The sequence below is a fragment of the Providencia sp. JUb39 genome, from assembly GCF_012272845.1.
Lineage (GTDB): Bacteria > Pseudomonadota > Gammaproteobacteria > Enterobacterales > Enterobacteriaceae > Providencia > Providencia lanzhouensis.
Genome location: NZ_JAAWXD020000001.1, coordinates 230687 through 1153432 on the forward strand (window position 1 = coordinate 230687; position 922746 = coordinate 1153432).

At 43.2% G+C, this 922746-nt stretch carries 800 protein-coding genes, 15 tRNA genes, 9 rRNA genes, 1 other RNA gene, 1 pseudogene, 1 riboswitch and 2 other annotated features; of the genes and pseudogenes, 466 read left to right on the top strand and 360 right to left on the bottom strand.

Features of this window, described 5'->3' with window-relative positions; all coding sequences use genetic code 11:
• The first annotated feature begins 24 nt into the window (after positions 1–24).
• Positions 25–702: a hydrolase gene (locus HFU86_RS01005; protein WP_132497197.1), complete on the top strand. Its 678-nt coding sequence runs from the start codon at positions 25–27 to the stop codon at positions 700–702.
• Between the two features lie 261 nt (positions 703–963).
• The gene (locus HFU86_RS01010) at positions 964–1509 is read left to right on the top strand and encodes a toxin-antitoxin system YwqK family antitoxin (protein ID WP_132497196.1); all 546 of its coding nucleotides are present in this window, start codon (positions 964–966) and stop codon (positions 1507–1509) included.
• 79 nt (positions 1510–1588) lie between these two features.
• On the opposite strand, the gene trpS is transcribed toward HFU86_RS01010, so the two are convergent.
• From trpS to pilM, 11 genes are all read right to left on the bottom strand, one after another.
• On the bottom strand, positions 1589–2632 hold the full coding sequence (gene trpS / locus HFU86_RS01015; RefSeq protein ID WP_132497195.1) for a tryptophan--tRNA ligase: 1044 nt from the start codon (positions 2630–2632) through the stop codon (positions 1589–1591).
• 80 nt (positions 2633–2712) lie between these two features.
• Complete coding sequence (locus HFU86_RS01020; RefSeq protein ID WP_036950119.1) at positions 2713–3399, bottom strand: phosphoglycolate phosphatase; 687 nt, start codon at positions 3397–3399, stop codon at positions 2713–2715.
• Positions 3396–4070 (bottom strand): ribulose-phosphate 3-epimerase, encoded by a 675-nt coding sequence (gene rpe / locus HFU86_RS01025; protein WP_108479679.1) that lies wholly within the window; start codon positions 4068–4070, stop codon positions 3396–3398. Before rpe ends, HFU86_RS01020 begins: the two co-directional genes overlap by 4 nt.
• A 36-nt stretch (positions 4071–4106) precedes the next feature.
• Positions 4107–4943: an adenine-specific DNA-methyltransferase gene (gene dam, locus HFU86_RS01030; RefSeq protein WP_187128545.1), complete on the bottom strand. Its 837-nt coding sequence runs from the start codon at positions 4941–4943 to the stop codon at positions 4107–4109.
• Positions 4944–5026: 83 nt separating this feature from the next.
• Positions 5027–5956, bottom strand: a complete 930-nt coding sequence (locus HFU86_RS01035; RefSeq protein ID WP_187128546.1) for an SPOR domain-containing protein — start codon at positions 5954–5956, stop codon at positions 5027–5029.
• A gap of 284 nt (positions 5957–6240) precedes the next feature.
• Complete coding sequence (gene aroB, locus HFU86_RS01040) at positions 6241–7329, bottom strand: 3-dehydroquinate synthase (protein WP_132497192.1); 1089 nt, start codon at positions 7327–7329, stop codon at positions 6241–6243.
• Between the two features lie 40 nt (positions 7330–7369).
• On the bottom strand, positions 7370–7891 hold the full coding sequence (aroK, locus tag HFU86_RS01045; protein ID WP_036950109.1) for a shikimate kinase AroK: 522 nt from the start codon (positions 7889–7891) through the stop codon (positions 7370–7372).
• 505 nt (positions 7892–8396) lie between these two features.
• A complete protein-coding gene (locus HFU86_RS01050; RefSeq protein ID WP_187128547.1) occupies positions 8397–9440 on the bottom strand; it encodes a secretin N-terminal domain-containing protein in 1044 nt (347 codons plus the stop codon).
• Positions 9427–9969: a hypothetical protein gene (locus tag HFU86_RS01055; RefSeq protein WP_187128548.1), complete on the bottom strand. Its 543-nt coding sequence runs from the start codon at positions 9967–9969 to the stop codon at positions 9427–9429. The genes HFU86_RS01050 and HFU86_RS01055 overlap by 14 nt, the downstream gene beginning before the upstream one ends.
• Positions 9962–10501 carry a PilN domain-containing protein gene (locus tag HFU86_RS01060; protein ID WP_108479675.1) on the bottom strand — a complete coding sequence of 180 codons (540 nt, stop codon included), beginning with the start codon at positions 10499–10501 and terminating at the stop codon, positions 9962–9964. Before HFU86_RS01060 ends, HFU86_RS01055 begins: the two co-directional genes overlap by 8 nt.
• Before the next feature lies 1 nt (position 10502).
• Entirely contained in the window at positions 10503–11348 is an 846-nt protein-coding gene (gene pilM / locus HFU86_RS01065; protein WP_187128549.1) for a pilus assembly protein PilM, read from the bottom strand.
• A 116-nt stretch (positions 11349–11464) separates the two neighbouring features.
• Here pilM and mrcA point away from each other — a divergent pair, with 116 nt between their 5' ends.
• Positions 11465–14005 carry a peptidoglycan glycosyltransferase/peptidoglycan DD-transpeptidase MrcA gene (mrcA, locus tag HFU86_RS01070; protein ID WP_187128550.1) on the top strand — a complete coding sequence of 847 codons (2541 nt, stop codon included), beginning with the start codon at positions 11465–11467 and terminating at the stop codon, positions 14003–14005.
• A gap of 95 nt (positions 14006–14100) precedes the next feature.
• On the opposite strand, the gene nudE is transcribed toward mrcA, so the two are convergent.
• Positions 14101–14655: an ADP compounds hydrolase NudE gene (gene nudE, locus HFU86_RS01075; RefSeq protein WP_132497187.1), complete on the bottom strand. Its 555-nt coding sequence runs from the start codon at positions 14653–14655 to the stop codon at positions 14101–14103.
• A 277-nt stretch (positions 14656–14932) separates the two neighbouring features.
• Here nudE and HFU86_RS01080 point away from each other — a divergent pair, with 277 nt between their 5' ends.
• From HFU86_RS01080 to pckA, 4 genes are all read left to right on the top strand, one after another.
• The gene (locus tag HFU86_RS01080; RefSeq protein ID WP_132497186.1) at positions 14933–17032 is read left to right on the top strand and encodes an IgaA/UmoB family intracellular growth attenuator; all 2100 of its coding nucleotides are present in this window, start codon (positions 14933–14935) and stop codon (positions 17030–17032) included.
• A 67-nt stretch (positions 17033–17099) separates the two neighbouring features.
• The gene (gene hslR / locus HFU86_RS01085; RefSeq protein ID WP_036950093.1) at positions 17100–17540 is read left to right on the top strand and encodes a ribosome-associated heat shock protein Hsp15; all 441 of its coding nucleotides are present in this window, start codon (positions 17100–17102) and stop codon (positions 17538–17540) included.
• 28 nt (positions 17541–17568) lie between these two features.
• A complete protein-coding gene (hslO, locus tag HFU86_RS01090; protein ID WP_154602145.1) occupies positions 17569–18441 on the top strand; it encodes an Hsp33 family molecular chaperone HslO in 873 nt (290 codons plus the stop codon).
• Positions 18442–18644: 203 nt separating this feature from the next.
• A complete protein-coding gene (pckA, locus tag HFU86_RS01095) occupies positions 18645–20264 on the top strand; it encodes a phosphoenolpyruvate carboxykinase (ATP) (protein WP_036950089.1) in 1620 nt (539 codons plus the stop codon).
• Positions 20265–20365: 101 nt separating this feature from the next.
• Here pckA and HFU86_RS01100 read toward each other — a convergent pair whose 3' ends face one another.
• Positions 20366–21064 carry a pirin family protein gene (locus tag HFU86_RS01100; protein ID WP_132497183.1) on the bottom strand — a complete coding sequence of 233 codons (699 nt, stop codon included), beginning with the start codon at positions 21062–21064 and terminating at the stop codon, positions 20366–20368.
• 483 nt (positions 21065–21547) lie between these two features.
• Positions 21548–22744 (bottom strand): aminoacetone oxidase family FAD-binding enzyme, encoded by a 1197-nt coding sequence (locus tag HFU86_RS01105; RefSeq protein ID WP_187128551.1) that lies wholly within the window; start codon positions 22742–22744, stop codon positions 21548–21550.
• A 378-nt stretch (positions 22745–23122) separates the two neighbouring features.
• On the opposite strand from HFU86_RS01105, the gene pitA reads away from it, so the two are divergent.
• Complete coding sequence (gene pitA, locus HFU86_RS01110) at positions 23123–24610, top strand: inorganic phosphate transporter PitA (RefSeq protein ID WP_036950148.1); 1488 nt, start codon at positions 23123–23125, stop codon at positions 24608–24610.
• Positions 24611–24730: 120 nt separating this feature from the next.
• On the opposite strand, the gene uspB is transcribed toward pitA, so the two are convergent.
• Positions 24731–25066 carry a universal stress protein UspB gene (uspB, locus tag HFU86_RS01115; RefSeq protein WP_036950083.1) on the bottom strand — a complete coding sequence of 112 codons (336 nt, stop codon included), beginning with the start codon at positions 25064–25066 and terminating at the stop codon, positions 24731–24733.
• Positions 25067–25499: 433 nt separating this feature from the next.
• Between uspB and uspA the strand changes: the two genes are divergently transcribed.
• Entirely contained in the window at positions 25500–25934 is a 435-nt protein-coding gene (uspA, locus tag HFU86_RS01120) for a universal stress protein UspA (protein WP_036950081.1), read from the top strand.
• 268 nt (positions 25935–26202) lie between these two features.
• On the top strand, positions 26203–27537 hold the full coding sequence (gdhA, locus tag HFU86_RS01125) for an NADP-specific glutamate dehydrogenase (protein ID WP_132497181.1): 1335 nt from the start codon (positions 26203–26205) through the stop codon (positions 27535–27537).
• A gap of 85 nt (positions 27538–27622) precedes the next feature.
• On the opposite strand, the gene rsmJ is transcribed toward gdhA, so the two are convergent.
• Together rsmJ and prlC are read right to left on the bottom strand one after the other, a co-directional pair.
• Positions 27623–28393 carry a 16S rRNA (guanine(1516)-N(2))-methyltransferase RsmJ gene (rsmJ, locus tag HFU86_RS01130; protein WP_132497180.1) on the bottom strand — a complete coding sequence of 257 codons (771 nt, stop codon included), beginning with the start codon at positions 28391–28393 and terminating at the stop codon, positions 27623–27625.
• Positions 28386–30428: an oligopeptidase A gene (prlC, locus tag HFU86_RS01135; RefSeq protein WP_187128552.1), complete on the bottom strand. Its 2043-nt coding sequence runs from the start codon at positions 30426–30428 to the stop codon at positions 28386–28388. The genes rsmJ and prlC overlap by 8 nt, the downstream gene beginning before the upstream one ends.
• Positions 30429–30711: 283 nt before the next feature.
• On the opposite strand from prlC, the gene HFU86_RS01140 reads away from it, so the two are divergent.
• Both HFU86_RS01140 and rhuM read left to right on the top strand, forming a co-directional pair.
• Positions 30712–30806, top strand: a tRNA-Sec gene (locus HFU86_RS01140).
• Between the two features lie 76 nt (positions 30807–30882).
• The gene (gene rhuM, locus HFU86_RS20275; RefSeq protein ID WP_222717637.1) at positions 30883–31092 is read left to right on the top strand and encodes a RhuM family protein; all 210 of its coding nucleotides are present in this window, start codon (positions 30883–30885) and stop codon (positions 31090–31092) included.
• On the opposite strand, the gene HFU86_RS01150 is transcribed toward rhuM, so the two are convergent.
• The 6 genes from HFU86_RS01150 to HFU86_RS01175 all read right to left on the bottom strand — a co-directional run bounded on the left by HFU86_RS01150 (position 31089) and on the right by HFU86_RS01175 (position 37583).
• A complete protein-coding gene (locus HFU86_RS01150) occupies positions 31089–31451 on the bottom strand; it encodes a YibL family ribosome-associated protein (RefSeq protein ID WP_132497203.1) in 363 nt (120 codons plus the stop codon). The two genes, rhuM and HFU86_RS01150, sit on opposite strands and share 4 nt — an antisense overlap.
• A gap of 181 nt (positions 31452–31632) precedes the next feature.
• Entirely contained in the window at positions 31633–32337 is a 705-nt protein-coding gene (locus HFU86_RS01155) for a fimbrial biogenesis chaperone (protein WP_165906967.1), read from the bottom strand.
• 2 nt (positions 32338–32339) lie between these two features.
• The gene (locus HFU86_RS01160; RefSeq protein WP_036950069.1) at positions 32340–33698 is read right to left on the bottom strand and encodes a fimbrial protein; all 1359 of its coding nucleotides are present in this window, start codon (positions 33696–33698) and stop codon (positions 32340–32342) included.
• A 15-nt stretch (positions 33699–33713) separates the two neighbouring features.
• On the bottom strand, positions 33714–36269 hold the full coding sequence (locus HFU86_RS01165) for a fimbria/pilus outer membrane usher protein (protein ID WP_187128553.1): 2556 nt from the start codon (positions 36267–36269) through the stop codon (positions 33714–33716).
• A 14-nt stretch (positions 36270–36283) separates the two neighbouring features.
• Entirely contained in the window at positions 36284–36997 is a 714-nt protein-coding gene (locus HFU86_RS01170) for a fimbrial biogenesis chaperone (protein WP_132497177.1), read from the bottom strand.
• A 58-nt stretch (positions 36998–37055) separates the two neighbouring features.
• Positions 37056–37583 carry a fimbrial protein gene (locus tag HFU86_RS01175; protein ID WP_036950066.1) on the bottom strand — a complete coding sequence of 176 codons (528 nt, stop codon included), beginning with the start codon at positions 37581–37583 and terminating at the stop codon, positions 37056–37058.
• A 1191-nt stretch (positions 37584–38774) separates the two neighbouring features.
• On the opposite strand from HFU86_RS01175, the gene HFU86_RS01180 reads away from it, so the two are divergent.
• On the top strand, positions 38775–39098 hold the full coding sequence (locus tag HFU86_RS01180; RefSeq protein WP_187128554.1) for a hypothetical protein: 324 nt from the start codon (positions 38775–38777) through the stop codon (positions 39096–39098).
• 143 nt (positions 39099–39241) lie between these two features.
• Here the strand turns inward: HFU86_RS01180 and HFU86_RS01185 are convergent, their stop codons facing one another.
• The 10 genes from HFU86_RS01185 to HFU86_RS01230 all read right to left on the bottom strand — a co-directional run bounded on the left by HFU86_RS01185 (position 39242) and on the right by HFU86_RS01230 (position 48709).
• A complete protein-coding gene (locus HFU86_RS01185; protein ID WP_187128555.1) occupies positions 39242–40357 on the bottom strand; it encodes a hypothetical protein in 1116 nt (371 codons plus the stop codon).
• 18 nt (positions 40358–40375) lie between these two features.
• Positions 40376–43120 (bottom strand): fimbria/pilus outer membrane usher protein, encoded by a 2745-nt coding sequence (locus tag HFU86_RS01190; protein ID WP_187128556.1) that lies wholly within the window; start codon positions 43118–43120, stop codon positions 40376–40378.
• Between the two features lie 81 nt (positions 43121–43201).
• Entirely contained in the window at positions 43202–44008 is an 807-nt protein-coding gene (locus tag HFU86_RS01195) for a fimbrial biogenesis chaperone (RefSeq protein ID WP_187128557.1), read from the bottom strand.
• Positions 43995–44762, bottom strand: a complete 768-nt coding sequence (locus HFU86_RS01200) for a fimbrial biogenesis chaperone (protein ID WP_255425917.1) — start codon at positions 44760–44762, stop codon at positions 43995–43997. The genes HFU86_RS01195 and HFU86_RS01200 overlap by 14 nt, the downstream gene beginning before the upstream one ends.
• A gap of 13 nt (positions 44763–44775) precedes the next feature.
• Positions 44776–45354, bottom strand: a complete 579-nt coding sequence (locus HFU86_RS20035) for a fimbrial-like protein (RefSeq protein ID WP_187128559.1) — start codon at positions 45352–45354, stop codon at positions 44776–44778.
• A gap of 21 nt (positions 45355–45375) precedes the next feature.
• Positions 45376–45957: a fimbrial-like protein gene (locus HFU86_RS20040; RefSeq protein ID WP_187128560.1), complete on the bottom strand. Its 582-nt coding sequence runs from the start codon at positions 45955–45957 to the stop codon at positions 45376–45378.
• Between the two features lie 22 nt (positions 45958–45979).
• On the bottom strand, positions 45980–46471 hold the full coding sequence (locus HFU86_RS01215) for a fimbrial protein (protein ID WP_255425918.1): 492 nt from the start codon (positions 46469–46471) through the stop codon (positions 45980–45982).
• A 43-nt stretch (positions 46472–46514) separates the two neighbouring features.
• Complete coding sequence (locus tag HFU86_RS01220; RefSeq protein ID WP_187128562.1) at positions 46515–47240, bottom strand: fimbrial biogenesis chaperone; 726 nt, start codon at positions 47238–47240, stop codon at positions 46515–46517.
• 84 nt (positions 47241–47324) lie between these two features.
• Positions 47325–47867: a type 1 fimbrial protein gene (locus tag HFU86_RS01225; protein WP_132496812.1), complete on the bottom strand. Its 543-nt coding sequence runs from the start codon at positions 47865–47867 to the stop codon at positions 47325–47327.
• A gap of 380 nt (positions 47868–48247) precedes the next feature.
• Positions 48248–48709, bottom strand: a complete 462-nt coding sequence (locus HFU86_RS01230; RefSeq protein WP_230082482.1) for a helix-turn-helix domain-containing protein — start codon at positions 48707–48709, stop codon at positions 48248–48250.
• Positions 48710–49326: 617 nt separating this feature from the next.
• On the opposite strand from HFU86_RS01230, the gene HFU86_RS01235 reads away from it, so the two are divergent.
• On the top strand, positions 49327–49866 hold the full coding sequence (locus HFU86_RS01235; protein ID WP_036950360.1) for a DUF2058 domain-containing protein: 540 nt from the start codon (positions 49327–49329) through the stop codon (positions 49864–49866).
• Between the two features lie 4 nt (positions 49867–49870).
• Here the strand turns inward: HFU86_RS01235 and HFU86_RS01240 are convergent, their stop codons facing one another.
• On the bottom strand, positions 49871–50569 hold the full coding sequence (locus HFU86_RS01240) for an RluA family pseudouridine synthase (RefSeq protein ID WP_187128563.1): 699 nt from the start codon (positions 50567–50569) through the stop codon (positions 49871–49873).
• A 159-nt stretch (positions 50570–50728) separates the two neighbouring features.
• On the opposite strand from HFU86_RS01240, the gene HFU86_RS01245 reads away from it, so the two are divergent.
• The 7 genes from HFU86_RS01245 (at position 50729) to HFU86_RS01275 (ending at position 58719) form a co-directional block, all read left to right on the top strand.
• The gene (locus tag HFU86_RS01245; RefSeq protein WP_181477794.1) at positions 50729–51211 is read left to right on the top strand and encodes a cold-shock protein; all 483 of its coding nucleotides are present in this window, start codon (positions 50729–50731) and stop codon (positions 51209–51211) included.
• A 732-nt stretch (positions 51212–51943) separates the two neighbouring features.
• On the top strand, positions 51944–52264 hold the full coding sequence (locus tag HFU86_RS01250) for a helix-turn-helix domain-containing protein (RefSeq protein ID WP_187128564.1): 321 nt from the start codon (positions 51944–51946) through the stop codon (positions 52262–52264).
• A gap of 163 nt (positions 52265–52427) precedes the next feature.
• On the top strand, positions 52428–53036 hold the full coding sequence (gene ecpA, locus HFU86_RS01255; protein WP_108478643.1) for a common pilus major fimbrillin subunit EcpA: 609 nt from the start codon (positions 52428–52430) through the stop codon (positions 53034–53036).
• Positions 53037–53131: 95 nt separating this feature from the next.
• Positions 53132–53815: a hypothetical protein gene (locus HFU86_RS01260; protein WP_132496815.1), complete on the top strand. Its 684-nt coding sequence runs from the start codon at positions 53132–53134 to the stop codon at positions 53813–53815.
• Positions 53816–53834: 19 nt separating this feature from the next.
• Positions 53835–56330, top strand: a complete 2496-nt coding sequence (locus tag HFU86_RS01265; protein ID WP_187128565.1) for a TcfC E-set like domain-containing protein — start codon at positions 53835–53837, stop codon at positions 56328–56330.
• Between the two features lie 25 nt (positions 56331–56355).
• Complete coding sequence (locus HFU86_RS01270) at positions 56356–57972, top strand: fimbrial protein (protein ID WP_108478645.1); 1617 nt, start codon at positions 56356–56358, stop codon at positions 57970–57972.
• A gap of 69 nt (positions 57973–58041) precedes the next feature.
• Entirely contained in the window at positions 58042–58719 is a 678-nt protein-coding gene (locus HFU86_RS01275; protein WP_187128566.1) for a fimbrial protein, read from the top strand.
• Between the two features lie 6 nt (positions 58720–58725).
• Here HFU86_RS01275 and HFU86_RS01280 read toward each other — a convergent pair whose 3' ends face one another.
• The 7 genes from HFU86_RS01280 to HFU86_RS01310 form a co-directional block, all read right to left on the bottom strand.
• A complete protein-coding gene (locus HFU86_RS01280; protein WP_187128567.1) occupies positions 58726–59262 on the bottom strand; it encodes a fimbrial protein in 537 nt (178 codons plus the stop codon).
• A gap of 13 nt (positions 59263–59275) precedes the next feature.
• Positions 59276–59824 (bottom strand): fimbrial protein, encoded by a 549-nt coding sequence (locus HFU86_RS01285; protein ID WP_132496818.1) that lies wholly within the window; start codon positions 59822–59824, stop codon positions 59276–59278.
• An 11-nt stretch (positions 59825–59835) separates the two neighbouring features.
• Positions 59836–60366, bottom strand: coding sequence for a spore coat protein U domain-containing protein (locus HFU86_RS01290; RefSeq protein ID WP_187128568.1), 531 nt, complete (start codon positions 60364–60366; stop codon positions 59836–59838).
• A gap of 11 nt (positions 60367–60377) precedes the next feature.
• Entirely contained in the window at positions 60378–61388 is a 1011-nt protein-coding gene (locus HFU86_RS01295; protein ID WP_187128569.1) for a fimbrial protein, read from the bottom strand.
• 10 nt (positions 61389–61398) lie between these two features.
• Positions 61399–62067, bottom strand: a complete 669-nt coding sequence (locus HFU86_RS01300; protein ID WP_108478649.1) for a fimbrial chaperone — start codon at positions 62065–62067, stop codon at positions 61399–61401.
• Entirely contained in the window at positions 62060–64435 is a 2376-nt protein-coding gene (gene pefC / locus HFU86_RS01305; RefSeq protein ID WP_187128570.1) for a PefC/AfrB family outer membrane usher protein, read from the bottom strand. Before pefC ends, HFU86_RS01300 begins: the two co-directional genes overlap by 8 nt.
• Positions 64436–64501: 66 nt before the next feature.
• Positions 64502–65020 (bottom strand): fimbrial protein, encoded by a 519-nt coding sequence (locus HFU86_RS01310; protein WP_036950387.1) that lies wholly within the window; start codon positions 65018–65020, stop codon positions 64502–64504.
• A 425-nt stretch (positions 65021–65445) separates the two neighbouring features.
• Between HFU86_RS01310 and HFU86_RS01315 the strand changes: the two genes are divergently transcribed.
• Entirely contained in the window at positions 65446–66351 is a 906-nt protein-coding gene (locus HFU86_RS01315) for a winged helix-turn-helix domain-containing protein (protein ID WP_187128571.1), read from the top strand.
• Positions 66352–66356: 5 nt separating this feature from the next.
• Complete coding sequence (locus tag HFU86_RS01320) at positions 66357–66818, top strand: hypothetical protein (RefSeq protein WP_036950393.1); 462 nt, start codon at positions 66357–66359, stop codon at positions 66816–66818.
• A 58-nt stretch (positions 66819–66876) separates the two neighbouring features.
• Here HFU86_RS01320 and HFU86_RS01325 read toward each other — a convergent pair whose 3' ends face one another.
• Positions 66877–67209, bottom strand: a complete 333-nt coding sequence (locus HFU86_RS01325; protein WP_051422597.1) for a helix-turn-helix domain-containing protein — start codon at positions 67207–67209, stop codon at positions 66877–66879.
• Positions 67210–67900: 691 nt separating this feature from the next.
• Between HFU86_RS01325 and dmsA the strand changes: the two genes are divergently transcribed.
• From dmsA to dmsD, 4 genes are all read left to right on the top strand, one after another.
• Positions 67901–70345 carry a dimethylsulfoxide reductase subunit A gene (gene dmsA, locus HFU86_RS01330; protein ID WP_132496823.1) on the top strand — a complete coding sequence of 815 codons (2445 nt, stop codon included), beginning with the start codon at positions 67901–67903 and terminating at the stop codon, positions 70343–70345.
• Positions 70346–70356: 11 nt separating this feature from the next.
• The gene (locus HFU86_RS01335; RefSeq protein WP_036950397.1) at positions 70357–70974 is read left to right on the top strand and encodes a DMSO/selenate family reductase complex B subunit; all 618 of its coding nucleotides are present in this window, start codon (positions 70357–70359) and stop codon (positions 70972–70974) included.
• Between the two features lies 1 nt (position 70975).
• Positions 70976–71833, top strand: coding sequence for a DmsC/YnfH family molybdoenzyme membrane anchor subunit (locus HFU86_RS01340; RefSeq protein WP_187128572.1), 858 nt, complete (start codon positions 70976–70978; stop codon positions 71831–71833).
• A gap of 108 nt (positions 71834–71941) precedes the next feature.
• Positions 71942–72556 carry a Tat proofreading chaperone DmsD gene (gene dmsD, locus HFU86_RS01345; protein WP_132496825.1) on the top strand — a complete coding sequence of 205 codons (615 nt, stop codon included), beginning with the start codon at positions 71942–71944 and terminating at the stop codon, positions 72554–72556.
• Positions 72557–72593: 37 nt separating this feature from the next.
• Here the strand turns inward: dmsD and HFU86_RS01350 are convergent, their stop codons facing one another.
• The 6 genes from HFU86_RS01350 to codB all read right to left on the bottom strand — a co-directional run bounded on the left by HFU86_RS01350 (position 72594) and on the right by codB (position 79059).
• Positions 72594–73202 (bottom strand): sulfite oxidase heme-binding subunit YedZ, encoded by a 609-nt coding sequence (locus HFU86_RS01350; RefSeq protein WP_187128573.1) that lies wholly within the window; start codon positions 73200–73202, stop codon positions 72594–72596.
• The gene (gene msrP, locus HFU86_RS01355) at positions 73202–74209 is read right to left on the bottom strand and encodes a protein-methionine-sulfoxide reductase catalytic subunit MsrP (protein WP_132496827.1); all 1008 of its coding nucleotides are present in this window, start codon (positions 74207–74209) and stop codon (positions 73202–73204) included. The genes HFU86_RS01350 and msrP overlap by 1 nt, the downstream gene beginning before the upstream one ends.
• A gap of 109 nt (positions 74210–74318) precedes the next feature.
• Entirely contained in the window at positions 74319–75680 is a 1362-nt protein-coding gene (locus HFU86_RS01360; RefSeq protein ID WP_187128574.1) for a heavy metal sensor histidine kinase, read from the bottom strand.
• Positions 75677–76348: a heavy metal response regulator transcription factor gene (locus tag HFU86_RS01365; protein ID WP_036949891.1), complete on the bottom strand. Its 672-nt coding sequence runs from the start codon at positions 76346–76348 to the stop codon at positions 75677–75679. Before HFU86_RS01365 ends, HFU86_RS01360 begins: the two co-directional genes overlap by 4 nt.
• 172 nt (positions 76349–76520) lie before the next feature.
• The gene (locus HFU86_RS01370; RefSeq protein ID WP_187128575.1) at positions 76521–77819 is read right to left on the bottom strand and encodes a cytosine deaminase; all 1299 of its coding nucleotides are present in this window, start codon (positions 77817–77819) and stop codon (positions 76521–76523) included.
• Positions 77812–79059 (bottom strand): cytosine permease, encoded by a 1248-nt coding sequence (codB, locus tag HFU86_RS01375; RefSeq protein ID WP_108478658.1) that lies wholly within the window; start codon positions 79057–79059, stop codon positions 77812–77814. The genes HFU86_RS01370 and codB overlap by 8 nt, the downstream gene beginning before the upstream one ends.
• Positions 79060–79859: 800 nt before the next feature.
• Here codB and dcuC (HFU86_RS01380) point away from each other — a divergent pair.
• Together dcuC (HFU86_RS01380) and HFU86_RS01385 are read left to right on the top strand one after the other, a co-directional pair.
• Entirely contained in the window at positions 79860–81134 is a 1275-nt protein-coding gene (dcuC, locus tag HFU86_RS01380; protein ID WP_036949897.1) for a C4-dicarboxylate transporter DcuC, read from the top strand.
• 15 nt (positions 81135–81149) lie between these two features.
• Entirely contained in the window at positions 81150–82415 is a 1266-nt protein-coding gene (locus HFU86_RS01385; RefSeq protein WP_187128576.1) for an amidohydrolase, read from the top strand.
• A gap of 68 nt (positions 82416–82483) precedes the next feature.
• Here HFU86_RS01385 and HFU86_RS01390 read toward each other — a convergent pair whose 3' ends face one another.
• The 13 genes and pseudogenes from HFU86_RS01390 to HFU86_RS01450 form a co-directional block, all read right to left on the bottom strand.
• Positions 82484–83725: a Zn-dependent hydrolase gene (locus HFU86_RS01390; RefSeq protein ID WP_132496830.1), complete on the bottom strand. Its 1242-nt coding sequence runs from the start codon at positions 83723–83725 to the stop codon at positions 82484–82486.
• Positions 83726–84123: 398 nt separating this feature from the next.
• Complete coding sequence (locus tag HFU86_RS01395) at positions 84124–85950, bottom strand: FUSC family protein (RefSeq protein ID WP_187128577.1); 1827 nt, start codon at positions 85948–85950, stop codon at positions 84124–84126.
• Positions 85951–86172: 222 nt separating this feature from the next.
• Positions 86173–86457, bottom strand: a complete 285-nt coding sequence (locus HFU86_RS01400; protein WP_036949907.1) for a helix-turn-helix domain-containing protein — start codon at positions 86455–86457, stop codon at positions 86173–86175.
• A 913-nt stretch (positions 86458–87370) separates the two neighbouring features.
• Positions 87371–95731, bottom strand: coding sequence for an Ig-like domain-containing protein (locus HFU86_RS01405; protein ID WP_187128578.1), 8361 nt, complete (start codon positions 95729–95731; stop codon positions 87371–87373).
• Between the two features lie 328 nt (positions 95732–96059).
• Positions 96060–96485: a YbaY family lipoprotein gene (locus HFU86_RS01410; protein ID WP_132496833.1), complete on the bottom strand. Its 426-nt coding sequence runs from the start codon at positions 96483–96485 to the stop codon at positions 96060–96062.
• Positions 96486–96511: 26 nt separating this feature from the next.
• A complete protein-coding gene (locus tag HFU86_RS01415; RefSeq protein WP_132496834.1) occupies positions 96512–96940 on the bottom strand; it encodes a winged helix-turn-helix domain-containing protein in 429 nt (142 codons plus the stop codon).
• Positions 96941–97276: 336 nt separating this feature from the next.
• The gene (locus tag HFU86_RS01420; protein WP_255425919.1) at positions 97277–97762 is read right to left on the bottom strand and encodes a hypothetical protein; all 486 of its coding nucleotides are present in this window, start codon (positions 97760–97762) and stop codon (positions 97277–97279) included.
• Positions 97752–98432 (bottom strand): hypothetical protein, encoded by a 681-nt coding sequence (locus tag HFU86_RS01425; protein ID WP_187128579.1) that lies wholly within the window; start codon positions 98430–98432, stop codon positions 97752–97754. The genes HFU86_RS01420 and HFU86_RS01425 overlap by 11 nt, the downstream gene beginning before the upstream one ends.
• Entirely contained in the window at positions 98410–98961 is a 552-nt protein-coding gene (locus tag HFU86_RS01430) for a hypothetical protein (protein WP_132496836.1), read from the bottom strand. The genes HFU86_RS01425 and HFU86_RS01430 overlap by 23 nt, the downstream gene beginning before the upstream one ends.
• Positions 98945–99700, bottom strand: coding sequence for a type III secretion system inner membrane ring lipoprotein SctJ (sctJ, locus tag HFU86_RS01435; protein WP_187128580.1), 756 nt, complete (start codon positions 99698–99700; stop codon positions 98945–98947). Before sctJ ends, HFU86_RS01430 begins: the two co-directional genes overlap by 17 nt.
• 3 nt (positions 99701–99703) lie before the next feature.
• Entirely contained in the window at positions 99704–100000 is a 297-nt protein-coding gene (gene sctI, locus HFU86_RS01440; RefSeq protein WP_132496838.1) for a type III secretion system inner rod subunit SctI, read from the bottom strand.
• A gap of 67 nt (positions 100001–100067) precedes the next feature.
• A complete protein-coding gene (locus HFU86_RS01445; protein ID WP_187128581.1) occupies positions 100068–100379 on the bottom strand; it encodes an EscF/YscF/HrpA family type III secretion system needle major subunit in 312 nt (103 codons plus the stop codon).
• Between the two features lie 13 nt (positions 100380–100392).
• A pseudogene (locus HFU86_RS01450) lies at positions 100393–101586 on the bottom strand (PrgH/EprH family type III secretion apparatus protein).
• A 218-nt stretch (positions 101587–101804) separates the two neighbouring features.
• On the opposite strand from HFU86_RS01450, the gene HFU86_RS01455 reads away from it, so the two are divergent.
• The 19 genes from HFU86_RS01455 to HFU86_RS01545 all read left to right on the top strand — a co-directional run bounded on the left by HFU86_RS01455 (position 101805) and on the right by HFU86_RS01545 (position 121949).
• Positions 101805–102620 (top strand): AraC family transcriptional regulator, encoded by an 816-nt coding sequence (locus tag HFU86_RS01455; protein WP_187128582.1) that lies wholly within the window; start codon positions 101805–101807, stop codon positions 102618–102620.
• Complete coding sequence (gene sctC / locus HFU86_RS01460) at positions 102610–104310, top strand: type III secretion system outer membrane ring subunit SctC (RefSeq protein ID WP_132496842.1); 1701 nt, start codon at positions 102610–102612, stop codon at positions 104308–104310. The genes HFU86_RS01455 and sctC overlap by 11 nt, the downstream gene beginning before the upstream one ends.
• Entirely contained in the window at positions 104301–105428 is a 1128-nt protein-coding gene (gene sctW, locus HFU86_RS01465; RefSeq protein ID WP_187128583.1) for a type III secretion system gatekeeper subunit SctW, read from the top strand. The genes sctC and sctW overlap by 10 nt, the downstream gene beginning before the upstream one ends.
• A 23-nt stretch (positions 105429–105451) precedes the next feature.
• Complete coding sequence (locus HFU86_RS01470) at positions 105452–107518, top strand: EscV/YscV/HrcV family type III secretion system export apparatus protein (protein WP_132496844.1); 2067 nt, start codon at positions 105452–105454, stop codon at positions 107516–107518.
• Positions 107519–107529: 11 nt separating this feature from the next.
• Positions 107530–107934, top strand: coding sequence for a type III secretion system protein (locus HFU86_RS01475; RefSeq protein WP_132496845.1), 405 nt, complete (start codon positions 107530–107532; stop codon positions 107932–107934).
• A gap of 6 nt (positions 107935–107940) precedes the next feature.
• Positions 107941–109233 carry a type III secretion system ATPase SctN gene (gene sctN, locus HFU86_RS01480; RefSeq protein ID WP_132496962.1) on the top strand — a complete coding sequence of 431 codons (1293 nt, stop codon included), beginning with the start codon at positions 107941–107943 and terminating at the stop codon, positions 109231–109233.
• Positions 109233–109688, top strand: coding sequence for a hypothetical protein (locus HFU86_RS01485; protein ID WP_187128584.1), 456 nt, complete (start codon positions 109233–109235; stop codon positions 109686–109688). The genes sctN and HFU86_RS01485 overlap by 1 nt, the downstream gene beginning before the upstream one ends.
• Positions 109660–110910: a SpaN/EivJ family type III secretion system needle length determinant gene (locus tag HFU86_RS01490; RefSeq protein WP_187128585.1), complete on the top strand. Its 1251-nt coding sequence runs from the start codon at positions 109660–109662 to the stop codon at positions 110908–110910. The genes HFU86_RS01485 and HFU86_RS01490 overlap by 29 nt, the downstream gene beginning before the upstream one ends.
• Positions 110910–111839, top strand: coding sequence for a FliM/FliN family flagellar motor switch protein (locus tag HFU86_RS01495; protein ID WP_187128586.1), 930 nt, complete (start codon positions 110910–110912; stop codon positions 111837–111839). Before HFU86_RS01490 ends, HFU86_RS01495 begins: the two co-directional genes overlap by 1 nt.
• 2 nt (positions 111840–111841) lie before the next feature.
• The gene (locus HFU86_RS01500) at positions 111842–112507 is read left to right on the top strand and encodes an EscR/YscR/HrcR family type III secretion system export apparatus protein (protein WP_036949952.1); all 666 of its coding nucleotides are present in this window, start codon (positions 111842–111844) and stop codon (positions 112505–112507) included.
• Between the two features lie 16 nt (positions 112508–112523).
• Positions 112524–112796: a type III secretion system export apparatus subunit SctS gene (sctS, locus tag HFU86_RS01505; protein WP_036949954.1), complete on the top strand. Its 273-nt coding sequence runs from the start codon at positions 112524–112526 to the stop codon at positions 112794–112796.
• A complete protein-coding gene (gene sctT, locus HFU86_RS01510; RefSeq protein WP_187128587.1) occupies positions 112793–113587 on the top strand; it encodes a type III secretion system export apparatus subunit SctT in 795 nt (264 codons plus the stop codon). Before sctS ends, sctT begins: the two co-directional genes overlap by 4 nt.
• A 32-nt stretch (positions 113588–113619) precedes the next feature.
• Positions 113620–114693 (top strand): EscU/YscU/HrcU family type III secretion system export apparatus switch protein, encoded by a 1074-nt coding sequence (locus HFU86_RS01515; RefSeq protein ID WP_187128588.1) that lies wholly within the window; start codon positions 113620–113622, stop codon positions 114691–114693.
• A gap of 128 nt (positions 114694–114821) precedes the next feature.
• Complete coding sequence (gene sicA, locus HFU86_RS01520) at positions 114822–115355, top strand: type III secretion system translocator chaperone SicA (RefSeq protein ID WP_132496852.1); 534 nt, start codon at positions 114822–114824, stop codon at positions 115353–115355.
• Positions 115356–115368: 13 nt separating this feature from the next.
• Positions 115369–117513, top strand: a complete 2145-nt coding sequence (sctE, locus tag HFU86_RS01525; RefSeq protein WP_187128589.1) for a type III secretion system translocon subunit SctE — start codon at positions 115369–115371, stop codon at positions 117511–117513.
• Positions 117514–117531: 18 nt separating this feature from the next.
• Entirely contained in the window at positions 117532–118848 is a 1317-nt protein-coding gene (locus HFU86_RS01530; protein WP_187128590.1) for an IpaC/SipC family type III secretion system effector, read from the top strand.
• A 5-nt stretch (positions 118849–118853) separates the two neighbouring features.
• Positions 118854–119963 (top strand): hypothetical protein, encoded by a 1110-nt coding sequence (locus HFU86_RS01535; protein ID WP_132496855.1) that lies wholly within the window; start codon positions 118854–118856, stop codon positions 119961–119963.
• 54 nt (positions 119964–120017) lie between these two features.
• Complete coding sequence (locus HFU86_RS01540; RefSeq protein ID WP_187128591.1) at positions 120018–121679, top strand: hypothetical protein; 1662 nt, start codon at positions 120018–120020, stop codon at positions 121677–121679.
• Between the two features lie 9 nt (positions 121680–121688).
• The gene (locus tag HFU86_RS01545) at positions 121689–121949 is read left to right on the top strand and encodes an acyl carrier protein (protein ID WP_187128592.1); all 261 of its coding nucleotides are present in this window, start codon (positions 121689–121691) and stop codon (positions 121947–121949) included.
• 65 nt (positions 121950–122014) lie between these two features.
• On the opposite strand, the gene HFU86_RS01550 is transcribed toward HFU86_RS01545, so the two are convergent.
• On the bottom strand, positions 122015–122896 hold the full coding sequence (locus tag HFU86_RS01550) for an alpha/beta hydrolase (RefSeq protein ID WP_255425920.1): 882 nt from the start codon (positions 122894–122896) through the stop codon (positions 122015–122017).
• 69 nt (positions 122897–122965) lie between these two features.
• On the bottom strand, positions 122966–125017 hold the full coding sequence (locus HFU86_RS01555; RefSeq protein ID WP_187128594.1) for a TonB-dependent receptor domain-containing protein: 2052 nt from the start codon (positions 125015–125017) through the stop codon (positions 122966–122968).
• A gap of 476 nt (positions 125018–125493) precedes the next feature.
• Here HFU86_RS01555 and emrA (HFU86_RS01560) point away from each other — a divergent pair, with 476 nt between their 5' ends.
• Both emrA (HFU86_RS01560) and HFU86_RS01565 read left to right on the top strand, forming a co-directional pair.
• Positions 125494–126666 (top strand): multidrug efflux MFS transporter periplasmic adaptor subunit EmrA, encoded by a 1173-nt coding sequence (gene emrA / locus HFU86_RS01560; protein WP_132496857.1) that lies wholly within the window; start codon positions 125494–125496, stop codon positions 126664–126666.
• A 4-nt stretch (positions 126667–126670) separates the two neighbouring features.
• Positions 126671–128200, top strand: coding sequence for a DHA2 family efflux MFS transporter permease subunit (locus HFU86_RS01565; protein ID WP_036949968.1), 1530 nt, complete (start codon positions 126671–126673; stop codon positions 128198–128200).
• Positions 128201–128297: 97 nt separating this feature from the next.
• Here the strand turns inward: HFU86_RS01565 and paaY are convergent, their stop codons facing one another.
• The 13 genes from paaY to paaA all read right to left on the bottom strand — a co-directional run bounded on the left by paaY (position 128298) and on the right by paaA (position 139781).
• Complete coding sequence (gene paaY, locus HFU86_RS01570) at positions 128298–128891, bottom strand: phenylacetic acid degradation protein PaaY (protein ID WP_187128595.1); 594 nt, start codon at positions 128889–128891, stop codon at positions 128298–128300.
• A 22-nt stretch (positions 128892–128913) separates the two neighbouring features.
• On the bottom strand, positions 128914–129855 hold the full coding sequence (gene paaX / locus HFU86_RS01575; RefSeq protein WP_036983814.1) for a phenylacetic acid degradation operon negative regulatory protein PaaX: 942 nt from the start codon (positions 129853–129855) through the stop codon (positions 128914–128916).
• Between the two features lie 153 nt (positions 129856–130008).
• Complete coding sequence (gene paaK, locus HFU86_RS01580; RefSeq protein ID WP_132496859.1) at positions 130009–131322, bottom strand: phenylacetate--CoA ligase PaaK; 1314 nt, start codon at positions 131320–131322, stop codon at positions 130009–130011.
• A 69-nt stretch (positions 131323–131391) separates the two neighbouring features.
• Positions 131392–132594 (bottom strand): 3-oxoadipyl-CoA thiolase, encoded by a 1203-nt coding sequence (gene pcaF, locus HFU86_RS01585; protein WP_187128596.1) that lies wholly within the window; start codon positions 132592–132594, stop codon positions 131392–131394.
• Positions 132591–133031 carry a hydroxyphenylacetyl-CoA thioesterase PaaI gene (gene paaI, locus HFU86_RS01590; protein WP_187128597.1) on the bottom strand — a complete coding sequence of 147 codons (441 nt, stop codon included), beginning with the start codon at positions 133029–133031 and terminating at the stop codon, positions 132591–132593. Before paaI ends, pcaF begins: the two co-directional genes overlap by 4 nt.
• On the bottom strand, positions 133028–134596 hold the full coding sequence (locus tag HFU86_RS01595) for a 3-hydroxyacyl-CoA dehydrogenase (protein ID WP_187128598.1): 1569 nt from the start codon (positions 134594–134596) through the stop codon (positions 133028–133030). The genes paaI and HFU86_RS01595 overlap by 4 nt, the downstream gene beginning before the upstream one ends.
• A gap of 2 nt (positions 134597–134598) precedes the next feature.
• Entirely contained in the window at positions 134599–135408 is an 810-nt protein-coding gene (paaG, locus tag HFU86_RS01600; protein WP_187128599.1) for a 2-(1,2-epoxy-1,2-dihydrophenyl)acetyl-CoA isomerase PaaG, read from the bottom strand.
• Positions 135409–135410: 2 nt separating this feature from the next.
• On the bottom strand, positions 135411–136184 hold the full coding sequence (gene paaF, locus HFU86_RS01605; protein WP_187128600.1) for a 2,3-dehydroadipyl-CoA hydratase PaaF: 774 nt from the start codon (positions 136182–136184) through the stop codon (positions 135411–135413).
• Positions 136185–136193: 9 nt separating this feature from the next.
• Positions 136194–137249, bottom strand: coding sequence for a 1,2-phenylacetyl-CoA epoxidase subunit PaaE (gene paaE, locus HFU86_RS01610; protein WP_187128601.1), 1056 nt, complete (start codon positions 137247–137249; stop codon positions 136194–136196).
• A 10-nt stretch (positions 137250–137259) separates the two neighbouring features.
• On the bottom strand, positions 137260–137760 hold the full coding sequence (gene paaD / locus HFU86_RS01615) for a 1,2-phenylacetyl-CoA epoxidase subunit PaaD (protein WP_187128602.1): 501 nt from the start codon (positions 137758–137760) through the stop codon (positions 137260–137262).
• A gap of 5 nt (positions 137761–137765) precedes the next feature.
• Positions 137766–138524, bottom strand: a complete 759-nt coding sequence (gene paaC / locus HFU86_RS01620) for a 1,2-phenylacetyl-CoA epoxidase subunit PaaC (RefSeq protein WP_187128603.1) — start codon at positions 138522–138524, stop codon at positions 137766–137768.
• A gap of 10 nt (positions 138525–138534) precedes the next feature.
• On the bottom strand, positions 138535–138822 hold the full coding sequence (gene paaB / locus HFU86_RS01625) for a 1,2-phenylacetyl-CoA epoxidase subunit PaaB (protein WP_132496868.1): 288 nt from the start codon (positions 138820–138822) through the stop codon (positions 138535–138537).
• Between the two features lie 20 nt (positions 138823–138842).
• Complete coding sequence (paaA, locus tag HFU86_RS01630; protein ID WP_132496869.1) at positions 138843–139781, bottom strand: 1,2-phenylacetyl-CoA epoxidase subunit PaaA; 939 nt, start codon at positions 139779–139781, stop codon at positions 138843–138845.
• Positions 139782–140106: 325 nt separating this feature from the next.
• Here paaA and paaZ point away from each other — a divergent pair, with 325 nt between their 5' ends.
• Positions 140107–142167, top strand: a complete 2061-nt coding sequence (gene paaZ / locus HFU86_RS01635; RefSeq protein ID WP_187128604.1) for a phenylacetic acid degradation bifunctional protein PaaZ — start codon at positions 140107–140109, stop codon at positions 142165–142167.
• A 54-nt stretch (positions 142168–142221) separates the two neighbouring features.
• Here the strand turns inward: paaZ and HFU86_RS01640 are convergent, their stop codons facing one another.
• The gene (locus HFU86_RS01640; protein WP_154602233.1) at positions 142222–142533 is read right to left on the bottom strand and encodes a monooxygenase; all 312 of its coding nucleotides are present in this window, start codon (positions 142531–142533) and stop codon (positions 142222–142224) included.
• A gap of 190 nt (positions 142534–142723) precedes the next feature.
• Between HFU86_RS01640 and HFU86_RS01645 the strand changes: the two genes are divergently transcribed.
• Together HFU86_RS01645 and HFU86_RS01650 are read left to right on the top strand one after the other, a co-directional pair.
• A complete protein-coding gene (locus tag HFU86_RS01645; RefSeq protein WP_187128605.1) occupies positions 142724–144469 on the top strand; it encodes a lipase family alpha/beta hydrolase in 1746 nt (581 codons plus the stop codon).
• Positions 144469–145545, top strand: a complete 1077-nt coding sequence (locus HFU86_RS01650) for a T6SS immunity protein Tli4 family protein (RefSeq protein WP_187128606.1) — start codon at positions 144469–144471, stop codon at positions 145543–145545. Before HFU86_RS01645 ends, HFU86_RS01650 begins: the two co-directional genes overlap by 1 nt.
• 59 nt (positions 145546–145604) lie before the next feature.
• Here HFU86_RS01650 and phrB read toward each other — a convergent pair whose 3' ends face one another.
• The gene (gene phrB / locus HFU86_RS01655) at positions 145605–147038 is read right to left on the bottom strand and encodes a deoxyribodipyrimidine photo-lyase (protein ID WP_187128607.1); all 1434 of its coding nucleotides are present in this window, start codon (positions 147036–147038) and stop codon (positions 145605–145607) included.
• A gap of 26 nt (positions 147039–147064) precedes the next feature.
• Positions 147065–148567, bottom strand: coding sequence for a glycine betaine/L-proline transporter ProP (gene proP / locus HFU86_RS01660; RefSeq protein WP_108478692.1), 1503 nt, complete (start codon positions 148565–148567; stop codon positions 147065–147067).
• A gap of 369 nt (positions 148568–148936) precedes the next feature.
• Here proP and HFU86_RS01665 point away from each other — a divergent pair, with 369 nt between their 5' ends.
• A complete protein-coding gene (locus HFU86_RS01665) occupies positions 148937–149905 on the top strand; it encodes a 3-oxoacyl-ACP synthase III family protein (RefSeq protein WP_132496875.1) in 969 nt (322 codons plus the stop codon).
• Between the two features lie 300 nt (positions 149906–150205).
• Positions 150206–151930, top strand: a complete 1725-nt coding sequence (gene poxB / locus HFU86_RS01670; RefSeq protein WP_036948406.1) for a ubiquinone-dependent pyruvate dehydrogenase — start codon at positions 150206–150208, stop codon at positions 151928–151930.
• 81 nt (positions 151931–152011) lie between these two features.
• On the opposite strand, the gene HFU86_RS01675 is transcribed toward poxB, so the two are convergent.
• A complete protein-coding gene (locus HFU86_RS01675) occupies positions 152012–152929 on the bottom strand; it encodes a DNA-3-methyladenine glycosylase family protein (RefSeq protein ID WP_132496876.1) in 918 nt (305 codons plus the stop codon).
• A gap of 210 nt (positions 152930–153139) precedes the next feature.
• On the opposite strand from HFU86_RS01675, the gene HFU86_RS01680 reads away from it, so the two are divergent.
• Genes HFU86_RS01680 through HFU86_RS01690 form a run of 3 tightly spaced genes read left to right on the top strand, consistent with a single transcriptional unit; the run spans position 153140 to position 154569 of the window.
• Entirely contained in the window at positions 153140–153637 is a 498-nt protein-coding gene (locus tag HFU86_RS01680) for a DUF2569 domain-containing protein (RefSeq protein ID WP_187128608.1), read from the top strand.
• Between the two features lie 28 nt (positions 153638–153665).
• The gene (locus HFU86_RS01685) at positions 153666–154025 is read left to right on the top strand and encodes a DUF488 domain-containing protein (protein ID WP_036948410.1); all 360 of its coding nucleotides are present in this window, start codon (positions 153666–153668) and stop codon (positions 154023–154025) included.
• A 13-nt stretch (positions 154026–154038) separates the two neighbouring features.
• On the top strand, positions 154039–154569 hold the full coding sequence (locus HFU86_RS01690; protein ID WP_132496879.1) for a DUF2569 family protein: 531 nt from the start codon (positions 154039–154041) through the stop codon (positions 154567–154569).
• Between the two features lie 48 nt (positions 154570–154617).
• Here the strand turns inward: HFU86_RS01690 and HFU86_RS01695 are convergent, their stop codons facing one another.
• On the bottom strand, positions 154618–156201 hold the full coding sequence (locus HFU86_RS01695; RefSeq protein WP_187128609.1) for an ATP-binding cassette domain-containing protein: 1584 nt from the start codon (positions 156199–156201) through the stop codon (positions 154618–154620).
• A 347-nt stretch (positions 156202–156548) separates the two neighbouring features.
• Between HFU86_RS01695 and HFU86_RS01700 the strand changes: the two genes are divergently transcribed.
• Together HFU86_RS01700 and HFU86_RS01705 are read left to right on the top strand one after the other, a co-directional pair.
• Positions 156549–156857 carry a helix-turn-helix transcriptional regulator gene (locus tag HFU86_RS01700; RefSeq protein WP_036948418.1) on the top strand — a complete coding sequence of 103 codons (309 nt, stop codon included), beginning with the start codon at positions 156549–156551 and terminating at the stop codon, positions 156855–156857.
• A gap of 45 nt (positions 156858–156902) precedes the next feature.
• The gene (locus HFU86_RS01705; RefSeq protein WP_132496881.1) at positions 156903–157082 is read left to right on the top strand and encodes a serine/threonine-protein kinase HipA; all 180 of its coding nucleotides are present in this window, start codon (positions 156903–156905) and stop codon (positions 157080–157082) included.
• A gap of 95 nt (positions 157083–157177) precedes the next feature.
• On the opposite strand, the gene glpD is transcribed toward HFU86_RS01705, so the two are convergent.
• The 6 genes from glpD to HFU86_RS01735 all read right to left on the bottom strand — a co-directional run bounded on the left by glpD (position 157178) and on the right by HFU86_RS01735 (position 162335).
• Positions 157178–158680, bottom strand: coding sequence for a glycerol-3-phosphate dehydrogenase (gene glpD / locus HFU86_RS01710; RefSeq protein ID WP_132496882.1), 1503 nt, complete (start codon positions 158678–158680; stop codon positions 157178–157180).
• Between the two features lie 258 nt (positions 158681–158938).
• Entirely contained in the window at positions 158939–159697 is a 759-nt protein-coding gene (locus tag HFU86_RS01715; RefSeq protein ID WP_036948423.1) for a DeoR/GlpR family transcriptional regulator, read from the bottom strand.
• A gap of 27 nt (positions 159698–159724) precedes the next feature.
• The gene (gene glpG / locus HFU86_RS01720; protein ID WP_154599868.1) at positions 159725–160570 is read right to left on the bottom strand and encodes a rhomboid family intramembrane serine protease GlpG; all 846 of its coding nucleotides are present in this window, start codon (positions 160568–160570) and stop codon (positions 159725–159727) included.
• A 16-nt stretch (positions 160571–160586) separates the two neighbouring features.
• Positions 160587–160910, bottom strand: coding sequence for a thiosulfate sulfurtransferase GlpE (glpE, locus tag HFU86_RS01725; RefSeq protein WP_036948430.1), 324 nt, complete (start codon positions 160908–160910; stop codon positions 160587–160589).
• A gap of 99 nt (positions 160911–161009) precedes the next feature.
• A complete protein-coding gene (gene nfuA, locus HFU86_RS01730) occupies positions 161010–161588 on the bottom strand; it encodes a Fe-S biogenesis protein NfuA (protein WP_036948432.1) in 579 nt (192 codons plus the stop codon).
• 63 nt (positions 161589–161651) lie between these two features.
• A complete protein-coding gene (locus HFU86_RS01735) occupies positions 161652–162335 on the bottom strand; it encodes a phosphoribosyltransferase family protein (RefSeq protein ID WP_132496884.1) in 684 nt (227 codons plus the stop codon).
• A 56-nt stretch (positions 162336–162391) separates the two neighbouring features.
• Between HFU86_RS01735 and bioH the strand changes: the two genes are divergently transcribed.
• Positions 162392–163165 (top strand): pimeloyl-ACP methyl ester esterase BioH, encoded by a 774-nt coding sequence (bioH, locus tag HFU86_RS01740; RefSeq protein ID WP_187129807.1) that lies wholly within the window; start codon positions 162392–162394, stop codon positions 163163–163165.
• Between the two features lie 39 nt (positions 163166–163204).
• Here the strand turns inward: bioH and HFU86_RS01745 are convergent, their stop codons facing one another.
• The 4 genes from HFU86_RS01745 to HFU86_RS01760 form a co-directional block, all read right to left on the bottom strand.
• Positions 163205–163438: a FeoC-like transcriptional regulator gene (locus HFU86_RS01745; protein ID WP_132496885.1), complete on the bottom strand. Its 234-nt coding sequence runs from the start codon at positions 163436–163438 to the stop codon at positions 163205–163207.
• Between the two features lie 10 nt (positions 163439–163448).
• The gene (gene feoB, locus HFU86_RS01750; RefSeq protein WP_132496886.1) at positions 163449–165767 is read right to left on the bottom strand and encodes a Fe(2+) transporter permease subunit FeoB; all 2319 of its coding nucleotides are present in this window, start codon (positions 165765–165767) and stop codon (positions 163449–163451) included.
• A 54-nt stretch (positions 165768–165821) separates the two neighbouring features.
• The gene (feoA, locus tag HFU86_RS01755) at positions 165822–166052 is read right to left on the bottom strand and encodes a ferrous iron transporter A (RefSeq protein WP_036948447.1); all 231 of its coding nucleotides are present in this window, start codon (positions 166050–166052) and stop codon (positions 165822–165824) included.
• A 448-nt stretch (positions 166053–166500) separates the two neighbouring features.
• A complete protein-coding gene (locus HFU86_RS01760; RefSeq protein WP_187128610.1) occupies positions 166501–168840 on the bottom strand; it encodes a Tex family protein in 2340 nt (779 codons plus the stop codon).
• Positions 168841–169002: 162 nt separating this feature from the next.
• On the opposite strand from HFU86_RS01760, the gene greB reads away from it, so the two are divergent.
• The 14 genes from greB to hemN all read left to right on the top strand — a co-directional run bounded on the left by greB (position 169003) and on the right by hemN (position 183507).
• Positions 169003–169488, top strand: coding sequence for a transcription elongation factor GreB (greB, locus tag HFU86_RS01765; protein WP_036948453.1), 486 nt, complete (start codon positions 169003–169005; stop codon positions 169486–169488).
• Between the two features lie 114 nt (positions 169489–169602).
• Complete coding sequence (ompR, locus tag HFU86_RS01770) at positions 169603–170322, top strand: osmolarity response regulator transcription factor OmpR (RefSeq protein ID WP_036948456.1); 720 nt, start codon at positions 169603–169605, stop codon at positions 170320–170322.
• Positions 170319–171650, top strand: a complete 1332-nt coding sequence (gene envZ, locus HFU86_RS01775; protein ID WP_036948459.1) for a two-component system sensor histidine kinase EnvZ — start codon at positions 170319–170321, stop codon at positions 171648–171650. Before ompR ends, envZ begins: the two co-directional genes overlap by 4 nt.
• A 494-nt stretch (positions 171651–172144) precedes the next feature.
• Complete coding sequence (gene pstS / locus HFU86_RS01780) at positions 172145–173188, top strand: phosphate ABC transporter substrate-binding protein PstS (RefSeq protein ID WP_036948462.1); 1044 nt, start codon at positions 172145–172147, stop codon at positions 173186–173188.
• 111 nt (positions 173189–173299) lie between these two features.
• Positions 173300–174256 (top strand): phosphate ABC transporter permease PstC, encoded by a 957-nt coding sequence (gene pstC, locus HFU86_RS01785; RefSeq protein WP_036948465.1) that lies wholly within the window; start codon positions 173300–173302, stop codon positions 174254–174256.
• 1 nt (position 174257) lies between these two features.
• Entirely contained in the window at positions 174258–175139 is an 882-nt protein-coding gene (pstA, locus tag HFU86_RS01790) for a phosphate ABC transporter permease PstA (protein WP_132496889.1), read from the top strand.
• A gap of 38 nt (positions 175140–175177) precedes the next feature.
• A complete protein-coding gene (gene pstB, locus HFU86_RS01795) occupies positions 175178–175954 on the top strand; it encodes a phosphate ABC transporter ATP-binding protein PstB (RefSeq protein WP_036948470.1) in 777 nt (258 codons plus the stop codon).
• A 13-nt stretch (positions 175955–175967) separates the two neighbouring features.
• Positions 175968–176699 carry a phosphate signaling complex protein PhoU gene (gene phoU, locus HFU86_RS01800; RefSeq protein ID WP_006663093.1) on the top strand — a complete coding sequence of 244 codons (732 nt, stop codon included), beginning with the start codon at positions 175968–175970 and terminating at the stop codon, positions 176697–176699.
• Positions 176700–176940: 241 nt separating this feature from the next.
• A complete protein-coding gene (locus HFU86_RS01805) occupies positions 176941–177780 on the top strand; it encodes an ABC transporter substrate-binding protein (protein ID WP_036948477.1) in 840 nt (279 codons plus the stop codon).
• Between the two features lie 74 nt (positions 177781–177854).
• Entirely contained in the window at positions 177855–178607 is a 753-nt protein-coding gene (locus HFU86_RS01810) for an amino acid ABC transporter permease (RefSeq protein WP_187128611.1), read from the top strand.
• A gap of 1 nt (position 178608) precedes the next feature.
• Positions 178609–179361, top strand: coding sequence for an amino acid ABC transporter permease (locus HFU86_RS01815; protein WP_187128612.1), 753 nt, complete (start codon positions 178609–178611; stop codon positions 179359–179361).
• Between the two features lie 238 nt (positions 179362–179599).
• Positions 179600–180934, top strand: a complete 1335-nt coding sequence (locus tag HFU86_RS01820; RefSeq protein WP_108478703.1) for an NCS2 family permease — start codon at positions 179600–179602, stop codon at positions 180932–180934.
• A 465-nt stretch (positions 180935–181399) separates the two neighbouring features.
• Entirely contained in the window at positions 181400–181918 is a 519-nt protein-coding gene (gene yihI / locus HFU86_RS01825; RefSeq protein ID WP_132496891.1) for a Der GTPase-activating protein YihI, read from the top strand.
• A gap of 215 nt (positions 181919–182133) precedes the next feature.
• Positions 182134–183507, top strand: a complete 1374-nt coding sequence (gene hemN / locus HFU86_RS01830) for an oxygen-independent coproporphyrinogen III oxidase (RefSeq protein ID WP_187128613.1) — start codon at positions 182134–182136, stop codon at positions 183505–183507.
• A 217-nt stretch (positions 183508–183724) separates the two neighbouring features.
• On the opposite strand, the gene ampC is transcribed toward hemN, so the two are convergent.
• Complete coding sequence (ampC, locus tag HFU86_RS01835; RefSeq protein WP_132496893.1) at positions 183725–184867, bottom strand: class C beta-lactamase; 1143 nt, start codon at positions 184865–184867, stop codon at positions 183725–183727.
• 154 nt (positions 184868–185021) lie between these two features.
• On the opposite strand from ampC, the gene HFU86_RS01840 reads away from it, so the two are divergent.
• Positions 185022–185912, top strand: coding sequence for a LysR family transcriptional regulator (locus HFU86_RS01840; RefSeq protein WP_187128614.1), 891 nt, complete (start codon positions 185022–185024; stop codon positions 185910–185912).
• Between the two features lie 83 nt (positions 185913–185995).
• On the opposite strand, the gene HFU86_RS01845 is transcribed toward HFU86_RS01840, so the two are convergent.
• The 23 genes from HFU86_RS01845 to HFU86_RS19735 all read right to left on the bottom strand — a co-directional run bounded on the left by HFU86_RS01845 (position 185996) and on the right by HFU86_RS19735 (position 207509).
• On the bottom strand, positions 185996–186283 hold the full coding sequence (locus tag HFU86_RS01845) for a helix-turn-helix domain-containing protein (RefSeq protein ID WP_132496895.1): 288 nt from the start codon (positions 186281–186283) through the stop codon (positions 185996–185998).
• Between the two features lie 72 nt (positions 186284–186355).
• Positions 186356–186583 (bottom strand): helix-turn-helix domain-containing protein, encoded by a 228-nt coding sequence (locus HFU86_RS01850; protein ID WP_036948503.1) that lies wholly within the window; start codon positions 186581–186583, stop codon positions 186356–186358.
• Between the two features lie 185 nt (positions 186584–186768).
• Positions 186769–187029 (bottom strand): helix-turn-helix domain-containing protein, encoded by a 261-nt coding sequence (locus HFU86_RS01855; RefSeq protein WP_132496964.1) that lies wholly within the window; start codon positions 187027–187029, stop codon positions 186769–186771.
• An 82-nt stretch (positions 187030–187111) separates the two neighbouring features.
• On the bottom strand, positions 187112–188101 hold the full coding sequence (locus HFU86_RS01860) for a fimbrial protein (protein WP_132496897.1): 990 nt from the start codon (positions 188099–188101) through the stop codon (positions 187112–187114).
• 82 nt (positions 188102–188183) lie between these two features.
• Entirely contained in the window at positions 188184–188678 is a 495-nt protein-coding gene (locus tag HFU86_RS01865; RefSeq protein ID WP_187128615.1) for a fimbrial protein, read from the bottom strand.
• A gap of 10 nt (positions 188679–188688) precedes the next feature.
• Positions 188689–189195 (bottom strand): fimbrial protein, encoded by a 507-nt coding sequence (locus HFU86_RS01870; protein WP_132496899.1) that lies wholly within the window; start codon positions 189193–189195, stop codon positions 188689–188691.
• A 9-nt stretch (positions 189196–189204) separates the two neighbouring features.
• Positions 189205–190182, bottom strand: a complete 978-nt coding sequence (locus HFU86_RS01875; protein WP_187128616.1) for a fimbrial protein — start codon at positions 190180–190182, stop codon at positions 189205–189207.
• Between the two features lie 12 nt (positions 190183–190194).
• Positions 190195–192687 (bottom strand): fimbria/pilus outer membrane usher protein, encoded by a 2493-nt coding sequence (locus tag HFU86_RS01880; RefSeq protein WP_187128617.1) that lies wholly within the window; start codon positions 192685–192687, stop codon positions 190195–190197.
• A 24-nt stretch (positions 192688–192711) separates the two neighbouring features.
• Positions 192712–193383: a fimbrial biogenesis chaperone gene (locus tag HFU86_RS01885; protein ID WP_187128618.1), complete on the bottom strand. Its 672-nt coding sequence runs from the start codon at positions 193381–193383 to the stop codon at positions 192712–192714.
• A gap of 59 nt (positions 193384–193442) precedes the next feature.
• Entirely contained in the window at positions 193443–193973 is a 531-nt protein-coding gene (locus HFU86_RS01890) for a fimbrial protein (protein WP_132496903.1), read from the bottom strand.
• Between the two features lie 593 nt (positions 193974–194566).
• Complete coding sequence (locus HFU86_RS01895) at positions 194567–194824, bottom strand: helix-turn-helix domain-containing protein (protein ID WP_243699015.1); 258 nt, start codon at positions 194822–194824, stop codon at positions 194567–194569.
• 94 nt (positions 194825–194918) lie between these two features.
• Entirely contained in the window at positions 194919–195191 is a 273-nt protein-coding gene (locus HFU86_RS01900; RefSeq protein WP_036948525.1) for a helix-turn-helix domain-containing protein, read from the bottom strand.
• Positions 195192–195463: 272 nt separating this feature from the next.
• Positions 195464–195958, bottom strand: a complete 495-nt coding sequence (locus HFU86_RS01905) for a fimbrial protein (protein WP_187128619.1) — start codon at positions 195956–195958, stop codon at positions 195464–195466.
• 9 nt (positions 195959–195967) lie between these two features.
• A complete protein-coding gene (locus HFU86_RS01910) occupies positions 195968–196483 on the bottom strand; it encodes a fimbrial protein (protein WP_187128620.1) in 516 nt (171 codons plus the stop codon).
• Between the two features lie 10 nt (positions 196484–196493).
• The gene (locus tag HFU86_RS19730) at positions 196494–197483 is read right to left on the bottom strand and encodes a fimbrial protein (protein WP_255425923.1); all 990 of its coding nucleotides are present in this window, start codon (positions 197481–197483) and stop codon (positions 196494–196496) included.
• Positions 197484–197509: 26 nt separating this feature from the next.
• The gene (locus HFU86_RS01920) at positions 197510–199999 is read right to left on the bottom strand and encodes a fimbria/pilus outer membrane usher protein (protein WP_187128621.1); all 2490 of its coding nucleotides are present in this window, start codon (positions 199997–199999) and stop codon (positions 197510–197512) included.
• A 24-nt stretch (positions 200000–200023) separates the two neighbouring features.
• Positions 200024–200695: a fimbrial biogenesis chaperone gene (locus HFU86_RS01925; protein ID WP_187128622.1), complete on the bottom strand. Its 672-nt coding sequence runs from the start codon at positions 200693–200695 to the stop codon at positions 200024–200026.
• Between the two features lie 75 nt (positions 200696–200770).
• Positions 200771–201301, bottom strand: a complete 531-nt coding sequence (locus HFU86_RS01930) for a fimbrial protein (protein ID WP_036948536.1) — start codon at positions 201299–201301, stop codon at positions 200771–200773.
• A 469-nt stretch (positions 201302–201770) separates the two neighbouring features.
• Positions 201771–202034, bottom strand: a complete 264-nt coding sequence (locus HFU86_RS01935; RefSeq protein WP_154609485.1) for a helix-turn-helix domain-containing protein — start codon at positions 202032–202034, stop codon at positions 201771–201773.
• 179 nt (positions 202035–202213) lie between these two features.
• Positions 202214–203662, bottom strand: coding sequence for a nitrogen regulation protein NR(I) (glnG, locus tag HFU86_RS01940; RefSeq protein ID WP_132496910.1), 1449 nt, complete (start codon positions 203660–203662; stop codon positions 202214–202216).
• A 9-nt stretch (positions 203663–203671) separates the two neighbouring features.
• Positions 203672–204721 (bottom strand): nitrogen regulation protein NR(II), encoded by a 1050-nt coding sequence (glnL, locus tag HFU86_RS01945; RefSeq protein WP_132496911.1) that lies wholly within the window; start codon positions 204719–204721, stop codon positions 203672–203674.
• Positions 204722–204885: 164 nt separating this feature from the next.
• Positions 204886–206295 carry a glutamate--ammonia ligase gene (glnA, locus tag HFU86_RS01950; protein WP_036948546.1) on the bottom strand — a complete coding sequence of 470 codons (1410 nt, stop codon included), beginning with the start codon at positions 206293–206295 and terminating at the stop codon, positions 204886–204888.
• A 347-nt stretch (positions 206296–206642) separates the two neighbouring features.
• Complete coding sequence (locus HFU86_RS19735; RefSeq protein WP_255425924.1) at positions 206643–207509, bottom strand: PadR family transcriptional regulator; 867 nt, start codon at positions 207507–207509, stop codon at positions 206643–206645.
• A gap of 426 nt (positions 207510–207935) precedes the next feature.
• On the opposite strand from HFU86_RS19735, the gene typA reads away from it, so the two are divergent.
• From typA to fabY, 4 genes are all read left to right on the top strand, one after another.
• Complete coding sequence (gene typA / locus HFU86_RS01960) at positions 207936–209759, top strand: ribosome-dependent GTPase TypA (RefSeq protein ID WP_036948555.1); 1824 nt, start codon at positions 207936–207938, stop codon at positions 209757–209759.
• A gap of 251 nt (positions 209760–210010) precedes the next feature.
• Positions 210011–210625, top strand: coding sequence for a glucose-1-phosphatase (gene yihX / locus HFU86_RS01965; RefSeq protein ID WP_036948558.1), 615 nt, complete (start codon positions 210011–210013; stop codon positions 210623–210625).
• 55 nt (positions 210626–210680) lie between these two features.
• Positions 210681–211118, top strand: a complete 438-nt coding sequence (dtd, locus tag HFU86_RS01970; protein ID WP_132496913.1) for a D-aminoacyl-tRNA deacylase — start codon at positions 210681–210683, stop codon at positions 211116–211118.
• 26 nt (positions 211119–211144) lie between these two features.
• On the top strand, positions 211145–212068 hold the full coding sequence (fabY, locus tag HFU86_RS01975) for a fatty acid biosynthesis protein FabY (protein WP_132496914.1): 924 nt from the start codon (positions 211145–211147) through the stop codon (positions 212066–212068).
• Between the two features lie 95 nt (positions 212069–212163).
• On the opposite strand, the gene HFU86_RS01980 is transcribed toward fabY, so the two are convergent.
• The gene (locus HFU86_RS01980; protein WP_187128623.1) at positions 212164–213957 is read right to left on the bottom strand and encodes an AsmA family protein; all 1794 of its coding nucleotides are present in this window, start codon (positions 213955–213957) and stop codon (positions 212164–212166) included.
• A gap of 125 nt (positions 213958–214082) precedes the next feature.
• The gene (locus HFU86_RS01985; protein ID WP_132496916.1) at positions 214083–215471 is read right to left on the bottom strand and encodes a uracil-xanthine permease family protein; all 1389 of its coding nucleotides are present in this window, start codon (positions 215469–215471) and stop codon (positions 214083–214085) included.
• A 233-nt stretch (positions 215472–215704) separates the two neighbouring features.
• Here HFU86_RS01985 and gltS point away from each other — a divergent pair, with 233 nt between their 5' ends.
• Positions 215705–216919, top strand: coding sequence for a sodium/glutamate symporter (gene gltS / locus HFU86_RS01990; protein ID WP_036948572.1), 1215 nt, complete (start codon positions 215705–215707; stop codon positions 216917–216919).
• Positions 216920–217036: 117 nt separating this feature from the next.
• On the opposite strand, the gene recG is transcribed toward gltS, so the two are convergent.
• Genes recG through gmk form a run of 5 tightly spaced genes read right to left on the bottom strand, consistent with a single transcriptional unit; the run spans position 217037 to position 222976 of the window.
• Positions 217037–219118 (bottom strand): ATP-dependent DNA helicase RecG, encoded by a 2082-nt coding sequence (gene recG / locus HFU86_RS01995; RefSeq protein ID WP_187128624.1) that lies wholly within the window; start codon positions 219116–219118, stop codon positions 217037–217039.
• Positions 219119–219127: 9 nt separating this feature from the next.
• Entirely contained in the window at positions 219128–219841 is a 714-nt protein-coding gene (gene trmH, locus HFU86_RS02000) for a tRNA (guanosine(18)-2'-O)-methyltransferase TrmH (RefSeq protein ID WP_187128625.1), read from the bottom strand.
• Between the two features lie 30 nt (positions 219842–219871).
• A complete protein-coding gene (gene spoT, locus HFU86_RS02005; RefSeq protein WP_132496919.1) occupies positions 219872–222001 on the bottom strand; it encodes a bifunctional GTP diphosphokinase/guanosine-3',5'-bis pyrophosphate 3'-pyrophosphohydrolase in 2130 nt (709 codons plus the stop codon).
• 19 nt (positions 222002–222020) lie between these two features.
• The gene (gene rpoZ / locus HFU86_RS02010) at positions 222021–222296 is read right to left on the bottom strand and encodes a DNA-directed RNA polymerase subunit omega (protein WP_006659598.1); all 276 of its coding nucleotides are present in this window, start codon (positions 222294–222296) and stop codon (positions 222021–222023) included.
• Positions 222297–222352: 56 nt separating this feature from the next.
• Entirely contained in the window at positions 222353–222976 is a 624-nt protein-coding gene (gmk, locus tag HFU86_RS02015) for a guanylate kinase (protein WP_036948585.1), read from the bottom strand.
• Between the two features lie 311 nt (positions 222977–223287).
• Between gmk and ligB the strand changes: the two genes are divergently transcribed.
• A complete protein-coding gene (ligB, locus tag HFU86_RS02020; protein ID WP_187128626.1) occupies positions 223288–225000 on the top strand; it encodes an NAD-dependent DNA ligase LigB in 1713 nt (570 codons plus the stop codon).
• A gap of 38 nt (positions 225001–225038) precedes the next feature.
• On the opposite strand, the gene HFU86_RS02025 is transcribed toward ligB, so the two are convergent.
• Positions 225039–225653, bottom strand: a complete 615-nt coding sequence (locus HFU86_RS02025) for a trimeric intracellular cation channel family protein (protein ID WP_036948588.1) — start codon at positions 225651–225653, stop codon at positions 225039–225041.
• A 123-nt stretch (positions 225654–225776) separates the two neighbouring features.
• Here HFU86_RS02025 and HFU86_RS02030 point away from each other — a divergent pair, with 123 nt between their 5' ends.
• Positions 225777–227105: a DUF3748 domain-containing protein gene (locus HFU86_RS02030; RefSeq protein WP_187128627.1), complete on the top strand. Its 1329-nt coding sequence runs from the start codon at positions 225777–225779 to the stop codon at positions 227103–227105.
• 288 nt (positions 227106–227393) lie between these two features.
• Here the strand turns inward: HFU86_RS02030 and HFU86_RS02035 are convergent, their stop codons facing one another.
• Positions 227394–227780: a YceK/YidQ family lipoprotein gene (locus tag HFU86_RS02035; protein ID WP_321146786.1), complete on the bottom strand. Its 387-nt coding sequence runs from the start codon at positions 227778–227780 to the stop codon at positions 227394–227396.
• 312 nt (positions 227781–228092) lie between these two features.
• Here HFU86_RS02035 and HFU86_RS02040 point away from each other — a divergent pair, with 312 nt between their 5' ends.
• The gene (locus HFU86_RS02040; protein ID WP_187128628.1) at positions 228093–229751 is read left to right on the top strand and encodes a putative transporter; all 1659 of its coding nucleotides are present in this window, start codon (positions 228093–228095) and stop codon (positions 229749–229751) included.
• A 219-nt stretch (positions 229752–229970) separates the two neighbouring features.
• Here the strand turns inward: HFU86_RS02040 and HFU86_RS02045 are convergent, their stop codons facing one another.
• Complete coding sequence (locus tag HFU86_RS02045; RefSeq protein ID WP_187128629.1) at positions 229971–231227, bottom strand: valine--pyruvate transaminase; 1257 nt, start codon at positions 231225–231227, stop codon at positions 229971–229973.
• A gap of 205 nt (positions 231228–231432) precedes the next feature.
• Positions 231433–231996 (bottom strand): DNA-3-methyladenine glycosylase I, encoded by a 564-nt coding sequence (locus HFU86_RS02050; RefSeq protein WP_187128630.1) that lies wholly within the window; start codon positions 231994–231996, stop codon positions 231433–231435.
• Between the two features lie 199 nt (positions 231997–232195).
• On the opposite strand from HFU86_RS02050, the gene glyQ reads away from it, so the two are divergent.
• The 10 genes from glyQ (at position 232196) to HFU86_RS02100 (ending at position 244680) form a co-directional block, all read left to right on the top strand.
• Positions 232196–233104, top strand: a complete 909-nt coding sequence (glyQ, locus tag HFU86_RS02055) for a glycine--tRNA ligase subunit alpha (RefSeq protein ID WP_006659589.1) — start codon at positions 232196–232198, stop codon at positions 233102–233104.
• 9 nt (positions 233105–233113) lie between these two features.
• Positions 233114–235183, top strand: a complete 2070-nt coding sequence (gene glyS / locus HFU86_RS02060) for a glycine--tRNA ligase subunit beta (RefSeq protein ID WP_132496925.1) — start codon at positions 233114–233116, stop codon at positions 235181–235183.
• A 232-nt stretch (positions 235184–235415) separates the two neighbouring features.
• Positions 235416–235492: transfer RNA gene (locus HFU86_RS02065), tRNA-Pro, on the top strand.
• Positions 235493–236177: 685 nt separating this feature from the next.
• Entirely contained in the window at positions 236178–237788 is a 1611-nt protein-coding gene (gene dppA, locus HFU86_RS02070; protein WP_132496926.1) for a dipeptide ABC transporter periplasmic-binding protein DppA, read from the top strand.
• A 176-nt stretch (positions 237789–237964) separates the two neighbouring features.
• Entirely contained in the window at positions 237965–238984 is a 1020-nt protein-coding gene (dppB, locus tag HFU86_RS02075; RefSeq protein WP_036948611.1) for a dipeptide ABC transporter permease DppB, read from the top strand.
• 11 nt (positions 238985–238995) lie between these two features.
• A complete protein-coding gene (gene dppC / locus HFU86_RS02080) occupies positions 238996–239898 on the top strand; it encodes a dipeptide ABC transporter permease DppC (protein WP_036948615.1) in 903 nt (300 codons plus the stop codon).
• Between the two features lie 12 nt (positions 239899–239910).
• Positions 239911–240891, top strand: coding sequence for a dipeptide ABC transporter ATP-binding protein (gene dppD / locus HFU86_RS02085; RefSeq protein ID WP_036948618.1), 981 nt, complete (start codon positions 239911–239913; stop codon positions 240889–240891).
• On the top strand, positions 240888–241898 hold the full coding sequence (dppF, locus tag HFU86_RS02090) for a dipeptide ABC transporter ATP-binding subunit DppF (protein WP_036948621.1): 1011 nt from the start codon (positions 240888–240890) through the stop codon (positions 241896–241898). The genes dppD and dppF overlap by 4 nt, the downstream gene beginning before the upstream one ends.
• Positions 241899–242094: 196 nt before the next feature.
• Positions 242095–242793 carry a HAMP domain-containing protein gene (locus HFU86_RS02095; protein WP_132496929.1) on the top strand — a complete coding sequence of 233 codons (699 nt, stop codon included), beginning with the start codon at positions 242095–242097 and terminating at the stop codon, positions 242791–242793.
• A gap of 354 nt (positions 242794–243147) precedes the next feature.
• Complete coding sequence (locus tag HFU86_RS02100; RefSeq protein ID WP_108478737.1) at positions 243148–244680, top strand: M16 family metallopeptidase; 1533 nt, start codon at positions 243148–243150, stop codon at positions 244678–244680.
• A 221-nt stretch (positions 244681–244901) separates the two neighbouring features.
• Here the strand turns inward: HFU86_RS02100 and HFU86_RS02105 are convergent, their stop codons facing one another.
• Positions 244902–245894: a serine hydrolase domain-containing protein gene (locus HFU86_RS02105; RefSeq protein ID WP_187128631.1), complete on the bottom strand. Its 993-nt coding sequence runs from the start codon at positions 245892–245894 to the stop codon at positions 244902–244904.
• 244 nt (positions 245895–246138) lie between these two features.
• On the opposite strand from HFU86_RS02105, the gene HFU86_RS02110 reads away from it, so the two are divergent.
• On the top strand, positions 246139–247197 hold the full coding sequence (locus HFU86_RS02110) for an NAD(P)H-dependent flavin oxidoreductase (RefSeq protein ID WP_132496931.1): 1059 nt from the start codon (positions 246139–246141) through the stop codon (positions 247195–247197).
• A gap of 45 nt (positions 247198–247242) precedes the next feature.
• Here the strand turns inward: HFU86_RS02110 and yhjD are convergent, their stop codons facing one another.
• Complete coding sequence (yhjD, locus tag HFU86_RS02115; RefSeq protein WP_187128632.1) at positions 247243–248235, bottom strand: inner membrane protein YhjD; 993 nt, start codon at positions 248233–248235, stop codon at positions 247243–247245.
• 175 nt (positions 248236–248410) lie between these two features.
• Positions 248411–248812, bottom strand: a complete 402-nt coding sequence (locus HFU86_RS02120; RefSeq protein WP_036948636.1) for a DUF1090 domain-containing protein — start codon at positions 248810–248812, stop codon at positions 248411–248413.
• Between the two features lie 229 nt (positions 248813–249041).
• Here HFU86_RS02120 and HFU86_RS02125 point away from each other — a divergent pair, with 229 nt between their 5' ends.
• Entirely contained in the window at positions 249042–249884 is an 843-nt protein-coding gene (locus tag HFU86_RS02125; protein WP_187128633.1) for a 23S rRNA (adenine(2030)-N(6))-methyltransferase RlmJ, read from the top strand.
• A gap of 132 nt (positions 249885–250016) precedes the next feature.
• On the top strand, positions 250017–251369 hold the full coding sequence (gene gorA / locus HFU86_RS02130) for a glutathione-disulfide reductase (protein ID WP_187128634.1): 1353 nt from the start codon (positions 250017–250019) through the stop codon (positions 251367–251369).
• An 87-nt stretch (positions 251370–251456) separates the two neighbouring features.
• Here the strand turns inward: gorA and HFU86_RS02135 are convergent, their stop codons facing one another.
• The gene (locus HFU86_RS02135; RefSeq protein WP_132496934.1) at positions 251457–252056 is read right to left on the bottom strand and encodes a glutathione S-transferase family protein; all 600 of its coding nucleotides are present in this window, start codon (positions 252054–252056) and stop codon (positions 251457–251459) included.
• A 51-nt stretch (positions 252057–252107) separates the two neighbouring features.
• Positions 252108–252806 (bottom strand): helix-turn-helix transcriptional regulator, encoded by a 699-nt coding sequence (locus HFU86_RS02140; RefSeq protein ID WP_187128635.1) that lies wholly within the window; start codon positions 252804–252806, stop codon positions 252108–252110.
• Between the two features lie 221 nt (positions 252807–253027).
• On the opposite strand from HFU86_RS02140, the gene HFU86_RS02145 reads away from it, so the two are divergent.
• From HFU86_RS02145 to HFU86_RS02170, 6 genes are read left to right on the top strand one after another with little or no spacing between them, the layout of a single operon-like run.
• Positions 253028–254245 (top strand): ABC transporter substrate-binding protein, encoded by a 1218-nt coding sequence (locus HFU86_RS02145; protein ID WP_187128636.1) that lies wholly within the window; start codon positions 253028–253030, stop codon positions 254243–254245.
• Positions 254246–254293: 48 nt separating this feature from the next.
• Positions 254294–255157 (top strand): carbohydrate ABC transporter permease, encoded by an 864-nt coding sequence (locus HFU86_RS02150; RefSeq protein WP_187128637.1) that lies wholly within the window; start codon positions 254294–254296, stop codon positions 255155–255157.
• A gap of 2 nt (positions 255158–255159) precedes the next feature.
• Positions 255160–255972, top strand: coding sequence for a carbohydrate ABC transporter permease (locus tag HFU86_RS02155; protein ID WP_132496937.1), 813 nt, complete (start codon positions 255160–255162; stop codon positions 255970–255972).
• A gap of 12 nt (positions 255973–255984) precedes the next feature.
• Positions 255985–257025, top strand: a complete 1041-nt coding sequence (locus HFU86_RS02160) for an ABC transporter ATP-binding protein (RefSeq protein WP_132496938.1) — start codon at positions 255985–255987, stop codon at positions 257023–257025.
• Positions 257015–257755, top strand: a complete 741-nt coding sequence (locus HFU86_RS02165) for a ribonuclease Z (protein ID WP_187128638.1) — start codon at positions 257015–257017, stop codon at positions 257753–257755. Before HFU86_RS02160 ends, HFU86_RS02165 begins: the two co-directional genes overlap by 11 nt.
• Entirely contained in the window at positions 257752–258765 is a 1014-nt protein-coding gene (locus HFU86_RS02170; RefSeq protein ID WP_187128639.1) for a LacI family DNA-binding transcriptional regulator, read from the top strand. Before HFU86_RS02165 ends, HFU86_RS02170 begins: the two co-directional genes overlap by 4 nt.
• A 33-nt stretch (positions 258766–258798) precedes the next feature.
• Here HFU86_RS02170 and mobB read toward each other — a convergent pair whose 3' ends face one another.
• Together mobB and mobA are read right to left on the bottom strand one after the other, a co-directional pair.
• Complete coding sequence (gene mobB / locus HFU86_RS02175; RefSeq protein ID WP_187128640.1) at positions 258799–259317, bottom strand: molybdopterin-guanine dinucleotide biosynthesis protein MobB; 519 nt, start codon at positions 259315–259317, stop codon at positions 258799–258801.
• Positions 259314–259907, bottom strand: coding sequence for a molybdenum cofactor guanylyltransferase MobA (mobA, locus tag HFU86_RS02180; RefSeq protein WP_187128641.1), 594 nt, complete (start codon positions 259905–259907; stop codon positions 259314–259316). Before mobA ends, mobB begins: the two co-directional genes overlap by 4 nt.
• A 214-nt stretch (positions 259908–260121) precedes the next feature.
• Between mobA and HFU86_RS02185 the strand changes: the two genes are divergently transcribed.
• The 5 genes from HFU86_RS02185 (at position 260122) to HFU86_RS20280 (ending at position 265762) form a co-directional block, all read left to right on the top strand.
• Positions 260122–260391, top strand: coding sequence for a YihD family protein (locus HFU86_RS02185; RefSeq protein WP_006659561.1), 270 nt, complete (start codon positions 260122–260124; stop codon positions 260389–260391).
• Positions 260392–261393 (top strand): serine/threonine protein kinase, encoded by a 1002-nt coding sequence (locus HFU86_RS02190; protein ID WP_442959157.1) that lies wholly within the window; start codon positions 260392–260394, stop codon positions 261391–261393. It begins immediately after the preceding gene.
• Positions 261394–261426: 33 nt separating this feature from the next.
• Positions 261427–262050, top strand: coding sequence for a thiol:disulfide interchange protein DsbA (gene dsbA, locus HFU86_RS02195; RefSeq protein WP_036948659.1), 624 nt, complete (start codon positions 261427–261429; stop codon positions 262048–262050).
• 329 nt (positions 262051–262379) lie between these two features.
• Positions 262380–265184, top strand: a complete 2805-nt coding sequence (gene polA / locus HFU86_RS02200) for a DNA polymerase I (protein ID WP_187128643.1) — start codon at positions 262380–262382, stop codon at positions 265182–265184.
• A 530-nt stretch (positions 265185–265714) separates the two neighbouring features.
• On the top strand, positions 265715–265762 hold the full coding sequence (locus tag HFU86_RS20280; protein ID WP_438361642.1) for a hypothetical protein: 48 nt from the start codon (positions 265715–265717) through the stop codon (positions 265760–265762).
• A 112-nt stretch (positions 265763–265874) separates the two neighbouring features.
• Here the strand turns inward: HFU86_RS20280 and yihA are convergent, their stop codons facing one another.
• Positions 265875–266495 carry a ribosome biogenesis GTP-binding protein YihA/YsxC gene (yihA, locus tag HFU86_RS02205; protein WP_132496945.1) on the bottom strand — a complete coding sequence of 207 codons (621 nt, stop codon included), beginning with the start codon at positions 266493–266495 and terminating at the stop codon, positions 265875–265877.
• Positions 266496–266762: 267 nt separating this feature from the next.
• Between yihA and ppiA the strand changes: the two genes are divergently transcribed.
• The 3 genes from ppiA (at position 266763) to HFU86_RS02220 (ending at position 269983) form a co-directional block, all read left to right on the top strand.
• Positions 266763–267335, top strand: a complete 573-nt coding sequence (gene ppiA / locus HFU86_RS02210; protein ID WP_108478750.1) for a peptidylprolyl isomerase A — start codon at positions 266763–266765, stop codon at positions 267333–267335.
• Positions 267336–268061: 726 nt separating this feature from the next.
• Entirely contained in the window at positions 268062–268637 is a 576-nt protein-coding gene (locus HFU86_RS02215) for an aminodeoxychorismate synthase component II (protein ID WP_036948669.1), read from the top strand.
• A gap of 131 nt (positions 268638–268768) precedes the next feature.
• Complete coding sequence (locus HFU86_RS02220) at positions 268769–269983, top strand: aspartate aminotransferase family protein (protein WP_187128644.1); 1215 nt, start codon at positions 268769–268771, stop codon at positions 269981–269983.
• A gap of 62 nt (positions 269984–270045) precedes the next feature.
• On the opposite strand, the gene HFU86_RS02225 is transcribed toward HFU86_RS02220, so the two are convergent.
• Together HFU86_RS02225 and crp are read right to left on the bottom strand one after the other, a co-directional pair.
• Complete coding sequence (locus tag HFU86_RS02225) at positions 270046–271416, bottom strand: hypothetical protein (RefSeq protein WP_187128645.1); 1371 nt, start codon at positions 271414–271416, stop codon at positions 270046–270048.
• Positions 271417–271625: 209 nt separating this feature from the next.
• Positions 271626–272258, bottom strand: a complete 633-nt coding sequence (crp, locus tag HFU86_RS02230) for a cAMP-activated global transcriptional regulator CRP (protein ID WP_006813718.1) — start codon at positions 272256–272258, stop codon at positions 271626–271628.
• 323 nt (positions 272259–272581) lie between these two features.
• Between crp and HFU86_RS02235 the strand changes: the two genes are divergently transcribed.
• On the top strand, positions 272582–272986 hold the full coding sequence (locus tag HFU86_RS02235) for an OsmC family protein (RefSeq protein ID WP_036948679.1): 405 nt from the start codon (positions 272582–272584) through the stop codon (positions 272984–272986).
• Between the two features lie 79 nt (positions 272987–273065).
• On the opposite strand, the gene HFU86_RS02240 is transcribed toward HFU86_RS02235, so the two are convergent.
• The 3 genes from HFU86_RS02240 to HFU86_RS02250 are packed head-to-tail and all read right to left on the bottom strand — an operon-like array spanning position 273066 to position 275179.
• Complete coding sequence (locus HFU86_RS02240; RefSeq protein ID WP_132496948.1) at positions 273066–273932, bottom strand: phosphoribulokinase; 867 nt, start codon at positions 273930–273932, stop codon at positions 273066–273068.
• A 48-nt stretch (positions 273933–273980) separates the two neighbouring features.
• Positions 273981–274199: a YheU family protein gene (locus HFU86_RS02245; RefSeq protein WP_108478754.1), complete on the bottom strand. Its 219-nt coding sequence runs from the start codon at positions 274197–274199 to the stop codon at positions 273981–273983.
• The gene (locus tag HFU86_RS02250) at positions 274196–275179 is read right to left on the bottom strand and encodes a hydrolase (RefSeq protein WP_108478755.1); all 984 of its coding nucleotides are present in this window, start codon (positions 275177–275179) and stop codon (positions 274196–274198) included. The genes HFU86_RS02245 and HFU86_RS02250 overlap by 4 nt, the downstream gene beginning before the upstream one ends.
• A 113-nt stretch (positions 275180–275292) precedes the next feature.
• Here HFU86_RS02250 and HFU86_RS02255 point away from each other — a divergent pair, with 113 nt between their 5' ends.
• The gene (locus tag HFU86_RS02255; protein ID WP_132496949.1) at positions 275293–275898 is read left to right on the top strand and encodes a LysE family translocator; all 606 of its coding nucleotides are present in this window, start codon (positions 275293–275295) and stop codon (positions 275896–275898) included.
• 61 nt (positions 275899–275959) lie between these two features.
• On the opposite strand, the gene murP is transcribed toward HFU86_RS02255, so the two are convergent.
• On the bottom strand, positions 275960–277429 hold the full coding sequence (gene murP / locus HFU86_RS02260) for a PTS N-acetylmuramic acid transporter subunit IIBC (protein ID WP_187128646.1): 1470 nt from the start codon (positions 277427–277429) through the stop codon (positions 275960–275962).
• Positions 277430–277456: 27 nt separating this feature from the next.
• Positions 277457–278368 (bottom strand): N-acetylmuramic acid 6-phosphate etherase, encoded by a 912-nt coding sequence (murQ, locus tag HFU86_RS02265; protein ID WP_132496951.1) that lies wholly within the window; start codon positions 278366–278368, stop codon positions 277457–277459.
• Positions 278369–278618: 250 nt separating this feature from the next.
• Between murQ (HFU86_RS02265) and HFU86_RS02270 the strand changes: the two genes are divergently transcribed.
• Both HFU86_RS02270 and adiA read left to right on the top strand, forming a co-directional pair.
• The gene (locus tag HFU86_RS02270) at positions 278619–279479 is read left to right on the top strand and encodes a MurR/RpiR family transcriptional regulator (protein WP_187128647.1); all 861 of its coding nucleotides are present in this window, start codon (positions 278619–278621) and stop codon (positions 279477–279479) included.
• A 96-nt stretch (positions 279480–279575) separates the two neighbouring features.
• Positions 279576–281843, top strand: coding sequence for an arginine decarboxylase (adiA, locus tag HFU86_RS02275; RefSeq protein WP_187128648.1), 2268 nt, complete (start codon positions 279576–279578; stop codon positions 281841–281843).
• 146 nt (positions 281844–281989) lie between these two features.
• Here adiA and HFU86_RS02280 read toward each other — a convergent pair whose 3' ends face one another.
• The 3 genes from HFU86_RS02280 to HFU86_RS02290 all read right to left on the bottom strand — a co-directional run bounded on the left by HFU86_RS02280 (position 281990) and on the right by HFU86_RS02290 (position 286271).
• A complete protein-coding gene (locus HFU86_RS02280) occupies positions 281990–282709 on the bottom strand; it encodes an Lnb N-terminal periplasmic domain-containing protein (RefSeq protein WP_036948703.1) in 720 nt (239 codons plus the stop codon).
• Positions 282710–282716: 7 nt separating this feature from the next.
• Positions 282717–283919, bottom strand: a complete 1203-nt coding sequence (locus HFU86_RS02285; protein ID WP_108478761.1) for a peptidase — start codon at positions 283917–283919, stop codon at positions 282717–282719.
• Positions 283920–284336: 417 nt separating this feature from the next.
• Positions 284337–286271, bottom strand: a complete 1935-nt coding sequence (locus HFU86_RS02290) for an ABC transporter ATP-binding protein (RefSeq protein WP_108478762.1) — start codon at positions 286269–286271, stop codon at positions 284337–284339.
• A gap of 151 nt (positions 286272–286422) precedes the next feature.
• On the opposite strand from HFU86_RS02290, the gene kefG reads away from it, so the two are divergent.
• The 5 genes from kefG to HFU86_RS02315 all read left to right on the top strand — a co-directional run bounded on the left by kefG (position 286423) and on the right by HFU86_RS02315 (position 291284).
• A complete protein-coding gene (kefG, locus tag HFU86_RS02295) occupies positions 286423–286983 on the top strand; it encodes a glutathione-regulated potassium-efflux system ancillary protein KefG (RefSeq protein ID WP_181477889.1) in 561 nt (186 codons plus the stop codon).
• The gene (kefB, locus tag HFU86_RS02300; protein WP_187128649.1) at positions 286976–288784 is read left to right on the top strand and encodes a glutathione-regulated potassium-efflux system protein KefB; all 1809 of its coding nucleotides are present in this window, start codon (positions 286976–286978) and stop codon (positions 288782–288784) included. The genes kefG and kefB overlap by 8 nt, the downstream gene beginning before the upstream one ends.
• Before the next feature lie 9 nt (positions 288785–288793).
• The gene (locus tag HFU86_RS02305; RefSeq protein ID WP_036948717.1) at positions 288794–288997 is read left to right on the top strand and encodes a YheV family putative zinc ribbon protein; all 204 of its coding nucleotides are present in this window, start codon (positions 288794–288796) and stop codon (positions 288995–288997) included.
• An 86-nt stretch (positions 288998–289083) separates the two neighbouring features.
• Complete coding sequence (gene slyD / locus HFU86_RS02310; protein ID WP_187128650.1) at positions 289084–289695, top strand: peptidylprolyl isomerase; 612 nt, start codon at positions 289084–289086, stop codon at positions 289693–289695.
• A 251-nt stretch (positions 289696–289946) separates the two neighbouring features.
• On the top strand, positions 289947–291284 hold the full coding sequence (locus HFU86_RS02315) for an aryl-sulfate sulfotransferase (protein ID WP_187128651.1): 1338 nt from the start codon (positions 289947–289949) through the stop codon (positions 291282–291284).
• Positions 291285–291288: 4 nt separating this feature from the next.
• Here HFU86_RS02315 and HFU86_RS02320 read toward each other — a convergent pair whose 3' ends face one another.
• Positions 291289–291510 carry a SlyX family protein gene (locus HFU86_RS02320; protein ID WP_036948724.1) on the bottom strand — a complete coding sequence of 74 codons (222 nt, stop codon included), beginning with the start codon at positions 291508–291510 and terminating at the stop codon, positions 291289–291291.
• Between the two features lie 233 nt (positions 291511–291743).
• Between HFU86_RS02320 and fkpA the strand changes: the two genes are divergently transcribed.
• The 17 genes from fkpA (at position 291744) to rpoC (ending at position 311839) form a co-directional block, all read left to right on the top strand.
• Complete coding sequence (fkpA, locus tag HFU86_RS02325; RefSeq protein WP_036948748.1) at positions 291744–292487, top strand: FKBP-type peptidyl-prolyl cis-trans isomerase; 744 nt, start codon at positions 291744–291746, stop codon at positions 292485–292487.
• 339 nt (positions 292488–292826) lie between these two features.
• Complete coding sequence (locus HFU86_RS02330) at positions 292827–293531, top strand: helix-turn-helix transcriptional regulator (protein WP_036948726.1); 705 nt, start codon at positions 292827–292829, stop codon at positions 293529–293531.
• Positions 293528–293932, top strand: coding sequence for a sulfurtransferase complex subunit TusD (gene tusD, locus HFU86_RS02335; RefSeq protein ID WP_187128652.1), 405 nt, complete (start codon positions 293528–293530; stop codon positions 293930–293932). Before HFU86_RS02330 ends, tusD begins: the two co-directional genes overlap by 4 nt.
• A 45-nt stretch (positions 293933–293977) precedes the next feature.
• Positions 293978–294337: a sulfurtransferase complex subunit TusC gene (gene tusC, locus HFU86_RS02340; RefSeq protein ID WP_132496959.1), complete on the top strand. Its 360-nt coding sequence runs from the start codon at positions 293978–293980 to the stop codon at positions 294335–294337.
• A gap of 58 nt (positions 294338–294395) precedes the next feature.
• Positions 294396–294683, top strand: coding sequence for a sulfurtransferase complex subunit TusB (tusB, locus tag HFU86_RS02345; RefSeq protein ID WP_036948734.1), 288 nt, complete (start codon positions 294396–294398; stop codon positions 294681–294683).
• A gap of 135 nt (positions 294684–294818) precedes the next feature.
• Positions 294819–295193 carry a 30S ribosomal protein S12 gene (gene rpsL / locus HFU86_RS02350; RefSeq protein WP_004265905.1) on the top strand — a complete coding sequence of 125 codons (375 nt, stop codon included), beginning with the start codon at positions 294819–294821 and terminating at the stop codon, positions 295191–295193.
• Positions 295194–295291: 98 nt separating this feature from the next.
• Positions 295292–295762 carry a 30S ribosomal protein S7 gene (gene rpsG / locus HFU86_RS02355; RefSeq protein ID WP_006813694.1) on the top strand — a complete coding sequence of 157 codons (471 nt, stop codon included), beginning with the start codon at positions 295292–295294 and terminating at the stop codon, positions 295760–295762.
• Positions 295763–295848: 86 nt separating this feature from the next.
• Positions 295849–297975 carry an elongation factor G gene (gene fusA / locus HFU86_RS02360; protein ID WP_036948738.1) on the top strand — a complete coding sequence of 709 codons (2127 nt, stop codon included), beginning with the start codon at positions 295849–295851 and terminating at the stop codon, positions 297973–297975.
• 78 nt (positions 297976–298053) lie between these two features.
• Complete coding sequence (tuf, locus tag HFU86_RS02365; protein ID WP_187128653.1) at positions 298054–299238, top strand: elongation factor Tu; 1185 nt, start codon at positions 298054–298056, stop codon at positions 299236–299238.
• A gap of 388 nt (positions 299239–299626) precedes the next feature.
• On the top strand, positions 299627–300013 hold the full coding sequence (secE, locus tag HFU86_RS02370) for a preprotein translocase subunit SecE (protein ID WP_006657042.1): 387 nt from the start codon (positions 299627–299629) through the stop codon (positions 300011–300013).
• On the top strand, positions 300014–300559 hold the full coding sequence (gene nusG / locus HFU86_RS02375; RefSeq protein ID WP_006657043.1) for a transcription termination/antitermination protein NusG: 546 nt from the start codon (positions 300014–300016) through the stop codon (positions 300557–300559).
• Positions 300560–300726: 167 nt separating this feature from the next.
• On the top strand, positions 300727–301155 hold the full coding sequence (rplK, locus tag HFU86_RS02380) for a 50S ribosomal protein L11 (protein ID WP_006657044.1): 429 nt from the start codon (positions 300727–300729) through the stop codon (positions 301153–301155).
• Between the two features lie 4 nt (positions 301156–301159).
• The gene (rplA, locus tag HFU86_RS02385; RefSeq protein WP_132497207.1) at positions 301160–301861 is read left to right on the top strand and encodes a 50S ribosomal protein L1; all 702 of its coding nucleotides are present in this window, start codon (positions 301160–301162) and stop codon (positions 301859–301861) included.
• Between the two features lie 335 nt (positions 301862–302196).
• A complete protein-coding gene (gene rplJ / locus HFU86_RS02390; RefSeq protein WP_006657046.1) occupies positions 302197–302694 on the top strand; it encodes a 50S ribosomal protein L10 in 498 nt (165 codons plus the stop codon).
• A 60-nt stretch (positions 302695–302754) separates the two neighbouring features.
• Positions 302755–303120, top strand: coding sequence for a 50S ribosomal protein L7/L12 (gene rplL / locus HFU86_RS02395; RefSeq protein WP_006657047.1), 366 nt, complete (start codon positions 302755–302757; stop codon positions 303118–303120).
• A gap of 357 nt (positions 303121–303477) precedes the next feature.
• A complete protein-coding gene (rpoB, locus tag HFU86_RS02400) occupies positions 303478–307506 on the top strand; it encodes a DNA-directed RNA polymerase subunit beta (protein ID WP_036953635.1) in 4029 nt (1342 codons plus the stop codon).
• 109 nt (positions 307507–307615) lie between these two features.
• Entirely contained in the window at positions 307616–311839 is a 4224-nt protein-coding gene (gene rpoC, locus HFU86_RS02405; RefSeq protein WP_036953634.1) for a DNA-directed RNA polymerase subunit beta', read from the top strand.
• A 74-nt stretch (positions 311840–311913) separates the two neighbouring features.
• On the opposite strand, the gene HFU86_RS02410 is transcribed toward rpoC, so the two are convergent.
• Both HFU86_RS02410 and HFU86_RS02415 read right to left on the bottom strand, forming a co-directional pair.
• On the bottom strand, positions 311914–312423 hold the full coding sequence (locus tag HFU86_RS02410; RefSeq protein ID WP_187128654.1) for a pyridoxamine 5'-phosphate oxidase family protein: 510 nt from the start codon (positions 312421–312423) through the stop codon (positions 311914–311916).
• Positions 312424–312501: 78 nt separating this feature from the next.
• A complete protein-coding gene (locus HFU86_RS02415) occupies positions 312502–313224 on the bottom strand; it encodes a class I SAM-dependent methyltransferase (RefSeq protein WP_187128655.1) in 723 nt (240 codons plus the stop codon).
• A gap of 511 nt (positions 313225–313735) precedes the next feature.
• On the opposite strand from HFU86_RS02415, the gene HFU86_RS02420 reads away from it, so the two are divergent.
• Together HFU86_RS02420 and HFU86_RS02425 are read left to right on the top strand one after the other, a co-directional pair.
• Positions 313736–314716, top strand: coding sequence for a VWA domain-containing protein (locus HFU86_RS02420; RefSeq protein WP_432206748.1), 981 nt, complete (start codon positions 313736–313738; stop codon positions 314714–314716).
• A gap of 172 nt (positions 314717–314888) precedes the next feature.
• Positions 314889–315344 carry a hypothetical protein gene (locus HFU86_RS02425; protein WP_187128656.1) on the top strand — a complete coding sequence of 152 codons (456 nt, stop codon included), beginning with the start codon at positions 314889–314891 and terminating at the stop codon, positions 315342–315344.
• A gap of 81 nt (positions 315345–315425) precedes the next feature.
• Here HFU86_RS02425 and dcuC (HFU86_RS02430) read toward each other — a convergent pair whose 3' ends face one another.
• The 14 genes from dcuC (HFU86_RS02430) to HFU86_RS02495 all read right to left on the bottom strand — a co-directional run bounded on the left by dcuC (HFU86_RS02430) (position 315426) and on the right by HFU86_RS02495 (position 329870).
• Positions 315426–316799 carry a C4-dicarboxylate transporter DcuC gene (gene dcuC, locus HFU86_RS02430; protein WP_132497211.1) on the bottom strand — a complete coding sequence of 458 codons (1374 nt, stop codon included), beginning with the start codon at positions 316797–316799 and terminating at the stop codon, positions 315426–315428.
• Positions 316796–318049: a peptidase T gene (pepT, locus tag HFU86_RS02435; protein WP_187128657.1), complete on the bottom strand. Its 1254-nt coding sequence runs from the start codon at positions 318047–318049 to the stop codon at positions 316796–316798. Before pepT ends, dcuC (HFU86_RS02430) begins: the two co-directional genes overlap by 4 nt.
• Positions 318050–318618: 569 nt before the next feature.
• On the bottom strand, positions 318619–319740 hold the full coding sequence (gene thiH / locus HFU86_RS02440) for a 2-iminoacetate synthase ThiH (protein ID WP_187128658.1): 1122 nt from the start codon (positions 319738–319740) through the stop codon (positions 318619–318621).
• Positions 319737–320507, bottom strand: a complete 771-nt coding sequence (locus tag HFU86_RS02445; RefSeq protein WP_036953610.1) for a thiazole synthase — start codon at positions 320505–320507, stop codon at positions 319737–319739. The genes thiH and HFU86_RS02445 overlap by 4 nt, the downstream gene beginning before the upstream one ends.
• A 2-nt stretch (positions 320508–320509) precedes the next feature.
• Positions 320510–320710, bottom strand: a complete 201-nt coding sequence (gene thiS / locus HFU86_RS02450; protein WP_108479688.1) for a sulfur carrier protein ThiS — start codon at positions 320708–320710, stop codon at positions 320510–320512.
• Positions 320698–321456, bottom strand: coding sequence for a HesA/MoeB/ThiF family protein (locus HFU86_RS02455; RefSeq protein ID WP_187128659.1), 759 nt, complete (start codon positions 321454–321456; stop codon positions 320698–320700). The genes thiS and HFU86_RS02455 overlap by 13 nt, the downstream gene beginning before the upstream one ends.
• A complete protein-coding gene (gene thiE / locus HFU86_RS02460) occupies positions 321446–322123 on the bottom strand; it encodes a thiamine phosphate synthase (protein ID WP_132497214.1) in 678 nt (225 codons plus the stop codon). The genes HFU86_RS02455 and thiE overlap by 11 nt, the downstream gene beginning before the upstream one ends.
• On the bottom strand, positions 322107–324074 hold the full coding sequence (thiC, locus tag HFU86_RS02465) for a phosphomethylpyrimidine synthase ThiC (RefSeq protein ID WP_132497215.1): 1968 nt from the start codon (positions 324072–324074) through the stop codon (positions 322107–322109). The genes thiE and thiC overlap by 17 nt, the downstream gene beginning before the upstream one ends.
• 147 nt (positions 324075–324221) lie before the next feature.
• Positions 324222–324334, bottom strand: a riboswitch (TPP riboswitch).
• Positions 324335–324547: 213 nt separating this feature from the next.
• Positions 324548–325225 carry an HAD family hydrolase gene (locus tag HFU86_RS02470; RefSeq protein WP_187128660.1) on the bottom strand — a complete coding sequence of 226 codons (678 nt, stop codon included), beginning with the start codon at positions 325223–325225 and terminating at the stop codon, positions 324548–324550.
• 32 nt (positions 325226–325257) lie between these two features.
• The gene (locus HFU86_RS02475) at positions 325258–326274 is read right to left on the bottom strand and encodes an ABC transporter ATP-binding protein (protein WP_132497217.1); all 1017 of its coding nucleotides are present in this window, start codon (positions 326272–326274) and stop codon (positions 325258–325260) included.
• Positions 326271–327086 (bottom strand): ABC transporter permease, encoded by an 816-nt coding sequence (locus HFU86_RS02480; protein ID WP_132497218.1) that lies wholly within the window; start codon positions 327084–327086, stop codon positions 326271–326273. Before HFU86_RS02480 ends, HFU86_RS02475 begins: the two co-directional genes overlap by 4 nt.
• Complete coding sequence (locus tag HFU86_RS02485; protein ID WP_132497219.1) at positions 327073–327975, bottom strand: ABC transporter permease; 903 nt, start codon at positions 327973–327975, stop codon at positions 327073–327075. The genes HFU86_RS02480 and HFU86_RS02485 overlap by 14 nt, the downstream gene beginning before the upstream one ends.
• Positions 327975–328793: an alkaline phosphatase family protein gene (locus HFU86_RS02490; protein ID WP_036953581.1), complete on the bottom strand. Its 819-nt coding sequence runs from the start codon at positions 328791–328793 to the stop codon at positions 327975–327977. The genes HFU86_RS02485 and HFU86_RS02490 overlap by 1 nt, the downstream gene beginning before the upstream one ends.
• Positions 328794–328817: 24 nt before the next feature.
• Positions 328818–329870 carry an ABC transporter substrate-binding protein gene (locus tag HFU86_RS02495; RefSeq protein ID WP_132497221.1) on the bottom strand — a complete coding sequence of 351 codons (1053 nt, stop codon included), beginning with the start codon at positions 329868–329870 and terminating at the stop codon, positions 328818–328820.
• 226 nt (positions 329871–330096) lie between these two features.
• On the opposite strand from HFU86_RS02495, the gene nudC reads away from it, so the two are divergent.
• The 6 genes from nudC to HFU86_RS02525 all read left to right on the top strand — a co-directional run bounded on the left by nudC (position 330097) and on the right by HFU86_RS02525 (position 334693).
• On the top strand, positions 330097–330885 hold the full coding sequence (gene nudC / locus HFU86_RS02500; RefSeq protein ID WP_036953575.1) for an NAD(+) diphosphatase: 789 nt from the start codon (positions 330097–330099) through the stop codon (positions 330883–330885).
• A gap of 88 nt (positions 330886–330973) precedes the next feature.
• The gene (hemE, locus tag HFU86_RS02505) at positions 330974–332038 is read left to right on the top strand and encodes a uroporphyrinogen decarboxylase (protein ID WP_036953572.1); all 1065 of its coding nucleotides are present in this window, start codon (positions 330974–330976) and stop codon (positions 332036–332038) included.
• Between the two features lie 133 nt (positions 332039–332171).
• Complete coding sequence (gene nfi / locus HFU86_RS02510; protein ID WP_187128661.1) at positions 332172–332843, top strand: deoxyribonuclease V; 672 nt, start codon at positions 332172–332174, stop codon at positions 332841–332843.
• A 74-nt stretch (positions 332844–332917) separates the two neighbouring features.
• Positions 332918–333505 (top strand): YjaG family protein, encoded by a 588-nt coding sequence (locus HFU86_RS02515; RefSeq protein ID WP_036953566.1) that lies wholly within the window; start codon positions 332918–332920, stop codon positions 333503–333505.
• Positions 333506–333704: 199 nt separating this feature from the next.
• Positions 333705–333977 (top strand): HU family DNA-binding protein, encoded by a 273-nt coding sequence (locus HFU86_RS02520; RefSeq protein ID WP_006657071.1) that lies wholly within the window; start codon positions 333705–333707, stop codon positions 333975–333977.
• A gap of 32 nt (positions 333978–334009) precedes the next feature.
• Positions 334010–334693 (top strand): DUF1481 domain-containing protein, encoded by a 684-nt coding sequence (locus HFU86_RS02525; RefSeq protein ID WP_080675654.1) that lies wholly within the window; start codon positions 334010–334012, stop codon positions 334691–334693.
• A 313-nt stretch (positions 334694–335006) separates the two neighbouring features.
• Here HFU86_RS02525 and purD read toward each other — a convergent pair whose 3' ends face one another.
• Positions 335007–336293 (bottom strand): phosphoribosylamine--glycine ligase, encoded by a 1287-nt coding sequence (gene purD, locus HFU86_RS02530; protein ID WP_187128662.1) that lies wholly within the window; start codon positions 336291–336293, stop codon positions 335007–335009.
• Positions 336294–336308: 15 nt separating this feature from the next.
• The gene (gene purH / locus HFU86_RS02535; RefSeq protein WP_036953559.1) at positions 336309–337898 is read right to left on the bottom strand and encodes a bifunctional phosphoribosylaminoimidazolecarboxamide formyltransferase/IMP cyclohydrolase; all 1590 of its coding nucleotides are present in this window, start codon (positions 337896–337898) and stop codon (positions 336309–336311) included.
• 643 nt (positions 337899–338541) lie between these two features.
• Here purH and HFU86_RS02540 point away from each other — a divergent pair.
• From HFU86_RS02540 to aceK, 8 genes are all read left to right on the top strand, one after another.
• Positions 338542–340081: ribosomal RNA gene (locus tag HFU86_RS02540) — 16S ribosomal RNA — on the top strand.
• Positions 340082–340166: 85 nt separating this feature from the next.
• Positions 340167–340242 (top strand) — tRNA-Glu (locus tag HFU86_RS02545).
• 359 nt (positions 340243–340601) lie between these two features.
• Positions 340602–343507 (top strand): 23S ribosomal RNA (locus tag HFU86_RS02550).
• A gap of 139 nt (positions 343508–343646) precedes the next feature.
• Positions 343647–343762, top strand: a 5S ribosomal RNA gene (rrf, locus tag HFU86_RS02555).
• Together the 16S, 23S and 5S rRNA genes with 1 tRNA gene alongside form the textbook arrangement of a ribosomal RNA operon.
• A 464-nt stretch (positions 343763–344226) precedes the next feature.
• Complete coding sequence (gene metA, locus HFU86_RS02560) at positions 344227–345156, top strand: homoserine O-acetyltransferase MetA (RefSeq protein WP_132497074.1); 930 nt, start codon at positions 344227–344229, stop codon at positions 345154–345156.
• A gap of 364 nt (positions 345157–345520) precedes the next feature.
• Entirely contained in the window at positions 345521–347119 is a 1599-nt protein-coding gene (gene aceB, locus HFU86_RS02565; protein ID WP_187128663.1) for a malate synthase A, read from the top strand.
• A 68-nt stretch (positions 347120–347187) separates the two neighbouring features.
• Complete coding sequence (gene aceA / locus HFU86_RS02570; protein WP_187128664.1) at positions 347188–348495, top strand: isocitrate lyase; 1308 nt, start codon at positions 347188–347190, stop codon at positions 348493–348495.
• 108 nt (positions 348496–348603) lie between these two features.
• Complete coding sequence (aceK, locus tag HFU86_RS02575) at positions 348604–350346, top strand: bifunctional isocitrate dehydrogenase kinase/phosphatase (protein ID WP_187128665.1); 1743 nt, start codon at positions 348604–348606, stop codon at positions 350344–350346.
• A gap of 42 nt (positions 350347–350388) precedes the next feature.
• Here the strand turns inward: aceK and HFU86_RS02580 are convergent, their stop codons facing one another.
• Together HFU86_RS02580 and edd are read right to left on the bottom strand one after the other, a co-directional pair.
• On the bottom strand, positions 350389–351027 hold the full coding sequence (locus tag HFU86_RS02580) for a bifunctional 4-hydroxy-2-oxoglutarate aldolase/2-dehydro-3-deoxy-phosphogluconate aldolase (RefSeq protein ID WP_108479271.1): 639 nt from the start codon (positions 351025–351027) through the stop codon (positions 350389–350391).
• A gap of 25 nt (positions 351028–351052) precedes the next feature.
• Entirely contained in the window at positions 351053–352903 is a 1851-nt protein-coding gene (edd, locus tag HFU86_RS02585) for a phosphogluconate dehydratase (RefSeq protein ID WP_132497077.1), read from the bottom strand.
• A 235-nt stretch (positions 352904–353138) separates the two neighbouring features.
• Between edd and HFU86_RS02590 the strand changes: the two genes are divergently transcribed.
• The 3 genes from HFU86_RS02590 to HFU86_RS02600 all read left to right on the top strand — a co-directional run bounded on the left by HFU86_RS02590 (position 353139) and on the right by HFU86_RS02600 (position 355837).
• Positions 353139–353933, top strand: coding sequence for an N-acetylmuramoyl-L-alanine amidase-like domain-containing protein (locus HFU86_RS02590; protein ID WP_187128666.1), 795 nt, complete (start codon positions 353139–353141; stop codon positions 353931–353933).
• A 410-nt stretch (positions 353934–354343) separates the two neighbouring features.
• Positions 354344–354622, top strand: coding sequence for a helix-turn-helix domain-containing protein (locus HFU86_RS02595; RefSeq protein ID WP_036955440.1), 279 nt, complete (start codon positions 354344–354346; stop codon positions 354620–354622).
• 327 nt (positions 354623–354949) lie between these two features.
• Positions 354950–355837 (top strand): N-acetylmuramoyl-L-alanine amidase, encoded by an 888-nt coding sequence (locus HFU86_RS02600; RefSeq protein ID WP_187128667.1) that lies wholly within the window; start codon positions 354950–354952, stop codon positions 355835–355837.
• Positions 355838–355893: 56 nt separating this feature from the next.
• On the opposite strand, the gene iclR is transcribed toward HFU86_RS02600, so the two are convergent.
• Entirely contained in the window at positions 355894–356724 is an 831-nt protein-coding gene (iclR, locus tag HFU86_RS02605) for a glyoxylate bypass operon transcriptional repressor IclR (RefSeq protein ID WP_036955435.1), read from the bottom strand.
• 261 nt (positions 356725–356985) lie between these two features.
• Between iclR and metH the strand changes: the two genes are divergently transcribed.
• From metH to HFU86_RS02625, 4 genes are all read left to right on the top strand, one after another.
• Entirely contained in the window at positions 356986–360669 is a 3684-nt protein-coding gene (gene metH / locus HFU86_RS02610) for a methionine synthase (RefSeq protein WP_187128668.1), read from the top strand.
• 72 nt (positions 360670–360741) lie between these two features.
• On the top strand, positions 360742–361329 hold the full coding sequence (locus HFU86_RS02615; RefSeq protein ID WP_187128669.1) for a hypothetical protein: 588 nt from the start codon (positions 360742–360744) through the stop codon (positions 361327–361329).
• Between the two features lie 195 nt (positions 361330–361524).
• Positions 361525–363081 (top strand): SEL1-like repeat protein, encoded by a 1557-nt coding sequence (locus HFU86_RS02620; RefSeq protein ID WP_187128670.1) that lies wholly within the window; start codon positions 361525–361527, stop codon positions 363079–363081.
• 340 nt (positions 363082–363421) lie between these two features.
• The gene (locus HFU86_RS02625) at positions 363422–363667 is read left to right on the top strand and encodes a hypothetical protein (RefSeq protein ID WP_108479275.1); all 246 of its coding nucleotides are present in this window, start codon (positions 363422–363424) and stop codon (positions 363665–363667) included.
• 73 nt (positions 363668–363740) lie between these two features.
• Here the strand turns inward: HFU86_RS02625 and lysC are convergent, their stop codons facing one another.
• Positions 363741–365108, bottom strand: coding sequence for a lysine-sensitive aspartokinase 3 (lysC, locus tag HFU86_RS02630; protein ID WP_132497081.1), 1368 nt, complete (start codon positions 365106–365108; stop codon positions 363741–363743).
• A 359-nt stretch (positions 365109–365467) separates the two neighbouring features.
• Between lysC and pgi the strand changes: the two genes are divergently transcribed.
• The 3 genes from pgi (at position 365468) to ubiA (ending at position 368852) form a co-directional block, all read left to right on the top strand.
• Entirely contained in the window at positions 365468–367114 is a 1647-nt protein-coding gene (pgi, locus tag HFU86_RS02635; RefSeq protein WP_187128671.1) for a glucose-6-phosphate isomerase, read from the top strand.
• 305 nt (positions 367115–367419) lie between these two features.
• Positions 367420–367923: a chorismate lyase gene (gene ubiC, locus HFU86_RS02640; RefSeq protein WP_132497083.1), complete on the top strand. Its 504-nt coding sequence runs from the start codon at positions 367420–367422 to the stop codon at positions 367921–367923.
• 74 nt (positions 367924–367997) lie between these two features.
• Complete coding sequence (gene ubiA, locus HFU86_RS02645; RefSeq protein ID WP_187128672.1) at positions 367998–368852, top strand: 4-hydroxybenzoate octaprenyltransferase; 855 nt, start codon at positions 367998–368000, stop codon at positions 368850–368852.
• Between the two features lie 78 nt (positions 368853–368930).
• Here ubiA and plsB read toward each other — a convergent pair whose 3' ends face one another.
• Positions 368931–371435 (bottom strand): glycerol-3-phosphate 1-O-acyltransferase PlsB, encoded by a 2505-nt coding sequence (plsB, locus tag HFU86_RS02650; RefSeq protein ID WP_187128673.1) that lies wholly within the window; start codon positions 371433–371435, stop codon positions 368931–368933.
• 124 nt (positions 371436–371559) lie between these two features.
• Here plsB and HFU86_RS02655 point away from each other — a divergent pair, with 124 nt between their 5' ends.
• The gene (locus HFU86_RS02655; protein ID WP_187128674.1) at positions 371560–371934 is read left to right on the top strand and encodes a diacylglycerol kinase; all 375 of its coding nucleotides are present in this window, start codon (positions 371560–371562) and stop codon (positions 371932–371934) included.
• A gap of 137 nt (positions 371935–372071) precedes the next feature.
• Positions 372072–372689 (top strand): transcriptional repressor LexA, encoded by a 618-nt coding sequence (lexA, locus tag HFU86_RS02660; RefSeq protein WP_036955398.1) that lies wholly within the window; start codon positions 372072–372074, stop codon positions 372687–372689.
• Positions 372690–372818: 129 nt separating this feature from the next.
• Here the strand turns inward: lexA and zur are convergent, their stop codons facing one another.
• Positions 372819–373334: a zinc uptake transcriptional repressor Zur gene (zur, locus tag HFU86_RS02665; protein WP_036955395.1), complete on the bottom strand. Its 516-nt coding sequence runs from the start codon at positions 373332–373334 to the stop codon at positions 372819–372821.
• Between the two features lie 966 nt (positions 373335–374300).
• Between zur and HFU86_RS02670 the strand changes: the two genes are divergently transcribed.
• The 7 genes from HFU86_RS02670 (at position 374301) to HFU86_RS02700 (ending at position 380713) form a co-directional block, all read left to right on the top strand.
• Complete coding sequence (locus HFU86_RS02670) at positions 374301–374879, top strand: fimbrial protein (protein WP_036955392.1); 579 nt, start codon at positions 374301–374303, stop codon at positions 374877–374879.
• Between the two features lie 101 nt (positions 374880–374980).
• Entirely contained in the window at positions 374981–377461 is a 2481-nt protein-coding gene (locus HFU86_RS02675; protein WP_255425928.1) for a fimbria/pilus outer membrane usher protein, read from the top strand.
• Between the two features lie 34 nt (positions 377462–377495).
• Positions 377496–378233: a fimbria/pilus periplasmic chaperone gene (locus HFU86_RS02680; protein ID WP_187128675.1), complete on the top strand. Its 738-nt coding sequence runs from the start codon at positions 377496–377498 to the stop codon at positions 378231–378233.
• An 11-nt stretch (positions 378234–378244) separates the two neighbouring features.
• Positions 378245–378736: a fimbrial protein gene (locus HFU86_RS02685; protein ID WP_036955381.1), complete on the top strand. Its 492-nt coding sequence runs from the start codon at positions 378245–378247 to the stop codon at positions 378734–378736.
• 11 nt (positions 378737–378747) lie between these two features.
• Positions 378748–379242 (top strand): fimbrial protein, encoded by a 495-nt coding sequence (locus tag HFU86_RS02690; RefSeq protein WP_132497088.1) that lies wholly within the window; start codon positions 378748–378750, stop codon positions 379240–379242.
• Complete coding sequence (locus tag HFU86_RS02695; protein WP_132497089.1) at positions 379242–379793, top strand: fimbrial protein; 552 nt, start codon at positions 379242–379244, stop codon at positions 379791–379793. The genes HFU86_RS02690 and HFU86_RS02695 overlap by 1 nt, the downstream gene beginning before the upstream one ends.
• A 65-nt stretch (positions 379794–379858) precedes the next feature.
• The gene (locus HFU86_RS02700; protein ID WP_132497090.1) at positions 379859–380713 is read left to right on the top strand and encodes an MrpH family fimbial adhesin; all 855 of its coding nucleotides are present in this window, start codon (positions 379859–379861) and stop codon (positions 380711–380713) included.
• A gap of 147 nt (positions 380714–380860) precedes the next feature.
• On the opposite strand, the gene HFU86_RS02705 is transcribed toward HFU86_RS02700, so the two are convergent.
• From HFU86_RS02705 to HFU86_RS02740, 8 genes are all read right to left on the bottom strand, one after another.
• The gene (locus HFU86_RS02705; protein ID WP_108479285.1) at positions 380861–381337 is read right to left on the bottom strand and encodes a FidL-like protein; all 477 of its coding nucleotides are present in this window, start codon (positions 381335–381337) and stop codon (positions 380861–380863) included.
• Positions 381338–382297, bottom strand: coding sequence for a winged helix-turn-helix domain-containing protein (locus tag HFU86_RS02710; RefSeq protein ID WP_187128676.1), 960 nt, complete (start codon positions 382295–382297; stop codon positions 381338–381340).
• Positions 382298–382749: 452 nt separating this feature from the next.
• Entirely contained in the window at positions 382750–384780 is a 2031-nt protein-coding gene (locus HFU86_RS02715; protein ID WP_132497092.1) for a TonB-dependent receptor plug domain-containing protein, read from the bottom strand.
• Positions 384781–384921: 141 nt separating this feature from the next.
• A complete protein-coding gene (gene modD / locus HFU86_RS02720; RefSeq protein WP_187128677.1) occupies positions 384922–385767 on the bottom strand; it encodes a ModD protein in 846 nt (281 codons plus the stop codon).
• Positions 385764–386582 (bottom strand): class I SAM-dependent methyltransferase, encoded by an 819-nt coding sequence (locus tag HFU86_RS02725; protein ID WP_187128678.1) that lies wholly within the window; start codon positions 386580–386582, stop codon positions 385764–385766. Before HFU86_RS02725 ends, modD begins: the two co-directional genes overlap by 4 nt.
• Positions 386583–386593: 11 nt before the next feature.
• Positions 386594–387361 carry an ABC transporter ATP-binding protein gene (locus HFU86_RS02730; protein WP_108479290.1) on the bottom strand — a complete coding sequence of 256 codons (768 nt, stop codon included), beginning with the start codon at positions 387359–387361 and terminating at the stop codon, positions 386594–386596.
• A complete protein-coding gene (locus tag HFU86_RS02735) occupies positions 387358–388362 on the bottom strand; it encodes a FecCD family ABC transporter permease (protein ID WP_187128679.1) in 1005 nt (334 codons plus the stop codon). The genes HFU86_RS02730 and HFU86_RS02735 overlap by 4 nt, the downstream gene beginning before the upstream one ends.
• Positions 388359–389390, bottom strand: coding sequence for an ABC transporter substrate-binding protein (locus tag HFU86_RS02740; protein WP_187128680.1), 1032 nt, complete (start codon positions 389388–389390; stop codon positions 388359–388361). The genes HFU86_RS02735 and HFU86_RS02740 overlap by 4 nt, the downstream gene beginning before the upstream one ends.
• A gap of 194 nt (positions 389391–389584) precedes the next feature.
• On the opposite strand from HFU86_RS02740, the gene gntR reads away from it, so the two are divergent.
• The 3 genes from gntR (at position 389585) to gntU (ending at position 392693) form a co-directional block, all read left to right on the top strand.
• A complete protein-coding gene (gntR, locus tag HFU86_RS02745; protein WP_187128681.1) occupies positions 389585–390580 on the top strand; it encodes a gluconate operon transcriptional repressor GntR in 996 nt (331 codons plus the stop codon).
• Positions 390581–390795: 215 nt separating this feature from the next.
• Positions 390796–391338, top strand: coding sequence for a gluconokinase (gntK, locus tag HFU86_RS02750; protein ID WP_036955343.1), 543 nt, complete (start codon positions 390796–390798; stop codon positions 391336–391338).
• On the top strand, positions 391335–392693 hold the full coding sequence (gene gntU / locus HFU86_RS02755) for a gluconate transporter (RefSeq protein WP_036955341.1): 1359 nt from the start codon (positions 391335–391337) through the stop codon (positions 392691–392693). Before gntK ends, gntU begins: the two co-directional genes overlap by 4 nt.
• Positions 392694–392784: 91 nt before the next feature.
• Here the strand turns inward: gntU and HFU86_RS02760 are convergent, their stop codons facing one another.
• The 8 genes from HFU86_RS02760 to HFU86_RS02795 form a co-directional block, all read right to left on the bottom strand.
• Positions 392785–394011, bottom strand: a complete 1227-nt coding sequence (locus HFU86_RS02760) for an SGNH/GDSL hydrolase family protein (RefSeq protein WP_187128682.1) — start codon at positions 394009–394011, stop codon at positions 392785–392787.
• The gene (locus HFU86_RS02765) at positions 393962–395146 is read right to left on the bottom strand and encodes an SGNH/GDSL hydrolase family protein (RefSeq protein ID WP_187128683.1); all 1185 of its coding nucleotides are present in this window, start codon (positions 395144–395146) and stop codon (positions 393962–393964) included. The genes HFU86_RS02760 and HFU86_RS02765 overlap by 50 nt, the downstream gene beginning before the upstream one ends.
• On the bottom strand, positions 395133–396551 hold the full coding sequence (locus HFU86_RS02770) for an MBOAT family O-acyltransferase (RefSeq protein ID WP_187128684.1): 1419 nt from the start codon (positions 396549–396551) through the stop codon (positions 395133–395135). The genes HFU86_RS02765 and HFU86_RS02770 overlap by 14 nt, the downstream gene beginning before the upstream one ends.
• Before the next feature lie 358 nt (positions 396552–396909).
• A complete protein-coding gene (locus HFU86_RS02775) occupies positions 396910–397716 on the bottom strand; it encodes a protein bax (RefSeq protein WP_036955332.1) in 807 nt (268 codons plus the stop codon).
• Between the two features lie 471 nt (positions 397717–398187).
• Complete coding sequence (locus tag HFU86_RS02780; RefSeq protein ID WP_187128685.1) at positions 398188–399339, bottom strand: DUF4056 domain-containing protein; 1152 nt, start codon at positions 399337–399339, stop codon at positions 398188–398190.
• Positions 399339–400484 carry a BamA/TamA family outer membrane protein gene (locus tag HFU86_RS02785; protein WP_187128686.1) on the bottom strand — a complete coding sequence of 382 codons (1146 nt, stop codon included), beginning with the start codon at positions 400482–400484 and terminating at the stop codon, positions 399339–399341. The genes HFU86_RS02780 and HFU86_RS02785 overlap by 1 nt, the downstream gene beginning before the upstream one ends.
• Entirely contained in the window at positions 400484–401485 is a 1002-nt protein-coding gene (locus tag HFU86_RS02790; RefSeq protein WP_187128687.1) for a hypothetical protein, read from the bottom strand. The genes HFU86_RS02785 and HFU86_RS02790 overlap by 1 nt, the downstream gene beginning before the upstream one ends.
• 265 nt (positions 401486–401750) lie before the next feature.
• Positions 401751–401933, bottom strand: a complete 183-nt coding sequence (locus HFU86_RS02795) for a hypothetical protein (protein WP_006658236.1) — start codon at positions 401931–401933, stop codon at positions 401751–401753.
• A 263-nt stretch (positions 401934–402196) separates the two neighbouring features.
• Here HFU86_RS02795 and HFU86_RS02800 point away from each other — a divergent pair, with 263 nt between their 5' ends.
• The 6 genes from HFU86_RS02800 (at position 402197) to arnT (ending at position 411141) form a co-directional block, all read left to right on the top strand.
• A complete protein-coding gene (locus HFU86_RS02800; protein ID WP_187128688.1) occupies positions 402197–403645 on the top strand; it encodes a DUF4026 domain-containing protein in 1449 nt (482 codons plus the stop codon).
• Positions 403646–403714: 69 nt separating this feature from the next.
• Positions 403715–404173 (top strand): regulatory protein RecX, encoded by a 459-nt coding sequence (locus HFU86_RS02805; RefSeq protein ID WP_036955318.1) that lies wholly within the window; start codon positions 403715–403717, stop codon positions 404171–404173.
• Positions 404174–404453: 280 nt separating this feature from the next.
• The gene (gene dcuC, locus HFU86_RS02810) at positions 404454–405812 is read left to right on the top strand and encodes an anaerobic C4-dicarboxylate transporter DcuC (protein ID WP_036955315.1); all 1359 of its coding nucleotides are present in this window, start codon (positions 404454–404456) and stop codon (positions 405810–405812) included.
• A gap of 478 nt (positions 405813–406290) precedes the next feature.
• Complete coding sequence (locus tag HFU86_RS02815) at positions 406291–407550, top strand: aromatic amino acid transport family protein (RefSeq protein ID WP_187128689.1); 1260 nt, start codon at positions 406291–406293, stop codon at positions 407548–407550.
• 235 nt (positions 407551–407785) lie between these two features.
• Positions 407786–409060: a bifunctional O-acetylhomoserine aminocarboxypropyltransferase/cysteine synthase gene (locus tag HFU86_RS02820; RefSeq protein ID WP_154599654.1), complete on the top strand. Its 1275-nt coding sequence runs from the start codon at positions 407786–407788 to the stop codon at positions 409058–409060.
• Between the two features lie 434 nt (positions 409061–409494).
• Complete coding sequence (gene arnT, locus HFU86_RS02825) at positions 409495–411141, top strand: lipid IV(A) 4-amino-4-deoxy-L-arabinosyltransferase (RefSeq protein WP_187128690.1); 1647 nt, start codon at positions 409495–409497, stop codon at positions 411139–411141.
• Positions 411142–411241: 100 nt separating this feature from the next.
• On the opposite strand, the gene HFU86_RS02830 is transcribed toward arnT, so the two are convergent.
• The 3 genes from HFU86_RS02830 to HFU86_RS02840 are packed head-to-tail and all read right to left on the bottom strand — an operon-like array spanning position 411242 to position 415657.
• Positions 411242–411448 carry a hypothetical protein gene (locus tag HFU86_RS02830; RefSeq protein WP_132497106.1) on the bottom strand — a complete coding sequence of 69 codons (207 nt, stop codon included), beginning with the start codon at positions 411446–411448 and terminating at the stop codon, positions 411242–411244.
• Positions 411445–414549 carry a MexW/MexI family multidrug efflux RND transporter permease subunit gene (locus tag HFU86_RS02835; RefSeq protein ID WP_187128691.1) on the bottom strand — a complete coding sequence of 1035 codons (3105 nt, stop codon included), beginning with the start codon at positions 414547–414549 and terminating at the stop codon, positions 411445–411447. Before HFU86_RS02835 ends, HFU86_RS02830 begins: the two co-directional genes overlap by 4 nt.
• A gap of 10 nt (positions 414550–414559) precedes the next feature.
• Positions 414560–415657 carry an efflux RND transporter periplasmic adaptor subunit gene (locus HFU86_RS02840; RefSeq protein ID WP_187128692.1) on the bottom strand — a complete coding sequence of 366 codons (1098 nt, stop codon included), beginning with the start codon at positions 415655–415657 and terminating at the stop codon, positions 414560–414562.
• Between the two features lie 101 nt (positions 415658–415758).
• On the opposite strand from HFU86_RS02840, the gene soxR reads away from it, so the two are divergent.
• The 7 genes from soxR to HFU86_RS02875 all read left to right on the top strand — a co-directional run bounded on the left by soxR (position 415759) and on the right by HFU86_RS02875 (position 422473).
• Positions 415759–416241: a redox-sensitive transcriptional activator SoxR gene (gene soxR / locus HFU86_RS02845; protein ID WP_187128693.1), complete on the top strand. Its 483-nt coding sequence runs from the start codon at positions 415759–415761 to the stop codon at positions 416239–416241.
• 194 nt (positions 416242–416435) lie between these two features.
• A complete protein-coding gene (locus tag HFU86_RS02850; protein ID WP_187128694.1) occupies positions 416436–417221 on the top strand; it encodes an SDR family oxidoreductase in 786 nt (261 codons plus the stop codon).
• A 35-nt stretch (positions 417222–417256) separates the two neighbouring features.
• Positions 417257–418504, top strand: coding sequence for a styrene monooxygenase/indole monooxygenase family protein (locus HFU86_RS02855; protein WP_108479303.1), 1248 nt, complete (start codon positions 417257–417259; stop codon positions 418502–418504).
• 11 nt (positions 418505–418515) lie between these two features.
• The gene (locus HFU86_RS02860; protein WP_255425930.1) at positions 418516–419052 is read left to right on the top strand and encodes a flavin reductase family protein; all 537 of its coding nucleotides are present in this window, start codon (positions 418516–418518) and stop codon (positions 419050–419052) included.
• A 14-nt stretch (positions 419053–419066) separates the two neighbouring features.
• The gene (locus HFU86_RS02865; RefSeq protein ID WP_036955285.1) at positions 419067–419849 is read left to right on the top strand and encodes a cyclase family protein; all 783 of its coding nucleotides are present in this window, start codon (positions 419067–419069) and stop codon (positions 419847–419849) included.
• 3 nt (positions 419850–419852) lie between these two features.
• Positions 419853–421466: a phytoene desaturase family protein gene (locus HFU86_RS02870; protein ID WP_187128695.1), complete on the top strand. Its 1614-nt coding sequence runs from the start codon at positions 419853–419855 to the stop codon at positions 421464–421466.
• A 110-nt stretch (positions 421467–421576) separates the two neighbouring features.
• Complete coding sequence (locus HFU86_RS02875; RefSeq protein WP_036955277.1) at positions 421577–422473, top strand: SphA family protein; 897 nt, start codon at positions 421577–421579, stop codon at positions 422471–422473.
• A 176-nt stretch (positions 422474–422649) separates the two neighbouring features.
• Here HFU86_RS02875 and HFU86_RS02880 read toward each other — a convergent pair whose 3' ends face one another.
• Positions 422650–423657, bottom strand: coding sequence for an AraC family transcriptional regulator (locus tag HFU86_RS02880; protein WP_036955273.1), 1008 nt, complete (start codon positions 423655–423657; stop codon positions 422650–422652).
• 716 nt (positions 423658–424373) lie between these two features.
• On the opposite strand from HFU86_RS02880, the gene HFU86_RS02885 reads away from it, so the two are divergent.
• The 13 genes from HFU86_RS02885 (at position 424374) to HFU86_RS02945 (ending at position 439017) form a co-directional block, all read left to right on the top strand.
• The gene (locus HFU86_RS02885) at positions 424374–426572 is read left to right on the top strand and encodes a thiamine pyrophosphate-dependent enzyme (protein WP_036955520.1); all 2199 of its coding nucleotides are present in this window, start codon (positions 424374–424376) and stop codon (positions 426570–426572) included.
• Positions 426573–426580: 8 nt separating this feature from the next.
• Positions 426581–428125 carry an indolepyruvate oxidoreductase subunit beta family protein gene (locus HFU86_RS02890; RefSeq protein WP_243699017.1) on the top strand — a complete coding sequence of 515 codons (1545 nt, stop codon included), beginning with the start codon at positions 426581–426583 and terminating at the stop codon, positions 428123–428125.
• A gap of 10 nt (positions 428126–428135) precedes the next feature.
• Complete coding sequence (locus HFU86_RS02895) at positions 428136–428558, top strand: acyl-CoA thioesterase (RefSeq protein ID WP_108479306.1); 423 nt, start codon at positions 428136–428138, stop codon at positions 428556–428558.
• A gap of 28 nt (positions 428559–428586) precedes the next feature.
• Positions 428587–430902 (top strand): bifunctional salicylyl-CoA 5-hydroxylase/oxidoreductase, encoded by a 2316-nt coding sequence (locus HFU86_RS02900; RefSeq protein WP_132497111.1) that lies wholly within the window; start codon positions 428587–428589, stop codon positions 430900–430902.
• Between the two features lie 28 nt (positions 430903–430930).
• Entirely contained in the window at positions 430931–432058 is a 1128-nt protein-coding gene (locus HFU86_RS02905; RefSeq protein WP_036955260.1) for a cupin domain-containing protein, read from the top strand.
• A 97-nt stretch (positions 432059–432155) separates the two neighbouring features.
• Complete coding sequence (locus tag HFU86_RS02910) at positions 432156–433067, top strand: fumarylacetoacetate hydrolase family protein (protein ID WP_132497113.1); 912 nt, start codon at positions 432156–432158, stop codon at positions 433065–433067.
• Between the two features lie 18 nt (positions 433068–433085).
• On the top strand, positions 433086–434117 hold the full coding sequence (locus tag HFU86_RS02915) for a carbon-nitrogen hydrolase family protein (RefSeq protein ID WP_036955252.1): 1032 nt from the start codon (positions 433086–433088) through the stop codon (positions 434115–434117).
• Positions 434114–434869, top strand: coding sequence for a maleate cis-trans isomerase family protein (locus HFU86_RS02920; RefSeq protein ID WP_282551709.1), 756 nt, complete (start codon positions 434114–434116; stop codon positions 434867–434869). The genes HFU86_RS02915 and HFU86_RS02920 overlap by 4 nt, the downstream gene beginning before the upstream one ends.
• A gap of 85 nt (positions 434870–434954) precedes the next feature.
• Positions 434955–435407, top strand: a complete 453-nt coding sequence (locus HFU86_RS02925; RefSeq protein ID WP_036955244.1) for a MarR family winged helix-turn-helix transcriptional regulator — start codon at positions 434955–434957, stop codon at positions 435405–435407.
• 274 nt (positions 435408–435681) lie between these two features.
• Positions 435682–437328 carry a Na+/H+ antiporter gene (locus HFU86_RS02930; protein WP_108479310.1) on the top strand — a complete coding sequence of 549 codons (1647 nt, stop codon included), beginning with the start codon at positions 435682–435684 and terminating at the stop codon, positions 437326–437328.
• Positions 437329–437573: 245 nt separating this feature from the next.
• Positions 437574–437990 (top strand): YybH family protein, encoded by a 417-nt coding sequence (locus tag HFU86_RS02935; RefSeq protein ID WP_132497116.1) that lies wholly within the window; start codon positions 437574–437576, stop codon positions 437988–437990.
• A 163-nt stretch (positions 437991–438153) separates the two neighbouring features.
• A complete protein-coding gene (locus HFU86_RS02940) occupies positions 438154–438423 on the top strand; it encodes a zinc ribbon domain-containing protein (protein WP_132497117.1) in 270 nt (89 codons plus the stop codon).
• Between the two features lie 36 nt (positions 438424–438459).
• Complete coding sequence (locus HFU86_RS02945) at positions 438460–439017, top strand: class I SAM-dependent methyltransferase (RefSeq protein WP_187128696.1); 558 nt, start codon at positions 438460–438462, stop codon at positions 439015–439017.
• A 46-nt stretch (positions 439018–439063) separates the two neighbouring features.
• Here the strand turns inward: HFU86_RS02945 and HFU86_RS02950 are convergent, their stop codons facing one another.
• Complete coding sequence (locus tag HFU86_RS02950; RefSeq protein WP_187128697.1) at positions 439064–439684, bottom strand: flavin reductase family protein; 621 nt, start codon at positions 439682–439684, stop codon at positions 439064–439066.
• 674 nt (positions 439685–440358) lie between these two features.
• On the opposite strand from HFU86_RS02950, the gene HFU86_RS02955 reads away from it, so the two are divergent.
• From HFU86_RS02955 to HFU86_RS02995, 9 genes are all read left to right on the top strand, one after another.
• Positions 440359–440703: a helix-turn-helix domain-containing protein gene (locus HFU86_RS02955; RefSeq protein ID WP_036955222.1), complete on the top strand. Its 345-nt coding sequence runs from the start codon at positions 440359–440361 to the stop codon at positions 440701–440703.
• Between the two features lie 131 nt (positions 440704–440834).
• The gene (locus HFU86_RS02960; protein WP_132497119.1) at positions 440835–441386 is read left to right on the top strand and encodes a fimbrial protein; all 552 of its coding nucleotides are present in this window, start codon (positions 440835–440837) and stop codon (positions 441384–441386) included.
• A gap of 75 nt (positions 441387–441461) precedes the next feature.
• Positions 441462–442043: a fimbrial protein gene (locus tag HFU86_RS02965; RefSeq protein WP_442959168.1), complete on the top strand. Its 582-nt coding sequence runs from the start codon at positions 441462–441464 to the stop codon at positions 442041–442043.
• Positions 442044–442131: 88 nt separating this feature from the next.
• A complete protein-coding gene (locus tag HFU86_RS02970) occupies positions 442132–444636 on the top strand; it encodes a fimbria/pilus outer membrane usher protein (protein ID WP_187128698.1) in 2505 nt (834 codons plus the stop codon).
• A 93-nt stretch (positions 444637–444729) separates the two neighbouring features.
• The gene (locus HFU86_RS02975; protein WP_432206746.1) at positions 444730–445419 is read left to right on the top strand and encodes a fimbria/pilus periplasmic chaperone; all 690 of its coding nucleotides are present in this window, start codon (positions 444730–444732) and stop codon (positions 445417–445419) included.
• A gap of 31 nt (positions 445420–445450) precedes the next feature.
• On the top strand, positions 445451–445843 hold the full coding sequence (locus HFU86_RS02980; RefSeq protein WP_187128699.1) for a hypothetical protein: 393 nt from the start codon (positions 445451–445453) through the stop codon (positions 445841–445843).
• Positions 445836–446366 carry a fimbrial protein gene (locus HFU86_RS02985; RefSeq protein ID WP_187128700.1) on the top strand — a complete coding sequence of 177 codons (531 nt, stop codon included), beginning with the start codon at positions 445836–445838 and terminating at the stop codon, positions 446364–446366. The genes HFU86_RS02980 and HFU86_RS02985 overlap by 8 nt, the downstream gene beginning before the upstream one ends.
• The gene (locus HFU86_RS02990; RefSeq protein WP_132497124.1) at positions 446366–446899 is read left to right on the top strand and encodes a fimbrial protein; all 534 of its coding nucleotides are present in this window, start codon (positions 446366–446368) and stop codon (positions 446897–446899) included. Before HFU86_RS02985 ends, HFU86_RS02990 begins: the two co-directional genes overlap by 1 nt.
• Before the next feature lie 13 nt (positions 446900–446912).
• The gene (locus HFU86_RS02995) at positions 446913–447977 is read left to right on the top strand and encodes an adhesin (protein WP_187128701.1); all 1065 of its coding nucleotides are present in this window, start codon (positions 446913–446915) and stop codon (positions 447975–447977) included.
• 2 nt (positions 447978–447979) lie between these two features.
• On the opposite strand, the gene HFU86_RS03000 is transcribed toward HFU86_RS02995, so the two are convergent.
• Positions 447980–448753: an AraC family transcriptional regulator gene (locus tag HFU86_RS03000; RefSeq protein ID WP_132497125.1), complete on the bottom strand. Its 774-nt coding sequence runs from the start codon at positions 448751–448753 to the stop codon at positions 447980–447982.
• A gap of 205 nt (positions 448754–448958) precedes the next feature.
• On the opposite strand from HFU86_RS03000, the gene HFU86_RS03005 reads away from it, so the two are divergent.
• The 3 genes from HFU86_RS03005 to HFU86_RS03015 are packed head-to-tail and all read left to right on the top strand — an operon-like array spanning position 448959 to position 452877.
• The gene (locus HFU86_RS03005; RefSeq protein WP_187128702.1) at positions 448959–451370 is read left to right on the top strand and encodes a DMSO/selenate family reductase complex A subunit; all 2412 of its coding nucleotides are present in this window, start codon (positions 448959–448961) and stop codon (positions 451368–451370) included.
• Positions 451367–452005 carry a DMSO/selenate family reductase complex B subunit gene (locus HFU86_RS03010; RefSeq protein WP_187128703.1) on the top strand — a complete coding sequence of 213 codons (639 nt, stop codon included), beginning with the start codon at positions 451367–451369 and terminating at the stop codon, positions 452003–452005. The genes HFU86_RS03005 and HFU86_RS03010 overlap by 4 nt, the downstream gene beginning before the upstream one ends.
• Positions 452002–452877: a dimethyl sulfoxide reductase anchor subunit family protein gene (locus HFU86_RS03015; RefSeq protein ID WP_187128704.1), complete on the top strand. Its 876-nt coding sequence runs from the start codon at positions 452002–452004 to the stop codon at positions 452875–452877. The genes HFU86_RS03010 and HFU86_RS03015 overlap by 4 nt, the downstream gene beginning before the upstream one ends.
• 33 nt (positions 452878–452910) lie before the next feature.
• Here HFU86_RS03015 and HFU86_RS03020 read toward each other — a convergent pair whose 3' ends face one another.
• The 5 genes from HFU86_RS03020 to HFU86_RS03040 are packed head-to-tail and all read right to left on the bottom strand — an operon-like array spanning position 452911 to position 458570.
• Positions 452911–453612: a fimbrial biogenesis chaperone gene (locus HFU86_RS03020; protein WP_187128705.1), complete on the bottom strand. Its 702-nt coding sequence runs from the start codon at positions 453610–453612 to the stop codon at positions 452911–452913.
• A gap of 12 nt (positions 453613–453624) precedes the next feature.
• Positions 453625–454701: a fimbrial protein gene (locus HFU86_RS03025; RefSeq protein ID WP_132497129.1), complete on the bottom strand. Its 1077-nt coding sequence runs from the start codon at positions 454699–454701 to the stop codon at positions 453625–453627.
• An 11-nt stretch (positions 454702–454712) separates the two neighbouring features.
• Positions 454713–457217, bottom strand: coding sequence for a fimbria/pilus outer membrane usher protein (locus HFU86_RS03030; protein WP_187128706.1), 2505 nt, complete (start codon positions 457215–457217; stop codon positions 454713–454715).
• A 14-nt stretch (positions 457218–457231) separates the two neighbouring features.
• Positions 457232–457924: a fimbrial biogenesis chaperone gene (locus HFU86_RS03035; protein WP_132497131.1), complete on the bottom strand. Its 693-nt coding sequence runs from the start codon at positions 457922–457924 to the stop codon at positions 457232–457234.
• A 52-nt stretch (positions 457925–457976) separates the two neighbouring features.
• A complete protein-coding gene (locus tag HFU86_RS03040; RefSeq protein WP_006663314.1) occupies positions 457977–458570 on the bottom strand; it encodes a fimbrial protein in 594 nt (197 codons plus the stop codon).
• Between the two features lie 647 nt (positions 458571–459217).
• Between HFU86_RS03040 and HFU86_RS03045 the strand changes: the two genes are divergently transcribed.
• Complete coding sequence (locus HFU86_RS03045) at positions 459218–459640, top strand: DoxX family protein (protein ID WP_132497171.1); 423 nt, start codon at positions 459218–459220, stop codon at positions 459638–459640.
• Between the two features lie 61 nt (positions 459641–459701).
• Here HFU86_RS03045 and HFU86_RS03050 read toward each other — a convergent pair whose 3' ends face one another.
• From HFU86_RS03050 to HFU86_RS03060, 3 genes are read right to left on the bottom strand one after another with little or no spacing between them, the layout of a single operon-like run.
• Positions 459702–460517, bottom strand: a complete 816-nt coding sequence (locus HFU86_RS03050; protein WP_442959158.1) for a nucleotidyltransferase domain-containing protein — start codon at positions 460515–460517, stop codon at positions 459702–459704.
• 23 nt (positions 460518–460540) lie between these two features.
• The gene (locus tag HFU86_RS03055) at positions 460541–461767 is read right to left on the bottom strand and encodes an RtcB family protein (RefSeq protein WP_132497170.1); all 1227 of its coding nucleotides are present in this window, start codon (positions 461765–461767) and stop codon (positions 460541–460543) included.
• 2 nt (positions 461768–461769) lie between these two features.
• Entirely contained in the window at positions 461770–462888 is a 1119-nt protein-coding gene (locus tag HFU86_RS03060; protein WP_187128707.1) for a slipin family protein, read from the bottom strand.
• 480 nt (positions 462889–463368) lie between these two features.
• On the opposite strand from HFU86_RS03060, the gene rtcR reads away from it, so the two are divergent.
• Both rtcR and rnz read left to right on the top strand, forming a co-directional pair.
• Positions 463369–464949 carry an RNA repair transcriptional activator RtcR gene (gene rtcR / locus HFU86_RS03065; RefSeq protein WP_187128708.1) on the top strand — a complete coding sequence of 527 codons (1581 nt, stop codon included), beginning with the start codon at positions 463369–463371 and terminating at the stop codon, positions 464947–464949.
• Between the two features lie 30 nt (positions 464950–464979).
• The gene (gene rnz, locus HFU86_RS03070; RefSeq protein WP_187129814.1) at positions 464980–465894 is read left to right on the top strand and encodes a ribonuclease Z; all 915 of its coding nucleotides are present in this window, start codon (positions 464980–464982) and stop codon (positions 465892–465894) included.
• Positions 465895–465955: 61 nt separating this feature from the next.
• On the opposite strand, the gene HFU86_RS03075 is transcribed toward rnz, so the two are convergent.
• Positions 465956–466735 carry a DeoR family transcriptional regulator gene (locus tag HFU86_RS03075; protein WP_132497167.1) on the bottom strand — a complete coding sequence of 260 codons (780 nt, stop codon included), beginning with the start codon at positions 466733–466735 and terminating at the stop codon, positions 465956–465958.
• Between the two features lie 46 nt (positions 466736–466781).
• Positions 466782–467450 (bottom strand): deoxyribose-phosphate aldolase, encoded by a 669-nt coding sequence (gene deoC, locus HFU86_RS03080; RefSeq protein WP_036955058.1) that lies wholly within the window; start codon positions 467448–467450, stop codon positions 466782–466784.
• A 183-nt stretch (positions 467451–467633) separates the two neighbouring features.
• Here deoC (HFU86_RS03080) and rbsK point away from each other — a divergent pair, with 183 nt between their 5' ends.
• From rbsK to HFU86_RS03095, 3 genes are all read left to right on the top strand, one after another.
• A complete protein-coding gene (gene rbsK / locus HFU86_RS03085) occupies positions 467634–468554 on the top strand; it encodes a ribokinase (RefSeq protein WP_006663306.1) in 921 nt (306 codons plus the stop codon).
• Between the two features lie 160 nt (positions 468555–468714).
• The gene (gene fucP / locus HFU86_RS03090; RefSeq protein WP_108479327.1) at positions 468715–470022 is read left to right on the top strand and encodes an L-fucose:H+ symporter permease; all 1308 of its coding nucleotides are present in this window, start codon (positions 468715–468717) and stop codon (positions 470020–470022) included.
• Between the two features lie 64 nt (positions 470023–470086).
• On the top strand, positions 470087–471103 hold the full coding sequence (locus HFU86_RS03095; RefSeq protein ID WP_187128709.1) for an aldose 1-epimerase family protein: 1017 nt from the start codon (positions 470087–470089) through the stop codon (positions 471101–471103).
• 44 nt (positions 471104–471147) lie between these two features.
• Here the strand turns inward: HFU86_RS03095 and HFU86_RS03100 are convergent, their stop codons facing one another.
• Entirely contained in the window at positions 471148–471555 is a 408-nt protein-coding gene (locus HFU86_RS03100; protein ID WP_187128710.1) for a DUF2750 domain-containing protein, read from the bottom strand.
• 142 nt (positions 471556–471697) lie between these two features.
• Between HFU86_RS03100 and HFU86_RS03105 the strand changes: the two genes are divergently transcribed.
• From HFU86_RS03105 to HFU86_RS03130, 6 genes are all read left to right on the top strand, one after another.
• The gene (locus tag HFU86_RS03105; protein WP_132497162.1) at positions 471698–472711 is read left to right on the top strand and encodes a mechanosensitive ion channel family protein; all 1014 of its coding nucleotides are present in this window, start codon (positions 471698–471700) and stop codon (positions 472709–472711) included.
• 272 nt (positions 472712–472983) lie between these two features.
• Entirely contained in the window at positions 472984–475143 is a 2160-nt protein-coding gene (locus tag HFU86_RS03110; protein WP_187128711.1) for an ornithine decarboxylase, read from the top strand.
• Between the two features lie 99 nt (positions 475144–475242).
• Positions 475243–476178: a uridine-preferring nucleoside hydrolase UriH gene (gene uriH / locus HFU86_RS03115; protein ID WP_187128712.1), complete on the top strand. Its 936-nt coding sequence runs from the start codon at positions 475243–475245 to the stop codon at positions 476176–476178.
• 16 nt (positions 476179–476194) lie between these two features.
• On the top strand, positions 476195–476668 hold the full coding sequence (locus HFU86_RS03120; RefSeq protein ID WP_187128713.1) for a DUF6882 domain-containing protein: 474 nt from the start codon (positions 476195–476197) through the stop codon (positions 476666–476668).
• 184 nt (positions 476669–476852) lie between these two features.
• Positions 476853–477878 (top strand): tRNA dihydrouridine(20/20a) synthase DusA, encoded by a 1026-nt coding sequence (dusA, locus tag HFU86_RS03125; RefSeq protein WP_132497158.1) that lies wholly within the window; start codon positions 476853–476855, stop codon positions 477876–477878.
• 97 nt (positions 477879–477975) lie between these two features.
• Positions 477976–478149, top strand: a complete 174-nt coding sequence (locus tag HFU86_RS03130; protein ID WP_165906964.1) for a hypothetical protein — start codon at positions 477976–477978, stop codon at positions 478147–478149.
• 105 nt (positions 478150–478254) lie between these two features.
• Here the strand turns inward: HFU86_RS03130 and HFU86_RS03135 are convergent, their stop codons facing one another.
• Positions 478255–479238 (bottom strand): quinone oxidoreductase, encoded by a 984-nt coding sequence (locus tag HFU86_RS03135; protein ID WP_036955043.1) that lies wholly within the window; start codon positions 479236–479238, stop codon positions 478255–478257.
• Positions 479239–479450: 212 nt separating this feature from the next.
• Here HFU86_RS03135 and dnaB point away from each other — a divergent pair, with 212 nt between their 5' ends.
• The 3 genes from dnaB to HFU86_RS03150 all read left to right on the top strand — a co-directional run bounded on the left by dnaB (position 479451) and on the right by HFU86_RS03150 (position 483417).
• Positions 479451–480860, top strand: a complete 1410-nt coding sequence (gene dnaB, locus HFU86_RS03140) for a replicative DNA helicase (RefSeq protein WP_036955040.1) — start codon at positions 479451–479453, stop codon at positions 480858–480860.
• Positions 480861–481073: 213 nt separating this feature from the next.
• Positions 481074–482156 carry an alanine racemase gene (alr, locus tag HFU86_RS03145; RefSeq protein WP_154626147.1) on the top strand — a complete coding sequence of 361 codons (1083 nt, stop codon included), beginning with the start codon at positions 481074–481076 and terminating at the stop codon, positions 482154–482156.
• A 64-nt stretch (positions 482157–482220) separates the two neighbouring features.
• Positions 482221–483417, top strand: a complete 1197-nt coding sequence (locus tag HFU86_RS03150) for an amino acid aminotransferase (protein ID WP_132497156.1) — start codon at positions 482221–482223, stop codon at positions 483415–483417.
• A 103-nt stretch (positions 483418–483520) separates the two neighbouring features.
• Here HFU86_RS03150 and uvrA read toward each other — a convergent pair whose 3' ends face one another.
• Positions 483521–486355 (bottom strand): excinuclease ABC subunit UvrA, encoded by a 2835-nt coding sequence (gene uvrA / locus HFU86_RS03155; RefSeq protein ID WP_132497155.1) that lies wholly within the window; start codon positions 486353–486355, stop codon positions 483521–483523.
• Between the two features lie 343 nt (positions 486356–486698).
• Between uvrA and HFU86_RS03160 the strand changes: the two genes are divergently transcribed.
• From HFU86_RS03160 to ilvN, 4 genes are all read left to right on the top strand, one after another.
• Complete coding sequence (locus HFU86_RS03160; RefSeq protein WP_036955024.1) at positions 486699–487217, top strand: single-stranded DNA-binding protein; 519 nt, start codon at positions 486699–486701, stop codon at positions 487215–487217.
• 249 nt (positions 487218–487466) lie between these two features.
• Entirely contained in the window at positions 487467–487556 is a 90-nt protein-coding gene (gene ivbL / locus HFU86_RS03165) for an ilvB operon leader peptide IvbL (RefSeq protein ID WP_108479355.1), read from the top strand.
• Positions 487557–487660: 104 nt separating this feature from the next.
• Complete coding sequence (gene ilvB / locus HFU86_RS03170) at positions 487661–489358, top strand: acetolactate synthase large subunit (RefSeq protein WP_187128714.1); 1698 nt, start codon at positions 487661–487663, stop codon at positions 489356–489358.
• Positions 489359–489360: 2 nt separating this feature from the next.
• Positions 489361–489645 (top strand): acetolactate synthase small subunit, encoded by a 285-nt coding sequence (gene ilvN / locus HFU86_RS03175; protein WP_132497153.1) that lies wholly within the window; start codon positions 489361–489363, stop codon positions 489643–489645.
• A gap of 45 nt (positions 489646–489690) precedes the next feature.
• On the opposite strand, the gene HFU86_RS03180 is transcribed toward ilvN, so the two are convergent.
• A complete protein-coding gene (locus tag HFU86_RS03180; protein WP_132497172.1) occupies positions 489691–490248 on the bottom strand; it encodes a helix-turn-helix domain-containing protein in 558 nt (185 codons plus the stop codon).
• Between the two features lie 340 nt (positions 490249–490588).
• Here HFU86_RS03180 and HFU86_RS03185 point away from each other — a divergent pair, with 340 nt between their 5' ends.
• Positions 490589–491785 (top strand): MFS transporter, encoded by a 1197-nt coding sequence (locus HFU86_RS03185; RefSeq protein ID WP_108479336.1) that lies wholly within the window; start codon positions 490589–490591, stop codon positions 491783–491785.
• Between the two features lie 68 nt (positions 491786–491853).
• On the opposite strand, the gene HFU86_RS03190 is transcribed toward HFU86_RS03185, so the two are convergent.
• Positions 491854–493539 (bottom strand): ArnT family glycosyltransferase, encoded by a 1686-nt coding sequence (locus HFU86_RS03190; protein WP_187128715.1) that lies wholly within the window; start codon positions 493537–493539, stop codon positions 491854–491856.
• A 552-nt stretch (positions 493540–494091) separates the two neighbouring features.
• Here HFU86_RS03190 and HFU86_RS03195 point away from each other — a divergent pair.
• The 3 genes from HFU86_RS03195 to HFU86_RS03205 all read left to right on the top strand — a co-directional run bounded on the left by HFU86_RS03195 (position 494092) and on the right by HFU86_RS03205 (position 498334).
• Positions 494092–495438: an NCS2 family permease gene (locus HFU86_RS03195; RefSeq protein ID WP_036955005.1), complete on the top strand. Its 1347-nt coding sequence runs from the start codon at positions 494092–494094 to the stop codon at positions 495436–495438.
• A 292-nt stretch (positions 495439–495730) separates the two neighbouring features.
• Positions 495731–497380 carry a Na+/H+ antiporter gene (locus HFU86_RS03200; protein ID WP_036955001.1) on the top strand — a complete coding sequence of 550 codons (1650 nt, stop codon included), beginning with the start codon at positions 495731–495733 and terminating at the stop codon, positions 497378–497380.
• 66 nt (positions 497381–497446) lie between these two features.
• Positions 497447–498334 carry a carboxylate/amino acid/amine transporter gene (locus HFU86_RS03205; protein ID WP_132497151.1) on the top strand — a complete coding sequence of 296 codons (888 nt, stop codon included), beginning with the start codon at positions 497447–497449 and terminating at the stop codon, positions 498332–498334.
• On the opposite strand, the gene metR is transcribed toward HFU86_RS03205, so the two are convergent.
• Positions 498231–499187, bottom strand: a complete 957-nt coding sequence (metR, locus tag HFU86_RS03210; protein WP_036954997.1) for an HTH-type transcriptional regulator MetR — start codon at positions 499185–499187, stop codon at positions 498231–498233. The two genes, HFU86_RS03205 and metR, sit on opposite strands and share 104 nt — an antisense overlap.
• A 108-nt stretch (positions 499188–499295) precedes the next feature.
• Here metR and metE point away from each other — a divergent pair, with 108 nt between their 5' ends.
• Positions 499296–501575, top strand: coding sequence for a 5-methyltetrahydropteroyltriglutamate--homocysteine S-methyltransferase (gene metE / locus HFU86_RS03215; protein WP_187128716.1), 2280 nt, complete (start codon positions 499296–499298; stop codon positions 501573–501575).
• Between the two features lie 64 nt (positions 501576–501639).
• Here the strand turns inward: metE and HFU86_RS03220 are convergent, their stop codons facing one another.
• Entirely contained in the window at positions 501640–502029 is a 390-nt protein-coding gene (locus HFU86_RS03220; protein WP_187128717.1) for a YidB family protein, read from the bottom strand.
• 421 nt (positions 502030–502450) lie between these two features.
• On the opposite strand from HFU86_RS03220, the gene ltnD reads away from it, so the two are divergent.
• The 17 genes from ltnD (at position 502451) to tatC (ending at position 518292) form a co-directional block, all read left to right on the top strand.
• On the top strand, positions 502451–503359 hold the full coding sequence (ltnD, locus tag HFU86_RS03225) for an L-threonate dehydrogenase (protein ID WP_187128718.1): 909 nt from the start codon (positions 502451–502453) through the stop codon (positions 503357–503359).
• The gene (gene otnK, locus HFU86_RS03230; protein ID WP_132497148.1) at positions 503356–504633 is read left to right on the top strand and encodes a 3-oxo-tetronate kinase; all 1278 of its coding nucleotides are present in this window, start codon (positions 503356–503358) and stop codon (positions 504631–504633) included. The genes ltnD and otnK overlap by 4 nt, the downstream gene beginning before the upstream one ends.
• A complete protein-coding gene (gene otnC / locus HFU86_RS03235; protein WP_154638716.1) occupies positions 504626–505267 on the top strand; it encodes a 3-oxo-tetronate 4-phosphate decarboxylase in 642 nt (213 codons plus the stop codon). The genes otnK and otnC overlap by 8 nt, the downstream gene beginning before the upstream one ends.
• Positions 505268–505277: 10 nt before the next feature.
• Complete coding sequence (gene otnI, locus HFU86_RS03240) at positions 505278–506057, top strand: 2-oxo-tetronate isomerase (RefSeq protein WP_132497146.1); 780 nt, start codon at positions 505278–505280, stop codon at positions 506055–506057.
• Positions 506058–506066: 9 nt separating this feature from the next.
• Positions 506067–506834 (top strand): DeoR/GlpR family DNA-binding transcription regulator, encoded by a 768-nt coding sequence (locus tag HFU86_RS03245; protein ID WP_132497145.1) that lies wholly within the window; start codon positions 506067–506069, stop codon positions 506832–506834.
• Between the two features lie 56 nt (positions 506835–506890).
• Complete coding sequence (gene denD / locus HFU86_RS03250) at positions 506891–507850, top strand: D-erythronate dehydrogenase (protein ID WP_187128719.1); 960 nt, start codon at positions 506891–506893, stop codon at positions 507848–507850.
• An 11-nt stretch (positions 507851–507861) separates the two neighbouring features.
• The gene (locus HFU86_RS03255) at positions 507862–509238 is read left to right on the top strand and encodes a GntP family permease (protein WP_036954960.1); all 1377 of its coding nucleotides are present in this window, start codon (positions 507862–507864) and stop codon (positions 509236–509238) included.
• 282 nt (positions 509239–509520) lie between these two features.
• Positions 509521–510276 carry a uridine phosphorylase gene (gene udp / locus HFU86_RS03260; protein WP_006658334.1) on the top strand — a complete coding sequence of 252 codons (756 nt, stop codon included), beginning with the start codon at positions 509521–509523 and terminating at the stop codon, positions 510274–510276.
• A gap of 282 nt (positions 510277–510558) precedes the next feature.
• A complete protein-coding gene (locus tag HFU86_RS03265; protein WP_036954957.1) occupies positions 510559–511341 on the top strand; it encodes a tyrosine-protein phosphatase in 783 nt (260 codons plus the stop codon).
• Positions 511342–511487: 146 nt separating this feature from the next.
• Positions 511488–512018 carry a DedA family protein gene (locus HFU86_RS03270; RefSeq protein ID WP_036954954.1) on the top strand — a complete coding sequence of 177 codons (531 nt, stop codon included), beginning with the start codon at positions 511488–511490 and terminating at the stop codon, positions 512016–512018.
• Positions 512019–512123: 105 nt separating this feature from the next.
• Positions 512124–513479 (top strand): DNA recombination protein RmuC, encoded by a 1356-nt coding sequence (rmuC, locus tag HFU86_RS03275; protein ID WP_187128720.1) that lies wholly within the window; start codon positions 512124–512126, stop codon positions 513477–513479.
• 75 nt (positions 513480–513554) lie between these two features.
• On the top strand, positions 513555–514310 hold the full coding sequence (ubiE, locus tag HFU86_RS03280) for a bifunctional demethylmenaquinone methyltransferase/2-methoxy-6-polyprenyl-1,4-benzoquinol methylase UbiE (protein WP_036954951.1): 756 nt from the start codon (positions 513555–513557) through the stop codon (positions 514308–514310).
• Position 514311: 1 nt separating this feature from the next.
• Positions 514312–514965 carry a ubiquinone biosynthesis accessory factor UbiJ gene (locus tag HFU86_RS03285; protein ID WP_187128721.1) on the top strand — a complete coding sequence of 218 codons (654 nt, stop codon included), beginning with the start codon at positions 514312–514314 and terminating at the stop codon, positions 514963–514965.
• A complete protein-coding gene (gene ubiB, locus HFU86_RS03290) occupies positions 514952–516586 on the top strand; it encodes a ubiquinone biosynthesis regulatory protein kinase UbiB (RefSeq protein ID WP_132497142.1) in 1635 nt (544 codons plus the stop codon). Before HFU86_RS03285 ends, ubiB begins: the two co-directional genes overlap by 14 nt.
• Before the next feature lie 113 nt (positions 516587–516699).
• On the top strand, positions 516700–516987 hold the full coding sequence (tatA, locus tag HFU86_RS03295; protein ID WP_036954943.1) for a twin-arginine translocase TatA/TatE family subunit: 288 nt from the start codon (positions 516700–516702) through the stop codon (positions 516985–516987).
• A 3-nt stretch (positions 516988–516990) separates the two neighbouring features.
• Positions 516991–517527, top strand: a complete 537-nt coding sequence (gene tatB, locus HFU86_RS03300; protein WP_187128722.1) for a Sec-independent protein translocase protein TatB — start codon at positions 516991–516993, stop codon at positions 517525–517527.
• Positions 517528–517530: 3 nt separating this feature from the next.
• A complete protein-coding gene (tatC, locus tag HFU86_RS03305; protein ID WP_036954937.1) occupies positions 517531–518292 on the top strand; it encodes a Sec-independent protein translocase subunit TatC in 762 nt (253 codons plus the stop codon).
• A 90-nt stretch (positions 518293–518382) separates the two neighbouring features.
• Here tatC and rfaH read toward each other — a convergent pair whose 3' ends face one another.
• A complete protein-coding gene (gene rfaH / locus HFU86_RS03310; RefSeq protein WP_132497141.1) occupies positions 518383–518877 on the bottom strand; it encodes a transcription/translation regulatory transformer protein RfaH in 495 nt (164 codons plus the stop codon).
• A gap of 174 nt (positions 518878–519051) precedes the next feature.
• Here rfaH and pepE point away from each other — a divergent pair, with 174 nt between their 5' ends.
• The 3 genes from pepE to fre all read left to right on the top strand — a co-directional run bounded on the left by pepE (position 519052) and on the right by fre (position 522073).
• Complete coding sequence (gene pepE, locus HFU86_RS03315) at positions 519052–519777, top strand: dipeptidase PepE (protein WP_132497140.1); 726 nt, start codon at positions 519052–519054, stop codon at positions 519775–519777.
• A 111-nt stretch (positions 519778–519888) separates the two neighbouring features.
• Positions 519889–521361 (top strand): 4-hydroxy-3-polyprenylbenzoate decarboxylase, encoded by a 1473-nt coding sequence (gene ubiD / locus HFU86_RS03320; RefSeq protein WP_006658346.1) that lies wholly within the window; start codon positions 519889–519891, stop codon positions 521359–521361.
• A gap of 10 nt (positions 521362–521371) precedes the next feature.
• Entirely contained in the window at positions 521372–522073 is a 702-nt protein-coding gene (fre, locus tag HFU86_RS03325; protein WP_132497139.1) for an NAD(P)H-flavin reductase, read from the top strand.
• A gap of 308 nt (positions 522074–522381) precedes the next feature.
• Here fre and fadA read toward each other — a convergent pair whose 3' ends face one another.
• Both fadA and fadB read right to left on the bottom strand, forming a co-directional pair.
• Positions 522382–523548 carry an acetyl-CoA C-acyltransferase FadA gene (gene fadA / locus HFU86_RS03330; protein WP_132497138.1) on the bottom strand — a complete coding sequence of 389 codons (1167 nt, stop codon included), beginning with the start codon at positions 523546–523548 and terminating at the stop codon, positions 522382–522384.
• Positions 523549–523552: 4 nt separating this feature from the next.
• Positions 523553–525745: a fatty acid oxidation complex subunit alpha FadB gene (gene fadB / locus HFU86_RS03335; protein WP_187128723.1), complete on the bottom strand. Its 2193-nt coding sequence runs from the start codon at positions 525743–525745 to the stop codon at positions 523553–523555.
• Between the two features lie 258 nt (positions 525746–526003).
• Here fadB and pepQ point away from each other — a divergent pair, with 258 nt between their 5' ends.
• The 8 genes from pepQ to rrf (HFU86_RS03375) all read left to right on the top strand — a co-directional run bounded on the left by pepQ (position 526004) and on the right by rrf (HFU86_RS03375) (position 535552).
• On the top strand, positions 526004–527338 hold the full coding sequence (pepQ, locus tag HFU86_RS03340; RefSeq protein ID WP_132497136.1) for a Xaa-Pro dipeptidase: 1335 nt from the start codon (positions 526004–526006) through the stop codon (positions 527336–527338).
• Positions 527338–527964 (top strand): IMPACT family protein, encoded by a 627-nt coding sequence (locus HFU86_RS03345; protein ID WP_036954919.1) that lies wholly within the window; start codon positions 527338–527340, stop codon positions 527962–527964. The genes pepQ and HFU86_RS03345 overlap by 1 nt, the downstream gene beginning before the upstream one ends.
• Positions 527965–527979: 15 nt before the next feature.
• Positions 527980–529431: a Trk system potassium transporter TrkH gene (trkH, locus tag HFU86_RS03350; RefSeq protein WP_108479348.1), complete on the top strand. Its 1452-nt coding sequence runs from the start codon at positions 527980–527982 to the stop codon at positions 529429–529431.
• A 48-nt stretch (positions 529432–529479) separates the two neighbouring features.
• The gene (hemG, locus tag HFU86_RS03355; RefSeq protein ID WP_132497135.1) at positions 529480–530004 is read left to right on the top strand and encodes a menaquinone-dependent protoporphyrinogen IX dehydrogenase; all 525 of its coding nucleotides are present in this window, start codon (positions 529480–529482) and stop codon (positions 530002–530004) included.
• A gap of 460 nt (positions 530005–530464) precedes the next feature.
• A 16S ribosomal RNA gene (locus HFU86_RS03360) occupies positions 530465–532004 on the top strand.
• Positions 532005–532089: 85 nt separating this feature from the next.
• Positions 532090–532165: transfer RNA gene (locus HFU86_RS03365), tRNA-Glu, on the top strand.
• 226 nt (positions 532166–532391) lie between these two features.
• Positions 532392–535297 (top strand): 23S ribosomal RNA (locus HFU86_RS03370).
• Positions 535298–535436: 139 nt separating this feature from the next.
• A 5S ribosomal RNA gene (rrf, locus tag HFU86_RS03375) occupies positions 535437–535552 on the top strand.
• Between the two features lie 391 nt (positions 535553–535943).
• Here the strand turns inward: rrf (HFU86_RS03375) and idi are convergent.
• From idi to HFU86_RS03395, 4 genes are all read right to left on the bottom strand, one after another.
• Positions 535944–536465, bottom strand: coding sequence for an isopentenyl-diphosphate Delta-isomerase (idi, locus tag HFU86_RS03380; RefSeq protein ID WP_154599534.1), 522 nt, complete (start codon positions 536463–536465; stop codon positions 535944–535946).
• A 178-nt stretch (positions 536466–536643) separates the two neighbouring features.
• Positions 536644–537282, bottom strand: coding sequence for a two-component system response regulator NarL (gene narL, locus HFU86_RS03385; protein WP_006662852.1), 639 nt, complete (start codon positions 537280–537282; stop codon positions 536644–536646).
• Between the two features lie 54 nt (positions 537283–537336).
• Entirely contained in the window at positions 537337–539115 is a 1779-nt protein-coding gene (gene narX / locus HFU86_RS03390) for a nitrate/nitrite two-component system sensor histidine kinase NarX (RefSeq protein WP_132496106.1), read from the bottom strand.
• 74 nt (positions 539116–539189) lie between these two features.
• Entirely contained in the window at positions 539190–540110 is a 921-nt protein-coding gene (locus HFU86_RS03395) for a DUF808 domain-containing protein (protein WP_132496107.1), read from the bottom strand.
• Between the two features lie 212 nt (positions 540111–540322).
• Here HFU86_RS03395 and HFU86_RS03400 point away from each other — a divergent pair, with 212 nt between their 5' ends.
• The 5 genes from HFU86_RS03400 (at position 540323) to HFU86_RS03420 (ending at position 545894) form a co-directional block, all read left to right on the top strand.
• Positions 540323–541309, top strand: a complete 987-nt coding sequence (locus HFU86_RS03400; protein ID WP_187128724.1) for a glycosyltransferase — start codon at positions 540323–540325, stop codon at positions 541307–541309.
• A gap of 238 nt (positions 541310–541547) precedes the next feature.
• Positions 541548–542294, top strand: coding sequence for a helix-turn-helix transcriptional regulator (locus HFU86_RS03405; RefSeq protein ID WP_132496109.1), 747 nt, complete (start codon positions 541548–541550; stop codon positions 542292–542294).
• 349 nt (positions 542295–542643) lie between these two features.
• Positions 542644–543945 (top strand): NAD(P)/FAD-dependent oxidoreductase, encoded by a 1302-nt coding sequence (locus HFU86_RS03410; protein ID WP_187128725.1) that lies wholly within the window; start codon positions 542644–542646, stop codon positions 543943–543945.
• Positions 543946–544002: 57 nt separating this feature from the next.
• A complete protein-coding gene (locus HFU86_RS03415; RefSeq protein WP_036950178.1) occupies positions 544003–544371 on the top strand; it encodes a cupin domain-containing protein in 369 nt (122 codons plus the stop codon).
• 29 nt (positions 544372–544400) lie between these two features.
• Positions 544401–545894, top strand: coding sequence for an aldehyde dehydrogenase family protein (locus HFU86_RS03420; RefSeq protein WP_132496111.1), 1494 nt, complete (start codon positions 544401–544403; stop codon positions 545892–545894).
• Between the two features lie 63 nt (positions 545895–545957).
• Here the strand turns inward: HFU86_RS03420 and HFU86_RS03425 are convergent, their stop codons facing one another.
• Entirely contained in the window at positions 545958–546626 is a 669-nt protein-coding gene (locus tag HFU86_RS03425; protein ID WP_187129815.1) for a helix-turn-helix transcriptional regulator, read from the bottom strand.
• Positions 546627–547023: 397 nt separating this feature from the next.
• Between HFU86_RS03425 and HFU86_RS03430 the strand changes: the two genes are divergently transcribed.
• From HFU86_RS03430 to HFU86_RS03450, 5 genes are all read left to right on the top strand, one after another.
• Complete coding sequence (locus HFU86_RS03430; protein WP_187128726.1) at positions 547024–548517, top strand: APC family permease; 1494 nt, start codon at positions 547024–547026, stop codon at positions 548515–548517.
• A complete protein-coding gene (locus tag HFU86_RS03435) occupies positions 548492–549097 on the top strand; it encodes a DUF3156 family protein (RefSeq protein WP_243698990.1) in 606 nt (201 codons plus the stop codon). Before HFU86_RS03430 ends, HFU86_RS03435 begins: the two co-directional genes overlap by 26 nt.
• 196 nt (positions 549098–549293) lie before the next feature.
• Positions 549294–550733 (top strand): alkaline phosphatase, encoded by a 1440-nt coding sequence (gene phoA / locus HFU86_RS03440; RefSeq protein ID WP_036950188.1) that lies wholly within the window; start codon positions 549294–549296, stop codon positions 550731–550733.
• Between the two features lie 188 nt (positions 550734–550921).
• Positions 550922–551452 (top strand): GNAT family N-acetyltransferase, encoded by a 531-nt coding sequence (locus tag HFU86_RS03445; RefSeq protein WP_187128727.1) that lies wholly within the window; start codon positions 550922–550924, stop codon positions 551450–551452.
• Between the two features lie 152 nt (positions 551453–551604).
• Positions 551605–551859, top strand: a complete 255-nt coding sequence (locus HFU86_RS03450; RefSeq protein WP_036950193.1) for a DUF1435 family protein — start codon at positions 551605–551607, stop codon at positions 551857–551859.
• 98 nt (positions 551860–551957) lie between these two features.
• Here the strand turns inward: HFU86_RS03450 and HFU86_RS03455 are convergent.
• The 3 genes from HFU86_RS03455 to rsmC all read right to left on the bottom strand — a co-directional run bounded on the left by HFU86_RS03455 (position 551958) and on the right by rsmC (position 553526).
• A tRNA-Leu gene (locus HFU86_RS03455) sits at positions 551958–552043 on the bottom strand.
• Positions 552044–552252: 209 nt separating this feature from the next.
• A tRNA-Leu gene (locus HFU86_RS03460) sits at positions 552253–552338 on the bottom strand.
• Between the two features lie 174 nt (positions 552339–552512).
• Positions 552513–553526 (bottom strand): 16S rRNA (guanine(1207)-N(2))-methyltransferase RsmC, encoded by a 1014-nt coding sequence (rsmC, locus tag HFU86_RS03465; protein WP_187128728.1) that lies wholly within the window; start codon positions 553524–553526, stop codon positions 552513–552515.
• 134 nt (positions 553527–553660) lie between these two features.
• Here rsmC and HFU86_RS03470 point away from each other — a divergent pair, with 134 nt between their 5' ends.
• Positions 553661–554071 (top strand): DNA polymerase III subunit psi, encoded by a 411-nt coding sequence (locus tag HFU86_RS03470; protein WP_036950197.1) that lies wholly within the window; start codon positions 553661–553663, stop codon positions 554069–554071.
• A complete protein-coding gene (rimI, locus tag HFU86_RS03475; protein ID WP_187128729.1) occupies positions 554040–554510 on the top strand; it encodes a ribosomal protein S18-alanine N-acetyltransferase in 471 nt (156 codons plus the stop codon). The genes HFU86_RS03470 and rimI overlap by 32 nt, the downstream gene beginning before the upstream one ends.
• Positions 554511–554602: 92 nt before the next feature.
• On the opposite strand, the gene HFU86_RS03480 is transcribed toward rimI, so the two are convergent.
• Complete coding sequence (locus HFU86_RS03480) at positions 554603–556165, bottom strand: BCCT family transporter (RefSeq protein WP_132496115.1); 1563 nt, start codon at positions 556163–556165, stop codon at positions 554603–554605.
• 292 nt (positions 556166–556457) lie between these two features.
• On the opposite strand from HFU86_RS03480, the gene HFU86_RS03485 reads away from it, so the two are divergent.
• Genes HFU86_RS03485 through HFU86_RS03495 form a run of 3 tightly spaced genes read left to right on the top strand, consistent with a single transcriptional unit; the run spans position 556458 to position 560029 of the window.
• A complete protein-coding gene (locus tag HFU86_RS03485) occupies positions 556458–557585 on the top strand; it encodes an aromatic ring-hydroxylating oxygenase subunit alpha (RefSeq protein WP_132496116.1) in 1128 nt (375 codons plus the stop codon).
• A gap of 24 nt (positions 557586–557609) precedes the next feature.
• Positions 557610–559058, top strand: a complete 1449-nt coding sequence (locus tag HFU86_RS03490) for an NAD-dependent succinate-semialdehyde dehydrogenase (RefSeq protein ID WP_187128730.1) — start codon at positions 557610–557612, stop codon at positions 559056–559058.
• A 17-nt stretch (positions 559059–559075) separates the two neighbouring features.
• A complete protein-coding gene (locus tag HFU86_RS03495; RefSeq protein ID WP_187128731.1) occupies positions 559076–560029 on the top strand; it encodes a PDR/VanB family oxidoreductase in 954 nt (317 codons plus the stop codon).
• A 62-nt stretch (positions 560030–560091) separates the two neighbouring features.
• Here the strand turns inward: HFU86_RS03495 and HFU86_RS03500 are convergent, their stop codons facing one another.
• Together HFU86_RS03500 and HFU86_RS03505 are read right to left on the bottom strand one after the other, a co-directional pair.
• On the bottom strand, positions 560092–560997 hold the full coding sequence (locus HFU86_RS03500) for a helix-turn-helix domain-containing protein (protein ID WP_132496119.1): 906 nt from the start codon (positions 560995–560997) through the stop codon (positions 560092–560094).
• Entirely contained in the window at positions 560997–561941 is a 945-nt protein-coding gene (locus tag HFU86_RS03505) for a LysR substrate-binding domain-containing protein (RefSeq protein ID WP_132496120.1), read from the bottom strand. Before HFU86_RS03505 ends, HFU86_RS03500 begins: the two co-directional genes overlap by 1 nt.
• Before the next feature lie 96 nt (positions 561942–562037).
• On the opposite strand from HFU86_RS03505, the gene HFU86_RS03510 reads away from it, so the two are divergent.
• The 12 genes from HFU86_RS03510 (at position 562038) to deoD (ending at position 574866) form a co-directional block, all read left to right on the top strand.
• Positions 562038–563108 carry a tartrate dehydrogenase gene (locus HFU86_RS03510; RefSeq protein ID WP_187128732.1) on the top strand — a complete coding sequence of 357 codons (1071 nt, stop codon included), beginning with the start codon at positions 562038–562040 and terminating at the stop codon, positions 563106–563108.
• Positions 563109–563293: 185 nt separating this feature from the next.
• On the top strand, positions 563294–564883 hold the full coding sequence (gene prfC / locus HFU86_RS03515; RefSeq protein ID WP_036950211.1) for a peptide chain release factor 3: 1590 nt from the start codon (positions 563294–563296) through the stop codon (positions 564881–564883).
• Positions 564884–565177: 294 nt separating this feature from the next.
• Positions 565178–565321, top strand: a complete 144-nt coding sequence (locus HFU86_RS03520) for a Hok/Gef family protein (RefSeq protein WP_108479205.1) — start codon at positions 565178–565180, stop codon at positions 565319–565321.
• 367 nt (positions 565322–565688) lie between these two features.
• Entirely contained in the window at positions 565689–565832 is a 144-nt protein-coding gene (locus tag HFU86_RS03525) for a Hok/Gef family protein (RefSeq protein ID WP_187128733.1), read from the top strand.
• 266 nt (positions 565833–566098) lie between these two features.
• The gene (locus HFU86_RS03530; RefSeq protein ID WP_132496122.1) at positions 566099–566512 is read left to right on the top strand and encodes a BON domain-containing protein; all 414 of its coding nucleotides are present in this window, start codon (positions 566099–566101) and stop codon (positions 566510–566512) included.
• Between the two features lie 142 nt (positions 566513–566654).
• Positions 566655–567731 (top strand): patatin-like phospholipase family protein, encoded by a 1077-nt coding sequence (locus HFU86_RS03535; RefSeq protein ID WP_132496123.1) that lies wholly within the window; start codon positions 566655–566657, stop codon positions 567729–567731.
• Positions 567724–568509, top strand: a complete 786-nt coding sequence (locus tag HFU86_RS03540) for a TatD family hydrolase (protein ID WP_108479207.1) — start codon at positions 567724–567726, stop codon at positions 568507–568509. Before HFU86_RS03535 ends, HFU86_RS03540 begins: the two co-directional genes overlap by 8 nt.
• A 295-nt stretch (positions 568510–568804) precedes the next feature.
• The gene (locus HFU86_RS03545; RefSeq protein WP_154602796.1) at positions 568805–570100 is read left to right on the top strand and encodes a NupC/NupG family nucleoside CNT transporter; all 1296 of its coding nucleotides are present in this window, start codon (positions 568805–568807) and stop codon (positions 570098–570100) included.
• A 458-nt stretch (positions 570101–570558) separates the two neighbouring features.
• Positions 570559–571338, top strand: coding sequence for a deoxyribose-phosphate aldolase (gene deoC, locus HFU86_RS03550; protein ID WP_132496124.1), 780 nt, complete (start codon positions 570559–570561; stop codon positions 571336–571338).
• Positions 571339–571439: 101 nt separating this feature from the next.
• The gene (gene deoA, locus HFU86_RS03555; protein WP_187128734.1) at positions 571440–572762 is read left to right on the top strand and encodes a thymidine phosphorylase; all 1323 of its coding nucleotides are present in this window, start codon (positions 571440–571442) and stop codon (positions 572760–572762) included.
• Positions 572763–572842: 80 nt separating this feature from the next.
• Positions 572843–574066: a phosphopentomutase gene (deoB, locus tag HFU86_RS03560; RefSeq protein ID WP_132496126.1), complete on the top strand. Its 1224-nt coding sequence runs from the start codon at positions 572843–572845 to the stop codon at positions 574064–574066.
• Positions 574067–574149: 83 nt separating this feature from the next.
• On the top strand, positions 574150–574866 hold the full coding sequence (gene deoD / locus HFU86_RS03565) for a purine-nucleoside phosphorylase (protein ID WP_132496127.1): 717 nt from the start codon (positions 574150–574152) through the stop codon (positions 574864–574866).
• 71 nt (positions 574867–574937) lie between these two features.
• Here deoD and HFU86_RS03570 read toward each other — a convergent pair whose 3' ends face one another.
• Positions 574938–575438: a GNAT family N-acetyltransferase gene (locus HFU86_RS03570; RefSeq protein WP_132496128.1), complete on the bottom strand. Its 501-nt coding sequence runs from the start codon at positions 575436–575438 to the stop codon at positions 574938–574940.
• A gap of 208 nt (positions 575439–575646) precedes the next feature.
• Between HFU86_RS03570 and HFU86_RS03575 the strand changes: the two genes are divergently transcribed.
• Together HFU86_RS03575 and HFU86_RS03580 are read left to right on the top strand one after the other, a co-directional pair.
• Positions 575647–576315 (top strand): hypothetical protein, encoded by a 669-nt coding sequence (locus HFU86_RS03575; RefSeq protein WP_187128735.1) that lies wholly within the window; start codon positions 575647–575649, stop codon positions 576313–576315.
• Positions 576316–576419: 104 nt separating this feature from the next.
• Positions 576420–577679, top strand: a complete 1260-nt coding sequence (locus tag HFU86_RS03580; protein WP_187128736.1) for a hypothetical protein — start codon at positions 576420–576422, stop codon at positions 577677–577679.
• 80 nt (positions 577680–577759) lie between these two features.
• Here the strand turns inward: HFU86_RS03580 and HFU86_RS03585 are convergent, their stop codons facing one another.
• The 5 genes from HFU86_RS03585 to HFU86_RS03605 form a co-directional block, all read right to left on the bottom strand.
• Positions 577760–580549 (bottom strand): M16 family metallopeptidase, encoded by a 2790-nt coding sequence (locus HFU86_RS03585; protein WP_187128737.1) that lies wholly within the window; start codon positions 580547–580549, stop codon positions 577760–577762.
• Complete coding sequence (locus tag HFU86_RS03590) at positions 580539–582245, bottom strand: ABC transporter ATP-binding protein/permease (protein ID WP_132496132.1); 1707 nt, start codon at positions 582243–582245, stop codon at positions 580539–580541. Before HFU86_RS03590 ends, HFU86_RS03585 begins: the two co-directional genes overlap by 11 nt.
• A 47-nt stretch (positions 582246–582292) precedes the next feature.
• The gene (locus tag HFU86_RS03595) at positions 582293–585067 is read right to left on the bottom strand and encodes a secretin and TonB N-terminal domain-containing protein (protein WP_132496133.1); all 2775 of its coding nucleotides are present in this window, start codon (positions 585065–585067) and stop codon (positions 582293–582295) included.
• A 117-nt stretch (positions 585068–585184) separates the two neighbouring features.
• The gene (locus HFU86_RS03600) at positions 585185–586186 is read right to left on the bottom strand and encodes a FecR family protein (protein WP_187128738.1); all 1002 of its coding nucleotides are present in this window, start codon (positions 586184–586186) and stop codon (positions 585185–585187) included.
• Positions 586186–586722, bottom strand: a complete 537-nt coding sequence (locus HFU86_RS03605; protein WP_187128739.1) for an RNA polymerase sigma factor — start codon at positions 586720–586722, stop codon at positions 586186–586188. Before HFU86_RS03605 ends, HFU86_RS03600 begins: the two co-directional genes overlap by 1 nt.
• A gap of 165 nt (positions 586723–586887) precedes the next feature.
• Between HFU86_RS03605 and HFU86_RS03610 the strand changes: the two genes are divergently transcribed.
• The gene (locus HFU86_RS03610; protein ID WP_187128740.1) at positions 586888–587670 is read left to right on the top strand and encodes an energy transducer TonB; all 783 of its coding nucleotides are present in this window, start codon (positions 586888–586890) and stop codon (positions 587668–587670) included.
• 13 nt (positions 587671–587683) lie between these two features.
• Here the strand turns inward: HFU86_RS03610 and HFU86_RS03615 are convergent, their stop codons facing one another.
• On the bottom strand, positions 587684–588445 hold the full coding sequence (locus tag HFU86_RS03615; RefSeq protein WP_187128741.1) for an AhpA/YtjB family protein: 762 nt from the start codon (positions 588443–588445) through the stop codon (positions 587684–587686).
• Positions 588446–588586: 141 nt separating this feature from the next.
• Here HFU86_RS03615 and serB point away from each other — a divergent pair, with 141 nt between their 5' ends.
• The 3 genes from serB to nadR all read left to right on the top strand — a co-directional run bounded on the left by serB (position 588587) and on the right by nadR (position 592595).
• On the top strand, positions 588587–589564 hold the full coding sequence (gene serB, locus HFU86_RS03620) for a phosphoserine phosphatase (RefSeq protein WP_036950248.1): 978 nt from the start codon (positions 588587–588589) through the stop codon (positions 589562–589564).
• Between the two features lie 197 nt (positions 589565–589761).
• Complete coding sequence (gene radA / locus HFU86_RS03625) at positions 589762–591144, top strand: DNA repair protein RadA (RefSeq protein ID WP_132496137.1); 1383 nt, start codon at positions 589762–589764, stop codon at positions 591142–591144.
• 206 nt (positions 591145–591350) lie between these two features.
• A complete protein-coding gene (gene nadR / locus HFU86_RS03630) occupies positions 591351–592595 on the top strand; it encodes a multifunctional transcriptional regulator/nicotinamide-nucleotide adenylyltransferase/ribosylnicotinamide kinase NadR (protein ID WP_036950251.1) in 1245 nt (414 codons plus the stop codon).
• A 44-nt stretch (positions 592596–592639) separates the two neighbouring features.
• Here the strand turns inward: nadR and ettA are convergent, their stop codons facing one another.
• The gene (gene ettA, locus HFU86_RS03635) at positions 592640–594307 is read right to left on the bottom strand and encodes an energy-dependent translational throttle protein EttA (RefSeq protein ID WP_006662825.1); all 1668 of its coding nucleotides are present in this window, start codon (positions 594305–594307) and stop codon (positions 592640–592642) included.
• Positions 594308–594639: 332 nt separating this feature from the next.
• Between ettA and sltY the strand changes: the two genes are divergently transcribed.
• A complete protein-coding gene (gene sltY / locus HFU86_RS03640) occupies positions 594640–596556 on the top strand; it encodes a murein transglycosylase (protein WP_187128742.1) in 1917 nt (638 codons plus the stop codon).
• Positions 596557–596686: 130 nt separating this feature from the next.
• Positions 596687–597004, top strand: a complete 318-nt coding sequence (trpR, locus tag HFU86_RS03645) for a trp operon repressor (RefSeq protein ID WP_132496285.1) — start codon at positions 596687–596689, stop codon at positions 597002–597004.
• 104 nt (positions 597005–597108) lie between these two features.
• On the opposite strand, the gene yjjX is transcribed toward trpR, so the two are convergent.
• Positions 597109–597645, bottom strand: coding sequence for an inosine/xanthosine triphosphatase (yjjX, locus tag HFU86_RS03650; protein WP_006657125.1), 537 nt, complete (start codon positions 597643–597645; stop codon positions 597109–597111).
• 52 nt (positions 597646–597697) lie between these two features.
• Here yjjX and gpmB point away from each other — a divergent pair, with 52 nt between their 5' ends.
• The gene (gene gpmB / locus HFU86_RS03655; RefSeq protein WP_187128743.1) at positions 597698–598345 is read left to right on the top strand and encodes a 2,3-diphosphoglycerate-dependent phosphoglycerate mutase GpmB; all 648 of its coding nucleotides are present in this window, start codon (positions 597698–597700) and stop codon (positions 598343–598345) included.
• Between the two features lie 133 nt (positions 598346–598478).
• Here gpmB and HFU86_RS03660 read toward each other — a convergent pair whose 3' ends face one another.
• Positions 598479–598883, bottom strand: a complete 405-nt coding sequence (locus tag HFU86_RS03660) for a RidA family protein (RefSeq protein WP_108479220.1) — start codon at positions 598881–598883, stop codon at positions 598479–598481.
• Positions 598884–599255: 372 nt separating this feature from the next.
• Here HFU86_RS03660 and HFU86_RS03665 point away from each other — a divergent pair, with 372 nt between their 5' ends.
• Positions 599256–599693, top strand: coding sequence for a GNAT family N-acetyltransferase (locus tag HFU86_RS03665; protein ID WP_132496140.1), 438 nt, complete (start codon positions 599256–599258; stop codon positions 599691–599693).
• A 188-nt stretch (positions 599694–599881) separates the two neighbouring features.
• Here HFU86_RS03665 and robA read toward each other — a convergent pair whose 3' ends face one another.
• Positions 599882–600784 (bottom strand): MDR efflux pump AcrAB transcriptional activator RobA, encoded by a 903-nt coding sequence (gene robA, locus HFU86_RS03670; protein ID WP_132496141.1) that lies wholly within the window; start codon positions 600782–600784, stop codon positions 599882–599884.
• A gap of 182 nt (positions 600785–600966) precedes the next feature.
• Here robA and creA point away from each other — a divergent pair, with 182 nt between their 5' ends.
• A complete protein-coding gene (gene creA / locus HFU86_RS03675; RefSeq protein ID WP_132496142.1) occupies positions 600967–601473 on the top strand; it encodes a protein CreA in 507 nt (168 codons plus the stop codon).
• 161 nt (positions 601474–601634) lie between these two features.
• Here creA and arcA read toward each other — a convergent pair whose 3' ends face one another.
• Positions 601635–602351, bottom strand: a complete 717-nt coding sequence (gene arcA, locus HFU86_RS03680) for a two-component system response regulator ArcA (RefSeq protein WP_004905684.1) — start codon at positions 602349–602351, stop codon at positions 601635–601637.
• Positions 602352–603474: 1123 nt separating this feature from the next.
• On the opposite strand from arcA, the gene thrL reads away from it, so the two are divergent.
• The 4 genes from thrL to thrC all read left to right on the top strand — a co-directional run bounded on the left by thrL (position 603475) and on the right by thrC (position 608319).
• Positions 603475–603543, top strand: a complete 69-nt coding sequence (gene thrL, locus HFU86_RS03685; RefSeq protein ID WP_108479263.1) for a thr operon leader peptide — start codon at positions 603475–603477, stop codon at positions 603541–603543.
• Positions 603482–603603: a sequence feature (Thr leader region), on the top strand. Its footprint overlaps the gene before it by 62 nt.
• Before the next feature lie 24 nt (positions 603604–603627).
• Positions 603628–606087 carry a bifunctional aspartate kinase/homoserine dehydrogenase I gene (gene thrA / locus HFU86_RS03690; RefSeq protein ID WP_187128744.1) on the top strand — a complete coding sequence of 820 codons (2460 nt, stop codon included), beginning with the start codon at positions 603628–603630 and terminating at the stop codon, positions 606085–606087.
• A 3-nt stretch (positions 606088–606090) separates the two neighbouring features.
• Complete coding sequence (gene thrB, locus HFU86_RS03695; protein WP_187128745.1) at positions 606091–607020, top strand: homoserine kinase; 930 nt, start codon at positions 606091–606093, stop codon at positions 607018–607020.
• Between the two features lie 3 nt (positions 607021–607023).
• Entirely contained in the window at positions 607024–608319 is a 1296-nt protein-coding gene (gene thrC, locus HFU86_RS03700) for a threonine synthase (RefSeq protein ID WP_187128746.1), read from the top strand.
• Between the two features lie 70 nt (positions 608320–608389).
• Here thrC and HFU86_RS03705 read toward each other — a convergent pair whose 3' ends face one another.
• From HFU86_RS03705 to yaaA, 4 genes are all read right to left on the bottom strand, one after another.
• Positions 608390–609052 (bottom strand): hypothetical protein, encoded by a 663-nt coding sequence (locus HFU86_RS03705; RefSeq protein WP_255425934.1) that lies wholly within the window; start codon positions 609050–609052, stop codon positions 608390–608392.
• A gap of 58 nt (positions 609053–609110) precedes the next feature.
• Positions 609111–609329, bottom strand: a complete 219-nt coding sequence (locus HFU86_RS03710; RefSeq protein WP_132496147.1) for a hypothetical protein — start codon at positions 609327–609329, stop codon at positions 609111–609113.
• Positions 609330–609553: 224 nt separating this feature from the next.
• A complete protein-coding gene (locus HFU86_RS03715; RefSeq protein WP_132496148.1) occupies positions 609554–610549 on the bottom strand; it encodes an aldo/keto reductase in 996 nt (331 codons plus the stop codon).
• Between the two features lie 207 nt (positions 610550–610756).
• Positions 610757–611533 carry a peroxide stress protein YaaA gene (yaaA, locus tag HFU86_RS03720; RefSeq protein ID WP_187128748.1) on the bottom strand — a complete coding sequence of 259 codons (777 nt, stop codon included), beginning with the start codon at positions 611531–611533 and terminating at the stop codon, positions 610757–610759.
• Between the two features lie 489 nt (positions 611534–612022).
• On the opposite strand from yaaA, the gene tal reads away from it, so the two are divergent.
• A complete protein-coding gene (tal, locus tag HFU86_RS03725; protein ID WP_036950279.1) occupies positions 612023–612976 on the top strand; it encodes a transaldolase in 954 nt (317 codons plus the stop codon).
• Between the two features lie 221 nt (positions 612977–613197).
• The gene (gene mog, locus HFU86_RS03730; RefSeq protein ID WP_132496149.1) at positions 613198–613782 is read left to right on the top strand and encodes a molybdopterin adenylyltransferase; all 585 of its coding nucleotides are present in this window, start codon (positions 613198–613200) and stop codon (positions 613780–613782) included.
• Between the two features lie 108 nt (positions 613783–613890).
• Here mog and satP read toward each other — a convergent pair whose 3' ends face one another.
• Positions 613891–614457, bottom strand: a complete 567-nt coding sequence (gene satP / locus HFU86_RS03735; protein WP_187128749.1) for an acetate uptake transporter — start codon at positions 614455–614457, stop codon at positions 613891–613893.
• Positions 614458–614809: 352 nt separating this feature from the next.
• On the opposite strand from satP, the gene dnaK reads away from it, so the two are divergent.
• Both dnaK and dnaJ read left to right on the top strand, forming a co-directional pair.
• The gene (gene dnaK, locus HFU86_RS03740) at positions 614810–616723 is read left to right on the top strand and encodes a molecular chaperone DnaK (protein ID WP_036950286.1); all 1914 of its coding nucleotides are present in this window, start codon (positions 614810–614812) and stop codon (positions 616721–616723) included.
• A 110-nt stretch (positions 616724–616833) separates the two neighbouring features.
• Entirely contained in the window at positions 616834–617982 is a 1149-nt protein-coding gene (dnaJ, locus tag HFU86_RS03745) for a molecular chaperone DnaJ (RefSeq protein ID WP_132496151.1), read from the top strand.
• A 61-nt stretch (positions 617983–618043) separates the two neighbouring features.
• Here the strand turns inward: dnaJ and HFU86_RS03750 are convergent, their stop codons facing one another.
• Both HFU86_RS03750 and HFU86_RS03755 read right to left on the bottom strand, forming a co-directional pair.
• Positions 618044–619411: an amidohydrolase gene (locus tag HFU86_RS03750; protein ID WP_432206741.1), complete on the bottom strand. Its 1368-nt coding sequence runs from the start codon at positions 619409–619411 to the stop codon at positions 618044–618046.
• 137 nt (positions 619412–619548) lie between these two features.
• A complete protein-coding gene (locus HFU86_RS03755) occupies positions 619549–620397 on the bottom strand; it encodes an EamA family transporter (RefSeq protein WP_187128750.1) in 849 nt (282 codons plus the stop codon).
• Positions 620398–620791: 394 nt separating this feature from the next.
• On the opposite strand from HFU86_RS03755, the gene nhaA reads away from it, so the two are divergent.
• Together nhaA and nhaR are read left to right on the top strand one after the other, a co-directional pair.
• A complete protein-coding gene (gene nhaA, locus HFU86_RS03760; protein ID WP_187128751.1) occupies positions 620792–621979 on the top strand; it encodes a Na+/H+ antiporter NhaA in 1188 nt (395 codons plus the stop codon).
• A gap of 174 nt (positions 621980–622153) precedes the next feature.
• Entirely contained in the window at positions 622154–623077 is a 924-nt protein-coding gene (nhaR, locus tag HFU86_RS03765; protein ID WP_132496153.1) for a transcriptional activator NhaR, read from the top strand.
• A 77-nt stretch (positions 623078–623154) separates the two neighbouring features.
• Here the strand turns inward: nhaR and rpsT are convergent, their stop codons facing one another.
• Positions 623155–623415 (bottom strand): 30S ribosomal protein S20, encoded by a 261-nt coding sequence (rpsT, locus tag HFU86_RS03770; RefSeq protein ID WP_036950300.1) that lies wholly within the window; start codon positions 623413–623415, stop codon positions 623155–623157.
• A 599-nt stretch (positions 623416–624014) separates the two neighbouring features.
• Between rpsT and ribF the strand changes: the two genes are divergently transcribed.
• The 9 genes from ribF to HFU86_RS03815 all read left to right on the top strand — a co-directional run bounded on the left by ribF (position 624015) and on the right by HFU86_RS03815 (position 636888).
• Positions 624015–624953 (top strand): bifunctional riboflavin kinase/FAD synthetase, encoded by a 939-nt coding sequence (gene ribF / locus HFU86_RS03775; RefSeq protein ID WP_132496154.1) that lies wholly within the window; start codon positions 624015–624017, stop codon positions 624951–624953.
• 28 nt (positions 624954–624981) lie between these two features.
• On the top strand, positions 624982–627792 hold the full coding sequence (ileS, locus tag HFU86_RS03780; protein WP_187128752.1) for an isoleucine--tRNA ligase: 2811 nt from the start codon (positions 624982–624984) through the stop codon (positions 627790–627792).
• A complete protein-coding gene (gene lspA, locus HFU86_RS03785) occupies positions 627792–628295 on the top strand; it encodes a signal peptidase II (protein ID WP_132496156.1) in 504 nt (167 codons plus the stop codon). Before ileS ends, lspA begins: the two co-directional genes overlap by 1 nt.
• Positions 628296–628397: 102 nt before the next feature.
• Positions 628398–628868: an FKBP-type peptidyl-prolyl cis-trans isomerase gene (gene fkpB, locus HFU86_RS03790; RefSeq protein WP_036950308.1), complete on the top strand. Its 471-nt coding sequence runs from the start codon at positions 628398–628400 to the stop codon at positions 628866–628868.
• Positions 628849–629802: a 4-hydroxy-3-methylbut-2-enyl diphosphate reductase gene (gene ispH, locus HFU86_RS03795; protein ID WP_132496157.1), complete on the top strand. Its 954-nt coding sequence runs from the start codon at positions 628849–628851 to the stop codon at positions 629800–629802. The genes fkpB and ispH overlap by 20 nt, the downstream gene beginning before the upstream one ends.
• A gap of 221 nt (positions 629803–630023) precedes the next feature.
• A complete protein-coding gene (gene dapB, locus HFU86_RS03800) occupies positions 630024–630845 on the top strand; it encodes a 4-hydroxy-tetrahydrodipicolinate reductase (RefSeq protein ID WP_187128753.1) in 822 nt (273 codons plus the stop codon).
• A gap of 448 nt (positions 630846–631293) precedes the next feature.
• Entirely contained in the window at positions 631294–632457 is a 1164-nt protein-coding gene (carA, locus tag HFU86_RS03805; protein ID WP_154628325.1) for a glutamine-hydrolyzing carbamoyl-phosphate synthase small subunit, read from the top strand.
• A 14-nt stretch (positions 632458–632471) separates the two neighbouring features.
• Complete coding sequence (carB, locus tag HFU86_RS03810; protein ID WP_132496159.1) at positions 632472–635693, top strand: carbamoyl-phosphate synthase large subunit; 3222 nt, start codon at positions 632472–632474, stop codon at positions 635691–635693.
• A gap of 166 nt (positions 635694–635859) precedes the next feature.
• Positions 635860–636888 (top strand): MerR family transcriptional regulator, encoded by a 1029-nt coding sequence (locus tag HFU86_RS03815; RefSeq protein ID WP_187128754.1) that lies wholly within the window; start codon positions 635860–635862, stop codon positions 636886–636888.
• Between the two features lie 83 nt (positions 636889–636971).
• Here HFU86_RS03815 and HFU86_RS03820 read toward each other — a convergent pair whose 3' ends face one another.
• The 3 genes from HFU86_RS03820 to metC form a co-directional block, all read right to left on the bottom strand.
• Positions 636972–637871: a PhzF family phenazine biosynthesis protein gene (locus HFU86_RS03820; RefSeq protein ID WP_187128755.1), complete on the bottom strand. Its 900-nt coding sequence runs from the start codon at positions 637869–637871 to the stop codon at positions 636972–636974.
• Between the two features lie 138 nt (positions 637872–638009).
• Positions 638010–638684, bottom strand: coding sequence for a DedA family protein (locus tag HFU86_RS03825; protein ID WP_036950325.1), 675 nt, complete (start codon positions 638682–638684; stop codon positions 638010–638012).
• A 138-nt stretch (positions 638685–638822) separates the two neighbouring features.
• Positions 638823–640007: a cystathionine beta-lyase gene (metC, locus tag HFU86_RS03830; protein WP_187128756.1), complete on the bottom strand. Its 1185-nt coding sequence runs from the start codon at positions 640005–640007 to the stop codon at positions 638823–638825.
• Between the two features lie 353 nt (positions 640008–640360).
• Between metC and exbB the strand changes: the two genes are divergently transcribed.
• From exbB to yedF, 4 genes are all read left to right on the top strand, one after another.
• On the top strand, positions 640361–641302 hold the full coding sequence (exbB, locus tag HFU86_RS03835; RefSeq protein ID WP_132496163.1) for a tonB-system energizer ExbB: 942 nt from the start codon (positions 640361–640363) through the stop codon (positions 641300–641302).
• A 5-nt stretch (positions 641303–641307) separates the two neighbouring features.
• Positions 641308–641739: a TonB system transport protein ExbD gene (gene exbD, locus HFU86_RS03840; protein ID WP_036950331.1), complete on the top strand. Its 432-nt coding sequence runs from the start codon at positions 641308–641310 to the stop codon at positions 641737–641739.
• A 1360-nt stretch (positions 641740–643099) separates the two neighbouring features.
• On the top strand, positions 643100–644314 hold the full coding sequence (gene yedE, locus HFU86_RS03845; RefSeq protein ID WP_132496164.1) for a selenium metabolism membrane protein YedE/FdhT: 1215 nt from the start codon (positions 643100–643102) through the stop codon (positions 644312–644314).
• On the top strand, positions 644311–644553 hold the full coding sequence (gene yedF, locus HFU86_RS03850) for a sulfurtransferase-like selenium metabolism protein YedF (protein WP_132496165.1): 243 nt from the start codon (positions 644311–644313) through the stop codon (positions 644551–644553). Before yedE ends, yedF begins: the two co-directional genes overlap by 4 nt.
• Positions 644554–645138: 585 nt before the next feature.
• On the opposite strand, the gene HFU86_RS03855 is transcribed toward yedF, so the two are convergent.
• Positions 645139–645648 (bottom strand): GNAT family N-acetyltransferase, encoded by a 510-nt coding sequence (locus HFU86_RS03855; RefSeq protein WP_132496166.1) that lies wholly within the window; start codon positions 645646–645648, stop codon positions 645139–645141.
• 236 nt (positions 645649–645884) lie between these two features.
• On the bottom strand, positions 645885–646790 hold the full coding sequence (rdgC, locus tag HFU86_RS03860) for a recombination-associated protein RdgC (RefSeq protein ID WP_132496167.1): 906 nt from the start codon (positions 646788–646790) through the stop codon (positions 645885–645887).
• A 176-nt stretch (positions 646791–646966) separates the two neighbouring features.
• On the opposite strand from rdgC, the gene mak reads away from it, so the two are divergent.
• Together mak and HFU86_RS03870 are read left to right on the top strand one after the other, a co-directional pair.
• Positions 646967–647872: a fructokinase gene (gene mak / locus HFU86_RS03865; RefSeq protein WP_187128757.1), complete on the top strand. Its 906-nt coding sequence runs from the start codon at positions 646967–646969 to the stop codon at positions 647870–647872.
• A gap of 495 nt (positions 647873–648367) precedes the next feature.
• Complete coding sequence (locus HFU86_RS03870) at positions 648368–650317, top strand: bifunctional 2',3'-cyclic-nucleotide 2'-phosphodiesterase/3'-nucleotidase (RefSeq protein WP_187128758.1); 1950 nt, start codon at positions 648368–648370, stop codon at positions 650315–650317.
• A 287-nt stretch (positions 650318–650604) separates the two neighbouring features.
• On the opposite strand, the gene HFU86_RS03875 is transcribed toward HFU86_RS03870, so the two are convergent.
• From HFU86_RS03875 to sbcD, 4 genes are all read right to left on the bottom strand, one after another.
• Positions 650605–650904, bottom strand: coding sequence for a type 1 fimbrial protein (locus tag HFU86_RS03875; protein ID WP_132496170.1), 300 nt, complete (start codon positions 650902–650904; stop codon positions 650605–650607).
• A gap of 451 nt (positions 650905–651355) precedes the next feature.
• Positions 651356–651955, bottom strand: a complete 600-nt coding sequence (locus tag HFU86_RS03880) for a nitroreductase family protein (protein WP_036953792.1) — start codon at positions 651953–651955, stop codon at positions 651356–651358.
• A gap of 216 nt (positions 651956–652171) precedes the next feature.
• Positions 652172–655855, bottom strand: coding sequence for an AAA family ATPase (locus HFU86_RS03885; RefSeq protein WP_187128759.1), 3684 nt, complete (start codon positions 655853–655855; stop codon positions 652172–652174).
• 2 nt (positions 655856–655857) lie between these two features.
• Positions 655858–657072, bottom strand: a complete 1215-nt coding sequence (sbcD, locus tag HFU86_RS03890) for an exonuclease subunit SbcD (RefSeq protein WP_187128760.1) — start codon at positions 657070–657072, stop codon at positions 655858–655860.
• A 334-nt stretch (positions 657073–657406) separates the two neighbouring features.
• Between sbcD and phoB the strand changes: the two genes are divergently transcribed.
• From phoB to brnQ, 3 genes are all read left to right on the top strand, one after another.
• Positions 657407–658096 carry a phosphate regulon transcriptional regulator PhoB gene (phoB, locus tag HFU86_RS03895; RefSeq protein WP_036953802.1) on the top strand — a complete coding sequence of 230 codons (690 nt, stop codon included), beginning with the start codon at positions 657407–657409 and terminating at the stop codon, positions 658094–658096.
• A 23-nt stretch (positions 658097–658119) separates the two neighbouring features.
• On the top strand, positions 658120–659439 hold the full coding sequence (gene phoR, locus HFU86_RS03900) for a phosphate regulon sensor histidine kinase PhoR (protein WP_187128761.1): 1320 nt from the start codon (positions 658120–658122) through the stop codon (positions 659437–659439).
• 494 nt (positions 659440–659933) lie between these two features.
• Positions 659934–661262 (top strand): branched-chain amino acid transport system II carrier protein, encoded by a 1329-nt coding sequence (brnQ, locus tag HFU86_RS03905; protein ID WP_036953807.1) that lies wholly within the window; start codon positions 659934–659936, stop codon positions 661260–661262.
• A 73-nt stretch (positions 661263–661335) separates the two neighbouring features.
• Here brnQ and ggt read toward each other — a convergent pair whose 3' ends face one another.
• The 3 genes from ggt to HFU86_RS03920 form a co-directional block, all read right to left on the bottom strand.
• Positions 661336–663102 (bottom strand): gamma-glutamyltransferase, encoded by a 1767-nt coding sequence (gene ggt / locus HFU86_RS03910; protein WP_187128762.1) that lies wholly within the window; start codon positions 663100–663102, stop codon positions 661336–661338.
• A gap of 213 nt (positions 663103–663315) precedes the next feature.
• Positions 663316–663918, bottom strand: a complete 603-nt coding sequence (locus tag HFU86_RS03915) for a peroxiredoxin C (RefSeq protein WP_036953813.1) — start codon at positions 663916–663918, stop codon at positions 663316–663318.
• 206 nt (positions 663919–664124) lie between these two features.
• Positions 664125–664736, bottom strand: coding sequence for an acyl carrier protein phosphodiesterase (locus tag HFU86_RS03920; protein ID WP_187128763.1), 612 nt, complete (start codon positions 664734–664736; stop codon positions 664125–664127).
• A gap of 193 nt (positions 664737–664929) precedes the next feature.
• Between HFU86_RS03920 and queA the strand changes: the two genes are divergently transcribed.
• From queA to HFU86_RS04015, 19 genes are all read left to right on the top strand, one after another.
• Positions 664930–666012 carry a tRNA preQ1(34) S-adenosylmethionine ribosyltransferase-isomerase QueA gene (queA, locus tag HFU86_RS03925; protein WP_132496176.1) on the top strand — a complete coding sequence of 361 codons (1083 nt, stop codon included), beginning with the start codon at positions 664930–664932 and terminating at the stop codon, positions 666010–666012.
• A gap of 75 nt (positions 666013–666087) precedes the next feature.
• Complete coding sequence (gene tgt, locus HFU86_RS03930; RefSeq protein ID WP_132496177.1) at positions 666088–667215, top strand: tRNA guanosine(34) transglycosylase Tgt; 1128 nt, start codon at positions 666088–666090, stop codon at positions 667213–667215.
• A gap of 216 nt (positions 667216–667431) precedes the next feature.
• Entirely contained in the window at positions 667432–667764 is a 333-nt protein-coding gene (gene yajC, locus HFU86_RS03935; protein ID WP_006657183.1) for a preprotein translocase subunit YajC, read from the top strand.
• A 27-nt stretch (positions 667765–667791) separates the two neighbouring features.
• Entirely contained in the window at positions 667792–669639 is a 1848-nt protein-coding gene (gene secD / locus HFU86_RS03940; RefSeq protein ID WP_071992161.1) for a protein translocase subunit SecD, read from the top strand.
• A 10-nt stretch (positions 669640–669649) separates the two neighbouring features.
• Complete coding sequence (gene secF / locus HFU86_RS03945) at positions 669650–670618, top strand: protein translocase subunit SecF (protein ID WP_132496178.1); 969 nt, start codon at positions 669650–669652, stop codon at positions 670616–670618.
• A gap of 116 nt (positions 670619–670734) precedes the next feature.
• The gene (gene nrdR, locus HFU86_RS03950; RefSeq protein WP_006662792.1) at positions 670735–671184 is read left to right on the top strand and encodes a transcriptional regulator NrdR; all 450 of its coding nucleotides are present in this window, start codon (positions 670735–670737) and stop codon (positions 671182–671184) included.
• Between the two features lie 5 nt (positions 671185–671189).
• Positions 671190–672305, top strand: a complete 1116-nt coding sequence (ribD, locus tag HFU86_RS03955; RefSeq protein ID WP_187128764.1) for a bifunctional diaminohydroxyphosphoribosylaminopyrimidine deaminase/5-amino-6-(5-phosphoribosylamino)uracil reductase RibD — start codon at positions 671190–671192, stop codon at positions 672303–672305.
• Positions 672306–672407: 102 nt separating this feature from the next.
• Entirely contained in the window at positions 672408–672881 is a 474-nt protein-coding gene (ribH, locus tag HFU86_RS03960; protein WP_036953837.1) for a 6,7-dimethyl-8-ribityllumazine synthase, read from the top strand.
• Positions 672882–672951: 70 nt separating this feature from the next.
• Positions 672952–673368: a transcription antitermination factor NusB gene (gene nusB, locus HFU86_RS03965; protein WP_036953841.1), complete on the top strand. Its 417-nt coding sequence runs from the start codon at positions 672952–672954 to the stop codon at positions 673366–673368.
• Between the two features lie 129 nt (positions 673369–673497).
• Positions 673498–674469: a thiamine-phosphate kinase gene (thiL, locus tag HFU86_RS03970; RefSeq protein WP_036953844.1), complete on the top strand. Its 972-nt coding sequence runs from the start codon at positions 673498–673500 to the stop codon at positions 674467–674469.
• A gap of 10 nt (positions 674470–674479) precedes the next feature.
• Entirely contained in the window at positions 674480–674989 is a 510-nt protein-coding gene (pgpA, locus tag HFU86_RS03975; protein WP_108479247.1) for a phosphatidylglycerophosphatase A, read from the top strand.
• A 760-nt stretch (positions 674990–675749) separates the two neighbouring features.
• On the top strand, positions 675750–676289 hold the full coding sequence (locus HFU86_RS03980; RefSeq protein ID WP_108479248.1) for a fimbrial protein: 540 nt from the start codon (positions 675750–675752) through the stop codon (positions 676287–676289).
• A 64-nt stretch (positions 676290–676353) separates the two neighbouring features.
• Positions 676354–677082: a fimbrial biogenesis chaperone gene (locus tag HFU86_RS03985; RefSeq protein ID WP_187128765.1), complete on the top strand. Its 729-nt coding sequence runs from the start codon at positions 676354–676356 to the stop codon at positions 677080–677082.
• Positions 677063–677629, top strand: coding sequence for a fimbrial protein (locus HFU86_RS03990; protein ID WP_234413564.1), 567 nt, complete (start codon positions 677063–677065; stop codon positions 677627–677629). The genes HFU86_RS03985 and HFU86_RS03990 overlap by 20 nt, the downstream gene beginning before the upstream one ends.
• An 11-nt stretch (positions 677630–677640) precedes the next feature.
• Complete coding sequence (locus HFU86_RS03995; protein WP_222717601.1) at positions 677641–678177, top strand: fimbrial protein; 537 nt, start codon at positions 677641–677643, stop codon at positions 678175–678177.
• A gap of 56 nt (positions 678178–678233) precedes the next feature.
• The gene (locus HFU86_RS04000) at positions 678234–678986 is read left to right on the top strand and encodes a fimbrial biogenesis chaperone (RefSeq protein ID WP_187128766.1); all 753 of its coding nucleotides are present in this window, start codon (positions 678234–678236) and stop codon (positions 678984–678986) included.
• On the top strand, positions 678977–679726 hold the full coding sequence (locus HFU86_RS04005) for a fimbrial biogenesis chaperone (protein ID WP_187128767.1): 750 nt from the start codon (positions 678977–678979) through the stop codon (positions 679724–679726). The genes HFU86_RS04000 and HFU86_RS04005 overlap by 10 nt, the downstream gene beginning before the upstream one ends.
• Positions 679716–682298, top strand: a complete 2583-nt coding sequence (locus HFU86_RS04010) for a fimbria/pilus outer membrane usher protein (protein WP_243698992.1) — start codon at positions 679716–679718, stop codon at positions 682296–682298. Before HFU86_RS04005 ends, HFU86_RS04010 begins: the two co-directional genes overlap by 11 nt.
• A 15-nt stretch (positions 682299–682313) precedes the next feature.
• Positions 682314–683417, top strand: a complete 1104-nt coding sequence (locus HFU86_RS04015; protein ID WP_187128768.1) for a hypothetical protein — start codon at positions 682314–682316, stop codon at positions 683415–683417.
• Between the two features lie 66 nt (positions 683418–683483).
• Here HFU86_RS04015 and dxs read toward each other — a convergent pair whose 3' ends face one another.
• The 3 genes from dxs to xseB all read right to left on the bottom strand — a co-directional run bounded on the left by dxs (position 683484) and on the right by xseB (position 686696).
• Positions 683484–685349, bottom strand: a complete 1866-nt coding sequence (gene dxs / locus HFU86_RS04020) for a 1-deoxy-D-xylulose-5-phosphate synthase (RefSeq protein ID WP_132496185.1) — start codon at positions 685347–685349, stop codon at positions 683484–683486.
• Between the two features lie 174 nt (positions 685350–685523).
• Positions 685524–686441, bottom strand: a complete 918-nt coding sequence (gene ispA / locus HFU86_RS04025; protein ID WP_132496186.1) for a (2E,6E)-farnesyl diphosphate synthase — start codon at positions 686439–686441, stop codon at positions 685524–685526.
• Between the two features lie 3 nt (positions 686442–686444).
• The gene (gene xseB / locus HFU86_RS04030) at positions 686445–686696 is read right to left on the bottom strand and encodes an exodeoxyribonuclease VII small subunit (RefSeq protein ID WP_036953869.1); all 252 of its coding nucleotides are present in this window, start codon (positions 686694–686696) and stop codon (positions 686445–686447) included.
• A gap of 223 nt (positions 686697–686919) precedes the next feature.
• On the opposite strand from xseB, the gene thiI reads away from it, so the two are divergent.
• Entirely contained in the window at positions 686920–688371 is a 1452-nt protein-coding gene (thiI, locus tag HFU86_RS04035) for a tRNA uracil 4-sulfurtransferase ThiI (RefSeq protein ID WP_187128769.1), read from the top strand.
• Between the two features lie 54 nt (positions 688372–688425).
• On the opposite strand, the gene yajL is transcribed toward thiI, so the two are convergent.
• Positions 688426–689019 carry a protein deglycase YajL gene (gene yajL / locus HFU86_RS04040; RefSeq protein ID WP_132496187.1) on the bottom strand — a complete coding sequence of 198 codons (594 nt, stop codon included), beginning with the start codon at positions 689017–689019 and terminating at the stop codon, positions 688426–688428.
• Positions 688982–689893: a 2-dehydropantoate 2-reductase gene (panE, locus tag HFU86_RS04045; protein ID WP_036953879.1), complete on the bottom strand. Its 912-nt coding sequence runs from the start codon at positions 689891–689893 to the stop codon at positions 688982–688984. The genes yajL and panE overlap by 38 nt, the downstream gene beginning before the upstream one ends.
• A 174-nt stretch (positions 689894–690067) precedes the next feature.
• Here panE and HFU86_RS04050 point away from each other — a divergent pair, with 174 nt between their 5' ends.
• Complete coding sequence (locus HFU86_RS04050; protein WP_036953882.1) at positions 690068–690559, top strand: YajQ family cyclic di-GMP-binding protein; 492 nt, start codon at positions 690068–690070, stop codon at positions 690557–690559.
• 76 nt (positions 690560–690635) lie between these two features.
• Here the strand turns inward: HFU86_RS04050 and HFU86_RS04055 are convergent, their stop codons facing one another.
• The 9 genes from HFU86_RS04055 to HFU86_RS04095 all read right to left on the bottom strand — a co-directional run bounded on the left by HFU86_RS04055 (position 690636) and on the right by HFU86_RS04095 (position 701006).
• Complete coding sequence (locus HFU86_RS04055; protein ID WP_187128770.1) at positions 690636–691997, bottom strand: MFS transporter; 1362 nt, start codon at positions 691995–691997, stop codon at positions 690636–690638.
• A gap of 415 nt (positions 691998–692412) precedes the next feature.
• Positions 692413–693300, bottom strand: coding sequence for a heme o synthase (gene cyoE, locus HFU86_RS04060; protein ID WP_036953887.1), 888 nt, complete (start codon positions 693298–693300; stop codon positions 692413–692415).
• 12 nt (positions 693301–693312) lie between these two features.
• The gene (locus HFU86_RS04065; RefSeq protein ID WP_006657209.1) at positions 693313–693645 is read right to left on the bottom strand and encodes a cytochrome o ubiquinol oxidase subunit IV; all 333 of its coding nucleotides are present in this window, start codon (positions 693643–693645) and stop codon (positions 693313–693315) included.
• Positions 693646–694260 (bottom strand): cytochrome o ubiquinol oxidase subunit III, encoded by a 615-nt coding sequence (locus HFU86_RS04070; RefSeq protein ID WP_036953890.1) that lies wholly within the window; start codon positions 694258–694260, stop codon positions 693646–693648.
• Positions 694250–696241, bottom strand: a complete 1992-nt coding sequence (gene cyoB, locus HFU86_RS04075) for a cytochrome o ubiquinol oxidase subunit I (RefSeq protein WP_036953892.1) — start codon at positions 696239–696241, stop codon at positions 694250–694252. The genes HFU86_RS04070 and cyoB overlap by 11 nt, the downstream gene beginning before the upstream one ends.
• 4 nt (positions 696242–696245) lie before the next feature.
• Positions 696246–697238 (bottom strand): cytochrome o ubiquinol oxidase subunit II, encoded by a 993-nt coding sequence (cyoA, locus tag HFU86_RS04080; RefSeq protein ID WP_036953895.1) that lies wholly within the window; start codon positions 697236–697238, stop codon positions 696246–696248.
• Positions 697239–697664: 426 nt separating this feature from the next.
• Entirely contained in the window at positions 697665–698438 is a 774-nt protein-coding gene (locus HFU86_RS04085; RefSeq protein ID WP_132496189.1) for a nucleoside-specific channel-forming Tsx family protein, read from the bottom strand.
• A gap of 277 nt (positions 698439–698715) precedes the next feature.
• On the bottom strand, positions 698716–700242 hold the full coding sequence (ampG, locus tag HFU86_RS04090) for a muropeptide MFS transporter AmpG (RefSeq protein ID WP_132496190.1): 1527 nt from the start codon (positions 700240–700242) through the stop codon (positions 698716–698718).
• Between the two features lie 182 nt (positions 700243–700424).
• Entirely contained in the window at positions 700425–701006 is a 582-nt protein-coding gene (locus tag HFU86_RS04095; RefSeq protein ID WP_187128771.1) for a YajG family lipoprotein, read from the bottom strand.
• Positions 701007–701269: 263 nt separating this feature from the next.
• Here HFU86_RS04095 and bolA point away from each other — a divergent pair, with 263 nt between their 5' ends.
• The 9 genes from bolA (at position 701270) to HFU86_RS04140 (ending at position 712167) form a co-directional block, all read left to right on the top strand.
• The gene (gene bolA, locus HFU86_RS04100) at positions 701270–701608 is read left to right on the top strand and encodes a transcriptional regulator BolA (protein WP_132496192.1); all 339 of its coding nucleotides are present in this window, start codon (positions 701270–701272) and stop codon (positions 701606–701608) included.
• A gap of 339 nt (positions 701609–701947) precedes the next feature.
• A complete protein-coding gene (gene tig / locus HFU86_RS04105; protein WP_036953907.1) occupies positions 701948–703252 on the top strand; it encodes a trigger factor in 1305 nt (434 codons plus the stop codon).
• A gap of 502 nt (positions 703253–703754) precedes the next feature.
• Complete coding sequence (gene clpP / locus HFU86_RS04110) at positions 703755–704375, top strand: ATP-dependent Clp endopeptidase proteolytic subunit ClpP (protein WP_006657219.1); 621 nt, start codon at positions 703755–703757, stop codon at positions 704373–704375.
• Positions 704376–704492: 117 nt separating this feature from the next.
• Entirely contained in the window at positions 704493–705770 is a 1278-nt protein-coding gene (gene clpX / locus HFU86_RS04115) for an ATP-dependent protease ATP-binding subunit ClpX (RefSeq protein ID WP_006657220.1), read from the top strand.
• A 233-nt stretch (positions 705771–706003) separates the two neighbouring features.
• Positions 706004–708433, top strand: coding sequence for an endopeptidase La (lon, locus tag HFU86_RS04120; protein ID WP_132496193.1), 2430 nt, complete (start codon positions 706004–706006; stop codon positions 708431–708433).
• Positions 708434–708671: 238 nt separating this feature from the next.
• Positions 708672–708947 carry a nucleoid-associated protein HU-beta gene (gene hupB / locus HFU86_RS04125; protein ID WP_006662768.1) on the top strand — a complete coding sequence of 92 codons (276 nt, stop codon included), beginning with the start codon at positions 708672–708674 and terminating at the stop codon, positions 708945–708947.
• Between the two features lie 173 nt (positions 708948–709120).
• Entirely contained in the window at positions 709121–710989 is a 1869-nt protein-coding gene (gene ppiD, locus HFU86_RS04130) for a peptidylprolyl isomerase (RefSeq protein WP_036953916.1), read from the top strand.
• 163 nt (positions 710990–711152) lie between these two features.
• Positions 711153–711524, top strand: a complete 372-nt coding sequence (locus HFU86_RS04135; protein ID WP_108479256.1) for a ComEA family DNA-binding protein — start codon at positions 711153–711155, stop codon at positions 711522–711524.
• Between the two features lie 214 nt (positions 711525–711738).
• A complete protein-coding gene (locus tag HFU86_RS04140; protein WP_187128772.1) occupies positions 711739–712167 on the top strand; it encodes an acyl-CoA thioesterase in 429 nt (142 codons plus the stop codon).
• 57 nt (positions 712168–712224) lie between these two features.
• Here HFU86_RS04140 and queC read toward each other — a convergent pair whose 3' ends face one another.
• On the bottom strand, positions 712225–712926 hold the full coding sequence (gene queC, locus HFU86_RS04145; RefSeq protein WP_187128773.1) for a 7-cyano-7-deazaguanine synthase QueC: 702 nt from the start codon (positions 712924–712926) through the stop codon (positions 712225–712227).
• Between the two features lie 229 nt (positions 712927–713155).
• On the opposite strand from queC, the gene HFU86_RS04150 reads away from it, so the two are divergent.
• From HFU86_RS04150 to HFU86_RS04160, 3 genes are all read left to right on the top strand, one after another.
• Complete coding sequence (locus tag HFU86_RS04150) at positions 713156–713617, top strand: Lrp/AsnC family transcriptional regulator (protein ID WP_036953928.1); 462 nt, start codon at positions 713156–713158, stop codon at positions 713615–713617.
• Between the two features lie 84 nt (positions 713618–713701).
• A complete protein-coding gene (locus tag HFU86_RS04155; RefSeq protein WP_187128774.1) occupies positions 713702–715447 on the top strand; it encodes a SmdA family multidrug ABC transporter permease/ATP-binding protein in 1746 nt (581 codons plus the stop codon).
• Positions 715444–717228, top strand: coding sequence for a SmdB family multidrug efflux ABC transporter permease/ATP-binding protein (locus tag HFU86_RS04160; protein ID WP_187128775.1), 1785 nt, complete (start codon positions 715444–715446; stop codon positions 717226–717228). Before HFU86_RS04155 ends, HFU86_RS04160 begins: the two co-directional genes overlap by 4 nt.
• Before the next feature lie 157 nt (positions 717229–717385).
• Here HFU86_RS04160 and tesB read toward each other — a convergent pair whose 3' ends face one another.
• Positions 717386–718252 (bottom strand): acyl-CoA thioesterase II, encoded by an 867-nt coding sequence (tesB, locus tag HFU86_RS04165; RefSeq protein ID WP_187128776.1) that lies wholly within the window; start codon positions 718250–718252, stop codon positions 717386–717388.
• Between the two features lie 238 nt (positions 718253–718490).
• Between tesB and HFU86_RS04170 the strand changes: the two genes are divergently transcribed.
• Positions 718491–718949: a YbaY family lipoprotein gene (locus HFU86_RS04170; protein WP_036953939.1), complete on the top strand. Its 459-nt coding sequence runs from the start codon at positions 718491–718493 to the stop codon at positions 718947–718949.
• Positions 718950–719129: 180 nt separating this feature from the next.
• Positions 719130–719226, top strand: an RNA gene (gene ffs, locus HFU86_RS04175) — signal recognition particle sRNA small type.
• 369 nt (positions 719227–719595) lie between these two features.
• On the opposite strand, the gene HFU86_RS04180 is transcribed toward ffs, so the two are convergent.
• The 4 genes from HFU86_RS04180 to gloB form a co-directional block, all read right to left on the bottom strand.
• Positions 719596–719799 (bottom strand): HHA domain-containing protein, encoded by a 204-nt coding sequence (locus HFU86_RS04180; RefSeq protein WP_004905417.1) that lies wholly within the window; start codon positions 719797–719799, stop codon positions 719596–719598.
• A gap of 72 nt (positions 719800–719871) precedes the next feature.
• Complete coding sequence (gene tomB, locus HFU86_RS04185; protein ID WP_036953942.1) at positions 719872–720240, bottom strand: Hha toxicity modulator TomB; 369 nt, start codon at positions 720238–720240, stop codon at positions 719872–719874.
• Between the two features lie 527 nt (positions 720241–720767).
• Positions 720768–722147 (bottom strand): murein transglycosylase D, encoded by a 1380-nt coding sequence (gene mltD / locus HFU86_RS04190; protein WP_187128777.1) that lies wholly within the window; start codon positions 722145–722147, stop codon positions 720768–720770.
• A gap of 82 nt (positions 722148–722229) precedes the next feature.
• Positions 722230–722982: a hydroxyacylglutathione hydrolase gene (gene gloB, locus HFU86_RS04195; RefSeq protein ID WP_187128778.1), complete on the bottom strand. Its 753-nt coding sequence runs from the start codon at positions 722980–722982 to the stop codon at positions 722230–722232.
• Positions 722983–723016: 34 nt separating this feature from the next.
• Between gloB and HFU86_RS04200 the strand changes: the two genes are divergently transcribed.
• Positions 723017–723742 carry a class I SAM-dependent methyltransferase gene (locus HFU86_RS04200; RefSeq protein ID WP_108479261.1) on the top strand — a complete coding sequence of 242 codons (726 nt, stop codon included), beginning with the start codon at positions 723017–723019 and terminating at the stop codon, positions 723740–723742.
• 12 nt (positions 723743–723754) lie between these two features.
• Here HFU86_RS04200 and rnhA read toward each other — a convergent pair whose 3' ends face one another.
• Complete coding sequence (gene rnhA / locus HFU86_RS04205; RefSeq protein ID WP_036953952.1) at positions 723755–724225, bottom strand: ribonuclease HI; 471 nt, start codon at positions 724223–724225, stop codon at positions 723755–723757.
• A gap of 54 nt (positions 724226–724279) precedes the next feature.
• Here rnhA and dnaQ point away from each other — a divergent pair, with 54 nt between their 5' ends.
• From dnaQ to HFU86_RS04265, 12 genes are all read left to right on the top strand, one after another.
• Complete coding sequence (dnaQ, locus tag HFU86_RS04210; RefSeq protein WP_132496201.1) at positions 724280–725041, top strand: DNA polymerase III subunit epsilon; 762 nt, start codon at positions 724280–724282, stop codon at positions 725039–725041.
• Positions 725042–725163: 122 nt separating this feature from the next.
• A tRNA-Asp gene (locus HFU86_RS04215) sits at positions 725164–725240 on the top strand.
• A 1084-nt stretch (positions 725241–726324) separates the two neighbouring features.
• Positions 726325–726834 (top strand): cell envelope biogenesis protein OmpA, encoded by a 510-nt coding sequence (locus HFU86_RS04220; RefSeq protein ID WP_187128779.1) that lies wholly within the window; start codon positions 726325–726327, stop codon positions 726832–726834.
• A 65-nt stretch (positions 726835–726899) separates the two neighbouring features.
• Positions 726900–734582 (top strand): Ig-like domain-containing protein, encoded by a 7683-nt coding sequence (locus HFU86_RS04225; protein WP_187128780.1) that lies wholly within the window; start codon positions 726900–726902, stop codon positions 734580–734582.
• An 82-nt stretch (positions 734583–734664) separates the two neighbouring features.
• A complete protein-coding gene (locus HFU86_RS04230) occupies positions 734665–735924 on the top strand; it encodes a TolC family protein (protein WP_187128781.1) in 1260 nt (419 codons plus the stop codon).
• A gap of 3 nt (positions 735925–735927) precedes the next feature.
• A complete protein-coding gene (locus tag HFU86_RS04235; protein ID WP_187128782.1) occupies positions 735928–738144 on the top strand; it encodes a type I secretion system permease/ATPase in 2217 nt (738 codons plus the stop codon).
• 1 nt (position 738145) lies between these two features.
• On the top strand, positions 738146–739381 hold the full coding sequence (locus tag HFU86_RS04240) for an HlyD family efflux transporter periplasmic adaptor subunit (protein ID WP_132496204.1): 1236 nt from the start codon (positions 738146–738148) through the stop codon (positions 739379–739381).
• Positions 739382–739862: 481 nt separating this feature from the next.
• The gene (tkt, locus tag HFU86_RS04245) at positions 739863–741857 is read left to right on the top strand and encodes a transketolase (RefSeq protein ID WP_187128783.1); all 1995 of its coding nucleotides are present in this window, start codon (positions 739863–739865) and stop codon (positions 741855–741857) included.
• Between the two features lie 337 nt (positions 741858–742194).
• Entirely contained in the window at positions 742195–743214 is a 1020-nt protein-coding gene (gene epd, locus HFU86_RS04250) for an erythrose-4-phosphate dehydrogenase (RefSeq protein WP_036953966.1), read from the top strand.
• 103 nt (positions 743215–743317) lie between these two features.
• Entirely contained in the window at positions 743318–744481 is a 1164-nt protein-coding gene (gene pgk, locus HFU86_RS04255) for a phosphoglycerate kinase (protein WP_132496206.1), read from the top strand.
• Positions 744482–744541: 60 nt separating this feature from the next.
• Positions 744542–745618, top strand: coding sequence for a class II fructose-bisphosphate aldolase (gene fbaA / locus HFU86_RS04260; RefSeq protein ID WP_132496207.1), 1077 nt, complete (start codon positions 744542–744544; stop codon positions 745616–745618).
• 173 nt (positions 745619–745791) lie between these two features.
• Positions 745792–746070, top strand: coding sequence for a VF530 family DNA-binding protein (locus tag HFU86_RS04265; RefSeq protein WP_132496208.1), 279 nt, complete (start codon positions 745792–745794; stop codon positions 746068–746070).
• A 201-nt stretch (positions 746071–746271) separates the two neighbouring features.
• Here the strand turns inward: HFU86_RS04265 and HFU86_RS04270 are convergent, their stop codons facing one another.
• From HFU86_RS04270 to HFU86_RS04390, 25 genes are all read right to left on the bottom strand, one after another.
• Positions 746272–746529, bottom strand: a complete 258-nt coding sequence (locus HFU86_RS04270; protein ID WP_036953973.1) for a helix-turn-helix domain-containing protein — start codon at positions 746527–746529, stop codon at positions 746272–746274.
• A 33-nt stretch (positions 746530–746562) separates the two neighbouring features.
• Positions 746563–747951: an O-antigen ligase domain-containing protein gene (locus tag HFU86_RS04275; protein WP_132496209.1), complete on the bottom strand. Its 1389-nt coding sequence runs from the start codon at positions 747949–747951 to the stop codon at positions 746563–746565.
• 21 nt (positions 747952–747972) lie between these two features.
• On the bottom strand, positions 747973–749040 hold the full coding sequence (locus HFU86_RS04280) for an adhesin (protein ID WP_132496210.1): 1068 nt from the start codon (positions 749038–749040) through the stop codon (positions 747973–747975).
• Positions 749041–749055: 15 nt separating this feature from the next.
• A complete protein-coding gene (locus HFU86_RS04285) occupies positions 749056–749562 on the bottom strand; it encodes a fimbrial protein (RefSeq protein WP_036953978.1) in 507 nt (168 codons plus the stop codon).
• 10 nt (positions 749563–749572) lie between these two features.
• Positions 749573–750109: a fimbrial protein gene (locus HFU86_RS04290; protein WP_036953980.1), complete on the bottom strand. Its 537-nt coding sequence runs from the start codon at positions 750107–750109 to the stop codon at positions 749573–749575.
• Positions 750102–750467, bottom strand: a complete 366-nt coding sequence (locus tag HFU86_RS04295) for a hypothetical protein (protein ID WP_187128784.1) — start codon at positions 750465–750467, stop codon at positions 750102–750104. The genes HFU86_RS04290 and HFU86_RS04295 overlap by 8 nt, the downstream gene beginning before the upstream one ends.
• A 27-nt stretch (positions 750468–750494) precedes the next feature.
• Complete coding sequence (locus HFU86_RS04300; protein WP_187128785.1) at positions 750495–751223, bottom strand: fimbria/pilus periplasmic chaperone; 729 nt, start codon at positions 751221–751223, stop codon at positions 750495–750497.
• A gap of 12 nt (positions 751224–751235) precedes the next feature.
• The gene (locus HFU86_RS04305; protein WP_132496213.1) at positions 751236–753725 is read right to left on the bottom strand and encodes a fimbria/pilus outer membrane usher protein; all 2490 of its coding nucleotides are present in this window, start codon (positions 753723–753725) and stop codon (positions 751236–751238) included.
• A gap of 36 nt (positions 753726–753761) precedes the next feature.
• Positions 753762–754319 (bottom strand): fimbrial protein, encoded by a 558-nt coding sequence (locus tag HFU86_RS04310; protein ID WP_036953988.1) that lies wholly within the window; start codon positions 754317–754319, stop codon positions 753762–753764.
• Between the two features lie 41 nt (positions 754320–754360).
• Positions 754361–754912, bottom strand: coding sequence for a fimbrial protein (locus tag HFU86_RS04315; protein ID WP_036953990.1), 552 nt, complete (start codon positions 754910–754912; stop codon positions 754361–754363).
• A gap of 357 nt (positions 754913–755269) precedes the next feature.
• Positions 755270–755752, bottom strand: a complete 483-nt coding sequence (locus HFU86_RS04320) for a FidL-like protein (RefSeq protein ID WP_132496214.1) — start codon at positions 755750–755752, stop codon at positions 755270–755272.
• Positions 755742–756560, bottom strand: coding sequence for a winged helix-turn-helix domain-containing protein (locus tag HFU86_RS04325; protein WP_187128786.1), 819 nt, complete (start codon positions 756558–756560; stop codon positions 755742–755744). Before HFU86_RS04325 ends, HFU86_RS04320 begins: the two co-directional genes overlap by 11 nt.
• A gap of 199 nt (positions 756561–756759) precedes the next feature.
• Entirely contained in the window at positions 756760–757278 is a 519-nt protein-coding gene (hpaC, locus tag HFU86_RS04330; RefSeq protein WP_036953999.1) for a 4-hydroxyphenylacetate 3-monooxygenase, reductase component, read from the bottom strand.
• Between the two features lie 19 nt (positions 757279–757297).
• Positions 757298–758860: a 4-hydroxyphenylacetate 3-monooxygenase, oxygenase component gene (gene hpaB / locus HFU86_RS04335; RefSeq protein ID WP_108479482.1), complete on the bottom strand. Its 1563-nt coding sequence runs from the start codon at positions 758858–758860 to the stop codon at positions 757298–757300.
• Between the two features lie 451 nt (positions 758861–759311).
• Positions 759312–760190 (bottom strand): 4-hydroxyphenylacetate catabolism regulatory protein HpaA, encoded by an 879-nt coding sequence (gene hpaA / locus HFU86_RS04340; protein ID WP_187128787.1) that lies wholly within the window; start codon positions 760188–760190, stop codon positions 759312–759314.
• 257 nt (positions 760191–760447) lie between these two features.
• Positions 760448–761818 (bottom strand): 4-hydroxyphenylacetate permease, encoded by a 1371-nt coding sequence (gene hpaX, locus HFU86_RS04345; RefSeq protein WP_036954007.1) that lies wholly within the window; start codon positions 761816–761818, stop codon positions 760448–760450.
• A 154-nt stretch (positions 761819–761972) separates the two neighbouring features.
• Positions 761973–762779, bottom strand: a complete 807-nt coding sequence (gene hpaI / locus HFU86_RS04350) for a 4-hydroxy-2-oxoheptanedioate aldolase (RefSeq protein WP_036954009.1) — start codon at positions 762777–762779, stop codon at positions 761973–761975.
• 10 nt (positions 762780–762789) lie between these two features.
• Complete coding sequence (gene hpaH / locus HFU86_RS04355; RefSeq protein ID WP_132496217.1) at positions 762790–763593, bottom strand: 2-oxo-hept-4-ene-1,7-dioate hydratase; 804 nt, start codon at positions 763591–763593, stop codon at positions 762790–762792.
• Positions 763594–763785: 192 nt separating this feature from the next.
• Positions 763786–765249: an NAD-dependent succinate-semialdehyde dehydrogenase gene (locus tag HFU86_RS04360; protein WP_187128788.1), complete on the bottom strand. Its 1464-nt coding sequence runs from the start codon at positions 765247–765249 to the stop codon at positions 763786–763788.
• Positions 765246–766475, bottom strand: coding sequence for a Bcr/CflA family multidrug efflux MFS transporter (locus HFU86_RS04365; protein WP_187128789.1), 1230 nt, complete (start codon positions 766473–766475; stop codon positions 765246–765248). Before HFU86_RS04365 ends, HFU86_RS04360 begins: the two co-directional genes overlap by 4 nt.
• A 56-nt stretch (positions 766476–766531) precedes the next feature.
• Complete coding sequence (locus HFU86_RS04370) at positions 766532–766915, bottom strand: 5-carboxymethyl-2-hydroxymuconate Delta-isomerase (protein ID WP_036954018.1); 384 nt, start codon at positions 766913–766915, stop codon at positions 766532–766534.
• A 9-nt stretch (positions 766916–766924) separates the two neighbouring features.
• The gene (gene hpaD, locus HFU86_RS04375; protein ID WP_036954019.1) at positions 766925–767806 is read right to left on the bottom strand and encodes a 3,4-dihydroxyphenylacetate 2,3-dioxygenase; all 882 of its coding nucleotides are present in this window, start codon (positions 767804–767806) and stop codon (positions 766925–766927) included.
• 273 nt (positions 767807–768079) lie between these two features.
• Complete coding sequence (gene hpaE, locus HFU86_RS04380; protein ID WP_006657319.1) at positions 768080–769546, bottom strand: 5-carboxymethyl-2-hydroxymuconate semialdehyde dehydrogenase; 1467 nt, start codon at positions 769544–769546, stop codon at positions 768080–768082.
• Positions 769546–770313, bottom strand: a complete 768-nt coding sequence (locus tag HFU86_RS04385; RefSeq protein WP_108479481.1) for a fumarylacetoacetate hydrolase family protein — start codon at positions 770311–770313, stop codon at positions 769546–769548. Before HFU86_RS04385 ends, hpaE begins: the two co-directional genes overlap by 1 nt.
• Positions 770314–770315: 2 nt before the next feature.
• Positions 770316–770945 carry a fumarylacetoacetate hydrolase family protein gene (locus HFU86_RS04390; protein ID WP_036954023.1) on the bottom strand — a complete coding sequence of 210 codons (630 nt, stop codon included), beginning with the start codon at positions 770943–770945 and terminating at the stop codon, positions 770316–770318.
• Positions 770946–771406: 461 nt separating this feature from the next.
• Here HFU86_RS04390 and hpaR point away from each other — a divergent pair, with 461 nt between their 5' ends.
• A complete protein-coding gene (hpaR, locus tag HFU86_RS04395) occupies positions 771407–771853 on the top strand; it encodes a homoprotocatechuate degradation operon regulator HpaR (protein WP_187128790.1) in 447 nt (148 codons plus the stop codon).
• Positions 771854–772002: 149 nt separating this feature from the next.
• On the opposite strand, the gene HFU86_RS04400 is transcribed toward hpaR, so the two are convergent.
• The 3 genes from HFU86_RS04400 to cptA all read right to left on the bottom strand — a co-directional run bounded on the left by HFU86_RS04400 (position 772003) and on the right by cptA (position 776905).
• On the bottom strand, positions 772003–774009 hold the full coding sequence (locus tag HFU86_RS04400; RefSeq protein ID WP_187128791.1) for a BCCT family transporter: 2007 nt from the start codon (positions 774007–774009) through the stop codon (positions 772003–772005).
• Between the two features lie 525 nt (positions 774010–774534).
• The gene (locus HFU86_RS04405; RefSeq protein WP_187128792.1) at positions 774535–774990 is read right to left on the bottom strand and encodes a hypothetical protein; all 456 of its coding nucleotides are present in this window, start codon (positions 774988–774990) and stop codon (positions 774535–774537) included.
• Between the two features lie 205 nt (positions 774991–775195).
• Positions 775196–776905, bottom strand: a complete 1710-nt coding sequence (gene cptA, locus HFU86_RS04410) for a phosphoethanolamine transferase CptA (protein ID WP_132496222.1) — start codon at positions 776903–776905, stop codon at positions 775196–775198.
• 368 nt (positions 776906–777273) lie between these two features.
• On the opposite strand from cptA, the gene HFU86_RS04415 reads away from it, so the two are divergent.
• The 6 genes from HFU86_RS04415 to HFU86_RS04440 all read left to right on the top strand — a co-directional run bounded on the left by HFU86_RS04415 (position 777274) and on the right by HFU86_RS04440 (position 782292).
• Entirely contained in the window at positions 777274–778452 is a 1179-nt protein-coding gene (locus tag HFU86_RS04415) for an ion channel (protein ID WP_132496223.1), read from the top strand.
• Between the two features lie 33 nt (positions 778453–778485).
• Positions 778486–779103 carry a cytochrome c biogenesis heme-transporting ATPase CcmA gene (ccmA, locus tag HFU86_RS04420; RefSeq protein ID WP_132496224.1) on the top strand — a complete coding sequence of 206 codons (618 nt, stop codon included), beginning with the start codon at positions 778486–778488 and terminating at the stop codon, positions 779101–779103.
• Positions 779103–779768 (top strand): heme exporter protein CcmB, encoded by a 666-nt coding sequence (ccmB, locus tag HFU86_RS04425; RefSeq protein WP_036954037.1) that lies wholly within the window; start codon positions 779103–779105, stop codon positions 779766–779768. The genes ccmA and ccmB overlap by 1 nt, the downstream gene beginning before the upstream one ends.
• 41 nt (positions 779769–779809) lie before the next feature.
• Positions 779810–780223, top strand: coding sequence for a thioredoxin family protein (locus HFU86_RS04430; protein ID WP_243698993.1), 414 nt, complete (start codon positions 779810–779812; stop codon positions 780221–780223).
• Complete coding sequence (locus HFU86_RS04435; RefSeq protein WP_132496225.1) at positions 780211–781026, top strand: sulfite exporter TauE/SafE family protein; 816 nt, start codon at positions 780211–780213, stop codon at positions 781024–781026. Before HFU86_RS04430 ends, HFU86_RS04435 begins: the two co-directional genes overlap by 13 nt.
• Positions 781027–781287: 261 nt before the next feature.
• The gene (locus tag HFU86_RS04440) at positions 781288–782292 is read left to right on the top strand and encodes a LacI family DNA-binding transcriptional regulator (RefSeq protein WP_036954043.1); all 1005 of its coding nucleotides are present in this window, start codon (positions 781288–781290) and stop codon (positions 782290–782292) included.
• 58 nt (positions 782293–782350) lie between these two features.
• Here the strand turns inward: HFU86_RS04440 and HFU86_RS04445 are convergent, their stop codons facing one another.
• From HFU86_RS04445 to HFU86_RS04460, 4 genes are all read right to left on the bottom strand, one after another.
• Entirely contained in the window at positions 782351–783322 is a 972-nt protein-coding gene (locus HFU86_RS04445) for an ABC transporter permease (RefSeq protein WP_036954045.1), read from the bottom strand.
• A gap of 10 nt (positions 783323–783332) precedes the next feature.
• Positions 783333–784817: a sugar ABC transporter ATP-binding protein gene (locus HFU86_RS04450; protein WP_132496226.1), complete on the bottom strand. Its 1485-nt coding sequence runs from the start codon at positions 784815–784817 to the stop codon at positions 783333–783335.
• A 174-nt stretch (positions 784818–784991) separates the two neighbouring features.
• On the bottom strand, positions 784992–785852 hold the full coding sequence (locus HFU86_RS04455; protein ID WP_414153954.1) for an ABC transporter substrate-binding protein: 861 nt from the start codon (positions 785850–785852) through the stop codon (positions 784992–784994).
• A gap of 170 nt (positions 785853–786022) precedes the next feature.
• The gene (locus tag HFU86_RS04460; RefSeq protein WP_036954051.1) at positions 786023–787096 is read right to left on the bottom strand and encodes a zinc-binding dehydrogenase; all 1074 of its coding nucleotides are present in this window, start codon (positions 787094–787096) and stop codon (positions 786023–786025) included.
• Between the two features lie 554 nt (positions 787097–787650).
• Between HFU86_RS04460 and HFU86_RS04465 the strand changes: the two genes are divergently transcribed.
• The 10 genes from HFU86_RS04465 to HFU86_RS04510 all read left to right on the top strand — a co-directional run bounded on the left by HFU86_RS04465 (position 787651) and on the right by HFU86_RS04510 (position 796647).
• Positions 787651–788211: a LemA family protein gene (locus tag HFU86_RS04465; protein WP_187128793.1), complete on the top strand. Its 561-nt coding sequence runs from the start codon at positions 787651–787653 to the stop codon at positions 788209–788211.
• A gap of 21 nt (positions 788212–788232) precedes the next feature.
• Positions 788233–789276 carry a hypothetical protein gene (locus HFU86_RS04470; protein WP_187128794.1) on the top strand — a complete coding sequence of 348 codons (1044 nt, stop codon included), beginning with the start codon at positions 788233–788235 and terminating at the stop codon, positions 789274–789276.
• Between the two features lies 1 nt (position 789277).
• A complete protein-coding gene (locus HFU86_RS04475; protein ID WP_187128795.1) occupies positions 789278–789820 on the top strand; it encodes a LemA family protein in 543 nt (180 codons plus the stop codon).
• Positions 789817–790203, top strand: a complete 387-nt coding sequence (locus HFU86_RS20045) for a hypothetical protein (RefSeq protein ID WP_187128796.1) — start codon at positions 789817–789819, stop codon at positions 790201–790203. The genes HFU86_RS04475 and HFU86_RS20045 overlap by 4 nt, the downstream gene beginning before the upstream one ends.
• A gap of 825 nt (positions 790204–791028) precedes the next feature.
• Complete coding sequence (locus HFU86_RS04485) at positions 791029–791655, top strand: fimbrial protein (protein WP_108479469.1); 627 nt, start codon at positions 791029–791031, stop codon at positions 791653–791655.
• Positions 791656–791712: 57 nt separating this feature from the next.
• Positions 791713–792372 (top strand): fimbrial protein, encoded by a 660-nt coding sequence (locus HFU86_RS04490; protein WP_108479468.1) that lies wholly within the window; start codon positions 791713–791715, stop codon positions 792370–792372.
• Between the two features lie 35 nt (positions 792373–792407).
• Positions 792408–793058 carry a hypothetical protein gene (locus tag HFU86_RS04495; RefSeq protein WP_108479467.1) on the top strand — a complete coding sequence of 217 codons (651 nt, stop codon included), beginning with the start codon at positions 792408–792410 and terminating at the stop codon, positions 793056–793058.
• Positions 793059–793098: 40 nt separating this feature from the next.
• Entirely contained in the window at positions 793099–795513 is a 2415-nt protein-coding gene (locus HFU86_RS04500) for a fimbria/pilus outer membrane usher protein (RefSeq protein ID WP_187128797.1), read from the top strand.
• 35 nt (positions 795514–795548) lie between these two features.
• Positions 795549–796235, top strand: coding sequence for a fimbria/pilus chaperone family protein (locus tag HFU86_RS04505; RefSeq protein ID WP_108479465.1), 687 nt, complete (start codon positions 795549–795551; stop codon positions 796233–796235).
• A 70-nt stretch (positions 796236–796305) separates the two neighbouring features.
• On the top strand, positions 796306–796647 hold the full coding sequence (locus HFU86_RS04510; RefSeq protein WP_108479464.1) for a helix-turn-helix domain-containing protein: 342 nt from the start codon (positions 796306–796308) through the stop codon (positions 796645–796647).
• Positions 796648–796768: 121 nt separating this feature from the next.
• Here the strand turns inward: HFU86_RS04510 and HFU86_RS04515 are convergent, their stop codons facing one another.
• From HFU86_RS04515 to HFU86_RS04545, 7 genes are all read right to left on the bottom strand, one after another.
• Positions 796769–797581, bottom strand: coding sequence for a hypothetical protein (locus tag HFU86_RS04515; protein ID WP_132496232.1), 813 nt, complete (start codon positions 797579–797581; stop codon positions 796769–796771).
• A gap of 30 nt (positions 797582–797611) precedes the next feature.
• Positions 797612–798133 carry a hypothetical protein gene (locus tag HFU86_RS04520; RefSeq protein ID WP_132496233.1) on the bottom strand — a complete coding sequence of 174 codons (522 nt, stop codon included), beginning with the start codon at positions 798131–798133 and terminating at the stop codon, positions 797612–797614.
• A 54-nt stretch (positions 798134–798187) separates the two neighbouring features.
• Positions 798188–800815: a fimbria/pilus outer membrane usher protein gene (locus tag HFU86_RS04525; protein ID WP_255425938.1), complete on the bottom strand. Its 2628-nt coding sequence runs from the start codon at positions 800813–800815 to the stop codon at positions 798188–798190.
• Positions 800816–800855: 40 nt separating this feature from the next.
• A complete protein-coding gene (locus HFU86_RS04530) occupies positions 800856–801566 on the bottom strand; it encodes a fimbria/pilus periplasmic chaperone (RefSeq protein WP_187128799.1) in 711 nt (236 codons plus the stop codon).
• A gap of 60 nt (positions 801567–801626) precedes the next feature.
• The gene (locus tag HFU86_RS04535; RefSeq protein ID WP_187128800.1) at positions 801627–802205 is read right to left on the bottom strand and encodes a fimbrial protein; all 579 of its coding nucleotides are present in this window, start codon (positions 802203–802205) and stop codon (positions 801627–801629) included.
• Positions 802206–802297: 92 nt separating this feature from the next.
• Complete coding sequence (locus HFU86_RS04540; RefSeq protein ID WP_132496236.1) at positions 802298–802597, bottom strand: helix-turn-helix domain-containing protein; 300 nt, start codon at positions 802595–802597, stop codon at positions 802298–802300.
• Positions 802598–803113: 516 nt separating this feature from the next.
• Positions 803114–803713, bottom strand: a complete 600-nt coding sequence (locus HFU86_RS04545) for an FMN-dependent NADH-azoreductase (RefSeq protein WP_132496237.1) — start codon at positions 803711–803713, stop codon at positions 803114–803116.
• 103 nt (positions 803714–803816) lie between these two features.
• On the opposite strand from HFU86_RS04545, the gene HFU86_RS04550 reads away from it, so the two are divergent.
• The 7 genes from HFU86_RS04550 (at position 803817) to HFU86_RS20050 (ending at position 810824) form a co-directional block, all read left to right on the top strand.
• Entirely contained in the window at positions 803817–804728 is a 912-nt protein-coding gene (locus HFU86_RS04550; RefSeq protein ID WP_187128801.1) for a LysR family transcriptional regulator, read from the top strand.
• 192 nt (positions 804729–804920) lie between these two features.
• A complete protein-coding gene (locus HFU86_RS04555; protein ID WP_187128802.1) occupies positions 804921–805613 on the top strand; it encodes a carbohydrate-binding family 9-like protein in 693 nt (230 codons plus the stop codon).
• Between the two features lie 187 nt (positions 805614–805800).
• Positions 805801–806721, top strand: a complete 921-nt coding sequence (gene murQ, locus HFU86_RS04560) for an N-acetylmuramic acid 6-phosphate etherase (RefSeq protein ID WP_187128803.1) — start codon at positions 805801–805803, stop codon at positions 806719–806721.
• 53 nt (positions 806722–806774) lie between these two features.
• Entirely contained in the window at positions 806775–808139 is a 1365-nt protein-coding gene (locus tag HFU86_RS04565) for a PTS transporter subunit EIIC (RefSeq protein ID WP_187128804.1), read from the top strand.
• Positions 808140–808154: 15 nt separating this feature from the next.
• Positions 808155–808997: a MurR/RpiR family transcriptional regulator gene (locus tag HFU86_RS04570; protein WP_036954098.1), complete on the top strand. Its 843-nt coding sequence runs from the start codon at positions 808155–808157 to the stop codon at positions 808995–808997.
• A 6-nt stretch (positions 808998–809003) separates the two neighbouring features.
• Positions 809004–809786 carry a sulfite exporter TauE/SafE family protein gene (locus HFU86_RS04575; RefSeq protein WP_187128805.1) on the top strand — a complete coding sequence of 261 codons (783 nt, stop codon included), beginning with the start codon at positions 809004–809006 and terminating at the stop codon, positions 809784–809786.
• Positions 809787–810242: 456 nt separating this feature from the next.
• On the top strand, positions 810243–810824 hold the full coding sequence (locus HFU86_RS20050) for a hypothetical protein (RefSeq protein ID WP_187128806.1): 582 nt from the start codon (positions 810243–810245) through the stop codon (positions 810822–810824).
• Between the two features lie 32 nt (positions 810825–810856).
• On the opposite strand, the gene HFU86_RS04585 is transcribed toward HFU86_RS20050, so the two are convergent.
• The 5 genes from HFU86_RS04585 to fixA form a co-directional block, all read right to left on the bottom strand.
• Positions 810857–812203 (bottom strand): MFS transporter, encoded by a 1347-nt coding sequence (locus tag HFU86_RS04585; RefSeq protein ID WP_279432375.1) that lies wholly within the window; start codon positions 812201–812203, stop codon positions 810857–810859.
• A gap of 72 nt (positions 812204–812275) precedes the next feature.
• The gene (gene fixX / locus HFU86_RS04590; RefSeq protein WP_036954107.1) at positions 812276–812563 is read right to left on the bottom strand and encodes a ferredoxin-like protein FixX; all 288 of its coding nucleotides are present in this window, start codon (positions 812561–812563) and stop codon (positions 812276–812278) included.
• A complete protein-coding gene (gene fixC, locus HFU86_RS04595) occupies positions 812560–813846 on the bottom strand; it encodes an FAD-dependent oxidoreductase FixC (protein WP_036954109.1) in 1287 nt (428 codons plus the stop codon). The genes fixX and fixC overlap by 4 nt, the downstream gene beginning before the upstream one ends.
• A 54-nt stretch (positions 813847–813900) precedes the next feature.
• Positions 813901–814842 carry an FAD-binding protein gene (locus HFU86_RS04600; protein WP_187128807.1) on the bottom strand — a complete coding sequence of 314 codons (942 nt, stop codon included), beginning with the start codon at positions 814840–814842 and terminating at the stop codon, positions 813901–813903.
• An 11-nt stretch (positions 814843–814853) separates the two neighbouring features.
• Positions 814854–815627 carry a putative electron transfer flavoprotein FixA gene (fixA, locus tag HFU86_RS04605; protein ID WP_132496245.1) on the bottom strand — a complete coding sequence of 258 codons (774 nt, stop codon included), beginning with the start codon at positions 815625–815627 and terminating at the stop codon, positions 814854–814856.
• 527 nt (positions 815628–816154) lie between these two features.
• Here fixA and caiT point away from each other — a divergent pair.
• From caiT to caiE, 6 genes are all read left to right on the top strand, one after another.
• Positions 816155–817672, top strand: coding sequence for an L-carnitine/gamma-butyrobetaine antiporter (caiT, locus tag HFU86_RS04610; RefSeq protein ID WP_036954118.1), 1518 nt, complete (start codon positions 816155–816157; stop codon positions 817670–817672).
• A 35-nt stretch (positions 817673–817707) separates the two neighbouring features.
• On the top strand, positions 817708–818850 hold the full coding sequence (caiA, locus tag HFU86_RS04615) for a crotonobetainyl-CoA dehydrogenase (RefSeq protein WP_132496246.1): 1143 nt from the start codon (positions 817708–817710) through the stop codon (positions 818848–818850).
• A gap of 70 nt (positions 818851–818920) precedes the next feature.
• A complete protein-coding gene (gene caiB / locus HFU86_RS04620) occupies positions 818921–820141 on the top strand; it encodes an L-carnitine CoA-transferase (RefSeq protein ID WP_132496247.1) in 1221 nt (406 codons plus the stop codon).
• A 72-nt stretch (positions 820142–820213) separates the two neighbouring features.
• Positions 820214–821773 (top strand): crotonobetaine/carnitine-CoA ligase, encoded by a 1560-nt coding sequence (gene caiC / locus HFU86_RS04625; RefSeq protein ID WP_187128808.1) that lies wholly within the window; start codon positions 820214–820216, stop codon positions 821771–821773.
• A gap of 27 nt (positions 821774–821800) precedes the next feature.
• On the top strand, positions 821801–822586 hold the full coding sequence (gene caiD / locus HFU86_RS04630; RefSeq protein WP_187128809.1) for a crotonobetainyl-CoA hydratase: 786 nt from the start codon (positions 821801–821803) through the stop codon (positions 822584–822586).
• 33 nt (positions 822587–822619) lie between these two features.
• Positions 822620–823213, top strand: coding sequence for a carnitine operon protein CaiE (gene caiE / locus HFU86_RS04635; RefSeq protein ID WP_187128810.1), 594 nt, complete (start codon positions 822620–822622; stop codon positions 823211–823213).
• 100 nt (positions 823214–823313) lie between these two features.
• Here caiE and caiF read toward each other — a convergent pair whose 3' ends face one another.
• From caiF to mutY, 5 genes are all read right to left on the bottom strand, one after another.
• Entirely contained in the window at positions 823314–823706 is a 393-nt protein-coding gene (gene caiF, locus HFU86_RS04640) for a carnitine metabolism transcriptional regulator CaiF (protein ID WP_036954132.1), read from the bottom strand.
• A gap of 375 nt (positions 823707–824081) precedes the next feature.
• Positions 824082–824157 (bottom strand) — tRNA-Phe (locus HFU86_RS04645).
• A 190-nt stretch (positions 824158–824347) separates the two neighbouring features.
• Complete coding sequence (gene mltC / locus HFU86_RS04650; RefSeq protein WP_036954136.1) at positions 824348–825421, bottom strand: membrane-bound lytic murein transglycosylase MltC; 1074 nt, start codon at positions 825419–825421, stop codon at positions 824348–824350.
• 123 nt (positions 825422–825544) lie between these two features.
• The gene (locus HFU86_RS04655) at positions 825545–825814 is read right to left on the bottom strand and encodes an oxidative damage protection protein (protein WP_006657365.1); all 270 of its coding nucleotides are present in this window, start codon (positions 825812–825814) and stop codon (positions 825545–825547) included.
• On the bottom strand, positions 825811–826878 hold the full coding sequence (gene mutY, locus HFU86_RS04660; RefSeq protein WP_132496252.1) for an A/G-specific adenine glycosylase: 1068 nt from the start codon (positions 826876–826878) through the stop codon (positions 825811–825813). The genes HFU86_RS04655 and mutY overlap by 4 nt, the downstream gene beginning before the upstream one ends.
• 237 nt (positions 826879–827115) lie before the next feature.
• On the opposite strand from mutY, the gene trmB reads away from it, so the two are divergent.
• From trmB to HFU86_RS04685, 5 genes are all read left to right on the top strand, one after another.
• On the top strand, positions 827116–827832 hold the full coding sequence (gene trmB / locus HFU86_RS04665; protein WP_108479449.1) for a tRNA (guanosine(46)-N7)-methyltransferase TrmB: 717 nt from the start codon (positions 827116–827118) through the stop codon (positions 827830–827832).
• A 2-nt stretch (positions 827833–827834) separates the two neighbouring features.
• Positions 827835–828164 carry a YggL family protein gene (locus HFU86_RS04670; protein WP_036954142.1) on the top strand — a complete coding sequence of 110 codons (330 nt, stop codon included), beginning with the start codon at positions 827835–827837 and terminating at the stop codon, positions 828162–828164.
• A gap of 36 nt (positions 828165–828200) precedes the next feature.
• Entirely contained in the window at positions 828201–829169 is a 969-nt protein-coding gene (gene glsB, locus HFU86_RS04675; RefSeq protein WP_410431244.1) for a glutaminase B, read from the top strand.
• 42 nt (positions 829170–829211) lie between these two features.
• Positions 829212–829943 (top strand): DUF2884 domain-containing protein, encoded by a 732-nt coding sequence (locus HFU86_RS04680; protein ID WP_108479448.1) that lies wholly within the window; start codon positions 829212–829214, stop codon positions 829941–829943.
• Positions 829944–830179: 236 nt separating this feature from the next.
• Positions 830180–831130, top strand: a complete 951-nt coding sequence (locus HFU86_RS04685; protein WP_036954223.1) for a siderophore ABC transporter substrate-binding protein — start codon at positions 830180–830182, stop codon at positions 831128–831130.
• A gap of 96 nt (positions 831131–831226) precedes the next feature.
• Here the strand turns inward: HFU86_RS04685 and hemW are convergent, their stop codons facing one another.
• From hemW to rsmE, 9 genes are all read right to left on the bottom strand, one after another.
• Positions 831227–832366, bottom strand: a complete 1140-nt coding sequence (gene hemW / locus HFU86_RS04690) for a radical SAM family heme chaperone HemW (protein WP_187128811.1) — start codon at positions 832364–832366, stop codon at positions 831227–831229.
• The gene (gene rdgB, locus HFU86_RS04695) at positions 832359–832952 is read right to left on the bottom strand and encodes an RdgB/HAM1 family non-canonical purine NTP pyrophosphatase (RefSeq protein WP_154628228.1); all 594 of its coding nucleotides are present in this window, start codon (positions 832950–832952) and stop codon (positions 832359–832361) included. Before rdgB ends, hemW begins: the two co-directional genes overlap by 8 nt.
• Positions 832953–832967: 15 nt before the next feature.
• The gene (locus HFU86_RS04700) at positions 832968–833552 is read right to left on the bottom strand and encodes a YggT family protein (RefSeq protein ID WP_187128812.1); all 585 of its coding nucleotides are present in this window, start codon (positions 833550–833552) and stop codon (positions 832968–832970) included.
• A gap of 21 nt (positions 833553–833573) precedes the next feature.
• The gene (gene proC / locus HFU86_RS04705; RefSeq protein WP_187128813.1) at positions 833574–834395 is read right to left on the bottom strand and encodes a pyrroline-5-carboxylate reductase; all 822 of its coding nucleotides are present in this window, start codon (positions 834393–834395) and stop codon (positions 833574–833576) included.
• A gap of 16 nt (positions 834396–834411) precedes the next feature.
• The gene (locus HFU86_RS04710) at positions 834412–835104 is read right to left on the bottom strand and encodes a YggS family pyridoxal phosphate-dependent enzyme (RefSeq protein ID WP_132496258.1); all 693 of its coding nucleotides are present in this window, start codon (positions 835102–835104) and stop codon (positions 834412–834414) included.
• 128 nt (positions 835105–835232) lie between these two features.
• The gene (gene ruvX / locus HFU86_RS04715; RefSeq protein WP_187128815.1) at positions 835233–835652 is read right to left on the bottom strand and encodes a Holliday junction resolvase RuvX; all 420 of its coding nucleotides are present in this window, start codon (positions 835650–835652) and stop codon (positions 835233–835235) included.
• Positions 835652–836215, bottom strand: a complete 564-nt coding sequence (locus HFU86_RS04720) for a YqgE/AlgH family protein (RefSeq protein WP_108479443.1) — start codon at positions 836213–836215, stop codon at positions 835652–835654. Before HFU86_RS04720 ends, ruvX begins: the two co-directional genes overlap by 1 nt.
• 142 nt (positions 836216–836357) lie before the next feature.
• Positions 836358–837305 (bottom strand): glutathione synthase, encoded by a 948-nt coding sequence (gshB, locus tag HFU86_RS04725; protein WP_154604536.1) that lies wholly within the window; start codon positions 837303–837305, stop codon positions 836358–836360.
• 9 nt (positions 837306–837314) lie between these two features.
• The gene (gene rsmE / locus HFU86_RS04730) at positions 837315–838046 is read right to left on the bottom strand and encodes a 16S rRNA (uracil(1498)-N(3))-methyltransferase (protein WP_132496259.1); all 732 of its coding nucleotides are present in this window, start codon (positions 838044–838046) and stop codon (positions 837315–837317) included.
• A gap of 277 nt (positions 838047–838323) precedes the next feature.
• On the opposite strand from rsmE, the gene HFU86_RS04735 reads away from it, so the two are divergent.
• Positions 838324–839001 (top strand): prepilin peptidase, encoded by a 678-nt coding sequence (locus HFU86_RS04735; protein WP_132496260.1) that lies wholly within the window; start codon positions 838324–838326, stop codon positions 838999–839001.
• Here HFU86_RS04735 and HFU86_RS04740 read toward each other — a convergent pair.
• Positions 838994–839638, bottom strand: a complete 645-nt coding sequence (locus HFU86_RS04740; RefSeq protein ID WP_187128816.1) for a DsbA family protein — start codon at positions 839636–839638, stop codon at positions 838994–838996. The genes HFU86_RS04735 and HFU86_RS04740 overlap by 8 nt on opposite strands.
• A 160-nt stretch (positions 839639–839798) precedes the next feature.
• A complete protein-coding gene (locus HFU86_RS04745; protein ID WP_187128817.1) occupies positions 839799–840671 on the bottom strand; it encodes an MBL fold metallo-hydrolase in 873 nt (290 codons plus the stop codon).
• Between the two features lie 140 nt (positions 840672–840811).
• Here HFU86_RS04745 and HFU86_RS04750 point away from each other — a divergent pair, with 140 nt between their 5' ends.
• Positions 840812–841726, top strand: a complete 915-nt coding sequence (locus HFU86_RS04750; RefSeq protein ID WP_187128818.1) for a LysR family transcriptional regulator — start codon at positions 840812–840814, stop codon at positions 841724–841726.
• Here the strand turns inward: HFU86_RS04750 and HFU86_RS04755 are convergent.
• Positions 841706–842641, bottom strand: a complete 936-nt coding sequence (locus HFU86_RS04755; RefSeq protein WP_187128819.1) for a LysR family transcriptional regulator — start codon at positions 842639–842641, stop codon at positions 841706–841708. The two genes, HFU86_RS04750 and HFU86_RS04755, sit on opposite strands and share 21 nt — an antisense overlap.
• A 123-nt stretch (positions 842642–842764) precedes the next feature.
• Here HFU86_RS04755 and lysA point away from each other — a divergent pair, with 123 nt between their 5' ends.
• Positions 842765–844039 (top strand): diaminopimelate decarboxylase, encoded by a 1275-nt coding sequence (gene lysA / locus HFU86_RS04760; protein WP_187128820.1) that lies wholly within the window; start codon positions 842765–842767, stop codon positions 844037–844039.
• 94 nt (positions 844040–844133) lie between these two features.
• Here lysA and fadE read toward each other — a convergent pair whose 3' ends face one another.
• Positions 844134–846599, bottom strand: coding sequence for an acyl-CoA dehydrogenase FadE (gene fadE / locus HFU86_RS04765; RefSeq protein ID WP_187128821.1), 2466 nt, complete (start codon positions 846597–846599; stop codon positions 844134–844136).
• A 340-nt stretch (positions 846600–846939) separates the two neighbouring features.
• Between fadE and lpcA the strand changes: the two genes are divergently transcribed.
• Positions 846940–847518 (top strand): D-sedoheptulose 7-phosphate isomerase, encoded by a 579-nt coding sequence (lpcA, locus tag HFU86_RS04770; protein WP_036954182.1) that lies wholly within the window; start codon positions 846940–846942, stop codon positions 847516–847518.
• Between the two features lie 26 nt (positions 847519–847544).
• Positions 847545–848312, top strand: a complete 768-nt coding sequence (locus HFU86_RS04775) for a class II glutamine amidotransferase (protein ID WP_036954184.1) — start codon at positions 847545–847547, stop codon at positions 848310–848312.
• Here HFU86_RS04775 and HFU86_RS04780 read toward each other — a convergent pair.
• Positions 848283–849020: a L,D-transpeptidase family protein gene (locus HFU86_RS04780; RefSeq protein WP_132496266.1), complete on the bottom strand. Its 738-nt coding sequence runs from the start codon at positions 849018–849020 to the stop codon at positions 848283–848285. The two genes, HFU86_RS04775 and HFU86_RS04780, sit on opposite strands and share 30 nt — an antisense overlap.
• A gap of 415 nt (positions 849021–849435) precedes the next feature.
• Between HFU86_RS04780 and HFU86_RS04785 the strand changes: the two genes are divergently transcribed.
• The 8 genes from HFU86_RS04785 (at position 849436) to nqrM (ending at position 856780) form a co-directional block, all read left to right on the top strand.
• Positions 849436–850779 carry a Na(+)-translocating NADH-quinone reductase subunit A gene (locus HFU86_RS04785; RefSeq protein ID WP_187128822.1) on the top strand — a complete coding sequence of 448 codons (1344 nt, stop codon included), beginning with the start codon at positions 849436–849438 and terminating at the stop codon, positions 850777–850779.
• Between the two features lie 4 nt (positions 850780–850783).
• Entirely contained in the window at positions 850784–852022 is a 1239-nt protein-coding gene (locus HFU86_RS04790) for an NADH:ubiquinone reductase (Na(+)-transporting) subunit B (RefSeq protein WP_036954189.1), read from the top strand.
• Complete coding sequence (locus HFU86_RS04795; protein ID WP_036954191.1) at positions 852015–852809, top strand: Na(+)-translocating NADH-quinone reductase subunit C; 795 nt, start codon at positions 852015–852017, stop codon at positions 852807–852809. The genes HFU86_RS04790 and HFU86_RS04795 overlap by 8 nt, the downstream gene beginning before the upstream one ends.
• The gene (locus HFU86_RS04800) at positions 852802–853431 is read left to right on the top strand and encodes an NADH:ubiquinone reductase (Na(+)-transporting) subunit D (RefSeq protein ID WP_036954193.1); all 630 of its coding nucleotides are present in this window, start codon (positions 852802–852804) and stop codon (positions 853429–853431) included. Before HFU86_RS04795 ends, HFU86_RS04800 begins: the two co-directional genes overlap by 8 nt.
• A gap of 4 nt (positions 853432–853435) precedes the next feature.
• Complete coding sequence (nqrE, locus tag HFU86_RS04805; protein WP_006657396.1) at positions 853436–854032, top strand: NADH:ubiquinone reductase (Na(+)-transporting) subunit E; 597 nt, start codon at positions 853436–853438, stop codon at positions 854030–854032.
• A gap of 15 nt (positions 854033–854047) precedes the next feature.
• Positions 854048–855274 (top strand): NADH:ubiquinone reductase (Na(+)-transporting) subunit F, encoded by a 1227-nt coding sequence (gene nqrF, locus HFU86_RS04810; protein WP_036954195.1) that lies wholly within the window; start codon positions 854048–854050, stop codon positions 855272–855274.
• Positions 855275–855505: 231 nt separating this feature from the next.
• Complete coding sequence (locus HFU86_RS04815; RefSeq protein ID WP_036954198.1) at positions 855506–856537, top strand: FAD:protein FMN transferase; 1032 nt, start codon at positions 855506–855508, stop codon at positions 856535–856537.
• Positions 856538–856552: 15 nt separating this feature from the next.
• Positions 856553–856780: a (Na+)-NQR maturation NqrM gene (gene nqrM / locus HFU86_RS04820; RefSeq protein ID WP_006657399.1), complete on the top strand. Its 228-nt coding sequence runs from the start codon at positions 856553–856555 to the stop codon at positions 856778–856780.
• A gap of 104 nt (positions 856781–856884) precedes the next feature.
• Here nqrM and HFU86_RS04825 read toward each other — a convergent pair whose 3' ends face one another.
• The gene (locus tag HFU86_RS04825) at positions 856885–857250 is read right to left on the bottom strand and encodes a hypothetical protein (protein ID WP_222717602.1); all 366 of its coding nucleotides are present in this window, start codon (positions 857248–857250) and stop codon (positions 856885–856887) included.
• 209 nt (positions 857251–857459) lie between these two features.
• A complete protein-coding gene (locus HFU86_RS04830) occupies positions 857460–858356 on the bottom strand; it encodes a glycerophosphodiester phosphodiesterase family protein (RefSeq protein WP_187128823.1) in 897 nt (298 codons plus the stop codon).
• Positions 858357–858590: 234 nt separating this feature from the next.
• On the opposite strand from HFU86_RS04830, the gene dinB reads away from it, so the two are divergent.
• The gene (gene dinB, locus HFU86_RS04835; RefSeq protein ID WP_132496269.1) at positions 858591–859646 is read left to right on the top strand and encodes a DNA polymerase IV; all 1056 of its coding nucleotides are present in this window, start codon (positions 858591–858593) and stop codon (positions 859644–859646) included.
• An 81-nt stretch (positions 859647–859727) separates the two neighbouring features.
• Here the strand turns inward: dinB and pepD are convergent, their stop codons facing one another.
• Positions 859728–861188, bottom strand: a complete 1461-nt coding sequence (gene pepD, locus HFU86_RS04840) for a beta-Ala-His dipeptidase (RefSeq protein ID WP_132496270.1) — start codon at positions 861186–861188, stop codon at positions 859728–859730.
• A 319-nt stretch (positions 861189–861507) separates the two neighbouring features.
• Here pepD and gpt point away from each other — a divergent pair, with 319 nt between their 5' ends.
• The 18 genes from gpt (at position 861508) to luxS (ending at position 878966) form a co-directional block, all read left to right on the top strand.
• A complete protein-coding gene (gene gpt, locus HFU86_RS04845) occupies positions 861508–861972 on the top strand; it encodes a xanthine phosphoribosyltransferase (RefSeq protein WP_108479429.1) in 465 nt (154 codons plus the stop codon).
• 169 nt (positions 861973–862141) lie between these two features.
• A complete protein-coding gene (frsA, locus tag HFU86_RS04850) occupies positions 862142–863392 on the top strand; it encodes an esterase FrsA (RefSeq protein WP_036954206.1) in 1251 nt (416 codons plus the stop codon).
• A 71-nt stretch (positions 863393–863463) separates the two neighbouring features.
• On the top strand, positions 863464–863865 hold the full coding sequence (gene crl, locus HFU86_RS04855; RefSeq protein WP_036954207.1) for a sigma factor-binding protein Crl: 402 nt from the start codon (positions 863464–863466) through the stop codon (positions 863863–863865).
• A gap of 115 nt (positions 863866–863980) precedes the next feature.
• Positions 863981–865084 (top strand): glutamate 5-kinase, encoded by a 1104-nt coding sequence (gene proB, locus HFU86_RS04860; RefSeq protein WP_036954225.1) that lies wholly within the window; start codon positions 863981–863983, stop codon positions 865082–865084.
• A 2-nt stretch (positions 865085–865086) separates the two neighbouring features.
• Positions 865087–866340, top strand: coding sequence for a glutamate-5-semialdehyde dehydrogenase (gene proA / locus HFU86_RS04865; RefSeq protein ID WP_108479427.1), 1254 nt, complete (start codon positions 865087–865089; stop codon positions 866338–866340).
• A 132-nt stretch (positions 866341–866472) separates the two neighbouring features.
• On the top strand, positions 866473–866970 hold the full coding sequence (gene aroL, locus HFU86_RS04870; protein WP_036954209.1) for a shikimate kinase AroL: 498 nt from the start codon (positions 866473–866475) through the stop codon (positions 866968–866970).
• A 126-nt stretch (positions 866971–867096) separates the two neighbouring features.
• Positions 867097–869244, top strand: a complete 2148-nt coding sequence (gene aas, locus HFU86_RS04875) for a bifunctional acyl-ACP--phospholipid O-acyltransferase/long-chain-fatty-acid--ACP ligase (protein WP_187128824.1) — start codon at positions 867097–867099, stop codon at positions 869242–869244.
• A 1-nt stretch (position 869245) separates the two neighbouring features.
• Positions 869246–870448, top strand: coding sequence for a lysophospholipid transporter LplT (gene lplT, locus HFU86_RS04880; protein WP_187128825.1), 1203 nt, complete (start codon positions 869246–869248; stop codon positions 870446–870448).
• Positions 870449–870462: 14 nt separating this feature from the next.
• Positions 870463–870978, top strand: coding sequence for a nicotinamide-nucleotide amidase (gene pncC, locus HFU86_RS04885; protein WP_165906942.1), 516 nt, complete (start codon positions 870463–870465; stop codon positions 870976–870978).
• Between the two features lie 92 nt (positions 870979–871070).
• Positions 871071–872138, top strand: coding sequence for a recombinase RecA (gene recA, locus HFU86_RS04890; RefSeq protein ID WP_036954212.1), 1068 nt, complete (start codon positions 871071–871073; stop codon positions 872136–872138).
• Positions 872139–872463: 325 nt separating this feature from the next.
• Entirely contained in the window at positions 872464–875091 is a 2628-nt protein-coding gene (gene alaS, locus HFU86_RS04895) for an alanine--tRNA ligase (RefSeq protein WP_187128826.1), read from the top strand.
• 225 nt (positions 875092–875316) lie between these two features.
• Complete coding sequence (gene csrA / locus HFU86_RS04900) at positions 875317–875502, top strand: carbon storage regulator CsrA (protein ID WP_004264815.1); 186 nt, start codon at positions 875317–875319, stop codon at positions 875500–875502.
• Between the two features lie 438 nt (positions 875503–875940).
• Positions 875941–876033 (top strand) — tRNA-Ser (locus HFU86_RS04905).
• A gap of 11 nt (positions 876034–876044) precedes the next feature.
• A tRNA-Arg gene (locus tag HFU86_RS04910) sits at positions 876045–876121 on the top strand.
• A gap of 173 nt (positions 876122–876294) precedes the next feature.
• A tRNA-Arg gene (locus tag HFU86_RS04915) sits at positions 876295–876371 on the top strand.
• Positions 876372–876472: 101 nt separating this feature from the next.
• Positions 876473–876549 (top strand) — tRNA-Arg (locus tag HFU86_RS04920).
• Between the two features lie 185 nt (positions 876550–876734).
• On the top strand, positions 876735–878294 hold the full coding sequence (gene gshA / locus HFU86_RS04925) for a glutamate--cysteine ligase (RefSeq protein WP_187128827.1): 1560 nt from the start codon (positions 876735–876737) through the stop codon (positions 878292–878294).
• A 156-nt stretch (positions 878295–878450) separates the two neighbouring features.
• The gene (gene luxS / locus HFU86_RS04930) at positions 878451–878966 is read left to right on the top strand and encodes an S-ribosylhomocysteine lyase (protein WP_036949818.1); all 516 of its coding nucleotides are present in this window, start codon (positions 878451–878453) and stop codon (positions 878964–878966) included.
• Between the two features lie 85 nt (positions 878967–879051).
• On the opposite strand, the gene HFU86_RS04935 is transcribed toward luxS, so the two are convergent.
• Positions 879052–880338 (bottom strand): CNNM domain-containing protein, encoded by a 1287-nt coding sequence (locus HFU86_RS04935; RefSeq protein WP_132496278.1) that lies wholly within the window; start codon positions 880336–880338, stop codon positions 879052–879054.
• 45 nt (positions 880339–880383) lie between these two features.
• Positions 880384–881175, bottom strand: a complete 792-nt coding sequence (locus HFU86_RS04940; protein ID WP_108479420.1) for a cytochrome C assembly family protein — start codon at positions 881173–881175, stop codon at positions 880384–880386.
• 283 nt (positions 881176–881458) lie between these two features.
• On the opposite strand from HFU86_RS04940, the gene ffh reads away from it, so the two are divergent.
• The 8 genes from ffh (at position 881459) to HFU86_RS04980 (ending at position 889634) form a co-directional block, all read left to right on the top strand.
• A complete protein-coding gene (ffh, locus tag HFU86_RS04945) occupies positions 881459–882820 on the top strand; it encodes a signal recognition particle protein (protein WP_036949826.1) in 1362 nt (453 codons plus the stop codon).
• A gap of 137 nt (positions 882821–882957) precedes the next feature.
• Positions 882958–883206 (top strand): 30S ribosomal protein S16, encoded by a 249-nt coding sequence (gene rpsP / locus HFU86_RS04950; RefSeq protein ID WP_036949828.1) that lies wholly within the window; start codon positions 882958–882960, stop codon positions 883204–883206.
• An 18-nt stretch (positions 883207–883224) separates the two neighbouring features.
• Positions 883225–883773 carry a ribosome maturation factor RimM gene (rimM, locus tag HFU86_RS04955; RefSeq protein ID WP_036949830.1) on the top strand — a complete coding sequence of 183 codons (549 nt, stop codon included), beginning with the start codon at positions 883225–883227 and terminating at the stop codon, positions 883771–883773.
• A 37-nt stretch (positions 883774–883810) separates the two neighbouring features.
• Entirely contained in the window at positions 883811–884575 is a 765-nt protein-coding gene (gene trmD, locus HFU86_RS04960; RefSeq protein ID WP_036949832.1) for a tRNA (guanosine(37)-N1)-methyltransferase TrmD, read from the top strand.
• Between the two features lie 41 nt (positions 884576–884616).
• Positions 884617–884970: a 50S ribosomal protein L19 gene (gene rplS, locus HFU86_RS04965; protein ID WP_036949834.1), complete on the top strand. Its 354-nt coding sequence runs from the start codon at positions 884617–884619 to the stop codon at positions 884968–884970.
• Positions 884971–885548: 578 nt separating this feature from the next.
• Positions 885549–886643, top strand: a complete 1095-nt coding sequence (locus tag HFU86_RS04970; RefSeq protein WP_132496279.1) for a 3-deoxy-7-phosphoheptulonate synthase — start codon at positions 885549–885551, stop codon at positions 886641–886643.
• A gap of 13 nt (positions 886644–886656) precedes the next feature.
• Positions 886657–887778: a bifunctional chorismate mutase/prephenate dehydrogenase gene (tyrA, locus tag HFU86_RS04975; RefSeq protein ID WP_187128828.1), complete on the top strand. Its 1122-nt coding sequence runs from the start codon at positions 886657–886659 to the stop codon at positions 887776–887778.
• 299 nt (positions 887779–888077) lie between these two features.
• On the top strand, positions 888078–889634 hold the full coding sequence (locus tag HFU86_RS04980; protein ID WP_132496281.1) for a methyl-accepting chemotaxis protein: 1557 nt from the start codon (positions 888078–888080) through the stop codon (positions 889632–889634).
• Positions 889635–889701: 67 nt separating this feature from the next.
• Here HFU86_RS04980 and pheA read toward each other — a convergent pair whose 3' ends face one another.
• The 3 genes from pheA to bamD form a co-directional block, all read right to left on the bottom strand.
• A complete protein-coding gene (gene pheA, locus HFU86_RS04985; RefSeq protein WP_036949843.1) occupies positions 889702–890874 on the bottom strand; it encodes a bifunctional chorismate mutase/prephenate dehydratase in 1173 nt (390 codons plus the stop codon).
• A 25-nt stretch (positions 890875–890899) separates the two neighbouring features.
• Positions 890900–891019 (bottom strand) — a sequence feature (Phe leader region).
• 168 nt (positions 891020–891187) lie between these two features.
• Entirely contained in the window at positions 891188–891517 is a 330-nt protein-coding gene (gene raiA, locus HFU86_RS04990; RefSeq protein ID WP_187128829.1) for a ribosome-associated translation inhibitor RaiA, read from the bottom strand.
• Positions 891518–891901: 384 nt separating this feature from the next.
• Entirely contained in the window at positions 891902–892630 is a 729-nt protein-coding gene (gene bamD / locus HFU86_RS04995; RefSeq protein WP_036949850.1) for an outer membrane protein assembly factor BamD, read from the bottom strand.
• Positions 892631–892767: 137 nt separating this feature from the next.
• Between bamD and rluD the strand changes: the two genes are divergently transcribed.
• From rluD to HFU86_RS05040, 9 genes are all read left to right on the top strand, one after another.
• Positions 892768–893745: a 23S rRNA pseudouridine(1911/1915/1917) synthase RluD gene (gene rluD, locus HFU86_RS05000; RefSeq protein WP_036949853.1), complete on the top strand. Its 978-nt coding sequence runs from the start codon at positions 892768–892770 to the stop codon at positions 893743–893745.
• Positions 893745–894479, top strand: coding sequence for a purine nucleoside phosphorylase YfiH (yfiH, locus tag HFU86_RS05005; protein WP_036949856.1), 735 nt, complete (start codon positions 893745–893747; stop codon positions 894477–894479). The genes rluD and yfiH overlap by 1 nt, the downstream gene beginning before the upstream one ends.
• A gap of 125 nt (positions 894480–894604) precedes the next feature.
• A complete protein-coding gene (gene clpB / locus HFU86_RS05010; protein ID WP_036949859.1) occupies positions 894605–897178 on the top strand; it encodes an ATP-dependent chaperone ClpB in 2574 nt (857 codons plus the stop codon).
• A gap of 543 nt (positions 897179–897721) precedes the next feature.
• Positions 897722–899261, top strand: a 16S ribosomal RNA gene (locus HFU86_RS05015).
• Between the two features lie 65 nt (positions 899262–899326).
• Positions 899327–899403 (top strand) — tRNA-Ile (locus HFU86_RS05020).
• A 133-nt stretch (positions 899404–899536) separates the two neighbouring features.
• Positions 899537–899612: transfer RNA gene (locus tag HFU86_RS05025), tRNA-Ala, on the top strand.
• 334 nt (positions 899613–899946) lie between these two features.
• A 23S ribosomal RNA gene (locus HFU86_RS05030) occupies positions 899947–902852 on the top strand.
• 139 nt (positions 902853–902991) lie between these two features.
• Positions 902992–903107 (top strand): 5S ribosomal RNA (gene rrf, locus HFU86_RS05035).
• Between the two features lie 56 nt (positions 903108–903163).
• Positions 903164–903240 (top strand) — tRNA-Asp (locus HFU86_RS05040).
• Between the two features lie 158 nt (positions 903241–903398).
• On the opposite strand, the gene HFU86_RS05045 is transcribed toward HFU86_RS05040, so the two are convergent.
• From HFU86_RS05045 to HFU86_RS05060, 4 genes are all read right to left on the bottom strand, one after another.
• A complete protein-coding gene (locus HFU86_RS05045) occupies positions 903399–903743 on the bottom strand; it encodes a YfiM family lipoprotein (protein WP_187128830.1) in 345 nt (114 codons plus the stop codon).
• An 88-nt stretch (positions 903744–903831) separates the two neighbouring features.
• Entirely contained in the window at positions 903832–905187 is a 1356-nt protein-coding gene (pssA, locus tag HFU86_RS05050; RefSeq protein WP_187128831.1) for a CDP-diacylglycerol--serine O-phosphatidyltransferase, read from the bottom strand.
• 159 nt (positions 905188–905346) lie between these two features.
• Positions 905347–907992, bottom strand: a complete 2646-nt coding sequence (locus HFU86_RS05055) for a bifunctional acetate--CoA ligase family protein/GNAT family N-acetyltransferase (protein WP_132494197.1) — start codon at positions 907990–907992, stop codon at positions 905347–905349.
• 249 nt (positions 907993–908241) lie between these two features.
• Complete coding sequence (locus HFU86_RS05060; protein WP_187128832.1) at positions 908242–908943, bottom strand: tRNA-uridine aminocarboxypropyltransferase; 702 nt, start codon at positions 908941–908943, stop codon at positions 908242–908244.
• Positions 908944–909116: 173 nt separating this feature from the next.
• Here HFU86_RS05060 and HFU86_RS05065 point away from each other — a divergent pair, with 173 nt between their 5' ends.
• Entirely contained in the window at positions 909117–910229 is a 1113-nt protein-coding gene (locus tag HFU86_RS05065) for a tRNA/rRNA methyltransferase (RefSeq protein ID WP_187128833.1), read from the top strand.
• A 79-nt stretch (positions 910230–910308) separates the two neighbouring features.
• On the opposite strand, the gene emrB is transcribed toward HFU86_RS05065, so the two are convergent.
• The 8 genes from emrB to nrdH form a co-directional block, all read right to left on the bottom strand.
• Entirely contained in the window at positions 910309–911847 is a 1539-nt protein-coding gene (gene emrB / locus HFU86_RS05070) for a multidrug efflux MFS transporter permease subunit EmrB (RefSeq protein WP_036947723.1), read from the bottom strand.
• Between the two features lie 18 nt (positions 911848–911865).
• On the bottom strand, positions 911866–913044 hold the full coding sequence (emrA, locus tag HFU86_RS05075; protein WP_036947721.1) for a multidrug efflux MFS transporter periplasmic adaptor subunit EmrA: 1179 nt from the start codon (positions 913042–913044) through the stop codon (positions 911866–911868).
• 223 nt (positions 913045–913267) lie between these two features.
• Complete coding sequence (gene mprA, locus HFU86_RS05080) at positions 913268–913783, bottom strand: transcriptional repressor MprA (protein ID WP_036947719.1); 516 nt, start codon at positions 913781–913783, stop codon at positions 913268–913270.
• Positions 913784–914443: 660 nt separating this feature from the next.
• Positions 914444–915643: an MFS transporter gene (locus HFU86_RS05085; protein ID WP_036947717.1), complete on the bottom strand. Its 1200-nt coding sequence runs from the start codon at positions 915641–915643 to the stop codon at positions 914444–914446.
• 143 nt (positions 915644–915786) lie between these two features.
• A complete protein-coding gene (gene nrdF, locus HFU86_RS05090; protein WP_132494204.1) occupies positions 915787–916758 on the bottom strand; it encodes a class 1b ribonucleoside-diphosphate reductase subunit beta in 972 nt (323 codons plus the stop codon).
• A gap of 13 nt (positions 916759–916771) precedes the next feature.
• Positions 916772–918919, bottom strand: a complete 2148-nt coding sequence (gene nrdE, locus HFU86_RS05095; protein WP_187128834.1) for a class 1b ribonucleoside-diphosphate reductase subunit alpha — start codon at positions 918917–918919, stop codon at positions 916772–916774.
• Positions 918912–919340, bottom strand: coding sequence for a class Ib ribonucleoside-diphosphate reductase assembly flavoprotein NrdI (gene nrdI / locus HFU86_RS05100; protein ID WP_132494208.1), 429 nt, complete (start codon positions 919338–919340; stop codon positions 918912–918914). The genes nrdE and nrdI overlap by 8 nt, the downstream gene beginning before the upstream one ends.
• A gap of 11 nt (positions 919341–919351) precedes the next feature.
• Positions 919352–919579, bottom strand: coding sequence for a glutaredoxin-like protein NrdH (gene nrdH / locus HFU86_RS05105; RefSeq protein ID WP_036947709.1), 228 nt, complete (start codon positions 919577–919579; stop codon positions 919352–919354).
• A 297-nt stretch (positions 919580–919876) separates the two neighbouring features.
• On the opposite strand from nrdH, the gene HFU86_RS05110 reads away from it, so the two are divergent.
• Complete coding sequence (locus HFU86_RS05110) at positions 919877–920335, top strand: methylated-DNA--[protein]-cysteine S-methyltransferase (protein ID WP_006660933.1); 459 nt, start codon at positions 919877–919879, stop codon at positions 920333–920335.
• Positions 920336–920551: 216 nt separating this feature from the next.
• The gene (gene cspE, locus HFU86_RS05115) at positions 920552–920761 is read left to right on the top strand and encodes a transcription antiterminator/RNA stability regulator CspE (RefSeq protein ID WP_006662336.1); all 210 of its coding nucleotides are present in this window, start codon (positions 920552–920554) and stop codon (positions 920759–920761) included.
• A gap of 187 nt (positions 920762–920948) precedes the next feature.
• On the opposite strand, the gene lipA is transcribed toward cspE, so the two are convergent.
• On the bottom strand, positions 920949–921914 hold the full coding sequence (gene lipA / locus HFU86_RS05120; RefSeq protein WP_036947707.1) for a lipoyl synthase: 966 nt from the start codon (positions 921912–921914) through the stop codon (positions 920949–920951).
• 70 nt (positions 921915–921984) lie between these two features.
• Entirely contained in the window at positions 921985–922548 is a 564-nt protein-coding gene (gene lipB / locus HFU86_RS05125) for a lipoyl(octanoyl) transferase LipB (protein WP_230082517.1), read from the bottom strand.
• Between the last annotated feature and the right edge of the window lie 198 nt (positions 922549–922746).

Here is a 922746-nt window from a genome sequence, read left to right on the forward strand (position 1 = left end):
CTTTATCGATTAAGAGGTTCTATTATGAGTAATCCAGCAAACTTCAATGGTCAGCGTCCTGTTATCAACCCAGATGATGCAGTCATGTTATTGATAGACCACCAAAGTGGTTTATTCCAAACGGTTGGTGATATGCCGATGACGGAATTACGTGCTAGAGCTTCTGTTCTAGCAAAAATGGCATCGTTAGCAAAAATGCCTGTCATTACAACCGCCTCTGTACCACAAGGTCCGAATGGCCCATTGATCCCTGAAATCCACCAAAATGCACCACATGCACAATATATTGCTCGCCGTGGCGAAATAAATGCGTGGGATAACCCAGAGTTCGTTGCAGCAGTAAAAGCGACGGGTAAAAAGCAGCTGATTATTGCTGGAACAATTACCAGTGTATGTATGGCATTTCCTGCAATTAGCGCGGTAGCGGATGGTTATCAAGTATTTGTGGTCATTGATGCTTCTGGTACTTATAGCAAGATGGCGCAAGAAATTACATTAGCGCGAGTCGTTCAAGCTGGGATCGTGCCAATGGACACTGCAGCTGTTGCCTCTGAATTACAGAAAACATGGAATCGTGAAGATGCGGCGGAATGGGCTCAAGCGTATACCCAAATTTTCCCTGCTTACCAACTGCTTATTGAGAGCTATATGAAAGCTCAGGATGTTGTCAGTAATAATGAGCAATTAGATTCTAACCGTTAATTTCCTCTGATTTCTTTCAGCCTTTACCCTTGGTAAAGGCTGCTTATTCATACGTTAAGCATTTTGAAAATGGTATGAAAAAGTGAGTCCTCTTGGTGTAGTCGCCGGCCCGGTAAATTGCTATCGGGCATTTTTATGTGACTAAAAGTAAAATGACATCTTTCTTTTCTTCAAAATAAGAGAATTCCTTTTCATTTCTTTGAAGATAAAATGAAATATCATGGCATTCTATGTTTTTTGTATACACATAAAAGGGTTGTTATGAAAACGACTAATATCGCCATGGCATTTTCTGTTGCCTTTATGTTGTCTGGCTGCCTTTCTCAACCAGCACCTCAGTATGACAACAATGGCATCCAGTTAGAAGAGTTTAAAGAGCTAGAAAGCTTGAGAATGCCAGAGCTGAACATTCCTGAAGGGGCGCCAGACGGGGACTATATCGAGCGTTATGGAAATGGTGCCATTCAGTTTAAATCGTGGGTGAAAAACAACTGCTTAGATAAGAGCATCACGGTTTATTATAAAAATGGCCAGCCAAAAATGTTTATTCCTATAAAAAATTGCAAAGTAGATGGCGTCATTAAGTCTTACCATCCTAATGGGAATTTAGATACCGAGATGGGATATAGCAATGACCGACTCAACGGCGATTATAAATCCTATTACGACACGCCAAAGAATAATCTGCATCTTAAAACGAGTTTTGTTAATGGGGTCGCGGAAGGTGTTCTTGAAGAGCGCGGACAGGATGGCGAGCTATTAAAGCAGGGTCTGATTAAAGACGGTAAGTTGTACACCGCGAAGTAAGTGGATTACAGATTAAAATAAAAGCCAATTAACTGTGAGAAAATTAATTGGCTTTTTGCTATTGAATAGCGATGTAAGATTACAGCTGTGGACGTTTTACAAAGCCGATCGCATCGTAAACCTTGTCTAAGGTTTCTTGAGCGCGAGCCGCTGCTTTGGTCGCGCCTTCATCCATAATTTGGTTCAGCAGCGCTTCATTATTGCGGAACTCATGGTAACGAGCTTGTAAGTTAGTCAGCATGTCAGAAACAGCTTCCGCGACCGCGCCTTTCAGATGACCGTACATTTGGCCTTCGAACTCGGCTTCCAGTGTTTTCACGCTTTTTCCTGTCACACCAGCAAGGATATCTAGCAGGTTAGAAACACCCGCTTTGTTTTCAACATCGTAGCAAATACGTGGTGGCTCTTCAGAGTCGGTCATGGCACGCTTGATTTTCTTCACAACGGATTTCGGATCTTCCAACAGCGCAATCACGTTATTGCGGTTGTCATCAGACTTAGACATTTTCTTGGTTGGCTCTTGTAATGCCATCACGCGAGCGCCGCCATCAGTTGGGATAAATGGCTCAGGTACGGTGAAAATATCTCCGTAAATGGCATTGAAGCGCTGAGCAATATCACGGCTCAGTTCAAGGTGCTGTTTCTGGTCAATTCCAACAGGAACTTGGTTAGTTTGGTAAACCAGAATATCGGCAGCCATCAGAACTGGGTAGTCAAACAGACCGGCGTTGATATTTTCTGAGTGGCGAGCAGATTTGTCTTTGAACTGGGTCATGCGGCTCAGTTCACCGAAATAGGTGTAGCAGTTTAGTGCCCAGCTCAGTTGTGCATGTTGTGGCACATGTGACTGAACAAAAATGGTGCTTTTCTTAGGATCAATACCGCAAGCTAAGTAGAGCGCTAATGTATCGAGAGTTCTTTTACGCAGTTCCGTTGGGTCTTGGCGAACGGTAATGGCGTGTTGGTCAACGATACAGTAGATGCAATCATAATCATCTTGCATTTTAACCCACTGACGTAACGCACCCATGTAGTTACCGATGGTTAATTCACCGGAAGGCTGTGCGCCGCTGAATACAATAGGTTTCTGGGTTTGTTTAGATTTCTCAGTGGGTGTGCTCATTTCTTTGTATGTCCTTGTAGTATTTTTATACCCTGTTAAGTTTCGAGCCACACCGTTGGTGACTCGAATTATTGGGAATTTTATTTTGATAAATCAATAACGGAGAGTAGCTCAGAAAAGTGGCTTAACACGTAGTCGGGCTCGGTAATTGCGATTGATTCACCATAGTTGTAGCCGTAGGTTAACCCTACACTTGGGCAGCCTGCATTGTGGGCTGCGATAATATCATTACGGGAATCGCCGACAAAAAGCAATTCTTCTTTGCGTAAACCGAACTGACCCATTGTTAAATAGAGTGGTGCTGGGTGCGGTTTGGTTTTTACCACATCATCGCCACCAAGTACTAATGAAAAGTAGCTATCGATGCCCAGCTTTTCGAGTAATGGCGCCACAAATGGGGTTGGTTTGTTGGTCACAATCGCCATAGGCAAGTTGTGTTTCGCAATAGTTTCGAGGGTCTCTTTGACCTCAGGGAACAGCTGGCTACCGGTATTAACGGTCGTCGCATAATGTTCATCGAAGCGGATACGAGCTTGCTTTTTCAGCTCTGGCGTTACAGTCATTCCCGCCCATTCTAGCGCACGCTCTACGAGCATATCAGCGCCGTTACCTACCCAGATGGAGACACGCTCTTTGCCTGCTGGTGGTAGGTTTAGCTCTTCGAGGGTCTTGTCGATGGCGTCGGCTAAACCGCCGGCGCTGTCAACAAGGGTTCCATCCAAATCAAACGCAATCGCTTTAATACTCTCTAAAACTGCATATGTCATTGAGATACCTTTTTCAATTCTTGGCGCATTTCATCGATGACTTTTTTGTAATCTGGTTGATCAAAAATCGCGGAGCCAGCAACGAAGGTGTCTGCACCTGCTGCGGCAATTTCTGCAATGTTATTGACCTTCACGCCACCATCGACTTCTAAACGAATATCATAACCACTTTCGTCAATCAATTTACGAACTTGGCGCAATTTGTTCAGGGTTTGTGGGATAAAAGATTGACCGCCGAATCCTGGGTTAACAGACATCAGTAGGATCATATCAACTTTATCCATCACATAATCGAGATAGCTAAGTGGGGTCGCAGGGTTAAATACCAGACCCGCAGTACAACCATTCTCTTTGATGAGTTGTAAGGTTCTATCGATGTGCTCGCTGGCTTCTGGGTGGAAACTGATGTGAGTCGCACCCGCTTTAGCGAAATCTGGAATAATGCGATCGACCGGTTTAACCATTAAGTGAACATCAATCGGGGCGGTGATACCGTAATTGCGCAGGGCTTTACAGATTGGTGCACCGAACGTGAGGTTCGGTACATAGTGGTTGTCCATCACGTCGAAATGGACAATGTCTGCGCCCGCAGCAAGAACTTTGGCGGTATCTTCGCCTAAACGTGCAAAGTCAGCAGATAAAATAGATGGGGCAATGAGAAAATCTTTCATAATTGTCTCCGATTATTCGTCGTTATCTGACAGCACCTATGATTTTTTAGATGCTCCCGCTCCCGCATATAAAGCCAAAAGCTCGTTGACTTTGGCACGGTTCAAAATATTTCTACTAATGGTGCGACGCACTTTTACGATATGTAACTGTGCTTGATAATACCACTCTCGAGTCACCGGGGTCTCATGATTTGAGATAAGAACTGGGATCTTGCGCTCAGATGACAACTTATGTGCCAAAAAAGCCAGATTCTGTTGTTCTTGCGCACTAAAGGCGTTGGTGTGATAGGCCGTAAAATTAGCGGTATCAGACAGCGGTGCATAAGGTGGATCGCAGTAGATGACTGAGCCATCCTGCGCATCGAGTAATGTTTTGCTGTAAGACTGCGTCACAAAGGTCGCTTTCTGGGCTTTTTCAGCAAACCACAGTAATTCGTCTCTCGGAAAATAGGGTTTTTTATAGCGCCCGAAAGGCACATTGAATTCACCACTTAGGTTATAGCGGCATAATCCGTTATAACAGTGGCGGTTAAGATACAAAAACAGAATGCTACGTTTAGCAGGGTCATCTGATTGGTTAAATGCTTGGCGCATTAAATAATACTGTTCAGAGGTATTAAATTCAGGTGTGAACAGTTGCTGAGCTTCTTCGATAAAAGCATCAGAGCGATATTTAACCGTGTTGTAGAGGTTGATAAGATCGCTGTTAATATCTGCAAGTACGTACGAATCGTAGTTGGTATTTAAAAATACCGATCCTGCACCAACAAAAGGTTCTATTAAGCAATCTCCTTGTGGAAGATGTTTTTTGATCTCGTCCACAAGCGGGTATTTACCCCCAGCCCATTTTAAAAAAGCGCGTTTTTTTTTCATGCCGTCTTATTATTACAATCGTTTAAGAGCCGCCACTTGGCGGCTCTTTCAGGACAACATTATGCGCCCGGGGAAAAACGTTGTTATTTTTGATCCTGTTTAACTTGTTTCATATTACGCACCCACGGTTTTTTCGCTTGCACTGCGGCAGGTAAGGCTGCAATTGCATTTTTTGCTTCGCTCACTGAGCTGTAATTTCCGTGGATCAATACATACCAAGTTTGGCCATTACGAATGGTTTTATACACTTGATAGTTAGCAAGTTTATTCTCTTTTGCGAAAGCTTCCAGTGTATCTGAACGACTTGCGCTACTTAATTGCAATGTATAGCTTCCAGAGGGTGTTGCAACGGTACTACCACTTTGGCTTGTGCTAGTTGCTGGCTTAGTGGTTGTTTTTGGCTGAGCAGGTTGTTTTTGTTCAACAGGCTTAGTCGCTTTTGGTTGCGTTTTTTCTGGGGTGACAGGTTTAACTGTTGGCTGTTTTTCCACAGGTTTGACTTGTGGTGGTGTCAACGGTGTCACATTTTGTGGTGGCGTCGTGGTGCTTTCAGACGGCAGGTTTTGACCTTGGTTGAGAGCGTCGGCAACATCACCCGGAATTTCAATACGTTCACCAAGACCATTTTGTTGAGTCTGAGTGTCTGCTTGAGTTGGCATTGGGTTAATTTGCTGACCATTTAACTCTTGCGCTTGGCTTGTTTGCGGTTGCGTTGTGGATTGAGTATCTGAGTTGGTCAGTGATGAAGAACCTGATAAATCGATATTACGCTGATTAGCGCTATCATTTTGTAATTTCTCATGTTCTGTTGGTGCTTTTAATGCGGAACTGATTGCGATGATCAACAGAAGCAGCACTAAAACGCCGACACCGATCATGATGTGTTGACGTGATAACGCAATTTTTGGCTTAGCTGCCGCAGCAGGACGCGCACGTCCGGTTGGTCTATCTGATGTATCAGGCCTTAAATCATTCTGTACTTGAGGCTGATTGTCTGGTTTAAATTCGTCCATTTTCCTCTCCCGAAATTAGTTCGCCTGTGTAGAGATGAAATGTCTCTTATCATTACGACCTGTTCACGACTAAGCAATTGCTTCTGCTCACTTTTAAAGAATAGATTGTTTAGCAATTTCATTCCAATTTCAATGAGATTGCGACCACCTTACTTCGTTACTCGTTATAGGTGCTAGGCGTGCGTATAATTTAACGGCTTTAGTTGATATCTGCCAGTAACATTTTAAAACCCCTGAAAATATTCAGGAGCTAATTAATGATTTTTACTTAGTTCAGTAATAATTTATGGCATACAAGCCGAAATAGCGGCAATGACTGTTGAGGCATCCACATCGGAACGCATTTCTGAACTGCCGATAGTGGTTGGAAGGATAAGATGCAATTTGCCTCCCATGACTTTTTTATCTCGCATCATGTGAGGTAAATAGTCATCAGGTTGCATTTTTGCAGGACCAGTAACAGGTAGCTCGGCGCGTTTTAAAAGGGCGATGATGCGTTCTGTTTGTTCTGGGGTAAATTGGCCAATCAGCTCAGCGGTTTTTGCAGCCATCACCATACCAGCAGCAACAGCTTCTCCATGGAGCCATACGCCGTAGCCCATTTCAGCTTCGATAGCATGACCAAAGGTATGCCCTAAATTTAATAGTGCACGTAGCCCGCTGGTTTCTTTTTCATCGGCAGCGACCACTTGCGCTTTCAGTTCGCAACAACGGCGAATGCAGTACGCCATGGCTTGGTTATCTAATGCCATTAAGGCATCGATATTTTTTTCCAACCAGCTAAAAAATTCACCATCAAGAATGATGCCGTATTTAATAACTTCAGCCAGGCCAGAAGAGAGTTCGCGCTTAGGTAAGGTTTTTAAACAATCGAGGTCAATCACGACGGATGCCGGTTGATAAAATGCCCCAATCATATTTTTCCCCAATGGGTGGTTAACGGCGGTTTTTCCACCAACCGAAGAGTCCACTTGGGAGAGTAATGTAGTAGGAACTTGAATAAAGCGTACGCCACGTTGATAGCTAGCTGCTGCAAATCCAGTTAAGTCACCGATTACTCCCCCACCAAGGGCGATGAGGGTCGTGTCACGGTTATGGTGCTTTTCGAGTAATGCCGTAAAAACATCATTCATGATAAATAAAGATTTATACTGTTCGCCATCAGGTAAGACGATGGAATCGACTTTGACACCTGAGGCTTCAAGAACGGCTTGGATCTTATGTAGGTAAAGTGGAGCGAGAGTTTCGTTAGTCACTATCATTGCTCGCTGACCCGCAGTTAGTGGCCAAAATGCATCCTTTCCTTGGTACAAACCAGGTGCAATATTGATTGGATAACTGCGTTCATCCAGAGTAACAGTGACTTTTTCCATCTTGCTTTACCTTGAATTCATGACTTCTGATGTATAAAAATTAGTTTTTTTCTAACATTTCAATGATTTGATTGGCAACAACTTTTGCGCTTTGCTCATCAGTATGAATTGTTATATCCGCTATCTCTTCATACATAGGATTGCGTTCATCGGCTAATTTTTCTAAAACTTCGCGAGCGGGCTCATCCACTTGTAAAAGAGGACGTTTTTTATCGCGTTGTGTGCGGGATAATTGCTTCTCAATGGTGGTTTCGAGATACACGACAACCCCACGAGCGGACAAGCGGTTACGCGTCTCTTTGGATTTAACAGAGCCACCACCTGTCGCTAAGACAATGCCTTGCTTTTCAGTGAGTTCATTGATGACTTTCTCTTCGCGATCGCGAAAGCCTTCTTCACCTTCTAGGTCGAATACCCAACCTACATCTGCGCCAGTGCGTTTTTCAATCTCGTGATCGGAGTCAAAGAACTCCATATTAAGCTGTTGAGCTAACTGACGACCAATAGTGCTTTTTCCGGCTCCCATTGGTCCAACCAGAAAGATATTGCGTTTCTCTGCCATGTTTTTTGGTATTACTACGATTATTCGTTAATGATCACCCGCCCCGCCAATCAAATTAGCGGCGGGACCTAAACTGAAACCTCATAAGTGATGATGTGAGATCAGATAAGAAAATTATCTCAATACATCAACCTGAATTGCAACTATATAAATATGGCACTTAGAAAACAAAGTGCCATATTCTTCGTTGCGGGTTTCTATATATTTGAGCCGTCTACATTACATAATGCACTGTTTAGCGAGCTTATTAACAGGTTGTTTATTCCACTAAATGAATGGAAGCTGTTAATTATAAAGCAAAATTTCTGTAGCTATTTTATAAGCGGCTGATAGTTTGTTCTTTCATCTACCGATAGTTAGAACACTCAATGGATAACCTTGTATGCTAAAACGACCTCAGCGTCAAATTTATCCGGTATGTTTATGGCACAAAAAGTAATAATTTCACGGTACTTTGAGGAATTAAACATTCAACTAATTGAATGTATAGGCGTTATTTTTTACGCTAAATCTTAATAAGTTTTGGCGTAATAAATACCAGTAAAACACGCTTATCAACGTGTTGTGTCTTATTGATAAATAAACTTCCTAATAGTGGGATTTGTGAAAGAAATGGGATACCTGAATCCGTTTTTTCTTGCTTCTGTTGAAAAATGCCACCCAATATTAGGGTGTTATTATTTTTGATAGTCACTGAGGTCGCAATTTCTTGTTTATTGATGGCGAGATGTTGGTTTGGATTGACGGTGAGAGCGGTATCTGGGGAGTTATGGCTGATTTTTAATACCATTTCGACTCTGTCATCCCAGGCAATGGTTGGCGTGACTTCCATACCTAACACCGCATCTTTAAACTGAACATGGCTTTTTTTATCGGAAGTGGTGACATAGGGAATTTCGCTGCCTTGTTGGATGCTGGCGGGCTGTTTATGGGATGCAACCAAACGTGGGCTCGCAATAATTGACAATAAATTTTCTTTTTCTAGGGCGTTAAGCTTCATTTCAAGTAGGCCTTCTCCGAGCCGTAATACATTTAATGCCATCTGTCCTGATTGGCTGCTGTAACGGTTATAGCGGCTATGGTGCCCATCAGTTGCTGACTCACCTAGCATTCCCCACTCTAAACCTAACGCTTGTAAAGCGGTGCGTGAACTGCTGATGATGTGGGCCGTGATTTGTACTTGCTGCTGGGGAATATCTTTTTGGGCAAGCCATGTTTCAATTAATGCCAAGCGTTCTTTGGTGTCCGTAATGATCAAACTGTTGGTGGTGGCATCAAAGTGGGCTATGCCTTTATCGGATAGGAGGCGCATGTCAGGCTCCGTGATCTGTTGATGAACAGTTTGAGCGTCGATAGAGACTAATGGAAAAATTTTTTCAGTGAGAATTATTTCCGGTGCTTTAGGTGGAATGATGGTGTCTAAGAGCTGGGTATCTTCTTCTGTTGGGGATATGGGTTCAAAAGGGTCTCGGGGTGTTTGCGCATACCCGAAGAAAGCGCTGCATAGCATTAACATTAATATGGGAACGAAAAAATTAGTTTTGCTCATTAGGGTGTTCATCCTTGATAAATGTGAGCGATAAATTGGCGGTCAGTTGCTGATTTTTGGTAGTCAAAATGACATCAGAAAATTGCCAATGTTGCTGTGGGAGCGTATGGGTGAGTGATTGCATAAATTCGAGGAGATCCTTAAATTTCCCTTGGATCTCAAGTTGGTACTGAGAATTCAACGGATCCGATGGCTGAAGCTGATTTAAGACAATATTGTAATTCGCAATGAGCTGCTGTAAGTGAAGAACAAAGAAATGAGGATCTAAGGTAATTTCCTCATTAGAAGGGAATGAAGCAAGTTCTTGTTCTAGCCAAACGCGAGTCGGATTTTGGGCGAAAAATTGGCTACTGGTCTGGTTTTGTAGGCGCAAGGCAGAGCTGTTTTGTTGTAAATCTGCCCATTGATTTCGCTTGTCTTGCCAAATAAAGGTATAGCCAGCGGTAATGCCTACCACCAAAATCAACGGTATCGTTAGATATTGCTGCCAAAGGGGGCGATACCAAAAAGCGGCAAAGTGGTTATTCATCAATGACACCTCGATAATCGGCAATAAGGTGTAGTTGGTTAACGGCAGCAACCCGCCGTAACGTGCGCAGTTGCACGTTATCGACCTGAGGTGTCTGGCTAAATTGAGTTAACAGCAAGTTCAGGTCTTGAAAGCGATAACTGAGCGCTTTAATTTCTAAACGACCTTCACGTAGCTGAAAGGTGGATAGCCAGCTTTTAGGTGGCGTGAGATTGGATAGCGACCTTAATAGGTTGAGTAAGGCATGGTTATGTTGTGCATAGGATTGACGCTGATTTTGCTGAAACGTGAATTTTTCTAGCTGTTGTTGCTGCGCTTGTAATTGTGTTTTTAGTTGTTCAATGTGCTGTTGATGTTGCTGCTGAGTAGCAAGGTATAAGTGGGCTTGCGATATATCCTCTAGAAGCAAACTGATTAAATAACCAAAGATAACGATGACAAAAATACAGCTGCTCCACGTCACCATTAAAAAATAGCGTCGCTGGCGAGTGAGCTTATCGGTTCGCCAAGGTAGGAAGTTAACCTGATACATATTAAAGATCCCCATGACGCAGAGCCAGCCCCGCAGCAATCACAAAGTCCCCCAATTGACGGGGTAATTTGATGGGGTATTGATGAAAAGCTTGCAGTAAATCCCATCGATACTCTATGCCTTGAATATCGTGGTCACTAATGCAGTAAATCGGTAATTTTAAGGCTTCAGGATCGTCCGTTAATAAGGATTGAATCTGGTTAATGTGCACTGATTGATTATCTTGAGTCGGATTATCGCTTTGAATATGACTATAACTTGCAGGTTGGCTGATAGGCCCTGACCAAAACCATTCGTTTTGGCGATAGTAAACAAGCCAACATTCGTTAGGCAGCTGAGCATGCCGAGCAAGGTAACGCAGCGCGATGGGAGCAATATCTACAGCCAGCAGGTGATAGCCGCTCTCCAGTAATAAATCTTGCCAGAAGGTAATATCAGATTGGCGTGCGGCATTGAAGTAAACTTGTTGCCCAATGATCCGATAATCTACAGCAAGCTCTTGGGCTTGCATGGGAAAAAGTTGGTCAACTTGCGCTTGTAAATACCAGCTTAGCTCGGGTTGCTGCAAGCTCATTTGGTTGGGAAGTGAGACCTGTTTTTGGAGAGACCTTAGTGAGGGTAATGCGATAGAAACAGAGCAGTTTTTAGGTAATTTCTGACGCCATTGTCGTAAAATATTGCGTAAAATTACGCGGTGTTCATCAAGGGTATGTGGTGCGCTGTCAAAAGGTAGCGCTTGTTGCCAACATTCACATAACGACCAGAGTTTGCGATGTTTTTTTGCAGCAACTAACTGAATGTGGTGCTGAGATAGCTCAATTCCGATGTGCCATTTTGGTGAATACATACATAATATCCTTATCATTAACAATTAAATTACGTTTTCTATTGTGCTGTATAAGCTTTATACTATGCAGCAGTGATATCTAAACCCGCCTGTCAGTTGCATATGGGAATTCTTCGGTGAAGTTCGTAAAATATTTTTTAATTCTGATTTTCTGTTGCATTTTTTTGGGAAGCGCCTCGATTTATGGCATGTACAAATATGTCGAAGGTGAGCTGCCTGATGTCGCAACAATGAAAGACATTCGTCTGCAAACGCCAATGCAGGTATTCAGTGCAGATAATGAACTGATCGCCCAATATGGTGAAAAGCGCCGTATTCCATTGCCATTAACTGACATTCCTCCAATGTTAGTGCATGCCTTTATTGCAACAGAAGATAGCCGCTTCTATGAGCACCACGGTATTGACCCAATTGGTATCTTCCGTGCTGTGACTGTGATGGCTTCATCGGGTCATGCATCGCAAGGGGCGAGTACCATTACTCAGCAGCTGGCGAGAAACTTCTATTTAAGCCCAGAAAAAACCTTGATGCGTAAAGCAAAAGAGGCATTTTTGGCGATTCGTATCGAACAGTTATTTACCAAAGATGAAATTATGGAGCTGTACCTGAATAAAATTTATTTAGGTAACCGTGCTTATGGTGTGGGTGCAGCCGCTTATGTTTATTTTGGTAAAACAGTCAATGAGTTAACACTAAGTGAAATGGCGATGATTGCCGGCTTACCGAAAGCGCCGTCAACATTCAACCCGCTTTACTCTTATGACCGTGCGGTTAACCGCCGTAACGTCGTATTGATGCGGATGTTAGAAGAAAAATACATCACGCAAGATCAGTACGAGCAAGCGAAAAGTGAAAAAATTGTCGCTTCTTATCACGCACCAAAAGTGGATTTTTCTGCGCCTTATTTAGCGGAAATGGCACGCCAAACGATGTATGAAAAATACGGTGAAGATGCCTATACAGATGGTTATAAGGTGTACACCACGGTTGTGCGCAAAGACCAGTTAGCGGCGACCGAAGCCGTACGTAATAATTTGATAGATTACGATATTCGCCATGGTTATCGTGGTCCTGCGGAAGTGTTATGGAGCGGAAGCCAAGCCGCATGGGATAAAGAACAAATCGTTGAGAAACTGAAAAAATTACCAAACTATGGTTCATTGGTTCCAGCCGTTGTCACGTCTGCGAGCAGCAGCGATGCAAAAGTTATGCTGGCGGATGGATCGGACATCCAAATTACGATTTCGGGTGTGCGCTGGGCGCGTAAATTTATTTCAGATACTCAGCAAGGTGGTACGCCATCTGCCGTGAATAAAGTTGTGCAGCCTGGTGAGCAAATTTGGGTTCGTCAGGTTAAAGATAGCTGGTGGTTAGCACAAGTCCCTGATGTGAACGCAGCATTTGTTGCATTGAATCCGAATGATGGGGCGGTGATAGCCCTTGTGGGTGGTTTTGATTTTAATATGAGTGAATTTAACCGCGTGACGCAATCATTGCGCCAAGTGGGCTCAAACATTAAGCCATTTTTGTATACGGCTGCGATGGATAAAGGCTTAACGTTATCGTCATTACTTAATGATGTGCCGATTAGCCGTTGGGATGCAGGGGCTGGTTCCGATTGGCGTCCGAAGAACTCACCACCACGCTATGATGGTCCTATCCGTTTACGTCAAGGTTTAGGTCAGTCGAAAAACGTGGTAATGGTGCGTGCGATGCGCGCCATGGGTGTGGATTATGCCGCAGATTATTTAACGCGTTTTGGTTTCCCGAAAGAGAATATTAACCGTACAGAAGCGTTGGCGCTGGGTGCTCCATCATTTACCCCAATGCAAATGGTACGTGGTTACGCTGTGATGGTGAACGGGGGATACCTTGTTGATCCTTACTATATCTTGAAGATTGAGAATCACAGCGATGAAGTGATTTTTGAAGCGAAACCAAAAATTGCGTGTCCTGAGTGTACAAATATTCCGGTCATTTATGGGGATACGGCGCGTACGATTGCGCTGAGTGATTCTGAAGGCGAAGATGCAACAGAGGAAGTGACTCAATCGAATAATAATGTGGTGGAGCAAGAGCCAACGATGGCACTGTCTACGACCGCAGAACAACAGAGCCCTGAAGACCAATATGCGCCGCATGTTATTAGCACACCGCTGGCGTTTTTAATTCGCGATGCGATGGTGACAAATATTTATGGTGAGCCAGGTTGGTCAGGTACCGGTTGGCGTGCGGGTCGTGATCTGGGCGGTCGTCGTGACATTGGCGGGAAAACAGGAACCACGAATAGCTCGAAAGATGCGTGGTTCTCCGGTTATGGCCCTGATATTGTTGCCTCAGCATGGATTGGCTTTGATGATAACAAGCGCACATTAGGTCGCACCGGAATAAGCGGTGGTGAAGCAGGTGCGAAGAGTGCTCAGCCGATTTGGGATGACTTTATGAAAGCCGCCCTTGACGGCGTTCCGGTGAAAACTATGCAACCACCAAAAGGAATTATTTCAGTCTCTATCGATACCCGTACAGGTAAACTCTCATCCGGTGGACCTTCTCGTAGTGAGTATTTTATCGAAGGAACTGAGCCGAAAGAGCGCGCGGTACAAGAGGTTGGAACGACCATTTCAACGGAAAATGGAGCCAGCCAAGAGCTATTCTAATGAGCTGTTTTGAGCGTAAATAAACTGCACCCCATCGCCGTTTGGCATGGGGTGTAATTATTTAGGGTATTGGATAGATTGAATATCGAGTGGCGTTATTTCGCGTTATTTTTTAAGTAACGTTCCACATAAAACAACGCGCTAATATTGCGGGCTTCATTGAAGTCAGGGTGGTCGAGGAGCTCCATCATACGTGCAATCGGCCATTTGACTTGTTGGAGCGGTTCTGGCTCATCCCCCTCAAGTTTTTCGCTAAATAGGTCGTTAGCTATAAGTATGTTCATCTTGCTGGAAAAGTAAGATGGGGACATGGTGAGTTTTGCCAAAGGGGTAATTTGGCGAGCCCCATAACCGATTTCTTCTTTGAGTTCGCGCTGAGCTGCCTCAAGAGGGGCTTCTCCTGGGTCTACGGCTCCTTTAGGGAAGCCTAGCTCATAGTTTTCGATACCCACGGCGTATTCACGGATCAAAATCAGGTGATCATCAATGATGGGGACGATAAGAACTGCTTCACGCTTTGCGGGGCGCATTCTTTCATAAACACGTTTTTCGCCATTACTAAATTCGAGGTCAACAGATTGGATACTGAATAGTTTAGATTGAGCAACATCTTGAATATTCAGGATTTTTGGTTTTTTTAACTCTGTCATAACGATTTCCGAATCAGGTGAATGGGATCCATGAGGGCAAGCATACATTGTCTTTAACTATGACGCATATCAAAAAAAAATGATAGAGATTATAGGGTGGAGAAAATGCTGTTAGTATAATCTACTTATGAAAATCGCACTGATTAATAAGTAAAACATTTTATTTACAACATATTGTAAAATAAAACAAAAACTGAAAGAGAATAGGAATTGGCTTATATAGTGAATAGCATTACGTTGCTATGCTTTTTGAGTAGACAATTCTGTTGAGAAAAAAATGCTAAACACCGTCATTATACTGGCTCTGATAGTAGCTAGCCTAATTATAATGGTTTCCGTTCTGTTCTTCCGGCGGGGACGGCGTTCTAGTGTCTATCAAATACCCTCTCTAGCAACACCCGCGTTTAAAAAAATGATTGAGTCTGATTTCCAGACTATCACCCAGTATCTTAATCACAGTGCATCTAAAAACCTTCATACGCCTTCCCAAGCTGCATGGCAAATACGAAAAAATGCGACTGTTGCCACCATCTGTAATGCCATTACGCGATTTAATTTGCGTCAAGAGCAAGGGCAGGGTTGGCGTTATTTTATTGATACGATTGAAGTTCAGTTACCTTCTCAGCTAGAACCGTTCTTACAACGACAAAATGCCATGGAAATTGTAGAAACGGATCATCTGCCTTTAATTGTGGCTCTCAATGGTCACTCATTGAAGGAATTTAGCTATGAATGGGAAGTCCCTTCAGAGGAGCCTAGGACTCAACCTGAGGCTGATATCCATGAAGGTGAACCGAACACCATTCAATTGCTGAAGATGCGTAAGGAAAGTAAAGAGGAGCATCGACTCCATAATTCTTCCGGGTGGTTGGGGGCGATTGTGGTGAGTCTCAGTTTTTTTATCGGCTATCTGACGATTGTTTCTATTCCCATTTTTCAAGGATGGGGGCTGACATTAGCTGCGGTGGTTTTTATCCTCGGAATGTTTTTATTATTCCGTTTACGTCTTTTTCCTAGACCCTATCAAGATGTGCAATGTATTTATGGGCAAGCCAAACGCTGGGAATTGTACGGAGAGTTAGATAAAAAATACTCATCCACGATTTCGATAGGGGGCGTGGATCTGCACTATCCCACCTATTGGCTCCCTTACCTAAAATATGAGCTAAACCATCCTACGAATATTGACCTCTATTCGACGGGAGAAGTGCTGCGGTATGGTCGATATCTCTCAGTTCATGAAGAGGAACGCTATTACCCCTATAAACGATTTAAAAAGAATGTGCTGATGTTTTTCAGTGCATTGCTCGTTTTGGCGATGGTGTTTTCTTATCAATCGATTAGCTTGCCAGTAAAATTAGGTTTTGCGTGGATTGAAGGTGCGAAAAAAGTCAGTGTTGTTGACCCTTCAGATTTAACAGCGCGTAAAATTAGAGTTGGGGATACATTATCAGCGAAGGGAATGGGGATGTGTTATCGCCCTCCTAATTTGAATGATGCCAACCAAGCGTTGTTTGTGCCTTTTGATTGTTCGGGTGTGTATTGGAATAATATTAACCTGATTACTGAGCCGCAATCTGAGATTGTGAATCGAGCCATAGATTTATTGAATAGCGTAAAAAATCAATTACATCCAGATAAAGATGCCCCGGGAATTAACCCAAGATTACAGCGTGAAATCATGAAATCGGGAATGAATATTATTTTCGATTTTTCAGAAATCGTATTAAAAACCAACGCGTTGTGTGATCAACAAGATCATTGCATTAAACTCAAAAGCGCATTGTCTAACTTAGGTGGAAGTGTGGATGATTGGCCGGGGTTGGTAAATAAAGCGTCTTCAGGAAAATTAAGTGGTGCGCATGTTTTATTACGTGCAGGAAGTGCTGATGCCTTGGAAAACCTCGTTGAAGACACCACATATGATTTCATCAAGAAAGAACTTGAGAAGGAAGTTCGTAAACTCAATAGCCCACCACCAGGTGGGGTATTGTTGATCAGCGATGAAAACCGCCCGCTGGTAGATATAATGCCAGTAAGTTCACTGAGCGAAATGAACCAAGTTCAGCGATGGTATGAGTTAAAGCGCTTATCTAGCATTCTGATTAATACCCCATTTGATGTTGAAGGGGTTATCACGAACATTTCGACAGATGCCAATGGCACATTGCAAGTGGTGGTTCATGAACGCTTGGATGAAGATGTGTTATCAGAATATGTCTGCCGTTCAATGTTGGTTTTCTTCTTAATCATTTGTACCTTGATAAATGGAACATTAATTATTATTCGAGTTTTGAATAACAAACGGCGTTTGCGTAAAATCACTGAATATTACGATAAATGCTATGAGGCAGATAATCCTTCCGAGTCTAGATAGTATTATCCTTCCCTGACCATGGAGCCTCATTTTGGTTTGGCATTCAAACTAAGTGTGAGGAGGCACCATGAAGCCGTTATCGACAAATCAATCTTCAACAAAGCCATCATCCGCTGAACAAGTTCGCCTTGATAAATGGCTATGGGTTGCACGTTTTTATAAAACACGTTCGATTGCTCGTGAGATGATTGATGGCGGAAAAGTCCATTACAATGGGCAAAGAAGTAAGCCGGGCAAAATTGTTGAACTGGGTGCGATGATAAAAGTGCGTCAAGGAAATGATGAGCGGATTATCGAAGTGCTCGAGATCAGCAATCAACGTAAAGGTGCACCAGAAGCTCAGTTACTCTACCGTGAAACCGTAGAAAGCCTTGAACAACGTGAAAAGATGGCGATGGCACGTAAGATGAATGCACTCACGATGCCACATCCTGACAGACGTCCCGATAAAAAAGAGCGTCGGACTCTGCTAAAATTTAAACACACGAATTCCCATGAATCGTCTTAATAGACTGCCTGAGTAATAGAGAGAAATTATGGCTAAACAAGACCAACTCCACCGTTTCCTGTTCGAACAGCATGCGGTACGTGGAGAAATGATTACTGTCGATGAGACTTTTCATCATATTCTAGAAAATCATGATTACCCAGAAGCCGTCAAAATGCTGCTGGGCGAACTGCTGGTTGCGACCAGCTTACTAACAGCTACCTTAAAATTTGATGGCGATATTACCGTTCAAATCCAAGGTGATGGTCCTGTTAAGTTAGCTGTGATTAACGGTAATAACCTACAACAAATGCGCGGTGTTGCACGTGTTGATGGTCCTGTTGTCGCGGGAAGTACGTTACAGCAAATGATTGGTAACGGGTTCATTGTCATCACAATTACACCAAAACAAGGTGAGCGTTATCAAGGAATTGTGGCGATTGAAGGCAACAGCATTGAAGAGAGTATTGATGCCTATTTCCGCCAATCTGAACAGTTACCAACCCGCCTGTTTATCCGTGTTAGTGAACAAGATGGCAAAGCGATTGCTGGCGGGATGTTGCTGCAAGTTTTACCTGCTGCAGGAGAGACTAGCCACGAGTTTTTTGATCACTTAGTGCAACTGACTGCGACTATCAAAGGCAAAGAGCTCAGCGAATTAGACGTGAAAGAGGTACTTCATCGTCTATATCATGAAGAAGATGTCACGCTGTATGACCCACAATCTGTTGAGTTTCGTTGTACTTGTTCACGTGAACGTTGTGAAGCGTCTTTAGCGACATTAACCCATGAAGATGTTATGGATATTTTGCACAAAGATGGGAAAATTGATATGGAGTGTGAATATTGTGGCTCACACTATGTATTTATTGAATCCGATATCATCGGGTTAAATAATGAGCGAAATCAGCAACTTCACTGATACGATTTAGCAACCTAATTATGTGACAAGGGTGCAATTTTGCACCCTTTTTTTATAATTTTAAAGGATTATAACGTGCTCTAAGTCTCATTATGAATTAAAAAAAATTATACATTTTCAATTCTTTGATAACTATCGCTGTTAATTAGTCGTAAAGATTTATGATCGTCGGCAGAATAGCTATGTTTACCAGGAGCAATATAATGAGCGCTAAAAGCATTACCCTGAAGGATCTCGAAAAGTACGGCATTCATGACGTCGCTGAAGTTGTTTATAACCCAAGTTATGAGCTGTTATTTCAGGAAGAAACCAAGCCAGGTCTTGAAGGTTATGAACGCGGTACCGTCACTACGTTAGGTGCTGTTGCTGTTGATACCGGTATTTTTACAGGACGTTCCCCAAAAGATAAATATATCGTTCGCGATGATGTAACCCGTGATACCGTTTGGTGGGCTGACCAAGGTAAAGGTAAAAACGATAACAAACCAATGAGCCAAGAGGTTTGGAGCAGCCTGAAACACTTAGTGACTGAGCAGCTATCAGGCAAACGTTTGTTTGTTGTGGATGCATTCTGTGGTGCGAACGCAGATACTCGTCTGAAAGTCCGTTTTATCACTGAGGTTGCATGGCAAGCTCACTTCGTGAAAAACATGTTCATTCGTCCATCTGATGAAGAGTTAGTTGGTTTTGAACCAGACTTTATCGTGATGAACGGTGCAAAATGCACTAACCCGAATTGGAAAGAGCAAGGTCTGAACTCAGAAAACTTTGTTGCTTTCAACTTAACTGAGCGTATGCAGTTAATCGGCGGTTCTTGGTACGGCGGCGAAATGAAGAAAGGTATGTTCTCTATGATGAACTACCTGCTGCCATTAAAAGGCATCGCATCAATGCACTGCTCTGCAAACGTTGGTGAAAAAGGCGACGTTGCAATTTTCTTCGGCCTGTCTGGTACAGGTAAAACCACACTGTCTACAGATCCAAAACGTAAGTTAATTGGTGATGATGAGCACGGTTGGGATGATGACGGTGTATTCAACTTCGAAGGCGGTTGCTACGCGAAGACTATCAACCTGTCTAAAGAAGCTGAGCCAGATATCTATGGCGCAATCAAACGTGATGCGTTATTAGAAAACGTCATGGTATTGGCTGACGGTTCCGTTGATTTCAATGACGGTTCTAAAACTGAGAACACGCGTGTTTCTTACCCTATCTATCACATCGAAAACATCGTAAAACCAGTTTCTAAAGCTGGCCATGCGACAAAAGTTATCTTCCTGACGGCAGATGCATTCGGTGTGTTACCACCAGTTTCTCGCTTAACGCCAGAACAAACTCAGTACCACTTCCTGTCTGGTTTCACGGCGAAGTTAGCCGGTACAGAACGTGGTGTGACTGAACCAACTCCAACATTCTCTGCATGTTTCGGCGCAGCATTCTTATCTCTGCACCCAACTCAATACGCGGAAGTGTTAGTGAAGCGTATGGAAGCAGCAGGCGCGAAAGCATACTTAGTCAATACTGGTTGGAACGGTACAGGCAAACGTATCTCTATTAAAGATACGCGTGCAATCATTGATGCAATCTTAAGTGGTGATATCGAAAAAGCGGATACCATCAAGCTGCCAGTGTTTGATTTAGAAGTCCCAACAGCATTACCGGGTGTGGATACCAATATCCTTGACCCACGTAATACTTACGCTGATAAATCTCAGTGGGATGAAAAATCTAAAGACTTAGCGGATCGCTTCGTGAAGAACTTCGATAAGTACACGGATACCCCTGCAGGTGCAGCACTGGTTAAAGCCGGTCCTAAACTGTAATTTCGGGTAGTACAGATAAAAAAAGGGCTCTACAACGATTGAAGATAACATCATCGTGTAGAGCCTTTCCCATTGGTGTTAGCGTTTACTTACCTGAAAAGTTATTCCGCAGCAGGCAAGTCAAAAACTAAAATTTCACTCTCTTCATCAGCTTTAATCGTTAGCTGATTTTCTTGCCAAATGGCTAAACCATCGCTAGCCGTTGCTTTCTGCCCATTAACTTCAATGTTGCCTTTAACGACTTGGATCCACACAACACGTTTTTCTGCGATGTCGTAAGTGCTTTGCTCATTAGCTGGTAATGCCCAGCGCCATAAGGTCATGTCTTGGTTAACTTTTAGCGAGCCATCGCGTGCATCTGGTGATAACACCAATTGCTTACCACTTGTCGAATCAAAGCGTTTTTGCTCGTAACGTGGTTCGATGCCATTTTTATCTGGAATGATCCAGATTTGGTATAAACGCAGCTCTTTTTCATTACTTGGGTTGTATTCAGAGTGACGAACACCCGTTCCCGCGCTCATGATTTGGAATTCACCTGCAGGGATCTGCTCCATATTGCCCATGCTGTCTTTGTGCTCAACGGCACCATCCAGCACGTAGGTCAATATTTCCATGTCTTTATGAGGGTGAGTACCAAACCCTTGTCCCGCAGCGATGTAGTCTTCATTGATGACTCTTAACGCTGAGAAACCCATAAATTTTTCATCGTAATAGTTAGCGAACGAGAAAGTGTGCCAGCTGTCCAGCCAACCGTGGTTTGCGTGTCCACGTTCATTTGCTTGGCGTAAATAGATCATTGAGTCATCTCCTTAAAAGCGGATATCCAATTTTCATTGGGCTCTTGCTTAACTTGTTGATGACAGTTTAGCCAAATTGTAGAAAGAGAAAAGTAGGCGACATTAACCATAGGATCCAAAAAATTTGAATAAGATTTTAGGATATCACCAAGATGATTTTCGGTATGAAATGGCAAGTTTTGGTGGATGAGAATAAGTGCATGAATGGCAAGGTACAGATAAAAAAATAGCCAGCATATGCTGGCTAAAGTAAACACTGGAAGCAATGTGAGCAATGTCGTACCTCCTACAAGAGACTGACTAAGTTAAGTCGCCTGCGGAAGATGTGATAATGATAATAGTTATCACTATCGTTTGTAAAGAGTTATTTTTAACCAATTTTAGATTTATTTAAACTCAATGCTCAACTGCCTGATTTGGTTGAAATTAAATAATATCCATTATTTTTCAATGGATTAAATAATTTCATAAAAGTGTGCGCGATTAAGCTTGATGGGGCAAGTTTTCCGCACAAGCAGAAGCGGAACTCCACGCCCATTGGAAATTGTATCCCCCTAACCAACCCGTCACATCCATCACTTCGCCAATAAAATAAAGTCCGGGAGACTTGAGCGATTCCATGGTTTTGGATGAAATTTCATGGGTATCAACGCCACCAAGAGTCACTTCAGCAGTACGATAACCTTCTGTGCCGTTGGGTTGTACTTGCCAGTTATGTAATAAGTCATCAAGAGCATCAATCTGTGCGTGGGTGAGTTGTTTGAGTGGGCAATCTGGAATCTGTCCAAGTTGTTGTAAGACCTCAATTAAGCGTTTAGGTAACAGTGTCGCTAAGGTATTTTTGAGTGATTGATTAGGGCGCTGTTGTTTCTCATTGGTCAGAAATTCCCCCAATGAAATCTCTGGAAGTAAGTTAATACTCACATACTCGCCGGGTTGCCAGTAATTCGAAATTTGTAAAATTGCCGGACCTGATAGTCCCCTGTGAGTGAACAGGATATTTTCTTTAAATAGCACACCGCTGGCGGATGTGACGGTTGCCGCCACGGAAACCCCAGAAAGGGCTTGCAGTGCTTCAAGTAGAGGTTTGTGTAAGGTAAAAGGAACGAGTGCAGCACGGGTAGGGATGATGCTGTGCCCAAATTGCTCGGCAAGTCGATAGCCAAACGGAGTTGCTCCTAAGCCTGGCATTGAAAGTCCGCCAGTCGCAACCACCAGTAAGCGAGTACTTACTTGATCCCCATTCATCGTGACAACATAGCCGTCATCCGTTTTGTCGACTTGGGTGACTTCACTGCGTAGCTTGATAGTGACATTGGGCTGATCACACTCACTTTTCAGCATATCGACGATATCTTGCGCACTATTATCGCAAAATAGCTGTCCTAGGGTTTTTTCGTGATAAGGAATCTGATATTTGCCAACAAGCTCAATAAAATCCCATTGTGTATAGCGAGCAAGTGCTGACTTACAAAAATGAGGGTTAGTCGAGAGATAGTTATTGTGATCGGCGTACATATTGGTGAAATTACAGCGTCCACCGCCGGACATCAAAATTTTACGCCCCAATTTTTTACCGTTATCCAGTACAAGGGTATTTAAACCACGCTTACCCGCGAGTGAAGCGCAAAATAATCCGGCAGCGCCTGCACCTAAAATAATAACGTCAATATTTCTCACAATTAGGGTTCTCTGTATGCGTTTGATTTTTATCGTAATTACGATTATTTATGCTGCTATTTTACGCGATTTAACGTAGGTTGTAATGCAGCGTATCATCGAAGAATTAATGAAAAGTATGGTAGACGTATTATAATTAGGAAAAATCGCGAAAAAAGACTATTTCCCCCAGATTTTCACAAATTATCATAAAAAAAGTTTCAAAAATTCAGAATAACTTTAATTGTGGTAACTGGATGATATTAAAGGGATAGTTTGTATTTGATGATTTTTTGATTGGTATTTAAATCAAAAAAAGGTCAGATTTCGCTTCCACCGCTAGCGTTTGTCACTGATAATGCGCCGCGTTCATGTCCAACCAATAATGGCTTAACGTCTATGCTACATCTTTTTACAGGTTTAGAATTTTACACAGGTCTATTGTTAGTTCTAGCACTGTTATTTGTGCTGTTCTATGAGGCGATTAACGGATTCCATGATACTGCTAACGCGGTCGCAACGGTGATTTACACCCGAGCAATGCGCGCTCAGTTCGCGGTTGTCATGGCCGGGGTATTTAACTTTTTCGGTGTCTTGCTGGGGGGGCTGAGCGTGGCATATGCCATTGTTCATCTTTTACCAACAGACCTTCTCCTTAACGTGAGCTCTGCTCACGGCCTTGCAATGGTCTTTTCATTGCTACTGGCTGCTATCATCTGGAACCTTGGAACCTGGTATTTAGGTATTCCAGCATCAAGTTCTCATACGCTGATCGGTGCCATTATCGGTGTTGGTTTAACCAATGCGATAGTGACTGATACATCGGTGGTTGATGCGCTGAATATTCCTAAAATGATCAGCATTTTCATGTCCTTAATTCTTTCTCCGGCTATCGGTTTTGTGATTGCAGGGCTGATGATTTTCATGTTACGCCGTTATTGGAGCGGAACGAAAAAACGTCGCCGTATTCACTTAACGCCAGCTGAGCGTGAGAAGAAAGATGGTAAACGCAAACCACCATTTTGGACGCGTACTGCATTGATCCTGTCTGCTGTCGGCGTGAGCTTCTCTCACGGCGCGAATGATGGGCAAAAAGGTATCGGTCTGATTATGCTGGTGTTAATTGGTGTTGCACCAGCAGGCTTCGTCGTTAACATGAATTCAAACGGTTATGATATCGCGAGAACACATGATGCGGTGGTTCATCTGCAACAATACTATGAAACACATAAACCAGCCTTAAACCACGCAATTGAAAATACGCCTATGATGGCGGAGAACAAGCCAGAAGAAGGCGAGTTCCATTGCGACAGTTCACGTACGCCAATTATCTTAAATCAAGCTCAGAAGATGCTCAGCGGCATTCAGAGCTATGATGAGTTAACACCTGACCAGCGCAACCAAACTCGTCGCTTGTTAATGTGTATCTCCGATACTGCGAATGCAGTGGCGAAGCTACCAGAAACTAGCGCGAAAGATGCGAGCTTACTGAAAAAGCTGAGTAATGACCTGCTGTATACTGTTGAGTATGCACCGTTATGGATTATCGTTGCCGTTGCGTTAGCACTGGCACTGGGTACCATGTTCGGTTGGCAGCGTGTTGCGGTGACTATCGGTGAGAAAATCGGTAAGAAAGGTATGACTTACGCACAAGGCGTATCGGCTCAGGTCACTGCGGCGGTATCTATCGGTGTGGCAAGTTATACAGGTATGCCTGTTTCAACAACCCAAGTTCTCTCTTCTGCGGTAGCGGGTACGATGGTAGTTGATGGTGGTGGTGTTCAGAGTAAAACGATTAAGAGCATTGCGCTTGCATGGTTACTGACGCTTCCTGTTTCCATCATTCTGTCTGGCGTACTGTACTGGATTGCGCTGAAGATTATCTAATCAGCAGTAGGGAGCCCAGTTAGGGCTTCCTGCACACTCTAAGCATTCTAAAATAGTGATGATCGGTTTCCGGTCATCACTATTTTTTTGCCTTGAATAAAGGGAATAACAAACGCGAGGTTAATTGGCTATCACCATATAGACCAAACTCACAACGACTAAAATGCTTAATCGGCTGATCAACATAAACTGCTTGCGAATACGTTCACAACGGAATATCACATCAGGATCGTAGTGCTCAAGGTACTGTTTGGTATTGATATAACGGACAAGGCGCAATTGCTTGTTAAGCTGACCGTGAGTCGTGAAAAAGCCATTACCATCAACGGATTGATAAAGTAGAGGATCCGAATCCCTCAGAATAGATAATAAAACGCGAATAGAAGAAAAATAGCGCATCATATTTAAGATGCACAAAATGCAGAGTGCCCAAAATAATGCAATTACACTGAACATAATCCCCTCCTTAGAACGAACCTAAATTGCCCCGTTGTCACTAAAGGAAATACCGCCAAAATATTGCACTAACATCATTTATTTTTATTGTAGGGCATGTCGTTACTTAAACACAATTCATTGCTTAAAAAAAGTGCAGATGGTTCAAATTTTGACTTCAAAAAAGTGGGAGTCATAAACTGTTAATTTACAGATTGTTGATTACACTTACTGGCATTGCGGTAATTCGAATTTTGAACCGATATATATTAATATTGAATGAATGATGTTATTGTTTTATCAAATGTTCTGTCTTTTAATCCTTAAAAATTAATCTGCTAGATGTGATCAAAACGACACTTAGTTATCGCGATTAGCAGGTATAGTATATTCATAAGATATTGGTGAACGTCGTTAACCACCAGTTAAATCAGCATTTGGAAGGAGTTTACTTATGGCTTATAAACATATTCTTGTCGCGGTTGATTTATCACCTGAAAGTAAAGTTTTACTGGATAAAGCAGTTTCTATGGCGAAACCGTACGGAGCCAAAGTCTCTATGATCCATGTTGATGTTAATTACTCGGATCTGTACACCGGCCTTATCGATGTGAATTTAGGTGATATGCAACAACGCATCACTGACGAAACTCGTAATTCACTAAGAGACCTTTCCGCAGGTGCGGGTTATGACATCCAAGAAACCCTTAGCGGTAGTGGTGATTTAGGTCAGGTGTTAGTGGATGCTATCAAAAAATACGATATGGACTTAGTTGTTTGCGGACATCACCAAGATTTCTGGAGCAAGCTGATGTCTTCGGCTCGCCAGTTAATCAATACCGTTCATGTGGATATGCTGATTGTGCCACTGAATGACGAAGAAGAATAATTCTTCACAGATAAATTGAAATATTATTCACTGAAAACGCCTGCTTATGCAGGCGTTTTTTTTGTGACAAAATAATCGTCTGAAGGGAGTGATTGGCAGGTCAAGCAATTTTTTTTTCAAATGAGTAAAAAAAAACCTTGAATTGAGAATATAAACTAATGATATATTCAATAGGCAAACACAAATCGACCTCACATTTCCTAAAAAAAAAGATAAGAAATAGTGAGGCACCTCACAACAATATCCACATTGAAAAAGGAAGACAAAGATGGCTCAAACACTATCTTCATTCTTGGAGTCTGTCCAAAAAAGAGATCCTTCACAGCCTGAATTCCTACAAGCAGTGCGTGAAGTATTCACTTCTCTTTGGCCTTTCATTGAACAAAATTCAAAATATCGCGATCAAGCACTTCTCGAACGCTTCGTTGAGCCAGAAAGAGTGATCCAGTTCCGCGTATGTTGGATGGACGATCAAGGAAAGGTGCAAGTTAACCGCGCATGGCGTGTTCAATTCAGCTCTGCGATTGGTCCATTCAAAGGCGGCATGCGTTTCCACCCATCCGTTAACTTATCCATCCTGAAATTCTTAGGCTTCGAACAAACCCTTAAAAATGCACTCACAACCCTACCAATGGGCGGAGCAAAAGGCGGTTCTGACTTTGATCCTAAAGGAAAAAGCCATGGTGAAGTGATGCGTTTCTGCCAAGCATTAATGACAGAACTTTATCGCCACTTAGGGGCTGATACTGACGTTCCTGCTGGTGATATCGGTGTGGGCGGTCGTGAAGTTGGCTTTATGACTGGGATGATGAAAAAACTGTCTAATGACACCTCTTGCGTTTTCACCGGTAAAGGTTTGTCATTTGGTGGTAGCTTAATTCGTCCAGAAGCAACCGGTTACGGTCTTGTTTACTTCACTGACGCGATGCTCAAACGCCACGGTTTAGGTTTTGAAGGCATGCGAGTGGCTGTTTCAGGTTCGGGTAACGTTGCTCAGTACACCATTGAAAAATGTATGGAATTAGGTGCGAAGGTTATCACTGCATCTGACTCTAGCGGTACTGTAGTCGATGAAGCCGGTTTCACCCCTGAAAAACTTGCACGCTTAGAAGCTATCAAAAACAACTATGGTCGTGTTGAAGAATACGCGAAAGAGTTTGGTTTAACTTACTTAGCGGGTAAACAACCTTGGGGCGTTCCAGTGGATATCGCACTGCCATGTGCAACACAGAACGAACTGGATGTAGACGCGGCTAAAGTGCTGATCCAAAATGGCGTTAAAGCTGTCGCGGAAGGCGCAAATATGCCAACCACTATTCCTGCAACTGAGCTATTCCTTGAAGCAGGCGTTCTATTTGCTCCAGGTAAAGCAGCTAACGCTGGCGGTGTTGCAACTTCCGGTCTGGAAATGGCGCAGAACGCAGCACGCTTAAGCTGGAAAGCAGAAAAAGTGGATACGCGTTTACACCACATCATGTTGGACATTCACCACCACTGTGTTGAATTCGGTGGCGAAGCCAAACAAACCAACTACGTCCAAGGCGCGAACATTGCTGGCTTTGTTAAAGTCGCTGACGCTATGTTTGCACAAGGCGTTGTGTAAGGTTTAACTCAAAACGTAAGCGAAAGGGCGGTCGTACAAGTTTGTCGCTGTGATAAACCGTACAAACGCCCTTCGCCGTTACGTTTTAATCGCTGTGTTTAATACAGGGATAGATATCGAATCGATGGCTTTTGGTTGTGACTGCTGAAGGTGCTTTTTGCCCCGCAAGCGGTTCGGCGTAATCAGGTCGCTTAACCACAACACGGCGTTTTGCCAGCGCAATGGCTGGTGCCAGTAAAGAATCTGCATCATCATCAGCCCCGACCAATGACTGAAACACCCGCATCTCTTTCTTCACTAATGCACTTTTTTGCCGATGTGGGTACATCGGGTCGAGGTAAATCACGTCCGGCGCCTCAGTAATTTCAGCTAATGCCGTAATGCTCGATGCATGGATCAGTGACATTCGTGATTGTAACCATTCCCCAATTTCAGGGTCTTGATAGCCACGTTGTAAACCATCATCAAGCAGTGCAGCCACCACTGGATGACGCTCTAACATCCGCACTTTACAACCTAAAGCTGCCAGTACAAAAGCATCGCGCCCTAAACCGGCTGTCGCATCAATTACATCGGGCAGATACTCTTTTTTGATCCCCACCGCTTTAGCAACCGCTTCACCGCGTCCACCGCCAAATTTACGGCGATGCGCCATCGCACCCGAGACAAAATCCACAAAGATGCCACCTAATTTTGGCTCATCCATTTTGCGTAGTTGCAGGTTTTCAGGGGTTAACACTAACGCCATCAAGGCGTCAGGTGTATGTGTGAGTTGCCATTTTTCAGCAAGTTGATTGAGAGTGCCAACATCGGCACCCTCTTCACAGATTAATTGGATAGCAATATTCTCAGCCATGAATACCGTAGCTCTTCAACATCGCATCTAATTCTGGTTTACGACCACGGAAACGTTCGAACAGTACCATTGGTGCTTCAGAACCCCCGCGACTTAAAATATTGTCGAGGAAGGATTGACCAGTTTGGCGATTAAAAATGCCTTCTTCAGAGAAGCGAGAGAACGCATCAGCAGCCAACACATCCGCCCATAAATAGCTGTAATAACCCGCCGCGTAACCGCCGGCAAAAATGTGGCTAAACGCGTGTGGGAAACGTCCCCATTTTGGTGATGGTACCACGGCAACTTTTTCTTTGATGGCATACAGCGTTGGCATCACTTGCGCGCCTTTTGCTGGGTCATATTCTGCGTGTAAGGTGAAATCAAACAGACCAAACTCAAGCTGGCGCAGTACAAACATCGCAGACTGGTAATTTTTCGCGGCTAACATGCTTTGTAGCATGTCAGCTGGCAAAGGTTCGCCAGTTTCATAGTGACCAGAGATAAACTCAAGGGCTTCAGGTTCCCAGCACCAGTTCTCCATAAATTGGCTTGGTAATTCAACGGCATCCCATGGAACCCCATTGATACCTGCCACATCGGCAACATCAATCTGGGTCAGCATATGGTGTAGACCATGACCAAATTCGTGGAACAGGGTGATGACTTCATCGTGGGTAAATAAAGCAGGCTTATCCCCTAGCGGCTTATTAAAGTTACAAGTTAAATAAGCCACAGGATTTTGCAGCGAACCATCTTTATGCACCATACGACCCACGCAATCATCCATCCATGCACCGCCGCGTTTGTGTTCGCGAGCATATAAATCGAGATAGAAGCTACCGCGTAGGGTATTGGTATCATCATACAGTTCGAAGAAACGGACATCATCGTGCCAAGTTTCAACATCATGGCGTTCTTTAGCCGTTAAACCATAAATACGGTGAACGACTTCAAACAGCCCATTTAATACGCGCTGCTCTGGGAAATAAGGGCGTAATTGCTCATCATTAAGTGAGAATTTATGCTGTTTTTGTTTTTCGCTGTAATAGGCTAAATCCCAAGATTCGAGGGTTTCAACACCATAATTTTCTTTCGCGAATGCGGTCAGTTCTGCGAGTTCTTCTTTACCTTGCTGATGAGCACGGTTAGCCAAATCATTCAGGAAACCTAAAACTTGCTCAGGGGATTCTGCCATTTTGGTGGCGAGGGATTTTTCGGCAAAGTTTTTAAAACCAAGCAGTTGAGCAAGTTCATGGCGTAGCGCCATTAACTCATCGATAAGTTCGCTGTTATCCCATTTACCTGCGTTTGGACCTTGGTCTGAGGCGCGAGTGCTATAGGCATAGCTCATTTCGCGGCGCAGTTCTGCATTATCGGCATAGGTCATGACTGGCAGGTAGCTTGGCATATCTAAAGTCAGTAAATAACCTTCTTCACCTTTAGATTCCGCCATGGCTTTTGCTGCGGCGATGGCGCTTTCTGGCATGCCTGCCAGCTCGCTTTCATCTTTAATGAGTTTTGACCAACCCATTGTGGAATCTAGGACGTTATTACCAAACTTAGAGGCGATCTCCGATAAACGTGCGACGATTTCACCATAACGTTGCTGTTTTTCAGCAGGTAAACCAATACCGGACAGCTCAAAATCACGCAGGGTATTTTCGATAGATTTACGTTGAGCTTGGCTTAATTGATTAAATCCAGCGTCTTCTTTGAGGGATTTATAAGCTTGATACAGTGGCTCATGTTGTCCCATCCATGTACTGAATTCGGACAGTAATGGCAGGCATTGTTCATAAGCTTCACGTAGTTCAGGGCTATTTTTAACAGAATGCAGATGGCTTACTGGGGACCAAACGCGGGAGAGTTTATCGCTCGCTTCTTCTAATGGTTGGCACAGGTTGTCCCAAGTATAGTGGCTGTTGGCCGCCAGAATATTTTCAACGGTTTGGCGATATTCGCCTAAAACATGTTCAACTGCCGGGAAAATATGTGCAGGTTCAATATGTTCAAAACGAGGTAATGAGGAATTGGCTAATAATGAGTTTGTCATAAAAAAACATCCTTGAATGCAGGCTTGCGCTCGGGAGCCAAGGCTTACTGTGCTGACAATGAAAGTGTTGGCGGGGTGATTTTGACATCAGCGCGCCGTATGTAGACATGAATAAGTATATGGGGGCAATTGTACAAACCTCAATATCACATTTGTGCTTTTTGTTATCAGTTTTTGAGAATGGCGTGGCATTATTGGTGTGCATCAATAATTTGAATGGTTGTTCTCACAATACCTTGGAAAATAAATAATTCAGTTTATAATCGAACACCTACCAAATAGAGGAAGATCGTCGTCTCCGGTGAGGCGGCTGGATTTCAAATCCAGTTGGGGCTGCCAGCAGTCCCGGGCAGGTTCGACTCCTGTGATCTTCCGCCACTTTTCTCCCTTCGTATTAATACCATTTTTTGTAGTTTGTCTTAATCTATAAAGACTTGCTCAAAACTCAATCATCCTGAAGTTCCAGATAGTTCGATTAGAGGGAAATGGCCAGGCTTCCAGAGAGGTAGATGACTATAGTTTACTTGCCATTCTTGCGGTCGGTTACCGCGCCCGTTCTGTTCGCGGCACAAAATTTGTCAGAGAACTGCACGCTTTCCAATACAGAAACCGCGCATTTTTCAATCTAGGAAAAACACGATCTAGGACAAATTTTTCTTATTAAAAATCAGTCTTAGAAAAACCGGTCATAGCATCCAACTCCATTTCGCGACCTAATGCTGTCATTGGGTGGACAATAACGAGGCCTCGTACGGATTTCTTCAGTTTGCCCATATCCGCTTGCTCTTTCTTAGTGATAGGGCGCTTGAATGGCATATCCATCAATTTCTGTGCTTCTTTACTTAGCTTCTTGTTACGCGTTTCTTTCAGACGAGCGATTTCAACTTCCAGCGTCGCTTTTTCTTTTTCGAGCTCGGCGTATTTTTCCGCTTGGGTCGACAGTTGCATACTTGCCATTTGGTGACGAATAAGGTCTAAGCGGTCGCTAAGCGTTTTAATTTGTGTTTTTTCAGTTTCTTTCATCATTAATTAACCGTGAATAAATTTCCTGCCGGCAAGTATACATCATTCCGCATAAGAGGGCGAAAGGGGATAGCACCTATTAAGGCTCATCATCAAAATACGGTTATTTGCGATTTATCTATCACTATTTCACTGCTTATTTTTACTCAAAAACCAATTCGAAGCATGGTGAGTTGAATTATCAGCGGACAATTATTTCTTTTTCATAATGATTTTGTTCACCGGAATCATCAATGAGGCTAAACAGTATCTTGTCATTAGTATTATCTTTTTTAATTTCAGTCTGTTGCTCCGAAAAGGGGGGCAATAACATGGTCGGTAGTTGTTCTTCTGTTTTACCCATTTGTAGTTTATTGAACGTAATATAAAAAGGGGTGGGGTTTTTGATAGTTAAGCGTTGGCTTCCTTTATCTAACGTAAATTGGATTTGATCGCTTATTTCACCAATGGTCGCGTTAAGGTTATCAGGTCGGTAAAAGACCTTAATTTGTAGCCTGACTGCGACATTGATAATACTGGCATTGCCTTTTTCATTGTCAGGGGTCGGTGTGATTTCATATAAATTTAGCCAATAAAGTGATTCTCTGTCTGTTGAAGATGGCATAAATTTATTAACTAACCGAATGTATTTTAATTCGTTTTCATTAAGGCGGAAAATAGTAGGAATAGCAATGACAGGAGAGTGACTTGCTTTTTCTGGTGTGCCATCGGGAGCCCCATCATCAACCCAGCTTTGGATAATAACTGGGTATTTACTGGTATTTTTAATGGGCAATGTTGCTTCTCTTTGAGAATGCTTGATGATAACCCGTGAGCCTTCAATCATCATTGCTGCCTGACTATAAGAAGAAAGCAAGATCATTAACGCGAATAAGGTAGATTTCATTGTCATTGAACCTGAATAATCACTTGAACAGTTGCATCAAACTTTCCGGGTTTGACGACTTTACCTGGGATCTTTTCAAGTGAGGCATTGACTGTTTTAGAATACGTCGTCACGCCATTGACTACACCAACAGAAATAGCATCGGTCAGAACAGGGTACCACCCATTAGCCGCTCCTTGACCGGTGTTTGATAAAGACGATAGGTAATTTAAAGCCGTGCCGTTCAGTTGATACAATCTAACCCCGACGCCTGTTGCAATGTTTGGCATGCCATACCCATTTGACAGTAAATGCGTGACTCCGGATCCCGAACTAACGGTTAAGTTTTCTTGAATGGCAGAGGTAATATTTGCTGGGTTAGGTAAAAAACCCATCGCAGTTTGTGTATTTGCGGTTCCGCTGACAAACCCTGAAAGTCCGCTATTTGCAGGGGAGCCGGATTGGCACTGAAATCGAATATTAATAGGCGCGGTGACTTTCACATTATTATCGATCTCATTCTTAGAGATTAATGGGAAAAATACATTTGGTGTCACGTTTTCAACCATACAAGTGGCGGCTCGTCTAACAACGATGTTTTGGTGCAAATTAATGGCTCCGGGCCAATATAGATACCAACCATTATAGTAGTATGCGGAATCTGCATTCTCCGTTACGTTTAAAGAGCATTGCTTACATTTAAATGCCGTATAGGTAGAAGGTTGAGTCCAAGAAACAGTCCCCGTTGTTACGCTTGGCACGGGAACTCCTGAACCATAGTCAATTTTAAATAACTCTATGCTTGAGTCGGAAAAGTTTTTGGCTTTAACCAGAATCCAACCTTGGCTATCTCTATCTAGATTTGTTAGTGGGCGAGATTTCCAATAGCGAGAAAAATACTCCCCTGTATTGACATTCTTAACTCTAATTCCGACACCATTAACGATGGTTGTATAGGTCTGATCGAGCCCTAAAGCAGGGTTAGCTTGATACATGCCAGCATATGCTGAATCACCATTGGTGGCATAGAATTCTTTTAAAAACCCATCTTCATCAGCGGTGCAACGAAATAAAATTTGTTCCGGTTCATAACGTGCAGAACCTGAATCTAAAAAAGAAACATATCCTGTAGCGATTAAAGACCCTAAAGGTTGAAAGTTATTATTATTAATATTAATAACTCTTGGCGTTGTACCCATTGTACCCGATGAATCCGTAGACCCTCCCCAAGCACCAGCCGTTCCCTTTCCAGGTTCGGTATAATATACGCTACCAGAGTTCGTATTTATTGATGTGATTCGATAGCATGTTGCGAATGTATAGGTAGTAAAAGAAGAAAGTAGCAGGGCTAGCAATATTTTTGCAAAAGAAGATGTTGTCATTTTAATCGCCTTTACTTACTCGCAAGTTTCATTTAATAAAATAAGACTCAATGCTTTTTTGTCATCAGGAATGTTGTACGTTACGTGGCAATCGCCTAATTGCTGGGCAACGGATAGAGTGCCATTCAATTGTTCAACTCGAGCGTATATCTGATTTCCTTGTCCTACTAATCCAACGACTTGTTTGTTGGCATCATAAACGTCTGCACCCAGAGGTAATGATATAGATTGAGGTATAGAAATAAGAATAGGATAACCTACGGATGTATTAAACTTCAGTTTTACGTTGGCACCTGCGTAAGGTGCAATTTTTTGGGAGTTTTCAGCTAATGCAACATGATTATCCTCAATTTCTTTACTGTCTAAGCCAACGTTATTGTATTGATAAGGGATGAGAGACGGGATAATTGCATATCCGAACCTATCAATTGAAGCGCCAGAACCATTAATCACTCTAGCCCCTTTAGCGCCTTGCGCTTCAACTAACGCAAATGTGTCGCTAACATACGGACCCATAGTGACTCCTCCACCATGAGCAACGATGGCTCCCCTAGCAGAAAGGCTGCCTTGAGTATAATTTTCACCTTTAGATACACTGCCGGAAATTGTCGCTTCAGGAAATTGTTTCGTTAAATGAATTCCTGAGCTTACATTTCTATTATTCGCATCATAGTCGGCATTCACGCTGTAACTGAGTGTTTGGTCTTCTCCCATAATTCCAGATAGGTTGGCTTGATAGCTGGAATTACTGTCGCTATTTGTACCACCGAGCATCAGCATAGGAGAGTCATAGCTCCCTCCCAGAGGGACTGAAACCGTGAACATCACGATTTTATCGGTTTTTGAATTATCACGTTGATCACTATACGTGTAATTGTCGTTAACATGTCCAACTTTTTGTTGGCTATAAACAATACTGTATCCAATATTTTTATATGTGTTTGAATACCCTAGTTGGAATTGAGTATCGCGTTCACGGTTACCATAATAATTATTGATTGAACCCGATGTAAAAACTTGTCCCCACTCCCCTAAAGATTGGTTGATGTGTAGCACCATTTGGCTTTCTTGTTTATAGGTATTGGAGTTCCAGACTTCATTTTCTGATTTCATTCCTCTCACACCTAAAACATCAGCTAATTCACGAAACCCTTCAGTTGAATATTTATAGCCAGCTAATGTAATAATCGTATTTGTTGTCGACAAAGTACGGCTGTAATTTATGCCAACTCGCGCGCCCTGATGAGTTTCACCATTGATATCAGCATTAGAAAAGGCGGATTGTAGCCCAAAAGCACCAAATTGAGTCGCAAGTACTGTTCCAACAGAAGCCGCATAGTATTTATCTGCTGCACGGATACCACTGCTTAGCGTTAGCATGTTTGTTAAACCATGCTGAAAAGATGCATCAACAAACCGATTATTTATTCGGTTGAAATTCTTCAATTCACCCATCGCGATAGCATAGCGAGTATATCCTGGGCGAACAGACTCAGGTACGGCAGAGAAAGGCACAACAAATGATGTTACCTTGTCATTTGCTTCTTGAACTTCAACAAGCAGGTCGCCTTCATAGCTGGTTGGGTATAAATCTGTGATTTCAAATTGGCCTGGAGATACCGTCGTTTGGTAGATTTCAACGCCATTTTGCTTTACTGAGACGCGAGCGGTTGTTGTGGCGACACCACGGATAACGGGCGCATACCCTTTTTGTGAGTCAGGCAGCATCCGATCATCTGAAATTAGCTGAATGCCTCTAAATGAAAGGCTGCCAAAAATTGAACCAGCGGTAGATATTTCACCGACTAACAATTGCGATTTTAGTGAAACAATAGGACGTTGCAGATAAGTTCTTATCCAATTAAATTTCGTTTTTTTGCCATTATTATTTTCTGTCGATGTGTAATTCATTGATGCTTGTTGGCGAAACTGCCATAAACCTAAATTTATTCCCCCGTTGAAACTGGCAAACGCATAATCAGAGTTGTACCCTTTGGACTTATTTTTGTAATAGTTGGTATCATAATTAGCGAAAAGCATCGCTGTTCCAGCATTTAAGCTACTTTCCGGGACAAATCCTTTAGCATCTTGTTTGATATAAATCTGTGGAATGAGGAGATTTAATCTTAAATTAGAAGAGTCAAAACTCACTTTAGCGTCAGGGATAATGTCTTGAATAAACAAGCATTGGGCGGATTCTGTTTCTATGGAAGCATTGGCTTTTTTGAGCAAAATGCCCATAGACTCTAATTCTTCAGGTGAAAAACATGGAGAGGTGGTATCTGTCTTATCTAACTTGAACTCAACCTCTTTTTTTTCATAGAAGTTACTGTTAACAAAAAGATTGACTAAATATTGCCCTGTTGGGACATAGTTATTCTCACTAAATTTATTAATATCAATATTTTGCCCTCCACCTAGTAACATACTTTGGTCAAAGACAAATGATTGCTCATGATGTTGAGCATTAGCTTTAGAGATAAATAAAACAGCAATAAAGCAATAAGATGCAATCTTGTATTTAAACGATAGGTTTTCTCTCCTTAAATAGTAACAACGTCTGATTGTCATCTTATTTTTATCCACTAATTATATTTATACGTGTATTCGACATTACCACCCAAATCGTTGGTAAATGAGAATATGACTTTGTCTTGCTTTGAATTTATGGTTTTTTCATCTTTAAGCGGCAATTTTTTACTGGCAAATGGCGGGATCATTGTTGGTATTAATTCTATTTTTTCACCTGCTTGACCGAATACTTTTACAGAGTTCAATGATAAAAAATAAGGTGAGTTGTTCTTAACTTCGATACCTGAAGACGTTATGCCTGAAAATGAGATATGTTTCCCTATGTCATCGGCTCCTGAGGAGAGTGATGCTGGACGGTAGAAAATTTTAATACGATGGCGAATTAAAAAAGAAAGTTCATTCTCACTTGAAGCAGCATCGCGAGGAGGAATTTGCACTAAATTTAAATAAAATAGGGATTCCTTATCTTGAGGTAAACTTCCTCCGGTATAAATTAAGTTCGCGTCTCTACCTGTATTTGGCTCAATACGAAATACTGTCGGTTGAACAATGAAAGGGCCATCTGCATCGGCTGGTGTTGAATTCGGATTATCGATATCCGTCCAGATTTGCATGATATAGGGGGTATTGTCGTTATTCTTTAATTTTAATGTTTCTGACTTGGTATCTGACAGATAAACAACACGAGTTTTTAACATCGTGACAGATGCTGATGCGCTTGAAACAAAGGCAGAAATAAAAAGAATAAAAAAAATAAATTTTTTCATTATTTGGCTCTTTTTATAAAAACAATCTCTCTTCTTTTTGAGAAGAGAGATTAGGGGCTTAATTATAAGAAATAGAATATTGAACACTTCCTAACACAGTACCCGCTTCAGCCTGACCTTCAGCATAATAACGAACGGCATAGTCATGAGTTGCCGATTTTTCATTTTGTTTTAATACTAATCCAGCATTAGATTTAGTACCTGTTACATCAAGTGCGGCTTTACTACCAGTTGGTTCAATGAGTTCTAAAGAAACATTAGTTGCCGTACCAGTATTACCAACGCGGTTACTGGATGTAATATTGTTAGCAACAAAAATGGTGTTGATATTTGTATCTGTAGTTGTCGATCCTGTACAGCCACTCACTGCGATGGTAAATGGTGTTTCACCAGCAGTACTACCTGATGATGCTAGGTCTTTCTTTGATACTGTTGGCAATAAAACAACAGGTAACGCGGTGTTTCCATTAATTGTTACAGTACATGTTTCATCAGCAACTTCGCCTTGAAAACGTATTGTATTATTAGAAGCAGCTATTGCATTAGAAGAAACAATACAGGCTGCGATAACTAAATATTTATTCATGATTACATTCTCTCCATTCAAAAATATGTAATTTTTATTTGCTTACAAAAAAGTATTAAATTGATACAAGAAAAACTAATACATTATTTATTAAAGATGCTAAAAGCCATCTCATTAATAAGTTAATGAGAGGTATTTAAAGGAGATGTTTAATTTTTCTTTGTTAGGAAAATAAAGTTATGAGAATGAATTTCATTTCTTTATTATCGTTACCACATTTAAAAATGTATCCCTATAAATACAAGGAAATTTAAATCAAAAAAATATTAACATAACTAATACTCACTTAAAAGGTGTGAAAAACAAATTTAGGGATGTAAATACTTTCAATTTGAAACAATTAAACATATTTTGATACAAAATCTTAAAGCATAAAAATAATTAATGATAAATAAGTGATGCTTATTATTTTGAAAAATCAAAAGGCTAATTAAATAAGTAAAAATGAATCACTCTAAGTTAACTTAGTTAGACTAATTTAAATTTAGGATAAGTAGAAAAACGTATGTAATAAATTTTTTAGTAAAAAATGTTTCCGCCTAAAAATTAAGATAATTCTTAATTCGTTATATAGAAAAGTAATAAAAAGCAATTTTTGATGGTGCATCTAATAAGGTGACTCGCTTTCTATGTACCTTATATTTCTTTTTGAATGTATCTGAATGTTGAGATGAAAATAATTTAAATTGTTGGTGGTGTTATTGTATTTAGTTGTTTTTATTGGAATTATATTCGGTTTTTAATTTTTTATTGATTGGGTTTTCTTGGGGGAGGTAATGATTATTTTTAATATATTAAATACTCGTTTTATTGGTAAAAATATGTCTTAAACATGAAGTTTAATAAGACTTAATACTTTAGTTTTAAAAGTCAGTAAGAGAATTTTAATAGTGATACTGAAGGGTATTAATAGCATCTCATTTAATGTATGACCCTTGATTAAAATTCAATGCTAATATTTAGTATCAGCCAGTTATATTAAAGTAACTAAATTATATTGATTAAACCATTATCACATTAAAAATGAACTAATTAATTTGGTAATGATAAAATAATATGCTAGTTTTGATTTTGTGAGGATAATGTTTAAGTTTATTATTTAATGTTAATTTTATGATGTGATTTTGTTTCTTAATGCTTGGGGTTTTTTAAAATAACATTTTATGGTGAAGAGATACAAAGGACTTCCCAATGAAATATAAAATTATCTACAAAGACCAAATTATTGGGATGAGCGAACTTGAAAAAAGTGACCCGCCAATGGGATTTGTCTTTGGTGAATTAGTACCAACACCGTTTTATAAACCCAATATCAGTACCGTGAGCTGCAAACTGTATTGCAGTGATGCCCATGAAGAGATCCTTTGTAAATCTATCATGATTGAAGATCATTCAGACAAGTTTGGTGAGCAATACATCGAGGTAACGGTTTTAGTCGAGTCAGCAGAAGAGTTCGAGAAATTTTTTAAGCATCATCTAGACGCTTATGAAGAACAATTTATCTCAGAAAAATAGTGGAGAATGAATGTAACCATCTCTTTAGATGCAATTTAAAGAGATGGTTAATTTTTAAAGGGAAGGAAAATAATTTAAGTGATGATCAGCCGCTTTAGTTATTATTTAGAATAATCACTGTTTGACCAGAAAACTCACCTAGGTTATTCCCAATCAATGGTGACGGTGGCGGTGGCAGAAGCGGCGCCAGATTTAAAACCTTCTCCAAGCGCACAGAGGCTAAAACGGTAAGGGACTTGATGTGAACCGACGGTAAGTCCACCTAAATCCACGACATTTCCTGGTTCAGGGTTTGTTCCAGAATTAAAATATATACCATTAGAGGAGCATGCTGAGTAAATTGATTTAATTGATGCTCGTATGGTTGCAGGAGCAACTTCACCGGTGGCATCCATCGTCATTTTTAAGTCATTCGCATAACCTTGAGTGTTTCCCTTAAGTGTTAATTTAGCAGGAGTAACAACGTTATTATCACCGGTACAATTTATGGATAAATTTCCATCCACTACCCCTAAAACATCCTTACGATTCCCACCAGGTGTACCTGAAGTATTGCCTTCCCACTCCCAAACATTCACTTTGCCGAAATCAATCTTAGGTGGTGTAGAAATAGAGCAGGATAACGGAGTTTTTACTGTGATAAATCCTGCTGAAGAAAGGGGGATCCCAGTTTCCATATATAGGCCAGCATAGAAAGCAGGGACACTATACTTCCCTGGCTGTGCATTAGGCCCCACATAAATAGCAACAGTTCCATTAAAAGAGAGGCTTCTTCCTGCCCCCATCGGGTTAGGAAAACTATTATAAGATGTCCCTGTAACACAATATGTAAATGGGGATTTTTGGATCACTGCTCTACCCGTCGCAGTCGTCTTTCCATAAGAATTAAACGTGGCTCCACCATTATCCCCTCCTCCTCCATAAGTATTAGCAGTCGCATCTTTTACAATAAAAAGGATGTCTTCAGCAATCTTTAAGCCTGTATATTTACCATCTGATGATGTATATGTTGTACTTGCACGATTAAAAACAGAATTATCATCTGTACTGCGAATATTAAAGGCAAAACAGCTTTGGTCCATTATAGTTTGGTACCCCCAACCGGTTGCTGAACGATATGTATCATTAACAGCATTGCTCCATACTAAACCACCTCCGATATCATATTCACCAGAAGGCCCGCTAAGAGATAACGCTTGAGGCTGACCTAGCAAAAAGAAACAAATACTCCCAATTAATTTATAAAAATAATATTTCATATTTTATTAATCCTTTTATTACTCAAAGTTTGTCCATTGTGAAAATGGAGATTTTTCTTCATTCGCTAGGTCTTCGAATGTCTGTATTTCTGAAGTCAAGCTAACGGGCTCTTTTGCTGGTAACGCCATTTCTGTTTTACTTTCAGTACCGCAGGTATATGTCACTTGACGGATTGGCATATCCGCAGAGACATCAATATGACGTAAATCGAACTTCACCTGACATTGCTGTGCGGCGGTCTCTCCCCACTTCACCAACAATTCCCCCGTTTCTGGTAACCCAGTGAGGTACACCTGCCCGGCATCCCCCACAATGCTGCTAATGTTGTCAGCGCTGTTATCGGAGGTTAAGGTCGCAATCGCCCCAAAGGGCACATATTTGGCCCCCTGTTTTAAGGTCATTAACACTTGGTAACCAATACGGGTACGGAAACTGGCTTTCACCACAGCACCTTTGGTGGGGTAAACGTTGGTATTGGATTGCGGTAAATCGACATTTTCAGGCAGTGTGCTTGGGTCTAAGCCAATGCTGTTTTTGTTATAGTCGGAAAGATAAGGTGCCACGGCATAGCCTCGCCAATCCGTGACAGCAGAACCGCCATTAACACTGACCCCTTCGGCGCCCGGCGCGCTGATAAGCGCAACTGAATCCCCCATAGAGCGGCTTAATGTCAGCCCTTCGGCGTGCAGTAATGCACCGCCGCTGGCGTTCATATTGATTGACTGGGAATTATTGCTGTAGCTATAACCCGTGCTGATGCTGCCTTTATCGCCTTGGTAGCCCGCATTCAGGTTGGTGTTGGCAATTTGCCCTTTATTTCCCCAGCTTTGTGATGCGCCATAAGACAGCTTGCCATCCAGCATGTTGCCGCTCAGGCCGCTATTATTTTGCGTGCGCCCATTTTGGTCATGGCTCATGGAGTAAGTGGCATAAATGGACTGCAAATCACGGTCTTGGGTAAACACACTGAACGGCACGCTTAAGTTAAAAGAGAGCTGGCGGTTTTCCGGCCAGTGATTGCGGCTGTCTTTCACGCGGTCGATATTGTAGTTCACACCGTAACTGACCCCTTTAAAGCTGTTGCTGTAGCCCATGGATAAACCGGTTAAGGTTCGGCTGCTGCCCCAGTAATCATCGCGGTTAGCGCGAAAATGCAGTGAGCCATACTGTTGCATCTGTTGGCTGAGTTGGGTTTGGAAGCTGCTGCGACGACGTTGCAACGTCCACGGGCTAAGACCCTCTTCAAGGCGATAACCTTGGCTGTTAAATTCGCTGAAATTATAGAAATGCTCGGTGGAGTAACGTAATGCGGTTAAATCCACTGACGTGCCTGTTGCCATTAAGCTTTTTGAGTAACGGATACGGTAAGATTGCCCCGTTTTTCGCTCGCTAGAGCTAGACACAGGGTTGGAATAAGTAAATTTAGCCGATGAGTGAGTGACGTCCGTGGAGACGGCACCGAAATCCCCTAACGAGACCCCGGCTCCCGCACTCAGTGATTGATAATCTTTTGCCAGCAAGGCGCCGCCATACACCGTGACATCGTTATGCAGCCCATAAACAGCGGTACCGAGAATAAAGTCAGAACGACGCGAGCTGGTGGTCAAGTTACCGTTATAACGACCGGAGGCCACTTCGTATTTCCAGCCGCCGGGGCGCAGCATCACGGGTAAGGATGAATAGGGCACCACAAACTGGCGTTCAGCGCCATCGGCTTCGGTGACCGTGACGTCATAATCCCCGGATAACCCCGCTTGCTGGATATCATTGATATAAAAAGGCCCTGGAGCCACATAGGCTTCATACACGATATTGCCATTTTGGCGGATAGTGACGCGGGCATTGCTGTTGGCGACACCACTGATCGCCGGCGCATAGCCGCGTAATTGGCTTGGCAGCATCTGCTCGTTGGAAGTCAGCTGCACGCCCTTAAAAGGCACACCATCAAACACATCGCTGCCCGTGCTGCTTTCACCCACTAACAATGTTGAGCGCAATGCCCGAATATCCCGTGATAGGGTGGTATTGGAAAAGTAGGTTTGGGTGTTGGTCGTGGCCGATTGGTTCTCGCTCCCGCTGTATTCAAAGCGAGAGTGGGTGAGGTTACTGCGCAGACGCCACGGCCCTGCATTGGCACCCAATCGTGCGGACGCAAATACGTTGGTATTTTGATTTTTTTTGCCGTGGTCATAGCGGCTCGTGGTGCGACCGGCGCTGACGTTATAGTTCGCCATGAGTGCCGGAATGCCATCGTCCCATAATGACGGATCCGCATTACGGTTGACTTGAGATTGCATCGCTACTTGCGGCACGCTGATGTTTAATCGCAAGCGTGACAAATCTAATCGGGTTGTCGCTTGTGGGATCAGTGCGCCTAAATCTGAAATAAACTCGCCGTTAGGTAAGTCTTTCAGGACAGGAATTTGCGGCACATTGACCCCAAAGGTGTCGAGTTGCTCAGGGGTTAATTCCGGTGCGATTTCACCGTGGGCATTTTTGATAAAATTAAGCGTGAATTGTCCCACGTCCTGTTGGTTCACAAATACGGAAACGGTGTATTCCCCTTCGGCAACGCCACCGGCTTGTGAGAACGCGGATAAATCCACGTCTGTGTTTTCACCCACCACCCCTAAAAAACTGGGGTCAAAGTAATCTTCGGCCTGTGTTGGCGCGACCGCCAATAGCAATAGACACGCCAGCGGGTGATAACGGAAAAAAGGATTTTTTGGCTGGTGTTCAGCAATTTTATGGGCTTTTTTCATGATCTTCCTTTATCTTGCGAATGCAAGAATCCCCCCGTTGCCAATGCGCATCGGGTGAATGTGTTTATCTGTCGGTTGTGGTTACATTGCTGAGAGTTGGCGTGTTCTCATTGTGTCGGTTCCGCCATCGTCTTCCATGAGCTGCCAATGAATGTCGTTTGCGACATGGCTGGCATCAAGGGGCCACTGCGCCTCCCCAAAGGGAGGGATCATGCGTGAGGAACTTAAATTCAGGGCGTTTTTCCCCACCGACAGTGACGCTAACGTGACATAAAAGGGCGTCGGGTTTTTCAGGGTTAGCGTATTTTTTGTGCGCTGAAATTGCAGCTGTTCGGCGATATTGTCGAGATGATGTTCCGGTAATCCCGCGGGGCGATAAAACAGCTTCAGATTGTTTTGTACCGCCAGGATCATTTGCGCGCCTTCAGCCGCCTCTTTTGACTGGGCGGGGATGGCAGTCAATGATAACTGCGCAATCGACTCTTTATCTTGCGCGAGTAAATGATGCTTTTGAAGAATACGCAATGTGAGCGTTTCGCCCGGTTCGAAGCGCTGTAACGGCGGTAAGGCAATAAATGCCGTCAGGTTTTCATCCACGGTTTCGGTATTCTCGTTCGCCGTTTTGCTTGATGAATTCCCTTCCCACGGCAAGAGGCGCGCCTGTAATAAATACGGTATCGCCGTATTATTGGTGATAGTGTACGTCACCCCGTTTTTGGCATCATGGGGGTAAATCACACGGGTTGAATGCAGTGTCAGCCCATTAATTTGGTCTTGGATGTTATTTGCCAACACAGGTTGGGTAAAAAGTGCCGCCAATAGGGCAACTCCACTCATCAGGCGATACAACACAGGTTTTATCATCTTCAATAACTTAATGTTTTTCATCGCGAATATCTCCTGATTGAATCTTCCCCTGATACGCGGTGCTCATATCCCCATAATCGGTAATCACTCTCCACTCTGCGTGTGTGGCACCGCCGTTGACGGGGTACGTTTGGGTGGAGAAGGGCGCAATCATAGGGCCCAGCTCTCGTACATCAATGGGGTGCTGATCCACACTCAATTGCGCCAACGTGATGTAATACGGCGTTGAGTTACGGACTTCAAGCTGTTGACCTTGCTGGCGAAAAACCAGTTGGCTTGAGGCGGTTTCGACGCTCATGGGGAACCCTTTCGGGCGATAAAACAGCTTGATAACGTTGCGGATCCCCACCGAAACTTGCGCACTGGTCATCTCACCTTCGGGGGCACTCGCTTTTGTGGTGGAAGGGATCGCTAATAAGCTTAAATAAAACACGGATTCTCGGTCTGTCGGCAGCTCCGCGGTACCATTACGTACAATAAGCAGTGTGCTTTGGCTCTCTTTTTCTAAGCGAGACATCGGTGGTGTCACAATAAACGGGGGCGCGGGTTTGTGGGCATTCCCCTCTGGCGTATTGAGGACGTCAGCTTTGATTAAGTAAACCTGCGAACTGCTGTTTTTGATGGCAAGTTTTGTATTTGGATTGGCAGCATCAAAGACGACACGAGTTTGAGCCAAACGCAGCCCGCCTTCTGCGGCAAAGGATAGCGTTGAAAAACTGCTGCATATCAACAAAATAATAAGCGCGCGATAGTCAAAAAAACGATTCGAAAACATGCTGATTACCCAATTAGTCATATACGAAGCTAAACGTGACGGTTGCGATAAGTTCACCGTTCTGTAAATTGTCACTGGCGGTGCAGGTGCCGCAGGCCAGCTCGGCAGTAAAATCAAGCGAGCTGTTTAAGCTTGCGACATCGCTGGTTCCACCCGGTGGCCATGTTTTGATGGTAATGACCTCATTGCCGGATTTGGCCGTATTGTCATTGGCATTGAAAACCTTATTCCCCGTGGTGGATAGCTTAAAGCCATAGCCTTTTGTGGTGCTGGATGCATCGGCATACAGCGGTTCATTGTTATCCGCGGTGAATGTGTTCCCTTTGACCGCAATTCTGGGTGTTAAAAAATAGCCCTGGCACCCTGAGAGGGTTAACGTGAATCCGCTACGTTGCGGACTTTTCAGAATTTCATCGTAGGGCAGTGGTGCGCCATTGTTATACGTGACGGTACTTGGCACCGTCACATCGCAGCTACCGCCATAAAAAAAAGCGGAAAATGAGAGGGTGGTTGAGGCACTGCCTGCCTGTAATTCACTGGCTGGTAATAGCAACCCTACAATCACGCTGAAGAAAGAAAGTTTTCGTATCATTGTTATTAACAGCCTTCAAAATCAGTGATAGATAAAATTAAACGTTAGTGAGGCGGTTAACTCGCCACCTTGTAAGCCATCGGCGGTACAGGTTCCACAACTGACGGTTGCTTTCAGGGGAATTTTTCCATCCAATGTGCTGGCAAAGGTTTTACCCCAGTTTGTGGTGGTGAGTGCCTTAATTTCTTTATCCGTTGCCAGGTTGTCACTTTGATTAAAATTACTGTTACCGTCTGTGGATAATAAAATGCCATAGCCTGTACTGGTGCTGCCGGGACTCACAAACAGCGCTTCACCGGAGGCATTATCGGTATCTCCTTGGATGGTTATCGAGGGGGTTAACCCGTAACCTTTACAGCCCAGAATGGTGAGATCAAAGGTTTCGCTGATATCACTGGTGGTGGTGATATCTTCAGCAGGAATAAGATCCCCGTTACGGATCGAAACCGTCGGGGGGGCGGTAATTTGGCAGCCACCACCGACAATGCTGGCACTGATTTTGGTGGAGGCTGTGGTAGCCGCCATCGCGGATTGCCCCAGACTTGCCCCATACAATGCGGTGGGAATGAACAGGGAATAGAGTGACTTTTTAGTCAGTGTCATGATGATTTCCTATTTTTAGGTCTTACTGAAAAATAAGGTTAAACGTCAATGAGGCTGAGAATTCACCGGGGATGGCTTCCCCATCCACGGGCCCCACTAAACCCACGAGAAAAGTCTCTTCCGTTTGGTGATGGTTCTCTTTGGTCAGTGGTGTTAAGGCAATCTGTTCACCGCGTTTAAAGGCTTTGCTTGTGTCATAAAAATCACTCAGGGAGAGCGGCGTGCCATCACTGAGGCGTAACATAAACCCTGTGCTATTTGGGGTTCCATCCAAGAAAATTGAGCTTTCGTTATAGGGGGTATTTCCCTGTAACGTAATTTTTGGGGTGAGATTTCCCGTTTTATCCACACAGATAAATTGCGCTTTCAAGGGCTTAATTTGATGCGTGGTCACTGCGCCTTGAAAATCGGATGTGCGCATTGGTGTAAATTGCAATGAGTTAGGAATGCGAATTTCGCACCCAACATCATCGGTAATGAGCGCTCTAATCTCGGTATTTTCGGCCAGTGCCATGTGCCATCCGTTAAGTAACACGGCGAAAAAAAACATGCATAATTTATTGAATTTGCGCATGAAACTCGTCCTTTCCGCCATAGTCATTAATGGCTTTCCATTCAACCGAGCCTTGTCGTTGAACATGGGAATAGGTGATGCTGCTAAACGGCGCAATCATGTTATTTCCCTTTTTGGTACTCAGAGAAACGGGCTTATTGGCAATTTTTACGCTGTCTAAGGTGATGTAGTACGGGGACGGATTGGACACTTGAACCCCATTATTTACACTCGAAAATTTCAGTGATTTCATCGCTTGAGGCTGGGTCATGCCTAACTGATTCGGGCGATAAAACAGCTTGATGATGTTTCCCGTCGACACTTGTACGGCACCATCAATATGATTTTGTGGGGTATTCAATCCTTTTTCGCTGGTCGGCATGGCGACGGTACGAAAATAAAAAACAGATTCTTTATCTTGTGGGAGCGCCACATTTTTTTTCATTATGCGGACTTGATTCGTGGAACCAGACTCTAGTCGGAATAACGATGGCGTCACCATAAAGGGAGTCTCACCATTGTCGCCATAGGGGGTTCTCAAAATCTGTGCTTTGACCAAATAAGGCGTAAGTGATTGGCTCGAACTGGTAATTCCCACGCTTTTTCCGGTGGTGTTATCACTTTCTGAAAAGATAATTCGAGTGGTGTCGATAGCGATCCCGGCTATCGATGAACCTGATAGCAATAGCAAGCCACCGCAGATCCCTTGCATAAATCGGTTATTTCGCATTTGTCTATCCTCATAGTTTTCGTGGCAGAATATAGGTAAGACGGAGCCCGCCTTACCTCAATCGACTGAGTTAATTAAATCGAATTAGTCAACGATATAAGCCACTAAGATGGGTGCGCTGTAGGAACCTGCTTCAGGTGCATCTGTTGTCGTTGCCATACCAACTTTGAAGGTGTATTGCGCGTCAGTATTTTCTGCACCAATGTTAAATGCGATTTTTTCGCCATTAGTGACAGTTTTATTCGCTTCGTTTTCAATCATAAAACCAACGGTTTTCGAATCGTCAGAAACAAAGAGGTTACGTTCGTTGTTACCTACTGAAGTAATACCCTGAATGATCAGGTTGCCGTTTTCACCCTTGGTGCAACCGACTAAAGTCACTGGCATCTCAACGGTTGTAGAGGACATTGCATTAACAGCGGCAAAATCTGAATCTGCTTCACCCACAGACGTTTTTAAAACACCCACGTTTAAGACTGATTTACCGCCATTGATGGTGACTTCACAGGTTGTGTTGGTCAGGATCCCTTGCAGAGTCACTTCTGCAGAAGGTGCTGCCATTGCGTTTAAACTTACACAGGAAGCGCCAGCAAATAATGTTGTTAACGCTAATTTTTTAAAAGCCATATTGAAATTCCTTTATATATAAAAAACGAAATAAAACATACTTCAAGAAATCTGTGAAAGTGGTGATATCTTTACCCACATTCACAGTAAAAACAGATGCGCTCATTAAACTAACAGCAAGCGCATCTACAATGATTTTTCACTGATTTAATTTCTTTAATAAAAAAACAATAAATAGCTTTAAATAAAGCTATTTTAGAAGTATTGATTAAAACAAATGGAAAATACCCATATGGAGTGGGTTTTTAAAACTGTTTTTTATAGATTAAAAAACACTAATTTCAATTAATTATTTTTTTAATTGAGAATGAATGATAATAAGCTTTAATTTAAATGATTTTAAATTAAACGCTAATTTAGTGTTATTAATCCACTGTGATTTATTTTGAAATTAGAGCGCCATGTTGCTCAAATAATAAATTAAACTCATCGTAAAGCTCTGGTTCCTTGGCTTCTATGCGTTCAGAAACAAAGAAGAAGAACGATTCTAAAGATACACCCAAATAATGAAGTAAAAGACATAAGGTAGATAAAGTTATTTCACAGATACCATTTTCATAGCGTGAAATTTGTTGTTGGGAAACTCCAATGAGTGAGCCTAATTGTCTACCTGATAATAATTTTTTCCTTCTTAAGCTTGCAATTTCATCTGCGATAGCTTGAGAAAATGATTCTGTAATTCTCTCTATTTTTTTCAAACTCATCATAAACCTTAAATAAGAATCAATTTCAAAACATATTAAATAAAACAAATGCGTAAGCACATATCTGTTTTTATTTTTAAACAAATTAAGAGTAAAAAACAATAGGGTGAAATTTGACAATATTTCCAACCAAAGCATGATTTACACATTATCCTCAATGTGAGTTTGTTAAAATAAATAAATTACAAAAGGTTACGATATCCTTACTCGTAATATGGCTTAATGCGGCTTAATATGGTAGCGATAAATTCTATTATAATTCTTTTTTGTAGGTGATTTTAGATTTATATGTCGTCAAAAATATATTTTCATAGTTACATTTTAAAAAATCAAAGAATATTAATACGTAACAATGAGGAATATAAAAATAACAATAAAATTCAGATGTATAGGCTATGCATCATTCAAGACATGCTTAGTAACAATTATGAATTCAAAAAATGAAATATACAAAATATGTCGAAATGTTATTTCGATTACATTTAATGACATTGAATTTGACTTAAGTTGTTGATGTTTGTGATTCAGATCACTTTAAGATGTATTGAAAATGACACATTCATTTAAGACGCGGGTTTTATTTATGGGGTTGAAACAAATTCAGATTATTGTTGGTCATACCGACATTTTTTGATGGGAATTGATGACATGATGTTTCCATCACTCATCAAGCAAGAATCGCAAAAGTAACCGAAAAGAAATCGAATTTGCAGGTATAATCTCTCCAATTTCATTCAACAGGCTTAGATACCAACATGGCAAAACTCACCTTACAAGAGCAAATGCTCCAAGCAGGACTCGTCACCAGTAAAAAAATGGCGAAGGTACAGCGCACAGCGAAAAAATCACGAGTACAGGCTAGAGAAGCCAGAGAAGCGGTAGAAGAGAATAAAAAAGCACAGCTTGAGCGCGATAAGCAACTGAGCGATCAACAAAAACAAGCGGCACTGACGAAAGAGTATAAAGCTCAGGTGAAGCAGCTGATTGAGATGAACAAAATTGATGTGGCGAAAGGCGATATCAGCTTTAACTTCACAGATAATAACCTCATCAAGCAAGTGACCGTCGACAAAACAACACAAAACCAACTTATTAGCGGCCGTCTCGCTATTGCGCGTTTAGCGACTGACAATCCAGAAATGAGCACTTACGCAATTATTCCTGCGAGTGTGGCGGATAAAATCGCTCAACGTGATGAAAGCAGCATCGTATTAAATAACGCCTTGAGTCAGGAAGAGCAGGATGAAGACGATCCGTACGCAGATTTTAAAATTCCTGACGATTTAATGTGGTAGTTGTTTAGAACGGGCTTTTGCTGTGTGCGTGAATGGGTTTTCCAGTTATCGGATGAATAAAATTCAATTCACTGGCATGCAGCATCAGCCTCGGCGCAGGTTCAATATCTGCAGGCAGTATGCCTCCATACAGATCGCACCCCAAAATAGGATGACCGAAAAGTTGGCTGTGAATGCGCAGCTGATGGGTTCGTCCTGTTTCTGGAATAAATTTCACCCTCGTCAGTGGTAACTTACGTCCATCGTCTAGCTCACGATAAAACCGCTCAATTACCTGATAATTGGAACGTGCCGGTTTACCGTGAGTCACGCAAATCGACATTCGGGGAAACAGAGCCGGATCTTTGGCTATCGGCGCATCTATCACACCATGATCATTTTCCACATGCCCACATAGTAATGCGCTGTAGGCTTTCGTCACGGTTCGCTGGCTAAACTGTCGGCATAACTCTGCATTTATGGCTTTATTGCGAGCCACGACCATGACACCAGAAGTACCAAAATCAAGGCGGTGCACTAGGGTGCATTCAGGGAACAATTGAACGAGCCGGTAATGTACTGAATCGAGATTTTGTGGATTCTTTCCAGAGAGGCTCAGTAGCCCTGAAGGTTTATTGATAATAATAAGGTGCTCATCCTGCTCAATGATTTCAATGTCATCATGGCAAGGGGGCGCAATAAAGGTATCAATAATCGTCGACATCAGGTTATCCAGATAAAAAGTGGCTATGGATAATACCCAATTTTGCGCTATCTGACGATAATGTTATTGGGTGTGTAAAACTAAAGGCATAGTCTGGGCAGGCATTGTGTTTTATACTGCGCGCTGTGAAATTGAGTCAATATAGAGGGTGGTATGGCAATGAACGGAACAATCACAACGTGGTTTGAAGATAAAGGTTTTGGGTTTCTCAAAGATGAAAACGGGGATAACCGTTATTTTCATGTGATTAAAGTTGCCAACCCAGAACTGATTAAAAAAGGGGCGGCGGTTACGTTTGAGCCGACCACAAATAATAAAGGCTTATCCGCCTTTGCGGTTAAAGTGATCCCTGAAAGCAAATATATCTATATTGCTGGCGAGCGCATTAAGCTGACGGCTATCAAATCATTCCGTATCTATTATGAAGATGTTCCTGCAGATACACGTATTGATAAAGAAAATACCGTGTTATCGATTGGTGCACTAATGAACAGTATTAAACCTAAAACGAATATTAAGCCGGGAGCAACTCGAGCGCTGAAAAAGCTAATTATTGAAACCCAGCATGGAACAACATTAACGTTCTCTGAAGATGAGATTGACGTGGATGAAACCATGAAACAGCTTAAAGGTGTTAAATAGCTTTCGACTGAATTAAAAAATCCCCCAATTCCATTGCCTCTCTTTTAGAGGCAATGCTTTTCCAGCACTATCTACGATACCCTTTCCTAAATTTGAATGAAAAATCAACAAACGATCTAAAAAGATAATATTTTTAATAAGCCATCGCTACATATTAAGCAAGATGTATTAATATATGCGCGAATCGCATTCTGATACGTCCAATTTATAGTACCTTTATGGCATACAATCTGGATTGTAAATATTATGATGCGGGTTAGTTGTTGTTAAGTTGATAATCTAAATGAAAATTATTGCGGAATAACGAATTAAGCTGTAGAAATATATTTTTATATTGGTATATTACTCATCTCATGGGTTTTTTATTTTGCAAAAAACAATTTAGCTGTTTCAAATTGTAATTTGTTGTAATAAATGATGTATTTTATCTCGTTTTTATAGAGTTTTACTCCTCCTACGTAAATTTTATTTTAAAAAAATAAAAAATATATTAAATAAATTGAACAAAGCTTTATTTAATATATATCAGTTAGTTAATTCTACTTATCATATTAGGTGTACTCGCACTCGTTGTATCTTAATAAAGCCCGACGATCAATAAATTACTATTTGATAGGTAGTACCTATCAAAATAATCTTGTTCGATCGGTATAAACGTTTTTACTCTTATTTTAATGTATTTATTATTAATGGAAATTAAATAAATTGTTTCTTTATATTGGAGTGTGGTTAATGAAATCTAATATAATTAGTGGTCAGGTGGGAGCTTTTTTAAGAAAATCACGTAAAGAAAAGAACATGACGGGAAAGCAACTGGCGAAATTAATAGGAATCAGCCAGCAACAGATATCAAGATATGAAATGGGAATCACTGCGATTACTTTAGATCAGCTTGATGTTTTTTTAAGTATTCTAGATAAACGATGGGTCGATGTCATTAAATATGTCGAAAAAGATACTGACTCTGAAAAAAGAATGGGTAATAAAGGAAGTGCGAGTAAATATACTTCCTGGGGAAATTACTCAACAAAAACCATCATAAATAACTGCTAATTTTTCCTCTTAAATTAGAAATAAAATAATCAGTTAATTCTGGTTATTTTATTAAGCATATTCTCTGGGAAATTCGATTGTTTTTTATAAAACACACAATGAATGTGTTTTTTATGCTATGCAATTAAATTTTTCTTCATGGATATTAAATAGAGAGAACAACATGTTAAATAAAAAAATGGCATCTGTTTTGCTATCAACAATTATTGCTGCTTCCTTTGCTACAGTTGCTAATGCTGACACTCGTACTGCTCAAGCGACAGCAACATGGCAAGCGACCGCAATTAAAGATACGACAAGTATGCTGGTTGTTACGCCATTAAAAAGCTTAACATTTAACTATGCAGAAGGTCAGAAAAGCTTTAACCAACAAAATGGCGCATTTGATATCGCTATTCAAGGTCAATCAGGTGCAACAGATTTTAAATTAGCATCAAAAATCATTTCTAACACTTTAGCGAGAACAACAGATGATTCTAAATTAACTGTTGGCGTTAAATGGAATGGTGAAGATCTGAATAAAACGACTGACACTGTGTTAATCGATACTTCAAAAGGCTTAACATCAGGTTTAGATAACTTAGCTGCAGATGGTATCTACAATGGTTCAGAGCGTGCAACTGACCGTGGTGAGTTCACCTTCGTTATCGCTAGCGCGGAAGCGGCTGGTGCAGCGACAGACTTCAAAGCACTGACCGACGGTTCATGGGATGGTGATGTTAAAGTTCAGTTCACTGCAACTTGGGATGGTACTTTCACACCAGCTCCTTAATTGATTATTTACGCTTAGTGAATAACTAATTTTCACGATAAAGATACTATAGGGAAATATTATCTTTATCGTTATCTTTTTTAAAATTAATAATTATGAAAAAAATAACACTAGCATTAGCTTTATTATCTATTCTCCCAATAAAAATGAGCTTGGCGGTTAATGTAGGTAATATTACTGAAATCATATCGTCAGATGAAGACTCATTAGCAAAAGAAATTGAAAATACAGTTAATACGGCAAGGCTCGTTAATTTAACTATCGAGAAAATAGACTCGCCACTTGAGAATGGAAAAGTTATTCCCGTTACGGATCCGAACGAAATATTATCAACCCCCGCTAATCTGATTTTGCCGGGGCAAGCAAAAGATGTTTTTAAAATTATTTATCAAGGTCCCAAAGACGATAAAGAACGTTATTACCGATTAAATTGGAAAGATGACCCTATTGGCGAAAGCGGTGTAACAAAAAGTGCAAAATCTGCCTCAGCGACAACGTCAGCGACCATTAGCACCATCTTGGTTGTTGCACCAAGGATTGAAAAATTTAATTACCAATATGCAAACTCTCAAGTTTCCAATATAGGGAATAGTTCATTTCGTGTGGTGGCATCAGGGCCATGTTTACCTGAAAAACAAAAATATAGCGTGGATGGTATTTGTCGTGAACGTTATTACCTCATGCCACATTTAGCTGTGAAACTACAGTTTGTCGATCTTAATAATAAAAAATCTAGCGTAGGTATTTGGCACAAAGGAGATTTCATTGTCGTCAAATAATTAATAACGGACTTTAATCATGCGTAAGAGTGTTATTGCTTTATCAATATTAAGCATTTTTTTTTCAAACACCATTCATGCTAGTGAGATGAAGAGTATTAAAATTGGTGGTTACATTATTCCTCCGGCATTTGTGAGTGCATTGGAAGAAGGAATGTCTGTGCCTGTTTTTCTACGATTAAGTGATGATGCTAAAAAAAACCAAAGCGAAGATAAAATCGCGGATGCAGTTATTGTCATTGACCAAGGTAAAATTAAGTTATCGAGTATTCACCTCATTGACAGTACGCAAGGTCCGCAACTGAATAGTTTGCTAGTTGATAAAATTGAAAATAAACAAGATGCCATTTTTGATGATAACAATGGTATCGTTATCGACAATAATGCAGTGCTGAAATTAAATATTTCGTCATTCAATTTATCATTAGATGTTGATAAAGCTGCATTTACACCGAAAACTCACGCAAGGCATTCTGTATTAGGTGATTCATCCGTTAATTCACTTTCGGCAGTGGCAAACTATGATTTAGGTGTATTCCAAAGTCAGGTAAAAAATGCAAAAAATAGCTCCAGTAGCTATTTCAATTTAGACGCGTTATTTGCCGCAGCAGAGCACCATTTTAATATTAATGCATCGGCTTATAGCATCGGTAAATCCAATGCGAATGTTGAATTATATCGAGCGATGTATGAGCGTGATTTTAATGGATTGCGTGTCGCATTGGGTTTAATGAGTACGTGGAATTTACAATCCATTGCGAGTTTAACTGCGTTGAGCAGCAGCAAAATTTATGCGGTCACTATCGGGAATAACTCCGCGAGTGTGGTCAATAATAAACAGCAGTCACTGACCCCTATTTATGCCTTCTTAAATAGCCCTGGCGAAGTTCGTATTTATCGTCAAGGTAAGCTTCTTAACATCCAAAACTTCCCAATGGGTAACTTTGAGGTAGACACCAGTACACTGCCTTTTGGTATTTATGACGTTACTATCGAAACGGTTGTTGATGGGAAAGTGGTCACCACTCAAAATCAAACCATCAATAAATCCTTAGGGGCAATCGGAGGAAACTTCGACAAACTGAATTGGGAAATGTACGGGGGCTATGTTGATTTCGATAAAAGGAATTATGTCCGTGGCGAAGATCGTCATAGCCAAGCTCCAGAGAAAAGTTATTTAGCGGGCGCGTCATTCGCCTATAACTTCCCCGTGCTGTCGGGGATACGCTTCCAGATGTCAAACTATGGTTTTGATAAATTCCTGGTTCAAGAAACGAGCATTAACGCGTCGATTAATAACTACATTTCGGTTTCTTGGCAGGGCATGCTGGAAAACCACGGCAGCCATCGCAACATTGGGACAATTTCTGTCAGTCTTCCTGAAGGCTATGGTTCCTTTTGGGCATCACGAGAGCGAACGGTGGTCGAAGGAGATTTGCCGCTTTACGATGCGGATAACTATTCCTATGGCGCAACAGTTAACTTCGACAAGATTATTGATAGGGCGGGTTCATTCACGATCAGTAATACCAAAGACCGTCGCGTAGGTAGTGATTCAATTAACTACGAATATGCAAATACGCTGTTTTCTGGACGCTATGGAACAGTTGGACTCAGAGCCGGTGTGCAGCGTTATCACTATGACAATCAAAACAGTACCAACGAAAAATATGTGAATCTGGATTTCTCATTACCGCTGTCTACGTGGTTAAGCACGGGCGTTTCTTCCACGAACGGCAACATGAAAGCCAATATTTATGCCAACAAGAGTTTTGAAAACTCGCCGATCACCAATGCGGGAATTTCAGTCTCTAAGTTGGTGCGTGACAAAGATAATGGCGAATCAGATTTTTCGACGCTGGCTTACGCCTCTTATGACATGAAATATAACTCGGGCACCGTTACGATTAACCGACCGGATGGTGACCGACTGAACGGTAACTTAACCTCTCGCGGATCGGTGGCTTATAGCAACGGCATGATCACACCAAGCGGCAATCAAGGAAAATCAGGGGTAATTATTAATTCTGAGATTCAAGGTGCCGGTAGCATGGTGGCGAAGGTGAATGGGCAAAACTACCCAATCAGCGGAAAAAATACCTTTATTCCATTGTCACCGTATTCAGATTACGACATCCAGTTAATGAATGATGGGAAGTCCAAAGACAGTTTTGACATTGTCTCTGGGCGCAATAAATCCGTCACGCTGTATCCCGGCAATATCGCGTTTTATCAACCTGAGGTTCGTCAGTTGGTCACGGTGTTTGGACGGCTTAAATCACCAGATGGTGAATACATAAAATATGCTTCGATTCGTAACCATATAGGGCGAACAAAAACCGATAAAAATGGGGAGTTCTCCATGGACGTTGATGTGCGCTATCCCGTAATTTCGTTATTGCAAGAAGATGAGAAAACGATCTGCGAAGCCGATTTAAACCTACAAGGCGCACGCGGTGCTTTATGGGTCGGTGAGGTGACCTGTGAGCCTCAAGAAGCATTAGCAAAACGCTAACTCTCAATTTTAAGGTTAATAAAACATGCGAGTATTATCGACATCAGCACTCTGTTTTTCACTGGCGGTACTCACGTCAAATGCATTGGCAGCGACAGCACCATTGCAGGAATACGTCATTGTTGAGAACCAGATTGATAACGAATTTTTTATCGTTGCCAACAGGGTTGACCCTCGCTTTTCTGGATCCAACGTTTTTACTAAATATCAACGAAATAGCCAATTAAGCTTAGGCTATATGGGGTATACCGGTACCCCTTTTAGCTCGACCTATAATATAGGGGATATTTGGCTAGAAAACTCCCCTGTAAACCAACCATTTGTGGGGAACCGTTGTATGACAAACAACCGAAATTGCCCTGCAACATCCTATTGGTCAGCTCAACAACTTCGGGATAATGGTGCATATAAAATTCAGCAAACAGGAACACCCGGAGAATCCGGATACTCTAGACCCATTTTTTCTGAATCATTTTACCGTTGGATTGCAGAATTACCGCCGGGAACCGAATACACGTTTGATTTAAGAACTTGTACGAGTCGAGATGATTATGACCTGAGTAATTCGACCTGTATGACCAGCGGCGGGCGAACCTCGACTCAGCAGCATTATATTCCAACGAATAAAAAGGGAAATATTATCCTGAAGGGAACGGGGGCTTTGCAGGAAGTCTTCGTGGATAGTAACGGCAACCCAACGGTTGGGTTGGGATCAAACTTTTGTACTACGGGAATTGTTGGAAACGTTTCTGGCGTTATTTGTCAGCTCGTTGAATTGGAAACGAAAGGTTCATCGATCAGTGGGTCATTTACCGTCCGTATGTATATCGATCACCAAAAATTGGGTCTGACGGCGGCGCCTAGAGCTGCATTAATCCAATATAAAGGGAGTAACAGTACCCGTTGGACTAACTGGTCATCAACCACCAATATGTCGGAAATATTTAATAACGGCTCGAATTTTATTGAAGTGTTCCTATCGAATACATATTTGAAATCCATTGTTGATGCTTCTCCTAACTCGAGTGTGACCTTGGCGGATAGTGTTTATACGTTTGCTTTTCAATCTCCACTGCCTCAATCAGGGTTCTATGAGTTTACTCCATCGAACTATCTGATTATTAAACCTCGAGATTATGGGATCAGTATTATCCCTGCCGACTTTAACCCGAATCAATCGAAAACCGGGAAAGTGGGTAATGAAGAGCCGCCAATTGAATTTAATTATATTGTGACGACCAGCGGACCAAGGCAGGCAGATTCAATCACCGCCAAAGTGGAAGGTCCAAGCACCACGTTAAAAGGGCAATCGTACTGCTTATTTAGCTCAAATGATGACAAATTCAAAGTGCCATTTTCAGCGTATTTGTCATTTAAAAATCACACGGGAAGCTTAGAGTCTTACCGAGCCAGTTGCGATAGCAATGAAATTTCCCTCAAAAATGCGTTATGGGAAGAGACGCCGTGGGCAAGACCAAATGAAGATTTAGGTTCCTTTTATCGCACCAACTTAGACCTGTTATTCCCAATGAATGAGGCGAATTCTTTCTTTACGTTAGACGGCATTGATTGGCTAGGGACAGTCTCAGCGAGCGGAACGGTGACAGTAAAAGCCATCTGGACAGGGCCCGATATTCAATAAATTAATTCATTTTTTAGGCGACTCATTCAGTATGCAGTTGCCTTTTTCTTCAGCGCTAACAGGTTAATTATGAAACTCAATTCTTTGCTGAAATTCTTATTACTATGCACACTGTTTTCGTTTAATGCTAGCGTTCATGCGCTTTACATTAATTCGGATATCTCTTCGATGGATTCCGATAAAGAATTTTTTTCTAAGCCCTATATTAACGATACGAAAAAGACCAATTTATATAATTTTAGCGCGTATCAAATTGATAAACCGGGCAGCCATGAACAAGGGCGAGCCATTCATAATGGGGAAATTATCTTTACCCCACTGAAGAAAATTTTATTACCAGGAGAGCAGGAATTCTTTAAAATTTTTTATCGCGGAACCGCGGACAACCAAGAACGCTATTACAAAATCATCATTAGTGAAACACCGCTTGAAATGCAAAATGATCATGAGCAACGTAAACAGCCGCTGTTTTACCCAACGGTCAGTTTAGAAACGTACTTCGTCGTGAGGCCCAAACAACCTGATTTTAAATATACGCTCGACCAAAATGCAGGCGTGCTGAAAAATACAGGGAATACCTACTTTAGAGTGCTTTTGCATAACAATTGTGATGCAGAGGATGATACCGAGCCTTACGTCCTTTACTTGCTACCTAATCAAACGTATCAAGATGCACGTTTAACCAAGAAAAGTCGTAAGTACATTGTGATTTTTGATAAATATTACGCCGTGGGTAACTGTGAGTAATCGTTATTATTTGTAGAGCGCACTAATAATAACGCTGCTTTTCATGATACCTTTTTCGACACTTGGTGATTGAGCATATGGCTTGGCAAAAAAGCTAATATCAAATTGGTTATTACCATTAGCACTGAATCGTTGGTTTTTTCCAGATAAATCAATAGGACTCTTATCCATCCAAGATAAATAAATTCCAACACCAGATAAGTTGGTTTTCAACTCACCACCAACACCATTATTAAGAGCCCCTTGAGCACCAGGATAAACTTTAATATCTATGTTATTAGGCTTAAAGCCACTTTTATTGCAATCCACAATAAATTGCGTTTTTACAGCAGGTTGTTTTCCTGCAAGTAAATCGGTTTCATTGATCACATCGAAATCGACAATTTTATTGAAGCCTTTCCCATCATTAATATCGCAAGTGATATTGACGATATCTAGCGAGATGCTCAGAACCGTGTCCGGTAAAATTTCATCGGCAACGGTATGTAGAGGATAGCCACTCATCAGCATGAAAAGAAAGCAGAAGGAAAGTGTTTTATTCATCAATTCGCTCACATTAAAGGTATTTTATTTTGATTGTAATGTGGGTGCTCCCACTGCCTAGAGTCACGCTATTGCTGCCAATGGGTAGTGCAATAGGTTTTACTTTCAGTTTCACTTTCATTAATGAGGCGGTGGGTTTTTTAAGTAAAAGCTCTTTTCCCATTGGTACACCTGCACCAATATTTCCAACTTGGCTATCTTCCCATGCGACTAAATAACCAAGAGTGTTGTTAACAGATCCAATATAGCCAGATGCCCCCATGGTTAAATGAGGGGTAGCGGGTTCAAATAAGAGTGAAACACGTTGTGGAACTATGGTTCCTGAGCAATCTAATGATAGCGTGGTATGCCCCTCTATTTCGCCAGATAAAACAGTTGCGCTATCTAATGCACCAAAAGCAATATTATCGATCGTTGCTGGCAAGCAAGTGGCAATTTTCACACTCATCCTAATTTGCGATGCCAGCTCTTGACCAACCATGGATGACTGTTTGGTGAGTGCTCCATAGCTATTGATATGCGTAAAAATCAATACGCTGATGAGCAAAATAGATTTGCGCATAGTCACCTCAACTAGTTGAATGTTAACTTAATATTTAATGCTGTACTGGCGGCTCCTGGTGAACCCGTCGTACCAAGTAAAACGGGTTTTACGTTAATAGGAATGGATACGTTAGGTGTTGTGGGTTTCGTGACAGGGGCTTTTGCAACGCCATCAACCAAAACGGGAGTATTGATGGGAGCCATTTCAGCGGTCTTCCATGTCAACTGATAACCTATAGTGGTATTTTGTTTGGTCTTCAAAATACTTTTTGTGGAATCAACGCCATCAGCCGAGGTTAATGCCATCGTATAAGATGCTAAAGTCGCATCACAAGTGATTGCAATCGTCATCGGTTTTTCAACCACTTTGCCATTTTTAATGTCACTGACAGATTGCTCGCCAAAGTCGATATCTGCAACTGAAGCGGCACAAGAAGCCTTGACCGTCATCTTAATATTCGAGGTGACTGTCCCGCCTGTTACGTTGGTCGCAAAGCTTGTTGCATTAGCATAAATAGAAAATAACGATACAGTACAAAGGAATAGAGATCTCTTGATCATAAAAAATCCTGTTAGTTTAGTTTTACATTAATGGTCAAGGCGGTATTAGCTGCCCCCACTGCCGTTTGAGTTGTTAACGGAACGGGTTTGACGGTAATTGGGATCGTGAAGCTTGCTGTTGTTGGCTTAGTGTTTGGTGCCATAGCGGCTCCATTGATAACGACGGCACTATTTACAGGTTTAAATGCACTATTACCCCATGTGAATTGATAACCAACGGATGGATTACTTTTCACATTGATAATTCCATTCGCAGCATTGTTGACACCATCTTTTCCTGAAAAACTTAAGGTATAGGCGGGTAGTACCGCATTACAGGTAAACGCGACGTTGATGGTTTTACCGGCAACAGATTTTGCGTTAACTGAACTTGCCGTTTGGTTGCCAAAATCCACATCGTTGACTGAGACCGCACATGATGCGTTATTGACGAGGGTCATCGATGTTGGGGCACTGAACGCAACACTCTCTGTCATTAACGTACGGCTGTTATTACCAATTCGTGAATAGAATTTTCTGGTTAACATGTAAGTAGGGTTTACAACCGTTTTTCCGACAGGGGGTTTTTTCTGTAAGTAAACGGTACCAGAGTCTGTTCCTCCGCCAGCATTGGCTAAATTGGTATAGCCCGTTCCACTGGTTTTGTAGTCTAAAACCAGTATCCAAGCACTGTTACTACAGCTTCCTGTTGATCGAAATCTTAAAATTCCATCAGATGAGTTTTTATCGACGGTTCCACCATTTGGGCAATCATTTGGCGATGCGCCATATTTATCAACAATATAAATAAAGTTTCCGGTTGTATTTCCCGCACCACTTGAAGCGCGTAAGCATTGCCCTGCTAAAGTTAATGGGACACCAGGGGCGCCAAAAGTATAGAGCTGATCGCCAACTTTTTTGTTCGTCACGTCGATTTGTGCTGGAAATGAATATTTGATGGATATATTTCGGCATCTTGCCGCAGAGGCATCTAACGCGAAAAAAAGCATCAATATTCCAAGGTAAAACCCTTTTTTTGCCATGATGATGTCCTTATTGCAGTTCGATCACACGTCGAGCGCCGTAGTCATCAATGGCTTCAACGGTGACTTTACCGGATAACGGGCGCTGTAAATCCATCTCGCTGAAAGGCGGGAATAAGCTAATTGAGCGTTCAACATCCGCGGATAAAGACAGCGGTTTGTTGTTGACGGAAACTTGTGTGAGTGCAAAGTAGTAAGGTGTTGGGTTCTTCAGTGTTGAACCGCTATACGTGATATTTTTTTCTGCATCTTCACGGCTTTCTGCAAGGATTTTAGGGCGATAAATGAGCTTAACTTGCGTATTTAATGCCACAGCAAGGACATTGCCCTCTTCCGCAGAGGCAACTGGCGGGATTTCTTGAACATTCAGCCAAAACAGTGATTCCCTGTCTTTTGGCAGTATGTCATTAATATAAATTAAGCGAACAAGCTGTTTTTCATTGGCTGCGACTTTAAATAAGTTGGGTGCAGGAACAAAGAAAACATCATCCCCTTTGAGGTTATCGATCCAGACCTGCCCACCGTAAGCTTTTTCGCTATTATTCTTAACTTCAACCGCAATATTTTTACGACCTTCATCATAGATAAATCGAGTGCCATTCAGCGTGAATGCGGAATAGGCATTAAAACAGGTTAACAAAAATGGCAAGATAGCGAGTTTGGATATGAGCTTAATCATTGCATTCGATCTCCATGATTTGGTTTTCATTGGGTTCTACCCCATTCATATTTAAGGTGCATACCTCATCATTTGAGGAGGTAATGAAAATGGCATTAGGCTGACTTAATAAATTCAACAGCAAAACACCGCCATTGGAGACAAATCCCACATAGTCGTTATTTTCTGTTCGTGCTGAGCTACCGGCAGACACAAACTCACCGTTTTTCTTTTTCAGTCTTAAAATGTATCGATGTATGGTTGAGTATTTGAACTCGCGATAAACAATGGCTTTATCTGTTGGAACAACGCGTTGTACAGAATCGAGTAACTCAACGTTGTTTGGAACTTCCTCAGTATTGATTTTTAAATTATTTTCAATATAAGGAGAGACACCAATTACGGTATTTCCATGTCTATCCGTAGGCGGTGAATCATTAAAAACAATATTTCCGATATTCTTAATGTTGGCGATGGCGACAGTATCTTGTCGCACATTAGTTAAAAATAAGCCGGTTTGTTGCGTGGCAAGCAAGCTACCGGAGGCATTGATAGAGCCTGTGGTTTGATGTTGGTTTTGGGCAATAGCCACACCTGTATTCACCCAGTCTTGGTTAAATCCAAAGTAAGCAGAGTTTGACCAACTATCACGATCTTTGCTGGTATTCACGCTGTAGTTCACTTTTTCATTAATGTTCCCTGCGATACCAGAGTTAAAACTGGCTTTATTATCACGGTCATAGCTCACCGAGTTCGTCCAAAAATGGTTTTTATCAAATACACTAAACGGAATATTCACACCGACGGAGATGGCATAATTATCACGGTCATGGTCATTTAATTTTTGATAATCAGCAGATACCGAAAAGTCGATACCTTTGAAGGCCGTGTTATAAGTCACGTTAGCACCGATTTCATTGCGGATACGATTACGGTAGGTTTGTACCCATCCCGACAGGCTGATAAAGCTGTTATCAAAATTTTGAGAAATAATGGTTTCATAGCGCTCTTTACGATTACTTCTTTGGTACAGCGCATTTTGGTTAAACTCATTAAAATCAACGTACTCTTTACCTGTATAACGGTAAGTTAAAAGCTGTAAGTTAGTCGTATTCGACAGTGAATTGGCATACTTCAGCATATAACTTATCCCTGATTGCTGAGCATCAGGTGATGTGGGAGTCTGTTTTTGAAAGTGACTGTTGGCCGCGTTCACGTTAAAAGAGACCGCACCAAATTGACCAAACTCTTTACTCAGACCAATTCCAGCACTTTGATAATCACTGTGTAAAATTCCCGCCGTTTGCAACGTAAAATACGTAAATCCATAATCAAGAGCGCCCAAAAGGAATGGGTGGCTTTCACGCTTTCCAGCTAGCTCTCGCTCACCAATGACGAGGTTGTAATCCATTTCATTGGCTCGTAATAATGATGGGAGTGTGGCAACTGGCACATATCTCACGGTTTTGGTTCCATTATCTTCTTCAACAGTAATGGTCAAATCACCATTACTGACGGGTGAAATATCATTTAATTGATATGCTCCCGCAGGAACGACTTGAGAACTAAGAACGTATCCATTTTGTGAAATAGTAATTTTTGCATTCGAACTGACCACACCTGAAATGACAGGGGCGTAACCTCGCATTTCCCATGGGCGCATATTTTTTTCTGAACGTAACGCCATTCCGTAAAACACAAAGTTAGGTAACATCGTCATTGATGTTATTGTTTTACCGGCAATAAAACTTCCCTGTATAGACTTCATGGCAGTTGAAATGGTTGCTTCTGAAGTCTCGGTTCCTGAATCTTTAAGATAACTACTGCGGACGTAGCCTACCCATCGACCAAAATTAGAATATAAATCGAAATCCCCATAAAGTTGGGTATTAGCGGATGTTGTTTTAGAGACATATCCGGAATAGTTAACTTTGATCCCTGGTATTCCATAATCCCATTCTTGTTGATTTTTTGAGTTATCTAAGGCGACTTGTGGAATATTAAAAGTCAAAACCTGTTTTGCATTATCAAAGTCAATTTTAACACCTGGATAATGACCCAAGTTGTAGCAGTTTCTTTCTGCATCGAATTCATTTTCAAATAAGGATAAATTAATAGGTAATGAAAGCTCATTTATCCATGTTGTATTTAAACAAAGATTTTCTCTATCTTTGGTTAATATAATTAATTCTTTTTTTCCCATTGGGTGGCGATTAAAAATCACCTCTACAATATAGTGACCTTCAGGATATTTAACACTGTCATCAAAAATACTTGCTGCTTGAGATTGAACTCCTCCATGTAAGAAGTCCATATTCAAGTTTGCATATACACAAAATGGACTTACCAACAGGGATAATATAAAAGCATTGACTGGTTTTAAACGCATATATCCATCACTATTTGTAAGCGGTAATAAGGGTCAAAGACCCTTAATTTAAAAATATAAAACTAATTATTTATATGCCACTGCATAAGTTGCAGTAGAAATGATGGTACCTTCGGTAACTGTTTGACCTGTTGTTGCCAGCATTCTTGCTTTGAAATTCATATTTCCAATAGCATCTGTTCCATTACCAAAATCAACTGTTTGGCTGTTATAAGTTACATCTTGATTTGGAGTGGTTGAGTTCATTGCGGTTAATTGAATAGAAACACCATTTGCTGTTCCTTTCATATTTGCAAGACCAGAATTAGTAAATCCAGCGCTTTGCCAACCTACTTGACCATTAGTTTTTTTCAAACATTCGTCAGTACGTGGAACTAAACTAAATTCAACGTAGTCACCATTGGTATCTGCTGTTGTCATTTTGCCTAAATCAATTGTAGATTTAACTAATCCACCGACTTCGGTATCAATATCACACGTTGCAGAAGTTACCGCTCCAATAAATTGTACTTCCCCTGTGTTTGCAAATGCAGCGCCACTAAGTAATACGCTGCTACAAATTAAAGGTAATAACATCTTTTTCATTTAATCATCCTCATAAGAGTATTTATATTTAATAATGTGTATTAAGAATCTCTGGATATGCATATCCAAAGATTCAAATTTAAATTTCACCATTTTTAATGTAAGGAACTGTGCAGGCGAAATGATAGGTAATAAAAATCATTTACATCATTAAGAGATGAATGTTTTGGAGCCTGCTCGTTCTGTGATGCAGAATACTCTCACTCCTCAGCTGGATAAACTAAATAAACTACTTAAGTATTTTTATTTATATGGAATTCTAAAAATATCCATTATTAACAATGTGTTGTGGATTCACAGTGCTAAAAAACTCAATAAAACCTTCAAATTTATTTTAGTTTTTTATGATTTATTTCAATTTTCGGTTCACTCGCATGGGTAGTATAGTGTGGCGATGTTTTACTATATTAATAAAGAATGAAATTATGAAATCGAGTATAAAATATATAATTAATGACAAGTTTGAGTTTGACTACACCAATAAGAAAATCACATACATACTTAATGGAGATAAACGTAAAGTCTTAACGCCAGCTGCGAATATTCTTTTATTTTTAATAAAAAACAAGGTAGATGGAGATAATGAAGTTATTTCACAAGATGAGCTATTTAGTGCAGGTTGGGGTGAAAAAAAGAAGTTTGTGACAATCAATACGTTTTATCAAAACATTTTATTGTTACGAAAGGCATTTAGCGAACTCGAAAATAACTTTGAGATAATAAAGAATATTCCTAAAAGAGGATATAGACTTGTTGATGATATACATATTCTTAACTCATCGATAAATAATGTAAATAGTAGTAGGTTTAGACATAAGCACAAAATTGATAGAAAATATGATGGGAAAATAGAAAAAATCCATATCCCTAAAGTGGAAAAAGTAGAAAACCATAAAAACATTAGCATAAATACTCCTCCTAAATATCCCTCTGGGTATATTAAAAAAAAGAATGTGTGGCTCAGTTTCTCAAATCGTGAAGTGAAAAGAACAATCATTATGCTAGTTCTAATTGTGTTGATGACAACAATTTTTTTTAGCTATATCGATTTTCAAAAAAAAAGTAGTAGCTTATCGAATTACACCCATTGTGGAGAAATTAATAGTAAAATAATACTCTGTAATAAGCAGATGGATTTAAATGCGAACTTATCTAAATTTCTCTCAGATGAAATTATTTCAAAGTCATTTGATGATTATCAATATATGTATGTGATAAGACGGAATTTCACTAATAAATTGTCGATCATTTATTGCATCAGAGAGTTAGATTCATTTTCGTTAAAAGATAATGAATGTGTTTCGTATTACATCATGGATTGGGCTGGATAATAAAAATGAAAAAAAGCATCTTGAAAGCTGTTGTTTATACATCAGCAATTATTCTTTCTTCTATTGCGGTATACCAGGTTAATGAGTCAGATGATATTATTTGTCGATCCTCATTTAGGACTATTTCTATTGAAAACAATGTAAAACTTTCTTTGAGTATTTCTTACACATTAGGCGATCATGAAGGGTGGGTGAATTTAAAGGGTAAGTTTAGCCAAAATGGTATTGAGAGTGAGGTAGCAAGAAAGGTTTATATCGATATTATAAAGATTGGCGATAGTCTTAAAATTAAATCTAAGAAAAATATTTTATTGAATTCGGATAATACGGACTCTTCGGAGTTAGAAAAATATTTGTCTCAGTCTTATTTGGACCCCAACCTAGATATGGATATCTTTCTCTATCCTCAGAAAAGTGGTGGGTATGTCTTTTTCACCAATGATATGTATGCTTTTTATTGCAAATGATTAAATATGAGCGTGATAGATAATCTACCCAATAAAAAGATTATCTATCACTACCTCTTTAATCCTGTGTATGTAGTCGTTTAACGATCATGACAAGGTCGTTGAGGAAAGTCTCAATATCCATGTCAAGTTTGCTAATAATTAAAAATAATCTCGGTAATGTGATATTGCTGATCCCTACCTCATACCGTGAAAACTGTTGCTGACTGACACCGACACGGCTAGCGATTTGGCTTCCAGTCAAACCCAGTTCTTTTCTTTTTTTTCTTATATAGTGCCCGATTAAATTGTTTATTTGAGCTTCATTCTCTCCGGCAAAGTAAAAGCTAATATCTTGAATGGGTAATTTATAGGCTTGCGTGCTTTCAAAGGAAAGGTGTTCACTCATCATATGTCCTCTTGCGTGATGGAATCATAATTGTTGTATTTCCACCGAGGGGTGTAAACCAAATTAAAAATCAAATAGTTTTTAGTCTTTTAATCTAGGTTTTTTATGTGGTTAGGGAATTTCTTTATTAAAAAATTAAGTTTTCATATTTTCTTAATTAAAAGCAAAATGAGTATTTTGAAAGAGAAATCGTTTGAAATGATAATAGAAACCAATCTTATTAGTATTATTATTTATTATTAGTGGTATCACAATAATTTGCGCAATATGATGTTTTTTAATCAAGGGTTCTTTTCGCAGGAATATCGATAAAAATAATCAGAAAATAATAAAGCTTTAAGCGTGTTATTTTTGAATAATCATTTGAATATAGACAGTTATATATTATAAATCTCTTTTTTATATATCTCACTATATAACGAGTGGATGAAATAAACCGCGAGTTAAGTTGCAGAAAATAGTTCATTGTGTTGATTATCAATGTATTTATTGATGTAAGACAATCTCTCGAATTCCCCGATTGATATTATTAACTCAATCAAAAACTCTAATTACCTCTAATTATGTGGCTGGCGGTTTTATCGCTAATGGCACACAAACTGCATTTTTTAATTCCATTGTTTTAACGAAAAAAATTTAGCGAAAAAACTTCTTATTATTTTAAGCAATTGCAATTTAAGTGAGCGAGTTATATATGGCCAATATAAAAGAGAAAGCTGCTATTTTTGCTCCTCTTAGCCGTCGCGGCTTTGTGAAAGCGGGCGCCGTGACAGGTTTAGCTGCCGCAGCGGGAGGATTTTCTCTTCCGTTTAGCGCTTCAGCGGAAACAGAGCAAAAAACATCGGCACCATCAGGGAATGAAAAAGTTGTTTGGAGTGCGTGTACAGTTAACTGCGGAAGCCGTTGCCCATTGCGCATGCATGTCGTAGATGGCGAGATCAAATACGTCGAAACCGATAATACGGGTAATGACGTGTATGAAGAGCTGCATCAAGTCCGTGCATGTTTACGTGGCCGCTCTATGCGCCGCCGGGTCTATAACCCTGACCGTCTGCGCTACCCAATGATGCGTGTAGGCAAACGCGGTGAAGGTAAATTTAAGCGAATCAGTTGGGAAGAAGCTTTCGACGCTATTGCCGATAACATGAAGCGCTTAATTAAAGATTATGGTAATGAGTCCATTTACCTGAACTACGGTACAGGTACTCTTGGCGGCACCATGACAAAATCATGGCCACCGGGCGCAACTTTGATTGCTCGTCTCATGAACTGCTGTGGTGGTTATTTAAATCATTATGGCGACTACAGTACCGCACAAATTGCGGCAGGTCTGAATTATACCTTTGGTGGCTGGGCAGACGGTAATAGCCCTTCAGACATCGAAAACTCTAAATTAGTGGTGATGTTTGGTAACAACCCTGGCGAAACGCGTATGAGCGGCGGTGGGGTGACTTACTATGTTGAACAAGCACGCGAAAAATCTAACGCGAAAATGATCATCATCGACCCTCGCTACACCGATACAGGTGCAGGGCGTGAAGATGAATGGATCCCAATTCGTCCGGGTACTGATGCGGCGCTCGTTAACGCTATTGCGTATGTGATGATCAAAGAAGACTTAGTGGATAAGCCATTCTTAGATAAATATTGCGTAGGATACGATGAAACCACCATGCCAGCTGGCGCACCAAAAAATGCGCACTACAAAGCTTATATCCTGGGTGATGGTCCTGACGGTCAAGCGAAAACCCCTGAATGGGCGTCATCCATCACCGGTATTCCGGCAGATCGCATTGTAAAATTAGCCCGTGAAATTGGTACCGCAAAACCTGCGTATATTGTGCAAGGTTGGGGTCCTCAGCGTCGTTCGAATGGTGAGCTGACGTCTCGTGCTATCTCAATGCTGGCGATTTTAACCGGTAACATCGGTATTCATGGTGGTAACACGGGGGCTCGTGAAGGCTCTTACAGTATTCCCTTCGTGCGTATGCCGACCTTAACTAACCCAGTGCAAACCAGCATTTCCATGTTTATGTGGACAGACGCTATCCTGCGTGGTCCTGAAATGACGGCTACCCGTGATGGTGTCCGTGGTAAAGATAAATTGGATGTACCAATTAAAATGGTATGGAACTACGCAGGTAACTGCTTAGTTAACCAACATTCAGAAATCAACCGTACCCACGATATCCTGCAAGACGAATCGAAGTGCGAGATGATTGTAGTGATTGATAACCACATGACCGCCTCTGCAAAATATGCCGATATCTTACTGCCAGACTGCACTGCGTCTGAGCAAATGGATTTCTGTATGGATGCTTCCGCGGGGAATATGTCCTACGTTATTTTTGCTGACCAAGCTATCAAACCCCGTTTTGAAAGCCGCAATATCTATGAAATGACCAGCGAAATTGCCAAACGCATGGGTGTAGGTGAGCAGTTCACTGAAAATCGTACCCAAGAAGAGTGGTTACGTCATTTATACGAACAATCTCGCGCTGCATTACCTGAGCTGCCAACGTTCGAAGAATTCCGTGAGCAAGGTATCTTCAAAAAACGTGATCCTAAAGGTCACCATGTGGCTTACCAAAGTTTCCGTGAAGACCCGATTGCGAATCCATTAACCACGCCATCAGGCAAGATCGAAATCTATTCCGCACAATTAGCGGAGCTGCAAAACTCATGGGAGCTGGAAGAGGGAGATGTTATCCATCCATTGCCAGTCTATTCCGTTGGGTTTGAGCAGTATGGCGACCCATTAATGGAGAAATTCCCATTACAGTTGACGGGCTTCCACTATAAATCACGTACCCACTCAACCTATGGCAACGTGGATGTATTGAAAGCGGCTTGTCCTCAAGAGTTATGGATCAACCCACAAGATGCGGCGAAACGCTCCCTGAAACATGGGGATTTAGTCCGCGTATACAATGACCGAGGCGAAGTGCGTGTCAAAGTCAAAGTCACCCCACGTATTTTACCGGGTGTGGTTGGTTTGGGTGAGGGTGCATGGTATGACCCAGATGGTAACCGTATTGACCATGCGGGCAGCATTAACGTGCTGACCACGCAGCGTCCATCGCCACTGGCGAAAGGAAACCCATCACACTCTAATCTTGTTGAAGTTGTGAAAGCTTAAGGATGCCAGATATGTCAACGCAATATGGTTTTTATATCGATTCAAGTCGTTGCACTGGCTGCAAAACCTGTGAGTTAGCCTGCAAAGACTTTAAAAACTTATCTCCAGAAGTGAATTTCCGTCGTATTTATGAATACGCGGGCGGTGATTGGACTGAGCAAGATGGCGTTTATGGGCAGAATGTTTTCGCCTATTACCTGTCTATTTCGTGTAACCACTGTGATGATCCAGCGTGCGCTAAAGTGTGTCCAAGTGGTGCGATGCACAAACGCGAAGATGGGTTTGTGGTGGTGGATGAAGAGGTCTGTATTGGTTGCCGCTATTGCAGTATGGCATGCCCTTACGGTGCGCCTCAGTTTGACCAAGTCAAAGGTCATATGACCAAGTGTGATGGTTGCTATGAGCGTGTTGCAGAAGGCAAAAAACCAATATGTGTGGAATCTTGCCCATTACGCGCATTGGATATGGCGCCGATTGAAGAGCTACGCGCTAAATATGGCGATTTAGCGGAAATCGCACCGTTACCATCGGCTGAGTATACTCATCCAAATATCGTTTTAAAATTGAATGCCAATAGCAAACCTGTCGGTGATACCACGGGTCATCTGGCTAACCCGGAGGAAGTTTAATATGGGCGCGGGAATTCATGAATGGCCATTGATGTTTTTCACCGTTATTGGTCAAAGTGTTGCGGGTGCATTTATTGTGATGGCAGCGGTTTTGTTAAGTGGAAAACTATCCCCTGAACTTAACCGTAAAGTGCATTACAGCATGTTTGGCTTGTGGGTGTTAATGGGTATTGGTTTCTTATTATCCACGATGCACATGGGCACACCACTGCGTGCATTTAATGCCTTTAATCGCTTAGGGGCTTCTTCACTGAGTAATGAAATTGCCAGTGGTGCAATCTTCTTTGCATTTGGTGGTTTGTATTGGTTGTTGGCAGTGTTAAATAAAATGCCTGTTGCGCTAGGTAAACTGTGGTTAGTGGTGGTGGCTGTTCTTGCGGCTATCTTTGTGGTGGCGACTTCCCGTGTGTACCAAATCCCAACGGTACCAACATGGAATAACAGCTACACCATGATCAACTTTGTGCTAACGGCATTCTTGGGCGGACCTATCTTAGCCGCATTGCTATTGCGTGTCGCTGGGTTTGACCTGCAATGCATTCGTCGTCTCCCTGCATTGAGTGCGATAGCATTATTAGTGAGTGCAGCCGCCGCAATCTCTCAAGGATTTGACTTGGCGAGCATTGAAACCGCGGTACAAAAAGCAACGGATTTAGTGCCTGATTACGGTTTCTTAATGGATATTAAGATTGTTGCCGTAGCGATGGGGCTGGGCTGCTGGATCATGCCGTTAATCGCGAAACGTAATCCATCCGTCATCAACTTGGGTATCGGTACTCTGTTAGTGTTGGCGGGCGAGATTGTTGGACGCGGTGTGTTCTATGGTCTGCATATGACCGTGGGCATGGCAGTTAACTAATCATCACCTCAAAGGCTTAGCAGATGGTTGCTAAGCCTTTCGTTCCCAAGAATTTTTATCAATAATAAGCAAAACAACAAATAACACATGAACAGTGGATTACACACCATGAACGAACTCGCTTTAAATGACGTTTCTGTGACAGCTCGGATCCTTGGTGCGGCATTCTATTATTCCCCTGACCAAGTGCCGGATATTATCGAATTATTGGCATCCGGTGAGTGGGTGGCAGACTGGCATTACGGCTCTGAAGAGCAAAAACAAGGGATTGCCGCAGAGATGGCGACAATGCAACGTGATGATGAAACCCTAGATGAAGCCTATCAACGCCTTTTTATTGGCCCTTATGCGCTTCCTTCTCCACCGTGGGGTTCAGTCTGGCTTGATAAAGAAAATGTGCTGTTTGGCGAGTCTACCTTGCAACTTCGCGAGTGGATGCAAGCCAATCAAATTGATATTCATTTAACCCAAAACGAACCCGAAGACCATTTTGGTTTATTGATGATGATGGTGGCTTGGGTGGCGGAACATCAACCTGAAAATCTTTCTGAATTATTAGGGAAACATATTTTGCCGTGGGGCCTGCTGTATTTAGATAAAATGCAGGAAAAAGGCGATTCTCCCTTTTATGTGGGGCTGAGTAAGTTAGCGCATTTAACGCTGGTGGCTTGGCAGGATTCGATGAATATTGAAGTGGATAAAAAACTGATTTTTTATCGCTGATGAGTCGGTTGGCGATCTTGGGGATCGCCAATTTATCCTAAGGTTTGATCGGCTGTTTTTGTTGGCTCCAAACACGATAAGCAAAAGCAGCGCCCACTAACACTAAGTAAATCATTGGCTCAGGCGTTAGGGTTTTTAATGACAAAGCATAGTGGCAAAGTGCGAGTAATAGTGTTGGGTAAAGCAGCATGTGAATTCTTTTCCACCATACACCTAGGCTCATTCGTATGCGGTTGAACGAACTCACCGCCATCAAAAATAAGCATAGCCAAGCCGTAGCGCCAATCACTAAGTAGATCCGCGAAAAAATCTCCTCAAAAAAGAGTGATAAATTATTGACGCCAATCTCCAATAATAAATAGCTACTCAAATGCAGTAGAGCCCAGAAAAAGCACCATAATCCCAGTAATTTTCGTGTCTGAAACAGCGTGGTAAATCGCAATAATTTAGCGATAACGGGGATCAGTGCGATAACGATGAGCAAACGCAAAGCGGCTATTCCCGTAAAATGTTGGATGTCTTTAGCGGGATCAGCGCCAAGTCGCTGAGTATCAATTAAAAAAATCAGCCATGCCAAAGGAAGCAGAGCAATAAGATGAAAGCCCCCTTTGGTTAATCTCACTAATAGCCTGTTTTCTTGGGGCATTAGAAGTATCTCCGCAAGTCCATTCCCTGATACAAGCTCGCGACTTGGTCTGCGTATCCATTAAAAAGTAACGTAGGCTGTCGGGTTACTTGACCTAAACCCCCCGCACCAATAAAACGCTCGGTCGCTTGCGACCAACGAGGGTGATCAACTTGCGGGTTCACATTGGCAAAAAAACCATATTCACTGGGCGCGGATAGGTTCCATGTGGTATCTGGCATCTGTTCGGTTAGGCGAATTTTGACGATAGACTTAATTCCTTTAAAACCATATTTCCAAGGAACAACCAAGCGGATCGGTGCGCCATTTTGATTGGGTAATGTTTTTCCATATACGCCAGTGGCAAGTAAGGTTAGCGGATTCATGGCTTCATCTAAACGTAGCCCTTCAACATAGGGATAAGGTAAGCCACCGCCGATATAACGGCTTTTTTGTCCTGGCATTTGTTCGGGAGCATAACGAGTTTCAAAGGCGACATATTTGGCTTTGCTGGTGGGCTCCACCAATGCCAATAGTTTGGCTAACGGAAAGCCCACCCAAGGAATAACCATCGACCAAGCTTCGACGCAGCGCATGCGATAAATACGCTCCTCTAGGGGAAACTTGGCGTTGATATCATCTAAATTAAGGGTCAAAGGACGATTCACTTCCCCATCAATGGTGACCGTCCATTCGTCGGTAATGAGGGTATGCGCGTTTTCAGCTGGATCAGATTTTCCTAGCCCAAACTCATAAAAGTTATTATAGCCAGTCACTTTATCTTCAGGTGTCAAGGTTAACGATGACTGAAACTCCTCAGGCTGAATAAATGTCAGTGTTTTTCTTGGCGCTGAGGGCGTTGCTGATGCATCGTCACTTAGCCAAGAAAATAAGCCCGCATTTGCTGTCGCTGCAACGGTTAAACCAGCTGCCCCCACACCTAAGGCTTTGAGTAGCTGCCGGCGCTTCATAAAGAAAATGGATTCATCCGTGATTTGAGAATCGGGGATTTTAGGTAACTTTTTCATTGTGCGCTCCATAGCAAAAAGAGGAATGAAATCAGTTATACCGAATGCGTGATAAAAGTGGCTGACAGTAAGATGACAAATTTGTCATCTTACTTAATTGTAGGAGATTTTAGATTGTAGGAAACGTTAGCGTAATGGTGCTGGTACCTGCTTCGTGTTCAAAACTAACCGAACCGCCATGCAGTTCAACAATCGCTTTGACAATCGCCAGCCCCAACCCAGTTCCCTCCGTGGTTCTGGCATTATCTCCGCGCCAAAAACGGGTGAAAATTTCCTCGCTATTTTGTAGGGAGTTCCCTTGGTTAGTGATGCGGATTTCTCGCTGCTGGGGAAGCTCAATGATCTGGGTGACCACGCGAGTATTTGGGTGAGAGTATTTAATCGCATTAGCGATAACATTCATGAATACACGGCTCAGTAATACCGGATCAGCATCAATCCTGAGAGTTGAAGGCTCACAATAAAGCGTAATCTGTTTCTCTTCTGCATAAGCCGAAAATAGTTCATAAACATCATTCACTAATTCTGATATTGAAAGGTTTTCTCGATTTAACGTAATGTTTTTATTTTCAGCTCGAGCAATAAATAACGTGCTTTGGATCATCTGTGCCAGCTTATCGAGCTCTTCGATATTGCTAATGATGACCTCTTCATATTCGCTCACATTACGGGAGCGTTGGAGTGTAATTTCATTTTGCACTCGTATGGCATTAATGGGCGTTCTTAGCTCATGGGCTAAGTCATCGGCGAACTGGGTTAGTTTAACAAAGTCATGTTTTAGCCGTTGGCGCATGGTATTCATTGATTCGCCCAGCTCTTTTAACTCTTGTGGAAGCTGATCAATATCGATCGGATCATTCAGCGCATGTACGTCCGTTTTGATCGTGATCTGGCTCAGTGATTGAATATCGGAGAGCCCTTTTTTCAGTAACCATAAACTCAGTAATCCCATCAACAGTATTGAGAGGGCAGACACCAGCACGCTTTGGGTTAAATATTGGGTTAATACTCCGCTGCGGTCGACGGAGACTTTACCGAGTACCACATGGAGCTGTCCTAATGGTGAGTTCATGGCGAAATAGACCGCGGAGATGGGAATGTTTTGTGCGGTTTGCCAATGGTTGATGGCATGGATATTGAGCTGCTCAAGGTTCACTAGCCGCAGTGGTTGGGTATCCAGAAGTTCGCTGTTAGTCGCGACGAGTATGTGCCCACTCGCATCAGAAATCTGGATCAAATCTTGGCGCATGTCCATCATGCTTTGGAAATACATCGGTAGCGTTTTGATATCGATGCCACCCGAAATTAATTTAGCGAGTTGCTCCGCGCGGTTCACGAGCAAATTATTGTCTTGTTCAGACAGCTCATTCTTCAGTGAGTGATACAAAACCCATGTCACGACGCCAGCATTAGCGACCATCAGGATGATAAACAGGGAAATAAGTTTAAAGCGTAGCGACTTTTTTTTCATTCTATTGGCCTATTTAAGCGGTATCCCATCCCTCGAATGGTTTCGATAAGCTTAACCTCAAACTCATCATCAATTTTCTTTCTCAATCGACGAATGGCGACATCGATGATATTGGTATCACTGTCAAAATCGATGCCCCAAACTTCACTGGCAATTAAGGTTCTCGGTAAAATTTCATCGCTATGTAGCACGAAAAATAGCAACAGAGAAAATTCTTGGCGGGTTAAGATGATTTTCTTTCCTCCACGTTCAACATCATGGCGGGTCAGATCTATCTTTAAATCTGCAATCGTCATGGTTGTTGAGGTGGGTTGATTCACTTTGAGTTGGTTTTTAACGCGCGCTAATAATTCAGAAAACGAAAATGGTTTCACAAGGTAGTCATTGGCACCGAGCTCTAAACCTTTAATGCGATCATCTACGGCATCCCGCGCGGTGAGGCAAATAACGGGAATACTTTTCGCAGTGCGTAAGATTTTTAAAATATCCCAGCCACTCATACCCGGCAGCATGATATCGAGAATAACCAATTGATAATTGTTTTCTAAAGCAAAGTAGAGTCCATCACGGCCATCATTAGCGACATCCACCAGAAAACCTGCTTCTTCTAAGCCATTTTTAACCCAACCTTGGGTTTTAAGGTGATCTTCAATTAATAGTATTCTCATGGAAACCCAGCAATCGTTCGATTTGACTTAATTCATCTTAAAGAAACTTTTACTGTAAAGAAACAGTCTGGGGTTTAGCAATAAAAATGAGGTAAATGAAGATGTTTCAGAGGAGAGAAACACGGGGAACTCATTGATTGCAGGCTCAATAAGCCCCGTGTTGGGGTAAAACTTAGTTTTCGCTATGTGGCTGGTAGCCGTAACGAATCGTCTCGACATCGTCGAGTTGAATTTGAGTCACGGTTGGCTGCGTAGTGGCAATCACGCGACCATCGCGGATGGAATAGCGTACTGGCACTTGGCGACGCACTGCATCAAAACCGTTTTCAGCAGGCAGGATCAGCAGGCTTGCACGTTTCCCTTCATCGATACCGTAATTTTGCAAATTCAACGTTTTTGCACTGTGCTCAGTGATAAGCTTCAAACCATCATTAATTTGACCATAGCCCATCAATTGGCAAACATGCAGACCCATATGTAGCACTTGCAGCATATTCGCGGTACCCAGTGGGTACCAAGGGTCGAACACATCGTCGTGACCGAAGCAGACATTAATATTGGCGGCGAGCATTTCCTTCACGCGGGTGATCCCACGACGCTTTGGATAGGTATCGAAACGACCTTGTAAGTGAATGTTCACTAACGGGTTGGCGACAAAGTTAATCCCTGACATTTTCAGCAGACGGAATAAACGTGAAGCATATGCCCCGTTGTAAGAGTGCATCGCCGTTGTATGGCTGGCGGTAACGCGTGCGCCCATATTTTCACGATGAGCAAGGGCAGCAACGGTTTCGACAAAACGTGACTGTTCATCATCAATTTCATCACAGTGAACATCAATTAAACGGTCATACTTTTGTGCCAGTGCAAAGGTCTTATGCAGGGATTCCACACCATATTCACGGGTGAATTCAAAGTGCGGGATAGCCCCGACCACATCCGCCCCTAAACGTAGCGCTTCTTCTAATAGCTCTTCGCCGTTTGGATAGGACATGATCCCCTCTTGAGGGAAAGCAACGATCTGCATATCCACCCAAGGCGCCACTTCTTTTTTCACTTCCAGCATGGCTTTCAGTGCCGTTAAAGTGGCATCGGAAACGTCAACGTGGGTACGAACATGTTGGATGCCGTTAGCAATCTGCCATTTTAGAGTTTGCCATGCACGCAGTTTCACATCGTCATGGGTCAGTATTGCTTTGCGTTCTGCCCAGCGTTCAATCCCTTCAAACAGGGTGCCAGACTGGTTCCAATTTGGCTGCCCAGCAGTTTGGGTTGTATCCAAATGGATATGTGGCTCAACAAACGGTGGAATGGCTAAGCCGCCTTCACCATCAAGGCTATTAGCGAGTACTTCACCTGCGGGCTGCGGAACGATAGCTTTAATTTGTTGATTTTCAATATCGATTCGCCACAGACCTTCACGCTCAGGTAAACGGACATTGTGGATATGTTGAATATGTTGATTAAGCACGGGTCATCTCCGAATTAGTGGCGCGTACGCGATTCAATAGTGGATTCAGGATGGCGTAGCAGATAGCGCCGCCAAGCACTGCGTTAACAGGGACAATTCCCGGTAGCCAATGTCCTGCGGCAACACCCGCAGCCACAGCGATTAACGCACTGATATTCACATCGCGCATTTTGCTCATGTCAAAAGTGGCATAGCGATGACGATACATTAAGTAATCCGCAATGATAATGCCACCAATCGGTGGAATGGCTGCGGATAAGAAGGTCAGCCAGCTAACAAAGTTGTTGTACAGCCACAGTGCGCAGAGTGTACCCACTAGGCCGTTGATAATGGATAACGTCTTGCTGGATAAGCCCGTAATGTTGGCGAACCCTAAGCCAGATGCGTATAGCGCGTTGTCGTTGGTTGTCCAAATGTTCAAACCAAGCACGATAATTGCTGGTAAGAGTAATCCTTGCGCGATCATTACGTCGGAGATATCCGCCATGCCTAAGGAAGCAGCGCCCGCCGCACCGAAGATAAACATCAATGAGTTACCCAAGAAGAAGGCCACAATCGCCACCAGTACCGCGATTTTCGGCTTACGCCCGAAGCGCACGAAGTCAGCGGTTAAAGTTCCCGCACTAACAAACGAGCCGACGACCATCGCCAGTGCAAGGTTGAAATCGATTGGTTGTTCCGGTTTAACCATTTGCAGAGCACTTAAACCACCGGCATCAGTGACAGCAAGATATACGGAGTAGCTTCCTAAGATAGCAATGGCAGGAACGGCGACAATGGACAGCACGGTTAACGCGGAGATACCGAAGAACACTGTGACGGTCATCAAAATACCGGAAATACCAATCAGTAAGTTGATATCCCAGCCTGTTGCTTTACCAACGGGAATGGCGAACATGGCAACGCCGACACCGAACCAGCCGACCTGTGTACCGCCAAGTAAGAAAGAAGGGAGCCAAGAGCCGCGAATACCGAAAGAATAACGTGCAAGAAGGTGGGTTGTTAAGCCTGTTTTAGAACCGATAAAACCAAGGAAGGCGGTGTAGACACCAAGAATAAGATTACCAATGAGAACTGCGAGGAAGAAATCGTTGAAACTAAGACCGGTACCGAGAGCGCCTCCGGTCCACATGCTGGCGGAAAAGAACGTTAAACCCAGCATTACAAAGGTTAATGCGAGCCCGCCTTTTCTTGCGGATATGGGTACTGGCTCATGACTATAATTTTTATCACCGGACACAATTGCCTCCTGTAGCTTTCCTCTGGCCAAAAAAATCTGACGAATTCTATAGCCGTAAAAATAAAAAGCAAACGGTTTCGCACATGCTTAAAAAGAATTAATGAATTGTGTTTTTGCTCATTTTTTATTCTAGTCTGTAGCGTAACTGGAAAGGGTGCGAGGCGGTAAACAGCTTGATGGGGTGAGATAAAGTCACGATAAAAACCAGCGGTTAGAACAGCTAATGATACAAACAAAAAACGTAAAATTAAGATAAAAGACTTCCGAATGTGTGGGTATCAATGATTCGTTTTTTTTATTTATATTTATTCAATAAAATATAATGTTTAAACAAATTTTAATATTTTATTTGTTATTATGCATTTAAATTGTTGATTGGAATTTATTACTCCTTTTTTGAGTAAAATATGATTTTAATCTAAATGAGAATCGATATTTGTAAATCTAATTATTTACGTAATTTAATATTTAATTATTTAATGAGTAAAGAGTGAAAAAAGAGTTTCAATATTACCAAAATGATAACAACGTTAATTTTATAGTCATTTTGACGGAATTTAATGTTTCTTGCTGGTTGATCATGATTATGTTTTTAAAGGATATTTTTTAATTTTGAATGATTTTTTTATAGTAAACATCGCGCTGATCACAAAATGAGGGTTAATTTCCAGATAGGGAATTAAAATTGATATCCCTCAATTAAATAAAACAATTAAAGTTCACAATGAATTACCAATTAAAAATTCATTCTTTTCTTTATTTGTTCTATCTATTTCTCCAGGGAATAAAAGAGGTCAGTCATGATAATACAAATTATCGCGGCATTAGTTATCGTTGCTACAATTTATCTTTTAATTAAAAAATATGAAACTCGGATGGTATTAATTGCTGCTGGGCTAGTACTCTGTATTATTAGCCTCGTGCCAATGGATGCCTTAAATGCATTTAGCGAGCGCATGGTTTCGGCTCCGCTGATCCAAGCCATTTGTTCCAGTATGGGTTTTGCCTATGTTATGAAATACACCAAGTGCGATAAACATTTAGTACTGGTGCTATCTCGTGTTCTGACTCGACTGGGTTTTTTCCTGATCCCCGCGGCAGTCGTACTGACTTTCTTTATTAATATCGCGATCCCTTCTGCGGCTGGATGTGCCGCCGCGGTTGGTGCGACATTGATTCCGTTACTGATTGCTGCACGTATTCACCCAGCTATTGCTGGTGGTGCTGTGCTGTGCGGTACGATAGGTTCTATGCTAAGCCCTGGGTTGTCACATAACCCATTTGTGGCGCAGATGTCGAACATGAGTATTGTTGACTTAATTGCTCGCCACGGACCATACAGCTTAGCAGTTGGAGGCATCGCTGCCGTTTCCTTAGCTATCGTTGCTTTAGTGAAAAAAGAGTACAACATGAAAGCGGTTGTCGAAGTGAATGGCACCGCGGGCACAGAACAAAACGCAGCGGCAGAACAGCCAAATTATCTTTACGCGACAGCGCCGTTTATTCCATTAATTCTATTAATTCTGCCATTTATGGATGCGCTGAAAGCGTATCAAATCAGTGTGCCAGCGGCGATGGTCATTGGGGCAATTTATGCGTTAGTTATCACGCGTACTAACCCTTCAACCATTACTAAAGAGTTCTTTAAAGGGATGGGGAATGCCTATGGGGATGTTCTTGGGATCATCATTGCTGCTGCTGTTTTCTCTGCGGGTCTCAAAGCATCTGGCTTAATTGATTCCTTTATTGGTTTTCTGATCCACTCTCCTGAATTTGCACGTTGGGGAGGGACATTGGGCCCATTCTTAATGGGAATTATCACGGGTTCAGGTGATGCGGCCGCGTTTGCTTTCAACGAAACGGTAACACCATTTGCCCAGCAATTTGGTTATGAAATTCCTGATTTGGGGATGGCTTCTGCAATTTCAGGCGCATTGGGTAGAACCATGTCACCGTTAGCAGGTGCGGCTATCGTCTGTGCAGGTTTAGCCAATGTGAACCCGATGGAAATTGTGAAGCGTACTGCGCCTGGCATGATTGTTGGGGTGATCTTCATTGCGCTCATCATGCTTTAATTTTAAGGAGATAACATGTCAAACATTACATTAGAACAACTGACTCAATGGCGTAGTGAATTCCATCAATACCCTGAAATTGGTTGGTCTGAGTTTTTAACCACAGCAAAAATCGTTGAAGAACTGCGTCGTTTAAACTTGGACGTCAAAGTGGGTCCGCAGGTGATCAATCCTGAATATGCCTTTGGACGTCAACAGAAAGTGGTTGATAAAGGTTTAGCGGTGGCGAGAAAGCACCAAGTTGATGAAAATTTGCTGGCTGAAATGCAGGAGCTGACAGGGTGTGTTGCCATTTTCGATAGTGGCAAAGCAGGGCCGACAATCGCACTGCGTTTTGATATTGACTGTGTCGGTGTGACAGAAAGTACTGATGAAACCCATCGTCCAAAAAATGATAATTTTAGCTCTTGTCATCCCGGTGAAATGCATGCGTGTGGTCATGATGGGCATATCGCGATTGGTTTAGCGGTCGCGCATTGGCTAGTGGCAAATAAAGAGAGCTTATCTGGCAAAGTAAAATTGTTATTCCAACCTGCGGAAGAAGGCGTTCGTGGTGCGAGAGCAATGGCAGAAAGTGGTATTGTGGATGATGTGGATTATTTCTTAGGGGCGCACTTAGGGTTCATTGCCAATAGCGGTGAAATTGTGATTAACCCAACCCATTTCCTCTGCACAACAAAACTGGATTTTCGCTTCAAAGGCGCACCATCCCACGCAGGAGCAGAGCCTGAATTGGGACGTAATGCGCTAGCCGGCGCTTGTCATGCCACAACGCAAATGTTGGGAATTTCAAGACACGGTAAAGGAATGTCACGCATTAACGTTGGGGTACTAAATGCCGGTGAAGGGCGAAACGTGACGCCATCTTATGCCCAAATGCAGATAGAAGTCCGCGGCGAAAATGAAGAGATTAACCGCTTTATGAGCGAAAACGCGATTCGCATGGCAGAAGGCTCCGCACACAGCTTCCAGCTAGAAATGGAAAGTGAAGTGATGGGAGAAGCTGTTGATTTAACCAATGACCAAGAGCTGATTGACACCTTGGCAAGTGTGGTAGGGCAACATGGGGAATTAACTGCAGTGGCGACTCGACCGTTTGGTGGTAGCGAAGATGCCACTATTTTGGCAAAACGCGTCCAGCGTCACGGGGGTAAATCTCTGTATTTTGTTGTCGGTGCTGACAGAACCGCAGGGCATCACCAAGCTAATTTTGATTTTGATGAAAAACAGATGTTAACAGCCTATCAGCTGTATACCGGATGTTTGGTGTCATTAATGTAATTTTTTGGTGATAGGAAAAAGCCGCTGAGAGAGCAATCTCCCAGCGGCTTTTCTATTTCGTTAAGGCTTTATTTTGCTAATGAATACAGGGTATCTTTCAATAGATTAGCGGCAATAATGATGTCGTCGAAATCAGTGAATTCATCAGGGTGATGGCTAATTCCATTTTTTGATGGTGTGAAAATCATTGCGGTTGGGAATTTTTGGGCGAGATTCATAGAATCATGACCCGCACCGCTCAACATGGTCATATAACCGATGTTTTGTTCAAGGCAATGTTGTTCAATACACTGACAAATCTCGTTATCTAATTTCACTGGTGCTTCTGCTGAAATTTCACGAATTTGAATCGAAACATCGTTGTCTTGTTCAGATTTTTTAATGGAATTTTTCAAGTGAGTGGCAACGCGAGCAATACTTTCTGGCTCAATGCCGCGAATATCAACCAAGAAGTTCACTTCACCGGGAATAACGTTCATGGAATTTGGATATACATTGAGCTTTCCAATGGTACCGACGGTTCCCCATACAGATTCACGGCAAGCCGCTCGATTCACATCGCTGATAATGGCGGCGCTGGCCACTAATGCATCGTGGCGTTGGTACATTGGGGTGGCGCCGGAGTGATCTGCATGCCCTGTAACCTGAACTTGGAAGCGGGTCGGCGCTGCAATTCCGTTCACAATCCCCACTGATTTTCCTTCAAGTTCAAGGCGCCGACCTTGTTCGATATGCATTTCGATAAAAGCGGAATAATGGTCATCAGCCAATTGGCACTGTTCAATTTCGTGGCTTGGATAACCTAGGCTATCGAGGACATCGAAAAAGCTGCGTCCATCATCATCTCGGTTGAGAGCCCACTTTTCACGATCAACTTTCCCAAGTAAAACTTTGCTGCCAATACAGGAAAAACCAAATCTACTGGATTCTTCCGCCCTGAAAATGACGAGTTCAAGGGAACGGGATAATTGTTGTGGCTCAAATTGCATTAGCGCATAAAATCCTGCCACGACACCAAGTGTACCATCATAAGCACCACCATTAGGAACTGTATCCAAATGAGAGCCGGTGCCAACAGCAGGTAAATCGGGATTTTTTCCCGGTAATCGGCAAAAAATATTCCCTACTGCATCTTGGCGAACAGTAAACCCAGCTTTTTGCATGGTTTCTATCATGTATTGGTGTGCCAATTGGTCTGTGGGTGTATAAGCCAAACGTGTCACACCTTTATTTTCAGGATAAACAGTAAAGGATGCTAATTTTTCAAATAATAATTTCATTTCATTAGTAGAAAATAATTCCCTAGTCATGAAAACCTCTTTCATAAATTGTAATCAGATATATTTAAATGTGTTGGAATAAATAGGATTGAAAATAAAAAGCAGAAAAGTATAAAAATTATTATGAGTACTACTATGCAAATAGAAATGGAGTAAGTCAAACAGAAGTATGAAAAAAAGAAGGTTGCATGATGTTTATCAAATTACTGATATTAAACGAAAATATAACAAATTTTACGTTTGTAACAGATTGAAGTTATTAAGGGTTAATTTAAATATTTTTTAAATTAACCCTCGATTTTTTCATTATTTATTGATGATATTTTGGGGTTCTATAATTTAAGTAAGAGATTTATTTTTTTTAATTAATTTAGAACGGTAATTTATTTTATTGTTTTCAATCTCTCGCTGATTGTTATTTTTTATATTCAATTGTTAGTTTCTAAATAATGCAAGTAGAGATGAACATCATTATACAATTGACGTAATTCAGCACTGTTTTGTTGTCTACGTAATAGTGTTTTCAACAGGCGGTGAATTTTTTCAACATGAGGCTGTGGGTGCTGCAAACGTAAAACGAGTCCTTTTAGGGCTCGATTGTGTGATTCAGAGGTAGAAAACTGTTTATAAACTTGCATCAGATTGAGCCAAATAGCGTGGCGGACAGCAAAAAATTGCATTGTTCTATCAAATGGATAATCACTTTTACGTGCCAATATTAACCCGCTAAATAGGCGATGGCTCATCTGTGATGTTGATGGTTTTTGCCCAGTAATAATCTTATTAAGACCCAATTTAAATTGTTGTTCACTGAGTAAAATAAGGTTTTGGTAACGTTTCTTCGGATTTGTTGGGTAAATCCAATAAAAAGCCCCCATCGCGACTAACGGTCCACAAATAATGGCGATGGCATTACCGAGGCTTTCTGGAAAACTTAAGGTAAAAGGGTAGCTTGGTTGCAGTAAGATCAAAGAGACCATGATGTAATCAAAGGCGATTAAAATCAGTTTTTTGTGGGCAAAAACCAAAATTCCACTGATGATGACGGGCACAATGAATAAGGTCATTTGCCATGATGATGATGCAAATGGCCATAGGCACCAAGTACAAATTAACGCAGCAAGTGCTCCGAAAGATTGTCCCGTGAAGATGTTTTTCATAAACCTAGCGGGGTAATCGAGGGATGCGAACAGAGCGATCATCACCGATAACCCGAGAGTTAAATACGCCAGTGCTTGCCACTGAGTCACTAGCCAGAGTAAGCCTACGGTGGCAATGGCAACGAACGAGCGCGCAAAAGCTTGCCAAGCAGCAATGCGATCATGATGGAGCTTTAGCTTATCTACCCGGTATTTTGCCTTGATAGCTAACCCTTTTGACGCGTAAAACAGTGGGATAAGAAGATTTTTCAATACGCCATTAGGGCATAGGGATAGGATATGTTTCCATTGTAATTCACTCGGTTGTGTTTCCGGGAATGGAAATGCAGCTGTTTCTTTAAACGTATCAAGTTGTAGCAAAATTTGGCTTTGTGCGAGTAGTTGTTGGCGGGCTTTTACGACTTGTTTACGGTGATAACGCCACCCAATACGGTTGGCTTCTAGCTGTTCATCATAGGTGGCCATTTGCTGCCATAAGGTGTCAATGTTCCGTTGTTCAATAGACTCTTTTCTATATAAAGAACGGTGCAAAATTTGGTAAAACTGCTGATCAATTTGTTGTTTGAGCGCGATGATAGAGGCTTGTTCACGTTTGGGGGTAAATAAAAAGTTAAACAAAACTGCGCATAAGACGCCAACTAAAATAGTCCAAAATCGATCCCATGCAACAGAAAAAATATTGTCAGTGGCATGAACACTAAGCATGCTCACCATCACCGCTGAGTAACCTGCCAAAAAAGTACCGTAGGCTACAAAGCCTTTTTGCAGCTGTCCAATACCGCTACATGCACCTAACCATCCCGCTAAACCGATCACAAATAATAATGGGCTGACTAGATGAATTTGAATAAGTGCAATGCCGGCAACGACACCAATAACTGTACCTGCAAAACGCCACCAACTTTTTTCTAATAAGTTTTCACGCCAAGGTTGCGCGGAAGCCCACACAGTCATTGCCGCCCATTGAGGGTGGGTAAGTCCTGCATATTCAGCAATAAATAGCGCGAGAATGGATGAGCAGGCGGTGATCATTGCAAAGCGTAAACGGTCAGAATCAAATCCGACTCGCTGCATTAATGTAGTTGGCTGTGACATGGTTTTTCGCAGATGGGTGAATAAAACTGTGTATAGGTTAGTGCTTGTGGAGAGAAATCGCAAACAGAGGCGGAAAGCGCCTATATTAGTAAAACAGAGCTCGAAGTAAAATAAAAAGTAAAAGCCTTAAAATAGGCTTTTACTTTTTATACAGGGGCATCATATATGGACTTCTTAAATCAAGAAATAGTTGAAATTAATACGGAATGCTAATTACGCTAATTATGCGTAAGATTCAACTGATTCTTGGATTTTATTTTCGTATTTAGTATCTTGATTGTCTTGAAATACATCACAAAATATATCACTAATATTAACATCTAATATTTTTGTTACTCTAGCTAAGCAATCAATATCAATACGATTAACACCTCGTTCATAACGGAATAGTTGTTGTTCACTGATATTACACTCTCGTGCTAATTGAAAAACAGTATAACCTTGAGATTTTCTTAATGACTTGATTTTTTGTCCGACAGCATAAGCGACAGGAAATTTTCTATTCATAAATATTCTCTATTAAATTATATTGTTGAGATAACAATCAATGTGAATTTTCAGATTTTATAAAAGTGACTTAATATAATCTGTGCATTTTAATTTTGGGCTAAATATATAGTGACCCTCAAGTGCCACTCACTGAATGATATACTATCCTTATAATTGTTTTCAATTAGTCCCAAAATGACGTCTCAAATATCTGCATGTTTACGATTATTAATTTTAAATATTTATCTTAATAATTATTTTTTTATTTTCAATGATTTAAATTTAAATCTATGCAATGTTATAACAAATGTAAATTTCATTGTATTGTTTTTGATCAATATAATTTATTGTTAATTTTGATTAATTCAATATATAAAACCAAAAAAAACAGAAAATAAAACATTAACAATACTGGGTTTCTATATTTAATCTCTGTGATTTGGCTTAATTATTTTGGGTTTTAGGTTTATTTCATAAAGACATCAATCTAGGAAGATCGTTATTTGATCAATTTTTTTATGATTTTATGAAATATGTATATTCATGGCATCTTAATAGAAATCAAAATATTTTGATTTCTATTTTATTTTTTTGTTTCTAACGTGATAGTTATTTTAGTATCAAAGATTTGGTGAGTTTGTGAGAGGTTTGTATGATGATTGACATTGAAACTTCGCATTAATCCTTTTAAGTCAAATTGTACTAAATGGTATGCCACTTTAGTAGTAAAGGATTTCCGATTTTAATCTTTATAGTATAAATATTCGTTATACGGCTATCAATAAAGTAATAAAGTTCAGATTATGATTTTTGCATATTTTAAAAAATCTCCAAGATCTTACGTGTATTTGCTTAGTGATTGTAATTTGTTGAACGAGGTAAAGAGGGAGGGTAATAAAAAAACAGGGCGCAAAGCACCCTGTGGAATAAGTTAATAACCAGTCCAAGAAAAATGGGTTTTGAGTTGAGATTGTTGACCTGCAAATTCTAATATTGTAGTGAGGTTTCCCTTACCGTTATGATTCGTATAACATTCATTTTTTATTGCCTTATTACTAATCTGTGAGTATGTATACTCATAAGTATCCAGACCTCTAGTTGGGTTTGCCAGTACTGGATACGCTAGCCTATCTGAGCTAAATGATTCGCTCCCGCTATATTCAGACTTCAATATCTGATGGCTCACCTGAATATTCTCTAATAGCTGTTTTCCTGATAACCCAATCTGTACTTTAGGAAATATAATCGCTTTACGATGGTTGTTGAACAAGGCAGAAGGTGGATTACAACTATTATCGTTATCGACTACGTTGTCTCCTACGACGTAAGCGAAAGTCTTATAGCTAATAGATATGTTTCCGATATCTTTGGGTTCAGTTATAACAATAGGAACATCAACAGCTTGGACTCGGTTTTCAATTTTATGTTGGGACTTACCTATTGCAATAATTTCAACTTTAACTTTTTGGTTCGTTTTCAAGTAGCTTTGCTTTGGCTCATAGGTATTTGAACGCGGACCGCTAGTCACTGATGATGTGGCGCTATCTGTCCCGCCATCTGGTTTTGTTATAACGATTTTGACATCGGAAGGCATATCAAAATCACTTGTTCCTGCGACCGACCAGTTAACTGTTAGGTTATCGTCAGTATAAACAGGGGACCAATAAGCCGAATTAGTTTCTTGGTTGCCATTATTGCCATAAGAGATTGAATTTATAGTAATCAAAGGCTTAGTGTACACCTTGACCTTATAGTCACCGCTACTTTGCTCAAAGTAATCATTGGCTTTTACTGTCATGGTTAAATTGGCTTCGCCTTTGCCTAGGCTTTGAATCGAGCCATTTTTGGCAATATTCACGACATTATTAGCCCCTGAATTCCATTCAATATCTGCTTTAGGTGGGATAGCCACACTGGTTTGTTGTAGGTTAAAAAGATTACGCTGATCCGTGATTTCTTGCTCTTTCTGGTTAAAATTCACATTAAAACGTGCTTTTGCGAGGTTGTAGGTAATATCTTGGCTTTCAGAAACAAACTGATCTGTCTCTTTGGAACGCACGGTCAGTTTTGCTATCCCTGGCTTGACCTGAGTAATTGCACCAGAAACAGAATCTATTTGGGCGATATTGGTATTTTGGCTGACATATTCGAGAGGAATGGTGGTGACATCCGTATTATTGAATGAGGTTTGAATATTGTGAGCTTGGTTATCTGACCAAATTGTGGAAATAGTGTCTGCACTGGTTAATGTCAAGTTTGGTTTGGCTTTTTCAACATCGACCTCATAGCTAGCCGCTGCGGATTTATATATACCATTTCCATCGATACGCGCCCAAATTTTGGTGCGTCCCGCTTTTTTCAGTTTAACTTTCCCTTGCTGGTCAACGGTAGCAATACTGGTGTTATCACTGGACCAAACAGGCTGAGCACCGTTTGGCAACCCTTTAACAACCTGGCCATTATTTACGGCAGAAGAGTAAGTCAGACGCTGTTGCATGTTGTCGAAACGCAGTGTTGGGTTAATGGCGTCGACTTTGATTTCAATCGGGTTAGCAATGGTTTGATTGCCCACTTTTGCCGTGATTTTAGCGGTGCCTTGCTTCGTCGCGGTGGCTGTTGCACTGTAGCGACCATCTTGGTGATTGGTGACTGGACTGATAGTAAAATCCTGAGTAGGGACATTACTTGTAAGATCAACCGTTTCATTCAGTAAGGCGTTGCCAAAATCATCTTGCAATTTAACCGTGAACAAGGTGCTTTCAAGCCCATCTGGACCAATATCAGTTTTAGTGGTCGTAAAGGTAGAGTTAGCGATGTTTACAGTACCGGCAAGGACGTTAACCACACTGGCTTTTTTATCTTCGCTTGCGGAAAGTGCTGCTGTCATCACTAATGCACCTACAGTATGGCTGGTGACCGAAATTTTAGTGTTACCGTTAATATCCGTTATTGATGAGTGTGGGAAAGGTTCTGCTTTACCCTGTAAGTGCCATGAAACATTCACCTGCGGCACTGGGTTATTGAACTTATCCACAATTTTGGCGGTATAAACTACGCCTTGGGCATTACCAGCCTGAATGTTATTGGTGCTGATATCTAAACTAGTGATTACGCTGGTGGCCTTGTCACTGGTCACATTCAACGTTAAGGTTTGCGATAATGCACTGCCGTTGAGATTGGCTGATAATATGGCAGCGCCTGTTTTATCACTGCTCACAACGGCGTGATACACCCCTGCCGATGGCATCGTTACTGGAGCAATTCTTACCTCATTGTTATTGCTACTGATTTGAATAGCAGATATTTGATTGGTTAATAAATTACCAAACTGATCCTTTAATATCAGCTCAACCGTCGCAGATTGGCCCGCCACAATTGTGGCAGGGGTTATATTGAATACTGTTTTACTGGTATCAATCGTACCTTGTGTAAAGGAGATAGTTGGGGCGGTTTTAGTATTTTGCGATGTTAAGTTAACGGTGATATTTGCATAACCCACATCACTACGTTGAACGGTAACTTCGCTGCGTCCATTGGCATCGGTGGTTGTCTGGTTATCCGAAAGCTGGCTACCATTGTTAGCCGTCCAGAATACAGGTATACCCGCGCCGAGTTGGTTACCGTTAGCGTCTTCAAACTGGGCGCTGACCGTGACTTTATTTCCTACAGTTTCAGTGGTTTTTGAAACCTTGATATCACCACGTACCTGTGCGCTTTGTGCGTCAGCAATCACAGTCAGAGGGGCTTTCTGGTTCAGAGTCACACCATCAACCAGGACGGTAATGTCTGTATTACCTGCTTTGGTACTGTGTAACTTCGCACGATAGGTTCCTACAGGTGTTATCTCTGTGAAAGACGGTGAGTTTTCTAAGCCCAAATCAGTTGAGTAATCTAGCGTGATTTTATTCGCCAAGTTACCCAGTCGGTTACCAATATCATCTTTCAGCGTAACGGTAATTTCAGTTTCACCTGTTGCTGCTGTTAATGATGGCGTGCTCAGAGCAACAGTGGAGGCGCTGCTAGAAACGTTCCCTGCTAAGAACTCGATATTTTGAACGGTTTGCTTAGTATTTTGACCTAAAATAGCGGTTACGCTGCCTTTTCCAGCTTGTGCGCTAGTTAAAGTAATTTGGGCAATACCATTATGATCTGTATGGCTAACGGGTTGTGATAGCTCACCAACATCACTACGCCAACCAATCGCAATACCCGCAGGTGCCAGATTATTGGCGGCATCTGTAATAGTTGCTTGTACGGTAATGCGGCTGATGCCATCAGCAGGAACCGTAGCATGACTGGTGATGTTAATATCCTTGATGAGTGCAGTGGCGCTGTCCGCGATTAAACCGAGGCTTTTCTGTTTGGAAATAGCACCATTTTTAGCAGTGATATCAATGGTATCAGCAAGGTTACCACTCACTTTAACTTGGTATTCACCTGTGTTAGTAAGCTCTTTTGCGTCCGTGAATGTAATGGCATTGTTGTTACTATCCCAATCAATTCTTTGCCCTGTAACTGGGTTATTCCATTGGTCACGTAAGGTCAACGTTGCTGTTGCTTGTTCACGGTTATTCGCCACAATAGTTTGTGGTTTAATTTCAAAGAAACTATTTAGTGGGTTTGCATCGCCTGCAATAAATTGAATTTTTTCCTGTGCTTCACGGCGGTTAAGCAGTTGTGCAGTGACCGTCGTTTCTCCTGCGATATAGCCTGATAGTTCAACGGTCACTTGCCCTCGATTATCAGTACGGGTTGTATTTACACTTAGCGTGTTGTTATCACTGAGCCAAGTTACTGGCGTTTCAACTAATGGGTTGTTCAGGTTATCGACGACGGTTGCTGTCAGTAATACTTTTTGGGCTTGTGGTCGAATTTGCACTTGGTTAGCTGATGATGCAATCGTCACTGTCGCGGTTGTATTATCAGCGACCGCTTTTACGGTGCTCGAAATCGGTTGTTGGTTACCGTTCGCTAATACTGCTGCAACCATAATATTGTTGGCAGCTTGGGAGGTAGACAGCGTGGCGTGAACCAATCCATTGATATCTGTTTTAGAGAACGGTGTGATTACGGTGAGTTGGGCACCATTGTTCGTCTGTAATTGAACATCTACACCTTCAACAGGGTTGCCGTAGTTATCTTCCACGAAGACATAAATATCGGTTTTATCCACGCCATTAGCCACAATAGTTGATTTCTTGACGTTTAACGATGTGATTCGAGCTTGGGCTTTATCAGCAACAAAATGAATTTCTTTGGCCATTTTCCCATCGCCATTTGTTGATGCTGTCACGATCACCATTTCAGCTTTTGTGCTGGTAATGGTAGTGGTCGTTTCCCCTTGGGCATTGGTTTTGGTTTTTGCTTGGCTAAATTTCACTTCTGATGCACTTAAGTTAGATAGCCAGTCGGTATCAACATTAGAAATAGGGTTGTTATTCGCATCCACAATTTTTGCTGTATAAGTGACGGTCATTTTGCCATCAGCGAGATACTGATTTTTAACTTCTGGTATGACTGAACTGACTTTCGCCGTCTGTATATTTGCCGTAAATACAACGGTTTTATCAAACGATTTTCCACCGACAGTCACCGTAATTTTTGCATCTCCTGCTTGCTTGCTGGTGATGGTGGTTTTTGCCACACCTTGGTTATCTGTCATCACCTTTTGGTCAGCCAGAGAACCGTTATTGGTTGCAAATTGAACTTCAACATTTGGAACGACGTTGCCATTAGCATCCGTCACGGTGATCGCAATTGGATTGCCTGTTACACCATTCGCAACGGATGTCATTGAGCCAACAATGATATCTGTAGGTTTAATTGTTGCAGTGGTTGAATCCGGTAAAAACGTAAGGCTAATGTCTTGTGATGTTGCGTTAGGTGTTGCCGCCGTGATCAGGACATCACCTGAAACGGTACTGGTGACTTGAGTCGTAGCAAAACCATTGGCATCAGTGATACTGCTGATTTCAGAGAAGCTAACCTCATTGCCATTCTTATTTGATGTCCAATTAACCACGGTATTTGGCAGCGGGTTATTATTGACATCTACAATCTGTGTTTTGACTTCAAATGGCTTATTACCATTGGCAATTTGTGGAACGGTATTGGTTGTCGGTTTCACAACCTGTGGAGTGTTTTTATCTCCAACAAATGAGATAGTCTGTTTAACATCTTTGCCATCTACGGTAATCGTCACGGTAGCATCTCCAGCTTTATCGCTGGAAATAGCGGTTTGTGCGACTCCTTGGCTGTTTGTGGTCACTTTGCTATCAGCTAATGTTCCTTTATCTGTAGCGAATGCGACCTCAACATTTGGAACTGGGTTGCCTTTTGCATCCGTCACAGTAATAGAAATGGTATTTGCCGAGTTGCTGTTCGCGACAGTGCTTGTCTGGGATACATGAATATCATTCGATTGCACCGCAGCTGTTGTGGTATCAGGTAAGAAATCCACTTTTACTTCTTGTGGTGTAGCATTCGGTGCAGTGGCGGTAATGATAATGTCCCCGGCCACGGTACTGGTAATCGTGGTGGTTGCTAGACCATTAGCATCGGTTGTGGTGGTTTGTTGCGTAAACTGAACATCATTGGCGTTTTTATTTGAACTCCAGGTCACGACCGTATTTGGCAGCGGGTTATTATGGGCATCGACTAATTTTGTGGTGATTTCAATCGGTTTTTTACCATCGGCGATTTGCGTTATCTGGCTGACGGTTGGCTTTGCGATTTGTGGTGTTGATTTATCTCCCACAAATTGAACTTTATGTTGGATGTCTTTGCCATCCACTGTGATCGTCACATTCGCTTCACCTGCTTGCGTACTGGTGATCGCAGTTTGTGCAACCCCATTAGCATCCGTTTTTACGAGGGTATTGGCGAGAGTTCCTTTATCCGTTGCGAATTGTACATCGACATTTGGTAATGGGTTGCCAAATTGGTCGGTAATGGTGATAGATACCAGATTGGGTTTTTTCCCGTCAGCAATCGAACCATTTTGAGTAATGTTAATATTTTGCGGTTTCAGCACTGAAGTGGTGGCATCCGGTATAAATGTCAGCGTGACGTCTTGTGGAGAGCCATTTGTTGGTGTTGCCGTGATCGTGACCTCACCAGCTAGTGTGCTGGCGATGAGAGTGGTGGCATAGCCGTTGTTATCCGTTGTGCTGCTCACAGGGGTGAATATCACTTTTTGCGGATCTTTGTTGGAGCTCCAAGTCACCACACTATTAATGATAGGGTTACCATTCGCATCTTTAAGCTGTGTTTTGACTTCAATAGGCGCCTTTCCGTTAGCTAACTGAGGCGTTTGTGTATTGAGCGTGGGCTTTGTGGCTTGAATTGTTGTCGTATCCGCAACAACGGTCACTTTAATTTCAGGGAAGACAGCATTACGGGCCTTGGGAACCAGTATAAAGCTTTCAGGCTTAGTGCCTGCGGTTAACGTCACTTCATATTGTCCGGCTGCTAAGCGGGTAAATGGGCTTATGGCAGTGTATTTGGCTGGTGGTGCTGCTTTTAGCCCTTTAGCTGGCATCGCTCTCTTCACTTTTCGAGTTGTGGCTCGCTCAAGCGTAATTTCTTTAGCTGCGAGATCAATGATATTTCCAGCTTTATCTTTAATGGATAACGACAGCTTTTGGCTGCTTTTACCGTTAGCGATTAAATCAATTCTGCTGGATGAAACGACACTTTTTAGGGTGTGAATCGCTGGTTGAGTAACAGAAACTCGGACAATAGCTTTAGAAGAGGTATTCCCTTTCTTGTCGATGGCAATGGCAGTAATGGCGTAATTGTTCGAATTTTTGATATTTTTATAAGAAGGCAACACAAGGCTGTATTGACCATTTTCATTGAGTATGTGTCCGCCTGCGGCAACCAGTGCTTGAGCATCCCATTTTATGTGACTTAACCCATATTTGCTGGTCACTGTGAAATGTAAAGGGATCTTTTCCCCTGCGTAGCCCGTGATAGAGTCCGTTATGTTTAAGTGGATGACGTCATTTTTTTTATAATCCAGAACGATATGGTTGTTACGACTGACAAAATCATAGCGATTACCCATCAATGAACGAAATGCATTGACGGATTCCGGATCCAAATGTTGCTTCAAGGTTTTGCCAAATTGGTAGTTCAGTTGTAAACCAATTCGCGAATCTTTCTTGCTGGCTTTTCCTTGGCGATGTTCCGCATTGAATGTGATTAATGGAACCGGAGTATAGTTAAGACCGATATTGATGGAATACGGATCACGTTGTAAATTTTTGATGCCGAATAGTGCGACATCATCACCATAATATTGTTCGTAAGTGAGCTTTCCACCAATATGTGGATAGGTAGGTAACCAACCCTCTGCGCGGAGATCCCATCCATTAGATGGTCTAGCTGAATGATCGGTTAATTCTCGGGCATTGCGCCAGCTGCTAAGACGATGGTAGCTGTTACCTGACAATTTTAAGAAGTCACGACGATATTCAACACCTAATCCTAAACGAGAATGACCACGTGAAATATCGTAGTCAAAGAAGGTATTTCCGCCAACCATTTGATTTTCACCATACCAACGTGCCCCAAAGCCGAGGTTGGTTTCAATGCGCTGTTCTTGACGATGAAAACTACCTTGAGTAAAGAATAAACTTTCTTCGTTTTCATAAATTGGCAGCAGCAAATCAATTTGTGAATTTTTTAATGAAAATTTCTTATCCGCAACCAGCTTTATTTGTGAGCTACCAAAATGATTAAACCAATCTTGTAGATAGCTGCTTGCTGTGGTTGTGATTATCTCTTGGGTAAATGCTTTGGTTTTGTCATGATTAGGCTGCTTTGTAAAAAATTGGCCCGCTTTGGAAACAAACTGCGCCAGTTTAATTTCTTCTTCACTCGCTGCTTCTGGTGGAATATAAACAGGTTTTTCGTTTTCCCATTCTAAAGTTGGTAACGGCGACATAGGAATATCTAGCTCATCGCCGACTTTTAGGGTCTCGAAACTTTGAGAAAATGTTCTAAATTGATTAAGCTTACGTAATTGCTCCAAACTTATATTATATTTTTTGGCAATACTCTGAGTTGTTTCTCCCGCTTGTAGTGTATATGGCTGAGTTTCTCTTAAAGTAAGCGTATTTTTTTTTGGTAATAAAAACGTGCGTTGTTGATGGTTTTGCTCTGTAAATGCATTGGCTGCGACAGGTGCAAAAACTGATGCTAAAGGAAAACTAATCTGCGTTGCAATATTTATCCACGCGATAAATGTAACATGATAAGGAATAAAATCCTTAGACTTGCGATTCATTAAGGAACTCCGAGAATAGAGGGTTAATTAAATTTCTTTGATGAGTATTCTAAAAATCCCTGAGTTCTAACTATCCTTAAGGTTTATGCAGTCATTAAAATGAATTGCCAATACTCAACATCATTCGATTTATATTTGAATGAAGTATATTTACTTTTTTGAGATCTATTTTTTGAATAATTTGGAAATTTTCTTCACAGAAAAGCAATTCCAATAAATTCTAGTGATGACTAATTCTCTGTTGTGTCGATTTGTGCATTTAGCAACTTTTTATTATGCGTTAAAGTATTTGAGTGCTGTGATTACTGATATTTTCTAATCTAATAAATCAAATAGAATTTACTTTTAAAGAAATTCTTTCAGATTTAGATTGATTTAATTGAGTGATTTGATTGCTCATCATCAGTAATTCACCTTTTTTTTCAACTCTTACGCTTAATCCGAAATAGTGTCCTTGGGCTAATAGCGATTCCGGTAAATTAATGGAAAAATTAACCGTTCTCGCTGATTTTCTGGTTGTCATAGTATAATCATAATGACTTTTTTCAGAGTAACTGTTTCCGTTTATTGGGGTGACAGAAACGGTAATTAACGCATCACTAGGAATGTCGATAGATTGGCTGTAAATATCACCTTGAATATTAAATGTGTTTCGATTTTTATTTATTGGGTTATTACAAGCAAATAGGAATAAACAACACGCTAAAATAAAAATTGAATGTAAAATAGATTTTGATATAGAAATTCTTGGCATGATTTTTCTTCTTTTATATGAATAATTTATTGATATGAACGATTAAATACTTTCTGAAAAAAACAGCGAACATACGCATACATGTTTTTTCGCTCATTAACTCTTGATAAAATTGGCATTTCTGATTTTTCGCCAGTATACAAGATACCAATTCTGGGCAGTGTCATGATGAGATTTTCATCTAATTCAACTTTCTTAAATGATTGACGTAACTGCCTGACAAGCTTGTAGTAACTACTCTCAGTCACAATAGTTCCGCGCTTTTCCCAAATTTCATGCATGACTTCTCGCTTGCTATTCGTCTTTAATAACAACAGCTTTAAGAGGCAGGATTCATTTTCAGATAAATTCACGGTTCTTTTTCCACGAGATAGCGTTCTCTTCAGAGGGTCATAAACGACTTGACCACATAAAAGCACCATTGGCTCTATTTGATTGTATTCCATGTTATTCATAATATTTCCCACAGATATAGTTCAATATAAAATTAATTATCGACATCGTAATCATCAGTAAAATTATGTTGAATATAAAAAAACAGTAGGGTAATGAGTTGATGAAAAATCAAAGCGTTTTTTTAAATTCGAACAATGTGTTTTGGTGATGTAAATTTAAACTACTATCTGTGAGTGTATATATCAATTTCAAATTTATTTTTTTTATGTTTTTTAAAAAGGAGGGAGTTAAAAAGCTTAGGTTATAAAAAACACACTCTAAGCTTATAAATATTCGTCGGTAAAACGTTAAGTAATGAACTAATCTGATAGTACAAAGTTATTCAATCGTTGGAATTATATAATTGATGAATCTTCATCTTCATCACCATCAAGATTGAAGCTAGTCATATTTTTATTCAATTGTTCAGTGAATGGAGTATTCATTAAACTTATCGACATATAACGTTGAATAGCTTTAGTGAAATCTTTATATAAAGCAGGTTCAGATTCAGATGGAGACTTTAATATTTGAACGATTTGAGTAATGAATGATTCTTTATCATTGCGATTCAAATTTACCATAGTTTTAAACACCAATGCGAAGCGTGTTTTATCACTATCCTGATGTTTAAATTCAGTAATAAAGCTTTGTATTTTAGCGTTTTTATCCTCCGAAATGTGGGGAATGTTTTTTGCTTGGTAGTTTTGTATATCTTTCATGTTGTTACGGGATTTCCAAAGGGTACTCATTTTAGTGTGTAGATCGGATAGACTCGATGGCGTATTGCCATGAGTACGCGAAGCTGACAAAGTATTCAGCAAATTAGAGTCAATTTTCATATTTTCCCCTCCTTGTTTCTTCTTGTTGGAGAGCACGTTCTTGTTGAATTAGCCGTTTTTGTTGAATTAATAGTGCATAAGCTTGTTTGTGTTGTTGCAAAATTAAACAACGGGTCGAAATCGGAAAAATATGCGGTAATATTTTTTCTGCCGCCAGTTTCGGCGAGAATTGTGTAATTTCGTTATTCACTTCTAACGTGATTGAATTATCGGGGCTAGTACATATTTTGGCGCCGTTAGCTCTAGTGCTTATCTTGGTTTGCAATGATGCCGGTATGTGTAATTGAACATGGCGAGCTTCGGATTGTAATTGAGCAAAGTGTTCTACCACAATTTCTTGTAGACGCGCGTCAGTAAACAAACCGATGAGTAATTGAGTTAATTGGCTTTCTGTTTGGCTCACCTGATTTTGGTATTGGGCTTCACTGTCATTGAGGGCACCAATAAAATCATTCAAAAGCTGTGTTAATCCATCTTGATAGCCTTGTTGGTAGGCTATAGTATGAATACTTTTCTCAGACTGTTGAGCTTGTTGAACATGGGCTTTGGCTTTTTGATGTGCCTGTTTAACAACCGACTGGGCATATCTATTGGTGTCTAAAACCGGATACTTAATCAGCACATTTTCAATTAAAGTCTGCTGGATATTAGGTTGTGTGTTCTCTGACATAGCGGCAAGTTTCTTCAATAATATTCCAAGGTAGCAGAGTGGAAGCCGTGTGAGGGATCATCTGCTGTGTGCGGTGGCTAAACATATATTTTGCGCGGGTAGCATAGCCGTGACTAAAGGTGTTTAAACACATCAAAAGCTGCTCAGCGCCTAATGCAAGTAAATGCTGAGGCGTATCGATGGCCTGTGTTATGTCTTGCCATAAAAGGTGGCTAAATTTCTGATGCAATTGTCTATATTGAGATAGCTCTCCCCACCAAGGCAGAGGACCTGGGTACTGAATAACCCCCAAACCCCACGCCACAGAAGGTAATAATGACCAATTTTCGGCAAGTATCTCGGGTAATATCAACGTTTTTTCATCGGGTAAATCTAATTGATATTGCTCAATAAGCTGCAAGTTTTGCAGCTGTTGTAGCGGAACGGGTAGCTGATGATAATGCTCATCAACGAACTCCGAGTGAAAATAATCCCCCGGTGCTAAGAAAATATTTTTTTGGTCAATCAGCAGCTTACTCAATTGGGGCATGGTTTGATTTCTCCACCTCTTCTTCATTTTCATCGCTTTGTTTATTGTTGCGATGGTATAGATACAATCCAAATGCAATTAGCATACCGATTAATGCAGTGATTAAAGCAGAGGCAATCACGGGATTAAATGCTGGTGTTGGACCATTTTTTGTTTGATACAGCAGCGGAGGGCGACTGACTATCACGACAGAAACATTGTCATAGGTGGTTTCGGCAAAGCTATTATTGAGGAATAACTTAATCTTATTCATCATCACTTTTGGGTCTTCATTACCTGAGTAAGTCACGAGACTGGAAACTTTTTGCGCCTGTTTTACGGGACCATTACCTGAGATAGGGTAGCTCACATGGACTCTCGCATTGACCACATTAGGAATGGTTAGTAGAGATTGCTCAAGCCGTTGTTCAATCAAAGATAATAATCGTGTTCGTTCAGCTTGCGGTGAGGCAACCAACGAATCTCCAGGAAAGGCATCAATAATTTCCACCGGATTTTTGGATGGCAGGTTGTATTGACGTAAAAGATCCACCGCAATAACAAAATCGTCAGGTGCTACGCGAATCGAGTCTCCATTTTTAGAATCCTGTTTACGCTTAGCATCAACTCCGTGCTCTTGCAAAATCGCAAGCACTTCGTTGCTTTGGCGCTGGCTTAAATTGCTCAGTAATAACTGGTTATCACAGCCGAGCAGTAAGCCAATAAACCCGATTAATAGGAATTTCTTTAATATATTCATGGTTTATTGTGCTTTTAATACAGTATCAATGGCAGAAACACTTTTATGTGTAAGTGTACTGACCATATTCAAGGCAAGGCTGTAATTACCGACTTGGTTTTGTAATTCCAATAATTTAGCGGAATCGCTAGGGTCAATGGTATTCATTTTCTCCAGAAGATCTGCTTTTTCTTGGCTCACAGAGGTCGTGTACTCAGCAAATAACTGTTTCACTTTATCTTCCAAAGGGATGGTCGCTGGAGTAACAGGTGCCATTTCAGCGATATTTGATAATACTGAAACAGGATTAATAGGTAACATAAGTATCTCCTATAAAAATAGAGCATCAGGATCAGTGATGCTCTGATTTAAATTAAACGTTGCGGGCTCACATGTTACGAATAATGGCTTGTGCCGCATCTTTAAAGGACTTCATTATGTTGCTTTGTAATTGACGTGCCATATTATAGTTACCGCTTAATGCTGTGATTTTACCCAGATTCAGCGGGTTATCGACTTCCAGATTTGGGTTGTCGATCATAGACTTTAATTCATCAGCGATAGTTTTTGTTCTTTCGCTAATACCTGCGGAGCTGCGATACATCATGCCCCATTTATTATCTGTTGCTGTGGTAGATGCTTGTTCTAATGCAGATGCATCCCAATTACCATTTGCATTACTAATGCCTGGAGTTGCCATATTTATTACCTCATTAATTAGGTTGATTTGAGTTAAATAACCAATGATTATTACCTAACAACGTAATACCATTAGAATTGGTGATAAACGATTTTCCAGCCAGTTCATTATTGGCAAGGGAGACGGAAAATTGAATTTTCTTGGTTCCCCACTTTTGACTAAATGAATTGGTGAAGCTAATTAAAGAGAGAGTCTGTTTATCATTTAAACTATCTCTTATAACAAAGATAACGTAGTTACCTTTGGTTATTCTTTGCCATTTCACATTACTTTCAGTCAATCCTAACTCTGCTCTCTTGATGAGTTCCTCAAGAGGAATCTGTACAAGTTGGCTTTGGTTATAACAACTGAAGTAACTAGATAAAATGCGATTAATATTTTTATCATCATTATTCGGTAGTGGGTTTTTCACGACTCGAATGACGGGTTGACAAGGGTTGCTAATGTCAACCTTTAATAAATTGGGTACAGTATCTATTAACTTATCTTCAATTTCTTTTTCAAGAAGGTTTATTTTTTTGATGGTATATTTTTCTTGATAATCTGATTTTAGTAAAACTTGACGGCTCCAGTCTTCATCTCTTTGCGATTTGACGAGAATAAGTATTTCGCCATTTTTATTCTGCGTATAGATAATAGGGTAATAGCTTCCTTTTAATATATTATCTATATTTTTAATCTGTTTTGCAGTGTTATTTTTTGGATTAATTTGGAATTCAACGAATAATATAAAAATAACGACAAATGTTAGTAATAAAACAAAAAGCCATTTTTTATTAAACTTTGGTTTCTGTTTTATGGCAATGGCGCTATTTTCTGTAAGCAATAGTGATTTAGATGGCAATGGATTAGGCTCTTTCTTAGATTAATTCCATTCAGTATTCAATAGCTTAATGACGATTGGAAAGGTGTCAATGAGCAAGATTTCTTGTAGTGTGACAGAGAGGTGACGACTTTTCCCATCTTGTTTAAGATTAATTGCAAAATTATTATTATGTTCGTCATGAGAAACAATAGAAAACTCGCACTGGGTATGTTCGCTAGGAATATAATAGGTTGTGAAACCGTTTTCATCTATTTCAGTTTTGTATTTAGTATATTGCCCAACGACAATAAGATTTTTATCGATGTTAATCATTAGCTCTTGACTATTCATCGAACCACTAATAATTTTCATTATGCAGGTGTGGTATTTTGCTTCTATCATAAGATAATCTCAATTAATAAAAAATAGCGAGTCATATTGACTTCAATGCTCAGTATTTAAATATAAGAACATAATATAGTCAGCTGAATTTATCTTATTCATTCATACCCTGTATTTTTATAGTTAATTCCAAACTATTCCAGAGTATTCATTTGTTTTTTTATATTTAATCAATGAATCTACATCAAGTAAAAATCAATGGATAAGGCCTATTTATAATGTCGAATGAAGATATTGCTAAATTATTGGCGAGTAGAAATAGTTGCTTTTCTTTACAAGACGTACTGGTCTTGTCAATACCAAAAGAAACTATAACCTCAATAGAAAATATAACCACAGTAAAAGCGAAAGCGACGCTTTGTTATAAATCTCGATATACAAATTTAAATATTAAAGTACAAGAACCCGCTATCTTTGTTTGCGGTCTGGATGAATTAACGATTGAAGATAAAACCTTATGGGATATCTATACAATGGAATTATCTGAACTCGTTGAAACGCTGGCTATTATTGATACTGCAATGGGGCAATCCTTTCTTGCAAAAAAAGCCACCAGAGAGAGTGATGAAAACCAACTAGGTGAATTCATTATATTTGACGATGAAATATCAGCACCTGTTTTAATTAAAAACATCGTGATTGATTTGATCATTAAAAAACAGCCGTTATTTGATGATTGGTGTGATGTATTAAGACGCTATGAAGCGTATGGAATGATGCGCTTTTTAATTTCAGCCGCTCAGCAAGACAAAAACGCCAATATTAATCAACTGTGTGCCCGTTACGGCATTTCAGCTTCTTATTTTAGACAACTCTACCGAGAAAACTTTAATAAAACCGCTAAACGCAAAATTATGGGCGTACGTATGGGGGCGGCTATTTTGCAATTAATTGAAAGTGAAAGTTCTATTTTAGATGTTGGGTTAGAAGCAGGTTACTGCTCCGCCTCTCACTTCACGAATGATTTGAAAAAAGAATTGGGATTAACCCCATCAGAAATAAGGCACCTTGGAGCAACGTTATATGAACAGTAAAAAATTAATGGCGGTTTTTATTTCGCTGTTTTTACTGAGTGTAAATATCAATACCGCTCAATCAGAAATGATGATTGCAGAGCCGGTGACGCAAGAAAGAAGTGCAGATACGTTTGTCGCGAATAATATCGCGGTAGGTAAAGTGTTTGATGCTGTAGCAGAACAAATTAATAAGCCAATTATTTTAAGTAAATTGGCATCCCAGAAAAAAGTGACGGGAAATTTTAACCTCGCGAATGCCGATGAAATGTTTAAAGCCTTAACGCGTCGTATCGCGTTAGTCTGGTATGACGATGGTGCAGGTATTTATGTCTATGATAATAGTGAAATGCGTAGTCTGATTATTCCGACTCACAAAGTCAGTAGCCAGCAAGTTCTCAGCTATATTCAACGTAATGGCATCTATGATGCGCGTTTTCCTGTTCGTTCCCAAGGTGGCGACACGATGTTATTTGTGTCCGGACCGCCGCTCTATGTTGAGTTGATTAAAGGTGCCGCGCTGTATCTTGGCGAGCAACGCAAACAAGAAGAAAAAACCAGTGGTAATGTTGCGGTACTCCCGCTGAAGCATGCCTCTGTAAGCGATCGAAGTTACTCATTACGTGGTCAATCGATCACGGTTCCCGGCATGTTATCGGTGATCAGTTCCCTGTTTAAAAATGGGGGCAGTAGCGTTGAAGAAACCCTCGAAATTTTACCTGCAAAGCTCAATACCGATGGGGATGAAATTGATGCCTTGATGGATGCACCCATTGGTGGCGCTCGTTCTGAAAATCGCCAAGTCACCGTCAAACGTGGTGGTGCATCAAATAGTAGCTTTTCTCTGGTTGCCCATCCTGACAGCAACAGCCTGATTGTGAAAGGTAGCCCTGAGCAGATCCGTTACGTCCGTGATTTGGTTAAAACATTAGATAACCGCCGTCGCCAAGTGGAGCTTTCCTTGTGGATTATCGATATCACACGTTCTGAGTTAGATAACTTAGGGGTGAATTGGGAAGTGGGTTCTTTTAATGTAGGCGGCGGCTCGGTTTCTTTTAATCGAAGCACCTTACCTGATAGCAGCAAGTTTTTAGTGCAAATTGATGCGCTAAGCAAAAATGGTAATAGCCAAATTGTCTCGCGCCCGGTGTTACTCACCCAAGAAAACGTTCCTGCGCTGTTTGATAACAACACCAGTTTCTACGCCAAGCTACAAGGTGAACGTACTGCAACCCTCGAATCAGTTACTTACGGCACGATGATCAGCGTCATGCCGCGCATTTCAGCCGGTCAAAGTGTTGAAATGGAAGTGAATATCGAAGACGGTGCAGAGAACCGCGATAGCAGCGGCAAAACGTCCAGCGTTGAAGGGCTTCCGACGGTTAACCGCACCAGCATTAATACCGTGGCACGTATCGCCAAAGACAGTAGTCTGTTAATCGGTGGCTATACCCGCGACCAATATATTGAAAATGAAAGCAAAATCCCTCTTCTTGGTGATATTCCTTGGGTGGGAGGCTTATTCCGTCATAGCTCGACCAATCAACAAAAAATGGTGCGCATCTTTTTAATCCAGCCGCGTTTATTGGATGAAAACGAAGTGTGGGATGGGCGACAATTTTCCGAGAAAACCCGTATTACACAAAAAGATAGCCAACTGCATGGAACTGTACAGTTTCTCCAGCAATACATGAGGGATTCATGGCAATAACCCCACTGAGCTATAGCAATCGCACGCTACTGAGCGCACAAGATAAGAGTCGTACAGCCACGAAAAGCAGTGATGACTCCGATGAAGCTGCGCGCGGTGCGGGGGTGATTGATAGTTCCAGCGAATACGCTTCGATGGCGATGCTGGCTGCGAGCCATGTTCGTCGAGGCGGTTCGAAAAAAGGGCAAGAAGAGGAGTGGATGCGCTTTGCTGAGCGCATCTTAGAAAACAATGCAGACGAAAAAGTGCTGAGAATTGAAGGAATACTCAATCGTCAATTGATGACGCCTCAGCAGTTACGGGCCTTTTTATTGCAGTTTTTCTCTGATCCTAGCGATTTACTGATGGTGCTTGCCGCGCTTATCAACCGTAAAAAACTCAAGCAGGAGCAGATTGATCATTTACAAGAGTTAGAGCGGTTACTGCTAACGGAAGATACCAACCGTACGGCGCAGGCAGGGGCAAACATCGCGCTAATTGCCAAAGCGTTTGCCCAAACTCTGCGTGAAAGTGCTGGGAACTTACGCACCTTATACCGCGAATTTATCGGTTATGACGGTCCTGTGGTCTATTTATATGAACAGTGGGTAGAAGAAATGGAGCTGGCTCAACGCGAAAACATGATGCGTTATCTCGCAAGAGCCTTGGCGTGTGACTTACAAGCACTGCCGCTTGGAGACCTGAATATTAGTGAGTTTGGCAGCTTCTTTACACGAATTGGTCGTCTGCGTGAATTGCAGTCACTAGACCGCACATTTAGTCAGCAATTTCTCCAATCAGGTCTGTTTCGCCAGCAAGCGAGCTTGTCACAAAAACAGTTGTCACAAAGCCTCTTGCCGCAGAGCCAATTGGAGAAGGTGCTAAGCCAATTATTTACCAGTGGGATCCGTAGCCAAGAAAGTTTCAATGACAAGCTTGTGAATTTTATTCAGGAACAATTAAGTGCCATGACCACGGATCTACGCGCCCGCTTTGTTCAGCTTCTAATTATTGCGTTTTCAATTATTCCCGTTGCCATTTTTTACTCATTGGAAGCGCGTGATGAATTACTCGACCAATTAAAAATACAGATGGATCAACTGTTGGCGCAAGAGCAGCGCTTACGTCGACAACCCTAATTTGACAGGAAATACACGATTTCATGAAAAACTTAACCGGATTTTTATTGCAGATCCGTAATCGCCCTGAACTGATGGTGCTAGTCATCATGGTGATGGTTATTGCGATGCTGATTATTCCGTTACCTACCGTCTTGGTCGATTTATTGATCGCACTGAACATTATGATTTCGGTACTGATCTTTATGAGCTCGTTTTATATTACGCGAGTTCTTAATTTCCAATCCTTCCCATCCATTCTACTGATTAGCACGCTGTTTAGATTGGCGCTCTCTATTAGTACCAGCCGACTTATTCTGCTTGAGGCGGATGCTGGCGATATTATCGATACTTTTGGTGAATTCGTTATTCAGGACAACTTAGTGGTAGGAATGGTGGTATTCGCCATCGTGACGATCGTGCAATTTATTGTTATCACCAAAGGTTCAGAACGTATTGCTGAAGTGGCAGCTCGCTTCTCCTTGGATGCGATGCCCGGAAAGCAGATGAGCATCGATGCGGATTTACGCGCTGGGGTTATCGATGAAGCAACCGTAAAAATTAAACGTGGCGAACTGGAAAAAGAGAGCCAATTATTCGGTTCTTTTGACGGTGCGATGAAGTTCATCAAAGGGGATGCCATTGCCGGTATCGTGATTATTTTCGTCAACTTAATCGGCGGAATATCAGTGGGTACGGCTCAGCAAGGTATGGATCTTTCCACGGCATTAAACACCTTCACGTTATTAACTATCGGTGATGGGTTGGTCGCGCAAATTCCTGCGCTGCTTATCTCTATCAGTGCTGGCTTTATTGTGACTCGCGTGGGGGGCAATGATAAAAACTTGGGTGAAAACATTGTTTCTGAACTTTTTGACAATGATTTCACCATCCTGATCACCGCATTTATCGTGCTATTTATGGGTTTTTTACCCGGATTTCCAACGGCCATTTTCTTGTTTCTTGCGGCATTGCTGATGGGGTTATTTGCCACTCGCTATTTTAAAAAGCGTAAAGCACAGCGAAAAGAGCAGCAATTGGGTGAAGAAAATCTGCAAACCGACGCCACTGAAGGGGAAACTCAGCGCGCGAATGATGATTTCGACGATGAGTATATCCCAGAAACCTTACCCGTCATTATCTCGGTTAATCAGCAATATAAGCAGCACCTAGAAGATAATAATTTTCTATCTCGCATGAAAAAAGATGTGTTTATTCGTTATGGATATCGCATTCCCGATATTGCCATTAACTATTCGCCTATCGTGTCAGAAAACAAAATTGTAGTGCTAATAAACGAAGTAAAAGCGGGTGAATACGATGTCTATTTTCATGGTCAACGCTTACTAACGGCGAATGATGAGCTGGAATACCTTGGGATGGAACTCATCAAATATACCGATGAATATGGTTCAGTCAGCACCTGGTTTGACAACCAATACAGCGAAAACGTCGAGCAACTCGGTCTATTAGTGCGCGATGACGTAACGGAAATGATTGATTGCGTCAGTACGTTGCTTTTACGCCACATCAATGAATTCTTCGGGATCCAAGAAACTAAAAATTTACTGGATGATCTTGAAAGAAAGTACCCCGAATTACTGAAAGAATGTTATCGCCACGCCACCGTACAAAAAGTCACGGAAGTTTTTCAACGTTTATTAATGGAAAAAATTTCGGTGCGCAATATGAAGCTAATTATTGAAACCTTAGTGCAATGGGTGCCCAAAGAGAAAGACAGCATGATGCTGGTAGAGCACATTCGCAGCTCAATGGCGCGTTATATCTCATCCCGTTTCTCGGTGGAAGGGCGCCTAAATGTCTTAATGGTGAATGCGGAACTGGAAGACACTATTCGCCAAGGTATTCGCCAATCATCCGGTGGTGTTTATTTGCATTTAGAACCTGAAAAAAGTAATGAGCTTATTCAAGCTGCTGAATTGGCATTAGAAAACAGTTACTTATCTGTTAGGGATGTCAATGTACTGGTACCTGTGGATATCCGCCGGTTTGTGAAAAAAATCTTAGAAGGTCGTTTCCCTGAACTTGAGGTGCTCTCATTTAATGAGGTTTCCGAAATGGTGAAGGTCAACGTTATTAAAACGATATAAGGAGCACATAAATGAAATACCGTTTTGTCGAGAAATTGAATGAATTTTTAAATGCCATGGGGCGCAGTGATTTAGTGAATCCGCAGCTTGATTGCCATTCCAATATTCAACTCGAAATGAGTGATGTACCTGCGATTAATATTGATTTGTCATCCGATGATTTAATTATTTGGTGCAGCTTAATGGAATGTAATTACAGCCGACTCGAAGCATCCCATGCTTCATTATTGAAAAGCATTTTAGAATATGTACCACGTAATTTTCATCCGGGGCAACCTGCACTCAATATTATGGAAAATAACTTGGTGTTATCCGCGGTATTAAAGGAGACTTCATTGAATGACATGCAGTTATTTGCTGATTCTTTTGAAGAATTCTTTGAACGCATTAACGAATTGCGTCTGCAATTATCGTAATTGATGATGAAACTTTTTGACGTTTGCGCACATCCTGTGCGCATTCATGGATGCCTGATTGAAGCTCCATTGAATGGCGTATTTATTGGCGAGATCTGCTTTATTGAGCAGTCATTGGCACAGCCAAAAGTTATCGCCAAAGCGCAAGTAATAGGCTTCAAAGAAGGGCTAACGGTTTTGAGCCTTATTGGTCGCGCTCAGGGCTTCACTCGTGAAGTGGTTATTCGCCCAAGTGGTTACCCGTTTGTATTTCAAATGGGGGAGCATCTTGCTGGGAATATTTTTAATGCTGCTGGGGAATTAGAAGGCGCATTAAGTCAGAAAAATAGCGAAATTACACAGTTAAAAACCAAACTGCAACGCATTGATAATCCTCCAGTGAGTGTGAATAAACGCCGTCCGGTGAATGAACCGATGGTCACAGGAATTCGCGCTATCGATGGATTGCTCACGTGCGGGTTAGGTCAGCGTATCGGTATTTTTGCAGCGGCGGGTAGCGGTAAAACCTCATTAATGAACATGTTAATCAATCACGCTCACGGGGATATTCATATCGTGGCACTGATTGGTGAACGTGGGCGAGAAGTGATTGAGTTTATTGAAGAACTCAAGCAATCCCCCCATGCGGATAAAACCATTTTAGTGTATGCCACCTCCGACAGCCCGCCGATTGAACGCTGTAATGCTGCTTTGTTGGCAACGGCGATGGCGGAATATTTCCGCGATTTAGGAAACCAGGTTTTATTGTATGTCGACTCGATGACCCGTTATGCAAGGGCATTGCGCGATGTGGCACTTGCGGCAGGGGAGCTACCTGCACGTCGTGGTTATCCTGCCTCGGTTTTCGAGCAACTTCCGTTATTACTCGAACGTCCAGGGCGCGTAAAACAGGGTTCTATCACTGCGTTTTACACCGTGTTATTAGAAAGCGAGGAAGAAGCCGACCCTATTGGCGATGAAATTCGCTCTATTTTGGATGGGCACATTTATCTCAGTCATAAACTTGCGGGGCGAGGACATTACCCTGCGATTGATATTTTGCACAGTATTAGCCGTGTTTTTCAGAAGGTGACAACGCCGGAACATCGCCAATTTGCTGTCGATATTCGTGAAAATTTATCTCGCTTAGAGCAGATCAAGCTGTACCTCGAATTAGGGGAATACCAGCGAGGTGAAAGCCAAGAAAATGACCGTGCGTTAGATAAACAGCAGGATATCAATCATTTCTTACAACAAAACATGGATGAGTCAGAGGGCTTTGAGGAGATGTTAGCCCAATTACATCATTTGGCATCCTGATGATTAATCAATTATTAGCGTTGACTGAAAAGCGTCTCGAAAGAGTGCAGTTAGAGCAAAGCAAGCTGAAAAGCGCCATTTTGCAGTTGCAGCAACAACGCCAAGATCTTCACCAACGGATCGCTATATTAACTCTACAAGTTGGGGTGTATGAAAAATCTGAAGAATTAACCCAAATGGATTTTTGGGAACGTCAACGGCAAAAAGCCGTGGTTTTATCAGAAATCGCCCAATGTGAATTTCAGATAGAAAACATAGACGCTGAATTATCTAAGTACCATTTATTGAAGCAGCAAATGACTGAACGGACGTTCATTTTGCGTAATAAGTGCGAGAAATTCCGAAAATATCTCAAGCAACAACGTAGGGCGCAGTGGTTAAAATTAGAGCGCCAGCAACAAAATGAAATCGAGGAGCTGTTTGTTCATGTCGACAATAAAATCACTGCCCAGTGACAATACATTTAATTCCGTAATGGAAGCTAAAAGTTCATCATTTGGTTTTAATCATCAAAAATATAACCAGCAAAAACCGGGTTTTCAAAAGCAGGGTAGTCAGCAGCATTCAGTCAAAAAAGCGGCTCAGGATATTGTTCAAAAAAAACTGACTCAAGTGACTGGTAATAATAAAAAGCCCAAAAAACCAGTAGAAGAGTTGGCAGTACCCGTTCTGTTGAACTTACCGACTCAAATCCAGCATATGCACTCTGGCGGGAAAGTGGCATTTCTCTCTGCGGAATATGGCTCAGATAAAAACAACAGCGAAGCGAACCATTCACTCAGTACACAACCTGATGACTTATTAGGGCAAACGGTGAGTGAAGACGATGCTCCTCAGATTACGTTTAACGCCAATGTTGGGGTGGTATCGATTGGTCAATTGGCTGACACGAAGACCGTTAAAACAAAAACTATAGCACAAAAAGCGGCTCGATTTTTGTCAAATAATCCGACAAGTGTCAAGCAGACCCAATGGATGAGCATCCCATTAGCGCAGCAGACTGAAGTTGTGGATATCGCTGTATTGAAATCACCTCTGCGTGATGGTCAATCAAATTCAGTGAGTGAAGCTCAATCTTCTTTTGAACCTGGCATGCAAATTCAACATGAGGTCAAAGAGCCGAATGTCTCTGCAAGCCATGAAGGCCGCCCTGTGCCAAATGAGCGTCCTGCATCTCAACATTTTCCTGATATGAAAAGCTTCAATATTGAAAAATCAGAAGTCATTCAACCGGATGAAATAGATATTACCAAAAACATTTTAACGCAAGTGCGTGCAGAGATGGGAGAGAAGCCACTGGCGGCGACGCCTCAAATTTCTACTTTTCAAACCTCGGCTTCTCAAACTTCAACACACACACAGCAAGCCTCTTCAATGGTCAGCAAAGTCGCTGAATTGATGGCAGCTTCTGAGGTTGAAAGTTTCCAAACTGCACCTTCTCGCACACTGAGTTACACCTTTAGCCAATGGCAAAACGCACCAACGGTCTCTTTTGCTTTAGCGAGTGCCAACAAAGATCAGGTGGTGGCATCAACGCAAAGCCATGAGGTTCAGCAGGCCTTGCAAGACAACCAGCATTTATGGACAGGCGAACAAAAAATGGTGATCCGACGTGAAGAGCAGGAAGGTCAACAGCGTCAACGGCAGCAACAGCATCAGCAAGACGAGGAGTCCTAATGCTAAATATTCATCGAATTAGCCACCGAGAAAAGCAGGTTAGAGAGTGGCAGCAGCGTTTTCAATGGGACTTAGACATGCATATCCCCAAAGTTGGAGAGCGCTATTTTCAAGTCACTCTACACAGTAAAAAGCAGAAAACTCAAGTGCTGGTGAATGCTGAAGAGTGGTGCCGTCACCGTTGGCCTAAGTTGGCTCATTACGCATGGAATCTTTTAGATACCAAAAGCTTATGCAAAGTTTTTACTTATGAAAATATCGGAAAGGCGTTTTTCTCCGAGCAATTCCGTTGTCATGGCGTCGAGATTATTGATGATGAACAGCTCCTACAACCAAGGTTCACGGTGAAAGAAAAGAAACTTGGCATTGTGCTGTTAGCTGAGCCTATTGAAGGGCTAATCGAGCGTAAGGCGCAAAACGGGATAGCCGAGCAGCTTAAGCTGCAAGCCGACTGGATTTTAGGTTATAGCCATATCAGTAGCAAAATTTTGCAGTCTATCGCGCTTGGCGATGTGCTGCGTATTCAGCAATTGCAATTAGATATGACCGTTGCAGGGCGTGTATTGGCCCATTTTCAAAAACAACAAGAAGGCATTTTTATGATTGAACAGTTAATGACAGCAGATGACGAACAGATAGATTCTGCGGTGGAAGAGGAGTTTGTTGATGAAACTGTTCGTCCTTTTAATTTGCACGACCTCACGGTCAAACTGACCTTTGTATTGGGTCATTCAGACATCAGTGTGGAGGAATTGGATTCACTCCAGCCAGGAGAAGTTTACTCAATTGGTGAAAATAAAGAACGTGAAGTGAAAGTGTATGCAAACAAACAACTGATCGCAGAAGGCGAGCTGACCTATATTGGTGATAGTGACGAATTAGGCTTAGAAATTAAGCGATTGGTAAGCTTAGGCGATAAAAGGTTATAAGCATGCCAACGGTTCCGAATGAAATACCTTTATTAGTCCTTATTGCCTTTTCCACACTGCTACCTTTTATTATTGCAGCGGGAACTTGCTATCTAAAAATCTCGATTGTGCTGATTATGGTGCGCAATGCGATGGGCGTACAACAAGTCCCTTCGACGATGGCACTTAATGGTATTGCCTTATTACTGTCCATTTTTGTGATGATGCCTGTGCTGCAAGATGTGAACAATTACATGCGCCACGAAAGCGTGGATTTTAGCAATGTGGAGTCCATCGACAACTTCGTTGATAACGGGCTAGGGCGTTATAAAGATTACTTAGTGAAATATTCCGATCCTCAATTAGTGAATTTCTTCGAATCTATTCAGCAGGGTAAAACGGAAGCCGAGGTACAAGAAGAGCAAGCGGCACCAACACTATTTTCATTACTGCCAGCCTACGCATTGAGTGAAATTAAATCCGCGTTTGAAATTGGTTTTTATATCTATTTACCGTTTGTGGTTATCGACTTGGTGATCTCAAGCATTCTGTTGGCACTCGGTATGATGATGATGAGTCCCGTGACTATCTCAGTGCCAGTGAAATTGATTCTGTTTGTGGCAATTGATGGATGGTCACTGATTTCGAAAGGGCTGGTGATGCAGTATTTCGAACTCGCACAGCATTGACGTAAGGGAATAGAAAATGGATTCAATCATTTATGTCAGTAATAAAGCGATGTTGTTGATCGTCATATTGTCAGCGATTCCTGTGATTGTGGCGACGGTCGTGGGGTTGTTAGTGGGGCTTTTACAAACCGTGACTCAACTTCAGGAACAGACATTACCTTTTGGTATCAAGCTATTAGCCGTATTTGGTTCCTTGTTTATGATTTCAGGTTGGCTGGCGGATAAAGTGATGAATTACGCTATTGAAGTCATGACCACCGCTTTGCCTGCGATAGGGTTATTTGGATGAACCAGGAGATGCTCTCATTAGCGTCGTCCTTGTATTTTAATTTCCAACAAGGGCTAGTGAAAATTGCATTTGCATGGTTGCGCATTGCCCCTGTGATGTTCTTCCTGCCTTTTTTGAGTAACAAATTACTTAATGGCGGGATCATTAAAAACTGTGTTGTTGCGTATTTGGCGTTAGGGATGTGGCCTTATCTTACTGCCCGCGAAATAAATTGGGATGAAATTAGCCTCAGTGAGGTTTTTATTTACGAGGTCAGTATTGGCATTGTATTGGCGCTGATTTTAGGGCTGCCATTTATGATTGCCAATGTTATCGGCGAGTTGATAGATACCCAGCGGGGAGAAACTATTAGTAGTATTGTAGACCCTGCGAGTGGTACGGAAGCCTCTGAATTGGCGGTATTTATCAGTTATATCGTGTGTATGGTGTTTTTGGCGCAAGGGGGTATGTACCAACTCGCCAACGTATTTGCACAAAGCTATCAATTATTGCCCTTTGCTCATGGGTTTACGTCATTCAATAGTTTACCGTTAGGGGAATGGATAAATAAGGCAGTAGTGAACGGAGTGATATTAACGGCGCCGATTATTGTGACACTCTTTATTTCGGAAGTAGCGCTCGGGTTATACTCCCGTTTTTGTCCACAATTAAATGCATTTTCATTGTCTCTGGCAATTAAGTCGATTATCGCTTTTATTGTGTTTTTACTTTATTTCCAAAATGAAGTTCCAGATATTTTGGTCAATATGATTTCGATATCGCCATTAAAAACTATTTTTTATTCATCTTGATGATTATTGACACGGAATTATGAGACAGTGTTATGGCTGAAAAAACAGAAAAGCCTACCGACAAGAAAATAAAAGACTCTGCCAAAAAAGGACAAAGTTATAAAAGTAAGGACACCATAGCAGCAATTGTTTTAGTCACCGGTGCATTTGTTATTGGCGGAATGTCCAGTTTATATGAATTGGGTGGGTTAATGAAAAAATTATTATTAAACCCACATGATATTCATATCGACAATTTACTTTGGCAATTCTCAAAAATATTTTTGAGCATAGTGGTGCCTATTTTGATTGCCTGTTTTTTATCAGGCACCATTATTTCACTATTACAGAGTCGGTTTAGATTAGCGACCGAGGCAATCAAACTTGATTTTACAAAATTAAACCCAATTGCCGGATTTAAGAAAATATTCTCTTTAAATTCGCTTAAAGAGCTGATTAAAGCCATTTTGTACTTATTGGTTTTTAGTGTTTCCGCTGCCACTTTTTTTGTGGTGTGGCGACATGAAATTTTCATGTTATATCGCACCACGATAAATGGCATGACTACGCAGTGGGTAAGCCTTTGTATTATATTTGTATTTGTCTTTCTTGTAGTGGCACTCATTATTGTTTTGGTGGATGCAATTGCAGAGTTTTTCTTATTTATTAAAAACCTAAAAATGGAAAAACAGGAAGTCAAAAAAGAGTACAAAGATAATGAAGGTGATCCCCATATTAAAAGCGCACGTAAAGGGCTACACCAAGAAATATTATCAGAGGAAGTGAAGTCGAATATTAAAAACTCAACATTCGTTATGGCAAACCCGACACATATTGCCATGTTAATTTATTATGATTCGAATGTCGCACCACTGCCTTTCTTAATGTTAAAAACTCGCGGGGTACAAGCTAAAGCCGTTATTAAATATGCAGAGCAACAGAATGTACCTGTAGTACGAGATATTATTTTGGCTCGCCAAATATGGCGAAATTATAAAAAGAACAGCTTTATTGATGAAAATGGATTGCAGGATGTTATGCAAATAATTACTTGGCTGATCCGTGTTGAATTAGAAAAATTAGGAATAGATGTTGATGAAGCATTGGAAAAGTTAATTTCATCATAAATTAATGGCGCTATGAATTAATTATTCACACATTGAATCGTTTTTTATAAGAAATGGGAAATTTGATTAATTATGATGCAACAGAGCAGTTTGCATCATATATCACGTATTAATAACGAGGTGACTATATGAACCACACTGAAACAAGCAGTACCCAAACTGACAGCACTCAAATCGAAATGGAAGCATTACTCGACGGAATTACCGCAGCACTCATGGATGGGGCAACCTATAAAGATATTCATGGTATTCCACAAACAACGATGGATGGCATTTATGCCTACGCTTATGAATTTTATCAGCAAGGCAAGTTAGAAGAAGCAGAAACCTTTTTCCGATTTTTAAGTATTTACGATTTTTATAACACTGACTATGTCATGGGATTAGCGGCTGTTTATCAATTAACAAAACGTTATGAGAAAGCAACGGAATTATACGCACTCGCCTTTGTTTTGGCGAAAAATGATTACCGACCATTATTCCACGCAGGGCAGTGCAACTTGATGCTGAAGAAAAGCAGTGCGGCAATTCACTGTTTTGAAAGCGTAATTGAAAACAGCCTTGATGCGGATTTACAGAAAAAATCAGAAGCTTATTTGAGTGCTTTGAAGGCAAATATCGAAAAAGCAGAGACATCAGAATTATCGAACTCTAACACCTAGAGAAGGAAACACCATGAGTCAAGTCACCATGCCAGGCGTAAGTCACGCTTCAGGTAATGATCGAATTAATAATATTCACACTTTCTTGCAAGGGAATAACCCTTTGGGGCTAGGTGAGGCGAGCGCAAAAGCGGTATTAGCCTTAGAAGAGGCATGTGGTGAACTGATGTCTTCAGAACAAATGAAACGTCAGCGTTCAGAGCATCTTCCAAAGCTAGTAAAGCCTAAAATGTCGGCAATGAAAATGTCACCTGAAGCTCAGCAAGCGAAAGGATTTAATGCCAACGCGGTACTGATTGAAACATTCTCAACCATCCGCCAGTTATTACATGAAGGTAATATCGGTGAGTTAAATAACCGCTTGCAGTTATTAAATATTGAGTCGGCTGCATTACGCCAAAAAGGTGCGGAGTTATTGGACTCATTTGCTGATTCCACTGACCAGCTGAAAGACACCCATAACAAAATTGCTGAAAAAAAGGCTCAGTTAAAGCCGCTCAATCTTAAATCTAACGATCTAGTTAGCCAGCGCTCGAAAAATGTCTCTTTATTTACAAGTAATGAGCAAAAGCTGACCGAGCTAAGCACTCAGTTAGCAGAAAACAAAACCGCATTAGCTCAATTAGATTCGCTCCCGAAGCCTTATACCGAAGAAGTGTATCAGCGAGAGGTGATGTTGGAAGCGAACATTGCGCAACTTTCGAGTGAAATTGAGCAAGTTACCCAACAGCAAAAAACGTTAGATTCAAGCATTACAGCCTTCGATAGCGAGCTCAGCGTACTCAAAAATGAGATTAACCAGTTAAACGTATCATTAGATTCGTTGCTAGATGATTCTGCCAAGATAGCCGCAATTGCGGATAAAGATCGTCAAAAATTAAATCAATTTATAGAGACTGCACCGCTGCAAACGAATGTTGATGGTGAAAAATGGGAAAATACCATTGCGCTGTTAACCATGCTCACCGCACAGCTCAAAAAAGCGATGAATGAAGATTCAATCCGCAACATGAAAGAGCAAGAAGAGGTGATGATGAAAATCAATGAAGCCTCTCGTAAAGACTCTGATAAAAAAGCCAAAGAAGCGGCTGAAGCAGAACGTAAGGCGGCAGACGCCAATAAAGCTGCATCTTGCGCCAGTAAGATTTTCAGTTATGTGATGCTCGCAGTTTCTGTGATTGCCACGGTTGCTACGTTTGGTGCCGCCGCACCTTTAACGTTGGCCGTTGCCGCGATTGGTATTGCGATGTCTGTCGCGGATATTGTCTTGGAAGAGACCGGACAGGGGAGCTTGATGCAAATGTTGGCGACGGAAATTTCCAGTGTCGTCACGGATATGTTGATTACTTTTGGTGTGCCAGAAGCGGAAGCAAAAAAAATTGGTAGCATCGTGGGAATGGTTCTTGCCGCAGTGGCATTTTTGGCAATTTCACTACTTTCTATGTCTTCATTTGTTAAAAATATCGCAAATACAGTAACTAATGTCACCAAAATGTTGGCGAAGAACGTGGGAACTTTACTGAAAAGTGCCGTGAAAGCGATGCCGAAAAGTTTTACGAATGCGCTGGGCAATATGGCAACGAAAGGCACCAAAATGGGGCAGACCGTTGCAGATAATACGGATGAAATGGTGAAGCTGACAAAATTCACCAAGCTAGCCGATAAATTCGATGATGTTCAAAATTTTGCTAAGGCGGCAGATCAATCTTCGGACTATGTTTCCCTTGGTGGGCAAATGGTGAAAGTGAGTGATACTGCAAAACTCGCGAAAGCCGCTGATAAGCTTGATGACGTAAAAGATATTGGTAAAACAGTAGAAAAAGTAGCTTCTTCAGGAAAAACGCAAAGCGTCAAAATGGCGCGTTTGGAAGTTGGTATGAAAGGAACTGGCGCAGGTCTTTCTGTTGCCAATGCGGCAACTTCAGGTGGGTTACGTCTAGAAGCAGCAGCTCAGATGCGTGATATGAAAGAGATGCTCGCAGGCATGATGCTCAATAATGAAAGTATCCAAATGCTGACGGAGCTCATTAATTCATTAATCAAATCTATGTCTAAAAGCCATGAGCAATTTGAGGAAATGTTCAGCGGCATGATGACCACTCTTCACCAATCAAATAACAATAAAGTCGATATGCTGAAAACGGCTCGTTTCGCTTAAACTTTGGAGAATTTTTATATGACAACTATCGCTCAATCATTAAATTTACCTGCACAGATCCAACAGAATGGCATTGGGTTTTCACTTATGCCTAAAACACAGCCTTCTATGATAAATAATACGCGCCAAGATATTCAGTTGAATGATATTTCTGGTGATTTCTCTGAGAGCGCCATTGATAGACCTGCATTATCTGTACCTGCATCAATAATGACGCCAATACAACTGCAAGCTGCATTATCAAAGTTAGATTCAGTGGAAAAAAATGCGCTATTGAACGATTTATACGGCTTTACTCTAATAACGCCAGAACAAGCGCAACAAGCAGTAGAAAAAGTCTTCGCCGCAGAAAGTAAAACGCTTAATCAGGTGTTGGCTAATAACCAGCAGCTGGATGAAACTGATTACAAACAAATTGCCCTTGCCATTCAAGTGATGATTGGCAGCAGTTTCTTCGATGGGTCATCGAAAAGTTCGGACGTGATTGAGTCGGATAAGAAATCCACCAAATCACTAGAGGGCGCAAAAGCTCAGCAATTTGTTGGCATTATTAGCAGCGATATTATGATGGAACTGATTAAGCTGGTTCGTAAAGTGGTTGCAGAACTGAACATTTCAGATCGTAGAATTAGTGCCGAATTTTTAATGCTCAACGCGAAAATGGTGGAAGCGGCAGCAGAATCGACCATCAAAGAAGGTAAAGAGATGTTCACAGGTGCATTGACGGGGTTCTTTACTGCCTTGGCAATTAGTACAGCTGGCGCAGCTTTCCAAGCGAAATCTCTCCATCAACAGAATCAATCGATTAAAAACAATTTGGTTAAAGCTAACCAAAATGGTTCAGCAGCGGATCGCTTGAATGAGCTGAATGCAAATTCACTGTCTTCGTCTTCAAAAAACAGTTCACTGACACTGAAAAATAAAGAAGGTGTGAATGTGGAACTCGTTGATCAAGCAACGCCAGCACAGCAGGCACTTGCCAACCAGCGTGGCGCAGAAGCTGCGCAACGTACCAATAAACTGGGTCTGTCTGAGCGCGATGAACATGAACGTATCATGAACAAAACCCGCACGAAGATGGGAATTGCTGAGCAAGGTGGGCGCTTATCTGATAACGCAGGGCAAATGGCAACATCCGCGAATCAGGTTAATGTCAAAGCGGAAGAAGCGAATAAAATGACGCAGCAATCCGTTGCAGATGTGGCGCGCAGTGTCTCTGCGGACAAGGATAAGCAAGTGGATAAAAGCCAAGACTTGGTTAAACAAATGAATGAACATTTACGTGAAATCCGTGAAGGTAAATTGCGCACTTTCCAAAGCGTGGTAAGGGGTTAAGCACGATGGAAATCATCACACAGAGACATTTAAACCCGCAGGCACCAGTCAATGGTCCTGCTACCAAGAATCTAGATGCTCAGAACACCGCCTCTGTTATGGGGAAAGAGCTAGTACTAAACCCCTCTTTAGATGTCTACCAACAAGGTCTTCAACTTGCCGCACAATTGGGTTCAGAGGTGATCGAAACGCAATTTCGTGAGAGTGCGGTTTCGGGCAACCTTGATAAAGTCAAAGATCAATATCGCTCCATGATGATGGCGATGAAGCATTCATCTGATAAGTATCAGAGGATTTCCCAACCTGTTGCAGATGGTCGTAGCCATATTCCAGCTGTGGAGAATTTAGTTGGAGAAATTCATGGCAATTACCAAAAAACCTACGGTGAAATAGTTAAAGCTTCGACGGAATATATGCAAGAAGTGAATACTCAGTTAGGTAAAATGAGTGAGCATGTCAGCGCGGGGAAGGATGGAAAAATAAAATTCAAACCCAAAGATTTTCTGATAGCTTTTGATTCAGCAATGTCAAAATATTCAGGAATTTCATATTCTGATTATTCAAGTTTTTACTCGTCTTCTTCATATACGGAGGCAGAATTATTAACTGAATATTGTGAAATGTGGGGTCAAGATCTAGGTAAGAAAAATGAAACGGATGCAAATACCAACGATAAAAATATCATGAGGGAGTACCTTAGAACTTTAGATTCCAGTGAATATGGCATGAAAACCCCTCCTTTATATACAATTCAAGCTAGATCAAATGTGGATGTAGAGTTTAGTTTTTGGGAAAAAAAATTATCTGGGCAAGGGTTTGTTGTTAAAAAAAGTGGCAATGAAATACTTATTTATCCAGATTTCAAACCAATCAGAGAAATTTACTCAAGCATTAAAGGGTCCCCAGTTGATTGGGGTGGTGGGGACATGATGTCTCAGTCATTCCAAAGCCTACAAACCGCTATTGATGCTCAAAAAAATGCGGTTAATAGCAGTGTTTCACGATTATTAGAGACTTTTCGTCAAGATAATAGTCATTTTGAAACGCTAGTTCAGTTATTAATTCAATTAATTAAAGATTTAAATCAAAATAATAATAGCCTGATCAATATGTAATTTAAGTTATTTATCTTATTTAATTTTAATCATAAGCAATTATGAGGAGTTTTTATGCCTAATATAAACTTAACGACTGGAGTTGGACACCCAGCGCAAGCAGTGTTACCTACAAAATTTTTAGCAGGGAATAATGCTATCAGCACACAAATTGCGGCTGTTAACTCAACAGGGAGTCAAATTAATTTTCCTGTGCATTCGGAAACGAATAGTCAGGTTTCGATTGCAGCAGATCGTAATGAATTACACCGAGCTAATCATAGTAAACAAGCCGCAGTTATTCATCAGATGCTAAGCAAAACATTTCCAAAAATATCAGAGGACATGATTTCATCGGCACTCTGCGCGGGGGCGAGTGGTAATTTGATTCAACAAGAGATTAATTATCGCCCAGAGAATAGTTTAATTCTTTTAAGTTTATTAACGCAGAATGAAATTAATCGTGAACCTGGGTTGTTGAAGTCTGCGGCAGATTTAATTAACTCACTCAATACGCAAGAAAATAAATACTCGCAACTTAAAAGCACTTTAAATAATGAAGAATGTGCTTTTGATAAAAAAATGGAATCCGTATTTAAAAGCCTTGGTGATAACAGATGGCAAACTATTTCTGACCGTTTTGTCGAGAAGTATGTGAACCCTGCAATTAAAGATAAGTTAGCGGAAGTTTTTGATAGAGCTGATGTTGAAAGCTGTAATGTGAATGATACCCTCGTGAGCATGCTAGAACATCAAAGCAAGCTGAAAATGGAAGGCTACATTCAAGAATATAAACAGCATGGGAAAACATCTTTTGCGGATAAAGCACTTCAGCTGCATAACGTATTTTTAGAACTAGAAAGCAAAATTGAGCACATTCGTTCAGCTAAATATATGAATAATACAAGTGAATCGGCACATCAAGGGCCTGCATCAAATCCGCAAAATTTTGTGGGGGATGATGTCGATGCTGGGCATCCGCGTCCTGCGTTATCGCCAGCTTTAGCGCCGAATACAGTGAATACTACCAATTATAGAAATGTCGGTAATACTTACAATATCAACCACTACCATAACGGGGCATCCAGCGACAGCACGACAAAAGTGCAAAATAATGTTGGAGAAAGCGTATTGCCACCATCTTTGTCTCAAGGGATAAATACGGTCATCAATACACCTAAAAATGATCCATCAGACTGGACGCCATACAGAGCGCCAGTTCCCGCGCCGAGCACAGTTTTGACAAACGAGATTGACGGGAAGTCAATGAATAAGAACCGCCCTGAGTTAAGAGCGACATCGGAGAATATAAATAGCGTTAGCTCTCAACCTGTGAAGGAAGAGACTACGTTCACGATTGAGTTAGAAAGCCCAGAGGATAAAGAACTGGCTGAGCAACCTCGAAAACATATTACTGATATTCAATGGCTATTGCCAAGAAATACAGGTTTCCAGAATCGCTATATTCGAACTGAGTCAGGCTGGAAATCGAGTAATGGATCAGAAAGTGAAGTTAAGCCCGTCGTTACGACAGTCGGCGGATTAAATCGCAGCCAAGCAGATAAAGAGATTTATCAAGGGTTGCGTACAGCCCCACAAACAGTACCTGCGGAGCAAATGTTGGTAGATTCTATCGCAAAAGCTGATGAGCTTTTCACGGGTACGGAGCGTGGCGCGTTAAGACCAAACCAAGCGGAAGTCGAGCGGTATAACGATAACGCCAAACGTTTTCCATAAGGTAATGACATGACCACACAACAAGATATTGCGCAGCAATGGCTAGAACGCCATCTTCAGCAAATTCGTGAGTATTCAGGTATCAACAAAACCTATTCCATGGATGCAGAGCTGATTGCCGATGTGCATATCGATTCTTTAGAGCTGTTGGAATTGATTGCGGCGATAGAGGAATATACCGAACAGCCATTAAAAGATGAAGTGTGGATGAAGTGGCGACGCTTACAGGATATTGTGGATTACCTCGTTAGCGCCACCATAGACAGTTAAGTTGTCTTGTCAGTTTTCATCAATAACAACTCGGTTTCGTGCTTTAGGGCAGGAAACCGAGTTTTTTATGGCTCAGATGTTGCGATTTCCAACGCTTTCTTGATGGCATCAGGAATGACGCTACCATGAGTTTTGCCCGCAAATAAGGTGAAATCACAAACCCGTTGAGGACTGTTTATGGCTTCACACACTTCACGTGGGGAAATCCAACTTTTGCGCGTTTGATAATTCTGCTTCTGCTCATCGGTTAAACGGCTTAAATCTGGCGTCTCTTCTAACTCACCGAGAGTGATATCTAGCGGTGATGCTTTCGATGGGCGCGTTAACTTATCTAAATTCACCATTTTCCCTTCTCCCCACCACAATGATGGGCTTGCCGCGACAAAATGCTGGAAATCCGCAGGGTGGTCTTGGTATGCCATCAGGGTAAATAAACCGCCAAATGAGTGCCCAAATAAGGTTTCACGCTGGGTATCTATCGGGAACTGCTGCTCAGCCCATGGGCGAATGGTGAAGGTGAGGAACTGGTACAGAGATTCCGCACCGCCCCCGTGTTGGAATGCATTGCCAGCCACTTTCGGCGTGTAGTCGTAAGTGCGCTCTTTCTTTGGAAATGCCTCAGGGCTGGGATAGCCGATACCAATAATAATCGGTAATTTTTCGGGGGAAAATTGCTGAGCAGCCTGATTGACCGCAAGCGGGTACAGACCGTTCCCGTCTAACATAAACAGCACGGGACGTTTTCCTGAAATATGCTGTGGAACGGCGCTGTAGATACGCAGCTCGCGCTGACCATTGCGCATGTCATGATGCTGCACCGTGTATACGTCTGCCACACGCGCATCGAATTCAGGAATATTCGGGTTGGGGCGCGCCCAAGTATTGCTTGCGATACATATACTTGCGATACACATCAAGAGACTCGCTATAAACCGTTTTTTTATCATTGGGATTGCCATCGAACTAAAAAGAATCAGCGGGTAATCAGCGATAAGCATCATACCCGCAATCAGGGATTAGAATGTCACGTTGACATTCGCCCAGTAACGGCGACCATCTTCAACATCCCAGTTACCGCCATTCTCAGCGTCAATCTTAGAGCCTTTCTCGTTGGCAATATTTAACACCGCGAAATTCAGCTTAGTATTTTTCAGTAGCTGATAAGTCGCGCCCACATCCATAGTGGTATAGCCTTTACGGTAACGTGGAACGGAAGAACCGTTACGTTGAGCTGCCCACACTTGCTCACCTTCATAATGCGCTCGGGTGTATAAGTTGAGGTCAGGGCTATATTGCCAATCTAACTTCGCATTCGCTAAGTGTTTCGGCGTTTTATCCAATGGGTAGCCTTTGAGGGATTCGCCACTGGTGAGTTTTTCATCATTACTTTTACGTTCTGAATCGGTGTAAGTGTAGTTCAGGCTAAGGTTCCAATCTTCGGCAAATGGAATACCTGCTGCGATTTCTACCCCTTTAATATTGGCTTCACCGACGTTGTCATAGGTGTACAGGTTTAAGCCTGTCACTGGGTCTTTATCACCGGTGTAGTAGCTGGTGAGCTTATTTTTAAAGTCAGTATTGAAGAACATCAGGCTCGCGTTGAAGCCAGACTCATGGTCATAGGCGATACCAATTTCTTGGTTAAAGCTTTTTTCAGGTTTCAGGTTGTCATTACCGTAAATGATCCCCTTACCTTTTTCTGTCGAGGTTTTGTAGTTCGGGCTGATTTCACGCAGGGTTGGTGCACGGAATGCTTGCGATACCCCACCTTTGATGGTGATTTCATCGGTTAAATGATAAATCGCGTAGCCGCGTGGGTTCCAATGGTCGCCATAGAATTCGTGGTGATCTAAACGAATACCACCGGTTAAAATCAGGTTTTCAGTGGCAGTAAATTCATCTTCTAAGAACAGGGCGTATTGGTCAGCCGTTAAAGACACATTTTCCGTGGTTTTAGCGCCAGTTGCAGAAGTATCTTTCAGTTTGGCATGTTGATACTGAGTACCCGCCGTTAAGATATTATCCGGCAAGAAGGCGGTGACTTTACCATCCACTACCGTGTTAGTAATTTCTGGTACGCGCGCTTCATAAGCGTAATTATACAGCCCCGTTTTTGCGTCTTTGGTTTCGGCTTTAGTCTTACGTTTGGTTTGTTCTTGATAAACACTCACTTCTGTTTGGATAACATCCCAATCGCCTTTGTAGGTCAGCGCCATATGGTTACGGTTATTGTGAGTTTCAGACTTGGTATTATCGCGTTTTACACCATTGAACATGGAGTATTCCGCCAGTGATTTACCCGGTTCCGCATAGCGTTCTTGGGTGGTTCTACCCGCTTCAAATAAGAAGGTTTGATTTTCCATCGGCGTGAAGGTTAATTTCGCGGTCAGGCTTTTATTGTCCTTTTTATCATGACCATCTGGAATTTTGTCTTCTTTACGGTAATCCCCGCCACCGTACAGTTGTAAACCGAGTTTATCTTTGATCAGCGGACCAGACAGATAGAAGTTACCGTCCATGGAATCGCCGCTTTCGCTATTTTCTTGAATAATTGCGCCCGTAGTGACACTACCGTGCCATTCATTGGTCACTTTTTTGGTGATGATGTTAATGACGCCGCCCATGGCATCAGAGCCATACAGGGAGGACATAGGACCACGGATCACCTCGATACGCTCGATAGCTTCAACAGGCGGCATAAAGCCCGCTTCAAAGCCGCCGCTACCATTTGGGCGAGATTCACGGCTATTTTGACGACGACCATCTACCAAAATTAAGGTGTATTCGCCGGATAACCCGCGAATATTAATATCTTGTTTATTGGCGCTTCCGACGACGCTGACACCTTCAACATCTTTGACCGCATCGGCTAAGTCGCGCACAGGTTTGTTTTGTAGCTGCTCGGCGGTAATAACGGTAACACTGGCAGGAGCATCGCGTAATTGCTGGGAATAACCCGATGCCGTAACGATCATTTTGTCTGAATTTTCTTCTGCTGTGGCGCTAAATGAAGCCAACGCTGCGCAAACACCCGCAGCGATTAAAGAGTAGTGATAGTGCGTTTTCATGTTTTTCCCTAGTAAAACTAAATGATAATGATAATCATAATGTTTGCGAATATTAACACCGATACAGATAGAAAATAAATAATTAGCGAGCTATTTTTTGGGCAAAGTTTGATCACGGTTAACATTTTTTGCGAGGGAACTAGAGAGAGTAAAAAGCCGTACACATGGTAGTAAATAGACTAAAAAACGAGAGAATGACTTTTCTGGAGTGAAAGAAATAAATACCAATTATTATTTAACGATTCGCAATTATCTTATTTAGAATGTTTTTTATTATCTTTAAATAATCTCATCTTTTTTTGATTGCATTTGATTTTTCTAATTTAAAAACAAGATTGAAGATTGATTTAAAACAGAAAATAAAAATTAAAATGGATATTTAGTTAATATAAAACAGTTGGCTATTGCATTATCACGGTGAGTTCGTAAAGATAGGTTTATTGCTTAAATAAAGTCTATTTCCCTTGAGAGTTATTATGGAACAACCGACAAATTCAATTGAAGAACATCAAAAAACGAAGCAAGAAAATAAAAGAACACTGTGGATGATCATCGCCACGGTTATTTTTGTTTTGCTGTTTGTCGCCTATGGGGTGTATTGGTTTTTGGTTCTGCGTTTTCAAGAATATACCGATGATGCCTATGTGTCGGGTTTGCAGATCCCTATCGTTGCGCAAACTACCGGAAATGTCACTCAAGTGAACTTTGAGAATACCGACTTGGTGAAAGCAGGTGATGTGCTGGTGGTATTAGATAAAACCAATGCGCAACTGGCTTATGAACAGGCCAAACATGATTTAGCGTCTACGGTGCGCAAAACTAAAGAGTTGTATATCAATGGAGATCAGTACCAAGCCCAAATCCAACAAAATCGAGTTTCGCTTGCACAAGCGCAAAAAGATTATCAGCGCCGTGCCGCATTAGGTCGCAGTGGGACGATTTCAAAAGAGGATTTACAGCACTCTCAAGAAGCGGTGCAACTGGCGCAAGCAGCGCTGGATATTTCGATTCAACAATATAATGCCAACCGCGCGTTGTTGCGTAATACGGCACTGAAAAACCAGCCAGCGGTGCAACAAGCGGCCGATAGCGTGCGCAGTGCGTGGATCAATCTACAGCGGACAGAAATCAAAAGCCCGATGACGGGGTATGTTTCTCGCCGTAATGTGCAAGTGGGTTCCCAAGTCAGCCCGCAAAGCTCGTTAATGGCGATTGTGCCGGTTCAGCCTGTTTGGGTCGATGCTAACTTTAAAGAGACGCAACTTGAAAATGTACGTATCGGTCAGCCAGTCACGATTAACAGTGACTTTTATGGTAGCAATGTAAGTTATAAAGGCACCGTGGTAGGGCTGGATATGGGGACGGGAAGTGCGTTCTCATTGCTACCTGCGCAAAATGCCACGGGGAACTGGATCAAAGTGGTGCAGCGCCTACCCGTTCGTGTGGAGTTAGACCCTGAGCAAGTGGCGAAATACCCGCTGCGTATCGGTTTATCCATGAATGTGACCATCGATATTAAAGACCAAAATGGCCCCGTGTTGTCAGAAGTTCAACGCACTACCCCTGCGTTTGAAAGTGATGTTTTGGTGCTGAAGTTAAACGATGTGGATCAGGTGATCGACACCATTATCAGCGATAACGCGGATTAGTCCCATGGCTGATATTCAACCGCTAAAAGGGGCTAAACTCGTCTGGGCGACTATCGCCCTGTCTCTGGCAACATTTATGCAGGTGTTGGACTCCACGATTGCTAACGTGGCTATCCCGACAATTGCGGGAAATCTTGGGGTGTCTGTCTCTCAAGGGACGTGGGTGATCACCTCGTTTGGGGTATCGAACGCCATCTCTATCGCGATTTCCGGTTTTCTAGCCAAACGGTTTGGGGAAATAAGAGTCTTCCTGTGGGCAACGGCACTGTTTACGCTGTTTTCATTACTGTGTGGATTTTCCGATAGCCTTGGCATGTTGATTTTATTCCGTGTGCTACAAGGGGCAGTTGCTGGGCCTGTTATCCCGCTCTCGCAAAGTCTCATCATGCGGTGTTATCCGCCGAAAATGCAGAATATGGCATTGGCATTTTGGTCGATGACCATTATTTTAGCCCCTGTTTTTGGACCTATTTTTGGCGGCTATATTAGCGATAACTTCCATTGGAGCTGGATCTTCTTTATGAATATCCCTCTTGGGATCTTCGTGATCATTGTTGGCTCGATCATCCTCAAGGGAATGGAATCGACAGTGGTTAAAGTGCCATTCAATGTGATCGGTTTAGCGTTGTTATCTGTCGGTGTTGGCTGCTTGCAGGTATTGCTGGATAAAGGGAAAGAGCTTGGTTGGTTAGCGTCCAATGAGATTGTGATTCTTGCCGTGATTTCCACGATTGCGCTGGTGTTTATGGTTATTTGGGAACTGACCTCCAAAAACCCAATTGTCGAATTATCACTGTTTAAATCCCGCAATTTTACCATCGGGACGATTTCGGTCAGTTTGGCGTATATGGCATATTTTGGGGCGATCGTACTTTTGCCGCAGCTACTGCAAGAAGTGTACGGCTATACCGCAACATGGGCGGGATTAGCGCTCGCGCCAATCGGTCTTTTGCCAGTCTTGTTCTCAGCACCTGTCGCGAAACTCTCTGACTTTTTAGACATTCGCTGGATAGTCACCTTTAGCTTCGTGTTTTATGCCATTTGCTTCTTCTGGCGAGCCTATACGTTTGAGCCATCCATGGGGTTCGATGCCGTTGTCTGGCCGCAGTTGGTGCAGGGGATGGCGGTAGCCTGTTTCTTTATGCCGTTGACCACCTTGACGCTGTCGGGGCTGCCTCCTGAAAAATTAGCCTCGGCTTCCAGCTTGGCGAACTTTTTCCGTACGTTGGCGGGCTCAATTGGAACATCGATCACCACCACACTGTGGAGTGATAGGGAGGCCGTGCATCATAGCCAGCTCACTGAATTTATTACGGATTATAACCCAGAATCCCTCGATATGTACCAAGGGATGGCTGCACATGGCATGACCACGGAGCAAACCTCCGGCTTTATTGCTCAGCAGATCACTAGCCAAGGGCTGATTATCGCGGCGAATGAAATTTTCTGGTTATGTGGCTGGGTGTTTATTGCGTTGATTGTGACGGTGTGGTTTGCGAAGCCGCCGTTTGGCAGCAAAGCCAATAAATCATAAATACGGCGAGTCATTGATGGATAAGTCATTGATGGAAATAAGGGCGCGTGAGTGATTGGCACGCGCTTTTTTATGGCAGGTTTTTACAAAATAGTTTTTACAGTCTGGACTTGGGAACAACATCGTCAAAGGCCAGTTTCGGGCGGTTAGGTTCTTCCTCCGCCAGCGGCGTCACTTCTTGGAACGTATTGAGGCAGCGGGTCACTAAGGTTTGGTAATCCAGTGTCCCCTTGCTTTTCCATTCAATTTCTTGCTCTGACAGGCTACGCAGTACTTTAGCGGGTGTTCCAACAATCAAACTGTTATCGGGGAATTGTGCATCCGCTTTGATAAATGCACAGGCGCCAACAATAGAATTTTCGCCCACTACCGCGCCATCCATCACCACGCTGTTCATGCCTATCAGTGCATTACGTTTAATATGGCAGCCATGCAAAATAGCCCCATGACCGATATGTCCATCTTCTTCAATGATAGTATCGAATTGCGGAAAACCGTGCATCACGCAGTTATCCTGCACATTCGCCCCATCTTTAATAATCAGTCGCCCAAAATCTCCACGTAAACTGGCGTTAGGTCCAATATAAACGCGCTTTCCAATCACCACATCACCAATGATCACGGCGGTAGGGTGAACAAAACTTTCAGGGCTGACTACAGGGGTAATACCGTCAATTTGATAAAATGGCATAAAGGTTCCTTTAGCAAAATGATTATGCGGCTGCTAGCTCCCGAAGAATACCGCCAAAACGTCGATAATAGGCGCTGGAGGGTTGTGGAAGTTCCCCAACGGTGGTTTCGCATAAGCCGGTAACGTACTGGGTGGCGCCTTGGTCGATACGCTGGTAAATATTGGTGCACAAATGGCGCGCAATATGTCCTTCCCACTGTGCTGGGAGCAGCTCATCAGGGAGCAACGGGTCTTTTAATATCACGCGGCGATAAAAGTGGATCAGTAATAGGCGCAGCTGGAAGCACAATTCAGGGGAAATCGCCTGTTCTCCATGCTCTTTTAGTAATAATGCGACTGGGCGGAATAAACTGATAAATTGATGATAATGCTCTGAAATTTCAGGGAGAGACCAGGCATCAAACACCAACTCTTTTAATTTTTTCTCGGAGCGGTTGAAGGGATAATCGGCACGGAAGTAAATCACTTGGTCAGCCGCGTTTAACTCACCAAGTAGGGCGGGAATATCGCTTTGTGTCCGGCTTGGCGCTGCCATCAAGCCGCTATTAAATTGCCCAAACCCGAGCCAACCAAACTCTTTTTTAAGGCGAATTTTTTCATCTTTATCTGCGCTTTCCAGCAGCAGCAAGTCCCATGTTCCATCCCATTCAGGTTGTTCGCTGAGGTAAATCTTGCTTTCCGCTCGACGAAAGCGATTTTGCCCACGCTCTGAAATACGGTAATAGCTACGGCGTCCTATTTTCTCGACATCCAGCCAGTTTTCTTTTTGTAGACGAAATACGGAAGTACGTACAAAGCGGTCGGAAAAACCCATAGGCTCAAGCAATTTGGTCAGGCTACCTAGCCAAACCTCGCCCCCACGGTGGTGCAGGGCATCCCCATATAGGGAGCTAATAAGCGATGTTCCGCTGATAGGTTGGCTCTCGATAGCGTAGTGTATAAATTGGCTGAGTTTGGTTTCCATTATGCTTTTATCCCTAAAATTAATGTATCAGGTACTTGGCAAATCTTAGACAAAAACCAGAAGGTTGTCTTGTTTTCATACCAAAGAGTGTGAGCATTGTGAGGAAACCTGCCGAGAGGCGTATTCATTATGAATACACCTCATTCTCGGGGATTAAATGGCAATTCGTGTATCAATCACTCGTTGGGCTTTGCCTTGTGAGCGGGGGATATCCCCACAGTTGACTATGCTTACGCGGGTGCTGATCCCCACCATGGATTTAATACGGTGTTTGAGGTTGTGGCAGATATTACAGCGTTCATCAAAGGTCAGTTGTTCAGGGTGTTTGAGCTCAACACGAACAGAGAGGTTATCCATGTTGCCTTGGCGACCGATTTCCAGCTGGTAGTGTGGAGATAACTCTTTGAATTGCATAATTTGCTCTTCAATTTGAGACGGGAAAACGTTCACTCCACGGATAATCATCATGTCATCGGAGCGCCCCGTGATTTTTCCGATACTGCGCATCTGGCGGTTTCCACCGGATTTTAGGTGAGTAAGGTCGCGGGTTCGATAGCGGATCACTGGCATGGCTTCTTTTGTAAGGGTAGTGAACACTAACTCACCATGCTCTCCATGACCGAGGGTTTTTAGGCTATTTGGGCAGATAATTTCAGGGTAAAAGTGGTCTTCCCAAATAGTTGGACCGCTTTCGTCGGAGTCTGCACACTCCATGGCAACGCCAGGTCCCATCACTTCAGATAAGCCATAAATATCTAAGGCTTTGATCCCCAAGCGAGTTTCAATTTCAGTTCTGAGGGATTCTGTCCACGGTTCTGCTCCAAAGACACCAATTCTTAGTGAGCACTTACTAGCGTCTCCGCCCATGATTTTCTCAAGTTCGTCGATAATACTAAGGCAGTAAGATGGCGTTACCATGATGATATCGGGCTTAAAATCGACAATCAGCTGCGCTTGTTTCTCGGTTTGACCGCCGGACATGGGAATAACTGCCGCGCCAAGACGCTCAGCACCATAGTGTGCTCCGAGTCCGCCAGTAAATAGCCCGTAACCGTAAGCAACGTGGACTTTATCCCCGCGAGTGGCACCCGCAGAGCGCAGGCTACGAGCGATTAAATCTGCCCAATTATCAATATCTTGTTGGGTATAACCGACAACCGTCGGGCGCCCTGTGGTACCGGAAGAGGCGTGAATACGGATAATTTGATCCATTGGTACGGCAAAAGTATCGAATGGGTAGTTTTCACGTAAATCCTGCTTTGTGGTATAGGGAAATTTTTCGATGTCGCTAAGCTGTTTAAAATCGTCAGGGTGTACGCCCGCGGCATCGAATTTTTTGCGGTACATTGGCACATTTTCGTATGCGTGAGTGAGTGTCCACTTCATTCGTGAGAACTGCAACGCCTCGATCTCATCGCGGGAAGCAAACTCGATCGGGTCGATATTATCGTGTTGTGTCATGCTCATAATTGCCAATCCTTATTATTATTGATACTTGCCTGAGTAGGTGTAGGGGAAGTCAGGCAGTTTTGTTATTCAGACGCGTTCAATAATCATTGCAATACCTTGACCCACACCGATGCACATGGTGCATAACCCGTAGCGACCTTGCTTGCGGTGCAGTTCATTCATGGCGGAAATCACCAAGCGAGACCCGCTCATACCCAGCGGATGCCCTAAGGAGATAGCCCCACCATTGGGGTTAACCTGTGGGGCGTCATCTGGCAGACCTAAGCCCCGTAATACAGCCAGTGCTTGAGCGGCAAAGGCTTCGTTAAGTTCAATCACATCCATTTGTTCGATAGTCAGCCCTGCCATTTTCAACACTTTTTGAGTGGCAGGCAGTGGCCCGATGCCCATTAAACGCGGCTCAACGCCACAGGTGGCAGTAGCAATCACCCGCGCTCGCGGGGTTAACCCTTGTTGCTTGGCAACGGCTTCGGAGGCAATGATTAAGGCGGCGGCGCCATCATTGACTCCAGAAGCATTGCCTGCGGTGACGCTGCCATTTTCACGAAACGGCGTTTTCAGTTTTTGCAGCTGTTCGTGTGTGGTTTCAGGGCGAGGGTGTTCATCTTCCGTCACTTGCTGCTCTGATTTGCGCAATGTCACGGTGACAGGAACAATCTCTTCGGCAAAGATGCCTTTAAGGCGAGCCGCTTCGGTGCGCTGTTGGCTGCGTAGGGCAAAGGCATCTTGGTCTTCGCGGCTGATATTGTAGGTGTGCGCCACGTTTTCGGCGGTTTCTGGCATGGAGTCGGTGGAGAATTGCTGCTCCATTAATGGGTTGATAAACCGCCAGCCAATAGTGGTATCAAAAATTTGCGCTTGGCGAGAAAAGGCAGAATCTTGTTTTCCCATCACGAACGGCGCGCGGCTCATGGATTCCACACCACCGGCAATCATCAATCCCGATTCCCCTGCTTTGATACTGCGAGCGGCAAGAGCTATGGCATCTAAGCCAGAGCCGCACAGGCGATTGATGGTGGTGCCGGAAACTGAAATTGGTAAGCCAGACAGTAGCCCCGCCATTCGCGCGACGTTGCGGTTATCTTCCCCCGCTTGGTTGGCGCAACCGAGAATGATGTCATCGGTCAGGGTCCAGTCCAGTTGTGGGTTACGTGCCATCAATGCTTTAAGCGTGACGGCAGAAAGGTCATCGGGACGCAGTGAGGATAATGCGCCGCCATAGCGACCAATCGGGGTACGAATACCATCGCAAATATAGGCGTCATTCATGAGGCTTCTCCAACTAAACGGTGACCTAAACGGTGGGAACGGCCTTGAAACAGCGCCAGTGGCTTGCCATCTTGGTTGATGATCTCGACTTCATACAGCCCGCTGCGCTTACCTTGGTGCTGCATTTTTGCAGTGGCAGTCAGTACATCCCCTTCAAAACCGGGGCGCAAAAAATCGATAGAGCACATAGAGGCGACGGCGGCATAACCTTGGCTGTTGCAGGCATACGCAAACGCGGTATCTGCCAGACTAAACAACTGCCCGCCGTGGCAGGTTTTATGCCCGTTAAGCATATTGGGCATAACCACCATGGTGAGTTGCGCATAGCCTTCAGCAACATCTTCAATCACCATGCCCATGGCTTTAGCGCAAGTATCATCGCGATACATGGCATGTGCCGCTTGCTGAGCGAGGGTGAGGTTGGGCAGTGAATTCATGACAACGCCTCCAATGAGAGTGATTGAAAACCGGCGGCAAGCTGGCGTAGTAATGGGTTGGGGCGATAACGCGTGTCCCCATAGAAGTCGGTTAAATGTTCAAGGGTATGCAAAATATGCGACCAACCGACTTGGGCGCCCCATGCTAATGGTCCTTTCGGGTAATTCACACCGAAACGCATCGCCAAATCAGTATCTTGGGCGCTTGCGACGCCCTTATTCACAACATCCAAAGCCTCATTACACAACATGGCAACGGTGCGTAGGGTTAACAGCGCAGGGTAGTCCGGCAGCACAATCACTTGCTTGCCGAGGGACTGAAAAAAGGCAATCGCATCTTGGTTTTGCTGGTGGCTATTTTGTACTGCGCAACTGATAGCGATAGTGGTTGCCGCAACGTAGTTGGCGGATAAATCAAATTGCACCACGGGCTTATCAAGCTTTTGCGCAAGAGTGGATGTCATTTCACCATTTGTTAACATAATAACAACTCCGTTAACAACTAGTGAGGGTGACGGGCGCGTTTTTTGTTCAGCTTCTTCGAGGCAGATCCCATTTTGCTGTAAGAGTTGCTTAAGATCAGGAAATATTTGCCAATTTCCATAGGCTTTGATGTCGAGCTGGCGAGGCTGTGTCACGGCAGGCACGACATCAACCCGAGATGCGGGTTTATTATGATCATCATGATTATCGGCGGTGTAATCATAAAACCCGCGACCTGATTTACGTCCTAAGTGTCCTGCTTGTACTAGCGCCAATTGCGCAAATGCAGTTTGGAAACGCGGGTCATAGCCAAATGCTTGAAACATGGATTCTGTCACGGCGTAATTAACATCATGCCCGATTAAATCGGTGAGCTGCAAAGGACCCATGGAAAAGCCTCCAGCATCACGCATGACACTGTCTAATGTGGCGGGGTTGCCCACTTGCTCTTCTAGTGCGCGTAAGGTTTCTGCATAAAAAGGTCTTGCTACACGATTAACAATAAAGCCTGGTGTGGAGCGGCAAATCACCGGAATTTTATTGAATGCCAGTGTCAGGGCTTTTAAGGTTTCAATCACGTTTTCCGCGGTTTCGAGCCCGCGGATCACTTCAACCAGCTTCATTACGGGAGCAGGGTTAAAAAAATGCAATCCGGCCATGCGCTCAGGGTGTTTGAGTACGCTGGCAATCGCCGTGATAGATAATGACGAGGTGTTGCTGGCAAAAATCGTGCTTTCGCGACAAATGCCTTCAAGTTCACTGAAAATAGCTTGCTTAATGGTGAGTTTCTCTGCGACAGCCTCAATCACTAAATCGGCGCCAGCAAGAGCAGCAAGGCTGTCGGCAACATGGAGGCGAGCAAGAGTTTCTTCCGTGCTTTTGGCGTCGGCTTTGCCTTGTTCAACGCGTTTGCGTAAACGGGCGGTGAGTACTGTCAAAGATTGCTGCAACACTTGGGCATTCACGTCAAAAATGTGCACTTGTAGACCTATACTCGCAGCGACTTGCGCAATTCCAATGCCCATAGTACCTGCGCCAATCACAGCGACATTTTGTATTGATGAGCTTAGTGAAGTCTTCATGGTTATTTCCCTTGGAACGTCGGTTCACGTTTATTTAAAAACGCATCGACGCCTTCGCGATAATCTTGGCTGCGCCCGCCTAAGCGCTGTAAATCTCGCTCTAAATTGAGCTGCTCATCAAGGGTATTGATGGCGGCACTGTGAATCGCTTTTTTGATCAGCCCCAACCCATAGGTCGGTTGAGTTGCAAGGTGCTTCGCGAGGTTGTTGACGGTGATGGCGAGTTGGTCATTTTCCGTGACTTGCCAAATCATGCCCCACTGCAATGCTTGTTCTGCGCTGATTTTATCCCCTAGCATCGCCATACCCATGGCACGAGCACGACCGACTAATTGCGGTAAAAACCAGCTTCCCCCGGAGTCAGGCACCAGCCCAAGGCGGCAAAATGATTGAATAAAGCTGGCGCTTTTCGCGGCGATAACGATATCTCCCGTAAGGGCAATCGCCGCACCCGCGCCTGCGGCAACGCCGTTCACGGCACAAATAATCGGTTTGGGTAATGCGACTAAACGGCGGATCAGCGGGTTGTAGTAGGTTTCGACGGAAAAGCCCAGATCAGGGGCTTCGGATCCGACGGCGACATTACGATCGTTAAGATCTTGCCCCGCACAGAATCCACGACCCGCGCCAGTGATCACTAAGCAACGGACGGTTTCATCTTGTTCGGCGATTTTAATAGCTGCGCTCAGCTGGCGATGCATCTCATCGTTAAAGCTATTTAGGCGGTCAGGGCGGTTTAAGGTAATCGTGAGCACCCCATGTTCCAGTGTTGTAAGGATCATTTCTTCAGTGATCACGGTGTCATTTATCATGATTATCGTCCTGTAAATTGGGGGGATCGTTTTTCGAAAAAGGCGGCGATCCCCTCTTGGCGATCGTCAGTACCCGCAAGGCTGACAAAGTATTGGCGCTCCAGTTTTAAGCCTTCGGTCAGGTGAGTTTCTTGGGCGCTCACTAGCGCAGATTTGGCGGCATTCACGGCTAAAGGCGCATGCCCTGCAATGCGTTTGGCAATGGCTTGAGCGCGTTCAAGGGTGAGTGCGTCCACACACACTTCACTGACCAATCCGGCTTGTTGGGCTTGCTCAGCGCTGATGGTTTCTCCGGTAAGTACCATCTGCATTGCAAGGGATTTACCCACGGCACGAATAAGTCGCTGAGTACCGCCCGCTCCGGGGATCAGTCCAAGGGTAATTTCCGGTAGACCAAAGCGAGCGGATTCCCCCGCAATAATGATGTCGCTGGCGAGCAATAACTCGAACCCAGCTCCTAACGCATAGCCATTAGCGGCACAAATAATCGGCTTGCTGATTTGCGCAAAGCGGCGCCAAACTTGTGGACGTTTATCCGTGATAGCGCTGGCAACGGTTTGCTGCTGAAGCTCTTTAAGATCAGCCCCTGCGGCAAAGAAACGCGGATTGCCCGTGATGACGATAGCGCCGATATTGTCGTCGGTTTGCGCATGTTCAAGATGCTTAACCAGTAATTCAAGGCATGGCGTACTCAGTGCGTTGCGCACATCGGGGCGATTAAGCGTCAGTGTTAGAACGCGGTGATGTTGTTGAGATAAAATCCAATTATTTTCCATTGCTCATCCCTACACATCAAAGTCCAATACCACGCCATCCCCTTTTGGCCATGCTTGGCAACTGAGGATATAACCGGCGGCAATTTGGTCAGGTTCGAGACTGTAGTTCACGCCCATTTCAACTTCTCCTGAGCGCAACTTACATTTGCAAGTGGCGCAAACACCGCCTTTACAGGCATAAGGCAGGTCTGCTCCTTGGCGCAGTGCGGCATCGAGGATGCTGTCATCTTGCCCATCCATATTGATATTTAAGGTGCGCCCATCTAATTGAAGGGTGACTTGACGGTTTTCGCTGGTGGCAAGGGTCGGTTTGAATTTCGCGCCAGAGGTATTAAAGCGCTCAGTGTGAACGCGCTCTTGCGCCATACCGTGATGAATTAAGGTTTCTTGAACCTCATCCATCATGGACTCTGGACCACAAATAAAGGCGCGGTTGAATTGGCTAAAATTGAGAAGGGATTTCCCTAAGGCACTAAGTTGTTGCGCATCAATGCGCCCGCTGAGCAACGCGCTCTCTTGAGGCTCTTGGCTAAACAGATACAGCACTTGAAAACGGGTGGCAAAGCGGTTTTTTAAGTCAGCGATGGCTTCTTTGAACATCACTGAGCGGCTATTGCGATTACCGTAAATCAGTACAAAGCGGCTATTTGGCTCGGTTTGCAGCGTAGCTTTGATGATGGATAACAGCGGGGTAATACCCGAACCTGCCGCCACGGCTAAATAGCGCCCTTGTTGCTGGCTATCAGGCTGGTAGCCAAATTGCCCTTGGGGGATCATCACGTCTAAGCTATCCCCAACATTCAGTTGTTGGTTGATAAAGTTAGAAAATCGCCCTTCGTAGATAGCTTTAACGCCAATTTTTAGCCCGTTTTCATCGGGGGCGCTACAAATGGAGTAGCAGCGACGAAGATTTTCGCCATTAATTGCGGCTTTTAGGGTCAAATGTTGACCTGGGCGGTAGCGATATTGCGCTTGCAGCGATTCAGGAATATGAAAGGTGACCGCCACAGCATCGGGTGTGTCACGGTCAATAGCGGCAATACTTAAACGGTGAAAGACAGTCATGAGTGTGCCCTTAAATACATTTAAAGTAATCAAACGGTTCTAAGCATTCATTACAGCGATACAGCGCTTTGCAGGCGGTAGAGCCAAACTCGCTAATTTTTTCCGTCTGTTCGCTGTCACAACGCGGGCAACAAATTGCCCCAGTATGTTCAGGATGCTCACAGGCAACGCCTTGTGGGGGCGCAATGCCAAATTCACGTAAGCGCCGTTTGGCATCTTGGTTCATCCAGTCTGTGGTCCATGCGGGGGTTAATACCACTTCCACATCCACAGGTGAGAAACCGGCGCTATCGAGAACCGTTTTGATTTCATTGATTAAAAATTCAGTGGCAGGGCAGCCTGAATAGGTCGGGGTAAACCCAATTTGCCAGCCTTGCTCGGTCGGCTTCACATGGCGCACCATACCAAGATCAGTAATAGACAGAGCCGGCAATTCAGGGTCAGGGATCTGCTGAAGCTGCTGCCAGATCTGATGAATATCGGGGGATTGAAGTTGCATTCTCTGTTCCATCACTATCACCACTGGCTGTTGGGATAAGCGCGTTGCACAAATTGCAGCTGCGTGAGAATTAAACCGAGGTGCTCGGTATGGCTACCTTGTTTGCCGCCTAATCGATATGCCGCTTGCTCTGGTAGGCTGAGAGTAGCTTCATCAAAGGTTTCATTCACAGTTTGCAGCCAAATATCGCGCAGCGTACGAGGGTCAACGGCAATGCCTGCCTCGCTTAATGACATTTCAATTTCATCAGCATGGAATAATTCACCAGTAAAGCGCCATAAGCGGTTGATAGATTGCTGCAATTTCTGCTGACTCACTGGGGTACCATCCCCTAATCGGATCATCCAGCCACGACTAAAACGTAGATGGTACAAGGCTTCTTTAAGGGATTTTGCGGCAATGGCGGCGAGCTGTGGGTCACGGCTTTGAGTGAGTGCGCTGTACAGAGGCACATGGTAGGCATCGATAAAAAACTGGCGTACGAGGGTATCATTGAAGCCATCATTTGGTTGCTCAACAAGCAGCAAATTGCTGAATTCACGCTCATCGCGCAGATAAGCCAGCTTGTCTTCGTTGTAACCCGCGCCTTTGAGTTCTGCGGCATAGCTGAGGAAATTGCGCGCTTGCCCCAGTAAATCTAAACCGATGTTAGACAGTGCAAGGTCAATTTCGATTTCTGGAGCGTGACCACACCACTCACACAGGCGCTGTGCCAGAATCAGTGGGGTGTCTCCGAGGCGTAACACATAATGCTGGAGCTGCTGTTTTTCGGTCATTTCAAGCTCCTTACATGTTTTTGATGCCATCAGGGATGGTGTAAAAGGTTGGATGGCGGTAAACCTTGCTGTCCGCGGGGTCAAAAAATTGATCTTTTTCATCAGGTTGAGACGCAACCAAATGGGTGGCTTTGACGACCCAAATGGAGCAACCTTCGCTACGGCGAGTGTAAGCATCGCGAGCATTTTCCAGCGCCATTTGGTCATCGGCGGCGTGCAAACTTCCCACATGGCGATGGGCTAAACCTTGTTTACTGCGAACAAACACTTCATACAGTGGCCAATCTTGATTGTTCATCGTCTTTTCCTTCTTGGTGGCTAAGCCGCAGATTTAATGGCTTTTTGTTTTTGACTGTGAGCCATTGCGCCTTCGCGCACCCAAGCTCCTTCTTCCCAACCTTTACGTTTCGCATCAAGGCGTTCTTGGTTGCAGATCCCTTGCCCTTTAATCACTTGGTAGAACTCTTCCCAATCAATCTCACCAAAACGGTAGTGACCTAGTGCATCATCCCAGTGCAGATCAGGATCGGGGATGGTCATGCCAAGGGCTTCCACCTGCGGCACGGTGTTATCCACAAATTTCTGGCGCAGCTCGTCATTACTGAATCGCTTGATTTTCCAGGCCATACTTTGGGCGCTATGAGGGGAGTCAGAATCATTCGGACCAAACATCATTAATACTGGCCACCAAAAGCGGTTGATAGAGTCTTGCAGCATGGCTTTTTGCTCGTCCGTACCTTCAGCCAATGCCATAACAGCTTCATAACCTTGGCGTTGATGAAAACTCTCCTCTTTGCAGATTTTCACCATCGCACGGGCGTAAGGTCCGTAAGAAGCGCGACATAGCGCCACTTGGTTAACTATTGCTGCGCCATCAACCAGCCAGCCAATCACGCCCACATCTGCCCAGTTGAGCGTCGGATAGTTGAAAATGGAGGAGTATTTCATCTTTTCGTCGAGCATTTTTTGGTAGATATCTTGGCGAGTACATCCCAACGTTTCTGCGGCGCTATAGAGGTACAAACCGTGTCCTGCTTCATCTTGAATTTTTGCCAGCAGAACAGCCTTACGGCGTAGGGTTGGGGCGCGACTGAGCCAGTTGGCTTCCGGCAGCATGCCAATCACTTCTGAATGGGCGTGTTGCCCAATCTGGCGAATGAGGTTTTGTCTGTAAGCATCGGGCATCCAATCTTTTGGCTCGATGGCGATGTCGGCTTCGATTTTGGCATCGAAGTGGATTTGGTTTTGCTCGCTCATTGTTATTTTCCATTAAAGTGATTCATAAAAATTAAGTTAATGTAAAAATATGGAACACATTTATTTAACATTAATGCTAGGAATAGTTAACAATAAGATCAATGCTGTTTGTGGGGTTTTTGCGATTCATCTCACAAGTAATTAAATTATATTCATATAAATCAATGTAGTAAAATCATCGTTTTTTGTTTGATTCTTGCCGTAAACACTCAAATTAACCCTATTTGTATTTTATTTGTTAAATTTAGATTGGCATCTATGATTGTTTATATGATACATATTTAATATCTAAATCTGGTTTATTGTCGTTTTCTGGAGATGGAACATGCAACATTTAACAAGTTACATTATGGGGAAGTGGGCAACGGGAGCAGGGGAAGGTCGTCCGATTTTTCATGCACTGACCAATGAAGCACTCTATGCCGTGACCTCTGAAGGGCTACCGTTAGCGCAAAGCTTACAGTACGGGCGTGATGTCGGTGGCGAGGCGCTAGGGAAATTAACGTTTCAACAGCGCGGAGAGATGCTTAAAGCGGTTGCTCGACATTTACTTGCCCATAAAGAGGCGTTATATGCCATTTCTGCCCAGACTGGCGCCACTAAATCAGACAGTTGGGTGGATATCGAAGGGGGGATCGGCACCCTATTTTCCTATGCGGGACTGGCAAGCCGTGAGCTGCCGGATGATACCGTGTGGTCAGAAGACGAGATGATCCCGCTATCAAAACAGGGGCAGTTTGTTGCCCGCCATATTTTAACATCGCGCCGTGGCGTGGCTTTGCACATCAATGCGTTCAACTTTCCGTGCTGGGGTATGCTAGAAAAACTAGCGCCAACGTGGTTAGCGGGGATGCCTGCTATTATCAAACCTGCCACCGCATCCGCCCAACTGACTCACGCAATGGTGAAACTGATGATGGAGAGCGGATTAGTTCCCGAAGGGGCGATTCAATTAATTTGTGGCGGCGTTGGGGATATGTTCGACCACTTGGATTTTGAAGATGTGGTGACCTTTACAGGCTCAGCAGGCACTGGACAAAAACTCAAATCTCACCCGCGCATCAATCAAAAATCTGTGTCTTTTACCATGGAAGCGGACTCATTAAACTGCGCCATTTTAGGTTCAGATGTTCAGCCTGAACAACCTGAATTTGCACTGTTTATCAAAGAAGTGGTTAATGAAATGACGACGAAGGCAGGGCAAAAATGTACTGCAATTCGCCGCATTATCGTCCCTAAAACTCAGTTGGAAAATGTGAAAAATGCCCTCCTAAAACGCATCTCGAATGTCGTGGTGGGTGACCCTGCTGCCGAAGGGGTTCGAATGGGCGCATTGATTAACCTTGAACAGCGCCAAGACGTGCAGGACAAAGTGAATTATCTGCTCGCCAATGGCTGCGAACGCTTATGTGGTGGTAGCTTTGTCAATATGCAGGTGGTGGGTGGCGATAGCGAGAAAGGGGCATTTTTCCCACCGACATTGCTGTACTGTGCCAAGCCATTTGTGCATCAAGCGGTACACGAAACCGAAGCGTTTGGTCCCGTGGCGACATTAATGAGTTATGACGGGTTAGATCAAGCGGTGCAATTGGCGGCGCTAGGAGGCGGAAGCTTAGTCGGTTCGCTGGTGACTGCCGATAGCCAAGTCGCGCAGACGGTGATCCGCGCAACGGCACGGGCGCATGGGCGGATGTTTATTCTGGATGAAGCAGCATCAAAAGAATCCACGGGGCACGGCTCACCTTTGCCAATGTTGGTACATGGTGGACCGGGGCGTGCCGGGGGCGGTGAAGAGCTGGGCGGTTTACGAGCGGTAAAACATTATATGCAGCGCACGGCACTTCAAGGCAGCCCATCGATGTTGACCGCGATTAGTAAGCAGTGGATGCGCGGCGCTGAGGCTATTGCTGATGTGGTGCATCCGTTCCGTAAATATTTCGAAGAGTTAGTGATTGGCGACACTCTACTGACCGCGAGACGCACGGTAACTGAAGCGGATATTGTGAATTTTGCCTGTCTCAGCGGGGATAATTTCTATGTGCATGTGGATAAACTTGGCGCCGAGCAATCCATGTTCGGCGAGCGCATCGCCCACGGTTATTTTGTGGTATCAGCGGCGGCGGGGCTGTTTGTGGATGCGGGAGTCGGGCCTGTTATCGCGAACTATGGGATGGAAAACTTGCGTTTTATCGAGCCAGTCAAAATTGGCGATACCATCCAAGTGCGCTTAACGTGCAAGAAAAAGATCAAAAAAGCCCAGAAAAAAGCCGAAGATAAGCCTAATGGAGTTATCGAGTGGGATGTCCAAGTGTTTAATCAGCACAACGATATCGTGGCGCTATACAGTATTTTAACGCTGGTGGAACGCCGCCACGGGGATTTTTGATGCAGTGGTAGAGGGCGAAGTTATCAGAGAGGGCAAATGCCCTCTCCATTAAAACTATTTTTGAATAAATTGTGCTTGGTTAAGCTGGCTGAGTGCGGTATTCACACTAAAAATTTGCCCGCTGACTTCAGGTACACCAAAGGATTTGAGTCGCGCACTGTGCATCTCGAGATATGCTTGCGCATCGGCTTGGTTAGCAAATAAGTAAATGCCTCCCGCCCGTTGAGTTTGTTGGTTTTCAGTCCAAATTTTCCAAATAAATCCCGGCTCTTGGTTAATGGATTGCGCTAATCCTTCCATTGCCGCCGCCATCTCTTCACCCCATGGGCCTTGGTATGGGAAATCAACCTGTAAAATCACCTGCATTATTGCCTCCTATTGTTGTTGTCTGGTTATCATAACCAGTAATTTTTATTTAGGATTGATCAAATTGGGGATTGGGGGGAATGAATTTTATTTCATTGCGTTAATCGAGGCATTTATCCCATTTTCCTAATGTTGTTCTTTATTATTTGAGTTATGCTTCGTTACATAACCTAAATTTTAAGGATGTCCTATGAGTCAGGATGAACAAACTGAAAATATTCAGCATTGCTTCGCTGAATTTGATGACAATAAATGTGCTGTTTGGAAAGATTTACAGCTAAAACATCAATCTGAAAATGCCAAAGCGAATTGTTATCTCCCGTCAACTAAAGTGGTTCCGGTTATTTTTTTGCCTGGCATTATGGGATCTAACTTACGAAGTAAAAAAGATAAAAAATCAATCTGGCGTATTCGCACGAGTAAGCTTGGAATGGCTGCGGATGCGCTTGGTTGGCTTTTTACTTCAGGCAATAAACGGAAAAAATTACTCGATCCTGAAACAACTGAAACTGACCCTACTCAGGATGTTGATAAAAATGACAACGAGTCAACCTACTTTGCCAATTCAAGGCAGAAAAGAGGATGGGGAAGTGTATTGCAGTTTTCGTATGCAGATCCACTCGACAAGTTACAGAAAGAATTACTGGTTTGGGAGCAGTATTACAATAAAGCGAAAGGACAGGGATGCGCTACGGCAGACGAAGCCGAGGCCTATTTTTCTCAAGAATCAACGTTCAAGTTCATTTTAGATAAAACCCTCACGCCAGAGGATACCAACCCCCTTTCATTTCGTGAAGCGGGCAAATACCGTAATTTGCTGCTTCCACTTCATGCTTTTGGTTATAACTGGTTACAAGACAATGCTCAGTCCGCTCAAGATCTCGCCAAATACATTGATGAGGTCTTAAAATTATATAGCCCCAAACGCAATGGCGGGATTGGGCATGGGCTCGCCTTTGAAGAAGGGCATGAGAAAGTCATTCTGGTGACCCATTCGATGGGGGGCTTGGTATCCCGGTACGCTTCCGAATTATTAGATACCCCCTACAAAGATAAAATTCTGGGCATTGTGCATGGTGTGATGCCGGATTTGGGTTCGCCGACCGCCTACAAAATGATGAAGATTGGTGAGCATTCCATGCCGATGGGGTTAGTGCTAGGCATGAGTGCCACACGACTCATGTCGGTATTAGCGCAATCCCCTGCACCGTTACAACTCTTACCCTCTCCGAAATATAATCATGGTCAACCGTGGCTACGAATTGAAAAAGGCAGTCCAGATGGTGTGGCAGATTTATTGCTGCCCAAAAATGGGGACCCGTTTGAAGAAATTTATCTTCAGGATGACGTGTGGTGGAAAATGTATGAGTCAGACATTCTTGATAAAAACGATGCTTCTAGCAAAAAAAATTTTATTAATTATAAAACTATAATTGAACGGAAAGTAGCTCCTTTTATTCAAAGAATGGACAATAAGTATCATGTTAATACTTACCAATTTTATGGGGCGTATTTTGATGAAAATGACCCGAAAGATTCTCGCCGTTCAGATGAGACCGTGACATGGAAATTACGGGATAAAACCTCGTGGTTATGGGTATCTGACGATAGCCGAGCGACAGACGACTATGGCGAAAAACGCGAGTATACCTTACTCAAGTCCAGTGATAAGTGGAAGAATACGCCCTCAATAGATTATGAGGGAGGGCGCGGTGACGGTACAGTGCCCAAATATTCTATCAATTTAGATAGAAAAGACCTATTTAAAGAAATTTTAGAAATGAATGTTGACCATCAGAACGCGTATCAGTTTGCACCGCTAAAAGGGGATGCGGAGTTTGATACGCATGAGAAAACAGGTGATGTCTCACCAGCCATTAAATTTACGTTACGTTCCTTATGCCGGATATTGCAAACGGAGGAGGTAAAACCCTAATGAAAAAAGGACTGGTGAGTTTTTTCGGTTTGGTCTTATTGGCGAGTTTGCTTGCGTGCTCTATGCCGAATAAAACGTATTCAACTTCACTTAATGAAAAGGATTCTGCTGTGATTAACACTCTATTTGATGATGCGCCGACCTACTGTTTAGGGCGTTATACCTTTAATTATCCGAAAGCGTTAACGCAAGCGCTTTCATCGGTGATTAAAATTGATGATATGACGATTGAGAGCCAGTTTATTTATCCTCCTTCGTTTAAGCAGCGCATTGAGCTGCGTGAAGATGAGTTGAAAAATAAAAGAGTTATCGATTCATCTGATTTCCCTTTTTTAAAAGAAGTAATTAAGTTAGATAATGGAGTTATATTCGATAGTAACGAAAACGCTACAACACCAGATTTTGGTCGAGTTTTAGAAGGTCATGTTTATATTGATAATGTAGCTTTCATTATTAAAACTGAAATAAGGGATGTATCGAGTCCTAAATATAAAAATATGCAGGTAAGGGATCAGAAATATAATATACCTATTAGTGATAAACCTCAGAAACTAGCAGCAATGCAATCCTTGATTTCTCGGTTACAGGGGCGTCCAAAGAATGAAATTCCGACAGATAAAGGGATTTGTATCCCTTATGGATTTATTCGCGATGATGGAAAATCGCACCAAGAAGAAATCTCGATGGTTTTTGAAAACCCTCAATTCTATTGGGCTGTTGATATGGATAATACGATAGAAAGTGAAAAAGAAAGTATGTTGGATAGAGCTGATGAAATTAAATCTGTTCTTTCTCAATATGGGGGTAAAACTTTACGGAAAGGAAACGTTCAATTTAATAACGTGGCAGGCGAAGAGTGGTTAACGTTGGGGCGAGATCCTCGCTATGACAATCAATCCGATAAATTCTATTATTTTCAATATTACGCGAATGAAAAAAATATCGGTTATCTGCATCCCTCCGTTAGCATATTAATGCATTCGACCAGTAAGGTTGTCCATTATACGGATGAGCAAATGGTTGAAATTTGGGATCGAGTTTTACAGTCATTTAAGCTGCGTCCGAACGCGTATTAAATTTTTTAATTAATCCCATTAAGATATAGGCGTGAATGGCATTTTAGTAAATGATGAACTCATTTCCTTATGCTGTTCCGCTTCCCCACCTCAAACACCTCCAGCGTCATTAGCCGTGCCTGCTTATGGTCAACAATCGGGGTTGGATAATTCAGAGAGACTTGGTGAGATTCAGCCCATGTATGGGGTTCGTGAATAAACTTCTCGGGAACATCGCGAAGTTCGGGAAGCCACTCGCGGATAAACGTCCCTTGTGGGTCGAATTTTTTCCCTTGAGTGGTTGGATTAAAAATACGAAACCACGGCGAGGCATCAACCCCTGTTGAAGCTGACCATTGCCAGCCGCCATTATTCGCCGCCAAAGTGCCATCAATTAACTGGCTCATAAAGTAGTGTTCCCCTTTGCGCCAATCGACCAGCAAATCCTTGACTAAAAAACTCGCCACAATCATCCGTAGTCGATTATGCATCCAGCCCGTTTGGTTGAGCTGGCGCATGGCGGCATCCACTATCGGGTAGCCTGTTTGTCCATTTTTCCATGCGGTAAATCCGGTTTCATCGGGGTTCCATTGAATATGCTGCGTCCATTCAATAAACGGTTGGTGACGACAAAGGCGCGGAAAAGCGACCAATAGATGACTATAAAATTCTCGCCAAATTAATTCATTTAGCCAGCTAAAACCGCCACTTTCTTGGGAGTCAAAAACCTGCGGGTTCTCGGCCAATAAGCGATTCACACATTGGCGAGGCGAAAGCACTCCAAGGGCTAAATAGGGGGATAATTGGCTGGTACCATCAATGGCGGGAATGTCTCGATCGCGTTGGTAATCTTGTACGCGCTCGCTGCAAAACTGCCGTAACTTCGCTAATGCAGCTTGTTCTCCGGCAATAAATTGCGGTGAAATTTCAACAGGTTGGTGAGCAAAAAGTGGATGTGTATTTTCAACGGCTAATGCCGCACCCCGTGATTTGGGGGCGGGAAACGAGCGAAAATCACTCATCATCAATTGGCTCAAAAAGGCGCGGCGAAACGGGGTATAGACTTGGTACATATCCCCTTTTTGCGTCGTCACTGAACCTGGCGGAAGTAATAGCGCATCATCATAGGTGAAAATATTCAGATGTTGCGCTTGCTGGCGTAACTGTTCATCCCGCAAGCGCTCATTTAACTCGTACTGGTGATTGAAATATAACCCTGTGGCATTTTGCTGTTGGGCAAAATCCAGTAACCATTTCACGGAATCCGCAAAGGTCGCGGTGGTATGGCAAATCAGAGGAATACCTCGTTTCGCTAAAGCGTGTTGTAGCTCCACCAGGTTTTGATGCAAGAAGGCAATTTGCCTTGGTGATACGTTGTGAGTTGCCCACTGTTCTGGCGTCGCAATATAGACGCCAATCACAGTGGCAGTAGGATCCTCACAAGCAAAGGTAAGCGCTTTATTATCGGTGACTCGTAGATCGTTGCGAAACCAAACTAAGTGACAAGCCGACATCGCTTTCCTCGCTGTTTTTTTTAGGGTTAATCTAATTTTGGGTGCTGGTTGATTAGCGATTGACGCTGTTTTTCCAGCTCAGCAATTTGTTGCTCGATATCTTCAACTTTCTGTTCGATATTGTCAAAATGCTCACTCAAAATTTCTTTTGCTTCTGCTTTATCTGAGGCCGCCGGTGTTGCACCACGTAGTGGTTTATTAGCCGTCTCTGGCATTCTAATACCGGTATACAGACCAATTAATGCAATGACTATCAGATAATATGCAGGCATATACAAATCATTAGTGGCTTCCACTAACCATGCTGCCGCCGTTGGTGTTGCACCCGCAATTAATACCGAAATATTAAAGGCGATGGCTAATGCACTATAACGAATATGGGTAGGGAAAATAGCCGGTAAAATCGATGCCATGACCCCTGTAAAGCAGTTGAGTAATACCGCAAGAATCAACAATCCGACAAAAATTAGGCCAACAGAGCCGCTATTAATCATCATAAATGCGGGGTAAGCCAACACAATTAACCCTACACTGCCCATGATCACAAAAGGTCGGCGACCAATTTTGTCACTGGCTAAACCAATAATTGGCTGAACAAACAGCATACCAATCATAATGGCGATAATAATCAACACACCGTGGTCGGTCGAGTAGTTCAAATTATGGGACAAATAGCTCGGCATATAGGTCAGCAGCATATAGTACGTCACGTTAGTGGCGATAACTAAGCCGACACAAATCATCAAGCTTTTCCAATATTTAGATGCAACTTCACGGAAAGAGACTTTCGGTGGATTCTGGATATTGGCTTTGTCTTGCTGCTCTAAACTTTCAATATGTTGCTGGAATGCAGGGGTTTCTTCCAATGAATGACGTAAATAGAGACCGATAATACCTAGCGGTAAGGCTAAGAAGAACGGAATTCTCCATCCCCAATCGTGGAAGTTAGCTTCACCGACAAGGCTTGAAATCAGCACGACGACACCCGCACCCATCACAAAACCTGCGATAGAACCGAAATCTAACCAGCTGCCCATAAAGCCACGCTTACGGTCTGGGGAATACTCAGCAACAAAGATAGCTGCACCGGAATATTCACCACCCACGGAGAAACCTTGAGCCAGTTTAGCGAGCAGTAATAAGATAGGCGCCCAAATACCAATTCTCTCGTATGATGGGATCAGACCGATACAGAAGGTACTGATTGCCATAATAATAATGGTCATGGACAACACTTTTTGTCGGCCGTATTTATCTCCGAGAATACCGAAGACAACGCCCCCAAGGGGTCTAACCAAGAAAGGCACGGAGAAAGTGGCTAACGCCGCAATCATCTGAACGCTCGGTGATGCGTCCGGAAAGAAGACTTGACCCAGTACATAGGCTAAGAAGCCGTAAACACCGAAGTCGAACCATTCCATCGCATTACCCAGCGAAGCCGCTGTGATTGCTTTTTTCAATTTTCCATCATCAATAATTGTAATATCGTTGATATTTAATGGTTTTTCTTTTTTCTTTCTGATTTTCATGGAACCATCCTCTTATTTGAATTTTAAGATGTGGGTTTCCCGATCCGATTTGCTCGGACAATCTGCAAATAATGAAAATTAGTATGGATAATTAAATGCAGTATCTAAACTAATTGAATGGAAATTTATTGATTAATAAGCTTGTTGAATAAGCTATATCAAGTTTTTATAACGAAGTGTATTGATAGGGAAATACTGATTTATTGTGTTTTTAAAATAAAGCAAAAATGTCACCTTTAGATAGTCAAATATGATCCAATAATACAATAATATCGACAAAATGTAAAATGCGGTGGTTTGTGTCGATTGTTTTTTATTAATTGGTGGGTTATACCATGTGGGTAAACTAATACAGATAAGGGAAATGCAATGAATGAGGCAATAAAAATTTCATCTATTCATATCTACCATCCTGAAAATATTAGGAATAACCAATATTATTTTGATAAGTATCCAAATGTCAAAAATTTACCGGAATTATTGAATGATTTTGGGCAGAAGCAGCGATATATCACGATCCAGCCTGATGAAAATGCGTTGACGATGTCGATTAATGCATTAGCCCCAATGAGTGATAAAGATATCGATGTTTTGATATTCGCCTCAACGACGATGGAATATTTGTCACCACTTAATGCCCTATATTTACATCATCATTTAGCCTTAAAAAATGAGTGCGTATGTATTGATATTAACGGTAATTGCCTCGGAATGTTAATGGCGTTAGAGCAGGCTGCTATCATACTAAAGATGAAAAAAACAGCTAAAAAAGCCCTTATTGTTGCCTCGGACCATCTTTCAAATCTATGTAATCAAAATGAGCTATTCCCATCAGTTCTCTTTGGGGATGCAGCAGTTGCTATGACATTAGAAAAAGTACAAAACGGGACAAGCTCTGGTTTGATGGATAGCTTTTATTATACGGATTCGAGTTTTTGCCGGGAGACTCGTTTTCCTAAGCATGGTTTTTCACAGAGCCAAAATATGCAAGATGAGAAAATTTACTGGGGTAAATTTACAACAAAAGAGTGTTTGCCTCATGCTATTTATCACATTGACAAATTATTAAAAAATAATGGGTTAACTATTGATGATATAAGTTGTTTTTTCTTTTCTCAGGTAATGAAAAGCAATATTTCAGAATTGGCAGAAGCATTAAATATTCCTAATAAAAAAATAGAATATATTGCGGATGAATATGGTTATACAGGGGCAACCAGCCCATTTATTGCTTATTATTGCCACCAGAAAAAGAATTTACTCCGTGATGAAGATATTGTCTTATTTTGGACGTTAGGTGCAGGTTATCAATTTGGAATCGTTCTTTGGAAAATATAAAGATATTTATGATTTTCGATGCGCGCAAAATAAACGGGATTTTGCTGGGTTGTTCATAACTAAAACTAACCCTCTTTTTACGACCTTAAATTTGTCCTGTTATCTCATTCTTCTTTCGATATTCGCGGATGAATATCTTGTTCTGTTTTTGAATGTACTGCATTGGTAGGAATGGGGAATCGATTTAGTTAGAATCAAATACATATTATTAAGCGTATTTGAAAATTAGCACCTCTTGTTAAATATGTCATTGTTAACAAGAATACATTGAATTTAATCCGACTTAAAAAGAGTGCCATTATGAAAAAACAGAGTATTGCATCCTATATTGCGAAAGTACTGGATAACGCAGGTGTTAAGCGCATCTGGGGAGTCACTGGGGACTCATTAAACGGTTTAACGGATAGTTTACGTAAGCAAGGGGCTATTGAGTGGTTAGGCACCCGTCATGAAGAAGTGGCTGCATTTGCCGCGGGCGCAGAAGCGCAACTAACGGGTGAGCTAGCGGTGTGCGCGGGGTCTTGTGGACCCGGTAACATGCACTTAATCAACGGGTTGTATGATTGCCATCGTAACCGTGTACCTGTATTAGCCATTGCTGCACATATCCCATCGAGTGAAATCGGTAGTAATTACTTCCAAGAAACCCACCCAACAGAACTGTTCCGTGAATGTAGCCACTATTGTGAAATGGTGACTAACCCTGAGCAAATTCAACAAGTTCTGGGTATTGCGATGCGTAAAGCGATCCTGAATAAAGGCGTTTCCGTTGTCGTTATTCCGGGTGATATCGCCCTGAAAGATGCACCAGAATCGGCGAAAGAAGAGTGGTATCAGCCACAAGCACCTTTGATCATGCCTCAGCGCCCTGAAATTGAAAAACTGGCAGAAGCATTGAATCAGTCAGAAAACATCACATTGTTCTGCGGTAATGGTTGTGCTGGCGCTCATGATGAAGTGGTGAAACTGGCAGAAACCTTGAATGCACCAGTGGTACATGCGCTGCGTGGTAAAGAGCATATTGAGTGGGATAACCCAAATAGCGTGGGTATGACGGGGTTAATCGGTTTCTCATCTGGCTACCACGCGATGATGAATGCGGATACCGTTGTATTGCTAGGCACCCAATTCCCGTATCGTCCGTTTTACCCAACTGATGCGAAAATTATTCAGATTGACCTGAATGCCGGAAGCTTAGGCTCCCATTGTCATATTGATATGGGGCTAATCGGGGATATTAAGGCGACATTGACCGCCTTACAGCCACATTTAACAGCGAAACAGAATCGCAAACATTTGGATGGCGCACTGAAGCACTATGCCGAGGCGCGTAAAGGGTTGGATGATTTAGCTAAGCCGGGTCATGAAGGGTTGATCCATCCACAATATTTAGCTACCAAATTGAGCGAGCTGGCGAACGACGACACTATCTTTACCTGCGATGTGGGCACACCAACGGTGTGGGCTGCGCGTTACTTAAAAATGAACGGTAAACGTCGTCTGATCGGTTCGTTTAACCACGGTTCGATGGCCAACGCAATGCCGCAAGCGATTGGTGCGCAAGCGGTTGATAAAAATCGCCAAGTGGTTGCGATGTGTGGTGATGGCGGTTTCAGTATGTTGATGGGTGACTTTATTTCACTGTCGCAGATGAAATTACCAGTAAAAATCATCATTCATAACAACGGCGTGTTGGGCTTTGTGGCGATGGAAATGAAGGTTGCAGGCTTTATGACTGCGGGCACCGATTTACAGAATCCAAACTTTGCAGCGATTGCCAATGCGGCAGGTATCAAAGGCATTCGCGTTGAGAAAAGCGAAGATCTGGACGGTGCGCTGAAAGAAGCTTTTGCCCATGATGGTCCAGTTGTTGTGGATGTATTGACGGCGAAGCAAGAGCTTTCAATGCCTCCGGAAATTGAAGCGCAAGAAGCCAAAGGCTTTAGCTTATATATGCTGAAGGCGATTATGAGCGGTCGCGGTGATGAAGTGGTGCAATTGGTGAAAACCAACTGGTTGCGTTAATCGCTATCTAATCGAGTAGCACCCTAAAATTAGTATCATAAATAAATCCCCAATTCGGTGTACTGGATTGGGGATTTTTGTTTAATAGCCCGCAGCGGATTGGCTGCGCCAAAGGTGGGCTGCAACCAGTGCTCGCCACGGTGCAAATTGGGCTAGCCATTGCTGGGTTTCTTTCGCGGATGGTTGCGCATCTTGAGCTAATAAAGTTTGTAGATTGCGCCGCACGGCAACATCCCCATGCAGGGAGCCATCTAGGTAATTAAATCCCCGCAGGAGACCATAGCTGACAGTCCAAGGCCCAATGCCTTTGATGGCTAGCAATTTTTCGGTGACATCATGGACATTTTCGGGGGTAACGGCGTTGTCTAAGTCTAATTCACCCGCTTGAATAGCGTCACAAAGCCCGCGTAAGGCGATGATTTTTCCAAGAGAAAACCCCGCTTGTCGTAAAATTTCATCGTCCACATTGATGACTGAGGTAACGGTAGGAAAGCACCAAATTCCTGATGAGTGCTGTTGTCCAACAGCTTGAATAAAACGTCGGCGGATGGCGATGGCAGCAAGAACACTAATTTGTTGACCGATAATGGCCCATACGAGCGCTTCAAACGTGGTGGCGGATTGATACACTCGCACACCTCGCTGTGGCGCAATCAGTTTACCGAGTATGGGGTGGGTAAGGTATTTTTCTTCAAATTGCTCAACGGGTTGATTCAATCCGAGTAAATGAATCGCAAGTGTGTGTAGCTCATTTAAGGAAGGCGAGGTTTCTGCATTATCAACATCAAGCTGCAATATTGCTTGTTTATTGTCAGTGGCTTGGTCGTTAATGGATAGGCGAATTTGCGCAGCACGTTCCTGCCAGATAATCCCTTTGCGCAAGGTGTTTTTTTCAACAATCTCGGCGATATTTTGCGGATCCCGTAAGTGAAAGGCAAAAAAATCATCAATACGATAATGAAGTGGCAGTGATATAGAAACGGATTGCGTTGATGCCATAGTTCGTCTTCTTCTGATTTATGCTCATTTTTGGTTAAATTTTGACAAAAAACGTCAAACGCTACATTTTTAGCCGTTAGAGTATGTTAGCTTAGCAAAAAGGTGATTCAGATAATCATGTGCTAATTTAGCTTGCTCATATCTATTCAGCAAATTCTTGCGCAAATCGATGAGCAGATTAACAGCATAAATTAAATCAAGGATGTGAAGATGAGCGCAGAAAATAATGAAATGCCTCCTGTACCAAAACCTAAGCCTGAATTAAATGGCATCGGTGGATGGTTGATTCTCCCATTACTTGGGGTGATTTTTTCGGCACTATTTATGCCATTTAGACTTTGGCATCATAATCAAGAAGTGATTGAATATTGGAGTGAATTGACGTCACCGGGTTCAGACTATTTCATACCGCTATTCAAAGAAGTGATATATTTTGAAATGGTTGGTAACGCGATTATTTACGGTACAGTCTTGTATCTTTGTTATCTCTTTTTCACTAAGAAAAAATTAATTATTAAGGTGTATGCCTTTTTTCAAATTTTTTCATTGTCTGTGATGGTTTTTGATTTGGTGCTTGCCAATCAATTGTTAGACCTCGAAATAGATTCCAATGATATTCGTGAATTGATACGAGGATTATTTGGTTGCTTTGTCTGGGTGCCTTACTTTTTTGTCTCTGTGCGTGTTCGTAATACTTTTATTAATTAGTGAACCCCAATGACCGTGGAGCCTGCTAATGATTTACTGTAAACGAGTCTATGACCCTTGTAGTCCTCAGGATGGCTATCGCATCTTGGTGGATAGGCTGTGGCCTCGAGGGATCAAAAAGGTGGATTTGCAGTGTGATGAATGGAACAAAGCGGTTGCGCCCTCCAATGAATTGCGCAAATGGTTTCATCAACATACTGACCAGTTTGAGCAGTTTGTGACGAAATATCAGCAAGAACTTCAGCAAAATGATGAGTGGTGTGCTGTATTTACGAAGGCGCAACAAGGAGATATCACGTTGTTATATAGCGCCAAAGATACGCAACATAATCAGGCGTTGGTTCTGAAAGCATTTATCGAAGAAAAACTCAAAGAGCGTAAAGAATAAAAAGGTTATTACTATGGATGTGAATTTATCATCTAATCCCGAATCATTGCCCGCGGCTCAAATACCTGTGCAGAGTCATGCTAAGCCTCAAAAATCCCTCCAAGGGATTGGTGGGTGGCTTATTCTACCTCTGTTAGGTCAACTGTATATGCTGGGGAATTTGATCAAAATGATGGTGAATGATATTGCTGAGGTTCAAGGTGCTTGGTCGTTGGCAACGAACCCAGCATCGGACTTTTATATGTCAGGGTTTGCCTCTGGTTTTTATGCTGTGCAGCTCAGCCTTGGAGTAATTATCGCATTAATGGTAGGTTCGTTCATTGCGGTGGTTAAAAAGAAGTCTATGGTTAAGTGGCTGTTTATCATTACGATGATGCTTTATGTTGTGGTAATTGGCGCCTCGCGCATCGCTTTTCCCGTCGCGTTTCACCTCGAAATCGACTATAGCTACATTACTAGCTTTTTTAATGGCAGTTTTTATTGCTTGATTTGGGTTCCTTATTTTCTGGTTTCTGCCCGCGTTAAAAATACCTTTGTGAATTAAATAAAGGGCTGCGAAGCACAGCCCGCACAGTTAACTATCTAACCTTTATTAACCACCTAGTTGTAAATCATGGGTAATATTGCACTGTTCCACGAATGCTTCATCGTGAGAAACCAATAATAGTGTCCCTTGGTAATCCCGTAATAGCCCTTCCAATAGCTGTTTTGAATCTAAATCTAAGTGATTGTCTGGCTCATCGAGCAGTAAAACAGCGGGAGGATAAGGGCTATGCGTCAGAGCTAGGAGCGTCGCCTTGAGCTGCTCACCACCACTGAGCTGGCACAATGGTAGTAACGATTTATCTCCTCGAATACGCAACATACCCAATTGAGTTCTCCACTGCTCTACGGAAATTGCTGGTTGATATTGATAGAGAGCTTCGGCAACTGGTAACGATTTATCCAAAAGATTCAGATGTTGGTCTAAATAGCAAAAAGCACCGCTAATGCGGGATTCCCCAGAAAGTGCCTGCAACTTATTTGCCAACACTTTCAATAAGGTGGATTTCCCCGAGCCATTGCGCCCTTGAATATGCCAATGCTCACCGCTATAGGCAGTGAACGAGAGTGGCGCAATTTGCCCATAAGGTAGCTTCAATTGGGAGACAAAAATGCGCATTTTCCCACCTTCGCTTTGGTAATTGAGTACCATTTTTTGAGGTTGAATATGGCTGACTTTGTCTTGATTTTGCTGATGTTGATGTTGTAATTCGCCTAATACTCGCTGGTGACGCTCTGCCACATTGGATTGTCTTTTTTCGGCTCTGTTTTTCTGCATATCGAGTAACAGTAAGGATTGAGAACCGCCATAGCGAATATTTTCGCCTTGCTTACGTCGTTGAGCGGCTTTTTGTAAGGTGGCTTGCTGCTGTTTTTTCTCTTGGCGGATCTGTTTTTCCAGTTGTTCACCTTCCGCTTCAATTGCATTGATAGCAAAAGTTTTCTGTTCATCATACAGGGTGTAATTTCCGCCGTACTCCACTAAGCCTTTATCGGTTAATTCAAAAATTGCGTCCATCTCTTCGAGAAGATGGCGGCTATGGCTGATGACTAAACAGCCGGCTTTGTGCTGACTGAGTTTTTCACTCAGCCATTGGCGCCCTTGCTGATCAAGATGGTTGTCGGGTTCGTCGAGCAAAAGAAAGTGGTCAGGATGTAAAAATGCACGACATAGCGCTAAGCGAGTGCGTTCACCGCCGCTCAGTTGTTCAATAGCGGCATCCATTGATACCGTTAGCTGCGCAGACGCTAACAGCGTTTCCCATGTTGCGGGTAGATGCCAATTATCTTCCGTTAGCTCGAAATCGGTCATGGTGCCGTGACCTTGTTCAATGCGCGAAAAAGCTTGCCAAAGTGCATCAATGCCTAGCGCTTGAGCAAGGGTGTCGCCCGTTAAGCGGTTGAGTTGATCCACATGAATTATCGGTAAATGCCAATCAACTTTGCCGTGAGTTGGAGTGAGTTGTCGGGCAAGTAATCGCATTAATACGGATTTTCCACGACCATTGTGACCAATCAGCGCATTTTTTTTGCTAAATAAGCTACCACTCAATGGCGGAAAGAGCGCGGATTGGTCGAACTCGATGGTTAATTGTGAAAAATGGCACGCGAGAGCTGGGTTAGCTATTGTCATAGAGACCTCCAAATAGAGGGGCAGACAATGTTACGCTATCTTTCGCACGATCATTTTTCGAAGCATTTTCTTTTAAAAAGCATATTTCGAAAAAGAAGCGATGAAAACTGTGTCTGCCAAGAACAGAAAAATAATGACCTTAAACAAGGCATTGTGGATATTTTCTGGCAGTACTTAGTTCATCGTCGGAAAGGCTCACTTTAGAAGGGGCAAAATTACGGGTGAATTATAAACAGGATTGCGAGGTGGAAGCAAGCATGGGTTGTATGAAAAGTAAACTTGCAGTAATCGACTTCTAAATCCATAATATTGTGTGTTATTGGTAATATTTTAACTTAAGACGCAATATGTTGGATTTAAGCTTGAGTAAACCGAGTGAAATTGTCAAAAAACTCTGTGAAAGATTACGTTTAGAGCGACTGACATTAAAAATGACGCAGGCAGATGTCGCGGAACGTGCGGGTGTGAGTGCGAATACAGTTTCAAACCTAGAGGCAGGGAGAAATGTTAGTTTTGAGAACATGATCCGTATTGCGATGGTGCTTGGGCGCAGTAAAGAGCTTGAAGGATTGTTTATGCCAAATTTAAACAGCATCGATGATATTGTTCGTTACGATGAAAGCAAAAACCGTCAGCGCGTGAAAAAGGATAAGTGAAATGCTGAAGCAAGTTGATGTTTATTATAATGGCTGGGGGGAGCATTGGCTGATGATGCGGATATCACAGCGCAAGAAGCGGATGAGACGATATCACGCCTATGCCATGTTGCTCGCAAATTTAGCGATATCGCAAATGAACATTATCCTAATAGAATTACGTCCACGACATTGAAACAGATCCAATCCAGAATTGATGACAACATCAAATTCTTAGAAAGATAATAAAGTAAAAGCGCCAGTCTGTGGGCACAGATAGGCGCTTTTGGTACAACAACGAGTTTTTTACGATTCTATCTTACTGCGTATCTCTTGCGAGATTATGCTGTCACAGCCACTTTAGTGTGCTCTGCAAGCCATTGTGCAATGTGCTGTTTCTCAGCGTCGTTCAGCCACATGCCCAATTTGGTACGACGCCAAATTGCATCGTCTAATTCTACAACCCACTCATTTTCGACTAAGTAGCGTAATTCGGCTTCATAGACGTTTGCGGCAAATGCTTCACCTAAATCAGACAGTGAGTTTGCATCTGCTAAAATCAACTTACTGTTGCTGCCGTAAGTTCTTGCATAACGCAGTGCTAAGCCTTCTGGGAGCCATGGGTAATGCTGGGTTAATACGCGTGCGTAACCATCGCGGTCACAGCCTTCGATATCGCCACCAGGTAACTGACCATTTTTAGTCCATGGACCGCTAGCGTTAGGGTAGTACGCCGCTAATTTACCCACAGCTGCTTCAGCCAGTTTACGGTAAGTCGTTAATTTACCACCGAAGACTGACAGTAATGGCGCTTTACCCTCTTCATCGTGAATATCTAAAGTGTAGTCACGAGTGATAGCTTGTGGAGAGTCTGACTCGTCATCACACAGAGGGCGAACACCAGAGTAATCCCACACAATATCTTGTTTAGTCAGCTGTTTTTTGAAGTGGTCGTTATACACTTTCAGCAGATAATTAACTTCGTTTTCGTCAATTTTCACATCTTTTGGATCCCCTTTGTACTCAACATCGGTGGTACCAATAATTGAGAATTCATCCATCCAAGGGATCACAAAGACGATTCGGTTATCTTCGTTTTGCAGGATATATGCTTGTGGTTCATCGTGAGCGCGTGGAACCACGATATGGCTGCCTTTGATCAGACGAATACCATAAGGGGATTTCAGTTTTAAGCCGTCATCGAAGAACTCTTTAACCCAAGGTCCTGTTGCATTGACCAGACCTTTAGCTTTCCAAGTATGAGTTTCGCCAGTACGTAAGTCTTGAGCTTCAACTACCCAAAGACCATCTTCACGGTATGCGCGAGTCACTTTTGTACGAGTGCGCACTTCACCGTTTTTACGTACCACTTCTTGAGCGTTCAATACCACTAAACGCGCATCATCAACCCAACAATCTGAGTATTCGAAACCTTTGGTTAGTTCAGGTTTTAACACAGAATTCTGGTTGAATTTTAAGCTCTTGCTGCTTGGCAGACTAACGCGTTTACCTAAATGGTCGTACAGGAACAGGCCGATACGGATCATCCAAGCTGGGCGTAAGTGAGGCTGATGAGGTAGACGGAAGCGCATTGGGAATGCGATGTGCGGAGCCAGTCGTAATAAGACTTCACGCTCTGCAAGTGCTTCACTCACCAGTCTAAATTCATAATGTTCGAGGTAGCGTAAACCACCGTGGATTAGTTTCGAACTTGCAGATGAAGTTGCACTCGCTAAGTCTTGAGATTCAAGCAGCAGTACAGATAATCCACGCCCAGCGGCATCAGCCGCAATTCCAGCGCCGTTGATTCCGCCGCCAATTACAATCAAGTCTTTCGTTTCCATGCATCCCCCTGAGATGTTCGAACCATTTTCTATAATGTTCGTTTTCGCTCATTTGATTGTAATCAAATTTTGTACGTCTGCCAACCTGTAATCCATAAAAATAACAAGCGCGTGATGCTAATAACATTTTGTGTATAAATTTAATCTGTTTAATAAGTTGGCAATATGACAAAGGGATGACAACAGAATGAAAATAAAGGGAAAAATAAGAATTGATGGTAGGCAAGCTACCATCATTGGGAGGTTAAAGCCGGGGGGCTAGCAGAGCTCTAATTGAACGTTATGCTGTTCGATAACCTTTAGGATACTGGCAGGAGGCGCTTGGGTGGTAAACAAGGTATTGATTAGGTTCATATTGCCTAAATTTACCATCGCATTTCGACCAAATTTGGAGTGGTCGGTAACCAACATGACATGACGAGAATTTTCGATAATCGCGCGCTTGGTGCGCACTTCATGATAATCAAACTCAAGCAATGAGCCGTCCATATCAATCCCGCTGATCCCCAGGATGCCGTAATCCAGCCTAAACTGAGAGATAAAGTCGAGGGTCGCTTCACCGACAATTCCGCCATCGCGAGAACGAACTTCACCGCCTGCAAGGATCAAACGAAAATCCTCTTTTGCCATGAGCAATGTTGCGACGTTCAGGTTGTTGGTCACTACTCGCAGGTTTTTATGATTAACCAATGCGTGAGCGACAGCCTCAGGGGTTGTGCCAATATCAATAAATAGGGTCGCGCCGTCAGGAATTTGGCTTGCCACACGTTGAGCAATACGCGCTTTTTCTTCAGACCACATAGTTTTGCGGTCATTATAGGCAGTATTGACGGAACTCGAAGGCAAGGCTGCGCCACCATGGTGTCGTAGGATTTTATTTTGTTCAGCAAGATCATTGAGGTCTCGGCGAATGGTCTGAGGGCTAACCTCAAACTGTTCGACAAGTTCTTCAGTACTGACATATCCCTGAAGACGCACAAGTTCAACAATTGCATCATGTCTCTGGGTTTGTTTCACTGCATTAGCCTCTAATTATAAAATGTTCTATTTGGAACCTTGGTGTTTAAAACTGAGCCTATTATCCCATATTCCCATCAATAATCCGATAATTAACCCTGAAGTATGTGCGGCATTAGCAATGTCCATACCAAGCAAGTCAAAGTAACCGAAAAATAACCAGATAATCGAGAATACCATGAGCCCGCGAGGGATGCCGATACCGATTTCTGGGCGACGTTCGCCAGTGAGCCAAACATAGCTAACCAGTGCATAAACGACACCCGATAAGCCGCCGAAGTTATTTTCACTGAATAGGGATTGACCCCAGTTACTGAATAATGCGGAGACTAATAAAATGGTGAACAGTTTTCCTGTGCCCATTTTTTTCTCAACTTGCCCGGCAAGAAACCACCAGAGCGCAAGGTTGAAACCGATGTGCGAAATAGAAAAGTGAACGAACGCTGGGCTTATCCAACGCCACAATTCACTTTGCTGATCACCAATAGGCCAACCTAGATAGTATAGAACGACACGGGGATCTGTCAGGGTGACCCAAAGATAGACCGCGATAGACAGCAAAATAACGGCGATAGTTAATGGGCCTGATTGCTGTTTTAAATAACTGAATGTCAGATAGTTTCGATACTGAAATTGGGCATCTGTGCGACCCGTTTGCCAGCTGGCTTCGAGGTAACGAGGATCATTAGGGTTACGCAAAAAGGTTTCTAACTCTTGGCGTACTTGCTCAGTATGCTGCTCATCGGCGAGCCAAAGTTCATAATGTTGTTGGTCGTTGGAAGGATGGAGTTGTAGTTGGATATTTTGTCCTGCCATATAATCGACAAACGCTTGAGCCATCCGTGGGTTTTCAAAAGAGATAATGTGGATCATAAATACGTTGTCTCGTTTAGAGCGCCGTTATGGCTTGTGGGTATTCCCGTGACCATGCCTCAAATCCGCCATTAATACTATATACAGATTCAAAACCAATATTAATTAAGTATTGCGCCGCGCCTTGGCTGCTGTGACCGTGGTAGCACATCACCATAATCGTTTGTTCGTAATCTGTTTTTTCGACAAACGGGTGAAGTGATTCATTGGTTAAGTGGTAAGCGCCTGTCGCGTGACCAGCACGAAAACTTTGGGGATCGCGAACATCGACAAGGATAGCAGTGCCATCTAACCAGTGCTGATAAGCTTGTTCGGGTGTTAGTGTCTCAAAATGGTCCATAAAATACCGGAAAATTAGGGGAAATGTCATGAAAGAGCATCCACAGGAGTGCTGAGGATGCTCCAATACTCAGTAGAAAATGCGTGTGAGCAGAATCTATTAGTAGAAAGAGTGCTCGCCGCGTTGGTGCTCAGTCAGGTCTTTAACACCTTTTAATTCACCTTCGAACATTTTCAGTAATTCTTTTTCGATACCTTCTTTCAGCGTCACATCGACCATGGAACAACCATTACAGCCGCCGCCGAATTGCAGGATAGCAAAACCATCTTCGGTGATTTCCATTAAGGAAACACGACCGCCATGGCTCGCTAGTTGTGGGTTAATTTGTGATTGTAAAACGTATTCAACACGCTCAATTAATGGCGCATCTTCAGACACTTTACGCATTTTCGCGTTCGGTGCTTTTAAGGTTAACTGAGAGCCTAATTGGTCTGTGACGAAATCAATCTCAGCATCTTCTAAGAATGGAGCGCTAATTTCATCAACATAAGCAGAGAGTTTTTCAAACTTCAGCTCTTTATCGGTGGCTTCTACGGCACCAGGAGGGCAATAAGAAACACCACACTCAGCGGTTGGTGTGCCTGGGTTAATGACAAATACTCGAATTTGGGTTCCTGACTCTTGGCTTTCCAATAACTTGGAGAAGTGAGTCTGTGCTGCTTCTGTAATATTAATCATAATCTCTTGCTCAATAATAGTTGACTGCTTTAGTTGGTTATAATACGCCCATTTACACCCATCCTACAAGGTGCGACAGAGTGACCACGCGTCAACAGTATGCGCTCCCGCACAAATCAACAATTGAGCGGCGGCATGCATGGTTGAGCCAGTTGTAATCACATCATCAATAATAGCTATGTGTAGACCTGAAACCGAAGTTTCAAGGGTAAATGCCTCTTTTAGGTTATTGCGGCGCTGCTTACGTGTTAATGAAACTTGCGCCAGTGTATCACGAGAGCGCAATAATGAATTTTGCGAATAGGCAATATTTAACCATGTGGTTAAATTACCACCAATTAATGCCATGTGATCAAATCCTCGACGCCAACATCGTCGAGGGTGGGGAGGTATGGATATCAATAAGTCGGGTTTTTTCCATTGCTGTTGGCGATATCCATTCAGCCAATAAAGTAAAAATATCCGCGTCAGGGGGATAGCTAACTGGGGTTGATAACGAAATTTATATTGATGGATAAGCTGGCGTAATGGCGCTTGATATGGCGTTACGGTAATCAACCTTTGCCAAGGCGGTGGCTGTACAAGGCAGCGCCCGCAAGGAAATTGGTGATATTCACAAGGAAGAGCGCATTGTGGACAAACCTTCGGCATTGGCGGTAAGTTTTTGATACAAAAGCTGCATATTCCTTGCTGGGGAATTTTTAATAACTGCCGGCATAGCCAACAGACCCCTTCCATTGCTAGCATAGGCGAGTCCTAGATTGAAAAATCAGAATGAAAATAACATTGAAGAGAGTGTAACCATGGCGACGTTATATTGGCAGACAGTGGGTGAAGGAAAACAAGATATTGTGTTACTGCACGGATGGGGACTGAATGCCGAAGTCTGGCAAACAATTATTCCTCGACTGGCTTCGCAATTTCGCATCCATTTAGTTGATTTACCAGGTTATGGACGTAGTCACGATTTCACTCCGATGACCATTCAATCAATGGCCAATGTGGTATGGGAACAAGCGCCTAAAAATGCGATTTGGCTGGGGTGGTCTTTAGGTGGGTTAGTAGCAAGCCGTATCGCGCTTGATCACCCTAATGAGGTAAAAGCCTTAATCACCGTGGCATCTTCCCCTTGCTTTGGGGCTCATGATGAGTGGCAAGGTATCAAGCCTGAAGTCTTACTTAATTTTGAGCATATGCTGGCTGAAAATTTCCAGCGTACCGTTGAGCGTTTTCTGGCACTGCAAACATTGGGAACTGAAAGCGCCCGTGAGGATGCGCGTACATTGAAATCTGTGGTATTGGCGTTGCCAATGCCATCGGTTGAAGCCTTGAATATGGGGCTGGAATCTTTACGTACTGAAGATTTACGAGAGGAACTCACCCATTTACAGGTGCCTTTCTTACGCGTTTATGGTTATTTAGATGGCTTGGTCCCGCGTAAAATCGCAGGGAAATTAGATGAGTTGTATCCCAATTCATTATCCTTTGTGATGCGCAATAGCGCTCATGCGCCGTTTATTTCTCATCCCGATGAGTTTTGTGAAACATTGGTTCAATTTGCGAAATCATTGAACTAAATCAGTGCATTAGAAGCTGATTCGCTGAGATGAAAACGACTATTTAATCTTATAGACAAAATGTGAGCAATCGTGACTCTCGGGGCATCCTTTACAACTGGTACCCGTAAGGCACGCGCTCACATCGACTTTTTCAATTTTCCCCATACTGACCAGCTTTTCAGCCATCGCATTCACCAGTGCAGCAGGGGCGTTTAGTTGAGAACTCAGAAGCGCAATGTCAGCTTGCCCATATAATGCAATTAAATCTCGGACTTGCAGCAAGCTGACCATCGTATTTTCCTTAGTGGCAACTGTTGTTTGAACAACCGGAACACTGTTGTGCTGTTTTGGATTTAATATTAAACGTCACACGGCTGCGTATACGGCGTAGAGCAGTGATCAGCACAATATTAAACAGCAGCACCGCGCTAATTATGACCAAGCTGCTTTGTGGATGTTCGCTAAATGTGGCTGTTTGATAGAACAGTGCTGCTAGGCTATAAGCCACGTTTAATCCCCACAGAATAGAGAATGTCATCCAGCTTTTGTTGGTTTCACGGGCGATTGCTCCCATTACTGACACACAAGGCACATACAGCAGCACAAAGATTAGGTAACTATAAGCGGCGATATCTGAACCAAATTTCGCTGCCATGGTACCCATGGAGCCTGTTGCCATCTCGGCATCACCCATACTCGCTTCGATTGGGTTGGATAATGCGCTGATGGAGAATGTCTCTTTTAAGCTATCCCACGTATCCGTGACTGCCGCACCTAACTCATCGAGCAGGTCAAACGATTCGGCATCGAAAGGTTCGCTGGTGATTGCTTCGGCGGTGTACAGGGTATTTAAAGTCCCAACTACCACTTCTTTAGCCATTGCACCAGTGATCAAACCGACAGTCGCTTGCCAGTTATCATTGTGTACGCCGATAGGCTGTAATACTGGGGTGATCACTTTACTGACGGAAGCCAGTGCAGAGTCATTAATGTTGTCCACAGGCTTGCCGGATAACGAAAAGCTATTTAGCGCACCGATAAAAATACTCGCTACCACAATGACTTTACCCGCACGGATCACAAAGCCTTTTAAACGCTGCCAAGTTTGGATAAGCAATGTTTTTGCATGAGGTACATGGTAGACCGGCAGTTCCATCACAAACGGGGACGCTTCACCGCGCATCAAAGTATGTTTCAGTAGCAGGCCTGTTAGAATTGCCACGACAATACCGAGAATGTAGAGGGAGAACACGACGCTTGCGCCGTTTTTACCAAAGAATGCCGCTGCAAATACTGCGAAGATAGCTAAGCGAGCACCGCAGGACATAAACGGTGCCATAAGTACGGTGATCAAGCGTTCACGAGGTGCATCTAAGGTTCTTGCTCCCATGATAGAAGGTACGTTACAACCGAAGCCAACAATTAATGGAACAAAAGATTTACCCGGTAAACCAAGAGATTGCATCAGTCTATCCATAACGAAAGCTGCCCGAGCCATATAGCCTGAGTCTTCCAAGATAGATAAGAACAGATACATCATACCGATTTGTGGCACCAGAGGCAGAACGGTATTGATACCACCGCCAACACCTTGAGCAAGGAAAACGGTCAACCAATCAGGGAAGTTTGCAGTTGCTCCAATCCATTGAATACCATGAATAAAGATAGCTTCAGAGGCTCCTTCAAAGAACGGTTGTAAAGCACCACCGATATTGATCGCAAGGACGAACATTAGATACATCACGAACAAGAAAATTGGCACACCAAGCCAGCGGTTCAAGATAAATTTATCCAGCGCTTGAGTGAGTTTATTCGGCTCAGCGGCACTGTTATTAATCGCGGCGTCACAAATTGAGGCAATGGATTGATAGCGAGCGTCCGCAATAAGCAACTCGGGTTCTTCTTGCAAGGTATCTTTAAGTCTAAGGCGAGTTTCAGCAAATACTTGCTCAGAGATATCAGCTCGTTGGCGGCTATAAATATCGCCTTCTAAAATCTGGAGAGCTAACCAACGGCGCTGCTGCTGACTAAATTGCTGAGCAGAAATTTGCTCTGAAAGCATATCCACTGTTTGTAACAGTTGTGGCGGATATTGCACTAGGGCTTGTTGGTTGTTTTGAGGATGGCTATCAATCGCTTGTTTGAGCTGTTCAAGGCCAGTTGCACGGGTAGAGACCATTGGGATAACAGGGCAACCGAGCTGCTTTTCGAGCTGTTTAACATCGATATCGATATGTTGGCTTTTGGCAATATCCAGCATGTTCAGTGCGACGATACAGGGAACACCTAGCTCAACAAGCTGCAATGTCAGATATAAATTACGCTCGAGGTTTGAGGCATCCACCACGTTGATCAACATGTCGGCTTCGCCACTTAAAATAAAGTAGCAGGCGATTTGCTCATCGAGGGAGGTTTGCTCTGAGATAGTTGTAAGGGAATAAGTACCTGGTAAATCAACAAGTTCAATCTTGTGTTCAGGTGTGTGGAAGCGTCCAACTTTACGTTCGACGGTCACTCCTGCCCAGTTACCGACGCGCTGACGTGACCCTGTTAACTGGTTAAACAAGGTTGTTTTACCTGCGTTAGGGTTGCCAATAAGGCCGATAGTTAATGGTTTCATAGTGTATGCCAGTCGTGAAAATGAAAATCTTTATTGGAATTAATCCAAAAATAATTAGTTCGCTTGAGCTTCATCTAAGTTAATCAGAGCTAAATCTTTTTTGCGTAATACTAAGCTGACGCGATGAGTTTCAATTTGCACGGGATCACCAAACGGCGCTACGCGCACAACTTTGAACACTGAGCCTGGAAGCAGACCGAGGGAAAGTAATTTTTGGCGATAGGCCGGACTTATCTCTGGTGAAAAGCCAAGTATTTTATAACTGCATTGAGGAAGTATGGACATAGTACCTTCCAATTACGGTTTATTCTGTTGATTTAACATGAAAACTGCGATGTTAAATTACAGAGAGTGTTATTAAGAATAATATTGATAATAATTATTATAAAAGTGGTTATCTTTAAAAGAAATAGAATGGAAGATAAAATTAAATCTAATTAACAATGAGAATCATAATCATCTACCATGGTTATATTTAGCCTCTTTTTCGGGCAATATTAAATGATGTGGATCAAAAAGGGATTTAGTTGGCGGAGTTTTTTAAACCGAAAAGGCAGATGTTAGTATTGTTAATTAATATAATTAAATAAGACAAAATGCAGATAATAAATTGAATTAGTTATTTAATTTATTTCTATAAGAAAAATGGAATATGTTTAAATTAAGTACTGAGAGATGATTAAATGCATTTTAATAAATGCCCTTACCGATGAAACAGCAAGGGCATCATATCTTAGCGCTTTTTACCAAAAGCAGCAGCCAGTGCATCACTCATCGCACTGTTGCTAGACGCAGAGCTAGATGATGAATTTCCTCGCGCATTCCCTCGTGAAGCAGGGGCTTTGCGGGTATTTCTATCTTGCGCTGGAGCCGCACTGCGAGGTGCGCTGCTACCTTCACCCGCTTGTTCATCTAAGCGCATAGTGAGCGCAATACGCTTACGAGCAATATCCACATCCAGCACTTTGACTTTCACAATGTCACCCGTTTTGACGACTTTGTGAGGATCTTCAACATAGCTGTTTGAAAGGGAAGAAATATGCACTAGGCCATCTTGATGAACACCAATATCCACAAATGCCCCGAAATTAGTGACGTTAGTCACTGCACCTTCTAAGATCATTCCCGGTGTTAAGTCATTCATCGTTTCGACGCCGTCAGCAAAGGTTGCCGTTTTAAACTCAGGGCGTGGGTCTCGGCCCGGTTTTTCCAGCTCTTTGATGATGTCTGTGACGGTAGGAACCCCAAACTGTTCGGTGGTAAATTCACGTGGGCTTAAGCCATTTAATACCTGTGAATTGCCCATGATCTCTTTGAGTGGCTGACGTACAGCTTCAAGGATTTTTTCAACGATTGGGTAGGCTTCTGGGTGAACCGTTGAGGCATCCAGTGGGTTATCCCCATTGGTGATACGCAAGAAACCAGCACACTGCTCAAAGGCTTTCGGCCCTAAGCGAGCAACCTTGAGTAACTGTTTTCTGTCATTGAATTGGCCATTCGCATCACGCCAATCAACAACATTTTGCGCGATCATTTTGCTCAGTCCTGCAACACGGGTGAGGAGAGCAACAGAAGCGGTGTTCAAATCGACGCCGACGGAGTTTACGCAATCTTCAACAACCGCATCTAACTTACGGGCTAACTGAGTTTGGCTGACATCATGCTGATATTGGCCGACACCAATAGATTTCGGATCGATTTTGACCAGTTCAGCCAGCGGGTCTTGTAAGCGACGAGCAATAGAAACCGCGCCACGTAGAGATACGTCTAAATCAGGGAATTCTAATGCTGCCAGCTCAGAAGCGGAATAAACAGAGGCGCCTGCTTCACTGACAATGACTTTTTGCGCCGTGACGTCAGGGAATTGTTTTTGTACTTCAGCAAAGAAGCGTTCGGTTTCTCGTGATGCAGTTCCGTTACCAATCGCGACCAGCTCAACGTGGTATTTCTGGCATAATGCGGCAACGATAGCAGCCGCTTTGGCAGCTTGGCCTGTGTGCGGGTAAATGGTATCTGTCGCCATGACTTTACCCGTCGCATCAACGACCGCCACTTTGACACCTGTACGTAAACCCGGATCGAGACCCATCGTGGCACGCATACCCGCAGGAGCTGCCATCAATAAGTCACTGAGGTTACGGGCGAATACGTTAATTGCTTCTTCTTCCGCTTTCTCGCGCAGGGCGCTCATGATTTCGGTTTCTAGGTGCAGTAACACTTTGACTCGCCACGTCCAGCTGATGACGGCTTTACGCCATTGGTCAGCAGGGGCATTGTTCAAACGAACATCTAAATGGCGAGTAATAATTTCTTCGCAATAACTTTCTTTTGGCGGCTCTTCAAATTGAGGGTCACAGTTGAGGGATAATTGCAAAACACCTTCATTACGACCACGGAACATGGCCAAAGCGCGGTGTGAAGGAACTTGAGCAACCGGTTCATGGTGATCAAAATAGTCGCTAAATTTTACGCCTTCAGTCTGTTTGCCATCAGCAACAACAGAAACAATGTGCGCATTCTTCCAAATATAGTCGCGAACTTTCGCTAATAAGGTAGCATCTTCGGCGAAACGCTCCATTAAAATGTAGCGAGCACCATCTAAAGCGGCTTTGGTATCCGCAACGCCTTTATCTGCGTCAACATAGCTTTGTGCAAGTGTATCCGGTGACTGGCTTGGATCGTTCCACAGCGTATCCGCTAAGGGTTCTAAGCCCGCTTCGATAGCAATTTGCCCACGAGTACGGCGCTTTGGTTTGTAAGGGAGGTAAAGATCTTCGAGTTCGGTTTTATTCAGCGTTGTACTGATAGCAGAAGCGAGTTCTGGAGTAAGCTTACCTTGTTCATCAATGGATTTTAGAATGGTTTGCTTACGGTCGTTTAACTCTCTCAAATACCCTAAACGGCTCTCTAGCTGACGTAGCTGAGTGTCATCCAATCCCCCCGTAACCTCTTTACGGTAGCGGGCGATAAATGGGACGGTATTGCCTTCATCCAATAATGTAATGGCTGAAAACACCTGTTTCGGTTGGGCTTGTAGTTCGGCCGCAATAATTTGGCTTAGAGTTTCATTCATGTCGTGTTTAAATACCTACTCAAAGAACAGTGAAAATAGACTGCACAGTTATACTTGCTGGTAGACAGAATTGCCAGACAGAATTTTTGTCTAGTGGTAGGCAAGTCGCAGATTATATTTTATAAAATATTATAATTATCCGATTTATATACCTTTAATGAGATGAATAAGAGCCTTTTAATTACCCGTGAAGGATGGGACGCTTTAGACAAAGAACTTAAATATCTTTGGAAAGAAGAGCGCCCTCGAGTGACACAGTCTGTCTCTGAAGCCGCAGCCCAGGGGGATCGTTCTGAAAACGCAGAATATATTTACGGTAAAAAGCGGCTGCGGGAAATAGATCGTCGTATTCGTTTTCTATCCAAAAGATTGGATCAGCTTAGAATTGTTGAACCTGATCCTCGACAAGAGGGGCGTGTGTTTTTTGGCGCATGGGTTAAGCTTGAAGATGATAATGAAAATATCAGAATTTTCCGGTTAGTGGGGGCTGATGAATTTGATCCTGCTAAGCAGTGGATTTCTATCGATTCACCAGTGGCTCGCGCATTAATTGGCAAGCAGGTTGATGATGAAGTGGTCGTTACAACACCTGGCGGAAAAGTCACGTATTTTGTGCTAGAGATTAGCTATAAACCATTAATCAGTTAACGAGTAAAATGATTCATTAAAGTTAGTGTTAATGGTAAATTAATGGCATGAATATTATTTTTGTTACTTTCATCAGCAGAATAATTCTAAAATTCCACACTTTGGGGGCTATAAATGCAGGAAAGTTATAAAGTTCTCGTCGTCGATGATGATATGCGTTTACGTGCTCTGCTTGAACGTTACCTCACCGAGCAGGGTTTTCAGGTAAGAAGTGCAGCGAATGCTGAACAGATGGACAGGATCCTAACACGGGAATCTATTCATTTAATCGTATTGGACTTGATGCTTCCTGGGGAAGATGGCTTATCTATTTGCCGTCGTTTACGTAGTCAAAATAACCCAATTCCAATCATTATGGTTACCGCGAAAGGCGAAGAAGTTGACCGTATTGTGGGCTTAGAAATTGGTGCGGATGACTATATCCCTAAACCGTTTAACCCTCGTGAACTGTTAGCGCGTATTCGTGCGGTGCTGCGTCGCCAAGCGAACGAGTTACCGGGGGCTCCATCGCAAGATGATGCCGTCATCACGTTTGGTAAATTTAAATTGAACCTCGGAACCCGTGAAATGTTCCAAGGCGAAGAAAATATGCCATTAACCAGTGGTGAGTTTGCGGTGTTGAAAGTATTAGTTTCTTATCCACGCGAACCATTATCTCGTGACAAGCTGATGAGTTTGGCTCGAGGTCGTGAATACAGTGCGATGGAACGTTCTATCGACGTTCAAATTTCACGTTTACGCCGTATGATTGAAGAAGATCCTGCGCACCCACGTTACATTCAAACCGTTTGGGGCTTAGGATACGTATTTGTTCCAGATGGAAGTAAAGCATGAAGCGACTGAGGTTCTCACGACGTAGTACATTTTCTCGCTCGTTATTTTTGTTTGTCGCGCTCCTGTTCGCAAGCCTTGTGACCAGCTACATGGTTGTATTGAATTTTGTTGTGATGCCAAGCTTACAGCAGTTCAATAAAGTGCTTGCCTATGAAGTACGTACATTGATGACAGAGAAAATGGTTCTACAAGATGGAACCTCAGTGCGAGTTTCCCCCGCATTACGTAAAAAAATCTACAATGAGCTCGGTATTACCTTTTACGCCCATTCAGCGGCGATGGAAGAGGGATTAAACTGGGCAAAAGAGTATGATTTTCTAAGTGAAAACATGTCGGAATACTTGGGTGGCAAGGCCAGCGTGCATCTGGAACTTGGACGTGAGTATCCGATATTGTGGTTAACATCCTACCTAGCACCAGATATTTGGGTGCGCGTTCCGCTCACCGAAATCGGCCAAAATCAGTTTTCTCAAGTTTTCCGCTATACACTCACAGTCTTCCTCACGATTTTTGCGGGGGTTTGGCTCTATATTCGCTATCAAAACAAGCCATTATTAGAGCTGGAATATCACGCGGGTGAGGTCGGTAAGGGGCATGTTATGCCGCCGATGCAAGAGAAAGGTGCCACAGAGGTTCGCGCGGCTATTCGCTCGTTCAACCATATGGCGGCAGGGATAAAATCCCTCGAAAATGACCGCACTGTATTAATGGCAGGGGTCAGCCATGACCTTCGAACGCCACTGACGCGAATTCGTCTCGCGACGGAAATGATGGGACCAGAAGATGGCTATCTCGCTGAGTCTATCAACAAAGATATTGAAGAGTGCGACGCAATCATCGGTCAATTCATGTCTTACCTGAAAACAGGGCAAGAGATGGATATGGAGTTCTGCGACCTTAACGCTATCCTCAACGAAGCTGTTGTTGCTGAAACCAACGTCGTGGGAGAAATTGAAACCAATTTAGTCCCAGGACCAGTGATGTTCAACGGTAACCATCTTGCTATCAAACGCGCGATTACCAACATGATAGTTAACGCTTATCGCTACGGAAATGGCTGGATCAAAGTCAGCAGTGGTAAAAATGAAGATTATGTTTGGTTCCAAGTTGAAGATGATGGCGCAGGGATCAAAGAAGAAGACATTCAACGCCTATTCCAGCCGTTCGTACAGGGTGAAAAAGCCCGTAGCAACAAAGGTACAGGGCTGGGACTCGCGATAATTCGCAGAATTATAGATGCTCACGAAGGGAATATTGAGATCCATAAAAGTGAGCGCGGCGGGTTTGCTATTAGAGCCTTGCTCCCTCTCAAAGAACGCGAAGACTAAATATCTCGTCGTATTTCGCGTTGTAGCGTTGTTGGCTGCGCTCGTTAACCCTAGTCACATACTTGTGTATGCTCCCAGGGCTTAACTCGTTTGCCGCCTAGCTACAACACGAACTACTTAGAGATATGCTCTGTAGAAAGATAAAAGATAAAAGATAAAAGATAAAAGATAAAAGATAAAAGATAAAAGATAAAAGATAAAAGATAGAAATAACAAAAGAGAAAAGAGAAATAAATTTTTTCATTTATGACAATATGTCATATTCCACACGTTAAGCTGTCACATTCGCTGTTCTTATATAGTTTGTTGAAAAATAAGTAAATAATCATTTTTGTACCATTCTGCTACACTTAATCATGTCGATAAAATCCGCAAATGTCATAAAACTGTCATAAAGCTGACATATTGCCGTAACTCAATTGTCCTATTTTCCCTACCGTGACATACACCCAATAATTTAATACTTGATTATTTCTTACATCCCCGGAGGGATTATGAAAATGATGCGTACCACACTAGCAAGCGTAATGGCAGCAACCTTATCTCTGACTGCAATGTCTTCTTTTGCTGCTACCAGCCTGACCGGAGCTGGCGCGACATTCCCTGCTCCTGTTTATGCGAAGTGGGCAGATACTTATCAGAAAGAAACAGGTAATAAAATTAACTATCAGGGGATTGGTTCTTCTGGTGGTGTAAAACAAATTAATGCAAAAACAGTTGATTTCGGTGCGTCTGATGCGCCATTGACTGATGAAAAACTCAAAGAAGACGGCTTATTCCAATTCCCAACCGTGATTGGTGGTGTGGTTTTAGCGGTAAACGTTAAAGGCATCGAATCTAATCAACTGGTTCTTGATGGTAAAACTCTGGGCGACATCTACTTAGGTAAAATTGCAAAATGGAATGACCCAGCCATCGCAAAACTGAATCCAAACGTAAAATTACCTGACCAAAACATCGCTGTAGTTCGCCGCTCTGATGGTTCTGGTACCACATTCGTTTTCACAAGCTACTTAGCCAAAGTTAGCTCAAACTGGAAAGATGAAGTGGGTGCAGGTTCAACGGTTAACTGGCCGAAAAACAGCGTAGGCGGTAAAGGTAACGACGGCGTTGCAGCCTTTGTTCAACGTCTGCCAGGCTCTATCGGTTATGTAGAATATGCTTACGCAAAACAGAATAATCTTGCGTATACTAAGCTGGTTTCTGCAGATGGTCAGCCAGTTTCACCAACAGGTGAAAGCTTCAGCGCAGCAGCGAAAAAAGTGGATTGGTCTAAATCATTTGCACAAGACCTGACTAACCGTGAAGGCGCTAACGCATGGCCAATTACTTCTACCACATTCATCTTAGTTCACAAGCAACAAGCGGATGCTGAGAAAGGTAAAGCGGTTCTTGATTTCTTCAACTGGGCTTACGACAAAGGCGGTAAACAAGCAGAAGCATTAGATTACGCTGTGTTACCTCAAGAAGTTGTGACCGCAGTACGTGCAGCATGGAAAACAGAAGTAAAAGATAGCCAAGGTAAAGCACTGTTCTAAGTGCCCCTCGGGTTGGAAAAGGGTAAGCGGGTGCTGGGGAATAGCTCCCGCTTATTCACCGTAGTAACGTAAGTCCTACTGAAAAGTAGGCATGGAATGAGAACAAAGCGCATGGCCGAAAAAATAACGGCATTCAAAGCCCCTAGTAAATCGGGCGACGTGATTTTTAGTGCATTAGTCAAAATAGCAGCGCTAATCACTCTCCTCATGCTTGGTGGCATTATTATTTCCCTGATTTTCGCATCTTGGCCAAGTATGCAGAAATTCGGGTTTTCGTTTTTGTGGAATAAAGAGTGGGATGCGCCAGCAGAGCAGTTTGGTGCATTAGTGCCTATCTACGGCACCATCGTTACATCATTAATCGCTCTGATCATCGCCGTACCAGTGAGTTTTGGTATCGCATTATTCTTAACAGAGCTAGCGCCTAACTGGTTAAAACGCCCATTAGGTATTGCGATTGAGCTTCTCGCTGCAATCCCAAGTATTGTTTATGGTATGTGGGGACTGTTTGTCTTCGCTCCGTTATTTGCAGAATACTTCCAAGAACCAGTTGGTAATGTCATGTCGAGCATTCCAATTGTTGGTGAACTGTTCACCGGGCCTGCGTTTGGTATTGGTATTCTTGCGGCGGGTATTATCCTTGCCATTATGATCATTCCTTACATCGCCTCGGTAATGCGCGATGTATTTGAACAAACTCCTGTGATGATGAAAGAGTCAGCCTATGGAATTGGTTGTACTACATGGGAAGTGATTTGGAATATCGTTCTGCCTTATACCCGTAATGGGGTGATTGGTGGGGTGATGCTGGGGCTCGGTCGTGCACTGGGAGAAACCATGGCGGTCACCTTCGTCATCGGTAACACTTACCAGCTCGATAGCCCTTCACTGTTTATGCCGGGTAACAGTATTACCTCTGCGCTGGCGAACGAATTTGCTGAAGCGGAAAGTGGTTTACACACCGCAGCGCTGATGGAACTTGGCTTAATTCTGTTTGTGATTACCTTCATCGTTCTGGCGATTTCCAAGCTGATGGTAATGCGCCTTGCTAAGAATGAGGGACGCTAATATGTCAATTTCTGAACCTGTTGTAGTGAATCAAAAAGAGCGTGCACGCCGCCAAGCATGGCGCCGTCAAGTCAACAGAATGGCATTATTAGTCTCCATGCTGACGATGGCATTTGGACTGTTCTGGTTAGTGTGGATTTTATTCTCCACGGTAACCAAAGGGATTGATGGTATGTCCCTCAATCTGTTTACTGAAATGACACCGCCGCCAAACACTGAAGGCGGTGGTTTGGCGAACGCCATTGTGGGAAGTGGATTGCTTATCTTGTGGGCGACCGTTATCGGAACACCATTAGGGATTTTAGCGGGTATCTACTTAGCGGAATATGGTCGCAAATCGTGGTTAGCTTCGGTGACGCGTTTTATTAACGACATTCTGTTATCTGCGCCTTCAATTGTGGTTGGTCTGTTTGTTTACACCATTGTGGTGGCTCAAATGCAGCATTTCTCGGGTTGGGCGGGTGTAATTGCACTGGCATTACTGCAAATCCCAATTGTTATCCGTACCACTGAGAACATGTTGAAGCTCGTGCCTGATAGCCTGCGTGAAGCGGCATATGCACTGGGCACACCAAAATGGAAAATGATTTTATCCATTACATTAAAAGCATCTGTATCTGGGATTATTACCGGTATTTTGCTGGCTATCGCGCGTATTGCGGGGGAAACCGCACCGCTGCTGTTCACGTCACTGTCGAACCAATTCTGGAGTACCGACATGAATGAGCCAATTGCTAACTTACCAGTGACTATCTTCAAATTTGCAATGAGTCCGTTCTCTGAATGGCAGCAATTAGCATGGGCAGGGGTTCTCCTAATCACCTTATGTGTCCTGTTAATCAATATCATTGCCCGTGTTGTGTTTGCACAGAAAAAATACTAATCCCAGACGAATAAAAGAATTGATAGAGAGAAGTAGCCATGATTAATGCAAACGATATTGCAAACAGTAAAATTAAAGTTCGTGACCTTAACTTCTACTATGGAAAGTTTCACGCGCTGAAGAATATCTCTTTAGACATTGAAAAGAACAAAGTGACTGCGTTTATCGGCCCATCCGGTTGTGGTAAATCCACACTGCTGCGTACCTTCAACAAAATGTACGAACTGTATGGTGAGCAACGCGCAGAAGGCGAAATTTTACTGGATGGTCAAAACATCCTGACTGACAAACAAGACATCGCTTTATTACGTGCGAAGGTCGGTATGGTGTTCCAAAAACCAACGCCATTCCCGATGTCTATCTACGACAATATCGCGTTCGGTGTTCGTTTGTTTGAAAAGCTGTCCCGCGTCGAAATGGACGAGCGTGTGCAGTGGGCGCTAACAAAAGCAGCACTGTGGAATGAAACCAAAGATAAACTTCACCAAAGCGGCTATAGCCTCTCTGGTGGTCAGCAACAGCGTCTGTGTATTGCGCGTGGTATCGCCATTCGCCCAGAAGTTCTGTTACTCGATGAGCCATGTTCTGCTCTGGACCCAATTTCAACGGGGCGTATCGAAGAGCTGATCAGCGAATTGAAATCAGAATATACCGTGGTGATTGTTACTCACAACATGCAACAAGCGGCGCGCTGCTCTGATTACACGGCATTTATGTACTTGGGTGAGTTGGTGGAATTTAATAACACTGACAAGATGTTTACCACCCCAGAAATGAAACAAACTGAAGATTATATTACTGGCCGCTACGGTTGATATGGAGCCGACGATGGATACGCTGAACCACAACAAACATATATCAGGGCAGTTCAACGCTGAACTGGAACATATCCATACTGAGTTGATGACCATGGGAGGGCTAGTTGAAGAGCAGCTCACCAAGGCTATCACTGCGATGCATAATCAGGATGAAGCCCTAGCGCGAGAAGTGATTGCCAATGACCATAAAGTCAACATGATGGAAGTGGCAATCGATGAAGAGTGCGTCAAAATCATCGCCAAGCGCCAGCCAACCGCGAGCGACTTGCGTTTGATTATGGCAATCTCAAAAACCATCGCCGAACTGGAACGAATCGGTGACGTTGCGGATAAAATCTGCCAAACCGCACTGGAAAAATTCTCTCAGCAGCACCAGCCATTGTTGGTGAGCTTGGAGTCATTAGGTCGCCATACCGTGCAAATGCTGCATGACGTGCTAGATGCTTTTGCGCGAATGGACTTGGAAGAAGCTATCCGTATTTATCGTGAAGATGAAAAGGTAGACCAAGAGTACGAAGGGATTGTCCGTCAGTTAATGACGTATATGATGGAAGACCCGCGTACCATTCCAAGTGTTTTAACTGCGCTGTTCTGTGCTCGCTCCATTGAGCGTATCGGTGACCGTTGCCAGAATATTTGTGAATTTATTTTCTACTATGTTAAAGGGCAAGATTTCCGCCATGTAGGTGGAGACAGTCTTGAAAAAATGCTGACTAGCTCGAAAGACAGCAACAAAGAGTAACTGTTAAACCACTGGGGTGCTGGCCACCTCAGTGTTCATCTTCTTCATTTTCTTCTTGCTCGATAAGAGTCTTAATCTGCAACATTTTAGGGGTCGCTCCGATGGATTTTCGCCCCTTTTTTTATGTCTATTCATATTCCAAATTGATATAAATATATTATTTAATATTATTTCAAGTGCTAAGAAATAGTTGATAGCTTGTGATGGTCGATTTACACAAATTTACCGTTAGGGGTATTCAATGAAAGCTCGTTTTCTTACTTCCGCACTTTTAGTTGCAGGTCTGGCGCTGACAGCGAATGTCGCTAGCGCAGATAAATTAGATGATATTAAACAAGCGGGAGTGATCCGCATTTCTGTTTTTGACAGTAATCCCCCATTCGGATTTATTGATCCTAAAACCAAGAAACTCGCTGGCTATGATATCGATATCGCCCAAGCGATTGCTGATGATCTTGGCGTGAAATTAGAGCTGCGTCCAACCAACCCAGCTAACCGTATTCCACTGCTAACATCCGGCAAAGTTGACCTGATTGGTGCCAACTTCACAATTACAGACGAACGTGCAAAACAGGTGGATTTCTCCATTCCTGACTTTGCAACAGGGCAAAAATTTATCGCGCGTAAAGGCGTACTGAAAACCCCTGAAGATATCGCTCCACTGCGTATTGGTGCAGACAAAGGAACTGTTCAGGAAGTGACTCTGCGCGAACGTTTCCCGAATACCAAAGTCATCTCTTACGACGATACCCCGCAAGCTTTCGCAGCGCTACGTAACGGTAACGTACAAGCGATCACCCAAGATGATGCGAAGCTGGTGGGCTTGCTCGGTAACTTGCCAGAAAAAGTGAAAGCAGACTTTGAAATTTCACCATTTAGCTTAACCAAAGAGTACCAAGCGCTAGGCGCTAGCAAAGGGGAAACACGTTTAATTGAAAACGTGAATGCCACTTTGCTGAAACTGGAGAAAGAAGGCAAAGCGAACGAGATTTATAACCGTTGGTTTGGTCCAGACACCAAAGCAGCACAACCACGTGGTGAATTCAAATTTGCCCCATTGAGCGAACAGCCTAAATCTTAAGTTAGTCATGCAGTTTAGTGAGAGTAAACGCCCCTGCCATGTTGCAGGGGTTGTCAGTTATAGCGAGGCGAAACATGTTCGACAAATTTTTCAGCGGTGACTTCTGGTCTGCGCATCTACTAGCACCACAATACCTTGAGTGGTTTGGCTATGGCTTTTTGCTCACAGTCTGGATCTCGATTTGTACGATCATCGCAGCCACGTTATTAGGTTTTATTGCCGCCTCGGCAAGAGATAGCCAAATCGTGCCGCTACGCTGGTTTGTGACCGTTTATATTTCGATTTTCCGTAATACGCCACTACTGGTGCAACTGTTTTTCTGGTATTTCGCCTCGGGAGAAATTCTCCCTGAATCAGCGATGGAATGGCTGAATACTCCCCATGAAATTGAAATTTTAGGGATAACATTGGGTTGGCCATCCTTTGAATTTTTAGCCGGATTTGTCGGCTTAACGCTATACACCGTGCCTTTCATTGCGGAAGAAGTGCGCTCTGGTATCCGAGGAGTGCGTCAAGGACAGAAACAAGCAGCTCTCGCTTTAGGGCTGACATCATGGCAGTCCATGCGTTTAGTGATTTTACCGCAAGCTGTAAAAATCGCGTTACCGCCGCTGTTAGGGCAATACATGAACGTCGTCAAAAACTCGTCATTAACGATGGCGATCGGGGTGGCTGAGCTTTCTTATGTATCACGCCAAGTAGATAGCCAATCATTACAAACATTTGCTGCATTTGGTTTAGCTACAGTACTGTACATTGCAATCATCGCCTTTATGGAAGGCTGGGGTCAGTGGCGACAACAGCGTCAATTGGCTCAGGGGGTATAAGATGGACTTTTCAGTCATTACGGATAACTGGCAATACTTGCTATTTGGGGCTTATCCTGATGGTCCCTTGGAGGGGGCAGCCCTAACGCTAATTATGAGCATATTGGCCGGCGCTGCGTCTATTGTCCTCGGCACATTGGGTGGTATTGCGCTGGCGATGCTACGTGGCTTCTGGATGAATTTATTTGCCGCCGTTTTAGGTTTTTTCCGCGCCATTCCCGTCATCATGTTGATTTTCTGGACTTACTTTCTACTGCCTATTGTCTTCGGAACGGAAATTCCGGGCGTGACGGCGGTGGTGTGCGCATTAGCACTGATCACCTCTGCCTATTTAGCACACGGCGTGAAAGCGGGAATTTTAGCTATCGGGCAAGGGCAATGGAACGCCGGGCTTTCTCTTGGGTTTAATCGCTGGCAAGTGCTGTGGAATGTGGTGTTACCTCAGGCATTACGAATGATGGTGCCTTCCTTTATTAACCAATGGGTTGCGTTAATTAAAGATACTTCTCTGGCATATATTGTGGGGGTAGCAGAACTGTCATTCCTAGCAACACAGGTGAATAACCGTGAAATGATCTATCCGCTGGAAGTGTTCCTGTTTGTGGCATTTATCTACTTTGTGATGTGCCTGTCAGTAGAAATTATTGCCAATCAAGTGGCGAAAAAACTCAGTGATAAAAGTGCAGTGCGCAGCCGTTCAGCAAAACGTGGTTGGCTGTTTTGGCGACGCCAAAAGCTTATAGCGCTTTCTTGAGTTACGCCAAATAGCGCAAAAGCGCCTTAATCTCTCAATGGCGGTATGACAACCGCCATATCTCCCTCGATATTCATTTACAGTATCAGTCAGTTAGGAAATGCGACTTATTTAAAATGACGCAATCGTTTTCTTTTGCATCGTTTAGTTGTACCATGAGCCGAAAAAAACTTTTTTTCGTGCCCACCACGCATCCATTGGCAATCTAGGGCATGACATTTCGACAAGGCGCATTTTAATGACTAATCAATCATCTGGCTCCTCGCAATCGCAGGGTCTGTTTCAGCGTGTGTTTAAATTACAAGAACACGGCACCACCGCAAGAACAGAAGTTGTTGCAGGGTTCACTACCTTCCTGACGATGGTCTATATCGTTTTCGTTAACCCACAAATTTTGTCCGTCGCTGGCATGGATATCAAAGCGGTATTCGTGACCACCTGCTTAATCGCAGCCATCGGCAGTATTTTAATGGGCTTACTGGCTAACTTACCTATCGCTGTTGCACCTGCAATGGGGCTAAACGCCTTCTTTGCCTTTGTGGTCGTTGGGGCGATGGGCTATTCATGGCAAGTCGCTATGGGGGCGGTATTCTGGGGCGCAGTTGGCTTATTTATTCTGACATTATTCCGTATTCGTTACTGGATCATCGCCAATATTCCCCTGAGTTTACGCGTGGGGATCACCAGCGGTATTGGTCTGTTTATCGCCATGATGGGACTGAAGAACTCAGGTATTATCGTCGCAAACCCAGATACCTTAGTGTCGATTGGTAACTTAACTCACCATAATGTGTGGTTAGGGGCATTAGGCTTTTTCATTATCGCCATTTTAGCCGCCCGTAATATTCATGCGGCAGTATTGGTATCTATCGCCGTGACGACGCTGATTGGTTTAGCGCTGGGGGATGTGAAATATACGGGCATTTTCTCAATGCCACCAAGCATTACCAGTGTTGTTGGACAAGTGGATTTTGCAGGCTCACTGGATCTGGCACTTTCTGGGGTTATCTTTGCCTTTATGTTGGTAAACCTGTTTGACTCCTCCGGCACCATGATTGGGGTAACAGATAAAGCCGGTATTACCAACGAGCGCGGGACTTTCCCTCGCATGAAACAAGCGCTGTATGTGGATAGCTTAAGTTCTGTGGCAGGCTCTGCAATGGGAACTTCATCTGTAACGGCGTACATCGAAAGCTCTTCAGGGGTATCAGTGGGCGGTCGCACAGGTTTAACCGCGATTGTCGTCGGTGTGTTATTCCTGTTGACGATGTTTATCTCTCCGCTGGCAGGCATGGTTCCTGCTTATGCAACCGCAGGCGCGCTGATTTATGTTGGTGTTCTGATGACTTCAAGCTTAACGCGCGTGAAATGGGATGACTTAACGGAATCCGTTCCTGCGTTTATTACTGCGGTCATGATGCCATTTAGCTTCTCGATTACAGAAGGTATTGCGTTAGGGTTTATTGCGTACTGTGCGATGAAGATTGGTACAGGGCGCTGGCGTGATCTGGGTCTGTGTGTGATTTTAGTAGCGGCGATGTTTCTACTAAAAATGGTTCTCGTCGACGCCTAATATGCTCGTCATATTTTGCGCTGTAGCGTGAATGCTCGTCATACTTTGCACTGTAGCGGCGTTGGCTTCGGTTGCTAACCCTAGTCACATACTTATGTATGCTCCTAGGGATTAGCAACTCTTGCCGCCTTGCTACAGCACAAACTATTTAGAGCATTGCTCAAGGTGACTCTCTATTTTTTGCCCTCTGGCGATACAGCTATTGAGAGCATTGGAATGCTTAGGCAACTTGAATTATTTAGAATATTGCTCAGGATATCTTTCTATTTTCTGGCGTACAGCTAGTTAGGCTCTCCCTTTTTGTTGCTTGCATGCAACTCAAATTATTTAAGGTATAATCATTAAAGTACTGTTGCGAATGCAAAGTGAGATAAAATTCACCTAAATTGCAAAGTAGTGCTTTCGCTGCTTAAGGGATCCTGCTAGATTCCGCCGCAGAAACTGATTTTATCAAGGTAGCAAACCATGAATTCACCGAAAAAACCGACCGCAAAACTGAAGAAAAAATACCGTAAGACGAAAGAAGAGCTCAACGCAGAAGGTCGTGAGCGTAAACGCGAGAAAAAACATCGCGGGCATAAGTCTGGTAGCCGTAACCAAGACGGTGCTTCGAATGGTCAAAAAAATGGGCAAAATGTTCAGGCTGACCCACGTATTGGCAGTAAAAAACCAATTCCACTGGTGGTTGAAAGTAACCAGCCAGTTGCGCGTCCTGTCGTGAAAGAGAAGCCAGTTGTTAAAGAAAAACTGACGCCAGAAAAAGAACTGGAAATGCTGGAAAGCAACGATCGCTTAGATGAGATTCTGGCACGTCTGGAAGATGGCGAAACCATCACTGCGCAAGAGCAGCAATATGTTGATACCTGCTTAGATCGCATCGATGAACTGATGAATATCCTCGGTATCGAATATGCGGACGAAGACGGTGATGAAGAGGAAGAAGAGAAATTTGATGACATTATGCGCATCTTAAAAAGTAAATAATTTCCTCTCTATTCGTTCCTCCCGTGGTAAACGGGAGGAATTCTGCTTAATTTCTCGCCTATCTTCCTTTTCTTTGATGTTGCATCAAATCTGTTTTTCCTAACATCGCTATAATCTTTGCGGTATAGACTCTTTACATAAATAGCTAAAAAATAATCTAAAGAGATATAATTAACAGTGATGCTTTCGAGCTTGTGGTCAATTAAGGAATATCAATGTCAGAGCAAAATATCGTTTGGGATCTCTCTCTCATCCAGAAATATAATTATTCAGGCCCGCGTTATACCTCTTATCCAACAGCCTTAGAGTTCAATCAAGACTACAACGAACAGGCTTTTGTTGAGGCAACCCAGCGTTATCCTGATCGCCCTTTGTCTCTGTATGTGCATATCCCGTTTTGCCACAAACTGTGCTATTTCTGCGGCTGTAATAAGCTAGTTACTCGCCAAAAACATAAAGCGGATGAGTATTTACAAGTCATTGAAAAAGAAATTATCCAGCGTGCCGCGTTACTTAAAAATCGTACAGTGACTCAAATGCACTGGGGCGGCGGTACACCAACGTATTTAGACAAGGTGCAAGTGAGCCATTTAGTTGGCTTGCTGAAAAAACATTTTCATTTTGCGCCTGATGCCGAGATGTCCATCGAAGTGGATCCCCGCGAAATCGAACTCGACATGATTGACCATCTGCGCAGTGAAGGCTTTAACCGCCTAAGCATGGGTGTTCAAGATTTTAATAAAGAAGTGCAAGTTCTGGTTAACCGCGAGCAAGATGAAGAGTTTATTTTTGCGCTGATTAAACGTGCCAAAGAGACTGGCTTCACTTCAACCAGTATCGACCTAATTTATGGTTTACCAAAACAAACCCCAGAAAGCTTCGCATTTACATTGAAAAAAGTGGCGGAGCTCGCTCCCGATCGTTTAAGCGTTTTCAACTATGCACATTTGCCGAATTTATTTGCAGCGCAGCGTAAAATTAAAGATGAAGACCTGCCAACGGCGGAGCAAAAACTGGATATTCTGCAAGATACTATCGCAACGCTGACATCCGACGGTTATCAATTTATCGGGATGGATCACTTTGCGCGCCCAGAAGATGAACTGGCGGTCGCACAGCGAGAAGGAATTTTACATCGTAATTTCCAAGGGTATACCACCCAAGGAGATTGTGATTTATTAGGATTAGGAGTATCAGCGATCAGCATGCTCGGCGATAACTACGCCCAAAATCAGAAAGATTTAAAAACTTACTACGCGCAAGTGGAAGAAAAGGGGCATGCCCTATGGCGTGGATTAGTGCTAACTGACGACGACTGCCTGCGCCGTGACGTGATCAAAACATTGATTTGCAATTTCCAACTGAGTTTTGCGCAAATAGAAGCGCTCTACCCAATTGACTTCAAAACCTATTTTAAAGAAGACCTAGAACTGCTCAAACCAATGGCAGAAGATGGGCTGGTGGAAGTCAGTGAAACGGCGATTAAAGTCACGCCACGCGGGCGTTTGCTGATTCGTAATGTGTGTATGTGTTTTGATGTTTACTTACGAAGTCAAATGAGATTACACCAATTTTCTCGCGTCATCTAAATGTTCGTCATATTTCGCACAATAGCTGCGTTGGCTTTATTCGGCTACTCGGGTCACATACTTTTGTATGCTCCCCGAGATATCCGAATTTTGCCGCCTTGCTCTAGCGCGAACTATTTAGAACATTGGATGTTTATTAGATAGTTATTTAAAACATTCCAGATTCCAGATTCCAGATTCCAGATTCCAGATTCCATACTCTGCATATTTCACAGGGTTAGTGTTTCACTTTTTCGATCAGCTGGTAAGCGGTGTTGATGCGCTCAGGAATTGGGTACCATTGGTTGGAAAGCAGCACCACGGCGATTTTTTCCTCAGGAATAAATACCGCGTAGGTGGCGAATCCGCCGGTAGAGCCAGTTTTGTTATACAGTGAGCGAGATTCTGGTGGCATCGGTGGCTGAATGGCGTCCACTTTTTGCGGTTTCAGTGCCATATCATCACGGTTACCTTGTTGTAACTGGGCGAGTGAAACCGGCCACGGGTAACTTTCCCACATCAAATCTTGCACAAAAGAATCCGTCATATACACGCCAGCGTGCGTATCTTCCACTGCCTCTTGCCACGGTTTTGCCACGTCGGCCACTTGCATATTAATATCTAAAAAATGGATCAAATCCTTCGCATTAGACTTCAAACCATACGCCTCATTATCTAAAATTTGCGGCGTCACACGCACCGGCTGATGCTGCTTGTTATACCCTTGAGCATAATTTTTTTGCTGATTTTGCGGTACCTGTAAATAAGTATGCTTCATGCCCAAAGCCGGTAACATCATCTTTTCCATTGCATCAGGGAATGACTGATTAAGTTGCTTAGCAGTCACCATGCCTAATAAACCCACACCAAGATTGGAGTATGAACGGTATTCACCAATAGGTTTTACAGGGGACCATTGCTGATAATAATGGATTAGCTCCGCACGGTTAGTCACTGCGTCCGGTACAAATAGCGATAAGCCAGAAGTGTGAGTAGCTAGGTTCATCACAGTCACTTTATCAAATGCGCTATTTTTTAATTCGGGTAAATAATGGCTGACAGTTTGCGCAAAATCTAACTTACCTTGTCCTTGAGCATAGGCGGCAAGCGTGGCGGTAAAGGTCTTTGATAATGAACCGATTTCGTACAGCGTATTGTTGCTCACAGGCACCTGAGTCTGTTTAGACTGCACGCCATAGTGATAGATAAAATGCTCACCATCCACGGAAATCGCAACGGACATCCCTGGAATTTGCTGCTGTTTCATCAACGGTTTAATAATGCTGTCCACATCGGATTGCGTTAATGCCACGCTAGATAGTGAGGTAAATGCCAAACTTAGGGCGACAAGCAGCCGTCCGCGACGAAAAAGATTTTTCATACAGATATCCATTTAAATAAAAGTTTTAGTTATGATGAGTGACAAACAAGAGGCGGTCACATACCAAAGGAAGAGTGATTCTGGTGTCGGAGTATGCGGCTTTTTTGGCATTAGTTAAAACGATATAAAATTCGATGAGGCAAAAGAAAATCTTATGGCTGAAAATGCTCGTTACCGTTTACCCCTTAATGCACTCAGAGCCTTTGAGGCATCCGCGCGTCACCTCAGCTTTACTCGAGCAGGTATGGAGTTAAATGTCACTCAGGCAGCGGTAAGTCAGCAAGTTCGTGCGCTGGAAGAACAGTTAGGCTTGGAGCTATTTATTCGCTTGCCAAGAGGGCTGGCGCTGACCGATGAGGGGCTGGCATTATTGCCTGTCGTTAGCCGATCTTTCGACCAAATCGAATCATTATTACAGCAATTCGAAGATGGTCATTATCATGAAGTCCTGAATGTCTCTGTGGTAGGCACCTTTGCGGCGGGCTGGTTATTACCGCGTTTATCGCATTTTTCTGATCTTTACCCTTATATTGATTTGCGCATTATGACCCACAATAACGTGGTGAATTTAGCTGGAGAAGGGGCTGATTTTGCGATTCGTTTTGGGGAAGGGCTTTGGCCATTAGTGGAAAATACGCCGCTGTTTTCTGCGCCGCATACGGTGCTTTGTGCCGAAAAGGTCGCTCATAAACTTAAGCATCCCATTGATTTACAAAATTTTCCGTTGATGCGATCTTATCGTAAAGATGAATGGGAAAAATGGTTTTTAGCGGCGAATGTGGAACCGTGGCGTGTGAAAGGACCTGTTTTTGATTCTTCCCGTTTAATGGTGGAATCGGCTTTACTGATGGACGGTGTTGCCATCGCACCAAGCTGTATGTTTGAGCGGGAGCTAAGTGCAGGGAATTTGGTTCAGCCATTTGATATTTCCGTGACTCTCGGGGGTTACTGGCTGAGTCGATTAAAATCCAAACCGATGACACCAGCTATGACGATTTTCCAGCAATGGTTACTTGAAGAATCCAAAAAGAAGGATCATGTATAGGGTGATAAATCGGTGCTTAAATTGTAAAGCACCGACCGTGAAATTAGCTAGGGTGTGGCGGGTATGAATTCAGAAACGTTCATTCAGAAAACGACCGACTCGGCAGCGTAGTAACTTTTTTTATGGTCTTGCTCCTCGCGGCTGCCAGTTATTTCATTAAACTCCGCAAAGAAATAGGCAGGGTCGACCGAGAAAATAAGAGAGAAATGATAGAGCGTGTCCACATGAATATTCACATCGCCATTTTCGTAGCGAGATAAATGTTGCTGACTGATCCCCATTTGTTCGCTCAGTTGTTTTCCACTGATTCCATGGCTATCTCTTAGCGCTCTTATTTTTAGACCGACAGATTTTGATACGATTTTCTCCATATCGTTAACTCCTAGGTATATTTATTATGAGAGTTAATTAGATTTTTATATAAATAGAATATATCTAAATACTTATTTTTCATTGATATCTAAAAGGTCTTTTATACCAATTTCAAAATAATCCGCATATTGCCATAATCTATCTAAATTAATTCTATTAACTCCTCTTTCATAACGTGACTGTTGCTGCTCGCTAACACCAATGGTATCCGCAAGCTCCCGTAATGTGATTCCATTCATTTTGCGATAATAAATAATTTTACTACCGACCATTTTAGATATGAGATAATCTTTAGACATATTGAGCCTCTCTGTGAATAAGTGAATACATAGAAATAAATCAATCTTAATTAGATGATTTATTAAGCTTAATAAGCTCAATATGATTATTAACCTAGCATTAATTCTCAGGTTAAACTATAGATCTAGGTCAATAAATGAAAATTTCTCTTGTTGTCTTTTATTTGATAATTATCGATATTAGATTATCTATTAAAATGTATTTTTATATTTTTAGTTTCATGTTCACTCAGGTTAAAAAAATCTAATAAATCAATATTGAATATTTCCGCATACTGACTAAGTCTATCCAAATTAATACGATTAATACCTCGTTCATAGCGAGATTGTTGCTGTTCGCTAACATTAATCATTTTGGCAATATCGTAAAGAGATAAGCCATTCATTTTTCGATAATAGGTTATTTTATTGCCAATAATTCGGGAAACAGGGTAATATTCAGGCATCATCAACTCCTCTTTAATCATCTAATTCGATTATTATTCAATAAAATTTCTAATTAACGAAAATAGATAATCTATTTCTTACCTACTCATAGCGAATATTAACAGTTGCATTAGCATTTGCGGTTCCTGGTGTTACTATTGCTGCGGTTTTGATATAGCGTGCTTTCCAACCAAAAATATAGTCATTTGCAGGAACGGAATTTTGTTGTACTAATTTAGTATTTAACTGAATTGGGGTCCCAGCGTTATTCAGTAATTGCACAGCAATGCCTGTGGCTTTATTTGCTCCACTTAACCCAAGCCGCCCATTTGCTGCATTATCAACAGTATCTGAAGTTACTGTGTATTTTATATTGGTACCTGTTTGGCAACTTAATGTTATCGGAATATTAACCGTTCCTTGGAAATCACCAATATTTTTAAATTGGGTGTCATACCAGTCACCTAAATTAATATCATAGGTATTTTTACTGTTTTTTAGTGAACAACTAACGACGTTGATTCGATAGTTTGTTGGAAGACTTAATCTATTTCCTATAAATCGGGTTCCTGTTGTCGAATTACCTTGGGTTATATAGGCGATTTCTCCACTTCTTAATGTTCCTGAGGATGTAATAGTACCTGTTTTTACAATTTGAATATTCCAACCAGAGGGTGGCATAGTCCAACTAGAGCCACTTCCTGCATTTGCTGATGTTATAGGAATATAGCTACCTGAACCAAAAGTATTGTAATTGATTCTAATACCTATACCAGCGATACCGGTTGCTGCTATTTTACTGGCGTTAGCTGCCCATCCATTAACATAATAAAGATCTTGATATCCACCGCATGCAATTTTACCAGTTGCAACATCTGCAAAATTATAATTACTCGAAAATGCTTGCACATATTGTGTATCAAGAACGGTTCCGATTGCTGAGATATTATCGTACTGCACAGTAATTGTTTTTCCTGAAGCTGTACTTCTTAAGTTATTTTGCGGATTTTGAGCACATTCAGCCAAAGAGTAATGGGAATATAAAAATAAAGTCCCAATAACTAATATGGTGCGATAAATACGATTTTTCATTTTGTATACCTTATTAAAGATTTATCACAAGAGTGCTGTTAAATATTATTAAGCTATTACAGTACGTTTTTAAGATTATGTTTTACTGATATGTCAGCGAAAACTCTAAATGGCTTTTAAAATCCCCAGGGGTAAACATGGGTTGAAGGCTAATCATTCTTGCGGATAGCGGAATTTCGGCACTTTTGGTGGTGCTATTGATAGCCATATCTACTGTACTACCATTTTTAATGGTGGCTTTATTACTTTTTTGTGCCAGATGCAGCAAGCTGTTTGTAGAGCTACCTGTATTCACAAAATAGTTATTATCGGTGGCATCAGCTGTGCCATTGACACTGAATTTGGCACTTTTTGTTGAAATAGGGCAATCGATTAATTTGATAGAAAAATCCACCCACGGGCTTTGTGCAGGGTTGCGATAATTCCAACGGTTTATCTTACCTAATTCCACGTTATAACTGGTATTTTCAACTTTGCAGGGCATAACCACGACATTACCATGCACATAGATATTGACGTTTTCTGCCATCACCGGCAGGGCGCACAATCCAAGTAAACTGAATAATATTCTTTTCATGATCAGCCTCTTATAAATAGGTAATAGTGGCGGTAATATTGGCGGATAAACTGCCTGCGGTACCATTGCCGAGTGAGGAAAATGCCCGTGTGCGTAGGGGAATACTGACCAAAGGCTGCCCGTTGGTGGGAACCGTTAATATCTTGGTATTGCCTAGCGGTGTAGCCCCATCGCCACTTTGTAGTTGAATGGCAATATTGGTAGCGGTGCCGCTATTTTTATACAGGCTGGCGATATCGGCACTATCTGCGGTTCCTGTGAACGTTAATTTCACGCTATTAATAAATGAGGAGCAATCTTTTAATTCAATAGTAAAAGGTTTCCAATCTGAGGCTTTCGTTCCACTATAAAAAGTATCTAAAGGAATGGTGGTCAGATCCACATCCACATTATTACCGGTAGATAAATTGCACGTTGCAGCTTTTATATTTCCGGTAAATTTCAAATAGACAGTATCCGCCGCATCAGCCGTTATCGAAATATTTAAGAATAGTAGGGTGAGCAGTAATTTTTTCATTTTAAACCTCTATTCATAGCGAATATTGACAGTGGCATTAGCATTTGCCGTACCTGGTGTAATTGTGGCGGCCGTTTTAATATAACGGGCTTTCCAGCCGAAGATATAATCGCCTTGGGCAACGTTATCTTGTTGAGTCAATTTTTGATTTAATACAATAGGCGTTCCGGCATTATTTAATAATTGCACTGCAATACCTGACGCTTTATCTGCACCGGTTAAACCTAGCCGACCATTTGCAGCATTATCAATTGTATCTGACGTTACCGTGACTTTAATATTGGTACCAGAGAGACAACTTAATGCAATTGGAATAGCAACTGTACCTTGCGTATCATTAATATTTTTAAATTGAGTGTCATACCAGTCGCCCATATTAATATCGTAAGTATTTTTATTATTTTTTAATGAACAGCTAAGAACATTAATTTTTATTGCATTAGCTGGCATATTAAATGTTGATAAAATCCATGTTGTGTTATGTGGTGAAGGGTTTCCTTGATATAAACGAGCAATAGCTCCTGATTTTAATGAACCATTAGTATTAACTAATCCAGTTTTCTTGATGATGATTGTCCAACTAGGATTGAATATTTGCCAGCCCATACCTCCATTTTGTACAGTCCCATAAAACATATTAAAATCACCTAACCCTGAACTCCTTACTAATACACCAATGCCTGAAACATTAGTATTAGCTACTTTAGCGGAGTTAGGTGTCCAACCATTAATGTAGTTACCATATAGTGATGCAGCTCCACATACTCCATTTCCACCAGAATATGTGGTTAGGTTCTGGGAGCCAAATGGTACTGTTAATGTGACCAGATCTTTTATGGTTGTATCATCATATTGTATGTTGAGGGTTCTTGATGGAACATTCACTTGAATATTATTAAAGCTTGGGTTTTGAATACAAGCCGCACTCACATACCCGGAATATAAACATCCCATTGTGAATACGGATTTAATGATCAATTGTCTCATCTTGCTTCCCCCTTATTGGCAAACCGCAGTGGTTTTATATAAGCCAATATAATTCGGTAACCCTGCTAAGTTATAAGAAACTTGGCACTGCTGTTTATCGTTATATTGAATGGTAAATGAACCGCTTTCTGGCATTCCCGACAAATAAATTTCCCCGTCATTACCTACCATCGCATTGAGTTGATTATTATCTGGGAAAATCGCCTGCGCCCCGAATGGCACTGGTTTACCATCTTTAAAATTCAAAATCATGATGGCGCGATAGCCCACATTGGCATTAAAGCTGGCTTTAGCAATGGCTCCACGGCTTGGCTCCACGTTTTGGGTGGTTAACTCCATTTCGGTATCACTTGGTAATTTGCTGGTATCAATTTGAATCCCATTACTGCGATACGCGGTGACATACGGCACTAAGGCATAGCCTTGCCCGTTAGTTTGAATACCGGTTTGGTTCAGAATCGGGACATTAGGTGCATCGGGAATTTCCACCAACGCTGCCGTTTCACCCAGTTGCTGACCGAGAACTACCCCTCCGGAATGAGCGACCACACTGCCGCTGGCACCGTAATACAGGTTGTAATTGTTGGTGCTGTATCCCGTCCCCCCAGTGATTTCCCCATACTGCCCGCGGTAGCTGGCATTTAAGTTACCGGAAGCCCCTGAATCACGGGTTGGGAAGTTTTGCTGAGCACTCCAATTTAAGCGATTGTTCAGCTGGGTTGCTGAAATCCCCATGCTCCCTGACGAGCCATTGGCGCTGCTACTGGTACTGTTAAAGTTGTAATAGAAGGTGTCTTCAAACACGCTAAACGGCACGCTCACTGTAAAAGCAAATTGGTGATCATCATCTTTCGTGCGTCCACCACTATTCATGTTCGGGTTAGTATTTTTGTTATAGCTGTAATTCAATCCGTAACTGATATTATTCCAGCTATTGTTATAGCCAATAGTAGTGGATTGGGTTTTACGATCACTGTTCCAGTAATCTTCGCTAACAAAACCGACAGACAGTGAACCCCAGTTACCCCCTAAGCTTTGGCTAAGGGTGATTTCCCCGCGGTTACGGCGGCGTTCATACAGTGAGCTAAATCCACTTTTACGATAGCCATCAAACACTTCCGCCAAACTGTAGAAGCCTTGCGTAGAGTAGCGATACCCTGCGAGGGCAATGTTGGTACCAATATCATTCAGGTTTTTGTTATAGCGAAAACGGTAAGATTGCCCGCTTTCCGTGGTGCCATTATTTAAAGTGGAGTTGGCGTGGGTGACATCCACAGATAATGCCCCAAAGCGCCCTAAGTTTTGCCCCGCACCCACAGAATAGGCTTGGTATTTATCACTCAGTTGGCTACCCCCAAAGGCGGTGAGCCCCCACGGTAAGCCGTAGATCAATGTGAACTGGGCGAACGGTTTTTTATCTACGCTGCTGTCATAGCTGCGATATTGCCCACCCGTCACGCTATAGGAAACATAGCCTTCACGTTGTAAAACTGGCAAAGAGGCATACGGGATAATTTGATATTGCTCGCTACCATTGGCCTCTTTGATGGTGACGTGCAGATCTCCGCTACCGCCAGTGGGGTAGAGGTCGTTAATTTCAAACGGACCTGCTGCCACATCGGTTTGGTAAATGGTGTAACCGTTTTGGCGAATGGTGATCTGCGCATTACTGCGCGCAATACCGCGTACCACGGGTGCATACCCACGTAAGCTCTCTGGGTTCATATCATCATCGGTCGCCAACTGCGCCCCACGAAACGGCACGCTGTCAAAAATATCCGATGGTGATGTGCTATCCCCGAGAATCAGCTGGCTTTTTATCGCATTGATATTCCGGCTTAAATAGGTATATACCGTGTCCCATTTATTGCGCTGCCCGTCACTACTTTGCCATGTGGTGTAGTTACGCAGGCGCCAAGGGCCGATATTGAGCCCTGGACGCAAGTTCACATAGTTGGAATTGCTGCTGTTTTTATCGTTTTTGCGATCGGTATTGCGTGAGCCGTTATAACTGTAATTGAGTAACAGGGCGTTGATCCCATCATCAATCGCCGCCAGATCCACATAGCCGCGCGGGTTCATATTCAACGCAATCTGCGGAATACTTAAATAGAGGCGTTGAGAGCCAAATTCAAACTCACTTTTGGCATCAGGGATCGCGGATAGATTCACGCACGAATTCCCTGCGGTTTGTAGATTAGGATAATCTGCAACTTTCACGCCCACATCTTTTAAATCGTTGAGCGTCAGGCATGGCTCCAGCTCTTTCTTGGCATTATTGGAAAAACTGACACTCTTTGAACCTATCAGGCTCTTATTAATATAGATATCCACATAATATTGACCTGGTAATTGTTCATTACGTTCGAATTGCCCTAAGTCCACCGATTCTTTATTTGGTAGCTCAAGAAATTCAGGATCAAAATAGGTGTCTGGCTCTGCTGAGGACGTCGCAATATAGCCTAAGGCGATAAATAGGCTAAGGCATATTTTATTTATTTTCATAGATAAACCTAATTGCCATTAAGGCTATATTTTTATTTCCGCCGGATTATTGGCTGAGCCATAATCGTTGATCACTTCCCATTTAATGGTGCCGTGCAGTTCAGGGCTAATTAGTGAGAAAGACTTACTGGAAAATGGTGCCACGTAAGAGACATCATTCACTTTTTTTCCATTAAAACTGATACTTTGGAAATTCATATAATAGGGGGTTGGGTTTTTGACGGTGATCGATTGACCGTCTTTTAACCAGGTTAATTTCTTCTGCTCTTCCACAAAATCGACTTTACTAATGGCACTCGGGCGATAAATTAATTTCATCTGAGTTTTAAACGCGATTTTTAATGAGTTTTCTGTTTTCTTTTCAGTGGCTGGAATAGTTTTAATATTTAGCCAGAATAACGATTCTCTATCATTGGGTAGTGTATTTTGGGTTAAGAAAATACGTAATGTGTTGGTTTTTTCTTGGTTTAAACGAAAAAGTGGTGGCGTAATGGTAAAGTCCGTTTGCTTGCCTTCATTGGCATTTTCAATCCATGATTGAATTAAATAGGGCACTTTATCCGGATTTTCGACGCTAATACTGACATCCTTATTCCCTTCTGGATAAATTACGCGGGTTCCCCCAATAATCACACCGGCATAGGCCGACTGACTGAGCGCAAATAACATGATACAGACAGAGATAATTGTTTTCATATTGCCACCACTGGGTAGAAATAATTAAGGTTTATGTCCGTATAAACCTTAATTAATCATTAGTTATAGTTAATTGTGAAGGTTGCTGTTGAATTTGCTAAACCGACGGTCACTGTGTCAGACATCGCAATATAACGCGCTGTAAAATCTAAGTTGTTCACAACGGTTTCTTGTAATGTGTATGGGCTAGAAGCGGTATACAGTGGGACAGTTAAGCCTTTAACGTCTTGAATTTGGATACCAACACCGGTTGCAACACCAGAGGTATTTGGATTAGTTAATTGAAGTACGCTGTTGTTGCCTTCATAGGAAACACCATCAAATTTTACTGTTGCGGTGGTCACTGCCGCAGGGCAGTTTTCCAATTGGATAGTAAATTTAGTGGCAGCGGCCGTGCTACCTGTGCTTGGCAATGCCGTTCTAGAAACTTTCCCTAAATTTACTTGGATAGCATCTGAGCCCGCTGCAAGTTGGCATGCGTTATCCGTAATTTCACCCGTGAAATTAATATCACCATCTTTGGCAAAGCCATTGGCAGAAATTAATAAGGTGCTCGTTGCAATTAAAGATGCAATGATGTGTTTTTTCATTTTTTACTCTCCGAAACTTAATTCGATATTCAATTTAATTGGGGGGAATATATAAATTTGCTTATCTACTCAAAGCACGAGTATTTTGTGGCTATTTTTATAAATAAACAAGATGGGGGTATTTTGGATTTTAATAACAATATTTTTAAATTGTTATTATTAATTATTATATAAACACACTATGCGCTAGCGTTTGGTATAATTATTTAAATAAGGTGTTTTTATTAAATTTTATTTATTTAAACCAAATTAAAATAACAACATAAAACTAAAAATACTTATTTGATGATTTTAAACTATAAACTATCTCGCATATGGAGATTATTTAAACGTAAAATTTGAGGGGAGAATACGGTTTTATTATTAGTGACAAATATGTATTATCTAAAAATGAAAAATAAAACTTAACATTCTCAATAAGAATATCGAAATTAGTCTTAGGATGAGTATCTATACCGAAATAGCGTAAATGATTATAAATTTTAGTCTGTCATTAATGGGGGTTATTTTTGCTAATGTTGGTCAGAGAGAAACTTTAAAAGGATACCTGCCAGTATCAATGATAAAAAAGATACCGGTAGGCGGCTTGAGTATTATTTAAACAGTGAAAAATCTTGTTCTGGTGAAATCAAAGATTCAGCCTGATAGCGACGACTGCGATCAGCCTTACAGACATAATTAAAGCCATCTTCTTGTTCAGTGCCGTCACAGATTAATTCTATAATATCGATGTCTAAAATTTCAGCAATTGAATATAAGGTATCAACGTGAATACGCATATCGCCCAGTTCATGGCGGGAATGGTGTTGTTGGCTAATGCCCAGTAATTTGCTTAACTGTTGAATGCTCATATTTCGCTCTTTTCTGAATGAACGAATGCGAGCTCCAACAATTTTGGAGGTGTTCTTTTTCATTATAATGACCAATATTGATTAAGTAAAAATACTATATATTTGGAGATCTTTTAAGACTCTGCTTTATTTTTTCCCTTTCACTTTCATTAAATAAAAAGAAGTCATTAATACTCGTATTGAAATAAATAGCATATTGTTTGAGCCGATCAATCGATATTCGATTATTCCCACGTTCATAACGAAGCTGTTGCTGTTCACTAATTCCAATCGATTGAGCTACAGTGAGTAGGGATAACCCTTTTTCTTTACGTAACTTTCGTATTTTATATCCAATAACAGCGGAGACTGGATAGCTATTTTCCATTAATTCACCTCTTTTTATTATTTGCGATATGTTAAATAAACTAACAGATGGCAAATGAATATTATTACCTCAAAGATATGTTTATCAGGTATTTAACTTGATATCTTGACTTAAATCACATCAATTAAAGTTATCCATTTTATATGGAGGTTAATAATTAAAATTTCAATTAGAGAATGCTATTTTCATCCTATTTATAATGTTTTTCATAATAAGAGCATTATATTAAGATTATCTTTAACGGATAATCATATGAATATCATATTCCTTTATTAAGGATATATAACGGAAAACTCTAAATGGCTTTTAAAATTTCCTGATGTAAACATAGGTTGAAGGCTAACCATTCTTGCCGATAGTGGAATTTCGGCACTTTTAGTGGCGCTATTGATAGCCACATCTACCATACTGCCATTTTTAATGGTCGTTTTATTATTTGCTTGCGCGAGATGCAGCAAGCTGCCTGTGGAACTGCCTGTATTCACAAAATAGTTATTGTCGATGGTATCGGGTGTTCCGTTAATACTGAATTTGGCATTTTTGGTTGTCACAGGGCAATCAACCAATTTAATAGAAAAATCCACCCATGGGCTTTGTGCAGGGTTACGGTAATTCCAACGATTTATCTTACCGAGCTCCACGTTATAACTGGTATTTTCGACTTTGCAGGGCATGGCAATCACATTGCCATGTACCTTAATATTGACGGTTTCTGCCATTGCAGGTAATGCAAATAATCCCAATACACTAAAGAAAAATATTTTCATTATTCGCTCCTATAGATAGGTAATGGTGGCAGTAATATTGGTAGATAAGGTGCCCGCGGTACCATTACCGAGTGAAGAGAATGCCCGTGTACGTAGGGGAACACTCACCAAAGGCTGTCCGTTGGTGGGAACCGTTAAGACTTTAGTATTGCCCAGCGGTGTTGTGCCATCGCCACTTTGTAATTGAATAGCTATATTGGTAGCGGTGCCGCTATTTTTATACAGGCTGTTGATATCCGCGTTATCCCCTGTGCCTGTGAAGGTTAATTTCACACTATTGATATATGCGGAGCAATCTCTTAATTCAATATTAAAAGTTTTCCAAGGTGAGGCGCCTTGTGCAGAAATAAAGGAATCTAAACCTATATTCGTAAGGTCAACATCAATATTATTTCCAGCAGATAAATTACAGGTTGCTGCTTTAATATTTCCGGAAAAATTTAGTTTAACTACGCTTGTGGAATAAGATAATAAAGGTACTCCTGTCAAGCTTAAAAGTAAAAATAGTAAAATGCTTTTTTTCATTATATTACCTTTATTCATAACGAATATTGACGGTTGCACTGGCGTTAGCTGTCCCCGGAGTGACTGTATTTGATGTTTTAATATAACGCGCTTTCCAACCAAAAATATAATCCCCTTCAGGTGCATTATCTTGCTGTGTCCATTGGGTATTTAAAGCTATAGGGTTGCTGGAATTATTTAATAATTGCACAGCAATGCCCGTAGCTTTATTAGCTCCAGTTAAACTTAACTTACCTGTTGATGCGTTATCGATAGCATCGGATGTGACATTGACTTTAATATTAGTGTTAGCAACACAAGATAATGCTATGGGAATATCTACATTATTACTGGTGTCACCAATATTTTTAAATTTTTTATCATCCCAATCACCTAAGTTGATATTATGAGTATCTACTCCATTTATTGTGCAGCTAGCAAGCGTAATTCGAAAGTTACTCGGAATGGCAATTTTAGCAAGAATTATTTTTTTTTGAGCAGTATTGTCGTAATAATATCTTTCAGCAAGGTCTCCCATTTTTAGTGTTTGCCCATTTGAATTACTAATAGGCCCTATTTTAATAATATCAACAAACCAGTTTGTTTCTCCAGAGAAATAGGCATAGCCCTGCATAGTCTGAGTAGCAGATGTGTAAGGAATTCCTGCAGAATAATTAGTACCAGTGGAATAATAAGTTCCAGATGTGATTCTTATACCGATTCCATTAATATTTGTTCGAGCAACTTTACTGGAATCTACTAACCAGCCATTTAAATATTGACTAGCGCTAATATAAGAGCAGCTTCCTGACGTGAATAAATAAGTTTTTGCAGGATAAACATTAATTGTGTAGCGCTTTAGAAGAGAATTGACTGCTATCGATTTATCGGACTGTATAATGATATTATCTACCGGTAAATAACTTGTTTTACCCAATTGAGGATTAAATACACACCCTGCTGCATTTGCTAAAGAGTAAGGTAAGATAAATAAGGTAATGATGATGACTAGTTTGTACATCAATCTCTTCATTGTAAATATTCTCGCTATTGGCATACCGCCTCCGTTTTATATAAACCAATATAATTCGGTAATCCCGCCAAGCTATAATTCACCTGACACTGTTGCTTATCGTTATATTGAATCGTAAATGAGCCACTCTCTGGCATTCCTGACAGATAAATTTCCCCGTCATTTCCGACCATCGCATTGAGCTGATTATTGCTTGGAAAAACAGCCTGCGCACCGAATGGCACGGGTTTGCCATCTTTAAAATGTAAGGTCATGATGGCGCGATAGCCCACATTGGCATTAAAGCTGGCTTTGGCAATTGCCCCTCGGCTTGGTGCCACATTCTGGGTGGTTAACTCCATTTCGGTATCATCTGGCAATTTACTGGTATCAATTTGGATGCCATTGCTGCGATATGCAGTGACATACGGCACTAACGCATAGCCTTGCCCGTTAGTTTGAATACCAGTTTGGTTCAGAATAGGGACATTAGCCGCATCGGGAATTTCCACCAATGCCGCAGTTTCACCCAGTTGCTGACCGAGAACTACCCCTCCGGAATGGGCGACCATACTGCCGCTGGCACCGTAATACAGGTTGTAATTATTGGTGCTGTAACCCGTACCCCCAGTGACTTCTCCATATTGTCCACGGTAGCTGGCATTTAAGTTACCGGAAGCCCCAGAATCGCGGGTTGGGAAGTTTTGCTGAGCACTCCAGTTCAAGCGATTATCCAGTTGCGTTGCTGAAACTCCCATGCTGCCCGAGGAGCCATTGCTACTGCTGTTTGTGCCGTTAAAGTTGTAATAGAAAGTGCTATCAAACAGGCTAAATGGCACACTGACCGTAAAGGCAAACTGGTGGTCATCGTCTTTATTGCGTCCATCGTAGTTATTTGGGTTGGTGTTTTTGTTATAGCTATAATTCACCCCATAGCTAATGTCGTTCCAGCTATTGTTATAGCCAATAGTTGTAGACTGCGTTTTGCGATCACTATTCCAGTAATCCTCGCTCACAAAGCCGACAGATAAGGAACCCCAGCCGTCCCCTAAGCTTTGGCTAAGGGTAATTTCTCCACGGTTACGGCGGCGCTCATGCAATGCGGTAAATGCTTCTTTTCGATAGCCATCAAACACTTCTGACAAGCTATAAAACCCTTTAGTGGAATAACGATAGCCCGCTAAAGCGATGTTGGTGCCAATATCATTCAGGTTTTTGTTATAGCGAAAACGGTAGGATTGTCCGCTCTCTTTTTCACCATTACTGAGGGTCGAACTGGCGTGGGTGACATCGATAGATAATGCACCAAATCGCCCTAAGTTTTGCCCTGAGCCGATGGAGTAAGCCTGATATTTGTCACTGACTTGGCTACCGCCAAACAGAGTCACCCCCCAAGGCAGCCCGTAAGTCAGTGCAAATTGGGCAAAGGTTTTTTTATCTACGCTACTGTCATAACTGCGGTATTGCCCGCCTGTCACGCTATAGGAGAGATACCCTTCACGTTGTAAAACCGGTAAAGAGGCAAACGGAATAATTTGGTACTGTTCACTACCGTTGGCTTCTTTAATCGTGACGTGTAAATCACCACTCCCCCCTGTAGGGTAGAGATCGTTGATTTCGAACGGACCTGCTGCAACATCGGTTTGGTAAATGGTGTAACCGTTTTGACGAATGGTGATCTGTGCATTACTGCGCGCGATACCGCGTACCACTGGTGCGTACCCACGTAGGCTTTCTGGATTCATATCATCGTCAGTGGAGAGTTGCACCCCACGAAACGGCACACTGTCGAAAATATCGGACGGTGATGAGCTGTCTCCAAGGATCAGCTGACTTTTTATCGCATTGATATTACGGCTTAAATAGGTATATACCGTGTCCCACTTATTGCGTTGCCCATCACTACTTTGCCACGTGGTGTAGTTGCGCAGACGCCACGGGCCGATATTCAGTCCCGGACGAAGATTCACATAGTTGGAATTGCTGCTGTTATTATCATTTTTACGATCGATACTGCGCGAGCCGTTATAGCTGTAATTGAGTAACAGGGCAGTGATCCCATTGTCGATCTCCGCGAGATCCACATAGCCGCGCGGGTTCATGTTCAATGCAATCTGCGGAATGCTTAAATAAAGGCGCTGAGAACCAAATTCAAACTCACTTTTGGCATCAGGAATCGCAGATAAATTAATGCATTGGTTACCCGCGACTTGCAGCTCAGGATATTCCCCCACTTTAACCCCGACATCTTTCAAGTCGGAGAGCGTTAAGCAAGGCTCCAGTTCATTATTTTTATTGGTGGAAAAGCTAACACTTTTTGAGCCAATCAAGCTCTTATTAATGTAAATATCCACATAATATTGACCCGGTAATTGTTCATTACGCTCAAACTGTTCTAAGTCCACGGATTCTTTATTCGGTAGCTCAAGAAATTCAGGATCAAAATAGGTGTCCGTTTCTGCCGAAGATGTCGCAATATAGCCTAGAGATAAAAATAGGCTAAGGCATATTTTATTTATTTTCATAGATAAACCTGACTATCCTTAAAGCTATATTTTTATTTCTGCTGGATTATTGGCGGAGCCATAATCATTAATCACTTCCCATTTAATGGTTCCGTGTAATTCGGGATTGTTAATATTGAAGCTTTTTTCTGAAAACGGAGCGACATATGAAATGTTCTCTGCGCTCTTTCCATTAAATTTAATACTCTGGAAGTTCATGTAATAAGGTGTTGGGTTATTCACAGTGATTACCTTACTATTTTTCGACCACTTAAGTTTTTTTTGCTCTTCATTAAAATCGACATTCGTTAATGAATCAGGGCGATAAATTAATTTCATCTGAGTTTTGAATGCGATCTTTAGTGAGTTTTCTGATTTTTTCTCTGTTGCAGGAATTGTTTTTACATTTAACCAGAATAAAGATTCTCTATCTTTAGGTAAAGTGTCTTGAGTTAAAAATATCCGTAATGCGTTAGTTTTTTCTTGGTTTAAACGAAAAAGTGGTGGCGTAATAGTAAAGTCCGTTTGCTTACCTTCATTGGCATTTTCAATCCATGACTGAATTAAATAAGGTATTTTATCTGGGTTTTCCACGCTAATACTCACGTCTTTCTTTCCTTCAGGATAAATGACGCGGGTACCACCAATAATAACACCGGCATTGGCTGTACTGATAAATGTGAAAAAAAAGATAAAAATAGTAATTATTGATTTCATATAGCCACCACTGAGTTATAACAAAACAAAAAATAAATCACTAAGGCTTATATCCCTATAAACCTTAAATTGAAATTAGTTATAATTAATTGTGAATGTTGCCGTTGAGTTTGCTAAACCAGCACTGACAGCATCAGACATCGCAATATAACGTGCAGTAAAATCTAAATTATTTACAACTGTTTCTTTTAGTGTGTACTCATTGGATTCTGTATATAAAGGAACAGTCACCCCTTTAGCATCTTGGATCTGAATACCAACATCTTTAGCAATTCCAGATGCTCCCGCATTGGTTAACTGCAGAACGCTGCTATCACCTTCATAAGAAACGCCATCAAATTTTACCGTTGCAGTGGTTACTGCGGCAGGGCAGTTTTCTAATTGAATGGAAAACTTAGTGGCAGCAGCAGTACTACCAGTACTGGCTAATGATGTTTTAGAGACTTTACCTAAGTTCACTTGAATCGCATCAGAACCGGATGCTAACTGACATGCGTTATCGATAATTTCGCCTGTGAAATTAATATCACCATCTTTGGCAAAGCTATTAGCAGAAATTAATAAAGTTCCTGTTGCAATTAACGATGCAATAATCTGTTTTTTCATTTTAACTCTCCGAACTGAGTTCGATATAAATATAATTTCGTGAATGTTTTTCGCTTGTGAATTAAAGCTTAAGTATTTTGTGTTTGTTTTTATAAATAAACAAGTTTGTGTTTTTTTAGATTTTAAATTTCATCTTGAGTTACGGTTATTTATTTTTGTTTTAAATTCACTATACGGGTGGGGTTTTTATTTAGGTTAATTTGGAAAATTGAAATATTAATAATTTCAATTTCAATGTGAATTGAAAATAAAAATTAAATGTCAGGATTTATTTTAGAGTGCGAGATTGTACAAAAACACGCTTTATGAGTTGGGAGAGTGAGATTTTATCTTAAATGTAAAATATTGATGGCAGGTTTTGACATAAAACAATATTCTTATTTATACATTGATTTATTTTTTATGAAGTTAAATCATCCTATTTCAATCATGAAATAAGATTGGTCTATTTGCGTATATCTTATAGTGATTACTTTTTATTAAGATAATGTACGATAAATTTCTTCTCCGCTTCACTAAATATAAAAAAGCTTAATAAACTAATCTCAAAATAATCGGCGTATTGTTTTAGTTTATCGACGGGAATTCGTGCCTTTCCTTTTTCATATTTCAGCTGTTGAAATTCGCAAACACCAATTTCGTCCGCTAGTTCTTTTAATGACAAATGATGATATTCACGGATTAGTGTTATTTTATGTCCAATAATTTCGGATATTGTATGGTTTTCGCTCATAGGAAACCCTCAATGACGGTATATTGACAGATGATGGTTATCGAGCATCGATATTCAATTAGTGCGGCTTTTTGATGATATTTTATTGATAATCAATATTAACCAATGAAAAGTTAACACGTTTTTTCGCGTGTTAACTTAATTAAATCATAGCTGCTAGATGGCGAGCTTTCTAGAAATTAATCTTCGATACCCAGCTCTTTTAATTTTCGCGTTAGGGTATTTCGACCCCAGCCTAATAAGCGAGCTGCTTCTTGCTTATGTCCGTGGGTATATTTGAGGGCGCAATTGAGCATGGTTTTCTCTAATAACGGCATGGCGTCATTAAATAAATTTTGCTGGCCGGCGTTCAGTGCGGAATCAGTCCATTTTTCTAATAGATCAAACCATGTGATGTTAGGATCTTGAGAATGGATGGCGGTTGAAGCAGGATCTTTCGCTGACTTGTTGGATTCTTGCTTATTAAATAGATCGCTTGGTAAATCTTGCGGAAGCACCTCTTGGCTAGCTGCCATAACGGTTAACCAACGACAGACGTTCTCCAATTGGCGCACATTTCCCGACCAAGAATAGCGTTGAAGAATTTTAATGCTGTCAGGGTGCAGAACTTTGCTTTCTACCCCTAACTCCTTGGCGGTATTTTGCAAAAAGTAATGGGCAAGACGAGGAATATCTTCAACGCGTTCCCGTAATGGCGGAAGCTGTACGCGGATCACGTTCAGTCGATGGAACAAGTCTTCGCGGAATAATCCTTCTTCCACGCGCTTTTCTAAGTTTTGGTGCGTTGCGGCGATAATTCGCACGTCGACCTTAACAGGGGTATAGCCACCAATTCGATAAAATTGCCCTTCAGCCAGTACCCGCAATAAGCGCGTTTGCACATCCAGAGGCATGTCACCGATTTCATCGAGGAATAGTGAACCTCGATTAGCTTGCTCAAAGCGCCCTTGGCGAACTTGGGATGCGCCTGTAAAAGCCCCTTTTTCGTGACCAAATAGCTCAGATTCAATTAAATCTTTTGGAATAGCCGCCATATTTAAGGCGATAAACGGTTCATTCGCTCGTGGGCTGTGTTGATGCAATGCGTGGGCAACGAGCTCTTTACCCGTTCCAGATTCTCCGTTGATAAGCACACTAATTGAGGAGCGGGAAAGGCGCCCAATGATCCGATACACCTCCTGCATGGCAGGGGCTTCGCCGATCATGGTAGATGAAATCACGGGAGCTTGCGGTTTGTCGCTTACTGCGCTGTTTTGTTCTCGACTATGGTTTAACGCGCGTTCCACCAAGGCGACGGTTTCATCAATATCAAAGGGCTTAGGGAGATAGTCAAAAGCGCCAGATTGATAAGCATTAACGGCAGCATCTAAATCGGAATGCGCGGTCATGATGATAATCGGCAGTAATGGATGGGACTGTTTTAGCTGGCTGAGTAAGGCAAGCCCATCCATGCCCGGCATACGAATATCGGAGAGCAATACGTCAGGGACGTCATTGTTGAGGGCGGTAAGCACTGCATCGGCGCTGTCAAAACAGGTGCAATTAAGTTCAGCACTGTTGAGCGCTCGCTCCAGTACCCAGCGGATTGAACTGTCATCATCAACAACCCAGATTTTTCCCTTCTGCATGGCTATCTCCTATTTTTTGATGGGTAGATAAATAGAAAACTCGGTGTGACCCGGCCAACTGTTAAATTCAATTTTCCCCGCATGTTGGTCCACTAGACTGCGCGCGATAGATAAGCCTAAGCCAGTGCCATCAGGGCGACCGCTGACCATCGGGTAAAACAGCGTATCTTGGATAGCGAGTGGAATACCGGGACCGTTATCTTCAATATCAATCCGTGCAGCTAGCTTATAGCGTTCCCCTTGCAGCATCACTTGAAATGCGGTGCGCGTGCGCAAAGTGATGCTGCCACCTGTATCGCCAAGCGCTTGCAAGGCGTTACGGGTGATATTGAGCAGCACTTGCTCCACTTGGTCTGGGTAGTATTCCAAATCGGGAAGGCTTGGGTCGTAATCGCGAACCAGCGTGATATTGTCTGGTTTTTCTAACCCGACTAAGCGCATCACATTTTCCACACTATGATGGATACTTTGCTCGGTTTTCGGTCCCGGATATTGAGGGCCTAGCAGCCTATCGACTAAGGCACGTAGGCGGTCGGCTTGCTCAATAATCACTTGGGTATATTCATTTAGCTGCGGGTCGGGCAGCGCCTTAGACAATAATTGCGCCGCACCACGTAATCCACCCAATGGGTTTTTGATTTCATGGGCAAGCCCACGGATCAATTCACGGGCAGCAAGCTGCTGGGCATTTTGCGCTAACTCTTGGCTAAGGCGTCGCTGGCTATCCAATTGGGACAGCTCGACAAGAATAAATTGGTCGGATAAAGGCTGAGCACTTAAAGACATCATGTGAGAGTGGTTATTAAGCACTAGTGTCACTTCGTTTTCGGTAAAACTGTGGCCAGTTTTGAGGCTATTGAGCATCTGTTCATCATTTAATGAACAATAGTTGAATAGTAACGGGAGCGGGGTGCCATAGAGCTTACGGGGGCTTTGTGCCAAAATTTGTAAGGCGGCATGGTTGGCATAATGAATGACTAAATCGTAATCCAGCACTAATACGCTGTTAATTAAGGAATCGAGGAGATGTTCGGGGACAGGTAAATGCTCGGCTTTCATGTAATATTGCTCCTGCACTATTTTGGTGCATTATACGTTATTTACTGATTAACCGATACGTCGAAGCCAATATTTGCTGTTTATCACTCGGTGCAGAGAAAAGGCCCCATCCAAAGATGGGGCAAGTGCTTCACGGCAACAAAGACTATCAGTGGAACGGCGTGTTACGCACTGTAGTACATTTCAAATTCGAGTGGGTGTGGTGCCATACGAACGCGTTGGATATCAGCACGCAGTAATTCGATGTAAGCGTCGATAGCATCATCAGTAAATACACCACCACGAGTTAAGAACTCACGGTTTTTATCCAGTTCAGCCAGTGCTTCTTCTAAAGAACCCGCCACTGTTGGGATCTCTTTGGCTTCTTCTGGCGGTAAGTCATACAGGTTTTTGTCCATCGCATCACCTGGGTGGATCTTGTTGATGATGCCATCAAGACCTGCCATTAACTGAGCAGCAAACGCTAAGTATGGGTTAGCCGCTGGGTCTGGGAAGCGAACTTCGATACGACGTGCTTTCGTGCTTGCAACCACTGGGATACGGATAGATGCAGAGCGGTTACGTGCAGAGTAAGCCAGCATGACTGGTGCTTCAAAACCTGGGACTAAACGTTTGTAGGAGTTAGTCGTTGGGTTAGTGAATGCGTTCAGTGCGCGAGCGTGTTTGATGATACCGCCGATGTAGTACAGCGCCATCTCAGATAATCCGCCGTATTTATCGCCTGCAAATAGGTTTACACCACCTTTAGATAAAGACATGTGGCAGTGCATACCGGAACCGTTATCACCAACTAATGGTTTTGGCATAAAGGTCGCAGTTTTGCCGTATGCGTGTGCAACGTTGTGGACAACGTATTTGTAAATTTGAGTCTCATCCGCTTTTTTGGTCATGGTGTTAAAGCGAGTTGCGATTTCGTTTTGACCTGCAGTTGCCACTTCATGGTGGTGAGCTTCAACCACTAAGCCCATCTCTTCCATCGTGGTACACATAGCCGAACGTAAATCTTGTGATGAGTCTACTGGTGGTACTGGGAAGTAACCGCCTTTCACTGCTGGACGGTGACCTTTGTTACCGCCTTCGTATTTAGTGCCAGTGTTCCATGCGGCTTCGATATCATCGATGTGATAGTAGCTGCTGTGCATGCTGTTGCCGAAGCGAATGTCATCGAACACGAAAAATTCTGGTTCAGGTCCAAATAACACCATATCCGCAATACCGCTAGAACGCAGGTAATCTTCAGCACGTTTAGAGATAGAGCGGGGGTCGCGATCATAACCTTGCATAGTGCCTGGCTCTAAAATGTCGCAACGAATGATTAAGGTATTATCGGCGTAGAATGGGTCTAACATTGCGGTAGATGCATCAGGCATTAATACCATGTCAGACTCGTTGATGCCTTTCCAGCCACCGATGGATGAGCCATCAAACATTTGACCTTCTTCAAAGAAGTCTTCGTCAACTTGATGAGCAGGGATAGTGATGTGTTGCTCTTTACCTTTGGTATCAGTAAAACGCAGATCAATAAATCTAACATTGTGCTCTTCGATTAACGATAAAACATGTTTAGCGGACATTCTCGGCTCTCCTGGTCGGGTCTAATCAACTCACGCAGCAATTAAGGTGCGCATGAGTTGGTTTATCTGGCTTCGCAAGATTAATGATTATTTCATTAACAATATTGCAAGCTCTCTAGGGTTGTATAAGCGAAAAGCGTGCCAACTTTTAAAATCATCGTAAATGGGGATGATGACAAGAAGATGGCAATGATTAGGCTAAAAAACAGTCTATCATTGCGCTGTATTGGTGCAAGGAAAAGATTTGCCGCACTAATATGGTGCAATTAATGGAGGGCGGAAACAAAAACGGTGTAGTGCCATTGATTGGCGCCACACCGTTGGTATTTTTAGAGATATAAAAAGGTTTATTCGTCATTACTGTCAGTTAATAACGTGTTTACTTCTTCAATTTGTTTGACGGCATCATTGATGATCGCTGCAATTTGATGAGTTTGTTCTTCATTTAATTGCTTGAGCACCATTTTATGGCGGAGCAGGGCTTTAAAACGGCTCACTGCCATTTCGATATCTTCTGATAAGTTGGTGCCTTGCTGTAGTTCACGGGCTTTGGCTAATTTACGGCTGATAACGGCTTCAGTTTCTTTATTCTGCGCGAGGTGTTCAGCCCCTTCTGGAGTAATAGAGAAACTTTTGCGATTACGCTCGACAATTTGGGATTCCAAAAAGCCTTGTTCTTCTAATAGGGTTAAGGTTGGGTAGATGACCCCAGGGCTTGGTACATATAAGCCATTAGATGCTTCTTGGATGTCTTTGATGATTTCATAACCATAGCTTGGTTTTTTTGCCACTAAAGAGAGCACCATAATGTGCAGATCTCCATGGTCAAATAGGCGACGTAAGCCTTTGCCGCGTCCGCGACGCCCTTCGCCGTGGCAGCCTTCATTACGTCCATGACCGTGACGACCCTCGCCGTGACAGCCTTCACCGTGTCCACGACCGTGACGACCCTCGCCGTGACAGCCTTCACCGTGTCCACGACCGTGACGACCCTCGCCGTGACAGCCTTCACCGTGTCCACGACCGTGACGACCCTCGCCGTGGCAGCCTTCACCGTGTCCACGACCATGACGACCCTCGCCGTGACAACATTCCCCGTGGCCATGACCATGGCGATGTTCTTGGTGCTCGCTATTGTGGCAGCAGCCACCGTGTCCTCGTTGATGTTCGTCATGATGTGAGGCATAAATATGACGGCATTGATGTATTCTCATAGGAACCTCTGTTATTATTTCGATATATCTAAATTGCGTTGATGGGTTCACTTTATTCCGATATATCTAAATTGTCAAATTAGATATATCTAAATAATAAAAAATACATTGAAATGAGTGATAGACGAAGAAAGTTTATTTTTTATTCTCTTTTTCGGCTGCTAATATTTCCTTTTTAGCGTATTATCCTGCCACTTTGTGATTTCCTAGTGCTGATAATTGCTATTTTTTTGAGCATCTTTGCACGACGACGCAACTGAATGTTTTTTAGCTAAAAACTTTTTTAATAGTGATGGCTTTCACATTTATTCCACTTGTGTGGAAAAACGTGTAAAATAACAGCAAATTAACGTAGAAAGTATGCTTAGGGCATTACAACAACTCATAAAGCATATTCCTTTCCTGTCAATTAAACGGTAAAAATCCTTGTCAATTCAAAACTTAAGAAACATCGCCATCATCGCTCACGTTGACCATGGCAAGACAACACTGGTTGGTAAATTACTGCAACAGTCCGGCACTTTCGGTGAACGTGAAACTGTTGATGAGCGTGTTATGGACTCCAATGACTTGGAGAAAGAGCGTGGTATTACAATCCTTGCTAAAAACACCGCTATCCAATGGAATGGTTATCACATCAATATCGTAGACACCCCAGGTCACGCCGACTTTGGTGGTGAAGTTGAACGTGTTATGTCCATGGTTGACTGCGTTCTGCTGGTTGTTGATGCGATGGACGGCCCAATGCCACAAACTCGCTTCGTAACGCAAAAAGCGTTCGACCACGGTTTACGTCCAATTGTTGTTATCAACAAAGTTGACCGCCCAGGCGCGCGTCCTGATTGGGTTGTTGACCAAGTATTCGACTTATTCGTGAACTTAGGTGCTACGGATGAGCAATTAGATTTCCCTATCGTTTATGCATCTGCATTAAACGGTATCGCTGGTCTTGACCATACAGATATGGCTGAAGACATGACTCCACTGTACGAAGCTATCGTGGAACACGTTGAGCCACCAGCAGTTGATCTGGAAGGTCCATTCCAGATGCAAGTGTCTCAGTTAGATTACAACAGCTACTTAGGTGTTATCGGTATCGGTCGCATCAAGCGTGGTACTGTTAAACCTAACCAACAAGTGACTGTTATCGACAGCGAAGGTAAGACTCGCAACGGTAAAATCGGTAAAGTTCTGACTCACTTAGGTTTAGAGCGTATTGATTCACAACAAGCTGAAGCTGGCGACATTGTTGCACTGACTGGTTTAGGTGAACTGAATATTTCTGACACTATCTGCCAAGTGGGTAACGTTGAAGCACTGCCTGCACTGGCGGTTGATGAGCCTACAGTTAGCATGTTCTACTGTGTTAACACCTCACCATTCTGTGGTAAAGAAGGTAAGTTCGTTACTTCACGTCAAATCCTTGATCGTCTGAATAAAGAACTGGTTCACAACGTTGCACTGCGTGTTGAAGAAACTCAAGATCCAGATGCATTCCGCGTTTCTGGTCGTGGTGAGCTGCACTTATCTGTTCTGATCGAAAACATGCGTCGTGAAGGCTTCGAATTAGCCGTTTCTCGTCCAAAAGTTATCGTTCGTGAAATCGATGGTCGTAAACAAGAGCCATTCGAACAAGTGACTTTGGATGTTGAAGAACAAAACCAAGGCGACGTGATGAAAGCGTTAGGTGAGCGTAAAGGTGACCTGCGTGACATGATGCCAGACGGTAAAGGTCGTGTACGTTTAGACTACATCATTCCTAGCCGTGGTCTGATTGGCTTCCGTACTGAGTTCATGACTATGACTTCAGGTACTGGCTTACTGTACTCCACATTCAGCCACTACGACGATGTTCGCCCAGGCGAAATCGGCGGCCGTCAAAACGGTGTTCTGATCTCTAATGGTCAAGGTAAAGCAGTTGCATACGCACTGTACAGCCTGCAAGATCGCGGTAAGTTATTCTTAGGTCACGGTGCTGAAGTGTATGAAGGCCAAATCATCGGTATTCACTCACGTTCTAATGACCTGACTGTTAACTGCTTAACTGGTAAAAAACTGACTAACATGCGTGCGTCAGGTACTGATGAAGCGACAACTCTGTCACCACCTATCAAAATGACTCTGGAACAAGCTCTTGAGTTTATCGATGATGATGAATTAGTTGAAGTAACTCCACTGTCAATTCGTCTGCGTAAGCGCCACTTGACAGAGAACGATCGCCGTCGTGCTGGCCGTTCTAAAGAAGATTAATCGTTAGTCTTTGAATTAAAATAGAAGGTGCCAAATATGGCACCTTTTTTTATGCACAAAAATTGAACGGTAAATGAATTTAGGTTATATCGGAGGAAAAAATTTGTTTATCCAGATACAAACGTCATTCCTCTAGCCAATTTGCTTAATCGATAAATTGAAAAAATAACCTTAATAATCCTCAATTAGGACTGTTCAGTTGCCTCAATAATGATTAAAGTAAATTTAATGAATAACTAAGAGGACAATTTATGCTGTATATCTTCGATATGGGTAATGTGATTATTGATATCGACTTCAATCGTGTATTTGATAAGTGGTCTGAACTAAGTGGTACCCCAAGTTCAGAAATCAAAAAGCGATTCACTTTTGGCAATATCTTCCAACTCCACGAGTGTGGCAAAATTTCAGATATCGAATTTGCTGAACTGCTCTGTGAAGAATTGGGTATCACCCTAAGCTTTGAAGATTTTGCAGAAGGCTGGCACTCAATTTTCATCTCACTAAGACCAGAAGTCATTGATATTATGGAACGTCTGCGTGAGCAAGGTCATCGCGTTGTCGTGTTATCTAACACTAACCGCCTGCATCTTGATTATTGGCCAGAACACTACCCTGAAATTGCAGCGTCCTCTGATTTCCTGTATCTATCCCAAGATTTAGGAATGCGTAAGCCAGATCCAGAAATTTTCAAATATGTTCTGGAATCTGAAGAATTTGAAGCAGCTGATGCGGTGTTCTTTGATGATGTAGAAGAAAACGTAAAAGCGGCTGAAGCACTTGGTATCAAAGGTGTTCATGTCTTGAATAAAGACACCGTTCCTGAATATTTTCGTACTTACGACTTTAGCGCCGAAGTCGAATAATCCAGTTCTTAATAAGGAGTAACGGCGACGTTACTCCTTTTTTTATCGAGTACCCATGATTGCATTAATCCAAAGAGTCACTCACGCGAGTGTGGTTGTTGATGAAAAAACAGTAGGGCAAATTGGTCCTGGTCTTTTAGTTTTGCTCGGTGTTGAAAAAGACGATGATGAGCAGAAAGCAAAACGCCTTTGTGAGAAAGTCCTTGGCTATCGTATTTTTAGCGATGAACAAGGCAAAATGAACCTTAACGTTCAACAAGCTGGCGGAAGTTTATTAGTGGTTTCACAGTTCACGTTAGCCGCAGATACCAAGAAAGGGATGCGCCCAAGCTTCTCCGGCGGAGCGGAGCCAGCGAAAGCGGATCAGCTGTATCAATATTTTGTTGAGCAAAGCCGTGCACAAGGCATCGTGACAGAAACCGGTGAATTTGCGGCGGACATGCAAGTTAGCTTGACCAATGATGGTCCCGTGACTTTTTGGCTGCAAGTGTAGAAAAATCGCTTAAGGGAGGGGGAGAGATGTACCACCTACGGACACCAAAAGATGAACTTGAATTCGCTGCATACTACCAATTTCGCTGGTCAATGCTGCGAGAACCGTTCAAACAACCCCTTGGCTCTGAAAAAGACGGTTATGATTTAACCGCTCACCATCAAATGGTGGTTGATGAAAAAAATCGTATTTTGGCTATTGGGCGCCTATATATTAATGCCGATAACGAAGGTGCTATTCGCTTTCTCGCGGTTAATCCTGTTATGCAAGGTAAGGGCTTAGGCAAACTGATTATTATGGCGCTTGAAACCATTGCAAGGCGAGAAGGTGTTAAACGCATTGTGTCCAGTGTTCGAGAAGAAGCCGTACCATTTTTCGCCAAAATGGGTTTTGAACGTCGTGGCGAAGTCACTGGGGAGCTGAAAACCCCTGTTCGACACTATTTGATGATCAAACCGATTGAAACCCTTGACCAAATTCTCCATCGTCCGGATTGGTGCGGTGAGCTTCAGCAAGCTTGGCACAAGCATATTCCATTAAGTGAAAAAATGGGTGTACGTATTGAACAGTACACAGGAAAGCGCTTTGTGACGACAATGCCAGAAGCAGGGAACCAAAATCCCCATAATACTATCTTTGCTGGAAGCCAATTTTCTCTCGCCACGTTAACTGGCTGGGGAATGATTTGGCTACTGCTGCAAGAGCATCAATTAGGCGGAGAAATCGTTCTGGTAGATGCCAATATTCGTTATGCAAAACCCGTTAGTGGGCGCCCAACCGCAGTCGCCGATCTCTCACATCTTAGTGGGGATTTAGATCGCCTCGCCCGAGGAAGTAAAGCGCGGGTAAAACTAGAAGTGCATGTGAGCAATGCAGAAAACCAAGTGGGTGCGGTATTTAGTGGCATATATATGGTGCTGCCAGAAACGAAAAAAGAGAAAATCGAATAATGTTTTTAGGTGACTGACTGTTTTTGGTGAAGAGTCGAAAAAGCAGGCCATCCGAAGGGATGAGCCTGCTTTTTATTGCTTATTAACTCACTGCTTTATTGAGTAACCATATCAGGAACATGCCTATCAACAGGGTAGGTATTTTCTGCTGGTACAGTGTGTGATTCTAGCTTGGGTTGGGGTTCTGCTGATGGCTCTACGGGGGCGACGCCAGATACCACATGGCCATCAACCACAGTACGCAGTTGAGCGCTTCCTTGAAGTGGCTTAGCGGTTAATTTTCCGTTGAGGCTTGATACTAGAGGTGATGCGAGTAAATCCCCTTGTAATGAAGCCTCGAAATCTCCCCACATTTGTGGTGAAAAGCCTGACCAACCCCATTGGTTTAAATCACTTAAATCAATGTTGGTGCCTGATGCACGTAATTCAAAAGGTGCTTTACCCGGCTCTTGTTGCGCCAGTAAACCGATTTTTGCGATACCACGGTCAACGCTGCCACTGAGACTGGCGGCGGTACGTCCATTACTTCCTGCAATTTCTAAAAGTGGACGGCGGATCATCACCTGGTTGATGGTACCTGTATCGGCATTGAAAGTCGCTTGTCCCTTCCAAATTCCCCACTGTTTCTGTTTGATCAGGTCAACATAGCGAATGTTGCCGCTTAACGCGGTAAATTCGAAAGGAAACTCAGGTTGAATATTCATCAGCAAAGATTGCGTGACGGTAAAATTATCAATGGCGAATGTGGATAACCACGCTGGTGCGGGTTGAGCAAAGAACGACAGCCAATTATCTGGCAAGGTATACAGAACCCCAGCGAGCGTACCTTCAGTGATGGTCAGTGATTTATCATTACGTTGCCAAACCGCACTGAGGTTAAAAATACCTTTATTGTAGTAGCCGGAGAGCTTATCAACATTGAGGTTATCACCGTCAATGTTCAGCTCACCGATAAGCGTATCAACTTGTTGGTCTTGGATAACCAATTGATCGACATTGAAATTAATATGGCTTTTCGGGCTACTCCAACTCCCTCTTACCAAGGCAATTTGATCGACTTCGCTACTCAGACCTGAAAGCGCCCAATCGCGCCCTTGAATATCCACATTGGTCAGTTGTAATTGGTTGATTTGCAATGTTCGGTCACTGTTTATTGCATCAAATAGCGCATCAAAGGTTAAGTCATTCTGCCAGCCCACTTTATTCATCGACAGGTTATCAATGGTGATAGAATCGTCAGCAAACCATTTTCCTTTACCCGTGATCGCTCCATTATTGAGGTAGCCGCTGATTTGGCTAAAATCTGTTACCTTTTCTTGTAATTTCCCCGTGACCGCGACATTTCTAAAAGGGAGAGAGTTCAAGGTTAATTGGTTGGTAGTAAAGCGAAAATCACCATAACCAAATGGATTTTCAGTTGTCGGTTTCCATGGAGTTATACCCCCAGTAAACCCTGCGACTTGAACGGTGTTTTTGTCTTGAGTTAATTGAATCTGGCTATTTTCAAATTGCAGAACTTTCGCAGAAAGCGGTAGTGGTGATGTGTTATCGGTAAAGTTTGCAGATAAGTCGCCTTGAGTGATGGTTAAGCGTTGAATGGCTTCACCACTGAAAATATGCCGCCAATTGATATCCACCACAATTTGCCGAGCATCTAATTCTAGCTGCTTGTTGCTTGACTCAATCTTAATGTCTTGGAAAATAAATTTACCCGGCTCAGAGAACTGATGTCCCATAATGCCGACGTTAATGTCGTAAGGCGTAAATTTACTCAGAAGTTGGCTGGCGTAACCTGCTCCCCATCGGGTTTGTAAGGCAATATAACAGGCAAGAAATACAATCAAAAGAAGCAGAAAAATATAGCCGAAAAACCTCAGTAACCCTTTCACGTTTGTCTGCTCCCTTATTAATCAGATAAAAATATAAATTGCCGATATGTTTAATATATCGGCAACTCAAGGATAGCATACAGAAGAACCGCCGGCGTGTTCAACTCTTGCGGCGGTATAGGGAATTATTTTTCGTGAGGGAAAATCAAGTTCAGTACAATCGCAGTTAAACCACCTGCTGCAATACCGGATGAAAACAGGGTTTTCAGCCAGTCAGGCGCAAATTGCAGGATTAGTGGTTGTTGAGAAACTCCCATTCCTACGGCTAGAGACAATGCAATGATCATAATTGCGCGGCGATTGAGTGGCTCGCGAGAAACGATACGCACACCGGACGCAGCAATTGTGCCGAACATCACAATGGTAGCACCACCTAGAACAGGTTCAGGAATTTGTTGCACAAAACCTGCCACTGCTGGGAACAGACCCAGTAGCACTAACATTAACGCCACTAAGTAACCCACATAGCGGCTAGCAACACCTGTTAATTGGATAACGCCATTATTCTGACCAAAACAGGAGTTAGGGAAGGTATTAAATACCGCAGAAACCATAGAGTTTAAGCCATTTGCTAATACGCCGCCTTTGATACGTTTCATATACAGAGGGCCACGTACTGGTTGCTCAGAGACATCCGACGTTGCGGTGATATCACCAATGGTTTCTAGCGACGTCACCATAAAAATCAGAATTAGTGGAATGAGTAAATTCCAGTCAAAAGAGAGACCATAATAAAAAGGTTCAGGAACTGTAATCAGAGATTGATTGGCATCACTGGCTTGCGTAGTTGGCAGCATATTCATCCACCAAGCAGCAAGGTAGCCTACTGCCATTGCAATCACTAATGATGCAACGCGTAAGTACGGATTCTTCTGGCGAGTTAACAGGATAATGACGGCTAACACAATGCCTGCAAGAATGAGGTTATCAGGGGAACCGAATGTGTTATCGCTCAGCGCACTGTAACCCCCACCAATTGAGGTTAAACCGACTTGAATCAGTGATAAACCAATGATCATGACCACAACACCAGAAACCAGCGGCGTGATAACTCGGCGAGCTAAATGTAAGAAACGCGATAAGATAACTTCGGTCAGTGCTGCGACCATTAATGTGCCGAATAATGCCGCCATCATGGAAGGGATATCGGCTCCGCCTTGCTTGAGTGCAACTCCCCCCATAATCAACGGTGCAACAAAGTTGAAACTGGTGCCTTGAATGGAAAGTAATCCTGAGCCGACAGGACCCCACGCGCGGATCTGAATCAGAGAGGCGATTCCTGAAGCAAACAATGACATGCTGATGATTCGCTGGGTGTCATGAGCGGGTAGCCCAAGTGCTTGGCAGATAAGCATTGCGGGGGTAATCACCGCGACAAACATCGCTAATAGATGCTGTCCAGCAGCAAACAGCGCCTGAGGTAAAGGCGGCCTATCTTCAAGGCGATAGATCAGTTCGCTTTGGTTTTGTACTGTTTTTTCAACATTTTGTTCTTCAGATGCCGTTGCGTTCATTATTCCAATTCCACTAGCAAAAAGCGCATTTTAAAGAGAATAATACAAAAAGCAATCGGTTGCGCAAAAAAATTAAGGTGGATATTAAACTAAGAGCGTCACATTTTTATATGTTTTAACTTGTATTTATCGCGATTTTTTTTTCTAATCCATGCACCTGCTTTTGGCGTTTTAAGGAAAAAAATAACGTCTAATTAGTTTTAAATAATATTAACAACAGACGAGGTACATAAATGTATCATCTCGATGTCTACGGCACTCTGGTCGCTGCTACACTCGTGCTATTACTCGGACGTAAACTGGTAAAGTCAGTTTCATTTCTTGAAAAATACACTATCCCTGAACCCGTTGCAGGGGGATTATTAGTCGCTTTTACCCTGTTAGTGGTTAAGCAAGTATTTGATTGGAGCCTCTCCTTCGACTTATCACTGCAAGAACCGATGATGCTCGCATTCTTTGCGACCATTGGTTTGAATGCTAACTTAGCGAGCTTAAAAGCTGGCGGTAAAGCATTGTTAATCTTCATTTTTGTCGTTGTCGGTTTATTGCTAGTTCAAAACACAGTCGGTATCGCACTTGCGAAATTATTAGGTTTAGACCCTCTTATGGGGCTATTAGCCGGCTCAATCACTTTATCCGGTGGACATGGTACAGGCGCCGCTTGGGGTAAAATCTTTACTGAAGATTATGGCTTCAAGAGTGCAACTGAAGTTGCAATGGCTTGTGCAACCTTTGGTTTAGTACTTGGAGGGCTTATTGGTGGCCCTGTTGCACGTTTCTTAATTCGCAATATCCCAACACCTGGTACCGCGGATGAGGACAAAGATGTTCCTACCGCATTTGAAAAGCCACAATCCAACCGCATGATCAACTCGATGGTATTGATTGAAACTATTGCGTTGATCGCTATCTGTTTGCTAGCAGGAAGCTGGATTGCAGGGCTACTATCAGGCACCGCATTTGCACTGCCTAAATTTGTTTGCGTATTGTTCGTCGGTGTTATCTTAAGTAACAGCCTGTCTTTACTTGGTTTTTATCGAGTATTTGACCGCGCGGTTTCTGTGATGGGTAACGTCAGTCTATCCTTATTCTTAGCCATGGCATTAATGAGTTTAAAACTGTGGGAACTGGCGTCTTTAGCAATCCCAATGTTAGTTATTCTCGGCGTTCAAGCTTGCGTTATGGCAGGATATGCGATTTTTGTTACCTTCCGTGTGATGGGTAAAAACTATGATGCTGCCATTTTAGCGGCGGGTCATTGTGGTTTCGGTTTAGGGGCAACACCAACCGCTATCGCTAACATGCAAGCGGTAACCGATAAATTTGGTCCATCTCACCTAGCATTCTTAGTCGTGCCGATGGTAGGGGCATTCTTTATCGATATTGTGAATGCGTTAGTGATTAAGTTCTACTTATGGTTACCAGTTTTCCCAACGATTGGCGGCTAGTACAGAACAAGTATTGAAGTAAATACAAACATATATAACTAAATGTATAAATAAAGCAGGTATTGCCGTGGACATGGATGTGTTCACGGCAATTTTCATTTTAAGGAAGGAAAAAGCTTAAGCGTGGCTATATTGCTCGCGCTCAGGGAGCCAGCGTTCAATAATCTTTTGAGCATGCTCAGGGTAGTTTTGCTGGATGTGTCTAGCTAGCCGTTGCACTTCTGGCAACATATATTGATCTCGTAGCAAGTCTGCCACTTTAAAATCCGCATTCCCTGTCTGCCTGGTACCTAGCAGCTCTCCGGGGCCTCGAATTTCTAAGTCTTTTTGGGCAATCACAAAGCCATCATTACTGTCTCGTAAAACTTGTAAGCGCTGCTTGGCGGTATGAGTGAGTGGCGTTTTATAAAGTAGCACACAGTGAGATGCGACAGAGCCACGACCAACCCGCCCCCGTAGTTGGTGCAATTGTGCTAATCCAAGCCGTTCGGGGTTATCTATAATCATCAGGCTTGCGTTCGGAACATCCACCCCGACTTCGATAACGGTGGTAGCAACAAGTAACTGTATTTCGTTATTCTTAAATGCCGCCATAATGCTCTGCTTTTCGGCGGGTTTCATTCGACCATGGACTAGTCCAACTTTGAGTTCAGGTAGGGCCAACGCGAGTTCTTCGCTGGTAACTTGGGCAGCTTGCGCTTCAAGTACCTCTGAGTCATCAATCAATGTGCACACCCAATAAGCTTGCCGTCCTTCCTCTAAACAGGCTTGGCGAACGCGCTCGACAATATCACTACGTCGGGTGTCTGGAATCGCCACAGTAGTGACCGGAGTTCTTCCTGGTGGAAGCTCGTCAATCACTGAGGTATCGAGATCGGCGTAAGCAGTCATTGCCAGCGTGCGTGGGATTGGCGTAGCGGTCATGATTAATTGATGTGGGTGGAACCCTTGCTGTTCACCTTTCTCGCGCAGAGCGAGCCGCTGGTGAACGCCAAAGCGGTGTTGTTCATCAATGATGACTAACCCTAAAGAGTGAAAGCTCACTTGCTCTTGGAAGATGGCATGGGTACCGACTACCATCGAGACTTCACCACTCGCAATGGCATCTTGTTGTTGCTGGCGGGCTTTACCTTTTTGCTTACCTGCTAACCAGCCTACTTTGATACCTAGAGGTTCAAACCACTGCTTAAAGGTATTCGCGTGCTGCTCTGCAAGAATTTCAGTCGGCGCCATTAAGGCAACTTGTTTACCATTTTCAATGGCGCACAGTGCGGCTAATGCGGCCACAAGTGTTTTACCGGAACCGACATCACCTTGGATCAAACGCATCATTGGGGCATTTTTTCGTAAATCAGTTTCGATTTCTGCCACGACGCGTTTTTGCGCGTTAGTTGGTGAGAACGGCAAATTTGCCAGTAAAGGCGTTTTAAACTTTCCAGATGAAACCAGTGGTTCAGCATATAGCCGCTCATTGCCAGCTCGAATGGCAAGCATACTTAAATGGTGAGCCAGTAACTCTTCGAGGATCAAACGCTTTTGGGCTGGGTGATGCCCTTTTTCCAACTCTTCTAACGAAACATCCGGTGGTGGAGTGTGTAACAGTCGGATGGCGTCGGGGAGGCTAATTAGGCTACGGCTGAACTCTTCAGGCAGTAATTCTTGAATATTGCCACTTTCTAACATGGTGAGCGCTTGCTCCATCACTTTACGCAGTGTGGCTTGGCGGACACCTTCGGTTGTCGGATAAACCGGAGTTAGGTTTTCTTGAAGAGTGACATTATCGGTCTCTTGGGAGACTTTATATTCAGGGTGAATAATTTCAGGTCCTGTACTACCACGACGCACTTCTCCGTAGGCAGTCACTTGGCGACCTTCGGCTAAACTATTTTTCATTGCAGCAGAGAAGTTGAAAAAACGCAGTGTTAGGTTGCCTGTACCATCGCTGATCAGGCAGGTCATCATTCTTTTACGTCCAAAAACGACTTTGGTTTGTAGAACGTGACCAGTGATAGTGGCTGTTGTGCCGGGCATCAAGTCTTTAATCTGATAAAGACGCGTATGATCTTCATAACGCAGTGGAAAATGCAGAAGCAAGTCCTGAACTGTGTTCAACCCGATTTTACTCATTTTTTCTGACTGGCTGGCACCGATGCCATGAAGTGAAGTCAGTGAAATGGTATTAAGCAGACCACGGTTCATGTCGATTCCTTAACTGAGTTGTTTTCTTTTCATTTTTTCAGAAAGCTGCATTTGTGCCCACCAAGCATCATCAGCTTCTATCTGACCTTGCTGATTGATAAATGGGCGAGGAAGCCCTTTGCGTTTAGCAACTTCAGCCAATACAGGATAGCCGCCTTCAAATAGCCATTCTTGTTGTTCTTGCTCAGATAATAGACTATTTTCTCGGTCATACATGCCTGCGAGTTGGCGCTGACGTTGGGCTTCATACAAAATAAGTGCAGAGGCGACAGAGACATTGAGTGACTGCACCATACCAACCATTGGGATGATAATATGTTGATCTGCAAGGGCTAATGCTTTATCTGAGATACCCGTTTTCTCTTGTCCCACCATAATACAGGTTGGGCGGGTATAATCAATTTCTCGAAAATCGACAGCCGTATCTGACAGATTCGTGACTAAAATCTGCATACCTTGGGATTTTATCTGAGCAATGGCGTTTTCGGTGGATTGGTGCGAGATGACTTTTACCCAACTATTACTTCCCGCCGCAGAAGAGACGGAGAGTTTAACCTGCTGGTCTGGCCAAATGGCATGAATTTTGTGGATCCCGACAGCATCAGCACTGCGCACAATTGCAGAAACATTATGAGGCTTATGAATTTCTTCAAGACAGAGTGTTAGGTCGGGCTGCCGCATCGCCATCATTTGGCAAATGCGGCGATAGCGGCGTTCATTCATAGTGAGAGTTCGTGTTTTTAATGATATCGACTAATTACGGTTACGGCTGACGCGTAGAACGTCTGGCATGATACGAATTTTACGCATCACGTTAGCCAATTGAATACGGTTTTTAATCGACAAGCGAATAAAGGCACAGTAAACACGACCATCTTTCTCTTCAGTGTTCATGCTTTGAATACTTGAATTCGCATCATTGATAGCGGCGGTCAAGTTAGCAAGGGCACCTTGATGGTTTATCATATCGACTTTAATTTCAGCGATAAAATCTGTGTCTGTCTCGGTATCCCACTCAACAGCCATAAATTTATCCGGTTCTTTCTGATAACCACGGATATTACGGCAAGATTCATGGTGAATAACCAATCCTTTACCTGGGCTAATATGCGCAATAATTGGATCGCCCGGGATAGGTCGGCAGCATTTTGCAAAGGTGATTAAGACACCATCAGCTCCCTTGATGGACAGTTTATTACGGCTTTCCGTAATCACTGGTTCTTCAACGGCACTTGGGTGAGCACTTTGAGGGTTACTTTGCAAGTTGCGAGCGACCACAACACTCATGGCATTACCTAAACCAATTTCGGCAAGTAAATCATCAATAGAGTGGAGCTTCATGCGAGCTAATTCAGCATCAATACTTTCACGAGGTATATCTGTGATTTTGGTGCCTGTACCTAGTGCATGATTGAGTAAGCGACGACCTAAATTAACGGAGTCTTCGCGTTTTAAATTCTTCAGCAACTGACGGATTTTTGCACGTGCTTTTGAACTCACCACAAAGTTCAACCATGCCGCATTTGGTCGAGCGCCTGGAGCCGTAATAATTTCTACCGTTTGACCGCTAGAAAGTGACTGGGAGAGTGGGTAAGGTTGGCGATCAACTCGCGCACCCACACAAGCATGCCCGATGTCAGTATGTACGGCATAAGCGAAGTCCACCGGTGTTGCGCCTGTCGGTAATTCGACAATACGACCTTCGGGGGTGAAAACGTAAATTTCATCAGGAAATAGGTCTGATTTTACGCTTTCAATAAATTCAAATGAGCTTCCCGCACTCTGTTGGAGTTCGAGCAAGCTTTGCATCCAACGCTGGGCTTTTACCTGCGCAGTGGTTCCCAATTCGCCTTGTTCTTTATATGCCCAGTGAGCAGCAACACCCATTTCGGCCATTTGGTCCATATCTTCAGTACGAATTTGTACTTCGACAGGTACTCCATGAGGCCCAATTAGTGAGGTGTGGAGGGATTGGTATCCGTTAGCTTTAGGAATAGCAATATAGTCTTTGATTCGCCCCGGACGAGGTTTGTAAAGACTGTGCATTTGCCCTAAAACACGGTAGCAGGTATCAACGTCTTCAACGATGACCCTAAAAGCATAGATATCCATAATGGAATGGAATCGTTGCTCTTTTTGATGCATTTTTCGATAGATAGAATACAGGTGTTTTTCGCGACCACTGACTGTACAGGGTACACCCGCCTCTGTTAATCGACCGTCAATTTCAGAAAGGATTTTTTGGATCATTTCTTTACGGTTACCACGAGCGGATTTAACCACTTCCTTGATAACACGATAACGGTTTGGATAAAGCGCTTCGAAACCTAACTCTTCGAGTTCGGTTTTAATATGGTGGATACCTAATCGATGCGCGAGAGGACTGTAAATTTCCAGTGTTTCACGCGCTATGCGTCGACGCTTATCGGGTCGTAATGACCCAAGCGTGCGCATATTGTGAGTACGGTCTGCCAGTTTGATCAAAATGACACGGATATCTTTCACCATTGCCATGATCATTTTACGGAAGTTTTCTGCTTGAGCTTCTTTCTTGTCGCGGAAATTCAGCTTATCCAGTTTGGAAACCCCTTCGACTAAGCCGGCGACGGTAGTTCCAAACAGCTGCTCTATGTCTTGAAATGTCGCTGGAGTATCTTCAATCACATCATGAAGTAGCGCAGCCATCAGTGTTTCATGATCCAAACGCATTTCAGCCAGAATACAAGCAACAGCAACAGGGTGAGTAATATAAGGCTCACCACTGGAACGGGTCTGCCCTTCATGAGCATCCCGTGCGACAACATAGGCTTTTTTCAGTAATTCAACTTGCTCTTTTGGGAGATATTGCTGAATTATTAGATTTAGGCTTTCAAACAGATACAAGGCAGACCCACCTTAGTAATTAGCGACGACCTTCAGCGATCGCAGAAACTGCCTGCATTTCAGCGGCTTCTTGCTCTTGCTGTTCTTGGCGTTCACGCACATCCAAAATGTGACCGTTAATTAAACCTTCTTCTACTTCACGTAGCGCGATAACAGTGTGCTTATCGTTTTCTTCTGGAACTAAAGGATCTTTACCACCAGTTTGTAACTGACGAGCTCTACGTGCTGCGACCAGTACGAGGTCAAAACGGTTACCAATTTTTTCTACTGCGTCTTGAACAGTTACGCGTGCCATAAGTGTGCTACTCCAAAGAAATAAAAAAATGACCTGATATGATACTGAAACTATTCTCAGTCTGCTAGTAATTTGCTGATTAAAGCATCATGTCGCTGGACTTGGCGACCTAATCTCAAGCGCTCAGCACGCATGATAGATTGTAAATCGCTCAGTGCGGTGTTGAAATCGTCGTTTACAATGACGTAATCGTATTCATTGTAATGCTCAATTTCGCCAACTGCTTGTGACATGCGCTTTTCAATGACTTCATCACTATCTTGACCACGACCACGTAGACGGCGATATAGCTCATCTTTTGATGGCGGTAGAATAAAAATACTACGTGCCTCTGGCATTTTCGCGCGAATTTGCTGAGCACCTTGCCAGTCAATATCGAGAAACACATCCACACCACTATTTAAGACTTCCTCAATAATGGGTTTTGAGGTGCCGTAGTAGTTACCGAAAACACAGGCATGCTCTAAAAAGTCATTGTTCTCAACCATCTGAAGAAATTCAGCTTCAGAAACAAAGAAGTAATGCTCGCCATGAATTTCGCCTGGGCGTGCAGCTCGAGTTGTATGAGAAACAGAAACTTGAGTGTCATACAACGGTTGTGTCTTCAGTAATGCTTGGATAAGACTGGACTTACCTGCGCCACTAGGAGCAGAGAGAATATATAACGTGCCTTGTATCATGATGATTTCTTGAATATTTGTGGGTTAGACATAAAAGATAGTGATAAACCCTACATAGTATACACGTACTTAAGACAACATGCAGCGATATCAATTAACCATGAAATAAGAGTAAAAAAATTTTGGTTATTGGAAAATTGTGAACGCCTTCCAGAAAATAAATTTCACTTAATGAAAATACCATCTGTTTTGCGAAGCGCTATGCAATTAACGGCATTGCCTGCTGTCGCCCTTGATTTATTGACTCAGAATGTAATGCAACACATAGCAGTTCGGAACATGGTATTAAACTTAAATATAATAGGGACATTATGCATTATTTTTCAGTCAGGAAACTCTGGAAATTTGGTTGGTTCTGCCTATTACTTCAATCTGTTATTTCAATAGGCTATGGCGCGGAAACGGTAGGTTCTCAAAAAGTATGCCGCTCATTAGATAATGAATTAACAAGAACGGAACAGCGGCGGTTGGAGGAGCAGCTACAAGAGTGGGATAGGCAATATCAAATCGATGGTGTGAGCGGTGTGAGTGACGAGGTTTATGACCAACTTTTGGCTAAGTGGCAGCTGGGGCAGCGCTGTCAAAATTTACCTGATACGCTAGTACAACCGTCACAGCCTAAAACTGGACGATTAACAAAACATCCCATACCCCATACGGGATTGAAAAAATTGAAATCAGAAGAAATAAACACATGGATGGCGGCTCGTCATGAAGTTTGGTTGCAACCTAAAGTCGATGGTGTCGCAGTGACTCTGCACTATGAAAATGGACGTTTAGTGTCAATGATTAGTCGAGGAAATGGGAGTGAAGGACTGAATTGGCGCGATAAAGCCGATTTTATTCAAGCTATTACCAAAACTATTTCAGCGAAGCAATCTCTTGTTTTACAGGGGGAATTATTCTGGAAGCTCAATGGACATGTACAAAGTGTGGATGGTGGAAAAAATGCACGGAGTAAAATTGCAGGTTGGCTGATGCGCAAGGAGCTACCTACACAGGTCACGGATGATATCGGCATTTTTATCTGGGCATGGCCAGATAACTCTGTCGCTATGAATCGTCAATTGAGTGAATTATCGACGCTAGGATTTGATTGGGTACAACGATATAGCCATCTAATCTCTGACTATCAATCAGCAGCCAAGTGGCGTGACCACTATTATTCAGCGCCAATGCCATTTGCAACCGATGGTATCGTTTTGAAAAGCTTTCCATCACCGCCTTCATTGGCTTGGCGAGCAAACCAAAACAGTTGGAGTGTGGCATGGAAATACCCGCTAAAAAGCGTGGTTTCAGAGGTTATGGATTTAACTTTTCGGGTAGGAAAATCAGGGGCTGTAAATGTGATTGCTAGCATTGAACCCGTCACGATCGATGATAAAAAAGTGAGTAAAATCCGCATTGGCTCGCTCAATTCCTGGAAACAAAAAGATGTGTTAGTTGGGGATAAAATCCAGCTAACGTTATCAGGACATGGGACGCCATTTATGGAGCAAGTCATTTGGCGGCGAGAGCCTAGGTTGCATCCAAATACATCCTCTCTCGAAAACTTTCATTCATTGAGCTGTTTAGCGTATACACCGGATTGTGCTCCCCAATTTGTTGCTCGCCTGGCTTGGCTAGGTAAACAATTAAAGATTCGCGGGGTGGGCGAAAAAACATGGAAGATATGGGTAGAGCAATATGGACTCTCAACGTTACTTGGCTGGCTTTCTCCTCATTGGCAAGATTCATTACCTAAGAATAAGAAAACGACAAATGCGCTTAGCCAGCTACAAAAAACATCTATGCAGCCAATAAAAAATTGGTTGAAGGGGATAGGAATTCCTTTAGAAATTAAACATCTAAGCATGATATCAACGATAGAAGAATTGAGTGAACAAGAGACTGTGGAGGCGCTGGGTTTATCTGAAAAGCGGAAGCAGGCATTAAAGTACTGGTTGGCAGAGCCTGAAATTCAGAAGGTGCTATACACTTTGCAGGAACTGTATACTCTGCAGAAGCTAGATATCAGCCATTAGCGGTTAAACGAATGGCTGATGGGAAAATCAGATTTTGGTTAATCTTGGCTTTCATAATTAAAAATAGGTAATCCCAAACGGTAGCGGATGGCAAGCAGCCTGGCACTTAAACCTGCGACCAACGTGATAATAACCACGATATCTTTAGGGAGCGGTGTATACAGCAAGCCGATATATAACCATGCGGCAGCAAAAGAGACGCCTGCGTAAACTTCTTTTTGGAAAACCAGAGGGATGGTGTTACACAGCATGTCACGAAGTACACCCCCAAATACACCGGTAACTACAGCCGCAATGGCGGCAATAATAGGGCTATAATTCATATCGAGGGCTATTTGAGCACCAAGAATAGAGAAGACGATTAAGCCAATTGCATCAAGTATTAAGAAGAGCCGACGAAGGTGTTTCATCATCGGGGCTATCCAGATGGTGACAATGGCGGCACCTGCCACGGTCATGATGTATTCGGGGTGAGCAACCCAACCTAGAGGATAGTGACCGAGTAGAATATCACGAACAGAGCCACCGCCGATGGCTGTCGCAGAAGCAATAATAATCACGCCAAAGACGTCCATTTTACGGCGTCCAGCAGCTAAAGCGCCTGTCATGGCTTCGGCAGTAATACCAATAATATAGAGAACACTTAATAACATGATGGTTTTATTCAATACTATAGTGATTGTCTAAGGGTAATATTACTTGTGAAACTTCTCGACTGAGATTTTTTATTCTCTTAAAGAATTGATTAGTTAAAGTAATCCGATAGCCTGTGTTAAATGATGTCAAAGGATAACAGATTGAACAATAAAATGCCTTATAAAGAAATGTGTATTACTGATGATTCGCGAAGTCATCAGCTTACAAATATTAATGTTTGGACACCAGATAGCCAGTGGTTAGCTTATGATGTTCGACCAAGTGGCAGTTCATTTACCGGGCAAACCATAGAAAAAATTCATGTTATTACCCATCAAAAAGTAGAAATTTATCGAGGGTTGCATGGTGCCCATGTTGGCGTAGTCACTGTAAGCGCTGAAAATCCTCCTCGTTATGCTTTTATTCAGGGGCCAGAGTATCCCGATGAGTCTTGGCAGTATGATTTCCATCATCGCCGAGGTGTTTACGTTGATGATTGCCAACTCGGTAATGCACATCCGATTGATGCAATGTGCATTACGTCACCCTATATGGCGGGTGCGCTCAGAGGTGGAACACATGTTCATGTTTTCAGCCCTGATGGGAAGTGGCTGAGCTTTACCTATAATGACCATGTTTTACATGAGCTCGATCTTCAATTAGACCAACGCAATGTGGCTGTTGCCGTACCTGCAGGCGCTGTGACTGTTGAACCTATTGGCCATGAAAGAGAATATAGCGGCGATTTTTTCTGTAGTGTTGTGACGAAGACGACTTTGGCGCCAACTCCGAATAGCGACGAGATTAGCCGAGCCTATGAAGAGGGGTGGGTTGGTCAACGTGGTTATATGAATCAACAAGGTCAGTGGCAACGGCGTGCATTAGCGTTTATTGGAGATACGCATCATCAAAATGGCGAAGTGATCCCTGAAGTTTACTTAGTTGATTTACCCGAAGATCCAAATGAATTCAAAATCCAAGGCGATGAACCTCTGCAAGGTACCGAAAAAACCATGCCAGCGCCGCCTAAGGATGTGAAACAAAGGCGTTTAACGTATACGCATCATCGGAAATTTCCAGGGTTAGCGAAACAGCCAAGACATTGGTTGCGTTCTTCACCAAATGGCGAATCAATCGCCTGTTTGATGCATGATGATCATGGCATTGTGCAATTATGGTTGGTGGCAACGGCAACAGGAGCGCTCACCCAGGTGACATTTGGCAAGTTTTCAATTCAGTCTGCATTTAGTTGGAATAAAACTGGTGAGTATCTCTGCTTTGTGTATGACAATAGCGTTGTACGTTGCCATGTGGCGACTGGAGATTTAGAACGGTTAACTCAGAGAACAGAAATAGCCCCTGTGGCAGATGCTGTTGTCTTTTCTCCAAATGATAAATTTGTAGCATTTATGCGAGATATTAATGGGTTTAGACAGATTTATATTGTTGAAACAGGGTTGTCTAATTAAAGTTTATCTGGAATAACACTCATGAAGAATAAAAAGGTGGGTATTCATCTTTTTATTCTTCAAAAAAAGAGGGGTTAAGTAATCATTAAATTAAATGCTCAATATTTGATTCATGTATATTGATTTGAAATTAATAAGCGGTGGGTTAATAGAATAGATTAAAAAAGATGGAAATTTGTTCAGTAAGATAAAGGATTTATTAACCTAAATTAACTTAATAATATTAATTGCATTTTAAGTATTATATTCCTGATTAGAGCATCAATAAGCTACTTTAATATAGGAAAATCATTGAGGGTTCTTTGGCGGTTGTTTATCAGATTGCAGCTTGTCAGATGATTGTTTATCAAGTCGCTGTTTATCAAGCTGTTCTACACGTTTTTTTGGTGAGTCTGCCTCTTGTGAACTGTTTGAATGCATATAATCCATCGGAATTAATAATGTATCCATGAGTGCAGTAAATGGTAAATCAATAACCAGCAACGGCTTAACTACCCAGCCAGTATCTTCATGCTGCAGCATATCAACGCTATTTTTTGTCCCAGGATAATAGCTATCAGTAGGACCAGCATGAGTCATAATACTGGAGCACCCACTTAATGTAAGAGTCAATAATGTGGAAAATGCTAACGACCTAAAAAAAATCAAGCTTGGCATATATATGTTGACCTGCATTTAAATGAATTTTGCCTAATCAGAGATCATAATAACTAAAAACTAAAAATTCACAATCGAGCAACTCTATTATTATTTAAGATACCCTCAGAATAATAGCTCTTTTTTGTATTATTTTATGTCGGTGATGTTAATAATTAGCAATTAAATTGTTTTTAACTAAAGTATGAAAATGCATAATTGAATTGCTGTGAACTGTGCTCTATCACACAACTTCCTCTGTGTTTATTTGGCACAATCGATTCAGTTGCAAATGTAATAACTCCGTATGTCCCGTATTTTGGTTCATTGTCGTCAAAAGGATAGCGGTCTATGAGTGAATTAGCGCTTACAGTCAGTTTATTAGCATTAGCTGCCGCACTAGGCTTATGGATAGGTAATTGGAAAATCCGCAACGTTGGCTTAGGGATTGGCGGGGTTCTTTTTGGTGGAATTATTGTTGGGCATTTTGCGCGAAGTTATGGCTTGTCTCTCAATAATGACATGCTGCATTTTATTCAAGAATTTGGTTTGATCCTCTTCGTTTATACCATCGGGATACAAGTTGGACCCGGTTTTTTCTCTTCTTTGCGTGTTTCAGGTTTAAAACTCAATGGATTTGCCTTGATGGTGGTTATTTTAGGGGCAGTCGTTACTGCTATTATCTATAAAATCGCAGATATCCCTTTACCTATTATTTTGGGCATTTTCTCGGGCGCAGTCACGAATACACCATCGTTAGGGGCTGGGCAGCAAATTCTATCTGATTTAGGGTCTGATCCGAGTTTGGTCGGGCAAATGGGAATGGGGTATGCGATGGCTTACCCTATGGGAATTTGCGGTATTTTGCTGGTGATGTGGCTCGTTCGTATTATTTTTCGTATCTCGGTAGATAAAGAATCCGCGGAGTTTAATAGTGCGAACGTTCAGCATCGTGACTCACTGCAAACGATGAACATCGCGGTGCGAAATACCAATCTTGATGGCTTGATGATGCAAGATATTCCCATGCTTGGCAGTGAAGACATTGTTTGCTCGCGGCTAAAGCGCGGGGAAATGCTGGTGGTGCCTCAACCGACGACAGAAATACATCTGGGAGATCTACTGCATGTTGTTGGGCAAAGAGAGGACTTAAATAAAGTCCGCCTAATCCTGGGTGAGGAGGTTGAAGCTTCATTATCAACTTCAAGTTCTGTATTGCACTCTGTCCGAGTGGTCGTGACTAATGACGCTGTACTAAGTAAACGTTTAAAAGAACTGAATCTCAAGCAGAAGTATGATGTGGTGGTAACTCGTTTGAACCGGACCGGGATTGACCTGATGGCAAACAACAATTCCGTACTGCAATTTGGTGATATCCTCAATATTGTTGGTCGTCCTGAATCAATTGAAGCAGTCACAGCCTTACTCGGAAACGCGAAACAAAAATTACAGCAAGTCCAGATGCTGCCTGTATTTATTGGGATAGGTTTGGGGGTTGTTTTAGGCTCGTTACCGATATTTGTACCGGGCTTTCCTGCTGCATTGAAGTTAGGTTTAGCGGGCGGACCATTAGTTGTTGCCTTGATCCTTGGACGAATAGGTCCCATTGGACGACTGTATTGGTTTATGCCACCAAGTGCCAACTTAGCGTTGAGAGAGCTTGGAATTGTGATGTTCTTGGCCGTTGTAGGGCTGAATTCGGGAGGGAGTTTTATTGAAACTCTTATTCAAGGTGATGGGCTCACATGGATTGGCTATGGGCTATTAATTACCTTTATTCCTCTGTTTATCACCGGCTTAGTTGCACGCATTTTCGGAAAAATGAATTATTTAAGCCTATGTGGTGTATTGGCAGGCTCTATGACAGATCCACCAGCATTAGCTTTTGCAAATAATATCCATCCAACCAGCGGAGCACCGGCACTTTCTTATGCCACGGTATACCCTTTAGCGATGTTTTTACGCATTATTTCGCCGCAGTTATTAGCTATCTTATTTTGGGCATTATGATTGTGAATAAAGGAAGGAATAAGATATGGAGAAAAAGTATCCGTCTATATAAGGGCGTAATTGGTCTTTGTTCTAGCCATAACTGATATTGAAAAAGTGGTTTAATAACCGCGAATAAGATTTGTCATGTACAAATATATTCGATTTCAATTATGGAGTTCTCGCTAATTTTGGCCCTTTCCTCAATGGAAAGGGCTTTTTTTAACCCTATAGCTAGATTTAGCGTTCAGATTCTTGATAGGCTTTTTCTAATTCTTGAGCAAGGATTTGAATCCCTTGCTCAATCTTTTCTGGCTCAGGAACATAGTTCATTCGCATACATTCATGGGCATGTTGCCAATCTTCTTCAAGTCCTGGGAAAAAGTAATGTCCCGGAACCATCAATACACCACGTACTTTTAAGCGGCGATAAAGTTCTAAACAACTAATTGGCAGGTCTTTAAACCACAACCACAAGAAAATGGCGCCCTCAGGTTTATGAATAAGGCATTTATCTTCAGGGATATAGCGGCGAATGATCTTAATGACTTCTTCAACGCGCTGTTTATAGAATGGTCCTATAACATTTTGAGATAATTCAAATAAATCGTCACGCTGTAGCATTTCAAGTGCGATGCTTGGACCGATACCACCCGGAGCAAGACTAATAATGCCATTCATATTACTGATGGCATCAATCAACTCTTCGCTACCAATAATAATACCGCAGCGAGTTCCCGGTAAACCGAGTTTTGACAAGCTCATGCAGAGAATGACATTTTCATTCCAAAATGGTGTGGCTTCGCTAAAGATAATGCCGGGGAAGGGAACTCCATACGCATTATCAATCAATAATGGAATATTGTGTTGCTTAGCTAATTGGTCAAGATGCAGAACTTCCTCATCGGTGATCACGTTCCCTGTTGGATTCGTTGGGCGAGATACGCAAATCACACCAATATCTTCAGTAATTTCAAGGGTGTTGAAATCAACGTGATATTTAAACTGACCATCAGGCAAAAATTCAATTTGCGGCTTATTTGCCACAAAGAGATCATCATCAAGTCCAGAGTCTGCATAACCCACATATTCAGGGGCAATTGGGAAAAGCACTTTACGAGAGATACCATCTTCAAAGCGACCAGCAAGTAGGTTAAATAGATAGAAAAACGCACTTTGGCTGCCGTTTGTTAGCGCAATATTTTTCGCGCTGATATTCCAGCCTAGTTTCGCTTTTAAAGTTGCTGCTAGCGCTTTCAACATGGCATCTTTGCCTTGAGGACCATCATAGTTACACAAGGTATCGGTCAATTGCCCATTGGCACACATTTCAGCGAGGAGGTCTTGGAAATATTTATCCATCTCAGGAATATGAGCAGGGTTCCCACCACCAAGCATAATAGCGCCGGGAGTTCTGAGACCTTCATTCAAGTCTTTCATTAATTCTGAAATGCCTGAATTCTTAGCAAATTTATTACCAAATTTAGAGAAATTCATTGTATTTATTCACATTTGTTTATTAGGTTGTTAATGGAATTTCCAACATACCGCGCCCCCACCTAGAGTTCAATAGCTTAATTACAGTTATTTTTCATATAAAATGTCAAACATAGGTAATAAATTAGTTTTTTGGGTTAGCTTATTGATCAAGCTTAGTTTATTTGTGTTGTTATATATTCAGTTTCCATCGATAAATTTTGATTTATCGATACTGGCAACAATTTACAAGGTGGTCATTGACCATCCCAGTGGCTTGCATAAAGGCGTAGCAAGTAACAGAACCTACAAATTTGAAGCCATGTTTTTTCAGTGCGTTAGACAAGCTTTTAGAAAGTTCTGTTTCCGCAGGGACTTGGGCAGATTCCGTCCATTTATTCACAATAGATTGGTGGTTCACAAAGTTCCAAATGAAAGTAGAAAAATCTATTCCTTCGTTTCTCATCGCTAAATAAGCTTTGGCGTTAGCAATAATCGCGTTGATTTTTAATCGGTTACGAATAATTCTAGCGTCTTGCATAAGGCGTTCTACATCTTTTTCATCCATCAAGGCAATCTTTTCAGGATCAAATTGATGGAATAGGTCTCGGTACCCTTGGCGCTTTTTCAAAATAGTGTACCAAGAGAGCCCTGCTTGCTGGCCTTCGAGGCAGATCATTTCGAATAATTCTTGATTATCCTTGGTGGGTTTTCCCCATTCATTATCGTGATAGGCAATATATTCGGGATCTTGGTTGACCCAATGACAGCGAGTGAGTGAGGTTTCCATTTTCATCCTTTTTCTAATAATGTTCAGCTTGTGAGCAAGAATAGAATCTTTATACTGTATAAAAATACAGTTTTAAAGGGGTGAAATTAATTTTTTTTCTTTTTAGAATGGTTACAGACGTATTCATTGCTGTATATCTGGCGGTCAAAGGGTATACTGGTCACTTTCTTAAATTTCACGTATCGCGTGCGGATCTAACATGCAAAAGTTTGATACCAAAACCTTTCAAGGTCTTATCCTGACATTACAGGATTACTGGGCGCGCCAAGGCTGTACCATTGTTCAACCACTGGACATGGAAGTCGGCGCAGGTACTTCACACCCAATGACGTGTTTGCGCGCTTTAGGTCCAGAGCCTATCGCAGCAGCTTATGTTCAGCCATCTCGCCGACCAACTGATGGTCGCTATGGTGAAAACCCGAACCGTCTACAGCACTATTACCAATTTCAGGTGATCATTAAGCCTTCGCCTGACAATATCCAAGAGTTGTACTTAGGTTCATTAAAAGAACTTGGTATTGACCCAACTGTCCATGATATCCGCTTCGTTGAAGATAACTGGGAAAACCCAACATTGGGTGCTTGGGGTCTGGGTTGGGAAGTTTGGTTAAATGGTATGGAAGTGACTCAGTTCACTTACTTCCAGCAAGTGGGTGGTTTGGAGTGTAAACCTGTAACCGGTGAAATCACTTATGGTCTTGAGCGTCTTGCTATGTATATTCAAGGCGTTGATAGCGTGTACGATCTGGTTTGGTGCGATGGCCCACTAGGTAAAACCACGTATGGCGATATTTATCACCAAAACGAAGTTGAGCAATCCACGTATAACTTTGAACATGCCAATGTTGAATTCTTATTCAAATGCTTTGAAGAGTATGAAAAAGAAGCTCAATATCTGCTTGCTTTAGAAACGCCTCTGCCACTTCCGGCTTATGAGCGTATTTTAAAAGCTGCTCATACCTTTAACTTACTGGATGCCCGTAAGGCAATTTCAGTCACAGAACGCCAGCGCTATATTTTACGCATCCGTACCCTGACGAAAGGGGTGGCAGAAGCTTATTATGCTTCTCGTGAAGCGCTGGGTTTCCCTATGTGTCATAAGAACTAAGAGGCTGTCATGACTCAACAGACTTTCCTAGTGGAAATCGGTACAGAAGAGTTACCGCCGAAGGCTCTTCGTTCTCTTGCAGAATCATTCGCCGCTAACTTTACTGCGGAATTAGATGGTGCAGATATCGCTCATGGGGCAGTGAATTGGTTTGCTGCGCCTCGTCGTTTAGCGCTGAAAGTGGAAAACTTATCCGCGGCTCAGCCAGATCGCGAAGTTGAAAAACGTGGCCCTGCAATTTCCCAAGCATTTGATGCTGAAGGTAAACCAACAAAAGCAGCCGAAGGTTGGGCTCGTGGCTGTGGGATCACCGTTGACCAAGCAGAACGCTTAACCACCGATAAAGGCGAATGGTTACTGTATCGCGCACAAATGAAAGGGCAGCCAGTCAGTGAATTATTGATTGATATGGTTAGCCGTTCATTAGCAAAATTACCAATCCCTAAATTAATGCGCTGGGCAGATAAAGAGACTCAGTTTGTACGTCCTGTGCATACTGTGACATTACTGCTGGGTAGCGATGTTGTTAAGGGCGAAATTCTTGGTATTAAGAGTGACCGTATTATCCGTGGTCACCGTTTTATGGGTGAAGCTGAATTCACAATTGATAACGCGGAACAATACCCAGAAATTTTACGCACTCGCGGTAAAGTCATCGCAGATTACACTGAGCGTAAAGCGACAATTATTGCCGATGCAGAAAAAGCAGCTCAAGCGTTGGGCGGTAAAGCAGATTTAACCGACAGCTTAGTTGAAGAAGTGGCTTCTTTGGTTGAATGGCCAGTAGTATTAACAGCAAAATTCGAAGAGAAATTCTTAGAAGTTCCTGCTGAAGCACTGGTATACACCATGAAAGGCGACCAAAAATATTTCCCTGTTTATGATAATGCTGGCAAGTTAATGCCAAACTTTATCTTCGTGGCAAATATTGAATCTTCAGATCCTCAGCAAATTATCTCCGGTAACGAAAAAGTCGTTCGCCCGCGTTTAGCAGATGCGGAATTCTTCTTCAAAACTGACCGTAAGCAGCGCTTAGAAGATAACTTACCACGTTTAGAAACTGTTCTGTTCCAGCAACAGCTAGGTACTCTGCGTGATAAAACCGATCGCTTAGAAGCGTTAGCAGGTTGGATTGCGAGCAAGATTGGTGCGGATGTAAATCACGCAACCCGTGCAGGCTTACTGGCTAAATGTGACTTGATGACCAACATGGTCTTTGAATTCACAGACACTCAAGGTGTTATGGGGATGCACTATGCTCGCCATGACGGTGAGTCAGAAGATGTTGCACTTGCACTAAAAGAACAGTATCAACCGCGTTTTGCGGGTGATGAATTGCCATCTACCGATGTTTCTGCGGCATTAGCGTTAGCTGAAAAAATGGATACCCTTGCAGGTATTTTCGGTATCGGCCAGCATCCGAAAGGGGATAAAGACCCATTCGCTCTGCGCCGTGCGGCATTAGGTGTGTTACGTATTATTGTTGAAAAAGGCTATCAGCTTGATCTTGTGGAAATGACCCAAGAGGCTGTACGTCTATATGGCGATAAACTGACTAACAAAAATGTCGTGGAAGATGTGGTTGAGTTCATGCTAGGTCGCTTCCGTTCTTGGTACCAAGAACTGGGCTACAGCATCGACACTATCCAAGCCGTATTAGCTCGCCGCCCAACTCAGCCAGCTGACTTCGATGCGCGCGTTAAAGCTGTGACTCATTTCCGTTCTTTAGAAGAAGCACAGGCGCTGGCAGCTGCCAACAAACGTGTTTCTAACATTCTGAGTAAGTCAGAAGAGAAACTCGCTGATAGCGTGTTAGCGTCTGTACTGAAAACGCCAGAAGAAGTAAAATTGGCCACTCACGTTGTGGTACTGCAAGACAAGCTTGCGCCAATGTTTGCTGAACGTAACTACCAAGAAGCACTCGTAGAGTTAGCTTCTTTACGTGAAGTGGTGGATGAATTCTTTGCGAACGTCATGGTGATGGATGAAGATCCTGCTGTGCGGAATAACCGTTTAACACTGTTAAGCCAGCTTCGCGAGCTATTCTTAAAAGTTGCAGATATTTCACTGCTTCAATAGGTTGATTTTTAGTCAGTTATTTTTGATTTAGAAAATAATTGAATAAATATGACCTTCCCAGTGATTGGGATAAAATAAGCGCTAAAATATTTTTAGCGCTTATTTTTTACCCAAAAGTAGACGTAAAAATAAGAAACCATACCATTTTGATGGTTTTATCAGCATACGAACGGTTTTAGCGAAAAATAGGGTTGACGATCCCCATTCTTGGCAGTATTATTCACACTGTTTTCGGCGAGTAGCGCAGCTTGGTAGCGCAACTGGTTTGGGACCAGTGGGTCGGAGGTTCGAATCCTCTCTCGCCGACCAAATTCTAAAACCCACCTCATTGAGGTGGGTTTTTTCGTTTCTATCTCCCTTATTTTTCCAACGCCTTTTAGTTACCACTATTACGCTCATTTAATACACATTACGTATTAATAAGCTTTTCATTGCTTTTAAGCTCAGTGCTCAGAACAAAACAAACTTATCTATCAAAACAAGTCTGTTAATCAAAACTAGCTTTCATAATGTGATTGGTATTTTCCCCCGCGATTCCCTGAAAATGGTAAGAGGATATATAAATCCGCCAATAATTCTTTTTAGTATAAAAAACATGCAAAACAATCAGCTAACAAATAGTTTCATGTGAATTCTATTTAGCGTTTTATGTTGCAGTTTTTTGTATTGCCCACTATTTCCGCTCAGTAATTCAGCACTTAATCACAAATATACAAATAATTAACGTCCTTATAAAAATCTATCCAGTAATGTTTCTGTGGTTATAACCGCTAGGAAATAAACATTTTCGTAACATATAAGGCTATATTTGCACCGAAATAATCCAATAAATGTTATTTAAGCGAAATTGTTACAGTGAATAATGCTATTGACGAAATGTATTCCAGTTGATTAATTGCACAGTGAATAACAAAAAATACAGATACGGCATCTGTCTTATCCAAGATGGATTTCAGTATTCGATAAAACAACATACACCACAGGAGCATTACCAATGACGCTCTCGATGAAAAAGACAGGTTTATTGACGGTAGGCTTAACATTAGCTGCTTTAGCGGTATCTGCCTCAGTACAGGCTAAAACACTGGTTTATTGTTCTGAAGGTTCACCTGAAGGGTTTAACCCGCAGTTGTTCACCTCAGGAACAACTTATGATGCGAGTTCAATCCCTCTGTATAACCGTTTGGTTGAATTTAAGCTGGGTACGACTGAAATTGAGCCGGGCTTAGCAGAAAGCTGGGAAGTCAGTGACGATGGTAAAGTGTATACATTCCACTTGCGTAAAGGTGTGAAATGGCACTCCAATAAAGATTTCAAACCAAGCCGTGACTTAAATGCGGATGACGTGATCTATACGTTCATGCGTCAAAAAGATCCAAACCACCCATACCACAAAGTTTCTGGTGGTAGCTATGAATACTTTATGGGAATGGACATGGACAAAATTATCGACAAAGTTGAAAAAGTCGATGACAACACAGTGCGTATCACATTAACGCGTCCAGAAGCGCCATTCTTAGCGGATATGGCAATGGACTTCGCATCAATCTTATCAGCGGAATATGCTGATCAAATGATGAAGGCGAAAACCCCAGAGAAAGTTGACCTGAACCCAATTGGAACAGGGCCTTTTGAACTGCAACAATATCAGAAAGATTCTCGTATTCTGTACAAAGCGAATAAAGATTACTGGGGAGCAGTACCGAAAATTGACCGTTTAGTTTTCTCTATCACCCCTGACGCGTCAGTACGTTATGCAAAACTGCAGAAAAATGAGTGCCAAGTGATGCCGTATCCTAATCCGGCTGACTTAGAGCGCATGAGAGCAGATAAAGAAATTACGTTAATGGAGCAGCCTGGTCTGAACGTAGGCTACCTGTCTTACAACGTTGAAAAGAAACCACTGGATAACCAAAAGGTTCGCCAAGCGCTGTCGATGGCTGTGAACAAAGACGCCATTATCCAAGCGGTTTATCAAGGTGCGGGTCAAAAAGCGAAAAACTTAATTCCACCAACTATGTGGGGTTACAACGACGCGATTAAAGATACCGAATATAACCCAGAAAAAGCCAAGAAATTGCTGGCGGAAGCGGGCTTCCCAGAAGGTTTTGAAATTGACCTGTGGGCAATGCCAGTTCAACGTCCATATAACCCGAATGCACGCCGAATGGCAGAAATGATCCAAGCTGACTGGGCGAAAATCGGCGTTAAATCGAAAGTGGTTAGCTACGAATGGGGTGAATACCTGAAGCGTGCTAAGAGCGGCGAGCCTCAAACTGTAATGATGGGTTGGACTGGGGACAACGGTGACCCTGATAACTTTTTCGCGACCTTATTCAGCTGCGCAGCGAAAAAACAGGGTTCTAACTACTCTAAATGGTGTAATCAAAGCTTTGAAGACGTGATCCAGCCAGCACGTATGACATCAGATCACAACAAACGTGTAGAACTGTACAAACAAGCTCAAGTGATAATGAACGAACAAGCGCCTGCGCTGATCGTCGCTCATTCCACCGTGTTTGAGCCTGTGCGTAAAGAAGTAAAAGGCTACGTGGTTGATCCGTTAGGTAAACACCACTTCGAAAACGTAGACATTGATAAGTAATTGTTTTTAATCTGTAAATGCCCTTCGTTGCCTCTTTGCAGCGGAGGGCGTTTTCTCCTCTGACGTTCAGAAGATGCAGATAAATTTAGTTATTTGTGAGCAGATGAAAACGTTGTTTTTCTGACCAGCCAAGCGGACTAAGAGCCGTCGACGGCATTATTAAAGAGACTCAGGATATGCTGCAATTTATCCTCCGACGATTCGGGCTCGTGATCCCCACCTTTATCGGTATCACGCTACTTACTTTTGCTTTCGTTCACATGATCCCAGGCGACCCAGTCATGATTATGGCGGGTGAACGCGGATTATCTCCAGAAAGACACGCATACTTAATGGCTGAATTAGGACTTGACCAGCCACTTTGGAAACAATATCTCCATTACCTGAACGGCATAATGCACGGTGATTTAGGGATCTCCTTAAAAAGCCGCATTGGTGTTTGGGAAGAATTTTTACCTCGCTTTTTAGCCACCGTAGAACTGGCCACTTGCGCCATGATTTTTGCGGTTTCTGTTGGGATCCCTGTCGGGGTTTTAGCGGCAGTTAAACGTGGTTCGATTTTCGATCACACTGCGATCGGCGTTTCATTAACAGGCTACTCTATGCCGATCTTCTGGTGGGGGATCATGTTGATCATGTTGGTCTCTGTTCAGTGGGATCTCACTCCCGTTGCGGGAAGGGTAAGCGACACTGTTTTCCTTGATGACTCGAATCCGCTCACGGGTTTTATGCTGATTGATACCCTAATTTGGGGAGAAGCGGGAGACTTCAAAGATGCAGTGGAGCACTTAATTTTGCCATCCATTGTACTCGGAACCATTCCACTGGCTGTGATTGTGCGTATGACTCGCTCGGCGATGCTGGAAGTATTAGGGGAAGACTATATTCGTACGGCGAGAGCCAAAGGTGTTAGCCGTGCTCGCGTGATTTTAATTCACGCCCTGCGTAACGCATTACTGCCGGTTGTCACGGTCATTGGTTTGCAGGTCGGTGTGATGCTCGCCGGTGCAATTTTGACAGAAACTATTTTTTCATGGCCGGGATTAGGTCGTTGGTTAATTGAAGGATTACAACGTCGAGATTACCCAGTGGTTCAAGGTGGCGTCTTACTTGTCGCAACGTTGATTATCTTCGTTAACTTAGTGGTTGATGTGCTGTATGGCATTGTTAACCCACGTATTCGTCATAAGAAATAAGGAGCGCAAACATGTCTCAAACAACTGAGTCGAAAGCTGTCAGCGCCCCGAAGCCGATGACACCCTTACAAGAATTCTGGCATTACTTTAAGCGCAACAAAGGCGCTGTTGTTGGTATGTTCTACATCATCTTGATGGTATTAATTGCTATCCTTGCGGGTGTATTAGCGCCTCATGCTCCTGATGAGCAATTCCGTCAGGCGTTACTGACGCCGCCAGTCTGGGAAGAGGGTGGCTCATGGGAGTTTATTCTTGGTACGGATGATGTCGGGCGCGATTTATTATCTCGCCTAATGTACGGAGCAAGGCTTTCGTTATTAGTGGGCTGTCTCGTGGTGGTGTTATCCCTAATTATGGGGGTCACTATTGGGGTGATTGCGGGCTATTTTGGCGGCGTAGTGGATGCGCTGATTATGCGTGTCGTCGACATTATGTTGGCTCTGCCAAGTTTATTACTCGCATTGGTCTTGGTGGCAATTTTCGGACCTTCGATTGTCAATGCCTCGATAGCGTTAACCTTTGTGGCATTACCGCACTATATTCGTTTGACGCGAGCCGCGGTTCTCGTGGAAGTGAATCGTGACTATGTGACTGCCTCGAGAGTGGCGGGAGCAGGGGCGTTGCGTCAAATGTTCGTCAATATTTTACCTAACTGTCTGGCACCATTGATTGTACAGGCATCTTTAGGCTTCTCGAACGCCATCTTAGATATGGCTGCACTGGGTTTTCTGGGAATGGGGGCACAGCCACCAACACCAGAATGGGGAACTATGTTGTCTGATGTGTTGCAGTTTGCACAAAGCGCATGGTGGGTCGTAACGTTCCCAGGATTAGCAATTTTATTAACGGTATTAGCGTTTAACCTGATGGGTGATGGTTTACGTGACGCCTTTGATCCAAAACTCAAGCAGTGATGAGGTAATCTAATGGCATTGTTAAATGTAGAAGAACTCTCCGTTCACTTTGGTGACGAAGGGACACCGTTTCGCGCCGTTGACCGCATCAGCTACCAAGTTGAGAAAGGGCAAGTGGTGGGGATCGTAGGCGAATCAGGTTCCGGTAAATCAGTTAGTTCACTGGCGATTATGGGGTTAATTGATTACCCCGGCAAAGTGATGGCGAAATCATTGCAGTTTGATGGACGCGATTTATTGTCGATTCCTGAAAAAGAGCGTCGCCAAATTGTCGGCGCAGATGTGGCAATGATTTTCCAAGATCCGATGACCAGTTTGAACCCATGCTTTACGGTCGGTTATCAGATCATGGAAGCGTTAAAAGTACACCAAGGGGGCAATAGAAGCACCCGTAAACAGCGGGCCATTGACCTGCTAAACATGGTGGGAATTCCTGATCCGCAGTCACGCCTTGATGTATATCCTCACCAGTTATCTGGCGGGATGAGTCAGCGAATTATGATTGCGATGGCGATTGCTTGTCGTCCAAAGTTGTTGATCGCCGATGAACCCACTACGGCGCTTGATGTGACCATTCAAGCACAAATCATTGAATTATTGTTGGAATTACAACAACAAGAAAATATGGCGCTAGTACTGATTACCCATGACTTAGCGTTAGTGTCGGAAGCCGCACACCATATTATCGTGATGTATGCAGGGCAAGTGGTCGAGTCTGCGAAAGCGAAGGATATTTTTAAACATCCGAGACACCCCTATACCCAAGCATTGCTGCGCGCATTGCCTGAGTTTGCTAGCAACAAATCGCGTTTAGCTTCTTTGCCGGGTGTTGTACCCGGTAAATATGACCGCCCTGAAGGATGCTTACTCAACCCGCGTTGCCCGTATGCAACGGATCGTTGTCGCCAAGAGGAGCCTGCGTTACAAACCATTGGTGACCGTCAGGTGAAATGTCACATGCCACTGGATGATATGGGGAGACCAACGCTATGAGTGAGCAACAAGCTAAAGGAATGCCGTTATTAAAAGCGGTGGACTTGAAAAAATACTATTCCGTGAAAGGCGGGGTCTTCTCGAAGGAGAAAACACTCAAAGCGCTTGATGGTGTCTCTTTTGAGTTAGAAAAAGGGAAAACATTGGCGGTGGTTGGGGAGTCAGGTTGTGGAAAATCCACACTTGGGCGCTTATTAACGATGATTGAGCAACCATCGGACGGTGAGCTGTATTATCGTGACCAAAACTTACTGATTGCTGATAAAGCAGCAGAGAAACTACGTCGCCAAAAAATCCAAATTGTCTTCCAAAACCCATATGGTTCGCTGAACCCGCGTAAAAAAGTCGGGCAAATTTTGGAAGAGCCTTTATTGATTAACACCTCGCTATCGAAAGAGCAGCGTAAAGAAAAAGTGTTATCCATGATGGCAAAAGTGGGTTTGAAAACGGAGCACTATAGCCGTTATCCACACATGTTTTCTGGTGGGCAGCGTCAACGTATCGCTATCGCTCGTGGGTTGATGTTAGACCCTGATGTGGTTGTGGCGGATGAGCCAGTATCGGCGTTGGATGTGTCCGTACGTGCTCAGGTATTGAACCTGATGATGGATTTACAGCAAGAATTGGGGCTTTCCTATGTGTTCATCTCTCACGATTTATCGGTGGTAGAGCATATCGCGGATGAAGTGATGGTGATGTATTTGGGGCGTTGTGTGGAAAAGGGGACTAAAGAGCAGATTTTTAATAATCCTCAGCATCCATACACTCAAGCGCTACTTTCTGCGACGCCACGTTTGAACCCTGACCAACGCCGTGAGCGAATCAAATTAACGGGAGAATTACCGAGCCCCATGAATCCGCCTCCGGGGTGTGCGTTTGCAGCACGTTGTCGACGCGCTTTTGGTCCTTGCACGCAATCTCAGCCAGCATTGAAAAATTACCGTGAGCAGTTAGTCGCTTGTTTTGCCGTTGATGAAGACGAAAAGCAGGTAATAGTCGCAAATTAATTACTTTAGACGGCAGAAAAGCAGACTTTCTGCCGTTTCTTTATGCTGTATCTACTCACTTTAGCGGTTAATTTGGAGCTTATCTTAAATAAGTGATCTTTCTTTTTTAAAGCTGCACCTTTATACAGAAAATCAAGTATACTGTTTGTCCGATTTTTTTCTTTAAAAAGCAGCTTGATTAGGAAGGTTGTGGGAAATGAACACTCGTGTCCAACGTTCACTCACGTTTAAGAGCATGGTCGTATTCTTTGTGATTACGTTGCTTTTTCTTGCACTTTTTTTGTCCATTCAATTTACTTACCTCTTAGAACAGCGCAAACAAGATTATTTAAATCAACTGAGCAATGCCGTAGTTCAAGTCCAAAAACCATTGACGGATTCACTACTTAGCTCTGATTTAAACGAAGCCAAAAGGCTACTTGTGAGCCTGAAAACCTCGGGGATTATGGGAAAAGCCATTGTTACGGTGGATAATGCGACGGTAATGAATTTAAGCTTTGCCACGCCGAAACCGATCCCAGAATGGTCTTTACCGCTTATTGGTATTCCGGTTGAGATGACTGTTCCATTGTATGCCTATGGTACGGTAGCGCCACAAGCGAAACCTCAAGGTTATTTGACGTTACAAGTGGATTCTAACCGGGTTTACCGTTTTGCACTCAACACCTTTGCGTTGTTAACGACAACGTATTTGCTGCTAGCGCTGATTATCTCCATTGCGATGACGTGGTGTGTGAGCCGCATGATTGTGCGCCCATTGCGTAAAATTGCGGGCGAGTTGCAAGCAAATCAACACATCGACCATTTGGAAGTTTCTCAATATCATCAAGATGATGAGATAGGATTATTGGCGAAAGGTTATAATCGTCAAATAAAACAACAAAATTCAGATTAAGCCATGAACATGTTATAAGGTTTGTGGTCTAATATCATTACACATACCTATCATATTGTTAGCAGCAAGATTCGGGCGACTTACTCACTATCTGTCGTATCCAAAATGCGAAATATCGGCAAATAAATGGTGATGTTTAACATGCATTTTAGTGATCAACTTAGCGACTTAGCGTATTGAGTGCCGCCCAATTATCTCAATAACATGCAGCGATGTATTTTTCGGGTATAGTGATAATCAAATTTTTGATGAAGCCAAACTATATCGCTTAACCGAGTCAATTAGCGTTTTTCGTTAATTTTTCTGTTGCTGTTTACGGTTAAATACAAGGATATAAAGAACATAGGGGTCTACATGCAGGGTTTGAAAGTGCGATATATCATCGGCGTGGTACTTTTATCAGTCACTGGTTTTGCTAGTGCTGAACCTTTACAACCCGATCCAGCATGGCAGCAAGGAAAGCTCGAGAATGGCTTTAATTGGCAGTTATTACAAACACCACAGCGTCCAAATGATCGAATCCAACTTCGGTTAGCCATTAAAACAGGTTCGTTATCTGAAAAAGCCAGTGAAAAAGGGTACAGTTATCTGATCCCTCGAATGGCGCTATTCCATCAATCTGAAGCTTTTCCTGCTGCTACATTGCAAAATTTTTGGCGTCAGGCAACCGACCCTGATATGCCGTTACCTCCAGCCGTCGTTTCTTACGACTACACAATTTATAGTTTAAGTCTGCCTAATAACCGCCCTGATTTGGTAAAACAAGCATTAAGTTGGTTGGCAACGTCTGTCGCTGGGGCGCAATATACTGAGAATTCATTACAGAGTGGCTTAACTGTTCCCAATATCCCAGTGGCTACCTTACCAGTCAATGCCAACGACCCTGTTTGGCGTGCTCGTCTCAATGGGTCGGCGATGCTAGGTTATGATCCAGGGCAGAAGCCAAACGGTAAAGTCGATTTAGCCAGCGTGAATTCGTTCTATCAAAAATGGTACACACCTGATGTCATGACATTATATGTCGCGGGGCATGTGGATTCTCGCATGTTATCTGACAGTATCACTCAAGCGTTTTCATCGTTAGAAGGTAAGCGTTCTGAGCCTGTTTCAGTTGCTGTTTTATCGTCAGTGAAGCCTCAGGCAATTGATATCCTTCAAGACAAATCAACGCAAGATACACTCTCGCTAATTTGGGATATTGATTGGTTGCCAATCAAAGATTCCAACGTGTTGCTGCGTTATTGGGGAAGTGACCTCGCTCGCGAAGCCATTTACCGCTCATTACAGAAGTCCTTTAAACAAAAGTTTGCTGAAGAGGGTGTGACACCGGGCTTAGATTGTCGTGTTCAGTATCAAAAAGCGAGCTGTACGCTAGCGATTTCTGCACCACCAGAAAAAATGGCTGCAGTGGCAGACGTGGCGTTGAATGAGCTGGCGGCAATCAAACAAAATGGTATTGACCCAGAGCTGTTCAATGACATGATGAAAGAGAAGCAAGTTCAATTATCACAACTGTTTGCGGCATATGCTCGTACCAGTACCGATGTGTTAATTAGCCAGCGTTTGATTTCACAACAAAATGGCGTCGTGGATATCGCACCTGAGCAGTATCAATTACTCAGACAAGCGTTCTTAGGAACTCAAAATCTTGAACAAGTAAACATGGAAGCGCGTCGTTTACTGTCTCAAGAAGCGGCGATTGTCTTAGCACAGCCGAAAGAAAAACAGACCATGGATGCAGAGCAAATTCGCCAGAAATTCACGCAAGTGTTATGGCCTAAATTACCTGCGGTTGTGGAGCCGGCACCAGAATCTCCAGCAGTCGCAGAGCCTCAAGAGGGCGGGCCTGCACCAGCGTTACCGATTCCAGCACCATTGACTCGTTAGTGGTCAATTGAATAAAAATAGCCCTCACTAATGAGGGCTAAGATTGCAGACAAAGAGGGATAAAAGCGTGGTTTTTCCCTCTTTGTGTTATCAGGCGAAAATCAATAAATTGATTTTTCTAATTAATTTTACAATCCAAAAGAGCCATTCTCAAACCCTCTAGGTTTGAGAATGGTCTAAGCCCTCAATAATGAGGGTTATTTTTTTGTGTTGATGGCGCTTTATTTAGACGTCAACAATGCTTCAATCGCGTTAATCAGTTCGTTCCGTGAATCTCGATTATCCACAAACCCCGCAGCACTGGTTTGAGTTGCCGGTGAGTAGTACGCAACGGAACCCCAAAAGCCTAAATGGGAATAGAGTGTCATGCCGTTGACCTCGCTGACCATGATCCCTTGCCGATAGCCTTGCGCCCCTTCATGGGAGCCTGCACTTAACATGGTGTCTAGGGTTTCCGATTTGGTAAAAATCTTACCGCTAAATAGCGCTTCAAAGAACTGTGCCATTTGTTTCGAGGACATCACTAAGCCACCACCGCCATACACATCCATTGAAGGATCCATGTCGGAGCAATCGAGTTTTCCGAGGTACTGTTTTGCACGAGGTTCCGTTGTAGCAGGGAGTTCAAATGTTTCCCAGTAGGCGGTCTGCAAGCCAATTTCATTAAACTTCAAGAGTTCTCGGACGGCTTCTCCCAGTGCTTGTCCCGTTATTCGTTCAATAATATTCCCAAGTAGAATATAGCCCGTATCAGAATAGATAAAAGCTTCGGAGGGGCGGAAAAAGGGGTGATCTTGCTGAACATATAGCTCAATTTGCTCTGAACGTGTCCATTGATAATCAGGACGTTTTAAGACGTCTTTGAGGTATTCCTCGTTGGCATGATCCAATAGCCCACTACTATGGTTGAGTAGGTGACGGATCGTAATCGCATCGGTGTCGTATTTTGGTGAGAGTAATTGATTGTATTTTGGTGAAATATAATGAGAAATACTGTCATCCACAAACAGCTTGCCCATCTCAGCCAAGCGTAAAATCGCCGCTGCAGTAAAGGGCTTGGTGTTACTCGCAATGCGCAAAGGCGTATCGACAGTTAATGGTTCCCCCGCAAGATCGCTACCTCGCGCACAGAATGTTCCAACGCAGTTTTGTGGCTGATTATGGTAATAAACGACGACACCACAAGATAGATTTTCCAATTGAGAGATTTGCATTGTCGGATTCCTTAGGCGTGAGTTCACTGTATCTTAGGCAGTTTGTTGCTATAACATACACGCTTAAAATGCGTTTAGTTTGCTAATTTTATGATAGTAATGAGAAATGCGGCTGTTATCACATTCCGAAAAACAGTTAGGTTCATTGAGTAAATATTGGGATAGAATGATAAAGATACATATTATATGCAATTTATTAACATGCCATTCATCTATCGCATAAGCATAAAAAGGTAAGGAAAGTATGAGCTATTCCAATGTATTACTGCATCGCCTAAACCTACGTTATCCTATTATTCAAGCACCTATGGCGGTAGTTTCAACACCTGCGTTGGTCGCCGCCGTTTGTGAGGCGGGCGGATTGGGCTCCTTAGCACTGGGCGCCAGCTCGGTAGATCAAGCTAGGTCAATGATTGCAGCCACTCAAGCACTAACAAACAAACCATTTAATGTGAATGTGTTTTGCCATACGACACCACAACGCAATAGCCAGAACGAACAGGCTTGGTTGGCACATTTACAGCCTAAATTTCAGCAGTTTAACCATCAAGCCCCAGAGCAATTGGATGAAATTTATCTCTCATTTTTAGATAACCCAGCCATGTTGGAACTATTTTTAGAAATGAAACCCGCAGTCGTGAGTTTCCACTTCAATGTGCCGTCTCGTGAAGTTATCAATGCTTTGAAAGAAAAAGGTATTTTTACGATGGCGACGGCGACAAACTTACATGAAGCCCAATTAATTGAACAAGCAGGCATTGATGCAATTGTGGCGCAAGGAATAGAAGCTGGTGGCCATCGTGGCATGTTTGATGTGCAATTAAAAGATGAAGAACTGACAACAAATCAGCTGGTTGCGCTACTTGCTAAACACACGCAATTACCGATTATTGCGACAGGGGGGATCATGGATGGTGCGGATATCAAGCAAGCCCTTGCTCATGGTGCTTCTGCCGCACAATTAGGAACCGCCTTTCTGTTATGCCCAGAATCTGCGGCAAATGAAGGATATCGTCGTAAACTGAAAAGCCAAACAACGGATAATACTTATTTAACAGCCGCTATTTCAGGGCGACCAGCCCGAGGTATTTTCAACCAATTTATGCAAGCGGGGCAGCAGTATGATGAAAGTAAATTGCCGGATTATCCCATCGCTTATGATGTGGGTAAGCAACTGAATGCCGCGGCAACTCACTCCGGTAGTGATGAATTTGCCGCCCATTGGGCGGGACAAAATGTGGCAAAAGTCCGTGAAATGAGTGCAAAAGATTTGATGGCGACATTAGTGAAAGAGATGGAATAAATGCGTGAAGGGAATGATGAATTCATCATTCCCTTATGATTGAGATTAAGAAGTGAGAACGTCTTGTACACGACCTTTCGGCTCATCCGTGGCAATCCACGCGGCGCAAAAGAGAGTAAGTCGGGCAAAGAAATAGAAAAATGCCATTAACCCCAATACTGAACCAAAAGCTGCACCCGATGGCGAAGAGGCTAAGGTTGGTAAAATCCATGTCATGATAGATTTGATGATTTCAAATCCAATCGCGGCGAGCAAGGTGCCTTTCAGCAGTGAGCGGCGACGGTGCTGCATGCGCGGTAAAATCCAGAAAATCCACAAAAATAATAAGAAGTTGGCGGTAATGGAAATTGCTAAGCCGATCAGTGTCCATACAGGTTTAAGCCACTCGATGCTGTCTAAACCAAGTGTACTGACAATGGTTGCTTGTGCAGAGCCTGCTACGGAGGTCAGTGTAATGGTGACAATTAACGCAATTAGCAAGCCAATTAGCGCGAAAAAGTCCCGAACATAGCGGAAAATGATATTTTCTTGCTCTGATTCATTTCGTTCCCAAATGGTGCGAGATTGTGCCAAAATCGCTAAGCGCAAGTTATTTACCCAGTTAACGCCAGAATAGACCGCTAGTGCTAAACCAGTTAACCCCACGGTGGTACGCTGGCGGATAGCCGTATCAATGGTTTGTTCAAGGGTATTTGCGAGTGTGGGATCAGTAATATTGGCAGAAATGCCACGAATGAGCTTCTCAAGTAATTCAGGATTGCTGGCTAACACGAAACCCGCCGCAGCGAAGCTAAACATCAGTACAGGGATCAGGGATAAAAACGAGAAATAGGTAATTGCGGCACCAAACTGGTTACCCATTCTATCGGTAAAACGTTGGGCAGTGCGGATTAAATGCGCAATAAATGGAATTGCACAAACAAAATCGACCACTCTCATTGAGAACGTTAAGGCTTTTTTACTACCGTCTAGGCTTTTGTTTAGAGTGGATTTTAATTTGTTGGTCTCTTTTTGTTGCTCATCTTGCATGTCTGACATGCGTTCCCCTTTTCACTGCTTAATCAAAATATTCTTATAATTCACCATTCTATATTCTTTTATACTATAGCCTAAGTTTGTTGATAATTTCACCCTATGCCTTTATTTATCCAAAATTAGGCATAGGGTGAGATAAAGAATAGAAATTAACTATTTGATTAAAATTGAATTTTTATTAAAGGGTATCTTTGTAGATGTCGGAGAGGTCTTGAGCTTCTTTAAGTTCAGCCTTTGCTTCGGCGACCTTACGCTTATGTTTAGCGATTTTTTCAGGGTCACCTTTTTGAACAGATTCTTGCAATTCAGCTTCACGCTCAGCAACTTTTTTCTGTTTTTCAGCAATTTTCTGCTGGCTATCGCGATACAGAGAATCAGAGGTACAGTAGCGATTAACGTTCTCGAGCGCTCGCTCTAAGCCATTTACGCGGTAAGTATTACCGTGTGCTTTGGCATATTTGAGCTGAGTTTCAATTTTTTGTTTTTTGATTTCACATCCTTGGGATGAATTACCTGCCATTGCAGAATTATTCACTAAAAATAACGCTAAAATGGAAGATATTATAAATACTCGTTTCATTGGTTTCCCCTGTTGTGGTTTTTAATTTTGCTTAGGATAGCTTTTTGCTAAGGAAAGGTCATGTGCAATTTTGTCATGTTTTGTCACTATGACAATCCCATCAAATTTTAGCTATAATGGCGCGAAAGAAATTATTCGGTCTATTTTTCATTCAACAGACCTTCTGTACAGATTCTATTAACAGCGTTCACAAAAGTGACCGCTGAATTCCTCAGGAAATAAACGCGACATGTTAAGTTATCGTCATAGCTTTCACGCAGGCAACCATGCGGATGTTCTCAAACATACGGTGCAAAGCCTGATCATTGAATCTCTTAAAGAAAAAGAGAAACCATTTCTGTATCTGGATACCCATTCCGGCGCGGGTCGTTATCAATTAACTAGCGAACATTCAGAAAAAACAGGGGAGTATCTCGAAGGGATTGCACGAGTTTGGGAGCAACCGGACTTACCTGAGGAACTACTGCCCTATATGCAAGTTGTACGCCGTTTAAATGAAAACGGTCGCTTACGCTATTACCCTGGCTCGCCACTATTAGCGAAACATTTATTGCGTGAGCACGATAAACTGATTTTAACCGAGTTACATCCAAGTGATTACCCATTATTGCGTACTGAGTTTTCTCGCGATGAGCGTGCACAAGTTGCCCGTGAAGATGGTTATCAACAGTTAAAATCGAAATTACCTCCGCAAAGCCGCCGTGGTTTTATGCTGATGGATCCACCTTATGAGATGAAATCAGACTACGAAGCGGTCGTAAAAGGCGTTGTTGAAGGTTATAAACGTTTCGCAACAGGCACTTATGCGATTTGGTATCCAGTGGTTCTGCGCCAACAAATCAAACGCATGGTGAACCAGCTAGAAGCAACGGGTATCCGTAAAATTCTGCAAATTGAATTAGCGGTGCGCCCTGACAGCGACCAACGCGGCATGACCGCATCCGGTATGATTGTCATTAACCCGCCTTGGAAACTTGAGCAGCAGATGAAAAATGTCCTGCCATGGTTACATAAAACACTGGTGCCAGAAGGCTCTGGGCATACATTAGTTGAGTGGATTGTACCTGAGTAAATTGTACTTGAGTAATAATAGACTCTAGCTATTGCAGTAACAGGCAATAGCTATCTTAAATGTTTATGTTTACATAGCATAATAAGAGAATATTAACGTATTCGTAATTCAACAAATGGGAATCACCAAGTTATGAGCAAACATTACGACTATATTGCAATTGGCGGCGGTAGCGGCGGTATTGCGTCAATGAACCGTGCGGCAATGTACGGACAAAAGTGTGCCCTGATTGAAGCTAAAGAGTTAGGCGGCACTTGTGTTAACGTCGGTTGTGTACCGAAAAAAGTGATGTGGCATGCAGCGCAAATTTCTGAAGCAATTCGCGCTTATGGTCCAGACTATGGTTTCGATACCATTATCAATGATTTCAACTGGAAGAAATTAATTGAGAGCCGTACTGCTTATATTGACCGTATCCACCAATCTTACGATCGCGTACTTGGCAATAATAAAGTTGATGTGATCAAAGGTTTTGCTCGTTTTGTTGATGCACATACCGTTGAAGTGAATGGCGAGATTTACACCGCGGATCATATTTTGATCGCAACCGGTGGTCGTCCGGTGATCCCTGCGATCCCTGGCGCAGAATATGGCATGACTTCTGACGGTTTCTTTGAACTGGAAGCGCTGCCTAAACGTGTTGCCGTTGTCGGCGCGGGTTACATTGCCGTTGAACTGGCTGGCGTACTGAATGGTTTAGGTAGCGAAGCGCACCTGTTTGTGCGTAAACATGCTCCACTGCGTGCGTTTGACCCGCTTATCGTTGAAACGTTAGTGGAAGTGATGAACGCAGAAGGCCCAACGCTGCACACAGAATCCATTCCGAAAGAAGTGGTCAAAAATGCAGACGGCTCACTGACACTGAAATTAGAAAATGGTCACGAGCAAACCGTTGATGCGCTGATTTGGGCAATTGGTCGTGAGCCAATGACAGATAACCTGAATATTGAAGCGGCAGGCGTTGAGTTAAATGCGAAAGGCTATATTAAAGTCGATAAATATCAGAATACCAATGTTGCGGGTGTTTACGCGGTGGGCGATAACACCGGCGCGGTAGAGTTAACGCCAGTCGCCGTTGCTGCGGGTCGCCGTTTGTCTGAGCGTTTATTTAATAACAAGCCTGACGAGCATTTAGATTACACCAACGTGCCAACGGTGGTATTCAGCCATCCGCCAATTGGTACAGTGGGTTTAACTGAGCCAGAAGCGATTGAAAAATATGGCGCAGATGCAGTGAAATGCTATAAATCTTCATTTACGGCGATGTATACCGCAGTCACTTCTCATCGCCAACCATGCCGCATGAAGCTGGTGTGTGTGGGTAAAGAAGAGAAAATTGTCGGCATCCACGGTATCGGTTTTGGTATGGATGAAATGCTGCAAGGCTTCGCGGTCGCTCTCAAAATGGGCGCAACCAAGAAAGATTTCGACAACACTGTCGCAATCCACCCGACTGCCGCCGAAGAGTTTGTGACAATGCGTTAAGCATCGTTTAACTCTCTTTAGCGAGAACTTAAAAAGGCGCAGGTTAATTCTGCGCCTTTTTGTATTTCAGGGTGATGATAATACGTACTACATCGCCAGCAACGCAGCAATCTCTGGGTGTGTTGCTAGGCTATCCATATAGGTTTGCATCGGCGGTGTTGCGGTATACCCGCAATATTTGATTAAAAACATTACAAAGCAGCCCACATACACATCCACCGCGGTTAATGTTTCACCACAAATATAGGGCTTGGCACTGGCTAGGCAGACATCTAGCGTCGCTAAAGTGCGTTCAACGCTACCAAAGCCTGACGATTTTTGCTGTTCTTCTGTTAATTCAACACCTAAATCAAGGACGGTAAACGCAGATTCAATCGGACCTGCCGTGAATAAAAACCAGCGATAATAAGCACCACGCTCAGGGCTATTGAGCGCAGGGGCAAAACCCTTTTCAATAAACTTATCGGCTAAATAAAGACAAATCGCCGCACACTCAGTAACAACCACATCACCATCAACTAAAGCCGGCACTTTTGCCATCGGATTAATGGCAAGATATTCCTTGGTGTGCATCTCTGCACCATAAGCTAATTCAATGCGCTTATAGGGAACGTCCATCATTTTTAATAGTAAATCAACGGTATTGCCGCGGGACATTGCATTGGTAAATAGAACTAGCTCGCTCATAGTGATTTTTCCTTAAATGAAGTAGAGCACTGACTATAAGCTAAGGCGGTGTCAGAAATTGTCAGGAGTGACACACAAAACTTCTTGCTGCCAGCGGGTGAGTAAATAGCCTTTCGGGTAGGGGAGCGACTCCCCCAAGACGGTGTAAGATTGGATTCTATCTAAGCGGAAATGGCGATAGCTTTGGCGCAACTCGCACCATGCCGCTAACACTTGGGTATCTTTCATATAACCCACCGCAATCGGCCAAATAATCCGTTCACTGGGTTGTCCTTTAATATCCACATACGCGATTTTGGCTTTGCGCTCTTCCCGTAAACTCAGGCGTAAATTTTTAGCCACATGCTCGTCAATTTCATTAAGTTGGGTCGTTGGTGCAAATAGCGTATTACTGTTTAGGATGATCTGCGCCTCTTTACCCACCACGGCATTAATTTTATTGAGCGTGCGTAGAGCTGAATTTTTGAGTTCTTCATCGGCATTACTTTGTACCCAGCGTAAACCTAATATCAGCGCTTCCAGTTCATTCTCATCGAACATCAATGGCGGCAGTAACAATCCGCTTTTTAACTGATAACCAATGCCCGCTTCACCAGTAATTTCAGCTCCTTGGTCGCGTAGCGATTCGATATCCCGATAAATGGAACGAACACTCACCTCTAACTGACAGGCGAGGGCGTCTGCGGTGACCGGATAGCGATTCTCTTTCAGGATCTGAATCAATGTGAGTAAGCGTTGGGTGCGAGTCATTCGGCTCTCAGTTAGGATGTTATGCAAAGAATTGCCATCATACTAAAGAAAGCCATCATTGAATTCCAATCGTCTTTGCCATTCTGAATAAAACCTTCACTTCACCTTCATCTAACTGTCATCTCCCAGCCGTAGCCTGCCATGGCAATTTGAACGCGCGTGCAAAAAAACTCAACCGAAAATTCATACAAAAAACAAGAGACATCCACTAGGAGAAGCAAATGATTAAGCGCACATTATTGGCATCCGCTCTGATAGCCTCAACACTTGGCGCTAGCGCCTCAGAATTAATTATTGCCGGACGAGATAGCAGCTACGGCGATGCGATGCAGTTTGTTGTCGACGAATATAAAAAAAATAATCCTAAGGCAGAAATCACGTTAGTTAAGCGTCCGAGTAAAGGGCTGTATGAAAGCGTCGTGCTCTCCATGCGCGAGAAAACCGGTAACTATGACGTGATTTTAATGGATGACACCTGGGCACCTGAATTCCTTGCCAACAAGTGGTTATCCCCACTTTCTGATTCACTCCAAGATAAAGACTTTATTCAATCCACCGTGGATATCGGTCGCCAAGACGGCAAAGGTGCGAGCTATGCATTGCCAATGGTGGGTAACGTGGCGATGTTCGCATGGAATAAAGACCTGTTCGACCAGTACAAGCTTCAACAACCGAAAACATGGACGGATGTGTTGAACTCAGCGAAAACCATTAGCCAAGATGGCAAAGCCAATGGCGTGGTGTATCGCGGCGTGAAAGGTAACCCGATCGTGACGGGATTTTTACCCATTCTGTGGGGATATGGTGGCGATGTTGTCGATAGTAACGGAAAACCGACCTTGAATACCCCGCAGGCCAAACACGCGTTAGAAACCTTCTTAGCCATGAAGCAATATGCGCCGAAAGGGGTGGATGTGTTTAACGCAGATGAAGTTCGCGATGCATTACAAAAAGGTACCGCAGCAATGGCAATCGAAGTATGGCCAGCTTGGGTACCGGATCTTGATAATGCCAAAGTCTCGAATGTGGTCGGCAAAATGGAAATGATGGCTCCACCAGCAGAAATAGGACAACCATCACCGATGCTGGGTATCTGGCAGCTTGCGATTCCGGCGGATGCGAAAAACAAAGTGGAAGCGGAGCAATTTCTTGCATTTGCTAGCAGTGCCGAAATACAAAAAGCGTTAGCACTAAACTTCGGTACACCGCCAACGCGCCATAGCGTCTACGCAGATCCGCAAGTTGTAAGTCAATACCGTTGGTATCCGCAACAAGCAGCCGCATTAGAAGCCGGTAAAGCACGCCCACGCATTCAAAACTGGGCAGAAGTGGAAAGTATTCTTGGGGACTTTTTACAAATGGCGATGATGGGACAGATGACCGCGGATCAAGCTTTGGAACAAGCGCAGAAACGCATTGAGCGCAGCACCAAAAAATAGTGATGTTTTTCTGGCGCTAGTTTCTAGCGCCTTTATGGAATGCTGAGTATGTTATTTGAAAACCGTAAACAGTTGTTTTGGTTACTCCTCCCAGCGTTGATTATGCTGGGATTATTAACGTTGTATCCCATCGTATCCGTGCTGTATCACGCATTTGGGCAAGTGGATTACATCGATGACAGCTATCACTTTATTGGCTGGTCGAATTTCTCTGAATTGTTCGATGACTTTTTCTTTTTGGCTGCAATTAAAAATACCTTCGTGTTTACCCTCGTGGCGTCCATTGCCCAAGTTCTCTTAGGGCTGTGGCTAGCACTGCTATTTAACCGTCAATTTGCTGGGCGCAAATTTGCGTTGCCCATCATTATCTACCCGATGATGCTCTCCACGCTGGTGTGCTCCTCGATTTGGCGCTCTTGGTACAACTATGATTTTGGATTTTTAAATAGCCTACTGGTGGCGGTGGGTTTACCCGCCCAAGAGTGGTTGTTCAATCCAGATTTAGCCTTATATTTCATAGCGTTAGTGGATACATGGCAATGGACGCCAATGGCATTTCTGATCATTTTGGCGGGCTTGCAATCCATTCCTAAAGATATTGGTGAAGCGGCGATGGTGGATGGAGCAAAAGGCTGGAAATCCTTTGTCTACATCACGCTTCCGCTGATCAAAAAGCAACTGATGCTGGCATTTTTATTGCGCTCTATCGACACCTTTAAATTATTCGACAAAGTGTATGTGATGACGGGGGGCGGCCCAGGAAATTCAACCGAGACATTATCTATGTTTGTTTATAAATACGGTTTCCGCTTCTTTGACTTAGGCATGGCGAGTGCGGCGGCGTTAGTGATGTTGGCGATTTCCTTGCTGATGACATTGATTTATGCCCGCAACGTAATGAAAGGACGCTGATCATGAAAGCCAAAATACACACATTGTTGGTTTGGTTGGCGGTGTTGATCATGACGCTGCCGATTATTTGGATGTTCGGCACGGCGTTTAAATCCCCGTCTGAAATTATGCAATCGGGGGCGCAATTACTACCAAGCCAACCGAGCTTATCGTCGTTTGAAAAGCTATTTGAAGGGGACTTGCTGCGCTTAGTGGGCAACACGGTTTTAGTTTCGGTAGGGGCAACGGCGGTTTCAGTGGTACTGGCGTTCTTTTGTGCTTACGCCTTAGTGCGTTATCGCTTCCCTGCTAAGCTCGATAACGTGTTTTTGCTCGGTGTATTGATTATTAAAATGATGCCGCCGATTGTGATTGCCATTCCGCTCTATTCCTTGATGAACCATGTCGGGTTACTGAATACCCGCATTGGGCTGATTTTGTCTTATCAGGTGTATACCTTGCCGTTTTGTATCTGGATGCTGCTCGGTTTTATTCGCGATATTCCATTAGAGATTGAAGAGGCAGGGGCGATGGATGGGGCGAACTTACTGCGCCGTTTAGCCTATATTGTCTTTCCGCTTTGTGCGCCGGGGTTAGTCGCGACGGCGATTTTCTCCATGATCCTCGGTTGGAATGAGTTTTTATTCTCGCTGTTATTTATTCATACGCCAGACAAATTCACTATCCCATTATTTATCTCTAACTTTATGACTGAAGACGGTACCGCATGGGGAGAAATGATGGCGATAGGGATTGTTTCTTCGCTGCCGATGCTGGCGCTGGCGGGCTATATGCAGCGCTATTTATTACGTGGTTTCTCGATGGGATTGAAATAGTAGGCACTTATTATGAAAAAACTTGAACTGATTAATATTGGTAAAAGCTACGCAGGGCATTGCGTGATCCCACAGGTGGATTTAACCATCGACAATGGCGAATTCGTGGTGTTTGTTGGACCTTCTGGCTGCGGGAAATCCACATTGCTACGCATGATTGCAGGGCTAGAATCCATCACCGAGGGGGAATTGAGACTCAATGGTCAACCGTTGAATGATGTGCATCCCTCACTGCGACAAGTGGCGATGGTGTTCCAATCCTATGCGTTATATCCTCACATGAGCGTGGAAAAAAATATGGGATTTCCGCTGAAGATGGCGGGAATGAGTGCGCGAGAAATTACCCAAAAAGTACGGGAAACCGCCGAGAATTTACAATTAACCCATTTGCTTGACCGACTACCCTCGGCGCTGTCTGGTGGGCAGCGTCAACGGGTGGCGATTGGGCGCGCAATTGTGCGTGACCCAGAGTTATTTTTGTTTGATGAACCGCTGTCTAACCTTGATGCCAAATTACGCGGCGAAATGCGCATTTACTTGAAGCAACTTCATCAAAACTTGAAAGCCACCATGATTTACGTGACTCACGACCAAGTTGAAGCGATGACTTTGGCTGACCGCATTGTGGTCTTAAATCAAGGACGCATTGAGCAAGTAGGTACGCCTGAAACGTTATACCAGAAGCCAGCCAATAAATTTGTAGCGTCATTTATTGGGTCACCGGTGATGAATTTTCTCCCACCGCAAATGTTCGATTCAATCGATATTTCGCTACCTGCTGGAACGGAGTGTATAGGCGTTCGTCCTAATCAAGTGGTGGTGGATAGCCAAAACCCGGATGCCTTTATGCCAATCACGGTGGTGGAGCCTCTTGGGCATTCACGACTTTACTATGGTTTATTAAAGGGGCAGCATTTTGTGGTGGAGAGTGACCAGATTTATGGATTGGGGGAGAGGTTACCCATAAGCTTAGCGCGTTCGACGTTGCACCTTTTTGATGAGCAAGAACAACGGATTGAAATGGCTAAAACAAGGAAAAACCATGCAGCCTAGTTTTCAAATTACGGTAGTGGGAACGGGGGATGCTTATGATAGCGAACGCATCAATGCTAGCATTCTGGTGGAAGAGTCAGGCTACCAATTGCTGGTGGATTGTGGTCCGACGGTGCCTCAAGCGCTGTTTGGACAAATGCATGTGGAAGAATTGGATGCTATCTATTTAACCCATACCCATCCTGACCACTGTTTGGGGCTAACCTCCTTGCTTAACTGGATGGATTCGTACCGACGCCAGCGCCCACTCACGATTATTGCTCAGCGGGAACAATGGGCGCTATTGATGCCGCTTCTTGCCTTTGCTCATTGGCCTAAAGCGCAATTAGGTTTTGAGATCATCCAACAAAATAGTGAAGAGATTCAATTTATTGGTGATTGGAAAGTGACAACGGCGTTAACCCGACATTCGGTCAGTAACCGTAGTTTGCACCTGACGGCGAATTCAGGGCGTAGTCTGTTTTATTCAGGAGATGGTGAGATTTCACCCCAAGGGGAACAACTGGCACTGCAAAGTGATTGGGTATTTTTGGAGTGTGAAACCCTCGATATTCATCCCGGTCATGGCTCTTGGGCATCACTACACCAGCGGTTGCAAAAGTTATCTCCCAAATCTAATAGCCAATGGCGGCTTTATCATATTGAGCAGCGTTACCGAGATAGCCTGCGTGAACATATTTCCGAATATCCGTTTCTTCAGTTGGCTCAGCAGGGGGAATGCTTATCATGATGCAAAATCGCAAAGTGACGGCATCGGATGTGGCGGAAGTGGCAGGCGTTTCCCGTTCGTCGGTATCACGGGCATTTACCGAAGGTGCGAGTATTCACCCGAAGAAACAGCAAAAAATTTTAGACGCAGCGAAGCAGTTAGGTTATCAACCTAATTTTTTTGCTCGTACACTGAGTACGCCTAACCAGAAAAAACGTTCCAATATCGTGGCGATTCTTGTCAGTGATTTGTCGAACCCGTATGAATCCTATTTGTTTGAAGCCTTATCCAGCGCATTACAAGGGCACGGAAAACAGCCGATGCTGTTGAATGTGAAAAAGGCGGGCGACCTTGATGAGGCGATTTTGCAATTATCGGGATATCAAATTGATGGGGTGGTTGCTGTCGTGGGATCACTGCCAGTCGAGCATTTTCATCAATGTTTAAAACTCTCTTTACCGCTAATTACGCTGGGACGCAGTGATGCTGCGGGATTGGTTCCATCAGTACAAACAGATAACCAATTAGCCGGAGAAATGGCGGCAAAATATCTATTAAGTTTAGGCTTAACTCGGTTGGGGTTTCTGGCTGGGCGTGGAGATGGGCAAGCATCAAATGAACGCTATCAAGGTTTTAAAAACTATTTAATGGCAGCGGGTTATCCTGAGCCAATGTGCTTATCTGCGGGGAGCTATCGTTATCAAGCGGGTTTTGAAGCGGCGTTGCAGCATCAGCAGCAACTTCAATCGTTGGATGGCTTATTTTGTGCCGCAGATTCTTTGGCGTTGGGCGTGATGGATTGTTGCCGGCAAGCGCTGAATATCGCGGTTCCTGAACAACTCAGGATCGTGGGGTGTGATGATATTCCGATGGCGGGGTGGGAAGGGTATCAGCTTACCACATTGGCGCAGCCCGTGAATCGTATTGCCCAGCAAGTGATTACCTTGCTTGAAGGCATTTGGGCGCAGTCAGAGAATCAACCGAATCTTATCAAGCTTGAACCTGAGCTGGTTGTACGCAAAAGCGCATAAAAAATGCCTCAAATGAGGCATTTAGAGCGGCAATTACTGGCTTTTCTGCCACCAGGAAACAATATAATCCGCCACCTGTTCGGGGTTATTGATATCCAATTGTGGCACGTCGGTATCAATAATTTCGTCGCTGGCAACCGCCACGACATACTCGTCAATTAAGCCGTTTAGCGGTTTACCCACATCGGATCGAAATAGCGCGATTTTATCGATGGGCTCACTTTTGAATCCTTCCACTAAAATCAGATCTAACGAAGCAGGATCAAAGCGGCTAGCGAGATAGTTCAGATCCATTTCGTTGCATTCAGGGGTTTCGGTCATTAATGCCCAGCGCTGATTGCTGGCGACTAACGTTTGGTCTGCCCCTGCTTTGCGTAATTCATAACTGTCTTTGCCCGGCGTATCAATTTCCATATCGTGATGCGTGTGCTTGATTAAGCCCACACGAACATGGCGCTGTCTCAGTAAAGGGATAACTTTCTTGAGCAAAGTAGTTTTCCCGGTGCCACTGTAGGCGGTGATCCCGAGTAGAGGTAACGTGTTCTGGTTCATGATTTTTTTTGTTGTAACTCCCAGTTACGGCTATCTTCCGGCGTATTTAAATTAGCAAATGTGCCGGTTTCAGAGGTAAACATGACGCCTTTTGCATCGATTTCACGCATAAATAGCATCAGTTTGCGATCTCCTCTTGCGAGGTAATCATCCAACGGTTTCTGGAGAGACCGATGGAGTAGGGTAAATGTCGGGTGCTCTCGTTCGTTATCGCAGGCGTAGCAGGCAAGATGCTCGCCTTTTTCGCGAAACATTTTTTCGGCTAAATCAGTTGGGAATTCTGGAACATCGCAAGGGACAAATAGCAGCCAATCGGTGGTGACCTGATGGAGTGCAGCTTGCATCCCTGCTAAGGGACCCGAAAAATCTGCGGTTAAATCCGTGAAAACGGGCAGTTGGCTTTGTGCATATTCTGCGTGGTGGCGATTAGCGTTGATCATCAATTGACCGACTTGTGGCTGCAAGCGTTCAATAATATAGCGGTATAGCGGCTTACCCAATAAAGGAATTAAACCCTTATCTTGGCCACCCATGCGGGTGCCTTTGCCCCCGGCGAGGATCACGCCTGTAATCGACTGACGAAATGACATGTTCAATATCTCTGAAAATCTTAGCGAAAATGTTTTAACGAACTTAAGTAGTTTTTTGAGTATAGTAACAGCTAAAATCTATTCTATTTTCCTATAAAATCAATGAATATTAATACAAGAAACGGTTAAACTTTACTTAGATTGACAACTGTTCCCTTTTTCTCTTGTAGGATTATTGGTAACTTGTATCGAATATTCGTGATAAGGAATAAACATGAAATGCCATCGTTTAAATGAAGTCATCGAACTTCTGCATCCAGTATGGAAGGACAATTCAGATTTAAATTTAGTGCAATTACTGCAAAAACTGGCAGATGAAGCGGGTTTTAAAGGCAGTTTATCTGAACTGACAGACGACGTATTAATTTATCATCTAAAAATGCGTGGCACCGACAGCAATGCGGTGATCCCCGGTATTCAAAAAGATTACGAAGATGATTTTAAAACGGCCATTCTACGTGCTCGTGGCATCATAAAAGATTAAATGAACATGGATTTAACAGAACAATCGAGCTTCCATTTTAGTGGGATCTCCCCTGATTTGATCCTTGATGCGCTGATGGAAGCGGGGATTTACCCAGAATCAGGGCTGACAGAGCTTAACAGCTACGAAAATCGCGTTTACCAATTTCAGGATGAAAATCGCCAACGCTATGTGGTGAAATTTTATCGTCCTGAGCGCTGGAACCGTTCTCAAATTCAAGAAGAGCATGATTTTACCCTTGAGCTACAAGATGAAGGCTTATCGGTGGCTGCGCCTTTAGAATTTGCCGGACAAACGGTATTAGAGTTTGGTGGGTTTATGTTTGCACTCTTTCCGAGTATCGGAGGGCGCCAATATGAAACGGATAATTTATTCCAGCTTGAGGGTGTCGGTCATTTATTAGGACGAGTGCATCAAATCGGTAAACAGCGAAACTTTGCATTTCGTCCGACTCTTGGTATGGAAGAGTACCTTGACCAGCCGAGAAATATTATCGCCGCCAGTTCATTGATTACTGAACGTGATAAAGCACCTTTGATAGATTCATTGGATAAGTTGATTGCCCAAGTTAAAGCCCTGTGGCCTGCTCAACAATCTTTTATTCGCCTGCAAGGGGATTGCCACCCTGGCAATATTTTGTGGCGTGATGAAGCGTGGCTGGTGGATTTTGACGATGCGCGCAATGGCCCTGCGGTGCAAGATTTATGGATGTTGCTTAATGGTTCACGCCAAGAGCAAATTATCCAACTGGATACGTTATTAGAAGCGTATAACGAGTTTTGTGATTTTGATGTACGTGAGTTAAAGCTGATTGAACCGCTACGTGCGATGCGAATGGTGCATTATTTAGGATGGATCCTTCGTCGCTGGCAAGATCCCGCTTTCCCGAAAGCATTTTCTTGGATCCAATCTGCTGATTTTTGGCAAAAGCAATCTATCGAGTTTGCACAGCAAACTGAGCGGTTGTTAGATGCTCCTTTGCAATTGAACCCGCAATTTTAATATTTAAGACTGTGTTTTTGGAGAAAGTTTTCTATGAAAAAAATCATGTTGGCTTTGATTGGTATTGCCATGTCTTTTGGTGCTGCGGCAGCAAATTATTCAGAAGGTAAAGAGTACACGGATGTTAAGCCTCCGGTACAAGACTTACCGCAAGTTCTGGAGTTTTTCTCATTCTACTGCCCACACTGTTATCAGTTTGAAAGCATCTACAAAGTGCCACAAACGGTAGAGAAAAACCTGCCAGAAGGTGTCACTAAAGCGCGTTATCACGTTGATTTCTTAGGCCCTCTAGGTGCTCAAATGACTCAAGCGTGGGCTGTGGCGATGGTGCTGAAAGTTGAAGATAAAGTGACGCCAATTCTGTTTGAAGGTATTCAGAAAACCCAAACTATCAATACCCCTGCGGATATCCGTAATGCATTTATCAAAGCGGGCGTAACGGGTGAAGAATACGATGCAGCGCTAAATAGCTTTGTCGTGAAATCGTTAGTTGCTAAGCAACAAAATGCCGCACAAGATTTAAAACTGCGTGGCGTGCCAGCGTTATTCGTCGATGGTAAATATCAAATCCGTAATAACGGAATTTCTGTCGATAACGCAGAGGATTATGCTAAAGAATACTCAAAAGTTGTGAACTTCTTAGTTAGCAAAAAATAATCTGTGAAGATAGCGGCAATGTGCCGCTATCTTTTTATTTGCTGATTGTCCGTTATCAATATCCACAATTCGACCATCCCCTCTGATTTGCGATAAATCAAAGCCTCATTAGCTAACTTATTGATTTTATTTTATTGTTTTCTTCTTGCAATTCTCTTACTCATTGAATCCTTTAGATAACTAAATTTTACTCACAAAGTTATCCACAGGAAGTTATCGCATAAGAAATGGGATAACTCAGCGGGAAATTGAATCTCAAGGTGTATCTGAAGCCACAATGTGGCATCCTATCCCCCATTCATTCCCGATAAAAAAGATGATGACAGATTATGGCTCAGATTGCTGAAAATCCCCTTATTTTGGTAGATGGCTCTTCCTACCTGTACCGTGCTTATCATGCATTCCCTCCATTGACCAACAGCGCTGGTGAACCTACCGGAGCGATGTATGGTGTGTTGAATATGCTGCGTAGCCTAATCATGCAATATACCCCGAGTCATGTGGCGGTTGTCTTTGATGCTAAGGGAAAAACGTTCCGTGATGAACTGTTTGAAAGCTACAAATCCCATCGCCCGCCAATGCCGGACGATCTGCGCGCTCAAATTGCACCATTGCATGAAATGGTGGAAGCTATGGGGCTGCCGCTGCTAGTGGTACCTGGTGTGGAAGCGGATGACGTCATCGGTACGTTGGCGCGTGAAGCGAGCAGCAAAGGGATGCCAGTGCTGATCAGTACGGGCGATAAAGATATGGCGCAGTTGGTTGAACCGAATATCACCCTGATCAACACCATGACCAACACCATCTTAGGTCCTGAAGAAGTGGAAGCGAAGTATGGGGTTCCACCAAGCCTAATTATCGACTTTTTAGCCTTAATGGGTGACTCATCCGATAATATTCCGGGTGTGCCGGGTGTCGGTGAAAAAACCGCATTAGCATTATTGCAAGGTATTGGTAGCTTAGACGACATCTATAAAAACTTAGATGCAATTGCTCCACTCGGTTTCCGTGGCTCTAAAACCCTCGCACCAAAAATGGAAGAGAACCGCGAACTCGCACTGTTATCTTACCAACTGGCGACGATTAAAACGGATGTTGAGCTAGAAAAACCGTGTGAAGAACTCAAAGTAACGGAACTGGATGCGGATAAACTTCATTCACTGTTTAGCCGTTATGAATTTAAACGCTGGTTGGCCGATGTTGAAAATGGTAGCTGGATGGACGGCAAAGGGGCGAAACCAACTAAAGCCGCAGAAAGTTACCGTGCACCAGCAAGCCAGCCTGCGGCAAAATCTAAGCCTGCCGTCCCAACACTATGTGCTGAAAATTACCAAACAATTCTCGATAAAGAACAGCTAGACAGCTGGGTGAAAAAACTCAGCGAAGCGACGCTGTTTGCCTTTGATACAGAAACTGACAGCCTGGATACCCAAGAGGCTCGTTTAGTGGGTATGTCTTTTGCTATCGAAGCTGGTCATGCCGCGTATTTACCTGTCGGACATGACTATCTTGATGCGCCAGATCAGCTGCCTTTAAAAGACGTTTTGGCTGCCATGAAGCCTATCTTGGAGAATGAGAAGATTGGCAAAATCGGTCAAAATCTAAAATACGATGCGGAAGTGTTATTAAATTACGATATTTCGCTAAAAGGCATCGCGTTTGACACTATGTTGGAATCTTATGTATTGAACAGTGTGGCAGGCATGGGACGTCATGATATGGACAGCCTTGCAGATCGCCATCTCAACCATAAGACCGTAAGTTTTGAAGAGATAGCGGGTAAAGGCAAAAAGCAGTTAACCTTTAACCAAATTCCATTGGAACAAGCGGCAAACTATGCGGCGGAAGATGCGGATGTGACATTGTTACTGCATCAAGCGCTGTATCCGCAACTGGAAGCAGAGCCAAAATTAGTCCACGTTTTCCAAAATATCGAAATGCCGTTGGTGCCTGTGTTGGTGCGTATGGAACGCAAAGGTGTGCTGATTGACGCGGCGGCATTAGGGGCGCAGTCTCAGGTGATCACCGCGCGTTTAGCGGAGTTGGAAAAACAGGCGTTTGAGTTAGCGGGTGAAGAGTTCAATCTGGCATCTCCGAAACAGTTGCAGACGATTTTATTCGAAAAGCTTCAATTGCCAGTTATCAAGAAAACACCAAGTGGCGCGGCTTCAACCAACGAAGAAGTGTTGGAAGAGCTGGCATTAAACCATGCACTACCAAAATTACTGTTAGAGCATCGTAGCTTAGCGAAGCTAAAATCCACCTATACAGATAAGCTGCCGCTGATGATTAATCCAAAAACTCATCGCGTGCATACCTCTTATCACCAAGCAGTAACAGCGACGGGACGTTTATCTTCCCGTGACCCGAACTTGCAAAATATTCCAGTGCGAACCGAAGAAGGTCGACGTATCCGCCAAGCGTTTGTGGCGCGTGATGGCTACAAAGTGATGGCAGCGGACTATTCACAAATTGAATTGCGTATTATGGCGCACCTTTCCCAAGATAAAGGCTTATTGACGGCGTTTGCGGAAGGGAAAGATATCCATAGAGCCACCGCAGCCGAGGTATTTGGTGTTCCGTTAGAGGAAGTCACCAGCGACCAACGCCGTAGTGCAAAAGCGATTAACTTCGGTTTGATTTATGGCATGAGTGCATTTGGTTTGGCTCGCCAGTTAGGCATCCCACGTGGAGAAGCGCAGCGTTATATGGATCTCTACTTTGAGCGTTATCCAGGTGTGTTGCGTTATATGGAAAATACCCGCCTGCAAGCGTCTGAACAAGGTTATGTTGAGACATTAGAAGGGCGTAGATTGTATCTTGCCGATATTAAATCTAGCAATGGTATGCGCCGTAAAGCAGCAGAACGCGAAGCGATCAATGCCCCAATGCAAGGTACAGCAGCTGACATCATCAAAAAAGCGATGATAGCAGTAGATAATTGGCTCGAAACCGAAAAACCAGATGCAGATATGCTCATGCAGGTGCACGATGAACTGGTGTTTGAAGTCAAAGAGTCCGAGTTAGAGAAGGTGCAAGCGAAGGTTCAGGCGCTGATGGAGCAGAGTATGGTGCTGGATGTTCCCCTCAAAGTGGAGGTGGGTGTCGGCTCGAACTGGGACGAAGCCCACTAATACTCGTCATATTTCACGCTGTGGCTGTGTTGGTTTCACTCAGCCACTTGGGTCACATACTTGTGTATGCTCCCCAAGCTGTCTTCGCTCACCGCCTTGCCACAACATGAACTATTTAGAGTATTGGTTGGGTAAGAGATAAAGAGAAAAAACTCTTAATAAAACCTAAAAGCGAATAGCAAAAGATAATGTAAGGCACCCCAAAGGTTGGCGACAATTTTTGGGGTGTTTTTTTATGCTTAGAATATTTTTTATAGTGGTATTTACGCAGAAATTTGGAGGCGTTTTATTCCCTTTAAATTGCACATAATTCATGGGTAAAACACTGAATTTTAAATATATCGTTGGGATAGCTAAGGTTGTTATTATGCGACTTAGATCTCATAAATATGTAGTAAAAATACGTTTTTAACGAATTATTAGGCAATATACAGGGCTGAATCGTAGTAAGCTTTGAAAAAAAACTACAAAAAGCCTTTTTTTCGAGCGGAAAATAAAGTACATTATCAGGCGTAGGGTACAGAGGTAAGATGTTCTATCTTTCAGACCTTTTACTTCACGTAATCGGATTTAGCTGAATATTAGCTGCTCCAGTCAAGTTTTTGACTGGAGCATTTTTTTTGCATAAATTTTGATGCGCTAACGGCATAGACCGTTGTACGCCGCATGGGCGTACAAGGAATGAAAAGATTATTCTGCGGCGTTACTGTACCAACTGTCGAGTTTGATACGTAATTTATCGATACCCATTTTTTTCAGTGCAGAAAAATATTCCACTTCAATATCGCCTTCCGCTGATAACGGCGCTAATGCTTGGCGAACTTCCATTAACTGTTTCTTTCTTGCGCCTGACGCGAGCTTATCCGCTTTGGTGAGTAGAACAAGAACAGGAATGCTCATGGCGACTGACCATTCGATCATCTGCATATCGAGATCTTTTAATGGATGACGGATATCCATCAAAATCACTAACCCTTTGATACATTCTCTTTTCTGTAAATATTCACCGAGAGCTTGCTGCCATTTGCGCTTCATCTCTTCAGGTACTTCGGCATAACCGTAGCCCGGAAGGTCAACTAGGCGGATGCCCTCTTCAACTTCAAATAGGTTGATAAGCTGAGTTCTTCCCGGTGTTTTACTGGTTCGCGCTAAGCTTTTTTGCTGTGTTAATGCATTTAATGCACTGGATTTGCCCGCGTTAGATCGGCCAGCAAACGCCACCTCAATGCCCGTATCTTTTGGTAGATGACGGATATCGGGGGCACTGATGACAAATTTTGTCATGTGGTAGTTGTGGTTTTTAATTGCCATTGGTGGTTCTCCCTGAGTAGCCTCAAAAGGCTGGGGGATTATAGCGACTGAATAGCATACAAACAACAAAAGGGGGATATTTGGTGTGATATCTATTTGAGAATGACATTAAGCGAAGGCTTTTTCATTAAATTACTCTACAATTAATTTAATTCAGCGAAATTTAACTATTTGGCGTAAATATAGGTAAATCTTTAGCAATTACTCCCGCTTCGCTCTAGAATTGGGCATTAATATGTTTTTGGGTATTAACAAAAGGGATCTTGAATGTTGAAACGAATTTTTGTGCCATTATTGGCAATCTGTGCAATGAGCACAACTTCTCTTGCATTAGCCGCGGGTGAAACTTACGTCAAATTAGTCACCTCCGCAGGTAATATTGAGTTAGAACTCAATAGTAAAAAAGCCCCTGTTAGTACTGAAAACTTCCTGCAATATGTTAATGAAGGTTATTACAATGGTACAACCTTCCACCGTGTTATTCCTGGATTTATGATCCAAGGCGGCGGTTTTAATAAAGAATTGCAGCAAAAACAAACTCGTGCACCAATCGCTAATGAAGCTGATAATGGATTACGTAATTTACGTGGCACTATTTCAATGGCTCGTAGCGCAAATAAAGACAGTGCAACCAGCCAATTCTTTATTAATGTTGCTGATAATGCGTTTTTAGATCACGGCCAACGTGATTTCGGCTATGCGGTATTTGGTAAAGTTGTTAAAGGAATGGATGTTGCAGACAAAATTTCTAAAGTGAAAACAGAGAACGTAGGTCCATATCAAAATGTTCCTGTTGAACCTATTACGATTATTTCTGCGGAAGTGATTAAAAAGCCTTAATACTGTTTGCTGTAATATCGTCTAATAGAGAGGGTGATTCTTGTTAGTCATCCTCTTATCATAAAGTCTTTCTTTGCATTTTTTCTTACACTCTTTCCATTATAAGTCATCCCAACTCACTTCTATTTCATCATCATCCATGCGTGCGATTGCTTTTTCTAATAGGAGTTGATCGCCAAGTTTTTCTACCATGAGCTCGAATAAATCGGTAGGTACGCAGTAGAAGATCGCTTTGTTGTGGCTCAAAATGGCAACAGGCTCTCCATTTGATTCATTGCGGCGGAGGGATTTTTTTTAAATTCGCTAATTGATGATGTTTTTTTAGCAAGAAGCGTTTTGGTATACATAGCAACCTCTAAAATTAGTACTAAATATAGAGCTAATTTTAGAGTAAAAAAATAAATTGCCCATAAAATATACAATCGAAGGGGGATCTAATTTAGTCTGGCTGCTGCTATTTTATTCCATTGTATTTAAAGCAATTATTATCAAATTTTGAATGTTGTTATATTCTTGTGAACATAATCCCATGATTTTTATATGGAAATTTTATACTGAAAGTGGGTTACTTGACGTAAATAGGCTATTTTCCTGTCTTGGCTGTGCTATGATAGCCGCCCTTTGTGATAATTTATGGTTTTTGGGACGCGTTCTAATTGCTAACCGCCACAAATTATGCATAAACAAAAAAACTTATAATGATAAAAATCAGTCGGATAGGCTACTATGCTTTTACTTATTGATAATTACGATTCATTTACATACAACTTATACCAATATTTCTGCGAACTAGGGGCGGAAGTGCTGGTGAAACGTAATGACGAAATTACCATTGAAGAAATTGAACAATTGGCTCCAACCCATTTGGTCATTTCACCGGGTCCTTGCACGCCTGATGAGGCAGGGATTTCTCTGGAAGCGATAAAACATTTTGCCGGAAAAGTGCCCATTTTGGGGATCTGCTTAGGTCATCAAGCCATTGGGCAAGCTTTTGGTGCCTCTGTCGTGAAAGCGAGAGAAGTGATGCACGGCAAAACATCATCTATCCACCATAATCATCAAGGGGTATTTAAAGGACTTAATCGGCCTTTAACGGTGACTCGCTATCACTCTTTAGTGATTGCGGCAGAAACACTGCCAGCCTCTTTTGATGTCTCCGCATGGTCACTGAATAACGGGGATATCGATGAAATTATGGGGATCCGCCATAAAACCCTGCCCATTGAAGGGGTTCAATTCCATCCTGAAAGTATTCTCAGCGAACAAGGTCATGAGTTGTTGAGTAACTTTCTCAAATATTAGTGGTTGATTTTCGCGAATAGCAAAATTAATTATGCATATTTTACCCTTCCCTATTGCTCTTTATTGATTTTTTATTCATATTTGATGCTTATATTTTCATTTAAGCATTCGATAAAGAGCAGGTGAGGGGTATGTCAGAACAACACGCAGTCAATCGGCAAACTTTTGATCAGGTTATGTTACCTATTTTTTCGCCAGCTGAATTTATTCCAGTTAAAGGCGAAGGTAGTCGCGTTTGGGATCAGCAAGGTAAAGAATATATTGATTTTGCAGGCGGGATTGCGGTTTTAGCACTGGGTCATTGTCATCCAAGTTTAGTTGCTGCTGTTCGTGAACAAAGCGAAAAACTTTGGCATGTGAGCAATGTTTTTACCAATGAACAGGCGTTAAAACTGGCTCAAAAATTAACCAAAGCAACGTTTGCAGACCGTGCATTTTTTGTGAACTCTGGTTCTGAAGCGAATGAAGCCGCATTCAAGTTAGCGCGTCGTTATGCCATCACCAAATATAGCCCATATAAAACGAAGATCATTGCATTCAAGCAAGCGTTCCACGGTAGAACATTATTTACTGTCTCAGTCGGTGGACAAGCGAAATATGCTGATGGTTTTGGTCCAAAGCCTGCGGATATTATTCACGTGCCTTTTAATGACCTTGAGGCTGTTAAAGCCGTGATTGATGAAAATACCTGCGCGGTAGTATTGGAGCCAGTTCAAGGGGAAGGTGGAGTCACCCCTGCGACATCAGAATTTCTGCAAGGAGTGCGTAAACTTTGTGATGAAAATAATGCATTACTTATTTTTGATGAAGTGCAAAGTGGAATGGGGCGTACGGGGAAATTATTCTCTTATATGCACTATGATGTCGTTCCCGATATTTTAACCACGGCAAAAGCGCTCGGTGGTGGCTTCCCGATTAGTGCGATGATTACAACCGCGGACATTGCGAATACTATGGAAGTAGGTTCACATGGAACCACTTATGGCGGTAATCCGCTGGCGTGTGCTGTCGGCAATGCTGCTTTTGATATTATCAATACCGATGAAGTACTTGATGGTGTTGCTAAACGTCGTGAGTTATTTGTCGCCCATTTAAACAAGCTTAATGACCAATATGGCATTTTCGCTGAAATTCGCGGTATGGGTTTATTAATTGGCGCAGAACTAAATGGCAAATTACTGAATCGCTCAAAAGATATTTTGCAAGCTTGTGCGGCAGAAGGGCTGATGATGCTGAATGCGGGCACGAATGTATTGCGCTTCACACCATCGCTGATTATTTCTGAAGATGAAATTAATAGCGGTATGGCGAAGTTAGAAACGGCAATAAATAAATTATTGAAATAAGTTGTGTGCTAAGTTGCAGAATATTCTCTTCTGCAACTTAGCGGTGAATAACGCACAATTGACTATTTATCAGCTTGTATAATTGCTTTTCTTAGTTCTGATGTTCTTGTTTCTTTGATTTCAGGTCGATTAGACGAGTGTGGTATACGACTGATATCGATCGTTGGAACGCCTTTATGGAGACGTCTCGTCTTTTCGCTGTGATTAAAGCTAGTTAGTTTACGTTTGCTCTTATTTCGCTTGATGTCTGAGTCTGTTTTTTGGGAGTCGAACTTTTCAGAAGACATTACTTTTGAGAGATTTTCTTTTGCTTCAGTTGAATCATTTAAGTCATCAATAGATTCATTACTCTTTGATATGATTTTTTCTTGCATATGTGTGGATTTGATTATTTTAGTGTCCGCAGTGATTATTTTCTTTAATAAATTTAATCCTTCTTTATTTTTATTAATTTTATCTTGTAGATCATCTTTATCATTCTGTAATCTTTCAGTGAGCTCTTGCTGTAATTTAAGTCTATTTTTTAGTTCAGTAATGATTTTATTATTTTCGCTTTCATTGCTATTAGTCTTTAAATTACTATTATTAGGATGGAAATCGTTATCCCACTGATTCAGTGTTTCAGTGAATTCAATATGATTTATTATTGATTGAGTATCTAAATTACCTTCAATTAAAAAAGGTGTAGTCATGGATAAAGTACTCGGTATGCTTGTTAAATTTCTCTGTACTACGAATGGTAATTCATTTAATTCATAATTCCACTCAAACCTTTCGTTGAACTCAAACTCATCGTTCTGATGACTGTCAGGAATGCTTTTAACTTTACTGTTAGCTTTATCTGTTACACAGGTTGTACCCAATTTCTCTTGAGATTCATTGATTTTATTTGTGATATTTTGAATAAACTCTTTGGCATTGATAGGTTTTTTTCCAAAGACTTTTGCTTCAGTTGACTTTATATCATTTAGTTTTTTTATTGAGTCACTTATAACTTGACATTGTACCTTCATAATATCTTCAAACTCTATGTTCTGTTTGTGGATATCTTTTATTTCAAGGCTATTTTTAATTCTTGATTTTAAATGTGCATGAGTCTGAAGGATAGGGAATAGATTTTTCTTTTTTCCTTCTGAGAATATTTCTCTGTCATATAAAGATATTTCTTCTTGAAGATTAGATATATTCATTCGTAGTAGGTCGTTAGCATCTAATAAACCATCTTTCTCATAACCATTCAATGAAATATAAAACTTCGATTTTTCGCTCTCTACCGATGAGTTATTTTGCCTTTTAAAGTAAGAGGCGATAGTGCTTATAATATTGCTAATTGAGTCAATTAAACGTGATCTGTGAGTATTCTTTTTTGCATTTTGGTTTGAATCTAATACGGTTGTGTAGCTAGAGTGTCGAGAATTATTGGATACCATCATGTTTATTGCTCCTATTCATTATTTAATCACTATTAACTGTGTTAGTTATTATTTTATAGCGACAATAAATAGAAATAATATAAAGAAACGACACTTGTTACTGAGATGATATAAACGGAACTATAAGTAAGAAAAATAGCTTTGTACGTGAAGTATAAAGCTATTTCAATATCGAAGCCTCACCAAGAAAGGTGAGGCTGACAGGTAAATTAGCGAGTGCCGTAAACAACAATTGTTTTGCCATGTGCTGAGATTAAGTTTTGATCTTCCAGCATCTTTAAAATACGACCGACAGTTTCGCGAGAACAACCTACGATTTGACCGATCTCCTGACGAGTAATTTTGATTTGCATACCGTCTGGGTGAGTCATCGCATCAGGCTGTTTAGCTAAATTCAATAATGTTTGAGCAATACGACCAGTAACATCTAAGAATGCAAGGTTACCCACTTTTTCGGACGTGGTTTGCAAACGACTTGCCATTTGCGCGGAAAGGCGCATCAGGATATCTGGATTGACTTGAATCAGCTGACGGAATTTCTTGTAAGAAATTTCCGCGACTTCGCAAGCAACTTTCGCGCGAACCCATGCAGTACGTTCTTGCCCTTCTTCAAATAACCCAAGTTCGCCAATGAAATCTCCCTGATTGAGGTAAGAGAGAATCATTTCCTTGCCTTCTTCATCTTTGATTAAAACAGCCACTGAACCTTTAACAATGTAGTAAAGGGTTTCTGCTTTTTCACCCTGATGGATCAGAGTGCTCTTGGATGGATACTTATGAATATGGCAGTGTGACAAAAACCATTCAAGAGTAGGGTCTGTTTGTGGCTTGCCGAGAACCATTAGCGTTATCCTCTGTATGTTATTGCAACCTTTCGAAAAGTAGGGAAAGGCTGACTTTAAAGTGTCTAGCTTAGCATATTAAGTCACATTGATGCCTATTATTAATGCTGCTCTAGGCTAACGTAAATTAATATCAATTGTATAATATAATCAATTAAATCGTTGAGTTTTGATCTTAATCCTATCAACTGACCATTGTTTGTATCATATCCAATGCCGAAAGTCTTCCCTGTATCGCTTCAGCCTAATAATGCTGATATAACATTGTCTAGATATATGGAACAATGTGACGATAAATATCACTATTTTCGAGAGGAATAAAAATGGAAGCACGCGTAAAGTGGGTTGAAGGGCTCTCTTTTCTAGGTGAGTCAGCATCAGGTCATCAAATCATGATGGATGGTAATGCGGGCGATAAAGCACCGAGTCCGATGGAAATGGTTTTAATGGCGGCAGGCGGATGTAGCGCGATTGATGTGGTTTCTATTCTGCAAAAAGGTCGTCAGGATATTGTTGATTGTGAAGTGAAGTTAACTTCACAGCGTCGTGAAGAAGCCCCTCGTTATTTTACGGATATCAACCTGCACTTTATTGTGACGGGACGTGAATTAACGGACAAAGTGGTAGAGCGTGCGGTTCAACTTTCGGCTGAAAAATATTGTTCCGTTGCTATCATGCTAGAAAAAACGGTTAACGTGACTCATAGTTTCGAAATTAAAGCGCCGTAATTGTTTTCTTGATATTAAGATGCTTATCGATAATTAAGATAAGCATCTTGTTATTTATCTCTTTAATGAGAGTGTCAAACTACCCATTTCGCTGTTTCATTAGCTTTTCCACTAATGGCATCATAATAAGCTCCATTGCGAGTCCTAATTTCCCACCGGGTACTACAATGGTATTCATCGCGGAAATAAATGAGCCATTTAACATGGATAATAAATAAGGAAAATCGATCTGCTCTAATCCTCTAAAGCGAATAACGATAAAACTTTCGTCTTGTGAAGGTATTGCTTTAGCAGAGAAAGGGTTAGAGGTGTCAACGGTAGGAACCCGTTGGAAGTTAATATGAGTACGAGAAAACTGCGGCGTAATATAGTTAATATAATCCCCCATCGAACGGACTACAGAATCCATTACGGCTTCACGAGAATGCCCTCGCTCGGTGGTATCGCGGATCAATTTCTGAATCCATTCAAGGTTAACAATCGGCACTACACCCACAAGTAAATCAACGTGCTGAGCAACATCATGCTCTGGGGTGACTACGCCACCATGTAATCCTTCATAAAACAGCACATCGGTATTAGCGGGTAATGGCTCCCATGGCGTAAATGTTCCGGGTTGTAGACCATAAGGCACGGCTTCATCGTAAGTGTGTAAATATTTCCGAGATTGGCCCTCACCTGTTCGGGCATAATCAATTAGAGTCTGTTCAAGTAGAGAAAAATCATTGGCTTCTGGACCGAAATAACTGATATGGCGCCCTTGCTCGCGAGCTTTACGAATAGCCATATCCATTTCAGGGCGGGTATAACGATGAAAACTATCCCCCTCGAGGGTAGCCGGGCGGATATTTAATTGATGGAAAATTTTACGAAAAGCTTGGCTCGTTGAGGTTGTTCCTGCGCCACTCGAACCCGTCACTGCAATAATCGGATGCTTCTTCGACATAGTGGACTCCCTGTTTTACGCCATGACCACTATTTTTGAGAAACAGCGCTACGGGCGAAACTGGTTATTAGGCATGAAATTTACCGATTCATGTAACTCAGACCAGACTAGCACAATTTCGCCGGAAACTAACTGCCGTTTCACATCATTGACTTTGTCCTGCAAGCTTTTTTCGTGAACGCCATAATCGGTTCCTTCGCGCAAAACATAACTCTCGATAAGATTTTCGAGGGTTTCAGGTGCGAGATCTTTCCACGGAATAATCATGATTTTTGCTCATTCAAATACGCAGTTAGCCACAGAGGGATGCGAGTTTCTAACCACATTTGTGGTTTTCTAAAACTACCGCCGACAAACCCGACGTGCCCACCATGCTCCGTCATTTGGTATTCAATATTTTCGGGTAAATGGCTTAAATCAGGCACGACTTCGGGCGCCATGAATGGGTCGTCTTTTGCGTGAATAATCAGGGTTGGCTTAGTAATTTGAGATAACTTAGGTAGCGCACTGCATTTTTGGTAATAATCAGCAGCGTCATCAAAACCATGAATACGCGCGGTGATCACATCATCGAATTCACGAATGCGTTTTAACTGTTTTAGCTGCAACAAGTTAAGAGGGAGTGAACCGGGATAGCGCACCAGTTTGCGGGTGGCGTTACGTTTCAATCCATTTAATAGGTAACGTTGATAGAGCTGAGAAATTCCTTTCTCCATTTTCATGGAGCAGGCTTCGAGCATTAATGGCGCCGAGACAACAACGCCTGCATCTAATTCAGCATTCTCACCGTTTTCAGCTAAATAACAGGCGAGCATATTACCGCCAAGGGAATAACCTACCGCGGCGGTGGGGGCATCACCCCATGTCTGTTTTAGCCAATGTAAAAAATAGCGAGCATCACTGGTTTCACCAGAATGGTAAATGCGTTTTTGGCGATTAGGTTCACCACTGCATCCTCTAAAATGCATAATCACGCCGAGCCAGCCTTGTTTTTGGGCGCTTTCTAACATCCCGTGGGCATAGGGGCTTTTAAAATTTCCTTCCAACCCATGAAAAATCACTAAACGAGGCTTTTCGCTCGCTTGTTCTGGGTTTTCACTCCAAGCAAGATCGATAAAATCACCGTCAGGCAATTCTAATCGCTGCCATGTTGGGATAATTTTCGGGGTACGGCGAAAGATCCTTGGCAATAAGGTTTGGAGATGTGGGTTCTTTGCCCAACTCATAGGGCGGAAATTTTCTGACATGGCCTTATTTTTTATTTAGTGGAACGCTTGTGAGTGACATAACATACTGTTATTTTTCTGTGATGCAAGTAAACAAATCTAGAAACAAATTTAGGTTGAGGAATATAGTATAAATGACTCTAGGGCTAATTTTTTCGCTTTTTACGTTTTTATTCATTGCAGCAGTTACACCCGGCCCTAACAACATGTTGTTGACCTCTTGTGCAGCTAACTACGGTTTTCGTCGCAGTATCGGATTATTATTAGGAATAATGCTGGGCATGCAGTCAATCTTATATTTGTCCGCCTTCGGTGTTGCCGCGCTATTACTATTATATCCTGCAATTCATATTGTGCTGAAAATCATTGGTAGCGTTTATTTATTATGGCTAGCGTGGAAAACAGCCACTGCCAGTTACGAGCCACTCAAAACAGACAGTAAAGCCTCTAAAAGCGTTACTTGGTTTCAAGGCGGATTGTTGCAGTTCTTAAACCCGAAAGCGTGGATGATGGGGCTAGGCGCAGTAGGGAGTTTTAGTCTTCCAGGCGAGTTATTTACTCAGTCTATTATCGTGATGAGCATCGCGTTTGTGATTGTGAATTTTGTCGCGGGCTTGATTTGGATGGGCTTTGGTTCCTTGATTGGGATTTTCTTACGTAGCCGCCGCGCATGGTTTATTTTCAACCTAGTGATGGGAATATTGACCGCTGCGTGTGTACCGTTAATTTGGTTGGAGTAAGTTTTTTTACGAGAAAAAAGGCACCTAAGGTGCCTTTTTGCTTTTCAATCCACACTATTCTCTAGTCCAAATCGACATTTTTACTACCAAATAGATAAGTGAAAATGAACCCGCATAGATAAGAGACTAAGACACCGCCAGCATACACTGCCATTGCAGGAAGCACACCTTGATCTGACGTCATCAACGGAATAGCGATTAGCCCTGAAGGACCGAATACAGTATTTAACCCAACAGGTAAACCCATCCACGCGACCGCTCCGATAAAGAAACCACCAGCAGCGCCCCCTAAACAAGCGGTGACAAACGGTTTCACGCGCGGTAACGTCACCCCGTAAATTAATGGTTCACCAATGCCTAAGAAACCGGGGAATAGGGCACCACCAATTTGACTACGGGTAACAGAGCCTTTTTGGGCTTTCACGTACAGCGCTAATGCGGCGCCTACTTGACCCGCACCCGCCATCGCTAAGATTGGGAATAACGAGTTAAACCCTTGCGCTTCAACTAACGCGACATACACCGGAATAAAGCCTTGGTGGACACCAAACATTACCGCAATTAAGAACAGACCCGCTAAGACGGCTGTGCCGATAGGGTTTCCGTTTAAATGCATGAATAGCCAAGACATTCCTTCGAATAACCACACACCGATAGGCATAATGAAAACAAAGGTCGCAGCACCGACGATTAACAGTGTAATCGTTGAGGTTAAAATAATATCCAAGCTGGCTGGAATAATTTTGCGTACTTGTTTTTCAACCCAAGCACCAAAAATACAGGCAATTAGGATCCCGATAATGTTGCCTCTCGGGTCGATATACCAACCAAAGAAGTCTGTCATGCCGGAATAGAAGCCTTTAGTGGCCGCCGGGTCGTAACCTAAAATAAACAGCGCAGCGATAATGGCACCGTTAACACCGCTTCCCCCAAACGCTTTTTGGGCGTTATAACCAATCAACAATCCCATAAAGGTGAATAACCCTTTACCGAATACACTCATATACGCAATTAAGCTTTTGAGATGGGCAAGTTGGGTTGAATCCGCAGGGAATAAGTTTTGGTTCGCCGATAATAATGTGAGTAATGACGCCAAGCCCATTAAGAGACCTGCGCCGATAAAGCCCGGAATTAATGGGGTAAAAATAGTCGCAAATTTAGATAGAAAGCGGTGAACGGCGCTGGTTTGTTTCTTCTTCATCTGCTGTTTATTGGCAGAAGCAATCTCTTTCAGATCTTGGGTCGCGGTAGCGTCATGAGCTTCATCCGCTTCGCCATTTTCTAACATTTGCTTCATTAAATCCGCGGCTGTTTGGGCTTTTCCTGGACCCAAAACAATTTGCAGCTGGTCGTCACTTTCAATCACGCCCAGTACACCGGGGATTTTTTTGATTTCGGTTTTATCGACAAACTGGTCATCATGTAAGGTGAGCCGTAAACGCGTCATGCAGTTACCGCACTGCTTGATATTGCGACCGCCCCCCACGTGTTGCAGGATCTGCTGTATCATTTCATTTGTTATTTTAGCCATACTGTTTCTCTCATAGAGATCCGCTGATTAGACGGATTTTGCGATGTTGAGGGCAGTGCGAATAAAGCCATGATTTTTAGCGAGCAATTGACGAGCTTCATCGGCATTTAAGCCAGATAAAATCATCAAAATCGCGGTCTTACAGTGTCTATCACATTGTTGTAATGCAGATTCTGCGCTTTGGCGGTCACATTCGGTTGCTTCCATCACAATTTTAGTCTGGCGCTCAATGAGCTTGGCGTTGGTCGCCTCCACATCTACCATTAAATTGCCAAAGACTTTGCCGATGCGGATCATCGCCCCTGTGGTGATCATATTTAAAATCAGTTTTTGTGCGGTTCCCGCTTTCATGCGCGAAGAGCCAGTGACAACTTCAGCACCCACAATCGGGGTGATGGCAATGTCAGCCGCTTGGGAAACAGGGCTATCAGGGTTGCAGCTAATTGAGGCAACGGTTGCACCTAAGGAGCGAGCATATTTCATGGCTCCCAGAACATAAGGCGTGCGACCACTAGCGGCGATGCCAACTAGAATATCTTTTTGATTAAAATCGATATTCTTTAAGTCTTGCTCTCCTAACTCGGGTTTATCTTCCGCATTTTCAACTGCACGGAAGATGGCTTGGTGACCACCAGCAATCAGCCCAATAACTTGTTCATGAGGGGTTCCATAGGTCGGTGGACACTCACTGGCATCGAGGATCCCTAAACGTCCCGAAGTACCTGCACCGGAATAAATCAGACGGCCACCTTGCTGGAAAGCTGCCGCAACTTTATCGACCAATTGTGCAATTTGCGGTAAGGTTTTTTCGACAGCCAAAGGGACTTTTTTATCTTCATTGTTGATTACTTGAAGCATTTCAATGGTAGATAATTGGTCAATGTGGGTACTGGCTTCGTTACGGCTTTCCGTGACCATTTTGCTTAAATCAATCGACATAGTAATAACTCCTTAAACGTATCATGGGGGTATGCTATGGAATTATTTATTCCTTTGATGTGATGGTTATCACGGTGTTATCTATTCTCTCCTGCCAATATAAGCGAATAAATTTGCTTGCTTATGACTCAATAAAATAATATTTATTTGAATTTAAATGATTAATTATCAAGCATTGAGTTTCTATTGGAGGAATAATTTATTTGTAAATTTATTCTGTTGATGAAGGTTTATCTTCTTGAGAGCTACTATGACGTTACTCGATACCATCACGTACTTATTACCGCGATTAGCGGAAAATCAACGTAAAATTGCACAATTTATCTTAGAAAGTCCGGAAAATGTGCTGAAATTATCGTCTTCACAGTTAGCGGATCAGTTGGGGATCAGCCAATCCGCTATTGTGAAGTTTAGTCAAAAGTTAGGTGTAAAGGGGTATCCCGCGCTGAAATTGGCGTTGAGTGAAATCATTGGTCGCCAACAGCAAGAGTTGGGGGAGCCTCACAGTGCGTTGCATAACCGTATTACTCAAACGGATAGCTTGATGGTGGTCGCGCAGAAGCTGGCATTAGAGAAAAATTATTCCATCACAGAAACAACAAAACGCCTTGATTTTAAACAGTTTGAAAAAATTATTGAACGTATAGACAGTGCGCAACGTGTGCAGATTGTTGGGATTGGTGGCTCTGGGCTCACTGCAAAAGATTTAAGCTATAAACTTCAAAAAATCGGTATTACCACTCTCGTGGAGCCGGATCATCACGTTCAAATTGCCGCTGCCTTAACCTTGACGCCGAAAGATGTGCAAATTGTTATTTCCTTCTCTGGAAAGCGTAAAGATATGCTCACTGCCGCGAATATTGGGCATCAAAATGGTGCTTGTGTTATCGCTATCACGCGCTCGAAAGATTCTCCACTCGCTCAAATGTCAGACTATATGTTGGAAAGTGTGGCGGAAGAGAACGAATGGCGCAGTTCATCAATTTCTTCAAGAACGGCACAAAATACCCTTACCGATTTACTGTTTATGGCGTTGTTACAAAAACGGGAAGATAAAGCGAAAGCATTGGTGATGAATGCCAAAGTGATGATTAATAAACTTGACGAATAGCTATTAATGTCTCGATAACTTTGCAAAATAATCTTATCTGCGTTAAGACTAAAGGAGGCATTATTTAGCTTAAAACAATTCATTGAGGGAGAGTCCATGAGGGCATTGATCGTTTATACCGAGCTTACAGACGAAGATTCTGTGATCAGCCATGCGGTTGCGCGGCTGGCAAGCGAACTGAATGACGAACACGTCGAAACGGTCATTATCCGTGATTTTGAAGACGGTCTTGCCTATATTCGCTCAAATACCAGCATTGACTGCTTGCTTTACGGGCGAGATATGTCGGATAAGGAAGAACAGGCTCAAGCTCACCGGCTGATCACCCAACTACATCGTCGCCAAGAAGATGTGCCCGTTTTTCTGTTGAGTGATCGTGAAGAAGCCTTAGTGGCATTTGATAGAAAAATGATGGAGCAAGTGGATGAATTTGCATGGATTTTAGAGGACTCCGCGGACTTTATTGCCGGACGTGTTCTTGCTGCTATCATCCGTTACCGTGCGCAATTGCTCCCACCATTAATGAAAAGCTTGATTAAATACAGTGATGTACACGAACACTCATGGGCAGCGCCGGGGCATCAAGGCGGAGTGGGTTTCACTAAAACGCCAGCAGGGCGTATTTATCACGATTTTTTTGGCGAAAATTTATTTCGCACAGATATCGGTATCGAGCGAGTTGCCGTTGGTTCGTTGCTTGATCACACTGGGGCATTTGGCGAGTGTGAGAAAAACGCAGCACGGATTTTTGGTGCAGATCAATCCTATTCCGTAGTAGTCGGGACTTCGGGCTCGAACCGTACCATTATGCAAGCTTGCATGACGGATGACGATGTGGTGGTCATTGACCGAAACTGCCATAAATCCATCGAACAAGGTTTGATTTTAACGGGAGCAAAGCCTGTTTATATGGTTCCGAGTCGTAACCGTTATGGGATTATTGGACCGATTTACCCCACAGAGATGTCCCCTGAAGCCATTCAGAAAAAGATCGCTAATAATCCATTTACTGCCGATAAAATCGGTAAAAAACCGGCGTATAGCGTGGTAACAAACTGTACTTATGATGGTGTTTGCTACAACGCGCGTAAAGTGCAAAATTTATTGGATAAATCCCTCGATAGAATTCATTTTGATGAGGCATGGTACGGTTACGCGCGATTCAATCCGATTTATCGTGACCATTTTGCGATGCGCGATGAAGAGCGCAAAGAGGATGACCCTACCATTTTCGCTACTCATTCAACGCACAAATTATTGAATGCGCTGTCGCAAGCCTCGTTCATTCATGTTCGTAATGGACGTAATGCCATTGATTTTAATCGCTTTAATCAAGCCTATCACATGCATGCAACCACATCGCCGCTGTATGCCATTTGCGCATCGAACGATATTGCGGCAGATATGATGGATGGAAATAGTGGGCGCTCATTAACCGATGAAGTGATCCGCGAAGCCATCGACTTTCGTCAATCACTCGGCTATCTGTACAAAGAGTTCCAAAATGATGGTGAGTGGTTTTTCAAACCGTGGAATCAGGAAACGGTGAAGGATCCTGCAACTGGTGAGCGCTATGATTTTGAGTTTGCTCCTGTTGAATTGTTGATGAAAGAGCAACGCTGCTGGGTAATGAACCCTGAAGATACGTGGCATGGTTTCAAAAATATTCCTGCAGATTGGGCAATGTTAGACCCTATCAAAGTGAGTATTTTGGCACCAGGAATGGGGGACGATGGCAAGCTACTTGATTCCGGTGTTCCTGCCGCGCTCGTCACCGCATGGCTAAATCACTATGGTATTGTGCCGACCCGCACTACCGATTTCCAAATTATGTTCCTGTTTTCTATGGGGATCACCAAAGGAAAATGGGGCACATTAGTCAATGCATTGCTCTCCTTTAAACGCCACTATGATACCAACACTCAACTGAAAAAAGTGTTACCTGAAGTGGTGGAAGTGGCGCCTGAAATTTATGGTGAGATGGGGCTGAGGGACTTGGGGGATAAGATGTTTGCTTACTTGCAGCGTAATAATCCGGGAAGTCAGCTAAATCAAGCCTATTCAGAGTTACCCAATGTTATGATGAGCCCGCGTGATGCCTATCAGCAGATCGTTGCGAATCGCGTTGAAGCTGTGCCGTTAGATAAGCTGGCTGGGCGTATTGCGGCGAACTCGATTATTCCTTACCCACCGGGGATACCAATGTTGTTATCGGGTGAAAGCTTTGGAGAAACCAACAGCCCGCATATTGGCTATTTGCGTAGTTTACAAGCATGGGATAGTGAGTTCCCGGGTTTTGAACATGAAACGGAAGGCACGGAAAAAATTGATGGCGAATACCATGTTATGTGCGTGAAGGTGTGAAACGACACCCTATAACAATTGCATGAAATGCGTCTAATATTTTTTATTCTTGTACTGCCTAGCCAAATTGATTTAGGCTGTTTTTGCCATACATTTCAACGCTGCCTTCGCTATTTTTTATAGCGTTTGGCTGGTTTTTTTCATTATTATCGGCGTATTATTTGAGAAAATTGGTTATCGACCAATTGGATTAATGGGATTTGCTGTTTATTAAAATAATCTTTATCTTCAATAAAGCCTAATTGATGGCAATATTGTGAAGCGTAGCCACTGACTAACAGTTTCCAGTTAAATTTAAAATCAGGGTAGGTTTTTTTGGCGATTTTATAAATGCTGGTTGTGCAGTTATTCCACATGGAATGGTATTTTTCGTTGGTCTCTTTGAGCTGATTAAGTTTGCTCATATAATTGAGAAACAGTTCTGTAATAAGTGGCTTATCTAAATTTAAGGGATAAATATAGACTTGCTCATTGCGTAAATTAACGCGAGTGCCAATTAAATCCTGCTCATCAGCAACCACATAGATAATATCGTAGTTATAGAAAAATCCCTTCCAAACCGAAAATTGTTGATGTGCTTTTCGCCTTGTCTCGATAGAAAAAGAGACATAATCCCCATTGGAAAAACCGAAGCTCAGAAAAACATGGGCGATCATTTTGCCAGACCAGTGGGATTGTACTAAATCTACACTTTGCAAGTTAGACAGATTGTAATGCTTAGTATCCCAAGTATATTCATTTTTGTCGGCAAACTGAAAAGAGCGAAAATTATGTATGGAGATGTCTGAAGTTTCGTTATTAAAATCCATATGGGATTTATAGCGATACTCCGTTCTCCACTCATTTTGAGGTAATAGATTGCTCATCTGCACGCTACATTTTTAATAAAACGGACATGGCGCGGGAATAATCTAAAACAATGCCCGGTGTCCACGTCATAATACTTGCATGTTTTCTGAGTTGGGACATAACCCAAAGCTCAGGGCTAAAGAGCAATTTAAGCAGTAGCATGAAACCGCCTTTTTTCTCAGTAAAATATCCCTCGGTACTTTTTATCAGCGCCAAAGAAACGACGGTTGAACAATTGCGACTAGTTAAATTGTAGGTCGTGTCTTTACTGTATTCTTGCCAGAATGCGTCTAGCTTTTCTTTGCTGATCCCTTCAATGGTTAATTTGAAGTTGGATGGCGGTGCAATTTTCATTTCATCAAGATAACTGATTTGAAAAACGCCTGTGTCATTGTTTTCTTCGGTGGATTTTAATATCTGCAAGAATTGCGCGGTATCGCGGTCAATATCTTTCTCTGGGTAGTGGCTGATATAAATTTCATCCAGCTCGAAAGCAACATGCCCAGTACTAATCACACCCAATGAATTACGGGAAACAATATAACGCTGGATAATTTTAAAAAATAGCGGCAGTTGCCCGGTAGTTGTCCATACATGTAGTGTGCCGCGCTCTCTATTTGAAGCGTCATTATTGCGCGTAAATACCATATGATTGGCATTGGGAATTTGGCTGCTCACAACAAAGTAGTAAACAAAGAATGAGTCGAGGGAGAAGATCATAATCAGCGTGCCGACATCCCAATAAACTTGGCGAGATGAATAGTCAAAAGACCAAGGAATGAAATTCCATAAACCTAATGAGAATTCAATAATGGAGACAGTGAGCATCAACTTCCAGCGTTTAAATTTCAAAACCACGCTATTGGACATTTTCCAGATAGCGCTGACCATGAGATATAAGCCAGTAATAAATCCAGAGAGAACGGTTTCCCACGCATGTATTTTAGAAAACAAGACAATGTAAACCATTAAAAGTAGCACTAATCCGCGACTGATCCTCAGTCCTCGGGTAGCACCTTGGCAATACATCGCGCAGACAAACGAGCGAATGGCTTCCAATAAAATTGGAATACAGAGGAAGATCATAAACTCATGGGGATCAGCAAAAAAAGGTAATAGAAAAAAGCAGGCACCAATCAGTACACCAAATAATGTGAGTGCCAGAATAAACCAGAAATATTTTTTTGCTGTGTCTCTGCCATAGAGCATCGTAATGATATAAATCATGCTGCACCAACCATAGAATCTTGATAAGTGCTAATGCCTTATCTTTATAGGTTTTTATTTTTAGTTTGTAGAATTGGCTTCATTATAATGGGGATATTTAAGCGACAAAATAGATGGCAATTAGTGCGTTTTATGGTGATTTTAATTCATTGAAGAATAAGTGTTATTTCTTGTGTTACACTTTGATTGTGTGGCTATAACTGCTTCAGGTTAACGATATGTTAATATTTAATTCTATTAATAATACGTCAACGCTTCGGATTATGTTTTAAAGAAACCTTAAATAAGATTTTTATGTGTAATTAAATTTTTAAATGCAAGAAATCCAATTATGATTATCTTTTTTGGTTGTTTATTGAAATAACCCCTTATTAATTTGATTTTAATAAAGGGTTATTATTGAAAGGCTATTACGAATTAGCCAGCTTCAAACTCATTGGTCATAGTTTCTAACTGCTCTTGCAGATCCATCCATTCCATTTCAACGTCTTCAAGGGCTGATTTATGCTCAGTTTGCTTTTTCAAACAGTCAGTTAGCTCCGCTTTTTTATCTTGCTCATAAATGGCAGCATCGGATAACTTCGCCTCTAACTCAGCTAATGATGCAGAGTGTTTTTCCATTTTCTTTTCCAGCTCCGTGATTTTTTTACGGATAGGCTGGGTCAGCTGACGGAATTCGGCTTCACGGCGTTTTTGGTCTTTTCTATCTTGCGCCGTCACGGTTGATGTGCTGGCTGGTTTTTCTTTATCAAGCAGATCACGAGCTTGCTGTAGCTCCATTTTGTTCTGCTCGGCTAACCATTGTTGGTAATCCTCAAGATCGCCATCAAATTGCTCGACTTTTCCGCCATGAACCAGATACAGCTCATCGGTGGTCGTGCGCAGTAAGTGCCTATCATGGGAAACCACAACCAATGCGCCTTCGAAAGCCATTAACGCTTCGGTCAGTGCTTGGCGCATATCCAAATCTAAGTGGTTGGTTGGCTCATCGAGTAACAGTAAGTTAGGGCGCTGCCAGACAATTAGAGCTAATACTAAGCGGGCTTTTTCTCCGCCGGAGAAACGTCCGCTAGGATCCGTCACTTGGTCACCTTTAAAACCAAAGCCGCCAAGGTAATCGCGTAATTGCTGCTCGGTTTGCTCTGGCGCAAGGCGAGCAAGATGCTGTAATGGGGACTCATCCGCATGCAAATATTCTAATTGATGCTGGGCGAAATACCCCAGTTTGATCCCTTTAGCGAGTGAGATTTCACCGTGTAATGGCGGTAAGTCGCCTGCTAGCATTTTGATTAATGTGGATTTACCGGCACCGTTACGGCCGAGTAACCCAATGCGAGAACCCGGAACTAAATTTAATTTTATGGATTCTAATACCACTTTTTCGCCGTAACCTGCACTGACTTTTTCCATTTTTAATAATGGATTCGGCAGGCTTTCAGGTTGACGGAATGAGAAATGGAATGGGTTATCCACGTGCGCAGGGGCGACCATCTCCATGCGTTCAAGCATTTTAATTCGACTTTGTGCCTGTTTAGCTTTGGTGGCTTGAACTCTAAAGCGGTCAATATAGCTTTGTAAGTGGGCGGCTTTAGCTTGTTGGCTCTCATACAAGGCTTGTTGCTGCGCCAGTTTAGTGGCACGTTGGCGTTCGAATGAGGAGTAGTTGCCCGTGTATTCGAACATGGTTTCTTGCTCGATATGCAGCACTTTGTCGATGATTGGGTCGAGGAAGTCTCTATCATGGGAAATCAAAATCAAGGTGCCAGAGTAGCTTTTAAGCCATTTTTCCAGCCAAATCACTGCATCTAAATCTAAGTGGTTCGTTGGTTCATCGAGAAGTAATAAATCGGAACGGCACAGCAGGGCTTGTGCAAGGTTCAGGCGCATACGCCATCCACCAGAAAATGATTTTACCGGAGACTGTAGCTGTGCTTGGCTAAAGCCAAGACCATGTAGCAAGCTCGCTGCTCGGGACTGAATTGTCCACGCATCAATGGCATCTAATTGCCCATGAATGACGGCAATAGCGTGACCATCATTTTTTTCGTTCGCCTGTTGGAGTTTATGTTCTAAGGCGCGAAATTCACGATCGCCATCAATCACATACTCAATACAAGGTACATCAAGGGCGGGGGTTTCTTGGTTCACCCACGCCATAGACCAATTGCTTGGAAAGGTTGCTGATCCTGCTTCCGCTTGCAATTCACCCTTTAACAGTGCCAGCAATGTGGATTTTCCGCAGCCGTTTTTACCCACTAACCCGACTTTTTGCCCCGGATTGATAGTCGCAGTTGCATTGTCCAGCAGAACACGTACACCTCGGCGAATTTGTAATGAAGAGAAAACAATCATAGAAACCGTCTATTGAAAATATGTTAAATTATTGAGTTAGATATATTCGAATAATAAAGTTATTACTTAAATATATTAAGCTTAAAGTACATTTAGCAGGCTGCATGGTAACGGAAAATTATCCGCCTGACACGCCTTTGAGGAGGGAAAGATGTCAAATACGCCAAAAGTGCTCGTGGTCTACGCTCACCCAGACCCCCATGAATCTGTTGCTAATCGTCTGTTGTTAAATGCAGTGCGCGATTTTGACAATGTCACTATCCACGATTTATACGCAACATATCCCGATTATTTTATTGATGTCACCGCAGAACAAAAGCTGCTTTGCCAGCATGATGTCATCGTATTTCAGCACCCGCTGTATACTTATAGTTGCCCCGCGCTATTAAAAGAGTGGTTTGACCAAGTTCTGACTCGCCGATTTGCCACAGACCAAGGATACCAAAAATTGAAAGGCAAGTATTGGCGCTCGATTATTACTACTGGAGAGCCAGAAGAAGCTTACCAATATGGTGGTTATAATCGTTATCCATTATCTGAAATCCTTCGTCCATTTGAGTTGACCTCATTGATGTGTGATATGCACTGGATGGAACCGAACATTATCTATTCTGCCCGCCGACAGAGCCCACAACAGTTACAGCAAATGGTTGAAGAGTATAAGCAATGGATGAGACAACCCCTCAATACGGGAGATATTTCAAATGGATGAATTAAATCTATTTGAATCGGTGATCATATTTCTATGCGCCGGTGTGGTGATGGTGCCAATTGCCCAAAAAATCCGTTTGGGTGCGGTGTTAGGTTATTTACTGGCAGGGATTGCGATTGGTCCATTTGTATTGGGCTTTATTCGCAATGTGGATGACATCCTGCATTTCTCGGAACTGGGTGTTGTCTTCTTAATGTTTTTGATTGGGTTGGAACTGAAGCCCTCGAAACTATGGGAGCTGCACCGATCGATTTTTGGTGTCGGCACCATTCAAGTGGTTGTGACCGCAGCTTTGATGGCAGGGATCCTGTTTCTTGCTCAGTTTTCTTGGCAGGCAGCAGTGGTTGGTGGGCTGGGGATGGCGATGTCCTCCACAGCAATGGCACTGCAATTAATGAATGAAAAAGGGATGTCCAATCAAGAAAGTGGGCAGCTCGGTTTTTCTGTTTTACTGTTCCAAGATATGGCGGTAATCCCGATTATGGCGCTGATTCCGCTGTTGGCAGGTGATACGGGAAGCAGCGATTGGTACAAAATTGGATTGAAAGTGGTGGCGTTTGCGGGATTATGGATTGTCGGACGTTATTTACTACGACCATTATTTAGGCTTGCAGCGAAATCGGGCGTGCATGAAATTTTTACCGCAGCGGCGTTGTTAGTCGTACTGGGTTCCGCATTGATAATGGAAAGCCTTGGCTTTTCAATGGCCTTGGGGACGTTTATGGCGGGGGTGATGCTCGCTGAGACGGAATTTCGTCATGAACTTGAAATCAATATCGAGCCGTTTAAAGGTTTGCTGCTGGGGCTGTTTTTCATTTCCGTCGGTATGTCATTAAATTTACAAGTATTGTGGGCTTATCTCCCTCAAGTTTTATTGGCAGTTTTGGTGCTGGTCGCTGTGAAAGCGCTTGTCTTATATGTGCTGGGATTTGTGGCACGTTTACGTACAGGCGCCCGAGCGCAATTCTCAGGGGTGCTTAGCCAAGGTGGTGAGTTCGCCTTTGTGATTTATGCCACGGCATTCGGAGCTAGCGTGATTGATGAAAGGCAAATGGATTTATTGTTGGTGGTGGTGACGCTATCGATGATGACAACGCCACTTGTGATGCAGCTGATAGATGCGTATCTCAACCGCCGTTATAATCAGCAAGCAACATCCACCGAAAAACCGTTTGTGGAAGACACCAATCCTCACGTGATTTTAGTGGGATTTGGGCGAATGGGGCAGGTGGTTGGTCGTCTATTGATGGCGAACAAAGTGAATATTACGGTGCTTGAACAAGATGTTACCGCGATTAGTACCATGCGCCGCTACGGTTACACCGTCTATTATGGGGATGCGCGAGAGCTACAACTTCTGCGCTCAGCGGGAGCGGATAAAGCCAAAGCGATTGTGATCACCAGCAATGTTCCTGAAGAAGTGATGGAAATTGTGCGTATTTGCCAAGAAAACTTCCCGAATTTGCATATTATTGCCCGTGCAAAAGGGCGTTTAGAGGCTCACGAATTACTGCACAGTGGCGTGACGGATTTTAGCCGTGAAACCTTCTCAAGCGCGTTAGAAATGGGAAGCAAGGCACTGATTAGTACAGGTATGCATCCTCATAAAGCTTATCGTGCAAAACAGCATTTCCGCCGGCTTGATATGCGTATGTTAAGGGATATCATTCCTGAAAATGAGAATAGCGATAGCGGGCAGATTTCGCGTATTAAAGAGGCACGGCGTGAACTCAACGAACTTTTCGAAAAAGAGATGCAAAGAGAAAATCGCCAACCGCACAGCTGGAACAACGAACAGTAAGGTAGAAAAATGGCAGCAACACGTAAGCGTTTTATTGCTGGGGCAACCTGTCCTAAATGCAAGTCTCAAGACACCTTAATGATGTGGCGAGAAGATAAAATTGATGTGGTTGAATGTGTCAATTGTGGGGATCAACAACGTCAAGCTGAAGGTGATGCGACTGAGCATGTGAGAAAGCAAGAACAAGTTATTGGAATTTTTACCCCAGAATAAGAGAATTTTGTCAATTCTCAATACAGCACAATTGTTTTCCGGTACAATTGGCAAAAATTTTTCCCTTACGGGTCGTAGGAGATGTCATGAAAGTAGCAAAAGACTTGGTTGTAAGCTTAGCTTACCAAGTAAGAACAGAAGACGGTGTTTTAGTTGATGAGTCCCCGGCAAATGCGCCAATGGACTATCTGCATGGCCGTGGTTCTTTAATTTCTGGTCTGGAAAAAGCATTAGAAGGTCGTGAAGTTGGCGAACATTTCGATGTTGAAGTCGCTTCAGACGATGCATATGGTCAATATGATGACAACTTAGTTCAACGCGTACCGAAAGATGTATTCATGGGCGTTGACGAGCTGGAAGTGGGTATGCGTTTCTTAGCGGATACTGACATGGGTCCAGTTCCAGTTGAAATCACTGGCATCGAAGGCGATGAAGTTATCGTTGACGGTAACCATATGTTAGCAGGTCAAAACCTGAAATTTAATGTTGAAGTCATGGCTATCCGTGAAGCAACTGAAGAAGAAATCGCTCATGGCCACGTCCATGGTGCTGATGGTCACGACCACGACCACGACCATGACCACGAAGGTGGTTGCTGTGGTGGTGGCGGTCATAGCCACGGTTCAGAAGGCGGTTGCTGTGGTGGTGGCGAAGGTCAAGGCCACGGTCACAAGCATGGCGGTTGTGGTTGCCACTAATCTCTAAAAGAGAGATTCAATAAAAAACGAACTCGTTTTTTATTTCGAAAGTAGGCTCAACATTTTTTATGTTGGGCTTTTTTTTGCTCAAAATTCAGTCTCAAGCATTCCCCGTCATTAAATTTAGTAATTACTGAAATTTATTATAAATCAATTGGTTATTTTTCTATCTTATAATTCCCATGATGTTTATCGAGATTAATTTCTTTGTTTATCTCGCGCCATAGTCTCAATCATCTAGGAAAATTATTATGGGAACTCCCTCTATTTACCCTACAAAAACAACAATTTATAGACAAGATAAAGCATGGAATGGTTATACATTATTCTCAGCGGCGAATAAGGGCGCTGTGCTTATTGATATGAATGGCAATGAAGTTCATGTTTGGCAGGACAGTGATGGCGTGCCTTGCAAAATGTTACCTCAAGGCAATCTGCTGAGTTATGAAAAGCCAAAAGAGGGTAATAAATATCGCGAATATACCCGGTTGGTTCAGCGGGATTGGGATAATAACGAAGTTTGGTCATTCGATCGTGTCGAGTCATTGACGGATGATGTCAGAAAACAATATTGGTCTGCAAGAGCGCATCATGATTTTCAACGAGAAGGAAATCCCGTCGGGTATTATACGCCTGACTTGATATCCCCTGTTCATAATGGAAAAACATTATTACTTTGCCATCGAAATATTCAAAATCCTCAAATATCAGATAAGCCATTACTGGATGACGTCTTTGTTGAGATTGATTGGCAGGGAAATATTGTATGGACATGGGCGTTCAGTGATTACTTTTCGGAACTCGGTTTTTCTGAAACTGCTAAAAATGTCTTTTATCGTAATCCTAATCTCATCGTTGGTGATGTAGGGGATTATTTACATATCAATAGCCTATCTTGGCTTGGCCCCAACAAACACTATGATAATGGCAATGCTGATTTTCATCCTGAGAATATAATATGGAGCTCTCGGGAAGCGAATATTATTGGAATTACCAGCCGTGAAACAAGAAAGATTGTATGGCAAATTGGACCTGATTATACCCATGATGATGTTAAACATTTAGGGGGGATTATTGGTCAACATCATGCCCATCTTATTCCCCAAGGGTTACCGGGTGCGGGGAATATTTTACTGTTTGATAATGGCTGGCAAGCAGGCTATGGGCAAGCAACGCCAACCTCGCTTTATGGATTAAAAAATGCGGGTCGTGACTATTCTCGAGTCTTGGAGATAGACCCGATCAGTTTAGATATTGTTTGGCAGCATTCTGCAAATGAGCAGGGATTTAAAATGCCGACGAATCGTTTTCGATTTTATAGTCCGCATGTTAGCAGTGCGCAACGATTACTTAATGGTAATACTCTGATTACAGAGGGCGCGGATGGACGAATTATTGAAGTTACCAAGGAAAATAAAATTGTTTGGGAATATATTTCCCCTTATACCGACGAGCAATACGCATGGAATAACATGATTTATCGGGCTTATCGAGTTCCCTATGAATGGGTTCCTCAATTGAATAAGCCCGAAGAAGTGGCATTGCCTGATATTGATATCTCCCAATTTCATATCAAGGCGAATAGCTGAGAGATTAATAATGTGGAGGGGGAGTCTCTTCTTCAGGGCGGGCAAGGTGAGATGATTGCGAAGCTTTCAACCTCTCCGCAACGATGCGCAAATGTTCTTGCATTTTTGACAGCTGCATTTGTTGTTCTGTAATCACTTGGTTAAGCTGCTCAATGGTCAATTCTTGGAAAGCAACTTTGCTTTCTAAAAGTTCTAAACGCTGTTCAAAATTGTCTGATGAATCCATTTTAGACTCTCCTTATGGGTTCTCATCATGAAAAAAACATCATAATAACCGAACATTACAAATCAACAGATAAGTTTTATTTAAAGGTGTAGGCGTTGAAACCTCTTTTTGTTAATGTGGTCTAAGATATTCTTATATTTTTTGTGTTAACTGACAGCTTGTTTTTTAAGATAAGGAACAGCTATCAATAAAAATGAGCCGTATGGCTCGAATAATAGCTATCGGAGATTAGGATGAAATCACTGTTTAAGGCAAGTCTATTAGCAACAACATTAGCATTCGCTTTTACTGCCCCACAAGTTATGGCAGAAGAAGCAAAAACACAAGCGAGCGCTTTCAAAAATGCTGAAGAGCGTAACGCATACGCATTAGGTGCCTCTTTAGGTCGCTATATGCAGAATTCTTTAGAAGAGCAAAAATCGATCGGTATTAATCTGGACAAAGCTCAATTACTGGCTGGTGTCCAAGATGCATTCAACGGCAAAAGCAAAATGACTGATGCTCAAGTTGAAGAAACATTACGTCAATTCGAAGGACAAGTGAAAAAAGCAGCTGAAGATAAAATCAAAGCTGAATCAGTAGCTAACGTGAAGAAAGGTGACGAATATCGCGAGAAGTTTGCAAAAGAAAAGGGCGTAGTGAAAACTAAGTCTGGCCTACTGTACAAAATTGAGAAAGATGGCACTGGCGCAAAACCTAAAGAAGACGAAACCGTTGTTGTTCACTATAAAGGCTCTTTAGTTGATGGAACTGAATTCGATAGCTCTTATTCTCGTAACGAGCCACTGACTATCCCATTAAACTCAGTGATCAAAGGCTGGACTGAAGGTTTATCTAACCTGAAGAAAGGTGGCAAGATGACATTAGTTATCCCACCAGAATTAGCTTACGGTGAAAATGGCGTTCCAGGTATCCCTGCAAACTCAACGCTTGTCTTCGATGTTGAGTTATTAGACATCAAACCTGCTGCAAAATAAGATTTCACATCGTTAAAAATAAAAAAGCTCAGATTCGTTCTGGGCTTTTTTCATTCAGTTACGCAATCCAATGCTAAAAAAGCAGAGTTGTGTCATTCTCGATTAAAAATTTGCATTTAAAAATCTTATATTCTTTAAAACTTGTGATAAAACATACTCTCTTGCATTCATTCGCTTGACGGCAACGCCTCGGAGTTTTAACTTCAATAGATTCGTTTTTATTTTTAATCATCACATCCGTTGACTATGTACGATAAAATGAAGGCAAATGAGTCGAATAATGAATGCCTCATTGGTTGACGTGATGAATTTTATACACTTTAGAAGGATGACGTTGAAATGTCTGATGCATTACAATCCCAAGACCTCAGTGATATTAATATTCTTGATAACCAGCCGTTTACTGAGACTGACCACGAAATTTTAAAATCATATGAAGCTGCGGTTGACGGGCTCGCTATGCTAATTGGTGAGCATTGTGAAATTGTTCTTCACTCTTTAGAAGACCTCAAATGTTCAGCAGTGAGAATAGCGAATGGTCAGCATACAGGGCGTAAGATTGGCTCCCCTATCACTGACTTAGCATTAAGAATGCTTCATGATATGGCGGATGCGGAATCCAATGTATCTAAAGCCTATTTTACGAAAGCAAAAAGCGGCGACTTAATGAAGTCGGTGACGATTGCGATTCGTAACCGTAAGCAACGTGTTATCGGCTTACTGTGTATCAACATGAACTTAGATGTGCCATTCTCTGAAATCATTAAGTCTTTTGTGCCAGAAGAAAAGCAAGAAGTGACTTCGGATGTCAACTTCGCGTCTTCAGTCGATGACTTGGTTGCACAAACATTAGAATACACTATCGAAGAAGTTAGCAATGACCGTAATGTTTCTAACAACGCGAAAAATAAACAAGTGGTTCTGAACTTGTACGAAAAAGGTATCTTTGATATCAAAGATGCTATCAACCAAGTGGCTGACCGCCTGAATATTTCCAAGCACACCGTCTATTTATATATCCGCCAATTTAAGAGTGGTGAATGAGTAAAACAACCCCGCTAACCTATTGTTTGTTAGTGACTGGCCCCACATACGGCACTTCACAATCAGCAAGTGCCTATCAATTTGCCAAGGCCCTTCTTAAAGAGGGGCATTTATTGAAGACGGTGTTTTTCTATCAAGATGGCGTTCTTAATGGCAATGCTTTAACTTCCCCTGCAAATGATGAATTTGACCTGGTCAAAGCATGGCGCCAACTGGCACAAGAATCGGGCTGTGAAATGAATATCTGTGTTGCCGCAGGGTTACGTCGTGGTATTACAGATAAAGAACAAGCTAACGCGCTATCGCTATCTGCTCATAACTTATCTGAAAGTTTTACCATGAGCGGTTTAGGCAGTCTTGCTGAATCCATGTTAACCACTGACCGCACCATCCAGTTTTAAACCTGAACATCATGAACGACGTCACTCTATAAGATAAGGTCTCTTGTGAAGAAAATAGCCTTTGTTTTTACGACTATGCCACATGGTAGTGCCAGTGGGCGCGAAGGACTGGATGCATTATTAGCAACCTCGGCACTGACAGAAGAAATTAGCGTATTCTTCCTTTCTGATGGTGTATGCCAATTACTCGCTCATCAGCAGCCTAAAGAAATTTTAGCTCGGGACTATATTTCGACGTTCAAGATCTTACCTCTCTATGACATTGAAAATATTTACCTATGTTCAGAGTCATTAAAGGAAAGAGGTCTTAGCCAGCAAAATGAGTGGGTTGTGACGCCTGAATTCTTAACACCCCAGCAGATCCAAGAGAGGCTATCCGCCTGTGATGTTGTGCTCAAATTTTGAGATTGCGTTCAAAATTTGATCTTGTGTTCGGATTTTGATCTATAGTAGGATCCTACCTATGCTATACACTCTAGCCACTTCTCCATTTAAATGTGATTTCTCCGCGCTATTGCGTTTAATCACCAATGAAGACGCTATATTGCTTTTCCAAGATGGTGTGATTGCCGCTGTTTCACAATCCAAATATCTTGCGGAACTACAAAATAGCGGTGCCCAAATCTATGCCTTGGATGCAGATATTCATGCCCGAGGGCTACAAGATCAGGTAGCTGATGACGTTTCTATCATCTCATATCAAGGTTTTGTAAAGCTAACTGAAGCTCATAAGCAACATTTTGCCTTATAAAGTCACTAAAAGTTGTATATTTCTTGACACCTGAGCCAGTCGGCAATAAAATTTCGCGTCCTCGTGTATCGTCATGTTGGCGAACGAGGTCAAAATCCGTGTTTACGAAGCAAAAAACCAGGAGCTTTTTTAATAATGGCAACTATTAATCAGCTGGTACGCAAATCTCGTAGCTCGAAAGTTGTGAAAAGCAACGTTCCAGCACTGGAAGCTTGCCCGCAAAAACGTGGCGTATGTACTCGTGTATATACTACCACTCCTAAAAAACCAAACTCAGCATTACGTAAAGTATGCCGTGTTCGTTTAACTAACGGTTTCGAAGTATCTTCCTACATCGGTGGTGAAGGCCACAACTTGCAGGAACACTCCGTAATCCTGATCCGTGGCGGTCGTGTTAAAGACTTGCCAGGTGTGCGTTATCACACCGTTCGCGGCGCACTGGACTGTTCTGGTGTTAAAGACCGTAAGCAAGCTCGTTCTAAATACGGCGCGAAGAAACCTAAGGCTTAATGGATTTCCGTTAAGTAAGGCCAAACATTTTTAATCTTAATGTCAAAATACTCTCGTAGAGTTTTGGACAAACCTGAATTAACAACGGAGTCATATCCATGCCACGTCGTCGCGTAATTGGTCAACGTAAAATTCTTCCAGATCCTAAGTTCGGATCAGAATTACTGGCCAAATTTGTAAATATCCTGATGGTAGACGGGAAAAAATCTACTGCTGAAGCAATCGTATATAACGCACTTGAGCTCCTTGCTCAGCGTTCTGGTAAAACTGAACTTGACGCATTCGAATTAGCACTTGATAACGTGCGTCCGACTGTGGAAGTTAAATCCCGCCGTGTTGGTGGTTCAACTTACCAAGTTCCAGTTGAAGTTCGCCCGGTTCGTCGTAATGCCCTGGCAATGCGTTGGATCGTTGATGCTGCTCGTAAACGCGGTGATAAATCTATGGCACTTCGCCTGGCAAACGAATTATCAGACGCTGCTGAGAACAAAGGTTCATCTGTTAAGAAACGTGAAGACGTTCACCGTATGGCAGAAGCTAACAAGGCGTTCGCACACTACCGTTGGTAATCTCTTACCAATCTTAGTGATGTATCTCAGGGTAGCTTTCAGCTGCCCTTTATATGAAGAATTGAACGCCCACGAGAGAGGAAAAAATGGCTCGTCAAACGCCCATAGCACGCTATCGTAACATCGGTATCAGTGCACACATCGACGCCGGTAAAACCACAACTTCTGAACGTATTCTGTTCTATACTGGTGTAAACCATAAGATCGGTGAAACCCACGAAGGTTCTGCAACAATGGACTGGATGGAGCAGGAGCAAGAGCGTGGTATTACTATCACTTCAGCTGCGACTACTGCATTCTGGTCTGGTATGGCTAAGCAGTATGAACCACACCGTATCAACATCATCGACACCCCGGGACACGTTGACTTCACAATCGAAGTAGAACGTTCTATGCGTGTTCTTGATGGCGCGGTAATGGTTTACTGTGCGGTTGGTGGTGTTCAGCCACAGTCTGAAACTGTATGGCGTCAGGCTAACAAATATAAAGTTCCACGTATCGCGTTCGTTAACAAAATGGACCGTATGGGTGCGAACTTCTTACGTGTTGTTGAGCAGTTAAAAACTCGTTTAGCAGCTACTGCAGTTCCACTGCAATTACCAGTTGGCGCAGAAGAGTCGTTCACTGGTGTTGTTGACTTGCTGAAAATGAAAGCAATCAAATGGAACGATGAAGACCAAGGCGTTACCTTCGAATACGAAGATATCCCTGCGGACATGCAAGAGCTGGCTGAAGAGTGGCACAACAACCTGATCGAATCCGCTGCAGAAGCATCAGAAGAACTGATGGAAAAATATCTGGGCGGTGAAGAACTGACTGAAGCAGAAATCAAAGGTGCTTTACGTCAACGTGTTCTTGCTAGCGAAATTATCCTGGTTACCTGTGGTTCTGCATTTAAGAACAAAGGTGTTCAGGCGATGCTGGATGCGGTCGTGGATTACTTACCAGCTCCTACAGATGTACCGGCAATTAACGGTGTTCTGGACGATGGTAAAGATACTCCAGCTGAACGTCATGCAAGTGACGAAGAGCCGTTCTCATCTTTAGCATTTAAAATTGCAACTGACCCATTCGTTGGTAACCTGACATTCTTCCGTGTTTACTCCGGTGTTGTTAACTCAGGTGATACCGTTCTGAACGCTGTTAAAGCGAAGAAAGAGCGTTTTGGTCGTATCGTTCAGATGCACGCTAACAAGCGTGAAGAGATTAAAGAAGTTCGCGCTGGTGACATCGCGGCTGCTATCGGTCTGAAAGACGTAACTACAGGTGATACTTTATGTGCAGTTGATGCACCAATCATCCTGGAGCGTATGGAATTCCCAGAGCCAGTAATCTCTGTTGCAATCGAACCAAAAACTAAAGCTGACCAAGAAAAAATGGGTATCGCATTAGGCCGTCTGGCTCAAGAAGACCCATCATTCCGCGTATCAAGTGATGAAGAGACTAATCAGACTATCATCGCTGGTATGGGTGAATTGCACTTGGACGTTCTGGTTGACCGTATGCGTCGTGAATTCAAAGTTGAAGCGAACGTTGGTAAACCACAAGTAGCTTACCGCGAAGCAATCACTGCTAAAGTGACTGATATCGAAGGTAAACACGCGAAACAGTCTGGTGGTCGTGGTCAGTACGGTCATGTCGTTATCGATATGTACCCACTGGACAAGAAAGACAAAGATGGTCTGCCAATGGACTACGAATTTGTCAACGAAATCAAAGGTGGTGTAATCCCTACGGAATACATTCCTGCGGTTGACAAAGGTCTGCAAGAGCAGCTGAAGTCTGGTCCATTAGCTGGTTATCCAGTAGTTAACATGGGTGTTCGTCTGCATTTCGGTTCTTACCATGATGTTGACTCCTCTGAATTGGCGTTTAAATTGGCAGCATCGCTGGCATTTAAAGACGGCTTCAAAAAAGCGAAACCAGTTCTGCTTGAGCCAATCATGAAAGTTGAAGTGGAAACTCCAGAAGACTACATGGGCGATGTAATTGGTGACCTGAACCGTCGTCGTGGTATGATTGAAGGTATGGATGACTTACCTACTGGTAAAGTTGTTCGTGCACAAGTACCATTGTCCGAAATGTTCGGTTATGCTACTGACCTGCGTTCTCAGACACAAGGTCGTGCTTCATACTCTATGGAGTTCCTGAAGTACAATGAAGCGCCAAACAACGTTGCACAAGCTGTAATCGAAGCTCGTAACGCTAGATAATCGATTTTTATCGATTTAACTACTTTAATTTAAGTTCCTTCTTTATCGTGAAGAGGGAACTCCATAAGGAATAGAGTCGTGTCTAAAGAAAAATTTGAACGTTCAAAACCGCACGTTAACGTTGGTACAATCGGCCACGTTGACCATGGTAAAACTACCCTGACAGCAGCAATCACTACTGTTCTGGCTAAAACTTACGGCGGTAACGCTCGTGCATTCGACCAAATCGATAACGCACCAGAAGAAAAAGCGCGTGGTATCACCATTTCTACTTCTCACGTAGAATACGATACTCCAACTCGCCACTACGCACACGTAGACTGCCCAGGTCACGCCGACTATGTTAAAAACATGATCACTGGTGCTGCGCAGATGGACGGTGCAATTCTGGTTGTTGCTGCGACTGATGGCCCAATGCCACAAACTCGTGAGCACATCCTGTTAGGTCGCCAAGTAGGTGTTCCTTACATCATCGTTTTCCTGAACAAATGTGACATGGTAGACGACGAAGAACTGTTAGAATTAGTTGAAATGGAAGTTCGTGAACTTCTGTCTCAATACGATTTCCCAGGCGATGACACTCCAGTTGTTCGCGGTTCAGCACTGAAAGCGCTGGAAGGCAACCCAGAGTGGGAAGCGAAAATTGTTGAATTAGCAGGCTACCTGGATTCTTACATCCCAGAACCAGAGCGTGCAATTGACAAGCCATTCCTGCTGCCAATCGAAGACGTATTCTCAATCTCTGGTCGTGGTACAGTAGTAACAGGCCGTGTTGAGCGTGGTATCATCAAAGTTGGTGAAGAAGTTGAAATCGTTGGTATTCAAGCAACGGCTAAAACTACTTGTACTGGCGTTGAAATGTTCCGTAAACTGCTGGACGAAGGTCGTGCGGGTGAGAACGTTGGTGTTCTGCTGCGTGGTACTAAGCGTGAAGAAATTCAACGTGGTCAAGTACTGGCTAAACCAGGTTCAATCAAGCCACACACCCAATTCGAATCAGAAGTTTATATTCTGAGCAAAGATGAAGGTGGTCGTCATACTCCATTCTTCAAAGGCTACCGTCCACAGTTCTACTTCCGTACAACTGACGTAACCGGTACTATCGAACTGCCAGAAGGCGTAGAGATGGTAATGCCAGGCGATAACATCAACATGATCGTGACTCTGATTCACCCAATCGCGATGGATGATGGTTTACGTTTCGCAATCCGTGAAGGTGGTCGTACTGTAGGTGCGGGTGTTGTTGCAAAAATCATTGCATAATACCGCTCTTTCTGAATAAGAAAGAACCACTTTAGTAAAAAGGGCATCGACTGATGCCCTTTTTATACTCAAGTTTTTAAAATGTTAGCGTTTAAACCTAAGAACCTATCTCATCAATCGTTTTCATAATTATTGGTGAGATAGGCTCTGAAACAACGATTTACTAACTGTATTGAGAGCCCGATGCAGTTATATGAGATTTATTAAGGTTTTGCTCAGAAGTTATGGTATATTTTACCGCTGCCACGAAAAGAAATTTATTTTCGAAATAGGGTGGTCATTAAATTTACTGGGTATGCTGGCATATTCTATTGGTGTGCTCTGATTGCCATACTGCAAAGGTAAGGCAAGCGAGCTTTATACATACTTCATGGTAACAGGTTGAATTATGAGTGCGAATAGCGAAGCTCAAGGAAGTGGACGCAGTGCAGACATCTTCAAATGGGTAGTTGTCTGTGCCTTATTATTAGTTGCTATCGTAGGCAACTATTACTTCCGTCAATATAATCTCGCACTGCGTGCTTTTGCAGTTGTGGCTGTAGTAGCTATTGCTGGTGCTGTTGCTTTGTGGACCACAAAAGGTAAAGCAACTCTGGCGTTTGCGCGCGAAGCTCGCATCGAGGTGAAGAAAGTCATTTGGCCTACTCGCCAGGAAGCATTACAAACGACTTTGATTGTTGCTGCTGTAACGGCTGTAATGTCACTGATCCTGTGGGGATTAGATGGTATCCTAGTGCGTTTAGTTTCATTTATTACAAGCCTGAGGTTATTCTAAATGTCAGATTTACCTAAAAAACGCTGGTATGTCATTCAGGCATTCTCTGGTTTTGAAGGTCGCGTAGCACAGTCTCTGCGTGAACATATCAAATTACATAATATGGAAGAGTTGTTTGGCGATGTTATGGTCCCAACTGAAGAAGTTGTTGAGATCCGTAGTGGCCAGCGCCGTAAAAGTGAGCGCAAATTCTTCCCTGGTTACGTATTAGTTCAAATGGTCATGAATGATGACTCTTGGCACTTAGTACGCAGTGTTCCGCGTGTAATGGGCTTTATCGGTGGGACTTCAGATCGTCCAGCACCAATTAGTGATAAAGAAGTTGATGCGATTATGAATCGCTTACAACAAGTTGGTGATAAGCCACGTCCTAAAACGCTATTTGAACCAGGTGAAATGGTTCGTGTTAGCGAAGGTCCATTCGCTGACTTCAACGGTGTTGTTGAAGAAATCGACTATGAAAAGAGCCGCTTAAAAGTCTCTGTTTCTATTTTTGGTCGTGCAACTCCAGTTGAGTTAGACTTCGGACAGGTAGAAAAAGCCTAACTAATCCGAATAGCAGACTTGCAAAAGGCGCGAAATTTTCATACAATTTCGCGCCTTTTGTTTTTTATGCTTGGCATTATACGGTGCAAACGGTATTTTGCGGGGCGTTAATGTAACGGGGAGCCTTAATCCATTAAGGCGTTATTACCCAATTTGAGGAAATATTCATGGCTAAGAAAGTACAAGCCTACGTTAAGCTGCAAGTAGCAGCTGGTATGGCAAACCCAAGTCCACCGGTTGGTCCAGCACTGGGTCAGCAAGGTGTGAACATCATGGAATTCTGTAAAGCGTTCAACGCAAAAACAGACAGCCTGGAAAAAGGTTTACCAATTCCTGTTGTTATTACTGTTTATGCAGACCGTTCATTCACTTTCGTAACTAAAACTCCACCAGCAGCAGTTCTGCTGAAAAAAGCGGCTGGCGTTAAGTCTGGTTCTGGTAAGCCGAACAAAGACAAAGTTGGTAAAGTGACTTCTGCACAGGTTCGCGAAATCGCAGAAACTAAAGCTGCGGATATGACTGGTGCTGACGTTGACGCGATGATGCGTTCAATCGCTGGTACTGCTCGTTCCATGGGCCTGGTAGTGGAGGACTAATAGAATGGCTAAACTGACTAAGCGCATGCGCAATATCCGTGAGAAAGTTGATGTAACTAAACAGTATGACATCAATGAAGCCGTTGCTCTGCTGAAAGAATTAGCGACTGCTAAATTCGTTGAAAGCGTTGACGTAGCTATCAATCTTGGTATCGATGCTCGTAAATCTGACCAGAACGTTCGTGGTGCAACTGTACTGCCAAACGGTACTGGCCGTTCAGTTCGCGTTGCTGTGTTCGCACAAGGCGCAAACGCTGAAGCTGCTAAAGCTGCTGGCGCTGAACTGGTTGGTATGGAAGATCTGGCTGATAAAATCAAAGCTGGTGAAATGAACTTTGACGTTGTTATTGCTTCTCCAGATGCAATGCGCGTTGTTGGCCAATTAGGTCAAGTTCTGGGCCCACGTGGTCTAATGCCAAACCCGAAAGTTGGTACTGTAACTCCTAACGTTGCTGAAGCAGTTAATAACGCTAAAGCTGGTCAGGTTCGTTACCGTAACGACAAAAACGGAATCATCCATACCACTATCGGTAAAGCTGATTTCGACGCTGACAAACTGAAAGAAAACTTAGAAGCACTGCTGATCGCGCTGAAAAAAGCAAAACCAGCTTCTGCTAAAGGTGTTTTCATCAAGAAAATCAGCCTGTCCACTACCATGGGCGCAGGTGTTGCTATCGACCAATCTGGTCTGTCAGCAGCAGTTTAATTCCGTTAGCATTTGCTAATCGGCAATTAGGCTTTACCTTTGCGTCAAATTTGTATAAAATTTGACGCCTCGAGTTTGTTGGGTATAGAAATATACTCAACAAACCACAAATTTCGGTATGGAGTCTGGCCTTTCCAGACCCCGTCCAAGACCGCAGGTGTAGTTTATTAGTTACTAGTAGCTACTTAATTTACCTGCGTAGACGGTGACAGAGATACCTAGAATTTAATTCTGGATTTCTATTCTGCTCACCGTGTTTTAGCGCTCTTACATAATGTTGTGTTTGAGTGATGTGAGTCCCGGGTTTTCCCGGTTAATCCAGGAGCAAGAAGCTAATGGCACTAAATCTTCAAGACAAACAAGCGATTGTTGCTGAAGTCAGCGAAGTAGCCAAAGGCGCGCTTTCTGCAGTTGTTGCTGATTCACGCGGCGTAACTGTAGCAAAAATGACTGAACTGCGTAAAGCAGGTCGCGAAGCTGGCGTTTATATCCGTGTTGTTCGTAACACACTGATTCGCCGTGCTGTTGAAGGTACAGCTTATGATGTACTGAAAGACGCGTTTGTTGGTCCAACCTTAATTGCTTTCTCTAACGAACATCCGGGCGCTGGCGCTCGTCTGTTCAAAGAGTTCGCGAAAGCGAATCCAGCATTTGAGATTAAAGCTGCGGCCTTTGAAGGTGAGTTAATCCAAGCGAAAGATATCGATCGTCTGGCAACTCTCCCAACTTACGATGAAGCAATCGCACGCCTGATGGCAACCATGAAAGAAGCCGCTGCCGGCAAATTGGTTCGTACTCTGGCTGCTCTGCGCGATCAGAAAGAAGCTGCATAAGCCCTTTCCTTCGTTGCTTTTTAACGTATAAACTATTTCTGAATTTTAGGAACACTTGTTATGTCTATCACTAAAGACCAAATCCTTGATGCAGTTGCAGAAATGTCTGTAATGGACGTTGTTGAACTGATTACTATGATGGAAGAAAAATTCGGCGTTTCTGCTGCTGCAGCTGTTGCTGTTGCTGCGGGTCCAGCTGAAGCTGCTGAAGAAAAAACTGAATTCGACGTTGTTCTGGCATCTGTTGGTGCAAACAAAGTTGCAGTTATCAAAGCAGTTCGTGGCGCAACCGGTCTTGGCCTGAAAGAAGCTAAAGACATGGTAGAATCAGCTCCAGCAGTTATCAAAGAAGCTGCAAGCAAAGACGAAGCTGAAACTCTGAAAAAATCTCTTGAAGAAGCAGGCGCTTCTGTTGAACTTAAATAAGTTCAATTTCAAGAACGCAGCTTAAGTAATTAGGCTGATGGCTGGTGATTTTTTAATCACCAGCCTTTTTGCGCTGTAAAGCGTGATGGGTGTTAACAGCTTTTCACGCAGTTTTAATGTTAACAAACAACCCTCCAATACTTCTTTCTATTTGACGACTTAATATACTGTGTTCTGCGCTACGACCCGCTCGGGTAGCTCGGTAGCAACTGCAACGCAATGAAATGATTTAAGAGTAATAGAAATGGGTATTCAGGAAAGTATTCATTTTCCATTTCTTCAAAAAACGCGTTCCTGTTCTGCCCTTAATCTAAAGGCGAACGATTTGGGTCACTGATCAACGAGCTGAGGAAACCTATGGTTTACTCCTATACCGAGAAAAAACGTATTCGTAAGGATTTTGGTAAACGTCCACAAGTTTTGGATATACCTTATCTCCTTTCCATCCAACTTGACTCGTTCCAGAAGTTTATCGAGCAAGATCCTGATGGCCAGAATGGTCTGGAAGCTGCTTTCCGTTCCGTATTCCCAATTCAGAGCTACAGCGGTAATGCTGAGCTGCAATATGTCAGCTATCGTTTAGGTGAGCCTGTTTTTGACGTTAAAGAATGTCAAATTCGCGGCGTGACCTATTCTGCACCACTGCGTGTAAAACTGCGCCTGATCGTGTATGAGCGAGAAGCTCCTGAAGGCACCGTTAAAGACATCAAAGAACAAGAAGTCTACATGGGTGAAATTCCACTCATGACTGAAAACGGAACTTTTGTTATCAACGGTACTGAGCGTGTTATCGTTTCTCAGTTACACCGTAGTCCTGGTGTATTCTTCGATAGCGATAAAGGTAAAACTCACTCTTCAGGTAAAGTGCTGTATAACGCACGTATTATTCCTTACCGTGGTTCATGGCTTGATTTCGAATTCGATCCGAAAGATAACCTGTTTGTACGTATTGACCGTCGCCGTAAATTACCTGCGACCATTATTCTGCGTGCAATGGATTACAACACCGAAGAAATCTTAAATCTGTTCTTCGACAAAACTGTATTCCAAATCCGCGATAACAAACTGATGATGACGCTGGTTCCTGAGCGTCTGCGTGGTGAAACTGCTTCTTTCGATATCGAAGCAAACGGCAAAGTGTATGTTGAAAAAGGCCGTCGTATCACTGCTCGTCATATTCGTCAGTTAGAAAAAGAAGAAGTTAGCAACATCGAAGTTCCTGTTGAATACATCGCAGGTAAAGTTGTTGCAAGAGATTACATCGATGAGAGCACCGGTGAGCTGATTTGTGCAGCAAACATGGAACTGTCATTAGATATGTTGGCACGTCTGAGCCAGTCTGGTCACAAAACAATCGAAACATTGTTCACCAACGACTTAGACCACGGTGCTTATATCTCTGAAACCGTTCGCGTCGACCCAACGAACGATCGCTTAAGTGCACTGGTAGAAATCTACCGTATGATGCGCCCTGGTGAGCCGCCAACACGCGAAGCTGCAGAAAACCTGTTCGATAACTTGTTCTTCTCTGAAGACCGTTACGACTTGTCTGCTGTAGGTCGTATGAAGTTCAACCGTTCACTGAACCGCGATGAAATCGAAGGTTCTGGTATCCTGAGTGAAGAAGACATCATTGATGTTATGCGTAAACTCATCGATATCCGTAACGGTAAAGGCGAAGTCGATGATATTGACCACTTAGGTAACCGTCGTATTCGTTCCGTTGGCGAAATGGCTGAGAACCAATTCCGTGTAGGTTTGGTTCGTGTTGAGCGTGCAGTGAAAGAGCGTCTTTCTCTGGGCGACCTCGATGCATTAATGCCACAGGATATGATCAACGCTAAGCCAATTTCAGCAGCAGTTAAAGAGTTCTTTGGTTCCAGCCAGCTGTCTCAATTTATGGACCAGAACAACCCACTGTCTGAAATTACGCACAAACGTCGTATCTCTGCATTAGGCCCAGGTGGTCTGACTCGTGAACGCGCAGGCTTCGAAGTACGTGACGTACACCCAACTCACTATGGTCGTGTTTGTCCAATCGAAACCCCTGAAGGTCCGAACATCGGTCTGATCAACTCATTATCTGTTTATGCACAGACCAATGAGTACGGTTTCTTAGAAACTCCATACCGTTTAGTCCGTGATGGCATCGTAACTGATGAAATCCATTACCTGTCTGCAATCGAAGAAGGTAACTTCATCATTGCTCAGGCTAACACCGTATTAAGCGACGATGGCCGTTTCATCGAAGAATTAGTTACTTGCCGTAACAAAGGCGAGTCAAGCTTATTCAGCCGTGAACAAGTTGAATATATGGACGTTTCGACTCAACAGGTTGTTTCTGTTGGTGCGTCACTGATCCCATTCCTTGAACACGATGATGCTAACCGTGCATTGATGGGTGCGAACATGCAACGTCAAGCGGTTCCTACTTTACGTGCTGACAAACCATTAGTTGGTACAGGTATGGAACGTGCAGTAGCGGTTGACTCCGGTGTTACTGCTGTTGCAAGACGTGGTGGTTCAGTTCAATACGTTGATGCTTCTCGTATCGTTATCAAAGTTAACGAAGATGAGATGTATCCGGGCGAAGCTGGAATCGATATTTATAACCTGACTAAATACACTCGTTCTAACCAGAACACCTGTATTAACCAGATGCCTTGCGTATCTTTAGGTGAACCAGTTGAACGTGGTGATGTGTTAGCTGATGGCCCTTCAACAGACCTCGGTGAATTAGCACTGGGTCAAAACATGCGCGTGGCATTCATGCCATGGAATGGTTATAACTTCGAAGACTCCATCTTAGTTTCTGAGCGTGTTGTTCAAGAAGACCGTTTCACAACTATTCACATTCAGGAACTCTCTTGTGTGTCTCGTGACACCAAATTAGGGCCTGAAGAGATCACTGCGGATATTCCAAACGTTGGTGAAGCAGCACTGTCTAAACTTGATGAATCCGGTATCGTTTATATCGGTGCAGAAGTGAAAGGCGGAGACATTCTGGTTGGTAAAGTAACCCCTAAAGGTGAAACCCAATTAACACCAGAAGAAAAACTGCTGCGTGCTATCTTCGGTGAAAAAGCTTCAGACGTTAAAGACTCTTCTTTACGTATTCCTAACGGCGTATCTGGTACGGTTATTGACGTACAAGTATTTACCCGTGATGGCGTAGAGAAAGACAAACGTGCTCTGGAAATCGAAGAAACTCAGTTACGTGATGCGAAGAAAGACTTAACAGAAGAGCTGCGTATTTTTGAATCCGCACTGTTCTCTCGTATCCGTTCCGTACTGATCAGCGGTGGTATTGAAGCTGATAAACTGGACAAACTGCCTCGTGACCGTTGGTTAGAATTAGCATTAGCTGATGAAGAGAAACAGAACCAGTTAGAGCAATTAGCTGAACAGTATGATGAACTGAAATCTGAGTTCGCTAAGAAACTGGAAGCAAAACGTCGCAAGATCACTCAAGGTGATGACCTTGCACCGGGCGTACTGAAAATTGTTAAGGTTTATCTGGCAGTTAAACGTCAGATTCAACCGGGTGATAAAATGGCGGGTCGCCATGGTAACAAAGGTGTTATCTCAAAAATCAACCCAGTTGAAGACATGCCTTACGATGAAAACGGTAACCCAGTTGACATCGTTCTGAACCCGCTGGGCGTACCATCACGTATGAACATCGGTCAGATTCTGGAAACTCACTTAGGTATGGCTGCTAAAGGTATTGGTGAAAAAATCAATGCTATGCTTAAACAGCAGCAAGAAGTTGCCAAACTGCGTGAATTCATCCAGAAAGCTTACGATTTAGGTGATGATCCGCGTCAGAAAGTTGACTTAAATACTTTCTCTGATGAAGAAGTTATGCGTTTGGCAGAGAACCTGAGAAAAGGTATGCCAATTGCAACACCAGTGTTTGATGGTGCAAAAGAGAAAGAAATTAAAGAACTGCTGAAACTGGGCGGTCTGCCAACTTCAGGTCAGATTACATTGTTCGACGGTCGTACTGGCGAGAAATTTGAGCGTCAAGTCACCGTAGGTTACATGTACATGCTGAAACTGAACCACTTGGTTGACGATAAGATGCACGCCCGTTCAACTGGTTCTTACAGCTTGGTTACTCAGCAACCGCTGGGTGGTAAAGCGCAGTTCGGTGGTCAGCGTTTCGGGGAGATGGAAGTGTGGGCACTGGAAGCATACGGTGCAGCCTATACTCTTCAAGAAATGCTTACAGTTAAATCGGATGACGTTAACGGCCGTACGAAGATGTATAAAAACATCGTCGATGGCAGCCATCAGATGGAACCTGGTATGCCGGAATCTTTCAACGTATTGCTGAAAGAAATCCGCTCACTGGGTATCAACATCGAGCTGGAAGACGAGTAATTCGTTCTGTGCCGGAAGGTTCGCCTTCCGGCCCATGTAAGCACTGGGATTTGGGGAGAGTGGCCTCGAGCACTCACCTGACAGGTCTAACTCCGACAGGAGCCATTTTGTGAAAGACTTAATTAAGTTTCTGAAAGCGCAAACCAAGACCGAAGAGTTTGATGCGATCAAGATTGCTCTGGCATCACCTGACATGATCCGTTCATGGTCATTCGGTGAAGTTAAAAAGCCAGAAACCATTAACTACCGTACGTTCAAACCTGAGCGTGACGGTCTTTTCTGTGCGCGTATTTTCGGGCCAGTAAAAGACTACGAATGCCTGTGCGGTAAGTACAAGCGTTTAAAACACCGTGGTGTGATTTGTGAGAAGTGTGGCGTTGAAGTTACACAAACTAAAGTGCGTCGTGAGCGTATGGGTCATATTGAACTCGCGTCTCCAACTGCACATATTTGGTTCTTAAAATCACTGCCATCTCGTATCGGTTTGCTGCTCGATATGCCACTGCGCGATATCGAACGCGTTCTGTATTTTGAATCTTATGTTGTTGTTGAAGGCGGGATGACTAGCCTTGAGCGCGCACAGATTCTGACAGAAGAGCAATACTTAGATGCGTTGGAAGAGTTCGGTGACGAATTTGACGCGAAAATGGGTGCGGAAGCAATCCAAGGTCTGCTGAAAAACCTCGATCTTGAGAACGAGTGTGAAACGCTGCGTGAAGAGTTAAACGAAACTAACTCAGAAACCAAGCGTAAAAAGCTGACTAAGCGTATCAAACTGTTAGAAGCGTTTATTCAATCTGGTAACAAACCAGAGTGGATGATCCTGAACGTTCTGCCAGTTCTGCCACCTGATCTGCGTCCATTAGTACCACTGGATGGTGGTCGTTTCGCTACATCGGATCTGAACGATCTGTATCGTCGCGTAATCAACCGTAACAACCGTCTGAAACGTCTTCTGGATCTGGCTGCGCCAGATATCATCGTACGTAACGAAAAACGTATGCTGCAAGAAGCGGTTGATGCACTGTTAGATAACGGTCGTCGTGGTCGCGCAATCACTGGTTCTAACAAACGTCCTCTGAAATCTTTGGCAGATATGATCAAAGGTAAACAAGGTCGTTTCCGTCAGAACTTACTTGGTAAGCGTGTTGACTACTCAGGTCGTTCTGTAATCACCGTAGGTCCATACCTGCGTCTGCATCAGTGCGGTCTGCCTAAGAAAATGGCTCTTGAGTTATTCAAACCATTTATCTACGGCAAATTAGAATTACGTGGTCTGGCAACAACCATTAAAGCTGCGAAGAAAATGGTTGAGCGCGAAGAAGCGGTTGTTTGGGATATCTTGGATGAAGTTATCCGCGAACACCCAGTTATGCTGAACCGTGCACCAACACTTCACCGTCTGGGTATCCAAGCGTTCGAACCTATTCTGATCGAAGGTAAAGCTATCCAATTGCACCCACTCGTTTGTGCGGCATATAACGCCGACTTCGATGGTGACCAAATGGCGGTACACGTTCCTCTGACTCTGGAAGCTCAGTTAGAAGCGCGTGCGTTGATGATGTCAACCAACAACATCCTGTCTCCGGCAAGTGGTGAGCCTATCATCGTTCCTTCTCAGGACGTTGTATTAGGTATCTACTACATGACGCGCGACTGCGTAAACGCGAAAGGCGAGGGCATGGTTTTAGCCGGTCCTAAAGAAGCTGAGCGTGTTTACCGTTCTGGTCATGCTTCACTGCATGCTCGCGTTAAAGTTCGTATCACTGAAGAAGTGAAAGACAGCGAAGGTAACATTACGATTAACACTGGTTTAGTTGATACCACTGTTGGTCGTGCAATTTTATGGATGATCGTACCGAAAGGTCTGCCTTACTCGCTGGTTAACCAAGCGTTAGGTAAGAAAGCTATCTCCAAAATGCTGAACACCTGTTACCGCGTACTGGGTCTGAAACCAACAGTTATTTTTGCTGACCAAATTATGTATACCGGTTTTGCCTATGCGGCACGTTCTGGTGCATCAGTTGGTATCGACGATATGGTTATTCCAGAGAAAAAAGCTGGGATCATCGCCGAAGCAGAAGCAGAAGTTGCAGAAATTCAGGAACAGTTCCAGTCTGGTCTGGTTACAGCAGGCGAACGTTACAACAAAGTTATCGATATCTGGGCAGCGGCAAACGAACGTGTTGCTAAAGCGATGATGGAAAACTTGTCTACTGAAGCAGTCATTAACCGTGACGGCGAAGAAGAACAACAAGTTTCTTTCAACAGTATCTTTATGATGGCCGACTCCGGTGCTCGTGGTTCTGCAGCGCAGATTCGTCAGCTGGCCGGTATGCGTGGTCTGATGGCTAAGCCAGATGGCTCAATCATCGAAACGCCAATCACGGCGAACTTCCGTGAAGGTCTGAACGTTCTCCAGTACTTTATTTCTACCCACGGTGCTCGTAAAGGTCTTGCGGATACCGCATTGAAAACTGCGAACTCCGGTTATCTGACTCGTCGTTTAGTTGACGTTGCTCAGGACTTGGTTGTCACTGAAGATGACTGTGGTACTCACGAAGGTATCCTGATGACTCCAGTTATCGAGGGTGGCGACGTTAAAGAACCACTGCGTGAACGTGTACTTGGACGTGTAACTGCAGAAGATATCCTGATCCCAGGTACTGCAGATATTCTGGTTCCACGTAATACACTGTTACACGAAAAACTGTGTGACCTGTTAGAAGCTAACTCTGTTGACAGCGTGAAAGTACGTTCCGTAGTAAGTTGTGAAACTGACTTCGGTGTGTGTGCTCACTGTTATGGTCGTGACCTTGCTCGTGGTCATATCATCAACAAAGGTGAAGCTATCGGTGTTATCGCGGCACAGTCAATCGGTGAGCCGGGTACACAGCTGACGATGCGTACGTTCCACATCGGTGGTGCGGCATCTCGTGCGGCAGCAGAATCTAGCATCCAAGTTCGTAACACAGGTACGTTGAAACTGTTCAACGCGAAATATGTTACTAACTCAGAAGGCAAGCTGGTAATTACCTCTCGTAATACAGAACTGCGTCTGATCGACGAATTCGGTCGTACTAAAGAGAGCTATAAAGTTCCTTACGGTGCGCACTTAACGAAGGGTGATGGTGCAGCAGTGATCGGCGGTGAAACCGTTGCAAACTGGGATCCACACACCATGCCAGTTGTCAGTGAAGTATCGGGTATCATCAGCTTCTCCGACATGCTTGAAGGTCTGTCAATGACTCGTCAAACTGATGAGTTAACTGGTTTATCTTCAATCGTTGTTATGGATACCGCTGAGCGTACCAGTGCTGGTAAAGACTTACGTCCTGCACTGCGTGTAGTCGATGCGAACGGTAAAGATGTTCTGATCCCTAACACAGACATGCCTGCTCAGTATTTCTTACCGGGTAACGCAATTGTTCAGTTAGATGATGGCATTGCAATCAACGTCGGTGATACTTTAGCGCGTATTCCACAAGAATCCGTAGGTACTAAAGATATCACGGGTGGTCTGCCACGCGTTGCTGACCTGTTCGAAGCTCGTCGTCCGAAAGAGCCTGCGATTCTGGCTGAAATCAGCGGCATTATCTCGTTTGGTAAAGAAACCAAAGGGAAACGCCGTCTGGTTATCACTCCATTAGATGGAAGTGAGCCATACGAAGAGATGATCCCTAAATGGCGTCAGCTTAACGTATTCGAAGGTGAAATCGTTGAACGCGGTGACGTAGTTTCTGATGGTCCAGAGTCTCCACATGATATCCTGCGTCTGCGTGGTGTTCATGCTGTGACTCGTTACATCACGAACGAAGTTCAGGAAGTTTACCGCTTACAAGGCGTTAAGATTAACGATAAACACATCGAAGTTATCGTTCGTCAGATGCTGCGTAAAGTCACCATCGCGGATGCAGGAAGCTCTGAATTCCTCGAAGGTGAGCAAGTTGAGTACTCACGAGTTAAAGTTTCTAACCGTAAACTGGAAACTGAAGGTAAGATTCCAGCTAACTTTGAACGTGATCTGTTGGGTATTACTAAGGCATCTCTGGCAACAGAATCCTTCATCTCAGCGGCATCGTTCCAAGAAACAACTCGCGTACTGACAGAAGCAGCGGTAGCAGGTAAGCGTGATGAACTGCGCGGTCTGAAAGAGAACGTTATTGTTGGACGTCTGATCCCAGCAGGTACTGGTTTCGCGTACCACCAGGATCGTATCCGTCGTCGTCATCTGAGCGAAGCTGTGGAAGCTCCACAAGTTAGCGCAGATGAAGCAACAGCGAACTTAGCTGAACTGTTAAATGCAGGCTTCACCAGCGACAATCAGAACTAATTTCTGATTTACAAAATCGCTTAATAGAAACCGGTGTCGAAAGATGCCGGTTTTTTTTACCTACCCATTGCCAGCTATTCATCATTAAGGTAGCTCAGCGGCACAGGAATGCGGCGACTTTCTTGATTAGCCAGCCAATGTTCCATATCAAACAACCACCACTGATCAATAATAAGTTCATAAAAGCGTGAATGGCCGCCTTTTTGAAGTTGCTCAAGGGCAATAGAAGGCAACGTATTTTGAGCTTCATCGAAAAGTGAATGTTGATGAAATTCCCTATAAGCTTCTGCAGACTCATCAACCGATAATTCCCGTGCTGTTCCTATGAACTGAGCGCCGTCAAAACCGGCAGAACCAAACTCAGGTAAATGATAATTAAACAGCGTTCCACTTACTTGGGCGTGATGGCGAATATTTTGGGAATGCTGGCTTTGATGTGCGGAATACCAAAGAAATCGTAGAGGATTGAACAGAATTTTCGGCTCGACGGTGGTTGCCCACGGAACATTTTCGGGGCTGAGTGTAGCAAAAGTAACAAAACGGGTGGTGTGCAAAAGAGTTAAACTGCGCTGCTTTAAACTCATGGGGTCTCCATTGTATGTATATAAGAAGAAAGCCCACTGTAGGGACTTTCGTGATTGGGTATCATGTTTTGAACTAATTTAAGGAATTGTTTTTGTTGCAGTGATAATGACAGAATGAGGACACTGAATATAATGAAACAGAGATGGGTCTTTTTCTAAAGATGAAGTTGAATAACAAAGCGTCGAGACATGGATGAACCCAGCATGTAAAAACGTATTCTCTAACGTTTGCATCGCATAATAGTAGGCGGGCAGTGTATAACGCTTTTGCCCTGTATAAAGTATCAAATCGACACAGCTTCCATCATGCCGAGGTTTCGACTCAATTAATTGAAAACCATAAGGAAGATAATAATCGGGGTCAGCCGAAAAATCAGGAGATAGGGTTATTGCAATAATCTTACCTCGAGGGGTTAAGGTACGGTACATGCTTTTAAGTAGTGAGAGTAGATGTGTTTCATTGGTTGCATACGGAAGAACATAGATAGCGACCACAATATCAAATTGGTGATGAGTGAGGGCGTCTAATTCACTGAAATACTCAATATTTAATGGTTCTTTTATTTCATGCATTTGGGCGCTATTAATCATGCCAATTGAACTATCATACCCTACAACTTGCTGACATCTTTGGTTTGCTAACCAACGCGAAATCCCTCCTGCGCCACAACCATAATCCAGTATTTTTAGTGAACGAGTGTCACCTAACCAATTTTTTATCGTGGGTAATTCGAGTTCTTTTCGATATGGCCATTCCAAACTTTCATTATAGAGTTCGGCTAAATTATCAAATTTTTTCATTTTTTAGATAGTGTTCTAATTCGGTGTTAGTAAATGATTTATTTCATTATTAGAATAATTTTTGTATAACGAGATGCTTTTAATTGACTGTTTTCATGGTGATTAAGTATGTCAGTTAAAATTTTGAAGTAATATAGGTGAACAGTAACGCAATGAATATTACCTCATTTATTAGGGACTAATAATAATTGAAATGCTCCTATGGAGAATGCATTGCTTTATTTTAAATCAATGCATTGTCTTTTTATCTTGCCTGGTAAAACATAAATAATAAAAATATTTAATTAACTTTATTTGTTAATGCATTGATTTTTAATTGGATATTTTAATAAATATTAACGCATTGACATTTATTATTATGTCAATGCAAATACGAATAAATTAATAATACCGCCCTCGATTGAATCAATTAAGGAGTGATTAAATACGTTATAAAAGTATTATATAAATATATTATTCAAATATGGAAATCCAATAAATTAAATACTATGAAATTAACAGGAATATAACTATGGGTAAAAATACAGAAAGTAATGACATTGAAAATGATAATAAAATAACATCTAACAGCATGATGCAAAATATGGCTTCGTTTGGAGCACCAAGTATTATGGTTAACCAAACTTCGCAGCTGGTTACAGGAACGGGGGATATTGCCTTAGATTTGGTCGTGGTGATTGATACCAGCGGTTCCATGTCTGATGAATCTACGGATCTTAGCCAACAAATTGACGCAGCTATTGAAAAAGCAGCAGCAAATTGTCCATCACATTTACGCGCCACATTCTTGGGGATACAAGGTGTTTGGACGGGGACTAAATTCGATCAATCGGTGAGTGATTATTTAATCTTAAAAGGAGTTAACGAAAGTAGCCTACAAGCACGTCCTCCATTTAAAGAAGCGGATGGTATTGACCATGCGGGGAACAAAGAAGATCTCTGCCGAGCCGTCATTGATGTGAGTCGATACTTTGACTGGCGTGATGGTGCTAGACGAGCCATTTTTGTCTTAGGTGATGAAGGCATGGAGGGCGGTGGTGGTCGACTTACCAGTGCGGCAATAGCCAAAAACAATGAAGCGATTGAAATTGCTCAACATGCTCATGTCAAAGTGTACACCTATCAAGGGACACCGGATGATGCGCCAACCAATCTTGACCGTTTCCCAAGCCTAGCTGATAGAGACAGAGTAACACAAGAATATGCCCGTCTAGCTGAGCAAACGGGTGGACGTTCTTATATCTACACCACGGGTATCGCCAATTTTGCTTTAGTCTTGCAAGAAATTCTCTGTGATAGCCTGATCCCGCCGACTATCCCAAATCCAGATCGTTCGGACTGTGCGAATGTCTGTGAGCAACTGCCGACTATTTTAGGAACAGTGAATACGCTAGCTGAAATTATCAATAAGGCGATAGATGCCTGCTGTGGTAACGAAAGTCATCACGGTCATCACTCGCATCATCATTCAGCTTGCCAGTGTCAAAAATAATAACAAACAGGTCTGCAATTGCAGGCCTAATACTATGAGAGCCAAACGAATATTTGTGAGAAAGCCTTTATAAATAGGGATTACTGGCTGGTATCTATGATAAAAAATGAATAAAGTACCCTGCTAATATGCCACTTACAACGTTAACCACAGCGTAGCAAAGGATAATATTTTGGCACCTATCACCGAAGAAAAGCATGATGGACAAATCCTACTCGTCAGTAGCTCACGGCTAAATGATGGAACATCTATTATGTTTTATCGAATCGGAACAGATAAACCTGAATATGAAATTGAAATATATAGCCATGCTAGCCGTTCCAGCTCAGAAGATATTTTATGGCTAGATTATGATGCAGAGTATGGCTGTGGTGATGTCCACTCAGACACTTTTCTCAAAATAGATGATGGGGAAGAAGAGGGATTACCTTGTCACTGTTATTACAGCGGAGATAGCATTATTCTGCATGCGCAGCTCCCGATTAGCACCCTTCACCTAATCCAGACATCGAATAGATTGCAATTAAGACTATCTATTTCAGGATTGACCACCAATCAAGGTAATCACACAATATTGCTGTCCGACAAGATAAGAAATGAGTGGAAACAGATTATTGTTCTTCAATAGAATAAGACCCTCAATGGATTCCATTGGGGTCTTATTTGTGGTGTGCAGATTAAACTCTATGGATATATCCCAGAGTACGATTTAGTAGAAAATTCCAATAATTGCACAGTGCGCGACAAACCCGACCATCAGCGGTATGGCGGTTCGTTTTACCACATCGAATGGTTGAAGTTTGGCACCACTGGATACGGCGATTATCACCCCCGAAACCGGAGACATACCACGCCCCATATGCGAAGCTTGCTGCATTGGTAGGATCATCGCAATCGGGTTAACCCCCATACTGTGTGCAATTTGTGGAATTAACTCCACGAATGCTAAGAATGGTGCGTTACCAGAACCCATAATAATAGCGGCGGCTAACGTGACTAATGCAAACACAATCGCCATCGCAAATGGTGGTAAACCGACGGATTCTGCGCCAAGGATTAATTGGTCGATGGCACCACTGACTTTGATCCCGTGAGCAAACACACCCGCAGCAACTAACAGTCCGACTACGTTACTAAACGCATGCCCCATCCCATTTAAGAAGGTTTGGAAACCATTACACACTTGCTTGAAGTTACGCACTCGCACGGTTTCCAATACCATACAAATTGCCATAGCAATCAGTACGATGGTCACAACGTCGAGGTGAATTCCCTCAAAAAACAGGTTGGAAGAGCCGACTGCCATAATGATTGGCAGCATCGGTAAAATGGCATAGTAGCCCGGCACCGATTTAGCTGTCACTTCTTTGTCATGGGACTGCACCGCTTTACCAATTTCAGGGACGAAACCTTGTTTACGGTCACAATGACGTTGCCAAAAAATATGGGTAATACCGACCACCAGCACCGTGGCTAATGCCGCAGGCCCTTGGTAGTAAAGTACATATTCAACGACTGACATATCAACGGCTTTCGCACCACGGATAGCATCAATTGCGGTTGGTGTATAAGCAACCCCAAGGGATGTTGCGATAACCCCAGCGGCAGATGCAGGGGAGAGCCCCAAACCAATCATAATTGGGAACATGGTCCCCATTAACAGTACAGCTAAGCCTGTCGCTGACGGAATCGCTAACTGCAAGATACTTGCTAACAAGAATGAGAAAAATAGCAGCACATAAGGCGAACGCATATTTTTCAGTGGTTTAGTTGCTACGCGTACTACCGCTTCGTTGGCACCGATGTGATCCATATAGTGAGCAAAACCCATTAGTGCCATGATCATCAAACCAAGATCAGCAGCACGGCTACTAAATAGGTCACGCATCACTTCAAACGGGTCAAGCCAAGTAATGCCCGTGGTTGCGACGCTTTTCGGTAGGATAGGACCCCAGCCTAAGGCTAGGGTGAAAATCATCAACACTAAACCGGCAATTAACAACACTGGTTCAGCTTTGTATCCCTTCAGAATAAAGCGTGCAACCAAAACAACGATAATCAGAACCGTTAGAATTGGGATCATGCTTTAGCTCCTGGCTTGAAACGTTCTGCCGTAATTTGTACCACTTGTTTTAAAACATCACTGGCGGCATACAGAGATTTCACTGGTAGATATTCATAAATCGAGTGGAAGTTATGAGCGCCAGTGAAAATGTTCGGGCAAGGAAGACCATTCTGTGAAAGTGCTGCACCATCATAGCCTCCACGCATAGGGATAACTTTTGGCGTGATCCCGCAAGCTTCATAAGCTGCGTGAGCAATATCGATTGGATAACGGTTTTCACCTTGTAAGCTGTTGTACACGTTTGAGTAACGGTCAGCTAAGGTACAGGTTACGCTTTCTGGTCCCCACAGGTCTTCACAGTGACCCGCCAATTTTTTCAGGAATGCCATACGAGCGCGGTAGCCCTCTTCGGTAAAGTCACGCACATCCATTTTCAGAACAGTGCGAGCGCTGTTACCGGACATCTGCTTAACCCAGTAATAACCTTCACGGTTTTCAGTATATTCAGGCGCTTCGCCACCGGGCAGCATTGCGATAAATTTCTGCGCCATTAGCAGGGAATTCACCAGTTTGCCTTTAGCGGACATTGGGTGAGCTGACTTACCTGTAAAGACGATTTCAACATCCCCCGCATTCCAGTTTTCATACACCAGCTCGCCAATACCACAGCAGTCTAGGGTGTAGGCAAAATCTGCACCAAACTCTTTCACATCAAACACTTTCGCGCCGCGTAGACCTTGTTCTTCATCAGGAACGAAGCCCACTTTGATATCCCCGTGTTTGATGTCTGGGTTTTGTTTAAAGTACTGCAACATATCCATAATCGAGGCGATAGCGGCTTTATCATCGGCACCTAATAGGCTGGTACCGTCGGTGACAATGATGTCATCACCAAGGTAATTTTCTAATTCTGGGAACTCACTTTTACGCAGGTAAATATTGAGTTCTTTATTCATGCAAATATCATCGCCGTTATAAGGCAAAATTTGTGCTTTGGTGTCGTTAGTTTGCTCTGCGCTCGTATCTAAGTGACCAAAGAATGCCACCGTTGGCACTTTATAATCGAGGTTGGAAGGCAGTGTTGCGGTAACGATAGCTGTATCACGCAGTTTGATATCCTGTAAGCCTAAGCCTTCTAACTCTTGAACTAGCTGTTTGGCAAGAACGCGCTGGCCTTCAGAGGATGGCATGATGCCTGCGGCGCCTTTTTCCCTATTCGTGGTGGTGTTAATTTTTGTATAAGAAATAAAACGGTCAACAATATTCATTATTCTCATTCTCCAGCATCATCGTGATGCATTATTTTTATACTTTCATTATTGCAATGAAGATAAACATACTTCGTTGCAATATTCTTTTATCATGAATAATGCCAAAATAAATATCTGACCAGTTATTTTTTTGACTAAAGACACAGAGTGATTAAAAAAGAAGAATAGAAGTGGCAATATTTAATTATTAAATTAGAATGTGCATCAAAAAATACCCGGCGGGAGATTAATTTATCTAATTGATATAAATGAGGTATTTTTGGTTAGCTACCGCTGGTTATATTTAATGCTAGATATTCATCTTTCCTAACTTAAATTGTTATTTAACGAAGATAATAACAATTTAAAATTCAGTTATACTATTATCATAATTTTATCGTAGTTTAAAAAACTATTAAAATATTTTTTAAATATTATTAATATTTTAATTCAGCCTGATTGATGACGTATTCTTTTAGTTTTTGTGATCAGATTAATATTATTATTTAAAAATTAAACGTCGTATATTCTTAGTTCCATTTAATGGGAAATATTCTCTTCAATATTTCCCATTGAAAAATGAGCCATTAACGTCCTAAGTAGCCATCCCAATCTTTCCAAACAGGTTGTAGACCGGCTTGTACTAAGGCATGTGCGACTTGTGCTGCACTGCGGTTATCGTGGGGCGAGAACTGCTCTAACTCGGTTTTCGAATCCGCATAGCCTCCTGGTTGGGTTTTAGAGCCAGCACTGACGCTGTTAATCGCCAGTGGTACCACATGGTCCCGAAAATAAGGGGATTCTCGGGTGGATAGCGACAATTCTACCGTTGGGGCAAGCAAGCGAAATGCACAGATTAACTGAACCAGCTCCGCATCCCCCATCAGCGAGGCGGGTTCGATTCCTCCCGCGCAAGGGCGCAAGCGTGGAAATGATATAGAATAGCGGCTTTGCCAATAGTGTTGCTGCATATACAGAAGATGCTCTGCCACCATGTAACAATCCGTTCGCCAGCTACTGGAAAGCCCGATTAATGCCCCCAATCCAATTTTATCAACACCTGCTTGACCAAGGCGCTCTGGCGTTGCTAATCGCCAATGAAAATCCTGTTTTTTGCCTTTTAAATGATGAAGTTGATAAGTCGGCTCATGGTAGGTTTCTTGGTATACCATCACGCCATCTAATCCTAAGGTTTTCAGCTCGCGGTACTCTTCAGTTGATAAAGGCTGAACCTCCATCATAAGGGAACTGAAATAGGAGCGGATCACCGGGATATGGCGACGAAAATAGTCCATTCCGACTTTGGTTTGATGTTCACCCGTTACCAAGAGCAAACTGTCAAAACCGATTTGGCGGATGGTTTCACATTCACGGACAATTTCGGTCTCGTCGAGGGTTTTGCGCTTAATGCGGTTGCTCATCGAAAACCCGCAATAGGTACAGTCATTGGCACATAAGTTGGAAAGGTACAGAGGAACATAAAACCCAACAGTATGGCCGAAGCGTTGACGCGTTAGGCGCTGCGCCTTTTGTGCCATCGGCTCGATGTAATGCCGCGCCGCAGGGGAAAGCAGCGCCATAAAGTCATCGAGGGTCAATGTATCACTCTGCAACGCTTGCTCTACATCCGAGGCGGTTTTGCTATTGATCTGTAATGTGAGGTTATCCCAATCTAACTGTTCCCAACGCTCCCGAAAGCTTTCAATCATTGCAGCGCCTCCAAAAATTGAGTCAGAGGGCTAGATGCCTCCGCTCTCTGTTTGGGTGCCGCAAGTCCACTTTGACGAGCGAGTTGTGCAGCTTCGACCGCCATTTTAAAGGCTTGTGCCATTAATATGGGCTGTTTAGCCACGGCAATGGCGGTATTGACTAGCACCGCATCGGCGCCCATCTCAATAGCTTCGGCGGCATGGCTAGGTGCGCCAATTCCTGCATCCACCACTACTGGTACATTAGCCTGTTCGATGATGATTTGCAGCATCTCCTTAGTCACTAAGCCTTTATTGGTACCAATCGGCGCGCCCAGAGGCATCACGGCAGCGCAGCCCACTTCTTCCAGTCGCTTACATAGCACGGGATCCGCGCTGCAATAAGGCAACACCACAAATCCTTCTTTAACCAGTTGCTCTGCTGCGAGTAACGTTTCGATAGGGTCTGGCAATAAGTAACGGACATCGGGATGGATTTCGAGTTTTACCCAATGAGTACCGAGGGCTTCACGAGCGAGACGCGCAGCAAAAATCGCTTCTTGGGCATTCTTGGCGCCGGAAGTATTGGGAAGCAATTTAACTCCCAACTCTTGAAGTGGCTGTAAAATACCATCATCTTGCCCACGTAAATTAACGCGTTTCATCGCCATGGTCACCAGCTGGCTGCCCGATGCTTGGATGGCTTGCTGCATTAATGTTGGATTGGCAAATTTGCCTGTTCCGGTAAATAAACGTGATTGAAAAGTGACATCAGCAATTTTTAACATCATTAACCCCCTGCGATAGCTTGAAACAGCAGAATGTTGTCTTGTTCATTCAAAAAATGACTTTCCCACTGGCTTTTAGGAATGATGACTTGGTTGATAGCCAGTGCTGAGCCGGATGTACTTTGCCCGAGTTGCGTTAATAGCTGGTGGACGGTAATGGGCGGTTCAACCTCCATCGGCTGGTCATTGATTATGATATGCATGTGACCTCTCGGCAGACAGGGCACTGTTTTGAACGGGTCAGCTGCAAGGTATTCCATTGCTGCTGCTTTCCATCAAACAGGCGTAGTTTTCCACTTAACGGGGACGGTAACCCCACCAGCAATTTGATGGCTTCTAATGCTTGTAACGTCCCAATAACTCCTACTACCGGACCTAAAACCCCCGCCGTGCGGCAGTTACGTTGTGGTTCTTCTTGGTCGGGATACAAACAGGCGTAGCAGCCCGATTGAAAAGGAGGCTCCAGAACCATCAATTGTCCACCAAAACCAACGGCACTGCCGCTGACGAGCGGGGTATTGCTAATGACGCACGCGGCATTGACCGCATGGCGAGTGGCCATGTTGTCACAGCAATCCAGCACCAAATCCACCTGTTCCACTAAGGGAAGCAAACTGTCCGCATCAAGCTTTTGTTGGAAAATGAGCGTCTTAGTATGGGGATTAAGCTGCTTTAAACGTGCTGCGGCCAGCTGCGCTTTCGACTGGTTAATATCCTGCGTGTCATACAGCACTTGGCGCTGCAAGTTAGACACATGCAGGTCATCATGATCCGCTATCCATAATTCGCCGACACCCGCCCCCGCGAGATACAAACTTGCAGGGGAGCCTAGTCCACCTAAACCGACAATCAGTACCTTGCTTTGTTTGAGTTTTTGTTGCCCTTCAGGGCTGACATCCTCAAGCAGCAATTGGCGGCTATAACGCATAAATTCGAGATCATTGAGCATGGTCGTTTTCCTTTAAGCGAGAGGTTGGTTCAACCAGATCCAGCAATGTTCGCGTTGCACTTTGCCAGTCATCGGCTTGGGTGATGGCACTGACAACCGCTACACTGCCAACGCCAGTGGCGAGCACGGCAGGCACGCGTTCAATGGATATCCCGCCTATTGCCACTGTCGGATAGTCTGGCGTCTCCTCAACCATCTGTTTTAACGCTTCTAAACCTTGCGGAGAGGAAGGCATCTGCTTGGTTTGGGTTGGAAAGATATGCCCCAGTGCGATATAAGACGGACGCACGGTTTTGGCAATCTCGACTTCATCAGGATCGTGGGTGGAGATCCCCAGCCGTAGCCCCGCTTGGTGAATCGCTACTAGATCGGTAGTTTCCAGATCTTCTTGCCCTAAGTGTACGCCATAGGCACCCAGCTCTATGGCTAAACGCCAATAGTCATTAATAAATAATCGGGCGTTATGCTGCTTGCCAAGAGAGATTGCCTGCTGGATCTGTTCACGGACTTGGTGGTCTTGCTTATCTTTGATGCGCAATTGCAAGGTGGAAACACCTGCATTTAGCAGGCGTTCAATCCATTCAACAGAATCCACAACCGGGTACAGACCGAGGCAGTGCTCAGTCGGTGGAAATGGACTATTCGGGAGATTAAGCGTTTTGTTCATCACTTACGACCTCAGCAATCTCAGCCCCATGATAGAGTTCGCTACCGTGAGCGCGGAAAGCTTCCGACATCTGCTCCATGCCCGCTTCTTTTTGTGCAGCATAGTCACGAACTTCTTGGGAAATCTTCATAGAGCAGAATTTTGGTCCACACATAGAGCAGAAGTGGGCGATTTTCCCTGACGCTTGCGGCAAGGTTTCATCGTGATATTTACGCGCGGTTTCAGGGTCTAGGGCGAGGTTAAACTGGTCTTCCCAACGGAACTCAAAACGCGCTTTGGACATGGCATTATCACGAATTTGCGCACCCGGATGACCTTTCGCGAGATCAGCGGCGTGGGCAGCAATCTTGTAGGTAATCAGCCCCTGTTTGACGTCTTCTTTGTTCGGTAAACCAAGGTGCTCTTTTGGCGTCACGTAGCACAGCATCGCACAACCAAACCAGCCGATCATTGCTGCGCCAATACCGGAAGTGAAGTGGTCATAGCCTGGTGCGATATCGGTGGTTAGGGGGCCTAACGTATAGAATGGGGCTTCGTGGCAGTGCTCTAGCTCTTCGGTCATATTGCGGCGGATCATCTGCATCGGCACATGTCCCGGTCCTTCAATCATCACCTGCACATCGTATTCCCATGCAATTTTGGTCAGCTCGCCTAAGGTATGCAGCTCTGAGAATTGGGCTTCATCGTTGGCATCTTGCACAGAACCCGGACGTAACCCATCTCCAAGCGACAGCGATACATCATAAGCGGCACAAATTTCGCAAATTTCACGGAAATGCTCATACAGGAAGTTTTCTTGATGGTGGGATAAACACCATTTCGCCATGATAGAGCCTCCACGGGAGACTATGCCGGTCAGGCGCTTCGCCGTCATTGGTACATAGCGCAGTAAAACGCCAGCATGGATAGTGAAGTAATCTACCCCTTGCTCGGCTTGCTCTAGCAGGGTATCGCGGAACATTTCCCACGTGAGGTTTTCAGCAACACCGTTCACTTTTTCGAGCGCTTGGTAGATAGGCACGGTACCAATTGGCACTGGGCTATTACGTAAAATCCATTCGCGGGTTTCGTGAATATAGCGACCCGTGGATAAATCCATCACCGTATCTGCACCCCAGCGAGTAGACCAAATCAGTTTTTCTACCTCTTCTTCGATGGATGAAGTCACGGAGGAGTTACCGATATTGGCATTCACTTTCACTAAGAAATTGCGCCCGATAATCATCGGCTCAGATTCTGGATGGTTAATATTGGCAGGGATGATAGCGCGACCTGCCGCCACTTCTTGGCGTACAAATTCCGGCGTAATATTTTCTGGCAAAATAGCACCAAAGCTTTGCCCCGGATGTTGCTGCCTTAACACTTCACTGCGAATGCGTTCACGACCCATATTTTCACGGATGGCGATAAATTCCATTTCAGGAGTCACAATGCCTTGGCGAGCATAATGCAACTGAGTGACGCATTTGCCTGCTTGCGCTTTCAGTGGTGCAGGGCGGTGATTAAAACGTAAGTGATCTAAGCCCGCATCGGCTAAGCGCTGCTGGGTAAAGTCGGAGCTGAGATTTTCGACGGCAATAGTATCCGCACGTTCACTGATCCACGGAGCGCGTATTTTCTTCAATCCTTTGTGAACATTGAGTTCAGAGGCAGGGTCGCCGTAAGGGCCTGAAGTGTCATAGACAGGGACTGCCTCGTTATCTTCAAATTTGGGATTATCTTTGTCTCCGCCGATAAGCGTTGGGGAGAGCTGGATTTCGCGCATGGGAACTTGGATGTCATCCCGCGAGCCTTGCAGGTAGATACGTTCAGAGTTTGGGAATGAAACACCGGAAATGGTATTGATAAAGTCTTCTGCGGCATCACGCTGTTCTTTTCGAGAGCGTGCTGGCGCAGCTTTAGGGGAAATATCGGTACTCGGTATAACTGAATTATTAGCATTATTGGACATAGCAATTTCCTGACATCGTCACAGGCTATACGGCGTAAAGCGCCAATAGCGGGTTTATCGAAAGAAAGTTGCTTGTCTGGAGTTCGGAGGAGTAATGGTAAGGCGTTGCGGCTAGTTTTTCGCCAAATAAATAAGCGAAAATTGCGCTGAATGATTACTCTTGTTCCCTTCGCGGGTATTAACCCGATCAGGTTCCGCGGATCCCGAATTAACGGTCTCAGCCTGATGCATATGCATACTAGGCACTCCGACAAGAGCATTCAGTATAAAGTTTCCCCGTCATTCTTCAAGCGATAAGTGCGTTGGCTTCTCTCGGCTACCCTAGTCACATACTTGTGTATGCTCCTAGGGATATCCTCGCTTGCCGCCTTCTTCTCACTCGAATAATTTACGGGAAATCAGTGTATTGGGTAAAAATCCAAAACCTAAAAATTAAGAGTTAAAAATTAAAACTAGGTTGGTTAAATAGGGTTTTACAAACTCCACGAATATTGCGGCCAGTGGTTTTCATTGGCGGCTTGGAGAAGGCGCGAGTCGCCGTTGACGATAAATGTCTCATCGGCGAAATGACACATTGGTAGGTCATTGGCGGAATCGGTGTAGAAATAAATATACGCATCGGTGATGGGCTGGTGGGAAATCCACTGAGTTAAACGCTTAACTTTACCCTCTTTAAAGGTCGGGATACCGTCAACTTCGGTAGTGTAGCAGCCATTTGAACGCTTAATATCAATGCCCATCGTAACATCGGCGCCAAGGCGATCCGCTACCTTCTTCACGATAAAGGTAACCGTTGCGGAGATCACAATGATCGGGATCCCTTGAGATCGATATGAGGCGACGGTGCTTAATGCGCTAGGGTAAATGCGCGGAATGATAATGGTATCCACAAAATCATCTAACCACTCATCGACTTGCTCTGTCTTGATGCCAGCAAGGGTCTGCAAACTAAACTTTAAGTAAGTCACCATATCCAAATTGCCCGCGTTGTATTGCGCCATCATCTCTTTATCGGCTTCGACAAAACGTGGGTCGGTAATGATTTTCTTATCCCACAAATATTGCGTCCAAAGTACGCTGCTATCACCACGGATTAGGGTGTCATCGAGATCAAAAATCGCTAATTTGGTTGGTGTAGATAGGCTTTGCATGGGGTTCCTTTCGTTGACTAGCTCGTCGTTGATTAACTTAAAGCTCGAATTTCATTTTTATTAAACATTAACTCAAGGCGTGTGCCCGGCTCAAATAAACGCTCGGATGAGCGGTTGAGCAAGTCTACGGTCATATCCCCCGCAGGCGTGTTCACGCTATAGCGAATAATATTCCCTAAAAGCTGGTGGTCAAGGATCACGGCATCTACAGGGGCGGAAATATGGCTGCCATATTGGCGCCCGACTTCGCGAACATAAATGGACTCAGGGCGAATGGCGAGGGTGCCTTGTAAATTGACGCCCAGCATCCCATTGGCTTTTTCAGCATCCACCAAATTGTAATGCCCCATAAATCGAGCCACAAATTCAGTGGCAGGCTGAGTATAGATATTTTCCGCGGTATCGCTTTGGATAATCGAGCCTTTATTCATTAAGAAGATGCGGTCAGACATAATCATCGCTTCGTCTTGGTCGTGGGTGACGAAAATGGTGGTGAGCTTCAGCTCTCGCTGGATTTCACGAATCTGCTGGCGTAAGTGCTTACGAATACGGGCATCAAGGGCGGATAACGGTTCATCGAGGAGTAAAATTTGCGGCTTCATAACCAATGCGCGGGCAAGGGCGACACGTTGGCGCTGACCACCCGAAAGCTGGTGCGGATATTGATTCTCTTTGCCTTGTAATTCCACCATATCAATGACTTCTGCCACGGCTTTATCTCGCTCAGCGGCGGGCATCTTACGCATTTTCAACCCAAACGCGATGTTTTCAGCCACGGTCATATTTGGGAATAGAGCGTAGCTTTGAAACACCATGCCCACGCCGCGCTGTTGAGCTGGCTGCTGAGTGATATTCTGGCGGTTGATATACAGCTCCCCGCTATCGGGCTGTTCAAGTCCCGCGATACAACGTAGTAACGTGGATTTTCCGCAGCCACTTGGCCCCAATAGCGTAATAAATTCCCCTTGTTCAATCGTAAACTGGATATCGGAGAATACTTGGTTCTGACCAAAGGATTTTGTTAGGTTTTCGGCAATGACGTAGCTCATCGTTCATCTCCCGCACGATTCAAGCGCGTTGCTAGCCAAGTCAGCAGCAACGTAAATAGGAAGTAAGACATCACTAGCGCAGAGGTAAAGTGTCCGCTAGTTTGGCGCATATTAAACAGATAGATCTGCAAGGTTTCGAAGCGGGTTCCCACTAAGATATTGGCGAATACGAACTCCCCCATTAAGAATGAGAAGGAAATCAGTAAAGAAACCAATAACCCTTTACGGATATTTGGCAGAACTATCATTAAAAAGGCTTTAAAGGTGCTGGCACCGAGTAAGTGAGCAGCGTCCATTAAGTCATGCAGATTGATCCCTTGAAAGCTATTCGCCAGTGCGCGGTACATAAATGGCAATGTAATGGTGAAGTAGGTGCCAATTAAGATCCACGGGGTACCGACCAACATGAATGGCTCATCCGCAAAGATTTGCAGTAAACCGACTGAAGAGACCACGGGTGGGATCGCAAAAGGGAGAATAATCAGTAAATCCATCAATCCTTTGAGCTTTGGAAAGCGGTAAAAAACGGCAAAAGTCATGGGTAAAATCACGAGCACGCTGATCAGCAATGTGCCAAAGCAGATCAAGAGTGATCGTCCAAATGCCATCAAAAAGCGCGGATCTTGCCACAGTTGCAAATACCATTTGATCGAGAGCGCATCAGGCATAATCGTCGCACCCCATGAGCTCGAAATGGAGTAAATAAAGGTGGCGATAATAGGCAGCGCAAGAATGGCGGCAACGGTACCAAGAACCATTTTATGAAACAGTAAACTCGGTGCTTTTGGGCTACGAATATTAGGATTTAGCATGGTAGCTCCGCTTTAATAACCAGTGGTGAATGGCGGTGATAAACCCGAGGATCGCAATCAGAACAACGGATAGCGCGGCTGCCATATTTGGCTCTAAGAACAGGTCGCCAGAGACAAGGCTGGCAATGCGGATAGTCACTAAGTTGTAGTTACCACTGGTGAGTGCGTAAGTACTGGCATAAGCGCCAACGGCATTGGCAACTAAGATAATAAATGTGCCTAATAGTGCAGGAGAAATGACCGGAATACCCACTTTCAGCCAATAGGTTAACTTGCTGGCTCCCATAGTTTTTGCGGCATCTTCCCACTCAGGTTTGAGTGCATCGAATGCAGGGTAAAGCAGTAAAATACCGAGTGGGATTTGGAAGTAGATATACAGCAGCATCAAGCCGCTGGCGCTGTAGATATTAAAATCATCAATCCATCCCCACGCTTTAAGTTGCAGGGTAATGGCTCCGTTAAAACCTAAGATAATAATAAACGCGAAGGCTAACGGTACGCCGCTGAAGTTGCTCGCCATGGTGGTAAACGAAATCATGAAATTGCGCACTTTGCCTTGCATCTTATAGATAGAAAATGCCGTTACGCAGGCGATCAGCAAACCCACAACGCTACAAATCAGCGATAGCCATAGGGTATTTTGGAATGCTTGTAGGTAGAAATCATTGGAGAAAATTTCAACGTAATTTTCAAAAGACCAGGCTTCTTCGTAGACAAAACTGTTGAAGAGTACCCAAATCATCGGGGCGATTTGAAATAGGCAAAACAGCACAATAAACGGCACGATTAACAGTGCGGCGCGCCAGTGAAAACGCACATTGGGCTTGTTAAACATGGTTAAGCCTCCCTCTTGTTGACGGGACTGGTCGTTGGCAGGGATATCCGCCATTAGCGACCTCCTGCCAGTAAATCATCACAGACAGTTTTGTTTGAGAATGGCACACCCAGTAGTTGGCAAACTGTGCCACAAATCGCTGTTTGTTCCATCGGAACGTCTGGGCGATGAGAGAATGCGCTGCCAATAGTCAACAGCGGAACCGTACACTCTTCCGGTAAAATACCACCGTGGCTACGGTCGTTATTCATCCCGTGGTCGCTGGTGATGATGATTTGGTAGCCTTGCTCTATCCACATCGGTAAGTAATGGGATAAATAAATGTCTGCTTTACGAGCCGCATTGCGATATTGGGACGAATCAAAACCAAACTTGTGCCCCGCATCATCGATATTCATTGGGTGGATCAGCAAAAAATCGGGGTCGTGCTGGGTGCGTAGATATTCCGCATCCATAAACAGGTGGTCATCAGGGTAGTGGTCTGCTTGGTAGAAGCAACCATGCTGAATAGGCAGCTGCTTATCATGGGTAAATCGGTCACGATTCGCCTCAAATGGCGCGCGATTATACAGCTCACTGACCCAATAATAGGCTGCTGCCGCTGTCGTTTTTCCGGCTTGGTGAGCCAATGAAAAGATGCTATCGAAGTGAGAAAGTCGCACAACATCGTTGTTGACGATGCCACTTTGAACCGGAGGAATGCCCGTCAAAATGCATTCGTACAGCGGGCGAGACATGGATGGGAGCTCACACTCCATTTTATAAAGTGTTGCTCTATCGGCTTTGATAAGACCATTGAGATAGCCCATACATTGATGGGCTACTGAATAACTTAAACCGTCGAGAACAACAAGTATGACTTTTTCAGACATCAGACTGTTGATTCCTAATTGCGATTATTGCTGGTGAATTAATACTTGCTGCTGCCACATTTTCGGTAAGTTGCGTGATGACTTTTCCCAGCCTTGCGCATCTTTAATCGGGTGAACATTTTTGTATTGCTCATCTGGCAGTAATTTGGCTTGGATATCCGCAGGCAGTGTCAGGTATTGAGCACGAATTGGGCGCGCATAGCCTTCTGCAAGGTTGATTTGTCCTTTATCACTGAAGATAAACTCGCGAGCTAATTTCGCGGCATTTGGGTTTTTAGCAAATTTATTGATGATGGTGGTGTAGCCAGAGATAACGCTGCCATCGGATGGGATCACCACGATAAAGCGGTCGCGGTTGATTTGGTCACGGTAGTTCAGTGCGTTGAAGTCCCATAAAATGCCCACTTCCACTTCGCCTTTTTCGATGTTGGCAACGGTTGGGTCATTGACGGATAAACGCTTCTGTTTTGCTAATTCGCCAAAGAATTCAATGGCAGGCTTCAGGTTATTTTCATCACCACCACGGGCAAAAGCGGCAGCCAGTACGGCGTTGTTGGCTTGTGCGGCAATGCCCACATCCCCAACGGTGACTTTATATTTTCCTTTAAGTAAATCATCCCAGCTCTTTGGTGCGTCTTTAACTAAGTCTTTATTGATCATAAACGCAATAGTGCCGGTGTAAGCTAATGCCCAGTGGCCATCTTTATCTTTTGCCCAATCAGGCACTTGTGACCAAGTGGTCGGTTTGTACGGCTGAGTCACGCCTTTTTGCACAGCAACAGGGCCGAAAGACGCGCCGACATCACCGATATCTGCGGTGGCGTTATTTTTTTCAGCAGCAAACTTTGCAATTTCCTGCGCAGAGCTCATGTCCGTATCTTGATGCTTTAAACCGTATTCTGTCGATAAATCCTGCCATGTGCCTTTCCAGTTTGCCCATGTATCAGGCATTCCGACGCTATAAACTTGGCCTTCTTTCTTTGCAGCTTCGATAAGTTGGGTTAAATCGCTGTCAGCCGCAAATGCCATTTGAGAAGCGCTGAGTGACAGTAAAATTGCAGGTACGATAGCTTTCATCTTGTTTCTCTCTATAAGAGTCGCCGTATTGGTTAGTTGGCATGCTAATTATTCGAGATGACAATGAATTGACAGTTGTGTGACACTTTTTAGATGCTGTGACGTTTAAATGTCTAAAAAGTGTCAAAATAATGAAAGGGTAGTGACGAATCAAACGGTTGTATGACAATCTATAAAACAAGCGTATCTTTAACCGCAACTCAGCGTGCTGACATAGAGAAACAGAATGAATAAACACACATTAGCAGGAACCGAAAGCGGCTGGTGGTTTGTCTGCTTTGCGGGGCGGTTGTGGCTGCCCCAAGGTGATGTACCTAAAGGTGCTGCACAGCAATTTGGATTAACGGGGAAACTAGCCACTCCCATAGGTGAGTGGCAAGGAGAAATTGTCTGGCTGATCGCTGAAAAAATGCCATCAGATATGGCTTCCCCTCGCGTGGTCGCTTCCCAAGATGAAGGGCTGTTTCGTTTAGCTGGACGGGGTGTGCAACTCGCGGAATTTTATCGCTCGCATCGTTACTGTGGTTATTGCGGAACGGCGATGCGCCATAGTTCAACGGAATGGGCGTGTTTGTGCGACCACTGCCATGAACGTTATTATCCACAAATTGCCCCATGTATTATCGTTGGTATTCGCCGCGATGATCATATTTTGCTGGCACAACACCGTCGCCATTCACAAAATCCGCTGTTCACGGTGCTGGCAGGGTTTGTGGAAGTGGGGGAAACCTTAGAAGAGGCGGTGGCTCGCGAAGTGATGGAAGAGAGCCATATAAAAGTGCGGAATATTCGTTATGTCTCTTCCCAGCCTTGGCCATTCCCACACTCGCTGATGATGGGCTTTTTAGCGGATTATGATAGTGGGGACATTCAAGTGGATCCTAAAGAGTTAGTGAGCGCTAACTGGTATCACTATAATGATCTGCCGCTGATCCCACCAGGAGATACGATTGCCCGGCGATTAATTGAAGATAGTGTGGTGCTATGTCGTCAATTTGATGAAGATAACCACTAATTGCGCTGGCGCTGATATTGTTTCCCTTTGCTGGTATAATATGGCGCCTTAGCCATTTGCGGCGGCCACAATAATAATGGAGTAAATAATGACTGAGTTGAAAAATGACCGCTATCTACGTGCGTTGCTACGTCAGCCTGTAGATGTGACCCCAGTATGGATGATGCGTCAAGCCGGGCGTTACCTACCAGAATACAAAGCGACCCGCGCAGAAGCTGGTGATTTTATTGCTTTATGCAAAAATACTGAGTTAGCGTGCGAAGTCACGTTACAGCCACTTCGTCGTTTTCCATTAGACGCCGCAATTTTATTCTCTGATATTCTGACCATCCCCGATGCAATGGGGCTGGGTCTTTATTTTGAAACGGGAGAAGGTCCTCGTTTTGAAAGACCAGTAGCAAGCGCTGCCGATGTTAAAAATATCCCAATTCCCGATCCAGAAATGGAACTGGGCTACGTGATGGACGCAGTTCGTGCCATCCGTAAAGCCTTAAATGGTGATGTACCACTGATTGGTTTCTCGGGTAGCCCGTGGACATTAGCGACCTATATGGTTGAAGGTGGTAGCAGCAAAGCGTTCACTAAAATCAAAAAAATGATGTATGAAGATCCGAATACGCTGCATTTGCTACTAGATAAACTAGCAGATAGCGTGATTTTGTATCTGAATGCTCAAGTGCGTGCTGGTGCTCAATCCCTGATGATTTTCGATACGTGGGGCGGCGTGCTGACTAAGCGTGATTACCTGGAATTCTCCTTGCGCTACATGCACAAAATTGTCGATGGCTTAATTCGTGAAAATGACGGTCGTCGTGTGCCTGTGACCCTGTTTACCAAAGGTGGTGGGCAGTGGTTAGAAGAGATGGCGGCAACAGGCTGTGATGCGCTAGGTTTGGATTGGACTACCGAAATTGCGGATGCTCGTCGTCGCGTTGGTGACAAAGTTGCGCTGCAAGGCAATATGGATCCTTCAATGTTATATGCACCACCTGCGCGTATTGAACAAGAAGTGCAGCACATTTTAGCAGGCTTTGGTCAAGGTGAAGGGCATGTCTTCAATTTAGGTCATGGTATTCATCAAGATGTGGCGCCTGAACATGCGGGTGCGTTTGTGGACGCGGTTCACCGTTTCTCTCGTCAATATCATCAGTAGCCGCCAAGGCATAATCGAGGTAGAACTTGGTGTTTTATCTCGATTTGAACCTCTCAATGTGTAGTGTATTTACAGGATCTTGTAAGTACATCATTATCATCTATGATTAATCCTTATTAATAATGGTTCCGTGATGGCAATTGATACTCAGCAGTTGCGACAACAGCAGGTAGAGCTAGCTCAACAAGTCATTCTGAATGATGAGTTTGTTCCACCGCGTTTTATTGGTGGTGCGGATGTCGGTTTTGAGCAAGACGGCACCGTAACTCGCGCGGTGATTGTGGTGCTTTCATGGCCTGAGCTGCAATTGGTGGAGTATCAAATAGCACGGATCCCAACTCAGTTACCCTATATACCCGGGTTGCTCTCGTTTCGTGAAGTCCCAGGGTTAATGGCTGCGTGGGAAAAAATCCAACAAAAGCCCGACTTAGTGCTGGTGGATGGTCAAGGTATTGCTCATCCACGGCGTTTTGGTGTGGCTTGCCATTTCGGATTATTGGCCGATGTCGCAACGATAGGGGTAGCAAAAAGCCGTTTATGTGGTGATGATGTTGAACTCAATGCTGAACCTGAAAGTGTCGAAATGTTGAAAGTGGCTCAAGAGCAATTAGGATGGGTTTATCGCAGTAAGAAACGCTGTAATCCTTTATATCTTTCTCCGGGTCACAAAGTCAGTTTTATTTCCTCGCTAGAGTGGGTAAGACGGTGTATTCAGGGGTATAGATTGCCAGAACCGACCCGTTTTGCTGATGGAATCGCTTCGAATCGCACATTTTTTAAGCGAATGAATGAGAAAATTGGCTAATTATCAGCAAAATATGTGGCATTGGCAGATTTTCAGGTAAACTGCGAAGTATTGAGATTGATGAGTCAGAAATTATGTTAAGAAATCCTATTCATTTGAGGTTAGAGAAACTAGAAAGCTGGCAGCATATGACCTTCATGGCATCCCTGTGCGAGAGAATGTATCCTAATTATCAAATGTTTTGCCAGCAAACTGAATTTGCTGATGCGAAGGTTTATCGTGCCATCCTTGATTTAGTTTGGGAAACCTTGGTTATCAAAGATAGCAAAGTCAATTTCGACAATCAGTTAGAGAAGCTAGAAGAAATTATTCCAGTCGCCGATGACTTCGATATGTACGGTGTTTATCCCGCTATCGACGCTTGTATTGCTTTAGGTGAACTCATTCATGCAAAACTGAGTGGTGAAACCCTTGAGCACGCAATCTTAGTCAGTGAAGCATCGATTCGTACTGTTGCTATGCTTGAAATGACTCAAGCAGGGCGTGAAATGACCGATGAAGAGCTAAAAGTGGTGCCTGCTGTGGAAGAAGAGTGGGACATTCAATGGGACATTTTCCGCTTATTAGCCGCTTGCGAAGAACGAGACTTAGAGTTAATTAAAGGATTAAAATCTGACCTCCGCGAAGCGGGTGTCAGCAATATCGGCATTACTGTCGCGTAAATTTTGCACTTTTAAGTGCGAAAACGTGACTTAAAGCAGTAATGCTGTGTACTAAGACTTCACATTTACCCCTACTCTGTTCTACATTTAGGGGCGAGAAGAAGTGGCTATCGGGGGCGTGTATCAGGGGCTGTCTATCTGGCATATCCGACGCACTCGATGCTTTGCAAACGATAAACACACTGTGTAAGGATAATTTATGAACAAGACTGAATTAGTTGATGCTATCGCAGAATCAGCAGATCTGACTAAAACTCAAGCTAAAGCAGCTTTAGAAGCAACTCTGAGCGCAATTTCAGATTCTCTGAAAAGCGGCGAAGCAGTACAACTGGTCGGTTTCGGTACTTTTAAAGTTAGCCACCGTGCAGCTCGTACCGGTCGTAACCCACAAACTAAAGCAGAAATCCAAATTCCTGCAACAACTGTACCAGCATTCTCTGCCGGTAAAGCACTGAAAGACGCTGTAAAATAAGTACATTGTCTACGAGAATTATCAGAGGGGGTATGAAGTTACCCCTTTTGTTTATTCGCCAAAGGTTGCTGGTGTTGGGAGCAGTCTCAATACTAAGCGCCTGTTCTTCTAATTCGCCTCGACTCCCTGAGTTTAGTGCCAGCGGATTTATTGCCGATGAAGGCGTAATCCGAATGTGGAGACTGAATGATGCGAAGAGTCAGCCGTTGGTCTTAATGGTGGTGTATAGCCCCTATAAAAGAACCGACACCTCCGTCAATTTCTTCGAATATCGTGATGGTAAATTGTGGCAGATCCGCAGCCAAGTCCTCAATCAAGGGGATAACAACATCACGGAACAACTGCGCTTTAGTAAAGATAATGAAATTGTGTTTATGCAGCGCGCGCAAAATAATATCAAAACCCCGCTTTCCTCTGATGAAATTAACCGCTGGCGCTTTGAAGCTGACCGTATCCTGAATATCAATACCGCGTTGATAGTGGGTGGTGTAGAACTACATCAAGGGTATTGGAAGCAAGGTAAAATCACCACTTGTGATGGTGAAAAGCGCGATGTTACTTTCGAACCGTATGCACAGAAATGGCTAGATGATAGAGCCAAAGTCTGGACGAAAGAGCTGAATTTGGCGTGGTTGGAGTCACCAGAGGGCACTCAGCTTTTGATGGTGGCGGATACTAATTTCTGCAATTGGCAACCTAGTAAAGATTCTTTGTAGGTCACCGCTCGTCGTCTTTCAAATCCTAGCGTTGTTGGCTTCGGTGACTTAACCCAGTCACATAGTAGTTATCTATGCTCCTGGGCATAAGTAACCGCTCGTCGTCTTTCGAACCACAGCTGTATTGCTACGTTCGTTCACCCTAGTCACATACTTATGTATGCTCCTAGAGATTCTCTCTCTTGCAGCTTTGCTGTGATTCGAAAGACTTAGAGCTATTGGCTGGGTGAAGGTCAAAGGCAAAAACAAGAAACAGAAAAGCAAAAAGCTGATAAAAGTTTCCTCTTATCAGCTTTGGGATTATTTGTTTCTATTACTTAATGCGGGCGATAGCGCGGTAGCCGATATCGTTGCGATAGAAGCTGTCGGACCAATTGATGGTTTTGGCAACTTCGTATGCTTTAGCTTGAGCTTTTGCGATGTCGTTACCTAATGCAGTGACACACAGAACGCGACCACCGGCAGTGACGACTTCGCCTGCTTGGTTGAGCTTGGTACCTGCGTGGAACACTTTGCTATCAGCGGCTTCTGACGTTGGTAGACCTGAAATTATATCGCCATTACGATAATCACCCGGATATCCCCCTGCCGCAATCACGACGCCGAGCGCTGGACGTTCATCCCACAGAGAATCTTTACCTGCGAGTTCGCCTTTAGCACCCGCTAAACACAGAGCGACTAAATCAGATTGTAAGCGCATCATAATTGGCTGAGTTTCTGGATCGCCAAAACGGCAGTTAAATTCGATGACTTTCGGGTTACCCGCTTTATCAATCATCAAACCTGCATATAAGAAACCTTGATAACGGTTCCCTTCTTGATCCATCCCTTTAACGGTTGGATAAATGACTTGCTCCATGACACGTTGATGAACCGTATCTGTCACCACTGGCGCAGGTGAATATGCACCCATACCGCCAGTGTTTAACCCAGTATCACCATCGCCAACACGTTTATGATCTTGGCTAGTTGCCATCGGAATGACATTCTCACCATCCACCATGACGATGAAACTCGCTTCTTCGCCATCAAGGAACTCTTCGATAACGATACGATGACCTGCATCACCGAATGCATTGCCAGCCAGCATATCATGGACGGCATCTTTGGCTTCTTGCAGCGTCATTGCCACAATCACGCCTTTACCCGCAGCCAAACCATCAGCCTTGATAACGATAGGTGCGCCAACTTTATCTAAATAAGCCAAAGCAGGCTCAATTTCAGTAAAGTTTTCATAAGCTGCGGTCGGAATATTGTGACGCGCTAAGAAATCTTTGGTGAACGCTTTCGAGCCTTCTAACTGCGCAGCACCTTGAGTTGGTCCAAAAATGGTTAAACCAGCTTGTTTGAATGCATCGACCACACCGATAACTAATGGTGCTTCTGGGCCTACGATGGTTAGACCGATTTGTTTGTCTTTGGCAAATTGCAGTAAGCCATCAATGTCAGTTGCTGAGATATCGACATTTTCCAGTGCAGGTTCCAGTGCAGTACCCGCGTTACCCGGCGCAACATACACTTTATCTGCTAATGGAGATTGTGCGGCTTTCCATGCTAAAGCGTGCTCGCGACCGCCACCACCAATAATCAGTATATTCATAGAAACCCCTAGCAATTAGTGACGGAAGTGACGCATGTTAGTAAAGATCATTGCGATGCCATGTTCATTGGCAGCGGCAATCACTTCATCATCACGAATAGATCCACCTGGTTGAATAACGCAAGTAACACCTACAGAAGCAGCAGCATCGATGCCATCACGGAATGGGAAGAATGCATCGGATGCCATTGCACAACCAGCAACTTCTAAACCTTCATCAGCAGCTTTGATCCCCGCAATCTTAGCAGAGTACACGCGGCTCATTTGTCCTGCACCAATACCGATGGTCATGTCGTTCTTCGAATAAACAATCGCGTTTGATTTCACGAATTTCGCCACTTTCCAGCAGAACAGCGCATCTTTTAACTCACGTTCCGTAGGTTGGCGTGTGGTTACGACGCGTAAATCTTCCGCTTCGACCATACCTAAGTCACGATCTTGAACCAGTAAACCTCCATTCACGCGTTTGAAATCTAAACCTGCAACAGGTTTGCTCCACTCACCACATACCAGAACACGCACGTTTTGCTTGGTAGATAAAGAAGGTAACGCGTCTTCAGCAATAGAAGGGGCAATGATCACTTCAACAAATTGGCGTTCAATGATGGCTTCTGCGGTGGCTTTATCTAATTGACGGTTAAAAGCAATGATGCCACCGAATGCAGAGGTTGGGTCAGTCTTGAATGCTTTATCATAAGCGGCATGGATATTGTCACCAATGGCAACACCACAAGGGTTAGCATGCTTAACAATAACACAAGCTGGCTCATCAAAGGATTTTACACATTCCAGAGCTGCATCGGTGTCTGCGATATTATTATAAGAAAGTGCTTTACCTTGAATTTGGTTCGCAGTGGCAATCGACGCTTCTTTTGGATTTTCTTCTATATAGAAAGCCGCGTCTTGATGGCTGTTTTCTCCATAGCGCATATCTTGCTTCTTAATGAAGTTTAAATTCAGGGTACGAGGGAAACGACCTGATGGCTGAGTAGTATCACCATGATATGGGGCAACCAGTTCGCCAAAGTAGTTGGCAATCATGCTGTCATAAGCTGCTGTGTGCTCGAATGCTTTGATAGCTAAGTCAAAGCGTGTTGACCAATTCAGGGAATTTTCGTGGTTATCCATCTCTTCGATGATTTTGTCATAGTCATTACTGTTAACCACGATAGCCACGTCTTTATGGTTCTTCGCTGCGGAGCGAACCATGGTTGGACCGCCAATATCAATATTCTCAACGGCGTCTTCTAATGTGCAATTTGGTTTTGCGACGGTTTGAGCAAATGGATAAAGGTTCACAACCACCATATCAATAGGTGCAATGTCATGCTGCTGCATGATGGCATCATCTTTACCGCGACGACCTAAGATCCCACCGTGAACTTTCGGGTGCAGAGTCTTAACGCGACCATCCATCATTTCAGGAAAACCTGTGTAATCTGAAACTTCAGTGACCTTAAGGCCTTGCTCTGCTAGTAATTTAGCGGTTCCACCGGTAGAAAGCAGTTCAACACCACGGTGAGAAAGCGCCTTAGCGAATTCAACAACCCCTGTTTTATCAGACACACTAAGCAGGGCACGGCGAATAGGACGAAGCTGTTGCATGAGATAGATCCCTTGGATTTGGATAAAGAAGCAATATCTATATATAAGTCACTAACAATTTCAGAGCATCAAAATAAAATCAATGCCGAATTTTCGCGCTAATTGTAGCGCAAACGTTTGCGTAATGCGCGAACTATTTTCACTATTTTTTCAGTCTGTGGATAAATCTGTGTGTAAGTAGGTATAAATAGGGGTTTTGCTGTGGAATGCAGCAGTTGAACTAAAAACCGTAAAAAATCTTAAAAAAAGGGTTGCAGGATTTCTGCGACTCCCTATAATGCGCATCCACTGACCGGGAACAAGCCAACGCAAAGCGCGATGGACACTGAACCGGCAGCGAGAGAATCTGAAAAGATTAAGTAAAAAAATACTTGACTCTCAATGAGGAAAGCGTAATATACGCCACCTCGCGACAACGACCTAAGTTGATAAAAACTGAGTCGAATTTCTAAAGAAATGTCGCACCGCTCTTTAACAATTTATCAGACAATCTGTGTGGGCACTCACAGGACACTATCAAAAAAATATTTGATTTTAAGTCTTGAAGAGTGACTAACACGTTAATTCATATATATGAACTAATAGGTAATTTGGTTTCTTCGGAAATCAAACGACAGTAACATTCTTTGAGCATCAAGCTTTTTAATTGAAGAGTTTGATCATGGCTCAGATTGAACGCTGGCGGCAGGCCTAACACATGCAAGTCGAGCGGTAACAGGGGAAGCTTGCTTCTCGCTGACGAGCGGCGGACGGGTGAGTAATGTATGGGGATCTGCCCGATAGAGGGGGATAACTACTGGAAACGGTAGCTAATACCGCATAATCTCTTAGGAGCAAAGCAGGGGAACTTCGGTCCTTGCGCTATCGGATGAACCCATATGGGATTAGCTAGTTGGTGAGGTAATGGCTCACCAAGGCGACGATCCCTAGCTGGTCTGAGAGGATGATCAGCCACACTGGGACTGAGACACGGCCCAGACTCCTACGGGAGGCAGCAGTGGGGAATATTGCACAATGGGCGCAAGCCTGATGCAGCCATGCCGCGTGTATGAAGAAGGCCTTAGGGTTGTAAAGTACTTTCAGTTGGGAGGAAGGCGTTGATGCTAATATCATCAGCGATTGACGTTACCAACAGAAGAAGCACCGGCTAACTCCGTGCCAGCAGCCGCGGTAATACGGAGGGTGCAAGCGTTAATCGGAATTACTGGGCGTAAAGCGCACGCAGGCGGTTGATTAAGTTAGATGTGAAATCCCCGGGCTTAACCTGGGAATGGCATCTAAGACTGGTCAGCTAGAGTCTTGTAGAGGGGGGTAGAATTCCATGTGTAGCGGTGAAATGCGTAGAGATGTGGAGGAATACCGGTGGCGAAGGCGGCCCCCTGGACAAAGACTGACGCTCAGGTGCGAAAGCGTGGGGAGCAAACAGGATTAGATACCCTGGTAGTCCACGCTGTAAACGATGTCGATTTGGAGGTTGTTCCCTTGAGGAGTGGCTTCCGGAGCTAACGCGTTAAATCGACCGCCTGGGGAGTACGGCCGCAAGGTTAAAACTCAAATGAATTGACGGGGGCCCGCACAAGCGGTGGAGCATGTGGTTTAATTCGATGCAACGCGAAGAACCTTACCTACTCTTGACATCCAGAGAATTTAGCAGAGATGCTTTAGTGCCTTCGGGAACTCTGAGACAGGTGCTGCATGGCTGTCGTCAGCTCGTGTTGTGAAATGTTGGGTTAAGTCCCGCAACGAGCGCAACCCTTATCCTTTGTTGCCAGCGATTCGGTCGGGAACTCAAAGGAGACTGCCGGTGATAAACCGGAGGAAGGTGGGGATGACGTCAAGTCATCATGGCCCTTACGAGTAGGGCTACACACGTGCTACAATGGCGTATACAAAGAGAAGCGACCTCGCGAGAGCAAGCGGAACTCATAAAGTACGTCGTAGTCCGGATTGGAGTCTGCAACTCGACTCCATGAAGTCGGAATCGCTAGTAATCGTAGATCAGAATGCTACGGTGAATACGTTCCCGGGCCTTGTACACACCGCCCGTCACACCATGGGAGTGGGTTGCAAAAGAAGTAGGTAGCTTAACCTTCGGGAGGGCGCTTACCACTTTGTGATTCATGACTGGGGTGAAGTCGTAACAAGGTAACCGTAGGGGAACCTGCGGTTGGATCACCTCCTTACCATTGAAGTGTACTTGTGAAGTGCTCACACAGATTGTCTGATAGAAAGTAGAGCAAAAAGCGCGTCTGCGAAGCTGACTGTAGTGTCCCCTTCGTCTAGAGGCCTAGGACACCGCCCTTTCACGGCGGTAACAGGGGTTCGAATCCCCTAGGGGACGCCAATTGCGCGGAGAATGAGTGAAAGACGTTCCCCACAAATAATGATTAAGCCAATTACGTTGTAGTTGGTTTAACAATTATGCTCTTTAACAATCTGGAACAAGCTGAAAATTGAAAACAACGCACATTGTTTATCGCTTAAACAATGTGAGAGTCTCTCAAAAATCTCAACTTGAATGTGTTTTTCAAACACACAAGCGAGTGGCATGAGCGAGCAGTGTGAAATTCAAGGTGGACAGCGTGCAGCAAGCGCAGCGTACATAAGTACGTGAGCATTGCGAACCCTGCCCAACGAAGAAGTTCACCACGCACAGCCATGACGTTTCGTGTCGTCTGATAAAAAGACACCTTCGGGTTGTGAGGTTAAGCGACTAAGCGTACACGGTGGATGCCTAGGCAATCAGAGGCGATGAAGGACGTGCTAATCTGCGATAAGCGTCGGTAAGGTGATATGAACCGTTACAACCGACGATTTCCGAATGGGGAAACCCAGTGCAATTCGTTGCACTATCGTTTGATGAATACATAGTCAAACGAAGCGAACCGAGGGAACTGAAACATCTCAGTACCTCGAGGAAAAGAAATCAACCGAGATTCCCCTAGTAGCGGCGAGCGAACGGGGAGCAGCCCAGAGTCTTAATCAGCATTAGCATCAGGAGAACGGTCTGGAAAGGCCGGCAGTAAAGGGTGATAGCCCCGTATCCGAAGGTGTTAGTGTTGTGAACTCGACGAGTAGGGCGGGACACGTGTTATCCTGTCTGAATATGGGGGGACCATCCTCCAAGGCTAAATACTCCTGATTGACCGATAGTGAACCAGTACCGTGAGGGAAAGGCGAAAAGAACCCCGGCGAGGGGAGTGAAATAGAACCTGAAACCGTGTACGTACAAGCAGTGGGAGCACCTTTATGGTGTGACTGCGTACCTTTTGTATAATGGGTCAGCGACTTATATTCTGTAGCAAGGTTAACCGTATAGGGGAGCCGTAGGGAAACCGAGTCTTAACTGGGCGAATGAGTTGCAGGGTATAGACCCGAAACCCGGTGATCTAGCCATGGGCAGGTTGAAGGTTGGGTAACACTAACTGGAGGACCGAACCGACTAATGTTGAAAAATTAGCGGATGACTTGTGGCTGGGGGTGAAAGGCCAATCAAACCGGGAGATAGCTGGTTCTCCCCGAAAGCTATTTAGGTAGCGCCTCGTGAACTCATCTTCGGGGGTAGAGCACTGTTTCGACTAGGGGGTCATCCCGACTTACCAACTCGATGCAAACTACGAATACCGAAGAATGTTATCACGGGAGACACACGGCGGGTGCTAACGTTCGTCGTGAAGAGGGAAACAACCCAGACCGCCAGCTAAGGTCCCAAAGTCATAGTTAAGTGGGAAACGAAGTGGGAAGGCTCAGACAGCCAGGATGTTGGCTTAGAAGCAGCCATCATTTAAAGAAAGCGTAATAGCTCACTGGTCGAGTCGGCCTGCGCGGAAGATGTAACGGGGCTAAACTATGCACCGAAGCTGCGGCAGCGATATGTAAATATTGTTGGGTAGGGGAGCGTTCTGTAAGCCTGTGAAGGTGTGCTGTGAGGCATGCTGGAGGTATCAGAAGTGCGAATGCTGACATAAGTAACGATAATGCGGGTGAAAAACCCGCACGCCGGAAGACCAAGGGTTCCTGTCCAACGTTAATCGGGGCAGGGTGAGTCGACCCCTAAGGCGAGGCAGAAATGCGTAGTCGATGGGAAACGGGTTAATATTCCCGTACTGGTGATAATTGCGATGGGGGGACGGAGAAGGTTAGGCTGGCCGGGCGACGGTTGTCCCGGTTTAAGGATGTAGGCAGGTAAATTAGGCAAATCCGGTTCACTATATGCTGAGGTCTGATGACGAGTCACTACGGTGGCGAAGTAGCTTATACCCCGCTTCCAGGAAAAGCCTCTAAGCTCTAGATTATCATTAATCGTACCCCAAACCGACACAGGTGGTCAGGTAGAGAATACTCAGGCGCTTGAGAGAACTCGGGTGAAGGAACTAGGCAAAATGGTGCCGTAACTTCGGGAGAAGGCACGCTGGCATTAGGTGAAGTGGTTTACCCATGGAGCTGAAGCCAGTCGCAGATACCAGCTGGCTGCAACTGTTTATTAAAAACACAGCACTGTGCAAACACGAAAGTGGACGTATACGGTGTGACGCCTGCCCGGTGCTGGAAGGTTAATTGATGGGGTTATCCGTAAGGAGAAGCTCTTGATCGAAGCCCCAGTAAACGGCGGCCGTAACTATAACGGTCCTAAGGTAGCGAAATTCCTTGTCGGGTAAGTTCCGACCTGCACGAATGGCGTAATGATGGCCAGGCTGTCTCCACCCGAGACTCAGTGAAATTGAACTCGCTGTGAAGATGCAGTGTACCCGCGGCAAGACGGAAAGACCCCGTGAACCTTTACTATAGCTTGACACTGAACATTGAGCCTTGATGTGTAGGATAGGTGGGAGGCTTCGAAGCGTGGACGCCAGTCTGCGTGGAGCCAACCTTGAAATACCACCCTTTAATGTTTGATGTTCTAACGTAGCCCCATTATCTGGGGTGCGGACAGTGTCTGGTGGGTAGTTTGACTGGGGCGGTCTCCTCCCAAAGAGTAACGGAGGAGCACGAAGGTTGGCTAAGCATGGTCGGACATCATGCGGTTAGTGCAAAGGCATAAGCCAGCTTGACTGCGAGAGTGACGGCTCGAGCAGGTACGAAAGTAGGTCTTAGTGATCCGGTGGTTCTGTATGGAAGGGCCATCGCTCAACGGATAAAAGGTACTCCGGGGATAACAGGCTGATACCGCCCAAGAGTTCATATCGACGGCGGTGTTTGGCACCTCGATGTCGGCTCATCACATCCTGGGGCTGAAGTAGGTCCCAAGGGTACGGCTGTTCGCCGTTTAAAGTGGTACGCGAGCTGGGTTTAGAACGTCGTGAGACAGTTCGGTCCCTATCTGCCGTGGGCGTTGGAAGATTGAAAGGGGCTGCTCCTAGTACGAGAGGACCGGAGTGGACGCACCACTGGTGTTCGGGTTGTCATGCCAATGGCATTGCCCGGTAGCTAAGTGCGGAAGAGATAACCGCTGAAAGCATCTAAGCGGGAAACTTGCCTTGAGATGAGTCTTCCCTGACCCTTTAAGGGTCCTAAAGGAACGTTTAAGACTAAGACGTTGATAGGTTGGGTGTGTAAGCGTAGCGATACGTTGAGCTAACCAATACTAATGAACCGTGAGGCTTAACCTGACAACACAGAAGGTGTTTTCGAGAAGAGAGATTGAGTTGATTTTCAAAGCAAGTGAGAAGCCGAAAGGTAGACACACAGCTTGTTCAGGATTGAAGTTCTGGTTTAAGAAAAAACTTAGACGGGAATAAACAGAATTTGTCTGGCGGCAATAGCGCGGTGGTCCCACCTGACCCCATGCCGAACTCAGAAGTGAAACGCCGTAGCGCCGATGGTAGTGTGGGGTCTCCCCATGTGAGAGTAGGGAACTGCCAGACATTAAATTAGCCGAGAAGCCACCCATTGGGTGGCTTTTTTGCGTTTGGGGGCCTAAAAAATAGGTGATAAAAGGCAAGGTAGTCATCCTTTGAAGCGCGATTATCGAAACAGCCCCCTTCAGATCTCACTAATTTCGTTGTTCTTACTCTCTGGATGCCTGTATTTAAAGGCTACTATGCAAAAACTACCACCCGAAAATCATTATTCAAGAAATCATAAGTCTTAAAATCCTCTCTACTTCAGATCAAAAAAGTCTAAGCCATTTTAGCTATTAAGCTGTAATAAAAAGTCTGAATATCATTAAGTTACTAGTTTGCTAGACTTTTAATATTCCTAATACACCAACCATCGCTTGAAATTATTTCAACTTGCTTTGAAACGCTCGACAAGTAGAGTTACATTGGTTAGATTGTTTAGCATTCTAGAAGTCTAAACGTACAAAGTATATTTAAGGGGATGAACTATGCCAATTCGCCTGCCTGATGAGCTACCAGCAGTTAATTTCTTGCGTGAAGAAAATGTTTTTGTCATGACCACGACAAGAGCCAGCCTTCAGGAGATTCGTCCCTTGAAAGTACTGATACTGAACTTGATGCCGAAAAAAATTGAAACTGAAAACCAATTTTTACGGTTGTTATCAAACACGCCATTGCAAGTCGACATTCAGCTTCTACGCATTGATCAGCGAGAATCTAAGAATACGCCAACTGAACACTTGAATAATTTTTACTGCGATTTTGAAGATATTAAACACCAAAATTTTGACGGCTTAATTGTCACAGGTGCTCCGCTAGGCTTAGTTGAATTTGCTGACGTATGTTATTGGGAACAAATAGAGCGAGTGATTGCATGGGCAAAAGAGCATGTGACATCAACATTGTTTGTTTGTTGGGCAGTTCAAGCTGCACTTAACGTATTGTATGATTTACCTAAATTGACCCGCAAAGAGAAACTCTCTGGTGTATATTCACACGAAACATTAGCGCCTTATGCGTTATTAACTCGCGGGTTTGATGCTTCTTTTTATGCGCCGCATTCCCGTTATGCCGATTTCCCTGAAGACTATATTCGTCAGAACACTGATCTTGATATTTTAGCCAGCTCACCGGAAGCGGGAGCATACTTATTTGCATCAAAAGATAAGCGTTTGGCCTTTGTCACGGGGCACCCTGAGTACGATGCAGAGACATTGTCCCAAGAATATTGGCGTGATGTGGATGCAGGGATCACCCCTGAACTGCCGTGCAATTATTTCAAAAATGATGATCCCAATAACTCGCCGGAAGTTCGTTGGCGTAGTCATGGTCACTTGTTATTCTCCAATTGGCTCAATTATTATGTGTATCAGATCACACCATTCGATCTTACTCATATGGAACCGACATTAGATTAAAAAACTCACTTAATGCCAGTTAACTGGTCATATCTCCGAATATAAGGCTGAATAATCAAAATTATTTAGCCTTTTAATCAAGGTTTTCTCCATTTTTTAGATGAATAAATAAGCGACTTTTGTCTGTTTACTCATTTTCTGTTTTTCGAAAGAAAATTTCCGTTTATACATAACCATATGATTTAACTTATATTTAACATTTTATTTTTAATGATAGAAATTAAAAGCAAAATAATAAATTCATTTAATTCTTTTATAATCAACGCAATGCGGTAATTTAAAGCTAAAATGGAAACCGTTTTTGATTTATTTGTTTTTTAAGTTTACTCTTAATTCATAGCCAGCCATGAGTGAGGAAAAAACAATGGATCAGCAGTTATCTATTTCAGATTTAACCTTCAAGAAAGCATTTTCTCAGCAAGCAAAACAGATATTAAATGCTGATTCTATTGGCTTTCTCTCTTATCTTGTCGAAGGTTTCTTGCCAAGAAGAGAGCAGTTACTTAAGGATAGAGTTCACCGCCAAAAAGGGATTGATGCAGGAAATTTACCTGATTTTATTATGGAATCTAATTCCATTAAAAATTCAGATTGGAAGATTCAAAATATTCCTGACGATTTGCAAGATCGTCGTATAGAAATTACAGGACCAGTTGATCGGAAAATGGTGATCAACGCATTGAATGCTAACGTAAAAGTATTTATGGCTGACTTTGAAGACTCTCTATCTCCATCATGGGAAAGATTGATCGATGGGCAAATTAACCTACGGGATGCGATCACTGGCGAAATCTCTTACACCAATGAAAATGGCAAAGTTTATCAACTGAAATCTAATCCAGCAGTGTTGATCGCCCGAGTTCGTGGATTGCATTTAGATGAAAAACATGTACTTGTTGATAATCAACCGATCCCCGGTGGGCTGTTTGATTTCGCGCTCTACTTTTTCAATAACTATCAGGCATTACTGGCGAAGGGGAGCGGTCCTTACTTCTATATTCCGAAACTGGAATCTTGGCAGGAAGCTCAGTGGTGGAGCGATGTATTTAGCGCCGCAGAAGATTATGTGGGCTTACCACGCGGCACTATCAAAGCCACCGTGTTAATTGAAACACTCCCAGCGGTTTTTCAAATGGATGAAATTTTGTACCACATGCGTCATCACATTGTTGGGCTTAACTGTGGGCGTTGGGACTACATTTTTAGTTACATCAAAACATTGAAAGAGCACGCTGACCGCGTTTTACCGGATAGACAGTCCGTGACAATGACGCAGGAATTTCTAAGTGCCTATTCACGTTTGCTGATTAAAACCTGTCATCGCCGCGGTGCGTTTGCAATGGGAGGAATGTCCGCATTTATTCCAAGTAAAGATGCGCAGGAAAACCAAGCCATTCTCGCCAAAGTGAAAGCGGACAAAGAGTTGGAAGCGCGTAATGGTCATGATGGGTCATGGATAGCGCACCCAGGTTTGGCTGACACCGTCATGGCGGTTTTCAACGAAGCATTAGGTGAGCGAAAAAACCAGCTGAATATCCGACGTGAAAATGATGATGAAATTACAGCGCAGCGGCTACTAAAACCTTGTGAAGGCGAAAGAACCGAAGCGGGTATGCGCGCCAATATTCGAGTGGCGGTGCAATACATTGAAGCATGGATTTCAGGAAATGGCTGTGTACCTATCTACGGTTTGATGGAGGATGCGGCGACGGCTGAAATTTCGCGGACATCAATTTGGCAGTGGATCCGTCATAGCAAATCACTATCGAACGGCATGAAAGTCACTAAAGAGTTATTTGAAGAGATGCTGGATGAAGAGTTGCAAGTCATCCAGAAAGAGCTTGGTGACCATCGTTTTCAAAGTGGGCGATTCAAAGAAGCTAGTGAGTTGATGCGCCGAATCACAACCCAAGATGAATTGATCGAATTCTTAACGATACCAGGCTACCAGTTACTTGATTAGCCAACCTGAAGAATACAAATAACACTCAATTACCCTACAAAGACAGATAACAAGAAAGGATGTAAATCATGACAACATCGCGCTTAGAACAGATTGCTCAATTGGAAAATGAGTGGAAAAAACCACGCTGGAAAGGCATCACTCGCCCATATACGGCGGAAGAAGTAATTAAATTACGTGGCTCGGTCAATCCTGAGCATACATTAGCTCGTAAAGGTGCTGAACGCTTTTGGGCACAGCTGAATGGCGGCGCGAAGAAAGGCTACGTAAATGCATTAGGTGCATTAACTGGTGGGCAAGCATTGCAACAAGCAAAAGCGGGGATTGAAGCTGTTTATCTCTCTGGCTGGCAGGTTGCGGCAGATGCGAACTCGGCATCCAGCATGTACCCAGACCAATCACTCTATCCTGTGGATTCAGTGCCTAACGTGGTTCAGCGGATCAACAACACATTCCGTCGTGCGGATCAAATTCAGTGGGCGAATGGCATTGGTCCCGATAATAAAGAATATATTGATTTCTTTTTACCTATCGTCGCGGATGCAGAGGCTGGCTTTGGTGGGGTTCTGAATGCGTTTGAATTGATGAAGCATATGATTGAAGCGGGCGCAGCGGCGGTGCATTTTGAGGATCAATTGGCGGCGGTGAAAAAATGTGGCCATATGGGCGGGAAAGTCTTAGTTCCAACCCAAGAAGCAATCCAAAAATTAGTTGCGGCACGCTTAGCGGCGGATGTTTCAGGTGTTCCTACTATCTTAGTTGCTAGAACGGATGCGGACGCTGCTGATTTATTAACATCAGATTGTGACTCTTATGATGAGCCATTTATCACTGGTGAGCGTACGGCCGAAGGCTTCTTCCGTACCACGGCAGGGATAGAGCAAGCGATTAGCCGAGGCTTAGCTTATGCCCCTTATGCTGATTTAGTTTGGTGTGAAACCTCCAAGCCAGATCTGGAAGCTGCGCGCCAATTTGCTGAGGCAATTCACGCTAAATTCCCAGGAAAATTACTGGCTTATAATTGTTCACCTTCATTTAATTGGAAGAAAAATTTGGACGACAGCACCATTGCTCGTTTCCAACAAGAGTTGTCAGATATGGGTTATCGCTTCCAGTTTATTACCTTGGCGGGGATTCACAGCATGTGGTTCAACATGTTTGACCTTGCCCACGCCTATGCGCAAGGCGAGGGAATGAAACACTATGTTGATAAAGTACAGGAATGTGAATTCGCGGCTATCAATAAAGGCTATACCTTTTCTTCTCATCAGCAAGAAGTGGGAACTGGCTATTTTGATAAGGTGACGACGGTGATTCAAGGGGGGAGCTCTTCAGTCACGGCATTAACAGGTTCGACTGAAGAAGAGCAATTCTAGTCGGGGAGAAATATACGGTTCCTATTGCTCGGTGTATATGTGTTGACATAAGTGTATCTTTTGAGTTTTCAGGCACGTAAGTGCCTGTTTTTTATTGGGAGAGTGAAGATGACCCTCGAAACTGAACAGATCATCGCTCAAACCATTTTGCAGGGCTTTGATGCGCAATATGGGCGATTTCTTGAAATCACATCGGGTGCTCAAGAACGCTTTGAACGCGGGGATTGGCATGCGGTTCAACACGCGATGAAACAAAGGATAAAGCTGTATGACCATCATGTGGGGCTTGTCGTTGCTCAGCTGCAATGTATGGGGCTAGTGCAATCGCTCAGTCCCTACAATTTGGCGAGGATCAAACAGGTCTATGCGACATTGCTACCGGATTACCCACGTTTTGAAATTGCTGAAAGTTTTTTTAATTCAGTGTATTGCCGACTGTTTCAACATCGAGAGTTAACCCAAGAAAATCTGTTTATCTTTACTTCACAACCTGCTAGGCGCTTTTGCACCTTACCGAGGCCATTAGCTCGCGAATATAAGCTTAATGGGAACATGGAAACGGTATTTAATGGGATCTTAAGCGGGTTGCCGATTCGCTTGGTGTGGCGAGATTTAGCCTTTGATATTGAATGTATTGTGGAAACACTAAGGCAGCGCTTCCCTGAGATTGTAGAGCAAAGTGCCCAATTACATGTGGCGAATGAGTTGTTTTACCGAAATAAAGCTGCATGGTTAGTTGGAAAGCTATATATCAATCACCAAGTTTACCCATTCTTATTGCCTATACACCATAATGAAGACGGAAAAATGTATGTAGACGCGTGTTTAACTGGGTTTGATGACGCGAGCATAGTGTTTGGCTTCGCTCGTTCCTATTTTATGGTGTATGCGCCATTTCCGGCAGGGTTAGTTTTCTGGCTCCGTGAAATTTTACCTAGTAAATCAATCGCTGAATTGTATATGGCGATTGGTTGCCAAAAGCACGGTAAAACAGAATATTACCGAGAATATTTGGCGTATTTAAACTTTTCACGAGAACAATTTACCCTTGCCCCCGGCGTGAAAGGGATGGTGATGTTGGTGTTTACGGCGCCATCATTTGATCGGGTATTTAAGATTATTAAAGATAAATTTGCGCCACAAAAAGAGGTAACTAAAGCTCGAGTGCTTGAGTGTTATCAAATGGTCAAAGAGCACGACCGAGTGGGGCGCATGGCAGATACTCAAGAGTTTGAAAACTTTATTATTGAAAAGCGTTTTGTCAGTGATGAGCTAATGACCGAGTTACTGACGGAGTCGCCGTCTCAGGTTGAAGATTTGGGGGATAAAATATTAATTCGTCATCTCTATATGGAACGTAAGATGATCCCGCTGAATATCTTTATGGATGAAGCATCGGATGAGCAGCTTTATCACGCGATAGAAGAATATGGTTGCGCCATCAAGCAGCTGGCTGCCGCCAATATTTTCCCGGGGGATATGCTATTTAAAAACTTTGGGGTAACACGCCATGGTCGGGTGGTATTTTATGATTATGATGAAATTTGCTATATGACCGAGGTGAATTTTCGCCATATCCCTGAGCCGCTCTACCCTGAACAAGAGCTCTCAGGCGAACCTTGGTACAGTGTGCGAGAGCAAGATGTTTTCCCCGAAGAGTTTGCGCAATTCTTATGCCAAGATCCGAAAGTCAGGGACTATTTGCAGCTGCATCATCAAGATTTATTTAGCGCGGATTATTGGCAAAAACTGCAAAAACGCATTTTGGATGGGTATGTCGAAGATGTGTTTGCTTACTCGGAAGATCAGCGCTTTTGTCGTCGATTTCTTCGCGCTATCTCTACGGTTTAGTTGATTAAAAGTGGGTCAATGACCCACTTCATGACTTAGCAATTACAGAGCACCTTGCACTGCTTGCTGTGCTAATTCGGTGATTTTATCGTAGTTGCCATTTTCCAGAGCATCTTCAGGTACCAACCATGAGCCGCCAATACATAACACGCTGTCTAGCGCGAGATAATCACGGTAATTGGCGAGGGAGATCCCGCCAGTTGGGCAGAAGCGAACTTGAGAGAAAGGTCCTGCAATTGCTTTGAGCGCTTTCACGCCACCATTGGCTTCGGCTGGGAAGAATTTGAATTCTTTAAGCCCATAGTTCATGCCCGCCATTAATTCAGATACGGTGGAAATCCCAGGAATTAATGGAATACTGCCTTGATTTGCCGCCGCTAATAACTCGTCCGTTAAACCAGGACTGATAGCAAATTGCGCACCCGCTTGGGTCACTTCTGCTAGCTGTTTTGCATTGATGACAGTACCAGCACCTACAATCGCTTCAGGGACTTCTTCAGCAATAAGTCGGATAGCTTCGATAGCGCATTCCGTTCTTAACGTGACTTCCAATACTTTGATACCGCCTTTGAGTAAGGCTTTTGCTAAAGGAACGGCTTGCTCGAGTTTTTTGATCACAATGACAGGAACAACAGGACCTTGTTTTAGAACATCTTCAGCGGTCATTTTCCAATTATTCATAATAAATCCTATTAAGCGGTATAAATTAAAAATTAATGCTGCAAGCACCTTCTTCGGCGCCAGATAAATGTTGTCTTAATGCACCAAACAGCTCTCGACCACAACCCACTCGTTCCGCACTCAGGTCAGCTTGATAAGGTTGACGAGCAGATAAAATTTGTTCGTCCACGAGAAGCTCAATCTCTCCCGTTAATGCATTAACGCGAATTAAATCACCATCTTGGACTTTTGCAAGTAAGCCGCCATTGTAAGCTTCTGGCGTGACATGAATAGCGGAAGGCACTTTACCCGATGCTCCCGACAACCGTCCGTCAGTGACTAACGCTACTTTATAGCCTTTGTCCAATAATACCCCGAGTGGTGGCATTAATTTATGTAATTCAGGCATGCCATTCGCAGATGGTCCTTGGAAACGAACCACAATTACGCAGTCTCTATCTAATTCACCAGCTTCAAAACGTGGTGCAATATCATTTTGATTATTGAACACGATGGCTGGGGCTTCAATCACTTGGTTTTCAACGGGTACGGCTGAGGTTTTCATCACAGCGCGACCGAGGTTTCCAGACAGTAGTTTAGTCCCACCATGATGGGAGAAAGGATGATCAATATCAGCAATCACTTCAAGATCATAAGAATTTTTTGCCCCTTCACGCCAAGATAATTGACCGTTGTCCAACCAAGGTTCGAGGGTATAGCGTGATAGCCCAAATCCGGCAACAGTGTGAACGTCATCATGGAGTAAACCTTTAGCAAGGAGCTGGCGGATCAACAACTGAACGCCACCGGCCGCTTGGAATTGGTTAATATCGGCTTGGCCATTTGGATAAATACGGCAAATCAGCGGAACGACAGCAGAAAGATCAGAGAAATCATCCCAATTGATAATGATACCAGCGGCGCGTGCAATCGCCACCAGATGCATGGTGAGGTTGGTGGATCCCCCTGTTGCCAGAAGCGCCACAACACCATTCACAATCACTTTTTCATCAACCAGTTTACCAATCGGTAAATAATTTCCTGATTGCTCAGTAAGACGTGTAATTTGGCGAGCTGCAGCATGAGTAAGTTCATCACGTAATGGGGAATCAGGCGGAACAAAGGAAGAGCCAGGTAAATGTAGTCCCATCACTTCCATCACCATTTGGTTAGAGTTTGCGGTGCCGTAAAATGTGCAGGTACCAATGCTGTGATAGGACGCGGCTTCAGCATCAAGTAATGCATTGCGATCCACTTTTCCTTCAACATATAGCTGACGAATTCTCACTTTTTCTTTGTTGGGCAAGCCAGTGCTCATGGGACCTGCGGGGACAAAAACTGCGGGTAGGTGCCCAAAAGAGAGTGCGCCCATCATCAGCCCTGGAACAATTTTGTCGCAGATCCCTAAATAGAGCGCACCATCGAACATATTGTGGGAAAGCCCGATGGCAGTGGACATCGCGATAACATCGCGGCTCAGTAATGAGAGCTCCATACCATCTTGCCCTTGGGTAACGCCATCACACATGGCAGGAACACCAGCGGCTACTTGCCCAATGGCGCCATTTTCCAAGAGTGCTTGTTTCAATTGGTCAGGGTAGCGGTCATAGGGGCGATGGGCGGAAAGCATGTCGTTATAGGAGTTAATGATAGCGATATCGGAACGGGTCATGCTTTTGAGAATGCTTTTTTCTTCGCTTTGGCAGGCGGCAAAACCATGAGCCAGATTCCCACACGCTAATTCAGCGCGATGCACAGTACTGCTACGAGCCTGTTCAATTTTTTCGAGATAGGCTTTTCGAGTCTCTTTAGAACGCTCGATGATACGTTGGGTGATCTGTAAAATGTGGTCATTGACCTTCGTTGAAGGCGTGACGTCAGAAATATTTTTGCTCATGATAATGGCTCCATTATACAAACAGTACTCTTTATGTTACCGGTAACATTGTTCAATGAAAAAACAATTGTTGCAATGATCAAAATGAAGATTTCGACATATCTGTGATCTGAATCAAGAAGAGGATCGGAGAGTAATTTGGGAGTAATCGTGACCATTTCAGCCTAACAGAATGATAAATAATAACTATAATGAGTTAGTCGATGGCATTAAGATGAAAATCAAGTAGGGGAATATGGCTGGGTTGAAAAAATGTAATCCGCTTGGGTGGCTGTTAGGTATTTTTTGGTTGTGCTCAAGCAGCGTTCAAGCGACAGAAGTGCCTGAAGTGGTCTTAACCACTGGATCTTACGGCGTTTTAGAGAAGGCGATTTCAGCCAGCCAAGGTAGTTCTGCGGAGCAAAAAATGGTGAATGCCACCGCTATTTTGTTGGGCACCCCGTACAACAATCGCACTTTAAATATGGATGCATTCTCTGCTGAACGGTTAATTATTGATTTAAAAGCCGTTGATTGCATGACATTCATTGAGTATAGCGAAGCCTTTAAACATGCGGATGATGCTGAACAATTTGCCTCATATTTAGAAAAAATACGCTATGTCGATGCAAAAGTCGCATTTAATCAACGTCGTCATTTCTTTTCTGATTGGGCGGAAGGGGAGCATAAAGTTGTCTCTGATATAACGGCTCAATTAAGCCCCCATACGGTTTTTGTTAATAAACAACTTAATAAAAAAAGTAACGGTGACCCTATTATTGCTACGGTTAAAATAACACCAAGAGTGATTAGTTATGTCCCAACTCGATTTATTGATAGAACACTACTGAAGCAGTTAAAAACAGGGGATTACATTGGTATTTATTCCTCAGCATCAGGATTGGATGTTACCCATGTGGGGGTTGTGATTCGAGAAGGGGAAAAGGTGATATTTCGCCATGCCTCTTCGCAACGAAAAAATTTACGGGTAATGGATGTCGAGCTATTTTCTTATCTTCAAGGAAAAAGTGGAATTATGGTATTTAGATAAAGTCGGTTTTAAAGTTAAGCTATCTAATTACCTATTTTTTAATGTTAATTACGCCGTCTTATTTTAAATAAATTTTAATTTTTAAAATAAACTTAAATCGTAAGTACAAGTGATTTTTAGTTACTAATCATTGCCATAACCGTGTAAATTGTAAGACATTATTAAGTTAGAGATATTTTAATAATAGTTTCACATGGTTAAAACAACCACTGATATTAAAAAAATATTTTATAAAGCAATGAATTACAACTCAGAGTAGTAAAGATTAAAAATTAAAATCATAATGACACCTTAAATTCCTATCAATAATAGTTAATTCGATTGTTTTTATCTATTTTAAAAAAAATAGATTGTTTTTATAATGCCCGTTAATGTTTGATTAGATTCTTTATATTGAGGTGAGCATGTACATGTCAGAAAAACAAAATATTTATGCTTTGCTTGGCAATCATCTTCGTAAAGCTAGGGTACGTAAAGGGTTATCAGGACAGGAGTTAGCGGCTATTATTCAGCTTAGCCAGCAGCAGGTATCTCGATATGAATTGGGTGTTAACAAGCTAAGTTTAGATAAATTAATCGAGATTGCTATTTTACTTGAAATTGATATTCATGAAATTACCACTATGATTGCACGTCAGTTTGAGAAAGAGAGGATTAATTCAAGTGAGCTAGCGTTAGCGAGTTTTTAATTTATTTTACCTTATCTTAAAATCTTATAGATTAATAAAACTATAATGATTAAATGATTTTAATTATTAATGTTATCTTTAACGTAGTAATTAAATATCATGAATCTGATGATTCTGCTTTTAAATGATAAAAGCAGATAACGATTAAATTCAATTAGATTTTTTTATAAAAGTATTCATGTTTTGTTTTTTTGATTCATTTAATTTACGCTTTTTTTAATGTTTGTTCATATTTAAGACGATTCTTTGCGCAAAGTTCTCATGGTTTTATCGAGGGCGGTGTGCTTAAATGTGCGATAATTCAACATGGAAAAAGGGCAGTTTTAAATGGCTAGGGCAATATGGATATTTGTCATATTCCTACTTGTCGGTTGTTCAACGACACCTTCAAAAACGGGTTACTATCTCGATCAGAGTTACCCGTCACAGAATACCAGCGAGCGTATTCAATTTATTGTCCTGCATTACACTGTTTCTGATGATGCCCACTCAATTAAAATATTAACGAAAGGAAAGGTGAGTTCCCATTACCTCATTCCTAGTCAACCTGCACAAAAAAATGGTCAGCCTGTCATTTTACAGCTTGTTCCTGAGCGCTTGAAAGCGTGGCATGCAGGGGATAGTCGTTGGCAATATCATCACGGGCTTAATGATAGCTCGATTGGTATTGAAATCGTTAATGAAGGTTTGGTGAGAAAAAATGGTCAAGATATCTGGCCGCCTTTTAATGACTCGCAGATAGATGCGTTGATCCCGCTATTGAAAGACATTATGCAACGTTATGACATTCCTCCAGAAAATGTCATTGGCCATAGTGATATCGCCCCGCTGCGTAAACAAGATCCGGGTCGTGCATTCCCGTGGCAATCATTAGCGCTGCATGGGATTGGCGCTTGGCCAGACCCTCAAATCGTTAATAAGTATTTAGCAGGGCGGCAGATTAATGCATCTGTCAGTGTGTTAAACCTACAAAAAGCATTGAAATTTTATGGCTATGCAGGGATCCCACTGACAGGAAAATTAGATAAAGAAACGAAACAGACGTTGCGTGCATTCCAAATGCATTATCGTCCACGGGATATTGATGGGCGGGCAGATGCAGAAACGGAAGCTATCGCTTTAGCCTTGATTGAAAAATATCGCAATATGCCGAAGTTCAAACAATCTTTGAAATCGAATAAATCGGAAAGTGCGTCCAATCAACAGGGTGATTAGCCCGCCAGTAACATGATTAATTGAAGAAGTGCGGGGAGATCCCGCACTTTTGCTTGCTAGCGATTAGCGCCATATTCATGGCTGATTTCTTTAGCGGCTTTGATCACCATAGCTCCCAGCTCTGTTACCCGATCATCGGTGATCCGCGAAAGTGGTCCAGAAATTGAGATCGCGGCAAATGCCTCTTTATGCTCATCATAAATACAGGCACCAATACATCTTAACCCCAGCGCATGCTCTTCATCATCATAAGAAAATCCTTGTTTTTTAGCTTGTTGCAGATTTTCTTTCAATGCTGATGGATTAGTTAATGTATGCGGTGTATAGGCATGTAAGCCTTTTTTGCCAAGTAATGGAATTAGCTGCTCTTCAGGCAAATTGGCAATAAACGCTTTTCCTGCACCCGATGCATGTAATGGCAGCTTTCCACCAATTGGGGCAGACATGCGCATTAACGCATTACATTGCACCTGGTCAACAATCACAGCGTCATATTCTGTGTGATCCAAAATCGCTAAATTGACGGTTTCGCCAGATTCTTCCATCAAACGGCGTAATATTGGATGGACAAGGGCTAATAAATTACGACTTTCAAGGAAGCTACTGCCGATGATAAAGGCATGAGAAGCGATGACCCACAACCCAAGATCCCCTGTCTGGCGCACAAAACCGTGCTGCTCTAGGGTCATTAATAAGCGGTGAGTTGTGGAATTAGGTAAACCGGCTTGAAGGGCTAAATCGGTAAGGGCGATCCCCCCGGTTGATTCAGAAATGTATTCCAAAAGCGTCAGTCCACGGCTTAAGGATTGAACTTGTCCGGCAGCCGTAGCGCCACTCGCAGGTCCTTTTGCCTTCTTTATTTTTTTAGTAATGGGTGTAGCCGCCATCAAGTGTCTCCTGACAGGAATGAGTATTCGTTTCTATTATGAATGATTTCATTCAAAAATACTCATCGGATCAGCAAAAAGTCGATCTTTGGCAACCTGAAAAACTCTCATCATAACGACGAATTTTCTCTTCTGAAGTTATGGTAGGATGTGATTCATACAAATTTAGTTTAGTTTCAATTCATTGACGTTTTAGCTGTGTGAAGTCACAGCATGGGGCCGATTAAGCCGAGGGATTATCATTTTCAGGAGGACAGTGCAGTGTCCAGCAAGAAAAACCAATTAGAACAACAATTAAAAAATAGAATTCTCGTCCTAGATGGTGCGATGGGAACGATGATCCAACGCCATAAGCTCTCTGAAGAGCAGTTTCGCGGCGCGCGTTTTGCAGATTGGCCAAGTGATTTGAAAGGCAACAATGACTTACTTGTGCTCACTCAACCTGAGATTATTCGCGATATCCATAGCCAATATTTTGCGGCAGGGGCGGATATTGTTGAAACCAATACGTTTAACTCCACCACCATTGCGATGGCGGATTATAAAATGGAAGCCCTTTCTGCGGAAATAAATGAAACCGCAGCTCGCCTTGCTCGTGAATGTGCCGATGAGTGGACATGTAAAACCCCCGAAAAACCGCGTTATGTGGCTGGGGTTTTGGGACCAACAAACCGTACGGCATCGATCTCCCCTGATGTGAATGATCCGGCCTATCGCAACGTGACGTTTGATCTGCTGGTGGACGCGTATCGTGAATCCACACGATCGCTGATTAAGGGTGGTGTCGATCTGATCATGATCGAAACTATCTTTGACACATTAAATGCAAAAGCGGCGATTTTTGCCGTAGAAACTGAATTTGAATCCCTTGGGATCCACTTGCCTGTGATGATTTCAGGGACTATCACTGATGCTTCGGGGCGAACTTTATCGGGGCAAACCACGGAAGCATTTTACAACTCATTGCGTCACTCTCAGCCGTTATCATTTGGGCTTAACTGCGCATTGGGACCTGATGAACTTCGTCAATATATCGCTGAATTATCTCGTATTTCAGAGTGCTATGTTAGCGCTCACCCCAATGCAGGGTTACCGAATGCATTCGGTGAATACGATCTTGATGCCCAAAATATGGCGCAGCAGATCCGCGAATGGGCGGAGGCTGGCTTTTTAAATATCGTCGGTGGATGCTGTGGTACCACGCCACTTCACATCCAAAAAATGGCACAAGCCGTTGAGGGACTAAAACCTCGCCAGTTACCAAAATTACCTGTGGAATGTCGGTTATCCGGTTTAGAACCGCTGAATATTGGTGCACAATCTCTGTTTGTGAACGTTGGTGAGCGCACTAACGTCACAGGCTCTGCAAAATTTAAGCGTTTAATTAAAGAAGAAAATTACCAAGAAGCCCTTGATATCGCTCGCCAACAAGTGGAAAACGGCGCGCAGATCATCGACATCAATATGGATGAGGGCATGTTAGATTCCCACGCGGCGATCGTGCGTTTTCTGAATTTGATCGCGGGAGAACCTGACATTGCACGAGTGCCTATTATGATCGACTCCTCGAAATGGGACGTGATCGAAAAAGGGCTGAAGTGCATCCAAGGCAAAGGGATCGTGAACTCCATCTCCATGAAAGAGGGGGTTGATGCCTTTATTGAACACGCCAAATTAGTCCGTAAATATGGTGCGGCAATGGTGGTCATGGCGTTCGATGAAGTGGGGCAAGCTGATACCCGCGAGCGTAAAATCGAAATTTGCCGCCGCGCATACCAAATATTAACGGAAACGGTCGGTTTCCCACCTGAAGATATTATTTTTGACCCGAATATTTTTGCAGTTGCTACGGGGATTGAAGAGCATAATAACTATGCTGTTGATTTTATTGAAGTCTGTAAAGATATCAAAGATCAACTGCCCCATGCGTTGATCTCGGGTGGGGTATCTAACGTCTCTTTCTCATTCCGAGGCAATGATCCGGTGCGTGAGGCAATTCACGCTGTTTTCCTGTATCACGCGATCCGCAATGGGATGGATATGGGGATCGTCAATGCGGGGCAACTGGCCATTTATGACGATCTTCCCGCTGAGCTCAAAAACGCGGTAGAAGATGTGATCCTCAATCGCCGAGAAGACGGCACTGAAAAGCTACTGGAACTGGCTGAAAAATACCGTGGAACAGGAGGACAAGAGCAGCAAGTTCAACAAGCGGAATGGCGCAGCTGGGAAGTGGAAAAACGGCTTGAATACTCGCTAGTGAAAGGGATTACGGAATTTATTATCCAAGATACGGAAGAGACTCGCCAACGTGCGTCAAGCCCGATCGAAGTGATTGAAGGCCCGCTAATGAACGGCATGAACGTGGTGGGTGACTTATTTGGTGAAGGAAAAATGTTCCTGCCCCAAGTGGTGAAATCCGCCCGCGTGATGAAGCAAGCCGTGGCGTACTTAGAGCCGTATATTCAGGAGCTAAAACAGTCGGGAAGCAGTGCAGGTAAAGTATTACTAGCGACGGTGAAAGGGGACGTACACGACATTGGCAAAAATATCGTGGGTGTCGTTTTACAGTGTAATAACTATGAAATCATTGATTTAGGCGTCATGGTGCCGTGTGAAACGATCCTAAAAACCGCCCGGGAACAAAACGTCGATATTATCGGTTTATCGGGTCTGATTACGCCGTCATTGGATGAGATGGTGCATGTGGCAAAGGAGATGGAGCGACAAGAGTTTACCTTACCACTATTGATTGGTGGCGCAACCACCTCGAAAGCCCATACCGCCGTGAAAATTGAGCAAAACTATTCAGGACCCACGGTCTATGTGCAGAACGCATCCCGTACGGTGGGTGTCGTCGCCGCATTACTTTCAGCAACCCAAAAAGCCGAGTTTGTTGCCCGAACGCGTCGTGAATATGACACGGTTCGCCTGCAACATGGGCGCAAAAAGCCAAGAACGCCACCCGTTACATTAGAAACCGCTCGCGCTAATGGGGTGAATATTGATTGGCAACAGTATCAGCCGCCGGCTCCTAAATTCTTAGGCGTTCAAGAAGTGACGGCATCGATTAAAACATTGCGTGACTATATCGACTGGACGCCATTTTTTATGACATGGTCATTGGCTGGTAAATACCCGCGAATTCTCGAAGATGAAGTGGTCGGGGAAGAGGCGCGCAAATTGTTGTCTGATGCCAATGCGATGCTCGACACGCTGGAAAGCCAAAACTTACTGACGCCAAAAGGGATTTTTGGAATTTTCCCAGCAAACCGCGTGGTGGATGATGTGGAAATCTATCATTCCGATGCTCGGGATGAAGTCCAAGCGGTGGCACTTAATTTACGCCAACAAACGTTGAAAACCGATTTTCCGAACTACTGTTTATCCGATTTTGTGGCACCTAAAGAGAGCGGTAAAGCGGATTATATTGGTGCATTTGCCGTTACTGGCGGGTTAGAAGAGGATGAGCTGGCCCAGCAGTATGAAAATGCCCACGATGATTATAATAAAATCATGGTGAAAGCCTTGTCTGATCGCTTAGCAGAAGCTTTTGCGGAATATCTGCATCAACAAGTTAGAACCCAGTATTGGGGCTATGCTTCAGAGGAAGCACTGAGTAACGAAGAGTTGATCCGTGAAAATTATCAAGGCATTCGCCCTGCACCGGGTTATGCAGCTTGCCCTGAACACACAGAAAAGGAAAAAATCTGGCAGCTCCTGAATGTGGAAGACAAAATTGGTATGAAATTGACTAGCTCATACGCAATGTGGCCGGGAGCCTCAGTGTCAGGTTGGTACTTTAGTCACCCTGATAGTAAATACTTTGCGGTGGCACAAGTGCAAAAAGATCAAGTTGAAGATTATGCCAAACGCAAAGGAATGACTGTCGCAGAATTAGAACGTTGGTTAGCGCCAAATTTAGGCTATGACCCAGAAGATTGATTTGATTCATAAGATTGATTTTTCAGTTATTCGCCTCCATCTTATAGGTAGGAAATCTATTGGGAGCAAATGATGAGCTATGAATTTATTATTGAAGGAAAACTGCCGTCCTCGGTAGTTTATCCTTATCAGATCCAAAATAGCGCCGCGCCAGAGACATTTATGATGAGCGAAGACGCGGTGAGTGCCATGATGAGTATTTTGCAAATCATGGACAAATTGGATACTGAAGATTCATTGACGGAACATTGCTTTAACCAAATTTGGTTAAGAAGCGAGTTAACGCCAGCAAGAGCAGAAGAAATTTATCTGTTCTTGGAAAACCAAGAGCGGGTTGAGCCGATCCCTTCACAAGAGGAAATCGACGCGTTTTATCAAGCCCAACAAGCAGAAGATAAGTTACTCTCTAAAGAAAGTACCAAAGAAGGTATGGTTCCGGTTCATAAATTTGCGACTAATGATGGCTGGTTAATTACAGCTAAAGAGAGTGAATTAATTGCCGAGGTATTTTCAGAAGAATTAGTGGGTGAAAACCATTTTGTGGTTTCCCAAATATCGACGCTATGCAAAATTAGTCATCAAAAATTAGAATTGATTTTAATTGAGTGGGGTAAGTTTAATTTATTTGCCAGTAAGCATGGTGGATATCGCGTTAATTAATTTTGCGCATTAAGACAATTTAATTATTAATTAGAGGGTGATTAGCTCGTTTTATAACCAATTACGATAATCACCCAAATTATTTTCTTAAAAATTCACATCATTTGGTTATTTTCTGCTTATAGTCCTTATGATTTTTGTATGGGAATGATATCTTATATAGCAGTGGTCAATGCCAAGCTGTGAGTAAATGTCATGAAATTACCCTCTCTCTTATTTAGTTTCTGCATTATCTGTGCCCCTTATGTGCAAGCAGAGCCAATAGAGTCGGGTTCGTTTCATAACCAGCCAACCAAAGCGGCTGCTAACCAATCTTCCAACCCAATTATCACCCCTGTGGTTTTGACGCCTCAGGCGGACTCCTCTTTAGTCGAACCTTTACCTAAAGCCCTTGAAGTCACTGAGCCAAGCAACCTTCCAACCGATTTCCAAAGCAGCATTAAAGAGGCCAATGCAGGCAAAGTTGATGCCATGATTGACGTGGGTGTCGCTTATTTGGATGGCACAGATTTTCTCGATGCCGATGAAAATAAGGCCTATTACTGGTTTAAGAAAGCTTCTGATTTAAATAGCAATGATGGTGATTACTACATCGGGATGCTGGCACAGCGCAAAAGGGATTATGAGCAAGCGGGTAATTGGTATCGTAAATGCGCCGAAAAAGGCGATGCATACTGCCAATATGCGATGGGCTATTTATTTGAGCGTGGTTTAGGTGTCGAAAAAGACTATAAACAAGCACGCGCTTGGTATTATGAGGCCGCAGAGCAAGAGCAAGAGTATGCACAGTTTGCCATTGGGCTGTTCTACCATGATGGGCTTGGTGGTGATATTGACTACAATAAAGCTTTTACATGGTATGAGCGCAGTGCACGTAATGGCGTAGCCTCTGCCGTGAACAACTTAGCCGTGATGTATGAAAATGGCGAAGGCATGGAAAAAGATGAGGATACAGCGATTTACCTGTATCGCCAAGCCGCGAACATGGGCTCCCCAGTTGCACAAAAAAACATGGGGGACTTTTACAGTAAAGGCCATCCGCTCGTTGAGCAAAATAACTACCAAGCCGTTTACTGGTATAAGCGCGCGGCAAATCAAGGTGAATTTTCGGCTCAATATGCGTTAGCGCAAGCGTATGAGACAGGCGATGGCGTTGGGCAAGACCTGAGTGAAGCCTTCAAGTGGTACCAAATGGCTGCGGATAATGAATCTGCTGAAGCCGCCATGAAAGTCGCTGAGTATTATGAAAAAGGTCTTGGCGGCGTTAAACCGGATATGGCGAAAGCGACCCAGTGGTATATCGAATTAGCGGATTCAGATATTGTCGACGCACAATTAAAGTTAGCGAACTTATATCTGGCGGGTCAGTTGAAAGATGTTGAGATCCAGCAGATTGTGAAGTGGCTGGAAGTTACTAAAGAAGACAATATGGATGCAAAAAACCAGTTAGCGATTTTCTACCTGACTGGAACTGGGGTTCAGCAAGATAGCCAAAAAGCACGAGAGCTTTTGGAGTCTGCAGCATTCAAAGAAAACAGTGATGCGCAAAATAACCTCGGCGTAATGTATGCCCGAGGAGAAGGTGGCAGTAAAAATATTTTCCGCGCTATTATGTGGTTTGAGCGTGCGGATAAATTGGGTAATGTGACCGCAAAAAATAACTTAGCTTTATTGCAAAAAGACCATAATGCGAAAGCGAATATGCTGCAATATACAGAAAGTGTAAAAAATTCATTGCCTTCTAAAAAATGAATCACTGAAAGAATCCATTCCATTTCATTTAAAAGCCAATAACCTTATTAATACTATTGGCTTTTAATCATCTCTATCTATTTTGCTTTTTTCATCGTAATGACAAATATCATTTTGATATTCTTAAAAATTACTTTCTTACTCTTTCTTTTTAAGATAATTACGTATTTCTACACCATAAAATTTATCAATCTTTGTGAATTAGGAAGCTATTTTTATTTAGTTAAATAATGAAGTATAGTTTTATTAACTGGTTCTTTGTTGAGTCTTTGTTGTAAATCTCTCCATTAGATTAGAACGAGTCTAGTTGTTTTTTGAGCATGAAAAAATGAGGTGTTAAATGAGCACTTATTGTTTTTTTATTAAATCTGACGAAGTTGTTGCGTTAGAGATGACTGAAACCCAAACTGCTACCGAGTTAGTGAATATGGGTTATCAAAAGCAGTTTGAAGAGATTGAGGCGAATAGCAAAGAATTAGCGTTAGCGCGCTTTGCAGATATTCGCGGAGAAGAGCTAAAAAGCACTTATGCTTTTGCGGGTGAGTCGACGTTTAGTGGGCTGATTACCTCTTTCCTAAGTCGTTAAATTTATTTTTATTAGCAAGTCAAACGGGCAATCAAAAGATTGCCCGTTATCGTTTATAGATAGCTATCCGCTATCACTCAAAAAGATTATTGTGCAGCGTGCGAACAATTTCTTCCGCGTCGTTACCTGGTACGAGCAGGCAAATATTATGGCTGCTAGCACCGTAGCTGATCATACGGATATTAAAGGATTCCAGCGCACCGAAAATCTGTTTGCCGAGCCCGTTCACTTGCGAAAGTTGGTTACCGATAATCGCCACGAGAGCAAGGTTTTCTTCCACTTCTACGCGGCACAGCGCGGATAATTCTGTCATCAAGGCATTGGTCAGCAAGCTACCATTAGTGCCTGTTGAGCCCGTTGTATCTAATGTCAGTGCGACGCTTACTTCTGACGTGGTGATCAAATCCACGGAAATATTATGGCGCAGCAGGATAGTAAAAATCTCTGCGAGGAAACCACGTGCATGCAGCATTTTCAAACTGTGCAGGGTCAGTAACGTTTGTTTGCGGCGTAGTGCGAGCGCTCTAAATTGCGGTGGGTTTTCTGTTTGGTCGCTGACAATCGTTCCACCTGCTTCTGGGGCTTTACTTGAACCGACGAATACAGGGATCCCCGCACGTACTGCGGGTAATAACGTGGCTGGATGCAGAATTTTTGCTCCGAAAGTCGCCATTTCAGCGGCTTCATCAAAGGCGATTTCATCGATTTTTTGGGCATTCGGCACCACACGAGGGTCGGTGGTGTAAATGCCGGGTACATCCGTCCAAATATCCACGCGGGATAGGTGCAATACTTCAGCCAGTAAGGCAGCGGTATAGTCACTTCCTCCGCGCCCTAGTGTGGTAGTGCGCCCTTTGGCATCACGCCCAATAAACCCTTGAGTGATAACAATCGACTCGGCTAAGCGTGGAAGTAATTGCTGCTGTGCGAGCACTTGTAGCTGTTCAAGATCCGGCTCAGCACGACCAAAGCTTTCATTGGTTCTCATCACTTTACGGACATCAAACCATTGTGAGGATGCCCCGCGCTGGCGCAATACTTCCACAAACAGTAATGTGGACATAATCTCACCGTGGCTGACCATTTCGTCCGTTAAGGCATCAGAAGTGGCAAGAGAGGCGGAATCAGCTAAATGAGCGATGTTCTCAAGTAGACGGTCGATTTCTTCGCGAATAACGTTCGCAGTTTGCAGGTGTTCGATAATGTCATACTGAGTCTGTTTGACTCTTTGCAGTAGCTCATTGCGTTTATCAGTGTCGCAGCCTTCAGCGAGTTCAATGAGTAAGTTGGTAATCCCCGCACTTGCAGAAAGCACAACCACACGAACTTGATCATTTGCCAGTACGATATCCGCACTTTTATTCATGGCGTCGAAGTTAGCGACGCTTGTGCCGCCGAATTTTGCGATAACAAACTGATTACTGCCAGCTACTGTATTCATTTTCCAATCCCTTTAATTAAACCGCCTATCTTTAAATAATGCATGAACCCAAAATAATTCCTGCGGCGCAGGCCGAATACGGCACGACATCAACAGCTTGAAATACGTTGGAGTAATAGATTTATCGACTTTGGCACGTATCGTCAATAATGAATCGAGGTAAATCAGTAATTCTAATGATGGGCAAATGATTATCGGTTTTCTCAATATCATTTTGGGGATGAGATGACAGTTGCCGTTAGGTTTGGGAGAATAGACCTAACAACAGCAGATTATAAGAACGCAGAAAACCGATAAGCTTCGTGTCCTCGGCGAGTTACAATCTATTATTATTTGAAATTGTTTTGGAGGTGTTATCCATGAAAAGTATCAATCCAAGCCAGACGGCGGCATGGCGAGCGCTAGAGCAGCATTATGCAGACATGAAAAATGTGCATATGCGTGACTTATTTGCACAAGATACACAGCGCTTTACGAAGTTTTCTGCCACTTTTGATGACCAAATCTTAGTGGATTTCTCCAAAAACCGTATTACACAAGAGACATTGGACAAACTTTTGGCATTAGCCAAAGAAACGCAACTGGAAGATGCAATCAAAAGTCTGTTCAGTGGTGAGAAAATCAACCGCACTGAAGATCGTGCTGTGCTGCATACCGCATTACGTAACCGCGACAATACCCCAGTGCTGGTGGATGGCAAAGATGTGATGCCAGAAGTGAACGCGGTACTGGAAAAAATGCAGCAATTCAGCGCACGCATTATCAGTGGCGAGTGGAAAGGATACACCGGTAAAGCCATTACTGATGTGGTGAACATTGGGATTGGTGGTTCAGATCTGGGACCATTTATGGTGACTGAGGCGCTACGTCCTTATAAAAACCATTTAAATATGCATTTTGTTTCTAACGTTGATGGCACTCAAATTGCAGAAACATTGAAGGATCTCAATCCTGAAACTACGTTATTCCTGATTGCATCGAAAACATTTACGACGCAAGAAACCATGACCAATGCGCATTCTGCGCGTGAGTGGTTATTGACGTTTGCCAAAGATGAAAAACATATTGCGAAGCATTTTGTGGCGCTTTCAACAAACAGCGAGCAAGTCGCAAAATTTGGTATTGATACCAATAACATGTTTGAATTCTGGGATTGGGTTGGTGGTCGTTACTCTCTGTGGTCAGCGATTGGTTTGTCTATCATTTTATCCATCGGTTATGAGAATTTCGTTCAATTACTGAGCGGTGCTCATGCAATGGATAAGCATTTCACGCAAACGCCTCTAGAAAGCAATATCCCTGTTTTATTAGCGTTGATCGGCATCTGGTACAACAACTTTTTTGGTTCAGAAACTGAAGCGATTCTTCCATACGACCAATACATGCATCGCTTTGCCGCCTATTTCCAACAAGGCAATATGGAATCAAACGGAAAATATATCGACCGTAATGGCAATGCAGTCACTTACCAAACAGGTCCGATTATTTGGGGTGAACCGGGAACTAACGGGCAACATGCGTTTTACCAGTTAATTCACCAAGGGACAAAAATGATCCCATGTGACTTTATTGCCCCTGCAGTGACACATAACCCGCTGGGGGATCACCACGCTAAGTTGCTGTCTAACTTCTTCGCACAAACGGAAGCATTAGCCTTCGGTAAAACCCGTGAAGTGGTGGATGCTGAATTTGCTGCGCAAGGTAAAACTGTCGAAGAGATGGAATATGTGGCGCCTTACAAAGTGTTTGAAGGCAACCGCCCAACTAACTCTATTTTACTTAAAGAGATCACTCCGTATTCATTAGGGGCGCTGATCGCTATGTATGAGCATAAAATCTTTACCCAAGGTGCAATTTTGAATATTTTCACCTTTGACCAATGGGGGGTTGAGTTAGGTAAGCAACTGGCGAGCCGTATTCTGCCTGAATTGGAAAATAGCCAAGCGGTAGAGAGCCATGATAGCTCTACCAATGGGCTGATTAATTGCTATAAAAACTGGCGTTAATGGCGTTTTTTTAAGCGACTAATAGCCTGTGATTGGCAGGCTATTAGTATCCTAATAAAATACGATTTTTAAGCTAACTCATTATAAATCAAATATTTTTCACAAAATTTTTACAATTTGTGTTGAATTAGCGACTTTTTATATAAATTGTTATCTATCTTTAACCTTGCACAATAACAACGTGCTATTCTATCGCCCAATAATTTAGATGAACGATGCTGGTTGTGGCTTTAATACGCTAGACGTTAACAAGCTTGAGTAGCAATCAGGGGATAACCATAATTACTATGGTGGAATTTGATTGAATGCCTGAAACGATTTTTACCTCTCACCCGATAAACTGGTTAGAAGAGGGCGACGATAGTGTTCCTGAAAGTGTATTAGGTTGGTTGCAAGAGCAAGGGTCGATGACCAAGCGGTTTGAGCAGCATAGTCAGAAAGTGACGGTAATACCTTATTTAGAACGCTATATCTCACTAGATATGCTTACCGCCGACGAACAAAAATGCTTACCAATTAGTGAGCGTTATTGGCTACGGGAAGTGATTATGTATGGGGATAATATCCCTTGGTTGATTGGCAGAACGCTGATCCCAGAAGAGACGCTCACTGATAATGACAAAAAATTAGTGGATATTGGGCGTGTCCCATTAGGGCGCTACCTCTTTAGTCATGAAAACCTAACCCGAGATTATATTGAAATGGGATCCAGCGCTGACCGCTGGGTACGCCGCTCCCTACTTAGATTGTCCCAAAAACCATTATTATTAACCGAAATATTTTTACCTGAATCACCTGCATATAGATAACTATCTAACATAATTCAAATAACGTTTATGGGTAAAATAGAAGCATAAAGGAGCACGATAACGTGGAGGGAAGTATGGCGCTAAGTAAATGGCATGCATACAGCCGTTTAATGCGTATTGATAGACCTATTGGCTCACTGTTATTACTGTGGCCAACCTATTGGGCGCTGTGGATTGCCGCCCAAGGCACGCCAAGTTTGCATATTCTAATTGTCTTTACGGCCGGTGTATTTTTAATGCGTGCCGCAGGCTGTGTTATCAATGACTTTGCTGATCGTAATTTCGATGGGCATGTAGAAAGAACCAAACACCGACCACTACCTAGCGGTGATGTCACGGAAAAAGAAGCAAAAATTCTATTTGCTGCACTGGTGGGGCTCTCTTTCTTATTGGTATTGAGTCTGAATACCATGACCATCTGGTTATCGGTTGCAGGCTTAGCGCTAGCGTGGATCTACCCGTTTGTGAAACGCGTGAGCCATTTACCTCAAGTAGTCTTGGGTGCGGCATTTGGCTGGTCAATCCCGATGGGATTTTCCGCAGTTAGTGAGTCCTTACCACTAGTTTGTTGGTTACTGTTTTTAGTGAATATCATCTGGTCAGTGATTTATGACACGCAGTATGCCATGGTCGACCGTAACGATGATTTAAAAATTGGCGTGAAATCGACGGCGATTCTGTTCGGTCAATATGACAAGCTGATTATTGGTTTGCTGCAAATTGTCATGGTTGGTTTGCTGGTGGTGATTGGCTCATTAGCTAACTTAGGCATGGTTTATTATGGTTCGTTAGTGTTAGCCGCTGCGCTGTTTGTTTATCAACAGCAATTGATGGTGAACCGAGAACGAACACCGTGTTTCAAAGCGTTTATGAATAACAACTATGTTGGCTTTATTCTGTTTATCGGTATGGTGATTAGCTATTTTTAACCGCTAAAATGGGATAAGAAAAAGGGTAATGCAGATGCATTACCCTTTTTTGTTGGTGCATATCATTGACTTGCGATATTACTCTTGTGGAGCTTCTGAGTCTGCATCAGCACTTTCCGGCGTATTTTTCGGTGTCGGTTTTGGTGCTGAGAGCTCTTCAGTTTGGCTAACGCTCTCAATAGTCAGACGGATTTCCGGTGACATTAAGCGTGCAAGCACTGCGTACAAGTTTTTCGCATTGGTTGAGAAAATATCATTCTCGTTATTATCGATATAGCCTTCTTCTTTGAGGGTATCGACCAGTGTTGAGAACACGGCTTTATCAAAGAATTCAGGGGCGTTAATACCGTGCAGAACGGACAGACGCTGCGCGAGCATACGACTTTCTTTCTCTAACGTATTGCGACTGACTTCTGGGCTTGCATTGAGCAATGATAGCGTAATGGCGTAGCGTTGCAGTGTTTCACGAACACCAGCTGCCAGTAGCTGTAAAGGACGGATACGGCGAGGATTTAACACCACCATATTCTCATCTTTCAAGCAGATCAGTTGTTGGCTGTTCAGCTCATCAATCAATGTATCCACTGTTTCCGTGAGCGCGTTTGCGTCATAACGCATAAACAGCTCAGCTTTCAGGAATGGATAAATCAGCGCAACTTGCTGGTGGATTGCATCACGGCTAATGCGCTCATGGTGCAGTACAATGCTGGCGATAAGCGAAGGCAGAACCAGTAAGTGATGAATATTGTTACGGTAATAGGTCATTAAGACGGCATTTTCGCGTGGCAGAATAATAATATCCCCCATGCTGTCTTTTTCGACTTCAAACTTGTTCATCTGCAAAGCGTGTTCAAGCAGCTCTTCAGCCGTTTTGTTCGGCGTAGTTGCATCGGCAGTGTAAGGCACATTGCGCAGTAGCTGTAGATAGCACTCGATTTGTTCAAGCAGTTGTTCACGGGTGAGCGAGCGCTGACGTGAAGCCAACAATGCCGTTGAACATAGGTTAATCGCGTTGGCAGCTGCCGCATTATTGATATTCACCATAATGTTATCGGCTAAGCTGCTGACGGTTGGGTTTAACCAGCTCGGGCGCTGTGGTTCAATCGGGTCGATAGATTCACGCCAATTTGGTACGCGGTTATTTAAGTACTGGGTCAGTGAAATTGGTTGCCCAAAGTTCACATAACCTTGACCCAAATTACGTAGTTTACGCAGACCACGTACCATGGAGAAGAAGCCTTCTTTCTCTTTCTCAGCGCCACGCAGCTCTTTTGCGTAAGTTCCCACTTCCATCACATGCTCGTAACCAATATAGATAGGAACGATGGTGATAGGGCGGGAGTCTCCGCGTAGCATCGCTTGTAGGGTCATCGACAAGGTACCGGTTTTCGGTTCCAGTAAGCGACCTGTACGTGAACGACCGCCTTCCACAAAGTATTCAATCGAATAGCCGCGAGCAAATAGCTCACTGAGGTATTCGCGGAATACGGTGGAATAGAGTTTATTGCCTTTGAACGTACGGCGAATAAAGAACGCACCTAAACGGCGGAAAATAGGACCGGCTGGCCAAAAGTTAAGGTTAATACCCGCCGCAATGTGTGGTGGCACCAAGCCTTGGTGATAAAGCACATAAGAAAGCAGCAGGTAGTCCATATGGCTACGGTGAGAGGGCACATACACAATTTCGTGACCATCTTGCGCCAGCTGGCGAACGCGCTCAGCATGTTGAACGTTGATCCCTTGGTATAAGCGGTTCCATGTCCAACCGAGTACACGGTCAGTCAGTCGCACTGCTTCATAAGAGAAGTTAGCAGCAATCTCTTCCATCATCGCCACGGCATTTTGCTGGGCTTTTTGTAATGGAATTTTTTTACTGCGCGCTTCGTCTTCAACGGCTTTTTCAATCGCTTTAGAGGATAGCAGCTTATTAAATAGCTCATAACGGGCAGGCAGTTTTGGCCCGACCGCAGCTAAACGCTGACGAGAGTAGTGAATACGTGCTACGCGAGCAAGTTTATTGGCAATGATGGTATCAGTGCCATGCTCTTGTGCCATCTGGCCAAGAGAAATGCTCGGAGAAAAACGCACAAAGCTATCGCGCCCTAACCACAGGACTGCAAAGAATTTTTGCACACCGTTTAAGAGTTTTAGCGGGGCAGGCTTATGCCCTTCGCGACCCGGCGCACGTCCAAACATGACGGATGCAGGTAGCATTTGAATATCAAGATTTGGATTGTTTTTATGCAAATCCAGATACGCATGGAATATTTTTACTGACTCTTTACGTGGATCTGGGGAGTAGTAACGGAACACGCGCGGACCATCATCAATAAACACATAGGCTGGAAGCTTGGTGCCATTGATGTCGTTATCCACGAGCGGATCAGGTAAACCAATCGCTAAGCATTGTTGGCGAAGCGTGAGCAGGTCGGACTTTGAGTGATATGGCAAGACGTACAGCGTTGGCTTGCTTGGGTCAAGCTGTAACTCTGTTATCGGATCCGTTGGGATTAGTTTACTTTTTACCAATAATTTCAGTGGTAAATTCAACGTGTTGTAATATATTTTACGCCATAGTGACATAAATGATTATAGCCTCTTGTTAGTAATGCTGCGCAATCATAGCAGAAAGCAACGTTTAGATCTGTTATCGATAATTCACTTTGACTGCAAAAGTTGATTATTGTTTAAAAATTAAGGAAAAAATATGGCAAGTCAAACTAAGGGACTCACTCGGGTCATCAAAGCGGCTGGATACTCCCTTAAAGGTTTAAAAGCAGCATGGGTAAATGAAGCTGCATTTCGTCAAGAAGCGATTGCTGCTATCATTGCGATAATTATAGCTTTTTACTTGGATATTAGCCAAATTGACAGAATTTTGTTGATTGGTTCAGTTGTATTAGTCGCAATCGTTGAGTTAATTAACAGTGCAATTGAGGCGGTTGTTGATCGTATTGGCAGTGAATACCATGAATTATCTGGGCGAGCGAAAGATATCGGCTCCGCAGCCGTGTTCGTCACGATAGGATTAGCTCTGTTTATCTGGGGAACCGTATTATGGACACGTTATTTTACGGTTTAGTGGGCTAAAAACAGTAAAATAGATAAAAAGCCAGAAATTCATCAATAAAAGCAGGTTTTGGCTAATTTAACAGTTCCCAATACCCATTTACCTGTATATACTCACAGTCTGACTGTATAAACAAACAGGGGAACGGGATGAAAGCACTGACAGCTCGACAACAGCAAGTTTACGATCTGGTGCGTGACCACATTTCGCAAACGGGCATGCCACCAACACGCGCTGAGATAGCAGCAAGTTTGGGTTTTCGTTCGCCTAATGCGGCAGAAGAACATTTAAAAGCCTTAGCTCGTAAAGGGGTAATTGAAATTGTTTCTGGAGCTTCCAGAGGCATTCGTCTGTTGTTAGAAGAAGAATCCGAAGATTTAGGACTTCCTCTGATTGGACGTGTTGCTGCTGGCGAACCATTGCTTGCACAAGAACATATTGAAAGCCATTACCAAGTCGACCCAGAATTATTTAAACCACACGCAGACTTTTTATTACGCGTAAATGGTATGTCGATGAAAGATATCGGTATTATGGATGGTGATTTACTTGCGGTACATAAAACGCAGAATGTCCATAATGGGCAAATTGTTGTGGCACGTATCGAAGATGAAGTTACTGTTAAACGCTTTAAGCAACAAGGCAATCGCGTTGAGCTTATTGCTGAAAACTCTGATTTTGCACCAATTGTGGTTGATTTACGCGAACAGAATTTTACTATCGAAGGTCTAGCTGTTGGGGTTATCCGTAACAGTGATTGGCATTGATGATGAGTGATTGAGTCTGGCAGCAGACTCAATATCTCTATTTTTTGAATAGCCTTTCTTTATATAGCCATCTTCCATGTTGCTATATAGCTTTCTTTCTTTTACTTCCTGTAGACCACTTATTCTATATCACTTCTTTTTTGAACTGACCGTGGCGTGATGGTTATGCTCACAGTGTTCATGATCTTGGCAATTGGAAATCTCAAAACATTTTTGACATAAACCATGGTTTTCTACCACCGTATGCCTGAGATGAAAATGATTTTCTTCCGCTAGTGTGCTAATCGCTTGTTCGATAGTCGTGCAGTCACTTTCGGTCACATTGCCACAATTATCACAAATCAACATCACTGAAATATGGCTTGGATTATCCACATGGTGACAAACCACATAGCTGTTTGTTGATTCAATTTTATGAATAAATCCTTGTTCCATGAGGAACTCTAAACCGCGATAAACGGTAGGGGGTTTAGCCTGAGGCTCTATTTCACGCAGTAAATCTAGTAGATCATAAGCACTGATCGCACCGTGTTGCTGCGCAATTAATCGCAGAACAGTCTCTCTTTGTGGGGTCAAACGCACGCCTCGAGACTGACAAATACGTTCGGCCGTCGTAAGCAGCATGTCTTCACTGATTGTTTTCATCTTGTTTGGCCCCACCTAGATAGCTTCAAGTTTTTATTACTGTTTAGTTTACCATAACTTCCATTTCTGTTGTGTTTGAAATGGTGGTGATGAAATAAACAATTTCGTACTAAATTGAATACGCAATTTTAACTTTAATAAAGGCAACATTAATAAAAAATGAACTCCTTATTTAAGAGATGGTTTTTTCTATTTTAAATAAATCATTAATTGCTACATTTTAGTTAATTATTGGGTGTTAAATTTAACCAAATAAAAACAATTATTGAAATTCATTGTTACTATTTGGCGTTAATTTTAATTAAGACTTATCTTACCTCTTGTTTCTTATGTAGCGATTATTGATGCGAAAAAGATACTGGATAGATGTTAAATCTAATAAATTTACATATGTTCGGTTTATTAAGTTGTATTTAAATATAAATATAGATTTTTATATTTATAGGTTTTTTGCAATATTTAGACATTTTTATAAATGCAAAATGAAGTCTTCATATAAATCTTTCTAAGTAATTCATCATTTCTTTAGATTTAATTACTCATTCAGTGGATAAAAGTTGTCTTTGTGCATTTTGTCGATATAAAAAACCAAGTCAACGCTTCATTTGGGTGGTTTTTGACAACATATGTCACGTATGTAGAATTGACATCAGAAAATATCACAAGGTAGTTATCAGAATTCATTTAGTGTTCTATATCAATTTTAATTAATTAATGAATGACTCAGTAATTAATTTAGAAGTGAGAATGTTGGCTTAATGATTTCTGTTTTTTAAATCACATAAATGAGATGGAGCTCGTTTATATAAAAAAATCTCTAACCTGAATGAAATTCATCAAGTAGGAAAGCTAGAGGAATTTTTCAAGGGTGCACTGATTAAGTAAATGGACTTAATTTTGCATCAGTGGAAACAGGAAAGAGAAAAAGAGAAATAGCAGTTCCTACTCATTTAAAGGAAAACTTTTATGAAACTGAATAAATTAGCATTAACTCTAGCTTTAGGTTTAGGTGTTGGCGTTTCAGGTGTTGCTTTAGCTGCTGATCCAGTAGAAAGCTCACAAGGTGAAATCCGTTTTACTGGTTTCATTAACGACGTTCCATGTTCAATCGATGCTGACAACCTGAAGCAATTAGTTGAATTCGGCGAAATCGCGTTACACGAACTGACTTCTAACCAATTCCGTTCAGACAGCAAAGCGTTCGATATCGTTCTGAAAAACTGCTCTACTGAAACTTACAAAAACGCAAAAATCACATTTACTGGTTCTACAGTAAACGGTTTCCAAGGCTTCACTGGTGACTTACTGGGCTTAGGCGGTAAAGTTAAAAACGCTGGTATCGTAATCACTAACGGCGCTGACAAAATCGTTGAATTCGGTAAAGCATTCCCAGGTACTGGTGACGGCTACGCGTTAAACAATGGTGACGGTTCACAAACAACTCTGCACTTCGCAGCGTACGTTAAAGGTAACGAAGATCCAACTCAAAAAGCTACTACAGGTCGTTTTGACACTGTAGCTAACTTCAAAATTGTTTACCAATAATAGTCAGTTTCTATAGAGAACAATATGGCGTAGTCATACGCCATATTTCTTATATCGTCTTCACTGTATTTGTTTGTATAGGCGCATAGTTAATGAAAAGCATGAAGCTAAATCTAATTACAAAATTAATGCTTTTAATGTTAACGCCAATGGTTGCATTCTCTGAAGAGGCCGTTGATTTTAACACCGACTTCATTGATTCTGAAGGTAAAGAAAACGTCGACTTCAGTAAGTTTTCTCATGCCAACTATGTCCCTCCTGGGGATTACTCTTTAGCGATTGAAGTTAACCGCGCTAAAGTTTCTATGGAACAACCTATCACCTTTTTTAATCCTAATTACGACGACAAAGTTTCGTTGGCATGTATCACGCCTGAAATTTATGCATTATTGGGATTAAAAAAGGAGTGGAATAGCCAAGTCAAATGGCTAGATGATGGAAAATGTTTGGATATTCGCTCAGTTCCGGATATGACCATTCAAGGGGATTTGGCAAAGAACGTTGTACAGTTCAATATTCCTCAGGCCTACATGGAGTACTCAGACCCTGATTGGGACCCACCATCTCGTTGGGATGACGGGATTATGGGTGCATTTATTGACTATAACGCGACAGGACGCGTTGTTAATAGACAAACCGGCGATAAAGGAACGAAATCAGGTCTGACGGCCACAGGGACAATGGGTGCAAACTTCGGTGCATGGCGTTTGCGTGCCGATTGGCAAACTCAAAACGGTGAGCTGAATAAAGGTAGTAAATCATGGTCTTGGAACCAATTATACGCCTATAGAGCGATTCGTTCACTGAGTGCGCGTTTGACGATCGGGGAGCAATATTTAGCGTCAAACCTGTTTGACAGTATTCGTTATCTTGGTGCGAGTTTAGAAACCAACGAATCCATGCTGCCACCTCGCTTACAAGGCTATGCGCCTGAAATTGCGGGTGTTGCAAAAACGAATGCGACAGTCATGGTAAAACAAGATGGTCGTATTATTTATCAAACAGAAGTTAGCCCTGGCCCATTCCGTATCCAGGATGTGAACTCATTCGGTGGCGGTACGCTGGATGTAGTGATTCAAGAACAAGATGGCACAACAAGCAGCTATCGAGTGGAAACCTCTCGACTGGGTACGTTGACACGCCCTGGTCAGCTGATTTATCAATTTGTAATGGGTAAACCGACAAAAGATGACCATGATACTCAAGGCCCTGCATTTAGCATGGGATCGCTCTCTTGGGGGGCGACAAACAATATCACGGTTTATGGTGGTTTACAGGCATCATCTGAATATCAAAACGTTGCATTTGGTTTAGGTCGTGACTTTGCGCCATTTGGTGTTTTATCTGGAAACATCAACATTTCTCGCGCGCAAATGGGGCGACTGGATGACAATGAAACGTTAACCGGTAACTCTTATAACCTGACGTATTCTAAGCAGTTTGATGAAATTAACAGCCAGATTACGTTTGCGGGCTATCGATTCTCTGAACGAAATTATATGTCAATGAGTCAGTTTATTGACCGTCGCTATAAAGGCGATAAGGTCGATAGCGGTAAAGAACTTTATACCATTATCTTTGGTACGGCGTTCCCTGATTATAACGCCAATATGTATTTAAACTATTCGCACCAAACGTATTGGAATAGAGCATCAACCAACCAGTATAACTTTACGCTTTCAAACTATTTTGATATCGGCAAAGTAAAAAATATCAGCTTGAGTTTAACGGCGTATAAAACGAAATCACGTGACCGTGATGATGATGGCGTTTATTTAAACCTCATGATCCCATTAAATAAAAATGAGTCGAGCATAAGTTATTCCAGTTCCTTTTCTGGGGGGAATAACTCTAATAACGTTAACTATTATAGCCGAATTGATAATCGCTCCTCTTACTCTGTATCTGCAGGTAACTGGGATAAAGATAAAGTCACGACCGCAGGTACATATAGTTACGATGGCGATAGAAGCCAGCTGAATTTGAGTGGTACCTATATTCAGGATAACCAAACTGCCGTTTCTATGCAGTTAAAAGGCGGTATGACGATGACACCTGAAGGTGGTGCGATACACCGTAATAACTCAGTTCGTGGCGGATCCAGAATATTAGTCGATACTAATGGTGTCGCAGATGTACCCATCTTAAATGGAGTAACACCAATAAAAACTAACCGTTACGGTAAAGCGGTGGTCACCAGTGTGATGGACTATAACCGTAACAACTTAAATATTGATCTGAAAAATGTGCCGGATAATGCAGAAGCGCTGCAATCCACACAGTACGCAACTTTGACAGAAGGTGCCATTGGTTACCGTAAATTCAATGTCATCACGGGTGAAAAATTAATGGGAATTATCAGCTTAGCTGATGGAAGCTATCCACCATTTGGGGCTTCAGTGAAAAATGCGAAAAAAATAGAAGTCGGGATTATTTCAGATAAAGGTTTTGTTTACTTAGCGGGTGTTAACCCATCAGAGTTGCTTGATGTGACATGGGGTGATGATACTTCATGCCATATTCAACTGCCTGAAAAATTAGATAGCAACATGGAGCATGATGTTTTACTGCCATGTAAATAATTAAAAAAAAATTTTTAACGTCAACGGTGAATATATGAATTTATTAACTAAACGCAATGCGGTCGCTATTTTAAGCGCCTCATTACTGGCTCAATCAGCTTATGCAGCCATTGCTATTGATAGAACTCGTGTGATTTACAACGAGGGCGATAAATCAGTGAGCGTTGGTTTGAGTAATGAACACAAAACCAGCCCTTATTTGGCGCAAGCATGGATAGAAAACGATAAAGATGAAAAAGTAAATTCACCTTTTATTGTGACTCCGCCGGTACACCGACTTGAGGCGGATTCAAAAAGCCAAATTAAAATTCAGTCTGTACCTGCTATCGCTAAATTACCGAAAGATCAGGAAAGCGTTTATTACCTAAACGTGCGAGAAATACCACCGCGCAGTGAGAAAGCCAACGTATTACAAATTGCGTTACAAACAAAAATTAAACTGTTCTATCGTCCCGCTGCGATTGCAACTAAAGATAGAATGGAAACTATTCCTCAAGAAAACGATATCAAACTGGTGAAACAGGGGGGGGGATATGTCGTTAAAAACCCAACCCCTTACTTCCTATCAGTCACTAAACTCAGCAAAGGTAAGACAGAAGTTGCCGATTTTGAACCTATTATGGTTCCACCACGTGGTGAAACTAGCTTAGGAAAAAATACAGGGGATATCGGGGCATCACCAACCTTAGTATATCTCAACGATTTTGGCGGTACGATTGACTTGAAATTTAACTGCAGCGCGGTTGAGTGTTCTGTCGTACCTAGAAAATAAGGTCTACCGCTATGATGTCTATTAAAAATTTAGCCAAGGTATTATTGATATCATCGACTCTTTTTACGTCAGGAGCCCTTGGATTTTCAGGCTACCTGTATGTAGAAATTAAAGGTGTCGTCTTATCCAAACCCTGCCAGATTAATAATGGACAAGCCATAGAAGTCGATTTTGGCGATGTCATGACAACACGTATTGAAGGTGAAGTGTATAAACAGCCAATGGACTACACCATTACCTGTAAAGACGGCGTTCAGCCAAAATTGAATATGTATATTGACGGCACGCCCGCTGCATTTGACCAGCGGGTGCTTAAAACGAGTGTCGATAATCTCGGTGTCCTTTTTAAGGCGGATACCAGCGATTTCCCATTAAAAACTAGGCGTGCCTTTAACTTTGCATCACCGACTAAATTATTTGCGGTGTTGGTGAAGAAAAGTGGTACTGATTTGCCAGCGAAAGCCTTCACGGCTAATGCGACACTCAAAGTTGAGTATCAATAAGGGTGATAAACATGCGGGACATTTATAAGCTTATTGGGGTGTTTTTACTGTTTATCTTATTTCCTTTCTCTTCAATGGCGAGAGATAACGAAACAGACATTTTGATTAAAGGTAATTTAATCACGCCGCCACCGTGCCATATTGATAATGGTAAAGATATTGAAGTGGAGTTTGGTAACGTTTCCATTAAATCCATTCAAGGTAATGCTCAAAAAAGACAAGTGAATTACCAAATCCAGTGTGAAGAAAACAAGAACAACTGGGCCATGTATTTAACATTAAATGGCGCAAAAAGTGCATTTGATACTAATGGGTTGAATACAGGAATTACCAATCTTGCGGTTAAATTTCAACTGGGCGATCAAACTTTAGATTTAGGCAAAAAATATTTAATTAACCCAAGTAACCCTGGGGTACTTTGGGCTGTATTGGTTCGTGATGGTAATAAAGAGCTGAAAACGGGCGACTTTATTGCAAACGGAACCATGCTAGTGGAGTACCAATAATGAATAAGAAAATACGTTTTGGAATTTTATTTGCATTACTGGGAAACTTCGCTGTGGTAGCAACGATGCCTGCGCAAGCCGCGCAGAATAATATGAAAATCAAAGGGACGCTGGTGAACGCACCTTGTGTGGTGTTACCAGAAAATTCAAAGGTTGAAGTCGATTTTGGTGATATCCGACTGTTGGATATCTATGAGCCGGGATTTCAATTTCCGAATGAATCCTTCACGTTAGTGTTGTCAGATTGCGATTTGACCATTGCTCAAAAGTTGAAAGTGAAATTCTCTGGAACTGAAAACTTATTGTTGCCGGGTTCCCTTGCGTTGACGGGCAGTGATTTAAACCCTGGATTAGGTATTTTTATTGAGTTAACTGATGGAACCCCGATGAAAATTAACCAATTTTCATCGCTAATGCCGATCAGTAAAGCGGGTAAGAATGAATTACAGTTTAATTCATTTATCAAAGCGACATCGGATGTTGTGAATAATAAACAAGTGAAAGTCGGTAAAATATCAGCCACTGCAACATTTATATTTGAGTACGAGTAATTTTATTATCAAAGTTTATGGCTTTGATTTAATTAAGCTTTATTAAGTAAATAAAGAGAACTGAAATGGGAAAACGAATTCAAAGGTTATTTTTAATACCGTTGCTTTTTATAAGCTCTCTTGGTTATGGGTCGACATATTTTTCGTATGTTGAAGACATTGTCTCTTCAGGGAGTAGCCATACCTATTATTACCAATTTGACTATTGGAGAGCTAGCTCTCCTACGGAACCAAACCCATGTGTTTCTGTTCTGGGTTCTGGTGGCGCTAGGAACTGTTATTTTACGATTAACCATTTACATACAGCGCCAAATATTGGGGGAGCAGGGTCTCGTAAAGACTGGGAGTGTTCCATAAATTTCGCGACTTACCCGACGATGCAATCAATTATTGATGCAGCGCAAAATCAATGCGGTTTAAGTTTTCCTAAAAGAGGGGATAGTCGTCACTCCGGAGCGATTACAGCAGATGAGTGTGTCGGTATCTTTTTAGACACAAACCGTACTAGTAGTTCTGCGAAAATGCTACCCGGTGGGATCTGTGGTATTGCGCCACCACCTGCCGGTAAGTGCTATTTCAATTATGTTGCAAATAACCGAATGGAATTAGATCACGGTACATTGAACACTGGGGATCTGAATGGAAATACGCAGCGTGGATTCTTCTCGATTGTTTGTAACCAAAACATGCGAGTAAAAGTTTCTTCAAATATGTTGCAAGAGTATGTGAATTTACGTCCGAATGGTGAATTGATGTCACGAGTGACATTGAACGGTCAACCGGCTTGGTTTGGCACGATCATCAATGCAAGAGCAAATACGAATGAGCTTGTGACAGTAGAATCTGTATTGAAAACGAATGGTACGGTTGCAGCGGGTAACTTTAGTGGTGTAATTACACTGGTAATGACCATTCCATAATGTAAAGCGTTAAGAATTTTGTATTCGTCATTTTCCCATGTTGACGGTTTTGCCTACTTAAACGTAAATGTTGGTAGGCTTTTTTTTAATCTTTTTTATTTATTCTAAAATACGCATTTCTAATATAGAACTTATTAAGCTTTATGCTTATTCAACATAACAGGTGAAGGCAGAATAGGCCTCATCCTTCAAAATATAAACATTATCTTCCATTCTAGTCACATTTACATAATATTTTATTTTGTCTTTTTCCAATTGAATGAAATTGGTGAATACGTCATTAGGGGTGCTGTCAGAGTTTGTCACTGATGAGGAATTCATCACAATTAAATAATTACCCTTTTTATCTACCGGTGTATAGGAAAAATAAATAGCACGATCTAATCGATAAATGGTTTCTTGGTTTTTTATATAACCATAAAAATTCATTCTGCCATTATGATTGTCTGAAACCTGTAATGACATTTTAGATTTAAGGATAATACCATCTGGTGTGCCATTTTCTTTTATCCAAACAATTTCAGAATGACAAAGTTTCACATCATCTTTATCTTTTGCAAAGGTAACATAAGTAATGGGGATAATAACCGCAGCTAGAGCCGCAGTAATAAGATACTTTTTCATTTAAATTCTCTGATCGTTAATAGAAACACAGTCAAACTTATTATTTTTTTCTTTACAAACGCTAATTGCAGCATTTTTATCGAATGAGTAAGAGACATTGACATCTGAAAGAACAATAATTCGTTTTGGTTCTTCGCAGGCAATATTATATTTATCTAACTTTTTATTAATAAAATCGAGATTGGTTTTTTTTGCCTGTTCATTCATTTTGATGGGTGATTGAAATACGCAATTATCTCGATTTCCAAATGTTGTATAGCTATTCCTTTCATCATTGTTTGGTTTTAGTGTGTTGATATATAAGTAAAATGATCCAATCAAGATGAATGAAATGATAGCGAATAAAAGCATCCTACCTTTTAGATTGCTATTTTTAGTGGCAATGATTTCTGAAGTTGCAATGGGTTTTATCGTTGAATTATCTGTACTATTACTTATTGAAGTATTAAGTACTACAGTTTCATTTTTATCCTCTGAAATAGATACGTTTGTCAGCTCAGTATTTTGAGGTATTAGTAAATTTTTAGATGAGGTGACAAGTGTTTCTGTTATTCCATAATTATCTGAAGTGATAATTTCACTAGATACAGTTTGCTTGTTGTCATTATCCATTGCAATACTGGATAGATGACTATCAATTCTAAATCCTTTTTTGGGAACCGTAACAATTGTTTTTGGATCAATACCAACCAGCTCAAGTTTTTTCCTTATTTCGCTGATATAGGTGTTTAAATTATTATTTGATCCAACCAGACCATATTCTTCCCAAACATTTGTAAGAAGTTCGTCTCGTGTTGCAATACCTTTCTTTAAATTTAATAAAAGGATTTCACCAAATAATCGAGCAGCAGGTTTAGATAATTCAATATGTTGATCTGGATCATCTTTTAGAAAAATACGACTTGTCCTGTGCTCAAAAATAAACTTGTTATCGATTGTATAATCATGTTTTTCAATCATAGTTATCGTCTGCTCTCTGAAATTCAAATAATTCAATAGCTAAGCCACTATTAATTAGTGGCTTAGTGTAATTTAAGTTAAATTTATTCTGGGGGTTTATATATTTTTATTAATTTAATTATAGGTATAGTCTAAATAGGGATTGGAATAACTTCAAGTATTCGGAGATGAGCTTTTTTGCTATAAATTAGCAAAAATATTGATTTGAATATCATATTGGAGTAATAAACTAAATAAAATATTATTGATAGTTTATTATTATAAATATATTCGTTTTCGTTGTTATATTGGTAGATAAAACTAAATTTTCAGGGTGCTAAGTATAGTTATTTATAAGAATTATCCTAAGGGGTTTCGCTTAATTCTATTTATAGGTCAAATTAACTGATTAGACAATTTATTTCTCAATTTATAAGGCAAGAAAGTAATATCTTGCCTTATAAAATTAAGTATTAGTATTTATATTCAATTCCTAGCCAATAGTTGCGACCTTCTTCTATATAGCCATCAGTATATTCATAAGACTTGTCGAACAGGTTGTTGACTGAGCTGTTCACGGATAGCCCATGCCCTAAGTCATAATCCACGCGGAGGTCAGTTTTGGCGAAGCCGCGTACCTTATCTTCACTATCCACATAGTTAAATGCCCAGCTTCTGGCTTCTTCTGTAATCGTAATGCTCATTGGCTGATATGGGGTAAATTTCACCCAAGCAAACGCTTTGTGGGTCGGCAGCTCTGCAACATGGCGTACGCTATAGTGTTTCGGATCCGAGTGGATATAGCTGTAGTTCACACCTGCTTCCATCCAATCAGTGATTTGCCCTGTAGTGCCTAAATCCGCGCCGATATAATCCACTTTGCCGCTATTACGGTTTTGCAGTAATGCGCCACCTTTTTTATTTTCGCCTACATGGTGCGCCATAATGGCATCAGAAACGTGGTTATAGTAGGTGCTTGCGGTGTAGCTCCACACTGGAGTGAAATGTCCTTTATAAGTCAAATCAAAGGTTAGTGCACGCTCTGCATCTAAATGCGGGTTAATGAGGAATGAATCATTATTCTTCATTTTATTTTCGGTGTAGCGCTCTTTTTGTGTCGGGAATCGACTTCTTTCGGATACAGAGAATTGAACGGTATCTTCATTTTCTAAATGGTAACGGGCCATCATCTCCCAGTTAAAGGCATGTTGGTTGTTATTGTCATAATGTTGGACACCTTCCATTGCGCCAGTTTTTTTATTGTATACATAGCGTTTTCCATCATCACTATCACGCCAGTCATAGCCAATTCCGCCGATGATATCGAGTTTATCTGTCGCGACCCATTGGTATTCGGTAGAGACAGACCAGGTTTGATCTTTATAACGGTCAAATGGGTTGGTTTTATTACTGCGAGAGCGGTGAACGTCTTCTTTCCAGTGTGCGGCAAATGACAGCATATCTAATTCACGCACAGTAAAGTCTGCGCGTAGGTCTGCGCCGTTGCTGTAGTCGTCATAGCGGCTGTAGTTATAATTACCTTTTTGATAATCTTTGACCGATTTGTACTGGTGCAGCGTGTTTTTGAATGAATCGTGATAAACGCGGCTTTGCAGTGCAATACCGTCAGTGACTTGGGTCGTGCCATTAAAGTAAATGCTTTCTTTATCATAAGCTGGCCACTGCCAGATCTGCTGCTTATCCGAGTTGGCATTCGGCGCACTATTCTTGTCACCATCTTGCTTAATATAAGTCACTACATACTCATCGGCTTCTCGTGGTGTCCAACCCATTTTCAACATCAAACGCTTATCATCGGTGGCTGAGTTAGTACGGCGCCCGTGAGTTCCCGCGTAAGGGTTATTGTCGTCAGAGCTAGGCAGACCCATAAAGCGCTGCTTATATTGGCTGCCGCTGACTTGAATAAAACCTAAATCATTGCGACCACCAAGGCGGGCGCTAACGTTATGGGCATTATCTGCACCACGCGCAAAGCCTTGGTTCAGGCTGATATTCGCTTCGAACGGTTTTTTTGGGGTCGCGGTGGTTAAGTTGATGGCGCCGCCCATTAAGTTCGGACCTTGTAACAGGGACGTATACCCCGTAGAAAGCTCAACACTCGCCAGTTCACTGGTCATAAAGCGCCCAAGATCAAGGGTGCCATCATAAGGAACATAGGTTGGGATACCGTCGAAGAAAACAGGCACTTGGCGGCTGTCAAAGCCACGTACGTTGACTTGAGTTTCGTTACGGTTACCGGATTTTTGAATCGCCACGCCGGGTAGGGTGCTGAGAGCTTGAGCCACGTTGGTTTTATTGAGTTGCTTCATTTGCGACTCAGTAATCACGTTAGCATCAGCGGCGAGTGGGGTACTCCAGACTGACATCACATCGCGGCTTGCATCAGCTTGTGCCTGATTATTTTCTGGAGAGGTCGTTGCTGCTTGCCCCTGTGTTGCGAATAACGCCATTCCTATCAAATAGGTAATTTGTTTTATTTTCATTATTAATAATTTCCAGTTAGTTTTTCCTGCGACTTATATCGATATATTTATTTTTATATAACGATGAGCGTCGCTTTTGCCATAAAACACCATCCCGCGGTGAGCCGCAGGATAAGGTTTTAAATCTATGTATTTGGGTCGTTAAGATTTAAATATCTGTACTTTGATGTCTCTTGGGTTTGCGTAATAGGGAGCTGAAGTGACCAACAGAGGAACACCCGCTTGAGCGAAACTTTCGATAGTTTGCAAGTTAACGCCACCGGCAATGGATAATCGGCAGCGGGATTTTTTCTCATTCACCAAGCCTTGTAATTGCTGAATCTGCTCCACAGGAAGTTTATCCAGCTGGACAATATCGGCGTTGGCATCAATGGCGAGCAGAGCTTGCTGATAATCATCGGCTTCAACGATGATCTGTTTCTCAGGCGCGGCCGCTCGTAACGTATCGACATGAGATTGCCAATCATCGGGGTTGGCGAGGCAGTTGCGATGATTGGTAAACAGCAAGATAGTTTCTGCGCTGCCAGCACGATGGATAATGCCACCGCCAGCGAGGATCGCGGTTAACGCAAGGGGCTTGGTCGCGGGAATGGTTTTCCGTGTGCAAGCGAGTTGCCCATGTGGGTGATATTTTTTTAATATCGTGACCATTTGATGGGTGTAGTGACTGATGCCACCGCACCATTCCAAGACATTCTGGACTGCCTTCCACCCTTGATGCAGTGCTTCAACCGAGCCAGACGCGTTAATCAAGCGGCTTTGTGGCTCCACAATTTCTCCGTCACGAAATAGGCATTCGCTGTGTATGCCCAGCTTTGTGAGCATACGCTGGGCGATATCCAACCCGCTTACACAGCCGCCAAGCTTCGAGGTAAAGGTCATGGTGCCTTGCTGGGTGTGTAAGCCAAGGGCGCGGCAGGTGAGATCCCCATACTGGATATCGTCGAGAAGCAGCTGGTCAATTAAGGTGTCGGGCAAGTAAATCATAATGTCAGTTCCGCTTCATCCACCACATCCCATGAGACCATCGCCCAATCGCGGGATGGGAAAGGCAGGGTTTTACCATCGGCGGTTTGTTTCTCGTAGTAAGCGCGCAGCTTTTCAGTTTCTTCTTCGGTGAGATCTTTGAGCGACCAGTTCACGCTGTCAATAAATGCATCCACGTTATCGAATCCACCCCGATTTGGACTTTTAATAAAGTCGACACGGGCATGGATCCCCATTTGATGCAGGATATTCACGGCATAGATATAGGTTGGCAGGCTAACCACTTCGCGCCCAATTTCACGGATAATTTTCTCATCAATAAATGTCGGGTTAACGGTGTGAGTGGTATACACGCGCAGGTTAGTTTGGCGATTGAGTTTTAACATCGCCGCTTTTAAGTCATCCACAAGGGTAGAGCGGGAGGCCACAGAAATATCGGCTTTTGGTAAATCGTCCCAGCTATCTTCCCATGCAAGGGTTTTAAATTGCGCGTTGATGACATTCATCTCTTTGGCGCGAATATTGGCCATTTCGAGCATACCTGCGCTGTAGTCAATGCCGGTGACAGATTGAAATTGGTTAGCGAGATAAAGGCTAATAGAGCCGGGTCCACATCCCACATCCAGCAGGGTTTTTGCTCCTGTAAAATCCATTAATTGGCGAAAGCGAATTAAGTATGGATCGTTCGGATTGGCACAGTTTTGCGCCATTTGGTGGGCTTTTTTATCCCAATGCTCTGGCTCTTTGCGTGTGCGTTGGGCTTGTTGCATATGCTGCTGATACATTGCGGCAAAATCGAGTTGGTGAATAAGCATTGTCCCTGACCTTAACAAGTAAAATTGAGTGGAAGCTGAAAATGCGCCGTAATACTCGGTGCATCGATATTATAGAGTTCTGCCAAGTTAGTGAGCGTTAACATACTTTGAGTCGAGCCTTGCCGTGCCTGCTGTTGTTTGTTTAATAAAATCACATGGTCGGCAATGGCAGCGGCATGTTGGGGGTGATGGGTGGACATCAGCACCGTGATCCCATGCTGCTTTAGTGTTTCGATATGCTGTAACAGCCGAATTTGATTCCCAAAATCGAGGCTAGCTGCGGGTTCATCCATAATCAATAACTTGGGTTTTTGGACTAAGGCTCTGGCAATTAAAACCAGCTGCTTTTCTCCTCCGCTAAGGGTGCTATACAAGCGCTCTGCAAGGTGAGCAATGCCAAACTGGGTCAATTGCTCCATGGCACTGGCTTTTTCTTTTTCCCCCGGTACGCTGAACGCTGAGAGATAAGGGGTGAGCCCCATCATCACCATATCGACCACCGAAAACGTAAAGGGCGTATCGTGAGCTTGGGGTACGTAAGCAATCACTTTCGCGATATCTCGCTGTTTCAGCCGGCTGATGGATTGTCCTTGCAAGCGTATATCCCCATCAATGGCAGGAAGTAACCCTAATAAGGTTTTCATTAAGGTGGTTTTTCCGCACCCATTCGCGCCCAGCAAGCAGGTCATCTCACCTTCAGGTAAATGCAGGTTAATGCCTTCAATAATGGCTTGGCGGTGGTAGCCAATCGCCACATTGTCTAGGGTTAAAATACTCATTTAACCCGCCTTGTTTGTAGCAAAATGGCTAAGAAAAAGGGCGCGCCCACGGCTGAGGTTAAGATCCCGAGCGGTAATTCAATGGCTGCAATGGTGCGAGCTAGCGTATCGGTGATCAGCAGTAAAATAGCGCCGATAGCCATTGCTGCAGGGAGCTGATAGCGGAAGTTAGCGCCCACTATCATTCGTGTAATATGGGGAACAATCAATCCTACCCAGCCAATAATGCCAGCTATCGACACGGTGCTGGCGGTAATCAGAGTTGCGCTAACAATCAAAATGGTGCGATTGAGCGTAACATTCACGCCTAAGCTTTTGGCTTCTTCATCGGACAAACTCAGCAAATTCATGCGCCAACGTAGCATCAATAATGGCACGAAACCCACGATCATAATGGGCAGCACTGACCATAAATCTTGCTGAGTAATGGAAGATAAACCACCGAGCAGCCAGAATGTGATAGATGGAAGCTGCGTGTAGGGGTCGGCTAAAATTTTCATCAATGAGATGGCGGAGCCACAAATCGCACTGACGGCAACCCCAACCAGCACAAGGGATAGAATAGGATCGTGCTGGCGGGCTAGACGAGCAATCAGATACACCACCGCCACCGTGATAAGCCCACCCACAAAAGCAAACAGTTGGATAGAAACCAGAGACTGTCCGAGAAATATCCCTAAAACCGCCCCGACGCCAGCGCCTGCGGAAACACCAAGAATATCGGGAGAAACGAGGGGGTTACGGAACATGCCTTGATAAGCTGCGCCTGCAATCGCCAGCCCGCCACCAATTAAGATGGCGGCTAAGACGCGCGGAAAGCGAATTTGCCAAAATACCGTATTGCTACGAGGATCATCGACGGGCGCTTGAGTAAACAAGCGATAGAGCTCTTCCAAGGTTAGTGAGTATTTACCACTGGTTAATGCTATCAGAAAAAAAAGTAGCAAAATAACCATCAATAACAATGGCTTAGTTTTGGTGTTGAGCCAGCTCGTCGTCATGACCTTTCCATTAGCAAGTCGACCTGCTCTTGAGTGAGCGATGAGTGGTAGAACAGCTCAAAAAATTGTCGGAGATCGTGAGTCATCGTCTCTTCAACTGCTTTATCAAAGTGGCTCTGTAAGCGTCTCATGCCCAGTAAACGGTTGATCCCTGGTGGACCATCTAACCAACCGAATGGCATCCCACTGAATACGAACAGGTTATTCGATGAGATGGCTTTGAGTCCTGCCCATAATGGCGAATGAGTGATTAATTCAACAGATTCATCATATTGGGTGATGATAATATCGGGCTCCCACTGGTACAGCTGTTCCATGGAAACATCGGTCAAACCGTGGAATCCATCGATGTCTACTACATTGCGAAAACCGAGCATTTCGATGGCTTCAGTGTGAATTGAGCCTTTTGTGCCGGTTTGTAGCCCTTTTGCACCTCTGGCGAGGTAAAAACTAAGGGGTTTTTGTTGCTGAGTCAGTGCAAATTGCTGCGCATTGCTAAGATAGCGTTCTGCTACCATACTCAGTTTTTCAGCTTGCTGATTAACATTCAATAGGCGACCAAGTTGACGCAGCTGTTGTGGAGCATCAATCAGCTTACCGTCCATCAGCAAATACGGGATCCCCGTTTGTTTGGCGACTTTTTCCGCTTGGGAACGGTAGGTTTCATCGATATTGCCAGTATCGAGGATCAAATCAGGATGGTAAGCCAATAATTGTTCAAGGGATAACGTGCTACCTCGCCCCGCAAGACGACCATAAACAGGCAAATTCATCCATTGTGGCGCAAACAGTTCACTGTTTCCTTTTTTCAAGTTAATCGAGGCAAAACCCACCATTTTTTCGGGGGCGAGGGCAAATACCAGTAAATCTGCGGGCGGGCCTGCCGTGATCACTTTTTGAATGTTACCGCTTGCAGGTAAAGTACCGAATAATGCCTCTGCGACAGGGCTGCGACTAAATGCAGGTAAACTGTAGAATGCCGCAAGGACAGCGCAGGATTGGATAAAATGTCGTCTATTCATTGCCATAATTAATATCGTTATACTTATATTTATATAGCGCGAAAATTAGCGAAGTCAGGCAACAGAGTCAACAGTAAAAACGAGATAGCACTGAAAAGTCGATGTTTCTGTGATTTAAAGCAATATCAAGGATTGATATCCACTGGCAGATCGCAGAACATAGCGAAATATAACGGCGTATTATAGATAATCTGGGATATATGAAGAATAAAAGACCTTCTTTGCAAGATGTAGCCGACCGAGTCGGTATCACAAAAATGACGGTGAGCCGTTTCCTGCGAAATCCTGAGCAAGTTTCAGAATCCTTGCGCGGGAAAATTGCCAGTGCAGTGGAGGAATTAGGCTATATCCCAAACAAAGCCCCTGATATTTTGTCGAATGCCACAAGCCACGCCATCGGCGTTCTATTGCCATCATTAACTAACCAAGTTTTTGCCGAAGTGATCCGCGGTATTGAAGCCGTCACCGACAAACACGGTTATCAAACCATGTTGGCGCACTATGGTTATCGTGCAGAAAAAGAGGAAGAGCGTCTAACTTCGTTACTTTCTTACAATATCGATGGCGTGATTTTAGCGGAGCGTACCCATACTGAGCGCACTCTGCGTATGTTAAAAACGGCGGGGATCCCTGTCGTCGAAATTATGGACAGTATTTCGCCTTGTTTTGATGCCGCGGTAGGCATTGATAACTTTGAAGCATCTCGACAAATGACGCAGGCGATGATCGACCGTGGCTGCAAAAAAGTCGTCTATTTAGGGGCGAGGCAAGATGAGCGAACAATCATCCGCTTGGAAGGTTATGAAAAAGCCATGCTCGACGCCAAACTGACTCCACGTAATTTAATGACTCAAGAGAGCTCCTCTTATTCTCTTGGTGCACAATTACTTCAAGAATGCCGCGTAAAATATCCTGATACCGATGGGCTATTTTGTACCAACGATGACTTAGCCATTGGCGCGATTTTTGAATGCCAGCGCTTAGGGATCAATGTCCCCAACGATTTGGCGATTTCAGGCTTCCACGGACACGATGTGGGACAGGTGATGACCCCGAAATTAGCCAGTATCTTAACCCCTCGTGACCTTATGGGGCGCAAGGCGGCAGAAGTGCTGCTGGCAAGGATGCGCGGTGAAAAATTAGCGCAGAAAAAATTCGATGTTGGTTTTAAGTTACTAACTGGTGAAAGTATCTAATAAGGTTGCATCGAGTCAGCAAAACATTATTGCGATTACCATCACAATTCCGCTGTTTTCTTCACCTATCTAATTGCTAAATAAATATCCACTAGCAATAATGTTACCCGTAACCTGTTACCGGTAACATCCCGCCAGGGCACCGGAATAACAACCTAAATTAAATTTCAAATCTAGAATTAAATAACCTCTTTTCAACACCCGAGGAGTTTCCTATGAGTGATACCCAAAATCAAAACTACACATTTGTCTTAATGGGGGTATCGGGTAGCGGCAAATCCGCAGTGGCGAGTGGCGTTGCTCAGCAGTTACAAGCTGCCTTTTTAGACGGGGACTTTTTGCACCCGAAATCCAATATTATGAAAATGGCATCAGGACATGCACTGAATGATGATGACCGTCGTCCGTGGTTAGAAGCGCTGAACGGTGCCATTTTTGCAATGCAAAGAACCAATCAGGTTTCTCTGGTTGTGTGCTCTGCATTGAAAAAGAGTTATCGCGATATTCTTCGTGAAGATAATAAAAATCTCTATTTTATCTATCTGAAAGGCGATGCAGCAGTGATTGAAGAGCGTTTAAGAGCGCGTCGTGGTCATTTCTTTAAACCAGAAATGTTGAAATCCCAGTTTGATACACTGCAAGAACCAGATACCCAAGAAGCCGACGCTTATGCGGTTGATATCCGTCCTGCGCTCAATGAGGTTATCGACAATACCTGTGCAACCATTCGTCAAATCATGACGGGAGATAAAGCATGAACGCACCAGTAGAAACATTAAGTACCTTAACACTGGTACTGACCGCCGTTGGCTCGGTGGTGTTATTGCTATTCTTAGTGATGTACGCGCGTTTACACGCTTTTGTAGCGTTAATGATTGTGTCGATTGGCGCGGGTCTATTTTCTGGTATGCCAGTCCAAGATATCACTGCAACCATGCAAAAAGGGATGGCGGGAACCCTGGGATTCCTTGCTATCGTCGTCGCCTTAGGAGCCATGTTTGGTAAAATCCTGCATGAAACGGGCGCTTTGGATCAGGTCGCTCATAAGCTATTAGATCTGTTCGGTGAAAAGCGCGCGCACTATGCGGTGGGGATCGCCGGTTTAATCTGCGCACTGCCATTGTTCTTTGACGTGGCTATCGTACTATTAATCGGCGTGGTATTTGCGGTAGCAAACCGTACGGGTCACAACGTGGTTCGCTTAGCTATTCCTCTGTTTGCCGGTGTGGCAGCAGCGGCAGCCTTCCTGTTACCGGGACCAACGCCAATGCTGGTGGCATCACAAATGGGTGCAGATTATGGCTGGATGATCTTAATTGGCCTGTGTGCGGCTATCCCGAGCATGATTTTAGCGGGTCCACTGTTTGGTAGCTTTATCAGCAAGTTTGTTAGCATTGAAATCCCTGCTGACTACCAAGCACCACAAAGCACTAACGGCAAAATGCCAAGCTTTGGCTTCAGCTTAAGCCTAGTGTTGTTCCCACTATTGCTGGTCGGTTTAAAAACCATCGGGACTCACTTTGTGGAAAAAGGCTCGAATCTAGAAAACTGGTTAGAGTTTATTGGTCATCCATTTACTGCATTATTACTGGCATGTTTGCTGGCAATCTACGGCTTAGGCTTCCGCTACGGCATGGATAAAGAGCGCGTGATGGCAGTTTGTTCTGCGGCAATTCAACCTGCGGGGATCATCCTGTTAGTGACTGGTGCAGGTGGTGTATTCAAACAAGTGCTGGTGGACTCAGGTGTAGGTCCGGCATTAGGTGATTCGCTGATTGGTGCAGGTTTACCGATTGCTGTCGCGTGTTTCGTCTTAGCGGGTGCGGTGCGTGTTATCCAAGGTTCTGCGACTGTTGCTTGTCTAACGACTGTTGGTTTAGTCCTGCCTGTTATCGGTGAGCTAGGTTACTCTGGCGCACAACTGGCTGCATTAGCGATTTGTATCTCTGGTGGTTCATTAATTCTGAGCCATGTGAATGACTCCGGTTTCTGGTTATTCGGTAAATTTACAGGTGCAACTGAAGCTCAAACCTTAAAAACGTGGACTATCATGGAAACGATTTTAGGAACGACGGGTGCGATTGTTGGGATGATTTTCTTTACCTTCCTGTAAAACTGATTTCTTTCTATCTCTTTTGTAAAAAACAAAAGTCAGCTTACTTAGGTAGGCTGACTTTTTTGTATGTGAAGATAACGAAATAGGTTTATTTCAACATCTGATTAAACTGGCTATATAAAGCCTGTGCGCTTTTCTTATAACCATCCGCAGAGAAATGCACATTATCAGGACGGGCTAAACCTTGTGATGCCCATGCGCGGATAGAGCAAGGCCCGCCCATGTTCGCTTGCCAATCCCAAAACAGCGTATGTTCCTGAGCGGCAATGTTTTTCTGAATACGAATCACATCCATCAAATTCACTGGCATCTGTGCGCTACAACCCGCCGCATTACTGAATTTAATTGAGTCGCTAGGCCCCACTAGCATAATCACGGCATTAGGTGATTGCTGGCGAATTTGACGAATTTTATCCCGTAGATTTTGTTCGTAAGCCACTAAGTTCAGTGTGTCATTAAACGCTTCATTGGTGCCGAAGGCTAAAATCACCATATCTGGCGACATTTGAGCCAGCGTGGCGCTCCACTGTGGTTGCCACTTATCCAGCATGTTGATGGTCGCACCGTTTAAACCGATAGCAGATAACATCACACCGGGTTTATTCGAACGGACTAACCATCCACCCACTTTGAGATTACTTGTTGTTCCAACTGACACAGTTGATGGCAATTGCGTGCTCACTGGCGCAGAGAATTGCCAGCTATTTCCCGTGGCAGGTAAGGCAACCGTCGAAGATGAGGATGGCGAAACCTGCATCTGGGCACTATTCGAGCTTTGGTACAGTGCTTGTAAGCGATAACTATTTTGGACAGGCTGCAACGGTTTTAATAACACATTGCTTTTGTTGCCTTGCGGCTCCGCTATCAATCCACCTAACGGGTAGTCAAAACGCTCGTCTTTGCGGCTACTTGAAAGTGACCAATCTGACTTATCACTGACGCGATTAATGGTGGCAGTGCGTTGACCCGGTACCGAAATTGGCGGTACAAAACCTGGGCCTGCATCTCCATAACGTTGTTGGAACAATGCTCTTAATTCACCGGTGAAAAAATCGGCAGCCGTGTGTGAATCCCCTATCTGAACGATATGGACTTGTTGACCACCTTGGCGCAGTTTAGACGCCAATTGGCTTAAATTGGGTTCACCGTTATTGACTAACTGCCCTTGCTCTGTAGGCGCTTGCCACTGAGTTTGCGACGTTTTGCCGCGTTTAGTATCAGGGGTTTGACAAGAGACTAAGCCTAATGACAGCAGGGTAATAACACTAGCTGTGAGTAGCTTGCTCTTGACCTGATTCTGGTTGTTCAGTTTCATGAGGTTCCTTATCTTCCTCTTCGAAATGGATCAGTGAAAATACGCTTTCGGCAATCATTTGTTGCCCTTTACCACTGAAATGGATCCCATCACCACTGCGCAATTTTATAGCATTGCTACCATCCCCAATATAGTCGGAATAGTCGTCATTTTTATATTTAAAGACGTCATTGGCAGAAATGTACATTTCGCCGTACTTCGCAACTTCGGTTTGGTAGAGACCGCGTAGGAACTTCATTCCATCGGAGAGAGTGTTTTTACGCATATTCGGTGGACCCACCCAAATCACATCGACATGATGTTGGCGTGCGGTGGAAAGAATTTCACTGATACGCGAGCGATAGGTTTGTTCCCACTCTTCACTCTTGAATTTCACATACTTATAGCCCGATTGTGGTGGCATATCCCACGGGTCATTAGGACCTAAAAATACCACTAAGACTTTAATTTTCGGGTTATCGTTCAATGCGTTGGCAATGGTATCTGGCCAGTTAAAGAATTTAGGGTACGCAAGACCGGTACTCTGCTTACTTAAGTTAATACTCTCAATATTATACTTTTTCAACAGCATGTTTTTAACATGGGGAGCGACGCCCTGCATCATGGAGTCCCCTGCAAACAAGACTTGATCCCCTGCAGCAATATTGGCTATCTGTTTTTGAACAACAGGTCCTTCAGGCTGCGCAATAGTCACTCCTGCAAAGGTTCGACCTGGAATTTTAGCGCGAGCTTGAGGGCGTTTTAATAACTCAGGGAATGTGACCGATAAGCTCTCTGCGGGATGAATATAACCATTAACAAAGTGTAGCCCGACACGGAAATCTTGTGGAAAAACTAATGTTTCGTGGTTAGCGGCCATTTGGGCGGCAAGTTTATCTTCAGCGGCTTTTTGTCCAGATGCGTGATAGGCAAAAGTTGCCCCTGCTTCTTGGACACCATCATGTAACGCGCTCCCGTAATCCCAGACAGGGTTTCCACTGATTTTTGCCCATGGTGTATCTTGGTGATACTTTTGCTGCCAGAATCGCTCTAAGGAGCTTTGGTTTAACCAAATCAGTAGCAAGCCAGTGATGACGACAATCAGCACCACTTGTCCGGTTTTTTTCAGGTTATTTTTAAACTCAGAAGTTAGCATAGATAAATCCTGGCATTCCCGAAGGTGAAAGCATAAACATAATCGTCAACACGATGGCTAATGGGATTGGGTAATAGTACCAAGCGATATCTTGATATTTCTTGGCAACATACTGGTAGCCTTGAACAAAATAAGGGTAGGCGAAGAACAGTAACCAGAATGCAATCAGCAAGCCAAGGTTCGCGCTAATTGAGGCGATAAATCCAGGCTCAATAAATTGATTGAGCATCACCAGAGCATCATCAAATGATGGGCTACGGAAGAAAATCCATGCAAAGCAGACAAAATGGAAAGTCAGAATTCGTGCAAGTAATTTTGAAACATGGGCGTTGGGAATTAAGTGGGTTCTCCCCAGTTTTTTCATTAGCTCAGTTTTAATATTAAAAATTACCGTCCCTAATCCATGAATTGCGCCCCAAATAACAAATGTCATTGCTGCACCATGCCACAGACCTGAAATTAACATTGCGGTTAATACGTTGATATTTTTGCGTACAAATCCTTTGCGACTGCCACCTAATGGAATATAGATATAATCCATGATGAAGGTCGATAAACTGATATGCCAACGTTTCCAGAAATCTTGCAAGTTAGTGGCTAAATATGGGGCACTAAAGTTAAGTGGCACTCTAAAGCCTAATAGTAACGCAATCCCCGTCACTAAATTGGTATAACCGGAGAAGTTAAAATAGATATTCCACGCGTAAGCGTAGGTGGCAATTAATATTTCCCCTGCACTAAAGCCTGCGGGAGCATCAAATACGGGATTAACGTAGTTTTCAGCGAGGTATGAGCTGAATAGAAACAGTTTTACCAGTGCTAAGCTAATTAACAAAATGGCGCGGCGAGAGTCGAGAATAACGCGGCTTTCAGCTTGGATTTGCGGTAAAAAGTTTTTTGCACGGTTAATTGGACCCGCAACGATACTTGGGAAAAAAGCCAAATATAATACGACGTCAAAAAAGTCGGCTTTTTCAATTTCTTTGCGGCATACAGAAACGGTATAGCTGACGGAATGGAAGGCGTAGAAAGAGAGCCCCAATGGTGCCAACAGTTCCAGTACAGGCAGTCCAACGCTAAATCCAAACTTATCGAGGGTTTGCTGAATAGTTTCCTGGAAAAAAGAATAATATTTAAACGCAGTAAAGCAGCCAATGATCCCGATAGCTAATAATGAATATACCCATCGATTAGATAACCAAACCGTTGCCCAGTTGGTGAGCAAATAGATAAATAACGTGTAGCCAAACAGAATATAAGCAAAGTCAGGGCTAAATGAGTAGACAAAGAAATAACTTGCTGTGATGAGCAACCCATTCTGCAATTTAGAGCTGGGTTGGCAGCCCCAATAAATAAGAAAAAAAACTAAAAAAGAGCCAAGAAACTCAAATGAGAAGAAATTCATATTAGACTCAGGTGTTATTTGTTATGGGTGACCATAATATTTATTCTTTTCCGGCATGCAATCGGAATTTCGTCATATTTCGCGCTGTCGCGGTGTTGTCATCGTATTGCCACCCTAGTCACATACTTGTGTATGCTCCTAGGGATATCAATCCTCGACGCCTAGCGACAACACGAACTATTTAGAAATTCAAATAGATAGAAAACAAAAAAGAAAAAATGACTGATTCAATAAGCAAGAAGTATAGCTGGGGCGGGGTGGGTTGTCATATTTCGAGTGGGTGGGAGAAAGTGCAAAAAAAATCCACTTTCGAAAAAGTGGATTTTTATACTGTGTACCTGGTGTGTAGATACTAAAATTAGCTGCGAGTCGCTGCTCTTTGTTGAGCTTGTGTAATCAATTCTTCGTTGCTCGCGTACATCTCTTTCAAATAGCGGTTATATGATGAACCTAACTCTGAGTACCCTTTCATATCGTTAATCAGCTTGACGGAGTCTAACTCATCTTGTGATTGACGCTGTTTAGCACGCGAGTGACGTAAAGACTCATACGCGTTATGGGTATTCATATTCTTCATATAGGCAGTCACTGTTGCTTCAACAGAAGCGTAAGCTGAGTAGCCTTTGATCTTTCCTTTGCTAACTTGGCAACCGCTACCACAGCGCATACCAAATAAATTTCCGTTTTGTAGAGCAAGCTGAGAAGTACCCCAACCAGACTCTGTAGCCGCTTGTGTCGCAACTAAATGCGTTGGCATGATGTCTACACGACTTAACAGCTTATCCCAATTAATACGTTTTGGGTTGCTGCAACTGATGCCATAACTATCGCAGATTTGGGTTAGGCGACGTAGCTCTTGGGCGCTCCATTTGGTGTTCGTGCGCACGGAAAGCAGCCAGTTACGCTCTTCCATAATCTGTTGATTGACTTTTTCAATCACCGGGACAATCGTTTTCAAAAACGCTTTCTTACGTGGAGTACCAGACGGGTATTTACGCATATCAGGCAGTGGTGTTTCTGCTTGATTTGAGTTTTGTGCCGACTTCAGTGTGAAGTCTTTTTTAAGCATCGTACTGGTACTGGTGGAGCCAAAACTGAGGCCCGAAAACAAAAGTAAAAATAAGAAAGCGAAGACGGCGTTTGTCCCCATCGTTCGAGAGGGCATTTGCTTCTCCTATGTTTCTCTGAACAAAAATCGAGCGAATGGTAGCAGAATAATTTTTCACGAGCTACCTTTATCCGACTCACATTAGGTAAATTTCTGTATTAGTATGTCATTAAGTGTTGATTTATTTTAACTTAATGATTTTAGATTAAAAATAATTGAGTTATTTATATTTTCAATGCTTTATTTATCAATTTTTGTTTTTGATTTCATCATGCAATCATCTGATTTAAGCTAAATTAGATTGATTTTCAAACAATTAACAGGTGTATTGTAGGGTTATTGTGCTTAAAAAATAACCGATCGGTGGTCTAAATTTTAAACAAAATGGGGTGTTTCGCATTTTATGAGTGGTATTGGTTGTTAAAAATACAGAATCAAAATCGACTTTCAATGTGTGAAAAGGACAAAAAAAATGCCGTTTTTTGGCCTTTTGCCTCAGCCAAATATTACTATTAGTCGACGACTTTTTTAGTCGTTGAATGGCACGGTTTGCTGTTTCTGATCTTCAATTTTTGCATTCTCCGCGAGCCGTTTGAAATCATCAACTGTCCAATATGTCTCTGGGATAGGAAGTTGTGCCATATGATCGGTGGGTACTAAGCGAAACTGTGCGAGAGAGGATAATGCAAATCCTGCATATTCCGACGGCAAACTGAGTTTCAGCCCCAAAGTCGCTACAGCTTGGGTAGGTAAAAACGGATAGCGGCTATCGGTGGTGTCATAATCGCGTGTGAGTACTAAAAATTTATCTGGAACACGCTTCGCACTATTCCACCAAAGCCCATCAATTTTGTTAAATGCATAGCGAGTTAAGGGTTTTTCTTGGGCCCCAAGTTGATGTAGTGCAATGGGAAGCAGTGCTTCGAGAGATTGCGAGAATATCGCAAGTGACTCTGCACGACCTTGTAAAATCAGCGAACTTGCTAGCCTTGCCCCCACTAAGTTGGAATATAAGTCTTCGGGAGAGAAGGCAGATATTCCCTCCGAAAAGCCAGGAACTGATTGATAACCATACCATTGTGCAATTTCATGCCAAGCAGCTAACTGAAATGCAAGTTTAGCTGCCAGATAAGTGCTTAACGTATAGCGCTCTGCGGGGGACGCAGGTGGTGTAAAGGCTGAAAAATGGATTTGTCTGCTCGCGAGTTCATCGCTGAGGGTTAGTGTCCACTCTTCACCAAGTTTTGGGTAAATCTGGCTAAAGAGATATAACGTATAGTCGGCGGTATCTCGAACATGGGCAATATCAATAAACCCGCCATCTATGGTATAGATAAGCCCCACTTTTTCGTTACTGATCCCCATTAGACCTGCTGTGGCGCCCAAGTAACTATCATTATAATGGTGCTCACCAAGATTATCGGCTTCCACTATGTTGTCGATGGTATAGAAAGGTACGGGGATACCTGCCACTTCCGCTTGCAGGTTATAGCCAAAAGCACAGCAGGCTCGAAGTCCTTGAGGGGCTTTGAGATCTTGTAGAACAGACCACGCTTTAGATGCGTCCTCGTTGGAAATCGTATCTAGATTAAGGTTCGCCGCAGGTAAGTTCAGCTCCTCGCGAGTTTGGCAGGCGACGAGCATAAGTAAAAAACATGAAGTTATTAGCAGCTTAAACATTAAAAAGACTCACCAACTTGGAAATAGACGCCCGTACTGTTGCGACCAACACCAAAATCCAGTCTCACATTCATCCGAGGCTTAAATTCAAAACGATAGCCTACACCGGCACTTGGTAGCCAGTGTCCAGCACCTAATTCTGAGGGAGAGTCGCTCATGGTCCCCGTGCCTAACCAGCCAACAACCCCGTGCCGCCAGTCTAATTTATGTCGTAACTCGATTTGACTAGTAAAAATATTGTTGTCCCGATAGCGCCCTTCATAGTAACCCCGCATGCGGTTACTGTTACCTAATAAGGAAAGCTGATTCCACGGCACATCTCCCGTGGTAAAGCGGGCATAGTTATCAACGGCTACGACGGTTTTCTCTGTGAGCTCATGGTAATAGGCATACTGCAACTGGGTCGTTTGAAAACGGGTATCACTACCGAGGTTCGGTGAAAAATAAGTATAAATAACCTCAAGTGTTTGCCCATGGTGTGCGTTGGGTAAAAAGTCTCGGGTGTCATAGCTATAGTAGGCGCTGATGCCTGAGCTGATAACCGAACGCCCGCCAACGGACTGCGAAAAGTAAGCTTTTGCGCCTTCATCGGGATCGCTGGCATTGATCGACGAAAAATTCCAGCCTAGTCCCACATAGGTGGCATCGGTTAGCTTATATAAAGCCCTTGGGGTAATTTTGAACTCTTGGGAATGGTATTTTTCTTTATTGCTCTCTTTTTTACCCGCTGCGTATCCTTTGCCCCAATAATAAGTCGGTACATTATTGATGGTGCCAGATACAAACAGTCGCCATTGGTCGCTATCTACAAAGTTGTAGTTAGTGAAGTTGAGTCCAAAAGCCCCTGTGGATGATGCAAAACCACTTAATCCAATCGAAGAGGGCTGTGTTTTAGTGTCTTGTTTGTCGAGACGATATAAACCCACTAAAGCGGTTCCGACACCTAACCCCATTTCAGGAGTATAGAAAGGTCCCGGTAAGACGCCCCAGTCGATAGTTTTGGATTCATCAAAGCTGTTTTCGCCCCCAAGCTCGCTGAGCCAACCATCAATTTGTTCCCGTTCAGGAAGAATTTGTGCTTGCGAGGAGAAGGTAGCGATAAGGCTGAGCAGTGTCAGCCTACGCAGGTATTTCTGTTGCAACATTAAAAACGGAACTCGCCTGAAATAAAGAAGCTATTACGGTTATTAAAGCCCACTTCGGTCAGAACGTTAAAGTTGCGGGTTAACTCAACACGAGCACCGACGGTATTGTTCCATTTATGGGCAAGGTGTTGTTTAACATCGAATTTTACATTTCCAATCAAAGGCTTAAAATCACCATTCATCATATCGTCGAGTTCTTCTGGCAAGCTAAGTTTACTGACATCCCCTTTAAAGCGTTGGGTAATATCTTGGTACATAGCACCTGTCCAAACTTGAACTTTGGTATTCCCTTGACCGGCAATTAAAGGTTCAAAAACGAATTCATAACCGATACGCGGTGTGACAACAAAGGCACTAATATCACCATCAAGAATATCGAGGTTGGTACGGGTATAGTTCATATCTAACGTACCGAAGAACTGATTATATGCACCTGCAAATGTGACGCCTCCACCATAGGTTTTACCTTCAAAATCTAAAACGAAAGGCATGTCTTTATCCCACATGCGATCAGGACTATCACCCATATAAATCCCTGTGATGTTCGTTTTAGAGGTACCTTTGGTTTTACCGTAGACGCCATATAGATTCATGAAAGGTAACACCCAAGCATCAAGCTTCAATGTATGTGATTCATTCTTCTCACGAGTATGACCTGTTTTTACTGATATTTGGGAGAGTAAAGCTTGCCCCAATGGTTTGCTTGCATTAAACCCAATGCTATCAACAACAATATCCTGACGCAGATTCATATAGCCATAACTGACACCAAAAGGTTCTGGTAAGTCATAACCTCGAGCGCGTGCTTCATCTCCCCAAATAGGCAATACACGGGATTCAGTCGTGGATGAACGCGTGACGCCGCCTTCGCTATTATTTTTAGGGACTCCAGATTCGCTCATGCTTAATGAAAATAGTGGTGTGTCACTATCGGCAAAACTGGCAGGGATAACCAGACAAGAGGAAAGTAGCAGCGCTGCGCTGTATTGAATGCGTGTCATAATGGACTCAATGATTAGTAGAATAGAATGAAGGAAACAATAAATTAATTAACTTACAGTTATCGACAAAAGTTTAGCATATATGGCAATTGATAGTATGGCTCATGGTGCTATTTTAATGATATTTCGCTACCTATGAACGCATATTATTATCAATATGATGGATGTGATTAAGATATTAAGAAGATGCTATTGAGGTACTAAAAAACGTGCTGAAACTCTAGGTATTTCAGCACTGAAATGCATTAGAGGAGTAAGAGCGGTATTATTTGCTGTTTTTCTGATGAAACTGAACACGCTCATGGAAGTAATCTTTTAAATGCGCTTCCATGCTGTGAATTTTTTGTTCCAGCGCATTAATTAAGACATCATCATTATTCATATCAAAAACGCGCTTCATTGCGAGGTCATCAATATATTCTTTTTGTTTCTCAGATAAATCAGCCATGTTGTAAAGCCTCTATTTTCAAAACCTATATAAGAAAGGATTATTTCACCAACCAAAAGCCTTGGTGATGCTGGTTCTCATTGTGCCCTAGTGAATACGGGATGAAAAGTGGAATTACGTTGCATCAAATAATGATGATTAATGCTCCTAGTTTAAATATGAGAGATTAAACGCCTATCTGATTGGGTTAAGAATAATCACAATATTCTTATCGAATATAAGCTGATATCCTCCAGTAAGATAATAAATAACAGGGCAAAATAGTGAACAATAAACAACAATACCTTGATATTGCTGCTGGAAACGGGGAGAAAGAAGCCTCGATGATGGTGGCAATCCCTGCATCAGAGCTGACCTCCCTACAACTTGAACAGCGTCTGGAAGAGCAAACCTACTTTACTGAAGGGGAGATCGATTACCTGCCAGATGAAGAAGGAGGCGGTTTCTTTTTTACCTGTAAACGTGGCGAAGAAGAGTTACGTTTTTACGTTTCGCTTGTGGAAAGCGACCCGGAATACACCATCAACCCGTATTTTGCGACAGATCCTATTAGCCAAGAACTCTATGCGCAGGCAAGCAATGCGCCACAAGCTGTGGTGGTTGAATGCCTATTTCAAGAAAAGCCTTTAGTGAGCTACTTACAGCAGCTTAAAATTATCCAAATTTTAGTGCCTGATTTATTACTGGGCTTGGATATTTCTGCCGCAGGTAAAGTCTTTACCCGTGAATGGCTTAACTTCCAGCTGATCGACGATTTAATGCCAAGCATTGATTCCCTGTATGTGGTGCATGCTATTTACGATCACGATGAAAACTCCGAAGATTCAGCGCCGACCAAATATTGGTTCCATACTCATGGGTTAGCCCGTTGTGGTTTATCGGAAGCGGAAATTATCATTCCACACCCGATTGCGTCTTATTATGGGATCCCTGAGTTGTTTTGGAGCTTTGTGAACAACAGCATTACCAACGGAAAAATCGACTTTAATGAGCCGATTTTCATTGGGCAAACACAAACTGGTTATGAATATTTAGTGGCGGTGCCTTTTGAAGAAGGTCTCCTTCATGTAGGCACCTCCACACCGATCGATAACTTAAAACCGCTGGAAGAGATGAACTTCGAGTTTGGCGATATGAGCTCTGAGCGTTTTATGGGGGATTGGCACGACCGTGACGAATCTCACCAGCATCCATCCGTAATGTTATTCCGTGTCACGCAAGAAAACCCAACATTGGAAAGCTTCTTTGAAGGGTTTGAAGACCAAAATGCAATGATGTTTATGCGCACTGATGAAGAAACGGCGGATATGTCCAGCAAAGCCAGACTACGTTGGGAATACTTCACTCACATGCTCGATAACTATGGTCCAAAACCAGTCGCACCGAAAAAAGGGCTATTTGCGAAGCTGCTCGGAAAATCGGAAGAAGAGGAAGAGTCAGAGTGGCGTTTCCTAGTTAAATGCGGCATTAGTTATCAAGATGAAGAGGGTGATGAAGGGCACGAACATATGTGGTTTGAGCCGTTAACATGGAACGGTGACCAATTTGAAGGCCGTTTAATTAATCACCCATTCTATGTGGAAACCATGGAAGAAGGCGGAGTTTATCCGCTAACGCGCGACCATATCACGGATTGGACTATTTATTATCAGGACGGTAGCTATACTCCTGATACAATCTATAAACTTCTTAGTGATGCTCAAGTGCATTAATCTATCTTGATTGACTAATGCGAATAGGGCACTGAATTCAGTGCCCTTTTTAATGAGTTAAATGTGACAATGACCCAACCTGAACTGTACCAATATGCCCTATTTTTACTTTCCAGACGCGATTATGGCAAAGCGGAGTTATTTGCCCGTATGAAGCGCCGTATGTATGAAAAAAATGAGGGGATTATCGATGAGCAGTTGATTGAAGGGGTGTTGGATAAACTGAGTGAGCAGCACTTTTTGGATGATGACCGTGTGGTATCACTGCTATTGCAAGGGTATTCGCGTAAAGGATATGGACCTTTACGGATCAAACAAGAAATGCGGCAAAAAGGATTTGCCGAGACATTAGTCGAACACCATTTTGCTGAGCTTGATGTCGACTGGTTTGAAAAGGCAGCAGAAGTACGCAGTAAAAAATTTGGGGATGAAATCCCAACTGACTTTAAAGAGAAGGGTAAACAAATTCGTTATCTGCAATACCGAGGTTTTTTTGGTGACATGATATTTGAGTTATTCTCGCGCTAATTTTTGCAGTTAATCTTGCATTATTTATGATGGTCATTATATGGATAATCACGCCATTTAATATCGCTCAAATGACTATTATTTGACTTTAGTTTAAATGATTAATGCCCCTGAGTTTCATTTCTTTTGCTTAGTCAAAAAATAATATTTTTTTGACTTGTGTTTTTATCTATTTCTAGATTAAAAATATTGTCCACTATGATCATTATCAGTGTATTTCGCTTTTTTTTTAGGCAGAGTACCACCAATAATTACAAAATGAGACGGGCAGGAGAAACACATGATTGAGCTCTTAATAGGCGTATTGGTCGCCGTTGGAGTTGGGCGCTATATAATAAAGGGTTACTCTGCAACTGGGGTATTAATGACGGGGGGTATTTTACTCCTAATTATTACTGCGTTAATGGGTAAAAGCATTTTACCAGAATCAGTGAAAGCAACGGGATGGCGCGTTACTGATATTCTGGAATACATCAAGTTCTTATTAATGAGCCGAGGTGGTGACCTCGGTATGATGATCATGGTGCTGTGTGGGTTTGCGTCTTATATGACTCACATCGGTGCGAATGACGTGGTGGTTAAAATTGCCTCCAAGCCATTAAAAATGATCAACTCCCCATACTTATTGATGGTTGCGGCGTATATTGTTGCTTGCTTGATGTCACTGGCAGTTTCATCGGCAACAGGTTTAGGGGTGTTATTGATGGCAACCCTGTTCCCTGTGATGGTTAACGTTGGGATCAGCCGTGGCGCAGCGGCGGCTATCTGTGCATCACCGGCCGCTATCATTCTGGCACCAACGTCTGGAGACGTTATTTTAGCGGCGAAAGCAGCAGAAATGCCTCTGATTGATTTCGCATTCAAAACCACACTGCCTATCTCCATCGCTGCCATTGTTGCGATGTCAGTGGCTCACTTCTTCTGGCAGCGTTTTCTGGATAGAAAAGAGCACGTCAAAACCGAAATGCTGGATGTGAATGAAATTAAAACCCACGCGCCAGGTTTCTACGCGATTCTACCATTTACTCCAATCATCGGCGTATTAGTGTTTGATGGTAAATGGGCGCCTGAGCTACATATTGTCACCATTATTGTTGGCTGTATTATTATGGCTGCAATCATTGAGTTCATCCGTAGCTTCAGTGCAAAACACGTCTATGGTGGCTTAGAAGTTTGCTATAGAGGTATGGCTGATGCGTTTGCAACCGTCGTGATGCTGTTAGTGGCAGCTGGCGTATTTGCTCAGGGTCTAAGCACCATCGGCTTTATTAAAGGCTTGATCGACTTAGCACAATCCTTTGGTTCTGGCGCGATTGTGATGATGATTGCGCTGGTGGTGATCACTATGTTAGCGGCGATGACCACTGGTTCTGGTAACGCGCCATTCTACGCATTCGTTGAATTGATCCCTCACTTAGCGAAGCAAATGGGCGTCAACCCAGCTTACCTTGTCATTCCAATGCTACAGGCATCTAACTTAGGTCGTACATTATCACCGGTTTCTGGGGTGGTGGTTGCGGTATCGGGGATGGCGAAGATTTCACCGTTTGAAGTGGTGAAAAGAACCTCGGTTCCCGTATTAGTTGGGCTTATCGTTGTTGTGATTGCCACTGAGATTTTAGTGCCAGTCTATTTGTAACAAAATAGGTATTTACCAAACAAAAATGGCTAGAAATTATTCTAGCCATTATGTTGCTGACAAAGAGGGATAAAAGCGTGGTTTTTCCCTCTTTGTGTTATCAGGCGAAAATCAATGAATTGATTTTCCTTGTTAATTCTACAACCCAAAAGAGCCATTTCCAACCCTGATGGGTTTGGAAATGGTCTGATGGCTAGAAATTATTCTAGCCATTTTTTTTATCGATATTTATTTCGGTTAAAACTTAGGTTCAAAAGAAAAAAACTCTACGCTTTTTTGACGTGGTGTTTTGGTATTTTCAATCAAATGATAAAAATTTATTTGCGATTATTAACAAATTGTCATTTTTTTAAATTCAGATATGAGATCTACACCAAAAAGCCAGAAAGATTAATCAAAATAAGCTAGTTGCTCTAACGCATTTAATGCAAAATTCGCGCATCTTTTTTTATCCATTTTAAAACGATGAAGTGACGGTATGAGCACAATAAAAACCGCAGTAAACACGACAGACAAATCCGCCAGTAAGTGGACTTATAAAGACTTCACTTGGGTATTATCTCTTTTTGGTACCGCCGTTGGTGCGGGTGTTCTTTTTCTGCCAATTAAAGCTGGCGCGGGTGGTTTCTGGCCATTAGTTGTATTAGCTTTAATTGCAACGCCAATGATTTGGTTAGCTCATAAAGGGTTAGCGCGTTTTGTTTTATCGGCTAAGAAACACGATGCTGATATTACCGATACTGTGGAAGAACATTTCGGTAAAACAGGTGCGAATATCATCACTTTTGCTTATTTCTTTGCGATTTACCCAATCGTATTAATTTACGGCGTGGGTATCACTAACACAGTAGACTCATTTTTAGTGAACCAAATTGGTATGGACCCACTGCCACGTTGGTTGCTGTCTGGTGTGTTAATTGCAGCAATGACCGCAGGTGTCGTATTCGGTCGTGACTTAATGCTGAAGCTCACTTCTATGATGGTTTATCCATTAGTCTTCATCTTATTAGCGCTGTCTCTGTACCTGATCCCTGAGTGGAATACGTCGATGTTAGAAGTCGCACCAGATTGGAGCACAATGCCGATTGTTGTCTGGATGGCGATTCCTATCATTGTATTCTCTTTTAACCATAGCCCAATCATCAGCCAGTTTGCAAAAGACCAACGTCAGCAATTTGGCGACCAAGCCGTGATTAAAACCGACATGATCACTGGCGGTGCAGCATTTATGCTAACTGGCTTCGTGATGTTTTTCGTATTCTCTGTGGTTCTGTCACTGAGTCCTGCTGAGTTAGAAATCGCGAAGAAAGAAAATATCAGCGTGTTATCCCACATTGCGAACATTAATCCATCACCAATCCTGTCTTATTTAGGTCCTATCGTGGCATTCGCAGCTATCGTTTCTAGCTACTTTGGTCACTTCTTAGGTGCGCACGAAGGTCTGGTTGGATTAGTCAAATCGCGCTCTTCAGTTTCTGTGAAGAAAATTGAGTTAATCTCTTTACTGTTCATTGTAATCACCACTTGGATCGTCGCGATTATCAACCCAAGTATCTTAGGTATGATTGAAACCATGGGTGCCCCAATGATTGCGGCAATCCTGTTTATCCTGCCAGTTGTGGCGATGCGTATCGTGCCTGCAATGAAACCGTTTAGTACCTCTAAGCTAGCGCAAATCTTTACGCTGCTATGCGGCTTAGCATCAATTACCTCTGTGATTTATGGCGCGTTCGCGTAATTAAATTCAGTTGTACCGAAACCCATATTGCTTCGGCAATATGGGTTTTTTTTGTTTCTAATGCGGTCTTATTTATTTTATGAATAACTTTAGATGAAATTATTTCAAGTCTAGATGGTTGTGCGAGGAATTTACTTGGGGGATATTGGAAAGGACTGCCGTGAAATAATAAGTACCGTGAAATAAAAACAAGACCCCATTCAATTGGCAGTGCGGGTATAACAAGGATAACTCAATGAAATTAGAAACATTATCAATCCACGCAGGCTATTCTCCAGACCCTACAACCAAGTCTGTCGCGGTGCCTATTTATCAAACCACCTCTTATGCATTTGACGATACACAGCACGGCGCGGATCTGTTCGACTTAAAAGTTGCAGGTAATATCTATACCCGCATTATGAACCCGACCAACGATGTGCTAGAAAAGCGCGTTGCTGCTCTTGAAGGGGGAATTGCTGGGCTGGCGGTGGCTTCGGGCATGGCAGCTATCACCTATGCAATTCAAACTATTGCCCAAGTCGGCGATAACATTGTTTCGGTGGCAAAACTGTATGGCGGTACGTACAACTTACTGGCGCATACTCTACCGCGCCTTGGTATCGAAACCCGGTTTGCTGAACACGACGATTTAGCCGCACTAGAAGCCCTGATTGACGAGAAAACAAAAGCCGTTTTCTGCGAATCTATCTCTAACCCTGCGGGCTTTATTGTTGACCTTGCCGCGCTGGCGGAGGTCGCTCATCGCCATGGCGTACCTTTGATTGTCGATAATACCGTAGCGACTCCGTATTTATGCCGCCCATTCGAACACGGTGCGGATATCGTGGTGCACTCGTTAACCAAATACATCGGTGGTCATGGCACCTCAATCGGCGGAATGGTGATTGATTCAGGTAAATTCCCATGGGCAGAGCACGCAGAGCGTTTTTCTCTGCTGGTTGAGCCGGATATCGCCTATCACGGTGTCAGCTATACAGAGCACTTCGGTGCAGCGGCGTTTATTGCGCGTTGCCGCGTGGCACCGCTGCGTGGAACGGGAGCAGCATTATCGCCATTTAACGCCTTCTTGATCTTACAAGGTCTGGAAACGCTCGCGTTAAGAATGGAGCGCCATACTGAAAACGCAGTGAAAGTGGCACAATTCCTCGAAAACCATCCGCAAGTGGCATGGGTAAAATATGCGGGGCTACCAAGCAACCCTGAGCACGCACTTGCGCAAAAATATATGCAAGGTAAACCTGCCAGTATTATGTCTTTTGGGATCAAAGGCGGGCAAGAAGCGGGGGCGCGTTTTATTGATGCACTGAACCTGATTGTTCGCTTGGTCAATATTGGCGATGCAAAATCATTAGCTTGCCACCCAGCATCGACCACCCATCGTCAATTAAATGATGCAGAGCTAGCTCGTGCAGGAGTATCGCGCGATATGATCCGTTTATCCATTGGTATTGAACATATCGATGACATTCTTGCTGACTTAATCCAAGCCTTGGATGCAGCCAAGTAAATCTTGTTAAGTAGCTACCGATAAATAAAGGCGGTTATTGTGAAGAATATATTGCAATAACTGCCTTTATTGTTACCTGCGTGATTAACTATTGGGTTTTATTCTTCTTTCTAGAATTAATAACTATTCGCAAGCGGCACCGTTTTTTAATTTATTTTTCATTCTGTTAAAAATAAATGGAAATCGCTGAACTATTGTTTTTTAATCGAGTCTTAACAAGCAGCTCATCCTGTTATCTTAATGTTGAAATAAAATATTCATTTATTGATTGTTTATCTCATATGGATGTATGAAATACGAAAATGTTTATTGGTTTATACTGGGTTTAGTCGAACTAATGATAATAGAACCCTGATTTTATTAATCAAAAGTGCCTGAAGCTTCGGCGCAAATAATAATTATTAAATATTTATGACAATAATGGTTGAGATTAAATGATGATGGCAAATAATAAAGTTGCCTACTTTAAGTGGTGCCTATTATTCGGTTTTGTACTCATAACCTATTTTCTTCCTCTCAATGGGCGCATGCTATGGCAGCCCGATGAGCTACGCTATGCAGAAATCAGCCGTGAGCTGATATTAAGTAGCCATTGGAGCGTGCCTGAGCTGCTTGGTATCCGCTATTTTGAAAAGCCGATTTTTGGTTATTGGGTCGGTTCTTTCTTCCAAATGTTATTTGGTGAAAACAATGTCTCGGTTCGGTTAGGTGTGGTGTTTAGCACCCTTATCAGCGGGTTATTTGTTTATCTTAGTGCAAAGATGGCATGGAAAAATAAAGATCTCGCGTTTAATGCGGTGCTTATTTATCTTTCCATGTTTATGATTTTGACCATTGGGACTTATAACATCCTTGACCCAATTGTGACCGCCTTTATTACGATGATTATCTTCTTTTTCCAATGGGGGATAACCACGACACAACGTGCTCATAAATTGTATGCCTATATTCTGATTGGCGTGGCATGCGGTTTAGGCGTTATGACAAAAGGCTTTTTAGTTTTAGTGCTTCCCGTTTTAGTGTGTTCCGTTAGCGCAATTTACTTTAAAAAGTTCAAAGACGTCTGCCTTTACGCATTAATTTCGATTCTTGTTGCCGTGTTAGTTTGCTTACCGTGGGCGCTTACTATTGCAAGCCTAGAGCCAGATTATTGGAGTTACTTTTTCTGGGTTGAGCATATTCAGCGTTTTATGGCGGATAACGCACAAAACAAATCTCCGTTCTGGTTCTATATGCCGATTTTGTTGGCGGCGGTGCTTCCGTGGTTAGGTTACCTCTTCTCATCCATTGCACACGCAGTTCGCGCGAGAGGCATGAACCTTTATTTCTTATTGTGGGCGGCGCTACCTTTCCTGTTTTTTAGTGTCACTAAAGGGAAGCTTCTCACCTATATTCTGCCGTGCATCGCACCCATCGCGATTTTGATGGCATCCTATTTGCAGCAGGTTTTAACTCAGAATAAAGTGGCTACCATTCGCCTGAATGCGCTGATAAACATCACGTTGGGTATCGCGGCGGCAGGGGCATTTATTGCATCACCTTACTTCCCTAAAATGAATTTATATCAAGGGGATGAAAGCTACAAAATGTGGATTGCCGCAGGGGCATTTCTGTTTTGGGCAGTGATGGGCGTGGTGTCATTTAACCGCAAATTCTGGTCATTGGCAGCCGCCTGTACGTTAGCACTCAGCCTCAGTATTGGGCATGTGATCCCTAAATATATTGAGAGCAATAACACCCCGCAAGGCGTGTTAACAAAATACCAAGATCAGCTACAAAACCGCGCGGTACTTTTAACCAACAATGTGGGATTAGGCACTGCATTGGCTTGGGTACTCAAACGCGATGACATTACCATGCTGTATCAAACGGGTGAGCTAGGCTACGGGCTGAATTACCCAGATGCGGAAAATCGTTTTTACCGTTTAGAGCAGCTACCAAGCTTGTTGGCGAGCCAAAATAACCGCAACGTTGCGGTGGTGGTTGATGCTTCGCAAAATGAAGTCATTGATGCTTTACCGGGTACACCAATCATTATTAAAGAAGGTAAGTTAGTGATGGCTTTCTATGAAGGTCAGTAAATTAACAGCCTGATAATAGCTTGAAGAAGAGCCGCACTACGAAAGTATGCGGCTCTTCTTTCTGTTGATTAGAGTATTAATTCAAACATCGCTGAGAACACTATTTACGCCATCGGTTAGTTGCGTCGGAGCGCGTTTTCCATACCGGATAAGGATGATAAATCATCATCATTGCCACACTGTTGCTCATAGGATTAGCCACAGAACCTGCTGATTTGCTGTCATGAGCTGACCGTTTATCATGAACGCTTCGCTTTTCCTTGCGAGCGGGAACAAGTGAAAGATGGTTTAACGATGATAAATTCATGGTGCCGTCTCCTCAGAGTGTTTAATTAAACGGTTAGCTTCAGCCAGCTCATAACGTCTTGGGGTTAACGCTGTTGCGCTGTGATTACGTGCGAGCACGGAATAGATAGTTGGCAACACAAACAGGGTAAATAACGTCCCCACCAGCATGCCTGTGACAATCACCAAACCCAGCCCAAAGCGGCTATTTGCTCCAGCGCCAGTCGCGAACAGAAGAGGAACTAAACCGATAACCATTGCTGCCGTCGTCATCAAAATTGGGCGTAAACGGATTTGTGCTGCTTTTAAAATGGCATGGCGTTTATCTAACCCTTCGTTAGCTTGCAGCTCATTGGCAAACTCCACCATCAAGATCCCGTGTTTACTGATTAGCCCGATCAAGGTAACTAAGCCAATTTGGGTATAAATATTGAGGGTGGCATAACCCAATGCCAGCGGAATCAAGGCACCACAGATAGAAAGCGGAACGGTAATTAAGATAATCAACGGATCTACTAAACTTTCATACTGAGCCGCGAGCACTAAATAGATAATGAGCAGCGCCGCCATAAACGCGAAGGCGAGGGTGTTTCCTTCTTGTTTATATTGGCGCGAATCAGATTGCCAATCATGGCTAAAACCAGCTGGCAGCTCACTGGCTATCTCATCGAGATACGCCACCGCTTGCCCTATGGTAACGCCCGGTGCAGGGATCGCTTGGAAAATGGCGGCATTTTGCTGATTAAACTGAGACAATTTATTCGGCTCTACTTGCGTTGAAATATCCACCACCGTCGACAGCGGGATCATGCTGCCATCTTCGGACTTAACATAATGGCGGGATAACGCTTCAGGCGTCAGTCGCTGGCTGCGTAGGCTTTGCGGTATCACATCATAAGAGCGTCCATCCATGCCAAAGCGGTTGATATAATTCTCACCCACCAGCAACGTTAGGGACTCACCAATATCCTGCATACGAATGCCTAAACTATTGGCTTTCGAACGATTAATGCGAACCTCAACCACAGGGTTGTTATAGTCGAGGTCGCTATCTACCACCATAAACAGGCCACTTTCACGAGCTTGCTGTTTAATCTCTTCCATGGTGCGATATAGCACCGGATAATCTTGTGGGCTTTTTAGCACCATCTGAATAGGCAATCCGCCCGTAGAGCCGGGTAATGCAGGTAACTGGAACACAAAGATACTGTTACCTTCCACATCGCCAACACGATTTTGTAAATCTGATTGGATCGCCGACGCAGGGCGCTCTCGTTGCTCCCAAGACGTTAAGTTTGTGCCTCCGAAACTGGCTGATGGGCCATCGGTACCGTTAATAATCCACGTACTTTCCGTTTCGGGTAGCTCCATAAACACATCGTGTAATTTACGGGAGAAACGCTCCACATACTCAAGGTTGGCATGCTGCGGAGACTTAATTGCCGTTAAGACGCTCGATTGGTCTTCAACTGGGGCCAGCTCTCGCGGTGCGGATTGATACAACATCGGCAGGCTGATCACGACGCCGATAGCTAAAATTCCGGTGATCCAGCGGTTTTTCAATGAGAAATTCAGCACCGCCGTATAGTAATGGGCAAGGGTCTCGAAGAAGGTTTCTGCCATTCGCGCCATGCGCCCTTCATTCTGTTTTGAGTTCAACATAAACGAACTCATGACAGGGGAGAGGGTTAACGCCACGATGCCAGATACAATCACCGCGCCCGCTAACGTGAGCGCAAACTCTTTAAACAATGCCCCTGTTAATCCAGACATTAAGCCAATCGGTGCATACACCGCAGCGAGGGTAATGGTCATCGCGATAACGGGACCTGCTACCTCACGAGCGCCGATCAAGGCTGCCAAAACAGGGGATTTTCCTTCCTCAATATGGCGATGCACGTTTTCCACCACCACAATGGCATCATCCACCACCAACCCAATCGCCAGTACCATCGCCAGTAAGGTCAGCAAGTTAATACTAAAGCCGAACGCCATCATCAATGCCGCTGCACCCAGCATAGACAGCGGGATGGCAAGAATAGGAATAATTACGCTGCGAATCGAACCAAGGCACAGATAAATCACGGCGATAACAATCAGTAGGGCTTCAACAAGGGTGTGGATCACTTGGTCGATGGAGGCTTTAATAAACCGTGAAGTTTCAAAGGCCATTTCCACTTTTACCCCCGGCGGCAGGGTTTTGATGATATCTGGCATTAACTTATTCATGCCATCTACAATCACCAGCGGGTTACCGGTTGGGGTTGCAAATAAACCTAAGTAAATGGCAGGTTCCCCGTTCATTAAACCGCTGGTTTCTGTAGATGCTGCCCCCAGCTCAATGGTACCCACATCCTTTAAGCGTACCAATCCGTTACCATCATTGCGGATCACCAAATCGCGAAATTCATCCACATTGGTTAAATCGGTGTTCACATACACGTTAGAAATGACAAACTCACCCTTCACCTTACCGGGAGCTGCTTGATAGTTATTTTGGCGCACCGCTTGGGCGACCTCAGCCGCTGAAATGCCGCGACCCGCGAGCTTATCCGCATCCAGCCATAAACGCATCGCCAGTTGTTGCCCGCCAAATACTTGCACTTTCGCTACGCCATCAATGGCGGAATACATTGGTTCTACCACGCGGGAAAGGTAATCGGTTAGTGCGGGAATCGAAAGTTCGGTACTGGAAAAACCAATATAAGCGACGGCAGTGGACTCTCCTGAAGAGAGCTCAATCACAGGGTCATAGGCCTCTTTCGGTAACTTATAACGTACTTGGTTCACCTTCGCCATCACTTGGGTGAGAGCTTGGGTTGAATCGCGGTTTAGCTCCATGCGAACCGTCACAAGGCTGCTGCCTTGAACGGATGATGAGGAGAGGTAATCAACCCCTTCAACGGAAGAGACCGCTTGGGCAATCGGCTGAGTCACAAACCCCTGCATTAATTTTGCCGATGCGCCCGGATATTGCGTGGTAATTGTGATGGTTGAACTTTCTAATTGAGGATATTGGCGAATGGGTAATTTACTCAGCGCAAACAGCCCGATCAATACAATTAAGGCACTGACGACTAAAGCCAATACCGGTCGGCGCACAAACAGGTCCGTAAATTTCATAGCACCGTCCTTAGGAACCTTGCGGAGTTTCAGATAATGTATTTTGAGCGATAGGGGTAATGGCAGAGCCATTATTCAGACGTAGCTGGCCAGAACTGACCACTTGGTCGCCCTCGGCAAGTCCGTGTTCAATTTCGATATTGCCATCAAAACGCTGCCCCGTTTTCACGGAAACGCGTTTGACCGTCATGGTGTCCCCAGTACCTTCAGCGATAAATACCGTATCCCCATAAGCGGTGTAAGTGACCGCTGTTTCAGGAATGGTCAGCACTGCATTGTTGGCTTGTCGCACTACAGTGACATTGGCGTACATACCCGCTTTTAGCTTGCCATTGCTGTTATCGAGCGTAGCTTGCAACGCAATTGTTCGGGATTTGCCAATCAACGGATCAATCGCCGTCACTTTGGCGGGGAATGGTGTATCGGGGTAAGCATCGACGGTGATATCCACCACTTGCCCTTGATGCAATTCCGGGGAGGCTTGCTCATCCAATGAGAAATTCAGCTTCAACGTTTGGGTATCCACAAGGCTGGCTATCGCTTCACCAGGACTAAGGTATTGGCCTTCATGGACTTGGCGAATACCAATCGTGCCATCGAAAGGGGCATAAATGGCTTTTTGTGCAATCAGCGCTTGGGTTTGCTGAATCAGCCCTTGCGCCATATCGCGCTCGGCACGGGTGCTATCCACCTGCGCTTCTGCCACTAAATGTTGCGCAGACAGAGAACGGGTTCTGTCATATAGGCGGGCAGCATTGCGGTATTGTGCTTGATAGCGAGCTAAATCTGCACGTTCCACCGCATCATTGAGCTGCACTAATAATTGCCCTTTTTTGACCTGTTGACCGGATTCAAAACCAATTTTGGTGATGCGCCCACTGGTTTCTGCGGCTACAAACACCTGACTACCCGCTTCTAATTCCCCCACACCGTAAAAAGTGCGTGGAGCATTAGCCAAGGTGACGGGAGCAAGAGCCACTTTCACTGGAGGATACTGATAAGCCGCTTGTGGCTTATCGTCTGAGCTGGCGTAAGTCGAGTAAATGGCGGCTCCTCCACCTACGGAGAGAAGCCCTGCACATAGCAAAGTTAGCGTTTTTTTATTCATTATCATTGGCATCTTAAATTGACAATTAAAGAGGCTGGCACTATAAAACCTTAAGTTAAGTTGAGGTCAATAGGGGGAAAGAAGAAATGGTGGGTAAAACCATGAATACGATAAAAACGCGAAAAATTGCCGCTGAAAAGGTGGATTTTTCACGGGCACTGACGGTAGGAGAAGTGGCTAAGCGCGCAGGCGTTCCGGTTTCTACCGTACATTTCTATGAGGCGAAAGGGCTGATTCAAAGTACCCGAACACAAGGGAATCAACGGCGTTTTCCACCTGTGGTTTTACGCTACATTGCCATTATCAAAGTGGCACAAAGCACAGGTATTCCCCTCAAAGAGATCCAAGATGCACTGGGTCAGTTTCCGGCAAACAGCAAGTTGACCGCGGAAGAGTGGAAAGGGATGTCAACGGAATGGAAAAGTTCATTAGATAGACGAATCAAACAGTTAACTCGATTGCGCAATGAGTTGGATCACTGTATTGGTTGTGGTTGTTTGTCTCTCAAAGATTGCCCATTGCGCAACCCTGAAGATATCTTAGGTCATCAGGGTTCGGGCGCCCAAATCCTCGAACGTCCTTAAATCACACTTTTCACTATCTGGATAGCCACAGCAAGATGTGGCTATTTGTTCTGTATTATCATCATGTTATTAACGAAATAGCCGCGCTGTGTGGATAATCTTTGCGCATATGGGCTACCGATTTTTGCCTTTTTTGCGTAATGATTCGTCATGTTAATTTTTTGTGAACGAATGAGAGCAAAGAGGGCACAGCGATGAAAGGTCTGAATAATAAAATTGCCATCGTGACGGGTGGTGCAACCAAAATCGGCGCAACCGTGGCAAAAATCTTATGTTCCTATGGGGTCAAAGTCACCATTTTTGATATCGACAAAACCAATGGGGAAAGAGTGGCGCAATCGGAGCCCAACATTGATTTTCTACCCGTAGATATCACTGATGACCAACAGTTAAAGCAAGGCATTGACCGCGTTGCGCAAAAATATGGTCAACTCGATTTTTTGGTTAATCTGGCCGCCACCTATCTGGATGACGGTCAAGCCTCTTCACGTCAAGACTGGCTAACGGCATTAAATATCAATGTGGTGAGCGCTGTGATGGCAGCGCAATTTGCCAAGCCCCATCTAGCCAAAGCGGGCAAAGGTGCAATTGTAAACTTCACCAGTATCTCCTCTTCGGTGGCGCAAACGGGTCGCTGGCTCTATCCCGCATCGAAAGCCGCCATGCTAGAAGTGACGCGTAGCCAAGCGATGGATTATGCCCTCGACGGTATTCGCGTCAATTCTGTTTCCCCCGGTTGGACATGGTCTCGGGTGATGGACGAATTGACGGGTGGCGATCGCCAAAAAACCGACCGTGTCGCGGCGGATTATCATCTTTTACAACGTGTTGGCGACCCTGAAGAGGTGGCTCAAGTTGTGGCATTCCTACTGTCTGAGTTGGCGAGTTTTGTCACTGGCGCAGATTACGCGGTCGATGGTGGATATTCCGCCATGGGACCTGAACAGGCGAAACCCGCCATTCCCCGTCTTGCTGAATAAGACACCCTGATTTTAATTTTATCGAGGAATTCACTATGCGTCGTATTGCAATCGTAGGTGGTGGTCAGGCGGGTATGCCATTGGCATTAGGGCTGCTGGACAAAGGTTATGACGTGACGGTTGCCACCAACCGTACTCCAGATGATGTGAAAAATGGTCGCGTGATGTCCAGCCAATGTATGTTCGATATTTCGCTGCAATTTGAGCGCGATTTAGGGATCAACTTCTGGGAAGACAAATGTCCGCCAGTAGAAGGTATTGGTTTTACTGTCCCGCATCCTGAAAAGGCAGGTGAAAAAGCCATTAGCTGGCGCTCACGTATCGATAATTACGCTCAAGCCGTTGATCAGCGTATCAAAATGCCTTACTGGCTGGAGTTATTTGCCGCTCGCGGTGGCAACTTGATGATTGAAGATGTGGGTGTAGCAGAGTTAGAAAAACTCGCTGAAACTCACGATTTAGTGATTTTAGCGGGAGGAAAAGGGGAAATCGTTAAGCTGCTAGAACGTGACCCTATCCGTTCTCCGTATGATAAACCTCAGCGTGCGTTAGCACTCACGTACGTTCACGGCATGCTGCCAACTCCTGAATTCTCCCAAGTCTCCTTCAACCTGATACCAGGAGTGGGGGAATACTTTGTGTTCCCATCTCTAACCAATAGCGGTGACTGCCACATCATGGTTTTTGAAGGTGTACCGGGTGGGCCGATGGATCAATGGGGAGAGGCGCGTACCCCACAAGAGCATTTGGCCTACAGCAAAAAAATCATTGATACCTATTTACCGTGGGAAGCAGAACGCTGCCGCCATGTGGAGTTAACTGACGAAAATGGCATTCTGGCAGGGCGCTTTGCCCCAACAGTCCGTAAGCCAGTTCTCACGCTGCCATCAGGCAAAATTGTCTTTGGTTTAGGGGATGCATTAGTGACCAACGATCCACTGACTGGACAAGGATCGAATAACGCCACGAAAGCCAGCAAAGTCTACTACGACGCTATTTTAGCCCGTGGTGACAAGCCGTATACGGCGGAGTGGATGAACGACACGTTTGAGCAATTCTGGAAATACGGTCGCCATGTGGTGGAGTGGACGAACGCTCTATTGGCGCCGCCACAGCCGCATGTTCTTAATGCATTAGGTGCAGCGCAACAACTGCCAACCTTAGCGCACACCATCGCGAACGCCTTTAACTATCCGCCAGTTCTTGCACCATGGTGGCATGATGCCCATGCCTGCGATGCCTATATTCAATCTCTGATGCAAGAAGAAGTTCGCGCTTCGTAGGAGAAATCAGTATGTCGATGATTGCAGAGGACACGCTTATGTGCGAAAGCGAATGGGGTTATACCGAGTTTGAATCGAAAACCTTACGCAATTTACTAGGCTGCTACCCCACAGGGGTAGCGGTTGTGACCACTCGCACCCCTGATGGACGTGACGTTGGGTTGACCATCAACTCATTTGCGTCACTGTCGCTCGACCCGCCTTTGGTGCTATGGAGTTTAGTTAACCATTCGCCCAATCTCGCGGTATTTCGTGATTGCCAACATTTCACGATCAATATCTTAGGCAAAGATCACCAAGAGTTAGCAATGCGTTTTGCTAATCCTCGAATCGAAAACAAATTCGAAGATGTCGCCGTACACATCACGCCAGAAGGGATCCCCGCCTTACACGGCGCGATCGCCACCTTAGTGTGTGAAAACCACAAGCAAGATCATATTGGCGATCACTTATTGATGGTGGGACATGTGCGCCGTATCGGTAGTGAAACGGGCAAGCCTTTAGTTTTCCATGGCGGCACATTTACCGCCCTACATGAAGCGCAATAGGCGCAGGAGATAGTATGGAACAGCAAACTTTGATGTCATTCGCCAGCGAGTTACAAAAAGGCAATATTCAGATTATCGACCTGACACAAACCTTATCGCCTTCATTTCCGGCATTGCAACTGCCAGCTGAGTTTGGGCAAGTGTGGTCATTCAAAATGGAGCAAATTTCCCGTTATGATGAGAATGGTCCCGCTTGGTATTGGAACAATTTTAGCTGCGGTGAGCACACCGGTACCCACTTTGATGCTCCCATTCATTGGATCAGTGGTAAAGATCAGCCAAAAAACACCGTTGATACCATCCCGCTCCACCACTTTATTGCCCCAGCGGTCGTCGTTGACGCAAGTAAAGAAGTCGCGCAAAACCCCGATTGGGTCTTAACTGTGGATTTCCTGCAAAAGTGGGAAGAGAAACACGGCAAAATTCCAAAAGCGGCATGGGTTTTACTACGTACGGATTGGTCGAAAAAGTCCGATAACCCAGAAGCGTATGTGAATATGCGCGAAGATGGCGCTCATACACCGGGTCCTTCTCAAGAAGCGGTTGAATGGCTTATCCACCAGCGTGATGTCAAAGGTTTTGGGGTTGAAACTATCAATACGGATGCGGGGCAATCTTACAGCTGGCCTGTGCCATACCCGTGCCACACGTTAATGCACGGCAACAATAAATACGGTCTGCAATGCTTGAAAAACCTCGACCAACTACCGGCTACTGGAGTGGTGATCGTCGCTGCGCCCCTGAAAATTGAAGGCGGTTCGGGCAGCCCATTACGCGTGCTTGCGCTGGTGGGGTGAGGTATGGCGACCTTATCCAATCCCCAAGTGATCGTGGTCGGTAGCGGGATGAATTCGCTGATGTGCGCCGCCTTATTGGCGGTGCGTGGGAAATCGGTTTTGGTTCTGGAACGTAACGACCGCCTTGGCGGTTGTATTCGTACCGAAGCGTTATTTGAAGGCTACACTCACGACTTACTTTCATGCTGGTATTCACTGTTCGTTGGTAGCCCAGGCTACCAAGAGTTAGCGCCATTGCTTCAACAACAGGGTTTGGAGTTCGCGCAATGCGATTATTCCACTGGATTGGTGCAACCTGATGGCAAATCTGTGGCATTAAAGCGGGATATTGCGCAGGCTGCTAAGCAGCTAGATGCTATCGCCCCCGGAGATGGCTTAGCGTTTCGTCAAATGGCAGAAAAACTGTTTAGCGAAGATGCCGCACTGACATTTGGTTTATTAGGGCAAAACCCCTACAGCGGCGGCATGTTCAAGTTGCTGTTTTCCGAGTGGCGCAAACGCGGTGTTGATGGCTTGCTGGATTTTGCTAAATCTGGTGTGGAAAGTTTTCGTCGCTGGTCTGAGCGGGAATTACAGCATGATTTTAGCCGTGCGTTGATGGCGCCGTGGGTGCTGCATACGGGGTTAGGGCCTGATGAAGCCAGCTCGGCGCTGATTGGTAAACTGACGTTTGCCGCGGTTGTGGCGGGTGGAATGCCCGTTGTCAAAGGTGGCAGCTATCGAATTGTCGATGCGTTCACCAAAGTGATTGAGCAACATGGTGGTGAGTTACGTACCAACGCCCATGTGGAGAAGATCATCACACAAGGCAGCGGTAAAAATAGCCGCGCCACAGGGGTTCGTGTGAATGGACAGTTTATCCCTGCGAGCGAAAGTGTGGTGTGCAACGTAACACCAACCCAGCTATATGGCGGCTTGCTTGATGAGGTTTCACCACAAGTGAAGCAGCGGGCGAAAGGTTATCGTTATGGTCGCGGTGGGATGCAAATCCATTTTGCGCTAAGCGCGCCGCCACCTTGGTGTAACCCTGAATTACTGAATGTGCCGTTGGTTCATTTCACAGAGAGCATGGAACAAGTGTGCTTATCTGTCACGCAAGCCAATAATGGCTATCTACCGGATCGCCCGACATTTGGGATTGGCCAACCTACCACATTAGACCCAAGCCGAGCTCCTGAAGGCGGGTGGATCTTGTGGATCCAAATGCAGGAACTGCCTCGCCATCTTAAAGGGGATGCAGCGGGAGAAATTGCAATCCCTGAAGATGGCCGTTGGAATGATGCGGTGCGTGAAGCAGTTGCCGATCGCATTCAGCAGCGTTTGGAAATGGTGATGCCGGGGGTGTCTGATTTGATAGTCGGTCGTAAAGCAATTTCCCCAGCCGATCTTGAGCGTTATAACTGCAATCTGGTGGGGGGGGATCCTTACTCAGGAACTTGTTCGCCAGATCAATTCTTTTGGTTGCGACCGTTTGCCGCTTCAGGGCAGACCAAAGCACATCAAACAGCAGTCAAAAATCTGTTCCATATTGGGGCATCAACCCATCCGGGTCCCGGTCTTGGCGGGGGCTCTGGGTATTTAGTCGCTGAGAAATTAGCAGCGAAGAAAAAGCGGTAATAGAGAATGGGCCTGAATCAATTCAAGGCAAGACAAACACAGCAAACATACAAGTAAACATCAAAGTAAACATATAAAAAATATCATAAAACCACTACAGCGGCAGGTAAATGATGAATAAAGAAATGGTGAATAAGCTGCTCGTCGGCTCGTGCTTGGGTGCACTGTCATTTGGTGCTGTCGCAACAGAAGGGGGCGGTCTTGGGATCTACCCTGATGGGCTAGAAAACTTTATGTCTGGCGCACTGCCACCGCAAGGTGTCCATGTGTTGGTCTATGGTGGAAATGCCCACTATGACAGTGTTCGCGACAACAAAGGCGATAAAATTCCAATCCCCGGGTTTAGTGTGAATGTGAACGTACTCGCACCACGTTTTATCTGGGTAACTGACCAAAAAGTGTTTGGTGGCGATTTAGCGTTTCATACCATCCTTCCTTTGTTGGATGTGACGGCGAAGGCGGCGGGGAATAAAGAAACCAGTCGTGGACTCGGGGATATTACTTTTGGTCCCGCACTCGGTTTCCATCCTTCCGCTGACTTGCATTATGTCTTAGGGCTGGATGCTTACGCGCCAACCGGAAAATACAGTAAAACCGACCCATCAAGTTTAGGGAAAAATTACTGGGTATTACAGCCGGTGTGGGCAATCAGCTACATTCCTCCTGTCGGGGTGAATGCGGATTTAAAAATGATGTATGACTTTAACTTCCGTAACAATGATACGGACACGCGTTCAGGGCAAGCATTCCACGCCGATTATGCATTAGGCTGGGGCTTTGGTAATGGCTGGGTCGCGGGTGTTGGGGGTTATGGATTTATGCAAACCACCAATGACAGTGGTCCAAACTCAGCGCAAGGTAAGGCTCAAGCTTTCGCAGTCGGTCCTTCAATCCGTTATGCAAACCCACAAGGTTGGCTATTTACGGCGAAGTGGGAGAAGGATTTTTCTGTGAAAAACCGTCCTGAAGGTTCACAAATTTACCTCAAAGCGTCTATTCCGTTTTAATTCCTTCCTCCTCAATATTGGCAGCCGAAAGGCTGCTGATATTGAAGTACATAATTCCTATTACCTATTTTCATTTTCAGGTGATAGTCGAGTCTTTCATATATGAAAAAATGACCGTACAGCTTGCTAATCAGCCATACGGTCACTTTAACCTAGATAGGTTTTAATACGTGAATTTACGCTTTTTTCATACTTTGGCTTGGGCTCTCTCCATAGCGTTGCTTATATTCTGCACTAAACCGTCCCATGTGGGCGAATCCCCAGCGTAGTGCCACGCCAGTCACGCTGGTGGCTTCCCCTGACATCAATTCGGCTCGAACTCGCTCCATACGCAAATCACGTAAATATTGCATTGGGCTAATATCTAAAAACTCTTTAAAACCGGCATATAAGCTGCGCAAACTGACGCCAGCAATATGGGCGAGTTGTTCAACGGTAATCGGTTCATGGGCGTGTGCTTCTAGGTACTCTTGAACGCGGCGCACATGACGCGGGCGAATGGTGGCACGGCGCATACCAGAATCTTCTAAATAATTATGCTGGTGGGTGGAAAGTAGGGTAACAGAAACCAACTGCTCTACTTGGGTGGTTATCAGTTTATGCTGCAGTAAATCAGGTGTACGTGTAGCGCATTCAACCAAATAATTCATCAACGTACGCCATGCAATACAAGACTGCCAAGCAAACCCTAATTCAAAAACTAATGGTTTCTCTAAGGTATGCCCAAGCTGCCCAACCAACGTACGTTCTAATAAAGAACGAGAAATTCGTAGCATAAATTGGTCATTGTCACTGTTCCAACGCATCACCGTAGACTCTTCTGGGCTAAGCAAAGAAGCCATTTGTGGTGTGGATTCTAAAGTTTTCCCGCCACTTTCGATAATTGCACTACCTGATAATGGCATTTGCACCAGGAAAAAATCTTCCAGTTGTCCAGGGGTGATAGCGACATCTGCCCCATAGCGTAGCCGGCTGAGAGAAATATCCCCCATTGGAATGTAATGCATGCGAGCATCAAGACGCTGATGCTGGTTAAGTAACTGAAATTGATGAGGCTTCATCACACGCCCCACCATAGATTTAATCTCTTCAGGATCAGCAGAACTGAATAATAATCGCTCAGAAGAACAGAGTTGGTTCTCTATCTGAGGTGCAGGTGCGTAAGGCCATGAATTGCTCAACATAAGGAGGTGCCTCCAAAGTAAACACTGTGCCCTTGATAGATTGCCTAGCGAGTGTCGCGATAAGCTAGGATCCTCGAGGGTCACTATGGGATATTTCGATATCTCATTGTTATTTTTTTATTATCTTCGACTTATCACACAGGTCGATTTTATTAACATTTTATTAAACAAATTTTAACCAATTACGCTTCGAACATAGCATAAAGGAATTTGCTTACCTAGCCATATTTGTGCAAAAACTATCCAGATACTGCAAAAAAATAGAGATAATTCACTGAATGTGATTTCTATAACAAACTAAAAAATAAAGTTATTCTTATTAATTTTTAGTTATAAATATATGATTTTTCATATTGTTTTGTATATTCACCTACCTATTGATTAAGCAAAAAGTTATCTATGGTGGTATTTTATTTTTTATTAGAGGAATACTCTAATACCCTTCTATTTGTAAGTGATAATTAGGATTATTAGTTGATTCATTAGGAAATTTAGCCACAGATTTCTTTGGCGAAGATTCTTATCCATTGCCCCTTTCTATGACATTTTTTCATTGTTTTACAATGAATTTGTCCGCTCTATGCACCTCTTATCCACTCTCTGCAAAAATCTAATATGCATGATTAATCATGGATTGACCATTTATTAACAAATGGGATACAAGAAAGAAACACAAAAAAGATAACAACGTGCTGACGTTGACTGGTGAGGTTAAAATGGCTGAGCGCTCGTTTGTTCAAGAAGTTCAAAAATTACGGCAAGGTGAAGGTGAAGTCTTCAGCGGTGAAGGGATCCTCGCCGTTACGAAAGCATTACTCGAATCAGGGGTTTCCTATGTGGCAGGTTATCAAGGCGCCCCCATCTCCCACCTAATGGATGTGCTGGCAGATGCGCAGGATATCTTATCGGAATACGGTATTCGCTTCGAAAATAGCGCCAGTGAAGCTACTGCTGCCGCAACACTGGCCGCATCAGTTAACTACCCTTTACGTGGTGCAGTGACATTCAAAGCAACTGTTGGTACTAACGTGGCTTCAGATGCATTGGCAAACTTAGCCTCTGGCGGTGTACTGGGTGGTGCGTTGATCATCGTCGGTGAAGATTACGGCGAAGGCTCCTCCATCATGCAGGAACGTAGCCACGCATTTGCCATGAAATCCCAAATGTGGCTACTCGACCCACGCCCTAATTTACCTTGCATCGTTCAAGCAGTTAAAGATGGTTTTGATCTTTCCGAAGCCAGTAATACCCCAGTTATGCTGCAAATGCGTATTCGCTCTTGCCATGTTCATGGGCAGTTCACATGCTCTGATAATCAATATCCAAAATTTACGGTCAAAGACGCGCTAGAGAACCCAACTCGCGACGTGAGCCGCATCGTGTTACCACCAGCCAGTTTTTTACATGAAAAAGAGAAAATTGAGGCTCGCTGGCCTGCTGCCATCAAATTTATTCAAGAACGTGAACTCAACGAATTTTTTGCGGAAGATGCCGAAGATGTGGGGATCGCCTTACAAGGTGGTAACTACAACACGCTGATCCGCGCATTAAACCAAATTGGTCTAGCCGACGTTTTTGGTAATAGCAAAATCCCGTTGTATGTCATGAATGTGGCTTACCCGTTGATTGATGACGAATTTGAACGTTTTTGCCGCAATAAAAAAGCTATTTTAGTTTTAGAAGAAGGGCAACCGAATTTCGTTGAGCAAAACGTGGCGAATATTTTACGTCAACGCAATATTGATGTGGCGCTACACGGTAAAGATATGCTGCCGATGGCGGGAGAATATAACACCGCAACGGTATTAGCAGGGCTGCGCTCATTCTTCGAACGTTATGGCAAAATCGAGCCACAAGTGAAAGCGGCTGCAAATCAGATTCGTATTCCAACTATTAATGTCGCGGCTGTCAAAGCCGATGATGACCTACCTGAATATGTGAATGCGGCGGAACCGACTCTGAATGAAACGGTGCATGCACGCCCACCTGGATTTTGTACGGGCTGCCCTGAACGTCCCATTTTTACTGCAATGAAGCTAATTGAGCGTGAACTGGGTGAACACCATGTGAGCGCGGATATTGGCTGCCATTTATTCTCTATTCTGCCGCCTTTTAACCTTGGTAACACCACGATGGGTTACGGACTTGGTGGCGCGGGTGCTGCTGCATTAAATGCCAAAGCGGGTAAACGAGCGATTTCTGTGATGGGCGATGGCGGTTTTTGGCACAACGGGTTAACCAGCGGTATTGCTAACAGCGTATTTAACCGTAGCGATAACTTAACCATTGTTGTTGATAACAGTTATACCTCTGCAACCGGTGGGCAAGATATTTTATCGTCAACGGCGCTAAATTCTACCCGCAGCACTGGGCATGAGATTGAAAAAGCAGTTAAAGGCGTTGGAGTTAATTGGGTAAAAACCATCAAACGTACCTACGATTTAAAAGCTATGACGAATACGCTGCGTGAGGCACTGACGACGACAGAAAGCGGTCCTAAAGTGTTAATTGCGCAAAGCGAATGTATGTTGAACAAACAGCGCCGCGAAAAGAAAAAAGTTCGTGATGACGTTTCAGCAGGCAAGCGAGTTGTCCGTGAACGTTTTGGTGTCGATTCAGACACTTGCACGGGAGACCACTCTTGTATTCGTTTATCGGGTTGTCCATCGTTATCAATCAAACCTAACCCAGATCCTTTACGTACAGACCCTGTCGCGACAGTGATGGATAGTTGCGTAGGCTGTGGGCTATGCGGTGAAGTCTCTCATGCCGCAGTGCTGTGCCCTTCATTCTTTAAAGCTCAGATTATTACCAACCCAAATGGCTGGGACAAATTGCGCCACCGTGTTCGCGGTTGGTTTATTGGTTTCTTGCAGCGTCGTGATGCACGCCGCCGTGAACAACTGAGTTTCTAGGGGGGCACATGGCTCAATCTTTAATGACTTCTCAACCGTTAATGACCTCTCAATCGCTAATGGCCTTACAGCCGATCAAAATCGCCATCCTTGCGATGGGTGGAGAAGGTGGTGGCGTTCTCGCTGACTGGATTGTCAATCTTGGCGAAGATAACGGTTATTTTGCGCAAACCACCTCTGTGCCTGGCGTGGCACAGCGTACAGGGGCAACAATTTATTATGTTGAATTATTCCCCGGTGCGGATAACCCGAAAACCCCTTCACCTGTTTTAGCGTTAATGCCAATGCCCGGTGATGTGGATGTGGTACTGGCCTCAGAGCTGATGGAGGCTGGGCGTGCGGTACAACGTGGTTTTGTGACCGCGGAGCGTACCACGCTGATTAGTTCGACCCATCGGGTTTATTCCATCGCAGAAAAATCGGCAATGGGGGATGGGCGAGTGGATAGCCAAGCGTTGATCCGCCATGCGGGGCAAGCTGCCCGCCAGTTTGTGCATTTTGATATGGCACAAGCTGCGCAAGAGAGTGGCAGCGTAATCAGCGCCGTGTTGTTCGGTGCGCTGTTTGGTTCGGGGGTTCTGCCCTTTAGCCGTGAACAATTTGAAGAAACCATCGTTCGTGGTGGCGTTGGCGTGAAACCAAGTTTGCGGGCATTTGCATTGGGCGCTGAAAAAGCGGCTCAGCCTGAAGAGGCTTATCAAGCGGGATCTGCAAAAGCGGTAGAAAAAACACCAAAAAACAAACATGTAGCAGCTCTCCTTTCTCGGATTGAAAGTCAGTTTCCTGACCATGTTCACTACCTTGCGACCGAAGGTGTTCGTCGGCTGGTTGATTATCAAGACCCTGCATATGCCGAAACGTACCTCAATCGACTACAAGGGCTGTTTGCGCAAAAAGGCGGTGATGACCCGCGTTTACAGCGTGCGTTAGTACGCCACTTAGCGCTATGGATGTCCTATGAAGACACCATTCGCGTTGCGGACTTAAAAATTCGTGATAGCCGTTTTGCCCGAGTACGCAGTGAAGTCCAAGCGAAAGATAACCAATTGCTCGACATCAATGAATTTATGCATCCAAGAATCGAAGAGATTTGCGAAACGCTTCCCAAAAATTTAGGCAATTGGTTGATGAAACCACATTGGGTACACAAAGCCGTTCGCAAATTGACGCAAAGGGGGCGAACAATCACTACCAGTTCCTTGTGGGGATTCTTACAGTTATACGTGCTAGCCGCATGGCGCAGAGGGCGTCGCTCAACCCTGCGCTATCAGCTTGAAAATAATCGTATTGAAAAATGGCTAGCCACTGTGGTGCAAGCTGCAAGCAGCAACCCTGCTTTAGCAACCGAAATTGCGCAATGTCAGAGAGTGGTTAAGGGGTATAGCGACACCCATGCTCGTGGATTGCGCAATTTCCAAGTTTTGATGGAGATTGTTGAACGTCATGGTAGCCAGCTAGCACCGATAAATTTACGTGAATTACGTGAAGCGGCACTGGCGGATGAACATGGTAATGAGTTGAAAAAATGCCGTCAGCGTTTGGCGATGGAATAAGGATAGCATCATGAGTTTACTGACATTTTCTCGAAACCATCGGATCAATTTTTCAGAATGTGATCCTGCTGGGATCGTGTTTTACCCACAATATTTCGTGATGTTTAACAATCTCATTGAGCGTTGGTTTGATGAATTACTCCCTGAAGGATTTGCAGGGTACATCCTCGATCAACGTTTTGGTTTGCCCACCGTGCATTTAGAGGCGGATTTTAAAGCGATTAGCCGTATGGGGGATGACGTTCAGCTTGAGCTGCATGTCGAACGCATTGGCGGTAAATCACTGACTTTACGTCAACGCTGTACCAGCCTTGATGGCGAGTTGCGCATGGAAGTGACGCAAACCTATGTCACTACATCACTGATTACGCATCAGGCTATTCCAATCCCTGAAGCACTGTATAGCGCCTTAACCCAGCAGCAACCGGTGTAATGGCACAACGTAATAAAGGAGAAACTCCATGAATATCGTTTGTATCGGCGGCGGTCCCGCTGGGCTTTATTTCGGGTTGCTGATGAAACTGCAAAACCCAAGCAACCGTGTGGTGGTTGTTGAACGTAACCGCCCTTATGACACCTTCGGTTGGGGCGTGGTATTTTCGGATGCTACATTAAGTAACTTGCGCAAAGCAGACCCAGTCTCAGCAGAAACGATCAGTGCTGAATTTAGCCATTGGGATGATATCGACATTCATTTTAAAGGTAGCTGTAACCGCAGTGGCGGGCATGGATTCATCGGTATTGGGCGTAAAAAGCTCCTCAATATCTTACAAGATCGCTGCCTTGAAGTGGGGGTGGAATTGGTATTTGAAACCCAAGTGGCGGATGACCAAGAAATTGCACGCCAATATGATGCGGATCTAGTGATTGCGTCGGACGGGATCAATAGCGCAGTACGTACTCGCTATGAAAATATCTTCAAACCCGATATCGACCAACGCCGTTGCCGTTTTGTTTGGCTAGGTACGAAAAAGATTTTCGACGCATTTACCTTCTTGTTCGCAGAAAATGAACACGGTTGGTTCCAAGTTCACGCGTATCAATTCCAAGAAGGGTTATCCACATTTATCGTAGAAACCACGGAAGAAACTTGGTTGAAGGCAGGTATCGACCAAATGTCTCAGGAAGATGGGATTGCTTACTGTGAAAAGTTATTTGCCCCATGGCTGGATGGTGAAAAACTGATTGCCAATGCAGCACACTTACGTGGTGCCGCGATTTGGATTCGTTTCCCTCGCGTGATTTGTGATAACTGGGTGCACTGGACACAACCAACAAGCCGCAAGGAGGTTCCTGTGGTGCTGATGGGGGATGCCGCTCATACCGCCCACTTCTCTATTGGTTCAGGAACTAAATTGGCTCTAGAAGATGCGATTGAGCTGTGCGAAAGCTTGAAAGCGACTCAAGGAGATTTGCGCAAAGGACTTGAGCACTACCAAAAAGTTCGCAGTGTCGAAGTGCTAAAAATCCAGAATGCGGCGCGTAACTCAACCGAGTGGTTTGAAAATGTGCAGCGCTATGAAAACCTCGATCCTGAGCAGTTTGCTTACTCTTTATTAACTCGCTCTCAGCGCATTTCTCATGAAAATTTACGTGTGCGTGATGGTAACTGGTTAACTCACTATGAAAACTGGTTTGCCGAAAAATCGGGTTTACCAGCGCAGGTGGCTAATCAAAAAGTTGCCCCGATGTTGACGCCATTTCGCTTGCGAAATGTGGAACTGAAAAACCGTGTGATAGCGTCTCCAACGTTGCTGTATTGCGCAACTGATGGGCTAGTCAGTGATTTCCATCTGGTACATATCGGTAGCCGCGCATTAGGTGGGGCTAGCCTGATTATGACGGAAATGACGGCAATTTCTCCTGAAGCGCGAGTCACGACAGGCTGCCCGGGAATTTGGAATGATGCGCAAGTGGCGGCATGGAAAAATGTGACGCAATTTGTACACCAAAAAACGGATGCGAAAATTGGGATCCAACTAGGACATGCTGGGCGTCGAGGCTCAACACAGCGCGGCTGGGAGCAAGAAAACCATCCAATGAAACAAGGTAATTGGCCATTAGTTTCCGCATCACCATTACCTTATTTACCTTCAATTTCACAGACGCCCACTGAGCTAACCGAAGCCCAAATGGCAAAGATTATCGACCAGTTTGTGGCGGCAGCAAAACGCGCGGATCAAGCCGGTTTTGATTGGTTAGAGTTGCAAGCTGGGCATGGTTATCTGCTATCAAGCTTTATTTCTCCGTTAACTAACCAGCGTACCGATGGGTTTGGTGGGTCTTTAGAAAATCGTCTGCGTTTCCCGCTAGCGGTAGTGAGTGCGGTCAGAAAAGTATGGTCTGAGGATAAGCCACTGTCTGTGCGTATCTCTGCGACAGATTGGGTTGACGGCGGCACAACAGTCGATGAGGCGGTACTGATTGGGCAAGCTCTCCATCAAGCTGGCGCGGATATTATCGACTGCTCATCTGGCGAAGTATCCCCTCTTCAACAGCCTGTTTATGGGCGTATGTACCAAACCCCAATGGCGGATCGTATTCGCAATGAAGGATCGGTGCCGGTAATTGCCGTTGGTGCGATCACTGATGCGGATCAAGTGAATAGCATTATCGCGTCAGGGCGAGCAGATCTTTGTGCGCTCTCTCGACCACTTCTTGCCGACCCTGCTTGGTTGCTCCATGAGTGTGCTCGCTTTGGGTGGAATTCAGTCACGTGGCCAGCGCCTTATGAGTATGGTCGCCAACAATTAATCCAACAATCGAAAAGCCGTTAATGGCGTAAATGCGAGAGGAGGAAACACCATGACGATTCAGTCCCATGACCAATACAGAGAAAATGTCGCAGGACGCGCAGATGTGGAAGATACACCAGAATTGTTGGCGTATTACAAACAGTTAGATGAACTCAAAACGGGCGCATTGTGGACGGTTGCCAACAAAATTGAGCCGTGGCAGCCAAAATCTCAATCTGTGCCTGTTTTATGGCGTTACCAAGATTTACGTGAGCATGTTTTGCGTTCGGTGGATTTGGTGACTCCGGAAAAAGCAGGTCGCCGTGTTATCTACTTAAACAACCCTGGTCGTCAAGATGTGGCAGCGGCAGTGGGTTGGTTGTATTCCGGTTTACAGGTGATGCATCCGGGAGAAGCCGCTTCGGCTCACGCACATTCATCATCAGCATTGCGTTTCATCATGGAAGGGCGCGGCGCCTACACCATTGTGGAAGGGCAAAAAATGATTTTAGAAGCCAATGACTTTGTGCTGACACCAAATGGTACTTGGCATGAACATGGTGTGGAAGAAGGTGGATTACCGTGTATTTGGCAAGATGGTTTAGATATTCCATTAGTCAATGCAATGGAAGCGGGTTTCTACAAAGTTCACCCCGATTTGCATCAAGCACAAACTCGTCCAATTGATTATCCCGTTGGCATGTGGGGAGCGACTGCATTACGTCCGCACCATGTGGGATGGGATAAGCCCTATTCGCCATTATTCAAATACCAGTGGGGACCCACTTATGAAGCGCTGCAACGCGCCGCAAAAGTAACGGATGGCTCAGTATTTGATGATGTTTTAATGAATTACACCAACCCATTAACCGGCGGGCCAGTGATGCCAACGATTGGGGCTAGTATGCAGTTATTACGCCCTGGATTTGTCGGCAAAGCTCATCGTCATACGGGCAGTTTTATCTACCAAGTGGCGAAAGGAAAAGGGTATTCGATTATTAATGGGCAGCGCTTTGACTGGCAAGAGCGAGATATTTTTTGTGTGCCATCATGGATGTTCCACGAACATGTGAATACATCCCAGAGCGAAGACGCGTGTCTGTTCTGTTTTAACGACTTGCCAGTGATGCACTCCCTTGGCCTCTATTATGAAGAGGCGCTTGTGGACAATGACGGGCACCAAAAAGTGATTAGCTAACTATTTATTTTTTATAACTTTTTATTCCGATGACTTATTTTAATTGTTTACGTGAAGATTTTAGTTAGGTCTGAGACCTGACTCAAGGAGAAAAATTATGCGTCTTATTACTTACCGTTCAGATGTTACCGCAGCAGCACGTTTAGGGGCGATTGTTAACGAGCAAGTCGTGGATTTAGCGAGATTAGCTGAAGAGAATGGTCAATATCTCCCTGATAACATGCTGGATTTTATTGATTTAGGTCCACAAGGGATCCGTGCAGGTACTGAATTATTAAACGCACATAAAGGGCAATTTCCTGCGGGAACTGCATGGCCAGTACAGAATGTAAAAATTTTAGCGCCAATTCCACGCCCAAGAAAAAACATTTTTGGGATCGGTCTGAACTATGTTGAGCACGTTGCTGAGTCGAGCCGTACGCTGGATACCTCTAAAGAGCTACCAAAAGAGCCGGTTATCTTTTCTAAGCCGCCAACAACGGTGATTGGACCGGGTGATGCGATTGAACATAACAGCCAAATTACTCAGCAATTAGATTGGGAAGTGGAGTTGGCGGTGATCATGGGGACGCGTGCTAAAGGGGTTTCTGAAGCGGATGCCCTGAACTATGTGTTCGGTTATAGCTTAATGATTGATATGAGTGCACGTGATTGTCGCCGTGCGGGTCAATGGATTTACTCTAAAGGGCAGGATACCTACGCTCCATTCGGTCCTTGTATTGTGACTGCCGATGAAATTCCTGATCCTCACTCATTAAACCTGAGTTTGAAAGTTAACGGTGTAACCAAGCAAGACTCCAATACTCGCCATATGCTGTTCAATGTGAATGCGTTGATTGCTGATATCAGCAAAGGCATTACGTTGGAACCGGGGGATATTATCGCAACAGGCACACCTGAAGGGGTTGGTGCGGGTCGTTCCCCACAAGAGTGGGTATGGCCGGGTGATGTAATTGAAGCGTATGTCGAAAAAATCGGTGAGTTACGCCACCCAGTGGTTGCGGTATAACCCAAGGGAGATAGCAGCATGTTAAATCTACCTCAATTTAAGGCAGCGGCTGTACAGGCCGCCCCTGTATTCCTCGATACCGATGCTACCGTTGATAAAGTGTGTCGGTTGATTGAAGAAGCAGCGGACAATGGTGCCAAATTAGTGGCATTTCCTGAAGTGTTTGTCTCTGGCTACCCGTATTGGAGTTGGGTAATGAACCCGATTGATGGCAGCCCTTGGTTTGAAAAACTGTGCAAATCTGCCATTGAAGTTCCTGGACCTGAAATTAAAAAAATTGCCCAAGCTGCCGCTCGTCACCATATCAACGTGGTTGTGGGAGTGAATGAGCGCAATCCGAACGGAATTGCCACGTTATACAACACGTTAGTGACGATTTCTGATGAAGGTAAAATTTTAGGACGTCACCGTAAATTAGTCCCAACGTGGGCGGAAAAATTGACGTGGGCAAATGGGGATGCCTCCTCGCTGAAAGTTCACCAAACCAGCATTGGTCCTTTAGGGGCGTTGGCATGTGGCGAAAACACCAATACATTGGCACGTTTCTCGCTATTGGCTCAAGGTGAGTTGGTTCATATTGCCAGTTATATTGCACTGCCAGTGGCACCAAAAGACTATGACATGGCGGATGCGATTCGTTTACGGGCTTCTGCCCACTGCTTTGAAGGTAAAGTGTTTACCATCATTTCGTGTTCGACAGTCTCTGAAGAAATTGTTGAAGCTATGGCTGCGTCGCATCCCGAATCCCGTGAGTTGCTTGCGCGTCCAAATAGCGCGTTTTCCGGCATTATCGGCCCAGACGGTCGAGTGATTGGGGAACCATTGATTGATAAAGAAGGCATTGTATACGCTGAAATTGATTTGAATCGCTGTATTCAACCTCGCCAAATGCATGATATTACAGGGCACTATAATCGCTTTGATATCTTTGACTTACAGGTCAATAGACGTCCATTAACAGCAGCTCGTTTCCATCATGGTGGGCAAGATGTTGATGAACTTAATCAGTTTGCTGAATCGGATGACTCTTCAGTGGAGAAAGGATTATGAGCTTAGCGCGTACGTTTCGTATTGGGCAGATTGTGCCTTCATCTAATACCACCATGGAAACTGAAATTCCGGCGATATTACGCGCCCGTGAAGCGATGTTTGCAGAGCGTTTTACATTTCACTCTAGCCGTATGCGTATGCAGAAAGTGACTAAGGATGAGCTTGCCAAAATGGACTCAGACAGTGATCGCTGCGCCATTGAACTGTCAGACGCCGACGTCGATGTATTGGGGTATGCCTGCTTGGTTGCCATTATGAGCATGGGGAAGGGGTATCACCGAGTTTCGCAAAAACGCCTCCATCAATGCACAATAGATAATGGGCATCCAGCGCCGGTTGTCACTAGTGCAGGGGCGTTAGTCGAAGGGTTACATGCCATTGGCGCGAAAAAAGTATCAATTTTGACGCCATATATGAAGCCACTAACTCAACTGGTTATTGACTATATTGAACATGAAGGCATTGAAGTGGTTGATAGCATCTCATTGGAGATCCCCGATAACCTCGAGGTGGGGAGACAAAACCCATTAGCACCAGTGGAAATCACCAGAAAGCTAAATACCAATGTGGATGCGATTGTGGCATCAGCTTGCGTGCAAATGCCGTCATTACCGTCGATTCAACTTATCGAAGATAGAGTGGGCTTACCAGTATTGTCTTCGTCTGTGGCAACAACTTACATGATGCTAAAAAAATTGGGACTTGATACGCGAGTGGATGGTTTTGGCTCACTACTTAGCGGAAGATTTTAGTTAAATTATGTTAAGAGTTCGATTTCCTTCTGCTACTCTGCTAGCTTCTAATGTCATAAAACCAGAAGCCAGAAAAGAGGAATTGATGCCTGAATCGAAAGTCTTCGTTGATAATTACCTGCCTGCTCTTTTGGGGCAGGCATGGATGCTAGTTTCATCTGAATTTCATGCGGTTGTGGAAGCCAATGGGCTATCAGTGTTGGAGTGGCGAGTGCTTTCTACATTGGCCAATAATGGTTCGATGGGGATCACCGAGCTGTCACAGAAAACCGTCAGCAAGCAACCGACAATCACTCGGGTATTACAACGATTGGAACAACAAGGGCATGTGATCCGTCACAATAACCATACGGGAAGTGACCGCCGTGTGACTTTAGTGAGTGTGACTTCTAGTGGCGTTGAGCTAGTCGAAGGGTTATTGATTGCTGCGGAAGAACATGAAAGGCAAGTTTTAGCGCCTCTTGGTGTTCGTAAAAGCAAAATGCTCAAGCAGGTTTTACAAGAATTAATTGACAGACATAGCCCAGAAATCAAATAGATAAGTTGCATTAAAATACTCGGAATTATCCGTTTTTGATGAGTAATAAGGGTTTGTAACAGAAGAACAGATTAAATCCTTATAAAACACGAGTATATTGAATGGATATGTAATGTATTGGAAATTAAGTAATATCCTGTAACACAATGATTGCTATCGTAGTTTTTGATTTATTTTGTTTTTTTATTCAGTAATAAATTGATGCTTTACATTGATTTGATTTATCTATTTACTGCAAGGCAGATAACTAAGATAAACCATTATGGAGCACTCAATGTCAGTAGTGACACTTGTACTCGTTTTTTTACTTGCAGTGATCGTGAGCGTATTTGTTTCTCGATTACTTAAAGATATCATTCCATTGCCAATTATCCAGATAGCGTTAGGGGCTGCCTTATCGTTCTACGGATTTACAGTGGAATTCGAACCGCATCTTTTTCTCTTTTTATTTATTCCTCCATTGCTATTTCTTGATGGATGGCGAATTCCAAAAGAAGCCTTATTCCAAGAAATTAAGCCAATTATGTCATTGGCGATTGGCTTAGTGGTCGTCACCGTTATTGGAATGGGGTTCTTTATCCATTGGCTGATCCCAACGATTTCACTGGCGGTTGCCTTTGCACTGGCAGCTATCCTTTCCCCAACTGACCCTGTGTCGGTATCTGCAATGACAGTGAATTCGCCACTGCCATCGCGTATGGCGCACATTCTTGAAGGGGAATCTCTACTCAATGATGCGACGGGCTTAGTATGCTTTAGCTTTGCGGTTGTGGCTGCGCTGACAGGGGAATTCTCTCTGACATCTGCTGCGGGGCAATTTGTGCTGGTGGCATTTGGTGGGATAGTGATTGGTTTATTAGTCGCATGGGCAATTGGCTGGTTAAACCAATTCTTAGTCAAGCGCACAGGTGAAGAGCCAGCTATCCAAATTATGATCAGCCTGTTAATGCCTTTTACTGCGTATCTGCTGGCTGAACATTTACATGTTTCCGGGATCCTTGCTGCCGTTGTTGCGGGTATTGCGATGCACTACGAAAAAATCGCAGGGCGTATGCAAGCGGCGACTCGAATGCAAAGTAAGGCAGTTTGGGACACGGTACAAACAGGTTTGAACGGCATGATCTTTATTCTACTGGGTGAGCAGCTACCAGGGATGTGGACCAATTTGCCTCAGGTGGCCGAAGCTGCAGGTGCTAGCCATCCTTGGATGCTGTTTGTGTATGTTGCCGTTATCACCATTGCATTAGGTGCACTGCGTTTTGCTTGGGTATGGATATCAATGACCCTGACAGTTTTCCACAATCGTCGTCGTGGAAAGCAAGCGGATGAAGTACGTATTCGCATGATGGCGGTGATGGCAACGGCGGGAGTTCGCGGGGCAATTACGTTAGCCGGTATTTTAACGTTGCCATTCTTAATGCCCGATGGATCATTATTCCCGAACCGTGATGTGGCTATCTTCCTCGCGATGGGGGTGATCCTGTGTTCGCTGTTAATTGCCAGCATCGCCTTGCCGATTTTAACCAAAGGTTTAGTACAAGATTTACCTTATGATAACGATGAGATTCGAGCTCGTCTGGCACTCAATGAAGCAGCAATGGCACATATTCGTGAGCTGATGAACCACCCTTCTGATGATATGGATGAAATTGCGATGCGTACCGAAGTGGGTGCTCAGCTGTTAGAAATTTATGGTCGTCGTTTAGATAATACGGATGAAACAGAGTCAGATGTGTTTGATTTACATCGGATGATCGAGATGGAACGTTCGATGTCAGATTCGGCTCTGAAGGCGAAGCGGGAAGCGTTATATCAAATGCGTAAAGGGAAAAATATCAATGAGCGAGTGTACCATCGCTTACGTGATGAGCTTGATTTAAAAGAAGAAACATTAAATCACCATAAGAGTTCAAAACACTAGTTTCTAATTTACGACTAAAGGGCTTAAGGTGACTTAAGCCCTTTTTATATACTCATTGAAAAAATTTTTATTGCTGATAATGTAATCTCTAATTACATTCAGGAAAAAATTATGTCACAGCATGTAGCTCACCTCATTATTATGATGACCATCACTTAACTGGTGGGAGTTTGCTACATCCTCAACCCGCCAGATAAGGCGGGTTTTTTGTCCTTGTCTGGTTAGCATTCAACAAGGAGCCCTCTATGAATCTTTTCGACAATACTCAACAACACACGCAAGAACTTGAAGCCTTAATTGCCAGTGCAGATCGTGCCATCACAGAAGAAAATTTTAGCTATTTAATGGATTTTTATTCTGAGAATGGCTCGTTAGTGGTGAAAGACGGTTTACATGTCCATGGAAAAGAGAACCTAAAGAAAGCATTTTCTGCTATCGCTGAATTTTTTAATCACAGCCTGCAAGTGTCTCAAGGTACGGTGAAAGTTATTTTTGGTGAAGATTGCGCCTTAGTCTTAGCTGAAACTATTTTGAGTGCGCAAATGCAAGATGGTACGCCGTTTAATACTGTGCGAGATGCCACCTACGTATTTAAACTCATCGACGGTAAGTGGCTATGTGTGATTGATAATTCTTATGGAACTTCACTGCTCAAATCCTAAGGAAAGCTTTGCCTCATTCACCCGCGTGTATCATGAAAAAATAGCGATATTCAGTTTACGTAATAAATGGTTTTTTATTGTAATTATTCAGTTTTATTGTTGTCTCTGGAGTTAAGTCTAAGGTTTATACTCGGGACAAGAATAACAGTGGAGGATATTTATTATGTCAATTTTCAGCTGGTTATTTAACCTCGACAGAAATCGCTATAACTCGAAACGCGATAACCAATATCGGGGTCATTCAGGGCATGGCAGCAGTTCCAAGCATGGTTCTCGAGGTAAGCATGGTGGGGGTTATCAGCACAATGATGGTCGAGGCGAAGACAACTATTTTTCACACGGACAAAACATCCAAAAAATAAGATGCCGACAATGCAAAAGTGCCGTAGACCCAAATGCCAATTTTTGCGGTGAATGTGGAGCATCAATTTAAGGAAATAGAAAAGGTATTTTTGATTCAGGAGGAAGCATGGCGGAATCGTTTTTTTCTCATAAAAATCATTACCAGCTCTACGTTAAGAATTTCATTGCGTCACCAGCTTCGATGGGAACGGTGTTCCCATCATCTCGTTGGTTATGTCATACCATGATTGACAATATTGATTGGGCTCAATGTCATCAAATTGCAGAGATTGGTGCGGGTAACGGCGTCATGACTCGCTATATTGTGAACAAAATTACGACGCAAACACGTTTAGACCTCTATGAAATTAATCGTGATTTTATCGATATTTTAAATCAGATTGATGACCCGAGAGTGGCTGTTAATCCATGTTCAGCAGAATATTTATTGGGTGATTATGATTTGATTATTTCAGGAATTCCTTTTCTGTCCCTGAATAAAAAAACCAGCATGCGAATATTAAAACAGGTGCATCAGAGCCTATTAAAGAATCAGGGTAAATTGGTGTTATTTCAGTATACCCAAGGTTGTGAACCGCTATTTTCACGTTATTTTTCATTCACAAAAGAACGTGTGTATCGCAATTTTCCACCTGCTTGGGTGTATACCTGTGTCCCCAAATAATGAATCTTAGGCCGGCGTGATAGAAACTGGCCTAAGACTTTTTACGTTATTTAGGGCGATACATTTCGAGTTTTTGCTGCTCTTCAATCCAATAATAATCCGCAGGTCCGCCTGCCCGCATCAAAGGTTTTTGGCGAGCACTGTTATATAAGCCTTGCTCTAAGGTAGCTTCATCGATATGCACCATCACCACTTCTCCCATGACCATCCACGTATCCAATAGGCTACCGTCAGCGCGTTTTAATTGCTGATATTCAGTGACCACACACTCCATGGAAACAGGCGTTTGGGCGATGCGCGGAGGCGTAATCAATGTGGACGGTAAGGTGGAAAGCCCAGTAAGGTCAAACTCACTTTCTCCACGAGGTAACATTGCACTGCTTGAATTGACCTGCTGCCCAAGCTCAAGAGTTGCAAGATTATAAACGAACTCACCTGTTTCGATTGCATTGGTGACGGAATCTTTTTTCCCAACGCTCGAGAAGACCAAAATGGGCGGTGAATAATTAAAGATATTGAAGAAGCTATAGGGCGCAAGATTGGTGTTACCTTGCTTATCGCATGTGGAGATCCAACCAATAGGGCGTGGACCAATTAATGAGGGGATCGGATCATGGGGAAGCCCATGACCTTGTTGCGGTTGGTAGCTGTAAAACTGAGTTGTCATTATTGGCTCCTTTTTTTGTTATCCTAACGGATTAATTTATTCTAGTTAATATTAGAAAATGAAAAGTGCACGATATGCATAGTTTAAGCATGATATGGATAATGGTAAATTTATCATGATTAATATGACTTATTTTGATGAATTTAAATTATATTTAAAGATTTATTGAATGAATTTATAAAACACAAAATATGAGTTATTTAAGTGTATTTTTATTTCTCATTAAAATATTAAGTTTTATGTTTGATATTTTTTTTTTTATTTTAATAAATTTAATTAAGTTATTATATACGGTATTTATAATTTAATAATTCTCTATTATTTAAATTTAAATAATATTTTTAAAGAATTATCATGATTAAGATAAGTGAATATTTAAATTACTAGCTAATTATATCATATTGTCTTATTTATATAATCTATTGATATTTAATATTATATAAATAAAATTCAGATATAAAAACGATCAATAAAGTTAATTTGATAGGTATTAACTATTAAATGATATAATTTCGATCGATATAAACGTATTTACAGATTTATTTACTGTATCTATATTTTAATAAATTAAATTTCCTGCACTTTGGATATATCCATTTTTTATTACGCTATTTGCTCAATGAATTGGCTACCTTTGAGTAAATAAAATTAAAGCTATTTAAACTGGTTTTAATATGATGAAAAACAAATATCGATTACGTGAAGAAGTTGGTTTATTTATTCGGGAAGCACGGCTTAATTGCTCATTAACAGGTGAGGAATTAGGGCGTATGCTTCATATTAGTCAACAGCAAATATCTCGCTATGAACGTGGTATTACTAGTGTAAATATAGAAACGCTTGATGCCATATTAAAGAAATTAGGTAAGGATTGGTCTGAATTCTTTTTCAAAGTTATTGCTAACTATTCAGATGAAATAGCAGAGATAAAATTACAAGATAATTTTTTATTTCAAGATAAAAAATCAAAATATTCCTATTACGATAAATTAAAATTCAAAGCCTTACATGATCTTTAATCATGAGTAATTAAATTAACATGTTCTTCGGTGGTTATATAACTAATTGTTATTTAATGTTTTTCTGTTCCATTAATTATTTAATGGTGTATTGCGTTTCTCCTATTTTTAAACGAAAGGAAAGTCATTATATGAAACTTAATCAGTTAGCAATCATTACACTGCTGGCAACATCAGCGACTTCTTTTAGTGTAATGGCAGAGAATACAGGTACGGTGAATTTTATCGGTACAGTGGTGACTTCACCCTGCAATATTGCACAACCATCGTTAAAACAAACTATTGATTTTGGTCAGCTTTCTCGCCGTGGTTTAGAGAATGGCAGAACGGCTGAAGTGAATTTTAATATTGAATTAACAGGGTGTGATTTTTCAGATTACACCAAAGATGGTACAGGGGCGTCAGCAGCGGTGAAAAGCATGGAGTTAGTCTTTACAGGGCAAAATTACGCCGATGCGGGTAACACTTTGCTTTCAACTTCTCCGGGCAATGCAAACAACGTAGGTATTGGTATTGATGGTTTTGAATTTGGCAAAGCTAAGGATATTTTATCGAGAATTATCAATAAGAAGGGGGATAACACCTTAACCTTCAAAGCATTAGCTAAAGCGATTGATACCACAAAAGATGTCGCTGAAGGTAAGTTTAGCGCCGTAACTAACTTCCGAATTACCTATCAGTAAGCATCTGAGTCTACCGCCAGTGAATAACTGGCGGTATCAATACGGAGTTGAAGGAGAAAGTTGAGGGAGACAATTGTGATTGTTTATCAACGGGTAACTCGCCAATTAGCTCAACTGATGACGATGACCATTCTGATGTGCCTGATGATTTCGGGGGCGGCGGCGAATAAAAAAATAGAGCTTAATGGCAGCGCAACATTGAAAGGTATTGTTATCGCTACACCGTGTTCGGTTGTAATGGAAAATAGATTTCAAACGATTGATTTTTCACCTTTGGCAATCCCCCTGCTTGGTACAAAGCTGCAGCGTGAGCAGCATAACCAACCTTTTATTATTGAGTTACGAGACTGCGGAAGCCTTTACTCTTTACTCGACAGTAAAACATGGTCTATTCGATTTGCAGGGGAAACAGCGGAACACATTGATGCATTTGTACTAAGAGGCGCATCACAAGGTCTCGGGGTTTCTGTCCTTGATAGCCGTTTTAATACATTGATTCCAGGGCAATATTACCCTTTGGCAAATAATGTATTACGGCAAGACAAATCAGGGAAAGCGCTCTATCTACAGTACTTTTTACGTCTAGAGCTAACTGGGCGACCTATTCAAGCGGGTAACTATCAAGGGTTAATCCGTTTTTTTATCGATTATCAATAACATCGATTATCAATAAATTGCAGATAAACATGATCTCGAAGTCATTTTCGAGAGGGGCACACTCGTCGCATTTGGGATGGTATAGAGCATGATGTTCAAACATAGCAAACTAAGACAGACGATTTTATTGGCGCTAATTATAGGGATTGGCAATAGCTATGCTGCTGAATTTAATACCGATGTGTTAGATGCCGAAGATATGAATAACATTGATATGAGCCAGTTCTCTGTTGCGGGATATGTTCCACCTGGAGACTATGTTTTGACTGTTTTTGTTAACGGTCAGCGTTTAGGCGAGCCGAGAGATGTTGCTGTTTTTGATGATAAAAGTACAAAAAGTGTAGGTTCTCAGCAAGTGTGTTTGGCACCTCAGTTGCTGGATTTTATGGGACTAAAAAAATCTGCGGAGGAAAAAGTCACATTATTTCATGATGAAAAATGTTTGAATTTTTCGGCTCTGGCTGGGGTACAAACCAAAGTGGATTTGCCTTCTATGTCCCTAAAAATGACCATTCCCCAACTGTGGATGGAATATCGTGATCCTTATTGGGTTCCCCCAAAATTATGGGAAGAGGGGATCAATGGTTTGTTTGTGGACTACAGTGCGAATATTTCTGCCACAAAAGAGACCGATGGCGACAAGCGTGTTTACTTATCTGGTAATGGAACATCGGGCATTAACATTGGGGCTTGGCGGCTGCGCGGTGACTTCAATGGGACTTATCAAAAGCAACATGGAGGCAGTTATTCGCAAGAAAAACACAACTTTGATTTCAGTCGGTTATATGCTTTTCGATCATTGAAAGAAAGCGCTGCTTTGCTCACGCTCGGGGAAAATAACTTTTACTCGGACGTGTTTGATTCTTGGCAATACACGGGTATTTCGATTGAAAGTGATGATCGCATGTTGCCGCCAAAATTGGTGGGATATGCTCCTGAAATTATCGGTGTGGCGAAAACTAACGCCATTGTGATCGTTCGCAGTCAGGATCGGATCATTTCAGAAACCTCGGTGCCACCGGGACCTTTTCGCATTCAAACCCTTGATAGCGGGATCCGTGGTGTGCTGGATGTGACGGTACGTGAAGAAAGTGGGGAAGAGAATAAATTTAGTCTTAGTACTGCATCGCTGCCCTATTTAACTCGTCCGGGTCGGGTAAATTATAAAGCGGCGCTAGGGAAAACACGTTATGACAATCGACATTTAACGGGAGATCCCGTCATTAGTGGTGAATTGTCATATGGTGTATCAAATGCGTGGTCGCTGTATGGGGGAGCTCAACTTAATGCCTATTACCAAAGTGCCGCTTTAGGGATTGGGCGTGACTTGTTCTCTTTTGGGGCCGTCGCGGTGGATATTACCCAATCTTTTGCTGATTATTCAGATGACAATAAAGGTCATTTACAGGGGCGCTCTTACCGTTTTAATTATGCGAAGTCATTCGAGGATCTTCGTACAGATATTACTTTTGCGGGCTACCGTTTTGCCGATAAAGAGTATCGAACGTTAATGCAATATATGGATGAGGACAGAACTGGGCATTCACCGCGAGCCACCAAGGAAAATTACCAAGTCTACTTAAATAAATATTTTGATGATTTTAACCTCTCGTTAAATTACCAGTACAGCACCTATTGGCAGGATGACCCACAAACCCAGTACGGTTTATACGCCAATACGAGCCTGAATTTTGCTTCCCTTTCCCAATATAGCGGCAATATTGCTATCTCTGCGACGCGAACAGAGCGAAGTAATGGTTATGAAGATGATGCCATTAACCTTTATTTGACGATCCCGCTGTACAGCGGACATAGCTTGACGTTTTCTGAGTTGTACTCTCGTTCCAATAAAAAGAATCAATATAACCATAATGTGGGATATAGCGGTTATGGGGAGAGGGATAATTACAGCCTAACGATGGGGTATAACCACGGGCAAGATGTGGATAGCCAAACGAGCTTGAGCGGTTTTTATTCCCGTGATCTCTCGGATGCCAGTGTGTCCATTAATGGCAGCTATGTCCCTCATCAATACCGCAGTATTGGGGCATCGATTAATAGCGGGATCACAATAACGACCAAGGGAGCCGCGCTGCATCTCTCTGCCCACGGTGATACTCGCTTAATGGTGGAAACTTCAGATATTGGCGGCGTACCACTGAATCATGGCGTTACAAAAACCAACCGCTTCGGTTTAGCGGTGATCCCAAATGTGAATAGCTACCGTAAATCCTCGGCTTCCATTAATACCAGTAAATTACCGAACAACATTGAAGCGCTCAGTGCTACCAGTGATATCACGCTCACAAAAGGCGCGATTGGCTATCGAAGTTTCCCTGTGATGAAAGGGGAAAAACTCTTCTCGGTGATCACCTTACCGAATGGCAAAAATCCTCCGTTTGGCGCCAGTGTGCGTAATGAGGCGAATCAAGAGCTGGGAATTGTTGGGGAAGAGGGCGTGACCTGGCTGGTGGGTATCGAGAAAAATGCCGCGTTGTGGGTCTATTGGCGCAACCAAAAACAGTGTCAGATAACGTTGCCAGATAGGTTAACCACATCCTCTTCAATGCTGTTACTGCCATGCCAAAAATAACCGGCATGCCAAAAATAACAAAATTTTTATTATCTTTAATCTATGGGGTTGATTATGTTGAACTTTAAACCTATTTTCGCAGCATTGATAAGCATGCTTATTGGAATGCCACAAGCCTCTTATGGCGCGGTAACTCTGGATAGAACGCGAATTGTTTTTCCGGGCAATGAAAACTCTATTAATGTACGCATCGCGAATGATAATCCTGAAGAAGCCTATTTAGCGCAAAGTTGGATTGAAGACCTTCAAGGTAAAAAACTCACTCAAGGCGCTATCCTTGCCACGCCACCATTACAGCGGGTAGAAGCTAATAGCTACAGTTTAGTGCGCTTGAGCAAAACGCCGTTATTAAGCCAATTACCTGATGATAGAGAATCTGTTTTTTATTTCAATTTGCGTGAAGTTCCGCCGAAATCCACGGAAGAAAATACACTGCAAATCGCACTGCAATCCCGTGTCAAATTGTTCTATCGCCCTGAGAAAATTCTCGAAGCATCTCAAACTAAATGGGCGCACAACATTACGTTACAAAAAACGGTCAAAGGCTACCGTTTGAATAACACTACGCCGTTTAATTTAACGGTGATTGGGGTGGGGAATAGCAAGAAACAGTCGGAGGAGAGCAGCTTTGAGGTTGTGATGGTCGCCCCTAAATCCACATTCGAGATTAACAGCCACACGCTGAACACCCCCTATCTCACTTACATCAATGACTATGGTGGCAAGCCAACACTGGTATTTCGTTGCCAAGGAGACACCTGCACAGTCTCTGGGGAACAGTAATGGAGCCAAGACATAAAAGGGGAAAAAGTGGATGAATATTGTCCGGTTCGTTATCGGGATTATCACAATGACCATAAGTGCTTGGGGAAATGGAGAGGAATTTCTAGGCAGCGTGCCACCCACTGAATCCCATTATGAATCTTCACAGACGGGCTGGTTTTTGGTGAATGCCACGCTATTCAATGCCCCGTGTGGTTTAACGGTAGGGAAAACGCTGACATTAACCCATTGCGGCGCAGGAGTTGCATTCAGTGAAAATAAACATGGAGCAAAAACACCGGCAATTTTGCTCGTGGTGGATATGTTAACGGGGGAAGAAACAGTGCGTTACCCCGTGGCACTTATTGATGGAAATAACCCCGTTCAGCTTCCTTCTGTGATTGAGAGCGCGCATCCACTGCGACTGGAGGTGAGTTATGAGTAAGCTAACCCTGTTTTGGTGGCTGCTAGTGCCCCTTTTCTGGAGCTTTTCGACTCAAGCTAATGCGCAATTTTTGGATGTGGAATTTAGCGGAGAGTTAGTGCATTTATCCTGCAAAGTGAGTGCAGGTTCCGTCAAAAAAGAGATTCAATTAGAAAATTTACGCATGGAGTCTCTTAATCTGGGGGAGACCAGCGTTATCACGCCGTTTTCCATTGAAATTGACCATTGTCAGCGTGCGGAGCTGGGAAAGCTCATCAAGATAACGTGGCATGGAACGCAGCTAGTGAATATTGATGGGGATAACTACCTTATCACTCAAGGTGATAGCGGCGTAGTACTGGGGATTATGGATAGTAAAGATAAACTCATTGATTGGGATGAGCCGATTGATGTAGGCAGCGTTGCAGTGGTGAACGATGAACAGTCTTTATCTTTTGGGGTGGTAGCGCGCAAGCCCCCTTATGGCTACGTCAGCACAGGGCAGTTCTCCGGTTGGGCTACGTTTTCCGTGGAGTATAAATAGTGAAGCAAATCAATAAAATCAGAAAGTATTGGTGGGGTTTACTGATATTTATCTCACCGGTGGTTAATGGGGATGTGTTTGTGGATGTCGTGGCGACAATGGTCGACCCTGCTTGCCACGTACGCAGTGAAAATAACGACTCACCACTGCAAATTAATTTTGGGGTGGTTGAAATTAATGGCGCGCCAGGGGTTTCGTTGACCAAAGATTTTCCGGTGTATATCAGTGGGTGCTCAGGGAGAAAAACGTTGTCGGTGTTACTCAACCCAAAAGGTTATGGAACGGAAGAGTACCAAGGTCGCCAAATTTTATCCACCAGCGCAAAAGGGTTGGGGATCGATTTTTTTGATATCACGGATGGACTAACATTTCCTTTAGAGCTCAATCAAATACAAACTATTACACCACAGCCTATCAGCGCGACGGAGCACCGTATTAATCTTCAAGCAAAGTTGGTGAACACTCGACCACTAAGCCAATTACCCGCAGGAAGATTTACGTCGGCCATGATGATCTCAGTCACTTATCACTAATGGGAACAGCAATATGTTGACAATTAAATCCATAGCGCGGGCAGGTTGTTTAGTCGGAGGAATACTGTCAGCGATGATGGCTCATGCAGATTATGCGGCGCAAATTATCGATCCTAATACGGGTTACACCATACGCGTGAATAACAGCAGTATGCTGGCGGATCATCCTGATAGGGGATCGGACGGTCAAAATTACTATCAAGTTGGGGAGCCTTTTGTGGTGGATAGTAACCTTGCGGAACCGACTGGTATGGTGAAGTGTATTGGGCGTCGCTGGGGAAGTACGAACACGCAAATTTTGCCAGCAAATGCGTTTCATCGATTATTTATGTATGTGCCTGAAACGGGGTTTTCGATTGCAGGACTCAAAGCGTATCGGTTGAACGCCAACCTAGTGATGACGGTGCAATCCGACATGATGGAATGGACGAACCGCAGCTCCGGTGTGTGCTCAATGTCTTATGCAGATACACAATTTGAGGTTCCTCGATTTAATAACCATTTTCCTATCACCATGACGTTTTATATCAAAGAGCAAATTATCGATGGGCAGTTGATTATCAGTGAAATGCCGTTAGCAGGCTACGTGCGTGCATTTACCAACCCAAAAGTGGCGCCACCTTATGATAGCTGGACGCTTCACGAATCTTCTGTGCCATTACGCTTGGCGGCTTCGCAAATTAATATCGGTGCAAAATGCACATCCAGTACCAGCAACGGGGATCAAGGGATATTAAATTTACGCCATGGGCAGTTAAACAGCTTGTACTATGATAACCGCGCTAGTGGTCAAGTTACCTACAGTTGCCTCTTCCAGTCGGCAACTAAAGTACGTTTACGCTTGGATTACACGCAGGATGATGATCCTCAAAAGCGTTTACCGATGAAAAATGAGGCGAATGATACGATCTACAGCAATTTGGTGATTACGGATCTTGAAACGGGACAATCCGGCAAAGAGATCAACGCAGAAATTCACAGCCTGAAAGAGTTCGAAATCAGTAGCCACCTGCAAGGGGAAAATGCCCAAGCGGGTGACTATCGTGGTTCTGCATGGCTGATTGCCACCTTGGATTAAGGTTAGGACTCAATACGCTGAATAAAACTCGATGGGGTTTGTCCGAGCCATTTCTTAAACATGGTTGAGAACGAACCCACATTGCTGTAACCAAGATCAAACGCCACTTCAGTGATCGATTTACCTGCTGAAATTTGGCTAATGGCACTCAGTAAGCAGGCTTGTTGTCGCCAATCTGAAAATGACAAACCCGTTTGCGCCCCAAAAAAGCGGCTAAATGAGCGGTCGCTTTTGTGCAGTTTTGCAGCCCACTCTTGGGGAAGCGAGGTAATTTGCGGTGATTTTAAAAATTCGCGGCACAAGGCTGCGAGGCTTTCATCTCGCGGGATCGGGGCAAAGAATGGCAGCGGCTCGGCGCGCGCCACTTCATGGAGGATCAGCTGCATCAATGAGCCATCGCGTCCGTTAAGATCATATTCCAGTGGCACATCAACCGCTTCTAATAGCAATTGGCGAAGTAAAGGCGTGACGCGCAAAACTTCGCATCGATTGCCTTGGCGGGGCGCTGCCGCAGGTTCGATATATAAACTGCGAGTGCTGACATTCAGCATCCGTGTTTCATGGGCTGTATTCTCAGGGATCCACACGCCACTGTCGGGGGGAATAACCCACTCACCATCTTCAGTGCTCACCTCAATTAGCCCTGTTGCACCATATAAGAATTGAGCGCGGCGATGCTTGTGAGAATCCAACAGCACGTTGGGTAAGTAATCTGTCGCGAGTGCGATAACATCCCGAGCGACACTATCAATGGTACTCAGTGGAATATTTCTCATTGTAATTTTGGTTACCGTCGTTTATTGGCTGAAATTCAAACATAACGAATTATTTTCTGAATATAGGCAAAATTTATTGATATAACCACATGTTTCACGCGGTTGGCTGAAATTCCAATGCCTTTGGCGGTTTTTCAAAAGTTGGCTCAGTGGGAAATGTTTACGCTATCGCGGCAACCTAATGTATGCCAGAGGTAGAGTTATCATGAAAAATTATAATGATCAGAGTGAACATCTGATTGAACCATTGACCCGTCGTCGGTTTATTCAAGGCAGCTCTGCACTCATGGCTGTCCCATTTATTGCCACGAATACGGTCGCTTCAATACCAGAAAACCCCACTATTATTCCTACGACCACCTTACCGAATGACGGTGAGCGAGTGGTTTCCACATGCAGCAGTTTTGACTGCGGCGGAAAATGTGATATTCGCGCCCACGTTAAACAGGGCGTCGTTACGCGCATTAGCACACGTCCTGACGGGGATCTTGATGAAGAGATGCCGATTATGCGTGCTTGTGTGCGCGGACGCAGTTATCGCAAATTTGTTTATCATCCGAACCGCTTAAAATACCCAATGAAGCGCGTAGGCAAGCGTGGTGAAGGGCATTTTGAACGAATTAGCTGGGAAGAAGCCACCACGCTGATTGCTGAAAATATGCAACGCATTAACCAGCAATACGGCCCTGCATCGCGCTTTGTTAGCTTAAGTACTGGGGTGACGGGCGGTATTTTTTCAGGGGCGAATATGTTACGCCGTCTGTTTAATTTGACGGGGGGATTTCTGGAAAATTACCACTCTGTCAGTAACGGCAACACCATGGCAGTGACACCCTACACTTATGGCACCTCGGCGAGTGGCAGTACATTAGACACATTGGAAGAGACTCCACTAGTTATTCTATGGGGACATAACCCGAATGAGACTATTTTCGGGCATACCAACCATTACTTCCAAAAAATGAAGAAAAATGGCACCAAGTTTATTGTGGTGGATCCACGCTATTCCGATACCGCGTCTTCGTTAGCGGATCAGTGGATCCCGATTTTGCCTACCACCGATAACGCCATGATGGATGCCATGATGTACGTGATTATTAGCGAAGGTCTGCATGATCAGGCATTTATCGATAGCTATACCGTTGGTTTTGATGAACACCAAATGCCAGACGGAGTACCGGAGAATGAATCCTTAGTCGCCTATTTGATGGGAAAAAAAGATGGTGTGGTGAAAACCCCTGAGTGGGCGGAACCGATAACCAAGGTGCCAGCGCAAACCATTCGCCAACTGGCTCGAGAATATGCCACAACCAAACCTGCCGCCTTGATGCAAGGGTGGGGACCTCAGCGTCATATTTGCGGGGAGCGCTCTGCGCGTGGTGCGACATTGCTAGCAACCATTACGGGAAACGTCGGTGTGAAAGGGGGTTGGGCTGCTGGTTATGGCATGGCCGTGACGCCTGATCTTCGTAAAACACTGGCGGGTCCCAGCCTATTTGAAAACCCCGTTAAAGCGAAAATTAATATCACCAACTGGGTACAAGCCTGTGAGGATGCCAGCCTAGTCACACCGGATAACGGCTTAAAAAATGCAGAAAAACTGGATACCGAAATCAAAATGATTTTTTCCCTTGCGGGAAATTACATGACGAACCAGAACCCCGATATTCGCCATGCCGCCAAAGTGCTGGAAGATGAAAACAAAGTTGAGTTTATCGTCTACAGCGACTTGTATATGACGCCAAGTGCCAAATATGCCGACATCTTACTGCCTGAAACCAGCTTTTTAGAGCGCTGGAATGTCGGCGGGACATGGGGTACAGGGAACTACATTATTCTGTCTGAAAAGGTCGTGGAACCTGAATTTGAGCGCCGCAGTGATTATGAATGGCTCTGTGATGTGGCAAACAAATTGGGGGTGGGTGAAAAATTCAGTGAAGGGCGCACGGAAAAGCAGTGGATTGAACATCTGGTCAATGATGCTCATGAAAAACGTCCTGAAGATGGAATTCCCACCTTTGATGAATTGCTGGTTAAACGCCGCCATCTTTTGAAACATAAACCCCATACGGGGCATGTGGCATTTGAGAAAAATATTAAAGATTTAGCCAATAACCCGTTTGAAACCCCATCGGGCAAAATCGAGATTTTTTCGAAACGTCTGTATGACCGTAATGACCGCGATATTCCCGCTCTTTCTCATTATGTGCCTGCGATTGAAGGTCCTGAAGACACGTTGACACAGCAATACCCGCTGCAATTGATTACATGGAAAGGGCGCAACCGTGCGAATTCCACTCAATTTGCTAACCCATGGTTACAAGAGGTACAGCGCCAAGAGTTGTGGATCAACCCGATCGACGCGAAACGCCGCCACATTACGGATGACGATCGCGTGAAAGTGCATAACGATCGAGGGGTCACGATGGTACCCGTTAAAATTACCTCACGGATCATGCCGGGGGTGGTGGCACTACAAGCGGGAGCATGGTGGCAGCCAGATGAAAATGGTGTCGATCAAGGGGGATGCGCCAACGTTTTAACGTCAGCACGCAGTACGGCAATGGCGCACGGTAATGCCCATCAAACCTTATTGGTGGAGGTAGCAAAAGCATGAGTAAATTCCACGTTTATCCCGCAGTGAGCGACAAACAACTCGGGTTTTATATTGATTCGGCGCGCTGCTCAGGATGTAAAGCGTGCCAGGTGTCCTGCAAAGATAAAAACAATCTCGAAGTTGGACGTAAATTTCGTCGGGTTTATGAAATCACGGGCGGAGAATTTATCGAAAATGGCTGCGGTAGTTGGGAGAACAATGTGTTCGCCTACACCTTGTCTATTTCGTGCAACCATTGTGCTGACCCAATGTGCGTAAAAAACTGCCCAACTACTGCAATGCATAAGCGTGAAGGGGATGGCATCGTGATGGTGAATACGGATAAATGCGTGGGGTGCGGAACTTGCGCGTGGTCGTGCCCCTATGGTGCGCCGCAGATGAATCCCGAAACCAAGCAAATGTCCAAGTGCGATTTCTGTATTGATTTGCAACTGCAAGGGCAGACTCCCGTATGTGTGACGACCTGCCCACTCGGTGCGATTCAGTTTGGGCCTATCGATGAGCTGCGCGAACGCTTTGGTTCGCAAGCGGATGTGAAAGGGCTGCCTGACTCATCCATTACTCACCCCAATTTAGTGATCCATCCGCACCAAGGGGCGGGGCGTTATACCGTGATCCAAGGAGCGAAAAAATGAATGAATGGCCACTACTAATATTTACCTTGTTGATGCAAGCCTCTATCGGGCTAAGCGTGATGCTGGGGATTTGTGCAAAAAGATTGGCGACGACTCTGGGTGGAAATATTCCTTCGAGCTTTCTGCTGCGCTATTTATTTATCGCTTGTGTTCTGGCGGGTGTGGGTTTGCTCTCCTCCATTACACACTTGGGGGTACCGCTCAACGCGCCTAATTCGTTATTAAACATTTTCTCCTCTTGGCTCAGTCGTGAAGTGGTTTTTACGGCAACTTACTTTACGTTCTTGGGCCTCACTTTTTTGTGGATGTGGTTCAAAAAACGACTCTCCTACGGGTTACTGGGGCTGGCGATTATTGCGGGGCTGTGTGATGTGTATGCGATGGGATCAATTTACCGTTATACCTCCATGTTAGTGTGGATGAATGACAATACCTACCTGATGTTTTATGGGGCGATATTGACCCTAGGGGCGGCAGGGTACTATTTATTGGTTAGCTTCCTATTGAAAGATAAAGGTCAAAATAGGGCGCTTGCATTATTGATGGTGGTGGGAGTGAGCTTAGTGGTTCGTTTGATTTATCAACCATTCTACGAAAACTATTTGCTGGAAACTGCTTACACTAATGAATCCGTTACTTTTCCCATTGATTCAATTAATGCTTATCAACAAATTTGGTCACTGCGTTTAGCCAGTTGGGTGGTTGGGTTTATTGCCATTGTGGCTATCGGCATGGGGGCATTTTACCGAATTAAAGGCGAGGCACAGGGTGTTCTGGTTGGGCGTAGCCAATATGTTCTTGTGGTGGGCTGCGTTTGTGCTTTGATTGCTGAATTTATGCTGCGTTACTGTTTTTATACAATCCATATTTAAAAATGAATAACCGAGCCAGATAGGTTCGGTTATCTAATTTACGCTTAAAGCATGGGTGACTAAGCTACCTTGATCATTGATATACACCGCAATAAGTTTGCCATTTTGCCAATGACTTCCTTCGAGCTTTTCGGTTGAATAGGGTGGGATCATAACGCTTTTTGCGATGGGGGTATTTTGGCTATTTTCATAATAGAGCTGTGAAATATTCAAAAAATAAGGGGTGGGGTTTTTAATCGAAAGCTGATTCTCGGAATGTAACGCACTCACGTTATTGATAAACGACTCTACGCCATTGGCAAGCGCAGCGGGTCGATAAAAAACTTTAATACGAATTTGTAGCGCCAGCTGGATAATATTCATTCCTTCTTTATTTTGAGGTTTTGGTGAAATATCAAGTACATTCAGGTAAAAAACGGATTCTCTATCTTGCGGTAAATCCCCACCAATAAATCGAATCCGTAATTGCGCGCCATCATGAGCGGCGATTTTGGTCACAGGAGGCGTCACAATAAACGGCGCCTCTGTTGTTTCAGGGGTGGAATGGATATTGCCCTCATCAATCCAACTCTGTACTAAGCTTGCGTGTTCACTGTCATTAACGGTTTGAATATTGGCAGATTTTTGGTCGCTTAAGTAAATCAAACGCGTTTTTTTGAGTATTAAGCTCGCGTGCGTCTGTGAGCTGAGAAGGAGCAACATAAAACCGTAAATAATCCCTTGAATATACCGCATTTTTTCATCCTTCTAATTATAAGACATGACCACAGTTGCGGTGCTGGATACAGGGCCTTGCGTCACGATGGCAGGGGTATAAGGGTAATAGTAAGCCCCCATGTTGAGGGTAAATGATGGGGAAATGGGACTTCCTTTTGCCACAGTGAATATAGACGTTGCAGTACTTTGTGCTGACACGCTATTGGATAGAGTGATAGGCGTATTAGGATTACTCGCCATCACGAGTCTAAAACCTACACCGGCAGCGCCTTGGCTGGCGGTGTTATTCATGGTGGTTTTATCTGCTGGGAGTAAGCTGCTGCTGGATAAGAAAATACTGATATCCCTTGATGCGTTGCCTCCCGCAAGAAAATCACTGCAAGTGAAGTTGAGATTAAAGGGAGTGTAACCTGCGCGCGTTGCTGATTTGACGGTACTGATGCTGACAGGGGGCAGAGTGACGACTAAACCTTGGTTTGAAAAGTTACAGGTGGTGGTAATAGGGCTATAAGTCACTTGAACGGGTTGTAAATAGATATCATCAGGCTGAGTTGTCCATACAAATCCCAGTAAAAATGCTAAGAGCCTAGCCACCACATCAAGAAGCCATTGTACAAGACCTAAAGTGGATGCATCCGAAGCAAAAACAACGGGGTTAATGGTTGCGGTGCTTCCTGCAATTTCAATATAGTTCGAGCTTGGTTTGACGGTCACTAGGGTAAATTGCATGGTGAAATTTACATTGAGTTCATTGGCATTGTGGGGACCGGGGGACAAGTTTGACACATTATTTTTTTCTAATTGGGTGACGGTGACTTCGACTAATTGCTTACCCCCATTAAATCCTACGGTCGCTTTTCGACCTTGAAATGGTGAGGCAATACCTACGACATTGGGGAGTAATCCATTATTGGTACAAGTAAATGTACCGGAAAATATGGTTCGAGAGTCTTTGGTCACGACAGTCGATGAGCTGGTTAAATCGTTTGATAAATTAAAAGCAATAGGGGATGCCGTGACGGTTGACGCTTGTCGGCAGTTAGCGGAAGCATACTGGCTGACGGCAAGTAAACTTGAAAATAATAGTGCCAATGTGGTTTTTTTCATTGGATTTTCCTTTATTGACAGCGGTTTTTACCTTTATCCATCGTGTTAACTGGTTGATGGATCACGCACTCTTTCTCCCCTTTCAGCTTGATGTGTAAGGCTGAAGGTAGCTGTTCACTCTTAAGGTACAGCACGCCAGATTGCCCAACATATCCAATATTTTGCTGTTGTGGATCGACGACTTCAGTACCGAATGGCAGGCTGTGACCATTGGCTAATTCACCGCGTAAAATAAAGGTTTGTCGAGTGTCTGTTTCTAACTTGATGTAGTTAACTGCGCCTTGGTACGGGCTGATGTTTGCCATATTTCCGAGCACTTCAGCGCCTGCCGTGTTTTCGGTATCAGAGAGGGTATATGAGTTAGCGCGATAAGGGGTACTGTTGGTCACTAGTACCACACCTCGCTGATTGGTTAGCGTGGTTTTATCGTCATTTACCATCATATTATTGGCCATTGGGGCATCAATGATGGTGTAGGTATCTCCAGTATCACCCGATAAGGCGATATGGTTAGGAATAGCGACCAAGGTGCCTCGAGCGCCTAATCCTGCCTGACGATAATCATTCGCTTCGGTATAAGAACCGGATAATGTGGTGTAAGGGTGTTTATAGGTAATATTTCCACCGAGGACATTATTACCCCCAGACTGATTCGTGCCAGTCACGGTGTAATTAACTTGGTTATCTTTCCCCGCGATGCCACTGACACTCAAAGCTGTTTGTTCATAGTGAGAGTCAGTAAAATAGCTACCTAAGCTAACGTTAGCGCGTTTTTCGAATAGGCTAATGGGAACGCTGATATTCATATAAACGCGAGTTTCTTCTTTATTATCATAATTACGCACCCGTGATACGGATACGTTGTAGGAAATGTCGTTGTAGTTGTTGGCATAACCGACTTGATATTCTCGGCTACTGCCGTGAGTGTTCCAGTAATCACGATGGGTACCAGAAACAAAAACAGAGCCATAACCGTCGCCAAGCTGCTGATTCAAATTAAGGGTGAAGGTATTTTTCGCCCGTGAGCCACGTAAGGCATCGAAGTTGCTTAACGAGAGATCTGAATTGTTATTATTGCCAATTTGGTTGGCATTCTCGTCTTGATATCGCTGCCATGCTTTGTAGTTATCATGGGAGTAGATTGAATCAACAAAGCTATAGTAGCCGCTAGTGGAATAGCGGTATGTGGCGAGAGTTAAACTGGTCGAGGTGGCATCAATAAATTTACTGTAGGTTAAACGATAGCTTTGACCACTTTTATCTCCGCTATCCAATTTAGTTTTGGCGTGAGTGACGTCCGCCGAGATAGCACCAAAGCGAAAGTTCCAACCACTTCCAATGACGGCGGAATAATATTTCTCACTGAGTAGAGCGCCTGAATAGAGTGTCACTAAGTTATTCAAGCCGTAATGATATTCACCTTGAATAAATTTAGGTTGGTATGAGGTATTGTCGATTTTTGCTTGCCCAGCAAGAACGTTATAGTTGGAAACGCCCTCTTTGAGCATGTCGGGTACGGCGGAGTAGGGAACAGAAAATGACTCTTTTCGACCATCAGCCTCTTGTATGACCACCAATAAATCACCACTTCCCGCGCTAGGCTGAATATCGTTAAATGCGAACTCTCCTGGCGGCACGTTTTCTTGATAGACCAAATACCCATTTTGATAAACGGTGACTAAGGCATTGGTTTGTGCGACGCCCCGAATAATAGGAACAAAGTTTTGGCTTGAGTTTGGCAACATGCCCACTTCCGTGGCGAGCATAATGCCTCGCATACGAATGCTATTAAATAGCGCTGTTGGTGTATAAAAATCGCCAGCCTTTAGTCCTGAATTAATCTGGCTGATTGGGCGGTATACATAGCGGGTGTTGTTGCGCCATTTTTGCGAGCCATGGGATGAATAGCGATAACTGGATTCATCACGAAATTGCCACGCACCTAAATTGACACCCGAGTTGAGGGTGGCATAGAAATTCTCATTATTTCTTTTTTCGTGTTTCTTTTCTTTATAGCTGTAATAGTTTGTATTGTAAGCAAAAATAATGGCGGGTACGCCATGTTGCCACAAGCTGGGATCGACATAACCAGATTCAGATTGTTTAATCGACACTTGTGGAACGGTAATGTTTAGTCGTAATTCGCTGATTTTAAATTGGTAATGTAAATTGGGTGCCAGTGAGCTGAGTTGAACATATGCGTTATTCTCAGGCTGATCTACTTGGTTAGGTGTGGTTTTTAAACCGAGCTTAGGGACATCACTTTGCGCAAGGCTGATCTGCTTACCATTGTCTTCAACATTGATGTCAAACTGCCCTTTCCAAACCTGATTAACATAGATATCCGCAAGCTGCTTGCCCGCTGGAATTTGTCCATCAGAATAGAAACGAGAAATATCTCCTTTCGCAGATTCACCCACCAAAAGGGAGGTATCGAATTCATCTGCAAATGCATTTTTTAGATAAGTCTGTAGCCCTATTAAAATAAGGATGTAGAGATAATTTTCTTTTTTCATGATGGTTTCTTCTGTTAAAGCTGAAGGTTTTTAGATTTGAAAACACCATAATCATCAACATAAGTCAGAATAAGATTGCTACCTTTTAACTGCTTTTTTAAAGGCAGTGTTTTGGATGTGTGTGGTGGAACCATCTCTGAATCAACAAGCGCTGTTTTTTTATCTTCAGGCGTTGTAATAGCAGCAATAGTAAAGTGGTATTGGGAGTTATTATTCACGACAATACCGTTATTATTTAGCTGGTAATTAATATTGTCCGTGATATTTTCAGGTAATTCAGTTAATCCCTTAGGTCGATAAAATAATTTTATTCTTGAACGCGCCGCTAATTGAATGACATTTTTCCCTTTCATTGAATCTGGCGCTTTAGGAATATCTAGGACATTTAAATAAAAAACACTTTCAACATTATCTGGAAGTTTTCTGTCTGTTTTTTTAATTTTTAATTGTTGGCCTTGTAAACCCTCTATTTTGATAATAGGAGGATAAAGATAAAATGGTGCATCTGAATTTTCAGGTGTTGAGTTTATATTACCATCATCAATCCATGATTGAACTAATGACGGTGTGTTACTGTTATTAGTTAATTGCACAGACATGCTTTGTGCAGCTTCTGGATATATAATCCTTGTTCCTGTAATAATAACGTTTGAAAATGTTTCTTTAGAAAATAATAAAAGAAGTAAGAATAATAGTTTTATTTTCATAATAAATTCTCACTAAAAGCTAGGTTCAGAGGAACCTAGCTTGAGTTTATTGTTATAGATACGAAACGGTATAAACAACGTTTGATTGCAGCGCACCGACAGATGCGGCAGTCGCATTTGTTTTGTAGTAGCTAGCAATTAAGTTCAATGTTGCACCCGCAGCTGAAGTGGTATTGGCTGCGGTTAACTGAGTATCAAAGGTCGTATTTAATGGAATAGCAACGGTTGGTGATCCAGTCTGTGACAAGCTAAAGCCCACGTTACGAGCAACGGCCGGATCATTTTCGTTCACTGTTGTATTCATTAAATACAGGCCTGAAGGCGAAATATTACTTGAAGAGAAGTGAAGTTTTAATGTCCCTGCTGGCGTACCTCCACCAACAATTGCACAGTTTGAAAAGGTAAGCCCAAAGGCTTTTTGGTTTTTTGTAATAACTGTACTTGCCGTTGTTCCTGCATCAGAAGATATAATCGGATCTAAAGCAATCGACATATCAGCGCTGTTATTACCATTAATCGTACAGGTAGTATCACTAATTGCACCGGAGAAAGAAATAATACCTCCAGGGCTATTTGTGGCAGCAATTACTGAGCCAGATAACACGGATAAGGACAGTATTGATAGAGAAAGTATATGTCTAGGCATAATTAACCCCATCGAGGTTCTCGATTAATTAAAATAAGTGATTTTTTTTGCGAGTCAGAATTAACTAGCTTTTTAAGCTTAGACAAGGTTTAAAGATCTTCAAGATATGTAAAGTGGAATTAATAGGTTTATAAATCCAATGATTTCAAATTTTCGGAGTAAAATTCTGTATTTTTTATTCTTTATTGTTCAATGTGCTGAATTTTTGCTTGTAATGAGTGATGTTACTTAGTTAAGTATAGATAATATAAGGAATATTTTATTTTGTGATTTTGTTTCTATTTTATTTTTATTCTGGATTTTTTTGTTTCTATTTATCTTCAATATTTAAACAAGTAAAAAGAGTATTATTTTTTTAATATTTTTGTTTAATTAATTAAAAATTTATTGAGTAATTAGTCTCATTAATTATATGGTTAATTTTTGATGAGGTGTTTTTCAATTTAACTGCCATTGAGTTATGGAGTTCAAAAAATTAGTTCAAGAAAAGAGAGCATAAACTCTATTTTTGAATAAGAAATAGTGGATTAAAAATAACTAGAATTACCTTGATATAGATGAATAAAATGAAAATTAAAACAATTCTCATTTCTGATTTTTGAACCATAATGATAAGTAACATAACGTAGAGAGATGGGGGATGCAAAATGGTCGGACTTTTCAATCGTTGTTTGTCACATGAAGACGCAGGAAAATTGCTGTTGCGCTTAGCTGTGGGTGGGTTAATGCTATTTCACGGAATGAGCAAGTTGCTAACAGGTGCGAGTGGCATCAAAGGGTTGTTAGCCTCTTATGGTTTACCTGAATTTATTGCTTACGGCACAATTTTGGGTGAAGTGGTCGCTCCTATTTTTATTGTGTTGGGTATTTTAACCCGACCATCTGCATTGTTAGTGGCGTTCACGATGGTTGTTGCATGGTTAATGGTGGGGTTAGATAAAACGTTCTTACTGGATAAAACAGGGGCATGGGCGATTGAGAGTATCGTTTATTTCTTTGTGAGTGCGCTGGCGATTGCGTTACTAGGGGCAGGGAAATTCTCTGTGGTAAAAAGTGAGAATTGGCGATAAATAGCGTGGAATAGTGAAAAGGGCATCGAAATCGATGCCCTTTGTTTGATAACGAGAAACGCTATTTAGCACTAAATTCTAAGATGGTTTTCTGTAAGAACGCATCTAACAGGCGACTATTTTTACAAGACGGCTCTGGAAATTGGTAGCGTTCCATGCTGTCTATGGTTTCTTGGATTAAGGCATCAATAGCGGGTCTGCGAGCACCATACAGGCATTCTTTGCCTCGACCTTTTATCTCTAGCAGCGTATTAATTTCCGTTAATACATCCTTTTGTCTCACACATGCCGCGACTAAATCACGAAAAGCCATCGGTGGCATATTTTTATGGTTCTCTATCCATCGCAAAGCTAATACTGACCGTAAGATATAAAAGTATTTTTTTAATCTCACTTCTTCGCCCTTCAAATCAGTGTGTAAGTTCCTTTTACTGATAGAAAGATAGTGATAACGCGCCTTTAACGGCGAGTAAAATTGTTCAGCCAATGATTCTAACTGAGCAAAAAAGTCCTCATCTTTATGATAAACAATCGGCGACTGTAACCATTCAATTAATGCGGGGTTGGAATTACGCATCAGTTTTAAGGCTTTTGATAATTCCCAACCCGACACATCTAGCTCGTCGTCAATCGGCTTTTCTATCACATCACGCTTTCTATCGAGTGTCAGATACCAATCGAGGGAATGCACATAGATAAAGCGCACATCATAATCACTGTCTTGTGAGGCAAATCCCCAACCACGACTACCGGATTCACAGGCAAATAATATTTTGACTTGGTGAGTGCGTTCTATCTCGCTTAATGTTTCACGTATCCTTTCTTGCATAAGCATGGATACGCCATCACTCATTTTTTCCATGCTGCTACTTTTCATCTTTTTTACTCCTAAAGGGGGTATTACCCCTTCACACACACTACTTGGCGTAGCGTATGCACAATTTCTACCAGCGATGATTGGGCTGCCATAACTGCATCAATGTCTTTATACGCCATTGGAATTTCATCAATCACATCGCTATCTTTTCGGCACTCAACATGGGCGGTCGCTATCTTTTGGTCGCTCACGGAAAAACGTTTTTTAGCTTCTGTTCGGCTCATTACGCGCCCTGCGCCGTGGCTACATGAGCAAAAACTCTCTTCGTTTCCTAGACCGCGAACAATAAAGCTTTTGGCTCCCATTGAGCCTGGAATGATCCCCATTTGCCCTTTTTGGGCAGATACAGCCCCTTTTCGAGTCACCAAAATTTCTTCACCAAAATGTTGCTCTTTTTGCACATAGTTATGGTGGCAGTTTACGGCTTCTTGCTGGGTCATAAACGGTTTGGTGATTTCTTTTGATAGCGCTTCCAGTACGCGATGCATCATTACTTCACGGTTATGACGGGCAAAATCTTGTGCCCAACCTACGGCTTCCATATAGTCGTTGAAGTATTGACTTCCTTCTTGAAAGTACGCCAAATCGCGATCGGGTAAGTTGGCGATATGCTGCTGCATATCTTTTTGCGCCAAGGTAATAAACAAGTTACCAATCGCATTTCCCACGCCGCGAGACCCGCTATGTAGCATCACCCAAACGCGGTTTTGCTCATCCAAACACAGCTCAATAAAGTGGTTCCCTGTTCCCAACGTCCCTAAGTGGTTGTAATGGTTTGTCCCACGTAGCTTCGGGTACTTATCGCAGATGCGTTTGAACTCTTCATCTAGCTGCGCCCAGTGGGTATCCACAATATCAGGGGCACGATGCCAAGCGCCTTTATCTCGACCGTGTCGATGAGTGGTTCGCCCATGAGGTACTGCCGCTTCAATGGCAAAACGAATATTTTGCAGGCTATCTGGCAAATCCGATGCGGTTAGCGATGTACGCACCGCAATCATTCCACACCCAATATCCACGCCAACCGCCGCAGGGATAATCGCCCCTTTGGTTGGGATCACGCTCCCGATAGTGGAACCTTTACCCACATGCACGTCCGGCATCACTGCGAGGTGTTTAAAGATAAACGGCATTTTTGCGGTGTTTTGCAATTGGGTCACTGCCGCAGGGTCAACAGGGACTCCGTGAGTCCACATTTTTACTGGCGCACTATTAGGTTGCATGATTTGGTTAAAGTTATTGTTATTCATTGTTATTCCTTAATTTTTACCAATCCGTTTAATACTTGGTCCAATCCACCGTAAACGGAAATTTGGTCGATTCGATGTGCAATATTTTCTAAGGTTTCGAGCTCTTTCAAACGCAAGGCAATAGGGTTGTTTTCCATCACTTTGGCGGTATTCAACAGTGAACGGGTGGCGGCGGTTTCTTCGCGGCGACGGATCACGTTGGCTTGCGCTGATTTTTCGGCTTCTACTACCTGAGACAAGATGGTGCGCATGTCTCCCGGTAAAATAATATCTTTCACGCCAATGCTATCGATTTCTAAACCGAAGGTGAGGGCGGTTTGTACCACATGCTCCATCATCAGCTGGTCGATTAACTGCTTGTTTTCCAACAGTTCATCTAAGGTACGTGTGCCGATAATTTCACGCAGGGCAAATTGCAGCTCGCGATATAAATAATCTACCGGTTGGCTCAATTTGGATAACGCCAACAGAATGTCGGCATAGCGCCAGTTTGCCGATAAGTTAACACGTAAAGTCACTTTATCTTTGGTCAAGATTTCCTGACCACTGACTTCCAAAGCCTGTAATCGGGTATCAATCACGTCCACTTCAGGTTTGCGACAAATCTTCCAATAGCCGTAAGTGCCGGGTTGCAAAATGGATTGAATTTCACCATCTAATTTGAAGATACCTTCATGCCATGCAGGAACTTGGCTGATTAACGCCAGATCGGTACCTTTGATGCGTTTTTTACCCGCCAAACGCGCCAGTAATGTTGGGTTGATAACCACATCGTCCGTAGATTGGGTTTCGATGCGCAAGGTATTGCCCGTTTTCCAGTACAGTCGGCGCGTCGCGGGCGCTAAAATTTCATTCAAGCTGTTATGCAAATAAACAAAGCCCATTTCATCATCTGCAAGAGTGATATCCACACAGTATTCTTCAACCCAATCAGGGTGAAACTGGCGTAAATGTTCAGAGAGTTTCTCTTCGATCGGATCATTATTCAGTTCAAATTGAGTCACTGTCAGTTTATTAAATAAATCATAGAGGCGATGTTCGCCAGCCACGAACAGTTGCTTGAAGTCGCCTTTGTGTGAAGTCAGTGCAATGTATCCCTGTGCCACGTTAATTTTAGTCATTATTATTTTCCTTTTTATTTATTGAGGTGTTATCGAAATCATCGACGAAGCGAGGAGGGAAACAATCGAGCGCCATACGGCTGTCTACTGTTTTGCTCAATGCCCGGTGCGATGACTCGGATAACACTGTGTGGCGAAACGGCAACCACGTTTTATTCATTTGGTTTTGAATGTCGGGACTCGAACCCGATAGCGCATGCTATTACCAGATAGGTCTTACCAACGGCGGAATACAGACCATGAAGTGGGGCTAGCCACCATGTCTGCACCGGTAGAACTGAAGTTCTGACAAATTCCGGTAGTGGACAGTCAGACTATTGCCAGATGCGTGCCAACTTTCTAAAAATGCCATTAAATATTTTTAATTAATTGATAATTAACATTTAATTATTTTTATGATTTTTCCGGTGCCATTGTTTATCAGAATGACTTATGCTTATTTATATATTTTTATATCGTAACTTATAAATATTTATAAATATGAATCAAAAAAGAAAAGTGGTTATTGGCGTATTGGGGACTGTGCTTGATAGACGCGGTAAAAAAGCCAATCGCTGGAAAAAATGGCGCCCTACTGTGGGGCTGTGCCAGCAAGCAGATTTAGATATTCACCGTTTTGAGCTAATTCATCAGGTGAACGACTACTCGCTCGCGTGCCGGGTGAAAGAAGATATTGAGCAGGCATCACCGAAAACTGAGGTGATACTGCGTGAAGTGGATATTGCGGATCCGTGGGATTTTGAAGAGGTCTACACTTCACTGCTGGATTTTTCTGCGGACTACCCTTTCGACACAGAAAACGAAGAGTATTTGGTGCATATCACGACAGGCACCCACGTGGTACAAATCTGTTGGTTCTTGTTGACGGAAGCCCACTATCTGCCTGCAAAATTGCTCCAAACTTCACCGACTCGCGGGGAACGGGAAACCGATCCTGTGGGTATGTACGCGGTGATTGATCTTGATTTAAGCCGTTATGCGCAGATCACCAGCCGCTTTGATAGCCAGCAGCAAACTCAGTTGGCATTCTTAAAAGCGGGGATCGCCACCCGTAATCAGGCGTTTAATGCCATGATTGGGCAAATCGAGCGTGTGGCACTGCGCTCTAAAGCGCCGATTTTGCTCAATGGTCCAACGGGGGCAGGTAAATCGTTTCTGGCTCGGCGAATTTATCAGTTACGCCAAGGGCGCCATCAAGTCAAAGGGCGTTTTGTGGAGATTAACTGCGCCACCTTGCGCGGTGATAATGCGATGTCCACGTTATTTGGGCATGTGAAGGGCGCATTTACGGGCGCACTTAACCCACGCCAAGGGTTACTGAAAGAGGCCGACGGCGGCATTTTATTTTTGGATGAAATTGCCGAGTTAGGGCTTGATGAGCAGGCAATGCTATTAAAAGCCATTGAAGAAAAAAGCTTTTTCCCATTTGGTTCGGACAGTGAAATTCAAAGTGATTTTCAGTTGATAGCTGGCACCCATCGCAACCTTGCCGAGTGGGTGGAAGAGGGAAAATTCCGCGAAGATTTATTCGCCCGTATTAATATGTGGACGTTTGCGCTGCCAGGGCTGGCGGATCGCCGTGAGGATATTGAGCCGAATATCGATTATGAACTGGCAAAATTCTGCCAAGCGCAGCAGAGCCAAATCCGTTTTGATAGAGAAGCACGTCAACTTTATGTTCAGTTTGCTTGCTCCCCTCAAGCTGCATGGCGAGGTAACTTCCGTGAATTAGGCGCTTCAATTTCCCGTATGGCAACCTTCGCCGAACGAGGGCGTATTACGCAGTCTGTGGTGGAAGAAGAAATTCAGCGCCTGAGTCAGCAGTGGCAGCCGAAATCTAAATTACAGCTTCCTACCGAAGTGGGGGAAATCGACCTGTTTGAACAGCAGCAGTTAGCCACCGTACTGGATGTGTGCCGAAAATCTTCATCATTATCAGAAGCTGGGCGCACGTTATTTGCGGTGTCTCGCCAACAGAAAAAACAGCCGAATGATGCCGACCGGCTGCGAAAGTATTTAGCTAAATTTGGATTGGATTGGAATAAAATCAATCAGATTTAAATAATAACAACGATAAAACAAGGAATTATGATGGAGCTGACTTTCTTGGGTACTAGCGCAGGTGTGCCAACAAAAGAGCGCAATGTCACCAGTATGATATTAAATTTAGTCGGTATCCGTAAAAGCTACTGGCTCTTTGACTGTGGCGAAGGTACTCAGCACCGAATCTTAAACAGCCCTTTTAAAACACCCAAAATCGAGAAGATTTTTATTACCCATTTACACGGTGACCATATTTTTGGGTTGCCAGGATTGCTGTGTAGCCGCTCTATGGGGGGAACGACGGATCCCTTGACGCTATATGGGCCAAAAGGGCTGAAGCAGTATGTGGAAACTGTTTTATCAGTGAGCGACTCCTATATGACTTATCCTCTTGAAATTGTAGAAATTGAGGCAGGTAAGTTATTTGATGATGGGGAGATGGTCGTCACTGCGTATCGGTTGGATCACCGAGTAGAATGTTATGGCTATCGTATTGAAGAACATCCAAAACCGGGGGCGCTAAATGTGCAAAAACTGGAGCAAGATGGGATCCCTCGCGGGCCTTGGATGCAGGCGCTGAAAAAGGGCGAAGTGATTGAGTTAGAAGATGGTCGCACCGTGAATGGAGCTGACTACCTTGGTGAGCCAGTTGCAGGTAAAGTAGTGGCGATTTTTGGGGATACCATCCCAACGCCAGATGCGTTGTTATTGGCAAAAAATGCTGATGTGATGGTGCATGAGACTACGCTAGAAGTGGCGCTGGAGTCGAAAGCCAATGAACATGGGCACTCTTCGACCCGTCAAGCTGCGCAGCTAGCCAAGCTAGCGGGGGTAAAACGGTTTATTGCGACGCACATTAGTGGACGTTATGGCTCGGATGAAATTCCGCGTTTACTGGCGGAGTGCCAAGCTGAGTTTCCTGAGACGCAGATTGCGGAAGATTATTTGACGGTGCGGATTTAGTTTTTAAGCAATCGACACGCATAAGGAAAACGTGTCGATTTTTTGAATAAGTAGCATCAGGTTAGTAAATCACTTTCACAAACCCATTGCGGCAATATGTTTCGTATTCATCACTGAGTTGCCGATTTGTGACAATCACATCAAACTGGGATAGTTCGCCCATATTGGCGGTCGCCACTTCATCAAACAGATTGTAAGGCGCTAATAAAATCTTACGGATAGATTTTTCCATGCCTTTCTTTTTCATCGGTAAATCATCGAGATTATAGCAAGTCACCCCATACGCACTGTGAACGCCAGTGGCGGACATAAATGCTTTTTTGGGGTTAATGGAATCTAATAACGAAGGCAGCGTTGGGCTGTAAAAAGAATCACTTTTTGGGCGGTATTCCCCACCACACAGTAGCGCCGTGGCATTTTTTTTCTGGCTCAATGCGAGAAAAACGTTATGAGAATAACAAATTCCGGTAAAGCTAATTTCTTCTGGGATTAAGGCTATTAAGGTCGCCATTTCGATGCCATTGTCGAAAAAGATCACATCGTCTTCACTGACCATACTGGCGGCTAAATTTGGGATATACAGCTCTTCAGTTTGATCTGGCGTGAAAATATCGGCATGGGGTTCGTGAGGGGCTAAAGCGGTAGGTTGAGTGACAGAAACAATATAGCCACCAAGCAGTGACATTGGGATAGGGCCTTCGGTGTCCGCATTGAGATCTCGGCGAATGGTCATTTCAGAGACTTCGAGTATTCTCGCGGCTTCTTTAAGATGAATGCGTCCTGAACGTTTAATACATTCACTTAATCGGCGAAGGCGTTCTTTTTGTTTAGTTTCTATCACCCTGCAATCCTTTTTATGATGGCGCGGACGAACCGCGCCCCGTTGTTTAGTAGTCACTTGGAGTGGTATTTTCTCCCGTCACAATAGCGACACTCGCACTTGCACCAACGCGGTTAGCACCAGCTTCAATCATCTTAATTGCGGTTTCACGCGTACGTACGCCACCGGATGCTTTGACGCCAATTTCATTACCAACCACTTTGCGCATTAAAGCGACGTGATGCTCAGTGGCACCCATTGTACTGAATCCTGTTGAAGTTTTCACAAATCCAACGTTAATTGTGCGGCAAATTTCACAAACCTGTGTGATTTCTTCATCAGTTAACAGGCAAGTTTCGAGGATCACCTTTAATGTTGCCTTACCACAAGCCGCAAAAACAGCTTCGATATCTTGACGAACAAAGTCTAAATCACCGCTTTTCAGCATGCCTACGTTGATGACCATATCCACTTCATCGGCACCACGGCGCACTGCTTCAGCTGCTTCAAACGCTTTGGCTTCTGTTAAACATGCGCCTAATGGGAAACCAACAACACAGCACACCATCACATCGCTATCTTTTAAACATTCGCTTGCCAATGGTACATAGCCAGTGTTAACACACACAGAGGCAAAGTGATGCTCTGCGGCTTCTGCACATAACGTTTTGATATCGTTAACTGTTGCGTTGGCAGCCAATAAAGTGTGATCAATATATTTCGCTAAATCTTGCATTTTAAACCTTCCTATATGACGTTTTTCAGAATAGATGTGGAATAGGTAACAAAGAATGAGGAAATGTGGCAGATATAACACTTGATCATTCGTTATTCGAGATCCTAATCACAAATGATATTTTTGCAACATGATAATGTTATGATTATATCATTATGTGATTTATTTAACACGAGGGACATTATGGATATAGCAGTTATCGGTTCAAACATGGTCGATTTGATCACCTACATTGATCAAATGCCTAAAGAAGGGGAAACCCTCGAAGCCCCAGCCTTCAAAATCGGTTGTGGCGGTAAAGGGGCAAATCAAGCTGTTGCCGCAGCAAAATTAAACTCCAAAGTCATTATGCTAACTAAGGTCGGTGACGACATTTTTGCGGATAACACTATTCGTAATCTTGAGTCTTACGGCATCAATACGCGTTATGTAGAAAAAGTGCCTTGCACCTCGAGCGGCGTCGCACCGATTTTTGTGAATCAAAACTCATCTAACAGCATCTTGATCGTCAAAGGGGCGAATAAGTTTTTATCCCCTGAAGATATCGACCGCGCGGCGGAAGATCTGAAAAAATGTAAATTGATCGTATTGCAGCTGGAAGTGCAGCTGGAAACGGTTTACCACGCAATTGCCTTTGGTAATAAGCACAACATCCCTGTGTTGCTTAACCCAGCGCCAGCACAACGCGCACTGGATTTAGATTACGCATGCCGTTGTGATTTCTTTGTACCGAATGAAACCGAGCTAGAAATTCTGACCAATATGCCTGTGGATACCATGGATAACGTGCGTCGTGCTGCGCAATCCCTGTTAGACAAAGGCCTGAAAAACCTGATTGTCACTTTAGGTGATAAAGGTGCGCTATGGATGACTCGCGACAGTGAGCTATTCATTCCCGCTATCAAAGTGAACGCGATTGATACCAGCGGGGCTGGGGATGCATTCATTGGTTGCTTCTCTCATTACTATGTTCATACCGGAAATATCGAAGAAGCGATGAAAAAAGCGGTTCTGTTTTCAGCCTTTAGCGTAACTGGAAAAGGCACGCAATCGTCTTACCCAAGCATCGAGCAGTTCAGTGAGTTTGTGCAGTTGAATAATTAGTACGCATCATCTTTCAAGCACCAGAAGCATTACCTGTACCCACAATATTTGCTCTGAATTTGAATGATGTTGAGCATGACCGGTTGAAATGAAGGTTGCCATTAGAGCAAAAAGCCCGTTTAACCGGTTAAAAATATAATAAAAATTATTAAGGGTTAATATGAACATCAAAAATATAACTCAGTTACCTGATGGGTACCTGAATAAGACACCTATATTCCAATTTATCCTACTTTCTTGCTTATTCCCGCTCTGGGGATGTGCAGCAGCACTGAATGATATTTTAATCACACAGTTTAAAAGCGTTTTCGAACTCAGTAACTTTGCCTCTGCATTAGTGCAAAGTGCGTTCTATGGCGGTTACTTCTTGATTGCCATTCCAGCTTCACTGGTTATCAAAAAAACCAGTTATAAATACGCGATTATGATCGGGCTTATTTTGTATATCGCGGGTTGTTCCATGTTCTTCCCTGCGTCTCATATGGCGACTTACACCATGTTTTTAGCCGCGATTTTTGCTATCGCGATTGGTTTAAGCTTCCTTGAAACCGCAGCGAATACCTACAGTTCGATGATTGGTCCAAAACAGTACGCGACTCTGCGTCTGAACATCAGCCAAACCTTCTACCCAATTGGTGCCGCAGGCGGGATCTTATTAGGTAAATATTTGGTCTTCTCTGAAGGGGAAAGCCTTCAAAACCAAATGGCAAACATGGATGCGACGCAAATCCATGAATTCCGCTTAGCGATGCTGGAAAACACCCTTGAGCCATACCGTTATATGATCATGGTATTGGTGGTTGTGATGATCCTGTTTTTACTGACTAAATTCCCGAAATGCAAAGTGGCAGAAACGGCGGAACATAAACGTCCTTCTGCACTAGATACCTTAAAATATTTAGCTAAAAACAGTCGCTTTAGAAAAGGGATCATCGCCCAGTTCTTATATGTGGGAATGCAAGTTGCCGTTTGGTCGTTCACCATCCGTTTAGCGCTGGAAATGGGGGATATCAACGAGCGTGATGCCTCTAACTTCATGGTGTACAGCTTCGCCTGCTTCTTTATCGGTAAATTTATTGCCAACATCTTAATGACTCGCTTTAACGCGGATAAGGTCCTGATTATCTATTCAATTATTGGTGTGCTGTTCCTGGTGTATGTGGCCTTTATGCCGAGCTTCACTGCGGTGTATGCAGCTGTACTGGTGAGCATCCTGTTTGGACCGTGCTGGGCAACTATCTATGCGGGTACTTTGGAAACTGTCGACAACGAGCATACTGAAATGGCGGGTGCAGTGATTGTCATGGCGATTGTTGGTGCGGCAGTTGTACCTGCTATCCAAGGCTATGTCGCGGATATCACTCACTCTCTGCAACTCTCTTTCTTAGTTTCCATGTTGTGCTTCGTCTACGTAGGAATTTACTTCGTTGGCGAACGTCGCTTTAAAGCTAAACAACAAGCCAAATAATAAACTGTGACTCAGGGTAGGCTTCCTGCCTACCCCATCTTTACCTCAAACCGTGAGTATGACAATGAACACAATTATCCCGTTACATAAACGCTTATTTACGGAAAAACCGACCTTAGTTCTGAAAAATAGCCAGTTTTCCGTTTCCGCATTTGTCTATCAATCTGGCGTGCAAGGGCTGCGTGTTGAAAACTCGCAGGGGCACTTAACCATTTTGCCATTTTTAGGGCAGATGATTTGGGATGCTGAGTTTTGCGGGCAAAATCTGAAAATGGAAAATATGTTTTCAGAACCTAAGCCTGTTCCAACTGTGATTGAAACCTATGGCTGCTTCGCCTTCCATTCTGGATTAATCAGTAATGGTTGCCCATCACCAGAAGATAACCATCCACTACACGGGGAAATGCCTTGCGCACCAATGGATAACGCATGGCTTGAATTGACGGAAAACAGCCTTACAGTGTGTGGCGAGTATGAGTATGTGATGGGCTTTGGCCATCATTATCGTGCCGCGCCGTCTGTGCAATTACATACCGATAGCGCTCTGTTTGATATTCATATGTCCGTCACTAACTTGGCATCCGTGCCAATGCCGCTTCAATATATGTGCCATATGAACTATGCCTATGTGGACGACGCCACTTTAACGCAAAATATTCCTGAACAGGCGATTAAGCTGCGTGAATCCATTCCGGGACATGTGCATCCAACTCAAAAATGGCTCGATTTTAACCAAGCGCTTAAGTCAGGCGAAGTGACACTTAATCAGCTGAATCAGCCGCAAATGTGTGACCCTGAAATTGTTTTCTTTATGGACAATTTGAGCCAATACACGGCAAATCCTGAATTTAAGATGACTTCGCCAGCGGGTAATACCTTTGTGACCCGCTTTAAAGCCAATGAACTGAATTATGCGACTCGCTGGATTTTATATAATGGAGATCAAAAAGTGGGGGCATTCGTGTTACCAGCAACCTGTCGCCCTGAAGGGTTTATTGCTGCGAAAAATAACCAAACGCTGATTTGGTTGGAGGCGGGGGAAAACCGTCAATTTACCGTGACGACGGGTGTTGAACAGTAAGTTTTGTTTTTGAGTTTTTTATGAGGCTGCCAATGCGCAGCCTTTTACTCATATTGCTGGCACTCTTCTTGTAAGTCATCGAGCACGCTCTGAGCATCAAATATCGGGGTACCCTTGCCATTAGGTAGCATCATAATTGCCGTTTTAATATTGGCGCTCGCCATGTCAGGTAATATTTCCGTCATTAAATGTTCCAACGTCATAGGAAGCGGGGAACATCCGACCCATTCATCGGTTAAACATAATTCGGCATACTCTTTTGCGGCCCATAACGGTAAAAATAAACACTGACTATCATCTTGTGCCGTGACTAAACCCTCATGGTTACCCAGTGTCCATACTTGCTCCCAATCCGCAACCTTGCCGATAAAATAGTCATATCGTTGATGAGGGTTCAGTAGTAGAACATTTTGAATTTCTTGTTTTTTAGGTGAGAAATAGACACTGTTCATTATTAGACTACCTGAAAAGTAATTGATAATTATTGAGAAAATTAAATGAATAATTGATATCTTAGCAGTTATTCACTCACTATTTAGAGTGTTATATTTTACACAGCAAATTAGTTTTCAATGTCAGTTTAGGGCAATAAACATGATAGAAGCATTACTTGAAAAATATGCCATTGGCATGACCATCATTGCCGTCTGTTTAGCGTTGTATTTGCTTTTTGAAGTTTTACACAAGCGGCACAAACATAAGCGAAAAAGCATTTTGGTGCATGTGATCCAAACCATGGTGCTGTGCGTGATGGTGTTGGTGGCAGCTCAATCTGTAGATATGGCAGCCAGTGACTTTGATTTAACCTTTATTTCAACACCGCTGATTAATTTAGTCGCCATATCGGTGATAGCATTGATTATCACGCGAAAATTCTTTCAGTTGGTTAACCGCCTAGAGAAAAAACAGATTAAAAAAGGCAGTGACCCGACTTCCGCGCGGATTATTGCGCGAGTATTTAAGACTGCGGTCATCGTCATCATTATGCTGTTATTTGGCGAACATTTTGGCATGAGTTTGTCAGGATTAATGGCATTTGGGGGCATTGGCGGTATCGCCATCGGTATGGCGGGTAAAGATATTCTGAGTAACTTTTTCTCAGGGATCATGCTCTATTTTGACCGCCCGTTTAATATTGGGGATTGGGTCAGTTCGCCGGATAGAAATATTGAAGGGACAGTCGTTGAAATTGGCTGGCGGATCACCAAGATTGTTACGTTTGACCATCGTCCACTCTATATTCCTAACTCGCTGTTTTCTTCCATTAGTGTTGAAAACCCAGGGCGCATGACCAACCGACGGATTAAAACGGAAATTGGTTTACGTTATGAAGATTCCGACAAAGTCAGCGCGATTGTGGACGATATTCGTACCATGCTGAAGCAAGATGAAAATATCGATACAGGGCAAACCTTGCTGGTCTATTTCGATGCGTTTGCGGATTCTTCCCTAAATATTATGGTGTACTGCTTTACGAAAACCACCGTATGGGCAGAATGGCTGGATGCGCAGCAAGCGGTCTATTTGAAAATTATTGATATAGTTAAGCGTCACAATGCGGACTTTGCGTATCCATCTCAAACCCTGTATGTGGAAAGAAACAAGTAACCTCGTCATCCCGAAAAATTAACCGACTGATCCACTGTCATTATTGTCTGTTTCGGTCGGTTAATCTGCAAACAATCTATTTTTTATGGTTTATGACTAAAAAGCCGGTGAGGTTATCCGGAAATTTTTATACTATTAACCAGTGAGTTATAAAAAATATTCACCCTAGGCAAAACTGAATAATTTTGCATTAATTCTGACTATTTCAATCTCAGTATCTATCAAGTATATTGAGCCCCTCTTTACCTCAGCTAACCAAGAGCCAGACTGCTATGAAGAAAATCAATGTGGCATGTAGCCAGGGGGTCGCTATCTATTTTACGGGTCAATTCCAGTGGGTAGATATTCGCGATGCACAGTTAAATAATATCGCTGCGGTTGTGCTCTCTGAACAAGATGCCAACCAAGGGCTGTGGAAGAGAGTTGCAGACAGTAAACTCAGTATTCCGCTGTTTGTCATTAATGACAAGCAGCTACCAGACAATGCACCAACCCCTGACTATTTGACGGCATTATTACCGCCAGCACCGGCTGCGCGTGAAGAGAATAGCCGCCAACTACAGGATGCTGCGAACCAATACCTTGAACAATTATTACCGCCATTCTTTGCGCGAATGATGGATTATGCTGCGGGTCACAATGTGACGTTTGCCTGCCCCGGGCACCAAGGCGGGCAATTTTTCCGTCGCCATCCAACAGGTGAACAGTTCTACCAATTCTATGGTGAAAATCTCTTTCGCACTGATTTATGTAACGCCGATGTGGCGATGGGGGATTTGCTGATCCACGAAGGTGCAGCAAAAGAAGCCCAAAAATTTGCGGCGAAAGTGTTCAATGCAGATAAAACCTACTTTGTGCTTAATGGCACGTCGTCATCCAATAAAGTCGTTCTGAACGCCTTATTAACACCGGGTGACTTAGTGCTGTTTGACCGCAATAACCATAAATCTAACCATCATGGCGCCCTGATCCAAGCAGGGGCAACACCGGTTTATTTGGAAACAGCGCGTAACCCATTTGGGTTTATTGGTGGGATTGATGCCCACTGTTTTACCGAAGAATACTTAAGAAACGCGGTGAGCGAAGTGATGCCGGAAAAATCACAGGCAGAAAAACCGTTCCGCCTTGCCGTGATCCAGCTAGGGACTTATGACGGAACAGTCTACAACGCGAGACAAGTGGTGGATAAGATTGGGCATCTTTGCGAATACATTCTGTTTGATTCTGCGTGGGTGGGTTACGAACAGTTTATTCCAATGATGCGCCAATGCTCACCGCTGCTGCTGGAACTGAACGAGAATGACCCCGGTATTATGGTGACGCAATCTGTTCATAAGCAGTTGGCGGGTTTTTCGCAGGCTTCGCAGATCCATAAAAAAGATAACCATATCAAAGGTCAAGAGCGCTTTGTTTCCCATAAGAAACTGAATAACGCGTTTATGATGCACGCCTCTACTAGCCCGTTTTATCCGCTGTTTGCTTCATTAGATGTGAATGCGCGTATGCACCAAGGGGAAGCGGGGGAAATGATGTGGATGGAGTGTGTGAGGCAAGGGATTGAAGTTAGAAAATCCATTATTCAACACTGCCGTCACTTTAGACCGTTTGTCCCTGAGCGAGTGGATGGCAAGCCGTGGCATGAATACCCAACAGAACAAATTGCATCGGAGCAGCGTTTCTTTAATTTCATTCCGAAAGAGCGTTGGCATGCGTTTGAGGGTTACGCGCAAGACCAATATTTCGTTGACCCATGCAAGCTGATGCTGACGACGCCGGGGATTGATGTAGAAAGCGGCGAGTATGAGTCTTTCGGGGTTCCTGCGACGATTTTGGCACATTTCCTGCGTGAACATGGGGTGATCCCTGAAAAATGCGATTTAAACTCGATTTTATTCCTGCTAACACCAGCGGAATCACGTGAAAAGCTGGAATTGCTGGTTTCTCACTTAGTGCGTTTCGAGCAGCTTCTGGATGAAGACGCATTATTTGAAGACGTTTTACCATCCGTGTATCAGCGTTATCAGGAACAGTATCAAGGGTATACTCTGCGTCGATTGTGCCAAGAAATGCATCAATTAAGCGTGGATTTTAATATTAAACAGCTACAAAAAGAGATGTTCCGCAAGGCGTATTTCCCGGTAGTGAAAATGAATCCACAACAGGCACATCTGGAGTTTATTCGCGGCAATGTGGAATTGCTGCCACTGGATGAGTTAGAGGGGCGAATTGCCGCAGAAGGGGCGTTACCTTATCCGCCGGGCGTGCTGTGTGTGGTACCGGGGGAAGTCTGGTCAGGGCCTGTTCTTCAGTATTTTAAAGCGCTGGAAGCGGGAATTAACGCCTTGCCGGGCTTTGCTCCAGAGCTACAAGGGGTCTATATTTCAAAAAATGAAAATGGACCAAAACGCGTGTATGCGCATGTTTTGAAATAAATTTCTCCGTATTCAGACATCGAGCATAGATTTTGCCGCATGAGATAGCTAAATTGGGATCCGCAAAATGTGGATCCCGATTGACGATAAGGCAACCCTATGACGAAAAAGATTATTTTAGACTGTGACCCAGGGCATGACGATGCCATCGCTATGCTACTGGCTTACGGTAATCCAGACATCGATTTACTCGCCGTCACCACGGTTGCAGGCAACCAAACTCTCGAAAAAGTCACCCGTAATGCCCGTGCGATTGCTGAAATGGCGAATATTCGCGGCATTCCTTTTGCTGCGGGTTCAGCGCGCCCATTAGTGCGTGAAGTGGAAGTGGCGCCCGATATTCATGGCGATTCCGGATTGGATGGTCCTGAGCTTCCAACTCCAACGTTAGTGTTGGATGAGCGCCATGGGGTGAATTTGATCATCGATACGATTATGTCCCACCCGCCAAAAACCATTACCTTAGTGCCTACGGGGGCGCTGACCAATATCGCGTTAGCGGCAAGGTTAGAACCACAGATTGTGGAACGTGTGAAAGAAGTGGTGTTGATGGGCGGTGGCTACCATGTGGGAAATTGGAGTCCAGTCGCGGAATTTAATATCAAAATAGATCCAGAAGCTGCCCATATTGTTTTCAATGAAAAATGGCCGCTAACGATGGTTGGTCTGGATCTCACTCACCAAGCACTGGCAACGCAAGATGTGGTGGCGAAAATTGCCGAAATAGACACGAAATGCTCGCAGTTTGTTGTCGAATTGCTGGATTTCTTCGGAAAAATGTATAAACAAGCTCAGGGTTTTGATGCGCCGCCAGTGCATGATCCTTGCGCTGTTGCCTATGTGATTGACCCGTCAGTAATGACCACCCAAAAAGTCCCTGTGGACATCGAATTAACGGGAACGCTGACCCTTGGTATGACGGTGGCAGATTTTCGACATCCCGCTCCTGCTGATTGCCATACGCAAGTTGCCGTGAAATTAGACAGTGACAAGTTTTGGCAGATGGTTATCGACGCACTGAAAAATATTGGTTAATGGAATCGTATTTAACATGAAGAGTGAATTAGAACAGATGCCTTATGAGGCATTAATTGAACGCAGCATGAACTCTCTGGAATTGAAAAATCAGTTTCATTGCGATAATTGGAAACTGGATGAGGCCAGTTGGTCGGTGGATCAAGATGAAGGCACCATTATTTTCCATGCACCGGATAATATAATGGTGACGGCACCCGTGCAAATCATTGGGACTTATGACCAAAATGTGGGGAGCTGGATGTGGGGCTGGGCGAATAGCTCCATTGATGAGTCATTAATGCGAGATGCGATTGCGGTTAAAGCCTACGGCGAGCGCCAAGATAATAGCTTGCTGACTTCCCGAGTGAGCGATATCGAAGAGTATGATGCATGGCAGTTGGCGGCATTGGCTTGTGAGTTAAATGAGCAACAAGGTGTTTATCGCGGCGTTGCGGGTAGTACACTGATTTTTATGACGTTCGGCCAAGTTTCCCTTCAAAAAAACTAAGCCAGAGGCGCCTTTTTTATCATAGATAATAAGGGCGCCACCAACTCCTGGAAAACGACCTGCCCAGTTTATTATGGCAATAGTTTATTATGACAAAAGAAAGTCAGCTGTTAAAATGCGGCTTTCTTTTGCTATTTCACAACAGCATAAGCCTTAAATTCGATATCAACGCCAAAAGACCAACATGCAACAAAATCAAACGATAGAACAAAATACACCATCAACAACAGGTGGTTACAAAAATCTTAACCGCTTCTCGGTTGCGCCTATGCTCGATTGGACTGACCGTCATTGCCGTTATTTCCATCGCTTATTAACGAAAAATACGTTGCTGTACACCGAAATGGTGACGACGGGTGCGATCATTTATGGCAAAGGCAATTATCTTGCTTATAGCGAAGAAGAGCATCCCGTTTCCTTGCAATTGGGCGGTAGTGACCCCGCGGCTTTAGCGCAATGCGCAAAATTAGCTCAAGAGCGTGGCTACGATGAAATCAACCTGAACGTCGGTTGCCCATCAGACCGCGTACAGAACGGGCGTTTTGGTGCATGTTTAATGGCGGATGCTCAGCTGGTCGCAGATTGTGTCAAAGCGATGCGTGACGTGGTGTCTATCCCTGTGACGGTGAAAACGCGCATTGGGATTGATGAGCAAGATAGCTACGAATTTTTATGCGAATTCATTGATACCGTCTCCACAAAAGGGGACTGCGACATGTTTATTATCCATGCTCGCAAGGCGTGGTTATCAGGATTAAGTCCAAAAGAAAACCGTGAAATTCCCCCTCTGGATTACCCTCGCGTATACCAATTAAAACGTGATTTCCCGCATCTCACCATGGCTATCAATGGGGGCGTTAAAACCCTCGAAGAAGCTAAAGAACATCTAAAACATTTAGATGGCGTGATGGTGGGTCGTGAAGCGTATCAAAATCCGTCAATTTTAACCGCGGTAGATAATCAATTGTTTGATGAAACAATGCCCATTGTCGATAGTGTTGCTGCTGTCCGTAGCATGTATCCATACATCGAAAAAGAGTTGTCTAACGGGGCTTATTTAGGGCATATGACTCGCCATATGTTAGGGATTTTCCAAGGAATTCCGGGGGCTCGTCAATGGCGTCGCCACTTAAGCGAAAACGCCCATAAACAAGGTGCTGACTTATCAGTGGTTGAACAAGCGCTCGCGTTTGTGACCCGTGGTGAGTAAATATTACTTAAATAAAATTGTGATTTTGGTTGATGCGGGCTGAATAGGATTATCTGCATGCTATGATAAAACTCATTAATGAATGAGGAAGAAGCAGATGAAAATATTAATAGCAACCTCTTTGCTGCTGTTAATTGCTGGATGTTCGGGGTCAGGTGGGCAGATGCGAGAACCACCAAAGCAAGATCCCTATGAGGGAACGGTGTTAAACACCATTAAAGAGAACCAGCAGATCTACAAAGAGCAGCAAGCACGCAAAGGGCACTATTAATTCGTGCAACTGAAGTAATTATTTAGTGCAACGGAAGTGAGTAAAAATTACCGTTGTTAGAATTTTAAAAGCGCCAGTTATTGATAGCTGGCGCTTTTTTATGAATTAAGGAATGAGCAAGCTTGAGCCTTGAGTCTTACGTTGTTCCAGTGTTTGGTGGGCTTTTTGGGCATCTTTCAGCGCAAAAATTTGAGATGCCGGCACATCCACATTCACTTTGCCACTTAAAATCATGTCAAACAGGGCTTTGCTGGCTTGGTCTAACTCTTCTCTGTTAGTGACATAGCCACCTAATGATGGGCGGGTCACATACAAGGAGCCTTTTTGATTTAAGATCCCTAAGTTAACTCCAGTTACGGCGCCAGAAGCATTACCAAAGCTCACCATCAAACCGCGACGTTTCAGTGAATCTAAAGACGCTAACCAAGTCGCTTGGCCTACGGAGTCATACACCACATTCACTTTTTCACCGTGGGTGATTTCTTTTACTCGCTCAGCAATATTTTCGGTTTGGTAATTAATGACTTCCCAAGCGCCTGCGGCTTTCGCACGCTGTGCCTTCTCTTCAGAGCCAACGGTACCAATCATTTTCGCACCTAACGCTTTTGCCCATTGGCAAGCAATTAGACCAACACCACCCGCTGCTGCGTGGAATAAGAAAACTTCATCTTTTTGAACTTGATAGGTTTGATTGAGCAGATAGTAAACCGTCATACCCTTAAGTGAACAGGCTGCCGCTTGTTCGAAGGTAATTCCGTCGGGTAAATGTGCCACGGCATTGACGGGCACATTATGAACTTCACTGTATGCGCCGAGAGGGCCTTGTGCGTAAACGACGCGATCACCCGGTTTGAAACCTGTGACTTGGGAGCCAGTTTTAACCACGACACCCGCCGCTTCTGTGCCGAGTCCACATGGCAAACTTGCAACTGGATACAGTCCACTGCGTACATAGGTATCAATAAAGTTAATACCAATTGCACGGTTTTCGATTTGGATTTCGTTTTCAGCCGGCGCATTTGGGGAATAGTCGACAAAATTGAGGACTTCAGGACCACCATGTTGCGAAAATTCAATACGTTTTGCCATGATCATCTCCAATGAGTGAGTTTGTTTTTATTAACAGTATCAATTGCCCCATCATAACGCGATGCTTTACTGAGAAGAATTATCGGTTTGTGCGCTGCGTTAAGATTGTGCCTGCAATAATATCTTGTGCAGATAACAATAAAGACGCCACATGACACCTAAGATTGGCGTATACTAACTGTTGGTTAATTATAGACGTGGATATTTCAAGTATGGCTAAAAAACCCTCCTCAGATTACAAGACAAACCCACCGCGCGATCAGCAAATGGAAGGCTTAAAACTTCCGCCGCACTCTATCGAAGCGGAACAGTCTGTATTGGGGGGACTGATGTTAGACAACGAACGCTGGGATACGGTCTCTGAGCGTGTCACGTCAGCGGACTTTTTTAGTCGTCCTCACCGCACAATCTTTGCACAAATGCAGATCCTGCTCGAGCAGGGTAAGCCTATTGACTTGATCACCCTGTCAGAATCCCTTGAACAGCAAGGAGAATTGGACAGCGTCGGAGGCTTTGCTTATTTAGCGGAATTATCGAAAAATACCCCAAGTGCGGCAAACATTAACGCTTATGCGGACATCGTGCGCGAACGAGCCATTGTTCGCGATATGATTTCTGTCGCCAATGATATTGCTGATGCAGGGTATGACCCACAAGGTCGCAGTAGCGAAGATTTACTCGATTTCGCAGAAACCAAAGTTTTCCAAATCGCAGAATCTCGCGCGAATAAAGATGAAGGCCCGAAAGGGATTGAAGCGATTTTGTCGGAAACCGTTGAGAAAATCGAACAGCTTTATCAGCAGCCTCATGATGGTGTCACCGGTGTTTCTACGGGTTATCAAGATTTAGATAAGAAAACCGCAGGGCTACAAGGCTCAGATTTAATTATTGTTGCCGCGCGTCCATCCATGGGTAAAACCACCTTTGCGATGAACTTGTGTGAAAATGCGGCGATGACTGAAGAAAAACCAGTACTTATCTTCAGTTTGGAGATGCCCGGCAACCAGATCATGATGCGTATGCTCGCATCACTGTCTCGCGTAGACCAAACCCGTATTCGTACGGGGCAGCTTGATGATGAGGATTGGGCGCGAATTTCGAGCACCATGGGCATATTGATGGAAAAACGCAATATGTACATTGATGACTCATCGGGGTTAACGCCAACGGAAGTGCGTTCTCGTGCACGCCGAATTTACCGCGAACACGGCGGGCTAAGCCTGATTATGATCGACTACCTTCAGTTAATGCGAGTGCCAGCGTTGTCGGATAACCGTACATTAGAAATCGCCGAAATTTCCCGTTCTCTCAAAGCGTTAGCGAAAGAATTAAACGTACCAGTGGTGGCGCTTTCTCAGCTAAACCGTAGCTTGGAGCAACGTGCAGACAAACGCCCAGTAAACTCCGACTTACGTGAATCAGGCTCCATCGAGCAAGATGCCGACTTAATCATGTTTATCTATCGTGATGAGGTCTATCACGATAACAGCGACCTCAAAGGGGTCGCAGAAATTATTTTAGGTAAACAACGTAATGGTCCGATAGGGACGGTGAGGCTGACGTTTAATGGGCAGTGGTCGAGGTTTGATAATTATGCGGGGCCAGCTTACGACGATGAGTAATCTCGTCATATTTTGAGCTGTAGCTGTGTTGGTTGCTCTCAGCCACCCTAGTCACATACTTGTGTATGCTCCTAGGGATGACTTCGTTTACCGCCTTGCTACAGTTCAAACTATTTAGAGCTTATTGATAATTAAAGATTAAAGAATATTTCGGTTAATTTAAGTTTAGGTAGTTGGTTGATACATTTTAAAATGAATAATTAAGAGGAAGAAATGAAAGCGGCAACCGCATTAATAAACCGCCGCGCTCTGCGACACAACCTGCAACGCGTGAGAGAATTGGCGCCGAATAGCCGTCTGATTGCAGTTGTTAAAGCAAACGCTTATGGTCATGGATTAATTGGAGTTGGCACCGAAATTCAAGGAATTGTCGATGGTTTTGGGGTGGCGCGTTTAAATGAAGCCCTGCTGCTTCGACATCAAGGCGTGACAAAACCGATTGTCTTATTAGAAGGTTTCTTCGAAAAATCCGATTTGCAGTTGATGGTGGAATACAACATCGATACGGTGATCCACTGCATTGAACAACTGGAAATGCTGGAAAATGCCCAGCTTGCTAAAAAAATCAAAGTATGGATGAAACTCGATACTGGCATGCATCGCCTTGGCGTACTTCCTCAGCATGCGGAAAGTTTTTACCAACGTCTTCAAAGCTGTAGCAACGTGGATTTACCTATCAACATTGTCAGCCACTTCTGTCAGGCCGATGCGCCTGAGCTCCCAACCACCAAAAAACAAATCGAATGCTTCCAACAGTTTGTCTCTGATAAACCGGGTGAAAAATCCATCGCGGCATCCGCAGGGATCCTTTTATGGCCAGAAGCTCATTATGACTGGGTTCGCCCCGGCATTATGATGTATGGCGCCTCACCGCAAGAAGGCAAAAGCGCTGCAAGCTTCGGTTTATTACCCGTCATGACCTTAAAATCCAGTCTGATTGCTGTGAGAGAGCATTCGGCAGGGCAGTGTGTTGGCTATGGCGAAACATGGTGCAGTGAACGCAATACCCGCCTTGGGGTGGTAGCGATTGGTTATGGAGATGGTTATCCGCGTAACGTGCCATCAGGAACACCCGTTCTAGTAAATGGGCGAAAAGTGCCGATTATTGGACGAATTTCCATGGATATGACTGTCGTGGATTTAGGGCCAGATGCCACCGATAAAGTGGGGGATGACGTCATTCTATGGGGAAATGCTCTGCCAGTGGAAGAAATTGCCGCACAAACAGGCATCATTAACTATGAGCTTTTGACGAAATTGACCTCACGAGTCGCAATGGAATATGTAGACGAATAGGTTTTAAAGGGTTATTTTCACAAGACAAAAGTAATAAAGAAAACCTACAAGTAGGAGATATCCTGTGTACCAACATGTTGATGCTTATCCGGGCGACCCAATTTTATCGCTGATGGATGAATTTAATAAAGATACTCGTGAAGGCAAAATTAACCTGAGTATTGGTCTTTATTATGATGCAGAGGGGAAAACCCCTGAGCTGGAAACCGTCGGCACAGCGAAAGCTGCACTGAGAAAGCTTCCGGCAAGTGCATCGCTTTATCTGCCAATGGAAGGTTTGAAAGATTACCGTACTGAATTACAAAAATTGGTGTTCGGTGAAGATTGCCCGCTAATCGCTCAAGAGCGTATTGCTACCGTACAAACCATCGGTGGTTCTGGCGCACTGAAAATTGGGGCTGATTTTTTGCACCATTATTTCCCGAATTCAGAAGTCTGGTGCAGTAACCCTACATGGGAAAACCACGCCTCTATCTTCTCTGGCGCTGGCACAAAAGTGCATTACTACCCTTATTTCGATGAAAAAACTAAAGGGGTTAAATTTGATGAAATGCTGGAGACTTTCAAAAAGTTACCAGAAAACAGCATCATCTTAATGCACCCTTGCTGCCATAACCCAACAGGCTCAGATTTAACGCCAGCCCAGTGGGATGAAGTGACGAAAGTGGCACTTGAACATAAATTGATCCCATTCTTAGATATTGCATATCAAGGTTTTGCGGAAGGTATTAATGAAGATGCTTATGCAATTCGCACGATGGTAAAAGCGGGTCTGCCAGTATTTGTCAGCAATTCATTCTCGAAAATCTTTGGTATCTACGGTGAACGTGCGGGTGGTTTATCTGTTATCTGTAAAGATAAAGATGAGCGTGACCGTGTATTAGGTCAGCTGAAAGCGGGTGTCCGTCGTCTGTATTCAAGCCCACCGTCTAACGGCGCAAAAATTGTTGCGGCAGTACTGACTGATAGCCAACAAAAAGCCAAATGGCTGGACGAAGTGGAAGAGATGCGTTTGCGTATTTTAGATATGCGTACTGTTTTGGTAGATGAGCTGAAAAAAGCACTACCAAACAAAAACTTCGATCACTTGTTAAAACAGCGCGGTATGTTCAGCTACACCGGATTTTCTCAACAACAAGTTGACCGTTTGAAAGATGAGTTTGCGGTTTATTTAGTTGGAACAGGTCGCGTGTGTATGGCAGGTGTAAACCGTCATAACGTGAAGCGTATCGTGGAAGCGTTCGCGGCAGTTAGCCAGTAATCGTTAGTAACGAACGGTTATATAAGCATTAAAAAGGGGAACTGAGTTCCCCTTTTTCTATTTTGATTGGCGGTTTCTGTTAACTATTTTTACTTCAGTTAACTCAGTAGCCACGCGCTAAGATAGGCTTCAAGAAACGCGCAGTATGGGATTTTTCACACTTAGCCACTTGCTCAGGGGTACCTGAAATTAAAATCTCACCGCCACCGCTACCACCTTCTGGTCCTAAGTCGACAATCCAGTCTGCAGTTTTGATTACATCCAAGTTATGCTCGATGACGACGATGGTATTGCCTTGATCGCGCAGTTGGTGCAAGACGACAAGCAGTTGCTGGATATCGGCAAAGTGCAATCCGGTGGTTGGCTCATCCAAGATATAGATGGTCTGTCCGGTGCCGCGTTTAGACAACTCGCGAGCTAATTTCACACGCTGGGCTTCACCGCCGGATAAGGTTGTCGCAGATTGTCCTAAGCGAATGTAGGAGAGACCAACGTCCATCAGTGTTTGCAGCTTACGCGCTAGCGCAGGCACGGCATCAAAGAATTCGCGGGACTCTTCGATGGTCATATCCAACACTTCATGAATGCTTTTACCTTTGTATTTGATTTCTAAGGTTTCGCGGTTATAGCGCTTGCCCTTACATTGGTCACACGGCACATAGACATCAGGTAAGAAGTGCATTTCCACCTTAATTACACCATCCCCTTGGCAGGCTTCACAACGACCGCCTTTCACGTTAAAGCTGAAACGCCCTGGGTTATAGCCGCGAGTCCGTGACTCTGGTACACCCGCGAACAGCTCGCGAATTGGCGTAAATATTCCCGTATAAGTGGCTGGGTTTGAACGTGGGGTGCGTCCAATAGGGCTTTGGTCGATATCGATCACTTTATCGAAATGCTCTAAACCTTCGACATTGGTATACGGCGCAGGGTTAATCACCGTTGCCCCATTTAACTGGCGCTGAGCAATTGGGAATAGCGTATCGTTGATGAGAGTGGATTTACCGGAACCAGAAACCCCTGTAATACATGTAAATAAGCCAACAGGAATATTCAGGGTGACATTCTTCAGGTTATTGCCTGTTGCGCCGGAGACAGTCAGGACTTTGTCTTTATTAAATGGAACACGTGTTTGCGGGATATCAATCTTGCGCTCACCACTTAAGAATTTGCCCGTTAAGGATTCTGGGTTAGCAACAATATCTTCCAATGTGCCTTGCGCCACAATTTGCCCACCATGAACACCGGCACCTGGACCAATATCAATCACATGGTCGGCTGCGCGGATCGCATCTTCATCGTGCTCAACCACAATCACTGTGTTCCCTAAGTTACGTAGGTGAATCAGGGTTTCCAGTAATCGGTCATTATCGCGCTGGTGGAGCCCGATAGACGGTTCATCCAGCACATACATCACACCGACCAGACCCGCACCGATTTGGCTTGCTAGACGGATACGCTGTGCCTCACCGCCGGATAATGTTTCTGCGGAGCGTGAAAGGCTTAAGTAATTGAGTCCCACATTCACTAAGAACTTCAGACGGTCGCTGATCTCCTTCAGGATTTTTTCGGCAATCTTGGCGCGTTGCCCACTGAGTTTTAAGTTTTGGAAAAACTCCATTGCATGACCAATGCTGTAATCTGCAATTTCAGGCAGGGTGGTATTTTCCACAAACACAAAGCGAGCTTCTTTACGCAAGCGTGTTCCGGAGCAAGTCACACAAGGGCGGTTGCTAATGTATTTTGCTAACTCTTCGCGCACCGCGGTAGATTCCGTTTCTTTATAACGGCGTTCCATATTGTTAAGCACACCTTCGAACGGATGGTGGCGTACGGTAATATCTCCGCGATCATTACGGTATTTGAATTCAATAGTTTCTTTGCCAGAACCATACAAAATCACTTTTTGAATTGCAGGGCTGAGTGAGTCATAGGGGGCTTCAACATCAAACTTATAGTGTTCGCCCAATGACATTAACATCTGAAAATAATAGAAATTACGACGATCCCAGCCGCGGATAGCCCCGCCTGCAAGGGAAATTTCGGGATTTTGAATCACGCGTTCTGGGTCAAAAAACTGCTGAACCCCTAAGCCGTCGCAGCTTGGGCAAGCCCCTGCAGGGTTGTTGAATGAGAACAGGCGCGGTTCTAACTCCATCATGCTATAGCCACAAACGGGGCACGCAAAGTTAGCGGAGAACACTAATTCTTCGGCTTTTGGATCATCCATATCTGCAACAACAGCAGTGCCGCCAGATAACTCGAGTGCAGTTTCAAAGGATTCTGCAAGACGCTGGGCGATATCGTCGCGTACTTTGAAACGGTCAATCACGACTTCAATGGTATGTTTTTTCTGTAATTCGAGTTTTGGTGGATCAGATAAATCACAAACTTCACCATCAATACGGGCGCGAATATACCCTTGGCTCGCTAAGTTATCGAGTAACTTAACGTGTTCACCTTTACGTTCTTTCACGACCGGAGCCAGCAGCATCATACGGCGATCGGTCGGCTGTGCGAGGACGTTATCCACCATCTGGCTAACGGTTTGTGCCGCAAGCGGAATATCATGATCAGGGCAGCGTGGCTCGCCTACACGGGCAAACAATAGGCGCAGGTAATCATGGATTTCGGTAATGGTTCCGACCGTTGAACGCGGGTTATGGGAAGTGGATTTTTGTTCAATGGAGATAGCTGGCGATAGCCCTTCGATATGGTCAACATCCGGCTTTTCCATTAAAGAAAGGAATTGACGAGCATACGCGGATAGTGATTCAACATAACGACGCTGACCTTCAGCATAGAGGGTATCAAAGGCGAGGGAGGATTTCCCTGAGCCAGATAGCCCTGTAATAACTATCAGCTTGTCTCGGGGGATGATGAGATTGATATTTTTTAGGTTATGCGTGCGTGCGCCGCGGACTTCGATATTCTCCATTTACCACTTCCCGAATGAATTGATAGTGAACAAAAATGAACTTGGTCGTCTTAATGAATGAGCCAGTACTAATAAACGATTTAGTATTGCACAAAATTTGCTGAATGGATATACAGTATATGTGCTCTTTCTATATCATTTCATAGGGGGCTGATGGCAACTTATCTGTGACGCCAATAATTAGCGTCTATACTAAAAAACAGTAATGCAGATTTCACTTAAATTTGGAAAGCGCTTCGCAACTTCTCATCAGCAATCTCAATTTATGGTGCAATACAGATAGGTCGTGGTAAACTTCACGGTCAGTCCAGAGATTAAAAATTCAATGCATCAGGAGTAATAAATGGCCACCAGAGGCGTAAATAAAGTAATTCTTATCGGTAACTTAGGACAAGATCCAGAAATCCGTTATATGCCTAACGGCGGAGCTGTCGCTAACCTGACTCTGGCAACTTCTGAAAGTTGGCGTGACAAGCAAACCGGTGAAATGCGTGAAAAAACTGAATGGCACCGTGTTGTGATTTTCGGCAAATTAGCCGAAGTTGCTGGTGAATACCTGAAAAAAGGTTCACAAGTTTATATCGAAGGTTCACTGCAAACCCGTAAATGGCAAGACCAAAGCGGTCAAGATCGCTACACCACCGAAGTTGTGGTAAATATCGGCGGTTCAATGCAGATGCTTGGCGGTCGCGGCGGCGATGCCCCATCACAAGGTCAAAGCGGCGGACAAGGCGGTTGGGGTCAACCACAACAACCACAAGCAGCACAACAATTCAGTGGCGGTGGCGCAGCACCAGCGCGTTCACCAGCTCCACAAACCAATGAACCACCAATGGATTTTGATGACGACATCCCGTTCTAATTTTTAAATTAGAAAGTCAAAATCATCGATTAAAGCCCTTAATTTTAAGGGCTTTAATTTTTTATGAGCAATTTCAATTCAAATTATCACAACTCAACAACATTCTGTGATATGCCTCTCATTTGAAATCCACAACCAAGAAAAACGAAAAAAAGGGTTGTGAAGGTTAGGGTTTTATGGTTTCTTAGATGCAGCAAACACAAAAATGAAAAATCAGACAGAATTAAATTACAGGAAACTCTCGTGAAAATGACTGCTAACCGTTCAAACCTACTACTTACCGCGCCACTAGCCGCGGTAGTCGTGCGTGTGGTGGTGGTCGTGGGCTTAGCGCCGTAACGGGAACAAATCACGCGATTTAGAAACCCCGCCGGCGCAAACCGAGCGGGGTTTTTTTATGACCTAAAACTCGGATCCGCAGGCTAGTGAAGGAATAAAAAATTATGAGCGAGTCGGGCACAACATCAGCACAAAAAACTTGTTTTACAGGCGCAGAATTGATCGTCTATTTGTTGGAAAAACATGGTATTACCATCGTTTCTGGTATCCCCGGCGGGGCTGCATTGCCATTCTACGATGCGCTGGGGCAGAGCAAAAAAATTCGCCACATACTGGCGCGTCACGAGCAAGGTGCGGGTTTTATTGCACAGGGGATTGCACGTAGCACAGGCAAAGCGGCGGTGTGTATTTCCTCAAGCGGTCCCGGTGCCACTAACTTAGTGACAGCCATTGCGGATGCGAAGCTGGATTCAATTCCACTGGTATGCATCACTGCGCAAGTGCCATCTTCGATGATTGGTACCGATGCGTTTCAGGAAGTTGATACTTACGGTATTTCAATTCCGATTACGAAACACAATTATTTGGTGCGCAGCATTGAAGACCTGCCTCGTGTTATCTGCGAAGCATTTCGTATTGCTGAGTCTGGGCGTCCAGGACCTGTTTGGATTGATATTCCAAAAGATGTACAGACTGCGACCATTGAGTTAGATGTGCTGCCAGAGGTTTTACCGAAAGATAAAGCCCCAAGTTTCGATATGGAAAAAGTAATTCAAGCGGCGGAAATGATCAACCGTGCGAAGCGTCCTGTACTCTATTTCGGTGGTGGGGTGATTAGCTCAGATTCAACCGCGACGGCTATCGCTTTTGCGGAAAAAGCCTCTTTACCAACGACAATGACCTTGATGGCGCTGGGAACGATCCCAATGCGTCACCCGCTGTATTTGGGCATGTTGGGTATGCATGCGGCACGAAGCACGAACATGATCATGGAAGAGTCTGATTTACTGATTGTTATCGGTGCTCGCTTTGATGATCGCGCCATTGGTAAAGCGGAAAAGTTCTGCCCGAATGCCAAAATTATTCATGTTGATATCGATAAAGCGGAAATCAGTAAAATCAAACGTCCAGACATTGCTATCCATGCGGATGCGGGACAAATATTGGAGCTGTTGCTGCCATTAGTTGAGCGCAATGATCGTCACGAGTGGGTTCAGCAAGTTAATGATCTGAAAAATAATTATCCGCTGAATTTAGCCAATGCGGATGATCCATTAGATCATTACGGTTTGGTATTAGCCACCGCGCGCGCCGCAGGGGAAGAGGCGATTGTCACGACGGATGTTGGGCAACATCAAATGTGGGCGGCGCAAGCTTACCCATTATCACGACCTCGCCAATGGTTAACATCCGGTGGTTTGGGCACCATGGGCTTTGGTTTACCGGCAGCCATTGGCGCGGCATTGGCTCACCCAGATAAAACCATCGTTTGTTTCTCCGGTGATGGCAGCTTAATGATGAATATTCAGGAACTGGCGACGGCGGCGGAGCATCAATTAAACATTAAGATAGTTTTAATGAACAACCAAGCGCTGGGCATGGTGCATCAGCAGCAAGATTTATTTTTTGAAAATCGTATCTTTGCAGCGGCTTACCCGTATCAGACCGACTTTATTAAAATTGCCTCTGGGTTTGGTTTCCAAACGTGCGATTTAAATAATGAAGCCGACCCTGAAATGGCGCTGGAAGCGATTATGAACACTAAAGGACCTTGCTTAATTCATGCCCTGATTGATGTCAATCAGAAGGTATATCCAATGGTTCCTCCTGGTGCCGCTAATATTGATATGATCGGAGCGTAATTATGGTATTTGAACATCACCCAATCGCCTTAGAATTAATTGTTCGCAACCATCCGGGCGTCATGTCACATATTTGTGGGTTGTTTGCGCGTCGAGCATTTAACGTGGATGGCATCCTATGTATGCCAATTAAAGATAGGGACGAAAGCCGAATTTGGTTATTAGTTCAGAAAGATGAGCGTTTGTCGCAGATGGTTAACCAAGTTGAAAAATTGGAAGACGTCCGTGAAGTTCGCTTTAGCGATGATCTGCGTGTGTTTGAAACCATGCAAGATTATTTGCAGTAATTCTGAATAAATAAGGTCAGCCTACAAGGAGCGTGGGCTGATTGATTAGACCCCATCACTTAAATGTGAATAGGTCATCACGACGGTGGCGTGTACATCCCCCTCAATACATAAGTAAGCGTGAGGAAAGTCTCCGCTGAAAGCGTAAAAATCTCCAGCCTCAAGAACGACATTTTGCTCATCGTCTAAGCGCAGCATAAGGGAGCCCGCGTGCACCATAATGTGTTCATGGGTGCCGACCATATGCGCTGGGCTGTTAATAATTGCGCCTCGTTTCATACTGAGTTGCCAAATTTCGGATACGTTGCCCATGCTGATACGAAATTTAAATTGCTCTAAATAATCGCCTTCGAGCGGTGTGGCCTTCACCAAATAGGGATAAGATTCATTTTGGCGTGTAAATAAATCACTGAGTGGAAAACGCAGTGCCGCTGCAATGGACTCTAAGGTGTCGATGCGCGGGTTTGAATCCCCTGATTCCAATTTAGAAAGGGCGGCTTTAGAGATCCCTGATAAGTGAGAAAGCTCACTCAGAGACAGGTTTCTCGCCTGACGTAGCAGACGTACTTTCTGACCAATTTTTATATTTATTTTATTTTCCACGACACTGTCTTCCACAATATTGCTTTTATAAATTCTCATTTCTGCTGCCAATTCTAACATCTTAAATATGAAATGTCAGAAACCCGATATTATGAAAATAATATTTTGCTGAATGCGAATAAATGGAAAAATAATCTAAAAATTATTTTTTAAATACATAGTTATAAAAATAAGATTTATTGTTTTTTCAGTGTGTTATTTTGTTGAATAAATTCATGATATAATTTAATTTGTATTATTCTAATGACTGAATTTGTCGTAGTGTTTTATTTCAAATAAATCATATCTTTTCGGAGTTTATATCTGACAATTAATCCTAATTGAGCAGATTAATACAAAAATGAGCCCTGCTAATTCGAGTTTTCAACATTTTCGACGTTCTGCTTCTTTTGCTATTTTTACGATTACAACCAGCATTGCCGTTATCGGTATCGTGATTGGTCTCAGTATCCCGATGGTGGCGCTGCGACTGAATAATTTTGGTGTGAGTGAATTGTACATTGGCATTATCTCTGCGGCTCCTGCCTTGGGAATGTTTTTGATTGCCCCTGTGGTACAGCGTATTGTGAAGTGGTGTGGAAAGCGCAAAGCGATGTTAATCGCGACGGTGATCTCCGCCATTAGCTTACTGCCACTGTTAAGTTCATTGCCTTTATGGCTACTTTTCCCTTTGCGGTTGATTACGGGACTTGCAAGCGGTGTAATGATTTGCTTGGGGGAAACGTGGATCAACGAATTATCCCCTGAAAACAAGAGAGGGCGGATATTGGCGATTTACACGACGGTATTTACCGTAAGCCAATTATTAGGTCCGTCATTTATTGCTTATTATGGTGTGGAAGATAAATCGCCTCTGTTTATTTGTACCTTGATTCACTTAATTTCTGTGGCTTTATTCCTACTGATGGATCAGAAAGTGGGAGATAGGCTCGCAGAAACGGCGTCAGAATCTAACTTTTCAATTGTGCAATTCGTGAAAGTTGCCCCTGGAATTTGTGCCGGGATCCTATTTTTTGCTTTTTTCGATGGCACTATCTTGTCGATGTTCCCAATTTACGGGATGGGCATGGGGCATACCGAGGCGGTTGCGGCGATGATGATCAGTGCAATTTTGGCAGGAGATGCGATTATGCAGATGCCGTTTGGTTGGTTAGCTGATCATATGAATCGCGAAAAATTGTATCGTATTTGTGGCGTGGTGACGTTAGGAGCCAGCATGCTGCTGCCATTCTTAATTACTCACACTTACTTTATCTGGGTTTTATTGTTTGTGTTGGGGGCGACAGCTGGCGCCATTTACACCATCGCTTTAGTGCAGATTGGTCAATACTTCAGAGGGAATGAGCTGATTATTGCCAACGCCGCAGCGGCAATGTTATGGGGTATAGGTAACCTTTCTGGTCCGTTATTGGCAGGGGCTGCAACGGCGATTTCGCCATCAGGTCTGCCGATATTATTGATTGGAATAGCGGGGCTATTTTTATGGTTTACCCGTGAAAAATATGGTGCTCAAGCCATTGAGCAACAAGCTCAGTAACGTCTTTTTATCACCAATGTATTAAAAAATCCCCGAGTTTTGTCTCGGGGATTTTTATTTGCAACCAACTATTCTATTACTTGATAAACCACTAAATTTTCGCGAAATTCATCAGGACGATGATTTGACCAAAACAGTTCCATGTCTTCAGGAGCGGGTTGAACTTCTTTGGATAATACAATCAGCCAGCGGCACTGTTGTGGTTTTTCAAATTCCATCTGTCTTTGATGCAAAATACCAGTGTAGTAATAGAGCATCGGCGCTTCTGATTCCCCAAGGTTTTCGGAAGCCATGCAGTCATTTTGGGTAAATTGCCCTTCTAAATGATGTCGAAGATCCAGGAAAACCCCTTCGTAGCCTTTTGAATAATCAATCCAACCAACAAATAATGTGAGAATAATGCTCCACACACTCACCATTCCCAGTGACCAGTTTCTTATCGCTTGGAAAGCGCTGCTGGATGAGGAAATAAGATGATTGCGGAAGAACCAAAAACAGGTAATAAAAATACCCGCTATCAACGCAAATACAGAAAAATGCATTTGGTAATCAAGAGGTAGCCAACGACCAAAAACAGGCAACCATTGGGCGTGATGACCCGTTAATACGATAGCGTAGCAAGCCCACAGAAAGAGAATTACCCCAGACCAGAAGAAGGCGGCGAAGCGTGCGAATGCGTTTAAGACTTTCTCTGAAAACCAGCCAAGAGCCTGTACAGCGAGGAGCGCCATCGGAGCAATAAAGGGCAGTAAATAGAGCGCTCGCCCACTGGCAGACATTTGCAAGAATACCACGCCAAGGACAGGAAATATGGCAATCAAATATTCATTATGATCACGCAGGCGTCTGAGCGGATGACGTAAAAAATAGGCAGTTGCCAGTAGCCCAGCAGGAAGCGCAAAAAATGCGACTGCAGAAGGAATACGCGTGAAATTGGCTTTAGCCCCTAACTTTTCAACGGAGAATCCAAGGAAGCGACCAATGTTATTTTCCCAAAACCAAGTTACGAACAGCTCGGGATGCTGCACATACAGCATAATTGGCCAAGGTAGGATAGCAATGAGAGCGACCAAGCCTGCGAATAGTGCGGGTAGCCAAAACTGTTTAGATCGGCATTGAACAAGAAATACAGGCGCTAAAAATAGGCTGATCCACAGAACGCCAGGAATAAACACGCCTTTAGATAAGGTGGTGATAATGGTGCCAAGGCAGAGCCAGAAGGCGGACGCGGTAATTTTCTGTTGCTGAATTAACCCTAATAAGCCATATAAACCGATGGTTGCTCCGGTCATTAATGAAACATCCGTGAACATTTCATGGGTGTGTCGCAATATTCCCGGCGCACAAATATACAGCGCAAAGGCAGTCCAAATACGGGCATCAGAAAAGCTGTCGGATTTAAAAAAGCGACGAGCTAATAAAATAAAAAATGAAAAATTAATAATAGAAAAAAATAAGCTCGCACTGCGTGCGGCATCGTATAACGGCATAATTCCCGATAATAAATGAGAAAAAACCGTCGCCGTCCAATAATAGAATGGCGGTTTTTCCATAAAAGGCTCGCCCGCATTGGTAGGAACCAGCCAATTACCCGTTTCATACATCGTTTGAATAATACCAAAACTGTAGTTTTCATCCTGCTTCCATGGACTATGCCCATAAATCCCGGGAAGGAGATAAATCAGTAAAAATACAGCAAAAAGTATTAAGGCACTTTTTGGTATTGTTTTAATTGAGGCTGTAATGGTTGACATAATATTTATAGCGAGTGTTAAGTATTATTAAAAAATATATTTATAAAAATAATCACCAGAGAAATGAGTTATTTAATTAGTATTAGAAAATAAATATTTTCATAAACAGACTATTTATTAAAAACTCAATATTAGTGGGGATTTTAGCAACACTCTCACGCGTATATTTAAACAAAGAGTATATAGAACGGAATATGACTGACTTTTATGGAAGATTGTAAGAATATGACACAGTTTTTATGGTTCATGGTTAAAAAATGGCCAGCCATAAAACACTTGATCAATTCCCCCCTTTCGAACGATAATTACGCTCTTCACAATTCGCCTCATTTTTTTCTGAAAGCCAAACGTTTGCGCACTGTTCCTAGAGAGTCATTCTGTTCACCAGTTATCTCGGTTCAGTGAACATTTATCAAAAAGGTAATCGTTTACGTGAGTTTCAGTTTGAGGTGATATTCGCTAAGTTATCAAGCAAAAATGAATAAATGCTTATAAAAAGCTTAGCAAAAATAGTGACATAGAATTTTCTAAAATTAATAGCAGAGGTATACCATGGCAGGCCAACAGGCTTCATCCAATTGCAAATTGGATTCATATTTTAAGATCACAGCGCGTGGCTCATCAGTGCGCCGCGAAATCATTGCGGGATTAACGACATTCTTAGCGATGGTTTATTCTGTCATCGTGGTGCCGGGTATGTTAGGACAAGCAGGCTTTCCACCTACTGCTGTGTTTATCGCAACCTGTTTAGTGGCAGGTTTCGGTTCTTTATTAATGGGGTTATGGGCGAATCTGCCAATGGCAATTGGCTGTGCAATCTCATTAACCGCGTTTACTGCCTTTAGCTTGGTGTTAGGGCAACATATTAGTATTCCAGTTGCGCTGGGTGCCGTATTCTTAATGGGGTGTTTATTCACCATTATCTCTGTGACAGGTATCCGTAGTTGGATTTTACGTAACATGCCAATGGGCGTGGCTCACGGTACGGGTATTGGTATCGGTCTGTTTTTACTGTTGATAGCAGCAACGGGCGTTGGCTTAGTGGTTAAAAACCCAAATGCAGGTTTACCTGTTGCGTTGGGTGAATTCACTTCATTCCCTGTTTTAATGTCTCTGATTGGTTTAGCGGTAATTTTCGGTTTAGAAAAACGCCGTGTACCGGGTGGGGTGTTATTAGTCATTATCGCGATTTCGATTATTGGTTTGATTTTCGACCCAGCCGTTAAATACCAAGGTTTCTTTAAACTGCCTTCATTCGGTGAAGATGGTTTAGCGCTGATGTTCAGTATGGATATCATGGGCGCACTTCAAGCGGCGGTTCTACCAAGTGTTCTGGCATTAGTGATGACAGCAGTTTTTGATGCAACAGGGACTATCCGCGCTGTTGCGGGTCAAGCGAACTTGCTGGATAAAGACGGTCAGATTATCGATGGTGGAAAAGCATTAACCGCTGACTCTGTCAGCAGCATTTTTGCTGGGGCGATCGGCGCATCACCCGCTGCGGTATATATTGAATCCGCAGCAGGAACTGCAGCAGGCGGCCGTACAGGTTTAACCGCCGTAGTTGTTGGTGTTTTATTCTTATTTATCTTGTTCTTATCGCCATTATCTTATCTGGTACCTGCCTATGCGACAGCACCAGCGCTGATGTATGTGGGTCTGCTGATGCTGAGCAATGTCTCGAAATTGGATTTCGATGATTTTGTGGATTCGATGTCAGGTTTACTGTGTGCGGTATTCATCGTATTAACCTGTAATATCGTCACCGGTATTATGTTAGGTTTCGCATCACTGGTTATCGGGCGTATTTGTGCGGGTGAGTGGCGTAAACTGAATATTGGTAGCGTAGTTATCGCTGTTCTGCTGGTAGCGTTTTATGCTGCCGACCTCGCTATCTAAAGGTAATTCTAATGATAGGGCGGCAGCTGCTGTCGCCCTTTAACGGATTGTTGCGATTCGTTCTAAAGTCCAAATTATTTTCCCGTCAGATAGCCTGTTAAGGATAGAATAGTGCTAAGGCGGTAAATGAAGTGAAAATGCCTATTTTTAACCAGTGGCTGCCTTGACTGAAAATCTCATGGTCTGGACGGTGCTATCTCTTACTATGCGGCGGCAGGCAAATTTTGGGTTCTCCCGTTATACTTTAAGCTGCGATATTTAGGGTATGCATTAGTTAATAAGTAAGGGCAACATGGAAATTTTCTTTACTATTCTTATTTTGATCTTGGCTGTCTCTGTTTCTGGTGTGGTGACGAAAGTCATTCCCATCCGTATTCCCCTTCCTCTTATTCAAATTGCTATCGGTGCATTATTAGCGTGGCCTCAGTTTGGGTTACATGTCTCTTTTGACCCTGAACTCTTTATGGTTCTGTTGATTCCACCGCTGTTATTCGTCGATGGTTGGAAAACTCCTACCCGTGAATTTTTCCAGAATGGACGAGAAATTTTCATTCTGGTATTAGTGCTAGTGTTGGTAACCGTTATCGGGATTGGTTATTTGATTTACTGGCTGATGCCCGGGATCCCGCTTATTGCCGCCTTTGCGCTGGCTGCTGTACTTTCCCCAACAGATGCGGTGGCATTGTCCTCTATCGTCGGGAAAGGGCGAATTCCCAAACGGATGATGAGCGTACTCGAAGGGGAAGCATTGATGAACGATGCTTCCGGTCTGGTAGCGTTGAAGTTCGCCGTGGCGATTGCTATGGGAACGATGGTCTTCAGCGTATCGGGTGTCACAATCGAATTCTTTAAAGTCGCAGTCGGTGGTCTGTTGGCGGGTGTTGCTGTGACATGGTTATACAGTAAGTCTCTGCGCTTAATGAGCCGCTGGAGTGGGGATGACCCAGCAACGCAAATTGTCTTCATGCTGCTGTTACCATTCGCCTCTTACATGATTGCGGAACATATCGGTTTCTCGGGTATTTTGGCAGCGGTTGCTGCGGGTATGACTATCACGAAATCCGGCGTTATCCGTAATGCGCCTTTGGCAATGCGTTTACGTGCCGATAGCGTCTGGTCGATGTTAGAGTTTGTCTTTAACGGCTTAGTGTTCATTATGCTCGGTCTGCAATTACCGGGGATTTGGGAAACGTCAGTTATTCAAGCAGAACTCGACCCAAGCGTCGAAACTTGGATGCTGTTTACCGCGGTCGTTATCATCTATTTTGCCTTGCTGATTTTACGTTTCTGCTGGTTATGGTTGATGAAGAGATTCAGCCGTCTGTTCCTGAAAAAACGCCCATTACAGTTCGCGAGCTATACCGTCCGTGAATTGTGGTTAGCGTCGTTTGCTGGGGTTCGCGGGGCGATTACTTTAGCCGGTGTGCTCTCGGTGCCACTGTTTTTAACCGATGGTTCTCCGTTCCCTGCAAGGTACCAGCTAGTATTTATCGCCGCTGGGGTTATTTTATTCTCCATTTTTGCGGGCGTTGTGGCGTTACCACTCCTGCTGCGCAATTTTAAAGTGGGGGATAAAGAGGCGGATATTAACGAAATCCGTATGGCGAAAGCAGCAATGGCTGAAGTGGCAATTGTCAGCTTGAACAAGATGCAAGAGCGTTTATCTGCGGATGTGGAAGAGCAATTAGACTCGGAAGACATCAACGAGGTCGCAACAAGGGTGATTGGTCATTTACGTCGTCGAACCGCCGACCAAGACGAGATGGAACACAACTTGCAGATTGAAGATCTTGAACGGCGTTTTCGTTTAACGGCGCTACGTGCAGAACGCGGTGAGCTCTATCACTTACGTGCAACACGGAAAATCAGTAATGAAACCTTGCAAAGCTTGCTGGTGGATTTGGATTTATTAGAAGCCGTGCTGATTGAAAAAGAGCATTAAAACGAAAAAACGAGTATTCTACAGGCATCTTGTTTGTTAAATCATTGTGCTTGAGAGTGAACAACAATGTGGTTACTCGTTTTCACGACGCTGCTCTGGGCAGCGTCTTTTAGTTTAATGGGGGAATACCTCGCAGGGCAGGTGGATAGCTGGTTGTCTGTGCTTATCCGCGTGAGTTTAGCTTCTCTGGTATTCCTACCTTTCCTGCGTTGGCGTAACTTCAGTGCCAAAGTGATCTCACTGTATATGCTGGTGGGCGCTTGCCAGCTGGGGATCATGTATTACTTTGTTTTCCAAGCCTATAAATACCTGAGCGTGGCAGAATTTTTGCTATTTACGGTATTAACCCCGCTGTATGTCACATTAATTTACGATCTCTTAGAGCGCCAACGCCTACGTAAAGGCTACCTGTTTAGCTCGATATTAGCCGTGATTGGTGCTGCCATTATTCGTTATGACCACCTCAGCGAATCATTTTGGATTGGATTGATGTTTGTGCAGCTCGCCAACATCTTCTTTGCACTTGGGCAAGTAGGCTATAAGCGCTTAATGGAAGTGCACCCGATCCCCCAGCATCAAGCCTTTTCATGGTTCTATCTCGGGGCGACGTTGATTGCCTTAATAGGATGGCTACTGTTTGGGAATAAGGCGATGGTGCCGACAAGCCAAGCTCAATGGATAGTTTTACTCTGGCTGGGTGTGGTTGCGTCGGGGATAGGCTATTTTCTGTGGAACTATGGTGCCACGAAAGTGGATGCCGGAACCCTCGCGATAATGAATAACATGATGGTTCCAGCAGGTTTATTAGTGAACTTTGCCATTTGGCAGCAACATCCTAATTGGCTCAGTTTCACCATGGGGTCGAGCCTGATAATTGCGTCTCTGTGGGTGCATAAGCGCTGGATCCTCGCACCGGCTTCACGTAAGACAAATTCTCCACCGCGTGATCAGTAGCGGTATTGGTAAATGTTTCAATGGCTGGCTGGCGCTGTTCTCCTTCACGACATGCAGCGTACAGTCGGCTCCATAACCCACTTCCTAACGTTTTCGTCGTAATCAAACCTTGCTTTTCAAAGGAATCCACCGCCCAGTGTGGCAGTGCCGCAATCCCCATTTTAGCCGCCACCATCTGAATTAAAATCAGCGTATTGTCGACGGTTTTAATATTAGGTGAAACACCGGCTGGCTGTAAGAAATGACGCCAGATATCAAAACGTTGACGCTGAACTGGATAAATCAGCAATGTCTCTTTGGCAAGATCATGAGGCTCAATTAACGGTTTTTTAGCTAATGGATGGTCATTCGCCACGACCAGTTTCACTTCATAATCAAACATTGGCGTGTAGTGTAAATCTTGATCCGCAAGAATATCAGAGGTCATCACGATATCTAATTCTCGCGAAAGTAACTCGGGTTGCGGGTCAAAGGTCACGCCAGATTTAAAATCTACGGTCACTTGTGGCCATGCTTGTCTAAACTGTTGCAATGCAGGGGTCAGCCACTGAATACAGCTGTGGCATTCAATCGCGATACGTAGCGTACTGACCGTCGGTTCATTGCAGACACGAATGGCATCTTTCACCATTGGCAAAATACGTTGCGCTAATTGCAGGAGAACTTCCCCTTGCGGCGTGAAATGGACGGGCTGAGTTTTACGAACAAATAGTTTGTAGCCTAAGCGATGCTCTAAATCACTGAATTGGTGAGATAGCGCAGACTGAGTCTGGTGCAGGTGCGTCGCAGTGGCAGCTAATGATCCGTATTGGCTGAGCGCCTGCAACGTTTTTAAATGTTTTAATTCGATCATGAGAAACCTTCAAGTAGACGATGAATAATTTGCGCTTGTGCTTTATACAGTACCTGTTGATTATAGATGTGTAAACATCTAGACGGCTAAATATTTTAAGGGGTCAATATGTCTGTTATAAATCATACACTTGGTTTTCCACGTGTCGGTCTGAAAAGAGAACTCAAACGTGCACAAGAAGATTATTGGGCAGGCAAAATTGACCAATCTGCACTTCTTGAAACAGGTTACCAACTACGTGTTCGTCACTGGGAACAACAAAAAAATGCAGGTGTAGACCTGCTACCCGTCGGTGACTTTGCATGGTATGACCAAGTTTTAACCACTAGTTTATTACTAGGAAACGTTCCACCGCGTCATCAAAATGAAGATGGCTCTGTCGATTTAGATACCTTATTCCGTGTAGCTCGGGGTCGTGCGCCAACAGGCAAGCCAGCGGCAGCGGGGGAAATGACGAAATGGTTTAATACTAACTATCACTATATCGTGCCAGAATTCCAGCAAGGACAACAATTTAAACTGTCGTGGAATCAACTGTTTGACGAAGTCGACGAAGCATTAAAACTCGGTCATAACGTTAAACCTGTCGTCATTGGTCCAATTACCTACCTGTGGTTAGGAAAAGTGAAGGGACCAGCCTTTGACCGCCTATCCTTGCTGAAGGATCTGCTGCCTGCTTACCAAGAAATTCTTGCTCGACTGGCTGAAAAAGGCGTGGAATGGGTGCAAATTGACGAGCCAGCACTGGTACTCGATTTACCTATTGAATGGCAGAATGCTTACCAACAAGCGTATCAATCCCTCGCAGGTAAAACTAACTTACTGTTAACCACCTATTTTGACGGTATTAGCCATCACTTGGATGTCATCAAACAACTGCCAGTGCAAGGACTGCATGTGGATGTGGTTGCGGGCAAGGATGATATCGCAGCATTGCATCAAGCGCTTCCTAAGGATTGGGTGCTTTCGTTAGGATTAATTAATGGACGTAACGTGTGGAAAGGGGATTTAGGCGAGAAATTCCAACGGGTGAAACCGCTGCTAGGGGGGCGCACTCTGTGGGTCGGTTCATCTTGCTCGCTACTGCATAGCCCAATTGATTTAAATGATGAAACACGTCTGGATGCCGAAGTGAAAAGCTGGTTTGCATTTGCGCTGCAAAAATGTGAAGAACTGGCGCTATTGACGAAAACACTTAATCAGCCAACGGCAGAAAATATTGCAGCGTTAGAAACCTATAGTGCGCCAATTCGTGCTCGCCGCACCTCTTCTCGAGTCAATAATGCACAGGTCGCTCAGCGCTTAGCCGCAATTAACGCGAAAGATACCGAGCGTACTCGCCCTTATGTAGAGCGTGCTGAACTTCAGCGCCAACGTTTTAATCTGCCATTGTGGCCAACCACGACAATTGGCTCTTTCCCGCAGACCAGTGAAATTCGTTCTTTGCGCCTTGATTTCAAAAAAGGGAATGTAGACCAACTGAATTACCGCACCAGTATCAGTGAGCACATCAAACAAGCTATCAAGGAGCAGGAGCTGCTGGATATTGACGTCCTCGTGCATGGTGAAGCTGAGCGAAATGACATGGTGGAATATTTCGGTGAACACTTTGATGGTTATGTTTTTACGCAAAATGGTTGGGTACAGAGTTACGGCTCTCGCTGCGTGAAGCCACCAGTGATTATTGGCGACATTAGCCGCCCAGAAGCTATTACCGTGGAATGGGCGAAGTATGCGCAGTCGTTGACGGGTAAACCCGTTAAAGGAATGCTGACAGGTCCGGTGACCATTCTGTGTTGGTCATTCCCTCGAGAAGATGTCAGCCGTGAAACGATAGCCAAGCAAATTGCGCTGGCATTGCGTGACGAAGTGGATGATTTACAAAAAGCGGGTATTGGCATTATTCAGATTGATGAGCCAGCGTTACGTGAAGGGTTACCGTTGCGTCGCGATGAATGGAATGACTATCTGACTTGGGCGGTGGATGCCTTTAAATTAAGTGCAGCCATCGCCGATGATAAGACGCAAATTCACACCCATATGTGTTATTGCGAGTTCAATGACATCATGGATTCGATTGCTGCGCTGGATGCCGATGTGATCACCATTGAAACCTCGCGCTCGGATATGGATTTATTAGATGCATTCGAAGATTTTGATTACCCAAATGAAATTGGTCCGGGAGTTTATGATATTCACTCGCCTAACGTCCCAAATGTAGAGTGGATTGTGGCGCTATTACGTAAGGCTGCACAGCGAGTGCCGGTGGAGCGTTTATGGGTGAACCCAGACTGCGGTTTAAAAACCCGCGGTTGGACAGAGACTCGCCAAGCGCTGGCTAACATGGTGGAAGCGGCGAAAAAACTGCGAAATGAGTATCAAAGCTAGTAACGAGTTAGTTTAGTAAAAAGCCCACTTTAAAGTGGGCTTTTATTTGTGCCAAAGACTGGGCTTAACCGAACAGTTTTTGTTTCAGTAAGTTCATGCCAATTGACGCTAAATCGATATTTTCTGGCAGCACACCATTCGGGCTCGCGCTATCTACGATAGTCGGTAAATATTTAGCGACCATATCTGTTGCTTGCTGTGGATCTAAACCAACGCGTTGAGCGAGTTCTTGGATCCCTGAATCACCGAAAACTTGCATTAACTGGCTAGCATTAACTGGCAAATTTTCACCTTCAGCAACCCATGATGAAACGATCCCGCCTAAGCCTTCAGTGTTAAATTTATCGATGACACCTGAGAGCCCGCCTTGCTTTTCAACCCAATCAATAACAGATTGAAACTGTTGCATTTTGTCACCTGCAACCATGCCTAACACTTGATCAAACAGACCCATTTTGACTCCTCGATAACGTAATTGATGCGTTCAATACCAAGTATGGAACATTTTACAAAAAATAATAGGCGGCTATTTTGGGGAATTTACTCAACAGGTCAATGAAAATCAGAAACAAAGAGGGAATTTAATAGGTATAAAAACCAGCAGATCAGAAAACAACCAAATCGGTCACAATTTTTATCACACTTTCTTGTGAAGGGTAGTATCAGAATGTTAAATATAAAAATCAATATATATCAGTATATTAAGGTTTAATTGTTTAAAATTTATATTATCTTTAGTGTGATGATAGTCATGTGTTTGTGAATTTGGTTATGTGAAAATTCACAACATTCACCAGAATTCACAGTGTTTACCAAAACTAACCGTATTCACCAGAATTTATCATTTGTTGGAACTGACAACATCAGGGGGCTAGATGAAAAATACCGTTAACCATGTTGGCGTTATTGGTCTGGGTTCGATGGGGATGGGGATCGCGCAATCACTAATAAGAAATAAGATCCCAACCTATGGGTTTGATTTAAATCCACAGGCATGCGAGGCGCTACTCGAATATGGGGCGCAAGCCTCAGGACAAGATGCCGCGCAGTATGCACAACAGCTAGATGCGCTACTTATGGTCGTCGTCAATGATCGGCAGGTTGAGGCGATTTTATTTGGTGGTGAGAAGCCACTGGTAGAGCAGCTTCGTCCAAATACTGTCATTGTGTTGCACAGTACACTGGCTGCGGAGCAGACAAAACAGATCGCGCAGCGCCTTGCTGAATACCAGCTTCCATTAGTCGATGCGCCTATATCTGGCGGAGCGATTAAAGCGGCAGAAGGTAAACTGACCGTTATGGCATCGGGTTCCCCTGAGCTATTCGCTCAGCTTTCTACGGTGTTTGATGCAATTTCAGAGCGTCTCTATCGTGTGGGAGATGAAATCGGTCTTGGCTCCACAGTGAAAACTATCCACCAGCTATTGGCGGGGGTACATATTGCGGTTGCAGCGGAAAGTATGGCGCTGGCGGCAAAAGCGGGCATCGATTTAGATGTGATGTATGACATCGTCACCCATGCAGCTGGCAACTCATGGATGTTTGAGAACCGTATGCAGCATGTGCTTGATGGAGACTATACCCCTAAATCGTCAGTCGATATTTTTGTGAAAGATCTCGGTTTGGTGATGCAAACCGGAAAAGCGCTGAATTTCCCACTGCCATTGGCATCAACGGCGCATCAAATGTTTATCTCAGCCAGTAATGAAGGTTTTGGCTTACAGGATGATAGTGCCGTTATCAAAACCTTTAAAGGCATTACTTTACCGGAGAAAAAGGCATGACAGTGAAATTAGGTGTGATTGCTGATGATTTTACCGGCGCGACAGATATTGCAGGCTTTATGGTGCAAAACGGCTGGAAAGTGGTGCAGCTACTGAATGAGCCGAATGAAAACACTCCAATCCCTCAAGATGTGGATGCCATTGTGGTGAGCTTGAAAAGCCGTTCTTGTCCAGTAAATGAAGCCATTAGTGCCTCGGTAAATGCATGCCGCTGGCTGAAAGAATCAGCGAAATGTCAGCAGATTTTCTTTAAATATTGCTCAACCTTTGATTCAACAGAGAAAGGCAACATTGGTCCAGTAACCGATGCACTGATGAAGCAACTGGGTACGTCATTATCATTAGTATGCCCTGCATTGCCCGTTAACGGTCGAACCGTGGTACATGGGCACCTGTTTGTTAATGGTCAATTGCTTAATGAAAGTGGAATGCAGCACCACCCAGTCACACCAATGACTGATGCCAACCTGATGCGCGTAATGGAAAAACAGTCAGCCGGTAAAGCAGGGCTGATTAATCTTGCGACAGTGCAAAAGGGCAGTGCCGCTATCACTGAACAGTTAGAACAGTTACGCCAGCAAGGCATCAGTTATGCGGTTATGGATAGCTTCACGATGGATGATTTACTGCCTATTGCTCAGGCTTCGCAATCACTGCCTTTATTAACGGGCGGGTCAGGATTGGGGGCTGCCCTTGCGAATATTGATAGCCAAGTGGCTTGGGGACAAGGGGAAAGCCGTGGCAGTAAGCCGACAGGGAAAGACAGAAAAACGGTCATTCTATCGGGAAGCTGCTCGCTAATGACCAACAAGCAAGTACAAAGCTATCAACAAGTTGCACCTAGCAAAGCGCTAGATGTGGGTGAATGCATCAATAATCCAGGCTATGCAACCGTATTAGCACAATGGGTTAAAGACCAGAAAATCACTGGGTTAGCGCCTTTGTTATATGCCACCCAACCACCAGAGTTATTGAAGCAAACGCAGGAAAAATACGGTGCCGCATTATCGAGTACCGCGGTAGAAAATGTGTTTGGGCAGGTGGTGACGTTACTTCAGCAGCAAGGTTATAACACTTTTATTATCGCGGGCGGCGAAACGTCTGGAAAAGTGGTACAAAGCCTTGGAACAGAACAATTAAGTATTGGCTCACCTATCGCGCCGGGTGTGCCTTGGGTACAAGACTTAGCAAGCGGTAACTGGTTAGCACTGAAATCAGGCAATTTTGGTCAAGAGAATTTCTTCCAGTTAGCACAGGAGATGGTTAATGAGTAATGAAAAGGCGCTACGCCAAGAGTTAGTGGATTGGGCGAAGTCAATGTTTAATCGCGGATACAGCAGCGGTGGTGCAGGCAATATCAGCGCACGCTTGCCGGATGGCTGTATTATTGTCACCCCAACTAACTCGAGCTTTGGCGATTTAGATCCTGAGCGCCTGAGCAAGCTCGATGCGCAAGGTAACTGGATTGATGGTGACAAACCAACAAAAGAAGTTTCCATGCATATGGCAATGTATTTGCAGCGTCCAGATTGCCAAGCGGTTGTTCATCTACATTCACCTTGGCTAACGGCACTGTCCTGTTTACCGAATTTGGATACCGCAAACTGCTTACCGCCGATCACGCCTTATTACGTGATGCGTGTGGGCAAACTACCTTTGATTGAATATTTACCACCGGGTGATGACCGTATTGGTGAAGAAATTGCAAAATTAGCGCCAAACCATAATGCGATTTTACTCTCTAACCACGGCCCCGTTGTTGGCGGAAAAACCTTAAGACAGGCGTTTTTCAATGCGGAAGAATTAGAAGATACCGCGCGCCTATACATTACATTGCGCCCACACGGCTTCACCACGTTAACGCAAGAGCAGGTTCATGAGCTCGAAAGCCGTTATCCACAGAAATGAGGCGATAGACATGGCTAAATTTGCAGCAAATCTCAGTATGATGTTTAACGAAGTTCCGTTTATTCAACGCTTTGAACGTGCCGCTCAAGCTGGGTTTAAGGGCGTTGAGTATCTTTTCCCTTATGAAGAAGATGCGGAGGTTATTGCGGGTGAATTGAAAAAACATCAGCTTACTCAAGCATTATTTAATATGCCTGCGGGGAATTGGGGTGCTGGCGAGCGTGGAATGGCATCTATTCCTGGTCGTGAAGCCGAGTTCGCTCAAGGTGTACAAACTGCCCTGAAATACGCTTTAGCACTAGGCTGTAAACAAGTGCATGCCATGGCGGGCAAAGTGGATGACAAGTTTACACATGAAGAGCAAAAAGCGTGTTTTATTAAGAATATACAGCATGCTGCGGATGTGATGGCTGAGCACGGAATTCGTGTGCTTATCGAGCCGATTAATACCCGCGATATGCCAGGGTATTTCTTAACGACCCAAAAGCAGGCTGAAGCGCTGTTACCTGAAATCAATCGCGAAAACGTGTTCATTCAATTGGATTTGTATCACTGCCAGATTATGGAAGGTGACTTATTGAAAACAATTGAGCGTCTTTGGGGTAAATTTAGTCATATTCAGATAGCATCAGTACCTTTTCGCCATGAACCTGATAGCGGTGAAGTCAATTACCCATGGATTTTTAATCAACTTGATGAAATGGGATATGAAGGCTGGCTGGGATGTGAATATCACCCAGCAGGACGCACCGAAGACGGTTTAGGCTGGCTAAAACAAGCTAATTCCTAGGAGAACCGAATGATCCCTTCCGAACGTCGTGATTTTATTTATCGCTATGTCTATGAGCATCAAACTGTGTCTATCAATGACTTAGTTGGCTTAATGAATGTCTCTCATATGACGGTTCGACGTGATATTCGCATGTTGGAAGAGGAAGGGAAGGTTGTCGGAATTAGCGGCGGTGTTCGATTAAATGATGCGTTACGCCAAGAGCTACCGTGGAGCGAAAAGGCAAGACTTCATCATCAAACGAAGCGTGAAATCGGTCAATTTGCCAGTTCGCTGGTTGAAGATGGTCAGGTGGTTTACCTCGATGCAGGCACCACTACTTTCGAAATTGCCCGCGTATTGGGTGAGCGTTTTAATCTCACTATTGTGACCAATGATTTTTCCATCATGCAGTATTTGATGAATAAATCACAACTGAACTTGTATCACACTGGTGGGCAGGTTGATAAACGCAACCATTCCTGTGTTGGCAATACGGCGGCCGCTATGTTGCAAACATTAAACGTGGATATTGCGTTTATTAGCACTAGCTCATGGGATCTGCAACATGGGGTTTCCACGCCACATGAGGAAAAAGTCCAAATAAAACAAACTTTATTGGATGTCGCTCGTCGGTGTGTACTGGTTTCAGATAGCAGTAAATTCGGTAAATACGGTATGTTCCGTGTCTGCCCATTAGATCAATTGCACGACATCATTTGTGACCAACATTTACCGTCTGATGTGGTGCAACAGATACTCGAAAAAAACATAAAACTTCATTTAATAAATACATAAAAAACATCTTACCTACTGATGCATAGCCCGGCAGGGTTATAGCAAGGAGAATGACAATGAAAGTTATTATTACTGGTGGCGCAGGTTTTCTGGGCCAGCAGCTAGCCGCTGCTTTGCTTAAAAACAACCAAGGATTAAAATTTAACCAACTCGTTTTAGCGGATATTCAATGCCCTACATCGCCTATTGAAGATCCTCGCGTGAGTTGCGTTGCATTAGACTTAACCCAGCCAGAAGCCGCAGATAAGCTGATTGACGCGCAAACTGACGTGGTATTCCATCTTGCGGCGATTGTCAGTAGCCATGCTGAAAGTGATTTTAACTTAGGCATGAAAGTGAACTTCGATGCGACTCGCCAATTGCTTGAAGTTGCTCGCGCGAAAAAACCTGCCATCAAGTTTTTATTCACCAGCTCCCTTGCGGTATTTGGCGGTGAATTACCGGATGTGATCACAGACCTGTGTGTTGTTAACCCTCAGTCTTCTTATGGTGCTCAAAAAGCCATGTGTGAATTGATGGTGAACGACTATTCCCGTAAAGGTTATGTGGATGGACGCGTGATGCGCTTACCTACCATTAGTATTCGCCCGGGAGTTCCGAATAAAGCAGCATCTTCTTTTGCTAGTGGCATTATCCGCGAGCCTCTAAATGGGATTGAGAGTGTTTGCCCAGTGTCTCCAGAGTTGGCGCTATGGTTATCTAGCCCTGAAACGGTAATCAACAACTTCATCCATGCGGTTTCAATTCCAGCAGAAAAATTTGGTCTTTCACGTACCGTGAACCTGCCGGGGATCACTGTGACAGTGCAAGAGATGATTGATGCCCTGCGTGATGTCGCTGGTCAACAAGCGGTTGATTTAATTCGTTTTGAGCCTGATGAAGCCGTCAACCGCATTGTGGCAAGCTGGCCGGGTAAATTCGATATTCGCCGTGCACTGGATTTAGGTTTTAAAGCTGATGGGTCATTTAGTGATGCGATCCGTTCCTTCATTAAGCACCACGGCTGTGCAAAATAGGAGATTAAATAATGTCCTATATTCCTATTATTGGCCTCGCGGTGGCCATATTTGTCCTTATCTTTTTAGTATTGCGAACGCGGGTTCACGCCTTGTTAGCGATGTTGATTGCGGCTGCAATCGCAGGGTTATCAGGGGGATTAACTGCGGCGGAAACCGTCACCGTTATTACAAAGGGCTTTGGTTCGACCCTCGGTAGCATTGGTATTGTTATCGGTCTCGGGGTAATGATGGGAAGGGTGCTGGAAGTCTCCGGTGCTGCTGAGCAGATAGCTTATAGTTTTATCAAATGGTTAGGTAAAAAACGTGAAGAGTGGGCGCTGGCAATTACCGGTTATATTGTTAGTATTCCTATCTTTGTAGACTCTGCATTTGTTATTTTGTATCCGCTGGCAAAAGCGTTAGCGAAGAATGGAAAACGCAGTATTTTAACCCTTGGTGTCGCATTGGCGGGGGGATTAGTTGTTACCCACCATACTGTGCCGCCAACTCCGGGTCCTCTCGGTGTTGCTGGGATTTTCGGGGTTGATGTTGGAGCCATGATTTTAGCGGGTATGACACTGGCAGTACCGTGCGTCATCGGGATTGTGTTCTACGCCAAATGGCTGGGAACTAAATACCCTGAATTCATGCCAGATGAGACGGGCAGTGAAGATTTAAAAGAAGTGCATGCGCGTTACATGGAAGAAAAAGCCAATAAACCATTACCAAGCTTATTCTTATCATTGTTACCAATCATCACGCCAATTTTGTTGATTTTTATTAATGCTATCAACGGATTATTACTGAAAACTGCCGCATTCCAAGGCATGGATGATAACTGGTATTTCCAATCATTCCAATTCTTAGGGGCACCGATTATCGCCTTATCCATTAGCGTCCTGATTTCGGTTTATACGTTAATGCCAAAAGCGTCGAAAGAAGAAGTTATCGACCGTATGGAAGAAGGTTTGCAAGCGGCGGGTATCATCTTGCTTGTAACCGGCGCTGGTGGAGCATTAGGCGCAGTATTGCGTGACAGCGGAACGGGAACAATTCTTGCGGAGCATGTCGCGAATTTACCGATTACACCTGTATTAATCCCGTTTATTATCGCGACATTAGTGCGTTTAATACAAGGGTCTGGAACGGTAGCAATGATCACCGCAGCTTCGATCTCTGCGCCAATCATCAGCCAAATTCCTGATATCAACTTATTAGTTGCGGCCCAAGCGGCAACGATGGGATCTCTGTTCTTCGGTTACTTTAACGACAGCCTTTACTGGGTGGTGAACAGAATGATGGGGATCAAAGACGTTAAACAACAAATGATTGTTTGGTCTATTCCAACAACAATAGCTTGGGCTATCGGGTTGGTTGGGGTCTTGATCCTTGATGTCGTGCTGTAAATCTAGCACATTGATATTATAGTATTTTTTTCTTCTGCCTAATAAAAGCGCCCATTCGGGCGCTTTCTTTCGATAATCACAAACATTCATCTATACTGGGTGTATCTCATTATTCACATTCATCTCAAGATGGTTTATTTGTGATCATGATCTCGTTTTAATGAAATTCAAGTGAATCTGTTTCCATTAAAGTAGATATTGGTCACTAAATTAATCAAAGCTAAGCGCTATATTGACAATAATGTACTAATTCAATGATGCCATTGTGTAAAGGAGTTTGATATGTCTGACGTTTTCCACTTAGGTTTAAAAAAGAGTGACTTACAGGGTGCAACCGTTGCTATTGTTCCTGGGGATCCTAACCGTGTTGAAAAAATTGCACGTCTGATGGACAACCCTGTACATCTGGCTTCATTACGCGAATTCACCTCATGGCGTGGCGAGCTTGATGGCAAAGCTGTGATTGTCTGCTCAACCGGTATTGGTGGTCCATCAACCTCTATCGCAGTTGAAGAACTGGCTCAGTTAGGTATCCGTACTTTCTTACGTATTGGTACAACAGGTGCAATCCAAGAAAACATCAATGTGGGTGATGTACTTGTCACCACCGGTGCTGTTCGTTTAGATGGTGCAAGCCAGCACTTTGCACCACTGGAATTCCCAGCAGTCGCTGACTTCACTTGTACTAATGCGCTGTATGCTGCGGCGACAGAAGCGGGTGCAACCGTACACGTCGGTATTACCGCATCTTCCGATACCTTCTACCCAGGTCAAGAGCGTTACGACACCTACACAGGTCGCGTAATGCGCCACTTCAGAGGCTCAATGAAAGAGTGGCAAGACATGGGCGTAATGAACTATGAAATGGAATCAGCGACACTGTTAACCATGTGTGCAAGCCAAGGCCTGCGTGCGGGTATGGTGGCTGGGGTTATCGTAAACCGTACTCAGCAAGAAATTCCAAATGAAGCGCTACTGAAAAAAACAGAAGGTAATGTTCTGAGCATCGTTGTCGAAGCTGCTCGCCGCCTGCTGTAATCCTAATTAGCTGACCCGTTTACTGATTTCACTCGGTTGTGGATTTTCGGTAAACGGGTTCAGTTATCATCCTTATACCCATGTATCTTAAATATTCTTGTATCTCTAAATGATCAGCGATAAATTTATTTTCTCGCGTTTTTCTTATTCCCTTCATCTATGAATCTGTTATTGTCATTTAAAACAATTAATAGAAGCCTCTTAAGTTACTCAAATTACAAGTAATTGATGATTTCGTTTATTTTTAGTTTGGGCAATGACAGAGCTAAAAAGGGAAAACGTATGTCAACCAAACCTTACCTTCACCCCTCTGTGCTGCCTTTAACCGGTGGAATTAACTTTCGTGATTTAGGGGGAAAAAAACTGTCCAATGGCGGAAAAATAAAGCCCGGTGTTTTATTTCGTTCTGGGGCGCTCGACCGCTTAACCCAAGATGATGAAAAAGTCTTACAGTCACAAAACCTTTTCCAAATTATCGATTATCGCGATGAAGCTGAAATTTTAGATAAACCAGATGTGGTGTGGAGTGGTGCTCATTATGTGCATGCCCCTGCAAACCCGCTGGCAAAAGAAGTGAGTGCAAACCTTGATAAACTCACTCCTGAAGTGCTGGAACAGTTTGATCCTCAAGCCTTTATGTTCCGCCTCTATGAGTTGCTTCCGTTGAACAATGCCGCTTATCATCAATTAGTGAACATGTTGAAGCAGCCAGAAAAAGGTGGGCTTGTGCAACACTGTGCTGTGGGTAAAGACCGGACAGGGGTTGGCTCGGCTCTCGTGCTGTTTGCGCTGGGCGCAGATGTGAATACTGTGATGGATGATTACCTTTTAACGAACGAGACGTTAGCGCCATTTCGTAACCATTTACTCGAAGAATTTTCCAAGACCATGAGTGAAAATGTGGTGAAAAAATTCGAGTATGTATTTTCTGTTCGTGAAGAGTTTTTACAAACTGCATTGAAAAGTATAGAAAATAATTATGGAAGCGTGGATAACTGGCTAGAAAAAGACTTTGGTTTAGATAACGCTCAGCGCGGTGTACTTCAAAGTTACTTCCTCGAATAAATCTCTGCGGAATTGAAGTTGCAACGCGTTAGTTTTGTTGCAACTTTATTTACTTCCAAGAACTATAATATGTTTACTTAGCTGAATAATAGTTACTTAGTCGACTTATAGTTAACAAATCAATCTTAAACTGTAGGAATTCGCCCTTGAGCATTAATGAAATTGTCACGGTCATTACAGAATTTACTCGCGCTCATGAAGTGTGGGCGATCCCTATTGTTTTCATTCTTGCGTTTGGTGAATCCCTCGCGTTTTTATCGTTATTACTCCCTGCGACCGTTATTTTACTTGGTCTGGGTGCATTGATTGGTGAAAGTGAAATTGCCTTTTTCCCGATTTGGTTAGCCGCTGCATTAGGTGCATTTTTTGGGGATTGGGTCTCTTATTGGTTTGGTTTTCACTATAAAGAAAAAGTTCGTGAAATGTGGCCAATTTCCCGCAATCCTGAAATGATTGACAAAGGACATCGATTCTTTGAGAAGTGGGGCGTTTGGGGAATATTCTTCGGTCGATTCTTTGGGCCATTACGCGCGGTGGTACCGCTTGTTGCAGGGATTTGTGAAATGCGGCAACGACATTTCCAAGTCGCTAACTTAGCCTCTGCGATGATTTGGGCATTTGGTATTTTAGCCCCCGGTGCGCTTGGTTTACGTTGGTTTGCGAGCTGGATGGGATAAGCTGCGAAGCCGCTCGCAAAAAGTAGCCGTTGGGAGATTTACCTCTGGACACTTATACAGTATCCCATTACCTTACTCTAGATTTTAAAAAGTAAGGATTGATTCGTGGATACCTCTCTTTTATATGCAATTATTGGCGCCTTAAGTGGCATTTTGGTCGGCGGTTTAGCGGTCTGGTTTTCTATTGTCCAAAAAATAGCGGGAAAAGAGCGAGAGCTACAAGAGGTATACCGCCAATTGGCGGCGAGCGATGAAAAAAATGTGCATTTAGCGCAGTGGAAAGAGGAATGTGACAGGCTCGATCAGGAGCTACGTACACAGCGAGATATTAACCGCGAACAAGAAGCAGAGCTGAGGGAAGTGATGACCCGCTTTGAACAGACGCAACTTGCCAATGAAGAAAAACAACGAATTTTACAAAACAGCGAGCAGCGCCTTACGGCTCAGTTCGAAAATCTAGCTAATCGTATTTTTGAGCAGAACGAACGTCGAGCATCCGAACAACATCAGAAAAATTTAATGGCTATGCTGTCACCGTTTCGTGAGCAACTTGAAGGGTTTCGCCAACAAGTGCAGCAAAGCTATGGCGAAGAAGCCAAAGAGCGCCATACACTCACTTATGAAATCCGCCAATTACAGCAGTTAAATAATCAAATGACCAAAGAAGCGGTCAACTTAACTCGAGCCCTAAAAGGAGATAACAAAATCCAAGGGAACTGGGGGGAAACGATTTTAACGCGGATTTTAGAAGTTTCAGGGCTGCGAAAAGGCAGTGAATTTGAAACTCAGGTGAGTATCAACACCGGCTTTAATAGCCGATACCAACCCGATGTGATTATCCATCTTCCTGAAGGCAAGGATGTGGTGGTCGATGCGAAAATGTCGCTGGTGGCTTATGAGCACTATTTTAATAGTGATGACCCAGAACAGCAGCAGCAAGGCATCAAAGAGCATGTGGCTTCCATTCGTAACCATATGAAAATGCTCAGTCGCAAGGACTACCATCAATTACCGGGAGTTCGCTCTTTAGATTATGTGCTCATGTTTATTCCGATTGAGCCTGCGTATTTATTAGCATTAAAAGAAGCGCCTGAACTACTTGATGAAGGATTAAAACTGAATATCATGTTGGTTTGCCCATCCACCTTGCTGGTGGCAGTGCGTACCATTAATAATTTATGGCGCTATGAACGGCAAGAGCAAAATGCTCAAGAAATCGCAGATAGAGCCGCTAAAATGTACGATAAGCTACGTTTATTTATTGATGATATGCAGGTATTGGGCTCGAGTTTAGAGAAAGCAAATCACACTTATTCTTCAGCAATGAAGCGCCTTGCTGAAGGCCGAGGTAATTTGCTTGCTCAAGCGGAAAGTTTTAAAGAGTTAGGTGTGGAAGTTAAGCAATCTATAGACCCTCAGCTAGCTGAGCGGGCTGACAAGTCTAATTGTGCGGAATCTTAGAGTTATAATAGGGTTTTCACTCAAAGGCTGGTACACTTCACAAAAAAGTTTGAACGATTAACAGGCATAATAGAAATGACCGAACCAACAAAAGAAACCATCGATTTTGGTTTCCGTACTGTAGAGAAAGAAGAAAAAGCTGGCCTAGTAGCAAATGTTTTTCACTCTGTAGCCTCTAAATATGACCTGATGAATGACTTAATGTCTTTTGGTATTCATCGTATCTGGAAACGTTTCACAATCGAAGCGAGTGGTGTGCGTCGTAATCAACGCGTACTTGACCTTGCTGGTGGAACCGGTGACCTCACTGCAAAATTTTCTCGCCTTGTGGGTGAAAAAGGTGAAGTGGTTCTCGCAGATATTAACGATTCAATGTTAAAAATGGGACGCGAGAAACTGCGCGATTTAGGCATTGTTGGTAATGTTAATTACGTACAAGCTAACGCAGAAGAGTTGCCATTCCCTGATAACTATTTTGACTGTATTACCATCTCTTTTGGTTTACGTAACGTCACCGATAAAGATAAAGCATTACGCTCCATGTTCCGTGTATTGAAGCCGGGTGGACGCCTGTTAGTGCTTGAATTCTCTAAACCAATTCTTGAACCACTGAACAAAGCTTACGATGCATACTCATTCCATATTTTACCGCGTATCGGTCAAGTGATTGTGAATGATCCTGAAAGCTACCGTTACCTCGCTGAATCTATCCGTATGCACCCAAATCAAGAAACCTTGAAAGGGATGATGGAAAACGCAGGTTTTGAGCAAGTCTCTTATGACAATATGACCGGTGGTATTGTTGCATTACATAAAGGGTTTAAATTCTAAGATGGAAGCACCATCAGCGCATATTGAAAATCCTAATACTGTTTTATATTCCTTGATAACGGCATTAATGGAAACCTCCTTGAACCATATGTTGTTCAAGGAAAAAGTCCTGCAACCTGCAAGAATGCGTTTAGCAGGTAAAGTGATGGGGATTGAGCTTAAAGAGCTGAACAAAACTCTGACACTTATTTTTGCTGAAAATCATGTTGATGTATTAAGTGAATGGCAGGAACCTGCAGATTGCACTATCAAAACGTCACTGTTTACGTTGATTAAGTTGAAAGATAAGCAGCAGCTTTCACAACTTATCAATAATGGCGACATTGTGATTGAAGGCGATATGCAAATTGTTCAACACTGGTCTTCATTACTGGATTTAGCTATCTGGAATCCAGCTCATTATTTATCGCCTTATATTGGTGATATTGCGGCAGAAGGCATCAGTAAAGTGTTGGGTAAAGGAGCTTGCCTCGCTTCTCGATTAGTTAGTCGTCAAAAAACATACGTTAAAGACATTATTCTGGAAGAGTGGAAAATGGCACCAAGTCAGCTGGAATTAGTGCACTTTAGCGATGAAGTTGAGCAGGTTTCAAATTCAATGAGTCAGTTAGAACAACGACTCAATCAGTTGGAGGAGAAGAATGACTCCCGGTGAAATAAAACGTCTTTACTTCATTATTCGGGTATTTCTCTCTTATGGACTAGATGAGCTGATCCCTAAAATTAAGCTGACATTGCCTTTAAGAATCGGGCGGTTAGGTTTTTTCTGGATCAAAAATAAACACAAAGATAAAGATCTTGGTGAACGACTACGTTTAGCATTGCAAGAATTAGGACCGGTTTGGATAAAATTTGGTCAAATGCTTTCGACCCGCCGAGATTTATTCCCTCCTGCAATTGCTGATCAATTGTCATTGTTACAAGACAAAGTGGCGAGTTTCGATGGTAAATTAGCCCGTCGTTATATTGAAGAGTCACTCGGTGGTCCATTAGAGCAGTGGTTTGATAACTTTGATGAGCAGGCTCTTGCTTCTGCATCGATTGCCCAAGTTCATACTGCAACATTGAAAGAAAATGGCAAAGATGTTGTTTTGAAAGTTATTCGCCCTGATATTTTGCCTGTCATCAAAGCGGACATTAAGCTGATGTACCGTATTGCCAATTGGGTTCCTCTTCTTCCTGATGGACGACGTTTACGTCCTAAAGAAGTTGTGCGCGAGTACGAGAAAACCTTGATTGATGAGCTAAATCTTCTTCGCGAATCCGCTAACGCTATCCAGTTACGACGCAACTTTGAAAACAGCTCTATGCTGTATATCCCAGAAGTTTACCCTGATTATTGCCGTGAAAACGTGATGGTCATGGAGCGTATCTACGGTATTCCTGTTTCGGATATTGCGGCATTAGAAGCGCAAGGTACGAACATGAAATTGCTGGCAGAGCGGGGCGTAAAAGTCTTCTTTACTCAAGTATTTCGTGACAGTTTCTTCCATGCAGATATGCATCCGGGCAACATTTTTGTTAGTTACGATCATCCAGAAGATCCGCTCTACATTGGTATCGATTGTGGGATAGTGGGTTCGCTTAACAAAGAAGATAAGCGCTATTTAGCTGAAAACTTTATTGCCTTCTTTAATCGTGACTATCGTAAAGTCGCTGAATTGCATGTGGATTCTGGCTGGGTTCCGCCAGATACTAATGTTGAAGATTTTGAATTTGCTATTCGCACCGTTTGTGAGCCTATCTTTGAAAAGCCATTAGCTGAGATTTCATTTGGGCATGTGTTATTGAATCTGTTCAATACCGCTCGTCGATTTAATATGGAAGTTCAGCCGCAATTGGTGTTATTGCAGAAAACCTTATTGTACGTTGAAGGTCTGGGTCGTCAGTTATACCCGCAGTTGGATTTATGGAAAACAGCAAAACCATTCTTAGAGGATTGGATCCATAGCCAAGTGGGTATTCCGGCCATCACCAAAGCGTTAAAAGAAAAAGCGCCGTATTGGGCGGAAAAAATGCCAGAAATCCCTGATTTGATTTATGGGGCATTAAAGCAGCACCGTTTCTTGCAGTCCAATATTGAACAGCTTACACAAGAGTTAAAGCACCAGCGCACTAAACAACGTAAATCACAGTACCTATTAGGAATTGGGGCAACCTTTATTCTTTGTGGTAGCTTATTCTTTATTTCCGACTTAACCCGAATTGCAGCAGCATTTATGGCTGTAGGTGCATTGTCGTGGCTTGTAGGTTGGTGTAAAGGAGAGGATAATTAAATAGACTTTGTTTTGCGACAAGTTTATAACGCTGTGATCATTTCCGTATTTAGCGTTGGTTGTATATAATAGAGTTAGTTACAATTGATCCCAAAACTATAGAGGTATTAACAATGGAATCAACTTTTGCAATGGCTGCTTTCGGTAGTCCTTGGCAATTAATTATCATTGCTTTGCTTATCATTTTAATTTTCGGCACCAAGAAATTACGTTCTTTAGGTTCTGATCTGGGCGAATCACTTAAGGGCTTCAAAAAAGCAATGAGTGATGATGAAGCTGCAAAAGCGAAAGCAGAGCAAGAGAAGCAAGATGCTGATTTTGCACCAAAAAACATCACTGAACAACAGGCTCCTGAGAAAAAAGACAGCCCAGTTGAGAGCAAAAATAAAGAGCAGGGATAAACCGTGTTTGACATAGGTTTTAGTGAACTACTGCTAGTTGCGATCATCGGTCTTGTGGTATTAGGCCCCCAACGTCTACCAGTGGCAGTGAGAACTGTTGCTGGTTGGATTCGTGCTATGCGCTCTATGGCTGCTAATGTCCAGAATGAGCTATCACAAGAACTGAAATTGCAAGAACTGCAAGAGACTCTTAAAAAAGTTGAAGAGAAGGCGGGTTTGGAAACTCTTTCTCCGGAACTTAAAAAGTCGATGGATGACCTGCGTCATGCTGCTTTGTCTTTACAAAGTGGTTATCAGGCAACAACCAATGATGTCCAATCTGAGTTGAACAAAGCAAAAGAGATCACAGAAAACTACGATGCTGCGGTAAAGGAATCCCATGCTAATTCTTCGCAAACTCAAGAGTCAGATCCTGATCCTGAGTATGCTGCTAAGATGGCTGCAGTTGTTGAAGAAAAACCTGCTTCAGCAACACCAACAGACTCTAAGCCACTCGATGCTAAAGTAACAAACTCCAATCAAACAGAAAGTGAAAAATAACACATGGCTGTCAATGATGCTCAACCACTTATTAGCCACCTGATTGAACTAAGAAAGCGGCTACTAAACTGTTTGATTACGGTATTAATCGTCTTTGCGGCGCTCGCTTATTTTTCAAATGATATTTATCGCCTTGTTGCTGCGCCTTTGATTGATAAGCTGCCTGTTGGTTCTCAAATGAGTGCGACAGACGTAGCATCGACGTTTTTTACTCCGATTAAACTAACCATGATGGTATCTGTATTTGTTTCGATACCCGTCATTTTGTACCAGGTCTGGGCATTTATCGCGCCTGCGCTGTATAAGCATGAACGTCGATTAATGCTGCCGTTACTGGTATCAAGTAGCTTCCTATTCTATTTAGGAATGGCATTTGCTTACTTTGTGGTATTCCCGTTAGCTTTTGGTTTCTTTGTAAAAACAACACCAGAAAGTGTTAACTTTATACCTGATATCAGCAAATACCTCAGTTTTGTCATGACATTGTTCATGGCATTCGGGGCTGCGTTTGAAGTACCAATCGCGATTATTTTACTATGCTGGACTGGCGTAACGACTCCAGAATCACTCAGACGTAAACGTCCATATATCTTAGTGGGTGCGTTTATCGTCGGGATGTTCCTGACTCCGCCAGATGTTTTATCGCAAACTCTACTCGCAGTACCGATGTATTTGCTGTTTGAGCTTGGGGTATTACTGTCTAATTTCTATGTTGGCAAAGGTCGACGTAGAGGTGATGACGAAGAAGAAGAGCCAGAAGAATAGTCACGGTGACAACGTTATTCTGAAATAAAAAGCCCATTCAATCTATGGGCTTTTTTTATGCCAGTTTGAAGCAAACATATCGTGAAAAACTTATTCAGACTCTTTTCTAAATTGCGTATTATCAATGACTTTTGCGACAGTGGTATTTAAGATGTTAAGCAAGAGGATTGAGCGTGACTCACCATTTGGTTCATTGAAGATGGCTTTAACGCCAGCAAAAATGCCTTCAGTAATGACAACGCTGTCTCCCTGAGAAGGAAGATCTGGTGATTGAGTATGGCTGACGGGCGTCTGTTGTATAAGCTCAATTATCTCTTCAGGAACTTCAGCCGGTAATGTGCCAAAGCGAATAAAGTGGCTGACACCGCGCGTAGATTGGATAGTGGTTGTATGAATTTGCTCATGGTCGAATTTTACAAACAGGTAATTGGGGAATAGCGCTTCAGTGATAACTGTGCGTTTGCCTCGAACGACTTTCTCCATTTCAGTCATTGGAGTCATACAAGTCACATGCTGTCGAGTTAAGTGCTCAACCGCTCTATCCAGTTGCCCTCGTTTGCAATACAGCAAATACCATTTTTCCATTTTTTGATCCCATCCAACAAATTTATGCTCATGATAACAAATTAAGGCATAAGAATGTGACTAATGATGAGTTGCACAATATTATTCATCTACACAAGTATAGATTAATTCGATAGTTACGAAATTAGATACACAATAAACACAGCAGTTAATACACTTTTTGTAGGAGACACCATGGATATCTTTTTACTGAGTAATGGCAAACTTTCCGGCAACCCTGTATGGCTAAGTTACGCATTACCAAGAATTAGCGAAATGATTGAACGTAAACAGATTAAGTCAGCAGTATTAGTGCCTTATGCTGTTTTACGTGGTTCTCACGATGAGCGTGCGGAGCAGCTAAGCGATGCTTTAGGCATTAAAGTAACTTCGATTGAACATTTTGAAAGCCCAGTCGAAGCCATCGAACAAGCAGACTGTATTCTGGTGAGTGGCGGTAATACATGGTGGTTAAACAAATGCTTGCATGAGAATGGCTTAATCGTTGCTATCCAACGTGCAGTACGTGAACGCGGTGTACCTTACATTGGTTGGAGTGCGGGTTGTAATGTGGCGACCCCAAGCATTCGTACAACGAATGATATGCCTGTGAGCAATGCGGTTATCATGCCGTCTTTAGGGCTGTTCCCAATGCAAATTAACCCACATTATATCGATGCGCATATTTCTGGGCATATGGGTGAAACACGCGATGAGCGTTTACAAGAATTCTGTGTTATCAACCCTCATGAAGTTGTTGTCGCGTTACGCGAAGGTAGCGGATTACAGATCAAAGGAAATGAATTAAGCTACTTCAGTGGTAAAAATGAAGGTTTCAAGCTGTTTCAGCACAACAAAACATTCCCTGAGCAATTTGATACCGTATCATTAAAGGATTATGTTCCGTTTGATTGCAAGTAAAGTGATATACTTAATCTGAAGATATTGATTATTAAGTATGTTTAACAGCAACTTGTAACCTTGGCTGGGAACCTTATAATGAGGTTCCCCCTGTAATAGTAAAAGAAGATAATGAAATACCGTGACCTTAGAGATTTCATCGCGCAGCTTGAAAAGCAAGGCGAACTAAAACGCATTACGATGGAAGTTGATCCTTACTTGGAAATGACTGAAATCGCAGATCGTACACTAAGAGCAGGGGGACCAGCCTTACTATTCGAAAACCCTAAAGGCTATAACATGCCCGTTCTATGTAACTTGTTTGGTACAACCAAGCGCGTTGCTATGGGAATGGGGCAAGAAGATATTAAAGCCTTACATGATGTGGGCAAGTTACTCGCTTTCTTGAAAGAACCGGATCCTCCGAAGGGTTTTCGTGACTTAATGGATAAGTTGCCGAAATTCAAACAAGTGCTGAATATGCCAGCTAAACGCTTAAGCTCAGCGCCTTGTCAGGAAGAAATTTGGGCTGGTGATGATGTTGATCTGACTAAGATCCCCGTTATGCATTGCTGGCCGGAAGATGCTGCGCCACTGATTACTTGGGGTTTAACGGTCACTAAAGGCCCTCATAAAGAACGCCAAAATTTAGGTATCTATCGCCAGCAAGTCCTTGGCAAAAATAAAGTTATTATGCGTTGGTTATCTCATCGTGGTGGTGCGCTGGATTTCCAAGAGTGGTGTCAGGCACATCCAGGTGAACGATTCCCAGTCGCTGTGGCGCTAGGTGCTGACCCCGCAACGATTTTAGGCGCAGTGACACCAGTTCCTGATACGCTATCTGAATATGCTTTTGCTGGGTTACTCCGAGGCAATAAAACGGAAGTCGTAAAGTGTATTTCTAACGACTTAGAGGTTCCTGCAGGGGCGGAAATTATCCTTGAAGGATATATTGAACCGGGCGAAATGGCACCAGAAGGCCCTTACGGTGACCACACTGGTTATTATAATGAGATTGATGACTTCCCAGTATTTACTGTGACTCATGTGACTCAACGTCGCGATGCGATTTATCACTCTACCTATACAGGTCGTCCACCGGATGAACCCGCAGTATTAGGGGAAGCCCTGAACGAAGTTTTAGTGCCTATTTTGCAAAAGCAGTTCCCTGAAATTGTGGATTTCTATTTGCCACCAGAAGGTTGTTCCTACCGTTTGGCGGTTGTTACCATGAAAAAACAGTATGCAGGACACGCAAAAAGAGTAATGATGGGAGTCTGGTCTTACCTGCGCCAATTTATGTATACGAAGTTCGTGATTGTTTGTGATGATGATATCAATGCTCGTGATTGGAAAGATGTTATTTGGGCTATCACAACACGTATGGATCCCGCTCGCGATACCGTCATGATGGAAAATACGCCGATTGATTATCTCGATTTTGCATCACCGATTTCTGGACTTGGTTCCAAAATGGGAATGGATGCGACCAATAAATGGCCGGGAGAAACCAACCGTGAGTGGGGACGCCCTATTGTCATGACGCAGAGTGTCAAATCCCGCGTAGATGATATCTGGGAACAGTTAAATATTATTGAAAAGTAAGAGGAAAATCATGGCAACTTTGAGCTGTAAAGTCACATCTGTTGAATCTATCACGGATACAGTTTATCGGGTTATTTTGTTGCCAGACGGACCTTTTCATTTTAAAGCGGGTCAATATCTTATGGTCGTTATGGATGAAAGAGACAAACGACCATTCTCTATGGCTTCGACTCCCGAGAATAATAAATCTATCGAATTGCATATTGGCGCATCAGAATTTAATTTGTATGCGATGGCGGTGATGGATCGCATTTTAGAACAGCAGCGTATTGATATTGATATTCCTCACGGTAAAGCGTGGTTCCGCGAAAATAGCCAAAACCCGATGATCTTGATCGCAGGCGGTACCGGCTTCTCTTATACCCACTCTATTCTATTGGCTGCTCTGGCTGAAAACCCTCAGCGGGATATTACTTTCTATTGGGGCGGTCGCCAGTTAGAGCATTTGTATGACCTCGGTGAATTGCAGGCTATTAGTGAACGTTATCCTAATCTGAAAGTGGTCCCTGTTGTCGAGCAGCCGGATGAAAATTGGCGTGGAAGAACGGGAACTGTTTTGAGTACCGTGCTAGAAGATTTCGGTGACTTATCTGGGCATGATATTTATATTGCGGGTCGTTTTGAGATGGCGAAGATTGCGCGGGATAGGTTTTGTAATGAGAGGGGGGCAAAGTCCACCCAGTTGTTCGGCGATGCCTTCGACTTTCTATAACTCGTCATATTTCAAGTTGTAGGGGGGTTGGCTTCATAGGCTACCCTATCACATACTCCAGTATGCTCAAGGGATAGCTTTACTTGCCGCCTACCTGTGACCTGAACTATTTAGGGGATGGACTGAGTTGTATCAATATTCTGGTTGATTGGTTGATTGGTTGATTGGTTGATTGGTTGATTGATTGGTTGATTGGTTGATTGGTTGATTGATTGATTGATTTCACTGGACTGGTTAATGGATAAAAAAATCCCGCCCCTGACTAGGCGGGAACATTGCAAGATATGACAATGTAACGGCAAAATGAATTAGACTCTTTCGATAATTGTGGCGATGCCTTGCCCAAATCCAATACACATTGTAGCTAAACCAAACTGCTTATCATGTTGTTCTAACTGATTAAGCAACGCAGTTGTGATTCTTGCGCCAGAGCAACCGAGAGGGTGCCCTAAAGCGATTGCTCCACCACTTAAATTCACTTTCTGATCCACTTGGCTTTCTGAAATTTGCAGCCCTTTTAGGCAAGCAATAGACTGAGCTGCGAAAGCCTCATTAAGTTCAATAATATCAATATCATTCAACGTCAGCCCTGCACGCTTTAACGCTAACTCAGTGGCAGGAACTGGTCCAAACCCCATGATGGATGGATCGCAACCAACCACGGCCATGGCGCGAATTTTTGCACGAGGTTTCAATCCATGCAGTTTGGCATAAGACTCACTGGCAAGTAGCATGGCTGAAGCACCATCGGACAGTGCTGACGAATTACCTGCGGTCACGGTACCACTGACAGGGTCGAAAGCGGGTCTTAATGCAGCAAGTCCTTCCAAATTGGCATCAAAACGGATGACTTCGTCATAGTTGATTGAAATAAGATTGCCATCGGAGTCATGTCCTGAAATCGGAACGATTTCACGGCTAAATTTACCATTCTTAGTTGCTGCTGCCGCGCGTTGGTGAGATCTCAATGCAAAGGCATCTTGTTCTTCGCGACTGATTTTATACATTTTGGCGAGCATTTCGGCAGTTAAACCCATGGCTCCAGAGGCTTTCGCTACGCGTAATGTGAGCTTTGGATTGAAATCAATACCGTGAGTCATTGGAACATGACCCATATGCTCAACACCACCAATCAAAACGGAATGTGCATCTCCAGTCATAATGAAACGGCTTGCGTCATGAATGGCTTGCATCGAAGAACCACATAGGCGATTGACCGTGACCGCAGGAACCGTATGAGGAATATCAGTCAATAAAGCAGCATTTTTTGCGATGTTAAAACCTTGCTCTAAGGTTTGCTGAACACATCCCCAAATAATGTCATCCAACTCTTTCTTTTTCGCATTGGGATTGCGTTCAAAAATTGCATTCATCAGGTGTGCAGAGAGGTCTTCTGCTCTTACATGACGAAATACACCGCCTTTGGAACGGCCCATTGGTGTGCGTATACCATCAATAATGAAGACATTTTCCATAGGATTAACCTCTCGCAACTTTTTTAACATCAATAGCCACAACTGGTGGCTGCGGATAGTATCTAGCGTTAGTGGCCGCTTTTTCTTTCAATCCATTTGGAACTTGATAAAGCGGGCTTAAATGGGAGTAGGACTCCGCAGTTTTGACATAAGACTGGCTACCGAGTGTATCAAGATAGCAGAAAACACCTCCGCGGAATGGCGGGAAACCAAGTCCATAAACTAGCGCAATATCGGCATCTGAAGGACTTTGAATAATACCTTCTTCAAGGCAGCGAACCACTTCGTTCACCATTGGTGCCATCATTCGAGCAATAATTTCATCTTTAGTAAATGAACGTTTACTTTGGTGAATTGAACTTAATAACTCATCGGTGTGTGGGTCATCAATTTTCTTTGGCTTTCCTTTTTTATCTTTTTCATATTGATAAAAGCCTTTGCCATTTTTCTGACCAAAACGTTGTTGTTCAAACATAATATCAATGGCGTTCTTACCGACTTTTTGCATTCTTTGCGGAAATCCTTGAGCCATGACTTGCTCTGCATGAAATGCGGTATCAATCCCGACAACATCAAGTAGATAAGCAGGCCCCATTGGCCAACCAAACTCTTTTTCCATGACTTTATCGATTTCTCTAAAATCGGCGCCATCTTGAAGTAATAAGTTAAACCCAGCGAAATAAGGGAAAAGAACACGGTTAACGAAAAAGCCAGGACAGTCATTCACAACGATAGGGGTTTTCCCCATTTTATTCGCATAAGCAACCACTTTAGCGATGGTGGCATCACTGGTTTTTTCACCTCGAATAATTTCGACTAAAGGCATACGGTGAACAGGATTGAAAAAATGCATACCACAGAAGTTTTCTGGGCGTTTAAGATAATTCGCTAGCTCGGTGATTGGAATGGTTGAAGTATTCGAAGCCAGTATAGTTTCTGCTGTGATTAGTGATTCCACTTCAGATAGCACGGCTGCTTTTACTTTAGGATTTTCAACGACAGCTTCAACGATCACCTGAGAATTTTCAATGCCAGCATAAGATAAAGACGGGTGGATAGAGGCTAAGGTTGTCGCCATCTTATCTGCGGTGATTTTTCCCCGTTCAAATTGACCATTAAGAAGCTTTCTCGCTTCATCAATACCTAAATCTAAGGATTTCTCATTGATATCCTTCATTAGAACGGGAACGCCTTTGCTCGCGGATTGATAAGCAATACCGCCCCCCATAATGCCCGCACCCAACACAGCGGCGTGTGCAGGTGCAGTAGAGGAGCCAGCGATTTTTTTACTGGTCGATTTAACCTGTTGATCATTCAGAAAAACGCTAACTAATGCACGAGCAACATCACTATGAGCCAGCGGGACGAAAGCAGCTGTTTCATGTTTCAGTGCTTCATTTCGAGTGCAGTTTGCAGCTTTCTCGATAGTATTGACTGCACTCATTGGTGCTGGATAGTGTTTTCCAGCAACTTGATAGACCATACCTTTAGCAACGTTAAAGCTCATTGCTTGCTCTAGTGCGCTAAGTTTTAGCGGCTCAAGTTTTGGCTGTCGTGCTTGACGCCAATTTAATGCGCCAGAAATAGCTTGTTCGATGATGTGCAAGGCTGCCTGTGGTAATTTTTCAGTTTCGACAATCGCATCCACTAAACCGAGTTTCAGTGCTTGAGATCCACTAACATCTTTACCCGCAGTGATAATTTCCAGGGCGCTATCAAGACCAATAAGTCGAGGCAAACGGACTGATCCGCCAAAGCCAGGCATAATTCCTAACTTTGTTTCAGGTAAGCCAATTTTGGCATCGGGTGACGCAATTCTAAAATCGGTAGCGAGTACACACTCACATCCACCGCCTAGGGCATAACCATTAATTGCGCTAATAGTTGGAACAGGGAGATCTTCAAGGCGATTAAATATACTATTCGCGTAACCAAGCCAGTCACTGAGGGTTTCTTTGGATGCTTCGAATAGAGATAAAAATTCTTTAATATCTGCGCCAACAATAAAAGCGGGCTTATCTGAGCGCAAAATAACGCCCTGTAAATCGCTTTGTTGTTCGAGTACTGCAACTGCTTCATCAAGTGAAGCGACGGTATGAGTATCCAATTTATTGATTGGTCCTGGTGAGTTAAACACCAGTTCTGCAATACCTTTTTTCAACCATTGAATAGAGATTGTCTCACTTTGATAAAGCATGCTGTTCTCCTTTATGTGGCGGGCTTATCTGGTATGACCAGATGAAAATTAGTGTGACGATAATGTTAATTAAATGCAAATGGTTAATAACAAAACTGGAAGGCGGCTCACAGGAATTAAGGTAAATAACCCAAGGGGAAAATGATATTTTCATTAATAATCAATGTATTAATCTTATCTTGGTATTGAGTGCATACACGTTATTAGCAGAACGTGATAAGCTTGATTTTTCTAACTAATACTGAAAGGTTGAACGAAATGGAAAAACTGGCTGGACTCTACGCAGAACATATTAAAACGCTACAAAAAACGACTCAGCAAGTTTTGCAACGCAGTAAATTAGATGCCATCTTGATTCATTCAGGAGAGCCAATTCGCATTTTCCTCGATGATAGTGACTACCCATTTAAAGTGAATCCGCATTTTAAAGCGTGGGTTCCAGTGACGGATGTCCCTCATTCCTGGTTATTAGTCGACGGCGTGAATAAACCGAAGTTATGGTTTTACTCACCGGTTGATTATTGGCATAGCGTTGAACCTTTACCAACTAGCTTCTGGACGAAAGAAGTTGAGCTTATTCATCTGAAAAATGCGGATGAAATTAAAGGCTTTTTAGCGAATTTACCGAAAGAGCATATAGCTTATATCGGCTCCTCTGCAAACAAAGCTGAATCTTTAGGTATTTCGACACACAATATCAATCCAAAACCTGTACTCGATTATTATCACTATCACCGTTCATATAAGACAGACTATGAGCTGTACTGCATGCGCGAAGCCCAAAAAATGGCGGTGAATGGTCACTTATCAGCTTTCGAAGCTTTCCAAGCTGGGGCTAGTGAATTTGATATTAATATTAGCTATTTAGAAGCGACAGGGCATCGTGATACGAATGTGCCTTACGGTAACATTGTAGCTTTAAATGAAAATGCAGCCGTGCTTCACTACACTAAATTACAGCAAACGGCCCCGAGTGAATTACGTAGCTTCTTGATTGATGCTGGTGCTGAGTATAATGGTTATGCCGCTGATATTACTCGTACTTATGCGGCTAAGAACAAAAGTGAGTTTGCAGAATTGGTTGCAGATTTGAATACAGAACAACTCGCTCTGATCGCTTCAATTAAGGCTGGTGTGCGTTATACCGATTACCATGTAGATATGCATCACCGTATTGCGAAATTACTTGCTAAGCATGGAATTGTGAAAGGGATTAGCGAAGATGCTATGGTTGAAAACGGTTTAACAACACCATTTTTACCACACGGATTAGGCCATCCATTAGGTTTGCAAGTGCATGATGTAGCAGGTTTTATGCAGGATGAAGATGGTACTCATTTAGCTGCACCGAAAATGTATCCATTCTTACGCTGTACTCGTATTTTGGAACCAAGAATGGTGTTAACTATCGAACCGGGTCTTTACTTTATTGAGTCCTTGCTTGCTGCGTGGCGTACAGGGGAGTTCAGTCAGCACTTTAATTGGGATAAAATCGAGCACTTCAAACCTTATGGTGGTATTCGAATTGAAGATAATATCGTTATCCATCATAACCATATTGAAAATATGACTCGAGATTTGCATTTACCGTAATGAAAGCGTACTCAATTCCGGCAGAAACGATCTCTTTTTCGGAAGAGATCAAAAAAAGCCGTTTTATTACTTATATCGCTCACACCGAGGGTATTGACGCTGCGAAAGATTATATTCAATCGATTAAAGCGCAATACCCCGATGCTCGGCACCATTGCTGGGCATTTGTTGCGGGGCGACCTGATGATTCCCAGCAATTAGGTTTTTCCGATGATGGAGAGCCTACGGGAACGGCAGGTAAACCCATTATGGCGCAGCTATTAGGTAGCAACTTAGGTGAGATCACTTGCGTTGTTGTGCGTTATTTTGGTGGAATAAAGCTAGGTACGGGTGGGTTAGTCCGTGCTTATGGCAGTGGGGTTCAGCAGGCGCTGAAGTTGCTCCCAACACAAACTAAAGTCCCTCAAAAAATCTTCAATGTGGTATGTGATTACTCACTTATCAATGGAGTTGAGCAATTATTAGCTCAGGTAAATGGTACTATATTGCTCAGTGATTATAATGAGTCTGTATCTTTGCAAATTTCTATTCCTGCTACTTGTGAGCAGGAGGTCAATGATAAATTACGTGATATCAGTCGTGGGGAAGTTACTCTCTTAGAACCGTCACAAGAGCAAACAGCATAGCAAGGAACCGGCCGAATGCATTTTCGCGCAATAACTCGTATTGTCGGGTTACTCGTCATTATCTTCTCTTTTACTATGGTCATACCTGGTATTGTCGCACTGATATATCGCGATGGTGCGGGACGAGCATTCAGTCAAACTTTTATAACGGCGTTGCTGATTGGGCTTTTTTTATGGCTGCCTACGCGAAATAGTCGACATGAATTAAAAGCAAAAGAAGGTTTTTTAATTGTTGTTCTGTTTTGGACTGTGCTAGGGAGTGTCGGGGCACTGCCGTTTATCTTCTCTGAAAAACCCAATTTATCTGTTACAGATGCCTTCTTTGAGTCCTTTTCTGGGCTAACAACCACCGGTGCAACAACTCTGACGGGATTAGACTCTCTTCCGAAAGCGATCTTATTCTATCGGCAGATGCTGCAATGGCTTGGAGGGATGGGGATCATTGTACTCGCCGTCGCGATTTTGCCTCTCTTAGGTGTCGGGGGGATGCAGCTCTATCGTGCAGAGATGCCGGGGCCATTAAAAGATAACAAAATGCGTCCGCGAATTGCGGAAACGGCAAAAACCCTTTGGCTTATTTATGTGTTGCTAACTATCGCGTGTGCGATTGCATTATGGATCGCCGGTATGGATGTGTTCGATGCGATATCACACAGTTTTTCAACCATCGCGATCGGTGGGTTTTCTACTCATGATGCCAGCATAGGCTACTTTAATAGTCCTGCCATTAATACCATTATTGGCGTGTTTCTAATTATCTCGGGTTGTAACTTTGGCTTGCACTTTGCGGTTTTAACGGGAAGAAGCCTCGGAATTTATTGGCGCGACCCTGAATTTAGAATGTTCATCAGTTTCCAGTTTGTTCTAGTCGTGATCTGTACCGCGGTGCTGATGTATCACTCCGTATATGCTGGCTTTGGGCAAACGTTGGATCAAGCCTTTTTCCAAGTGGTCTCGATGGCGACCACTGCGGGTTTCACCACTGACAGTTTTTCTGGCTGGCCGCTGTTCTTGCCAATGCTTCTACTATGTGCGGCGTTTGTCGGTGGTTGTGCAGGGTCAACGGGTGGGGGATTAAAAGTGATTCGTATCCTTTTACTGTTCCTGCAAGGTTCCCGAGAGTTAAAAAGATTAGTGCATCCTAATGCGGTCTATACCATTAAATTAGGACAGCGGGCGCTGCCAGAAAGAATCATTGAAGCTGTCTGGGGATTCTTCTCTGCTTATGCTTTAGTTTTCGTGGTTAGCTTGCTGCTTTTAATCGCCACTGGGGTGGATGAGTTTTCTGCATTCTCAGCGATTGCGACAACGTTGAATAACTTAGGCCCTGGCTTAGGTACTGTTGCTGATAACTTCACGACAATGAATCCTGCAGGTAAATGGATTTTAGTTGTCACGATGCTGTTTGGTCGTTTGGAAGTGTTTACTTTATTAGTATTACTGACCCCTACTTTTTGGCGTGAGTAATATAGCTGCGCCGCTAACGTATATAGATAGTAACGATTAGGAATAAAAATGAGTTATCTACTTTTGCACTCAAGCACCGATGGGCAAACCAAAAAAATCATACTTAAAATGGCAGATCAATTACGTCGCGCTGGGCGTGAGTGTGATATTCGTGATTTGAATTCAGATAAAAGCTTTAACTTATCTGCTTACGAAAAGGTGCTAGTGGGAGCTTCTATTCGTTATGGACATTTCAATAAGCAGTTAGTACGTTTTGCCACAACCCATCAGACTCAACTTAATTCGATGAAAACGGGGTTCTTTGCCGTTAACCTTACAGCAAGAAAAGAAGGCAAGAATACCGTTGAGACGAATGCCTATACTCGTAAGTTCTTAGAGAAGTGCCCATGGCAGCCGACTGTGAAGTCTGTTTTTGCAGGCGCGCTGTTTTACCCTCGCTATAAATGGTTTGATAGAGTGATGATCCGGCTCATTATGAAAATGACAGACGGACCAACCGACCCAAATACAGAAATTGAATATACTAATTGGGATAATGTTGCGGTTTTCGCAACTGAATTTGATAATCTCTAGCTCGACATTTAAACAAATCGTAGTTGTTTTGCACGATTTGTTTAAAAAGGAAACGGTTGAATAAAAATATTCAAAAAACACTTGCGAGATTTTGGGAGCTCCCTATAATGCGCATCCGTTGTCACGACAAACCGGCTCGAAGAAAACCTCGAAGCCCCGTGATAACAGAGGTGAAGAAAGAAAATAGTTGAAAATAATCGCTTGACTTTCTAAATAAAAAACGTAGTATACGACACCTCGCGACAACGACCTAAAGTCGATAATCAAAAGATTAAGTCGCACCGCTCTTTAACAATTTATCAGACAATCTGTGTGGGCACTCACAGGACACTATCAAAAAAATATTTGATTTTAAGTCTTGAAGAGTGACTAACACGTTAATTCATATATATGAATTAATAGGTAATTTGGTTTCTTCGGAAATCAAACGACAGTAACATTCTTTGAGCATCAAGCTTTTTAATTGAAGAGTTTGATCATGGCTCAGATTGAACGCTGGCGGCAGGCCTAACACATGCAAGTCGAGCGGTAACAGGGGAAGCTTGCTTCTCGCTGACGAGCGGCGGACGGGTGAGTAATGTATGGGGATCTGCCCGATAGAGGGGGATAACTACTGGAAACGGTAGCTAATACCGCATAATCTCTTAGGAGCAAAGCAGGGGAACTTCGGTCCTTGCGCTATCGGATGAACCCATATGGGATTAGCTAGTTGGTGAGGTAATGGCTCACCAAGGCGACGATCCCTAGCTGGTCTGAGAGGATGATCAGCCACACTGGGACTGAGACACGGCCCAGACTCCTACGGGAGGCAGCAGTGGGGAATATTGCACAATGGGCGCAAGCCTGATGCAGCCATGCCGCGTGTATGAAGAAGGCCTTAGGGTTGTAAAGTACTTTCAGTTGGGAGGAAGGCGTTGATGCTAATATCATCAGCGATTGACGTTACCAACAGAAGAAGCACCGGCTAACTCCGTGCCAGCAGCCGCGGTAATACGGAGGGTGCAAGCGTTAATCGGAATTACTGGGCGTAAAGCGCACGCAGGCGGTTGATTAAGTTAGATGTGAAATCCCCGGGCTTAACCTGGGAATGGCATCTAAGACTGGTCAGCTAGAGTCTTGTAGAGGGGGGTAGAATTCCATGTGTAGCGGTGAAATGCGTAGAGATGTGGAGGAATACCGGTGGCGAAGGCGGCCCCCTGGACAAAGACTGACGCTCAGGTGCGAAAGCGTGGGGAGCAAACAGGATTAGATACCCTGGTAGTCCACGCTGTAAACGATGTCGATTTGGAGGTTGTTCCCTTGAGGAGTGGCTTCCGGAGCTAACGCGTTAAATCGACCGCCTGGGGAGTACGGCCGCAAGGTTAAAACTCAAATGAATTGACGGGGGCCCGCACAAGCGGTGGAGCATGTGGTTTAATTCGATGCAACGCGAAGAACCTTACCTACTCTTGACATCCAGAGAATTTAGCAGAGATGCTTTAGTGCCTTCGGGAACTCTGAGACAGGTGCTGCATGGCTGTCGTCAGCTCGTGTTGTGAAATGTTGGGTTAAGTCCCGCAACGAGCGCAACCCTTATCCTTTGTTGCCAGCGATTCGGTCGGGAACTCAAAGGAGACTGCCGGTGATAAACCGGAGGAAGGTGGGGATGACGTCAAGTCATCATGGCCCTTACGAGTAGGGCTACACACGTGCTACAATGGCGTATACAAAGAGAAGCGACCTCGCGAGAGCAAGCGGAACTCATAAAGTACGTCGTAGTCCGGATTGGAGTCTGCAACTCGACTCCATGAAGTCGGAATCGCTAGTAATCGTAGATCAGAATGCTACGGTGAATACGTTCCCGGGCCTTGTACACACCGCCCGTCACACCATGGGAGTGGGTTGCAAAAGAAGTAGGTAGCTTAACCTTCGGGAGGGCGCTTACCACTTTGTGATTCATGACTGGGGTGAAGTCGTAACAAGGTAACCGTAGGGGAACCTGCGGTTGGATCACCTCCTTACCATTGAAGTGTACTTGTGAAGTGCTCACACAGATTGTCTGATAGAAAGTAGAGCAAAAAGCGCGTCTGCGAAGCTGACTGTAGTGTCCCCTTCGTCTAGAGGCCTAGGACACCGCCCTTTCACGGCGGTAACAGGGGTTCGAATCCCCTAGGGGACGCCAATTGCGCGGAGAATGAGTGAAAGACGTTCCCCACAAATAATGATTAAGCCAATTACGTTGTAGTTGGTTTAACAATTATGCTCTTTAACAATCTGGAACAAGCTGAAAATTGAAAACAACGCACATTGTTTATCGCTTAAACAATGTGAGAGTCTCTCAAAAATCTCAACGTGAATGTGTTCAATTGACCGTCGGGTCAGTTGGTAAAGACACCTTCGGGTTGTGAGGTTAAGCGACTAAGCGTACACGGTGGATGCCTAGGCAATCAGAGGCGATGAAGGACGTGCTAATCTGCGATAAGCGTCGGTAAGGTGATATGAACCGTTATAACCGACGATTTCCGAATGGGGAAACCCAGTGCAATTCGTTGCACTATCGTTTGATGAATACATAGTCAAACGAAGCGAACCGAGGGAACTGAAACATCTCAGTACCTCGAGGAAAAGAAATCAACCGAGATTCCCCTAGTAGCGGCGAGCGAACGGGGAGCAGCCCAGAGTCTTAATCAGCATTAGCATCAGGAGAACGGTCTGGAAAGGCCGGCAGTAAAGGGTGATAGCCCCGTATCCGAAGGTGTTAGTGTTGTGAACTCGACGAGTAGGGCGGGACACGTGTTATCCTGTCTGAATATGGGGGGACCATCCTCCAAGGCTAAATACTCCTGATTGACCGATAGTGAACCAGTACCGTGAGGGAAAGGCGAAAAGAACCCCGGCGAGGGGAGTGAAATAGAACCTGAAACCGTGTACGTACAAGCAGTGGGAGCACCTTTATGGTGTGACTGCGTACCTTTTGTATAATGGGTCAGCGACTTATATTCTGTAGCAAGGTTAACCGTATAGGGGAGCCGTAGGGAAACCGAGTCTTAACTGGGCGAATGAGTTGCAGTGTATAGACCCGAAACCCGGTGATCTAGCCATGGGCAGGTTGAAGGTTGGGTAACACTAACTGGAGGACCGAACCGACTAATGTTGAAAAATTAGCTGATGACTTGTGGCTGGGGGTGAAAGGCCAATCAAACCGGGAGATAGCTGGTTCTCCCCGAAAGCTATTTAGGTAGCGCCTCGTGAACTCATCTTCGGGGGTAGAGCACTGTTTCGACTAGGGGGTCATCCCGACTTACCAACTCGATGCAAACTACGAATACCGAAGAATGTTATCACGGGAGACACACGGCGGGTGCTAACGTTCGTCGTGAAGAGGGAAACAACCCAGACCGCCAGCTAAGGTCCCAAAGTCATAGTTAAGTGGGAAACGAAGTGGGAAGGCTCAGACAGCCAGGATGTTGGCTTAGAAGCAGCCATCATTTAAAGAAAGCGTAATAGCTCACTGGTCGAGTCGGCCTGCGCGGAAGATGTAACGGGGCTAAACTATGCACCGAAGCTGCGGCAGCGATATGTAAATATTGTTGGGTAGGGGAGCGTTCTGTAAGCCTGTGAAGGTGTGCTGTGAGGCATGCTGGAGGTATCAGAAGTGCGAATGCTGACATAAGTAACGATAATGCGGGTGAAAAACCCGCACGCCGGAAGACCAAGGGTTCCTGTCCAACGTTAATCGGGGCAGGGTGAGTCGACCCCTAAGGCGAGGCAGAAATGCGTAGTCGATGGGAAACGGGTTAATATTCCCGTACTGGTGATAATTGCGATGGGGGGACGGAGAAGGTTAGGCTGGCCGGGCGACGGTTGTCCCGGTTTAAGGATGTAGGCAGGTGAATTAGGCAAATCCGGTTCACTATATGCTGAGGTCTGATGACGAGTCACTACGGTGGCGAAGTAGCTTATACCCCGCTTCCAGGAAAAGCCTCTAAGCTCTAGATTATCATTAATCGTACCCCAAACCGACACAGGTGGTCAGGTAGAGAATACTCAGGCGCTTGAGAGAACTCGGGTGAAGGAACTAGGCAAAATGGTGCCGTAACTTCGGGAGAAGGCACGCTGGCATTAGGTGAAGTGGTTTACCCATGGAGCTGAAGCCAGTCGCAGATACCAGCTGGCTGCAACTGTTTATTAAAAACACAGCACTGTGCAAACACGAAAGTGGACGTATACGGTGTGACGCCTGCCCGGTGCTGGAAGGTTAATTGATGGGGTTATCCGTAAGGAGAAGCTCTTGATCGAAGCCCCAGTAAACGGCGGCCGTAACTATAACGGTCCTAAGGTAGCGAAATTCCTTGTCGGGTAAGTTCCGACCTGCACGAATGGCGTAATGATGGCCAGGCTGTCTCCACCCGAGACTCAGTGAAATTGAACTCGCTGTGAAGATGCAGTGTACCCGCGGCAAGACGGAAAGACCCCGTGAACCTTTACTATAGCTTGACACTGAACATTGAGCCTTGATGTGTAGGATAGGTGGGAGGCTTTGAAGCGTGGACGCCAGTCTGCGTGGAGCCAACCTTGAAATACCACCCTTTAATGTTTGATGTTCTAACGTAGCCCCGTAATCCGGGGTGCGGACAGTGTCTGGTGGGTAGTTTGACTGGGGCGGTCTCCTCCCAAAGAGTAACGGAGGAGCACGAAGGTTGGCTAAGCATGGTCGGACATCATGCGGTTAGTGCAAAGGCATAAGCCAGCTTGACTGCGAGAGTGACGGCTCGAGCAGGTACGAAAGTAGGTCTTAGTGATCCGGTGGTTCTGTATGGAAGGGCCATCGCTCAACGGATAAAAGGTACTCCGGGGATAACAGGCTGATACCGCCCAAGAGTTCATATCGACGGCGGTGTTTGGCACCTCGATGTCGGCTCATCACATCCTGGGGCTGAAGTAGGTCCCAAGGGTACGGCTGTTCGCCGTTTAAAGTGGTACGCGAGCTGGGTTTAGAACGTCGTGAGACAGTTCGGTCCCTATCTGCCGTGGGCGTTGGAAGATTGAAAGGGGCTGCTCCTAGTACGAGAGGACCGGAGTGGACGCACCACTGGTGTTCGGGTTGTCATGCCAATGGCATTGCCCGGTAGCTAAGTGCGGAAGAGATAACCGCTGAAAGCATCTAAGCGGGAAACTTGCCTTGAGATGAGTCTTCCCTGACCCTTTAAGGGTCCTAAAGGAACGTTTAAGACTAAGACGTTGATAGGTTGGGTGTGTAAGCGTAGCGATACGTTGAGCTAACCAATACTAATGAACCGTGAGGCTTAACCTGACAACACCGAAGGTGTTTTCGAGAAGAGAGATTGAGTTGATTTTCAAAGCAAGTGAGAAGCCGAAAGGTAGACACACAGCTTGTTCAGGATTGAAGTTCTGGTTTAAGAAAAAACTTAGACGGGAATAAACAGAATTTGTCTGGCGGCAATAGCGCGGTGGTCCCACCTGACCCCATGCCGAACTCAGAAGTGAAACGCCGTAGCGCCGATGGTAGTGTGGGGTCTCCCCATGTGAGAGTAGGGAACTGCCAGACATTAAATTAGCCGAGAAGCCACCCATTGGGTGGCTTTTTTGCGTTTGGGGGCCTAAAAAATAGGTGATAAAAGGCAAGGTAGTCATCCTTTGAAGCGCGATTATCGAAACAGCCCCCTTCAGATCTCACTAATTTCGTTGTTCTTACTCTCTGGATGCCTGTATTTAAAGGCCACTATGCAAAAATTACCACCCGAAAATCATTATTCAAGAAATCATAAGTCTTAAAATCCTCTCTACTTCAGATCAAAAAAGCCTAAGCCATTCTAGTTATTCTATTGTAAGAAAATACCTATATATTAATTGGTTATACTATCTGTTGCTTATGAGAAGACTATCTGGTAACAGAGAAAAAAGGAATACGTTATGGCTGACGTAATATAAAAGAAGGATTAGGAAGAAAAATTCAGTAACGGGTATTTTTCCCAGATTTTCTTGAACCACGGAGTGAATTTTTCAGGATGAGTACTGATTTCTTGGGCTAAAGTTTCAAGGCTAATCCAGCAGGTAGCACTGACTTCTTCAGGATTAGGAATGACTTGATTGTCATAGTAGCCCACAAATAGGTGGTCATACTCATGCTCAATTAGCCCGCCATTCACATCAGCTTTATAAATAAACTCACCAACATGAGTTAATGAAGTTGAAAACCCGAGTTCTTCCGTTAAGCGACGTAAAGCTGCATCATGGGTATCTTCTTGCGGCCTTGGATGGCTACAGCAGGAATTTGCCCACTGCCCAGCGGAATGATATTTATGAAATGCGCGTTGTTGAATGAGTAATTCGTTCTTACGGTTATAAATAAAGATAGAAAATGCACGATGTAGGCAGCCTTGCTGATGAGCAAGTAGTTTTGGCATGCTACCAATTGGCGTGTCTTGTTCATTAACTAAAATAAGTTGTTCTTCTATCATAAGGATAATCTGTATCAGTAAGAGTCAAAAGCAAGCTTATTATAACTGGAAAAAAATGACTTGTAGATTAGAGCTATTAATAGCTCTTGCTAATTTGTACAGTGAGATTGATAAGTACACTCATAGCTAGATGAATCAATCATTTAGCTATGAATGAAGACGGTATGATGAAAAAATATTATTTTTGTTGGAGCACCCAGACAGCAGCTTCGACTCTAGATTTTAGATTTAGTTTTTTAAGTAAATGTTTTACATGTACTTTTACTGTGCTCTCTGCGATATCTAAATTTCGAGCGATCATTTTATTTGATAATCCTTGAGCGATAAGCTCTAAAATGTCGGATTCTCGTGGCGTTAGTGCGATTGCATCGCTTTCATTTTGTGATTGGTTTTCTCTTAATGATTCAGCAAGGACAGAGGTTAATGTCGGGCTAACCACCATTTTTCCACTTGCGGCTTCTTTGAGTGCGATAATCAGTTCTTCAGGTTCCATATCTTTTAGCAAATAACCATCAGCACCCCGCTTAAGCGCACTGATCAAATCATCACTATAATTCGATACGGTAAAGAGAATAATTCTGCCTGAGAGTTCACGTTTTCTGAGTTCATCTAGGGTTTCAAAGCCATTCATTCCAGGCATATTGAGATCTAAAAGGATCAGGTCAGGATCTTGCTCTTCTGCTATCTGAATACCTGTTTTGCCATCTCCAGCTTCACCGATAACTTGAAGTGAAGGCTCTAAGCTAATCAGCTGTTTTACACCATTTCGGAGCATTGGGTGATCATCAATAAGTAGGATCGTCGATTTTTCGGTCATTATATTTTTAGTCTCCATGAATGATTTGATCCGGTGTTCTAAATATCAAATGTTTTAGATGTCAGATAAGGGGAATGTGACTTTCACTTCGGTTCCCCCTCCGGCACGTTGAGTAATGTAGCACTCGCCATTCAGGCTAAGTGCTCTTTCTCTCATAATAATGAGGCCATAATGGTTAAGTTTATTTGGATTGTCATCAATACCATTGCCATTATCATCAATTGTAATGGTGACAGTGCCTCTATGTTGGCTTAATGAAACTTTAGCCCAAGTTGCATTAGCATGCTTCAGAATATTACTTAGCGCTTCACGAATTATTTGTATTATGTGGATAGATTGATGTGGTGAGATACTTTTCGCTGGAATTTCATAATGAAGCTGAATATTAAAGCCAATACGCCCACTAAATTCACCTAAAGTACTTTTGAGTGAAGGTAATAGACCTGATTCAGTGAGTTTCAAGCGGAAAGTTGTTAATAATTCCCGTAACTGGCTGTATGCAGTATTAATTTCTGTACGCATCTCATTGAGCAAATGTAGAGTTGTTTCTGGTAATGGTTCTGGTTGCATTTGCAGATAGCTAATTTGCATTTTTAAACATGAGAGTGATTGTGCGATAGAGTCATGAAGCTCTCTAGCAATAGCGGCACGTTCATCCATGATTAGCAGCTGCTGCTGTTGCTCTATCTGTTGCTCCATGGTGAGCATACCTGAAATCTGTTTCGCTAGCATAAGAACCAATCTGTTTTTTTCATCAGAAAATGGTTGTTTTTGCTCTATTTCACCAATAATTACACCATATCGGTGCATGTTATCAGAGAGATCCCACTGTAACGTTTGATATTCTTTTGCTGGATCATTGTGTAATGGATGCTGATTAGTGGAAGATAGCTTTGTTTTATCTATTTCGAGATTGGTCGTGGCATAAGAGATTTCATGAAAATATTGTTCATTGCTATCTTCATATAATTTGAGGCGCAGGTTCTCTAGCTGCGTAATGTTTTTCAGCTCTGCGAGAACTTTTTGTAATCTTGAATAAAGCGTTTCCGATGAGTGTAATATTTGATTTGATTGATAAAGATATGACAAAACCCGGTTTTTAGCGAGTAAGTCCGCGGTTTTTTCTGCCACACGTTCTTCGAGTTGGTGGTAACTTTGCGCCAGCTCATCAGACATACGATTAAGGGTTTCACCTAGGGCATTGAGCTCATCTTGCTTATTATTCTTCATGGGATAGCGCTGAGTAAAGTCTTTACGCCCAATAGCATTAACCATAGAAAGCAGTTTCATCCATGGGTAATAAATTTTTCGTCTTAAATGCCAGATTGTTCCCATCAACAGTAAAAAGACTAAGCTAATAAAAATCAGCTGAGTCATGGCAACGTAAGCGATTTTTTTCTCAGTTTTATCATCAATATTATGAACTAACTCATTGAGCATATTAACAAAAGTAATGACTTCATAACGGGCATCATCAGGAGAAGATGCTTTAGTGAGCGCGGGTCTTAAAGTGTTTAGCCAAAATTCATGTATTTTATTAAATTCAGGTGTAAGGTTTTCAATTTTAACCACTTGGGTGAGTTCGGGGCTGAGTAAGTCTTTCTCTAATTCATCAAGATAATTCTGACTATGCTGGTTTATGGGCGTTAAAGAAAGTAGGCGGTAACTTTGCATGCGCAAGGAACCTGATGTGTTAATGGCATGAGCGTTGCCTTGTACACTGATGATCATACGGTTGGAAATTGTCATACCGATAATGCCCAAAACAGCAATAAGTAGCATTAACCCAATAACCTGGTTGATGATCGAAAATCGTCGGTAAAGTGTCGGCATTCTCTCTTTTTCCTGATACAAAATAAACTGACTATTACCATAATGTATTTAAGGATATTAGTCAGTTTTTAGCTTTATTTTGTTTTTTTAAATCGAGCAAAAAAGTTAATAATGAAAACAATAAGTAAACCGATAACTAGACCAAAAATTAAATTAAGAATGGAAGGAGTCAAAAATTGTAGTGTATTACCAACAACACCGATGCTACCTGTCTTTTCTGCTATTTTTTCGATCCATAAATGCAGATAGGTAATTCCGTGAGTGAGTATCCCCCCTCCGACCATAAACATCGCGGCCGTTCCTACAACAGATAATGTTTTCATTAAATAAGGGGTTACATAAATTAACCCATTACCGCATTTACGCAGCAAAGTAGAGGCTTTTTTCTGTAGATAGAAGCCTAAGTCATCTAGTTTGACTATACCAGCAACTAATCCATACACCCCGACAGTCATGACAATGGCAATAATTGATAAAACTGCAAATTGGTTTAGGAGCGTTGTTGAAGAAACGATACCTAAAGTAATAGCGATAATTTCTGCCGATAAAACAAAATCAGTACGGATTGCACCTTTAATTTTTTGTTTTTCAAATGCCGCTATTTCTTGTTCTGAACGCTGAGCTTCTCGTGCTGCTTCTGATGGTGAGATTTCATGTTTGTGTAGATACTTATGGGCAAGCTTTTCAGCGCCTTCAAAGCAGAGATATGCGCCTCCAATCATTAATAATGGTGTGACTGCCCACGGAATGAAAGCGCTAATCAGTAATGCTAGTGGGACTAAAATGAGTTTGTTGATGAATGAGCCCTTTGCGACAGCCAAGACGACAGGGATCTCTCTTTCAGCGCGAACGCCTGTGACTTGTTGCGCATTTAAAGCGAGGTCATCACCCAGAACACCAGATGTTTTTTTTGCCGCCATTTTTGTCATCACGGACACATCATCTAAAACTGCTGCAATATCATCTAATAAGGCAAGTAAGCTACTTCCAGCCACAGGAGGATCCTTTTGTTAAGGTGAGGTATAATTGACATTTCTTAGGTAAGATAAGTCAAAATTAGTTCACAGCGATTTGATAATTTGAGTAATAATCGGGATAGGTAAAGTTGCTCTTATCATAACAGCTTTGATTTGATTATGAATTTTTCATGAAAAACAAGAATATATTTTGTCATTATCATCATTTTTAATGAGCGTAAGGTTAATCCATGTCCCTCCAGCCTGTATTGAGTATCGTTGTTGCTGTTTATAACGGCGAAAAGTTTTTACCCCATTTTTTTGACAGCTTAATTGCCCAAAAGCTCGAAAACTGGGAACTGATCGTTGTGAACGATGGTTCAAAAGATGATAGCGAATCGGTCATTCGTCAATACGAAGATAAGTTTGAGAATTTCAAAGTACTCACTCAGGAAAACGGCGGTGTTTCCGTTGCGCGTAATACCGGAATGGCTGTCGCAACAGGGAAATACATCACTTTCCCTGATATTGATGATGAAATTGATGCCAGAATGTATGGTCGCTTATTAGAGATTGCCTTAGCGGGGGATCTGGACGTGGCAACTTGCAATGGTACTTATGTTTACACCAATGGGGATGCGCCAAAAGCTATTTTTCCGCCAAATAAGGTGCCTTCTACTGGCGTGATCACGGGCCCTCAATGGCTGCAAATTGGCTTGAGCTCTCGTAAATTTCTCCATGTAACTTGGTTGAATCTGTATCGCTTGTCATTAATTAGAGAACACAATTTTTCCTTTGAACCAAGATTACACCATCAAGATATTCCTTGGACTACCGAAATGCTGCTCGTTGCTAAACGAGTGCAGTTTATCAATGAACAATATTATGAATATCTGATCCATAACCAATCCGTTTCTCACTCTTTAACTGGAGATGAGCGCTCAGTACGTAAGATCAATACCTACCTGAAGATCTTAGATATGTTGATGGATATCTATAAGCGTCATCCTGAGGAAGTGAAACAAGCACCGGCTTGCTTATGGCAAGTGGGGAAAGAAGGCTTAGGGGTTGTTTTAGCGCTATTAGCCATCAAGTCACCGGAAACGCAAAAGCAGATGGTTCAGCTGTTTTTCGATAAAGGTTACTGGGATATTGTTTGGAAGCATGCCACAACGCTGAAATTAAAATGGCGTTTGATCCGTCGTTACAGCAAATTGAAGGCCATTATCAATAAATAGTTCTCTAGCAGCCTTTCGGGCTGCTCTCTTTTATTTCTTCTGCACTTTCTTCGAACCCCTTCAACTTATTAAATAATTGATAAAATATTATTAATATCCATAGCATATATTGTGATTTAATTAACATATTAATAACAAAAAAATTGAGCTTCCGCTCAGAATATGGTCTTTATAGGGCTATAGTTCGCCTGAATATATACGGTGATAAATTATTAATAAGTTAATGAGTGAGGGCTGAATGGATCATTATCTGCATAAATTACCTGACCTTATTGACTCCGTGGCAACCAATCAGTTTTACCCTAATTTGTTGTCATGGCTGTCCTCTTTTGTGGCCTTCGATAACGCCATTATCTATGCCTTCGAAAAAGAAGGTGCACCGCGTTTTCTGTCGAAAGTTGAGAAGCGCAACAGTGACAGTATCAATCGTATTTATCAGCGTGGTGCTTATCTGATGGATCCTTTCTATCAAGAACTACAAAAAGGCGGCAGCTCGAAGGTGCTAACGTTAAAAGAAGTGGCACCAAAAGGGTTTTATCATACTGATTATTATCTTAACTTTTATCGTAAGACCGGTTGGTGTGATGAGGCGGGTTTGCTGCTGGAGCTATCAGCCGATAAGCAATTAGGTATTTTCTTTGGTAATGAAGACCAGCCTTTTATTTCAGATGAAAGTAAGCAGAAATCATTAAAAGAAGCCTTTGATATTATTAGAAGTATTGCTCGATTACATAAGGAAGTGGTGCCGAATTCAGTATCCAGCCATTACCGTAATACTGACTTACAGACTTGTTTTGGTTTGACGCCAAGAGAGTGTGAGGTCGTTGAATTAATTTTGGAAGGTAAAGGCTCCCCACAAATTGCCGAGGCGCTGTTTATTAGCTTGGGTACTGTCAAAAATCACCGCAAGAATATCTATCAAAAATTAGAGATTAACTCTCAAGTTGAATTTTTTAATTTATTAATGACTCCAATAAAACAGTAATTGAGTAGAGCTAGTGTATTTCTTGGATATATCAGATGGTTAAACTAGACAATCTTGATAAATCTTTATTTTTCAATGAATTGAATTTTTCTCTTAGCAATGAAATACTCCTCGCCTTCATCCTTTACTAAAATATGTAATAATTTCTATTAATATAATAATAAATATTTATCCTTTTGAATTAAAACAGAAAAGGTTTGAATTGATTTAATCTTATTTATAAGTAAATATTGTATCCACGTCACAAATGTTAACTTTATGTTTCGAATGTCCCTAAAGGGCTATGTAACTGTTAATGATTGGTTAAGATAATCAAGGTTATTGCAAGATACTAGATAGGGTATCCATTATGAATAACCAAGTAGAATCATTAACTTATTACTCAGCAACCAAAAAATATGACCTGCGTTTCCCAACCTTGAAAGAAGACATTGATGTGGATGTCGTGATCATCGGTGGCGGATTCTCAGGGATTAATACAGCATTGGAATTGTGTGAAAAGGGAATTACCAACATTGCTATCTTGGAAGGTCGCCATCTTGGTTATGGCGGTACAGGACGTAACGGTGGGCAAGTGATGGCTGGTATTGGTCATGACCTCGACGCGATTAAAAAACATGTTGGTTCTGAAGGTTTAGAAACGATTTTTAAACTGAGCAACATGGGCGCGGGGATCATGCGTGATCGTATCGCCAAATACAATATCGATGCGGATTTTTGCCATGGTTATGCCTATTTAGGTAGCAACAAGCGCCAAGAAAAAACATTGCGCAGTTGGCTTGCAGATTTTAAAGCCGTCGCGCCAGATGAAGAAATTGAATTTTATACGGGTTCAGATTTAAAGCAGATTATCGGCTCTGATGCTTATACCTGTGGGATCAAACACATGGGAGGCGGACATGTTCATTCACTTAACCTGTTACTGGGGGAAGCGAAAGCGGTGAGTGAATATGGCGCAAAAATTTTTGAAAACAGCCAAGTCTTGAATGTTGAGTACGGCGATACGGTAACGGTTCGTACCGCGATGGGCTCCGTGAAAGCGAGAAAAATGTTGTGGGCGTGTGATGGCTTCTTGAATGGTCTTGAGCCGACAATATACCCAAAAACAATTAACACTTATGCCTATCAGTTAATGACGGAAGAGCTTTCTGATGAATTAATTGAACGCATTAGCCCAATTCGCGGGGCATACAGCGATATTCGCCCAGTCATCGATTACTACCGTGTGACAAACGAAAATCGCCTGTTATTTGGTAGCTCGACGTACTTTTTAGAATACATTCCATCCGACTTGAAAGAGTGGAATCGTAAATTGATGCTGAATGTTTTCCCATACCTGAAAGACGTCAAAATCGAGCTGGCATGGGGTGGACCAATGGCGTGTAGTGCCAACTTATTCCCGCAAATTGGCACGATCCCTGGCCATAAAAACGTATTCTACGTACAAGGCTATTCTGGCTTTGGTGTTACGCCGAGCCAGATCGTGTGTAAGGTGCTTGCTGAGGGAATGATTGAAGGATCCAGCCGCTATGACCTGATGAGCTCGATTCCTCATGCTGACATTATGGGGAAAGACAGCATGCGTAATGCCATTGTGTCACTTGCCAAGTGTTGGCATCAGTTATCAGGATATTGGCAAGGTCGCCGCTAAGTTTTCCTAAATTTAATGTCCATTTTTGATTTTATTACATAAGAGAAGGTAAGAAAGATGATCAGCCCATTACTGTTAAACAAAGCACTTCCTGAATTACTGAACATTGGTAGCGTGAGCAATTTAGGTTCTGTGGTTGTTGAAGGGGATCCACAAGCAAGCGTGGCGATGATCCACGGCGAGCCAACAGATAATCTGACTTGCGGTATTTTTGCTTGTACAACAGGCAAATTTAAGATGGTTTACCCATTTGATGAAATGGCAACTGTCCATGAAGGTTCGGTGAAATTAACCGACGTAAAAACAGGCGTCACCGTGGAATACCATAAAGGCGACTCTTGGTTTGCAGCCAAAGGCACTGAAGTACTTTGGGAAATCAGCGCACCACGTTTTGTAAAACACTATTTAGCCTGCGTGAATGCGTAATTCGATAAATTAACGAGGTGGAGATAACGATGAGTGAGTTAACCCTGTTACCAGAAGTTAGAGAATTCTTGAACCGTCAACACGGTCATTTTATTAATGGATTGCCTGTTTCTGGCAAGGGAGATGCTTATTTTGAAGTCGTGAATCCAGCCACCGAGCAAGTGATTGCGAAAGTGAAAGAAGGGACTTGCGAAGAAGTTGATGCAGCGATGAATGCGGCATATGCCGCATTTAAAGGCTCATGGGCAAATACTACGCCGATGGAACGAGGCAACTGTTTGAATCGTTTAGCGGATTTGCTCGAAAAACACTTAGAAGAATTAGCGCAATTAGAAACCTTAAGTTCTGGGAAAACCATTCAGTTATCACGTTTTCTGGAAGTAGGTTCAGCGGCACAGTTTTTACGTTATTTTGCGGGCTGGGCAACCAAAATTAGCGGTGAAACTCTAAATGTTTCTTTGCCATCATTTAATGGCGAAAAATACTCGGCATTCACGCAGCGTGAGCCTGTCGGGGTGGTTGCGGGGATTATTCCATGGAACTTCTCCATTATGATTTCCATTTGGAAATTAGCGGCTGCATTGACATGTGGCTGCACGATTGTACTGAAGCCAAGTGAGTTTACCCCTCTGACCATGTTGCGCGTGGCTGAATTAGCCAAAGAAGCGGGTATTCCTGATGGTGTAATCAATATTGTGAATGGCGGTGGTCGCGAAGTGGGACCTGCTTTAATTAGCCATGAACTTTGTTCGAAAGTGACCTTTACAGGCTCAGTGCCGACTGGATTGGCGGTAGGGCGCTCAGCGATGGAAGGCAAACTGACTCGCGTCACATTAGAATTGGGCGGTAAAAATGGTGCTGCATTCTTAGCGGATTTATCCGTGGATAAGATTGTGAGCGGCATCATTGAAGCGGGTTATTTAAACCAAGGGCAAATCTGCGCAGCGGCAGAGCGTTTCTATATTCCATCTAAATTGATGGATACGGTTCTGGAAGCGCTAAAAACGCGTTTATCGGCAATGAAGGTTGGCTCGCCATTGGATGAAACCACAGAAATGGGACCATTAGCCAATAAAGCCCATTACGATAAGATCTTAAGCCTATTTGAAAAAGCACGCCAAGATGGCAGTGAAATTGTCTATGGCGGGCAGCCAATTGCTGGAGCGGGTTACTTTGTACCGCCTACGATTATTCGTGCAAATGGCCCTGATGATGTATTAATGAAAGAAGAGACATTTGGTCCAATCGGTACCTTCTTAGCTTATGATGATGAAGAAGAGCTGATTACGATGATGAATAGCACGCCGTTTGGTTTGGCTGCGAGCGTGTGGACAAATGATCTCAGCAAAGCAATGCGCATGGTTTCACAAATTGAAGCAGGAACCGTTTGGGTGAATATGCACACCTTCCTCGACCCAGCAGTGCCTTTCGGTGGCATCAAGTCTTCAGGAATTGGTCGTGAATTTGGTAGTGCATTCATCGAACACTACACTGAGTTAAAGTCCGTCATGGTGCGTTATTAGAGCGTTAGTGGTTTTGTTTTTTCTGTAAAGCAACAGTTTTCCCGGCCAATGCGCCGGGATTTTTTATAAAATTTTATCTTGGCGCAGTATAAATCCGGAGGAAACTAATTCTGTCCGGTTGCTCACATTGGCTTTGGTAAAAATATTGCGTAGATGGGTTTTTACAGTGGAAAGCGAAACACCCAACAGCAGCGCAATACGCTTATTACTGGCGCCTTCTCGCACTAAATGAATAATTTCTTGCTCTTTCGGGGTATAGGAAACCAGAGAATCGGGTCGCACATCAAATGTCATAAGCTCCGCAATTGGTAAGATTGCATTGAGCCTAATCACCTCTTCCGGTGTAAATGGCGTATCGCGTAGCACGGAAATTCCCGCCACAATCTTATTTTTACGGCGAATAAAAATCTCTGCCATATCTGCGATATGGTTTGGCTGCATAAAATCATGGAAGAAGGTTTGATCGTGCTGACGCATTTCCACCGGTATTTTCACTAAACGGAGATCCTCACCGCGAAAATGGTCGGGATGTAGAGGGTCGTGCTGGGAAAAGGCAGAGAGATACTCTTCATGCATACGTGCAGAAATTCCATACAGTACATGGTTTTCTGGCTGCCAGTGCTCATTTACTAGATAATAAACCGCCGCAGAAATAGGAATGATATGGGCAATTGTATTTAGGCAGCAGTCGATTAAGCCCTGTTGACTCTCACTAAATAGCGGTTGAACCATCATCATTCCCCATCAAAATATACAGCTTACTATCATGCAATTTAATTCAATTAACATAAAATAAACATGTTAATAACGTGAGCGTGGTTACACTATTTAAAACTTGTTTTTTATCGCTTAAAGGGAGTTTGCTGCCTTTGGGTATCTTTCGTAGTGTGTTTGTTAATATATTAATGAGGTTATTTTTGACTAATCGTTGATATTTAAATGATTATTATATTATTTGAGTTTTAAAAGGGTACTTTTCGTTTTGGACTCTGCTCGCTCCCCTCTCTCTGGGTATCGTTCTAAAGGACGATGGCGAGATGTTTAGGCTTATTTCTATAGTGAGAATACAGTCACTTCATTTTTACAAAAAATTCACAATTTGGGCTGTGAGCAGAGAGAGGGAAGCAAAATGAATTTATCCTCAAAATTAACATCACACATTGAAAAAGGTAAGGTTGGCTTTCCAACAACGCTCGCCAGCTCGGTTGGCGTGATTATGGCAAGCCCTGTGATCCTCACTGTAACCAGTGGTTTTGGGATCGGCGGTGATACTTTTGCCTTAGCTGTTTTACTGAGCTTTATCATGATGCAGGCTCAATTAACCACATTCTCAGAAGCGGCGGCAATTTTACCGACCTCCGGTTCTGTTTACGACTATATCTCCTGCGGTATGGGGCGCTTTTGGGCGATTACAGGGGCACTGTCTGCCTATCTGATAGTTCACGTTTTTGCAGGTACAGCAGAAACCATTTTGTCCGGGATTATGGCGTTAGTGAACTTTGAAAGCCTGAATACAGTGCTGGAAACCAGCAACTCCTCTTGGATGGTGGGTGTTGGTTTAGTCGTGGCATTCGGCTTACTGAATGCATTTGGTATCGAAGCTTTTGGTAAAGTGGAAGTGGTGCTCACTTTTGCAATGTGGAGCACGTTGGTGATTTTCAGTATTTGTGGGCTACTGATGCCATTTCACGTTTCCGCAGAAGGCTGGTTTGGTCAAGGGCTGAATATTTCTGACCCGACGCTTGTTCTTAGCTTTGTGGGAATGGCGATGTTTATGTTTGTCGGTTGTGAGTTAGTGACACCGATGGCGCCTGAAATTAAAAATTCAGCCAAAGTGATCCCGCGTGCGATGGCGATTGGTTTATGTGGTGTGGCATTCTGTATGTTCTTGTTTGGCGCGGCACTGACTAACCAAGTCGAAAACGTGATTGTTGATCCACAAAATGGTGTGAGCCTATTAGAAACACCGATGGCTATTCCTGCGTTTGCTGGGCAAATCATGGGTGATTTCGGTAAATACTGGATTGGAATTGCATTATTGCTGGCGGGTGGGGCGACCATCAACACCTTAATGGCAGCGGTTCCGCGTATTCTTTACGGTATGGCGTTAGATGGGGCATTACCAAAAGTATTTGCCTACTTACACCCTCGTTTTAAAACGCCTGTGTTCGGTATTTTAGTGGCGGTGATGATCCCATGTTTACACGCATTTGCTATCCAAGGGGATTTAGACCGTATTATCCCGTTGGTGCTGGCGGCTGTGTGCTCGTGGGGAACGGCATACTTATTAGTGACGATTTCTGTGGTGTTATTACGTATTCGTCGCCCAGATTTGCACCGTGCTTATCGCTCACCATTCTTTCCTATCCCTCAAATTATTTCGAGTGTAGGGATTATTCTAGCGATTGTTTACATCACGCCTCCGGGCATGAATAAAGCGGACGTGTATATTCCATTTGCCATTATGTTGGGATTAACCGCGAGTTATGCATTAGGTTGGACCGTGTTAGTGCAGAAAGTAAATCCATTTAAGCCTGTTCCGGTTGAACAAGTATTGTCCAACTCATTTGACGATGATAATGCAGAGGAGGTGGAACTTGAGCCTTTACGTAACCTTGCCTAAGTTATCGTGGTGGAAAAGGTTAACTCAAAAGCACCTCCCGACAGGGTATCAAGCGGGGTTAACTTTAAATCGGATTGAGAAAGATATCGCTCCTTATGTTTGTGAGTGGGGGGCGCCTGGAGTGTTGCTCATCCAATTGCCTCAAGGTATTAAAGTGGAAGTGACTGAGCGTGTGAAAACCTTGTTTATGGCGTTTATTGTGCATAGTCGCTTTGCAGTTTCGGGAAAATGTGACAGTGCGCTGGTGGCACAGATTGATGTGAAAACAGCAGGGTCAGCGCGGAAAAAACACGTTCAGTTCACGACTCAACAAACAGATGGGAAATTTTTGGTCGAAAGCTTAGAGCAGTACCCCGTGATCCGCCAAACTTTCGAAGAGCTAGATTTCACTCACTGTCATATTGCTGTCAAAAATGGCGTTTGGCGTTGCGAAATTGAGCCTTACACTGCTTCTGAAATGGTTAGCCGGATCCCTGCTGCTCGGCGTTATTTACGTTTGACTGATCAGCAGCGACATCGCTTATTAAGCGCACTACAGCTGATTTCTCAACTCATGAGCCAACAAACACCTCATCAATAATTTTTTCTCATCGATAACGCCCTGATTGGGCGTTTCGCTTTTATGATTGTTATGTTTATGGCTGCTATGTTTATGACAATCATCTTTATATCGACATAAAACCGTCATTCAACTGTCATCTGGCTGCTCTAGCATGCTGGTCAATTATTCGAAGTATATTCACTCTTCTTTTTATTGATTGGCAAGGATAAAAGTTATGACAGGTAATTTTATGAAATCTATGTTAGCCGTCGCTGTAAGTACGTTAATTTTAGGAACTGCAATCCCCGCTTATGCCGCGGATAAAAATGATGCAGTTTCAGAAAGTCGCGCTGCAAAAGGTGATATCACTAAGTTTGGTGGTGCTCGCCGTTTATCGACTGAACAGACGGATATCATGAAAGCGGCACTGCATAATGGTCAAGCAAAGAACGTCATTTTATTTATCGGCGATGGTATGGGGGATTCTGAAATTACCGTCGCACGTAACTATGCTGAAGGGGCTGGCGGTTTCTTTAAAGGAATCGATGCATTGCCAATCACTGGACAATACACCCATTACGCATTAGATAAGAAAACACAAAAACCAGACTATGTGACTGATTCTGCGGCATCTGCAACAGCATGGTCATCCGGTGTGAAAACCTATAACGGCGCTTTAGGGATTGATGTATTCGGTAAAGACCATGACACATTGATTGAAATTGCGAAACGTAATGGTAAAGCAACGGGTAACGTGACGACATCTGAAATCCAAGATGCAACGCCAGCGGCTCAGTTTTCTCATGTGACGGGGCGTAAATGTTACGGTCCTGAAGAGACCAGTGAAAAGTGTGCAACCAATGCGCTGGAAAATGGCGGTCGTGGTTCTATCTCTGAACAGTTAATGATCACCCGTGCCGATGTCACATTAGGTGGTGGTGCGAAAAGTTTTAAGCAGGAAGCTAAAGCGGGTGATTACAAAGGGAAAACCTTGGAAAAACAAGCGGAAGAGCGTGGATTCACTATCGTCCGTGATGCGAAGTCACTCGATGCAATCAAAGAAGCTAACCAAGATAAACCTGTGTTAGGTCTGTTCCATGATGGCAACATGACCGTGGCGTGGGAAGGCCCAAAAGCCACTTATCACGGTAACTTAAATAACGCTGCATTAGAGTGTAAACCGAATTCTAAGTTAGACCCGAATGCACCGACATTAGCGCAAATGACTGAAAAAGCGATTGATTTATTGAAAGTAAATCCGAATGGCTTCTTCTTACAAGTTGAAAGCGCTTCTATCGATAAGCAGGATCATAAAGCGAACCCATGTGGTCAAATCGGTGAGACTGTCTCGCTGGATCAAGCGGTACAAGTGGGATTAGATTTCGCTAAGAAGCACGGTGATACGCTGGTTATCGTGACCGCTGACCACTCGCATTCTAGTCAAATTATTCCAGACGGAACTAAATCATCAGGCTTAACTCAAGCGCTGATTACTAAAGATGGTACCGTGATGACCGTGAACTACGGTAACTCTGAAGAAGAAGATTCACAGGAGCATACAGGTGCTCAGCTACGTGTCGCAGCCTATGGTCCACATGCCGCGAACGTAATGGGTCTGACTGACCAAACCGATTTGTTCTTTACCATGCGCGATGCGATGGGATTGAAGCAATAAACCAACCCCTGTAGTTAAAAGTTCTCTGCGGCAGGATGCTACAGAGAACTTTTTTGTTTATAAAGTCCAATAAATCCTCATTAAGTTTCCTTCTTCATGCCCTGATTTCTTTTTGATTGTGTAGCCTGTATGCTCTCTATATATCCGATTTATATAGAATTTATACAAGCATTAAGAGAACAATAAAAATGAGAATAACACGCGAGCTCACGCGGGATGAGATCCCAAATGTGTGGTCGATTGATAGAACTGAATTGATTGAACACCTTTATCTTCACCAACAAGGAGAGTTAGTTCTTTCTGCTCAACGCTTTGATATGAAAGGTTGGCCGGAAGGTGAAACCGATGCATACACCCCGCATTTGCTGGAAAGTTATGATAATGGCGCTGTTTTCTTTGGTATTTTTGATGATGAAAAACTGATCGCCGCAGCGAGTTTAGATAACGTATGGCGAGGGGAAAATCAGGATCTGTTACAGCTCTCTTTTCTTCATGTTAGTCACCAATATCGTGGTGAAGGGCTGGGCGGCCAGCTTTTCAAACTTTGCCAGCAGAGGGCGTTGGAGAAAGGCGCTGGTGGGTTGTATATTTCTGCAACCCCTTCCGAAAATACGGTGCATTTTTATCAATATATGGGCTGTGAACTGCTCGAAAAGCCCGATCCAGTGCTGTTTGCGCTAGAGCCTGAAGATATTCACTTTGTTTGTATTTTTGAGTGATGTTTTTACCGTGGGGGAAATATTTTCCTCACAAAAATTTGATTGATTTTTATAGAAACGTAGATATGATTGATAATCATTATCATCTTTAACGAAATTATAGGCTAATTGATAGTTAGCTAAAGACTCGTTAGCTATAAATGGGAGGCGTTATGGGAACTAGCGTATCAAAAGCAACAGGGTTGCGGCGTATTGGCGCTGGTTTGTGGGGCGTCTTCGCGGTGGTGTTACTGAGTATTATGTATTTGCTGAGCAATATGGGGTTTGATCCACTGAAAGTGGCAATGATCACCTTGATGATTGCGACGGCTGGCATGCTGTTTAATCGAGGTTCTCGCCGCTTATTAATTATTCCAGCAGTGATGTCTTTAGGTTGTTTCTTGCTGATTTTTATTATGCGAAGCTAAGATTGTCTAAGCGATATTTAGGTTAGGGATATTGTGCGAATGGCTATCAAGGATTGAACATCTGAAGATTAAATCATAAGGCTACGAATCATTAACAGTGGTGCGAAAGGGGGGACTTGAACCCCCACGTCCATAGGACACTAACACCTGAAGCTAGCGCGTCTACCAATTCCGCCACCCTCGCAAATACTGTCAAAATTCTTTCTATTGATACTTGTCTATATCATGCTCAATACATAGATAATTGAAATTATGATATGAGCTTTCTTACTCAAAAGAATTTCAATTAGATAAAGGCGACAAACGCCGCTATTCCGTTGAGCATAGATAACTATGTGATACGGATAGCGAAGAGCAGTCAACGCATAGATAATTGAAATTATGAAGAGTAAGTGGTGCGAAAGGGGGGACTTGAACCCCCACGTCCAAAGGACACTAACACCTGAAGCTAGCGCGTCTACCAATTCCGCCACCCTCGCAATACTAACTCTTTTGCATAATTGCTCATGCATCAATAGTACGGTGCGGATTTTAGGCTAATTTGCGCAGACGTCAATAAATTTTTATCCGCGTAATTTTGTTTGATGAAAAAACGGTCAACTTAGAAAGTTGACCGTTAGAAACAAAATCGACAATGAGATAATTTCGTCGTTTTAGCGCTTAATGGCTTCGTAAACTTTGAATTTACCTGTCTTAGCCAGAACCACATGACCGCCAAACGCTTTATCCAGTAAGTCAGGATAAGGTAAAAATGCATTCGCCACGATCCGTAAGCGCCCACCTTTTTTCAGGTATTTAGGGGCTTGGAAAATAAGCGTTTCTACCGCGTTATAACTGGTGTTGATCCCATCATGGAACGGCGGGTTAGAAATGATCCAATCAAATTTATCATCAAGATCGGAATAGACGTCGCTTGGGATCACTTTTCCGGTCAGGTTGTTGGCCGCTAATGTTGCTGTAGCTGAATCAATCGCGGATGCGCTGACATCACTCAGGGTTAAGGTGACATCTGGATTTTGTGAGCCGATAACCGCGGCGAGTACGCCGTTACCGCAAGCCAGATCAAGCACATTACCACTCATTGGCTCAGTCAATGTGGAGAGCAGTAAATCACTGCCGATATCTAACTCGTTATGGCTGAATACACCTGGAAGTGCATGAATTTTCACATTATCAACCTGATAGTTACGCCACCAGCGCTTAATATCAAATTCGGTTGGTTGCTCTAATTCACCATAATAGAGCCCACAGCGGCGTGCGGAATCAATTTTTTGCAGTGTCGCAATCCCTTCCATTATCGCTTCGGCACTTTTTACGCCACTGCGGTTTTCGCCGACGATAAAAATTTGGCTGCCAGCAGCAAGATGGGTACATAAATCATCAAGTTGGAATGCCGCTTCTTGTTTGTTCTTAGACCAAAAGTAAATTAAGGTATCGCAAGGTTGAACAAATTCCGCGGTTGCTGTTGAAGCAAACAGAACATTTTCACCCAATGCCGGCTGTAAGTTTTTCCAGCGATGGTACTGGTTAGTGAGCACGCGCACACTGGCGGCTTCTAAAATTGCACCCAGTTCATCCTGAATATCGCCTGCCAAAAGAACATGACGATCGATAAAGTGCTCTAAATGGCGTTGAATAACTTCGCTGGCGGGTGTCAGTAATGACATATTCTGTCTATCTCCTAAAATGAATATAACCACGCGGACTACCTTACCAGAAAAAAGATAAATAGCATTGCTCTGTTGGCGCTATTAATCCCCTTTGATAAGATGTGGTTGTTAACTAACGACTGGGTAAAGCAATGACACGACGTGACAGACTTTTAGAACAAATGGGGATCACTCAATGGATGGTGAGAAATCCGACTGTGTTACGTGGTGAACGTGGTGTACGCATTCCTGAGTCGACTAAGCTTATTATTATCACTGATGAGAACCTTGATTTAAACAGCCAGCTGTTAAAAGATATTTTTCTCACAATGAAGATCGATGAGATTGACGTTGTGTGCATTAATTCCGATCAGCTCAAACTCATTCCAACACCAATAACAATACCTTGTTGGGTGATAGGGGATGGCATTCATCCCGAAGGTTCAAAAGTCACATTTCTTTCTCCTGTTTTGTCTGAACTGATAGCAAGCAGCAATGCTAAACAGGCACTATGGAAACAAATTTATCAATATGATGAAAATTTCAACACTCAAGCAATCTGATCTCGCGACAGCCTTCTTAATTGAAAAGCTAAGTCATGATTTTCCATGGACTGAGCGAGTTTTTTATGGCAATCAAGGTGAAAAGTACCATAATCTAAAAATATTAGTTAATAATCAAATTGTTGGGTATGCAATAACTCAGTATGTATTAGATGAAGCTACGCTGTTCAATATTGCCATTCACCCTGATTTTCAAGGACATGGCTATGGACGAATGTTATTAGAAAGATTAATTCACGATCTTGTTAATCGAGGGATTTCAACGCTGTGGTTGGAAGTGAGAGAGTCTAACGCTTCAGCCATTCATCTGTATGATAAACTTGGTTTTCAACAGGCGACAGTACGTAAAGACTATTATCCGACGAAAACGGGTCGAGAAGATGCGTTAGTACTGGCATTAACCTTGTTCAGCGAAGACATGTTTAGCCAAAAAGCGTAATACATTTTTCTAAAGAAAAACCACGGTAGCCTGAAGTGACCCCATAAAGTCAGCTGCCACCGTGGTTTTTTATGTCTTAATGAACCTATAATTTACGATTTTTCTGTTTCCGTGAAGATAGGTTTTCTAAGGCGCCCTACTTTTTCTCTCAGGCTCCTTTTTACTTTGGCCGTGGCTTTGACTTCTTCATTCAAACCTTTATAGGTTGAGTAGCACATAATCAACATTAATACCGAAAGTGGAATTGCTGTGGCGACAAGTGCGGACTGCAAACCCGTTAGCCCTCCGGTCATGATAAGCACGATAGCAATTGCTGCAATTACTACTCCCCAGATAGTTTTGGTCACATGACTTGGATTTGGGTTACCATTTTCACTGACCATACCTAAGACGAATACCGCTGAGTTTGCTGACGTAATAAAGAACACCATCACCAAGACCATAGCTAAAATACTGATCAGAGTCGGAGCAGGGAAATAATCTAAGAATTTAAACAGTGCAGACGTGACATCGGTTTTGACAGCATCCGCCAAGGCCACTTCACCGAGATTTTGGATAATATGGATGGCTGAGCCGCCCATCACCGCAAACCAAGCAAATGAACCTAATACCGGAATAAATACGGCACCAATCATAAATTCTTTGATTGTACGACCTTTGGAAATACGCGCCACGAAGCTACCCACTAATGGCGCCCATGCAATCCACCAGCCGAAGTAAAACAGTGTCCAGTTAGCAATCCAAGAACCATCATTATAAGGCTCAGTACGAAATGACATGCTGACGAAATTTTGCATGTAATCCCCGATACCTTGGAACAGTACTTTCAAGATAGTTTGTGTTGGACCGGCAAACAGGATAAACCCCATTAATGCGAAGGCAAGCAACATGTTGAGGTTAGAAAGATGCTTGATGGCGCCCTGCAATCCTGAAATGGTAGAAGCGATATAAATCACAGTCACAACGGCAATAATCGCGATTTGAATATAAATACTAACAGGCAAATCCCACAGATAATGCATTCCGCTGTTGACTTGTAGCGTACCAAATCCGAGGGATGTGGCGATACCAATCACAATGGATAACACGACCAGTACATCCACCCATTTTCCAATTGATCCTTTGATACGATCGCCAATTAATGGATAAAACACGGAACTTAATGAGGATGGTAATTTTTTTCTGAATTGGAAAAAGGCTAAAGAAACCCCGACTAAGGCATAACACGCCCAAGCTGAAACACCCCAATGTAGATAGACATATTGCATCGCTGTTTTTGCGGATTGCTCTGTCATTCCAGGTCCCATTGGTGGGCTGATGTAGTAAGAAACGGGTTCTGCGACTCCCCAGAATACTAAGCTGATCCCTATGGATGCGCTAAACAGCATTCCAACCCAAGTGGCAGTGTTGTATTCCGGCTTGTCATTATCATCGCCTAAGCGAATATGGCCAAATTTCGAAAATCCAAGGTACATACAAAAACTAAAAAAAATAAACACGGCACCAAGGATAAACCAACCTAAGTTGTTATAGATAAAGCTCAGGGCAGAGTGTGAAAATGTTTCCAGTTTATCGGGAATGAAAGCCCCTAAGCTGATGAGGATCAGGCTAAAAGCGAGGGATACGTAAAATACAGACCTTTTATGATTCATCATACCTCTTCTCCAGTTGCTCACTTCTTTATTATCTCTTTTATTGAGTCGTTATTTTGCAGGTGATGCTTACTTTGGGTTTACAAAGAATAGCCATGCAAAGATTGCATAGTCAACAAATAATTAACTAGGCATTAACATTGTGGTTGTGTGTTTATTTTTTAATTTATTGAATTTTATAATAAATAATTTTATTTATAAAGCCTGATGAGATTTTGTTTGATCATTATTGCGATCTTCGTTAACATCCGATCAAAATATGTTAACTATAAGTTTACAAAAAGAGAGGGCAATTATGAGCAATGCAGCTAAAGTCATTTCGATTAATGATCACCTTGATATAGATAATGCATGGACTATCCCTGCACGTTATTACACATCTGAAGACATTTTTGATTTTGAAAAAGAAAAAATTTTTGCTAATTCATGGGTTTGTGTTGGTCATGTGAGTGAGGTAAAAGAAAAAAATTCCTATATTACACGCCAACTAATTGGTGAAAGTCTTGTGATTGTTCGTGGTCGTGATGATATTCTGCGCGGCTTCTACAATGTTTGCCCACACCGTGGTCATCAATTAATTAGTGGTGATGGCGGGAAAATGAAAAATGTGATTACCTGCCCTTACCATGCTTGGGCATTCAAGTTGGATGGGCAGTTGGCGCATGCAACCAACTGTGAAAACGTGAACAACTTTGAAGCGGATGCTATGTCATTAAGTCCTTTCCATGTGACTGAGCACGCAGGTTTTATCTATATAAACCTGACGGAAGGTGAACCTCAGCCAATTGAAGAGCAGCTACCTGGTTTAGCAGACAAAATGGAAGAAGCGTGCGCGGTTATCAATGACCTGAAATTAGCAGCGCGCTTTGTTAGCCATACCCCAGCTAATTGGAAAACCATCGTTGATAACTACATTGAATGCTATCACTGCCCGACTAACCACGTTAGCTTTGCCAGTTCGGTGGATGTGAATGTGTATGAGCATTTGCTTAAAGATAATTGGACGGTACAAATCGGCAAAGCCAAGCCATCTGAATCTTCTTATCAGTTCGATGAGTCAGTATTAGACCCGCGCTTCTTTGGTTTTTGGATTTGGCCAAGCACCATGTTCAATATGCCTCCTGGCGGCGATTTTATGACGGTGATTTATGAATTCCCTGTGAATGCGGGCGAGACATTGCAGCATTACGATATCTATTTCCTGAATGAAGAACTGACTGAATATCAGAAAAATTTAGTGGAATGGTACCGCACGGTATTCCGCCCTGAAGATTTACGTTTGGTGGAAAGTGTACAAAAAGGTCTGCGTTCCCGTGGATATCGTGGTCAAGGACGCATTATGGCCGATAGACAACGCAGTGGGATCAGTGAGCACGGTGTTGCCCATTTCCACAAAATTGTGGCTGGCGCTCATACGGAATAATCGCAAGGGATGGGAGACGTGACGATGAACAGGTTAAAACATGCCGTGCTATTTCGCCAAGCCTGCTATATCAATGGTCGCTGGGTGGAAACGGAGAAAACAATTCCCGTGACAAATCCGGCCTCTCAAACGGTGCTGGGCACCATTCCCAGCCTAACAGCAGCGCAGGTTGATGAAGCCATTGAACAAGCCCATGCCGCGATGGTGGGATGGAGTCAATTAACCGCGAAAGCGCGCTCAATTATTTTGCGCCGTTGGTTTGAGTTGATTGAGGCGAATATTGATGATCTTGGGTTGCTGATGACCCTTGAGCAAGGCAAGCCACTACATGAAGCAAAAGGCGAAATTCGTTATGCCGCCTCTTTTATTGAGTGGTTTGCAGAAGAAGGTAAGCGTGTTTATGGGGAAACTATCCCACAAACCGTTGGAACTAATCGCCTTTCTACGATTAAGCAACCTATTGGCGTGTGCAGTGCGATTACGCCATGGAATTTCCCTGCGGCGATGATCACTCGTAAAGCGGCACCCGCACTTGCAGCAGGGTGCAGTATCATCATCAAGCCAGCCACCGAAACGCCATTTACCGCATTGGCATTGGCTCAACTTGCCGATGAAGCGGGGATCCCAGCGGGTATTTTTAACGTGGTCACTGGAGAATCACGTATTTTGGGGGAAAGGCTGACCAAACATGCGCTGATCAGTAAGTTTTCTTTTACGGGTTCCACCCAAGTGGGGCGTGTATTAGCGGAGCAATGTGCATCGACTATCAAGAAAACATCGCTTGAATTAGGTGGAAACGCACCATTTATTGTTTTCGAGGATGCGGATATTGATAAAGCGGTCACTAGCGCCATTCAAGCCAAATTCCGTAATGGGGGGCAAACCTGTGTTTGTGTTAATCGTTTTTATCTTCATGATGCCATTTTTGATGAATTTGAACGAAAGTTTGTGGCACAAGTAGCCAAATTGAAAGTCGGTAATGGCGTGGATGCTGGTGTGGATATTGGACCGATGATCACCATTAAGGCAATTGATGGTATGAACCAACTGCTTGAGGATGCCATCGCTAAAGGCGCCCGTCGAGTGACATTAGGTTCTGAAATTGAGGAGCACGGCCACTTTATCAATCCGAAAGTGCTGGTGGATGTCGATGATTCAATGGATATCGTCCACGAAGAGATCTTTGGCCCTATTGCTACATTGATTCGATTTAGTGATGAAGATGAAGTTCTCAGCCGTGCCAATAACACCATTTATGGTTTAGCCGCTTATTTCTTTTCTTGCGATGTAAACCGTATTTACCGAGTGGCTGAAAAGCTGCAAAGCGGAATGGTTGGGATCAATACCGGTTTGATTTCAAATGAAGTGGCTCCGTTTGGTGGGGTTAAGCAGTCGGGGCTAGGTAAAGAAGGCTCCCATTATGGTATCGATGATTATTTAAGCATCAAATATTTGTGCCTTGATATCGCGTAACGGAAAAAGGAACTGTGATGAGCCAACAAAAAATAGCGGTGAATGTTAGCCGAATTGAACAGGTCAGCCCAACCATTAAAATGTTCGAATTCGTGGCGCAAGAAGGACAACTTAGCCCGTTTAGCGCGGGGAGCCATGTCACGGTTCACATGGATGAACAAGCTGGGCTACAACGTGCTTATTCATTAATAAGTGACCCTCAGCAGTGCGATCGTTACTGTATCTCTGTTTTGCGTGACCAGAACTCGAAAGGGGGCTCTGTTTTCATGCACGATAACATTGCGCAGGGGGATGCACTCTATTTATCCCCTGCGCAAAATTTTTTCGCATTAGCGCAAGCGCAGAGCAGTAAACATATTTTGATCGCAGGAGGGATTGGGATCACGCCATTTTTATCCTACTTGTATGAGCTTGAGCATTCAGGAATGAATTTTGAACTTCATTACGGGTTCAGTGATAAAGCGACGGCGGGGTTTGTTGAGGAATTGCAGGTGCGTATTGGTGCTCGTTTATTCACTTATGATAAATCCCAAGGCCAACGGATGTCCGTAACCACATTAATTCAATCCCAACCTAAAAATAGCCATGTATATGTCTGCGGCCCTGAAAGGCTGATTAATGAAGTCATTGAACAGGGCAATCAGCATCTAGGCAGCGCGCAAGTACATTTTGAAAATTTTGGGGAAGTGGCGAGCGAAGGGAATTCGTTTGAAGTACATTTTCAGCGTTCCGGATTCAGTTTACAGGTTGCGAAAGATCAATCCATTTTGCAGGTTATCGAAGCAGATAAGCGCATAAAGGTGGAGTGTATGTGCCGTAATGGCGTGTGTGGAACCTGTGAGACGGCAATTTTGGAAGGGGAAGCTGACCATCGTGATTTGTATCTTGACGATGATGAGAAAGCGGAGCAAAAAACCATGATGCTGTGTGTGTCTCGAGCGAAGGGCAAACGGCTGGTTTTAGATTTATAATCACGATTTCTTAGGTTTATAGCCGTGAACCCCAGCTTAATCACTGGGGTTTTTGCTGTTATTTATGACGGTTTTAATTCAAACATTAAGAAGGATTGATGCTCATCATTAAGATGATGGTAGGCGGTGATCTGCTTGTCCTGAAACACAATTTGCCCACGGCCTGTTTGGATAACATCGTCGAGCCACGTTTTATGATTAATGGTTAACTGATAGAGAAGGCGCTGTAAGGCTAAATAATCAATATCTGTTGATTGGCTTTTAAGATTGCTGGCGAGGATTTCTCCGGCTTTGTCGGTAAAGGCAACCAAATGTTGGAAGTGTGTCAGTAACACATCAAAGTAGCATTTGATTTTTCGTAGGCGTAACTCATTGTTTTTGCGCTCAGTATTATCCAAGCTGATCCCAACTAATTTTGTGACTTTGCCGTTAGGTCCTTTAACGCCCGCGGCTCTGGATGTTATCCAGCGGTAGTCACCTTCCCAGTTGATTTTAAAATCCATTTCATGGGCACCGCCTTCTTTAATAATTTTGGAGTAACCATTGACCAGCTTATCTTTGGATGCCGGATCCATTAATGCCCAGAAATCTTCGTTGGTGGTGATTTTTATGCCATATACCGCTTCAACGTTATCGGAATAATTCAGTTCGCCAGTCAATAAATCCCATTCCCAAGTGACGATCTCCGCCGATTCTTGTAAATGTACTTCGTTGATATTGCGCGTACCGCCTACTCCAGATAGCGAATGTTGGGATTGCGTATATTCACCATACTTGAGCCAAATCTTATCGACATTGAGTAAATCAGCCAGCTTATTGAGGTTATCTTCGTCAATCATGCCGCCTTTTGTCCACTTATTGACGGCAGTACGGGAAACGCCAAGCTGCTCCCCAACTTTTAACTGGCTCATTTTTTTCTGTTTTAATAGCTTGAGTAAGCGCTCTTTAAAAGTCTCTGGTTCGGTCATTAATGGGCATCCAATTGGTTATATTCATCCCCAAAGATGGGTGGTAAATGGGTGGCGAGATACTTTTCAAGATTTTCAATGAAAACTCTAAGACTAGCACTATTACGTAAACTACGTGAATAGACGGCAAAAACGTCAGCACCTTGATGCCATTGTGGTAGAACGCGCACTAATTTTCCTGACTGAAGTTCAGGAAGTACACTCCAAAGTGAACGTAATAAAATCCCTTCACCGCTGAGGCACCATTGTTTAGCGACTTCGCCATTATTGACCATTAATTTACTATTCGGTGTGATGGTCATGCTTTCTTGTTGGTACTCTAGTTTCCAGATTGCGGGAGCTTGATTGCGCTCTTTGATGGCAATGCACAAATGTTTCTGCTCTAGCTCTTGGGGCAAAGAAGGCTGTCCATATTTTTGAATATACGCAGGTGAGGCACAAAGTACTCGGCTATTGCGGGCTAACCGGCGTGCAATAAATTGATCCGAAATGGTGCCGCCAATGCAGATATCAAGATCGATGTTCTCACTGATGATATCGACAGAACGGTCCGTTAACGTCAGATCAATACCTAAAAGCGGGTAATCAGCACGTAATGCCAGAATAAAGGGATTCAGATAGGTGCTACCAAAGCCTGTACTGCAACTGATGCGCAGCTCTCCGCTGATCTCCTCGCGGCAAGCTTGTAATTCTCCCTGCATACGTTCTAATTCTTCCAGCAACCGCTCACTACTACACAGAACAATTTTCCCTTCCGGCGTCAATTGAATGGCGCGAGCATTACGGAAAAACAGCGTTTGCCCTAAGTTTTCTTCCAGTAATTTAATGCGTTTCGATATATAGGCTGGAGATACCAATAGTTGTTCTGCCGCTTGAGAGAAGCTCATCAATCGGGCGGCGGTGACAAATACACGGATATCTTCAAGCAAAGGTAGCTTGTTCATAGTTTGTAAACCTAGGGATTACAGTTCATGCCTATACTTTATCACAGCAAGCCATAAACTGGAGGACATGCATAGATAATAATAAGGGCGTTGAAAATGGCACAATTCAATATAGCAGTCATTCCGGGTGATGGAATTGGAACGGAAGTGATCCCTGAAGGATTACGTGTTTTAGAGGCAGCAGCACAGAAGCACGGTGTAAAGCTTAACTTTACACACTTTGATTGGTCGTGTGAAACCTATCATCGTACTGGTCGCATGATGCCAGAAGATGGTTTAGAGCAACTGAAAAAATTTGATGCTATTTTCCTCGGTGCCGTTGGGTTTCCGGGGGTTCCTGACCACATTTCCTTATGGGGTTTGTTACTACCAATCCGCCGTGCATTTAATCAATATGTGAATTTGCGTCCCGTTCGTTTATTTGAAGGGATTAAATGCCCGCTGGCGGATAAAAAACCGGGCGATATTGATTTTTATGTAGTGCGTGAAAACGTAGAGGGCGAATATTCTGCAATTGGCGGGATTCAGTATGAAGGGACGGAAGATGAAATGGTGTCCCAGCAAAGTATTTTTACCCGCAAAGGGACTGACAGAATTTTAAAATATGCTTTCGAACTTGCCCGTTCTCGGGATAAAAAACATGTAAGTTCAGCCACGAAATCCAATGGATTATTCCACTCCATGCCGTATTGGGATAGCCGTGTGGCTGAAATGGCAAAACAGTATCCAGATGTGAAAGTCGATCAATTCCACATTGATATTTTTGCGGCTAACTTAGTGAGAATGCCGGAATTTTATGATGTGATTGTGGGATCAAATTTATTTGGGGATATTTTGTCGGATCTTGGTCCTGCGTGTACGGGGACGATTGCCATTGCACCGTCAGCGAATATCAACCCTGAAAAACAGTTTCCATCGATGTTTGAACCGGTACACGGTTCTGCGCCAGATATTGCTGGGAAAAATATTGCCAACCCAATTGGGACTATCTGGGCGGCAGCGATGATGATGCAGCATCTCGGTTGTCAAGAAATGCACGATACGATCATGTCAGCGGTTGAAACGGCTATTCGCGAGCGTCGTCACTTGACTCGCGATATGGGCGGAAATGCCAGCACACAAGAATTGGGGCTGGAAATTACTCAGTTAGTGGCTGTGTCGGTGTAAGTTTGTTGGGCTCCATCCAGTGGGTGGAGCGCCTAACATTTCAGGCTCTGATTGTTTATAACCCCAAGATCTGCGAAAATAACCGCCAATTACGATTAACAATACGGATTTGCTGCGCTTAGAGCCACCTCGAGCCTCTTCCTGATGCCCATACAAATCTGGATATAGACGAAAAGAACGGTTAAATGACAGATCAGAATTTTCTCCATGAAGTTAGCACCCGTAGAACGTTTGCTATCATTTCTCACCCCGATGCAGGTAAAACCACGATCACTGAAAAAGTATTACTTTTCGGACACGCAATTCAACGCGCGGGAACAGTAAAAGGTCGCGGTTCTAACCAGCATGCCAAATCAGACTGGATGGAAATGGAAAAGCAGCGTGGTATCTCAATCACCACCTCTGTGATGCAATTTCCCTATAATGATTGTTTAGTGAACCTATTAGATACCCCAGGACACGAAGACTTCTCGGAAGATACTTATCGTACATTAACCGCCGTTGACTGCTGCTTAATGGTCATCGACTCCGGTAAAGGGGTTGAGGATCGTACTCGTAAGCTGATGGAAGTTACTCGTCTGCGCGATACGCCAATTCTGACCTTTATGAACAAATTGGACCGTGATATTCGCGACCCAATGGAGCTGTTAGATGAAGTGGAAAATGAGCTGAAAATTGCTTGTTGCCCAATCACATGGCCGATTGGCTGCGGTAAATTATTCAAAGGTGTTTACCACTTACTGCGTGACGAAACCATTTTGTACCAAACAGGTCAAGGTCACACAATTCAAGAAGTTCGCATCGTTAAAGGGTTAAATAACCCTGAATTAGACGCGGCTGTTGGTGATGAATTAGCTTCTCAGCTTCGCGAAGAGCTGGAGTTAGTTCAAGGGGCTTCCCATGAGTTTGACCACGATGCGTTCTTAGCGGGCGAACTGACCCCGGTATTTTTTGGTACAGCCTTAGGTAACTTCGGTGTGGATCATATGCTTGATGGTCTCGTTGAGTGGGCTCCTGCACCTCAGGCACGTAAAACTGATGTGCGTGAAGTGGAAGCCACAGAAGAAAAATTCACTGGGTTTGTATTCAAAATTCAGGCGAATATGGATCCAAAACACCGTGACCGTGTTGCGTTTATGCGTATCGTCTCGGGTACCTATGAAAAAGGGATGAAACTGCGCCAAGTTCGCATTAAGAAAGACGTGGTGATTTCTGATGCACTGACCTTTATGGCGGGTGACCGTTCTCAAGTTGAGAATGCTTATGCAGGGGATATCATCGGTCTGCATAACCACGGAACTATCCAAATTGGGGATACTTTTACACAAGGTGAAGAGCTGAAATTTACAGGGATCCCGAACTTTGCACCTGAATTATTCCGTCGTATTCGTCTGCGTGATCCGCTGAAGCAGAAGCAGCTACTGAAAGGTTTGGTGCAGTTATCCGAAGAGGGGGCTGTGCAGGTTTTCCGTCCATTAATCAATAATGATTTGATTGTGGGCGCGGTAGGGGTGCTCCAGTTCGACGTGGTAGTTTCTCGCTTGAAGAGCGAATATAACGTTGAAGCGATTTATGAAGCGGTTAACGTCTCTACTGCTCGCTGGGTTGAGTGCGATGATGTGAAGAAGTTCGAAGAATTTAAGCGCAAAAATGAGCAAAACTTAGCCTTAGATGGTGGTGATAACTTATCGTATATTGCACCGACAATGGTTAATTTGAACTTAACCAGTGAACGTTATCCTGAAGTGAGATTCCGCAAAACGCGCGAACACTAATCATTATCTCTAATTAGTGCGTTTATATCGAAATGGTCAACTGAGTTGGCCATTTTTGTTATTTATTCTATTAATTATTAATATTTTCAATGTCATAACTAATCGAATCAATATTTTTTCGCGATGAGCATGCTGCTATGATGGCAGTGGGTGCTTGGATCATTTTGGTTCAAGCAGACAACAAGTTGTGAGACCAAAAAGACGAAAGCCCCGAGTTCCATTAACAGTAACTCGAGGCAGTCTCCAACCTAGACAATTGGATTCTGTCTCCTTTTTATACAGGAGTCAAGAGGAATGACCAAGTTTGCTCTTATCGGGCTAATGACCGTGTGCGCCACGGTATTGTGCCTTTCACTGCTGCTGCGGGACCGACTTTGTTCGGTTAATGTAGTCAGTGGAAACACAATGGTTCAAGCTACTCTGTTATGCGTTGAGTAGTCTGGTGGGGGAGCGATCCCCCACATTTCTCTCTGATTGCGTGTTAGGTGATACAGGCACCCTTTTTCAAGTCAGATAACTCTTCAAAAATCCCATTGCCTATCGATTAGCTATAATAAATAGCCATTAATGATGATAATCATTAAAAATGAATTTAATATCATATAGTTAGTTAATTGAATCGATATTTTTTCGCGATGAGCATACTGCTATGATGGCGGTGGGTGCTTGGATCATTTTGGTTCAAGCAGACAACAAGTTGTGAGACCAAAAAGACGAAAGCCCCGAGTTCCATTAACAGTAACTCGAGGCAGTCTCCAACACGACAATTGGATTCTGTCTCCTTTTTGTACAGGAGTCAAGAGGAATGACCAAGTTTGCTCTTATCGGGCTAATGACCGTGTGCGCCACGGTGTTGTGCCTTTCACTGCTGCTGCGGGACCGACTTTGTTCGGTTAACATAGTGAGTGGAAACACAATGGTTCAAGCTACTCTGTTGTGCGTTGAGTAGTCTGGTGGGGGAGCGATCCCCCACATTTCTCTCTGATTGTGGGTTAGGTGATACAGGCACCCTTTTTCTATTTTTCTCATCGATAGATATTAGACAATTATTTTTAATTTCTTATTCAAATCATCTAATTAAGATTAATTATCTCAAAACTGAAAATTACCTTGAGTCATACTCTGGAAGATGAGTTATTTGACTTTATTTTTACCTGTTTTTTACTTAGGCTATGACATTGTTAGTTTATTAATCATACCAAGAGGAAAGTTCCAATGAAAAAGATCGCCGTTTTACGTTCTTTAGGTGTCATTGGATTGAGCTGGGCACTTTTTGCTTGTAGTTCATCATCTGATAGCGCCTTGAAAAAACAAGCTTCAGAAACTTGGGACAGCGCAGCTAAAACTGTTGAAATGGCAGGAAAAGATACAGGTAATGCCATCTCTAGTGGTGTGAAAAGCACCGATACCTATATTGATGATTCGTCCATTACTGCGGATATTAAAAGCAAACTCTTAAGTACCAGTGGGCTCCCAAGTAATAGTGTGTCGGTGAAAACTGTTCAAGGTGTAGTTTACCTCTCTGGTTTTCTCAAATCTAGCGAGCAGATAAATCAAGTTGTACAGATTGCATCGACCGCGAAAGGGGTAAAATCAGTACAGAATGGTTTAGTTCTGACGAACAAGTAATTTCTTTTAAATGGGCTTTCAGCCGAAAGCTCATTTTACTATTTGCTCTCCCTGAGAAAAGCGGTTTAATGAAAATCATTTAATTTAATCATATTTATAATGGGATTGATTAAATACACGTCAATATAGAGAAAGGGTTACTATGGGAAAGCATGTTCCAGTCACTTTAGGCACGATTGAGCCACTCGCGTTTTCTGATGAAATTAACGGAAGAAAAACTGCCCTTATCTGCGAAGGTGGCGGTCAGCGTGGTATTTTTACGGCCGGTGTATTGGATGAATTTCTGATAGAAAACTTTAACCCTTTTGATTTGATGATAGGGACGTCTGCGGGCGCCCAAAATTTATCCGCTTATATTTGTGGTCAAGCCGGATATGCCCGCCGAGTTATTACTCGCTATACCACAAACCTTAATTTTTTTAACCCGCTGAGATTTATTCGTGGAGGAAACTTAATTGACCTTGATTGGTTGATTGAAACGACGGCGAAAGAGTTTCCACTTAATATGGATGCAGGGCTTGAATTATTAGATTCTGGTCGTGAATTCTATATGGGAGCCAGTCGTAGCGATGATTTTTCAGCTGCATTTTTACAGCCTGATGCGGATTCTTGGTTGGATATCATTCGTGCCTCTAGCGCCATTCCAGGATTTTATCGAACTGGCGTAGAGTTTAGCGGCGTGCGATACCACGATGGAGGAATAAGCGCAGCGATCCCTGTCGAGGAAGCTTATCGTCGTGGGGCTGATACGATAGTTGTGATCCGCACTGTACCTTCTCAAATGTACTTTACTCCTGAATGGGTAAAACGAATGACACGCTGGCTTGAAGGTGATAATTCGGCGCTGCAACGCATGGCGGCCATGTTAAAAGTTCACTTGAAGAGTTATCGAAAAACCCAGGAATTTATCGAAAATCCACCCGATGGCGTGCAGATTTTTGAAATATACCCACCGACACCACTGAAAAGCAGTGCTTTAGGCAGTAAAATTAGTGCCTTAAACCAAGATTACCATGTCGGACGACGCTGTGGGCGTTACTTTATTGCGGCATTAGCTCAACAGTTTGCGAGTAATGATGCTGATTTCGGTCGATTTTCTAAGAATACGAATTCATTAGAGTTGATGCATATGGAAGATCAGCGAGAGTCTTTATTAGCAGGAAAAACAGTTGAGGCAGCAAGTGCTAGCGCCCTGCAAGGCAATCCTGCTCATGAGTGATAATATTCGATTTATTGACACCCACTGTCATTTTGATTTTCCCCCGTTCAGTGAGGCACTTACAGAAAGCCTAGAAACCGCGAAGCAAGGTGGAATTACGGATATTATTATTCCTGCGGTTAGTCAGGATAACTTTCAACGCATCTGGAATTTAGCGCATGAGTATTCTCAACTCCATGCAGCAATGGGATTTCATCCTCTATATTTAAGTCAGTTTCAAGAATCCCATTTTGAAAAACTGACGGATTTTCTGATGCGTAAAAGCCAGAAGTGCGTGGCGGTAGGAGAGATTGGGCTTGATCTCTATATGGAAGATCCTCAATTTGAAAGGCAGCAAATATTGCTTCAGCGCCAGTTGAAGCTAGCTAAGCAGTTTGATTTACCCGTTATTTTGCATTCACGAAAAACCCATGACCAATTGGTTGCGATGTTACGTCGCTACGAAGTCCCCGCACGTGGTGTAGTGCATGGTTTTGCTGGCAGCCTTTCTCAAGCCGAGAGTTTTGTGAAACTGGGGTATTACATTGGCGTAGGAGGGACAATCACTTATGAGCGCGCGAATAAAACTCGCCAAGTGATGGCTCAACTCCCGCTAAGTTGTCTTGTGTTTGAAACTGATGCACCGGATATGCCTGTATCCGGTTTTCAAGGTGAGCCTAATCGGCCTGAGCGTATTCAATGGGTATTTCAATCTTTGTGTGAGCTGCGCCACGAATCTCCGGATGAAATAGCACAACAACTTTACAACAATAGCCGGACGTTATTTAATCTAATTTAGACTATAATTAGTTAATTAATAATTATTTCTTAAGTATTTTATGTATTTATCCGAGTAAATCCATTCAGCTTTTTACCTCTTCGACTATCACATTAGTGCCTTTCCAGACTAAACTGATCTTCTATTGTGATTTTCGTCACAATATTTGAATTTATGTTACTTATTGCACTTTGGATTTGTGATGAATGTTGGGGGTTATTAATGATGACTGGTTATAATCATCGAACTAAGATTCGTGGAATCTTGCGAGTTTCTTTATACATTAACCTAGAATTAAGTGAACAGGGATACTTCCATGCAACTCATTTTGAGTATTGTTGGGATGGCGGTGCTTATTGCGATAGCCGTTCTCTTCTCCAGCAATCGTCGCGCAATTAGACTTCGTACAGTCGGCGGTGCTTTTTTAATCCAAGTCGCTATCGGCGCATTCGTTCTTTACTCCCCAGCGGGACGTAGCGTTTTACAAGGCATGTCCGACGGTGTTTCTAAAGTTATCGGTTACGGTCAAGATGGGATGAGCTTCATCTTTGGTGGTCTAGTTTCCGACAAAATGTTTGAATTGTTTGGCGGCGGCGGCTTTATCTTTGCTTTCCGTGTATTGCCTATCATCGTCTTCTTCTCATCTCTGATTGCAGTCCTGTATTATCTCGGCATCATGCAACTGGTCATCAAAATTCTAGGTGGTGGTCTGCAAAAAGTACTGGGAACGTCAAGAACCGAATCACTGTCTGCAACCGCGAATATTTTCGTCGGTCAAACTGAAGCGCCTCTGGTTGTTCGTCCCTATATTTCTACCATGACTAACTCTGAGCTGTTTGCCATCATGTGTGGTGGTTTAGCGTCTGTAGCGGGTTCAGTATTAGCGGGTTATGCGCAAATGGGTGTTCCAATGGAATATCTGATTGCGGCATCCTTCATGGCGGCACCAGGTGGATTACTGTTTGCTAAGTTAATGGTTCCTGAAACTGAAGTTGCTAAAGATAATGTGGATGCTAAAGATTTAGTGGCAGAAGAAGATCGCCCAGCGAACATCATCGATGCAGCCGCATCTGGTGCAGCATCCGGTATGCAACTGGCTCTGAACGTGGGGGCAATGTTACTGGCGTTCATCGCATTAATTGCATTAATTAACGGTATTTTAAGTGGCGTGGGTGGCTGGTTTGACTATCCGCAATTATCCCTCGAATTATTACTAGGTTGGGTATTTGCCCCAATCGCATACCTGATTGGTGTGCCGTGGAGCGAAGCGACAATTGCCGGTTCTTTCATCGGGCAAAAAGTGGTTGTAAACGAATTCGTTGCTTTCATGAACTTCGGTGAATATATGAAAGCAGATGCGGATGTGATTGCGGCGGGCAAACAAGTTCTGTCTGACCACACTAAAGCGATTATTTCCTTCGCACTGTGTGGTTTTGCGAACTTATCTTCTGTGGCAATTTTGCTGGGCGGCTTAGGTGGAATGGCACCAAATCGCCGTAGTGATGTGGCTCGTTTAGGTATGAAAGCTGTTATGGCGGGTACACTCTCTAACTTAATGAGTGCAACGATTGCTGGCTTCTTCTTAACATTAGCTGCAATGACCGCAATGTAATCCCCCTGTTTGTAGCGGAAAGGCGATTTGTCTTTCCGCTGTCATTTTCTTCTGCGATATTCTTTTTCTGGTTTTTATCGTAACTCTTACTTTTTCAACTATTCTTAACGTAATCAATTTAAGACGAGAAGGCTGCAGCCTGTATAATGGCTGACAAAGAGTGAGCAATTATCTATGGAATTGTGATATCGTTCACGAATATATATTTAATAATGTAACGTTCAGTCGATAAATGTGATTTGTAGCGCATAAAATACCCCAGTTACGTGGTCAAATAGGTAACAGTAAGTTGCCACGGAACTGATAGTTCATAGAGTCAACTGGCTCTAGGGCATCGTGCGGTGAGATGGATCTCAGCTGCTGAGTTTGGAAAACCTAACTAGCATCTTTATGGAACAAGCCCGCTCGCCAACAAAGAACGTATCGTTCTGAAAGAATTAACATCGTTGGAGAGTTATATGACTGATTTAAAAGCAGCAGCGCAACGCGCACTGACCCTGATGGATTTAACCACGTTAAATGACGACGACACTGACGCAAAAGTGATCGCCTTATGTCATCAGGCAAAAAGCCCAGCAGGTCACACCGCTGCTATCTGTATTTATCCTCGTTTTATTCCTATTGCACGTAAAACTTTGCGTGAGCAAGGAACGCCAGATATCCGCATTGCAACCGTCACCAACTTCCCACATGGTAATGATGATATTGAGATTGCTTTAGCAGAAACTAAAGCTGCCATTGCTTATGGTGCGGATGAAGTTGACGTTGTATTCCCATACCGTGCACTGATGGCTGGTAATGAAAAAATCGGTTTCGATTTAGTGAAAGCATGTAAAGATGTTTGTGCGGCTGCAAATGTATTACTGAAAGTGATCATTGAAACTGGCGAACTAAAAGATGCCGCTTTAATCCGTAAAGCGTCTGAAATTTCAATTAATGCAGGTGCTGATTTTATTAAGACATCTACAGGTAAAGTGCCTGTGAATGCCACTTTAGAAAGCGCAGAAATCATGATGCAAGTCATTCATGATATGGGCGTTGCGAAAAGTGTTGGTTTCAAACCTGCAGGCGGCGTTCGTACCGCTGAAGAAGCAGCACAATATTTAGCCTTAGCAAGCAAAATCTTAGGCGATAACTGGGCTGATGCTCGCCATTTCCGTTTTGGTGCATCTAGCTTATTAGCGAATTTATTAAATACGCTGGGATTTGACGTTAAAAAATCCTCCAGCAGCTATTAATAATCGCAATTATTAGTGACATTAGACTGTTGCCCAATCTGTCTTGGGCAACAGCCGTGACTATTTAGCCGAAGAATTCGATGTGAATTAAGGAGCCTATTGTGTTTCTCGCTCAAGAAATTATTCGTAAAAAACGTGACGGCAAACCATTAAGCGAGGAAGAGATCCGCTTCTTCATTAATGGTGTGCGTGATAACACGGTTTCTGAAGGTCAGATTGCAGCTCTAGCAATGACCATCTATTTCAATGATATGACAACCCCTGAGCGTGTGGCTCTAACGCTAGCAATGCGTGACTCAGGTACCGTATTAAATTGGAAATCACTGAATCTTAATGGCCCACTCGTGGATAAACACTCCACCGGTGGCGTGGGTGACGTGACTTCATTAATGTTAGGCCCAATGGTCGCTGCATGTGGTGGTTATGTTCCGATGATTTCTGGTCGCGGCTTAGGTCACACCGGTGGAACACTTGATAAGCTCGAAGCTATTTCTGGGTTTGATATTTTCCCTGACGATGAGCGTTTCCGCGACATTATCAAAAATGTCGGCGTGGCGATTATTGGTCAAACCAACTCATTAGCGCCTGCTGACAAGCGTTTCTATGCGACTCGCGATATCACGGCGACTGTGGATTCTATTCCGCTTATCACCGCGTCTATCTTAGGTAAAAAATTAGCCGAAGGGTTAGATGCGTTAGTGATGGACGTTAAAGTGGGTTCTGGTGCATTTATGCCAACCTACGAAAAATCAGAGCAACTGGCTGAATCTATCGTGCAAGTCGCCAATGGCGCAGGTTGTAATACCACCGCATTATTAACTGACATGAACGAGGTACTGGCATCTAGCGCCGGTAATGCCGTTGAAGTCCGCGAGGCCGTGCAGTTCTTGACGGGTGAATACCGTAACCCACGTTTGTTCGAAGTCACCATGGCGTTGTGTGTGGAAATGCTAGTGTCAGGTAAGTTGGCGTCGGATCGTGACGATGCGCGTCAGAAATTACAAGCCGTGCTGGATAACGGTAAAGCGGCTGAAGTGTTTGGGCGTATGGTAGCTGCACAAAAAGGACCGAAAGATTTTGTTGAGAATTACAGCAAATATCTGCCAACTGCCGTCCTCAGTAAAGCCGTCTACGCACCTCAAGCGGGCATTATCACACAAATGGACACACGAGCACTGGGTATGTCTGTGGTAACGTTAGGGGGTGGTCGTCGTAAAGCTTCAGATCCTATCGATTACAGCGTTGGTTTAAGTGATATCGCAGCATTAGGTAGCAAAGTTGATACCCAAACCCCACTTGCGATCATTCATGCCAATAGCGAAAAATCATGGGAAGATGCAGCGAAAGAAGTTCGCGCTGCTATGATTATTGGGGATAAAGCCCCAGAAGCGACACCAATGGTCTATCGTCAAATTAGTGAATAAACCGATATCCGCATCTTTCACTGAAGGGTGTGGGTTAGATGACGCGATGAACAGATAAGCTGTATCGCAGGAGAATAAATATGAAACGCACATTTATCATGGTACTGGATTCCTTCGGGATCGGCGCTGCAGGTGATGCCCACAAATTCGGCGACGAAGGTTCGAACACACTGGGTCATATCGCAGACGCTTGTGCTCGCGGGGAAGCAGACAAAGGTCGTAAAGGTCCATTACACCTGCCTAACTTAACAAAATTAGGTTTAGGAAAAGCAGGAGAAGAATCAAGCGGAAAATTCCCTGCGGGTCTGGATCCAAATGCAGAAATTATCGGTGCATATGGTTACGCGAGCGAGTTATCTTCAGGTAAAGACACGCCGTCTGGCCACTGGGAAATTGCGGGCGTTCCTGTTCTGTTCGATTGGGGCTATTTCGAAAAACACGAAAACAGCTTCCCACAAGAATTGCTGGATACACTGGTAGAAAAAGCTAACTTACCGGGTTACTTAGGTAACTGCCATTCATCGGGTACGGTCATTCTGGACCAACTGGGTGAAGAGCATATGAAAACGGGCAAACCAATTTTCTATACCTCTGCGGACTCTGTATTCCAAATCGCGTGCCATGAAGAGACTTACGGCTTAGACAAACTGTATGAGCTGTGCGAAATTGCCCGTGAAGAATTAACCAAAGGTGGTTACAACATCGGTCGTGTCATTGCGCGCCCATTTGTTGGTGACAAAGCGGGGCACTTTGAGCGTACGGGTAACCGTCATGACTTAGCGGTAGAGCCGCCAGCGCCAACCGTACTGCAAAAATTAGTGGAAGAAAAACAAGGTGAAGTGGTATCTATCGGTAAAATTGCCGATATCTACGCACACGTTGGTATCACCAAAAAAATCAAAGCAACAGGTATTAATGCGCTGTTTGACGCAACCTTAGAAGAGATGAAAATCGCAGGTGACGACACCATCGTTTTCACTAACTTCGTGGATTTTGACTCAGCATATGGTCACCGTCGTGATGTTGCCGGTTATGCCGCTGCATTAGAGTTATTCGATAGCCGCTTACCTGAAATGCTGAAACTGGTTAAAGAAGACGACATTCTGATCTTAACCGCTGACCATGGTTGTGACCCAACTTGGCCAGGTACAGACCACACTCGTGAACACATCCCAGTGCTGGTGTACGGACCAAAAGTTAAGCCAGGTTCTTTAGGTCACCGTGAAACGTTCGCGGATATTGGCCAGACAGTCGCGAATTATTTTGATTTATCACCAATGGAATACGGTAAGCCGATGTTTTAAGCTTGCGACAGGGTGATTTGAAAATAAGGCAGGAAACTGCCTTATTTATTGTGCACAATTTTAATGATTAAAAGGGAATACGAATGGCTACTCCACATATTAATGCAGAAATGGGTGATTTCGCAGACGTCGTACTGATGCCGGGTGACCCACTGCGCGCGAAGTACATTGCAGAAACTTTCCTTCAAGATGCTCGCCAAGTAAATAACGTACGCGGTATGTTAGGTTTCACAGGGACTTATAAAGGTCGTAAAATTTCCGTTATGGGTCATGGAATGGGTATTCCTTCATGCTCCATCTATGCAAAAGAGTTGATCACTGATTTTGGCGTTAAAACGCTGATCCGTGTTGGTTCATGTGGCGCAGTCATGGATGATGTGAAACTGCGTGACGTGGTTATCGGTATGGGCGCATGTACAGACTCTAAAGTGAACCGTCAGCGTTTCAAAGATCATGACTTTGCAGCCATTGCAGATTATGACTTAGTGCATAACGCAGTTGAAGCGGCAAAAGCGCGTAACGTAAACGTTCGTGTTGGTAACCTGTTCTCTGCGGATCTGTTCTATTCTCCAGATCCAGACATGTTTAAAGTGATGGAAAAATACGGCATCCTCGGCGTGGAAATGGAAGCTGCTGGTATCTACGGTGTGGCTGCTGAGTTTGGTGCTCGTGCACTGACTATTTGTACCGTTTCTGATCACATCAAAACTGGCGAACAAACAACTTCAGAAGAGCGTCAAACCACGTTCAATGAAATGATTGAGATCGCACTGGATTCAGTTCTTTTAGGCGATAAATAATTGTTGATTAACGCTCTAATCTGAATACAAAAATGCCACTTTCGAGTGGCATTTTTGATTTATAAATCTGCTTAAGCTTTCGATTTAATTCGACTCATCACAATCGCATCCACATACTCACCATCACGAAAAGCATAATCGCGTAAAATCCCCTCTTGCTTGAAGCCAAATTTCTCATATAGACCCAAGCCGCTACCATTAGAGGCAAAGACTTCTAATTCAATGCGGTGAACATTTAGCCAATTGTCACAGTAATCCACCATAACTTGCATTAATTTCGAACCAATTCCTTTGCCTTGATAAGCCTGACTCACGGTAATACCGAAACTCGCTACATGTCGGCGGCGTATTTGAGCTGGTTGATGTACGACAAGTAATCCAACCACTGCATTATCAAGTGTGGCGACAAATTGAGTCACCAGCGGATCATTGGCTCCCAGTCGTGCTTCCCAGGTTTTCTCTGTGGGATAAGGCAGCTGTAAAGTGTTGGCATAAGCGGAGTAATCAGCATGCATTTGTGTGATAGCGTGGACATCGTCCAAGGTGGCTCTACGTATTATTACGTTGTTCACAAATTTTTCCTTTTATTATCGTTTTTTAGAAGAATATTAATCACATTAAAAGCAATGTATGTCAACGAAGTAAATGGTTTATCTCCTTGGATTAATATAAGGAATATCGATTTTCATATGGAAAATATATAAGTAGCGATATTTGATATCGTGAAAAAATTGAAAAATATATTATCTTTTTTATTTAATTTAAATTAAGGAAGTGAGTATGTCTATTATTAAAACTAGTTCAGTTGAAAAGAACAATAATATTCTCCTAAATAATGATGTTCAGAAAAAATCTGGGTTCAAAAATGCATTGAATGCAAAAATTGGATGCTTTATTTTATCTGTTCAAAATAATCTTGATTCAATCAGTGAAATGGTTTATCGAAAAAAAATCATTAGAAGCTATCATTCAGTTATTGAAGCTATTGAATTTAAATCATCGAATAATGATATTTCAGAAAAATCACTAAGAAAAATAGAGCGTAAAGTTATAGAAATTAATAAAAAATACTCTTTCCTAGATAGTGTGGATATTAAACAAGCAATCATATCTAAAACGAGAGAAGCTAATAAACCTGTACGTGATAAAATTAGCGATATGCTTGATCGTAAATTTGGAATTAATATTTATTATAATAAAGAGCATCTTAGTGCTGAAATGAATTTAGCTGAAAATAAAAGATATATTCTCAGTAAAAATATTGACATTCTTCCTTCGATTGAGGAAGTTGATGAGGAGGAAGGTAATGAAAGTAATGCTTTCATTTTTAAAAGTGAAAGCAATGGAATAACTAAAGATCTTTCTAACTTGCATGAGAATTATAGCACTAAAATTAATGAATTATATTTCCATGATCGTTGTATAGCTATGAAAAGTTTAATTAAATAATTTTTAATAAAGTAATTTTACCATTCTCAGGAGAGCTTATTTCTTAATTAAAACCAAGAGTAAGCTCTTTTTAAAATAAATGAGTTTATAAAAAAGGAATGTATATGAAACTTTTTCAAACTAAACCGCAAGATTCTGTATTAATAAATTATTCATTAAGCGAAATGGTAAGGGAAATAGTCAAAAAACCAACGGTTTTCGAAGGGAAAAGCTATATTATCATCAATAAAATAAAAGCAGTTAAAAATAGTGGTGCGAATGGTTTGGATGAAATAAAGGCAATATGGGGTACTGCTGTGAGCGGTGAAGCGAAAAGAAAAATTGATAAGTATTTTATGGAAGGAACAAAAGCAAGTAAAAATCATTTTCCTATGCTGACTGAACAGCCATTTTCTACTCAAGAAATAAAAACGGAGCAAAGAAAAGATACTCTCGATAAGGTAGTCACTCGAAATGCATATGCTGATGATTTATCTAATAATTCAATAAAAAAAACTACGCCAATAGAGGGTGATGCTAAAAATGATGTAACTATAGAAAAGATGGAACCTTGTGACGGAGTGATTGATAAGCCGAAGAATGAAGTCGTTGGTGAGAAGACAAATAGTTTTACCAGAGGGCTTTCAATAATAAAAAATAAATTAAATCATCGGGATTCAAGTGAAAATGAACCTAAACCTCAAAGAATTCTTCCTAGTCATACGATAGAGGAAGCCATTAAAATTAAAGTGATTTTTGATGGGATTTCGAATAAATCATTAAACTTGATTAAGTCTAAAATTAAAGCGAAATTTAATGAGTTAAAGATAAGTGAAACCCCAGAACTCTTTGAAAGAGAAATGTTAAATGCACAGGGAATACTAAAAAAATACGATAATAAATTGGTTTGTGAAAAAATCAATAATATTATTAATAAGTATTTAGATAAACATGAAGTCTATATTAGAAAAAGTAAAAGTCCAATAAGTCGAGTCTGGTATGCAATAAATTCAGTGAGTTTATTACAAGATATTACACCACGTAAGTTTAATGAATTTAAAATGGCAATCATAGATTACTTGAAAGAAGAACCAATTGAAAATATTGAAAAGTATTCATCCGAATTAATGCAAAAAATATCAAGTTATACACATAAAAATATTGCTAATCAGGTTAATGATTTCATAGAGGTTTATTCGTTAGATATGGTAAATGAATTGAAGAAAGATAAAAAAAATAGTATTGAAAGTAAACCCGAGTTATTGCAACCTAAAGAAAATATCGATACAGAAGAGTTAATGAAGAGTTTAAGTTTAAAAAAGATAATTTCACATGTGTTCAAGAGAGTAATTAATAATGTACGAAAATTTTTTTCCAAAAATTAAGTATGAATTTTATTTTTTTAAGAATACGGTGAAGAGAAAATAAATCAGCCCGTTGTATTTACGAGCTGATTTTTCTCAGATTAAGGCGTCATCATAAATACTTTCTGATTTTGCCCTAAGTATTTACTAGCTAATTGATTTATCTGTGGGAGTGTTAAGGACTCAATCACCGCACGTTCTTGCGTGAGGCGTTGATATTGCCCATCATCCGCCGCAACTTGTGCGAGGGCTTCAGTCCAATAGCTAGAGCTATCCGTGACTTGCGCATTTTCAGTGAGCCAAATATTTTTAGCTTCCGTTAATTCTTTTTCCGTTACGCCCGTTTGGCGCAGCTGCGCAACGGTATTGTGTGCCAACGTCACCATTTCTGAAGCGCGTTCTGGCGCGGTAGTGAAGTTTAAGCGTCCGGTATAATAGGGTTGTGGTTTCTTCGCTAACATTTGCGAGAAGCTAAGGGCATAAATACCGCTGGCTTTTTCACGCAATTCGCTACGCAGACGTTGACTAACAATAGTATCAATCAATTGCAGAGCCAGCTGATCTTGCTGAGACCACTGGGCAGGTGCAGCAAATTGAATGCTTACCATGCTCTTATCGCTGCTACTGATTGGATACTGCTGATTAAAGCTCGCCATCTTCGGCATGATCCCTTGGTTGCGCCATGCCAGTTTGCCATCATGGGCAGGTAGAGTTGCGACCCATTGCTCTAGTAGTGGTTTCAGTTCGCGGGCATTCATCGCACCAGTGATCACCAGTGTCATATCTGACGTGGAGGTGAGTAATTGGCGGTTGGCTTGTTGAAGCTGCTGAGCGGTAAAGGTTTTCCAAGCTCCTTCAGGGGAGATCACTAACAGCTCACCATGCTGGTAACTTTGCTGATTAATATGGTCGAGGAAGGTGCGCTCTACAGGCATTTTCGATAAGTTCAGTGCGAAAGCCTGCTTTTGCTGCTCGAGTTTCTCTCCACTAAATTGAGGTGCAGTCAATTTTAAATTCAGTAGCTGCAACGCCGTTTCAAGATTATCAACCGGGGTTTTACCACGATAACCGTGGTTGAGTAATTCGCTATAAGGGCGAACGCTGATCTGATTTTGTTTCGCTAACAATGCTAAGTCGCGGGCGCTGTAATTGCCATAACCGCTGCTTTCTGGCAGTTTCATTGCCCAGTCGGTTAAGCCGGCGGTTTGCAGGGTTTCAAGAGAACGTCCACCCGGTAGCTGTAAGTTAAACTGAATATCATCTTTGAGATTTTTATCCGTTTTAACAATCACTTTAATGCCATTACTGAGAGTCCACTGCTCTGTTTTTTCAATAGGCAGTGACGCTTGTTCGGTAATTGTGCCTTTTGCTACGACGGGTAACTTCAGGCTAATGGCTTGAGAACGCAGCGTGAACGGGCCCGGCTGTGTTTGGCGAATACGTTGCCACTGTTCACTGAAGGTTTGTTTGTTCACCGCCTTTTCATCGGTATCTGGGCCAATCAGCGCTAAGCGTGGGGATGCGACCTGTAAAAGGCTAGCTACATGGCGCTGTAAGTCTTGAGGTTGGATATTTTTGGTTAATTGGTAGCTATTATCCAACTGCTGGCGTTTGTTCCACATCGGCATCTCATATTCGAGTGCGGTGGTCAGTTGCCCAGCTAAGTATTCATTACTGTAACGCTGCTCGGAACCAGCTTGTTGGCTCAGTTTCTTCAGCATGCCTTGTTTAGCGCTATCCAGCTCTTGCTGCGTCACAGGTTCGGTCGCTAGACGTTGCAGTTCAGTAAACAGAATTTCGGTTGCACCCGCATAATCATTGCCTTTTGGATGGATGATCATGAGCTGTTGAAGGCGCTGGTTATCTAGCATTGCCCCTTGTTCATTAATACTAATGGATGGCAAAATGCCATTATCCACCATCACGGAAAAACGTTGGTTCAAGATGGTTAACCATAAATTATCCATCAGATCGTCGGTTTGACCTTGGCGAGTATTCAGCGGCGCGGAGACATTTTTTTGCAGTGAAAACTGAACGTAGCGCGCGCCTTGTTCCTTATCAAATACCCCTTGAACGAGCATATTGTTGGAATCGGCAAAGCGCTTCCATTCAGGAGAATCTTGGGAAATTTTTTCCGGCTTCGGTAACGCAAACAAGGTTTTTACTTCATCACGTACTGTCGATGTACTGAAATCCCCAATAATCAATAAGCTCATGCGCTGAGGCTGATACCACGTTTTGTAGTAGGCTTTGGCTTGTTCAATAGGGGCTTGGCGAACCACATCAAGAGAGCCAATAGGATTGCGCTCTGCGTAGCGGCTACCGTGGTAACGTAATTTCTCGAGGCTGTCATTAATGCGATAGCCCATGCCTTGGCGTAAACGCCACTCTTCAATAATGACGGGGCGCTCTTTTTCAAATGCTTCTGCATCGAAGGTCATATTCGCCGCCCAATCCGCCATCACTTGTAACCCGGTGCTGACTTGCGCTGGCGTGGCATTTGGCAATGATAATTTATATAGGGTGCTGTTGATGCTGGTGATCGCATTAACGTGGCTACCGAGTTTCAGTCCTTGCTGTTCTAACTGTTTAAAGCCGGTGGTACCCGGAAAATGTTGGGTGCCCTTAAAAGCCATATGCTCAGTAAAGTGAGCTAAACCAAGCTGTTGCTCGGTTTCTTGTAATGAACCCGCATTGACCAATAAACGCAGCTCAACGCCCGGTTGGTTGCGCTGAAGTAAGTAAACTTGTAGCCCATTATCGAGTTGATAATGTTGCAGATCTTGGCGTACTGGCAGCAATGTTTGCTCGCCAGATTGTCGAGGTGCGCCGTTAACACAGCCGCCTAAAAGTGCGGCAATGACGGCGACCAAGGTAATTTTACGAAGCATATTCTGGGGCTCCTGTCATAAATGGGGTATTTTGCGTTGTTTCAGATAAACGCAGATGCTTGTCAGCTAATTGGTCAATAAAGCTTTGGTGGCTAACCAAAATGATGCTGCTGGCGGGAAGCTGAGCTTTCAGCATATTCAGTAAAGCGAGTGCACTTGGCTCATCAAGAGCGGAGGTCATTTCATCCAATAGCATTAACTTAGGTCGATTCAGAAGCAGTCGTGCAAACATAATGCGCTGCTGTTCACCGCCAGAAAGTCGGTTGTTCCAATCGGTCTCCAAAGCCAGTTGTGAATGAAGTTTTTCCAGCCCAACAAGGGTCAGCGCATATTTCAGATCCGAAGCTGCAAATTGGCTGGCATCTTGTGGGTAAGCCAATAAATTATCTAAACGACTTATTGGTAAATAAAGGCGCTGCGGGATCCACATAACGTTATCCGTACGCGTAATTTTGCCGTCAAAAAATGGCCAATGACCGCTTAATGTGCGCAGTAACGTGGATTTACCAATACCAGAACGGCCGGAGATCAACATCAGCTCACCGCTGTTGATGCTAAGAGAAACGGTGCTCAGTAGTGGACGATGATCTGCCGTAAACAGGCTCAAGTTTGCCGTTAATGGTACGCTATCTTCGTTGATAGTGGCCTCTGGGGTTTTATCGTTTTCCAATAACACCACAAAGTTATACAAACGCGCGACGGTGGCTTGCCATGCGGCAATCTCTTTATAGGCAAAAATAAACCAACCCAACGAAGTCGCTACACTGGTGAACGCTTGGCGTAGCTGCATTAATCCACCCAGCATAATCTCACCCGCTAAAAACTTAGGTAATGCGAGCAACACAGGGGCGAGGGCGGTCACTTGCTGATAGCCGACGGTATAAAACGATAAATTACGTTCACAGCGAATTAACTGATTCCAGTTACGGATAATTTCACTAAAGCGGGTCATCAGCTCTTTGCGGTCTTGTGGCTCACCCCGTTGCCCTGCGATAGCATCCCCATGTTGGCGGCAATTGATTAACGAGCTACGATAATCTGCTTCACGGCGTTGTTTATCCATATGCAGGCGGCGTAGTGGGAAACCAATGAGCTGGGTTAGCGCGATGCCGATGATGGTGTAAATGATACAGGCCCAGAACATATAGCCCGGAATGGTCCAATCGCTGTCGGCGAAATTAAATGTAAGGCTTCCTGAAAGCGTCCACAAAATCGCGGCAAAAGAGATCAATGTCAGCATTGAATGCAGGAAGGTGACTAACAGATTCAGTGTGGATTCAATCAGTAAGCGGATATCTTCTGCGATACGTTGGTCTGGGTTATCTGGCTCTTGGGAGGCGAGCCTCAGCATATAGTGCTTACTGTTGCCCGAAAGCCAGCGACCAAGTACTTGCTCGGTCATGCCTTTACGCCAACGGATAATTAGCATCTGCTTGAGGTAGGTGCCCATCACCACCACAAAAATCAGTCCACTGACTAAAATCACAAAGTATTGCAGCAGCCCATACAGTGCTTGTCCGTCTAGCTTTTGCAGGGCGTTATAGAAATCCCCGTTCCACATGTTCATTTTGACATTGAACCAGACGGAAGAAAGGGTAAGCCCTAACGAGGCAAACAGCAGCACCCAGCACAAAAGGGCAGCACGCTGCCCCCAAAAAGGTTTAACTAAATAGAGAAATTGTTTAATGGTCTTCATGACTCGATTTCTTAGGTTATGTGTTTGACATTGCTCACGGCTATCACTTAGAGATCGTAATTCACTTGCAGCCAGAACTGACGACCCGGATCATAAGATTTGATCGTGCGGTCATTGAACATAAAGCGGTCTGCAATATTTTTATTATTCAGTACGTTATTTACTTCAACCGAGAATCCAAAGCCGTAAGCAAAGTCAGGTTTCCAGCCTAGGCGGGTATCCCATGTGTATTTGCTCGCAAAGTTTTGCTTGGTGTATTTGCGTAACTGACCATATTCAGGATCGGTGTAGTAAGCGTTGTCATAACGAACCGCTTGGTCACGAGAACCCCACCATTGAAGGCGGTTGTACCATGTGACGTCATACTCATCCCAAACACTGGTCATCTCTAGGTTAAGCTTAATCGGCGAGTTAAAGCTGGTGGATGGCAGTTTTGATGAATCAATCACTTTGCCGTCGTACCACACTTTGTTGAGGTTAACTTTGTTACCTGGATCGAATGAGTTATAGCCAGAGTCTTTTGGTGTATTACTTTCGCTTTGCTGCCATGTGAACGAGGCGGTCATGACATGTGATGCCTCTGCCCATTCCCACGGTTGGCTATTGTTGACGGATAATGTCACGGTATCGTGAGAACTGCGCCCACCGTTGTCGTACATACGAATGCTACGTTTATTGGCATCGCGACTGTCGTATTTGGTGCGGGTACGAACTTCGTCGTAGCCTTCACGGTGAACATACTGTAAGCGCCAAGTGGTCGATAAAATTTCTTGTTGCAGCGCGAGGGTTAGCTCATCGTTATAAGGGGTTTTAAGAGAATCGATCCCTTCGTAGTCTTTTTTGTTGTCCCACTCATTATTTTCAGGGATCAGCGAACATGGCTCGAAATATCCTGCACAGGTTTGCATGCCACCATTTTGTGCTCCATACAGAGCATAAGTGAGCATTGAACGACCGTAATAGCGGTTTGCACCGGCAATCAACAGCGTTTTCTTATCGCCGAATAAGTCGTAGGTACCTGAAATTCGGGGAGCAACGTTGGTGCGATTAACAAAGTCATCGCGATCAAGTCGAACGCCGGGGCGTAAGGTTAATTTTCCGTATTGAATATTGTCATCAAGGAAGATAGCGTAATTGGTGTAATCCGCAGAGTAGCTGCCTTTTTTAAAGCGGCTGATATTCGTTAGGGTCCCAGAGTAGTCATCCCCCATAAGATTTCCAGAGTAGGTATATTGGAAATAATCATGGTCACGGACATAAGTCCCTTTGGTGTAATTGACTTCAGCCCCTGCGGTTGGTTGGTGAGTTAACCCTAAGCTATCTTCTTGCGGGTTAAAACGCATGACCGTTTTCAGGCTATGAGTATTTTGTTTCGACTCTAAATCCCCTAGTCCTCCACTATTACGTTCCGTGGTGCCAAGGTAGTTGTAGTCATCATCGAATTCGATTGCTCGAACCATCAACGAATATTTTTGATCGTTTTTACGATCATCTTTCAAGCTTTGAGTATTGGCGGTCGCTTCAAATTGACCTAAATCGAATTGATGTTTGAAGACAGCGGTCAAGCCTAACCCATCATGGGTTGAGTCATAGCCAGAATTACTGATTGATGAAGAAAATAGGCGACTATCATAAGAAGCGTAATTGGCTGATAAATCTAATGAGCTCTTCTCTGATAAATTCATCGAATACTTCAAGAAGTAGTTATCGGAGGTACGGCGCTGATTTTTTTTACCCGAGTCTGAGTAGATAGGCTTAATTGTATTATTCTCTAAAACAAAGGCTTCTCCACCCGTCACCGTCATCGGAATCGTCGAACTACGACGAGATGCGGAGAACACCACGCCTGAATTTTCCGTCACGCCCAATTCAAACCAGCCACCGAAATCATTTTTATCGTAGCGATTCTGGAAGCGAGCTGGGTTGGCGGTGTCGTTTTTGGTGGTATCGATAGATTGAGTAGAATCATGGAACAGATTATTCCAGCCAGAACGGGTTAAGCGGTAGTAAGCGTGAGCGCTATTTTCACCTTGCCAACGACGGCTGTTTACCTCAACGGTTCCTCCCGTAAAACCACCGAATTCCACTGGGATGTTGTTATCATAAACGGCCATGCTATCAATCAAGCGACTGTCGATGTAAATCCCTTGGTCGCTGCTGCTCAGTCGCGTGGCGGTTTCACCTAAGCCACTGTCGGCAGGGTCAAAGTCATTGTTGAAGCTCACGCCATCAAGGCGATAGGCATTTTGGTAGCTACTGGAACCATGAATAGAAATACGCGAAGGCTTAATTTCCCCTTGGTTCATGGAGTTGCTATCGTTATTCGCAAACTGCACGGCAGGGTTGGTTTTCATTAAATCGGTAATATTGCCGTCACCAGTATTTTTTTGGCTGATTTCTTCTGAGGTGACGTATTGCGGCGCAGACATGACATCCATGGCAGGGTGATTTTGCACCACGCCCGACACTTGGGTTTCAGGTAAAACTAACGTGCCTTGGTTTAAGTTTTGAGGACGAATAACCAGCATGCCGTTTTCGTTAACCAGCTCTAACCCGCTACCAATAAGAATTTTTTGTAATGCGGTTTGCGGGGTATAGCTGCCAGAAAGGGCGGGTGCGCGTAGCCCGTTGAGCTGGCTTTTGTCATACAGCAGTGAAACTTGACCTTGGCGACTGATTTGATCAATAGCGCTCGCAAGACCTTGTTCGGGTAACGAGAAAGTAATTTCTTGGGCGATAGCAGATTGGCTGACTAAAGCACTGGTGACCGCCAGTGACAGCGCAATCGGCTTGAATCGGCCGAGTGTGAATTGAATTGCCATGGATATCCCTTATTCTTAAGCTGCACGAAAAATGTGCTAAAAAGTCATCAATAAAATGAAGCTACTTAAGAAGAGGGTGAAATGAGAATTATCCTCACCTGCAAATGAAAATATTTTTTATTTATTTTTTTTGTTTTGGATAATCAGTAGGTTATTTTTATCCTGATACACGACTTGCACAGGAAGGAGTGAGGGAAGTGCCTGAAAAAAGGCATCTGGCTGCTGAAGGTTAATGCGTCCGGATATTTTCCGGTTGGCTAAATTGCTCGGAGAGAGTTCAACCTGAAAGTCGGAATAGGTTTTTAATTCAGACAAAACTTCACCGAGGGGCTTATCCACAAAGCTGAGCTCACCGAAACGCCATCTTGCCACCTCTTGCGGGGAGACTGAATTGAGCGCGATTTTTCCATTGATGCTCGGGCTTAACGCCCCTTGTCCGGCAAGCAGTAATACGGGTTTTTGGCTGTTGAGGCTTTGAAAACTCACAATGCCTTGGCTGACACTGACCGCCACCTGCTCGCCTTTTTTATTCACTTCAAATTCCGTTCCGACGACCTGAATTCGCCGTTGATCGACATTGATAACGAACGGGCGATAAGGGTTGGATTTCACTTTAAAATAAGCGGAACCTTGGTCTAAGTAGAGCTGGCGGATTGGCGTTTCATAAGCGACTCGAATGCGGGTATCGCGATTGAGAAACAGCTGAGAGCCATCTGACAACGTCACTTCTTTGGTGGAGTCAGTGGAAACCAGCGTCATGTTATTGAGCAACATGGAGGGAAGCTGGCTGTAAGGTAAAAACAGGACGGCAGCAATAAAACAGGCGGCAACTAGATGACCGAGAGGCTTCCAAAACGATGAAAAACCAAATTTTGACGCTGTCGATTTAACAGGTGCAGGGCGCGGAACTTTTTCAATATCTTGCCAAATCCCCGCAATTGCTTCATAGGCATCCTCATGGGCTTTTGAAGCACGTAACCAAATTTTAAATTCTTGAGATTGTTGATCACTGAGTTGTTGACTATGGACACGGGTAAACCACAGCGCCGCGTCTTCGTCGATGCGTTGTTGTTCGACTGACGAGGTAATTTCTGGTTGCTGGGTTTGGTTGTTTGCCATTACGAATGATTGCTCTGATCGTCTAGATATTTTTTACAATGCACTAATGCCGCTGCGATATGTTTTTCCACCATACTGATCGAAATTTCCATACGCTCTGCAATTTCACTTTGAGATAACCCATCAAAGCGATACAGCAAAAAGGCTTCTTTACGTCGTGGAGGCAAAAGATCAATCGCCTCGCCAAGTCGCGCAATTCGCTGTTGGTGCTCTAAAATTTCGCTAGGGTCGGCGGTAGTTTGTTCAAAACTTTGTTCGTGCACCACCTCATCAATCGAGGTATGGGACTGGCTCTGTTGATGATTCCGTCGCCAATGGTCAATTAACACATTGCTAGCGATTTTAAACAGATAAGCACGGTTCTCCTTCACAGGATCCTGCGCTTTACGGTTTAGCCATAGTGTAAACACATCCTGTGATAAATTATCCGCATCGTTACTATTACCTAGTCGACTGCGGAAAAATCGCACAAGCTGACCATAGGTTGATTGATATGCGCCGCTGATTTTGCGGGCAAGGGATTTATCGATAGTCATTTTCTGGTGTCAAAAGTGAAAATAGTTTAATAATTAGCTCAAATTGACTTTATAAATTAAATCAATACCTTGTAGTTACTATTGTTATTTTATTAATAATAATGAATATCATTTTGATTTGTATTATGCCTATAATCAGCGAAAAATAAAGATGTGAGGCAAAATATGAACAGCAGTGTGGGGCAGCTGGGAAGCCCAATTTTTCGTCCTCTGGGCGGTTTATGTGGAAGTCTTGTTTTCCATGGAATACTGGCAATGTTTTTTATTGGGTGGTTTACATCAAACCTACCCAAAACTGGGGTTTTACCCCCCGCAATTTCTTTACAATTAGGGCTTTATCAACTGGAACAGCAGCAGGAGCCTGAAGTTAATAATGCGCCTAAACAGCAGATGGCAACACGAGAAGAAATTGAGCCTGAAGTTGTTGAAAAAGCAGAAAAGTTACCCCAAACACCACTGGTTGATAATGGGACATTGACGCGCGTCACCGAGAAAAAACGCCCGCCAAAGAAAAAGCCAGTTCAAGAGAAAAAAGTGGTGGAAGAAGCCCCTGTTTCGACTCAAGAATCCGAAGTGACGTCGGTGCCAACTTCTGGCAGCGCTTCTAATAGCAGTGCGAATTTTGCGAGCAGTGCCGCTGCACCCGTTAGTGGTCATCATGGCTGGGAAAGTGACATTCATCAACGATTAGCGAAAGCAAAGCGATACCCACGCGCCGCATTGCGTTTTCGTTCAACGGGCGTTTCTCAAGTTAAAATTATTGTGGATAACCAAGGCAAGGTAGTGAGTGCCAGCTTGATTAACTCGTCAGGCACCAAGATCCTCGATAAAGAAGCGTTAGCCACTATTGAACGTGCTGCACCGTTCCCGATGCCACCTGAGTCTTTGTTAACTAACGGAAAAGTGGAGGTAATTGCGCCGATCGTGTTTGATACGACGTCAATTTAGGCGGAATTAACGGTTACTGCTTTTCTGTATATTTGCGCGCCACCCGTCTTGGTCGATGTGGACTTGGCTCTTTACGGCGTTTGGCGCATGGTGATTTTAAGGGGTTACGTGTATTTTTAGCCCCTTTTGTCCCATAGCTCTGTACTTCGGGCTTATCCTCACACTCTTCCGCGTTTTCGTCAGGTTCGATAATCAATTGCTGCTGACCTTTCTTTTTCTTCAGGCGCATTAGGGTGTTCGCCAAAATAAAGCCAATACACAAAGATAATAAAATAAATACGCGCATGATATTAACGGTGTTATCGGCTTGCTGAAGATCAGTAGTGAGCGACTCAGTATCGATGGTAAGGCGTAAATAGCCTTTAGGTTCTTTGGCGCCTTGAACTGGAACCACTAATTGATACTGAAAGTTCTGTAATCCAGTGTTTCCTTCGAGAGAAAGTCGCTCTTTGACGGTGGCGGGTTCCCCCACTTGGGTGACCAACACGCCTGTTGCCGTGTATAAACCGACATCCAAAATATAGTGATCTTTAGCTAGATGATTTAAATTGGCATTAATTCGTTCTAAATTAAAATCTTTGCTGCCGGGAACCACATAATCGGATAAGCTGAATGCCACTTGCTCAGCTAATACTTGAGTTAATTGCTTAAATTGCTCTAGTCTGCTCTGGCTTTGGTTATAACCTAAATATGAAACCCCGTGCATTAGAAAGGTTATCAGCGCAACGCAAACAATGATAATAACGGTTTTGTGCAGCCTAAATGGGAGTTTCATAGGAATAATCGTGCTCTTTGTCTGTTTTATCGCAATTAGCAAAGTTATGAAGCGTTAACTTGCTGGAAAATTTAAGTATAGTAATTTTATGCAGGGTATACATTATAAAAAAAGTTGTATTCACAACAGGAGCTAATTTTCATGCCAACGAGTTTGACCTACTGTTATCTGCCTGATGAAATTCAAAAATGGCCGGGTTTACCCTTATCGCTAAGTGGTGAAGAGGTGATGCCATTGGATTATCGTGCAGGGGACACTGGGTGGTTGTTATATGGTCGCGGCTTAGATAAAGCACGTATCAGTGATTTCCAGCAGCGTTTAGGGATAGCGATTGTGATTGTCTCCTCTTGGCGCATTGATGATTACCAAGTTGTGCGCATCGCGGGCAGCATTACCCCTCGCATCAAAAAATTGGCAGATGAAAGCCAATTGGATGTGGTGCCACTCGGTAAAATCCCACGTTTACGATCCCCAGGGATCTTACTCATGGATATGGATTCCACCGCGATCCAAATCGAGTGTATCGATGAAATCGCCCGTCTGGCAGGAGTCGGCGATCAAGTCTCTGAAGTGACTGAGCGCGCCATGCAAGGGGAGCTCGATTTCACAGAAAGTCTACGTGCTCGTGTGGCGCTGCTTGAAGGTGCCGACGCGGCTATTCTCGACCAAGTGCTCGAAACCTTGCCGTTAATGCCGGGGTTAACCAGCTTAGTTCGTAAGTTACAAGCGATGGACTGGCATATCGCCATCGCCTCCGGCGGATTTACGTTCTTTGCCGATAACCTACGCCAGCGATTAAAACTGGTCGCGGCAGTTGCCAACCACCTCGAAGTCAAAAATGGCAAACTGACAGGTAAAGTTAAAGGGGCGATTGTCGATGCAAAATACAAAGCGCAAACCCTCGTTAAACTGGCAGAAAAATTGAACATCCCAATGGAGCAAACCGTCGCCATCGGTGACGGAGCAAACGACTTGAAAATGCTCAGAAAAGCAGGACTGGGGATTGCATACCACGCGAAACCAAAAGTGTTTGCAAGGGCGAAAGTGGGGATTAAGCATGCGGATCTGATGGGAGTGTTATGTGTCCTTAGCGGAGGCCTCAAGCACGAAGAACGCTAAAATCTTCTTCATTCTTAGCGTGACAACGTTGTTGGCTGCTCTTAGCCACCCTAGTCACATACTTGTGTATGCTCCTAGGGCTGTCTGCGTTTGCCGCCTAGTTGTCACGCGAATAATTTTGAAGATTAGAACTTGTGTCAGTTAAAGATTTAAAGATAAAGCGTTAAACATTTTTATTGGGTGATTAAGGAGTGGCTGTGGCGAAAGGTGCGAAAAGGGCATTTGTGTGTAATGAGTGTGGGGCGGATTATCCGCGCTGGCAGGGGCAGTGTAGTGCCTGTAATGCATGGAATACCATTACGGAAGTGCGTTTGGCATCGACGACGACGGCGCGTACGGATAGGCTGACGGGTTATGCCGGTAATGCGGCGGGCGTCAGTAAAGTCCAAAAACTCTCTGAAATTAGCCTCGAAGAACTACCACGTTTTACTACTGGGTTTAAAGAATTTGACCGCGTTCTGGGTGGTGGGGTTGTGCCAGGTAGTGCCATCCTTATCGGGGGGAACCCCGGAGCGGGGAAAAGTACCTTGCTGCTGCAAACCATGTGCTTGCTATCACGTGATATGAAAACCCTGTATGTCACGGGGGAAGAATCCTTACAGCAAGTCGCCATGCGCGCCCACCGATTAGGGCTGCCTACCGACTCACTCAATATGCTGTCGGAAACCAGTATCGAACAAATCTGCCTGACCGCAGAGCAAGAGCAACCTAAGCTGATGGTCATCGACTCCATCCAAGTGATGCACATGGCGGATATTCAATCTTCGCCGGGCAGTGTGGCGCAAGTGCGTGAAACTGCGGCCTATCTGACTCGCTTCGCAAAAACTCGCGGCGTGGCGATTATTATGGTGGGTCACGTTACCAAAGATGGCTCGCTGGCAGGACCCAAAGTGCTTGAACACTGTATCGACTGCTCCATTATGCTGGATGGGGATGCAGACAACCGCTTTCGTACCTTACGTAGCCACAAAAACCGCTTTGGTGCCGTCAATGAGCTGGGCGTATTTGCCATGACGGAACAAGGCTTAAAAGAAGTCAGCAACCCGTCCGCCATCTTTTTAAGCCGTGGAGATGAAATTACCTCGGGCAGTTCTGTGATGGTCGTTTGGGAAGGTACGCGACCATTGCTGGTGGAGATCCAAGCCCTTGTCGATCATTCTATGATGTCGAATCCGCGCCGTGTTGCGGTGGGGCTGGAACAGAACCGTTTAGCGATTTTGCTGGCGGTATTGCATCGCCACGGTGGATTACAAATGTCTGACCAAGACGTATTTGTGAACGTAGTGGGCGGGGTAAAAGTGACGGAAACCAGTGCTGACCTCGCACTACTATTATCGTTGGTTTCAAGTTTTCGTGATCGTCCATTACCTCGCGACCTTGTGGTATTTGGTGAAGTGGGGCTGGCAGGGGAAATTCGTCCAGTTCCAAGCGGACAAGAGCGTATTTCCGAAGCTGCAAAGCATGGCTTCAAGCGCGCCATTGTGCCTCACGCCAATATGCCGAAGAAATTACCAGCCGATATGAAAGTGTATGGGGTGAAGAAGTTGGCGGATGCGCTTAGTATTCTCGATGAATTCTAAATTATCGTCATGCTCCGCGCTGTCGCGTTGTTGCTTGCGCTTGCTAACCCTAGTCACATACTTTGTGTATGCTCCTAGGGATTAGCGGCACTTAGCGCCTAGCGACAACACGGATCATTTAGATAATATAATGTTCAGATAATGATGAGATAGCGAGAGAAAAGATTCTCTGTTAAAAAGGGAATAAAAGCGAAAGGATAAATAATATGGCTGAATTTGACTATCTAAAGAGTGCCATCAAAGGTGCGGGTTACACATTGCAGCAAGTAGCGGATGCGACCGAGATGACCAAAGGCTATCTCAGCCAGTTAATTAATGACAAAATTAAAAGCCCCAGCGCGCACAAAATAGCGGCGCTTCATCGCTTTTTAGGCTTAGAGTATCCGCTTCAACAAAAAACGATTGGTGTTGTTTTCGGTAAGTTTTATCCACTCCATACAGGGCATATCTATTTGATTCAACGGGCTTGTAGCCAAGTGGATGAGTTGCACGTGATCCTCTGTCATGATGAGCCTCGTGATAAAGAGCTGTTTGTGAATAGCTCCATGTCACAACAGCCTACTGTCAGTGACCGCCTGCGTTGGTTATTACAAACCTTTAAGTATCAGAAAAATATTCATATTCACTCTTTTGATGAGCAAGGGATAGAGCCATACCCTCACGGTTGGGAAGTGTGGAGCGACGGGATGAAAGGCTTTATGAAAAAGCACAATATCAACCCGAGCTTTATCTATTCCGGGGAGCCACACGATGTGCATCGTTATAAAAAATACCTTGGGATCGAAACTATTCTTATCGATCCTGAACGCACATTTATGAATATTAGCGGCAACCAAATTCGCCAAGCGCCATTCCGCTATTGGGAATATATTCCAACCGAAGTGAAGCCATTCTTTGTGCGTAAAGTGGCGGTGTTAGGCGGCGAATCAAGCGGTAAATCCACCCTCGTCAATAAATTGGCCAATATCTTCAATACCACTAGTGCGTGGGAATATGGGCGCGATTATGTGTTTAGCCACCTTGGTGGCGATGAAATGGCGCTGCAATATTCTGATTACGATAAAATTGCGTTGGGTCACGCTCAATATATTGATTTTGCAATTAAATATGCGAATAAAGTGGCGTTTATTGATACGGATTTTGTCACCACGCAAGCATTCTGTTTGCGCTATGAAGGGAAAGAACACCCATTTGTGCAGGCGCTGATTGATGAATACCGTTTTGATCTCGTTATCTTGCTGGAAAATAATACTCCATGGGTAGCGGATGGTCTGCGTAGCCTTGGCAGTGATAAAGACAGAATGGAATTTCAAACATTACTGATTGAAATGCTGAAGAAAAATAATATTGAATTTGTGCATGTGGAGTCGTCAGACTACGATTCACGTTTCTTAGAGTGCGTTTCTTTGGTTCAGCAATTATTGATGCTGGATGATTCACTTTCCGCATAAAAAAATGGCACCCAAGGGTGCCATTTTTGATCGTAATAAACGAATTATTTAGTCATCTTTTTGTACTTGATGCGGTGTGGCTGCAGTGCATCCGCACCTAAAGTACGTTTCTTGTAATCTTCGTATTCAGAGAAGTTACCTTCGAAGAAGGTGATATTGCCTTCATCTTGGTAGTCAATGATGTGTGTTGCGATACGGTCAAGGAACCAACGGTCATGGGAAATAACCATTGCACAGCCTGGGAATTCTAACAGGGCGTTTTCCAGTGCACGTAAGGTTTCAACGTCGAGGTCGTTGGTTGGTTCATCGAGCAGCAATACGTTACCGCCAACTTGCAGCAGTTTTGCCAGATGTAAACGACCACGCTCACCACCAGATAGCTCACCTACGCGTTTACCTTGGTCAACGCCTTTAAAGTTAAAGCGACCGACGTAAGCACGGCTTGGGATTTCAAAGTTGCCGATACGCATGATATCTTGACCGTTGGAAATCTCTTCCCACACCGTTTTGCTGTCATCCATTGCATCACGGAACTGATCCACAGAAGCAATTTTTACGGTATCACCCAAGGTGATTGAACCAGAATCTGGCTGCTCTTGACCGGAAATCATACGGAACAGGGTAGATTTACCCGCACCGTTTGGACCGATGATCCCGACAATTGCTCCTTTCGGGATCGAGAAATTCAGGTTGTCGATCAGAACGCGATCACCATAAGACTTGCTCAGGTTTTCCACTTCGATAACTTTGTCACCTAAACGCGGTCCAGGTGGGATAAACAGTTCGCTGGTTTCATTACGTTTTTGGTATTCCACGCTGTTAAGCTCTTCAAAGCGAGCCAGACGCGCTTTACCTTTGGATTGGCGACCTTTCGGGTTTTGACGGATCCACTCAAGTTCTTTCTCAATGGATTTACGACGAGCCGCTTCTGTTGACGCTTCTTGCGCCAGACGCTCATCTTTTTGTTCCAACCAAGAAGAGTAGTTACCTTCCCATGGAATACCTTCACCACGGTCAAGTTCAAGGATCCAACCTGCAACGTTATCGAGGAAGTAACGGTCATGGGTGATCGCCACAACGGTACCTTCGTAGTCGTGCAGGAAGCGCTCTAACCAAGCAACGGATTCAGCATCCAAGTGGTTGGTTGGTTCGTCGAGCAGCAGCATGTCTGGTTTTTCCAGCAGCAGGCGGCAGATAGCCACACGGCGGCGTTCACCCCCAGAGAGGTTTCCAATAATAGCATCCCAAGCAGGCAGGCGTAGTGCATCAGCGGCACGTTCCAGTTGGTTATCTAAATTATGACCGTCTTGTGCGGCAATAATGGCTTCTAGCTCGCCTTGGATTTTCGCAAGCTTGTCAAAGTCAGCGTCTGGATCGGCATATTGCGCATACACTTCGTCTAAGCGAGTTAAAGCGTTTTTAACTTCGCTGACCGCTTCTTCAACCGCTTCACGAACGGTATGTTCCAGATTCAGTTTCGGTTCTTGTGGCAGATAACCAATTTTAATACCTGGTTGAGGGCGTGCTTCCCCTTCAATCTCAGTATCAATGCCAGCCATAATGCGCAGTAGCGTTGATTTACCCGCGCCGTTGAGACCTAAAACACCAATTTTCGCCCCAGGGAAGAAGCTCAGAGAGATGTTTTTTAAAATATGACGTTTCGGGGGAACCACTTTTCCCACTCGATACATACTGTAAACGTATTGAGCCAATTTATTTTACCTTTTGTTTTATAAAGGGAATTTTAAGTTTTCTCTGTTTTTTATCCTTATCAACTAGTGTGACCCATTCACAAGGAAAAACAGCCATAAACGGTTTGTCATGAACTATACCCGATTGCCCCTAGGCTGGTCTAGGTTATCCGTGTTGTTGGGATTAACGAATCAAATAAGTAAAGGATTGTAAACTCGATAATTTCAAGAAATCTCCTCTGTCGCTGGCTGAAAACTTTAGGTAGCATTAACATTATTGATATATCTAATGAATGCTTTGAGTATGTTTGAGAGCAATCTCTAACAAGATTTAAGCGATGGAGCGAATAAACATGAAAGGTTGGTTAGCGGCAGTTCCGGTCACCATGCTGTTGGTATCCACAACAGTCTGGGCAGATTCTTTACAGGCACAACGTGAACGTTATCAAGCAATTAAGCTTGCTTGGGATGCCAATAAAATGGATGAAGTCGAGCGTTTATTGCCAACCTTACGTGATTACCCGCTGTATCCGTATTTGGAATACCGCGAGCTGTCACAAGATTTAGATATTATCTCGCCAAAACAAGCGCAAGAATTTATCGATGCATACCCAACGTTGCCTGTGGCGAAAACACTCAAAAGCCGGTTTGTGAATGAGCTGGCGCGTCGCCAAGAGTGGACATCGTTATTGACATTTAGCCCTGAGCCGCCACAACCTGCTGAAGCACAATGTAATTTCTATTTCGCGAATTGGGCGACAGGAAATAAACAGGTCGCGTGGCAGGGCGCTGAAAAAATGTGGCTCAATGGTAATTCCATGCCAGCTGCATGTGACAAACTGTTTACTGAATGGGAAAAAGCCGGATACCTTTCAACGGATATGATTTTGGCGCGTATTCACCTTGCTATCAAAGATGGTAATACGTCAACGGCAACTTACCTCGCGAAACGCTTACCAAGCAGTTACAAAACTATCTCTGATGCGTTGGTTAAACTACAAAATGACCCCGCTTCGGTTGTCACGTTTGCGAAAACATTGACGCCGACCGATTTTACGCGTCAAGCCACATTAGCTGGATTTAGCCGCTATGCGCGTCAATCCCCTGATGCAGCCCGTACTGCATTAGCAGGGATTAGCTCTGCCCAGAAAATGAATATGGCAGAAAACCAGCAAATGAAAGACAGCATTGCGTGGCAATATATCGGGGTTGATGTTACCCCTGAGCAGGCAACGTGGCGTGATGAAGTGATCCGTGAAACCAATTCAGCCTCTTTAAAAGAGCGCCGTGTACGTTTAGCGCTGGGAGAAGGGGACAAAACGGGATTAGCATCATGGTTACGACAGCTGCCGAACGACGTAAAAAATAAGGAAGAGTGGCAATATTGGCAGGCTATCACCTTGATTGACCAAGGTAAAACGGCTGAAGGTGAAAGCATACTGCGAGAGTTAACGTCGAAGCGTGGATTCTACCCAATGGTTGCCGCTCAGCAGTTAAAAATGGATTACCCAGTCATGGTGAATAAAGCCGTGAAACCTGATTCCAGTATTCACAGCATGCCACAAATTCAGCGCATCCGTGAGCTAATGTATTGGGAGATGGATAATCTGGCTCGCTCCGAGTGGATCAATTTGGTCTCTTCCATGTCACCTAATCAACAAGAGCAGCTCGCCCGTTATGCTTTCGATAATAAATGGGCAGATCTGAGCGTTCAAGCCACGATCACCGCAAAACTGTGGGATCATCTGGAAGAGCGTTTCCCGCTGGCATGGGAAAAACAGTTTGATAATTACACTCGCAGTAAAATGATCCAAAAAAGCTATGCGATGGCCATTGCTCGTCAAGAAAGCGCATGGAACCCGCAAGCGCAGTCTCCAGTTGGCGCGACAGGCTTAATGCAGTTAATGCCTGCGACAGCAAAACATACGGCGCAAAAACAAGGCATCACTGGTTATGTGAACGCAGGGCAACTGACTAACCCTGTGATGAACATTGAGTTAGGTACCGCGTATCTTGACGATGTTTATCAGCAATTTGGTAATAACCGTATTTTAGCCAGTGCGGCGTATAATGCAGGCCCATCACGAGTGACTCGCTGGTTAGGTAACAGCGCAGGGCGTATCGATGCGGTAGCTTTTGTGGAAAGTATTCCGTTTGCAGAAACTCGTGGTTATGTGAAGAATGTTCTCTCTTATGATTTGTTTTATAAACATTTCTTAGGTGAAAAAGGTAATGTGTTATCCGTGAACGAATGGAATATGAAGTATTAATTTGTGTAGGATTTGATCTTGTTGGTCGGTTTGGTTTACCTCCAACAAGATTAGTACTGTATTTTTAACTATACGAAATAGTGTTCTGTGCTATTATTTGTACTAGTTTAATAGTATGGAAGGTGGGATGATGACTGTAGAATATAAACCAGACCCGGCGTTAACCGCCGATGAAAATGCGGATTGGCAACGTTTTGTGGAATTGCTACAAATGGCCTTTGAGCAAAATATACAGGATTCGATTCTTCAGCTATTACTCACACCGGATGAACGGACGGCTTTAGGGACTCGCGTTAGGATTGTTCAAGAATTAATGCGCGGTGAAATGAGCCAGCGTGAATTAAAAAATGAGCTCGGTGTAGGCATTGCCACCATTACGCGTGGTTCAAACAGTTTGAAGTCAGCCTCTATTCCGGTAAAAGAGTGGCTGGAATCTAAGCTACTGTAGTTTTTGATTATCTTTTATAGCAGCCAATGATTATTCTCTAAAAATAAATGTGGGGCTCTTATTGCTAAGAGCCCCACATGCATTTTAAATCGTTTTGAGTATAATTAGTCTTCTATGTGATTTAGCTCTTTATAAATTTCGTGTTTAATAGGAACTAAAGCCAGTATGAGTGCTTGTTGATAAACGCTGGTGCGCGTCAACACGCCATTGGTGAAAAAGCCAATCGCACCGCCTTGTTGTTTGATATTATCAATACCAGTAAGGTCAGCCATTTCATCACCCAGCTCACGGCCTTCACGGATCCCTGCAAGGACTTTTTCTGGGATCATAATACTGGCAGAGCGTGATTCTCCACGGATTTGATGGTGCTCAATCACAATCCATGCAAATGTCATGTCATCTTCAACACCCGCCTCAATACCTACCCAAAAGTCAGCTTCTGGGCGTACTTGGCGTGATGCCATCACACGTTGTCTTGCTCCTGTACGGGTTTCATTATTACCGATAGGTTGCTGTGGAACACTGCTATCGACATTAATATCTTCAATTTGATAACTGCCAGGCCCAAAAACGGCATCGAAAGCAAGATGAATCGCTTTAATTTTGGCAGGATTCGTCGTTGCAGCTATAACTTGGTACATTAATTATTTTCCTTTGAACACATACTTTGTACAGTAATAACGGAACACATCTATGTTACAGGTTTATCTTGTTCGCCATGGCGAAACTGAATGGAACGTTGCACGTCGCATACAGGGACAATCTGATAGCCCGCTGACCTCACTTGGTCGTCAACAGGCCATGCAGGTTGCTCAACGGGTTAAATCCGAAGGTATTACCCATATTATCACTAGTGATATGGGACGCACACTTGAAACTGCACAAATTATTGCACAAGTGTGCGGGTGTGAAATTATCACAGAACCGCGTCTGCGTGAATTAAATATGGGTGTCTTGGAGCAACGAGAAATTGGCTCGCTGTCTGAACAGGAAGAACAGTGGCGCCAAAGCCTGATAAATGGTGCTGAAGGTGGACGTATTCCTGAAGGGGAATCGATGGATGAACTTTTCACGCGTATGTTTGCGGCGTTAAATCATTGCCTTGAACTACCAGAAGGAAGCCGTCCTTTATTGGTCAGCCATGGTTTGGCGCTCAGTACATTATTAAGTCGTATCTTAGGTGTGCCTGCAAACTCTCCACGACGTTTACGTCTGCGTAACTGCTCGTTATCTCGCGTTGATTACCAAAATAGCCCATGGTTAGCCAATGGCTGGATTGTGGAAACCGCGGGGGAGGTGACACATCTTTCTCAGCCTGCTCTTGATGAACAGCAAGGTTAAGAAATAAATCAGCGAAAAAGAAAAAGGCGTTTCAATGTATGAAGCGCCTTTGTTTTGGGTGTTTCAGACCCTTGAAAAGACACTTGAAGAGGTTTGGTGACTTGTGCCCCTATTATAGGACTAGTCAATATCTCTAATCTAAAACTGCATGAGCCTCTATCTCTATCAGCCATTCGGGTAATGAAAGCCCTGAGACGATCACCCAAGAGGACGCTGGTGGGAAATCACCAAATTTTTCTTTTAGTGCATTTGCAATATCAAGCTGCTCTTCATGACTATTAAAACCATTCTTAATATAAATACGCAACATTGTTACGTTGGATAAATCACCGCCAGCTTCACGTAATACATGCTCAATATTAATCAACGATTGAACTGTTTGCTCATACATTCCACCTGCCACGGTTTCTTGTTGAGCATTCACACCAACCTGCCCGGAAAGGAATAATTGGCGTGTTCCTGTTGTTTCTATTGCTTGGCTAAAGCCATACTGTAAAGAATTAAACACAGAAGGAGGGTTTATTAATTTTTTAGTCATTGTACATTCTCGGAATAAAAATAGAGGATAAGCATAAGCCCACATAATACGCTCTGCTAGCGTCAACTCTCACACTCCAATACAACCAGTGTTTTTTTGAAGACTTAGCCAGCCATTGAGCCGCTAAATAGGAATTTCTAGTTGGCGAATGAAAACATATGACTGATTTTTGCATAAGTGAAGAGAGTGTCTCTTATTTTAAGATATATTCGAGGGCTGAGTTTTGCTTTCTAGTTGCAAAATCCTCGTCTATTTGAAGAGTGGCTAACTCGATCATTTCTATGTTGTTAGCTCCAAATGTGCTACTCCTACCGTTCACAATTGATCACCTTAAAACACCTTGATAGAGTGATGAATTTGAGGGAGATAAATATGCATATCCATCTAAAGCCTATAGATAAATCAAATTATGAATCTATTATCATGCTTGAAGTCACTGAAACCCAAGAAGAATTTGTCGCTTCTAATATGTTTTCTTTGGTAGAAGCGGCTTATGATGAAACCCTTACTGTTCGAGGTATTTACAATGGTGATATACCTGTTGGTTTTTTAATGTGGAAAAAGGCCTCAGATCTTAAAATAGAGATTTGGCGTTTCATGGTGGATAAATCGCATCAGAAGCTTGGAATTGGGCGAAAGGCAATGGAGTTGGCCTTAAGTGAAATCAAACAAGACACACAGATAAATGAAATTGAAATCTGTTATGACCCATTAAACCCTATAGCAAAGTCTTTTTATGCATCTTTTGGTTTCAAAGAAATTGGATTAGATGATGAGGGAGAAGAAATGCTCGCTGTTATTTTGTTTTAGCTTTCTTTTTCTTGTTAGGCTGTACACCACATCACATCAATTGTTGGGCTGACAAAAAGCAACAACAGCCTGTGTCATTTCTCCTCATGCCTCGACTGAGAGGGAGCTGAAGTAGCCTTCACGTTAATAAATCAAACAGCGAAAAAGAAAAAGGCGTTTCAGTGTATGAAGCGCCTTGGTTCGAGTGTTTAGTGAGTTTCTGTTTTTTTGATCGGAACATAATAGCTAAATGCTTCAATGTGAGTTCTTGGATCTGTATCCGTTATCTCATTGTGCGTCACATTCTTGATTTTGTAGTGTTCTACATCATAGCCTGGGCGGCGAGTGAGATTCAGTTTTGGCAAGTAGACCCCATAAACATGGTAAAGGAACTCCTGCATTCTTTCTCTCGTCGTCTCACCGCGATAATTAAATTTCACATATTCGCCTGCGGGGATCGTAACATGGCTATATTCGGTGTTACTAAAGCTCGCATCTTCGGGTTTCACTGCGGTGGTGTAAAACACCGTTTGCTCATCATCTTTCTCGGCACTATGAATCGCATGATGCAAACCAAATACTTCGGAAGCCACTTTGGTGGTGTGCTCTAAATAATAGCGCCAGAAAGATTGACGCATTTGCGAGCAGGCGGTTGACCACTCTTCAAGCACATAGGAACAACTTTGCTCCAAACCAACCAATGGCTGCTCGACCATCGTGACAAATTCATAATCCAATGGAGAATGTTCATCTAACACGATCGGTGGACAAATACCGGTTGCGCACCATTCTTCAGTGCGGCGATAAAATGCAGGCGTCAAATTGAACTGTTTTTTAAAAGCGCGAGTGAAAGTTTGTTGTGAATCAAATCGATACTGTAATGCAATATCAAGAATGGGACGGCTCGTTAAGCGCAGTGCAACCGCAGCACGAGATAGGCGTCTAGCGCGAATATAAGCACCAATTGCTTGGTCGGTCACATCCTTGAACATTCTCTGTAAATGCCACTTTGAATAACCCGCTCTCGCGGCAACATTATCTAATGACAATGGTTTATCAAGGTTATCATCTATCCAACGAAGAAGGTCGCGAATAATATTTGTTTGATCCATGGATATCCCCAGGCAATACGACTCACAGAACAGATATGAGTAATCAATGAGTGGCTATTCTATAACAAGTTACCTTTTTCGTTTATAGTAAATGAGTTGTATTTAAGAATTAGTTAATAAACAGAATTATTGCCGTTTAGGTTATTTAAAATTCAGATGTTAAGCTGAAAAGGGAATACTGTATGGGTTCTTCCAAATTTAAAAAAGGTATTGCGAAAGGTAATACACTGAAAAACCTCATTTTGGTATCAATGTTGTCTGCACTATCTTTTATGGCAGTCGCAGAGGAAATCGGCTCAGTTGATACTGTATTCAAGGTGCTTGGACCTGACCATAAGATAGTGGTAGAAGCCTTTGATGACCCGGATGTGGACAATGTGACTTGCTACCTAAGCCGTTCAAAAACGGGTGGGATTAAAGGTGGGCTTGGATTAGCTGAAGATACCTCGGATGCTGCCATTTCCTGCCAACAGGTGGGCCCTATTGAGCTAAATGAACGAGTGAAACGTAACCCGAAAAAAGGGCAGGTGGTTTTCCAAAAGAGAACGTCACTGGTATTTAAAAAGCTCCAAGTGGTTCGTTTTTACGACCCAAAACGTAATGCACTCGTCTATTTGACCTATTCCGATAAGATGATCGACGGCTCGCCTAAAAATGCGCTAAGCGCCGTGCCAATTATGCCGTGGTGATAGTGCTTTAATATAAAAATCGCCACTGATTATGTTTAAAATGAGTGGCGATTTTTGAATGACTTTCAGTTTTAATTTTTTAGAATTGGAATAATGTTTTTGGTATTTTAAGTTCCAATAAAAAACCGGCTTGCGCCGGTTTTTTATTAATCAGAATGAAATCACTCGTCTAAATCACCGCAGAAACGGTAGCCTTCACCGTGGATGGTGGCAATGATTTCTGGGGTATCTGGCGTAGACTCAAAGTGTTTACGAATGCGACGGATAGTCACATCGACTGTTCTGTCATGAGGTTTTAACTCACGACCAGTCATTTTCTTCAGCAAGTCTGCACGAGTTTGGATTTTGCCTGGGTTTTCACAGAAGTGAAGCATTGCACGGAATTCACTACGTGGTAATTTGTAGTGCTCACCAGCAGGGCTTACTAAAGAACGGCTATTAATGTCTAATTCCCAACCATTGAACTTATAGCTCTCAACCAGACGGCGTTCTTCTGTACCACCCGCTAAATTCATAGTACGGGACAGTAAGTTACGTGCACGGATAGTCAATTCGCGTGGGTTGAATGGTTTGGTGATATAGTCATCAGCACCGATTTCAAGACCAAGAATCTTATCAACTTCGTTATCACGACCAGTTAAGAACATTAATGCGATACTTTCTTGCTCACGTAGTTCACGAGCCAGCAGTAAGCCGTTTTTGCCTGGTAAGTTAATATCCATGATCACTAAGTTGATGTCATGTTCAGAAAGAACATTGTTCATTTCTTCACCGTCGGTGGCTTCATGAACAACATAACCTTCCGCTTCAAAGATACTTTTCAGCGTATTACGTGTGACAATCTCGTCTTCAACGATCAAAATGTGTGGGGTCTGCATATTTGCTACCTAAAGTATTAAAATAAAAATACTGAACCCATAGGCCGTTTCCAGTTAGGTGGTTGTTGGTATGATTATCTGGAAAAACACGTCTATGAGTATAAATTTGTCTTTACATTTTTCAGTGGCTTAGCGTTGCCTATCCATTAGGCTGAAGGTCATAAAACTCACCAAAACTTAAGCACTTTCCCAATATTGGGCTGTTAACAGCAATATAACAGCTAATACTGCATTTACCACCTAAAAAACTAACTTTTGTTGATACATATCAAAATCAATTGTAGCACGTTAACAATGATTGTTAGGTAGATAATTATACCAAAATTATTTGTTATAGAGATATCGAATAGACGATAAAAATAAGAGAAAAAAAGAGAGATAATGCACGTTTTTCATCGTGATACCGTACAGAAAGGTAGATGTGAATAGGGATGAAGATATTTGGATTTAACTTAAGCTAAGTCACGTAAGTGATTTTTGTGTCTTTAGAACACCTTAAAATTGTCAGAGAGTAAAATTTCGTTTAGCACATCAAAATCGCGTAAAAAAAGTATTTTTGGTTTTTTATAAGAAAAACTAGGTGATTACACTTACTCGCTTTGCGTGAATCTATTTTGTTTTACAAAAAAACAACAAGACTGCTCAGAACTATCTGAATTAATGTTTACATGCTTATAATTAACTAAATGACTATTTGGTTTCTTATGTGCAATTTTGATCTGAAACTAAGTAGGATTTTTTAAGGTTGGTATAAATCTTGATCAAGATTAATCAAAGAGAGAAAGATAGGACATCAATGGCAATTTATTTCAAATTTACTGCTGAGAAATACGGTTAAAATACCGTCATCAAATTTGGTGTTTGATTGTTTTTTGTACATTCAAGGTTCTTATTTTTTAAATAAAATTAAAATCTATTAATTTGAGAATCAATGAATTTTACAACTGGCATTTCAAGGCTAGCTCTCTTTTTATGAAGATATTTTTGACGAATACAGTGGATCTCTGAGCTGAATTGCCGCTTCTTTTGGGGGCGTAAATGCAAATAAATTTGACATTATTGTGTGATTACTTTAACCGTATAGGGAGAAACCGAAATGTTCCCTACGAGACAAACAAATTTTATGCGTAACATCAGCCTGACTACGATTATTACCACCACCACCGTGACCACAGGAAACGGGGCGGGCTGACGCATCCAAAAAATAAAAATGAAAAAGCCCGCATCCTAAAAAGATGTGGGCTTTTTTTTGGCGCTAATTCAGGAGAGAAATACCATGCGTGTGCTTAAATTTGGCGGTACTTCAGTCGCAAATGACGAACGGGTACTTAATGTTGCTGATATCGCGGAAAGCAAATTGGCAGATGGGCAAGTTGCGTTGGTGCTATCTGCACCCGCGAAAATCACCAACCATTTGGTGGCGATGATTGAAAAAACGGCAGCAGGTCAGGATGTCATCACGCATGTGAGTGATGCAGAAATGATTTTTGCTAATCTCTTAAAGGGATTGAAAGAAAAGCAGCCCGGCTTTGAATATGACAAACTGAAAAAGCTGACTGAACACGAATTCGCGCAAATCAAACAAGTACTGCATGGTATTACTCTTCTAGGACAATGTCCTGACAGCATCAACGCCTCTATTATCTGCCGTGGTGAGAAGCTCTCTATCGCCATCATGGAATCTGTATTAAAAGCTCGCGGTCACAAAGTTACCGTGATTGATCCGGTGAAAAGCTTGCTGGCAAAAGGTCACTATCTTGAATCCACCGTTGATATCAATGAATCCACTAAACGTATTGCAGAGTTGAACATCCCTAAAGATCATTTCGTGTTGATGGCAGGCTTTACGGCTGGAAATGAGAAGGGTGAACTGGTGGTGTTAGGACGTAATGGTTCCGACTATTCGGCTGCGGTATTAGCGGCATGCTTACGTGCTGATTGCTGTGAAATTTGGACGGATGTTGATGGGGTTTATACTTGTGACCCACGTTTAGTGCCTGATGCCCGTTTACTCAAAGGGATGTCATACCAAGAAGCGATGGAGCTTTCCTATTTTGGTGCGAAAGTCCTACACCCTCGTACTATCGCCCCAATTGCACAATTCCAAATTCCTTGCCTGATCAAAAACACCACTAACCCAAGTGCACCGGGTACGCTGATTGGTGATGGTCAAACGGACGCTAGTACGCCAGTGAAAGGGATTACTAACCTGAATAATATGGCGATGATCAACGTCTCAGGTCCGGGTATGAAAGGCATGGTTGGTATGGCCGCACGTATTTTCTCGGTCATGTCCCGTAAAGGGATCTCCGTGGTACTTATCACGCAATCATCGTCGGAATACAGTATCAGCTTCTGCGTGCCGCAAAATGAGCTACAGCGCGCTCGTGGCGCATTAGAAGAAGAGTTTTATTTAGAGCTTAAAGACGGGGTATTAGACCCGTTAGATGTGATGGAGCAACTGTCCATCATCTCCGTTGTTGGGGATGGTATGCGTACATTAAAAGGTATCTCCGCACGTTTCTTCTCAGCATTAACCCGCGGCAATATCAACATCGTTGCTATCGCGCAAGGCTCGTCCGAACGTTCAATCTCTGCGGTGATCGCCAATGAGTCTGCCACTTCAGCGGTGCGTTTATGTCACCAAATGCTGTTTAATGCTGAGCAAGTAATTGAGGCCTTTATTGTTGGTGTAGGCGGTGTCGGTAATGCATTGATTGAACAGATCCACCGTCAACAACAGTGGCTGAAACAAAAACATATTGATCTACGTGTCTGTGGGATAGCGAACTCAAGAGCGATGCTGATCAATATGCAAGGAATTGATTTAGATAATTGGAAAGCAGAATTAGCTGAAGCCAAAGAAGCGTTTAGTCTCAGCCGTCTGATCCGTTTAGAGCGTGAGTACCATTTTTTAAATCCGGTGATCATCGACTGTACGTCTAACCAAGAGATCGCAGAGCAATATGCTAGCTTCTTAAAAGATGGCTTTAACGTAGTCACACCGAACAAAAAAGCCAACACATTGTCGATGGATTATTATCATCAGCTTCGTGCTGCCGCCGAGAGCTCAAAACGTAAATTCCTTTATGATACCAACGTAGGGGCGGGTTTACCGGTTATCGAAAACCTACAAAACTTACTGAACGCAGGGGATGAATTAGTTCATTTCAGTGGGATTTTGTCAGGATCCTTGTCATTTATTTTCGGTAAATTGGATGAAGGAATGTCCTTATCAGAAGCGACAACGTTAGCGAAGGAAAAAGGCTTCACCGAGCCAGATCCACGCGACGATTTATCCGGCATGGATGTGGCGCGTAAATTACTGATTTTAGCCCGTGAAGCGGGTTATGAATTAGAACTTAGCGACATCAATATTGAATCTGTACTTCCTGCTGATTTCGACAGTTCAGGCAGTGTTGCCGAGTTTATGGCGCGTTTACCACAACTTGATGCCCAGTTTGCTGCGCGGATAAAAGCGGCAGAAGCAGAGGAAAAAGTGTTACGCTATGTGGGTCTTATCGAAGAAGGTCGCTGTCAGGTGAAAATGGTTGCCGTTGATGGAAATGACCCACTGTTTAAAGTAAAAAATGGCGAAAACGCACTGGCATTCTACACACGCTACTATCAACCAATTCCTTTAGTTCTCAGAGGTTACGGTGCTGGTAATGATGTAACTGCAGCGGGTGTATTTGCGGATATGCTGCGTACCCTATCATGGAAATTGGGAGTTTAAGAAGTGATCAAAGTTTATGCACCCGCTTCAATTGGTAATGTGAGCGTTGGATTCGATGTGCTAGGCGCAGCAGTCTCTCCGGTTGATGGCTCACTGCTCGGTGACTGTGTCAGCATTGAAGCGGCAGAGACATTTTCATTAGAAAACCAAGGTCGATTTGTTTCTAAGCTACCGAAAAAAATGGAACACAACATTGTTTACCAATGCTGGGAACTGTTTTGCGAGCGTCTAGGTAAAAAACTGAACGTGGCGATGACCCTTGAAAAAAATATGCCAATTGGTTCGGGGTTAGGCTCAAGTGCTTGCTCCGTTGTCGCTGCACTGATGGCACTCAACGAGTTTGCAGGTAAGCCATTTGACCAAACTACACTGCTTGGCATGATGGGCGAGCTAGAAGGGCGTATTTCAGGCAGTATCCACTATGACAATGTCGCGCCTTGCTACTTAGGTGGTTTACAGCTGATCATCGAGCAAAATGGCATTATTTCTCAGCCTGTCCCTGCGTTTGAAAACTGGTATTGGGTGATGGCCTATCCGGGTATTAAAGTTTCCACCGCGGAAGCTCGAGCCATTTTACCTGATAGCTATTCTCGCCATGATATTGTGAATCATGGACGCTATTTATCGGGTTTTATCCATGCATGTCATACTCATCAGCCTGAACTAGCGGTCACGATGATCAAAGACGTCGTCGCAGAGCCATACCGTACTCAGTTGTTGCCGGGTTTTGCGAAGGCACGAGAACATGCGAAGCAAATTGGTGCTCTGGCATGTGGTATTTCGGGATCAGGACCAACAATTTTTACCATTTGTGATGATAAAAAAATCGCAGAAGAGATGGTGCAGTACCTACAACAACATTACATTCAAAATGATGAAGGCTTTGTGCATATCTGTCGTTTAGATATGGCGGGTGCAAGGACAATAGGGTAAACGATGAAACTGTATAATTTAAAAGATAACAACGAACAAGTCAGCTTCGCGCAAGCCGTGAAACAAGGGTTAGGTAAGCAACAAGGGTTATTTTTCCCTCAAGACTTACCTGAGTTTAGCGCCAGTGAAATTGATGAATTACTGAAGTTAGATTTTGTCACTCGTAGTAGCCGTATCTTGAGTGCGTTTATCGGGGATGAAATCCCAGCGGAGCAGCTCGCTGAACGTGTTAAAACGGCTTTTGCATTTCCAGCACCTGTTTCCAAAGTTGAAGATGATGTGGCTACGTTAGAGCTGTATCACGGACCAACACTGGCATTTAAAGACTTTGGCGGTCGCTTCATGGCGCAAGCGTTAGGTCAAGTAGCTGGTGGTGCGCCAGTCACTATCTTAACCGCGACATCTGGTGATACCGGCGCTGCTGTTGCCCATGCATTCTATGGTTTGGATAATGTTCAAGTGGTTATCTTATACCCAGAAGGCAAAATCAGCCCACTGCAAGAAAAACTATTCTGTACGCTGGGTAAAAACATCCATACTGTGGCTATCAAAGATGATTTTGATGCGTGTCAGGCGATGGTCAAACACGCTTTTGATGATGAAGAACTGAAAAAAGCGCTGTATTTGAACTCAGCGAACTCCATCAATATTAGCCGCCTGTTAGCGCAGATTTGTTATTATTTTGAAGCGGTTGCTCAGATCCCAGCAGAAAAACGCGATCAATTGGTGATCTCTGTACCAAGCGGTAACTTTGGGGATTTAACAGCAGGTTTACTGGCGAAATCTATGGGATTACCAGTGAAACGTTTTATCGCTGCCACTAACGTTAATGACACGGTTCCGCGTTATTTAGTTGATGGTAAATGGGCGCCACATCAAACCGTTGCGACTTTATCTAACGCAATGGATGTCAGCCAGCCAAATAACTGGCTTCGTATTGAAGAGTTATTCCGTCGCAAAGGTTGGTCATTGAAAGAGTTAGGTTACGGTGCAGTGAGTGATGAAATAACTCAAGAAACCGTACGTGAGTTAGATAAGAAAGGGTATTTATCGGAGCCTCATGCAGCGGTTGCTTATCGTGTCCTGCGTGATCAGCTGCAAGATGGTGAATATGGTCTGTTCTTAGGAACTGCTCACCCTGCGAAATTTAAAGAGAGCGTGGAAGCTATTTTAAATAAACAAATTTCGCTGCCAAAAGAGCTGGCGGAACGTGCAGATTTACCTCTACTTTCTCACTTCTTACCGTCAGATTTTGCTCAATTACGCGAATTCTTAATGAAGTTAGCACCGAAGCAATAATTGAAACCCGCGATTGACGGGGATCTTAATAACGGAAGCTGTATTGGCTTCCGTTTTTTTTGAGGAAAAACTAATAATTAGAGCCGTCCGTGCCATTTTGACCGCCATCGGGTCCTCCTTTACCACCTTTGCCCGCTTGTCCTCCAATACCTGCATTTCCTCCGTTGCCGCCATCGCCACTACCAGATCCATCCCCTCCATTACCTCCATGACCTCCATGGCTTCCTCCGTGTCCGCCATTACCGCCATTGCCGTTGACGGAGCCATTTCCACCGTTCCCTCCGTTACCTAGACCATCTCCGTTACCGCCGTGTCCGCCGTCTCCGCCATTCACGCCACCATTTCCGCCATTGCCACCATTTCCATTACTGCCGGGCGTCGCGTGACCTCCGTGGTTACCGTGGCCATGACTGCCGCCGTTGCCACCATTTCCACCATGTTGGCCATTACCTCCGCTGCCGCCATTACCACCGATTCCGCCATTACCGCCGTTTCCTCCACTGCCATTTTGTCCATGAGTTCCATTTATGCCATTTTCGGAAAAATGAAAATAATAATTTTGGCAATGAAAAGGAATGCAGAAATTAGACTGAGAAATATTATCGATAAAAATGGTTTTATTTAAATGGAATAAAGTGTTTTTATTTGATTGAATATAATTGGAATGACTTAATGTTGGTATTGCAGTGAAAAATAAAATAGAGAAAAATTGAAATAGAGATTGATTAACCATTGTATCCTCCATCCCCCTTCGTATGTGAAGGGGGAAATAATTAAATAATCGGGTTTATTTAATTTCCATTACCACCGTTTCCACCATTGCCTCCATGCCCGCCACTACCACCGCTTCCACCGTTACCACCATTACCCCCATGTCCACCGTTACCGCCATTTCCTCCGTTGCTCCACAGATATTCGGTATCCGTTTGTTGGGCGTTGGTCGATATAGTCATGGAAAGTGCGGATAAAGGGAATAATAAGGTGATTAAGACAGTAGAGATTTTACGCATATAAATTCCTCGTTATAAAGTGAATTAATTAAACTGCAAATAAAGTCTAAATGACTCACTTAAATAATTAAAGAATGTTATTGATTAATTAATAACTCAAATTTGTTTTGGATGAATATAAAATAATAAACCAGAATGTTATTCGTTTGTTTGTATTTAAATTAAAGATAATAAATAGAAAGCTATCCCTTAAATATATTTTAAGAGATAGCGATAGGAAGGGCTTAGATTGAGTCTTCGAGGATCAGCTCAATGGCTTTTAACTCATTTTGGCTAAAATCACGATTTTCCATCATGCCGAGAGCATCATCGATTTGGCTGATACGGCTTGCGCCGATAAGCACGGAAGTAATGCGGTCGTGGCGCAGTAACCACGCTAAAGACATTTGACTCAATTTTTGCCCACGACTTAAGGCTAATTCATTGAGTTTTTTAACTTTTGCTAAAATAGCGGATGTAAGTCTTTCTGGCGGCAGTGATGGATTACCTGCTGCACGAGAATCAGCGGGAATGCCATTGAGATAACGATCCGTTAAAATACCCCCAGCCAGTGGTGAGTAGGCAATCGAGCCGACACCTTCCTCTTCGAGCAAATCGAGGAGACCTTCTTCTGGGGTACGCTCTAGCATGGAGTATTTAGGTTGATGAATAAGGCAGGGTGTGCCCAGTTGATTGAGAATACGGATAGCTTCTTGCGCTGTTTCTGCTGGGTAATTCGAAATTCCCACATAAAGCGCTTTACCTTGTCGAACGATCAAATCAAGGGCTGCCATGGTCTCTTCTAATGGAGTTTGAGGATCGGGTCTATGGTGATAGAAAATATCCACATAATCGATGCCAATTCTTTTTAAACTTTGGTTAAGACTGGCAACTAAATATTTTTTACTACCCCAATCACCATAAGGACCTTCCCACATGGTGTAACCTGCTTTGGAGGAGATCACCATTTCATCGCGATAAGGACGAAAATCTTGTTGTAGAATGCGACCAAATTGTTGTTCTGCGGAGCCAGGAGGTGGTCCGTAATTGTTGGCGAGATCAAAATGGGTGATCCCATGATCAAACGCATGTCTTAACATGGCTCGGCAGTTATCAATTGGCTTGTTGTCACCAAAATTATGCCAGAGTCCTAAAGAGACAAGGGGGAGCTTTAATCCACTCCGACCGCACTGACGATATTCCATATCTGTGTAACGATGTGACGCAGCAGAATATGGCATGACTCACCTCCAAAATAAATGGCAAAGATTTACTCAAATTTTGGCATAACTCTGTCGAGCTCACTGGTGAAAGAATGCTATACAGCTTAAGAGGTGATTATTTTATCGCCAGATTGTGACGGGGATTTGAAATAAGATATCGTATGTTGAGTATGAGGCTTATAGGGTGTGATGCATTCCCCATAAGCCAACGTAGTGAGTCTATGATTAGGCTTGCTCAGGTCGTGTAAAGACTAATTCATTACCTTTCGACTGCACTTGATCAAATTGGTAGCCTTCTAAATTAAAGTCAGATAGCTGTTCAGATTTAGTCAGTTTATTTTGAATGATAAAACGGCTCATTAATCCGCGAGCTTTTTTTGCATAAAAACTGATGACTTTATACTTGCCATTTTTCTCATCTAAGAAAACGGGTTTGATAATTTCAGCGTCCAATTTTTTGGTATTCACAGACTTAAAATATTCATCAGAAGCTAAATTAACAAGGATATTATCCCCTTGTGCTGCCAGTGCTTTATTTAAATGCTGGGTGATGATGTCTCCCCAGAATTCATATAAGTCTTTACCACGGCTGTTTTTAAGGCGAATTCCCATTTCCAAGCGATAAGGCTGCATTAAGTCTAATGGACGCAGCACACCATATAGGCCAGATAACATACGTAAATGTTGCTGAGCAAATTCAAAATCAGCGGGAGAAAACGTTTCGGCTTGCATGCCGGTATACACGTCCCCTTTGAAGGCGAGGATGGCTTGGCGTGCATTATCAGGGGTAAAGTTTGGCTGCCATTCACCGAAACGCGCCGCATTCAGTCCTGCAAGTTTATCACTAATTTTCATTAAGCTGGCGATATCCGCTGGCGTGAGTTTTCGGCATGTTTTAATTAGTTTTTCAGACTCAGCGAGGAGCTCGGGTTGAGTAAACGTGTCGATGGCGAGCGGGCTTTCGTAGTCTAATGTCTTGGCAGGTGAAATAGTAATCAGCATAACTTAACCCTTGTGATAGTAAATTTATCCATTACTTTAACAAAAAATCAGATGAAATGGCGAATCGCTGTAATAAGTCGCACTTATGATGGCTATCTGGTTTACTGATGAGATTATTCTACCAAGCTAAATGCATTCAGTTCCTAGAGATACCGCGAAAACGATTGCTGATCAAATAGTTGCTTTCAAGGATATTTCCTCGCTTGCAGCAACGTAGATGCGTGATATTATCATGGGACGGTGCGGCGCTAGCCTCAATTCCTTAATAATACACAAAGTAGTTTAAGTTGCAGATGTGTGGCTAATCAGTGTAGCCAACACCCCTACAATTTGAAGCATGGCGGGTTTACCCTAAATAATTCAAGGTGTAGGTAGGCGGCAAGAGAACGAATTCCTAGGAGCATACACAAGTATGTGACTAGGGTGAGTGAATGTAGCCAACACCCCTACAACTTGAAGTATGACGGGTATAACAACGAGATTAAAGAAATGACCGACAAACTAACCTCCTTACGTAGTCTGACAACTGTTGTTGCCGATACTGGCGACATCGAAGCGATGAAGCTGTATAAACCACAAGATGCGACGACTAACCCATCGCTGATTTTAAATGCTGCACAAATTCCTGAGTACCGTAAATTAATTGATGAAGCGGTAGAGTGGGCGCGTAAGCAAAGTAATAACCGTGAACAACAAGTTGTTGATGCATGTGACAAACTGGCTGTTAATATCGGTTTAGAAATTCTGAAATTAGTCCCAGGTCGTATTTCAACAGAAGTTGATGCGCGTCTTTCTTATGATGAAGAAGCGTGTATTACTAAAGCTCGCCGTCTGATGAAAATGTATAACGAAGCGGGTATCAGCAACGATCGCATTTTGATCAAATTAGCCTCTACTTGGCAGGGTATCCGCGCGGCGGAAAAACTGGAAAAAGAAGGCATCAACTGTAACTTAACTTTATTATTCTCTTTTGCTCAAGCGCGTGCTTGTGCGGAAGCTGGTGTTTATCTGATCTCTCCATTCGTAGGTCGTATCCTTGACTGGTACAAAGCAAACACTGATAAAAAAGAGTTTGCTGCGCATGAAGATCCAGGCGTGGTTTCTGTGACTGAAATCTACAATTTCTATAAAGCTCATGGTTATAAAACCGTCGTGATGGGTGCAAGCTTCCGTAACGTGGGTGAAATCATTGAGCTGGCAGGTTGTGACCGTCTGACTATCTCTCCAGCGCTGCTGAAAGAGCTGTCTGAATCACAAGGCGAATTGGTTTGTAAACTGAAAGATGAAGGTAAAACTCAAGAACCAGGCGCTAAACTGACTGAAGCTGAGTTCTACTGGCAGCATAACCAAGATCCAATGGCGGTTGATAAACTGTCTGACGGTATCCGTAAGTTTGCTGTAGACCAAGAAAAACTGGAAAAAATGATCGCAGCTCTGCTGTAATTTCTTTTTTCTTAAAAAACCCAGTCAATTGGCTGGGTTTTTTTATGCTGCGTTTTCATTGATTAAACTCTCAATTCCACATTTCGACACAAACACGACGCTGTCAGGCATTCGACCTCATGGTATGATGCACCGTGTTTATCATTATTGGCTTGGTATTAGTTGAGTTAGTATTTTCTCGCCAAATGAACGAATTTAAATGATTAATTTTTGAGGTTTGTATGAATGAGTTGCGCATAGGTCTGGTGTCGGTTTCTGATCGTGCTTCAGGCGGTATCTACGAAGATAAAGGGATCCCAGCACTGGAGGAGTGGCTAACGAAAACCATCACCACGCCTTTTCGTTTAGAAACTCGTTTGATCCCTGATGAGCAAGTCATGATAGAGCAAACGTTGTGTGAGCTGGTGGATGAATTTTCCTGTCATTTAGTCCTGACCACAGGCGGCACAGGTCCTGCTCGTCGAGATGTCACCCCAGATGCAACGCTTGCAGTTGCCGATCGTGAAATGCCTGGTTTTGGTGAACAGATGCGCCAAATTAGCCTGAAGTTCGTGCCAACGGCGATTTTATCTCGCCAAGTTGGCGTGATCCGCAATCAGTCACTGATTTTAAACTTACCGGGGCAGCCAAAAGCAATCGCGGAAACTCTAGAAGGGCTTAAAGATAAAGAAGGAAATGTGCTGGTATCAGGCATTTTTGCGAGTGTGCCATACTGCATTCAATTACTCGATGGCCCATACGTTGAAACAGATGAAAACATAGTGAAAGCTTTCCGTCCAAAGTCGGCTATTCGCACAGCCGAGTAATCCCTTCTAAAAAATCAGGCAGAACGTGATGTCTGCCTGATAATTCTTGTTACAGTTTTCTTTCCGTCTATTTAGCTTAACAGTCTATCAACTTAGCCATATATAAATTTAGCTACGCTGACCAATTGGCAGGATCGTTCTGCCATATTGCTCATTTAAGATCTCAGCGACAGCCAGATAGAATGCGCTCGCTCCACAAATAATTCCTTCATAGCCCGCATATTGAAGCAGAGTGGCATCGTTGGTCAAATTACCCACCGCTAACATTGCAAACAGTACGGTTAGGCTGCCAAAGATAAATTGCAGCACAAAATTTGCTTTGAAGGTGCCTAAGAACATAAAGAAAGTAAAGATCCCCCATAAGAGAAGGAAAATCCCTAAAAATGCAGGGTCAGTTGCTTCAGCTAATCCCATGGTCGGTAAAAACAGCAGACCGACTAACGCAAGCCAAAAGAAGCCGTAAGAGGTAAATGCAGTCGCACCGAACGTGTTACCTTTCTTATATTCAATAAGCCCAGCAATCACTTGCGCGATACCACCATAGAAAATCCCCATACTTAAAATCACAGATGAGAGAGGGAAAAAGCCTGCATTATGAATATTCAGCAGGATTGTTGTCATACCAAAGCCCAATAAACCGAGTGGGCCTGGATTGGCAAGCGAACTAGATTGCATATAACCTCTGGTAAAGTTTTTAAAAATCAAATAGATATGATGAATACTTGTAGCCCCATAGGACGGGGAGGCGCATAATACGCAGTTTTAATTGTCGAAACAATGATCAAGAGACGGGTTTTTTTGCATTAAATGTAAAACTTTTTTAGTTTCCCCCCTTGATGAATGAATTTGTGACCCCATCTTTAAGACATCAACAGTTATCAATCTAAATTATTGCGAATTGCAAAAAGAATTAAGGTTGTAAAAAAAATCAAGGTTGAAGCAAAAACTCCCTTGAAAATGAAATATTGAGCCTTATATAGATTGATATCGAAATTAAATGAAAAGAATTCCTTTGGAGGCGTTTTAAATGGGTAAAATTATTGGTATCGATTTAGGTACAACTAACTCATGCGTTGCGATTATGGATGGCACTACTGCGCGTGTTCTTGAGAACAGCGAGGGTGATAGAACTACTCCTTCCATCATTGCATATACACAAGATGGTGAAATTTTAGTTGGTCAGCCAGCAAAACGTCAGGCTGTCACTAACCCAGAAAATACATTATTTGCGATCAAACGTTTGATCGGTCGTCGTTTCCAAGACGAAGAAGTTCAGCGCGACGTGTCTATCATGCCATACAAAATTGTAGCGGCTGATAACGGTGATGCGTGGTTAGATGTGAAAGGCCAAAAAATGGCACCGCCACAAGTTTCAGCTGAAGTGCTGAAAAAAATGAAGAAAACAGCGGAAGACTATCTGGGTGAACCAGTAACTGAAGCGGTTATCACTGTTCCAGCTTACTTTAACGATGCTCAGCGTCAAGCAACCAAAGATGCGGGTCGTATCGCTGGTTTAGAAGTAAAACGTATCATCAACGAACCAACAGCAGCAGCACTGGCTTACGGTTTAGATAGAGAAGTTGGTAACCGTACTATCGCGGTTTACGACTTAGGTGGTGGTACATTCGACTTATCAATCATCGAAATCGATGAAGTTGATGGCGAAAAAACCTATGAAGTTTTGGCAACCAATGGTGATACTCACTTAGGTGGTGAAGACTTCGATACTCGTTTAATCAACTATTTAGTTGACGAGTTTAAGAAAGAACAAGGTGTTGATCTGCGTAACGATCCACTGGCAATGCAACGTCTGAAAGAGTCTGCTGAAAAAGCAAAAATTGAGCTGTCTTCTGCTCAACAAACTGACGTTAACCTGCCATACATCACAGCAGATGCGACAGGTCCAAAACACATGAACATCAAAGTGACTCGTGCAAAACTGGAGTCACTGGTAGAAGATTTAGTTAAACGTTCTATGGAGCCAGTTAAAGTTGCTCTGCAAGACGCTGGTTTAAGTGTAGGTGACATCAACGACGTTATCTTAGTTGGTGGTCAGACTCGTATGCCAATGGTTCAGAAAGTTGTTGCTGATTTCTTTGGTAAAGAACCACGTAAAGACGTGAACCCAGACGAAGCCGTTGCAATGGGTGCAGCAGTACAAGGTGGCGTATTAGCGGGTGATGTTAAAGACGTTCTGTTACTTGACGTAACTCCACTGTCTTTAGGTATCGAAACCATGGGTGGCGTGATGACTTCGTTAATCTCGAAGAACACCACAATCCCAACTAAACACAGCCAAGTGTTCTCTACTGCAGAAGACAACCAAGCAGCCGTGACCATTCACGTACTGCAAGGTGAGCGTAAACGTGCGAGTGATAACAAATCACTGGGTCAGTTTAACTTAGATGGTATTCAAGCAGCGCCACGCGGTATGCCGCAAATCGAAGTGACTTTTGACATCGATGCGGATGGTATCCTGCATGTTTCTGCGAAAGACAAAAACAGCGGTCGCGAGCAAAACATCACCATTAAGGCATCTTCTGGTCTGAATGACGAGGAAATCGAAAAAATGGTACGTGACGCAGAAGCTAACGCTGAAGCAGACCGTAAATTTGAAGAGTTAGTACAGGTTCGCAACCAAGCAGACCAACTGATTCACGGTACTCGTAAACAAATCGAAGAAGCAGGCGACAAATTACCAGCTGAAGATAAAGCGAACATCGAAAAAGCAACTTCAGAATTAGAAGTCGCTTCTAAAGGTGAAGATAAAGCTGAAATTGAAGCGAAAATCCAAGCACTGGTAACGGCATCTGCGAAACTTCTGGAAATTGCACAGCAACAAGCTCAAGCGGGCGCTGCGGGTGCAGGTGCGGAAGCGAAGAAAGATGACGATGTTGTTGACGCTGAATTCGAAGAAGTTAACGACAAAGACAAAAAATAAGGCCCTTAGCGGGCGCAGTGACTATCGCAATAATGTTAAATAGTGACTGATACCGGACACGGGCGTTGAGGGAACTCTGCGCCCGTGTCTGCATGTTAAGGGAAAAATAAATGGCGAAAAGAGATTTTTATGAGGTTTTAGGCCTCGAAAAAAATGCTTCAGAAAAAGACATTAAGCGAGCGTATAAGCGCTTAGCAATGAAATACCATCCTGACCGCAATCAGGAAAACAAAGATGAATCTGAAGAGAAATTCAAAGAGATAAAAGAAGCTTACGAAGTCCTGTCCGATGAGCAAAAACGTGCCGCTTACGATCAATATGGTCATGCCGCGTTTGAACAAGGCGGTATGGGTGGAGGCGGTGGATTCGGCGGCTTTAGTGGCGGCGATTTCAACAGTGATATTTTTGGTGACATCTTCGGTGACATTTTTGGTGGAGGTCGTCGTCAACAGCGCCCAAGCCGTGGTTCTGATCTGCGATACAACATGGAACTGACTCTTGAAGAAGCAGTCCGTGGAGTGACCAAAGAGATCCGTATTCCAACGCTCGAAAGCTGTGACGTGTGCCACGGTAGCGGTGCAAAACCAGGTACTAGCGCAGATACATGCCAAACCTGTCACGGTATGGGCCAAGTACACATGCGCCAAGGTTTCTTCTCAGTGCAACAACCTTGCCCAACCTGTCACGGTCGCGGGAAAGTTATCAAAGACCCATGCAACAAATGTCATGGTCAAGGTAGCGTTAAGAAATCTAAAACCTTATCCGTTAAGATCCCTGCAGGGGTTGATACGGGTGACCGCGTTCGTTTATCCGGTGAAGGTGAACCCGGTGAGAATGGTGCACCAGCAGGGGATTTATTCGTTCAAATGCATGTTTTACCTCACGATATTTTTGAGCGTGATGGTAATAACTTACATTGTGAAGTGCCAATCAACTTTGCAACAGCAGCACTGGGCGGCGAAATTGAAGTCCCAACCCTTGATGGTCGCGTTAAACTGAAAATTCCAGCGGAAACCCAAACGGGTAAAAAATTCCGCATGAAAGGTAAGGGCGTGAAGTCAGTACGTGGTGGTATGCAAGGTGATTTAATGTGTCACATTGTTGTCGAAACCCCAGTCAAACTGAATGAGAAACAAAAAGAGTTACTCAGAGAGTTTGGTGAGTCGTTAGGCGGTACGGGTGGCGAGAAAAATAGCCCACGTTCAAAACGCTTCTTAGATGGTGTGAAAAAATTCTTTGATGATTTAACCAATAAATAAGGGTTAATCGCTAAGTTAAGAATCATGGCTGATTCAGTGAAATACTGAATCAGCCATTTTTTTATTTCACTGTTTCACCGCTAGCAACCACGGTTTTACGAACTTGATCAGCAAATTGTAGAGCCTCTTTCACAATCGCATTTTCATCAACTGTGAGTACTTTTCGGTCTTCCATTAATAGGTTTCCGTCCACAATGGTATGGCGTACATTGGAAGCATTCGCGCCATAAACCAGTGCGGCATAAGGGCTATACATCGGAACCATATTCGGTGATTTTGTATCGACAACGATAATATCTGCCAATTTCCCCGCTTCTAGAGAGCCTAACTTATCTTCCATGTGAATGGCTTTTGCGGAGCCTTTGGTCGCTAATTCAACCACGGTAATGGGCGGCATTGCAGCTCTATCTTTATTTTCGAGCTTATGAATTTTACCTACTAAATTTAGCTCGTTCATGGTTGTTAAGGTATTGCTGGACATCGGACCATCGGTTCCTAAGCCTACACGAACTCCTTTTGCTAACATCGCGGTCACTGGTGCAACACCTTTGGCTGATTTGGTATTCGCACTGACATTATGAGCCACTCCAACATCATATTGTTTGAGCAGGTCGATATCGTTTTCATCAACCATAATGGCATGAGCCGCAATGACTTTGTTATTCAGTGCACCGATATCAGCCATATATTGAACAGGGCTTTTTCCGCCAGTACGCTTGGCAATTTCTTCTTGTTCTCGATCGGTTTCAGCTAAGTGGATCATCACTGGAACATTAAGTTCTTGAGAAAGCTTAGCAATTTTCTGTAGATGCTCAGTGGTGTTGGTATAAGGAGCATGAGGAGCAAAAGCTGGCGTAATGCGTGGGTGGTCTTTGTATTGGTTGATAAAACTCACCGCATAAGCGATACCTTCATCTGCATTTTTAGCATCAGCAACTGGGAATTTGATCACGGATTCCCCAAGGATCGCACGCATACCAATTTTATCGACAGTTTTTGCAACTTCGTCTTCGAAATAGTACATATCCACGTAAGTCGTGACGCCACCTTTGACCATCTCGACGTTGGCTAAGTTAGCGCCTACTCGCACCATTTCACGGGAAACCATCTTACTTTCTAACGGGAAAATATAGCGGTGCAAACGGTCGGGGACATCGTCGGCAAGGGAACGAAATACAGTCATTGATGCGTGAGTATGGGTATTGATTAACCCAGGCATGACAATATCGCCATCAACATTTAGCCGTTTTTTGGCGGTATATTGAGTGGCAAGCTCTGGGCCGCCAACAGCGATAATTTTATTTTTATCAATAACAACGGTTCCATTCTCAATAACTTGATTATTGGCATCCATTGTCAAAACAGTACCATCAACAATGATTAAATCCGCTGGAGTGGTGGCAAGTGCCGCGATAGGTGCTGCCATCATTGATATGGCAACGAGAGATCGGAGTAATGTCATTCTTACCTCATGACTCAATGAAAAATAGGGCTAAAAATTATTTGTATCAAATATTATGGGTATCAAATATAGGACGTAAAACTCATATTCTAAGCACCACTATCTTAACTGGATAGTTTCGCCAGTAACACCCCAAGTAAGATGACAATACAGGCGAGGACTCGCATTCCATTAAATTTCTCTTTAAGAAATACAATGGAAAGAAACATAGCAAAAAGGACGCTAGTTTCACGAATAGCAGCAACGAGTACTATGGGGGCTTGGCTCATTGCCCAGATTGCGATGCCGTAGCTAATTAGCTGCATTAACCCGCCAAGCAACCCTGAGCGCCAATATTGCCTAAACCCGTGTAGTAATGAACTTTTGTATTTCATCACTCCGGGGATGGCGAGTGCCGCACCATTTAATAAAAACAGCCATAGGGTATAAACAATGGGATCTTGGCTGGCTCTCGCACCATATCCATCCGAGAGGGTATAACAAGCCGTAAAAAAGGCAGTGCACAATGCAAAGCTAAGCGCTTTACCTTTGATATTCAAAGTAAATTTTCGACCTGCAAACGCGATGGCTACCACGCCTGAAATGATGAAAATAATCCCTACAAAACTCATAAATGGTAAGGATTCATTGAATAAAACAATACTTAATAACGCGGTGATTAAAGGGGCTGAGCCGCGAGAAATAGGGTAAATTTGGCTGAGGTCACCATGGTTATAAGCTTGGCTGAGAAAATAGATATAACCGATGTGAAATAATACTGACAAAGCTAGCCACGGGACGGCATCGGGAGATGGCAGCCCAAACCAAAAGAGAGCTGGAATAGTTAAAATTCCAGAAAAAACGGCAATCATTATCAAACCAAAGAAGCGGTCATTACCAAATTTAACCAGAGCATTCCAACTGGCATGGCAAAACGCAGCAAACAGCACAGAAAGCAGTACGTATAGGGACATAATATAGAGAGATAGTGATTGCTTAAGAGTGGCTCGAGTATCACATAAAGCGTCTTTTTTATGAAGAGGTACGCAAGGAAGAGAGGGCAGGTACTTTTATTTTTGCGAAGGGCTTCGAAAATAAAAAAATAAACGATTTTTTGGACTATCGATAATGGTCATTTTTCATTAGTCTCTAAAAAAGTTGAATATTTAAAGCGCTTTACTCAGTAAATTTATTGTTGGTTTTTAGAATAGTTGCCTATAGTTAAATTAACGATTTATTATCATTCGTCGTGATCTCGATTGTTAAATACTCGGAAATTACGATCATTAATGGATAAATAAACGATTTTTTACGAATTAATGATTATCATAATATTAACATTCAAAAGTATTTTTTGGGGTTATTCATATGACAGCAATTATTCGTAAATTTTTAAAGTTAGAAGCAGCAGGAGGGCTACTCCTAATTATTGCTGCCATTGTCGCTTTAATAATGGCTAATACGCCATTACAAGGAGCTTATCAGCAATTTTTAGATATTCCGGTAGCCATTAAAATCTCAACATTTGAATTAGATAAACCTCTGATTCTATGGATTAATGATTTCTTAATGGCTGTGTTTTTCCTGGTTGTTGGTTTAGAGGTAAAGCGCGAGTTATTGGAAGGATCCCTGGCGGGACGTGATAAAGCGATATTTCCGGCAATTGCGGCTGTGGGTGGAATGATTGCACCAGCGTTAGTTTACTTAGCGTTCAATGGTGCTGACGATATTACTCGTCAAGGTTGGGCTATCCCTGCAGCAACAGATATTGCATTCGCGTTGGGTGTGATGGCGTTATTGGGTAAGCGAGTTCCTACGGAGCTCAAAGTATTTTTATTGGCATTAGCTATCATTGATGACCTTGGTGTCATTGTGATTATTGCCTTTTTCTATACCAGCTCAGTTTCTGTCGTCGCATTGAGTTTAGCTGTACTGTGTGTGGCAATACTGTGTCTAATGAACTGGCGACGAGTTGAAAATACGGCAGCTTACTTGGTGATAGGTCTAATCTTGTGGGTTTGTATTCTGAAATCAGGTGTTCATGCCACTCTGGCAGGAGTGATTGTTGGTTTCTTAATTCCATTAAGAGGGACTAATAATACAAAACCTTCGGAAGAATTAGAGCATGTGCTGCACCCTTGGGTTGTTTATCTCATTTTGCCTATCTTTGCATTTGCAAATTCAGGCGTACAGCTCAATGGTGTCACCTTTGATGGTTTAATGAGCCCATTACCACTTGGCGTTGCAGCGGGTTTGATACTGGGCAAACCAGTCGGTATTTTCTTATTTAGTTGGATTTCGGTAAAAGTAGGGTTGGCTAAATTGCCAGCATCGATTAACTTGAAGCAAGTGTTTGCTGTTTCTGTGCTTTGTGGGATCGGTTTTACTATGTCTATTTTTATCACAGGCCTCGCTTTTGAAGGGCTTGATGAAGTGTATAGTACCTACTCGAGACTGGGCATTTTAATCGGTTCAACAACAGCTGCATTGTTAGGGTACTTTATGTTAAGGGTAGTGTTACCGAAACCAAAAGTTTCGCACAGTGATGCAAAATAAACATAATAGACGTAATTATTAGTAAGAATTTTCGAGTTAATCTTCTATGATATGCCCGCGGTATGAGTTGCATACTGCGGGTATTTTAACTTATAACTCCCGATTACGGGGTACGGGTAAAGCGTATGGTCATTATGCACTGCGGTCATTATTGGCGATACAAAAGGAATCGATATGCGGGTTTCACATCTTAATTTTAACCACCTTTACTATTTCTGGCATGTTTGCAAAGAAGGCTCTGTTGTCGGTGCTGCCGAGGCTCTTTACCTGACTCCACAGACAATTACTGGGCAAATTAAAGCACTCGAAGAACGGTTAGGTGGAAAATTATTTAAACGCCAAGGTCGGGGGCTAGTGCCTTCAGAGCTGGGACAACTGATTTTTCGTTATGCTGACAAAATGTTTATGCTCAGCCAAGAAATGCTGGATATCGTCAACTACAGCCGAGAATCTAACCTACTGTTTGATGTGGGCGTGGCTGATGCATTATCGAAACGCTTAGTCAGCCGTGTATTAGAAACAGCAGTTGTAGAACATGAGCAAATTCATTTACGTTGCTTTGAATCAACTCATGAGCTGTTACTGGAGCAATTAAGCCAGCACAAGCTGGATATGATTTTATCGGATTGCCCTGTGGACTCTTCACAACAAGAGGGGCTGTTCTCTGTTAAATTAGGCGAATGCAGCGTCAGTTTTTTCTGCCGTCAGCCAGTACCAAAGAAACCATTCCCTGAATGTCTAGAAGAGCGCAGGTTATTAATTCCAGGGCGTCGTTCGATGCTTGGTCGCCATTTATTAACATGGATCCGCAATAAAAACCTGCAAGTTGAAGTACTTGGTGAATTTGATGATGCTGCATTAATGAAAGCATTCGGAATGTATCACAATGCCATTTTCGTGGCGCCATCTTTGTATGCGAAAGATATTTTTGCTGATAATGAAGTGCAGGAAATTGGCCGCTTAGATAGTGTTAAAGAAGAGTATTACGTGATTTTTGCGGAAAGAATGATCCAACACCCGGCAGTACAACGTGTCTGTAACAAAGATTTTTCTGAGTTATTTTCCGCGCCGTTCAATAATTTAGAACAGAAAGTTTAGAACACGAAAGTGTGAGGCAAGAAATTAGCAGACAAAAAAACCGGCCTAAGCCGGTTTTTTATAATCAAGAAGCGAAATTACATTGCTTTGATTTGAGCAACTAAGTTAGCTTTATGACGTGCTGCTTTGTTTTTGTGGATCAGGCCTTTGCTAGCGTGGCGATCAACAAGAGGTTGCATGTCATTGAATGCTTTCTGAGCTGCTTCTTTATCGCCTGCAGCGATAGCAAGGTAAACTTTCTTAATAAAAGTACGTACCATAGAGCGACGGCTAGCGTTGTGCTGGCGACGTTTCTCTGATTGAACGGCACGTTTCTTAGCTGATTTGATATTAGCCAAGGTCCAACTCCCAAATGTATTCTATTGAGGACAATTTAAAGGTCAAGGAATATGCCCTTTCGCCCTTCATTTGTCAATGGATTTGTGCAAATAAACATCGTGTACTTCGATGTCAATGCGTTGTGAATGGTGCAAGATTCTACCAGCAAATATCAGAAGAATACAGATCTGCGCGTGAAAAAAAGCATAATTGATAGAAGATATTTTAAATCATTTTTCAGAAAAAATTTTTTTAGTGATATCAAACGTTCATTAAGATGAAATTGAATGATAACTAGAGTGTTTTTTGTACACTTGAGTTTGTTATACAAAATGGATGATAAGAAAACTATAAAAATTAAATATTTTTAGAGATCTCCGCGTCAATTTGTTGTATTGATAATCTATTGGTTATCCAAACTTTTTTGATTTGCCTATGGACAATGATCAGATTCAGCAGCGCGGTGTCGTGCAGAAAGATGCTTAGCAGTGTAAAATCATCTGATTAAATAGTGTAGTGATCAAAAAAATAGGGTTTAATGAAAGCTTTTACGAACTTAGGTTAACCTTATGCGTCGTACAAGGTATAATCCTGCAATTTCCTCGGTATTGAGCCAGTTATGGAGCTAATTCGCGGTATACAAAATATCCGGTCGTACCATCATGGTTGCGTACTGACTATTGGTAATTTTGATGGTGTCCATCGTGGGCACCAAGTATTACTTCAAAATTTGAAGCTCAAGGGTAAACAGTTAGGTTTACCAACTGTTGTGATGATATTTGAACCACAACCCCTTGAATTTTTTACGGGTGATAAGGCTCCTGCGCGTTTGACACGCCTAAGAGATAAAGTGAAGTACCTTGCTGATAGCGGGGTCGATTATCTATTATGTGTGGAATTTAACCAGCATTTTGCTTCATTGACGCCCGATGCTTTTGTGTCTGACTTATTAGTCGACAAACTCGGTGTGAAATATCTCGCCATTGGTGATGATTTCCGATTCGGAAAAAATCGAATGGGTGATTTTTCTTTTTTACAGCAAGCCGGTGAAAAGTTTGGTTTTGAAGTCGCAGACACCGAAAGCTTTTGTGATTCAGGTGTGCGCGTCAGCAGCACTGCGATCCGTAAAGCGATACAAAACAATGATCTGACATTAGCTGAAAATTTATTAGGTCACACATATCGCATTAGTGGGCGTGTGGTTCACGGTAATCAGCTAGGTCGTACGATAGGTTTTCCGACAGCAAACCTACCGTTAAAACGTTTAGTCACACCGGTGACTGGCGTGTATGCTGTAGAAGTTCATGGTCTGGGCGATAAGCCTGTACCGGGCGTGGCAAACATTGGCACACGTCCAACGGTATCTGGAAAAGGTACCCAGTTAGAAGTCCATCTGATTGATGCTCATATGGATTTATATGGGCGTCATATTGATGTTGTGTTACGTAAAAAATTACGTGACGAACAGCGGTTTGCTTCGTTGGACGCGCTGAAGGAGCAAATTGCTAATGATGTAGTTGCAGCCAGAGAATATCTCGCAGCAATTGGAATCAGATAATTTAGCGGAAAATTGGAACTGAGAATCGATGAGTGACTATAAAAATACCCTGAATCTACCAGAAACAGGGTTCCCAATGCGTGGCGATCTCGCTAAACGCGAACCACAGATGTTAGAGCGCTGGTACAAAGAAGGTTTGTATCAGGCAATCCGTAAAGCAAAATCGGGCAAGAAAACCTTTATTCTGCACGATGGTCCTCCGTATGCTAACGGTAGTATTCATATTGGTCACTCAGTAAACAAAATTCTCAAAGATATTATTATTAAATCCAAAGGGCTGGCGGGCTTTGATTCCCCATACATCCCTGGTTGGGATTGCCATGGCTTACCTATTGAACACAAAGTTGAACAAATCGTAGGTAAACCAGGGGAAAAAGTTTCCGCCGCTGAATTTCGTGCAAAATGCCGTGAATATGCCAAAGAGCAAATTGAAGGGCAAAAAGCTGATTTTATCCGCTTAGGTGTGTTGGGTGAGTGGGACAAACCTTACCTGACCATGGATTTTAAAACCGAAGCGAACATCATCCGTGCTCTGGCGAAAACCGTTGCAAATGGTCATTTAGTGAAAGGGGCAAAACCCGTTCACTGGTGTACAGCATGTGGTTCCTCACTGGCTGAAGCGGAAGTCGAGTATTACGACAAAACATCCCCATCTATCTACGTTCGCTTCCCTGCGGTAGATAGCAAAGCCGTTTGCGAAAAATTTGGTGTTTCTAGCGATAAAACGCCATCTTTAGTGATCTGGACGACAACGCCTTGGACGTTACCAGCTAACCGTGCAATCTCTCTGAACCCAGAGTTCAAATACTCTTTGGTGGATGCGCATGGTGATTTAGTCATTCTAGCAACTGACTTAGTTGAAGAAGTCATGAAGACTGTCGGTGTTGAGTCATGGACAGTATTAGGCGAGTGCGAAGGTAGTGCATTAGAGTTACTTCGTTTTGCTCATCCATTTATGGGCTTTGATGTGCCTGCAATTTTAGGTGACCACGTTACGCTAGATGCGGGTACAGGTGCGGTACATACAGCGCCAGGTCATGGTCCTGAAGACTATGTTGTTGGACAAAAATATGGTTTAGAAACAGCGAACCCAGTGGGTCCAGATGGCTGCTTCTTGCCAAATACTTACCCAGGTTTAGATGGTTTATTTATTTTCAAAGCTAATGATGTGGTGCTGGAAATTCTGAACGAGAAAGGCTTATTGATGTACAAGAAAGCTATCTCTCACAGCTATCCATGTTGCTGGCGCCATAAAACCCCAGTTATTTTCCGTGCGACACCACAATGGTTTATCGGCATGGATAAAAACGGTCTGCGTGAACAATCTCTGAAAGAGATCGACATTGTTCAGTGGATCCCAGGTTGGGGGCGTGCACGTATCGAGTCAATGGTTGAAAACCGCCCTGACTGGTGTATCTCACGTCAACGTACTTGGGGTACCCCAATGTCGTTATTCGTGCACAAAGAAACTGAAGAACTGCATCCGCGTACTTTAGAGCTGATGGAAGAAGTCGCTAAGCGCGTTGAAGTTGATGGTATCCAAGCATGGTGGGATTTAGACCCTGCTGAATTGCTCGGCGCTGATGCTGAAACTTATCGTAAAGTACCAGACACATTAGACGTTTGGTTCGATTCAGGATCCACCCACTTTGCTGTGGTTGATGCGCGTCCTGAATTCCATGGTAACTCTGCGGATATGTATCTGGAAGGTTCTGACCAACATCGTGGTTGGTTCATGTCTTCTCTGATGCTGTCTACTGCGATGAAAGGCAAAGCACCTTACCGCCAAGTTCTGACCCACGGTTTTACCGTTGATGGTCAAGGTCGTAAGATGTCTAAATCTTTAGGTAATACAGTGAGTCCGCAAGATGTGATGAACAAACTGGGCGCTGATATCCTGCGCCTGTGGGTGGCATCAACTGACTATACGGGCGAAATCGCGGTATCTGATGAAATTTTAAAACGTGCAGCGGACTCTTATCGCCGTATCCGTAATACTGCGCGTTTCTTACTGGCAAACTTAAATGGTTTCAATCCAGAAACCGATATGGTGAAACCAGAAGATATGGTGGTGTTAGATCGCTGGGCAGTTGGTCGTGCATTAGAAGCACAAAAAGAGATTGCGAAAGCGTACGATGAGTATGATTTCTTAGGTGTTATCCAACGCTTAATGCATTTCTGCTCTATCGAGATGGGCTCGTTCTATCTGGATATTATCAAAGATCGTCAATACACCGCGAAAAGTGATAGCGTTGCGCGTCGTAGCTGCCAAACTGCACTGTTCCATATCGTGGAAGCGTTGGTTCGTTGGATTGCACCGGTTCTGTCCTTCACCTCTGATGAAATCTGGAATGAATTACCAGGTAAACGTGCTCAATTCGTTCTCATTGAAGAGTGGTATAACGGCTTATTCGGTTTAGACGAATCAGAAGCGATGAATGACAGTTTCTGGGCTGAGCTGTTAGCCGTACGTGGCGAAGTGAACAAAGTTCTGGAGCAAGCGCGTACAGACAAGCACATTGGTGGTTCGTTAGAAGCATCGGTAACTTTATATGCAGATAGCGTATTAGCCGCTAAGTTAAATAGCTTAGGTGATGAACTGCGTTTTGTGCTGTTAACATCTCAAGCGAATGTGGCTGATATTGCAACGGCGCCTGCGGATGCACAAGACAGTGAACTGAAAGGCCTGAAAATTGCCTTCAGTAAAGCGGCTGGGGAAAAATGTCCTCGTTGCTGGCATTATGCAAGTGATATTGGTGCAGCGGCAGAACAACCTGAAATCTGTGGTCGCTGTGTGACTAACGTAGCCGGAAACGGTGAATTACGTAAGTTTGCTTAATGAAGACACCTATTTGTTCTACTGGTTTGCGTTGGTTGTGGCTGACGGTTGTGATTATCGTTGCAGATTTAGCAATTAAGCAATTAGTCTTAAAAGAGCTGACTCTGTACGATCCACACCCTTTAATTCCGTACTTTAACCTTATGTACGCTCAAAACTTTGGTGCGGCATTTAGTTTCCTGGCGGATAAAGGCGGCTGGCAGCGCTGGTTCTTTGCTGGAATAGCTATTGCCATCTCCATTACGTTAATGGTGATGATGTATCGCCAAAGCGTGAAAAAACGCCTGAGTAATATTGCTTATGCGTTAATTATTGGTGGTGCGATCGGTAACTTATGTGACCGTTTAGTGCATGGCTTTGTAGTTGACTACATTGATTTTTATGTAGGCAACTGGCACTGGCCGACCTTCAATTTGGCGGATATGGCCATTTGTATCGGTGCGGCGTTGGTGATTTTTGAAGGCTTTTTGCCGGATAAACCTAAACAGCAAGATGCTAAATAGAACAGATAGCGCGATAGGTTGATAAAACCCAATATTGCATATTAGTCATCTCAGCCCGACGATAGTCGGGCTGAACTTTATGATAAAAAACAGGTTTAGATTATGTCTACTCAAATACAGGCGCAGAGTTCTGTTTTACTGCATTTCACTCTGAAATTAGAAGATGGCTCCACGGCGGATTCTTCTCACGCACAAGGAAAGCCTGCGTTGTTTGCTCTTGGAAATGATTCACTGTCGCCAGAATTAGAAGCGCAACTTATTGGGCTATCTGAAGGTGAAAAGAAAACATTTTCCTTAGCAGGGGATACGGTATTCGGGAAACATAATCCAGACTTAGTGCAATACTTTTCATTGCGTGATTTTATGGAAACGGGGATCCCTGAAATTGGTACCATCATGCTGTTTACTGGCATGAATGGAAGCGAAATGCCGGGTGTCGTGAAAGCGATTGAAGGGGAGTCAATTACTGTTGATTTTAACCATCCTCTTGCTGAGCAACAAATCACCTTTGAAATTGAAGTGCTAGAAATAGACCCACAATTGGAGAGTCACCATGCAAATATTAATGGCTAATCCTCGTGGATTTTGTGCGGGTGTTGACCGTGCAATCAGTATTGTTGAACGCGCCTTAGAAATTTATGGCGCACCGATTTATGTTCGCCATGAAGTTGTGCATAACCGCTATGTGGTTGATGATTTACGCCAGCGTGGCGCTATCTTCATTGAAGAAATCTCCGAAGTTCCCGATGGCTCTATTCTGATTTTCTCAGCCCATGGTGTTTCACAAGCCATTCGCCAAGAAGCCCGTTCCCGCGATTTAACCATGCTATTTGATGCGACCTGCCCATTAGTGACTAAAGTGCATATGGAAGTGGCTCGTGCAAGCCGTAAAGGCAAAGAAGCGATTTTAATCGGTCACGCAGGGCATCCTGAAGTGGAAGGGACAATGGGGCAATACAATAACCCTGAAGGGGGGATGTATCTCGTTGAAAGTCCAGAAGACGTTTGGAAGCTGCAGGTAAAAGATGAAAACAACCTGAGTTTTATGACGCAAACGACGCTTTCAGTGGATGATACCTCTGATGTGATTGATGCGCTCACCCGTCGATTCCCAAATATTGTGGGACCGCGTAAAGACGATATTTGCTATGCGACCACGAACCGCCAAGAAGCGGCGCGTGAGCTCGCGGAAAAAGCCGATATCGTGTTAGTTGTCGGTTCGAAAAATTCCTCAAACTCAAACCGTTTAGCTGAATTAGCGTCTCGAATGGGGAAGGCCGCATTTCTGATTGATGGTGCTGAAGATATTCAAACCGAGTGGTTAAAAGATAAGAAAATTATCGGATTAACTGCGGGGGCATCCGCCCCAGATATTCTAGTCCGCCAAGTGATTGATAGACTGAAAGAGCTGGGTGCAGACTCGGTGGTTGAGCTACAAGGACGAGAAGAGAATATCGTTTTTGAAGTACCAAAAGAGCTGCGTGTGGACGTTAAAGAAATTAACTAATACATTGATTTTATTATAGTGGCGGCTGATTTAGCCGCTGCTGTTTTCTATTTTGTCAGTATCCCATCCCATATCAATACAATTTTTTCTGATAATCATCCCCCTCTCTACGGTTTTATTAATATCTCCGGATTAGTGCTGGCGTCCCGATTCAAGTTTCTTTAAGGTATAACCAAGATTTTATTTTGGTTTTCGCCTCAATATTTACGAAAGGATCAAAAATGGCAGATTCAACTGTACGCGTTGCGATTGTCGGTGCGGGTGGGCGCATGGGGCGCCAATTAATTCAAGCAGCACAAGAACAAGACGGAATTCAACTTGGCGCAGCCATTGAGCGTGAAGGCTCTTCACTTATTGGTACGGATGCGGGTGAGCTGGCGGGAATTGGGCAAATTGGTGTGAAAGTCGTTGGTCACTTAGATTCTGTTGTTAATGATTTTGATGTGCTGATTGATTTCACTCGCCCTGAAGGCACCCTGCAATACTTAGCATTCTGTCAATCTCACCAAAAAGGCATGGTCATTGGTACCACAGGGTTTGATGAACAAGGAAAATTGGCCATTGCTGAAGCCGCAAAATCTATCCCAATTGTCTTCGCTGCCAACTTTAGCGTCGGTGTGAATCTGGTGCTGAAATTACTGGAAAAAGCGGCGAAAGTGATGGGAGATTACACCGATATTGAAATTATTGAAGCTCATCATCGTCATAAAGTTGATGCCCCTTCAGGCACTGCGTTGGCAATGGGGGAATCTATCGCGGATGCATTAGGTAAAGATCTAAAAGAGTGCGCTGTGTATGCACGGGAAGGTTATACCGGAGAGCGTGAACCGGGTACGATTGGTTTTGCTACGGTGCGTGCTGGCGATATTGTTGGTGAGCACACGGCAATGTTTGCCGATATTGGCGAGCGTGTAGAGATAAGCCACAAGGCTTCCAGCCGTATGACCTTTGCAAAAGGTGCGATAAGAGCATCGTCTTGGGTTAATGGTAAGAAAGATGGACTGTATAATATGAAAGGTGTCCTTAATCTTGATGATTTGTAGTTTTATTTGAAATAATTTTTTGTTTAAAATCAGATGGCTTCAATTGAAGTCTCTGGTTTATTTATTTCTTTTTTAAAATATTAAGTGAGTTTGTTTTTTATTGTTGTTTTCTTCATGTTTTTCCTCTTTTCCACTCAAAAATTGCACTTTAGATCCTCCATTGTCTGCGCTATTATCAATTTTGCACTTTTCTTCTCTATTAACCGTTTGCGTTTTTACCCATGAATAGTTATTTCATTAGCCTTCTATAGAAAAAATAGGTAAGAATGCAAAAAAGTAAGCTAAAAGTGAAAAAAATGCATTTTTTTCTAGACAAGACTCTATCCCATCATTAGAATGCGCGCAATTTGCCAAAAATTTGCTTAAAAACTCATTTTGGCATTGATTTAGATCGCAAAATCTGAATTAATATGCAAAAAATATGATTGATTATTCTCCGGAGGATGTTTTGATTAAGTCAGCTATATTGGTTCTGGAAGACGGAACCCAATTCCACGGGCGCGCCATTGGTGCTGAAGGGGCCGCTATTGGAGAAGTCGTTTTCAATACTTCAATGACCGGATATCAAGAAATAATTACTGACCCTTCCTATTCCCGCCAAATTGTTACTCTCACTTATCCCCATATTGGTAATGTCGGCACTAATGCTGATGACGAAGAATCTCCTAACGTACACGCTCAAGGCCTTATCATTCGCGACTTACCATTAATCTACAGTAACTTTCGTGGTCAGGAAGGCTTGTCTGAATATCTGAAACGCCACAATGTAGTGGCTATCGCGGATATCGACACGCGCAAATTAACTCGCCTGTTAAGAGAAAAAGGCGCACAAAACGGTTGTATTATCGCAGGGGATAACCCAGATGCGGCGCTGGCTTTAGAAAAAGCACGCAGCTTCTCAGGTTTAAATGGCTTAGATTTAGCAAAAGAAGTTTGCACCAAAGAGATTTACAGCTGGACTCAACGCTCTTGGAACTTAGAAGAAGGGCAACCAGCAGCAAGCAAAGAAGATGAGCTGCCATTACACGTAGTTGCTTACGATTTTGGTGCAAAGCGCAACATTCTGCGTATGTTAGTTGACCGTGGTTGCCGCTTAACCGTCGTTCCGGCAACAACACCAGCAGAAACGGTGTTAGCGATGAACCCAGATGGGATTTTCTTATCAAACGGCCCTGGCGACCCAGCCCCTTGTGACTACGCCATCAACGCTATCCAAGAATTCTTAAAAACTGAAATCCCCGTATTTGGCATTTGCTTGGGTCACCAATTGCTAGCATTAGCAAGCGGCGCCAATACCATGAAAATGAAGTTTGGTCACCACGGTGCTAACCACCCAGTTAAAGATTTAGATAAAGACGTGGTGATGATCACGGCTCAAAACCACGGTTTTGCAGTTGATGAATCCACACTACCCGACACATTGCGTGTGACACACAAATCGCTGTTTGATGGCACTTTACAAGGTATCCATCGCACAGATAAACCGGCATTCAGTTTCCAAGGTCACCCAGAAGCTAGTTCTGGTCCTCATGATGCCGCAGGTCTTTTTGACCACTTCATTGATTTAATCAACGAATACCGTCAAAACACACCACGTTCAAACGCAAAATAATCGGGAGCAAGAAAATGGCAAAACGTACAGATATTAAAAGCATTCTGATCCTCGGTGCAGGCCCGATTGTTATCGGCCAAGCGTGTGAGTTTGACTATTCAGGTGCACAAGCGTGTAAAGCTCTTAGAGAAGAAGGCTACCGCGTTATTCTAGTGAACTCGAACCCAGCGACTATCATGACAGACCCAGAAATGGCGGATGCAACTTACATCGAGCCAATTCACTGGGAAGTGGTACGCAAAATCATTGAAAAAGAGCGCCCAGATGCAGTATTACCAACCATGGGTGGACAAACCGCGCTGAACTGTGCTCTTGAGCTTGAACGCCAAGGTGTACTGGCTGAATTTGGTGTGACCATGATTGGTGCGACTGCGGACGCGATTGATAAAGCAGAAGACCGCCAGCGCTTTGATAAAGCGATGAAAAAAATCGGTTTAGGCACAGCGCGTTCAGGTATCGCACACACAATGGAAGAAGCTAACGCCGTCGCTGATGATGTTGGTTTCCCGTGTATCATTCGTCCATCTTTCACCATGGGTGGTTCCGGTGGCGGTATCGCGTATAACCGCGAAGAATTTGAAGAAATCTGTACTCGTGGTTTAGATTTATCCCCAACTAACGAATTATTAATCGATGAGTCGTTAATTGGTTGGAAAGAGTATGAAATGGAAGTGGTTCGCGATAAGAAAGATAACTGCATTATCGTCTGCTCCATTGAAAACTTCGACGCAATGGGAATTCACACTGGTGACTCCATCACCGTCGCACCTGCGCAAACACTGACAGATAAAGAATACCAAATCATGCGTGATGCCTCGATGGCAGTACTGCGTGAAATCGGTGTTGAAACTGGCGGTTCTAACGTTCAGTTTGCTGTTAACCCGAAAGATGGTCGCTTAATCGTTATCGAGATGAACCCGCGTGTTTCTCGTTCATCCGCACTAGCGTCAAAAGCAACAGGCTTCCCAATTGCTAAAATCGCTGCCAAATTAGCAGTCGGTTACACTCTCGATGAGCTGATGAATGACATCACAGGCGGTCGTACTCCTGCGTCATTTGAACCGTCTATCGACTACGTTGTGACCAAAATCCCTCGTTTTAACTTCGAAAAATTCGCCGGAAGCAATGACCGTCTGACCACCCAAATGAAATCAGTGGGTGAGGTAATGGCTATCGGTCGCACATTCCAAGAATCTATGCAAAAAGCACTGCGTGGTCTGGAAGTGGGCGCAACAGGTTTCGACCCGAAAGTGAGCCTGGACGACCCAGAATCGTTAACTCGCATTCGCCGTGAGCTGAAAGATGCGGGCTCCGACCGTATTTGGTACATCGCTGATGCATTCCGCGCAGGCCTATCTATCGATGGTATCTTCAATCTAACTAATATCGACCGCTGGTTCTTAGTACAAATTGAAGAGCTGGTGCGTTTAGAAAACGAAGTGGCAGAGTTAGGTATCAACGGTCTGACTAAAGATTTCTTACGCCAACTGAAGCGCAAAGGTTTTGCGGATGCGCGCCTGGCAAGTTTAGTCGGCGTGTCTGAAGCTGAACTACGTAAGTTACGTCAAGGTTATGATTTACATCCGGTTTATAAGCGTGTAGATACTTGTGCGGCAGAGTTTGCAACCGACACCGCATATATGTACTCCACTTATGAAGACGAATGCGAATCCAATCCGAACAACGATAAACCAAAAATCATGGTATTAGGTGGCGGTCCAAACCGTATCGGGCAAGGTATCGAATTCGACTACTGCTGCGTACATGCTTCATTAGCGCTGCGTGAAGATGGTTATGAAACCATCATGGTCAACTGTAACCCAGAAACTGTTTCAACGGACTACGACACCTCTGACCGCCTCTATTTCGAACCAGTGACACTGGAAGATGTATTAGAAATCGTCCGCATTGAACAGCCGAAAGGGGTGATTGTTCAATATGGTGGTCAAACTCCACTGAAATTAGCGCGTGCATTAGAAGCCGCGGGTGTACCGGTTATTGGTACTAGCCCAGATGCGATTGACCGTGCAGAAGACCGTGAGCGTTTCCAACAAGCGGTTAACCGCTTAAACCTGAAACAGCCACAAAACGCCACTGTTGCAACTATCGAACAAGCCGTTGAAAAAGCAGCGGGTATCGGCTATCCGCTGGTGGTTCGTCCATCTTATGTACTGGGCGGTCGTGCGATGGAAATCGTTTATGACGAAGTTGACCTGCGTCGCTACTTCCAAACCGCGGTGAGTGTGTCTAACGATGCGCCAGTCCTATTAGACCGCTTCCTTGATGATGCGATTGAAGTTGACGTGGATGCAATCTGCGACGGTGAAATGGTGCTGATTGGCGGAATTATGGAGCACATTGAGCAAGCGGGTGTTCACTCTGGTGACTCAGCATGTTCACTGCCAGCTTATACATTAAGCCAAGAAATTCAGGATGTGATGCGTGAACAAGTGCGCAGTCTGGCATTCGAATTGCGCGTTCGCGGTCTGATGAACGTCCAGTTTGCGGTGAAGAACAACGAAGTTTACCTGATTGAAGTGAACCCGCGCGCAGCAAGAACGGTGCCATTTGTTTCTAAAGCAACAGGCGTACCACTAGCGAAAGTTGCGGCGCGTGTTATGGCGGGTCAAACACTGACTCAGCAAGGCGTGACTGAAGAAGTCATTCCGCCTTACTACTCAGTCAAAGAAGTGGTTCTGCCATTCAACAAGTTCCAAGGTGTTGACCCAATCCTCGGACCAGAAATGCGCTCAACGGGTGAAGTGATGGGTGTTGGCCGCACATTTGCTGAAGCATTTGCTAAAGCGATGTTAGGCAGCAACTCAACTATGAAGAAATCTGGTCGCGCACTGCTGTCTGTTCGTGAAGGCGATAAAACGAAAGTTGTTGATTTAGCAGCGAAACTGCTGAAACACGGTTTTGAGTTAGACGCGACTCACGGAACGGCGATTGTCCTGGGTGAAGCGGGTATCAACCCACGTTTAGTAAACAAGGTTCACGAAGGTCGTCCACACATTCAAGACCGTATTAAGAATGGTGAGTACAACTACATCGTGAATACAACGGCAGGTCGTCAAGCGATTGAAGACTCAAAACTCATTCGTGGCAGTGCACTGCGTTACAAAGTTCACTATGATACAACTCTCAACGGTGGCTTTGCGACGGCATTATCTCTGAGCGCAGACCCTACGGATAAAGTGATTTCTGTACAAGAAATGCACGCATTAATTAAATAATCACTGATTCGATGATTATTAACCCCAGTGGCGTTATCGCCTCTGGGGTTTTTTTATGGGTAGCGAAAAATGGAATAAATTAAAATAAATGAAAAATAGTGCACAATAGTGATTGACCCTCACGTAACGTGAGGCACTAACCTGCATTTCAGGACAGGAGGCGCAGATGCTATTTCAAGTGGGTGAGATCGCAGAGAAAACAGGATTAACCATTCGTACCCTTCATCATTATGAAGAGATTGGTTTATTACTGCCGACTGCCAGAACCGATGCAGGTTATCGACTCTATAATATGCAATGTATTGAACGCTTGACGCAAATTCAGATGCTGCGTCAGGTGGGAGTCAAACTGAAAGACATCGGCGAGTTACTTAATGGTCACAGTGGCGATATCTCTCTTTTGTTGCAAGAGCGTATTAGTCTGTTAACCGAGCAGATGAAGCAGATTGAAAAACTGCGTTCACGTCTCGAGCGGTTACAGCAGCAAATGCAACGGGGAGATAACCCCACTCAGGCTGATTGGTTTTCATTATTGGAGATGATGTCGATGTTTGATAAATATTTTACCCCTCAAGAGCTTGAGCAATTGCCGCTCTACACGGCGAACACATTGAAAAATCAAGAGTGGCAGCAGCGGGTTGCCACAGTAAAAGCGTTAATGGAAAAAGGTGAATCACCAAAATCAGCTGAAGCACAAGCGGTTGGTGTTGAGTGGATGACAGCCCTGGAAAGAGATACGGGCGGAAACCCGGATTTCTTTGCGCGTTTAAATCAAATTCACTTAACCGACAATGAGCTAATGTTCTCGACAGGGATCACTGAAGCGGTGATTGACTTTGTAACTCGGGGCTTTAGTGAGTACCAACTGTCGCGATTTAAACCTCATTTAACCGCTGAGCAATTTGCTGTTGTTAGCCGGCATTACTTTGAGTCAGGCAAAGTGTGGCCTGAATTTATTTCAGGAATTTATAATGCTTTGAAAGCGGGGGATGCTCCAGATTCGCCAAATGTACAGAAGCTGGCGGGAATATGGTTAACCATGTTTAACCAATTTACTGGGGGCGATCCGCTATTACAGGAAAAAATCCGCACGATTTACCGCGAAGATCCGGTGATTTCTCAAGGAACATGGATGACGCCAGAAATTGGGCAGTATCTGTTTTCCGCCATTAGTTTCTTATTGGCGAAGCAATAACCGCGTAAGTTAGCAATCCATTCCTGATATCAAAGTCGCGACAGAATATGCCGCGACTTTTTTGTTTTAGGTGCGTTAGTAGACTAAAAATGGACGGTTTGGATACCCATTGTTGCGGCTTGTCCACCCACACAAACTCGGCTGATAGCCTGATCTTGATGAGAAATCTCCACTTGAATTTGCGAGGAGCATTCCATTGCCCGCCCTTGCTCTAACAGAAAACAGGTTTCTGTGGGGAAGACATGTTTCACCAGATAACAACCAAGAGCACCGCTTGAGCTACCAGTTGCGGACTCTTCATTAATTCCGTAGAGCGGAGCAAAATTTCGGCAATGAGCAGTAAAAGAAGATGACTGGCTTAGCTCAAAAACATGGAAACCAATCGAATCAAACTCACGGCTCAGTTGTGCGATAGCATCATAATTAGGTTTTAAATTATCTAATTGATTGGATTGCACGGGGACTAAAATATCAGGTAATCCAGTGGAGATAATTTCAATAGGTAAGCCTGTTTCTGTGATTGTCTCAGCTGGGATACCTAATGCGGCAGCGACGGTATTCACATCAGGCCCTTGGCGGGTAACGGGAAGAGTTTGTTGCATAATGACCCCATCAGCACTGACCGTAACATTTAAAATACCGGCTTTGGTTTTTTGGGAGTAGGTGCCAGCGGCTAATTGATTCAATGAAAATAGGGTAAAAAAGACAGCCAATGTCGCATGCCCACAAAAATCCACTTCACTTTCAGGGGTGAAAAAATCCACTTTAAAATCCGTTTCTTCACCCGCACTTTCTCCAGAATAGACAAACGCCGTTTCGGAAAATCCCACTTGGCGAGCAATCGTAATTTTTTGTGCATCACTGAGTTTCGGGGGATTGAGTACGACTCCGGCAGGGTTTCCGCCAGTGTTATTTCGAGTAAATGAGTTTACAAGGTGAACGTTAAGTGTGTGTTCACCGGTAGGTATTGCGGTATTTTGCATAGTGACTCCAAGGTAATTACGCGCTTTTTTATTATTTATGGGGATGAAAGGGGCGCATATTGAGAGGTAGATGTGGGGTTTGTCGCGGCGACCAAGCACTTAAACCTGTGTTGGTCGCGTGAGATTTAGGCGCGCAATTTAGCTTTCTTTGCTGCCTTTTAAAGCTTTACGGTGTTTCCAGTAGACGATAATGGAGCCAATCAAACCACTGACCAACAGCACGACTGGGATGATCATCAGTGCGGTGATCACAACTTGCTCATGCTCTTTAACGAAAGGAATTTGGTTAACGGCATAGCCCAAAGTCACAATAATACCGACCCACAATAACCCGCTAAGCCAGTTGAATAACTGGAAACGGCGATGACTTAAATCGGATAACCCCGCTAACAATGGCAGCAGCGTTCTTACGAATGCCAGAAAGCGCCCGATCAATAATGCATACAAACCTTGTCGGTTAAACATATCATTGGCTTTTTTATGATATTCCTCAGGGAGTTGAGAAAGCCAGCGTTTAACTATCTTCGTTTCGCTTAACCAACGCCCTTGAACAAATCCAAGCCAACAACCTAAACTCGCGGCTGTTGCCAGCAGCAAGATAGTGGGGACAAAGTGCAAAACACCTTTGGCAATCAGTGCACCAGAAAGCAGTAAAAGGGTATCACCTGGTAAAAATGCGGCGGGGAGCACGCCATTTTCTAATACAATCACCACAAAGAGTACGGTGTAAATGACCCAGAGAACTTCTGGGTTGGCGAGCTTCATAAAATCGTGTTGCCAAAGTGCCAGTACGATTTCGCGTATGACTTCCATAATCGTTCCTGTATCTGCATAAAGCGAATTATTGGGCTCTATATTACAGGAAAAATTTCAGCCTAGTTTGATTTGTTTGGGTAATTATCTAAAAGGCAGCGATTAACTGCCTAATAATTAAGGACAGAATGTTGATGTTTAAATGCGCGCGAAAGCACGTTGTAAATCATCAATGAGATCTTGCGGGTGTTCTAAGCCGATATGCAGGCGGAAAAACGACCCGCTATCCGGTTGATAATTGTATTGGCGCATACTGAGTAAATCTTCGGTTTGATAACCAAGAATCAGTGATTCAAACCCGCCCCATGAATACCCCATTTTAAAATGGCTAAAGTGGTCGAGAAAATCGCTGAACTGTTTAGGGGATAACCGCGAATTTAATTGAAATGAAAACAAACCGTTGCAGCCACTAAAATCCCGTTTAAAGAATTCATGCCCAGGGTGGCTCGGAAGTGCAGGATGAAAAACATGTGCCACAGCGGGATGCTCTACTAACCAGCTTGCGACGGCTAAACTGTTCGCTTCATGCTGCTTGAGGCGAGTTGGTAGGGTGTGAAGCCCTCGACCTGCCATGTAAACGGTATCAGGATCGGCAGTTTGCCCCAATAAATATGAATTTTCCCGTAAGGTTTCGATGCAGCGCTGGTTGGCAACAGCGGCCCCTAACATGCCATCTGAATGACCATTAATGTACTTTGTTGCGGATTGAATAGAAACATCTACATCAAATAAAAGAGGTTTGAGTAAGACACCCGCAGCCCATGTATTATCGATCATGATAATGATTTCTGGGGATTTTTGACGAATGGCTTTTACGATAGCAGGAAGGTCATGGACTTCCATAGTGATAGAACCTGGCGATTCCAAAAAAACAATTTTGGTATTTGGACGGATTAAATCGGCAATTTTTGCGCCAATCAATGGGTCGAAATAATTCGTTTCAACATTCAAATTAGTGAGGATTTTGTCGCAGAAGTTTTGTGTCGGGTCATAGGCTGACCCCGTGACCAGAATATGATCCCCCGCGCTGATAAATGACATGATGGCATTGGTGATCGCTGCTGCACCTGAAGGATAAAGAACACAGCCAGCACCACACTCCAATTCGCTCATCGCTTCTTGGAAAGCAAAATGGGTCTGTGTACCTCGGCGACCATACATTAATACGCCATTTGCGCGATTGCGCACAGCATGCTTTTTATCTTCTACCGAATCAAAAATCACGGAAGAGGTACGTTGAATGACAGGGTTTACCCCTTTTTGAGTGAATTTAGGGTTTCTACCAAGATGCACGAGCTGGGTTTCTGGTCTTATGTTTGCCATTGAGCTATCCCTTATTTACCGATAGAAAATCAAATGATTGGCTAAGTTATCACCTGACGTTAAATGATTTTGGCCTACCAGAGCAAGAATAAAAGTGGTTAGCTGAATTTTCTTCATTATCAAGCAGCAAATCGAGTCGTCTCTCGAAGGGTTATGTTGATAAGCGACAAAAAATTGCGAATACTAATGATAATTACTATCAATTCGTGGTGTGTTTGATATTATCTGACATCTTGACGAAAAGAGATGAATGCGTGAATCAAATTTCGCTTTTAATGGTTAGTCGATGAATGGCACAATCATCGATATAAATTTTTTTATACAACACAAAATAAGAGAGTAAAGGCCAACTGATGCGTAAATTAACAGCTTCTATTCTATTGGCGATCGGCTTAATGGGCACGGCATCCGCAGAAACAACACCCGCTGTCACACCTACTACACCAGTAGCTAACCAAGGTTCAACAGCAGCTCCTGCAAATACACCTTCCACAACGGAAGTGACTGCGACTCCAACAACGACAACTCCAGCAGCAACACCGGAATCTGTCGTGACAAATACGGTAGTGACTGAAAATGTTGAGATTGCGACTGAAGCTCATGGTGGCGGTTTTGATCAGGATTTATCGGTTTGGGGTATGTACCAAAACGCAGATGTTGTTGTAAAAACGGTGATGATTGGTCTGTTACTCGCATCCGTGATTACATGGGCGCTATTCTTATCCAAAGGAAGTGAGATTTTAATTGCACGTCGTCGTTTAAAAGATGAAGCAAAAGCAATTGCAGAAGTAAAATCTCTTGATGAAGCGGTATCTATCGCGGAAGGGTTTAAAGCAGGTAGCATTACGCGCATGTTATTAGCTGAAGCGACAACTGAAAGAGCGCTTTCGGCAAACAGCCAAGATCTTGCGGGTATTAAAGACCGTACAGGTTTCCGTTTAGAAAGAGCGGTTGCTGCAATCAGCCGTTATATGGGACGTGGAAATGGCTATTTAGCAACTATTGGTGCGATTTCTCCATTTGTCGGTCTATTCGGTACCGTGTGGGGGATCATGAACAGCTTCATTGGTATTGCTCACTCTCAAACCACAAACTTAGCGGTTGTTGCTCCAGGGATCGCAGAAGCGCTTCTGGCAACGGCAATCGGTCTTATCGCCGCGATTCCTGCTGTGGTTATCTATAATATTTTTGCTCGTATGATCAACAACTATCGTGGTCAAGTGGGTGATGTTGCTGCACAAGCAGCATTGTTACTGGGGCGTGACCTCGATCTGGCAAACAGCAAAGCAAGGTAATTATTATGGCAATGCGTTTAGGTGACGAACAAGACGATAGCGGTGAAATGCATGAAATCAACGTAACACCGTTTATCGATGTTATGTTGGTTCTGCTGATTATCTTTATGGTTGCAGCGCCACTGGCTACCGTTGATATTAAAGTCGACTTACCTGCTTCCACTGCGAAGCCTCAGCCTCGACCAGAAAAGCCAGTATTCTTAACTGTGAAATCAGATAGTCAGCTGTTTATCGGCGAGCAAGCGGTTAGTAAAGAGCAGTTAGGTTCAACTCTTGATCAAGCCACAAACACCAATAAAGAAACCACAATTTTCTTCCAAGCGGACAAAAGTGTGGATTATGAAACGATGATGGATGTAATGAATGCATTGCGTCAATCGGGGTATCTCAAGATTGGTTTAGTCGGTATGGAAGCAACCGCGGCTAACGCTAAATAGCTAAGTTGTTTCACGTAATCATGCGTTTTATCTCTGTATCGTGGGTGACATAATCACATTGATGCTTTGAGATAAAACGCATTTTTTTATACCTATCAATTTTCATCCATCATATTTTTTGCATATTCTTGCAACATTTCTGATAAAAAAATGGTCTCTCTTTATAGTTTCACAAACAAATGGTTTAATTTTATTCGGAATTTCTTCTAATTTTATTTAAGTTAGAGTAATTTTAAATTCTGCTCACATAAAACCACGTTTAAAAAAAGCTTGATAAGGTTAATTGAAAATAAACCATCCATATTGTGCGGGATTATTCACATACAGAGTAATTTTGCTGAATACTCTAATTGGGAGTGTCAATTTTAGAGTGTTTCGTGTGAATTACCATGGAACTTACTGATTATTAGAATAATCATGAATAAAGGCGATATCATCGTTCAAAATAACAGCAGGGTTAACCCGTTAGATGAAGTTCAGACAAAAAAAGAGAATAATAAAAATTATTAATACATTTAAATCTAATTGAAATGATAAAAAAAGCGAGTAAATAAGCTGGGTAATTTTATTAATATAAGTGTTATTAATAAAATTATTTTAAATGTACTTGAACAATGAAATATAAATATGTAATTACTGTTATAAATGCCAGTTTGATACTTTTAGTAGTGATTTTCGATATAATCCATTGTTATTTATTGTTTTTTTGTCTTCTTGTTAATATGTCTTAAATAAAATAAAAAAACACTTGCGCAACATTTCATGAGCGCTATAATGCAGCCAATAACATTTAGAAATACTTTTTAATAACTTTTCATCTCGAGTTTTTTATTTTTCAATTTACTAATGCTAGGGAATAAATAAAGTACTAGTTGCTGTTTGATTAGGCTTTATATTAAAAATAAATATAATCAATCATACTCGAGTGTACGATGTTCAGTTGTTAGATGTAAGTTCGGATGTTATTACTGAAGTCAAATGGGCTGACTTTAGACGACACACAGCAAAATGATGTAATAAAAATATTTCATATTATACTCCTCTATAAATAAGATAAGACTATACTTCCATGCGCCATCATTAAGATGGCGTTTTTTTTATGCATGTTTATTTATCTTTCAAGCATCAACTGTACCCTCAGAATTTATGTGAAGAATCGGTGATATGCGGTGTGATTAAGCATGTGGTTAAATCAATCTTTCTGAGAGTATTCATAATTTATTATTTAATGATAAAAAGTATCAGAGTATGATGTGCACCTCTTCGCTGTGGGGCACTAAGCTATACATCATGTAGCAACACATCATACAACAGCGAAATTCTTTGCCAGGTACTGGCTTGAAACATTCTGGAAGTAAAAATGACTTGGTCTGAGTTTAAATCTCACTATCTCATCGGTTTTTGGAAACCGTTACCTGCGGTGATTGCGGCAGGTATCTTATCGACTTATTATTTTGGTTTAACAGGCACTTTTTGGGCTGTAACCGGTGAATTTACTCGCTGGGGCGGGCATATCATGCAGCTATTTGGTGCGCATCCAGAAGAATGGGGCTATTTCAAAGTTATTGGTTTTCAAGGTTCGCCACTTGATCGAATTGATGGCGTGATGATTATCGGTATGTTTGCTGGCTGTTTTGCCGCGGCACTTTGGGCAAATAATGTCAAAATTCGTATGCCGCAGCATCGAGTTCGAATTTTTCAAGCCATCCTCGGTGGGATCATTGCTGGATTCGGCGCTCGTCTAGCGATGGGATGTAACTTAGCCGCATTCTTTACGGGAATTCCACAATTCTCGTTACACGCTTGGTTCTTTGCTGTAGCGACTGCCGTCGGCTCTTACTTCGGAGCTAAATTCACCCTGCTGCCAATGTTCCGTATTGCAGTAAAACTGAAAAAAGTCTCAACAGCATCGCCATTAACTCAAAATCCGAATACAGCTAAGAAACGCTTTAAATTAGGCATGGCTATTTTTGCTGTCGCACTTGCGTGGGGCTTTTATACACTGCTGGATGCACCAGTCATGGGCTTTGCTATCTTATGTGGGATTGGTTTTGGTTTACTTATTGAACGTGCCCAAATCTGTTTTACCTCCGCGTTTCGTGATTTATGGATCACCGGTCGTACTCATATGGCAAAAGCAATTATCATTGGTATGGCGGTTAGTGCGATTGGTATTTTCAGTTATGTGCAACTGGGTGCGACACCTAAGATTATGTGGGCTGGTCCAAATGCTGTGATTGGTGGATTACTGTTCGGGTTTGGTATTGTCTTAGCGGGTGGTTGTGAAACTGGCTGGATGTACCGTGCCGTTGAAGGCCAAGTTCATTACTGGTGGGTTGGTTTCGGTAACATTATCGGCGCGACTATCTTAGCATATTACTGGGATGATTTAGGCCCATGGTTAGCTACAGACTTTGACAAAGTGAACTTGCTCGAGACATTTGGTCCACAAGGTGGCTTGCTCGTCACATACGCTTTATTAGCCATTGCATTTATTTTGATGTTGGTATGGGAAAAATATTTCTTCCGTAAACGTGCCCAAAAACTAGCGAATACTTCCATGGAGGCCGCATGAGCCATAAAAAAGAAATCGTACCGGATTATCGATTAGATATGGTGGGAGAACCTTGCCCATACCCTGCGGTTGCGACGTTAGAAGCCATGCCATCGTTAAAACCTGGAGAGATATTAGAAGTGGTAAGTGATTGCCCACAATCCATCAATAATATCCCTTTAGATGCCAAAAACTATGGTTATAAAGTGTTGGATATTCAGCAAGATGGGCCGACTATTCGTTATCTTATCCAAAAATAACAAATACGCGTCATATTTTGCACTGTCGCGGTGTTGGCTTCATGCGTTAGCCCTAGTCACATACTTGTGTATGCTCCTAGGGTCTAACTCATTTGCCGCCTTGCGACAGCACAAACTATTTAGCGTATTGGTATTAGTCATATTTTGCACTGTCGCGGTGTTGGCTTCATGCGTTAGCCCTAGTCACATACTTGTGTATGCTCCTAGGGTCTAACTCATTTGCTGCCTTGCGACAGCACAAACTATTTAGCGTATTGGTATTAGTCATATTTTGCACTGTCGCGGTGTTGGCTTCATGCGTTAGCCCTAGTCACATACTTGTGTATGCTCCTAGGGTTTAACTCATTTGCTGCCTTGCGACAGCACAAACTATTTAGCGTATTGGTATTAGTCATATTTTGCACTGTCGCGGTGTTGGCTTCATGCGTTAGCCCTAGTCACATACTTGTGTATGCTCTTAGGGTCTAACTCATTTGCCGCCTTGCGACAGCACAAACTATTTAGCGTATTTCAGTGATACCCTAAAATATTAAAGCTACCTATCAGTCGTGAGATTACAACTGATTGTTATAGGTGATAGTTCGGTTACTTATCCTGCCAGTTCGCAATATCCAGCACAAGCTCGCACTCATCATCGATATAGCCACCTGTCGGAATAAAGCCAAGTTTCTGATAAAACTCAAATGGGCTCTCTTCTCCTTCACCGCAACTATTATACAGCCGTGGGTAACCTTTCTTTTTCAAGTAGCGGATCACTTGAATTAACGCTTCACGACCAAATCCTAATTTTTGGTAAGGCTCGGCTATCATAAATCGCCATAGCATAATGCCATCGTATTCAAGCTCATCATCATCTAGCCCAGAATGCAGCATAATGAATCCTACAGGGATATCATCCGCATAAATGCCCCGGTACCAAGCACAGTCAGAGAATTGCGCCTCAACCATGGAATAGGCATTATCTGCCACCATGCTACGTTGTGCTTCACTGAGTGTATGGCTCAGCAAACAGATTTCCGAAAAGTTTTCAGCTGTTACCTTCTGCAAGGAGACAACGGAATTTTCATCCACTTCTGGCTCGATGAACTCTATCATAACCATTCCTTCGCTCGAATATTGACCAAAGCTTCACGAGGAAGCTGCTTGAGTTGTTATTATTGAATAATCAAAATTGCTACTGATTTGTTACATGGATGTAATTTAATCAACCAGAGATCGAGGAGGCAGTCAATGACTTAATTGTGGCTATGCAAGCGGGGTCTAAAAAGAAAATGGCAACTTGCGTAAATGCCCGTTGCCATCGTGAAGTTAGGATAAAAAGCTAAATAATATTAATGTTCGGCTTCACCGCCCAGAACATCAATTAAGCGAGCGATTAAGGCGCTGAGTTCGCCTGTCATCAGAATATAATCAGCATCAAATTTCTGAGCGAAATCTTCTTTAGGAATATCGTCATTTTGTTCTTTTAGTTTTTCACTGAATTTCAGTTTCTTCAGGGAGCCATCATCTGACAGCATAAACTGAACGCGCTCTTCCCAATCTAACGATAATTTAGTGACTAATTTGCCAGCTTCAATATGGGTAGCAATTTCGTCAGAAATTAGGTCTTGTTTCTTACAACGGATGATCCCGCCTTCTTCTAAAATCGCTTTTAATTCCGCTTCATCCATAGCGGCAAAACCTTGAGGTAATGCGCCAGAACGCACCCATTCAGTCAGGGTTAACTCAATTGGGTCTTTAAAGGTCAGGGGAACAACAGGAAGCGAGCCTAAGCTTTTACGTAATAACGCTAAATTATCTTCGGCACGCTTAGCACTAGCGGCATCAACAATAATTAGCTGATTAACGGTATCAATCCAAATGTAGGTTTTGCTGAATTTACTGAATGCGCGCGGAAGTAAATCATGAACCACTTCATCTTTTAGCGAGGCTTTTTCAGTTTTTTTCAGTTGGCGACCTTGGTCCGCTTCTAATTTTTCAATTTTCTCTTGTAATGCTTGCTTGATCACGGGGGATGGCAGCATTTTATCTTCTTTCTTGGCACAAATAAGAATTTGGTTATTTGCAGCATGGGTGAGTGCATCTGCGCCACGCATTGGCGGCACCCAGCCCGTTTTCATCATGTCTTGGCTTCCACAAGGGGTATAAGCTAGCGGCGCAAGTTGTCTTTCCAGATCATCCGCGGAGAGTGCCAAATCCCGATTCAGGCGATAGACCAATATATTCTTGAACCACATGAAAAACCTACCTTTGTCATTAAAAACATGTTTAGCAAGGCGGACATGATAGCGAATTGTCCGTTATTAAGCGAAAAAAAATGCCCGCCATTTTGCGGTGTTTTACTTTCTATAAAGGTCGTCTAATAATGTAAGCAGGCAATTAAATGAAAAATCGATAATAAGTGAGTGCCATTATGAGAATAGGGATTGATTTAGGCGGTACAAAAATTGAAGTGGTCGCGCTGGATGATGGCGGCAATATTCTATTTCGTCAGCGTATGCCAACGCCGCGAGGCGATTATCAAGGCACACTCGATGCAATTAAGCATTTAGTTGATGAGGCGGAAGCGGCAACGGGCCAAGTTGGAAGTGTGGGTTTAGGGATCCCTGGAACACTTTCTCCAGTGACGGGAAAAGTGAAAAATGCCAATTCTACGTGGCTAAACGGACAACCATTCGATAAAGATCTTGCTCAATGTTTAGGTCGCCCAGTGAAAATGGCCAATGATGCTAATTGCCTTGCTGTTTCAGAAGCCGTAGATGGTGCAGGGGCAGGCGCTAAAGTGGTATTTGCGGTGATCATCGGAACGGGCTGTGGCGCAGGGATCGCCATTAATGGGCAAGTTCATTCTGGTGGAAATGGCGTCGCAGGAGAATGGGGACACAACCCTTTGCCATGGCAAGATGACCAAGACCGACTATTTCTGGCTGACGAAAAATGTTATTGCGGGCTGAGTGGTTGTACAGAGCAATTTGTCTCCGGTACGGGATTTATGGCGGATTACAAAAAACTGGCCGGAGAATCCAAAATAGGCACTGAAATTATTCAATTGGCGCAAAATGGCGACAAACACGCGATAAAAGCCTTTGAACATTACCAAAATCGCCTAGCAAAAGCATTAGCACAAGCCGTCAACATGCTAGACCCAGACGTCATAGTGCTAGGGGGCGGAATGAGCAATGTCGATGAGCTCTATGAAAATCTGCCAGAAAAAATTCGCCAATGGGTGTTTGGTAGAGAGTTTGATACGCCAATCAGGAAGGCGGAGCATGGGGATTCGAGTGGGGTGCGGGGGGCAGCCTGGCTCTGCTCTTCCTAATTTGCCTCATGACGTTGTTAGCTGCTCTCTCTAGCCCTAGTCACATACTTATGTATGCTCCTAGGGTCTAGTTCGTTGGCTGCCTAGTCATGAGGTAAATTAGTTTGAGCATTGGGTGAGGGGAAGGGCGAAAAAAATCAAAAGCAAGGCAAAAGTAAAAAATGAGTTGGTGGATTTGTTTACTTATAAAGTGAGTGTTGGTGAGTTATATGGGGAATAGCGGGTTTTATCGATAACTCAAATAATAGCGGTGATTTTTATCGGATAAATCTATTTTTGTGAGCTATATAAAAGTCGGGATTCATAAATGGACTAAAACCGTGATTTAGTCACAAAAAATGGTTACTGTTTGCAGGCATTATCATTAAAACTTGATATCCAACACACAGTGACAGGCTCAATTTCGGGTATGGTTGAGTTTTTAATCAATAACCATGAAATGAATCTGGACTTTATGAGAGGCATTCTCTCAAAAGGCAACAAAGGGGATTTAACGTGAAAAAGGCTCTAAAACTTTCATCTTTGGCACTGCTGGTGGCATTTAACGCCAACGCTGCCACGGTTGACTTGCGTGTCATGGAAACATCCGATGTACACAGCAACCTCATTGACTTCGACTACTACAAAGACAAATCTACTGAACAATTTGGTCTAGTACGTACTGCGACATTAATCAAAGCCGCGAAAAATGAAGCCACCAACGCTATCCTCGTGGATAACGGGGATTTAATCCAAGGCAGCCCACTGGCTGACTATATGGCGAACAAAGGCTTAAAAGAGGGAGAATCTCACCCTGCTCATAGCTTAATGAACACCATGGGCTACACCGTCGGTAACTTTGGTAACCACGAATTCAACTTTGGTTTAGATTACCTGAAACAAGCTATTGCAGGCGCGAAATTCCCTTACGTCAATGCCAATATCGTTGATGCTAAAACCGGTGAAAACTACTTCAAACCATACATCATTGTTGATACTCCAGTAAAAGACCGTGATGGCAAAACGCACACTATTAAAGTTGGTTATATCGGTTTTGTTCCGCCACAAATCATGATTTGGGATAAACCAAACTTAGAAGGTAAAGTGACGGTGAATGACATCACTGAAACCGCTAAAAAGTTTGTGCCGCAAATGAAGAAAGAGGGCGCAGACCTGATTGTGGCAATTCCTCACTCGGGATTCTCACAAGAGCCATACAAAGCGATGGCAGAAAACTCTGTGTACTATCTCAGCGAAGTCCCGGGTATCAACGCCATCATGTTTGGTCACTCTCATGGTGTGTTCCCAAGTAAAGAATTTGCCGATATTAAAGGCGTCGATGTTGCAAAAGGCACTGTCAATGGTATTCCAGCAGTTATGCCAGGGCAGTGGGGTGATCATTTAGGTGTGGTTGATTTGGTGGTTAACAATGACAGCGGCGATTGGAAAGTGGTTGACGCTCAGGCCCATGCCCGCCCTGTTTATGATAAAGCCAACAAGAAGGCTCTGGTTGAGCGCGATGAATCACTCGTGAAAATCATCCAAGAGCAGCATCAAGGTACCCGTGATTTCGTGGGTAAACTGATTGGTAAAGCCTCTGAAAACATGTACAGCTACTTGGCATTAGTTCAAAGCGATCCAACGGTTCAGATTGTGAATGATGCTCAGATGGATTACACCCGTAACTTTATCCAAGGCGACCCAGATTTAGCTGATTTACCAGTATTGGCCGCAGCGGCACCATTCAAAGCCGGTGGACGTAAAAATGCGCCTTCTGAGTTTGTTGAAGTGGAGAAAGGGGATTTAACTTTCCGTAATGCGGCTGACTTATATCTCTATCCAAATACCTTAGTGGTAGTAAAAGCAACAGGTGCGGATGTGGTTGAATGGTTAGAGTGCTCTGCGGGCATGTTCAACCAAATTGATGCACAATCAACTAAACCACAAAGTCTGATCAACTGGGATGGTTTCAGAACCTATAACTTTGACACCATTAGTGGTGTGAATTACCAAATTGACCTGACTCAGCCAGCTAAATATGACACCGATTGCCAAGTGGTGAATAAAGATGCAAATCGTATCAAAAATGTGACTTACCAAGGCAAACCAATCGATCCTAAAGCGGCATTCTTAATCGCGACTAATAACTATCGTGGTTACGGCGGTAAATTTGCAGGTACTGGTGATGCGCATATTGCGTTTGCTTCCCCAGATGAAAACCGTGCAATTTTAGCGGCTTATATTGCTAAAGTGTCTAAAGAAAAAGGTGAAGTGGTTTCGAAGGCTGATAATAACTGGTCCTTCACGCCAATTAAAACCGATAAAAAACTCGATGTTCGTTTTGAAACTTCACCAAGTGAAAAAGCTGCCGAGTTTATTCAGCAACATGCTCAATATCCAATGAAAAAAGTGGGTACTGACGATATCGGTTTTGCTATTTACCAAGTTGATTTGACTGCTAAGTAATCGCAGTAATAAGAAATAACAGTCATAAAATATTGATAACCGAAAGCCTGTCACTTGTGTCAGGCTTTTTTTCATAACAATGTATGTTCGATGGCATTCGTATGAAAAAAATAATTAGGGAAAGAGCCATAGAGGAAAGCGGTATAGAGGCATAGAGGAATACAAAATAACTGACTGGCAATGTGCCAGCAAAAGCGGATTAATACAGAAATAAAGTTCGGGGAGTTTAAACTTAAGAGTAAATGGCAGCTCCCCGAAATATTGTATTTATTAGATCTTCAATTAACTTATTCATAAGTCACATTTAACATAGGTAATTTACTGTGTTTGTCATATTCAACTTTGACATACTCGGATTCCACTTTTTTACCATTTTTCAATGAACCTGATGCAGTGACTGTTTTACCATTACGATAACAATCCACATTTGCATGGGTTTGATTCACGATATTGACTTCACACTGAGGCTCATAGATATAACCACCAAATGAAACTGTACCTCCTGAAGATGGGTTGATATTACTTGCAAAAGAACAACTCGAAATGAAGATTGCCACTACAGTAGTTAATAAAGATAAACGTTTCATAGTCCACCCCCTTAATAACACTGACCACCATCCAATACTGCTTCTGTGCTCTTATTTTTAGTGTAGTTCAAATACCGATAATGCAAAAATAAAAGTTTAGTCTATAAGTAAATACTATTACCCTGAGGATATAACATATTGATGTCAATCAAATTAAGGTTATTTTTCAGTTTTATATAAGTGATTAAAAATGCCATTTTTTATAAAATTGCGACCAATATATAAAAATGAAATATTATTTTTGAATAAGTGTGATTGATTTTGATTAATATCCCGAGGGTGTTTTTCTATTGGGATAATTTGTGATAGTTGAGGGTTTTATATTGTTAATAATTTAATGAAATTCAAATGTATTATATAAATAAATATATAATGGCTTGAGTGAATAAATAAAATAAAGCCCCTGCAAATATTTGCAGAGGCAATAAAGATAATAACGATCAGTGATGAATTATTTGAATACTTTGAAACGAACGTCGTCGTCCATAAAGTCTTTATCACCAGCAGGTTGCTCAATTGAACCAAATACCATTTGAGCACGTAAGATCCAATTTGCTGGGATATCCCACTCTTGTTGAACTTGATTATCAATTAATGGGTTGTAGTGCTGTAATGATGCACCTACATTTTCCTGAGATAATGTTGTCCACACTGCCAGTTGAGCCATACCGCTCGCTTGTTCTGACCAGATAGGGAAGTTATCTGCATAGAGTGGAAATTGTTCTTGTAAACCAGTGACGACATTTTTATCTTCAAAGAAAAGAACGGTACCAGCACCTGCTGCAAAGCTATTAATTTTTTGTTCTGTTCCAGCAAAAGCGGCTTCAGGAACGATAGCGCGTAACGCTTCTTTGGTTATATTCCACAGTTTTTTATGTTCTGCACCAAATAGCACCACAATACGTGAAGTTTGTGAGTTAAATGCTGATGGGGAGTGCTTAACCGCTTCTTTGATAAGCCCTGCCACTTTCTCTTCCGAGATTGGTAATGAATCGCCTAAGTTATAAATAGTGCGACGATTTTTAATCATTTCGATAAATGCGTTAGACATGTGTGTCCCCTTGCTTTTGTTTAGAGCACGGCAATTTATTGAACAACCTCAGAAGCCGTAACTTGTTTCGAAGTAAATTGTTTCGATGTGAATAACTATAAAGATATCCCAACCAAATCATAGAAAAAAAATTTAACCTTAATGTTCAAATTTTTGCATGTTGTTATAAAAGTATAATAAATTCATATTGTTGCTTTTATTTTTAAGCCTGCTTGGTTAACTAACACGATAGTGGCTTGGAAGTTCACTAAAGCCGAGTCCATTAGTTTTTTTCACCGCAATTTGTACAGGAATTCGTTCTTTCATCGCTTCCACATGGCTAATCACACCAATGGTTTTTCCTGATGCATTTAGGCTCTCTAATGCATCTAGGGCGATGTCTAAAGTTTCAGCGTCTAGCGTACCGAAACCTTCATCTAAAAAGAGTGACTCTAATTGTGTGCGATGGCTCACCATGTCAGAGAGTGCAAGGGCTAGGGCGAGACTAACTAAGAAACTTTCACCCCCTGAAAGGGTCTTCGTATCGCGAATACTATCCCCTTGCCAACCATCAATAACTTGTAATTCGAGGTTAGCTAAATGGCTACGCTGTAGCAAATAACGACCATGTAATTTATCGAGTTGTTGGTTAGCGAGCGAGACTAAACAGTCTAGAGTTAGCCCTTGAGCATAGCGACGGAATTTATCCCCTTCAGCGGAGCCGATTAAGGTATTGAGATAACTCCAATCATCGTAGCTTAATTGGCTCTGTTCAATTTTATTCAATAACTCACGCTGCTGGTGACGTTGCTGCTGATCACGCTCAAGCTGGTTAATGATTTGACCTTGTTCCTGGTTCAATATTTTGATTTGACTCTCTAATTGTTCGAGAGCTTGCTGAATTTGTTCCACAGAAAACTCAGTGAATTCCATTAAACGCTGTTGCTCATGATTTGCTATGGCTGACAGACTTTCTTGGTAGCGAGTTTCTGCCTCTAGTCGCTGTTGAGTCACTCGCTGTTTAAGTTGCTCTAGCTCAATTTTCTCTTCAGTCGGCAGTAAGGCATTAAGGAATTGCTCTTGAGTATCGAAAGGGCTGCTACTGAGTGCAGTAACAAACTGAGTGTGAGCGGCTAACTGTCGTTGGCTTAGTTGCTTCAATTGGTAATCAAGTTCTTGGGCACTCCCGTTGAGTGCAGCAATATTTTTATCTATTGCGCTAATTTGCTCTGAAAGCGTATCAACTTGATATGTGTATTGAGCTTGTTTTTCTTGCATTTTTTGAACAAAAACAGTAACTGTTTGGCCATCTAACAGATTCTGGCGCTGTGTGGTTTTTTGTTCAATTTGCTGATTCAATTGCTCTAATTGCTGCTGTTGAGCAGAAAGTTGCTGAGCTAGTTGCTGAGCATTAGCTGTTTCAGCTGCAAGCGTAGCAGTATCAACTTCAATATTTTTGGTGATTTGCAGAAAGGTGTTTTTTTGAGCTTCATAATATTGCCCGCGTTGCTCAATCTCTTGTAGCCAAGTGGTAAATTGCGCTTGGCTTGGAAGAATGAGATTGAATGGCGCCAGCGAGGCCGTAAGTTGCTGTACTTGTTGTTCTAAGCGTTGTTGCAGAGATTGCTGCTCAGCTTGGTTTTCTTCTAATTGCAGGGACAGATGCTTAAGTTTCTCATCAAGGAGAGATAACTCAGAAAACAGCTGTTTAGCTTGGGTTTGCTGTTCATAATATTGGTTTTTAGCATCTTGATACTGACGCTCTAATTGTGCAAATTCATTGATGATGGTTTGCAGAGCGGTAAGCTTTTCTTGTAATTCAGCGAGCAATTGTTCTACCGCAGATACGTTTTTGGCTAGTTCAGGCGTAAGTGCTTGCTCACATGCTTTTACCCATTGACGGTTCAGGTTGTTGAGCTGCTCTTGTAGCTGTTTTTGAGCCAATTCGTTATCTTGCTGGCGGCGTTTGTCTGCTTGCAATAAGGCTTGATACTCAGTGAGCTTTTGTTTTTCAGTTTCAATTTGAGTCATCAACGTAGCCAGTTGTTGCTGAGTCTCATTAGGTATAACGGCTTGATATGATGCTAAAGCAGGATGATCCAATGAGCCACAAAGAGGGCATGGAGTCCCTTTTATGAGCTGTTGGCGTTCATGTTCTAAGCTGACAATCTTTTGTTCTAGCTGAAGTTTTTGCTCCAAAATTTGCCGTTGCGGCTGGAGCTGAGTCATTCTATCTTGCGTAATGGTAATCTGTTGCGACAATTGGTTGATAGATTCGCTAAGTTGGTTTTGCAACTGCGTTTGTGACTGTAACTGTAGCTGTTTTTCCTCATGTTGAGTCAGTAAAACAGGCAGTATTTTCGCATGCTGCAAACGCTCTTGCTGCTGTGAAATTGCTGCTTTAATTTCCTCGATATTGTGCTTTTCTTTATATTCCTGAAACTGCTTTTCGAGCTGATTAAAGCGAGAATGCTGTTCTTCTAAATGGCTTTGAGCCTGTTGAGACTCTTTGGCTTTTTGCTGCTGAACCTGTTGTAGGGTTTGCCATTCTAGGTGGATAGCTTTCTGCTTTTGCTGATTTTGGGTTAGGCGTTCTGTGAGTTCATAAATAAATTTCCCTTGCTGCTGCCAGCTTCCGAGTTGCGCGACAATCTGGGCATCATTTTGATGTTCTTGTAGAAATAACTGGGTTTTATTCAACTCATTATTGGCATGAAGAATTTTCTGCTGAATGTTTTCTACACTCGATTTTTTCTGTAAATATTCGCCATTTAGCTGATTTAATTGCTGGTCCAATTGGACTTTTTGTTGGTTAAGCTGAGTGAGCAAGTTGTCGAGTGGTCGCACTTCGTTATCGATCATTGCCGTGGTTTTTTGTACCCACTCTTTATATTGATTTTGCTCCGACTGAGCGTGAGTGTGTTGGGCAACCAATGGCAAGCGCTGCTTTTGAGCGCCTTCTAAAAGTAATGTGGTGCGCTGCTGTTTTTGGGTCTGTTCATTGAGTTGAGTTTGCAAGCTTTGTACTGCCAACCAATCTGGGCGTAAGGCTTCTGCAGGGGTACTTTGTGCCAGCTTATGTAAGCGGGGTTCGGCGGCTTGATATTGTTGTAGAGCTTGCTGCTGTGCAATCTGTAATCGCTGGGTATTTTGTACCAATTGTTGATGTTGCTGGTGCCATGTTAGCGCTTGTTGATGGCGGTTTTTATTCTGATTCAGTTGCTGTTCTTGCGCTGAATATTGTTGCTGTTTTTCAACGAGTTCTTGATGTTCAGCTTCAGTGAGTAAGTTAATGCTACTGGCTTGCGCCCGAAGAATATCGAGATCGGTTTTAGCTTGTTTATGTTGGTTAAAAATATACACCGAAATCTGGCTGTAAATTTCGGTGCCAGTGATCTCTTCCAGTAAATCGGCTCGCTCTTTTTCGGTCGCATTTAAAAAGGCAGCAAAATCCCCTTGAGAGAGCAAAATGGATTTTGTGAAACGCCCAAAATCTAGCCCGGTGATTTGCACAATTTTTTCACGCACTTCACTGATTTTTTCTGCAATGATTTGCCCATCAGCGATGGTTGCTAGCTCAGCTTTTGCGTCTTGCAGGTTACCATCGGGTTTATTGTTTGCCCTGCGTTGGCTCCAAAATGCGCGATAAGCGACGCCTTTAACTTCAAATTCCACTTCAGCTAAACATTCACCCGTGTGGCGGGTCATTAACTCATTTTTGCTTTTTGATATCGCGCCTAACCGTGGAGTCTGGTGGTAAAGTGCAAGGCAGATGGCATCCAATAACGTGGTTTTTCCCGCGCCAGTTGCGCCTGTGATGGCAAATAACCCATTGCTGGCAAAAGGCTCTTCTGTGAAATCAATCTTCCATTCACCTTTTAGGGAGTTAATGTTTTTCAGGCGTAAGCTTAAGATTTTCATAGTTATTCTCCCAGCTCATTGCGCAAGTTGGCGCAGGATTGCTTGAACAGCTGCAATAAACGCTGTTCTAACGCTTTGTCTTCCAATGACTCTTCTGTAAGTCGTCGAGTAAAGACTTCCTCGGCGGTCAGCTCATTTAATGTTTCATTCTGTGGAGTGAGGTTTTGACCAGTTTGTGCCCGCCGCGCTCGGCGTAGGCGAACAACTTCAACAGGGAGTTCTTGAGTAAGAGCTTCAATACGTTGTTGGATATCTCCCAGATAATCTTGAGTGGCGACTTCAATATCTAACCAAATAGGGGGCTCATTCTCTTTGACAGGTAAGTCCATTAATTGTTTTTGTAGTTCTTTCAAAGAGCCTTTTAAACTCAATAGTGGCTGAAAAACGGGTATTGGTAGTAAAGTAACATTGGCAAATTGGTGCTGATTAAATTCCACTAAGCAGACACTTTTTTGTTGTTGTGATTCATCAAAGCTAAGTGCAATCGGAGAACCACTGTAGCGAATATGTGCTTGCCCACCAATCAGTTGAGGGCGATGGATGTGTCCGAGTGCAATATAATCCGCAGGTGGGAATGCGCCGGAAGGAAAAGCATCCAATGTACCGATATAAATCTCACGCACGGAGTCTGTCAGCTCTGCACCAACAACGGTCAAATGCCCCGTGGCAATAATCGGGATATCTAAGTTCAGTTCAGTACGTTGCTCAACGGCTTTTTGGTAACAGCTTTGGTAGTGTTCATGAATGGCATTTTGTAATGAAAGTTGTTTCTCTTCACTGCTTTGCCCTGCAATGCTGACTTGGATATCTCGTGGTCGTAAAAAGGGGATCGCGCACACCAGCCCATTAGGGTTCCCTTGTTTATCTTTCAATGTGATGACTGGGGACTCGCTGTTTGATGTGATGACGTGAGTATTTAAATAACGTAATAACGCGCTGGATTCATTCAAAACAGAGACAGAATCATGGTTACCGCTCAAAATAACTAATTGGCAGTCTGTTTTTTGCAAATCAACAATAAACTGGTTGTAGAGTTCGCGCGCATAACTTGGCGGAGCGCCAGTATCAAAAACATCACCAGCCACAATCAGGGCATCCACTCGGTACTGTTTGACTTGTTCTATTAACCAACGCAAAAAGTGTTGGTGTTCAGCAGATCGGTTTTTAGTGAAAAAATACTGACCTAAATGCCAGTCTGAAGTGTGGATGATGCGCATGAGCTAGCGGTTCCTGTAATTATGACGCTTTTACTATATTAATATTCTGATGCTTTATACTAATACTCAAACCATTTGGTTTGCTGTGTCACAGTATACTGTATATAGGTTCAGTGAAAGCAAAGGTATGGCAAATTAAACAGTAAAAAATAAGAGAGTTGCGAAGCGCTTCGCAATGATAGCCAGATGTGGTGTTAATATTTCACTTACATGACATTAAACTGTTAATCTAATGATAGATCTTGATTGTGGGTTGAGATATTCATAATTCTGTCACAAAACTGACGCATAATGCGGTCACATTAAAAATCTCTTCTTATTTACAGGAACAATCATGGCAAGACGCATTCTAGTCGTTGAAGATGAAGCGCCCATCCGAGAAATGGTTTGTTTTGTATTGGAACAGAATGGTTTTCAGCCCACAGAGGCTGATGATTATGATTCTGCAATAGCGCAATTGGTTGATCCACTTCCTGATTTAGTGTTGTTGGACTGGATGATCCCCGGTGGTTCCGGTATCCAAGTCATTAAACATATGAAGCGTGATAGCGCCACGCGTGATGTCCCCGTGATGATGCTAACTGCAAGGGGAGAAGAAGAAGATCGGGTGAAAGGATTAGAAGTGGGTGCGGATGATTATTTAATCAAACCATTTTCACCAAAAGAATTGATAGCTCGAGTTAAAGCCATTTTACGACGTATCTCTCCAATGGCGACAGAAGACATTATTGAGATGAACGGGTTAGTTCTTGATCCTACTTCTCATCGAGTTACCAGCAAAGAAATTCCCATTGATATGGGGCCTACCGAATACAAGTTACTTCACTTCTTTATGACTCATCCAGAACGAGTATATAGCCGCGAGCAGTTACTCAACTATGTTTGGGGCGCAAACGTGTATGTGGAAGACAGAACGGTGGATGTGCATATTCGTCGTTTAAGAAAAGCGTTAGAGTTAGATGGGCATGATAAGATGGTGCAAACGGTTCGTGGTACTGGCTACCGCTTCTCTGTTCGCTATTGAGAAACCATTAGGGAGAAACATGGGTGCTTGAACGCTTATCCTTAAAACAGCTGATTTGGGGGCTGTTTTTATTTATTTTACCCGCATTGATACTGTCTGTTTTTATTGGGCATCTTCCGTGGCTATTAGTGATTTCGCTGCTCGCAGCACTCATTTGGCACGGATATAACCTGCTAAAACTTTCAGATTGGCTCTGGTTGGATAGAAGTATGCTGCCGCCGGATGGCAAGGGGGGATGGGAGCCGATATTTTATGGCATCTATCAGATGCAGCAGCGCAACCGTAAGCGTCGCCGTGAATTAGGTCAGTTGATTAAGCGCTTTCGCAGCGGAGCTGAATCCTTGCCTGATGCGGTGGTAATTATGACCACCGAAGGCAATATTTTCTGGTGTAACCGCCACGCTCAACAGCTTCTAGGCTTTCGCTGGCCTGAGGATAACGGACAGCATATTTTTAACTTGCTACGTTATCCTGATTTTAGTCGTTATTTCACCGTGAAAAACTATGACCAAGCACTGACGATTGAGCTTAATAGTGGCGAAATTGTTGAGTTTCGGATCTTACCATATGCGAGTGATCAGCTTTTGATGGTGGCTCGAGATGTGACTGAAAAACGCCGTCTAGAAAAAGCGCGTAGAGACTTTTTTGCTAACGTGAGCCATGAGTTACGAACGCCATTAACGGTTATACAAGGTTATCTTGAAGTCATGGATGATCAAGAAGGCACTTCACCGATGAATAAAAAAGCGTTGTCGGTGATGCAAGAACAGACTCATCGAATGGATAATCTAGTGAAGCAATTGCTGCAATTATCCCGTATAGAGGTTGCCCCTCAAATTAATTTAGACGAACAGATTAATATGCCGGTCATTCTCAAGATGATTGAACAAGAAGCAATTAGCTTAAGCCAAGGGCGGCAAGAGTTTGAATTCAGTATTGATGAAAAACTTCGAGTTCATGGAAATGAAGAGCAGCTACGAAGCGCGGTTGCTAACTTAGTGTATAACGCCATAAACCATACGCCAGATGGTACGAAAATTAAGGTGAAATGGCAGCGAACCAGTAATGGTGCCCAGTTTAGTGTGAGTGACAATGGCCCAGGAATTCCAGCGGAGCATCTTCCTCGCTTAACAGAGCGTTTTTATCGTGTGGATAAAGCGCGTTCAAGGCAAGGTGGCGGCGGAACAGGATTGGGCTTAGCGATTGTTAAGCATGCGGTTCAGCATCATAGTAGCCAGCTCTCAGTAACCAGTCAGGTTGGTAAGGGCAGTGAGTTTTCATTCACATTACCGCCAGTGTTTATTGTGTCAGACAAGAAAGTGAATACATTAAGCACGAAATAATCGAAAAACCGAAACCTTGCTAATAAAATCATCATATTAGCAAGGTTTTTTGTTTTGTGTTTCATCCTATATTGGTACTATTTCTAACACCTACGTTATATTTTCAATTTTATCCTGCAATTTTCTTCATCTTATTCTGTGAATATTTCTTCAGTATGGTTAAAAAATGTTTTATTGATGATTTTTTAGCCTGAATATATACGGGATATTGCAATTTTACTGACAGTAATCACTGGTTCTTAAATTTAGTTTGGTGCATTGTTCTTGTTTTCGGGTTTGCTCTTGCCTTTTTTCCCTATAAAAGTTTTACTTGTCGCCAGTTATTGGCGATTTTTACTGTTTTTTGATGTTTAGTATTGCAAAGCTAACCAAGACATGCATTTTGTATTGTTAATGTAATGTTGATCAGAACTCTATTTCGTCATATATGTTCCAATAGGTTACGGATGAAGTGACCTATTTTTATTTCATAATTTACTAAAAATTAACATAATATGGCTCATCGTTTATCATCCAGAGATATCCTCGCCTTAGGTTTTATGACCTTTGCGCTGTTTGTTGGGGCTGGAAATATTATTTTCCCGCCAATGGTCGGTTTACAAGCCGGTGAACAAGTTTGGACTGCGGCACTTGGCTTCTTAGTCACTGGTGTCGGCCTTCCTGTTCTTACCGTCGTTGCATTGGCGAAAGTGGGGGGCGGTATTGAAGCGCTCAGCACGCCAATTGGTAAAACTGCCGGTCTGCTATTAGCTATCGTTGCATATCTATCGGTGGGGCCTCTTTTTGCGACCCCAAGAACGGCAACCGTTTCTTATAAAGTGGGTATTGCACCATTGCTGGGCGGTGAATCGGAAATATCACTGCTGATTTATAGCGCCATCTATTTTGTACTGGTAATCGGTATTTCGTTATACCCAGGTAAATTGCTAGATAGTGTTGGGCACATTTTGGCTCCAGTCAAAATGTTGGCACTGGCAATTTTAGGCGTTGCTGCGGTTATGTGGCCTGCTGGAGAACCGATTCTGGCAACCCCTGAATACCAAAATATGGCATTTTCCAATGGATTTATTAATGGCTATTTAACGATGGACACATTAGGTGCCATGGTTTTTGGTATTGTCATTGTGAATGCGGCGCGTTCCCGCGGTATTGAAAACTCATCATTATTAACTCGCTATACCATGTGGGCGGGTTTAATTGCTGGTGTGTTATTAACTCTGGTCTATTTATCGTTGTTTAAACTGGGCGAAAATAGTGGATCATTGATTCCAAATCCAGCTGATGGCGCTGATATTCTTCACGAATATGTTCAATACACGTTCGGTAACTACGGTAGCTTCTTCTTAGCGGTGTTGATTTTTGTTGCCTGTATGGTAACTGCTGTAGGGCTAACCTGTGCATGTGCTGAGTTCTTCAGCCGCTATGTGCCAATCTCTTACCGTAAATTGGTATTGATTTTAGGCTTGTTCTCTATGGTGATTTCAAACCTAGGACTGAGTAAGCTGATTGCGTTCTCATTGCCGGTATTGGTTTCGATTTATCCACCTTGTATCGTTTTGATTTTAATGAGCTTTACGTTGAAGTGGTGGCGTAACCCAACCATCGTGATTGCTCCAACGATGTTAACAAGCTTTGTGGTCGGTTTGATTGGTGCAGTGAAAGCCTCTGATAACTTGAAGACTTATATCCCTGACTGGATGACGTCTATTCCATTATATCAGCAAGATTTAGCGTGGTTATTACCATCGGTGGTTGTGTTAGTGGTTGCTGCGCTATGTGACAGACTTATCACACCATCAAGTCAGCATCATAAGCACGCATAATATATTGTAAATTCCTAAAAAAATGCCAGTAGATGATAAATCCACTGGCATTTTCATTTTAGTTATCGACTAACTAATTCACACCCACCGCACTGCCCGCAGGGCGGCGAACATCGTTAGATCCGTAAATAAAGCCTTCACGGACTTTGCCAGAAACAGCAGAATCGTTGCCGGAAGATTTTGCGCTCACACCCGCACCGTCAGGAATGCCAATCATAATTAGCTCTGCAGCGCCCCATGGGGTCTGTTCTACCATTTTATAACCCATCTTATCGAGTAACGCTAAACTGTCTTTAGACACACCGCGTTGCTCATAATAAACCTCGTCAGGCAGCCATTGATGGTGAATGCGAGGGGCATTTACCGCCTCTTGTGGTGGCATGCCGTGGTCAATAATGTTTAGTGCAGTTTGCAAGGTAATTGAAATGATCCTTGAGCCTCCTGGAGAGCCGAGTACTAAGAAGACTTTGCCGTCTTTAGTGACAATTGTCGGACTCATTGATGATAGTGGGCGCTTACCGGGGGCGATAGAGTTTCTTTCCCCTTGTACTAACCCATACAGATTTTTCTCACCCACTTTGGTGGTGAAATCATCCATTTCATCATTCAGGAAGAAACCTGTACCCGGAGGAATCACTACAGAGCCAAATCGACCATTGATTGTATAAGTGGTTGAAACGGCATTGCCTTTGTCATCTACGACCGAATAGTGGGTCGTTTCTGGTTTTTCGTGAGGTCCTATTCCCGGTTGAACTTCAGTGGACGGTGTCGCTTTATTTGGCACAATCTCTTTGCGCAGATCAGCGGCGTATTGTTTGCTGAGCAGCTTACCTGTCGGGTTATCTACAAATGCAGGGTCGCCTAAGAATGTATTGCGATCCATATAAGCGTGGCGCATCGCCTCTGTCAGCGTATGAATGTATTCAGCAGAGTTGAAGCCCATTTCTTTGAGGTCATAACCTTCTAAAATATTGAGGGTTTCGCAGATAGTTACGCCGCCCGAACTTGGTGGTGGTGCAGAGATAAATTTGTAACCACGGTAAGTACAGCTAACGGGAGTGGTATCTGAGATAGAGTAATCAGCAAAGTCTTGAGCTGTTAGGATCCCGCCATTTTTCTTCGATGCGGCTTCTACGATTTTAGGAATATCCCCTTCATAGAATGCAACGGGGCCTTTATTGGCGATTTTTTCCAGTGTGTTTGCCAAATCGGTTTGTACCAGTAAGTCTCCCGGTTGGTAAGCTCTTCCATCCGGTTTTAAGAATATCCTAGCCACTTCGGGGTCTTGCTTGAAGCGCTCGGTCGTAGTGTCGAGTACATCGGTATCGCCACGGGTTAGGACAAAGCCTTCTCGAGCCAGTTTAATCGCGGGTGCCATTACTTGCTGGCGGCTCATTGTGCCGTATTTTTCAAGGGCATAATCTAAGCCTTTCACTGTACCCGGTACACCCGATGCGAGGTAGCCATATAAGCTGGCATCTTTGATAAGTTTGCCGTCTTTATCTATATACATATCGGCGCTGGCCGCTTTTGGGGCGGTTTCTCGGAAGTTAATAAAGATATCTTTGCCATCCGCAAGATGCAGTGTCATAAAACCACCACCACCAATATTGCCACAGCAAGGGTTAACAACGGCTTGGGCATAACCCACAGCCACTGCCGCATCAACCGCATTTCCTCCGGCTTTTAAAATGTCAGCACCAATTTGTGAAGCAAGGTGTTGAGAGGAGACAACCATGCCTTTTGTTGCTTCAACGGCGGGTTCGGAAGCGGCATAAAGTTGACTTGAGGTCAGCAACGAAATTAGTAGTAAAGAAGGGCGCCATACATTTTTTATCATTGGTATCTCCCGATTAAATGAGGAAGTAACGCGTAGATGTAATACAAATAAATAATTTGTTAAATATTTGTATCGTTCAGATATAGCATGAATGGTTTGAGGGGTTGAATAACAAAAGTGAAAAAGTGTTAACGCGGTAGGAAAAAATTTTAGATAGGTATAGATACAAAAATGCCGGCATTAAGCCGGCACTTGGAAACTTAACAGGTCAAATTACAGACCAGTTGCGTTCTTAGTCAGGTAAGCAGCAACGCCTTTTGGAGATGCGTTCATGCCTTCTTTACCTTTTTCCCACTGAGCTGGGCAAACATCACCGTGCTCTTCGTGGAATTGCAGCGCGTCAACCATACGCAGCATTTCGTCGATGTTACGGCCTAATGGCAGGTCGTTAACCACTTGGTGACGAACAACACCGTTTTTGTCAACTAAGAAAGAACCACGCAGAGCAACGCCCGCTTCTGGGTGCTCGATGCCGTAAGCTTTCATGATGTCGCGTTTGATATCAGCAACCATCGGATATTTAACTTCACCGATACCGCCGTTATCAACAGGAGTTTTACGCCATGCGTTATGAACGAATTCTGAGTCGAAAGAAACACCAACGATTTCTACGCCGCGTTTTTTGAATTCTTCATAGCGATGGTCGAATGCAATCAGTTCTGAAGGACATACAAAAGTGAAGTCCATCGGCCAGAAGAAGATCACAGCTGGGCGACCGTTCAGGTGTTTTTTCAGGTTGAAGTTTTCAACGATTTCACCATTACCAAGAACAGCTGCAGCAGTAAAGTCAGGGGCTTGACGTGTAACCAGAACCATAATGTACTCCTATGAGTTTTAAGGGTTTCTATCTCCGCAATCGAAATGGGGCATGCGGATAAATATAACCTAAGGATAAGGTTTTATCCTTGGAGAATAAAGACATTAAAACCAATCAATATGATAGCTTTTACCTATCAATGGTATCAATTTGGCAGATTAATATCAATAAGATAGTTTTATTCCATTAAAGTGCAAGTTTTAATTTATTCGGATGCACGTAATGTGAACTCTTGGGCAAAAAGTTGCTGTTTTGCCGTCTCAATCATTTGTGGATAAAACTGAAAGAAAATATGTTCAAGTTCTAGATAATTAAGCAAAAAATCATCGAATGAGCCACTTAGAGCCGCGAGTTTTGGGCGGCGCCTTGCCATACCATTCAGTGACTTACCGATATACGCTTTTTCTGCGTATCGGGTCAACCATTGTTGAGACCAAAGATACTCATTTAACTCCTGAAATTTTTCAGGGGTATGACACAAATCCGGTTCAATGGTTTGCCTAGCAAAATGCACAAAATCAGAGAGTGAATGTGAAGGAACGAGACGCTCCCAATGCCGAGAAAGAAAATGATCCCAGACTAAATCTAAGGTGATCGGCGCGACTCGGCGGTATTCTTCGCGAAATAGCTGACGAGCTTGTTTGACGAGCGGATGGGTATCGGTGGTTCTATCTACGGCTCTGTGCATACGGATCCCTGCAACAATTTCAGGGGAATAAGCTCCCGCAGGATTACCGCGTACGTAGTCTGCCATCATATTTCCCAATAGGGAGCTTTTGGCAAGATGGGCAAGATGAAGATGAGCAAGATAGTTCATATCGGTACTATAAACGAAAAATGTCAGAAACGAAAAATTGAAAGAAAAAAGGCAGCCGACACATTCCGTGCGGTTTCAGAAAATATTTGTACAATATTGATTCTTTTTTATACAAAATGGCGCTTATTTCTTGCGCCAAAGGCAGTGCAGCACTAGACTAGTCGCCTTATTTTTTTAGATTGATGTCAATACAATGCGTGTATCCGATTTTACTTTTGAATTACCAGAAGAACTTATTGCCCACTATCCTCAGGCTGAGCGTAGCTCATGTCGCTTACTTGGTCTTGATGGTGCCACGGGACAGCTCACGCATGGTGTGTTTACCGATATTCTTGAAAAATTGGAGCCAGGGGATTTGCTGGTATTCAACAACACTCGCGTGATCCCTGCTAGATTGTTCGGTCGTAAAGCGAGCGGCGGTAAAATTGAGGTTTTGATTGAGCGTATGCTCGATGAACATCGTGTTTTGGCTCATGTTAGAGCCTCTAAAGCACCAAAAGAAGGTGCAGCGCTGCTACTGGGGGAAGATGAAAGTGTGAATGCGACGATGGTCGCTCGTCACGGTGCTCTGTTTGAGCTACGTTTTGATGATGCGCGCGATGTATTAAGCATTCTTAACCAAATTGGTCACATGCCATTACCTCCGTATATCGACCGTCCAGATGAAGAGTCTGATAAAGAGCTGTACCAAACCGTGTATAGCCAGCGTCCGGGCGCGGTTGCTGCACCAACAGCGGGTTTACACTTTGATGAGCCTTTATTAGAAGCATTACGCCAAAAAGGCGTTGAGATGGCATTTGTAACACTGCATGTCGGGGCGGGAACGTTCCAACCAGTGCGTGTTGATTCCATCGAAGACCATATTATGCACTCTGAATATGCAGAGGTTCCGCAAGAGGTGGTCGATGCCGTGTTGGCGTGTAAAGCGCGTGGAAATCGTGTGATTGCTGTGGGAACAACGTCAGTTCGTTCACTCGAAAGTGCCGCGAAAGCTAGCGAAAACGCTTTAATTGCTCCATTCTTTGACGATACCCAGATATTTATTTATCCGGGTTATGAATATCAAGTGATTGATGCTTTGATCACTAACTTCCACTTACCAGAATCCACATTAATTATGCTGGTCTCTGCGTTTGCGGGATATCAAAACACCATGCAAGCCTATAAAGAAGCTGTTGAGCAAAAATATCGTTTCTTTAGTTATGGTGATGCCATGTTTATTACGCCAAACGCCAATGCTCGTTTTGAGCAAGTCGGCTCGGCAGAACAAGAATAAGTGGCGGCGTAGCTGCTTGCTTAGACTCAGTAACCAATAGCACCAGACTGTTTTTCTGATGCTAGGAGATAAAACGTGAAATATGAATTACAGACAACCGACGGCAATGCGCGTCGTGGTCGCCTGATTTTTGAACGCGGCGTGGTAGAAACTCCGGCTTTCATGCCAGTAGGAACTTACGGCACGGTTAAGGGAATGACTCCTGAAGAAGTGAAAGAAACCGGTGCTCAAATTTTACTGGGTAATACCTTCCATTTATGGTTGCGTCCAGGTCAAGAAATCATGAAATTACATGGTGACCTGCACGATTTTATGCAATGGCAAGGTCCTATCTTAACGGACTCAGGTGGCTTCCAAGTCTTTAGCCTTGGTGCAATGCGTAAAATTAAAGAAGAAGGCGTTCATTTCCGTAATCCAATTAATGGTGAAAAAGTCTTCTTAAGCCCCGAAAAATCGATGGAAATTCAGTACGACCTCGGTTCCGATATCGTGATGATTTTCGACGAGTGTACGCCGTACCCAGCAGACTGGGATTACGCAAAGACATCAATGGAAATGTCATTACGTTGGGCTGCGCGTAGCCGTCAGCGCTTTGATGAGTTGAACAATAAAAATGCGCTGTTCGGGATTATCCAAGGCAGTGTTTACGAAGATTTACGCGATATCTCCGTGAAAGGGCTGGTGGAAATTGGCTTTGATGGGTACGCTGTAGGCGGCTTAGCAGTCGGCGAACCAAAAGAAGATATGCACCGTATCTTAGAGCATGTATGCCCGCAAATTCCGGCAGAAAAACCACGTTACCTAATGGGCGTTGGTAAGCCGGAAGATTTAGTGGAAGGTGTACGTCGTGGTATCGATATGTTTGACTGTGTGATGCCGACACGAAATGCACGTAACGGGCATTTATTTGTCACCAACGGCGTGGTAAAAATCCGTAATGCGAAGTATAAGTCAGACACATCACCTCTCGATGCAGAGTGTGACTGCTATACTTGTCGTCATTACAGCCGCGCGTATTTGCATCATCTTGACCGTTGTAATGAAATTTTGGGTGCACGACTCAATACCATCCATAATTTACGTTACTATCAACGTTTGATGGCGGGTATTCGCCAAGCGATTGAAGCGGGTAATTTTGAGCAGTTTGCTGCGGATTTCTATCAGAAGATTGGCAAAGCCCAGCCTTCATTAAATAGAGAGTGAATTTAAAGTGCGAAGTTAGCCCGAACTGTGTAGCATATCGGGCTGTACCCTTCGTTCTTGCAGCTGATTGTGGTTATTGGCATCAGCCAAAAGAATTATTTAGTGCAAATTATAGTTTTTGGTTCTAGTTATATGATGGTTTGATGTATTTTATGTAACTTGAACTAGTTAAAGTGTAAGTTTGAAATTGCTTTCAATAACAATGAGGAAAGTTGAATGAGTTTTTTTATTTCTGAAGCAGCGGCATCAGCAGGCGCACCCGCTCAAGGTAGCCCGTACTCTCTGATTATTATGCTGGTTGTTTTCGCGCTGATTTTCTATTTCATGATCCTGCGTCCACAACAAAAACGTGCTAAAGATCACCGTAAACTGATGGAATCAATCGCTAAGGGTGACGAAGTTTTAACCACTGGTGGTTTAATCGGTCGTGTGACTAAAGTGTCTGAAACAGGTTATGTTGTTCTTGAACTGAGTGAGAACACTGAAGTAACTATCAAACGTGATTTCGTTGCTGCTGTTCTACCTAAAGGCACAATGAAAGCAATCTAATTCTGAATTTTCCCGAAGGGAACTGCCGTGCTAAACCGTTATCCTTTATGGAAGTATCTGATGTTGATCACTGCGATCCTCATCGGTTTGCTGTATGCACTTCCAAACCTATATGGTGAGGATCCGGCTGTTCAGATCACTGGCGTGCGGGGAACCGCCGCCAATGAACAAACGCTGATCCAAGTCCAAAAAGCTTTAGAAACAGACAAAATTCAGAGCAAATCTGTTGCTCTCGAAAATGGGGCAATTTTAGCCCGTTTCAACAACTCTGACGTTCAGTTACGTGCTCGTGAAGTCATCATGAATGCACTGGGTGACCAGTATGTTGTTGCATTAAACCTTGCACCTGCTACACCAAAATGGCTTGAGGCTCTCGGTGGTGAACCGATGAAGCTGGGTCTGGACTTACGTGGTGGGGTTCACTTCCTGATGGAAGTTGATATGGACACTGCATTAGGTAAATTGCAGGAACAAAACATGGATGGTTTGCGTAATGACTTGCGCCAAGCAGGTATTGCGTACTCTTCTATTCGTAAAGGCAGTGATTACAGCGTCGAAGTTCGCTTCCGTAACGCTGATGATCGCAGTCTTGCTGAGAAAACACTGGCGCGTAAATACCCAGATTTAGTGTTTTCTGACGGCAGCGATAACACCATGATTGCTGTTATGACTGATGAGCGCTTACGTGAAGCGCGTAACTATGCCGTCTCTCAAAACATCACGATCATTCGTAACCGTGTTAACCAATTAGGTGTTGCTGAACCACTTGTTCAACGCCAAGGTGCGGATCGCATTGTTGTTGAATTACCGGGTATCCAAGATACTGCGCGCGCAAAAGAAATCTTAGGCGCAACTGCAACCTTAGAATTCCGCTTAGTGAATACTGGTGTAGACAGTGCAGCGGCAGAAAGTGGACGAATTCCGGGTGATTCAGAGCTTAAGTCTGATCGTAATGGCGTGCCTTATGTTCTGTATAAGCGTGTTGTCTTAACGGGCGACCATATTACTGATTCTACATCTGAAACTGATGAAAATGGTTATCCGCAAGTCAGTATTAGCCTTGATAGTGCCGGTGGCTCAATCATGTCTGACTTTACTCGTGACAACCAAGACAAGCTGATGGCAACCCTGTTTGTTGAATACAAAGACAGTGGTAAAAAAGATGCCGCAGGTCGTGCGATTTTAGTTAAAGATGAAAAAGTGATTAACGCCGCGCGTATCCAAGCTCGTTTCGGTAGCAAATTCCGTATTACGGGAATTGATAACGCGAACGAAGCGCGTCAATTATCTTTACTGCTGCGTGCTGGTGCTCTGATTGCGCCAATCCAAATTGTTGAAGAACGTACTATTGGTCCAACATTGGGTATGCAAAACATCGAGCAAGGTCTGAAAGCCTGTATCGCGGGTCTGTTAGCCTCTATCCTGTTTATGATTATTTACTATCGTAAATTTGGTCTGATCGCGAGTAGTGCTCTGATGGCTAACTTGGTTTTAATCGTGGGTGTGATGTCTCTGTTACCAGGGGCGACACTGACTATGCCAGGTATTGCCGGTATCGTTCTAACCCTTGCGGTTGCCGTCGATGCCAACGTTCTCATAAACGAACGTATCAAAGAAGAACTTCGCAACGGACGCTCAGTGCAACAAGCGATCCACGAAGGGTATAAAGGCGCCTTCTCAAGTATTACCGATGCAAACTTAACGACTTTAATCACTGCAATAATTCTGTATGCAGTGGGTACTGGTTCGATTAAAGGCTTTGCGATTACGACAGCGATTGGTGTCGCAACCTCTATGTTTACAGCTATTGTTGGTACACGTGCAATCGTGAACCTGCTATACGGCGGTAAACGTATTAACAAGCTGTCAATTTAAGGAGCACGTTGTGGCACAGGATTATACTGTTGAACAATTGAACTATGGTCGTAAAGTCTATGACTTTATGCGCTGGGACAACGTTGCCTTTAGCATTTCTATCATTTTACTGATCGCTTCTTGTGTGATTATCGGTGTTAAAGGCTTTAACTGGGGACTTGATTTTACGGGCGGTACCGTCATTGAAATCAACCTTAGTCAGCCTGCTGATTTGGATAAAATTCGTGATAGCCTGTCTAACACGAACCATAAAGATCCATTAATTCAGAATTTTGGTAGCAGCCGAGACATCATGATCCGTTTACCGCCGGTTGAAGGCGTAGCGGGTCAAGAAGTCGGTAAAGAGATCATTACTATCATCAATAAAAACGTTGATGAGCAAGCGACGGTTAAGCGTATTGAATTCGTGGGACCAAGCGTAGGTGCTGAGTTAGCACAAACAGGGGCATTAGCGTTATTAACAGCGCTTATCTGTATCCTGATTTACGTTGGCTTCCGTTTTGAATGGCGTTTAGCGGCAGGTGCCGTATTGGCATTGGCTCATGACGTGGTGATCACTTTAGGTATTCTGTCTCTATTCCACATTGAGATTGATATGACTATCGTGGCGTCATTGATGTCAGTTATCGGTTACTCCCTTAACGATAGTATCGTGGTATCTGACCGTATCCGTGAAAACTTCCGTAAGATCCGTCGCGGTACACCTTACGAAATCATGAACGTCTCTTTGACCCAAACATTGAGCCGTACCATCATGACATCAGCAACGACATTATTAGTGGTTCTGATGCTGTATCTGTTTGGTGGCGCGATGTTAGAAGGCTTCTCACTGGTTATGTTAATCGGTGTGACGATTGGTACGATTTCATCTATCTATGTGGCTTCTGCATTAGCACTGAAGATGGGTATGAAGCGTGAGCACTTAATTCAGGCGAAAGTCGAGAAAGAAGGCGCAGATCAAGAGTCTTTATTACCATAACGAATACAGACACTCGTGTATCATAAACACCCTGCGGATAAATAATCCTCAGGGTGTTTTTCATTTCAGGTCTGAGTTACACTATCTACCCTACAAAAATAGAATCAGGAATTCCTATGCATTGCCCATTTTGCTCAGCTGTAGATACGAAAGTGATTGACTCGCGTCTGGTTGGTGAAGGCTCACAAGTGCGCAGGCGCCGCCAGTGTTTGGTTTGCCATGAACGCTTCACTACATTTGAAGTGGCGGAACTTGTTATGCCTCGGGTAATTAAAAGTGACGACATTCGCGAGCCTTTCGATGAAGAAAAGCTCAACAGAGGCATGTTGAAAGCCCTAGAAAAACGCCCTGTCAGTTCTGATGCTATCGATCAAGCCATAATTTCTATTAAATCCCACCTACGAGCGACTGGCGAACGTGAAGTTCCCTCGAAGTTAATTGGTAATTTGGTGATGGATGAACTCAAAAAACTCGATAAAGTGGCTTACATTCGCTTTGCCTCGGTCTATCGTAGTTTTGAAGATGTACGTGAATTTGGCGAAGAAATTGCCAAGTTACAGGACTAATACCGATGCTTGAACAAGACCGTATCTACATGGCCCGGGCCTTTGAATTGGCAAAAAAAGGGCGTTTTACTACATCGCCGAACCCCAATGTGGGTTGCGTGATTGTGCGCGAAGGTGAAATTGTCGGCGAAGGTTATCATCAAAAAGCGGGGGAGCCGCATGCGGAAGTCCATGCGCTTCGAATGGCGGGTGATAAAGCGAAAGGCGCGACAGCTTATGTGACTCTTGAGCCTTGTAGCCATCACGGTCGCACCCCACCTTGTGCAGAAGCATTAATTAATGCGGGGATCACCCGCGTAGTCGCTGCAATGCAAGACCCTAACCCTCAAGTGGCTGGCCGCGGCTTATTTATGCTATCCCAAGCGGGAATAGAAACTGCTAGTAATATTTTGTTGGAAGAAGCCGAAGCAATAAACCGTGGCTTTTTAAAACGTATGCGTACCGCATTTCCTTATATTCAATTAAAACTTGCTGCATCATTAGATGGCAAAACCGCATTAGCGAATGGGGAAAGCAAGTGGATTACTAGCCCTGCGGCGCGTAAAGATGTTCAAGTTCTACGTGCTCAAGCCAGCGCTATTTTAAGTACCAGTAATACCGTGCTTGCTGATGACCCTGCATTAACGGTGCGCTGGAACGAATTACCTGCGGATGTTCAAGCTCAATACCCAGAAGAAAAGCTGCGCCAACCTATCCGTATCGTGTTAGATAGACACAATCGCGTGAAACCTGAACACAAAGTGACGCAGTTAGACGGTGAATGCTGGCTAATTCGCCCAACACCGGATACCACAGAAACATGGCAGGGAAATGTCGAACAGCTTGCTATTCCTGCTGATGATAATGGCATCGACTTAGTGATTTTGATGATGCAATTAGCGAAACGTAATGTGAACAGTATTTGGGTAGAGGCTGGCGCTAAGCTTGCAGGTTCGTTATTAAAACTCGGTTTAGTCGACGAACTGATCGTCTATATCGCCCCTAAATTACTTGGGGATACTGCGCGTGGGTTAGTGAGTCTCCCTGAATTAAGCGCATTATCAGATGCGCCTCAATTTGAATTTACTGACGTTGAAAAAGTCGGAAATGACCTTCGCGTCAGGTTACGCCCTGTATGGTAAATGTGTTTTTTTAGCGGTTTGCTGAAATTCACTCGTACGGTTACCTAAAGAATGTGATAAAATCCGCGCCCCGCGGGTTGTAATTAATATTTGAGGAAGATTATGAACGTAATCAAAGGTGTTGTTGCTGCGCCAAAAGCGCGTGTTGCTATCGCTATCGCTCGTTTTAACAACTTTATTAATGATAGCCTGCTGGACGGTGCTGTTGACGCGTTAGAGCGTATTGGCCAAGTTGCTCAAGATAACATCACCGTTGTTTGGGTGCCAGGTGCTTATGAATTACCACTGACCGTGAAAGCATTGGTTGAAACCAAAAAATATGATGCAGTTATCGCATTAGGTACTGTTATTCGTGGCGGTACTGCCCACTTTGAATTTGTTGCGGGTGAGTGCAGCTCAGGTCTGTCTCATGTTGCATTAAATAGCGAAGTTCCTGTGACTTTCGGTGTATTAACCACTGAAAATATCGAGCAAGCCATTGAGCGTGCTGGTACTAAAGCAGGTAACAAAGGTGCAGAAGCTGCACTGACCGCTCTCGAAATGATTAATGTGATTAAAGCTGTAAAAGGCAAATAATACGCGCCATATCTCGGGCTCTGTGAGTTCGAGATATGCTGTGTAGTTTTTTTTATTTAAGGGGAATCTTGTGAAACCTGCTGCTCGTCGCCGCGCTCGTGAGTGTGCTGTACAGGCCATCTATTCATGGCAATTATCCGGTAATCCTATTGCCGACGTAGAATATGAGTTTATTGCTGAACAGGACATGTCTGACGTTGACGTAACCTATTTCCGTGAGCTGATTTCTGGTATTGCAAACAATGCTACGAAGCTGGATCAATTAATGTCACCTTACTTATCTCGTCAGTTAGAAGAGTTAGGTCAAGTTGAGAAAGCGATTTTACGTGTAGCAATGTATGAACTAAGCTATAGAGAAGATGTACCTTTCAAAGTTGCTATCAACGAAGGTATTGAATTAGCTAAAGTTTTTGGTGCCGAAGATAGCCATAAATTTGTCAACGGTGTGTTAGATAAAGCAGCACCTGCGGTACGTCGTAAGAAATAAACATAATCAGGTTCCCTCCTGTAATACGTAAGTCATAATGGGTAGGCTGGGTTCCAGTCTATCCTAGTACTTATGTCTGGCTTTTCAGTTTATTGACGAGCTAGGCATAGCGAAAATGGAAAATCTACCATGTCATATGGCGAATTTGACCTCATCGCACGTTTTTTTAATCGCCAACCTGTAAACCGACGTGATGTTAACATCGGTATTGGCGATGATTGTGCGCTAATGACTATCCCTGAGAAACAGCAACTTGCTGTGAGTACGGACACCCTAGTTTCCGGTATTCATTTTCTACCCGATATCTCTCCCGCTGACCTTGCCTATAAATCCCTAGCTTCAAATTTAAGTGATCTTGCTGCGATGGGCGCTGATCCTGCTTGGGTCTCTTTAGCTATTACCCTACCGAGCGTAAACCATGAATGGTTGCAATCTTTTAGCGATATGTTGTTTGAACAACTGAATTACTATGGAATGCAGCTGATTGGGGGAGATACGACCCGTGGACCAATGAGTTTAACCTATACCGTTCATGGTCTTGTGCCAATTGGCAAAGCGTTATCTCGCTCTGGTGCACGTAATGGTGATTGGATTTATGTGACGGGTACTTTGGGAGATAGTGCTGCGGGACTTGCGATACTGCAAAACAGGTTACAGCCTGAAAGCCCTGAGCATAAGGAGTGGTTGATTGAGCGTCATTTACGCCCACAACCGCGTATTTTGCAGGGGCAGGCTTTACGCAATTTGGCTTCATCTGCGATAGATATTTCAGATGGGTTAGTTTCTGATCTCAACCATATATTAAAAGCGAGCGGTTGTGGGGCGAGGATCAATCTCGATGCGCTACCACAGTCCGATGCGTTGAAGCAGAACTGTTCTGTGGAGCAAGCAAGAGTTTGGTCGTTAAGTGGTGGTGAAGACTATGAGCTATGCTTTACAGTACCTGAAATGAATCGGGGAGCCTTAGAAGTAGCGCTTGCTCATACGGGGTCAGGTTTTACCTGTATTGGTCAAATCAAGCCTCAATCTGAAGGGATCAGTTATTTTTGTGATAACCAAGCTGTTGAGGTTGACCTCAAGGGCTTCGATCATTTTGTTTAGGAAAATGTCCATGGCAACCGCTCAAGAAAAAGCAGCAGCAAAAAAACGATTGAATATGCGTAATCCGTGGCACCTGCTAGCGACGGGGTTCGGAAGTGGTTTATCGCCAATTGTTCCCGGTACAATGGGCTCATTAGCCGCCATTCCATTTTGGTTGCTAATGGACAAACTCCCTGTATGGAGCCTCTGGGTTATTATCGTCGTTGGATTCTGGTTTGGGTGTTGGATATGCCAACGCACTTCCGATGATATGAGGATCCATGACCATGGCAGTATTGTTTGGGATGAGTTTATTGGAATGTGGATCACGTTAATGGCCATCCCTGTGGTGAGTATCCAGTGGGTTCTCACCGGCTTTTTGATTTTCCGTGTTTACGACATGTGGAAACCTTGGCCTATCCGTATCTTTGACCGTCGAGTCAGTGGCGGGTTTGGCATTATGATTGATGACATTATTGCTGCCATATTTGCCTATGTGACAATTTGGCTATTAGTGCATTATCAGGTGATGCCTTTTTGATTTGAGTTAATTCCCTCCTTCAAAGATAAAATATCTTTTTTAGATAAATAAAGTCCTAGTTAAATACTAGGGCTTTTTTCTTATCCTAAATTATTTTTTATTTTCACTTCTATTTTTTATGAATAAAGTTAAATTTATTTTTATTATGAAAAATAAAAAATTCGTTATTTGTAAAAATTAATTTCACTATAATTATGCTTTCATCATGGTTTCCTATTTATTAAAAAATGTAAAAAATAAAGAATCAATATTAACTCGAAATATGGGTGGTTATTTTATTTTTTATTTTTCTGTTATGAGAAAAAAATAACTTAGTCAAATTCACGTATACGTGATGTTTGGTATAATTCTTTTATTATCTAAGTGAGAATGATTTTCATTTATTTAAATGCGAAAATCACAAGTATGATTTATTTAGGTTGTTTTTGTTAATTTAATGTAATCAGGAATTGAGTAAAGTTAAAATTTTTAATTGAATTTACTAACCATGAGTGTACTTTTGGGGTCTTATTATGAAATGGCAATTTACAGATTGTTACTGATATGACTCTTGAGGTGCGTATACCGAGTAAGAATATTCAAGTAGTATGCTTGGGAAATAACAAGCATGAATTAATTTTTATAAAACACGCCTTAATTTGTTTTTTAGAAAAATTAAATTTTTTATTTGGCCTGTTATTTTTAATAAAGTCATATCGGTTTTGTTTTGATAAAAATATATTTACTTCAATTTTATATTGCCTATTAATAAGGGTTTACTATGTTAATTAATAAAAAAAATCTGATCGTATTATCTATCGCTGCTGGCTTAGGCTTTTCAGGTGCAGCAATGTCAGCAACGAACGCACAAGTGACAGTAACTGGAAATATTGCTGCCGCAACATGTGATTTAAGCGTCACAAATACCAATATCGATTTAGGAACGTTTATCTCTTCAGATATTCAAACGGTTGGAACTATAGCTGGTAGTACTCATAATTTTGATATGAGCTTATCTAACTGTAGCCAAGAGTTCGATGGCGAAAATGGTAAGTTTGTACAAATGTACGCGAAAGGTACTGCGTTAGCAGCGAATACTTCTTTATTTAACAACGTTGAAAAAGGAACTGTTGGTGTGGCAGTGACTGCTGACGGTAAAGAAGTAAAACCAAATACAAACGTTCAATTAAGCAGCATTAAGTCTCTGGTTGAAGGTGGTTCAGCTGTGATCCCAATGAATGTGGCACTGAACTCAACGGTGAGCAAACCTGCTTCACAGCGTATCGAAGCGCCGATTACTTTCTCTGTAAGCTACGAGTAAGTTTGTTGTGAAATGGCAGGCTTCTGCCATTTCACTTTGTAACGCATCACGAGAAGGTAAAAAAATGAAATTACTAAATTTACTTCGTACTCTCCCTGTTTTTGCAACCCTGTTTTTTATTCAAGTAGAAACGGCGTCTGCGGCTGGCGTCGGCATCAATGCTACTCGAGTTATTTTCAACCAAGGAAATCAGTCAGTCCCTGTCACTCTGCGCAATAGTACAGAGAAGGAAGAATATTTGGTTCAGGTTTATCTGACAAAAACCGCCAAAGGTGCGGCGCAAGACCAAGCTTTAGATGTGCTTCCTCCTATGTTCTATCTGGCATCAAGCCAGCAGCGCGATGTTCGTTTAGTGGAAGGTGCAGGAGCATCTGTATTACCGAAAGATAGGGAATCAGTTTTTTATTTTCATGCTAGAGCCATTGCGGCAAGTGAAAAGAATGCTGGGCAGCAGAATGCAGCGATGAAAGGTGAAGTGAAAATTGCATTAGAGAGTGTGATTAAAGTTTTTTATCGCCCTAAAAACCTGACGTTAACGGTAGAGCAAGCTCAAGGTAGCCTGACATTTGAAGAGACAGCGAGCGGAATCAAAGTGATTAATCCATCGCCGTATTACATCACATTGTCATCATTGAGTGTGGGGGGAAAAGCGGTGACGTTAAACCCTGAAATGAATAACACCATGATAGCGCCTTTTAGCAGTATGGATTACCCAACCCCGGTGAAAAAAGGCAAAAAAGTCTGGGCTGCCATCAATGATCTTGGGGGACGAAGTGAGTATTCACAACCTTAAACTGGGACAGTATCGATGGGCGCTTTTCGCTGGGATATTTTCCATTGTGGCGATACCTGAAGTGAATGCAGCGAATACCTTAGAGTTGACCGCAGAAATTGACAATGCAGGAGAGTGCGATATTGCGGTTAGCCCTTCATTGATTGAATTCAAACGACGTCCTTCTGTGGGCGAATTTGCGGCGAATGATGCGGTAGATATCCAGCTATTAAGCTTGTCGTATAAATGTACGGGCTATGAAACCAATGCTCGCCCTGAAATAAAAGTGACAGGGAATACTGCTGCCGATACCAATTTGTTTTTAACAGCTGATCCAAAAGGCGCCAAAGGTGTTGGTTTTATGCTGAAAGATGGCGCGGTGAAGGAGCTTTCTGGTTATTACAATGCAGGAAAAACAGTCGTTAATGGTGATTCTGTGCTTCTACCCGCAGGGGATAATGATGGAGAAAAACCTTTTACGGTAGGGTTTATTCGCCAAGTCGGTAATAACACCGTCACTGCAGGTGCTGTGAAAGCTGCCATTTTATTCACTGTTGTGATGCCATAAATGGAGGTGATATGAATAAATATTCATATTTTCTTATAGCTTCATTATTCGGTTTCACAGGGGAAATGTTTGCAGCCTCAAATTCGGTGAGTATTAACTTTGATGCGCATTTATATCGCAGAACGTGCGATGTAAACCTCTCCGAAAGTGTGGTGGCTTATGGAAAAGTGAAACCTCAAACCATTGTTGATAATGACTTAGGTACCAGTACCGCTCTGAATCGTAATGTTATTTTAACCTTAGCTAACTGCTCAGGACTGGGAACATTAAATGGTAGCAAAGTCATTGTGACTGGCCCTAGTCAAGTCATGAACGGGGAAGCCTTGTTTAAGGAAAGTGGCTCTTCAGGCGGTGTGGGGATTCGATTAAAAGCAGATGGAAAAAATAAGGTCAGTGGAGATTCAGTTTGGGATTTGTCTACGACCAGCAATCAAGGAAGTCAAATTACCGTGGTCACGGCACTTTCATGTGGAAATTGTCAAAACGTTCAGAAAATTCAATTAGGCACATTTAAAGCCACCATGATGTTTACCGTTTTAGCTTATTGAGCCGTTTATTGAGTGATAAATCTATTAATAATAAAAATAACGGAATACTTTCAAAAATGTTTAAGAAAACAGGTACATTATTTTTTATTTCTCATTTATTGGTGCTGTTAATTAGCATTAACGTTAATTCAGCACAAGCGGGATTACGTCTAGAAAAAAGTCGTATTATTTGGAGTGATTCCGACACTCAGCAATCAGTGACATTAACCAATGACAGTGATGACATTTATTTAATTCAATCCGGTGTATTTAATACACCAACGGGCACTCAAGAATCGCCACTGTTTTCTGTTATTCCACCTTTATATCGTTTAGATGCGAATAAACAGCAAACGATGAAAGTCTTATTACAAAGCTCCCCAGAATCATTGCCTCAAGATAGAGAGTCAGTTTTCTATTTTAGCGCGATTGCTATTCCGGGTGTTTCTCCTGAATTAACAGAAAATGCAGCGGTGCAATTATCTATCGGTACTCGCTTAGTCATTAAGCTATTTTATCGTCCCGTTAAATTTACTCAGTCGCCAGATGCTGCCGTTGCTAATTTGCAATTTCACACATCGCCGAAAGGTTTATGTGTAGCGAATCACTCCCCTTATTTTATTACGCTCAGCGAAGTCAAAGTGGGTAATCAAGTGTTTGCTCAATTCGCTGGCACGATGGTGGCGCCTTTTAGTCAGCAGACATTGGCGATTTCAGAATCCATTTCCGTACAAACTCCGATGCGTTGGCAAGCCATCAATGATTACGGTGGTGACACTGCACCTTACTCCGGTTCGGTGAAGGAAAATAAGGGGTCGTTATGTCAGTAATGAAATCGCTGTGTGGGTGGGTTTTAATGATGACGCTAAGCCATGCATTTGCCTCAGAGACAAATGAAGGTTTTCATTTTTCACCTGAACGTTTGGTCTATTTGGAAAGTAATACCAAAGGGATCTCTGCGGGTCTACAAAATGGCACCTCAAAAGCGGCATTGATCCAGGCGCAGGTTGTACCGACAGATCTTCAAACCGGTTTACCTTTGACTGAACATCAAGGGGAAAGTCATGAGGCTTTTTTGATTACACCGCCATTACATAAATTAGATATCAATGAGCGTTTTAACTGGCGTATTCAGCGTGTTAATGATGGAAAGCTCGCTACCGATAGAGAAACTGTTTTTTACGTTGCACTGAAAGTGATCCCAGAATCTAGCGCGAATGATAAGGCCTCATCACAATTTATTTTGGCGCCAACTATTTATTTAAAAATGTTGTATCGCCCGAAACAAATTGAAGAATTGCGTTTAGATGCACAAACCGCAAAGTTAGACGTCACTGTGCAAGGCAGCAAAATCACGATTACTAATCCAACGCCACTCTCTATGACATTAGCCAGCCTGTCAGTGGGGGATTATGAGGTGCCAGTAGAAAAGTTCACTCATGGAATTGCCCCTTTTGGGCAACAGGTTATTTTTCTCGAAAAAAATGTATCAGGTACGATTACATGGCGTGTGTTGAATGAATACAGCATACCGACAAAGGTTGAAGTGAGAGGCGAGAATGAAAGCTAAAATGCGTGATGGCGCTTTTACCGTCTCTCCGATTGCTTTGGCTCTGGCATGTTGTTTATCCATGGGGAATGCGGTGGCAGAACCTTATTTTGATCCGACACTCTTAAATCTACCTGAAGGAACTAGCGTAGATAGCATTGATTTATCTGCATTTACGCGCTCTGAATCGGTAACGGCGGGGCGTTATGTGGTGACACTGAGGATCAACAAAGAAGATCAAGGGCAAAAAGAGATCTATTTTTCCGCAGATACGGCGGGAAATATTGTGCCGGAAATTACACCTGCGTTATTAGATGAATATGGCGTTAATGTTGAGAGTATTCCAACATTAAGATCCTTACCAAAAGATGAACCGATCGCGTCTTTAGAGGCTGCTCTACCAGATTCTCAAGTTCAGTTTGATATATCTAAGTTGGATCTCAATATCAATATTCCTCAAGTTGCCATGCGTCATAAATCGCGTGGTGCGATAGACCCGAGTTTATTGGACCAAGGGGTCACTGCGTTTTTGTTTAATTATCAAGTCAATGGAAGTAAACAAAAGCACAGTGGCTCCAGTGCAAGTGGTAAAAATACCAATGATTCGTTGTATGCCAATATTAGCGGTGGTTTTAACTTGGCGGCGTGGCGCTTGCGTTCAAACTTTCAGTATATGGAAAACAAATCCAAGAGCAATGGCTACAGCACCAGTCATCGGGAAAGCGAGTTTTCGCGTACAACGGTTTCACGGGACATTCAGCGTTTAGATTCTGAGTTAGTAATTGGGGAAACCAGTACACTCAGCGATGTCTTTGATAGCGTTCCATTTAAAGGTGTTCGCTTGTTATCGAATGAACTCATGCTGTCCAAAGGAGATCGTGGATTTGCTCCGGAAATTCGTGGTGTTGCAATGTCTAACTCGCGGATCATCATCAGACAAAATGGCAATATTATTTATCAAACCTATGTGGCACCAGGACCTTTTGTCATCAATGATATTTATCCAACGGGAACGGCAGGGGACTTAGAGGTTTCTGTTCAAGAGGAAGATGGAACAACGCGAGTATTCACTCAAGCATTCTCTTCATTACCCGTCATGCAACGTGCTGGCGGAGTTAAATATGAAGTTGCTGCGGGTAAATATGATGGAGGGATCACGGACGGTTCCAAAGAGCAGCAGTTTATTATGGGAACGCTGATCTATGGTTTACCGAAGTCAATCACTCTGTATACAGGTTTACTCGGGGCAAATCATTATTGGAGCGGAATGGTTGGAACCGGGATTTCACTCGGTAGTTTTGGTGCGCTTTCCATGGATATTACCCACGCACAAGCCTCAATTAATCATGAAAGTAAGCAAGGGCAATCTCTTCGTGTTCGCTATTCTAAAAACTTATCAGAAAGTGGCACATCCGTTGATTTAACCGCACTGCGCTACTCTACGAAAGAATACTACAGTTTTGCGGATTTCAACCAAGTGGGTTATCAGTTAAAAGAGAACGTTGCACCGTGGCTTAATGGTCGCCAGCGTAGCAGTTTCCAAACCTATATTAACCAATCTCTGGGTAAATGGGGTTCTATCTATTTACGCGGAATGCGCAGTGATTATTGGGGTAAATCTGACACAGTAACGACGCTAGGCATTGGTTATAACGGTTTTTATCGTGGTATCAACTATGGCATTGATTACAGCATTAGCCGTACCGAAGGTAATGGAAATTGGCCTGAAAATAAGCAAGTTAGTGTGAATATGAGTATTCCATTCAGCATTTTCAGTGAACACAAGAATATTGAGAACATTAATAGTACGTTCCAAGTGAGCCATGATAATTCAGGGCGCACTTACCAGCAGGTTGGTATTAATGGCCAGTTATTAGATAACAAGCTGAGTTATCAGCTGACTGAAAGTGGCGATAATCGCGATCAAAAAATGACAAACTCGGTGAATGTGGGCTATCAAGGCAGTAAAGGGTATTACGGTGGCGGATATAGCTATGGTCGTGATAGCCAAATGATGTATGCCAATGCATCAGGTGGAATAGTTATCCATTCAGGTGGTGTTTTGCTAAGTCAGTATTTAGGTAATTCGGCAGCCATAGTTTATGCCCCAGATGCAGCGGGAACTAAGGTGAATAATGGCTCAACGGTTATCGATGCCAATGGCTACGGTATTATTCCGCATTTATCAGACTATACGCAAAATATTGCAAATTTGGATGTGAATACATTACCTGAGAACGTTGAAAGCAAAGAGAATGCGCTGAACCTTTACCCAACTAAAGGGGCAATCGTGAGAGCGAACTTTAAAACCTTAAAAGGGTATCAAGCGATGATCACTTTGCAGCAACCGAACAACGTTCCAATGGGCGCAATCGCCTCGTTGCACCAAGATGATAATACAGATGATGCCATCATTTCAGGCATTGTAAGTGATAACGGACGCGTTTATTTAAGTGGATTGCCAGAGTCAGGGCAGATAGTTATCAAATGGGGTAAAAGTGGTTCCGAGCGCTGCGAAGCGCCTTTTAATATGGATAAATCCACAGAAAATGCCTATTCATCATTACGCAATTTAACCCTGTCATGCCACTAATTGGATGAATATTTTATGAAAATCAATGTAATAAAGAACAAGATATTAGTGGGATGGAAAAGCTTACTACTGGGCAGTGTGTTAGCTTTTATGGCGAGTATACCCAGTTTTGCCAAAACAGTGACGGTTATGAATGGGCGTGGATTGATTGGTGTTTATGGTGAATATAATACCTCGCTAACGGGGATGACGAATCCACCCGCTTGGAATGAAAAGGCTAATTTTTACTATGTACAGTTTTATAATAATTTTAATGGGATCATAAACTACTGCGTTGATCGTGGGGGGTTAGTCATCAATATTGATGGTGTCAGAGGAATGCCTATTGCTGGCGGTGAGATGATCATGGTACCTGAATTTGTGTTTGTTGATGAAAGAAGAAACTACTCAAACAATAGCTACCTCGATACCATCACTGGGCATTTTAATGGATGGGGATCTGGCACCAATGAGCAGTTAGGTATAGGAGACTGCCTCTGGTCCCCTAATCAAAGTACGCCAACACCGGCAATACGCCATACCGTTACCGCAACAGGACGTATGTTGATTTATGGAACGGGTAACCAACGTAGTGGTACCTACCGATTAGATGATGATATTGGCATTGTTATTCAAAATCCTCAAAATAGAACGACTGCCAGGCAAATTGTTCCCAAAACAGAAAATATTATCGTGACGGTATCAGGGCTAACTTGCACATTAAATACACCATCTTATGTGAATTTTGGTTCTCATAGTGCAAGTAGCAAAAGTAATGAGTTGCTTTCTACTATGCGAAATAACATGTCGGTGCAGTGCGATCAAATTGCGAATAAGATCGCCGCGACGATTTCGTTATCAGGCAATGTGAAGCCGCAGTACTACGCAGGCAATAATCTGGAAGTGAACTTATTGAATGCTCAACAGCAAGCCGGTGCGTATGTCAAAATGTACGTCATGGTTAATGGTAATAAAACACCGATTACCTTAGATCAGAAGCCGATTGATTTAGCTAAAATTACCGCACTGCAAACCAATGTTAGCTTTAATAATGAGCTAGTGTATGAGCTTTATTCTCGTGGTAATAATGTGGCGGGTAAGGTGAGTGGCAGTGCAGAATTATCAATAATTATGCGCTAAAAGTAAGATGAATTAGTCCGTGATTTAAGGCGTTACTTTTGTGGTAACGCCTTAAATTTTTATAAGTTACTTATTTTGGTAAGTATTGATGGCACTCACGATCCCTGCAGCATCTAAACCGAGATCTGCTAGTAACTCATCTTGGGTACCTTGAGGGATAAAGAAATCCGGTAGGCCCAAGTTCAGAACGGGTAGAATTTTCTTCTCGCTCATCAGGAATTCATTCACACCGCTGCCTGCACCGCCCATAATCGCATTTTCTTCCAGCGTTACGATTAGGTCATGGGTATTGGCCATTTCTAAGATCAGCGCTTCATCTAATGGTTTCACAAAACGCATATCCACGACGGTGGCATTGATTTGTTCTGCGGCTTCTAAGGCGTTACTCAGTAATGTCCCAAAGCTGAGGATCGCCACTTTTTCGCCTTGGCGGCGGACAATCCCTTTACCAATTTCAAGCGGTGCTAATGACATTAGCTCAGCCCCTGTACCTGCGCCACGAGGGTAGCGAACCGCGGTAGGACCTTCTTGATAATGGTAGCCAGTGTGCAGCATTTGACGGCATTCATTTTCATCACTTGGCGTCATGATCACCATTGTTGGGATGCAACGTAAGAATGAAATATCGAATGATCCTTGGTGAGTTTGACCATCAGCACCGACGATACCAGCACGGTCAATGGCAAACATCACTGGGAGTTTCTGGATGGCCACATCGTGGATCACTTGGTCGTAACCACGTTGTAAGAATGTCGAGTAAATTGCTACGATCGGGTTATAACCCCCAATGGCAAGACCTGCGGCGAAGGTGACTGCATGCTGCTCGGCAATCGCGACATCAAAATATTGGTCTGGGTACTCTTTCGAGAAACGCACCATACCAGAACCTTCACGCATCGCTGGGGTGACGGCCATCAGTTTATCGTCGTCTTTAGCTTCTTCACATAACCAATCCCCAAAAATTTTGGAGAATGTCGGTCTGGTATCTTTGCTTTTTGGTAACGTAAAAGTGGCAGGGTCAAACTTAGGTACGGCGTGCCAGCTAATTGGGTCTTTCTCTGCCGGCTCATAGCCACGACCTTTTTTGGTCATAATGTGCAGGAATTGAGGACCTTTTAACTCGCGCATATTTTTTAACGTTTGGATCAGCGCAATCACATCGTGTCCGTCAACAGGACCAATGTAGTTAAAGCCTAATTCTTCAAACATGGTGCCAGGCACAACCATGCCTTTGATATGTTCTTCCGTTTTCTTGAGTAACTCTTTGATTGGCGGAATATTCGAGAAAACTTTCTTTCCACCTTCACGCAGCGTGGTATATAGCTTGCCGGAAAGTAAATGGGCTAAATGGTTATTCAGCGCGCCAACGTTTTCTGAAATCGACATTTCATTGTCGTTGAGGATCACCAGCATATCGGGCGCAGCATCCCCAGCATGGTTCATTGCTTCGAAAGCCATACCCGCAGTAATGGCGCCATCACCGATAACACAAACTGTTTTGCGGTTTTTATCTTCTTTTTCTGCGGCGATAGCCATACCTAAACCGGCACTAATGGAGGTTGAGGAATGACCAACACTAAGAATGTCGTACTCGCTTTCGGCACGCCATGGGAATGGATGTAACCCATTTTTTTGACGAATGGTGTCGATTCTGTCACGGCGCCCAGTCAAAATTTTGTGTGGGTACGCTTGATGACCGACGTCCCAAACAAGATTATCAAACGGGGTTTTATAGACATAATGTAGAGCAACAGTTAATTCAATGGCGCCCAACCCAGAGGCAAAGTGACCGCTCGAGCGACTGACGCTATTTAATAGAAATTGTCTCAGTTCATCACAAAGCTTTGGCAAGCTTTCTTTTGGCAGAAGGCGCAGTTCATCAGGCGTCTCTGCCAGTGCCAGCGTTGGATATTTCGCGGTATCTATACTCATTAGGTGCTCACTACTTAAATTAATTAGGGCGATGCCTGTTAACGTCGAGCGGTTGCTGACCGTGTTTTTTTTGTGTTGAACGTATTTTATAAGTCGTCACAATGGCTCTAAGTTACTCAGGTAATCAATGTTATAATTATCGGTCTTATCTATACCAAAAGGCAAAGCATATTGTTAGCTTTTGCGCTCAATGACAAAATTGGCTAAAGCTCTCAATAACTCAGTATTGTAACCTTGAGATTGCAATGATTCTAAAGCCGCGATCGCATCTTGATAGAGCTCTTTGGCTTTTTGTTGGGCAGCTTCAAGACCTAACAGTGATGGATAAGTGCTTTTTTCATGTTGTTCATCAGCACCTTGGCGTTTGCCTGTCACTGCGCTGTCTCCGATGACGTCTAGAATATCGTCTTGAACTTGAAAGGCAAGCCCAATAGATTCGGCGTATTTATCTAAACTAGCTAATACTTGATGACCTTTATGACCTGCGGCATAGGCGCCGAGACGAATAGCGGCTCGAATTAATGCGCCAGTTTTATGCTGGTGGATACGCTCGAGCGAAATTAGATCAACGCGCTTGCCTTCAGCATCAAGATCCAATGCTTGTCCACCGCACATCCCCGCTAAACCGCTGGCATAAGCCAGTTCTGCAATCATCGCAATACGGTCTTTATCGGACACATCAGGCATAGGGGCGCTGGAGAGTAATTGGAATGCGAATGTTTGTAAGGCATCTCCCGCGAGTACGGCATTACCTTCACCAAACTTTATGTGGCAAGTTGGTTGCCCGCGGCGCAGGTCATCGTCATCCATGGCAGGTAAATCGTCATGGATCAGCGAATAAGCATGAATGCATTCTACAGCGGCAGCGGGCGCATCTAAGTTATCAAGGCTAACGCCCAGCATTTCACCGACGGCATACGTTAAGAAAGGGCGTAAGCGTTTACCACCAAGTAAAGTGCCATATTTCATGGCTTGCGCTAATGGCAAATCAGCAAAAGGGAGCGCATCTAATGAGGTTAATAAGTATTGATTAACTCTGTCATGAGCTTGGCGTTGCTGGCGCACAAAGGTGTCAGGGTGTTGTTCGGACATAATTTATTCTGTATCAGGTGAGAAATCGTCGAGGGCTTTATTTTCGTCATCGCTCAGCAAAATTTGTACACGTTGTTCTGCTTGCTGGAGGACTTTTTGACCTTGCTTAGCAATTTGGACGCCTCGCTCAAATTCGTTTAAGGCATCTTCCAAAGGCAGCTCTCCAGATTCTAGGCGAGCGACAATTTGCTCAAGCTCTTGAAGGGAGTTTTCAAAACTAACAGTGGGAACTTGCTGAGATTTTTCTTTAGCCATAATCGTTAATCACTAATGTTAAATCACTTAAAAGTGGGGGGAACTTTAATTATTGTGCAGACTAACTTAGTCTCGCAATGGTTACAATTTATTATTGGTGTTTTTAGATTCAGTACGCAAGATAGTGCTATAATACGCCTCTTTATTGACAACTGGTAAAGTGCACGACAGTCACTTTTTCGCAACGTCCGTTTGCCCCACTAACCAAGAACATGCCACGACTATGAAGTTTATTATTAAGTTATTCCCAGAAATCACTATCAAAAGCCAAACAGTTAGACTCCGTTTTATTAAAATTCTAACCAGTAATATCCGCAATGTATTGAAGAGTCTTGGCGAAGAGATCTCGGTTGTCCGTAATTGGGATAACATTGAAGTGCGTGTTAAAGGGGAATCAAAGCACGACGAAATTTGTGACATGCTGAGCCGTATTCCCGGTATCCACCACATCTTAGAAGTCGAAGAGAAGCCTTTCACCAGTTTACACCATATTTTTGAAATGACACTGGAAGCCTACGGGGCATCGGTGGAGAACAAAACGTTCTGTGTGCGAGTGAAGCGCCGTGGTAAACACGAGTTTTCATCCATTGATGCAGAGCGTTATATCGGCGGCGGCTTAAATCAGCATATTGCCTCTGCAAAAGTGAAACTGAAAGATCCTGATACCACCGTACATCTGGAAATTGAAGATGATAATTTGATCCTCGTGAAAGCGCGTATCGAAGGGATCGGCGGCTTCCCAATTGGTACACAAGAAGATGTACTGTCACTGATTTCAGGTGGTTTTGACTCTGGGGTTTCCAGCTATATGTTAATGCGCCGTGGTTGCCGAGTGCATTACTGCTTCTTTAACCTCGGTGGCGCAGCCCATGAAATTGGCGTGAAGCAAATTGCTCACTATTTATGGAACCGCTTTGGTAGCTCCCATAAAGTGCGTTTTATTGCCGTTAACTTTGAACCTGTTGTGGCTGAGATTTTAGAGAAAGTCGATGACGGTCAAATGGGCGTTGTATTAAAACGTATGATGGTACGTGCGGCTTCCAAAGTCGCTGAGCGTTACGGCGTTCAGGCTATCGTAACGGGTGAAGCATTGGGACAGGTTTCTAGCCAAACGCTGACTAACTTACGTTTAATTGATAATGCGTCAGACACCTTAGTGTTACGTCCGTTGATCTCTCATGATAAAGAACACATCATCAAATTAGCCCGTCAAATTGGTACGGAAGATTTTGCGAAAACTATGCCGGAATATTGCGGTGTGATTTCGAAAAGCCCAACTGTGAAAGCGGTGAAAGCGCGTATTGAAGCGGAAGAAGAGAACTTTGATTTTGGTATCTTAGAGTCTGTCGTTGAGCAGGCACAAAACATTGATATTCGCCAGATTGCGCAAGAAAGTCTTGAGAAAGTACCTGAAGTTGAGATGGTTAGCCAACTTTCGGCAGATAATGAAGTTATCTTAGATATTCGCTCAATCGATGAGTTTGAAGATAAGCCATTGAAGGTCGAAGGAATTGAAATTAAACATATTCCATTCTACAAACTGGGCACGCAATTTAGTGATTTACCAAAAGAGAAAACGTACCTGTTGTATTGCGACCGTGGTGTAATGAGCCGTCTGCAAGCATTGTACTTGAAAGAGCAAGGCTTTGAGAATATTAAGGTTTATCGCCCGTAAGTTGTCAGGTGATATTGAACAAAAAAGCGAGCTGATTAGCTCGCTTTTTTGTTTCTAATCTTCTAGATAATCATTAATGCCCGGTGGCAAAACGAGTTGTGAGGCGACATTGGCAGCGGTTTCTCGCCCTTGCAATAATTCAATCAATTTCAGTGCAAAGTCAAAGGCTGTTGCAGGGCCTTGGCTAGTCAGTAAATTCACTCGCTCATCAAAATAGACGCGCTTATCGACCCATTTATGGGCTGGAATTTTATCCCGCATGCTTGGAAAACCAGTCATGTTTCCGAGAGGAAATAGCTGGTGGTATTCCAAAACTAATGCAGGGGCGGCACAAATGGCTGCCACAATTTTTCCATCTAAATGCATGCGCCTGACTTTCTCAACCACCAGTGGGCTATCACGAAAAGCTTCTGCACCGGCTAGACCACCGGGTAACACGATGGCGTCAAAAGGTTCGTCCGCAACGCGGATGATGGGCAGGTCAGCAACGAGTTTAATACCTCGAGATGCGGTTATCTCTAACGCTCCGTCTTCCGTCACACTGGCTAATGTCACCTGTATTCCGGCACGAACCAGTAAATCGGCAGTAGTGACGGTTTCAATTTCTTCACTACCATTGGCGATGCATATCAGCACGGAGGTTGTCATAACTTTGTTCTCTATTTTTAATTAAGTGGTACAAACGGTCATTCTCAGGGGTAGCTAAGCCATGAGCTCGGGCTTTTTTGATTAAAAAACCCGTGATGTAATCAATTTCAGTTCTGCGATGATGACGCACATCTTGCAGCATGGATGAATAGTTTTCTGAGGTTTGATGGATAATGTCATAGACGCGCTCAGTCATCTCTTCTTTATCTGTATGCAATCCCTCGGCAACCATCACTTGGCAGCATTCATCTATGACCCGAACAATCTGTTCTGGATAGTGAATGATTTGCCCATTGGTACAATTGTGTTCCGTGGAAAGCGGGTTTATCACGCAATTAACGACCAGTTTTCGCCAAATAGTATTGAGGATTTGATTATGCCATGCCACATCCGGTAGGGCTTCATGCAAAATATTGGCGATAGGGTAATAAGCTTCTGCTTGAGAGTTGACGGCGCCGATATGAGTGATACCGCTAGCAATATGAAAAACTTGGTTGTTATCTTGCCATGCCGCATGAGTTGTGACCCCACTCAAAAATGGATGGCGTAATGTGCCTAACTCTTCCAATGTGCCTAATCCGTTATGCAGTAGGAGAATAGGGCTAGTTTCAGGAATAATGGGCAGCAGGGGCAATAAGGCATCCGAAACTTGCCATGCTTTCAAACAGACGATCACTAATTCGCTTGTGTGTAGGTGCTGATGATTATTGCAAGGAATTAATTCGCGGAAAATTTTATCGTCAGGTCCATTAACATCAACAAATAAGTCGGATTGAGCAACTCGCAGCCATCCTTGAACATCGTGTCCTTGTGAGGAGAGGGCGGCTAGCCAAAGTTTACCAATAGCACCACAGCCAATCAGGGTTATTTTCATCAATTTTCCCTACTATCTGAGAGCGGTTGATTTGGATTAATAACTATTATCATAGCGATTTTAATAGGATATCCAAATAATTAGTTATGTTATACAAGTGAGACAATCTGACAACATGGAGTGTCATGGGCAAATAAGCTATTATAAGCCGATTGATTATAGGAGAGCGTTAAAATGCCATCATTTGATATTGTATCTGAAGTTGAAATGAGTGAAGTCCGCAATGCGGTAGAAAATGCTCAGCGCGAACTTACTAGCCGTTGGGATTTTAAAAACATCACTGCAAGCTTTGAACTGAACGATAAAAATGAGTCTATCAAAGTGACCAGTGAATCCGATTTCCAAGTTTTACAACTGCTTGATATTTTAAGAGAGAAAATGGCAAAACGGGGAATTGATGGCGCAGTGCTGAATGTCCCTGAAGATATTGTACATAGTGGTAAAACTTACAGCGTGGAAGTGACTTTAAAACAAGGCATTGAAGCGAGTATGGCGAAGAAAGTTGTTAAGCTGATTAAAGACAGCAAGTTGAAAGTGCAGGCGCAAATTCAAGGTGAACAAGTGCGTGTAACGGGCAAAGCGCGAGATGATTTGCAAGCTGTTATGGCGTTAGTCCGTGGCGGCAATTTAGGTCAACCATTCCAGTTCAATAACTTCCGCGACTAATTGATAAGCGTGTTTTAGTTATTGAAAATAGCCCGCGATATTGCGGGCTATTTGTTATTTATAAGATTACATATGATTAAGCATGAACAATGGCTTCAAGCTCTGCTCGGTTAACCACTTTTTTATCAATCTTGATATAAATACTCATCTCTTCAGCAATCACAACCACATCAAGCACACCGTTCATGGCTTTTAACTGTTCTTGAAGCTTACTGATATTTTTAAAACGATGCGGGAGAACCATGCGAATACTGCTGACGTAAGGCGGTTGTTTCATGGTTAAGCTGATAATGAACCAGATAACGCAAAGTAGTAATCCGCCGATAAATACGGTGCTGGCCCCTTCAAATTTATACAACCAGCCGCCCAGAATTCCGCCTAAGGCTACTCCTAGAAATTGGCTGGTGGAGTAGACGCCCATGGCTGTACCTTTATATCCGGCAGGCGCTTCTTTACTGATCAGGGACGGTAAAATGGCTTCCATCACGTTAAATGCAATAAAGAACAGTTGGATCCCTAAGAAGATAATCCAAAGTTGGCGACCTGATTGCCATAAAACAATTTCCGCAGCCGCTAAGAGCAAAATGCAGAACAGGAAAACCTGCTTCATTTTGCGCTGTTTTTCCGCGTAAATAATAAAAGGAAGTACGCAAACAAAGGCGACTAACATGGTGACTAAATACGCTTTCCAGTGATCTTTTGCCAAGTAACCGGCATCGGCCATTATCAAGGGGAGGGCGACAAAGCTGGACATTAACAGTGTATGTAGGCTTAAAATCCCAACATTCAGCTTGAGAAGTTGAGAGTTAAGTAAAACGGCTTTTAAATTGCTTTTAACAAAAGCAGATTCACGGTTTACAACATGGTGAGTGTTATTAGGTACCACAAAGAGAGTCACGAAAATAGCGCCGACGGCTAATAAAGTGATCCCCCAAAATAAACCGCTTAAACCAACGGCATGGGTCACAATCGGTCCTAAAACTAAGGCAATAGCAAACGTTACGCCAAAGCTTATACCTAAAAATGCCATCGCTTTTGTACGATTTTGTTCACGGGTCAAATCCGATAACAAAGCCATAACGGCAGCAGAGATAGCGCCAGCTCCCTGTAAAGCTCGACCAATAATAATGCCCCAAATAGAATCGCTTAATGCGGCAATGACGCTGCCCATAATAAATATCAGCAACCCAAAAATAATCAGTGGTTTGCGACCAATACGGTCAGACATTAAACCAAAAGGAATTTGAAAAACAGCTTGGCTAAGCCCATAAATACCAATCGCCAAACCAATCAAAAACTCGTTAGCGCCCTGTAAATGCATCCCATAGCTGGTGAGGATCGGGAGCACCATAAACATGCCGAGCATGCGAAGGGAGAATACGGATCCTAGTCCCCAAGTGGCGCGGAGTTCTAAAGCTGTCATTTTATTATCGTTCATAAAAATACTCGTTATATTTTGAGCTGTAGCGGTGTTGGCTACGCTCACTAACCCAGGTCACATACTGGTGTATGTTCCTAGGGATTAGCTCCTTGCCGACAATACTCGTCATATTTCGAGCTGTAGCGGTGTTGGCTACGTTCACTAACCCAAGTCACATACTGATGTATGCTCCTAGGGATTAGCTTCACTTGCCGCCTTGCTACAACACGAACTATTTTGAGTATTTAATTCTTTATATATTTAAAGATAAATCAGTGAGTTATGTTTTTTTATATAAAAGCATTGGCTTATTGATAACAGGCGGCTATTTAACCATAAAAATCATCACAAAAATATTCGCAGACAAAGAAAAACGGCGGGAAGTTTGCACTCCCCGCCGTTTGAACACATTTATTGTCAATGATGCAATAAATTATCGGACTAACGCTATAACAGTATCGCTTGTAACGGTTGGGTCAACTGACATCATCACGCTTAGCGAAGTAATCGCTACGATGGAGAAGATGAACAGCTTACGCGCCCAAACTCGGTCGTCATTTTCGGTTTTGAAACCAGAAATTGCCATACCAAGCCACCATAAGCTAACCGCAGCGCCGACAACCAGGTATTTATAGCCCGCGTATCCGCTAATCGCTAACATTAATGTTGCGACCATAAACGCAAGGATATACAAGAAAATATGAGTCTTAGCGACAGATATGCCCTTGATCACCGGTAACACAGGAATGTTTGCGGCTTTGTAATCCTTAAAGCGGAAAATTGCGATAGCATATGAGTGCGGCATCTGCCACAAGCTGAATATTAACAGCAGGATTAAGGCTCCAGCGTCAAATTCATTTGTAACAGCGCAGTAGCCGATAACCGGTGGTGCTGCGCCAGATAGGCTGCCAATCAACGTGCCATATACTGACTTACGCTTCATGTACAGGCTATACACGCCCACGTACACAATGAAACCAATGAGTGCAAGTAGCATTGCCAGTGCATTGGCTGCTACGAGTAGCAGCACCATACCAGCAATACCTAATGCAGCAGCGTAAATCAGGCTAACTTTCGGGTCAATCAGCCCTTTAACTAAAGGGCGATTCTTGGTTCTTTCCATGATACGGTCAATATCACGGTCGATGTAGTTGTTAAATACACAACCAGAAGCCACGACCAATGATACACCCAGCAAAGTCGCAATAAACAGCGGGTAGTCAATTGACCCTTTAGAGGCCAGCAGAAAACCGCCGATCACAGAAATCAGATTTCCGAATATAATTCCTGGTTTGGTCACTTGCAGGTATTGCTTAAACATATCGGCAACTCTTTAGTCGAGCATCATATTGATGTTCAGGTTGTACATAATCCACAGAGAGCCAATAACAACGATACCGATGATTAGCATAGTGAACAGGAATGCAATCAGGTTCCAGCGCTCATCTGATGATGTATTCATGTGTAAGAAACAAACAAGGTGCACAAGGATTTGCACAACAGCCATTCCAACAACAGTTGCTAGAATAACGCCTTGTGAAGCTGTTCCATTCATCACCATCCAGAAAGGAATTACAGTCAGGATAACTGACAGAATAAAGCCAATCAGGTATGTCTTAACGCTACCGTGGCTTGCTCCAGTATGAGCATCTTTTGCATGACTCATTTAAATAGCCCCCAGAAGATAAACAACGGTAAATACACAGATCCAAACAACATCTAAGAAGTGCCAGAACAGGCTCAGGCAGTTCAGACGGGTTTTGTTAACCGCAGTCAGACCACGACGACAGTTTTGGATAATCATCAGAATGATCCAAACCAGACCACAAGTTACGTGGATACCGTGAGTCGCAACTAATGCGAAGAAAGCAGATAAGAAGCCACTGCGATCTGGGCCGTAGCCTTCAGCGATCAGTTCGTGGAACTCATAAACTTCCATAACAACGAAGCCAAGACCAAATAAGAAAGTAATGAACAGCCATAAGTTAACGGCAGCCACTTTCTCTTTGTGCATTGCAATCATTGCAAAACCGTAGGTGATACTACTGAATAACAGTAAGAATGTTTCACCTAATACGAACTGCAAACTAAAGATGTCTTTACCAGCAGGACCGCCAGCAGTGCCATCAGATAAAACCACGTAAGTTGCAAACAAGCTAGCAAACAGGATCAGGTCACTCATTAAGTAGATCCAGAATCCGAATACTTTTGTTGCACCCGCATCGTGGTGCCCATGCTCTGCATGGGCTACATTATGATTAGTCATTGTATTAGTTGACATCGTTCACACCTGCCTTACGTAATTCTTCAAAGTGCTTATTCTCGATTTGTTCGATTTCAGCCACAGGTACGTAGTAATCAACATCTTCGTCGAAGCTTTTTGCAATCCAAGTAACAATCATGCCACCGAAACCAACGATTGCCAGCCACCAGATGTGCCAGATCATTGCGAAACCAAAAATCAAGCTAAATGCAGCGATGATAACGCCAGCGCCTGTATTTTTCGGCATATGAATTTCTTCATATGAAGTAGGTTTCTTATGAGCGATACCTTTCTCTTTCATATCCCACCAAGCATCGCGAGTTTGAATCTGTGGTTCAACAGCGAAGTTGTAGAATGGTGCCGGAGAAGAAGTTGCCCACTCCAGAGTACGTCCACCCCATGGGTCACCGGTTAAATCACGGTTTTCATGACGGTCACGGATACTCACGATAATTTGGATAACTTGGCAAGCAATACCCAGAGCAATCAGACCAGCACCACACGCAGCTGCAACCAGCATACCGTGATAGGTTGGATCAATATTTTGGCTCAGACGACGGGTCATACCCATAAAGCCAAGGATATATAACGGCATGAATGCTAAGAAGAAACCAGTGATCCAGAACCAGAAGGCACGAACACCCCATTTCTCATTTAGCGTGAAGCCGTAAGCTTTCGGGAACCAGTAAGTCATACCAGCGAAGCATCCAAATACCACACCACCGATAATAACGTTATGGAAGTGAGCAATCAGGAACAGGCTGTTGTGCAGAACGAAGTTCGCACCTGGAACCGCTAACAGAACACCAGTCATACCACCCACGGAGAAGGTGATGATAAAACCGATAGTCCATAACATTGGTGATTTGAACTCGATACGACCTTGGTACATGGTGAACAGCCAGTTGAAGATCTTAACCCCTGTAGGGATTGCGATAATCATTGTAGCGATACCAAAGAAGGCGTTAACGTTCGCACCTGAACCCATCGTAAAGAAGTGGTGTAACCAAACGATGAAGGACATAACGGTGATAACGATGGTTGCCCACACTAATGAGGTATAACCAAACAAACGCTTTTTCGAGAAGGTTGCTGCAATTTCTGAGAACACACCGAACACTGGCAGAACAAGAATATACACCTCAGGGTGACCCCATGCCCAAATCAGGTTGATGTACATCATCATGTTGCCGCCCATATCGTTAGTGAAGAAATGGGTGCCCAGATAACGGTCTAATGTCAGTAACGTGATGGTCACTGTCAGAATTGGGAATGCTGCAATAATCAGGATGTTGGTACAGAATGCTGCCCAGCTAAATACTGGCATTTTCATCATCGACATACCCGGTGCACGCATGCGGATAATGGTCGCGAAGAAGTTAACACCTGTTAATAGCGTACCAATACCGGATATCTGGAGACTCCATATCCAATAATCGACCCCGACCCCCGGGTTGTACTCCAAGCCGGACAGAGGAGGGTATGCTAACCAACCAGTTTGTGCGAATTCACCTACCCCTAATGAGATGTTGATTAATACAACACCCACTACGAAGAACCAGAAGCTCAGGGAGTTAAGGAATGGGAATGCAACGTCACGGGCACCAATTTGCAGAGGAACAACTAAGTTCATCAGACCAACAACAAATGGAGTTGCCATGAAGAAAATCATGATAACGCCGTGCGCTGTAAAGATCTGATCATAGTGGTGAGGGTTTAAGAAACCTTCTTGACCCGCTGAAGCCAGCACTTGCTGACCACGCATCATGATAGCATCCGCGAATCCACGGAATAACATCACCATCGCAACGATGATGTACATAATACCAATTTTTTTATGGTCAACAGACGTTAACCACTCTTTCCACAGCCATTTCCATTTTCCGAAATAGGTGATTGCACCAACTAAGCCAAGTCCACCGAGGACAATGGCAATCAGTGTAATAACGATAATCGGTTCATGAAGTGGAACTGCGTCCAGTGTTAATTTTCCAAACATGCCCTTATTCCTCAGCGCCTGCATGAGCGTTATGGCTCATATGCATTGAATGACCTGTAGATTCTTGCGCTTGAGCAGTGTTGCCCATGTGCATAGAATGATTTGCTTCATTATTCGCATCTACAGGAGCGTGACCTTTATGGTGCTCATGACCAAACTTCATAATGATGTCTTCATAAAGTTTAGGTTTCACGCTAGAGAAGTAGGTAACAGGAACGTTCATGCTAGGTTTAGCAACTTCGTCGAATGCCTGCATCGTATCCATAGTTTTTGGTGATGCTTTTACTTTCTGTACCCACTCATCGAAGCCTTGGCGATCTGCTGTAGCAATAGCATTAAACTTCATATCTGAGAATCCGTGACCGCTATAGCTTGCTGAGAAGCCTTTATAGGTACCTGGTTCGTTAGCGATTAAGTGAAGTTTTGTCTGCATACCCGCCATCGCGTAGATCTGTCCACCTAAAGATGGGATGAAGAATGAGTTCATCACAGAATCAGACGTGATTTTGAAGTTTACAGGAACACCAGTAGGGAATGCGATTTCATTGACTGTAGCAATGCCTTGATCTGGATAGATAAAGATCCATTTCCAGTCAGCTGAAATAACTTGAATGGTAACAGGTTCCTGATCACTAACTAATGGCTGATACGGGTCCAGCTCATGAGTCGTTTTCCAAGTGATAGCACCCAGAATAATGATAATAATGATAGGAACTGTCCAGCAGACTAACTCAATTTTGTTAGAGTGAGCCCAGTTAGGACGGTAGGTAGCTGACTTATTGGATTCACGATATTTTACAGCGAAGATAATCGCCATGAAAATAACAGGAATCACAACAAGGAGCATCAAACCAATTGCAATAAGAATCAGTTCTTTTTGTTTTACGCCAACGGCGCCTTTCGGATCCATCAACACCATATCACAACCGCCTAATAATAAGGCTGCTGCAACAAGTGAGATTGCTCCAATGCTTTTTTTGTAGTTCATAAGTCTCATCCACGACCCCAAATGACAAGAATCTAATTGTCGTTTCATCAGTGCGGGCATTTTACGGTAAGGTTGTGCGAGTGTAAATGATTGTAAGGTAAAGAAACGGAATTGTTAGCTCTTTATGTTAATATGATCACATGTAAAGCTTTTGCTTCTAAAAAGTTAAAATTGCTGCTAATTATAGGTATGTTTTGATAAAACAGTATGAATACTAAATTATCTTGGTAATTTTTCAAAGAAAAATATATACAAAATTGACAAAAAAATGTGAAAACTGCTTGGATTGTTAAGATATTCCGTAGGGGAAATTACTGATTATATTGCCGATAAAGTGAAATTGGCTACTTTACCGGCAAAATAATAAAGAAAAATTGTTACATTTTTGAAATTAAAGAAAATATGTTAAAAATATAAACAATATTTCCTTAGTCACTAGAAGTTATACTTTAATGTATAAATGATTGCATCTTGGTAGAAATCATCACCTAACTTATTGTCAGCATAACGATATTGAACACCAGCAGCTAAATTTGGCGTGGCGTTCCACCAGAAAGCTAATGCGCCGTTCACGCCATCACGCCCACCGTTGCCATAACGCTCATGACGTGCAAATTCCATTTCATGCCAGTTCGTGATCATGAAATCTTCTTGGAACATTTTGAAGTTATAACCAGCAACCCAACCAACTACATAGCCGTTATTACCGGAATAATAGGTTTGGTCAACATAGTGTAAAGCCACGAAAGGTTTGAACCACAGGTCACCAATCGAGGTGTTATAGCCGATACCATAAAGTGTGTTGACTTCGTGGAAGTTGCCACCGTGTTTGTCACCCGGTAAAGACCAAGTGCCATAAACGTGGCCGTATAAGTTGAATCCAGTATCTGCGATATAGACGCGAGCTGTTGTTTTCAGCGTATAACGCTGGTTTTTGCCTGGATCTTCATGCTGTTTATTAAATGGGTTTTCAACGTCAAAGAAACCATATAATTCACCCCAATTGAAATTAGCGCCACCTTCTAATTCGAAGTAAGCGAAATCTTCCTTATGGGTTGTATTTTTAGATTTATTTTCTGTATGACGGGACCAGTCGAGATAGTTCACGTTGATATCTGCGAAACCATTCTGATACCCAAGAAAATTTTCAGCATTCGCGGTCCCTGCCAATGATGCTAGAGCAGCAGCACAGAGTAGTGTTTTTTTCATAAGACATTATTTTCGTTTATGTATTAATAAAAATTAGTTGTTACGCAAATTTTTAGCTTGTCAACTAACCATCCTCAAACATGTGAGATATTAAGCTTTCAATTTGTAATTAAAAAATCCATTTCAGAAAATAAGTGATTCAAATCACGTTTTTATCGATCTTTAAGCGATATTTGCAAGAGAGATCTAATTTGCGAAAAAAGGAGAGATTCCCCAAATTAATTAGTTTAACTTGGGGGAGTCGTGAGCTGAATAGAATGGGAATTAATCAAAAATATCAGAATGATTTATGTTTTATGGCTTTGCGGACAGCGAGGAAGTCGAGGGTTCCACCAACAATAAGGCTGATAGCGCCAATGGCTATACCAATGTTAAATATGAGATTCTGATAAGTTGGGAGCGCTAACCACAGGGATATATGGGTAGTAAACAAGTAAACTTTCACCTCTGCAAATGATGTGATTAGTAAACTAATTAACCAAACCGTCAGTATACATGCTGCTGCCATTAGCGCATAAACCGCGATTTTATATTCTCGAGGAAAAAACTCTCTACGTTGAAATTCTCCCGTATCTTGGGTGTATAACAACGAAGTTCGGCAAGCGAGTAGCAATAAAACCCCCGGTACTGCAACGCCGATGGAAATTAAGTAGAACATGGGCCAGCCATAGGTGCTGACAAAAATACTTGCGACGGGGCCGATATAGACACGGCCTACAGCGGATAATGCTGAAAGTAAGGCGAATTGAGTGGCTGATAAAGACTTATTACATAAGGTCATTAATAAGGCAACAAATGCCGCAGTTCCCATTCCTGAAAAGATATTTTCGAGGAATATAATAGATCCCATGCTGATAATATTTGGCGGTGTTACTGCGAGGAACCAGTAGCCAATATTCGAACCACCTTGAAGCACACCGAAGACGAATAATGCTCTAAATAGGCTCATATTCTTCATCAGATAACCCCCAAATAGGGCTCCGATGATTGTCGCCGCCATACCAACGGTTTTATTTACTGTACCTACTTCGCTTAAACTAAAGCCAAGGGCATTGAGTAAAAAGTTAGTATTTAGCGCCATAACGAAAGCGTCTCCCATCTTATAAAAGATAAGAAGCAGTAAAATCAGCCATGCATTATTGCGGCTAAAAAATTCGGCAAGTGGCTCATAAATAGCATCTTTTAACGAAGTTGGTGGAGCGGTATTTTCTTGAGGTTCTTTCGCAAAAAGTGTTGCGAAGATCCCAATAAACATTAGCCCTGCCATGAATAAATAAAGTTGCTGCCAAGTGAGGAATTTATCAGCAAGCCAAAGTGCTAATCCCCCAGAAACCAACATACTGATGCGATAGCCCATGACCGATGTTGCTGCACCAATACCTCGCTCTTCTGCACTTAATAAATCTGTTTTATAGGCATCAAAGACAATATCTTGGGATGCGGAACAGAAGGCTACAGTGACCGCTAGCGCAGCTAACCACCAAAGGTGCTCCGACGGATTCATAAAACTCATGCCTGCAATGCTAATGACAAGCAAAATTTGCGTTGTTAATAGCCACCCTCTACGTCGTCCTAAAAATGGGGGGGTATAGCGATCCATCATGGGGGACCATAGAAATTTTAAAACGTAGGCCTGACCGACGAGAGAAAAGAAACCGATGGTTTTAATGTCAATTTTTTCAACGGTTAACCAAGCTTGTAATGTTCCAGCGGTTAATGCCAAGGGCAACCCTGAGACAAATCCCAGTAAAATTAAGGTCACATTATTGGGCAGTGTAAATCTGGGTAGTGTAAAACGTGGCATTATTCCCTCATCGCCTGATGCTGGTGTATTACGTTGCGCGAAGAATGGCGCAGTAGAAAGATAAAACAACCCAAGCTATTTGTATTAAAGAAATAACTCGGGTTAGTAGGATAAAGCAGACTATTTTTACAGTCTCCGATGAACCAGAATGATACTAGTATGAATTCATTCTTGATGCGCGATTAATATCGTGAATTTTGTCTGATAAAATCGGCCAGTTCTTGGTCTTTCGCCATATCTGAAATTAAATCACTTAAAGCAAGGTTAATTGCCGCAGCAATTTTTTCATTGGTTGCGCCTAATGCCCCTTGGGTATTGTAATTACGGCTATAAGTCCGGCTCTTAGTTGAGCCATTTGGCGCGGTAGCATTAACGACAACGCTGGAATTAACCGTAATATTATGGCGTAAACTTCCTTCACTCACTTGCGTGTTCAACTTGTTTAATTGAACCACTAAGTTGATATTGGCGGGAGATGTCACCATGAAACCACGAGCAGCCATTTGCTTTTCTACGGCTTCTTGCATTAGATAACGCGGATCGCGAGAGGGATTAAGCACCTCTAAAGTACCGTTTCGGTTAATTTCAGCTAATGCGCGATTTGAACGGTTATCAACGCTACTCACGCTAATTGAAGTCGCATTGAGCGTCGGGTTTTTGGCTGGTAATGCAATTTTAGGTTCGAGGGACAGCGTATTAGACGGTGCAGTACAGCCCGCTAATAAAAATAACGCAAAAAGTGGAAAACACAGTTTTCTTAACATAATTCTTCCCAGTTCATCTTTCCTAATTGAAAATGTTCCGTTATGGTTCGGGGTGCAACAACTCACACTATTAGACAACAGTTTGAGAAAAAATTCGCGTAAATGTGCAGTCGATGAACATTTTGCATACCCGGACCATAGTTTCAACAATATAGATGCTATTATCCGCTATTTCTATAATAAGAAGATAGTTACCAACAGCGTGATTAGGGGATTTTTTTTCAGATGTGCTTTAGCGTTTTTTAATTAATTTAGGAGTCTCTATGGACGCCAATATGCCACAAACTATGCAGTCTCGCGTGAGTGAAAAGCTACAGTCTGCATTTGAACCTGAACATATGGAGGTGATTAATGAAAGTCATCAGCATAATGTGTTACCCGGTTCAGAGAGCCATTTCAAAGTGGTTTTAGTCAGTGATAAATTTGAAAACAAACGTATGATTGGTCGTCACCGTGAAATTTATGCTATTTTGGCTGACGAGCTTGCAGGTGGGATCCATGCTTTAGCCTTACACACTTATACTCCAAAAGAGTGGAATGAATTAGCGAGTACTGCGCTAAAATCACCTGCTTGTCGTGGTGTTGGTGGTGTGAATCGCTAATCAAACGTCTTGATGACATACGAATACCAATAGTGTGTTTATCGAGTGGCTGTAAGTGAGCGTTTTTTCCTCAATTCGAGAGAGGAAAATGAATTTTTAGTCAGAAAAGTCACAAATAAAGAGGAATGATCGCTTCTTTTATCGGCTTTTCTCGACTCAGGGCGCATGCATCGGTATAATGCTGCGTCTAATTTTCAGTAAGGTTTCGGGACGCTTCTGATATCAGGGATGACCGTTATGAAAGTAACGCCCCCGGTTCTGGAAGGGAGATTGCCATTATGATTTAATGGCATAACTCTGGAGTAGACCGATCACTAAGATTTATTTTGAGGTAAGAAGATGCAAGTTTCTGTTGAAACGACTCAAGGCCTTGGGCGTCGTGTAACAATCACCGTTCCTGCCACTGATATTGAAAAAGCGCTGAATAGCGAGCTGGTTAACGTTGCTAAGAAAGTCCGTGTTGATGGTTTCCGTAAAGGGAAAGTACCAATGCACATCGTTAAACAACGTTACGGTGCGTCTGTAATGCAAGACGTTCTGGGCGATGTTATGCAACGTAACTTTATCAATGCAATCATTGAACAAAAAATCAACCCAGCTGGCGCGCCAAGCTACAAGCCAGAAATGTTCGAAGACGGTAAAGACTTCGTTTACGCGGTTGAGTTCGAAGTGTACCCAGAAATCGAATTAAAAGGTTTTGAAACTATCGAAGTTGAAAAACCGGCTGTAACCGTGAAAGACGAAGACCTCAACGACATGCTGGAAACTCTGCGTAAGCAACAAGCACAGTGGAAAGAAGTTGAAGATGCAGCAGCTGCTGATTCACGTATCACTATTAACTTCACAGGTTCTATCGACGGTGAAGAATTCGAAGGTGGTAAAGCTGAAGACTTCGCACTAGTTATGGGCGAAGGTCGTATGATCCCAGGCTTCGAAGAAGGTGTTGTTGGTCATAAAGCTGGTGAAGAGTTCGATATCGAAGTTAACTTCCCAGAAGATTACCATGCAGAAAACCTGAAAGGTAAAGCGGCTAAATTTGCAATCGTTCTGAAGAAAGTTGAACAGCGTGAACTGCCAGAATTTACTGAAGAATTCGTTAAGCGTTTCGGTATTGCTGACGGTTCAGTAGAAGGTCTGCGTGCAGAAGTTCGTAAAAACATGGAACGTGAGCTGAAAAATGCAGTTCGTAACCGTGTTAAAGCGCAAGTTCTGGAAGGTCTGGTTAACGCTAACGAAATCGAAGTCCCAGCAGCAGTTGTTGATGGTGAAATCGATGTTCTGCGTCGTCAAGCTGCACAGCGTTTTGGTGGCAACGAAAAACAAGCGATGGAATTACCACGTGAATTGTTCGAAGAACAAGCTAAACGCCGCGTAATTGTTGGTCTGCTGTTAGGCGAAGTTATCCGTACTAACGAGCTGAAAGCTGACGAAGATCGCGTTAAAGCGCTGATCGAAGACATGGCTTCTGCTTACGAAGATCCATCAGAAGTTATCGAATACTACAGCAAAAATGAAGAGCTGATGAACAGTGTTCGTAACTTAGCGTTAGAAGAGCAAGCTGTAGAAACTATTCTGGCAGCAGCTAAAGTAACTGAAAAAGAAACTAACTTCACTGAGCTGATGAACCAAGTTCAAGCTGGTTAATTTTTCTTTTTAGCAGTACTCTTCTTTTTAGAAGTACAAAGCAAAACCCGTGGTGTTTCACTGCGGGTTTTTTGTCAATTAGCGTCGTAATATTTAGACTTTGTGCAAATCATCTTGAAAATTACATTTAAACCCTAATTATAATAAGAGTCATCAAGATATCGTTCGCTAGATGATGATGGGATTTTTGTGTGGAACACATTTTTCGACAGTATAAAACCGTGTAACTAGATAGACTTGTGTTAAACTCTTTAGCAGAGCGTCTTGCCTATCGCAGTATTTTCAACATTATTCTGGCTTAATTCTTTAGCGACTTTTTAACCAATATTTAAAAAAGTAACTAAAATAATGAAGTAAGCGAAGGGTATAAGCAGGCAGACACAACTAACTTCGAAAGAGTGTTTTTTAGAAATATTGTTTGTAGCACGATTCCTGCCCAAAATGGCGGACAGACAGCAAATTAGGCGCAAGCACCAGAAAAAGTTTTTAATAGGAGATTTCGATGTCACATTTTGGCGGTCAGGAGCAGTTAGCATCCCAAATGGCACTTGTGCCAATGGTTATCGAGCAAACCTCTCGAGGTGAGCGCTCATATGATATTTATTCACGTCTCTTAAAAGAACGTATTATCTTCCTAACTGGTCAGGTGGAAGATCATATGGCGAACTTAATTGTCGCTCAAATGCTATTTCTTGAAGCAGAAAACCCAGAAAAAGATATTCAACTTTATATTAACTCACCAGGCGGCGTGATTACTGCAGGGATGTCAATTTACGACACCATGCAATTTATCAAACCTGATGTGAGCACTATCTGTATGGGACAAGCGTGCTCAATGGGTGCGTTTTTATTAACCGCAGGTACAAAAGGTAAACGTTTCTGCTTGCCAAACTCTCGCGTCATGATCCACCAACCGTTAGGTGGCTATCAAGGACAAGCGACAGACATTGAAATTCACGCTCAAGAAATCTTGAAAGTGAAATCGCGCATGAATGAATTGATGGCCCAACATACAGGGAAATCCATCGAAGAGATTAGTCGTGACACAGAGCGTGACCGTTTCTTATCAGCAAATGAAGCTAAAGAATATGGTCTGGTTGATCATATTTATACCAGCCGTTAATTTGCGAATATTTTGATATAATTAATTTATATCCTAAAGTTTTTGAAAATTTGTTGCCTTGTTTTACTACGAAAGTTAGATAAAACAAGGCATTATAAATATAAGTGAGGTCTACTGATGACAGATAAACGCAAAGAGGGAGCAGGTAAATTACTGTACTGTTCTTTCTGCGGAAAAAGTCAGCATGAAGTGCGTAAGCTGATTGCCGGTCCGTCAGTCTATATTTGTGATGAATGCGTGGATTTATGCCTCGACATCATCCGTGAAGAGATCAAAGAACTGGCTCCGCATCGCGAGCGTAGTGAATTGCCAACTCCCCACGAAATCAGACAGCATCTTGACGACTACGTTATTGGTCAAGAAAAAGCGAAAAAAGTGTTAGCAGTTGCTGTTTATAACCACTACAAACGTCTACGTAATGGCGATAAAACCAGCGATGGTGTTGAATTAGGCAAAAGTAACATTCTGCTCATTGGTCCGACGGGTAGTGGTAAAACGTTATTAGCAGAAACGTTAGCTCGCTATTTAGATGTGCCGTTTACTATGGCGGATGCGACCACATTAACTGAAGCGGGTTACGTGGGTGAAGATGTTGAGAATATCATCCAGAAGCTGCTACAAAAATGCGACTATGATGTTGAGAAAGCTCAACGTGGTATCGTCTATATCGATGAAATTGATAAAATTTCTCGTAAATCCGATAACCCATCCATCACACGTGACGTATCAGGTGAAGGGGTGCAGCAAGCATTACTTAAACTGATTGAAGGCACTGTAGCCGCGGTTCCGCCACAAGGCGGTCGTAAGCATCCGCAACAAGAGTTTTTACAGGTAGATACCTCGAAAATTCTGTTTATCTGTGGCGGTGCATTTGCCGGGTTGGATAAAGTTATTGGCCAACGTCTGAATACTCGTTCAGGTATTGGTTTTGCGGCGCAAGTTAAAGGTGAATCTGAGAAGGCAACAGAAGGTGAGTTACTCACTCAAGCGGAGCCTGAAGATCTCATTAAATTTGGTTTGATTCCTGAGTTTATCGGTCGTTTACCTGTGGTTGCCACATTGACTGAACTGAGTGAAGAAGCACTGATTCAGATCTTAAAAGAGCCGAAAAACGCATTGACTAAACAGTATCAAGCTCTGTTTAACCTCGAAGGCACTGAGTTAGAGTTTCGTGAAGAAGCATTAACGGCGATAGCGAAAAAAGCGATGGCGCGTAAAACAGGTGCTCGTGGCTTACGTTCAATCGTCGAAGCTGCTCTACTTAATACCATGTATGATCTACCTTCAATGAGTGATGTTGAGAAAGTCGTTGTAGATGAAAATGTGATTAATGAACAGTCAGAACCACTGTTAATCTACAGCAAACCGGATGCCCAAGCTTCTGGCGATAATTAACTCCTCGTCTGTGTTCAATAAATAATCAATCAAAATGAGGGGTAACCCTCATTTTGTTTTTTATGCTTAACTAACCATTGAATGCTAAAATCTTGTCCCCATATAGTTTATATTCTTAGTTGTGGTTTCCTTATTTTGAAAGAGCACTGTTTATATCGCAGTGTTTTACAAGAATTTTTTCTGTTATAAGCAGAAACCCTTAACTGGCGTGTGCTAAACGAAGAGAGAGCTTTATGAATCCAGAGCGTTCCGAACGCATTGAAATACCAGTATTGCCTCTGCGTGATGTAGTGGTGTACCCACATATGGTGATCCCACTGTTTGTTGGACGTGAAAAATCCATTCACAGTCTGGAAGCAGCAATGGATCATGATAAGCAAGTGATGCTGGTTGCGCAAAAAGAAGCCTCAACCGATGAACCTGGGGTGAATGATTTATTTACTGTTGGGACAATTGCATCTGTGATCCAGATGCTGAAACTACCTGACGGTACCGTTAAAGTGCTAGTTGAAGGCCTACGTCGTGCTCGTATTACTAGCCTGACTGATAACGGCGAGTATTTCTTAGCGCAAGCTGAATATCTCGCGAACGATAGTGTGAAAGCGGCTGTCTATGATGACACATCAAAAGCGCCTAGCACTGCGGAATTGGTTGACGAAAAAGAGCAAGAAGTATTATATCGTACGATTGTTAGTCAGTTCGAAAGCTACATCAAACTGAACAAAAAAATTCCACCTGAAGTTCTGACTTCACTGCATGCGATTGAGCAAGATCAGCTAGATAAACTGGCTGATACGATTGCTTCACACATGCCGTTAAAACTGGCAGACAAACAGCGCGTTTTAGAAATGGCAAACATTGCTGAGCGTGTTGAGTTTCTCATGGCAATGATGGAATCAGAAACTGAACTACTGCAAGTTGAAAAACGCATTCGTAACCGCGTGAAAAAACAGATGGAAAAAAGCCAGCGCGAGTACTATTTGAATGAGCAAATGAAAGCGATTCAAAAAGAACTTGGCGAAATGGATGATGCTCCAGATGAAAACGAATCGCTGAAACGCAAAATCGAAGAAGCGAAAATGCCAAAAGAGGCACAAGAAAAAGCCGAAGCTGAATTGCAGAAGCTGAAAATGATGTCTCCAATGTCTGCTGAAGCGACGGTGGTTCGTAGCTACATTGATTGGATGGTTCAGGTTCCATGGCATAAGCGTAGCAAAGTCAAAAAAGACTTAGTGAAAGCGCAAGAAGTGCTCGATACAGATCACTATGGCTTAGAGCGTGTTAAAGACCGTATCCTTGAATACCTCGCGGTTCAAAGCCGTGTTAGTAAAATTAAAGGGCCAATCTTATGCTTAGTTGGACCTCCAGGGGTTGGTAAAACGTCTCTGGGGCAATCTATAGCTAAAGCAACAGGGCGCGAATATACCCGTATGGCTCTGGGTGGGGTTCGTGACGAAGCGGAAATCCGCGGTCACCGTCGTACTTATATTGGTTCAATGCCGGGTAAACTTATCCAGAAAATGGCGAAAGTAGGGGTTAAAAACCCACTATTTTTACTGGATGAAATCGATAAAATGTCTTCAGACATGCGTGGAGATCCTGCATCAGCACTGTTAGAAGTGTTAGATCCAGAACAAAACGTTGCATTCAACGACCATTATCTGGAAGTTGATTATGACCTGTCTGACGTGATGTTTGTGGCAACATCGAACTCGATGAATATCCCTGCACCATTATTAGACCGTATGGAAGTGATCCGTCTGTCTGGTTATACCGAAGACGAAAAACTGAATATTGCTAAGAGACATTTACTATCTAAGCAAATTGAGCGTAATGCATTGAAAAAAGGCGAGTTATCTATCGATGATGGCGCAATTATGAGCATCATTCGTTACTATACTCGTGAAGCTGGCGTGCGTGGATTAGAACGTGAAATTTCTAAACTGTGCCGTAAAGCCGTTAAAGCATTGCTGATGGATAAAAAACTGAAGCATATTGAGATCACTGCGGATAATCTGAAGGATTACTTAGGTGTTCGTCGCTTTGACTACGGTCATGCTGATACCGAAAACCGAGTAGGGCAAGTGACTGGTTTAGCATGGACAGAAGTTGGTGGTGATTTACTTACCATTGAGACAGCCTGTGTACCGGGCAAAGGTAAGTTAACTTACACCGGTTCTCTGGGTGAAGTGATGCAAGAATCAATTCAAACAGCGCTGACAGTGGTACGTGCTCGTGCAGAAAAACTGGGTATTAACGGTGACTTCTATGAAAAACGTGATATTCACGTTCACGTACCAGAAGGCGCAACACCGAAAGATGGTCCAAGTGCGGGTATCGCAATGTCAACGGCACTGGTTTCTTGCTTAACGGGTAACCCTGTAAAAGCGGATGTGGCGATGACTGGTGAAATTACGTTACGCGGTTTAGTATTACCAATTGGTGGGCTGAAAGAAAAATTACTGGCAGCTCATCGTGGTGGTATTAAAACGGTTCTTATCCCTGATGATAACAAACGTGATTTAGAAGAAATTCCTCAGAATGTGATTGCTGATTTGCAAATCCATCCGGTTAAGACAATTGAAGAAGTCCTCTCATTAGCATTAGTCAATCCTCCTTTTGGGGCTGAAGTGGTCCAAAAGAAAGCTAAAAGAGTGAGCTGAATCAAGAAGCTTGTATAAAATTAAGGCTGACAGCTAATTTAGGGCTTGTCAGCCTTTTTTTTCGTGGTTACTTTAGCGAAGATTCTGATAATGGTTAGCGTGCTATCTGTTTTCTTGCCATTAATATTCAGGATTGATATAACGGCTGCATCATTAATTAACTATACTTAGTAATGTTAACTATACTGTAGTTGGTTAATTAACCGATAAAGTCAAAACTAATATGGGGATGATAATAGTGAATAAGTCTCAACTGATTGAAAAAATCGCTGCAGAAGCGAACATTTCTAAAGCCGCAGCAGGTCGCGTAGTCGATGCTTTCGTTGCTTCTGTAACGACTTCTCTGAGCAAGGGTGATGATGTTACTTTAGTTGGTTTTGGTACTTTTAATGTACGTCAACGCGCAGCACGTACAGGTCGTAACCCGCAGACAGGTAAAGAAATTAAAATCGCTGCGGCAAAAGTTCCTGCATTCCGTGCAGGCAAAGGTCTTAAAGACGCTGTTAACGGTTAATTGAGTTTAGTTTCGTCTTTCACGCATTTTTGCGAAAACTCAAACTGACGTAATGTCTTTAATCAGCTAATATATAAGCGCGCCATGGAAATGGTGCGCTTTTTTTTCTATCTGAGTTAAAATTAGCGTAATATTAAGAAATTCAACAAAGCAAAGCGGAGTTAAGCCTTTTTATGATGGAAGATCTACGCACGAAGGCGAACAGTCCTTTTATTAAAGTGTTGTTAGCTATTATTATCTTGTCATTCGTGCTGACAGGTGTTGCTGGCTATGTGATTGGTGGCTCAAGTAATAATGCTGCTGAAGTCAATGGACAGCCAATAAGCAAGGAACAATTACAGCAAGCTTTCCAGCAAGAGCGCCAGTCATTACAAGAATACTTAGGAGATAAATTCTCTGAAGTTGCAAGTAATGACAACTACATGAAAGAGCTGCGTACCCAAGCTTTGAATAACTTAATCAATAATCAATTGATTAACCAATACGCTAATGAATTACAACTCTCTGCTAGCGACCAACAAATTGAGCAAGCTATTTTTGCTATGCAAGTTTTCCAAACAAATGGAAATTTTGATAGTGAAAAATATCGCGAAATTTTAAAACGTTACAATATTAATGCAGATGATTTTGCGGCACAAATTCGCCAAGATTTAGTTCGTGCGCAATTAGGTAAATCGTTCACCGGAACAGAATTTGCACTGCCTTCAGAAGTAAAAGCGTATGCGGAACTGTTTATGCAAGAGCGTGAAGTCCGTACGGCAAGCTTGTCGTTAGCTGCGCTAGAAGCTAAACAAACCGTTTCTGAAGATGAATTAAAAGCGTATTACGCGGCAAATCAAAACAGTTTCATTTCACCTGAACAAGTTCAAGTAAGCTATGTCGAAATGGATGCGGCATCTATGCCAAAAGCATCTGTGACGGCTGAAGAAGTGAAAGCTTACTACGATGAAAATCTGAAGAATTTTACTAAAGCGGAACAAAAGCTGTATAGCATGATTCAAGTCGCATCAGAAAAAGATGCACAAGCTTTAGAAGCCGAGCTGAAAGGCGGCGCTGATTTCGCAACGTTAGCTACTGAAAAATCCACAGATAAATTCAGTGCTGGCAACAAAGGCGTGATTGGTTGGATGGAAGCAACTTCTACACCAAGTGAAATCATCAGTGCGAATTTAACCGAGAAAGGTCAAATTTCTGCACCGATCAAAGTCCAAGATAATTATGTCTTATTCCGTTTGGATGATGTTAAGCCAGAAGCAATTAAGCCTTTTGATGACGTTAAATCAAGTATTGAAACTAGTTTAGTTCAAGATAAAAGCGTCAAACAGTTTTACGATTTACAACAGAAAGTGAGTGAAGCTGCGACGAATGACAATGAATCATTAGCATCAGTTGAAAGCATTTCTGGCTTGAAAGTTGCGACTACTGGCTGGTTTGATCGCCAAAACCCACCGACACAACTGAATTTCCCGAAAGTCGTTAACGAAGTATTCAGCGACCGTTTAGTCGATAAAAAAGGTACAACAGGTATCAACTCTGACGTGATCAACGTTGAAGGGGATCGTGCATTTGTTCTGCGTGTGACTGATTATAAAGCGGAATCAACAGAGCCATTTGAAACAGTAAAAGCGGATATTGAAGCATTAGTTAAGCGTCAGAAAGCGTCTGCACAATTAAAAGCGAATGGTGAGAAATTACTGGCAGAGTTACAAGCTGGTAAAGGTGATGAAGCATTGAAAGCTGCAGACACTCAATTTGGCGCTGTTCAAACAGTTTCATTCCTTGCACCTGCAACGGATGTGACGGGCGTTGCGATGAAAATGACACCGCCAACTGACGGTAAACCAACTTACGCAATCGCTTATGACCAAAAAGATAATCTACTAATTGTTCAATTAGATAAAGTGACTTTAGGTCAGCCAACAGCTGAAGAACTGAGCCAGCTATCTAACGAATATCGTGGTGCAATGAGCTCAGCGGTGAATGAAGCGTTAATGCTGAATTTACGCGCGAACGCAAAAATTGAAGTGCAAAGCTTAGAATAAGTTATTTGCATGGAATAATTGCGAAGCGCTTCGCAACTAAAATTGCAATCTCTGTAATAGAAGGCCACCCATTGGGTGGCCTTTCTCATTGTATAAACCGAAGAAAAGTTTTTGAAAAAATTCTCTGGCATTGTGATGTTTCAACACACATAGGAGAACAATGATGAAATGGAATAAAAGCATTAAACAAGGATTAGGGACAGCGTTAATGGTGGCAATGTTATGCCCTTTATCTGCATTTGCAGTGGTTAAAAAAGCAGAAACTGAAAAACCAGCCACGGCGATAGTGCAACCTCAAAATAGTGATGAAGTAAAAAACGTGGCGAGTTTAACATCTCCAGACCAAGTGAATATTAATCAAGCCACTGCTGAAGAGTTAGCGAGAAAACTCAATGGAATTGGTAAACAGAAAGCTCAGGCTATTGTGGAATACCGAGAAAAATACGGCGCTTTTAATACGGTTGAAAACATCCTTGAAGTGCAGGGAATTGGACCTGCATTTTTAGAGAAAAATCGTAATAAACTTGTCCTATAAGCAAAAACAGCCCACTTTCAGCGTGGGCTATTTTTTAGAAAATGGAAAGTAGCGTTATGAGATTAAAAATAAATTATGGGTAATATTTGTGCTATTAAATTTGATTTAAAGCACGAATATGAGAGCTAAGTCTGATTAGTGATATTTTTTAAGCAGCCCTTTCAAATATTTGTTATTTTTATGTTATCAAATAATTTAACTGGTCGGAGTAGTTATGGCGATACACATAAAAGTGCTCGGTTATCACATTGATGTCTTCCAGCATGTCAATAATGCTCGGTACTTAGAGTTCTATGAAGCGGATAGATGGGATTGGATGGGAAAAGCTAATCTTATTGAATGGGCTATTCAGCATAGAATCGTGATGGCGGCAGTGAATATTAATGTTAACTATTTCCAAGCCGTTGGGTTGGGGGATGAGCTAACCGTCATTTCACGAATGGATAAAATCGGAGTGAAGAGTGCAGTCTGTTACCAACAAATTATTCGCCATCGTAATGGTGCTGATGAAGTGGTATCTGATGCGTACGTCACGTTTGTTTTCATTGATGGTAAAGTTAATAAAGCCATGGTGATCGAGGATGAACTCCGAGAAAAAATTGAGTCACTGAAAAATAAAATAGATGCTTTTATCGAAGTATAGGCAAATTAGGAGTATAGCCAACCAGGAAATATTCACTAAGGTTGGCTTTTTTTAGAATTACTTCGTTGCGTTGAGTTGTTTGAGTAATGAATCCATGACGGCTTGTTTATTATTGAGATAATAATTCAAGCCTTTGCTACGTAAATGGCATGCGGCACACTCGGAACAGCCATCACCTGGAATACCATTGTAGCAAGTGAGAGTTTGAGTGCGGATAGTCTCAAGGTGCCCATAGTAGTCAGCAAGAGCCCATGTTTGTGCTTTGTCTAACCACATAAGTGGTGTTTCGAAACGAATATCTTTTGCTAGCCCTAGGCTAACCGCATGATTGAGCGCTTTGACAAACTCATCACGGCAATCAGGGTAACCTGAAAAGTCAGTTTCACAGACACCGGTGATCACCGCTTCAGCTTGTACTTGGTAAGCATAGATAGCAGCGAGTGTTAGGAATAGAATATTACGCCCGGGTACAAAAGTACTTGGTAACCCGCTGGCTTCACTTTCTTCATAGTCAGGAACTGGAATGTTATCACGGGTTAAACTACTAACCGCTAGCTCATTGAGCAAGGTAACATCGAGCACTTTATGCGCTTTTGCGCCTAATTGTAGGCTAAGCTTTTGCGCAATGTCGATTTCTAAGCGGTGGCGCTGACCATAATCAAAGGTGACACAATGAACCTCATCATAATGTTTGAGTGCTTGAATTAGGCAGGTTGTTGAATCTTGTCCTCCGCTGAAGACAACAACAGCACGTTTCATGAGTCTCTCCTAAGATTAAATAATGAGAATATTAATTTAGATCTATGTTAACGAGCCAAGAGGGGAATGAACAGTCTGTTTTTGTACCTTCAACCTCTAAAATAAGCAATTTATGCTATGTTTCGGTTATTCATGCAAAGTTATTCTACAATACTAGCAATTCGTAACAGCTTTATTATTTCATCATGATAGAATTTTGCGGATAACAGGATTCGCTCAGGGGCTAAACATGCTGGATAAAATAGATAAAAAACTACTTTGCTTATTACAAAATGACAGCAGCCTATCATTAAACTCATTAGCAGAAGCCGTCAATTTAACCTCGACACCATGCTGGAAGCGACTTAAAAGGCTAGAGGACGAAGGATATATTCGAGGACGAGTCACGCTATTAGATGGCGAAAAGCTGGGATTAGGGCTGACGGTGATTGTCATGATTAAAACCCAACAACATAATAGCGAATGGTATGCGCAATTTGTTTCATTTGTGGAAAAATTACCAGAGGTTTTAGTGTTTTATCGTATGGCTGGTGAATATGACTATCTGATGCAAGTCGAAGTTCATGATATGAAATCCTATGATCTATTTTATAAGAAATTGGTTAATGGCGTTCATGGCTTAATTGATGTAACCTCCAGTTTTGCAATGGAAAAAATCAAATATACAACCGTTTTGCCAATCCCTGACTAATCCAAAAGTCATATATTAGCCCAAGAGCGCAGAGCTCCTAATAATAGAGCAAGCAGTCACTAACATCATTCAAGGCAGTAATACGTGCGATTATTTTCACAATTACGTTGGTATTTTATAAGCGAATGGCGTCGCTATGTTGGCGCTATTTGTTTTCTTGTGGTCATTGCTATTTTACAAATGATCCCACCACGCTTTGTTGGTGTGATAGTGGATGGTATTAGCAAAGGGTCGATGACTAATCAACAACTTGTGACGTATGTATTATCCATGCTCGGAATTGCTTTAACAGTTTATGGGTTGCGCTATGTTTGGCGTTTATGGCTATTTGGTGCTTCTTACAAATTGGCTGTCCGACTAAGACAACAAATTTATCAGCAGCTTAGCTTACAAAATCAGCCATTTTATTTGAAATATCGCACAGGAGATCTTATCGCGCGTACCACGAATGATGTGGATCGTGTGGTATTTGCCGCAGGTGAAGGCGTTTTAACTCTCGTTGACTCTCTGGTGATGGGATGTGCCGTCCTTATTATGATGAGCATCGAAATAAGTTGGCAGCTAACACTCCTTGCCTTGATTCCTATGCCTATTATGGCACTGGTCATTAAGCGTTATGGCGACCAGCTTCATCATCGTTTTAAACATGCTCAAGGTGCTTTTTCATCATTAAATAACCACGCACAAGAGAGCTTAACCAGTATTAGAATGATCAAAGCATTTGGCCTTGAAACGCATCAATCCAATCAGTTTGAGCAAGTTGCCACTGAAGCTGGGCGCAGGAATATGCATGTAGCGAAGATTGATGCTCGTTTTGATCCGACCATTTTTATGGCGATAGGAATGGCAAATTTGTTAGCTATCGCGGGCGGAAGCTGGATGGTGTTGAATGACACATTAACCCTCGGAGAGCTCACCAGCTTTGTCATGTATTTAGGGTTGATGATCTGGCCGATGCTTGCCCTTGCATGGATGTTTAACATTGTTGAACGAGGAAGTGCAGCATATAGCCGGATTTTAAGCTTACTTGACGAGCCATTAGTGATTAAAGATGGTAACCAAAGTTTGCTTGCGGAAAAAGGCGAGTTAAACGTCAATATCAGAACATTTTCGTATCCCGAAACCCAGTGCCATGCTTTGCATGATATCCAGTTTGATGTAAAACCTGGGCGCTTCCTTGGGTTATGTGGACCAACGGGATCAGGGAAGTCGACATTAATTACGGTGTTACAACGCCATTTTGATGTGAGTGAAGGTGAAATTATTTATCAAAATAAATCACTGACAGATATTCGACTCGATGAGTGGCGGGCAAGGTTATCAATAGTGAATCAATCTCCATTCCTATTTTCTGATTCGGTCGCAAACAATATCGCTCTTGGGCAGCCAAATGCAACAATGGAGCAGATAGAAGACGCGGCTAGGGTTGCTTGTGTGCATGAAGATATTCTACGCCTCCCCGAAGGGTATCAAACCCAAGTGGGAGAGCGTGGTGTTATGCTCTCGGGGGGGCAAAAACAGCGAATTTCCATTGCACGGGCGATTTTACAAAATGCGGAAATCCTTATTTTGGATGATGCGCTGTCCGCCGTTGATGGGCAAACAGAGCACACTATTTTGCAGAATTTGAGTCGTTGGAGACAGGGGAGAACGTTGATTATTAGCGCCCATCGTCTATCAGCCTTGGTGGATGCCGATAATATTATTGTTTTATGTCATGGGAGTATAGTTGCCAAAGGCACTCATAAAGTACTTTCTCAGCAATCTGGTTGGTACAGCGATATGTATCATTATCAGCAAATTGAAGCTGCTTTGGACGGTGATCTATGAACCAGAGAAAGCCGCTTTGGCCAGCATTAAAACGTTTATTATCTTACGGTAAACCTTACCGCGGTACTATGGGGATAGCGATTGCTATGCTTTGGTTGGCTGCCGCCGCAGAAGTGAGTGGGCCCTTACTGATTAGTTACTTTATTGACAATATGGTGGCTAAAAAACAGATCATTATGCCGCTAACGCTGTACATGGTGATTGGATTTATTGCGCTGCAAATCATTGCAGCACTTCTTCACTACCATCAAAAAATTCTGTTTAATCAAGCCTCTGTTGGAGTGGTGCAAAATCTACGAACTGATGTGATGAATGCGGCTCTGCGCCAGCCATTAAGTGCCTTTGATAAACAACCCGTGGGGCAGATTATTTCTCGTGTCACCAACGACACCGAAGTGATTAAAGATTTGTTTGTCATGGTTGTACCAACAGTATTTCGCAGTTTGGCATTAATTTGTGCCATGTTAGTCGCCATGTTTTCTTTAGAGTGGCGAATGGCATCCATTGCGGTACTCATTTTTCCTGCGGTTCTGATCGTAATGTTGGTTTATCAGCGACTTAGCACGCCAATTGTGCGCCGTGTTAGGGCGTATCTTGCAGATATTAATAATGGTTTCAATGAAGTCATTAATGGTATGACAGTTATCCAGCAATTTTTACAGCAAGCCAAATTTGGCAAAAAAATGCTGGAAGCAAGTGAAGATCACTATCATTCCAGAATGAAAGCATTGAAATTAGATGGATTACTACTCAGACCACTACTGAGTTTGTTCTCTGCCTGTGTACTATGTGGGCTATTGTTGCTATTTGGATTTGACGGCACCAGCACTGTCGGTGTCGGGGTTCTGTATGTTTTCATTAACTATTTAGGTCGTTTAAACGAACCATTAATTGAGCTAACATCTCAGCAGTCCATGTTGCAACAAGCGGTTGTATCCGGTGAACGTGTTTTTGAATTGATGGATAGCCCACAGCAAGGCTATGGCGAAAATATTGCGCCATTACAGGGCGGAGCAATTGAGATCAAACACCTCTCTTTTGCTTATCGAGATGATAAAAAAGTCCTTGATGATATTAATTTATCCGTCCCAGAACACCATTTCGTGGCACTTGTTGGGCACACGGGAAGTGGAAAAAGTACCATTGCAAACTTAATCATGGGGTATTACCCATGGCAGGAAGGGGAAATTTTACTGGATGGACGGGATTTAAATTCACTGTCCCATCAAGTATTACGAAATGGCATTGCTATGGTGCAGCAGGATCCGGTAGTACTCGCGGCTTCATTTTTTGATAACGTTGCTCTAGGACGTGATATTTCCCAAGAAAAGGTGTGGGAAGTCCTTGAAACTGTACAATTAGCTCAGCATGTCCGTGAATTGCCAGATGGATTGGATTCATTGTTAGGTGAGCAAGGAAACACTTTATCTGTTGGGCAACGACAGTTATTGGCGATGGCGCGAGTACTCGTCGCAACACCGAAAATTCTGATATTGGATGAAGCGACCGCGAATATAGATTCTGGCACTGAACAGGCTATTCAAAAGGCGCTACGTGTTATTCGTCGAAATACTACGCTGGTGGTGATAGCTCACCGCTTATCAACGATTGTGGATGCTGATCAAGTTGTTGTTCTTCATCGAGGAATGATCGTTGAGCAGGGAAATCATACTGAACTTCTTCAGCAGGAAGGTCGCTATTACCAGATGTATCAATTACAACAAGTGGGCGAGTCACTGAACTCTCGTGATGAAGCGGCTGCAGAAGCATTATTAGTTTAGTTAGTGCTTACTGACATACTTTATGTTGAATTGACGAGTTGATTAAGTTACTAAGCAAGGAAAAGCCTCACAATTAGGAATTCCTATATAGTTGAGGCTTTTCTTGTCTTAAAGTTAGTAACGACTTACTTTTTTCGGGCTGATATAAATCGGGACATTATCGAGGTTTTCTTTTACGAATGACCCCTTCTTGTACTGTTGTTGCCACTAAATCCCCTTGCTGATTATAAATTTGCCCTTTAACAAAACCACGCCCGCCAGAAGCAGAAGTGCTTTCAATGGCATAAAGTAACCATTCATCGAGGCGATAAGGGCGATGGAACCACATTGAATGGTCAATCGTTGCCACTTGTAAATCGCGTTCCATAAACCCACGTCCATGAGGCTGTAATGCTGCAGGAAGGAAATTGTAATCCGATGCGTAGCCTAACAAGTAATCATGCAACTCTGGTGTATTGGGGAGTTCTCCTTTCGCCTTAAACCAAATATAGCGAAATGGTTCTTGGGGGGCGCTATCAAACGGGCTATAGAACTGAATCGGGCGAAACTCGAAAGGATTAGGGCGCAGTGCATATTTTTTGACAGCATCGGGAAGCTGATCTGCGAAGCGTTGAATGATTTCATCCTGTGAAATCAATTGCTCTGGCGCAGGGACATCAGGCATTAGATTTTGATGGTTAAATCCATCTTCTTGTTCTTGAAATGAGGCCGTCATAAAGAAGATCGGTTTACCATTTTGAATGGCACTAATACGGCGTGTACTAAAACTGCCACCATCACGCAAAATTTCTACATCGTAGACAATCGGTTTTTGGCTATCTCCTGGACGCAGAAAATAGCTATGAAATGAGGTTATGATGCGATCTTCGGGCGTGGTTTGTTTCGCTGCATACATCGCTTGTCCAACAACCTGTCCACCAAAAACTTGTGGCAAACCAAGATCTTCACTTTGCCCCCGAAAAATACCTTCTTCAATTTTTTCGAGTTTTATTAGGCTAATTAAGTTTTGTAATTCTGTGCTCATAGTTACCTTGAAGATGGTTAAAAAATATCAGATGTCGCTATTTTCCCATTAATCCACAGAAATAGGTAGGCAGTTTGTGTACGGATTAATTGACAATCGTTTTTGGTTACAATTTGAAATATAATTTCATTATTTAATTTGTATTAGATATAATTTTCTAAGTTTAGATAAACTCTAATATATCAAGAATAATCATATTAAAATGTCTAATTAAATCAAAATATTATAGGTAATTATAATGACATTCTATCGCTACATGATTAGTTCGTTGATACTTATTTTCTTAGTAGGGTGTGAAGGAAACAACGCCAATCCCCCTGAAAAAAGGGTAAAAGGGAAAAGTAATCGCGAAAATCAGCAAGTAGACATCGGTACGATTAGCGGAAATATCCTTATTGCTAAAAATAAAGGGTTATCTGAAAACGTGGATATTACAGTCACCATGGTAGATAACTCATTTGTTGAGTTGCCAGCGCTGATATTATCTCAAAAGCACTATACTAACTTGAACAATCAAGTGACGCTTCCGTATCAGCTGACATACCACAAAAATGAAATAAGAAACCAAGCTAAAATCACGGTTAGTGCGACGTTACACGCTGATGGAAAATTAATCTATATTACAGAATCGTCGACTGAAGTGATCAATAATGGCATGGTTGAAAATATTGATTTACTTCTGGTTCCTGCTAACTAGCGGCTGGTTCTTATTAGTAAGTATTAATTCCTACCAATATTTATTGTTCATACCAATCTGTATTAAATAACCCTTCAGATTTTTGTGTAATAAAACAGCACTTGATCGCCACTTTCTTGCTATTTAGCTATCTATCAAGCATAATGCCCGTGCTTTGAAAGAAGCAATCAATGGGGGCTCTGTTGGTTCTCCCGCAACGCTAACTTGTTAACTAGGTCAGGTCCGGAAGGAAGCAGCCATAGCAGGGGTCGTGTGTGCCGGGATGTCGCTGGCAGGGCTCCCACCCAATATTAAGCCCTCTCTTAATCTTCATATCCCTGTTTCATCAATCAAATGTTCAGTAGCAATAATCATTGCCTTTTAGCTATGCTTTCTTGTTATTATCGCGCTTAGTTTACTATATTTTAATAATAAGAAATTGATTGCTATTCTTAATTGGTATTTACAATGGTTCAATTGATATTGAAATAGCTATTATCGCATGAAATGTTAAATTAATTGGGATTAGGGAAAGGTGAAAATAAAAGGATATAAAGAGGCTGCCAGTATTCAGTGAATACTAACTAAGATAAGTAAGGAATTTTCATTGAGCCGATAAAGTATTACCGGCTATAACCATTCACTATCTATGCGTGTAAATAAGTATTTATCTAACAAACTTCCAAACAGATGCTGGGATTTTATCGTAAAGTTTATTCATAGTGAGTTCGGCAAGACGATGATCAGCTGCGGAGTAAAATAACTCTAATTCATCATCAGATAACTCATACTTATTTTTTTCAATAACGCGCTCAAGTGTTTCAATAGTGGTGCATTTTCTTAAACGCATCAGATAATCGGATTTGGTCATAACGCCCTTTCTTTATGTGTCGATAACCTAAAATGTACTATAGGATAGTGAAATTAAAGGTAAATGGTGATTCTATGTCTTACTTGTCAGGCATTTTAGATCATCATCGAGCACTGCGACAAGATTTTGATTCATACTTTCCCAGTCAATGATTTCGCTGAAAGTAATTACTGGGCTGCCAAATAAATTATATGTCTCGTCAAGATACTCTTCAACAAGAGAAATAACGAGATTTTCTTTCGGATACTTGATTTTGAATCGCCAGACAAAAGCTGCAATATGCTCAACGAGCTCATTGAGGCTGATGCTTTGTGCCGAACTAAGATCATTTACCCAATGGGTGTTTGTTTTTTGTAAACTTGATATTGCGTCTCTATTCAAACTGTTACACAGATATTTTAATTCGGCTATATCATGTTTCTTGGGTGAGTATTCATCCATAATCACCTCCATGGGCGAATCTGACTTTTACTTTGCGTATTTTTGTATCAAAAATAATGTCACATCAACTAAATATAAGCATCTGTTTTCAATATAAACAAACATGGTTAGTATATTGATAAATATAAGATTATCACTAATTGAGAGAGTTTTAGGTTGTCACTAATATAAAAGTAATATTCAAATATAAACTGATTGCTCAGATTGCTTTCGCCACATCAATAATAATAGCACTTTTATTTCATAAGTCACCACCCAATAATGACTTTTTTAAGCAGGGAATCGTAAGGGGAAACTAGGAAAAATCGGGATAATTATTTTTTCTATCACACCCTAATCAAGAATGTAAATGATATTGTGCGATTTCGGCAATTAAGTGTATTTGATGATATGTTACAACTCAAATTGTGATCGAGATTGATATCGAGATTAAGGCTAATTAAATAGTTTATTTCTAATCATTGAAATTTATTTAATATAAAATCCCCTAAGGTTTAACCTTTATGGGGATTTTTGAAATATTTAATTTAAAGATATAAATTCAATGTAACACCTGGCTTTAAATCTGCCATTTTAACACCTGAGTTCCAATTCATCAGGTCGTTAAGTTTAATTCCATGACGCTTAGCAATACTGTAATAAGTATCGCCTTTTCTGACTTTGTAAGTTCCACCTTTACGATTATTGCTGGTCGGTGTCGTACCTGAAATTTTTAATGTTTGTCCTGGAACGATGTTTGCTTTAGCTGTTTTTAACCCATTTAGCTGTTGGATATTCTTAGCTGTTGTATTGAATTTTTTAGCAATGCTTGCGATAGATTCACCTTTGCGAACTTTATAACTAAAGGTTTTAGCTTGCTTTGAGTTCGCTTTTGCTGTCCGGATGTTACTCGCCGCGGCTTGCGCATAACGATTTTGTGCTACTGCGTTGCGAATATCATTTAATACGTCTTGATCCGTCAGTGAAACTTTTAGCTGCTCAGCTTTTGCTGTTGGCAACATAATATAATGTGGACCATTTGGCGACGTAACGCCTCGGGTATAACCCGAATTATAGGTTTTAATAGATTCTTCCGTTAAACCTGTTAATTCAGCTGCTTGAGTCAATGTGATTTGTTGTCCCACATCAACTTGCGTTAACCCTCTATTCTTATTACTTTTGGGTAATCTGACTTGATAGCGTTCTGGTTGTCTCAGCACTTGGCTAAGCGCAAGGATCTTTGGAACATATTGTTTGGTTTCTTTTGGTAATTGAAGAGACCAAAAATCTGTTGGTAAGCCAGCAGCTTCATTCTTTTTAATCGCGTTTTGAACGCAACCTTCACCGCAGTTATAAGCAGCAAGTGTGAGCTCCCAATCGTGACCGAACATAATATTCAGATTTTCAAGGAGATCTAAAGCCGCTTTTGTGGATGTCACAACATCACGGCGTTCATCAACCCATTGTGTCTGTTTTAGCCCATATGAACGTGCAGTGATGGGAACGATTTGCCAAAGACCTGCCGCTTGTGCTGGGGAAGTGGCTTTAGGATTATATGAACTTTCAATGACAGGAATTAAGGCTAATTCCATTGGTAAGTTACGATCATTGATTTCATCTACAATTAAGTACATGTAAGGCTCAGCTCTTACTGCCACATCATAGATAAAATTTTGTTTATTGGAGTAACTATTGGCCATTTCCCGAATTGTTGCGTTTTCGGGGATATCCATCTTCAGCTCACCACTAATATAACCCCAAAGGTCATGATCGACTTTGGAAACCTGTCTACTTGCTGCTTGGTTATGGGATGCAACAGTGTCAATTGAGTGGTTGGCTGAAGATTTTGGTTGCTTAACGGTGACTTTAGAAGTGCCTTGACAGCCCGCAAGCAAAACAATGGCGATGAGGGTCGCGATTATCTTCATTAGCTCTGTTTTTCTTTGTTTTTAATGTTTAAAAGTTGACCAGATAATACTGGCTTTAGCTGTTATTGACAATAATTATACATCAATATTCATCTTTTAATTGGCGTAATAATGTAAAAACTGCTCGTAATGATGGATTTGTCATATTAATGTTCAGTTTTTGTTGTAATTCAGGGTTATCGCACTGTAAAAAAATGTTGATATTTTTCTCTATTTTCAATGTACTAGGTACTGTTGCTTGCTGATTATTGCGCAAAGTTCTTACTTTTTCGGAATAATTCGTAATTGTCTCATTTTCAGGCCAAATATGATGAGCAAATTGTAAATTAGACTGCGTATATTCATGTGCACAGCAGATGAGAGTATCATCAGGAAGTGCTGCGATTTTTTGAATCGATTGATACATTTGATCGGGGGTACCCTCGAAAATCCGCCCACAACCGGCTGAAAATAATGTATCACCACAAAATAGGTAAGGAGCTTGGTAAAAACCAATATGCCCAAGTGTGTGACCCGGGAGACCAATGACTTGAAAATTGAAGTCATCAATAATGACGGAATCGCCATCACATACCAGCTCTGTCGCCCCTTTAACTAAGGTTTCTTGGGGGCCAAATACGGGGAGTTTTGGATATTGAGCAATAATACCTTTTACACCCTGAGTATGGTCGTTATGATGATGGGTGAGTAAAATTGCAACAGGGGTCAATTGGTTAGCCGTTAATATTGAGAGAACCGCCTCTGACTCAGCAGGGTCAACAATGATACACTGCTGGTTGTTTGCTAGTAGCCAAATGTAATTATCATTTAACGCTGGTACTCGAATTAACTCCATAATCAACCTCGATCCGATTTTTAAGGGGAATGTTATGAAACCTGCGCGTATTGAAGAAAAGATTCAAATGCCCGCCAGTTGGTCTGATATTCCTTTTGGTGAACACTATCGCCAAGCCTTGGAAGCCCAGTTAGCACCTTGGTGGCAAAAAATGTTTGGTTTTCACCTGCTTAAATTAGGTCATTTGAGTACAGAAATCCACACTAAAGAGTGCATGATCCCTCATCAATTCACGTTAGGTGAAGATCCTCACTTATTTGATGTTGCGGCAAATCCCGAAGCTTTGCCTTTTGCGGATAAAACAATTGATGCCTGCTTAATGCCCCATTTGCTCGCTTATAGCCATGATCCACATTGGATCTTACGGGAAGTGGATCGGGTATTGATCGATGATGGTTGGCTGATTTTATCGGGATTTAACCCATTCAGCTTAGCTGGAATGGCAAAATTAGTACCGATTTTACGTAAGCAGCAGCCTTACTGTAGCCGTTTTTTCCCTTCTCTCCGGGTATTTGATTGGCTAGGGTTACTCAATTATGAGGTGCTATATCACCGAAATTGCCAAGTGTTACCTTGGATCTCATCGGAAAAACGGGTAAATAAACGTTGTGGTGGAATTGGTGTGATCAGCGTGATTGTTGCAAGAAAACGTACATATCCATTAACGCCAACGCCCTTGAAATTTAAGCAACCTAAAGTGAAAATTTCAACAGCGTTGGGTGCAACGAAAGAAATCAGTAAATCGAAGCAACTTCGTTAAATCTGAACCTGGCTATTCTTGAGTTGGTTGGTAGCCTGTATCTTCTTTTGTTGGCGCATTGGCCGCGGCGCGAGCTAATTCATCACATTTTTCATTCTCAGCATGACCAGCATGACCTTTCACCCAGCGCCAATCGATAGTATGGCGTGTAATTGCTTGGTCGAGACGCTTCCAAAGATCCACATTGACCACTGGCGATTTATCCGCCTTTTTCCATTGACGGCGTTTCCAATTGTGGATCCACTGAGTGATCCCTTGGCGTACATATTGGCTATCGGTGGTCAGAATAATATCGCAAGGTCGGGTCAGCGACTCTAAAGCAACGATTGCCGCGAGTAATTCCATGCGATTATTGGTGGTGAGGAAAAAACCATCACTGAGTGTTTTCTCATGTTGCTGATAACGAAGTACGATACCGTATCCGCCGGGTCCTGGGTTACCTAAACAAGACCCATCAGTGAAAATTTCTACCTGCTTTGTCATTTCTGTTACACTCTTCCTTATTCATCAACTTCTAGTTTGACACAAAAAAACATTATGAGCACGGCGATAACCCGACAAATTGTCCTCGATACTGAAACCACAGGTATGAACAAGCTTGGTGTTCATTATGAAGGGCACAATATCATTGAAATTGGTGCCGTAGAGGTGATTAATCGCCGCTTAACAGGGCGCAATTTTCATGTCTACATCAAACCAGACCGTCTCGTTGACCCAGAAGCTTTCGAAGTCCACGGAATCAGTGATGAATTTTTGCAAGACAAACCGGTATTTGCCGATATAGCCGATGAATTTATCGAATTTATTCGCGGTGCAGAACTCGTCATTCACAATGCACCCTTCGATATCGGATTTATGGACTACGAGTTTCGCAAGCTCAACAGAGGCATTCCTCCAACCTCAGAATTCTGTACTATTACCGACAGCTTAGTATTAGCTCGCAAGATTTTCCCCGGTAAACGTAATAACTTAGACGCCTTATGTGATAGATACCTTATCGATAACTCCAAGCGAACATTGCACGGAGCTTTACTCGATGCCGAGATCCTCTCTGACGTCTACTTAGCGATGACAGGGGGGCAGACCTCTCTTGCATTTTCAATGGAATCTGAATCCAGCAATACAGAACAGGCCAATGAAATTCAACGTATTGAGCGTCCAGTAAGTGGATTAAAAATTATTTATGCTTCTGATGAAGAAATTGCAGAGCATGAAGCCCGCTTAGATATCGTGGATAAAAAAGGGGGGAAACCCTGTTTATGGCGGCAAACTGAGCAAGATGACGAAACTCTTCATTAAGGGCGACAGTTTTGTGATCTAATAAGGCTAAAAACTGCTCAACCGTACGATTTTTCAAGAAAAAGAGTTGACTGTCATATCAAGTATTCGTAATATGCTTGGCGTTCCCAGTAGGGAACTTCGGAGCGGTAGTTCAGTTGGTTAGAATACCTGCCTGTCACGCAGGGGGTCGCGGGTTCGAGTCCCGTCCGTTCCGCCAATTTATTAAGCCCTGAGTCTTACGACTCGGGGCTTTTTTTTGCTGCAAAATCACCCGTTACATGACATCTCTGGCCTTGTACATGCCTCAATTTGCTCTCACCCTCATTCTCACCCTTACAGGGGAAAGCTAGGTGGCTTATTACAGCCAATTCTGTTTTCTGTACTCACGGGGGGCATATACAGTCATCAAATTATTTATAGGAACGATAATTAATCCTATTATCGATAGACGTTATTACTGAGATATTGTTATTTTCGATTATTGAAATAGGAACCATCAATGTATATTAAATTAACATTTCATTTTAAGAACTAAGAATAATTCCTATGTGAATTAGGAATTATAAGGGAATATTCTTAGTTTATATTCAAATATTGAATTTAAGTGAAATTATGAAAATTAATAGATGATATATATTGCTAATTATGGGTTCAGACTATTTTGAAGGAGATTAAATGATAAGGCTATTTAATTATAATGCGATAAACTTATATTTTACACGCAGCGGGAGTATTTCGTGATAATAAGTTATTTACTCGTATTAAGCTATTTTTACCAGAATGTTAATGGGTATTAACACCGCCTATAGCCCCCTCTTTTAGGGTGGTTTTAACTTAGATATAAATTCCTTGTATTTATATATATATAGAATTTAAATTTTATTTTTATTAATTTTATGGTTTTTATGCTCACTCACTATATGGGTTAGAAAAATAAATAATTTTTTAACATGTTAAATTTTTTAATTAAAACAATAATATACAAATCAATTGATAGAATAGCGACTAAAAATGATAGCATTTCTTTGGATTGGTAAAATCTAGGGGGGTAAAATTGACGCATATCAACTTTGAACGATATAATGCTGAAGTTTTCATCATGTAACAAAATGCTTCAGGTACTCATTTTATGGGTTAGATTGAAGCGAAAATAATTATAAGCATTTTATTTTTAAGCTGGAGACTAAATAATTTCCAGCTTTAGTATTTATTCAAATCACTGCGATATTTATTCTCTCTAATATTACGTAGAGGGATTTTGCTTTGCATAAATTAAACACCATAGCGTTGAAAGGATTAATATGAAAAAGATCACTGGCGTTGTAATGCTATTATGTATTGCAGCATTAACGGGCTGTGTGCGTAATGAAGGATTGCACGGATATAATAACGAGACATGGAAGAATAAGAATATTCTTAAAGAAAGCAAAGAAGTCGAAATTAATAAAGCATTGGTTTCTTTCTATAGAATAGATAATCAAGTTGAAGGAAAAACAATTAATATATTTGTGAATAAACAGTACCTCACTTCATTAGAGCCAAATGCGACTAAACAAATTAAATTATGCTCTGGAAATAACAATTTTACTGCATATAAGACAGACGTTAGCGAGCGCTATAATACTAAATTAAACGAAATCGATAATAAGCCACTAGAGCCAGGCAAATCCTATGCGTTCTTGGTTACTGAAACCAATGGAACAGTATCATTAAAACCAATGACAGAAAAAGAAGTTAATGAATTTAAAGGGAAAGTTAGTACCCAGGTTCATACTTTACCGCGTGTGGATGTAGCTCAAAGCTGCCAATAATTAACACGTTTTTAAACTAAATTTAATTCAATAAATAATTGTCCGATACGAGGCAATGGATAACTATGTCTATTAAAAAAATATCAATTAAAGTTAATAATAGCAAAGAGACGATTGAGCAATATTCTGTTACTGGTGGGGAAAACGGTGCAGGACAATTAAAACAACCACTGCATATTAATGCACAAAAAGATGTAAATTATTTATTAATTGATGAAAGTACACAATTCGCACCAGAAAACATTGCGGTTAAGCGTGTTGATAAAAATCTTGTCATCGCATTTGAAGGCGGTGATGTAGAAAGCCCTGATTTAATTATCGAAAATTACTTTGCTGAGAATGGCGCCATTGGTTATCAAGAAGGCGATGCAAACCTCATTATTGGTCAATATGAAAATGGCCAATACTTCCCATACGTTCCAGAAAGTGCAGTAAAAGCAGATGCAATCAGCCAGTTAGCTGATGGACAAGCGGCTGGACAAGCCATTGGTGGCGATGCATTACCACCGTTGTGGGCATTTAACCCATGGTGGTTAGCGGCACTGGTTCCTCTTATTGGTATTCCTGCTGTGGCAATCAGTGGCGGTGGCGGCGGTGGCGGTCACTCTAAAGTTGTCGACCATGCACCTATTGCGGGAGATGACTCGGCACATGCAAAACATAATACCCCTGTTACTATCCATGTTACTGCGAATGACAGTGATGTTGATGGCGACTTAAATCCAAACTCTATTCGTATTGTCAAAGAAGGTTCTAAAGGAACCGTGACAATCGGTAAAGATGGAAAGATTATCTATACACCAAATAAAGGTGAATATGGCGTTGATACCATCACTTACGTGGTAAAAGACCGCGCTGGCCATGAGTCGAATGTTGCGACCATCACCGTAAAAATTGACGCGGCTCCAGAAGCGAAAGACGATTCTGCGGCAACCAAAGAATCTAAACCAGTCACCATCGATATGGAAAACAACTACTCCGATAAAGACGGGGATGTTGACCATAGCTCTTTAGCGATTAAAACCAATGGTGGCAAAGGTTTCGCGAAGTTTGTTAATGGTAAATTAGTGTACCAGCCGAATAAAGGCGAAGTGGGTACTGACACCATCACTTATACCGTGACAGATAAAAACGGTAACGTCTCTGAAGATGCGACGATCACCATCAACATCGATGCACCACCAGTAGCGAACGATGACTCTGCAAAAGCCAACAAGGCAACGCCAGTTGAATTAGATGTTTTAGGTAATGATACCGATCTCGACGGTGATATTGACCCAACCACATTAGAAGTTGTGGGTGAACCAACCAAAGGCACCGTCAAAGTTGTCGATGGTAAGCTGGTGTACACCGCAAATCCGGATGCAACAGGCCAAGACACTATTACGTATCTGGTTAAAGATAAAAATGGCAACGTATCTAATAAAGCGACCGTGACCATTGATATCACTGAACCGCCAGTCGCGAACGAAGATGAAGCGGACACGCGCCACAATACGCCAGTTGAAATTGATATCACCGCGAACGACACCGATCTCGATGGCGATCTGGACAAAAACAGCGTAGTGATCACTCAGCCGGGCACCAAAGGCACGGTCACGATTGGCGAAGATGGCAAGCTGATCTATACCCCAAATAAGGGTGAGCACGGCACGGACACCATCAAATACACCGTCAAAGACAGCAACGGCAACGTGTCGGAAGAAGCGACGGTAACTATCACTATCGATGCATCACCAGTAGCGAATGAAGATAAAGCCGATACGCGCCACAATACGCCAGTTGAAATTGATATCACCGCGAACGACACCGATCTCGATGGCGATCTGGACAAAAACAGCGTAGTGATCACCAATCCGGGCACCAAAGGCACGGTCACTATCGGTGAAGATGGCAAGCTGATCTACACTCCGAATAAGGGTGAGCACGGCACCGACACCATCACCTACACAATCAAAGACAAGAACGGCAACGTGTCGGAAGAAGCAACCGTGACCGTCACTATCGACGCGGCGCCAGTGGCGAACGAAGATAAAGCTGATACGCGCCACAATACGCCAGTTGAAATTGATATCACCGCGAACGACACCGATCTCGATGGCGATCTGGACAAAAACAGCGTAGTGATCACTCAGCCAGGTACAAAAGGCACCGTGACCATCGGCGAAGATGGCAAGCTGATCTACACCCCAAATAAGGGTGAGCATGGCACCGACACCATCAAATACACTGTCAAAGACAGCAACGGCAACGTATCCAACGAAGCGACGGTAACCATCACTATCGATGCACCACCAGTGGCGGGCAATGATGTTGCGGACACGCGTCATAATAAGCCTGTTGAAATCGATATCACCGCCAATGACACCGACAAAGACGGCGATCTGGACAAAAACAGCGTAGTGATCACCCAGCCGGGCACCAAAGGCACCGTGACCATCGGCGAAGATGGCAAGCTGATCTACACCCCAAATAAGGGTGAGCACGGCACGGACACCATCAAATACACCGTCAAAGACAGCAACGGCAACGTGTCGGAAGAAGCGACGGTAACTATCACTATCGATGCACCACCAGTAGCGAATGAAGATAAAGCCGATACGCGCCACAATACGCCAGTTGAAATTGATATCACCGCGAACGACACCGATCTCGATGGCGATCTGGACAAAAACAGCGTAGTGATCACCAATCCGGGCACCAAAGGCACGGTCACTATCGGTGAAGATGGCAAGCTGATCTACACCCCAAATCCGGGCGCTACGGGTACCGACACCATCACCTACACCATTAAAGATAAGAATGGCAACGTGTCGGAAGAAGCGACCGTGACCGTCACTATCGATGCACCACCAGTGGCGGGCAATGATGTTGCGGACACGCGTCATAATAAGCCTGTTGAAATCGATATCACCGCGAACGACACCGATCTCGATGGCGATCTGGACAAAAACAGCGTGGTGATCACCCAGCCGGGCACCAAAGGCACCGTGACCATCGGCGAAGATGGCAAGCTGATCTACACTCCGAATAAGGGTGAGCACGGCACCGACACCATCACCTACACCATTAAAGACAAGAACGGCAACGTGTCGGAAGAAGCGACCGTGACCGTCACTATCGATGCACCGCCAGTGGCGGGCAATGATGTTGCGGACACGCGTCATAATAAGCCTGTTGAAATCGATATCACCGCGAACGACACCGATCTTGATGGTGATTTAGACAAAAATAGCGTAGTGATCACCAATCCGGGCACCAAAGGCACCGTGACCATCGGTGAAGATGGCAAGTTGACTTACACCCCGAATAAGGGTGAGCACGGCACCGACACCATCACCTACACCATTAAAGACAAGAACGGCAACGTGTCGGAAGAAGCAACCGTGACCGTCACCATCGACGCACCGCCAGTGGCGGGCAATGACGTTGCGGACACACGTCATAACCAACCGGTGGAAATCGATATCACCGCCAATGACACCGACAAAGACGGCGATCTGGACAAAAACAGCGTAGTGATCACCCAGCCGGGCACCAAAGGCTCGGTCACGATTGGCGAAGATGGCAAGCTGATCTACACCCCAAATAAGGGTGAGCACGGCACGGACACCATCAAATACACCGTCAAAGACAGCAACGGCAACGTGTCGGAAGAAGCAACCGTGACCGTCACTATCGACGCGGCGCCAGTGGCGAACGAAGATAAAGCTGATACGCGCCACAATACGCCAGTTGAAATTGATATCACGGCGAACGATACCGACCTCGACGGTGATTTAGATAAAAATAGCGTAGTGATCACCCAGCCGGGCACCAAAGGCACGGTCACGATTGGCGAAGATGGCAAGCTGATCTATACCCCAAATCCAGGAGCAACGGGTACCGACACCATCACTTATACTGTGAAAGATAAGAACGGCAACGTCTCCAACGAAGCAACGGTAACTATCAATATTGATGCACCGCCAGTGGCCGTTGATGATAAAGCAACGACCAAAGAATCGGTGCCCGTGACCATCGACGTGTTAGCCAACGACACCGATTTAGACAAAGACATTGATCCAAGCACGCTGGTGATCAAAACCAATGGCAACAAAGGCACCGCCACCATTGTTGACGGCAAACTGGTATATACCCCGAATGCTGGTGAAGTGGGCACCGACACCATCACTTACCAAGTGTTCGATAAGAACGGTAACGTCTCCAACGAAGCGACGGTAACTATCAATATCGATGCACCGCCAGTGGCCGTTGATGATAAAGCAACGACCAAAGAATCGGTGCCGGTGACCATCGACGTGTTGGTCAATGACACCGATTTAGACAAAGATATCGACCCAAGCACGTTGGTGATCAAAACCAATGGCAGCAAAGGCACCGCCACCATTGTTGACGGCAAACTGGTATATACCCCGAATGCCGGTGAAGTGGGCACGGATACCATCACGTACCAAGTGTTCGATAAGAACGGTAATGTCTCCAATGAAGCGACCGTGACAGTCGATATCGACGCGGCACCGGTGGCAGTTGATGATAAAGCAACGACCAAAGAATCGGTGCCCGTGACCATCGACGTGTTAGCCAACGACACCGATTTAGACAAAGACATCGACCCAAGCACGTTGGTGATCAAAACCAATGGCAGCAAAGGCACCGCCACCATTGTTGACGGCAAACTGGTATATACCCCGAATGCCGGTGAAGTGGGCACCGACACCATCACGTACCAAGTGTTCGATAAGAACGGTAATGTCTCCAATGAAGCGACCGTGACAGTCGATATCGACGCGGCACCGGTGGCAGTTGATGATAAAGCAACGACCAAAGAATCGGTGCCAGTGACCATCGACGTGTTAGCCAACGACACCGATTTAGACAAAGACATCGACCCAAGCACGCTGGTGATCAAAACCAACGGCAGCAAAGGCACCGCGACCATTGTTGACGGCAAACTGGTATATACCCCGAATGCCGGCGAAGTGGGTACCGACACCATCACGTATCAAGTGTTCGATAAAAACGGCAACGTCTCCAACGAAGCGACGGTGACAGTCGATATCGACGCGGCACCAGTGGCCGTTGATGATAAAGCTGCTACCAAAGAATCGGTGCCCGTGACCATCGACGTGTTAGCCAACGACACCGATTTAGACAAAGACATCGACCCAAGCACGTTGGTGATCAAAACCAATGGCAGCAAAGGCACCGCGACCATTGTCGACGGCAAGTTGGTTTATACCCCAAATGCGGGTGAAGTGGGCACCGACACCATCACGTACCAAGTGTTCGATAAAAACGGTAACGTCTCCAATGAAGCGACGGTGACAGTCGATATCGACGCGGCACCAGTGGCAAAAGATGACTCAGCAAAAGCCAATAAAGCGACACCTGTTGAGATTGATGTACTCGGTAATGATACTGACTTAGATAATGATATCGATCCAAATACGTTAGCAGTTGTTGAGCAGCCATCACAAGGCACCGTGAGTATTGTGAACGGCAAGCTGGTGTACACACCTAATGCGGATGCGAAGGGTACGGACACCATCACTTACACAGTGAAGGATGCTAACGGTAATGTTTCCAATAAAGCGACCGTGACCATTGTAATCAATGAACCCCCCGTTGCTGGTGATGACCACGGTCAAACTAAGCAAGGTGTTCCGACAATTATTGATGTGTTGATTAATGACAAAGATCCTGATGGAGATTTGGATAAATCAACCCTGCATATTGAAAAGAATGGCAGCAAAGGTACCGCGACGTTTGATGCAGATGGCAAACTGATTTATACACCAAAACCAGGTGCTACAGGCCAAGATACCATCACTTATACCGTGAAAGATAAGGATGGCAGCATCTCAAATACAGCGACTGTCACTATTGATATTACACCAACGCAAACGACACCGACGGAAGTCTTCGAGAAAGGCTTAAGAACGGATGGAACTGCGGGTGATAAATCGCCTGTGACTGTGCATGGCGTTATTGAGTTATCCAACCCAACGGATAAACCAACAACTCCAAGCGATATTAAGATCATTGAGCCGACAACCAAGCTGACTTCAGGTGGAGAACCTATTTCATGGGAATCTACTGACAATGGTTTTGTGGGTAAAACACCAAATGGAAAAGAAGTGATTTCCGTTAAAGTGACAGATACCCCAACCGCAGATGGCAGCACAAAGGTTAATTATGAAGTTAATCTAAAAGGCCTTGTCGATCACCCAGCAGGCAAAGACTCTCTGAATATTGATTTTGGTGTGAAAAATGGCACCGATGAAGTGAAAACTGAAATCGTGGTTCATGATGATAAGCCTGAAGCCTCGAATGTTGAGTTATCAGTAGAACCACCAGTTGAAAATACCTTTTATGCTAACTTGATTATCTCGTTAGATTTGTCCAGTAGCATGGGTAGAGATGATAGTGGTATTCAAGGCGGTAACACAGCATCAGGAATGAAAACGCGATATGACGCTGCGTTAGATTCAATTGATAGCGTGTTAAGTAGTTACGAAGAGCGCCTAAACAGTGCTGATGAAGGAAAAGTGCGCGTTAGCATTAATGGTTTTGCTAAGCAAGCATCAGCAATTGGTGGAGCTCCGGGCTACCCAATGGATCAACCATACTGGTGTACCATCTCTGAAGCGAAACAAATTATTGAAGGCCTACGTGGTGCTCAAACGCTGCGCCCAGACTGGAATGTTATCGGTGTAGATACTAACTATGATGCAGCATTGCAGCAGGTGATCAGTATTTTCCAAAAAACATCCAGTAGTGGCATGGAACCGATTGATGCAAAAGATATTAATGGGAAACTAGATAACACATTGTTTGTGATTACTGATGGTATTCCAAACTTCGGTAACCAAAGCAATAGCCAAGATCCTGCAGCAGGAAATGGTATCGCACCCACATCGCCAAATGGTTTTGTCCCAGGAAGCCCAAATACTGATATTGGTGAAGATAGCTGGAAGGCTTTCTTAACAGAAAAAGGTATTCGCTCTGTGGCTATTGGTATTGGTCAAGATATGCTCAATAGCGTGGGTGGTAAAACAGGTGAAGAGTTTATTCAGCCTATCGCTTTTGATGGTCAAAAAGGCCAAAACAACGACGCTAACGACGTTATCGTTCTGAAAGATATGAGCTCTTTAGGTAACATCCTTAGCAAATATGTCCCTAATGAAAACACTATCGAAAGTAGCTTCTCAAAAGCGAATGATGGCAAGGAAACCCTGAGCTTCGGCGCGGATGGCATGAAATCTATCAGCATTGAGGTGGATGGCCACACTTACAAATACGATCCAAAAACCAAGGGAATCACGTCGGATAACCTTGATAAGAGCATGTGGGTTGATTTTGGTCAGGGTGAATTAGCCGTTAAAACCGATGCGGGCGGTTTACTCTCTATCTCTTTAGGTGAGAAAAACTTTGGTCACTTAACCTATCGTCCGGGGGCAACACGCCCAACGGGAATGGAGAAAGAGACCTTTACGCTGACGTTAACCGATAACGACGGTACCAACGGTCAGTCATCAATTTCAGTGGATATCAGTAAGTTAAAAGAGTCAGGTAACACAGGCTTGAATGATACTGATTTAACAGCCCTGAAACTCTTCTCCCCAGAAAGTGCAATGGAGTTACATGGAGTAGACACCGATGTCAATGCAACATCAAGTCACTCTACTGGTTTCATGAATGCATCGTTAGATGCACTACAAGAAACTCAGAGCGCCATTATTTAAGGCTAATGATTGAGGGTTACCACGGGTAGCCCTCAATATTTTATTTCGCCAACACCAGTTTTATTTACTTTGTGCCAACTTTATGAAATCTCTAATTAATAGCATCTTAGCGTTATTCCTCGTGAAGATGCTTTCCCTTTCTGCTGTAGCAGATGTGATTGAATTAAAAAACTTATTAAAAGATTCACTCGATAATGCCCCAGAAGTCCAAGAGGCTTATGCCAATTATCAAGCGGCACAAAGCAACGTTAGTGCAGCGGAAGCTGGGCATTACCCGGTCGTCAGTTTAATGGGAACTCAGCCTCTTGCGCAGCAACACAAATACGAAAGTAACGCGATGGAATCGGGGTTTCACCTTGGTACCAAAGCGACCATGAACATTTATGCTTGGGGTGGAATTGAAGCGGGTGTAGACCGCGAACAGTCCAAGCAAAGCTACTATGAAAACCAATATATTCTTTCTCAAGAAGATATCAGCGTGCGCATCAGCCAGCTTTATTTGCAGGTTTTACGCCACAAAGAAACCCTTGATGTGATTGATGAAAACCTCGTTCGTCATCACCAAATTGAAAAGCAACTGACCTCGATTGTTCAGCATGACTCTGGTCGAATGAGCGAATTAACGCAAGTGAAAGCGCGTACCTTAAAAGTGGAAATGAGCCGCGCTGAAACAGAAAGAAACCTGAATTTAGCCCTGAGCCAATTATCGATTTTGACTCAGCGCCAGCTAACTGTTGACCAATTTGTTGACCCATTCAGAGCCACGACTAGCGGTGCGATTTTAGCCAAATTTCAAGAAGATAATCTAGAAAATAACCCAAGCTATAAAGCCCAAGTGGCCGATGCTCAAAGCCTTGATGCTGAAGTTAAAGTCGCCAGCGCCATGAGAAAGCCAGCACTGAATTTAGAAGTTAATGCGACACCAGATAATAGCGAAGTTTTCTTACGTGTTTCTTGGAATATTTTCGACCAAGCGAGCTATTACAGCCAAGCACAGAAAGAGTACGCCCTGTCCGCAGCCAATGAACGTATTAAAAAAACATTCCGTGAAATCAAAGAAATGAGCCAATCTGCGGCGATCAATATGGCGCAAAGTGAAAAACAAGGAAATATAGCCAAAGCCTATATCGCAGAGCAAAAAGTGGTGATCAGCAACTATGAAAAGCAATTTACGATCAACCGCCGCACTTTGATTGATTTGCTTGATGCGTATAACGAGCTAGCAAGTATTCAAACCAGCGCTGTTATCTTACAAAACGACTTCCGTGACGCGACACTCAATTACCTCAGTGTGCAGGTAAAAATGTCTGCATGGATGAACCAAGAATTGGCTTCCAGATAAATTATGAACATTATTAATAACCTATCTTTAGTTACTAAGCGTTTGGGTTATACCCTTTCACCAGAAATTTTATTAGCACAAACTAAACGCACGGAATCGAAATCTTTTGATTATGCCTCGCTGGCGAGTGTGTTGAACTCACACCAATTTGATAACCAGATCATTGAAATCGATCTGCATAAGATCCCGACGATTGCGGCGCCATTTCTGGTGCTATTAGCAAACAATGAATCGGTAGTGATCAGCAAAATTGAAGATGGCGAACATGGGCGTCATTTTGAGATCTTAACGGAAGAAGGTTTACGTCAAACATTAAGTGTGCAAGATCTGGCAGCGAACTACAGCGGCTACAGCTGGTTTATTAAACGCAATATTCGCTCAGAAACCCGTTCGGAAATTGATAAATACGAAGCTAGCGGTTTCTGGAAAGTGATTTGGCGTTATAAAAAATATTACTACCAAGTGGTCATCGCATCATTTGTGATCAACTTATTGGCATTAATCAGTTCCTTGTATGTGATGAACGTGTATGACCGAGTGATCCCAAACCAAGCTTACGAAACCTTATGGGTACTGACCATCGGCGTTGTACTGGCCATTGGTTTTGAGTTTCTCGCCAAAATGCTGCGATCTTATCTATTAGATATCGCAGGGAAAAAAGCGGACATTGTGATCAGCGCCATGCTCTTCCACCGCGTGATGGGGATCCGCCTTGATAAGCGCCCAGCATCATCAGGATCGTATGCGAACAACTTACGTGACTTCGAATCCATTCGTGAGTTTATGACCAGTGCGAGCTTATTAGCCCTCGTCGATCTGCCGTTTATTTTGCTGTTTATCGGCGTAATCAGCATGATTGGTGGCTACCTAGCATTAGTGCCACTGACGATTATCCCGATTGTAGTGATCGCAGGTCTTTTGATCCAAAAGCCACTGGCGAAAGGGATCAACGCCTCAATGAAAGAAACATCTCAACGCCAAGGCTTAGCGGTGGAATCCATTGAAGGGATCGAAACCTTAAAGCTGAATAATGCGGTGAATTGGGCGCAACAACGCTGGGAAATGCTTACCGAGAAAACGGCATTTTCATCCATCGCCGTGCGCAATCTGACCAATTTTATGGTCAACTTCAGTGCGGCGATGCAGCAGCTCAATACCGTCGGTTTAGTGTGCTTGGGAACTTACCTGATCCACGCGAACGATGTGAACTCGCGTATTACGATGGGGGCGCTGATCGCCAGTGTGATCTTATCGGGTCGTGCGCTAGCACCGCTTGGGCAGATCGCAGGGCTGGCAACACGTTTCCAATCAGCGCGTATGGCATTAGCCGGCGTACGAAATATCTTTAGCCGTCCTATCGAGCGTGAAGATCATAAGAAATACATCTCGCCGACTTCCGTTAATGGAACATTACGACTGACCAATGTGACCTATCAATATAATAAAGATGGGCAGCCAGCATTAAACAACATTAACTTAGAGATCAAAGCGGGGGAGAAAGTCGCGATCCTCGGCAAAATCGGTGGCGGAAAAAGTACATTACTGAAGCTACTGACAGGCTTATATGAGCAACAGCAAGGGAATATTAGCTTAGATGATCTCGATATTCGCCAAATTGACCCGATTTTCCTCAGAAGCAAAGTCGGTATGCTGACGCAAAAGCCGCGTTTATTCTTCGGAACCTTACGTGAAAACTTGGATTTAGCACGTCTTGATGGCTACTCCAGCGATGACGATTTAGTGCGTGCGCTCAAACGCTTCCAGCTCGATAAAATTATTCGTCAGCATCCAGCCGGGCTTGATATGCCGCTAGGGGAAGATGGTTTAGGGCTTTCAGGCGGACAAAAACAGATGGTGGCACTGGCGCAGTTAACCCTACATAACCCAAATGTGGTGTTACTGGATGAGCCAACCACGGGCATTGATGTGGATACCGAAAAATTGGTGCTTGATGCGCTAGAGGCGTGGACGAAAGATAAAACGCTGATTGTCGTTACCCACAAGTTGCCAATTTTACGTTTAGTTGACCGCATTATCGTGATGGATGAAGGCAAAATCTTAATTGATGGACCGAAGCAGAAAGTCTTAAAAGCGTTAGGACAAACGGAGCAAGCCACTGGCACGGTAACGACAGATAAACCCGCTCCACAGTCTACGCCACAAGTGCGAGTCGTTTCACAGGTTAGGCACGTCATTAATAAAGAAGAAGGGGCGATTTAAAATGGATCAATATGGTAAAGCGCCAAAAGAGCATCGCACTTTTTCCAGTGACTTTTCTCATGATTTAGAATCGGTAATGAGAAAAGAGCGCAGTAACTTACTGTTTTTGCCTATTATCTTTCTGGCGCTGTTACTGACGATTTTTGTGGTCTGGGCGTATAACAGTCACTTAGAAGAGATCATTCGTGGGCAAGGAACCATTATTCCAAGTAGCCGTGAGCAAGTCATTCAAAGTATCGACCCTGGCAATATCCAAGAGATGTACGTCAAAGAAGGGGATATTGTCGAAAAAGGGCAGATTTTGCTGAAGCTGGATGATGCGCGCAGTATGGCATTATTGCGTGAAAGCCAAGCGCGAGTGCAAAACCTTGAAGCCATCTCAGCGCGTTTGCAGGGAGAATCTCGCAACGAAGTTCCTGATTTCTCAAAGATAACGGATCAAGACTTAGTCGAGCGTGAAACCAATGCTTATAACGCGAAAAAAACGCAGCGTGATCAAGCTATTGCAGGCTTACGTCAAAGCAAAGGGTTATTAGACCGAGAAATCGCTATTACCAAACCGCTGGCGAAAGAAGGGTTGGTTTCCAATGTGGAAATTCTGCGTATGGAAAGACAATCGGTTGAATTAGCGACGCAAATTAATGAACGCATGAATAACTACCTTGCGGAAGCAAACGCTGAGTTGGTGAAAGTGGAATCGGAGCTGGATCAAGCGGAAGAGACCATGAGTATGCGTGAAGATCCTGTCACTCGCTCGGAGATCCGCGCGCCCGTTCATGGCATCGTAAAAAATATTAAGATCAATACCATTGGTGGCGTGGTGAATACGGGGCAAGACATCCTTGAGATCATTCCCCTCGATGATAAATTGATGGTGGAAGCTTATATTCGCCCACAAGACGTCGCTTTTTTAAGACCGGGAATGCCGGTGGTCGTTAAAGTCACTGCTTATGATTATGCCATTTATGGTGGCTTGAATGGGGTCGTGAAGTTAATCAGCCCAGACACGCTGAGTAATGATAATCGTCGAAGTGAATTGAAGCTTAATCCGGATGAAACGTTCTACCGCATTCTTGTCGAAACAGATACCAATTACTTGTTAGACAAAAATAACCATAAAATGGAAATCATTCCAGGTATGGTGGCATCGGTGGATATCAAAACGGGAGAGAAAAGCGTCTTTGATTACCTGATTAAGCCTATCACGCGGATGAAACAAGCGATGACAGAGCGTTAATCGCGATAAAAAAATCAAAAAGAAAGCAATGTGAAAACAAGGGCGCAAAAATGAGCGCCCTTGTTGTTTTGTGCGGGTTTACCAGTGAAAAATTTGCCAAATATCACTAATATTGCGGCTAATTACTCAAGATGCATAAATCACCTTGATCCTAAGTGGTGAACTCAGGTTTAATAAGGTCAGGCAATTGCGCAAAACGAAGAACTCAAAGGGATATTTTGCGCAATGGAATGGATTCAGCTTGACGGTTGCGATAAAGATCCGCAGTCTGCTGTCATATTGTTTCAAATAATTGCTGTATGGATGAAATTGCGCTAGTTTCGTAGGGTCTCATCGCCAAACTTCAAGTTGTGGGTAGGTCTAATAAGCTTTTATGCACCTGCGGCTCGAATTATTGAGGCTAACTCTATAAACCGCAATGATTCCCTATTGCGTTGTGAATATTGGTTTAAGTACGTTCTATCCTACTTGGAGTATACTAATGACGACTCGTAAAACCCTTGCTAATGCTATCCGCTTTCTAAGTATGGATGCGGTTCAAAAAGCAAAATCAGGGCACCCTGGCGCACCAATGGGCATGGCTGATATTGCTGAAGTTCTTTGGCGCAACCATATGAATCATAACCCAGCAGATCCACATTGGGCTAACCGCGACCGCTTCGTACTGTCTAACGGTCACGGTTCAATGCTGATTTACAGCTTGCTGCACCTGACCGGTTATGACTTATCTATTGATGAGTTAAAGAACTTCCGTCAATTACATTCTAAAACCCCGGGTCACCCAGAATATGGTTATACGCCAGGTGTTGAAACCACTACCGGTCCTTTAGGTCAAGGTATTGCAAACGCAGTGGGTTTTGCGATTGCAGAACGTACTTTAGCGGCACAATTTAACCGTCCAGGTCATGACGTTGTCGACCACCACACATATGTGTTCATGGGTGACGGTTGTATGATGGAAGGTATCTCCCACGAAGTCTGTTCATTAGCGGGTACCCTGAAATTAAATAAACTGGTCGCATTCTACGATGACAACGGTATCTCTATCGATGGTGAAGTCGAAGGCTGGTTTACTGATGATACCGCAGCACGTTTCGAAGCCTACGGCTGGCACGTTATCCGTGACATCGATGGTCACGATGCAGACCAAATCAACGCAGCAGTGAACGAAGCACACAAACAATCAGACAAACCAACGCTGATTATGTGCAAAACCGTTATCGGTTTTGGTTCACCAAACAAAGCAGGCACAGAAGCGGTTCACGGCGCACCTTTAGGTGATGCAGAAATCGCAGCAACTCGTGAAGCACTGGGCTGGAAATTCGGTCCATTCGAAATCCCAGCAGATATTTACCAAGCTTGGGATGCACGCGAAGCCGGTAAAGAAAAACAGCATTCTTGGAATGAAAAATTTGCGGCATACGCAAAAGCATACCCAGAATTAGCGAAAGAATTCGAACGTCGTATGGCGGGTGAACTGCCAGCGAACTTTGATGCAGAAGCGAAAAAATTTGTTGAAAATCTGCAACAAAACCCTGCGAACATCGCAAGCCGTAAAGCATCTCAAAATGCGTTAGAAGCATTCGGTAAAGTATTACCAGAATTCATGGGCGGTTCTGCGGACTTAGCGCCAAGTAACTTAACCATGTGGTCTGGCTCTAAACCTCTGAACGAAGACAAAGCGGGTAACTACATCCATTACGGTGTTCGTGAATTCGGTATGTCCGCTATCATGAACGGTATCGCTCTGCACGGCGGTTTCATCCCTTACGGCGCAACATTCTTAATGTTCGTTGAATACGCACGTAACGCAGTACGTATGGCAGCGCTGATGAAAATTCGTAGCATCTTCGTTTACACCCATGACTCTATCGGTCTGGGTGAAGATGGTCCAACGCACCAACCAGTAGAACAACTGGCAAGCCTGCGTGTGACACCAAACATGAGCACATGGCGTCCATGTGACCAAGTAGAATCTGCGGTTGCATGGAAATATGCCATTGAGCGTAAAGATGGTCCAAGCGCACTGATTTTCTCTCGTCAAAACCTAGAACAGCAACCTCGTACCGCTGAGCAATTAGCAAATATCGAGAAAGGCGCTTATATCCTGAAAGATTGCGCAGGCACGCCTGAACTGATCTTTATTGCGACAGGTTCTGAAGTTGAATTAGCGGTGAAAGCAGCTGACCAACTGACTGCGGAAGGTCGTAAAGTTCGCGTTGTTTCTATGCCTTCTACAGATGCATTCGACAAGCAAGATGCGGCTTATCGTGAAGCCGTCCTGCCTGCAAACGTCAGTGCTCGTGTGGCTATCGAAGCGGGTATCGAAGATTACTGGTTCAAATACACAGGTCTGAATGGTGCTATCATCGGTATGCACTCATTCGGTGAATCAGCACCCGCTGAGCAACTGTACAAAGAGTTTGGCATTACGGTTGAAAACGCCGTTAAAGCTGCAAAATCTCTGCTGAAATAATTCATTTAATTGCTTGAGGTGTGTTCTGAATAAACGGTCGCGCCTCTGAAAATCAAGTGAATTAACCTAATTTACGCCTCAATATCAAGTTTGGTATTGGGGCGTTGTTTTTTTGTGCACCGTTTCTTGTTTTTCTATTGCGTTCTCTAAATATATCCCTTAATCTAAAACTCAATAAGCTGAACCGTTTCAGTTGTATTTGAAATAATGTAAATAAATTTTAAAAATGTCGAGTGAAGCACACTTTTGATGTTTGACAGTTAAAATGAGCAGTAGAGTTGGTGGTAGTCAGTTATCCTTAGCAACCGTGTGATTTTGCTCAGATACAAGGTGTAGAATGGCAATCAGGGTAGCAATAAACGGCTTCGGTCGAATTGGTCGAAGTGTTCTCAGAGCGTTATATGAATCAGGTCGCCGGGCAGAAATTGTCGTTGTTGCGGTTAATGAATTAGCGGAACCTGAAGGTATCGCTCATTTGCTGAAATATGATTCAAGTCACGGACGCTTTGCGTGGGATGTTCGCCTTAATGGCGACCAGCTACAAGTTGGAGATGACAGTATGCGTCTTTTCCATCAAGCGGATATCAGCAAGCTACCTTGGAAAGAGCTCGGTGTGGATGTGGTATTAGATTGCACGGGTGTTTACGGCTCTCGCGAAGATGGGTTAAAGCATCTGCAAGCCGGCGCGAAAAAAGTGCTTTTTTCCCATCCAGGAACCGATGACCTCGATGCGACCATTGTGTATGGCGTTAACCATGATAGCCTACAAAGAAGCGATAACATCGTTTCCAATGCGTCTTGTACTACCAACTGTATTATTCCAGTCATCAAAGTGTTGGATGATGCATTTGGTATCGAGTCAGGCACCGTCACCACCATTCATGCATCCATGAATGATCAACCCGTGATTGACGCTTACCATAAAGATTTACGCAGAACGCGCGCAGCGAGCCAATCGATTATTCCTGTTGATACCAAATTAGCAGCGGGGATCACTCGAATTTTTCCAAAATTCCAAGGCAGCTTTGAAGCGATTTCTGTACGCGTTCCAACCACTAATGTCACCGCCATTGACTTAAGTGTCACTGTAGATGCGGATGTTTGTGTTGATAAAGTTAACAAGCTATTACAGAGCGCCGCGCACGGGCATTTTCGTGGTATAGTAGACTATACTGAACTACCGTTAGTCTCGATGGATTTTAATCATGATCCGCACAGCGCGATTATTGATGGCACGCAAACACGAGTTAGCGGCAAGAACTTAATCAAAACCCTGGTTTGGTGTGATAACGAATGGGGGTTTGCTAACCGGATGCTAGATACAACCCTAGCGATGGCAGCAACAGGTTTAAACTAATTGGCGCCTGACAGACAGCGGGGCACAATAGGTAAATACACTATTGACCACCTCGCACAGTCGCTAATGAAAACTTTATAGAGAATCAACAAGAGGATTCACCATGTCTGTAATTAAGATGACCGATTTGGACTTAGCGGGTAAACGCGTTTTCATTCGTTCGGACCTAAACGTTCCTGTTAAAGACGGTAAAGTTACTTCAGATGCACGTATCCGTGCTTCATTACCAACAATTGAATTAGCGCTGAAACAAGGTGCTAAAGTCATGGTTACTTCCCACCTCGGTCGTCCGACGGAAGGTGAGTACAATGAAGAGTTTTCACTGCAACCTGTTGTTGACTATCTGGCAGAAAAATTAGACAACCCAGTTCGTTTAGTTAAAGACTACCTGAACGGTGTTGATGTCGCTGCTGGCGAATTAGTTGTTTTAGAGAACGTGCGCTTTAACAAAGGCGAGAAGAAAGACGACGAAACGCTTTCTAAGCAGTATGCTGCACTGTGTGATGTCTACGTAATGGATGCATTCGGTACTGCTCACCGTGCTCAAGCGTCAACGCATGGCGTTGCTAAATTTTCACCAGTTGCGTGTGCAGGCCCGCTGTTAAGCAACGAATTAGAAGCATTAGGCAAAGCGTTAGGTAACCCAGCGCGCCCAATGGTTGCTATCGTAGGCGGTTCTAAAGTTTCCACTAAACTGACGGTATTAGATTCCCTGTCTAAAATCGCTGACCAACTGATTGTGGGTGGTGGTATCGCGAATACTTTCATCGCAGCAGAAGGCAACAATGTGGGGCGCTCACTGTATGAAGCGGACCTGATCCCAGAAGCGAAAAAATTACTGGCTAACTGCCAAATCCCAGTGCCAACTGATGTTCGCGTGGCTACCGAGTTCTCAGAAACTGCTGAAGCAACACTGAAAGCAAGTAACGCTATCAAAGATGATGAGCAAATTCTGGACTTAGGTGATGAATCCGCAGAACGTCTGGCTGAAATTCTGAAAAATGCGAAAACCATTCTTTGGAACGGCCCTGTGGGCGTATTCGAATTCCCTAACTTCCGTAAGGGAACAGAAATCGTTGCTCGTGCTATTGCAGACAGTGACGCTTTCTCAATCGCTGGTGGTGGTGACACCCTAGCGGCGATCGATTTATTCGGTATCGCTGATAAGATTTCATACATTTCTACCGGTGGCGGTGCTTTCCTTGAATTCGTTGAAGGTAAAAAGCTCCCAGCCGTTGTGATGCTAGAAGAACGTGCTAAAGCGTAATTAATTTGTTCATACACAACAGGCAGCGTAGGCTGCCTGTTCACCACAGGACCTTTTCACATGTCTAAAATTTTTGATTTTGTTAAACCAGGTGTTATCACTGGTGATGATGTACAGAAAGTTTTCGCGGTTGCCAAAGAAAATAACTTTGCATTGCCAGCTGTGAACTGTGTTGGTACTGATTCAATTAACGCCGTACTTGAAGCGGCAGCTAAAGTACGCGCTCCGGTTATTGTTCAGTTCTCTAACGGTGGTGCTGCATTTATCGCAGGTAAAGGCCTGAAAGCTGAAGGGCAACAAGCAGCTATCTTAGGTGCAATTTCAGGTGCATACCACGTACACCAAATGGCAGAGCACTACGGTGTGCCAGTGATTCTGCACACTGACCACTGTGCGAAGAAATTACTGCCATGGATTGACGGTCTGTTAGATGCGGGTGAAAAACACTACGCGAAAACCGGTAAACCACTGTTCTCTTCTCACATGATTGACCTGTCAGAAGAATCTCTGGAAGAAAACATTGCAATCTGTTCTAAATATTTAGAGCGCATGGCGAAAATCGACATGACTCTGGAAATCGAATTAGGTTGTACTGGTGGTGAAGAAGACGGTGTTGATAACACTGGCATGGACAGCTCAGCGCTGTACACCCAACCAGAAGACGTGGCTTACGCTTACGAAAAACTGAACGCTATCAGCCCACGTTTCACTATCGCGGCTTCTTTTGGTAACGTACACGGTGTTTATAAGCCAGGTAACGTACAATTAACGCCAAAAATTCTGCGTAATTCCCAAGACTACGTGTCTGAGAAATTTAACCTGCCACACAACAGCTTAGATTTCGTTTTCCACGGTGGTTCCGGTTCAAGCGCTGCTGAAATCAAAGAAGCAGTAAGCTACGGTGTTATCAAAATGAACATCGATACCGATACTCAGTGGGCAACATGGGATGGTATTTTACAGTATTACAAAGCGAAAGAAGGCTACCTGCAATCTCAGTTAGGTAACCCAGAAGGCGATGATAAGCCAAACAAAAAATACTACGATCCACGTGTGTGGCTGCGTAAAGCACAAGACTCAATGGTTGTTCGTTTAGAGCAAGCATTCAAAGAACTGAACTGTGTAGACGTTCTGTAATTTACGAGTTTAACTTGTGAATAAATCATCCCCCAGCAGGGTAACTTGCTGGGGGATTTTTTATGTTTTCATTAAGGTGCCTGTGACTTGCCTGTATTGATTGCTAGCGCCTTGCATTTCTTGTAATCTTCGCGTGCTTTAAACACTCCGAAATGCCCTATAAGGTAATGCAAATGACTGAACATAAATCTAAAGACCCATTACATGGGGTTACACTTGAAATGCAGGTAACTGAATTAGTTAACCATTATGGCTGGGCAAAATTAGGCAACATTATCAAAATCAACTGCTTCAACAAAGATCCCAGTATAAAATCAAGCTTAAAATTCCTACGAAGAACGCCATGGGCGCGGGCTGAAGTTGAAGCGCTCTATCTTGATATGCTAGAAGACGATTCAATGGATGATGCCAATTCATCTTCTGATGATCCGTGGGGAAATCACCGTATTTAATATCTCGATTACAATGCGCCTCTAATTGCGGGACAATACATTAGTATTTATTTTTCTAATTATTGAATTAGCAGGTTCGAGCGATGTAGAAATATCAGTCTAGGTTGCTTTTAGGAATGAAAATGCCCCCTAAAAATAGACTTAGAGGGCATGATTATGTCGCGATCAAATAAGGTTTTCGGCGATATAAATACAACAGCATTACAGATTAATCGGTACTGTTACCGAAGAATTTCTACGCTCTAAAAAGTAATTTAAATCACATTGAAGCACATTGGCAAAAATACATAATCGGTGGATTGTAAAATTTTGAGTTCCACGTTCATAGCGAGAGATCTGCTGTTGGCTTAAGCCCGTTTTTTTACCAAGAATACTGGCACTCCAGCCCAATAAAAGTCGGCGTTTACGGACTTTTGCACCAATATCAGTATTGGAGATTTGATTGTCATAGAGAGTCATTATGCTGTCCTCGTTTATCTTTTAATTTTCTCATTATGCAAATGAGAAAATATTGGTGTGAAAGAAAGATTGACCATTAAATAAATTTAATCCAATAATAAAAACGATGAGGCCAATAATAAAAGTGCTAAAACTAAACAATAAAGAAAGATGTTTATTAATATAAAAACTGGATTGTTCTTTCAGTGGGAATGAAGCATCTGAAAATGATAAAAACAATATAATCATTCCCCAATGTAACACTGATTGTAAAAATGGGTGTTCTAAATTACTATTAATAACCATAGGCGTTAATGCTAATACCAAGGATATTGAGTAACCGTTCCCATTTTTTTTATATTTAATAATTGACTGATAAATAACATATATACCCCCCGTTATTATTAGTGACATAAAAATAAGGTTGATAAACCCACCAGTCATAATCCAACGCAATATTTCATTATAAATATGAGGGACAATATAATTTTCAGAACTTAAAAATGGGAGCTGATTTTTCTCCATGCTCGCATTAATAATTAAAGGTTGTTCCCAAACTTCAGCTGGTGGGTAGATAAACAGTGAAATGGAAAACCGTAACATTTGTTTAAGGTGAAAGCGGTTGATTATCTCACTGTCGATGTACTTTGGGCATAGCTGAATAAGGTAAACTCCAATAAATACAGCGACGGCAATAATGAAATAGCTGACACTGACCCTTACTTTATTCTTTTGATAAAACAAACAGATAAAAACAAATGCACATACTGCAAAACTCAATGTTGTGGTGATGGATTGCAGAACAACCAGCGTCACCGTAAACAAGAAAATACAGAAACTTAATAGTGTTATGCGGCATTTTTCTTGGATGAGTGATGCGAGTTTAAATTGTGATAACACAAGGGTCATCAACGAAAACATACAGCTCATCGCCATGTTAACCGATAAAATGGTAATTTGTTGCGTCAAACCATATGATCGCATATCTGTTGCAAAATAAAAAATACTGGTTTCAAAAAAGTACTGATAAATAGTAAATAAACACTGAATAACATTAATAGCGATAAAGCAGTAAATACAGAAAGATTGGATTAGCCACTTTTCTCGTATTTGCAGTCCAACAATATACAGTATGACTCCTGCGCTAATACCAGACCAATACCAAAATATAACATTATGACTTTCTTTTAGATAAAAAAGATTGATGCTTAATATGGCTAGCGCTAAACAAAAACACATTGCAGGAATCGTAATGAAAATCCGATTTTTTCTATAAAATACGGTAAATGCAATGATGGAAATAATTAATGCAATCGCTAACCAGCTAATAATATTTTGTGGCAGCGATTGCCTTAAGCTACCTAAATTATCAATGTAAATTATGCTGGCGAGATTCCAAATAATAAAAATACTAATAAATACAGCACGAGAAAGCATAATCATAAAATTTATACTGCATGTTAATTATAAATAAGTTGCAATTAACCACGCATTACCAGTGTATTTTCCTGGCTCAGCATCTAATCCATAAAGGTGGCTTTCGATTTCAATATTTTTCACTTTATCAATGGTGGTTTCGATAGTTTTACCGCGGTAGTTACTCTCTGCATCGTACAGTGATAACTCAGAGTAAATCGTGTTATTACCTGATTTCAGCGGCACACGCTTTTGTGGATCGTTATCCATAACGTAATCTAAGGCGAATTTTACTCTAACCCCCTGACTTCTATCACATTGATAGGTTGCAGTACGGGTTTGTTTACTATCAAATTCAATGGCATCCAGTGTATTGTGATTGATATTTAAGTTATCAATATTGGATTTACAGTTTGATGGGTAGTTAATCACCGACTGAGTTAAATCCAGTTTTACACTCGCTTTATCCGCTGGAACGAACACATCAGGTGTACCCGGATATTGGAACATTCGGGTATAGCCCGCAATCATTGCTGGTGGAATAACAACTTTGCCATCAATGGGAATATCTTTCACATAAATACGTACTTCAAATGGGAATTGAACGGTGAAGAATCCTGCGTCTAATGGCCCCATTTCTTCGGAAGAACACCCACGTCCAGAAATGTTTTTCCAACCCTGAGTAATTCCATTGTCTGAATACAGTGTGAAATAAGTATTCGCATTAATTTTATAAGCGGTTAACCCCTTAATGCTAAATCCAGCTTCTGGCATATAAGCAAAAACACGATGAAAGGCATAGTTCCATGCCAGTCCGTTTTGGTAGTTACCCACTAAAAAGTTCACCTTGCAATACACAGTACCGTAGGGCTGTGATGAACTTTCATTAATCACAATACCTTCTTTATTCGGTGGAGCGACGGAGTAGTATTTTTCGCCATTGCTTCCAATGGTCGGAGTGCTCGCGATGACCGAGTTATTGGAGACAAGATTCATCCTATAGCCACCGCCACTGGATGAGTAGCGAGTTAACCCATGAGACACTTGGCTATAGAGAAACAGTGACATCAGCATGGTCATTAATGAAATTAGCGAAGTTTTAGATGTTTTTTTCATTGTCGTTACCTAACTTTAGAGATAATCAATCATCACTGACAGTGCCGCACTAAACGGGCCGACTTCAAGTGTTTCAGGCACTTGATTCGTAACTAATTGTGACTGTAAGGTCAATGTGGCGGTGTCACCACTCACTGACGGGAAGATGGGCTCCCATTTCAGTAGATTGATAGCGGTATTTCTATTGGCTTGGGAAAAGCGGATCCCTAATCCTTGGATCGTGGTGCTTAATACCGTTTCGTTATTAATCGTGAGGGTCGACCCCTCTTTAGGGGATAAATAAATTCGTAAATTTTTACGCAGATCGCACTGTTTAATTAGGATCCCAAAGTTTTGCTTTTCTTCTGTTATGCGATCTAATGCGACATTTTGAAAATTCACATACAGCTCTTTATCACCATTTTCATTGGTGATCACACAGGATGGACGCACCAATGTGGTTTCCAAGGTAATTAAAATATCAGCCAGTGAAAAGCTGCTCATTAGCAGGCAAATCGCCCCTAAAAAACCGGATATTTTCATCTGCATTCTCCTACTGGTAGTCCAGATTGAAAGTGACTAAGGATGAGAAACTCCCTGTTTTGAGCCGCCCGTTAAAGGGCTTTTGTGCATATACCCCAAATTGCAGTGGGTTAATGGAGCCTTTTCCCGATTCCGTGACGGTACTGATATCAATCGGGGTATTAAATTTCAAAGGTTGAGCATTCTTGCCATCAGTTAACGCCAGTAACACATTGGACTCGCCGGTTGTTTTCAAATAGGTGACGCCATTGTGAGTTTCAGTATCTTGAGTATTTAGCGTAATTTTGATGGTCTTATTTAATGCCGCGGTTGAGCAATCGACGATATCCAACTGAAAAGGTTGAACATCAGAACGCCCCAGATTTTCAAGTTCAGAAAAGCGCAGACCTGATAAGTAAACCGTTTTCTTCGTGTCATCGTCGGATAAGCGACAACCGATAGGCACCAGTGTCCCTTCAAAATAGACGGATAGACTATTTGCCAAGCTGCCGTAGCTGGTAAATAACAAGCTACTCATGCCAACCATAAGTGCGAATGTTTTAGTCATAAATAATCTCCAAACGGCGTGCTGAGCTTTCGGCTGGAAGTAAAAAAGTCATACTTTTATTTGTCTGCGGCTTTGAAAAAACATATTGCTGACCCGCAAATTTCAACGTGAATGGCGCCCACGTTTGGTTATAAGTGCGGGTGACACAATGGGCATAACTCACAGTAAATTGATAAACAGGCTCATTGACATGATTGACCGCTCTCGTCATCGTCACATTAGGCTGGCAAGGCGTTATGAGAAAACGCGCATGAACATAAACAGTGCCTGTTGTTTCCAATAATGAGGGTTGCGATGGCGTTTCTGCCAATACAGGCATGGCGAACATGAGCGATAACCCAAAGTGATACAGTTTCATGTTGATATTCCTGTTTATCCGTTACGTCTATGGTGTGACTGTGCACTGCGATGCTTGGCACTTAAACGCCAGTGATGGCTTTCCACCATAATCATTGATATAGGTGAGATATGGCGTCGCAAATTTCGCTGATTTTAGGTTATGGGTTGATTTCGGTGGCACCATAACAGCATCAAAATCACTCTGCTCAGACTGCTTCTGGCTGTTACCAATGCCGATAACGGTCAGATAAAAACTTGTTGGGTTATTTAGCTGATAACCATTGGCTGTTGGGGTTAGTGTTACCTGTTTTGCCCACTCTTTTTTGCTATCCGCCACAATTGCTTCTGGGCGATAAAACAGTTTTACACGGCTTTGTAGGGCGATTTGTAGAACACCTGCTTCCGTTGATTTTGGTGGGATTTCACGCAAGTTATAGTAAAACAGAGACTCTCTATCCTGAGGTAACTTACTGATATCTGGCGCAGTGCTTAAACGAACTAAGCTAGTGGATTTTGGCTCCATACGCTGAATCGGTGGCGTCGCGATAATCGGGCCAGCTTCCAATTTTTTCTCTGACGCATCTTCTAACCATGATTGTGCTAGGTAAGGCAGTTCGGGGTTATCATTGCGAATAGTGATGTTAATAGACTGCTGATCACCATCAAAAATAATACGAGTACGATCCAATGTAACTGCGGCGTAAGTGGCGCCCATTGCACCGATAGAGGTCAATAAGACACTGGTGCGAAGTAAATTAAAAATATTTGATTTCATTTAAATTGTTTCCTAATGACAAATTAATACAGGGTAGCTTTCTGCACTGTTTTTAAACTCAGTGACTTGCGTACTGCATTGCAATTTATTTCCCCAGTAAAGGTTAAGCAGGTCATTTGGCATCACACCGACAATCCATGTGATCCCTTGCTCACCCACAATGCCGAGCTCAATGTTATTTTTATTACGCACACTGGCGCCAAAGGGTGGATAAGTGCCGTCTGCCAGTTTTAAACGGGCAAAGGTTTTTTCCCCTTGGATAACATTAAGGCTGCGATAACCGATGGCTCCACGGGTTAATGTGGCTTCGGCAACACTCTCTAACGCTTCGATATTGTTCGGTAATTTACTGGTATTAATTGATGCTGTTGTTTTGCGATAGCTACTCACGTTAGGGAGCACGGTTAAGCCAAAGCGGTTAGTTTTATAAACACCGCCGTTTAATGGCACGTTGCTCGCTCCCGGTGTTTCAACGACTAAGCGCGTTCCACCATAAGCTGCCTGATGCAGCGCAATTCCCTCTTTGACCAATGTGATCCCTCCGTTAATTGACCCACCAACGGTGTGGTACTCGTTGGGAACATAACTGGCATTGGCCGATAGTGATGCCGTTGGGAAGTTCTGGCTCAAATAACCACTAAAACTGGTTTGTGAGTCTTGATACTGTCCCGTTTGGTAACCTACGTTCAGGTTATAACTACGCTGATCGTTGTAGCCGCTATAGCCCACGTTATGGGTTGAAGAACGGCGCCCATTTTGGTCACGTGTATAACCCTCAGAGAAACTCATGCTGCTGCCCATTGTGAGGGGAACAGTGACATACAACGTAATGGCATCATCCTGATATCCCGCTCTTTTGGAGCGTGTCGCAGAAGCAGTTAAGCTGATATTTTTTAACCCTAAATAGGCAATATTGAAGGCGGTGTTGATATAGGCCCCAAATTGCTCTTCCGTTTGGCTATTCCAATACGTGTTGTATTGGTAGTTTCCACCCAGTGAGAACGCATCAAAATATTTATTAATATTGACCTGATAGCTCTCTTTGTGTGCTTGGGTTTCAATCCCTGTACGGCGTTCGTCCAACGTTTGTTGCAATGAACGATAGGTTTCATCCGAGAATCGATAGCCTGCGAAGGTAATGTCGGTTCTCGCCTCATCAAACGATTTTGAGTAACTTAAACGGTAACTGCGCCCTGTTAAGGTATTGCTGAGTAACTTTGCATGGGACTGCGTTATATCAAATGACAAGCTCCCGAAGGTGAATAAGTCACGCCCAAAACCAGCTGAAAATGCTTGGTAGTTTTTGGATAAAATCGAACCACCATAAATAGACCAAATATTATTAAGTCCATAAGAGAGTTCACCCGATGCGGTCATATCTCCTTCAAGGTGACGCCCATCGTAACGAGGTTTACCAACGGCAAACTTATAGCGAACTTGCCCTGGGCGTGTTAAATAAGGTAGCGCCGCTGTAGTAATGCTGAACTTTTGTTCTTCGCCATTTTCCTCACGCACCGTGACATCTAAGGTTCCACGGATTGAGCTATCCAACGTTTGGATCTGGAATGGACCTGCGGGAACCGTCGTCTCCAAAACAATTCGGTCATGGCTTTTGACGATGACCGTGGCGTTAGTCTGAGCTATCCCGATGATCTCAGGGGCGTATCCCGTCAGTTTCGGTGGCAGCATGTTTTCATCGGTTTCTAGTGATAGACCCGTGAACTGCCAAGAATCAAAAATAGCCGAGTAGAAATAGTTTTCCCCCAACGTTAGAACCGAGGCGATATTCGCTAATGAGCGATAAGCATATAAACGGCTGAATATGGCATCGCTATATTCATTGTTATAGTTACCCGATGATTTACGGTAGTTTGCTTGGTAATCCCCACGTAAACGCCACGCACCGAGGTTTAACCCTGTGGTTCCGTTCGCAGATAAATAGGATTCTTTTGTTCCGCTATCTCGGCGGGTAAAGGAGCCCGTCAAGGTGTAGTCGAGTAAAAAGCCGTTAATACCGTCTTCCCAGCGAGAAGGTGGCACCCAGCTAGGGTCGGTATATTCCAAATAACTTTGCGGGATCAAGATCGTCAGTGTTAACGTGGATAAATCCACGCTCATGGTACTGCCTTCAAGCGCAGACAAATCGATACACTGATCGTTATCGCGATATTTAATTAAGCGAACAGCTTCTGGTTTTAAGCCGAGTTGATCCGTAATAGCTGCTGGAACACAAACAACGCTAAATAATGAATCTTCGGCAGACGTTGGCGCACCTACAGTAATATCGCGGGCATTACCCAAACGTTCATTATTGACTTTAATCGTTAGATGATAATTTCCAGGCATAACAAATCCGGCCTGAGAAAACTGGCTAAAGTCAATATTCTGAGTATCTTTGGTATCAAGCATATCTGTATTAAATTCAACAGAAAAAGCAACAGTAGGAATACTGGATAAGCAAGATATAATAATTAACTGGTGAAAAATATTAAATTTAGCCATAGTGTTCTTATCATATAAATTAATTTAAAATATTTATTAGTCGTAACTTACATTGAATTTAATCGTGGCAAAGTAATTTCCGGGTTCAATCTCATTATTAATGGTGTCAATTTCTGTTTCATATTTCAAAAAACTGACTTTTGTTTTTCTATCAAAGTAAATAGCGCTATTTGAAATAGAATACGATTTATTCGGAGTGACTAAATTGTTATTGGTGTCATAAATATAGACAACGACACCATCCGTAGGACCTGACAGTTTGATTGCATTGTTGTAGATATCACTATTGGCAAAGAATTTAATTTTTATGCCTTTGCTATTATCTTTGTCATATTCACTAATGCAGTTGTTTAATTTAATGTTAAATGTTTTTCTATTATTATTTTTTGCTTCTTCTGTATTGATGTCACTTTTAGAAACAAGGTCATAATTAATATATTGATATTGGCTGTCTGTTTCTATTGAGCAGGGCGCAGCAACAATATATCCGCGCATAACAGTTTCACCACGAATTCCGCCATCAACTGTATATTCTGCATTAGAAATAAAAGGAGCTAATAATAGTGTTGACCATAAGAAAGATAAATTTCGCATAATGAACCTTTTTATTGGGAGGGTTTCCCCTCCCATAAAAATTATTCGTAAGTGATTTTGAAGTCAGCGATAGAGTTGAATTCACCTTCAGTTACTGGAGTAGAAGCATCAACACGTTTTGCTAATGCAGTAAATTCCAGAACGTTTTCACCTTGTCTGTTACGAATTTGGTTCAGTACAGATTTAGCTTCATCAAATTTGAAATCTTTAATTTGAATACCAACGTTATTAGCGGTACCAGTCACGCCTAAGAACTCTTTATTAGTACCAACGTAGTTTTTACCACCGAAAGTGATTTTGATATCTTTAACTGCAACCCATTTACCTTCAGTATCCTTACTGAATTCGTCGAAGTTACATTCTTTTAATTTAATAGAGATATCTTTCTCTGCTGCATTACCTGCTTCTAAAGAAGCACGTGACAGTTGACCAAATGGAACTTCTTGTTTGGTGCTTTCAGATTCGATATTACATGGGGAGTTAACAACTTGACCGCTAAAATGTAATTCACCCGTGTTGCCGCTAGCTAAAACAGATGCAGACAGAGTAGAAGCTGCAAATAAAACAGCAACAGATAATTTATTTAATTTCATGTGATAGATCCTTAAAGATAAGTAATTTTTAGTCCCTAAAGTGAATGCAAATTGCCTAGTGCATCCATGCATTGGCTTTTTGTGTAAGTCATTTCGACGAAAACAAGTTTATCCATCAGAGGAGTTTTTTGAAATAAAGTATTGATATTTTAATAAAGTAAAATATTTAATTCCGATATTAATATTTTTAACGTGATTTTTAATGTTTTTATTTCGCCGTGGTAATGTATGGGGTTTTTAATCACTTTTGCTTTAAGGTAAATTAATAAGTAATTTTTAAAAATTAAAAAAATAGAGCATCAAATGTCATAATTCGATGCTCTATATTTGTCATGATGAAATGTTTGCTGATTTAAATTAAATTGTGCAAATAAAAAGAGGGGAGAAGTTCTCTTCAAAAATATAGTTTTTTTCACTCAAACGCTTTATGTTTACAAAATAAATTTGCCCTTCTTGCGGAATACCCCGTATTTTTATTTTATTTTGAGCTTGGTCATTAGGATCAATAACAACCCGTTCGACTTGTGAGAAAAAATGCCCGCCTTGGTAGACATATTTCATATAAAATTTGCGAGCGATAACATAACTTTTACCATCGTTGCTAATGGTTCCATTCATCACAAAGGTATGATGCTCAGGGTCATGCTCATTTGGAATAATACTAAGTAGGTAATAGCCTTTTAAGTCTGAACGGCTATCCGAAATATCAATTTTCAGTGTTGCTCTGCAACTCGGAACAATGGCCGTGCTGTTTTTATAATAAACATAGCTACTAATGAAGACTAAGATGGTTGAAATAATCAGTAGCCAAAAAGCCCTGATAGATTTCTTATTTGACATAAAAATTCTCACAACTCACTGTTGTACTATCTTTGGGGGTGTTAGGACAATAAGATAAAAATAAAAAGTTATCATAGAGGTTTTTATCATTCGTGACGATTCCAACATTGTAATAAAATAATGTAGCCGGTTTTTTGCAATCAATGTTTAACCGTGTTAACTGATTTTGTAAATCAGTAAAACTAATCGTCGTCGTATCGGGTTTATGGTAACTATTAATATAGCGTATGCTGCACTGATCAATGCGACCCACCTCAGGATATTCTGTTCGCGTAGCAAAAAAATAGCTTTTAAAAAGATAAAGTAAGCAAAAAATAATAATCACAACTAAGGCTAGCTCAATAAAACGGTTATTGAGAATGTAACTTTTTTTCTTTACTATTTGCGCTTTTTCTTTTGGTGTTTCTTCTATAACGGCTGCTTTTTGTGGTTCATTAAGTAATATTTCTTGAGGTTCTTTTTGCTGGACATCATGATTTAATTCTGATGATAACAACTGCAATTGCGCATTAAGCTTGATACCCACTTTAGGTATAGTCGTAATTATTTCATCCTCACAAAATGAGGACAAATGACGGCGTAAAACAGAAATGCTACTGTTAAGGTTATTATCGGATGCAACTTGGTTATGTTCATCCCACACTCGGCTTAATAATGTTTCACGATCTAAAACCTCACCATTATTTTGCACTAACACCAATAATAAGCGGTTTAGTGTGGTAGTTAGTTTAATTGCATCGCCGATATTATCGCGATATAACAACCCCTGATGGCTGTCATAAATAATATTATTTATAAGATATTTCATATTTTGTTTTATTTTATTTATTAGGATGTCATATAAGTATTTTTCCAGTGTATACCTCTAATTTGGTCGGTGTCAATTAGACAGAAATTGCCTGATAATGGATTTGATTTAAGAAAGTTACATTAGATAGATATAATAAAAAAAGCCCCTAAACGATGAATTTAGGGGCTTAGAATAGCGTAATAAAATGGAGGTTAAATTAGGCGGTATGCTCTAAGATTTTATGCAAAACGGGATGGAATTTACGTTTAAAATAGACCAAGCCATGTCCATCATCGCTAACAACAATCTTTTTCATCTCAACCATATAGACAGAGTGAGTGCCAATATCTTGTACTTGGGTAATTTCGCCTTCAAGATTAGCAAGGGCATTTCTTAACAATGGTTGTTCTAAAATACCTTTATCCCACATGTCCCATCCAAAGCGCTCATCCATTGTCGAGCCTTTCATACCCGCAAAGTGACAAGCTAAATCTTCTTGATCATGGTTGAGAACGTTAACGCATAGGCGGCCATTCTTTTGAAAAACCGCATTCATAGAGCTGTTGCGGTTAACGCATACCATCAAAGTCGGTGGCGTATCAGTCACAGAACAAACCGCAGTGGCAGTAATACCGCAACGACCTTCTGGACCATCCGTGGTGACGATGTTAACAGCGGCACCGAGACTTGCCATCGCATCTCTGAAACGTAAGCGATGTTCATTTTCTAAAGACATTTTGACCTCCTGCTGCCGATTACTTCAGCAGCGAATCTAACAGATTAATATCGTTGTTGTTGTGCAGGTGAGGGCGCTTCCAGCCGTGCTGATCATAGTCAGACAGGCAGCGGTCAACCATGTCAGTCATGGCTTTCATGTTGCCAGAACCGTATGCATGACGCAGACATTGCAGACGAATTTCGTCTTGGCTTCCTGCGTAGTTAATTTCATACAGCTCGTGACGACCACCGAATTCACTGCCGATAGCATCCCACATTAATTTTAAAATTTTAATACGTTCAACGTGATCCATCCCATTTGAACCGCGAACATATTTTGCCAGATATTTGTCAATCTCTGGGTTATTCATATCACGAACGCTTGATGGCAGATAGATCAAACCACTTGTTACGTTACTTTCGATGATATTTTTGATTTTGGTGTAGGCCATTGGTGCCATAACACGATACGTTTGGATGGCTTGAGTATCTGGCAGGAACGCGCCGCCTTCCCAAGCTTTTGCTTCTGAACACATAGCATCAGTCAGTGACCAGAACAGGTTACGCCAAGCGACCACTTCACCGAGATCCGCTTGAACACCACGGAAATCAATAACACCCGTACATTCAAGGCTCTTTTGCAGAAGACCTGTGATGAAGTCCAGTTTGACGGCTAAACGTACACAAGCTTGTAATGGGAACAGACGAGCAAAGCCACCTTGTACCGCCCAGTTACGAGCACGGTCGAAATCACGATAAATCAGCACGTTTTCCCATGGAATTAACACATGATCCATGACCAGAATGGCATCATTTTCATCAAAACGGCTTGATAACGGATAATCAAACGGAGCTCCTGTTGCACCAGCAACTAACTCGTAAGATGCGCGGGAAATTAATTTCACACCGTCCGCATCCATTGGCGCAACAAACATCAGCGCAAAATCAGGGTTATCACCCATGACTTGTGCAGAACCAAAACCGATAAAGTTGTAGTGTGTTAACGCAGAGTTGGTTGCAACAACTTTTGCACCGCTGACGATAATACCTGCATCAGTTTCTTTTTCTAGCTTTATATAAACATCTTTAACTTCATCAGCGGGCTTATGGCGATCGATAGGTGGGTTAACAATCGCATGGTTAAAGTATAAACCGCTCTCTTGAATACGTTTGTACCAGTTGCGTGCGTTATCGGCAAACTGGCCGTAATATTCTGGGTTAGCGCCTAAACAGCTGGCGAATGCCGCCTTATAGTCTGGAGTGCGTCCCATCCATCCGTAGCTTTGGCGTGACCAATCTGCGATGGCGTCGCGTTGTTGGCGTAGGTCATCTGCACTTTTTGCGAAGCGGAAGAATTTGTGTGTATACCCGCCGTTGCCTGTATCTGTGCCCCAGCAAAGCTGGTCATGAGTCGATTTATCATGAAGCGCATCATATAACTGTCCTATAGAAGCTGCTGAGTTACGAAAAGCAGGGTGCGTGGTGACATCTTTAACACGCTCACCATAGATATAAATCTCGCGACCATCTTGTAAACTTTTTAGATATTCTTGGCTATTAAATGGGCGCTTAGCATCGGAACGAAAATCTTCTGGTTTCATGTCTACCTCGTTTTAGAACAAAGAGGGCTTGCGAGTTGTCGGCGTACAAAGGTTGCAAGCTTGAATAATGTTAATTTTATGTTTGTTTTGTGTTTACTAATTGAATCGTTTTCTGTGGGGTTTTAAAAGAGATTTTCCAAAGGAAAGCTGGTACTTTTCGTTGGTGAGATGGTTTTATGAAAGAAATGTGATCTTATCGATATTTTAATATTAATGCTATTTCAATTTAAATATATAAGTCTTTATTTATCATTGAATTATTTTTTATTAAAAGCTTAATGAATTTTATTTGATGCCATTTTGTTTGATTGTTTTTTGAGCTATATATTCACTTTTTGTTTGCTTCTAATAGTACCAGTTGTAACTTTAAAAATAAAAATGCAAGACATCAAAAATGTTTGCATTATGTAAAATAATTTAAAGGGGATGCTAAAATTTTGATATCCGCGATCTAGTGGATATTTTGCTCACGCCATTGGCTCGGAGAGGTACCCTCAGAGCGATTAAAAAAGCGGGCAAAATAGGCTGGATCTTTAAATCCAAGTTGATAAGCAATTTCAGAAACGGGGCTATCGCAAAATAGCAGCATGCGTTTGGCTTCCCGCAAAATTCTGTCGAAAATGAGCTTTTTTGGTGGGCGGTTGGCGAATCGCCGGCACATATCTTTTAAGCGAGATTCGGTGACGCCGAGTTTATCCGCATAGTCAGGGACAGAGAGATGCTCGCGATAATGCATATCGATAAGCTGGTTAAAACGTTGGAATAATCGATGTTCACCACGAACGCCGCTAACATGATGTTCGTCAAGGGGGACAGAGCGCAGCAAAAAGGTAAATAAAGCTTGGGCAAGTGAAGATAACACTTGGTCTCGACCAATATAGTTATTCGCAGATTCCCGCGCCATTAAATCCCAATAATGATTAAAAGTTTCAATGTCTTGAGGCTTATCCGCGACAGATAAACAAATCGCCGGAATATCGACTCTATCCAGATTGGCAGAATAAAGAGACTCCAACAGTGGCGAAATTAAATCTTGCCGCACGGTTAATACATGCCCGTCAGTGTCTTCTTGGGTAAAAAACGCATGGGCGACAGAAGGGGGCGTCAAAATAAATAGCGGTGCCTGCACAGAATAACGAGACTCATCCAGCTGGAGAGTAATATGCCCAGTGACTAGATAGTGTAATTGGAAATAGCCATCGTGACGATGAGCCTGCATATCGCGGCCGAAGAAGGCGGCGAGTTTGCCGAAGGTTTGGTAGTGGACGTCGTCATTACCCAGGACGTCATCGTAGTCCTTCCCAATATCTATGTTTGTAATGCCCGTCATATTTCGACCCGTAGCGTTGTTGGCTGCTCTCCGCTACTCGAGTCACATACTTATGTATGCTCCCCGTGATATCGTCGCTTGCCGCCTAGCTACAAGCCGAACTATTTAGGGCAGTCCTAGAAAATTCGACTTATAGCATTATTGACTCAGTTTGAATTATTTTGGGGAATTACTCCCCTTTACCCTACAGATTTACGAACATTGGGCAGCCCCTGAGAATTCGGCCTGTAGTGCTCAATTTATTAAAGCTGGACCGCTTACGGTGTGGCTCTTGGTCTTGAGTTTTTCATTGGGATGGCGATGACCAGAAGGGCGCCGACCACCAGCAAACCGGCAACAAAATAGAGACCAGAATTGAAGCTACCCGTTTGATCTTTTAGCCAACCGATTAATAGTGGGCTGACCGCGGAACCTATATTACCTGTTGCGTTGATTACGGCAATGCCGATTGCGCGAGCGCGTAAACTGATCGACTGATCTGGCGTGGTCCAGAAAACGGCCATAGCAGTAAACGAACCGGTGGACGCCATAATGATCCCCAATAATTGGAGTATCGGCTGATGAGTCATCGCTGCGATGATCCAACCTGCCGCCGCAAACAAATACGGTAACGCAGTGTGCATCTTACGCTCTTGCAAGCGATCTGAGCGGCGACTCCAATAAATCATCCCCAAAATCGTACAGAACTGAGGGATCGCAGTTAATAGCCCAATCATGGCATTACTGCTGCCCTGATTAAAACTCTGCATAATTTGTGGCGTCCAAATATTAATGGCGCTCAACGTGTTAGTTAGACAGAAATAAGCCACGGTATACATTAAGATCACCGGGGTGAAAATCTCTTTCCACAAGCTGCTATTTTGCAGCGCAGTCTGGCTTTTTGAGCCGTGTGGCTGCACAAGCTCTAACTGGTCTTTATCCATCATTTCTTGCAGGGTGTCTTTATCTTCCTGAGTCAGCCATTTCGCTTTCTTCGGAGAATCATCCAGATAGAACCACACTAAAATACCCAGCAGAACGGATGGGAAACCTTCCAGTAAGAACAACCATTGCCAGCCTTTCAGATTTAACACACCATCTAGCCCTAAAATATAACCAGAAGCTAGTGAACCAAATGCCATAGTAACTGGCATGGCAATCATAAACAGAGCGTTAGCACGTGCGCGGAAATAAGCTGGGAACCAGTAAGTTAAGTAAACTAACATTCCCGGTAAGAAACCAGCTTCAGCAATACCCACCAGCATGCGTAAAATATATAAGCTGGTTGGCCCAGTCGCGAACATAGTGGCAGTGGAGGCAATACCCCATAGCACCATGATAGTGGCAATCCAGCGACGTGCGCCGACAATGCCAAGCATGATGTTACTTGGAATACCAAAAATAATGTAGGTGGCGTAAAACAGCGTCGCTGCCAGACCAAACATGGTGGACGTTAGACCAATGTCTTTCCCCATTGTTAGCCCCGCAAAGCCGATATTAATTCGGTCTAAGAACGAGAAAACAAACAGAACAAACAGAAATACGATCAGTCGTTTAAAAAGCTTATTAATTACCCGCTGTTGCGGTTCGGTAAGGTTCTTATGTTGCTCCGCAGGGTTGGTGCTAGCAACATTCTGTGAATGACTCATTATAATGCCCTCTAATTACAATTTATTATAGGTACAAGGGTCTACTAGGCAGTCATTTGGGCTGCCTTGTTGTGGTTGCGATTTTATTGCTTACTATCTAGGTCGCTCATGAGCGTAGGGTAAAATTGAGCGACCTAGAGGAGTTCAGATTGCTTTAGTACACGCTAGATGCGCTGTTATCCATATCGGAAACCGTTTTACCGAATTTTGCGGCAAGGGCTTCAGCGGTGCGCGCTAGTAATGTGGTATCCACGCCAACGGCGACAAACAAGGCGCCGAGCTTAATATAGTGTTCTGCGATATCCGGTGCCGCCATCAAAATTCCTGGCGCTAAACCTGCTGCACGAATTTGCTTAATGGCATCTTCAATCACCGCTTTCACTTCAGGATGGTTTGGATTGCCAGAAAAGCCCATATCCGCACTCAGATCCGCAGGACCGATAAAGACACCATCAACGCCTTCAACTTTGAGGATCTCAGGCAGATTTTTTATAGCTTCGCGGGTTTCCACTTGGACAATCACGCACATTTCATCGTTGGCGCGTTTTAAATAATCGGGAATACGATTCCAGCGAGAGGCGCGCGCTAAGGCACTGCCCACCCCACGAATTCCCGCGGGTGGATAACGAGTTGAGCGTACCGCTTGCTCTGCTTGTTCTGCATTTTGCACCATCGGCAGTAACAGCGTTTGTGCACCGATATCCAGCAATTGCTTGATAATCACTGGCTCATTCCACGCCGGACGAACTACCGGTTGTGATGGATAAGGGGCGATTGCTTGTAATTGCGCTAAGGTCGTTTGCACATTGTTTGGTGCATGTTCACCATCGATCAACAGCCAATCAAATCCAGCACCAGCAACCAGCTCAGCACTGTATGGGCTGCACAATCCTAGCCATAAACCAATTTGTGGTTTGCCTGTTTTCAGGGCTTTTTTGAATTTATTTTCTAACAGATCCACAGTGAACTCCTTATGCAAAGCGGCAGCTAATTGAGCCCATCACGCCGTAGTCAACGTGGAAAACATCCCCTTTACGAGCAGGAACAGGGCGAGTGAATGAACCGCCAAGGATAATTTGTCCCGGCTGTAACTCCACATTGTGTGGGGCTAATTTATTGGCTAACCATGCCACGCCATTGGCAGGGTGGTTGAGAACCGCCGCTGCAACGCCAGATTCTTCGATCACACCATTACGATAAAGCAGGGCGCTGATCCAGCGCATGTCTAAATCACGAGGTTTAATCGGACGTCCACCTAAGATCACCGCGCCGTTTGCCGCGTTATCTGAAATGGTGTCGAACACTTTACGTGGGCGGTTAGTGTCAGGATCGATATTGTGGCAACGGGCGTCGATCAGCTCTAAAGCGGGGATCACATAGTCCGTGGCGTTATACACATCAAATAAGGTGCAGTTAGGGCCGCGCAGCGGTTTTGCTAACACGAATGCCAGTTCAACTTCGATACGCGGAACGATAAAGCGATCCGTTGGGATATCACAGCCATCATCAAAGAACATATCATCGAGCAGTGCGCCATAATCAGGCTCATCAATCTGGGAACTGGCTTGCATCGCTTTGGATGTCAGACCGATTTTATGTCCTTTTAATACGCGCCCTTCCGCCAGTTTTAAGCCAACCCACTCTTTTTGAATGGCATAGGCATCTTCAATGGTCATTTCGGGATGATCCAGTGAGATTTGACGGATTTGCTGACGGCTTTTTTCCGCTTGGTTTAGGCGTTTAGCGATTGTTGAAATGGTATCTTGTTGCAACATCTTATTTTTCCTTTTGCACCTCAGCTCGTCATACTTCGAGCTATAACTATGTTAGCTTCACGATAGGCTTGCGCCTATCCCCTAGTCACACGGTATGCTCCTAGGGGATTAGTCTCATTTACTGTTTTGTTCTAACTTGAATTATTTAGAGCTAAGATTTTAAAAGCGAAGACCGCCAGCTAATGTTTCTTTCTAATTAGAAAGACCACCAAAGCAGAGATATTTCACTTCCAGATAATCTTCGATTCCGTAACGGGAGCCTTCACGACCAAGTCCTGACTGCTTAATACCACCAAACGGAGCCACTTCATTTGAAATAATGCCTTCGTTAATACCCACCATGCCGCTTTCTAATGCTTCAGCCACACGGTAGATACGTCCGATATCACGTGAATAGAAATAGGAAGCCAGACCAAACTCAGTGTCGTTGGCAAGATCGATAGCTTCTTGTTCATCACGGAATTTAAATAATGGTGCTAATGGACCAAATGTCTCTTCTTTCGCCACTTTCATGGATTCAGTCACATTGACTAATACCGTCGGTTCGAAGAACAGACCACCAAGGCTGGATGATTTACCGCCCGCAGCGATGCTCGCACCTTTAGCAACGGCATCCGCAATGTGCTCAGACACTTTATCCACGGCAGCTTGGTTGATGAGCGGACCTTGCTCTGAATCGGCTTGGGTCGCTGGACCAATTTTTAAGGCACTCACGGCTTTCGCTAGGCGAGCCGCGAACTCATCGTAAACGCCTTCTTGCACTAAAATACGGTTTGCACACACGCAAGTTTGTCCGCTATTACGGAATTTAGCGGCTAAAGCCCCTTGAACCGCAGCGTCTAAATCCGCATCGTCAAATACGATAAATGGTGCGTTACCGCCTAATTCCAGTGACATTTTTTTCACGGTATCTGCGCACTGTTCCATCAGTAATTTACCCACGCGGGTAGAACCGGTGAAGGTTAGTTTGCGAACGATAGGGCTTGAAGTCATAACCGCACCAATTGCTTTGGCATCGGTACCCGGAACGATATTGAATACGCCTGCTGGAATACCGGCTTCTTCACCTAATGCTGCTAATGCCAACGCAGATAATGGGGTTTCAGCCGCAGGTTTTAATACCATGGTGCAGCCCGCTGCGAGGGCAGGGCCGACTTTGCGGGTGATCATCGCATTCGGGAAGTTCCAAGGGGTGATAGCTGCGACCACACCCACAGGCTGCTTGATGGTCACTAAGCGGCGACCCGGCAGTGGGGATGGGATAGTTTCACCGTAAGTACGTTTACCTTCTTCGGCAAACCACTCAATAAAGCTGGCACCGTAGGCAATTTCGCCCATGGATTCATTGATGGATTTACCTTGCTCAGTACTCAGGATCTGCGCAAGTTCTTGTTGGTTTTCCATCATTAAACGGAACCATTTGTTCAGAATTTGGCTACGTTCTTTCGCGCTTTTGGCACGCCATGCTGGCAATGCTTTTTCTGCGGCTTCAATGGCTTGTTGAGTTTCAGTTGCACCCACATTACTGACGCGAGCAATCACTTCTCCATTTGCTGGGTTAGTCACATCAAACTGGCTACTGTCTTGGGCATTTACCCATTGACCATTAATGTAAGCCTGCTGGCGGAATAATATAGAATTGGTGTTTAAGCTCATTTTTCGTTGTTCTCCGAAGACACTGAATGAACGTGCGCGTGGACATTTTTAGCGGACAAGCGTTGGCTTGAAAAACTCAGTCCGGCACAAATCGCCATTACGAGTGCCATAGCAAATGGGGATTCATCTTGTAGTATGGACACTGCAACACTGGCAAGGGCTGCCAAGGCAAACTGAATTGAGATGGCGAGCGCACTGGCGCTGCCTGCGATTTTCCCGCGGTGTTGCAGTAACAGTGACAAACTGTTGGTGCCGATAGCATTAACCATCGATAGGAACAGAACCACTAGGATAACAATAATTGGTAGGCTTTGTTGATAGAAAATTAACAACAGAACACCAAAAATCAATTGGATACCGCTTTGCATGCCCAAAATTCGTGGCAGGCTATACACCTTGAGCAATCGGACATTCAGCAGCAACATGGCAATCATGCCCAAAATATTGCAGCCAAACAGCAGCCCATAATACTGTTCAGAAACACCAAAGTAGTTGATATACACAAACGGTGAACCACTGATAAAGGCGAACATACCAGCAAAAGAGAATGCCATAGTACCAATAATGCTCAGTGCTTCTCGGTCTGTGAGCACCAACCGATAATTATGAAAGGCGACACCGACTAAATTGCGGGATTCACGCTGATGAGGCAAGGTTTCAGGCAGCAGTAAGAAAATAGCTGAAACAGAGCACAGCCCCACGGCCGCGAGAACATAGAAAATCACCTGCCATTCAAAATGAATTAATAAAAAACCGCCCACTAATGGTGCTAATAATGGGGCTATCATGGTGACTAATGTCATCAGTGATAACACTTTAGGCAGCTCGCTAGAAGGATACACATCACGGGCAATGGCGCGCGCCATCACTATCGCTGCACCACTGCCAAATGCTTGCAATGCTCTAAAGGTAATTAAGGCTTCTGAGCTGGTGGCTTGCGCGCATAACAGGCTGGCGAGGGTGAAAATCGCCAGCCCACTGAGCAACATTTTACGGCGCCCCAGCAGGTCGCTCAGGGGACCATAAAACAGCATGCCGACACAGAAGCCCGCAAAGAATGCCCCGAGGGTGTACTGCATTTGTCCTTGGGTGGCATTCAGTGCTTGCGCCATTTGTGGCAAGGCTGGCAAGTACATATCAATCGATAGGGGACCGAACGCCACCAGTGAACCCAGTAACGGGATCAACCAGCGCGGTATCGGTCTATTGGTAAATGAAATTGGCATATTGCCCCCTATCGATATTCATCAATCACGATTTAAATTTTTATGACTTAAGCTTTTTATGATTTAAACAGTGCATGCACATTGTTCTGCTTATAGTTCAGAACAGGGTCAAGCTCTTCCATAGTGAAAGAGAGTGCCAAGTAACGTTTTGCCATCAGAGAGGCAAAATGGGTTTTGATCAGATCAAACAGCATTTCCCCAGTTTTTTGGCGATCTTCGAGGGAGCGACCCGCACCAATTTTTAAGGTCATATGCACAAACGCGTAATCGTGTTTGCCATCCGCCATTTGCCAAGTATCCAACCAGATTGCGCGGCTACGAATGCCCCCTAATGGGAAAATTCCAGTGCCAGCTAGCGCGCTGTTTACTTTAGCGAACAGCTCGGGTAGGGCTGCTTCTTCACGAATGTTGTCGGTGCATTCAGCATAAAAATGAGGCATATCTGCTCCTTATGCGTTGGCTGTTTGTTTGTCAGTGATAAACTTTGGTAGTGGGAAAATCGCGTTGATTTGCCCAGTTCCGGAGCTGGCGAACAGGTCGGTTAACACTTCCACTTTCTCATCATATTTATCCCAGCCCAGCAGACCCAGCAGCATCACGGTGTCATGCATATGACCTTCGCCATAGCAGTAATCCGCGTACTCCGGCAGCATTTTGCAGAACTCAGCAAAACGGCCTTCACGCCACAGTTTGACGACGCGTTTGTCCATTTGCTCATCGAATTCGCGGGTATAGCTGTTCATGCCGTCTTCTGCACGATGGTCATCGATAAAGCGGTGAGACAGGGAGCCGCTCGCGAGTACCGCCACTGTACCGTCATATTTTTCAATCGCAGTCAGTACGGCTTCGCCTAATTTACGGCTAGTTTCAAAGCTGTGTGAGGTACAGAATGCGGAGATAGAGATCACTTTAAAGTGGCGATCGCTGTTCATATAACGCATTGGAACCAGCGTCGCGTACTCCAAAGTTAGGCTTGGAATTTCATGGGCTTGAGCACGAACGCCTAGCTTGCGAGCTTCTTCACCAATCATCTGACCCAATACAGAGTTGCCGTCATACTCATATTCCATATCGCGGATAAAGTGTGGCAATTCATTACTGGTATAGATGCCTTTGAAGTGATCGGCGCAGTTAATGTGATAAGCGCTGTTAACCAGCCAGTGAGTGTCAAAAACAATAATGGTATCGACGCCGAGTTCACGGCAGCGACGACTAATTTCTTTGTGCCCATCGATGGCGGCTTGGCGACAGCCGTGGTTTTTGCCCGGCAGTTCAGATAGGTACATTGATGGGACGTGTGTAATCTTCGCCGTTAATGCCAACTTACCCATATTTATATCCTTACCCGTCATTCTTCAAGCTGTAGCGTTGTTGACTGCTCGCGCTAACCCTAGTCACATACTTATGTATGCTCCTAGGGATTAGCTTGTTTGTCGCCTAGCTACAACTCGAATTATTTAGGGTAAGACATCGAGTTTACCTAAGTTGTAGCTCTTCTAACGACCTGAAGTGACTTGGTTTATCAGTTTTAACGATGCTGAGTATCAATAGAATTCAGCGGAAAATGCTGGAATATAAGGTTTCCAGCACAGAGCGTTGTAAACTTACACACCCCAGCGTGGGATGTTGTGGTCGCCGTAGGAGATACAAACGTTCTTCATTTCGGCGAAGACTTCGAAGCTATACTCGCCGCCTTCACGACCCACACCAGAGGCTTTTACGCCGCCGAATGGTTGACGTAAATCACGGACGTTTTGGGTGTTAACAAACACCATGCCCGCTTCGATATTGCGAGAAAGACGCAGGATCTTACTGACATCTTGAGTCCAAATATAAGACGCCAGACCATACTCAACATCGTTCGCCATACGCAGACCATCTTCTTCGGTCTTGAATGGAATTAAACAAGCGACTGGTCCGAAGATCTCTTCTTGAGCCACACGCATGCGGTTGTCCACATCCGCCAGAACCGTTGGGCGCAGGAAATGACCATTTTTCAAATGAGCTGGCAGATCTGTTGGTTTGTCTGGGCCACCCGCTAACAGAGTTGCACCTTCTTCCATACCAATACGGATATAACCAGATACTTTGTTCCAGTGCTGTTGGCTGATCAGGGCGCCCACTTGGGTTTTTGGATCGGTAGGGTCGCCGACGATCAGGCGATTTGCACGCTCAGCAAAGCGTTTCACAAATTCTGGGTAAATGCTTTCTTGGATGAAAATACGTGAACCCGCGGTACAGCGCTCTCCATTGATAGAGAAAATAGTGAACAGCGCGGCATCCATTGCACGTTCAATGTCGGCATCTTCAAAAATCAGAACCGGAGATTTGCCGCCTAATTCCATTGAGTATTTTTTCAGACCCGCGTTTTGCATAATGGCGCGACCGGTTGCGGTGCCTCCTGTGAAGGAGACTGCGCGAACGTCATGGTGTTTTACCAGAGCGTCACCCGCAGTAGCACCATAACCTTGCACCACGTTCAGTACGCCCGCAGGGATACCCGCTTCAAGGGCTAATTCACCTAAACGGTTTGCAGATAGTGGAGACAGTTCAGACATTTTCAGAACCGCGGTGTTACCCAGCGCTAAACACGGTGCTGTTTTCCATGTTGCGGTCATAAATGGCACGTTCCATGGCGAGATTAACCCGCATACACCCACTGGCTGGATCAGGGTGTAGTTCATCATTTTGTCGTCAACTGGATAGGTGCGACCATTCATTTGCTGACAAATTTCAGCAAAGAATTCAAAGTTATGAGATGCGCGAGGAATCAGTACGTTTTTAGTTTGGTGGATAGGTAAACCAGTATCGTTGGTTTCCATCTCAGCAATTTGCGGAACGTTTTCGTCGATCAGCTCACCTAAGCGGCGCATTAAGCGTGCGCGCTCTTTCATTGGCGTGTTTGCCCACTTAGGGAAGGCTTCTTTTGCAGCGGCAACCGCTTGGTTGATTTCGTCTTGACCGCCGGATGCCACTTCCGCTAATACTTCACCCGTTGCTGGGTTAGTGGTTTCGAAATACTCTTTGCTTTCAACGTTTTTGCCGTTGATCCAATGGTTAATCTTAGTCATCACACTCGCTCCTCATACTCTTTTTCGCTGATAATGGTATTGATCAGCCTGCCCACACCTTCAACTTCAACGATCACTTCATCACCTGGAACCACATCGGACAGCCCTTTTGGCGTGCCCGTTGCGATCATGTCCCCTGGTTGCAGTGTCATAAAGTCACTCAGGTAGGCAATTAAAAATGGGATATTAAAAATCAGATCCGCGGTGGTGCCTTTTTGACGCAATTCACCATTAACGTAGGTGTACAGTGCGAGGTTGTGTGGATCTTTAATATCTGATTTGTCTACCATCCATGGGCCGATTGGCGTCAATGTATCGCGGCTTTTTACGCGTAGGTTTGGACGGTAGTAATTCTCTAAATAGTCACGGATAGCGTAGTCATTACACACGGTGTAACCCGCGACGTAATCCATGGCATCTTCTTGGGACACTTTGTGAGCCGCTTTGCCAATAATCACCACCAGCTCAGACTCATAGTGCATATATTCAACATTGTCTGGGCGAACGGATACTTGGCGGTGACCTGTTAAGCTGTTTTCAGCTTTGATAAAAATCAGAGGCTCTTCTGGTGGCTTAAATTCTAATTCAGTGGCGTGGTCGGCATAGTTCAGACCCAACGCGAATAAAGTACCTTGTGCAGGTGGTAGCCATTCAACATCTGCGCTATCGCCAGAGATCACGTTGCCATTTGGCAGTTTGATAGCTTCGTTGTCACCGACAGTGACGGAATACTCAGTGCCTTGATAACGAATTTTTGCGTGTTTCATGATTATTGTCCTCCTGCCGCAACAACGCTGTTCTTGAGGCTTGGGAAGCCAGCTGCTTGGATCTCAACCTGATCACCCGGTTTGATGGTAACGCGCTGATGAGGAGTGCCCAGTAAAATCACGTCCCCTTGTTTTAGGGTTGCGAAGTCGCTCAATGCAGCCACTAATTCGCTTGCGCTACGAACGAGATCCTTGGTTGACCATCTGTCAGCTTCTTTGCCGTTAATCAGTGTCACTATCTCAACAGGTGAAGATAACGACGTTTTCACTAACTCGCCGATTGGGCAGAAAGTATCACGGCATTTTGCTTTAATCGCAGGGCGGTAGAAGGTGTCTTCTGGCAGGCTAACTTCATTCGCCAGTGCAAAGCCAGCAATGAACTCCAACGCATTTTGTGCAGTCACTTTGCGTGCATCTTTACCAATCACCAGCGCCAGCGTTGCACCGCTTTGTACTTCTTCACCAGCAGGATGCAGGATGTTATCCCCGGAATTAATGCGTGTATTACGCGGCTTAATAAACCACACAGGTGTTTTCGGTGGGGTTTTATAAGGGGCTTGCTGGAACGCCTCGAGCCAATGATCAAGTTGGCTTTGATGGTTGAGGGCAACGGCAAAAACAGTGCCTTTCATTGACAACTCCTTATTAAAGAGATCGATTCTGAGTAATTATTAATATATTAATAAAGTATTATTTTGTAATAAGCAATAGCTTTATGGAAATGTTAATTTTAATTGTGATCTTATTAACATAATAAAGGGGGCTTCATGTAACTTGCTGTATATAATGAGTTTATTATTTTTTTAACTTTTAAAAATTTACAATATATTAACTTTGATTTTTTGATAAAATTTATTTACTCATTAATATTTTGGTGTTTTTCTTTGTGATTGTTAGTACTGCATGCTACTCTTGCATTTAAGATAATTGAGTGTGTTGCAGTTACCCTATGATTTATTGCTAACCCTAAAGCGACGTTAAAAACCGTCGCGTTAAAAATGGCAGCGTTAAAAATGGTAACCAGCACGGAGGCTGACTAACCCCCGGTAGTGGGTGTTTCATAACTTTAAATAGCGTGGTGAGTTTTAAGCTTATGCATGAATCATTGACAATTGCATTATTACAGGCGCGAGAGACCGCAATGGGCTTCTTTCGACCGATATTAAAGTCCTATAATTTGACCGAACAGCAATGGCGTATCATTCGCGTGCTAGCGGATAATCGCTCTATTGATTTTCATGAATTATCAGTGCAAACCTGTATTTTGCGTCCAAGCTTAACGGGGATTTTGACTCGTATGGAACGCGAAGGGCTTATTTTCCGTTTAAAGCCATTGAATGACCAACGTAAACTGTATGTCTCACTGACCCCTACAGGGCAAGAGTTGTATGACAAGGCACGTCAGGAAGTTGAAGAGGGTTATCAAAAGATTGAACAGGCTTTCTCTCAAGAGAAAATGCAGCAATTGACGGCTCTGCTGGATGAATTGATTGCGCTGGAGAGCCCAGATTACAGCAATATTAGAAGTAAAATAGCATAAATACTCGTCATACTTTGAACCGCAGCGTTGTTGGTTGCGCTCAGCTACTCGGGTCACATACTTGTGTATGCTCCCCGAGATAGCTTCTCTTACCGCCTAGCCGCAATTCAAATTATTTAGAGTATTGTTTTTCTGGCATATTTTAGTGATCACTTGCCGAGCAAGTGCAAGAAGTGAATATGTTTTTCATACTGGTCGAGGATGTCATGAATGATCTGCTCTTTCGCCCAGCCCATCACGTCGTAATCCTGCCCACCTTCTTTTAAGTGAATTTCTGCGCGATAGTATTTTTGCTCTTCACTGCGCTCTTCATCGTTGTCTGTTCCCATACCTGCCAAGGCAAAGGCCGGCTGAATATAGTAACGTAGGCGAACTTCGTATAAAAAGTTCATATCTTCGCCTAAATCCACCTCAAATCCAATCCTATCGTCTTTATCGGTATGGATATGGCAAACCGTGCCTTGCTTGGCGAGCTCCTCAGAAACCATCTCCATGGATGGTTTAACGGACTCTTCCATAAAGCGTTTTACATGAGCGCGTTTCGGGAAATAGACAATATTACGTAAGCGGCGCTGCCACGGAATAGGGTTACGGCTTGCGGTTGGTGCGATAGTGGCTAATTGCTGGCTATCACGCTTATAGGCATCCACTCGTAACGCTTTGAATAATCCATAAATGGAGACAAGCAGCACAGCAGCGAATGGCAAGGCACTAGCGATGGTTAAGGTTTGCAGCGCCTGCAAGCCTCCCGCCAACAGCATGGTGATAGCCACAACACCCATTAATCCAGCCCAGAAAATACGTTGCCAGACTGGCGTATCGGAATCGCCACCCGAGGCGAGGGTATCGACGACCATGGCACCGGAGTCAGCGGAGGTGACAAAGAACACTACCACCATCAGCATGGCGAAGAACGATAATACCGTAGAGAACGGGAAGTAAGTTAGAAACTCAAATAGAGCGAGTGACACATCGGATTGCACCGTTTCTGCCAGTCGGGTTGCCCCTTGGTTTTTGATTAAATCAATGGCGGTATTACCAAAGAACGTCATCCACATCAGGGTAAAGCCCGCAGGAACAAACAGAACGCCAGTGACAAACTCACGAATGGTACGACCGCGAGAAATTCTTGCGATAAACATCCCAACAAATGGTGACCATGATAACCACCAGCCCCAATACAGCAACGTCCAACCCCCTAGCCAATCACTGGATTTGGGTTCGTAGGCATATAAGTTAAATGTTTTGCTGACGATCTCTGAGAGATATCCCCCCGTATTTTCAACAAAGGATTTTAGCAATAAGACCGTCGGACCTAAGATCACAATCAACAGTAACAACAGGAAGGCGAGACCGAGGTTCAGCTCAGATAAAATACGTATCCCTTTATCTAATCCAGAGACGACGGATAAGGTCGCGAGAGCGGTGAAGGCGATAATCAAGCCGACTTGCACAGTCTCATTCACCGGTAAACCGAACAGGTGGTTCATTCCCGCGTTAACTTGCAGTACCCCAAAGCCAAGAGAGGTCGCGACACCAAATACGGTACCGACTACCGCAAACACATCCACAGCATGACCTAAAGGACCATAAATTCGGTCACCAATAATGGGATATAGGGCTGAGCGCAGGGTGAGTGGCAATCCGTGGCGATAGCTGAAAAAGGCCAGAATCAAGGCGACAATGGCGTAGATAGCCCAAGCGTGTAATCCCCAATGGAAGAACGTCAGGCGCATGGCTTCTTTGGCTGCTTCTACGGTTTGCGGATCCCCTACTGGTGGGTTGAGATAGTGCATGACGGGCTCGGCAACGCCGAAGAACATCAAGCCGATCCCCATTCCAGCGGAGAACAACATGGCAAACCACGAGACATAGCTGAAGTTGGGCTGTGCGTGATCAGGACCTAATTTTATCTGTCCATAACGCGAGAGTCCCAGATAAGTCACACTCAACAAAATGATGGCTACAGCGAGAATGTAGAACCAACTGGCGTTGTTAAATAGGTTCTTTTGAAGATGACTTAGATGAGATTCTGCCATTTCAGGCATTAAGGCGGCAAAACCGACGATAAGCAGAATAATGATAGCCGAACTGTAAAACACAGGGGGGCTGATTTTGGTGCGTACTTTTTTGTTTTCAGTCACGTTTTGACTCATAACGACCTTCTTTGATTTTTATTTTATTTTTTGCATACCAATCTTAAGGGGGCATGCGGCGAGCTGTCCTTCTGAATGAAACAATAGGTTATTGCGAAAGGGTTTCCCTGTAGGAAACGAAATAGAAAGAACAATAAAATGGCTAAATTGTGAGCGTTGATAACGGTGATTTATGGCTGAATTATCAACAAAAATTGGTAAGTGGTGACCCCCTTTGAAGCCTGTGATGAACAAAAAACGAAAGGGTATACTGCCATGGTAGGCATCAATGATCAACCTAAGGGGTAAAATGAAAATAAATAAAGGGTGTAAATTTCATGTTATTTATCAATTCATTGTTTATTTATCTTACTGTATTTTGGTGTTATTTATGGGAATGTGGCCAAGGGAGCAAAAGAGATAATTATGTGGCTAAAAATAGCCTTAAAGCGGGCTAAATAGCAAAATGAATTAACGCTTATGCACATAAAAAAAGCAGACAATATCAGTCTGCTTTGGAATGAAAAAAGGGGAAAATGCGATAATTTATTTCTTCGCATCATTCTCTGATTTTAACGCTTCAGTTTTGTCTTTAGCGTCAGTGGCGAGTTCGTCAGCCTTGTTAATGGCATCCGTTTTCATGTCTTGCGCTTTTTCTGAAAACTCACTAGATGCTTTGTCATACTGTTCTTTGAGCTTATCGGCGGAGTCGGATGCGTCTTGTTTCAGCTCATCCGCTTTTTTCTCACCTTGGTCTGCTAACTCTTTGGCTTTGTCTGAGAGTTCAGATGCTTTGTCAGAAGCATCGTTTTTTACATCTTGCGCAGTGGCTTTTGCGCTATCAGATAACTCGGTCGCTTTTTGCTCAGTCGCATCTTTTAACTGGGTAGCTTTTTCTTCGACTTGTTGAACCGCGCTGTCTTTTTTGGATGAGTCATCGCAGCCAGCAACAAGGGTTAAAACACCAGCAACAACAAGAGAAGAAATGATTTTATGTTTCATTATTAATTCCTTAACAGGTCATGTTAGAAAAATACTAATTAAACGGTAAATTCATTTGGGGCTAAAATACCGACATAAACACATCAAAATGTAGCACACGAAATGGAAAAAGATCCATGTGGCGTCTGTAAAGATGTGTGGAAAGGTGCTTGTGTGGGAAGGAGAGAGCGCAAGTGAGTAAACACCCACTTGCGCTGATTGAGGGTTATTTCTTTAAGTCGTCATACAGCATCATGGATGCTTTATTTTCTGGGTCACCAATCCAACGAGGTTGTGGTTGGTACTCATTGTTAATCAGACTTTTTTGTGGCTCAAATCCGGTGTACTTGAAACCTGCCAAATCAGACCATGTATAGATAAAATCCATATTGCTGTATGGGCGAGCGGTTTTATCTTTCAAGTCAAATTGATGAGTCTGTAACCATTCTGGCGACTGCCATACTAAGAATGGAACGTTGTACATCACTTTGCTTGGCTTGCCTTCACTACGACCTAACATTTCATGTGGCGGCGTGTCGTAAACATCTTCACCATGATCGGAGAAGAAGACTAAGAAACCATTTTCTTTCGAAGAATCGAAATCTTTAATCAGCGTAGAAACCACATAGTCATTGTAATGCTGAGCATTATCATAGGCATTGTAATCTTTGATTTGGTCGCCTTTTAAGTTGGTTGGCACTGGGCTATTGCTATCGGTGAAGATGGCTTTATCTTCAGGATAACGGAACTCATAGCGCATATGGGTACCCAACAGGTGCACCACAATAAATTTCTTCTCAGCAGGATCGGCTAAGGCTTCTTTGAATGGGTCAAGTACCACGTCATCATAAATACGGGAGCTTTGCGCCATATCGTTGTTCAAATAATATTGCTTATCGGTTTGACGAGAGAACGCTGTTAACAGCGTATTTCGTTCGGTCATGGTTTGCTGATTGGTGATCCAGAATGTTTTAAAGCCCGCTTGCTTCATCATATTCATAATCGATGGGCGGGAATTAAACAGATCAGGCTCAGTTTCTGAAGCAAAAGTTAAAATCTGTTGCAACGCTTCGATGGTATAAGGGCGTGGCGTGACCACATCATTAAAGACCGTCAAATTGTTTGGATACTGTTTTTCCAGTTGATCAAGCTCTGGCGTTGTTTGACGAGAATAGCCATACAAGCTCATTCTGTCGCGGCTGGTGGATTCACCAATCACTAACACAAACGTTCTTGGGGTATTGCCATTGGCATCAACAAAGTTTTCTAACGGTGGAATTTTGCTGTTGTCGCGGATTAATTCTTCCATGTTTGCCAGTTGATTCTTATACAGGAAGTAACCACTTACAAACTGCCATGGTGCGGCATACGCTAATTTACTGTTAACGTAGGAAACGACGTTCTCAAAAGGACGCTGCTGTTTGATGGCTTTGTTGTAGTAAGGCACACCAAATAGCACGATCAGAACGAGCGCGGACACAATCACGCGTCCAGGTACTGGCAACGTGACAGGTTTTAAACGTGTCCATAGGAAAATAGCACCAAGGGTATAAGCCAAAATCACCGCAATCACTTTAAAGCTCAGATATTGGCGTAGGAATTCACCCGCTTCGTTGGTGTTAGTTTCGAACATCACAAACATCACGCTTTGGGATAATTGATGCCCATACACCACGAAATAAGCAAGAGCGACGACCGAGGATAGCCATAAAACAATCCCGATTAAGCCTGCTACTAGTTTGATTTTTCGAGGGAAAAATAGTGCGGGAACGAGCCAGAGTGAGCTATAGAGTAGAGAATCTCTCAACCCGATGGTATTACTTTGCCCGGTGACAACCACATACAGCTGTAGTAAAGATGAAAAATACCAGAAAAATATTAGCAGCCAGAACAAGGACATCCAGCTAAACTTTCCTGCTTTTATCGAATTAACCATAAATTTTTAGCTCTTAATTATTAGTTTCGTTAAGTAACAATCAAAACATAGTCGAAAAATCGTTTTTTAGATAGATAGTTATCGAGTAAGTTCAAATTATATTAAGAATGTGTTTACTGTTTTATTGTTTATTGTAGATGCAGATAAGGACTAATTTATTACATTGTTTATCAATGATTTTTAAATCATTTATAAATTTTTCTTTTTGGCGCTCATTTAATGATTAACCCGTTAAGAAATGAGGCTTTCCTTCACATTTTTCATTTATTGCATAAGCAATGGAATTGATATTATTCTTTGTTAATCTATTAGCTAGAAATACTGATGGCATTTAATTGATAGGGGATGCTTAATGCGAGGCATAAACGATGCTAGATAACGCCTTTGTGGCTTTTTTGAAATCCGCTTTAGCCGTGAGAATTCTGCTCTCCATTTTGATTATCGTTGATGGCGGGCTCATCTTAAAGCCCATCTTAAGTGCTTACACGGACTATATCGATTGGCGCCAAAGTGGATTTACCGAGTGGTTAAAATCCTTAGGGTTTATGAAATTGCTGGATATTCCCCGCTTCTTGTTGGGTATCTCGCTTATCTTTCTTTCGCTATTTATGATCAATGGCGCGCGCATTGCATGGGTTTTCGCACTCTTATTATTGGCAATCATTGCCTTTGTTGACTTAAAAGTGGCGACGGAACATGTGCGACAAGGTTATTTCTCTTTTGGCTTGTTTGTCGCATTAACACTCTTTTGGAAACTGTACCCTCGACACAGCATCAGTAGCGCGGGGTTTGTGGCGCTCACCTGTATTATTTCATTATTGCTCTATTCCATTTTCGGTACGCTGTATATCGGCGATGAATTCTTACCCGTTGTGAAGGATGGCACCACGGCATTTTATTTTGCGCTGGTGTGTATGACGACCGTAGGGTTTGGCGATATTGTTCCTGTCACCCTGGACGCTAGGGTCTTTACGGTGACTGTAATTATCTTAGGGATCACCATTTTTACTACCTCCGTAGTGTATGTGGTAGGCGTATTAGCCAAAGGTACCAAAGAGATTGTTCGCAAGAGGTTTTCATATATGAAAAATCATTATGTGGTGATTGGTAGTACACCGATGGCGGTTAACGTCTATCAAGCACTGAAAAAACGGGAACTGCCTGTCGCCGTGATTTGCCAAGAAAGTCACCGCAGCCACTATCCCGAAAAAGATAATATCGTGACAGGAGACCCAACGGACTCCGCTTTATTGGCAGAAGCCAATGTGAAACAGGCGAAATGTGTGCTGATCATGACCGATAGTGACTCGTTAAGTACCTTTGCCTTGCTCGGTGTAAAAGCGCAATCGGGCAGTAAAAGCGAAGCAAAAACCGTGGTATTGGTTAACCAAGAATCAAACATGGATAAAATCCGTTTGCTGAACCCAGATATGCTGTTTTCACTCTCATCCCTTGGCTCGGAAGTTTTGATGCAAGTGCTTTGCGGTGAAACAATTTCTAATGACAGCATTAGTGATATGCTGCTGAACAATATTACAAAAAGCTAGCGACCTCACGGATGTTAAAAGGAACTCAGCCCCATGTTAAGTGCGGATAAAATTGCCTGCCATCGACAAAATAGAACGCTATTTCGGCAGCTGGATTTTTCGGTTATGCCGAACCAAATTTTGCAGGTAGAAGGACCTAACGGGGCAGGGAAAACCACACTGTTACGCATGATGGCTGGGTTATTAAAGCCGGATGAAGGTGAAATTTTATGGCAGCAGCACTCCATTGAAAAACTTAAAGAAGAGTTTACTCGGCACTTGCTGTATCTGGGGCATAAACCGGCTGTTAAATCACTGTTAACCCCCTATGAAAACCTGAAATTTTATTACCAAATGCACCACCAAGAACCTGAAGGCGACAAAATTTGGTCTGCGCTCGAAGAAGTCTCTTTGATGGGGTATGAGGATATTCCTGTCGGGCAGCTTTCAGCAGGGCAACAGCGCCGAGTCAACCTTGCCCGCTTATGGTTAAGCGACGCGCCACTGTGGATTTTGGATGAGCCATTCACTGCCATTGATGTGGCGGGAGTAAATCGTTTAACGGAGTGTTTTCATCAACATGCAGATCAAGGTGGCATGATTTTATTTACGTCGCACCAAGCGATGACAGGGCACTTCGGGACATTAAAACTGACAGGCGGGTACGAGTGATGTTTTGGCTATTAATAAAAAGAGAGCTCAAAATTGCCTTTCGTAGCTTCTCCGAATTGGTTAACCCACTGTGGTTTTTCTTAATCGTCATCACGCTTTTTCCATTGAGCATTGGTCCTGAACCGCAATTATTGGCACGGATCTCTGTGGGGATTTTCTGGGTGGCCGCCATTTTATCGTCGCTGCTATCGTTAGAGCGTTTATTTAAAGATGACTATCTGGATGGGTCGTTAGAGCAATTATTGCTGGCGCCGCATCCTCTGTTTATCACGGTTTTAGCCAAAGTGATTTCCCACTGGCTAGTGACGGGGCTGCCGCTGGTGTTACTTTCTCCTGTTGCAGCGGTAATGTTATCAATTAATGGCGACACATTATTGGTGCTAGCGGGGACGTTACTGCTAGGAACGCCAGTATTGAGCTTTATTGGCGCGATTGGTGCGGCACTCACCGTATCATTAAAAAAAGGGGGCGTGCTGGTTAGTTTACTGGTGCTACCGCTGTATATTCCGGTATTAATTTATGCGACGGGCACGATGGAAGCATACAGTTTTAATATGCCTCTTGGCGGATATTTTGCGATCCTCGGCGCACTATTTGCCGCAAGCATCACCTTTTCTCCGTTGGCGATTGCTGCCGCATTGAAGATCAACGTGAGTAACAGCTAGGGGAGATTTTTTCCAACTGAGCTGATACAGTCGGTGATGTGATGCACAGTGCAAAAGGAAAAAACGTCATGCCCTCGGTTCCCCTTATCAATAGCGATAATTTTAGCCGGCTGTTATCTGACCCGATGCAGCCGAGCGGGCAATGGGCGTTAATCTATTTTTGTGCATCATGGTGCCAGCCATGTAAGACCATGCAGCCTATCTATTTACAACTCACGGATTACTTTTCTGATAATGGCACGCACTTTGGCGGTCGTATAAATTTTGGTGGCAGTATAAATTTTGGAATAGTAGATATCGCCCAATCTCCAACAATAGCCCCTCAGTATGGAATTAAATCCGTGCCTTCCATTGCGCTTTTCCATGATTCTCGTCTTGTGGATTTAATGGCAGGGGAATATCGACTTTCACAGCTGATTACTCAAATAGAAAATAGGTTGCTATGTTCACATTGATATTAGAAGGCTTGGTGATTGGCTGCCTATTAGGATTAACGGGCGCTGGTGGTGGTATTTTAGCGGTTCCTGCCTTGATGACATCTCAAGGATGGGGCGTTGCACTCGCCGCACCTGTGGGGTTATTGGCTATTACATTGGCGGCATTAGTTGGTGTTATTCAAGGGCTTATTCAGCAGAATATTCGTTATAAAGCGGCTATTTGGATTGCGTTAATTAGCATTCCTACCGCGAAATATGGCGTTTATTTAGCACAAATTATTTCACCCCAATGGCTGACTTTAGCATTTAGTCTTGTGATGCTGGTGGTTGCATATCGTATTGTTTTTAAAAAAGTAATTAAAGATGATGATGCTCCGTGCAAAATAAACCAGCAAACGGGAAAATTTATTTGGAATATCAAAACGGCATCTATATTAGGGGGAATTGGATTAGTTGCTGGATTACTGACGGGGCTATTAGGTGTAGGCGGCGGGTTTATTATTGTGCCTGCAATGAAAAAGTTCACCAATTTAAACCTTAAAAGCATTATTGCCACCTCGCTGATGGTGATATTCCTCATTGGCAGCATTAGTATTTCAATTAATATATTGAATGGTTTTGAATATCCATTAGAGGTGAGTGCAACTTTTATTTTAGCCTGCGTTTTGGGGCTGGTTGTTGGGCGTTTTTTGATTGGCTATATCCCTGTTAATATTGTTCAAAATATATTTGCATTATTGATTGTTTTTGTTTCATTTTATTTGTTATATTCAATTTTTGTTTTTATGAAAAATAATGGGATCTCCAGTTTTTTAATATAGTAACTTCATTTCCACTACTCATTTATTAGTGGTTTTTCAGTTATTTTACTTTTAAAATATTTTTTTATATTTGGCTTGATTCAAATTGAGAATATTAGGCATAAGATGCTATTGGTTTGATGTATAAGAAAGAAAACTGATTTATCTTCAATGATAAACAGGTATAATGGATTAATCGCAATTCTTATTCAGCAGCGACATCAACAGGACACGCTATACCCTACCAAATACAATAATCATTACAGGTTGACTAGCATAAATATGACTAAACAAGATAGTTCAACAACCATCATTGATATCGCCAAACGCGCGAATGTGACCGATATTACGGTATCTCGAGCTTTTAATCACCCAGAATTGGTAAAAAAAGAGACGCGAGAAAAAATACTCGCTATCGCGCAAGAATTAAATTATGTCCCCAATGTATTTGCACGGAATTTAAAGAATAAAAATAGCCGCATTATTGGGGTTGTTACGGACAGTACCTTTAACCCGTTCTATGTTGTATTAATCCAGACGGTTTCCCGTTTAGCGAAAGAGAAAGGGTATCAGGTGATGATCTTTGATACCGATAGCGATGAAAAAGCCGAGCAAACGGCTATTGAAACCTTAGTCAGCTATAAGGCTAGCGGTATTTTACTTTCGCCTGTGCGTGACGATAAAGCCTATCAACCGAGTTATTTGTCACTGATTGATCAGCATAAAGTCCCTCTGGTTTTTGTTGACCGTTCTATTTATGGCAAAGATTATCCTGGGCTATTTCTGAAGAACTTTGAAATCGGGGCATTAACCGGTAAATATCTCAATCAGCAACGCAGCGAAAATACCTTAATTGTCTCAGGACCTGAGCATTCTGAAATTAGTCTTTCACGCTTAGCGGGTATTTATGATCAATTTACCAACCGTAAAAATATTCATGTCCTGTACAGTAGTTATATTTTTAGTAAGAAAGATGAAGAGTATTTAAGGGAGAAAATAAAAGAACTCTATACACCCAATATGTATATCGTGGGGTTAAACGGAATTATTACCGCGGGGATGTACAAAATTATTTCTGAACTCGGATTATCTTGCCGTTATTTCTCGGTGGACTTACCGCCTTATGCTGATACTTATCATTTATCGATTTCAGGCGTTCACCATGACTCAGTTTATTTAGGTAAACGAACAGCGGAATTACTGTTTGCAGAGATAGAAGGTGGTACCACTAAAGAAACGGGTTCCAAGCAAATTTTCGTCAATGGAAAACTCGTGACTTACGATTAAAAAAATAAGGATTTCATCATGAAATCCTTATTTGTTGTTTTTCGTAACAGCGTGAAAATCAACGCTTCATTGAGCTAATTAAGGTTGCGCCCCAGATAATTAAGCCTTTTACAATATATTGAACGTACGGTGAGATACCCAGCAGGTTCAAGCCATTGTTTAGTACACCTAAAATCATTGCGCCGATCAATGTGCCGATGATCATCCCGCGACCGCCTGCGATAGATGCACCACCCAAAACCACCGCTGCAATGGCATCCAGCTCAAAGCCTACACCGGCATTAGGCTGACCGCTCATAACGCGTGAGGTAAAGATCAGTCCGGCAAATGCGGCAGTGAAACCACTGATGACGTACACCAACATTTTGTAGCGCTCAACGCGGATACCACTTAAACGCGCTGCCTCTTCGTTACCGCCAATGGCATAAATATAGCGACCGAATGGAATATGATTAAGCACCACATAAAAAATCAGATACAGACCTAGCATTAATAGGATAGGTACCTGAATTCCCATCAACTCTTCACGTCCCCAAAAAGCAAACTCTTGAGGTAAGCCAGAAATAGGGTAGCCACCGGTGTAAATTAGCGCTAAGCCTTTCGCAATAATCATGGCGCCTAAGGTGACGATAATTGGCGGCATTTTACCGTAAGCAGTTAAAATCCCATTAATAAATCCAAACGCGATACCAGATAACAGACCCAGAGCAATGGCAATGGAAGGATCCATACCATAATATTTCATTAATCCAGCCATCAATGTACCGGATAGCGCCATCACCGCCCCAACGGAAAGGTCGATCCCTCCGGTTAAGATGGCAAATGTCATCCCGATAGCAATGATTGCATTAATAGAAACTTGGCGGGCAATAGTGGATAAGTTATTTACCGTTAAAAAATGCTCATTAAAAATGGACATGCAAGCAAATAAAATAATTAACCCAACGAGAGGTAAAAATGCCGGTATCTTGGTTAATTTGGCAAAATTAAATTTATTCTTCGCCAGTGGAATTGTACTTTGGTTAGACATAGTCATGATCCTATATAATATTGCCGGCCGCATGTAACATAATCTGGGTTGAGTTAATCTCGTCCCCACTTAATTCAGCAGCAACTTCACCATCTCGAAACACCAAAACCCGATCGCTCACGCCAATAACTTCTGGCAGCTCTGAGGAGATCATAATAATTGAGATCCCTTTTTCGGTAAGTGAACGCATTAATTGATAGATTTCTGATTTTGCTCCGACGTCGATACCCCGTGTTGGCTCATCGAAAATAAGAATTTTGGCTTGTTTATTTAGCCAACGTGCAATCACCACTTTTTGTTGGTTTCCACCGCTAAGCGTTGAAACCGCTGTATCTGCTTCTGGTGTTTTAACTTTGACTTGGGAAATTAAATCAAGAGATAACAAATGTTCTTTTTTATTTTGAATTAAGAACAGTTTTTGAGCGTGATTATTTAGCCAAATATTCTCTTTAACTGAGAATGGCAAAACCAAACCTTGGGTTTTACGACTTTCAGGTAAAAGTCCAATGCCTAACTGGAGCGCTTGCGCCGCAGATTTCATTTTGACTTCTTGCCCCTCTAGAACCACTTTCTTCTTGTAGGCTTTATCCGCGCCCATCATGGCGAGAATATTTTCAGTACGACCAGAGCCGACTAAACCTGCAAGACCGAGGATCTCGCCTTTTTTCAATTGAATGCGGTTGGTTGGGCTAGAAGCAAACCGTTGAATTTGAGCATCGAGTATGACCTCTTGCCCATCAAAATGGCGTTTTGGCGGGTAGATATTTTCGACTTCACGACCTACCATCATTTCGATGATCACATCAAGGTCGGTATCATCCACCTTGCGGGAGCCAATATATTGACCATCTCGCAAGACGCTAATGGTGTCGCAAATTTCATAAATCTCTTCCAAGTGGTGAGAGATAAAGAACATCCCGACGCCTTTTGCTTTCAGGTCACGCATCACATCAAATAGGTGATTGGCCTCTTTGGGGGTTAATGTTGCCGTTGGCTCATCTAGTACCAATATTTTGGCATCCAGAGAAAGCGCTTTGGCAATTTCCACAAATTGTTGTTCAGCAATACTTAAATGGCTAATAGGTTCATCAATATCAATATTAACGCCCAACTCAGATAGGATTATCTGCGCTTTTTCGCGCATCAGTTTTCTATCTAATAAGCCAAATTTATTTTTAATTTCCCGGTTTAAAAAGATATTTTCAAAAGCATTTAAATAAGGGATTAACGAAAACTCTTGGAAAATAATACCGACGCCCGCTTTAATGGCATCACGATAATTATGGAAGGTGTGCTCTTCGCCTTCGATAAGTATTTTCCCGCTATCTGGTTTATGAATTCCACACAGCACTTTCATTAGCGTTGATTTACCCGCACCATTTTCACCTAGCAGTGCGTGTACCTCTCCTTTTTCTAAAGAGAGATTAATATTATCTAGCGCCTTAACCCCAGGGAAAGTTTTACTGACATCTTTTAATGCTAACAATTGCATCATGTTGCTTCCCTTATTTTCTTTACCGCTTAAAAATGGGTAACAAAGCGAGTTGGAAAGTGAAATGCTTTCCAATAAACATAGTGTCATTCATTTTTATTAAGAGTATTGCGCCGGGGAATAATCCGTAGGCGCAATACCGAGTTCGACTTACTTATTTACTTTATTAATTGCTGATTACCAATGGAAATCTTTAGCATTGGTTTTGTCGATTAACTTAACATCCAGAGGAACTTCTTTAGGTACGTTAGCTCCCCAGTGTTTTGCTAAGCCCATGGCTAAACCAATACGTACTTGGTCACGTGGGAATTGTGCGGAGGTAGCGATAAACGGTGAATTACCTTTGGCAATTTCAGCGACGGCTTCAGGAGAACCATCAACACTCACCAGTTTCACATCACGACCCGCAGATTCGATTGCCGCTAATGCGCCTAAAGAACCCACATCGTTCACACTAAAGATACCATTCAAGCCAGGGTTAGCTTGCAGCATGTTTTCAGTGACGTTCATCGCAGTATCACGCTCTTGTTTACCGTTTAATTTGGTCACAATTTTGATATTTGGATACTCTTTCATGGCGGCTTCAAAACCACGAACACGCTCAAGGATTGGCACGACAGGGATACCATCAAGGATAGCCACTTCGCCTTTACCACCTAATGATTCACCTAAACGTTTACCCGCCATTAGACCTGCTTCGTAGTTTTTAGAACCCACGAATGAGTCGATTGGACCGTTAGCTTGTGCATCGATTGCAATCACCACGACACCCGCTTTTTTCGCAGCTAATACCGCGGTTTCTGCACCCACGCTATCCGCTGGGTTAATCAGCAGGATATCGATTTTTTTCTGAAGCATATCTTCGATATCGCTGGTTTGTTTTGAGACATCGTGTGCCGCATCAGCGATATAAAGTTGAGCGCCCATTTCACCTGTTGCGCTTTCTAAAGCCTCTTTCATGGTCACGAAATATTCGTTATTCAGTTCTTGAAACGACATTCCGACAGAAACAGGTTTTGCTGTCGCGTTAAAAGCCATGCCCAGTGTTAAAACGCTTGCTGCAACAGCTAACTTTTTAAATTTACTCAACATAAGATGTTCTCCTAAAGAGCCTTTAGTGTTATAGGGTACTGCTAATATTTATGATTATTAATGACTTACTTTAATTATGCTGATACTGCATTTCACTATATTGCACTACAACAGCATTATGGCTTGATAACGACTTTGATAGAGTCTGCCGATTTCGCCATAACAAATGCCTCTTCCCAATCATCGATTGAGTAGAAGTGGGTAACGATATCGTCAGCACATACTAACCCGCGGCTAAATAGGTCAATGGCGACCTCGTAGCTGTATGGGCCTAAGTGAGCACCTCGGATATCTAACTCTTTACGGTCACCGATAATTGACCAGTCTACGGTGGTTTCTTTACCGAAAACACTGAACTCGACGAAGCGACCCAGTTTACGGATCATTTCTAACCCCTGAGTCACGCCGATTGGAGCGCCAGTCGCTTCGATGTACACATCGCAACCGTAACCTTCGGTCATCTCTTTAACCAGTTTGATGGCATCTTCTTTCAGTGGGTTGATCACCACGTCAGCACCAAATTTCTTCGCTAATTCAAGGCGCTCATCAATAGCATCGATAACGACTAATTTTTTCGGGGTTTTGAGTTTCGCGACTTGGATCATGCACAGACCCAGTGGACCTGCACCTGCGATAACGACAACGTCATTTAAATCGATATCACCACGACGAACGGTATGGATAGCGCAGGCCATTGGCTCGATTAACGCCGCATCTTTTTCTGAAAGCTCATCTGGAATTTTGTGAATAATGGCACGCTCAGAAAAACGCATATATTCCGCCATACCACCATCGGCAACTTCTTTTTGGAAGCCGTAAATATCATGGGTTTCGCACATCCAATATTTGCCTGACTTACAGAAACGACACTCCCAGCAAGGTACGATTTGTTCCGCTAAAATACGATCGCCTACTTTCAGACCATATTTTTCGCCAGAACCTTCGCCCAGCTCAGCAACGCGTCCGTAAAATTCGTGTCCCGGTACAACAGGGGCTTTGATCCATGGGTTTTCACCCCAGAACATTTGAGCGCCATCATTCGCTTTACAGTCACCTGCACAGATACCGCATCCGTCTACTTTGATGACCACTTCACGAAATCCTGGTGTTGGTCTTTTAATCGCTTCAAAGCGGTAATCATGGGGGCCATGACATACAACTGCTTTCATTTTTTCAGGTAGGGTACTCATATTCTAATAACCTCATTCTGGATGTTGGCTATAATGTTGACGTCAACATTAAACGTCGTTTTTGTAAGTAAACCGTTCTCTTTGTAACGCTTGACGGCTAAAAATAATAATGGTGTGAGAAAAGTGATGCTCTATTGTTATAAATAAATTGTTTAGTTTTTAATATGACGACGTCGTCATTTTTGAGAGATGCTAAATAAAAAAGTGATAATTGTGATTCAAATCCTATTTTTTATTTAAGAACTCTTTTGTTTATGAGGTTTGTTTGCCAGACAAAATGCAAACTATAGTGGATGCGATGATTTTCGAAAGAGTATAATTAGTTTCGTTGTTTTCAGAAGTGAAGAATCTTTGAAAAAACATTTCAGCTAACACTTTAAAGTGAAATTTGAATTAGTTTGCGTCATTAATGTGATCATGATCGATTTGGTATGGTGTGTAAATCACTATTAATCCTTTTCTTTGCTATTTTTCCGATTGAATAAAAAGTGTTATATCGATAACTTAAATTAAATATCTCAGGACTAATGATTTTTTAATTAAAAGGCATAAAAATGGCAACGACAATGATTGTTCTTCTGGTTTTACTACTTATTTTAGCGGGATGGGGAATTTCTATTTATAACCGCTTAGTGAGTACTCGGAATCAAGTTACCAATCAATTTGCCAATATTGATGTGATTTTAAAACAGCGTGCTGACCAAATTCCCCAGCTAGTCACGATAGTTGAAAAAGCCATGGAGCATGAAAAAGCGCTATTTACTTCATTGAGTGATGCTCGCCAAAATTATTTCAGTGCTAAAAATGTGCATGAAAAAATTGCAGCATCAAATGAAATGGATAAAGCATTAAAAAGCCTCGTTGCGGTTGCTGAAAACTACCCAACGCTAATATCGGGTGAGCAATTTACCCAATTACAAATCGCACTAAGCGAAGTGGAAGATAAAATTGCTCAGCGTCGCGAAGGTTTTAATGATGCAACAACGGAATACAATACGGCGATCCAAATGTTCCCAGACAGTATTTTTGCCAATATTTTTGGTTTTACTGAATTGCCTTTATTGGAAATCTCCGATGCTGAGAAAAAATATGATGGTATTCGATTCAAATCATAATCACCGTTAAAGGTATCATCTGTGAATATCTACTATTTTTTAGGTGCCGTATTAGGTGGCATTCTTTTTTATTTAGACCGAAAGTATTCAAAAAAGCGTAAATTAAACTGGGGCATTATTCTTTTTACTGCGGTGCTATTTGGGGCATGGGAAACTATCTCGCCGAGACCTGGCGAATATGAACGTTACTTTTTCTATGCCGTGGCTGTAGGGATGGCTTTTGCGGCTAGTCGTATTGTCGTTGGAATAACGGAAAGTGCGTATGATCGCTATCAACGTTTGCAAAAGGAAGGCTCCTCCAAATTTACTGCATTATTAAAAACCCTTGTTGGCACTGCATTGGCTGGGTGTTTAACCATGGGCTTTTTTATCGATATTCGCCTCTTTTTTGTGGCTTTCGTCTTATTGTTTGTTTTCAGTTTTATTCAAAATACCCCCGAAAAACGCTTTCTAAAGTTTCAAAAGAACCTCGCAACTTCAAAAATTCGCTCAATTGCGATGGGGCTCGTAGAAGTAGAAGGGAAAATAACCTCAGGAAAGGAAGTCAAAAGTAAGTTAGGTAATCGTAGCTGTTATGGTGCTTTTTATTACGAGTACTCTATCTCTACGGATAAAGAGGGTAAAAAAAGTTATACCCTCAGAGACAGCAGTGTTCAGCTACATAATTTCACCATGACGGATGATACTGGCTCTGTGAATGTGATTTGTGACCCAGATTATTTTGTCCATACCGGATTATCCCCCCATATGGATTATGAGAGTGGCAATCGTCGTTATAAAGAGTATTTACTTGAAAGTGGGAAGAGTTATTTATTGATTGGGTCAGCGGACAGTGAGAATGGCAAAGTGGTGATCACCCGTAAAGCGCCACACATGTTATTAGGTGTTTCGCCATCAGATTATGTGACTCGCTGGAATAAATCCGCGCCAATGCGTCGGAATATTGGGGTGACAGCAATGATTGCAGCTATTCTGATTGCGCTAATATTAATGACGCCAGTGAGTTATCAAGATGGATACTTAACGCTCCATTTTAACCAAATTTCGTTATCTGACAGTGAATGATATGAATCAGATTATCTTTTGGATTTTTGTCGCGGTGATAGGCACCATTTTGGTTCGCTATATTGTGGGGATCTACAACAATATTATTTTCTTGAAAAATAACTGCGAAAAAGCGTTTGCTAATATTGATGTGCTCCTAAAAAAACAGGCAGATTTAATGCCTCAGTTAACAATCGTAGCGGAAGGGGCAATGACTCATGAAAAGCGTTTAATTAGCGAATTACTGCAAAGCCGTCAGCATTATTTATCCACGGAACAACTCGATGTTAAAGTGGATTCCGCAAACCAATTTCGCTCACATTTAAAATCGATTTTTTTACTGGCAGAAAAATACCCCAAGCTGATTAGCCAGCAGGCGTTATTAGCATTACCAACGTCAGCAAAAGGGTTAGAAGACCAAATTGCGGATCGCCGAGAATTTTTTAATCAAACGGTTACGTTATACAACACCAACATTCGTCTTTTCCCGAATCTCATTTTTACACTCTTATTCCGTTTTAAAGATATTCCCTTGCTGTATGTTCAACAGGAGTCTGCATCATGATCACAATTCCTTTTTCATGGTTTGGTTTCACCGATTGGTTGGTGAATAAAGGGGAGCCGGGGTTGATTGTGATGTTTGCTACGTTTGGAATGATCCCTGCCTGTATTGTTTTCACGCTAGTGATGAGAATGATCGGGATGAAGAAATTTATCGCTCCTGTGGTGTTGGGCATGATTAGCTCAATGTTTATCAGCATGATGGTGCTTATTCCGCTGTTATTAATTTTCCGCTTCGATAATATTCCAAAAGCGATGTTAGTTTGGATGGCGGTTCTAGGAAGCTGCATTGTCTTTTTCCTAACGAATATGGATTACATTGAGATTTGGTCATCAAGCCGAGAAGATAAAAAGAGTGTGACAGCGAGAAAGAAACGGAAAAAATAAAAGGCATTTTTTACTATTGTTTACATTATATATGACTGTTTTATAGCGTAAGTCAAAAAATAAATTATTAAACTGTAAGATAATGACTTCATAATCCACCAAATAAAAATCAGCTACTAGTATAAAACACAAGAAGTAAGTAGAAGTAGTCATATAAAGACTCTCTAAATATGACGATCGGAAGAGGTGGTTAGATAAAAGTACCATTATTACTCTTTATTGTTGTAACAACCTGGCGATGGTTTTGGTATAACTTCACAAGTTTGTATAGTTTCTTTGGTTTACTGTGTATAAGTGTGAATGGTTTATTTGGCTGTCTATCTATATGGTATTGATTTTTAACTAAATAAATTTATCTCTATATTTTTTTGTCAATTATCGACCTTTTGTTTTTACTCTGTATATGTGTTAAATTGTAATTCTTCGCTGTTAGGAACAAATAAAAAGTATATTTGATATAAAAAACTGTATTTGCATTCTTTTTATGATGATTCTAGGTTTAAATATATTCAACAGATAATCTTAAAACGAGTAATTGAGTTTACTTGCTTGTTTTCTATGATGAAACATACTGAAATACTTTGTAATAAGGCAAAATTAAATAACTTGCTTTATTTAGCCTAATTCAAATCTTAAAAATATATGCTTATAATGGCTCCATCGAGTTAATTAGGCTGATGGAGTTTGTTAGCATTAAATCGATATTGAAAATAAATAAAACCAACTAAATATCTAAAACATTCTTGTTGGAATTTTAATTTTAAAATTCCAATAGGAGGGGTTTTATTCGTTTAAATATTATTTTTATTTTATAGGATTTATTTCATGTTTAAGAGAACCGTAATTGCATTATCTTTAATTTCTGTTTCAAGCGCGACATTAGCCGCGGCACCCGTGGCTAATTTAAAAGTATCAGGTTCAATTACGCCACCAACTTGTACTATTAAAGGGCAGAATGAAGTTGACTTAGAATATGTATTTGATGTGTCACCTGGAATGTTCCCTGTTTCTGGTAATTTAGGACTTGATGCAAAAACAAATAGCATTGAAGTGATTTGTGATGCAGCAACTTATTTAACTTTCTCCTCTACTGATAACCGTGCGAGTTCTGTATTAACTGCGGGTGTATATAACTTTGGTTTAGGTCTGTTTGATACCGATAAAAAAGTTGGTTTCTATACAATCAATATGAAGAATGCAACAGTTAAAGCGGATTCTTCAAGTGCTGCTCAAACTGTCGGTATTTCGAATGGAGCAACATATGCCACAACAATGTATATTGATAAAACGAAAAAAATGGCGTGGGCAACAGCTGCAAGCACATTAAAAGCAGGGCAAATTTTTGCAGCAGACTTTGATGTAAAACCAACTCTGAGTTCCGAATTGAAAACAAGTTCGGGTGATGCTGAATTAGATGGTCATGCTACATTAGCCTTTGCTTTTTCTCTCTAATTTTTTGATTGAAATGAATAGATATAAATTTATATCTATTCATTATGGAACGGAACTATGATTAAAAAAATAACACCATTAATATTATCGACAGTGTTAATATCTCCAGCTGTATTTGCCAATACAACTGCAAATATAAAAGTATCCGGCAAAGTTGCAATGCCAACCTGTTTAATTAATGGAAATGAACAGTCAGATGTTATTTTTGAATTAGCAAAAACATCGCCAAGATATTTGAGTCAAACATCCTATACGGTATTACAATCACCGGTTAAAAAGAATGTCACTGTGACTTGTGATGCGGAGACATATTTAACCTATCGTGCAACGGATACGTATCAAAGTACGCCATGGCCAACGTCATCTGCGGATAACTATTTTTTCATAGTGCATTCGGATAATGCAGATAAATCAGTCGGTGCAGTGATGTTTGCTGTTTCCAATGTCACCATTGATTCTAAAACTGCTTTTGTTGCAAGTGATGGCGTTACAGCAAATAACACTGTCATGACCAAAAAAATACTTAATGGTTTTGGTACAAAGAGTTCAACAATATTCGCTAATAAATTAACAGCAGGAAAAGTATTTTCTGCAGATTTTGAAACCAGCGGTGTTTATATTAACTCTATTAACCAATTAACAGCAGCGGGTATCGATTTGACGTCTAATGTCGATTATCAAGCAGAGGCTGTGCTGGCTTTTAACTTTGGTATTTAATTAAATTCTAATGAGATGTATTTCTTGGGGAATATATGCGTTTATTTGTCACTCCAGTAACTAAAGCTACATTACTATTTGCATATTGTAGTCTGTTTTTTAGTGAAGCAGTTTATTCGCATACTTTTCAAAATAGAAATATTATTGAACAGGTTGAGTCACCCCCTACGTGTGAAATCGCCATCCCTGATGGCGGGCAATATCAATTTAATCAATTGCATGCTCGCCAGTTTAATGCGATTAACGCAACGGAAATACCCGAGATTACCAAAACATGGCAAGTGTCGTGTAATACACCAACTCAATTGCTTGTTCAGTTCTCGGATAACCGAAGTGATTCATCACAATTGGGAAATGAAGATTACTTTGGGTTAGGGAAGGTGAATAACCAGGGACGATTAGGGAATTACCAGCTGATACTTAACCAACCAAAAGTGGATGGTCAATCGGTTGGAATCGGTGTGGTGGAAGGTGCAGGTCCATTTCAACGCATTCAAGGAGCGGTATTAAAAGGGAAAAAATATGCATGGTTTACAAATGAAAACGTATTATCCAGTGGGAAAAATTTCACCGTTAATATAGCCGTTAAGCCTATATTAAACAGCCTTAAAGAAACCAATGGTCCAATTATTGAGGCTGTGGAATTAGATGGCAGTGCAGATATTATATTTTCATTTGGAATATAGTTTTAATTCTTAGTAGTTTATATTGGAAATAAAAATAATAATGAATAAGAAAAATAAATTTTCTTATTGCCATCTATTTTTAATTTTTGTCGTACTGCATGTAAATAATTCCGATGCATCTGAATCAATAAAGAGTAACACAGGATCGTCAATTAATTTTGATATCGACTCTTTAAAATCACTAGGGTATGGGGCAGAGGTCGCTGAATTCTTTATGAAGGGTAATCAGTTTTTACCCGGAAATCATGATGTCACCATAAAATTAAATGGCAGTAATGAATATACTGCGAATATTGAAATCAATGAAAACGGTGAGCTTTGCCTGACTGACGGGTTAATGAGTAAGTTAAGATTAAAAAAAGTTAACTTAACTGACGGATGTAATACATTCGAACAAATTTATCCTGAGGCAAAAATTGCATTACATCCTAGCTCCTACCAAATTGATATGGTGGTTGCCGAAGAGAATTTAGACCCAAAACTACAAGGCAATGAGTTAACGTACGGTGGTTTTGGTGTTGTCAGTAACTATCAGTTATATGGGATGCATATTAACGGTAATTACAGTCAGCGTTTCTATCAAGGAGAGTTTGAAACGGGTATTAACTGGAATAATTGGGTTTTACGAAATAACAGTAGCCTCTCCGCTGGAGATTCAAAATCACAATATCAATTTAATGAAACTGTACTGTCAAAAAGCATCGAACCCTTGCAGTCTTTATTAGATATTGGGCAGCTTAATACGCAAGGTGCCTTTTTTGGGGGAACACCGCTTGATGGTGTGCAACTTTACTCAGATAGCTCTTTGCAAGGCTCGAATATTTTAGTTGTTCCGGTGACTGGTTTTGCAAGTACACCATCAACTGTTGAAGTTCAGCAAAATGGGCGGCTGCTATATCGAACGATGGTACCAGCAGGACCTTTTGAGTTAAATCGCATTAATAATGTGGTGATTGGTTCGCCTTTGGATGTCACGGTTTTCCAAGATAATGGTGAAAAACAGCAGTTTCAGGTGGTGACGGCCAACCAGCAAACTGCGGTTTCACCCATGAGCTATCAATTTTCAGTGGGGCGTTATCGTAGCCAAAGTGATTTGCAAACGGATAAACCCATTATTGGTAGTGCAGAAATCAGCCAGCAATATGGCATGTCAAATTATGGGGCAGGCGTACTTTATTCAAATCAATTTCAAGCGGTGAGTGGACGACTTAACTCTTATTTTGATTTTTCAACACCGATTTCTACGGGGATTGGCGTTCAAAGTGCGAGAAATAATGAAAAGCGCGGGGAGCAGATCGATTTCAATAGCAATATTGCATTTGAGAAAATGACATTCGGGGCATCTGTTTTATATCGTACGAATAAATTTCCAACCTTGGATAGTTCATTATTAAAAAAGCAACCCGCTCAGGATGAGCAAGAAAATACGAATAGATGGTTTAGTGGAGAATTACAAACTACCTCTTCGTTATTTGCAAGTTGGGGTGATGTTACATGGGGGCGCTTTAGCGCTAACGTAAACCATAATCATTTTTATGGCGATAAATCTGATACCGTTTTTTATTCAGCGGGCTATAGCCGAAAAGTTGCAGATATATCGTTGAATGTGAATTACCAAACGGGTGATGATCGAGATAGCCGAATTTTTATTAATGCATCGATGCCGTTAGGTAAGAAAAAAAGCATGAGTATGCAGAGCCAATATTACCAAGATAAAACCATGGTAATGGCAAATTACAATCAGCAAGTCAGCGATAATTTAAGGTATTCCGTTGGGGCTGGTCGTAATGATGGCACGAGTGTCGTGAATGGCAGTATTAATAATGCCAATGCGTATAGCAATATTTCGCTGAGCGGTTCGATGTCCCAGAATAATACGCACTCAGTCACTGTCTCTGCATCAGGCGGCATGGCGTATTCCGATGGGTTATTTGCAACGTCATCCGTACCTTTAGGAGACACCTTTGGCATCGTGTATGTACCGGATGCGCCAGGGGTTAGAGTCAACACGATGGGCAGTGGCACCACGATAACGAATCATTTTGGAACGGCAGCGATTTCATCGTTACCAAAGAACCAAAAGTCTACCGTGCAGCTAAATACGGAGAAACTGCCTCTGAATGTGCGCTTGGATACAACGTCGTTTGATGTTGCTGCGGCGAGAGGGACTGTCATGACGAAACGCATTCAGGCAACCACAATGCGGCAATTATTGTTGAGCATCAAAATGACCAATGGCAATGACGTTCCATTTGGTGCCAGTGTGCTCAATAAAAAAGGTGATTATATGGGTGTCATTATGGGGGAAGGTAATTTATTACTCAGTAATGAGCAAATTGGCGATGACATTATTTTACGCTCACCTAACTCTGATGATTGCATTATTAAATATAACGTACCGGAATTTTTTTCCGCTGAATCACTTTATGAAGAGGCAGATGCTATCTGCCAATAATCTTAATATTATTTGAATACAAGTTTGAGGTTTCAATGAAAAAGTTAATTTATATCGCATTTTTAAGTTTAATAGGCTTAATGAGCGTACCTGCAAAAGCGAGTTTCCAATTAGAAACAATGACTGTTATTTTAGATGCTGGTGAAGAGCGCAAAGTATTTAGTGTAAAAAACACATCGAAAGAGCCTATCTTATTATCAACAAAAGTCTCTGATTTAGAAGGTTCTCAGCCTATGGCTAAAGATATTATGGTATCTCCGCCTATTGTTAGAATTGAACCAAATGAAAGCCAGCAAATAAATTTTGTTTTAAAGAAAGGGTTAGATTTAAAACAAGAACAGATTTTGCGTGTTTCTTTCCAAGGTGTCGGTGCCGTTAAGCAAAACTCTGCAAAAATGCCTATTCGCCAAGATGTGGCCATGCTGATTACGCCAGCTAATGGGGTATTAAGCCAAACACCTTGGAAAAATATTGCTGTTAATCAAAAAAATAATCAACTGACGTTGACGAATACAGGGGATCAAGTTGTTCGTTTATCACCTTCAGTCACGACATTACCGAGCAATGACGCTTATACCATTGATCAATTTTATTTAAGACCGAATGAAAGCAAAACTATTAATGTGAAAAACACAGTACAGGAGTTAGTGATTTCACCGTTAAGCCGTTACGGTTTTAAAACTCAAAATAATGACACTATAAAAGTCACTCATAATGGATAACTTTATCTATCGGTAGGACCGAGAATTAAATTTTTAATTAATCGTTCCAGTACAGGGAGATATATAAAATATGAAGAGCGTAGATGAAGATAGTAAACCCGAAAATCATGTTTACTCCGTAATAATCGGCAAAGAGCTGAAACGAATTCGTAAAAAGAAAGGTTTCTCGGGCTCTAAGGTGGCTAGTCAGTTAGGTATTTCACAGCAGCACTATTCACGATATGAATGTGGGAAATGCCGCATTTCTGTTGATACATTATTAAGTATTCTTTTTATTTTAGATTTTGATTTTGGAGACTTTTTTAGTGAGTTAAGGTTCCTGCTGAATAATGATTATCATGGTGAAATCCCAAATGTGAAGTTAAGTGATACTCACAAGGATATTGAAAGTTATTTTGATAAAACAAGTTAGAATTTAATCTTATTAAGAACTTTTCTTTATTTATTCTTTTCTACATTCATCTTGATTGTAAATCCGCCATTAGGCGGATTTTTTTATATTAAAGAGTGACTAATAAAATGCGAAATCAAGCTTACTGAATAGTTGTAATGTATTCTGCATTCCAAATATATTCTCCTGCTTGATTTGGGCATTTTCCTTTTAAGTGAGTTTCAATCTGTTTCTCTTTTTGCCCTGCTGGCATTTGAATGACTTGGGGCGGTTTATTGAGAATACTTTGGTTATCAAGAACAATATCAAAATCATCAGGTAAATCATGAGATCTTACGGTTAAATCCATTTTTTTACTTTGTCCCATATATCCCTCAAAACCTACTGTTAATGGAATAACCGCTTCTAGATTGTCATTGGGTGAACAAGTTTTTAAATCAATGACAGCTGGTGCGCTGATATGAGGAAAAGCACTTGATGCGCGTACATTAATTTCGGTATAGGTAATTGTGCTTGGACGAAAGTACTCATCATTACCATTCATAGCTGCGCTGTTTACCGCTGTACAATAAAAAAGCCATGTTTTATTCTCAAAACCAGATGCAGCATCGAGATAAGCGACACCATTAATGGCGCCATTAATACCATAGAATGATATTGTATTACTACCTCGAACATTTAACATTCCATCACTATATGTTCTTTGGTTAGGACCTAAGCCAACACTATTAACTGCATTTTTCATTTCGTCAAAGCCTGACCAACATGAGGTAATTACGTGACCCGTTACTTTTTGAGGGAGTGTGTAATTCACCGTAAATCGAACTTCATGTCTTTTTAATATGGACGTAAGTTCATCAAAAGTTACAGATTGAGGTTCTGTTGGAATAAATGTCGTTTCTGCATAAACAGACAACGGTAATAATGAAATAATAAAAATAAATAACTGGCGCAATGTTGTTGACCTTACTGGTTAATTCGCAATTTACATCGGTTCGATAGTGACAGTAATCTGTCCATTAACGTCACCAACAGGGGTACTTGAAGTAGAGGCTACCTGCGGAACGACAGTGATTTCAGTCTTATCCCCATCTTTGGTACTGTCTCTTTCCAAGGTGGCTGTTGTCGACGATAAATCAAGATAGTTTTCATCGAATTTTAAGCAGTAGCGCATAAAGTCAGCATCCGTTTTAATACAGGAACCATCTGCTTCATTTGCTTTGAAGGTGTATTTATATTTGTTAGTGCCTGAACAGGTGGCGGTCAACGTAAATATTTTAGAATAAGTATCTAGATCATCTCCGGTTGTTTTACCATTGAATGCAGAACTTGGAATTTTATCTAAAGAAACGGTATCAGGTACATCAAGTGAGCAGCCTGCCAAAACAGTCGCTTTTATTTTAACTAACGCACTTGCACTTTCTGCGCTGGCTAAGTTGATATTTGCACCACTAACACAGGTGATGAGCAAAATTAATTTCACGAGTTTATTGATAATTAAATTCATATTAAGCCTGTTATTTAAATAAAGAATTAAAATAGTTTTGTTATTGACCAATGATTATTGGCAATTAACATCGAATCGAATTAATGATTGCAGATCTGCATTTTCAGGTAACGAGTATGTGGCTTGGCACTGGTTTTCATCGTCATGTCCCCATTTGGCGGTTAATTCACCAGAAGATTCGAGCCCAGATAAATAAACCTGCCCATCATCATTCACAATTGCCGTTTGATGCCTAATCGAGACCAAGGTGCCGAAAGGCAAGTTTTTGCCATTTTTTACGATGTGAACCAGTGCACGAGCACCTTGGCGAGTCACAAAGTTTGCTTTGACGATAGCTCCACGAGTCGGCACCGTCGTAAGAACGCTGTTTTCAATTTCTGTTTGTTCATCTAATTCGCTGCTATCTAGGGCAACACGATTTAAACGATATGGCGTTGCATAAGGCTTGATGGTGTAACCGAGCCAATCTGTTTTCACACCACTGGTATGTTCGACGGGAATATCGTTCGCTCCCGGTGCCGAAATCAGAATGTTGGTCTCACCAAGGGGTTGACTAAAAATGATGCCGTCAGAGTGCAGGGTCACTGCACCAGAAATACCCGTTGAAACTTTACGGTAATCCTGACCGTAGCTATAACCGGCTTGAGTATTTCCATAGCCGCCTTGGTAGGCTAAGTTGATATTTCCGTCATTCCCATTACTCGATGAATACCCTTGAGCAACGTTCCAATTCAGGTTTTGTTGAGCCAGTAAACTCCCGCTTAAACTGGTCTGCTGGATTAACTCTCCTTGGTTATCGTGGTTAACACTATAAGAGGCATACATTGACGGTGCTCCTTGAGGCAACCACTTCTGTAACGGGATGGATACCGTTAAGAAAATATTCCTATCCGTTGTTTTTACATCGTATTGATCAACATTTTTATTTAATCCATATGAGAGCGTGTAATTAATATCGCCAATCTGGCTACTCAGCCCTGATTGTATGGACACCGAACTGCCATTTCGCTCCCAAAAACTCTGGCGGACACCGGTTAAATAAATAGAACCAACCCCTGTTATCTTTTGTGAGATATTAGTCTGTATTCTTTCTCGTTTATTATCGTAAAGATTGAAATAGTCGGTATTGTTGGTTTTCAGTTCCCCATTGGTATCAAGGGTTTCATTTTGTGATAGCCAACCAGACATCCGATTTAGCGAGGTTTCTTGTAGGGTATAGTAGCCTCGAGTTGAGTAGCGATACCCAGTGAGTTGGAGATTAGTGCCAGTTTCAGGGAAGGCTCGTGCGTATAGAAAACGCAGTGATTGCCCTTGATAGCGGCTCCCATCGGTTAATTGGCTATTCGCATGGGTGAGATCTGCTGAAAATGCTCCCCATGTCCCTAAGTTAAAACCGGTACCGACTGCTCCTGCCAGATAGTTTTTAGCATATTGAACGCCGCCATACAGCGTTGTTAATGACGATGCTCCCCAGATAAGCGTCGTTTCTCCAAATTGAGTTGTATCATAATGGCTGTTATCCGAGCGAAGCTCACCGGCGGTCAGGCTATAACTCATTCGGCCTTCTCGTAATAACACCGGAACAGAGGAATAGGGCACGATAAATGATTGAACATCGCCGTTTGCTTCAAGAATACTGACTTGCAAGTCACCACTCGAACTCATGGCGTTTAAGTCAGTAATAGCGAACTCACCAGGCGCGACATTAGCTTGGTAAATTAAATAATCATTTTGGCGAATTTCAATGGTCGCATTACTGTTTGCTACGCCGCGGATAATCGGTGAAAACCCTTGCTGACTAGACGGGTACATACTTTCGTCCGTTCGCAATTGTGCGCCACGAAACGTCAGTGAATCAAAAACGGTGTTATTGGTTGAACTGTCCCCTAATACTAAACGGCTTCGCCAAGGGATGATTCCTCGCTCGACATAGCTATTGAGATGTTGCCAGTTACTTTCTTGATTATGTTTGCTTTTATAGCTGGTCCATGTCCGGTTATCACGGTATCTCCAGCTCCCTAAATTGACGCCATTTCTTAGATTCAAATAGATATTTTTACTGAAATCGTGCTGATATTGGTTATCAGTGACACCTAATGTATAGCTGGTAAATAATGCATTAATTCCTTCATCCCATTGGTTTGTTGGGATTTCATCTTTGGCTAAATTATTTAATGCTATTTGAGGAATACTGATATTCAATTTCATTTTCGGAAAATCAAATTCAGTGCTCGCATTAGGAATTAATTGCGCCAGAGGAATACATTGATGGTTGTCCGATTGCAGTAATGGAAGGCTATCAATATTGACTCCCAGCTCAGCCAGTTCCTGCGGTGTTAACAGTGGAATTAACCCTGTTTGGTCTGCTACTAATTGGGGTAATTGGTCATCTAGCTTTTGGCAATCTTGTGCTTTGACAAAGGTAATATTTCTTCTGTATTTGAGATTGCCATTCAATAAAACATCAACGTCATAGGTTCCTGGTAATTGTGAACCTTGGCTTACGAAAGTACTTAAGTCAGCAATATGCTCTGAATCGATAGAGATCAACGAAGGTGGAAAATAGTAATTTTCTCCCTCTTGGGCGTTAGTGCTTGGTATTACAAAAAGGCAGATAAATAAGTATGAGGGTCTCAAATGGTTATTGATGATTTTTTTGTATTTTTTTAGTGAAACGAACATAGAAAACCTTATTTCCATTTGAAATAAAATAGATTAATTCTTAATTGAAAATGGCTGGTTTTGGTGAAGTGATCCCACCAAAATCATTGATTGAACTGAACGTCAATTTACTGGTGTCAAACCCTGCTGGTGCATTAACCTCAATATGACTAAATGGTGCGATCATCGTTGATGGTAATTCATTATTTCCTGAACGAAGATCCGTTAATGTCATGTAATACGGTGATGGGTTTGATATTTTAATTTTTTGGTTATCAATCTTGCTAAATCGGATAAGGTTTTCTGCTTCCTTTGGTGTGATCTTTAATCCTTTTGGTCGAACGAAAAGTTTAACTCGAGTTACAGCCGCAAGGATTAATGCATTCTTATCAGCTAATTCATTTCGATCAAGGGATGGAATGGCTTTTACATTAAAATAAAATAGAGATTCTTTATCTTTAGCCAATTGTTCGCCCGCATAAACTAATCGAATAGTATTTTCATTTCTTGGTGCGCTAGTAAATAATGGTGGCGTAGAAATGAAATCGCTTATTTTATTTCCTTTAGCATCTTCAATCCAAGTTTGAACTAGAAAAGCTGATTTATCTGAGGTATTTCGAATACCCGTAGTAATTTGCTTACTTTCTTGTGGGTAAATAATTCGGGTGCTATCAAGTGTAATTCCACCAGCTAAACAAAGAGAAGAAAAACCAAAATAGAATAATGAAACCAGCCATTGATAATAATGACTTGCTTTAGGTAGCGAAAACATAAAAACTCCGGATATAAAATAATGCGCACCCGTTATGACACGGGTGCAAAGACAGAAATATTACTGATAAGTAATCGTGAAATTGGCAGATGCGTTAGCAGAACCCGCAGTAACTTCATTTGCTAATGCGATGTACTGTGCTTGGAAGCGTAATGTGCTGTCACCTTCATTCAGCTTAATAGCATCCGTTGCCTTTGAGCCATTAACAGTTACTAACTTTTTGTTTTGTAAAATTTGGATGCCCACGCCAGTTGCGATTGTTTGCCCACTTTGAGCTGCTACTGGAGCAAGGATTTTTTCTTCGTCAAGAATGGTATTACCATCAAAAGTCAGAGAGGCATTTTTAAATGTTTCAGTTGCACATCCGGTTAATTTAATATCAAAGCCAACGGGTGATGATACAGAATCTTTACCATCAAAACCATCTTGGCGGTATTGACCTAAATTAACAGTTTGTGAAGCATCATCATTATCAATAACACAAGGGGTATTAACAATGGTGCCTGCAAAATTAACAACGCCACCACTGACAGTCACAGGAGCTAATTCTTCTGGAGCATTAGGTTCTCCTTCTGCAAATACATTTGCAGATAAAGCTAGAGAAATAGGCAATGCGATAGCGATTAACTTAAATTTCATTATATTACTTTCCATTAGATAAAGTTTTAAAAGGACTTATTTCTTTTTTGGTGCTTGCATTCAAAATAAAGCATGCACTCCGAAAAATACATTTATGTATTTTTGAGATTGCCTACATGAATTACACCGTCAGTTTCTAACTCGTCAATAAGTAAATTGAAAAGTCTATTTTGTTCTGGTTTTATTACCTTGCTACTGAATTCATCGAAGGGGATATTTAATACATTTAAAAGTCTTAAAATATTTTCAATGCTTAATGTCGATATCCCTCTTTCATATCTTGATATTTGTTGCTGACTGATTGATATTAAGGATGCTAATTCTTTTTCAGATAATCCTTTGCTTATCCGTGCATTTCTAATAAAACGTCCTATTTTTTCATTTAGTTTCATTATATTGATAATTAGTTAATTACCTAGATTGGTTAAATATGAGTTGTTTAATTGGATGATTTCAAAACGAGGCGAATTGTAGATAGGTTAAATAATGATGTAAATACTCAAAATATGATGAAATATAATGTTACATTCAAATGAAATAAAAAGTCTAGAATATTGGCTATTAAATTACTCTTTTTGTGAGTTAAATCTTAAGTGAAATAAAATATTTTTTGGATAATGACGTAGATCAATAAATAAAATCTATTTACTAATCCCGAAATGAAATAAATTGATACAATATATAATATTTGCTTTCATTTTGTGCTTTTTGTTACTCAATATGAGAGTTTTTATGGTGCGCTGTATTGCGGTGAAGTCTGTTTATATAAAGAAATAAACTATTTAAATATTAATTAATACAGCCTATTAGCTGACAATTAACAATTGTAAGAGAGTGTTTATCGTTAATTTAATGAAAACAAAATCCCCACGAATTAAATAATTTAGAATGGGGATTTATTATGTTACTTAACTATGAATGAGATGCATTAATTGTTGTTGAGCTTTGGCGAGTCCAGCCTCATAGCCTTCGGGTTTCATATCTAAACCTTCTGCATAGATAAACTGAACATCGTTAATACCCATTAACCCTAATACAGAATTTAAATAAGGGGTAATTGCATCGGTCTCTTGCCCATAATGAATGCCACCTCGAGCACTAAACACCAGTGCTTTGACATTTTCCACTAATCCCAGTGGGTAGGTTGCGGTATAGCGAAAAGTTTCTCTAGCACGAACCACTAAATCAAACCAATTTTTCAATTCAGTTGGCACATTGAGATTGTACATTGGCGCACCAAGGAGCAGTAAATCACTCTCTTTAAGCTCTGCAATAAGTTGGTCAGAAAGCTCTGAGGTATTTTTTAAATCAGGATTGCTAATTTCTGCGCCTCTTAATGCTGCGAAACGGGCTTGATTGAGAACGGGTAATGGGTTTTCTGCCACATCACGCTCGATAACACAGTCTTGATAGCCTTGGGCTTTACGTTCATTCAGATATTGCTGAATTAAGGTGTTGGTTTGCGATTGTGCACCGTTAATACTGGATTTGATAACTAAAATTTTCATGGAATTGTTCCTTATCAATTTAGGATGTGGTCAGTATATCTGGCTTGATAAGTTGACAATGAGTGATATTCTTTCCTTATATTGTTTCCAAATGAGCACCAATATGAACAAGTTAGATTTGAACTGTTTACCTATTTTTATTGCGGTGGTTGAAAGTGGAAATTTTACCGCGGCATCTGAGCGGCTACATGTAACTCGTTCAGCAGTGAGTAAAAGTATTTCACGTTTAGAAAATAGCCTAGGCGTTGCACTGTTTCAGCGGACTACCCGTCAGCAAACATTAACGGATGATGGAATGGTGCTGTATGAATATGCGAGTCATGCGCTGAACTCTCTGCAAGAAGCGTCAAACTTCTTGGAAAGCGGCAAGCGTAATGTCGAAGGGAAGGTCTGCATTACCGCGCCTAGGCTATTGGGAAACTTATATGTTATCCCGCTACTGATTGAATTAATGAGCCTTTACCCGAAATTGGAAATTGAAACGTTATTGAATGACAGGAATGTGGATTTACAGCAAGAAGGGGTTCATGTTGCAGTGCGAGTGGGGCAACTTGCTGATTCAAACCAATTGATTGCACATGAAATTGGCCACCATAAAATGATTTTTTGTGCATCACCTGATTATTTAACGGCAAATGGTACGCCGACGGCACTCTGCGAATTAGAAAAGCATCAGCTTATTGCCTACACACAGGGCGGACACATTTTACCTTGGCAAGTGTATGATCGAGCTCAGCAAGAGCACCGCTATTTACCCACCAGTAAATTGATTATGGATGATATGCAAACAATTATGTTGGCGACAATAAAAGGGGCGGGAATTGCGTATTTGCCTCACTGGCTGGCACAAGAAAAAATACATTCGGGACAGCTTGTTGAGATTTTATCTGACTATCAAAGTGCTCGTTACCCAATTTCTGTCGTGTGGGTTGCTACGTCCTTTCTACCGCTAAAAATAAGAGTGGTTATCGATACGATTCGTGAAAAGTTAGCCTTAAGTTTAAGGTCAGAATAACGAAATTATAAACAGTGAGCCTCTTCACAATGTGAGGGTTTTTATTGAACATGCCTTGCTCTTGGTGAAATTTTAATTCTATATTCGTTATATGTTATGAAATTTAATTTCTTAAATAATCATAACGATTCCGTTATAAAAAACACCATGATGTAATTCGCACATTATAAAACCGATAAAGTGAGGCAAGGCATGAAATTAATCACCCTATTTGCAGCAACAACCTTGTTAGTGACTGCCAGCGTGGCAGCAAAAGAGTACCCCATTCATCATACTGCGCAGATCAATTCCCTTGAAGATGCTCAAAAATCGGCGGTTTGGGAGCAAGCTGAAGTGCTCACTGACTTCACGTATCCGTGGGAAAATGAGACGCCACCAAAAACTGATTTCCGTGCATTATGGAGCGATAATGCGCTCTATTTTCGCTTTATTGCTGACGATAAAGATATCCAGCTAGGCAAAGATGCAGATAAAGATCAGGCGGTATTGGATTCAGACCGTGTGGAATTATTTTTTGCAACCAGCCCTGAGTTAAAACCGTATTACACAGCTGAAATGGACCCTTCTGGGCGTACATTTGACGCGAAAGCCAATTTTTACCGAGAAGTGGATCCAAGCTGGAATTGGCAAACACTAAAAACGGTGGGACAAATTACCCCTGAAGGCTATGTATTAACGGGGAAAATCGATCTGGATGAATTCACCAAGCTGAATCTTTGGCAAGATAATGACAAGAAAACCTTGATGTGCGCCATTCTGCGCGGCGAATTTAGTGCCGGTGAGCCTAAGCAAGTGCGTAAGTGGATCAGCTGGATCAAGCCGGATTCAGTGAAGCCAGACTTCCATATCCCTTCCGCTTTCGGAAGCTGTAAGCTCGTCAAATAACCCTCATTCGGTGGCAGCCTTAAACGCTTTATAAAGTTGCCACCGGTTCTTTCACACTTTTTCATGTTGTTGTTGTGAGACCAGTCACGTAAATCATCACAAGTGAATAACTTGTAATGATTAGGATTGAAATTAAAATTCATAAATAGTATTTTTTAATGAAATATAGTTTCAGTTGAGGTGTGCCATGTCAGTAACCGAAAATACGCTTAGTGATTGTTTGAACAATGAACTTAATCAGGACACATTGCAGTTTTCTCGCTTAGATACCTTATCGATGTTAACGGTGATCAATCAGGCTGATAGCACGGTAGCAACGGCATTACAGTCGGTATTGCCAGAGCTCGCCAATGTGGTGGATGTGATTGCGGATCGTTTAAAACAAGGCGGGCGGATCTTTTATGTGGGCGCTGGCACCAGTGGTCGACTGGCGGTATTAGACAGCGCAGAGTGTCCGCCAACATTTGGTACATCGCCAGAAATGGTGCAATCGATTATTGCGGGCGGTCATTCGGCTATGTTGAAAGCCGTTGAAAATATTGAAGACTCAACGGAAGCGTCGGTGAAAGAGTTACAGGAACGCGGTGCAACGGAAAAAGATGTGATTATTGGTATTGCGGCAAGTGGACGAACGCCATTTACCTTAGCGGCGATTGAATATGGTAATCAAATCGGGGCATTAACCGTGGGGATAACCACCCGTGGATACGGTTTGCTCAGTGATTTAGCGCAGTATGCCATTGCGCCGGATGTGGGGGCGGAAGTACTTTCTGGCTCTACGCGCATGAAAAGTGGCACTGCACAAAAAATGATTTTAGGCATGCTAAGCACCTGTGTCATGGGGTGCTTAGGGCGAATTCATACCAATTTAATGGTCGATGTGATGGCGAGTAATATTAAATTACTGCGTCGTGCTGAACGTATTGTTGGGGAAGTGTGCGGGATTGATGTAGACACTGCGGCAGCATTATTGAAGCAAGTGGATTATCACCCGCGCCGTGCCATTTTGATGTATGAATTGAATATTACTGCACAACAAGCGACAGAGATTGTTCAGTGTAACCCGAACACCAGTTTGGATTCGATGCTAAACAGTCACAGTGAATAGCGTAAAACATAACATAAACAGAGTCATAACTCAGTCGACACCGGGGAAATCCTATGGCTAATAAGATAGAACATCTGGAAGTGCTTGCCAGAGAAATAGAAAAATATGCGGGCGGGTTTGAAAACGTGGGTACCTTAACCCACTGTATGACGCGTATCCGTCTGGTTTTAAAAGATAATAGCAAGTTTGATGCAGATGCGCTTAAGCAAGTGGAGGGCGTGAAGGGTGTTGTCTTTAACGGTGAACAACAGCAAGTGATTGTGGGCATGGGGACGGCGGCGAAAGTCTTCTCTGTGATGAATAAAAGAATGCAAAACAGCGGCGTAGCAAGTGATGAAAGTACACCATCAGCGCCAGAGAAAAAATCGTTCTCTATCCGCCGTATGCTGAATACATTAGCCGCCATTTTCGTTCCAACCATTCCTGCGTTAATTGGTTGCGGTCTGATTATGGGGCTGATTAATATTATGCGCTTAGTGGCACCTGGCGTGGTTGAGCAGTTCCCTGAGCTGTTTAAATTATTAAAGCTGATCGGTAGCGCCGTATTTACCTATTTATCCATTATGATTGGGGTAAATACCGCGAAAGAATTAGGCGCATCCACGTCGATTGGTGCTGTGATGGCGGGGCTTTTAGCGATGCCGGGCTTAGCTGATATCACCTTATTTGGTGAAAAACTCCAACCGAATAGCGGCGGAATTTTCGCAGTGCTGATGGTGGTGGTGTTCTCCTCTAAATTTGAAGTGTGGTTTAGAAGCATCATCAAAGAGAGTTTGGATCTGATTGTGACGCCGTTTGTGACGATTCTAGTCTCTGCAATGGTGGCGTTAGTTGTCTTCCAACCGGCGGGTCATTATCTGAACCAAGTGCTGGCACAAGGGGTTTCTGTAGCGCTGCTAAGTAGTGGCGGCGGGGCAGTCGCTACGGGGGGGATCTTAGGTGGCAGCTTCCTATTCTTATTACTGACTGGTTTGCACCAAGGTTTGATCCCAATTCATGCGGAAATCCTACAAACTTTTGGTTTGAATTATTTATTCCCAATCTTAGCCATGGGCGGCATGGGGCAAGTGGGTTCATGTTTCTGGGTGTTCCTGAAAACCAAAAACCAACGTTTAAAGAAAACCTTAGTGGGTGCATTACCTGTCGGTATCTTCGGTGTGGGTGAGCCATTACTGTTCGGGGTTTCCTTACCGCTGGGTAAACCGTTTATTGCCGGCTGTATCGGTGGGGCTGCGGGCGGTGCATTAATGGCGTTCTTCCATGTGGGGATTATCATTCCATTTGGCACCGCAGGCTTATCCTTAATCCCGTTGGTGGGTGATGGGCAGATTCTGGATTTTCTGATTGCGGTAGCAGGCGCATGGATTGTCGGTTTCATTGCCAGTATGATAATAGGCTTCAACGATCCAGAAAAATAATAAGAAGGTATAGCCATGTCAGCACTGACAGTAAAATTGGAAAGCTTATTGACGAGAGGCAAAGGCACAGAGCAGCGTATTGCGAAGTTTTTGCTGGAATATCGCGATAGCCTTGTGGCAATGAATGCCGCCGAATTGGCTCGTGAGGCTGGTGTGAGCAGCGCATCCGTCATTCGTTTTGCAAGGCAAATGGGCTACCGTGGCTATCCTGAATTCAAAGTCGATTATTTGTCTGACGAGAAGCAACACAAAGCGGAAAGTCTGTATGGCAACCTAAGCCGTAACGATGATACGGCTCAGATTATCGCTAAATCTGGGCAGTTATTTATTAGCGCGATTGAGAAATCCTTAGAGCTGCTAGAGCCCGCCGCGGTTGATGCCGTTGCGCAAAAATTAGTTGAAGCCAAGCGCATTGTACTTTTTGGTATTGGCTCATCAGCGATTGTGGCGAATGATATTTTCCATAAACTGATTCGCGTTAATAAATCGGCGTTATTTAGCCCTGACTTGCATGTGCAGCTGAGCTATTCGGCAAATTTAGGTGAAGGGGATCTCGCCATCGCCGTGACAGCAAGAGGGAATACGCCAGAAGTTAACCGAATGCTGAAGTCGGCGCATGAAAATGGCTGCACGACGATTGCTTTAACACGCTTTGGGCAAGATGACGCGGCGCGTCTCGCGGATTTAACACTGCCATATTACTATGATGAACAACACTCCCAGCTGGGGGTGATCACGCCTCAAGTGTTGCAGATGGTGATATTCGATACGCTATTTTTCAAATATTTAACCCTTGCCAATGAAGATGCAGACATCGCATTGCAAAAAGGTCGACAAGCCGTTACTCAGGCAGGATAAACCACCATGATTGTCACAGAGTTAGCCATCGGCGCACTGATTGGCTTGATTATAAGCACAACCGGTGTGGGCGGTGGTGTGATTGTTTTACCCATACTGACCTACTTTTTTGGGCTTAACGCCTTAGCCGCAGTAGCAACGGCCAACTTTCTCTCCATGTTGATGAAGGTCTCTTCGTCATACATGCATTTTCGGTTAGGCAATATTCCACTAAAAGGGGCATTGATTGTCTTGGCGATTATGTTGCCAAGTACGTTTTTATCCAGCCTGTTTGTGACGTGGCTCGGTAGTATCCCTGCTTATGAAAAGCAGGTGGAGTGGGGCATTAATGTGTTGGTCTCCGCTGCGATTATTTTTTCATTGTATTTATTTATTCAACGGATGTTTTTTGCTAATCCGCGTAAAAAAGTTGCCGCGAAAGAAAATCAACTGAAAGCGATGGCGATCCCGGCGGTATTGGCGGGGATAGTGTTAGGTGCAACAGGGGTTGGCGGCGGAGTGGTCGTTCTACCAATGTTATTGCGTTATATGGATTTAAATATCAAGCAAGCTATTGGTACATCAATTGTGGTGACGACCGTGTTATCAGGCTCTTCAGCGCTGGCTTATGCGCAAGATGGTCACACGGATTTAAAACTGGCATTAATTTTATGTGCAGGGGCACTGTTAGTGATGCCGCTAGCGAAATATTTGCTGGTGAAATTATCTGAGCGAACTTTCCAATATATTACGTTATTGCTGATTTTATGCAGTGCGGTGATGATGACATGGAAAGTGATTATGCCATAAAGGTGAAATGATTCTTTCTTGCTCGTCTACTTTATTTCATTTATCTGAAGTTGATAGTTTAAATATCGTTATATTTAAACTATCAACATTGGTTTCTATTTAATTCCCATCTAAAAAAGAAAATCAATTTTGAATAAATTTATAAATATAATTGGTTTCTTGTTTTATTAATTGAAAAAATATTATCATTAATAAAATATTGGACTATAATAAATTTTTATTAATTGAAAATGAATCTATTTTTGATTTTCATTGTTGAATTTTAAAGTATGGCGCTATCTTTTTTGTATATGTAATAATTGATGTTGTTTTTTTGCTTTAAACAATTGATATTGAAGTGGATGCTCTTATAAAGATACGGTATGTAATTAATTTTAAATTGCGATTTATATTTTGGAAAACACATTATTTGTTTTTCAAGAGTATTGAAAAGCATCAATCCCAAATGATTATATTATGAAATATCAGTTAACACATATGTGTAGCCAATCAACACAGTTTTATGGTGTTGAAACAAACTTAAACCTAGAGCAATTTCAACAAGCATGTGCTTATATTCAGTTAATTAGAGATAAGTTACCTAGTTTTTCATCTTCGGATGATTATTTAACTGAGTGTGAAACTCTTTTTCTTCTTCAGATGTTTTATGGCTTTATACCATTATATGAAAATAGTGAAGTGGATGCGATTGTTGATGTTCATCATAACTGGGAATGTTATGTCATTGGTGGGAATTTAGCGTCAATAAACCAATATGCGATATGTAATGCAAGCATTATTATGTTGGAATTTCTTCGTTATAAATTACAGACAAAACTCAATACTTATTCTAATGAGAAAATAAAAGTTGATTTAGCTCGGCTAGATTCCTTATTAAGCGGCCATTTTTTAAAAAAAGAATGGGCGCTGAAAGATATTTATGGACATGACCTTACGGGTATTCAATTTTTAAGAAGTGATAAAGTTGAATTAATCTCTAAAGAGCCTGAAATAGAACTAAGGACACGGGGATATTTAATCCCCGAGATTTCGTTGTGATTAGCTGAAAGATTTTTAAAACGGGTATTCGGTTATTTTCTTTTCATTATGCTCATCTTGGAGGTTTGCGCTAAGGTTAATCCTTTGGTTTCTGGTGCAAACAGGATGGAAACCACTAAGCCGACTAACGAAACGCCTGCCCCCATAAGTACCACATGGCTAATGCCATATTCGTGAATAAAGACAGGCAGTGCCCATGTTGAAAAAATGGTTCCGATGCGGCTTATAGACATAATCACGCCAACAGCGGAAGCACGAATATCGGTCGGAAAAAGCTCGTTCGGATACAGCCACTGTAATATCCCTGGACCGCCAGAAAAGAAAGCGTAAATACCGAACATAATGATCACCAAGCAGATCCCCAGATTGGAGAATAAACCGAGGGTAGCCAGTGCGCAGGTCATAATTGCAAAGCTGCCTATTAGTAAAGGTCTTCTGCCCATTTTGTTGAGCCAGTACATTGCAGGTAAGCAGCCGAGCATAAAGAATAGGCTAATGACGACATTACCGAGTGCGGCATTTTTCCCTTGATCCCAACCAAGTTCCCCGACAATTTGTGGGCCAAATGTGTAAATGGCAAACATGGGGATCACTTGGCAAGTCCAAATCGCTGCGGTGAATAAGACAAAAGAGAAGTGCCGCTTGGTAAAAATATCAATAAAGCGGGTTTTCTTTTGCTCTTCGGCCTCAAATACCACGGGCTGACCAAATAATTTGGTCATCATCTTTTGGCATTCTTGATGCCGACCTTTGCGGATCAGCCAAAGTGGCGACTCAGGTAAATCAAAACGACCAATCAAAATCACGATGCAGGGAATTACGGCACTCCCAAGCATCCAGCGCCAGCCATCTTCAACATCGTATAAAGCATAGCCCACAAGGTTGGCGCAAGTGGCACCGACGTACCACATTGCAGCAATAAACCCGACAGCAAAAGCACGCTGTTTAGTATTGGAGAACTCGGTGATCATCGACGTGGCTATCGGGTAGTCAGCCCCGATGACAATGCCTATTAAAAAGCGCATTAACAGAAGCTGTAAAGGCGTTGAAACAAACATCGTAGCGACGGAGATTGCCCCAATCGCCACAATATCAATCAGGAACATTTTACGGCGACCGACTTGGTCGCAGATATAGCCAAATAAAGAGGTACCGATAAACAGCCCCGCTAACGTGGCCGCACCGAGTAAACCAATCCACTCATTACTTAAATTAAGCACTGGAGTGAGCTGCTCTAAGGCAACGCCAATGAGGACTAATACGTAACCGTCAAGAAAAGGCCCACCGCTGCCCCACAACATAATGCGGCGGTGGACTGAAGAAAACTGGATGTCATCAAAGCTTTTAGGTTGCATAGTCGTTACCTGCATTAGCGCAATAGAATAAAAAAAGCTCTCGAAGCAACATAACTTTATGGGATAACTTCGCTTCGAGAGTAAGCGCTAGCTATATCAGCCGTATCGAAACTCAATACCGAAGGTACCGCGTGGATATTCCCATTTTTCCAGTGCGCTACCGAGACCCAGAATGCGGCATGTCCCACATTCAAGACAGCCGGCATAATCAAAACGCACCGAGCCATCATCTTGTTTTTTATACAAACCTGCTGGGCAGGCTTTGGTTAATGTTTCGAGTACCGCCATATCAGGTTGCTCTTTGATAACGATATGGGGGATCTCTTCATCGACATTAAATTTGTTAATACCGAGTTTGACATCAACGTTTACGGGAGCACTCATATCGCTCTCACTCCTTTAATTCCGTCTTTAATTAGATTCATAAAGCCGACTTTTTTCGCATGTTGCAGCATGGTTTTGCGCAGAGGCACAGGGGCTTCATCTGAGATGGTGAACAGTTTTTTGGCAATACCAAGTGCCATCTCCGGGTATGCGGTGAACATGCGCGGGTTATCTAAGAATTCAGGCATTCTTTGGTAGGCTTTCATATCGCGCAATGGACCTTGTTCCAGCAAGGTGAGGTATTCGCTTAGGCCTTGCTTGCTAAAGTCCTCTTTTTTCATTGCGCTGAGTACGGCTTGAGCTGCAGCTTCACCTGAAGCGACGGCTAAATCCATACCACGGATGGTAAACCCTAAGTTCATGCACATACCTGCGGCATCGCCAGCAACAAGAACACCATCTCGAACAAGTTCAGATTGCATTTTTAAACCAGCTTCAGGCACCACATGGGCGGCGTATTCAATCATTTTTCCGCCTTCAATTAATGGTGCGACAGCAGGGTGCTGTTTAAAATCTTCGAGCATTTGTGGAACGGATTTTTTGGCGTCTTTGATGTGGTGTAGACCACAGACCAGCCCTAACGAAATCGTATCTTCGTTGGTGTAAAGGAAACCACCGCCCATCAAACCATCGGTTGGCGAGCCTGCAAATAGCCACGCAACACCTTCGTTACCTTGAAGGTTAAAGCGGTTTTGTAAAACGTCTTTTGGTAGCTCAATCAGCTCTTTGACGCCGACAGCGACGTGCTCGGCACTGACGCGTTTTGTCATGCCCAATTGTTCTGCTAGAAGGGAATTTACGCCGTCAGCGAGGATCACCACTTTGGCTTCGAGTACATCACCGTCAGCTTCGACACCAACGACTTTGCCATCACGTTCAACCAGCTTATCAACGCGGATCCCAGTGATGCATTGCGCACCTGCATTTTCAGCTTGTTCAGCTAACCATGGATCCAGTTTTCCACGCAGGATGGACCATGAGGTTTCTTCGGGTTTTTGCGGGTCACCATTTTGGTAATCCACCGTCATTGCACCGGTTTCGGTCATAAAAGAGAGCTTTTCGTGGGTGATCATGCGCTCAATAGGCGCTTCTTTGGTAAACCCAGGAATGATCCGCTCTAAACTGTGAGCATACATGCGCCCACCTGTTACGTTCTTGCCGCCCGCATAGTTTCCTCTTTCAATTAGGAGAACTTGAGCACCTTCACGGGCAAGTACCAGTGCAGCAACTGAGCCAGCCAGACCAGCTCCTACTATGATTGCATCAAAAATATCATCGGACATAGTGTCTCCAAACTTAATGCAGTAGTGAGGGAGTTCCCCCACTACTTAGGATGTTTATTTGGCCAGTTGCTGAGTCAATGCTGGAAGAATTTTAAAAAGATCCCCAACAATTCCGTAGTCTGCAAATTGGAAGATAGGGGCATTTTTGTCTTTGTTGATGGCAACAATCGTTTGAGCACCATTAGCGCCAACCATGTGTTGGATCTGCCCTGAAATACCGACTGCAAGGTACAGTTCAGGTTTTATCATCAGGTTGGAAATACCTACATAGCGTTCATGCTCCATCCATTTTTCGTTTTCAGCCACAGGACGGGAACACGCAATTTCAGCACCAATGGAATCCGCTAATGCTTTAGCAATGGCAATGTTTTCTTGGCTACCGATGCCTCGACCCACACTGACCACAAGGCGTGCTTTGTCTAACTCAACGGAGTTACCCGCTTTTTGCTGAACCGAGGTACGTACAACAGATTGTTTCGGTTTAATCCATTGTGCAACTTGGGCTGTGCCGCTAAGTGATGCATTACTTGATGCGGAATCAAAAGTCCCAGTCGCCACTGTGGCGATGGAAAATGAGCTGCTTAATGTTTCACTGCCGAATGCCAAGCCGCCATAGACCATGTGTTTGATAACTGGCTTGTTATCTTCGATGACGACAGTGGCTGCATCATTCGAGACTGCGGCTTGTAGTCTTGCGCCTAAACGTGCCGCCAATAGTTTTCCACGGCGTGTATTTGGCAGTAACAGTAGCCCAGTATCACCATGTTGCTTGATCACATCGACGACGGTATCTGCATAATCTTCGATAATGCGGTCATCAGGTTTGCCGGATAATTGAATAACTTGGTTCGCACCGAGTTGAAAAGCTTGCGTGGTTTGCGTGTCATCCAATGCGATAACGTTGACATGTTCACCAAGAGTCTGTGCGCCGCCGATCAGTTCAGGTAAGCGAGAAGTCATGTCACTCAGTACCCAAACGGTTGATAATTTGCTCATAACTCCCCCTATTATTTAATGATTTTTCTTAAGTGTTCAGCGAACTGTGCAACTTGGTCATCGCCATCACCTTCAATAATGATGCGTTGACGAACTTTTTGTTTTGGTGCAGCAATCGATTGAGCCGATAACGCCGCCACATCACCAAGACCGATATCAGCAGCCGTCCATGCTTGAACAGGTTTTTTCGCAGCACCTAAAATGGCTTTCATCGATGGAATAACTGGGACGTTAATGTCAGAAGTCACTGCAAGAACCGCAGGCAGTGGAATGGATAACGTTTCGATTTCGTCTTCGAGTTCACGTTCAACAACAATGGTATCTGGTGCAATAGAGAGGATTTTTTTGACCCCATTAATGGCAGGAACTTGCAGCTCTTCTCCCATTAAAATACTGACTTGCTGGGCGTTGAGGTCAGCAGAGCCATCACCGCACAAAATCAAATCAAAGCCCACTTTTTTGGCGGCGGCACTAAGGGCAATCGCGCTTTGATGCGGCAGGGCATATTCGAATTGGTCTTCAACCACCACGACTAATTCATCGGGACCACGGGATAAAACGTCTTTACGACCTTTCATGTTGGTCAGTGCTTTACCACCAATACTTAACGCAATAACTTTGCTTTCTGGTTGCTGCGCTTTTATTTGATTCGCCGCTTCAATGGCATTTAAATCATATTGACTAATTTTAGTGTCGGCGCGAGAAAAATCTAAAGAGCCATCTGAGCTATTAACAACAATATCTTGTTCATCAGGAACAGATTTGTAGCATGTAATAATATTCATTACATCTCCTAGAATAAAATAAATGGAACAGTTGTGGTTTAATATTTATATGAGTATCACGAACTGGATATTTAAAAATAAAACCTACATCACCAATATTGAACGCCTTAAATTAAAGCGGGTTTAAATATTCATACTGTTACATTACTCACCAATACTGTAAAAATCATCAAGTTAGCAAGCTAATGTTCAATATTGCTAGCTTAATCACCAATACTGAATGAGTTTAATAACATTAACCTAACATTATATTTCATCACTTTGTTTTTATTGGTTTATTTTTCTATTTTTAACGTAAAAATTAATAACAAATTTTTATCACGAATAATATTGTGACCTTAATAACAGAATTGTTATTGGTGAGCCGACATGATTCAAATAGTAAATAAATTAATTAATCTTTAATTGGCTATTGATAATAAGTAATTGGGCATATTTAAGAGGCATTTATTTAGAAGTCATTAAATGAATGTTAAATATTTATTGTTTTAAAACTTATGTATTAAATAATAAATTGGAATAGACCTATGAGCAAAGAAAATAAAAAGGTCGGAATAGAACCGAAAGTTTTTTTCCCACCATTAATTATTGTTGGGTTACTGTGCTGGCTAACAGTACGTGACCTTGATGCATCAAATGAAGTGATTAACCAAGTCTTTAGCTATGTCACCAATGTCTGGGGATGGGCATTTGAATGGTATATGGTCATTATGTTTGGTGGTTGGTTTTGGTTAATTTTCGGACCTTATGCAAAGAAACGTTTAGGGGATGAAAAGCCAGAATTTAGCCGAGCTGGCTGGATTTTTATGATGTTCGCATCTTGTACTTCAGCCGCTGTGCTGTTCTGGGGATCGATTGAAATTTATTACTATATTTCATCGCCGCCGTTTGATTTTGCACCTTATTCTAATGAAGCTAAAAGTATCGGGTTAGCTTACAGCTTGTTCCATTGGGGACCGCTGCCGTGGGCAACTTACAGCTTCCTCTCTGTCGCTTTCGCTTACTTTTTCTTTGTTCGTAAAATGGATGTAATCCGCCCAAGTAGTACGCTGGCTCCGCTGGTGGGCGAGAAGCGTGCCAATGGCTGGTTTGGCACCATTATCGACAACTTCTATTTGGTTGCATTGATCTTAGCGATGGGAACCAGCTTGGGTCTGGCAACACCGCTGGTGACTGAATGTATTCAATATCTGTTCGGTATTCCACATACCTTACAACTCGATGCGATCATTATCTTCTGCTGGATCATCCTCAATGCGGTGTGTGTGGCATTTGGTCTGCAAAAAGGGGTGAAAGCCGCCAGTGATGTACGCAGCTATTTAAGTTTCTTAATGCTTGGATGGGTGCTTATTGTCAGTGGTGCTAGCTTTATCGCCAACTATTTTACAGATTCTGTCGGCGTATTATTAATGTATATGCCACGCATGCTGTTCTATACCGATGCAGTTGGCAAAGGTGGATTCCCTCAAGGTTGGACTGTGTTCTATTGGGCTTGGTGGGTTATCTACGCGATTCAAATGTGTATTTTCCTCGCACGTATTTCCAAAGGACGTACTGTTCGTGAACTGTGTTTAGGTATGGTTGCGGGCTTAACCGCAGGTACTACCTTAATTTGGACCATTCTCGGCAGTAACACGCTCCAACTGATTGATAAAAACGTCATTAACATTCCTAAGTTGATTGAAGAGTTCGGTGTTGCACGAGCCATCATTGAAACTTGGGCCGCTTTACCTTTGAGCACTGTAACAATTTGGGGCTTCTTCATCCTCTGCTTTATCGCCACTGTCACACTAATTAACGCCTGTTCATACACTCTCGCTATGTCGACTTGTCGCGCAGTGAAAGATGGAGAGGAGCCACCGTTATTAGTGCGTATTGGTTGGTCTGTACTTGTCGGCGTGATTGGCATTGTCTTACTGGCATTAGGCGGATTGAAACCAATTCAAACGGCGATTATTGCCGGAGGATGCCCACTTTTTTTCGTGAACATCATGGTAACGCTCTCCTTTATTAAAGATGCAAGAGTGCATTGGAAAAACGATTAATTTTACTCAGAAACAACATTGAAGAGGTTATTGATATGGATTTTAGATTGAATGATGAGCAGGAACTGTTTGTCGCAGGGATCCGTGAACTGATGGCAAGTGAGAACTGGGAAAGCTATTTCGCTGAATGCGACCGCGAAAGCAAATACCCAGAGCGTTTTGTAAAAGCCTTAGCGGATATGGAAATTGATAACCTGCTGATCCCTGAAGAGCACGGTGGCTTAAATGCAGGTTTTATTACGGTTGCTGCGGTATGGATGGAATTAGGTCGTCTTGGTGCTCCGACTTATGTTCTGTACCAATTACCAGGTGGCTTTAATACGGTTTTGCGTGAAGGTACTCAAGAGCAAATCGATAAAATCATGGCGTTCCGTGGTACGGGTAAGCAGATGTGGAACTCCGCTATTACTGAACCGGGCGCAGGTTCTGACGTTGGTAGCTTACAAACAACATACACTCGCCGTAATGGAAAAGTGTACTTAAACGGTAGCAAATGCTTTATCACCAGTAGTGCGTACACCCCATACATCGTGGTGATGAGCCGCGATGCTGATTCACCGGAAAAACCTGTTTTCACTGAGTGGTTCTTAGATATGAGCAAGCCGGGTATCAAGGTGAACAAACTTGAAAAACTGGGTCTGCGCATGGATAGCTGCTGTGAAATTACGTTCGACAACGTGGAACTTGATGAAAAAGACATGTTTGGTCGTGAAGGCAACGGCTTTAACCGTGTGAAAGAAGAGTTTGACCATGAGCGTTTCTTAGTGGCATTGACCAACTACGGTACGGCAATGTGTGCGTTTGAAGATGCGGCGCGTTATGCCAACCAACGTGTTCAATTTGGTGAAGCCATCGGTCGTTATCAATTAATTCAAGAAAAATTTGCACATATGGCGATCAAGCTCAATTCGATGCGCAACATGTTATATGAAACTGCATGGAAGAGTGACAACGGTTTAATCACCTCTGGTGATGCGGCAATGTGTAAATACTTCTGTGCAAACGCAGCATTTGCAGTTGTGGATTCAGCAATGCAAGTCCTCGGTGGTGTGGGTATTGCAGGTGAACACCGTATCGCACGTTTCTGGCGTGACCTGCGTGTGGATCGTGTATCGGGCGGTTCAGATGAAATGCAAATACTGACATTAGGTCGTAGCGTACTGAAACAGTACCGCTAATCGAGGTTTGTCGTTGATTGATCTCCTGAGATTTTCGGGAGATCACTTTAGTTTCACAGGAGATGAAAAAATGGCAGAGCATTTACCTATGCCCGAGTTTGGTCCGCTATCTGGGGTTAGGGTGGTATTTTCAGGGATTGAAATTGCAGGCCCATTTGCCGGACAAATGTTCGCAGAGTGGGGCGCAGAGGTTATTTGGATCGAAAACGTCGCATGGGCTGACACTATTCGCGTTCAACCTAACTACCCGCAACTATCTCGCCGCAATCTACGGGCGCTATCGCTGAACATCTTTAAAGATGAAGGTCGAGAAGCGTTCCTTAAACTGATGGAAACGACGGATATTTTTATCGAAGCCAGTAAAGGTCCAGCCTTTGCGCGCAGAGGGATCACCGATGAATTGTTGTGGGAGCATAACCCGAAATTAGTGATCGCCCACTTATCAGGCTTCGGACAATACGGCGACCCGCAATACACCAACCTTGCGGCGTATAACACCATTGCGCAAGCATTCAGCGGTTATTTAATTCAAAACGGTGATAAAGACCAGCCAATGCCGGCATTCCCGTATACCGCAGACTATTTTTCTGGCATGACCGCCACCACCTCCGCTTTAGCGGCGCTGTATAAAGTTCAAAAAACAGGTAAAGGCGAAAGTATTGATATTGCCATGTACGAAGTGATGCTGCGTATGGGGCAATATTTCATGATGGACTACTTTAACGGCGGCGAAATTTGCCCACGAATGACAAAAGGAAAAGACCCATATTATGCCGGTTGCGGTCTCTATAGCTGTAAAGACGGTTATATCGTCATGGAGATTGTCGGTATTACTCAGATCCAAGAAATCTTCAAAGATATTGGCCTTGCTCACTTATTGGGTACACCGGAAATCCCTGAAGGTACGCAGCTCATTCACCGGGTTGAGTGTCCGTATGGTCCACTTGTTGAAGAAAAATTAGATGAGTGGCTAGGGGAGCGTGACATTGATGTCGTTCTAGCGCGTTTGGCGGAGCTGAATATTGCCAGTGCCAAGGTGCTTACCATTCCAGAATTAGAAACCAATCCACAATATATTGCCCGCGAATCTATCACCAGTTGGCAAACCATGGACGGGCGTACCTGTCGTGGTCCAAACGTGATGCCAAAATTCAAAAATAATCCGGGGCAAATTTGGCGCGGTATGCCATCTCACGGTATGGACACATCGGATATTCTGCAAAACATTGGTTATAACGAAAATGATATTAGGGGGCTGGTCGAGAAAGGGCTGGCTAAAATTGTTGAGTAATTCAATGACTATTCAGTTCAATCATTCCTGTTGGGCTGAATAGACATTAGGGAAATGATGGGATAACAATTAATGGATGTAATCGGTAAACAAAATTTGCGTCAAATGTGGGATGATTTTGCGAAAACTCACGGTAATAAAAAGGCGCTTATCTTTGAATCCTGTGATGGCGATGTGCGTGAATTCAGCTATTTAGAAATGAATCAGCAGATTAACCGCACTGCCAACCTCTTTTTAAGCTATGGCATTCAAAAAGGGGATAAAGTTGCGTTACATTTAGATAATTGCCCAGAGTTTTTCTTTTGCTGGTTTGGTCTTGCCAAAATTGGGGCGATCATGGTGCCGGTCAATGCGCGATTCAAGTATGAAGAGAGCGCGTGGATCATCCAAAATTGCCAACCTCGGCTGGTTGTCACTCGTCCCCATTTTGCCGATATTTACCAAACTCTTGTCGATGACAAAGCAACAGCGCTCGAACATATCTTCTTAATTTCAGACACCCAATTACCAACGCAGCAAGGTATGACTGACTTTACCGTTGAACTAGCTCAACAATCGATTGTGCTGGCGGAACAGGTTGAACTCAGTGTGGATGATACCGCCGAAATTCTATTTACCTCAGGGACGACATCTAAACCAAAAGGGGTCATTATCACTCACTATAATCTGCGCTTTGCAGGTTATTACTCCTCTTGGCAATGTGCATTACGTTCTGATGATGTCTATTTGACGGTGATGCCCGCTTTTCATATCGATTGCCAATGCACGGCAGCTATGGCGGCATTCTCTGCTGGGGCAACCTTTGTTCTCCTTGAAAAATACAGTGCTCGGCGTTTCTGGCAACAGATTGTGAAGCATCGCGCGACAGTGGCGGAGCTGATCCCAATGATGATCCGCACCTTAATGAGTCAACCGGTTGCCGACAATGAGCAAGCACACTGTTTACGGGAAGTGATGTTCTATCTCAATTTAAGTGATAAAGAAAAACAACAGTTTATGGATCGCTTTGCGGTGACGCGGTTTCTTACATCGTATGGCATGACTGAAACTATTGTTGGGCTGATTGGTGATAGACCCGGGGATGAACGGCGCTGGCCGTCCATTGGACGCCCTGGATTTGGTTATCAAGCTCAAATTCGAGATAAACATAATCAACCATTAAAAATAGGGGAAATCGGCGAGCTATGTGTAAAAGGTGAGCGGGGTAAAACCTTATTTAAAGCCTATTACAACAATCCAGAAGCCACAGAGAAAACCTTTGATAGTGAAGGGTGGATGCACACTGGCGATTTTGCTTATCAAGACGAAGATGGATTTTTCTACTTTGTTGATCGTAGTAGCAATATGGTCAAACGCGGCGGGGAAAATGTCTCTTGTAGTGAAATTGAGAACATCATTGCGTCCCATCCGGCGGTTGCAGATGTCGCGGTTATCGGTGTGATGGATGCCATTCGTGATGAAGCTATCAAAGCGTTTATCGTGCTGGAGGAGGGGGCTACGCTAACTCAAGAAGAGTTTTTCGCCTTCTGTGAAACGAAAATGGCGAAGTTCAAAGTGCCTTCATTGGTAGAAGTCCGTCAAGGTTTGCCTCGTAATTGCTCTGGTAAGGTGCTGAAAAAACATCTGAAATAATCGAATAACAACCTAAAGGTTTAAACTATGAGCGAATCATTAAAAGTTACCCGTCATGGTGCCGTGCTAGAAATTGTACTCGATAGACCTAAAGCTAACGCCATTGATGCAAAAACCAGTTTTAAAATGGGGGAAGTTTTCCTTAATTTTCGTGATGATCCAACGCTGAGAGTGGCCATTATTACGGGGGCTGGAGAACGTTTCTTCTCTGCAGGATGGGATTTAAAATCTGCGGCGGAAGGGGAAGCCCCTGATGCTGATTTTGGTCCGGGTGGTTTCGCGGGATTAACCGAGATTTTCAACTTAAATAAACCTGTGATCGCGGCAGTGAACGGTTATGCGTTTGGTGGTGGTTTTGAGCTAGCGCTGGCGGCAGATATGATTATCTGCTCTGAAAATGCCAGCTTTGCGCTACCTGAAGCGCAATTAGGTATTGTGCCTGATAGCGGCGGCGTTCTGCGCTTACCCAAAGTTCTGCCTGCGCCTATCGTCAATGAAATGGTGATGACAGGGCGTCGAATGGATGCTCAAGAGGCGCTGCGCTGGGGGATTGCGAATGAAGTGGTGCCTATCGAGAATTTAATGGATAAAGCGCGAGAGCTGGCCGAAAAAATCACACAAAGCGCTCCGTTAGCCGTTGCCGCACTGAAAGAAATTTTCCGTGCAACCGGAGAGTTGACGGTGGAAGAGGGCTATAAATTGATGCGCAGTGGTGTGTTAGAAAACTACCCTGCAGTATTGCACTCCGAAGATGCAACGGAAGGTCCTTTAGCATTCTCAGAGAAGCGTGAGCCAAACTGGAAAGGACGCTAATCCTACGAGTGATTGGATGACTGTGAGGTGATTATGAGTTTTTATAGCTTTGAAGGGGTGACTCCCGTGGTGCATCCAACGGCCTACGTTCATCCTTCCGCCGTGGTGATTGGTGATGTCATTATTGGTGCCGATGTGTTTGTGGGTCCAAATGCCTCATTACGGGGGGATTATGGGCGCCTAATCATCGAAAAAGGGGCGAATATTCAAGACGGTTGCATCATGCATGGTTACAGTGATGTTGAGACCATTGTGCGGGAATCTGGACATATTGGTCATGGCTCAATTTTACATGGTTGTATTATTGGGCGTGATGCGTTGGTCGGCATGAATAGCGTGGTGATGGATGGTGCTGTCATCGGTGATGAGAGTATTATTGGTGCGATGAGTTTTGTTAAGGCGGGTTTTCAAGGTGCGCCAAGACAAATGTTGATTGGCGCACCTGCGCGTTTTTTTCGCCATGTGAGCGATGAAGAGCTTTATTGGAAACAGTTAAATACCAAAGAGTATCAAGATTTAGCGGGACGTTATCTTCAAAGTTTAGAAGAAGCCATTCCGTTAACTGAGATAGAGCCGAATCGCCCTCGGTTGCAGGGAACCACGGATGTCAAACCGAAAGGTCAATGATACCAATGTGCAAAAATCGTCAATAATACTTTGTCAGTAACCTCAACGAACGCAGGCTTTGAGCCTGCGTTTTTTCGTTATGGCGTCGGTGAAGATAATATTAACGACGCTGGGCTTTAGATAGCATCCACTGCCATTTCTGCTCACGATTAAGTTCTGTTGGTGGGACGAGATTCGTTTTCACTGGTGACTCAATCGTCATTTTCTCGGAAGTGTAATTTTTTAGGCGAGAATAAAGCTGGCTATCAATTTTAGTCACTTTAATCAGCCGTTGGCATTGGCAGCCTCGTCCCGATAATTTATTCGGGATCATTTTGACTTCACACTGTATTTCAGCCACATCCGAAAGAATATAAGAGACAATATTCACCGCATTGGTATGCGGAATTTCAAAGTTATTCGAGATTTCTCTGGCGGTGATCCAGCGACCCTGTTTCATTACCCAGTTTGCAATGGATAAATACATCGGGCTTTTCACTGATTCTTTACACATAAGCGCTCCTTCAGCTCATTGCTTAAAAGTGATTAAGGCAATAAGAAACTATACGCCAATCTTGTTGTTATGATGTCTTGTATATTTATTAGACTATAAATAGCCATGATTAATGATTAAAAGTTGGTTAAAAACGTTGAGAGAAGATTAACTCTCGGTTGTTTTTTTGTTATTTACCAATAAGTTACAAAACAACTTTTATCATATAGTTATTTATACGCTATAAAATCAACGCAAATGTGGAGCTAAATCAAATAAGATCTGAATTTATGAAATTTAGATTAAGTTAAGGTGATTGCTGAGTAGATTGGGGTTGAATCAGTTTGGAAAGGCTAAAAAGCAAAAACCCGCCACTAAGGCGGGTTCTTTAAATAGTGGTGCCCGGACTCGGAATCGAACCAAGGACACGGGGATTTTCAATCCCCTGCTCTACCGACTGAGCTATCCGGGCAACGGAGCGTATTAAACCTGATTTAAGAGAGTGAGTCAAGGCGGTTTCTAAAAACTTTTGATTGAATGCGTTTTTTTTCAGCGTTTCAATTAATTTTTAAGCAAATCAATGCAAAAACTCACAAAAAGTGAAAAAAATGCCAGCAACCGTGATGGTTTACTGGCATTTTTATCGCTATTTTAAGGATTTATTAGCGTAGATATTTTTTCTGCGCTTTATTCACTTTAATAAGATAATTACGAGATTCCGCCGCAGGGTGTTTGGTGGAAAGCGTTTCGTAAACTTCCCCCGGCTCGAGGTTGTTAATACGCTGAGCCGCTTGTTTTTTATCATTGTGGAACACGCGTAGCACGCTGCCTGCGCCGCCGTTATAAGCCGTAATAACCGCATAGCGACGTGAAGTTGGGTTGCTGATATCCCCCAAATAACTATTTTGTAAGATAGCTAAATATGCCGTGCCCGTATCAATGTTTTGCTCAGGGTCAAATAGATAACTGCGGCTTGGTACTCCAGATTTACCTTGAGAGCGGAACACATCTTTACCGGCCGTGTTTGGCATAATTTGCATCAAGCCTAGCGCATCAGAACGGCTAACCGCGTATGGGTTGAAGCTCGATTCAATTTGCATGATCGCCAGAATCAATGATTCATCCACGCCGTATTTTGCGGAGGATTTCTTAATATAAGGCAGATATTTATGGGCGCGTTTATCTAAGTGGTTTGGTACCAATTGCATGGTCACCGACCAAACAATATTCATACCAGACTGTCTGCGCTGCATTTTATTACTAATCAGATAATCTGCAAATTTAGTGGCTCGCCACTCCCAGCGGATCGGTTCCCCTGTATTATCCATCACCTGACCAAACAGGAATGGTTCTTTACTGTAGGGAATGTCGTTAATATCAGAATAGAGGTCGATGGAATTTGGGTCATCGCCCATCAATAAAGTGGTGACAATGGCTTTTTTCAGGTGTTCTGACGGTTCAACGGCAGAGATGGTCTCAACCGTGATAGTCCCTGCATCAAAGTTAATGTGGCTACGAGTACGATACTCATCGGTATATTTCACATAATCTTTTGGCCCTGCAATGAGGACTTCTTTTATTCCCCAAATATTTTCGATGTTATGAGCAAATTGCCCCATCAAAATATCAAAGCCATTAGTATCTTTGACGTAGTCGGGATTAAAGTCGGATTTCTGATTACTGGAGCAAGAAACAATCAGGGGAATCAACAATGTGAGTGCAAATAATTTTTTCATACGATCCACAATATTAATGCAAGCTAGCTACTTATTTGGTCGTTTACTCTAAAACATTCAAGTTGCAGGAGGTTAGTAAACCGAGCCATGCAACTTGAGGTTCGATAGGTATAGACCTAAAAACTATTTTTCCGGGGTATAGCCATCAATTTGAATATCGTGACCTTCAAATAAGAATTTCACCATTTCTTGTTCCAGCATTTTGCGATCATCTGGATTCATGGTGTTTAATTTCTTTTCATTGATCAGCATGGTCTGTTTTGTCATCCATTGACTCCATGCTTCTTTCGAAATCTCATTAAAAATACGCTTTCCTAATTCACCTGGGTAAAGCTGGAAATCTTGCCCATCAGCGTCACGTTGTAAGAAAGTGCAAAAAATGGTTCTACTCATTTATTTTTTCCTCGAATATCAGGTAGTAAGGCAAGTTGTTTTAGTAAACTTTCAACCGGAGCTGCAAGCCCAACGGTTGCGCCTAGGTGTAAGTTATACCAGAGTCCGTTGCCTTCATCCATGGCAGAGTTAAATGCCTGAATATTAACTTTTACAGGGATAATATCTAAATGGAAATGGCTAAACGTGTGGCGAAAAGCAATTAATTGTTCTGGTGTGTCATGTTGCAGACCAGAATCAGCCAGCCACTGAGCCAGTTGCTCATGGCTTTCAAACTGTGGGAAGGCGAATAAACCGCCCCAAATACCCGAAGGTGGGCGCTGTTCTAACCAGACATTATCTTGGTGCTGAAGGATCAAAAACCATGCGCTTTTTTCCGGAATTTTCTGCTTAGGTTTTTTCCCCGGATATTCTTGCCAAGAGTGATTAGCGTAGGCAACACAGCCGGTATTGAGTGGGCATAACTCACATTTTGGTTTACTGCGAGTACATACCATCGCCCCAAGATCCATCATGGCTTGGTTAAAATATTCCACTTCCACTTTGGGGGTGACGTTGGTGCTGATTTCCCACAGGCGATTTTCTACTTCTTTTTTACCCGGCCAACCCGCGACAGCATAGCAGCGAGCAAGCACGCGTTTTACATTACCGTCCAAAATTGGGTAATGCTGCTGTTGAGAAAGGGAAAGAATGGCGCCTGCGGTTGAACGACCCACCCCTGGAAGCGCATTCACTTCCTCAAACGTGGTAGGAAATTGACCATTATATTGGGTGGCAATCACCTGCGCGGCTTTATGCAGATTACGCGCTCGCGCGTAATAGCCGAGTCCTGTCCACAAATGCAGAACTTCATCAAGAGGTGCATTCGCCAGCGCGGTCACATCCGCAAAGCGTTGGGTGAATTTTTCAAAATAGGGAATGACTGTGCTGACTTGGGTCTGCTGCAACATGACTTCAGAGAGCCAAACATGGTAGGAGGATTTTTCCTGCTGCCATGGCAAGGTTTTACGACCATATTTGTGATACCACTTGAGCACTGCACTTGAGAATTGTTGAGCTTCCATTATTTATAATATTTTTATCGCGATTTCAGTCATGGAGAGGATTGCAACATAGACGGTGATAGCTGTAAACCGCTTCTTGTGTAAAGTTATCCAATTATCAACTGCAAGATCCTTGAAGTTTTGCTAAACTCCCTTTCCCACCATACTTAGATATTAATTAATTAGGTATGTTTGGGTTTTTTTATACTCTTGTTGGCACACTATCTAACTGGACAACGAATTTTTTAGAACTTTATTATGATCAATAACGTTATCTCCCCCGAATATAATGAAGAAGGGCGGGTTATGCGCCGTGTCCGTAGTTTTGTCCGCCGTCAAGGGCGTCTGACAAAACGTCAGGAAGAGGCATTAGAAAGCGAATGGGCAGAAATGGGCATCGATTTTGTTAACGAACCCTTTGATTTCGCAAAACTATTTAATAATTCAAATCCAGTCACTCTGGAAATTGGATTTGGAATGGGCACCTCATTAGTGACGATGGCAGCACAAAACCCAGATCAAAACTTTCTGGGTATTGAAGTGCATGCACCGGGCGTTGGGGCTTGTTTGGCATCAGCAAAAGAAGAGAACATCACCAACCTACGCGTGATGTGCCACGATGCCATTGAAGTTTTAGACTTCATGATCCCGAACGGCAGCTTAGCAATGGTTCAGTTATTCTTCCCTGATCCTTGGCATAAAGCGAAACACAATAAACGTCGTATTGTGCAGGTGCCTTTCGCAGAAAAAATTCGCAGTAAATTAATTGATGGTGGTGTATTCCACATGGCGACAGACTGGCAACCTTATGCAGAACATATGCTTGAGGTAATGACCAGCGTGGCTGGGTATGAAAACGTATCCACGTCAGGGGACTACGTTCCTCGTCCAGAATCAAGACCAGAAACAAAGTTTGAAAAGCGCGGCCAGCGGTTAGGGCACGGTGTATGGGATTTAATGTTTAAGAGGGTTTAATCATGGCTAAACAACAACGTAGTCGCCGTTTACGTAAAAAAATGCGTTTGGACGAGTTCCAAGAATTAGGTTTCATTGTTAAGTGGAACTTTAAAGAAGGTACGCCAATCGAAGAAGTGGACAGCGTCGTTGACCAACTGATTGCTGAAGCTATCGAACCAAACGGCCTAGCATTTGAAGCTAGCGGCTACATGAACTGGGAAGGGATTGTTTGCCTGCAGAAAATTGGTAAATGCACCGAAGAACACCGTCAAATCGTTGAAAATTGGCTAAAATCAAAAGGGATGAACGACGTTGTTGTTTCTGAACTGTTTGATGTTTGGTGGGAATAATAACTAGTTTGATTATTAATAAAGGCATCCAATTGGATGCCTTTATTTTCTAGAGTAATCCATTCTGGAGCAAAACACTTGAGCACCCAGTTTTCTGACCAATTACTGCATGATATTTTGGAACAAGTCCGCCCCCTGATAGGTCAAGGAAAGGTGGCTGACTACATACCTGCGCTTGGCGGTATTCCTTCACATCATTTGGGGATAGCGGTTCATACCGCAGAAGGTGATATTTTCACGGCTGGAGATGCGAGAAAACGTTTCTCAGTTCAATCCATTTCTAAGGTTCTGAGTTTAACCTTGGCGATGACGCGCTACGAAGAGCAAGAAATTTGGAGCCGTGTTGGCAAAGAGCCATCAGGACTGCCGTTCAACTCATTGATTCAGATAGAGATGGAAAAGGGTATTCCTCGTAATCCCTTTATCAATGCTGGCGCGATTGTGATTGCCGACATGCTGCAATCTCGTTTGAGTGCACCAAAACAGCGGATGCTGGAGTTTGTCCGAAAACTCGCTTGCGAACCCGACATTAGCTACGATATAAATGTCGCTCGCTCAGAAATGGAACATGCTAGCCGCAATGCAGCTATCGCGTATTTAATGAAATCTTTTGGCAATTTTGATAATGATGTTTTAACGGTTTTAGAAACTTATTTTCATTATTGTTCTCTAAGTATGAATTGTGTCGAACTGGCTAGGTGTTTTACCTATTTAATGAATCAAGGTGAGTCGCCTTGTTCGATAGACCCAATTATCACGCCGCTACAATCTCGACAAATCAATGCATTGATGATGACTTGTGGTATGTACGATGGTTCCGGTGAGTTTGCATTTCGTATTGGAATGCCCGGTAAATCAGGCGTCGGTGGCGGTATTGTGTGTGTGGTTCCTAACCAATTTACGGTGGCAGTATGGTCACCGGAATTAGATTCAGCCGGAAACTCTTTGGTGGGTTGTGCCGCCTTAGAGCTTTTATCGAAGCGAATTGGACGTTCTGTTTTCTAATTACCTCTCAATAAATATAGAGGTAATCGACGAGGAGATTTTATGTTACGCCGTACTTTAATTGCGTTTTCATTACTGGCCTGCGCCACTAGCCAAGCGGCGGATTACAACTGCTCGGTAACCCCTAAAGACGATATTTTTATGACGCCTGATAATGTCCAAGTCGTCGGTCGCAGTGGCGATTTAAAAATCACCCCAAATGGTGATGTCACGCTGAATGGTCAAAAAGTTGCATTGACCTCTGAGCAACAGCAGCAAGCACTGCGTTATCAATCGGCTATCCGTCAGGATTTACCGTGGATCAAAAAAGAATCTGAAGAGAAATTAGCGGCATCGCGTAAATCTCTCGATAAAGTGGTGGTTAAAGTGATTGGCAGCGATAGTAATATTCGCAATCGCCTGACTAAGCTTGAAAAAGATTTAAACGGTCAAATTAACCAAATCATTGAAACTCGTTCAAACGGCTACGCTTTCCACCATGAAGGCATCAAGAAAGTGGAAACTTCAGGGCGTGAATTAGTCAATGAAAGCTTAGGTGGGATTTTACAAGACAGTATCAATGAAATGGGGCGAAAACAGTTACTTGCTGGCGGTGATACCAACAAAATGCTACAAGGCATGTTAGGTAGCCTTGGTGGGTTACAACAAGAAATTGATAGTGAATGGAAAAACCAAGAAAATAGCTTCCAGCAGTTTGGTCAGCAAGTCTGTTCTAAAGTCACTTCATTAGAGCAACAACGCATTAGCTTACTGAATTCAATTAACGGTAAATAATTCAGGTAGTTTGGTGAGTTTTCAACGCTATCATTGGTAATGAAAGGCAGTAATAGGGAAACTGATTACTGCCTTTTGCATTAAAAGCCTCATCAAACCATACCACCATAACTACAAACCATGACGGCATTAACATAAATAAAAACAATACTAAGAATCATTATCATTTAATTGACTTATGAGTAACTCTCCTTAGAATGCAGGTTTGGCTTAACGACTAAATGGGTGTTATTCATATGAAAAAGTTTATTCCAGCGGTACTGGTTTCCATCCTGTCATTCTCCGCGCCTTACGCATTGAGTGCTGAATCTGCGGCATTTACGCCAAACGCAATCACTGCACAAGGTGCTGAAAAAGTGACGGTTAAACACCTTTCCGGTGAAACGGAAGTGGTGAAAAAACCTCAGAAAGTGGTTCTGTTTGATTTCGGTATTTATGACTCAATGCAAAAACTGGGGTTAGGGGACAAGGTTGTCGCTCTGCCGATGGGTAATGCACCTGCTTATGTAAAAGCGGGTATCCCTGCGACAGTCAAAAATGCAGGCGGCATGAAAGAACCAAACTTAGCTGAGATCGCTGCATTGAAACCCGATTTAATCGTGATCACGGGTCGCCAAGGTAAATCTTACGATGCATTATCAAAAATTGCCCCGACACTGAATTTAGGCTCTGACAGCAAAAATTATATTGAGTCAGTGAAAGCCAACATTCGTTTAATTGGCGATTTATACGGTGATCAAAAAGCAGTGGACGAGCAACTGGCTCAATTGGATAAAACCATTGCTGAAGCCCAGAAAAAAGCGGCTGCATCCAATAAAAAAGTGCTGGTTTTACTGCACAATGACGGCAAATTAATCCCAAATAACCAAGCGGTTGTTTACGATGTGGTAAAAGCACAACGTGCTGAATTACCTGTTCAAGCGGATGCTGATAAATCCAAACGCCGTGTGGTAGATACCAAAACTATCGCACAAGCGAACCCTGATGTGATTTTGATTGTGGATCGCAGTGAAGCGATTGGCGCAGGTAAATTGGAAAAAACGGTATTTGAAGACCAAAACATCCAAGAAACCAAAGCGTATAAAGATGGCAAAATTACCTATTTGCAATCTGACCTGTGGTATCTCTCCGGTGGCGGTTTAGTCAGCCTCACCGAACAAATCGATGCAGTCACCAAGGCACTGTAATCGATAGATTATTATTTTCGTTTATTACCCTTGTTTATTACCTTTAGTAAAAGAAAAAGCCAGCACTAAGCTGGCTTTTTTATGGAGAAATAGAAATTATTCTTCCCCTAAAAACAGCTCCAGTAGGGAGTTTAAGAATAATTTTCCATGCTCGGTAATTTGCCATTCATCAGCGGTTTCTGAGATATAACCTTTGGCTAAGGCTTCATCGATAGCAGGGCGAACCACAGACTCTGCCAGACCGGTATAATCAGTAAATTCACGGCGAGGCATCGCTTCAAGTAACCGGAAACGGTTCATAAAATACTCGAATGGGCGGTCTTCGTTCTCGACATTATATTGATTATCAAGATAACGGCCTTCCATATAACCCCGCGGGTGCTTGGTTTTGACGGTCCGTAAAATCTGCCCATCGGTTGAAGTGATTTTACCGTGCGCGCCACAGCCGATACCCAGATAATCCCCAAACCGCCAATAGTTAAGGTTATGTTCGCATTGATAACCCGCTTTGGCATAGGCGGAAGTCTCATATTGCTGATAACCTGCAGCTGTCAGTAATTTATGCCCTTCGGTGTAGATATCCCACAGGGTATCGTCATCCGGTAAACGTGGCGGGCGAGAACCAAACTGTGTGTTCGGCTCAATGGTTAGCTGGTACCAAGAAAGATGCGGCGGAGCGAGTTCAATAGCTTGACGTAAATCCGATAGCCCTTCGTCGCGAGTTTGTGACGGTAAGCCGTGCATTAAATCCAAATTAAAGCTGCGTAGATTTAAGTTGGTGGCGAGCAGAGCCGCACGCTTGGCTTCGTTGGGACCATGAATACGCCCCAACATGATCAGCTTATCATCGCCAAAACTTTGTACGCCGATAGAAATGCGGTTGATCCCCGCAGCTTGGTAGCCTGCAAAACGGTCAGCTTCCACCGTGCCGGGGTTGGCTTCCATAGTCACTTCCGCATCGGGGGCTAAATTCACGCGCTCACGAACGCCATCCATCAACATCTGCATGGATTCAGCGGTTAATAAGCTCGGTGTACCGCCACCAATAAAGATAGTTTTTACGGGGCGCTCGCCAATCAGTTCGGCGTCTTTATCCAAATCGCTAAGCAAATGCTCAACATACTCAGTTTGGGGAATTTCCCCCTTAAGAGTATGCGAGTTGAAATCACAATAAGGGCACTTTTGTACACACCAAGGAATGTGGATATACAGGCTTAATGGAGGAAGCTTAAGCATTTTTCAGGGCATCCAACATCATCGCAAGGGCTTTACCGCGGTGTGAAACCGCTTGTTTTTCAGCTTTAGTCAGTTCAGCAGACGTGCAGCCTAATTCTGGCACGTAGAAAATTGGGTCATAGCCAAAGCCACCTTGTCCTTTTGCTTCACGGGTTAATACTCCGTGCCAGCGACCATGAAACACTAACGGCGTCGGGTCTTCGGCATGACGCAGGTAAACTAGCACGCAGTTAAATTGCGCTTGGCGCTGGTCATCCGGCACATCTTTCATGGCATCGAGAAGTTTATCGAGGTTTTGCTGGTCGGTGGCATCTTCACCCGCATAGCGTGCAGAGTAAATCCCCGGAGCACCACCTAAGGCATCAACAGAAATACCAGAATCATCGGCGATGGCGGGTAAACCTGTTTGTGCCGCAGCATGGCGAGCTTTTAAAATCGCGTTCTCAATAAAGGTTAATCCGGTCTCTTCTGCGGACTCAACGCCAAGGCTGGTTTGAGCGACGATATCCATGCCGAACTCGCGAAGTAAATCCGCTAATTCATTAACTTTGCCCGGGTTACCTGTGGCTAATACAACTTTTTGCATCGTTTCTCTCTTCCCTTACATAATGCCGACAGAGAACAGCATGGCTGTTAAGGCAGGGTCAATCATTAAAGAGACATCGACGCGTAAGTAGTTCAGGGCGATCAAAATAAACATCACAATCATCGCGGAGAAATCTAACCCTCCCATGGCTGGGATAATGCGACGAATCGGTGCCATTAGCGGTTCAGTTAATTGGAACAGCAAATAATCGACAGGATTACGACCTTGGCTGACCCAGCTTAAAATGGCGCGAATTAAGATCATCCAGAAAATCAATTTACCGATATAAGTCAGTAAGAGAATTAATCCCATTGGCAGTATGGTTAGACCGATGGCCGGCAGCATATTGGTTGCCCACATGCCAAAGATAATGTCAGCAATTGCTAGTACAAACGCCACCAGCAGGGTTGCAGTATCAATGGAGCCAACAGATGGAATTAGGCGGCGTAAAGGCCCCACGATAGGTTGAGTGGCTTTAACCACAAACTGTGAGAATGGGTTATAGAAATCGGCGCGAACGCACTGCATCCATACTCTGAGCAGAAGCACAAAGATGTACAGTTGAATTAGGGTGGTAACAACAAAAACGATAGTCTGCATGGCTTATCCCAAAAAAATAAATTAAAAAAGTTTTTCCATTTCTTCCGCACGGTCAATCGCGCTTTGCATAGCGTTGGCGACGGTTTGCGGTAGATGACCTTGGTAAAATTGCTCTAAAGCCATTGCGGTGGTACCGCCTTTAGAGGTGACTTGCTCACGCAAGGTTGAAAATGGGGTATCTCCCTGTGATTTCGCTAACGCCACGGAGCCTTCAATGGCATTAAGAACCAGCTCGCGGGCTTGCTTTTCATCATAGCCAAGCTGCTCGGCTTTTTGCTGCATGGATTCCATGAACAAGAAAAAGTAAGCGGGGGAGCTACCGGTTAACGCAATGATATTGTTGATTTCGCTCTCTTTGGCGCACCAGGTTGTTGAACCGACACTTTCCATCAATTGCTGAGTAAATTGCTTATCATCTTCAGAAACATTCGATTGAGCAAACAAGCCACTAACGCCTTTGCCTACCAATGATGGGGTATTTGGCATAATGCGCACTAAACGTAGTGAATGGGCGAAATAGTCATTATAACGAGCAGCAGGAATACCCGCTGCGATGGTTAAAATCAGCTTGTTTTCTAAGTTTGTGAGTTTCTGTAATGGCTCGCAAACCTCTTTCATCATTTGCGGTTTGACGGCAAGCACAATCACGTCTGCTTGTTGGGCGGCAGTGAGATTATCATTGGTGCTAATGATGCCGTAGTCTTGCGCCATTTTGTCACGACGCACAGGGGTTGGTGAACAGACGGTGATCATCGATGCAGGATAGCCATGAGCCACAAGACCCGCAATAATGGCATTTGCCATATTTCCCGCGCCAATAAAGGCAATTTTGCGATGTTGCATGTTGTTCTCCTAAAGATTAATTATGGTACTGACGGGCGCCAAAAATTGCAGTGCCGATGCGGACAAGGGTCGACCCGCAGTGGATTGCGGCGCGCATATCGTCGGTCATTCCCATGGATAAGGTATCCACCGTCGGATAGCTAGCTTTCAACTGCTCGAATGCCTGTTCCATTTGGCGAAACGCTGCGCATTGGCGCTCATAATCGGTTTCTGGGGCTGGAATGGTCATTAACCCACGCAACACTAAATTGGGTAATTGGGCGACTTGAGCCGCAAGCTCATTCACTTCCTCAAGGGTTATTCCAGACTTGCTGTTTTCATCGCTAATATTAATTTGGATCAGCACATTCAGCGGCGCTTTATCTTGAGGGCGCTGCTCATTTAAACGTTGAGCGATTTTGGTGCGATCTAAAGTATGGAACCAATCAAAATGTTCTGCCACTAAACGGCTTTTATTGGACTGTAGTGGACCAATAAAGTGCCAAACTAGGTCGGTTCTTTCTGCAAAGTGCTGGATTTTCTCCACGCCTTCTTGCACATAGTTTTCACCAAATTGGCGCTGACCCGCCTCAATGGCTTCCAGAATGGCTTCACAAGGTTTGGTTTTACTCACAGCTAACAGGGTAATATCTTGAGGAGCGCGATGGCACTCGGTTGCGGCAAGATGAATACGCTCAGTGACATCGGATAGGTTTTTTTGAATGGTCATGTTATTCAATACCGTTTTTCAGTTGCTTTCGGTGAATAGTGAGAATTAACCCTAGTGTAAAACATATTAAGGGCGAACGGCACCTTTGCAGCAACTGAATGGGGAAAATAAACGTAAAGATGTGCCTTTTAGTAATTTTGTTCAAACCAACTTTCTAAAATTACCACCGCAGAGGCGGAATCCACTTTGCCTTTGCTCAGCGCGCGATAGCCACCTTGCTCAAAGAGCCCCGCTTTGGCTTCCACAGTCGACAGCCTTTCATCGTGTAGCTTGACTTGCACACCAAAGCGTCCGTGAATGCGATTGGCAAAATTACGTGCTTGGCTAGTGACGAGCTGCTCAGTGCCATCCATATTTAAAGGAAGCCCGACGATCACCAGCTGCGGCTGCCACTCTTTGAGCAGTTTTTCAATTTGTGACCAGTCGGGTCTGCCATCGCTGGCTTTTAATGAGGCTAACGCGCGAGCGGTACCGGTGATCTCTTGACCGACAGCGACACCAATACTTTTCGTTCCAAAATCAAACGCTAATAAAGTTCTTGCTGACATTAAGCATGCCCCGCTTGCATGGAGATATTATGGATGTCGATGCCTAAAAGGTTACCTGCGGCTTTCCAGCGTTCATTTAACGGCGTATCAAAAATCAGTTTAGGATCCGCTTTAACAGTCAACCAGCTATTTTCCATGATTTCATTTTCTAACTGCCCAGGTTCCCAACTTGAATAACCGAGCGTCACTAAAGAATTCATGGGATGCTGTTCGCTGCCTAATGTTTCTAAAATATCTTTAGAGGTTGTTACCATAACATGGTCATTGAGGCGCAAACTTGCCGCATAACCTGCAACAGGGGTATGGATAATAAACCCGTGCTCTTCAGAAACAGGTCCGCCCGCAATTACCATTTTTTCAAGGTTTCGCGTGTTGGTGTTGTCAGATACGTCAATTTCCAGCTTTTTCAGCATGGTTGCGACAGAAAAATCTTCAATAGGCTTGTTGATCACGAGGCCCATTGCGCCATTTTCATTATGTTCGCAGATATACACCACGGAATGGTCGAAATAGGGATCCGTCAGTGAAGGCATGGCAATTAAAAAATGATTCTGTAAATTCATAAATGGCAAGCTCAGGGGTTATGTTCCTATTCGTTATGATAAAGATAGCTTGTTACTGTGATGGTAAATAACACCAAAGGCAACCTCGAAAGGCTGCCTTTTGAATGATGTGTTTTTATTTACACACGATCCTTCATAAAAATTATTTTTTCAGGCGGCGCTCAATCGCATCCATCAACATACCGGTGATGGAGATATCAAATGCAGCTTCAATTTCACGGGCGCAAGTCGGGCTCGTGACGTTAATTTCAGTCAAGCGATCACCGATAATATCCAGACCCACGAAAATCAGACCTTTTTCTTTTAAGGTCGGTGCGACAGCGCGAGCAATCGCCCAGTCACTTTCTGTTAATGGGCGGGCTTCACCACGACCACCCGCTGCGAGGTTTCCACGGGTTTCCCCTTGAGCAGGAATACGCGCAAGGCAATATGGCACAGGTTCACCGTCAACTACCAGCACACGTTTGTCACCATCTTTGATAGCAGGTAAGAAGTTTTGCGCCATGCAATAACGGGAATTGTGCTCGGTTAATGTTTCGATGATAACGCCAACGTTCGGGTCTTCTTTCTTCAAACGGAAAATAGACGCGCCGCCCATACCGTCCAGCGGTTTAAAAATCACGTCGCCGTGTTTTTTATGGAATTCACGCAGTTTTTCAGAGCTACGAGTGACTAAGGTATCCGGTGTTAACTCAGGGAACCATGCCGTAAACAGCTTCTCGTTACAGTCACGTAGGCTTTGTGGCTTGTTGACAATCAAGCTGCCCGCTTGCTCTGCGCGCTCAAGAATGTAAGTCGCGTAAATATATTCAGTATCAAATGGCGGATCTTTTCGCATTAAAATGGCATCAAGGTCGCTCAAGGCAATGTCTTGTTCTGAGTGGAATTCATACCATTTGGTTGGGTTCTCTTCGACCGTCACGATCTTTGTGGTCGCACGGGCTTCGCCTTGGTGCAGGTACAGGTCGTTCATTTCCATGTAATGGATTTCATAACCGCGGCGTGCAGCTTCCAGCATCATTGCAAAACTGGTGTCTTTCTTGATTTTAATGGATGAAATAGGATCCATTACTATGCCAAGCTTGATCATTTTATCTCCTTAACCCAAGTCACCTAAACGCACTTGTAATGCCGTTATAGCGGTTAGCGCGGTCGTTTCAGTTCGTAATACTCGTGGCCCTAACAGGATATCAGTAAATTGATAATTGGCTGTCATGGCAATTTCGTCAGCAGATAAGCCACCTTCTGGACCTATCAGTAATCTTACGTGCTTTAAATCAGCGGGGAGCGTGTTGATGCTCTCACTTGCCCGAGGGTGTAAATTAATTTTAAACGCGCCGTCATTTTCTGCACACCACGCTTCAAGGGATTGAACGGGGCGAATTTCAGGGATGCGGTTGCGACCACTTTGCTCACAGGCGGCAATGGCAATTTTTTGCCACTGTTGTAATTTTTTCTCTAAACGCTCGCCATCAAGGCGTACGCCACAACGTTCTGAAAGTAGTGGCGTGATTGTGTTAACGCCAAGTTCAACGGATTTTTGAATGGTGAATTCCATTTTTTCACCGCGGGACATCACTTGCCCAAGGTGGATATCTAATGGGGATTCACGGTCATCCAATGCGCTGTCTTGGATAGTCACAAGCACATTTTTTTTCGTTGCTTCTGTAATTTCAGCGCGGAATATATGGTTGCTTCCATCAAACAATTCTAGCTGTTGTCCGGCTGTCATGCGAAGAACTCGACCCACATGGTTGGCTGCATCATCACAAAGCGAAATGGTGGTGTTAATTTGGAGTGGCTCTGGGTGATAAATGCGTGGAACGCGCATGATTTTTCCTTAGTCCAATAATTAAGATAACTGATGCAGGATATGGGGGCAGAATCTCGAAAAACAAGAGGACGGACTGAGTTTATAACTAAAAAGAGGGATTTTTTAGCTCGTCTGTGCCTTGCATTTCACACTCTCATATCCACGCTAAATTTGTCGATAAAACCGACCCAAAACCACGAAATTATAGTGTTGGTTTCTGCGTCCAGCACCGTATAGTAAGCCCTGTCTTTGTCTAGTAAACCCATCTTTAGTGCTCATGGAAAAGGAGAACACCATGATTGATGCCGTAAATGGATTTTTAATACCTATATCGTTAATCACACTATTGTCCCTCTTGTCAGCGTGGATGACAACTCTGCTACTGAGGGAGATTCCCGCCCGTTATTTTGATTTACCGAGTATTATCATTGGTTTCAATTGGGTATGGATAGGTTATTGGATATTGGGCGTGGGGATTGTGCTCCTTGGTTATCCACCTTCGGTTCTCGCTGTATTATTTCTGTTTTTCAACTTGGTTATCCCATTGGGTTTAATCGACCTAAAAACAGGCTATTTACCGGATGTCCTCAATTATCCGTTATTGGTTTTTGGTCTGTTATTTCAATGGGGAATGCCTGCGGGAAATTTGTTATCCGCTATTTATGCGCTGCTGTTCAGTTACATTGGGTTAGTGGCTATCACGACGTTAGTAGAAAAAATTCGTCGGCGTCCGCAAATGGGGAGAGGGGATTTTAAATTAATTGCTGCGGGCGCGACATGGCTCGGTATTTTTTATCTTCCCTATTTTCTGGGGCTTGCGGCGAGCTTAGGTTTACTGCATTTTCTTTGGCGCACATGTCGAGAAAAAAAGGAACGGCGAGGCAAACAGAAATGCGTGCAGAGCATTCCGTTTGGTCCCGCCATTATTGGTAGTGCCAGTTTTTGGCTGTTGCTTAGCTGGCATTCTAATTAGCGGCTTTCACCAGTGAGTCTAAAAATTGTTGCCATTTTTCTGGCTCGCCAAGGTAGTTTTGCAGCGGCACGCGCAGCCATTTGCCTTGCTGTTCGATCAGTAGCGTTGGGAAGCCAGAAGCGCCAGATTGCCTAAGTAATTGCTTACTTTGTGCAATATGAGCGTCGGTTTCCGTTTGTGAACATTGGGCATAATCTTTTTGGAACTGGTCAATATTTAAACCAATTTCTTGCGCCACTTCCGCTAAGACTTCGGGCTGTTTAATCTGGCGCCCTGAAACGTAGTGAGCTTTCTGCAAAGCTTTAAGCATTTCAACGCCTTTGCCTTGCTTTGTTGCCGCCAAAATGGCGGTTTGTGGTGGCGCAGAGTCCATTACTACATTGGATTGGTGCAGCATGGCGATGTAGTCATCACCAAAAACTTGCCCCGTCATTGCTGCAATGCGTTTATCTGATTGCAAAATATATTGACGGAATTGGTCATCAAGGCGCAGGCGTGCACTACCCGCAAGCATTCCACCACCGTGCAATTCTAGGTGAATATTTGGGTGATTAGCGGCAATGGCGATTAACGGAGCAGCAGCATAACACCAGCCACAGTATGGGTCATAAATATAATGTAGAGTAATTGTGTTCATGGTTTTTATTCTCTCTAATTCTTTGTTTTATCATTCTATTCGAATCGCTGAAAAGCTAGTCGTTAAAAACAAGTCGTTAAAAAAACAAACTAACGGAAAATAGCGGGTTAATCGTCGCTATCTCCGTTATTGACAGTCTTTATTTTCTATTGTCAGCGACTTATTGTGGCCACTGCATTTCGCCTTTTACCACTTTAGCGCCTAATTCTAAGCTGGATTTGTCATCCAAGTTTGGGTAGAGAGTTTCCATTTTCTTGATAAGTTCTGCGGAATCTTTACTTTGGCTGTTAGCTTTTTCAAAGTCCGTTAAATATTTTTGGGTAAAGGTCACACTCGCCAGATCCATTTTGGATTTACCCGTAAAGTGTCCCGGAACAACCACACTTGGTTTCAGCGCTTTGATACTTTCTAGCGTTTGTTGCCAATCTTGGCGCGATTGCTTGGTTTGAGTGTCGGCAACCCAAACGTGGATATTGTCAGAAACAACGACACCCCCGACAACCGCTTTGAGTGAAGGCACCCAAACGTAGCTTCTGTCTGGTGATGCGCCATCTAACCCTTTAATTTCTAAAGTTTCACCATCCACAGTGAAGTGATTAGTTTTGATAACTTCAGGCACCACAACTTTGCTTGGTGCTTCATTTTTTAATACGCCGCCCCAGTAAGCCAGTTTTCCATCTTTAGTTGCATTAATTGCATCAACGGTTTGTTGAGTCGCAACCACTTTGGCATCAGGGAAGGATTTAGTCAGCGTTTCTAAACCAAAATAGTAGTCTGGGTCAGAGTGGCTGATATAAATGGTAGTCAGCTTTTTATCCAGCTTTTTGATTTTATCGACCAACTGCTGGGCATCATTGTTTTGGAATTGTGCATCAATTAAAACCACTTCTTTATCGCCGCTGATAATTTCAGAGGAGACCGGGAACACGCTGTTATTGCCCGGGTTATAAACATCTAAAGTTAAGTTAGCAGCTTGAGCAAAATGCGTGGCAGTAGCAAAGGCGGTTGCAGTTAATACAGTCGATAATTTCATTTTCTTATCCTAATGTTAAGTCATCTAATGTTAAGTGATGTTGTGTGCCTGATTTGGCTTGGTGTGTATATTAAATTGCAATTAAGGTAAGAAAAACGCCATAATCAGGTCATCTTTGTTGCATAAATCGGTCAAATAATATGGATAGACTCAAAGCGGTGCAGGTGTTTATTACTATTGTAGAACAAGGTAGCCTCAGCGGTGCGGCAGATAAATTGGATATGTCCCGTGCAATGGTGACGCGCTATTTGGCTGAAATGGAACAGTGGGCAGGGGTACGCTTGCTTAACCGTACCACGCGGCGCTTAAGTTTAACGTCAGCGGGGGAAGGGGTTTATCAGCAATCATTGCAACTAAATGCTATCTCTTTAAGCGTTCCGGTAGAGCAAAAGCACGATACGAAAGAGTTAGCGGGTTTGGTGCGGATTAGCTGTTCTCAATCCATCGCTCAAAGTGCATTGTCTCTAGCTATTTCTGAGTTTTTGCAGATGTATCCTAATATGATGATTGATATGCAAATCTCGAATAAATCAGTGAATTTAATCGAGGAGCGTATCGATCTGGCTATCCGTATCACCAATCAGTTAGAGCCGAATTTAATTGCCAAGCCGCTATCGACCTGCCATTCCGTAATTTGTGCTTCGCCGAAGTTTCTACAAGGTAAAAATTTACCCACCAAACCCGAAGATTTGGCTCTAATGGAGTGCCTCACTTACAGCTTTTTTGGGCGTAGCATGTGGAGCTTTGAAAAAGCGGGTGAAACCTCGACGGTATTAGTCGATGGACGTTTAAGTGCCAATGAATCCGTATTTTTAATGGAAGCGACATTAAATGGCGCGGGTATCGCGATGCAGCCTTACTATTCAGTGGCGAGCTATTTGCAATCGGGGGAGTTGGTTCAGTTGTTACCGGATTACACGCCGATGCCCCTTGGTATTTACGGGGTCTATACCAGTCGGCAGCATATGCCAACGCCATTACGTGCCGTGATCGACTTCCTTGCCAATTGGTTTAAAACCTCACCTCACTGGCTCTCATTGATGTCGCAGCGCTAAGGTGAGGTCATGCTCTATTTGTGTAAAGGTACGTTGCAAATGTTTAGTGAAAATATGGGTGATTTGCGAAGATGGGCGGTGATTCGGTGTAATTAAGCTGACGGTAAATGGGATTGAAAAACTGAGTGGGCGGATCACCAGTTTACCCGCGGATTGCTGATAAAAATCCAATGCAGTTAGGGGGTTGACGATAGAGACTCCAATTCCTTTCAATGTCATGGCGCAAATAGAGGAAGCGGAATGGGTTTCCATCACCATTTTGCGCTCCACTTGATGCTCAGCAAAGATGGTATCAATGATTTGCCGGTAGCTATCTGTCAGAGACAGGCTAATAAAACGCTGTTGATGAAAATCTTGTGGGGTGAGAACCTTTTTCTGCTCAAAAGGGTGCCCAACGGGCAGCACACAAACTTCATTTAATGAACCCAATGTCAGTTGTTCCGTGCCCGGCGGGGGTTGTAAGTGCTCAGTTAGTCCCACATCATAACGCTGGGCGGATAGCCACTCTTCTAACACGGGGGACTCTTGCGGGATCACCGTTAAGTTCACATCAGGGTAATTTTCCATAAAGGCTTGGCAAACTTGCGGCAGTAAAGATTGTGCAAATGCAGGTAAGCAGGCAATGGAAATCTGGGCGTGTTCAAAGCGGCGAATAGTTTCTGCTGAGTTGCGAATACGCTCCAAACCATAATAGGAGTGTTCGACTTCTTCATGAAAGCGCAAGCCTTGCGCCGTAGGGTGTAGGCGACCTTTGACTCTATCGAATAATTTAAACTGTAATAACTGCTCGAGTCGCGCCAGTTCTCGGCTGATGGTTGGCTGAGAGGTATTTAGCAATGCTGCCGCTTCCGTGAGGTTGGGGGTGGTCATTACCGCACGAAAAATTTCAATATGTCGCCAAGAAATTGCCTGCATGATTGCTCCTCTCGTATTTCTATATCAGATATGAATAGACTTTAGCAAAAAGGATATTTTTTTTCCCGTCTTATTCGTCTAATAATCGAACTCACTATAATAAAACTTGCCAACGAGGTTCCGATGACCACATTCGCCAACACCACCAGCCAGTATCTCACTCCTGAACATTTACGTGCACTGCCTGAGCAGTTTGGTACGCCTGTCTGGGTTTATGATAGTGAAGTGATTATTGACCGTATTGAACAATTAAAAGTGTTCGATACTGTTCGTTTTGCTCAAAAAGCGTGTTCAAACATTCATATTCTGCGTCTGATGCGTGAACAGGGCGTGAAAGTGGATTCGGTGTCATTGGGTGAAATTGAGCGTGCGCTAGTGGCGGGTTTTCAGCCGGGTCGTGAAAAGTCGGAAATCGTATTTACGGCGGATGTGTTAGATCCAGCAACATTACTGAAAGTGACAGAGTTAGATATTCCTGTGAATGCGGGCTCTATCGATATGCTACAACAGATTGGTGAGTATAAAGCCGGTCACCCAGTTTGGTTGCGCATCAATCCGGGCTTTGGGCATGGTCATAGCCAAAAAACTAATACGGGCGGAGAGAACAGCAAGCACGGAATTTGGCACCAAGATTTACCCGAAGCATTAGCGAAAATCCAACAGTACAACCTGAAGTTAGTGGGCATTCACATGCACATTGGCTCCGGTGTTGACTACCAGCATCTTGCTAATGTGTGTGATTCTATGGTGGAGCTGGTGATGTCTGCGGGCGTGGATATTGAGGCTATCTCGGCGGGTGGTGGTCTATCAACGCCTTATCGCGAACAGGATGAACTCATTGATGTTCAGCACTATTACAGCCTGTGGGATAACGCGCGCCAGCGTATCGCGCAGCACTTAGGTCACTCTATTGAATTAGAAATTGAGCCGGGGCGCTATTTAGTGGCGGAGTCGGGTGTTTTATTGGCACAAGTGCGTGCGGTTAAGGATATGGGCAGCCGCCATTATGTGCTGGTGGATAGCGGTTTTAACGATTTAATGCGCCCTGCGATGTATGGTAGTTATCACCATATTTCGGTATTGCCAGCAGACGGTAGTAGCGCTGTTTTTTGTTCATTAGGCAATCAGCCATTAAAAGAGACGATCGTGGCGGGGCCATTGTGTGAATCTGGGGATGTGTTTACCCAGCTAGAAGGCGGGATGGTGGAAACGCGTTTACTGCCAGCAGTCAACGTTGGCGATTATTTAGTTTTCCATGACACAGGGGCTTACGGCGCGTCGATGTCTTCTAACTATAATAGTCGTCCATTATTGCCAGAAGTTATGTTCATTGACGGAAAACCGACGCTGATTCGTCGCCGTCAAACTATTCAAGAATTATTAGCTTTAGAGCTGTAAATTAATTCATATTAATAGATGAATATAAATCAAGGGAGCCATTGGCTCCCTTGTTGTTTTTAGTACAGTGACAATTTTAAGCGCGTTAAATTAATTATGCCGCTTTTTTCTTTTTCGACTGAGATTCATCCTCTGACTCAGTGTGTGGCTTTTTTGATGGAACCACACCTAAATCATCGAAATCAAACTCATCGACATTAATAGTACGTAAGCGGCTGGCTTCTGCTTTACGTAAAATATCTGCTTCTTCTTGGGTGATAATGTTTTCTGGCAACATCTGGTCGGCTAACTTATCCAAACGCGTGAAGCTGAATTTACGCTCTTTTAAGCGGCAAATACGTTCGAAAATTGGCTCTGCGGCAATAATGTCATACAGAGCTTGGTTCACTAAGCCGTGCGGGTTGTTCTCTACAGGGGTTAGGAATTGACCACGTCCAATTCTGTCGCGTGTTTCCGATGGCTCCATCATTAGCTGCGCCAGCTTGTGATCCAGTCGGTCAGATGGCATCGACATTGCACGACCTGTCGGGAACAGCACAATGCGTAATGCGACAGCAATAAAGCGATTTGGGAAGTTTTTCAGTAAATCGTCCATCGCTTTTTCTGATTGATACAGACAATCTTCAACGGCCCATTTCACCAGCGGTAAATCCGCTTTTTGGCGACCTTCATCTTCGTAACGTTTTAAGGTTGCAGAAGCAAGATACAGATGGCTCAGAATATCCCCAAGACGAGCAGAGATACGCTCACGACGTTTTAAGCTACCACCTAGAACGCCCATCGACACATCAGAGAGTAGGGCTAAATTAGCACTTTGGCGGTTAAGCATTTGGTAATAACGGCGAGTTTCATCTTTAGTTGGTGCGCTGCTGCCGCGCCCATTGGTTAAACCTAACCAGAAACTGCGGCACTTATTACTGATCACATGACCAATATGACCGAATACCGCTTTATCAAACTTATTCAGGTTATTGTCTTGAGCTGCCGCCATTTCTTCGAGAACGTAAGGATGGCAGCGAATGGCGCCTTGTCCAAAGATGATCATGCTACGCGTTAAAATGTTGGCGCCTTCAACGGTAATGGCGATAGGTGCGCCTTGGTAGGATCTGGCAACGAAGTTGGAACTTCCTAAACAGATGCCTTTACCACCCGTGATATCCATCGCATCAATAATTGAACGTTGACCACGGTGAGTACAGTGATATTTCACAATGGCGGAGAGCACTGCTGGTTTTTCGCCCAGCATAATACCGGAGGTAATTAGAGTTGCTGCGGCATCCATTAAATAGGCATTACCTGCAATACGGGCTAGAGGCTCTTCAATACCTTCCATTTTTCCGATAGGAAGTTTGAACTGACGACGGATATAAGCATAAGCCCCTGTTGCCATTGCGACACTCTTCAAGCTACCTGTTGAGTTGGATGGCAAGGTAATTCCACGTCCAACAGAGAGACATTCCACCAACATTCTCCAACCTTGTCCTGCCATTTGCGGACCACCGATAATGTAATCTATAGGTACGAAAATATCTTTCCCGCGAGTTGGACCATTCATAAATGGTATATTTAATGGGAAGTGACGATGACCAATTTCAACACCTGGGGTGTTAGTTGGGATCAGAGCGCAAGTAATACCGAGGTTTTTCTCGCCACCCAGTAGCTTATCTGGGTCAGTTAATTTAAAGGCTAAGCCTAATACAGTCGCAATTGGTGCAAGGGTGATATAGCGTTTGTTCCAAGTTAAGCGCATACCTAAAACTTGTTCGCCTTGCCATTCGCCCATACAGACAACACCAGCATCAGGAATGGCACCTGCATCAGAACCCGCCTCAGGGCTAGTTAATGCAAAGCATGGGATCTCTTCACCGGTAGCTAAGCCCGGTAAATAACGATTTTTTTGCTCATCGGTACCGTAATGTTGCAGTAATTCACCCGGACCTAATGAGTTTGGAACACCCACAGTGATAGCAAGGATACCGGAAACACCCGCTAATTTTTGCAGGACTTGAGATTGGGCGTAGGCTGAAAATTCTAATCCACCATACTCTTTTTTGATGATCATGGCGAAGAAACGGTGATCGCGTAGGTATTGCCAGACTTCTGGTGGTAAATCTGCGAGTTCATGACTGACTTCAAAGTCATTCACCATGCCACAAACAGTTTCCACTGGACCATCAATAAACGCTTGTTCTTCAGCGGTGAGTTGTGGTTTTGGGTAATTATGAAGTTTGTTCCAATTTGGCGCCCCACGGAACAGGTCACCTTCCCACCAAGTGGTTCCAGCATCAATCGCTTCTTTTTCTGTGCTAGACATCGGTGGCATTACTTTCTGGAACATTGTCATCGCTTTTGATGAAAACAGTGATTGGCGAATTGGCGTGATGACAAATGGCAGTAAAACCAGAGCGACGGGTAACAGCATCCAGTAGCTCCAGACATTAGCAGCTCCCATGGCTGCGGTATAAGCCAGTAATATAACGGTGCTCAGAATGAGAGAGCTTTTGTGGTAGCTCAGCACGCCGATTAACGCAATAAATAAAACAATACTGAGAAGGATCATAGTTGAAGCTCCTGTCTACTTGTAAGAGGTCTGACCTGTTTGTTTTATTAATCTATATCCGGTAATAAACAATTAGCAAGATATTTACATCTTAATTACAACTTGGCTCACAAAATCATCAGTAGCCTTCGTAAAGGGACGGTGGATGAAAAATAGCCAGCATTTAGCTAGTCGCATAGTGGGAGCGCATTGTAGGATATTTCGCCAACCATACCCCATACGGTACAATCAAAAGTAGAAACAAAATGTACCCTGTGCAACAATCGAGAAATCAAAGATAAATTACCTATAAAGACGTAATTATCTCCATAAAGCATTCGTGAAAATTAAGGGGAAACTCATGTACCAAGACTTGATCCGTGGTGAGCTGACTGAAGCGGCAGATACGCTATCAAAATTTTTAAGTGATGATGCAAATCTGCAAGCAATTGAGAAAGCAGCAGTGTTGCTGGCGGACTCTTTTAAAGCGGGTGGTAAAGTTCTCTCTTGCGGTAATGGTGGCTCTCACTGTGATGCAATGCACTTTGCGGAAGAGTTAACTGGACGCTATCGTGAAAACCGTCCTGGCTACCCAGCGATCGCTATCTCCGATGTTAGCCACATTTCTTGCGTGAGTAATGACTTTGGTTATGAATTTGTTTTCTCTCGCTTTGTGGAAGCGGTAGGGCAAAAAGGTGATGTGCTACTTGGCATTTCGACCTCAGGTAACTCTGGTAATATTATTAAAGCGATTGAAGCGGCACGTGCGAAAGGCATGAAAGTCATCACCCTGACAGGGAAAGATGGCGGAAAAATGGCGGGAAGCGCTGATATTGAAATTCGCGTTCCGCATTTTGGATACGCAGATCGTATCCAAGAGATCCACATCAAAGTGATCCATATTTTGATCCAATTAATTGAAAAAGAGATGGTTAAGTAATCATTTTTAGTAGCAGGAGACTTTAAATGTGTGAGTTGCTTGGCATGAGTGCCAATGTACCAACCGATATTACGTTTAGCCTAAGTGGGCTGATTTCCCGTGGTGGGCAGACTGGCCCACATAAAGATGGATGGGGGATAACGTTTTACGAAGGGTTAGGTTGTCGCACATTTAAAGATCCTCAACCGAGTTTTGTCTCCCCTGTGGCGCGTTTTGTGCAGGAATATCCCATCAAATCAGAAAGCATTGTGGCGCACATTCGTCAGGCGAACCGAGGGGATGTTTCACTGGTGAATACCCATCCGTTTACGCGGGAATTATGGGGACGAAACTGGACTTATGCGCATAATGGGCAATTGAAAGGGTTTCGTTCATTAAAGACGGGACACTATCGACCAATCGGTGAAACTGATAGCGAATGGGCATTTTGCTGGATTTTACATCAACTGAATCAAAAATATCCAAGAAAACCAACAAATTGGAAAGCTGTTTTCCGTTTTATTGGAACTCTTGCGCAGCAACTGCGTGAAAAAGGGGTATTTAATATGTTGTTATCCGATGGGCAATATTTGATGGCGTTTAGCTCAACAAAGCTGCATTGGATCACGCGTAGAGCACCGTTTGGTAAAGCGAAGCTGTTGGATCAGGACATCGAGATTGACTTCCAACAGTGCACAACGCCAAGTGATATTGTTTCAGTTATTGCCACGGCTCCCTTAACAGGTAACGAGACGTGGCAAAAAATTGAACCCGGTGAATTTGTGCTATTCGACCGTGGCCAACGCATACTGTGATTTAGATCCCAATAACTTAGTGGGCGTTTCTGGCATGCTGTTAACATGATATTTACCTAATGTTACTGATATTTCAGCAGGTTTGCCGGTTCGCTCAAAATAATCATAAGCAGGTTGAAGCTGTTTCCAGAAAGCATAATGCGTTGAATTGCGATAACGCAGCATATTCATTTTAGTCATGCGAAATGGATAAATGCTCACATCAACGGCAGGTTGACCATTTTGAAGTGCTTGTTCCACGGTTTGATAAATTTCCCCCATGGATTTATCTGTCATTGCATAACATCCGACAGACACACAGCTACCGTGAATCATCAGATAGTTACCAGAATACCCCTGCGTCTTATCGAACTCATTAGGAAATCCAAGATTGATAGATCGGTAATATCGACTATTTGGATTGAGTTGCGAGCGCGTGATCTGATAAAACCCCTCAGGGCTTTTCAAATCACCTTCTATCTTTTTAGGACCTAGTCCACCAGAAAACTTACAGATAGGGTAGGTTTTGACTAATTTATACTTTCCTACGGCTGTTTTTTGGTAGAGCTCAAGCACACCCTCTTGCTTAAATATTTGAATAAATATCGATGAATCAGGCTGAGCAGTTGGCTTACTATTAAGGGAGAATAATGTGTTTTCTTCTTGAGCAAATGCAGACGCTGCAAATGTGAAGAGTAAATAAACACCAATGGTTTTACTTATATGCATAATTAAGCCAAATGTTGAAAAATAAGCTGATTAAAAATGGACCAAATTCAGCATATTTTAGACGAATGGAACAAAATTTAATATATCAAGTTAATAATTTTCTAATGAATCATTATTGACTACAAATTAATCGATGCTCGATAAATGTGAGCCAACATGTAGGTATTTACGAATTGTTGCAACAAAATTTTAAATTTTATTGCAATTTGCTTGAACTAGGTCACTTCTATAACCGGACAGAGGTCGAGGGAACTGATAAAATTGACCTCGGCAGAAGAAGAGAAAGTGTAGCAATATTGTTAGATTTACTTACTCGAGTGGCGTAAGCAACTTGAGTTATTTTTATTATTGAGTCGCTATCATTCATTGCTGAATCGTTAGCTTAGGGTTTAACTGATAAACTTGTGCAGATCTTATGATTAAAATTAAAAAAGGCCTTAACCTTCCAATAGCAGGTGAGCCAGCCCAAGTGATAGAAGACGGCCCGAAAATTCAACACGTAGCTGTGCTAGGTGAAGAATATGTCGGAATGCGTCCTTCGATGCTGGTTAAAGAAGGTGAGCGTGTAAAAAAAGGGCAGGTTCTTTTTGAAGATAAAAAGAATCCTGGCGTGGTATTTACGAGCCCAGCCTGCGGTAAAATTATTGCTATTCATCGTGGTGAGCGTCGTGTACTTCAGTCCGTTGTTATCGAAATCGATGGTGACGAACAAGAGACTTTTGAGTCTTATTCTACTGACCAACTCCCATCACTGACGAAAGAGCAGGTTGAACAAAATCTTTTAAGATCCGGTTTATGGACTGCTTTAAGAACGCGCCCATTTAGCCGTTCTCCAGAGCCAGGTTCATCCCCCGCAGCGATTTTTGTGACTGCAATTGACACCAATCCTCTTGCTGCTGATCCTTCGATTATTATTGGTGAAAATGCACAAGCCTTTACTGACGGCCTCATCGTTTTGAGCCGACTGACTGAAGGCAAGGTGCATGTTTGCCATGGTGCGGGCGAGCTTCCAAAACAAGCTGCTAATGCACAAATCACATACACACAATTTGCAGGACCACATCCAGCGGGTTTAGCAGGGACTCATATTCATTTCCTTGAGCCTGTTAGCATTAGCAAAAAAGTGTGGAGCCTCAATTACCAAGATGTGATTGCCATCGGTAAATTATTTACCACTGGTCATCTTTATACTGATCGCGTTGTCTCTGTCGCAGGTCCGCAAGTTGAGAAACCTCGCTTGCTACGTACTCGCCTTGGCGCAGATATCTATGAATTAACTAAAGGTCAGCTCAAAGCAGGTGAGAACCGCATTATTTCTGGTTCTGTGCTGTGGGGCGTGACTTGCGATGATGCTCATCATTACCTTGGTCGTTTCCATAACCAAGTTTCTGTATTAGCGGAAGGTCGTGAAAAAGAGCTGTTTGGATGGATTATGCCAGGTGTGAACAAGTTCACTATCACGCGTACCACCATCGGGCATTTTTTGAAGAATAAGCGCTTCAATTTTACCACGACGATGAATGGCGGTGAGCGTTCAATGGTACCAATTGGTAACTATGAGCGTGTAATGCCTCTCGATATTATGATCACCCACTTACTGCGTGATCTGCTTGCAGGGGACACCGATACTTCTCAGGAACTGGGTTGTCTGGAACTCGATGAAGAAGACTTGGGACTGTGCACCTATGTGTGTCCAGCTAAGTATGAATATGGTCCAGTACTACGTGATGTCCTGACCAAGATTGAGCTAGAAGGGTAATTCCATGGGTCTGAAAAATTTATTTGAAAAATATGAGCACCAATTTGAACCCGGTGGAAAATTAGCAAAATTCTATCCATTGTATGAAGCTGTTGCGACAGTTTTCTATACACCGGGCACGGTGACAAAAGGTCGCTCACACGTACGCGATACTATCGATCTCAAGCGCATGATGATTTTAGTCTGGCTTGCGGTTTTCCCAGCGATGTTCTGGGGTATGTATAATGTCGGTAACCAAGCTATTCCCGCGCTGCATCACTTATACAGTGGTGCTGAACTGCAACAAGTTTTAGCGAGTGATTGGCACTATTCTCTGGCGCAATTATTAGGTGCTTCTTTAGCGCCGGATGCCGGCTGGGGCAGCAAAATGCTGCTAGGTGCGATTTACTTCCTGCCAATTTACTTAGTGGTATTCTTGGTCGGCGGTTTCTGGGAAGTGTTGTTTGCCATGATCCGTGGTCATGAAATCAACGAAGGCTTCTTTATCTCCTCTATCTTATTTGCACTGATTGTTCCGCCTACCATTCCGTTATGGCAAGCGGCGCTAGGTATCACCTTTGGTGTGGTTGTCGCAAAAGAGATTTTCGGTGGTACAGGTCGTAACTTCCTTAACCCTGCATTAGCGGGTCGTGCTTTCCTTTTCTTTGCTTACCCTGCACAAATTTCAGGTGACTTAGTTTGGACTGCGGCTGATGGATTCTCGGGTGCAACGCCTCTATCCCAATGGGCGACGGGTGGTGTGAGTTCACTGGTAAACACAGTAACTGGCGAGCCAATCACTTGGATGCAAGCTTTCTTAGGTAACATGCCGGGTTCAATTGGTGAAGTTTCTACCCTGATGATCTTCATCGGCGGCGCATTTATCATCTTCTTCCGTATCGCCTCTTGGCGCATCGTGGCGGGTGTGATGCTGGGTATGATTGCCATGTCTTACCTGTTCAACTTTATCGGTTCAGACACCAACCCACTATTTGCTATGCCATGGTGGTGGCACATGGTTTTAGGCGGATTTGCCTTCGGTATGATTTTTATGGCGACAGACCCTGTTTCCGCTTCCTTTACCGATAAAGGTAAATGGGCTTACGGGATTTTGATCGGCGTAATGTGCGTACTTGTTCGGGTTGTGAACCCTGCATACCCTGAAGGGATGATGCTCGCAATCCTGTTCGCCAACCTGTTTGCTCCTCTGTTTGACTATATGGTCGTTCAAGCAAATATTAAACGGAGAAAAGCCCGTGGCTAATGATAAACCAGTAAATAAAGATGGCGTCGGCAGAACGTTTATCGTTGTTTTCATTCTCTGCTTAGTCTGTTCCGTCGTCGTTGCCGGTGCTGCGGTTGGTCTGAAACCTCAGCAACAAGAACAAATGATGTTAGACACTCAGCGTAATATTTTAAGTGTTGCGGGTCTGCTGCAACCTAAAATGAGCGCGGAAGAAATTCAAAAAGTGTATGGCGAGCGTATCGAGCCTAAATTACTGAATTTCAAAACTAATGAGCTATCTAATAGCGTAAGTCGTTTTGACTTAAACAGCGAACTGCGTAGCGAAGAGACCAGCATCGCGCTATCCCCAGAAGAAGACATTGCGAAAATTCGCCGTCGTGCCAATAGCGCTGAAATTTATCTGGTTAAAGATGAACAAGGGAAAGTGACCCAAGTGATTCTGCCAGTTTATGGTTCAGGCTTATGGTCAGTGATGTATGCCTTTATCGCCGTGGATATCGATGGTGTAACCTCTCGTGGTATTACCTACTATGCGCATGGTGAAACGCCGGGTCTGGGTGGTGAAGTTGACAACCCACAATGGAAAGCGCAGTGGCCGGGTAAAAAACTGTTCAATGAGCAGGGTATCCCTGCAATCAAAATCGTGCGTGGTGGTGCCACCGATAACCCATTTGGTATCGATGGTCTTTCAGGTGCAACGCTGACTTCAAACGGTATTCAACATATGTTTGATTTCTGGCTAGGCGATAACGGTTTTGGTCCGTTCCTGAAAAAAGTTCGTGAAGGAGCGCTGAATAATGGCTGATTCTAAAGAAGTAAAACGCGTCCTACTAGGACCATTGTTAGATAATAACCCAATTGCATTGCAGGTTTTGGGTGTGTGCTCTGCATTAGCGGTGACCACTAAACTTGAAACTGCATTGGTTATGACCATCGCCGTAACGCTAGTTACCGCATTCTCTAACTTTTTTATCTCATTAATTAGAAATTACATTCCAAGCAGTGTTCGTATTATTGTTCAAATGGCAATTATTGCATCATTGGTAATTGTGGTTGACCAAATCTTACGTGCCTATGCCTATGAAATCTCGAAACAACTTTCCGTATTCGTTGGTTTGATTATCACCAACTGTATCGTGATGGGGCGTGCTGAAGCGTATGCGATGAAAGCACCACCAATCGAAAGTTTTATGGATGGTATCGGTAACGGTCTTGGTTATGGTGTGATTCTGGTACTGGTTGGCTTCCTACGTGAGCTATTTGGTTCCGGTAAACTGTTTGGTATTACGGTATTTGAATCACTGCAAAATGGTGGTTGGTACATGCCAAACGGCTTATTCCTGTTAGCGCCAAGTGCATTCTTTATCATCGGTATGCTGATTTGGGGTCTACGTACTCTGAAGCCAGCTCAGGTAGAGAAGGATTAAGAGCATGGAACATTATATTAGCTTGTTTGTAAAAGCCATTTTCATCGAAAACATGGCGTTAGCTTTCTTCTTAGGGATGTGTACATTCCTTGCGGTATCGAAGAATGTAAAAACTGCTTTTGGACTGGGTATTGCGGTAACCGTGGTGCTTGGGATCTCCGTCCCTGCGAACAACTTAGTGTACAACTTAGTGTTACGTGACGGCGCGCTAGTTGAAGGCGTGGATCTCTCATTCCTCAACTTCATTACCTTTATCGGTGTTATCGCGGCACTGGTTCAAATTCTGGAAATGATTTTAGATCGTTACTTCCCATCACTGTACAACGCATTGGGGATCTTCCTACCGTTGATAACCGTAAACTGTGCAATCTTTGGTGGTGTATCTTTCATGGCTCAGCGTGACTACAACTTTACTGAATCCATTGTTTATGGCTTTGGTTCCGGTATTGGTTGGATGTTAGCGATTGTCTTAATGGCCGCGATTCGTGAAAAGATGAAGTATTCAGACATTCCAGCGGGTCTAAAAGGGTTAGGCATCACCTTTGTCACGACCGGTTTGATGGCATTGGGCTTTATGTCCTTCTCCGGTGTGCAGCTATAAAGGCGAGAAGAATTCATGGATATTATTATTCTAGGCGTAGTTATGTTTACCCTGATTGTCTTGGCGCTGACAGGTCTGATCCTGTTTGCAAAATCCAAGTTGGTCAATACAGGGAACATTAAAGTTGAAGTTAACGGCGATCCTGAGAAGAGCTTTGATGCTCCTGCAGGCGATAAGCTGTTAGGTATGTTAGCAAACCAGGGTATCTTTGTTTCTTCTGCCTGTGGTGGCGGTGGTTCATGTGGTCAGTGCCGTGTGAAAATCAAAGAGGGCGGTGGTGACATCCTGCCAACTGAACTTTCACACATCAATAAACGTGAAGCGAAAGAAGGTTGCCGTCTGGCATGTCAGGTTAACGTAAAACAAGATTTGAAAATTGAATTACCTGAAGAAATTTTTGGCGTGAAAAAATGGGAATGCGAAGTTATCTCCAATGATAACAAAGCAACGTTCATTAAAGAGCTGAAGTTAAAAATTCCTGAGGGCGAAGTGGTTCCATTCCGTGCGGGTGGTTTTATTCAAATTGAATGCCCGCCTCATGTGGTGAAGTACTCAGACTTTGATGTGCCTGAGGAATACCGTGAAGATTGGGACAAATTCAATCTGTTCCGCTATGTTTCTGATGTCAAAGAAGAAACAGTACGTGCTTACTCAATGGCAAACTATCCAGAAGAGCGCGGTATTATTATGCTGAACGTGCGTATTGCAACGCCACCTCCGCGTAATCCAGATGTACCGCCGGGAATTATGTCATCGTATATTTGGTCACTGAAACCGGGAGATAAAGTCACTATCTCTGGTCCATTTGGTGAGTTCTTCGCGAAAGAAACTGATGCGGAAATGATCTTTATCGGTGGTGGTGCGGGTATGGCGCCGATGCGTTCCCACATTTTTGACCAATTACGTCGTTTAGATTCTAAGCGTAAAATCAGTTTCTGGTATGGTGCGCGTTCTAAACGTGAAATGTTCTATACCGAAGATTTCGACCAATTAGCCGCAGAGCATGACAACTTTACATGGAATGTTGCACTTTCTGACGCTTTGCCAGAAGATAATTGGGACGGTTACACAGGATTTATTCATAATGTCCTGTATGAAAACTACCTCAAGAATCATCCTGCGCCAGAAGATTGTGAGTTCTACATGTGTGGACCTCCTGTCATGAACGCCGCAGTCATTAAGATGTTAAAAGACCTTGGCGTTGAGGACGAAAACATCTTACTGGATGATTTTGGTGGCTGATTAGTTACTGTGAATTATCTATTAAGCGCTCAGGAAACTGGGCGCTTGTTGATTAAAAAGAGGAAAAAATGGGTTTTTTTCCTCTTTTTGGTTGTAAACTGTGAATCGCCAAATAGGCAATTCAATTTTTAAACGTGAGTATTCTCTAGATTTGTGAATGTTGAGTTTGTTAGACGTCTCAGCACCTACTCTTTCTCTAGTGGGCGCTTACAATTAACGCTGAGAAAATTTATGCTAAACAGAAAAGTATTTGCTCCTGTGCTGCTATTCGCAGCCACTCTTCTTCTTGCCGCATGTGGTGGACCTGAACAAAAGAATCTTCAGGGACAAACCATGGGAACCTATTATTCTGTTAAGTTCGTGACAGACTCTTCAGAGCCTTCATCGGAAGCTATCCAAGCCGAAATAGACAAGCGTTTGGAAGAAGTGAACGACCAAATGTCGACTTATCGCCCTGGTTCCGAATTAAGTCGTTTCAATCAATCCAATGAAGTTAATGTGCCATTCCCTGTTTCTGCCGCAACGGCAAAAGTGGTCAGTAAAGCCATTGAGATTAATAAATTAACGGATGGCGGTCTGGATGTCACCGTTGGTCCACTGGTTAATTTATGGGGGTTCGGTCCAGAGGGGAGAGTCACAAAAGCACCTACAGATGAGGAGCTTGAAAAACGTCGTGCATGGGTAGGTATCGATAAACTCTCTGTACAAGACAACAATTTAATTAAAACCATTCCTGAGCTGTATGTTGATTTATCTTCCATTGCTAAAGGTTATGGTGTTGATGTGGTGGCGGAATATTTAGAGTCCATCGGTATCAAGGATTATATGGTTGATATTGGTGGCGAAGTCCGTACAAAAGGTAAAAATGGCAAAGATACACCATGGCGTATTGCGATTGAAAAACCTGCAACGGATGGTGTGAGTCAAACGGCACAGGAGATTATCGAGCCGGGAGATTTATCTATCGCCACTTCAGGGGATTATCGTAACTATTTTGAACAAAATGGTGTGCATTTCTCACACACAATTGACCCAAAAACAGGTAAGCCAATTTCCCACAATTTAGTCTCAATTACGGTATTAGCCGACGATTGCATGAGTGCGGATGGATTATCTACAGGTTTTAATGTGATGGGACCAGATGCGGGTCTTGCACTTGCTGAAAAGATGAATATTCCTGTTTTTATGATTGTGAAGACAGATAAAGGCTTCGAAGAGCGTTACACTAAAGCATTCGAGCCATTTTTACAGAAAAAACAGTAAAAGGAGGAAAGCAGAATGTTGAATGTTTTTCTTGCAGCCTTTGCCTTATTTTTGTTGGCGTTTTTAGGTATGTCCCTTGGATATATTATTAAGCGGAAAAGTATCCAAGGCAGTTGCGGCGGTTTAAGTAGCATTGGGGTAGAGAAAGTTTGTGACTGCCCTGAGCCTTGTGATGCGCGTAAAAAGCGTATGGCACGGGAAGAAGCGCGCAAAAAAATGCTAGAGAAAAACCGCATTTTGTAATTTTTACTCTGTTGTGAATATTAACCCTAGTTGCTTTAATGAGCTGCTAGGGTTTTTTATTTTAAGGTTATTTTGATAAAAATAGTGATGTATTTCATTGCAAACTAAATTTTATGTAATGAAGTCGAGCATGATGTGGAAACAGGGTAGTGAACAAACATGTGCCGCGTATTTCCCTTGAAACTGAGAGTGACTTTGCCATTATCTTTCTCATTGAGCTTGCATGCTAAGTCATCGATGCTACTCCATTTTTCTCCTGATTTTGTTGTGATTATTCCCATCCAATAGCTCTGTTCGGTTGAAGAAAAAGTGAACTCTGTGATATCACTTAATTTTTTTCCATTCATAAGATTATAAAAGATAAAAACATTTCCATACTCATTCGCATTGTTTTTGAAAGAAATTTCCACCTTTTTTAAGTCTTCATTCCACAGGTTCTCGATAGAAAGCAAACCTTTTGATATCGCCATGTTAAATTCCTTATGAATACGAGTTTAAATGTATTTATTTATTTTGGCATCGATACTTTACTAAGTAATTAATATTGAATGTTATTTACTATTAAAAAAGAAGGAAAGATAAGATAGGTAAATGTATGGATAGAAAAGATGAGTAATAAAAATAAGCTACTTAAATTGAATAAATCATTGTCAAATTAAAGTAGCTTAATAGTTAGATTTTATTTTTTAAAGGCTTTTGGTGAATCGACCATAACAGCATCAGCACCAATTTCTTTAGCCAGTTGATAATCGCTATCGCTATTTACACCAAATACAATGATGTAAGCGTTGCCATTTTTTCTAAAGCAGTCGATAGCTTCTTTATCCCATGAGAGTGTTGCTGGTGAACGCGCTTCACCAAGGGTATATTTCTCAACGACTTCAACTTTACGATGCAGCTCAAAACCATACCAACGGGTTGCAGATTTATCATTATCAAGCGTACATTGATGGCTCATTACGCTGTTTGCCAGCATGGTGCGAGTTTCATCTCGGCTTTCAAATAGTTGCAGTTTAGAGGAAAGTGGCTTAAGCGCTTTTAAAAAAGCATCGTTAGTGGAATAAAAACGCACTTGGTTAAACGCGTTGGTTTTATTTAATAATGCCAAAATAGCTTGAGCTTGAGTATTAGGGTCTGCATCAGGAGATTTTAAGTCGATATAAAAAATCGTATCGGGGTATTTTTTTAAAACATCTTCTAGTGTGACGATAGTGGTTTGCGAAGTAGGTAGTTGCTGGTTATTTTTCTGATTAAATTTATACGCCGCATTTATCTGGCTTAATTGTTTGGCGGAATAATCAGAAATAACGCCACTTTTATCCGTTAAAGCATTTAAATCACTCGGACGATAAAGGACTAATTGATTATCTTTACTGAGCTGAACAGTTAACCAAATTGCATCAACTTTATTGCTTTTGGCTTGTTCTATAGCATAAAGGGTATTTTCAGGGGCATCTGCGGTACCTGCGCGGTGCGCCACAATCTGCGGCATTAATGCGAAAGCGGATTGGCTAACCAAAAGTAGTAAGCCTATCGTAGCGGATTTTTTTAACACTGACGTTGATATAATTTGCATTTGCATAATCCATAATAATAGAAAATTCAATGAACTAATATGAGATTGACCGAGTGGTTGTTGTAATATGTTTCATCCGTTTTGTAAGCAATGCGCCTATAAATTAGGAGTAACTTTTTACTTTTTCGGTTATTTACAGTATTTCAGGAATACATTTCAATCAGATGAATAAGGTTGCATAGCTAATAAAACAACTGTATATTTATTCAGTAATTATTGGTTGGGGCGGCTATCATGCGTAAAATTATTCATATTGATATGGATTGCTTTTTTGCAGCGATAGAGATGCGTGATGATCCCAAATTACGCAATGTTCCACTGGCTGTCGGGGGGAGTGCAGACCGGCGTGGCGTATTGAGTACCGCAAATTATGAAGCGAGACGCTACGGTGTTCACAGTGCAATGTCGACAGCATTGGCGTTGAAATTATGTCCTCACCTGAAAGTCGTACCCGGTCGTATGGCTGTGTATAAAGAGGTTTCCCATCATATTCGCCAAATATTTGCCCGCTATACCGAGCTGATTGAGCCATTATCTTTGGATGAGGCTTATTTGGATGTGACTGATTGCCAACAGCTTCACGGCTCGGCCACGCTCATCGCCGAGGCTATCCGCCAGCAAATTTTTGATGAACTTCAACTCACAGCTTCTGCGGGAATTGCCCCGATTAAATTCCTCGCCAAAATTGCCTCTGATATGAATAAACCCAATGGGCAATTTGTGATCACTCCACAGGAATTACCGGCGTTTATTGCCACGCTGCCATTAAAAAAGATCCCCGGCGTTGGAAAAGTGACAGCGCAAAAACTTGCAGATATGGGGTTATTGACCTGCGCGGATGTTCAGCACTATGACATGCTGGCGTTGGTAAAAAGCATGGGTAAATTTGGACAGGCTCTGTGGGAGCGCTGTCATGGCATTGATGAGCGAGCAGTAAATACCGAACGCTTACGTAAATCCGTTGGGGTAGAACGCACTCTCGCCAAAGATATTCATCAGTGGGAAGAGTGTTTGCCTTTACTCGATACTTTATACGATGAGCTACATTTTCGCTTAGAGAAAGTGAAGCCAGATCTGCGTATTGCTCGCCAAGGTGTGAAATTAAAATTTGAGGATTTTCAGCAAACGACGCAAGAGCATGTTTATCCTATTATAGATAAGCAGGATCTTATTCGGTTGGCACAGCAGGCTTGGGAAAATCGGCGGGCAGGGCGAGGTGTCAGGTTAGTAGGCTTGCATGTGACATTACAAAATCCACAAATCGAAAGGCAGCTTTCATTACTTTTATAGCTTTTATTATGTTTAAAGAATGAAAAAAATAGGGTCATAAACCGTAGCTTATGACCCTGGTATTGATAGCTTAAAGCCTACTTAGTTTTTCACTGGGATAGCTTTTAAGATAGCAGTTAACAGTGTCCAGTATTGACCCACGCTCTCAATGTGAACGCGCTCATCTGGTGAGTGTGCACCACGGATGGTTGGTCCAATGGAGACCATATCCATTAATGGATAAGGCTTTTTAAACAGACCACACTCGAGACCGGCATGGATAACCATGATATTTGGAATTTTACCAAACAGTTTTTGGTAAGTGTCGCTAACAATATGCATGACTGGTGAGTCTGCATCTGGTTGCCAACCTGGGTATCCGCCTTCTGCACGGTGCTGAGCTTTCGCCAGTTTTGTCAGTGATGTCAGCATATTAACGACGTAATTTTTACCTGAATCGATCAGTGAACGGATTAAGAAGATCACTTCCGCTTTGTCTTCAGTCATCTTCACAACGCCTTCGTTCAGCGAAGTTTCAACAACCCCTTTCACCACATCACTCATACGGATAACACCGCTTGGTGCTGAGTTCAGGAAGAAAACTAAACGTTGTTGGCAATCATTAGTCAGTGCTTTTAAGTTACTCGTCGTTTCATCTAACAGTAAAGCTAAGTTAGGTTCTACTGCGGCTAATTCATTTTTCAGAATGCCTTCGTAGCGAGTTCTTAGCGCGGTTAATTCAGCCACTTTATCAGCTGGTACCGCGAAAGTTGCGTGGCCTTCGCGAGGGATTGCATTACGCAGTGTACCGCCAGTGAATTCCAGCAGTTTTAAGCTCAAGTCTTCAGAGTGACCCGCTAAGAAACGTGCTAACAGTTTGTTGGCATTACCTAAACCTAAGTGAATGTCGCCACCAGAGTGACCGCCTTTAAGGCCTTTTAAGGTCATGGTGAAGGTTTTATAACCTTGTGGTAATGCTTCACGGGTTAAATCAAATGTGGCAGTGAAATCAACACCACCTGCGCAACCCATGTAAATTTCGCCTTCTTCTTCTGAATCGGTGTTGATCAGAATATCAGCTTGTAACCAGTTTGGTTGTAAACCGAAAGCGCCGTCCATGCCCGTTTCTTCGGTCATAGTCAGTAACACTTCCAGTGGACCGTGTTCAACGCTGTCATCCGCTAATACTGCTAATGCGGATGCCATACCGATGCCATTATCTGCACCTAATGTTGTGCCTTCGGCAGTGACCCACTCACCATTAATATAAGGGCGGATAGGATCTTTAGTGAAATCGTGCTCTGTGTCGTTATTTTTTTGCGGCACCATGTCTAAGTGAGCTTGCAGTACAACAGGCTTGCGGTTTTCGTAACCTGTAGTCGCTGGTTTACGGATTAAGATATTACCAACTTGGTCGCGCTCAACGTGAAAACCTTTCCCTTTAGACCACTCCATGATGTGGGCAGCCAAAGCTTCTTCGTGTTTTGATGGGTGAGGAATGGAGCAGATTTTAGCGAAAATATCCCACAGTGGTTGTGGTTTTAGCGTTGATAATTGTGACACGTTCTTCTCCTTGACACTTTGATCGTAATCTTTCCGTCATATTTCAAGCTGGGGATTGGCTTACACCCAAAACAATCGACTGACGGCGTTGGTCGCTTAATTTAAGATTGCACTTAAGTGTAACAACTCAGGTTTTAAGCGGTTTTAAGTATTGATTCAGCATAACACTTTCTATCGAATAATGGAGAGCGTTAATAAGAATAATTCATTTAGTGGGATGGTTTCGCTGGTTTTTCCTGCGTCAAATCACTATAATCTCGCGCAACCTTTTTTCCGCAAGACACATTTCTGTTTTACTCACCTTCGGGACCCGAATTTTATGAGCGAAAAATATGTCGTAACGTGGGATATGTTGCAAATACATGCCCGTAAACTCGCACAACGTTTATTACCAGCAAAACAATGGACTGGTATCATCGCAGTTAGCCGTGGTGGTTTAGTCCCTGGCGCACTGTTAGCGCGTGAGCTGGGTATTCGTCATGTTGACACCGTTTGTATCTCTAGCTATGACCATGATAACCAACGCGAATTGAATGTAATCAAACGCGCTGAAGGCGATGGTGAAGGCTTTATCGTGATTGACGATTTAGTGGATACTGGTGGCACAGCGAAAGCTATCCGCGACATGTATCCAAAAGCACACTTCGTGACTATCTTTGCAAAACCAGCAGGTCGCCCATTAGTGGATGATTATGTGGTTGATATCCCACAAAACACTTGGATTGAACAGCCTTGGGATATGGGCGTTGTGTTTATCGATCCTCTGTGCGAACAAGATAAGTAGTCCGAACGAAATAATTTAAATCTGTTTAGCCGTGATAGGGTTGTTTGATAAAAACAACACATTATTACCTAAGTGATTTGAGCTAAACACGATATGATAGAGGGGAGTGCGAAATGCACTCCCTTTTTGTTTATGTGACAGATTTAATAGGTAAAAGTAGGGAACCCACATGACTCAGCAAAATTTATCCGAAAAACTTTTTAAACCTCGTGTTAGACAAGTTGAAACATCAACGTTGGTTTCTTATTCCTCTCATACTTTGTCCCAATTAGAGAACCACAGTGTATTAAGTGGCTCTTCACATAATCATTGGTATCGTACTCTCAACCGGTTAATGTGGATTTGGCGTGGTATTGATGCGATTGAAATTGAAGAAGTTTTAAGCCGTATTGCCATCTCAGATGCTAAACGCAGCCGTGATGAATGGCTTGATACTGTCATTGGCAATCGCCGTGGTAATTGGTGTTTTGAATGGTCTAATCAAGCCATGCGCTGGCAGCAAAAAGCTTTAGAATTTGAAAAAGGTCAGGAAGCGTGTGATGCGTGGCTGCGTGCCGCTAATTTATACAGCATTGCGGCTTACCCGTTTATTAAAGGGGATGAACTGGCGGATCAAGCGATTGTATTAGCCTGTAAGGCTTATGATAGCGCGGCAAAATTCTCACAGTACCAATTGAAAAAAATCCCATTCAAAGTCGATGGTGGTAAAGAAGTCTGTGGCTTTTTACACATACCATCGAATGTTCAAGGTCCTTACCCAACCGTGATGGTTTGTGGCATGCTTGATAGCCTACAGACAGATTACAGCCGCTACTTTAGAGAGTATTTAGAGCCTCGAGGGATTGCGATGTTAACGCTGGATATGCCATCTATCGGTTATTCCAGTAAATACAGCCTTTCGCAAGAAACCAGCACGTTGCATGAACAGATTGTTCGCCAGCTCGACACCATTCCATGGATTGACCACACACGATTTGCCATCACAGGGATCCGTTTTGGCGCGAATATCGCTGTTCGTTTAGCGTATATGTGCCCAGATAAAATCAAAGCAGTTGCGGTGATTGGTCCTATCGTTCATAGCCTATTGCATGAAGAAAAATACCAAAAAGATATCCCCCGTATGGTGCTGGATGTTTTTGCTAGCCGCTTAGGGGTTTATCAAGTTGATGGTCAATCGTTACGCCATGAACTCAGCTGCTATTCACTGCGTAATCAAGGTTTGTTAGGTCGCCGTAACCAAGTCCCGATGATGTCAGTATGTTTTAAAAATGATCCCTACAGTCCGAAAGCTGACTCAGACTTAATCGCTCGTTCGTCTATGGATAGTCATTTGTTGACGTTGCCGAGTAGCCCTATATTAGAGGCTTTCGAGCGATCAATGTCAGATACAACCAAATGGTTAGAAAGTAAAATATTATAATTGTATTGAATAGCTTGCTTATTTTTTAACATTTGCTAAAAAGGGATCTTCCCAAGAAGGAGATCCTTAATATGGCGTTACCGACTGATTACACAAATGGAAAATTTTTAAAGAAATTTGCTGCGATAGGGCCTTATTTACGTGAGCAACAATCTATCAAAAACTGCTACTTTTTTGATAGCTTGGTTGTCTGTGTTAATGCGAATATCGCGCCTGAAAAACGTGAGTTTTGGGGATGGTGGTTAGAACTAGCCCCTATGGATGAAGGCTTCGAATTTGCTTACAAGTTAGGGATCTACAACAATCAGGGAAGTTGGCAAGCAAAAACCTTGAAAGATGCCGCAACGACGGAAGCCGTCGAAAAGAATCTGCATGCCTTCCATCAACGCCTTACCCAGCAATTATCTGCCCTAGAGTTAAGCTTGTTCCCATCCCCCTTAATGACAGAATTAAAGCTGGAATTAAGCGCATAAAATTGTTTTAAACCAACTTTTGTTTAATTTTGCGTTATGCCTGTTGGCATAACGCGCATCTCCTGATAAAACTGATACCCACTTTGTATTTATTAATCCTAATGGCAGAAAAATGATGAAAAATAGCCAAACACTCGTGGTCAAACTTGGCACAAGTGTCTTAACAGGGGGCTCACGTCGTTTAAATCAAGCTCATATCGTTGAGTTGGTTAGGCAGTGTGCGCAGCAATATGAAAAAGGTCACCGAATTATTATTGTCACGTCTGGCGCAATTGCCGCAGGGCGTGAACATCTCAATTACCCCGAACTGCCGGCCACCATTGCATCTAAACAGCTGCTGGCGGCGGTTGGTCAAAGTCGTTTAATCCAATTATGGGAAAGGCTTTTTTCCATCTATGGGATCCACATTGGTCAAATGCTATTAACGCGTGCGGATCTTGAAGATCGCGAACGTTTTTTAAATGCGCGAGATACACTGCAAGCGCTGTTAGATAACGGTATTATTCCGGTGATTAACGAAAACGATGCGGTGGCAACAGCAGAAATTAAAGTAGGGGATAACGATAACTTATCTGCACTTGCTGCCATCCTTGGTGATGCAGATAAATTACTGTTATTAACCGATATTGAAGGCCTGTATGACGCGGACCCGCGCAGTAATCCGAACGCAAAATTAATCCCTGAAGTTCACGGTATTAATGATGATTTACGCCGTATGGCAGGGGATAGCGTAACGGGATTAGGCACTGGTGGAATGGCAACAAAATTACAGGCGGCAGATGTTGCAGGTCGTGCTGGGATTGACGTATTCATTGCCGCGGGCAATAAACCAGATGTCATCAATTCAGTGATTGAAAATATCCCTGTGGGAACTCGTTTTTATGGGCAGAAAAATCCAATGGAAAACCGTAAACGCTGGATTTTTGGGGCGCCAGCGGCGGGCGACGTCTACATTGATGACGGAGCACAATTAGCCATCACTGAAAAAGGCAGTTCGTTATTGCCAAAAGGCATTAAGAAAATTGAAGGTGATTTCTCCCGTGGCGCAGTGATCCGTATTCGCAATATGGCAGGTAAAGATTTGGCACATGGCGTAAGCCACTATAATAGTGATGCGCTCAGAATGATTGCCGGTCATCATTCCCAAGATATTGGTAAAATCCTTGGCTATGAACATGGCTCAGTAGCCGTTCATCGCGACGATATGATAGTGAGTTAATTATGTTAGAACAAATGGGTAAAGCGGCGCGTGAAGCGTCATGGCAGTTGGCTCAATTCAATACCAAACAAAAAAATAGTGCGCTTGAGCAAATTGCTGACCTCTTAGAGCAAAAGAGTGCCAGTATTTTAGCGGCTAACCAGCTGGATATGGCTCAAGCTCAACAAAGCGGTATGAGTGAGGCATTACAAGATCGTTTATTGCTGACCCAAGCGCGCTTAAAAAGTATTGCGGATGACGTCAGAAAAGTGTGCCAACTGGCTGATCCGGTAGGGCAAGTCCTTGATGGTAGCGAGTTAGATAGTGGATTAAATTTACAACGTCGCCGTGTTCCGTTAGGGGTCATTGGAGTTATCTATGAAGCTCGTCCTAATGTCACTGTGGATGTCGCTTCTTTATGTTTAAAAACGGGAAATGCGGTCATTCTGCGTGGTGGAAAAGAGACGCATAATACTAATCTTGCTGTGGTAGAGGTTATTCAGCAAGCGCTGAAAAATAGCGGGCTGCCAGCCAATGCAGTACAGGCAATCAATAATCCGGATCGTGAATTAGTGACTCAGTTATTAAAATTGGATCGCTATGTGGATATGCTGATTCCTCGCGGTGGCGCAGGGTTACATAAACTATGTCGTGAACAATCCACGATCCCGGTGATCACTGGCGGAATTGGTGTTTGCCATACTTTTGTAGATGACTCTGTGGATTTTGATAAGGCACTGAGTGTCATTACTAATGCTAAAGTTCAGCGCCCAAGCGCATGTAATTCATTGGAAACACTGTTGGTTCACGAAAATATTGCAGCGAGTTTCTTACCGCGTTTAAGTGAGAAAATGGCTCAGCAGCAAGTGACATTACATGCCAGCGAAAAAGCAATGGCATTCTTGAAAGATGGCGTGGCTAAAGTAGTGCCTGTTCAAGCGGAAAACTTAGTTGATGAATGGTTATCTTTGGACTTGAACGTTGAGATTGTTTCAGGGATTGATGCCGCTATCGAGCATATTCGCCATTATGGTACCGCGCATTCTGACGCTATCTTAACGGAATCTATTCGCCAAGCGGATTACTTTGTACAGCGTGTGGATTCAGCTGCGGTATATGTGAATGCCAGCACCCGTTTTACCGATGGTGGACAGTTTGGACTCGGTGCTGAAGTGGCTGTGAGTACCCAAAAACTCCATTCCCGTGGACCTATGGGGTTAGATGCACTGACTACTTATAAATGGATTGGTTACGGTGATTTTTTAAGTCGACCATAATTTAATCATAATAATTTCGAGCCACACTGCGTGTGGCTTTATTTTTTAGATTATTCGCCATTTTGGCTAACCTGCTAGAAGCATGTGTATGGCAAATTTATCATAGTAATCATGATGATGGGATGAATATAGATGTTCTACATTATTGGACCTAGAGGCTCAGGAAAAACAACAATTGGTAAGAAACTCGCGGAAAAAACGGGTTACCAGTTTATTGACACCGACAAACTTATTTTTGAACATGCAGGAATGAGCATCGCTGACATTGTCAAGCAACAAGGTTGGGACTATTTTCGTCAGCTTGAAAGCCAAATTCTTGCTTCAATCGAACCACAAAAAGCCATTGTTTCAACAGGGGGAGGGATTATTTTAGCCTCTGAGAATCAGCAGGTTATGCGAGATAATGGAACGGTTATTTATTTACGTTCAACCCCAGAAACTCTCGCACAGCGGCTGGCGGCAGAGCCTCAAGCAGAACAGCGACCGAGCTTAACCGGAAAATCACTGCTTGAAGAAATTGAAGAGGTAATGGAGCAGCGTGATCCTATCTATTTATCGACTGCGCACCACGTTATTGATGCCAATCAATCCATTGATGCTATCATTAACCAGATCGCAAATTTGAGATAAATATTAGGTATACCAGTACCTTTAGGAATAAACCCCTTAATGAGGTGCATGGGTATCGAGATAATTATTGTAGTATCTAATTGTTAATCAATAGATAAAATTATCATCATAAGAAAGGGAATCATTATGTTGGCAAAGATAATAAAAAAAGTACTGAAGTTTTTGTTTCGTGTCGAAGTCATTGGCAACCTAAATGAGTTCAATCAAGACAAATGTATCATTACGCCAAACCATGTCTCTTTTCTTGATGGTGTGTTGATTGCGCTATTCTTACCAGTAAGACCTGTATTTGCTGTGTATAGCATGGTGGCGACGCCTAAGATGATCAAGCGTCTTAAGCCTTATGCCGATGTTGTTGCATTAGATCCAAAAAATCCATTAGGTCTCAGACACCTTGTTCGTGAAGTGGACAAAGGCCGCCCCATCGTTATTTTCCCAGAAGGCCGCATTTCTGTTCACGGCTCTTTAATGAAGATCTATGAAGGCGCTGCTTTCGTCGCTGCTAAATCAGGAGCAAAAATTGTCCCTATTCGTATTGATGGTGCTGAGCGAAGTCATTTTGGGCGCTTAAAAGGGGTTATCCCGTTAAAGTGGTTCCCGAAAATCAAGTTACATATCCTACCTGCTGAAGCCATTCCTATGCCGGATGCACCTCGTGCGGTTGAGCGCCGAGCACTAGCGGGAGAACATCTTTACCAAATCATGAAAGCGGCACGTATGGCAAGCCGCCCGCAAATGACATTAGTCGAAGCCTTTATTGATAGTATTGAGCGTTATGGACGTCGTTCTCGCTGTATTGAAGATATCGCCTTTAAAGAGGATAGCTATCAAGGATTACTAAAAAAATCCCTTGGTGTTGGACGAATTATCGAACGCTATACCCATGAAAATGAGCGTGTAGGGTTATTGCTACCCAATGCGACAGTGACCGCGGCAGCAATTTTCGGTTGTTTAATGCGTGGGCGAGTGCCTGCGATGCTGAACTACACTGCGGGGAGTCATGGGATCAGTAATGCACTGAAAGCATCGACGGCGAAAGTGGTTTTCACCTCAAGACAATTTTTGGAAAAAGGGAAGCTGACCCATATTCCTGAGCAAGTACCTGAAGCCACGTGGATTTACCTCGAAGATTTAAAAGATACTGTCACTTTCCAAGATAAATGGTGGATTGTTAAGCACTTATTTTCACCACGTAATGCGATTATTCCTCGAAATGTGGATGATGAAGCTATTGTATTGTTTACCTCTGGCTCTGAAGGAACGCCAAAAGGCGTAGTACATAGTCATCGAAGCTTAATGGCGAACGTTGAACAGATAAAAACCATTGCCGACTTTACGCCGCGTGACCGTTTTATGTCATCGCTTCCGCTATTCCATGCATTTGGATTAACGGTTGGGTTATTTATTCCACTGTTTTCGGGTAGCCGTGTTTTCCTATACCCAAGCCCATTACATTACCGAATTATTCCTGAGTTAGTGTATGACCGAAATTGTACCGTTCTGTTTGGAACCTCAACATTCTTAGGTAATTACGCACGTTTTGCCCATCCGTATGATTTCGCAAGAGTACGCTATGTCGTGGCTGGCGCCGAAAAACTGTCGGATAAAACTAAGAAAATTTGGTACGAAAAATTTGGTATCCGTATTCTTGAAGGCTATGGCGTGACAGAGTGTGCGCCGATTGTCTCTATTAATGTCCCTATGGCAGCGAAAGAAGGCTCTGTAGGTCAGATATTACCCTGTATGGAAGCCCGTATTATCCCATTGCCGGGCATTGAGCACGGCGGAAAACTTCAACTGAAAGGCCCTAATATTATGAAGGGCTATTTACGAGTTGAAGCGCCGGGTGTGCTAGAGGAGCCAAAAGCGGAGAATGCTCAGGGCGAGTTAGAGCTTGGCTGGTATGACACAGGGGATATTGTTGAGTTAGATAATAAAAACTTCTGCACCATTAAAGGACGAGTAAAACGATTTGCTAAACTCGCTGGTGAAATGGTTTCTCTTGAAAGTATTGAACAAATGGTGGCTGAGATTTCGCCAAGTTGCGACCACGGAGTTGTGACTAAACCTGACAGTAGCAAAGGTGAAGCGTTGGTGCTTTTTACCACCGATAAGGATCTTGACCGAGGCGCATTGTCTGCTGCAGCGAAAAGTAAAGGTTTAACCGAATTGGCGGTTCCGCGGGATATCCGCTGGGTTAAAGCCTTACCAGTATTAGGTAGTGGAAAAACGGATTTCGTGACATTAAAACAGATGGCGTTAACAGGGGAATAATATGCAGGAGAGCACACCAAACACGCCACTGATGAGCACTGGGATGAAAGCCGTTCTGGCATCTCAGTTTCTTTCTGCGTTTGCAGATAACGCTTTATTATTCGCGATATTAGCGCAGCTAAAAGCGGAATTTTACCCAGAATGGAGCCATCCAATTCTACAAATGGTGTTTGTTTTCACCTATATTGTGCTGGCACCATTTGTGGGGCAAATAGCGGATAGATTCTCTAAAGGTCGCGTGATGCTGTTTTCCAACATATTTAAATTTGTTGGGGCATTGGGGATCTGTTTAGGGGTTAACCCATTCTTATGCTATGGGTTAGTAGGTGTCGGTGCTGCGGCGTATTCCCCTGCAAAATACGGTATTTTGGGCGAGCTGACCGGAGGCGATAATTTAGTAAAAGCTAACGGTTTAATGGAGGCTTCAACGATAGCTGCGATTTTAGTGGGCTCTGTGGTGGGCGGTATGCTCTCTGACATTAACCTATTATTGGCGTTGGGAACCTGCTCTTTACTGTATGCGCTAGCGGTCATTGTAAACTTTTTTATTCCACATTTAGCGGCGGCAAGACCAGGAACAGGATGGAATTTCAAACTGTTGCTGGTGGATTTTTTCTCCGCCTGTCGTATTTTATGGGCAAACCAAGAAAGCCGATTCTCCCTTGTGGGTACCAGCATGTTTTGGGGTGCAGGGGTGACATTACGTTTCTTGTTGGTAGCATGGGTGCCAGTGGCCTTAGGATTACAAGATAATACAACCCCGACCATTTTGAATGCGATGGTTGCAATAGGTATTGTGGTGGGGGCAGGGTTAGCGGCGAAATTTATCACCTTAAAAACGGTTTATCGCTGTATTCCCGCTGGGATCGTAATTGGGGTTATGGTCGTTTTCCTGTCACTGCAAACCAATATTATTCCTTCATATTTTATATTGATGGTATTAGGGATTTTTGGTGGATTATTTGTGGTTCCACTGAATGCTTTGCTTCAAGAGAAGGGTAAAGAAACGGTCGGAGCAGGTAATGCCATCGCAGTACAAAATCTCGGTGAAAACAGCGCCATGCTATTAATGCTAGGGTTATATTCTCTGGCGATAAAGGTTGGGTTCTCAGTCGTGAGCGTGGGTGTCGGTTTTGGTGTAGTGTTTGCTATCGCGATTGCAGGGCTGTGGATTTGGGATCGCGCTCGTAAAAAAACAGCATAATGGTGAATAGCCAAATGATAGATGAGAAGCAACTCGAAATATTAAGTATTCAGTTAGGACAGCGTTTACTGCAACTTGATAAAACAGTGACGGCGGCAGAATCCTGTACTGGTGGATGGATTGCCAAAGTGTTGACGGATATCTCTGGTAGCTCGGCTTATTTTAACCGTGGATTTGTGACTTACAGTAATGAAGCCAAGCACCAAATGATTGGGGTAACGAACGACTCATTAACGCGTTTTGGTGCAGTCAGTCAGCAAGTGGTTCAGGAAATGGCACTTGGCGCATTAAATGAAGCTCAGGCAGATTTTGCGATGTCAGTCAGCGGAATTGCCGGACCGGGTGGCGGAAGCAAGGACAAGCCAGTAGGAACAGTTTGGTTTGGTTTTGCATTAAAGCAGTCCAATGGTACTGTGGATGTCGTGACTCGTCATCAAGTATTCGAAGGTGATAGGTATCAAGTTCGTTTACAATCAACAGGTTATTCGATAGAAACGCTTTTACAGTTAATATCTGAAAAATTTTCTTGATACTGTATGATTATACAGTATACTTAGTTCCATCAAATCGAATTCAATCGTTTTATTCGCAATGGTTGTCACCATTGCCTTAGGGAGTAAACATGGCTATTGATGAAAACAAACAAAAAGCACTTGCTGCGGCATTAGGTCAAATCGAAAAGCAATTCGGTAAAGGTTCTATTATGCGTCTTGGTGAAGACCGCACAATGGATGTTGAAACCATTTCAACAGGCTCTTTATCTCTTGACGTTGCTTTAGGTGCGGGTGGTTTGCCATTAGGGCGTATTGTTGAAATCTACGGTCCTGAATCTTCCGGTAAAACGACATTAACTTTGCAAGTTATTGCTGCAGCACAACGTAGTGGTAAAACGTGTGCATTTATTGATGCTGAGCACGCACTTGACCCTATCTACGCGAAAAAATTAGGCGTTGATATTGATAACCTGCTGTGTTCCCAACCAGATACTGGTGAGCAAGCGTTAGAGATCTGTGATGCATTAACTCGCTCTGGTGCAGTAGACGTGATCATCGTTGACTCCGTTGCAGCATTAACACCAAAAGCTGAAATTGAAGGTGAAATTGGTGATTCTCATATGGGTCTTGCGGCGCGTATGATGAGCCAAGCAATGCGTAAATTAGCGGGTAACCTGAAAAACTCAAATACCTTGCTGATTTTCATCAACCAGATCCGTATGAAGATTGGTGTGATGTTTGGTAACCCAGAAACCACGACTGGTGGTAACGCACTGAAATTCTATGCTTCTGTCCGTTTAGATATCCGCCGTATTGGTGCAGTGAAAAACGGTGAAGAAATTGTTGGTAGCGAAACTCGCGTTAAAGTTGTGAAAAACAAAGTTGCAGCGCCATTTAAACAAGCTGAATTCCAAATCCTTTATGGTGAAGGTATCAATACCTTCGGTGAGCTAATTGACTTAGGTGTTAAACATAAGCTGATTGAAAAAGCGGGTGCTTGGTACAGCTATAACGGCGACAAAATTGGTCAAGGTAAAGCGAACTCGACAACTTACCTGAAAGAACATCCTGAAGTTGCACAAGAAATTGATAAAAAACTGCGTGATTTATTATTAAACCACACAGGTGAATTTAACAGTGCAGCAACTGATTTCATCAGTGATTCTGATGAAGAAGAAGTTCCAGAAGAATTTTAATTCAACGCTAACTTGTTGAAATAAGTTGATATCAAAAGCGCCATTCTTAATTGATTGGCGCTTTTTTGTATCTGCCTATCACAATAATAGTTTATTGAACAGTTTTTCTGTGGAAAAATACCCTAGCCAGAGGTATAAACATACTTTCAGAAAATATTCAGACGCTTTACAATGAAAGCCGCGAATGGATGTATCTATATTTTACTTCTATACAAAGAGACTTTATCTTATCAGTCACTTTTTAATCGGAGAGTTGATTAGAGGTGATGTTACATTCCATCTCAACAATTCGTAATTCTGTTTCCAGCTTGATATCGGGATAAATATGAGTAAAAGCACCGCTGAGATCCGTCAAGCGTTTCTCGACTTTTTCCATACGAAAGGTCATCAGGTGGTAGCCAGCAGTTCGCTAGTGCCAAATAATGACCCAACACTATTGTTCACTAACGCAGGGATGAACCAGTTCAAAGATGTATTTCTTGGTCTGGATAAACGAGCATATTCCCGAGCGACAACCGCACAACGTTGTGTACGTGCAGGTGGTAAACATAACGACTTAGAAAACGTGGGCTATACAGCTCGCCACCACACATTCTTTGAAATGTTAGGTAACTTTAGCTTCGGTGATTACTTTAAACACGATGCTATTCGTTTTGCATGGGAACTTTTAACCAGCGAACAATGGTTTAACCTGCCAAAAGAAAAACTGTGGGTTACTGTATACGCGACTGACGATGAAGCTTACGATATTTGGAACAAAGAAATTGGTGTTCCTGTTGAGCGTATTATTCGTATCGGTGACAACAAAGGTGCTCCTTACGCCTCTGACAACTTCTGGCAGATGGGTGACACTGGGCCTTGCGGACCATGTACCGAAATTTTCTTTGACCATGGCGATCACATCTGGGGTGGCCCTCCAGGAAGTCCAGAAGAAGATGGCGACCGCTATATCGAAATCTGGAACCTCGTCTTTATGCAGTTCAACCGTCAATCTGACGGTACCATGGAACCACTACCAAAACCTTCTGTAGACACAGGTATGGGGCTGGAACGTATTTCTGCGGTTCTGCAACACGTGAATTCGAACTATGAAATCGATATTTTCCGTGAACTGATTGCTGCAGCAGCAGAAGCGACAGGTGCAACTGACTTGTCCAACAAATCTCTGCGCGTTATTGCTGACCATATTCGTTCATGCGCATTCTTAGTGAGTGATGGTGTCATTCCATCAAACGAAGGTCGTGGTTACGTTTTACGTCGTATTATTCGTCGTGCGGTACGTCATGGTTACATGCTGGGCGCAAAAGAAACGTTCTTCTATAAATTAGTTTCTACCCTAATTAAAGTGATGGGACCTGCTGCGGAAGAGCTACAGCGTCAACAAGCTTTAGTTGAGAAAGTATTAAAAACTGAAGAAGAGCAGTTTGCGCGCACCTTAGAACGCGGTCTGCAATTATTAGATGAAGAGCTGGCATCACTGAAAGGCGATACGCTAGATGGAGAAACTGCATTCCGTCTCTATGATACTTATGGATTCCCGTTAGATTTAACGGCTGATGTTTGTCGTGAGCGTAATCTTAAAGTGGATGAAGAAGGCTTTGAGCGCGCAATGGAAGATCAGCGTCGTCGTGCGAGAGAATCGAGCGGCTTTGGCGCAGACTATAATGCTCTGATCAAAGTTGACAAACATAGTGAATTCTCAGGCTATCAGCATGATGAGCAGCAAGCGACTATCACTGCATTATATAAAGATGGTCAGCCAGTTGATTCCCTGCAAGCGGGGGATGAAGGTTTAGTCATTTTAGATAAAACTGCATTCTACGCAGAATCAGGCGGTCAAGTTGGTGATACTGGTGCTCTTAAAAATGACAGCGCTAACTTTACGGTTACTGATACTCAAAAATATGGTCAAGCAATTGGTCATGTGGGTAAAGTCGAATCTGGCTCATTAGTTGTTAACCATCGAATTGCAGCTATAGTCAATAGTGAAAGACGTAATGCTATTCGCTTAAACCACTCGGCGACTCACTTATTACATGCCGCATTACGCCAAGTCTTAGGCGAGCACGTTTCTCAAAAAGGCTCGTTGGTGAATGACAAGTATCTCCGTTTTGACTTCTCTCATTTTGAAGCGATGACACAACAGCAACTGCGTCAAGTGGAAGATATTGTGAACGCGCAGATCCGTCAAAACTCAGAAATTGAAACTGAGTTGATGGATTTAGAGGGTGCGAAAGCGAAAGGGGCTATGGCATTATTCGGTGAAAAATATGAAGAGCGCGTACGTGTTCTGAGTATGGGGGATTTCTCCATCGAATTATGTGGTGGTACACATGCTAGGCGCACAGGGGATATTGGTTTATTCAGTATCTTAAGTGAGTCTGGTACCGCTGCTGGGGTTCGTCGTATCGAAGCGACAACTGGCGCAACTGCAATGGAGCACTTACATGCTCAATCAGAACAACTTTCTGCTATTGCTCATCTATTAAAAGGTGATGCAACTAGCCTAGTTGAGAAAGTTAAAGCTGCATTGGATAAATCACGAAATCTTGAAAAAGAGATTTTGCAATTAAAAGATCAGCAAGCCTCTCAAGAAAGTGCTTCACTAGGTAGTAAAGCGAAAGATGTTAAAGGTATCAAACTATTAGTTAGTCAATTAAGCGATACTGATCCTAAACTATTGAGAACAATGGTCGATGATCTAAAAAATCAGCTGAAATCGGCGATTATCGTGCTTTCAACCACAAGTGGTGATAAAGTCAGTATAATTGTTGGTGTGACTAATGATTTGACTGCTAAAATTAAAGCAGGTGATTTGGTATCCTATGTTGCTCAGCAAGTAGGCGGTAAAGGTGGCGGTCGACCAGACATGGCGATGGCTGGAGGTACTGACGTAAGCGCATTACCAACAGCGATGGAAAGTGTCGAACAATGGGTTGATTCGAAACTGTAATTGCTGCGAAGTTACCCCATTTTAATGGGGTAACTTTAATCTGTTGCAGCATTGTTAATATGTTGCCGGTAGTGTTATATTTTGCTTGTAAATAATTAGAATTATTGCCTTGATGGCATCAATGCTTTAGGTGAATGTCATTGCTTTACGTTTTCACGGTGTGTGATGGACAATAGCGGGGAATACCTAGAGACCCGACTCTTTTAATATTTCAAGGAGCAAAGAATGCTTATTCTGACTCGTCGAGTTGGTGAAACACTCATGATAGGCGATGAGGTAACAGTGACCGTATTGGGCGTAAAAGGCAACCAAGTACGTATTGGTGTTAATGCCCCAAAAGAAGTTTCTGTTCACCGTGAAGAAATTTATCAACGGATCCAGGCCGAAAAGACTCAACCAGACAATCAATAATAATGAATAAGCGTCCAGTGAGTTATCACACAGCAATCATGGGCGCTTGTCTTTCTCTTTTTTATCTTTAGTCATTCCCTAATCTTTCTATTTTTTAATTGGCTTAGCACATTATGTTGGTGTTGAGCGCTATCTCTTTGAATGAATCCACCTTTCTTTCTGTACTATTTTTATGCTACTAAGCTACGTGCTATCAATTTTCTCTATTTTTTTCTGAATTTTTTATAATAAGATTGAAGATAATAAAGGGGCAAAAAAGCACGGAAATATTGCTTTTTCGGTGTTAAACTAATCATCTTGCTTGTGAAATGTGCAAACGATCATTGGAATGCAAAAAGTTTGGAAAAATTGTTTGACTTCTAAGTCTAGGAAAGTAATATGTGCGCCACACAGAGACGAGATGTTTAAACAAAAACAAATCGTATGTGACTAAAATATGGTGAGGTGGCCGAGAGGCTGAAGGCGCTCCCCTGCTAAGGGAGTATGCGGTCAAAAGCTGCATCGAGGGTTCGAATCCCTCCCTCACCGCCATTTTAGGCTCTGCATCCGTAGCTCAGCTGGATAGAGTACTCGGCTACGAACCGAGCGGTCGGAGGTTCGAATCCTCCCGGATGCACCATTTTCTACCTTATAAGCAAAGCTGATAGGGTGATGTTTTGGTTTATAGCGAACTGAAACAAAAGTAGTTTAGATTTAATATGGTTCTTAAAGCTAATAAGATTTATAACCATAAATATTGAAGTAGATTTTGATTAAGCAGTATTGAGAGAGAAGTACGTATTGCACTAAAATGCATCCGTAGCTCAGCTGGATAGAGTACTCGGCTACGAACCGAGCGGTCGGAGGTTCGAATCCTCCCGGATGCACCATCTCTTAAACATTTCTGTAGTATCAACAATTCTGTCATCAATTTCATAAATCAAAATTACTGCTGTAGTCATACAGCATCGATTGATAATCGACAAATTTTGCATCCGTAGCTCAGCTGGATAGAGTACTCGGCTACGAACCGAGCGGTCGGAGGTTCGAATCCTCCCGGATGCACCATCATTAAAAAACTCCTCAATCTGAGGAGTTTTTTTTTGCCTAAAATCCTAACTTACTATCTTCCTTCCTTTTCTTTCTGTTTTCTCATCGGGTAAACCACACATCTAGACAGCGACAATTTATGTGATTTAAGCTAAAGTAATCACCTTATTAAAATAAAACTAAATCACAGGCGGGAGGTCGATTTGATCCCGGACGTATCAAAAGCGCTCTCATGGTTAGAAGCGCACCCGGAAATTCTCAATGGCATTCAACGCGGTATTGAACGTGAAACACTACGCGTGACACCTCAAGGTGCGTTAGCCGAGACATTACATCCAGATGAGCTGGGGAAAGCCCTTACCCATAAATGGATCACCACGGATTTTGCGGAATCCTTACTCGAATTTATTACTCCTGTAGATAAAAGCATTAGCCACAACTTGGCTTTTTTGCGAGATCTACATCGCTATACGGCACGTCATTTACACGATGAAAGAATGTGGCCGTTAAGTATGCCTTGCTTTATTGCAAGTGAAGATAAGATCACACTAGCGCAATACGGTAGCTCCAATGTGGGGCAATTTAAAACGCTGTATCGTGAAGGGTTAAAAAACCGCTATGGGGCATTAATGCAAACCATCGCGGGGGTTCACTATAACTTCTCATTCCCAATTGAGTTTTGGAAAGCGTGGGCAGGTGTTGAAGACGCAGAAAGCGGAAAGGAAAAAATTTCTGAAGGCTATTTACGCCTAATCAGGAACTACTATCGCTTTGGTTGGGTGATTCCATACTTATTTGGTGCATCTCCCGCTATTTGCGGCTCTTTCTTGAAGAACAGAGAAACCTCACTGAATTTTAATAAAACTGAGTGTGGTACTTATTATCTGCCTTATGCAACCTCATTGAGAATGAGTGATTTAGGTTACACCAATAAATCTCAGAGTGATTTAAATATTACGTTTAACCACCTTGATGAATATGTGGAAAATCTGAAGAAAGCTATTCATAAGCCTTCCGCTGAATTTGAAAAGTTGGGCGTGAAAAAAGATGGCAAGTACGTTCAGCTGAACACTAATGTGTTACAAATCGAGAATGAGCTGTATGCGCCAATTCGTCCGAAGCGTGTACCACAAGGCAATGAATCGCCTTCTGATGCATTATTACGTGGCGGTATCGAATATATTGAAGTTCGCTCCCTTGATATCAACCCATTTAGTCCGATTGGGGTTAATGAAACCCAAGCTCGCTTTGTGGATTTATTCCTCATTTGGTGCGTGCTTGCAGATGCCCCGGAAATGAATGTTCAAGAGTTGGATTGCTGTCGCAAAAACTGGAACCGCGTGATCCTTGAAGGTCGTAAGCCGGAACAGGTGATAGGCTTTGGTTGTGGTAGCGAGCTTAAGCCATTGGTTGAAGTGGGACAAACGCTGTTTAAAGATCTGATCCGTGTGGCTGAAGTCTTAGATACCTGCTGTGATGCCAAATACAAAGATGTGTGCCATCAGTTTGTCGCCATGTTTGAAGATCCAAACTTGACCTATTCAGCGCTGGTGATGGACGAAATGCTGGAAAAAGGTATTGGTGGTTATGGGTTAGAATTAGCTGAAAAATATTATCATCAGTTAATTAATGAATCTTATGAAGTGATCACTGAAGAGCAGTTTGAACAGGCGCGTTTGGCTTCAATTGAGAAACAAAAGCGAATGGAGCAGGATCAGAGTGAAAGCTTTGAAGAGTATCTTAAGATCCACGCAGGACGCTAAAAGAAAATGGCCACAACAAGGTGGCCAAACAAAAAATCTTTTAAAGAATTAGGGATGATAACAATTTGCGCGTCTTTCACATATTCAGACTCTGCATTTTTGGATTAGTTTCATTTTTTTCAAAATTATTTTTTTTATTTTTATGGAGGTCATGAAATGCCGTTATTAGACAGTTTTACTGTGGATCATACGCGTATGGCTGCTCCTGCTGTTCGTGTAGCGAAAACGATGACAACGCCTCATGGGGACACTATCACTGTATTCGATTTACGCTTTACAGTCCCAAATAAAGAAGCAATGACAGAAAAAGGAACACATACCCTAGAGCACCTTTTTGCTGGCTTCATGCGAGATCACCTTAATGGTAACGGTGTTGAAATCATCGATATTTCGCCAATGGGATGCCGTACAGGCTTCTATATGAGCTTGATTGGTCAACCGGATGAACAGCGTGTTGCTAACGCCTGGAAGGCTGCTATGCAGGATGTACTGCATGTACAAGACCAAAATAAGATCCCAGAGCTTAATGTGTACCAATGTGGTACTTACAAGATGCACTCTCTTGAAGAAGCTCAGCAAATTGCTCGAAGTGTGCTAGCGAAAGATATTCTCGTCAATAAAAACGATGAACTTGCATTGCCAGAAGAAAAGCTTGCCCAGCTTCACGTTTAATTATTGAAAAAGATAGACTAAAAAGCCTTAAAATCACCGATCAATTGGTCAGGGTTTTAAGGCTTTTTTTCTTTGAAATGAACAATTAAAATTCAGGAGCTTGTGAGTCAAAACCGAGCGGAGTGATTTTTACCTGCTTGATAATATTATCGTTGATCACTAAAACTTCGATAACATAGTGCCCAATAACAATTTGTTCTTCAGGTTGTGGAATATCACCTAATACCTCTAAAACCATCCCATTAACGGTTCTAGGACCATCAATAGGGAGGTTCCAATCAAATGCTTTATTCAGGTCACGAATGTTTGCTGTTCCATCCACAAGGACGCTGCCGTCGCTCTGAGGCATGACTTCTTCAGCTAGAGAAGGCGACATTGATGTTGTGAAATCACCGACAATTTCTTCCAAAATATCTTCTACGGTGATCAAACCTTGGATCTCGCCATACTCATCAACGATGATGCCAAGCTTCTCTTTTTTATGCTGGAAATTAACCAGCTGAACGTTGAGTGGCGTACTATTGGGAATGAAATAGATACTATCGGCGGCTTTGATCAAATTCTGCTTGTTGAACTCACGTTTCTCTACCATCAATCGATAAGCTTCTCGCACACGCAAAATACCAATCAAATCATCAAGAGAATCACGATACAGGACAATACGTCCATGAGGGGAGTGAGTGAGCTGCCTAACAATCGACTTCCAATCATCATTAATATCGATCCCCACAATTTCATTACGTGGCAGCATAATATCGCCAACGGTGACTTTGTCTAAATCAAGAATCGAAATCAGCATGTCTTGATTACGGCGGCTGAGCTTGTTTTTGGACTCATGAACAATGGTACGCAACTCTTCTTTATTGACCGCATCATTACGAGTATTTGAGACATTTATCCCACAGCAACGCATAAAAAGGGCAGAAATAGTATTAAACGCCCACACGACAGGTAGCATGATTTTTTGCAGTGGCGTAAGAATAAAGCTACTAGGAAAGGCAATACGTTCTGGATACAGTGCCGCAATGGTTTTTGGCATCACTTCTGCAAATAGCAGAATAACAAATGTGAGCACGCCAGTTGCAATGGCGACACCCATATTGCCATATAAGCGGATCCCGATAATGGTCGCGAGAGCAGAGGCAACAATGTTGATTAGGTTGTTACCAATCAATACTAAGCCCAGTAAGCGGTCGGGATGGCGCAGTAGTTTTTCAACACGGATAGCGGAGCGATTACCTTGTTTCGCTAAATGTTTTAACCGATAACGGTTCAACGTCATCATACTGGTTTCTGACGCTGAAAAATAAGCGGATAAAAAAATTAAAACAATCAGTATGATGATTAGAGTACCAGTAGATACTTCATCCAAAACAAGGTTCCTTTTTTATAACAGCCGTTTAAAGCTAAAATGGCTCTATGCCATGGTTAATTGCTGAATCAATCGATTACCAAAAAACGCCAAGGTAAGGATAAGTGAACCGCCCACATGGAAAAAGAGGACGCGTTTGCCTCGCCATCCACCATGAAAATGTCCCCATAGTAAAATAACGTAAACAAACCAAGCAATGACAGAGAGTACGGATTTGTGGATATTCTCTTTATCAAAGATGTTATCCATATAAATAAAGCCCGTGCACAGTGTTAAGGTCAAGAGAATGACTCCCACCTGAGTGACGTGAAACATTTTGCGTTCAATGACCATCATTGGCGGCATATCAGGGCTAAATTTCAGAATTTTGTTTTTAAGTTGGTAGTCAATAATGGCAACTTGAAATGCATATAACGCCGCGATAAGCAACGTAGCATAGCTTAATAATGCTAAGCCAATATGGACAAATAATGGGGTGCTTGCCTCTAAATGAGTAATAAACTCACCCGGCATAATTGTAGATAAAATCAGGTTAATAATCGCGAAACTATACACAATAGGGGTTAAGTACCACGCGCGGCCTAAATAGGAAACCACGGTCATAATCAAACACATTAAGAGGCTGACAGAGGAGCCTAAATTTAAGAGGGTGAGATTTTGCCCGCTGGCTTCACTAAAGATTTGTAATTTCAACGTGATTGCGTGAGTAACCATCGCCACGATAGCTAATAAAATAGCCAATCGACGATAAAGAGCTTGCTTGCGCACTTGTCCGGGAACGATCAGCAGCAGACTGACCATGTATGTACAAACTGCTATGACTGCAAATACGGGCATAGTATAGTGTCGTTATTCATTTTAAGTGGATAGTAATTAACTAGTATAACCCGTGCAAGTGTAGGCTCCAACTATTGGTATGACGTATCGCTGTATATTCTTTACTAATCGCTCATTTAGGCTAACTAAACGAAGCAGCGAAACCCCATCAAGTGTGATACAATCGGCGACCAACACAGCGTTGAATTGTGCCGTGGCTATCTTGAGTTTGCCCTTGAAATACAGCGCGCGAGTAACCAAATAAGGCTACATATAGGCCCATAACAGAATTGAGCTAAGACACATGTTTGATAATTTAACTGACAGACTATCGCGCACTTTGCGCAATATCAGCGGGCGTGGACGTCTGACTGATGACAATATTAAAGATACATTACGCGAAGTTCGCATGGCGTTACTGGAAGCCGACGTTGCTTTGCCAGTCGTCCGTGAATTTATTCAAAAAGTCAAAGAAAGTGCCGTTGGTCAAGACGTTAATAAAAGCCTAACACCGGGTCAAGAGTTCATTAAAATTGTTCAAAATGAACTGACCCGCGCAATGGGTGAAGAGAATCACCAGCTGAATTTATCTGCTCAGCCCCCAGCTGTTGTGTTGATGGCAGGTTTGCAAGGTGCGGGTAAAACAACCAGCGTTGCAAAACTGGGTAAACTATTAAAAGAAAAACAAAAGAAAAAAGTCTTAGTGGTTTCTGCCGACGTTTATCGCCCTGCGGCGATTAAACAGTTAGAAACTTTAGCACAAGCGGTTGGCGTTGATTTCTTTCCATCTGAAGTTCAAGAAAAGCCAGCGGCAATTGTTCAAAAAGCCTTAAAACACGCACAATTACAATTCTACGATGTGTTGTTAGTGGATACCGCTGGTCGTTTACACGTTGATGAAGCGATGATGGAGGAGATCCAAGAAGTCCATCGTATAATCAATCCAGTTGAAACCTTGTTTGTGGTTGATGCCATGACAGGGCAAGATGCGGCAAACACAGCGAAAGCCTTTAACGAAGCATTGCCATTAACAGGGGTTGTTTTAACCAAAGTTGACGGTGATGCGCGTGGTGGTGCTGCATTATCTATCCGCTCCATTACTGGTAAGCCAATCAAATTCTTAGGGGTTGGCGAAAAAACTGACGCCCTTGAGCCATTCCATCCAGAGCGCGTGGCTTCACGTATTTTAGGTATGGGAGATGTGTTATCTCTGATTGAAGAGATTGAACACAAAGTTGACCGTGATGAAGCAGAGAAATTAGCGAAGAAGCTGAAAACAGGGGATACCTTTGATTTTAATGACTTCTTAAATCAGCTAAAACAGATGCGTAATATGGGCGGAATGACCAGCATGTTGAGTAAGATGCCTGGTATGTCCCAGTTACCAGATGCTGTTAAATCCCAAATGGATGACAAAATTACTATCCGTATGGAAGCGATGATCCAATCCATGACGCGTAAAGAACGCGAAAAACCAGAGATTATCAAAGGATCGCGTAAGCGTCGTATTGCTGCGGGTTCTGGAACCACAGTACAAGAGGTTAATAAACTCTTAAAACAGTTTGATGATATGCAGCGCATGATGAAAAAGATGAAAAAAGGCGGTCTCGCCAAGATGATGCGCGGTATGAAGGGGATGATGCCTCCGGGTTTCCCGGGGCGTTAAGCAATAAAGCCTGAAACAAAAGTGTACTTTTGATTGATTTTTTCGTCAAAGTGAGTAAACTTTTCGGGCTTTTTATATAACAGCCGGACTCTATCCCTCGATGGAGTCTGGTTGTTTTGTTAACTAATGAGGATGTTATGGTAACAATTCGTTTATCTCGTGGCGGCGCTAAAAAACGTCCGTTCTACCAAATCGTTGTAACCGATAGCCGCAATGCGCGTGACGGTCGTTTCATTGAGCGTATCGGTTTCTTCAACCCGATCGCTGCAGGTCAAGCAGAAGAACTGCGTTTAGACCTGGACCGTATTGAGCATTGGGTTGGCTTAGGCGCAACTGTTTCTGACCGTGTTGCACAACTGGTCAAACAAGCTAAAAAAGTAGCTTAATCTGTCACGGTGGTAACAATGAGCAAGCAAACTAAACTACTGCCTCCTGCGAACCCAATTGTATTGGGCAAATTAGGCGCGGCATACGGTATTCGTGGTTGGCTCAAAGTTTTTTCCTCCACCGAACATGCTGAAAGTATTTTTGATTATCAACCTTGGTTTATCCAACGCTCTGGTCAATGGCAACATATTGAAATAGAAGATTGGAAACATCATAACAAAGATATCATCGTCAAGCTCAAAGGGGTCGAAGACCGCGATGCAGCTGCTCTATTGACCAATTTTGAAATTGCGGTTGATTCAACCCAACTTCCTGATTTGGACAACGACGAATACTACTGGAAAGACCTTATGGGCTGCCATGTAGTGACGTCTGAGGGCTACGACCTTGGTACTGTCATTGATATGATGGAAACGGGATCGAATGACGTTCTCGTCATCAAGGCAAATTTAAAAGATGCATTTGGCATCAAGGAGCGGTTGGTTCCGTTTCTTGATGGGCAGGTTATCAAGAAAGTCGATCTCTCCACCAAAACTATTGAAGTGGAGTGGGATCCTGGTTTTTAAATCTCCGGTTTACCGGTTTTTATGAGTGGGATAAATCATGTGGATTGGGGTAATTAGCCTGTTTCCCGAAATGTTCCGCGCAATAACCGAGTACGGGGTAACTGGTCGGGCAGTGAAAAATAGCCTGCTAACGGTTGAGTGTTGGAATCCGCGAGATTTTACTCACGATAGACACAAAACCGTTGATGATCGCCCTTATGGTGGTGGTCCAGGCATGCTGATGATGGTGCAACCGTTAAAAGATGCAATCCACGCAGCAAAAGCTGAGGCCGGTGATGGTGCAAAAGTGATTTACCTTTCACCTCAAGGTCGCAAACTCGGTCAAGACGGAGTTTGTGAACTGGCAACAAATGAGAAAATAATTCTGGTTTGTGGTCGTTATGAAGGTATTGATGAGCGGATCATTCAAACCGAAATTGATGAAGAATGGTCAATCGGTGATTACGTTCTCAGTGGCGGGGAGCTCCCTGCTATGGTGTTGATAGACTCAGTCTCTCGGTTTATTCCTGGAGTATTAGGTCATCAAGCTTCAGCTCAAGAAGATTCTTTTGCTGATGGTTTGTTAGATTGTCCTCACTATACCCGACCAGAGGTGTTAGACGGCATGCAAGTTCCTGACATACTACTTTCAGGAAACCATGCCAAGATCGATAGCTGGCGCATGAAGCAGTCACTCGGTCGTACCTGGCTTAGAAGACCTGAGCTTCTAGAAAGCCTAGCTCTGACTGACGAGCAGAGGATGTTGCTAGCTGAGTTCCAACGGGAATTTCAGGCTGAGCAACCAGTGAATCCAGACAATTAATTGTCTAAACATATCAGTTTACCTAGGGTAAGAGAGTTATTATGAGCAACATTATTAAACAACTTGAACAAGAGCAGATGAAGCAGGACGTACCTTCATTCCGTCCGGGTGACACCGTGGAAGTTAAGGTATGGGTCGTAGAAGGCTCTAAAAAACGTCTGCAGGCATTTGAGGGCGTGGTTATCGCTATCCGTAGCCGCGGTCTGCATTCTGCATTCACTGTTCGTAAAATTTCTAACGGCGAAGGTGTTGAGCGTGTATTCCAAACTCACTCTCCAGTCGTAGATAGCATTGCTGTTAAACGCCGTGGTGCTGTTCGCAGAGCTAAACTGTACTACCTGCGTGAGCGTTCTGGTAAGGCAGCTCGTATCAAAGAGCGTCTGAACGCCAAGTAATACGCTTTCGCTACATCCGAAAGTTAAAAGGCCCGCATCTGCGGGCCTTTTTTATTCGTCATATTTCGCGCTGTGGCGGTGTTGGCTTCATTCAGCCACACAGGTCACATACTTATGTATGCTCCCTGCGCTGTCTTCATTTTGCCGCCTAGCCACAACCCGAACTATTTAGAATAAATAGAGTTGGTAAGTCATATTTCGCGCTGTGGCGGTGTTGGCTTCATTCAGCCACGCAGGTCACATACTTATGTATGCTCCCTGCGCTGTCTTCATTTTGCTGCCTAGCCACAACTCAAACTATTTAGAATATACCGTTCAATAAACCTCATTTCGTAAATCTATCTTTACAATTTTTGTTCGTTTTTTGCTTTTTAATATGAATTTATTCTCTTTAAATCCCATGATATCATTTAAATTCAATAATATAAAATAGTGTAACTTTTTATGTACATGCAATTGAGTTATTTTACAGTTTTGGATTGAAATCTTTACGATGCATGATATGTTATCTCTCACGCACCAAACACAAGATCGATAAACAACATCACTAATAAATAATAAGCTAAATAGGTAATCAAATGATCATGCAAAAAGATGTACTCAATAACGTGAATATTCAAGACGAACAGGTTCTTATCACCCCTGAAAGTCTGAAACAAAAATATCCATTGAGTAACAGCAATCTGCATGCCATTGCGACATCGCGCAAAGTGATTGCTGATATTATTCATCAGCGTGACCCGCGCTTACTCGTGGTATGTGGTCCTTGTTCAATTCATGATGTAGATGCTGCCATCGAATACGGTGAGCGTTTACAGAAACTTGCTGCTGAGTTAAGTGATAGCTTATATATTGTGATGCGTGTGTACTTTGAAAAACCACGTACAACTGTGGGTTGGAAAGGCTTAATTAGCGATCCATTTATGGATGGCAGCTTTGAAATGGAAAAAGGGTTGCATATTGCCCGCGATCTATTGACTAACTTAGTGAATATGGGATTACCACTGGCGACAGAAGCGTTAGATCCTAATAACCCACAATACTTAGGTGATTTATTCAGTTGGTCAGCAATCGGAGCGAGAACCACGGAATCCCAAACTCACCGTGAAATGGCATCCGGTTTATCAATGCCAGTGGGTTTTAAAAACGGCACAGATGGCAGCTTATCTACCGCCATCAATGCGTTAAAAGCCGCTGCAATGCCGCACCGCTTTATGGGAATCAACCAATCCGGTCAAGTTTGCTTGCTGCACACTAGCGGTAATAAAAATGGTCATGTGATCTTACGTGGTGGCAAAACACCAAATTATGATGAGCAAAGTATTGCTGCTTGTGAAGCTGAAATGAAAAAAGCGGGGCTCGAACCATCATTAATGGTGGATTGCAGCCACGGCAACTCAAATAAAGATTTTCGTCGTCAGCCACTGGTGGTTGATTCAATTATCGAGCAAATTGTTAATGGTAATGAATCAATTACAGGTATTATGCTTGAAAGCCATATTAATGAAGGCAATCAGTCATCAGAACAGCCACGTGAAAATATGAAATACGGGGTTTCGGTGACAGATGCATGCATTAACTGGGAAGAAACTGAGTCTGTGTTGCGTAAATTACACCAAGCATTATCACCAGTGCTTGAGCAGCGCGGGCAGAAATTAAGCAAAGTGAGCTGAGCAAGGGATTGGTATGTCTGCTGAATTATCCCATTTACGGGAACAGATTGATGAAGTTGATAAGTCATTATTAGATTTGCTCGCCAAACGGCTTCAGTTAGTGGCTGAAGTTGGTGAAGTCAAAAGCCAGCACGGATTACCTATTTATGTGCCTGAGCGTGAATCTAGTATGTTGGCGGCTCGCCGAGCAGAAGCGGAGCGAATGGGGATCCCGCCTGATCTGATTGAAGATATTCTTCGACGGATCATGCGTGAGTCCTATGCGCGCGAAAATGACAAAGGATTTAAAACACTGAACCCTACCGCCGGTCCGATTGTGATTGTTGGAGGGAATGGGAAAATGGGGCGGTTATTTCATCGTCTACTTTCCCTTTCTGGCTATCAGGTTAAATTGCTGGGTGAGCAGGATTGGGATAATGCGGCTTCGATAGTCTCTGGTGCAAGCGTGGTGATGATTAGTGTACCTATCCACCTCACTGTTGATGTCATTAAACGTTTGCCTACTTTAGACCCAGAAACAATTTTAGTAGACATTGCTTCTGTGAAGCAAAAGCCACTCGAGGCCATGTTATCTGTGCATCAAGGCCCTGTATTAGGATTACATCCGATGTTTGGTCCTGATATTGGCAGTGTTGCCAAGCAAGTTTTTGCATTCTGTGATGGGCGAAAGGCGGAGTCTTATCAATGGCTGCTGGAGCAGCTGCAAGTTTGGGGCGCACGTTTGAAAGCGATTAAGCCTGAAGAACACGATCGTAATATGAGTTTTATTCAGGCGTTACGCCACTTTACGACGTTTACTTATGGGCAAAATTTAGCGAAAGAGCAGATTGATCTACAGCAGTTGTTGGATCTCTCTTCCCCAATTTATCGCCTTGAATTGGCAATGGTAGGGCGCTTGTTTGCACAAGATCCACAATTGTATGCAGATATCATCATGTCTTCGGACGAAAATGTTGAATTGATCCGCCGTTATTACCAGCTTTTGGGGCAATCCATTGAAATGCTGGAGCGCAAAGATAAAGCTGAATTTATTCGACAATTTGAGCAAGTCAGCCAGTGGTTTGGTGAAGATGCACATCATTTCATGAAAGAAAGCCAGTCTCTATTACAGCGGGCGAACGATAACCGTAAATAATTTCTTTTAGCCATTACTCTATAAATCGATGAAAAAGGGTAATGGCTATCTTTATGCTAAAAGTGCTAAATGCATTTCCATTATTAATATTTATAATAAATAAGTAATTGTACTTATTTCTGTAGTTTATCCTAAATTTATAATTGAGTTTCTTCCTTAAGTAGGTTTATCCACCAATTAATTAGAAATTAATCAATTTATAATATCGATATTTATAAATTAAACGATTTATCTAATAAAGATCCCTTGCCATTGACCGATAACACTAATCATTAAATGATGATAAGTGTGGTAAACCTATGTCTTTTAAGAACCTCAAAATTAGTTTGAAATTAACTATCGCGTTTGGCGTTTTCATCACGCTAATTGTTTTAAGTTCTCTGTTTTCATTAGTAAATATGAATCGAGCAAATGAAAGCATTCAGAACGTTATTTTTAAAAGTTATCCAATAACCGCTAATGCAAACTCGGTGATGGATAACTTTTATTCTTATATTGGTATCCAAGAATTGATTTTATTGGATGACCGAGGGAGTGAAAAACGCAAGGAAGAGCTAGTTAAAATTAGCCAAAATATTTCTGATCTGTTGGATGAGTTGGATCGAAGTATAACTGATAGCCGTTCTCGTGAAGTGCTTGATAATATCCAAGAGGTGAGAGCTAAATTTATTAGTGCTCAGCAACAGATGATGGAGTTTATGAATCAGGGAAATCGTCAAGCTGCGATTGAAATGATGATGACAAAAACATCAGCTATTCAGCGAGAATATCGTGAGCAAGTCCAAAACCTGATAGCCATCCAAAATATGTTGATGCAAGAAACGGGTTATCAGGTGGAAGATGACTATAAAGCAAATCGTGTTTTATTGGCATTTTTATCAATCATTAGCATTGTTGTGGGCTGCGTTATGGGGTGGTACATCACGCGTATTATCACTAAACCTTTAGAGCAAGCGGTTGATTTTGCTAAATCAATTGCCAGTGGTGATTTGACCCAAAATATTCAAGCACAATCTAAAGATGAAACTGGGATCTTACTTGAATCGCTCAGTGAAATGAAAGGGCACTTACTTGAGATTGTCCAAGAAGTTCAAAATGGATCTGAGAGTATTTCTGCGGCAGCAGGGCAAATTGTTGCGGGTAATCAGAACTTAGCCGCTAGAACGGAAGAGCAAGCGGCTTCTGTTGAGCAAACGGCAAGTTCGATGGAGCAAATTACATCCACGGTACAGAACACCACTGAACATACCCATGAAGCGACAATGTTAGCTGACAATACGGCTGTGACAGTCAAAAACAATGGTCAGATGATGGTTCAGCTAACCGATAAAATGCGCGCAATTAATGGTTCATCTCAAAAAATGACGGATATTATTAACTTAATCGACTCTATTGCCTTCCAAACGAATATCTTAGCCTTGAACGCGTCCGTTGAAGCAGCAAGGGCAGGAGAGCATGGTCGTGGTTTTGCGGTAGTAGCGGGTGAAGTGAGATTATTGGCGCAAAAAAGTGCTGCATCGGCCAGTGATATTCGTTCGTTAATCGAAAACTCCTCTTCACAAACCCAAGAAGGTATGGAATTGGTTGAACAAGCTAGCCAGCAGATCCATGGTATGGTCGCCAGTGTTGAAGAGATGAATGCGTTATTGCGTGAAATTGGTCAAGCGAGTAGGGAGCAGAGCGATGGTATTTCACAAATTAACAGCGCCGTGGGGCAATTGGATTTAACAACACAACAAAATGCGGGGCTGGTGGAAGAGTCGGTCGTAGCGGCAGATTCGTTGAATGACCAAGCTTACCACCTTCAAGAGCTGGTTAATTACTTTAAACTCAGCGCGACAATACAAAAATCGTGATTGACAGAAATCGTAATTAATAAAAATAACACAGGCTAATGACCTGTGTTATTTTTTTGAGCCAAAATTAAGGCGTCATTTTTTCTGGCTCTACAGGAACAATATTTTCAGATGGGTAGCAGCCAAGAATTTTAATTGAGCGGGTGATCTCAGCTAATTCTTTCAGTGCTTGTTGCATATTATCTGAACGCAAGTTAGCGTGAACATCTACATAAAACATCTCCTCCCACGGCTTACCATTAATTGGGCGAGATTCTAATTTACTCATCACTATCTTATTATTTTTTAAGATAATTAAAGCATCCACTAATGCACCAGCTTGTTGACCTGTTGTGATCAATAACGTCGTTTTCGCTGGAACTTGTTCAGTTACTTCAATCGCTCGTGGAGCCACAACAATAAAGCGAGTCATATTAATTTGCTGATTCGCTAAGTTATGCTCCAAAACCGTTAAGCCATACAATGCACCGCCAGCCTCACTACCTAATGCAGCTACATTAGGGGAATTATGTTCTGCCACTTTTTGCATTGCTGTAGATGTGCTGTCGCAATATTCAATTTTCCAATGAGGGAACTGAGATAAATATTGGCTACATTGCTGGAAGGGCTGAGGGTGGCTATAAACTGTATCAATCTTGCTTAATTCACTACCTGGCGTGGTCAACAAGCAATGGTTAATTGGCAAACGAATTTCACCGACAATGGATAATGATGTATTTTGCAGTAAATCGTAAACATCATTTATTGCCCCTGAGCTAGTATTTTCGATAGGTAAAATACCATAATCTGCTTGGCCACTTTCAACGAGCGAAAAGATATCTTGGAATTTATGGCAGCTGCATTCAACCAGTTGATCAAAATGACGCGCTGAATATTGACGCGCGGCAACATGGGAATAAGAACCTTTAGGTCCTAAAAATGCAAATCTTGCGGTATCACTTGGTGTCAGATTTAAATGTTTTTGTAAGATAGCTTGTTGAGTAAGGACAGAATCCTCAATGATCATCTGAAACAAGCGTGTAATATAAAAACCATCAAGACCCAGAGGCGTGCCTTTATTAATTAATACATCGAGTAATTGGCGTTCGCGCTCTTTGTCACGGATTGGGCGGTTATCATCGATTTTGGTTTCAGCAACTTCAATTGCATAGCCTCGACGTTTTGCAAGAAGCCCAAGGAGTTCACTGTCTAACTGGCTAATTTTCTCACGGACTTTCAGTAAATTAGTGCTATTTTCCATTCTGCGACCCTATCAAACATCAGTGAATAAAAAAGCCCCCTAGGTAGGGGGCTTTAAAATATTGTCTTCTTTTTTTTCTCGAACGACAAAAGCCCCTTAATGTGAGTGGCTAAAGAAGAAAAAGAAAACAGTATTTAGTTTCATGGGAAATCCTTTCGAGTGAAGTTATTCAAATAGACATGATAGTGAATGAGAAGTCAACAAAAAACAGCGCAGAACGTAAAAACGCGCCCATGATGAGCGCGTTTGGAAGGTTTCAAGATAAGTGGATTGATAATATAAAAATATAACGTAACTACTTAAACGCAACTGATTACAACGTTTCTAGATTCGCTTCTTTTACACTATTAGTTGCCCTTCTTGATTCTCCTTTATGTTGCACTTTGTTTAACTGTCTTTCGAGTTTGTTGATAAGGTCATTTATTGCAACGTACATATCTTCATGCTTAGCACTTGCTACCAACTGTCCGGTAGCGGTTTTTATGTTGGCATCAACCATAAAACCTTGAGGCTCTTTCGATAGCACCACATGGGGGCTAATTAAGGAAACTTGCCATTTATCGAGTTTTGTTAGACGGCTTTCAATGTGTTCACGAATTGCTGGTGTGATGTCCATTTGTTTGCTAGTAATGTTAACTATCATATAGTTACCTCTCATTGTTTCCGTCTTTGATGAATTCAGAATACCGATATCTAGGAATAAAAAATTGATCTAGATCACACTTAAATTATGGGAAAGGGGGTACCCACTTGAAGTGTGATTTTGGCTAAAAAAGGCAGGTAAAAGGATTGCCAAAATAACTATATTGAGGGAGACTGAGAGGGTTGGCTATCAACACGGTAAATAGTCGGTACTTTTTTTGGGTAAAATTTTAGGTTATGAATTTTAAAAGAAAAAGATCAAAACTATCCCTACACTCTGATTCATCTTCAAACCCACTGCATTTCAAATCACGATTAAAATCATCAAAAAAAACAGCAGCCGAAGCTGCCGTTCTTATTTCAATCGATAGCGTTAAAAAGCAATTTATTGGTTTGCTGCAATAATGCTGCCGACTTTGTTTGCTTCTTTGTCTAAGCCCATCTCTTTATACGCAATTTCCATATATCCGAGCGCTTGACGCGTTGCTTCTGTATCTGGATAGTCACGTAACATTTGTTGGACACGATTAACAACCGCGACATAGGCCCCACGTTTGTTGTAATATTCAACGACAGAGAGATCAAATTTTGCCAAACGATCTTTTAAGTAAACTAAACGCTTACTTGCATCGTTGGAATATGGGCTGTTCGGATAGTAACGAACTAATTGGCTCAAGTCTTTGAACGCAACCAATGCGTGTTGTGGGTCTCTGTCAGAGCGATCGATACCAAAGAAACCTTGTAACATGCTGTCATCTAACGCCATTGCCGTTAAGCCACGCATGTAAAGTACGTAGTCAATATTGGGATGAGTTGGGTTTAAACGCATGAAACGGTCAATTGAAGCTATCGCCATTGGTAGCTCTGCTGATTTATAATAGGCGTAAATCAGGTCTAACTGTACTTGCTGAGCATACGGACCAAACGGGTAGCGGTTATCCAACGCTTCAAACTGTTTAATTGCCGCGTTATAGTTACCGTCCTGTAATTTTTGCTGACCTGTACTATAAATCTCAGCTGGGGAACTATCGGGGCTGACTTCGTTATTGCTGGAGCATCCGGCGAGAGCCAGGCTCAACGTGGCAGCTGCCACCAGATATTTCATACGTATCATCACGTGTTGGTTATCCTCTGACTGTATCGAGGGAGTCTATCCGTAAGGCTCCCGGCAAAATTCGAGTTACAATAGCATACATTTTAAATGAAACGGCAGCGCCGTCAAAACACAAACACCAAAAAGTAGATTAATTTATGGCTCAACAAGTACAATTAAGTGCAACTATCGCTGAATCACAGCTTGGTCAACGTTTAGATCAAGCTTTGGCTGAATTGTTCCCTGATTATTCACGTTCTCGAATAAAAGAATGGATTTTAGACGATAGAGTGCAGGTTAACGGCAAAGTTATCAATAAGGCAAAAGAAAAAGTTTTAGGTGGTGAACAAATTTCCATCGATGCCTTGATTGAAGAAGATAGCCGTTGGGAACCTCAAGATATTCCACTTGACGTTGTTTATGAAGATGAAGATATCCTAATTATTAATAAACCGCGTGATTTAGTTGTTCACCCAGGGGCGGGTAATCCAGACGGAACCATCTTAAACGCATTATTATATCGCTATCCTGAAATTGCGGATGTACCAAGAGCGGGCATTGTTCACCGTTTAGACAAAGACACAACTGGGCTGATGGTTGTCGCTAAAACAGTTCCGGCACAGACTCACTTAGTGGAAGCCTTGCAACGCCGTGAAATTACGCGTGAATATGAAGCGGTCGCTGTTGGCCGTATGACAGCAGGCGGTATGGTCGAAGAGCCAATTTCTCGCCATCCAACCAAAAGAACGCACATGGCTGTTCATCCAATGGGCAAGCCTGCGGTAACTCACTATCGAGTCATGGAGCATTTTCGCGCTCATACGCGCTTACGTCTACGCTTAGAAACCGGAAGAACGCATCAAATCCGTGTTCATATGGCGCATATCAACCATCCATTAATCGGTGATCCATTATACGGCGGTCGACCACGTCCACTGAAAGGAGCAACAGAAGAGTTCCTCGAAGTGATGCGTAATTTTGATAGACAAGCGCTACACGCAACAATGCTGCGTCTTTATCACCCAATCACAGGAATCCAAATGGAATGGCATGCGCCATTACCTGATGATATGGTGAAATTGATTGAAGCACTGAAAGCTGACACTGAACTTCATAAAGACGATATGGACTGGTAATGAATACGTTGATTTTCCCTGATTGGCCGCAACCTAAAAATATTTCAACATGCAGTACAACTCGTGCAGGTGGAGTGAGCCTTCCGCCTTTTGATAGCCTAAATTTAGGTGACCATGTTGAGGATTTGCCTGAGGCAGTCAGTGAAAATCGCCATCGTCTTGAAAAGCTTGCTCAATTACCACAGCAACCCGTGTGGCTTGAGCAAGTACATGGTACTCATGTTCTGCATTTAATGGGAAGCGAGATTGAAAATCGTCAAGCGGATGCGGTGTATACCAACCAAGTTGGTCAAGTGTGTGCCATCATGACAGCAGATTGCTTGCCAGTATTGTTTTGCAGCCGCGATGGTAAAGAAGTGGCAGCGGCTCATGCCGGATGGCGAGGCCTCTGCAATGGCGTATTGGAAAATACGCTAGCGGCATTTAATGCACAACCGAGCGACATTATGGCGTGGATGGGGCCGGCTATTGGCCCTGAAAAATTTGAAGTTGGCGTAGAAGTTAAACAAGCATTTACTGGTCAATCTGCCGATCTTGCAGATGCGTTTACACCTCACAATGACAAATTTCTGGCAAACATCTATTTACTGGCGCGTAAAAAGCTACAAGCCGCGGGCATTTCAGCCATTTATGGTGGTGAGTTTTGTACGGTCAGTGATGAAAACAGATTTTTTTCCTACCGACGTGAGGGGAGAACGGGGAGAATGGCATCCCTTATATGGATAAATAACTAGTTCATGGAATAATATTCCAAATTAACAAATATTGAAAAAATAATCCCGCCTAAAACTTGAATATTTAAAAACAGACCGCATCTTATCTCCAGTAGCAATTTTAATCATATTCTATTGGAGGTGTTATGCGTCTGGATCGTTTAACTAATAAATTCCAGCAAGCTCTCGCTGACGCCCAGTCATTAGCCCTTGGGCGCGAAAATCAATTTATTGAACCAATTCATTTACTCAGTGCTTTGTTTAATCAAGAAAGTGGTACCGTGCGTCCATTATTGACGACGCTCGGCGTGAACGCAGTTACGTTCGAAAACAAAATTGAAGATGCGTTGGCTCGACTCCCTCAAGTGCAAGGTGTTGCTGGGGATGTACAACCATCAAGTGACTTAATGCGTCATTTGAACTTATGTGACCAGCTTGCTCAGAAAAATGGGGATGACTTTATCTCCTCAGAATTATTTCTGCTCGCTGCTTTAGAAGCCAATACAACCCTCGCTGATATGTTGAAAGCGGCGGGTGTTAATAAAGACAATTTGAAAAAGGCAATAGAACAGATGCGTGGTGGCGAAAAAGTGAATGACCAAAGCGCTGAAGACCAGCGCCAAGCTTTGAAAAAATTTACCGTTGATTTAACCGAACGTGCAGAACAAGGGAAATTAGACCCTGTGATTGGCCGTGATGAAGAAATTCGTCGTACCATTCAAGTATTACAACGTCGTACTAAAAATAACCCAGTATTAATTGGTGAACCTGGTGTAGGTAAAACAGCGATTGTTGAAGGACTTGCACAGCGTATTGTTAATGGTGAAGTCCCTGAGGGATTGAAAAACAAACGTGTTTTATCGCTGGATATGGGGGCTCTGATTGCAGGGGCGAAATATCGTGGTGAATTTGAGGAACGTTTGAAAGGTGTTCTGAATGACCTTGCTAAACAAGAAGGTAACGTCATTCTGTTTATCGATGAATTACATACTATGGTGGGTGCGGGTAAAGCTGATGGTGCAATGGATGCTGGTAACATGTTAAAACCTGCACTGGCACGTGGTGAACTGCATTGCGTGGGGGCAACAACCCTTGATGAATACCGTCAATATATAGAGAAAGACCCTGCGTTAGAGCGTCGTTTCCAAAAAGTATATGTTGCAGAACCATCCGTGGAAGACACCATTGCTATCTTGCGTGGTTTGAAAGAGCGTTATGAATTGCACCATCATGTGCAAATTACTGACCCAGCTATTGTGGCGGCAGCGACGTTATCGCACCGTTACATTACTGACCGTATGCTGCCAGACAAAGCTATCGACTTAATCGATGAAGCGGGCGCTAGCTTACGTATGCAGATGGATTCAAAACCAGAATCTTTAGATAGATTGGAAAGACGTATTATCCAATTAAAACTGGAACAACAGGCACTGAAAAAAGAGTCTGATGATGCCAGTAAAAAACGTCTGGAAATGTTAGAAGAAGAGCTGGCGGAAAAAGAGCGTGAATATTCTGCATTAGAAGAAGAGTGGAAAGCAGAGAAAGCATCATTAACTGGTACTCAACATATCAAAGCTGAATTAGAAAATACGCGTATTGAGATGGAAAAAGCGCGTCGTAATGGTGATTTGGCGAAAATGTCTGAGTTACAGTATGGACGTATTCCTGAATTAGAAAAACAGTTAGAAGTGGCGACGAAAGCAGAAGGTAAAAGCATGAAGCTTTTACGTAATAAAGTTACTGACGTCGAAATCGCAGAAATTCTGGCTCGTTGGACAGGTATTCCAGTATCAAGAATGCTTGAAAGCGAAAGAGAAAAACTGTTACGGATGGAGCAACAATTACATCAACGTGTGATTGGGCAAGATGAAGCGGTTGTGGCTGTGTCGAATGCTATCCGTCGTAGTCGTGCAGGTTTATCGGATCCTAACCGCCCAATTGGTTCGTTTATGTTCTTAGGCCCTACAGGGGTAGGTAAAACAGAATTATGTAAGGCACTAGCAAACTTTATGTTTGATAGTGACGACGCCATGGTTCGTATCGATATGTCCGAGTTTATGGAGAAACACTCTGTATCTCGTTTAGTCGGTGCACCTCCAGGATATGTGGGTTATGAAGAAGGTGGTTATTTAACTGAAGCGGTAAGACGCCGCCCATATTCAGTTATTTTGCTGGACGAAGTTGAAAAAGCGCACCCAGATGTATTTAACATCTTGCTGCAAGTATTAGATGACGGTCGTTTAACTGATGGGCAAGGTAGAACGGTAGATTTCCGTAATACCGTAATCATCATGACTTCAAACTTAGGTTCTGATCTTATCCAAGAACGTTTTGGCATGATTGGTTATTCAGAAATGAAAGATATGGTGATGGAAGTTGTCGCTCATAACTTCAGACCTGAATTTATTAACCGTATTGATGAAGTTGTGGTATTCCATCCGTTAGGTAAAGAGCAAATTACGAATATTGCGAATATTCAGTTAGCTCGTTTATATAAACGTTTGGAAGAACATGGTTATGAAGTCACTGCAACGGCGGCTGCATTAGAGAAAATTGGTGAAGCTGGTTTCGACCCAATCTTTGGTGCTCGTCCGTTGAAACGTGCAATTCAGCAAGAGATTGAAAACCCACTGGCACAAGAAATTCTGTCAGGCAGATTAATCCCAGGTAAACCAATTACTCTGGATGTTGAAAACGATGAAATCGTAGCAAAGCAGTAAGTAAGCGCTAGGTTATTATCGAAATGTAAGTTAAAAGGCGACCATAAGGTCGCCTTTTTCATATAAATATTGCCCCAAATGGCATTTTTTGTTGAAAAAATACACGTGAAGTATAAAGGGTAATCAGTTGGAAATTATTTTGCAAAAAACACTTGCCAGATTTTTCTGACTCCCTATAATGCGCATCCACTGACCGGGAACAAGCCAACGCAAAGCGCGATGGACACTGAACCGGCAGCGAGAGAATCTGAAAAGATTAAGTAAAAAAATACTTGACTCTCAATGAGGAAAGCGTAATATACGCCACCTCGCGACAACGACCTAAGTTGATAAAAACTGAGTCGAATTTCTAAAGAAATGTCGCACCGCTCTTTAACAATTTATCAGACAATCTGTGTGGGCACTCACAGGACACTATCAAAAAATATTTGATTTTAAGTCTTGAAGAGTGACTAACACGTTAATTCATATATATGAACTAATAGGTAATTTGGTTTCTTCGGAAATCAAACGACAGTAACATTCTTTGAGCATCAAGCTTTTTAATTGAAGAGTTTGATCATGGCTCAGATTGAACGCTGGCGGCAGGCCTAACACATGCAAGTCGAGCGGTAACAGGGGAAGCTTGCTTCTCGCTGACGAGCGGCGGACGGGTGAGTAATGTATGGGGATCTGCCCGATAGAGGGGGATAACTACTGGAAACGGTAGCTAATACCGCATAATCTCTCAGGAGCAAAGCAGGGGAACTTCGGTCCTTGTGCTATCGGATGAACCCATATGGGATTAGCTAGTTGGTGAGGTAATGGCTCACCAAGGCGACGATCCCTAGCTGGTCTGAGAGGATGATCAGCCACACTGGGACTGAGACACGGCCCAGACTCCTACGGGAGGCAGCAGTGGGGAATATTGCACAATGGGCGCAAGCCTGATGCAGCCATGCCGCGTGTATGAAGAAGGCCTTAGGGTTGTAAAGTACTTTCAGTTGGGAGGAAGGCGTTGATGCTAATATCATCAACGATTGACGTTACCAACAGAAGAAGCACCGGCTAACTCCGTGCCAGCAGCCGCGGTAATACGGAGGGTGCAAGCGTTAATCGGAATTACTGGGCGTAAAGCGCACGCAGGCGGTTGATTAAGTTAGATGTGAAATCCCCGGGCTTAACCTGGGAATGGCATCTAAGACTGGTCAGCTAGAGTCTTGTAGAGGGGGGTAGAATTCCATGTGTAGCGGTGAAATGCGTAGAGATGTGGAGGAATACCGGTGGCGAAGGCGGCCCCCTGGACAAAGACTGACGCTCAGGTGCGAAAGCGTGGGGAGCAAACAGGATTAGATACCCTGGTAGTCCACGCTGTAAACGATGTCGATTTGGAGGTTGTTCCCTTGAGGAGTGGCTTCCGGAGCTAACGCGTTAAATCGACCGCCTGGGGAGTACGGCCGCAAGGTTAAAACTCAAATGAATTGACGGGGGCCCGCACAAGCGGTGGAGCATGTGGTTTAATTCGATGCAACGCGAAGAACCTTACCTACTCTTGACATCCAGAGAATTTAGCAGAGATGCTTTAGTGCCTTCGGGAACTCTGAGACAGGTGCTGCATGGCTGTCGTCAGCTCGTGTTGTGAAATGTTGGGTTAAGTCCCGCAACGAGCGCAACCCTTATCCTTTGTTGCCAGCGATTCGGTCGGGAACTCAAAGGAGACTGCCGGTGATAAACCGGAGGAAGGTGGGGATGACGTCAAGTCATCATGGCCCTTACGAGTAGGGCTACACACGTGCTACAATGGCGTATACAAAGAGAAGCGACCTCGCGAGAGCAAGCGGAACTCATAAAGTACGTCGTAGTCCGGATTGGAGTCTGCAACTCGACTCCATGAAGTCGGAATCGCTAGTAATCGTAGATCAGAATGCTACGGTGAATACGTTCCCGGGCCTTGTACACACCGCCCGTCACACCATGGGAGTGGGTTGCAAAAGAAGTAGGTAGCTTAACCTTCGGGAGGGCGCTTACCACTTTGTGATTCATGACTGGGGTGAAGTCGTAACAAGGTAACCGTAGGGGAACCTGCGGTTGGATCACCTCCTTACCATTGAAGTGTACTTGTGAAGTGCTCACACAGATTGTCTGATGAAATAGAGTAACGGTATCGATAGGCTTGTAGCTCAGGTGGTTAGAGCGCACCCCTGATAAGGGTGAGGTCGGTGGTTCAAGTCCACTCAGGCCTACCACTTTTCTCTTATGCTGTGTTGTGGCTCAGCTCGTTTACTTATGTAAACTTCGCTAACCCACGCCTTGCCTAAGAAAAAAGACTTTATAATGAGAAATCATATAAAGGATAATCGATACTGGAATTACCTTTATGGGGCTATAGCTCAGCTGGGAGAGCGCCTGCCTTGCACGCAGGAGGTCAGCGGTTCGATCCCGCTTAGCTCCACCATAAACTTTCTGATTATTCAGAATAGATTAGAAATAGTCTATTGCGAATAATTATGCTCTTTAACAATCTGGAACAAGCTGAAAATTGAAAACAACGCACATTGTTTATCGCTTAAACAATGTGAGAGTCTCTCAAAAATCTCAACTTGAATGTGTTTTTCAAACACACAAGCGAGTGGCATGAGCGAGCAGTGTGAAATTCAAGGTGGACAGCGTGCAGCAAGCGCAGCGTACATAAGTACGTGAGCATTGCGAACCCTGCCCAACGAAGAAGTTCACCACGCACAGCCATGACGTTTCGTGTCGTCTGATAAAAAGACACCTTCGGGTTGTGAGGTTAAGCGACTAAGCGTACACGGTGGATGCCTAGGCAATCAGAGGCGATGAAGGACGTGCTAATCTGCGATAAGCGTCGGTAAGGTGATATGAACCGTTATAACCGACGATTTCCGAATGGGGAAACCCAGTGCAATTCGTTGCACTATCGTTTGATGAATACATAGTCAAACGAAGCGAACCGAGGGAACTGAAACATCTCAGTACCTCGAGGAAAAGAAATCAACCGAGATTCCCCTAGTAGCGGCGAGCGAACGGGGAGCAGCCCAGAGTCTTAATCAGCATTAGCATCAGGAGAACGGTCTGGAAAGGCCGGCAGTATAGGGTGATAGCCCCGTATCCGAAGGTGTTAGTGTTGTGAACTCGACGAGTAGGGCGGGACACGTGTTATCCTGTCTGAATATGGGGGGACCATCCTCCAAGGCTAAATACTCCTGATTGACCGATAGTGAACCAGTACCGTGAGGGAAAGGCGAAAAGAACCCCGGCGAGGGGAGTGAAATAGAACCTGAAACCGTGTACGTACAAGCAGTGGGAGCACCTTTATGGTGTGACTGCGTACCTTTTGTATAATGGGTCAGCGACTTATATTCTGTAGCAAGGTTAACCGTATAGGGGAGCCGTAGGGAAACCGAGTCTTAACTGGGCGAATGAGTTGCAGGGTATAGACCCGAAACCCGGTGATCTAGCCATGGGCAGGTTGAAGGTTGGGTAACACTAACTGGAGGACCGAACCGACTAATGTTGAAAAATTAGCGGATGACTTGTGGCTGGGGGTGAAAGGCCAATCAAACCGGGAGATAGCTGGTTCTCCCCGAAAGCTATTTAGGTAGCGCCTCGTGAACTCATCTTCGGGGGTAGAGCACTGTTTCGACTAGGGGGTCATCCCGACTTACCAACTCGATGCAAACTACGAATACCGAAGAATGTTATCACGGGAGACACACGGCGGGTGCTAACGTTCGTCGTGAAGAGGGAAACAACCCAGACCGCCAGCTAAGGTCCCAAAGTCATAGTTAAGTGGGAAACGAAGTGGGAAGGCTCAGACAGCCAGGATGTTGGCTTAGAAGCAGCCATCATTTAAAGAAAGCGTAATAGCTCACTGGTCGAGTCGGCCTGCGCGGAAGATGTAACGGGGCTAAACTATGCACCGAAGCTGCGGCAGCGATATGTAAATATTGTTGGGTAGGGGAGCGTTCTGTAAGCCTGTGAAGGTGTGCTGTGAGGCATGCTGGAGGTATCAGAAGTGCGAATGCTGACATAAGTAACGATAATGCGGGTGAAAAACCCGCACGCCGGAAGACCAAGGGTTCCTGTCCAACGTTAATCGGGGCAGGGTGAGTCGACCCCTAAGGCGAGGCAGAAATGCGTAGTCGATGGGAAACGGGTTAATATTCCCGTACTGGTGATAATTGCGATGGGGGGACGGAGAAGGTTAGGCTGGCCGGGCGACGGTTGTCCCGGTTTAAGGATGTAGGCAGGTGAATTAGGCAAATCCGGTTCACTATATGCTGAGGTCTGATGACGAGTCACTACGGTGGCGAAGTAGCTTATACCCCGCTTCCAGGAAAAGCCTCTAAGCTCTAGATTATCATTAATCGTACCCCAAACCGACACAGGTGGTCAGGTAGAGAATACTCAGGCGCTTGAGAGAACTCGGGTGAAGGAACTAGGCAAAATGGTGCCGTAACTTCGGGAGAAGGCACGCTGGCATTAGGTGAAGTGGTTTACCCATGGAGCTGAAGCCAGTCGCAGATACCAGCTGGCTGCAACTGTTTATTAAAAACACAGCACTGTGCAAACACGAAAGTGGACGTATACGGTGTGACGCCTGCCCGGTGCTGGAAGGTTAATTGATGGGGTTATCCGTAAGGAGAAGCTCTTGATCGAAGCCCCAGTAAACGGCGGCCGTAACTATAACGGTCCTAAGGTAGCGAAATTCCTTGTCGGGTAAGTTCCGACCTGCACGAATGGCGTAATGATGGCCAGGCTGTCTCCACCCGAGACTCAGTGAAATTGAACTCGCTGTGAAGATGCAGTGTACCCGCGGCAAGACGGAAAGACCCCGTGAACCTTTACTATAGCTTGACACTGAACATTGAGCCTTGATGTGTAGGATAGGTGGGAGGCTTTGAAGCGTGGACGCCAGTCTGCGTGGAGCCAACCTTGAAATACCACCCTTTAATGTTTGATGTTCTAACGTAGCCCCGTAATCCGGGGTGCGGACAGTGTCTGGTGGGTAGTTTGACTGGGGCGGTCTCCTCCCAAAGAGTAACGGAGGAGCACGAAGGTTGGCTAAGCATGGTCGGACATCATGCGGTTAGTGCAAAGGCATAAGCCAGCTTGACTGCGAGAGTGACGGCTCGAGCAGGTACGAAAGTAGGTCTTAGTGATCCGGTGGTTCTGTATGGAAGGGCCATCGCTCAACGGATAAAAGGTACTCCGGGGATAACAGGCTGATACCGCCCAAGAGTTCATATCGACGGCGGTGTTTGGCACCTCGATGTCGGCTCATCACATCCTGGGGCTGAAGTAGGTCCCAAGGGTACGGCTGTTCGCCGTTTAAAGTGGTACGCGAGCTGGGTTTAGAACGTCGTGAGACAGTTCGGTCCCTATCTGCCGTGGGCGTTGGAAGATTGAAAGGGGCTGCTCCTAGTACGAGAGGACCGGAGTGGACGCACCACTGGTGTTCGGGTTGTCATGCCAATGGCATTGCCCGGTAGCTAAGTGCGGAAGAGATAACCGCTGAAAGCATCTAAGCGGGAAACTTGCCTTGAGATGAGTCTTCCCTGACTCTTTAAGGGTCCTAAAGGAACGTTTAAGACTAAGACGTTGATAGGTTGGGTGTGTAAGCGTAGCGATACGTTGAGCTAACCAATACTAATGAACCGTGAGGCTTAACCTGACAACACCGAAGGTGTTTTCGAGAAGAGAGATTGAGTTGATTTTCAAAGCAAGTGAGAAGCCGAAAGGTAGACACACAGCTTGTTCAAGATTGAAGTTCTGGTTTAAGAGAAAACTTAAACGGGGACGAACAGAATTTGTCTGGCGGCAATAGCGCGGTGGTCCCACCTGACCCCATGCCGAACTCAGAAGTGAAACGCCGTAGCGCCGATGGTAGTGTGGGGTCTCCCCATGTGAGAGTAGGGAACTGCCAGACATTAAATTAAAGCTTATTGCGAAGCAATAAGTTGCCGAAAGGCAAAAAGAATAAGTGGAGCGGTAGTTCAGTTGGTTAGAATACCTGCCTGTCACGCAGGGGGTCGCGGGTTCGAGTCCCGTCCGTTCCGCCACTTATAGCAAGCCCCGTGATGAAAATCACGGGGTTTTTGTTTTTCTACGATACATGTAATACAGCAATTTCTAACTATATTTTCTCCCTGTCGTCACACAGCTCACTCTGCTATAGCGATCTCTTCTAGATTTTTTGTTTATTATGAGCGAGCAAATACTACTTAAAGTTTTGATATAGAGTATAACCTGCCACTGCACCCGCTACATCATAAGCAAAATCATGCCAACTCCAGCCAGTACCTGCTGGTCGGCTATCATAAAGTTCTTTTGCAGCACCTAGCGAAATCGAAAATAACATACCGAATTGTGCAGCTTGCCGATGTTGCATGTTCTGTCTATCCGCATACGCATTACCAGCAGCAGCCATTGCAGCAGAAAAAGCAAAGTGTTGCGCTTTATCTTTTCCCTGCCAATTATCATTTGACCAATGGAAGCCTGAACAGCCAGTCATGGTTATTAACGAGCAACTTAAAGCTAATATTTTATAAGAGAAATTTGGCATGTATCTTGAGCCTCTACAGCAACTGATAAGTTAGAGTTCACTAGATAATAAAAAGCGCCACATAAGCGGCGCTTTAGAGAGTCAGTCATTAAAGTATTCGACTAATTAGTCGATCAACTCTGATACGTCGTAATCGGCGGATCAGTTTTTTCACTTTAACAGGGTAGGTTTGAATGCTATCCAGCTCGCGATAATGATGAACAACTTTAGTATGGACTCGGATGCAATCAAGCTCGTGTTGGCGTTGTTCTTGGAGCTGCTGTTTTGGATCGTGGATTAATACCGCATTTTCCAAATCTAATCCCCAAGCCCGTGGATTCAGGTTATTACCTGTAATCAGCTGCCACTGATTATCAACCCACATTCCTTTCAGGTGATAGGTGTTGTCACCATCTTTCCATAAACGAACTGTCAGTTGTTCACTATCAATAAAACGCTGCAAACGGCTAACAAACTTACGTAAGTTTATTTCATAGAGATAAGGCAAAGCACCGATGATTTTAAAAGGCTCTTCAGGTGGAATATAGAAGTCGTTAGCGGTTTTATCACCAATAATGATTTCAACTTTCTTTCCATCACGCAGTAACTTGCTGATAACTCTTACTAAGACAGCAGGTAAATTAAAATATGGTGTACAGATAGTTAACTTTTCAGCGGTTGAGCTCATTAAATGGGTGATAGTACGATTTAACTCGTTCTTTTTGCCTAGGCCAACAAATGGAGTAACGGCGAGTTCATCATTAGATGCATTACCTGCAAATTGGTAATTAACGCCTCTTAATGACAAACGAAATTGCTTGATTAACCCTTTAAATTCCGCTGTTTTTGGTCTGCTAGGCGTATTGAGTAGATGAATAGCATCCGATGATAAAAGAGAATCATCAATGAATTTTTTCATCGTCGCCGTGAGCTGATTATTTTTGATGAGATGATATCTATCGTAGCGGTATTTTTCATGACGATGCAGGTAGACATCATTGATGCTAGCCCCGCTATATAGAAGCGTATCATCAAATAAGAAACCTTTTAAGTGCAGTACCCCTAATGCTTCACGCGTATTTACGGGGATCCCGAAAACAGGAATTTCAACATCAGGGTATTGCTGAGAAACTTCATAATACCAATCGGCATTAGTAAGATTAGCAGCAGCGCCAATTCGACCGCGCTGAGCTCGGTGCCAATCAACTAGAATTTTAATATCTAGATTAGGATTTGCTTGTTTAGCGGCATACAGAGCATGAAGGATGTCTTTACCCGCATCATCTTTTTCTAAATACAGCGCCGTAATGTAGACTGTATTTTTAGCTTGCGAGATCTGTTCAAGCAGAGCACCACGAAAATCTTCCGTCTTATAGAGCGTTTTAACATCATCAACCGACTGAGACAATTTAGGCATGCTTGCCAAGTGTTGTTGATGTTTTGCTTGTTTTAGTTTTGACAACATCACAGTGTGAATTTTCTCTTGTTAGTCTAATAGCAAATCGCTTTATACAAATATTTAAGCGAATGATCTGTCGATGATATCATATTTACACCATTCATTAGGAATAAATTGACCATTGGTTTACTTACTATACAGATTACGGTTTATTCCTAACGTTAATTATAGATGCAGGGTGAGATTTACGACACCATCCTCAAATTGAACATCAATTTGGAACCCTAATTTTTTTGCTAAGCTGATCATATTACGATTCTCTGGCATGGTGATCGCTGTCAGCTTCTTAATGCCATGTCCGCGGGTGTAGTTAAGCAATTTTTGCATTAATTGATAACCGAGAGTTTGCCCTTTCATATCTGAACGAACTAAAACGGCAAACTCAGCTTCTTGGTTATCTGGATCTGCCATTGCGCGAGTTACGCCGATAATTTCAGGTTGTGTATCACTGTTTTTAACAGCGACAAACGCCATTTCTCGGTCGTAATCGATTTGTGTCATATTCGCGAGATCATCATGAGTGAATTCACTGATTTCACTGAAATAACGGTAATAAAGGTCTTCTTTAGTGACTTGCTCAATAAAGGATTTTAAGAGTGGTTCATCTTCAGGAAGAATCGGTCTTAGCAAGCAAGTTAGGTCATCTTTTAGGTTAATGGTCTCTTCAAGCTCATTAGGATAAGGACGGATGGCAAGCCGAGTATCTGGAATGTTACTTGCTGAGTTCAATGTCATTGAAACATCAAGTAATGTGAATTCATCACCAGCCGCAAGTAGTGGATGTATATCTAATCGGTTGATATTAGGGCAATCAATGATTAAGTTAGAGACACGAACTAATAAGCTGGCTAGCCCCGGAATATCTAATGGTTCTAGAGCACTACGGGCTTTAATTTTATGTCCTTTGATTGCATTAATGACCAAGTAACGTGCTAGCGCTAAGTTTAGTGGCGGAAGAGCTACGGCAGCCTGACTCTCTTGTTGCCACTCTACGCCCCCTTCGCCAAGCATGATCAATAAACCAAAAACAGGATCAAGCTCAACAGCGATTCGTAGCTCTTGAGCTCCTGCGCGATTCGCCATGCTTTGTACTAATAGGCCCTCAATTCGAGCTTGTGGATAGTTGGTCGAGACTCGTTCAATAATGGCATTGGCAGCTTCAGAGACTTCTTTGGCATTCCTTAAATAGAGCATAACGCCCTGAACTTCTGATTTATGCACAATGTCAGGAGAACGTAATTTTAGTGCAACGGGATAGCCAATCTTTTCTGCGATTTCAACGGCCTGTTCACTGGAATGAGCAATCCATGTTGGTAAACTGTTTAAGCCATAAGCTTTTAAGATTGGTTGAACTTCATGGGTATCTAAATGCAGCTTGTTATTTTCAATGGCTTGCATGATACAGGTATGTGCTTGCTGAGTATTTGCGGTTATCCCGACAGGCAGCGCAGGGGTTTCTTTTAATTGTTTTTGGTTACGGCGATATTCCACCATATGCATATAGGCGGTGATAGCACCTTCGGGTGTTCGGTAAGTTGGGATCCCAGCTTCGCTGAAAAGCCTTCTTGCTTCTTGAGAAGAATATTCCCCGCACCAGTTTGTGAGGATGGTTAGCCATTTGCCCCGAGGATGTTGCTTAATAGTTTTGATCACTTTTTCTGCCATGGATTTACTTTGTGTAATGGCGCTTGGTGTATGGATCAAAAGCAACGCATCATGATCATGGCTATCGAGCATTTTGCTTAATACGTTGAGATATCTATCCACGGTGGCATCGTCGCCGAGGTCAATCGGGTTTTGGGTAGATAAATCTAGTGGCAATAGAGAGCTAAGTTCGTTTTCAGTTTCTACATTGAGTTTTGCAAGCTTCCCATTACGTAGCAGTAGTTCATCGAGCGCCATTGCGGCAGGTGCTGAGCCGTTGCTCATAATCGATAAACGTTCTCCTCGTAGCGGAGTCATATAACTTAGTGTTTCTACCGCAGAAAACATTTCGTGGGTATCTTGGACGCGCAGTAAACCTGCCCGTTGAATCGCTGCATCATAAGCGGCATCTAAACTCGGTTTTTCACCGAGAAGCTCTTGCGCTTTGCGTGTTCGTCCACTTTTGATAACAAGGATCGGTTTGTTACGCGATGCACTACGGGAAGATGATAAAAAGCGTCTAGCATCACTAATGTTTTCTAAATAAAGCAAGATAGCGCTGGTTTTGCTATCTCGAGCAAGATAGTCCAATAGGTCATCAATATCGATATCAATGCTATCGCCAAGGGCAATAAAATATGAAAAACCGATATCGCGATGACGCGCCCAATCTAAGACTGTATTTGAGACTGCGGCAGATTGTGAAATAAATGCCAGTTTACCTTTCAAAATAGGGATTGGGGAAAAGCTGGCATTTAGCCCTTGCCATGGTGCAAAGAAGCCTAAGCTATTCGGACCCAATAAACGAATTTGGTATTGCTGAGCCACCTTTTTCAGTTCATTAAATTGAATAGAAGGGGACGATAAGATAATGACGACATTACAGCCTGCCTCACCAAGCTGGCGGAGACATTCAATATTACGAGAATAGTGAGTGCAAATCACCGCAAGATCAGGCTTGAGTGGGAGTTTATCAATTGAGGGATAAGCAAGGACGCCAAGAATGGAGTTCCTGTTCGGGTTAACGGGCAGAATAGGGCCTTTAAAACCGCTGCTGAGTAAGTTTTTCATCATCACGGATCCTGCTCGGCTAGGATCTTCAGAAGCGCCCACGACAACGATAGATTTTGGTCTAAACAATGACTCTAGCTGACTCACTAACCCCATAGCGGTAAACCTTTTTGTGGTGAGCGAAAACCCGCTCAATTGATTTTGAGTTCGTAAGCAACGCTATACGATACGTTGCTGGAATACCATGTCGTATATTGTGCCGCATATTGTGGGAAGCGCCAGTTTATCGGGGGAATTTTATTGAATATTACAAGCACCCTCACGTTTTGCTGTGAAGGTGATTTTCAAAATAGAAATTGCTGGAAAGCGAGGCATATAAATAACGTAAAAAATGCCTATAACGAGTTATTCTTGGGGTTGAGCCAAGAGCATTTGAGCGGTTGGATGATGTGGTTTTCCCTCTAAGTATTTACGGCGAAACAGATTGAAATGCGTAAATAACGCTTGGGATGCATCAATATCGCCAGCTTGCTCTAGCACGGTAGCAGCCACCTCCGCGGTGCAGTGTTGCTCTTCCCGCGATGGGGTACGCAGTAGGTAGTCGGTTCTCGCTTTCGTATTGATAGACAACATTGGAATTTGATCCAAATAAGGGCTTTTGCGGAACATCTTACGCGCTTCTGGCCAAGTGCCATCTAACAGAATAAACAATGCAGGTTTGTCAGAAAGCGTCGGTTCATTGACGACAATGCGATCTGTTTGCGCGTAGCTTTCTGGGAAAATCAGATAAGGCTGTCTACTCTTATCTTGCAGTGCAGCTAATAACTGGTTGTCAGGATCTGTTCTTGACCATTGATATGCCTGAGTATCAGGAAGCACATCGGCAATGAGTTTTCCGGTATTGCTCGGTTTAAAGACTTCACCATCAAACATAATCAGACAAAATTGGCTTTTTGCTTGTGCAGAAACCGTTTCTTCGCAGAGACACTGTGGTACGGGTAGCAGGCAATATTGGCAGCGCTTTACCCGGCAACCCCTTGCTTTAAAAGGTTTTGTAGAAAGGGCTAAGCGTTGTTGACGCAGATGATAGACAGCGTTCTGACTCATGGTTGATAAGGCACTTTTCGTTGCGACAAAAATAAGGGGCATATTGTACGCAAAACGATTTGTCTACGATAGAAGTATATTCAATAACTTTTCGGTGAGATAATAGCGCGGATCGGTAGCGTAGCTTTGCAACTTCATGTAATCTTCGCGCCATAGCTTAGTAGGGGATAGCGATGAACGACACGAATGATTTTAGTGGTAAAAACGGCAAAGTAAAAGTGATGTATGTCCGTAGCGAAGAGCAGGACAATAATAAAGGTAATGATAAACGCCGTGGCGGTCGCGATGATAGACGCAGTGATAAGCGTTCAGGTGGGCGTAACGACCGCAATGATCGCAACGACCGTTCTGGTCGCTCTGGTCGTCCAGAAGGTGGTCGCTCAGAACGCCGCTCTGACAACGACAGACGCTCAAGTAATCGCGATAGCGCACCACGTGGTGAGCAGTCACCATGGCGTACAGTTTCAAAACAGGGTAGTGATGAATTAGAAAACGACCACGGTGGTATTTCAGGAAAAAGCCAAATTGATCCTGAGCAGTTACGTAAACAGCGCCAAGAAGAGACGCGTATTTACGGCGAAAATGCTTGCCAAGCGATGTTTAAAAACCGTCCAGATGGTATTGTCCGTGCGTGGTTCTTGCAGTCAGTCACTCCACGTTTTCGTGATGCATTAAAATGGATGGCGGCAAACCGCAAAGCGTACCACGTTGTTGATGAAGAAGAATTAACAAAAGCGTCTGGTACTGAGCACCACGGCGGCGTGTGCTTTATCATCAAAAAACGCGGTGGTATGGCAGCAGAAACGTACTTAGAAAATGCGGTCGATACCGATTGTGTATTAGCGCTGGAAGATGTTGGTAACCCGCATAACCTTGGTGGGATCATGCGTAGTTGCGCTCACTTTGGTGTGAAAGGTGTGATTTTACAAGATGCAGGAATGCTGGAATCAGGTGCGGCAATTCGTACCGCTGAAGGCGGCGCAGAGCATATTAAAGCCATTGATGCGGATGGTTTCACTCCAACACTGAATAAATTCCGAGAAGCGGGCTATACCATCGTTACGACATCAAGCCATAAAGGTAGTCAGGACATTGCTAAGGTTCAATTACCGAAGAAAATGGTGTTGGTGTTAGGTCAAGAGAGTGATGGTTTAAGTGACAGCACATGGGATCAGGGTGATATGAGCCTGTACATTGGCGGAACAGGTAAAGTTGAAAGCCTGAACGTCTCTGTAGCAACAGGGATTATGCTTTCTCAGTGGTGGTCACAAAATAAAGTTAAGTAATAACTTACTGACTTGAGCTAGCTAAAAAAAACCATACGCAAAATTGTGTATGGTTTTTTTCATTTGGATTATATGCCAGCTAGTGAGCTCCGCCACCATCTTTTGAACCAGCTCCGAATGGTGGTTTGGCAAACCATACAATCACCATTAACAGAATAAACACGCCAGCAGACATCCAGAAAATTTCATTAGCAGAAATAATTAGCCCTTGCTCAGTAATTGAGCGTGCAATATACGCGGCACTTTGTTGTTCATTCATGCCTATTTGCGCCAACTCACTGTACATATGTTGAGCATTGGGATTATACGGGTTAACAAACTCTGTCAGATTTTCATGGTGCATGGCTTCACGCTGTGTCCACAACGTGGTGGTGATGGAGGTACCAATTGCACCCGCTAAGGTTCGCGTGAAGTTAGATAAGCTGGACGCGGATGCCATTCTTTCTGGTGGTAAACCCGATAATGTAATGGTCGTGAGTGGCATAAAGAAGCAGGCTATCGCTAAACCTTGAACGAACTGAGGCCACGCTGCCGCGGCAAATCCCATTCCAGGTTCGAAGGTGTAAGCGCGCCAGTAATAGCACACGGCATACATAATAAAACTGAATGTCACTAAATAACGCATATCAATACGGTTACCAAAGCGACCAATAATAGGCGTGATCAGCAGCGGCAAGAGACCGACGGGTGCGGAGGCTAACCCCGCCCAAGTTGCGGTATAGCCGTACACTTCTTGCAGCAACTGAGGCAATAGGACAATGGTACCGAAATAGAGCATATACGCCAAACTGAGCGCCAAACAACCGATAGTAAAATTACGCTCTTTAAAGAGGGAAAGGTCGATGACGGGATGCTCATCAGTCAGTTCCCAAACAATTAAGAAGGCTATAGCGACAACGGCGATAACGGTCAGAACGATGATCTCCGTAGAGTTAAACCAATCGAGCTCTTTCCCTTGGTCGAGCATAATCTGCAATGCACCAATCCCGACAACCAGTAAGACAAGCCCGACGGTATCAATCGGCTTGATCGCGATTTGAGTTTCACGTCCTTTAAGCGTTCGCATAATGGCAAAAATAATAGCGATACTAAAAGGAACGTTGATAAAGAAAATCCAGCCCCAGTGGTAGTTATCACTAATATAGCCACCAAGAATAGGCCCACAAATCGGCGCGACTACAATGGTCATTGACCACAGTGCAAGAGCCATACTGCGTTTGGCTGGTGGATAGTTATTGAGTAATAAACTCTGAGACAAAGGAATGAGTGGACCTGCAACCAAACCTTGTAGGACGCGGAATAAAATCAGCATTTCTAAGCTGTTGGAGATTCCACACAACCATGAGGTAAGGGCGAAAAGCCCAGTAGACCATAAAAAGAGGCGAACTTCACCAATACGACGAGCTAACCAGCCAGTGATCGGAATAGAGATAGCATTCGCTACCCCAAACGATGTGATCACCCATGTGCCTTGTGAGTTAGATGCACCCAAGTTACCCGCAATTGTGGGGATAGCGACGTTAGCAATGGTCGAATCCAAAACTTGCATGAAAGTCGCCAAAGATAACGCAATGGTCATCCAAGCCAGTTTTGAACCTGTTAACGGTGCATTTGTCACGTTAATGTCTCCGTTTACTTATTTGCCAGAGTTATTTTGAATAATCTCAGCAACAATTTTGTCAGCAGGAGACATATCAACCGCTAAAGCCGTTGTGTGATAAGCGGGCGTATCGCGCAGACCTTTGGATAACACTTTGCCGTCTTTATTGGCAGTATCCACTTCGACTTCGGTTGAGAGCCCAATACGTAGAGGGTATTCATCAAGTTGGGATTCATCGAGGGCGATACGTACTGGAAGGCGTTGAACCACTTTGATCCAGTTGCCGCTCGCATTTTGAGCGGGTAATAATGAGAAAGCGCTTCCCGTCCCCATATCAAGCCCGACCACGGTGCCGTTGAATACCACATTTTTGCCATAGAAATCGGTAGTTACTTTGGCAGGTTGGCCAATGCGCATACTCGCTAATTGTGTCTCTTTAAAGTTGGCATCAATCCACATTCCGCTAGATGGCACAATTGCCATTAATGGGGTATTTGGCGTGATTTGTGAACCGACTTGCACACTACGGCGGGAAACATAACCGTCCACTGGGCTGACAATTTTGGTGCGTTGCAGGGCAAGCCATGCATTTCGCACTTGCGTTGCAGCTTGTTCAACAAGCGGCTGCTTTTCTAAAGCGGTATTGAGCACGATGGCTTGGTTGGCGTTGTACTGTTCAATCGCCACATCAAGCGCACCTTTCGCACTGATGACTGCTTCTCTCGCATGTTGAAGCTCTTCTTTACCGATTAAATTGCTGCTACCCAAGACTTCGCGGCGTTTTAAATCATTTTGTAAACGGGATAATTCAGAGCGTTTAACATCAATATTCGCTTGAAATTGGCGGCTATTGATAATGTGCTGTTGGGATTGTCGAACGCTGTTAGCAAGTTCAGTTTTGGCTTTTTCAAGAGCGAGTTCGGCATCTCTAGGATCTAACTCCACCAGTACCGTTCCACTTTTCACAAAATCGGTGTTATCGACATTGACTGTCATGACGCTACCGGATATTTGCGCTTGGATTTGAACTTGATTTCCAGCAACGTAAGCGTTGTCTGTTGATTCGTAATGGCGTAAGACGAGATACCAGTATGCAGTCCAACCGATACCTATCGCGATAAAAATAACGGTTAGGAACATTAGTGCATTTCTGCGCTGTCTTTTTTTGTTTAATGGCGGCGTTTGCGTTTCAGGCAGATCCTCGCGTGCGCTCATACTGGTGGTTCCCCATATTCAATGGATAAAAATAACGGCTGTTTCCAGCAGTTAGTGTTAACTACTGGAAACTAAGACGACAAATGATTTCGTTGCTCGATGGGATATCGCAATATATAACTGAAAGGATAATGAAATATATGTGAGTGAAAAGTTTTTTTTTCAGTTTAAGCCACAGAATGCCTCAAAAACATTAACCATGAAATATCTGTGGTCAATATTATCACTCTTTTATGCTATCGAGTTTTGCTAATAATTTGCGCATCAGCTTGTCGAGCAGCTGTTTTTCATCAGTATCCAATGAAGACCAGATATCGATCAATGCTTTATGTTGCGGCGGTAATAATCCACTGAGAAACTCAGAGCCTTTTTCCGTTAAGTGCAAATGTAGGCAGCGACGGTCGTTATGGCTTTCTTTACGCTCAATCCAACCATTTTTTTCTAATTCATCAGCAATACGTGTTGCGTTAGTCCGTGAAGAACCTAATGCTGCACTGAGTTCAGATGGCTGAATGCTATGAGAATCTTTAGTATCAAGGATCATGAGCGCCATAAATAGCGTTTCATTGACACCTTGAGCTCTTAGCATGTTATTACGTGATTCCAACAGTTTTCCATGAACGTGCATGCACAAGCGCGTCAATAAAATTTCTTGGTAAGGAATAGTATTTTCTTGTGAAGTTTGTTGCGCGACGCGAGCGTTAAGTAATTCTTCTGTCGGTGTAAATGAACTTTCCATTATTTGGATACCTTATTAGTTTCAGTTGGTAAGATTTCAACTGTAATCAACCATGTAAATGGTATATTAAAAGATAGAATTAGCAATTATACTTAATTAATTTCATCCATTTTATTTTGACAATGATACATCATTCATAAATTTTATGAATGTGTTTTAACGCATTTAGTATAGTTCAATTAACAATCACTGCTTTCTTACTATCATGTAGGTAAATAGATGAAAATATAATTGCGTTTTATACGACAAATAAAATCATATAAAACAATATATAATCACATCGCATTAACTCAATACCATTTTTTTTATTACTCAATAATTACAAGATAGAAGGATCTTTCTGTTTTTTGAGGTAAATACCCTAAAAAGGCACCTAGGGTATTGAGTAATACCGAATTAATATTTTGTGGGTAAGAAGTATACCATTTGATAAAGATATACTTTTTGCTTAACTGTGTCACTTATTAACTTTTTCTAGGTAAATTATACCTTGAACCAATTATTTATCATTGTTAGCTATTTAACATGATGATTATTATCACAGAGATATAATAATAGGTTAAATAATGGACGCATGAATAATAGATGAGATATTAAATGAGCGGTAAGTTCTATAGCAGCCAAATAGATGACTGCTATAGATAAAAATGAATGAAGGGATTACTGTTCAGAGGTAATAATTGGATCGAATCGAGCACCAATTGCCCAAATGATTAAACTGATACCTGTGATAACAACGCCTGAAATCGCTACGCCCATCCAACCTGCATGTTCATAGGCATAACCTGAAAGTAATGAACCTAGTGCTCCGCCAATAAAATAACTGGTCATATAGCCGGCAGTTAAGCGATTTCGTGCTTCAGGCATAATACGATAAAGCGTGCTTTGGTTAGTCACGTGAACACCTTGGATGGCAAGGTCAAGCACTAAGATGCCGATAATAAAAGCGATCAGTGAATATTTTGCCAGACCGATTGGGATCCACGAGAGCAACAATAGAATTAGTCCAAGGGTAGTGACTAATTTGCCTTTACCTTTATCCACTAAGCGTCCTGCTTGGGTTGCCATTAATGCGCCAGCTGCACCAACCAAACCAAATAACCCGATAGTACCCTCAGAATAATTAAACGGTGGGCTGGCTAATAAGAATGCCATCGCGGTCCATAATAGCGCAAAGTTCGCGAAAGTGAGGGCGCCAAGCAGTGCGCGAGTTGCTAAGACTGGCGTAGTAAAAAACAGACGTCCGATGGAGCCAATGAGTTGAAAATAGTTAAGATCCGTTTTTTGGTGATAACGCGGTAATTTAAGCGCCAAAATTAGGATCAGGAACATCATTAATCCAAAGGCAACCCAGTAAATAGCTCGCCAACCGCCTATCATTGCTACGCCACCGGAGATAGTGCGAGCGAGTAAGATCCCAAGAAGTAACCCACTCATAATAGTGCCCACTGCTTTGCCTCGTTGATGAGGCTTTGCAATAGAAGCTGCCATAGGAACCAGAACTTGGGCGACAACGGAGAATAGCCCTGTGAGGGCGGTACCGAGAAGAATTTGCCAAATATTGTCAGAAAGCGCGGTGATTAATAAACCACTGGCTGACAATGTGGTCATCACGATGATCAATTTTTTGCGTTCAAAAAGATCACCAAGAGGAACAAGGAAGAGTAATCCAACGGCGTAACCTAATTGTGCGGCGGTCACAATAAAGCCCGCCATGTTGGTTGTTAGGTTGAATTGGAGAGCGATAGTGTCTAGCAGGGGCTGTGCGTAATAGTTACTGGCAACGACCAGCCCAGTGGCGATGGCCATTAAGAGCGTTAAGCCCGTAGTCAGTTCCGCTTGTGGTGTTTTCATGCTCATTATGCTTCGGATATGAATGTTATTTTATGATCTGTGGGTAGGCATCAAGCCTATCCCACTATGACCGTTTATAGTATTAATGATTTAAGTGATTTTATTATTTTTTTCAAAAGATTGATGCGAGATATTTTTGTTGATGTTATTCAAAAAAGCCAATCATCATCTTCAGTACTGACTGCTTTACCAATCACATAGGATGAACCTGAACCTGAGAAAAAGTCATGATTTTCGTTGGCATCAGGCGAAAGCGCCGATAAAATCTCTGGGCTAACTTGGGTTATTGAGTCAGGGAAAAGTGCTTCATAGCCCAAATTCATCAAAGCTTTATTTGCATTATAGTGAAGGAAGCTTTTCACATCTTCACTCCAGCCAACGCCATCATACAGCTCTTGGGTGTACTTGATTTCATTTTCATATAAATCAAACAAGAGCGAAAAAGTGAAATCCTTAATTTCATTGCGTTCTTGTTCAGAATAATGGGCAAGGGCTTTCTGAAATTTATAGCCAATATAGTAACCATGAATAGCTTCATCGCGGATGATCAGACGAATTAAATCGGCGGTATTGGTGAGTTTTCCTCGGCTTGACCAGTACATTGGTAAGTAAAAACCCGAGTAAAACAAAAATGATTCTAAAAAGACGCTGGCGACTTTTTTCTTCAGTGGATGTTCATCACAGTAGTAAGACAAAATAATTTTGGCTTTATTTTGCAATGCGCTGTTTTCTTCACTCCAACGATAGGCTTCATCAACATCGACAGTGGAACACAGTGTTGAAAAAATCGAGCTGTAAGAGCGTGCATGCACCGCTTCCATAAAGCTGATATTGGAGAGAACCGCTTCTTCGTGAGGCGTTTGAGCATCTCCCATCAAACACGGTGCGCCAACGGTATTTTGGATGGTATCTAACAAGGTTAGTCCCGTAAAAACGCGGATAGTGAGTTGCTGTTCGGCAGGTGTCAGTGTATTCCAAGAAACCGTGTCGTTGGACAAGGGAATTTTTTCGGGCAACCAAAAATTACTGGTTAATCGGTTCCATACTTCGAGATCCTTATCATCTTGAATGCGGTTCCAGTTTATTGCTTGAACAGGGCGATTGAGCGTGCTGGTGGTCATTATCTTTTTCCTTTTACAGTGAGCAGGAGACGCAGCCTTCGACTTCGGTGCCTTCAAGTGCTGTCTGACGTAATCGAATGTAATACAAGGTTTTGATCCCTTTTCGCCATGCATATATTTGGGCTTTATTGATATCACGGGTGGTGGCATTGCCATCGAAAAATAGGGTTAGTGATAAACCTTGGTCGACGTGTTGGGTGGCTTCGGCATAGGTATCAATAATTTTCTCAGGACCAATCTGATAAGCATCTTGGTAGTATTTGAGATTCTCATTGGTCATAAAAGGGGCTGGGTAGTAAACACGCCCAATCTTACCTTCTTTACGAATTTCGATAGGCGCTACCACGGGGTGAATGCTGGAGGTGGCATTATTGATATAAGAGATAGACCCCGTAGGCGGAATAGCTTGCAAGTTTTGATTATAAATTCCATGTGCCATCACGGACTGTTTTAATGTCTGCCAGTCCGTTTGTGTTGGTATTTCGATGCCCGAACGTCGGAATAATTCCTGCACGGTTTGGGTCTTTGGTGACCATGTTTTGTTGATATATTTATCAAAATACTCGCCACTGGCGTAGGTGGACATTTCAAAACCATCAAAAGCTTGTTGGCGTTCGATAGCTAATTGGTTCGAGGTTTTTAAGGCATGGTATGCCACGGTGTAAAAGTAGATATTGGTAAAATCTAACCCTTCTTCAGAACCATAATGAATATGTTCACGAGCTAAGAAACCATGTAAATTCATTTGCCCTAAGCCAATGGCGTGGGATTGTTGGTTACCTTTGGCTATGGATGGAACTGAGCGAATATTGCTCATATCAGAAACGGCAGTTAAGGCGCGAACGGCAGTATCAATCGAGCGTGCAAAATCAGGAGAATCCATGGTTTTGGCGATGTTCATGGAGCCTAAGTTACAGCTAATATCTTTACCAATATGTTGGTAGCTTAAATCTTCTTCATAAAGGCTAGGTTGGTTTACCTGTAAAATCTCAGAGCACAAGTTACTCATATTGATTCGGCCTGCAATCGGATTGGCACGGTTAGCCGTATCTTCAAACAAAATGTAGGGATAGCCAGATTCAAATTGAATTTCGGCGATAGTCTGGAAAAACTCTCGCGCATTAATTTTGAATTTCTTGATGGCTTTGTTATTCACCATTTCATGATATTTTTCTGTCACGCTGATTTCCGACATCGGTACCCCATAGACTTTTTGGATGTCATAGGGGGAAAACAGGTACATGTCTTCATTGTTTTTAGCGAGCTGGAAAGTGATATCGGGGATCACGACCCCAAGTGAAAGCGTTTTAATTCGAATTTTTTCATCCGCATTTTCCCGTTTAGTATCTAAAAATCGCAGGATATCGGGGTGATGAGCATGAAGATACACTGCGCCTGCACCTTGTCTTGCTCCTAGCTGATTGGCATAGGAAAAGGCATCTTCCAGCATTTTCATTACCGGAACCACGCCAGACGATTGGTTTTCTATCTGTTTAATCGGTGCGCCTTGTTCGCGCAAATTACTCATCAAGAAAGCGACACCACCTCCGCGCTTGGACAGTTGCAGGGCTGAGTTCACGGAGCGCCCTATGGACTCCATATTGTCTTCTATACGTAGTAAAAAGCAGGAAATAAGCTCGCCTCGTTGCTTTTTACCACCGTTAAGAAATGTGGGAGTGGCAGGTTGAAAACGTCCGCTAATGATTTCGTCCACTAAGAGAGTCGCAAGGGATTTTGAGCCCTGAGCCAAAGCCAGTGCAACCATACAAACGCGGTCTTCATAACGTTCAAGATAGCGCTCACCATCGAAGGTTTTTAGGGTGTAACTGGTGTAATATTTAAAGGCGCCCAAAAAGGTTTGGAAGCGAAATTTGTGGGCGTAGGCTTGTTTAAAAAGCTGTTTAATAAATGGGAAATCGTATTGCGCGAGCACCTCTTCTTCGTAGTAATTTTCATTGACTAAGAAATCGAGTTTTTCTTTTAAATCGTGAAAAAAGACCGTGTTTTGATTCACATGCTGACGGAAATAGAGATGAGCAGCTTGTTTGTCTTTATCCAGCTGTAAGCGACCTTCACTATCATAAAGGTTCAGCATTGCATTGAGCGCGTGGTAGTCCGCATTGCGATTGTTATTTAGGTGACTGTGCTGTGGGTTATCCATTAATCTGCTCCTTTGTGTGAGCCCAGAATGTTTTTAATCCTTGTTTTACAGATTGCACATCGCGCTCTGTGCCTAATAATTCAAATCGGTAGAGGAAGGGAATTGCACATTTTTGAGCGACAATGTTGCCGGCAATGGCATAAGCCTCACCAAAGTTGGTATTACCCGCAGCGATGACACCGCGAATTAACGCACGGTTTGCCTCGATATTGAGAAAGTGCGCCACTTCTTTAGGCACAGCGCCATGAGCGGTTCCACCGCCATAGGTCGGCAGCAACAGTACATAGGGTTGTGAGGCGAAAAGTACATTTTCAGGTAGATGGCCAATGGGAATACGAGTGGCTGGCAGCTGTAATTTTTCGACGAATCGATGGCAATTACCCGAACGACTCGAGAAATAAATTAGCGGTTGAGTGGTCATTTCAACCTCTCTTACTCAATCAGTGCATTGATTTTATCGGGGCGGAAGCCTGACCAATGCTGCTCTCCTACAATGACGACAGGAAGCTGCTGATAACCTAGTTTTCTTATGAACTCAATGGCTTGGTTATCTTCAGAAAGGTCGATAATGGTGTACGGTAATTGCTTGCGCTCGAACGCTTGGTAGGTTGCATTACACTGGACGCAGTTGGGTTTACTATAAATGGTAATCTCAGTCATTTTTTTCACCTTAACATTTTCAGAACGTGGTAGTTACGTAATGGTGGTGTGTTGAAGATGAGTTAATCCTATATATAGGTGTAAAGTATTTCAACCATACAATATATAGTGATTTTTTTATTTGAATGATAATCATTCGAATTATTGTCTATGCTGTTATTAACATTGGAAATAAAAAAATTCAGGGGGAGATGATTCAGTTAGCTACACTGAGAAAAAATATCATTGCAAAGTAGAAATAATTTACCTTATAACTGTATATACAATCAGGTAAATGAATCCTTTTGAGGAGATGTTATGTACCATCAATATTTAGTAGCCCCAGAAAACTTTCCGAAACCGTGGATCCATATTACGGCTGATGATGAAGGTGTGACGAGTATCTATTTTGTTGATGAAAAAACGGAGAAAGAGTCGAAAAACGAATTCTCAAAGCAGTGTGCGAAAGAACTAAAAGAGTATTTTAATCATAAGCGGAAAGTGTTTTCGGTTGCATTGAATCCGCAAGGTACTGAATTTCAGAAAAAAGTCTGGAAGCATTTGTGCGAAATTCCTTATGGTGAGCGTTGGAGTTATAAAGATCTCGCCTTAAAACTGGGCTCGGTTAACTATTGTCGAGCCGTCGGTATGGCCAATTCTCGTAACCCTATATCTTTGATTGTGCCTTGCCATCGTGTCTTAGGACATGACGGAAAGCTGGTGGGTTATACGGGAGGATTGGATATTAAAGATTGGTTACTTATTCATGAGAAGTAAACGCTAAAAAATTAACCATGAGTAATACTTACCTTTGCATTAATTACTATTATTAAGAATTATCCCCGTTTTCTGGGCGAAAGAGGTGGATAAATAATATTTTTTTATCATTTTAATCAATTTTCGTGATCTAGGTTGTAGACAAGTCAGTTATATATTTGATGTACTGAGCTTGATACAGATGGTGTGTCTATTTTATTTTAAAGGTAATATTTGATGTCTAAAGTTAAAGGTAACGTTAAGTGGTTCAATGAGTCCAAAGGTTTTGGTTTTATCACTCCAGAAGATGGTAGCAAAGATGTTTTTGTTCACTTCTCTGCGATTTCTGGCGACGGTTTCAAAACCTTAGCAGAAGGCCAAAAAGTTGAATTTGAAATCACTGAAGGCGCGAAAGGTCCATCAGCTGCTAACGTTGTCTCTTTGTAATTAAATACTTAGAAACGAACAGCACTAAACTCGCACTAGCTTTGCTAGCGCGAGTTTTTTTATCGCTAAAATTGACCTAATGATCATTTTTATTGGTGATAAATTAGGTAACTAATAAAAAACCCCAATGTGTAGTAATTCACAATTGGGGTTTATTTTAATCACTATTTAGACGAAAAGATTAATATTATTTAACTTCTTCGCCTTTTGCTTGTAGATCGGCATGATAGGAAGAGCGTACAAACGGGCCACAGGCTGCGTGAGTGAAGCCCATATCCATCGCTGCCTCTTTCATTTCATCGAACTCAGCAGGGCTTACATAGCGTTTAACGGGTAGGTGATGGCGGCTTGGCTGCAAGTATTGTCCCAATGTTAACATGGTGACGCCATGACGACGCAGATCACGCATCACTTCAATGATCTCTTCGTTGGTTTCCCCTAAGCCTACCATTAAGCCTGATTTTGTTGGAATTTCAGGATGAGCTTCTTTGAATTTTTCCAGTAATTTCAGTGACCATTCGTAGTTAGCTCCAGGGCGAACTTGGCGGTAAATACGCGGTACGTTTTCAAGGTTATGGTTAAACACATCCGGTGGTGTCGCAGTGAGAATTTCTAATGCGCGATCCATACGTCCTCGGAAGTCAGGGACGAGAGTTTCAATTTTAATGGTCGGGCTTTTTTCACGGATGGCACTGATACAATCAGCAAAGTGTTGGGCACCACCATCACGCAAATCATCACGGTCAACGGAAGTAATAACCACATAACGCAGAGCCATATCTTTGATCGTTTGCGCTAATTTTTCTGGTTCATTCGCATCAGGGGCATTTGGACGACCATGGGCAACGTCACAGAATGGGCAACGGCGAGTACAGATAGCACCTAAGATCATAAAGGTGGCAGTTCCGTGGTTAAAACATTCAGAGAGGTTAGGGCAGGAAGCTTCTTCGCAGACTGAGTGCAGGCCATTTTTACGCATTGCGGCTTTAATGCCTTGAATTCGCGTAGAATCAGCTGGCAATCTGATTTTCATCCAGTCAGGTTTACGCAGAATTTCCTCACGTTCCGTCACCACGTTTTTAACAGGGATCAGTGCCATTTTATCGGCGTCACGGTATTTAATTCCACGCTCGATCTGAATTGGTTTACTCATAATGTGCCGGTTCCAGTTATCTGTTTGCCATTAAAATTTTCTTGAAAAATGTTAAAAAATTATAGCATTATTATTGAACAATATGAAATCCAAGTGTGTCACAGAACTGACTAATAAGCACTGGTTGAACATCGTTTAATGTAATGTTTGGCGACAGCGCTCTCACTTGTGTCATTTTCAATTCACTATAACCACAAGGGTTAATGCGATTAAAAGGCTCGAGATCCATATCCACATTCAGAGCCAATCCATGGAATGAACAGCCTTTTCGAATACGTAAGCCAAGGGAGCAAATTTTGTCTCCGTTGACATAAACGCCGGGCGCATCAGGGCGCGGATACGCACTGATATTAAAATGGGCGAGGGTATTGACCACGCAAGTTTCTAGGGCGCTAACAAGCTCACGGACACCAATGTGACTGCGTTTTAGATCTATCATCACATACATGACTTGCTGGCCGGGACCATGGTAAGTCACTTGTCCGCCACGATCACTTTGGATCACGGGGATATTTCCCGGCGCGAGAAGGTGTTCGGCTTTGCCAGCTTGCCCTTGGGTAAACACAGAAGGGTGTTGCACCAGCCAAATTTCATCGCAGGTATCAGGAGTACGGGATTCAGTAAATTGGTGCATTGCCTCAGATGTGCTCTCGTAGGGAGCCAGACCTAAGTCGCGGATGATGATGCAATTCTTCGACAAAATTCGGTGTCCACAGGCTGTAAAGATGAATGGCAGTATAACGCTGTGAACGCGTTACCACCAGTTTGTCTTGTTATTAACTTGTTATTTTTCAGCTGATATTGCGGATAATAAAAAACCGAGCCGGAGGCT

Excerpts from the sequence above, each read along its gene's own strand:
- HFU86_RS01005 (WP_132497197.1), top strand. The coding sequence starts at position 25 with ATGAGTAATCCAGCAAACTTCAATGGTCAGCGTCCTGTTATCAACCCA.
- HFU86_RS01010 (WP_132497196.1), top strand. The coding sequence starts at position 964 with ATGAAAACGACTAATATCGCCATGGCATTTTCTGTTGCCTTTATGTTG.
- trpS (WP_132497195.1), bottom strand. The coding sequence starts at position 2,632 with ATGAGCACACCCACTGAGAAATCTAAACAAACCCAGAAACCTATTGTA.
- HFU86_RS01020 (WP_036950119.1), bottom strand. The coding sequence starts at position 3,399 with ATGACATATGCAGTTTTAGAGAGTATTAAAGCGATTGCGTTTGATTTG.
- rpe (WP_108479679.1), bottom strand. The coding sequence starts at position 4,070 with ATGAAAGATTTTCTCATTGCCCCATCTATTTTATCTGCTGACTTTGCA.
- dam (WP_187128545.1), bottom strand. The coding sequence starts at position 4,943 with ATGAAAAAAAAACGCGCTTTTTTAAAATGGGCTGGGGGTAAATACCCG.
- HFU86_RS01035 (WP_187128546.1), bottom strand. The coding sequence starts at position 5,956 with ATGGACGAATTTAAACCAGACAATCAGCCTCAAGTACAGAATGATTTA.
- aroB (WP_132497192.1), bottom strand. The coding sequence starts at position 7,329 with ATGGAAAAAGTCACTGTTACTCTGGATGAACGCAGTTATCCAATCAAT.
- aroK (WP_036950109.1), bottom strand. The coding sequence starts at position 7,891 with ATGGCAGAGAAACGCAATATCTTTCTGGTTGGACCAATGGGAGCCGGA.
- HFU86_RS01050 (WP_187128547.1), bottom strand. The coding sequence starts at position 9,440 with ATGAGCAAAACTAATTTTTTCGTTCCCATATTAATGTTAATGCTATGC.
- HFU86_RS01055 (WP_187128548.1), bottom strand. The coding sequence starts at position 9,969 with ATGAATAACCACTTTGCCGCTTTTTGGTATCGCCCCCTTTGGCAGCAA.
- HFU86_RS01060 (WP_108479675.1), bottom strand. The coding sequence starts at position 10,501 with ATGTATCAGGTTAACTTCCTACCTTGGCGAACCGATAAGCTCACTCGC.
- pilM (WP_187128549.1), bottom strand. The coding sequence starts at position 11,348 with ATGTATTCACCAAAATGGCACATCGGAATTGAGCTATCTCAGCACCAC.
- nudE (WP_132497187.1), bottom strand. The coding sequence starts at position 14,655 with ATGACAGAGTTAAAAAAACCAAAAATCCTGAATATTCAAGATGTTGCT.
- HFU86_RS01080 (WP_132497186.1), top strand. The coding sequence starts at position 14,933 with ATGCTAAACACCGTCATTATACTGGCTCTGATAGTAGCTAGCCTAATT.
- hslR (WP_036950093.1), top strand. The coding sequence starts at position 17,100 with ATGAAGCCGTTATCGACAAATCAATCTTCAACAAAGCCATCATCCGCT.
- hslO (WP_154602145.1), top strand. The coding sequence starts at position 17,569 with ATGGCTAAACAAGACCAACTCCACCGTTTCCTGTTCGAACAGCATGCG.
- pckA (WP_036950089.1), top strand. The coding sequence starts at position 18,645 with ATGAGCGCTAAAAGCATTACCCTGAAGGATCTCGAAAAGTACGGCATT.
- HFU86_RS01100 (WP_132497183.1), bottom strand. The coding sequence starts at position 21,064 with ATGATCTATTTACGCCAAGCAAATGAACGTGGACACGCAAACCACGGT.
- pitA (WP_036950148.1), top strand. The coding sequence starts at position 23,123 with ATGCTACATCTTTTTACAGGTTTAGAATTTTACACAGGTCTATTGTTA.
- uspB (WP_036950083.1), bottom strand. The coding sequence starts at position 25,066 with ATGTTCAGTGTAATTGCATTATTTTGGGCACTCTGCATTTTGTGCATC.
- uspA (WP_036950081.1), top strand. The coding sequence starts at position 25,500 with ATGGCTTATAAACATATTCTTGTCGCGGTTGATTTATCACCTGAAAGT.
- gdhA (WP_132497181.1), top strand. The coding sequence starts at position 26,203 with ATGGCTCAAACACTATCTTCATTCTTGGAGTCTGTCCAAAAAAGAGAT.
- rsmJ (WP_132497180.1), bottom strand. The coding sequence starts at position 28,393 with ATGGCTGAGAATATTGCTATCCAATTAATCTGTGAAGAGGGTGCCGAT.
- prlC (WP_187128552.1), bottom strand. The coding sequence starts at position 30,428 with ATGACAAACTCATTATTAGCCAATTCCTCATTACCTCGTTTTGAACAT.
- HFU86_RS01150 (WP_132497203.1), bottom strand. The coding sequence starts at position 31,451 with ATGAAAGAAACTGAAAAAACACAAATTAAAACGCTTAGCGACCGCTTA.
- HFU86_RS01155 (WP_165906967.1), bottom strand. The coding sequence starts at position 32,337 with ATGAAATCTACCTTATTCGCGTTAATGATCTTGCTTTCTTCTTATAGT.
- HFU86_RS01160 (WP_036950069.1), bottom strand. The coding sequence starts at position 33,698 with ATGACAACATCTTCTTTTGCAAAAATATTGCTAGCCCTGCTACTTTCT.
- HFU86_RS01165 (WP_187128553.1), bottom strand. The coding sequence starts at position 36,269 with ATGACAATCAGACGTTGTTACTATTTAAGGAGAGAAAACCTATCGTTT.
- HFU86_RS01170 (WP_132497177.1), bottom strand. The coding sequence starts at position 36,997 with ATGAAAAAATTTATTTTTTTTATTCTTTTTATTTCTGCCTTTGTTTCA.
- HFU86_RS01175 (WP_036950066.1), bottom strand. The coding sequence starts at position 37,583 with ATGAATAAATATTTAGTTATCGCAGCCTGTATTGTTTCTTCTAATGCA.
- HFU86_RS01180 (WP_187128554.1), top strand. The coding sequence starts at position 38,775 with ATGAAATATAAAATTATCTACAAAGACCAAATTATTGGGATGAGCGAA.
- HFU86_RS01185 (WP_187128555.1), bottom strand. The coding sequence starts at position 40,357 with ATGAAATATTATTTTTATAAATTAATTGGGAGTATTTGTTTCTTTTTG.
- HFU86_RS01190 (WP_187128556.1), bottom strand. The coding sequence starts at position 43,120 with ATGAAAAAAGCCCATAAAATTGCTGAACACCAGCCAAAAAATCCTTTT.
- HFU86_RS01195 (WP_187128557.1), bottom strand. The coding sequence starts at position 44,008 with ATGAAAAACATTAAGTTATTGAAGATGATAAAACCTGTGTTGTATCGC.
- HFU86_RS01200 (WP_255425917.1), bottom strand. The coding sequence starts at position 44,762 with ATGTTTTCGAATCGTTTTTTTGACTATCGCGCGCTTATTATTTTGTTG.
- HFU86_RS20035 (WP_187128559.1), bottom strand. The coding sequence starts at position 45,354 with ATGATACGAAAACTTTCTTTCTTCAGCGTGATTGTAGGGTTGCTATTA.
- HFU86_RS20040 (WP_187128560.1), bottom strand. The coding sequence starts at position 45,957 with ATGACACTGACTAAAAAGTCACTCTATTCCCTGTTCATTCCCACCGCA.
- HFU86_RS01215 (WP_255425918.1), bottom strand. The coding sequence starts at position 46,471 with ATGGCACTGGCCGAAAATACCGAGATTAGAGCGCTCATTACCGATGAT.
- HFU86_RS01220 (WP_187128562.1), bottom strand. The coding sequence starts at position 47,240 with ATGCGAAATAACCGATTTATGCAAGGGATCTGCGGTGGCTTGCTATTG.
- HFU86_RS01225 (WP_132496812.1), bottom strand. The coding sequence starts at position 47,867 with ATGGCTTTTAAAAAATTAGCGTTAACAACATTATTTGCTGGCGCTTCC.
- HFU86_RS01230 (WP_230082482.1), bottom strand. The coding sequence starts at position 48,709 with ATGCTTTGGTTGGAAATATTGTCAAATTTCACCCTATTGTTTTTTACT.
- HFU86_RS01235 (WP_036950360.1), top strand. The coding sequence starts at position 49,327 with ATGGCAAAACTCACCTTACAAGAGCAAATGCTCCAAGCAGGACTCGTC.
- HFU86_RS01240 (WP_187128563.1), bottom strand. The coding sequence starts at position 50,569 with ATGTCGACGATTATTGATACCTTTATTGCGCCCCCTTGCCATGATGAC.
- HFU86_RS01245 (WP_181477794.1), top strand. The coding sequence starts at position 50,729 with ATGAACGGAACAATCACAACGTGGTTTGAAGATAAAGGTTTTGGGTTT.
- HFU86_RS01250 (WP_187128564.1), top strand. The coding sequence starts at position 51,944 with ATGAAATCTAATATAATTAGTGGTCAGGTGGGAGCTTTTTTAAGAAAA.
- ecpA (WP_108478643.1), top strand. The coding sequence starts at position 52,428 with ATGTTAAATAAAAAAATGGCATCTGTTTTGCTATCAACAATTATTGCT.
- HFU86_RS01260 (WP_132496815.1), top strand. The coding sequence starts at position 53,132 with ATGAAAAAAATAACACTAGCATTAGCTTTATTATCTATTCTCCCAATA.
- HFU86_RS01265 (WP_187128565.1), top strand. The coding sequence starts at position 53,835 with ATGCGTAAGAGTGTTATTGCTTTATCAATATTAAGCATTTTTTTTTCA.
- HFU86_RS01270 (WP_108478645.1), top strand. The coding sequence starts at position 56,356 with ATGCGAGTATTATCGACATCAGCACTCTGTTTTTCACTGGCGGTACTC.
- HFU86_RS01275 (WP_187128566.1), top strand. The coding sequence starts at position 58,042 with ATGAAACTCAATTCTTTGCTGAAATTCTTATTACTATGCACACTGTTT.
- HFU86_RS01280 (WP_187128567.1), bottom strand. The coding sequence starts at position 59,262 with ATGAATAAAACACTTTCCTTCTGCTTTCTTTTCATGCTGATGAGTGGC.
- HFU86_RS01285 (WP_132496818.1), bottom strand. The coding sequence starts at position 59,824 with ATGCGCAAATCTATTTTGCTCATCAGCGTATTGATTTTTACGCATATC.
- HFU86_RS01290 (WP_187128568.1), bottom strand. The coding sequence starts at position 60,366 with ATGATCAAGAGATCTCTATTCCTTTGTACTGTATCGTTATTTTCTATT.
- HFU86_RS01295 (WP_187128569.1), bottom strand. The coding sequence starts at position 61,388 with ATGGCAAAAAAAGGGTTTTACCTTGGAATATTGATGCTTTTTTTCGCG.
- HFU86_RS01300 (WP_108478649.1), bottom strand. The coding sequence starts at position 62,067 with ATGATTAAGCTCATATCCAAACTCGCTATCTTGCCATTTTTGTTAACC.
- pefC (WP_187128570.1), bottom strand. The coding sequence starts at position 64,435 with ATGCGTTTAAAACCAGTCAATGCTTTTATATTATCCCTGTTGGTAAGT.
- HFU86_RS01310 (WP_036950387.1), bottom strand. The coding sequence starts at position 65,020 with ATGAAAAAGATGTTATTACCTTTAATTTGTAGCAGCGTATTACTTAGT.
- HFU86_RS01315 (WP_187128571.1), top strand. The coding sequence starts at position 65,446 with ATGAAATCGAGTATAAAATATATAATTAATGACAAGTTTGAGTTTGAC.
- HFU86_RS01320 (WP_036950393.1), top strand. The coding sequence starts at position 66,357 with ATGAAAAAAAGCATCTTGAAAGCTGTTGTTTATACATCAGCAATTATT.
- HFU86_RS01325 (WP_051422597.1), bottom strand. The coding sequence starts at position 67,209 with ATGATGAGTGAACACCTTTCCTTTGAAAGCACGCAAGCCTATAAATTA.
- dmsA (WP_132496823.1), top strand. The coding sequence starts at position 67,901 with ATGGCCAATATAAAAGAGAAAGCTGCTATTTTTGCTCCTCTTAGCCGT.
- HFU86_RS01335 (WP_036950397.1), top strand. The coding sequence starts at position 70,357 with ATGTCAACGCAATATGGTTTTTATATCGATTCAAGTCGTTGCACTGGC.
- HFU86_RS01340 (WP_187128572.1), top strand. The coding sequence starts at position 70,976 with ATGGGCGCGGGAATTCATGAATGGCCATTGATGTTTTTCACCGTTATT.
- dmsD (WP_132496825.1), top strand. The coding sequence starts at position 71,942 with ATGAACGAACTCGCTTTAAATGACGTTTCTGTGACAGCTCGGATCCTT.
- HFU86_RS01350 (WP_187128573.1), bottom strand. The coding sequence starts at position 73,202 with ATGCCCCAAGAAAACAGGCTATTAGTGAGATTAACCAAAGGGGGCTTT.
- msrP (WP_132496827.1), bottom strand. The coding sequence starts at position 74,209 with ATGAAAAAGTTACCTAAAATCCCCGATTCTCAAATCACGGATGAATCC.
- HFU86_RS01360 (WP_187128574.1), bottom strand. The coding sequence starts at position 75,680 with ATGAAAAAAAAGTCGCTACGCTTTAAACTTATTTCCCTGTTTATCATC.
- HFU86_RS01365 (WP_036949891.1), bottom strand. The coding sequence starts at position 76,348 with ATGAGAATACTATTAATTGAAGATCACCTTAAAACCCAAGGTTGGGTT.
- dcuC (WP_036949897.1), top strand. The coding sequence starts at position 79,860 with ATGATAATACAAATTATCGCGGCATTAGTTATCGTTGCTACAATTTAT.
- HFU86_RS01385 (WP_187128576.1), top strand. The coding sequence starts at position 81,150 with ATGTCAAACATTACATTAGAACAACTGACTCAATGGCGTAGTGAATTC.
- HFU86_RS01390 (WP_132496830.1), bottom strand. The coding sequence starts at position 83,725 with ATGACTAGGGAATTATTTTCTACTAATGAAATGAAATTATTATTTGAA.
- HFU86_RS01395 (WP_187128577.1), bottom strand. The coding sequence starts at position 85,950 with ATGTCACAGCCAACTACATTAATGCAGCGAGTCGGATTTGATTCTGAC.
- HFU86_RS01400 (WP_036949907.1), bottom strand. The coding sequence starts at position 86,457 with ATGAATAGAAAATTTCCTGTCGCTTATGCTGTCGGACAAAAAATCAAG.
- HFU86_RS01405 (WP_187128578.1), bottom strand. The coding sequence starts at position 95,731 with ATGAATCGCAAGTCTAAGGATTTTATTCCTTATCATGTTACATTTATC.
- HFU86_RS01410 (WP_132496833.1), bottom strand. The coding sequence starts at position 96,485 with ATGCCAAGAATTTCTATATCAAAATCTATTTTACATTCAATTTTTATT.
- HFU86_RS01415 (WP_132496834.1), bottom strand. The coding sequence starts at position 96,940 with ATGAATAACATGGAATACAATCAAATAGAGCCAATGGTGCTTTTATGT.
- HFU86_RS01420 (WP_255425919.1), bottom strand. The coding sequence starts at position 97,762 with ATGAAAATTGACTCTAATTTGCTGAATACTTTGTCAGCTTCGCGTACT.
- HFU86_RS01425 (WP_187128579.1), bottom strand. The coding sequence starts at position 98,432 with ATGTCAGAGAACACACAACCTAATATCCAGCAGACTTTAATTGAAAAT.
- HFU86_RS01430 (WP_132496836.1), bottom strand. The coding sequence starts at position 98,961 with ATGCCCCAATTGAGTAAGCTGCTGATTGACCAAAAAAATATTTTCTTA.
- sctJ (WP_187128580.1), bottom strand. The coding sequence starts at position 99,700 with ATGAATATATTAAAGAAATTCCTATTAATCGGGTTTATTGGCTTACTG.
- sctI (WP_132496838.1), bottom strand. The coding sequence starts at position 100,000 with ATGTTACCTATTAATCCTGTTTCAGTATTATCAAATATCGCTGAAATG.
- HFU86_RS01445 (WP_187128581.1), bottom strand. The coding sequence starts at position 100,379 with ATGGCAACTCCAGGCATTAGTAATGCAAATGGTAATTGGGATGCATCT.
- HFU86_RS01455 (WP_187128582.1), top strand. The coding sequence starts at position 101,805 with ATGTCGAATGAAGATATTGCTAAATTATTGGCGAGTAGAAATAGTTGC.
- sctC (WP_132496842.1), top strand. The coding sequence starts at position 102,610 with ATGAACAGTAAAAAATTAATGGCGGTTTTTATTTCGCTGTTTTTACTG.
- sctW (WP_187128583.1), top strand. The coding sequence starts at position 104,301 with ATGGCAATAACCCCACTGAGCTATAGCAATCGCACGCTACTGAGCGCA.
- HFU86_RS01470 (WP_132496844.1), top strand. The coding sequence starts at position 105,452 with ATGAAAAACTTAACCGGATTTTTATTGCAGATCCGTAATCGCCCTGAA.
- HFU86_RS01475 (WP_132496845.1), top strand. The coding sequence starts at position 107,530 with ATGAAATACCGTTTTGTCGAGAAATTGAATGAATTTTTAAATGCCATG.
- sctN (WP_132496962.1), top strand. The coding sequence starts at position 107,941 with ATGAAACTTTTTGACGTTTGCGCACATCCTGTGCGCATTCATGGATGC.
- HFU86_RS01485 (WP_187128584.1), top strand. The coding sequence starts at position 109,233 with ATGATTAATCAATTATTAGCGTTGACTGAAAAGCGTCTCGAAAGAGTG.
- HFU86_RS01490 (WP_187128585.1), top strand. The coding sequence starts at position 109,660 with ATGTCGACAATAAAATCACTGCCCAGTGACAATACATTTAATTCCGTA.
- HFU86_RS01495 (WP_187128586.1), top strand. The coding sequence starts at position 110,910 with ATGCTAAATATTCATCGAATTAGCCACCGAGAAAAGCAGGTTAGAGAG.
- HFU86_RS01500 (WP_036949952.1), top strand. The coding sequence starts at position 111,842 with ATGCCAACGGTTCCGAATGAAATACCTTTATTAGTCCTTATTGCCTTT.
- sctS (WP_036949954.1), top strand. The coding sequence starts at position 112,524 with ATGGATTCAATCATTTATGTCAGTAATAAAGCGATGTTGTTGATCGTC.
- sctT (WP_187128587.1), top strand. The coding sequence starts at position 112,793 with ATGAACCAGGAGATGCTCTCATTAGCGTCGTCCTTGTATTTTAATTTC.
- HFU86_RS01515 (WP_187128588.1), top strand. The coding sequence starts at position 113,620 with ATGGCTGAAAAAACAGAAAAGCCTACCGACAAGAAAATAAAAGACTCT.
- sicA (WP_132496852.1), top strand. The coding sequence starts at position 114,822 with ATGAACCACACTGAAACAAGCAGTACCCAAACTGACAGCACTCAAATC.
- sctE (WP_187128589.1), top strand. The coding sequence starts at position 115,369 with ATGAGTCAAGTCACCATGCCAGGCGTAAGTCACGCTTCAGGTAATGAT.
- HFU86_RS01530 (WP_187128590.1), top strand. The coding sequence starts at position 117,532 with ATGACAACTATCGCTCAATCATTAAATTTACCTGCACAGATCCAACAG.
- HFU86_RS01535 (WP_132496855.1), top strand. The coding sequence starts at position 118,854 with ATGGAAATCATCACACAGAGACATTTAAACCCGCAGGCACCAGTCAAT.
- HFU86_RS01540 (WP_187128591.1), top strand. The coding sequence starts at position 120,018 with ATGCCTAATATAAACTTAACGACTGGAGTTGGACACCCAGCGCAAGCA.
- HFU86_RS01545 (WP_187128592.1), top strand. The coding sequence starts at position 121,689 with ATGACCACACAACAAGATATTGCGCAGCAATGGCTAGAACGCCATCTT.
- HFU86_RS01550 (WP_255425920.1), bottom strand. The coding sequence starts at position 122,896 with ATGATAAAAAAACGGTTTATAGCGAGTCTCTTGATGTGTATCGCAAGT.
- HFU86_RS01555 (WP_187128594.1), bottom strand. The coding sequence starts at position 125,017 with ATGAAAACGCACTATCACTACTCTTTAATCGCTGCGGGTGTTTGCGCA.
- emrA (WP_132496857.1), top strand. The coding sequence starts at position 125,494 with ATGGAACAACCGACAAATTCAATTGAAGAACATCAAAAAACGAAGCAA.
- HFU86_RS01565 (WP_036949968.1), top strand. The coding sequence starts at position 126,671 with ATGGCTGATATTCAACCGCTAAAAGGGGCTAAACTCGTCTGGGCGACT.
- paaY (WP_187128595.1), bottom strand. The coding sequence starts at position 128,891 with ATGCCATTTTATCAAATTGACGGTATTACCCCTGTAGTCAGCCCTGAA.
- paaX (WP_036983814.1), bottom strand. The coding sequence starts at position 129,855 with ATGGAAACCAAACTCAGCCAATTTATACACTACGCTATCGAGAGCCAA.
- paaK (WP_132496859.1), bottom strand. The coding sequence starts at position 131,322 with ATGAGCATGACACAACACGATAATATCGACCCGATCGAGTTTGCTTCC.
- pcaF (WP_187128596.1), bottom strand. The coding sequence starts at position 132,594 with ATGAATGACGCCTATATTTGCGATGGTATTCGTACCCCGATTGGTCGC.
- paaI (WP_187128597.1), bottom strand. The coding sequence starts at position 133,031 with ATGAATTCACTGCCCAACCTCACCCTCGCTCAGCAAGCGGCACATGCC.
- HFU86_RS01595 (WP_187128598.1), bottom strand. The coding sequence starts at position 134,596 with ATGAAGACTTCACTAAGCTCATCAATACAAAATGTCGCTGTGATTGGC.
- paaG (WP_187128599.1), bottom strand. The coding sequence starts at position 135,408 with ATGATAAATGACACCGTGATCACTGAAGAAATGATCCTTACAACACTG.
- paaF (WP_187128600.1), bottom strand. The coding sequence starts at position 136,184 with ATGGAAAATAATTGGATTTTATCTCAACAACATCACCGCGTTCTAACA.
- paaE (WP_187128601.1), bottom strand. The coding sequence starts at position 137,249 with ATGACTGTCTTTCACCGTTTAAGTATTGCCGCTATTGACCGTGACACA.
- paaD (WP_187128602.1), bottom strand. The coding sequence starts at position 137,760 with ATGGAACAGAGAATGCAACTTCAATCCCCCGATATTCATCAGATCTGG.
- paaC (WP_187128603.1), bottom strand. The coding sequence starts at position 138,524 with ATGACCGAAAAACAGCAGCTCCAGCATTATGTGTTACGCCTCGGAGAC.
- paaB (WP_132496868.1), bottom strand. The coding sequence starts at position 138,822 with ATGAACAATCAAGATTGGCCACTGTATGAAGTGTTTGTTCGCAGTAAA.
- paaA (WP_132496869.1), bottom strand. The coding sequence starts at position 139,781 with ATGAGCGAGCAAAACCAAATCCACTTCGATGCCAAAATCGAAGCCGAC.
- paaZ (WP_187128604.1), top strand. The coding sequence starts at position 140,107 with ATGCAACATTTAACAAGTTACATTATGGGGAAGTGGGCAACGGGAGCA.
- HFU86_RS01640 (WP_154602233.1), bottom strand. The coding sequence starts at position 142,533 with ATGCAGGTGATTTTACAGGTTGATTTCCCATACCAAGGCCCATGGGGT.
- HFU86_RS01645 (WP_187128605.1), top strand. The coding sequence starts at position 142,724 with ATGAGTCAGGATGAACAAACTGAAAATATTCAGCATTGCTTCGCTGAA.
- HFU86_RS01650 (WP_187128606.1), top strand. The coding sequence starts at position 144,469 with ATGAAAAAAGGACTGGTGAGTTTTTTCGGTTTGGTCTTATTGGCGAGT.
- phrB (WP_187128607.1), bottom strand. The coding sequence starts at position 147,038 with ATGTCGGCTTGTCACTTAGTTTGGTTTCGCAACGATCTACGAGTCACC.
- proP (WP_108478692.1), bottom strand. The coding sequence starts at position 148,567 with ATGAAAATCAGAAAGAAAAAAGAAAAACCATTAAATATCAACGATATT.
- HFU86_RS01665 (WP_132496875.1), top strand. The coding sequence starts at position 148,937 with ATGAATGAGGCAATAAAAATTTCATCTATTCATATCTACCATCCTGAA.
- poxB (WP_036948406.1), top strand. The coding sequence starts at position 150,206 with ATGAAAAAACAGAGTATTGCATCCTATATTGCGAAAGTACTGGATAAC.
- HFU86_RS01675 (WP_132496876.1), bottom strand. The coding sequence starts at position 152,929 with ATGGCATCAACGCAATCCGTTTCTATATCACTGCCACTTCATTATCGT.
- HFU86_RS01680 (WP_187128608.1), top strand. The coding sequence starts at position 153,140 with ATGAGCGCAGAAAATAATGAAATGCCTCCTGTACCAAAACCTAAGCCT.
- HFU86_RS01685 (WP_036948410.1), top strand. The coding sequence starts at position 153,666 with ATGATTTACTGTAAACGAGTCTATGACCCTTGTAGTCCTCAGGATGGC.
- HFU86_RS01690 (WP_132496879.1), top strand. The coding sequence starts at position 154,039 with ATGGATGTGAATTTATCATCTAATCCCGAATCATTGCCCGCGGCTCAA.
- HFU86_RS01695 (WP_187128609.1), bottom strand. The coding sequence starts at position 156,201 with ATGACAATAGCTAACCCAGCTCTCGCGTGCCATTTTTCACAATTAACC.
- HFU86_RS01700 (WP_036948418.1), top strand. The coding sequence starts at position 156,549 with ATGTTGGATTTAAGCTTGAGTAAACCGAGTGAAATTGTCAAAAAACTC.
- glpD (WP_132496882.1), bottom strand. The coding sequence starts at position 158,680 with ATGGAAACGAAAGACTTGATTGTAATTGGCGGCGGAATCAACGGCGCT.
- glpG (WP_154599868.1), bottom strand. The coding sequence starts at position 160,570 with ATGATCCACATTATCTCTTTTGAAAACCCACGGATGGCTCAAGCGTTT.
- glpE (WP_036948430.1), bottom strand. The coding sequence starts at position 160,910 with ATGGACCATTTTGAGACACTAACACCCGAACAAGCTTATCAGCACTGG.
- nfuA (WP_036948432.1), bottom strand. The coding sequence starts at position 161,588 with ATGATTAATATTACAGAAGCAGCACAGACTCACTTCTCCAAGTTATTG.
- HFU86_RS01735 (WP_132496884.1), bottom strand. The coding sequence starts at position 162,335 with ATGCTAGCAATGGAAGGGGTCTGTTGGCTATGCCGGCAGTTATTAAAA.
- bioH (WP_187129807.1), top strand. The coding sequence starts at position 162,392 with ATGGCGACGTTATATTGGCAGACAGTGGGTGAAGGAAAACAAGATATT.
- HFU86_RS01745 (WP_132496885.1), bottom strand. The coding sequence starts at position 163,438 with ATGGTCAGCTTGCTGCAAGTCCGAGATTTAATTGCATTATATGGGCAA.
- feoB (WP_132496886.1), bottom strand. The coding sequence starts at position 165,767 with ATGAAACCATTAACTATCGGCCTTATTGGCAACCCTAACGCAGGTAAA.
- feoA (WP_036948447.1), bottom strand. The coding sequence starts at position 166,052 with ATGTCCATACTTCCTCAATGCAGTTATAAAATACTTGGCTTTTCACCA.
- HFU86_RS01760 (WP_187128610.1), bottom strand. The coding sequence starts at position 168,840 with ATGAATGAAACTCTAAGCCAAATTATTGCGGCCGAACTACAAGCCCAA.
- greB (WP_036948453.1), top strand. The coding sequence starts at position 169,003 with ATGAATAAGAGCCTTTTAATTACCCGTGAAGGATGGGACGCTTTAGAC.
- ompR (WP_036948456.1), top strand. The coding sequence starts at position 169,603 with ATGCAGGAAAGTTATAAAGTTCTCGTCGTCGATGATGATATGCGTTTA.
- envZ (WP_036948459.1), top strand. The coding sequence starts at position 170,319 with ATGAAGCGACTGAGGTTCTCACGACGTAGTACATTTTCTCGCTCGTTA.
- pstS (WP_036948462.1), top strand. The coding sequence starts at position 172,145 with ATGAAAATGATGCGTACCACACTAGCAAGCGTAATGGCAGCAACCTTA.
- pstC (WP_036948465.1), top strand. The coding sequence starts at position 173,300 with ATGGCCGAAAAAATAACGGCATTCAAAGCCCCTAGTAAATCGGGCGAC.
- pstA (WP_132496889.1), top strand. The coding sequence starts at position 174,258 with ATGTCAATTTCTGAACCTGTTGTAGTGAATCAAAAAGAGCGTGCACGC.
- pstB (WP_036948470.1), top strand. The coding sequence starts at position 175,178 with ATGATTAATGCAAACGATATTGCAAACAGTAAAATTAAAGTTCGTGAC.
- phoU (WP_006663093.1), top strand. The coding sequence starts at position 175,968 with ATGGATACGCTGAACCACAACAAACATATATCAGGGCAGTTCAACGCT.
- HFU86_RS01805 (WP_036948477.1), top strand. The coding sequence starts at position 176,941 with ATGAAAGCTCGTTTTCTTACTTCCGCACTTTTAGTTGCAGGTCTGGCG.
- HFU86_RS01810 (WP_187128611.1), top strand. The coding sequence starts at position 177,855 with ATGTTCGACAAATTTTTCAGCGGTGACTTCTGGTCTGCGCATCTACTA.
- HFU86_RS01815 (WP_187128612.1), top strand. The coding sequence starts at position 178,609 with ATGGACTTTTCAGTCATTACGGATAACTGGCAATACTTGCTATTTGGG.
- HFU86_RS01820 (WP_108478703.1), top strand. The coding sequence starts at position 179,600 with ATGACTAATCAATCATCTGGCTCCTCGCAATCGCAGGGTCTGTTTCAG.
- yihI (WP_132496891.1), top strand. The coding sequence starts at position 181,400 with ATGAATTCACCGAAAAAACCGACCGCAAAACTGAAGAAAAAATACCGT.
- hemN (WP_187128613.1), top strand. The coding sequence starts at position 182,134 with ATGTCAGAGCAAAATATCGTTTGGGATCTCTCTCTCATCCAGAAATAT.
- ampC (WP_132496893.1), bottom strand. The coding sequence starts at position 184,867 with ATGAAAAATCTTTTTCGTCGCGGACGGCTGCTTGTCGCCCTAAGTTTG.
- HFU86_RS01840 (WP_187128614.1), top strand. The coding sequence starts at position 185,022 with ATGGCTGAAAATGCTCGTTACCGTTTACCCCTTAATGCACTCAGAGCC.
- HFU86_RS01845 (WP_132496895.1), bottom strand. The coding sequence starts at position 186,283 with ATGGAGAAAATCGTATCAAAATCTGTCGGTCTAAAAATAAGAGCGCTA.
- HFU86_RS01850 (WP_036948503.1), bottom strand. The coding sequence starts at position 186,583 with ATGTCTAAAGATTATCTCATATCTAAAATGGTCGGTAGTAAAATTATT.
- HFU86_RS01855 (WP_132496964.1), bottom strand. The coding sequence starts at position 187,029 with ATGCCTGAATATTACCCTGTTTCCCGAATTATTGGCAATAAAATAACC.
- HFU86_RS01860 (WP_132496897.1), bottom strand. The coding sequence starts at position 188,101 with ATGAAAAATCGTATTTATCGCACCATATTAGTTATTGGGACTTTATTT.
- HFU86_RS01865 (WP_187128615.1), bottom strand. The coding sequence starts at position 188,678 with ATGAAAAGAATATTATTCAGTTTACTTGGATTGTGCGCCCTGCCGGTG.
- HFU86_RS01870 (WP_132496899.1), bottom strand. The coding sequence starts at position 189,195 with ATGAAAAAATTACTGCTCACCCTACTATTCTTAAATATTTCGATAACG.
- HFU86_RS01875 (WP_187128616.1), bottom strand. The coding sequence starts at position 190,182 with ATGAGACAATTGATCATTAAATCCGTATTCACAATGGGATGTTTATAT.
- HFU86_RS01880 (WP_187128617.1), bottom strand. The coding sequence starts at position 192,687 with ATGAAAATAAATAAAATATGCCTTAGCCTATTTATCGCCTTAGGCTAT.
- HFU86_RS01885 (WP_187128618.1), bottom strand. The coding sequence starts at position 193,383 with ATGAAAACAATTATCTCTGTCTGTATCATGTTATTTGCGCTCAGTCAG.
- HFU86_RS01890 (WP_132496903.1), bottom strand. The coding sequence starts at position 193,973 with ATGAAAAAACACATCATTGCATCTTTAATTGCAACGAGCACCTTATTA.
- HFU86_RS01895 (WP_243699015.1), bottom strand. The coding sequence starts at position 194,824 with ATGAGCATTCAACAGTTAAGCAAATTACTGGGCATTAGCCAACAACAC.
- HFU86_RS01900 (WP_036948525.1), bottom strand. The coding sequence starts at position 195,191 with ATGGAAAATAGCTATCCAGTCTCCGCTGTTATTGGATATAAAATACGA.
- HFU86_RS01905 (WP_187128619.1), bottom strand. The coding sequence starts at position 195,958 with ATGAAAATATTTTTCTTTAGTGTATTGGGATTATTTGCATTACCTGCA.
- HFU86_RS01910 (WP_187128620.1), bottom strand. The coding sequence starts at position 196,483 with ATGAAAAAAAGCATTTTACTATTTTTACTTTTAAGCTTGACAGGAGTA.
- HFU86_RS19730 (WP_255425923.1), bottom strand. The coding sequence starts at position 197,483 with ATGTACAAACTAGTCATCATCATTACCTTATTTATCTTACCTTACTCT.
- HFU86_RS01920 (WP_187128621.1), bottom strand. The coding sequence starts at position 199,999 with ATGAAAATAAATAAAATATGCCTTAGCCTATTTTTATCTCTAGGCTAT.
- HFU86_RS01925 (WP_187128622.1), bottom strand. The coding sequence starts at position 200,695 with ATGAAATCAATAATTACTATTTTTATCTTTTTTTTCACATTTATCAGT.
- HFU86_RS01930 (WP_036948536.1), bottom strand. The coding sequence starts at position 201,301 with ATGAAAAAACAGATTATTGCATCGTTAATTGCAACAGGAACTTTATTA.
- HFU86_RS01935 (WP_154609485.1), bottom strand. The coding sequence starts at position 202,034 with ATGAGCGAAAACCATACAATATCCGAAATTATTGGACATAAAATAACA.
- glnG (WP_132496910.1), bottom strand. The coding sequence starts at position 203,662 with ATGCAGAAGGGAAAAATCTGGGTTGTTGATGATGACAGTTCAATCCGC.
- glnL (WP_132496911.1), bottom strand. The coding sequence starts at position 204,721 with ATGAAAGCCGAGCATTTACCTGTCCCCGAACATCTCCTCGATTCCTTA.
- glnA (WP_036948546.1), bottom strand. The coding sequence starts at position 206,295 with ATGTCCGCTAAACATGTTTTATCGTTAATCGAAGAGCACAATGTTAGA.
- HFU86_RS19735 (WP_255425924.1), bottom strand. The coding sequence starts at position 207,509 with ATGAGAATACATCAATGCCGTCATATTTATGCCTCACATCATGACGAA.
- yihX (WP_036948558.1), top strand. The coding sequence starts at position 210,011 with ATGCTGTATATCTTCGATATGGGTAATGTGATTATTGATATCGACTTC.
- dtd (WP_132496913.1), top strand. The coding sequence starts at position 210,681 with ATGATTGCATTAATCCAAAGAGTCACTCACGCGAGTGTGGTTGTTGAT.
- fabY (WP_132496914.1), top strand. The coding sequence starts at position 211,145 with ATGTACCACCTACGGACACCAAAAGATGAACTTGAATTCGCTGCATAC.
- HFU86_RS01985 (WP_132496916.1), bottom strand. The coding sequence starts at position 215,471 with ATGAACGCAACGGCATCTGAAGAACAAAATGTTGAAAAAACAGTACAA.
- gltS (WP_036948572.1), top strand. The coding sequence starts at position 215,705 with ATGTATCATCTCGATGTCTACGGCACTCTGGTCGCTGCTACACTCGTG.
- recG (WP_187128624.1), bottom strand. The coding sequence starts at position 219,118 with ATGAACCGTGGTCTGCTTAATACCATTTCACTGACTTCACTTCATGGC.
- trmH (WP_187128625.1), bottom strand. The coding sequence starts at position 219,841 with ATGAATGAACGCCGCTATCGCCGCATTTGCCAAATGATGGCGATGCGG.
- rpoZ (WP_006659598.1), bottom strand. The coding sequence starts at position 222,296 with ATGGCACGCGTAACTGTTCAAGACGCAGTAGAAAAAATTGGTAACCGT.
- gmk (WP_036948585.1), bottom strand. The coding sequence starts at position 222,976 with ATGATACAAGGCACGTTATATATTCTCTCTGCTCCTAGTGGCGCAGGT.
- ligB (WP_187128626.1), top strand. The coding sequence starts at position 223,288 with ATGCATTATTTTTCAGTCAGGAAACTCTGGAAATTTGGTTGGTTCTGC.
- HFU86_RS02025 (WP_036948588.1), bottom strand. The coding sequence starts at position 225,653 with ATGTTATTAAGTGTTCTCTATATTATTGGTATTACTGCCGAAGCCATG.
- HFU86_RS02030 (WP_187128627.1), top strand. The coding sequence starts at position 225,777 with ATGATGTCAAAGGATAACAGATTGAACAATAAAATGCCTTATAAAGAA.
- HFU86_RS02035 (WP_321146786.1), bottom strand. The coding sequence starts at position 227,780 with ATGCAGGTCAACATATATATGCCAAGCTTGATTTTTTTTAGGTCGTTA.
- HFU86_RS02040 (WP_187128628.1), top strand. The coding sequence starts at position 228,093 with ATGAGTGAATTAGCGCTTACAGTCAGTTTATTAGCATTAGCTGCCGCA.
- HFU86_RS02045 (WP_187128629.1), bottom strand. The coding sequence starts at position 231,227 with ATGAATTTCTCTAAATTTGGTAATAAATTTGCTAAGAATTCAGGCATT.
- HFU86_RS02050 (WP_187128630.1), bottom strand. The coding sequence starts at position 231,996 with ATGGAAACCTCACTCACTCGCTGTCATTGGGTCAACCAAGATCCCGAA.
- glyQ (WP_006659589.1), top strand. The coding sequence starts at position 232,196 with ATGCAAAAGTTTGATACCAAAACCTTTCAAGGTCTTATCCTGACATTA.
- glyS (WP_132496925.1), top strand. The coding sequence starts at position 233,114 with ATGACTCAACAGACTTTCCTAGTGGAAATCGGTACAGAAGAGTTACCG.
- dppA (WP_132496926.1), top strand. The coding sequence starts at position 236,178 with ATGACGCTCTCGATGAAAAAGACAGGTTTATTGACGGTAGGCTTAACA.
- dppB (WP_036948611.1), top strand. The coding sequence starts at position 237,965 with ATGCTGCAATTTATCCTCCGACGATTCGGGCTCGTGATCCCCACCTTT.
- dppC (WP_036948615.1), top strand. The coding sequence starts at position 238,996 with ATGTCTCAAACAACTGAGTCGAAAGCTGTCAGCGCCCCGAAGCCGATG.
- dppD (WP_036948618.1), top strand. The coding sequence starts at position 239,911 with ATGGCATTGTTAAATGTAGAAGAACTCTCCGTTCACTTTGGTGACGAA.
- dppF (WP_036948621.1), top strand. The coding sequence starts at position 240,888 with ATGAGTGAGCAACAAGCTAAAGGAATGCCGTTATTAAAAGCGGTGGAC.
- HFU86_RS02095 (WP_132496929.1), top strand. The coding sequence starts at position 242,095 with ATGAACACTCGTGTCCAACGTTCACTCACGTTTAAGAGCATGGTCGTA.
- HFU86_RS02100 (WP_108478737.1), top strand. The coding sequence starts at position 243,148 with ATGCAGGGTTTGAAAGTGCGATATATCATCGGCGTGGTACTTTTATCA.
- HFU86_RS02105 (WP_187128631.1), bottom strand. The coding sequence starts at position 245,894 with ATGCAAATCTCTCAATTGGAAAATCTATCTTGTGGTGTCGTCGTTTAT.
- HFU86_RS02110 (WP_132496931.1), top strand. The coding sequence starts at position 246,139 with ATGAGCTATTCCAATGTATTACTGCATCGCCTAAACCTACGTTATCCT.
- yhjD (WP_187128632.1), bottom strand. The coding sequence starts at position 248,235 with ATGTCAGACATGCAAGATGAGCAACAAAAAGAGACCAACAAATTAAAA.
- HFU86_RS02120 (WP_036948636.1), bottom strand. The coding sequence starts at position 248,812 with ATGAAACGAGTATTTATAATATCTTCCATTTTAGCGTTATTTTTAGTG.
- HFU86_RS02125 (WP_187128633.1), top strand. The coding sequence starts at position 249,042 with ATGTTAAGTTATCGTCATAGCTTTCACGCAGGCAACCATGCGGATGTT.
- gorA (WP_187128634.1), top strand. The coding sequence starts at position 250,017 with ATGAGCAAACATTACGACTATATTGCAATTGGCGGCGGTAGCGGCGGT.
- HFU86_RS02135 (WP_132496934.1), bottom strand. The coding sequence starts at position 252,056 with ATGAGCGAGCTAGTTCTATTTACCAATGCAATGTCCCGCGGCAATACC.
- HFU86_RS02140 (WP_187128635.1), bottom strand. The coding sequence starts at position 252,806 with ATGACTCGCACCCAACGCTTACTCACATTGATTCAGATCCTGAAAGAG.
- HFU86_RS02145 (WP_187128636.1), top strand. The coding sequence starts at position 253,028 with ATGATTAAGCGCACATTATTGGCATCCGCTCTGATAGCCTCAACACTT.
- HFU86_RS02150 (WP_187128637.1), top strand. The coding sequence starts at position 254,294 with ATGTTATTTGAAAACCGTAAACAGTTGTTTTGGTTACTCCTCCCAGCG.
- HFU86_RS02155 (WP_132496937.1), top strand. The coding sequence starts at position 255,160 with ATGAAAGCCAAAATACACACATTGTTGGTTTGGTTGGCGGTGTTGATC.
- HFU86_RS02160 (WP_132496938.1), top strand. The coding sequence starts at position 255,985 with ATGAAAAAACTTGAACTGATTAATATTGGTAAAAGCTACGCAGGGCAT.
- HFU86_RS02165 (WP_187128638.1), top strand. The coding sequence starts at position 257,015 with ATGCAGCCTAGTTTTCAAATTACGGTAGTGGGAACGGGGGATGCTTAT.
- HFU86_RS02170 (WP_187128639.1), top strand. The coding sequence starts at position 257,752 with ATGATGCAAAATCGCAAAGTGACGGCATCGGATGTGGCGGAAGTGGCA.
- mobB (WP_187128640.1), bottom strand. The coding sequence starts at position 259,317 with ATGAACCAGAACACGTTACCTCTACTCGGGATCACCGCCTACAGTGGC.
- mobA (WP_187128641.1), bottom strand. The coding sequence starts at position 259,907 with ATGTCATTTCGTCAGTCGATTACAGGCGTGATCCTCGCCGGGGGCAAA.
- HFU86_RS02185 (WP_006659561.1), top strand. The coding sequence starts at position 260,122 with ATGAAATGCCATCGTTTAAATGAAGTCATCGAACTTCTGCATCCAGTA.
- HFU86_RS02190 (WP_442959157.1), top strand. The coding sequence starts at position 260,392 with ATGAACATGGATTTAACAGAACAATCGAGCTTCCATTTTAGTGGGATC.
- dsbA (WP_036948659.1), top strand. The coding sequence starts at position 261,427 with ATGAAAAAAATCATGTTGGCTTTGATTGGTATTGCCATGTCTTTTGGT.
- polA (WP_187128643.1), top strand. The coding sequence starts at position 262,380 with ATGGCTCAGATTGCTGAAAATCCCCTTATTTTGGTAGATGGCTCTTCC.
- yihA (WP_132496945.1), bottom strand. The coding sequence starts at position 266,495 with ATGGCAATTAAAAACCACAACTACCACATGACAAAATTTGTCATCAGT.
- ppiA (WP_108478750.1), top strand. The coding sequence starts at position 266,763 with ATGTTGAAACGAATTTTTGTGCCATTATTGGCAATCTGTGCAATGAGC.
- HFU86_RS02215 (WP_036948669.1), top strand. The coding sequence starts at position 268,062 with ATGCTTTTACTTATTGATAATTACGATTCATTTACATACAACTTATAC.
- HFU86_RS02220 (WP_187128644.1), top strand. The coding sequence starts at position 268,769 with ATGTCAGAACAACACGCAGTCAATCGGCAAACTTTTGATCAGGTTATG.
- HFU86_RS02225 (WP_187128645.1), bottom strand. The coding sequence starts at position 271,416 with ATGATGGTATCCAATAATTCTCGACACTCTAGCTACACAACCGTATTA.
- crp (WP_006813718.1), bottom strand. The coding sequence starts at position 272,258 with ATGGTTCTCGGCAAGCCACAAACAGACCCTACTCTTGAATGGTTTTTG.
- HFU86_RS02235 (WP_036948679.1), top strand. The coding sequence starts at position 272,582 with ATGGAAGCACGCGTAAAGTGGGTTGAAGGGCTCTCTTTTCTAGGTGAG.
- HFU86_RS02240 (WP_132496948.1), bottom strand. The coding sequence starts at position 273,932 with ATGTCGAAGAAGCATCCGATTATTGCAGTGACGGGTTCGAGTGGCGCA.
- HFU86_RS02245 (WP_108478754.1), bottom strand. The coding sequence starts at position 274,199 with ATGATTATTCCGTGGAAAGATCTCGCACCTGAAACCCTCGAAAATCTT.
- HFU86_RS02250 (WP_108478755.1), bottom strand. The coding sequence starts at position 275,179 with ATGTCAGAAAATTTCCGCCCTATGAGTTGGGCAAAGAACCCACATCTC.
- HFU86_RS02255 (WP_132496949.1), top strand. The coding sequence starts at position 275,293 with ATGACTCTAGGGCTAATTTTTTCGCTTTTTACGTTTTTATTCATTGCA.
- murP (WP_187128646.1), bottom strand. The coding sequence starts at position 277,429 with ATGGCTAAAATAACAAATGAAATGATACAGCAGATCCTGCAACACGTG.
- murQ (WP_132496951.1), bottom strand. The coding sequence starts at position 278,368 with ATGTCGATTGATTTAAGCAAAATGGTCACGGAAAGCCGTAACGAAGCC.
- HFU86_RS02270 (WP_187128647.1), top strand. The coding sequence starts at position 278,619 with ATGACGTTACTCGATACCATCACGTACTTATTACCGCGATTAGCGGAA.
- adiA (WP_187128648.1), top strand. The coding sequence starts at position 279,576 with ATGAGGGCATTGATCGTTTATACCGAGCTTACAGACGAAGATTCTGTG.
- HFU86_RS02280 (WP_036948703.1), bottom strand. The coding sequence starts at position 282,709 with ATGAGCAATCTATTACCTCAAAATGAGTGGAGAACGGAGTATCGCTAT.
- HFU86_RS02285 (WP_108478761.1), bottom strand. The coding sequence starts at position 283,919 with ATGATTTATATCATTACGATGCTCTATGGCAGAGACACAGCAAAAAAA.
- HFU86_RS02290 (WP_108478762.1), bottom strand. The coding sequence starts at position 286,271 with ATGATTGTTTTCTCTTCATTACAAATTCGCCGAGGTGTACGTGTTCTG.
- kefG (WP_181477889.1), top strand. The coding sequence starts at position 286,423 with ATGTCAAATACGCCAAAAGTGCTCGTGGTCTACGCTCACCCAGACCCC.
- kefB (WP_187128649.1), top strand. The coding sequence starts at position 286,976 with ATGGATGAATTAAATCTATTTGAATCGGTGATCATATTTCTATGCGCC.
- HFU86_RS02305 (WP_036948717.1), top strand. The coding sequence starts at position 288,794 with ATGGCAGCAACACGTAAGCGTTTTATTGCTGGGGCAACCTGTCCTAAA.
- slyD (WP_187128650.1), top strand. The coding sequence starts at position 289,084 with ATGAAAGTAGCAAAAGACTTGGTTGTAAGCTTAGCTTACCAAGTAAGA.
- HFU86_RS02315 (WP_187128651.1), top strand. The coding sequence starts at position 289,947 with ATGGGAACTCCCTCTATTTACCCTACAAAAACAACAATTTATAGACAA.
- HFU86_RS02320 (WP_036948724.1), bottom strand. The coding sequence starts at position 291,510 with ATGGATTCATCAGACAATTTTGAACAGCGTTTAGAACTTTTAGAAAGC.
- fkpA (WP_036948748.1), top strand. The coding sequence starts at position 291,744 with ATGAAATCACTGTTTAAGGCAAGTCTATTAGCAACAACATTAGCATTC.
- HFU86_RS02330 (WP_036948726.1), top strand. The coding sequence starts at position 292,827 with ATGTCTGATGCATTACAATCCCAAGACCTCAGTGATATTAATATTCTT.
- tusD (WP_187128652.1), top strand. The coding sequence starts at position 293,528 with ATGAGTAAAACAACCCCGCTAACCTATTGTTTGTTAGTGACTGGCCCC.
- tusB (WP_036948734.1), top strand. The coding sequence starts at position 294,396 with ATGCTATACACTCTAGCCACTTCTCCATTTAAATGTGATTTCTCCGCG.
- rpsL (WP_004265905.1), top strand. The coding sequence starts at position 294,819 with ATGGCAACTATTAATCAGCTGGTACGCAAATCTCGTAGCTCGAAAGTT.
- rpsG (WP_006813694.1), top strand. The coding sequence starts at position 295,292 with ATGCCACGTCGTCGCGTAATTGGTCAACGTAAAATTCTTCCAGATCCT.
- fusA (WP_036948738.1), top strand. The coding sequence starts at position 295,849 with ATGGCTCGTCAAACGCCCATAGCACGCTATCGTAACATCGGTATCAGT.
- secE (WP_006657042.1), top strand. The coding sequence starts at position 299,627 with ATGAGTGCGAATAGCGAAGCTCAAGGAAGTGGACGCAGTGCAGACATC.
- nusG (WP_006657043.1), top strand. The coding sequence starts at position 300,014 with ATGTCAGATTTACCTAAAAAACGCTGGTATGTCATTCAGGCATTCTCT.
- rplK (WP_006657044.1), top strand. The coding sequence starts at position 300,727 with ATGGCTAAGAAAGTACAAGCCTACGTTAAGCTGCAAGTAGCAGCTGGT.
- rplA (WP_132497207.1), top strand. The coding sequence starts at position 301,160 with ATGGCTAAACTGACTAAGCGCATGCGCAATATCCGTGAGAAAGTTGAT.
- rplJ (WP_006657046.1), top strand. The coding sequence starts at position 302,197 with ATGGCACTAAATCTTCAAGACAAACAAGCGATTGTTGCTGAAGTCAGC.
- rplL (WP_006657047.1), top strand. The coding sequence starts at position 302,755 with ATGTCTATCACTAAAGACCAAATCCTTGATGCAGTTGCAGAAATGTCT.
- rpoB (WP_036953635.1), top strand. The coding sequence starts at position 303,478 with ATGGTTTACTCCTATACCGAGAAAAAACGTATTCGTAAGGATTTTGGT.
- HFU86_RS02410 (WP_187128654.1), bottom strand. The coding sequence starts at position 312,423 with ATGAGTTTAAAGCAGCGCAGTTTAACTCTTTTGCACACCACCCGTTTT.
- HFU86_RS02415 (WP_187128655.1), bottom strand. The coding sequence starts at position 313,224 with ATGAAAAAATTTGATAATTTAGCCGAACTCTATAATGAAAGTTTGGAA.
- HFU86_RS02420 (WP_432206748.1), top strand. The coding sequence starts at position 313,736 with ATGGGTAAAAATACAGAAAGTAATGACATTGAAAATGATAATAAAATA.
- dcuC (WP_132497211.1), bottom strand. The coding sequence starts at position 316,799 with ATGATCCCAATTCTAACGGTTCTGATTATCGTTGTTTTGGTTGCACGC.
- pepT (WP_187128657.1), bottom strand. The coding sequence starts at position 318,049 with ATGAATATTGTTGACCGTTTTATTTCTTATACAAAAATTAACACCACC.
- thiH (WP_187128658.1), bottom strand. The coding sequence starts at position 319,740 with ATGATTGAAAGCTTTCGGGAGCGTTGGGAACAGTTAGATTGGGATAAC.
- HFU86_RS02445 (WP_036953610.1), bottom strand. The coding sequence starts at position 320,507 with ATGTTAAAAATTGCTGATGTCACTTTTCAATCACGTTTATTTACCGGA.
- thiS (WP_108479688.1), bottom strand. The coding sequence starts at position 320,710 with ATGCATATCATAATCAATGACCAGCCGATGGAGGTTGAACCGCCCATT.
- HFU86_RS02455 (WP_187128659.1), bottom strand. The coding sequence starts at position 321,456 with ATGCTCAATGATCTCGAATTTATGCGTTATAGCCGCCAATTGCTGCTT.
- thiE (WP_132497214.1), bottom strand. The coding sequence starts at position 322,123 with ATGAACAAAACGCTTAATCTCCCGAATAGTCCATTTCCACCGACTGAG.
- thiC (WP_132497215.1), bottom strand. The coding sequence starts at position 324,074 with ATGTCCAATAATGCTAATAATTCAGTTATACCGAGTACCGATATTTCC.
- HFU86_RS02470 (WP_187128660.1), bottom strand. The coding sequence starts at position 325,225 with ATGCAAAGCCTATCTACACCAACCAAATTAGCGATTTTTGATCTCGAT.
- HFU86_RS02475 (WP_132497217.1), bottom strand. The coding sequence starts at position 326,274 with ATGAGCTACGTCATTGCCGAAAACCTAACAAAATCCTTTGGTCAGAAC.
- HFU86_RS02480 (WP_132497218.1), bottom strand. The coding sequence starts at position 327,086 with ATGCTAAATCCTAATATTCGTAGCCCAAAAGCACCGAGTTTACTGTTT.
- HFU86_RS02485 (WP_132497219.1), bottom strand. The coding sequence starts at position 327,975 with ATGGCGGATATCCCTGCCAACGACCAGTCCCGTCAACAAGAGGGAGGC.
- HFU86_RS02490 (WP_036953581.1), bottom strand. The coding sequence starts at position 328,793 with ATGTCTGAAAAAGTCATACTTGTTGTTCTCGACGGTTTAAGTTATTCA.
- HFU86_RS02495 (WP_132497221.1), bottom strand. The coding sequence starts at position 329,870 with ATGAAAGCTATCGTACCTGCAATTTTACTGTCACTCAGCGCTTCTCAA.
- nudC (WP_036953575.1), top strand. The coding sequence starts at position 330,097 with ATGAATAAACACACATTAGCAGGAACCGAAAGCGGCTGGTGGTTTGTC.
- hemE (WP_036953572.1), top strand. The coding sequence starts at position 330,974 with ATGACTGAGTTGAAAAATGACCGCTATCTACGTGCGTTGCTACGTCAG.
- nfi (WP_187128661.1), top strand. The coding sequence starts at position 332,172 with ATGGCAATTGATACTCAGCAGTTGCGACAACAGCAGGTAGAGCTAGCT.
- HFU86_RS02515 (WP_036953566.1), top strand. The coding sequence starts at position 332,918 with ATGTTAAGAAATCCTATTCATTTGAGGTTAGAGAAACTAGAAAGCTGG.
- HFU86_RS02520 (WP_006657071.1), top strand. The coding sequence starts at position 333,705 with ATGAACAAGACTGAATTAGTTGATGCTATCGCAGAATCAGCAGATCTG.
- HFU86_RS02525 (WP_080675654.1), top strand. The coding sequence starts at position 334,010 with ATGAAGTTACCCCTTTTGTTTATTCGCCAAAGGTTGCTGGTGTTGGGA.
- purD (WP_187128662.1), bottom strand. The coding sequence starts at position 336,293 with ATGAATATACTGATTATTGGTGGTGGCGGTCGCGAGCACGCTTTAGCA.
- purH (WP_036953559.1), bottom strand. The coding sequence starts at position 337,898 with ATGCAACAGCTTCGTCCTATTCGCCGTGCCCTGCTTAGTGTGTCTGAT.
- metA (WP_132497074.1), top strand. The coding sequence starts at position 344,227 with ATGCCAATTCGCCTGCCTGATGAGCTACCAGCAGTTAATTTCTTGCGT.
- aceB (WP_187128663.1), top strand. The coding sequence starts at position 345,521 with ATGGATCAGCAGTTATCTATTTCAGATTTAACCTTCAAGAAAGCATTT.
- aceA (WP_187128664.1), top strand. The coding sequence starts at position 347,188 with ATGACAACATCGCGCTTAGAACAGATTGCTCAATTGGAAAATGAGTGG.
- aceK (WP_187128665.1), top strand. The coding sequence starts at position 348,604 with ATGACCCTCGAAACTGAACAGATCATCGCTCAAACCATTTTGCAGGGC.
- HFU86_RS02580 (WP_108479271.1), bottom strand. The coding sequence starts at position 351,027 with ATGAATAATTGGAAAATGACCGCTGAAGATGTTCTAAAACAAGGTCCT.
- edd (WP_132497077.1), bottom strand. The coding sequence starts at position 352,903 with ATGAGCAAAAATATTTCTGACGTCACGCCTTCAACGAAGGTCAATGAC.
- HFU86_RS02590 (WP_187128666.1), top strand. The coding sequence starts at position 353,139 with ATGGCTGGGTTGAAAAAATGTAATCCGCTTGGGTGGCTGTTAGGTATT.
- HFU86_RS02595 (WP_036955440.1), top strand. The coding sequence starts at position 354,344 with ATGTCAGAAAAACAAAATATTTATGCTTTGCTTGGCAATCATCTTCGT.
- HFU86_RS02600 (WP_187128667.1), top strand. The coding sequence starts at position 354,950 with ATGGCTAGGGCAATATGGATATTTGTCATATTCCTACTTGTCGGTTGT.
- iclR (WP_036955435.1), bottom strand. The coding sequence starts at position 356,724 with ATGGCGGCTACACCCATTACTAAAAAAATAAAGAAGGCAAAAGGACCT.
- HFU86_RS02615 (WP_187128669.1), top strand. The coding sequence starts at position 360,742 with ATGAGCTATGAATTTATTATTGAAGGAAAACTGCCGTCCTCGGTAGTT.
- HFU86_RS02620 (WP_187128670.1), top strand. The coding sequence starts at position 361,525 with ATGAAATTACCCTCTCTCTTATTTAGTTTCTGCATTATCTGTGCCCCT.
- HFU86_RS02625 (WP_108479275.1), top strand. The coding sequence starts at position 363,422 with ATGAGCACTTATTGTTTTTTTATTAAATCTGACGAAGTTGTTGCGTTA.
- lysC (WP_132497081.1), bottom strand. The coding sequence starts at position 365,108 with ATGAATACAGTAGCTGGCAGTAATCAGTTTGTTATCGCAAAATTCGGC.
- pgi (WP_187128671.1), top strand. The coding sequence starts at position 365,468 with ATGAAAAGTATCAATCCAAGCCAGACGGCGGCATGGCGAGCGCTAGAG.
- ubiC (WP_132497083.1), top strand. The coding sequence starts at position 367,420 with ATGCCTGAAACGATTTTTACCTCTCACCCGATAAACTGGTTAGAAGAG.
- ubiA (WP_187128672.1), top strand. The coding sequence starts at position 367,998 with ATGGCGCTAAGTAAATGGCATGCATACAGCCGTTTAATGCGTATTGAT.
- plsB (WP_187128673.1), bottom strand. The coding sequence starts at position 371,435 with ATGTCACTATGGCGTAAAATATATTACAACACGTTGAATTTACCACTG.
- HFU86_RS02655 (WP_187128674.1), top strand. The coding sequence starts at position 371,560 with ATGGCAAGTCAAACTAAGGGACTCACTCGGGTCATCAAAGCGGCTGGA.
- lexA (WP_036955398.1), top strand. The coding sequence starts at position 372,072 with ATGAAAGCACTGACAGCTCGACAACAGCAAGTTTACGATCTGGTGCGT.
- zur (WP_036955395.1), bottom strand. The coding sequence starts at position 373,334 with ATGAAAACAATCAGTGAAGACATGCTGCTTACGACGGCCGAACGTATT.
- HFU86_RS02670 (WP_036955392.1), top strand. The coding sequence starts at position 374,301 with ATGAAACTGAATAAATTAGCATTAACTCTAGCTTTAGGTTTAGGTGTT.
- HFU86_RS02675 (WP_255425928.1), top strand. The coding sequence starts at position 374,981 with ATGAAGCTAAATCTAATTACAAAATTAATGCTTTTAATGTTAACGCCA.
- HFU86_RS02680 (WP_187128675.1), top strand. The coding sequence starts at position 377,496 with ATGAATTTATTAACTAAACGCAATGCGGTCGCTATTTTAAGCGCCTCA.
- HFU86_RS02685 (WP_036955381.1), top strand. The coding sequence starts at position 378,245 with ATGATGTCTATTAAAAATTTAGCCAAGGTATTATTGATATCATCGACT.
- HFU86_RS02690 (WP_132497088.1), top strand. The coding sequence starts at position 378,748 with ATGCGGGACATTTATAAGCTTATTGGGGTGTTTTTACTGTTTATCTTA.
- HFU86_RS02695 (WP_132497089.1), top strand. The coding sequence starts at position 379,242 with ATGAATAAGAAAATACGTTTTGGAATTTTATTTGCATTACTGGGAAAC.
- HFU86_RS02700 (WP_132497090.1), top strand. The coding sequence starts at position 379,859 with ATGGGAAAACGAATTCAAAGGTTATTTTTAATACCGTTGCTTTTTATA.
- HFU86_RS02705 (WP_108479285.1), bottom strand. The coding sequence starts at position 381,337 with ATGAAAAAGTATCTTATTACTGCGGCTCTAGCTGCGGTTATTATCCCC.
- HFU86_RS02710 (WP_187128676.1), bottom strand. The coding sequence starts at position 382,297 with ATGATTGAAAAACATGATTATACAATCGATAACAAGTTTATTTTTGAG.
- HFU86_RS02715 (WP_132497092.1), bottom strand. The coding sequence starts at position 384,780 with ATGAAAATAAAACAAATTACCTATTTGATAGGAATGGCGTTATTCGCA.
- modD (WP_187128677.1), bottom strand. The coding sequence starts at position 385,767 with ATGATTTACTTGCCCGACACCTTAATTGACCAGCTGCTTCTCGACGAT.
- HFU86_RS02725 (WP_187128678.1), bottom strand. The coding sequence starts at position 386,582 with ATGCTTATTCACCAACTCGATTTTGCCGCAATGTATCAGCAGCATATG.
- HFU86_RS02730 (WP_108479290.1), bottom strand. The coding sequence starts at position 387,361 with ATGAGTATTTTAACCCTAGACAATGTGGCGATTGGCTACCACCGCCAA.
- HFU86_RS02735 (WP_187128679.1), bottom strand. The coding sequence starts at position 388,362 with ATGACGACGAGCTGGCTCAACACCAAAACTAAGCCATTGTTATTGATG.
- HFU86_RS02740 (WP_187128680.1), bottom strand. The coding sequence starts at position 389,390 with ATGGCAATGAATAGACGACATTTTATCCAATCCTGCGCTGTCCTTGCG.
- gntR (WP_187128681.1), top strand. The coding sequence starts at position 389,585 with ATGAAGAATAAAAGACCTTCTTTGCAAGATGTAGCCGACCGAGTCGGT.
- gntK (WP_036955343.1), top strand. The coding sequence starts at position 390,796 with ATGAGTGATACCCAAAATCAAAACTACACATTTGTCTTAATGGGGGTA.
- gntU (WP_036955341.1), top strand. The coding sequence starts at position 391,335 with ATGAACGCACCAGTAGAAACATTAAGTACCTTAACACTGGTACTGACC.
- HFU86_RS02760 (WP_187128682.1), bottom strand. The coding sequence starts at position 394,011 with ATGAAACTGAACAACCAGAATCAGGTCAAGAGCAAGCTACTCACAGCT.
- HFU86_RS02765 (WP_187128683.1), bottom strand. The coding sequence starts at position 395,146 with ATGCTAACTTCTGAGTTTAAAAATAACCTGAAAAAAACCGGACAAGTG.
- HFU86_RS02770 (WP_187128684.1), bottom strand. The coding sequence starts at position 396,551 with ATGAATTTCTTCTCATTTGAGTTTCTTGGCTCTTTTTTAGTTTTTTTT.
- HFU86_RS02775 (WP_036955332.1), bottom strand. The coding sequence starts at position 397,716 with ATGCCCTCTCGAACGATGGGGACAAACGCCGTCTTCGCTTTCTTATTT.
- HFU86_RS02780 (WP_187128685.1), bottom strand. The coding sequence starts at position 399,339 with ATGTTTAAGCTGCTAATAACTTCATGTTTTTTACTTATGCTCGTCGCC.
- HFU86_RS02785 (WP_187128686.1), bottom strand. The coding sequence starts at position 400,484 with ATGTTGCAACAGAAATACCTGCGTAGGCTGACACTGCTCAGCCTTATC.
- HFU86_RS02790 (WP_187128687.1), bottom strand. The coding sequence starts at position 401,485 with ATGACACGCATTCAATACAGCGCAGCGCTGCTACTTTCCTCTTGTCTG.
- HFU86_RS02795 (WP_006658236.1), bottom strand. The coding sequence starts at position 401,933 with ATGGCTGATTTATCTGAGAAACAAAAAGAATATATTGATGACCTCGCA.
- HFU86_RS02805 (WP_036955318.1), top strand. The coding sequence starts at position 403,715 with ATGACCCAACCTGAACTGTACCAATATGCCCTATTTTTACTTTCCAGA.
- dcuC (WP_036955315.1), top strand. The coding sequence starts at position 404,454 with ATGATTGAGCTCTTAATAGGCGTATTGGTCGCCGTTGGAGTTGGGCGC.
- HFU86_RS02815 (WP_187128689.1), top strand. The coding sequence starts at position 406,291 with ATGAGCACAATAAAAACCGCAGTAAACACGACAGACAAATCCGCCAGT.
- HFU86_RS02820 (WP_154599654.1), top strand. The coding sequence starts at position 407,786 with ATGAAATTAGAAACATTATCAATCCACGCAGGCTATTCTCCAGACCCT.
- arnT (WP_187128690.1), top strand. The coding sequence starts at position 409,495 with ATGATGATGGCAAATAATAAAGTTGCCTACTTTAAGTGGTGCCTATTA.
- HFU86_RS02830 (WP_132497106.1), bottom strand. The coding sequence starts at position 411,448 with ATGAATTTATCATCGTTAAACCATCTTTCACTTGTTCCCGCTCGCAAG.
- HFU86_RS02835 (WP_187128691.1), bottom strand. The coding sequence starts at position 414,549 with ATGAAATTTACGGACCTGTTTGTGCGCCGACCGGTATTGGCTTTAGTC.
- HFU86_RS02840 (WP_187128692.1), bottom strand. The coding sequence starts at position 415,657 with ATGAATAAAAAAACGCTAACTTTGCTATGTGCAGGGCTTCTCTCCGTA.
- soxR (WP_187128693.1), top strand. The coding sequence starts at position 415,759 with ATGAATACGATAAAAACGCGAAAAATTGCCGCTGAAAAGGTGGATTTT.
- HFU86_RS02850 (WP_187128694.1), top strand. The coding sequence starts at position 416,436 with ATGAAAGGTCTGAATAATAAAATTGCCATCGTGACGGGTGGTGCAACC.
- HFU86_RS02855 (WP_108479303.1), top strand. The coding sequence starts at position 417,257 with ATGCGTCGTATTGCAATCGTAGGTGGTGGTCAGGCGGGTATGCCATTG.
- HFU86_RS02860 (WP_255425930.1), top strand. The coding sequence starts at position 418,516 with ATGTCGATGATTGCAGAGGACACGCTTATGTGCGAAAGCGAATGGGGT.
- HFU86_RS02865 (WP_036955285.1), top strand. The coding sequence starts at position 419,067 with ATGGAACAGCAAACTTTGATGTCATTCGCCAGCGAGTTACAAAAAGGC.
- HFU86_RS02870 (WP_187128695.1), top strand. The coding sequence starts at position 419,853 with ATGGCGACCTTATCCAATCCCCAAGTGATCGTGGTCGGTAGCGGGATG.
- HFU86_RS02875 (WP_036955277.1), top strand. The coding sequence starts at position 421,577 with ATGATGAATAAAGAAATGGTGAATAAGCTGCTCGTCGGCTCGTGCTTG.
- HFU86_RS02880 (WP_036955273.1), bottom strand. The coding sequence starts at position 423,657 with ATGTTGAGCAATTCATGGCCTTACGCACCTGCACCTCAGATAGAGAAC.
- HFU86_RS02885 (WP_036955520.1), top strand. The coding sequence starts at position 424,374 with ATGGCTGAGCGCTCGTTTGTTCAAGAAGTTCAAAAATTACGGCAAGGT.
- HFU86_RS02890 (WP_243699017.1), top strand. The coding sequence starts at position 426,581 with ATGGCTCAATCTTTAATGACTTCTCAACCGTTAATGACCTCTCAATCG.
- HFU86_RS02895 (WP_108479306.1), top strand. The coding sequence starts at position 428,136 with ATGAGTTTACTGACATTTTCTCGAAACCATCGGATCAATTTTTCAGAA.
- HFU86_RS02900 (WP_132497111.1), top strand. The coding sequence starts at position 428,587 with ATGAATATCGTTTGTATCGGCGGCGGTCCCGCTGGGCTTTATTTCGGG.
- HFU86_RS02905 (WP_036955260.1), top strand. The coding sequence starts at position 430,931 with ATGACGATTCAGTCCCATGACCAATACAGAGAAAATGTCGCAGGACGC.
- HFU86_RS02910 (WP_132497113.1), top strand. The coding sequence starts at position 432,156 with ATGCGTCTTATTACTTACCGTTCAGATGTTACCGCAGCAGCACGTTTA.
- HFU86_RS02915 (WP_036955252.1), top strand. The coding sequence starts at position 433,086 with ATGTTAAATCTACCTCAATTTAAGGCAGCGGCTGTACAGGCCGCCCCT.
- HFU86_RS02920 (WP_282551709.1), top strand. The coding sequence starts at position 434,114 with ATGAGCTTAGCGCGTACGTTTCGTATTGGGCAGATTGTGCCTTCATCT.
- HFU86_RS02925 (WP_036955244.1), top strand. The coding sequence starts at position 434,955 with ATGCCTGAATCGAAAGTCTTCGTTGATAATTACCTGCCTGCTCTTTTG.
- HFU86_RS02930 (WP_108479310.1), top strand. The coding sequence starts at position 435,682 with ATGTCAGTAGTGACACTTGTACTCGTTTTTTTACTTGCAGTGATCGTG.
- HFU86_RS02935 (WP_132497116.1), top strand. The coding sequence starts at position 437,574 with ATGAATCTTTTCGACAATACTCAACAACACACGCAAGAACTTGAAGCC.
- HFU86_RS02940 (WP_132497117.1), top strand. The coding sequence starts at position 438,154 with ATGTCAATTTTCAGCTGGTTATTTAACCTCGACAGAAATCGCTATAAC.
- HFU86_RS02945 (WP_187128696.1), top strand. The coding sequence starts at position 438,460 with ATGGCGGAATCGTTTTTTTCTCATAAAAATCATTACCAGCTCTACGTT.
- HFU86_RS02950 (WP_187128697.1), bottom strand. The coding sequence starts at position 439,684 with ATGACAACTCAGTTTTACAGCTACCAACCGCAACAAGGTCATGGGCTT.
- HFU86_RS02955 (WP_036955222.1), top strand. The coding sequence starts at position 440,359 with ATGATGAAAAACAAATATCGATTACGTGAAGAAGTTGGTTTATTTATT.
- HFU86_RS02960 (WP_132497119.1), top strand. The coding sequence starts at position 440,835 with ATGAAACTTAATCAGTTAGCAATCATTACACTGCTGGCAACATCAGCG.
- HFU86_RS02970 (WP_187128698.1), top strand. The coding sequence starts at position 442,132 with ATGATGTTCAAACATAGCAAACTAAGACAGACGATTTTATTGGCGCTA.
- HFU86_RS02975 (WP_432206746.1), top strand. The coding sequence starts at position 444,730 with ATGCTTATTGGAATGCCACAAGCCTCTTATGGCGCGGTAACTCTGGAT.
- HFU86_RS02980 (WP_187128699.1), top strand. The coding sequence starts at position 445,451 with ATGAATATTGTCCGGTTCGTTATCGGGATTATCACAATGACCATAAGT.
- HFU86_RS02985 (WP_187128700.1), top strand. The coding sequence starts at position 445,836 with ATGAGTAAGCTAACCCTGTTTTGGTGGCTGCTAGTGCCCCTTTTCTGG.
- HFU86_RS02995 (WP_187128701.1), top strand. The coding sequence starts at position 446,913 with ATGTTGACAATTAAATCCATAGCGCGGGCAGGTTGTTTAGTCGGAGGA.
- HFU86_RS03000 (WP_132497125.1), bottom strand. The coding sequence starts at position 448,753 with ATGAGAAATATTCCACTGAGTACCATTGATAGTGTCGCTCGGGATGTT.
- HFU86_RS03005 (WP_187128702.1), top strand. The coding sequence starts at position 448,959 with ATGAAAAATTATAATGATCAGAGTGAACATCTGATTGAACCATTGACC.
- HFU86_RS03010 (WP_187128703.1), top strand. The coding sequence starts at position 451,367 with ATGAGTAAATTCCACGTTTATCCCGCAGTGAGCGACAAACAACTCGGG.
- HFU86_RS03015 (WP_187128704.1), top strand. The coding sequence starts at position 452,002 with ATGAATGAATGGCCACTACTAATATTTACCTTGTTGATGCAAGCCTCT.
- HFU86_RS03020 (WP_187128705.1), bottom strand. The coding sequence starts at position 453,612 with ATGCGGTATATTCAAGGGATTATTTACGGTTTTATGTTGCTCCTTCTC.
- HFU86_RS03025 (WP_132497129.1), bottom strand. The coding sequence starts at position 454,701 with ATGAAAAAAACCACATTGGCACTATTATTTTCAAGTTTACTTGCCGTC.
- HFU86_RS03030 (WP_187128706.1), bottom strand. The coding sequence starts at position 457,217 with ATGAAAAAAGAAAATTATCTCTACATCCTTATTTTAATAGGGCTACAG.
- HFU86_RS03035 (WP_132497131.1), bottom strand. The coding sequence starts at position 457,924 with ATGAAAATAAAACTATTATTCTTACTTCTTTTATTATTTTCTAAAGAA.
- HFU86_RS03040 (WP_006663314.1), bottom strand. The coding sequence starts at position 458,570 with ATGCCTAGACATATACTTTCTCTATCAATACTGTCCTTATCCGTGTTA.
- HFU86_RS03045 (WP_132497171.1), top strand. The coding sequence starts at position 459,218 with ATGGTCGGACTTTTCAATCGTTGTTTGTCACATGAAGACGCAGGAAAA.
- HFU86_RS03050 (WP_442959158.1), bottom strand. The coding sequence starts at position 460,517 with ATGAAAAGTAGCAGCATGGAAAAAATGAGTGATGGCGTATCCATGCTT.
- HFU86_RS03055 (WP_132497170.1), bottom strand. The coding sequence starts at position 461,767 with ATGAATAACAATAACTTTAACCAAATCATGCAACCTAATAGTGCGCCA.
- HFU86_RS03060 (WP_187128707.1), bottom strand. The coding sequence starts at position 462,888 with ATGACTAAAATTAACGTGGCACAGGGATACATTGCACTGACTTCACAC.
- rtcR (WP_187128708.1), top strand. The coding sequence starts at position 463,369 with ATGAATCAAAAAAGAAAAGTGGTTATTGGCGTATTGGGGACTGTGCTT.
- rnz (WP_187129814.1), top strand. The coding sequence starts at position 464,980 with ATGGAGCTGACTTTCTTGGGTACTAGCGCAGGTGTGCCAACAAAAGAG.
- deoC (WP_036955058.1), bottom strand. The coding sequence starts at position 467,450 with ATGCAAGATTTAGCGAAATATATTGATCACACTTTATTGGCTGCCAAC.
- rbsK (WP_006663306.1), top strand. The coding sequence starts at position 467,634 with ATGGATATAGCAGTTATCGGTTCAAACATGGTCGATTTGATCACCTAC.
- fucP (WP_108479327.1), top strand. The coding sequence starts at position 468,715 with ATGAACATCAAAAATATAACTCAGTTACCTGATGGGTACCTGAATAAG.
- HFU86_RS03095 (WP_187128709.1), top strand. The coding sequence starts at position 470,087 with ATGAACACAATTATCCCGTTACATAAACGCTTATTTACGGAAAAACCG.
- HFU86_RS03100 (WP_187128710.1), bottom strand. The coding sequence starts at position 471,555 with ATGAACAGTGTCTATTTCTCACCTAAAAAACAAGAAATTCAAAATGTT.
- HFU86_RS03105 (WP_132497162.1), top strand. The coding sequence starts at position 471,698 with ATGATAGAAGCATTACTTGAAAAATATGCCATTGGCATGACCATCATT.
- HFU86_RS03110 (WP_187128711.1), top strand. The coding sequence starts at position 472,984 with ATGAAGAAAATCAATGTGGCATGTAGCCAGGGGGTCGCTATCTATTTT.
- uriH (WP_187128712.1), top strand. The coding sequence starts at position 475,243 with ATGACGAAAAAGATTATTTTAGACTGTGACCCAGGGCATGACGATGCC.
- HFU86_RS03120 (WP_187128713.1), top strand. The coding sequence starts at position 476,195 with ATGAAGAGTGAATTAGAACAGATGCCTTATGAGGCATTAATTGAACGC.
- dusA (WP_132497158.1), top strand. The coding sequence starts at position 476,853 with ATGCAACAAAATCAAACGATAGAACAAAATACACCATCAACAACAGGT.
- HFU86_RS03130 (WP_165906964.1), top strand. The coding sequence starts at position 477,976 with ATGAAAATATTAATAGCAACCTCTTTGCTGCTGTTAATTGCTGGATGT.
- HFU86_RS03135 (WP_036955043.1), bottom strand. The coding sequence starts at position 479,238 with ATGGCAAAACGTATTGAATTTTCGCAACATGGTGGTCCTGAAGTCCTC.
- dnaB (WP_036955040.1), top strand. The coding sequence starts at position 479,451 with ATGGCTAAAAAACCCTCCTCAGATTACAAGACAAACCCACCGCGCGAT.
- alr (WP_154626147.1), top strand. The coding sequence starts at position 481,074 with ATGAAAGCGGCAACCGCATTAATAAACCGCCGCGCTCTGCGACACAAC.
- uvrA (WP_132497155.1), bottom strand. The coding sequence starts at position 486,355 with ATGGAGAATATCGAAGTCCGCGGCGCACGCACGCATAACCTAAAAAAT.
- HFU86_RS03160 (WP_036955024.1), top strand. The coding sequence starts at position 486,699 with ATGGCCACCAGAGGCGTAAATAAAGTAATTCTTATCGGTAACTTAGGA.
- ivbL (WP_108479355.1), top strand. The coding sequence starts at position 487,467 with ATGACTGCTAACCGTTCAAACCTACTACTTACCGCGCCACTAGCCGCG.
- ilvB (WP_187128714.1), top strand. The coding sequence starts at position 487,661 with ATGAGCGAGTCGGGCACAACATCAGCACAAAAAACTTGTTTTACAGGC.
- ilvN (WP_132497153.1), top strand. The coding sequence starts at position 489,361 with ATGGTATTTGAACATCACCCAATCGCCTTAGAATTAATTGTTCGCAAC.
- HFU86_RS03185 (WP_108479336.1), top strand. The coding sequence starts at position 490,589 with ATGAGCCCTGCTAATTCGAGTTTTCAACATTTTCGACGTTCTGCTTCT.
- HFU86_RS03190 (WP_187128715.1), bottom strand. The coding sequence starts at position 493,539 with ATGTCAACCATTACAGCCTCAATTAAAACAATACCAAAAAGTGCCTTA.
- HFU86_RS03195 (WP_036955005.1), top strand. The coding sequence starts at position 494,092 with ATGGCAGGCCAACAGGCTTCATCCAATTGCAAATTGGATTCATATTTT.
- HFU86_RS03200 (WP_036955001.1), top strand. The coding sequence starts at position 495,731 with ATGGAAATTTTCTTTACTATTCTTATTTTGATCTTGGCTGTCTCTGTT.
- HFU86_RS03205 (WP_132497151.1), top strand. The coding sequence starts at position 497,447 with ATGTGGTTACTCGTTTTCACGACGCTGCTCTGGGCAGCGTCTTTTAGT.
- metR (WP_036954997.1), bottom strand. The coding sequence starts at position 499,187 with ATGATCGAATTAAAACATTTAAAAACGTTGCAGGCGCTCAGCCAATAC.
- metE (WP_187128716.1), top strand. The coding sequence starts at position 499,296 with ATGTCTGTTATAAATCATACACTTGGTTTTCCACGTGTCGGTCTGAAA.
- HFU86_RS03220 (WP_187128717.1), bottom strand. The coding sequence starts at position 502,029 with ATGGGTCTGTTTGATCAAGTGTTAGGCATGGTTGCAGGTGACAAAATG.
- ltnD (WP_187128718.1), top strand. The coding sequence starts at position 502,451 with ATGAAAAATACCGTTAACCATGTTGGCGTTATTGGTCTGGGTTCGATG.
- otnK (WP_132497148.1), top strand. The coding sequence starts at position 503,356 with ATGACAGTGAAATTAGGTGTGATTGCTGATGATTTTACCGGCGCGACA.
- otnC (WP_154638716.1), top strand. The coding sequence starts at position 504,626 with ATGAGTAATGAAAAGGCGCTACGCCAAGAGTTAGTGGATTGGGCGAAG.
- otnI (WP_132497146.1), top strand. The coding sequence starts at position 505,278 with ATGGCTAAATTTGCAGCAAATCTCAGTATGATGTTTAACGAAGTTCCG.
- HFU86_RS03245 (WP_132497145.1), top strand. The coding sequence starts at position 506,067 with ATGATCCCTTCCGAACGTCGTGATTTTATTTATCGCTATGTCTATGAG.
- denD (WP_187128719.1), top strand. The coding sequence starts at position 506,891 with ATGAAAGTTATTATTACTGGTGGCGCAGGTTTTCTGGGCCAGCAGCTA.
- HFU86_RS03255 (WP_036954960.1), top strand. The coding sequence starts at position 507,862 with ATGTCCTATATTCCTATTATTGGCCTCGCGGTGGCCATATTTGTCCTT.
- udp (WP_006658334.1), top strand. The coding sequence starts at position 509,521 with ATGTCTGACGTTTTCCACTTAGGTTTAAAAAAGAGTGACTTACAGGGT.
- HFU86_RS03265 (WP_036954957.1), top strand. The coding sequence starts at position 510,559 with ATGTCAACCAAACCTTACCTTCACCCCTCTGTGCTGCCTTTAACCGGT.
- ubiE (WP_036954951.1), top strand. The coding sequence starts at position 513,555 with ATGACCGAACCAACAAAAGAAACCATCGATTTTGGTTTCCGTACTGTA.
- HFU86_RS03285 (WP_187128721.1), top strand. The coding sequence starts at position 514,312 with ATGGAAGCACCATCAGCGCATATTGAAAATCCTAATACTGTTTTATAT.
- ubiB (WP_132497142.1), top strand. The coding sequence starts at position 514,952 with ATGACTCCCGGTGAAATAAAACGTCTTTACTTCATTATTCGGGTATTT.
- tatA (WP_036954943.1), top strand. The coding sequence starts at position 516,700 with ATGGAATCAACTTTTGCAATGGCTGCTTTCGGTAGTCCTTGGCAATTA.
- tatC (WP_036954937.1), top strand. The coding sequence starts at position 517,531 with ATGGCTGTCAATGATGCTCAACCACTTATTAGCCACCTGATTGAACTA.
- rfaH (WP_132497141.1), bottom strand. The coding sequence starts at position 518,877 with ATGGAAAAATGGTATTTGCTGTATTGCAAACGAGGGCAACTGGATAGA.
- pepE (WP_132497140.1), top strand. The coding sequence starts at position 519,052 with ATGGATATCTTTTTACTGAGTAATGGCAAACTTTCCGGCAACCCTGTA.
- ubiD (WP_006658346.1), top strand. The coding sequence starts at position 519,889 with ATGAAATACCGTGACCTTAGAGATTTCATCGCGCAGCTTGAAAAGCAA.
- fre (WP_132497139.1), top strand. The coding sequence starts at position 521,372 with ATGGCAACTTTGAGCTGTAAAGTCACATCTGTTGAATCTATCACGGAT.
- fadA (WP_132497138.1), bottom strand. The coding sequence starts at position 523,548 with ATGGAAAATGTCTTCATTATTGATGGTATACGCACACCAATGGGCCGT.
- fadB (WP_187128723.1), bottom strand. The coding sequence starts at position 525,745 with ATGCTTTATCAAAGTGAGACAATCTCTATTCAATGGTTGAAAAAAGGT.
- pepQ (WP_132497136.1), top strand. The coding sequence starts at position 526,004 with ATGGAAAAACTGGCTGGACTCTACGCAGAACATATTAAAACGCTACAA.
- HFU86_RS03345 (WP_036954919.1), top strand. The coding sequence starts at position 527,338 with ATGAAAGCGTACTCAATTCCGGCAGAAACGATCTCTTTTTCGGAAGAG.
- trkH (WP_108479348.1), top strand. The coding sequence starts at position 527,980 with ATGCATTTTCGCGCAATAACTCGTATTGTCGGGTTACTCGTCATTATC.
- hemG (WP_132497135.1), top strand. The coding sequence starts at position 529,480 with ATGAGTTATCTACTTTTGCACTCAAGCACCGATGGGCAAACCAAAAAA.
- idi (WP_154599534.1), bottom strand. The coding sequence starts at position 536,465 with ATGATAGAAGAACAACTTATTTTAGTTAATGAACAAGACACGCCAATT.
- narL (WP_006662852.1), bottom strand. The coding sequence starts at position 537,282 with ATGACCGAAAAATCGACGATCCTACTTATTGATGATCACCCAATGCTC.
- narX (WP_132496106.1), bottom strand. The coding sequence starts at position 539,115 with ATGCCGACACTTTACCGACGATTTTCGATCATCAACCAGGTTATTGGG.
- HFU86_RS03400 (WP_187128724.1), top strand. The coding sequence starts at position 540,323 with ATGTCCCTCCAGCCTGTATTGAGTATCGTTGTTGCTGTTTATAACGGC.
- HFU86_RS03405 (WP_132496109.1), top strand. The coding sequence starts at position 541,548 with ATGGATCATTATCTGCATAAATTACCTGACCTTATTGACTCCGTGGCA.
- HFU86_RS03410 (WP_187128725.1), top strand. The coding sequence starts at position 542,644 with ATGAATAACCAAGTAGAATCATTAACTTATTACTCAGCAACCAAAAAA.
- HFU86_RS03415 (WP_036950178.1), top strand. The coding sequence starts at position 544,003 with ATGATCAGCCCATTACTGTTAAACAAAGCACTTCCTGAATTACTGAAC.
- HFU86_RS03420 (WP_132496111.1), top strand. The coding sequence starts at position 544,401 with ATGAGTGAGTTAACCCTGTTACCAGAAGTTAGAGAATTCTTGAACCGT.
- HFU86_RS03425 (WP_187129815.1), bottom strand. The coding sequence starts at position 546,626 with ATGGTTCAACCGCTATTTAGTGAGAGTCAACAGGGCTTAATCGACTGC.
- HFU86_RS03430 (WP_187128726.1), top strand. The coding sequence starts at position 547,024 with ATGAATTTATCCTCAAAATTAACATCACACATTGAAAAAGGTAAGGTT.
- phoA (WP_036950188.1), top strand. The coding sequence starts at position 549,294 with ATGACAGGTAATTTTATGAAATCTATGTTAGCCGTCGCTGTAAGTACG.
- HFU86_RS03445 (WP_187128727.1), top strand. The coding sequence starts at position 550,922 with ATGAGAATAACACGCGAGCTCACGCGGGATGAGATCCCAAATGTGTGG.
- HFU86_RS03450 (WP_036950193.1), top strand. The coding sequence starts at position 551,605 with ATGGGAACTAGCGTATCAAAAGCAACAGGGTTGCGGCGTATTGGCGCT.
- rsmC (WP_187128728.1), bottom strand. The coding sequence starts at position 553,526 with ATGTCATTACTGACACCCGCCAGCGAAGTTATTCAACGCCATTTAGAG.
- HFU86_RS03470 (WP_036950197.1), top strand. The coding sequence starts at position 553,661 with ATGACACGACGTGACAGACTTTTAGAACAAATGGGGATCACTCAATGG.
- rimI (WP_187128729.1), top strand. The coding sequence starts at position 554,040 with ATGATGAAAATTTCAACACTCAAGCAATCTGATCTCGCGACAGCCTTC.
- HFU86_RS03480 (WP_132496115.1), bottom strand. The coding sequence starts at position 556,165 with ATGATGAATCATAAAAGGTCTGTATTTTACGTATCCCTCGCTTTTAGC.
- HFU86_RS03485 (WP_132496116.1), top strand. The coding sequence starts at position 556,458 with ATGAGCAATGCAGCTAAAGTCATTTCGATTAATGATCACCTTGATATA.
- HFU86_RS03490 (WP_187128730.1), top strand. The coding sequence starts at position 557,610 with ATGAACAGGTTAAAACATGCCGTGCTATTTCGCCAAGCCTGCTATATC.
- HFU86_RS03495 (WP_187128731.1), top strand. The coding sequence starts at position 559,076 with ATGAGCCAACAAAAAATAGCGGTGAATGTTAGCCGAATTGAACAGGTC.
- HFU86_RS03500 (WP_132496119.1), bottom strand. The coding sequence starts at position 560,997 with ATGACCGAACCAGAGACTTTTAAAGAGCGCTTACTCAAGCTATTAAAA.
- HFU86_RS03505 (WP_132496120.1), bottom strand. The coding sequence starts at position 561,941 with ATGAACAAGCTACCTTTGCTTGAAGATATCCGTGTATTTGTCACCGCC.
- HFU86_RS03510 (WP_187128732.1), top strand. The coding sequence starts at position 562,038 with ATGGCACAATTCAATATAGCAGTCATTCCGGGTGATGGAATTGGAACG.
- prfC (WP_036950211.1), top strand. The coding sequence starts at position 563,294 with ATGACAGATCAGAATTTTCTCCATGAAGTTAGCACCCGTAGAACGTTT.
- HFU86_RS03520 (WP_108479205.1), top strand. The coding sequence starts at position 565,178 with ATGACCAAGTTTGCTCTTATCGGGCTAATGACCGTGTGCGCCACGGTA.
- HFU86_RS03525 (WP_187128733.1), top strand. The coding sequence starts at position 565,689 with ATGACCAAGTTTGCTCTTATCGGGCTAATGACCGTGTGCGCCACGGTG.
- HFU86_RS03530 (WP_132496122.1), top strand. The coding sequence starts at position 566,099 with ATGAAAAAGATCGCCGTTTTACGTTCTTTAGGTGTCATTGGATTGAGC.
- HFU86_RS03535 (WP_132496123.1), top strand. The coding sequence starts at position 566,655 with ATGGGAAAGCATGTTCCAGTCACTTTAGGCACGATTGAGCCACTCGCG.
- HFU86_RS03540 (WP_108479207.1), top strand. The coding sequence starts at position 567,724 with ATGAGTGATAATATTCGATTTATTGACACCCACTGTCATTTTGATTTT.
- HFU86_RS03545 (WP_154602796.1), top strand. The coding sequence starts at position 568,805 with ATGCAACTCATTTTGAGTATTGTTGGGATGGCGGTGCTTATTGCGATA.
- deoC (WP_132496124.1), top strand. The coding sequence starts at position 570,559 with ATGACTGATTTAAAAGCAGCAGCGCAACGCGCACTGACCCTGATGGAT.
- deoB (WP_132496126.1), top strand. The coding sequence starts at position 572,843 with ATGAAACGCACATTTATCATGGTACTGGATTCCTTCGGGATCGGCGCT.
- deoD (WP_132496127.1), top strand. The coding sequence starts at position 574,150 with ATGGCTACTCCACATATTAATGCAGAAATGGGTGATTTCGCAGACGTC.
- HFU86_RS03575 (WP_187128735.1), top strand. The coding sequence starts at position 575,647 with ATGTCTATTATTAAAACTAGTTCAGTTGAAAAGAACAATAATATTCTC.
- HFU86_RS03580 (WP_187128736.1), top strand. The coding sequence starts at position 576,420 with ATGAAACTTTTTCAAACTAAACCGCAAGATTCTGTATTAATAAATTAT.
- HFU86_RS03585 (WP_187128737.1), bottom strand. The coding sequence starts at position 580,549 with ATGCTTCGTAAAATTACCTTGGTCGCCGTCATTGCCGCACTTTTAGGC.
- HFU86_RS03590 (WP_132496132.1), bottom strand. The coding sequence starts at position 582,245 with ATGAAGACCATTAAACAATTTCTCTATTTAGTTAAACCTTTTTGGGGG.
- HFU86_RS03595 (WP_132496133.1), bottom strand. The coding sequence starts at position 585,067 with ATGGCAATTCAATTCACACTCGGCCGATTCAAGCCGATTGCGCTGTCA.
- HFU86_RS03600 (WP_187128738.1), bottom strand. The coding sequence starts at position 586,186 with ATGGCAAACAACCAAACCCAGCAACCAGAAATTACCTCGTCAGTCGAA.
- HFU86_RS03605 (WP_187128739.1), bottom strand. The coding sequence starts at position 586,722 with ATGACTATCGATAAATCCCTTGCCCGCAAAATCAGCGGCGCATATCAA.
- HFU86_RS03610 (WP_187128740.1), top strand. The coding sequence starts at position 586,888 with ATGAACAGCAGTGTGGGGCAGCTGGGAAGCCCAATTTTTCGTCCTCTG.
- HFU86_RS03615 (WP_187128741.1), bottom strand. The coding sequence starts at position 588,445 with ATGAAACTCCCATTTAGGCTGCACAAAACCGTTATTATCATTGTTTGC.
- serB (WP_036950248.1), top strand. The coding sequence starts at position 588,587 with ATGCCAACGAGTTTGACCTACTGTTATCTGCCTGATGAAATTCAAAAA.
- nadR (WP_036950251.1), top strand. The coding sequence starts at position 591,351 with ATGGCTGAATTTGACTATCTAAAGAGTGCCATCAAAGGTGCGGGTTAC.
- sltY (WP_187128742.1), top strand. The coding sequence starts at position 594,640 with ATGAAAGGTTGGTTAGCGGCAGTTCCGGTCACCATGCTGTTGGTATCC.
- trpR (WP_132496285.1), top strand. The coding sequence starts at position 596,687 with ATGACTGTAGAATATAAACCAGACCCGGCGTTAACCGCCGATGAAAAT.
- yjjX (WP_006657125.1), bottom strand. The coding sequence starts at position 597,645 with ATGTACCAAGTTATAGCTGCAACGACGAATCCTGCCAAAATTAAAGCG.
- gpmB (WP_187128743.1), top strand. The coding sequence starts at position 597,698 with ATGTTACAGGTTTATCTTGTTCGCCATGGCGAAACTGAATGGAACGTT.
- HFU86_RS03660 (WP_108479220.1), bottom strand. The coding sequence starts at position 598,883 with ATGACTAAAAAATTAATAAACCCTCCTTCTGTGTTTAATTCTTTACAG.
- HFU86_RS03665 (WP_132496140.1), top strand. The coding sequence starts at position 599,256 with ATGCATATCCATCTAAAGCCTATAGATAAATCAAATTATGAATCTATT.
- robA (WP_132496141.1), bottom strand. The coding sequence starts at position 600,784 with ATGGATCAAACAAATATTATTCGCGACCTTCTTCGTTGGATAGATGAT.
- creA (WP_132496142.1), top strand. The coding sequence starts at position 600,967 with ATGGGTTCTTCCAAATTTAAAAAAGGTATTGCGAAAGGTAATACACTG.
- arcA (WP_004905684.1), bottom strand. The coding sequence starts at position 602,351 with ATGCAGACCCCACACATTTTGATCGTTGAAGACGAGATTGTCACACGT.
- thrA (WP_187128744.1), top strand. The coding sequence starts at position 603,628 with ATGCGTGTGCTTAAATTTGGCGGTACTTCAGTCGCAAATGACGAACGG.
- thrC (WP_187128746.1), top strand. The coding sequence starts at position 607,024 with ATGAAACTGTATAATTTAAAAGATAACAACGAACAAGTCAGCTTCGCG.
- HFU86_RS03705 (WP_255425934.1), bottom strand. The coding sequence starts at position 609,052 with ATGGTTAATCAATCTCTATTTCAATTTTTCTCTATTTTATTTTTCACT.
- HFU86_RS03710 (WP_132496147.1), bottom strand. The coding sequence starts at position 609,329 with ATGCGTAAAATCTCTACTGTCTTAATCACCTTATTATTCCCTTTATCC.
- HFU86_RS03715 (WP_132496148.1), bottom strand. The coding sequence starts at position 610,549 with ATGCCATATTCTGCTGCGTCACATCGTTACACAGATATGGAATATCGT.
- yaaA (WP_187128748.1), bottom strand. The coding sequence starts at position 611,533 with ATGCTGATTACTATTTCACCTGCCAAGACATTAGACTACGAAAGCCCG.
- tal (WP_036950279.1), top strand. The coding sequence starts at position 612,023 with ATGACCGACAAACTAACCTCCTTACGTAGTCTGACAACTGTTGTTGCC.
- mog (WP_132496149.1), top strand. The coding sequence starts at position 613,198 with ATGAATGAGTTGCGCATAGGTCTGGTGTCGGTTTCTGATCGTGCTTCA.
- satP (WP_187128749.1), bottom strand. The coding sequence starts at position 614,457 with ATGCAATCTAGTTCGCTTGCCAATCCAGGCCCACTCGGTTTATTGGGC.
- dnaK (WP_036950286.1), top strand. The coding sequence starts at position 614,810 with ATGGGTAAAATTATTGGTATCGATTTAGGTACAACTAACTCATGCGTT.
- dnaJ (WP_132496151.1), top strand. The coding sequence starts at position 616,834 with ATGGCGAAAAGAGATTTTTATGAGGTTTTAGGCCTCGAAAAAAATGCT.
- HFU86_RS03750 (WP_432206741.1), bottom strand. The coding sequence starts at position 619,411 with ATGATGGCAGCACCTATCGCGGCACTTGCCACCACTCCAGCGGATTTA.
- HFU86_RS03755 (WP_187128750.1), bottom strand. The coding sequence starts at position 620,397 with ATGTCCCTATACGTACTGCTTTCTGTGCTGTTTGCTGCGTTTTGCCAT.
- nhaA (WP_187128751.1), top strand. The coding sequence starts at position 620,792 with ATGACAGCAATTATTCGTAAATTTTTAAAGTTAGAAGCAGCAGGAGGG.
- nhaR (WP_132496153.1), top strand. The coding sequence starts at position 622,154 with ATGCGGGTTTCACATCTTAATTTTAACCACCTTTACTATTTCTGGCAT.
- ribF (WP_132496154.1), top strand. The coding sequence starts at position 624,015 with ATGGAGCTAATTCGCGGTATACAAAATATCCGGTCGTACCATCATGGT.
- ileS (WP_187128752.1), top strand. The coding sequence starts at position 624,982 with ATGAGTGACTATAAAAATACCCTGAATCTACCAGAAACAGGGTTCCCA.
- lspA (WP_132496156.1), top strand. The coding sequence starts at position 627,792 with ATGAAGACACCTATTTGTTCTACTGGTTTGCGTTGGTTGTGGCTGACG.
- fkpB (WP_036950308.1), top strand. The coding sequence starts at position 628,398 with ATGTCTACTCAAATACAGGCGCAGAGTTCTGTTTTACTGCATTTCACT.
- ispH (WP_132496157.1), top strand. The coding sequence starts at position 628,849 with ATGCAAATATTAATGGCTAATCCTCGTGGATTTTGTGCGGGTGTTGAC.
- dapB (WP_187128753.1), top strand. The coding sequence starts at position 630,024 with ATGGCAGATTCAACTGTACGCGTTGCGATTGTCGGTGCGGGTGGGCGC.
- carB (WP_132496159.1), top strand. The coding sequence starts at position 632,472 with ATGGCAAAACGTACAGATATTAAAAGCATTCTGATCCTCGGTGCAGGC.
- HFU86_RS03815 (WP_187128754.1), top strand. The coding sequence starts at position 635,860 with ATGCTATTTCAAGTGGGTGAGATCGCAGAGAAAACAGGATTAACCATT.
- HFU86_RS03820 (WP_187128755.1), bottom strand. The coding sequence starts at position 637,871 with ATGCAAAATACCGCAATACCTACCGGTGAACACACACTTAACGTTCAC.
- HFU86_RS03825 (WP_036950325.1), bottom strand. The coding sequence starts at position 638,684 with ATGGAAGTCATACGCGAAATCGTACTGGCACTTTGGCAACACGATTTT.
- metC (WP_187128756.1), bottom strand. The coding sequence starts at position 640,007 with ATGGCAAACATAAGACCAGAAACCCAGCTCGTGCATCTTGGTAGAAAC.
- exbB (WP_132496163.1), top strand. The coding sequence starts at position 640,361 with ATGCGTAAATTAACAGCTTCTATTCTATTGGCGATCGGCTTAATGGGC.
- exbD (WP_036950331.1), top strand. The coding sequence starts at position 641,308 with ATGGCAATGCGTTTAGGTGACGAACAAGACGATAGCGGTGAAATGCAT.
- yedE (WP_132496164.1), top strand. The coding sequence starts at position 643,100 with ATGACTTGGTCTGAGTTTAAATCTCACTATCTCATCGGTTTTTGGAAA.
- yedF (WP_132496165.1), top strand. The coding sequence starts at position 644,311 with ATGAGCCATAAAAAAGAAATCGTACCGGATTATCGATTAGATATGGTG.
- HFU86_RS03855 (WP_132496166.1), bottom strand. The coding sequence starts at position 645,648 with ATGATAGAGTTCATCGAGCCAGAAGTGGATGAAAATTCCGTTGTCTCC.
- rdgC (WP_132496167.1), bottom strand. The coding sequence starts at position 646,790 with ATGTGGTTCAAGAATATATTGGTCTATCGCCTGAATCGGGATTTGGCA.
- mak (WP_187128757.1), top strand. The coding sequence starts at position 646,967 with ATGAGAATAGGGATTGATTTAGGCGGTACAAAAATTGAAGTGGTCGCG.
- HFU86_RS03875 (WP_132496170.1), bottom strand. The coding sequence starts at position 650,904 with ATGAAACGTTTATCTTTATTAACTACTGTAGTGGCAATCTTCATTTCG.
- HFU86_RS03880 (WP_036953792.1), bottom strand. The coding sequence starts at position 651,955 with ATGTCTAACGCATTTATCGAAATGATTAAAAATCGTCGCACTATTTAT.
- HFU86_RS03885 (WP_187128759.1), bottom strand. The coding sequence starts at position 655,855 with ATGAAAATCTTAAGCTTACGCCTGAAAAACATTAACTCCCTAAAAGGT.
- sbcD (WP_187128760.1), bottom strand. The coding sequence starts at position 657,072 with ATGCGCATCATCCACACTTCAGACTGGCATTTAGGTCAGTATTTTTTC.
- phoB (WP_036953802.1), top strand. The coding sequence starts at position 657,407 with ATGGCAAGACGCATTCTAGTCGTTGAAGATGAAGCGCCCATCCGAGAA.
- brnQ (WP_036953807.1), top strand. The coding sequence starts at position 659,934 with ATGGCTCATCGTTTATCATCCAGAGATATCCTCGCCTTAGGTTTTATG.
- ggt (WP_187128762.1), bottom strand. The coding sequence starts at position 663,102 with ATGATAAAAAATGTATGGCGCCCTTCTTTACTACTAATTTCGTTGCTG.
- HFU86_RS03915 (WP_036953813.1), bottom strand. The coding sequence starts at position 663,918 with ATGGTTCTGGTTACACGTCAAGCCCCTGACTTTACTGCTGCAGCTGTT.
- HFU86_RS03920 (WP_187128763.1), bottom strand. The coding sequence starts at position 664,736 with ATGAACTATCTTGCTCATCTTCATCTTGCCCATCTTGCCAAAAGCTCC.
- queA (WP_132496176.1), top strand. The coding sequence starts at position 664,930 with ATGCGTGTATCCGATTTTACTTTTGAATTACCAGAAGAACTTATTGCC.
- yajC (WP_006657183.1), top strand. The coding sequence starts at position 667,432 with ATGAGTTTTTTTATTTCTGAAGCAGCGGCATCAGCAGGCGCACCCGCT.
- nrdR (WP_006662792.1), top strand. The coding sequence starts at position 670,735 with ATGCATTGCCCATTTTGCTCAGCTGTAGATACGAAAGTGATTGACTCG.
- ribD (WP_187128764.1), top strand. The coding sequence starts at position 671,190 with ATGCTTGAACAAGACCGTATCTACATGGCCCGGGCCTTTGAATTGGCA.
- ribH (WP_036953837.1), top strand. The coding sequence starts at position 672,408 with ATGAACGTAATCAAAGGTGTTGTTGCTGCGCCAAAAGCGCGTGTTGCT.
- thiL (WP_036953844.1), top strand. The coding sequence starts at position 673,498 with ATGTCATATGGCGAATTTGACCTCATCGCACGTTTTTTTAATCGCCAA.
- pgpA (WP_108479247.1), top strand. The coding sequence starts at position 674,480 with ATGGCAACCGCTCAAGAAAAAGCAGCAGCAAAAAAACGATTGAATATG.
- HFU86_RS03980 (WP_108479248.1), top strand. The coding sequence starts at position 675,750 with ATGTTAATTAATAAAAAAAATCTGATCGTATTATCTATCGCTGCTGGC.
- HFU86_RS03985 (WP_187128765.1), top strand. The coding sequence starts at position 676,354 with ATGAAATTACTAAATTTACTTCGTACTCTCCCTGTTTTTGCAACCCTG.
- HFU86_RS03995 (WP_222717601.1), top strand. The coding sequence starts at position 677,641 with ATGAATAAATATTCATATTTTCTTATAGCTTCATTATTCGGTTTCACA.
- HFU86_RS04000 (WP_187128766.1), top strand. The coding sequence starts at position 678,234 with ATGTTTAAGAAAACAGGTACATTATTTTTTATTTCTCATTTATTGGTG.
- HFU86_RS04005 (WP_187128767.1), top strand. The coding sequence starts at position 678,977 with ATGTCAGTAATGAAATCGCTGTGTGGGTGGGTTTTAATGATGACGCTA.
- HFU86_RS04010 (WP_243698992.1), top strand. The coding sequence starts at position 679,716 with ATGAAAGCTAAAATGCGTGATGGCGCTTTTACCGTCTCTCCGATTGCT.
- HFU86_RS04015 (WP_187128768.1), top strand. The coding sequence starts at position 682,314 with ATGAAAATCAATGTAATAAAGAACAAGATATTAGTGGGATGGAAAAGC.
- dxs (WP_132496185.1), bottom strand. The coding sequence starts at position 685,349 with ATGAGTATAGATACCGCGAAATATCCAACGCTGGCACTGGCAGAGACG.
- ispA (WP_132496186.1), bottom strand. The coding sequence starts at position 686,441 with ATGTCCGAACAACACCCTGACACCTTTGTGCGCCAGCAACGCCAAGCT.
- xseB (WP_036953869.1), bottom strand. The coding sequence starts at position 686,696 with ATGGCTAAAGAAAAATCTCAGCAAGTTCCCACTGTTAGTTTTGAAAAC.
- thiI (WP_187128769.1), top strand. The coding sequence starts at position 686,920 with ATGAAGTTTATTATTAAGTTATTCCCAGAAATCACTATCAAAAGCCAA.
- yajL (WP_132496187.1), bottom strand. The coding sequence starts at position 689,019 with ATGACAACCTCCGTGCTGATATGCATCGCCAATGGTAGTGAAGAAATT.
- panE (WP_036953879.1), bottom strand. The coding sequence starts at position 689,893 with ATGAAAATAACCCTGATTGGCTGTGGTGCTATTGGTAAACTTTGGCTA.
- HFU86_RS04050 (WP_036953882.1), top strand. The coding sequence starts at position 690,068 with ATGCCATCATTTGATATTGTATCTGAAGTTGAAATGAGTGAAGTCCGC.
- HFU86_RS04055 (WP_187128770.1), bottom strand. The coding sequence starts at position 691,997 with ATGAACGATAATAAAATGACAGCTTTAGAACTCCGCGCCACTTGGGGA.
- cyoE (WP_036953887.1), bottom strand. The coding sequence starts at position 693,300 with ATGTTTAAGCAATACCTGCAAGTGACCAAACCAGGAATTATATTCGGA.
- HFU86_RS04065 (WP_006657209.1), bottom strand. The coding sequence starts at position 693,645 with ATGAGTCATGCAAAAGATGCTCATACTGGAGCAAGCCACGGTAGCGTT.
- HFU86_RS04070 (WP_036953890.1), bottom strand. The coding sequence starts at position 694,260 with ATGTCAACTAATACAATGACTAATCATAATGTAGCCCATGCAGAGCAT.
- cyoB (WP_036953892.1), bottom strand. The coding sequence starts at position 696,241 with ATGTTTGGAAAATTAACACTGGACGCAGTTCCACTTCATGAACCGATT.
- cyoA (WP_036953895.1), bottom strand. The coding sequence starts at position 697,238 with ATGAGACTTATGAACTACAAAAAAAGCATTGGAGCAATCTCACTTGTT.
- HFU86_RS04085 (WP_132496189.1), bottom strand. The coding sequence starts at position 698,438 with ATGAAAAAAACACTACTCTGTGCTGCTGCTCTAGCATCATTGGCAGGG.
- ampG (WP_132496190.1), bottom strand. The coding sequence starts at position 700,242 with ATGCCACGTTTTACACTACCCAGATTTACACTGCCCAATAATGTGACC.
- HFU86_RS04095 (WP_187128771.1), bottom strand. The coding sequence starts at position 701,006 with ATGTTAAGAAAACTGTGTTTTCCACTTTTTGCGTTATTTTTATTAGCG.
- bolA (WP_132496192.1), top strand. The coding sequence starts at position 701,270 with ATGGACGCCAATATGCCACAAACTATGCAGTCTCGCGTGAGTGAAAAG.
- tig (WP_036953907.1), top strand. The coding sequence starts at position 701,948 with ATGCAAGTTTCTGTTGAAACGACTCAAGGCCTTGGGCGTCGTGTAACA.
- clpP (WP_006657219.1), top strand. The coding sequence starts at position 703,755 with ATGTCACATTTTGGCGGTCAGGAGCAGTTAGCATCCCAAATGGCACTT.
- clpX (WP_006657220.1), top strand. The coding sequence starts at position 704,493 with ATGACAGATAAACGCAAAGAGGGAGCAGGTAAATTACTGTACTGTTCT.
- lon (WP_132496193.1), top strand. The coding sequence starts at position 706,004 with ATGAATCCAGAGCGTTCCGAACGCATTGAAATACCAGTATTGCCTCTG.
- ppiD (WP_036953916.1), top strand. The coding sequence starts at position 709,121 with ATGATGGAAGATCTACGCACGAAGGCGAACAGTCCTTTTATTAAAGTG.
- HFU86_RS04135 (WP_108479256.1), top strand. The coding sequence starts at position 711,153 with ATGAAATGGAATAAAAGCATTAAACAAGGATTAGGGACAGCGTTAATG.
- HFU86_RS04140 (WP_187128772.1), top strand. The coding sequence starts at position 711,739 with ATGGCGATACACATAAAAGTGCTCGGTTATCACATTGATGTCTTCCAG.
- queC (WP_187128773.1), bottom strand. The coding sequence starts at position 712,926 with ATGAAACGTGCTGTTGTTGTCTTCAGCGGAGGACAAGATTCAACAACC.
- HFU86_RS04150 (WP_036953928.1), top strand. The coding sequence starts at position 713,156 with ATGCTGGATAAAATAGATAAAAAACTACTTTGCTTATTACAAAATGAC.
- HFU86_RS04160 (WP_187128775.1), top strand. The coding sequence starts at position 715,444 with ATGAACCAGAGAAAGCCGCTTTGGCCAGCATTAAAACGTTTATTATCT.
- tesB (WP_187128776.1), bottom strand. The coding sequence starts at position 718,252 with ATGAGCACAGAATTACAAAACTTAATTAGCCTAATAAAACTCGAAAAA.
- HFU86_RS04170 (WP_036953939.1), top strand. The coding sequence starts at position 718,491 with ATGACATTCTATCGCTACATGATTAGTTCGTTGATACTTATTTTCTTA.
- HFU86_RS04180 (WP_004905417.1), bottom strand. The coding sequence starts at position 719,799 with ATGACCAAATCCGATTATCTGATGCGTTTAAGAAAATGCACCACTATT.
- tomB (WP_036953942.1), bottom strand. The coding sequence starts at position 720,240 with ATGGATGAATACTCACCCAAGAAACATGATATAGCCGAATTAAAATAT.
- mltD (WP_187128777.1), bottom strand. The coding sequence starts at position 722,147 with ATGAAGATAATCGCGACCCTCATCGCCATTGTTTTGCTTGCGGGCTGT.
- gloB (WP_187128778.1), bottom strand. The coding sequence starts at position 722,982 with ATGGAGTTAATTCGAGTACCAGCGTTAAATGATAATTACATTTGGCTA.
- HFU86_RS04200 (WP_108479261.1), top strand. The coding sequence starts at position 723,017 with ATGAAACCTGCGCGTATTGAAGAAAAGATTCAAATGCCCGCCAGTTGG.
- rnhA (WP_036953952.1), bottom strand. The coding sequence starts at position 724,225 with ATGACAAAGCAGGTAGAAATTTTCACTGATGGGTCTTGTTTAGGTAAC.
- dnaQ (WP_132496201.1), top strand. The coding sequence starts at position 724,280 with ATGAGCACGGCGATAACCCGACAAATTGTCCTCGATACTGAAACCACA.
- HFU86_RS04220 (WP_187128779.1), top strand. The coding sequence starts at position 726,325 with ATGAAAAAGATCACTGGCGTTGTAATGCTATTATGTATTGCAGCATTA.
- HFU86_RS04225 (WP_187128780.1), top strand. The coding sequence starts at position 726,900 with ATGTCTATTAAAAAAATATCAATTAAAGTTAATAATAGCAAAGAGACG.
- HFU86_RS04230 (WP_187128781.1), top strand. The coding sequence starts at position 734,665 with ATGAAATCTCTAATTAATAGCATCTTAGCGTTATTCCTCGTGAAGATG.
- HFU86_RS04235 (WP_187128782.1), top strand. The coding sequence starts at position 735,928 with ATGAACATTATTAATAACCTATCTTTAGTTACTAAGCGTTTGGGTTAT.
- HFU86_RS04240 (WP_132496204.1), top strand. The coding sequence starts at position 738,146 with ATGGATCAATATGGTAAAGCGCCAAAAGAGCATCGCACTTTTTCCAGT.
- tkt (WP_187128783.1), top strand. The coding sequence starts at position 739,863 with ATGACGACTCGTAAAACCCTTGCTAATGCTATCCGCTTTCTAAGTATG.
- epd (WP_036953966.1), top strand. The coding sequence starts at position 742,195 with ATGGCAATCAGGGTAGCAATAAACGGCTTCGGTCGAATTGGTCGAAGT.
- pgk (WP_132496206.1), top strand. The coding sequence starts at position 743,318 with ATGTCTGTAATTAAGATGACCGATTTGGACTTAGCGGGTAAACGCGTT.
- fbaA (WP_132496207.1), top strand. The coding sequence starts at position 744,542 with ATGTCTAAAATTTTTGATTTTGTTAAACCAGGTGTTATCACTGGTGAT.
- HFU86_RS04265 (WP_132496208.1), top strand. The coding sequence starts at position 745,792 with ATGACTGAACATAAATCTAAAGACCCATTACATGGGGTTACACTTGAA.
- HFU86_RS04270 (WP_036953973.1), bottom strand. The coding sequence starts at position 746,529 with ATGACTCTCTATGACAATCAAATCTCCAATACTGATATTGGTGCAAAA.
- HFU86_RS04275 (WP_132496209.1), bottom strand. The coding sequence starts at position 747,951 with ATGATTATGCTTTCTCGTGCTGTATTTATTAGTATTTTTATTATTTGG.
- HFU86_RS04280 (WP_132496210.1), bottom strand. The coding sequence starts at position 749,040 with ATGAAAAAAACATCTAAAACTTCGCTAATTTCATTAATGACCATGCTG.
- HFU86_RS04285 (WP_036953978.1), bottom strand. The coding sequence starts at position 749,562 with ATGAAAATATCCGGTTTTTTAGGGGCGATTTGCCTGCTAATGAGCAGC.
- HFU86_RS04290 (WP_036953980.1), bottom strand. The coding sequence starts at position 750,109 with ATGACTAAAACATTCGCACTTATGGTTGGCATGAGTAGCTTGTTATTT.
- HFU86_RS04295 (WP_187128784.1), bottom strand. The coding sequence starts at position 750,467 with ATGAAACTGTATCACTTTGGGTTATCGCTCATGTTCGCCATGCCTGTA.
- HFU86_RS04300 (WP_187128785.1), bottom strand. The coding sequence starts at position 751,223 with ATGAAATCAAATATTTTTAATTTACTTCGCACCAGTGTCTTATTGACC.
- HFU86_RS04305 (WP_132496213.1), bottom strand. The coding sequence starts at position 753,725 with ATGGCTAAATTTAATATTTTTCACCAGTTAATTATTATATCTTGCTTA.
- HFU86_RS04310 (WP_036953988.1), bottom strand. The coding sequence starts at position 754,319 with ATGCGAAATTTATCTTTCTTATGGTCAACACTATTATTAGCTCCTTTT.
- HFU86_RS04315 (WP_036953990.1), bottom strand. The coding sequence starts at position 754,912 with ATGAAATTAAATAAATTATCTGTTGCTGTTTTATTTGCAGCTTCTACT.
- HFU86_RS04320 (WP_132496214.1), bottom strand. The coding sequence starts at position 755,752 with ATGTCAAATAAGAAATCTATCAGGGCTTTTTGGCTACTGATTATTTCA.
- HFU86_RS04325 (WP_187128786.1), bottom strand. The coding sequence starts at position 756,560 with ATGAAATATCTTATAAATAATATTATTTATGACAGCCATCAGGGGTTG.
- hpaC (WP_036953999.1), bottom strand. The coding sequence starts at position 757,278 with ATGTCTTTAGAAAATGAACATCGCTTACGTTTCAGAGATGCGATGGCA.
- hpaB (WP_108479482.1), bottom strand. The coding sequence starts at position 758,860 with ATGAAACCAGAAGATTTTCGTTCCGATGCTAAGCGCCCATTTAATAGC.
- hpaA (WP_187128787.1), bottom strand. The coding sequence starts at position 760,190 with ATGACGGGCATTACAAACATAGATATTGGGAAGGACTACGATGACGTC.
- hpaX (WP_036954007.1), bottom strand. The coding sequence starts at position 761,818 with ATGAGTCATTCACAGAATGTTGCTAGCACCAACCCTGCGGAGCAACAT.
- hpaH (WP_132496217.1), bottom strand. The coding sequence starts at position 763,593 with ATGTTGCAACAAGATACCATTTCAACAATCGCTAAACGCCTAAACCAA.
- HFU86_RS04360 (WP_187128788.1), bottom strand. The coding sequence starts at position 765,249 with ATGAGCTTAAACACCAATTCTATATTATTCCGCCAGCAGGCTTACATT.
- HFU86_RS04365 (WP_187128789.1), bottom strand. The coding sequence starts at position 766,475 with ATGCCAATTTCATTTACCAATAGACCGATACCGCGCTGGTTGATCCCG.
- HFU86_RS04370 (WP_036954018.1), bottom strand. The coding sequence starts at position 766,915 with ATGCCTCATTTTTATGCTGAATGCACCGACAACATTCGTGAAGAAGCA.
- hpaD (WP_036954019.1), bottom strand. The coding sequence starts at position 767,806 with ATGGGTAAGTTGGCATTAACGGCGAAGATTACACACGTCCCATCAATG.
- hpaE (WP_006657319.1), bottom strand. The coding sequence starts at position 769,546 with ATGACTAAGATTAACCATTGGATCAACGGCAAAAACGTTGAAAGCAAA.
- HFU86_RS04385 (WP_108479481.1), bottom strand. The coding sequence starts at position 770,313 with ATGAAACACGCAAAAATTCGTTATCAAGGCACTGAGTATTCCGTCACT.
- HFU86_RS04390 (WP_036954023.1), bottom strand. The coding sequence starts at position 770,945 with ATGAAAGGCACTGTTTTTGCCGTTGCCCTCAACCATCAAAGCCAACTT.
- hpaR (WP_187128790.1), top strand. The coding sequence starts at position 771,407 with ATGCATGAATCATTGACAATTGCATTATTACAGGCGCGAGAGACCGCA.
- HFU86_RS04400 (WP_187128791.1), bottom strand. The coding sequence starts at position 774,009 with ATGAGTCAAAACGTGACTGAAAACAAAAAAGTACGCACCAAAATCAGC.
- HFU86_RS04405 (WP_187128792.1), bottom strand. The coding sequence starts at position 774,990 with ATGAAACATAAAATCATTTCTTCTCTTGTTGTTGCTGGTGTTTTAACC.
- cptA (WP_132496222.1), bottom strand. The coding sequence starts at position 776,905 with ATGGTTAATTCGATAAAAGCAGGAAAGTTTAGCTGGATGTCCTTGTTC.
- HFU86_RS04415 (WP_132496223.1), top strand. The coding sequence starts at position 777,274 with ATGCTAGATAACGCCTTTGTGGCTTTTTTGAAATCCGCTTTAGCCGTG.
- ccmA (WP_132496224.1), top strand. The coding sequence starts at position 778,486 with ATGTTAAGTGCGGATAAAATTGCCTGCCATCGACAAAATAGAACGCTA.
- ccmB (WP_036954037.1), top strand. The coding sequence starts at position 779,103 with ATGTTTTGGCTATTAATAAAAAGAGAGCTCAAAATTGCCTTTCGTAGC.
- HFU86_RS04430 (WP_243698993.1), top strand. The coding sequence starts at position 779,810 with ATGCACAGTGCAAAAGGAAAAAACGTCATGCCCTCGGTTCCCCTTATC.
- HFU86_RS04435 (WP_132496225.1), top strand. The coding sequence starts at position 780,211 with ATGTTCACATTGATATTAGAAGGCTTGGTGATTGGCTGCCTATTAGGA.
- HFU86_RS04440 (WP_036954043.1), top strand. The coding sequence starts at position 781,288 with ATGACTAAACAAGATAGTTCAACAACCATCATTGATATCGCCAAACGC.
- HFU86_RS04445 (WP_036954045.1), bottom strand. The coding sequence starts at position 783,322 with ATGTCTAACCAAAGTACAATTCCACTGGCGAAGAATAAATTTAATTTT.
- HFU86_RS04450 (WP_132496226.1), bottom strand. The coding sequence starts at position 784,817 with ATGATGCAATTGTTAGCATTAAAAGATGTCAGTAAAACTTTCCCTGGG.
- HFU86_RS04455 (WP_414153954.1), bottom strand. The coding sequence starts at position 785,852 with ATGGCTTTTAACGCGACAGCAAAACCTGTTTCTGTCGGAATGTCGTTT.
- HFU86_RS04460 (WP_036954051.1), bottom strand. The coding sequence starts at position 787,096 with ATGAGTACCCTACCTGAAAAAATGAAAGCAGTTGTATGTCATGGCCCC.
- HFU86_RS04465 (WP_187128793.1), top strand. The coding sequence starts at position 787,651 with ATGGCAACGACAATGATTGTTCTTCTGGTTTTACTACTTATTTTAGCG.
- HFU86_RS04475 (WP_187128795.1), top strand. The coding sequence starts at position 789,278 with ATGAATCAGATTATCTTTTGGATTTTTGTCGCGGTGATAGGCACCATT.
- HFU86_RS20045 (WP_187128796.1), top strand. The coding sequence starts at position 789,817 with ATGATCACAATTCCTTTTTCATGGTTTGGTTTCACCGATTGGTTGGTG.
- HFU86_RS04485 (WP_108479469.1), top strand. The coding sequence starts at position 791,029 with ATGTTTAAGAGAACCGTAATTGCATTATCTTTAATTTCTGTTTCAAGC.
- HFU86_RS04490 (WP_108479468.1), top strand. The coding sequence starts at position 791,713 with ATGATTAAAAAAATAACACCATTAATATTATCGACAGTGTTAATATCT.
- HFU86_RS04495 (WP_108479467.1), top strand. The coding sequence starts at position 792,408 with ATGCGTTTATTTGTCACTCCAGTAACTAAAGCTACATTACTATTTGCA.
- HFU86_RS04500 (WP_187128797.1), top strand. The coding sequence starts at position 793,099 with ATGAATAAGAAAAATAAATTTTCTTATTGCCATCTATTTTTAATTTTT.
- HFU86_RS04505 (WP_108479465.1), top strand. The coding sequence starts at position 795,549 with ATGAAAAAGTTAATTTATATCGCATTTTTAAGTTTAATAGGCTTAATG.
- HFU86_RS04510 (WP_108479464.1), top strand. The coding sequence starts at position 796,306 with ATGAAGAGCGTAGATGAAGATAGTAAACCCGAAAATCATGTTTACTCC.
- HFU86_RS04520 (WP_132496233.1), bottom strand. The coding sequence starts at position 798,133 with ATGAATTTAATTATCAATAAACTCGTGAAATTAATTTTGCTCATCACC.
- HFU86_RS04525 (WP_255425938.1), bottom strand. The coding sequence starts at position 800,815 with ATGTTCGTTTCACTAAAAAAATACAAAAAAATCATCAATAACCATTTG.
- HFU86_RS04530 (WP_187128799.1), bottom strand. The coding sequence starts at position 801,566 with ATGTTTTCGCTACCTAAAGCAAGTCATTATTATCAATGGCTGGTTTCA.
- HFU86_RS04535 (WP_187128800.1), bottom strand. The coding sequence starts at position 802,205 with ATGAAATTTAAGTTAATCGCTATCGCATTGCCTATTTCTCTAGCTTTA.
- HFU86_RS04540 (WP_132496236.1), bottom strand. The coding sequence starts at position 802,597 with ATGAAACTAAATGAAAAAATAGGACGTTTTATTAGAAATGCACGGATA.
- HFU86_RS04545 (WP_132496237.1), bottom strand. The coding sequence starts at position 803,713 with ATGAAAATTTTAGTTATCAAATCCAGTATTAACGGTGCACAATCGCAA.
- HFU86_RS04550 (WP_187128801.1), top strand. The coding sequence starts at position 803,817 with ATGAACAAGTTAGATTTGAACTGTTTACCTATTTTTATTGCGGTGGTT.
- HFU86_RS04555 (WP_187128802.1), top strand. The coding sequence starts at position 804,921 with ATGAAATTAATCACCCTATTTGCAGCAACAACCTTGTTAGTGACTGCC.
- murQ (WP_187128803.1), top strand. The coding sequence starts at position 805,801 with ATGTCAGTAACCGAAAATACGCTTAGTGATTGTTTGAACAATGAACTT.
- HFU86_RS04565 (WP_187128804.1), top strand. The coding sequence starts at position 806,775 with ATGGCTAATAAGATAGAACATCTGGAAGTGCTTGCCAGAGAAATAGAA.
- HFU86_RS04570 (WP_036954098.1), top strand. The coding sequence starts at position 808,155 with ATGTCAGCACTGACAGTAAAATTGGAAAGCTTATTGACGAGAGGCAAA.
- HFU86_RS04575 (WP_187128805.1), top strand. The coding sequence starts at position 809,004 with ATGATTGTCACAGAGTTAGCCATCGGCGCACTGATTGGCTTGATTATA.
- HFU86_RS20050 (WP_187128806.1), top strand. The coding sequence starts at position 810,243 with ATGAAATATCAGTTAACACATATGTGTAGCCAATCAACACAGTTTTAT.
- fixX (WP_036954107.1), bottom strand. The coding sequence starts at position 812,563 with ATGAGTGCTCCCGTAAACGTTGATGTCAAACTCGGTATTAACAAATTT.
- fixC (WP_036954109.1), bottom strand. The coding sequence starts at position 813,846 with ATGTCCGATGATATTTTTGATGCAATCATAGTAGGAGCTGGTCTGGCT.
- HFU86_RS04600 (WP_187128807.1), bottom strand. The coding sequence starts at position 814,842 with ATGAGCAAATTATCAACCGTTTGGGTACTGAGTGACATGACTTCTCGC.
- fixA (WP_132496245.1), bottom strand. The coding sequence starts at position 815,627 with ATGAATATTATTACATGCTACAAATCTGTTCCTGATGAACAAGATATT.
- caiT (WP_036954118.1), top strand. The coding sequence starts at position 816,155 with ATGAGCAAAGAAAATAAAAAGGTCGGAATAGAACCGAAAGTTTTTTTC.
- caiA (WP_132496246.1), top strand. The coding sequence starts at position 817,708 with ATGGATTTTAGATTGAATGATGAGCAGGAACTGTTTGTCGCAGGGATC.
- caiB (WP_132496247.1), top strand. The coding sequence starts at position 818,921 with ATGGCAGAGCATTTACCTATGCCCGAGTTTGGTCCGCTATCTGGGGTT.
- caiC (WP_187128808.1), top strand. The coding sequence starts at position 820,214 with ATGGATGTAATCGGTAAACAAAATTTGCGTCAAATGTGGGATGATTTT.
- caiD (WP_187128809.1), top strand. The coding sequence starts at position 821,801 with ATGAGCGAATCATTAAAAGTTACCCGTCATGGTGCCGTGCTAGAAATT.
- caiE (WP_187128810.1), top strand. The coding sequence starts at position 822,620 with ATGAGTTTTTATAGCTTTGAAGGGGTGACTCCCGTGGTGCATCCAACG.
- caiF (WP_036954132.1), bottom strand. The coding sequence starts at position 823,706 with ATGTGTAAAGAATCAGTGAAAAGCCCGATGTATTTATCCATTGCAAAC.
- mltC (WP_036954136.1), bottom strand. The coding sequence starts at position 825,421 with ATGAAAAAATTATTTGCACTCACATTGTTGATTCCCCTGATTGTTTCT.
- HFU86_RS04655 (WP_006657365.1), bottom strand. The coding sequence starts at position 825,814 with ATGAGTAGAACCATTTTTTGCACTTTCTTACAACGTGACGCTGATGGG.
- mutY (WP_132496252.1), bottom strand. The coding sequence starts at position 826,878 with ATGGAAGCTCAACAATTCTCAAGTGCAGTGCTCAAGTGGTATCACAAA.
- trmB (WP_108479449.1), top strand. The coding sequence starts at position 827,116 with ATGATCAATAACGTTATCTCCCCCGAATATAATGAAGAAGGGCGGGTT.
- HFU86_RS04670 (WP_036954142.1), top strand. The coding sequence starts at position 827,835 with ATGGCTAAACAACAACGTAGTCGCCGTTTACGTAAAAAAATGCGTTTG.
- glsB (WP_410431244.1), top strand. The coding sequence starts at position 828,201 with ATGCCTTTATTTTCTAGAGTAATCCATTCTGGAGCAAAACACTTGAGC.
- HFU86_RS04680 (WP_108479448.1), top strand. The coding sequence starts at position 829,212 with ATGTTACGCCGTACTTTAATTGCGTTTTCATTACTGGCCTGCGCCACT.
- HFU86_RS04685 (WP_036954223.1), top strand. The coding sequence starts at position 830,180 with ATGAAAAAGTTTATTCCAGCGGTACTGGTTTCCATCCTGTCATTCTCC.
- hemW (WP_187128811.1), bottom strand. The coding sequence starts at position 832,366 with ATGCTTAAGCTTCCTCCATTAAGCCTGTATATCCACATTCCTTGGTGT.
- rdgB (WP_154628228.1), bottom strand. The coding sequence starts at position 832,952 with ATGCAAAAAGTTGTATTAGCCACAGGTAACCCGGGCAAAGTTAATGAA.
- HFU86_RS04700 (WP_187128812.1), bottom strand. The coding sequence starts at position 833,552 with ATGCAGACTATCGTTTTTGTTGTTACCACCCTAATTCAACTGTACATC.
- proC (WP_187128813.1), bottom strand. The coding sequence starts at position 834,395 with ATGCAACATCGCAAAATTGCCTTTATTGGCGCGGGAAATATGGCAAAT.
- HFU86_RS04710 (WP_132496258.1), bottom strand. The coding sequence starts at position 835,104 with ATGACCATTCAAAAAAACCTATCCGATGTCACTGAGCGTATTCATCTT.
- ruvX (WP_187128815.1), bottom strand. The coding sequence starts at position 835,652 with ATGTCAGCAAGAACTTTATTAGCGTTTGATTTTGGAACGAAAAGTATT.
- HFU86_RS04720 (WP_108479443.1), bottom strand. The coding sequence starts at position 836,215 with ATGAATTTACAGAATCATTTTTTAATTGCCATGCCTTCACTGACGGAT.
- gshB (WP_154604536.1), bottom strand. The coding sequence starts at position 837,305 with ATGATCAAGCTTGGCATAGTAATGGATCCTATTTCATCCATTAAAATC.
- rsmE (WP_132496259.1), bottom strand. The coding sequence starts at position 838,046 with ATGCGCGTTCCACGCATTTATCACCCAGAGCCACTCCAAATTAACACC.
- HFU86_RS04735 (WP_132496260.1), top strand. The coding sequence starts at position 838,324 with ATGATTGATGCCGTAAATGGATTTTTAATACCTATATCGTTAATCACA.
- HFU86_RS04740 (WP_187128816.1), bottom strand. The coding sequence starts at position 839,638 with ATGAACACAATTACTCTACATTATATTTATGACCCATACTGTGGCTGG.
- HFU86_RS04745 (WP_187128817.1), bottom strand. The coding sequence starts at position 840,671 with ATGAAATTATCGACTGTATTAACTGCAACCGCCTTTGCTACTGCCACG.
- HFU86_RS04750 (WP_187128818.1), top strand. The coding sequence starts at position 840,812 with ATGGATAGACTCAAAGCGGTGCAGGTGTTTATTACTATTGTAGAACAA.
- HFU86_RS04755 (WP_187128819.1), bottom strand. The coding sequence starts at position 842,641 with ATGCAGGCAATTTCTTGGCGACATATTGAAATTTTTCGTGCGGTAATG.
- lysA (WP_187128820.1), top strand. The coding sequence starts at position 842,765 with ATGACCACATTCGCCAACACCACCAGCCAGTATCTCACTCCTGAACAT.
- fadE (WP_187128821.1), bottom strand. The coding sequence starts at position 846,599 with ATGATCCTTCTCAGTATTGTTTTATTTATTGCGTTAATCGGCGTGCTG.
- lpcA (WP_036954182.1), top strand. The coding sequence starts at position 846,940 with ATGTACCAAGACTTGATCCGTGGTGAGCTGACTGAAGCGGCAGATACG.
- HFU86_RS04775 (WP_036954184.1), top strand. The coding sequence starts at position 847,545 with ATGTGTGAGTTGCTTGGCATGAGTGCCAATGTACCAACCGATATTACG.
- HFU86_RS04780 (WP_132496266.1), bottom strand. The coding sequence starts at position 849,020 with ATGCATATAAGTAAAACCATTGGTGTTTATTTACTCTTCACATTTGCA.
- HFU86_RS04785 (WP_187128822.1), top strand. The coding sequence starts at position 849,436 with ATGATTAAAATTAAAAAAGGCCTTAACCTTCCAATAGCAGGTGAGCCA.
- HFU86_RS04790 (WP_036954189.1), top strand. The coding sequence starts at position 850,784 with ATGGGTCTGAAAAATTTATTTGAAAAATATGAGCACCAATTTGAACCC.
- HFU86_RS04800 (WP_036954193.1), top strand. The coding sequence starts at position 852,802 with ATGGCTGATTCTAAAGAAGTAAAACGCGTCCTACTAGGACCATTGTTA.
- nqrE (WP_006657396.1), top strand. The coding sequence starts at position 853,436 with ATGGAACATTATATTAGCTTGTTTGTAAAAGCCATTTTCATCGAAAAC.
- nqrF (WP_036954195.1), top strand. The coding sequence starts at position 854,048 with ATGGATATTATTATTCTAGGCGTAGTTATGTTTACCCTGATTGTCTTG.
- HFU86_RS04815 (WP_036954198.1), top strand. The coding sequence starts at position 855,506 with ATGCTAAACAGAAAAGTATTTGCTCCTGTGCTGCTATTCGCAGCCACT.
- nqrM (WP_006657399.1), top strand. The coding sequence starts at position 856,553 with ATGTTGAATGTTTTTCTTGCAGCCTTTGCCTTATTTTTGTTGGCGTTT.
- HFU86_RS04825 (WP_222717602.1), bottom strand. The coding sequence starts at position 857,250 with ATGGCGATATCAAAAGGTTTGCTTTCTATCGAGAACCTGTGGAATGAA.
- HFU86_RS04830 (WP_187128823.1), bottom strand. The coding sequence starts at position 858,356 with ATGCAAATTATATCAACGTCAGTGTTAAAAAAATCCGCTACGATAGGC.
- dinB (WP_132496269.1), top strand. The coding sequence starts at position 858,591 with ATGCGTAAAATTATTCATATTGATATGGATTGCTTTTTTGCAGCGATA.
- gpt (WP_108479429.1), top strand. The coding sequence starts at position 861,508 with ATGAGCGAAAAATATGTCGTAACGTGGGATATGTTGCAAATACATGCC.
- frsA (WP_036954206.1), top strand. The coding sequence starts at position 862,142 with ATGACTCAGCAAAATTTATCCGAAAAACTTTTTAAACCTCGTGTTAGA.
- crl (WP_036954207.1), top strand. The coding sequence starts at position 863,464 with ATGGCGTTACCGACTGATTACACAAATGGAAAATTTTTAAAGAAATTT.
- proB (WP_036954225.1), top strand. The coding sequence starts at position 863,981 with ATGAAAAATAGCCAAACACTCGTGGTCAAACTTGGCACAAGTGTCTTA.
- proA (WP_108479427.1), top strand. The coding sequence starts at position 865,087 with ATGTTAGAACAAATGGGTAAAGCGGCGCGTGAAGCGTCATGGCAGTTG.
- aroL (WP_036954209.1), top strand. The coding sequence starts at position 866,473 with ATGTTCTACATTATTGGACCTAGAGGCTCAGGAAAAACAACAATTGGT.
- aas (WP_187128824.1), top strand. The coding sequence starts at position 867,097 with ATGTTGGCAAAGATAATAAAAAAAGTACTGAAGTTTTTGTTTCGTGTC.
- lplT (WP_187128825.1), top strand. The coding sequence starts at position 869,246 with ATGCAGGAGAGCACACCAAACACGCCACTGATGAGCACTGGGATGAAA.
- pncC (WP_165906942.1), top strand. The coding sequence starts at position 870,463 with ATGATAGATGAGAAGCAACTCGAAATATTAAGTATTCAGTTAGGACAG.
- recA (WP_036954212.1), top strand. The coding sequence starts at position 871,071 with ATGGCTATTGATGAAAACAAACAAAAAGCACTTGCTGCGGCATTAGGT.
- alaS (WP_187128826.1), top strand. The coding sequence starts at position 872,464 with ATGAGTAAAAGCACCGCTGAGATCCGTCAAGCGTTTCTCGACTTTTTC.
- csrA (WP_004264815.1), top strand. The coding sequence starts at position 875,317 with ATGCTTATTCTGACTCGTCGAGTTGGTGAAACACTCATGATAGGCGAT.
- luxS (WP_036949818.1), top strand. The coding sequence starts at position 878,451 with ATGCCGTTATTAGACAGTTTTACTGTGGATCATACGCGTATGGCTGCT.
- HFU86_RS04940 (WP_108479420.1), bottom strand. The coding sequence starts at position 881,175 with ATGCCCGTATTTGCAGTCATAGCAGTTTGTACATACATGGTCAGTCTG.
- ffh (WP_036949826.1), top strand. The coding sequence starts at position 881,459 with ATGTTTGATAATTTAACTGACAGACTATCGCGCACTTTGCGCAATATC.
- rpsP (WP_036949828.1), top strand. The coding sequence starts at position 882,958 with ATGGTAACAATTCGTTTATCTCGTGGCGGCGCTAAAAAACGTCCGTTC.
- rimM (WP_036949830.1), top strand. The coding sequence starts at position 883,225 with ATGAGCAAGCAAACTAAACTACTGCCTCCTGCGAACCCAATTGTATTG.
- trmD (WP_036949832.1), top strand. The coding sequence starts at position 883,811 with ATGTGGATTGGGGTAATTAGCCTGTTTCCCGAAATGTTCCGCGCAATA.
- rplS (WP_036949834.1), top strand. The coding sequence starts at position 884,617 with ATGAGCAACATTATTAAACAACTTGAACAAGAGCAGATGAAGCAGGAC.
- HFU86_RS04970 (WP_132496279.1), top strand. The coding sequence starts at position 885,549 with ATGATCATGCAAAAAGATGTACTCAATAACGTGAATATTCAAGACGAA.
- tyrA (WP_187128828.1), top strand. The coding sequence starts at position 886,657 with ATGTCTGCTGAATTATCCCATTTACGGGAACAGATTGATGAAGTTGAT.
- HFU86_RS04980 (WP_132496281.1), top strand. The coding sequence starts at position 888,078 with ATGTCTTTTAAGAACCTCAAAATTAGTTTGAAATTAACTATCGCGTTT.
- pheA (WP_036949843.1), bottom strand. The coding sequence starts at position 890,874 with ATGGAAAATAGCACTAATTTACTGAAAGTCCGTGAGAAAATTAGCCAG.
- raiA (WP_187128829.1), bottom strand. The coding sequence starts at position 891,517 with ATGATAGTTAACATTACTAGCAAACAAATGGACATCACACCAGCAATT.
- bamD (WP_036949850.1), bottom strand. The coding sequence starts at position 892,630 with ATGATACGTATGAAATATCTGGTGGCAGCTGCCACGTTGAGCCTGGCT.
- rluD (WP_036949853.1), top strand. The coding sequence starts at position 892,768 with ATGGCTCAACAAGTACAATTAAGTGCAACTATCGCTGAATCACAGCTT.
- yfiH (WP_036949856.1), top strand. The coding sequence starts at position 893,745 with ATGAATACGTTGATTTTCCCTGATTGGCCGCAACCTAAAAATATTTCA.
- clpB (WP_036949859.1), top strand. The coding sequence starts at position 894,605 with ATGCGTCTGGATCGTTTAACTAATAAATTCCAGCAAGCTCTCGCTGAC.
- HFU86_RS05045 (WP_187128830.1), bottom strand. The coding sequence starts at position 903,743 with ATGCCAAATTTCTCTTATAAAATATTAGCTTTAAGTTGCTCGTTAATA.
- pssA (WP_187128831.1), bottom strand. The coding sequence starts at position 905,187 with ATGTTGTCAAAACTAAAACAAGCAAAACATCAACAACACTTGGCAAGC.
- HFU86_RS05055 (WP_132494197.1), bottom strand. The coding sequence starts at position 907,992 with ATGGGGTTAGTGAGTCAGCTAGAGTCATTGTTTAGACCAAAATCTATC.
- HFU86_RS05060 (WP_187128832.1), bottom strand. The coding sequence starts at position 908,943 with ATGAGTCAGAACGCTGTCTATCATCTGCGTCAACAACGCTTAGCCCTT.
- HFU86_RS05065 (WP_187128833.1), top strand. The coding sequence starts at position 909,117 with ATGAACGACACGAATGATTTTAGTGGTAAAAACGGCAAAGTAAAAGTG.
- emrA (WP_036947721.1), bottom strand. The coding sequence starts at position 913,044 with ATGAGCGCACGCGAGGATCTGCCTGAAACGCAAACGCCGCCATTAAAC.
- mprA (WP_036947719.1), bottom strand. The coding sequence starts at position 913,783 with ATGGAAAGTTCATTTACACCGACAGAAGAATTACTTAACGCTCGCGTC.
- HFU86_RS05085 (WP_036947717.1), bottom strand. The coding sequence starts at position 915,643 with ATGAGCATGAAAACACCACAAGCGGAACTGACTACGGGCTTAACGCTC.
- nrdF (WP_132494204.1), bottom strand. The coding sequence starts at position 916,758 with ATGACCACCAGCACGCTCAATCGCCCTGTTCAAGCAATAAACTGGAAC.
- nrdE (WP_187128834.1), bottom strand. The coding sequence starts at position 918,919 with ATGGATAACCCACAGCACAGTCACCTAAATAACAATCGCAATGCGGAC.
- nrdI (WP_132494208.1), bottom strand. The coding sequence starts at position 919,340 with ATGACCACTCAACCGCTAATTTATTTCTCGAGTCGTTCGGGTAATTGC.
- nrdH (WP_036947709.1), bottom strand. The coding sequence starts at position 919,579 with ATGACTGAGATTACCATTTATAGTAAACCCAACTGCGTCCAGTGTAAT.
- HFU86_RS05110 (WP_006660933.1), top strand. The coding sequence starts at position 919,877 with ATGTACCATCAATATTTAGTAGCCCCAGAAAACTTTCCGAAACCGTGG.
- cspE (WP_006662336.1), top strand. The coding sequence starts at position 920,552 with ATGTCTAAAGTTAAAGGTAACGTTAAGTGGTTCAATGAGTCCAAAGGT.
- lipA (WP_036947707.1), bottom strand. The coding sequence starts at position 921,914 with ATGAGTAAACCAATTCAGATCGAGCGTGGAATTAAATACCGTGACGCC.
- lipB (WP_230082517.1), bottom strand. The coding sequence starts at position 922,548 with ATGCACCAATTTACTGAATCCCGTACTCCTGATACCTGCGATGAAATT.